Genomic DNA, 907,769 nt, shown 5'->3' on the forward strand with positions numbered 1-907,769 from the left:
GGAGCAGATCCAGCACACGCTGTACAAGTTGCTGGTGCAGCGGCGGTCGGTGTTTTTCTGAGCGGCCGGAGAGGTGAGCCGTGGGCGCCCCTCGGTTGTGCGGAGGGGCGCCCTTGGTGTTACTCCTGGTCCTCCGCCTCGATGCCCAGACCCGGGAGGAGCCCGGGCAGGAGGGGTGGGAGCGTGACGTCGGAGCCGGGTGGGCGGGTGGCCGAGTCCGTCGGCGGCGGCGTGCTGCTCTGGCCGCTCTCCTGGGGCGGGTCGAGGAGGCCGCCGGTGTTGCCGCCGAGCAGGCCGTCCTTCTCGCCCTCGGCGTCGGCGGAGCCGGTCGGTCCCGCGCTGCCCTCCTCGCCCGTGCCGGAGCCGTCCCGTCCGGTGCCGGGGGACGTCGAGGGCTCGGCCGTCGACGGGGCGCCGGTGTCCGTGGCCGAGTCGCCGCGCCGCTTCCCGTCGTCCGCCTCGTCGCTCGGCGACCGGGGCAGCAGGGACTGCAGCGGGGCGACGTCTTCGTCTATGGCGTCGAACACCGAGGTGACCTGCTCACTGACGTCGCCCAGTTGCACGGGCAGCCGGTCGCGCAGGTTGCCCCAGGTGTCGCGGTGGGCGCGGGAGAAGGAGGAGAGCGCCTGCATGGGGCCGAGGGAGTCCGGGTTGCGCTCGTAGGCCTCGCGGAGCAGCCGGTGGCCCTCCGAGGCGTCGTGCCGCATGCCGGACAGGGCGCGGCGGATCTCGCTCAGGGACTCGTGGTCGAGGGAGCCGGCGCGGTCGCGCTCCATCAGCCGGCGGGCCTCGTTCAGCCGGGTGGAGGCGTGGTCGAGGTAGACCCGGCCCCGCTCGTCGTCGCCGTCGGCGAAGGTGAGCTTGACGTCCTCGATGCCGCGCTTGAGTCCGTAGAGGGAGTCGCCGGGGAGGGCGTCGGAACTGGCGGCGGCGACTCCGCCGAGGGCGCCGGCGGCGACGCCGACGGTGAGCCCGCCCGCGGTGAGCCCTTTGGCCAGCCTCGACCGCGGCCGCAGTCTGCCCAGCGGGGTCGCCCGGTGGGCGCCCTTGGCGCGGCGCGAGCGCTGTTCGGGAACGGCCCGGTCCGTCGCCTCGCCTGCGGCGGTGCCCTCCTGGAGCATGGCCTCGAACGCGGCCACCAGCTGGGCTCGCTGGACGACCTTCACCTCAGGGTCCAGTTCCGGCCGGGGCAGCGCGCTCAGACCGGAGGCCAGCGTGAGCAGCTGGGCCTGTTCGGTCTCGGCGGCGGCCGCGGCCGGTGCCGGTCCTTCGGTTCGCTCGGCCGCCGTGCCCCGGTCGGACTGCTCCTCCAGGGCCTGGGCGAAGGCGTTCGCCCGCCGGTGCGCCGATACGTTCGCGATCACTGGCGGCACCTCCTCTCGTCATGACGGTCGACTCCCCAGGGGGTCTGAGGGTTCCCATGCCCGGACGACGCCACACGATCGGGTGAGCGGGGCCGGTCAGGGGGTGACCACAGGGAGCCTGTATCCCGCACAACGACGGGCGCGGCACTTGGGTTACGGACATCGGTAGTCCGATCGAGGATTCCAACCGGGTTTCACTCAGGGTGGGTTGAGTGTCGCTCGCTGTGCTCCGTCCGGTGGACGGGCCGGGTCAGCGGGCGTCGTCCGGGAGGAGCCGGGCGAGGGTGCGGACGGCCCGGTACTGGAGGGTCTTGATGGCGCCCTCGTTCTTGCCCATGACGCGGGCCGTCTCGGCGACGGACAGCCCTTGGAGGAACCGGAGCGTGACGCACTCCTGCTGTTGGGGGTTGAGCCGACGTACGGCATCGAGGAGGGCGGCGTTGGACAAGGACTCGAGAACGGAATCCTCGGGGGAGCGCTCGACCTCGTTGGCGTCGAGCATCTCCCCGGTGGTGACCTCGAGGCGGAAGCGGCTGGACTTGAAGTGGTCGGCGACGAGGTTGCGGGCGATGGTCACCAGCCAGGCGCCGAAGTCCCGGCCCTGCCAGGTGAAGGTGCCGATGCGGCGCAGCGCCCGCAGAAAGGTCTCGCTGGTGAGGTCCTCGGCGGTCGCCTTGCCGCCGACGCGGTAGTAGATGTAGCGGTAGACGGTGTCGCTGTACTGGTCGTAGAGCCGTCCGAAGGCCTCCGCCTCGCCGGCCTGGGCGCGCTCCACGAGGTCCATCATCCGGGCGCTGTCGCTGTCGGCGGCGGGACGGCGGGCAGCGGGAGCGCCGGACGGGCGTCCTCGTCTGCCGACCGCGGCCGTGCCCTCGGCGAGGGCGTAGCACGGGCCGGCGGGGACGGCGGCGAATGCGGGGACGGCGTGCGCGGGGGGGACGATTCCGCGCAACATGTCTCGGGCTGTCGCGACTGTCGCGCGCAGCGTAGCCAGGCCCGAGGCGTCAACCCCGACGTGTGGGTACACGGGACTCCCAGAGGCAGAGCTTCCATCACGTGCAGTGCGGGGCCGTTCACCCGTCGTGGCGAAGGGCTGGTCCCGGAATGCGTCTGAGGAGAATAACGCTTCGTACAGGCTCTGCTACACCGAGTTGCTCAAATCGTCGATTACGTCGCTTCCGTAACCGATTGACGCATGTTCAGGGATGAGGAGCTGACCGATTGGTGACCGGAAGCTTTCGTATTCGGGATAAGTCCAGGGCGAGTTGTGGCCGTGTGCAGCCAAGAGGACTGCTCGGGCCCGTTGCGGGGTACGGCAGTCGGTTCGGGGCGTGTCGCGGCCGCCCGGTCACTGCGGGCACCCGCGCGGCGGAACGTCAGCGGCGTTTGCGGTGCAGGGCGATGGCGGCGGCCGTGCCCCCGGCCACCGCGCCCACGCCGGCCGCGGCCGGGATGCCGACCTTGGCCGCCTTGCGGCCGGTGCGGTAGTCGCGCAGCCGCCAGTCCATCCGGCGCGCGTGCTTGCGCAGCTTCGAGTCCGGGTTGATCGCGTAGGGGTGGCCCACCAGCGACAGCATCGGGATGTCGTTGTGCGAGTCGCTGTAGGCGGCGCAGCGGCTGAGGTCGAGCCCTTCGGCCAGGGCCAGCGCGCGGACCGCCTCCGCCTTGGCGGGGCCGTGCAGCGGTTCGCCCACGAGTTTGCCCGTGTACACGCCGTCGACCGACTCGGCGACGGTGCCCAGGGCGCCGGTCAGGCCGAGGCGGCGGGCGATCACCGTGGCGATCTCCACCGGGGCGGCGGTGACCAGCCACACCCGCTGGCCCGCGTCGAGGTGCGCCTGGGCCAGCGCCCGGGTGCCGGGCCAGATCCGCTCCGCCATGTACTCGTCGTAGATCTCCTCGCCGATGGACTGCAGCTCGGAGACGCGGTGGCCCTGGACGATGGAGAGCGCCGAGTCGCGCGCCTCCTGCATGTGCTCGGGATCCTCCACGCCGGCCAGCCGGAACCACGCCTGCTGCCAGGCGAACCGGGCCAGCTCGCGGGTGTCGAAGAACTTCCGCTTGTACAGGCCCCGCCCGAAGTGGAACAGGGCGGCGCCCTGCATGACGGTGTTGTCCAGGTCGAAGAACGCGGCGGCCCGTTCGTCACCGGGCACCGGGAACGCGGGTTCGCGTTCGAGAACTTCCTGGGTGGACTTGCGGGCGGCCTCCGCCGAGGCCTCGCCTGCCAACACGCTCCGCGCCGTGGCGGAGCGCCTACGGGGAGTGAGCCATCCGAGAGCGGCCATGGCGTGAGCATAGCCAGTGCGCACGCCCGTTCCGGAGCCGAGAGGTCGCCACGTCGTGAACTCTGTGTGTCCCGGGCGGTGACCCGGCCTTGTCCCGCACGGGACAATGGCCCGTATGAGCCCTCTCTTCCGCCGCGCCGGGCCCCCGCGGGACCGGCTCGTGACGCTGATCCGCAAGCCCGGCTGCCATCTGTGCGACGACGCGCAGGTGGTGGTGGAGAAGGTGTGCTCCGAGCTCGGGGTCCCGTGGGAGCGGAAGGACATCACCGAGGACCGGGAGCTGTACGACCGGTACTGGGAGCAGATCCCCGTGGTGCTCGTCGACGGACGGCAGCACACCTTCTGGCGCGTGAACGAGGACCGTCTCCGCAAGGCTCTGAGTGACTGACCGGTCAGTTCAATCTGGCGGAAATTCGCTTAGGATCGATGGTGACTTGGTCTCGGGGGCGGGATTCGCAGAGGAGAGTGTGCGGTTTTGCCCCTGGAAGCTAAGGAACGGCGGTGCAGGCGCGCCGGTTCCCCGTGCGCGCGCGGGGGGCGCGTGACCCCGGTCACGTTGGCCGGGCAAAACGGACACAATCTTTGTGCACGCGTTCACAAAGACATAGCCTGCATTCGACGGGGCGGTCCGGGGACGTATGACCGCCTGAAGCCCCGCTCTACCCGCAGGAGCACCGTGGCAACTGGCCGAACTCACCGACCGGCGACCCGTAGCCGAGGGATTCCCGAGGCCACCGTCGCCCGGCTTCCGCTGTACCTCCGCGCCCTGACCGCGCTCTCCGAGCGCTCGGTGCCCACGGTCTCCTCGGAGGAGCTGGCGGCCGCCGCGGGTGTCAACTCCGCGAAGCTGCGCAAGGACTTCTCCTACCTGGGTTCCTACGGCACCCGGGGCGTCGGCTACGACGTCGAGTATCTCGTGTACCAGATCTCCCGCGAACTCGGCCTCACCCAGGACTGGCCGGTTGTGATCGTAGGAATCGGTAACCTCGGCGCCGCCCTCGCCAACTACGGAGGGTTCGCCTCCCGCGGTTTCCGGGTCGCCGCTCTGATCGACGCCGACCCCGCGATGGCCGGGAAGCCCGTCGCCGGCATCCCGGTGCAGCACACCGACGAGCTCGAGGCGATCATCCGGGACAACGGCGTGTCCATCGGCGTCATCGCCACCCCGGCCGGAGCCGCCCAGCAGGTCTGCGACCGGCTCGTCGCCGCCGGCGTCACCTCCATCCTGAACTTCGCGCCGACCGTGCTGACCGTCCCGGACGGCGTCGACGTGCGCAAGGTGGACCTCTCCATCGAGCTGCAGATCCTCGCCTTCCACGAGCAGCGCAAGGCCGGTGAGGAGGCCGCCGCCGAGGTCACCGCCGCCCAGGCCGCCGGCACCGCCCAGACCGCCGTCGCCGCCGGGCGCGAGGGCTCCGCCACCGACCAGGGGCCCGACGGGGACGTACCCGCCGTGATGCCGGCATGAGTCTCCTGGTCGTCGGACTGAGCCACCGCAGCGCCCCGGTCAGCGTGCTGGAGCGGGCGTCGCTGAGCGTGGAGGCGCAGACCAAGCTGCTGCAGGACACGGTCGCCGCGGAGCCCGCCTCCGAGGGCGCGGTCCTCGCCACCTGCAACCGCATCGAGCTGTACGCCGACGTGGACAAGTTCCACGCCGGTGTCGCCGAGCTGTCCACGCTGCTCGCCCAGCACAGCGGGGTCGGCCTGGAGGAGCTCACTCCTTATCTCTATGTGCACTACGAGGACCGGGCCGTGCACCACCTGTTCTCGGTGGCTTGCGGACTGGACTCGATGGTCGTGGGCGAGGGACAGATCCTCGGCCAGATCAAGGACTCGCTGGCCCGCGCGCAGGAGACGCACACCGCCGGACGGCTGCTGAACGACCTGTTCCAGCAGGCGCTGCGGGTCGGCAAGCGCGCCCACTCCGAGACCGGCATCGACCGCGCCGGGCAGTCCCTGGTCACCTTCGGCCTGGAGCAGCTCGCGCTCGGCACCCCCGTCGAGTCCTGGACCCGGGGCAAGAAGGCCCTGGTCATAGGCGCCGGGTCGATGTCCTCGCTGTCCGCGGCCACGCTCGCGCGCGCCGGGATCGCCGAGGTCGTGGTCGCCAACCGCACGCCCGACCGCGCCGAGCGGCTGGTGCGGATCCTGTCCGAGGGCGACGACACGGACGTGACGGCCCGCGCGGTCCCGATGACATCGGTGCCGTTCGAGCTGACACGTGCCGATGTGGTCGTTTCCTGCACGGGCGCGACCGGCCTGGTGCTGACCGCCGACATGATCGCCGCGGGCGTCGAGGGGCGGGTCGACGAGGCGCCGGTCGTCGACCTCGACGCCGTCGCCGAGGAGGACGCCCGCGAGAGCGCCCCGGCAGGGCAGCCGCCCGCCGAGGACGGCTGCCCGGTGGACCTGCCCACGGTGCGGCCCGGCTTCTCCGTGATGGGGGAGGCGGCCGTCGCCGGGATGGACGCGGCCACGCTGGAGCAGCACGGCGCGTGGGCGGCGGGCTCCGCCGTCGACCGCCGGGACGCCGCCCGCGGCACCGGACCCGAGGCGGACGCCGAGGTCATCGGCGCGCTCGCCGCGACCGCGACCGCGATCGGCCGCATCCCCGAGCGCCGGCGGCCCGAGCAGGTGGACGCGCCGCCGCGCCCCGAGCCCGTGCTGTTCCTGCTGGACCTCGCCATGCCGCGGGACGTCGACGCGGCGGCGCACCGCCTGCCCGGCGTGCGGCTCGTGGACATCGAATCGCTCGCGGAGGCCTCCGCGGACGCTCCGATGGCTGCCGATGTGGACCAGGTCCGGCGTATCGTCTTTGACGAGGTCGCCGCGTTCGGGGCGGCACAGCGGGCGGCGCACATCACGCCGACCGTCGTCGCCCTGCGGACCATGGCGGCCGACGTGGTGGCCGGTGAGATGGCCCGCCTGGAGGGGCGGCTCCCCGGCCTGGACGACAAGCACCGCGCGGAGATCACCCAGACCGTGCGACGGGTGGTCGACAAGCTGCTGCACGCCCCGACGGTCCGGGTCAAGCAGCTCGCGGCCGAGCCCGGCGGGGCCGGGTACGCGGACGCGCTGCGCACCCTGTTCGACCTCGACCCCGAGACGGTGGCCTCCGTCTCCCGCGCCGAGGAAAGCACCGAGAAGAACGCAGAGAACCGAGGGCCGGGATGACTGAGAAGGCACTGAGGCTGGGGACCAGGCGGAGCAAGCTCGCCATGGCCCAGTCCGGGCAGGTGGCGGATGCCGTGAGCCAGGTGACCGGACGGCCCGTCGAGCTCGTCGAGATCACCACGTACGGCGACGTCTCGCGTGAGCACCTCGCGCAGATCGGCGGCACGGGCGTCTTCGTCGCCGCGCTGCGGGAGGCGCTGGCGCGCGGCGAGGTGGACTTCGCGGTGCACTCCCTGAAGGACCTGCCGACCACGCAGCCCGACGAGCTGGTCGTGGCGGCGATCCCCGAGCGCGAGGACCCGCGGGACGTGATCATCGCGCGGGACGCGCTGAAGCTCACCGACCTGCCGCGCGGGGCGCGCATCGGTACCGGTTCGCCGCGCCGCATGGCGCAGCTGAACGCGTACGCGCGCAGCCACGGCATGGACATCGAGACGGTCCCGATCCGGGGCAACGTCGACACCCGCATCGGGTACGTCACCAAGGGCGACCTGGACGCGGTGGTGCTGGCGGCCGCCGGGCTCAACCGGGTCGGCCGCAGCGACGAGGTGACCGACTTCCTGTCGGTCGACACGGTTCTGCCCGCCCCCGGCCAGGGGGCACTGGCGGTCGAGACCACCGCGGACAACGCGGAGCTCATCGCCGCGCTCGCCCAGCTCGACGACCCGCTCACGCGGGCCGCCGTGACGGCCGAGCGGTCACTGCTCGCCGCCCTGGAGGCCGGCTGCAGCGCACCCGTGGGGGCGCTCGCCGACCTTCTGACTGACGGGCAGACTGTCAAGGAAATGCGCCTGCGGGGCGTCGTCGGCACGACCGACGGTTCCACGCTGGTGCAGCTGTCCACCACCGGTCCCGTGCCCGAGACGCACGAGGCGGCGACGGCGCTCGGTCGCGAACTCGCCACCGAGATGCTGGCGCAGGGCGCGGCCGGTCTGATGGGGGAGCGAGCACTTTGAGCCCCACCACTCTTCCCGCCCCTCCGGAACAAGGGCACGTCACCTTCCTCGGTGCCGGACCCGGGGATCCGGGACTGCTGACCCTGCGCGCCGTGGAGGCCCTGGCGAACGCGGACGTCCTCGTCGCCGAGCACGACGTGCTCGATGTCGTACGGACGCACGCCAGGCAGGGCGTCGCCGAGGTGCACACGGACACGGACACGTCTGCGTCGTCCACGCCGGGCACGGGCACGCCCCAGCTGACGGTCGTTGACGGCGCGTCAACAACCGCCGCTGTCCCCGCGAATAGGGATGCCGCACATCTTGTCATGGAGGCCGCGCGGGGCGGCAAGCGGGTCGTCCGTGCGGTGTCCGGCGACCCCGGGCTCGACGCCTACGCCGCCGAGGAGATGCTGGCGTGCGCCTCGGCCGGGGTGCCGTTCGAGGTCGTGCCCGGTGTCGCCACCGCGGTCGGCGTGCCCGCGTACGCCGGTGTGCCGCTGCGTGACGCCCAGGGCACCGACGTGCGGTTCGTCGACGCGCGCACGGCGTCCGACCGGTGCTGGACGGAGGTCGGCGCCTCCGACGGCACGGTGGTCGTGTCCACCACGCTGGACTCGGTGGCCGCCGCCGCGGGCGAACTGGTGTCCGCCGGACGTAAGCCCGACACCCCCCTGACGGTGACCGTCGCGGGCACCACGACCCGCCAGCGCACCTGGACGGCGACGCTCGGCACGATCGCGCAGACGCTGAAGCAGGCGAAGGTGCTGCCCTCCCCGGAGGGCGCGCGGCCCGTGATAGCCGTGGTCGGTGAGCGTTCCGCCGCCGCCCAGCGTGACCGGCTGGCGTGGTTCGAGTCCAAGCCGCTGTTCGGCTGGAAGGTGCTCGTGCCACGGACGAAGGAGCAGGCGGCGTCGCTCTCCGACCAGCTGCGGTCCTACGGGGCCGTGCCGCACGAGGTGCCGACCATCGCGGTCGAGCCGCCGCGTACGCCCCAGCAGATGGAACGTGCCGTCAAGGGCCTGGTCACCGGCCGCTACGAGTGGATCGCCTTCACGTCGGTCAACGCGGTCAAGGCGGTCCGCGAGAAGTTCGAGGAGTACGGGCTCGACGCCCGCGCCTTCGCCGGGATCAAGGTCGCGGCGGTGGGCGAGCAGACCGCGAAGGCGCTGATCGCCTTCGGCGTGAAGCCGGACCTGGTGCCGAGCGGCGAGCAGTCGGCCGCCGGTCTGCTGGAGGACTGGCCGCCGTACGACCCGGTCTTCGACCCGATCGACCGCGTCTTCCTGCCGCGCGCCGACATCGCCACGGAGACGCTGGTCGCGGGCCTCATCGAGCTGGGCTGGGAGGTCGACGACGTCACGGCGTACCGCACCGTGCGCGCCTCGCCGCCGCCGGCGGAGACCCGTGAGGCGATCAAGGGCGGCGGCTTCGACGCGGTGCTGTTCACCTCGTCGTCGACGGTCCGGAACCTGGTCGGTATCGCGGGCAAGCCGCACAACGTGACGGTGATCGCGTGCATCGGCCCGGCCACGGCGAAGACGGCCGAGGAGCACGGGCTGCGGGTGGACGTGATGGCTCCCGAGCCGTCGGTCCACAAGCTGGCTGAGGCCCTCGCCGACTTCGGCGCGCGGCGCCGGCTGGCGGCGCTGGAGGCGGGCGACCCGGTCACCCGGCCGAGCGAGCGGCGGCCGGGGGCGCGGAGGCGTCGCTCGACTACGTGAGGTGACGTGCGGTTCTCGACGGCGGGGCGTGCCCCAGGGCACGCCCCGCCGTCGTGTGTCCCGGTCGTCACGTGGCGACGGGCCACTCCAGCACGGTCAGCTCCGGCCACTGCCGGCGCCAGCGCTCGGTCTTGGCCTCGTACACCGCGCGCGGCGCGAGCACGGGGTTCGGCCGTACGACGAGCCCGAACACGTCGGACAGGCCGTGCGGTGCGTACACCCGCCACCGGCCGTCGGGCTCCAGGCGGACGCCCAGACAGCAGGTGGTCGCGGCGAAGCTGTCGATCGCCGCCTCGGTGGAGGTGTACGGGGCGCAGGGGACGCCGAACTTCTGCTCGTACCACAGATGGACGCGGGCCTCGTTGCGGATCTCCACCTCGGCGGGGAGGTCCGCGAAGGTCGCCGCCGCGGCGCGGATCACCTGGTCCTCCGCCTCCCAGGACAGGTCGCGGTCGTCGAAGTAGAAGACGTCGTAGTCCTTGATCCCCTCGGTGGGAGGTCTGCCCGTGACGACGTTCCACACGGTCTGGAAGAGACAGCCCGCCGTCAGGTACCAGCCGGGCAGGCCGAGCGTCGCCGTGCGGCGGAGCACCTCCAGCAACGTGTCGTTGCGGGACAGGGCGGCTCGCAGCGCGACGAGCTGCTCGTCCAGCGGGAGCCGGGCGGTCATCGCGTGCGCGAGGCGTAAGGGAGGAAGGACGTCCAGGCGGTGGGGGTGAGGGTGAGGCGGGAGCCTTGGGGGATCTTGGAGTCGCGGACGAGGATGTTCGCGGGGGTGGCGGCTACTTCGACGCAGTCGGGGCCCTCGTCCGTGCTGTGGCTGCTCTTCGTCCACACGGCGTGGGTGTTGGCCTTGAGGGTCATGTCTCTCCCAGCACTTTCTCGATGAGGGCCAGTGATTGCCGCGGGCTGAGAGCCTGCGCCCGGATGGCTCCGTAACGCATGTCGAGGAGCTGTACTTCCTTCCGGTCGGTGACCACACCGCTGATGTGCTGTACCTCCAGGTGCCCGACCGTGGTGCCGTCCCTGAGCCTGAGCAGCCGGAACGACCCGGCGAGGCCCGGGTTCTCCTCATGGCTCAGCGGGAGCACCTGAAGGTCGACGTGGGGGAACCTGCCGACGGTCAACAGGCGTTCGAGCTGCCCGCGCATCACCATCCTGCCCCCGAGGGGCCGGCGAAGCGTCGACTCGCACTGGACGAAGCTGAACAGAGGACGGGAAGTCGTCTCGCCGATGATCTCCTGGCGCGCGACACGGGCGGACAAGCGCTGTTCGAGTTCGTCCGCGGTGAACGGAGGCCGCCGGGCACCGAAGACGGCGCGGGCGTAGTCCGGTGTCTGCAACAGGCCGTGAATCACGGAGTTGTTATAGGCACCCAACTCGACGGCTTCGGCCTCCAGCTTCTTCAGGTCGCGCACGGTCTTCGGATACCGGATCTCCGCGACGTCCCTTGCCATCGCTGAGATCTTCCCGCCGGCGCCCAGCGCCGCGTCGACCGCGTCCAGATACTCGGGACGAGGAATCCGCCGTCCCCGCTCCACCGAGGAGACCAGTTCCTCGCCGTAGCCGATGGCCGCACCCAGTTCCGCCTGGGTGAGTCCCGCCGCCTCCCGCCACAACTTGAGCTGCCGTACGACCGTACGCATGACGGCCCCGGCCTCCTCATCGCCCAGCCACGCTTCCCACCCGCTCATCCCGCCGTCCTTCCGCCGCACGCCCTGCCCTGGACCAACTCCGACCGTCCGCAGGCGGTCACCCCGGGCAAGGCGGACAAAATCCGGACAGCTGGCCTACAGCCACAGGTCGCACGAGGTGCCCGTGCGCACAGTGCGCGCGAGTGAGGACACTGAGTGGCGAGAATCTGGGACTCCGCATCGCGGATCGGTCTCACCCGTCACGGCACCCAACACGTGGTGATCAACTGCCCCCGCACGGAGGGGCGGTCTGCGGGGCGGAGCCCAGCGACTTCGGGTACGGCCTGCTTCTGGTCGGCGAACTGGCCGACCTTGGCGCGTGCGGACAGGCCGGTGCCGTGCAAGACGGTATGGGCGGAGCCGGACTTCGGCCGGTGACGGAGTGTCCGTCAGCCGCGTGGGCCGGAAGTCGCGTCGACTGCTTGGTCAGGCAGCCGTGCTTCGACGATGATCGTGCCCAGTGCTTGGCCGGTGGGCGCGGGAAGGCACCGTGCCTCGACGTCGACGAAGCCATGCTTGTGTGCGATGGCGGCCCACGTCTCGGGAGGATGACACCAGCGGTCCACGGTCATCTCCCTGCCTTCAGGGCCCTTCCCGTACATGGGTTGGCGGCCGGTGAGGTGCTGGGGAGTCTCGCCGTGCGAGAAGGCGAACACCCCGCCCGGCGACAGTCGCTCGGCCACCAGGGGGAACAGCTCGTCCGGGTCGGTGAACCACACCGCGCCCCAGATCGAGTAGACGGCGTCGTACGTCTGGTCGTCGCTCCGGAGGAAGGAGCAGGCCTCTCCTTCTTCGATCGTCAGGGCGGGGACGTCCTTCCACCACCTGCGGGCCCGCTCGACCTGCACCGGGGAAAGGTCCAGTGCAGTAACGCGTACCCCACGGCGCGCCAGCCAGGACGCCTCCCGGCACTCGGCCGCCCCCAGTTCTAGTGCGGTGCGCGGCCGGCCGAGCAGTTCGGCTCCGGGGCCGTGACCTTCGTACTGCGTCCACTCGAAAGCCGTTACGTCGGGAGGCGGCGCCGGTCCGTCACGGTCCGGCTTGTAGCGGTCCCAGAAGAAGACGGGATCGTCAGAGGTACGGGGCATGGACGTCCTTGAGGGGAGGGGGCACGGTGCCCGAGCACCGTAGCCGCGGCCCACACGCGACACGCCACGAAGACACGAACGGGGGTCCGGGCGCCCGTGGTGGGCGCCCGGACCTCAGGTCGTGCTCGATCGATCAGTGGCAGTTCTCGCCCGGCCTGCACGGGCCGCACTTGGCGAAGTCGCGCTCCCACAGCTTCCAGTCCACCGGGAAGCCGTTCTCCGCGATGTTGTGGGCCGTGCGCTCCACCGAGCCGTCGTACTTGAACCCGATCTCCGGGATGTGCTCCAGGAACCGGCCACCGAAGTGCCGGGCGCAGAACTCGCGGTAGTTCTTCGTGTCCAGGATGAAGACGTGGACGGCGATGTCGACCAGGCGACCGCAGTACATCTCCAGTCCCTGACCCCACTTCTCCATTGCCGTGATCAGGTACGAGACCGCAGCGGCGAACAACCGCTCGGCCATGACCTCGTCGAAGGGGTGGTCACGCATGAGCAGTTGGACCTCCCGCTGCTGATATGGGCAGACGACACCGGCGGGGCAGCCCAGGTCACCCGGACGGCGGCCGGGCCGTTCAGCCGCCCTGCCCCGCGCTGCCGATCGGGCCGACCTTCACCGGGGTGCCGGAGCCGTCCGTGACGGGGAGGGAGCCGGCGCCCGGCCAGTCGAGGGTGACGGACTTGGTCTCGTCCGGCGGGGTGACGACCAGGCCCGTGATGCGGACGCCGGAGCCGCCGGAGTCGTTGACCGGGTAGACGACGGCGAAGGACACCTTCTCGCCGTCCTTGAGGACGACCGAGGGGGACTCCTCGCCGGTGCGCTCGGCGGAGAGCGAGCCCGCGCTGGTCTTCAGGTCGACGCCCGCGTAGCCCGAGAGCGCGCAGTCCCGGCCGCCGCCGTTGGTGAACGTCACCGCGACGGTGCCGTCGGTGTCGCCGTCGATGGTGGCGTCCGTCGCCGTGACGTCCAGTTCGTCGGTGCGGCACGTGGCGGTTTTGCCGTCCTCGTTGGTCCCGGTTCCGGCGACCGTACCGTCCTGCTGACCCTGCTCCTGGCCCTGCTCCTGGCCCGCGTCGCCGTTCGCGGCGGGGGCCGAAGTGGCCGGCTTGGGGTCGGCGGCGATGTCCTCGTTCTGGCAGGCGGTGAGCGAGAGGCCCGCGACGGCGGCCAGGGCGGCGATGGTGAGCTTGGTGACGCGCATGGTGTCTTCCTCGGTGTCGGTGGGAGTCCGTGTGACGGGCCGTCAGTGCGGCCGTCGCGCTCCACAAGAGCCGTCCCGCCCGCTCGCCGTTTCGCTCGACGACGCGTCCGGACACGCCTGTTACAGACGGAGGTATGCGCGGTGACATCCGTGCCGTGCCCGGCACGCACGGCGGTGTGCTGAAACCCGGTCGCCGGCCCGAGCCGGCCGGCCCGACGAGACGGAGCGGCTCTCGGGGCGCTCCGCCTTGTCGTTCCTCGCCGACGGCTCCGTACCTCGGGATGCGTCCTACTTGGACGTCGACTTCGGGGTGAAGACCAGCAGGCGGTCCAGGAGGAGCGAGGACAGGGCCGGGTGGGTGAGGGTCTCGGGCTGCATGTAGGCGCGTGCCACCGCCTGCATGCGGCTCATGTCGACGGGCCGGTCGGCGCCGAACTGGGCGCAGAAGTCGGTTCCGGCGGGCGGGAGTTCGGTGACGTGGGGGCCGGTCGGTCCGGCGTCGCCGGCCCGGCTGAAGGTCCAGGCGTAGAGCTGGTCCGCGTCCGGGCTGTCGGGGAGGTAGTCACGGGCGGTGCCCCGCAGGTCGCGGTGGTTCTTGGCGGTCACCGAGACGGCGGCCTCCTCGTCGGCGTAGAGCGAGATGCTGGAATAGCTCGCTTGCCGGGTGGCCACGTGGTTGGCGCCGTAGGCGACGACGAAGGAGCCGTCCGGGAGGCTGAAGCTCGGGCTCAGCGGGTCGTCGCCGTCGTTGGACAGGGCGCCGATGCCGGGGGTGGGGGGATCGATCACCTTGTTGGACTGCAGTCCCGGGTACGACTGCTCGAAGCCGCGCTCCAGCGCCACGTCGCGTGCCTCGAAGCCCGGGTGTGCGTCGATGATGCGCTGCCGCAGCTTCCGCAGCGAGGGGTTGAGGTCGAGCTCGGTGGCCCCGGTCCCGGCGACGCGCAGCCGGGGCACGGGCAGCGGGGCGGGCGCGTACACCGGCTTCGTCTGGTCGGCGGAGGCGCCCTTCGGGCGTACCCGCAGGATCTGGAGCGGGGGCGCGGCGCGGTAGTCGTCGAGCGCCTTCTCGAAGCCGGGCTCGGGCGCGGCCGTGCGGATGCCCAGCAGGAACTGGTCGGCGTCCTCGCCGAGGCCCAGGCGGAACATGGCCGGGGGAACGGTGGCGTCGTTGATCGCGCCGGAGAGCCCGGAGGCCGCCAGCATCTCGTGCACCTCGGCCCGCGTGCGCTCGTGCCCCGTGATCACGAGCGCGAACGGCTGCCCGAAGGGGGTGGACCCGGCCGTCTTCACGGTTCCCCTGTTGACCGGGTCGCCGACCGAGGGCCACAGCACCGGGCCGGTGTGCAGGGACCCCCTCACCATGCTGAGGTCGAAGGAGAAGTAGGCCTCCGGCGGCGGTGTCGTCCCGATCAGGACGACGGCCTCGTCCTCGCGCATACGCCAGGTGACGGGCGGGTTGGTGTTGGCCGTCTGTCCCGGTACCTCGGGCAGGTTGGTGACGATGTAGGGCGACTGGGGGTTGGGCCACATGCCGCTGAACAGGGCGCCCTCGCAGTACCTGCGGCTCATGTCGAACACGGCCTCGGAGCCCGACTGGGACACGTAGCCGGACCGGGCCACCTGGCGCTGGAACCGCGCGACGTGCGGGTCGGCCCGGCCCGGGGTGGCGGCGCGCGCCGTCGGGGAGGCGGGGGCGTGGACGGCCGTCCCGGCGAAGATGCGGTGGCCGTTGCCGTCCGAGGGGAAGCCGTGGGCCCGGGCGGCCTTGGCGATGCCGTCCTGGTTGGCGCGGTAGAGGTCGGGCCACTTGGCGCCGGATCCGTAGATCTCCTCCGCCATGGACCAGAGCGTGTCGCCGTCGGTGACGGTGCGGACGTCCTTCTCGCCGTCGTTGGCCGCGTCCTCGGCCGGCGGCGGAGCGGTCGGTGCGGTCGGTGCGGTGGGCGCCGGGGCGGCGGCCGGCGCGAGCGGCTGGGCGAGGGCCGTGGTCGCGGGGCACAGGACCGTGCAGCCGGCCGCGAGGCCGCTGACGGCCGTCACGGCCATGCGTCGCCGGCGTGACACTTTCGGGGGATGTATCGGAGGCTTTTGCACACAGAGCTCCGGGGGGTGAGTACGGAGAGTTTCCGCATGTCACGCTAGGTGTGGGCTCGGGGGTGTGCATGCGCCGTTCAGCCGGGCGGGTGAGGGACAGGGGCCTCGCCCGGGCGGGTGAGGCCCCTGTCCGGCGCGCAGTCGGCGCAGTCGGTCGTGGGCGGCCGGTGACGTCGAGGTCCGTCAGGACAGGGTGACCGGGCGCATGGCGAGGCCCTCCGTGGGCTGCCAGCCGGTGACGCGCTGGCCGTCGTCAGCCTGGAAGGACCCCTCGGTCGGCATCTCCAGCTCGACCGGTTCCTCCGCCTCGGCCTCGCCGCCCGGGCTGCCGAGGGTGAGGTTCATGAACGTCACCTCGTAGGTGTCCCGGTGGCCGCCGGTCGCGAGCACACCGGCGTACGCCTTCTCGCCGGGGGCGAGGGCGAAGGGCTCGCCGGGCTCCGTGCCCTCCATGACCGGGGCCGGGCCCTGCGCGTCGCCGAGCGTGATCTCGGGTGCGTTCTGCACCTCGCACGTCGTGCCGCCCGTGTTGACGGCGACGACCATGACGTGGCGCAGCTGCTCGCCCGGAGCGTCGTAGCGCGTGGCGGAGAAGGACAGGTCCTGGTGGGTGCAGAGGGCGACGCTGCCGGAGTCGTCCGCGTCGCCGTTGTCACCGTCACCGGGCGCTGCCGACGCGGCGGGGCTGGAAGCGGCGGGCGGGGTCGAGGGCGCGACCGCGACGTCAGCCTCGCCGGGCTCGCACGCCGTGGTCGCCAGCAGGGCGGCGGCGGCCGCCGCCCCGACGGCGTACGAGCGCAGGCCGTGCCGGGCTCTGCGGGTGCTGCGGATGGTCGTGTTCATGCTGTCTCCCCGTGGTCGGACCGCTACATGGGCGTGGTGCGGTCGGGGTGAGTCTGCAGCTCACGGCTCTTGACGAACCCTCGCCCGCCCGTGTTGTTACCGGCCGGGTACACATCTGTCGCCCGGTCACCGTCGCGGTGACCGTGGTGCGGTGGGCAGGGCACGCGGGCGGTCCACGTACGGGCGGGAGAGGACCGTGACGGCGACGGAGAGCGCGGCCAGGGCGGTCATCGTCGTGGCGGGGGAGAGGAACTGGGCCGTGGCGCCCGCGACCGCCGCGCCGATGCCCTGCCAGGTCATCCGGCCCGCCGACTCCACGCCCTGCACCTGGCCGCGCACCTGCTCGGGCGTGAGGGCGAGCAGCCGTTCCTGGAGGGGGAGCGTGGCCGCGAAGCCCGCGCTCGCCAGGAACACCGCGACCGCCGCCAGGGCCGTCGGCGGGTGCAGGGCGAAGAGGAGGTACGGCACGGCGAGCAGCAGCCGCAGCGGGAACGCGCAGCGGCGCCGCCACGCGGCGGAGAGCAGCCGGCCGACGGTCAGGTCGCCGAGGAGCATCCCCCCGGACGCGGCGGCCAGCAGGAGGCCGGCGTCCTCCTGGGCGTACGGGATGAACAGGGCCTCGCAGCCGACGATCAGGCCGTTGGGAACCCACAGGTTGAGCAGCAGGGCGCGCGGGCCGGAGCGGGACAGGAGCGCCGCGTTCGTCGTCCACGTCTCGCGCAGGCCGGGGCGGCGGGGCGGGCGGATGGAGCGTTCCCGTACGGTCGCCGCCGTCACGGCGAGAGCGGCCGCCGTCAGTCCGGCCGCCGCGAGGAACAGTCCTTGCGGGGTGAGATGGCGCAGCAGCACCGCGCCGAGGGCGAAACCGAGGACGGAGGTGCCGCCCGCGGTGATGTTCATCAGCGAGCGGGCCGGGACGTACGCGGAGGCGGGCACCACCTCGGCGAGCAGGCCCATGCGGGTCCCGGTGTTGAGGGACTGGAAGAAGCCGAGCAGGAGGAGCAGGGCGAAGCGGGCGGCGAGCGGCATGCCGGGGGCCGCCTGCGCGCAGGCGCCCGCGAGGGCGACGCACTGGAGCGCGACCAGGGTGCGGCGCGGGCGGCTGCCGTCCGCGACCGACATCAGCGTGGTCGCGCCGAGCACGGTCGCGAAGGTCGCGCCGTACATGCTCACGGCGGTGAGGAACGGGGAGCCGGTCGACCGGTCGACGAGCGTGCCGAGCGCGAAGCCGGAGAGGGTGCTCGCGCCGACCGTCAGCGTGAAACCGGCGTACAGGCCGGCGAACTCGCGGTTGCGGAGCAGTGCGCGGTAACCGGGCGTGGGATGTGGGGCGTTGGTGTCGGAGGGCATGAAAAAAGCCTTTGGGCTGCCCTGTCGGGGCGCGCCAAAGGCTGACCGAGGGATCATAGCGGGTCCGGGGCGGCTCCCGGACCCGGTTCAGGCCAGGGTGCGCAGTGCCTTGCCCAGCAGCGCCACGCCCTCGGTGAGGGCGTCGGGCGGATTGGCGGCGTACCCGAGGACCAGGCCGGGACGGCCGGGGAGCTGCCGGTGCCAGGAGAGGGGGTGACACTTGACGCCCAACGACAGTGCGGCGGCGGCCAGTTCGGTGTCGGGCACGTCCGGCGCGTAGGTGACCGTCAGGTGTAGCCCCGCCGCCGCGCCGTGCACGACCGCGCCCGGGAGGTGCTCGCGGACGGCGGCGATCACCGCGTCCCGGCGGCGGACGTGCCGGGCGCGCAGCAGCCGCAGATGCCGCTCCAGATGACCCGTCTCCATCAGCCGGGCCAGGACGAGCTGCGGCAGCACCGCGCTGCCCAGGTCGGTGAAGCGCTTCGCGTCGGTCAGCGCCTCCAGATGCCGCCGCGGCGGGACCAGCCAGCCGGTGCGCAGGGCCGGGGCGAGCAGCTTGGACACGCTGCCCATGTAGCAGAGACGGTCGGTGAGCAGGGAGCGCAGCGCGGGGACGGGCGGGCGGTCGTAGCGGTGCTCCGCGTCGTAGTCGTCCTCCAGGATCAGCCCGCCGTCCGCCGCCCACCGCAGCAGCTCGCGGCGGCGCTCCCCGCTGGTCACCACGCCGGTCGGGAACTGGTGCGCCGGGGTGAGCAGCACCGCCGGGGCGCCGGTGGCGCGCAGCGCGGCGACGTCCGGGCCGTGCGCGTCCACCGGGACGGGCGGGGTGGACAGGCCGCCGTGCGCGAGGTGCTGCCGGGTGCCGAGCGAACCGGGCTCCTCCACCGCGACCGCTGTGATGCCGTCCGCGCGCAGCACCGGGTGCAGCAGGGTGAGCGCCTGGGCGATGCCCGCGACGATCAGGATGCCGTCCGGGTCGACCGCGATGCCCCGGCTGCGCGCCAGCCAGTCGGCGACCGCGCGGCGCAGCCGGGGCGCGCCGCGCGGGTCGCCGTATCCCAGGTCCGCGCTGGACAGTTCGGCGAGCACGGCCCGTTCGGCGCGCAGCCAGGCCGTGCGGGGGAAGGCGGACAGGTCGGGACGGCCCGGGGTGAGGTCGATCCGGGCGCCGGCGGCGCGCAGCGCGTCGAAGGCGCGGGAGTCCGGGGAGCCGGTGAACGGCCCTGCGGACGAGGGCTGTTCGGTGCGCGACGGTGGCGGCGGCGGGGGCGCCGCGACCACGACCGTGCCGCCGCGCCGGCGCCCCTCGACATGCCCGTCCTCCGCGAGCCTGCGATACGCCTCGGTCACCACGCCCCGCGAGACGCGCAGTTCGGCGGCGAGCAGCCGGGTGGCCGGGAGCCTGCTGCCGACGGTCAGCCTGCGGTCGGTGATCGCCTGCCGCACCTGTCGCGCGAGCCAGTCGGCCTTGCCGTCCGCGGGCACGTCGTCCGCCCGCAGCTGGAGGAAGTCCGAGCCGTGTGTCGTCGCGCCGTTCCTGTCGGTCACCGTGTTCATGGTGCCATGCCCGGCTACGGCACCCGGGCGTCGTCATCGAGGGTGAACTCCGGTGCGTCGGGCGGGAGGAGAGCGGTGACCGGCGTGACCGGCCAGTGCGCGGCCAGTTCCTCCGCGAGGGTGTCCAGCGTCCGCGCGACCGTGTCCGCCCCGCCCTCGTGCATCGCCTCCGCCACCACGAGGACCCGGCGCGTGCCGTCCCTCACCGCCGAGTGGCCGCTCTGCCGGTTCGTCCAGCGGCGGGCGTGCGCGCGTCCGGCCGCGTCGGCGTACGTCACCTCGCCGGGGGCCGGGTGCTCGGTGCGGCCGTCGAAGGTCGTGTACTCCTCGTCGCCGTGCGCGGGCCGCACCTCGAGCAGCGGGCCGGTGATCCGGTCGGCGTCGAGCGCCGCGACCGGCACGGCGTACGCGACGGAGACCGCGTTGCACAGGTCCACGACCGGGTGGATGCGGGGCAGGGAGCCCTCCTTGCGCAGGCGGCGCAGCAGGGACTCGGAGGCGCAGCGGTACTGCGTCGGGCGCAGCCCCATGCGGGCGAACGTCCGCCGCCACGCCAGCACTTCGGGAAAATGACTCTCGGGGCCGTCGGCGAGCCGGGTGAGGGCGCGGGCGGTGTACTCCGCCACGCGCGCACCCACGTCCGCCGTGGCGTCGACGCCCGAGGCGTGCAGGGCGCCCGCCGCCAGGCCCGGGTGGGCGGACCGGACCGCCTCCGCGTGCCGGAAGAGCATCAGGCCACCGCCATCCGGGCGCTCAGGCCGACGAAGCTCGCCGTGAAGACGGCGCGCAGGCCGGTGGTGATCCGGGGGTGGGCCATCAGCCGGTCCCGTACGGCTGCCGCGCACACGCCGTACGCGGCGAAGACCACGAGGGTCAGGGCCATGAAGACCCCGCCGAGCTGGAGCATCAGGCCGAGCGAGTCGGTGGAGCCGGCCGGGACGAACTGGGGGAGGAAGGCGACGAAGAACAGCGTCGGCTTCGGGTTCAGCACGTTGATCAGGACGGCCGTCGTGATCACACGGAGCGCGGGGCGCGGCTCGGACTCCGGGCGGACGGTGAACGCCTCCTTGTCGCGCAGCATCGCCCACGCCATGTACAGCAGGTAGGCGACGCCCGCGTACTTCACCGCCGCGTAGGCGAGCGGGCTGGAGGCGAGCAGGGCGGCGAGGCCGGTGACGGACGCCAGCAGGTGGGGCACGACGGCGAGCGTGCAGCCGAAGGCGGCCACCAGGCCCGCGCGCCGGCCGTGGGAGAGGCCGGCGGCGAGTGTGTAGACCACGCCGGTGCCGGGGGTGACCACCACGGCCAGGGCGGCCAGCAGGAACGCGAGACTCAAGAGAACCTCCGGGGAACGTCGGTTTCTCCCAGCCTGGTGGCGTCATGGACCGGTGGACAGAGCCAAAGAGGGGCCGTCGGGCAGGTCCACAATGTGCGTTCAGTGGGGGGAGCGGCCCGGTGTCGACGTCAGGCCAGGGCCTCGGCCGTCGCGCGGGCGAAGGCCTCCGGGTTGTCGAGCATGACGTTGTGGCCGCAGTCGGGGACCGGGACCACGCGGACGCCCGCCGCCTCCAGGTCCGCCGCGCCGGGGAAGGGGCCGTCGGCCTCCGGGTACAGGAAGGTGCGCGGGACCGGGAGGGCGAGCAGCAGCTCCCGCATCGTGGGGGTCGTGCCGCGGACCAGATGGGTGGCGCTGCGGTGCAGGGCCTCCAGGCCCGCCAGCCGCATCGTCGACCACCAGTGCCCGCCCGCGAGGTCCCGCGTCTCCCGCCAGCCGCCCGCGAGGAACTCCTCCTCGCCGTACGCCGCGATGCCCCGGCTGCCGGGGGCGCCCCGCTCCGGTGTCAGCGGGTCGAGGTTGGCGTCGACCAGGACCAGCCGCGACACCAGCTCCGGGTGGCGGGCGGCCAGGACGACGGCGACCGAGCCGCCCATGCTGTGCGCGACCACCTCGGCGCCGGTGACCCGGGCGGCGCGCAGCGCGTCGGCGAGCGTGTCCGCGTGGTCCTCCAGGGTGTAGGCGAAGGCGGTGGGCCGGTCGCTGTGGCCGTGGCCGAGGAGGTCGACCAGCAGGGACCGGTGTCCGGCCAGCAGCGGGTGGACGGCGGTCCCGGTGAAGTAGGCGGGGGAGGTCGCCCCCAGACCGTGGACGTACACGCGGGCCGGGTCCCGGCCCGGCAGCTCGACCCAGCGGATGCGGTCGCCCTCGGTCGTCACGGCGGCGCTGTGCACGGTCAGGTGCCCCTTCGTCTCACGGTCGCGGAAGACGAGCACCGTATCCGACGGATGCGGGCCACCGCGTCGCCGGTGCCGGCCGCGCCGACTGTGCGTCGGCAAAGGCACGGGCGGGGCGGGCGTAGCGTAGGCGGTATGACGACGTACGGATCCTTCCCCGGCACGCGCCCGCGGCGTCTGCGCACCTCCCCGGTGATGCGGCGGATGGTCGCCGAGACCCGCCTGCACCCCGCCGACTTCATCCTCCCGGCCTTCGTGCGCGAGGGCGTCGCGGAGCCGGTGCCGATCTCGTCGATGCCGGGGGTCGTGCAGCACACCCGTGACAGCCTGAAGAAGGCCGCCGCCGAGGCCGTCGCCGCCGGCGTCTCCGGGATCATGCTGTTCGGCGTGCCGGAGGAGTCCAAGAAGGACGGCGTGGGCACCGCGGGCACCGACCCGGACGGCATCCTCCAGGTCGCCCTGCGGGACGTCCGCGCGGAGGTCGGCGACGACCTGCTCGTCATGTCCGACCTGTGCCTCGACGAGTTCACCGACCACGGCCACTGCGGCGTCCTCGACGACCAGGGCCGCGTCGACAACGACGCCACGCTCGAGCGGTACGCCGAGATGGCGCAGGTCCAGGCCGACGCGGGCGCCCATGTGGTCGGCCCGAGCGGGATGATGGACGGGCAGATCGGCGTCATCCGCGACGCCCTCGACCAGATCGGCCGGGACGACGTCGCGATCCTCGCCTACACCGCGAAGTACGCCTCCGCCTTCTACGGCCCCTTCCGGGAGGCCGTCGGCTCCTCGCTCCAGGGCGACCGCCGCACCTACCAGCAGGACCCGGCCAACCTCCGCGAGTCGATGCGCGAGCTGGAGCTCGACCTGGAGGAGGGCGCCGACATGGTCATGGTCAAGCCGGCCGGCCCCTACCTCGACGTCCTCGCCAAGGTCGCGGACGCGGTGGACGTGCCGGTCGTGGCGTACCAGATCTCCGGCGAGTACGCGATGATCGAGGCCGCCGCCGAGAAGGGCTGGATCGACCGCGACAAGGCGATCCTCGAGTCCCTCACCGGCATCCGCCGGGCCGGCGCGCGCACCGTGCTCACCTACTGGGCCACCGAGGTGGCCCAGCAGCTGAACTCCGCCCGGTGACGGCCGCCGCTCAGTAGGCGAGCGCGTCGTCCATCGAGGACTGCCAGTACGTCACCGTCAGGCTGCTGTCGTAGTACACGCCCTTGGCCGGCAGGGACGGGATCGCGGCGGGGCCGCCGTCGCTGTTCGGCGTGCGGGCCTGGAAGCCGACGGTGAGCTTCTTGCCGGTGGCGCCGCCCGAGCCGCTGCCGTCGGCGGCCGACAGGACCACCCCCGCGTACGCCGACTCGCCCGGACCCAGGGTGACGACGGCCTGCGGCTTGGAGTCCTCGATCGGCTGCGGCACCCACTGCATCTCGTCGAACCGCAGCACCGGGTAGTAGGTCAGGTCGCAGTTCTTCGCGCCGGTGTTCTTCACCGTGATCAGCATGTGGTTCACCGGGCGGGAGACCGGCGCGGCCGTGACGCTCGTGTTCGCGCCGTTGCAGGGGTTGAACGTCGCAGGGGCGTCCTCGGACCCGTCTGACGTGCCGGCCGAGGAGCCCTTGCTTCCGCTGTCACCGGAGCCGGACGCGTTCCCGCCGGATCCGCCGGACCCGTTCGCGGTGGAGCCGTTCCCGCCGCTGCCCGAGGGGGACTCCTCCGGCGCCTGCGAGGAGGCGCCGGAGGGCGCCGACGCGACGGGCTGCGAGGCGGACGCGCCCTCGTCACGGGTGCCGGTGCCGTCCTGGCAGGCGGTCAGGGCGAGCGAGGCGACGGCGACACCGGCGGCGGCGAGCAGCTGGAGACGAGAGGTGCGCATGGCGGATTCCTTGTCATCAAAAGGGACTTGGCGCAGCCGCTCGACCGGTCGGCGGGAGCGGCGTGCTTGGATGACCAGAGCGTGCGGTGTGATCCGTCCCGGCCGCCACCGCCGACGGGCGATCCGGGACGCTGGAACGCTCATACCGCTCTCACCTGGGGGAACGACCGTCCCCTGGAACGGTGGAACGGGACACGGGGGAGTGGAGGAACGGTGCCGGAACACACGGCCGCGGCGGATTTCGCCGCGCTGCTGCGGGAGTTGAAGGACCGGTCGGGGCTCAGCTACGGGGTGCTCGCCAAGCGGCTCCACATGAGTACGTCGACCCTGCACCGGTACTGCAACGGGGACGCGGTGCCGGCCGACTACGCCCCGGTCGAGCGGCTGGCCCGGCTGTGCAAGGCGCGCCCGGAGGAACTCGTCGAGCTGCACCGCCGGTGGGTGCTGGCGGACGCGGTGCGGGGGCGGAAGGGGGCGGCTGCCGCCGAGACGTCCCCGGAGGAGGCGGGTTCGGGTACGGGACCCGGTCAGGCGGCTTCCGAGGCCGCGCCCCCGGCGGAGGCTGCTTCGGCCGGCGCACCCCCGGCCGCCCCCGCCGACGCCGACACGGGGGCGGACCCCGCCCCCACCCGCCGCCGTACCCGTACCGCCGTCCTCGCGGGCATCGCGGTCGCCGCCGTCGCCGCCGGGGTCGCCTTCGCCGTCGGGCTGCCGGGCGGCGGCTCGGACGGCGACGGCGGCCGGCACCGCCCGGTCGGCGCGGCCGGGGTGACCGCCGAGGGGACCGCCCCCGCGTCGTCCTCGCCGCCCTCCTCCGCCGCCGCCTCCCCGTCCTCCCCGGCCAAGGACACGGGCCCGGCCAGGACACCCGCCGGCTCCGCGCCCGCCGGCGCCCCGAGCGGCGAGGGGCAGAAGAGCGGGGTGCCGGTCACCGTGCGGGCGGAGCCGTACGCGTGGGAGAGCCCCTGTTCGCAGCGGTACCTGGCCGACAAGCCGGCGAGCGAGATGAAACCGCCGCCGCTGGAGGAGGGCGCCGCGGCCTGGGTGGCGGCGCACGGGGCGGTGTCCTCGGGGCAGCAGTACCTGCGGCTCACCGTGCAGGGCACCGGCCCCGAGACCGTGGTCGTCGACGGCCTCACCGTGCGGGTCGCGGGCAAGCGGGCGCCGCTCGCCTGGAACGACTACGCCATGGCCTACCCGGGCGTGGGCTGCGGAGGCGGCGTGCAGACGCGGGCGTTCGCCGTCTCCCTGGACTCGGCGCGGCCGTCCCTGACCCCGGAGCCGGGCAACGAGGACTTCCCGTTCAAGGTCAGCGAGTCCGACCCGGAGGTGTACTACCTCACCGCCTCCGTCTCCGCGTACGACGTCGACTGGTACCTGGAGCTGAAGTGGTCCAGCGGCGACCGCAGCGGCACCCTCACCGTCGACGACGAGGGCCGGCCCTTCCGCACCAGCGGCAACAAGGGCCGCCCGGCGTACGAGTTCCCGATCGGCGGCGACGGCTGGGTGCCGGAGGGGACGACGAAGCTGGAGTAGGGCGCCCGAGGGGCGGCGGGCGTCCGGATCGCGGAAAGGCGCATGTAAAAGGCACGCGTTTTCCTAGGCTGCGGGCACGCGCCGTCACCCAGCCCCAGGAGCCGTGCCATGACCGTCGTCGAGCCGCCCACCGCCCCCGCTCCCACTCCCCGGCTCGCCGCACGGGCCTCGGCGGTCGGCGGCTCGCCCGTCCGAGACATCCTGGCCGTCACCGCCCGCCCCGAGGTGATCAACTTCGCGGGCGGTCTCCCGGCTCCGGAGCTGTTCGACGCGGACGGCATAGCGGAGGCGTACCGCGCGGTGCTCACCGAGACGCCCGCGCGGGCGTTGCAGTACTCCACGACCGAGGGCGAGCCCTCGCTGCGGGCCGCGCTCGCCGGACGCACCTGCGCGCGCGGGCTGATGACCGCGCCCGACGACCTGCTCGTGACCACCGGCTCCCAGCAGGCGCTGTCCCTCCTCGCCACCGCGTTGCTCGAACCCGGCGACACGGTGCTGGTCGAAGACCCCTGCTATCTCGCGGCACTTCAGTCCTTCGGCCTCGCCGGAGCGCGGGTCGTCGCGGTGCCCGGCGACGAACACGGCCTGGACCCGGAGGCGTTGGAGGAACTGGTGGTCCGCGAGCGGCCCAAGCTGCTCTACACGGTCCCCACGTTCCAGAACCCCACCGGGCGCACCCTCCCCGCCGCCCGCCGGGCCGCCGTCGCCGAGGTCGCCGCCCGGCGCGGACTGTGGATCGTGGAGGACGACCCGTACGGCGAACTGCGGTACGAGGGCGAGCGGGTGCCGTGGATCGCCGCCCACCCGGGCGCGGAGGACCGCACGGTGCTGCTGGGCAGCCTCTCCAAGATCATGGCGCCCGGGCTGCGGCTGGGCTGGCTGCGCGCGCCCGAGGGGCTCCGCCGCGCCTGCGCCGTCGCCAAGCAGGCCGCCGACCTGCACACCCCGACCGTCAACCAGCTCGCCGCCGCCCGCTATCTCGCCGACCGCGACCTGGACGCCCACGTCCGCCGCGTGGCGGGCGTCTACGGCGAGCGCCGGGACGCCATGCTGGCCGGTCTCCCCGACGTGCTCCCCGACGGCTCGGTCTGGTCGCGTCCCGAGGGCGGCATGTTCCTCTGGGTCCGCCTGCCGTCCTCGTACGACACCACGGCCCTGCTGCCCGAGGTGGTCCGGCACGACGTGGCGTACGTCCCCGGCGCCCCGTTCCACGCCGGTGAGCCCGACCGCTCCACCCTCCGCCTGTGCTTCGTGACGCAGACGCCGGAGGAGATCGCGGAAGGGCTGCGGAGGCTGGGGGCTGCGCTGCGGGCGTGACCGGACGTCCCGCGAGGACTCAGCGCACCCTGGCGTCGAAGCACTCCCGGCCGGCGTCGCCGTCCGCCGGGTGGAAGCAGGCGCGGACCACGGTGCCGGGGGCGGTCCGAGCCATGGCGGTGTAGAGGTACGCCCGTGCGTCCAGCTCGTCCGTCACCTCGGCGGACCGGGGCGGGCCGGGGGCGGTCAGTTCGATGCGGTCGCCGATCCGGGTGGACCACATCCGGGCCCAGCTCGTCCCGCACCGGGGACTGTGCCGCAGCTCCAGCCGGGCGCCGGCCGTGGTGCGGTAGGTGGTGAGGGTGTCCGGATCGACCCCGCACAGCATGTTCATGGGGTCCTTGCCCGCGCAGGACGCGCCCCGGCAGCGGGGCGGCGGCACCACGGCCGCGTCCGAGGACGACGCGGTCGCGCCGGCGGTCGCGTCCGGCGCCTCACCGCCCGTCAGCAGCACGGCCGCGGTGACGAGCGACGCCAGCACCGCGAGCACCGCCGCGGCCGCCAGTGCGACGCGCAACGACCGATTCCCGTTGGTCCCTTCGGGTGGCGACGGCACATCGGCCTCTTCCCGGGGGGCCTCGTGGGACGGCGCCCGCGCGGGGGCGTAGGCGGCGCGCCCGCTGCCCGCCGCCTCCGCGATCTCCCACAGCGCGAGACAGCGCCCGTCCGGTTCCCCCGCCAGTCGGCACAGCGCCCGCACCGCGTTCCGGGGCGGCAGGGTGTCGCCCTTGAGGTAGCGGCCCCAGGAGGACCTGCTGAACGGGGTGCGCTCCTCCAGACCCGTCAGGCTCAGGCCCGTGCGCTGCCGCACCTCCCGCAGGGCGGCGGCCAGTTCGGCCCGTTCCGGTGGGGGCGTCATCCGCGCAGGGCTCCCCAGGTGTGCGGGCCGACGATGCCGTCCACCACCAGACCGGCCCTCTGCTGGAGCCGCTGGACGGCCCGCTCGGTCCTCGGGCCGTAGATGCCGTCGATGTCCCCCGGCGGGAACCCGGCCCGCCGCAGCAGGCACTGCGCCTCGGCGACCTGGGCCCCGGCGTGCCCGTTCAGCAGGATCGCGTCCCGCGTCCGGCTCAGCCCCGCGAACCACTGCCCGCCGACCCGCTCGATCCGGCACGTGTACGAGGTGGCCGTCGGCGACGCCGCGGCGCCGGCCGGTGCGGCCGAGGACACCGCCGGTGGCCGCGCCTGCCCCTCGTCGTCCCCGGCGATCCGCGCCACCAGCAGCGCGGCCGACGCGACGACCAGCACGAACGCCGCGACGCCGGTGATGACCAGGCCGCGTGCGGGCCCGCGGCGGGCGGGCGGTCCGGGCGTCGTTCCCGTCACGGCGGTGTCGGCCGCGGTCGGGTCCGTCCGCCGCCCCGTCCAGGCCGCGGACGCGACCTCCCACAGGGCCAGCAGGCGGGTCGGGTCCTCCCCGGCGACCGCCGCGACCGCTTCCACGGCCTCCTTCGGCGGCAGCGACCTGCCGCCCAGGTAACGCTCCCACGACGACGTGCTGTACCCCGTCTTCGCCGCGAGCTGACGCATGCTGAGCCCGCTGTGGTCCTTCAGTCGGCGCAGGCTCACCACCAGATGCCGTGCCCTTGGATCGAGCCCCGCGGGCAGTGCTTTCCAACGCGACATCACGTCCCCCGATCGCGTGTGTGGGTTCTCCCCGTTCGCATTCTGCAACAGCGGCGTGTGCGCGCACGGGACGTCGGTGCCGGCCCCGCACCGATCCGGCCACGGCGTCCCGCCGTCCCGCCCGACCGTCCCACGGCCGTGGGAAACAGCAGGTCAGACGGTGGGACGTCCCGCGGTGACGTCACTTCGGCGGCAACCGTGGCGACCGCGGGCCGGTGTCCGCCAGTCTCGGTGACGAGCCGGCCCACCGGGTCGGCGCCACCCGCATTCCGAAGGGGGAACGACATGACCATGACCCGCAAACTCGCCGTCCTGGCCACGGGCGTCGCGATGACCGGGGGCCTGCTGGCCGGCACCGCCGGGAGCGCCGGAGCCGCGCAGGCCGCTCCGTCGGCCGCGAGCGACTGCCCGTCCGGCTGGTTCTGCGTCTGGTCCGGGCAGAACTACACCGGACGCATGCAGAAGGTCGCCGGCACCAACGCGGACCTGACCAAGTTCGCGGTCTTCCAGAACTTCAAGTCCTGGTACAACCACGGCAAGTCCTGCGACTTCCGGTGGTACTCGGCGAAGAACTACGGCGGCTCCAGCGGAGTCGTCCCGCGCGGGTACAAGGAGACCGGGAGCGTCTCCCGCTACATCAAGTCCAACAAGTGGGTGAACTGCCGCTGACCGACCGCGGCCCGTCCACTCCCCCGGTGGAGTGGACGGGCCGTGTGCCGTAGGGCCGAAGGGCGTCAGAGGCGCTCGGGCGTGCGGATGCCCAGCAGGGCCATGCCCTTGGTCAGCGTGCGGGCCGTGAGGTCGCACAGGAACAGCCGGTTCTCCACCCGCTCCGGCGCATCCGCCTTCAGCACCGGGCACTTGTCGTAGAACGTCGTGTACAGCGACGCCAGCTGGTACAGGTACGCGGTCAGCTTGTGCGGCGCGTACTCCGCCGCCGCCTCGAACACCGTGTCACCGAACGCGTCCAGGTGCAGTCCGAGGGCCCGCTCGGCCTCGTGCAGCTCCAGCTCCGGGTGCGCGGCCGGCCGTACGTCCCCGGCCTTCCGCAGGATCGACTGGATACGCGCGTACGCGTACTGGAGGTACACCGAGGTGTCGCCGTTGAGCGAGACCATCTGGTCCAGGTCGAACTTGTAGTCGCGGCTCGGCGACGTCGACAGGTCCGCGTACTTCACGGCGCCGATGCCGACCTGCGCGGCCCGCTCCTGGATCTCCTCCTCGGTGAGGTCCTTGGCCTTCTCCCGGACGACCTCGGCGGCCCGCTGCACGGCCTCGTCCAGCAGGTCCTCCAGCCGGACGGTCTCGCCCTCACGGGTCTTGAACGGCTTGCCGTCCGCGCCCAGCACCGTGCCGTAGCCCATGTTGTGCGCGGTGACGTCGTCGTTCAGCCAGCCGGCCCGGCGGGCGGTCTCGAAGACCATCTTGAAGTGCAGCGACTGCCGCACGTCCACCACGTACAGCAGGGTCGTGGCGTGCAGGCCGACGACCCGGTCGCGGATCGCGGTGAGGTCGGAGGCCGCGTAGCCGAAGCCGCCGTCGGCCTTCTGCACGATCAGCGGGACCGGCTGGTCGTCCTTGCCGCGGATGTCGTCGAAGAACACCACCAGCGCGCCCTCGGAGCGCTCGGCGACGCCCTTCTCCTCCAGCAGCCGCGCGGTCTCGGGCATGCCCTCGTTGTACGCGGACTCGCCGACGATCTCGTCGTCGCGGATCTCCATGTCGAGCTTCTCGAAGACCGAGTAGAAGTAGACCTTCGACTCGTCCACGAACTGCTGCCACAGCTCGAGGGTCTCCTTGTCGCCGGACTGCAGGGCGACGACCCGCTTGCGCGCCCGCTCCTTGAACGCGTCGTCGGAGTCGAAGAGCGCCCGCGAGGCCTTGTAGACCCGGTTGAGGTTCGACATGGCCTGCTCGCCGTCGACCTCCGAGGCGGGGGCCAGCTCGCCCGGGTGCTCCATCAGGTACTGGATGAGCATGCCGAACTGGGTGCCCCAGTCGCCGATGTGGTGCCGGCCGATCGTCTTCTCGCCGGTGAAGTCGAGCATGCCGCGCAGGGCGTCGCCGATCACCGCGGACCGCAGATGGCCGACGTGCATCTCCTTGGCCACGTTCGGCTGGGCGTAGTCGATCACCGTGACGCCCGGGTTCTCGGCGAGGGGCACACCGAGGCGGCCCGTGTCGTCCGCGTACCGCGCGGCCAGGTTCGTCAGGACGGCCCGGTCGGCGATCGTGATGTTGAGGAAGCCGGGGCCCGACACCTCGACGTCCTCGATCACGTCACCGGTGGTGATGCGGGAGACGACCTCGGTCGCCAGCTCCCGCGGATTGGCCTTCGCCTTCTTCGCCAGCGCGAGGATCCCGTTGGCCTGGAAGTCCGCCCGGTCGCTGCGTCGCAGCAGCGGGTCCGCGGACGCCTCCGGCCGGGTGGCCAAGAGGGCGGACGTGAGCTGCTTGCTGACGAGATCGGTGAGCGATGTGACCGAGGCCATGGAGTGGGTGCCGTTCTCCTCGTGGGTTCAGATAGACAGGGTCAGTATCCCACGGGGGGTAAAGGGGTTTTTCCGTGAGCGAGGACGCGGGAGCCGCGCGGGGGCCGGTGAAAAGGCGTTTTCGCGGTGGCCGGGGGAGCTGGGAGAATGGCACGGTCAGCCGTGCGACCGTACCGGCTGCCCGAGCAGAAAGAAGGACGTGCCGATCGTGGCTCAGAGCACCGAGACCACCGACTGGGTCTCCCGTTTCGCGGATGAGGTCATCGAGGAGTCGGAGCGTCGGGCCCCGGGCAAACCGGTCGTCGTCGCGTCCGGGCTGTCCCCCTCCGGGCCGATCCACCTGGGCAACCTGCGCGAGGTCATGACCCCGCACCTGGTCGCGGACGAGGTCCGCCGCCGCGGGTACCAGGTGCGCCACCTGATCTCCTGGGACGACTACGACCGCTACCGCAAGGTGCCGGCCGGCGTTCCCGGCGTGGACGAGACCTGGGCCGAGCACATCGGCAAGCCGCTCACCTCGGTTCCGGCCCCCAAGGGCTCCGCGTACCCGAACTGGGCCGAGCACTTCAAGGCCGCGATGATCCAGTCGCTCGCCGAGCTGGGCGTGGAGTTCGACGGGATCAGCCAGACGGAGCAGTACACCTCCGGCGTCTACCGCGAGCAGATCCTGCACGCCATGAGGCACCGCGGGGACATCGACGCGATCCTCGCGCAGTACCGCACCAAGAAGGCCCCGGCGAAGAAGCAGCAGCAGAAGCCGGTGGACGAGGCGGAGCTGGAGGCCGCCGAGGGTTCCGGCGCCGCCGCCGAGGACGACGGCAGCTCCGGCTCGGCCGGGTACTTCCCGTACAAGCCGTACTGCGGCAACTGCGAGAAGGACCTCACCACCGTCACGTCGTACGACGACGACTCCACCGAGCTGACGTACTCCTGCACCTCGTGCGGCTTCTCGGAGACGGTCCGGCTCAACGAGTTCAACCGCGGCAAGCTGGTCTGGAAGGTCGACTGGCCGATGCGCTGGGCCTACGAGGGCGTGATCTTCGAGCCCAGCGGCGTGGACCACTCCTCGCCCGGCTCGTCGTTCCAGGTCGGCGGTCAGATCGTCGGGATCTTCGGCGGCAAGCAGCCGATCGGCCCGATGTACGCGTTCGTCGGCATCAGCGGCATGGCGAAGATGTCGTCGTCCAAGGGCGGGGTGCCCACCCCGGCGGACGCCCTGCAGATCATGGAGCCGCAGCTGCTGCGCTGGCTGTACGCCCGCCGCCGGCCGAACCAGTCCTTCAAGGTCGCCTTCGACCAGGAGATCCAGCGTCTCTACGACGAGTGGGACCGGCTGGAGGCCAAGGTCGCCGACGGCACGGCGCTGCCCGCCGACGTCGCCGCGCACTCCCGCGCGGTGCGCACGGCGAGCGGCGAGCTGCCGCGCACGCCCCGGCCGCTGCCGTACCGCACGCTGGCCTCGGTGGCCGACATCACCGCCGGGCACGAGGACCAGGCGCTGCGCATCCTCAGCGACCTCGACCCGGCGAACCCGCTGGCCTCCCTCGACGAGGCCCGCCCGCGCTACGACAAGGCCGAGGCGTGGATCAACACCCACGTCCCCGCCGACCAGCGCACCATCGTCCGCGACGAGCCCGACACGGAACTGCTGAAGTCCCTGGACGAGCAGGGGCGGGAGTCCCTGCGGCTGCTGCTCGACGGCCTCGCCGGCAACTGGTCCCTGGACGGCCTGACCCACCTCGTCTACGGCGTCCCGAAGGTCCAGGCGGGCTTCTCCGCCGACGCCACGCCCAAGGAGCTCCCCCCGGAGATCAAGACCAGCCAGCGGTCCTTCTTTGCGCTCCTCTACCAGCTCCTGGTGAGCCGGGACACGGGCCCGCGCCTGCCGACCCTGCTGCTGGCGGTGGGGCAGGAGAGGGTGCGGCACCTGCTCGGCGCGTAGCGCGCACACCCATGACGAAGGGGCGCCCGGTGACACTCACCGGGCGCCCCTTCGGCGTCGTGGCCGCCGGTCAGGCGATGTGGTCCTCCTCCAGTTCCGCGTTGAAGCGGTTGGTGAAGCGGGTGACCATGCGCTTGGCCTCCTCCGGCGGGAGGGTCCGGCTGAACTCGGCCTCCACGTTGTCGCCGAACTCACGGGGCGTCGGGTAGCTGCCGTTGATCGACTTCTTGAAGACCTGGTAGTAGGCCTCCTCGTCCGGCTCCGCGTCGGGAGCGCCGCCGCCCTCGCCCAGCTCGCGGGTGCGGCCGCCCGGGACGACCGGGATGGGGAAGGCGCCGGTCTCCTCCGGAGCGGGTTCCTGGAGGGGCGGCTCCTCCTGGTACTGGTCCTCGTACTGCTCCGCCTGGCGCTGCTCGGCCATCCAGCGGGCGTACTCGTCCGGATCGAACTCGGGGTCGTAGCCGCCGTGGTACTCGACGGACTGGGGGTCGCGGGCGTGCAGCCAGGGGTTGGCCGGTACCTCGTCCCGGCGGTCCGCGCCGCGGTCCGGCTCCAGTTCCAGCCGCTGCTCGCCGGCCGGCACCCCCGCTGCCCCGGCGGCACGACCGCCCGCGACAACGGGAGGTTCCGGCGCCGGGGGGATCAGGGCCGGTTCTATGCCCGCCGCCGCCAGGCCCGCCGGGGCCGTCTCGGCGAGGGGGACGCCGTACTTGGCGAGGCGGAGCGGCATCAGGGACTCGACCGGGGCCTTGCGGCGCCAGGCGCGGCCGAAACGGGAGCGCAGGCGCGCCTGGTAGACCAGCCGCTCCTGCTCCAGCTTGATCACCTGCTCGTAGGAGCGCAGCTCCCACAGCTTCATGCGCCGCCACAGCAGGAACGTCGGCACGGGCGAGAGCAGCCAGCGGGTGAGCCGGACGCCCTCCATGTGCTTGTCGGCGGTGATGTCGGCGATCCGGCCGATCGCGTGCCGGGCGGCCTCCACGGAGACCACGAACAGCACGGGGATCACACCGTGCATGCCCACACCGAGCGGATCCGGCCAGGCCGCCGCGCCGTTGAAGGCGATGGTGGCCGCCGTCAGCAGCCACGCCGTCTGCCGCAGCAGCGGGAACGGGATACGGATCCACGTCAGCAGCAGATCCAGCGCCAGCAGGACGCAGATGCCCGCGTCGATGCCGATCGGAAAGACGTAACTGAAGTCGCCGAAGCCCTTTTTCAGGGCCAGCTCACGGACCGCCGCGTACGAACCGGCGAAGCCGATCCCGGCGATGACGACGGCACCGGAGACCACCACGCCGATGAGAACCCGGTGCGTCCGTGTCAGCTGAATGGGCGCGGCCACCCGTACTCCCCTCCCAGTGCGTGTTGTTGCGCGCAACAGAGTGGCACATGTGTGCGGAGGACGGGTGGCCGGTTCTGGTTCAGCCGGTTCAGCTCTTGCCGGAGGCGGACGCCGAGGGCGCCCCGGAGGCCGGCGCGGACGGCCTGCCCGACGCCGGGGCGGACGGCGAACCGCTCGCCGCGCCCGGGCCGTTGGCCCTCGTCACGGACAGCACGGCCTCCTTGGCCGCCTTCTTCGCGTCCGCCATCAGCGCGTCCGCGTCCGGCGTCTTGTCGCCCGCCAGGCCCGCGCCGTTGTAGTCGAGGGTGACGACCACGTTCTCCACGCGCGCCACGACCGTCTGCTGCTTGAAGGTGCCTTCCTTCTTCTTCAGGTCGTAACGCACCGCGGTCGCCTCGTCGCCCGTGCCGGTCAGCGCCTGGGCGCTCAGGCTCTTCGCACCCGGCGTCGCCCGGACCTCGCGCACCTGCTTGTCGTAGTACTCCTCGGCGAGCTTGTCGCCCGGGCCGCGCGTGGTGTCCGACTCGAAGCGCAGCAGCGACACGTTCAGCCAGCGGAACTGCGAGCCCTTGACGCCGTTGTTGTCCAGGCTGCTCCAGGAGCAGCTGGCCCGCGAGGCCACGTCGTCCGAGCTGCCCTCCTTGCCGGACTTCGCCTTGGGCGCCAGCTCCTTGAGGGTCTTCTTCGTCAGCACGCCGCACGCCTCGGGCAGCGTCCGGTACGCCGCCGCCTGCACGGTCGGGGACGGGCTGGCCGACGCCGACGCGCTCGCGGCCTTGCCGCCGCCGTCGCCGTCGTCGGAGCCGGAGTCCGAGGAGCAGCCGGCGGCGACCAGCATCACGGGGACGGCTGCCGCGCAGACAAGGACGCGGGTCAGGCGCTTGGCTCGCTCGGGCTGCTCTCGCTGTGCTCGTCGCTGCATGGTTCCTTCACTCATGACGCTCGTGTTCCCTGCGGTCGGAACGGTGTCCGAGGGGTCACGGTACGCGCCTTGTCACCCGTACGGCCGTACTTCACGGGCTTCGCGGAGAGCGTGAAGGGGCGGTGAACGAGGGTCAGCCGCCCAGCGCGTCGGACAGCTCGACGGCCAGTTTCCGGGCCCTGTCCTGCATTTCCTTGCTGTCCGGGACGGCTCCGACGGTCACCGGCTGCTCCGCGTACTCGATGGTCACGATGACATTGGACGTGCGGAACGCCACAGTGACGGTGCGCTCCTGGACCGTCGAACCGGAGCGGTCGAGCGCGTCGTCGAGGAACGCCTCGTCGCCGAGGTCCTCCAGGACCCGCGGCTGGAGGTCGGAGGGGGAGACGGAGGGCGACTCGGTGGACGAGGGCGACGAGGGCGAGCCGGACGCCGTCGCGGATCCGCTCGGGTCCGCCGGGCCGGTCGTCGCGCCGGAGCCGGTCGGGGAGGGGGAGCCGGAGCCGGTCACCGTCGGCTCGGGCAGCTGCGCCGCCGTCTGCCTGCGGGCGAACAACTCCTCGGCCTGGGCGTCGTCGCTGACCGCGTTGTCGTAGGAGACGACCCGTTCGAAGTCGACCAGCAGCCGGTCGGTCGCCGCGAGGGACTCCACCTTCCAGCGGCAGCCCACCTTGCGGTCGGTGTCGTAGGTGAGCGTCGCCTCGCCCGCGTACGCCTTCTCCCGCTGCTGTTCGTCCGTCAACTCCGTGAGCCCGGGGAGGAGTTCCTCCAGCGTCCGGTCGTCGACGGCGCCGCAGGGCTCGGGAAGGGTGGCGTACCGGCCGGGCTGGGCCGCCTGGGTCGCCGTGCCGGCGCTGCCCGGGTTGGAGTCGTCCGCCTGTCCGCCGCCGTCCGGGCTGCCGGTGCAGCCGGCCAGTACGGCCGCGAGGAGCGCGGCGACGCCGGGTCCGTACGCCTTCCGCTGCACGGTCCAGGTCCTCTCGACGGTGGGTGCGGGCCGCGGCCCGCCGGATCCTTCCAGTGTCCCCGCTGGTTAATCGCTTGCCGCAGGGGGGAGCCGTTCGCAGACAATGTGTATCGCACGCACTGCCGCGGACGCCGGTCCGATATCCCTTTTCACCGACCTTGGCGCCGGTTTTGCGTTATGGGACTTCTGTTGTTTTTCCGGGGGAACGAGGACGCCATGTCGTATGTGGAACTGCCGGGCGCGAAGGTGCCGATCCGTCTGTGGACGGACCCGGCGACGGTCGAGGAGGGCGCGCTCCAGCAGCTGCGGAACGTCGCCACACTGCCCTGGATCAAGGGCCTCGCCGTGATGCCGGACGTGCACTACGGCAAGGGCGCCACGGTCGGCTCGGTCATCGCGATGCGGGGCGCGGTCTGCCCCGCCGCCGTGGGCGTGGACATCGGCTGCGGCATGTCGGCGGTGAAGACGTCCCTGACGGCGAACGACCTGCCCGGCGACCTGTCCCGCCTGCGCTCGAAGATCGAGCAGGCGATCCCGGTGGGCCGCGGCATGCACGACGACCCGGTGGACCCCGGCCGTCTGCACGGCTTCGCGACGGGCGGCTGGGACGACTTCTGGACCCGGTTCGGCGGGGTCGCGGACGCGGTGAAGTTCCGTGAGGAGCGGGCGGCGAAGCAGATGGGGACGCTGGGCGGAGGGAACCATTTTGTTGAAGTTTGTACCGATATGGAGGGTTCCATCTGGCTGATGCTGCACTCCGGTTCCCGCAACATCGGCAAGGAACTGGCCGAGCACCACATCGGCATCGCGCAGAAGCTCCCGCACAACCAGAACCTCGTCGACCGTGACCTCGCCGTCTTCGTCGCGGACACCCCGCAGATGGCGGCGTACCGCAACGACCTGTTCTGGGCCCAGGAGTACGCCAAGTACAACCGCACGATCATGATGGCGCTCCTGAAGGACGTGGTCCGCAAGGAGTTCAAGAAGGCGAAGCCCACCTTCGAGCAGGAGATCAGCGCGCACCACAACTATGTGGCGGAGGAGCGCTACGAGGGCATGGACCTGCTGGTCACCCGCAAGGGGGCGATCCGTGCGGGCTCCGGCGAGTACGGGATCATCCCTGGCTCGATGGGCACGGGCTCGTACATCGTGAAGGGTCTGGGGAACGAGAAGTCGTTCAACTCGGCGTCGCACGGCGCCGGTCGGCGGATGAGCCGGAACGCGGCCAAGCGGCGCTTCACGGCCAAGGACCTGGCGGAGCAGACCCAGGGCGTGGAGTGCCGCAAGGACTCCGGAGTCGTGGACGAGATCCCGAGCGCCTACAAGCCGATCGAGCAGGTCATCGACCAGCAGCGGGACCTCGTGGAGGTCGTCGCGAAGCTGAAGCAGGTCGTCTGCGTGAAGGGCTGAGCGCCGCCACCGCGCGCGGGGTCACCTCCGGGTCACCTCCGCACGCGGTGGCGGAGGTACGCCACGTTCGGGGTGAGCATGCGGGTCTCCACGAGGTCCAGTTGGACGCGGCGTTCGTCGTGGGGGAAGTACCGGGTGCCTCCGCCGACCAGGACCGGGTGGACGACCATGCGGTACTCGTCGATCAGGTCCGCCGCGGCGGCCTCGGCGGCGAGCGTCGCGCCGCCGATCGCGATCTCGCCCTCGCCCGGCTCCTGCCGCAGCCGCGCGATCTCCTCGGCGACGCTGCCGGAGGCCAGGCGGGCGTTGCCCTTCACTTCTGTCAGCGTGCGGGAGAAGACCACCTTGGGCAGGGGGTTCCACACCTCGACCCACTCGCGCTCCGCGTCACCGAGCGACGGGTCGTCGGCGGCGGTCTCCCAGTAGAGCATCGTCTCGTACAGCCGCCGGCCGAGCAGATGGACGCCGAGCTTCCGGGTCTCGTCGATCCAGAAGCGGAAGACCTCCTCGTCGGGCGCCGACCAGTCGAGGCCGCCGTCCGGCCCGGTGATGTAGCCGTCGAGCGAGATGCCCATCGCATAGGTCACGTCGTGCATGGCCGGTCCTCCTCGGTGCCGGGTGTCCCCCCGTACCCGTACAGGATCGCCCTACTTGGCGTGCGTGACCGCGTACATCATCACGAAGGCCACGATGTGGATGCCGAAGAGGAAGTACCCGAGGTAGATCCAGACGTAGCGCTCGCGCTTCTTCTCCAGCGCGAGGCGGCGCCGTTCGCCGTCCGTGGTCATCGTGCCTCCCGGTGCACCTTGGTGTTCGACGCCTGGGCGCGCGGGCGGACGACCAGCAGGTCGATGTTGACGTGCGGCGGGCGGGTCACCGCCCAGGTGATGGTGTCGGCCACGTCGTCCGCCGTGAGGGGCTCGGCGACGCCCTCGTAGACCTTGGCGGCCCTGTCCGCGTCGCCGCCGAACCGGGTGAGGGCGAACTCCTCCGTCCTCACCATCCCGGGCGCGATCTCGATCACCCGCACCGGTCGGCCCACGATCTCCAGGCGCAGGGTCTCGGCGAGGACGTGCGCGCCGTGCTTGGCGGCGACGTAGCCCGCGCCGCCCTCGTAGGTGGCGTGCCCGGCGGTGGAGGAGACCACCACGACCGTGCCGTCGCCGCTCGCGTCCAGCTTGGGCAGCAGGGCCTGGGTGAGGTTGAGGGTGCCGATGACGTTGGTCTCGTACATCGTGCGCCAGTCCTGCGGGTCGCCGGTGGCGACCGGGTCCGCGCCGAGCGCGCCGCCCGCGTTGTTGACCAGCACGCCGACGGTGCGGAAGGCGGTGGCGAACTCGTCGACGGCGGCGCGGTCGGTGACGTCGAGGGGGTACGCCGTCGCCGAGTGCCCGGCCGCGGTGAGCTCCTCGGCGAGCGCCTCGATGCGGTCCTTGCGGCGGGCGGTGAGGACGACGCGGTAGCCGGCCTCGGCGAGCCTGCGTGCCGTGGCGGCGCCGATCCCGCTGCTCGCGCCCGTGACGACGGCGATACGGGACGCGGCGGGCGGTACGGCGGGGGCCATGGGCTGCTCCTCGGGGCGGGCGGCGGCAGGGGTGGACGGGCGGCGCGTGCGCGTGCCGCGGGGGACGGGCCGCGCCCGGCCAGCATAAGCGGGGGCCCGGCGCGGCCGACGGGGTGCCGGACGCCTGCGGGAGGGGCCGCGTCAGCCGCCTCGCGGGGCCCACATGATGACCGCCATGCCGGCCAGGCAGACCAGCGCGCCGGTGATGTCCCAGCGGTCCGGGCGGTAGCCGTCGGCGACCACGCCCCACAGGATCGACCCGGCGACGAAGATCCCGCCGTACGCGGCGAGCACCCGGCCGAAGTGGGCGTCGGGCTGGAAGGTGGCGACGAAGCCGTACGCGCCGAGGGCGAGGACGCCGCCGGCCGCCCACATCCAGCCGCGGTGTTCGCGGACGCCCTGCCAGACCAGCCAGGCGCCGCCGATCTCCAGGATCGCGGCGAGGACGAACAGGGCGGCGGAGCGGACGATCAGCATGGCCGCAGCTTCGCACGGGCCGCCCGTGTCACCTGTTGGAGGGCGCCTGCGCCGCCGTGGTCCGAGGGATACATGCCCCCGTGACGGACGCAGCGGACGGACGGGCCGGGGACACGACGACGACGGCGGGGCCGCCGGGGGAGGGGCGGGCGCGGCTGATGGCGGAGCTGGCGGTGGTGGCCCGGCGGTACATGGCGTCGTACGCGCTGTTCAACCAGGCGCTCGCCGACCGGCTGGGCCTGCATCCGACCGACCTGCAGTGCCTGAACCTGCTCACCCTGGAGTCCGGTCCGGTGACGACCGGGCGGATCGCGGAGCTGACGGGGCTGACCACCGGGTCGGCGACGCGGCTGGTGGACCGGCTGGAGCGGGCCGGGTACGTGGTGCGGGCGCGGGACGCGGGCGACCGGCGGCTGGTGCTGGTCGCGCCGGTGCCGGAGCGCGTCGCCGAGGTGGCGCGGGTGTGGGAGCGGGTCGGGAGCGGCTGGTTCGCGCTCTTCGACGACCTGGACGACGGTGAGCTGGCGCTGTTCGTCGAGCACATGCGGCGCACCACGGAGTACGGCGCCGAGCAGGCGGCCCGGCTGCGGGCGGGGGAGCCGGCTCCGGAGGGCGCGCGGGCTCGGGAGGCCGTGTCCGGGCAGGCGGAATAGGACGGGGCGCGGCGCCGTTCCAGGGGTATAGTTGAACCGTCAACAACCTGGAAGGTGAGCGGCCATGCAGTTCGGGATCTTCAGCGTCGGGGACGTCACCCCCGACCCGACCACGGGGCGCACGCCGACCGAGCGCGAGCGGATCAAGGCCATGGTCGCCATCGCGCTGAAGGCCGAGGAGGTGGGCCTGGACGTGTTCGCGACCGGCGAGCACCACAACCCGCCGTTCGTGCCGTCCTCGCCGACCACCATGCTCGGCTACATCGCGGCCCGCACCGAGCGGCTGCTGCTGTCCACCTCCACCACGCTGATCACCACCAACGACCCGGTGAAGATCGCCGAGGACTACGCGATGCTCCAGCATCTGGCCGACGGCCGGGTGGACCTGATGATGGGCCGCGGCAACACCGGCCCGGTCTACCCCTGGTTCGGCCAGGACATCCGGCAGGGCATCAACCTCGCCGTCGAGAACTACGCGCTGCTGCACCGGCTGTGGCGCGAGGACGTCGTCGACTGGGAGGGGCGCTTCCGCACCCCGCTGCAGGGCTTCACCTCCACGCCCCGCCCGCTCGACGGCGTGCCGCCGTTCGTCTGGCACGGATCCATCCGCTCGCCGGAGATCGCCGAACAGGCCGCCTACTACGGCGACGGCTTCTTCCACAACAACATCTTCTGGCCGGCCGACCACACGAAGCGGATGGTCGAGCTGTACCGGTCCCGGTACGCCCACTACGGGCACGGCACCCCCGAGCAGGCGATCGTCGGCCTCGGCGGGCAGGTGTTCATGCGGAAGAACTCGCAGGACGCGGTGCGGGAGTTCCGGCCGTACTTCGACGTCGCGCCGGTGTACGGGCACGGGCCCTCGCTGGAGGAGTTCACCGCGCAGACCCCGCTGACCGTGGGCTCCCCGCAGCAGGTCATCGAGAAGACGCTGTCCTTCCGCGACTACGCCGGCGACTACCAGCGCCAGCTGTTCCTGATGGACCACGCCGGGCTGCCGCTGAAGACGGTGCTGGAGCAGCTCGACCTGCTCGGCGAGGAGGTCGTGCCGGTGCTGCGGAAGGAGTTCGCCAGGAACCGCCCGGCGGACGTGCCGGAGGCGCCCACGCACGCCTCGCTGCTGGGCGCCGCGCGGAAGGGCGCCACGGCCCAGGAGGGGGCGCGGACATGAGGATCGTCGTCGTGTCGGCCGGGCTGAGCGTGCCGTCGTCCACGCGGCTGCTGGGCGACCGGCTCGCCTCGGCCGCGGCCGCCTCGGCCGGTGCGGATCCGGCCGGCGTCCGGGTGGTCGAGCTGCGGGACCTCGCCGTGCAGATCGCGCACACCTTCACCAACGGCTTCCCCGGGCCGGCGCTGTCGGAGGCGTTCGACGCGGTGAGCGGGGCGGACGGGCTGATCGTGGTCACCCCGGTGTTCTCCGCGTCGTACAGCGGGCTGTTCAAGTCCTTTTTCGACGCGCTGAGCTCCACCGACCCGGAGGCCCTGACCGGCACGCCGGTGCTGATCGCGGCGACGGGCGGCAGCGCCCGTCACTCCCTGGTCCTGGACCACGCGCTCCGTCCCCTCTTCTCCTACCTCCGCGCGGTCGTCGTCCCGACGGGCGTCTACGCGGCGTCGGAGGACTGGGGCGCGGAGGGGCTGAACGCCCGCATCGGGCGGGCGGCGGGCGAACTGGCCGCCTTGGCGGCGGGCGCGGGAGCCGACCCGGCACTCCGGCAGGCCCCCACCTCGGTCCGCGGCCCGGGCCCGGACGGCCGCCCGTCGCCGGGGCCGACGGCCGTACCCGTGCCCGGTGGCCCGGGCCCCTCGCAGGGTGGCCCCGCGGGCGGCGGGCCGGGTCGGGACGGTCACCCGTCGCCGGGGGTTGCGGCCGTGCCCGGTGGCCGGGGTTCCGCGGAGGGTGGCCTCGCGGGCAGTGGGCTGGGTCGGGACGGTCGCCTGTCGCCGGGGGTTGCGGCCGTGGCCGGTGGCCGGGGTTCCGCGGAGGGTGGCCTCGCGGGCAGTGGGCCGGGTCGGGACGGTCGCCTGTCGCCGGGGGCCGTGCCCGGTGGCCCGGGCCCCTCGCAGGGCGGCCCCGTGGGCCGTGGGCCGAACGCGCCGAGCGGCGGCGAACCGTCACCCGCGACGGGAACCTCCGCCGACGGGGCGGAGCCCCGGATGGCGGCGTCCGGCGCTCAGGGGACAGCCCCGCGGGATGGGGCCGCGCCCGGTGGCCGTGCGTCCTCGCCGGGCAGCCCTGCGGGCAGCGGTACGGCCGCGCCGAACGGGCAGCCGTCACCGGGGCCCGGGGCCGCGCCCGGCCGGGGGACGGCCCCGCAGCCCGGCGCCGCGGACCGGCGGGCGGCGCCCGTGGGTGCCCCGCTGCCCAAGAAGGACACGTTCGAGAACGTGACCCCCTTCGCGGAACGGCTCGCCGCGCTGCGCCCCGGCGGGTGAGACGGCGGTAAGAAGCGGAGGCCCGGACGGCCGCCGGGGCCGCCCGGCCCCGGCGGCTTGGCACACTGGGCGGGTGCCGCACACCGTTCTGCTCGCCGAAGACGACCGCGCCATCCGCAACGCGCTGGAGCGCGCGCTGACCCTGGAGGGCTACCACGTCACGGCCGTCGCCGACGGCGTCGAGGCCCTCGCGCAGGCGCACCGCAGCCGGCCCGACGTGCTGGTGCTCGACGTGATGATGCCCGGCATCGACGGACTCCAGGTGTGCCGGGTGCTGCGCGCCGAGGGCGACCGCACCCCGGTGCTGATACTGACCGCGCTGGTGGAGACCGCCGACCGCATCGCCGGGCTCGACGCGGGCGCCGACGACTACGTCGTCAAGCCGTTCGACGTCGAGGAGGTCTTCGCCCGGCTGCGCGCCCTCCTGCGCCGGGCGGCCCCCGCGCCCACGGAGGCCGTGCCCACGGAGCCCGAGCCCGCCGCGGCCCCGGAGCCCGGGGCGCCCGCGCCGTCCGGGCGCTGTCTGGAGGCGGCCGGACTGCGCATGGACCCGCAGGCCCGCCGGGCCTGGCGCGGCGACCGCGAACTGGAGCTGACCCGCACCGAGTTCGAGCTGCTGGAACTGCTCATCCGCAACGCCGGCGTGGTCCTGGAGCACGCCACCATCTACGACCGTATCTGGGGCTACGACTTCGGCCCCGGCTCCAAGAACCTCGCCGTCTACGTCGGCTATCTGCGCCGCAAGCTCGACGAGCCCGGCGCCCCGCAGCTCATCCACACGGTGCGCGGGGTGGGTTACGTCCTGCGGGAGGGCTGAGTGGCCGTCGGCGGCGGTGCGGACGGGCCGTCGGTCCAGCGGCGGCGGATGCGGCTGCTGTCGCTGGGCACGACCTTCGCGGTGGCGTTCGCGGCGGTGACCGCCACCGTGACGCTGCTGGTCGGCTTCCTGTCGTACAACGCGGCCGCGCGGCTGCTGCGGGTGGACCAGCAGTCCGTGTTCGACGAGGTGGTGCGGGACCTGCGGGACGAGGTCCGGGCGAACCGGATGTCGCCGCACGACTTCTCCTCCGCCGCGCCCGGCCACGACCTGGTGCGCCCGGCCCGCACGGACGTGCAGGTGCTCGGGCCGGACGGCGGGATCGTCGACCCGGGCGATCCGGGGCTGCCGGTGGTGGACGACGACCGCCGGGTCGCGGGCGCCTCGACGGCCGGGCGCGTGGTCGTGCACGCGGGGGTGGACGTCGGCGACGACGTCTACCGGGTCGCGACCGTCTCCCTGGGCGGCGGCAGGGGCGCGGTGCAGGTCGCGCAGGAGTTCAGCGACACGGAGGACCTGCTGCGGGCGCTGCAGCGGCGCACGTTCCTGCTCATGGCGGCCGTGGTGGTCGCCGCCGGGCTGTTCGGCTGGTGGCTGGCCCGGCGCATCACCCGCCGTCTGGTGGTGCTCACCAACACCGCCGAGGCCGTCGCCCGCACGCGCCGCCTCGGCATCCAGGTGCCGGTCGCCGGGTATGACGAGGTGGGACGGCTCGGCCGGGCCTTCGACCGGATGCTGGGGCGGCTCGCCCAGTCCGAGGAGGACCAGCGCCGGCTGGTCCAGGACGCGGGGCACGAGCTGCGCACCCCGCTCACCTCCCTGCGCACCAACATCTCGCTGCTGCGCCGCATCGACGAGCTCCCGCCCGACAGCCGCGAGGAGCTGGTCACCGACCTCGCCCAGGAGGCGCGGGAGCTGACCGACCTGGTCAACGAACTGGTCGACCTGGCGGCCGGGCAGTCCGACACGGAGCCGCCGCAGCGGATCGACCTCGCGGACGTCGCCGACGAGGTGGCGGGCCTCGCCCGGCGGCGCACCGGACGCGAGATCGTGGTCCACGCCAGCGGGGACACCACGACCCACGGGCGGCCCGGGATGCTCACCCGGGCGCTGTCCAACCTGGTGGAGAACGCGGTCAAGTTCGACCGGCAGGGCCGCGCGCCCGTGGAGATCCACGTGGCGGGTCCCGCCCGGCCCGGCACCGTTCGGGTGGAGGTCCGCGACCGGGGCCCGGGCATCGCCGACGACGACCTGACCCGCGTCTTCGACCGCTTCTACCGCGCCGCCGACGCCCGCTCCCTCCCCGGCTCGGGCCTGGGCCTCTCGATCGTCCGCGAGGTCGCCCTCGCCCACGGCGGCGCCCCCTACGCCTTCCACCGGGAGGGCGGCGGCACGGTCACGGGCTTCACGGTCGCGGGGGCGACGGAGGAACGGGGAGAGACGGGGGCGTAGCCCGCGCCCGTCCTGCGCAGGTATGCATGCGGGGGCGGTGTCGGGTCGCCCCCGGGGCGAGGGGAGGGACGGCATGCTGAGCGATGACGAGACCGCGGCGCTGGCCGCGGTGGACGCGGGGGCGACCGCGCGGACGCTGATGGAGCTGATCTCCGTGCCGAGTGTCACGGGGAGCGCCGCCGAGTCGGAGTTGCAGCATCAGCTCGCCGGGCGGCTGGAGTGGCTGGGGCTGGACGTCGACCTGTGGTCGATGGACCTGCCCGCGCTGCGCGCCGACCCGGACTTCCCCGGCACGGAGGCGCCGCGCGAGGAGGCGTGGGGGCTGGTCGGGACGACGCCCGACGGGGGCGACGGGCCGACGCTGATCCTCCAGGGCCATGTCGACGTCGTACCGCCGGGGGACGTGGCCGCGTGGGACGGGGACCCCTTCGTGCCGCGGGTCACGGGAGATCTGGTGCACGGGCGCGGGGCGTGCGACATGAAGGCCGGTCTCGCGGCGCACCTCGCCGCGCTCGCCGCGATACGCGCGGCCGGGATCCGGCTGCGCGGCCGGGTCGCCGCGCACTTCGTCGTCGGCGAGGAGGACGGCGGCCTCGGCGCGTTCGGCACGCTGCGGCGCGGTCACACCGGCGACGCCTGCGTCATCGCCGAGCCCACCGCCTCCACGCTGATCACCGCCAACGCGGGCGCGCTGACCTTCCGGATCGCCGTGCCGGGCAAGGCCGCGCACGGCAGCTCGCGGGAGCAGGGCGTGAGCGCGGTCGACGCCTACCTCCCGCTGCACCGGGCGCTGGCCGCGCTGGAGGAGGAGCGGAACCGGGACCCGGACCCGCTGCTCGCCGAGTACCCGATCCCGTACGGCCTGTCGGTGGGCACGCTGCGGGCCGGGGACTGGGCCAGCAGCGTGCCCGACCTGCTGGTCGCGGAGGGCAGGTTCGGCGTACGGCTCGGCGAGGACCTGGCGGACGCGCGCGCCGCGCTGGAGCGGTGCGTGGCCGAGGCGTGCGCCGCCGACCCCTGGCTGCGCGACCACCCGGCGACGGTGACCTGGCCGGGCGGGCAGTTCGCGAGCGGCATGCTGCCCGAGGGGCACCCCCTCGCGGACACGGTCGGCGCCGCGCACGCCGACGCGACGGGCGGGCCGGCGCCCCGGCGGCGCGGGGCGACGTACGGCAGCGATCTGCGGCACTACACGGGCGCCGGGATACCGGCCCTGCAGTACGGGCCGGGCGACATCGCGGTGGCGCACAGCGCGAGGGAGCACGTGAGCGTGCGGGAGGTGGTGGAGACGGCACGGGCCCTGGTGCTGACGGTGCTGCGGACGGTCGGCACGAAGTGAGCGGGCGGGCTGCCCGCCGGGCCGCGCCGTGACAGACTCGACCCGTGATCATCGAACGTGCGTACGCCCATGTGGGTGCGTACGACGTGGGGGAGTGGCCCTGGTCGGTCCCTTGCGTCCGCGCGCTCCTCGACGGCGGTCTGCGGTTCACCGCCCCGGTGACCTTCGTCGTCGGTGAGAACGGCTCCGGCAAGTCGACCCTGGTCGAGGCGCTCGCCGAGGGCTTCGGCCTGGACCCGTGGGGCGGCTCGCACGAGTGGCGGTACGCGAGCCACCGCACCAAGTCGGTGCTGGGCGAGCACATCCGCTTCGACGCCGCGCCCCGCGGCCGCCGCATGCTCGCCTCCTGGTCCGCCCGCCAGGGCTTCTTCCTGCGCGCCGAGACCGCCCTGGACGCGCTGGGCCGGGAGGGCCTCGCACCGGACGAGCGCAGTCACGGCGAGGGCTTCCTCGCGGCGTTCCGCGACAAGTTCCTGCGCCCCGGCCTGTACGTCATGGACGAGCCCGAGGCCGCCCTGTCCTTCTCCTCGTGCCTGGAGCTGCTCGGCCACATCGACCGGCTGGCGCGGGCCGGCGCGCAGGTGGTGTGCGCCACCCACTCCCCGCTGCTGACCGCCCTGCCCGGCGCGGACGTCGTCGAGGTCGGCGACCACGGCATCCGGCGCACCGCCTGGCAGGACCTCGCCCTGGTCGACCACTGGCGCCGCTACCTCGCCGACCCGACGGCGTACCTGCGGCACGTACTGGAGTGACGTCCCGCCCCCCGGGGACGTGCGTCACTCGTCCGGCTTCCGCTCCGGCGCCTCGCAGACGAAACCGTCCGGGTCGGTGAAGGGGCCGACCGGGCTCACGAGGGCGATGCGGTGCGAGCCGCTGCCCTCGACGGGCACGCCCGCGACCTTCGCCAGCGCCTTGCGCTTGTACAGCGACAGCTTCACGCTGCCGGGGTCGCCCGCGAACTCGACGTACTTGCCGCCGAAGCTCTTGCCGGCGGTGAGGCCGCGCCCGACGTAGAACTGCTTGGTCGCCTTCACGTCCTCGACGCCGAGCAGCAGCACGATCTCGTCGATCGTCCGGGTGACCGGGCCGGTGTTCTTCTTCGACGAGGTCACCAGCTGCCAGACCGTGCCGTCGGGCGCCTGGACGACACCGCCGTAGCCCCACAGGGACTTCTCGGCGGGCTTCAGCAGGGTGGCGCCCGCGTCGAGGGCGGCGCGGTGCAGCGCGTCGACGTCGCCGGGCTGGGACATGACCAGCGACAGGGTGAAGCCGCGGAAGCCGCCGGTGGGCTCGTCGGACACGCGCAGGCGCACCCGCTCCCGGTCCAGGCCGAAGGCGTCGGAGTAGAAGCGCGCGGCGGCCGTGGGGTCGGCCACCTCCAGGGTGACGGAGTCGATGGAGTTCATGCGGTCGACGGTAGGGCCGCCCCGGCCGCCGGCGCTTCTCGGAAACTGACCGGTTGCCGGGGCGGCCCCGCGCCTCCCGGTCAGCTGCCGGTGAGCTCGCCGCTGAGCGTCTTGTGGATCCGGGCGCTGGGCTCGTTCAGGCCGACGATCTCGACGGTCTTGCCGCGCCGGGCGTACTTCGTCCCGATGGCGTCGAGGGCGGCGACCGAGGAGGCGTCCCAGATGTGGGCGGCGGACAGGTCGATGACGACCTTGTCGGGGTCGGTGGCGTACGAGAACCGGCCGACCAGGTCGTTGGAGGAGGCGAAGAACAGCTCGCCGGTGACCCGGTAGACCACCGTGCCGCCGTCCGGATCGGTGACCGCGGTGACCTCGGCCAGCCGGGCGACGCGCCGCGCGAACACCACCATCGCGGCGATCGAGCCGACGACGACGCCGACGGCCAGGTTGTGGGTGGCGATCACGCAGACGACGGTGACCAGCATGACGACGGTCTCCCCGGCCGGCATCCGCCGCAGCGTCCGCGGGGCGACCGAGTGCCAGTCGAACGTGGCCGCCGACACCATCACCATGACCGCGACCAGCGCCGCCATCGGGATGTCGGACACCACCGGCCCGAACACGATGCACAGCACCATCAGGAACGCGCCCGCGAGGAACGTCGACAGCCGGGTCCGCGCCCCGGACACCCGCACGTTGATCATCGTCTGGCCGATCATCGCGCAGCCGCCCATGCCGCCGAAGAAGCCGGTGACGATGTTGGCGACGCCCTGCCCGACGGACTCGCGGGTCTTCGAGGAGCGGGTGTCGGTGATGTCGTCGACCAGCTTGGCCGTCATCAGCGACTCCATCAGCCCGACCAGCGCCATGGCGAACGCGTACGGCGCGACGGTCGTGAGCGTGTCCAGGGTGAACGGCACGTCCGGCAGCCCCGGCACGGGCAGCGACGACGGCAGGTCGCCCTTGTCGCCCACGGTCGGCACGGCGATCCCGGCCGCGACGGTGATCACGGTGAGGATCACGATGGACACCAGCGGCGCCGGCACCACGGTGGTGAGCCTCGGGAAGAACACCATCATCGCCAGCCCCGCCGCGATCAGCGGATACACCGGCCACGGCACGTCCGTCATCTCCGGCACCTGCGCCATGAAGATCAGGATGGCCAGGGAGTTCACGAAGCCGACCATCACGCTGCGCGGCACGAACCGCATCAGCTTCGCCACCCCGAGCGCGCCCAGCACGATCTGGAACACACCGGCGAGGATCACGGCGGCGACCAGATACCCGAAGCCGTGCTCGCGGTTGAGCGGGGCGATGACGAGGGCGACGGCGCCGGTCGCCGCCGAGATCATGGCGGGCCGGCCGCCGACGACCGCGATCGTCACGGCCATGGTGAAGGAGGCGAACAGACCGACCGCCGGGTCGACCCCGGCGATGATCGAGAAGGAGATCGCCTCGGGAATCAGCGCCAGCGCCACCACCAGCCCGCCGAGCACCTCGGTGCGCAGCACCTTCGGGTCGGACAGCCAGGACGGACGCCGGGAGCCGCGCAGCCAGGCGGACGGGGACAGGGCGGAGGACATGGACAAGAGAGGGAGGACCTGTCGTTGCTCGGGCGCGCCCGGGGACGGGGCGGGGCACGCGGGAGGGGCGTGGGACGACCCCGTGCGCGGGGAGGTCGGGGCCGGGATCAGCGGGCGTGGGGCCCGTGGGCCACGGAGATGCGGCGCGGAGGGACTCCGGACACCGCCCGGGGGCGAAGGGTCACGGCGGGAAGACAGCGGCGCCGGGCATCACGGACATGCGCTCGCTCTCTCCTGCGGACTGCGGTCTTCGCCGGGGGCTTCGTCGGCCCCGACACGGCTGACCGGCCCACTCTACCCCTCGCCCGCGCCCGGCCGGCCGCCGTACGCGGGCGTGGCCGCGCGCACCGGCTGCCCGGTCGGCACGGTCCGCTCCCGCGTCGTCCGCGCCCGCGCCGGCCGGCGGGCCGGGGCGGGGCGGGGTCAGTGGTGGGCGTGGACCACCGCGTGGCCCTTGCCCCGGCCGATCATCCACTTGTTGACCGGGGTGGTGACCAGGAAGGCGACGGCGAAGCCGCCGAGCAGGGCGTACCAGAACAGGCCCTCGGACAGCTCGGCGTCCATCGCCCCCGGGGTCAGCGCGATGATGGCGTTGTCGACCAGCTCCATCACCGCGATGGAGACGGTGTCGGCGGCCAGCGCGATCTTCACGGCGGCCCTCGGCGACACCCCGGCGCGCACCACGGCGAAGAGGGTGAAGGAGTAGCCGAAGACGAAGGCCAGGCCGATGGCCAGGGCCATCGTCGGGACGTTGCCCCACATCAGGGACGTGCCGATGGCCATACCGAGGATCTCGCCGACGGCACAGCCGAGCAGGCAGTGGAGCGTCGCCCGTATCGCCATCGACCAGGTCGCGCCGGGCGCAGCGCCGTGCGGTGCGCCGTGTCCGGCGCCGGTGTGGTGGTGCATGGCGTGGTCCATGGACCTCATCCCCCTTCGCAGTGTCACGGGGACCGTGTCGTCCCCACGCACACCCGGAACGGTATACCCCCCTGGGGTATTCCGCCAGGGGGTGATGACGCGGTGTTCATCGGGTCAGCAGGTCCCGGATCGCCGCCGTCACCTCCTCGGGCGCCTCCTCGGCCATGAAGTGCCCGGCCTTGGTCAGCCGGTGGTCCAGGTCCGGCGCCCAGGCCCGCCACACCGCCGCGGCGTCGTAGCCCAGCTGGGCGCCCCAGTCCTGCTGGAGGACCGTCACCGGCATGGTGAGCCGGGTGCCCGCGTCCAGGTCGGCCCGGTCGTGCTCGATGTCGACGCCCGCCGAGGCCCGGTAGTCGGCGACGATCGACGGCACCGCCGCGCGGCTCGCCCGCAGGTACGCCGCCCGCACCTCCGGCGGCAGCGCGTCCGGTCCGCCGGACCAGGCGTCGAGGAACGACCCGAAGAAGGCGTCCGCGCTGCCCGCGATCATCGTCTCCGGCAGGCCGGGCGGCTGTGCCATGAGATACAGGTGGAAGGCGACCGCCGCGGAGACGCCGTGCAGGACGTCCCACATGTCGAGCGTCGGCACGACGTCGAGGATGCCGAGGTGCGTGACGGTCTCCGGGTGGTCGAGCCCGGCCCGGAAGGCGACGAGGGCTCCCCGGTCGTGCCCGACGAGGGCGAAGCGGTCGTGGCCGAGCGCGGCGGCCAGCGCAACGACGTCGGCCGCCATGGTGCGCTTGGCGTACACGGCGGGGCTGTCGGCGGCCGGTTTGCCGCTGTCGCCGTAGCCGCGCAGGTCGGGGCAGATCACGGTGTGCTCGGCGGCGAGCCGCTCGGCGACGTGCCGCCACATCAGGTGGGTCTGCGGGAAACCGTGCAGCAGCACGACGGGGCTGCCGTGCCCGCCGACGGCGCCGGCCAGCTCGACGCCGTCCGCACCGGGCAGGCGGAAGTGGCCGAAGCCGGGGATGGTGGGTGTCATAGCGGTGCGTCCATCTCTCCAGGTGGTGATGCGGGGACCGGAGCAGCGTGGGGCATCGCGATGAGCAGCGGATCAGTACGCCGGGAGTGAGGGCGCCCTCAGGAGAGGAGGGCGCGCGCCCCTTCGTCCCCGCCCACCCCCAGGATGGGAACCATGCGCATCGACGTGCTCGGCGCCGTCCGGGCCTCCAGGGACGACGGCACCCCCGTCCCCCTCGGCGGCCCCCGGCACCGTGAGGTCCTCGGCCGTCTCGTCGCCGCCGAGGGGCGGATGGTCACCACCGAGACGCTCGTCGACGACCTGTGGGCCGAGCAGCCGCCGGCCCGTGCCGTCGGCGCCCTGCGCACGTTCGTCGCCGCGCTGCGCCGTGCCCTCGAACCCGGCCGGCCGCCCCGCACCCCGCCGCGCGTCCTGGTCACCGAGGGCCCCGGCTACGCCCTGCGCCTGCCGCGCGAGGACGTCGACGCGCACCGCTTCCAGGACGCCCTCGCCCGCGCCCGGCGCACCCCCGGCGAGGTGGCCGCGCTCGGTGAGGCGCTCGCGGCCTGGCGCGGTCCCGCCTACGCCGACGTGACCGGCTCCGCGTGGGCGGAGCGCGAGCGGGCCCGGCTCGAGGAGCTGCGCGCGGAGGCGGTCGAACTGCGCGCCCGCACCCTCCTCGACCGGGGCGAGGGCGCCGGCCTCGTCACCGACCTGCGCGACCACGTCGCCGCACACCCGTGGCGCGAACCCGCCTGGACGCTCCTCGCCCGCGCCCTGCACCACGCGGGCCGCCGCGCCGACGCGCTGGACACCCTGCGCCGCGCCCGCGCGACCCTCGCCGACCAGCTCGGACTCGACCCGGGCGCCGACCTGCTGCGCCTGGAGACGGACATCCTCAACGGGACCACCCCGTCCGCCGCCCCGGCCACCACCTGGACCGGTCCCGGCGTCCCGCTCGGCCCGCGCACCACCCTGGACCTGGCCCGCACCCTCGCCCTGGCGGGCGGCGACGCGCTGGTCCGCTCCCGCAGCGACCGTCTCGCCGCGATCACGGCGGCGGAACGCACCGGCGATCTCGCCCTCACCGCCCGGATCATCGGCGCCTACGACGTGCCCGCCCTGTGGAGCCGGGCCGACGACCCCGCGCAGTCCCGGGCGGTCGTCGAGGCCGCCGTCCGCACGCTCGCCGCGCTCGGGCCCGAGGCCCCCGCCGACCTGACCGCCCGCCTGCTGGCCACCGTCGCGGTCGAGAGCCGCAGCGCCGGCCTGACCCCGCCGGAGCGGGACCGCGCCCGGGACGCGGCCCGGCGGGCTCAGGCGCTGGCCCAGGACCTGGGCGACCCCGCCCTGCTGGCGTTCGCCCTCAACGGGGTGTTCCTCCAGTCCTTCACCCGCCCCGGGCTCGCGGCGGAACGCGACCGCACCGGCGCCGAGATCCTCGACCTGGCCACCGCGCACGGCCTGCCCGCCTTCGCCGTGCTCGGCCGGCTCGTCCGCCTCCAGTCCGCCTCCGCCCTCGGCGACCTGGACACCGCGTCCACGCACGCGGAAGCCGCCGAACGGCTCGCCGCCGCCACCGAGGCGCCCCTCGTCCCCGTCCTCACGGCGTGGTTCCGGGCCCGGGTCGCGGCGGCCCGCAGCACCGAGCCCGGCGGACCGTCCCCCGCCACGGTCGCCGCGCACTACCGCACCGCCGACGAGGCCCTCCGTACGGCGGGCATGCCGGGACTGCACCGCGGCCTGCTCCCGCTCGCCCTGCTGGGCCTGCGCCTGCTGCACGGCCGGCCCGCGCCCGCCGATCCCCGCCTCGACTGGGGCCCGTACCGCCCCTGGACCGAACCCCTCCTCCTGCTCGACCAGGGCCGCGACGCCCAGGCCCGGACCGCCCTCGCCGCGGCCCCCGCACCACCGCCCGACCACCTGCAGGAGGCCCTGTGGTGCCTGACCGCCCGCGCCGCCGTCCGCCTGGGCGACCACGACACCGCCGCACGCGCCGCGACCGCCCTCCGCGACGCCCGCACGGAACACGCGGGCGCCGCCGCCGGCATGCTGACCCTGGGCCCGGTGGCGACGTACCTGGAGGAGGCGGAGGCGTACGCGGACAGGTGAGAGGCGCGCCGTTGCATGCGGCGAACCCGGCCGCCAGGATGTCTCCGTGTCCGCATCGCCTTCGGCCTTCGACCGTGCCTACGAGGAACTCCGCGCCCGCTGGCCCGAGTTCACGGAGGAGCGGGACGTGGCCACCCCGTACGGGCCGACCCGGGTGCATGTGCACGGCCCGGCGGACGGCATCCCTCTCGTGCTGCTGCCGGGCGGCTCCGCGACCGGCCTGGTCTGGTTCGCCAACGCCCCGGCGCTCGGCCGGCGGTTCCGGGTGCACGCGGTGGACCTGCTGGGCGACGCCGGCCGCACCGAACGCCGGGGTACCCCGCTGAAGGGCGCCGACGACCTCACGGCCTGGCTGGACGCGGTGCTCGACGGACTCAAGCTGACCCGCACGCACCTGTGCGGCCACTCCTACGGCGCCTGGCTGGCCGCCCGGTACGCCCTCCACGCGCCGCGGCGGATCGACCGGCTCGCCTTGCTGGACCCCACCCAGGTGTTCGCCGGGTTCCGCCCCGGGTACCTCCTCCGCGCGCTGCCCTCCGTACTCCGCCCGAACGAGGCCCGCGCCCGCTCCTTCCTGTCCTGGGAGACGGCGGGCCGCCCGCTCGACGAGACCTGGCAGCGCCTCTACGCCCTGGCCACCACCGTGCCCGGCCGCAAGCTGGTCGTCGGCGGCCGCCCCCGGACCGCCGGACTCCGCATGCCGGTCCTGGTCCTGCTCGCCGAGCACAGCCGTACGCACGACGCCGCCAAGGTCGCCGACAAGGCCCGCCGGGTGCTGCCGCAGGCCGAGGTGACGGTGCTCCCCGGAGCCACCCACCACTCGCTCCCCGTCGCCGAGCCGGAGAAGCTGAACGACCACCTGATCCGTTTCCTCGGCTGACCGTCACCCCGCGTACGTATGCTGCCCCGCATGGGGGCCACGACCGACGACCCGACCGAAGGCATCGACCACCCGTGGGACGCCACCCGCGCCTGGGTGGAGAAGACCCTGTCAGCCGGGGAACGCATCGAGCGGGTGGACCGGCTGCGCGGCGGCTGGACGTCGGAGATGCGCCGCCTGGACGTCACCGGGCCGGACGGCCCCCGCTCCCTCGTCCTGCGCTCCTTCGTCAAGCCGTTCTTCGTACGGCACGCCGAGGGCCTGCTCACCCGCGAGGCGGACATCCTGCGCCTGCTCGCCGCCACGGACGTCCCGGCGGCCACGCTCGTCGCGGTGGACGCCACCGCCCGGCACTGCGACCACCCGTCCCTGCTGATGACCCGCCTCCCGGGAGCCGTCCGCCCGCACGACCAGGGCGCGGAGACCCGGGCCGACGAGCTGGCCCGCCTCCTCGTCCGCATCCACCGCCTGCCCGTGCCCGCGCGTCGACGCCCCCGCCCCTACCAGGCGTGGGCCTCCCCGGACCGTGTGACACCGCCCCCGGCCAGCCGTCGCCCCGGGCTGTGGCGCCGGGCCGCCGACGCCATCCGCCGCGAACCCCCGCCCCACCAGGGCTGCTTCCTGCACCGGGACTTCCACCCCGGCAACGTCCTCTTCACCGGCCCCGACGACGCCCCGCGGGGCAGCGGCGTCGTCGACTGGGTGGAGACCTCCTGGGGACCGGCCGACCTGGACGTGGCGCACTGCTCGACCGCCCTCGCCCTGCTGCACGGCGCCCCCGCCGGGATGGACTTCGCCGACCGCTACACCGCCGCCGGCGGCACCCTCGCTCCGGACGCCCCCGCCCACCTCTACTGGCGCCTCCTGGACACCCTGGGCTACGGCGACGCGGAGAAGGTCGCGGTCCCCTGGCGCGCCCTCGGCCGCACCGACCTGACCCCGGAGGTCCTCACCCGCCGCCTGGAGGACTACCTCGACGCCCTGTTCACCCGGTACGGCTGAACCACTCGTCGACCCGAGCCCACTCCGCCGATCGGTCGACCCCCAGGGTGGGCCGGGTTCCGTTCCGCGGGGCGGCTGGGACCATGCGCGCATGGCAATCCGGACGAAAACCGCCGACAGTCCCGCAAAGGCGCGGACCGTTCTGCTGACACTCGCGGCCGGTCAGTTCCTCATGGCACTCGACAGCTCGGTCATGAACGTCTCCATCGCGACGGTGGCCGACGACCTGAGCACGACGGTGACGGGTGTCCAGGGCGCCATCACGGCCTACACCCTCGTGATGGCGATGTTCATGATCCCCGGCGGCAAGGTGGGGACGCTGATCGGCCGCAAGCGCGCGTTCACGATCGGCTGCGTCATCTACGGCTGCGGGTCCTTCACCACGGCGCTCGCACCGAACCTGACGGTGCTGCTGATCGGCTGGTCGTTCCTGGAGGGGATCGGGGCGGCGCTCATCATGCCCGCGATCGTGGCGCTCGTGGCCGGCAACTTCGCCACCGAACGCCGTCCCGCCGCCTACGGTCTCGTCGCGGCCGCGGGAGCCGTGGCGATCGCCGTCGGCCCGCTCGTCGGCGGTGTCGCGACGACGTACTTCTCATGGCGGTGGGTCTTCGCCGGAGAGGTCCTGGTGGTGCTCGGCATCCTGGTGCTCGCCCGCCGGGTCGCCGACGCACCGGCCGGCGAACGCGCCCGTATCGATCTCGTCGGCGCCGCGCTGTCCGCGCTCGGGCTCGGGCTCTTCGTCTACGGCGTGCTCCGCTCCGACGAATGGGGCTGGTTCCAGCCGAAGCCCGGCGCGCCCTCGTGGCTCGGGGTCTCGCTGGTGGTGTGGCTGATGCTGGCCGGAATCCTGCTGATCTGGCTCTTCCTCCACTGGGAGGCACGCATGGTGGAGCGGCGCAGGGAGGCGCTCGTCGATCCGGCCCTGCTGGAGAACAGACGGCTCACCGGCGGACTGACGATGTTCTTCTTCCAGTACCTCGTCCAGATGGGCGTGTTCTTCGTCGTACCGCTCTATCTGTCGGTCGCCGTGGGCCTGTCCGCGCTCAAGACGGGCGCTCGCCTCCTGCCGCTCTCCGTGACCCTGCTGGCGGCCGCCGTCCTGATCCCCAAGTTCCTGCCGAAGGTGTCGCCCCGGCGGGTGGTGCGTCTCGGGATCGCGGCGTTGTTCGTCGGGGCGGTGGTCCTGATGGCCGCGCTCGACGTGGGCGCGGGTGCGGAGATCGTCACCATTCCCCTGCTGCTGATCGGGCTGGGCATGGGCGCGTTGGCGTCCCAGCTCGGGTCGGTCACCGTGTCCGCGGTGCCGGAATCGGAGAGCGCGGAGGTCGGCGGCGTCCAGAACGCCGTCACCAACCTGGGCGCGTCGATCGGTACGGCGCTCGCCGGGTCGATCCTGATCGCCGCGATGACGACGTCCTTCCTCACCAGCGTGGAGCAGAATCCGGACATCCCGGCCGAGGTCAAGAGGCAGGCGACGGTCGAACTCGAGAGCGGCGTACCGTTCCTGTCCGACGCCGACCTCGAGTCCGCGCTCGACGAGGCGGGCACCAGCGAGAAGGTGGCTCAGGCGGCACTCGACGCGAACGAAGACGCCAGGATCGACGGTCTGCGCGCCGCGGTGGCCATCCTCGCCCTCGCCGCGCTGCTCGCGATGTTCTTCACCTCCCGGATCCCGAAGACGCAGCCCGCGTCGGCGAAGCCGTAGCAGCGGGACCGGACAAGGCCGGTGGCTCATGACACCGTGCCGTGCCCCGGACCGGCATCACCCGCAACGGGTGGTTCGCCGGACGGCCCGCCCCCGGGGCGGACGGAGTGGTCCTCGATGCTGGCAAACGATGCGTGGACGCCTGTGCGACCTTCCACGCGTGCCTGCCCAGATCGGCATGCTTCTCGGCCCGCTCCTCGGCCAGTCGGCGGCCTTGCGCTGCTGGCCGCCGACTTCCGGCCCGTCTTCGCCATCGCCATGACCGGCTCCCACGTCCGGATCATCCAGGCGCACCCTTCCGTATGCGGACCCGGTCCTGAGGTCCGGGAGTGAGGTCAGGGGACACGGTCGCGGGGCCACGCGCCAAAGTCCGTAGTGCGCGGAAGTCTCCCTTCGCTTCGTGGGTCGCGAGGTCTGGTCCGTGTCCGCCCCTCTCTGGCGCGGCCCACTACTCGGTGATACTTTATAGTGGTACTCGGTAGCACGTAGTACCGATGGGGTTGAGGTGGGCTGGCGATGGACGACCTGACGGAAATGCTGAAGGGCACGCTCGAAGGATGCGTGCTCGAAATCATCGGCAGCGAGGAAACCTACGGGTACGCAATCACCCGCCGGCTGAACGAACTCGGCTTCACCGACGTCGTCGAGGGGACCGTGTACACCATCCTGCTGCGGCTGGAGAGGAACGGACTCGTCCAGGTGGCGAAGCGACGGTCCGAGGCCGGTCCACCGCGCAAGTTCTACTCGCTCAACGATGCCGGACGCGAGGAACTCGCGAAGTTCTGGGCGAAATGGCAGTACGTCTCATCACGGATCGACATGCTCAAGGAGGGCGGGAGATGAACTTCTGGGAGAAGGTCACAGGCAGCGATCTCACCCGGGATTGGAAGGCGTTCGACGTCCGGGCCGAGGCCCTGCCGGAGGACTACCGGGCGGCTTGGGAGCAGATCAAGGCGCACCTCTTCCCTCACGGAGACCTCACAGGTCGCAACCTGACGCCGATCTTCGACGCCGCCCTGGGGCTGCTCGAGGAAACCGCGGCGGACGGGCTGAGTGTCCAGGAGGCGCTCGGCGACGACATCGAGGGCTTCTGTGCGGCGCTGGCCGGTGGGAGAGGGGCTCGCACCTACCGCGACCGGTGGCGCGAGCAGTTGAACAGGAACGTCGCAAGGAAACTGAGCCGGTTGGAGGGCTGACGTGAGCATCCGCGACATCATCGAGGGCAAGAAGCAGTGGCGCGCGCACATGGCTCGGGTCAAGGCGCTCCCGCCGGACTACCAGATCGTCTACAAGGAGATGCAGAGGTACCTGTTCAAGGTCGGGCCGACCGACCTGACCGACGGGCCCCTGCTCCCCGGAATCGTTGAATTCTTCGAGGAGGGTGCCGCCGAGGGCAAGGGGGTCCTGGAGCTCATCGGCGAGGATGTCGCCGCGTTCTGCGACGATCTGATCAAGGACTCACGCACCTACGCGGACGTCTATCAGGAGTCCCTCGGCGGAAAGCCTGGCACGCCCGAGAAGTAGGACCCGTCGATCCCGACACCGGGTTGGCCCCGCTCTCCTTCATCACCACTGCGTTCGTAGGGAAGTCCCGCATGCCTGTATCTGTCATGTCCACATCCAGTGGCGGCGGTCGCTCGTCGCCGCCCGCCATCTCCGCCGTCGGCCTGCGCAAGGCGTACGGCGACAAGACCGTCCTCGATGGCATCGACCTGCACATCCCGGAAGGGTCCGTGTTCGCGCTGCTCGGTCCGAACGGAGCCGGCAAGACCACCGCCGTCAAGATCCTCTCCACACTCATCGGTGCCGACGACGGGCAGGCCCAGGTCGCGGGCCACGACGTCGCCACAGCCCCGGACGGGGTGCGGGCCGCGATCGGCGTCACCGGGCAGTTCTCCGCCGTGGACGGGTTGATCACCGGTGAGGAGAACATGCGCCTCATGGCCGACCTGAACCACCTCTCCAGAAGCAGGGGCAAGCAGGTCGCCGCCGAACTGCTCAAGCGCTTCGACCTCGTCGACGCCGCCGGCAAGCCGGTGCAGAGTTACTCCGGCGGCATGAAGCGGCGCCTGGACATCGCCATGACCCTGATCGGCGGCCCGCGGATCATCTTCCTCGACGAGCCCACCACCGGCCTCGACCCGCGCTCCCGCCACAACATGTGGCAGATCATCCGCGAACTGGTCTCCGACGGCGTGACCGTCTTCCTCACCACGCAGTACCTGGAGGAGGCCGACGAACTCGCCGATCGAATCGCCGTGCTCAACGACGGCCGGATCGTCGCCGAGGGCACCGCCGAGGATCTCAAGCGGATGGTCCCCGGCGGGCACATCCGCTTGCGTTTCACCGACCCGTCCGCCTACCGCAGCGCCGCCACCGCGCTGCGCGAGGTGCAGCGGGACGACGAGGCGCTGGCATTGCAGATACCCAGTGGCGGCAGCCAGCGAGAACTGCGCTCCGTCCTCGACCGGCTGGACGCCGCCGGCATCGAGGCGGACGAGCTGACCGTGCACACCCCCGACCTCGACGACGTCTTCTTCGCCCTCACCGGCAGCCACGTCGCCGACCCGGCCAAGGAGGCCGTCCGATGAGCACCCTGACCCTGGCCGTGCGCGACTCGTCCACGATGCTGCGGCGCAATCTGCTGCACGCCCGGCGCTACCCGTCCGCGACGCTGAACCTGCTGCTGACGCCCGTCATGATGCTGATGCTCTTCGTCTACATCTTCGGCGACGCGATGAGCGTCGGCATCGGCGGCAGCGGCGCGGACCGCTCCGACTACGTCGCCTACATCGTCCCGGGCATCCTGCTGATGACAGTCGGGAGCACCACGATCGGCGCCGCGGTGCACATGGCCATGGATATGACCGAGGGCATCATCGCCCGCTTCCGTACGATGTCGATCCACCGCAGCTCGGTGCTCGTCGGGCACGTCGTCGGCAGCGTGCTGCAGTCCGTCATGAGCGTGGTGCTCGTCGGGGCCGTCGGCGTGGCCGTCGGCTTCCGCTCCACCGACGCAGGCGCCCTGGAGTGGCTGGCGGCGTTCGGGCTGGTCACGCTGTTCTCCCTGGCGCTGACCTGGATCGCGGTCGGTATGGGCCTGTCCAGCCCGAACGCCGAGGCGGCCAGCAACAGCGCCATGCCGCTGATCCTCCTGCCGCTGATCTCCAGCGCGTTCATCCCCGCCGGGACGATGCCGGACTGGATCCAGCCGATCGCCGAGTACCAGCCCTTCACCCCGGCCATCGAGACCCTGCGCGGCCTGCTGCTCGGCAGCAAGATCGGCCACAACGGCTGGCTGGCCGTCGCCTGGTGCGTGGGCCTCACCGTCCTCGGCTACCTCTGGTCCAGGGCACTGTTCAACCGCGACCCGAAGTGACCAACCAGCCCCGCCCGGTCAACGCCGTTTCTCAGGCTGACGAGAGTGAGCCTGGCGGCGACGCCGCCCAGGCCGGGCCATGGCCGAGGCGGAAAGGTCCGGGGACCCTGTCGTCCTCGCCGCCGGCGTCCGTGTTCACGCTCACGTGCTCGTACGGGAGAAGCACACAGCCCAAGCCGTGCACCTGGTGCGCAATACCGTCGACCAACTCAGCGGCTCCTACGACCAACGCTCGCCCCGATACCTGGCAGCGGTCGGCCTGCTGCTGCTCCGGGGAGCAACCGCCGCCAGCAGAAACGGCGACCGCGAAACCGCCTGGCGGTCACCGGGGAGCCACGCCCGAGCCGGCCTGCGGATGCGATCGCGGTCGCCCCGGCCACCTTCAACACGGTCAACAAGTGGGCCGCCGGGATCTCGGACAATCTCGCGCTGGGCATCCTGTGCGAGGCGCCCGCCATGGGTGTACCGGTCGCCGTGCTGCCGTACCTGAACTCCGCCCAGGCCGCCCACCCTGCATACCGACGGAGTCTGGACCTGCTGCGCGAGATGGGTGTCCTGATCGGCTCCTACGAGCCTCACCGGCCGAAGGCGGGCGGCGGGGCCGACCGCTACCGCTGGGAGGAAGTGCTGGAGCTGCTTGACCCGAGGCTGTCCGCGCGGTCGTGATCAGCGCCTATGTGCTCGCGGCTGGCGAAGCGAGACGGTGATTGCCTCGTGGGCCGGAGTGCTGGGTGTCCCGTCGGGTCGAGGCCCGAAGACCCCGCCCGACCCTTAAGAAACCTCGGCTCACGGCCACACCAGGCAGTACGCCTGATGCCCCGCGTCGTGCAGCCGGTGCGAGAAGTCCTGCCACTCGTGGAGCAGCTGGTAAACGTTGAACGCGTCGCGCGGACCGCCGCGGTCCGGGACCGTCGACCAGATGAAGGCGGCCGCGCCGACCGCCTCCTCGCCTATGTCCCGCAGGGGGTCCACCACCGTCATGGGGAGCTTCACGACCGCGTAGTCCGGGTGCAGGACGACCAGTTCGAGCGGCGGCACCTTGTGCAGGGGGACGCCCTCGATGCCCGTGAGCACCATCGCGGCCATGGTCTCCGGCTTGATCTTGGTGAACATGCCGCCCATGCCCAGCTCGTCCCCGCCGAGCTCCTCGGGGCGCATGGAGATCGGGACGCGGGCCGCGGTGGCGCCGTCCGGCGCACCGAAGTACTTGTACGTCACCCCCACCCGACCACCATTCCTGCTCCCCGCCCCGTTCAGAGGGCCGATCCGCTCCGGTTCGCCGTGTGTACGACGTGTCTGATCCGATTCCTCCGCTTCGCGTCGGTGCCTTCCCCGCCGGGCACGTCGAGGACCCAGGTCGTCGGTCCCCTCGCCCAGTCCGCCACCGCGATGCATATCTCCACCCGACTGCTTTTCTAGGACGCGTGGCCCCCGCCGCGCAACCCGATCATCGTGACAGTGACCTCCCCCACGGCCGCCCGCCGAAACGTGCGGTGAAACATCCGTCCGCGAGATCTTCGCGGGCCCCGGCCGCCCCGGCCGTGCGAGCTGTGTGCACCAGGGGTCAGTTTCGCAGATCACGGCCGGTACCGGGCCCCGATCGGGAGGTCGTCGGGCCACGGACGCCGCGCCGGGCCCCTGGCCTACCCTGAAACGAGTCACAGCAGCCGCAGCCCGGCGAGACACCCGGGACGTCGGAAAAGGTCGGAGAAGTCGCAGGTCATGAGCGAACTGCCATATTCGTACGAAGCCCCAGCCTCGCAGGCGCTGTTCGATCGTGCCGCGGCCGTCACTCCCGGTGGTGTGAACTCACCGGTGCGTGCCTTCCGCGCCGTCGGCGGCACGCCCCGGTTCATGGTCTCCGGCAGCGGGCCCTACCTGACCGACTCCGACGGGCGCGAGTACGTCGACCTGGTGTGCTCCTGGGGGCCGATGATCCTCGGGCACGCGCACCCCGAGGTGATCGCCGCCGTGCAGGAGGCCGTCGCGCGCGGCACCTCCTTCGGCACGCCCGGTGAGGGCGAGGTCGCGCTCGCCGAGGAGATGGTCGCGCGGATCGAGCCGCTGGAGCAGGTGCGGCTGGTGTCCAGCGGCACCGAGGCCACCATGTCGGCGATCCGTCTCGCCCGCGGCTTCACGCGGCGCAGCAAGGTGATCAAGTTCGCCGGCTGCTACCACGGCCACGTGGACGCGCTGCTCGCCTCCGCGGGCTCCGGCGTGGCGACCTTCGCGCTGCCGGACACCCCCGGTGTGACCGGCGCGCAGGCCGGCGACACCATCGTGCTGCCGTACAACGACCTGGACGCCGTGCACGCCGCGTTCGCCGCGCACCCGGGCGAGATCGCCTGCGTGATCACCGAGGCGTCGCCGGGCAACATGGGCGTCGTCCCGCCGCTGCCCGGCTTCAACCAGGGCCTGAAGGACGCGTGCGCCGCGAACGGCGCGCTGTACATCTCCGACGAGGTGATGACCGGCTTCCGCACGAGCCGCGCCGGCTGGTACGGCGTCGACGGTGTGCGTCCCGACCTGATGACCTTCGGCAAGGTGATGGGCGGCGGCTTCCCGGCCGCGGCGTTCGGCGGGCGCGCCGACGTCATGGGGCACCTCGCCCCGGCCGGCCCCGTCTACCAGGCGGGCACCCTCTCCGGGAACCCGGTCGCCACGGCCGCCGGTCTCGCCCAGCTGAGGCTGCTCGACGACGCCGCGTACGAGAAGGTGAACGCGGTCTCCGCGCAGATCCGGTCCCTCGTCACCGAGGCGCTGACCAAGGAGGGCGTCGCGCACACGCTGCAGAACGCCTCCAACATGTTCTCCGTGTTCTTCACGGAGAACCCGGTCCGCGACTACGAGGACGCCAAGAAGCAGGAGTCGTTCCGCTTCACCGCGTTCTTCCACTCGCTGCTGGCGAACGGCGTCTATCTGCCGCCGTCGTCCTTCGAGTCCTGGTTCGTGTCCACGGCCCACGACGAGCGGGCCGTCCAGCGCATCGCCGACGCCCTCCCGGCGGCGGCCCGAGCAGCGGCGGAGGCCACCGCGTGAGCTCCGAGAAGAAGCCCGAGGCCGAGGACGTCACCGTCGTCCACGTGATGCGGCACGGCGAGGTCGAGAACCCGGACGGCGTGCTCTACGGCCGCCTTCCCGGCTACCACCTCTCCGAGCTGGGCCGGCGTATGGCCGACCGGGTGGCCGAGCACCTGGCCCCCCGGGACATCGTCCATGTGTGCGCCTCCCCGCTGGAGCGGGCGCAGGAGACGGCCGAGCCCATCGCCAAGGCGCACGGCCTGGACATCGCCACCGACCGGCGGCTGATCGAGGCGGAGAACGTCTTCCAGGGCAAGACCTTCGGCATCGGCGACGGCGCGCTGCGCCGCCCGGCCAACTGGAAGCACGTCGTCAACCCGTTCAGGCCGTCCTGGGGCGAGTCGTACGTCGACCAGGTGGTGCGCATGATGGGCGCGCTGGAGGCGGCGAAGGACGCGGCCCGCGGCCACGAGGCGGTGCTGGTCAGCCACCAGCTGCCGATCTGGATCGTGCGGTCCTACGTGGAGAAGCGCCGGCTGTGGCACGACCCGCGGCGCCGCCAGTGCACCCTGGCCTCGCTGACCACGTTCACCTACCGTGGCGACAGAATCGTCTCCGTGGGATACAGCGAGCCCGCGCTCGACCTGGTGCCCGCGCATCTGCGGGCGGGCGCCAAGCCGGCGAAGGGCGCCGGCAAGGCCTACGGCGCGTGACGCCCGTGTGAGGGCGGTGCGCCGCCCTCACGGCGGCTTCCTTGCGGAACCTCCGCGTCCGGCGGGAACCTCCCTCTGCGTCAACTCCTCTGAATGGGTGACCACTCAGGGACATGACGAAGGGGGACGCCATGCGCGCTCTCTCCCGCAGGGGAATGCTCGGGCTCGGCGCGGGGGCCGCCGCCGCCGTCTCCTTGGCCGGCTGCGGCGGCCCCGGCTCCGACGGACCGACCCCCGCCGGCGGTTCCCGCCCGGGGGCCGGGGACCGTCCCGCGTCGCCGAAGCCGAAGCCGACCGCGACGGTCCGGCCGATCGGCGACGGCTCCACCTCCTTCACCGGAAGGCAGCCCCACCAGCCCGAGCGGCCCGTGCCGCTGGAGCCGGGTCAGACGCCCCCGCAGTTCGTGGTGTTCTCCTGGGACGGCGCCGGCGAGGTCGGCAACGGGCTGTTCCCGCGCTTCCTCGACCTCGCCAAGGAGCACGGGGCGTCCATGACGTTCTTCCTCTCGGGGATCTATCTGCTCCCGGAGTCGAAGAAGCGGCTCTACGACCCGCCGAACAACCCGCGCGGCGCCTCCGACATCGGCTACCTCACCGACGACCACATCAAGGACACGCTGAGGAACCTGCGCCGCGCCTGGCTCGAGGGCCATGAGATCGGCACCCACTTCAACGGGCACTTCTGCGCCGGCTCGGGCAGCGTCGGCAACTGGACCCCGAAGCAGTGGCGCAGCGAGATCGAGCAGGCGACGTCGTTCGTGAAGGAGTGGCGCACCCACTCCAGGTGGACCGACGTCGAGTCCCTGCCGTTCGACTACGACAAGGAGCTCGTCGGCGGCCGTACGCCCTGTCTGCTGGGGCAGGACCGGCTGCTGCCCACCGCCCGTGAGCTGGGCTGGCGCTACGACGCCTCCTCGCCCGGCGGACGTCAGGTCTGGCCGTCCAAGAAGCAGGGCATATGGGACCTTCCGCTCCAGCAGATACCTTTCCCCGGACGCTCTTTCGAGGTCCTCTCGATGGACTACAACATGCTCGCCAACCAGTCGGTCAACTCCACCAACGCCCCGGCCCACAACTACCCGGGCTGGCGACAGCAGTCGGCGCAGGCGTACATATCTGGCTTCAAGCGGGCATATGAGACCAATCGGGCTCCCTTCTTCGTCGGCAACCACTTCGAGCAGTGGAACGGCGGCATCTACATGGACGCCGTCGAGGAGGCCCTGACGCACATCGCGCGGGAGAAGGAGAAGGGCGGCGACGTGAGGATCGTCTCCTTCCGGCAGTTCTGCGACTGGCTCGACGTGCAGAAGCCCGAGATGCTCGACCGGCTGCGCACCCTGGACGTCGGCCGGCAACCCTCCGGAGGCTGGCAGGCGTTCACGCGTGACCTCGCGGGCAGCCCGTCCACGAGGGCCGCCGACCCCGCCTGAGATGCGGTTTTCCGCCCGGACCTGGGTGCGCAGGGGGGTGCGCAAGATCCCCGGAACGGACATGCGAAACTTTTCACATGAGTGCCGACAGCCGCGCCCCCCAGCGCTCGAACCGAGCCGCGCAGAGCTCGTACCGCGCCGCCCGTGCCGTGCGCGCCCGCCGTCGTGCCGCCCTGGCCGCCGGCGCCGCCGCGGCCGCACTGCTCCTGACCGCCTGCGGCTCCGGAGGCACCTCCGGCGGTGGCGGCGACACCGGCTTCGTCACCGGCACCGACGGCATCTCCACCGTCCCCGCGGGCGAGCGCGTCGCCGCGCCCGACCTGTCCGGGAAGACCCTCGAGGGCGAGCAGCTCGACGTGGGCGACTACAAGGGCAAGGTCGTCGTCCTCAACGTCTGGGGCTCCTGGTGCAACCCGTGCCGTGCTGAGGCCAAGTACTTCGCCAAGGTGTCCAAGGAGTACGCGGACCAGGACGTCCAGTTCGTCGGCATCAACACCCGCGACGGCAGCACCACCGCCGCGCTCGCCTTCGAGAAGGACTTCGGCATCACCTACCCGAGCCTGTACGACCCCACGGGCAAGCTGATGCTCCGCTTCGAGAAGGGCACGCTCAACCCGCAGGCCATCCCCTCCACCCTGGTCCTGGACCGGGAGGGCCGGGTCGCCGCCCGCTCGCTGACCGCCCTCGACGAGGAACGGCTGCGGAAGATGCTCGAACCGGTCGTCGCGGAGAAGTGACGTGACGGCCCTGCACACGCTCGCCGCGGAGACGGGCTACAACGGCACGGTGCTCAACGGCGCCCTGCTGGCGGCCCTGCCCATCGCCGTGCTCGGCGGGCTGGTCTCCTTCTTCTCGCCCTGCGTCCTGCCGCTCGTCCCCGGCTACCTCTCCTACGTCACCGGCGTCTCCGGCACCGACCTCGCCGAGGCCCGGCGCGGCCGCATGGTCGCCGGCGCCTCCCTGTTCGTGCTCGGCTTCACCGTCGTGTTCGTCTCGGGCGGGGCCTTCTTCGGCTACTTCGGGCAGACGCTCCAGGAACAGTCGGGCGTACTGACCAAGGTGCTCGGCGTCTTCATGATCCTCATGGGCGTCTTCTTCATGGGCCTGATGCCCTGGCTCACCCAGCGGGAGTTCCGCTTCCACAAGCGCCCGGCGACCGGTCTGGTCGGCGCGCCCGTGCTCGGCGCCCTCTTCGGCATCGGCTGGACCCCCTGCATCGGGCCCACCCTCGCCTCCGTCCTCACCCTGTCCGCGCAGCAGGAGAGCGCCGGACGGGGCGCGGTGCTGACCGTCGCGTACTGTCTGGGGCTGGGCGTCCCCTTCGTGCTCGCCGCCGTGGCCTTCCGCAAGGCGCTCGGCGCCTTCGGCTGGGTGAAGCGGCACTACGTCTGGGTGCTGCGCATCGGCGGCACGATGATGATCGCGACCGGCGTGCTGCTGCTGACCGGCGCGTGGGACACCCTCGTGGCGGAGATGCAGACCTGGTCCAACGGCTTCACGGTGGGGATCTGACCCGATGAGCGACACCACGACGGACAAGACCACCACGACCGGCGACGACCAGGACCTCGGCGCCGCCGGCTCCCAGCTGTCCACCGCGCCCGTGGAGGACGCTCCCTCGCCCCATCTGCCCGCCCTCGGCGTGATCGGCTGGGCCCGCTGGTTCTGGCGGCAGCTCACCTCCATGCGGGTGGCGCTGCTGCTCCTGCTGCTGCTGTCGCTCGCCGCGATCCCCGGCTCGCTCATCCCGCAGACCGGCATCAACGAGGCGCAGGTCGCCGACTTCCGCGAACGGCACGACGTCCTCGCGCCCGTCTACGACAAACTCGGCCTGTTCCACGTCTACAGCTCGGTGTGGTTCTCCGCGATCTACATCCTGCTGTTCGTCTCCCTCATCGGCTGCATCGTGCCCCGCACCTGGCAGTTCGTCGGCCAGCTGCGCGGCCGTCCGCCGGGCGCGCCCCGCCGGCTGACCCGGCTGCCCGCGCACACCACCTGGCGCACCTCGGCCGACCCCGAGGAGGTCCGCGAGGCCGCCCTGGCGCTGCTGAGGAAGCGCCGCTTCCGCGCCCACGCCGTCGGCGACGCCGTCGCCGCGGAGAAGGGCTATCTGCGCGAGCTCGGCAACCTGGCGTTCCACCTCGCCCTCATCGTCATGCTGATCGCGTTCGCCTGGGGCCAGCTGTTCAAGTCCGAGGGCAACAAGATCGTCGTCGAGGGCGACGGCTTCTCCAACACACTCACCCAGTACGACGACTTCAAGTCCGGCAACCTCTTCACCAACGACGACCTGGAGCCGTTCAGCTTCGACGTCAAGGAGTTCACCGGCACCTACGAGCGCACCGGCCCCAACCGGGGCACCCCGCGCACGTACGAGACCGAGGTGACGTACACCGAGGGCGCGGACGGCGAGGAGAAGAACGCCCTCATCAAGGTGAACAAGCCGCTGGAGATCGGCGACGCCAAGGTCTACCTCGTCAGCCACGGCTACGCGCCCGTGGTGACCGTCCGCGACGGCAAGGGCGAGATCGTCTACCAGGACGCCGTGCCGCTGCTGCCGCTCGACAACAACGTCACCTCCAACGGCGTCGTCAAGGTCCTCGACGGCTACCGCAACCCGCAGGGCAAGAAGGAGCAGCTCGGCTTCCAGGCCTTCTTCGTGCCGACCTTCGGCGGGTCCGCGAGCGGCACGATGCTCTCCCAGTTCCCGGCGCTGGACTACCCGGTGCTCGCGCTCAACGCCTACCACGGCGACCTGAAGGCCGACTCCGGCATTCCGCAGAGCGTGTACCAGATGGACAAGACGAAGATGAAGGAGTTCAAGGACGCCGACGGGGAGCTGCTGAAGAAGCTGCTCACGCCCGGCGAGACCATGACGCTCCCCAACGGCGCCGGCTCGATCACCTTCGAGAAGGACATCAAGGAGTGGGCCGGCTTCCAGGTCGTCCAGGAGCCGGGCGGCGGCTGGGCGCTCGGCGGCGCCCTCGCCGCGATCGGCGGCCTGGCCGCTTCCCTGTTCGTCCAGCGGCGCCGCGTGTGGGTGCGCGCGGTGCGCGGCGACGACGGTGTGACCGTCGTCGAGATGGCGGGCCTCGGCCGCAGCGAGTCCGCGAAGGTGCCCGAGGAGCTCGGCGACCTCGCCGGGATCCTCTACGAGCGGGCGCCCGGCGTGCCGGACGGCACCCCCGAAGACCCCGGTACGCCCGAGGCGTCCGGAATCACCACGTCCACCGACACCGACTCTCAAGCCGTGCCTGCCGAAGGGGCTGAGCAGCAGTGACTCTCGCCGCCGCGACCAACGAGAACCTCGCGGAGATCAGCAATGTGCTGATCTACTCCGCGATGGCGGTCTACACCCTCGCTTTCTTCGCGTACATCGCCGAGTGGCTCTTCGGCAGCCGCAGCAAGGTCGCCCGCACGGCGGCCGCGCTCACCCCGAAGGCGGCCGCCGCGGGGACGGCGCCGGCCGTGACCGTGCGGCAGGGCGGCGGCACCGCCGTCCTGGAGCGGCCCAAGGTCACGGTCCGCGCCGCGTCCGGCTCGCGTGACGTGCCCGACGGGCCCGGGGCCCACGGCGGCGACGAGCAGGGCGACCTCTACGGGCGTATCGCCATCTCCCTCACCGTGCTCGCGTTCGCGCTCGCCTTCGGCGGGGTGCTCACCCGCGCGCTGTCCGTGGAGCGGGCGCCGTGGGGCAACATGTACGAGTTCAACATCACCTTCTCCACGACCGCGGTGGGCGTGTACCTCCTGCTGCTGGCGCTGAAGAAGAACGTGCGCTGGCTCGGCCTGTTCCTCACCACGTCGGTCCTCCTCGACCTCGGTCTCGCCGTCACTGTTCTGTACACCGCCAGCGACCAGCTGGTTCCCGCCCTGCACTCGTACTGGCTGTACATCCACGTCTCCACGGCGATCCTGTGCGGCGCGGTGTTCTACGTCGGCGCGTTCACGACGGTCATGTACCTCTTCAAGGACTCGTACGAGAACAAGCTGGCGAACGGCGGCAAGCCGGGCGGCTTCGCCACGTCCTTCCTGGAGCGGCTGCCCGCGGCGGCCTCGCTGGACAAGTTCGCCTACCGCGTCAACGCGGCCGTGTTCCCGCTGTGGACGTTCACGATCATCGCGGGCGCCATCTGGGCCGGCGACGCGTGGGGCCGCTACTGGGGCTGGGACCCCAAGGAGACCTGGTCCTTCATCACCTGGGTCGCCTACGCCGGCTACCTGCACGCCCGCGCCACCGCCGGCTGGAAGGGCCGCAAGGCCGCCTACCTGGCCCTGCTCGCCTTCGCCTGCTGGCTGTTCAACTACTACGGCGTCAACATCTTCGTCAACGGCAAGCACTCCTACGCCGACGTCGGCCTCGGCGTGCTCCAGGCGGCCGGTTTCTGACCCGCCCCGCCAGGCACCGCACGGAGGCCGCCCCGGACGACAGTCCCGGGGCGGCCTTCGCCGCGTTCATGCCCCGATGTCCTCGTTCCACAGCTCCGGGTTCCGGGCGGTGAACTCCCGCATCAGGGCGACGCACTCCGGGTCGTCGAGCACCACGACCTCCACACCGTGCTCCGCCAGCCAGTCGTGCCCGCCGTGGAAGGTGACGGCCTCCCCGATCACCACCCGCGAGATCCCGAACTGCCGCACCAGCCCCGAGCAGTACCAGCAGGGCGACAGCGTGGTCACCATCGTCGTCCCCCGGTACGACCGCTGCCGTCCCGCCGCCCGGAACGCCGCCGTCTCCGCGTGCGCCGACGGATCCCCGTCCTGCACCCGCCGATTCCTCCCCCGCCCCCACAGCGTCCCGTCCGCCCCGTACAACGCGGCCCCGATCGGCACACCCCCTTCTGCCAGCCCGGCCCGCGCCTCGTCGAGCGCCGTGACCAGCCAGATGCGGTCGAGATGCCTCTCCATGGCGTCGGTGCCCTTCGTCGGCGAAGACGGGTGCGAGTCGAACTGACGGTATGTCACCCTACGTACTCGCAGCACGACTTGGGGCTGTCGCGGCGGAAGATGTACCGTCCCGCCATAGGTCGTGGCGGGTCCATGGAGACTCGCGGTGACACGCGGGAACGGGGACACAGGTGAGCGGGGAAGACGTGACCGGCCTCACGGGCAGTGGGGCCGAGCCGTTGCAGGACGACGACCCGCGCCGGATCGGGCCGATCCCGCTGCTGGGGCGGCTCGGGGCCGGCGGCATGGGCCGGGTGTACCTCGGCGTGCACGAGGGCCGGTACGCGGCGGTCAAGCAGGTGCTGCCGTCGATCGCCGGGGAGGACAAGGACTTCCTGCGCCGCTTCGGGCACGAGCTGGACAACCTCGCGCGGCTCCCCGACGAGGCCACCGCCCCGTTGCTCGCGGGCGACCGGAACGCCCGGCCGCCCTGGTTCGCCACCGCCTACGTGCCCGGCATCACCCTGCGGGAGGCCGTCGACCTGCACGGCCCCCTGCCCCGCGAGGCGCTGTGGCTCCTGCTCCGGGAGGCCGCCGCGGGACTGGCGGCGGTGCACGCGCTGGACATGGTGCACCGCGACCTCAAGCCGTCCAACGTCATGCTGACCCTGGACGGCCTCACCCTCATCGACTTCGGCGTGGCCCGCGCCGCCGACCAGAGCCAGCTCACCCGGACCGGCATGGTGGTGGGCACGCCCGCCTACATGTCGCCCGAACAGGCCTCCGGCAAACGGGCGTCGAGCGGCGTCGTCGACGTCTTCGCGCTGGGCTCCGTGATCGCGTACGCCGCCTCCGGCCGGCCGCCCTTCGGCGACGAGTCCGGGCACGCCGTGCTGTACCGCATCGTGCACGAGGAACCCGATCTGGGGCCGCTGCGGGAACGGGACCCCGAGCTGGCCGACGTGGTCGCGTCCTGCCTGGACAAGGACCACGAAGGCCGGCCCACCGCCGCGGAACTGGCCGGACTCGCCTCCGGGCACTGCGCGTCCACCGCTCCGCCGTGGCCCGCCGTCATCGGCGAACGGCTGGCCGAGCGGGCCGCCTTCGCCGCCCGCACCCCGGACCCGCAGGACCTTCCGGCGACCGTCGGGGCGACCGGGCCGGAGAGCGAGCCGGCGGAGGAACCCGCGAGGACGGAGAAGCGGGAGGAGAAGAAGGCGGAGCCGGAGACGCCGCGCAAGGAGCGCCGGCGGCGCGTCCTGCCCGTCGTCGTGCCGGTCGTGGTCGTCGTGACCGGAGGCACCCTCGCCTTCCAGCTCCTGCCCTACGTCACGGACTCGGGGAACGCCGCGGGCGGTCCCGCACCCTCCGCGTCCGTCACCGTCTCCGCCGACGTCACGCCGTCCGCGACCGCGGGGCCGGGAACGCCGTCGCCGTCCGGCAGCGCGTCCGGCTCGAAGAAGCCGAAGGACGACGCGGAGGGGCGGGAGAAGGACAAGGGATCCGGGGACGCCGGCGCGGGCGCCGGCTCCGGTGACGGGGTCGGTGCGGGCGACGGCGGGGCGGACACCCCGCCCGGCTCGGGCGGCGACGACGGCGGCGGCGACGGCAGTTCCGGCGGCTCCGGCGGTGGGGACCCGGACTCCGGCGCCGGGTCCCCGGGAGGCGGCGCGACCCTGCGCAACGGATCAAGCGGACGGTGCCTCACCGGTTCCGGGGGAGCCGGCTACGGCAACGTCTCCGTCGGCGACTGCTCCTCCCCGGCGGCACAGTGGAGCCTTCAGGGCGCCTCGGGCGGCACGTACCGGATCGTCCACACCTCGTCCGGCAACTGTCTGTCCGCCTACGGATCGATGCACATGGGGACGTGCGGCGGGGACGACGCCCAGACGTGGCGTCTCGGTTCGGGCGGCACCGTGGTCCTCGCGAAGACCGGCAGGTGCCTGGAGCACTCCCGGCCGAGCGGCTTGATCATGGTGCGGACCTGCGAGGGCACGGCGACCCAGAGCTGGACCCGGGCGTAGCGCCGGCGGCGGGCCGGCCGGCCCGGCAGGGTCAGTCGGTCCTGGGGTCCTCGTCCGGGTCGCGGTCCTTCTCGCGCTTCTTGTCCTCGTCGAGGGACTTCAGGAAGTCCGGGTTGTCGTCTGGGGCGACCCACCGGCCGCGGCCGCCGCCCCAGGCGGAACCGCCCGCGCCGGCGGGCTGCCGCTTCTTGCCGGCGATGAGCCAGGAGATCGAACCGACCAGCGGGAAGAGCAGGACGAGGATCGCCCACAGCGGCTTGGGCATGTGCCGGATGTCGTCGTCCTTCGTGCTGATGCAGTCGATGAACGCGTAGACGCTCAGGGCCAGTGGCACGAGGAACATGAGCACCCGAAGCATGGGGCCTCTCCAGCGAAAGAGGTGGGCGGTACCAGTCCAGCGTAGCCGCTCGGGGATACTGGACCCCATGGCTTACGACGATCTTCGCTCCCTGCTCAGGGCGCTGGAGCGCGAGGGCGACCTCAAGCGCATCAAGGCCGAGGTCGACCCGCATCTGGAGGTCGGTGAGATCGTCGACCGGGTGAACAAGGCCGGCGGTCCCGCCCTGCTCTTCGAGAACGTGCGCGGCTCCTCGATGCCCCTCGCCATGAACGTCTACGGCACCGACCGCCGGCTGCTGAAGGCGCTCGGCCTGACGTCGTACGCGGAGATCGGGGAGAAGATCGCCGGGCTGCTCAAGCCCGAGCTGCCGCACGGGTTCGTCGGGGTGCGCGAGGCGTTCGGGAAGCTCGGCGCGATGACGCACGTGCCGCCGAAGAAGGTGAAGTCGTCCGACGCGCCCGTGCACGAGGTCGTCCTCACCGGCGACGACGTGGACCTGGAGCGGCTGCCCGCGCTGTTCACCTGGCCCAAGGACGGCGGCTCCTTCTTCAACCTGGGTCTCACCCACACCAAGGACCCCGTGAGCGGTGTCCGCAACCTGGGTCTGTACCGCCTCCAGCGCCACGACAAGCGCACCATCGGCATGCACTGGCAGATCCACAAGGACAGCCGCAACCACTACCAGGTGGCGGCCCGCCGAGGGGAGCGGCTGCCGGTCGCCATCGCCTTCGGCTGCCCGCCGGCCGTGACGTACGCCTCCACCGCGCCGCTGCCCGGCGACATCGACGAGTACCTGTTCGCCGGGTTCCTCCAGGGCAAGCGGATCGAGATGGTCGACTGCAAGACGGTCCCGCTCCAGGTGCCCGCGCAGGCGGAGGTCGTGATCGAGGGCTGGCTGGAGCCCGGCGAGATGCTGCCCGAGGGCCCCTTCGGCGACCACACCGGCTTCTACACCCCGCAGGAACCGTTCCCCGCGCTGACGATCGACTGTGTGACGATGCGGAAGCGTCCGCTGCTCCAGTCGATCGTGGTCGGCCGCCCGCCGACGGAGGACGGCCCGCTGGGCCGGGCCACGGAGCGGTTCTTCCTGCCCCTGCTGAAGATCATCGTCCCGGACATCGTGGACTACCACCTGCCCGAGGCCGGCGGCTTCCACAACTGCGCGATCGTCTCGATCGACAAGAAGTACCCGAAGCACGCGCAGAAGGTCATGCACGCCATCTGGGGCGCGCACATGATGTCGCTGACCAAGCTGATCGTGGTCGTCGACTCCGACTGCGACGTGCACGACCTGCACGAGGTCGCCTGGCGGGCGCTCGGCAACACGGACTACTCCCGCGACCTCACCGTCGTCGAGGGCCCGGTCGACCATCTCGACCACGCGTCGTACCAGCAGTTCTGGGGCGGCAAGGCGGGCATCGACGCGACGAAGAAGTGGCCGGAGGAGGGGTACACGCGCGACGGGGGCTGGCCCGACATGGTCGAGTCCGACCGGGAGACCGCCGCGAAGGTCGACCGCCGCTGGAAGGAGTACGGACTGTGACCTCGGCCTCCGCCGCCCTCCCGCAACAGCCGGGACGTACCAAAGCGTTCCTGCGCCTGGTGATGATCGAACATTCGGTGTTCGCGCTGCCCTTCGCCTACATCGCCGCGCTCACGGCGATGTACGAGTGGGACGCGAACATCCACTGGGGGCGGCTGTTCCTCGTCACCCTCGCCATGGTCGGCCTGCGCACCTTCGCGATGGCCGCCAACCGCATCATCGACCGCGAGATCGACGCCCGTAACCCGCGCACCGCGCACCGCGAGCTGGTCACCGGCGCGATGTCGGTCAGGCACGCCTGGACCGGCGCGCTGATCGCGCTCGCCGTGTTCCTCGGCGCGGCGGCCCTGCTCAACCCGCTGTGCCTGGCGCTCGCGCCCGTCGCCGTGATCCCGATGGTGGTGTATCCGTACGGCAAGCGGTTCACCAACTTCCCGCAGGCCATCCTCGGTCTGGCGCAGGCGATGGGCCCGGTCGGCGGCTGGCTGGCGATCACCGGGTCGTGGTCCTGGGACGCGGTCGTCCTCGGCCTCGCGGTCGGCATCTGGATCGGCGGCTTCGACCTGATCTACGCCTGCCAGGACGTCGAGACCGACCGGGAGGTCGGCGTGAAGTCCGTCCCGGCCCGCTTCGGCATCCCCGCGGCGATCTGGGGCGCCCGCGCCTGCCACACCGTGACGACGGCCCTGTTCGTCTGGTACGCGGTGCTCACCGACGCCGGCGCCTTCTTCTGGCTGGGCCTGCTGATCGTGGCCGCCGCGTTCGTCTACGAGCACACCATCGTCCGCCCGCACGACCTGACCCGCCTCAACCGCGCGTTCTTCAGCGTCAACGGCTTCATCGGCATCGCGCTGTTCCTCTGCGCCCTCCTGGACCTGCTGGTACGCGGTCTGACCGTGTGAGCGGGCGGGGTCAGCCGACCGGCACGCGGGAGCGCGTCGGGCGGCGGAGGAGGAAGGCCGCCGCCACGCCCGCGGCCAGGCCGATCAGATGGCCCTGCCAGCTGACGCCGGACTGGGTGGGGGCGAGGCCCGCGAGGATCGAGCCGCCCCAGACCGCGGCCACCAGGACGCCGGCCAGCACGCCCAGCGGACGGCGCTCCACGAAGCCGCTGACCAGCAGATAGCCGAAGAGGCCGAAGATCAGGCCGGAGGCGCCCGCGGTGTTGCTGTCCGCCGGCGATATCAGCCACACGCCCAGACCGTCCGCGACGACGATCAGCGCGCACACGGCGAGGAACCGGCGTATCCCGCCGAGCGCCGCGAGGAAGCCCAGCACCAGCAGCGGCACGCTGTTCGCCGCCACATGGGAGAAGCCGAAGTGCACGAAGGCGGACGGCACCACGTCCACCAGCTCGGACGGCGTGCGGGGCACGATGCCGTAGCCGTCCAGCGCGTGGCCGGTCGCGACGTCGACGACCTCGAGCACCCACAGCAGCGCCACCCAGCCGGCCATCAGCACGGCGGCGGCCCGCACCCGGTCGCCGCGCGACCACGCCGGACGCGTGTCCGTCATCGTCCACCCCCGCCCGCCGAGCCGTTGTCCGGTAGAACGCCCGGAGACCCTGGCCCGGTTCCCGTCCTGCGACTTTGGATAGGCTCGGTCCCGTGAACCCAGCCAAGCCAGGAGAGACGCGGCGATCGCCTTGGATCGTAGGGGTCTCGGGCGCCTCCGGCACCCCCTACGCCGCGGCCGTGCTGCGCGCGCTGCTCGCGGCGGGGGAGAGCGTGGACCTCGTCGTCAGCCGGGCCTCGCGGCTTACCCTGCTGGACGAGACCAAGATCGCCTTCCGGGACGCCCACTGGCGTGACGACCTGCGGGAATGGCTGTCCCGGGGGGCGGACGGCAAGCCGGACACCTTCTCCGTCGACCTCGGCGCGGTACGGTACTGGGCCGCCGGCGACCTCGCGGCCGGACCGTCCTCGGGGTCGTACCCGAGCAAGGGCATGCTGATCGTGCCCGCCTCCACGGCGAGCGTCGCCGGAGTGGCGCTCGGGCTGTCCAAGGACCTGCTGCAGCGGGCGGCGAGCGTGACCCTCAAGGAGCGCCGCCCGCTCGTCGTGGCCGTGCGGGAGACCCCGCTGAACGGCCAGACCCTGCGGCACCTGGTGGCCCTGGACGACGCGGGCGCCACCGTGCTGCCCGCCTCACCGGCCTTCTACGCGGGCGCGACGCACATCCAGGACCTGGTGGACTTCGTCGCGGGACGCGTACTGGACGCGGCGGGCGTCCCCCACACCCTGTACCGCCGCTGGGAGGGCGAACTCGGCGGAGGATCCCGCGCGGACGACTGACCCACCCGCCCCGCGGCCCGGCGCCCCGCCGGACCGGGGCGCACCTCACGGCACCACCTCTCGGAAACTTCGTACCTCTTCAGTGGAAGGCATCGATTCGATGGACGCGGTGGACAGGCAGCTCATCCAGGCCCTGCGGGAGAACGGCCGCGCCTCCTACGCGGAGCTGGGGCGCCTCGTCGGTCTGTCGGGACCCAGCGTCACCGACCGCATCAACCGGCTGGAGGCGGCCGGCGTCATCACCGGCTACCGCGCCACGGTGGACGCCGCCTCGCTCGGCCTCGGCGTCATCGCCCTCATCGGCATCTCCCTCTCCGACGCCGCCGACCACGAGGACGTGGCGCAGCGGCTGAAGGACCTCCAGGAGATCGAGGACTGCTGGTTCATCGCCGGCGACGACTCGTTCATGCTCAAGGTGCGCGCCACGGACGTGGACGGCCTCGAGCGGATCATCCGCCGGCTGTCCGGCACCAAGGGCGTCTCCCGTACCCGCACCACGATCGTGCTCTCCACCAAGTGGGAGAACCGCGTCGGTGAGCTGCCCGAAGAGGTCGGCTGACCGGGGCGTACGGTGGGACGGGTCTGTCTTCTGGGAAAGAGGTAACGGCATGGACGTCGGGCTCAAGCGCGAGCTGGAGGAGAAGGTCCGCTCCGGTGAGCGGCTGACCCGCGAGGACGGCATCGCGCTCTACGAGTCGGACGACCTGGCGTGGCTGGGCGGCCTCGCGCACGAGGTGCGCACCCGGCTCAACGGCGACGTCGTGCACTTCAACGTCAACCGCCACCTCAACATGACCAACGTGTGCACGGCGTCGTGCGCGTACTGCTCCTTCCAGCGCAAGCCGGGGGAGAAGGACGCCTACACGATGCGCATCGAGGAGGCGGTGAAGCTCGCCGAGGAGATGCGCTCGGAGAACCTCACCGAGCTGCACATCGTCAACGGCCTGCACCCGAACCTCCCGTGGCGTTACTACCCGCGGTCCCTGCGCGAGCTGAAGGCGGCGCTGCCGGAGGTGTCGCTGAAGGCGTTCACCGCCACGGAGATCCACCACTTCGAGACGATCTCCGGGCTCAGCGCGAGCGAGATCCTCGACGAACTCATCGACGCGGGTCTCGAGTCGCTCACCGGCGGCGGCGCCGAGATCTTCGACTGGGAGGTCCGGCAGCACATCGTGGACCACCGCACGCACTGGGAGGACTGGTCCCGCATCCACCGCCTGGCGCACGAGAAGGGCCTCAAGACGCCCTGCACCATGCTCTACGGCCACATCGAGGAGCCGCGCCACCGCGTCGACCACGTGCTGCGGCTGCGGGAGCTCCAGGACGAGACCGGCGGCTTCCAGGTCTTCATCCCGCTGCGGTACCAGCACGACTTCGTCGACATGAAGGACGGCAAGGTCCGCAACCGGCTCCAGTCGCGGACGCAGATGGCGACGGGGGCGGAAGCGCTGAAGACGTTCGCTGTGTCGCGGCTGCTGTTCGACAACGTGCCGCACGTCAAGGTGTTCTGGGTGATGCACGGCGTGCAGACGGCGCAGCTGGCGCTGCAGCACGGGGCGGACGACATGGACGGGTCGGTGGTGGAGTACAAGATCACGCATGACGCGGACAACTTCGGCACGCCGAACAAGCTGACGCGGGAGGATCTGCTGGATCTGATCCGCGACGCGGGGTTCCGGCCGGTGGAGCGGAATACGCGGTACGAGATCATCCGCGAGTACGACGGTCCGGATCCGGCGCGGCGTGAGTCGCCGCAGCCGATGCGGGTCTGACTCCCGTCGGGGGGTTCTGGCCGTCGCCGGCCGCGGCAGTGTGGTGGGCCGGTCGCGCAGTTCCCCGCGCCCCTGAGGGTGCTGAGGTGAACGCGCCCCGACAGGGGCGCGGGGAACTGCGCGAGCGACCCAGGACTGCCTGCAGCCGGAATCCCAGGGGCGCGGGGAACTGCGCGAGCGACCCGCGACTGCCCGCACCCGGGACGGGTCCGGGCCCCCGCGGCGGGTACCCGTCCCGTATGCCTCCCGAGGACGCCTACACCGCCACCCCCTTCCTCCCCTCCCGCGGCAGCCTGACCGCGCTGAGGGAGGCCGCCGCGGCCTGCCGGGGCTGCCCCCTCCACCGCGCCGCCACGCAAACGGTCTTCGGCACAGGAAAAGCGACCGCCCGCGTGATGCTCGTCGGCGAGCAGCCCGGCGAACAGGAGGACCGCCAGGGCGCACCCTTCGTCGGCCCCGCAGGGAACCTCCTCGACCGCGCCCTCGCCGACGCCGGCATCGACCTCGCCGAGGCGTATCTCACCAACGCCGTGAAGCACTTCAAGTTCACGCAGTCCGAGCCCCGCAAGCGCCGGATCCACAAGGCGCCCACCCTCCGCGAGATGACCGCCTGCGCCCCCTGGCTCGCCGCCGAGCTGGCAGCCGTCGAGCCCGAGCTCCTCGTCGTCCTCGGCGCGACCGCCGGAAAAGCCCTGCTCGGAAACTCCTTCCGCGTCACCCGGGTACGCGGCACCCTCCTGGAGGAGGAGATCCACGGCCGCCCCCAGCGCCTGGTGCCGACCGTGCACCCCTCCGCCGTCCTGCGCTCCGACGACCGCGACGCCGCGTACCGGGGGCTGGTCTCCGACCTGGAAGTAGCTGCGCGGGCACTGGAGTAAGGGCTAGCATCCATCCATGCCCCTTACTTTCACCCTGGGTCCCGACGTCACCCCCGCCCTCCGCGACGGCATCCTCGATCTGTGGACCGACGTCACCAATGCCGGCGGAGCCGTCGGCTTCGTGGCGCCGGTGACGCGGGAGGACATCCGCCCCGCGCTGCTGCGGCAGTTCGCGGACATGGCGGAAGGGCGGTCCCGGCTGGTCGTGGGGCACGACGAGGACGGGCGGGTCGCCGCGACGGCGTTCCTCACACGGAACACCCACCCCCTGATGACCCACTGGATCTGGCTCTACACGGTGATGGTCCACCCCCGCCACCAGGGCAAGGGGTACGGCCGTGACCTGCTCGCCGAGGCCGAGCGGGCCGCCCGCGCCATGGACGGCGTGGAGGCGATCCGCCTCGGCTGCCGCGGCGGTTTCGGCCTTGAGCGCTTCTACGCCTCCTGCGGCTACAAGGAGGTCGGCCGGGTCCCGGACGCGATCCGCGTGGCGCCCGGTGACGACCGCGACGACGTGATCATGCTGCTCGCGCTCACCTGAGGCCCGTACGGCCCCGTACCCCGTTGAAAGATCGCCCGCCGCTCGTGCTTCACTGGACGTCGTCCCCTTCGGGGATGTTTCTGACCGTACGCACGGAAGAGTGGATGAGATGCTCCGCTACACGCTGATGCGCCTCGGGATCTTCGCGGGCTGCCTCGTTGTCGTCTGGGCCCTCGTCTACTCCGGTCTCGCGCCGCGCGGTCTCGGCGACTCCAACGGCCTGTGGATCGTGCTGCTCGCCCTGCTGATCTCCGCGCCGATCAGCTTCGTCGTGCTGCGCAACGAACGGGACCGGGCCTCGGAGCGGATCGTGCGCCGGATGGAGCGCGCCAAGGCCAACCTGGAGGCCAACCGCTCCCAGGAGGACGCGGCCGACGACACCGCCCGCGCGCAGAGCCGGCCCTCGGGCCGGACGCAGACGTCGTAACGTCCGTCACACCCGCCCACCGCACCGCGGCGCCCCGGACTCCCTCTCACCAGGGAGACCGGGGCGCTTTGCGTTCTCTGTGCGTGTTTGCCGTCACGCCTTTCAAAGCAAGGCTTTGAGGTTCTCAAAGTTCAGGTGTTACGGTCGTCGGGTGAAGTCAGCAGCCGTGTTCCCCACGCCCCGGAGTGTTCCGCTCGTGGCGCGCCTGCACGTGGATCTCTGCCGGGTCACCGCCGCGAACTGTCAGTCCTGACACCGCGCCACCCCCGAGTCCCCCGTCACATCCCTCACGCGTCCCCCTCACCGGAGCATGTCCGTGTCCTCGAACACGCAGTTGAAGCGGTCTGTCCGCGTGCCCTTCTGGGCCCAGATACTCATCGGCCTCGCCCTGGGCGTCCTGCTCGGCTGGCTCGCCCGCAGCCAGGACCTCTCCTGGCTGGTCACCACCCTGGAGAAGGTCGGCGGCACCTTCGTCGGCCTGCTGAAGCTGGCCGTCGCCCCGCTGGTCTTCTTCGCGATCCTCGTCTCCGTCACCAACCTCAGGAAGGTCAACAACGCGGCCCGGCTGGCCTCGCGGACCCTCCTGTGGTTCATGGTCACCTCGCTGATCGCGGTGGCGATCGGCCTGGTCATCGGCCTGGTCACCAACCCGGGCGCCGGCACCGGCCTCACCCCGGCCGACGGCGCCGCACCGGAGAAGACCGGCTCCTGGATCGACTTCCTCACCGGCATCGTGCCGACCGACGTGATCACACCGTTCACCGAGCTGAACGTGCTGCAGATCGTCTTCATGGCCGCCGTCGCCGGCATCGCCGCCCTCCAGCTCGGTGAGAAGGCCCAGCCGATCCTCACCCTCAGCGAGTCCGTCCTAGAGCTGCTGCAGAAGGCCCTGTGGTGGGTCATCCGCCTGGCCCCACTCGGCACCGTCGGCCTCATCGGCAACGCCATCGCCACGTACGGCTGGAACCTGATCGGCGAGTACGCCACCTTCACCGCCGACATCTACGTCGGCTGCCTGATCGTCCTCTTCGGCGTCTACCCGGCGCTGCTGGCGACGGTCGCCAAGGTCAGCCCGGTGCAGTTCTTCAAGGGCGCCTGGCCCGCGATCCAGCTGGCCTTCGTCTCCCGCTCCTCCGTCGGCACCATGCCGCTGACCCAGAAGGTCACCGAGCGCCTGGGTGTACCCAAGGAGTACGCGAGCTTCGCCGTGCCGTTCGGCGCGACCACGAAGATGGACGGCTGCGCCGCGATCTACCCGGCCATCGCCGCGATCTTCGTCGCGCAGATCTTCGACGTCCCGCTCGGCGTCGGCGACTACCTGCTGATCGCGTTCGTCTCGGTGGTGGGCTCCGCCGCCACGGCCGGCCTCACCGGCGCCACGGTCATGCTGACGCTCACCCTGTCCACCCTCGGCCTGCCGATGGAGGGCGTGGGCCTGCTCCTCGCCATCGACCCGATCCTGGACATGATCCGCACGGCGACGAACGTCGCCGGCCAGGCGCTCGTCCCGGTCGTCGTCTCCGCCCGCGAGGGCCTGCTCGACCGCGACAAGTACAACGCGGTCCACGCCTCCCCGGTCGACGAGACTCCCGAGGTGGAGGACGCCCGCCCGGTCGCCGCGGCGGCCTGACCGGCCGATGCGGCAGAGCGTCCCCAGGTCCGTTCGCGGTCCTGGGGACGCTCTCTGTCGTCCCTGGCCCTGCGAAGCCCGCCGGCCGGCCTCCCGGAAAACGCGATCGCCGATGTCGCAGGCCGCTGTTAGCCTCCTGCCGCCCGGCCGTTCGGTGATCGGGCATTCCAGGGGAGGGGCTTTCGTTCGTGTCGGGAAGAGTGCGCAAGAGACGTGCGCTGCTGGGGAGTTGCCTGGCGGTGCTGGTGGCGGGGACGGTGGTGCCGTCCACCGCGTACGCGGCGGAGCAGGTGAATCTGCCGCCTGCCGTGCAGGATCTGCAGACCGAGTTCAAGGACTGCGCGTCGGGTGACGAGCCGGCGTATGTCGGCAGCCCTCCGGTGCTCCAGGCCCGGCTGACCGATCCGGTGGAGGACGACCGCATCGGGTATCCGGAGCAGCTCACCGCCGAGTTCGAGATCTGGTGGTCCGACCCGGACGGCACCGAACAGCGCCGCACCTGGACCACCTCGCCGTACCCCGTGGGCCTGGTCCACCGCACCAGCCTGCCGTCCGACATCCCGTCGGACACCGTGATCTCTTGGCATGTTCGGGCCAATGACGGTGTGGCGTACTCGCCCTGGAGCTCGGAGGCTCCGGGCGCCGCGTGCCGGTTCGTCCACGACGACGAGAGCCCGGCCGCTCCTGTGGTGAGCTCACCGGAGTACCCGGAGGAGACGTGGTGGAGCGGCGGGGTCGGCATCTACGGCAGCTTCACCATGGACTCCCCGTCGACGGACGTCGTCGAGTACCGGTACACCTTCCTCGGCGGTCCGAGCGGTACCGTCCGTCCCGCCGAGATGGGCGGACCCGCCACCATCCGCTACGTGCCGCTGAGCAGGGGGCCGAAGACCCTCAGCGTCCAGGCCCTGGACCGCGCCGGCCGGATGAGCATGCCCACCAACTACACCTTCCATCCGAATGCGGCGAGCGCCCCCGTCTCCCGCTGGAAGCTCGACGACGAGGCCGGCTCGGCCACCGCGGCGGCCGAGGCGGGAGAGGCGGCCCGGGCGGGACGCGGTGTGACCTTCGGCGGCCCGGCGCCCTCGGGCGCCCCGCTCTCCTCCACCGCCACCCTCGACGGCAGCCGTCACGCCTTCCTCACCACCGACAGCCCGGCCGTCGACAGCGGCGGGACCTTCGCCGTCGGCGCCTGGGTGCGCCCGGCGCGGGACGACCGTTCCATGACCGTGCTGAGCCAGGACACGGCGTCCGGCGCCGCCTACGCCCTGGCGCTCGAGGCCCCGCGGGAGGCGAGCGCCTCCTATTCCTTCACCCTCGGCGACACGAAGATCTCCGGGGGAGCCCCCGAGGCCGGCGAATGGGCCTACCTGCTGGGTCTCTACGACACCGAGACCGGGTACGCCCAGCTCTTCGTCAACGGACACGAGGTCGGCACCAAGACCGAGGCCGCCCCGGTCAGGGCGGACGGCGCCTTCCAGATGGGCCGGATCCTGGGCCCGCACGGTTACCGCCAGCGCTGGCACGGCGAGATCGGCGACGTCCGGGCGTACGACCGTCTCGTCGTCCCGAGCGAGGTGACCGAGCTGGCCCGTCGCAAGCCGAGACTGCTGGGACACTGGTCGTTCAGCACGGCCGACGACGGCATCACGCCCGAGAACGGGGGAGGAGCGTCCCTGCGGCTCGCGCCGGGTGCGTCGATCTACCGTGCGCCGGACTTCTGCATCCCCGACGTCGACCCCGACTGCCCGACGTGGCCGCGTTACCCGCTGGTCGGCGACGGACACCTGGAGCTGGACGGTGAGAGCGGTCACGTGGCTCTCGACACGCCCGTCGTCGACACCGGTGACAGCTTCACCCTCGGAGTCGTCGCACGGATCGAGCAGGACGACGCCACCCGGCCGATGACGGTGCTCTCCCAGGCCGGTGAGCACACCGACGCCTTCAAGCTGCGCTACGACCCGGCGCAGTACGCCTGGCAGCTGATCATGCCGGAGCGGGACGAGGCGGGCGCGCCGGAGACGGTCGTCGCGCAGGTCGAGATGCCGGACGGCGCCAACGGTGACGGCACGCGGCTGGCCGTCGTCTACGACGACGCGACGGACACGGTCAAGCTGTTTGCCGACGGCTACACCAACGCGGACGCCACCGCTCACCTGCGGAACGGCTGGACGAGCAGCGGTCCGCTCCAGGTCGGCCGTGCCCGCACGGCCGACGGCTTCGGCGAATACCTGAAGGGCCAGGTGGACGAGGTCCAGGCGTACGCGGGGGCCTTGAGGGACGACGACGTGATCGGCCTGGGCTGGGAGACCGATCCCTGCCTCTGCTGACGCCTTCGCCTCCGCGCCGAGGGGCGCATCCCGGCAACGAGACACGGGTGACCGTTGCTGGGGTGCGCCCCTTACGCATGCCGCCGACGTGGTGTGTGATCACCGGACCACACGATTCCCCGCGGCCAAGTGCGGGGAGGGCACCACAGGCGAAGGGGGACCCCGTGGCGCGTACGCGGGCGCAGAGCCTACGCAACGTCGCACAGTCGGTCGTCGGCGGCGCGGATCCGCGGGCCGCGGCCCGGGACGAGCTGCTCCGCCGCACCGGAGGCGGCGGCGCACAGCCGTCGGGCGGCGAGGACGAGCGGTTCGAGACGGGCGGGGGCATGGATCCGGCCGACTTCCCGGCCGCCCGGGAGCAGGACGGCAGCTCCGTCGACACCGTGATGCGGCAGAGGAGCGTGTCGCTGGACGAGGCCGGGGAGGCGCTGAGCCGCAGCGAGCAGCTGCGGGAGGACGGCGAGACGGTGCACGCCATCTACCCGATGGTGATGCCCAGGGGCCGCTCCCTGCTGTCCATGCTGCCGGTGCTGTCGCTGCTGGTGATCGGGCTGATCGGCACGTCGGTCGTGTCCGCGGCGGGCGGCTGGAGTGTGACCCAGCCGCTGTTCGGGCTGCACTACTGGGTGATCGCGGTGGCCGCGGTCGCGTTCGTGTGGTGGCGGCAGGGCCTGGTCATGGTGCCGGACGGCTGCCAGGCGATGATCACGCGGTTCGGCAAGCTGGAGAAGGTCGTCGGACCGGGGCGGGTCACCCTGCTCAGCCCGTGGAAGCGGGTGTCGTACATCGTCAACACCACCCGCGAGTACCCGTTCAACGCGCCGGTGCGGGAGGCCCCCACCAAGGGCGGGGTGAAGGCGTCCATCGACCTGTTCATCCAGTTCCGGATCAGCGACCCGGTGGAGTTCGTCTACACCCTCGGCGCGGTGCGCGGCTTCGAGGAGAAGCTCGGCAACGCGGTCAGCGAGACCATCCGCAGCCTGATCTACGAGCAGGAGGCGGCCGGCATCTACGACATGGTCGGCGAGGACAGCGGCCGGCTGCTGGACCAGCTCAACCAGCAGTTCCGCCCCGCCGTGGAGCTGACCAACGCCAACATCACGCACGCCGAGCCCTCGGACCGCCGCTACCGGATGGACCTGGCCGCGCCCGAGATGGTCCGTATGGCCAAGGAGGCGTACACCCACGAGTACGCGCTCCAGCTGCGCAAGGAGCAGGACGAGGGCGACCTCAACCGCGAGCTCGCCTCCAGCCAGGAGACGCTGTCCGCGATCCAGGCCGACATCGCCCAGTACCAGGCGCAGATGGACACCGCCGTGGAGCGCGAGACCAACCGCGCCGAGGCGCTGGCCCGCCAGCGCTACGTGCAGGCCGAGTCGGAGGCCAAGGCCAACGCGGCGCTGCTGGAGGCGCAGGCCCTGGACATCCGCGCGGTGACCGCGGCTCAGGCGCCGGAGATCCTGGAGTACCGCTACCAGCAGCAGGTGCTCGACACCCTGGAGCAGGTCGCCGACCATCTGCCGCGCCTGGTGCGCATCGGCGGCGGCGACGGCGGCGGGGCCGCCGGGATCGACTTCCTGGAGCTGGCCCGCGAACTGGTCGGCGAGCGCGGCGCGGAGCTGTTCGACGACGCCGAGATGGCCGCCGTACGGGAGCGGCTGGCGGAGGTGTCCGCGCGGATCGCCGCCCGTCAGGAGGAGATCACCGCACTGCTGGAGGCCGACCGGCCGACCGTCGTGCCGCAGATGCCCGCCGAGCCCGTCGAGGAGGTCCAGCCGTGAGTTCCGTCCGCAGTCACCGCCGTTCGGTCATCTCCGAGGCCGTCGCGCCCTGGAGCGACATCGCCCGCCTGCTGCGCGGCGGCGAGGCCGGCACCCTGCTGCCGGTCATCATCCCCAAGCACCGCCGCCGCCTGTGGTGGATGCTGCCCCTCTGGGCCGGCGCCTACGCCCTGCTCTCGGGCGTGATGCTGTCGCTGAAGGAGTCCGGGTCCGACGGGCTCGGCGGCATGGCCGCCGGCGCCCTGGCCACCCTCTCCTACATCGTCGGCGTGCTGCTGCTGGTGATCGGCGGGTTGTGGTGGTGGCGCTCCTCGATCGTCGAGATCGAGCAGGGCACCCACGGCGTGCTCACCCGGTACGGCGCCGTCGTCCGCACCCTGGACGCGGGCCGGCACTACCTGTGGCACCCCTGGTCGCGGGTCGACTTCGTCGTCGACACGGCCACCGAGATCCCGTACTCGGCGCCCGTCATGGCCTGCCCCACGCAGGAGAACGTGCCGCTGCGCTCCATCGAGTTCTTCCTGAAGTTCCGCATCACCGACGCGGTGCTGTTCGTCCGCACCATCGGCGCGGGCAACTTCGACCTGGTGCTGTCCAGCGCCGTCCAGGACGCGATCCGGCAGCGGGCCCGCAAGGTGCGCACCGAGCGCGCCTACGACCTGCGCGGCTCGGACGTCGCCGACATGCAGGACCTGCTCAACCGCCAGCTCGACCGCTACGGCGTGCGCATCACCGGCTGCAACATCCCCGACGTGCAGCTCCCGGCGCAGTACCAGCAGCACCTGGCCACCCGGGAGCAGGTGGCCAAGGAGCGCACCGCCTACGAGCAGGAGTGGGGCCTGATCCGCAAGCGCCGCATCGACAGCCTGGGCATGGACATCGAGCGGGCCAAGAAGATCCGCGACGCCCGGATCGTCGAGGTGCGGGCCGCGCTGAACCGGGCCCGGGAGGAGGTCGCCCAGCTGCTGGAGCGGCAGGAGACCGAGGCCCAGCGGGTGCGCTTCGAGATCGAGACGCGCGGCCGCAGCGGTCTGATCGCCGCCGAGAACGAGGCCCGCGCCCAGCAGGCCCTCGCCAAGGCGTACCGGGACAACCGGGCGGTGCTCCAGTACGAGCTGGCCCGCAGGCGGCTGGAGGTGGGCTCCCGGCTGGCCGGGAAGGCGCCGCGTCCGGTGGTGGTGCGCACCGACGGCGGCGCCGACACCTCGGCGCTGTCCACGCTGTTCACCGCGCAGCTGCTGCCCCGGCTCACCTCGGGCGACCGGGTGCTGAACGGGAGCGGGGTCCGGCCGGCGGACGACGGCGGCCACGACCAGCGGTAGCGGCGGACCGTACGCTGTGTCCCATGGGTGCCGTGAAGACGAAGCGGATGCCGCGTGCGGTCCGTGAACAGCAGATGCTGGACGCAGCCGTACGGACCTTCGGGAACCGGGGGTACATGGCCGCGTCGATGGACGAGATCGCCGAACTGGCGGGCGTGTCCAAGCCGTTGGTGTACCTGTACCTCAACTCCAAGGAGGACCTGTTCACCGCGTGCATCCGCCGTGAGGCCAGGGCGCTCACCGAGGCGGTGCGCGCGGGGGCCCGGCCCGAACTGCCGGCGGACCGGCAGCTCTGGTCGGGCCTGACCGCGTTCTTCACGCACACCGCCCGGCACCCCGACGGCTGGGCGGTGCTGCACCTCCAGGCGCGCACCCACGGGGAGGTGTTCGCCGCCGAGGTGGCCGCGATGCGCGCGGAGATCGTCGCGTTCGTGACGCAGCTGATCCTGGCCGCCGCGCGGGAGGCCCACCGGGACCCCGACCTGCGGGAGGCGGAGGTGTCCGGGCTGGCGGAGGCGCTGGTGGGGGCCGCCGAGTCGCTCGCCGACTGGGCCAACGCCACCCCCGGCGTCACCGCCCGGCAGGCGGCGACCACGCTGATGAACTTCGCGTGGGCGGGGCTCGGCGACCTGATGGCCGGGCGGCACTGGACACCGCCGGGCGACGGTGGGGGCGTGGACGCCCCGGGGGCTCAGAGCGAGGTCACCTCGCCGGTGAGGTGAACCCGGCCGCGGCCGTCGCGCAGGGCGAACCGCCCGCCGTCCGCCGCGTACGTCACCGTGCCGGGCAGCAGCACCGGCGCCCGGAAGTCGGCCCGGACCTCGGCCGCGTCCGGGACGCCGTGGGCGGCGAGGCAGCGGGCGACGGTCCACATGCCGTGCGCGATGGCGCGGGGGAAGCCGAAGAGGCGTGCGGTGAGCGGGTGCAGGTGGATCGGGTTGCGGTCGCCGGACGCGGCGCCGTAGCGGCGGCCCAGGTCGCCGGGAAGCCGCCACTCCTCGACGGCGGGCAGTTCGGGCTCCTCCGTCCGCGCCGGTTCCTTCGACGACGTGGTCCTGTGCCGGGCCAGGTAGGTGCTGCGCGACTCCCACACCACGGCGTCGCCGGCGCGCAGCTCCGTGACGACGGCGGCCTCGGTGCCGCGCCGGTGCGGGGCCAGTGAGTCGACGTACACGGTGAGGTCGTAGAAGGCGGCGGACGGGGTCACGCGGTGCCGGGTGATCCCGATCGACGTGTGCACGAGCCCGAGCAGCGGCAGCGGGAAGTCCCGTGCGCTCATCAGCCGCATCGCCAGCGGGAAGCCCAGCACGTGCGGATAGGTCGCCGGCAGGGTGTCCGCGGCGGCCGGGAAGCCGCACACCCGCGCGTACGCGGCGAGCCGCGCGGGGTCGGGGCGCAGGCCCGGGAGCACCAGCCGGGTGCGGGGGTGCGCGGCGGCCGGGTCCGGGCGGCGGAAGGGCGACAGGAGGGCGCCGCGGGCGAGCAGCGGGGCGAGGGACGGGGAGCGGGTGAGGACGGCCTCGGCCTGCTCCGGCGGGGTCGGCGCCATGTCACGCCCCCAGCAGGCTCTGGCCGCAGACGCGCACGACCTGGCCGTTGACCGCGCCCGAGCCGGGGTGGGCGAGCCAGGCGGTGGTCTCGGCGACGTCGACGGGCAGACCGCCCTGCGCGAGGGAGTTCATCCGGCGTCCGGCCTCCCGGATGAGGAGAGGGACGGCGGCCGTCATCTTCGTCTCGATGAAGCCGGGCGCGACCGCGTTCACCGTCACCCCGTGCGCGGCGAGCGCGCGGGGCGCGAGGGCGCGGACGAAGCCGGTGACGCCGGCCTTGCTCGCGCCGTAGTTGGTCTGGCCGGCGTTGCCGGCGATGCCCGCGATGGAGGCGGTGGCGACGATCCGGCCGTCGCGGCGCAGCGTTCCGGCCTCGAGCAGTGCGTCGGTGGTGCGCAGCACGCTGCCGAGGTTCACGTCCAGCACCGAACTCCACCGGTCCTTCGGCATGTTGACCAGACGGCGGTCCCGGGTGACGCCCGCGTTGTGGACGAGCACGTCCAGCCCGCCGGGGAGCGCCTCGGCGATGCGGGCGCCCGCGTCGGCGGCGGTCATGTCGAGCAGCAGCACGCTGCCGCCGATCCGTTCGGCCACCCGGCGGGCGTCGTCCTCGGCCTGCGGCACGTCGAGGACGACGACCTCGGCGCCGTCCCGGGCCAGGGCCTGGGCGACGGCCTCGCCGATGCCGCGCGCGGCGCCGGTGACCAGGGCGGTGCGGCCGGTCAGGGGGCGGTCGGCGTCCTCGGGGGCGGGGCTCTCCTGGTCGCCGACGGCGATCACCTGGCCGCTGACGTAGGCGGACTTGGGGGAGAGTAGGAAGCGCAGGGTGGACTCGGCGGCGGAGGCGTCGGCGAGGCGGACCAGGTTGACGGTCCTGCCGCCGCCGATCTCCTTGCCGAGGGAGCGGGTGAAGCCCTCCAGCGCCTGCTGGGCGGCGGCCTGGTGGTGGTCGGCGGTGTCGAGCGGGGCGCCGAGCACGACGATCCGGCCGCTCACGGCGACGGACCGGACGACGGGGTGCAGGGCGGCGTGCACCTCGTCGAGGTCCTCGACGGTGCGCACCCCGGTGGCGTCCAGGACGACCGCGGCGGGCTTGTCCGCGGTGTCGTCGGCGGGGAGCCCGGTGCGGGCGAGGACGGGGGCGAGGCCGAGGCGGGAGGCGCCCGCGGTGAGGTGGAGCAGCCCGCCGTCCAGCGCCGGGCGCTCCGCCGACCAGCGGCGCAGCGGGGCGGGCCGGGGCAGCCCCAGGCGGCGCGTGAGGAAGCGGCCCGGCGCGGTGCCGGTGAAGCTCAGATAGCGGTCGGCCATCGGGGACTCCCAGGGGTGCGTGCGAGGGGCTCACTCGGTGCTTACTCTGGAGTAAGGTTACCGGAGGTAAGCCTATGTCACGGTTGAGGAGCAGGTCGAGATGAGCACCCTGAAGCCGGCCGCCGTGCGGCGCGTCGCGGTCATCGGCGGCAGCCGCGTCCCGTTCGCCCGCTCCGACGGGCCCTACGCCACCGCCTCCAACCAGGAGATGCTCACCGCCGCCCTGGACGCCCTCGTCGACCGCTACGGACTCGAACAGCCCGGCGCGGTGGGCGAGTTCGTGGCCGGCGCGGTCCTCAAGCACAGCCGCGACTTCAACCTGGCCCGCGAGACCGTCCTCGGCTCCCGCCTCGACCCCCGCACCCCCGCCTACGACATCCAGCAGGCCTGCGGCACCGGACTCCAGGCGGTCGTCGCCGCCGCCAACAAGATCGCCCTCGGGCAGACCGAGGCCGCGGTCGCCGGCGGCTCCGACACCGCGAGCGACGCGCCCCTCGGCGTCAACGACGCCCTGCGCAAGGTGCTGCTCGAGGCGCGCCGCGCCACGTCCCTCGGCGCCCGCCTCAAGGCACTCGCCAAGGTGCGCCCCGGCCACCTCGTCCCCGACATCCCGCGCAACGCCGAGCCGCGCACCGGTCTTTCCATGGGCGAGCACGCCGCCGTCACCGCCCGCGCCTGGGGCATCACCCGCGAGGCCCAGGACGAACTCGCCGCCGCCAGCCACCAGCGGCTCGCCGCCGCCTACGAACGCGGTTTCTTCCAGGACCTGGTGGTGCCCTTCCGCGGCCTGGCCCGCGACCAGAACCTGCGCCCCGGCTCGACGGTGGAGAAACTCGCCACGCTCAAGCCGGTGTTCGGCCTCGACCGGCCCGGACCCACCATGACGGCGGGCAACTCCACCCCCCTCACCGACGGCGCCGCCGTCGTGCTGCTCGCGAGCGAGGAGTGGGCCGAGCGGCGCGGCCTGGAACCGCTGGCCTACCTCACCGCGTACGAGACCGCCGCGGTCGACTTCGTGCACGGCGACGTCGCCGACGGCGAGGACGGCCTGCTGATGGCGCCCGCCCACGCGGTCCCGCGCATGCTGGAGCGGGCCGGGCTCGGCCTGGACGACTTCGACCTGATCGAGGTGCACGAGGCCTTCGCCTCCCAGGTGCTCGCCACCCTGGCCGCCTGGGAGAAGCGCGGCCTGCCGCCCGTCGACCGGGCCCGGCTGAACGTGGCCGGCTCCTCGCTCGCCACCGGCCACCCCTTCGCCGCCACCGGCGCCCGCATCGTGGCGACCCTCGCCAAGCTGCTCGCCGAGCGGGACGCCCCCGGCCGCGGTCTGATCTCGATCTGCGCCGCCGGCGGACAGGGCGTCACGGCCGTCCTGGAGCGGCCCTGAGCAGCGCCGTTCCGGCCCGGACGGGGCATACCTGAGTGACCCTCACGTAACCCCCGACACTGCACACGCTTGATCCCGGTCCACCCCCGAACCGGCACGAACCCCTCACGCCGGAGCCGTACGATCCCCGCACGACCGGTGGCGTCCCGAGCCGCGGACGCCGCCGGTGAGCGCCTCGGCGTGCGAGGCACGTACGTCGTGGCACCCCGCAGTTCGCCTGCACGCCCCAGGAGCCGCCCGTGTCCACCCCGCACCACGCCACCGCTCTCGACGCCGACGTCCACGGGGCGCCCGTCCTCGTCCCGCCGGCCACCCGCCGGCTGGACGGGGCCGTCCGGGAGGCGTCCGTACCGCCGTTCGCACAGCCGGTGCGGCACGGATCCCTCGCCGACCTGCCGTTCGAGAACGCGAGCCTCGCCCCCGGCGACGTCGTCCTCAGCCGGAAGACCGGGGACGGTTCCTGGCGCGACGTCACCGCGGAGCGGTTCGCCGCCGAGGTCCTCGCCGCCGCGAAGGGACTCGTCGCCGAGGGCCTGAGGCCGGGCGACCGCGTCGCGATCATGGCCCGCACCGTCTACGAGTGGACGCTCCTCGACTTCGCCGCCTGGGCCGCCGGACTCGTCACCGTCCCCGTCTATCCCACCTCGTCCCCCTACCAGGCCCGCTGGATCCTCCAGGACTCCGGCGCCGTCGCCCTGATCACCGAGACCGCCGGCCAGGCCGCCGCGATCGGCCCGGAACTGCCGCACCTGCCCGACCTGCGGCATGTGTGGGTCATGGAGAAGGGGCACGTCGACGCCCTCGCGGACGCCGGGGCCCACATACCCGACCACGAGATCGAGGTGCGCCGGGGCATGCTCGGCCCCGACACCCTCGCCACCCTCGTGTACACCTCCGGCACCACCGGCCGCCCCAAGGGCTGCGCCCTCACCCACGGCAACTTCTTCGCCGAGGTGGACAACGCCATCGAGCTGCTCTACCCCGTCTTCCGGGACCGCACGGACGACGAGGCGTCGGTCCTGCTCTTCCTTCCCCTGTCCCACATCTTCGGCCACATGGTCGCCGTCGCCTGCGTGCGCGCCCGGGTGCGGCTCGGGCACGCGCCCAGCCTGGCCGCCGAGGACCTGCTGCCCGACCTGGCCGGCTTCCGGCCCACCTGCCTGCTCACCATCCCGTACATGCTGGAGAAGGTGTTCAACACCGCCCGCGCCAAGGCCGAGGCGGGCGGCCGCCGGTCCACCTTCGACCGCGCGGCGACGGTGGCCCGCCGCTACGGCGAGGCCCTGGAGGCACGGCAGACCGGCACCGGCAACGGCCCCTCCCGCTCCCTGAGGACGGCCCGCGCCTTCTACGACCCGCTGGTGTTCCGAAGAATCCGCAACGCCATGGGCGGCAGAGTCCGCTACGCCATCTGCGGCGGCTCCCCGCTGGGCCGCAGCCTCGCCGCCTTCTACGCCGGGGTGGGCATCGAGATCTTCGAGGGCTACGGCCTCACCGAGACCACCGGCGCCTCGACCGTCACACCCCCGCTGAAGCCCCGCCTGGGCACCGTCGGCTGGCCCTTGCCCGGCACGAAGATCCGGATCGCGGCGGACGGCGAGGTCCTGGTCTCCGGCGAGCACGTGCTGCGCGGCTACTGGGACCCGCAGGCGGGCGGGGTCGTGCCCGCCACCCGGGACGGCTGGCTCGCCACCGGCGACCTCGGCGAGCTGGACGACGAGGGCTATCTGACCATCACCGGCCGCAAGAAGGAGCTGATCATCACGGCGGGCGGCAAGAGCGTCGCCCCGGCCCCGCTGGAGAACTGGCTCCGCTCCCACCCCCTGATCTCCCAGGTGATGGTCCTCGGCGACCACCGCCCCTACGTGACCGCCCTGATCACCCTCGACCTCGACGGCATCACCCACTGGCGCCGGATGAACGGCAAGCACCCCGTCCCCGCGAAGCTCCTCGTCGACGACGAGGAACTGCGGGCGATCCTGCAGCGCGCCGTCGACGAGGCCAACAAGATGCTGTCCCGCCCCGAGTCCATCCGCCGCTTCGCCGTCCTCCCGGTGGACTTCACCGAGGAGGCCGGCCATCTCACGCCGTCCATGAAGCTGCGCCGCGAGGCGATCCTCAGGGACTTCGCAGACGACGTGGAGGCGCTGTACAGGAAGTGACCGGCCGTCAGCCGGCAGCGGCGCCCGGCGCGCGGGCTACGACGAAGGACTGCGGGGTGGTCTCACCCTGCCGGGTGTCGGCCTCCCGGACCGTGCGCTGCACCACGGCGAAACCGGCCGCCTCCAGCAGCTCCGAGACACGCTCCGGCCGCATCCGCCGGAAGTCCAGCGTGACCGGGTGGCCCCAGGGGCGCTCATGCCGCCGGGGCTCGTCGCCCGTCTGGAAGGCCAGCAGCAGATGGCCCCCGGGCGCCAGCACCCGCCGGAACCCGGCGTACACGGCGGGCAGGTCCTCCGGAGGCATGTGGATCGTCGAGTACCAGGAGACGAGGCCCCCGAGAGAGCCGTCGGGCAGATCCAGGGCGAGCATCGAGCCCTGCTCGAAGCGCAGCCCCGGGTTCTCCCGGCGGGCGATCGCCAGCATCGACTCCGACAGGTCCACGCCGTGGACGTCCAGACCGAGCGAGGCGAGATACCCGGTCACCCGGCCAGGACCGCAGCCCACGTCGGCCACCGGCGCGCCCCGGCCGACCAGTTCGGCGAACCCGGCCATCACGGCCCGGTCCAGCGGCATGGCGGCGAGGGAGTCCCGGAACATCGCGGCGTAGTCCTCGGCGATCGCGTCGTAGAAGGCGCGGGTGGCGCGGACGTGCTCCGGCTGGTCGGCGGGCGCGGGTCGGCTCGTGGTCATGGGCGGGACGCTACCGGCGGCCACTGACAGTCCCTCAGCACCTCGGGCCGCTACGGCACCCCGGCCGCCCGCAGCACCGCCGTCGCCGCCGCCGCGCCGAGCACCACCACGGCGAACGGCGCCCGACGCCACGCCAGCACCCCGCCCACGGCGACCCCGGCGGGCCGCGCCGGCCCCGCGAACTCCCCGCCCTCGGTCAGCGCCCCCGTCGCCAGCAGCGCCACCAGCAGCACCACGGCCCCGGCCGACAGCAGCACCCGCACCCGGTCCGGCAGCTCCACCCGCCCGTGCAGCACGGGCCCCACCAGCCGGAAGGCGTACGTCCCCACCGCCAGCGCGAGCACCATCACCGCCGTCCCGCTCACGCCCGAGGCTCCTTCCGCCTCGCGGACGCGCGTCCGTGCAGCGCCAGACCCGCCAGCGCGGCCAGCACCGGCACCCCTGCCGGTACGACCGGGGTGAGGGCCAGGGCCGGCACGGCACCGGCGAGGGCGGCCCGGCGGACACCGGCGTCCTCGCGCAGGGCGGGCAGCACCAGGGCGGCCAGGACGGCGGGAAAGGCCGCGTCCAGGCCGTAGCGGGCGGTGTCGCCCAGCGCGCCGCCGGCCAGCGCGCCCGCCGCCACGCCCGCGTTCCACACGGTGAACAGCCCGATCCCCGAGACCCAGAAGGCGGCACGGCGCCGGGCCGGGTCCCGCTGGGAGAGGGTGAAGGCCACGGTCTCGTCGGTCACCAGATGCGCACCGGCCAGACGGGCGAGCCGGGTCCGGCCGATGTGCTCGGCGACCGCCAGGCTGAACGCGGCCGTGCGGGTGTTGAGCAGCAGCCCCGTGGCGGCCGCCGCGGCCGGCCCGCCGCCCGCGAGGAGCACGCCGACCGCGCTGAACTGGGCGGAGCCCGCGTACACCACCAGCGACATCACCACCGGCACCCACACGGGCAGGCCCCCGGCGACCGCGATCGCCCCGAACGACACGCCGACGATGCCTCCGGCGAGACAGACCAGGGAGACGTCCCTGAGCAGCCCGGCGTCGACGGCCGACGGAGAGGGGCCGGGACCGGGCTCGGGCTGGGGACCGGGCTCGGGCTCGGGCGGGGGTGTTCGCTGTGCCGAACGCATGTTTTCTACAATGAACAGACACCCTAGCGTTCGTCAAGCCGAACGATTTGACTTCTGGAGCGAACGACATGACCGACGGCACGCCGTCCCGCCTGCCCCTCGACTGGATCGCCGCGGCCCTGCGCCGCGAGCGCACCCGCGCCGGTCTCTCCCTCTCCGAGCTGGCCAAACGCGCCGGGATCGCCAAGTCCACGCTGTCCCAGCTGGAGGCGGCCGGCGGCAATCCGAGCATGGAGACGCTGTGGGCGCTGGCGGTGGCGCTCGGGGTGCCGTTCAGTGCGCTGGTGGAACCGCCGGCGCCCATGGTCCAGGTGATCAGGGCGGGGGAGGGGCCGACCGTGCGCTCGGACCGGTCCAGCTATGTCGCCACCCTGCTGTCGGCGAGCCCTCCCGGCGCGCGGCGCGACATCTACGCGGTGGATCTGGAGCCGGGAACGGCGCGCGCCTCCGACCCGCACATTCCGGGGACGGTGGAGCACATCGTGGTGAGCGCGGGGCGGGTGACGGCGGGTCCCGAGGGCGAGGAGGCGGAACTCGGCGCCGGTGACTACATGGCGTATCGCGGGGATGTGCCGCACCGGTACGAGGCGCTGGAGCCCGGCACGAAATTCGTGCTGATCATGCAGCACGTCTGAAAAAGGCAGGAGCCCCGTTCGCCTTTCGGCGTGGGGCTCCTTGGGTACTGCTAATCGTTCCCGGATCGGAGGATCAGGGTCAGGCCGGGGTGACGTTCTCCGCCTGCGGGCCCTTCGGGCCCTGCGTGACGTCGAAGGTGACCTGCTGGTTCTCCTCGAGGGACCGGAAGCCGGTCGCGTTGATCGCGGAGTAGTGGACGAAGACGTCGGGGCCGCCGCCCTCCTGGGCGATGAATCCGAAGCCCTTTTCGGCGTTGAACCACTTCACGGTTCCGGTAGCCATAAGCCCTCCTTGGGCTCAAAGGGTTGCCCTGCTCCAGAACCAGCAAGTGTGAAGACTATTCCGCACAACTGCATCCGTCTGAGAACGACGAGAGCCCGCGGTCACATGCTCCGCAGGCTCTGTACTGCAAGGGAAACCAAACTGCAACTTGCGATGAGCCTAGCACGCAGAGGCTCGATCGCAATAGAGGCCAAGATCACGTCACCCGAATGTTTGAACACGTCGTTCGTCACGCGCGTGCGTTCGAACCGGCGGGGGCGACCGCCGCACCACCCGGCGCAAGGTCTAGCCTCACGATGTGGACAATCCTCGCACCCGGCCGCGCGTCGGTCACATCCAGTTCCTGAACTGCCTGCCCCTGTACTGGGGGCTCGCGAGAACGGGCACGCTCCTCGACTTCGAGCTGACGAAGGACACCCCTGAGAAGCTCAGCGAGCAGCTGGTGCAGGGCGACCTCGACATCGGGCCCATCACCCTGGTCGAGTACCTCAAGCACGCGGACCAGCTCGTCGCCTTCCCCGACATCGCCGTCGGCTGCGACGGCCCGGTGATGTCCTGCGTGATCGTCTCGCAGGTCCCGCTGGACCGCCTCGACGGGGCGCGGGTCGCCCTCGGGTCGACCTCCCGCACCTCCGTACGGCTCGCCCAGCTCCTCCTCGCCGAGCGGTACGGCGTGCGGCCCGACTACTACACCTGCCCGCCCGACCTGAGCCTGATGATGCAGGAGGCGGAGGCGGCCGTCCTGATCGGCGACGCGGCCCTGCGCGCCAACATGGTCGACGGCCCGCGCTTCGGCCTCGAGGTGCACGACCTGGGCGCGCTGTGGAAGCAGTGGACGGGCCTGCCGTTCGTCTTCGCCGTCTGGGCGGCCCGCAAGGAGTACGCCGAGCGCGAGCCCGTGCTCACCCGCACGGTGCACGAGGCCTTCCTCGCCTCCCGCAACCTCTCCCTGGAGGAGGTCGACAAGGTGGCCGAGCAGGCGGCCCGCTGGGAGGCCTTCGACGAGAAGACCCTGGCCCAGTACTTCACCACCCTCGACTTCCGCTTCGGCGCCCCGCAGCTGGAGGCGGTCGCGGAGTTCGCCCGCAGGGTGGGGCCGACGACGGGGTTCCCGGCGGACGTGAAGGTCGATCTGCTGACGCCGTGAGGCTGTGCGCCGTGATGCCGTGACGCCGTGACGTCGCGACTTGGAAGCGGGCGCCCGTGGCCGGTCCGGGACCCCCGCCCGGTCCGGCCACTACGCTGCCAGGTGGCAACGGCGTACCGGTGCGACGGGGGAGGGGTGGCGCCATGCGGCCGCTCGACACGGACGAACCCACGGTCGTGGGGCCCTACCGGCTGCTCGGCCGGCTCGGTTCGGGCGGGATGGGCCGGGTCTACCTGGGCCGCAGCGCCGGGGGCCGGACGGTCGCGGTGAAGATCGTGCACCCCCACTTCGCGCTCGACGAGGAGTTCCGCGCCCGCTTCCGGCGCGAGGTGGACGCGGCCCGCCGGGTCGGCGGCGCCTGGACCGCGCCCGTGCTGGACGCCGACCCCGACGCCCGCGTCCCCTGGGTCGCCACCGCCTACGCGGCCGGCCCCTCCCTCACGGCCGCCGTCACCGAGCTGGGCCCCCTGCCCGAGCACACCGTGCGCACACTGGGCGCGGGCCTGGCCGAGGCGCTGGCGGCGGTGCACGGGCTGGGCCTGGTGCACCGGGACGTGAAGCCGTCCAACGTGCTCCTCACCCTCGACGGGCCCCTGCTGATCGACTTCGGCATCGCCCGCGCCACCGACAACACGGCGTCCCTGACCTCGACCGGCGTCTCGATCGGCTCGCCCGGCTACATGTCCCCCGAGCAGATCCTCGGCAAGGACGTGACCGCCGCGGCGGACGTCTTCTCCCTGGGCGCGGTCCTCGCGTACGCGGCGACCGGCGCGGCGCCCTTCCCGGGCGACTCCGCGGCGGCGCTGCTCTACCGGGTGGTGCACGAGCCGCCCGAGCTCGACGGGCTGACCGGTGATCTGCGCGAGGTGGCCGAGGCGTGCCTCGACAAGGAGCCTTCCGCCCGCCCCTCCCCGGCCGACATCACCGGCCGCCTCGCCCCCGAGGGCGGCGCGGCCCGCCTGGTGTCGGGCGGCTGGCTGCCGGGCGCCCTGGTGGAACAGGTGAGCCGGGCCGCGGTGCACCTGCTGAACCTGGAGACGACGGCGGGCGGGCCGATGGCCGGTGCGGCCTCGGGCCCGGTGGGCTTCAGCAGCCCGTCGGTGGGGGAGGGGACGGACCTGGGCGGGCGGACGGGGGTCGCGGGAGCCGCGGGTGCGGGCGGCGTGACCTCCGAACCGTCGGCCACCGGCCAGGACTCGTCCGGGTCGGCCTTGTCCGGGTCGGCCCTGTCCGGGTCGGCCTTGTCCGGGGCGGTCGGCGGTGGGTTCGGGCCGCCGCCCGTCATGCCGTCGTCGGGCGGTGGGCCGGCCGGCACCGTCGTACCGGAGCCCCGGCACGCCCCAGGGGCGTCCGCCCCGCATCCGCCGACGGAACCGGGGAACGGAGGAGGTCCCGCGCCGGGCCGGCTCTCCCTCTCCGTCTCCGCGGCCTCGACGCCCGGCACCGGCGGACGGGGCCGGCGGGTCAGCTGCACGGTGGCGCTGGCGGTGGCGGGCGCGCTGGCCGCGGTGACCGTCGGTTCGGCGTTCGTGTTCGACCTGATGCCGGGCTCTCCCGGGGACGCGGACACCGGCCAGGGCCCGAGCGGCGCCCGGCCCTCCGCCTCCGCCTCCGCGTCCTCCGGCACCGTGCCCGCCGCCTACGTCGGCACCTGGGAGGGACAGGCCACCTCCCGCGAGAGCATCACCATCCCGCTCGGCACCTTCCGCGTCACCCTCAAGGAGGCGCGGGTCGGCGAGCAGGTCGGCACCCTGCGGCATACGGACATCTTCGGCGGCGTCTGCGACGACGTGCTGACCCTCAAGGAGGTCACCGCCCAGCGCATCGTCACGACCTCCGTGGGCGCGCCCGCCAACCGCGACGTGTGCAACCAGGCCCGCCACACCGTCCTGCTCACCCCGGTCGGCGACGACCTCGTCTACGAGTCGGACAGCAAGGACTCGGGACGGCCGGAGGCCCGGCTCTCGAAGATCAAGTAGCCGGGCCCGCGTCCGGGGCGGGGATCACCCGGGAAACGCCGCGTCCGGGGCGGTGATCACCCCGGGATCACGACCGTCCGCAGCTCGCCGTCCCCGAGGTGCAGCATGCCCTTGCCCGGGGTGATCTGGCCGCCGACCATCCCCCGGGACAGCCGGACGCCGATCAGGTCGCCGCTGGAGGACTCCTGCGGGGAGAGCAGGATGCCGCGGCGGGCCTTCTTCGCGTCGACCTGCCAGCCGGAGAAGCCGCTGCACACGTCCTCCTCGTCACCGGCGATGACGAGGGCGAGCCCGCGTTCCGTGCCGCGCGACACCAGCTTCTTCAACTGGCTCTCGGCGTCGCAGTCCTCGAGGATCTCGCCGTCGTCGACGAGCACGGCGACCGGCTCCTCCAGGGACGCCTCGTCGACCAGTTCCTCGAACTCGTCCTCGTCGATGTCGTCGCCGGTGAACACCTTCAGCACGCCCTCCGTGCCGTCCAGCCGGCGCAGCGGCGACTGGCGCGGCGCGGCGATCACCAGCCGCGTGCCCTGCGCGAGGAACGACTGCGCGAAGTTCATCAGCACCGTGGAGCGGCCCGACTTGGCAGGACCCGCGATCACGAACGCCGGTACGCCGTCGGCGAGATCGGGACCAAAGCCGACGATCTCGTCGCCGCCGATGCCGGCCAGACCGAACAGCTTCGACCGCGAGACGTCCGGGTCGCGCAGCTCCCACGCCTCGGGGAAGGAGATCCGGCTCGGCAGGCTGTCCACGCGGAACGGCCGCCGCGCACGCGGCACTCCGGCGTCCCGGGCGGCCGCAGCCTCACCGATCGCGGTGAGCGCGGCCGCCTGCCCCTGACCCGTGGTGTCCTCGGCGAGCAGCGCGAACTGCGTCTCCGTACCGGACTCGTTGCGGAAGGCGCGGCCCGGCGGGATCTCCTCCGGCACCTTGCGGGCGGGGATGCCCAGCGACGAGAAGTCGCTGCGGTCGGCGAGCCGCAGACCGTACTTGTCCTCCGTGAGGCTCGCGATCCGGCCCACCAGCAGCGTGCGGTCACCGGTCAGCACCAGGTGGATGCCGACGCTCGCGCCCTCCCGCATCATCGTCTGCAGCTCGTCGGTCAGCGAACCGTGGTCGATCTCGCCGAGCGTGGGCACCCAGCCCTCCCAGCGGTCCAGCAGCACCACGATGTGCGGCAGCCGCTCGTCCTCGGCGGACGCGGCCCGCTGCTCCCCGATGTCCGCGAAGCCGGCCTCCGCCAACAGGTCCTGGCGGCGCGACAGTTCGCCCTTGAGCCGGTTGATCAGCCGGACCACCCGCTCGGTCTGGTTACGGCCGACGACCGCGCCGCAGTGCGGCAGCCGGGTCAGCGCGTTGAGCGCGCCGTTGCCGCAGTCGATGCCGTACAGATGCACGTCGGCCACGGAGTGGGTGCGGGCCAGGGAGCCCGCGATGGTGCGCAGCACCTGCGACCGGCCGCTGCGCGGGGCGCCGCCGATCATCAGATGGCCGAACGAGGAGAAGTCGACGACGACCGGGCGGCGGGCCTGGTCGGCGGGCAGGTCCTCGACGCCGAACGGCGCCGGCGGCAGCGTGCCCGGCGCGGCCGCGTACGACGGCGTCTGGATGTCGTCCAGCAGCAGCGTCTCGTCCAGGGCGGGCAGCCAGGGGCTGTGCTGGGCGGGGATGCCGAGCGCGGCGTTGGCGTCGCGCACCGCGTCGACCAGCACCTTCAGGTCGGTGATCTCCTCGTCCTCACGCGCCTCGGACTTCGGCTTGGTGAGCGCCGCCCGGCCCAGGTCCTCCCAGGTCAGCTGCCCCACCCACGGCGCGAGCGCGGCCGGGTCCGCGGCGCCGGGCCGCCGTCCGCCGACGCGTCCCGACTGGAACGGCACCAGCGAGGCGTGCCCCAGCCGGGCGTAGGCGCGGCCGGGGGTGCTCTTGGAGATGTGACCGGCCTCGGGCGAGTCGATGACGTCCGTCGACTCACCGGCGTCCGTCACCCGCAGCGCGATCCGCAGGTTCGTGTTGGCGCGGATCTCGGGGGAGACGACACCGCTCGGCCGCTGCGTCGCGAGCAGCAGGTGGATGCCGAGGGACCGGCCTCGCTGGGCGATGTTGACCAGACCGGTGACGAAGTCCGGCAGGTCGCGCACCATCGAGGCGAACTCGTCGATCACGATGAGCAGCCGCGGCACCGGCGGGTGCGACGGGTCGCGGCGCACCAGGTCCTGGTAGTCCTCGATGTCCTTGGCGTCGGCGGCGGCCAGGATGTGCTCGCGCCGCTTCAGCTCCGCGCCCAGCGACTCCAGCGCGCGCTCCACGAGATGCGCGTCGAGGTCGGTCACCATGCCGACGGTGTGCGGGAGTTTGACGCAGTCCTTGAACGCCGAGCCGCCCTTGTAGTCCACGAGGACGAACGTCATGTTCTCGGGGGTGTTGGCGACGGCCAGCGCCGCCACGATCGTCTGCAGCAGCTCCGACTTACCGGAACCGGTCGTACCGGCGATGAGGCCGTGCGGACCGTCCTTGCGCATGTCGATGCCGAACGGCCCGTCGTACGACTCGCCGATCACCGCGAGCGTCGACTGCCCGCCCATCCGCCAGCGCGCCATGATCGCGTCGCTCGTCGGCGGCTCCAGCTGCAGCACGTCGAGGAGCCGGCTGGACCCGGGCAGCGCCGAGTCCTCGGTCTCCCCGCTGATGTCGCGCAGCGGCGACAGCGAACGGGCCAGCCGCAGACACCAGGCGGGCGACACGAAGTCCGGCCGTACGTCCTTGATGCGCTCGGCGCCGGCCTCCTCCACGCGCAGCCGCAGCGTGTCGGGCGCCTGCTGGGAACCGCGTCCGGGCTCCGGGGCGTTGCTGTGCCACGCCTGGAAGGAGGGGAAACCGCCCGCCGCGGCCGGCTGCGCCGCCCGGTCCGTCTGCTGCCGCTCCTGCTCCTCGACATGCGGCTCGGCGACGACGAACGCCTGGCACTCGCCGGGCAGGAACCGCTCCTCGGCGTCCAGGCAGATCGCGTACATCGACACCGAGGGGCCCTCGCGCAGCAGCCGCACCACACCGGGCAGCGACCGCAGCCGCCGCGAGCCGTCCCAGACGACCACGATGTCCGGGTCGCTGAACGTCGTGCCCTGGGAGCGGTTCTGGTCGGCGGCCTTCTTGCGGGCGTCGAGGATCTGCGTCAGCTCGCCGATGCGGGCGCCGACCGTCTCGGCGTCGGTGCCTATGAGGACGTTCACGTCGTGACCGCCGGAGGGGCGGGCGTGCGGCAGCCAGCGCACCCAGTCCCAGGACTCCTGCGCGGAGTTCTCGCTCAGCACGTAGAACTGCACGTCCATCGGGCTGTGCAGCGCGGCGGTCTGCCCGACGGCCCACCGCCCCAGCGCGCGCGCCGAGTCGCCGGGACCGGCCACGCCGATGACGCCGAGCCCGCGCAGGTTCAGCGCGACCGGGGCGTCCTCGATCTTCCAGGTGACCTGGCGCCGGTGGTCGTCCTGCTCGGGGTCGTCGAGCACCACCTCGGACGGCATCTGCCCCGTGCCGAACCGCAGCAGCAGATGGTCGCGGTCGGTACGGCGCCGCTCCCACAGCCGGGTGCGCGGCCCGGTGCCCAGGGACAGCACGGTCGCCGGGTCGGGGATGGCGTGCCGCCGGTCGTCGCGCTCCTGGACCAGCGCGTCCTGGGCGTCCTTCTCGATCCGGGCCTTCTGCTCCTCGTACTCCTTCACCTGCTTCGCGTGGGACTTGCGGCCGTGCTTCTTGTCGTTGAAGTAGTTGGCGAAGAGCAGGATCGGGCTGAGAGCCGCCATGATCAGGTAGTACCAGCGCTGGAAGATCGCCACCATGACGACCGACCCGACCAGCGGCGTCAGCGCCATGATCCAGGGCAGGGGCCGGGCCTCGTAGTCGCGCGGCTTGGAGGGCAGCCGGAAGCTGGTCTGCCGCTCGGGCCGGCGGAGCCGGGGCGGCCGGTTGTAGTCGAGCCCGACGCCGTCGTCCGACCACTTGAGGGCGGCGTTGGGAGGTGAGTAACGGGCGAGTTCGAGGAGACTGTTCCCCACGGCGATCTGCCCGCCGAGCGGCCAGTCGAACCGCCCCCCTCGCAAGGCCCCCTGCCCCCCGCTGCCCTCCTCCTTCTTCTTCTTCTTTTTCTTCTTCCTGCGCTTCTTCTTGGAGTCCGTGTCGGCTTCGCCGTCGCCGCTCTCGGCGCGGCGCTTCTCCTCGTCCCGGCGTTCCTGGGCGTCGGCGATGGGCTCGCCGTCGAGGGTGACGCCGGCGTGCTCGCCGTGCACGACGACCTGGCAGGTGCCGTCGGTGGCGACGGAGAGGGTCAGCGCGCGGGCCTCGACCTCGGGGTCGTCGACGCGGACGTACGAGGCGTTGCCGCTGCCGATGTCGTAGCGCCCGACGCCGAGCCGGTGCACGAAGCCGGCGGCGGGCCCGCCGACGACGCGCAGCTCGACGAGGCCGGTCGGCTCGCCGGGCAGACATCCGGAGGGGTCCTGGAGGGACACGACGGCCCCGTCGCGCAGGGGCGAGCCGACGACGGTCGCGGAGGGGTCGACGGCGTACCCGTCGACGTACACCATCGGCGTGTTCCCGGCGGGCGTCTGCCCCTGGTGTCCGATGGGGATGACCTGGGCCCCGGCGTGCCCGACCTGCGCGGCCAGCTCACGCGCGACGTCCCCCACGGTCGACTCGGGATCGGCATCGAGTACGACATCGGCGGAGTCCCCGCCGTACGGATCGACGACGGTCAGAGTCAGGCGCACGCTTGTCCTCCCCAGGCCCTGCGGCCGCTTCCACCCCGCGGCGCACAGTCCCGCCGACGATATCGGCTCGGCCCGCCCAAAAGGCAGTCGGGGAGCGGCCCGCGTTCCCGGCAGCAACGGCGTCCACCACTTGTGACCGTTGCCTTCACAAAGTGGGGATGTGGCGGCGCAGTTCGCCCCCGTAAGCTTCTGCCGCAAGAGCGGACGATCACACCGGCGGGCCCGAGAGGCCCCTGAGCCGCAGGGGCCGCGACGGCAGGCCGGCAGTTCCGCGAACAAGGGAGCCACGGGGGTTGGCCCTGCGGCGTTGCGAGAGGGAGCGGCTTCATGGCCAAAGACCTTGACATCACATATCAGGACATGCGGGAAGCTGCCAAGCATGTCGTGAAGGAGAAGGAAAAGCTTCAGGAGAAGCTGGACGGCCTCCGCAAGTACATCAACAACCTCGTCAACTCGGGCTACGTCACGAAGAGTTCCTCGAAGGCCTTCGACGAGAACTTCGACGAGTTCACCAACGGCGCGAAGACCACGCTGGACGGCCTCGACGGCATGGGCGACTACCTGACCATGGCGGCCGACAAGTTCGAGCAGATCGACGACGAGCTGGCGAAGGCGGCGCGGAAGTAACTTCCGGCTGCTGGGTGCAGTTACACCGGCGGTGGGGCGGGCGAGCTGGAACTGCCCGTCCCACCGTTCCGTGCCGTGACACACCCGGCATCGACCTGGAGCCGTGAGGCGCTCGGTCGGCGCCTCGGTCATCGCGCCTGCGCCGCGGGCGCTGCCGCCTGCACGCGTGGGACGCCGAACGCGGTGGCTGGGCCCGCCGGCGCAGAGGTGGGCCCGTTGAAGCGGCCTGGTTTCGGCCCGCCCGGGATCACGCGCACGGAGCTGCCCGTGAGTCCGGGTGACCGGGGGCTTCACACGACGGCGAGTGAGGGAGCGGGAGGAGCTACTCATGGCTGACCGCGCGCGGATTGACGACCTTGAGGTGATCCGGGAGATGGGGAAGGGCCTTGGGAAGATTCATAAGTCTTTCGGAGGGCTTCCGGACATCGTGGATGAATACGGCGAAGACTTCGGGCACGAAGGCCTCTCCGACAAGTTCGAGGATTTTGAGTCGAACTGGAACCTGAATCGCGACAGGCTCCAAGAAGAGCTTAAATTCCTCTCGGAGTACGCGTTGGCCGCGGCGAAGGCCTACAGTGAATTGGATCACGCGTTGGCCAACGCTCTTCGAGATGCCCAAAGTTCGGCTAAGAAGGACAAGTGAGTCACTGTGGGGGGACGGCCTCGGAACTGGCAGCCGCTTTGCTACGTCGACCCTGTTCCCGGGGATCCTGACAGAGTCGCGAGCCTTGGGAAGAAACTCAAAAAAACAGCTGAGGAACTCGAGCGCCAGGTAAGAAACCTGAAGGCGATTTCTGAAGTCGAGTCGTGGGACAGTGACGCAGGGAGAGAGTTTCGCAAGCGGGCGGAAGGTTGCCACGGAAAGCTCGATGCGGCACGCAAGCGGTACGCGACTGCAGCAGCCGCACTCGGTGACAAGGTGGTCGATGTCGGCGGCGGCTATCAGGACAAAGTTCACGCTTCGTCCAAGGGTTATGCCTCCGACTTGAATCGCGCGCAGCAGATCGCCGATGCAGCACTTAAAGAGGCGCAGTCTGCGGAAGATGAAAAACGCGCCGCTGGGGCGAAGTTGGTCGACACGGATGACGACGCTAGGAGGAAAAGTCTCGAGGACCTGCAAAAGGACGCCGACGACACGATAAAAGCGGCTCAGGAGAAGATTGAGGAAGCGAAGCGCATTCGCGATGCTGCGGCTAAGCGGGCGTGTGACGCGATTGACGAAGTCATCTCCGATGATGCACTCAGGGACGGCTTCTGGGACAGTCTGCTTGATGACATCGCCACCGTCACTGGCCTCATCGCCACTGTATGTGGGGTATTGTCACTCCTGGTGGGGTGGATTCCCGTGATCGGGCAGGCGTTGGCTGGAATTCTCGGCACCGTCGCCTTGGTCATGTCGCTGGTTGGCTTTATCTGTACGGCGGTCCTCTACATGCGGGGAAACGCCGATCTCATGGACCTGGGAGAAGCGGCGCTCGGTTTCCTCATGATTGGAGTAGGTAAAGCCTTCTCGAAGATCGCCGGAAAATATGCGGGACAAGTTCTCAAGCGCCTTCGCGGACTTAAGGCGAACAAGACACCAGGGGTTGGAAGAGCCTTCAAGCGAGATCGTCAAAAGCTCAACAGTTTGGGTGCGAAGGGGGTCCTGGAAACCCTGCAAATGTCGCCGAAGGAACTCGGAAAGACGATGGTCAGCCCGTTCACCGAGCTGGTCACAAAGAGCGGCTGGAAGGGTTTCGCCGATAACGCAAGGACTCTTTTCAATGCGAACAGTTGGCGGGCGGCAAAGGAAGGAGTCGAAGCCAATGGTGGACTACTGAAGTCAGTCTCCCTGGTTGACGCGGAAGTGGCCTCCAAGCTGAAGTCAATCAAACCTCTGGCGGATAATTTCTCACAGATTCCAGGATTGAACGGCGTCGTAGGGAAGGTCAACCTCCTGACTGGCGTCGGATATGCTATGACCGGCGGAAACATCTACCTCGACGAAAACACTCGGCCCGCTTTCTAGGAGATCAGCGTGACGGTTGGTATTGATGACTGGACCTGTCGGCTGGACTTTCCAGACGGCTGGATCGACCTTACGGCTGCAATTGAACTCGAACCGGCCGGGAAGGCCGCTTGGGCCCGGGAGGTAGTGGACTCCGTCAATCCTCTGGACCTTGTGGCCTCAAGGGAATCCCTTGAAAAGAGCTTGGTTTCCCTGGCGAGGAACGCTGAGAAGACACACGCGGTCCTCGCAGCCGCCTACTTCGCGGTGGGTGGTGCCAACTACGCGGCCTTCGATGTTCAGATTTTCGGTGAGGACGGGGTGGTCCTCTCGTTGGACGAAGTGGAGAGCAGGCTGCGCGGTCATAAGGAGATCGTGGGGGAGCCTCAGGCGAGCAGGGTCGAGCTGCCGGTCGGTCCGGCAGTCCGGTTGCAGGCCGTGTATCAGTCGAAGGGAGTTCTGGGGTTCGGCAAGCAGCTCTCGGAAAGAGTTTCGTACGCCCTCCTGGTTCCCCAGACGTCTGACGTACTCTTGGCGACGATGTCGTGGAGGGCCATGGAACACAGTGACCAACTCACCGCAGCGGCCGATGCGTTGATGCCCACCCTTAGATTTGTTCCACTCGACGCCGAAGGGAATGCGCTCCCGGAAGGCGGTCCTTCTGGTGTCTGATCCCTGGATGGACGAAAACGCCGCGATTCCGCCGAAGGACTACAACTTGGTCGTCCCCGACGGCTGGTTCAAGTTGCCTCTTGACCCGGAAGCCCGTGACCGTAGCATCGTCGCACTGGCAGAGCGGCAGTTCAGCGGCATGGACAACGCTCCTCACCTGAAGGAGCAGGTGATGCGAGAGTTGCAGAAGACGGCAAAGGACGCCTACCAGGCGGGTGGTATCGAGCTTTACTTGTCCACCTTGACGATCGGTTCGCTCCCGTTGTCGTCGTCGCTTCTGGTGAGCTTTCCCATGCCAGGGACGATGCCTTCCTCGGCCAATGTCCACACGGTCGCGGAGACGTTGCGGCGAAGCGATGCCGATATCACGCTGGTCACCCTCACGGCTGCTGGAAGGGCGGTCCGTGAATCCCGGACCGACGCGGCCTCCCCCGGTACGCAGTTGGGTAATGAGCTCCCGACGACGACGGTCAAGTACTACGTGCCCATCCCGGCGGCCGACGAATGGCTGATCATGTCGTTCTCAACGCCGTTGGATCCGCTGGCAAAGCAGATGGTCGGATTGTTCGATGCCGTGGCCGGCACATTGCATTGGACCTGACGTCGCGGGAGTTACTCACCCGGCTGTCCGGTGATTCCGAAGAGTTCGTGACACGATCATGGTCGAGCCTTCTTATGCGTCTCCACCAGATGAGGATGCAGACGAGGGAGGCGAAGGGAGATGACCGGCAGGATCCTGCGCTTGCGCAGCTCGTGGCGGTCGGGGGCGGAGTCGTAGTCCTACAGCGGCTGTGTGAGTGACATCCGTACGTGCGGCATCGTCGTCCCGGCCGACTGGGTGCCGCTGCCGCTGGAACCGTCGGACGACGTGAAGGCCTGGGCGAAGAACACCGCGGTGGGGTTGTGCGAGCGGAGTCGGGCAGCGGGCCTTGAGGTGGACCGAAGGACCCTGCGACGGGACCTCCGAGCGCGAGCGGAGGACAGCCGCGGCCGGGACCCGTTCTATGCCTTCGCCCTGTATCCGGACGGGTTCGACTCGGCTCTCGCTCTGCTGGAGGTGGACCTGATCTGGCCCAAAGAGACGGTTCGCCGCCTCACGCTGGACTGGCTGGCCGAGACGTTCAGCGCCGACGACTTCGGCGGGCCGACGGTCACACGCAGGCAACTGCCGGTCGGCCCGGCTGTGCGCATCCGCCAGAACCTGGCGATGAGCAGCCCCCCTGGCGGGAATCCCGGCGTACTGCTGGAGACGGTGGGGTTCTGAGGGAGGGCTGTGTCCTGCGTCTTTGACGCCGTCCGCGCCGAACTCCGTTCAGTGCCGCCGTAGTTTCTCTGCTACCCAGGCGCCAAGGGCGAACAGGGGGACCAAAGGCGCCACGAAGACGCCTGCCCAGACACCGGTCACCCAGGCTGCGAGGAAGAGGCTGGGCGAGTAGATGAAGACCTCCGTGAGGTCCTTGGGGCGTCGCGACGGGCGTGGATGGCTGAAGAGGAGCCCCAGCAAAGTGAGCACGGACGCGGTGACCAGCGCGCGCTGGAACCAGTAGACCGCCTCCTTGGCGTAAGGCGGCAGAACGCCCGCGACCATCACGAGGAAGATGGAAGAGACGCCGACGATGAGGCACAGCCTTGCCAGTGCGGTAGGGCCCTCGCCGAGGCCACCGTAAGTCCGGCCGTGTCCGCTGGCAGTCACGGGCCTTCTCTTCCCCTCTCACCCGTTTCGTGGAAGGCGGAGCGTTCGTGCGAAGTCGTCCAGTGGCTCCATCGCAGCGGCGACCACTTCCGGATCGTCGTGGTGCCCGCGGAGCAGAACGTCGGGGAGGCCGGGCGCTGTGTGCCAGTGGTACGTCACTGAGGTCATCATGATGGTGCTGTCCGCGGGGTAGGAACGGGTGACCCGGACCCCGTCCTCGCCCAGGTGCGGAGAGGCGAACGGAATGCTGCCGGTTCGCTGCTGCCACTCGGGGATCTCCGGGTGCGGAACCGTGGCCGCGGTGATCCCTTCGCAGGCGGACGCGTCACGGGCGTCGCAGTGGATACGGGTGGCGTGCATCACCAGCGGCATGTAGGTCAGCGGAACGGGGTGGTAGATGAACGCCTCGTCGGCCCGGACGTTGTCCCGGAGCGTGACGATCGTCTGCTCGTAGAAGCTCTTGTGGTAACGGCGGAGTTTGCGGGTGAGTTCAATATTGTGTGCGGCGGCCAGATCCGCCAGCGTCGCGTCCAGCTAGGGTCTGTTGCAAAAGTGGATCTTGTTCGTTGATGATCATGTCCTGTGGGACGTGGGGATCTGACGAATGGCCAGTGGGCCCGGCTTGAGCCTCTGCTGCCGACGGGCATCAAGCCGGGCCGGCCGCAGGTGTGGACGCGGCGGCAGTTGATAGACGGGATACGGTGGCGGACCCGGACCGGTGCTCCGTGGCGGGACGTGCCCGAACGTTATGGGCCGTGGGACCGGGTCTATGACCTGTTCCGGCGCTGGCAGCGGGACGGCACCTGGGCGAGGATCCTCACCCAGCTCCAGGCCGAGGCGGACGCCAAGGGCCTGATCACCTGGGATGTCAACGTCGACTCCACCGTCTGCCGGGCCCACCAGCACGCCGCCGGAGCGGCGAAAAAGGGGACCTCCAGAAGGAGCCGCCCGGCGGGATCTTCGTCGAGCCGGCCGACCACGGCCTCGGACGCTCCCGCGGCGGACTGACCAGCAAGATCCACCTCGCGGTCGAGCAGGGGCAGAAGCCCTTGTCCGTGGTGATCACGGCCGGGCAGCGGGGCGACTCCCCGCAGTTCGAGCCGGTCCTGGAAGCCATCCGGGTTCCGCGGCTGGGACTGGGCAGGCCGCGCAAGCGTCCGGACCGGGTGCGGGCCGACAAGGCGTACGACTCCCGTGGCAATCGCTCCTACCTGCGCAGACGCGGGATCAAGGCCACCATCCCGGTTCCGGCGGACCGGGTCCGCAACCGCCTCAAGCGCGGATCGCGTGGCGGGCGGCCGCCGATGTTCGACAAGGACGACTACAAGCAGCGGCACGCGGTCGAGTGCGGGATCAACCGGCTCAAACGCCACCGGGCTGTCGCCACGAGGTACGACAAACTCGCCGTCCGCTACGAAGCGACCGTGCTGGTCGCAGCCATCAATGAATGGCTATGACCAGCACTTTCGCAACAGGCCCTAATCCTTGAACGTCTTCTTGTCCATCTGGAGCCAGAGGTAGCCCCAAGAGCCCTTGTTGGCATCCGTATCGACGTGAAGCTCACCGAGGTCGGCGCTCCACAGGGTGCCTTCGGACATGAAAGGTCTCTTTCGTCGGGGACGTGGGTCGCGGGCGGGACCTGTCAGGCGTAAGCCCAGCGGAAGGTTCCCATCACGGCGTCGAACAGTTCCACGAGGGTGTCGTAGAAGGCGGGATCCGAGCCGGGCGCGATCAGGGCGCTGAAGGAGAAGGACAGGTACTGGTCGGGGTCACTGTCCGGGACCGGGACGAAGTACTCAACCCGGCGGTGGGCGACATCGACGCCCTTGTCCGCGTCAGCGGGTACGTCTCGCTCCGAGCGCAGGGCCGCGATGCCGTCAAGCTCCCGCGTCTCGGCACCGGAAGTCACGGAGGCGAGGGTGGCCAGGACCAGGTTGAGGCCGTCCGGGGACCGGCGGCGCTCAGCGGTGGTCATTGCGCTCCCGCGTCACTTCCACCGCATAGGTGATGCCTACGAAGAGTGCCCATGCCGGGGCGGCGATCATGCCCGGCCAGAAGCCGAGCATCAAGGAGGGCAGGTAGAAGCCACCGCCCATGGCGAGATCTCGGGTGAGGTAGGGCGGACGGTAGGCGTGCCGGGGGTACTTCGCGAAGACCCACGCATAGTGGAGGAGACAGCCGATGATCCCGGCCTCATAGACGTAAAGCACCCCGTATCTCAGGGATTTCGGCACGAGGATCATGATTCCGAACACCAGGAAGACCATCGGCATCCCGATGAGCAGGGTGAGCCTGAGCCGCCGGTTGGGGCCGGTCCCCAGTCCCGTGCGGGCGGCTTCGGCCTGGGTGATGCGTTGCGCTGAGTTCAAGTCCATGGTCAATCCTCGCCGCCGGCCCGGCCCTGCCGCGGCATCTTGGTCATCATCCGCCCCGTCTCGGCCAGGACGCTATTGACCGCCCTGACCATGACGACCCGTCGGAGGACGAGGACGGGCGCGTGGTCCTGGGCCTGAGGTATTAATGACACCTCGGACGGGCGTCGGCGTTGCCTCAGGATGCGCCGGGGGACGGGCGTCGGAGCGCGTACATGTGGAGTTCGCTGCGGGACTCCTCCGTGTCCACGCGCAGCCAGGAGCCGTCGTGGAAGCGGATCAGTAGTATCCGGGTCTCGAACTCACCGGAGAAGGGATCTTCCAGCGTGGCCTCGTCGGGGGACAGCCGGGCGACGACCTGGGCGTGCTTGTCGCGTCCTGAGCTGACGCGCTTGGGCGGGGCCGCGAAGACGATCCCGTCCGGGCCAGCGAACAGCAGGCGCTCGTGGTGGGTCGAGTGGCGGTACCAGCGCAGGAGGAACTGGCCGGCGGCGCCGTTCCAGTCGCCGTCGAAGACGTTGTCCAGTCCGCGCTGTTCCACAGCCGCGTCCATGCGTTTCTCGTCCTGCTTCTTCGCCCGGTGGCGTTCCTTCTCCTCCTTCGAGTCGAGGGAACGCTCCACCGCCTCCTGTGCTCGGGCCAGAAGGCTCAGGAGAAGGAGGAGTGGGAGGAAAGGGGCGCCTAGTACCGTACCGATCATGGCCAACGGCGGTCGGCGGGCCGGGCGGAGCGGTGGGTTACCCGCGGCGTGCAGAACATCGGCCGGAGGCTGCGGGATTTTTCCGATCCAGCACCATTCGCCTGCTTCGGAGTGGATGCCGAGGCGTTCCGTGATTCCGCCCTGTTTGCTCCTGCGTGCCATGCCAACGATCTCCTTGCCGATGCCGAACCAGATCGGTCTACTGAGAGTATCTCCTGTGCAGAGTCGGGACGATGGAGTGAGCGGACGGTCGCGCTCGCCCTTGTGGAATCGTGCAGCGTGTGCGTACAGGTGAGAAAGGAATGGAAACATGGGGGATCACATAAAGGCGGACCTTGCCGCCATCAAACAATGTTCACGTGACCTGGCGAAAATTCACGGCGAGTTCGAGAAGCACGGAAACCCTGCGGACGAGTACGGCGGCGCGATAGGCCACGGCGGCCTCAAGGACGCGTTCTCCGACTTCGGGGACACCTGGAAGAAGACGCGCAAAAAGCTCATGAAGGAGCTTGAGCAGCTGTCGGAGTTCACCCGGACCGCGGCCAAGGCGTACGACGACATCGACCGCGAGCTGGCCAAGGCGATACGGGACGCCAAGGCGCAGAGCAAGGGGAAGAAGTGAGCAGGACAGACGCCGACTGGCCGCCGCTGTGGCACGACGACCCCACGCCTGGCGACCCTGAGGAGGTCGCCGAACTGGGCCGCAGGCTCCGCAAGATGGCCGACATGATCGACGAACAGTCCCGGGTCATCAAGGCGCTGGCCTCCGTCGAGGGCTGGGACAGCGAGGCGGGCAAGGGCTTCCACGACCTCGCCGGCGGTACGGCCGACAAGCTGAAGAAGTCCTTCGAGCGCTACGACGAAGCGGCGAAGGCCGTCGGTGAAGAGGTCAGCGAAGGAAGCTCGGAGCAGTTCGCCAGCGAGATGCGGCGGGCGCAGCGCAAGGCGGACAAGGCCCTCGCCGACTACCGGGAGGCGAAGGCCGACCACGACCTCGCGGACGGTGAGGTCAAGAAGTTCACCGAGAAATACCCGACGGTGCTCGAGATCCCCGCCGCGGAGAAAGAGGAGTACGAGCGGTGGGTCAAGAAGCGGGCCGAGGCGCTGCGCCGCATCGGGGGCGCCCGCAAGGCGGTGAAGGACGCCAGGGAGATCTATGACGACGCCGGGGACAAGGCCGCTCGTCATATCAGGAACGTCGTGCATCACGATGCGGTCCGGGATCCCGGCGGATTCATGAACTTCCTGGCGGACTGGGCCGACATGCTCTCGAACATCTCGGCAGTTCTGTCCGTCCTTGCGGTCATTTGCGCGTTCGTTCCGCCACTCCAGTTCCTGGTGCCCATCTTCGCGACCCTGGCCGTGGTGGCGAGCGCGGCGGCCCTTGCCGGTCACGCGTACGACATGACGGTGCGCGGCGGGAAGGTGGACTGGTTGAAGCTGGGCGCCGACGCGTTGGGAGTGCTTCCCGGCCTGGGAGCTCTGAAGGGGTTCAGAGCCCTCAAGGGCGTCAAGGGATTGACGAAGTTCAGGTTCAGCGGCGTGCGGGCGCTGGACGGCGTCGGACACAACTTCCTGAACGGGGTCGCAGTCAAGCTGACCAACAAGGTCCTGGGAAGGACGGCTCGGGCTGCGGCGATCGACGGCAAGAAGATCACGGCTGTCATCAAGGGAGCAGGTCTCGCGAGCGCCTTGAACCGCATGCTCAGCGGTGAGAACGGCGGTCGGACCGGCTACCAGGAGCCCCCCAAGGCCACCGCGCCGACCCCCACGCCGTCGCCCTCGCCCCGCCCCAGCCCTCGCCCCGCCCCGAGCGTCTCGCCGAAGGCGTTCAACGCGGCCCTGGCCGCCTGAGCGTGGCCCCAGCAACGGAAAGCACATGTCATGACGCACGATGAACAGGAACCAGGACCGAGGCAGTTCATCGGCCGACGCGGCGGGGACACCGTCACGCTGGTCGACGGCTCGGTGATCGCCGGCGTGCCGAAGGCGAAACAGGCCGCCGAGGAAGCGGGACGAGAGCTCCGGTTCGACTTCCTCGACGACGAGGCGGTCCTCGAGCTGCTGCACCGCCGGCATGCCGACGAGGAGGAGATGTTCAACGCGGGCTTCAAGCACGGAGTGCCGCTGGCGCTCGTCGGCTTCGGAGCCGTCGTCTACTGGGGCGGCGTCGCGCGGTACTGGGAGACCGCCGCCTCCCGCAACGCCTATCTGGCGGTCGCGGCAGCCGTCGTAGTGACGCAGATCTTCTTCTTCGTACGTAGCGCGATGAGGCACTGGGGTGACCCGGTCCGGCAGAATCTGCGGGCCCGCGCGGCGAAGTACCGCGAGATCGCGCACATCGCCCGGCGCGGAGGGGCGGAGATCCCGGCCCACTATCCGCACTACGGGCCCTACCCGTTCGCCGCGACGTTCCGTCCCGAGGTGGACGACCGTGAACAGTCCCGAAGCAAGGGTGCAGATGACCACGGAAACGGCTGAGGCGGCGCAGCGCGCGCTCACCGGGAGCGACGGCATAGAGGTCCGCTGGATCATGCCCGAGGGGTTCTTCGAGCTTCCCTTCGAGGCGGACGACCTGGACGAGCTGGCGGACCAGCTGGTCGCTCTGGCCAAGCAGGCGCTGCCCGGCGCCGACGAGGAGGTGCAGTTGCAGTACGCCGCGATGTGCGCGGCGCACTACGACGAGTTCATCGAGGCCGGTGTGCAGTACGCCGGCTTCGTCAACACGGAGGTCGACGGGGTCCGCTGCACGGCGACGGTGAACGTCAGCCTCATGGACCTCGACGAGCGGGCCGGCCGGAATCCGGCCGGGTTCCTCGCGACCACGATGCGGCACCTCGGGCTGGGTCAGGTCGACGAGGTGCAGCTGCCGTGCGGTCCGGCGGTGACGTGCGTCGGCAACCGTGCCTCGAACGTCGACGGCGTCCTGACGCAGTCGGGTCAGGACGAGCCGATCTGGACGTCGTTCATCCAGGTGCAGATCCCGCTGAGCAACGGCACCGTGCTGGTGCTGGAGATGGGGACGCCCACGGTCGAGGGGTGGGACGTCTTCTCCGCCATGTTCGCCGGCATCGTGAAGAGCGTCCGCCTCTTCGACGACTCCGGGGGGCCCTTGGTGATGCCGGGGTGAGCGAGTCGTCCGAGAGCGGCGCCGCGCCGGTGACGGCCGGTGCCCGGGACTACCGGCTGCTCGTTCCGCGGGAGTGGTTCCGCGTCGACCTGACGCAGGACCGCTGGCGTCGTCAGCTGAAGACCTTCGTGGAGAAGCAGGCGGACGGCCGGCAGGTGCCGGCCGAGCTGACGCGGAACGTGTGGGCCACCCTGCGCAACACCGCGGAGGCGGGGCGGGCGCGGGGCGCCATGGAGTTCTACCTCCTGACGCTCTCGCGCAACGGCGGTCTCCCGGCCTCTCTGCTCGTCTCCCTCATGCCGCCGGGCGCGATGCCGGCCGATCCTGAGGCGTTCGCGGCGTGGATCGAGGTACGGGAGGGCGAGGACGGTGCGGGGCGCGAGGTCGGGGTGGTCGACCTTCCGGCGGGCCGGGCCGTCCGGGTCGTGGGACCCACGTCCCTGGATCTCCATGTGGTCCTGCCGGGTGGGACGGGTTACCTCACCCTGTCGTTCTCCGCGCCGGTCGTCGGCATGTCCGGTCCGATGCTGCGCCTGTGCGAGGCCATCGCCGGTTCCCTGCACTGGGTGGTGTGACGACGGCTCCTGGTGGACGGGTGATGGTCGAGATCAACTGTCCAGCCAGGAGCTTCCACGTGCCCTACCCGTCGGGCCGCAGCCCCTTCCCAGCCCGTCGTCGGCGGCGTTCCATGCCGCCTTGGCCCCTGCCGCGTATGGATATTGATCCATGGGTGACTACCACGCACTGGAATTCGGCAAGTTCGTCGATGATCAGGGAACGGCCCACGACATGGTCCCGTCCGCTGTCATCGCTTCCGTTCCCGAGGCCAAGAGAGCAGCGGAGAAATACGGTCGGGAGGTCCGCTTCGATTTTCTTGATGACAGGGCCGTGCACTGGATGTTGTTCCAGCGCCGCGAGGACACGGAGAAGGCCGGCGTGCTGGGTTGCCTGTTCGTTATACCTCTCCTTACTCTCGGGGGTGGTTCCTGGCCATTCTGGGACCTGGTGGCGTCCGAGAAATCACGTCGGTTTCAGATTGCCTTCATCGTCGCCGACGCGCTGATCATCTGCGGTGTGGCCGTCGGTGCCTATCTGGCCCGGCGTGCCAGTCTGCTCGACCCGGTCATACGGAACACGCGCTGCAGAGCCCGTCTCTACCGAAAGATCGTCGGTATTGCACGTCATGGCGGTGCCGATATTCCGCGCCTGTACCCCTACTACGGCATGTATGCGACGTCTCGAAAGTTCTTTCCCGAGGCCCCTGACCGCCCCATTCCCGAGCGGGAGGGCTCCTCGTGACAACTCACTCCGCAGAATACGGTTCCGGTGACATCAAGGTGTGCTGGCCCATGCCGGAGAACTTCCGCGATTCCGGTCGACGCGACGGAAGATGAGGACGCCGTGCACCGACTGGGTGGGCTTGTGGAGGAGGAACTCGTGGTCCTGTCGGGCGGGACGGGTTACCTCACCCTGTCGTTCTCCGCGCCGGTCGTCGGCATGACCCGTGACACCGTACGGCTCCGCCCGACGCGCGGGCGGAGCCGTGACCGGTGCGCTGTCAGCGGTTGACGGACTGGATCTCCTGGACGGTGACGGCTTGGCCGTTGCCGAAGGTTCCGTCGGGGAGGTCGCCGCCCGCGCCGCCGGTGCCGGTCCAGGAGATGTCCCAGGTGATGGTGGCCTGGAGGTTGTAGGTTCCGTTGCCTGATGAGCGGAGGTACGTGATGCCGCAGGGCGGGGTGCGGTCCGCCTTGCCTCTCGCGTATGGCTCGCCGATCGAATCGTCGTTGTTGATCAGGCACTCGCCGGAGGCCGGGTAGGTCACGGCGTCGTCGGTCCCGGGTTCGAGGGTCAGGGACACGGGCCGTGCCGTCGTCGTGGCTTGGAGGTTGAAGCCCGGCACGTCGATGGCTGCCGTCGCCTGCACCACGTCGAACACGGCTTTGTCGAGCCATGCCCAGGTGGGCAGGTTGACCTTGGTGGTCTGCTCCGGTGCGAGGCTCACCTCGGTGTCGGGCAGTTGCATGTGCTGGTAGGCCAGGGCGGCGAGGATCTCGGGGGTGATGGCCTGCTCGTACTGGGGAGGCGGGGCTTCGCCGTTGTCGACCCAGAAGGGGAGGTCGTTGCAGGAACTGCGCTTGAGGAGGTCGGGTTCGTTGGGATTCTCGACGGCGGCCCAGAACATGCCCTCGCCGTCCTTGTCGACGTTGTAGTCCTTGTAACCGGGGGTGTCGGTCCAGCCGTACTCGTCCTCGTAATGGCGCTTCAGCTCGCTCAGGGCCGCGCCGGCGTGACCGCCCATGCCGGGGGCGCCCATCTGGCTCTCGATGTCCTGGGACATTTTCTTCTTGAAGTCCTTGGCACCGAGATAGGGGGCGTACCAGCAGGGCGGTGGGGTCCAGTTGACGTCGGCCGACGTCACGTTGCCGGAGCGGCCGTTCGGGGCCACGGAGCCGGAGTATGTGATGCGGGCGGCAGCATAGATGCCGTTGCTGTTGCTACCGGCGGACTGCTCGGTAGTTGCTCCCTTGTCGGAGCCGACAGGTTTCGCTGCGTATGCCGCCTCGGTGAAGGCTATGGCGCTGAGTGCCAGTGTGAGAGCAGTGACCCCGGCGAGCGCACGACGCTTTTCCGTCACTGGCACCTCGCCGCCTTCGTTTCGACGAAGACCTTCGACGCCTGCCAGAGGGACTCGGACGTGGGCAGCTTAATCATGATGATCTTGTAGTAGTCGAAGTCATCGATGCTGGGTTCGGTCGTGAGGACCTTCCCCGTCTTCACTTCCTTGCCGAAGAACTTGCCGGAATCGGCGCAGAAGGCCACCTCCACTGACGTGCCGTTTCCGGCCGACCGTGTGGTGGCGTTGTAATGACGCAGCGTGCCGGTGGCCGTCCAACCGCCGTCGATCCAGGCGTTGACCTGCGTCTGTGCGTAGTGCAGTCCAGCGCCTGTGGAGTAGGTGGTGACGGCCGCTTCCTTGGCGGAGCGCTTGTCAACCCCGCGGTAGATAGCACGGAAGAAGTTGGCGGCGTCGTCCATCGCCGCCGCCTCGTTCTTGTCCTCCGGCTTGTCCCAGTCGAAGACCAGGTTCATGTCCGCGGGCAGCGACACGTCCACGCCGTCAGGCTTGTCCTGCTGAGGCGCGGCAGGCTCCGCCGACTTGTTCGGCTGTGCGGACTCCTGGCCGGCGCCGGCGATCTGGTCGCTGTCGGCGGAGCTGTCGTCCCCGCCCCCACAGGCCGTGAGCAGCAGGGCCGCCGCGGTGGCGAACGCGGCGGCGGTGGGCAAGATGCGGCGCTTCACAGTGACTCCCCGTGAGACAGAAGTGCAGTCCAGAGCAGAGACGGTATCGGGATGGTTTCCGGTTTCGCCAGGGCGAAGGGGCCTACGAGAGGTGCGGTCGCGGCGCACAGATGTGATGGGTCCTCATCTGGGTCAACGTATCTACGAGGTACGCGGGTCACGTCGGTAGAGGCGCCCTTGGGAGTGTGGTGTGTGTGCCATGCCACTCAACGGTCCGGCCTGTTCGTGCCTGATGAGGATGCGAAGGGGGCCAGGAGCGCCGTGACGGTGCCTGAGCCCTGTGTGTCATCCCGGCATCGCCGTCTGCACGTTCACCACCGCCGACGGCAGTTTCGCGTCGCTCGCCGGTATGGTTCGCATCCGCAGCGAGCCGTGGTGAAGGCGTGTGAGTTCAAGAAGCCAACGGGATGCAGGACCGCGGCGGGCCAGGAAGGGAGGACTGAGTGACTGAGAACGTGTCCGGAGCCGCCGTCCGGGCAATCCGAGTGGGGAAGGACACTGGGCAGCGGGTGGACCTGATCCGATGGCTGTTGTTCAACCTGGTGTGCGCCGGCGGTTCGCTGGGACTTGCCTGGCTAGGGCCCGTCGTGCCCTTGCCGGCTCCGGTGCGGGGCGTGGGATTGATCCTCGCCGCCGCGGTACTCCCGCTGGCAACGGTGCTGGTGCCCATGCTGGGGCTGCGCAAGGTACCGCGTAGGGAACGCAAGATGGCATGGCAGCTCGTCTTTCCTGTGATCGCCGGGGTGGCCCTGGGCGTGTTCGGGCATGCCGCTGGTGATCACACCGCCCTTGCGGATCGGGGTGAGTGGGTCGACGCCGTGGTCGTGAGCAAGGATGATTCCGGGACCAATCACTGCGACCTGCGCACGACTGACGGCCGTGCGATCTCCCCCTCCCTCTCGGAGGGCGACGGCTGCAGGGACGCGGTGTGGAAGGGCGACGAGCTAAGGGTGCGGTATGACCCGGAAGGCGTCGCCGGCCCGACGGAGGACCGGAGCAGCGACTCGTATGGGGGGATGCTCATGGCCCTGTTCCTGATGGCTGTGCTCATGGGCACCTGGGGCAGCGTGCGGCAGAGCGCGTGGGACCGGCAGTACGGCGGGCGGTGAGGTCGGCCGGCGAGCATGCCGGTCAAGACGTTCTGCATCCGTCGGCGCGTCGGATTCCGGGGGCAGCACATCCCTGGCGTGCCGGGGGCCGGCGGGAGCAGGTGTGTCGCGATCGATGCGCGGCACATACCTTGCCGGTCCGGCTTTGGTGTCCGGTCCGATGACCGGCCGGGACGCGCGCTCGTGACACGTCGGATCACCGGTCGAAGCCGCCCTTCGGCAGCTCCAGCGTGTGGAACTCCGTCCAGCGACCGAGCCGTTCGTTTCGCGACCCCAGCGTGAACAGGGCGATGAGCACCGGGCAGGCGCTCAACGCCACCGCCCACGTCGGCAGGATCCAGCCCAGTTGAGCCACGCACAGGCAACAGAGCAGGAGGACGGCCGCCGTGCGGGCCAGCGAGGCGGCGACGGCCATGGTCACGGCGCGGGCCTCGGGGGCTCGCTGGAGGCGGGCGCCGATCAGCATGCCCAATGCGGCGCCCGCGTGGAAACCCCACAAGAGGCCGCCCGGGAAGAACATCGCGAAGGACCCGGAGCGGGGGAAGGCGAAGTTCTTGCCGGTCAGCATGGAGATGAAGGTGCCGTTGAAGCACCACGCGAGCAGCGCCACCGTTGCGAGGTGGCCGCGGATCTGGCCGCCCAGGGTGTCACCGTGCTCGCCGGGCACCATCCGAAACACCGCTCCCGAGCAGGCCGCGCACACGGGAGTCGCGAGTGCCAGTGCGGTCAGCGCGCCGAACAGTCCGCCGCTCTTGCCGGGCCCGTCGGGCGGCGGGAAGAGGCCCTGCACCTGCCAGGCGGCGACCGCCACGAGCAGGACGTACAGCCAGTAGCCGGTCAACAGGGCCCAGCCCGCTCCGATCCGCCCTCCGCGCAGCCGTGCCACCGGGGTCTGCAGCAGGCCGCCGACGGGGATGGCCAGCAGCGCCCACGCGACGATGACGCCTTCGCCTGCGCGGTCCTCGGCCCGGACCTTCTCGTAGAGGGCCGGTGACGAAGGCAGGCCGAGGGATCCAGGCGTCAGCGTCAGCGCCAGGGCGAGCGCCAGTGATGCGACCCCGGCAACCGTGCCCGCAGTGATCCGCAGCGCCTTGACGCGCTTGACATGTGCTTCGGTCGGCCTGGGGCCTGACCTTGCCGTGGCCATTCGTCCCTCACCCGGTATCGCGTTCTATGCCGTCACCACCGGCTGCGGGCATGGCGGCTCGCTTCATGGGGGGCTCCTTGATGTCGATCGAGTTCTGTGGACGGCGTGAACCGGCCCCCTATGCGCTTCCGTCACCCCTGGGTCTCTGGTGACCCCGTACGTCCCGTCACGGACCCGAGCGGAGATCATGGCATGCGTTGCCGGAGTCCTCGTGCATGAACTGTGCGGGCATCATGGGTGACGTGTGATGAATCGGGCGACGCAGGTGAGCAGTTGGCCCGTCCGTCGGTTCGCTCACGCATAGGGTGTGACCTGAGGCTCGGGTCAGCGGCTGACGAGATTGTCAACGGATCGAGTTGCTGGTGGGTAACGGTGTCAGAGCGGGAGATCCCGAGGCAAGGCTCACCTTGAGGGGCTTATGTGCGGCTGATACGGTGCGATCGCTTGACACTCACCCTGGCGTTGGTTATCCACCCAGGTCGGACGGGTACGACCGGCGCGTCCTGCATGCACCGCATGTCTGCGCGCAAGCCGACGCGGGTGAAGTGTCCGCTACTGCAAGGAACTTGGCAGACATCATCTTGGGTGTACGGGGAGCGGCTGCGTGAAGATCCAGGAGCGTACGGGGGCGGGCGCGGGTCGTTCCGCGGTACCGGCCGGGCCGTCGGTCGGTGACCGGCTTCCCACTCCTCCCCGCGAGCGCAAGCCCGCCCTCGCCGCGCTGGCCGTGCTGCTGATCCTGGTGGGCGCGCTCGGCGCCACCATGCTCGTGCTGCAGGCCGGTGACCGGATCGAGGTCGTCAAGATCACCGAGGAGATCCCGGCCGGGCAGGCGGTCAACGACAGCAACACCACGTCGGTGATGGTCGCCGAGGACCCGGGCATCCACTACGTCCAGTGGTCGCAGCTCGACGCCCTGAAGAAGCTGAAGGCCGTCACGACCATCCCCCGCGGCGTGGTCGCCGTCGGCGAGATGTTCGGCGAGGAGGCCAAGGTGCCCGAGGGCAAGGCCCTCGTCGGCCTGTCCCTGAAGGAGGGGCAGTACCCGGCCGGACTCAAGTCCGGTGCCGCCGTAGCCGCTTACCGCGTCGGCGGGACCTCGCGGTCCGGGTCGGGCGACGAAGGCGACGGCGGTTCGGCCGGCTCCTCCGGCTCCGCCGGCGGTGACTCCGTGATCGTGGACAAGGCGGTCGTCAGCTACGTCCAGGACAGGAAGGGCGACGACCTCGTCGGCAGCACCAACCTTCCCGTGACGCTGCTCGTCGACGACGCGCAGGCCGCGGCGCTCACCCAGGCCTCCTCCAACGGCGAGGTGGCGCTCGTCCTCGTCCCTGGCACCTAGAAGGCGGCACCCGACCCATGGCCCTCATCGCCCTCGCCGCCGACAAGGGTTCCCCCGGCGTCACCACCGCGGCCGTCGCCCTCGCGGCGGTCTGGCCGCGCCGCGTGCTGCTCGCCGAGACCGACCCGGCGGGCGGTGACCTCGTGTACCGCAGCGCGGCCGCGCACGGCGGCCCGCTCAACCCCAACACCGGCATGCTGTCCATCGCCGCCACCGCGCGGCGCGGCCTCGTGCCCGACCAACTCTGGGACCACGTACAGCCGTTGAGTGGCGGACTCGAAGTGCTCGTCGGGCTCGGCATCGCCGAACAGGCCGCCGGACTCGCCGGGTTGTGGCCCACACTCGGCCACGCCTTCGCCTCCCTCGCCGACTCGCCCAACGCGCCCGCCGACGTCATCGCCGACTGCGGCCGCATCAGCGGCGACACCCCGGCCGCCGAGCTGTTCCCGCACGCCTCCCTCGTCCTGCTGATCTCGCGCACCGAGCCCGAGGCGCTGGCCCGCGTGCGGGACCGGGCGGCCGCGCTGGCCGGCAAGCTGCACGGCGGGTCGCGCGGCGCCGCCACCCTGAACAGCCCGGTCATCGGCGTCGTCCTGGTCGCCGACCCGGGCAACGCGGCCAAGCTGGCCGGCCAGGTCAACGACATGCTCGTGCACGCCCAGACCGGCGCCCGCGTGGTCGGCACCCTCGCCGACGACCCGGCCGGCGCCGAGCAGCTCGCCGGGCGCCGCCGCGGCCGCCTGGACAAGTCGCTGCTGATCCGCTCGGCCCGCAAGGTCACGGCCGACGTGTACCAGCAGTACGGCGCCGCCTGGGCCGCGCAGACCCAGGCCGCCCAGCAGGCGCACGCCGCCCGGCCGCCGCAGGGTCACGGAGCCGGGCGATGACCGCTGTCGACCACTCCCTGGTCAAGCGGTTCCGTCAGGAGGCCGGTGACCGGATCGCGGAGCAGCGCCGCCTCGACCAGGTCAGCGGCGTCACGCCGATGTCCACCGAGGACGAACGGCAGTACGCCCGCGCGGTCATAGCCCAGATCCTCGAGGAGTACGCCCGCTCCGAGATCAACGCGGGCCGTACGCCGCTGGACGCGGAGACCGAGGAGCAGTACGCGGCCGCCGTGCACGCGGCGCTGTTCGGGGTGGGCCGGCTCCAGCCGCTGCTCGACGACCCCGAGGTCGAGAACATCGACATCAACGGCTGCGACCAGGTGTTCGTCGGCTACGCCGACGGGCGCGAGGTGCGCGGCGAGCCCGTCGCCGAGACCGACGAGGAGCTCATCGAGCTGATCCAGGTGCTGGGCGCCTACTCCGGTCTGTCGTCCCGGCCCTTCGACTCCGCCAACCCGCAGCTCGACCTGCGGCTGCCGGACGGCTCCCGGCTGTCGGCCGTCATGGACGTGGCCCGCCGGCCCGCGCTGTCCATCCGCCGGGCCCGCATGGGCAAGGTGTTCATCTCCGACCTGGTCGGCAACGGCACGCTGACGCCCGAGCTGGGGCACTTCCTGGCCTGCGCGGTCCGCGCCCGCAAGAACATCATGATCGCGGGCGCCACCAACGCCGGTAAGACGACGCTGCTGCGCGCCCTCGCCAACGAGATCCCGCCGCACGAGCGCCTCATCACCGTCGAGCGCGCGCTGGAGCTGGGCCTCGACACCTTCCCCGACCTTCACCCCAACGTGGTGGCGTTCGAGGAGCGGCTGCCCAACTCGGAGGGGCAGGGTGCCATTTCGATGGCGGAGCTGGTGCGCCGGTCGCTGCGTATGAACCCCTCCCGGGTCATCGTCGGCGAGGTGCTCGGCGACGAGATCGTGACCATGCTGAACGCGATGTCCCAGGGCAACGACGGCTCACTGTCCACGATCCACGCCAACAGCTCCAGCGAGGTGTTCAACCGCATCTCCACCTACGCCCTCCAGGCCAACGAGCGGCTGCCGATCGAGGCGAGCCAGATGCTCATCGCCGGCGCGGTGAACTTCGTCGTCTTCATCCAGCGGCGCAACGGCTTCCAGAGCGGCGGCCGCCTCCAGCGCAGTGTGACGTCCGTGCGCGAGGTCAACGGCGTCGACGGGCGGGTGCTGTCCAGCGAGGTCTTCGCCGAGGCGTCCGACGGCCGGGTCGTCCCGCACGCCCCCATAGCCTGCCTGGAGGATCTGATGGCCCACGGCTACCGGCCCAGCGGAACGTGGGGGTGAGCCGATGACCACCGATCCGCTGACCACCGGTCCGCTCACCACCCCCGCCACCACCGACCTGGCCGCGCTCGGCTCGGTCGGCACGATGGGCGGACTGTTCTCCACCACCGTGCTGTACGCGCTCGCCTGCGGTGTCGCCGTCGGCGGCGGTCTCGCCCTGTTCCTCGTCGCCGTACGCGGACTGCCCGCGAAGCCCGAGCACGAGAAGCAGAAGGCGAGCGAGCGGGCGAACGAGCTGATCCGGTTCGCCGGGCGGCGCGGTTCGCTCGCCGCGCTCGTCGGACTCGCCGTGCTGCTGATGACCCGCTGGGTCGTCGCCGGCGTTGCCTCCGCCGTGCTCGTCTTCTTCTGGGACCGCCTCTTCGGCGGGGCCTCCGAGGAGCGGGCCGCGATGCGGCGCGTGGAAGCGCTCGCCTCGTGGACGGAGTCGCTGCGCGACACCATCGCCGGCGCGGTCGGCCTGGAGCAGGCCATCCCGGCGTCGGCGCGGGCCGCGGCGCCCGTGCTGCGCCCGCACCTCGACGCGCTCGTCGACCGGCTGCGCGCCCGCACCCCGCTGCCCGAGGCGCTCCAGCACCTCGCCGACGAGATCGACGACGCCTCCGCCGACATCATCGTCGCCGCCCTCATCCTCAACGCCCGCCTGCGCGGCCCCGGTCTGCGGCAGGTGCTCGGCGCGCTCGCCAAGTCGGCGCGCGAGGAGGTCGACATGCGGCAGCGCGTCATGGCGCAGCGTGCGTCCACCCGACGGTCGGTGCAGATCGTGGTCGCCGTGTCGATCGCGTTCGTACTCGGACTGTCCATCTTCAACCGGGACTTCGTCGAGCCGTACGGCACGGCCGTCGGCCAGGTCGTCCTGGCCTGCGTGTGCGGGCTGTTCGCGCTGGGCTTCTGGTGGCTGCGCAAGCTGTCCACCATCGAGACGCCCGAACGCTTCCTGGTGCGCGACGAGTCGTCGGTGCGCCTGGTGCGTCCCCGTACCCCGGGCGCCGCGCCCGCGCAGGCGTCGCCGTTCCAGCCGGAAGAGGGGGTACGCCGGTGAACGACGGACTGACGATGCCGGTGGTCGTCGGCGCGGTCGTCGGACTGGGCGTCTACGTCCTGGTCCGCGCGCTGATGCCGACCAAGCGCAGCGCGCTCTCCCAGGTCGCCCGGATCGACGCGATGCGGGCCCGCGGCACGGCGTACGAGTCGGCGCGGTCCACGGACCGGGAGCCGTCCGGCCGCTTCGCCTCGGCGCGTGCCCAAGTGGGCGAGAGGGTCGCCGAGTTCTACCGGCAGCAGGGCTGGGAGCAGCGGTCGCTCCGCGCCGACCTGGCCGTCCTGGAGCGCAGCTGGGAGAAGTTCCTGGCGACGAAGGTGCTGCTGGCGGTGGCCGGTCTGTTCTTCGGGCCGTTCCTGTTCGCCATCGTGTGGCAGCTCGGCTTCGGCAGCAGCCCGGTCATCCCGGTGTGGCTGGCGCTGCTGTGCGCGGTGCTGTTCTTCGTGCTGCCCGACCTGGAGGTGCGCCGGGACGCCGCCGAGAAGCGGCGCGACCTGCGCCGGGTGATCGGCGCGTACCTGGACCTGGTGTCGATGAGCCTGGCCGGCGGCCGGGGTCTGCCCGAGGCGCTGATGGCGGCGGCCGAGGTGTCCGACGGCTGGGCCACGCAGCGGATCCGCAACGCCCTCGCCGACGCCCGGATCACCGGCGTCAGCCAGTGGCAGGCGCTCGGCCAGCTCGGGGAGGAGCTGGGCGTGGAGGAGCTGAAGGACCTCTCCGCCTCGCTGGCCCTCGTCGCGGACGACGGCGCGAAGGTACGGGAGTCCCTCGCCTCGCGCGCCGAGACCATGCGCCACCGCGAACTCGCCGAGATCGAGGGCAGCGCGGGTGAGAAGTCCCAGTCGATGCTCGTGGCGCAGCTGCTGCTGTGCGCGGGGTTCCTGGTGTTCCTGATCTTCCCGGCGGCGATGCGGGTGTTCCAGGTGTGAGCTACCGGACCGGCGAGCCGCGAACCGCGGACCGCGCGCCGTACGTCAGAACTTCCGTGAACCGAATTCGAGAGGACAACGCGTCATGAACGGACGTACCTTCCACACCGGCATCCCCGCCGTCGACTTCCTGGTCACCTTCATGCGGGCACGCGTCGAGCGGGCGCGCTCCGGCGAGCTGGACCGCGGCGCCTCCGCGGTCGAGTGGGTCATCATCTCGGCCGTCGTCGTGGCCATCGTCGGCGTGGTGGCTGCGATCATCAACGCCGCGCTCAGCGAGGGCGCCAACAAGGTCGGCGACTGCATCAAGGGCGCGGACGCGGGCAAGACCTGCTGACCGCACGTTCCTTCTCGACGTCAACGGGGATGCCGGTGCGCGTACGCAGCTGGGTACGCCGACGGGTGGAGGCCGCCTCCACCCGCGGCGATTCCGGCATGACCGCGATCGAGTTCGTGTTCCTCACGCCCGTCCTGTTCTTCATGATCTTCGCGACGGTGCAGTTCGCGCTGTACTTCTTCGCCGATCACGTCGCCCAGGCGGCGGCGCAGGCGGGCGCGCGCAAGGCGCGGGCCACGGCGGACGCCGAGCCGGGCGGCTGGCGGGGCGAGGCGCGGGACGTGGTGGACAGCTACATCCGGCAACTGGGACCGCAGTTGGTCATCGCCCCGGACGTGAAGATGCTCCAGCCGGAACAGAACACGGTAGGCGTGGAGATCACCGCGCGTATCCCGACGGTGTTCCCGGGGCTGGACCTGACGGTGCACGCGCAGTCGATGGGGCCGGTGGAGCGGTTCGTGCAGGAGGGGGAGAACTGATGCGCCGTTCCCTCCTGCGTCTGCGCGCGACGTGGCAGGACACCGCAGACCGGGGTCTGTCCACCGTCGAGGTCGTCATCCTCGCGCCGGTGATGATCCTGTTCATCCTCGTCCTGGTGGCCTTCGGGCAACTGGTCGACGGGCGCGGCGCGTTGGACGGCGCGGCGCGGGACGCGGCCCGTGCGGGGTCGATCCAGAAGGACCACGCCACGGCGATGGCCGAGGCGCGGGCGGCGGCGGAGGCGAACCTCCAGGACGTCTGCTCGGGTCCGGTGACCGTCGTCCAGACCAGCCAGGGCTTCGAGCCGGACACCCTCTTCAGCGTCCAGGTGAGCTGTGAGGTGCGGGGCCTCGCCATGCTGGGCCTGGACATCCCGACGACGCTCACCGCGAGCTTCAGCTCGCCGCTCGACCCGTACCGGAGGACGGCGTGAGAGCAGGTGTATCCGAGCCGGTGCTGGGCGCCCGCGTACCCGAGCCGTGCCCGCGCGCGTCCGCATGCCGGCCCGGCCCGCGCGCACGCGTCCGGGCCTGGTGCGCGGACCGCGCCCGGCGGCTGGACGACCGCGGCTCGGGCGCCGGCGCGGTCATCATCTTCGCGCTGGTCTTCCTCTCCCTGGCGGCCTTCGTCATCGACGGCGGCATGTCGATCTCCAAGCGGGAGCGCGCGGCGGACATCGCGGAACAGGCGGCCCGTTACGCCGCCCAAGACATCGACCGCGAGGCCCTCTACGACAACGAGGGCGGCCCCGCACCCATCAACTTCCAGAACTGCGACGCCCGGGTGAAGGCCTTCGCCCGCGAGATGGACATGTCCGGCCCGGACATCGCCGCCACCCACTGCGTGACGGCGACGGTCGACGCGGTCGAGGTCGAGGTCCAGCTCACCTACTCGCCCGTGTTCACCGGGATGTTCTACGGCGGCGACGTGGTGGTGCGGGGGCAGGCGATCGCGGAGAACGAGGTCGGCTGACGTCGTAACGGCCGGACGGCACGGGCAAGGAGGGGACACGGTGGGTGACCAGGAAGCCGACATCGCGCGGATCAAGGAGACCGCCCGCTCGCTCGGGCGCATCCGCGACACCTTCGCCGAACGCGCCAACCCCGCCGAGGGGTACGGCGTCGACGACCTCGGCTCCGACAAGATTCTGGACGCCTTCGACACCTTCGCCGACAACTGGAAGATCCACCGCAGGCAGCTCACCGAGGAGCTGAAGAAACTGCACGGGATCACCAAGTCCGCTGCCCAGTCGTACGAAGGGCTCGACCACGAGCTCGCCGAGGCGCTCCGGCGCACCGACAAGGACCAGCCGAAGGGAGCGGGCCGATGACCGCCAGACCGGCCGCCCACCGCTGGGCCGTGCTCGACGAGTCGGCCGACCCGATACCCGGGGACCCGGAGACCGTCGCCCGGCTCGGAAGGCAGCTGCGCAAGACCGCCGAGGCCATCGACAAGGAGGCCCGCGAGATCGAGGCGCTGGCGTCGGTGGAGAACTGGAAGGGCAAGACCGCCACCGAGTTCCGCGGCGCCGCCGAGGGCGCGAGCGGCAAGTTGCGCAAGGCGTTCAAGCGGTACGACGAGGCCGCGCAGGCGCTCGGCACCCAGGTGCGGGAAGGGGTGTGCAGCAATGAGTTCGCCTCGGAGCTGCACCGCGCCCAGCAGATGGCCGACCAGGCGCTGAAGGACGCCGAGCAGGCCGAGGAGAGCCAGGGGAGCGCGCGCCGGGCCCTGGACGGGCTGCCGGACGACACCCCGGACGACGACCCGGACCGCAAGCGGCACACCGACCGGCAGAAGGCGGCGACGTCCGCGCTGGCCGACGCGAAGAAGGCGCTGGCGGCCGCCAAGGGGATCCGTGACCGTGCCGCGCAGGCGGCGGCCGACGCCATCCACGACGTCATCGAGAACGACGGGCTGAAGGACGGCTGGAAGGACAAGTTCATAAACTGGGTCCACGAGAACGCCGGCTGGCTCAAGGAGATCTCGAAATGGGCGGGACGCATCGCCCTCTGGGCCGGGGTGGCGGCGCTCGCGCTCGGCTGGATCCCCGTCATCGGCCAAGCGATCGCCGTCGTCGCGAACGCCGTCGCCCTCGTCGCCGGCGTCGTCGCCCTGGCGACGGACCTGGTGCTGGTGCTGGGCGGTGAGGGCAGCTGGAAATCCGTCATCCTGGACGCCGTCGGTGTCGCCACCTTCGGCCTCGGGCGGGCCGCGATGGCGGGAGCCAAGGGCGTGGCCGCCGGCAGCAAGGCGCTGGCCCGCAGCAACCTCTACAAGAACGCCGTGCGGTCCGGCATGAAGACCAACAAGGCCTGGAACCTCGCCAACCGCGGCGCGCAGGGGTCGCTCCGCGGCAAGGACGCGGCCCGCGCCATGGCCACCATGCCCAAGGGCAAGCTGCCGAACTGGAGCAACATCAAGGAGGGCTTCAGCCCGTCCGCCCTGGCCCGGGATACGGTCGACGGCGTGAAATCCATCCGCAACGCCTTCTCCCGGGAGGGCTGGCGGGAGGGCCTGAGCGGCATGGCGGCCCCCCGGTCCGCCGGCACCCTGGACCCCGACCTCGCCCGCACGGCCGCCGGGCTCGACGGCATCGCCCCGGCCGCCCGCGAGTTCCCCGCGGTCAGCAGCGCCCTGAACAACTTCACCGCCCAGACCAATGTCTGGGCGGGCTCCACCGCCACCGGTGTGCTCGCCGGCGCCGAGGGCGCCTACGGCGCGGTGACCTCCGTCGCCGACAAGGTCACCCCGTGACCGAGGCGCCCGCTCTCCGGCCGGCCGCGGGTCGCGGTCCCGGGCTCGAACGGTGTCACGGCTCACGGCTGTCCGTGGAGGACGGCGCGCTCGTGCTGCGCGCCTGCGGCCGTACCCGGCGGGTCCCGGTCGGGGACGGCGGTGTCGCCCGCGCGGTGTTCGTCGACGCGGCCATGGACGCGGCCATGGACGCCGGACGCGACGAGCCCGGCCGTCCGGGCGCCTGGGGCGAGGTACGGCTTCAGGACCGGGACGGGGCGCAGGTCGCCCGTATCCCGCTCGGGGAGTGGCTGCCGGAGGCGCCCGCGCTTCCGGAGCGTGCCGTGCAGGGGGAGCAGCTGCTGGAGCGTACGGGCGTGGCCGGGCTGCTGAAGGCCGCGGGTGTGCCGCTGCACATCGCGCGGGACCGCACCGGCCCTCGGGCGGGTTCCGGGAAGGGAGGCGTCTCCCTCGGGCCCGGCCCGGCCTTCCCGCTCTGGTACTGGTGCGTGCGCGGCGTCGCCGGGACGCTGTGGTTCTCCGCGTTCACCGTGGTCGTCTTCTCCGACACCGTGCCCGCCTGGCTGGTGCTGCTGCTCGCCCTCACCGCCCTGTGCGGGCCGGTGGCGCGGCTGACGCTGCGCGCCTGGACCCGGCTGCGGGCGGGACGACGGCGGGTCACGGTCCTCGAACGCGTCGCACCCAGCCCGGCGGCCGGGACCGGGGTCACGGCCCGGTTCCTGCGGGACACCGAGCTGCGGGTGCAGGACCGCGACCTGGTGCTGCGGGACCTCGGCGGCCAGGAGTACTGGTTCGCCCGCTCGGGTCCGCACGCGGTGAAGCGGCTGGTGAAGGTGCTCGACGGCGCCGGACTGCCGGTCGGGGCGGAGCTGCGGGGGCCGGGCGAGCAGGTGCGGGCGGTGTTCCCGTGGGACCTGTGGTTCGGTGGCGCGGACGGCGCCGGCGGATGGTCGCGGCTGTGCGGCGCCTCCGGACTGGCGGTGTCCGAACGCCGGCTCAGCGGCAGGCGGACCTGGCCCAAGGGGCCCGTACTGGGCACCGGGCTGCTGCCCCGCACCGGCCGGGACGCCCGCCGGATGGCACGCTTCCCCGGCACGGCGGCGGGAGTCTCGTCCACCGCCGTCATGGCCTTCGGGAACCTCTTCTCCGTGGTCCAGGGCGTGCGCGTCGCCGACACGGCACCCGGGCCCGCGGCCGTCGCCGTGGCCGCGGGGGCGCTCGGTCTCGTCCTGCAGGCCGTGCCGTACGCCGTGCACGAACTGCGCGGACGGCTGGTGCTCGACCGGCCCGCGGCGGAGCGGACGACGAACGAGGAGGCCCGGCGATGACGACCCGACCCGAACACGACGGACCACCGTCCGACTACCAGCTCCTGCTGCCCGACGGCTGGTTCCGGATCCTCCTCGACCCCGAACAGCGGGACCGGTCGGTCGACGCGCTGGCGGAACGCCGCTTCCAGGGCATCGACAACGCCCCGCACCTCAAGGACGAGATGCGAGCGGATCTGCGCCGCCGGGCCGCCGAGGCCTACCGCGGCGGCGGTATCGAGCTGTACCTCAGCTTCCAGGAGGCCGGACCGCTCACGATCCCCGCCTCGCTGCTGGTGAGCCTCGCCCCGCTGCGCGGCCCCGAGCCGCTGTCGCCGCACGACCTGGCGGCGGCGTTCGCGAGGGGCGCGGAACCGGACGAGGACGACACGAAGGTGAGCGTCGAGGAACTGGCCGCCGGCACAGCCGTACGCGTCCGGTCCACCACCCGGCCCACGGAGCGGGAGCGGCAGGACGGGCAGCGTGCCTCCGTCTCGGTGGAGTACCACGTGCCCGTCCCCGGCAGCGCCCAGTACCTGCTGCTCACCTTCTCCACCCCGCTGGAACCCGTCGCCGACGCCATGGCCGGCCTCTTCGACGCCATTGCCTCCTCGCTGACCTGGACGGAGTGAAACCGCCGATGACCGACGACCTGTCGACGCTGGGCCTGGAGTGCTCGGAGGACTGGGTGCCGTTCCCGGTGACCGGCACGATCGACCTGTCCTACTGGGCCAGGTACCAGGCGGAGGAGCTCGTCGAGCGGTACGCGCGGGACGGGGAGAAGGGCAACGCCCGAGCGCTCGCCCGCGATCTGGAACGCGCGGCGGCCGACAGCCGGAGCCGGGAGCCGCTGGGCGCGTTCGGCTGGTACGTCAGCGGGCACCAGACCGTGGCCGCGGTGCTGGAACTGGACGCGATCCACCCCGACGGGACGTACCCCGAGGTGACCCTCGACCTGCTCGCCGAGTCGATGTCCGCGACGGACTTCGGCCCGCCGGACGTCCGCCGCGTGCGGCTGCCGCTCGGGGACGCCGTCCGCATCCGGCAGAACCTCGTCGAGGAGCGCAAGCGGCTGTTCGGCCCGCGCCCGGTGGTCCGCACCCTCTTCTACGGCGTCCGCCCGCCGACGACGGACGCGGCCCTCACCCTGATGGTGTCCTGGACCGAACCGCTCCTCGACGAACCCCTCGAGGGCATCGTGGACGGCATCGCGAGGACGCTGACGCTCTGAGGCCGCGACCCCGCATCGCCCTGACCGAAGAAACCAGGAAATCGGCACAGGGTTCACCTCGGCTTCTCACGGTGGGTACGAATACCAGCTGTTCCGCCGCCTTTTCCGCGCCGCGATTCGGGTGAGGGGGCATGAGCGAAGGGCGGACGTGAAGAATCAGCGGTCTCCCTAGGGCCTTTCCGTCACATCTGTGACGTGCGCGTTGCTCCGTTACGCGCTGCCGCCCGGACGCCGCTGGTCGACGGCATCCTCGCGTGCTTTGATCGGTGGCGCGGTCGCGGTCCGCCACGGCAGGCAATTCCGCATTCCCCGGCGGAACTCGGCGGACATCTCGCGACGCACTGTCCGATACGAAGGGAAACACGCCCCCATGAACCTCGCCCCCCGAGTGGAAACCGCCGAACTCTCCGACGCCGACCTGGACCACGTCTCCGGCGGCCAGTCCGTCTCCGCTGGCTTCGACGCCGGCGCGGCCGTCGTCCTCGGCCACGGTTCCGCCGGCGTGGGTGTGTACGTCGAAGCCGGTCCCCTCAGCGTCTCCGCCGGTCTCGGCGGCTCGGTGAGCCACGCGGACGCCGTGCGCACCACGATGGTCTGAGTGCCGTACCCGGCCCCGGTCCGTTCGCGGGCCGGGGCCGGGCTCATTTCTTCTCCCGCTTGTCCTCCACCCTCATCTTCTCGTTGACCTGCTTGGTGAGTTCGTTCTCGAGCTTGGTGAATTCACGGACCACCGCGTCGGACATGTCGGCGAGCGCGTCGAGCTGCTGCGTGATGTCCTCGCGCCCGTCCTCCCAGTTCGACTCGAAGTCGGAGAGCGCGTCGTTCACGGAGCTGTCGCCGATGTCGTCCTTGTACGAGTCGAACAGCTTCTTCGTGTGATTCATCCGCTTCTTCACCGACCGCAGCCGGCGCCCGTAGTCCTCCAGATCGGACAACGGGAGCGCGAGATCGCTCTTTCCCTCACCCATATGAATTCCCCCTCGGTAGCCCGCGGCCGACCCTCACCCTGAGCAGGGTACGGCTCGGGCGGGGCCGGAGGTCCAGCCCGCAGGTGATCGACGCGGTCAGGCGATACGGCTCTCCGCCCGAGGCGCGGAGGTAGCGGATCCCGCACGGCGGGGTCCTGTCGGCGCTGCCATCGCCGGCGTCCTGCCAGAACATGAGGCGGCTGCACAGCGACGTGTCGTCGAGGGCGGACCAGTCAGGGGCGACGCCGCGCCAGAAGTAGCCGTCCCTGCCCAGGTTGTAGTCCTCGTAACCGGCCACGCTCGCGGGTGTGCCGAAGTAGTTCCGGGCTTCCTTGCCGTCCCTGAAGGGGGCGGTCCACAGCCCTTCGCCGTACCAGCCCTGCCGGATGCTGACGTCCCGGCGGCCTTCGTCTCCGCGAAGCTCTGCAACTGCGCCGGCGTGAACACGGGTTCGTACCAGCAGGGTTGGGGTTCCCAGGTCGGGTCGGCCGTCAACTCGTCGCCCTCGACTCCGCCGACGGGACCGTCACCGCGGGTGCCGCCTCCACCGACGGCGTGGGCGGTTCCCGGTGTCCGCAGCACCGTGGCCAGGACGAGGGCCGCCGGTACGAGGGCGCGACGCATGTGGGCGGCGTGCGGGAGGCCGAAACGGTCAAGGCAGTGCGTGAGGGCAGCGGTTCGTCGTCCGGGGGGAGGTGCGAGGCGCGAGGTGTCGGAAGGCCGGTGGCGGGAGGAGGGGGCGGTACCCCTTCGACTGCGGCCATTCGAGTCAATAAGATCCCCGTAGTCCCGACGACCCCTTCCTCCCACACCCCAGGACACCCGCCATGCCGCGACGCCGCAGTCCCAGCCCGTCCAGCTCGACGGCTCCGAGGAACCGCACGCCGCAGCCGGTGCGGGTGCGCCGGCGGACGTTCGGGGACTTCGTGAAGGCGTTCCTCGCGTTCGTGGCGCTGGCGGTGCTGCTCGTCGGGGTGCCGGTGGCGCTGGCGATGACGGCGGGCTGGCCGTTCCCGGAGACGTTCGAGCCGATGGAGTGGCTCAAGCAGGACATCTCCGTCTCGACGTTCCTCTCCATCCTCACGTTCGTCGTCTGGCTCGCCTGGGCGCAGTTCACCGCCTGTGTGCTGGTGGAGATGAAGGCCGCGCTGTCGGGCGTCGGGGTGCCGGGGCGGGTGCCCGGCGCCGGTCCGAGCCAGCTGCTCGCCCGGCAGCTCGTCGCCGCGCTGCTGCTGGTCGGCGCGACCGCCGCCAGCTTCACGCCGTCGCTCGCGCAGCTCGGGCAGACCTTCGACGACACCCAGCGGCCCACGGTGGCCGCCGCCCAGCAGACGCCGGGTCTCTTCGCCCAGCAGCAGGAGCAGGCGGCCGGCGCCGCCGCCGCGGTCGCCGAGCAGGCCGGCCACTCCGAGGCGGCCCCCGCCGCCGCCAAGAAGCAGGGCGACACGAAGTTCTACCGGATCCAGCCGCCGGAGGGGCGTCACCACGACTCCCTCTGGGAGATCGCCGAACGTCACCTCGGCGACGGCCGCCGCTACAAGGAGATCTTCGAGCTCAACAAGGACCGTGTGCAGCCGGACGGTTCGCGGCTGTCCGAGGCCAGTCTGATCCGGCCCGGCTGGATCATGGAGATGCCCGGCGACGCGCGGGGCGGCGACCTCGTCGAGATGCCGGACGACGCCCCCGAGGTGTCGCCCGAGGTGCGGCAGCAGATCAGCGACTACGCGAGGACCGGCGACGGCGCGTCCGGCGGCGGCGACCAGGCACAAGGCGGCGACCAGGCACAAGGCGGCGACCAGGCACAGGGCAGCGGCAACGAAGACAGCGGCGGTGGCGCCGCCCACGTCGACCTCCCCCAGCAGCGCCCCGCTCCCGCCCCCGACACCGGTCACGCCGACCTCCGGCGCCCCGCGCCGGACCAGGTCGCCACGCCCGCCCAGGACTCCTCGTCCTTCGGGCTGCCCGAGGCCCTGCTGACCGCGCCCCTGCTCGCCGCCGGTCTGCTCGGGGCGCTCGGCCACCGGCGCCGCCAGGCGCTGTGGCAGTCGGCGTTCGCCGGGATCGGCGGCCGGCGCGGCATGGAGCCGCCCACGCCCACCGGCGACGCCCTCGACGTGCAGGACGCGCTGCTGGTCGGCGCCGACCCGGAGGGCGTACGGCTGCTGGACCGGTCGCTGCGCGGGCTCGCCGCGTCGCTGGCCGCCGAGTCCCGTCCGCTGCCCACGGTCTACGCGGCCTGGATGAGCAACGGCGACCTGCACCTCCAGCTCGCCCAGCCGTCCGGCAAGCCGCCGTCCCCGTGGCAGCTCGGGCAGGACCAGACGTTCTGGATGCTGGCCCGCGCCGACGCCGAGACGTACGAGGACGCCGACACGGCCGCGCCCTACCCGGGCCTGGTCAGCCTCGGCACCATGGACGACTCCCGGCTGCTGCTCAACCTGGAGTCGGTCCCCGGCATCGTGTCGCTGAGCGGCCGTGAGGAGGACCGGGCGGCCGTGTTCGCGTCCGTGGCCGCCGAACTGGCCACCAACGGCTGGTCGGACCGCATGACCATCACCCTCGTCGGGTTCGGCGAGGACCTCACCGCCCTCGCGCCCAGCCGGCTGCGCCACCTCGACGGCATCGAGGCGCTGATCGAGACGATGGAGGCGGAGACCCGGCAGCGGCGCGGCGCGCTCGGCGCCGCCGGCCACGACTCCGTGCTCACCGGCCGCACCGGCCCGGCCCAGCACACCCGTTGGGCCCCGCACCTGGTGCTGCTGGCCGCCGAGCCGTCCCCCGAGGACGCCATGACGCTCGCCGAACTCGCCGCCGACGCGAGCCGCCTGGGCATCGGCTACCTCGTCGGCACCGGCAGCGGCGATCTGCCGGGCGCCGCCTGGGAGATGGAGATCACCGGCGAGGGCCGGCTGCTCGCCCCGCTGCTCGGCCTGGAACTCGACGCGCAGCTCCTGCCCGCCGCCCAACGGCGCGCGGTCGTCGAGCTGTTCACCGACACCGACCCGGAGCACAGCCCCGACGGGCCCGGCACCACGCCGCCGTTCCTGGTCGACATCAGCGAGCAGGGCCGGCCCGCCGTGTACGCGCGGCTGGTCGGGCCGTACGAGATCATCGGCCTGGAGACGCCGGACGGCGAGCGGAGCGCGCTGCTGCACGAGGCGCTGGCGCTGCTGCTCCTGCACCGTGAGGGCGTGCACCCGCGGGTGCTGTCCTCCGCGCTGTGGCCGCGCGGCGTCACCGACGATGTGCGCGGGGCGCTTCTCGACCGGCTGCGGGACTGGCTGGGCACCGACCCCGACGGCACCCCGCGGCTGCGCACCGACGACACCGGCCGGCTCACCCTCGCCAAGTCCGTGGTCTCCGACCTGGACGTGCTGCGCTCGCTGTACCACGAGGCGACGCAGGGCAAGGGCGTCGACAGCCGGGCCGTGCGCGGACGGCTGCTGACCGACGCGCTGGTACTGGTGCGCGGCCCGCTGCTGGCCGACCGGCCCGAGGACCGTTACCGCTGGCTCACCCACGAGATCGTCGACGCGCAGCTCCCGCTGCTCGTGGCGGACACCGGGCTCGCGCTCGCCGAGTTCCACATGGAGAAGAACCGCGCGGAGAAGGCCATCGAGGCGCTGAACGCCGCGCTGCGCACCGCCCCGGCCGACGAGCGGCTGTGGCACGAACTGCTGCGCGCCACCCACGCCCTGGACGACCTGGAGCGGCTCACCGCGCTGGCGTCCGACCTGGTGGCCCGCAGCGGGTCGCGGGGGCTGCCGCCGCGCACCGAGGCGCTGCTCGACGAACTGCTGCCGACGTGGCGCGACGCGGTCGCGGCGGCCGGCTGAGCGGCCGGACGGGATGACCGGCGGCCTGGAGTACGCGCTGATCGCCGTCGCCGCGCTGTGGGGCGCGGCGGCCGGCGCGCTGCTGCCCCGCGCCGCCCACCGGTTCGCCGTCCCGGCCGGGGAGGAGTGGCGCTCGGCGTGCCCGCAGGGACACCCGCTCGCGCGCTGGCTCGGCCCGGCCCGCTGCCGGGCGTGCGGAGGAACCCCGTACGGAACCGGCGCCGCCGTCCCCGTGACCGTCACCGCGCTGGTCTGCGCGACCCTCGCCGCCGCCACCGGGACCCGGCCGGAGCTGGCGGTGTGGCTGCTGCTGGCGCCCGTAGGCGTGCTGCTCGCCACCGTCGACGTCCGGGTGCAGCGGCTGCCCGACCCGCTCACCCTGCCCTTCGCCGGGACCGCCCTGGTGCTGCTGGGGCTGACGGCGCTGGTCCCCGAGCACGCGGGGGAGTGGACAGGCGCCCTGCTGGGCGCGCTCGCGCTCGGCGCCGGCTATTTCGTGCTGTTCCTGGTCAACCCGGCCGGGATGGGCTTCGGCGACGTGAAACTGGCGCTCGGCGCGGGCGCGGTCCTCGGCTGGTACGGCTGGCCCACCGTGCTGCTCGGCACGCTGGCCGGGTTCCTGTGCGGAGCGCTGTACGGCGGGGCGCTCGTCGTCGCCCGGAAGGCGGGCCGCTCGACGTCCATCCCGTTCGGTCCGTTCCTGATCGGCGGGGCCTTCGCGGGGCTGCTGATCGGCGCGTACACGGCCTGACGTCCGCGCGCGGAGACGGCTGACGTACGCTGATTCCGTCCGTCCACACCCCTGCGAAAGGGACACCGGTGACCGAGAAGGCCGACCTTCAGCCCGTCCTCGACCGTGCCGCCGCCGGTGGGCGGATCACCCCCGAAGAGGCCCTGGTCCTCTACCGCGACGCCCCGCTGCACGCCCTGGGCGCGGCCGCCGACGCGGCCCGCCGCCGCCGGTACGCGGGCACGGAGCACATCGCCACGTACATCATCGAGCGGAACATCAACTACACGAACGTGTGTGTCACGGCGTGCAGGTTCTGCGCGTTCTACGCGGCCCCCAAGGACACCGCCAAGGGCTGGACCCGCGACCTCGACGACATCCTGCGCCGCTGCGCGGAGACCGTGGAACTGGGCGGCACCCAGATCATGTTCCAGGGCGGCCACCACCCGGACTACGGCGTCGAGTACTACGAGAAGCACTTCGCGGCCATCAAGAAGGAGTTCCCGCAGCTCGTCATCCACAGCCTGGGGGCGAGCGAGGTCGAGCACATGGCGCGGATCTCGAAGGTGAGCGTCGAGGAGGCGATCACCCGGATCCACGCGGCGGGGCTCGACTCCTTCGCCGGCGCCGGCGCCGAACTGCTCCCGGAGCGCCCGCGCAAGGCGATCGCCCCGCTGAAGGAGTCCGGCGAGCGCTGGCTGGAGATCATGGAGATCGCCCACAACCTGGGCGTGGAGTCCACCTCCACCATGCTGATGGGCACCGGCGAGACCAACGCCGAGCGGATCGAGCACCTGCGGATGATCCGGGACGTGCAGGACCGCACGGGCGGCTTCCGCGCGTTCATCCCGTACACCTACCAGCCCGAGAACAACCACCTGAAGGGCCGCACCCAGGCCACGCTCTTCGAGTACCTGCGGATGATCGCCATCGCCCGCCTGTTCCTCGACAACGTGGCCCACATCCAGGGCTCGTGGCTGACCACCGGCAAGGAGGTCGGCCAGCTCTCCCTGCACTACGGCGCGGACGACCTCGGCTCGATCATGCTGGAGGAGAACGTCGTCTCCTCCGCCGGCGCCAGGCACCGCTCCAACCGGCTGGAGATCATCGACCTGATCCGCAAGGCGGGCCGGGTCCCGGCGCAGCGCTCCACGACGTACGAGCACCTGGTGGTGCACGACGACCCGGCGAACGACCCGGTCGACGACCGCGTGGTCTCGCACATCTCGTCCACCGCCATCGAGGGCGGCACGGCCCACCCGGAGCTGAAGCTCCTTCCCGCCAACTGACCTGCCCGTGCTGACCCTTCACGTCGCCGAGGCCTCGCCCGAGTCCGCCGTCCTGGTCGAGGGCGCGCGGATCGCCGCCGTCGGCCCGTACGAGGAGCTGGCCGCCGCGCACCCGGACGCCCGGCTGCGCCGGTGGCCCGGCATCCTGACGCCCGGACTGCTCAACCCGTACGGCCCGGAACTGCTGGAGCAGGCCTACCACCCCGACCCGCGCGAGGCGGACCGGCTCGGCACCGAGCCGCTGTTCGGGCTGCGGGCGCGGGCGCTCCTCGCCTCCGCGCCCTCCGCGCGGGGCGCCAGCGCGCGCCGCGGGGTGCAGCGTCTGCTGGCCCACGGGACGGTCGCCGTGGCCGGTGAGATCCGTGGCCGCGAGGCCCTGGACGCCGTCCGCAGGGCCGGGCTCGCCCTCGCGGGCCGCCCGCCCGCGCTGCCCGGACCTCCGGCGCTGTCCCCGGTGCCGCTCGTGCTGCTGCCGGCCCTCGGTCCCGGGAGCCCCGCGCGGTTCGCGGTGTTCGACGTGCCCGACCGTGACGCCCTGGTCCGGCAGGGCGCGTCCACCTGCGTGGCCACCGTGGTCGGCGGGCGTCTGGTCCACCGGCGGCGCTGACCCGGCGTACGCCCGTGCCGGTACGCCGCCGCGGGCCGGCCGGGGCGCGGCTGCAAGAATGGGCCCGTGACCCGCGCATCCCTGGACAAGCAGCCGCACGAAGTCGCCTCGATGTTCGACGACGTCGCGGAACGGTACGACCTGACCAACGACGTGCTGTCCCTCGGACAGGACCGGCGCTGGCGCAAGGAGGTCGCGAAGGCGGTCGACGCGCGGCCCGCGCAGAAGGTCCTGGACCTGGCGGCCGGCACCGGCACCTCCTCCCTGCCCTTCGCCCGCACCGGCGCCTACGTCGTGCCCTGCGACTTCTCGCAGGGCATGCTGCGGGTCGGCAAGCGGGCCAACGCCTGGCTGCCGTACACGGCAGGCGACGCGACCCGGCTGCCGTTCAAGGACGACGTGTTCGACGCCGTCACCATCTCCTTCGGCCTGCGCAACGTGCAGGACACCGACGCGGCGCTGCGCGAGATGCACCGGGTGACCCGGCCCGGCGGACGCATCGTCATCTGCGAGTTCTCGCACCCGACATGGACGCCGTTCCGCACCGTCTACACCGAGTACCTGATGCGCGCGCTGCCGCCGGTCGCCCGCGCGGTGTCGTCCAGCCCGGACGCGTACGTCTACCTCGCCGAGTCCATCCGCGCCTGGCCCGACCAGCCCGCGCTGGCCGAGCGGCTGAAGGGCGCCGGCTGGTCCAGGGTGGCCTGGCGCAACCTCACCGGCGGCGTGGTGGCACTGCACCGGGGCTTCAAGGAGAGCTGAGCGCCGCCACGGCCTCAATGAGAGCCGAGCGCCACCAGGGGCGCCGCGGCGCCCGGTTCCTCCAGCTCGCGCCGCAGCCCGCCCGGCGGCGGCAGCGGACCGCGCGGCTCGCGCACCCCTCCACCGCCTTCGCCCTCGCCGAAGTCCAGCCACACGTGCACCACGGAGTGGCGGGGCACGGGCGTGCCGGGCTGCGGGTACTGGCGGACCACGTAGTCCACGACGGCGTGCGGGAAGTCCGGCCGGCCGGGCGCGTCGAGGGACAGGCCTCTCGCGCGGGCCGACTCGCGCGCGTCGACGGCCATCAGCCCGACCAGGCGCGGCACGCGCACGTCGCCGCCCCCGTGTCCCTCGGGTGTCATACGCATGGACGTCACCCCCAGCGGTACCGGAAGGGTAGGCCGGGGGCGCGTCCGACGGAAGCACTGCGTGATGGTTCGTGACAAAAAGTCACGCAGAGTAGCCGCGGGTGGGGTCCGTCAGAGGTCGAGGCGGTAGACGTGGGCCTCGGCCTTCGAGACGGGCGTCGTAAACGTCTGAGCGAGCCGCATGGCCAGCCGCCGGGTCACCGCGATCGAGCGGGCGTTGTGGGCCTTCACCACCGCCACGACGCTCGTCGGGCCCGCCGCGCGCACCCGGTCCAGCGTCTCCAGGGCCGCCGCCGTGACATAGCCCTTGCCCCAGTGCTCGCGGGCGAGCCGCCAGCCGATCTCGATCTCCCCCGTGGGGCCCCACTCGCGCTCCCAGGGCTGGGCGCCGGTGAAGCCGATGACCTGCCCGTTCTCGTCGAGGACGCTCCACAGGCAGAAGCCCAGCTCGGCGTCGTGCCGCCGCTGGCGGGCGGTGAGCTCCTCGTAGACCGACAGCTCCGCGGGCCGGCCGCCGTGGAACTCCATGACGTCGGGGTGGGCGAAGATGCGGTGCCAGGTGACGGCGTCCTCGTCGGTGGGAACCCGCAGCCGTACAGCGGGGAGTGCTCGGTTCACGGGGCAGCCCTTCAGCCGGGTGATCACGTCCGCTGAATAGACTGCCTGTGTCCAGTGCCGGTCGGCACGAAGATTTCGAACTCTGGGGAGATCCCGCCGTGACCGAGCCCCTCTCCGACAACACCGCAGATGTGATCGTCGTGGGCGCGGGGCCAGCCGGCTCCACCACCGCCTACCACCTGGCCCGGTCCGGCCTCGACGTGCTCCTGCTGGAGAAGACCGAGTTCCCGCGCGAGAAGGTGTGCGGCGACGGCCTCACCCCGCGCGCCGTGAAGCAGCTGGTGTCGATGGGCATCGACATCTCCGAGGAGGCCGGCTGGCTGCGCAACAAGGGCCTGCGCATCATCGGCGGCGGCGTCCGCCTCCAGCTCGACTGGCCGGATCTCGCCTCCTTCCCCGATTACGGACTCGTGCGCAAGCGCGACGACTTCGACGAGCAGCTCGCCCGGCAGGCGCAGAAGGCGGGCGCCCGGCTGTACGAGCGGTGCAACGTGGGCGCGCCGGTCGTCGACGACCGCACCGGCCGCATCACGGGCGTGAAGGCCAAGCTCGGCGAGGACAAGCGGGAGGTCACCTTCCACGCCCCGCTGGTGGTGGCCGCCGACGGCAACTCCACCCGGCTGTCCCTGGCGATGGGCCTGCACCGGCGCGAGGACCGCCCGATGGGCGTCGCCGTGCGCACGTACTTCACCTCGCCCCGCCACGACGACGACTACCTGGAGTCCTGGCTGGAGCTGTGGGACCGGCGCGGCGCGCAGGACCGGCTGCTGCCCGGCTACGGCTGGATCTTCGGCATGGGCGACGGCACGTCCAACGTCGGCCTGGGCGTGCTCAACACCTCCGACTCCTTCAAGGAGCTGGACTGGCGCGAGGTCCTCAAGGCCTGGTGCGCGTCCATGCCGGAGGACTGGGGCTACACCCCGGACAACATGACAGGACCGATCCGCGGCGCCGCGCTCCCCATGGCCTTCAACCGCCAGCCGCACTACACGCGCGGTCTGCTGCTCGTCGGCGACGCGGGCGGTCTGGTGAACCCGTTCAACGGCGAGGGCATCGCCTACGCGATGGAGTCCGGGCAGCTCGCCGCCGACGTGATCGTCCAGGCGCACGCGCGGTCCACCCCGGCCCAGCGGGAGATCGCCCTCCAGCGCTACCCGCGGGTCCTCAAGGACACCTACGGCGGCTACTACACGCTCGGCCGCGCCTTCGTGAAGCTGATCGGCAACCCGAAGGTCATGCAGATCGCCGCCCAGCGCGGCCTGACGCACCCGATGTTGATGAAGTTCACGCTGAAGCTCCTCGCCAACCTGACCGACCCCACGGGCGGCGACGCGATGGACCGCATCATCAACGGCCTGAGCAAGGTGGCCCCGAAGGCCTGAACGGCCGGGCGCGTGACCGGAGTCGGCGGGCATGTCCGGCATCTCCGGGCGCGGTGTCCGATCGTGACCGTCGCGTGACGCATCCGTGAACAACTGATCGACTCCGGGCGGTGTCGAACGGGACGTGACCCAGCCGGGCACGTCCCGTTCGACGAAAGAGCCTTTTCATGACACAGCAGGCGAGACGGCTGCGCGCGCGGCTCGCGGCGCTGGGAGCGGTGGGCGCCACGGCGCTGGCCGCGGCCGGGGTCCAGGGCGCGGCCCACGCGGCCGACGCACCCCTCCCGGTGGTGATCACGGGCGAGGACCGGGTGGACCTGTCCCTCCACTCGGACAACGGTGACCCCACGGAGCCGCAGGTCGACCTCCGGCTCGACGTCCCGGGCGAGGAGTTCGAGGGCGACGGCGAGGTTCCGGCGGTGTACCGCGGGGAGTACACGATCCGCATCGACGCCCGCGGGCTGAAGGGCGTCGCGAAGGCCGACCTGCCCTGCGACGCCGACGGCCTGGTCGCGGTCTGTTCGGGCTACGACCTGTACGCGGGCACGACGTACAACCGGCTCGGCGGCATCCGGCTCGACCTCACCGACGACAGCGAGGCCGGCGACACCGGCAGCATCGTCGTCACCGGCGAGGGCGAGGGCCTCGAGTTCACGCCCCTCACCGTCGACGTGCGCGTCGGCGGCCCCGAGCTGCTGAACCGCGCGCTCACCCTGCCGAAGGACCTGAAGGCCGGCGAGACCTTCGAGCCGCCGCTGGGCGTGATGAACGTGGGCGGCGTGCCGTCCGAGGGCGCGGTGCTGCGGCTGTACGGCTCGCGCGGGCTGTCCTTCCCGGACGACTTCGGCAACTGCTCCTCGACCGTGGTGGACACCGGACCGCTGCTGCGGCAGCACACCGAGGTGCTCTGCGCCTTCCCCGACACCCTCGAGGCGGGAGCGGCGTACACCCTGGCCGGCCCGGTGCGGGTGAAGACCGCGGACTTCGCGCTGCACGACATCTTCTCCTCCTCGTTCCGGCCCCTGGAGCCGGGCGAGGAGAAGACGCTGCACGAGGGGCGCCGGCAGGGCAGCGGACCGGACCTGACGCTGGAGCGGGCCGGGGACGCCGACCCGGCGCAGTACACCAAGTACGCCGAGCTGGACCTGCCCACGACCAACACCTACGACCTGGAGCTCACCGGCGCCTCCGCGTCCGGCGCGGCCGGGGACACCGTCACGGCGGAGATCGGGTTCGCCAACAACGGGCCGGCCTGGATCAGCGCGCTGCGCTCCGGCGGGGAGCCGTTCTCCTTCACGGTGGTCGCGCCCGAGGGATCGACCGTCACCTCGGCGCCCGAGAAGTGCCGGACCATCACCGTCGACGGCAGCGTGCCGGGCTACCGCTGCTCGGTGGCGACGCCGCTGCTCGAGGACGCCCGGCTCACCTTCCCGTTCGAGCTGCGCGTCGACGAGGTCGTGGAGGGCGCCAGGGGCCGGGTGGCGATGCCCGAGTGGGACAACCCCTTCGACTCCGACCCGTCGAACGACGTCGCGTGGATCGTGCTGAACGCCCCCGGCGAGCCCGGCGACGACGGCACGGGCGGCTCCGACGGCGGCCCGTCGGACGGCCCGTCGGCGCCCGGCGCCGGTGACGGGGACGGCTCCGGCGACGGGACCGGCACGGACGACGCCGACTCCGCCTCCGGCGGCGGTGCGGGCGACGACGCCGACGGCGGTCTGGCGCTCACCGGCGCCCAGGGCGTGGGCCTGCTCGGCGGCGCGGCGGTGCTCGCGCTGGGGCTCGGCGCGGCCGTCGTGGTGTACCAGCGCCGTCGCGCCGGCCGCGACGGAGAGGCAGCCGTCTGACGCGCGCGTCGCTGTGACGCCCCTGTGGGGGCCGGAGCCCGCCTCGGCGGACCCTCCGGCCCCCTCGTGGTTCCGAAGCCCCGTGAGGGCCTGTCACGGGGCGCGGCGAGCGGCACGGTGACTGCTCGCCTGCCGTCAACGCACGCCGACAGGGGTGCAATTCGGGCAATACGGTGATCTTGCCCTGGTTTGGCGGCCTCATGGCCGGCCGGACGACACGGAGGGCCGCCGCCTCGGTGAGGCAGCGGCCCTTCGGTCCGTGGAGACGTGGGTCAGAGCACGCGGACGGCGCCCGACGCCGGGTAGCCGGAGAGGTCCTGGATGACGACGCCCTTCGAGGGGTTGGCGGCGTCCAGGTACTGGCCGTTCCCGATGTAGACGCCCACGTGGTACGCGGAGCCCTTGCCGCCCCAGTACAGGATGTCGCCGGGCTGGATCTGCGACAGCGGGATGTCGGTGCCCACCATCGACTGGTCCTGGGAGACGCGCGGCAGGTCCACACCGACCTGCTTGAACGCGGCCTGCACCAGGCTGGAGCAGTCCCAGGCGTTGGGGCCGGTGGCGCCCATGACGTAGGCGTCGCCCACCTGCGCCTGGAGGAAGGCGAGGACGGTCGCGACGCTGCCGCCGGCCGGCGCGGAGACGGTCGCGGTCGCGGTCGCGGTCTCCGTGGTGAGCGCGGGGCGCTCGGCGTCGCGCGCCGCGCGCTCGGCGGCCGCCTGACGGGCCTCCTCGGCCGCCTTCTTCCTCGCCTCGGCCTTCTTCTTGGCCTCGGCCAGGTCCGCCTTGGCCTGCTTCGCGGCCTCGGCGGCCGCTGCGTCACGCTCGGCCTGCAGCTGGTAGTTCGCGGCCGCCTGCTGGGTGGCGTCCGCGGACTCGGCGACCTGGGCGGCCAGGTCGGCCGTCAGGGTGGGCAGTTCGAGGGTCTGCGTCACCGGCTCGGCCGCGTTGGCCGCGCTGGACGCCCCGGCCACTGCCAGGGTGCTGAGGACGCCACCGGCAACTCCGGCCCGCATGGCGATCGTGGAGGTCGCGGTGCGGCGGGGCTTCCGGTGGCTGCGTATGTGAGCGGTGTGGGACATGGGAACAACCGGTACCAGGGGCTGCTTCATATCTTCAAGAAACGTGTGCTGCGCCACAGTTGTTCAATCGGGGGCCCAAATTCCCCGCACGTCCCTCTCCATTGACGCCACAACGGACATTGCGGGCGGCCGTGACCGGGCCGTGATCACGCACTTTCATCGTTACGCCCGAATTGCTCCTCGCTTACCACCGGTTGGGATGGTTGGCCAAGCCCCGCTCCTGAGGGCCCCTCAGGAATGTGACGGACGTCACGGAACGGCAGGGGTCGCCAGGGCGTCCGTCGGCCACCCCGGACTTCGTGAACGCGTGCACACGTCCACATCGCGCCTCGCGACCCCCCTGACGTGTGAACGGGGCCTCTATCAAGACAACCCGTCCAGCGCCAATTTGCATGCAGAGGAATCGTCTTGATATGGAGACGCCTCCTCCGGGACCCCTCTGAGCTGGGCCGACGGATCAAGATGTCACCTTTGGTGATCACGTGGATGCTTGACGTGTGAAGATCACCGCTCATCCGACTTCATGATCGTTCGTCAGGTGGTGGAGATCACAAAGCTTGTGCAATACCCCGTGTCGCAGATCACAGACCCACAGGCATAAGATGCGGAGCGGTTGGGCTTGTGACCTGCTTCACATGTTCTCGATCTTCGCCGGGGCGGGCGTGGTTCGTGGGGCTGGTGAGGCGACGGGCCCGCTGCACAACCGCCAGCAGTCAGTGCCGACTGAGAGGAGCGAGGAGCGGTGAACGCGTATGCGCCCATCCTCGTACTGGGAGCCCTCGGGGCAGGCTTTGCGATCTTCTCCGTGGTCATGGCCACGCTGATCGGTCCGAAGCGGTACAACCGGGCGAAGCTCGAGGCCTACGAGTGCGGCATCGAGCCGACCCCCACGCCGGCCGGCGGCGGGCGCTTCCCCATCAAGTACTACCTGACGGCGATGCTCTTCATCATCTTCGATATCGAGATCGTCTTCCTCTACCCCTGGGCCGTCACCTTCGACGCCCTGGGGATTTTCGGGCTCGTGGAGATGCTGCTCTTCGTGCTCACCGTCTTCGTCGCGTACGCGTACGTATGGCGGCGCGGCGGCCTGGAATGGGACTGAGGGGCCATAAGTCATGGGACTCGAAGAAAAGCTGCCGAGCGGATTCCTGCTGACCACCGTCGAGCAGGCCGCGGGCTGGGTGCGCAAGTCGTCCGTCTTCCCCGCCACGTTCGGCCTCGCCTGCTGTGCCATCGAGATGATGACCACCGGCGCGGGCCGCTACGACCTGGCGCGCTTCGGCATGGAGGTCTTCCGCGGCTCGCCGCGGCAGGCGGACCTCATGATCGTCGCCGGGCGGGTCAGCCAGAAGATGGCGCCGGTGCTCCGGCAGGTCTACGACCAGATGCCGAACCCCAAGTGGGTGATCTCCATGGGGGTCTGCGCCTCCTCGGGCGGCATGTTCAACAACTACGCGATCGTCCAGGGCGTCGACCACGTCGTCCCGGTCGACATCTACCTCCCCGGCTGTCCGCCCCGCCCCGAGATGCTGATGGACGCGATCCTCAAGCTCCACCAGAAGATCCAGAGCTCCAAGCTCGGCGTGAACGCCGAGGAGGCGGCCCGCGAGGCGGAGGAGGCGGCGCTCAAGGCCCTGCCCACGATCGAGATGAAGGGGCTGCTGCGATGAGCGACGCGAACAACACCGCGGGTGACGGCGTGAACCCCGAGAAGGAGCTCTCCGCCGAGAACCTCCCCGGCCAGCGCGGACAGGGCGGCGAGGAGATCCGCGTCCAGCGCGGCATGTTCGGCGCCGACAGCGGCGGCGACACCTCCGGTTACGGCGGCCTGGTCCGCTCGGTCCGGCTCCCGGGACCGGCGGCCCGCCCGTACGGCGGCTGGTTCGACGAGGTCGCCGACGAACTGGAGGGCGCGCTGGAGGAGCAGGACCTGCTCCCGGAGAACGCCATCGAGAAGACGGTCGTCGACCGCGGTGAGATCACCTTCCACATCGAGCGCGAGCACCTCGTGCGGGTGGCGAGGACGCTGCGCGACGACCCCGCGCTGCGGTTCGAACTGTGCACCGGCGTCAGCGGGGTGCACTACCCGGGCGACAAGGGGCGCGAGCTGCACGCCGTCTACCACCTGCGCTCGATCACCCACAACCGGGTGATCCGCCTGGAGGTCAGCGTGCCGGACAGCGACCCGCACATCCCGTCGCTGTTCTCCGTCTATCCGACGAACGACTGGCACGAGCGCGAGACGTACGACTTCTTCGGCATCGTCTTCGACGGTCACCCGGCCCTGACGCGGATCATGATGCCGGACGACTGGCAGGGCCATCCGCAGCGCAAGGACTATCCCCTCGGCGGCATCCCCGTCGAGTACAAGGGCGCCCAGATCCCGGCTCCGGACCAGCGGAGGTCGTACTCGTGAGCACGCACGCCAACCCTCGCGAGACCACCGAGGGAACCGTCTACACCGTCACCGGCGGCGACTGGGACGAGGTCGTCGAGACCGCGGCCCGGACCGACGACGAGCGCATCGTCGTCAACATGGGACCGCAGCACCCGTCCACCCACGGGGTGCTCCGCCTGATCCTGGAGATCGACGGCGAGACGGTCACCGAGGCCCGCTGCGGCATCGGCTACCTCCACACCGGCATCGAGAAGAACCTCGAGTACCGGACGTGGACCCAGGGCACCACGTTCGTGACGCGCATGGACTACCTGACGCCGTTCTTCAACGAGACGGCGTACTGCCTCGCGGTCGAGAAGCTGCTCGGCATCGAGGACGAGGTCCCGGACCGCGCCTCGGTCATCCGGGTGCTCCTGATGGAGCTGAACCGGCTCTCCTCCCACCTGGTGTGCATCGCCACCGGCGGCATGGAGCTCGGCGCCACCACGATCATGATCTACGGATTCCGTGACCGTGAGCTGATCCTCGACATCTACGAACTGATCACCGGTCTGCGGATGAACCACGCGTACATCCGCCCCGGCGGACTCGCCCAGGACCTGCCGCCCGGCGCGGTCGACCAGATCCGCGAGTTCGTCAAGAAGATGCGGAAGAACCTCCCCGAGTACGACAAGCTCGCCACCGGGAACCCCATCTTCAAGGCCCGCATGCAGGACGTCGGCTACCTCGACCTGGCCGGCTGCATGGCCCTCGGCGCGACCGGCCCGATCCTGCGCTCCACCGGCCTGCCGCACGACCTGCGCAAGGCCCAGCCGTACTGCGGCTACGAGACGTACGACTTCGACGTCCCGACCGCCGACACCTGCGACTCCTACGGCCGGTTCCTGATCCGGCTGGAGGAGATGCGCCAGTCGCTGCGCATCGTCGAGCAGTGCCTGGACCGGCTGGAGCCCGGCCCGGTCATGGTCGCCGACAAGAAGATCGCCTGGCCCGCCCAGCTCGCCCTGGGACCCGACGGACTGGGCAACTCCCTCGACCACATCAAGCAGATCATGGGCACCTCCATGGAGGCCCTGATCCACCACTTCAAGCTGGTCACCGAGGGTTTCCGCGTCCCGCCGGGCCAGGCCTACGCGGCCGTCGAGTCGCCCAAGGGCGAGCTCGGGGTGCACGTCGTCTCCGACGGCGGCACCCGCCCCTACCGGGTCCACTTCCGCGACCCGTCCTTCACCAACCTTCAGGCCATGGCGGCGATGTGCGAGGGCGGCCAGGTCGCCGACGTCATCGTCGCCGTCGCGTCCATCGACCCCGTGATGGGAGGCGTCGACCGGTGACCACCTCTTCTTCCGAGCGGGGCGTCAGCCTGGGCATGCCGGAACTGCCCGCGCCGGACTACCCGGACGACGTCCGGGCCCGGCTGGAGACCGACGCGCGGGCGATCGTCGCGCGCTACCCGGACTCCCGGTCCGCCCTCCTGCCGCTGCTGCACCTGGTGCAGTCGGAGGAGGGCCATGTCACGCGCACCGGCATGCGGTTCTGCGCCGAGACGCTCGGCCTGACCACGGCCGAGGTGACCGCGGTCGCCACCTTCTACACCATGTACCGGCGCCGCCCGAGCGGCGACTACCAGGTCGGGGTGTGCACCAACACCCTGTGCGCGGTGATGGGCGGCGACGCGATCTTCGAGGAGCTCCAGGAGCACCTGGGCGTCGGCAACGGCGAGACCACCGCCGACGGCAAGGTCACCCTGGAGCACATCGAGTGCAACGCGGCCTGCGACTACGCGCCCGTCGTGATGGTCAACTGGGAGTTCTTCGACAACCAGACCCCCGAGAGCGCCAAGCGGATGGTCGACGACCTGCGCGCCGGCCGCCCGGTCGCGCCCACCCGCGGCGCGCCGCTGTGCACGTTCAAGGAGACCGCGCGGATCCTGGCCGGCTTCCCCGACGAGCGCGAGGGGGCCGTCGAGGCGACCGGCAGCGCGGGCCCCGCCTCCCTGATCGGCCTGAAGCTGGCCAAGGGCGAGGCCGCTCCCGCGCGCGTGGTGCACCCGCGCGGCGAGGCGCCGCAGGACGCCCCGCCGCACGAGCCGTCCCCCGCCGAGCACCTCAGCTCGCACGACGCGCCGCAGGACACGGCGGCCTCCGACCCGTCCCACCCGTCCGGACCCGTCGCCGAGGAGGGGGAGTGATGACCTTGGCACCCGAACTGAAGGACACCAGCCCGGAGAAGCTGCTCGCGCCGGTGCTGTCGGCCTTCTGGGACGAGGAGAAGTCCTGGACGCTCGACGTCTACCGCCGGCACGACGGCTACGAGGGCCTGCGCAAGGCGCTCGCGATGTCGCCCGACGACGTCATCGCGTACGTCAAGGACTCCGGGCTGCGCGGACGCGGCGGCGCCGGCTTCCCGACGGGCATGAAGTGGCAGTTCATCCCGCAGGGCGACGGCAAGCCGCACTACCTCGTCGTCAACGCCGACGAGTCGGAGCCCGGGACCTGCAAGGACATCCCGCTGCTCTTCGCCAACCCGCACAGCCTGATCGAGGGCATCGTCATCGCCTGCTACGCCATCAGGTCGTCGCACGCGTTCATCTACCTGCGCGGCGAGGTCGTCCCCGTGCTGCGCAGGCTGCACGCGGCCGTGCGCGAGGCGTACGAGGCCGGGCTCCTCGGCAAGAACATCCTCGGCAGCGGACTCGACCTCGAACTCACCGTGCACGCGGGCGCGGGCGCGTACATCTGCGGTGAGGAGACCGCGCTGCTCGACTCCCTCGAGGGCCGTCGCGGCCAGCCCAGGCTGCGTCCTCCCTTCCCCGCCGTCGCGGGCCTCTACGCCTGCCCCACGGTGGTGAACAACGTCGAGTCCATCGCCTCGGTTCCCGCCATCATGAACCGGGGCAAGGAGTGGTTCCGCTCGATGGGCAGCGAGAAGTCCCCGGGCTTCACGCTCTACTCCCTCAGCGGCCATGTGGCGAGCCCCGGCCAGTACGAGGCGCCCCTCGGCATCACCCTGCGCCAGCTGCTCGACATGAGCGGCGGGATGCGGCCCGGCCATCGGCTGAAGTTCTGGACGCCGGGCGGCTCCTCGACGCCGATGTTCACCGACGAGCACCTCGACGTCCCCCTCGACTACGAAGGGGTCGGCGCCGCGGGCTCCATGCTCGGCACCAAGGCGCTGCAGTGCTTCGACGAGACCACCTGCGTGGTCCGCGCCGTCACCCGCTGGACCGAGTTCTACGCCCACGAGTCCTGCGGCAAGTGCACCCCCTGCCGCGAGGGCACGTACTGGCTCGTCCAGCTGATGCGGGACATCGAGGCCGGCAAGGGACAGATGTCCGACCTCGACAAGCTGAACGACATCGCCGACAACATCAACGGCAAGGCCTTCTGCGCCCTCGGCGACGGCGCCGCCTCGCCGATCTTCTCCTCGCTCAAGTACTTCCGCGAGGAGTACGAGCAGCACATCACGGACCGTCGCTGCCCCTTCGACCCGGCCGCGTCGACGGTCTGGGCCGACCGTACGGAGGTGCACGCATGACTGTGACCACCAACGCTCCCTCAGGAGGGGGAGAGGCGGCGGTCCCGCCCGAGGACCTCGTCACGCTGACGATCGACGGCGCCGAGATCAGCGTGCCCAAGGGCACCCTGGTCATCCGGGCCGCCGAGCAGCTCGGCATCGAGATCCCCCGGTTCTGCGACCACCCGCTGCTCGCGCCGGCCGGCGCCTGCCGCCAGTGCATCGTGGAGGTCGAGGGCCAGCGCAAGCCCATGGCGTCCTGCACCATCACCTGCACCGACGGAATGGTGGTGAAGACGCAGCTCTCCTCGCCGGTCGCGGAGAAGGCCCAGAAGGGCGTGATGGAGCTGCTGCTCATCAACCACCCGCTGGACTGCCCGGTCTGCGACAAGGGCGGCGAGTGCCCGCTGCAGAACCAGGCGATGTCGCACGGCAACGCCGAGTCCCGCTTCGACGGCAAGAAGCGCACCTACGAGAAGCCCGTCGCGATCTCCACCCAGGTGCTGCTGGACCGCGAGCGGTGCGTGCTGTGCGCCCGCTGCACCCGCTTCTCCAACCAGATCGCGGGCGACCCGATGATCGAGATGGTCGAGCGGGGCGCGCTCCAGCAGATCGGCACCGGCGAGGGCGACCCGTTCGAGTCGTACTTCTCCGGCAACACCATCCAGATCTGCCCGGTCGGCGCGCTCACCTCGGCCGCCTACCGGTTCCGCTCCCGCCCGTTCGACCTGATCTCCTCGCCGTCGGTGTGCGAGCACTGCTCGGGCGGCTGCGCCACCCGCACCGACCACCGGCGCGGCAAGGTCATGCGGCGGCTCGCCGCCGACGACCCCGAGGTCAACGAGGAGTGGATCTGCGACAAGGGCCGCTTCGCGTTCCGGTACGCGCAGCAGCGGGACCGGCTCGACACCCCGCTGGTGCGCAACCCGGAGGGCGAGCTGGAGCCGGCGTCGTGGCCGGACGCGCTGCAGATCGCGGCGCAGGGCCTGCTGGCCTCGCGGGGCCGCACCGGTGTGCTGACCGGCGGCCGGCTGACCGTCGAGGACGCCTACGCGTACAGCAAGTTCGCGCGGGTCGCGCTCGCCACCAACGACATCGACTTCCGTGCGCGCGTGCACAGCACGGAGGAGTCCGACTTCCTCGCCGCGCGCGTCGCGGGACGCGGCGTCGACCTGGACGGCACCGGCGTCACCTACCGGGCGCTGGAGAAGGCCCCGGCGGTCCTGTTGGTCGGCTTCGAGTCCGAGGAGGAGGCGCCCGGCGTCTTCCTGCGGCTGCGCAAGGCCTGGCGCGCCCACGGCCAGCGCACCTTCGCGCTGGCCACGCACGCCACCCGGGGGCTGACCAAGGCCGGCGGCACGCTGCTGCCGGCGGCCCCGGGCACCGAGACCGAGTGGCTGGACGCGCTGGCGAGCGGCGTCGGCCTGGAGGGCGACGGGGCCGCGGCCGCCGAGGCGCTGCGCTCCGAGGGCGCGGTGGTCGTCGTCGGCGAGCGGCTGGCCGCCGTACGGGGCGGGCTCACCGCGGCCGTGCGGTTCGCCACCGCGACCGGCTCCCGGCTGGTGTGGATCCCGCGCCGGGCCGGGGAGCGGGGCGCGATCGAGGCGGGTGCGCTGCCGTCGCTGCTGCCGGGCGGCCGCCCGGCGACCGACCCGCGCGCCCGGGAGGAGGTGGCCGCCCTCTGGGGCGTCGCCGAACTCCCGCACCGTTACGGCCGGGACACCGCGCAGATCGTCGAGGCCGCCGCCCGCGGCGACCTCCAGGCGCTGCTGGTGGCGGGCGTGGAGGTCGCCGACCTGCCCGACCCGGCCCGCGCCCGGGCCGCGCTCGCCGAGGCCGGGTTCGTGGTCTCCCTGGAGCTGCGGCCCGGCGAGGTCACCGAGCTCGCCGACGTGGTCCTGCCGGTCGCCGCGGTCGCCGAGAAGGCCGGCACCTTCCTCAACTGGGAAGGCAGGGTGCGGCTGTTCGAGGCGGCGCTCAAGCCCGACCAGATGACCCGGCGGGTGGCGCCCACCGACGCGCGCGTGCTGCAGATGCTCGCCGACGCGATGGACGTGCACCTGGGCCTGCCGGACCTGCGCACGATCCGCTCGGAGATCGACCGGCTCGGACCGTGGGACGGCCCGCGCGCCGCCGACCCGGTGGAGACCGCGGGCGCCCTGCCCCGGCCGGCCGCCGGCGAGGCCGTGCTGGCCGGTCACCGGCTCCTGCTGGACCTCGGCCTGCTGCAGCAGGGCGACGAGGCGCTGGCCGGCACCCGGCACGCCGCGCTCGCCCGGCTCTCGGCCGCCACGGCCGCCGAGGTCGGCGTGAAGGACGGCGACACGCTCGCGGTGACCGGCCCCGCCGGGACGCTCGAACTGCCGCTGTCCGTCACCGAGATGCCCGACCGGGTGGTCTGGCTCCCGCTGAACTCCACGGACGGCGGGGTGGCCTCCGGCACCGGGGCGCTCCCCGGCTCCCTCGTCCGCATCGGCCCGGCGACCCTCGCCGGCGAGGCTCCCCAGGAGGTGGAGGCATGAGCCCGTACCTCGCCGCTGAAGACCTCTCGATGTTCGGCCGCGATCCCTGGTGGCTGATCGTCGTCAAGGCGGTGTTCTGCTTCGCCTTCCTGATGGTGACCGTGCTGCTCTCCATCGTCATGGAGCGCAAGGTCGTCGCCTGGATGCAGCTGCGCATCGGCCCCAACCGGCACGGCCCCTGGGGCATGCTCCAGTCGCTCGCCGACGGCGTGAAGCTGATGCTGAAGGAGGACGTCGTCGTCAAGCGCGCGGACAAGGCGGTCTACGTCCTCGCGCCGATCGTGGCGGCCATCCCGGCCTTCATGGCGTTCGCCGTGATCCCCTTCGGGCCGGCCGGCAACGAGATCTCGATCTTCGGCCAGCGCACCACGATGCAGCTCACCGACCTGCCGATCGCGGCGCTCTACATTCTCGCGGTCGCCTCGGTCGGCATCTACGGCATCGTCCTGGCGGGCTGGAGCTCCGGCTCCACCTACCCGCTGCTGGGCGGCCTGCGCTCCTGCGCCCAGATGATCTCGTACGAGATCGCCATGGGCGCCGCGTTCGCCTCCGTCTTCCTCTACTCGGGGTCGATGTCCACGTCGACGATCGTCGAGGCGCAGGCCGACCGCTGGTACGTGCTGCTGCTGCCGGTGTCGTTCCTCATCTACATCGTGACGATGGTCGGCGAGACCAACCGCGCCCCGTTCGACATGCCGGAGTCCGAGGGCGACCTGGTCGGCGGCTTCAACACCGAGTACTCGTCGATCAAGTTCGCGATGTTCATGCTCGCCGAGTACATCAACATGGTGACCGTCTCGGCGGTCGCGGTGACCCTCTTCCTGGGCGGCTGGCGGGCCCCCTGGCCGGTCAGCACCTTCTGGGAGGGCGCCAACCACGGCTGGTGGCCGATGCTCTGGTTCACCGGCAAGCTGCTCACCCTGCTGTTCTGCTTCGTCTGGCTGCGCGGCACGCTCCCGCGCGTCCGCTACGACCAGCTGATGAAGCTCGGCTGGAAGGTCCTCATCCCGGTCTCCCTGGTGTGGCTGATGGCGGTCGCCACGGTCCGGGCGCTGCGCAACGAGAACTACGAGTTCGCCGACATCGCGCTCTACATCGCCGGCGGCGTGCTCGTCCTGCTGCTCCTCTCCTTCGTCGCCGACATGTTCCGCGGCCGGGGCGAGGAGACCGCACAGCCCGCGGACCAGCCTCCGTTCGACCCGATGGCGGGCGGGTTCCCCGTGCCGCCGCTGCCCGGGCAGGAGCTGCCCCCGGTGCCGCGGCGCCGCCCGCGTCACGAGCGGGAGCTCGTTGTCAGTGGCGGACCCGATACTCACAGTGACGAATCCCAGGGCGGATCTACGGATGGAAAGGAGGCGTCCGATGGCTGAGGAACCGAAGGACACCAAGCCCGGTTTCCTGAACCCGGTGGCCGGCTTCGGCGTGACCTTCAAGGCCATGTTCAAGAAGCGGCTCACCGAGCAGTACCCGGAGCAGCAGAAGACCACGGCCCCGCGCTTCCACGGACGGCACCAGCTCAACCGCCATCCGGACGGCCTGGAGAAGTGCGTCGGCTGCGAGCTGTGCGCCTGGGCCTGTCCCGCCGACGCGATCTACGTCGAGGGCGCGGACAACACGGACGAGGAGCGCTACTCGCCCGGCGAGCGGTACGGCCGCGTCTACCAGATCAACTACGCCCGCTGCATCCTGTGCGGCCTGTGCATCGAGGCGTGCCCGACGCGCGCGCTGACGATGACCAACGAGTTCGAACTGGCCGACTCCAGCCGGGCGAACCTCATCTACACCAAGGAGCAGCTGCTCGCCGGCCTGGACGAGGGCATGGTCGAGGCCCCGCACGCCATGTATCCGGGCACGGACGAACAGGACTACTACCGCGGTCTGGTGACCGAGGCGACGCCCGGCACGGAGCGTCAGGTCGCCCACTCCAAGGGTGAGGTGGTCCAGGAGGCCGAGTCCACGTTCGGCCCGGAGGAGCCGGCCTCGGAGAAGGTGATCGGGCGATGACCGAACAGCTCGCCGCGTATGCGACCTCCACCGGCGAGGCCGTGCAGTTCTGGATCCTCGGCACCGTCGCCGTGATCGGCGCCCTGTGCACCGTCTTCATGCGGCGGGCCGTGCACAGCGCGCTCTGCCTCGCCGGCACGATGATCGTCCTCGCCGTGTTCTACCTGGCGAACGGCGCCTACTTCCTGGGCGTCGTGCAGATCGTCGTCTACACCGGCGCGATCATGATGCTGTTCCTGTTCGTGGTGATGCTCGTCGGCGTCACGGCCGCGGACTCCTTGAAGGAGACCATCAAGGGCCAGCGCTGGCTGGCCCTGCTGTGCGGGCTGGGCTTCGGCATCCTGCTGGTCGGCGGCATCGGCAACGCCTCGCTGAGCGAGTTCAGCGGCGTCGGCGAGGCCAACGCCGGGGGGAACGTCCAGGGCCTCGCCTCCCTGATGTTCACCCGCTACGTCTTCGCCTTCGAGATCACCGGCGCGCTGCTCATCACGGCGGCCGTCGGCGCCATGGTGCTCACCCACCGCGAGCGCACCGAGCGGGCCAAGACCCAGCGCGAACTGGCCGAGCAGCGCGTCCGCGAGGGCAGGTACCTGCCGCCGCTGCCCGCGCCCGGCGTCTACGCCCGGCACAACGCGGTCGACATCGCGGGCCTGCTGCCCGACGGCACCCCGTCGGACCTCACCGTCAGCAAGACGCTGCGGGACCGCGGCCAGGTCCGTGACGTGTCGCGGGAGGCGATCAACGACCTGCGGGCGATGGAGCAGCGCGCGGAGGAGCGCCTGGAGCGCCGCGCGATCGAGCCGCCGGTCTTCAAGCGGGCCGAGGAGGCGTCGAAGTGAATCCCGTCAACTACCTGTACCTGGCGGCGCTGCTGTTCACCATCGGCGCCACCGGTGTGCTGATCCGGCGCAACGCGATCGTGGTGTTCATGTGCGTCGAGCTGATGCTCAACGCGTGCAACCTGGCGTTCGTCGCCTTCTCCCGCATGCACGGCAACCTCGACGGCCAGATCATCGCGTTCTTCACGATGGTCGTCGCCGCCGCGGAGGTCGTGGTGGGGCTGGCGATCATCGTGTCCCTGTTCCGTTCCCGCCACTCGGCCTCGGTCGACGACGCCAGCCTGATGAAGCTGTGAGGGGCTGCTGAATCGTGGAGAACCTGATTGCGCTGCTGGTGGCGGCGCCTCTGCTCGGAGCGGTGGTCCTGCTGTGCGGCGGACGCCGGCTGGACGCCGTCGGCCACTGGATCGGCACGGCCCTGGCCGCCGTCTCCTTCGCGCTCGGCCTGGTGCTCTTCACCGACCTGCTGGGCAAGGGCGCCGAGGACCGCACGGTCGTGCAGCACCTGTTCAGCTGGATCCCGGTGGAGGGCTTCCAGGCGGACGTCGCCTTCCGGCTCGACCAGCTCTCGATGACGTTCGTGCTGCTGATCACCGGCGTCGGCTCGCTGATCCACCTCTACTCCGTCGGGTACATGGAGCACGACGAGCGGCGCCGCCGCTTCTTCGGCTACCTGAACCTCTTCCTCGCGGCGATGCTGATCCTGGTCCTCGCCGACAACTACCTGCTGCTGTACGTCGGCTGGGAGGGCGTCGGTCTCGCCTCCTACCTGCTGATCGGCTTCTGGCAGCACAAGCCCAGCGCGGCCACGGCCGCGAAGAAGGCCTTCCTGGTCAACCGCGTCGGTGACATGGGCCTGTCCATCGCGATCATGCTGATGTTCCTGTGGTTCGGCACCTTCGCCTTCGGGCCGGTGCTCGGCGGCCACGGGGAGGCCGGTCTCGCCGGTGACGCGGGCGAGGGCAAGCTGACCGCGATCGCCCTGATGCTGCTGCTCGCCGCGTGCGGCAAGTCCGCCCAGGTGCCGCTGCAGTCCTGGCTCGGGGACGCGATGGAGGGCCCGACCCCGGTGTCGGCCCTCATCCACGCCGCGACCATGGTGACCGCGGGCGTGTACCTGATCGTCCGGTCCGCGGCCGTCTTCAACGGCGCCCCGGACGCGCAACTGGTCGTCACCGTCGTCGGCGCGGTCACGCTGCTGTTCGGTGCGATCGTCGGTTGCGCCAAGGACGACATCAAGAAGGCGCTGGCCGGCTCGACCATGTCGCAGATCGGCTACATGGTGCTGGCCGCGGGCCTCGGCCCGATCGGCTACGTCTTCGCGATCATGCACCTGGTGACGCACGGCTTCTTCAAGGCCGGTCTGTTCCTCGGCGCCGGTTCGGTCATGCACGGCATGAACGACGAGGTCGACATGCGCCGTTACGGCGGCCTCAGGAAGTACATGCCGGTCACGTTCGTCACCTTCGGGCTCGGCTACCTCGCGATCATCGGCTTCCCCGGCCTGTCCGGCTTCTTCTCCAAGGACAAGATCATCGAGGCGGCGTTCGCCAAGGGCGGCACCGAGGGCTGGGTCCTCGGCGCCTGCGCCCTGCTGGGCGCGGCCATCACCGCCTACTACATGACGCGCGTGATGCTGATGACCTTCTTCGGCGAGGAGCGCTGGCGCAACGCGCCGACACCGTCCCCGGCCTCCCCGGACGTGGAGCCGGCCGCGCAGACCGGCGGCGCCTACGAGCCGCCGCACCCGCACGAGTCGCCGAAGGTCATGACGGTCCCGATGATCCTGCTGGCCGTCGGGTCGGTGTTCGGCGGCGCGTTCTTCAGCATCGGCGACCGCTTCATCCACTGGCTGGAGCCGGTCACCGGGCACGCCCACGGACACCCGCCGGTCAGCGCGCTGACGGTGACGCTGTCCACGGTCGCGGTGATGGTGATCGGCGTGGCGGTCGCCTGGGCGCAGTACGGACGGCGCCCCGTGCCGGCCGTCGCCCCGCGCGGTTCGCTGCTCACCCGGGCCGCCCGCCGCGACCTGTACCAGGACGACTTCAACCATGTGGTCCTGGTCCGCGGCGGCGAGCACCTCACGCGCTCGCTGGTGTACGTCGACCACACCCTGGTCGACGGGGTCGTCAACGGCACGGCCGCCTCCGTGGGCGGTCTGTCCGGGCGGATGCGCAGGCTGCAGAACGGCTTCGCGCGGTCCTACGCGGTCTCGATGTTCGGCGGCGCGGCGGTCCTCGCCGCCGCGACCCTGCTGATGAGGGCGGTCTGATACCGATGTCCTTTCCTCTTCTGACAGCGACGGCGGCGCTCCCGGCCATCGGGGCGATCGCCACGGCCGCCGTACCGGCCGCGCGGCGCACGGCGGCCAAGTGGCTGGCCCTGCTGTTCTCGCTGGCCACACTCGCCCTGGCGATCACCGTCCTGGTCCGCTTCGACCCGGACGGCGACCGCTACCAGCTCACCGAGTCCCACTCCTGGATCGCCGACTTCGGCGTCCGCTACGAACTGGGCGTCGACGGCATCGCGGTGGCGCTGATCGCGCTGACCGCGCTGCTGATCCCGTTCATCGTGCTGGCGGGCTGGCACGACGCCGACCCGCTGGAGACGGGCAGCAGGCGGTGGCGGCCGACGCAGGGCTTCTTCGCCCTGATCCTGGCCGTCGAGGCGATGGTGATCATCTCCTTCGAGGCCACCGACGTCTTCCTCTTCTACATCTTCTTCGAGGCCATGCTCATCCCGATGTACTTCCTCATCGGAGGCTTCGGGGACCGTGCGCACGAGCACGGCGAGGAGAAGGCGGCGACCCAGCGGTCGTACGCGGCGGTGAAGTTCCTCCTCTACAACCTGGCCGGCGGTCTGATCATGCTGGCCGCGGTGATCGGGCTGTACGTGGTCGCGGGGAACTTCTCCCTCACCGAGATCGCGCAGGCCCGCGCCAACGGCGAGCTGGAGATGGCGACCAGCACCGAACGCTGGCTGTTCCTCGGCTTCTTCTTCGCCTTCGCGGTGAAGGCGCCGCTGTGGCCGCTGCACACCTGGCTGCCCAACGCCATGCAGGAGTCCACCGCCCCGGTCGCCGTGCTGATCACGGCGGTGGTCGACAAGGTGGGCACCTTCGCGATGCTCCGCTTCTGCCTCCAGCTCTTCCCGGAGGCCAGCACATGGGCGACGCCGGTGATCATGGTGCTGGCGGTGATCAGCATCATCTACGGCGCGCTGCTCGCCGTCGGCCAGCGCGACATCAAGCGGCTGATCGCCTACGCCTCGATCTCGCACTTCGGCTTCATCGTGATGGGCATCTTCGCGATGACCAGCCAGGGCCAGTCTGGGGCGACGCTCTACATGGTCAACCACGGCATCTCGACCGCCGTGCTGATGCTGATCGCCGGGTTCCTGATCTCCCGGCGCGGCTCGCGGCTCATCGCCGACTTCGGCGGTGTGCAGAAGGTCGCGCCGGTGCTCGCCGGAACCTTCCTGATCGGCGGCCTCGCCACCCTCTCGCTGCCGGGCCTCGCGCCCTTCGTCAGTGAGTTCCTGGTCCTGGTCGGCACGTTCACGCGCTACCCGGTGATCGGGATCATCGCCACCTTCGGCATCGTGCTCGCCGCGCTCTACACCCTCGTCCTGTACCAGCGGACGATGACCGGTCCGGTGAAGCCCGAGGTCGCCGCGATGCCCGACCTGCGGGTGCGGGAGATCGCGGTGGTGGCGCCGCTGGTCGTGCTGCTGGTGTTCCTGGGCGTCTACCCCAAGCCCGTGACGGACGTCGTGAACCCGGCGGTGAAGCAGACCTTGTCCGACGTACAGAAGAAGGACCCCCAGCCCGAGGTGGAGGCGGCCAAGTGAGCGCATCAGCAGCCGTCCACAGCCTGTGGACAACCGCGGCCGATCCGATCGCCAAGATCGACGCACCCAAGATCGAGTACGGGCAGCTCGCGCCCACGCTGATCGTCGTCGGCGCGGCGCTCGTCGGGGTGCTGGTCGAGGCGTTCGTGCCGCGCAAGTCCCGTTACTACGCGCAGATGTTCGTCTCCGCGGTCGCACTGGTCGCCGCGTTCGCCGCGGTCGTGGCGCTCGCCGCGGACGGGTACGCCACCACCAAGGCGGGCATCGCCGCCATGGGCGCGATCGCCGTCGACGGACCGGCGCTCTTCCTCCAGGGCACGATCCTGCTGACGGCGCTGGTGGGCCTGTTCACCTTCGCCGAGCGCCGGCTCGACCCGGAGGCGCACGGCAACCGCGTCGACTCCTTCGCCGCGCAGGCCGCGGCCGTCCCCGGCAGCGACAGCGAGAAGCGGGCCGTCAAGGCCGGGTTCACCACCACCGAGGTGTTCCCGCTGCTGCTCTTCGCGGTCGCGGGCATGCTGGTCTTCCCGGCGGCCAACGACCTGCTGACGCTGTTCGTGGCCCTGGAGGTCCTCTCCCTCCCGCTGTACCTGCTGTGCGCGCTGGCCCGGCGCAAGCGGCTGATGTCGCAGGAGGCGGCGGTCAAGTACTTCCTGCTCGGCGCGTTCGCCTCCGCGTTCACGCTGTTCGGCATCGCCCTGCTCTACGGCTACGCGGGCTCCATGTCGTACGCGACGATCGCGCAGGTCGTCGACGGCACGGTGCCGGAGGTCACCCCGGCGCTCGCCGACACCATGGGCAACGACGCGCTGCTGCTGATCGGCGCCGCGCTGCTGGTGATGGGCCTGCTGTTCAAGGTCGGCGCGGTGCCCTTCCACATGTGGACGCCCGACGTCTACCAGGGCGCGCCCACCCCGGTCACCGGGTTCATGGCGGCGGCCACCAAGGTCGCGGCCTTCGGCGCCCTGCTGCGCCTGCTGTACGTGGTGCTGCCGGGCCTGCGCTGGGACTGGCGGCCGGTCATGTGGGGCGTCGCCATCGTCACCATGCTGGCCGGCGCGATCGTGGCGATCACCCAGACCGACATCAAGCGCCTGCTGGCGTACTCGTCGATCGCGCACGCGGGCTTCATCCTCGCGGGTGTCATCGCGGCCACGCCGTCGGGCATCTCGTCGGTGCTGTTCTACCTGGCGGCCTACTCCTTCGTGACGATCGGCGCCTTCGCCGTCGTCACGCTGGTGCGGGACGCGGGCGGCGAGGCGACCCACCTGTCCCGCTGGGCGGGTCTGGGCCGACGCTCCCCGCTGGTCGCCGCGGTGTTCGCGGTGTTCCTGCTGGCCTTCGCGGGCATCCCGCTGACCTCCGGCTTCGCCGGGAAGTTCGCCGTGTTCAAGGCGGCGGCGGAGGGCGGGGCGATCCCGCTGGTCGTGGTGGGTGTGATCTCGTCGGCGGTCGCGGCGTTCTTCTACATCCGCGTCATCGTGCTGATGTTCTTCAGCGAGCCGCGCCCGGAGGGCCCGACCGTCGCGGTGCCGTCGCCGCTGACGATGACGGCGATCGCGGTCGGCGTGGCGGTCACGGTGGTGCTCGGTGTGGCGCCGCAGTACTTCCTGGACCTGGCCGGGGATGCGGGGGTGTTCGTCCGCTGACGCACCCCGCCGGACGCACGACCGTGGCCCGGTACCCCCGCGCGGGGGTACCGGGCCACGGTCGTTCCCGGTCGCGTTCCGCACAGGACCGGTGCGTTCCGTGCGGGCCTGTGGACAACTCCGGGGCTGTCGGTCCGGACGCCTATGGTGGACGCAGTGGCCGAGGTACGGCCGCGGGGGACGGGACGATGCACGGGACGGACGGTGTCGCCGGGATGGCAGTGACGGACAGTGAGGCGCTGGCTGCGCTGCACCGGGTCTTCGGCTACGAGACCTTCCGCGGCGAGCAGGAAGCGGTCGTCGACCATGTGATCGCCGGCGGCGACGCGGTCGTGCTCATGCCGACCGGCGGCGGCAAGTCGCTCTGCTACCAGATCCCGGCCCTGGTCCGGCCCGGCACGGGCGTGGTCGTCTCCCCGCTGATCGCGCTGATGCAGGACCAGGTCGACGCGCTGCGGGCGCTCGGCGTGCGGGCCGGCTTCATGAACTCCACGCAGGACTTCGACGAGCGGCGGACGGTCGAGGCGGAGTTCCTCGCCGGCGAGCTCGACCTGCTGTACCTGGCGCCGGAGCGGCTGCGTCTGGACAGCAGCCTGGACCTCCTCTCGCGCGGCAAGATCTCCGTCTTCGCCATCGACGAGGCGCACTGCGTCTCCCAGTGGGGGCACGACTTCCGGCCGGACTACCTCACCCTGTCCGTGCTGGGGGAGCGGTGGCCGGACGTGCCCCGCATCGCGCTCACCGCGACCGCCACGGACGCCACGCACCGGGAGATCACCGAGCGGCTGGGCATGCCGGACGCCCGGCACTTCGTGGCCAGCTTCGACCGGCCCAACATCCAGTACCGGATCGTGCCGAAGGCCGACCCGCGCAAGCAGCTCCTCGCCTTCCTGCGCGAGGAGCACGCCGGGGACGCGGGCATCGTGTACTGCCTCTCGCGCAACTCGGTGGAGAAGACCGCCGAGTTCCTGTCGAAGAACGGCATCGAGGCGGTGCCGTACCACGCGGGGCTCGACGCGGGGACGCGCGCCGCGCACCAGGCGCGGTTCCTGCGCGAGGAGGGCCTGGTCGTGGTGGCGACCATCGCCTTCGGCATGGGCATCGACAAGCCGGACGTCCGCTTCGTCGCCCACCTCGACCTGCCCAAGTCGGTCGAGGGGTACTACCAGGAGACGGGCCGCGCGGGCCGCGACGGGCTGCCGTCCACGGCGTGGATGGCCTACGGGCTCAGCGACGTCATCCAGCAGCGCAAGCTGATCCAGTCCGGTGAGGGCGACGAGGCGTTCCGGCGGCGGGCGGGGCAGCACCTCGACGCCATGCTCGCCCTGTGCGAGACGGTGCGCTGCCGCCGCGGCCAGCTCCTCGCCTACTTCGGCCAGGAGCCGTCCGGGGAGAACTGCGGCAACTGCGACACCTGCCTGGCCCCGCCGGACACCTGGGACGGCACGGTGGCGGCGCAGAAGGTGCTGTCCACGGTGGTGCGGCTGCAGCGGGAGCGGGGGCAGAAGTTCGGCGCGGTGCAGATCGTGGACATCCTGCTGGGCCGCCGCACCGCGAAGGTGATCCAGTTCGACCACGACCAGCTCTCCGTGTTCGGCATCGGCGAGGAGCTGAGCGAGGCCCAGTGGCGCGGCGTCATCCGCCAGCTGCTCGCCCAGGGACTGCTCGCGGTCGAGGGCGACTACGGCACGCTGGTGCTCACCGAGTCCAGCGGGTCGGTGCTGCGGCGGGAGCGGGAGGTGCCGCTGCGCAAGGAGCCCGAGAAGCCGGTCACGTCCCGCTCGGGCGGCGGGGCGGGCCGCGACCGCAAGGCGAAGGCGGCCGTGGCAGAGCTGCCCGAGGCACTCCAGCCCGCGTTCGAGGCGCTCCGCGCCTGGCGCGCCGAGACGGCCAAGGAGCAGGGCGTCCCGGCGTACGTGATCTTCCACGACGCCACGCTGCGGGAGATCGTCACGGTGTGGCCCACCTCGGTGGAGCAGCTCGGCGGGATCAGCGGCGTGGGCGAGAAGAAGCGGGCGACGTACGGGGAGGGGGTCGTGGAGGTGCTGGCGGGGCTGTCGGCGCCGGCGTCGGCCGCCGCGCCCGAAGCCGCTCCGGCCTCCGCGCCCGGCTCGGCTTCCGGCTCCGCTCCCCGTCCCGCCCCGGCGGCCTCGGACGCGTACGACTGGCCCGACGAGGAGCCCGACTGGACCTGAGCCCCCGGGCCGCACCCACGGCCGGCCCGGCCGCCCCGCTACGGGAGCGCCGTCAGCCCCGGTGCGAAGGTGATGAGGAGCGGGACGAGCGGCACCAGCGACGCCGCCGCCGTGGTCAGGGCGCGGTGACGGCGGCCCAGTCGCGGGGGCGGCTCCAGCAGGCGGTCGACGCGCTCGCCGAGCAGCCGGTGGCTGGAGGAGCAGGACAGCACGCCCCGGTGCTGGTTGAGCTCGATCAGCGCCAGCGCGGTGGTCAGATGCCCGCAGCGGCGGGAGGCCGTGTCGTCGGCGGACAGCTCCACCAGACGGTGGGTCTGCTCGCAGAAGTGGGCGAACAGCGGGACGCGCGGAAAGCCGGCCGCCAGCGCCGCCGACAGATGCAGCAGCCAGTCGTGGCGGGCCCGGGCGTGACCGCGCTCGTGGGTGAGGACCGCGTCGAGCTGATGGTCCGTGAGCCGCTGCAGCGCGCCGGTCGTGACGATCAGCTGGGGCGGGCTGCCCGGCATCCACCAGGCGTCGGGGTACTCCTCCTCCAGCACCAGCAGCGGCCCCCGCCCCTCGGGAAGCCCCGCGGGCAGGTCGGGCGCGCGGTCCCGCAGATGCGCCCGGGCGCGGGCACGCCGGCGGCGGGCCTCGACCAGCTCGCGGCCGAGCACCGCCGTGGTCCAGGCGGCGCCGCAGGCCAGCAGCACGGTGAGGACGGTCGTCCAGGGCGAGGCGTGCGAGAGGTCGTAGGCGGCGGTCACGGCGGGCGGCGCCGGCGCGAACAGCTGGGCGCGGACGGTGCCGAAGACGGCGGCGGCGCCCAGCGCCAGGGCGGTCAGACAGCACAGCAGCACGGTGGCGACCAGGCACTGCCACACCCACAGGGCGACGACCGGCTCCCGTTCCGGCCACTTCGTCCGGGTGAGCGCGCGGGGGACGGGCACGGCGGCGGTCACGGCGACCACGCTCAGCAGGAGCAGGCAGTACGTCATGCCACGGGCTCCGGATCCTGTCGGAAGAAGCGGCTCGGGGACGTGCGGCGGGCGCGCGGCGTGACGGAACGACGCACCGCCCGACGCCCAGTATGACGGCGAAGGGCGGTGCGAGTCAGCGTGGTTGTGCGGTGCGGTAGGGCCGGTGGGGTCAGGACGCGGGGACCACTCGTCCCGTCACCTCGCCGAGGCCCACCCGCACCCCGTCCGGTCCCGGCGCCCAGGCGGACAGCGTCACCACGTCGCCGTCCTCCAGGAACGTCCGCTTGCCGTCGGGGAGTTCGAGCGGGTCGCGGCCGTTCCAGGTCAGCTCCAGCAGGGAGCCGCGCTCCCGTTCGGCGGGGCCGCTGACCGTGCCGGAGCCGTAGAGGTCGCCGGTGCGCAGGGAGGCGCCGTTCACCGTCATGTGGGCGAGCTGCTGGGCGGCCGTCCAGTACATGGTGGAGAAGGGGCACTCGGAGACGGTGTGACCGTTGATCGTCACGGTGATGCGCAGGTCGTAACCGCCGGGCTCCTCGCCGGAGTCGTCCAGGTACGGCAGGAGGCCGTGGGTGCGGTCGGGCGGGGCGACGCGGGCTTCGTCCAGGGCGTCCAGCGGGGTGATCCACGCCGACACCGAGGTGGCGAAGGACTTGCCGAGGAACGGGCCGAGGGGCACGTACTCCCAGGCCTGGATGTCGCGTGCGGACCAGTCGTTGAGCAGGCACAGGCCGAAGACGTGGTCGCGGTAGGCGCTCAGCGGCACGGGCCGGCCCTGCTCGGACGGGACGCCGACGACGAAGCCGACCTCGGCCTCGATGTCCAGCCGCACCGACGGGCCGAAGACGGGGGCGGCGTCGGCGGGCGCCTTGCGCTGGCCCGAAGGGCGCACCACGTCGGTGCCGGACACCACGACGGTGCCGGAGCGCCCGTGGTAACCGATCGGCAGGTGCTTCCAGTTGGGGGTCAGGGAGTCGGCGGCGTCGGGGCGGAAGATCTGCCCGACGTTCCGCGCGTGGTTCTCCGAGGCGTAGAAGTCGACGTAGTCCGCGACCTCGAACGGCAGATGGAGGGTCACCTCGGACAGCGGGTGGTAGAAGGGCCCGACGGTCTCCCGGTGTGCCGGGACCGTCACCCACGCGGTGAGCGCGCGGCGCACGTCCGACCATGCCGTACGGCCCGCCGCCAGCAGCGGGTTGAGGGTCGGGCGGGCGAGCAGGGAGGCGTAGGGGGAGCCCAGGGCGTGTGCCGCCGCGCCGGCGTCGAGGACGTGGTCGCCCAGCCGGACGCCCACGGTGCGCTCCGTCGAACCGGGGAGCGAGAAGACGCCGTACGGCAGGTTGTGCGGGCCGAAGGGGTCGCCCTCGGGGACATCGAAGGGGGGCATCGGGTGCTGCCTCGCTTTCGTGTGCGCGGGTGCGCCACGTGTCCGTGGCCGTGCCACACGTTACGGGGTCGCGTCCCGGGGGGCTCCTGATATGAGGGACGACTCACGGGGCCCGGGTCCGGTGGAGCGCACCGTGTAACGGTCAAAAGGGAAAACAGTTCTCAACCGGTCGCGATCCGTCGGCACAAGAAGGCAAATCGCACCCAATGCGAGGGCATACGGGCGCGGTGAATCGGACGGTCCTCTTCTCCGTATTCTCTGATCATGGCCGCACCCACCGATTGTTCTCTCATCGCCACCGACCTGGACGGGACGCTGCTGCGCGGTGACGACACCCTTTCCGACCGCTCCCTCGCCGCCCTCGCCCGGGCCGAGCGGGCCGGTGTCCGGCACCTCGTGGTGACGGGCCGCCCGGCCCCCAGAGTGCGGTCGCTGCTCGACGACCTCGGCTGTACGGGGCTCGCGGTGTGCGGACAGGGCGCGCAGGTCTACGACGCCGCCGCGCGGCGGATGCTGTGGTCGGTCCGGTTGGACCGGGAGCTGGCGGAGACCGCGCTCGGCAAGATCGAGGCCGAGGTGGGGGAGGTGTACGCCGCGGTCGACCAGGACGGGGTCGACGGGCTGACGCTGATCGAGCCGGGCTACCGGATGCCGCACCCGACGCTTCCGTCGGTGCGGGCGGAACGGCGCGACGACCTGTGGGCGCGGCCGATCAGCAAGGTGCTGCTGCGTCACCCGGAGCTGTCGGACGACGCGCTGGCGGCGGCTGCCCGGTCCGTGGTCGGCTCGCTGGCCACGGTCACGATGTCGGGGCCGGGCACGGTGGAGCTCCAGCCGTGCGGGGTGACCAAGGCGACCGGTCTGGCGCTGGCCGCCGAGCACCTGGGGCTGCGCCCCGAGGACACGATCGCCTTCGGGGACATGCCGAACGACGTCCCCATGTTCCGGTGGGCGGGCCACGGCGTCGCCATGGCCAACGCGCACCCCGAGCTGAAGGCGGTGGCCGACGAGGTCACCCTGTCGAACGAGGACGACGGCGTGGCCGTCGTCCTCGAGCGACTGTTCGGGCAGACGGCCGGGCTGGGCCGTCAGAGGTCGGCTCAGTACGCGCCGAAGACGTTGTCGATCGAGCCGTAGCGGTCGGCGGCGTAGTTGCAGGCCGCGGCGATGTTGGCGACCGGGTCGAACGGGTCGAAGGCGGTGCCGGGCACGTGGTACGCCTGGAAGGTCGGGTCGATGACCTGGAGCAGGCCCTTCGACGGGGTGCCCTTCGCGGCGTTGGAGTCCCACAGGTTGATGGCGGCCGGGTTGCCGGACGACTCCCGCATGATGTTGCGGTGGATGGCGTCGTAGGAGCCGGGTATGCCGTTCTGCGCCATGACGTCCATCGCCTCGCGGATCCAGCCGTCGAGGTTGTCCGGGTACGCGGTCGTGGAGGCGGCGGTGGTGGCCTGGGTCGTGGGGGCCGCGGAGGCGCTGGTGGCGCCGAACAGCGGCAGCGCGACCACGGCGACACCGGTGCCGGCGACGGCGAGGGTGCGGACGAGGCGGCGGGGCGAGGCGAAAGCGCGCATGTCTGGGTTCCTCTCCTACGCCTGCGAGGTGAGCTGTCGGGTTCGGGCGGGAGAGTGCCCGGCCGTGCCCCTGCGGGCATGGCTTCACCCCGAGCCGTCCCGGCGCGTGTCCGGTACGGCGGCTTACCTGGGTCCCCCGCTCCTGCCGTGCGTGAGTTGGTCGTCGGGTGTGATGCGGGTGGCGGCAGGACTAGGCGTCCACCCGGCAGGCCCGGAACGTATGCGAGAGCACATGTCGGGAACAAGTGCGACGATCACACAAGGCACCGTTTGATCTTGGGATGGGCGGTTTTGCGTGCTTGATCCTTTGCGGTCGCCAAGACTCAACTCCGTTGCCCGGAGCGGGAGGACGGGCCTGTGCGAGGGTGGCCCGGAGGCCGGCGTGCGCGTGACTCACCTCACGGGACGGCGGCCGCGAGAGCATTTGCGGCCAAGGGGAATTGGCGCATCAATGGCGGCAAATCGGACTCAGAGGTGGGGCAGGATGGTTCACGGGTCGCTGTGTCCGGGAAACAGAGGTATGTCCGTTGTTATCAGCCGATCAAAAACACTCCGCTTCTGATCCCGTATCGCCCTGCTTGAGACCCCGGGCCCTGGCGGTGATCGAAACACGACCGGATACGCTGACTCGAGTGGTGGCAGCGACCTATCGACAAACCGTGTAACCGCCAGCAGACACCAGCAGACAGGAGACCCCTCGTGACCGTCGTCGGGCCGTTCGGGCTGAGCGTGCGGGACCAGGCTCTGGAAGCCGATGTCCAGGCCGGATTGACGGCTGTCGAGGAAGGACTGCTCGAAGCCACCAAGAGCGCGGTGCCGTTCATCACGGAGGCCGCCCAGCACCTGGTGCGGGCCGGCGGCAAGCGGTTCCGCCCGCTGCTCGTCATGCTCTCCGCCCGGTTCGGGGACCCCTACGCGCCCGGCATCGTGCCGTCGGCCGTCGTGGTGGAGCTCACCCACCTGGCCACGCTGTACCACGACGACGTGATGGACGACGCCGAGGTGCGGCGCGGGGTCGCGAGCGCGAACGCCCGCTGGGGCAACTCGGTCGCCGTGCTCACCGGCGACTTCCTCTTCGCCCGTGCCTCGCACATCCTGGCCGACCTCGGCCCGGAGGCCGTGCGGGTGCAGGCCGAGGCGTTCGAGCGGCTGGTCACCGGCCAGATCCTGGAGACCGCGGGCCCGCAGGACGGTCGCGACCCGGTCGACCACTACCTGGACGTGCTCGGCGGCAAGACCGGCTCCCTCGTCGCCGTCTCCTGCCGGTTCGGCGCGATGATGTCCGGCGCCGACGAGACGGTCGTCGACGTCCTCACCCAGTACGGCGAGCGGCTCGGCGTCGCCTTCCAGCTCGCCGACGACGTCCTCGACATCGCCTCCGACTCCCACGAGTCGGGCAAGACCCCCGGCACCGACCTGCGCGAGGGCATCGCCACCCTGCCCGTGCTGCGGCTGCGCGAGCGGGCGGCCCGGCTGGGCCTCGCCGAGGACCTCGCCCTGTGCGAGCTGCTCGACTCCGACCTCACCGACGACGCCCGGCACGCCGAGGCGCTGCGCCTGCTGCGCGCCCACCCCGCGCTGGACCAGGCCCGCCGGGACACCGTGCGCTACGCCGAGGAGGCGCGCGCCGCGCTCGCCCCGCTGCCCGACGGCCCCGCCAAGTCGGCGCTCGTCGAGCTGTGCGACGCCGTGGTGCACCGGGCCGGCTGACCCGCCCGGCCCTCCTCCGTACGCCTCCGGTACCCGGGTGACCCCTACGGGGCGGGTGAGGCGCCGTCGTCCCGTGTCATACCGCAGCAGTACGCGCAGTTGAGCCCGCGGTCTGACGATTCCGTCCCGCGGTTTTGGTCAGATGGACCACGACGGACAACACCACTTCTCACCGGTTCGGGTGAGAATGGCGGCCCGGGCCGAACTGGTGCGAGGACACGGGACGGAAGCCGCCGCCGACCACGGAGGGCACACATGGCACCGAACGAGACCGACGACACGACGACCGCGGGGGAGGTCGAGGAGCCGCGCGCCGGCCGCCGCAGGGCCGCGCGGTACATCGTCCCGGTCACCGTGATGGGCGTGGCAGCCGCGACGATCGGACTCGTCCCGGCGCTCGCCGACTCCGGCGACCCCGACCTGCCGGACATCACCGCGGCGCAGCTCATCGAGAAGATCGCGCAGTCGGACGTGGAGCGGCTGTCCGGCACCGTGAAGATCACCACCGACCTCGGGCTGCCGGACCTCGGCGGCCTGGAGAGCGGCCTGCTGTCCGGCGCGGCGGGCGGCGAGGGCGGCGAGGGCGGTTCCTCCGCCGACCCCTCCGGCCGGCTCACCGAGCTGGCGTCCGGCACGCACACCCTGCGCGTCGCCGCCGACGGCCCGGACCGCCAGAAGCTGTCCCTGCTGGAGAACGCCGCCGAGTACAGCCTCATCCACAACGGCAAGGACGTCTGGGGCTACGACAGCGCGTCCAACGAGGTGTACCACGCCACCGTCGACGAGGCGGACACGAAGGAGCGGAGCGCGCAGCGGCCCCCGGCCACTCCGAAGGACTTCGCGGAGGAGGCGCTGAAGGCGGTCGACGACACCACGTCCGTGAAGGTCGACGGCACCGCCCAGGTGGCCGGCCGCGACGCCTACCGGCTGGTGGTCGAGCCCAAGCAGTCCGGGTCCACCGTCGGCGCCATCAGCATCGCCGTGGACCACGAGACGGGCATGCCGCTGAAGTTCACGCTCACCCCGGCCGGCGGCGGCTCGGCCGTCGTGGACGTCGGCTTCACCAAGGTGAGCTTCGACCGCCCGGATGCCTCCACGTTCCGGTTCACCCCGCCCAAGGGCGCCAAGGTGACCGAGGACACCGAACAGGACCGCGCCCACGGCGGCTTCGGCGGGAAGCCGGAGCGTGGCCCGAAGCCCGAGGAGGACCTCGCCAAGGGCCTCGACGGACTGAGGATGCTCGGCGAGGGCTGGAACACCGTCGCCACCTTCGACACCGGCACCGGCGCCGGCCTGCCCACCGAGGAGGCGGGCGGCGACCTCGGCGGCTTCCTCGGCTCGCTCGGCGACCAGGTCAAGGGCGACTTCGGCAAGGGCACCGTGTTCAGCACCCGCCTGGTCAACGCCCTCATCACCGAGGACGGCACGGTCTACGTGGGTACGGTCACCAAGGACGCGCTGGTGAAGGCGGCCGAGGCGGGGAAGTAGCTCCCCACCGGCACGGCGAGGGAACGGGGGAGCCGATGGACGCGACGTCCGCCAAGGAGCAGACACGCGACAGGCCGGCCGCGGGTGACGCCGTCGTCGTCACCCGCGGGCTGACCAAGCGTTACCGCGGCGGACAGCTCGCCGTGGACGGCCTGCACCTGACCGTCCCGGCGGGCAGCGTCTTCGGCTTCCTCGGCCCCAACGGCTCCGGCAAGACCACCACCATCCGCATGCTGATGGGCCTGATCGAGCCGACCTCCGGGACGGCTCACGTGCTGGGGCGCCCCATGCCCCGCTCCGCGCGCGCCGTCCTGCCGCATGTCGGCGCCCTCATCGAGGGCCCCGCCCTCTACGGCTTCCTCTCCGGCCGCGACAACCTCCTCCGGTACGACGCCGCCGACCCCACCGCCGACCCGCGCACCCGCACGGCCCGCGTCGCCGCCGCCCTGGACCGGGTGGGCCTCACGGCCGCCTCCGGCAAGAAGGCGCGGGCGTACTCCCTCGGCATGAAACAGCGCCTCGGTCTCGCCGCCGCCCTGCTGCGGCCCCGCCGGCTGCTGGTGCTGGACGAGCCGACCAACGGCCTCGACCCGCAGGGCATGCGGGAGATCCGCGCCCTCGTCCGTGAACTCGCCACCGACGGCACGACCGTCTTCCTCTCCTCCCACCTGCTCGACGAGATCGAGCAGGTGTGCACGCACGTCGCGGTGATGGCACGCGGCCGGCTGATCACCCAGGGGCCGGTCGCCGAGCTGGCCGCGGGCGCCCGGGGCCGCCTGATGGTCACCACGCCCGACCCGGCGGACGCGGCCCGGGTGCTGAAGGAACAGGGGCTCGCCGACGTCGTCGCGGACGGTGACCGGGTGAGCGCGGAGCCGCCCGCACGGGACCTCGCCGAGGTGAACGCCGCCCTGGTCACGGCGGGCGTGCGGGTACGCGGCTTCGCGGTCGAACGGGCCTCGCTGGAGGACGCGTTCGTGGCGCTGACCGGGGAGGGGTTCGATGTCGCGGGCTGAGACGGCGAGCGGGACGGGCGCCGAGGCGTCCGTACGGCCGCGTCCCCTGTGGACGCTCGGGCTGGTGCGCGACGAGCTGCGCACCACCTTCCGGCGCTGGCGCACCCTCGCCCTGCTGGGCGTGCTGGCAGCCGTCCCGGTGCTGGTCGGGATCGCCGTGCGGATCGAGACCGGCGACGGCTCGTCCTCCGGAGGGGGCGGCGGAGGACCCGCGTTCGTCTCGCAGATCACCAACAACGGCCTGTTCCTGGTCTTCACCGCGCTCGCCGCGACCCTGCCGTTCTTCCTCCCCATGGCGGTCGGCGTGATCGCGGGCGACGCCGTGGCCGGCGAGGCGGGCGCCGGCACCCTGCGCTACCTGCTGGTCGCCCCCGCGGGCCGCACCCGCCTGCTGCTCACCAAGTACGCGGCGGTCATGGTGTTCTGCCTGGCCGCCACCCTGGTGGTGGCCGTCTCGGCGCTGGCCGTCGGCGCGCTGCTGTTCCCGCTCGGCGACCTCACCACCATCTCGGGCACCCGCATCACCTTTGCCGAGGGACTGCTCCGGGCCCTGCTGATCGCCCTGGTCGTCGCCGCGTCCCTGCTCGGGGTGGCCGCGCTCGGCCTGTTCGTCTCCACCCTCACCAACAGCGGCATCGCGGCGATGGCCACCACGGTCGGGCTGCTCATCACCGTCCAGATCCTCGACCAGATCCCTCAGCTGCACGCCCTGCACCCGTACCTGTTCTCGCACTACTGGCTGTCCTTCGCGGACCTGATGCGCGAACCGGTCCTCTGGGACGACCTGACCAGGAACCTCGGCCTCCAGGCCCTGTACGCACTCGTGTTCGGCTCGGCGGCCTGGGCGCGGTTCACGGGCAAGGACGTCACCGCGTAGGGAAATGCGCCGGCACGGGAGGGCCGGGGCGTGTGACGGTTCGGTCCATGGGCAACTCACGGGCGTACCCCGTCCTGCGGACCACCGACGCGGCGGAGGCGTATCGGCAGGCCAGGCGGTTGTGTGCGCTGCTGAAACAGATCGAGGACGAGGTGTGGCTGTTCGCCGAACTGGCCACGGTCCGTGAGGTGCGGGAGATCGCCGCGATCGCTCCCGGACTGCCCTTCGACTACGCGGACAACCGAACCGATCCGGCGACGGGCGACTACCTCCGGTTCGACCTCGACGTGACGGCACTGGATGACGCGGCACTGGCGGAACACCTGCCGCTGAGATTCTCGGAGCCAGTGGAGCGGGAGCGCGTCGAGGCCCGGATCCTGACCGCGCTGGGCGACGGCACGGCCTCCGTCGAGTGGCACGGGCGCTGGCCGGACGACTCGGACGCGGATGTGGACTGGCCCTCGAAGTACGACGGGGTCCAGGTCTTGTTCCACGGTGACGAAGCCCAGTGGGACGACTGGACGGAGGAGCACACCGTCTTCGTTCATGTCACCAAGTGGGGAGACCTGCCCCTCGCCCAGGAACTCGCCGCGCACATCGGCAGCGAGGTGCTGGGCGAGGCTCAGCTCGGCTGGTGAGACGCGGGCGGCCGGCGGGTGGTGGTGGCCCCGCGCCTTTCCGCCTCCCCGGCCACCGCGAGCAGCAGGTCCTCCCGGTCGTGCGGCGCGACCAGCTGGAGCCCCGCCGGGCAGCCGTCGGCGCCGAAGCCGGCCGGGATGCTCAGCGCGGGGTGACCGCTGAGGTTGAACGCCCAGGTGAGCGCGGTGGAGTAGGTGTCGCCCGGGCCGTCGTGGCCGTGCGGCCGCGTGGGCGCCGTGGGGGTGAGCAGCAGGTCGGCGCGGGTGAAGAGGGCGCGCAGACGCTCGTCGTCGGCCGCCCGGACGCGGTGGGCGTCGGTGAGGTCGGCGCCCGGGGTGCGCAGGGCGAGCCAGGCCGGGCCGGGGTCGAGGAGCAGGGGGGCCGCCGGTGGCCGTACGAGGCGCACCACCCCGGCGTCGACGAGCCGGCCGACCGTCTGCCGGGCCAGGGCGACGGGCTCGGCGTCGGGCGACGCGAAGCCCAGGTCGGGGGACCAGACCGCGGTGACGGGGAACGGCGCGGCGGGCTGTCCGGCCCGCCCCGACACCAGCCGCCACCATGCCTCCGCGTCCCCCGCCGTGCGGGTGAGGACCCCGGGCGCGGCCAGACCCGTACGGTCGGGTGAGGGGAACCGGCCGCCCGTGACCTTCAGCCCGAGCACCCCGCACCACGCCGCCGGGATACGCACCGACCCCGCCCCGTCCGAGCCCGTCGCCCACGGCACCAGCCCGGCCGCCACCGCCACCGCCGCCCCCGCCGAGGACCCGCCGGGCGTACGGTCCGCCCGCCACGGATTGACGGTGCGGCCGCCCACCCCGAGCCCCCAGGTCTGCCACGGCGTCCCCGGACCCGGCACGGACGTGGCGCCCACGGCGACCGCGCCGGCCGCCAGCAGTGGCTCCGCCGCCCGCCGTCCGTGCCGCCCCTTGACCGCGACCGGCACCCCGGCCAGCGGCAGGCGCTCCCCGGCGGCGATCCGCGCGTCCACCTCGGCCGCCCGCCGCAGCGCCTCCTCGCCCCACACGTCGAGGAACGCGCACAGCTCCGGATCGGCCCGTGCGATCCGCGCCAGCGCCTCCGCGACCACGTCCACGGCCCGGCGCGCGCCCGCGCGGACCGCGGCCGCGATCTCCAGGGCGCCGTCCCCGCTCACCGCAGGGCGCCGGTGAGACGGGCCAGCGGTTCCGTCCCGCGCGGCGGCCGGCCGTCCAGGTCGCCGAGGCGCCAGTCGGGCACCCACGGCACCCGGTACACGTCGATCAGCGGCTCGATCAGCCGCACCCGGTGCGCGAGGGGACGCGGGAGCCGGCCCGGCGCGTCCGCGACGAGGACGACGGCGTCCAGGTCGAGCCCGTGCGGCGCCTCACCGCGCCGGAACAGTTCGACGGCCGGCGGCACCGCGTCCAGGCCGGCCGCGTGGGTGCGGGCGACCAGCAGCACCGAACGCGGGGCGTCCGGCCCGGGCCAGGACCGTCCGCAGTCGTGGCCGCCGTAGACCGCGGCGAGCGTGGAGACGCCCGCGCCGCCGTGCAGACCGAGCCAGGAGAAGCGCCGGGCCGTCGCCCGTGCGGGCACCGGCCCCGGAAGGTCCGCTTCCGGCGCCGTCACCGGTCCCCGCAGCCAGATCTCCGGTCCCTGTCCCGTGCCTGCTCGCATGTCCCTCTCCTGCTCGGCGGCTCGATCGTCCATGCCCCGCGCCCGATACGGAACCGGGGCCGACGGCCCTTGGGACGAGCCTGTGACAACGCGGTGACGTGCACAGCGCGCGCGAACGGACAGACTCGACGGTAGGTGTACGACCCGAATGAGGGAACGATGTCTCGACTCAGCCGCGAGAAGAAGCGGGAACAGCAGCAGGCCGCGGAGGACGCGGCGAACCGTGCGGCGGTGCCGGTCGACGTCCGTGTCCCGGCCGACGGGTCGGGCGAGCCGGGCGCCTACGTGGACGGCGTGCGGGTGATCGCGGGCCCCGGCGAGGAGATCCAGCAGGCCGTGCTGAACCGCCTGCACCGCATCGCCGTCGCCTCCGGCCACGCCGTGCACGCCACCGTGCGCGACGAGCGCATCGGGTACGTGGTCCCGCTCCGGGTCGCCCCGGACGGCTCCAGCGCGTTCGCGGCGCAGCCGGTGCAGCTGCGCGGCCCGCGGGACAGGGGACAGGCGTCTTCGGAGACGCCGGCCCCCGGGATACCCCCGGCCCCGGCCCCGGAGACGCCTCGGGGCCCGGCGCCCCAGTCCCCGCCCGCGGAACCGGACACCGACCGCCCGACCCACCTGCTCCGCCCGGTCCCGGAGTCCGCGGCCCCGCGGAGCCTCCGTCCGGCATCGGCATCCGAGGCGGCGGCGGCATCCGAGGCGGCGGCGGCTTCCGGAACCCCCGCACCCCCCACCCCCGTGCGGGACGCCACCCCGGCCTTCCCCCCGCATCCGGTTCCCGGGACCGGAACCGGATGCGAAGCCTCCTTCGACTCCCCGCCCACCTTCCGGCTCCGGAGGCTCACCCCGCCCGGCACCGTCGCGCCGCCCACGGGCGTGTTCGGGCCGCCCCCGGACATGGACGCGCGGCCGCACCCCGCCGGGCGCGACACGGCGACCGGTCCGACCCCCGCCCCCGACCTCGCCGCCGCGCTCGACGCCGATCCTGACCCCCGGCCCACCCCGCCGCGCGGTTTCGACGCCGTTGCGGAGGCCGTGCTCGGCGACGAGCCCGCCGCCCCCGCGGGCAGCCCCCTCGCCGACCCCATGGAGCGCATCAACGACGCCGTGCGGAAGGGCAGGATCGACACGGCCGCCCGTCTCGCCGACGAGACCCTGGAGCACGCCTCGGCGACCCTGGGGGCCGAGCACCCGGAGGTGCTGCGTCTCCGGGAGCTCACCGCGTACATCGCCTATCTGGCGGGCGAGCCGGTGCGCGCCTTCCGGCTCTCCCTCGACCTCGCCGTCGTCTGCCGCCGCGCGGGCGACGCGGAGGCCGCCTACGGCAACGTCCGCAGCGCGGCCACCGCGTGGCGCGGGGTGCGCGACCCCCTGCTCGGGCTGGAACTGGGACGCGACCTGGTCGCGCTGTGGACCGAACTCGCCTCCGAGGGCGGCCCCGCCGCCGACGAGGAGGAGGAACTGGACTCCGCGCACGCCCGCATGGACCGCCTCACCGCCCGCGCCCGCAGCATGCGAGGGTGACCACGCGGGCGGCCGCCCCCTAGTGGAGACAGAACTCGTTCCCCTCCGGGTCCGCCATCACGACCCAGCTCCCGGAGGGCTCCTCCACCCGTCGCAGCACCCGGGCGCCAAGCCCCTCCAGCCGGGCCGACTCCTCGTCACGGCGGTCCACACCGGGGTGCAGATCGAGATGGAGCCGGTTCTTGACCGTCTTCTCCTCGGGCACCCGCTGGAACAGCAGCCGCCGGCCGCGCCCGGTGCCGCTCTCCTCCTCGTAGGGGTCGTCGGGGTGCCGTACGGCGGCCAGGTCGCGCCAGGCGCGGCGGCCGTGCGACTCGACCGTGAGCGCCTCGGGGACGGCCCCGGCGGCGAGCAGCTTTTCGATGAGCGGGCTGTTGTCCTCGACCACGTAGTGCAGGGCGGCGGCCCAGAAGTCCGCCTGGGCGTGGGGGTCGGCCGCGTCGACGACGACCTTCCAGTGCACCGGCGTGGCCGGCGTAGGTGTCTGCGTCATGCGCCCCGTTATAGGGGACGGCACCGACAACGCCGTCCCGCCGCGCGCTAGGGCTTGGTCTCCAGCGCCCTCGCCGCCTCCACATCCGCTTCGCTCAGCGGCGCGGCGGCCGGCACGGCCCCTCCGGCGCCCGGCGACACGGTCGTGTCGCCCGCACCGGCGCGACGGCCGGACAGCGCGCGGGCGGCGCGGCGGGCGGTGCGCAGGGCGTCCCAGGTGAGCAGGGTGAGCGCCAGCCACACCAGGGCGAACCCGGCCCAGCGCTCCGGCGGCATGGCCTCCTTGAAGTAGAGGATGCCGAGCAGGAACTGGAAGACCGGCGCCAGGTACTGCAGCAGCCCCAGCGTGGACAGCGGCACGCGGATCGCCGCGGCGCCGAAGCAGACCAGGGGGAGCGCGGTGACGATGCCGGTCGCCGCGAGCAGCAGCGCGTGCCCCGCGCCCTCGGCGCCGAAGGTCGACTCGCCCTGGGCGCCCAGCCACACCAGGTAGCCGAGGGCGGGCAGGAACTGGATCGCGGTCTCGGCGGCCAGCGACTCGATGCCGCCGAGGTTGACCTTCTTCTTCACCAGCCCGTAGGTCGCGAAGGAGAAGGCGAGGCACAGGGAGATCCACGGCGGCCGGCCGTAGCCGACGGTGAGGACGACGACAGCGAGGGCGCCGATGCCGACGGCGGCCCACTGGACGGGCCGCAGGCGCTCCTTCAGCAGCAGGACGCCGATGGCTATGGTGACCAGCGGGTTGATGAAGTAGCCGAGGGACGCCTCGACGACGTGCCCGGAGTTCACCGACCAGATGTAGACGCCCCAGTTGACGGTGATGACCGCGGCGGCCACCGTGATCAGGGCCAGCCTGCGCGGCTGCCGCACCAGCTCGCCGATCCAGGCCCAGCGGCGGACCACGGCCAGCGCGGCCGCGACGAAGACCAGCGACCACACCATCCGGTGGGCCAGGATCTCCACCGCGCCCGCCGGCTTCAGCAGAGGCCAGAACAGCGGGACGAGCCCCCACATCCCGTACGCCGCGAAGCCGTTCAGCAGTCCTGTGCGCCGCTCTGCGGCCGGCTTCCCGGTCACGGGCCCTCCAACATGTTCCGACGCGTCCCGTAGTCATCCGCGGGCCGCCGACGCGCGCGCGGAACCCACCCGGACGAAGGTAACGCCGCACACCCCCACGTGTCATGTCCGTACCGGCATACGGTCATGACGGCGAGGGTGCGGACCGTGCGGGCCCCGGACCGGAGGTCAGTCCTTGAGCGCGGCGGCGACGGCCTCGGCGAGCGGGGTCGTCGGGCGGCCGGCCAGCCGGGACAGGTCGCCGCTGTCGACCACCAGCTGGCCCTCGGCGATCGCCGCGTCCACGCCGGCGAAGACGGCCGCCATCGGCTCGGGCACCCCCGCGCCGGTCAGGATGCCGGTGAGCGCCTCGGGTGTGACCGGGGTGTAGACGATCTCCCGGCCGGTCTGCCGGCTCAGCTCGGCCGCGTACTCGGCGAAGCTCCACGCCTCGTCGCCGCCCAGCTCGTACGTCGTGTTCTCGTGGCCCTCGCCGGTCAGCACGGCGACGGCGGCGGCCGCGTAGTCGGCCCGTGAGGCGGAGGAGATCCGGCCCTCGCCCGCGGCGGCGACCACCGCGTCGTGCTCCAGCACCGGGGCCAGGTTCTCGGTGTAGTTCTCGTGGTACCAGCCGTTGCGCAGCAGCACGTACGGCACGCCCGAGTCGAGCAGCGCCCGCTCGGTGCCGCGGTGGTCGTCCGCGAGCGTGGCGGTCAGCGAGCCGGGGGCGCTGGTGTAGGCGAGCAGGGCCACACCGGCCGCCCTGGCCGCGTCGATGACGACGGAGTGCTGCCGCACCCGGCCCTTGTCGAACTCGTTGCCGGAGATCAGCAGGACCTTGTCGCCGGCCGCGAACAGGCCGTCGAAGGTCTCCGGCGCGTTGTAGTCGGCGACCGCGACCCGCACCCCGCGCTCCGCGAGGTCCGCCACCCTCTCCGGGTCGCGCACGACCGCGGTGACCTGCCCGGCCGGGACCTTCTCCAGCAACTGCTCCACCACATGACGGCCGAGCTTCCCACTGGCTCCGGTGACGACGATGCTCATGATGCGACCACTCCTCGGGGATGCGTGTGAACACTAACTGTACGACAGGCGCTAACTTTTGGAAAGTGTACAGCCGAGGGGCGGAAGCGGTTGGGCGTGCTCTACGATCACGGTCGCGCGTGCCGCCGCCGGAGGGATCCGACTCCCGCCGAGCCGTCGCATCGGGGGGTGCGAGGAGCGGACGCGCATCACTGGGAGGGGACTCATTCATGCGGAAACATCTCAAGCGGGGCGTCGCGGCACTCGTCGGCCTCACGCTGGCCGGCACCGGCCTGACCGTCGCGACCGCCGCCCCGGCGGCGGCGAGCTCGTACGACTGCCCGTCCGGCTACTTCTGCGGCTGGTCGGGCGAGAGCACCAAGGGCACGATGTGGAAGACGAGCAGGAACGTCGCCGACCTGGGCGGCTGGGACGACAAGATCCGCTCGTACGTCAACCGCACCAGCCTGATCGCCTGCCTGTACGACGACAAGAACTACGTGCCGTGGGGCGGCTACTACCCCCAGGACCCGAACACGCCCGGCGAGTACAGCAGCTCCCCGACGGCGACGATCAGCTCCATCAAGTTCGTCCGCACCGAGCGCGAGTGCAGTCAGCCCGCCTACCCGAGCTGGTACTCAGAGCCGTCCCCGACGGCCGCCGGCTTCGGCGACATGAACGGCGACCGCAGGGCCGACGTCATCACCCGTGACCTGGCCGGACGGCTCTGGTTCACCCCGGGCGACGCCACCGGCCGGCTCATCGGCTCGGGCGGCTGGAACGCCATGAACACCCTGACCCGGCACGGTGACTTCACCGGCGACGGCCGCGAGGACCTGATCGCCCGGGAGAAGGCCACCGGCACGCTGTGGCTCTACCCCGGCACCGGCACCGGCTCCCTCGGAGCGCGCAAGCTGCTCGGCGCGAGCGGCTGGAACTCGATGAACCACATCACCGCCTACGGCGACCTGACCGGCGACGGACGCTCCGACCTGATCGCCGTCCAGAAGTCCACCGGCGCCCTGTGGCTGTACCCGGGAGCCTCCGGCTCCAGGCTGGGCGCGCGCAAGCTGATCGGCTCCGGCGGCTGGAACGGCATGAACGCGCTGGCCGGCATGGGCGACGTAACCGGCGACGGCCGCCCCGACCTGTACGCCCGCGAGAAGGCCACCGGCAAGCTGTGGCTCTACCCGGGCACCTCCACCGCCCGGCTCGGCGCGCGCCAGCTCGTCGGCAGCGGCGGCTGGAACACGATGGAGCACCTGATCTCGGTCGGCGACTTCTCCGGCGACGGCCGCCCCGACCTCGCCACCGTCACCAACCGCACGTATGTGATCGACGGCTTCGAGGGCAACCCGGGCTGGCTGATCACCTACCGCGGACGGGCCGGCGGGACCCTGTACGGGCCCGAGCGGACCCACGGCGAGTGGTGGGGCCTCAGCGACTTCTGCTGAGCGCACCCGGCCGACGCGAGAGGGCCCCGGCATCCGTACGGATGCCGGGGCCCTCTCGCGTCGGTGCTCAGCCGACGACGGTCCAGGTGTCCCCGCCGGCCAGGAGTGCGGCGAGGTCGCCCTTGCCGTGCTGGTCGACGGCGGTGTCGAGCTGGTCGGCCATGAGGGTGTCGTAGACCGGCCGGCCGACGGAGCGGAACACGCCGATGGGGGTGTGGTGGAGGGTGTCGGGGTCGGCGAGCCGGGACAGGGCGAACGCGGTCGTCGGGGACGCGCTGTGGGCATCGTGGACGAGGATGTCCGCCTCGTTCTCCGGCGTGACGGCGACGACCTTGAGGTCCCCGGTGGCGGGGTCGCGGACGACGCCCTTGGAGCGGTCGGCGCCGAAGCGGATCGGCTGTCCGTGTTCCAGGCGGATGACGGCCTCCTCGGCCCGCTGCCGGTCCTTGAGGACCTCGAAGGCGCCGTCGTTGAAGATGTTGCAGTTCTGGTAGATCTCCACCAGGGCGGTGCCGGGGTGGTCGGCGGCCTGGCGCAGCACCTCGGTGAGGTGCTTGCGGTCGGAGTCGACGGTCCGGGCGACGAAGGACGCCTCCGCGCCGATCGCCAGCGACACCGGGTTGAAGGGCGCGTCCAGGGAGCCCATCGGGGTCGACTTGGTGATCTTGCCGACCTCGGAGGTGGGGGAGTACTGCCCCTTGGTGAGCCCGTAGATGCGGTTGTTGAACAGCAGGATCTTGAGGTTGACGTTCCGGCGCAGGGCGTGGATGAGGTGGTTGCCGCCGATGGACAGCGCGTCGCCGTCACCGGTGACGACCCACACGCTCAGGTCGCGCCGGGACGTGGCCAGGCCGGTGGCGATGGCGGGGGCGCGGCCGTGGATGGAGTGCATCCCGTAGGTGTTCATGTAGTACGGGAAGCGGGAGGAGCAGCCGATGCCGGAGACGAAGACGATGTTCTCCCGGGCCAGGCCCAGCTCCGGCATGAAGCCCTGCACGGCGGCCAGCACGGCGTAGTCACCGCAGCCCGGGCACCAGCGCACCTCCTGGTCGGACTTGAAGTCCTTCATCGTCTGCCTGCCCTCGGCCTTGGGCACGAGCTGGAGCAGCGTGTCGGCGTCAGTCATCGATGGCCTCCTTCAGCGCCGCGGCGAGCTGCTCCGCCTTGAACGGCATGCCGTTGACCTGGTTGTACGAGCGGGCGTCGACCAGGTACTTCGCCCTGATGAGCGTGGCGAGCTGCCCGAGGTTCATCTCGGGGATCACCACCTTGTCGTATCTGCGCAGGACCTCGCCGAGGTTCTTCGGGAAGGGGTTGAGGTGGCGCAGGTGGGCCTGCGCGACCGGCTGTCCGGCCCGGCGCAGCCGCCGCACCGCCGCCGTGATCGGCCCGTACGTCGAGCCCCAGCCCAGCACGAGCAGGCGGGCGGTGCCGTCCGGGTCGTCGACGCCGAGGTCGGGGACGACGACGCCGTCGACCTTGGCCTGGCGGGTGCGGACCATGAAGTCGTGGTTGGCCGGGTCGTAGGAGATGTTGCCGGTGCCGTCCTGCTTCTCGATGCCGCCGATCCGGTGCTCCAGACCCGGCGTGCCGGGGATCGCCCACGGGCGGGCCAGCGTGTGCGGGTCGCGCTTGTACGGCCAGAACACCTCGGTGCCGTCCTCGGTGGTGTGGTTCGGGCCCTGCGCGAACCGCACCCTCAAGTCCGGCAGCTCCTCCAGCTCCGGGATCCGCCACGGCTCACTGCCGTTGGCCAGATATCCGTCCGACAGCAGGAACACCGGGGTGCGGTAGGTCAGCGCGATCCGTGCCGCCTCGAGCGCGGCGTCGAAGCAGTCCGCCGGCGTGCGCGGCGCGACCACCGGCACCGGCGCCTCACCGTTGCGCCCGTACATCGCCTGGAGCAGATCCGCCTGCTCCGTCTTGGTCGGCAGTCCCGTCGACGGCCCGCCGCGCTGGATGTCCACCACCAGCAGCGGCAGCTCCAAGGACACCGCCAGCCCGATCGTCTCGCTCTTGAGCGCCACACCCGGCCCGGAGGTCGTCGTCACCGCCAGCGACCCGCCGAACGCCGCACCCAGCGCCGCCCCGATCCCGGCGATCTCGTCCTCCGCCTGGAACGTGCGCACGCCGAAGTTCTTGTGCTTGCTCAGCTCGTGCAGGATGTCGGAGGCCGGGGTGATCGGGTACGACCCCAGGAACAGCGGCAGGTCCGCCTGCCGGGACGCGGCGACCAGCCCGTAGGACAGGGCCAGGTTCCCGGAGATGTTGCGGTAGACGCCCGGCGGGAACGCCGTCGCCGCCGGCGCCACCTCGTAGGAGACCGCGAAGTCCTCCGTGGTCTCGCCGAAGTTCCAGCCCGCCCGGAACGCGGCGATGTTCGCCGCCGCGATGTCCGGCTTCTTCGCGAACTTCGACCGCAGGAACTTCTCCGTCCCCTCCGTCGGCCGGTGGTACATCCACGACAGCAGACCCAGCGCGAACATGTTCTTGCTGCGCTCGGCCTCCTTACGGGTGAGGTCGAACTCCTTCAGCGCCTCCACGGTCAGCGTGGTCAGCGGCACCGGGTGCAGGTGGTAGCCGTCCAGCGAGCCGTCCTCCAGCGGACTGGCGTCGTAGCCCACCTTCTGCATCGCCCGCTTGGTGAACTCGTCGGTGTTGACGATGATCTCCGCCCCGCGCGGCAGGTCCCCGATGTTCGCCTTCAGCGCGGCCGGGTTCATCGCCACCAGCACGTTCGGCGCGTCACCCGGGGTGAGGATGTCGTGGTCGGCGAAGTGCAGCTGGAACGACGACACGCCCGGCAGGGTGCCGGCCGGGGCGCGGATCTCGGCGGGGAAGTTCGGCAGCGTGGAGAGGTCGTTGCCGAAGGACGCGGTCTCCGAGGTGAAACGGTCACCGGTGAGCTGCATCCCGTCACCCGAGTCCCCCGCGAACCTGATGATCACTCGGTCGAGCCGGCGGACGCCCTTCGTCCCCGCCGCTGTGCGCTGCTCTCCTACGACTGTTCCGTCGGCCTGCTCCGCTGGGCTGCTGACCTGGCTGGTCACTGAACTGGACCTCCTCGAGGCGGCTGTCCGGGACGGCCTTCCCGCAGGCCTTCCCCGCATAAACCCTACGACCGTGAGGGGTGCCCACCGTGAAGGAATCGAGTGAACGATCCAGATGGTGGACACGGCGCCGAGACGCGTGCCGCCGGCCCCTCAGGACTTCAAGTACGTCAGCACCGCCAGGACCCGCCGGTGGTCGCCGTCGCTCGGGGACAGCCCCAGCTTCAGGAAGATGTTGCTGACGTGCTTCTCCACCGCGCCGTCGCTCACCACCAGCTGCCGGGCGATCGCCGAGTTCGTCCGCCCCTCCGCCATCAGCCCCAGCACCTCGCGCTCACGCGGGGTGAGCCCCGCCAGCACGTCCTGCTTACGGCTGCGGCCCAGCAGCTGCGCCACCACCTCCGGGTCCAGGGCCGTGCCGCCCCGGGCCACCCGGACCACCGCGTCCACGAACTCGCGCACCTCGGCCACCCGGTCCTTCAGCAGATAGCCGACGCCCCGGCTGGAGCCGGCCAGCAGCTCGGTGGCGTACCGCTCCTCCACGTACTGCGACAGCACCAGCACCCCGACGCCCGGATGGCTCTTCCGCAGCTGCACCGCGGCCCGCACGCCCTCGTCGGTGTGCGTCGGCGGCATCCGCACGTCGGCCACCACCACGTCCGGCAGCTGGTCCCGCCGGGCCAGGTCGTCGACCGTCGCGATCAGCGCGTCGCCGTCGCCGACCCCGGCCACCACCTCGTGCCCCCGGTCGGTGAGCAGCCGGGTCAGGCCCTCCCGCAGCAGCACCGAATCCTCGGCGATGACCACCCGCACCCTGTCCTCCACGTCCTCGTCCCCCCAAGCCCTGCTCCGGACCCGCCCTTGTGGCCGGTCCGGTCGTCGGGTCCAGCATTTCAGCATCCGGGGGAGGACGGGCCGGAGCAACGCGACCGGGGGGTGTCGTCATCGCGTGCCGCGGGCCGGCCCGGACCCGCCCGGGCCACCGGCGCGCGTCACCGGGCGGGTGCGCGCCCCCCGGGGCCCGCACCCGCCCGTGTGTCCGTCCGCCGGACCGCTCCCCTCACCCCGCGGTCATCGCGCCCGCTCCGCACGCCACGGCAGCTCCGCGGTCACCCGCGTCGGGCCGCCGGCCGGCGAGTCCACCACGAGGATCCCGTCCACCGCGTCCAGCCGCTCCGCCAGACCCGACAGCCCGGAACCGCGCGACAGGTCCGCGCCGCCCACGCCGTTGTCCACCACCTGGAGCATCAGCCGGTCCTCCGACCGCCACACCTCCACGGCCGCCCAGGTCGCCCGGCTGTGCTTGCTGACGTTCTGCAGCAGCTCCGAGACCGTGAAGTAGGCGATGCCCTCGATCGCGGGCGCCGGCCGCTCCGACAGGTCCACCTCCACCTGCACCGGCACCGTGCAGCGCGAGGCGACCGAGGAGAGCGCCGCGTCCAGGCCGCGGTCGGTGAGGACCGCCGGGTGGATGCCGCGGGCCAGGTCCCGCAGCTCCTGCAGGGCCGTCTTCACCTCGCCGTGCGCCTCGTCCACCATCCGCGCCGCGGCCTGCGGGTCCTCCCGCAGCTTCTCCTTCGCCAGACCCAGGTCCATCGCCAGGCTCACCAGCCGGGCCTGCGCCCCGTCGTGCAGGTCCCGCTCGATGCGCCGCAGGTCCGCCGCCGCCGTGTCCACCACGACCCCGCGGTCCGACTCCAGCTCCACCACCCGGGTCGCCAGCCGCGACGGGCCCAGCAGCCCGTGCACCATCAGCCGGTCCACCATCGTCAGCGCCCGCACGATCCACGGCGTGGCCAGCGTGAACAGCAGACCCACGCCCGCCGTCACCGCGATCTCGAACGGGTTGTCCAGGTAGATCGAGTGCTGCTCGTCGCCGTACAGCTGTATGCCGTCCTGGCCCGCGTACATCGGGAGCACCCAGAACCACAGCGGGTACGTCACCAGCGACCAGCCCAGCGTCCAGACGGTGACCGTCACCGTGAAGGACAGCACCGCCCAGGGGAGCTGCAGCACCGAGTACAGCAGCGCCCGCCAGGACGTGCCGCTCTTCAGCACCGCCCCGATCCACCCCATGAACCCCTGCCGCTCCAGCCGCAGCGGCTGCGGTTCGCCCACGTCCAGGCCCAGCAGCCCGCGCGCCCGCGCCCGCTCCACCGACCCGATGCTCCGGCACCCGGCGAGCGCCGCCGCCAGCACCGGCACCCCGAGGAACGTCACCAGCAGGCCCGCGCCCAGCGAGACCATCGTGACCGCGTAGGTGAACAGCAGAATGCTGATCGGCAGGCTCAGCAGCACGTACGCCAGCTCCCGCCAGGCGCGCCCCTCGACCGGCGCCCGCAGCGCCGCCGGCATCCGGCGCCGCCGTCCCCCCACGCCCCGCGCGTGTCCGGGCCCGGTGGGGAGCCCGTAGCCCTGTCCGTACTCCGTGGCCATCGGCGTCGTCCTTCTCCTCGTCCGGCGGCTGTGCTGTCGTACATCCAGAGTGCTGCGCCGCAGGTCGGCGGGGAATGACGGCCGTCGCAGTCTTCGGAGGGGGGTTTTCCCTACCTACGGCCGCGGGCGGACGCCTCCTTGCCCGGCGCCTTCCCCGCCGGGGTGCCGGATCGGTCCCGCCACGGCAGCTCGGCCGTGACCGTCGTCGGACCGCCCTCCGGGGAGTCCACGACGAACAGGCCGTCCACCGCGCCCAGCCGGTCGGCCAGCCCCCGTATGCCCGTACCGCCGTCGAGGCTCGCCCCGCCCACGCCGTCGTCGCGCACCTGGAGGAACAGCCGGTTCTCCGACCGCCACACCTCCACCGTCGCGGACCGCGCCCGGCTGTGCTTGCTGACGTTCTGCAGCAGCTCCGAGACCGTGAAGTAGGCGATGCCCTCGATCGCGGGCGCCGGCCGCTCGGCCAGGTCGACGGTGACCGCCACCGGCACCGTGCACCGCGCGGCGACCGACGACAGGGCCGCGTCCAGGCCGCGGTCGGTGAGGACCGCCGGGTGGATGCCGCGGGCCAGGTCCCGCAGCTCCTGCAGCGCCAGCTTCACCTCGCCGTGCGCCTCCTCGACCATCGACGCCGCCGCGTCCGGGTCCTCCAGCAGCTTCTCCTTGGCCAGGCCCAGCCCCATAGCCAGGTTCACCAGCCGGGCCTGCGCCCCGTCGTGCAGGTCCCGCTCGATGCGCCGCAGGTCCGCCGCCGCCGTGTCCACCACGACCCCGCGGTCCGACTCCAGCTCGGCGATGCGCCGCTCCAGCTCGTCCGACGGCGACAGCAGACCCCGCACCATCGCCCGGTCCACGTCCGCCATCGCCCGCACCACGAACGCCAGCACCGGCCACAGCACGAACAGCCCGGTCAGCGTGACGGTGAAGGTGAGGACGCCCCACGGCAGACGTATCAGCGCGAACAGGAACGTCCGCCACCCCACCGGGTCCTTGACCGCCTGCCACAGCCCCGGCCAGAACCCGCCGGAACTCCGCCACGGCAGCGGGCTCGGCTCGTCCACCCGCACCCCGAGCATGGCCCTCGCGCGCGCCCGCTCCATCCGGCCCAGCTGCCGCGCCCCCATCAGACCGAGCGCGAGCAGCGGCAGACCGATCACCGTGACCGTCAGGCCCACACCGGTGGACAGCACGGTCATCGTGTAGACGAAGCCGACGACGGACACCGGGAGGTTCGTCAGGAGATGCGCGATCTCCTTCCAGGTGTGCGCGTCGTAGGCGAAGCGGGCCGGCGGCGGGCGGTCGCCCGGTCCGGCCGGCTGCGGGATCGGTTCGGTCATGGGCCTAGCCTGCCCGGCGCCGGGGGGCCCGCGCCATGAGGCGGACCGCCAAGCTGAACTGAGGAAAACCCCACCCCCGCGTGCCAAGCCGCGACGGGCTGCTTACCGTGCCTTTATCAGGGCCTAGACTCCCGTGCGTACAGATCGTCGGACCGTGGCGTTCGGCGTTCACCGGCACGGATCAAGGGCAGGGCACAGGCAGGAGTGCCTGGTCGCCGATCTGAGGAGTGAGGGGCGGACGTGCGGGAAACGACCGTCGTCGCGGCGGACTACTTCCAGTCCTACTCGGTCGTCGGACTGCTCGCCGTCGTCGGCCTGCTGTTCGTCGCCGTCGCCTTCGGCGCGGGCCGCCTGCTGCGGCCGGTGGTGCCCACGCCGGAGAAGCTGCTGACGTACGAGTGCGGCGTCGACCCCGTCGGCGAGGGCTGGGCCCACACCCAGGTCCGCTACTACGTCTACGCCTTCCTCTACGTGATCTTCGCCGTCGACTCGATCTTCCTCTTCCCCTGGGCGACCGTCTTCGCCGCCGACGGGTACGGCGCGGCCACCCTGGTGGAGATGTTCGTCTTCCTCGGCTTCCTCGCCGTGGGCCTGCTGTACGCCTACAAGAAGGGCGTCCTGACATGGACGTGAACCCTGCCGCCCCCGAGCCGGTGCTCCTGCCGGAGCCTGGACTTCCCCCCGGCGAAGGCAAGGGGAGGCTCGGCGCGCTCGCCCGGCTCGCCCCCGAGCCGATGAAGGTGGTCCTCAACTGGGGCCGCCGCTACTCGCTCTGGGTGTTCAACTTCGGCCTCGCCTGCTGCGCGATCGAGTTCATCGCCGCGTCGATGGCCCGGCACGACTTCATCCGCCTCGGCGTCATCCCGTTCGCCCCGGGACCCCGCCAGGCCGACCTGATGGTCGTCTCCGGCACGGTCACCGACAAGATGGCGCCCGCGGTCAAGCGCCTGTACGAGCAGATGCCCGAGCCGAAGTACGTCATCTCCTTCGGCGCGTGCAGCAACTGCGGCGGCCCCTACTGGGACTCCTACTCCGTCACCAAGGGCGTCGACCAGATCATCCCGGTCGACGTCTACGTCCCCGGCTGCCCGCCCCGGCCCGAGGCACTGCTCCAGGGCATCCTCAAGCTCCAGGAGAAGATCGCCCGCGAGTCGCTGGGGGAGCGGTACGGCACCGGCTCCGCCGGGCGGCCCTCGGCGGCGGCGCTGCAGAGCGGGCTGGTCGAGCCGCCCGCGCCCAAGGGTGAGGGGGGTGCCGGATGACCGCCGCCGGCTGGCTCCCCGCGGACGTCGAGGACCTGTTCGGCGCGCAGGCCACTGCGGAGGAGGCGTACGGCGTCCTCACCGTCGACGTGCCGTCCGACGCCTGGATCCCCGCCCTCGAAGCCGCCCGCGACCGCCTCGGCTGCACCTTCTTCGACTGGCTGAGCGCGGTCGACGAACCCGGCGCCGGTTTCCGTGTGACCGCCCACGTCGCCGCCCTCTCCCCGGTACGGCGGCTGCTGCTGCGCACCACGGTGCCGCACGAGGCCCCCGTCCTGCCGTCCGCCGTGGACGTCTACGCGGGCGCGGCCTGGCACGAGCGCGAGACCCACGAGATGTTCGGCGTCGACTTCACCGGGCATCCCGGCCTCGACCATCTGCTGCTGCCGGACGGCTTCGAGGGCCACCCGCTGCGCAAGGACTTCGTCCTCGCGGCCCGGGTCGCCAAGGCGTGGCCCGGCGCCAAGGAGCCGGGGGAGTCGGAGCACGGCGGACCCAAGCGGCGCCAGATGCTGCCGCCGGGCGTGCCCGACCCGAACGAGTGGGGCCCGCTCAAGGGCCAGCTCCCGCCCGCCCCGGCCCGCCCCGCCCGCCGCACGGCCACCGCGGCGGCCCGCACCCCGGGCGAACGCCCGCCCCGCCGCACCCGCTCCGTCTCCGAGGGCTCGGCGAGCCAGGCGACGGGGGCGGGGGCCGGTACGGCCGCGGACGCCGACGCGAGTACGGACCGGCCGCCGGCCACCCCGCGCAGGGCGCGGTCGGTGTCGGAGGGGTCCGCGAGCCAGAGGGGCACGGGCGGCTCGGGTGCCGGTGCCGGTGACGCTGAGAGCGGAGCCCCTGCGCCTCGTCGTTCCCGTTCGGCGTCCGAAGGGTCCGCGAGCCAACGGGCGGACGTCCCCGCGCGCCGGTCGCGCAGCGCGAGCGAGGGTTCGGCGTCGCAGCGCGAAGGCGCCCCGGGCACGGGACAGGATCAGGCGCCGGGCGCGGACGACACGGCAGCGGCTCCCGCCGGGGAACCGCGTGACCGCAAGCCGCCCGCCGCCCCGCGCAGCCCGGACGCACCGTGGCACCACGCACGGCCGGCCTTCGAGGAACCGGAGCCGGAGACCGGGCCGCGCCCTGAACCCGGCGGCCCCGACACGAACACCCCCGACGACCCCTCAGGAGGCACGCGGTGACCGACGTTCTCGACGTCGCCCTGCGACTCCTCGTCGTGTTCGTCGTCTTCCTGACCTTCCCCCTGCTCGTGGGCCAGACCGAGCACAAGGTGATGGCGCACATGCAGGGCCGCCTCGGCCCCATGTACGCGGGCGGCTTCCACGGCTGGGCCCAGCTCATCGCCGACGGTGTGAAGTTCGCGCAGAAGGAGGACATCGTCCCGGCCGGCGCGGACCGCCGTATCTTCCAGCTCGCCCCGGCCGTCGCGCTCCTGCCGTACCTCCTCGTGCTGCTCGCCATTCCGATCGGGCCGGGCGAGGGCGCGGTCGGTCAGGTGCTGGACGCGGGCGTGTTCTTCGTCCTGGCCGTGATGGGCGTCGGCGTCCTCGGCTCGCTCATGGCCGGCTGGGCGTCCGCCAACAAGTACTCCCTCCTCGGCGGCCTGCGCACCGCCGCCCAGCTCCTCGCGTACGAACTGCCGATGCTGCTCACCGCCGCCTCCGTGGCGATGGCCGCCGGGACCGTGTCCCTCGTCGGCATCCTCGACGCGTTCGAGTGGTGGTGGCTGCCCTGGCAGATCACCGGCGCGCTGGTCTTCTTCGTCGCGGGCCTCGCCGAACTCCAGCGCCCGCCCTTCGACATGCCGGTCGCCGACTCGGAGATCATCTTCGGCGCGTACACCGAGTACACCGGCCTGCGCTTCGCCCTGTTCCTCCTCGCCGAGTACGCCGGGATCGTCGTGCTGTGCGGCCTGACCACCGTCCTGTTCCTGGGCGGGTGGCACGGGCCCTGGGGCGCCGACGGGCTCGGCTGGGTGTGGACCCTGCTGAAGACCGCGGTGCTGGCCTTCGTCGTCATCTGGCTGCGCGTCAGCTACCCACGGCTGCGCGAGGACCAGCTGCAGAAGTTCGCCTGGACCCTCCTGGTTCCTCTCGCCCTCGCTCAGATCGCCCTCACCGGCGTCGTCAAGGTGGTGTTCCTGTAATGGCCCCCATCCCCGGCTCCGGCCTGGCCAAGGGTCTGGCCGTCACGCTGCGGACGATGACGCGGAAGTCCGTCACCGCGCAGTACCCGGACACCCAGCCCGAACTGCCGCCCCGCAGCCGCGGGGTGATCGGCCTGTTCGAGGAGAACTGCACCGTCTGCATGCTGTGCGCCCGCGAGTGCCCCGACTGGTGCATCTACATCGACTCGCACAAGGAGACGGTTCCGCCCGCCGCCCCCGGCGGCCGCGAGCGCAGCCGCAACGTCCTCGACCGGTTCGCCATCGACTTCGCCCTGTGCATGTACTGCGGTATCTGCATCGAGGTCTGTCCTTTCGACGCGCTGTTCTGGTCCCCGGAGTTCGAGTACGCGGAGACCGACATCCGTGACCTCACCCACGAGCGGGACAAGCTCCGTGAGTGGATGTGGACCGTCCCGGCCCCGCCCGCACTCGACGCCGGCGCGGAGGAACCGAAGGAAGTGGCCGCCGCCCGCAAGACCGCCGACAAACTCGCGGCCGCCCAGGCCGACGAACCGGGTCAGGAGGGCCGCGCATGAGCACCGCGGCGACCGCCGGCGCGCTCGCGGCCGGCACCGCGCACCGGGCGGCCGAGTCGCCCGGCTTCCTGTCCCCGACCGGCGTGGAGATCACCTTCCTTCTCGTCGGCCTGGTCACCCTCGGGGCCGCCGTCGTCACCGTCACCACCCGGCAACTGGTGCACGCCGCCCTGTGGCTGGTGGTGGCCCTCGGCGGGCTCGCCGTCGAATACCTGCTGCTCACCGCCGAGTTCATCGCCTGGGTGCAGGTCCTCATCTACGTCGGCTCCGTCGTCGTCCTCCTTCTGTTCGGGCTGATGCTCACCCGCGCCCCCATCGGCCGCTCGCCGGACGCGGACTCCGGCAACCGCTGGGTCGCGCTCGCCGTCGCCGTCGCCGCGGCGGCCGCCCTGGTCTGGGTGGTCGTCGACGCCTTCCGCACCACCTGGATCGACCTGGACGGCGCCCCCTCCGGCACCACCGAGGTGACCGGCGCCAGCCTCTTCCAGCACTGGGTCCTCCCCTTCGAGGCCCTCTCCGTCCTCCTCCTCGCCGCCCTCGTCGGCGCGATCGTCCTGTCCCGCAAGGCCGAGGCCGGCTCCGAGCCCGGCGCGAAGGACGCGGCTCCGTCCGGCCCGGCGACCCGCACGACAGACACCCGGCGCGACCAGGAAGGGGCCCGCTGATGCACCTCGCCTATCCCGCCGTCCTCGCCGCCCTCCTCTTCTGCACCGGCCTCTACGGCGTCCTCGCCCGCCGCAACGCGATCCTGGTGCTGATGTCGGTCGAGCTGATGCTCAACGCCGTCAACCTCAACCTCGTCGCCTTCGACGCCTGGCTCAGCCGGGCCGCCGAGGACACCCTTCACTCCGGCCAGGCCCTGGCCCTGTTCACCATCGCCGTCGCCGCCGCCGAGATCGGCATCGGCCTCGCGATCGTCCTCGCCGTGTACCGCAACCGCGGCACCTCGGACATCGACCGGCTGCGCGACACCGCCGAGGGCCACGACCCCGACGACCCCGACAGCGACGCCGCCGGCCGCGCGATCCCCGCCCCGGCCGCCGGCGAGAAGGCCGAGGCCACCGCGTGACCACGACCGCCCTCGCCGTCCTCGTCCCCCTCCTTCCGTTCCTCGGCGCGCTCGCCGGACTGCTGCTGGGCCGCACCGCGCCCGGCTTCGCCCGCCCGCTCGCCGTTCTGCCGACGCTCGCCTCCCTCGCGCTCGCCGCCGCCGTCGCCGCGCGCCAGGGCGGCGGCGCCCCGGTCGACGCCGCGACCGAGCTCACCCCCACCGGCTCGGTCCCCATCGAACTCGCCCTGCACATCGACGGCTTCGCCGCCCTCACCGCAGTGGTCGTCGGCACCGTCGCGACCTGCGTGCAGATCTACTCCACGGGCTATCTGCGCGACGACCCGCGCTACCCGTCGTACGCCGCTCTCGTCTCGCTGTTCACCTCCGCGATGCTCCTGGTCGTCTACACCGGCGACCTGATGGTGCTGCTGGTCGGCTGGGAAGTGATGGGCATCTGCTCCTACTTCCTCGTCGGCCACTACTGGGAGACCCCCGAGGCGCGCGCCGCCTCGCTGAAGGCCTTCCTGGTCACCAAGCTCGGCGACGTCCCCTTCCTCATCGGCCTGTTCGCGCTCGCCTCCGACGCCGGGTCCTTCCGCATCACCCGGATCCTCGGCGCCGTCGCGCAGGGCGGCATCGACCACCCGACGCTGATCGCCCTGCTGCTCCTCGCGGGCGTGGCCGGCAAGTCCGCGCAGTTCCCGCTGCACACCTGGCTGCCGGACGCGATGGCGGGCCCCGCCCCCGTCTCCGCGCTGATCCACGCCGCGACGATGGTCGCCGCCGGCGTCTACTTCGTCGCCCGTCTCCTCCCGCTCTTCGAGGCCTCGCGGGCCGCGATGACCGTCCTCGCCGTCATGGCCGCCGTGACGATGACCGGCTCGGCGCTCGCCGCCCTCGCCCAGGACGACATCAAACGCGTCCTCGCCTACTCGACGATCGGCCAGCTCGGCTACATGACCGGCGCCCTCGCCGTCGCCGACCGCGGCGCCGCCGTCTTCCACCTCCTGTCCCACGGCGCCTTCAAGGCGCTGCTGTTCCTCGCCGCCGGCGTGATCATCCACGCCGCCGGCACCAACTCCCTGGCCGCCATGTCCCGCATGAACCATCTGCGCGACCGCGTCCCCGACGCCTACTGGACGATGACCGTGGCGCTCCTCGCGCTCGCCGCGATCCCGCCGTTCAGCGGCTTCTTCTCCAAGGAGGCCGTCCTCGGCGTCGCCGAACACGTCGTCACGGGCAACACCGAGCACGCCCCCGCCGCCGCGGGCTGGATCGTCCTCCTCGCCGGACTGCTCACCGCCCTCCTCACCGCCGCGTACGCGACACGGCTGTGGCTGCTCGCCTTCCGCGGCAGCGGCACCGAGGCGCCGGACCACGGCCGGCAGCCGCTCACCATGACCACCGTGCTGTGGGTGCTCGCCGTGCCGTCGCTGGCGTTCGGCGGCTTCGCCTTCCGGGTGCTGCCCGACTGGTTCGACGGACACGACCTCACCCCGACCCTCACCACCTCCGTGCTCGGCACGGGCGTGGCCCTGGTCGGCGGCATCGTCACCTACGCCACCTGGCGGCACACCACCGCGCACGCCGCCCGCGTCCCCCTCGGCGCCGTCGCCGCCCACCCCGAGGGCGACGCCGGGCAGGTCGAGGCGGAGGCCATCGCGAGCCACGAACCGGCCTACGGGAACATTGCGTACGCGGCCGACCCGTCGGACCCCGGCCGGCTGCTGCTCGGCCGGCTGCACCGGCACGCCGCCGTCGGCTTCCACCTGGACGCCGTGTACTCGGCGCTCTTCGTCCGCCCGGTGCGGGCCGGCGCGAGCCTCGTGCGGTTCCTCGACCGGGAGGTCGTCGACACCTACGTACGCGGCGCGGGCACCCTGCCCCGCTGGCTCGGCGCCGCCGTCCGGCGCGCCCAGACCGGCAATCTGCAGACCTATGTGAGCGCGCTGCTCGCCGGCACCGTCGTCCTCGCGGTCGCCGCCGTCCTCGTCGCCACGGGAGCGTGAGCAGGCGTGATCGATATCAACGAGTCCGTGATGCAGTTCCTTCTGGCATTGATCGTCGTCGGCCCGCTCCTCGGCGCCGCCGCCGCTCTGCTGCCCGCCCCGCCCGGACTGAAGGGGAGCTCTCCCGAGCAGGCCGTGCTCCGCCACGGCGTGACCGTCACCGGCGTGATCCTCATCGCCGCGATCGTCCTGGCGCTCGGCTTCGACCACGACCACCCGTCGACGATGCAGGCCACGACCGACATCAGCTGGATCCCCGCACTCGACGTGCGGATCCACCTCGGCATCGACGGCATCTCGCTCCCCCTTCTGGTCCTGACCGCCCTGCTGACCTTCCTCAGCGCCCTCTACTCGTACTTCAAGCCGCCCACGGGGCCGTCCCCGAAGGCCTTCGTCGCCCTGCTGCTCGTCCTCGAGTCCGGCACCCTGGCGACCTTCGCCGTCCTCGACCTCGTCCTGTTCTTCCTCGCCTTCGAGACGGTCCTCGTCCCGATGTACTTCCTCATCGCCCGCTGGGGCGGCGAGGGCCGGGCCGAGGCCGCCTGGAAGTTCATCCTGTACACGCTGCTCGGCTCCGTGGTCATGCTGCTCGGCCTGCTCCTGATCGGGATCAATGCGGGCACGTTCGACATGGTGGCACTCGCTACTGACAACGGCCGGTCACTGACCGCGTCCGTGCAGGTCATCGCCGTTCTGGCGATCGGGCTCGGGCTCGCGGTGAAGACGCCGATGTGGCCCCTGCACAGCTGGCTGCCCGACGCCCACACCGCCGCCCCGACGGTCGGCTCCGTCCTGCTCGCCGGCGTCCTGCTGAAGATGGGCACCTACGGCTTCGTCCGCATCCTGCTCCCGGCCGCGCCCGACGGCTTCCGCACCTTCGCGCCGTACCTCGCCGCGTTCGCCGTCGTCGGCGTCATCTACGGGTCCCTCGCCTGCCTCGCCCTGGCCAGGAAGGGCGCGAAGGGCGACCTCAAGCGCCTCATCGCCTACTCCTCCGTCGGCCACATGGGTTTCGTCCTGCTCGGCATCGCGACCATGACCCCGACCGGAGTCAACGGCGCCCTGTTCGCCAACATCGCCCACGGCCTCATCACCGGCCTGCTGTTCTTCCTGGTCGGCGGCCTGAAGGAGCGCACCGGCAGCACCGACCTCGACGCCCTCGCCCAGGAGACCGGAGCCGCCCTCTACGGCAAGGCCCCCCGCCTCGGCGGCCTGCTCGCCTTCGCCGCCGTCGCCTCCCTCGGCCTGCCCGGCCTCGCCGGGTTCTGGGGCGAGATGCTGGCGCTGTTCGGCGCCTTCGACCCCGCCGAGGGGCTCAGCCGTCCGGCCTTCCTCACCTTCATGTCGATCGGCGCGTTCGGCACCCTGCTCACCGCCGCCTACCTGCTGATCGTGGTCCGCCGGGTCTGCATGGGCGCCGCGCCGAAGAACGCGCCGGCCTACACCGACGTGCGCTCCTACGAGTTCGCGGCCTGGATCCCGCTCGTCGTCCTCACCGTCGTCGCCGGCCTGTGGCCCAAGGTCCTCCTGGGGCTGACCGACCCGGCCGTGCAGCAGCTCCTCGCAGGAGGCACCCGATGAGCTCCCTCGTCCAGTCCGTCGACTGGCTGGCCATCGCACCGCCCACCATCGCGGCGGCCGTCGGACTCGTCGTGCTGGTCGCCGACCTGTTCGTCGCGGAGTCCAGGAAGCCGCTGCTCGGCTGGATCGCGGTGGCCGGACTCGCGGCCGCCGCGCTGATGCTGCTGCCGCTCCTCGACGCCGACCGCTCCACCTTCTGCCTGGTCGGCGACACCGAGGTGTGCAGCTACACCGCGGACCGCTTCACCCTCGTCATCCAGTTCCTGGTGCTCGGCGGCGCCCTGCTCTGCGCCCTGCTGTCCGTGACCGCGCTGAAGGACTCCGGCAAGCGGCTCCCCGAGGGCGAGTACTGGTTCCTGTTCCTCTCCTCCGCGGCCGGCGCGGCCCTGCTGCCCGCCTCCCGGGACCTCGCGACCCTCGTCGTCGCCCTGGAGGTGGCATCCCTGCCCGCCTTCGCCCTGGTCGGCCTGCGCCACGGCGACCGCAGATCCTCCGAAGCGGCCCTGAAGTTCTTCCTCTCCTCGGTCACCGCCACCGCGGTCAGCCTGCTCGGCATCAGCTTCGTCTACGCCGCCACCGGCACCCTCCACCTCACCCGGGTCGCCGAACGCATCCAGCACGTCGACGGGCAGCTCGAGACCCTCGCACAGACCGGCGTCGTCCTCACCCTCGTCGGCTTCGCCTTCAAGACGGCCGCCGTCCCCTTCCACTTCTGGGTCCCCGACACCTACGTGGGCGCCCCGCTCCCGATCGCCGCCTACCTGTCCGTCATCGGCAAGGCGGTCGGCTTCTCCGGCCTCATCCTCGTCACGGTCGTGGCCCTGCCGTCGTACGCGGACGCCTGGGCCCCCGCCCTGGCCGTGCTGGCCGCCCTCACCATGACGGTCGGCAACGTCGGCGCCCTGCGCCAGCGGTCCACGCGCGCGTACAGCGCCGTACGCCTGCTCGCCTGGTCGTCCGTCGGCCAGGCCGGCTACCTGCTCGTCCCGATCGCCGCCGCCGGGTACTCCGACGACCCCGAGAAGGCGGTCGGCTCCACCCTCGCCTACGCCCTCATGTACGGCGCCGTGAACCTGGGCGCCTTCGCGGTGGCCGCCCTCGTCGGCCGCGCACACCGGCTCAACCGGGTCGCCGACTACCGCGGCCTGTACGCCGCGAGTCCGCTCACCGCGCTGCTCATGGGCTTCTTCCTGCTGTGCCTCGCCGGCCTCCCGCCGGGTGTCATCGGCCTCTTCGCCAAGGTCACCGTGTTCGCGGCGGCCGTCGACGCCGGGCTGGGCTGGCTGGCCGTCGTCATGGCCGTCAACGTCGTCATCGCGCTGGTGTACTACCTGCGCTGGACGGCACTGCTGTTCCGCGCGCCGGAGACGGCCCCCGAGGGGGAGACGGCGGGAGGCGCGGCCGCGCCCCACCGCCTGCCCGCCCCGCTCACCGCGGCGCTTGCCCTGACCGGCGTCCTCGGCATCGCCCTCTCCGGCGCCCCGCAACTGGTCCTGCGTTTCACGGAGACCGGCCTCTTCTGAGCGGCTCGTCCTGCCTCGCGCGGCCCTTCACCCGGACGGTTGACACGCGCCACCACGCGCACAAGGGAACTAGTGCCCCTCGCCTGGCGTTGACCGGTACGGGAGGGTCCACTGGACGTGACACCACGGCACCAGTGGGCAGCGCAGGTCAGACGGAAGATCAGCCAGCAAGGGTTCCCCTGCCGCACGACTTGGAGGGCGTACCGTGCACCGCCGGCACAACGGGCTCAGAACCGCGGTCCTCCTCGGGGGACTGTCCGCGCTCATCATCGTCATCGGCAGCTTCTTCGGCCGCATGGGGCTCGTCATCGCCGTCGTCGTCGCGCTGGGCACCAACGCCTACGCGTACTGGAACAGCGACAAGCTGGCCCTGCGGGCAATGCGGGCCCGGCCGGTGAGCGAGTTCGAGGCCCCCGGCCTGTACCGGATGGTGCGTGAACTGTCCACGCAGGCCCGCCAGCCCATGCCCCGCCTCTACATCTCGCCGACGGAGGCCCCCAACGCCTTCGCCACCGGCCGCAATCCGCGCAACGCGGCGGTGTGCTGCACGGAAGGCATCCTGCGCCTCCTCGACGAACGGGAGCTGCGCGGCGTCATCGGCCACGAGCTCAGCCATGTCTACAACCGCGACATCCTGATCTCCTCGGTCGCCGGCGCCCTCGCCTCCGTGATCATGTTCCTGGTCAACTTCGCCTGGCTGATCCCGATCGGCCGTTCGGACGACGACGACGGCCCGGGCCTGTTCGGCATGCTCCTGATCCTGATCCTGGGCCCGCTGGCGGCGTCCCTCATCCAGCTGGCCATCAGCCGCTCCCGCGAGTACGAGGCGGACGCCTCCGGCGCCCAGCTCACCGGCGACCCGCTGGCCCTGGCGAGCGCCCTGCGTAAGCTGGAACTGGGCACCAAGCAGCTCCCGCTGCCCCCGGAGCCCCGCATCGAGACGGCCAGCCACATGATGATCGCGAACCCCTTCCGCCCGGGGCAGGGGCTCGCGAAGATGTTCTCCACCCACCCGCCGATGGCGGAACGTGTCGCCCGGCTCGAGAAGATGGCAGGTCACCTGTGAAGACCATCCTGAATCTCATCTGGCTCGTCCTCAGCGGCTTCTGGCTGTTCCTTGGCTACGTGCTCGCCGGCCTGCTGCTGTGCATCACGATCATCGGCATCCCGTTCGGCGTGGCCGCGTTCCGCATCGGCGTGTACGCCCTGTGGCCCTTCGGGTACACCACCGTGGAGCGGCGCGACGCCGGAGCCCCGTCCTTCATCGTCAACGTGCTGTGGCTGATCCTCGCGGGCTGGTGGCTCGCCCTCGGCCACATCGTCACGGGCCTCGTCCTCTGCGTGACGATCATCGGCATCCCGCTCGGCATCGCCAACTTCAAGCTGATCCCGGTCTCGCTGTTCCCGCTGGGCCGCGAGATCGTCCGCACGGACCAGGCGTTCACGGACCGCTGGTGAGGTGACGGGCTACCGCCCGCCCGGATCCGGATCGCCCTGCCGCCGCCCCCGCGCCTTCCGCACCCCGTACGCCGCCACACCCGCACCGAGCACCGCCGCGCCCACGGCCACCGAGGTCCAGGGCAGGGAGAACGCCAGCGCCAGGCACCCGGCGAACCCCACCGCGGGCACCAGCCGGGCCACGACACCCGGACGCAGCGTCCACGCCGAGGCGTTCGCCACGGCGTAGTACGTCAGCACACCGAAGGAGGAGAACCCGACAGCGCCCCGTAGGTCGACGGTGGCGGCCAGGACGGCGACCACACCGCCCACAGCCAGCGCCGCCCGGTGCGGCACGTGGAACCGCGGATGGACCGCGGCCAGCGGCCCCGGGAGATGCCGGTCCCGGGCCATGGCCAGCGTCGTCCGCGACACCCCGAGCAGCAGGGCGAGCAGCGAGCCCAGCGCGGCGACCGCCGCACCCACCCGCACCACCGGCGCGAGCCCGGGCACCCCGGCCGCCCGCACCGCGTCGGCGAGCGGCGCGACGGACGCACCCAACGACTCCGCCCCCAGCACGGAAAGGACGGCGACGGCGACAGCCGCGTACGCGGCGAGCGCGATACCCAGGGCCACCCGGACGGCCCGCGGGATGGTGCGCGCCGGATCCCGCACCTCCTCGCCCAGGGTCGCGATCCGCGCATACCCGGCGAACGCGAAGAACAGCAGCCCGGCCGCCTGGAGCACCCCGCCGGGCCCGCCCGACACGCCGTCGTCCAGCCGGCCCGGATCGGAGTCCCCCGACGTCAGACACACGACCACCACGGAAGCGAGGACCGCCAGGACCACACCCACGATCGCCCGCGTCACCCACGCGGCCTTCTGCACCCCGCCGTAGTCGACCACAGTGATCAGCACCACGGCGGCGACGGCCACGGCGTGTGCCTGCTCCGGCCAGGCGTACGCGCCGACGGTCAGCGCCATCGCCGCGCAGGACGCCGTCTTGCCGACGACGAAGGCCCACCCGGCCAGATAGCCCCAGAACTCCCCGAGCCGCTCCCGCCCGTACACGTAGGTGCCGCCCGAGGCCGGGTACAGGGCGGCCAGGCGGGCCGACGAGTCGGCGTTGCAGTAGGCGACGACGGCGGCGACGGCCAGCCCGAGGAGCAGCCCCGAACCGGCGGCCCGCGCGGCGGGCGCGAGCGCGGCGAAGATGCCCGCGCCGAGCATCGCGCCCAGGCCGACGACGACGGCGTCGCCCGTCCCGAGGGTGCGGCGCAGTCCGGGCGTGCCAGGAGCGGCGGAGGTGTTCGTCATGGGGCCGCACCCTACTGATCAAGGGCAACCGGAAGGTGTACTGGTGACGTCCTTCATGGTGCGAACGCCGGCGTGAGAGGGCAGGTACTCGGCATGACGATCATCAGCTGGATCATTCTGGGCCTGCTGGCCGGAGCCATCGCGAAGTTCCTGCTGCCCGGCCGCGACCCGGGCGGCCTCGTCGGCACCACCCTGATCGGCGTCGCCGGCGCGTTCATCGGCGGCTGGATCTCGTCCCGCTGGCTGGACCACCCGATCAGCAAGGACTTCTACGACGGCACCACATGGGTGGCCGCCATCGGCGGTTCACTGGTCCTGCTGATCGCCTACCGCATCCTGTTCGGCCACTCGCGCGACTGACGACGACGCGACCGGAGCGAAGAGGGCGGGCGCCCGAGCGGCACCCACCCTTCTCCGCCCGTCCGGCGCGCCGGCCGTCCTACCGGTAGTTCACGAACTGCAGGGCGAAGTCGAAGTCCTTGCCCTTGAGCAGCGCGATGACGGTCTGGAGGTCGTCCCGGCTCTTGGAGCTGACGCGCAGCTCGTCACCCTGCACCTGGGCCTTCACGCCCTTGGGGCCCTCGTCACGGATGATCTTCGCGACCTTCTTCGCGTTCTCCTGGGAGATGCCCTCCTCGATCGTCGCGAAGATCTTGTACTCCTTGCCCGAGAGCTGCGGCTCACCCGCGTCCAGGGCCTTCAGGGAGATGCCCCGCTTGATCAGCTTGGACTGGAAGACGTCGAGGACTGCCTTCACCCGGTCCTCGGAGTTCGCCTCCATGAGGATCTTCTCCCCGGACCACGAGATCGAGGCGCCCACGCCCTTGAAGTCGTAGCGCTGCGAGATCTCCTTGGCGGTCTGGTTGAGGGCGTTGTCGACCTCCTGCCGCTCGACCTTCGAGACGATGTCGAAACTGGAGTCGGCCATGTCCTGTGGCTCCTTGATTCGGGGTGCGTATCGGGCTGCGCACCGGATGCGTACCGGCGTACTTGAGGCGGCCACCGGGCCCGGCATCGGCCCCGGACCGCATCCGGACCAGCCTAGTCACCCCCCGGCCCCGGGGTGGCGATCAATCGGGTGGCGGAGCACCCCTGTCCATCGGGTATTGTTTACGTCGTTGCCAGCGAGCACCGCCGGAAGGCGAGGTTCAGCGCAGCGACCCCGGCGGTGTGCCCGAGCGGCCAAAGGGAGCAGACTGTAAATCTGCCGGCTCAGCCTTCCCAGGTTCGAATCCTGGCGCCGCCACGCTGAGTAAGTTGATACGAGACCCCCTCCGAACTGCGGAAACGCAGGACGGAGGGGGTCTTGCTCGTTGACCGGCCCGACCTGATCGTTGTGGGCGCTTTTTCCCAGTGTGTCTCACCCTGATTCGGGTGCTGACCAGTCCGTGTGGGGCAGGCGTGGGGCAGCTTCGGCCCCTAGTTGCCGCTCCTCAGTGCCCGCTCGATCCGGGCGTTCGCTGTGGCCGCACCGCCGTCCAGGCACTTGGCGTACACCCGGAACAGCACGGCCACGCTGTGGCCGGCGCGCGCGGCTACTTCCTGCGGTTCCACACCGGAACTGAGCCAGGTAGAAACGGCCGCGTGGCGAAGATCATATGGACGCTTGGCGAGCGGCGACGCGCACTGAGCGGGCGTAAGAGCACGTGCGCGGGCTTCCGCCCATACCTCGCCGTATCCGGTGTCCTGGATGAGCCCGCCGCGCTGCGTCCGGAACAGCCGCCCGTCGGGGGCGACGCCGTACGCGGTGACGTGCCATCGGAGCAGGCTTACGAGATCGGGCGGGATCGGCACCGTGCGGACTGCTTTCCGGGGCCGGTGCTTGAGCCCTCGCCGGTCGTGTGCCTCACCGCTGTCCGTCCAGGCCGACCCTGAGCGTGGGCGGGTCTCTCGGAGTCGCAGAGTGCCCCATCCTCGCCGGGGCAGGTCGCAATCCTGGAGACGGAGGCCGATGACTTCCGCCGGCCGTGCCGCCGCGTAGTACATACAGCCGAAGAATGCGACGAGGCGCCGCCCGCGGGGGCTCTGCGTGCGCACGGCATCGAGCAGCGCGAGAGCCTGCTGGGGGTCTGGCACTGAGGCGGGGTCCAGTTCTTCGGCTACCTGCTCCGGAGCTTTCCACTGCACCTGAGGCAGGGGGTTGTCCGTCAGACGGCCGGCGTCGACGGCGTAGCCGAGGGCGTTGTGGAAGATGGCCCGCTTCCGCCGGATGGTCGACGCGGACGCCGTGGCGCCGTCCAGCTTCTTGGTCAGGGCGTCCAGAGCCGCGCGCACGTGCATCCGGTCGGCCAGCGCGGAGGTGGGCAGCGACTTCCGCTCGAACCACGCCAGCACGGCGGCCACATCGTCCGGGAGTTCCTGGTCGCGGCGGCTCATGTTGAACGCCCAGCTATAGAGAGCCGTCCGCACAGTCTTGGCGTCGGCCATTCCCTTGGTGTTCGTAACAAGCGCCGGCGTCACCGTGGCCATGGCCTCCGCGAGCGTCCGGCGCGTCGAACCGGGGGAGTGCTGCCACTTCATCTCGATGTACTCGCGGGCGTGCTGATACCAACTCACGTCGTTGCGCTTCCGCAGCTCGGAGACCGGCACCCCGGTGGACTCGTCGAACGGTTCCCCGGCGTGCGCGGCCCGCAGCAACTCGGCGCGCCTGCCCTCGGCCAGGGTCTTGGTCCGGAAGGTCTGAGAGTGCGGGGTCTCGCCCGTCTTCCAGCGGAGCTCTGCGGAGCTCTGGCCACGGTCCTTCCGCTGGCGGACGGACCAGATGCGAACGTCGTACGTCTTCCCCATCGGGGGCCTTCCTGCGAAAGGGGCCCGGCGCGAGCCGGGCCCCTGGGGTGGTGTGCTGAATCGGTGTGATCAGTAGGCGGGCGAATCCAGGTTGCTGAGCCAGTCGTCCAGGTCGCTGCGGCGGACCCGCAGGTGACCGTTGGGCAGCTTCACGAGTCGCGGTGCCTGTCCACGTGCGCGCATGCGGTAGAAAGCTGCGCGGCTCATGCCGATCTCGGTGAGGACTTCGGGGAGCTTGAGCATCTGGGGGCTGGCCATCAGTGGCTCCTCATAGCCGGGGCTGTACGGGGCGTGTCTGTCCGAGGTGCGGATTTCTGCGTCATGAGCGTCATCTGCGTCATGTGGGCCTCTGGCCTGCGGTTTTTGCATGACGCAGCCGTTCGGGCTGCGTCATTGGCTGCGTCATGCCATGACGCAGATGACGCAGCATGACGCAGGCGCCGCCGTCTGCGTCATGCCCTCGTCCGCAGGCCAGGGGCCATTTTCGCGTCCGCATGACGCACATGACGGTGGATTCCCTCTCTTAGGAAAAGAGAGGGGGTGTCTGTGGTGGTGCGGTGCGGCTCAGAACGTGAAGAAGGAGCCGCTGCGCGGCGCGTCCATCGCAGGGCGGCGCCGCCGCCGAACAGCAAGAAGAGCACGCCCGGGCGGGGTGCTCTTCTTGCTTGTGCCGGTGGTCGCCGACCGGCGCGGCGGTCAGAGTGTCTGCTGTTGGTGTGGTGGCGCGGCCAGTGCGCGGCTGATCTCGACGTAGCGGCCCTCGTAGGTCCGGCCCGAGTCGATGAGGACGCCGCGGGCGGCGAGGGTGGGCTGTAGGCGCTTGAGGCGGTCGGAGAGGACTTTGCCGGTGGTCGGCCACCCTTTGGGCAGGGGACGGCACTCCTCGCCGGTGTGGAGGCGGGTGAAGTGGTGCAGCCACTCCGTAGACGTCATCCGCTGCGCGGTGCCCGGTTCGACGTCGGCGGCGTGCCGCAGGACGGTCTGTGCCAACAGGTCGCCCTCGATCACATCGTCATTGAGGTCGTCCAGGGCGGCCCGGTAGGCGGCGAGCGACCCGAAACCGGTCGCCGCGTCCAGCTGCGCGCACAGGTGCGCGAAGTCCGCCATCCGCAGGTCGGTCGGGGTCTCCACTTCGACCGCGCGGACCTTGACCGTGAGGTCCAGGAGAGACCCCAGGACCACGGGCAGAGCCTCCGCGTAGTCCGCCCACAGTTCCGCTTCGGTGCGCCGGACGCGCGGGCGTTCCAGCCGGAGCGGCAGCAGCCGTTCGGCGAGGTCGGGGCGGATGACGCCCACGTCAATGCCGGTGAGGAGCAGAGGGCGGCGGTAGCGGGCGCGGAACACGTCCCCGTCGGTGAAGAGGGCGCGCTTGACGTTCTCGGCTCCGGTGACGATGCAGCACATCGCATCGGACAGGTCCGGGGTCATGTGAGAGAGGTTGTCGAGCGCCGTGACCCACCCGGCGGCCACCGCCGCGATTAGGTTTTCCTCGTCCTTCGGCGCGCGGCGCAGGTCGCCGCTCATGCCCTCGATGATCCGGGTGAGCATGCGTCCGCCGGTGGACTTGCCGGCGCCCTGGGGGCCGGTGAGGAAGGGGGCGGGGACGGGCACGGACGGTTCCAGGCAGCCGATGAGCCAGGCGATGGCCAGGCACTCGGTCTGAGCGGTGGCGAAGTTGCACAGCCGCAGCAGCAGATCGATGCCCTTGCCGTCGGTGTCCCGGGCGGGCAGGGGGAGTTCCCCGGTGAGCTGGGTACGCCGCCAGCACACCTCACGCGGGTCCGGGACGGCGATGTCCCACCCGGTGGGGTGGATACGGACCGAGCGTCCGTCGGCCCGTCCCAGGTCCAGCCATGTTGCGCCGTCCCATCCTGGGGCGACGCGGATGTGCACAGCCTGGACGTCCTCGGTCAGCGCGAGCGCTTCGATCAGGTCCAGCGCCTCTTTGAGGGCGGTGCCGTTGAACACGCCTACGCCGTCGCGGTAGAGGCCGACCATGAGTTCTTGGCGGTGGCTTCCCGTGGTGCCCTGGGAGCGAATCGGGCGGGCCACGGGGTGGCCGTTGCGCTGGGCGTAGACGGTGCCGTCGGCGGTGCGGAAGTACCGGAAGTGGGATTGCGCGTAGTCAGTGATGATCTCGCGGGCGGGAGTCTTCTCGTCGTCGGACATGGTCACAGTCCCAACGTGGTGCGGGCGTTGGTCCACGCGTCCGCGCAGTGCCGGGCCGTCTCGCCCTTGGACTGCGCGGCGGTGAACAGGCGGGAGACGTGGGCGTCGGTGAGGCAGCCGCATCGGCCGTGCCGGGACAGCACGGCCAGGAACGTCCGGTACACGGTCGCGTGCACAGCGCTGGACGCTTCGGTGATGCGCTGCTCTGCCATGGCGATGCCGCGTTCCAGGTAGGCGGGCGCGCGGTGCGGGCACTCTCCGCCCCCGACGCCGGCGGGCACGACGGCCGCGTGCGCTGCCGAGCGGCCCGCAGGACCCCCCTTGACGGCCAGGGCTCGCACGGCGTCCGGCAGGTCGGCCAGGGCGCCGGTGCCGGGGCCGAGGTAGCGGGCGTAGGCCATGGTCGACTTGATGTCGACGCCGGGGCGGACCGCGTTGCGGGAGGCCATGGTGCCCCGGTAGATCCAGTGCTCCCCCCGCGTCGTCGGCACGGTCCGCGTGGCGGGCAGAGCAGCACGGGCCCAGGCGACGGCGTCCGCGTCGTCCAGGTCGACCACGGTGAGGCCGGCGCCGCCGGGGTGGTAGCCGACGCACACCGCCCGCCGCCACGCCGCCGCCCACGCGGGCGAGGTGATGACGGCCAGGTCGGTGGTGGCGGCGGCCCACGCGTGGCACACGCCGGCGCAGTGGCAGGGGCCGGGGGTCTTCATGTTCGGCCGGCCGCCGCACGCGTTACCCGTGCAAGCCGGGCAGTTGCGAAACGGAACCTTGCCCCGGCGCAGGGGCAGCACCGGTACGCCGGATGCTGCGAGGCTGAGCGCGGTGCGCTGGGGGTGCAGCGTCTCGTTCATGCCGCCACCCCCCAAGCGGGCCTGGCCGCAGCGGTGCCGAGCAGCAGGCCGTAGGCGTGGTGTGCCTGGCGGGGTACGACGCCGTTGCCGAGAATCTTGAGTTGTTCCTTGCGGGGGATTCCGGGCACGGCGGTGACCCATCCTTCGGGCAGGCCCATCATCCACTCGGTGAACAGCGGCGACAGGCGCCGGTTGCCGCGCGTGCCCGGCTCGGTCGGACAGGGGGCGGGGCGCCTGGTGATGCGCTCCCAACGGCGGATGGCGGGACCGTAGTCGGTGCCGTCGGCGGCCACCCACCGCTCATCGAGCGGGACCGGCCCGGACGGCGTGCTGTCGACGCCGGCGAGCAGGTTCACGGCCACCTCGTTCAGCGGGCGGGCGTTGCGCTGCAGCAGGTTCGACGCGCCGGACTTCCAGTCGCGGGCCGCCGGCGTGGGCAGCAGGCTCACGCTTCCCGGGGTGGCGGGAGTTTCGTCACGGCGGTGCGCAGGTTCATCCCGCCCTTGCGCTTCGGGCTGGTGCCGGGGCCGCCAGTGCCGTCCGAGCTGGTGGGGGTCGGCATCAGCGGGATGGGCAACTGCGAACCAGCGGTCGCGCTCGTGCGGGGCGCCGGTTTCGGGGTCACCAGCGCGTACGCATGTCCACCGCAGGTCATACCGGAGCGCGGCCAGGTCCGCGGCGACGACGTCCAGCCCCCGCGAGCGGAGCGCCGCCACGTTTTCCAGGAAGACGAGGCGCGGTCGAACGATGCCCACAGCCTCAGCGACGTTTTTCCAGACCCGCGACCACTGCCCATTGATCCCGTCCCTTCGTCCAGCGTTGGAGGTGTTGCGGCAGGGGAAACCGGCACCGATCACGTCCGGTCGGAACACGTCCCGGGCGCGGTCCCAGTCGATGGTGCGGATGTCCCCGAGGTTGGGCACGCCGGGGTGCCGGTGGGTGAACACAGTGGCGGCGTGCGGGTCGTTCTCGGCGAACGCGGCGACCTGGCCGCCGATGCGGGCCCGGATCGCGGCTTCTAAACCGCCGTAGCCGGCGCACAGCGCCAGGATGTGCGGCGAGTCCGGTGCTCGCCGAATGTCGGTGGGTTGGGTCATGCTGGGGTGTCTCCAGTTCTCTTGTTGGGTGCTGGTTGACGGGGCGGTCGCGGTCTTTGGCGAGAGGCGACCGCCCCGAGTCATGACAAGTTGGGGGTGGAATGACCACTGCGTGGCTGGTGCTGGCTCTGGGGGACAGACGGGAGCACGCCGGGAACGACGGGTACGACGACAACCCGGCGGAGCACTACAGCTGGGACAGCACGGTTCCCAATCACGCGCGCCTGGCAGAGGGAGACGTGATCGCCCTCTGGGACAGGAAGGAACTGATCGGCGTCTCTGTCATCGAGGCCATCGAGACGGACACGCGTGAGAAGACGCTGTACTTCTGCCCGCACTGCGACAAGGCGGCGATCAAGCGAAGGCAGCAGAAAGCGCCCCAGTACCGGTGTTACGACTGCGGTACGTCGTTCGACGTCCCGGGCCGCACAACCAAGCAGGTGACGACTTACCGGTCACGCCATGGCAAGGCGTGGATGGAGGCGCGAGGGCTACTGTCCGGGGCCGAACTACGGGCCCTGTGTGACTCGCCGCGATCGCAGCACAGCATGCGGCCGGCGCGGTGGGAGAAGCTACGCAACGCCCTGACCGCTGTCACGGGCAACGTCGGTGAACTCGATGCGCTGGAAGAGACGCGCTTGGCCATTCCCGGAGGACACCGGGAGACGGTCGTACGGGTTCGTATAGGGCAAGGCGCCTTCCGTAAGCGGCTGCTGGCCGACCAAGGCGAGCTGTGTGCTTTCACAGGCCCTGCGCCCGCCACAGCCCTGGAGGCCGCCCACCTTTACAGCTATGCCCAGAGCGGCAAGCACCACGAGCACGGCGGACTGCTCTTGCGCCGCGACATCCACCGTCTCTTCGACCTGGGGGAGATTGCGGTGAATCCCACGACAGGCACGCTCGACATCTCCGCGGAGATGCTCGCGTATCCGCTGTACGCCAGTTTGCAGGGGAAACCGGTGGCAGTCCCCCTGCAACGGGAACACCGGACTTGGCTCGGTAGGCACTGGCGTCTCCACCGACCGGAGTCCTAGCCGGCCCCGTCCACGGGCACTTAGGCGTCAGCCGTGGAAGTGGTTGCGCTTGAACACGGCGCGGTGGATGTTCACCGTCGTGCCGCCCTTGTGGCCGCTCGGTCCGAGTACCTGGACGGCGATCCAGCCGCCGAAGACGACGGCCGCCAGGATGATGAGCTGTCCGATGAACGCGGTCAGGGCAGCGATGAACGAGGTGAGCAGCAGCAGTCCGCCGCACACCGCGAGGAAGCCGACGCCTCCGAGGGCGACGTTCACCGCCGTCCGGGAGACGGCCGGCTTGGCGGCCACGGGTTCGGGGCGGGCGGCGTCGATGGCGTAGCCGGTGACGACGCGGCCGTCGGGCAGGACGATGCTCGCCACCGCCGGCACGGTGCCCGGCTGCACCGGAACGACCGGCGCGGAGTGGACGACCGGGGGCGGAATCGGGGTCGGGCGGTGGACTTCCACGGCCCGCTGGGGGGTGTGGTCGGGGTACATGCGGAATCCCTTCCGGCGTATGGCCAGGGATGCGGAGGCACCCCCTTCGGGGTGCCGTGTGGAGGGCGTTTCAGGGGGTGTGACCTGCGTGCCTCCCTGACTCCCTGAACGATCATTCGTGCAGGTCAGGGCCAGGGAGGAGGGTCAGGGAGGTGCTTAGGGAGTTCTCCCTGCCTCCCTGACCCGCACGCGGTCGGCTCCCTGCCGTCATTCGGCGGAAGCGGAACCCTCGGTGTCGCGGGTGGCGAGGGCGCGGGCGACGCGGTCGCGGGAGACGACCATGACGCCGTCGGACTTGTACGGCTCGGCGCCGGCGTCGTCCAGGACGCGCTTGAGGTCGATGAACGACCACTCGCCATACGCGCCGGGGTTGCGGGTGGCGAGGCGGGCGAGGACGTCCTTGGTGCGGACGCGGGTCGCGTCACCGATGACGGCGGCGATGTCGGCGAGCGGGTCGCGCTCCTCGCCGCGGTCGATGGCGTGGAGGGTGATGACGCCGTCGCGCAGGGCCTTGGCCCGGTCGGTGATCGCGGTGGCCGCGTCGTCGTCGATGTAGTGCGTACGCACCGTGATCGACGACTGCCCAGCCGGAATCGCGATCCCATCGGAGGCCACGACCAGCGTTCCCCGGTCCAGGCCCGGGCGGAGCAGGTTCGGTGCGGCGCCGCCGTCGACGGCCTTGTCCCCGAGGGCCATGCGGGCCTGCGACTCGGTGCCGAGAGCGAGGGAGGCACGGGTGTGTGCACCCTCGCGCACCAGCTTGGGCAGGTTCTCGTTGGTCGGGTCCTGGGTGCCCTGCCACATCAGCACGTTTACCGCCCGCCCCTGGTTGTGGATCTTGCGGACGGCCATGAAGTACCGGGAGTTCGCCTTCGACCCGCCATACGGCCGCTTGTCCTCATCCTTGGCCGGGCACATGAACGCCACCTGCGCCTCGTCGACCAGAACGATCAGCGGAGGGAAGGTGGTGCCGGGCGGGGCCTGGATGCGGCGGTTCATCTCGTCCACCGCGCTCTCGACCATCTCGGTCACCTGAATCACGTGCTCATCCGTCGGCCCCTGGATCAGCGTGGTGGCCAGGCCGTCGAACATGGCCCAGTCGCCCACGCCCTTGAGGTCGCCCATGAGGAACTGCACCGACTTGTCCAGCGACAGCCACAGGGCGAGGGAGCGCAGGGCGACGGTCTTGCCCTGGTTGGACAGGCCCGTGATGAGCAGGTGCCGCTGGTAGAGGGAGAGGGCGGCGGCGTCGCCGCGCAGGTCCTGCCCCCACGGGGCCTTGCCCTTCTTGTAGTCGGCGGTCATCGTCTCGTCGGTGACCAGCGGCGACGGGCCGATCGGCTCGTCCAGCGCCCCACTGTCGGCGATCCACAGCCGCACCGTGCGGGCGGCCTGCGGGATGGTGATGAACACCTCGTGCTCGTGCCGAGTCAGGTTCTCCGCAAGCTTCCTGCGCTTGCTCTGGACCTCGTTGGTCGACACCCCCGAGGGCAGCGTCACGTCGACTTCCACGCCGCATCCGGCGACGGTGATCGGCCCGAGCATGGACGCGCCGGCGTCGCCCATCTCCTTGATGGCACGCGAGCGCGGGCACTCCGAGGTCGCGCAGGGCCTTGACCACGATGGACGGGGTGATCGGCTCACCCTCACCCGAGCGCACATTCGCGGGGAGCGCCCACTGGGGTGCGGCGTGCTGCTTCCGCCCGACCGACCACAGGGCCAGCAGGGCCAGGAACGGGCCGATCGTGACCGCAGGGCCCCACACGACCTGCACGATGCGGATCAGTAAGGCGATGAAGTCGATGGTCGCCGACAGAGGCGTCACCACGTCCCCCACCTCTCCCGTGCTGATGGCGAGGACGACACCGAGGGCGACCAGCACACCGACGCTCATGCCGGCGCCCACGGCCACGCCCTTGGCGGCGTCGACCGGGGAGTGCAGCAGGTCCATGCGGCGGTGGTGGCGGGCGGCGCGGAAGCGCTGCAAGCGCTCCTCCCACTCCTCCGCGGCTTCCAGGTTCCCCGCGGCTTCCGCCGCCCGGATCATCCGCTCATACCGGGAGCCGGTGCGGCCGTCCCATGCCCGACGGGCCACGATCCGCCCGCCGTTTAACGTGTAGAGGCCATGCCGGACGACCGCGCGGCCAGCCGACCGGGTGCGCTCGTGCGTCACGGCGGTCTTCACCGCGCGACCGGAGCGCACCCACAGCGGCACCGGCCGCGCGGGCGGCGCGTCCGGCACCACGGTGAGCACCGTCGGGGCCGCGTCCACGGCCGCCGGTGTGTCGGTGTGCTTGTGGAGGTGCACGACGTTCTCAGACATGCTGGAACAGCTCCTGACTGCCCCTTCGCGGGGCGGTTATTGGTGAGAGCCGGGGTGGCCGGGTCCGTGGAAAGAGCGGTCACCCCGGTGCAGGTCGGGGCTGGTCACCACCAGCCGGAGGACTTCTTGGCGGCCTTGGCGCGGGCGGCCTCGGTGATGAGCCGCTGCCGCTCGCCGTGCAGCGCGTTCAGCTCGGCGGTCAGCCGCATCTCGGCGGCCGACGAGGTGGACTCCATCTGCGTCTCGGCGCGGCCGGCGCTGCGGCCCCGAGCGGTGCGGTAGGCGCCACCGGCGGCGGCGCGGAGCATGGCGCGGCGCTCGCGGCCGTTCAGCGGCCACAACTCACCCCGCCGCACAGCCTCCAGCTTCTTACTGGTGGCTCGGATCTCGCGGTCCAAGCGGCGCAGGTCGGCGTTGCTCATCGGGTGCTCCCATCGGACCCGTGCGGGTCGGCATCGGCGCAGGGCACGCACGTGCCCAGCGAGGTGGGGATGACGTATCCGGCATCACGCCGGCAGACAGGGCAGAGGCGGCGCGCGCGGTTGGCCTTGGCAAGCGCCGCCCGCCGTGCCGGGGTCATCGGACGAACGGGCACCGCGAGGTCGACGCGGTACAGGTAGGCGACCAGCGGGTCCCGCCGTCGGCGGGGCCGTTCGAGTTGCGCGGCCACGTCCTGACCGCCGGGGCGTAGCCCTTGGGCGCGGAGTTGGCGGCGGGTGGCGTAGCCGTCCGGGGCGAGGCGCCACCGGAACACCGGCAGCGCCCCCATCACGCCACGCGCTTCCACGCCGCCCGCAAGCGGACCTCGGACGCGGAGTACCCGGCCGCACGGAACCGGGCGGCCATCTCCCGGTACGAGAGAGCGGGCGTCTCGCTGGTGCGGATCTCGTCGACGATGACGTCCAGCGCCTCATCCGTCAGCGCCGGCGCACTCTCCAGCGACCGCGCGGCGAGCGGCTCGGACGGGCCCCACACCGGCAGCTCCCACCGGGGCGTGACACCGGGCGTGACGCGGGCCGTCACACTGGTCAGCGCCCTACCGGTCTCCTCGCCCGCGCGGGCCGTCTCCAGCGTCGACCACGCTGACGAGAGAGTCTGTGCGGTCTTCGCCTGGACGCGTGCGACGCGGGCACCGGCCTCCGTCACGGCCGTCAGCCGGGTCTCCTCGGTCGCGGCTTCCGCCCGGAGCCGGGCGCGGGCCACGGCGGCCTCGTCGCGGGCCTCCTGCTGGATACCGCGGATCGCGTCCAGCGCGACGGGGGTGAGGGCGGTGCGCTCCCACATGGCGTGCACCAGCCACAGGGCTTTGGCGGCGATCGGGAGCCAGGCGACGGCCAGCCACGCCCCGGCGGACTCCTCGGCCGTGAGTGCGTGGGCGGCCAGGACGCCGGCGGCGAGGACGCCGAAGGACCAGCCGACGGCGGTCACGGCGCGGTTGTGGTCGCCCTGTGCGGCGAGGCGGCGTTCGTAGGCGAGGGTGGCCAGCCATCCCCCGTCGATGCCGAGACCGACGACCAGGGCGACCGGCCACGGCACCGCCGTGCCCAGCCACATGACGACGACGGCGAGGGTGAGCACCATGGACACGGCCGTCATCGCGACGGCCGGCAGAACGGTCTTCGCCCTCATGCCGCACCCCCCGGCGCGCTCGCGCCGGCGTCCTGGTTGAGCAGGGCGAGGCGGGCGGCGAGCGCGCGGCGACGGGCCCGGCGGATGCGCCGGTTGTCCAGCTCCGTGGGCGTGCGGTCCAGGGTGGTGATGTAGGCGTCGAGCAGGTCAACGTCCGCCAGGATGACGGGCATCTCCCGCTCGATCGCGTCGAGTTGCGCGTCCGTCGGCTCCATGAAGTCGGCGAACGCGGTAACGGCGTCCTGAACAGTGACGATGGGGTTCATTGGGTCGTGTTCCTCTCACGGTGGACGGCCCGAACAGCGCCCCCGGAGCTGCAACTCCGGGGGCGCGCCGTTGTGTGGTGGGACGCCGCTGTCAGCGGCGGTTGATCTTCTTGATCTCGACGTTGCGGCCGTATCCGTCGCGCAGGCGGACGACCTTGAAGCAGCCGCCGCCCACGTCGGTGATCAGGTGCTTCTCGCCCTCGTAGTCGACGACCGTGCCGACCTGGTCGACGTTGACGTGCTTGGGGTTGGTGATCCGGCGCATGCCTGCCCCTCTCGGGTCACTGGGACGGGTGGACGACCGGCCCGCTTGCGGGAGGCGGGCGGGGAACCGGCTCCCCTCAGCGCCGCACGTACAAGACGTACAGCGGAGGCAACCGGCCGCAGCCGATGAGCTGCGGAAAGGCTGAACGTGTGTGCTGTCTCCTTCGGGAACACGAGCTCCCGTTTCAGGCGTATGGAGACGTGACCTTTCGGTCTAAGCCGTCCCGAATGACAAGGGTCGGGTCCGCCCTCGGCCCGCTCTGTCCCGGGCCCCTTGGCGCTGCTTCGAAGCGCAGCGCCCGTTGATGCACACCACAGGCCGGACACGAGGTCCGCCAACTGGTGCGCACCAGTAGGTTGCATCTGGTGCGCACCAGAGTCAAGGTGATTCGCCATTTCGGGTGGCGTTCACGCCCGCGGTGCCTCTGCAGAAGACCGCTCAGAGCAGGGCTGTCGGTAGCCAACAGCGCTTAACATCCGTCCTGTTAACCCCTGTTGACCTGCGGCAACGTGCGGCATGCTGAGAGCGCCAGTGAAGGCCTCAACCGTCGGACGGTGATCTGTGAGCGCAGGACTTCGAAGCGCACGGACGGCGCGCGGCTGGTCTCAGGAGCGACTGGTTCGCGAGATCGAGCAGTACGCCCGGAAGAACGTCACGGATGTTGCCTCCACCGCGAGCCTGCGCGTGTACGTGTCGGAGTGGGAGAACGGGAAGCGCACGCTCTCGGACCGGTATGCGGGGATTCTGCGGAAGCTTCTCGGCGTCACTGACGCGGAGCTGAGGGGCGCTGTACCGGCGCCGGTGGCCGCTTCGGTCGACGGCTACGACGAACTGCTCAGCCGGATCGACGCGGCCGGCAGTGTCGGCGAGTCCATGGTGCAGGCGTTCAACGACCAGACAGAGTTGCTCCGCACCATGGACAGGCAGAGGGGCGCGGCCGGTCTGGTCGACCAGATGACAGGGCACCTTGCCGCACTGGAAGACGCGCTCAACTTCGCCGTGCTGCCGTCCGCACGCCGACCTGTTGCCCTGGCCCTCGCGGGTGCGTCGACCCTCGCGGCGTGGCAGGCCATCGACTCAGGCGCGGTCGAGCGGGCATGGCGGCACTATGAACTCGCGAAGCGAGCGGCGCGTGACGCGGAGGCTCCGATGTACCTCGCCCACGCGATGGCGGAACAGGCGTACGTGCTCTGTGAGGCCGGTCGACCTGCTCTCGGGGTCGACCTCGTACGGGACGCGCGGCGCACCGTTGGCCAGTCGGGTTCCGCCCGATTGCGGGCATGGCTTTACGCGGCCGAAGCGGAGATGTGCGCATATGCCGGCATGCCGGACGACTCCCGACGGGCACTCGACGCGGCCCTGGCCACCATCCCGGCAGGACCGGAAGACAGGGACCCCGACATGCTGAGCATCTTCCTGAACGGAACCCACCTTGCCCGGTGGCAAGGCAACGTGCTCGCCATGCTCGGTGACAGCGACGCGGTCACGAGTCTGTACGGAGCGCTGGAAGACATGGACCCATCGTTCGTCCGGGCGCGCGCTGGACTGCATACGGACTTGGCGCACGCACACCTGACGCGAGCCGAGTACGACGACGCCCACACCCACCTGAGGCAGGCCCGGCTGCTGGCGGGCCGCACCGGTTCGGTGCGGCAGCGCCGTCGTGTCGACATGCTCAGTGCGCGGCTGTGACTCCTGGCGCGCGCCGACTGGCCAAGATGTGCAGCAGCGCGACGAGGGTGCCGGACCCCATCAACTCACCGCGGGCCATGAGCCCCGGAATATCCGCGAGCGGGACCCACTCGATGTGGCCGGCTTCCTCTTGGTCGGTCGGTTCACCGACTCTTTCCGCCCCGTGTCCGACGAAGATTTCGTGAGGCGAGTCGACCATGCCGACCATGGGCTGATAGCTCACGACGTGTTCCAGCGCCTTCGGGCGCCACCCGGTCTCTTCGACCACTTCCCGCAGCGCTGTGTCCGCCGGTTCCTCGCCCGGGTCGACGATTCCGCCCGGGAGCTCCCAGCCGAACTGTTGGGGCACGAAGCGGTACCGCCACATCATGAGAACGCGGTCCTGGTCGTCCAGAACGGCGGTGATGGCTACGTGGTGCAACTTCACCACGTGGTGCTCGAACGACTTCATGCCGGGAGGTTCCACATTCCAGAGCTGAAGTTTCACCCAACGGTTGTCATACAGGTTCCGCTCACCATGGATGCGCCACGGCTCCACGCCCTCTGGGCGCTGGACGCTCACCGCGCCCGGGATCCGGTAGGAGCTCCGGCCTCGCACTTCCAAGGCTCCTTCGGCAACAAGACGGGCGAGCACCTGCCGCAGGGCAGTTCTGCCGATACCCAGTTCTTCCGCAAGCGTGCGTTCCGAGGGGAACTTGTCACCGGGGGCGTACACGCCTGCTGCGAGGCGCGCGTGAAGCGTTTCGTAGACCTTGGTCGTCTTCGGTCCCATCCGCGGAGCACTCTCCGTTCTGCTGTGGTGCGTACCAGCCTAGCGGAACAGGGTGCAGGTCTCGCGTGTGTTGAACATTCGTCGACTAGGTGCCGAGCACGCATGCGACAGCAAGGTCAAGCATAAGGACGGGTAGATAAATCATCATGACCGAGCCGGAAGTAATGACCTTCCTCCAGCCAACGGAGGCTGCATATGGCGAAATATTCATACTGAAGAGGGGGGCGCGTGACGGGTTATGCAGCGCGGCATCCTCGTAAAGCGCTCTGAACATTCGCTCGCGACGCAAATAAGAGGCGTCGAGAATCCAGAAAGCGACTCCTATGGGCGAGGCTACGGCAGCAATGCGCCATTCGTCGACCTGTACGGAGATGGCGATGAGCGCAGCAGTTGCCGTGACGGTCCACCCTCGGACAAGGAAAGAGTTATGTCCTAGTCGAGCGATGGTCGCCTGTATGAATTCGAGATGCTTGAGTCTCTCATTTTCCGAGCCGACATGTGCTTCCACTCTTCCTCTACTCGCCTTCGGTAGGTGAGTCGTTGGGCTCGGCTTCATCAGTCCAACGTGCGAATTGAACCATAGGTGCAGGGATCTGTTCTGCTTGCGGTGGCCATCCGGGAATGGGGTACGCAGCGGTGAAGTTTGCGACCATCCAATCCGGTCCGATCTTTCTCATCAGGATCGGATAGATGGACAGGAGTTCTCCCGGTCTCGTGACCAGAATCCCCTCATCGGCAGGAGCCATGACAATGAGTTCGTAATCTAGGCCGATCCTGCGCGGATTGCCAGCCGCACCCCAACTTCTGACGTCCCAGCGCCGGTAGTGATCCTGGAGCACTTCCAACTTGCTGCGTAGGCAGTGCTTGCCGAGTGGATGAGTCGGATTTTTTGCAGCCAGGTCTTCCGCCAGTTCGTCTCTATCGTAAGGAGCCAAGTTCGGATGGCCCTCGTTGGCGAGGATCCAATCTTGAGCCAAGGTCAGCCTGAGTTCTCGGGTCAGAGCCTTCCAAACTTCACGCTTCCTGCCACGCTTGAGATTCGTCAGCCAGTTCGTCGCTGCGGTGACAGGGCCACCTTCGCCGAAATGAGCCTGTAGTTCGGCAACCACTACATGTAGCCGTTGAATGGACGATTCAAGTAGACCCGGGTGTACTGTGGTTTCAGCCGCCTTCTCAAAGCAAGCTTTGGCCTGAGTCACTTCACCGATCTTGTGGTGTATCACGCCCTGCAGAAACAGTGCGTAGGCGCGCTCGTCGCCGCGCAGATTCTGGAGGAGCGCATCAAGTTGATCAATGGCTACTCGGTTGTTCCCTTTGAGGGCTTCAGCGAAGGCATCGTCTACTTCAGGGCTCGAGTGAACTCCTTCAAAGTGAAATGAGGTTCCTGGCGAGGAGTTCGGAATGCCCAATTCGCCAGGAATGTGTCCGGGGTCCCGTAGTAGCACCTGCGTCAAGCGCGTGATATCGGCGTCCGCTGATTCGCCGATGATGAACCAGCTAGTCAAGTTCAGTGGCGGTGGGATGAGGGGCGCATCGTCGGCGCGAAGAACAACCGGAATGAATTTGGCGCGCTCACGCCTACTGTGGTAGAGGTCGGCTGTGATCAGCGCGCCCTCCCAGCGGACGCCAGAACCGACGCCAGTCCCGGTTTCCCGGTTGAAACGCTGAACATAGTTCTGGGTTACGACCACAACCACGATGTCTGACTTCTCGATCTCGCGGCGCATCCAGTCGGGCCAAGACTCAGGAGGGTTGTGTTCGTCGTACTGATCTATCCATGCATCGACGCCAGCTTCGCGGAGGCGCTCCGCGAAGCGTAGAACCGTCTTTCTGTGGTCGTCACTGTCATGCGAATAGGAGATCAGTGTGCGCGTGCCGGAAGTCTCCCGAGCCATTCGGTCCCCCGATCAATCCGTACTACGTGCGCGAGCGACCGCAGTGTATCTGTGCGTGCGGTCCCCGTAGTGGGGTTCGGATAAACCTCATGAGGGCGTGGCAGGGGGCGCCTCCGGGCTGTCGGAGAGGGGCCAGCGATGACCGCCACGACCAGCAACGACCATGAGGGCACTGCATACTGCCGTGCCCTCATGGCGTCTCTGCCCAGCTAGAGCCACGTATCGAGCCACATCCGGAGCTATCGTGTGTTGTTGGGTGTTGTGGCAGGTCAAGCGAGGCGGCGGGTTCAGGGACGTGAGGCATGTGGGAGTGGGGTCAGGCCGGGCCCGTGAGTTTCCTGGGTCCGGCCTGACGTGGGTGTGGTGGGTGTGGGGTTAGGCGAGGTGGTCCCGGAGTCGCTCCAGGAGCCAGGTGGTGATGGCGCGGAAAGTGCCGGAGACGGCACCGGCCAGGGCTGCTCCGGCCAGGGCGAGGCGCTCGCGGCGGGTCAGACGCGTGCGGGACATGTTGTCCTCCACAGGAAGCGGTGGGTGGGTGGGCAGCCGGCCGGCTTGCTGTCCACGTTCGGGCTTTGGGGGAGATCGACTCCGGGTTGCGACGTGTCGTCAATGGGCGTGCGTATTCGTGCTGTTCACGCCGTGGCGGGATGCGGGATCGGGGACGATGGTGCGATGAGTGGCGATGTCGGAGGCGGCCGGCTGGGCCGGGAGGAGGGCCCGAAGCGGGCGAGGGCGCTGAAGCGTGCGCGGGCGGGGTGGCCGCCGGCGCTGCGCGAGCTCAAGGAACTGCTGTATGAGGTGTACCTGGCGGCTGGCGGCCCGAGCCTGGATGATGTCGCCGCCGACATCGCTGCCGACGACGACCTGGATGGGGCGCCGAGTCGGGACACGGTCCGCCGCGTCATCACTGACGGCGAGCGGTCCGGTCAGCAGGCCGATGCGGTGGCGGTGGCCATAGTGCTCGCCCGCCGAGCCGCCTGGGATGTACCGGATCTCGTGGGGCGGGTGCGTGATCTGTGGGTCCAGGCCGGACTCGCGCAGGGTGTGGGGCGTCTGCTCGGGGAGCTGCGCGGCGATGTCCGCCTCGTCCTCGATGGAGGGTTGGGTGTCCACCCAGCGCTGGACACCGGCGGTGCCCGCGAGCGGTTCGGGATGCTGCCCGCTTATGTGTCGCGGGATCACGACGCGCGTCTGAAGGCGGTGGTCGACGCGGCAGAAGGCGGGCGGAGCGGGATAGTGGTTCTGGTCGGGGGATCGTCCACGGGCAAGACCCGTGCTCTGTGGGAGGCGGTCGCCGGCTTGCCGGATGGCTGGCGGCTGTGGCATCCCCTCGCCCCCACCGCACCGGATGCGGCCCTGGCCGCGCTGGCGGACATCGCCCCGAGGACGGTCGTGTGGCTCAACGAGGCACAGAACTACCTGGGTCCGGACCCGCTCGGTGAACAGGTCGCGGCGGGCCTGCGGGAACTGCTGAACGATCCCTCACGGGCCCCCGTTCTGGTCCTGGGCACCCTGTGGCCCGAGCACTGGGACACCCTGACCACCCGGCGCCCTCACGCTCGCGCTCTGCTCAGCGGCCACAAGATCGACGTACCCGACGCCTTCACCCCGGCCGACCTGGCCGCACTCGACGCCGTCGACGATGGCGACCCCCGTCTCGCGCAGGCCGCCGAGCATGCCAAGGGCGCGCAGGTCACCCAGTACCTGGCCGGCGTGCCGTACCTGATGGACCGTTACGAGTCGGCCCGGGGAGCCACCCTCGCCCTCATCCACGCTGCGATGGACGCCCGCCGCCTGGGCGCCGGCCTCCGCATCCCGCTGGACTGGCTCGCCGGGGCCGCCCCCGGCTACCTCACCGACGCCGAGTACGACGCTCTCGACGACGACTGGCTGAGCAAGGCCCTCTCCTACGTCACCGAACCCTGCAACGGCATCCCCGGCATCCTCGCCCCCGCCCCCACCCGCGGCCCCCGCAACCAGCGCACCCGCTCTCAGCCCACCGCAAACGGCCGGCCGCACTACCAGCTGGCCGACTACCTCGACCAGCACGGCCGCCACCACCGCGCCGCAGAGATTCCACCTGTCGACTTCTGGACCGCAGCCGCCCAGCACGCCCACCCCACCGACTGGACCGCACTCGGTGACGCCGCCTGGCGCCGCGGCCTGTACCGCGACGCCGCCCAACTCCACAAAAGGGCCACCACCCGCGGCAACCCCGACGCCGCAAGAATCCTCGTCCAACACCTCCACACCCTCCACCCCACCGACCGTCGACCCGCCCAATGGGCCGCCACGCACACCGCCCTCGACAACCCGGGCTGCGTCGCCGGGCTGCTGGGCGTGCTGCGGGAGGCTGGGGCGCACGAGCAGGTCAGCGTGCTGGCCGAGCGGGCCGCCGCGCACGCCCCCCTCGACGACCCGTTCTCCGTCGCCGGGCTGCTGGGCGTGCTGCGGGAGGCTGGGGCGCACGAGCAGGTCAGCGTGCTGGCCGAGCGGGCCGCCGCGCACACCGCCCTCGACGACCCGGGCCGCGTCGCCAGGCTGCTGGGCGTGCTGCGGGAGGCTGGGGCGCACGAGCAGGTCAGCGTGCTGGCCGAGCGGGCCGCCGCGCACGCCCCCCTCGACGACCCGTTCTCCGTCGCCGGGCTGCTGGGCGTGCTGCGGGAGGCCGGGGCGCACGAGCAGGTCAGCGTGCTGGCCGAGCGGGCCGCCGCGCACACCGCCCTCGACGACCCGGTCCCCGTCGCCTGGCTGCTGGGCGCGCTGCGGGAGGCCGGGGCGCACGAGCAGGTCAGCGTGCTGGCCGAGCGGGCCGCCGCGCACGCCCCCCTCGACGACCCGTTCCCCGTCGCCTGGCTGCTGGGCGCGCTGCGGGAGGCTGGGGCGCACGAGCAGGTCAGCGTGCTGGCCGAGCGGGCCGCCGCGCACACCGCCCTCGACGACCCGGGCCGCGTCGCCTGGCTGCTGGGCGTGCTGCGGGAGGCTGGGGCGCACGAGCAGGTCAGCGTGCTGGCCGAGCGGGCCGCCGCGCACGCCCCCCTCGACGACCCGGTCCTCGTCGCCGGGCTGCTGGGCGTGCTGCGGGAGGCTGGGGCGCACGAGCAGGTCAGCGTGCTGGCCGAGCGGGCCGCCGCGCACACCGCCCTCGACGACCCGGGTGCCATCGCCAGGCTGCTGGGCGCGCTGCGGGAGGCCGGGGCGCACGAGCAGGTCACCGTACTGCTGGCCCGCAATCCCGCCGCGCACGCCCCCCTCGACGACCCGGTCCCCGTCGCCGGGCTGCTGGGCGCGCTGCGGGAGGCCGGGGCGCACGAGCAGGTCACCGTACTGCTGGCCCGCAATCCCGCCACGCACACCGCCCTCGACGACCCGGGCGCCGTCGCCTGGCTGCTGGATGCGCTGCGGGAGGCTGGGGCGCACGAGCAGGTCAGCGTGCTGGCCGAGCGGGCCGCCGCGCACACCGCCCTCGACGACCCGGTCTCCGTCGCCTGGCTGCTGGGCGCGCTGCGGGAGGCCGGGGCGCACGAGCAGGTCAGCGTGCTGGCCGAGCGGGCCGCCGCGCACACCGCCCTCGACGACCCGTTCCCCGTCGCCTGGCTGCTGGGCGCGCTGCGGGAGGCCGGGGCGCACGAGCAGGTCAGCGTGCTGGCCGAGCGGGCCGCCGCGCACACCGCCCTCGACGACCCGGGCGCCATCGCCAGGCTGCTGGGCGCGCTGCGGGAGGCCGGGGCGCACGAGCAGGTCAGCGTGCTGGCCGAGCGGGCCGCCGCGCACGCCCCCCTCGACGACCCGTTCCCCGTCGCCTGGCTGCTGGGCGCGCTGCGGGAGGCTGGGGCGCACGAGCAGGTCAGCGTGCTGGCCGAGCGGGCCGCCGCGCACGCCCCCCTCGACGACCCAGGCCGCGTCGCCTGGCTGCTGGACGTGCTGCGGGAGGCCGGGGCGCATGAACAAGCCACCGCACTGGCCGAGCGCCTTCCTTCGGCGGGAGAGTTCGATCTATTTATCCGCCACGGAGAACATCAGGAGCAGTTCCGGTTCGGCCGTGAGCCTGATGGGAGTACCGCCCGCTCCTGGACCTGGAACGACTTGGACTGAACCAGCACAGCGAGAACAGAATGCTCCGCATCGCCGCCGACATCGACCGCCCCGACGAGTTCAGTGACCAACAGCCCCTCCCTCCAGCGGAGGTAGCAACGGGACGGTCCGTGGGGCGCATCATCACCAACGTACTGAACATGCCTGAACACCCTGTTGATAGCTGTCAGGCACGGGACCCCAGCTCCACATGACCTACGTGCCTGACGACCAATTGGAACCCGAGATAACCGCGCCCGCCAGTTGTCGATGGGGATCGCGTGCTGGTGTAGACCTTGCGCGTAGCCGTTCCCGCGGGGCCATTCATTCCAGCGGATACCGGAACTCAGTCGACTGACCCTCGCCGCCTGGACTGCACGTTCTGCCTGGCAGTGGGGCAGGAGTGGGACGCGTGAGTCCTGTTCGGGACGAAGCGCAGGTGGAAAGGCCACCCTCGCGCAGACTGTAAATCTGCCGGCTCAGCCTTCCCAGGTTCGAATCCTGGCGCCGCCACACGACCGAAAGGGTCTGTGAACAGCAGCAATGCTGATCACAGACCCTTTCGTCGTTGGCAGGCCCGACCTGATCGTCATGGGCGCTTTTTCTCCTAGTTGCCGCTTGAGCTTCCCCCGCGCGCTGCGGTCTCGTTCACGGGGCATGCGCACGGGTGGAGGACGATGTCCTCGCCCGCCACGACACGAGGAGCAGCCGCATCGTGGGAACCGCCGTCCACGTTCCGCAGACCCGGGACATGCTCGGAGACGAACTCTCCGGCGACGAAGCCCTCACCGCCCTGCGGCGGTACGGGGGCCTCAGGCTGCTGGCCGACTCCTTCACCCGGTTCCGCTACGCGGACGGCTTCACCAACGCCCGGGCCCTCGCCTTCCAGGTCGTGCTCGGCCTGGTCCCCTTCACCGTCGTGCTCGTGGGTCTCGCCACGTCGGTGCACACGGAGAGCGTGGGCCGGGTCATCGAGCTGACCCTCGGCCGGATCGTGCCGGGGGCCAGCGCGGACGTCGTCGAGAAGGCCTTCGAGGGCACCCGGCGCAGCGCCGGCAGCGACGTGTGGAGCACGGTCGCGCTCTGGCTGGGCCTCGGGTTCGCGGTGCTGAACCTCGCCTCGGCCATGGCGCAGATCGAGCGGGGCGCCAACCGCATCTACGGCATCGAGCGCGACCGCCCCTTCGTCCGCAAGTACGGCCGGGCCCTGGTGCTCGCCTTCACGGCCGGCCTGCCGATGGTCCTGGGGTTCCTGGTGCTCGTCGCGGGTGAGACGGTCGGCGACGCCGTGGCCCGCACCACCGGCCACGGGACGGGCGGGGCCGCGTGGTGGGCCGTGCTGGACGTACCGGCCGGACTGCTGCTGGCCTGGGTCGCGTCGGCGGTGATCCTGCGCTGGTCGCCCCGCCGCGACCAGCCCGGCTACACCTGGCTGGCCTTCGGCTCGGCGGTCCACCTGGTGCTGTGGATCTCGGCGACCTGGCTGCTCGCGCTGTACGTCGGACGGAGCGGGGCCTTCGGCGCCGTGTACGGTCCGCTCACGGCCTTCATCGCCCTGCTGCTGTGGGCCAACCTGACCGCCGTGGCGCTCTTCCTCGGCATCGCGTTCGCTGCCCAGTTGGAGGCGGCCCGGGCGGGCATCCGTACGCCGGTGGAGCCGGACCCCGGACCGGGCGCCTGACCACCAGGGCTGGGTGGTCCGGCCGCGTGAGCCCGTGCAGTTGCCGTGTGCAATGGGCTTCACATGCCTTGGGCCTCAACCTGTCGGTCCTCTCCCGGGACTGGAGCTGACGCGCCGGCGCACCGGGGCACACTGGACGCATGTCGCCGCGTCGTCGTCCCTGCCCCGAGTGCCGTCGTGAGATCGCCGTCGTCGCCGGGCGGTACGCGCGGCACGATCCGCCCGGCGCCCGCGGCAGCGGGGAGCTGACCTCCTGCCCGGGGTCCCGGCGTCACGCCCAACCGGGCGCCGAGCAGCCGTCGTTGGACGGTTACGTCGTCCCGCCGTTCCCCGGGCAGATGCCCCTCTTCTGATCCCCTTCCCCTGGGCCCCTTCTCCTGAACCCTTCGTCCGAACCGGGCTCCCGCCCCGCTCAGTTGCCCGCGACCGACTTCACCGCCACCGACACCGGCGCGGAGCCGCTGATCAGTTCCAGGGTGAGGCCCGCCGTCGCGGGGGTGTCCACCAGTTCCGCCAGGACGGCCGCCACGTCGTCGCGGGGGATCGGGCCGCGGCCCGTGCGGGCCTCCAGGCGGACCAGGCCCGTGCCCGGCTCGTCCGTGAGCTGACCCGGCCGCAGAATCGTCCAGTCCAGGGCGTCCAGGCTCCGCACATACGCGTCCGCCTCGCCCTTGGCGCGCAGGTACACGTCGAAGACCTCGTCCCCCTGGTGTTCCGGGTCCGCGCCCATCGACGACACGATCACGAACCGGCGCACGCCCGCACGCTCGGCCGCGTCCGCGAAGAGGACCGCCGCCGCCCGGTCCACGGTGTCCTTGCGGCCCACGCCGCTGCCCGGACCGGCGCCCGCCGCGAACACCGCCGCGTCCGCGCCCTCCAGGCACCGCGCGACCTCCTCCACGGACGCCGACTCCAGGTCGAGCACGACCGGCTCCGCGCCCAGCTCCCGCAGGTCGTCCGCCTGTTCGGGTTTGCGGATGATGCCCGCCGCCTCGTCCCCGCGCGCGGCGAGCAGCCGCTCCAGCCGCAGCGCGATCTGACCATGACCACCAGCGATGACAATGCGCATGCCTTCGACCGTACGCCGCACCGGGCCCGTCCGCCGTGCGACCAGCCGTGCGACCGGTCGGACGACCAGCCGTGCGACCCGACCGCGCGACACACCCGGCCCTTCGGAAACCCCGAACCCCTACGCGGGCCCCCGCCCCTGCCGGGGCAGCCCCGGTCCCGAGCCGGACGCCGCCGAGTCGCAGTACTCCCGCACCGCGCTCGTGCGGGCGACCACACGCCCCCCGTGCACCACGATCCGGCTGTACGCCAGGGACAGCGCGGCCGGCAGGCCGTCGCCCCGGACCGCCAGCAGGTCGGCGGGGAAGCCCGCCTCCACCCGGACCTCCGGCAGCCCCATCGCCGCCCGCGCCCGCGTGCTCACCGCCGCGTACGCGTCCTCGGGGGTCAGTCCCTGGCAGGAGGCCAGCAGGTACGCCGCCTCCAGCGGATCGCCCCGGCCCACCGGGTTCGACACGTCCCGCAGCGACCCGCTGCCGGCCGCCACCCGCACACCCGCCGCGCGCAGCAGCCGTACCGGTGCGGCGTCCCGGCCGTCTGCCGCGCCGCAACCGCCCTGGGGCAGGCACACCACCGTCACCCCGGCCGCCGCGAGCCGCTCCGCCGTACGGGCCGCGACGTCGGCGGGGAGGGCGGACAGGCCCCCGCACGGGCCGAGCGTCACCCCGGGGCGCAGGCCGCCCGCCATCGCCGCGAGGCGGGCCAGCCGGGCCGGGTCGGAGGCGTCGGTGTGCAGGTCGACGGGCAGGCCGTGCTCGGAGGCCGTGTCCAGCACCGCCTCCACATAGCCCGTGGGGTCGGGGTCGAGGTCCGGGCAGCCGCCCACCACGGACGCGCCCATCTTCACCGCGTCCCGCAGCACCGCCACCCCGTCGGCCCCGGCCATCCCCGTCAGCACCCGGGGCATCGCCACCGTGGTCAGCTCGGCCAGCCCGCGCAGCGAGCGCGCCGTGCGGAGCACGGCCCGCAGCGCGCCGAGTCCTGCCATGTCCCCCACGCGCACGTGCGCGCGCAGGGCCGTCGCCCCGTGCCCGAGCTGGAGGAGCGCGGCCTCCGTCGCCCGGCGCTGGACGTCCTGGGGGTCCTGAGAGACGGGGCCCGGCCCGTCGGCGGACAGGGAGGTGTCCGCGTGGGCGTGCGGTTCGGCCGGGGCGGGCAGCAGCAGGTAGCCGGTGAGGTCGAGCCGCGGCACGCACGCGCGCGTGGCGTCCGCCGTGAGGCTGCCCGCCGTGCCGACGGCCTCGATGCGCCCGCCGCCGAGGCGTACGTCCACGGTCCGGCCGTCGGTGAGGCGGGCGCCGCACAGAAGGAGCGGGGGCGGGTCGGCCGGACCGGAACCGGAGGGCGAGGACCACGGCGGGGACGGCGGCTGCGGCCGGTTGTCGGGCATCGCGCTCCTGGGGCTCGGGCTGCGCACGAGGACGCACGTCACGCTGAGACAAGATCACGGAGAGTGAGTCGAGCCTAGGACGGCCCTCCGTCCCGCGCCGGGAGGAGCGCAATAGTCGTACCGGTGTGGCCCGTCCGCCCGGGAGGGGGACGGAGGCCGGAATCGGATTTGGGCGAACGGCGGCGGACCGTGTAATGTCTTCATCGCTCGCCCCAATAGCTCAGTCGGCAGAGCGTCTCCATGGTAAGGAGAAGGTCAACGGTTCGATTCCGTTTTGGGGCTCTGGTGTGAGAGGTTCCCGCCGCGAGGCGGGGCCCGATCGCATCAAAGCGGTGTAGCTCAGTCGGTAGAGCAAGCGGCTCATAATCGCTGTGTCACCGGTTCAAGTCCGGTCACCGCTACAGACAGTAGCCGATTGCGGGGTCGGTCCTTCGATCGGCTACTCTTCTTGCGTTAATCAAGTCCATCCGTTCGTCAAGGAGCACTCACGTGGCTGCCACCGACGTCCGCCCGAAGATCACGCTGGCCTGCGTGGAGTGCAAGGAGCGGAACTACATCACCAAGAAGAACCGGCGTAACAACCCGGACCGTCTTGAGATGAAGAAGCACTGCCCGCGTTGCAATGCGCACACCGCGCACCGCGAGACGCGATAAAACAGGCTCGTACACGAGGCCGTCCCCCCACTCGGGGGGCGGCCTCGTGTCGTTTCCCCACCGACACCACACACCGTGAGACACGTCGGTCCTGAACCGACACAGGAGGTGCCGCGCGTATGGCGCTCGACCAGTCCTTCGTGGGGCGGGCCTACCCGCCCACCGAGCCCTACGAGGTGGGCCGGGAGAAGATCCGCGAGTTCGCCGAGGCAGTGGGCGACGCCAACCCGGCGTACACGGACACGGAGGCGGCCCGGGCGCTCGGCCACCCCGACGTGATCGCCCCGCCGACCTTTGTGTTCGCCATCACGTTCAAGGCCGCAGGACAGGTCGTCGCCGACCCTCAGCTCGGCCTCGACTACAGCCGGGTGGTGCACGGCGACCAGAAGTTCGCCTACAACCGGCCCGTGCGCGCCGGTGACCGGCTGACCGTCACCTCCACCATCGAGACCATCCGGACGATGGCGGGCAACGACATACTGGACATCCGCGGCGAGGTGCACGACCAGGACGGCGAGCACGTCGTGACCGCCTGGACCAAGCTGGTGGCCCGCGCGGCCGAGGAGGCGTGAACCACACCATGACGGCGAAGATCTCCTACGCCGACGTCGAGGTCGGCACCGAGCTGCCCGCACAGACGTTCCCCGTGACGCGCGCCACCCTCGTCCAGTACGCGGGAGCCTCCGGCGACTTCAACCCCATCCACTGGAACGAGCGGTTCGCCAAGGAGGTCGGCCTGCCCGACGTCATCGCGCACGGCATGTTCACCATGGCCGAGGCGGTCCGCGTCGTGACCGACTGGGTGGGCGACCCCGGCGCGGTCGTCGAGTACGGCGTCCGCTTCACCCGCCCGGTCGTCGTGCCCGACGACGACAAGGGCGCCGTCATCGAGGTCAGCGGCAAGGTCGCCGCCAAGCTCGACGACAACACCGTCCGGGTGGACCTCACCGCGACCAGCGCCGGCCAGAAGGTCCTCGGCGCCTCGCGCGCGGTCGTACGCCTCGCCTGAGCGGGAGCCGCGGCGGCGGGGGAGCGGGGGCGGCGGCGCCGTCTCGTAGTCTTGAGCCCGTGCAGGAACTCCACGACGCCCCCCTCGCCCCGCTGACCACCTTCCGGCTGGGCGGCCCCGCCACCCGGCTGGTCACCGCGACCACCGACGACGAGGTGATCGCCGCCGTCCGCGAGGCCGACGCCGCCGGCACCCCGCTGCTGGTCATCGGCGGCGGCTCCAACCTGGTCATCGGCGACAAGGGCTTCGACGGCACCGCCCTCGTCGTCGCCACCAAGGGCGTCACCCTCGACGGCACCGACCTCGAACTGGCCGCCGGCGAGGTGTGGACCGACGCCGTCGCCGCCACCGTGGAGGCCGGACTCGCCGGCATCGAGTGCCTGGCCGGCATCCCCGGCTCCGCCGGCGCCACCCCCATCCAGAACGTGGGCGCGTACGGCCAGGAGGTCGCCTCGACGATCACCGAGGTCGTCGCCTACGACCGGCGCTCCGGCGAGACCGTCACGCTCTCCGCCGAGGAGTGCGCCTTCTCCTACCGGCACAGCCGCTTCAAGGCCGACCCCGAGCGGTACGTCGTCCTGCGCGTCCGCTTCCGGCTGGAGGACGCCGGCGGGATGTCCGGGCCGGTCAAGTACGCCGAGACCGCCCGCGTGCTCGGCGTCGCGCCCGACGAGCGGGTGCCGCTGGCCACCGCCCGCGACACGGTGCTGAAGCTCCGCGCCGGCAAGGGCATGGTGCTGGACCCCGAGGACCACGACACCTGGTCGGCCGGCTCCTTCTTCACCAACCCGATCCTCGACGACGAGACGTTCGCCGCATTCCGTACGCGTGTGCGGGAGCGGCTGGGGGACGGCGTGGAGCCGCCCGCCTACCCCGCCGGCGAGGGGCGCACCAAGACCTCCGCGGCCTGGCTGATCGACAAGGCCGGCTTCACCAAGGGGTACGGCAGCGGGCCCGCCCGCATCTCCACCAAGCACACCCTCGCCCTCACCAACCGCGGCGACGCCACCACGGAGGACCTGCTGGCGCTGGCCCGCGAGGTCGTGGCGGGCGTCCGCGAGGCGTTCGGGATCACCCTGGTGAACGAGCCGGTCATGGTCGGCGTCAGCCTCTGAACGGCACGGGTGCGGGGGAGTAATTCCGTTGCCGTGACCCGCCCGACGCGCGTATCCCTGACGTCATGAGGGAGCATCCGTGCGGCTGAGAACCGAGGAGTTCCGGCCGCGTGCCGGGCGCTACGCCTTCCGGGTCGTCCAGCCGCGCCCCGCGCTGCGGCACACCACGCTCAACGACCCGATACGCGACTGGGGCTACCTGGTCGGGGACCACGACGGACTGGCCCGCCTCGCCGGGCTGTTCTCCTTCGCCGCGTACTCCCCGCACACGGTCGTCCACGTCCCGCTCCGGCAGAGCATTCCCCGCGACTACCCCCAAGGCGTGCCCGTCGACCTCGTGCTCGCCCACCAGACACTCGGGCTGCGGCCCTCCGCGTGGCCGGCCCTGCGCCGCGGGCTGACCCACGGCGTCCCGCGGACCGTCCGCACCGACGAACGGCGCACCGCGTGCCACGGCGCCGCCTGGGAGGAGCTCTGGGAGCAGCGCTGGGACCGCCTGCCCCGGGTGGACCGCCTGCAGCCCGCCGTCCACGCCCGGACCCTGTTCCTGTTCGGCGCGCGGGACACCTTCGCCGCCGCGTCCCTGCGGATCGGCGAGGCGGCCGGCTTCGGTCCGCTCGGCAGGAGGGCGGCCCAGGGGCACGACGTGCTCAGCAGCTCGCTCACCACACTGCTGCCCCTGTCCCGGGGCCCGAGGACGGAGCTGGACGTCGGCTTCCAGGCGTATCCGCCCCTGGCCCACTTCACCCGACCGGGGCGGTCAGCCAGGCGTCGACGTCCGACAGCAGCTTCTCCTTGACGCCCTCCGGCGCCGCCGAGCCCCGGATCGACTGCCGGGCCAGCTCGGCGAGCTCCGCGTCGGTGAAGTCGTGGTGCCGCCGCGCGATCTCGTACTGCGCCGCCAGCCGGGAGCCGAACAGCAGCGGGTCGTCCGCGCCCAACGCCATCGGCACGCCCGCCTCGAACAGCGTGCGCAGCGGCACGTCCTCCAGCTTGTCGTACACGCCGAGGGCGACGTTCGACGCCGGGCACACCTCGCAGGTGACGCCCCGGTCCGCGAGCCGCTTCATCAGCCGCGGGTCGTCCGCCGCCCGCACGCCGTGCCCGATCCGGTGCGCCTCCAGGTCGTCCAGGCAGTCCCGCACCGACGCGGGGCCCGCCAGCTCGCCGCCGTGCGGCGCCGACAGCAGGCCGCCGTCCCGGGCGATGGCGAACGCCCGGTCGAAGTCGCGGGCCATGCCGCGCCGTTCGTCGTTGGAGAGGCCGAAGCCGACGATCCCCCGGTCGGCGTAGCGCACGGCGAGGCGGGCCAGCGTGCGGGCGTCCAGGGGGTGCTTCATCCGGTTGGCGGCCACCAGCACCCGCATGCCGAGCCCGGTGTCGCGGGACGCCGAGTCCACCGCGTCGAGGATGATCTCCAGCGCCGGGATCAGCCCGCCCAGCCGGGGCGCGTACGAGGTCGGGTCGACCTGGATCTCCAGCCAGCCGGAGCCGTCCCGCAGGTCCTCCTCGGCCGCCTCCCGTACCAGGCGCTGGATGTCCTCGGCCGATCTGATGCACGAGCGTGCCGCGTCGTACAGGCGCTGGAAGCGGAACCAGCCGCGCTCGTCCGTGGCCCGCAGCCGGGGCGGTTCCCCGCCGGTCAGGGCGTCGGTCAGCGCCTCGGGCAGGCGCACCCCGTACTTGTCGGCCAGCTCCAGCACGGTGGTGGGCCGCATCGACCCGGTGAAGTGCAGATGCAGATGGGCCTTCGGCAGCTCAGAGACATCACGTACACGCTCCATCCGGCGATCCTGCCGCACGCCAGGGCCGTCCCGGTAGCGCTTTCGCCGTTCGTGGTCTTGCTCGCACAGACGAACGGGGGCGCCCAGGACAGTCCTGGGCGCCCCCGGAGCGGAACGGAAGGGACTGTCAGTCCCGCGCCTCCGCCAGCAGCTTCTGGATGCGGCTCACGCCTTCGACGAGGTCCTCGTCGCCCAGCGCGTAGGACAGCCGCAGGTAGCCCGGCGTGCCGAACGCCTCACCGGGGACCACCGCGACCTCGGCCTCCTCCAGGATCAGCGCGGCCAGCTCGACCGTGTTCTGCGGACGCTTGCCGCGGATCTCCTTGCCGACCAGCGCCTTCACCGACGGGTAGGCGTAGAACGCGCCCTCGGGCTCGGGGCAGACCACGCCGTCGATCTCGTTGAGCATCCGCACGATGGTCTTGCGCCGGCGGTCGAACGCCTCGCGCATCGTCGCGACCGCGTCCAGGTCGCCGGAGACGGCGGCGAGGGCGGCGGCCTGCGCGACGTTCGACACGTTCGACGTGGCGTGCGACTGGAGGTTGGTCGCGGCCTTCACGACGTCCTTCGGGCCGATGACCCACCCGACCCGCCAGCCGGTCATGGCGTACGTCTTGGCGACGCCGTTGACGACGACGCACTTGTCGGCCAGCTCGGGCACGACCACCGGCAGGGAGTGGAACTCGGCGTCCCCGTAGACCAGGTGCTCGTAGATCTCGTCGGTGAGGACCCACAGGCCCTTCTCGGCGGCCCAGCGGCCGATCTCCTCGATCTGCGCGCGGCTGTACACGGCGCCGGTCGGGTTGGAGGGCGAGACGAAGAGGAGAACCTTGGTGTTCTCCGTGCGGGCCGCCTCCAGCTGCTCCACGCTCACCCGGTAGCCGGTGGTCTCGTCGGCGACGACCTCCACCGGGACACCGCCCGCGAGCCGGATCGACTCGGGGTACGTCGTCCAGTACGGCGCCGGGACGATGACCTCGTCGCCCGGGTCGAGGATCGCGGCGAAGGCCTCGTAGATGGCCTGCTTGCCGCCGTTGGTGACCAGGATCTGGGCCGGGTCGACCTGGTAGCCGGAGTCGCGGAGGGTCTTGGCGGCGATCGCCTGCTTCAGCTCGGGCAGGCCGCCGGCCGGGGTGTACCGGTGGTACTTCGGGTTCTTGCAGGCCTCGATCGCGGCCTCGACGATGTAGTCCGGCGTCGGGAAGTCGGGCTCACCGGCGCCGAAGCCGATCACCGGTCGCCCGGCGGCCTTGAGGGCCTTGGCCTTGGCGTCCACGGCGAGGGTGGCGGACTCGGAGATCGCGCCGACTCGGGCGGAGACCCGGCGCTCGGTGGGAGGGGTTGCAGCGCTCATGAGGCCCATCGTTCCAGACACGAAACACACTCGGCACAGCGGTTTCACGGACTGAGCAACACCGGGCAAAGGGTGGAACACCAGTCCCCATCGCGCGTCCGCGGGCGGTGTGGCCAGGACGATCACCGGCCTTTCCCTGGCCGGTACGCCCCCTCCCAGGCACTTTCTGTTCGACGCCCGGCCCAGGAACACGTACACTCTCACCTCGTTGGCCTTCAGCGGTCCGCGCTCAGCCGGTGCACACCAAGCTTCCGGCCGGATGCGGTACGTTGGGGGACGCACAAAGGGTCGTAGCTCAATTGGTAGAGCACTGGTCTCCAAAACCAGCGGTTGGGGGTTCAAGTCCCTCCGGCCCTGCTACACACACCTTCGCCAGGATGTGTGCGCATGTACGTACAGCAATGCACCGCCGTGCGGCTCAGACCGGGCGCGGCACGGCCACGACCCGGAATCAGGTGAGGACGAGTGACGGACGCCGTGGGCTCCATCGACATGCCTGATGCCCAGGAGCAGAAGCCCCGCAAGGGCGGCAAGCGTGCCAAGAAGGGCCCTCTGAAGCGTCTCGCGCTCTTCTACCGCCAGATCATCGCGGAACTCCGCAAGGTCGTCTGGCCCACTCGCAACCAGCTGACGTCGTACACGACCGCGGTCATCATCTTCGTGGTCCTGATGATCGGCCTGATCACCCTGATCGACTATGGCCTCAGTAACGCCGCCAAGTACGTCTTCGGCTGATCCCCGAGCGAAGAGCGCCGAGGTACCCGGCGCTCCTTTCGCATGTTCCACCCCTATGTATCCAGGAAGAAGCAGCCACCGTGTCTGACCCGAACGTGAACGACGCCGTCGAGCCTTACGGCGAAGGGGCCGAGTCCGCCGAGGACGCGCTCGCCGCCGTGGAGGACGCGGACGTCGAGGACACCGAGGCCTCCGCCGAGGCCGAGGCTGCCGACACCACCGACGCCGAGGCCGCGGAGGACGAGTCCGCCGAGGCCGCGGAAGAGGCCGAGGCCGAGCCGGAGGACGACCGCGACCCGGTCGAGAAGCTCCGCGAGGAACTGCGGTCCCTGCCCGGCGAGTGGTACGTCATCCACACCTACGCGGGCTACGAGAACCGCGTGAAGACCAACCTCGAGCAGCGCGCCGTCTCGCTCAACGTCGAGGACTACATCTTCCAGGCCGAGGTGCCGCAGGAAGAGGTCGTCCAGATCAAGAACGGCGACCGCAAGACGATCAAGCAGAACAAGCTCCCGGGTTACGTCCTGGTCCGCATGGACCTGACGAACGAGTCCTGGGGCGTCGTCCGCAACACCCCGGGTGTCACGGGCTTCGTGGGCAACGCCTACGACCCGTACCCGCTGACGCTGGACGAGATCGTCAAGATGCTCGCCCCGGAGGCCGAGGAGAAGGCCGCCCGCGAGGCCGCCGAGGCCGAGGGCAAGCCGGCTCCGCAGCGCAAGGTCGAGGTCCAGGTGCTGGACTTCGAGGTCGGCGACTCGGTCACCGTCACCGACGGCCCGTTCGCCACGCTCCAGGCGACCATCAACGAGATCAACCCCGACTCCAAGAAGGTCAAGGGCCTGGTGGAGATCTTCGGCCGCGAGACGCCGGTCGAGCTCTCCTTCGACCAGATCCAGAAGAACTAGCCTTCTGGACCGGCTGAGAAACAGCTTCCGCGCAGGTCAGGCGAACGCTCGCGCGTTTGTCTGACCTGCGCGGTTTTTGGCCGCGCATCCATACCCGTTATCGTTGTGCGGTATGCCTGCGTCCTGGAGGTTTCCGGGACCCGGGCAGGACCCGAATTCGAAAGGACCCGGAGAGCCATGCCTCCCAAGAAGAAGAAGGTCACGGGGCTCATCAAGCTCCAGATCCAGGCCGGTGCCGCGAACCCGGCCCCGCCGGTCGGCCCCGCGCTGGGTCAGCACGGCGTCAACATCATGGAGTTCTGCAAGGCCTACAACGCCGCGACCGAGTCGCAGCGCGGCTGGGTCATCCCGGTGGAGATCACGGTCTACGAGGACCGTTCCTTCACCTTCATCACCAAGACCCCGCCGGCCGCCAAGATGATCCTCAAGGCCGCGGGCGTGGAGAAGGGCTCCGGCGAGCCGCACAAGACGAAGGTCGCGAAGATCACCCGCGACCAGGTCCGTGAGATCGCCACCACCAAGATGCCCGACCTCAACGCCAACGACCTGGACGCCGCCGAGAAGATCATCGCCGGCACCGCCCGTTCCATGGGCGTCACGGTCGAGGGCTGACCTCCACCTCCGTAAGCCAAGCAGTAGTGGCAGGGCCTGCTCGGCCCGGACCACGACTCCTCGAACACACAGGAGCTTTCAGTGAGCAAGCGCAGCAAGTCTCTCCGCGCTGCGGACGCCAAGATCGACCGGGAGAAGCAGTACGCCCCGCTCGAGGCCGTCCGTCTCGCCAAGGAGACGTCCACGACCAAGTTCGACGGCACCGTCGAGGTCGCCTTCCGTCTGGGTGTCGACCCGCGTAAGGCCGACCAGATGGTCCGTGGCACCGTGAACCTCCCGCACGGCACCGGTAAGACCGCCCGGGTCCTGGTCTTCGCGACCGGTGACCGTGCCGAGGCCGCGCGTGCCGCGGGCGCCGACATCGTCGGCGCCGACGAGCTGATCGACGAGGTGTCGAAGGGCCGTCTGGACTTCGACGCCGTCGTCGCCACCCCGGACCTCATGGGCAAGGTCGGCCGCCTCGGCCGCGTGCTCGGTCCCCGTGGTCTGATGCCGAACCCGAAGACCGGCACCGTGACCCCGGACGTCGCCAAGGCTGTCAACGACATCAAGGGCGGCAAGATCGAGTTCCGTGTCGACAAGCACGCGAACCTGCACTTCATCATCGGCAAGACGTCGTTCGACGACACCAAGCTGGTGGAGAACTACGGCGCGGCCCTGGAGGAGATCCTCCGTCTGAAGCCGTCCGCCGCCAAGGGTCGCTACATCAAGAAGGCCGCCCTCAGCACCACCATGGGCCCCGGCATTCCGCTCGACCCGAACCGCACCCGCAACCTCCTCGTCGAGGAGGACCCGGCCGCCGTCTGAGCCGGGTGAGCCGGCCGACGGCCGGACTCGCGCACGCGTCGAAGAACCCGTCCTCACGCCCGACTCGGGCGCGAGGGCGGGTTTTTCCGTACGCCTGTGTCGTTGGCGTGGGCTACGGTTCACAGGCATCACACACGTGGTGCAGCGAGAGACAGCAGGGGTGGGAATCTGATGGCCATGGCCGCATGGAAGCGCTCGGGTGTCTGTCTGACGGCCGCGGCGGTCGTCGTGGGCCTCGCGGGGTGTCAGGACGGTGACGACGGGGGCAGCAAGAAGGCCGGCGCCTCTGCCGAGGGGCAGACGCGGGACGAGGCGGCCGAGGTGCTCCAGGCCGCTTTCAAGAAGACCTCGGAGGCGAAGTCCTCCAAGATCCGGATGACCATCGAGACGTCCGGGACCGCCGCGGAGAGCGGCACCATGCAGATGTCCGGGGTGCAGGGATGGGACCCGGCGGTCATGGACGTCACCATGAAGGGCACCGGATTCGCCGCCGCCGGCCCCGGGGCGCCCGAGCAGGTGCGCGTGATCATGCTCGACGGCGTCATGTACATGGACCTGGGCACGGAGCAGGCCGCGGAGATGGACGGCAAGCGCTGGATGAAGCTGGACTTCAAGGCCGCCGCCGAAGCGACGGGCGACCCGGCGGTCCAGAAGCAGCTGACCGGCGGCCTGGAGAACATGAACCAGGACCCGGCGCAGCAGCTCGCCCTGCTGCTGGAGTCGCCGAGCCTGAAGCACGTGGGCCCCGAGAAGGTCGACGGGGTGGAGGCACAGCACTACAAGGGCACGCTCAGCTTCAAGGAGATGATCGACGCCAACACCTCCTTCGAACTGCTCTCGAAGGAGGAGCGGGACGAGCTCGTCGCCACGGCCGAGAAGTCGGGGATGAAGGGCTACGACACCGAGATCTGGGTCAACGAGGACGACCTCCCCGTCAAGATGGTCGTCGGTATGACCATGGCCGAGGGCACGATGAAGATGACCTCGCACTTCTCGGACTACGGCGCCAAGGCCGAGGTCGAGGCCCCGCCGGCCGGTGAGACCTTCGACTTCGTGCAGATGCTCAAGGAGCTGGAGTCGCAGGGCGCCGGCCCGGCTGCCTAGCTTCCCGGCGGGGGCTCCCGAGGCGCCGCACGCCGGGCGCCTGGAGCCCCCGATCGGCCGATTTGCCTGACGCCGATACGGTCACGTACTCTTCCGAGGAAGCCAAAGACCGCTGGTCGTTGCCGTGCGCTCGTAAGAGGGTGCGGTGGCCGAAGGATCCGCTGAACTGCGGACGACCCGCGCAGGTGACAGTGGAAGAGTTCCCGGTAGGCCGCCGCCGCGAGGCGCGGAGATCCGGTTGAGCTTCGCCCCGTGCGCCTGCGCCCGGGGCGTTTCGTTTTCCCCAGTCCTCCTTCGGGTCCGCGCGGTCCGAATCACCCGGAAGGAGGCCGAGGCTCTATGGCGAGGCCCGACAAGGCTGCCGCGGTTGCCGAGCTGACGGACAAGTTCCGCAGCTCCAACGCCGCCGTGCTGACCGAGTACCGCGGTCTCACCGTGGCGCAGCTCAAGACGCTGCGTCGTTCGCTCGGTGAGAACGCCCAGTACGCCGTGGTGAAGAACACGCTGACCAAGATTGCGGCCAACGAGGCCGGGATCACGCTCGACGACCAGCTCTTCGCTGGCCCGACGGCGGTCGCCTTCGTCACCGGTGACCCGGTGGAGTCGGCGAAGGGTCTTCGTGACTTCGCCAAGGACAACCCGAATCTCGTCATCAAGGGCGGTGTCCTTGACGGCAAGGCGCTGTCCGCCGACGAGATCAAGAAGCTCGCGGACCTCGAGTCCCGCGAGGTGCTGCTCTCCAAGCTGGCCGGTGCCTTCAAGGCGAAGCAGTCCCAGGCTGCCTCCGTCTTCCAGGCGCTGCCGTCGAAGCTCGTCCGCACCGTGGACGCGCTCCGTGCCAAGCAGGACGAGCAGGGCGGTGCCGAGTAATTCGGCTCGCTTTCCGGTCCTCGCCGCATGAGGTGAGGACCGATGCGGGCCCGAGTAACGCCCGCCTCACCCAGTACACCCGGCACCTGCCGATTTAGTGGAAGGACCGCCATCATGGCGAAGCTCACCCAGGACGAGCTGCTGGCCCAGTTCGAGGGCATGACCCTCATCGAGCTCTCCGAGTTCGTGAAGGCCTTCGAGGAGAAGTTCGACGTCACCGCCGCCGCGGCCGCCCCGGTCGTCGTCGCCGGTGGTGCCGCCGGTGGCGCCGCCGCCGAGGCCGTCGAGGAGAAGGACGAGTTCGACGTCGTCCTCACCGGCGCCGGCGAGAAGAAGATCCAGGTCATCAAGGTCGTGCGCGAGCTGACCTCCCTGGGTCTGAAGGAGGCCAAGGACCTCGTCGACGGCACCCCGAAGCCGGTCCTCGAGAAGGTCAACAAGGAAGCCGCCGACAAGGCCAAGGAGGCCCTCGAGGGCGCCGGCGCCTCCGTCGAGGTCAAGTAAGACCTTCCGGGTCCGCAGGGATCCGTCACGCGCCTTCGAAGGCGTGTAACGCTCAAGTGCCGAGGAGCGATCATCCATCCGGGTGGTCGCTCTTCGGTGTATCGGGGGGTCGGCGGCGGCCGCCTTGCACCCGGGACGGCGGGGGGTATGGTGATCTTCGTTGTGCCTCCGAGGGGCCGCGGAGATGAGCCGGACGGCGGCGGTTCGCGCAAGGGGGGCCCTTGACGAACCGCACGCAGCGCGCAATTCTCAGGACGCGTCGTCACAAGGATCCGAATCCGAGGCATGGATCGACGGCAAAGAGGGCAGTATCACCGTGCGTTGAGGGCAGCGCCTTGCCGCAGGAGTTGATGACAACGAGGGCCTCCACCCGGTCTCGTACACCGCACTGGACATCAGTGTGCCAAGTGGCTACACTGACCCTTTGCGCTGCCTGTTAGCTGTCCCCTGCCCGTCACCAGGGGCATGCCCTCACTCGAGCATGGACGACCGGATCATCTCCGACCTGGAATGTCCGTCTCTGCGCCCAGTGGGGGGCCGGTACGCGCGTAGTGAGTCCGAGCCCTCGGAAGGACCCCCTCTTGGCCGCCTCGCGCAACGCCTCGACCGCGAATACGAACAACGGCGCCAGCACCGCCCCGCTGCGCATCTCCTTTGCAAAGATCAAGGAGCCCCTCGAGGTTCCGAACCTTCTCGCGCTGCAGACCGAGAGCTTTGACTGGCTGCTCGGCAACGACGCGTGGAAGGCTCGCGTCGAGGAGGCTCTCGAGAACGGGCACGACGTCCCCACCAAGTCCGGTCTGGAGGAGATCTTCGAAGAGATCTCCCCGATCGAGGACTTCTCCGGGTCGATGTCGCTGACCTTCCGCGACCACCGCTTCGAGCCGCCGAAGAACTCCATCGACGAGTGCAAGGAGCGCGACTTCACGTACGCCGCCCCGCTCTTCGTCACGGCCGAGTTCACCAACAACGAGACCGGCGAGATCAAGTCCCAGACCGTCTTCATGGGCGACTTCCCGCTCATGACGAACAAGGGCACCTTCGTCATCAACGGCACCGAGCGTGTCGTGGTGTCCCAGCTGGTGCGCTCGCCCGGCGTCTACTTCGACTCCTCCATCGACAAGACCTCCGACAAGGACATCTTCTCCGCCAAGATCATCCCGTCCCGGGGTGCCTGGCTGGAGATGGAGATCGACAAGCGCGACATGGTCGGTGTGCGCATCGACCGCAAGCGCAAGCAGTCCGTCACCGTCCTCCTGAAGGCGCTCGGCTGGACCACCGAGCAGATCCTCGAGGAGTTCGGCGAGTACGAGTCCATGCGCGCCACCCTGGAGAAGGACCACACCCAGGGCCAGGACGACGCGCTGCTCGACATCTACCGCAAGCTGCGTCCGGGCGAGCCCCCCACGCGTGAGGCCGCGCAGACGCTGCTCGAGAACCTCTACTTCAACCCCAAGCGCTACGACCTCGCCAAGGTCGGCCGCTACAAGGTGAACAAGAAGCTCGGCGGCGACCAGCCGCTCGACGCCGGCGTGCTCACCACCGACGACATCATCGCCACGATCAAGTACCTGGTGAAGCTGCACGCCGGTGAGACCGAGACGGTCGGCGAGTCGGGCCGGACGATCATCGTCGAGACCGACGACATCGACCACTTCGGCAACCGCCGCATCCGCAACGTCGGCGAGCTGATCCAGAACCAGGTCCGTACGGGTCTCGCCCGTATGGAGCGCGTCGTGCGCGAGCGCATGACCACCCAGGACGTCGAGGCGATCACGCCGCAGACCCTGATCAACATCCGGCCGGTCGTCGCCTCCATCAAGGAGTTCTTCGGCACCAGCCAGCTGTCCCAGTTCATGGACCAGAACAACCCGCTGTCGGGGCTGACGCACAAGCGTCGTCTGAACGCCCTCGGCCCGGGTGGTCTCTCCCGTGAGCGGGCCGGCTTCGAGGTCCGTGACGTGCACCCCTCGCACTACGGCCGCATGTGCCCGATCGAGACGCCGGAAGGCCCGAACATCGGTCTGATCGGTTCGCTCGCCTCCTACGGGCGGATCAACCCGTTCGGCTTCATCGAGACGCCGTACCGCAAGGTCGTCGACGGCCAGGTCACCGACGAGGTGGACTACCTGACCGCCGACGAGGAGGACCGCTTCGTCATCGCGCAGGCCAACGCGCCGCTCAACGACGACATGCGCTTCGTCGAGAACCGCATCCTGGTCCGCCGCCGCGGCGGCGAGGTCGACTACGTCCCCGGTGACGAGGTCGACTACATGGACGTCTCGCCGCGCCAGATGGTGTCGGTCGCGACCGCCATGATCCCGTTCCTCGAGCACGACGACGCCAACCGTGCCCTCATGGGCGCGAACATGATGCGTCAGGCCGTGCCGCTGATCAAGAGCGAGGCCCCGCTCGTCGGCACCGGCATGGAGTACCGCTCCGCCGTCGACGCCGGCGACGTGGTCAAGGCCGAGAAGGCGGGTGTGGTCCAGGAGGTCTCCGCGGACTACATCACCACCGCCAACGACGACGGCACGTACATCACGTACCGCCTCGCCAAGTTCTCCCGGTCCAACCAGGGCACCTCGGTCAACCAGAAGGTCATCGTCGCCGAGGGCGACCGGATCATCGAGGGCCAGGTCCTCGCCGACGGTCCGGCCACCGAGAACGGTGAGATGGCGCTCGGCAAGAACCTGCTGGTCGCGTTCATGCCGTGGGAGGGTCACAACTACGAGGACGCGATCATCCTGTCGCAGCGCCTCGTGCAGGACGACGTCCTCTCCTCGATCCACATCGAGGAGCACGAGGTCGACGCCCGTGACACCAAGCTCGGCCCCGAGGAGATCACCCGGGACATCCCGAACGTCTCCGAGGAGGTCCTCGCCGACCTCGACGAGCGCGGCATCATCCGCATCGGCGCCGAGGTCATCGCCGGCGACATCCTCGTCGGCAAGGTGACCCCGAAGGGCGAGACCGAGCTGACCCCCGAGGAGCGCCTGCTGCGCGCGATCTTCGGTGAGAAGGCCCGTGAGGTCCGTGACACCTCGCTGAAGGTGCCGCACGGCGAGACCGGCAAGGTCATCGGCGTCCGCGTCTTCGACCGCGAGGAGGGCGACGAGCTTCCCCCCGGTGTGAACCAGCTGGTGCGCGTCTACGTCGCGCAGAAGCGCAAGATCACCGACGGTGACAAGCTCGCCGGCCGTCACGGCAACAAGGGCGTCATCTCCAAGATCCTGCCCATCGAGGACATGCCGTTCCTCGAGGACGGGACCCCGGTCGACATCATCCTCAACCCGCTGGGCGTGCCGTCCCGAATGAACCCGGGACAGGTTCTGGAGATCCACCTGGGCTGGCTCGCCAGCCGGGGCTGGGACGTCTCCGGCCTCGCGGAGGAGTGGGCCGAGCGCCTCCAGGCCATCGGCGCCGACAAGGTGGAGCCCGGCACCAACGTCGCCACCCCGGTGTTCGACGGTGCGCGCGAGGACGAGCTCGCGGGCCTCCTCCAGCACACCATCCCGAACCGCGACGGCGAGCGCATGGTGCTCCCGTCCGGCAAGGCGCGGCTGTTCGACGGCCGCTCGGGTGAGCCGTTCCCGGACCCGATCTCGGTCGGCTACATGTACATCCTGAAGCTGCACCACCTGGTCGACGACAAGCTGCACGCCCGCTCGACCGGTCCGTACTCCATGATCACCCAGCAGCCGCTGGGCGGTAAGGCTCAGTTCGGTGGCCAGCGGTTCGGCGAGATGGAGGTGTGGGCACTCGAGGCGTACGGCGCCGCCTACGCGCTCCAGGAGCTGCTGACCATCAAGTCCGACGACGTCACCGGCCGCGTGAAGGTCTACGAGGCCATCGTCAAGGGCGAGAACATCCCCGAGCCCGGCATCCCCGAGTCCTTCAAGGTGCTCATCAAGGAGATGCAGTCCCTGTGCCTCAACGTGGAGGTGCTGTCCAGCGACGGTATGTCCATCGAGATGCGTGACACCGACGAGGACGTCTTCCGCGCAGCGGAGGAGCTTGGCATCGACCTGTCCCGGCGCGAGCCGAGCAGCGTCGAAGAGGTCTGACGGGAGTCCGGCGGCCTTCCCCGTGAAGGCCGCCGGCCCCAGGACCCCCGTTTCAGACCCCATGACTTACAACCCTGAGAGGGATTGACGCATAGTGCTCGACGTCAACTTCTTCGACGAGCTCCGGATCGGCCTGGCCACCGCTGACGACATCCGTCAGTGGAGCCACGGCGAGGTCAAGAAGCCCGAGACCATCAACTACCGCACCCTCAAGCCCGAGAAGGACGGACTCTTCTGCGAGAAGATCTTCGGTCCGACCCGGGACTGGGAGTGCTACTGCGGCAAGTACAAGCGCGTCCGCTTCAAGGGCATCATCTGCGAGCGCTGCGGCGTCGAGGTCACCCGTGCCAAGGTGCGTCGTGAGCGGATGGGCCACATCGAGCTCGCCGCCCCCGTCACGCACATCTGGTACTTCAAGGGTGTCCCGAGCCGGCTGGGCTACCTGCTCGACCTGGCTCCGAAGGACCTCGAGAAGGTCATCTACTTCGCCGCGTACATGATCACGTACGTGGACGAGGAGCGCCGTACCCGCGACCTGCCGTCGCTGGAGGCCCACGTCTCCGTCGAGCGTCAGCAGATCGAGAACCGCCGGGACGCCGACCTGGAGGCCCGCGCCAAGAAGCTCGAGACCGACCTGGCCGAGCTGGAGGCCGAGGGCGCCAAGGCCGACGTGCGCCGCAAGGTGCGCGAGGGCGCCGAGCGTGAGATGAAGCAGCTGCGCGACCGTGCGCAGCGCGAGATCGACCGCCTCGACGAGGTGTGGAACCGGTTCAAGAACCTCAAGGTCCAGGACCTCGAGGGCGACGAGCTGCTCTACCGCGAGCTGCGTGACCGCTTCGGCACGTACTTCGACGGCTCGATGGGCGCCGCGGCGCTGCAGAAGCGCCTGGAGTCCTTCGACCTCGAGGAGGAGGCCGAGAAGCTCCGCGAGATCATCCGCACCGGCAAGGGCCAGAAGAAGACCCGCGCCCTGAAGCGGCTGAAGGTCGTCTCCGCGTTCCTGCAGACCTCCAACAGCCCCAAGGGCATGGTCCTGGACTGCGTCCCGGTCATCCCGCCGGACCTGCGTCCGATGGTGCAGCTGGACGGTGGCCGCTTCGCGACCTCCGACCTGAACGACCTGTACCGCCGTGTCATCAACCGCAACAACCGCCTGAAGCGGCTTCTCGACCTCGGCGCGCCCGAGATCATCGTGAACAACGAGAAGCGCATGCTCCAGGAGGCCGTGGACGCGCTGTTCGACAACGGCCGCCGTGGCCGTCCGGTCACCGGTCCGGGCAACCGCCCGCTGAAGTCCCTCAGCGACATGCTGAAGGGCAAGCAGGGCCGCTTCCGTCAGAACCTGCTCGGCAAGCGTGTGGACTACTCCGCGCGTTCCGTGATCGTCGTCGGTCCGCAGCTGAAGCTGCACCAGTGCGGTCTGCCGAAGGCGATGGCGCTGGAGCTGTTCAAGCCGTTCGTGATGAAGCGCCTGGTCGACCTGAACCACGCGCAGAACATCAAGTCGGCCAAGCGCATGGTCGAGCGCGGCCGCACGGTCGTGTACGACGTGCTGGAAGAGGTCATCGCGGAGCACCCGGTTCTGCTGAACCGTGCGCCCACGCTGCACCGCCTCGGCATCCAGGCCTTCGAGCCGCAGCTGGTCGAGGGCAAGGCCATCCAGATCCACCCGCTCGTCTGCACCGCGTTCAACGCGGACTTCGACGGTGACCAGATGGCCGTCCACCTGCCGCTCTCCGCGGAGGCGCAGGCCGAGGCCCGCATCCTGATGCTGTCCTCGAACAACATCCTCAAGCCGGCCGACGGCCGCCCGGTGACGATGCCGACCCAGGACATGGTCCTCGGTCTGTTCTTCCTCACCACCGACGGCGAGATGCGCGACCTCAAGGGCGAGGGCCGTTCCTTCGCCTCGGTCGCGGAGGCGATCATGGCCTTCGACGCGGGCGAGCTGTCGCTCCAGTCGAAGATCGACATCCGCTTCCCGGTCGGCACCATCCCGCCGCGCGGCTGGACCCCGCCGGCGGACGAGGACGGCGAGACCGAGGGCGCCTCGGAGTGGCAGCAGGGGGACCCGTTCCGCCTGACCACCACCCTGGGCCGGGCGCTCTTCAACGAGCTGCTGCCCGAGGACTACCCGTTCGTCGACTACGAGGTCGGCAAGAAGCAGCTCTCCGAGATCGTCAACGACCTCGCCGAGCGCTACCCGAAGGTCATCGTGGCGGCGACGCTCGACAACCTGAAGGCGTCCGGCTTCTACTGGGCGACCCGTTCCGGCGTCACCGTGGCCATCTCCGACGTCGTCGTTCCCGAGGCGAAGAAGGAGATCGTCAAGGGCTACGAGGCGCAGGACGAGAAGGTCCAGAAGCAGTACGAGCGCGGTCTGATCACCAAGGACGAGCGCACGCAGGAGCTCATCGCGATCTGGACCAAGGCGACCAACGAGGTCGCCGAGGCGATGAACGACAACTTCCCGAAGACCAACCCGATCTTCATGATGGTGAACTCGGGTGCACGAGGCAACATGATGCAGATGCGTCAGATCGCCGGTATGCGTGGTCTGGTGTCGAACGCGAAGAACGAGACGATCCCGCGTCCGATCAAGGCGTCGTTCCGTGAGGGCCTGTCCGTGCTGGAGTACTTCATCTCCACGCACGGCGCCCGTAAGGGTCTGGCGGACACCGCTCTGCGTACCGCCGACTCGGGTTACCTCACCCGTCGTCTGGTCGACGTCTCCCAGGACGTCATCATCCGCGAGGAGGACTGCGGCACCGACCGCGGTCTGCGCCTCAAGATCGCCAGCCGGGACGAGACGGGCGTGCTCCGCAAGGAGGGCGACGTCGAGACGTCCGTGTACGCGCGCTGCCTCGCCGAGGACATCGTGGTCGACGGCCAGGTGCTGGCCCCGGCCGGCACCGACCTGGGCGACGTCCTCATCGAGGAGCTCGTCTCCCGCGGCGTCGAGGAGGTCAAGACCCGCTCGGTCCTGACCTGCGAGTCCGCCGTCGGCACCTGCGCGATGTGCTACGGCCGTTCGCTGGCCACCGGCAAGCTGGTCGACATCGGTGAGGCGGTCGGCATCATCGCCGCCCAGTCCATCGGTGAGCCCGGCACCCAGCTGACGATGCGTACCTTCCACACCGGTGGTGTGGCCGGTGACGACATCACCCAGGGTCTGCCGCGTGTCGTCGAGCTCTTCGAGGCCCGTACCCCGAAGGGTGTCGCCCCGATCTCCGAGGCCTCCGGCCGCGTGCGGATCGAGGAGACGGAGAAGACGAAGAAGATCGTCGTCACCCCGGACGACGGCAGCGACGAGACGGCGTACCCGATCTCGAAGCGCGCCAAGGTCCTGGTCTCCGAGGGCGACCACGTCGAGGTGGGCCAGCAGCTCACCGTGGGTGCCACCAACCCGCACGACGTGCTGCGCATCCTGGGTCAGCGTGCCGTCCAGGTCCACCTGGTCGGCGAGGTCCAGAAGGTCTACAACTCGCAGGGCGTGTCGATCCACGACAAGCACATCGAGATCATCATCCGGCAGATGCTGCGCCGTGTGACGATCATCGAGTCCGGCGACGCGGAGCTGCTGCCCGGCGAGCTGGTCGAGCGGTCGAAGTTCGAGACCGAGAACCGCCGTGTGGTCCAGGAGGGCGGTCACCCGGCCTCCGGCCGTCCGCAGCTCATGGGTATCACCAAGGCCTCGCTGGCCACGGAGTCCTGGCTGTCGGCGGCGTCCTTCCAGGAGACGACGCGAGTCCTCACGGACGCGGCGATCAACGCCAAGTCCGACTCGCTCATCGGCCTCAAGGAGAACGTCATCATCGGTAAGCTCATCCCGGCCGGTACGGGTCTGTCCCGCTACCGCAACATCCGGGTCGAGCCGACCGAGGAGGCCAAGGCCGCGATGTACTCGGCCGTCGGCTACGACGACATCGACTACTCGCCGTTCGGCACGGGCTCCGGCCAGGCCGTTCCGCTGGAGGACTACGACTACGGTCCGTACAACCAGTAAGCGGGTCGTCTGAACCGAAGGGCGGTCACTCCGTACGGGGTGGCCGCCCTTCGGCGTGTGCGCCTCCCGGCGCGTCCGTGGAACCGCACCGCCCGTCCGCTGCGTTCCAGTGGGTGAAACGCTCATACTGGGACTGTCCGTCCCGGCCCTGGGGAGGCAGCCGTGTCGTATCCGACTCCGTGGCAGGGTCCTCCGCTGCCGGGGCCCGGCGGGCCCTCGATGCTGGCCTCCCACGCGGACCGCGAGCGTGCGGTGGACGTGCTGCGCGCCGGGTACGGGGAGGGCCGCCTGGACCACCCCGAGTTCGAGAAGCGGGTGGCGCGCGCCTACTCGGCGCGCACGGTGGGCGAGCTGTCGCTTCTGGTGGCCGATCTGCCGCAGGGCCCGATGCCGCAGCCGGTGACGCCCCACGGGCCGGTGCCGGCGGCGTTCCTGCCCCGCCCGCAGGCCCGCACCAACGGCAAGGCGCTGGCGTCCATGGTGTGCGGAGTGCTGTGCGTGGCCACCGGAGGACTCACGGGGCTCCCTGCCGTGATCCTCGGGCACATGGCGCAGTCGGAGATACGCCGCACCGGCGAGGCCGGTGACGGCATGGCCCTCACCGGGCTGGTGCTCGGGTGGCTGTCGGTGGCCGGCTGGCTGATCTTCCTGGGGCTGTTCGGCCTGCTGGCGGTGGTGGCGACGTCGGGCTGAGCCGCCTCGGCCTCAGCGCGCCGGCTGGAGGTACTCCTGAAGGTGGTGCAGCCGGGTGTGGTAGTCCGGGTGCGAGGACAGCAGCCTGCTCGCGGCCGTTTCCTTCATCCGCGCGCCGCCGCCCTGCCCGGCCGCGGCGAGCCGTGCCTGTTCCTGCGCCTGCTCCTGCTGGTGCAGCTTCTCCAGCACGGCGGCCAGCATCGGCGCGAAACCGAGCGCCGCCGCGTGCCGGTCGGCCCGCAGCTCGGAGCGGCGGCCGACGGCGGCGAGGGCGTACGGCATGCCCAGGAGCAGCAGCGGCAGGCCGTACAGGGTGCTGACGGTGGCGAGGGCGATGCCGCCGGCGCAGAGGCCGAAGAAGGCCACGCCGATGCAGGAGAAGGCCCGCGACACGTGGAACAGGAAGCCGGTGACGGCGCGCAGCAGCCGCCAGGCGATCCGGCCGGGCAGCGCGTACCAGTGGCCGAGCAGCCCGGACCAGGCGTGCCCGCCGACGTGGTGGCCCAGCTCGTGGGCCATGACGGCGGCCAGCTCGCCGTTGGGCAGCCGGTTCAGGGCGAAGCTGGTCACGCCCACGATGTGGCCGGCCGCGGCGACCGCGTTGAGGCTGTCGCTGTCCTCGACCCACAGCTCGTAGGCGCGGCCCTCGACGCCGGCGCGGGCGGTGACCTCGCGCCAGACCGGTTCGAGTGTGGCCCGTTCCTGCGGAGTGGGGTAGCGCAGACGGAGCAGATGGCGCGCGAGGGCGCTTTCGGTGGGCCGGTGGAACACGAGTGCGCCGCTGGCCAGCCAGGCGAGTATCACCAGCAGGCCGAGGTCTCCGAAGATCAGTGAGACCAGGCCGACGACGACCAGGCTGCACAGGAAGTTCGGCAGATGCAGGAGCAGGCTGCCGAAGGCGGTGGCGTCGGTGTGCCGCTGCCGGCTGGAGACGTGGACGCGCCCGCGGTGGGCGGTGTCGATGTGGTGCGGGTGCGGCGGGACGGCGGCGGCCTGCGGGTCAGGGTACGGAGGCTGGAACCGAGGAGCCGAGGGGTACTGCGGGGGCTGCGGACCCGTCGGGTACGGGGGCGGCTGTGCGGCGGCCGCGGGGTACTGCGGGGGCTGCGGGTACGGCGGTGCCTGCGGCGGGATGTGCGGCTGCCGCGGCCCCGGTACGGGCGGGCGGGCCGGCGGGACCTGGGCCGCACCGGGGTGCGCGGGCCCGCCCGTCGGCTCGGGGTACTCCGGCGGGATCGGCGGTGGCTGGGTCATCGTGCTTCCTTCGGTTGACGTGCGTGGGCGGCCGCTTGCGTGGGTCAGCCGATCAGCAGGGAGGCGGGCAGCAGGAGCGTGCCGGTGCAGAAGGTGATCAGGCCGGCGCGGATCCACTGGTGCTTGCGCCAGGCGATCCGGCTGGTCTCGGTGAGCGCCGTCGTCAGGGCGGCCAGGGGGTCGGCCTCGGTGTCGGCGAGCGCGGTGTCCAGCCGGCCCGCCTCCACGGCCCGCCGGATGTCGCCGAAGTACGACAAGGGCTGTCCCGGCGCCCAGCTCCCGCTGCGGTAGCGGGGCAGGACGGCGAGGAGCAGCGTCGGCAGGGACAGGGCGAGGGCCAGGGTCCCGGTCCACCACACCACGGCCCCGACGGCGGACAGCGCGTCCGGCGACCAGTCCCGCCCGGCGAGCAGCCCGCTGAACGCGCCCGCGGTGATGCCGAGCGCGGCGACCAGGACGGCCGCCTTGCTGTCGGCGCGGGCGATCTCGGTCCGCAGGTCCGCGAGCAGGCGTTCGCCCACCTGGGCGCGGGCGGGGGAAGGGGGCGCGGGGGAGGCGGCGTCCGGGGTGACGGCTGTCATGACTCCGGCTCCTTCTCCGTGGGCGCTGTCGGGTCGGGCGTGGCGGGCGGTTGCGGCGGAGGCGCGGTCGGCGTGGTGCCGTAGCCCGGGGGCGGCTGCCAGGCCGGAGTCGTCGGGGGCGGCGGGTACGCCCCGGCCGTGGGCGCGGGTGATGCCGGCGGGGTGTACGGGCCGGGCGGGGGCGTCCGGGGCGGTCCGGGCGGCGGGGTGTAGGGCGCGCCGGACGGCGGGGGGAAGGCCGTGGGCGGAGGCGGAGGTGCGTACGGGGTGCCGGGTGCACCGGGGGATGCGGCGGATGCGGGAGGCGCCGCAGGCGGGGTGCCGTCCGTCCTGGCCCCGTCCGTCCCGGCCCCGTCCGGCGACGGCAGCAGCGGCGGGTTCTGCGGTACCCCGGGCAACCGCTGGTTGAGGATGTCGCTGACGGTGCGCAGCGCGAGCTGCTTGGGCCCTTCCAGCTCGAACTTCTCCGCGCCCTCCCCGCCCAGCAGCTCCTTCACCAGTTCCATCTGCGCCTGGATCATGCGGAGCTGGTCCTCGCGCAGGCTGCTCATCACCAGCTGCGAGTCCTCCGGGTGCTGCGCCAGATGCAGTGCCCAGGCCTGCACCCCGCCCTGCGAGAGATGCCACTGATAGAACTCGATCTTCTTGGCCTCGATCTGCTGCATCTCCAGCATCTGCTGCCCCTGGAGCATCGCCTGTTCGTGCTGCCAGCGGTGCTGCTGCATGGCCAGCTCCTGCTGCTGACGGCCGTACTCCAGGGACCGCGCGGACTGGAGCGCGTCCTGCTGCCGGTGGCGTTCGTCCATGGCGCGGTCGACCCGCATGCCCTCCTGCGCCGCGTGGACCTGCTCCTCCGCGGAGTGGCCGATCTGCTGGATCCTCCGCTGGTGGTCGATGTTCGCCTGGTCCCGGCGCAGCCGGAGCGTCCACGTCACCTGGAGCCCCGCGGGCGCGCCCAGCGGACCGACGACGGTGACGGCGCTCAGCAGTTCCCGCTCGGCCCGCGCGCTGTCCTCGACGGAGAAGCGGCGGGTCACCGGGCGGGCCGCCTGCTGGAGTTCGCCGATGAGCAGCGCGGGCACGTCCCGGACGCCGCAGGCCACGAACCGCGCCGGGTCCAGCACCTGCCAGGTGACGTCCACCTCGGCGGTGAACTCGAAGGCGTCGTTGTCGCTGGGCAGGGTGAGCGTCTCGGTGAACGGGTGGACGCCCATGTCCACCTCGTACACGGCGGTGTAGCGGCGGGCGGCGATCTCACCGCGGCTGGGCCGGGCCGGCGGCGGATAAGCCTCGTAACCGCCCTTCGGGGTGGAGAAGACCAGGGCGTGGTCGATGCGGACCACGTGCTTCAGGGACAGCTCGAAGCGGGACAGCTGTCTGACGGTGAGCACGGGGTCGATCAGCCGGGTGTGCCGGTCGGCAGGCTGCTGCCACTCGGGCGGACGATGGAAGGAAGGCATGGCGCGGATGTCTTTCGTCGGTGGGGTCGGAGCGTCAGCGGGGCGGCAGCGTGCCGAGCAGCCGGGCGGCGACCTCCGGCGGGGGGTTCCCGTCCTCGCCGGGCATGGTGCGCAGCAGGTGACTGAGCCGCTGGTGCTCCGTGGGTGTGGTGACGAGCCTCGGCAGCAGTGCGGCGAGCGCCCATTCGACGGTGGTGGAGCGGTCGGCGGCCAGGACCCACGCGCGCATCGCCGTGAGCGCGCTCGTCGTGTGGTGCGGGTCGTCGAGCGCCTCGCGCCACAGGTGCGCGATGCCGTCGGCGGCCCGGTTCTCGTCGGTCGCGGCGCGGGCGTACCAGTCGAGGACCAGCGGGACGCCGTGGCGCTCGTCGTCCTGGGTGCGGCCGCAGGCGCTGATGAAGCCTCCGACGGCCAGGTCGTGCACGGCGCGGTCGTCGTCGAGGTGGGCGCGCAGGTCGTCGAGGACATCGGAGGAGGCGGGGGAGAGCAGCAGCAGCACCACGGCGTCCGCGAGCTCCCCGGCCGTCTCCACGTCGAAGTCGTCCGGGTCGCCGGCGTGCCGGTACAGCTCGCGGGCCGCGGCGCGCAGTGCGGCGAGCGCCTGGGCCGGCCGCTCGGGGCCGATCAGGGCGTACGCGCGGACCGCCACCCAGCGCAGCCGGCGGTCCTCGGCGGCCGACCAGGTGTCGAGGATGCGCGGCACGTTGGGGGTGCCGATGTGGTGGGCGAGGGTCAGCGAGTTGACGGCGACGAGCCGGTGGCGGAACCGCTTGGACCGCGCCCACACCTCGATGACCAGCGCCATCGCGGACGGCAGGTCGGTGCGGGCGAGGACGGCGACGGTGGACGCGGCGCGGGTGCGCACCAGGGGGCGGCCGTCGTCGGCGAGCCGGCGCAGCCACTGGATCAGCGCGGGCCGCGCCGACGGGTGGCCCGTCCACACCTCGCGCAGCAGCACCAGCGAGGCCCGCTCGTCGTGGAACGCGGCCTTCGTCTGCGTGACCGGGCCCCACTCGGTGTGCTCCTCGCCCTCGGACAGCCGGGCGCGGGCGAGCTGGAGGCGCTTGCCGATGTGGGTGCCGAAGACCGGGATGTCCGCGGCCAGGGAGCGGTTCTGGGTCTGCTGGAGGAAGTCGTAGAGCCGGTCCCCGAGTTCGGCGGTGAGCGCGTAGGGGCCGTCGTCGAACGCGGCGAGCGCGATCAGGAACGCCTTGTCTCGCAGATGGACGGTGGTCTCGTCCTCCTCGAACCACTCGCGGACCTGGTTCTCCAGCGACACCAGCGAGAAGGCGGCGACCTCCTGCTCGGTGGCCTCGCCCGCGTTGTACCGGCCGAGCAGCTGGGCGAAGGCGGCGACCTCGCGCAGTTGATGGCCGTGGTCGAGGAACTCCTTGACCGCCGGCAGCCCCAGCAGGCGCGGTACGGCGTCCTCGCCGGCGCGGACCCGCAGATGCGCGGCGAGCACGTCCTCGGTCGCGGGCGGCCGCCACACGAAGGGGAACACGTCGTCCTCCAGGACGGCGGTCGGTCCGACGGTGATCACCGCGTACGCGTTCTGCTCGGCGAGGCGGTCGGCGGCGCCGAGCAGGTGGGTTTCGCGGAGGGCGCTGCCGCGGCGGGTCTCCAGGTCGCACAGCACGTAGCCGCGGGCCGCGCCCGTGCGGTCCGTGGTGCCGTCCGGCGCGGTGAAGGCGTCGGCCAGGGAGCCCGGGGTGGTCGCGCGGTCGAGGGCGACCACGGGGGCGGCGCCGAGCCGGTGCAGCAGCATCAGGGCGGCCGTCCGGCGGCCGCTGAAGCGGGCGCCGGACAGCACCAGCACCCGCTCACGGCGCAGCCGTTCGACCAGGTCGCCGAAGGCGTCGTCGGCGGTGACGAAGGTGGCGGCGAGCCGGGTGAGGGTGGTGGGCGGGATCTCCCCCGAGGCGGAGGCGGCCGTGGACAGGCCGGGGAACGTCCAGTGGTGGACCGTCTTGCTGCCCATGACCACGTCGCCGGTGACCCGGCCGCCGGAGACGCCGTGCTGGTCGCCCGCGACGTAGCCGCCGCCGAACGCCGCGTGCGAGCCGACCTTCATGGTGCGGGGGCTGTGGTCGACCAGGTCGCGGCGGGCCGCCCACGCGTCCTGCGGCTGGTCGTGCTCCTCCGTCTCCTCGGCGGAGGACTCCTTCGCGGGGTGCTCGTCGGGGGCGGTCCCGTCCGGGGCGGTGGCGTCCCCCGGGGCCGCCGGGTCGGGGCCGGTCATGAGCGGTCTCCGTCCGTCTTGCCGCCCATGACCACGTCGCCGGTGACCCGGCCGCCGGAGACGCCGTGCTGGTCGCCCGCGACATAGCCGCCGCCGAACGACACGGAGCCGCCGTTGACGTCCAGGACCGGACCCGGCGCCGGGGCTCCCCGACGTGCTGCCGGCGCCGGGCGGTCCCCCGATCCGCCCGGCGCCTCCCCCGTCCCCCGCTCACCGTGGTCCTCCCCGGCCGACGGCACGGGGCCGTGCAGCCACGCCGTCAGCGGGCCGTTCTTCGTGCCTACCGTCACCTGGTGGAAGTCGGCGGCCGGGACGCCCGGGTGGTCGTGGCGTACGACGCCCTGGTACACGGAGTCCGAGACGCACAGGGCGAAGTCGTCGGGGCGCTCGCGCAGGGCCGCGCGCAGGAGGGCGGCGTCCAGCAGGCGGCAGGCGTGGTTCAGGTCGGAGCCGACCCAGCCGTCGAGGTCGTCGACGGCCACGTAGCCGCCGGCGACGACGCCGCGGAGCCGCATCTGCGCCGAGCGGGACGCCATGCGGTTCATGGCGCGCAGCTGCACGGGGACCTCGGTGAGCAGGGCCCGCAGCAGCGCGGTGACCGGGGCGTTCGCGTCGATCAGCTCCATCACGGAGTCGCCGCGGTCGGCGCGCGTGCGCAGGGTCTCCTCGATGCCGGCGGTCTCCAGCGCCCGGTCGGTGACGTCGTACAGCATGCGCCGCAGATACGCCTGCTCGACGTCGTCCCGGTCGCTGAACCTCTCGATGTCCAGCAACAGGATCGTGCGGCTCACGGGGTGGGTCATGGTCGCCCTTCGACGGATGGGGTGGTCGCGCAGGGCAGCAGAGTGGCGTGAGCGGGGGGTGGGGCGTGAGGGCGTATGACCCACAGAAACTGTGTACGCGTACACAGAAGCGCCCCCTGAAGGGGCGCGGGGAACTGCGCGCTCAGCCCCCACGCCGCTGGGGGTGCCGTCTGCGCCCACCCGTGCCGCCCTGCGGCACGACTGCCCGCAGACGGCGGCGGTGGTGGTGCGGCCCGGGAGGGGCGCGGGGAACTGCGCGCTCAGCCCCCGCGGGCCGTCCGCCGGACCGCTGCGGGGTGCCGTGGTTTGCGCCGCGACGGTCCGCAGACGGCGGCGGCGGTGGGTGGTGCGGCCCCGAAGGGGCGCGGGGAACTGCGCGCCCAGCCCCCGCGGGCCGTCCGCCGGACGGGGGCTGGCCGACAGGTCAGAGCCCCGCGTCGCCCTCGTGGACCGCCGTCTCGGCGGCCCGAGGCCGCGGGGGCGACGGAATCGCCGAGGCGGCCTGGTCGGTGGTGGCGATGCGCCGGAGAACATCGGGCCGGCGGATCAGCAGGGTGCGCCGCCCCGTGGACACCGCGTCCTTCTCCCGAAGCTCGCGCAGCAGCCTCTGCACCATCTCCCGGGACGCCCCCACCGACCCCGCCAGCTCCTGCTTGCTCAGCGGCACGGCCAGCTCGACGCCGTCAGGCGTGCGGCGGCCGTGGCTGCGGGCCAGATCCAGCAGCAGCACGGCGAACCGCTGACGCACGCTCATCGACGCGAACTCCAGCCGCCGCCGGTCCGCCGCCCGGGTGCGGTCCGCGGTGAGGCCGAGGAGCGCGAAGGACGCGGCGGGCGACCGGCCCAGGAACTCCTTGAACCGCGCGTGTTCCACGGCCACCGCCCGGACCGGCTCCAGCGCGGTCACCGTCGCCGACCGTGGCCGCCCGGTCAGCGCGGCGGACTCGCCGACCACGTCGCCGGCGCCGCGCAGCGCGAGCAGCGCCTCGTAGCCGTTGGCGGCCGCGGCCGTGACCTTCGTCCATCCCTGGACCAGGAACAGCACGTGGGAGGACGGCTCGCGCTGGTGCAGCAGCACCACGCGCGGCGCGAAGCGCAGCTCACGGCCGAGTCCGAGCAGCGCGGTGCGCTCCCCGTTCTCCAGACGGGCCAGGAACGGCACCCTGTCCTCCAGGCCACCGTCGTCCGGACCGTACGACGCCGATGTCATCAGGCTGGATCCCCCCGTTCGTCCTGCGGCGGACGGATCAAAGTACTGAGCGCCGGGCGTGTAAAGGGCGTGAACCGGCCAATGCCGCGAACGGACGCGTGCCGTGCCGAAGGAACCGCGGGTCCCGGCAGGGAGAACCGTAAGAAGTCGGGCGTGTCGCGTCCCACTCCATTTGTTTTGACCGGAGTCCATGAGCTAGGTACGCTCAGACCTTGTGCCTGGGGTGTGCCCTGGCCTTCGTGCGTGCCATCACACCGCACCGGGGGCTGTGAAACGGCCACCGTGATTCAGCGCTTCCTTCTGCCTTGCGGTGGGAGTCCGCCGGATTCGACACACCCGACCGCGTGGGTCGGAGATGTTCCAGGTTAGCTGTACCCATCGGCACACAGAAACCGGAGAAGTAGTGCCTACGATCCAGCAGCTGGTCCGAAAGGGCCGGCAGGACAAGGTCGAGAAGAACAAGACGCCCGCACTCGAGGGTTCCCCTCAGCGTCGCGGCGTCTGCACGCGTGTGTTCACGACCACCCCGAAGAAGCCGAACTCGGCCCTGCGTAAGGTCGCGCGTGTGCGTCTGACCAGCGGGATCGAGGTCACCGCCTACATTCCGGGTGAGGGACACAACCTGCAGGAGCACTCCATCGTGCTCGTGCGCGGCGGCCGTGTGAAGGACCTGCCGGGTGTTCGCTACAAGATCATCCGCGGTTCCCTCGACACCCAGGGTGTCAAGAACCGCAAGCAGGCTCGCAGCCGTTACGGCGCCAAGAAGGAGAAGTAAGAATGCCTCGTAAGGGCCCCGCCCCGAAGCGCCCGGTCATCATCGACCCGGTTTACGGCTCCCCCCTGGTGACCTCCCTGATCAACAAGGTGCTGCTGAACGGCAAGCGCTCCACCGCCGAGCGCATCGTCTACGGCGCCATGGAGGGTCTGCGCGAGAAGACCGGCAACGACCCGGTCATCACGCTGAAGCGCGCTCTCGAGAACATCAAGCCGACCCTCGAGGTCAAGTCCCGCCGTGTCGGTGGTGCCACCTACCAGGTTCCGGTCGAGGTCAAGCCCGGCCGTGCCAACACGCTGGCGCTGCGCTGGCTGGTCGGTTACTCCCGCGCCCGCCGCGAGAAGACCATGACCGAGCGTCTGCTCAACGAGCTCCTCGACGCCAGCAACGGCCTCGGTGCCGCTGTGAAGAAGCGTGAGGACACGCACAAGATGGCCGAGTCCAACAAGGCCTTCGCGCACTACCGCTGGTAGTCGCAGACCCCATCGAGACCGAGAGAAGACTGAAGCCTTATGGCTACCACTTCGCTTGACCTGGCCAGGGTCCGCAACATCGGGATCATGGCCCACATCGACGCGGGCAAGACGACGACCACCGAGCGGATCCTGTTCTACACCGGCGTTTCCTACAAGATCGGTGAGGTCCACGACGGCGCTGCCACCATGGACTGGATGGAGCAGGAGCAGGAGCGTGGCATCACGATCACCTCTGCTGCCACCACCTGCCACTGGCCGCTGGAAGACGTCGACCACACCATCAACATCATCGACACGCCGGGCCACGTCGACTTCACCGTCGAGGTGGAGCGTTCCCTGCGCGTGCTCGACGGTGCCGTGACGGTGTTCGACGGCGTCGCCGGCGTCGAGCCCCAGTCCGAGACCGTGTGGCGTCAGGCGGACCGCTACGGCGTTCCGCGTATCTGCTTCGTCAACAAGCTCGACCGCACCGGTGCCGAGTTCCACCGCTGCGTCGACATGATCAGCGACCGCCTGGGTGCGCAGCCGCTCGTCATGCAGCTGCCCATCGGTGCCGAGGCCGACTTCCAGGGCGTCGTCGACCTCGTGACGATGAAGGCCTTCGTGTGGTCCGCCGAGGCGGCCAAGGGCGAGATGTACGACGTCGTCGACATCCCGGCCACGCACACCGAGGCCGCCGAGGAGTGGCGCGGCAAGCTGCTCGAGGCCGTCGCGGAGAACGACGAAGAGCTGATGGAGCTGTACCTCGAGGGCCAGGAGCCCTCCGTGGAGCAGCTGTACGCGGCGATCCGTCGTATCACCATCGCCTCCGGCAAGGGCGGCGGCACCACCGTCACCCCCGTGTTCTGCGGCACCGCGTTCAAGAACAAGGGCGTGCAGCCCCTGCTCGACGCCGTCGTGCGCTACCTGCCCTCCCCGCTGGACGTCGAGGCCATCGAGGGCCACGACCCCAAGGACGCGGAGAAGGTCGTCGCGCGCAAGCCGTCGGACGACGAGCCCCTCGCCGCGCTCGCGTTCAAGATCATGAGCGACCCGCACCTCGGCAAGCTCACCTTCGTCCGCGTGTACTCCGGCCGTCTGGAGTCCGGCACCCAGGTGCTGAACTCCGTGAAGGGCAAGAAGGAGCGCATCGGCAAGATCTACCGCATGCACGCCAACAAGCGTGAGGAGATCGAGTCGGTGGGCGCCGGTGACATCGTCGCCGTCATGGGCCTGAAGCAGACCACCACCGGTGAGACGCTGTCCGACGACAAGAGCCCGGTCATCCTGGAGTCCATGGACTTCCCGGCGCCGGTCATCCAGGTCGCCATCGAGCCCAAGTCGAAGGGCGACCAGGAGAAGCTCGGCGTCGCGATCCAGCGGCTCGCCGAGGAGGACCCGTCGTTCCAGGTCCACTCGGACGAGGAGACCGGCCAGACCATCATCGGCGGTATGGGCGAGCTGCACCTCGAGGTGCTGGTCGACCGCATGCGCCGTGAGTTCAAGGTCGAGGCCAACGTCGGCAAGCCCCAGGTCGCGTACCGTGAGACGATCCGCAAGGCCGTCGAGCGCGTGGACTACACCCACAAGAAGCAGACCGGTGGTACCGGTCAGTTCGCCAAGGTGCAGATCGCGATCGAGCCGATCGAGGGCGGCGACGCCTCGTACGAGTTCGTGAACAAGGTGACCGGTGGCCGCATCCCGAAGGAGTACATCCCTTCGGTGGACGCCGGCGCCCAGGAGGCCATGCAGTTCGGCATCCTGGCCGGCTACGAGATGACGGGCGTCCGCGTCACGCTTCTCGACGGTGGCTACCACGAGGTCGACTCCTCCGAGCTCGCGTTCAAGATCGCCGGTTCGCAGGCCTTCAAGGAGGCCGCGCGCAAGGCTTCGCCCGTGCTCCTGGAGCCGATGATGGCCGTCGAGGTCACCACGCCCGAGGACTACATGGGTGAGGTCATCGGCGACATCAACTCCCGCCGTGGCCAGATTCAGGCCATGGAGGAGCGGGCGGGTGCCCGCGTCGTGAAGGGTCTCGTGCCCCTCTCGGAGATGTTCGGCTACGTCGGCGACCTGCGCAGCAAGACGTCCGGCCGTGCCAGCTACTCCATGCAGTTCGACTCCTACGCCGAGGTTCCGCGGAACGTCGCCGAGGAGATCATCGCGAAGGCCAAGGGCGAATAAGGGGCTCCGTTTAACGGACTCCGTATCAACGCTTTAGGCTTGACCCCGGAGCCTGCAAGTGGTCATTCCGCCGTCACCCGGCGGAATGACCCGGGCCCGGGTTTCCCAGCAAAGATCACCTGGCGCCGATGAAGTAAGGCGTACAGAACCACTCCACAGGAGGACCCCAGTGGCGAAGGCGAAGTTCGAGCGGACTAAGCCGCACGTCAACATCGGCACCATCGGTCACATCGACCATGGTAAGACGACCCTCACGGCCGCCATTACCAAGGTGCTGCACGACGCGTACCCGGACCTGAACGAGGCCTCGGCCTTCGACCAGATCGACAAGGCTCCCGAAGAGCGCCAGCGCGGTATCACCATCTCCATCGCGCACGTCGAGTACCAGACCGAGACGCGTCACTACGCCCACGTCGACTGCCCCGGTCACGCGGACTACATCAAGAACATGATCACGGGTGCGGCGCAGATGGACGGCGCCATCCTCGTGGTCGCCGCCACGGACGGCCCGATGCCGCAGACCAAGGAGCACGTGCTCCTGGCCCGCCAGGTCGGCGTCCCCTACATCGTCGTCGCCCTGAACAAGGCCGACATGGTCGACGACGAGGAGATCCTGGAGCTCGTCGAGCTCGAGGTGCGTGAGCTCCTCTCCGAGTACGAGTTCCCGGGCGACGACGTTCCCGTCGTCAAGGTCTCCGCCCTGAAGGCCCTCGAGGGCGACAAGGAGTGGGGCCAGTCCGTCCTGGACCTCATGAAGGCCGTCGACGAGTCGATCCCGGAGCCGGAGCGCGACGTCGACAAGCCGTTCCTGATGCCGATCGAGGACGTCTTCACCATCACCGGTCGCGGTACGGTCGTCACCGGCCGCATCGAGCGTGGTGTCCTCAAGGTCAACGAGACCGTCGACATCATCGGCATCAAGACCGAGAAGACCTCCACCACGGTCACCGGCATCGAGATGTTCCGCAAGCTGCTCGACGAGGGTCAGGCCGGTGAGAACGTCGGTCTGCTGCTCCGCGGCATCAAGCGCGAGGACGTCGAGCGCGGCCAGGTCATCATCAAGCCCGGTTCGGTCACCCCGCACACCGAGTTCGAGGCCCAGGCCTACATCCTGTCGAAGGACGAGGGTGGCCGTCACACCCCGTTCTTCAACAACTACCGCCCGCAGTTCTACTTCCGTACGACGGACGTGACCGGCGTCGTGACCCTCCCCGAGGGCACCGAGATGGTCATGCCGGGTGACAACACCGAGATGAAGGTGGAGCTCATCCAGCCCGTCGCCATGGAGGAGGGCCTGAAGTTCGCCATCCGTGAGGGTGGCCGGACCGTGGGCGCCGGCCAGGTCACCAAGATCGTCAAGTGACGATCTGACCTGGTAGCTCCTGCTGCGAGCACCTGAAGGGGCCCGCACGACTTCGGTCGTGCGGGCCCTTTCGCTTGGGCGCGGGAGCTCCTTCAGCGTCAACGCGCGCCGGTCAGTTCGCCCGGTCGCGTGATCACTGCCGCATATCCGCCCGGCGTATGCCATACGCCCCTAGCTTCGCCTCATGGTCAGCTCATCCCACCGTCGAACTGTCCACGGACATCTGATGGCCTTCGACCTCTCGTTCTTCCAGTCGCAGACCGCGCAGCAGCTTCGGGCGGAGGGCCGGGCGGAGAGCCGGGCGAAGGATCTGCTGCTCCTGCTGGGGCACCGGGGTGTCGAGGTCTCCGAGGAGGACCGGGAGCGCATTGTCGGCTGTGGTGATCCCGACGTGCTGGGCCTGTGGTTCAGGAAGGCCCTCACCGCGACGTCGACGGCGGAGGTCTTCGCGTCGGACGGGGAGTCCGGGGCGGACGCCGGCTGACGGGGTTCCAGGCCTGTCGTCAGCTGGGGCGGCGCAGGCCGTCGACCAGCACCGCGGCGAGGCGGCGGGCGTCGTAGTCGGGGTCGGTCTCCGCGCCGATGCAGAGGTTGCCCACGCCGCGCATGAGCGTGAGGGCGGCGATGTCCTCGCGGATCTCCCCGGCCGCCCTCGCGGCGTCGAGCAGCTGGGTGCAGACGGGGACGAGGCGGTCGAGGAAGTACGCGTGCAGGCCCTCGAAGCCCGACTGGTCGGAGCGCAGCACGGCGGCGAGGCCGTGCTTGGTGACCAGGAAGTCGACGAAGAGGTCGATCCACTGCCGCAGGGCGTCGTGCGGGGTCGGGGCGGACTCCAGGAGGGCCGGGCCGGCCTCGGCGCAGGCCTCCACCTGGTGCCGGTAGACGGCGATGATCAGGTCCGCCCGCGTCGGGAAGTGCCGGTAGAGGGTGCCCAGGCCGACGCCTGCCCGGGAGGCGATGTCGCGCACCGGGGCGTCCACGCCGGACGTGACGAAGACCGCGGCGGCCGCCTCCAGCAGCGTCTCCTTGTTACGCCGGGCGTCCTTGCGCCGTGACGGGCCGGCGCCCACGCCGTCCTCGCTCTGGTTCACCGCGTCGTTTCCTCCGTCACTCATACAGCTACCGCATGGTCTCACGCCTGCCCGAGGCGCCTCACGCATGTCCGCGGGCGCTCGGACTGGAAAAACGGAACAGTGTTCCGTATCGTTGGAGTCGTACCGGAACACTGTTCCGATTCTACTCGTGAGGAGACCACGGCATGCAGTACCGCACCCTCGGCCGCACCGGCGTCCAGGTCAGCACCCTCGCGCTCGGCGCGATGAACTTCGGCGCCATCGGGCGCACCACGCAGGAGGAGGCCACCGCCATCGTCGACGCGGCCCTGGAGGCCGGCGTCAACCTCATCGACACCGCCGACATGTACGGCAACGGCGAGTCCGAGGAGATGGTCGGCAAGGCCATCGCCGGCCGCCGCGACGACATCGTGCTGGCCACGAAGGCGACCATGCCGATAGGGGAGGAGCGCAACCACCGGGGCAGCTCGCGCCGCTGGCTCTACACCGCCCTGGACGACAGCCTGCGCCGCCTCGGCGTCGACCACGTGGACCTCTACCAGATGCACCGCTGGGACCCGACGACCAGCGACGAGGAGACCCTGTCGGCCCTCACCGACCTCCAGCGCGCCGGCAAGATCCGCTACTTCGGCTCCTCGACCTTCCCCGCGTACCGCATCGTGCAGGCCCAGTGGGCCGCCTCCGAGCACCGGCTCGGCCGCTACGTGACCGAGCAGCCCAGCTACTCGATGCTTCAGCGCGGCATCGAGGCCCATGTCCTGCCCGTGACGGAGGAGTACGGCATGGGCGTGCTGGCATGGTCCCCGCTGGCCTCGGGGTGGCTCTCGGGTGCGGTGCGCAAGGGTCGGGACGTCGCCACCCACCGCTCGGCGGTCCTGCCGGAGCGCTTCGACCCCTCGCTCCCGCACAACCAGGCCCGGCTCGACGCGGTGGAGCGGCTGTCCAAGGTCGCCGACGAGGCCGGGCTCACCCTGATCCAGCTGGCCCTCGGCTTCGTCAACGCGCACCCCGCCGTGACGGCCGCGCTCATCGGACCCCGCACGATGGAGCACCTGCGGTCGCAGCTCGCCGCCGCCGACATCGTGCTGACCGCCGACGTCCTCGACGCGATCGACGAGATCGTCGCCCCCGGCACCGACCTGGCCCCCGGGGAGAAGTTCGACACCCCGCCGGCGCTGCTCGACGCGTCCCTGCGCCGCCGTCGCTGACCACCGCCACCCGGCCGCCACCCGGCCGCCATCCGACCCGGAAGGGGCCCCGGCCCATGCCCGACACGACACGTCCGCCCGTCCCGCCGGGGCGGCCCAGCTTCGGCATCATGACCGCGCCCTCGCAGGTCGGTTACGACGACCTCGTCCGCGTCTGGCGCGAGGCGGACGAGGTCCCCGAGATCGAGCACGCCTGGCTGTTCGACCACCTCATGCCCATCTGGGGGGACCCCGAGGGACCGACGTTCGAGGGCTGGACGCTGCTGGCGGCCCTCGCGGCGCAGACGCGGCGGATGCGGCTGGGCGTGATGGTCACCAGCAACCGGTTCCGGCCACCCGCCGTGCTCGCGAAGATCGCGACGACCGTCGACATCGTCTCCGGCGGCCGGCTCGACTTCGGCATAGGCGTCGGCTCGCGCCCGCATCCGCCCGAGGCGTGGCGCGAGTACCCGGCGCACGGCCTGCCGTTCCAGGAACCGGCGCGGGCGGTGGCGAGCCTCGCCGAGGCCTGCGTGCTGATCCGGCGGCTCTGGACGGAGGAGAAGCCGTTCGACTTCCACGGCGAACACCACCGGCTGACGGGGGCGTTCGGCAGTCCGAAGCCGGTGCAGCGCCCGCATCCGCCGATCCTCGTCGGCGGCCGGTCGTCCGCGACGCTGCGCGTGGTAGCCGAGCACGCCGACCTGTGGAACGTCCCGGGCGGCGACCTCGACGACGTGGTGCGGCGCAGCGCCCTGCTCGACCGGTACTGCGCCGACATCGGCCGCGACCCCGCGTCGATCGTCCGGTCCATCCACCTCCCCGTCGACACGGACCGGCCCGCCGCGGTGCGGGGCGCGGTGAGGGAGGTGCTGGACGCGGGGTTCCGGCATGTCGTGCTCGGGCTGCCTGCGCCGTTCCCCGAGGGCATCGCCCGGTGGGTCGCGGAGGAGGTGATCCGCCCGTCTGCGGGATGAGGCAGCTCGAAAACCCGGTCCGTGCACGGGTATTGACTCGCCGCATGGCCGGATCGTACCGTCCGCCCATCCCTAATGTTTCGGATGCTACTTCGAAACATTCGAGAACGACGACGGGAATGAGAGCCCCCGCATGAGACCGTTCCGTTTCGCCACCGTGGCCCTCGCCACCGCGGCACTGGCCCTGCCGCTCCTCGGCGGTTCGGCGACCGCCGCCTCGCCGGCCGGCCCCAAGCCGCCGCAGCACTCCCACGCCCAGTTCGACCGGCTGCGCGCGGCCGCCCCCGAAGGTTTCGTGATCGGCACCGCCGTGGCGGGCGGCGGCCACCACCTGGAGCAGGACTACCCGGACCCCTTCACGTACGACAAGGAGTACCGGAAGGTACTGGGCCGGGAGTTCAGCTCGGTCTCGCCCGAGAACCAGATGAAGTGGGACTACATCCACCCCGAGCGCGACCGCTACGACTTCGGGCAGGCGGACGCGATCGTCGAGTTCGCCCGCAAGAACCGCCAAGTGGTGCGCGGGCACACGCTGTTGTGGCACAGCCAGAACCCGGCCTGGCTGGAGGAGGGCGACTTCACCAAGGCGGAGCTGCGCGGCATCCTGCGCGAGCACATCACCACGGTGGTCGGCCGGTACAAGGGCAGGATCCAGCAGTGGGACGTGGCGAACGAGATCTTCGACGACCAGGGCAACCTGCGCACGCAGGACAACATCTGGATCCGTGAGCTCGGTCCGGAGATCGTCGCGGACGCGTTCCGCTGGGCCCACCAGGCCGACCCCAAGGCGAAGCTGTTCTTCAACGACTACAACGTCGAGGGCGTCAACGCGAAGAGCGACGCCTACTACGCCCTGGTGAAGGACCTGCGCGCGCAGCGGGTGCCGGTGCACGGCTTCTCCGTGCAGGGCCACCTGAGCACGCGGTACGGCTTCCCCGGCGACCTCGCGGACAACCTGCGCCGCTTCGACGCGCTGGGCCTGGAGACCGCGGTCACCGAGCTGGACGTCCGCATGGACGTGCCGGAGGGGTCGCTCCCGACCCCGGCCCAGGAGAAGCAGCAGGCCGAGTACTACCAGCGGATGCTCCAGGCGTGCCTGGAGGTCGACGGCTGCAACTCGTTCACCATCTGGGGCTTCACCGACAAGTACTCGTGGGTCCCGGTGTTCTTCCAGGGTGAGGGTTTCGCGACGGTCATGACGGAGGACTTCGACCGCAAGCCGGCGTACTACGCCCTGCGCGACACCCTGAAGGAAGCCCGCCACGACGACTGCGGGAAGGGCCCGAAGCACCACAAGCACTGAGCGGTCCCCCGCACGTCCCCCACACCGCCGCCCCGGCCCGGTCGCCCGTCACCGGTCCGGGGCGGTTCCATGCTCACGCGTGAGCGGTGGCGGCTGCTGTGCGGCAGTCGCGGCAGTGGGTTTCTGTGTCCGGGGCGCGGAAGGCGCGGTCGCAGGTGTCGCAGGTGCGGAGTTTGTGGCGGACGGGGGGTGGGGTGGTGGCCGGGGTGCGGTAGGGGGGTGGGGGTGGGAGTTGGGCTGTGAGGCGGTGGGCGAGGAGGGCTGCGGGGCGGCGGAGGGGGGTGTCGGGGAGGTCGGTGGTGAGGGCGTGGCGGACGGCGGTGGGGGTGGCCTCGCGTTCGAGCCAGGCGGCGACTCCGGGGGCCAGGTGCTCGGTGTCGGTGGCGGAGAGGAGGAGGCGGGGGTCGTGGCGGCGGAGGCCGGTGAGGAGGTCGGTGGCCTGCTGGTGGAGGGCCAGGGCGGCGGCTTGGGTGGGCTGGGGGACGGCGGGGAGGGCCTTGCGGGGGCGGGGTTCGGGCCTGTGCGCGGTCCGGGGCGGTGTGGGCCAGCCGGTGTCGGCGGGGCGGCGGCGCTGTCCGGGCTGGTTGCAGGAGATGGTGCGGGTGATGATCCGGCCGGTGGCGGTGCGGACGCGTTCGCGGCGGAGGTAGCCGTGGGTCTCCAGTTCGCGGAGGGCGGCGGCGATGCGCGTGGCGCCCTCCTTGAAGCGGGCGGTCAGCGACTTGATGTCGGCCGGGGCGCCCGTGGGCAGCGATTGGAGGTGACAGCCGAGGCCGATCGCCAGCAGGGAGAGTTCCTTGTGCTGGGTGAGGTGGTTGCCGATCACCGTGAAGCGGGTGGTGTGCCGGGTGTTCTCGTGGATGACGCCGCCGGTGTGGTGACGCGATCGGGCCGGTTTGTCGGCGGGGGCTGACTGGGCGCGCGGGGGCGCGCTAGGGTTTTGGGTATCCATCGGGAAGCTCTCTTCTTCCTTGGTGGTCAGGCCCTCGCACCGGGATGCCAGTCCCGGCGGGGGCCGAAGTCTTTTTCGGGTGGTGTTGCGCTGAGCGTAGAGGTGCTGAGGGCTCCAAACGCCAGTTGAGCGGCGGATGTTCACTCGCCCGAGTGATCACGGGCCTCGGGCGGGAGGGGTGGGGCTTGGTGGGGTGATTTCCCCCAAGTTCTTGCTTGGGACCGCCGGAGGCACCGGAGCATCAAAGTTCGCGTTCCGGTGGCGCGTTCACGGCACTGGTTGTCCAGTTGGTTGTCCAGTGCTGTCCAAGCTGTCCGGCTCGTTGGCAGGGGGAGGCGCCGGTGTGTGCGGTGCGCGGACGACACGGAGGGGTGCGGGATGGCGGTGGACGGCGAGGTCGTACGGGGCTCGGGGGAGGCGGACGAGCCGGGGTGGGAGGTGGACCCGGACGACGAGTGGGGCGTCGGGTACGGGGAGGACCTCGTATACAAGGTCGAGGCGGGGAAGCGGATTCCGCGACGGGAGTATCTGGAGCGGGCCGACGAGGTGCTGAGGGCCGGCGGGCTGCTCGCGGCGGCGTGGGAGGACGTGAAGAGGGTTCGGTACCCGCGTCGGGTACGGGAGTTGGCCAAGCTGGAGGCCCAGGCCGTCGAGATCGGCGTATACGAAAGCATCAGCGTCCACGGGCTGTTGCAGACCCCGGAGCATGCGCGGGCGTTGTTCGAGGCGTGGCAGCCCGCCTACTCGGAGGAGGACCTGGAGCGCGTGCTGGCGGCCCGTATGGCACGACAGTCCGTCTTCGAGCGGTCACCCGCGCCCGCGCTCAGCTTTGTCCTGGAAGAAGCGGCCCTGCGGCGCCGGGTGGGCGGCACAATGGTGTGCCGCCGACAACTCGAACGCCTGCTGGAGGTGGGCCGGTTGCGCCATGTCACCCTCCAGGTGATGCCGACCAGCAGCGGCGCCCATCCCGGGCTGAGCGGCCGGATCGAGATCCTGAAGTTCGCCGACGGTACCGCGGTGGGCCGGTCCGACGGCGCGTACAACGGCCGCCCCACCTCCGACCCGAAACAGCTCCGCGTTCTCGAACTGCGGTATGGCACCATCCGCGCCCAGGCGCTCCCGCCCGAGGAGTCGCTCACCTTTATCGAGCACATGCTTGGAGAGACATGATGCGCAAGGCCTTCGCCGGAGACGTCTCCGAGCCGAAGTGGTTCAAGAGCAGTTACAGCAGCGGCCCCGACGGCGACTCCTGCGTCGAGGTGGCGATAGCCCCCCGCACCGTCCACGTCCGTGACTCCAAGGACGTGACCGGCCCCCGCCTCGCGCTCGCGCCGGCCGCGTGGGCCCGCTTCGTGACGTACGCCTCGGAGCGCTGATCGGAGCGCTGAAGCGCGCGCCCCCACTCCGCGCAGCGCATCCGTACTCCGTACACGGTGTCCAGATAGCGGACTATCCGACTCGCCTCTTGGTATCCGCTTAACACAGGAGTAACACTGGAAGGGTCGGCCGACCTGTCGTATACGAACGGGCGGTCGCTGTCCCGCGCGCGGCAACGGCGCCGAGCGCTCCTCACCGGTTCCCCCGTCCATGGATCTCATGCGCGCCCACGAACCGGATGCCAGCCGTGCCAGAAAGGGACCCCGTGACCCCCGTGACCTCACGCCCCGACCCCAAGATCTCGCTCGAGCAGCTCCGCGCCGAGGTGGAGCGCCGTAACCCTGCGGAGCCGGAGTTCCACCAGGCCGCGCGTGAGGTGCTGGACACGCTCGCCCCCGTGCTCGCCGCCCGGCCGGAGTACGCCGACCCGGGCCTCGTGGAGCGGCTGATCGAGCCCGAGCGGCAGATCATCTTCCGGGTGCCGTGGACGGACGACAACGGCCGCATCCACGTGAACCGGGGCTTCCGCATCGAGTTCAACAGTGCCCTCGGCCCCTACAAGGGCGGCCTGCGCTTCCACCCCTCGGTGAACCTCGGGATCATCAAGTTCCTCGGCTTCGAGCAGATCTTCAAGAACGCGCTCACCGGGCTCGGCATCGGCGGCGGCAAGGGCGGCAGCGACTTCGACCCGCAGGGCCGCAGCGACGCGGAGGTCATGCGCTTCTGCCAGTCGTTCATGACAGAGCTGTACCGGCACATCGGCGAGTACACCGACATCCCCGCCGGTGACATCGGCGTCGGCGCCCGCGAGATCGGCTACCTCTTCGGCCAGTACCGGCGCATCACCAACCGCTGGGAGGGCGGCGTCCTCACCGGCAAGGCCGCCGGCTGGGGCGGCTCGCTGATCCGCCCGGAGGCGACCGGCTACGGCAACGTGCTGTTCGCGGAGGCCATGCTGCGCGCCCGCGGCGAGGACCTGGAGGGCCAGACGGCCGTCGTCTCCGGCTCCGGCAACGTCGCCATCTACACCATCCAGAAGCTCACCGCCCTCGGCGCCAACCCGGTCACCTGCTCCGACTCCGGCGGCTACGTCGTCGACGAGAAGGGCATCGACCTGGAGCTCCTGCGCCAGATCAAGGAGGTCGAGCGCGGCCGGGTGAGCGACTACGCGGACCGCCGGGGCGCCTCCGCCCGCTACGTGCCCGGCGGGCGCGTCTGGGAGGTCCCCGCGGACGTCGCCCTCCCGTCGGCCACGCAGAACGAGCTGAACGCCGACGACGCCGCCGTGCTGATCCGCAACGGCGTGAAGGCGGTCTCCGAGGGCGCGAACATGCCCACCACGCCCGACGCCGTCGACCTGCTCCAGCAGGCCGGCGTCGCCTTCGGCCCCGGCAAGGCGGCCAACGCGGGCGGTGTCGCGGTCAGCGCGCTGGAGATGACGCAGAACGCGTCGCGCATGTCCTGGAAGGCCGACCATGTCGAGGCCGAGCTGGCCCGGATCATGACCGACATCCACACCACCTGCGCGGAGACCGCCGAGCGCTACGGCGTCCCCGGCGACTACGTCGCCGGCGCGAACATCGCCGGGTTCGAGCGGGTCGCGGACGCGATGCTGGCGCAGGGCGTCATCTGACGCGTACGCCGTACGGGCGTGGGGTGCGTGGGGCTGGGGGCGTGCCGCCCTCGGCCCCGCCTGCGTTCAGGGCGTGGGGATGCCCGCCGGGCGGGCCGGGCGGCCGAAGCGGGCGGGGACGCCCGGTGAGTACAGCACGCTGACCGGCTCACCAGCCGGCGCGGGCAGCCCCGCCGCCGTGACCAGGTCCTCCTCGCACTCCAGCAGCTCGGCCCGGTACAGCGGCCAGCGCGGATGGGCGTTCGGCAGATACATCGGCCGCCCGAAGAACACGCCGTGCATGCCCCAGCGGGCGGTGAGGAAGTGCTCCAGCTCCGTCGGCTCCGCGACCGCCTCGCCCCGCCGCACGGTGAGCCGCGTACCGGCCCCGCGCGGCCCGGGCCAGCGCCGGGAGGCGGTGTACGTGACGGTGCGGTCGTCGACGTGCCGTACCCGCATCCGCGACCAGACGTACGGCATCCCGAAGCCGAGGCGGCCGACCAGCACCGGGACCAGCCGGGAGGCGTCCAGGGAGAGGAAGACCACCCCGCGCCGGCCGTGGTCGTCCACCGAGTACAGGCGGACGTTCGTCTCCGGGAAGTTCCCCAGGTACGGCACGCCCGGCAGCCGCAGCCAGCCCACCCGGTGCATCCGGAACGCGACGAGACCGACGTACGTCACGCCGTCGAGGGTGTCGGGCACGGCGCCCGGCGGCAGCAGCCCCGCCACGTCGGCCGGGTCCACCGCCCAGTGCACGAACGTCAGGTCCAGCCATGACTGCGTGAGCAGCGGACGCGCGATCGCCTCCGGCGGGTCGGGCGTGACGGGCTGCGGGGTCGAGGGCACGGCGCCAGTATCGCGGACGGTGCGGTACCCCACATGGCCCTGGCCGCAGCCGAGGCGCTCGGCGACGCTGGACGCATGGAGAAGCTTTCACTCGACGCCCTCGTCCGCACCCACCTGGAGCAGGCCGCCACCGCCTCCAGCGGCCGCAGCGCGACCACCGTCTACGGCGGCCACGAGCACACCCTGCGCCAGACCCTTCTCGCGCTGACCGCCGGCACGGAACTCGCCGAGCACGACAGCCCTGGAGAGGCCACCCTCCACGTCCTGCGCGGCCGCGTCCGCCTCACCAGCGGCGATGTGCAATGGGAGGGCCGCACCGGCGACCTCCTCGTCATCCCGGACGCCCGGCACGGGCTGGAGGCGCTGGAGGACGCGGCGGTGCTGCTGACGGTGGCGAAGAAGGGCTGACGTCGGTGAGCTTCGACGACTGACGGGCCCGCGCCCCACGCGGTGACGGCGCGATGGCACGATGTCGGCACGTCATCGAGCGAAGGGGGACGCCGGCGTCATGGCCCGTTACATGGAAGCGCTGACCGTCGAGCGGGGCGGTTTCCGGATCAAGGTGCCGGAGAGCTGGTGGGAGTTCGACGTCCGTCCCGAGTCCCGGGACGACTCGATCCACCGCATGGTGAGCGAGCGGGTGCGCGCACATCCCGAACTCGAGCCGCACCGCGACACGTTCGTCTCCTTCCTGCGCAAGGCGGCGGCGGACGCGTGGAAGTCGGGTGCGCTGTACTGCGGCTGCATGGCGGAGAGCTTCGGGGGCGACACCCCGATCACCGGCTCGGTCACGGTGTCGCTGGTCGGCGGCCGCACCAGCAAGGGCGACCCGCTCCCCACCGACCCGGAGGCGGTCACCGCCCAGCTCGCGGTCAAGGAGGCCAGGCGGGAGGGCGACGCCTGGCGCAAGGTGACGACGGTCGACATCCCGGGCGTCGGCCCGGCGGCCCGCACGTACGGCATCGAGGACGTCCCGGTACCGGGCGACGAGCTCGGCCGCACGATCCGGGCGGTGCTGATGCAGACGTTCATCCCGGTGCCGGGGCAGGAGGGCAAGGTCGCCCTGGTCGCGGGCAGCAGCCAGGTCCTGGACCTCGCGGAGTCCTTCTTCGACATCTTCGACGCGATCACGTCGACGTTCCGGTTCGTGGACTGAGCGGACTGAGTGGACTGAGCGGGCGTGACGCGACCGTGGGACTGGGCGACGGGGGAGGGCCTGCTGGGTCTCGACGACCCCCGGGAGTGGGACGCCGCATTCGAACGCGGTGAGCGGAGTTTGGGCACGGCAGCGATCGGCCTGGCCTTCAACTGCCCGCTGGAGGACGCCTCCCCGCGTCTCGTCCGCGCGACGCAACTCCCGGACACCGACCAACGAGGCTTCGCCTTCACGGCGGTGGGGACGGCGGCCCGGCTGAACGGGGCGCTGACGCCAGAGCTGTACGAGGTGCTGCGCGCGGCGGGCCCTGGCCGCAAGAGCATCGCTGTGAACGCGGTCGACGACACCCTGACCTTCGTACCGTTCCGCGACCTGCCGCCGTGGCTGAAGCGGTGGGCGGTGTACGTGACGGTCCGGGACAAGCTGGAAGGCTGGTGGCTGCGGGGGGGAGGATGCGGCGCGTCGCGTGTGGCAGGTCGTGCGCCGTGGGTGACGCGGCACTGGCGGAACGGGGAATCGAGAACGAGCCTGGTTAAAGGGGAGAGGGCTGGATGTGATTGTTCCTTCGAGACTGCTGGGTGACCTGCTCGAACAGATCGACCAGGAACGAGCGGCTCATCTGGCACTGGACTTCGCACGGCACGTGCTGGATCTGGAGCGGGACGAGATCGAGGAACCGGTCTCGGTGTCGTGCCTGGAGTACATGGACGCGGCTCATGAGGCGATCGGTCTCGAATCGGCCGTGGCTCGTCTGCTGGAGGCGGAGGAGCGGCTGCGGGCGGTCGCCCTGCGGAGGGCGGGCAACCGCTTTCTCCTGGCCAGGGGCGCGGACTTCACCATGGACGCGGCGCGGGTCGGTGTCGGGTCGATGCTGGACAGAGCGCACGGGCTGGGCCCGTCCGGTCACCCGTCCTGCCTGTCCGTCGCCCGTCAGCTGCAGGCGGAGGCCGGCCGCTGGGCCGCGCGGCACCGCGGCGACGATGTCGACGAGCGCACCGCCGCCCGCCGCGCCCGCTGGGAGGAAGCCCGCTGGCAGGTGCGGCACGTCATCGCGTCGGAACCGAACCCGCACGGAGACGCGTGAGGAGGAGCGGCCATGCGCATCGGCACGCGAGTCGTCCACGCCTGTCCGGGAGACGGAACCCCCAAGAACTCCTGGTCCGGTACGAGTGAGCCCTTGCTGACGTGCCGGTGACCGTCGGTCCCAGCATGTGGTGAGTAACGCCCGACTGACGCCCCTGCGGTGAGAAGGGCCACTCTTCCGATCGAACAGCCGTGCCCGGTAAGTTCACGTGTGCATACAGGTGTTGACGATGTGCGCGTAACGGGGGTTGCGGAATGGCGGGTCACCGGCCGACGGACTGGCATGTCCTTGATCTGGACAAGGACCCGACGCCCGGTGACCCGGAGCGGGTGCGCCAGCTCGCGCGATTCCTGCACGACTTCGCCGACGACGTCTCCGAGGCGTTGCGTCTGGTGAAGGGGATGGCCGGTGAGGGGGCGCTGGCGGAGTGGGCGGGGAAGTCGGCGAAGGTGTTCAAGGAGGAGTTCTCCGGCGTTCCCAAGAACTTGAGGAAGCTGGAGAAGTCGTACGCGATGTGCGGGGACGCGCTCGCGGACTACTGGCCGAAGCTGGAGCGGGCGCAGGCGCTGGCGGACAAGGCGCTGGCGAAGGCGCGTGAGGCGCAGGCTGATCTGACGTCGGCGAAGTCGAAGCTGGCGTCGGCTGAGTCGTGGGTGGGGCGGGCGACGAAGGAGGCCGACAAGTACAAGGACGACCCGACGGGGTCGACGTCGGACGCGGACAAGCCGGACGAGGCGAAGGTGCGGGCCGCGACCCGGGACGTGCAGAGCGCCAAGAGCGCGCACACGAAGGCGCAGTCGGACGTCACGTCCGCGCAGAGCGCGCTGGACGCGGCGAAGAAGATGGCCGCGGACGCGCGGAAGATGCGCGAGGAGGCGGCGCGGGACGCGAAGTCGAAGATCGACGAGGCTTCCGACGCGGGGATCCAGAACCGGTCGTGGTGGGAGGAGATCGGCGACTGGTTCACCGACAACTGGGACACCATCGTCGCCGCCTGCAAGATCGTCGTCGCGGTCGTCGGCATCGTCGCGCTGATCATCGGCGGACCGATCCTCGGCGCGATCGTCCTCATCGCCGCGCTCGTCGTCCTCGCCGACACGCTCTACAAGTATTCAAAGGGGCAAGCGTCCCTATGGGATGTGGGGCTGGCGGCGCTGGACTGCATACCTGGCATGAAAGGCCTGACGACGCTCGGTGGGCTCGCCAAGGGTCTCAAGGGCGGCATGGCGGCCCTGAAGGGGATCAAGGGCGGCCTCAAGGGAATGGCGTTGTCGCTGCGAGGTCTGGGCAAGAACGCGCGTACCGCTCTGGCTGATGGCGCCAAGGGCGCGTACGACCGGCTTCGGAGCAAAGTCAAGGGATGCGGTGACCCGGTTGACGCGGCCACAGGACACATGTTCCTCGCCACGTGCGACGTGGCCCTCCCCGCCGCCCTGCCGCTCGGCTTCACCCGACGAGTCTCCTCCGGCTACCGCTCCGGCTGGTGGTTCGGCCCGTCCTGGGCTTCCACTGTTGACCAGCGACTGGAGATCGACCATCAGGGGGTCGTTTTCGTCACCGAGGACGGCATGCTGATCGCCTACCCGCACCCGGAGGGGGTGGGCATGCCCGTGCACGCCGAGACCGGCGTCCACGGGCTCCTGACTCGGCTGACCGGTGGCGGCTACCGCTTCGACGATCCCGTAACCGGCCACAGCCGCACGTTCGCCCCGCCTCGTGACGGCGTGTGCCTGCTCACTCGCGTGACCGACCGCAACGGCAACACCATCGAGTTCTCGTACGGTGACGACGGAGCTCCCCTCGCGATCAGCCACTGCGGTGGCTACCACCTGAAGATGACCACCGAAGACGGCCGGGTGACTTCGTTGAGTCTGGCCGGCGCAGCCGAGGACGGCTCCGACCTGACGCTCCGCCGATACGGCTACACCGACGGCAATCTCACCTCGGTCGCCGGACCGGACGGGGTCTCCCTGCAATTCACCTACGACGAACGGCTGCGCGTCACCTCCTGGCACGACTCGACCGCCAGCCGTTACAGCTACACCTACGACGACCGGGACCGCTGCGTGACGCAGGGCGGCAGCGACGGTCACGTGGCCAATACGTTCGTCTACGACGTCACCGACCCGAAGTGGCCCGGCTGCCGCCTCACCGAGGTCACCGCGTCCGACGGGGCCACCTCTCGATACGTCATCGCCCACGACTGCCTGGTCGTAGCTGAGATCGACCCCCTCGGCGGTACCGTCCGGACCGAATACGACGAGCGGCGTCACCTCGTCTCCGCCACCGACCAACTGGGCCGGACCACCCACCTCGTCAACAACGCGTGGGGACAGCCCGTCGAGGTGCGGCGGCCTGACGGTGACACCGTCCGCGTCACCTACAACGACCTCAACCTCGCAACCAGCGTCGAACTGCCCGGCGGCGCTACTTGGCGTTACACCTATGACGGTCGCGGTAACCGCACCGCCGTCATCGACCCGGCCGGAGTCACAGAACGCACCCTCTACACCGTCGAGGGGCACCCTGCCGCCATCAGCGACGCGTTGGGCAACACTGTCGCGATCGCCTGTGACCGGGCCGGGTTGCCTGTGCAGATCACGGATCCGCTCGGCGCCACGACGACCTGGGAACGCGACGCTTTCGGCCGCACGACGTCCCTCACCGACGCACTCGGCTCCACGACATGCTTCGCATGGACGTCGGAGGGCCGCCTGGTGCGCCGTACCGCGCCGGACGGCACGGTCGAGACCTGGTCCTACGACGGCGAAGGCAACTGCACGAGCCACACCTCACCGGCGGGTGCCGTGACCAGCTATGAATACGGCCCGTTCGACGTTCTCACCGCGCGCATCGATCCGGACGGGAGCCGTTACGAGTACACACACGACGCCGAATTGCGCCTGACCCGGGTGACAGACCCGCTCGGACGCACCTGGCACTACGTGTACGACACCGCGGGCCGACTCGTCTCCGAGACGGATTTCGACGGCCGCACGCTTCACTACCGCCTCGATGCGGCAGGGCGCCTGGCCGTCAAGGAGAACGCCCTCGGCCAGATGATCCGCTTCGAGTACGACGTCCTCGACCAGGTGGTACGCAAGGACGCTGACGGGTCCGTCACCACATACGGCTATACCGCCGATGGCAGGCTCGCCCACGCCACGGGTCCGCAGGCGACGCTGAGCCGGACCTTCGACCAGGCAGGCAACCTGACCGCCGAGACTGTGGCGGGCCGCACCCTGCACCAGCGCTACGACGCTCTGGGCCGCCGCACGAGTCGCACCACCCCGGCCGGCACAGTCAGTACGTACGTGTACGACGCCGCCCACAACCCCGTTGAAACGGCCCTCGCAGGCCGGGCGCTCAACAGTGAGTACGACCGCGTGGGACGCGAAGTCGGTCGTCGCGTTGGCGACTCGGTCACTGTGCGCAACAGCTATGACGAGGTCGGTCGTCTTGTCCGGCAGGCCACCATGCGTGCGGACGGTGAGACCGTCCAGCAACGCGCGTACACCTATCGCGCGGACGGATATCTCTTGCGTGTGGACGATCGGCTGAACGGGACTCGCCACTTCGATCTCGACCTCAAGGGGCGAGTCACGGGCGTGACCGCGCGGGACTGGACCGAGAGCTACGCCTACGACGGTGCCGGAAACCAGACGAGAGCCGAGTGGCCGCCCTCCCACCCAGGATATGAGGCCACGGGCGACCGTGCTTACGAGGGAAACCGGATCGTGCGCGCCGGACGCATGCGCTATGCGTACGACGCGCAGGGCCGCATGACGTTGAGGCAACGCACCAGACTCTCCCGTAAACCCGACACCTGGCGTTACTCCTGGGACGCCGAAGACCGTCTGACGGCCGTCGTCACGCCTGATGGCACCGAATGGCGCTACCTTTACGACCCGCTCGGCCGCCGCATCGCCAAGCAGCGTTTGTCCCCGGACCGGTCGACCGTGGTCGACCAGACGGACTTCACCTGGGACGGCGGCGTCCTGTGCGAACAGAGCAGCCGTACTGGTGAGTCGCCCCAGCGCACCGTCCTCACCTGGGAGCACGACGGGTGGCGCCCCATGGCCCAGCACGAACGGCTGACGTCGGTCGGTGCGGCGCCGGACGGCATCCCCCAAGAGGACATCGACTCCCGCTTCTTCGCCATCGTCACAGATCTGGTCGGAACTCCCACCGAACTTCTTGACGAGGAAGGAGCTCTGGCGTGGCGCACGCGTTCCACTCTCTGGGGGAAAACGGCCTGGACTGCCGACAGCCCGGCCTATACACCGCTGAGATTCTCGGGCCAGTACTACGACCCCGAGACCGAGTTGCACTACAACTTCTGCCGCTACTACGACCCGGAGAGCGCCCGCTACCTGTCTCCCGACCCGCTCGGGCTGCTGCCGGCGCCGAATCCGAGCACGTATGTGCACAACCCGCTCACCTGGACCGACCCGTTCGGACTCGCCCCGACGTGTCGCGAACTCGGACTGCGCGAAGACGCCCAGCTGGCGCTGACGAAACTGGAGAACATCAAGAAAGACCCGGTGGGAAGCATCAATTCTCAGCCGAACCACAACCACTACAGCGCCGCCCGGCGCGAGGCCAACGGCGAGGTCGTGGCAAGGAAGCCGGACGGCACGCCCTACGACCACATCAGCGACCTCAAGCAGGCCCGCAACGGTCTGGACAGCATCCGTAAGATCCTCGAGCGGGAGATCCAGAGCCCGCCGGAGGGGCTCACCGAACGGGGACTGGAAGTACTGATCAAGAAACGGAAGGAGACCATCGAAGAACTCGACCGCCTCAACGGATTCCTGGCGTCGATTGGGCACCGTTGAGGCCGGAAAGTAGGCTGACCAGCCAAGGAGCCGGACCGGGAAGGTGCTCCCCCTGCCAGTCGGCATTCGCGAAAGGATTCCTCGGTGTCCCAGCCCGTCGACCCCACCCAGTCCCTGGAACGGCTCGAGGGGCAGCGCTGGCCCGAGCCGCCGGAGGACGCCACTCCGCTGGTCAGAGCGGTCCACGAACTGCGGCGTCGCCCTGTCGGCGACCTTCGGCCCGACGAGCTGGCCCGCCTGATCACCCAGGACGTCGGGCTGCCCTGGCTGCTCCCTCTCGCGGTCCGCATCCTCCGGGACACGGCCCCGTCCCAGATCGCGGGGGGTTGGTACGACGACGACCTTCTGTACGCAGTGGTGACGCGGAAGACGCAGGTGTGGGAACAGTTCCCGGGGCTGGCCCGTGAGCTGAAGGCGACTGTCGAGACGCTGGTCGACCTCTCGCGCTACGTACGGGAGGAGGCCGCTGCCTTCTGCGCTGCCGTTCCCGAGTCATCGTGAGGGCTGCCCGGAGGCCATTCCCTGACCATGCGGGCGAAGGCGTGCTCGACACGGGCGTGGACCTTGCGGTGTGAGCGGTTGTGGTCCTCTTTCCCGTTCGTAAGCTCGGTCTGAGGTCTGCGGGGTTTCTGGCGTCTCCCCCGGAGCAAGGGACCGGGGCACGAGCGCTCCCGCGTTCGGTCCCTGTCACTTCCGGGGTAAGCCCTTCCGTCCGGATGGCCGGCCCCGGTCCCCGTGTGGCGGAGTGTCGGAGTTGTTCGGTCGAGCGTTGATGCTGCGCACCTCCCGCCGGGAGGACCGGAAGCGAGTGTCACCGTACTTGTGATCCCTGCTCAGGGGTTCTGGTAGGGCCGGGTCAATCCCGCGGGAGATGTCGGCACCGAGCAGCTGGTGCGTGACGCACAAGGGTGGGGACCGACCGGCCCGCTCCCCGAACAAGCTGCAGGGCTGGCGGCTGTGCTCTGAGGGCGCGGTGGGGATGCCTGATGGACCCTGCGGCGGAGACGTCCCTGAGGCGGAACGGGAAGGGCTTTTCGTCGAACAGCCGTGCCCGGTAAGTTCACGTGTGCATACGGGTGTTGGCGATGTGCGCGTAACGGGGGTTGCGGGATGGCGGGTCACCGGCCGACGGACTGGCATGTCCTTGATCTGGACAAGGACCCGACGCCTGGTGACCCGGAGCGGGTGCGTCAGCTCGCGCGGTTTCTGCACGACTTCGCCGACGACGTCTCCGAGGCGTTGCGTCTGGTGAAGGGGATGGCCGGTGAGGGGGCGCTGGCGGAGTGGGCGGGGAAGTCGGCGAAGGTGTTCAAGGAGGAGTTCTCCGGTGTTCCGAAGAATCTGAGGAAGCTGGAGAAGTCGTACGCGATGTGCGGGGACGCGCTCGCGGATTACTGGCCGAAGCTGGAGCGGGCGCAGGCGCTGGCGGACAAGGCGCTGGCGAAGGCGCGTGAGGCGCAGGCTGATCTGTCGTCGGCGAAGTCGAAGCTGGCGTCGGCTGAGTCGTGGGTGGGGCGGGCGACGAAGGAGGCCGACAAGTACAAGGACGACCCGACGGGGTCGACGTCGGACGCGGACAAGCCGGACGAGGCGAAGGTGCGGGCCGCGACCCGGGACGTGCAGAGCGCGAAGTCGGCGCAGGAGAAGGCGCAGTCGGACGTCACGTCCGCGCAGAGCGCGCTGGACGCGGCGAAGAAGATGGCCGCGGACGCGCGGAAGATGCGTGAGGAGGCGGCGCGGGACGCGAAGTCGAAGATCGACGAGGCGTCCGACGCGGGGATCCAGAACCGGTCGTGGTGGGAGGAGATCGGCGACTGGTTCACCGACAACTGGGACACCATCGTCGCCGCCTGCAAGATCGTGGTCGCGGTCGTCGGCATCGTCGCAATGATCATCGGCGGTCCGATCCTGGCCGCGATCGTCGTTGTCGCCGCTCTCGTCGTCCTGGCCGACACGCTCTACAAATACTCGAAGGGGCAGGCGTCCCTGTGGGACGTGGGGCTGGCCGCGCTGGACTGCATACCGGGCGGCAAGGGCCTCACCACCCTCGGCAGACTCGCCGCGGGCATGAAAACTCTGGGCAAAGGTGGCCTGAGAGCCATGGCGCGCGGGCTCGGAAGGCGAGGGCTGCGCAAAGAGGCGGACGGGGCTGCGACCGGCAAGCCGGCCAAGGGCCGATGCACCAACGGTGATCCGATCGACATGGTCTCGGGCGAAATGCTCATGGTCGACACCGACGTAGTGCTACCCGGTGTTCTGCGACTTCTGATTACACGCACTCATGTCTCCACTTATCGCTCCGGTCGTTGGTTCGGGCCGCAATGGGCGTCCACCTTCGATCAGAGACTGGAGTTGGACGACCAGGGCGTCACCTTCGCCACCGCTGACGGGATGATCCTCGTCTATCCGGTCCCGGGTGACGGCGCTGCTTATCCCACTCATGGACCCCGGTGGCCGCTTGCGCGAGACTCTCAGCTTCCCGGATCCCTCAGGGTGACCGACCCGAAGACGGGCATCAGCCGGCTTTTCGCTCCTGGTCCTCCTACGGCGCACGACACGGCCTTCACGATGCCCATTCGAGCTGTATGGGACCGCAACGGGAATCGCATCGACTTCGAGTACGGCCCGGACGGTTCCCCGGTCTCCGTGCGCCACTCGGGTGGCTATCACGTCGTCGTGGACACGAGCGACTCGCGTGTCACGGGTCTGCGGGTGGCGGGCGCGGGGCCCAACGAAACAGTGCTCGTTCGGTACGGGTACGACCATGGACGGCTCGCCGAGGTCGTTGACTCGTCGGGGCTGCCTTACCGCTACACGTATGACGCCGCCGATCGCCTTACTTCGTGGGCCGACCGTGCGGGATCCTGGTACCGGTACACCTACGATGCCGCCGACAGAGTGGTTCGAGGCGAGGGAATCGACGGAACCCTCAATTGCACCATCGACTACGACGCGGATGCTCGAGAGACGAGGTACACCGACTCCCTAGGTCGTTCCACGGTCTACCGTCATAACGACCGGTTGCAGCTCGTCAAGTCCGTCAACGCCCTGGGACAGACCCTTACGAATGAGTGGGACGAGTCCGATCGGCTACTGGCACAGACCGATTCCCTTGGCCGTACGACCCGCTACAGCTATGACCAGGCGGGAAATCTCACCACGGTGGTCCGCCCCGACGGCTCGGTGACCGAGGCCGTCCATGACGACATGTGCCAGCTGATTCAGGTGGTGACTCCCGGGGGCGCTCGCTGGAGTCACACATACGACGACCGGGGCAACCACGTCTCGACCACCAGCCCCTCTGGGGCTGAGACACGCTACGAGTACGACAGTTCAGGCGGGCTGGTTGCCGTTGTCGATCCAACTGGCCGAACGAGCCGCGCTCGGTGCGACCGGGCCGGCCTTCCCGTGGAGTTCACCGACCCTTACGGGGCCGTGAGCCGTCTCGAACGAGACGCCCTGGGGCGCGTAACGCGCTTCCTGGACACCCGAGGGCGCGTCACTCAGCTCCGGTGGACGGTGGAGGGCCGCCTCGCGTGGCGCCGTACACCAGACGGCCGCGTCGAGCGCTGGGAGTGGGACGGCCAAGGGAACTTGCTGGCTCAGACAGATCGCGGCGGGCAGACCACGACGTTCGAGGTGGGTCCCTTCGGGCAAGTCAAGGGGCGGCGTTCGGCCGACGGAACGCTGCACGCCTTCACGTATGACTCAGAGCTGAACCTGATACGAGTGACCGGCCCGAAGGGGCACACCTGGCTGTACCGGTACGACGCGGCAAACCGTCTGATCTCCGAGACAGACTTCGGCGGGCGGACGTTCACGTACGAACTGAACGCCATGGGCGAGGTCGTACGCTCGGTCAACGGAGCCAAGGAAGCGATCGGCTTTGAACGGGACGTCTTGGGGCGCGTCATACGGGTGCTGCACGATGACACGTCCGCCAGCTACACCTATGACGCCGCGGGACACATCGTTCGAGAAGAGTCCTCGGACGTCGTGATCGAGCGCGAGTTCAGCGATGAGGGCCTTCTGCTCTCCGAGAGCGTCGACGGTCGGACGACGACGTACGCATACGACGTCCTGGGCCGGCGGGTCAGCCGTCGCACCCCCGCAGGCATCGAATCCACATGGACGTACGACGACACGGAGCGTTCCGCGACGCTGGATTCGGATGGGCACCGTATCTCGTTCATGTTCGACGATGACGCCCGAGAGACGACGCGTATCCTCCCAGGCGGCATCACACTCGCGCAGTCCTGGGACGAAGCGGGTCGGCTGTCCCATCAGCGGCTCGTGCGAGGCTCGCACACAGGCGCTTCTGACACGACACTCGAGCACCGCGCCTACCGATACCGAAGTGACGACGTTCCGGTCAGCATCCACGAGCTCTGCACGGGATCTCGAACGTTCACCCTTGACTTGCGGGGCCGGGTCAGCGCCGTGGACGCAAGGAACTGGCACGAGCGCTACCAGTACGACGAGGAGGACAACGTCGTTCGGGCGCAGAACCCGTCCATCGATCACGGCGACGCCGACCGTGCCTTCGTCGGCAACCGCATTCAGCGCTCTGGACGTACCCGGTACGAACGAGACGGGGAGGGGCGGGTCGTTCGCATCGTGCGGCGGCTCCTGAACGGCCAGAGACGCGTCCGCTCCTTTCGCTGGAACAGCAGGAACCGCCTCGTCGGCACGATCACCGAGAAAGGCCAACGCTGGCGTTATTTGTACGATCCCGCCGGCCGCCGGCTGGCGAAACAGCTACTTGCCGACTCCGGCGAGGTGGTAGCCGACGTTCGTTTCACGTGGGACGGCACCAGGATCGTGGAGCAGTCGACGCGGGACGGCGCCTCCACGACCTGGGATTACGTTCCTGGCAGTCACCAACCCGTGGCTCAGCTTGATCGAACGGCGTCCGGCGAGGGCACACGTTTCCACTCGGTCGTCGTCGACCTGTCCGGGATGCCGACAGAGCTGATCTCCGCCGAAGGTGAGTTGGTCTGGCAGCAGCGCACGACACTCTGGGGGAGCCGACTGCCCGACGAACTGCAGACGGGCAGCAACACCGGCATCGATTGCCCTTTGCGCTTCCCGGGACAGTACGCCGACGCCGAGACCGGCTGGCACTACAACTACCAGCGCTACTACGACCCCCAGACGGGGCAGTACGCCAGTCCCGATCCACTCGGCCTGACACCTTCTGCCAATGACAGCTCGTACGTCCCCAACCCACACGTATGGAGCGACCCGCTCGGTCTCTACTGGCAGGACCCCGGCAACGGGATGCGCTTCGGCCGGGACCCGGACCTCCCAGAAGGAGAGCGGCAGTACACGCGTGACAACCAGTACCCGTCGACCTACAGAACGTCGACCCACGATGAGATGGTACGGCGCTTCACTGATGAAGGCCGTGCGATCAACGGAGTGCCCCGCGACCCGGTGTCCGGGGAACGAATACCCCGTGACCAGCTGACGTGGCGCGACGGTAACAACCAGGTCATCTGGGACCCCAACGCGGACAACGACAGGCCGTTCCACCGTACGGTGACCTACGAGCACCGCAACCCGGTGGTCGTCCACTGGAACACGCAGGGGCGGTTCACCGATCGCACCGCGCGCAACGACTTCTACAACAGGACAAGCCACCTGGAGCCCATGGAGTGGAGTGAGAACTCGCGCGGTGGGGGGCGAATGACGGAAACGTTCATTCAGGAAGTTGGAGAGGGATACTCATGCAGCTGAGAAGGGAGAAATAGTGAATCTTCGGGCAGAGGTGGCACAGTTCGCAGGAGTCGCCCCCCTCCCAGGCCTCGATGACGCCTGGCACTGGTCACCGGCGCCTGGGATCGACTTCGTCGGGGCGCTTTCCCAGGACGGCGAGAGGCTGCTGCAGCTCAGCAGCAGGGATTCGTTCGATGCGGAGCTCGCGACGCGCACCCTTGCCTTCGCTCGCGAGCACGAGGACGAGATCTTCGCGCGCAATGCCTACATCGGTGCCCTTGAGGGCTTCGTGGCCCCCGAGGGCACGCGCTTCGACGCCGTCGTCGGCGTCGCTCCCGAGGTGCACCGGTTCTACAAGAACGAGAAGCCCGAGCTGACGCCGCACGTACGGCTCGCCTTCCCGGCGTACTCCTGCGAGTTTTCCGGCAAGGAGACCCTCGACGAGGCGATCACCCGCTACCGCACGCTGGGGTTGACCGATCTCCGCCGAGGTCCCTCGCCCTTCCTGAAGATGAGGTACGCCAACACCAGGACCAGGGGACGCAGCACCAACCCCGGGCGCGGTCTCGCCGACGCCGACCGGCTCCTCGACGAGTTGCGCGCGATCGAAGGCGGCACCGGCAGCTTCGTCGAGTTCGAGAACCGGCACGGTGACGTCTGGCGGGTCGAATGGCACGGCGCGTACTACATCGCGGAGTGGAACACAGGAGACGGCAGGCCGCGGGAGATCGGACTCGACGACCTCCTCGACTTCGCCGTCGCACGTCTGTACGCATAGCGCTGGGTCGAAACCCGCCCGCCGAGCGCGGGTGGGTTTGCTCCCGACCCCCCTAGGGGTACTCTCTTCCGCCCGATTGGCCAGCCCGCCGCCCTCTGTGGCAGACTGTCCGAGTTGCTCGGTCGAGTGTTGATGCTGCGCGCCTCCCGCCGGGAGGACCGGAAGCGAGTCCCACAGTACTCGTCGTCCCTGATCAGGGGCGGACGTACGGGAATCTTCCGGGAAGTGTGGTGCGGCGCCGGCCAGGCGCCCGGTGGGCCTTTCGCCCCCGGTCCGCGGTTCTGGTAGGGCCGTGTCAATCCCGCAGGGATGTTCGAACAAGGGACATCTGTGTCAGCGGGAGTGCGACACGCCCGACCGCGTGGGTCGGAGGTGAGGGGAAGCCGCTCCGGGTTCCAGAGCGTAATGAGAGACAGGACTACGAAGTAGCCATGGCGGGACAGAAGATCCGCATCCGGCTCAAGGCCTACGACCACGAGGTCATCGACTCTTCGGCGAAGAAGATCGTCGAGACGGTGACGCGTACTGGTGCGTCGGTCGCGGGCCCGGTGCCGCTGCCCACTGAGAAGAACGTGTACTGCGTCATCAAGTCGCCGCACAAGTACAAGGACTCGCGCGAGCACTTCGAGATGCGCACGCACAAGCGCCTGATCGACATCCTCGACCCGACCCCCAAGACCGTTGACTCCCTGATGCGACTCGACCTCCCGGCCGGTGTCGACATCGAGATCAAGCTCTGAGGCCGGTGATCTGAAGAGATGGCTAAGCAGATCAAGGGCATCCTGGGCGAGAAGCTCGGCATGACGCAGGTGTGGGACGCGAACAACCGCGTCGTCCCGGTCACCGTCGTCAAGGCCGGCCCCAACGTCGTCACCCAGGTCCGCACGAACGACGTCGACGGCTACGAGTCCGTCCAGATCGCCTTCGGCGAGATCGACCCGCGCAAGGTGAACAAGCCCCTCAAGGGTCACTTCGCCAAGGCCGACGTCACCCCCCGTCGTCACCTCGTCGAGATCCGCACGTCGGACGCCTCCGAGTACACGCTGGGCCAGGAGATCACCGCCGAGGTGTTCGAGTCCGGCGTGAAGGTCGACGTGACCGGCAAGAGCAAGGGCAAGGGCTTCGCCGGTGTCATGAAGCGTCACAACTTCAAGGGCCTCGGCGCCGGTCACGGCACCCAGCGCAAGCACCGCTCGCCCGGTTCCATCGGTGGCTGCGCCACCCCGGGTCGTGTGTTCAAGGGCCTCCGCATGGCGGGTCGCATGGGCAACGAGCGGGTCACCACCCAGAACCTGACCGTCCACGCCGTTGACGCGGAGAAGGGTCTGCTGCTCATCAAGGGCGCGGTTCCCGGTCCGAACGGCGGCCTCGTCCTGGTCCGCACCGCGGCCAAGGGGGCCTGAGGTAACCGATGAGCACTGTTGACATCCTTTCGCCGGCGGGCGACAAGGCCGGTACCGTCGAGCTCCCCGCGGAGATCTTCGACGTCGAGAAGGTCAGCGTTCCGCTGATCCACCAGGTCGTCGTCGCGCAGCTGGCCGCTGCCCGCCAGGGCACGCACAAGACGAAGAGCCGTGGCGAGGTCCGTGGTGGCGGCAAGAAGCCGTACCGCCAGAAGGGCACCGGCCGCGCCCGTCAGGGCTCGACCCGCGCGCCGCAGTTCGCCGGTGGTGGCGTCGTGCACGGTCCCGTGCCGCGCGACTACTCGCAGCGCACGCCCAAGAAGATGAAGGCTGCCGCCCTGCGTCACGCCCTCACCGACCGGGCGCGCCACAACCGCATCCACGTCGTCACCGGCGTGGTCGAGGGCGAGAACCCCTCCACGAAGGCCGCCAAGACGCTGTTCGGCAAGATCTCGGAGCGCAAGAACCTGCTCCTGGTCGTCGACCGCGCCGACGAGGCCGCGTGGCTCTCCGCCCGCAACCTGCCCCAGGTCCACATCCTGGAGCCGGGCCAGCTGAACACGTACGACGTTCTCGTCTCGGACGACGTGGTCTTCACCAAGGCCGCTTTCGAGTCCTTCGTCGCCGGCCCGAACAAGGCCAACGACAACGAAGGGAGCGAGGTCTGATGGCTGCCCGTCACCCCTCGATCGCCTCGAAGGCCGCCAAGGCGGCCAAGGCTGCGCGCGTCGCCAAGGCGCGCCGTCACGAGGCCGAAGGCAAGAACACCGTCGTCACCCCGGCGAGCAAGGCGTACACGGACCCCCGTGACGTCCTGCTGAAGCCGGTCGTGTCCGAGAAGAGCTACGCGCTCATCGACGAGAACAAGTACACGTTCCTCGTCGACCCGCGTGCCAACAAGACCCAGATCAAGGAGGCCGTCCAGGCGGTCTTCGAGGTCAAGGTCACCGGGGTCAACACGATCAACCGCGTGGGCAAGCGCAAGCGCACCCGCACCGGCTTCGGCCAGCGTGCCGCCACCAAGCGCGCGATCGTGACCCTCGCCGAGGGCGACCGTATCGACATCTTCGGCGGTCCGACCGCGTAAGCGGTCAGGATCGTTCGATATCGGACGAGGACTGAGAAATGGGTATCCGCAAGTACAAGCCGACGACTCCGGGCCGTCGTGGCTCCAGCGTCGCCGACTTCGTCGAGGTCACGCGGTCCACGCCGGAGAAGTCGCTGGTCCGTCCCCTGCACAGCAAGGGCGGCCGTAACAATTCCGGTCGTGTGACCGTCCGCCACCAGGGCGGTGGCCACAAGCGCGCCTACCGAGTGATCGACTTCCGTCGTCACGACAAGGACGGCGTGCCGGCGAAGGTCGCGCACATCGAGTACGACCCCAACCGCACCGCGCGCATCGCGCTCCTGCACTACGCGGACGGCGAGAAGCGCTACATCCTCGCGCCGCGTGGCCTGAGCCAGGGCGACCGCGTCGAGAACGGTCCCGGGGCCGACATCAAGCCGGGCAACAACCTTGCCCTGCGCAACATCCCGGTCGGTACGACGCTGCACGCCATCGAGCTGCGTCCCGGCGGCGGCGCCAAGTTCGCCCGCTCCGCCGGCGCCTCGGTGCAGCTGCTCGCGAAGGAGGGCACCATGGCCCACCTCCGCATGCCCTCCGGTGAGATCCGCCTGGTCGACCAGCGCTGCCGCGCCACGGTCGGCGAGGTCGGCAACGCCGAGCAGAGCAACATCAACTGGGGCAAGGCCGGCCGTAAGCGGTGGCTGGGCGTCCGCCCGACCGTCCGTGGTGTCGTGATGAACCCGGTCGACCACCCGCACGGTGGTGGTGAGGGCCGGACCTCCGGTGGCCGTCACCCCGTGTCCCCCTGGGGCAAGAAGGAAGGCCGTACTCGTTCGCCCAAGAAGGCGTCGAACAAGTACATCGTCCGCCGCCGCAAGACGAACAAGAAGCGCTAAGGACGGGTTGAGATGCCTCGTAGCTTGAAGAAGGGACCCTTCGTCGACGACCACCTGATCAAGAAGGTGGACGCGCAGAACGAAGCCGGTACCAAGAACGTCATCAAGACCTGGTCCCGTCGCTCCATGATCGTCCCGGCGATGCTCGGCCACACGATCGCGGTGCACAACGGCAAGACCCACATCCCGGTGTTCGTCACCGAGTCGATGGTCGGTCACAAGCTCGGCGAGTTCTCGCCGACGCGGACCTTCCGGGGTCACGTCAAGGAAGACCGGAAGTCGAAGCGCCGCTAGGGCGCGGATCGCAACAGACACGTAAGTAACTGGAAGGACAACCATGGAAGCCAGGGCCCAGGCGCGGTACATCCGCGTCACGCCCATGAAGGCCCGCCGCGTGGTGGACCTCATCCGTGGCATGGACGCCACGGAGGCCCAGGCCGTCCTGCGATTCGCTCCGCAGGCAGCCTCGGTTCCGGTGGGCAAGGTGCTGGACAGCGCCATTGCCAACGCCGCGCACAACTACGACCACACCGACGTCGACAGCCTCTTCATTTCCGAGGCCTACGTCGACGAGGGCCCGACCCTGAAGCGGTTCCGTCCGCGCGCCCAGGGCCGCGCCTACCGGATCCGCAAGCGGACCAGCCACATCACCGTGGTCGTCAGCAGCAAGGAAGGAACCCGGTAATGGGCCAGAAGGTTAACCCGCATGGGTTCCGGCTCGGTGTCACGACCGACTTCAAGTCGCGTTGGTACGCCGACAAGCTGTACAAGGACTACGTCAAGGAAGACGTCGCCATCCGTCGGATGATGACGTCCGGCATGGAGCGCGCCGGCATCTCCAAGGTCGAGATCGAGCGCACCCGTGACCGTGTGCGTGTGGACATCCACACCGCGCGTCCGGGCATCGTGATCGGCCGCCGTGGCGCCGAGGCCGACCGCATCCGCGGCGACCTCGAGAAGCTCACCGGCAAGCAGGTCCAGCTGAACATCCTCGAGGTCAAGAACCCCGAGACCGACGCTCAGCTGGTCGCCCAGGCCGTCGCCGAGCAGCTCTCCTCCCGCGTCTCCTTCCGCCGCGCCATGCGCAAGAGCATGCAGTCGGCCATGAAGGCGGGCGCCAAGGGCATCAAGATCCAGTGCGGCGGCCGCCTCGGCGGCGCCGAGATGTCCCGCTCGGAGTTCTACCGCGAGGGCCGCGTGCCCCTGCACACGCTCCGCGCGAACGTGGACTACGGCTTCTTCGAGGCCAAGACGACCTTCGGCCGCATCGGCGTGAAGGTCTGGATCTACAAGGGCGACGTCAAGAACATCGCCGAGGTCCGCGCCGAGAACGCCGCTGCCCGCGCCGGCAACCGCCCGGCCCGTGGCGGTGCAGACCGCCCGGCCCGTGGTGGCCGCGGTGGCGAGCGTGGCGGTCGCGGTCGCAAGCCGCAGCAGGCTCCCGCTGCCGAGGCCCCCAAGGCCGAGGCTCCGGCGGCCGCTCCGGCTGAGAGCACCGGAACGGAGGCCTGACCACCATGCTGATCCCCCGTAGGGTCAAGCACCGCAAGCAGCACCACCCGAAGCGCAACGGCATGTCGAAGGGTGGCACGCAGGTTGCGTTCGGCGAGTACGGCATCCAGGCGCTCACCCCGGCGTACGTGACGAACCGCCAGATCGAAGCGGCTCGTATCGCCATGACCCGCCACATCAAGCGTGGCGGCAAGGTCTGGATCAACATCTACCCGGACCGCCCCCTCACCAAGAAGCCGGCCGAGACCCGCATGGGTTCCGGTAAGGGCTCCCCGGAGTGGTGGGTGGCCAACGTCAAGCCCGGACGCGTCATGTTCGAGCTGTCGTACCCCAACGAGAAGATCGCGCGCGAGGCCCTGACCCGTGCGGCTCACAAGCTGCCGATGAAGTGCAAGATCGTCAAGCGCGAGGCAGGTGAAGCGTGATGTCGGCCGGTACCAAGGCGTCAGAGCTGCGCGAGCTGGGCAACGAGGAGCTTCTGGCGAAGCTCCGCGAGGCCAAGGAAGAGCTGTTCAACCTCCGCTTCCAGGCGGCCACGGGTCAGCTCGAGAACCACGGTCGGCTCAAGGCCGTCCGCAAGGACATCGCGCGGATCTACACCCTGATGCGTGAGCGCGAGCTGGGCATCGAGACGGTGGAGAGCGCATGAGCGAGAACAACGTGACTGAAGAGACGAAGGCCGCCCGCGGATTCCGCAAGACCCGTGAGGGTCTGGTCGTCAGCGACAAGATGGACAAGACCGTCGTCGTCGCCGTCGAGGACCGCGTGAAGCACGCGCTGTACGGCAAGGTCATCCGCCGTACGAACAAGCTCAAGGCGCACGACGAGCAGAACGCCGCGGGTGTCGGCGACCGCGTCCTCCTCATGGAGACCCGGCCGCTGTCCGCGACGAAGCGCTGGCGCGTCGTCGAGATCCTCGAGAAGGCCAAGTAATTCCTGCGGGCAAACCCGCAGGACAGTTCCGCCAGGCTCCGGGAGCCGCTCGCTGAGCGGCTCCCGGGGAACCGGCAGACATTCAGGAGATAGACGTGATCCAGCAGGAGTCGCGACTGCGTGTCGCCGACAACACGGGTGCGAAGGAGATCCTCTGCATCCGTGTGCTCGGTGGCTCCGGTCGCCGCTACGCGGGTATCGGTGACGTCATCGTCGCCACCGTCAAGGACGCGATCCCCGGTGGCAACGTGAAGAAGGGTGACGTCGTCAAGGCGGTCATCGTTCGCACCGTCAAGGAGCGCCGCCGTCCGGACGGCTCGTACATCCGCTTCGACGAGAACGCCGCCGTCATTCTCAAGAACGACGGCGACCCTCGTGGCACCCGTATCTTCGGCCCCGTGGGCCGTGAGCTGCGCGAGAAGAAGTTCATGAAGATCATCTCCCTCGCGCCGGAGGTGCTGTGAGCATGAAGATCAAGAAGGGCGACCTGGTCCAGGTCATCACCGGCAAGGACAAGGGCAAGCAGGGCAAGGTCATTGCCGCTTTCCCGCGCGAGCAGCGCGTCCTGGTCGAGGGTGTCAACCGGGTCAAGAAGCACACCAAGGCCGGTCCGACGGCTCGCGGTTCGCAGGCCGGCGGCATCGTCACCACCGAGGCCCCGATCCACGTCTCCAACGTCCAGCTGGTCGTGGAGAAGGACGGCAAGAAGGTCGTGACCCGCGTCGGCTACCGCTTCGACGACGAGGGCAACAAGATCCGCGTTGCCAAGCGGACGGGTGAGGACATCTGATGACGACCACCACCACTCCGCGTCTGAAGACGAAGTACCGCGAGGAGATCGCGGGCAAGCTGCGTGAGGAGTTCTCCTACGAGAACGTCATGCAGGTTCCCGGCCTCGTCAAGATCGTGGTCAACATGGGTGTGGGCGACGCCGCCCGCGACTCCAAGCTGATCGAGGGCGCCATCCGCGACCTCACCACGATCACCGGTCAGAAGCCGGCCGTCACCAAGGCCCGCAAGTCCATCGCGCAGTTCAAGCTGCGTGAGGGCCAGCCGATCGGTGCCCACGTCACGCTCCGTGGCGACCGCATGTGGGAGTTCCTGGACCGCACCCTGTCGCTCGCGCTCCCGCGCATCCGCGACTTCCGCGGCCTGTCCCCCAAGCAGTTCGACGGCCGTGGCAACTACACCTTCGGTCTCACGGAGCAGGTCATGTTCCACGAGATCGACCAGGACAAGATCGACCGCGTCCGGGGTATGGACATCACCGTGGTGACCACGGCGACCAACGACGAAGAGGGCCGTGCCCTTCTCCGTCACCTCGGCTTCCCGTTCAAGGAGGCGTGAGCGAGATGGCGAAGAAGGCTCTCATCGCGAAGGCTGCTCGCAAGCCCAAGTTCGGTGTGCGTGGCTACACCCGCTGCCAGCGCTGCGGCCGTCCCCACTCCGTGTACCGCAAGTTCGGCCTGTGCCGCGTGTGCCTTCGTGAGATGGCTCACCGTGGCGAGCTGCCGGGCGTGACCAAGAGCTCCTGGTAATCCGGTAGTTCCGGACTCCCAGGGCTCTCGGTAAGCAATGGGAACGGCAGGAGCCCCGCTCCGCATGGCTTAGGCTTGTGGGGTTGGGCACCTGCCGTGCCCGTACGACTTACTACGCCGTAGGTCCACCGCGCCGCACCCGTCCCGTCTCGGATCGGGGAGAGGGATGGCGCACCAGGAAACCCCGGCGAGAGAGGCCGAAGGCCAATTCATGACCATGACTGATCCGATCGCAGACATGCTTACGCGTCTGCGGAACGCGAACTCGGCATACCACGACACCGTGTCGATGCCGCACTCGAAGATCAAGTCGCACATCGCGGAGATCCTCCAGCAGGAGGGCTTCATCACGGGCTGGAAGGTCGAGGACGCCGAGGTCGGCAAGAACCTCGTCCTGGAGCTGAAGTTCGGCCCCAACCGTGAGCGCTCCATCGCGGGCATCAAGCGGATCTCCAAGCCCGGTCTCCGGGTGTACGCGAAGTCCACCAACCTGCCGAAGGTGCTCGGCGGCCTGGGCGTGGCGATCATCTCCACGTCGCACGGGCTCCTCACCGACAAGCAGGCCGGCAAGAAGGGCGTGGGTGGGGAAGTCCTCGCCTACGTCTGGTAACGGAAGGGAACGGAGGAAACAGCTATGTCGCGCATCGGCAAGCTCCCCATCGCGGTTCCCGCCGGCGTGGACGTCACCATCGACGGCCGCACGGTCGCGGTCAAGGGCCCCAAGGGCACGCTGACCCACACCGTCGTGGCGCCGATCGAGATCGCCAAGGGCGAGGACGGCGTTCTGAACGTCACCCGCCCCAACGACGAGCGTCAGAACAAGGCCCTGCACGGCCTGTCCCGCACGCTGGTGGCGAACATGATCACCGGCGTGACCCAGGGTTACGTGAAGAAGCTCGAGATCAGCGGTGTCGGTTACCGCGTTGTCGCCAAGGGTTCGAACCTGGAGTTCTCCCTCGGCTACAGCCACCCGATCACGGTCGAGGCCCCCGAGGGCATCACCTTCAAGGTGGAGACCCCGACCCGGTTCTCGGTCGAGGGCATCGACAAGCAGAAGGTCGGCGAGGTTGCGGCCAACATCCGCAAGCTGCGCAAGCCCGACCCGTACAAGGCCAAGGGCGTCAAGTACGAGGGCGAAGTCATCCGCCGCAAGGTCGGAAAGGCGGGTAAGTAAGCCATGGCATACGGGCAGAAGATCCTCAAGGGCGACGCGTACAAGCGTGCTGCTATCAAGCGCCGTCACATCCGGATCCGCAAGAAGGTCGCCGGCACCGCCGAGCGTCCTCGCCTGGTCGTGACCCGTTCCAACCGCCACATCGTGGCGCAGGTGATCGACGACCTGAAGGGTCACACCCTGGCGTCGGCGTCCACCCTGGACGCGTCGGTCCGCGGCGGCGAGGGCGACAAGTCCGCGCAGGCCAAGCAGGTCGGCGCCCTGGTCGCCGAGCGTGCCAAGGCCGCCGGTGTCGAGGCCGTCGTGTTCGACCGTGGTGGCAACCAGTACGCCGGGCGCATCGCCGCCCTGGCGGACGCCGCCCGCGAAGCCGGGCTCAAGTTCTGAGCCGCTTGTAGCTAGCGGAAAGAGAGAGGTAATCCAATGGCTGGACCCCAGCGCCGCGGTGGCGGCGCCGGTGGCGGCGAGCGGCGGGACCGGAAGGGCCGTGACGGCGGCGCTGCTGCCGCCGAGAAGACCGCGTACGTTGAGCGCGTTGTCGCGATCAACCGCGTCGCCAAGGTTGTGAAGGGTGGTCGTCGCTTCAGCTTCACCGCGCTGGTCGTGGTGGGCGACGGTGACGGCACCGTGGGTGTCGGATACGGCAAGGCCAAGGAGGTGCCGGCCGCCATCGCCAAGGGTGTTGAGGAGGCCAAGAAGCACTTCTTCAAGGTCCCCCGCATCCAGGGCACCATCCCGCACCCCATCCAGGGTGAGAAGGCGGCCGGCGTCGTGCTGCTCAAGCCCGCGTCCCCGGGTACCGGTGTGATCGCCGGTGGTCCGGTGCGCGCCGTGCTCGAGTGCGCCGGTATCCACGACGTGCTGTCGAAGTCGCTCGGCTCCGACAACGCCATCAACATCGTGCACGCGACCGTGGCGGCCCTGAAGGGCCTGCAGCGTCCCGAGGAGATCGCGGCCCGCCGTGGTCTGCCCCTCGAGGACGTCGCTCCCGCGGCTCTGCTGCGTGCGCGTGCCGGGGCGGGTGTGTGATCATGGCGCAGCTCAAGATCACGCAGGTCAAGTCCTACATCGGCAGCAAGCAGAACCACCGTGACACCCTGCGCTCCCTTGGTCTCAAGGGCATCAACACGCAGGTCGTCAAGGAGGATCGTCCCGAGTTCCGCGGCATGGTGCACACCGTCCGCCACCTCGTGACGGTCGAGGAGGTCGACTGATCATGGCGGAGAACAACCCGCTCAAGATCCACAACCTCCGTCCGGCCCCGGGCGCCAAGACCGCCAAGACCCGTGTGGGTCGTGGTGAGGCGTCGAAGGGTAAGACGGCCGGTCGTGGTACGAAGGGCACCAAGGCCCGCTACCAGGTTCCGGAGCGCTTCGAGGGTGGCCAGATGCCCCTCCACATGCGTCTCCCGAAGCTGAAGGGCTTCAAGAACCCGTTCAAGACCGAGTACCAGGTCGTGAACCTGGACAAGCTCGCCTCCCTCTACCCCGAGGGCGGAGAGGTCACGGTCGAGGACCTGGTCGCCAAGGGCGCCGTGCGCAAGAACAGCCTCGTCAAGGTCCTGGGCCAGGGCGAGATCTCCGTGGCGCTGCAGGTGACGGTCGACGCCGTCTCCGGCTCCGCCAAGGAGAAGATCACCGCCGCCGGCGGTACCGTCACCGAGCTCGTCTGACCCCGTCAGGTGTCTCGATGACATAGAGCGATCCCGACCGGGGATACCCCACAAATGGGGTATCCCCGGTTGGTCGTTCCTAGGGCGGTGGTGTCGCCGGTAAGGTGGCCTGCGCTGCCCATTCACCCCGGGAGCCCCACGCGGGGCACTCAGGGCGGCAGTTGACCGTTAAGAATTCGTCCTCAGTCGGAATCTCAGACCATCACCCTTGACGCAGTTGCGCGGGGGGTCGCAGGAGGCACCGTGCTCACCGCGTTCGCCCGGGCGTTCAAGACGCCCGACCTGCGCAAGAAGCTGCTCTTCACGCTCGGCATCATCGTGGTGTACCGGCTCGGTACGCACATCCCCATCCCGGGTGTCGACTACCGGAACGTCCAGACCTGTATCGACGCGGCCCAGGCGAACCAGGGCCTGTTCGGTCTGGTGAACATGTTCAGCGGCGGCGCGCTGCTCCAGATCACGGTCTTCGCGCTCGGGATCATGCCGTACATCACGGCGAGCATCATTCTGCAGCTGCTGACCGTGGTGATCCCGCGCCTGGAAGCCCTGAAGAAGGAGGGGCAGGCCGGCACGGCGAAGATCACGCAGTACACCCGTTACCTGACGGTCGCGCTCGCCATCCTCCAGGGCACCGGCCTGGTGGCCACCGCCCGCAGCGGCGCCCTCTTCCAGGGCTGCCCGGTCGCGAGCCAGATCGTCCCGGACCAGTCGATCTTCGTGACCATCACCATGGTCATCACCATGACCGCCGGTACGGCCGTGGTCATGTGGCTCGGTGAGCTGATCACCGACCGCGGCATCGGCAACGGCATGTCGATCCTGATGTTCATCTCGATCGCCGCCACCTTCCCCTCCGCCCTGTGGGCCATCAAGGAGCAGGGCAGCCTCGCGGACGGCTGGATCGAGTTCGGCACCGTCATCGCCGTCGGCCTGGTCATGGTCGGCCTGGTCGTCTTCGTCGAGCAGGCCCAGCGCCGGATCCCCGTCCAGTACGCGAAGCGCATGATCGGCCGCCGTTCCTACGGCGGTACGTCGACCTACATCCCGCTGAAGGTCAACCAGGCCGGTGTGATCCCGGTCATCTTCGCCTCGTCGCTGCTGTACATCCCGGCGCTGATCGCGCAGTTCTCCAGCGGCACCTCGGGCTGGAAGACCTGGATCGAGGCGCACCTCGTCCGCGGTGACCACCCGATCTACGTGACGCTGTACTTCTTGCTCATCGTCTTCTTCGCGTTCTTCTACGTGGCCATCTCGTTCAACCCCGAGGAAGTCGCGGACAACATGAAGAAGTATGGTGGCTTCATCCCGGGCATCCGGGCTGGCCGACCGACCGCTGAGTACCTGAGCTACGTACTCAACCGGATCACCTGGCCGGGTTCGCTGTACTTGGGTCTGATCGCTCTCGTACCGACGATGGCGTTGGTTGGTTTCGGGGCAAACCAGAACTTCCCGTTCGGCGGGACGAGCATCCTGATCATCGTGGGTGTCGGTCTTGAGACGGTGAAGCAGATCGAGAGCCAGCTCCAGCAGCGCAATTACGAAGGGTTCCTCCGCTGATGCGAATCGTCCTCGTCGGGCCGCCGGGTGCTGGTAAGGGCACACAGGCAACCCGCCTTGCCGAGAAACTGCGCATCCCGCACATCTCCACGGGCGACCTGTTCCGCGCCAACATCAGCCGGCAGACCGAGCTCGGAAAGCTCGCGAAGTCCTACATCGACGCCGGTAATCTCGTCCCCGACGAGGTCACCATCGCCATGGCCAAGGACCGCATGGCGCAGCCCGACGCCGAGGGCGGCTTCCTGCTGGACGGCTTCCCGCGCAACGTGTCGCAGGCCGAGGCGCTGGACGAGCTGCTGAAGAGCGAGGGCATCAAGCTGGACGCGGTGCTCGACCTCGAGGCCCCCGAGGACGAGGTCGTGAAGCGGATCGCCGGGCGGCGCGTCTGCCGCAAGGACTCCGCGCACGTCTTCCACGTCACCTACAGCCCGCCGAAGCAGGACGGCGTCTGCGACCTCTGCGGCGGCGAGCTGTACCAGCGCAACGACGACTCCGAGGAGACCGTCCGCACGCGCCTGGAGGTCTACCACACGCAGACCGAGCCGATCATCGGCTACTACCGGGCCCAGGGCCTGGTGGTGACCATCTCCGCGACGGGTCCCGTCGACGAGGTCACCGGCCGGGCGCTGGAGGCGCTGAAGAGCGGCCAGTAGTCCGTCCCGCCGCCCGCACAGCCGCGGTTCCCCCCGAGGGACCGCGGCTGTGGCGTGGGCGGGGTCCGTGCCGCCGCCCGCGCGGCACCCGGGCGGCTCGCGCCCTTATCGTTGGAAGCGTTCGCACTCCTCCACTGGTCCAGAAAGGCCGTCGTCCCCATGGTGCAGATCAAGAGCCCTGAGCAGATCGCCAAGATGCGCGAGGCGGGGCTGGTCGTCGCCGCCATCCACGCGGCCACCCGTGAGGCCGCGGTGCCCGGGGCGTCCACCAAGGATCTGGACCAGGTCGCCCGCAAGGTGCTCGCCGAGCACGGCGCCAAGCCGAACTTCCTCGGCTACGGCGGCTTCCCCGCCACCATCTGCACCTCGGTGAACGAGGTCGTGGTCCACGGCATCCCGTCCGACGACGTGATCCTCAAGGACGGGGACATCATCTCCATCGACTGCGGCGCCATCATCGACGGCTGGCACGGCGACGCCGCCTACACCGCCTTCGTCGGCTCGGGTCACTCCCCGGAGCTGGTCGAGCTCTCCCGGGTCACCGAGGAGTCGATGTGGGCCGGCATCGCGGCCATGAAGCAGGGCAACCGGCTGGTCGACATCTCCCGCGCGATCGAGACGTACATCCGCCGCCAGCCGAAGCCCGGCGGCGGCAAGTACGGGATCATCGAGGACTACGGCGGCCACGGCATCGGCACCGAGATGCACATGGACCCGCACCTGCTGAACTACGTCGACCGCAAGCGCGGCAAGGGCCCGAAGCTGGTGCCCGGCTTCTGCCTGGCGATCGAGCCGATGGTCTCCCTCGGCACCCCGCGCACCGAGGTCCTCTCCGACGACTGGACGGTCATCACGACCGACGGCACCTGGTCCTCCCACTGGGAGCACTCGGTCGCCCTCACCGAGCAGGGCCCCCTGGTCCTGACCGCCCCCGACGGCGGCAAGGCCAAGCTGGCGGAGCTGGGCATCACGGCCGCGCCGGACCCGCTCGGTTAAGGATCTCCCGCAGCGGGCAGGATCTCTCGATTCGTGTTTCCGGGGCCGCTGACGTAGACTGACTCGTCGGCTCTGGTGCACCCGCATGTCCGCATGTGGTCACGGTGTACTGAAGAGTCGATCAAGGTAGTCGATTCGAAGGGCGAAGCGTGGCCAAGAAGCAAGGTGCCATCGAGATCGAGGGCACTGTCGTTGAGTCTCTGCCGAACGCCATGTTCAGGGTCGAGCTCCAGAACGGCCACCAGGTCCTGGCACACATCAGCGGCAAGATGCGCATGCACTACATCCGCATCCTCCCTGACGACCGGGTCGTGGTGGAGCTGTCTCCGTACGACCTGACGCGTGGCCGGATCGTCTACCGGTACAAGTAGATCTTGCCCGCTCCCCGGCCCGCCGGGGTGATGGCACTGACCCGGAGAACCTCACACCCATGAAGGTCAAGCCGAGCGTCAAGAAGATCTGCGACAAGTGCAGGGTGATCCGCCGTCACGGCCGGGTCATGGTCATCTGCGACAACCCGCGCCACAAGCAGCGCCAGGGCTGACCGCAGCACTGATCCACCCTCTGCGCCTCCCGCAGACTTCGCGCGACGCGAGCAACACACGTTCATACGCAGGACCCGAGCCGCACGGCTCGACACCCCCGGCTCGGAGGCCGGGGACCCGGCCCGTACCTGGTACGGCGGGCGGGGATCCGGTTCTGTGGAAGACCTCCGACAACCAACTGGAGCCATTGAATGGCACGCGTTTCCGGTGTTGACATCCCGCGCGAAAAGCGCGTGGAGATCGCCCTCACCTATGTGTTCGGCATCGGCCGGACCCTTTCGCAGCAGACGCTGGCCGCCACCGGCGTCGACCCGAACACCCGCGTCCGCGACCTCTCCGAGGAGCAGCTCGTCGCGATCCGCGAGTACGTCGACAACAACATCAAGACCGAGGGTGACCTCCGTCGCGAGATCCAGGCCGACATCCGCCGCAAGGTCGAGATCGGCACCTACCAGGGTCTGCGTCACCGTCGCGGTCTGCCCGTCCGCGGTCAGCGCACCAGCACCAACGCGCGTACCCGCAAGGGCCCGCGTCGCGCCATCGCCGGCAAGAAGAAGCCGGGCAAGAAGTAGTCCTCAGCGGACTTCGCCGTCCAGCGGTCTTCGCTGTAGGACCGACCACCTCCCGTAGGAGTACAGATGCCCCCCAAGGGTCGTCAGGGCGCTGCCAAGAAGGTGCGCCGCAAGGAAAAGAAGAACGTCGCTCACGGCCACGCGCACATCAAGAGCACGTTCAACAACACGATCGTCTCGATCACGGACCCGTCGGGCAACGTGATCTCCTGGGCCTCCGCCGGCCACGTCGGCTTCAAGGGCTCCCGGAAGTCCACGCCGTTCGCCGCGCAGATGGCTGCCGAGTCGGCCGCCCGCCGCGCCCAGGAGCACGGCATGCGCAAGGTCGACGTGTTCGTCAAGGGCCCGGGTTCCGGTCGTGAGACCGCGATCCGCTCCCTGCAGGCCACGGGCCTCGAGGTCGGCTCCATCCAGGACGTCACCCCGACCCCGCACAACGGCTGCCGCCCGCCGAAGCGCCGCCGCGTCTGAGGCACCGGCTTCCTGAGGTTCCGGGCGGTACGGCTCGCAAGGGCCGTATCGCCCGTACCCTTGCAGTACCCGCACTTTTCACCAGGTGCGGTTTCCGTCGGACGTCAAATAGCGGGCGTCCACGAAAGAAGGATCTGATCCACTCATGCTGATCGCTCAGCGTCCCTCGTTGACCGAAGAGGTCGTCGACGAATTCCGTTCCCGGTTCGTGATCGAGCCGCTGGAGCCGGGCTTCGGCTACACCCTCGGCAACTCCCTCCGCCGCACCCTCCTGTCGTCGATCCCCGGTGCCGCTGTCACCAGCATCCGCATCGACGGCGTCCTGCACGAGTTCACCACCGTGCCGGGCGTCAAGGAGGACGTCACCGACCTGATCCTCAACATCAAGCAGCTGGTCGTCTCCTCGGAGCACGACGAGCCGGTCGTGATGTACCTGCGCAAGCAGGGCCCGGGTCTGGTCACCGCCGCCGACATCGCGCCCCCGGCCGGTGTCGAGGTGCACAACCCGGACCTCGTCCTCGCCACGCTCAACGGCAAGGGCAAGCTGGAGATGGAGCTGACCGTCGAGCGCGGTCGCGGCTACGTCTCCGCCGTGCAGAACAAGCAGGTCGGCCAGGAGATCGGCCGGATCCCGGTCGACTCGATCTACAGCCCCGTGCTGAAGGTCACCTACAAGGTCGAGGCGACCCGAGTCGAGCAGCGGACCGACTTCGACAAGCTGATCGTCGACGTCGAGACCAAGCAGGCGATGCGTCCGCGTGACGCCATGGCCTCCGCCGGCAAGACCCTGGTCGAGCTGTTCGGTCTCGCCCGCGAGCTGAACATCGACGCCGAGGGCATCGACATGGGTCCGTCCCCCACGGACGCCGCCCTCGCCGCCGACCTGGCGCTGCCGATCGAGGAGCTGGAGCTCACGGTCCGGTCGTACAACTGCCTCAAGCGTGAGGGCATCCACTCCGTGGGTGAGCTCGTCGCGCGGTCCGAGGCGGACCTGCTCGACATCCGGAACTTCGGTGCGAAGTCCATCGACGAGGTCAAGGCCAAGCTGGCCGGGATGGGCCTCGCGCTCAAGGACTCGCCTCCCGGGTTCGACCCGACCGCTGCGGCGGACGCCTTCGGCGCCGACGACGACGCGGACGCGGGCTTCGTCGAGACCGAGCAGTACTAAGAGCTCGGGACCGACGGTTCGTTTTCGGCTGCCGGCCGGCTGTGGCTGGTCGCGCAGTTCCCCGCGCCCCTTCGGGGCGCGGGGTCTCCGACAGGCGACCGCCTGCTCGGATACTGACTCCGGTACCTGATACGGCCGGGGCAGACACACAGGAGAGTCACTATGCCGAGGCCCACCAAGGGTGCCCGTCTGGGCGGCAGCGCCGCGCACGAGAAGCTCATGCTCGCGAACCTCGCGAAGGCGCTTTTCGAGCACGGCCGCATCACCACCACCGAGGCGAAGGCGCGCAAGCTGCGTCCCTACGCCGAGCGTCTGGTCACCAAGGCGAAGAAGGGCGACCTTCACAACCGCCGTCAGGTGCTCCAGGTGATCACGGACAAGAGCATCGTCCACACGCTCTTCACCGAGATCGGCCCGCGGTACGAGAACCGTCCCGGTGGCTACACCCGCATCACCAAGATCGGTAACCGCCGTGGCGACAACGCGCCCATGGCCGTCATCGAGCTGGTCGAGGCGCTGACGGTGCAGCAGGCCGCGGTCGGCGAGGCCGAGGCCGCGACCAAGCGGTCCGCGAAGGACGCCGAGGCGGAGGCCGCGGAGACCAAGGTCGACACGGCCAAGGGCGACGACGAGGCTGCGGCCGAGGAGTCGAAGGACGCGTAAGCGTTTCTGGCGGGGCCTGTGCGGTCGCTTCAGTGCGGCGCCGTTGTGGCTTGTCGCGCAGTTCCCCGCGCCCCTTCAGGGCGCACCAGCGGGCCCGCTTCTTTTGAAGGAGCGGGCCCGCTTCGTTTTTGGTGGAGGGAGATGTCCGGGTGAGTGGTGTGGTGCGGGTGCGGCTGGATCTTTCCTACGACGGTTCCGAGTTCTCCGGGTGGGCCAAGCAGGCCGGGGGGCGGCGGACCGTGCAGGGGGAGATCGAGGACGCCCTGCGGACCGTGACGCGGTCCGCGACGACGTACGAGCTGACCGTGGCGGGGCGGACCGACGCCGGTGTGCACGCGCGGGGTCAGGTCGCGCACGTGGACCTGCCGCGCGAGGTGTGGGCCGAGCACCGGCCGAAGCTGCTGAAGCGGCTCGCCGGGCGGCTGCCGAAGGACGTCCGGGTGTGGGCGCTGAGGGAGGCGCCGGCGGGCTTCGACGCCCGGTTCTCGGCGATCTGGCGGCGCTACGCCTACCGCGTCACCGACAACCCCGGCGGCGTCGACCCGCTGCTGCGCGACCATGTGCTCTGGCACGACTGGCCGCTGGACGTGGACGCCATGAACGAGGCCGCCCGCGGACTGCTCGGCGAGCACGACTTCGCCGCCTACTGCAAGCGGCGCGAGGGCGCGACGACCATCCGGACGCTGCAGGAGCTGAGCCTCGTGCGCGGCGACGACGGGATCATCACCGCCACCGTCCGCGCCGACGCCTTCTGCCACAACATGGTGCGCTCGCTGATCGGCGCGCTGCTGTTCGTCGGGGACGGGCACCGCACGCCGGACTGGCCCGCGAAGGTCCTGGCGGCGGGCGTACGGGACTCGGCGGTCCATGTCGTACGCCCGCACGGCCTGACCCTGGAGGAGGTCGGCTACCCGGCCGACGAACTCCTCGCGGCCCGCAGCGCCGAGGCGCGCAACAAGCGGACGCTGCCGTCGGCCGGCTGCTGCTGACGCGCTCCGATCGGCGGGGTCAGCCGACCGCCGCCGCCGACGCCTGCGCCTCACCCCTGCGCCGGATCTGACGGTACGTGAACTCCTGGAGGTCGTCGCCGGTCTTGAAGACGGCCTTGTCCTTCTCCGTCACGTCCTTGCCGCTGGTGAAGCCGGCCAGCGTGAAGTAGGCGTAGCGGCCGTAGGCGTTGGTGGTGGAGCGGCAGACCGCGCCGACGCAGAAGTCCTTCACCCCGCCGCCGGACAGCGACTTGACGATGCTTTTCGCGTCCGCCTGCTGCTTGGCCTTCGTCGCCTGCGCCTCGGTCGCGAAGACCGCCACGCCGACCGTCACCGCCACGCCGTCCCGGCTGTAGGTGACGCGGATCAGCCGCGTGCAGTCGTTGCCGGTGAGGACCTTGGGGAGCGTGGCCTTCGCCGCGGACGCGCAGTCCTTGGTGTCCGCCGTCGGGCCCTTCTTGTAGACCGTGTCTCCCATGGTCAGCTGTGTGCCCGGGAACAGGATGTCGGGGCTCAGCGGAGCCTTGTCCTTCTGGGCGCTGGCGACGAAGTCCTTCGGGTCCAGCGGGGGCGGCGCGCTCGTCGGCTCGAACGACGGGACCGTGCCCGTGGGGCTCGGCAGGTCGGAGACGCCGGGCAGCTGGGACTCGGTGCCCGGGGAGGCCTGGTTCGAGCCGCCCGCCGACACGACGGCGACCGCCACCGCGGTGCCTATCGCCACGGCGGCGAGTGCGCCGCCGCCTATGAACAGCAGCCGGCGCCGCTTGGCGCGCGCCTCGGACGCGTCGGCGAGCGCCGCCCAGTCGGGTGACCCGCCGGCGCTGCCGCCGCTCCACGGCTGCTGGGAATTCGGTTTCCAGGGATCCCACTGCTGTGAGGAGCCCCCCTGACCAACGCTCATGGGGCGCATCTTAGACGGGGCAAGGGGTGTGCTGGTCCGCCTCAACGGGCCCGCGAGGGCCTAGCGTTGCGTCCATGGCGACGGGCAAAAGCGACATCTCCGGGTGGTTGGTGCGCCCCGCGGGCATCGGCTGGTGGGCCGGACTCGTGGCGGTCCTGGCCGCGCTGACGACCCATACGGTGCTGGTGACCTCGGACGGAGGCATGGACAACGGCATCGTCGTGGACGCGGCGCGCACCTGGCTGGACGGCGGATCGCCGTACGACGACGAGCACTTCCTCTATTTTCCGAGCGCGGTGATGGCGGCCGCCCCGCAGGCGCTGCTGCCGCGGTCCGTGCTGGACGTCCTGGTGCCGGTGGCGGTCGTCCTCGCCCTCGCGCTGGGCTGGGTGTGCGCGCTGCTGCTGCACCGGGTGCCGCTGCGCAGCAGGCTCGCCGTGCTCGGCCTGCTCGGGCTGGCGGCCGGGTTCGCGCCGTTCGCGCAACTGGTGCGGCTGGGCAACTGGACGGTGACGGCGGTGCTCGCGCTGCCGCTGTGCCTGCTGCTCGCGAGCCGGGGGCGGTGGGTCGCGGCGGGCGCGGTGATCGGGGTGGCGGTGGCGCTGAAGCCGCTGCTCGCGCCGATGGCGTTGCTGTTCCTCTTCGCGCGCCGGTGGGGGGCGCTCGCGCTGGTGGTGCTGGTGCCGGCGGTCTCGTCGGTGGTGGCCGCCTTCTTCCTGCCCGACCCCACCGGCTTCCTCACCCAGACCCTGCCCTTCCTCTTCACCGCCGACGACGCCTTCCTCCGGCTCTACGAGGCGGGTCCCGCGGCCGTGCTGCCCCGGCTCGGTGTGCCGCAGGCGTTGGCCCAGGCGCTGGCGGTGGCCGCCGCCGCGGTCGGGGTGGGGTGCGCGTACCGGCGGTGGCGGGGGCCGGGGCCCGAGCCGCTGCGGCTGGCGGAGACGTCCGCCGGGCTGATGCTGTCCGCGTTCCTGGTGTCGCGGCCCTCCTACAACCACTACCTGCTCGTCGTGCTGCCCCTGCTGCTCGCGGGGCTGCCGTACGCGGGGTCGGTGACCCGGCGGCCGTGGTTCTGGCTGGCGCTGGTGCCGCAGCTGCCGGGTGTGACCTGGCCGTGGCTGGAGTCGGGGAAGCGGCGGGCGTTCCGGGACGCCGTCACGCTGTGCGTGCTGGCGGGGACGGTGGCGTACCACGCGGTCCGGGGCGCGCGGGGCGCTCCCCGGGACGGGGAAGGGGCCGGTCGGGCGGCGGACGGGTGGCGTGCGGCCACGGAGGGCGCCGTACGGCCGTAAAATAGGGCGCGCCCACGGGCGGCGGGCTCGTTTTGACCCGTCCGGCCGAGCACGGGTATTCTGCGTCTCTGTTGTGTGTAGTGGCTTACTCATTCTCACGTGAGGGGCCCTTACACCGGTCCACCGGGCCGATGACCAGCGACCAGCACGCGGTTTGCGTCACCGCTGTGCGGTCAGGGCTGTCGTGATCGTCTTCGGTGACCTTGTCAGGACCATTCACTGAAGAAGCGAAGGCTACGAACCGTGCGTACGTACAGCCCCAAGCCCGGCGATGTGACGCGCCAGTGGCACGTCATCGACGCTCAGGACGTCGTCCTGGGCCGTCTGGCCTCCACTGCCGCCTCCATCCTGCGTGGCAAGCACAAGCCGATCTACGCGCCCCACGTCGACACCGGTGACTTCGTCATCATCATCAACGCCGACAAGGTGCACCTCTCCGGCAACAAGCGGACCCAGAAGATGGCGTACCGCCACTCGGGCTACCCGGGTGGTCTGCGCTCCGTCCGCTACGACGAGCTGCTTGCCAAGAACCCCGAGAAGGCCATCGAGAAGGCCGTCAAGGGCATGCTCCCCAAGAACACCCTGGGCCGTCAGATGCTCTCGAAGCTGAAGGTCTACTCGGGCGACCAGCACCCGCACGCTGCCCAGCAGCCGGTGCCGTTCGAGATCACCCAGGTCGCGCAGTAAGTCCGGCCACCCCCTAAGACCGAAGAGAATCTGAGGAGAATCGTGGCCGAGACCACTGCCGAGCAGCCGCTCGAAGAGCTTGACATCGACAGCTACACCACCGAGTCCGAGGCGCCCGTCGAGGGCGAGTACACCTCGGAGTCCATGGCGTCCCGCTTCGGCGAGCCCCAGCCGGCCGCCGGCCTGGGCCGTCGCAAGAACGCCATCGCCCGCGTCCGGATCGTCCCGGGCACCGGCAAGTGGAAGATCAACGGTCGCACCCTCGAGGACTACTTCCCGAACAAGGTGCACCAGCAGGAAGTGAACGAGCCCTTCAAGGTGCTCGAGCTCGAGGGCCGCTACGACGTCATCGCCCGCATCGCGGGTGGCGGTGTCTCCGGTCAGGCCGGTGCGCTCCGTCTCGGTGTCGCCCGTGCGCTGAACGAGGCGGACGTCGACAACAACCGCGGTCCGCTGAAGAAGGCCGGCTTCCTGCGCCGCGACGACCGTGCGGTCGAGCGGAAGAAGGCCGGTCTGAAGAAGGCCCGCAAGGCTCCGCAGTACAGCAAGCGCTAATCGCAGGGCGCTCGCGCGTACTCCGAACGCCCCGGCGGCACGCCATCGTGCTGCCGGGGCGTTCGTTTATTCACTGGCGTGGGCGTATAACGGCACAAGGCGCTCAAACGCTAATGTGATCGGATGGTCGGGCGGTGACGCCGAGGTGTACGCCCGGTGCGCGTTCCCGTGACATGGGAGCCGGGGTCGTTCCGCGACCGTCGAACACAGCAGAAGCTCAGCTTTGTCAGTGGCAGGACCCTGGAGGGCTGTCGATACTGACGCATCCTCAGGAGGACAAGTGGGACGACTCTTCGGCACGGACGGCGTGCGCGGTGTCGCCAACGCGGATCTCACGGCGGAGATGGCGCTCGGCCTGTCCGTCGCCGCCGCGCACGTACTGGCCGAGGCGGGCACGTTCGAAGGGCACCGGCCCACCGCCGTGGTCGGACGGGACCCGCGCGCGTCCGGGGAGTTCCTGGAGGCCGCCGTGGTCGCCGGGCTCGCCAGCGCGGGCGTGGACGTCCTGCGGGTCGGCGTGCTGCCGACGCCGGCCGTCGCCCATCTCACCGGTGCGCTCGGCGCCGACCTCGGCGTGATGCTCTCCGCCAGCCACAACGCCATGCCGGACAACGGCATCAAGTTCTTCGCCCGCGGGGGGCACAAGCTCGCCGACGAGCTGGAGGACCGGATCGAGTCGGTCTACGAGGAGCACCGCACCGGTGCGCCGTGGGACCGGCCCACCGGGTCCGGGGTCGGGCGGGTGCGGGACTACGAGGAGGGGGCCGACACGTATGTCGCCCACCTCGTGGACGTGCTGCCGAACCGGCTCGACGGGCTGAAGATCGTGCTGGACGAGGCGCACGGGGCGGCGTCGCAGGTGTCGCCCGAGGCGTTCCGGCGGGCCGGGGCCGACGTCGTGACGATCGGTGCCGAGCCGGACGGGCTGAACATCAACGACGGGTGCGGGTCCACGCATCTCGCGCAGCTGAAGGCCGCCGTCGTCGAGCACGGGGCCGCGCTGGGGATCGCGCACGACGGTGACGCCGACCGGTGCCTGGCCGTCGACCACACGGGGGAGGAGGTCGACGGGGACCAGATCCTCGCCGTGCTGGCGCTGGCCATGCGGGAGCGGGAAGCGTTGCGGTCCGACACGGTGGTCGCCACCGTGATGTCGAACCTCGGGTTCAAGCTCGCCATGGAGCGGGAGGGGATCCGGCTCGTCCAGACCGCGGTGGGTGACCGGTACGTGCTGGAGGAGATGAAGCAGCACGGGTTCGCCCTGGGCGGCGAGCAGTCCGGGCACGTGATCATCCTCGACCACGCGACGACGGGTGACGGGACGCTGACGGGGCTGCTGCTGGCGGCGCGGGTCGCTCAGACGGGGCGGCCGCTGCGGGAGCTGGCGTCGGTGATGGAGCGGTTGCCGCAGGTCCTGATCAACGTCCCTGACGTGGACAAGTCGCGGGTGAAGACGTCCGCGGAGCTGGCGACGGCCGTGGGCGAGGCCGAGCGTGAGCTGGGGGAGACCGGGCGGGTGCTGCTGCGTCCCTCGGGCACGGAGCCGCTGGTGCGGGTGATGGTCGAGGCGGCCGACATCGACCAGGCGCGGTCGGTGGCGGGGCGGCTCGCGGATGCGGTGAAGTCCGCGCTCGGCTGAGGTCGTGTGCCTGCGGCGCTGCCCGGTGAGGGGTGAGGTCGCGCCCACGGCGGGGTGGTGGTGCGGGGCCGCCGTGGGCGGCCCGGCCACCGCCGGCGCGCCTCAGGCGGCCGCGCGCCTTCGCAGACGTGCGTGCTGCTTCCGCCACAGCTGCTTCTGTGTCAGCAGCGTCAGCGTTCCCGCCAGCGTGATCCCGAGCAGGTTGAGCAGCAGCTGCTCGGTGGAACCCCAGGTCTGGACGGTGTCCCCGTAGCTCAGGGCCACCGCCGCGTTCGCCGCGGCCGGCACCGTCGTCACCGAGATGGCGACTCCCACCAGGGCTCCCGACTTCGCGGACGTGAGCGACAGCGTGCCGGCCGCCCCGGCCAGCACCGCCACCACGAAGGAGAACCAGTCGGGGGCGTACACGAAGCCGGTCTGCGGCCGGTCGGCCTCCAGCTGCTCCTTGGTGAACAGCCCCACCGCGTCCATGAACAGGCTGAACCCCACCGTCAGCACCATCGCCACCGCGAAGCCCACCAGCAGGGCGATCAGCGAACGCACCGCGAGGCGCGGCCGGCGCTGCACCGTCGCCGTGGAGATGCCGGCCAGCGGGCCGAACTCCGGGCCCACCGCCATCGCCCCCACGATCAGGACCGCGTTGTCCAGCACCACACCGCACGCCGCGATCATGGTCGCCAGCGTGAGGAACGAGAGGTAGGTCACCGAGAGGGTGGACTCCTCGTGGGTGGCCTCCGTGAGGTGCTCCCACAGCACCGCGTCCGCGCCCTCCCCGGGCGCCTCCTTCTCGGCCCGGTCCGCGCGCTCCGACAGCGACAGGTCGACGTTCTCCACGGCGATGGACCCGGTCGTGTCCAGACCCAGCCGCTGCAGGCCGCTGAGCAGGTCGTCGGCGGCCTCCCGGGCCACGTCGCACAGCACGACGTCCCCGGCGGGGTCGCGGGCGGCACCCGTCAGCACACACAGATGCGTCGTGCCTCTCGTCCCCTCGATCAGGCGGACCGCTTCCTCGGTCTGCTCGGCGGGTGTGATCAGACGCAGATGCAGCATGGCGGCAGGGTAGCCGCCGGTGACGGGCGGGCCGGGGGGTTCACAGTTTGCGCAGGCTCAGGCGCTGGACCGTGTGGTCGGGGCCCTTGCGGAGGACCAGGGTGGCCCGGCCCCGGGTGGGGGCGATGTTCTCGACGAGGTTCGGTTTGTTGATGGTCCGCCACATCGTGCGGGCGTAGTCCAGTGCCTCCTCCTCCGACACCTGCGTGTACTTCCGGAAGTACGAGGACGGATCCTGGAACGCCGTCTGCCGCAGCTTCCGGAACCGGTTCAGGTACCACTGCTCGATGTCCTCGGTCCGGGCGTCGACGTACACGCTGAAGTCGAAGTAGTCGGCGAGGCCGACGCGGGTGCGCCCGTCCTTGCCGGGGAGGGCCGGCTGGAGGACGTTGAGGCCCTCGACGATCAGGATGTCCGGCCGCCGCACCGTGAGCTTCTCGCCCGGGACGATGTCGTAGATGAGGTGGGAGTAGACGGGGGCGGAGACTTCGGATTTGCCGGCCTTGATGTCCGCCACGAAGCGTGTCAGCGCGCGCCGGTCGTAGGACTCGGGGAAACCTTTCCGCGACATCAGGCCGCGTGCCTGGAGTTCCTGGGTGGGCAGCAGGAAGCCGTCCGTCGTGACGAGCTCGACGCGCGGATGCTCCGGCCAGCGGGACAGCAGCGCCTGCAGCAGCCGGGCCACCGTGGACTTGCCGACGGCGACGGAACCGGCGACCCCTATGACGAAGGGCGTGCCCGACTGGGAGCCCTTCTCACCGAGGAAGGTGTTGAGCGCGCCGCGCAGCCCGTCGGTGGCGCGGACGTAGAGGTTGAGCAGCCGGGACAGCGGCAGGTAGATGTCCCGCACCTCGTCGAGGTCGATGACGTCGCCGAGCCCGCGCAGCCGCTCCACCTCCTCCGCGGTCAGCGGCAGCGGTGTCTTGTCGCGCAGCGCGCTCCACTCGGAGCGGGTGAGGTCGACGTAGGGAGTCGCCTCCGGCCGCTGCCGGTGGGCGCTCCGGGGCATCGAGGAGACCGGAGAGATCACAGTCCATTGTTAACGGAGTTCGAACGCGGCGACAGGTGGGCTGTGTCACGCCGCGGCCCTGTGGGGGCCCCGGTGATCAACTGTGAAGCGGCTGTGTCTACAGTGCGCGCACGTGACGCGGATCCCTCCGCGCCCTCGAGAAAGAGTTTCTCCGTGAGAACCAGTTCCGTCCGTCGTACCGCGCTCGCCGCCTCCGCCGCCGCGCTGGCCCTGCTCGTCACCGCCTGTGGCGGCTCCGGTGACGACCAGGACAAGGCCGACGAGGGCAAGGGCAAGGCCGCGCCCACGGCCCCCGCCGCCCCGGCGAAGACGCTCACCGCAGCCGAGCTGGAGAAGGCCGCCCTCGCGCAGTCGGACGTCAAGGGCGGCAAGGTCGCCACCAAGCTCCCCGCGACGGACGACATCGCCGAGGACCAGGTGACGACCGAGGACGCCGCCTGTCTGCCGCTGGCGCACGCCCAGAACGGTGTGGCGCAGGGTGAGCCGGCCGCGTCCGTGAAGCGGACCTTCACGGGCGACCCGGTGAAGCCGTCCGCGGACACCAAGCCCGAGGACGCCCTGCTGGCCGCGCTGGACACGGAGAAGGTGCTGATCAACCTCGCCTCCTACGAGGGCGACGGCGCCGAGCAGGCCGTGAAGGGTGTCGTCGCGGCGGCCGAGAAGTGCGCGGGCGGGTTCAAGGCCACCGCCGTCGGTGAGCCGATGGACGTCGTGAAGGTCGCCACCGGCGACGCGCCCGAGGGCGGCGACGAGGGCGTCGCCGTCACCCTGACCGTCGCCGCGGACGAGGGCGTCAAGGCGCCCGCCAAGATCGTCCTGGTGCGCAAGGGCTCGACCGTGGTCACCTTCAGCGCCGTGAACCTCGCGGCCATGGCCACCGGCAAGGACTTCGAGGTCCCGGCCGACGTCGTCGCCGCCCAGGTCGCCAAGCTCGGCTGACGCGGAACCTCTCCCACCGGTGCCTCGTGCACCGGTGGGAATTTCCGATTTCGGGCACGCGGAGGCCGTTTTCGGCGGCTGACGGACCGTAGGCTGCCCGGCATGTGCGGAATCGTGGGTTACGTGGGGCCGCAGTCGGCGCTTGACGTCGTGACGGCCGGACTGAAGCGACTGGAGTACCGGGGCTACGACTCGGCGGGCGTCGCCGTGCAGGCCGACGGCGGGCTGGCCACGGCGAAAAGGGCCGGGAAGCTGGTCAACCTGGAGAAGGAGCTGAGCGAACGGCCGCTGCCCACGGGCACGACCGGGATCGGGCACACCCGGTGGGCCACGCACGGCGGTCCGACCGACGCCAACGCCCACCCGCACATGGACAACGCGGGCCGGGTCGCCGTCGTCCACAACGGCATCATCGAGAACTTCGCCGCCCTGCGCGAGGAGTTGACCGAGCGCGGGCACGAACTGGCCTCCGAGACCGACACCGAGGTCGTCGCCCATCTGCTCGCCGAGGAGTACTCCGCCTGCGCCGACCTCGCCGAGGCGATGCGGCTGGTGTGCCGGCGGCTGGAGGGCGCGTTCACCCTCGTCGCCGTGCACGCCGACGAGCCGGACGTGGTCGTGGGCGCGCGCCGCAACTCGCCGCTGGTGGCAGGGGTCGGGCAGGGCGAGTCGTTCCTCGCCTCCGACGTCGCCGCGTTCATCGCGCACACCCGCGAGGCGATCGAGCTGGGCCAGGACCAGGTGGTCGAGCTGCGCCGGGACGCGGTGACGGTGACGGACTTCGACGGGGCCCCGGCCGACGTCCGCGAGTACCACGTCGACTGGGACGCCTCCGCCGCCGAGAAGGGCGGCTACGCCTCCTTCATGCTCAAGGAGATCGCCGAGCAGCCGAAGGCGGTCGCCGACACCCTGCTGGGCCGTATCGACGGGTCGGGTTCGCTGATGCTGGACGAGGTGCGCATCCCGGCGACCGTGCTGCGCGAGGTCGACAAGGTCGTCATCGTCGCCTGCGGCACCGCCTTCCACGCCGGGCTCATCGCCAAGTACGCCATCGAGCACTGGACGCGCGTGCCGTGCGAGGTGGAGCTGGCGAGCGAGTTCCGCTACCGCGATCCGATCCTGGACCAGCAGACGCTCGTCGTCGCCATCTCCCAGTCCGGCGAGACCATGGACACGCTGATGGCGCTGCGGCACGCGCGGGAGCAGGGCGCCAAGGTGCTGGCCATCTGCAACACGAACGGGTCGACGATCCCGCGGGAGTCGGACGCCGTTCTGTACACGCACGCCGGCCCGGAGGTCGCCGTCGCGTCGACGAAGGCCTTCCTGACGCAGCTGGTCGCCTGTTATCTGGTCGCCCTCTATCTGGGCCAGGTGCGCGGCACCAAGTACGCCGACGAGATCCGCGCCGTGGTGCGCGACCTCGCGTCGGTCTCCGGGGCCGTCGAACGGGTCCTGGAGACCATGGAGCCGGTACGGCAGCTCGCCCGCTCGCTGGCCGGGAAGGACACGGTGCTGTTCCTGGGGCGGCACGTGGGCCATCCGGTGGCGCTGGAGGGCGCGCTGAAGCTGAAGGAGCTCGCCTACATGCACGCGGAGGGCTTCGCGGCGGGTGAGCTGAAGCACGGGCCGATCGCGTTGATCGAGGACGACCTGCCGGTGGTGGTCGTGGTGCCGTCGCCGCGTGGGCGGTCCGTGCTGCACGACAAGATCGTGTCCAACATCCAGGAGATCCGCGCGCGGGGCGCCCGGACCATCGTGGTCGCGGAGGAAGGGGACGACGCGGTCGTCCCGTACGCCGACCATCTGATCCGCGTCCCGGTCACGCCGACGCTGCTCCAGCCGCTGGTGGCGACCGTGCCGCTGCAGGTGTTCGCCTGCGAGCTGGCCACCGCCCGCGGCAACGAGGTGGACCAGCCGCGGAACCTCGCCAAGTCGGTGACCGTGGAGTAAGGGGGCGTGCGGGCCCGGTCGATCTAGGCTGCCCGCATGAGCATCATCGGAGTCGGGATCGACGTCGCCGAGATCGAGCGGTTCGCCGCGTCGCTGGAACGCACGCCCGGGCTGGCACAGCGGCTTTTCGTGGAGAGCGAGCTGCTGCTGCCCAGCGGGGACCGGCGCGGCATCGCCTCCCTGGCGGCGCGGTTCGCCGCCAAGGAGGCGCTGGCCAAGGCGCTCGGGGCGCCCGCGGGGCTGTACTGGACCGACGCCGAGGTGTGGTGCGAGGACAGCGGGCAGCCCCGGCTGCGGGTCAAGGGGACCGTCGCCGCCCGCGCGGAGGAACTGGGCGTGCGCTCCTGGCACATCTCCCTCAGCCACGACGCCGGGGTGGCCTCGGCGGTCGTGGTCGCGGAGGGCTGAGGAACCCTGGACGGCGCCTGACCGTCGTTTTCGCCCTCGTACGCCTCCTGCGAAAAATTTGTCGACGAAGTGCGTGCATCGTGGAAGTGGGGGTACAGGCAGGGAGCCGGTATCGGAGCGGGGGCACCAATGAGGGAGGGCTTTACTGTGACGTCGACAATGGCACGGACGGACCAGGCGCAGAGCGTGACCGAGCTGCCGGAGGTCGCGAATCCCGGCCAGGTGGCGCCGCAGGACGCGCGTGAACTGTCCCGGCAGTTCTTCCGGCGGCTCACGGAGCTGGAGGAAGGTACCCACGAGTACCAGTACGCGCGCAACACGCTGATCGAGATGAACATGTCCCTGGTCCGCTATGCGGCCGGCCGGTTCCGCAGTCGCGGCCCGGAGGAGATGGAGGACATCGTCCAGGTCGGCATGATCGGTCTGATCAAGGCCATCGACCGCTTCGAGCTGTCCCGCGAGGTCGAGTTCACCTCCTTCGCGATCCCCTACATCGTCGGCGAGATCAAGCGCTTCTTCCGTGACACCTCGTGGTCCGTGCACGTGCCGCGGCGGCTCCAGGAGGCCCGGGTGCAGCTCGCCCGCGCCACCGAGGAACTGCGCAGCCGGCTGGGCCGCACGCCCACGACCGCCGAGCTGGCGACGCTGATGAGCCTCACCGAGGCCGAGGTCAACGAGGCCCGGCTGGCCGCCAACGGCTACAACTCCGCCTCCCTGGACGCCGCCATCGGCAGCGAGCCCGACGGCGAGTCGGTGCTCGCCGACTTCATCGGCGCCGAGGACGCGGCGCTGGGGCTGGTCGAGGACTTCCACGCCCTCGCCCCGATGATCGCCGAGCTGGACGAGCGCGAGCGGAAGATCGTCCACTGGCGGTTCGTGGAGGAGCTGACGCAGGCGGAGATCGGGGAGCGGCTGGGGTGCTCCCAGATGCATGTGTCGCGACTGCTGTCGCGGACCCTCAAGCGGCTGCGGGCGGGGATGCTCTGCACCAACTGAAGGGCTCGGCTCTTTCAGCCGGGCTGAGAGCAACTGTCGCCGGCGCGGTCGGGTGATCTCCTGGCCGGCCAAGTGTGGAAGCGGGGCCTCCCGCGCGGCTCGTGTGTCGAACGAGCGGCGGGAGGCCCTTTGTGCTGCGCCACGGCCCTCGGGTGTCTTGACGGTGACGTCCGACCTCCATAGTCTAACGGCGTTAGGAAAGCTAACAACGTTAGATCGAGGAGACTCACATGCGCATGCGTCGTTTCGTTCCCGGCCTCGCTGTCGGAGTGGCCGCGGCGGCCCTGATAGCCGGAACTGCCGGTGCCGGATCCGCGGCCTCTTCCGAGGCGTCGCCCAAGCCGCAGGCCAGGACGCAGCAGCTCGTCGGCGCGCCCGAACACGGGGAGGAGCGGGTGCCGGCGGTCGGGCGGCGCTGGGCCGCCGCCTGGACGACGGGCGACACCCGGGATCTGGCCCGCCTGTACACCAGGGACGCGGTCTACACCGACCGTGCCCTGAACCTGGTGTTCCGTGGTTCCAAGGGGGTCGAGGAGTGGGAGACCGGGTCCCGACAGCTCATCGAGAATCTCAAGTTCGAGGCGACCGGCGGGTTCCGTGGAGGGGACGGCGTGGTGGTCGAGGGGGTGTTCAGCGGTCACATCGTGGGTGCGCCTCGCCCGTTCGCGGTCCCGCTCGTGACGGTGCTGCGGCTGCGCGGCAATCTCATCCAGTCGAGCAACGACTACTACAACAGGGGGGAGATCCTCAGCGAATCCGGCCTGCCCGCGGACTGGACCCCGCCCGGCAGCTGACGTCTCCCCGCCGGGCCGGACAGCGGGTGTCTACGCGTTCACCGGAGAGTCGGCCTGCCAGCCGCGAAGCAGTGTCCGCGTCGCCTTCCGGGCGAGCTGCTGGGCGCGCTCGTTGCCGACGGTGTCGATGCGGCCGAGCGACGCTATGCCGGACAGGGTGCCCCAGACGATGTCGCAGGCCTCGTCGAAATCGGCCAGGACCACGTCGTGGGCGTCCGACCACGTGGTGAGGAGTTCCCTCAAGAGGCCGATCATGGGGGCGGCCGCGCGCAGGCGCTCCTCCGCGTCGACCGTGTTGTCGTTCATCACCTGATAGAGGTGCGGATGCTCGCCGGCGAACCGGACGCTCTCGGACGCGAGCAACAGGAAGCGCCGGTCGATGTCGGGCTCCTCGGCGGCCTGCCGCAGCTCGGCCATCATCAGCCGGTGGCCGTGGGCGACGAGCTCCAGCACGAGCGCGTCCTTGTTGGCGAAGTGCTGATAGACCACGGGTGCCGAGTATTCGACGGCATCGGCTATGCGCCGGATCGTCAGCGCCGCGACACCGTCGTTCTCGAGGATGTGCAACGCGGCCTCGATGATGCGTGCACGGGTGTTCGCGCGTTCGCGGGCCCGCCTGGTGCTGGTCGGCATGGTGGGCACCTCGCTTCCAGCGTGTCCTCGGCAGGAGCCGCGGGGTCGGCGGCACCGTCACGGCCCAGTCATCCTAACAACGTTAGATGGTCGTGACGGCACCCGCCGTGTGGCAGCACGGCCGGCTTCGCCCGGGGCGGACCCGTCAGTCGTCGTCGCGCAGGGAGCGGGTCATCGTCCGCAGGATGCGAAGTGCGTCCGACTGCTCGGCGCTGGTCAGGCCGGCCAGCATCCTGGCCTCGACGGACCGGACGGCTTTGCTGGCCACGTCGAGGTGCTGCCGCCCGCGCGGCGTGAGTCGTGCGGGAAGGGCCTTCCCGGCGGGCGCCTGTGCGGGTCTGGTCACGTAGCCGTCTCGTTCCAGGGCCTGGAGGAGCACGTTCATCGTCTGCCGTGTCACGAACGCGCCTCGCGCGAGTTCGGAGTTCGACAGACCGGGGCGTTGGGCGAGCAGCTCGAGGCAGGAGTAGTGCGTGATGCTCATCCCGAGGGGGCGCAGTACGTCTTCCATGGCTGCGCGCAGGGCACTCGACGCTTCCTTCAGCAGGTACCCCAATGACGTCTCCAGGTCGACGCCGTCACCTCTTTGACTCATGTCAGTATTCTGACATAGCCTGCCGCGTGTCAGAAAACTGACACCGAAGAAGGAGTTCATCATGCCCGTCACCGGCCCCGACTTCATCTCGCTGCAGGTGCGTGACCGCGATGCCTCGCAGGCGTTCTACGAGCAGTACCTGGGCCTCGTCCGCTCGCCGGCCGGGCCCGCGCACGCCGTCGTCTTCGCCACGAAGCCGATCGCCTTCGCCCTGCGCGACGTCGTTCCCGGCACGGATCTGACATCCGTCGCCCAGCCCGGCATCGGCGCCGCGATCTGGCTCCACGCCACCGATGTCCAGGCGATCCACGATGCGCTCGTCGCCGGCGGTCACACGATCGTCTCCGCGCCGATCGACGGCCCCTTCGGCCGGACCTTCACCTTCGCCGACCCCGACGGCTACCACGTCACCCTCCACGACCGCACGTGAGCGATGAGACGTCAGGGGGCGGGCGGCTCCGACTGCCGGAGGTCTGGCACGGGACGCGGCCGCGGGCGCCCGCGCCGGTGCGGACGCCCGCTTCCGGCGGTGCGGGGCACCGCTTCGTGCCGGGCGCCGGTCGATCCGGTCAGCAGATGGACTGGGTGCTGTTCACCAGGCGGTTGTTGCGGAAGGTGGTGTTCTCGCCGCAGGGGCTCTCGCGGATGGAGGAGTTCGTCACCGTGAGGTTCTGGACGGTGATGTCCCTGTTGTTCGGGAACTCCGAGCGGGCCGCCAGGCGGATCTCGCCGCCGCCGGTGACCGTGCCGCTCTGCGCCGCGAGGGTCACGTTGTAGCAGTTCTCGATGAGGATCGCGTTGTTGCCGGTGTCGGACAGCGTGATCCTGTCGATCGTCGCGCCGCCGCTCTCCGAGACGCAGAACACGCCGCGTCCGCCGCCGCGCGCGATCACCTCGCCGACGCGGATGTTCGTCGCGTAACTGCTGCCGATCCGGCCGTTGCGATTGGCCATGCGGAACGCCGCGTAACCGGTGCCCGCGCCGGCGTTCTCCGCGTCCACCTTCGACACCGTGGCGTTGATCGTCTGGTTGAGCAGCAGGCCCGACTCGCCCACGTTGCGGGCGGTGACCGTGCCGACGGTCAGACCGTCGACGCCGTACGTCTCCACGGCGTGGCTCGACGCGCCGGACACGTACACATTGTCGATACGGACGTTGCGCGTCCACTGGCTGGTGTCGCCGCGGTTGTCGATGCGGACGCCGAGGCCGCGGGAGAGCCGCATGTCGATCTGGCCCAGGACCACGTTCTGCACGTTGCGCAGGAAGATGCCGTAGAGCGGGGCGCCGGTGACGTTGAGGTGCTGCACCTCGATGTCGCGCGTGCCGCGCGAGTAGACCGGCGCCTGGTCGCCCGAGCCGGTGCCGGTGACGTCGATCGTGCCGCAGACGTCGAGCACCGTGAAGCTGGGGAGGGAGATGCGGGAGCCGGCCGAGACGGAGCCGGAGCCGCGCACCACGACGCGTTCCTTGCTGGTGCGGTTCGCCGTGAGGGCGCCGATCGCCGCCTGGACGGCGGCGCGCATGTCGGTGCCGGTGTAGACCGTGCCGCTGCCCCGGCGGGCGGTCCAGGTGGAGCCGTTCTTGACGGCTTCGGCGTGGTAGGCGCCGTCGCCGCAGGCTGCCGCGCGGGCGGGGGCGGGGGTCGAGGCGGGGGTGGGCGCCTCCGCGGACGCGGTGGGGGCGGTGAGGGTGGCTGTCGCCGTCAGGAGGGCGGTGGCGGCCGATGTCGCGAGTAACGCGGCTCTGCGTCGCATGGGGGTGTTGTCCTTGTCGGTTGTCGAACCGGTTCGAGTGAATCGATTCATCCGGTGGGGGGCCGGGATTGTGGCAAGGGTGCTGCGCGGAGTCAAGGGGGTGGGGCGACGGGAGGGCGTGGGGATGGGGGTGCGGGAAACTCGGACGTATGCGGACTGCTTACAGCGTGGAGACGGTCAGGGCGGCGGAGCGGGAACTGATGGCGCGGTTGCCGGAGGGGGCGCTGATGCAGCGCGCCGCCGCGGGACTCGCCGCGGCGTGCGCGGATGTGCTGGGGCGGGTGTACGGCAGCCGGGTGGTGCTGCTGGTGGGGAGCGGCGACAACGGGGGCGACGCGTTGTACGCCGGCGCCCGGCTGGCTCGGCGGGGGGCCGGGGTGCGGGCCGTGCTGCTGGCACCGGGGCGGGCGCACGCGGGTGGGCTGGCCGCGCTGCGGCGGGCGGGGGGTTCCGTGGTGGCGGCCGGGGGCGCGGAGGCGTGTGTCGAGCAGGCCGATCTTGTCGTGGACGGGATCGTGGGGATCGGGGGGAAGGGCGGGCTGCGGGAGGAAGCGGTGCCGCTCGCCGAGGCTGCGCGGCGGGGGCGGGGGGTGGTCGTCGCCGTCGATCTGCCGAGTGGGGTCGACGCGGACACGGGGGAGGCACGGGGGGCCGCCGTGCGGGCGGACGTCACGGTCACCTTCGGGGCGTACAAGCCGGGGTTGTTGATCGATCCGGCTCGGGAGTACGCGGGGGTGGTGCGGTTCGTCGACATCGGGCTGGAGACGGGCGGGGCGCGGACGCCTGAGGTGGAGGCGCTGCAGCATGCGGACGTCGCGCGGTTGTTGCCGGTGCCTGCTGCGGAGAGCGACAAGTACCGGCGGGGGGTCGTCGGCGTTGCCGCCGGGTCCGCCCGGTATCCGGGGGCGGCCGTGCTCGCGGTGGGCGGGGCCTTGCGGGGCGGGGCCGGGGCCGTGCGGTACGTGGGGCCGGCGGGCGGTGCGGTGCTGGCCCGGCATCCCGAGACGCTGGTGTCGGAGCGGGGGCCTGCGCGGGCCGGGCGGGTGCAGGCGTGGGTGGTCGGGCCGGGGGCGGGGGACGACGCGGCGACCGTGGGGGAGGTGCTGGCGGCGGACGTGCCGGTGCTGATCGACGCGGACGGGTTGCGGTTGGCGGGGGTCGAGGCGGTGCGGGCGAGGGGGGCTCGGGGGGTGCCGACGTTGATGACTCCGCATGCGGGGGAGGCGGCCGCGCTGCTGGGGGTCGAGCGGGAGGAAGTGGAGTCGGGACGGCTGGCGGCCGTGCGGGAGCTGGCGGGGCGGTACGGGGCCGCTGTGCTGCTGAAGGGGTCCACGACGTTGGTGGCTCAGGCGGGGGGTGGGGGTGCGGTGCGGGTGAACCCGACGGGGACGCCGTGGCTGGCCACGGCGGGGAGCGGTGATGTGCTGTCCGGGCTCGGGGGGTCGCTGCTGGCGGCGGGGTTGTCGGCGGTGGACGCGGGGAGTGCGGCGGCGTATCTGCATGGGCTGGCGGGGCGGTTCGCGGCGGAGGGGGCGCCGGTGAGCGCGGAGGATGTCGCGGGGCGGATTCCGGAGGCTTGGCGGAGTGTGGTGCGGGGCTGAGGTGAGGGCTGACGCACCCCGCCCCACCCTCCGGACGGAGAAGCGCACGGAGTGCATAGGCGCCGGACCCCGGTGCGAGGGGTGGGCGTGGGTGCTCTGAGAGACTGTCCGGGATGAAAGAGACAGCCGACCCGCACGGCGCGCAGCTCCGAGCTCGCGCTGTGATCGATCTGGCCGCCGTGCGGGCCAACGTACGCACCCTGCGTGAGCGCGCCCCCCGCGCCGCCCTGATGGCCGTCGTCAAGGCCGACGGCTACGGGCACGGCGCCGCCTCCTGCGCCCGTGCGGCCGTGGAGGCCGGCGCGACCTGGCTGGGCACCGCCACGCCGCAGGAGGCGCTCGCGCTGAGGGCGCCGGGCTCCGGGGTGCCGGACGACGTCCGGGTCATGTGCTGGCTGTGGACGCCCGGCGGGCCCTGGCGCGAGGCGATCGAGGCCGACGTCGACGTCTCGGTGAGCGGGATGTGGGCGCTGGACGAGGTCGTCGCGGCGGCGAGGTCGGCCGGACGGGCCGCGCGGGTGCAGCTCAAGGCGGACACCGGGCTCGGACGGGGCGGGTGCCAGCCCGGGGACTGGGCCGAGCTGGTCGCCGGCGCGCTGCGTGCGGAGGCCGAGGGGCTGCTGAAGGTCACCGGGCTGTGGTCGCACTTCGCCTGTGCCGATGAGCCGGGGCATCCGTCCATCGCCGGGCAGCTGTCGACGTTCCGGGAGATGGTGGCGTACGCCGAGGCGCGGGGCGTGGAGCCCGAAGTGCGGCACATCGCCAATTCGCCCGCGACGCTGACGTTGCCGGAGAGCCACTTCGATCTGGTGCGGCCCGGCATCGCGATGTACGGCGTCTCGCCCAGCCCCGAGATCGGCACGCCGATGGAGCTGGGGCTGCGGCCCGCGATGACCCTCAAGGCGTCGCTGGCGCTGGTGAAGCACGTGCCGGGCGGGCACGGCGTCAGCTACGGGCATCACTACGTGACCGCGGGGGCCACCACGCTGGGGCTCGTGCCGCTCGGGTACGCCGACGGCATTCCACGGCATGCCTCCAGCGCCGGGCCCGTGCTGGTCGAGGGGAAGTGGCGGACCGTCGCCGGGCGGGTCGCGATGGACCAGTTCGTGGTGGATCTGGGGGGTGACGAGCCCGGGGCGGGGGCCGAGGCGGTGCTGTTCGGGCCCGGCGACCGGGGTGAGCCCACCGCGGAGGACTGGGCGCAGGCGTCCGGGACCATCGCGTACGAGATCGTCACCCGGATCGGCAGCCGCGTCCCGCGCGTGTATGTGAACGGGGAACAGAGCGGGTAAGCGCCCTGCGTGGGGTCCGGGGAAGAGGAGCGGTACGTGAGCGAGAGCAGTACGCAGGCCGTGACGGCCGCGTCCGCCGGGGGGTGGCGCCGGGCGACCGGTGTCGCGGGCCTCGCGATAGGCGTGCTGGCCACCGGGGCCGCCGCCGGTGTGGCCATAGAGCGGATGACCGTCGGCCGGGGCATACGCCGCAGGGCCCGGCTCGTCCTGGACTCGGCCGGGCCGTACGGCTCGCTGCGGGGCACGCCCGGCAAGGCGTACGCCGATGACGGGACCGAGTTGTACTACGAGGTCGACGAGGTCGAGGCGGACGCGGAGCGCGGTAGGCGGCGGCGGTTGTTCGGGCGGCGGGTGCCCGCCCCCGTGACCGTGGTGTTCAGTCACGGGTACTGCCTCAGCCAGGATTCCTGGCACTTCCAGCGGGCCGCGTTGCGCGGTGTGGTGCGGTCCGTGTACTGGGACCAGCGCAGTCACGGGCGTTCGGCGCGGGGCGCCGCGCAGGTGGAGCGCGGGGAGCCGGTGAGCATCGAGCAGCTCGGGCGGGATCTGAAGGCCGTCATCGATGCCGCCGCTCCTGAAGGGCCGCTGGTGCTGGTCGGCCACTCCATGGGCGGGATGACCGTGATGGCGCTCGCCGAGCAGTTCCCGGAGCTGATCCGGGAGCGGTGTGCCGGTGTCGCTCTGGTGGGGACGTCGTCGGGGCGGCTGGGGGAGGTCAACTTCGGGCTGCCGGTGGCCGGGGTCAACGCCGTGCGACGGGTGCTGCCCGGGGTGCTGAAGGCGCTGGGGCAGCGGGCCGAGCTGGTGGAGAAGGGGCGGCGGGCCACCGCCGACCTGTTCGCCGGGGTCATCAAGCGGTACTCGTTCGCCTCGCGGGACGTCGATCCCGCCGTCGCGCGGTTCGCCGAGCGGATGATCGAGTCGACGCCGATCGACGTGGTCGCCGAGTACTACCCGGCCTTCGACGATCACGACAAGGCCGAGGCGCTGGCGCACTTCCGTGACATGCCGGTGCTGGTGCTCGCGGGCGTGGGCGATCTCGTCACCCCGAGTGAGCACAGCGAGGGCATCGCCGATCTGCTGCCCGGGGCCGAGCTGGTGCTCGTGCCGGACGCCGGGCACCTGGTGATGCTGGAGCATCCCGAGCAGGTGACCGACCGCCTCGCCGACCTGCTCGTCCGCGCGGGCGCGGTGCCCGCAGGGGCTACCGTGGGTGGCTATGGAAGCAGTAGCACCGCAGAGCCCCGCTGAACTGACCGTCACCTCCCCCGAGCAGATGCGCGACCTCGGGCGCCGGCTCGCGAAGCTGCTGCGCGCGGGCGACCTCGTGCTGCTCTCCGGTGAGCTGGGGGCCGGCAAGACGACCCTGACGCGCGGGCTCGGCGAAGGGCTCGGTGTGCGGGGCGCGGTGACCTCGCCGACGTTCGTCATCGCCCGGGTGCACCCCTCGCTGGGGGACGGTCCGCCGCTGGTGCACGTCGACGCCTACCGGCTGTCCGGCGGGCTCGACGAGATGGAGGACCTGGACCTCGACGTCTCGCTGCCCGAGTCGGTGGTCGTCGTGGAGTGGGGCGAGGGCAAGGTCGAGGAACTGACCGAGGACCGGCTGCACGTCGTCATCCACCGGGCGGTCGGCGACACCACGGACGAGGTCCGGCACGTGACCGTGCAGGGGGTGGGCGCCCGCTGGGCCGGGGCCGAGCTGGGGTCGCTGTCCGCCTGAGCGTCCCGACAAGGTGTCGGCAAGGTGTTGCGTCCGCGGTGTCCCGCGTGGTCACATGGTATCCAGCTCGCGGTTAGGGTTACCTAACCGCGTCCCGCCCCCGATGTCCAGGAGGCGTCCATGCCGGCCGTCCCGAGCAGGCGTGAGTCCACGCCGCGACCGGTGCCCATGCGTGACCTGCTCGCCGCGTGCGCGGCGGCCGCCGCCGTCTCCACGCCGCCGCCCGCGCCCGAGCCGCCGCGGCACGAGAAGGCCGTACGCGACCGGCGCGCGGCCGCCTAGGGCTCCTACGGCACCACGACGACCGTGCGGCCGATCGTCGCGAACTTCCACATCGCCGCGCCGTCCGCCCGTGTCTCCCGGATCCCGCCGGTGCGTTCCCGCGGGTCGAGGACGGGCGCCGAGCCGTCGACGGCCGCGCTGAACCCGATCACCGTGCCGTCCACGCCGGCGAAGCGCACGACGTGTTCGACCGGGACGCCGTCCGAGCCGGTGACCTTCCCCGAGCGGGACGTCACCCGGTAGGTGCCCGGGTCCGGGTCGACCGTGCTCGGGCTGACGCCGAACGTGCGGCGCACCTTGTCGCCCTTGTCCACCAGCCACACCCGGTCGCGGCCCAGCGAGTACACGACCCGCTGTCCCAGGCCCGAGCGCGGGGGCAGGGCTGCCGGATGGCCGCCGCGGGACGCCTTCGGTGCGGGGGCCGGGGCGCCGGACGCCTCCCGGCGCAGGTCCGGCGGGACCGTCTCCGCCGCCCGGTGGCCGAGGTAACCGACCGTCGCGAGGGCCGCCGCGGTCAGCCCCGCCACGATCGTCGAACTGGTCCCCGCCATCGCCGTCGCCCCTGTCCTGCTCTGTCCTGCTGTGTGCGGATGTGACGCGACCGTAGCAGTCCGTGACCGTCCGGCCCGTGCGGCCGTGGCCGGGGCGCGGGAGCCGTAGGCTGTTTGCGTGCTCTTGCTCGCTCTGGATACCGCCACCCCCGCCGTCACCGTCGCGCTGCACGACGGCGACGACGTCATCGCCTCGTCGAGCCAGGTGGACGCCCGCCGCCACGGTGAACTGCTGCTCCCGGCCGTCGACCGGGTGCTCGCCGAGGCCGGTCTGCGGCTCGACGCCGTCACCGGGATCGTGGCCGGCACCGGCCCCGGCCCCTACACCGGCCTGCGGGTCGGCCTGATGACCGCCGACACCTTCGGGCTGGCCCTCGGCGTGCCCGTGCACGGTGTGTGCACGCTGGACGGCCTGGCCTACGCGGCCGACCTGGAGGGCCCCTTCGTCGTGGCGACGGACGCCCGCCGCAAGGAGGTCTACTGGGCGCGGTACGCCGACTCCCGCACCCGCCTCACCGAACCGGCCGTCGACCGGCCCGCCGACATCGCGGACCAGGTCAAGGGACTGCCCGCGGTCGGCGCGGGCGCGCTGCTCTACCCGGACACCTTCCCCCAGGCGCACGAGCCGGAGCACGTGAGCGCCGCCGCCCTCGCCCGGCTGGCCGTGGAGAGGCTGAAGGCGGGCGAGGAACTGCCCGCCCCGCGGCCGCTGTACCTGCGGCGGCCCGATGCCCAGGTCCCCAAGAACTACAAGGTGGTCACCCCCAAGTGACGGGAACCGAGACGGTGGTCCTGCGCGAGATGCGCTGGTGGGACATCGACCCCGTGCTGGAGCTGGAGCGCGACCTCTTCCCCGAGGACGCGTGGTCGCGCGGCATGTTCTGGTCCGAGCTGGCCCACTCCCGCGGGCCCGGGGCGACCCGGCGCTACGTCGTCGCCGAGGAGGGCGACCGGATCGTCGGCTACGCCGGCCTCACCACCTCCGGCGCGGAGGGCGACGACGGCGCCACCCCGGCGGCCGACGTCCAGACCATCGCGGTCACCCGCGACCACTGGGGCACCGGGCTCGGCTCGCGGCTGCTGACCGAGCTGCTGCGCGCGGCCACGGCGTTCGAGTGCGCCGAGGTCATGCTGGAGTGCCGCGTCGACAACGTCCGCGCCCAGAAGCTCTACGAGCGCTTCGGCTTCGAGGTCATCGGAGTCAGACGCGGTTATTACCAGCCGGGCAACGTGGACGCGCTGGTCATGCGCTTGACCGGCCCGTCCGCCTCCGTGACCCGGGCCACCCCGTGACGGCGTACAAGGAACCGAGATCCATGGCTGACGAACCCCTGGTACTGGGGATCGAGACCTCCTGCGACGAGACCGGCGTCGGCATCGTCCGCGGCACCACCCTGCTCGCGGACGCCGTCGCCTCCAGCGTCGACGAGCACGCCCGCTTCGGCGGCGTCGTCCCCGAGGTGGCGAGCCGCGCCCACCTCGAGGCGATGGTCCCCACCATCGAGCGGGCGCTGAAGGAAGCGGGGGTGAGCGCCCGGGACCTCGACGGCATCGCCGTCACCGCGGGCCCCGGCCTGGCCGGCGCGCTGCTGGTCGGCGTCTCCGCGGCGAAGGCGTACGCCTACGCCCTCGGCAAGCCGCTGTACGGGGTCAACCACCTCGCCTCCCACATCTGCGTCGACCAGCTGGAGCACGGGCCGCTGCCCGAGCCGACGATGGCGCTGCTGGTCTCCGGCGGCCACTCCTCGCTGCTGCTGTCCGCCGACATCACCTCCGACGTGCGCCCGCTCGGCGCGACCATCGACGACGCGGCGGGCGAGGCCTTCGACAAGATCGCCCGGGTGCTGAACCTCGGCTTCCCCGGCGGCCCCGTCATCGACCGGTACGCCCGCGAGGGCGACCCGGCTGCGATCGCCTTCCCGCGCGGCCTGACCGGCCCCCGCGACCCGGCGTACGACTTCTCCTTCTCCGGGCTCAAGACGGCCGTGGCGCGCTGGATCGAGGCCAAGCGGGCCGCGGGCGAGGAGGTGCCGGTGCGGGACGTGTCGGCGTCCTTCCAGGAGGCCGTCGTGGACGTGCTCACCCGCAAGGCCGTACGGGCCTGCAAGGACGAGGGCGTCGACCATCTGATGATCGGCGGCGGCGTGGCCGCCAACTCCCGGCTGCGCGCCCTCGCCCAGGAGCGCTGCGAGGCCGCCGGCATCCGGCTGCGGGTGCCGCGTCCCAAGCTGTGCACGGACAACGGCGCGATGGTGGCCGCCCTCGGCGCGGAGATGGTCGCCCGCAACCGCGCGGCCTCCGACTGGGACCTCTCGGCGGACTCCTCCCTCCCGGTCACCGACCCGCACGTGCCGGGCGCCGCCCACTCCCACGACCACGTCCACGAGACCGCCCGGGAGAACCTCTACACATGACCGTCGCGCTGATGTGGGAGGCCCGCGCGGTCCCCGGCCGCGGCCCCGACCTGCTGGCCTGGGCCGAGGAGCGGGCCCGCGAGCTGCCCCGGCGCCCGGTGCGCCGGGAGACCTTCCGCGCCCCGCAGGACCGCGTCCTCGTCATCACCTGGTGGAACGCCCCCCTCGACGCCGACCTCCCCGAGCTCCCGGAGCCGGAGAACACGCTGGTCACGCGGGCGGTGCACCGGTGGCGGTTCGAGTCGCTGGGAAGCGTCTGAGCGGGGGAGGGGCACTGCGTCGCGGGTGCGGGACGGCGAGATGACGCGAATGTTTCGTCATACGTTTCGAATGTTCCGGACTGTCGCAGGTCTTCGTCCTCGCGGCTCGCGGAGATACGATCGCCGCCATGACTTCCCCGCAGCCCGCTGACACCCGGACCCACGGGCGCAGCACGCAGACCGCGACGCTCGCTGAGATCGCCCGCGAGGCGGGTGTCTCCGCGCCGACTGTTTCGAAGGTGCTCAACGGCCGCGCCGACGTCGCCCCCGGTACCCGTTCCCGGGTCGAGGAGCTGCTGCGCACCCACGGATACCGGCGCCGCCGCGCCGAGGCCAGTCGCTCCCCCCTGATCGACCTGGTCTTCCACGAGCTGGAGAGCGCCTGGGCGATGGAGGTCATCCGGGGCGTGGAGAACGTCGCCCGGGACGCCGGGCTGAGCGTGGTGCTGTCGGAGAGCGCGGGGCGGCTCACCCCCGGCCGCACCTGGGCCGACCAGGTCGCCGCCCGCCGCCCGCACGGCGTGATCCTCGTGCTGTCCGGCCTCGACGAGTCCGGGCGCGCGCTGCTGACCAGCCGTTCCATCCCGTTCGTGGTGATGGACCCGGCCGGCGACCCGGGCACCGACGTGCCCTCCATCGGCGCGACCAACTGGCAGGGCGGGCTCGCCGCCACCCGGCATCTGATCGAGCTGGGCCACACCCGGATCGGCGCGATCAGCGGACCCTCGCGGATGATGTGCAGCCGCGCCCGCGTCGACGGCTACCGGGCCGCCCTGGAGACCGCCGGGCTGCCGGTGGACCCGTCACTGATCGTGTCCGGTGACTTCCACCACGACGCCGGCTACCGGCAGGGCCTCGCCCTGCTGCGCCGCGAGGACCGGCCCACCGCGGTCTTCGCCGGCAACGACCTCCAGGCGCTCGGGCTGTACGAGGCCGCGCGCGAGCTGGGCCTGCGGATCCCGGAGGACCTGAGCGTGGTCGGCTTCGACGACCTGCCCGTGGCCCGCTGGGTGGGCCCGCCGCTGACGACCGTGCGGCAGCCGCTGACGGAGATGGCGGAGGCGGCGGCGAAGCTGGTGCTCGACCTCGGCAAGGGCGAGGACTCCGCCGCGGCGACCCGCGTGGAGCTGGCCACCAGTCTGGTGGTGCGGAGCAGCACGGCCGCGCCGGCTGCGCACTGAGCTGGCGAGCGGTGCGCTGAGCCGTCGGGTGGTGCGCTGAGCTGGCGGGTGGTGCGCTGGTCCGGCTGATCACCGAGCCGGACGACCCCGACCGGGTGGTGGCCGACGCGCCCGAGGCCGGGCGGCCGCGGGTCTCGCCGAAGTGAGGCGAAGATTCTTCCGGCCGGGTGTCGATTTCCGTCCGTGCCGTTCGACGCAGGGGTGAGAGGCCGGGAAGGACCCGGCCCGCACACCACGAGGAGCCGTCATGCCGCGCTATCTCTCCCTCATCCGGATCGACGAGAACAACGCCCCCGAGGGCGGACCCAGCCCCGAGCTGATGCAGCGGATGGGCGAGCTGATCGAGGAGATGACCAAGAACGGCGTCCTGCTGGACACCGCAGGGCTGACCCCGACCGCCCAGGGCGCCCGGGTCCACTACGAGGGCGGCCGGCTGTCCGTGACGGACGGGCCGTTCACCGAGACCAAGGAGGTCATCGGCGGGTACGCCCTCCTCCAGGCCAAGGACAAGGCCGAGGCGATCGAGTGGACCAAGCGCTTCCTGAAGGTGCACGAGCCGTACTGGACGGTGACCTGCGAGGTCCGGGAGATCGAGGAGGGCTGACACCCCGGCCCACGGGCCCCGCTTGGCCTCACCGCCGTACGGGTGTCTGATGGTGGGCTGTGACACCACAGCCCACCGCCGGACCGGACGGGGCCGTCGAGACCGTCTTCCGCATGGAGTTCCCGCGGGTGGTCGCCGCGGTGGCCCGGATCGTCCGGGACGTCGGCATCGCCGAGGAACTCGCGCAGGACGCCCTGGTCGCGGCCCTGGAGCAGTGGCCGCGGGACGGGGTGCCGGACAATCCGGGCGCCTGGCTCACGGCGACCGCCCGCCACCGCGCCGTCGACCTGGTGCGCCGCCGGGAGACCTACGCCCGCAAGCTCGCCGAGATCGGCCGGGACGCCGACCTGGTGACGGCGCCGCCCGAGCCGCCCGCCGACCCGGACGACATCGACGACGACCTGCTCCGGCTCGTCTTCACGGCCTGCCATCCCGCCCTGTCCGCCGAGGCGCGCACCGCCCTCACCCTGCGGCTGCTCGGCGGACTGACCACGGCCGAGATCGCCCGCGCCTTCCTCGTGCCCGAGGCGACCGTGGCGCAGCGGATCGTCCGCGCCAAGCGCACGCTGGCCAGGAAGAACGTCGCCTTCGAGGTGCCGTACGGACCCGACCGCGAGGCCCGGCTCGGCTCGGTCCTCGACGTCATCTACCTGATCTTCAACGAGGGGTACGCGGCCACGGCCGGCGACGACTGGCTGCGGCCCGCGCTGTGCGAGGACGCGCTGCGGCTGGCCCGCGTGCTGTCCGGGCTGATGCCGAAGGAGCCCGAGGTGCACGGGCTCACCGCGCTGCTGGAGTTCCAGGCGTCCCGGACCGCCGCCCGCACCGGCCCCGACGGCGAGCCGGTGCTGCTCGCGGACCAGAACCGCGCGCGCTGGAACCGCATGCTCATCGCCCGCGGGGTGGCCGCGCTGGCCCGCGCCGACGCCGTCGCCTCCGGCCCCACGGGCCCGTACGTCCTCCAGGCGGCCATCGCCGCCTGCCACGCGCACGCGTACCGCTACGAGGAGACGGACTGGCACCGCATCGCCGCCCTCTACGCCCTGCTCGCCGCCCGCACGCCGTCCCCGGTGGTCGAACTCAACCGCGCGGTCGCCGTCTCCATGGCGGAGGGTCCGGAGGCGGCGCTGCCGCTGGTGGACGCGCTGACCGAGGTGCCGGCGCTGCGCGACTACCACCTGCTGCCGAGCGTCCGCGGCGACCTCCTGTCCCGCCTGGGGCGCGCGGCCGAAGCACGGCAGGAGTTCACACGGGCCGCGGAACTGGCGGGCAACGCACGCGAACGGGAGATGCTGCGGAGGCGGGCGGAGGAGATGGGGGGCTGAGGGAGGCGCGGAGGTGGCGGACCTCCGTACCAAGGGCGCCGTCCCGGCCCTCGCGCCGTCCTGCGGGCGGGTGCGTTGCCGTCGGGTGGCGGGTGGTGACGGGTCGGCGTGCGCGGGACCCGTACCGGCGCGGGGCGCGGCCCGGCGGCTGATCGGCGCGTGAAGTCCCGAGCTGTCGGAGTGCGCGGCGCGCGGGCGCGCCGATCGCTGCCGGGTGGCCCAGCGGTGTCGTCGATAAAGCTGACGGCGCGGTCAGGACGACCGTGACCGTCCGCGCCGTGGCGTGCAGCTCGGGCAGGGGACGGGCTGTCCGAGCCGACGCGGCGGATCTCCGCGAGGGAGTGGCGGGCGGCGTTCGCGTCGTCGGCGGGGCGCGGGTGGTGATCAGCCGCCGATCCGCGGCCCGGCTCAGCGGCTGGTCGGTGCGAGGCGTCACCAGCCGGTGGAGACGGGTGGTGTCCGGGCAACGCGCGGCTGTCGTACAGGCGGGCAGTGACCGGCCGTGGTGCGAGGGCTTCGCGTCCTCGGGAAGCCGCGCGCACCGGCGTCGCTTCAGCGTGCCGGGTGGCCCAGCAGCATCGTCGGGGCGCCCGCGACGCGGGTGAGGAACACCGTGACCGACGCGGTGCCGTGCGGCTTCGGCAGGGCCTTGCGGCGGAGTTCCTCCGGCTCGACGGCCGAGCCGCGCTTCTTGACGGTGAGGACGCCCACCTCGCGCTCCCGCAGCAGCGCCTTCAGCTTCTTGACGTTGAAGGGGAGCCGGTCGGTGATCTCGTACGCCGTGGCGTACGGGGTCGGGTTCAGGGTGTCCGCGGTGATGTAGGCGATGGTCGGGTCGATCAGGCCGCCGTCGAGGGGCTCGGCGACCTCGGCCACCAGGTGGGAGCGGATGACGGCGCCGTCGGGCTCGTACAGGTAGCGTCCGACGGGACGGACCGCGGGGTCGGGGAGGCCGCGGGAGACCAGGGTGCGCGGGCCAGGGAGCAGGGTCGCGCGGATCGTGCCAGGGGCCGTGCCGAACCACAGGACCGCCTCCTTCACGTCCCCGCCGTCGGAGATCCACTCCGCCTCGGCCTCGGTCGGAACCGCCTCGTGCGGGATGCCGGGGGCGACCTTCAGGGCGGCGGCCCGGGGCGCCTTCAGCGCCGCCCGTACCGCCCAGGACAGGGGAGGCGAGTACGCCTCCGGGTCGAAGATCCGTCCGCGCTTCGACGAGCGCCGGGCCGGGTCCACGAAGACCGCGTCGTAGGCGGACGTGTCGACCTCCGTCACATCCGCCTCGCGCACCTCGATGAGGCCGGCGAGGCCGAGCGCGTCCGCGTTGGCACGGGCGGCCGCGGCCGTCTGCGGGTCCCGGTCCACCGCGAGGACCCGGATCCCGGCCCGCGCCAGCGCGATCGCGTCCCCGCCGATCCCGCAGCACAGGTCGGCGACCGACCGTACGCCCGCCGCCCGCAGCCGCTCCGCCCGGTACGCGGCGACGCCGCGCCGGGTGGACTGCTCCACCCCGTTCGGCGTGAAGAACATCCGCGCCGCGTCCTCCGCCCCGAACTTCGCCACGGCCCGCTGCCGCAGCCGCGCCTGGCCGAGCGCGGCCGAGACCAGCTCGGCCGGGTGGTCGCGGCGCAGCCGGGTCGCGACGGCGAGTTCGTGCGCCGGGTCGGTGTCGCGCACCTCGTCGAGGAGGGCGCGGCCTTCGGGGGTGAGGAGCGGGGCGAGGTCGTTCACCGGGTCATTGTGGGCCAGTCGGTGGACCGTGCGCCTCCGGCCGCGGTGTCGGGTCGGCCGCGGGCCGGGCGGCTGCGAGGATCCGGCACCATGCGAGTAGTAGGACAAAACGATAAGAAGCGGATGCGGTGGCTGGGGACGAGAACCGGTCTCGCCGCGCTCGCGCTCGCCGCCCTCGCCTCGGGCTGCGGCAAGGACAGCGACACGGTCGAACCGGCCGGCGGCCAGCCCCTCGAGGCGCCCCCGGCCCGCGCCCTCGACTCCTACGCCGACAAGCTGCGCGCCGCGCACGCCGCACGCGCCGCCGCGGCCAGACGCTGGGGCCTGAAGAAGGTCCCGCTGACCGCGCCGCCGCCCCCGGCGGACAAGCCGCGCATCACCACCCGCGACGGCTTCGAGGTCGACGGCCACGAACGGCTGGACCTCCCGCCGGTCTTCACCACCGTCCCGGTGAAGGAGAAGGTCGTCTTCCTCACCATCGACGACGGCGCCGAGAAGGACCCGAAGTTCCTGCGGATGATGTCCGAACTGAAGGTGCCGTACAGCGCCTTCCTCAGCGACTACCTCGTCGAGGCGGACTACGGCTACTTCGAGGACATGCAGAAACGGGGCGTGGCCCTGCACAACCACACCCTCCGCCACCCCTACCTGCCGGCCCTCTCGTACGCCGGGCAGAAGCGCGAGATCTGCGGCATGCAGCACGTCCTCGAGAAGCGCTACGGCACCCGCCCGGTCCTCTTCCGCCCGCCCTACGGCAACTACGACAAGGCGACCCTGCGCGCCGCCAAGAGCTGCGGCATCACCCACGTCCCGCTGTGGAACGAGGAGGTCTTCGCCGACCGCTGGGAGTACCGCGAGTGGGACCGGAAGATCCGCCCCGGCGACATCGTGCTGTCCCACTTCCGGGGCCGCGAGGACTGGGACGGCACCATGCGGGACATGATCCGCCGCTTCCTCGACAAGGTGACGGCCGAGGGGTACGCCGTGGCCAGGCTGGAGGACTACCTGTGAGGCGGCGGCGCGGGACCCCGGGGCCCCTCCCGGCGGCCCTCGCCCTGCTGCTCGCCGCGACCGCCGGATGCGCGGCCCCGTCCGGCGCGGGGCACGTGTCCTCCCGCGCCGGCGGGACGGCCACCGCCGTCGCCCCGGCGCCGCCCCCGCCGGTCGTCGGCCACGTCGTCACCGACGACCCCGTCGTCTTCCTCACCTACGACGACGGCGCCGAACGCGACCCCCGCTTCATCGACCTGGTGCGCGAGCGCAGGCTGCCGGTCAGCATGTTCCTCACCGACAGCGTGATGGGCCCCGGCTACGGCCACTTCGCCCGTCTGCGCGCGGTCGGCGCCAACCTCCAGAACCACACCCTCGACCACCCGGCCCTGCCCGGCCTGCCCCTCGCCGCCCAGCGCGCCCAGATCTGCGGCCAGCAGCGCAAGCTCGCCGCCCGCTTCGGCGTCCGCCCCCGCCTCTTCCGCCCGCCGTACGGCAGGTACGACACCACCACGCTGCGCGCCGCCGCCGAGTGCGGCATCGCCGCGGTGGTCCTGTGGCGCGTGACGCTGGAACCCGACGGCCACCTCACCTACGCCCACGGCCCCCACCGCCTGCGCCCGGGCGACATCGTCTCCGTACCGTCGGGGGAGGCGCCGCCCCTGACCCTGGCGGAACGCACGACACGGCTCCTCGCGGAACTGGACGAGCGGGGCTTGAAGGTGGGCAGGCTGGAGGACCACGTAGGAGTGACACCCAGCCCGTCCGGCGCTTGAGGACGAGGCCCGAAGGGTCGACGAGGGGTCCGGGGGCGCAGCCCCCGGGCGGTCGGAGCAACACCGGCCACTGCGCAACCGCGCCCCGAAGAACGCCCCCGCACCCCGACGCGCCGCACGGCAATTGGCACTCCGCTTGACCGAGTGCTAATCGCGGTCATAGTCTCGGGTCTGGCACTCCCCCCTGGAGAGTGCCAAAACGCGACGGGCAGGTCCGGCACCCGCGACGACGGATCGACCTGGTCGCCACCTCAGACAGTTAACCCCGTGAGATCTCCGAAGGGGGAGGTCGGATCGTGACGACCGCCAGCTCCAAGGTTGCCATCAAGCCGCTCGAGGACCGCATCGTGGTCCAGCCGCTCGACGCCGAGCAGACCACGGCTTCGGGCCTGGTCATTCCGGACACCGCGAAGGAGAAGCCCCAGGAGGGCGTCGTCCTGGCCATCGGTCCGGGCCGCTTCGAGGACGGCAAGCGCGTCGAGCTCGACGTGAAGGTCGGCGACGTCGTTCTGTACAGCAAGTACGGCGGCACCGAGGTCAAGTACAACGGCGAGGAGTACCTCGTCCTCTCGGCTCGCGACGTCCTCGCGATCGTCGAGAAGTAAGGGGACCCCGGGGCCCGCCCCGGAGAACCCGACCTCGTAGCAAGTACTTCTGCTCGAACACTGCGCCCCTGGCCCCAGCATCCGACAAGGAGCCGGGCGGCCCAGGGGCGCAGTGATTTCATCTAGATTTCCGAGAGGGCTCCCGCTGCCATGGCGAAGATCCTGAAGTTCGACGAGGACGCCCGTCGCGCCCTCGAGCGCGGCGTCAACAAGCTTGCCGACACGGTCAAGGTGACGATCGGCCCCAAGGGCCGCAACGTCGTCATCGACAAGAAGTTCGGCGCCCCCACCATCACCAACGACGGTGTCACGATCGCCCGCGAGGTGGAGATCGAGGACCCCTACGAGAACCTCGGCGCGCAGCTGGTGAAGGAGGTGGCGACCAAGACCAACGACATCGCGGGTGACGGCACCACCACCGCCACCGTGCTGGCCCAGGCGCTGGTCCGCGAGGGCCTGAAGAACGTCGCCGCCGGCGCCTCCCCGGCCGCCCTGAAGAAGGGCATCGACGCCGCGGTCGCCGCCGTCTCCGAGGACCTCCTCGCCACCGCGCGCCCGATCGACGAGAAGTCCGACATCGCCGCCGTCGCCGCGCTGTCCGCCCAGGACCAGCAGGTCGGCGAGCTCATCGCCGAGGCGATGGACAAGGTCGGCAAGGACGGTGTCATCACCGTCGAGGAGTCCAACACCTTCGGTCTGGAGCTGGACTTCACCGAGGGCATGGCCTTCGACAAGGGCTACCTGTCGCCGTACTTCGTGACGGACCAGGAGCGCATGGAGGCCGTCCTCGACGACCCGCAGATCCTGATCACGCAGGGCAAGATCTCCGCCATCGCGGACCTGCTGCCGCTGCTGGAGAAGGTCATCCAGGCCAACGCCTCCAAGCCGCTGCTGATCATCGCCGAGGACGTCGAGGGCGAGGCCCTGTCGACCCTGGTGGTCAACAAGATCCGCGGCACCTTCAACGCCGTCGCCGTCAAGGCGCCCGGCTTCGGTGACCGCCGCAAGGCGATGCTGCAGGACATGGCCGTCCTCACCGGCGCCACGGTCGTCTCCGAGGAGGTCGGCCTCAAGCTCGACCAGGTCGGCCTGGACGTGCTGGGCTCCGCCCGCCGCGTCACCGTCACCAAGGACGACACCACGATCGTCGACGGCGCCGGCAAGAAGGAGGACGTGGAGGCCCGCGTCGGCCAGATCAAGGCCGAGATCGAGACCACGGACTCCGACTGGGACCGCGAGAAGCTCCAGGAGCGCCTCGCGAAGCTGGCCGGCGGCGTGTGCGTGATCAAGGTCGGCGCCGCCACCGAGGTGGAGCTGAAGGAGAAGAAGCACCGTCTGGAGGACGCCATCTCCGCGACCCGCGCCGCGGTCGAGGAGGGCATCGTCTCCGGCGGCGGCTCCGCGCTGGTCCACGCCGTCAAGGTCCTCGAGGGCAACCTCGACAAGACCGGCGACGAGGCCACCGGTGTCTCCGTGGTCCGCAAGGCCGCCGTCGAGCCGCTGCGCTGGATCGCCGAGAACGCCGGCCTCGAGGGCTACGTCATCGTCTCCAAGGTCTCCGAGCTGGAGAAGGGCAACGGTTACAACGCCGCCACCGGCGAGTACGGCGACCTGATCAAGGCCGGCGTCATCGACCCGGTCAAGGTCACCCGCTCCGCCCTGGAGAATGCCGCCTCCATCGCCTCCCTCCTGCTGACGACCGAGACCCTGGTCGTCGAGAAGAAGGAAGAGGAAGAGCCGGCCGCCGGCGGTGGCCACGGCCACGGGCACGCCCACTGACGACGCTCAGACCGCGCTGACGGTCACGAGGCCGCACTGACGGCCACGAGACCGCCGGACACCGAGTGAGGGCCCGGCTCCCCGTCCACCCGACGGGGAGCCGGGCCTTCGCCGTGCGGGGCTTCGCCGTGTCCGCCCGTGCTGGAACCGGACCACGCCCGTCCGGAGTCTGTGCTCATGGCGGCCGGAACGACGAGGGGACGGCGATGGACCAGGTGCTCTACGGGGAACGCTCCCGCAATCCGCTCGCGCGGACCGTGCACCTCAGCGAGGTCGGACTGCGCAGAGGCGGCCGGACGACCCCGCTGGAGGAGCTGAACCTCGGCGCCATGGCCGAAGCGTTCCTGCGGGGCGCCTGGCTCGGCGGCGGGGGCGCCGAACGGCCCCTGGCCTCGCTCCCCGAGGGCGCCGGCCTCGTGCCGGTCACCCGGGCGACCGGCACCTGCCGGCCCGTGAAGGCACGTCAGGCCGCCGCCTTCGCCCGCGCGCTGGGCGAGCTCGCGGTGCGCCGGTGCGGCGGGCCCGGGCAGGTGGCCGCCCTCTCGGCGCGGGCGCGGGAGGAAGGCGTACCGCTGTGGATCGCCCGGCGCCACGCGCCCGGTCCGGCCGGTCCGGTCACGGTCGCCGTGGACCGCCGCCAGGTGCGCGTGGACGTCTGGGGCCCCCACGCACACGCCGTACGCCTGCGGGCACCGCACGGCTTCCTCGGCAACGACAGCGTCGGGGGCACGGGGCTGGTGCTGACCGTGGGGGGCGCCGTGGCCCAGCTCGTGCTGCGCAAGAAGTTCCGCAGGTCCAGGAGCACGGTGGAGATCGGGCTCCCCGGCCGGCAGTGGACCCTGCGCCGCGTGAACGCGGTCGCCTCCCGGCTGTTCCGCGGCGGTAGACCGGTCGCCCTGCTGGTCCGCCCGCCGCGCGGCGCCGCCCCCGCCCCCGGCACCCCGCTGCTGCCGCTCGCCGAGGTCCGGCACGAGAGCCCCGACCCGCTGGACGCCGTGATGGCCCACGCGGTCGCGGTGTCCTTCGGCCTCGGCGACGCGACGGGCCTGGCGAGGTTCCGCACCACGCACCCCCGCCGCGACGCCGATGACGACGGCTGGGACCAGCCCTGGTTCACCAACCTCGGCCGCGGCCGCGACGACAACGAACCCGGCGGCGGCGACGGCTGGGGCAGCGACGGCGGCGACGCGGGTGACGGAGGCGGCGGAGGCGGGGACGGGGGAGGCAGTGACGGGGGAGGGGGCGACGGAGGCGGTGGCGGCGGGGGTGAATAGGCTCCCGACTCCGAATCCGCATCCGATATCCGAGTCCGAGTCCGGGGTCATCCACTTCGGTCGGCTGGGGCATCATGTCCGGACCGGCGGTCCAAGGAAGGAGGGCTGAAGGTGTCGTTCCTGAAGTTCGCCAGTGACGAGGTTTTGGAGATGGCCGACACGCTGGAGACCAGCGGCGGTCAGATGAAGTCGGCGTCCAAGGAACTCAAGCACGCCGACGCCCGGCAGATCGGTCACAGCGGCCTGGAGTCGGCCTGCGACGACTTCGCCGACTCCTGGGACTACGGCTTCGGGGAGCTGTCGAAGCTGACCAAGGGCGTGTCGAAGTTCGCGCGGAAGGCGTCCGACGAGTTCACCGGGCTCGACCGGAAGCTGGCGGAGGAGCTGCGCGAGAAGCGCGCCGAGGGAAAGAAGTAGCCGCGCGTCACCCGAGGTCCAAGCCCTCCCGAGCCGGCGCGTCGAAGGTGAAGGTGCGCCCGATCCGCGCCAGCCGTGCGCTGTAGGAGTCGAGCAGGAACACCGACGGCGTGGAGATCGTCACGTACACGCAGTAGTCGCGCGGGGCGGGGACGACCAGTTGCAGCGTCGCCATGGGCAGCCGCGGGCGTACGGTCTGCCCGGGGGCGAGGTCGGCGGCGATGTCGCCGAGGCCGGACTCGGCGACCACGCGGGCCGGCAGGGTGACCATCCGCAGGGACGTCGACATCACCGCCGGGCCGCACGGCAGCTTGGCCGCGAGCACCATGTCCTGCCGGCCCTGCACGCCCTTGCCCAGCGGGAAGTCCAGCTCGCGCAGGTCGCTCCCCCGGGAGAAGAACCTGCGCTCCTTGGCCCGGTAGATCCCCTCGGCGGTCAACAGCCGGTCGCGGTGTCCGCTCGGCCGCACGGTCACCGCCAGCAGCCCCATCGACAGACGCTCCTCGCCCCCGACGTCCTCGGTGCCCAGGCACAGTGCGGTCATGTCGACCGTTTCCTCGCCGCCCCGGGACAGCCCCGGCAGGGCGGCGCGCAGCTGCTGCGCGACTGCGGCCAGGTGCGTCTCGTCGGCGTCGGGGACCAGCCGGATCAGCGACTCGTACCAGCCGTCGACGGCGCCGGGGTCGGGCAGCCGGACGAACTCGTCGGGGACCGTGCAGCGGAACGCGTACGGCACCGGCCGTCCGTCCGCCGCCTCGACGGGGCCGCGGGTCATGCGGCGGTCCCGAGACCGGACGGGTCGAGGTGCCGGGTGAAGCTGTCCCCGGCGGAGGTGAGCGTGGCGGCCGGGTCGAACCGGGTGCCCAGCGGTCCTGGTGCGAGGGTGGTGGGGTCGTCGTCCGGCGGCTCGTAGGCGGCGAATCCGGCGATCGGGCCGGCGACGGGGATGTCCGAGACGTTCCAGTCGCCGTCCGTCCAGCGGCCGTCGTTGGTGTTCGATCCGGCGGCGAAGCCGACCCCGGTGACGGTGCCGGTGATGTCGAGGGCCGTCCCGGTGGCGACATGTACCCAGCCGCGGCCGGCCATGGCGAGCCCGCGCATCGAGTTGGCCATGCCGCTGGGTATCTTCGCGAGGTTGCCCCAGCCGCCCGGCCCGATCCTGCCGAGCGTCGCCATGAAGCCCTCGGCCGCCCGCAGCGACCGGCCGGACTGCACCAGCAGCCGTCCGCCCTGGGCGAGTTTGGCGCCCGCCAGGCCCACCCCGCCCGCGACCACGCCGAGCGCGTCCCAGGCGAGGGTCTCCCAGGTCACGCCCTCGGCGCCGCCGATCATGGCGGCGCTGTGCGCGGCCAGCGCGCCGAGGCCCACGAGGAAGCCGATGAGCCCGAGCGCGCCCACGCCGGTGCCGAGCATCAGCGCGACCAGGCACACCACACCGATGACCATGGCGATGTCGGCGAGGAGGTCACCGACGAGTTTCCAGAAATCGGGGTCGGTGATGGTGTCCCACGCGTCGGAGAGGAACTCGGTGAGGCCGTCGACGAGGTCGTCGAACCAGCCGGGCTCCGGCGGGGCGTCGTCCGCGGCGTCCCTGAGGACCTGGGCGGTGGTGTCCGCCGCGGCGACGTACTCGAGATGCAGGGTGCGGGCACGGCCCCGTACCGCCTCCAGCTCGCCGTTGGCCGTGTCGTAGGCCCGCCGCTTGTTCTTCGCGGTCTTCTCGTGCTCGTCCTTCTCGTCGTCCGACATCGAGGAGGTGTCGTCCGGCAGGCCGTCGAGGGCGCCCTTGGCGGTCCGGACCTTCTTCTCCGCGGCGACGGCCTCCTCCTCCAGGGCGCGGGCCCGCGCCTGGAACCGGTCGAGGCTGGTTTCCCAGGCGGCGAGGGCACGGTGGGCGGAGCCGAGGGAGTCGAGCGCGCGCTTGAGGTAGGGCGGGATCCTGTCGACGGACTTGAGGAACGTGTCGGCGGCCTGACCGGCCCAGATGCCGTCGGACGTGCCGATCCTGCCGAGCTGCGTCTGCGCCGTGCCGCTCTCCCGGTCGACCCGGCCGATGGCCTTCACCATCAGACGGACGGTCTCCAGGTCTCCCGGTGCGGGATCGAAACCGAGAGCGGGGTACTTCGACGAGCCCACTGGATGTCCCCCCTCGAGTCGTGTGATGTGCGCGGGACCGGTCCCGCGCTGGGGAACCGGTCCGTTCGGGTGATAGGAAGCTATCCACGTGACGAACGTCCGCGCCACCGCCGCCGTCACATCGTCACGCGATCATGACGTCGTACCGGCGCGGCACGGCGGGCGGGACCGACCAGGAGGCGAGATGCTGCTGCAGGCGCAGCTCAAGGCGCTGCTGCGGGAGGGCGCGCGCGGCGCCGAGCGGTACGACGTCCGCCACACACAGCGGTCGTGGCGGCAGTTCGCGGCGTTCGCGTACGTCGTCGAGCAGTACGGCTACCGGTACGACGGGCTGTCCCCGCTCTCGCCCAAGGGCAGCCCGAACCCTTACTTCGCGTTCCGAAGGATGCCGGACGCGGCGGAACGGGCAACGCGGGCTGCCGCGCTGCACCCGGACGCCTTGAACGGCGGTCCGCTGCCGGGCATGCGTCCCGGCGCGCGCCGCCTGGAACCGCTGCCGGAGGTGCGGCGCGAGGTGGACCTCCTCCACGCCCGCATCATGGTCGACTACAGCCGCACGCACCGGCGCCGCGGACTGGCCATGCTGCTGCTCCTCCCGCTGGTCATGCTCATCCCGCTCTCCCAGGCGGACTTCTCCCGGGGAGCGGTGCTGATCTGCGCCGGCATCTGGCTCCTGTTCGCCGTCCTGTGGGCTCTGGGCCTGCTGATCGCCCGGCGCCGGCGCCGCAGGTACGGGCGCGTCCTCCAGGAGGCGGGCATCACCTGGCCGCCGGCGTGAGCCCAGGCCGCCTCAGCTCGCCCAGACCTCCGCGTCCTCGGCCGGGACGGTGGTGGCCAGGCCCAGTTCCTTGCGGGCGGGAACCGTCCTGCCCGGGTCGATGAGGGTGAACGCCTGGTCGTAGGCGAGGTAGAAGGTGTCGGCGTCGGGGGCGTTCGCGGCCTTCTCCCACTGGTCCGCCGCCTTGGCGAGCGTCGCCCGGAGCTTGCCGACCTCGGCGCCCTCGATGCCGTCCAGTTCCTCGACGTGCGTGCCGAGAGCCGCCGCGACGGCCTTGGCCTGCGCCTGGTAGTCCTTCAGGGCGGCCTCGACGTCGTCCGTCACGGGCTGGTGGACCCACAGGGCCTCGTAGACGGCGTTCGACCCCTTCAGGAACGTGAGCTGGCCGGGCTCGAAGGACTTCGCGGTGTCCAGCGATCCCTTGAAGGTGCCCTTCTCCACGGTGTACGTGCAGGTCACGGCGCGGTCGCCGGTCGTCCAGCTCTCCTTGGTCGGGGTGTAGTGCGAGAGCCCGACGCCCGCGGGGAGCGCCCAGGTGTCCGGCGCGCGCTTCTGCGCCTCGGCGGGGCAGCGCTCGTCGGCGATCGCGGCGACCTTCTCGTCACCGGGGTGCCGGGGGCCGCCCTCGATGGCGAACTCACCGACGACCTGCCCCTGGTGGGCCTCGTCGCACGGCACGAATTCGACGAGATAGGCCTCGCCCTCGGCCTTGCCGTTCGGGTTGTAGCAGTCCCCCACGTCGAGCGAGAACACCGACCGCTGCCGGGCGGCCTTCTTCGCCCCCTCCTTGGCGCTGTCGACGGCTTCGGACACGTCCGAACAGCCGACGGCCCCGAGCGCGACCAGCGCGGCGAGGGCGGACAGCCCGCGAAGTGAACGGTACGGGGCACGGACGGCCATGGTGTCTCCAACCAGCGATGCGATACGCGGGGAGGCCTCACCTCCCCTGCGTCTGTGACACCCGAGGGTCGGGGAAGGTTGTAACGCCGGCACGCGTCCTTAAGGCATGGCCAACGCCGAAGTCGCGTTGGTGAGGCGTCAACCACCGACGCCCAGGACAAAACGCACCGGTTCGGCCAAAGCCGCCCGCGCCCCCTCGAAGTCACTCAACCGTGCTGCGAGGGTGGCCTCCGCGAGCCGTGCGGGCAGCGCCTCTGAAAACTTCAGGCCCCGCACGGCGTGCGGGTCCACGTCCGGCAGCGTCAGCCCCGTACCGGCGTCCTCCACCGCTGCCCGCCATGCCTGCGGGGTGACGTCGTCGCGCAGCCGGACGAAGCGGTCGTCGACGGTCCGGTGCCGCAGGACGACGGAGGGGAGCGACGCGGCCAGGGTCGCGTTCGCCCGGTGCCCGGCCCAGGTCCACCAGCGCACGTCATCGCCCCGGCGGGTGATGACGGTTCCGGCCGGCCGGACCACGTCCAGGTGCCTCTCCCGGGCCGCCGCCAGCCTCGCCTCCGCCCGGCGGGTCAGGGACACGGGCGGATCCTCGCCGAGCAGCACGTCCCGTGCGGCACGGGTCAGGGTGAAGGACCGCACGCGCTGCGCCCCGAAGCCGCTCCACTTGGCGCGCCCGCCCTCGTCCACGGGTTCCACGAAGCAGCGCCTGCGCCGCCAGTCGATGTAGGTCACCAGCCAGCTGCGGCCCGCCAGCAGCAGTTTGCGCGGGCCGTCGGTCTCCTCGGTGAGCAGGTCCGGGTCGGTGCGGCCGATCTCGGTTCGCCCGCTGAGCACGGTGAACTCGGGGGGCGCGGTGAACGAGGCCGTCAGGTTCATGAAGTGCCGCTGTCCGAAGCGGCGTTCGGCCTCCGGCCCGATGAACAGGGTGCCCGAGTCCCGCTCCAGGTAGCCCTGTTCCACCAGGTGCCGTACGACGGGTTCGGCGGAGACTCCGAACACGCCGAGGCCGCCCCACCACTCCTGCCACAGGTTCTCCCCGACCCGGTGCTCCTGGAGGCACAGCGCGAGCAGCTGCTGGGCCACGAGGTGCCGCGGCTCAGGAGGCGGTGTCACCGGTTCCACCCAGCCGCGCGACCAGGCAAGGAGCAGGGCCGCGGCGGCCAGGAAACCCTCGTCGCCCAAGGCAAGGAAGAGGCAGTTGCGCCGGGTGCCGGGGCGGCGTCCGGTGCGGCCCAGGCGTTGCAGGAACGACGCCACCGTCGCGGGTGCGTCGAGCTGGATCACCCGGTCCAGGTCACCGACGTCGATGCCGAGTTCGAGGGTGCTGGTGGAGACGATGACGCAGTCCCGGGCCTCGGCGAACGCCTCCTCCGCGCGGCGCCGTTCGTCGGTGGACAGGGAGGCGTGCGAGAGGAAGGTGGTTACACCGCGCAGCCGGAGCTGCTCGCCCAGTTCCTCGACGGTGCGCCGGCTCTCGCAGAAGACCAGGCGCTTCTCGCCCCGGTGCAGGGCGGCGACGACGGTGGCGGCGTTGGCGACGGAGCCGACGTAGTCCAGTTCTACGTCGCCCGGCGGCGGTGGGACTGCGGCGCCGGTGTCCGGCAGGGACACCCCCGGCGCCACGACCCGCCCGGGACGCACGCCCCTCCCCGACCCCTGCAACCAGTCCAGCAATTCACGTGGGTTGCCCACGGTGGCCGAAAGGCCGATCCGCTGCACCGGCCGTCCGATGATGCGCTGGAGGCGTTCCAACACGGCGAGCAGGTGCCAGCCCCGATCGTCACCGGCGAAGGCGTGCACCTCGTCGACGACCACGCTGTGCAGCCCGGAGAAGAAGGCCCGGTGGTCCACGTGCGTGCTGACCAGCATCGCCTCGAGTGACTCGGGCGTGGTGAGCAGGATGTCGGGGCGGCTCGCCAGGATGCGGCGGCGCCGGGTGGAGGCGATGTCGCCGTGCCACAGCTCCGCGGTGCGCCCCACCCAGCCGCTGTACGTCTCCAGGCGCGGGTGCAGGTTGTTGAGCAGCGCCTTCAGCGGGGTGACGTACAGGACGCCGGTGCCCTTCCAGCCCTGCCGCTGCGCGCGCGTGAGCAGGGGGAAGACGGCGGCCTCGGTCTTCCCGCCGGCGGTCGGCGCCAGCAGGACGGCGTCCTGCCCGGAGAGCACCGGCTCGATCGCCTCCTGCTGCAACGGCCGCAGCGAGCGCCAGCCGAGCGAATTGACGATGTGGTGGGTGAGGATCGGGTCGAGCAGGTCCAGCGCGTCGGCGCTCACGGCAGCTCCAGCTCCACGTCCCCGGCGCTCGCGGCGGCGTTGCGTTCCACCTCGTCGAGTTCCGCGCTCCGCACCGTGAGCGTGTAGTGACGCCGGGGGTCGAAGTCGTCGAAGGTGTCGACCCGGTCGAGGACGTCGGCCACCAGCTTGCGCAGGTAGAGCCTGGGTGCGATACCGGCCCTGCCGCCCAGGGAACCGGTCACCGCCCGCGCCAGTTCGTCGAGGTAGGCGTCGTCGGCGCGCAGGGCGACGCGTTCGGGGTGCCTGGCCGTCGCCGCGTACACCTCCCGCACCTTGCGGCCGAGCTCGCCCAGGGAGGCGAGGTCGAAGCCGCTCAGCCGGAGCTGCACCGCGCGCGGGGAGTCGAAGCGCGGATCGGTGGTGAAGTCCGTCGCCAGCCGCTGCGCGAGCGGTGCGAGGCGCTGCACGCCCTGCTGTCCGTCGTAGAAGGCCGGGGTGCCGGTGATGACGAGGAACAGCCCGGGGAACCGGCCGGCGTCGATCTCGTCGAGGAACTGCCGCAGCGCGTTCAGGGACTTCTCCCGCACGTCGCCCCGCACCCGCTGCAGGGTCTCCACCTCGTCGAACACGAGCAGCAGCCCGGGGTGGCCGCAGTCCCGCAGGACCGTCAGCAGCCCCTGGAGGAAGCCGAGGGCGCCGAAGTGGTCCAGGTCGCCGCGGACCCCGGCCGCGCGCTTGGCCGCGGCGGCGACGGACTTCTGCCCGCCGAGCCAGGCGATCAGCGCCTCGGCGCGTGCCCCGTCGCCGGCCGCGACGGCGTCCCGGTAGCCGCGCAGGGCGGCGGAGAAGGCGGGGGTCGTGCGGGCGACGTCGGCGAGCCGGCGCTCCAGCAGTTCGTCCACCGCCCTGCCGAGCCCGGCCTCGTCGTCCTCGTCGGCCTCTCCCGCGTCGAGGACCTCCTCCTCCAGCGCGTAGAACCACGAGTCGACGACGGCGCGCAGGGCCGACGGCGGGTGGGTGGCGGTGGTGAGGCGTTCGCTGAGCCGCCGGTAGACCGTCTCCAGCCGGTGCAGGGGCGTCTCCGTCTCGGAGATCTGCACCTCGCTGACGGCCAGCCCGCGCCGTTTGGCGCGCTCGGCGAGCCATCGCGCGAAGAAGGTCTTGCCGGAGCCGTACTCACCGCGCAGCGCGTGGAAGGCGGAGCCACCACGGGCGACGGTGGCCAGGTCGTCGTCGAGGGCTTCCGCGAAGCGGTTCAGCCCGACGGCGAACAGTCCGAGCCCTTGGTGCGGCACGGTGCCGCGACGCAGCGCGTCGACGACGTCACGGGCGCGCGCGGCACTGATGCCGGGCCGCTCGCCCGGGGTGTCCACGGCGGTGGTGCTCATGCGGGGGTGCCTCCGGCGAACTGCTGCCGCAGCAGCTCCTTGTCCAGGTGGACGGTGCGTCCGGACTCGACGAGCTGGAGCACGGGGTAGCCGTCGATGTTCAGCAGCCGCTCCAACACGGTGACGAACCGCTCCGGGTTGCGCTGTGACTTGCCGGTGGCGGCCTGGGCCGCCGCCGCGACCGCCGCCGGCGAAAGCTTGCCCCCGGCAGCCAGCAGCGCGTCGAGCGCGGCGGCCACGGCGGTGTCGGCGGGCGGCAGCCGGACGAAGTCGCGCTGCGACCGGTACGCCGCGCTGCGCACCGTCTCTTCGCCGGGGGTGCCCCGGCCGGGCTGCGGGAAGAGGCTCTCCTCCTGCGGAACGGCTTGTTTGCGTCCGCGCCCCTGCGCCTTCGGCTCGGGTGCGGGTTCGGTCACCGGCCCGGTGCCGCCCCGCCACCAGTCGGGCACGGTGTCCTCGGCAGGCAGCGCCGTCCACCCGGCGGGGATGCGGCTGTCGGACGGGACGAAGGCGAGGACGGGCACGGTGACCTCGGCGAGGGAGGCGCCGCCGTGGTATCCGGCCTGGCGGGCGGTGTAGCGGAGGTCGTCGCGCCACGCCGCCGTGATCCGTCCGTCGGCCGCCCGTACCCGGGGTCCGGCGAGCGCGACCTCGCCCGGCCCGGCGGGGCCGGTGCGCCAGCGGGCCCCCTGCACCCCGTCGGCGGGTGTGGGGCCCGTGTTCCGGGGACCCCGGTCGAGGACGTGCCCGTGGTCGGAGACGAGCAGGACCGGCCGCCCGCTGCCGCGGGCCGCGTCGAGGAGGTCGGCCAGTTTCGCGATGTCCCCGGTGCGCCAGCGGGCCCGGCCGCTCTCCCGTCCGTCGGCGAGGGCGTCGTCGATGGTGTTCACGACCACCCCGACGATCCGCTCCTCGTGGGCGAGTTCCTCCAGCAGGGCGGGTGCGAGCCGGTGTCCGGCCGTGCCCTCGTAGCCGCCCTTGTGGAAGAGGACGGAACTGCGCCTGCGCTTCTTCCAGAAGGCGGTGAACCCGGCGCGCTCCACGTCCTGTCCGCCGTCGGCGGCGGTGCCGCAGAGCAGGGAGGCGCGGCTGACGCGCGTCACGGTGGGCAGCATCGCGACGGCGGCGAGCCGGCCGGGCCGGCACCCGGCGGCCGCGGCCGTTCCGACCGGGCAGATCTCCGTCCAGGCGCGCGGGTCGAGCCCCGCCGCGAGGTCCACGGCCACGTCGGCGCTCATTCCGTCGAGGACGAGGACCAGGGGCCGTCCGCCGTCGCGGGCGAGGGGCGCGGCGACCTCCGCGAGCACGTCCTCGATCAGCAGGGCACCGTTGGGCGCCTGCTGGGAGGCGGCCTCGGTCCAGGTGGCCAGGTTCCGCGCGAACCGTTCGTCGAGCTCCCGCCGCCGGTCCCGCACCCGGCCGATGAGCCGGTGGTACGCCTCCCCGATCATTCCGTCCCGGGAGGCGTCGCCCTCGGCCAGGATGCCGACGGCCAGGTCGACGCGGCCGGTGGACCGCAGGTGCTCCCGTACGGCCTGGCCCACCGACGATGTGTCGGCCACCGGGGTGCCGAGCCACCGCACCAGGCGCACGGCGGTCCGGGCACGTTCGGTGGACTCGCCGTACAGCGTGGCGAGCTGGTGGTCGGCGAGCCGGTGCAGCGCGTCCTGCGCGGCCCCGGGCCGTCCGTCGAGGGCGGCGGCGAGGGCGCGCAGCCGGGCCCGGTAGCCGGAGGGCAGCAGCCGGTCCTCGGCGAGCAGCGGGGTCAGCCGTGCGGTGTCGGCGAGGTGGTCGGCGCGCTCCAGTACGGCGACCACGCGGGCGCGGGCGTCCGTCCCGGCGGGGCCGCCCGCCTCCGCCTGGGCGATCCACCGGGTGAGCACGCCTGTGGCGGCTGCGGCGTAGGGCGTGAGCGCGTCGAACGAGCCGAGCGCGCTGCCGAAGAGCGTGCCGAGGGCGAAGCCCGCGTCGGCCGCGGCCGGGCAGCCGAGGGCCGCCGCGGCGAGTGCGCCGAGCGGCAGCGCGTCGGCGCCGCGGCCGTCGGCGGCGAGGGCGAGCAGGGTGGGCGCGGCCGGCCCGGTGACCTGGGCCAGCCACTCGGTGAGCCCGGCGCGTTCCGGTTCGGCCAGTTCGGCGAACCGGCGGGGTCCGGCCGGGCCGCGGCTCCAGTCGAAGAGGGTGTCGGCGTCCAGGTCGAGGGAGTCGGCGCCGGTGTCACCGAGGCCGGTCCGGGCGGCGAGGAGGGCCCGCAGGGCCCGGTCGCGGGTGAGGACGCCGCCGACGCGCGGCCAGCCGCCGGACGGTTCGGCCTCCAGGAGGGCGTCCAGTAGCCACTCCTCCCGGACCATGCGGGTGTCCAGGTTCTCGGCGCCGAACAGCTGGGTGACGATGCCGGCCCGGTCCACGGCCAGTGGGCGGCGCCGCACCGCATGCCCGCGCAGGTCCCAGCCGAGCTGGTCGACGGGCACCCGGCCGGTGACCACCAGGACCCCGTCCCGGTCGGGGCCGGCGTCGGCGAGGTGCCGCTGCCAGGCCTCGGTGATGCCGAGCGGCGAATCCTGGTCGGTGACGTGCACACGGCGCGTGGAGCCGTCGATCTGGACGGTGAAGTCCCGTCCCTCGTCGCCGTCCGCCCAGACGGCGTCGACCAGCACCAGCCGCCGCCCTTCGGCGCGCGGCAGCTCCGCCTCCAGCAGGACCTCGATGGCGCGCCGTCCCGCGGCGGGCCGTGTGGGCATCAGCGGGCCTCCCCAGCGTCGTCAGCTTCCACGGTGGCGCCGGCCGTCCCCGTGCCGTAGGCGGCCCGGGGGTCCTGGGCTGTCCCGGCGCCCCGGCCCGTACCGGGCTCATCGGCCGACCGCCATACGATCTCGACGCCGGCGTCAGGGTGCGCGGCCCGGAAGGCGCGGATCTCCTCCTGCACGGCGGCCAGCTGCACCGCGAGCCGCTGCTCCAGCGCGGTGGCGTCGCCCCCGGCCGGGATCAGCCGGCGCCCGGAGCGGCGCGGCGGGGCACCGTCCCCGGCCGTGTCCGTGGACGGGTGGGACGAGTCGGCCGGAGTGCCGGGGAGCACCTCCGGCTGCGGCGGTACGACGGGGTGCGAGGTGGCCACCTCGGGCTCGCTGACCCGCACGTCCTGGGCCACGGGTGGCGGCGGATCAGTCACGACGCTCTCCACCTTCAGCGCCGCGTTGATGATCGCGTTGGCCTGCTCCCGGACTCCCGAAAGCACCTGCACCAGGGACCGTTCGAACTCGGAGGCGCGAGCGGTCTGTGCGATCTCGGTGAACAGCCGCCGCGCCCGGTCGCCGACGCCGTCCTCGCGGCCGGTCAGCCCGTGCACGTTCTTCAGCGCGGGCCAGTCGGTGCCGTCCAGCGCCGACAGCACCTCGCCCGCACTGCCCATGGCGGTGTTCAGGTCCCGCTCGCCGGCGGTGGGGGAGAAGGCGGCCAGCTCCCGCACCAGGGCGGTGGCGTCGCCGCCGTGCCGGGAGAGCCGGGCCAGCAGCCCGGCCGCCTCCCGCAGGATCGCGGTACGGGAAGCACCCGGCTCGTCGAGGCCGAGCAGCGGGGCGTGCCGGTCCAGCGAGGTCCGCACTCCGGCGACGTTCCGTTCCCACGCCTCGGCGCGGGCGCGCAGGTCCTCGGCGAGCCGGTTGACGTTGCGCGCGTACAGGGCGGGCTTGGCGGTCACCCCGAACAGCCGGGCCGCCCGGTCCCGGGCCGCCGCGTACTCCTCCTCGCTCGGCAGCGGCTGCGCCCGCAGCGACCAGCCGGGGCCGATGTCCTGAAGCGCGGGCGCCTCCCGCTCGGGTCCGCCCCGCAGCACCCAGGCGCGGTCGTCGAGGAGGGCGTAGGCGGCGATGAGGAGGTTGCCGGTGAGCCTGTCGAGTCCGGCGTACCCGAGGTCCTTGGTGATCCAGGTGCGGATGTCCTCGACGTCGAGGTCGCCGCGCTGCTGGTGCCCGGCCGCCGCCTGGTTGATACGGCTGCGCCAGTCGCTCCGCATCACCAGCGGCCCGTCGTGGACGGTGCCGAGCTCCAGCGGCTCCACGATCCGCTTGACGGTCTTCAGGTGGTGGCTGTCGACGTTGTTGGCCCGTCCCCCCTCGTCCATCGCGCGGGTGATCCACTCCAGCGCGGTCCGCAGCTCGCCCGGGGTCACCGCCTTGCGCTGCCCGGTGCGGTCGGTCCCGAAGTCCGGGTGCTTGGGGTACAGCGCGGAGAACATGCCGTCGGCGAGGTGCAGCACGTTGGCCTCGAAACCCTTGCCGCCCTCCTCCCTCGGCTGCGCGAACTCCGGCTGGAGCGACAGCACGTGACGCCCGTCCGGCACCTCGGGCCCGGGGTTGGCGTCGGTGGGCCGGGCCAGCCCGTACACCTCGGCGAGCGCACCGGTGAGCTGGTCGGTGAGGGTGTCGCGGGCCACCTCCAGCTGCCGCCGCACCTTGGCCCGGTCGTCGGGCGGGAAGGTGCCGGTGTAGTCGGCGAGCCGGTCCCGCTCCAGCAGGAAGGTGATCCGCATCAGCCGGCCGAGCTGGGCGCGGCGCTGGTCGGAGAAGAAGTCGGTGAGCCACACCAGCGTCGGCGCGGTGACGCCGGACTTCCGCAGTTCCTCGACGCGGTGGTAGTCGTCGCTGGGGTAGTGGTCGCCGTCGTCGAAGGGGTAGTCGACGACGAACCGCACGTTGCCCGCGGTGGCCGGGGTGAACTGCTCGTCGGGCAGGTCGGCCCGGTCGCGCACGTTGCCGAAGACGAACTCGGCGACGCGCCGGGTGCCCCGCCAGACGATCTCCTTCTCGGCGACGAACTGCCCGTCGCGGACGCCGATCGCTTCCCACAGCCGGTCCCGCAGCCACACGCGGCGCACGCCCGCCTTGTCCTCCTCGGCGACGGCGTCGAGCAGCGGCTCGATGTCGAGGTCGGACAGGTGCAGCGAGAACACCGGGTCGGCCTCGCCGTCGGAGCGGATCTCGGACGGGAACGCGGCCTGGAGATCACGCATCCGCCGCACGACGACGTCCCCGGCGGGCACGGTGCGGGAGCGCACCGAGCCGTGGTTGAGGGCGGCGAGGCGCGCCCCGGTCAGCCGCCGCAGCGCGGGCACGTCGGGGGCGAGCGCGCCGAGCAGCATCGTCTTCACGAACCGCTCGTCGGCCTGGAAGTCGGCGTGCGTGTCCGAGCCGTACTTCTCCAGCAGGTGGGCGCGTGCCTTGGCGGCGAACTTCACCGCCGCCTCCGACTCGCGCTTCAGCTTGTCGGTGAAGGCGGCCCCGGTGCCGTCCACGAGGACGTCCCACAGGTCGCCGAGCGGGATGAGTCGGCCGACGGCGGCGTCGGCGTTCCGCTCCAGGAGCTGCTGCACCAGCTTCAGGCCGGTCCGCTCCCGCTGGAGCGCCCCGGAGAGCGCGACCAGCACGTTCAGCAAGGCCGGGGAGAGCGGGTACACGGCCCGGAAGTCCGTCCAGTCGGCCTGGGTCGCGCCGCTGCCGTCGAGCAGGATGTCCTTGACCTGCTGTCCGGTCCGGTCGATCTTCGCGAACTCGGCCTCGAGGATCGAGTCCTTGCCGGGCAGCGGTTTCAGCACCCGCTCCTTGATGATCTCCGGCAGGTTGCGGTCCTCCAGGTCGACCGTGTCGAACCGCTCGTTGAGGTATTCGAGGGCCTGCTCCATCGCCTTGACGTCGGCGCCGAGCACGTCGGAGCCGACGAGCTGGGACAGGTCGCGCTGCCGGGAGATGAACGACACGATCGGCACCGGCCGGTCCGCGTCGCCGGACTCGATCAGCTTCACCAGCTTCTGGATCTCGCTGTTGACGAAGGTCCGGTCCCGCATGTGCGCCTGGAGCCACAGCACCAGCTCGTCCAGGAACAGCACCACACCGTCGTACTCCAGCGAGCGGGCGTGCCGGCTGATCGCGGCGAGGCCGTTCTCCAGCGGCACGTACTTCGCCGCGTCACCGCGCGCGCTCTCCGCGTACGACCGCATCGGCCCGGTGAGCAGGGCGGACTCCAGCCGCTCCCGGCGCGCGTCCCCGGCAGGTGCGGCGAACGCCTCGTCCAGCTCGGCCGCGGTCCAGGCGCCGCCCGCGCCGATGACCTGGAGTTCGTCGTCGTCCTCGTCCGCCCCACCGTCACCGCCGTCGGCGGGCAGCAGCCGTACGAAGGCGTCGTCGCCGAGCTGCTCCCGCATCCGCTTGGCGTCGGCCAGCATGGCGTCGGAGCGGAACACGGTCGGCGTCGGCGCGTCCGGGTGCTGCTCCCGCACCGCCCGCACGTACCCGCCGAGCAGTGCCTCGTCGAGGTTGGCCGCGCCCACCAGGTGGTACGGCACCATGAGGAAGCGCTTGCCGCGCAGCCACTCGTCGTGCTCGGCGATGACCTCCCGCAGCCGCGGCTTGGCACGGGCGGCGGGCTCGCCGTTCAGTACGGCGTGCAGCACGGTCAGGAAGTGCGACTTACCGGCGCCGAAGGATCCATGCAGGTAGGCGGCGTACGAGGCGTTCTTGCGGACGGCGCCGCGGATCAGTTTCAGCGCCTTGCCGAACTGCTCCTGGAGCTGCGGCGTGACCACGTACTCCTCGACCCGCCCCGCGGACCGGCCGCTGAAACCCTGGGACAGCTCGACCTTGAAGTCGCCGGCGTAGACGTCCTCCTTGATGTCGAGCACGTCCCTCAGTACGACCGTCTCGCCCGCGCCCCTGGCCATCAGCCGCTCCCACTCCCCACAGCACACGCCCGGCCACCCCCGCGGCCGGGCTTCTTCCGGGCCCGCGCGGTCAGACCCGGGCGCCCCACATCTCCCTCCTTATCCTGCCAGCCGCGGCGCGAATCCCGGCCCGGGGAAACAAGAGGTCATGCGACTGGTACCGGATGCCTGTACCATTCGACTGGTACGGTCTCCCCGTACCGGTTCTGTGGAGGAGGAGCATGTCCATCACTGCCAGCGAGGCTCGGGCCAGGCTTTTCCCGCTGATCCAGCAGGTCAACGACGACCATGAGCCCGTGGAGATCACCTCCAGGGGCGGCGACGCCGTACTGATGTCGGCTGACGACTTCCGTTCCTGGCAGGAGACCGTTTACCTGCTGCGTTCGCCGGCCAACGCGGCCCACCTCATGGCGGCCGTCGCCGCGGACAAGGCCGCCGAGACCCCGGTGATCACCAGGAGCATGGCGGACCTGGAAGCCCTGGCGGAGGACGGCGAGTGAGGGATGTGCGGTTCCGTCCCACCGGGTGGGAGGACCTGCTGTACTGGCAGGCCGCCGACAAGAAGCTGTTCCGCAAGCTCATCCGTCTGATCGGCGAGATCCAGCGCGACCCCTTCACCGGTATCGGCAAACCGGAACCGCTGAAGGGCGACCTGTCGGGGTACTGGTCGCGGCGGATCGACGACGAACACCGCCTCGTCTACAGGGCCACCGAGAAGGAAGTCGTGATCATCAAAGCCCGGTACCACTACTGACGGACCGGCGCGGCGGGCACCACGGCCCACACCGTCTTTCCGGGGGCGCCGGGGCGCGGAGCCGTTCCCCACTCCTTGGCCAGGGCGGCGACGAGGAGAAGCCCCCGCCCGCCGTCCTCCTCACTCCCGGCGTCCCGTGCCTCGGGCAGCCGCTCGCCCCGCGCGTCGCTGACCTCGACGCGGACGTGCCCGTCCTCCTCCCTGCTGATCCGCAGCTCGGCGTCCCGGCCGGGGACCCGGCCGTGGGTCGCGGCGTTGGCGGCCAGCTCGGCCGCGATCAGCTCGACGGCGTCGTGCGCCGGTGTGCCGTAGCGCCAGCCCCAGGCGTCCATCTGGCAGGAGGCGAGCCGGCGGGCCAGCCGGGCGCCGCGCGGGGACGGGGTGAAGCGGAAGGAGAGCACCGTCTGGTCGGCGAGCGGGAGCGGCAGCGCGGACCGCCGCTCCTGGCGGGGGGAAGTGGTCATGCCCCGAAGATCCCGCGCCCACACCCCTGTTGACCAGGTACGACGCCCCCACGGCGGTGGTCTGTCGGGGCGGCGGGCGACGCTGTCGGGCTTGTCGGGGTGCGGCCGCTCACGCGGGCAGCAGGCGCACCGCGTTGTCGTCCGTCACCTCGTACACGTCGATCCGCAGCAGCTCGCGGACGTGCGCCGGAACCCGTTCGGCGGCCTTGACGGACGAGGACGGCACGACGAGTGCGTACCGTATGCGGGCGTCCTGGCTACTCATGCGGCGCAGCAGCTGCCCGTAGGCGATGTCCGCGTCGATGCCCTTCTCCTTGGTGCGCCCCTTGGCCTCGCAGATCAGCCGCTCCTCGCCGCGCACCGCTTCGAGGTCGGTCCAGCGGTCCGTGGGCTCGACCGGCGTCCACCTCTCGCCGAGCAGCCAGGCGCGGAAGGCGTCGGTGACCCGGTCCTCGTCGCTCTCCCGGGCCAGCATCTTCCGCAGCGTCGCCAGGTCGGCCTCCTCGCTGCGCCGGAGCCGCCCGCGCCCGTCCGCGTCCAGGTCGGCCGGCCGGACGACGACCAGCCGCAGCCCGTGGGCGGGGATCTCGGTGTCGCGGCGGGCGTCGTACAGGGCCCGCTGCTCGCCCCGGTGCACACCGCTCACCGTGAGCCGGTCCGGCTTGTCGAAGTGGGGCACCGGCTGGTCGTGCTGGAGCTCCCGGTACTCGACCACCAGCCGGTGGCCGGGCCAGTACGCGTCCACCGGCAGCCTGACCTGACGGCCCCCTGCCCCCGGGTCCCCCAGCAGCCAGTCGAACCGGTGCTGCGTCAGGGCCTGTTCGCCGAGGACGCGGTCGCACAGACCGATCACGTACGCCTCGTCGCTGTCGTCTCTCGATCCCATGGCGCGCATCCTCCCAGTCACCGCTGACAGCGCCGGGGCGTCGCCGGTCACACGAGTGCGGTGACCGTACCCCGTGGACCGCCACTGGCCGTTACGGCTTCTTCTGCGGAGTGACGAATTCGAGAGGGGGGGAGGGACGTTGTCCGGGATTCGGCCTCGTGAAACCGCGCGCCGCCGGTAGCGTCGTGCCGGGTATGACCCGGTGTCCGGCGCCGGCCGGGTGTGCCACCACCGGTCGGACCCGCCGACGACTCGTGGGAACCGGACGGGGGAGCATGACCGGCACCGATTACGCGCAGCACTTCGATCGCGGTCTGCGGGCCCTGAGGGCGTACGAGCGCGAGGGAAGTCCTGAGCAGGCCGATGCCGCGCAGAAGGCCTTCACGTTCGCCCTTCGCTCCGTCCCGGCGGATCTTCCGGAGAGCGAGCGTGACCGTCACCGGGCTGCCGCTCTGGGAAACCTGGCCGGGGTCTGGTACGCGCGAGGGGCGCACACCGGCGCCGTGCACGCGGTGCATCAGGCGATGCGCCACCTGAACGATGCGTTCCTTCTGTGCGACGAGGACAGGACGACGGCGAACCCGGCGTCGGTCTTCCGCCTCTGGCAGCACCTGCTGCCGAGGCACGATCTCGGCGAACTCGCCGAAGCCCTCGACCTGCTGCGGGAATGGAGGGAAAGCTGTGCCACCCGGAGCGGCACCCTGGGTTTCGACGTCACGGTCGCTCTCCTCCTCACCTACGAGGAGCGGCTGCGCAGGCGCGAGGACGAGGGGGACCGCCTTGCCCTGGCGGAGACGGCCGAGGAGGCGGCGCGGATCGCCGTGGAGCAGGACCGGGAGGACGCCCCGCGTTTCCTGAAGACCGCGGCCGCGCACTTCCTGGCCCTGGCCGATCACCCCCGCGGGGGATACGCCAGGAAGGCCCTGGATCTGGCGGCGGACGCCCTCGCACACTGCGCGCCGGGAACGGACGATCACCTCCCGTACTCCTTCGACTGGGCACTGACCGCGCTGATGTGCCTGAGCAAGAACGAGGATCTCCCCGACGCGCAGGTCGAGCGCATGCTGCCGCTCCTGCACGAGAGCGTCCGCCAGAAGGTGGCCTCCGACGGCGACTCCCGTTTCCCGGGACTCGTGACGTCGCTGCTGCTGCGGTGGTGGGAAGAGGGAGGCAGAACGGACCGGCGCGCGGCACGGGCGGCTCTGGCGCACGCCGAGGCGGAGCTCGCGATGCTCACCGAGGACAACCCTCGTCTGGTGCCCGCTCTCCATACGGTCGGGATCCTGCTGCAGCACCGGTACGCCGAGGAGACCGGCTCCCTGGCCGATCTGCGGCAGGCCGCCGTCTGCTTCCGGCGCATCACCGAGCTTTCCCCACCGGACTCGCCCGACCACCGCGATGCCGCGGCACACCTGATGACATGCCGTCTCGCGTCCCCGGGCGACGGGCCCGTCCTGGACCTGGTCCACCCCGATGACTTCGACGAGCCGGATCCCCGGGCCGGCCCGACGGAGGTGATGGCCGTCGCCCAGGCACTCCTGGACAGCGCCCAGGGCCTCTTCGAGAAGGAACTGGTCGCACGTGCGCTCACCCTGCTGGACCGGCTGGGGACCGGAGACGGCCTGGGTTCCGTCATGGCCGCGGACCACGCGCTGGTCCTGGCGTCCGCATTGCTGAGGGAGGTGCGGTACCGGCCCCGCTCACTGGCGCTCGGGCGTGCGATGGACGTCCTCGAACGGGCGGCCGCGGCGCAGCCGGAGGACAGCACTCGACGGGCGTTGGTGCTGGCGAAGCTCGCCGACTGCTGGCGTGTGCGGTACGACGGCAGCGGCAGCCCGCTCGATCTGGAGGAGGCGATCGAACTGGCCCGCGGGGCGCGCGCCATGCTGCCGGCAGGGGGAAGCCACCACCGGGACAGCACCCGGCAGCTGGGCTCTCTGCTTCTCGTCCGGGACAGGCGCTCGGCGGAAGGGCTGCGGCTGATCCGCGAGTGGGCCGCTCCGGACGACCCCGCGGGGTCCGCGGAGGCCGCCGCCGACTGGTCCCGCAGCGCGGCCGGCATGGACGAGTGGGAGGAGGCGTCGACGGCGGCGCAGATCGCTCTTCAGCGGGCCCTGGCAGCTCTGGAGGACACCGGCGGCAGCCTGGAGGACCGTCTCGCACGCGTCCGTGACGCCGAGGTCATCGCGGTCCAGGCGGCCGCCGGCGCGGTCCACGCCGACGACCTGGGAACGGCGCTGCGCAGTCTGGAAGCAGTCGGTTCCGGACGCGCCCCGGGGCCGGGCGAAGGGCCGGATCTACGGCCGCCTCCCGAGGGATGTGTCGTCGTCCACCTGTGCGCCCCGGGCGGGACGCGCGTCCTCGCCCTGGGCATGGACGCGTCGGGCCGGACCGAGGCCCTGTGGCTTCCCGTCTCCGCCGAGGAGGTGGTCGGCCAGGCCGGCCTCTCGGGACTGGCCCAGGGCCACACCCCGGACCCCGCCTGGTACCGGCAGACCGTGGACGTCCTCGCCGGCTGGGCGGGCGAGCACCTGCTGAAACCCGTGCTGGAGAAATGGCCCGCCTCCTGGCTCTGTGTGGTTCCGCACGGCAGGCATCTCGGTTCGCTGCCCCTGCACGCCGCATGGTGGCCGGACCCGACGCTGCCGGAAGGACGACGCCACGTCCTGGACGCGGTGCTGGTCACCGTCGCGAGCGGCGCAAGACGCCCGAGGGCGGGCGATCCGCACCCCGTCGAACCGGGCAGCATCCTCGCGGTCGCCGATCCCGAGCCCATGCGAGAACCGCCGCTGCCTGGTGCCCGCCGCGAGGCCGAAGGAGCGGTACTCCACTTCGCCCGCTTCACGCTGCTGACGGGCGCCGACGCACGCCGCGACGCGGTTCTCGCAGCCCTCCCGGGAGCCGACGTCGTCCATCTGGCCACCCACGGCCGCACCGACCCGCTCCGCCCCCTCGTCAGTGAGCTGGTCCTGGCCGACGGCGAGACGCTCGAGATGGCCGAGCTGCTGGCGCAGCCCCTGTCGGACACCCGCCTGCTGGTGCTCTCCGCGTGCTCCCTCGGCCAAGGAGGAATCTTCTTCCTGGGCGCCCGCCCGACGGGCTCGTTGGTGCAGGCCCTGCTGCGCACGGGTGTGGGCGGCGTGGTGAGCGGCATGTGGCGGGCGCCCGACGAGAGCAGCAGCCTGCTGATCGGGCGCTTCTACCAGTTGTGGCGCTCCGGCTCCCACCCGCATCCCGCCGAGGCGCTGCGTGAGGCCCAGCTGTGGCTCCGCGACGTCACCAACGGCGAACTGGGCGGCACACCGCCCGCCTCACCGGCGGCGCGGCGCTTCTGGGAGACCACCCGCCCTTATCGGCATCCCGTCCACTGGGCGGCGTTCGGCTACGCGGGAGTGTGAGAGATGACGTCCACCGACGAGACCGGCGAATCCGTCGAGACCGACGAGAGGGTCCTCGAATGCGCGCGGGCCGTCCGTGCGGAGCTGCCCCGGCTCCTCGGCCCGCTCGCGGCCGAGCGCAGACGGGAACTGGACACACGTCTGGCCCAGGCCCTGGCCCGCCCCGGTGACGCCGGCACCGTCGAGCGGATCCTGGCGGTGCTGCAGAGCGAACCGGAACTCCACACCTGGGCGGCCCGCTTCCTGGAGACCGGGAACCCGCCCCGGTACACCGAGCGGGGGGACTTCCAGCCGCTGCCCGGCTCCGGCGAGGCGGTTCCGGCCACCCGCTACTCCTGCCCCGAACGTGACTTCGCCTGGTACCGGGCCTTCCTCGACGAACCCCCGCCCCGCTGCCCGACCCACGGCCACTCCCTCGTACGGGAGGACCCTCCGTCGTGCTGAACCGCTTCCTGGACGCCGTGGCCGGCAACCTGGCCAAGGAATGGCTGGTGGTCGGCACCCAGTCACTGGTCTTCTGGACAGGCGGCTTCGCCGCCGTGACCTGGGGCACCGGCCGTTCCCCCGTCGACCGCCTGCGCGCACTGGCACCGGACACCCGGGCCCTCGTCGCGGCCGCGGCACTGCTCGCTTTCGTGCTGTCCGGGGTCGCCGTCCGTCGGCTGACCCCCGCCGTCCTGGCCTTCCTGGAAGGATACGGCTGGCCCGGCCGACTGCGGCGCCACGCGACCACACGCCAGCAGGCCCGCCGGAACCGGCTGCGGCAACGCTGGGAGCGACTGCGCGCCGCCCGCGACGACGCGACGGAGCCCGTCGCCCCGGACGTGTACGACGCCTTCGTGCGGACCGACGCCGCCCTGCGGCGCATCCCCGGCGCCCCCGAACGGCAACTGCCCACCTGGGTCGGCAACACCCTGCGCGCGGCGGAACTGCGGCCCTACCAGAAGTACGGCCTGGACGCGGTGAAATGCTGGCCCCACCTGTGGCTGGTACTGCCCGTCGAGGCCCGCGAGCAGATCGCTCGGACCCGTGCCGCGCTGGACTCCGCGGTCTCCGCGCTGATCTGGTCGGCCGGATTCGTCGTCTGGACACCCTGGGCCGGTTGGGCGGCGCCCGTCGCCGCGGTGGCCGCGGCGGCGGTGTACCGGGGGGCCCTGCGCGGCCCGTGCGCGGCGCTCGCGGACCTCCTGGAGGCGTCGTACGACGTGCACCGCACCGCCCTGTACACGGCACTGCGGTGGCCCCTGCCCACGGACCCGGCGCACGAGCGCGAGTCGGGCAAGCTCCTCACCGCCTACCTGTGGCGAGGATCGGACGCTCCGGTTCCCGTCTTCACCCCGCCGCCCGACGCACCGGAGTGCCCCCGATGACCGAGGAGACGTCACCTTCCCGGAGGAACCGACAAGGAGCCCGTACGCCGGAGGAGTTCGCCCTGGTCCAGGTCGACATGCTGCACGGGATGGGCGACCGCGCCCAGGCGGACACCCTGCTGCTCGGGCTGGCTCAGTCCCAGGACCCGCGCATCCTGAGCTCGGTGGGCGAGAAGCTGCTGCGGCAGGGGCGCTCCGAGGAAGCCGTGAGGGTACTGGGCGAAGCCCTGCGCCTGGCCGGCGAGGCATCACCCTCCGCCGAGACCGTCACCAACCTGGGTGTCGCACTGCTCATGTCGAACCGGGTGGACGAGGCCGAGGCCGTTCTGCGCAGGGGCGCCGATCTGGGCAGCCCTCTCGCGGCCGCCAACGTGGCCGCCCTCCTCCTGCGGCGCGGGGACTCCCGGGGCGCCGAACGCCTCCAGGTGAAAGCCGCGGAGACCGGGGACCTCACCTCCGTCCTGAATCTCGCCGCCTTCCTGCACGGCGCCGGCCGCCATGACGAGGCACACGACTGGCTGCGCACGCCGGCCGAGAACGGCGAACTGCCGGCCGCCGCGCTGCTGGGCTCCTACCTGGCGGAGGACACACCCGCACAGGACCTGGCGGCCGCACGGCACTGGCTCACCATGGCGGCACGCTCGGGCGACACCGACAGCGAACTGGAGCTGGGGCGGCTGCTGGCCTCGACCGGTGACCGCGAGCAGGCCCGGCGATGGCTCACCCGCGCCGCCGAGAAACTCGACGGGAAGGAGAGGCCCGGCAACGGCTCGGGGCAGGGGGACGGCCCGCTGTCGGCCGGGGACGGCTACGTCGCGATGCGGGTGCTCGGGCCTTCCGGACCCTCGTCGTCGGCGCAGGCCGCGTATCTCCTGGCACGGCTGCACGGTGAGGGCGGCGACACCGAGGAGGGCCTGCGCTGGCTGCGCCTGGCCGTAGGGGCTCGCGTGCCGGAGGCCGTTCTGCTGCTCTTGGAATTCGGCGGGGAGGAAACCCGCTGCGACGAGCACGCGATGTGGGCCGGACTGACCGGGGCGACCGCCGGGACCCCGCACCGGCAGGAACCCGCGGCCGTGCCCGACGGGAGCGGTCCGCCCCTGCCGGACGCCATCCGGCAGGGACAGTGGTACGTGCTGCCGGAGCAGGGCTTCGCACCGCGGGGACCGTCCGGAGACCAGGACGTGCCCATGGAGCTGGTGGTCGGCGGGTGGCCGATCGACGAGAACGGGCGTTGCGGGCCGTTCGAACCGAATCCCGGATACGTGCCGGACAGCGGTGCGAAGCCGACCGACCCGGTGCACGCGCTGCTGCGCCTCTTCGCCGAGGAAAAGGGCCGGGAATCCGTCGACCGGTTCCTCGCGCTGCTGCGTCACACCGTCTTGGAGGTCCCCTGCGACGAACAGGGCAGACCGCTCCTGATGTCCGCCCCGAACGGGATGCCGTGCCTGCCGGTCGTCACCGCGGCCCTCCACGCACGGCGCCTGCCACCCGCCCGTTGGGAGCGCGTGCAGGGAAAGACTCTGCCGGAGATCACGCCCGCCGAAGTGAGCATCCTGCTCAACCCCGGTGACAGCGCACAGTTCCTCCTGCTGACCGAGGCACTGCGCTGCTGACGCAGGACCGGTCCGGGGCGGACTGTCGGCGCGCACAGGAGCACGTCGCTTCTGCTGCTTTGTGACGCTGGGTGATGGGTCTCTATCTCTTGGTAAGGGGTCGGGGCATCTGATACGTTCGTACAGAACCCCCTGCTCGTTGCGGCGAGCAGGCGCGAGGCCCGCCAAGAACTCAGGCGGGCCTCTGCTTTTGCGGTGACCTCCTCATCTCCGTCGGGGTCCGTTCCAGCCTCCGTCAGGCCCATTCCTTGGGCCGGTGCACCTCCGCACCGCCGCCCAGCGGGAACGGGTCCCGCAACTGCGAGGCGCGGACCGCGCCGTCCCGGATCGGCTTGATGAACAGCGGGCGCAGCTGCTTCAGCCAGCGGCTCGGCCTGTCGAAGGGGTTGAGGATGCCGATGGGCACCCCCAGCTCCTCCTTCACGATGCGCAGGGGCTCGCACAGGTCGCTGTCGTTGCTGACCAGCACGACCAGCTCGCAGTCCTTGCGGAAGGCGTCCAGCAGCATCTGCGAGGCGATGTGGACGTCGGTGCCCTTCTCCTCCGTCTTGACCACCTGCACCGTGGCGGGGCCGCCGGGCGGGGGCGCGGCGAGCCTCATGCGAGGCGTGGTCTGCTGGAAGCGGCCGTAGTGCAGGGACACCTGGGGCAGCGCGCCGAGAGCCCGCAGATAGGCGTCCTGCCTGCGTGGACCTCCCGGATCATCGGGTCGTGGCGTGATTCTCGCCGTGAAGTACCGCACGCGCTTGATCCTCCGACCGGCCGGCAGCAGCTTCTCGCACAGTGACACCGGGTCGAGCCACTTCAGGTCGGGGCTGTTCTTGAGCCGGCCGTAGTAGAGGTTGAAGCCGTCGATGTAGACGTTGGTAGTCATGCGATTACGGTACGCGGTGGCGTGTGTGATGTGTATCGACTGGCCTCGGTGGCTCGGGAGTTGAGGCAGCGTCGGCAGAGGGCTTCGTCGCCGGTCGGACGGAAGAGGGTCGCTTGCACGTGGTCGCCCTCGCACTCGCGGAGGGTGGCGAGGCGGCTGGACGGGCGGGCGTGGACGGGCTGTTCGCCGACCGGGGTGACGTCGGGGTCCGGCGCGGGTGGCACGTCGCGGAGCAGGTAGCGCAGGAGGCCGCCGGGGCGGTGGACGGGGGTGCCGTCGTCGGGGAGGCCGCGCAGGATGTGCGTGCGGACGGCGGTGGGGGTGTGACCGGCCGCGAGCCAGCGGGAGACGAGGCGGGCCAGTTCGTCGTGCATGCCCCGGGGGATGCGGCGCAGGTCGGGGGAGAGGTGGGGGAGGGCGGCGACGAGGGCGCGGGCGGCTTCGGAGGGCTTGGGTGTCTCCGGCGCGGGTCCCGGGTCCGGCTCCGGCTTCGGCTTCCGCTCCGGCTCGGCGGGATGGTGGGAGGTGTTTTCCCCGGGGTCTTTCCTTGGATGACCGTCGGTGGGCGGAGGGGTCGGGACGCCGACGGCCGGAATGCGAGGACTCGGAGCGACCTGCGGTGACGCGTCGGCGGAGGGGGTGTGGACGGGCATCCGGGCGAGGATCTTGGCGGCCTCGGCGGCGCTCAACGGCACGTTGGAGACGAGCTGTTGGGTCACCCAGTGCCCGCCGGGCACCTGGAGCCGCCGCTCGTGCACGAAGCCCTCCTCCTTGAGCTGCCGCTTGGCCCGCGTGAAGGCGCACGCCCCGATGTGGGCGCGCTCGGCGGTGCGCGACAACGACTCGCGCGCCCCGTCGGGGAGGGAGAGCTGCCAGGTCAGCAGCCGCACGGCGTCGGAGGAGAGCCGGGGGTGTCGAATGAGGTCGTGGGAGAACTGGGAGAAGGCGCGCGGGGGCGCGATATGGTGCCGGTAAATCACGGTGGGAGCCCTAACTTCCACTGGTGGTTCAGGCCCTCGCGGACGGTTGCAGCCGCCGCGGGGGTCGCCTTCGTTCCGTGCCCGGCGTGGCACGCGGAAGACGTGATGTCGAGCCGACGCTACCGCACGCCGTGTGTGCGGATGAACGCATTGAGTGAAAAGGGCTTTCGCTCAAGGACGATCGCCCGGTCGACGCGGCCCGTCGCCCGCCCACGTCGCCGGGTTCTCCGGATCGCGTCGTCACATGCTGCCCGGTCGCCGTCTCACAGAGGGACGTCCTTGACCTTCCCGATCAGAAGGCCGGACGCGCGGGCCCTCTCTCGTAGCCCAGAGCCCAGGTCCACGGCGTCCTCGATTACCACTACCCGTTGGGCCTGGCCGTGCCGGGCGGCAGACCGGGCCGACCTGCCGACGTAGTCGACTGCCTCGGCGAGGCGCTTCGCCTCTTCGTCGCCTGAATGCTCGGCAACCGCGGCCCACGCGCCGTACGCGGTTCGTTCGCTGACCCAGCCGAGGTCGAACTGCGGTCCCCGTCGCGCCGGAGCCCGAACGTCGAGCGCTCGTCGGCTGGTGACCCGGTCGACGAGGCGTGACAGCAGCTTGTCGTGTCGCGGAGTGCCCCGCCCCAGCACACCGGCCTCCAGCCGGTTGATGCCCCGAGTGCGCAGACGAAGCCTGTCGAACGGCCCGCCGAGGAACCCTTCCCCGATCTCAGGCATGACGGTCACGTGCTCGCCCTGCATCTTGAGGTCTCGGCACCGGGCCGGAGCTCCGAACAGGAGGTCCGAGTAGCCGGCATTGTCGACCACGTGTATGTGCCGACCTGCTCGTCGCGATTCGATGACTGTCAAAAGCTTCCTGCTCAGTTCCCGCTCTGCGTCCTTGACGTTGGCTGTTAACTCTCCATGGACGACGAGGGTCACTTTCCTGGAGAAACTGTTCTGGCAGACAGCTCCTAATGTCTGCGCACGAGAGAAGCAGTCCTTACGGACAACCCATTCGCCGTCCACCCGGGTTTTCCCGGTGAACATGACGGTCTGTCCTCGGAGTCCGTGTATCCATCCAGTGCACCGAGCGGACACTTTCGTCAACCTCCCGACGGGTCCGAACATCTCTGTTGCGCACAGTACTTCGGGTGATGCGGAGGGAGAAGGATTGTCCCGAGAATTCACCTCCGCCCCCATTGCCGAGTGCCCGGGTCAGGGGTGGCGTAGTCAGCCTGTGTCGCTGCGCGCCGCGTCATTTGCGTCCGTTCGGCCACGGGTCCTGGCTCGCCGCCGACGACGAGAGCGAGATGACCTGCTCGTTCACTCTTCCGGCGCAACTTGTTCTGGTCTCGAGGCGGTTGACGCAGGGGCGTCCTACGGTGCGAGCACGGGTGAGTGGTAGACGGATGTGCTGAGGGGGCGGGTGCGATGGAGTCGGGAGCGGACTCGGGTGCGGGCGTGGAGGGCGGCGCGGGTGCCGACTCCAACGGGGAGTTCCTGCGCTGCTTCGGCCGCCAGATGAAGCTGCTGCGGGAGGCCGCGGGGCTGACCCAGGCGCAGTTGGGCGAGCGGGTCGGGTACGGCGAGGCGCAGATCGCTGCGGTGGAGCAGGGGCGGCGGATTCCCCGGCCGGAGCTGGTGGACGCGGTGGATCGGGAGGTGGGCGGGCGGGGGGTGTTGGTGGCGATGAAGGGGGAGGTGGCGAAGGCTCGGTATCCGGGGTTCTTCCGGCGGTACGCGGAGATGGAGGCCGAGGCGGTCGAGCTGCACGCGTACGACAACCACGTGGTCAAGGGGCTCTTGCAGACGGAGGAGTACGCGCGTGCCGTCTTCACCATGTGGCGGCCACTGTTGGACGCGGAGGTCATCGAGCAGCGTGTGGCTGCCAGGTTGGAAAGGCAGAAGCTCCTCGCTCGGCGGCCTGCGCCTCTCCTGAGCTTCGTGATCGAGGAGCAAGCCCTGCGCCGCCCCGTCGGTGGCCGCCAGGTACTGCGCGGGCAACTGGAACAACTGCTGCTCTACGGGCATGAGCGCAACGTCGAGATGCAGGTCATGCCGACAGACCGCGACGAACATGCGGGCCTGGGCGGGGCTTTCACATTGATCCACCTCAAAGACCAGAGCAGGATGGGCTACATGGAGGTGCAGGAGGCGAGCATCCTGTACACCGCGCCCAAGAAGGTCAGCCCGTTGGAAGCAACGTACGGCGTTCTCCGAGCGCAGGCGCTCACTCCTCGGGAGTCGCTGGCCTTCATCGAGAAGCTGTTGGGAGAGCAATGAAGGCAAGCAGCCCCGAGCCTGCCGCTGACACGCTGAGCTGGTTCAAGAGCAGCTACAGCTCTGGAAGCGGCGGTGACTGCGTTGAGATCGCCGATGCGGGTACGGCCGTGATGATCCGGGACTCCAAGCGACCGGACATGGCGTCTCTCGGTGTCCCCACTGCCCAGTGGATGGCGTTCGTGCGGATGGCCGCACGCGTCTGAGACGAACGAGGGGCGGTGGGAAGCCTCGAGCTCCCCACCGCCCCTCACTCATGCCCGAAGGGCACTGTTCTGCTTACTCGCTCTTCTTGCGCCGCCCGCCTGCCCTCTTCTCGGGACGCCAGTTGACGAGATCCGCCTCGGACAGCTCGCGCTCGGCACGGCCGGTGTCGAGGGCGGCCCGGAACTCCTCAGCGGGGTTGCCCTCCCACTCCTCGTCGTACTCGCCGTACCACTGGTGCACCCAGGGCAGCACCTCGCGCAGACCGGCGAGCAGCGGTACGAAACGGGGGTCGTCCTTGGTCCAGCCGCCGGTCTCGACGCGGCTGCGGATCAGTCCGACGAGGGCGTCGGCCTGGTCACGGTGGTTCCAGCCGGCCCAGCCGAGCAGCAGGGAACCGTCGGCCTCGGGGGAGGCGCCGGGGTAGGAGATGAACCGCTCCTTGGGCACGTCGAGCTTGCCACGGTTGGACCAGTAGGAGTTTTTGAGGAAGTCCGCGCTCGTGTACTTCGGCGGCACCTTGATGTCAAGCCGCTTCCCGGTCCGGTCCTCCTCCCGCTGCTGCTCCCAGACCTGCTCCCACTGCGCCCGCTTGCGCAGCCCGGAATCCTTGTAACGGAGGGCGGCGAGGTACGGCACGTGCTCGGCCTCGATGACGGCGGCGAGCACGGTGGCGAGGGAGGCGTCCCGCTTGCCGAGGTGATCGGCGGCGTAGAGCGCGGCAACGTCCTGCACGTCCTGGTCGTGCCGCAACTCATCGGCAAGCTGGTTGACGGTGAGCGGCCGAGGCACGGTGAACCCGTCCCGCTCCTCGAACCACAACTCCTCCCGCTCAGCAGCATCAAGCAGCCAACTCCGCAGGGCAGCGGCCTCGCGCTTCTCCCAGGGATCGACGGACCAACGGCGCTTGTACTCGGGCCGCTCGATCAGCCGGATGTCCTTGTTGGCCTCGATGAGGTCGATCCGAGCCTGCACGACCTTCTGGTATGCCTCGGGCCAGTCGGCGGGGATCTCGGTGACGGGGGTGGAACCGTGCCGCTCGAACCAGGCGGTCTCCGCTCCACTCCGGGCCAGCACGATCTCGAACGCGCGCTGTCCGAGGGCCAGCTCGGGAACGTCGGCCTCGGTCATGTCGGCGGGGTCCTTAGCGATGGTGGTCCGCGCGACCTCGTCAGCGGTGAGCAGGCCGTAGGACCCGTAGACGGTCCAGTCCAGCTCCTCCTGCAAGACGATCATCCGCGCCCGGATGCGCTCCTGCGCTCGGCGGGCTTCGGTGAGCGCTTTCCGAGCAGGCACGGCGTCGCGCGCCAGGGCAGAGGGTTCATGCTGAGCCAGCTGCTGAGCGAGCGCGTCCAGCTCTCGACCAAGGGCGAGGGCAAGCTGCTGAGGGAGCGGAAACTCTTGCAGCTTGGTGCCGGTGAACTCGTAGCGCTCCTCCCACTCCTCGTCCTGCAGACCGCGGCCGAGGCCGCTGCCACCCTTGCCCTGGCTCACCTGCTTGAGCCAGAAACACGCAACGGAGGAGTTCAACACCCCCAACAACTCCAGATGCCGCTCCTCACTAGCGCCCTCGGGCAGCTTGATCACGGGTGCGGACTGCTTGAACACCTTTCCGCCCCGGTCCAGTACGAAGTGGTTATGCGTGGCAACGAACGCCATGGCGATCCCCAGCGGAATGGAGTAGCGCTCGGGGTGCCACCGGCTCCACTCGTACCAGGTGAGTCCAATCTCCTCGTGGGTCCCATTTGGTTCTCTACGTTCACGGAGGCCAGCACGAAGAGGCCAGAGGATCTGCCGCACGTTCTGGTTGCTGAGATCGGCTTTGAGGTCACCCGCGTAGGGGAAAAGAGCTTCTGTCTCGGGTGTCAGATCCCAATCGCGTACGACGGTACCTTCCACGAGCGGAACGGTGTGCAAATCCGGAACACCATGTGTAGCCCAACTTTTAGGGGTAGCGAAGTATGCACTGTCGGCGCCCGTATGCGTAGTCCGCCCGATCAGCTTCACGTGATTTGCGACGGTTTCGCTGCTGCCGGATCCGAGCCTGCCCATCAGATCGTGCGCGTTGCCGCCTTGAAGGGACCACGGGGCCTCGCGGAAGCGTTCGCGCGGCGCATTTGCGGTGGACACCCATTCCGACTCGCTTCCGGGTTTTCCAACTTGATCCACGATGGCGCTCCATACGAGCCCCTTCTCAGGATTATCCGGCTGGCCTGGCTCCCCTCGTACCCCTAGTACGGCTCGCACGGACTCGCCCTGCCGGGAGAGCTGATTGCGTCCCAATAGAATCACGGTCGGCGTTCCGTGCCCAGGAATGTAGGCCCCAGACGTATCAATCACGTGCGTCAGATCGACCCTCGGGAAGAATTGCTCAATCAGCTTCTTCCCGAACTCCCGCTTCATGAACGAGTTAGCGGTGATCTGCCCAGTGAACCCCCCATCCCGGCGTTCACCCCCCGCTCGAACCGCCAATTCAAAGATTCGCTGAGCAAACGGCACCGACAACGCATACTGTCGATAGCAAGCGTCATACGCGGCCTTGTAGTTCTTGTTCTCGTTCGCGTCCTTCACGGTGATGTACGGCGGGTTCCCCACCACCACGTGATACGAGCCCCGCCCGAGTAGATCCACCACCCGGGCGAACCCCTCCACATCCTCCGTCCGGTAATAGAACTGCTCGTTCTCCGCGAACAACGTGTCCAGCGCCTCGGTGACCGTCTCCGCGCCCCGCCCATGCAACAACGAGTCCGCCACAGCCACCCGAATAGGCAGTTCAGGCGCCGCACTCAACTCCCGCACCCCGCACGCCTTCAACGCCGCCACCAACAACCGGAACCGAGCGATCGCCACCGCGAACGGGTTCTTGTCGGCCCCGTGGACCGACTCCAACGCCCGCCGCACCAGCACCCACGCCTCGGTCCCCGGCTCGGCCTCCCGCCACTTCGCCAACAGCCGCTCGAACATCCCCAGCAGGAAGTGCCCGGACCCGCAGGCGGGGTCGATACACCGCAGCCCTCGCACGACCTCCTCCCCACCGGGGCCGTCGGGGAAGGTCTCCCCGTCCCACCCGGAGGGCCGGTGCTTCCACGCCGGCGTCAGGCCGAACTCCTCCACCGCCGGTTCCAGCGTCAGGTCGAGGATGAACTCCTCCACGAACACCGGCGTCTGGAGCAACGCGTACGTCTTGCGCGCATGCTCCGACAGGTCCTGGTACAGATCGCCGAGGAAACGGGTGTTCAGCTCGGGGTCGGTGAAGTTGTGCACGACCTCGCCGTCCGCCCCGCGCCGCCGCCAGAACGCGAGCAGCGCCGTGGCCGCCTCGTACGACGGAAGGACCTCGAACAACGGGTTGTGCGCCGGATCGAACAGCCCCGCCACCGTCCGGTGGGACTTCCCCAGCGCCTCGAAGGACGCCAGCAGCCAGTCACGGTCGTTCAGCGAGGGGTTCCGCCGGAAGAAGTCGTCGTGCCGGTCCTGCGCCTCCGCGAGCCGGTCGCCGGGGCCGGACAGCCACGCGTCCGGGATGAGCCCGTTGTCCTCGCTGAACCGCACGAAGACACACGCCAGCACCCATGCGGCCGCGATCTGCACGACCCGCTCGTCCCGCCACGTCTCGTACATGGCGGCCGTACGCTCCGCCGCGACGGCCTTGTCGTACTCCGCCCGCAGCGCGTCCCGGAACTCCGGCTCGGCCTCGGTCCGCTCCCGCAGGTCGTCTTCCAGGAGCCGCGCCTGCGCCTGGAGGTCCTTCAGCAGCCGTGCGCCGTCCAGCGGGGCCCCCGCTCCCTGCGTCCCCTCAGCCGTCACCGTCACAGCCGTACCTCACCATCCCGCTAGCCGGCCCCGCGATCATCGCGGACGCACTCATTTCCCGGCGAACCCCCCAAGGCCCGCCGCCCCATCCTGCCAGCCCGGACACACCGGCTTCAGGCAGATCGGTGCACAGTGAACTATTCACAGCGCGCCATCCGGCATTTACGCTGCTCAGGCGGTTGATCACGCACAACCGTCTCGGTGGTGCGGTGTGACCGCAGACAGGAGGCGGCGGCTCTGGGGAGGGCCGCTGAGCGGACGGCAGGTCGCCGTACGCGCGGATCAGCGACAGGTGGGGGCGTGATGAGCAGCGCCGGGAACGGCCGTGCCGGCAGACAGTCGGCGAAGACCGGGAACAAGCGCAGCAAGGCCGTGCAGCAGTCGTCCCGGGAGGAAGAACTCCGCCGCCTGTGCATGCTGGAGCTTGCCCGTGAGGCCGAACGGCGACGCAACGGACTGGCCGCCGCTCCGGTCAGGGCCGAGAAACCGTCGAGCCCGTCCTCGTCCAACCCGGTGAAACCGGCGGGGCAGCGCACGAAGAAGGCTTCGGCCGCTCCCCCATCCAAGACCGGGAAGCCGTCGGCCCCCTCGGTCAAGACAAGGAAGCCGCCGAGCCAGGCCGCGCCCGGCACCGGGAAGTCGTCCAAGGCGAGCCGGAAGAAGAAGGCCAGGGCCGCCAGCTACAAGGAGTTCCCCGGTTCCCGCCCCGCCCCCGTCGCGAGCCGGGGCGTCGACCGGCTGAGCGGGCTCCCGAAGATCGCGCCCGCCTACATGCGCCTGACCCCCGAGGAGGCCCAGCGGGAGCGGAAGAAGCGGCTGGCCGGGGAGAACAAGGCGAAGGAACGGAGACTGGCGAAACTGGCGAGGAAGATAGAGGCCGCCAGGAAATCCGGCGCCGGCCGCTGAGCGACGGTGTGCGGCTCGGGGGTGCGGGCCGCCGAGCCCGGTTCCTCCCGGTGGTGGACGGCCCCCGATCTCCGGCTCGCGGTGTCCTGTGACGTGGTGACCCGGGCAAAACCGCTGGGGTCGGGCCACCACGACAGTGATCGTCAGGAACGCGGCTCGTCGGTCGCGGCGGACTCCTTGCCCGGTTCGGCGGGCTGGCCGGTGAAGACGGTCAGGTGCCAGGCGCCCTTCTCCCGTGTGACGGTGAAGGTGTCACGCAGGGACTTGCCCGCCCTGTCCTCGGCGAGGAGGCGGGCCGAGCCGACGTCCGGACCCATGTCGTGCTGGATCCGCACATCCTTGATCCTCCAACCGCGTCCGCCCCGGTCGGCGAGGATCCGCTCGGCCTCCTGCCGGGACCATTCCTCGTCCTCGACACCCCCGACCGAGATCAACTCGGTGGCGCTGCGGGAGTTGAGAGCCCGCACATAGGCCTCGACGGCTTCACGGGCACCGTCGGAAGACTCAGAGGCCGAGGACGAGGGTGCCGAGGCCGAGTGCGGGGCTTCATTGTCCTGGGACGAGCAGCCGGATGCGACGACCAGCGCTGCCGCCACGGCCAAGAGACGTCGACGTTGCACAGCACGCTCCTGTCTTTTTGTGAGGGGACGACGGCCTGTCAGGTGCGATGTGCGTACCACCAGGCGCGCGGGTAGTCGGAGAGGATCTTCTTCAGGCTTTTGTTGTGCGTGTCGCTCGTGTGGTAGGTCAGGTACGGCGTACCGCGGTACTTCTTCGTGACGATCATGGTGTGATCGATGTTGTTGTTGCGGTTGAAGTCCGCCTGGAGGACGTCGGCCGAGGCCAGCTTCCACACGTTGTCGAGGATCTTGGTCCGCTTCGAGTGCTTCTTCGCGAACCAGTACCAGTTCTCGGCCCCGGCCCAGGTGTAGCTGGTGGTGAACTTCGTCGGCCCGTAGAACCAGTACTTGTTGCTCTTGCGCTGGATGATCGCGCCGCCCTTGGGCTTCCATCCGCCGGCCAGCATCGCCTGGGAGATGAAGTTGGTGCAGTCGTTGCCGTACGTGCGGTAGGCGTCGTTGTGGTTGTTCCAGTACTTGTTGGCGTAGGACACCATCTTTCCGTAGTTGTAGTTCGCCGAGACCGCGGGTTTGACGTAATCGACGCTGCTGTCGGGCAGCGGTGCGACGTCGGCCCCGGCGTCCTTGCTCCCTTCGTCCTCGTCCGGCGTGCCGCCCCCGTCGTCGGCGTTGGGCTCGACGTCCACGTCGGCCACCTGGGTCGTCGCGGTCGGCCCGCCCTCCGCGTCGGCCTCGTCGGACGACAGCAGCCAGGCCCCGTCGGGGCCCTGGGCGAACCGCACCGTGTGGGGGAGTGACAACTCCTCGTACTCCGGCGCGCCGTCCTCGATCTCCTGGGGCGTGAACGGGAGGTACAGGCGGGTGTGCTCAGTGAGTTGAAGGGTCGCCGACTGGCCGGTGACGGTCACGTCGGTGACCGTCACGTCGACCTCGGCTTTGGTGTAGCCGCCGTCGACCTCCTGGTACCGCTGCCCCTTCTCCACCAGGGCGGCGAACTCGTCCTGTACCTGCGCCGACATGGAACGGGTCGCCTGGACCTGCCCGCGAGCGGACTTCACCGCAGGACGGGCCGTCGTCAGCAGGTCGGCCCGCTGCTGAAGGTAGCCCTCGGCGAGTTGGGTGAGTTCGGACATGTCGGCGCTCGCCGACGGCGCCGCCGTCGGCGAAGGCGTCTGAGCGTGGGCCGGTGTGCCGATGAGCGTGAGCGTCGCCGCCGCCGTGGTCGCGACTGCGGCGATGGCACGTCTGTGCCCCGTGGTACGCATGATTCCCCCTGCATGAGCTGACTGGTCGGCCTCAGCCTGTATGTCAGGAGATCGAATGCGAACGCGTCGTTCCCGTACGGCGGATTCCAGATCCAGGAATGGCCGATTCCCGTTCTGTATATTTTCGATATAAATCAGATCTGGATCTGCTGGGGCGAATCCTCAGGGGTTCCGTAGCTCGCGAGGCTCACTTCGTGCCGGGGTCCGCATGGGATACGACACCGCCCGGCGGAAGCTGGTCACGGAGCAGTGGGACACAAAGAGGCCGTGGCGCCTCTGGTGGACTACCTGCGGGAGCAGGCCACGTGACATACGAGGCCCCCGTGGCGGCCGAGCAGGTGCGCGAGGCCGGTTACGGGGTCCACGGCGACTGGACTGTCAACCGGACGGAGTGCCGCGTGCTTCTGACCGACTGAGTTGCCGGTCGGCCCCGACTACTGAGGCGCGACGTCCAGGTCACGCACGTAGATGTCCCAGCAGGGCGGTGTGACGCCGGCCAGCGGGCCCTTCCTGCCGACGTGTGTCCATCCCCAGCGCCGGTAGAGGCGCTGCGTCGCGAGGGCGGTGGGCTGCACCGACAGGATCGCGCGCTGCTCCTCGCGGTCGCGCAGGAGTTCTTCCAACAGCCGTCCGCCCGTGCCGCGGCCCCGCCCCTCGGGGAGGACCGCCAGGCTGATGACGGCGAAGGTCCGGCCGGGCCACTCCTCCACCAGACCGGCGGGGAGCGGCCGGTCGAAGTCGCCCCACCAGCCGTGGTCGACGGGGAGCGGATGACCGTAGGCATAGCCGAGGAGGCGGTCCCGCTGCCTGGCCACGGCCAGGCGGAAACCCGCGACCGTCATCAGGCTCCGGAGTTCCTCCTCGTGCGCGGGGGACATTTCCGGGACCCAGGCGAACGGCTCTGCGGAGAAGACGCGGTCATGCACGTCGCAGATCCGGCGGAAGCAGTTGGCGGCCGACTCCCTTCCGCCGCCCTCGACCACGACCTCACCCGGCTCGGCCACCGTCGTCATCCTCCCCGCTCCCGGAGACCGTGACGTCCTCCGCCCGCCTCCGCAGAACGTCGGCCGACTCGTCGCCGAGCTCCTCGTACAGAGCCGCAGCCTGCGTCCACAACCGTCGCGCGGCGTGCGGCTCGCCGCGCGCCGAGGACACGTCGCCCAGCCGCCTGAGCGTCGACGCCTCGCTGCGCCGGTCGGTGAACTCGCGGAAGACGGCCAGGGCTCGCCCGAGGTGTTCCTCCGCGTCAGGGAGTTCGCCCAGCTCGCTCAGGCTGTCGGCGAGGGGGAGTGCACCCCATGCCTCGCTCCACCGGTCTCCGATCTCGTGGAAGATGCCGAGGGCCCGGCGGCAGAACGCGGCGGCCTCCGCGTGCTCCTCGCGGCCACGGGCGCACTCCGCGAGACTGAGCAGACTCATGCCCTCGCCCCGCCTGTCGCCGTGCTCACGGAACACGGACAGCGCGGCCTCGAAGTGTGTCTGCGCCTCGGCGTCAGGATCGCCCTGCTCCAGGGCCACCAGCCCCAGGCCGCGCAGCGAGAAGCCCAGCGTCCAGAGATCGTCGATGCCCCGGCTGAGCTCCGCAGCCGCCCGGTAGTTCTCGACGGCGACGTCGTACGCTCCGGACCGCCAGTGCACATCCCCCAGGCACAACAGGTTGAACGCCTCTCCCAACCGGCTCCCGACCAGCCGTGCGGCGTCCAGCCCGAGCTCGTGAACGTGCTTCCAGTCCGACCAGTGGGCACTGAGCTCGAAGAATCCGCTGGCCACCGCGGGCAGCATCCACGCGATGTCGTACTGCCCCCAGGCGACCGCCTGTCTCAACGCGGCGAGGAGGTTCTCGCGTTCGGTGTCGAACCACCGCACCGCGTCGGCGGCCTCGTCGAAACGCTCGACCGGCCGCACCTGGTCGCCCGCGGGCACCAGGTGAAGGGAGCGGGAGCGCGGAAGGATCGCCTTCCGCCCCGCGTCGGCGCTGAGCAGGTACCAGGTGAGGACTCGGCGCACGGCCCGGGTTCTCTCCTCTCGCGGCTCCTCGGCCGACAGCAGCTCCACCGCGTAGGAACGCAGCAGGTCGTGCATGCGGTACCTGTCCCTGGCGGTCTCCTGGAGGAGATGGACGTTGGCGAGTTCACCGAGCCTGCGCCGAGCGACCGCCGGGGTGACCGCGAGGAGTGCCGCCGCGGAGTCGACGCACAACACCTTTCCCTCGTGCAGACCCAGAAGGCGGAAAGCTCTTCGGGACTCCTCCGGGAGTGCTCTGTAGGACCACGAGAAGACGGCACGCACATCGCTGAGCTCGTCTTCCTGATCGGCCAGGGCGTCGAGGAAGTCCTGCTCCTGGACCAGTTCGTCCACGAGCTCGCCCAGCGACAGCAGGGAACGGCCGGCCGCGCGTTCGCCCACGACGCGGAGCGCCAGGGGGAGACAGCCACAGAGCTCAGCCACCCGCCGGGCCGCATCGGGCTCCGCGTCGACCCGTGACGGCCCGATCACCTCACGCAGGAGCCGCACCGACTCCTGTGGTGACAGTACGTCGAGTGTCACACGCGCTGCTCCCTCCCTCGCCACGAGACCGGAGAGTCTGTTTCGGCTGGTGATCAGTACGAGACTGGAGCGCGAGGCGGGAATCACCTGCCTGATCTGCTTGACGGACGAAACATTGTCGATGAATATCAGGATCTTCTTTCCGTACACCATCGAACGGAATAGTGCGGCACATTCCTGCTCGTCGATCGGAATGCGGTCGGCCTCCACGCCGAGACCCCGGAGAAACGACGTCAAGGCCTGCTCCGGTCCCAGCGCGTTACCACTGTTGTACCCGCGCATGTCGATGTACAGATCGCCGTCCACGAAGTGCCGCCGCACCCGGTGCGCCCAGTGCAGTGCGAGCGCGGTCTTCCCCACGCCCGGACCCCCGGTGATCGCCGCGACGACGGCCGGCCCGTCACCGCGCTCGTCGTCGGGCCTTGGGTGCAGGCCGTCCAGCCCTGTCAGCTCGGTCACCCGGTTGACGAATCCGGGTACCCCGTAGGGGAGCTGGCGGGGCGGGGGAAAAGGGCGACCGGGACCGTGTACGTGTATCCCCCCGTGTACGGTCCCGGCCTGGACCACCACGTCGCTGTCGCCACCGGAGAACTCGTTCGAGACGGATGTCGGCTCGTCGGTCATGCGTCCGGTCAGGCCTCCACCACTCGTGCGGTCCGCTCAGACAGGGACACGCAGCCGGTCCTGGTGGGTACGGGCGAACTCCCGGTAGGGAACGGCGGACGCCTGGGCCACGTCGCGCCAGTGGTTGGCCTCGACCACTCGTCGTGGATCGTCGATGATCTCGGCGGACGAGAAGCTTCCGTCCTCCTCGTAGTACATCGCGACCAGTTGCGAGGAGTCGAAGAGCCAGTAGTCGTAGTGCGGCAGCTCCGCCGGCCACTCCCCCCGGCGCACGGGCAGGATCCGCACGTCCTCGCCCGCCTCGACCGTGTGCTCGTACGCCCACGCGCATTCGAAGCGGACGTAGTCGGACATCGGCAGTTCGACGACGTGGACCCGGCTCAGGCTCTTTCCCGCCGCCACCGCCTTGGTGACGGTGCCGTCGATCCACTCCGCGATACCGGGGAACTCGCCCCTCGCCTCGCCCGCGAGGAAGCGTGAGAACTCGTCCTGCTCATAGGTCACGTCGTACCGCTGGAGGGCCTCCAGGCGGTAAGCAGTGAACTTGAAGTCCGTGAACAGGCGGTTGAATTCAACGTCCGCCAAGGAGGAGAACCTGCGTCCCACCTACCGCCCCTCACTGTGCTGGCTGTGGTACCGCTCCATGGCGCCGGCCACGACGTCCGCGGAGATGCGGACGGCGCCCTCTCCCGGAAGGACGTTCTCCAGTTCCGCGAAGGTGTCACCGTCCACGAGGCTCCCCTGGACGACCAGTTCACCGGTCTCGCCCAGGTAGACGGTAGGGCAGCCGTTGCCGCCCGAGCCCTGGTCCTTGTACAGCTTGGTGAGTTTCATCCCTCTCCCCTGTTCGGATGGAAAACTCGGCTTGCTCGAGCTTAGATTGTGGAGAATGTGAAGCGTCAAGAATATTCACAGCCGAATGGCACGGTCGGGCTATTTTGGCTGATTTTATTTCTTGGGGTCGGTAGGTAATGATCTAAATGGCCGATCGGGTGTCCCGGGATTTGGGATGTGATTTTTGATGCGGTAGTTGTCGGCTCCGTGCCGCTGCAGCGGACGACGGCTTCCTGTGGGACGTCGGGACCGGAGGTCGCTCAGTCGGTCCGCCCCGCGGGTCCGGCATCCGGCGCGGCGGGAGTACCGAACGTCACGGAGCCGTGCAGGTCCCGCACCTGGAGGACGTTTCCCTGCGACCCGCCGCTGACGGTGTTGTGCACATCCCCGGACCCCGTAGACACGGCCTTCGCCTCCTCCAGCCACGCCGTGAGGGAACCGGCGAAGTCCGGGTCGTGGGCCGCCCGGCGCTGCAACACGTCGGCGAGCGCCTGTGCCCGGCCCGTGTCCTGAGGGTGGTCTTCCAGGGCCTCCAGCTCTCGTAGTGCCGGGATCGGTTCCTCGGGAGGTGCCTGATCGGCCCGCTGGAACGGCTGGCGCACCAGCCTTCCCAGAGCCGCCCACGCCTGCGTGCCGGCAGCACCTCCGGCGCCGCTCACCAATGCCACGAGAAGCGCCGCCGAAATCGGATCCATCCGATCCCCACCCCCAACCGATTACGGACCGTAGGGGATGTATAGCAGCTTGCGGCTGTCCTGTCCGGGGTCCCGGCGAAGAGCACAACTTCTGTGTGAGCAACCGAGAATGACGATTCATCAGGTGCGATGGCGCATCGTGTCCGGGTGGGCGGTTCCCCCGCCCATTGCCCCTGAACCCCTCCCGTACCGCTTGATGGGGACGTACGCTGACCTGGGGGTTCCACTGCGGTCACCGAGGTCGGTGGGGTGCGGCGGAACAAGGAGGGGTACCGAGTAAGCCGGGCAGGGCCGCCCGTGGCGAGCCGGGGAGCGCGTCGACGCCGCTCGCGGTGACCCGGGCCGTGCCGCACCCGGCCGGGGAGGGCCATGAACCGCTGGGTCGGCATCGTGTCGCTGCGGGACACCGCGGCACCGACGCCCGTGCACCGCATCGCGCTCGCCATCGAGGCCGCACGCGCTCGGACGTCGTACAGCCTGGGTGGACGGCAGATCCCGTACGAGCGAATGCGCCGGGCGCTGCGCCGGGTGGGCCAGACGTACGCGGCACGCTCGGAGTGGGACAGGTGGTCGTACTGCGTCGACCTGGCCGGCGACTTCTTCGACGGCAGCGCACCCGTAGGTGACCTGCCCCGCTGGCTCACCGGTGAGCTGCAGTCCGTGCTCGACGGGGAAACCGGTCCGACCGGAAGGCGCACCCGGCACCACAAGCCGCAGGCCGCCGCGCGCCCCGGGAGCCGCAGGTCCGGTCCGGCGCGGCAGAAGACCACGCCCGGCACGTCCTCCGCCCGTACGGTGCCCGCACGCCCGACCCGCACCAGGCAGCGGACGGCGGCGGAACCCTCCCGGCCGTACATCCGGGTGGGACGGCAGCGCACCCTGCGGGACGTCACCCACCCGCCACTGCCCCGGCCGCCCGCCTCGCTGACGGGCACGTTCGGCGAGGTGGTCCGTGCCGCCGTCCGGGACACCATGGGGGAGTGGGAGGCCGGCGAGGAAGCCACGGCCTGGCTCGGTCTCGCCGCCTCCCACCGCAGTCACCTCTACGAGAGCGGACTGGCGGAGACCGCCGTGACGCCCCATGTCCTAGGCATGCTGGACGCGCTCGGACGCACCACGCTCGGTGTGATCCTGATCGACGCGTACGTGGGGAAGCACCAGCCGGAGAAGGCCGGAACCCAGTCGAGCGAGCACCATCGGCGGTCGGCGGCAGCCCGTGTGGCACTCGGTCAGTGGGCCGCCGACCACGGCCTCGTCCGTATGGGAGCCGGGGAGGCGCAGCGGCCCGCACCCTCGGTGGCGGAGGGCGTCGCCCGTCAGATCCTCGGCGTTCTCAGCCTCATCGGTGCCCATGACACCGCTCGGCGATTGGTCGGCGCCGTATGTGCGGGTATCGACCATGCCGCCGTCGACACAAGTGGCACGGACCCCGTCACCGAGGCGCAGAATCTCTTTGCCGAAGAGGGGCTCACCTACGACTACACCGAGCAGGGGCCCGATCACAGCAAGACCTACACCGCTACCGCCCGTACCCGCAGCGGACGCACCGCGCAGGGCACCGCACCGACGAAGAAGGCCGCCCGGGCCGCCGCCGCGCGGACTCTGTTGCGTGGCCACCCGCAGGGACAGCGGCGCCAGGAGACACAAGCCGCCGCAGCGCGATTCGCGGCACCACCGCAGCCATACAGTGCCGCGCCCCTCGGACACCGGGACGCCGTCTCCGACCTCGCGGCCATGTTCGAGATCGACGATCGCCGGGCCGAGGGCCTGCTCGGCCAGGCTCTCACCCACTCCTCGTACGTGTACGAGAACCAGGCCGCAGCCACGGCCCATCACCAACGCGACAACCAACTGCTCGCCCACCACGGTTCCGTGGTTCTCGACCACTTGGCCAGGCACCAGAGAACCCGCCGCACCCTGGCCCAGGGACTCGTGCCGGACGAGGACGAGGCCCGCATCCACACGCCGGCCAACGAGGACACCGCCCGCCTCGGCACGGAACTCGCTCTTGCCGAAGGGGTGCTGACCGGACGCGGGGAGAGCGGGCAACGGCCGAGCACGGTCGCCGGCGCCGCCCAGGCGGTGCTTGCCACGGCCTGGCGCACCCACGGAACGCGACTGCTGCACCGCAGACCTGCCGTCCTGGACGACTGGCTCACCGGACTCCAGCACCGGCACGACCCGGTGACCGTTCTGACCTACCTGATGAGCATGTTCGGAGTGACACATGTCTTCGAGCACCAGCTCACCGGCCCGGACCACCTGCAGCGTTTCACCTCGACCGCAGTCCTGCGCGACGCGCGGGGCCGTACCCACCGATGGGCCGTGCCTCCCGACGGGCCCTGTTCCAAGACCGACGCGGACAAGGCGACCGCTCAGGACATCCTGGAGGTTCTTTCCGCACCCGCCGACGATCTGGTCGATGCCCTCACCCCGGCGGAGTCCGACCTGCTGAGGTACCTGCTCCGGGCCCAGCTCGACGGACTGGGGGCGACGAACGAACGGCAGCGCGCCCGCATGGTCAGCGGCGGCCTGCTCGGTACCGACCTGCTCGCCACGGGCGACCTCGACGCGTTCCGCACCTGGGCGGAACGCGTGGAGCCCCTGCTCGGCCCGGACGCCGAACCGCTGCCCGACACGCTGCGCGAGCTGTACCGGCAGCTCGTCCACGACACCCGGCTCGGGCCCCGCTCCCTGGTGAGCCGGATGGCGGCGGACGAGGGAACCGACCACACGAGCACGGTCCGCCGGAACGCGGCCGAGGCGGTGCGGCGGGCTGCCCGGACCGGCCCACGGGACGTTTCGGCCCGTGACATCGTGCAGAACTGGTGGCGCGACCAGGCGTCGCGCACCGGGGTCACGATCCGCGACGACATGCGCCAGGACATCGTCCTGTCCCTTCCTTCGCAGCTGAGTGCGCTGCACGAGACGCTGACCTGGTGCGGCGAGGCCGCGGAGGCGGCAGGCACCCCCATCGATGTCGAACTGACCGTCCACGACGGCACCCTGCACGCTTGGATCGGGCTGCATGAGGTCGACGTACGAGCGGCCTGCGAGGACTTCGCCCGGTTGCTGTCCCGCACCCTGCCCTGCACCGACTGCCTCGTCGACGACGACCATGTCCTCCTGCGCCTGCACGGCCTGCCCGGGACGCCGACGGCGTCCCCACTGGCGGTGGCGGGCCTGGATGCCTACCTGTCCGAGCACTTCGCGATGAAGGAGCCGATCTCCCTTGGCACCCCGTAAGCCCTCCGGAAGTGTCCCCGATCACGGCGACTGGGCGGTTCCCTATCAGCCCGCCGACATCGCCGACCTCGATCCGGCGACCGCCGACCGGCGAGGCGGCATACCGAAGCCGCCGATGCTGGACGCCGTGTACCGGGTCGTTGAGACCGAGGGACCGATTCACCGGCAAGTCCTTCTCCGGCACCTGGGCGAGCTGCTGCACAAGACCAGGCCGAGCTCGATCAGCCCCTCGGTGAACGCAGCGGCGGATCAACTGAGGGACGAGGGACGGATAGCCGAGGCAGGGGACTTCCTCGACGTGGCGGGCCGCCCGTGCACAGAGGCGCGATGGCCACTTCCAGGCCTCTCTCAGCGGCCGGTCGAGCACGTAGCACCGGCCGAACGGCAACGAGCCCTGCTCGGCCTCGTCGCGGACCGTCCGCGGGGCCTCGGCGCGGAGGAAGCCGTCGGCGAGGCCCTCGCGTTCTTCGGCTGGACCGCCCGGAACGCGGCGGCACGGGCCAGGCTCATGGCGGACCTGTACCGGCTCCGCGACACCGGCGCACTCACCGGCTGGCCGGACAAGCTGGAACCCGCGGGCTGAGCCGCCGCCGTCATTCCCGGGCCGACTGTGCCCGGCCCGCCAACGCCCCGAATGGCCTTCGACCACCGACCCGTGTCCCGCGGATCAAGAAAGGCACGACCTGCCCATGCCGAACGAGCACCGGGTAAGCCTCACCAAGGCGTCCGCTTCAGGTTCCACCCCTCGTTCGAGGCGCCGTGCCGCCCTCGGCCTTGCAGCCCTCGCCTCCGCGGCCGTTGTGGGCGCGGCGCTCTTCGTCTGGGAACCGTGGGGCGACAGAACACCGTTCACAGCCCGCGATTACGGAGTGCTGGGAGCAGCGTTGTTCGTGGACGACGGCGACGGCTCGTGCCATGCGAAGGTTGAGGCAGCGCGGGAGAAACTGCTCGGGGAGGACAGACGAGTCCTGGCGACGGGCAGCTCCCAGGGCGGCGAGATCCTGTCGTCCGAGTACGGAGACCTCGCCGGCAACTGTCTCGTCTATACGGAGTTCACTGGTGTTCCGGCCGGCGAAGACGCCTACTTCGTCGTCTCGGGCGAGCGGCTGTACACAGCTGACGGCAAGGAGCTGGGACCGGCCGAAACGACGGAGGCCTCGTTGCGTCAATCCCTGTCCGAGGCCAAGGAGCGATGGTTGAACTTCAAGGATCCCGTCGACTGACTAGGCCAGGATGCGCGCAGGGAAGGATCCGCGGGAGATCAGCGGCAACTGTCCCTTCGGCCCGGAAATCCGGAGCTGCCTGCCCTGGTGAGCCGCGACCCTGATGGTCGAGGATGCGGCGGTGGCGAGGGGAATGAGCTGTGACAACTCGTCCCGCGCGATCCCTGTGACCACCTCGTTGCCGCAGACCAGGACGGCAAAGACCAGCGGTGCCGGTTCGGAGCCGATTCTTTTCTTGTCCTCGCCGGAGAAGGTGAAGAAGTAGTCCCCCGGTCCCTTGCCGTCGTTGTACTTGATGAACAGGTGGCGGTCGTGGTTCACCACGTAGTGCCCGTACTTCACGCTTGCGCGGTTGAGCGCGGTGAACTTCTCCGAGTCGGCGATCGCCACCAGCGCGGCACCGTGCATGAAGTCCTTGTGATCAATCACTGTCGTCCCCTCCGGTCGGCCATGGATCGATGAACGATCACCAGGACGGACGCATCAGCGCGGAAGTCAGTTCTGCTGACGACTCGAATTCAGCGCCTCGCCGCAGGACCGCACATACGCGCTGCCTATATCCCTCGCTCATGCTCCCGAACGTAGGTGAAGCCGCGAGGCAGTTCGTGGGGCCCCGCCAGGCCTGCTCGCTTGTGGTCCTCCCGGTAAGCCGCTCTCGCCTCAGGGCTCGCTTCCTTGCCCAGGTGTCCGATGCGCATGAGGTGTCCCGCCACGCGATGGGCGCTCACGCTGTACGCGGTGCCTACGTCATCCCGGAGTTCTTCACGTTCCGCCTCTCGGAGCGTCGGGGTGTAGCAGAGCAACGGAACCGGTGTGTCCCCGCGTCGCGCCGGATAGTGGAGCATGCCCGCGCGGTTGACGCCGCCCTCCTCCCACGTGAGGATCCTGCGGGAGAGGAGCCGGTCGATCGCACCGTTGACTTTTTTCACCGGAGGCCGCTCCGACCGCGCACGCTCGCTGGTGTTCCGGAGCAGTGCCTCCCGCGGAAGCAGTGCCCGGCCCTTCTCGTCGAGGTACCCGAGCTCGCGCAGCGCGATCAGCACGAGTTCCTCCACCCGGTCCACGCGGGCGTCGAAGGCCGCGAGTTCACGGGTCATGATCTTCGGGTCGTAGGCGTAGCGGACCACGGTGCCGCCGAAGACGACGGGCTTGTCGAGCGGGGTGTAGGCCAAGCGGAGCTCCCTCCAGGTGTCCCACCGCACCGACACGCGTGTCCCGGGAAGGACGAAGGGCTGCCACGTCAGTCCTGTCAGTAGAGGCAGATCACCCTCTGTCCGGAGCTTGATCCCCTTCTGCTGGTCAAGGATCCCGATGCGGTGACGCCCTCGCAGGAACTTGAGGTCCAGCGGTTCCTGAGGCGCTGCTCGGTCGGCCATCTCGGCCGGCACGGGACACGTGCCGTGCAGCAGATGCTCGGCACGCACGTGGAACTTCCACTCGACCGTCAGGCCGGTGTTGACCACCGAGTGGGGCAGTCCGCTGTCGAGTTCCTCGACGACGACCTGAGTGAGATCTTCCGTCCGACGGAACGGCGGTCGGGTGTCCACGGCCGCCGACGGAGACGCGGTGGCCGCCGGAGGCTGGCCGGCCTCCACCGCCGACGCCTCGACGCGCCCGTAACAACCGTTGCACAGCAAGGTGCTACCGCGTACAGCGGCAAGACGTGCTGTTTTCTTCTGTGTGCACCGCGAGCAGGTGAAGGACGCGACCGCCTCCAGCCGGACGAGCTGTATGCCGCCATGAGGCGGGTAGGCCCTCACGACCTTCCTGCCGAGAAGCTTTTCGCCGACCTTCATGATCACCCACCCCTGAATGCACTGACCGCCGCGATTCTCCCTCAACCGTGACAGGCGGACTCGAGCGGCAGAACAGTCCTACCGGTGTACGCCGGTGCCGTCAGGCCCCTACGACCGCGGACCGGAGGTCCTTGAGGAACAGCCCGTCCAGCACCTCCCACTCCGTCGCCCGGTCCACCACCTCCACCGTCCGGCCGTCCAGGGTGGGCGTGGCGCGCGGGTCCTCCGTCGGCAGCAGCAGCCACAGGCCGTGCGGGGTGTCCGCAGGGCGGCGGGCCGCCTGCTGGAGGCCGGCCAGCAGCTCACGGCCGCCGGCGTCCCAGTAGCGGGCGATCAGACCGGCCTCGTGCAGCAGGACCACCGAGCGTGGGCCCGCCCCCTCCGCGACGTCCACGACCCGCTGCCGTACCCGCTCCGCCGCCAAGCGCGTGTACGAGGCGAGCGCCGCGCCCAGCGTGCCCGTCGCCGTGAACTTCGCGTCCGCCTTCAGCAGCGCCTGCCAGCGCACCGACTGCTCCTCGGCCAGCCCCCGCAGCGCGTCCAGGAACACCGCGCTCAGCGAAACCGCCGCCGTGTCGTACCGGGCGGCCAGCGCATGGGCGACACCCGGAAGGTCCGGCCCTTTGAGGGTCAGCGCGAGAAAGCCGCCGAGGCGACGGGACTCCGTCAGCCGCGCGGACAGCGCCTCACGGGGGTCACGGCCCTCGGCGATACGGCCCTGGGCCGCCGCGTACAGGGAGCTGGTGCTGGTCAGCACCGAGGACGACAGGGCCAGCCGACTGCTGCGGCCTTCCTCGGCCTTCGGGAAGAAGCGCCGTCGCTCGGTGTCCCAGTCCAGCGGAAAACCCGCCTCGGCCAGCGCCTCGGACAGCTCGACGTACGTCGTCTCGTCCAGCACGGCCAGCCCGGGGAACCGCGCCCGCACCCGGGACAGCAGGTCCTCGAGCGGTATGCCGCTCTCCGGCCGGACCCCCGCCGCGGCCTGTGAGATGCGCAGAGCCCGGGAGAGCCCCAGATCCAGCGGGAACAGCTCCAGACGCGGCGAGAACGCCACCCCGCCCGCCATCGACGCGGCCAGCTCCACCAGCCGGGTGTCGGCGAGCGGCGCCATGCCGTCCGGAGCCGCGACGGCGCGCAGTTCACGCAGCACCGTCGTCCGGCCGGGCAGCGGTTCCCGGCGGGCCAGGTCGGCGGCCGTCTCACCCAGTGCCGCTGCGTAATCGGCGAGTTCGGCGGGGGTCGGATCGTCGGAGCCCGGCTGGTCCTCCAGCGCGACGACAACCCGGCCGCCGCGCCGCTGCACGGCCAGCCGCGCGGGTGCTTCGGCCGGTTCACCGGAGGCGGCCGAGACCGGGGCGTCGTCCCGCTTACGGATCTCCGCCTCGACCGCCGCGCGCACCACGGCCAGCGCCCTGGCCAGGGACACTGCGGGAGCACCGGCCCCTGCACCGTGCCGGGCCCGCAGCTCTGCCGCCAGCTCCTCAGCCGTGGACACCCGGTCCCGCTCGGTGAGGACAGCCACCACTTCGTCGCGCACTCGGCCCAGCCACGGCATCGCCGCCCACTGCTCGACGGCCACCTGCTGGTTCTGCGACACCGTCGGCTGGCTGATGCCCAGCGCCTTCGCGATCAGGCTCTGCGCCGGCCACGGTTCCAGCGCCTCGCCGGCCTCAAGCACGCCGGGCAGCTGGAGCGTCGTCCGGACGACGTCGGGGCGCGGCCGGGTCCGGCGCTTGTCCTCCGGTGGCGTGAGCCGGGCGGCCAGGGTGTCGACGGACTCCAGCGCCTCCTCGGGAGCGTCCGGCTCCAGGGGGACCGGCCGCTTCGGCGTGGGACGGCGGCGCAGCGCCTGCGTCCACTGGCGGTGACGGCGGTTCAGCTCCTTGCGGATCGCGTTGCCCGCGCCGCGGGCCCGGGAGATGAGGTGCGGGGGGATGTCGAGGAGCTGCTCGACCGTGTGCGCCTTCAACCCCTCGGCGACCGACACGGCACGCGGAGACAGACCGGCCGCCGCGAGCGGGGTCTTCAGCGTCGCGGCCTCCGCGGCCTGCTCGCGCACGTCCTCCAGGTCCTCCGCGCTCAGCCCGACGGTGGCCGGAGTGGTCGCGGGATGAGCGGCGTCGGCGGTCCGGAAGACCTGCCGCCATGCCTCCTGCAACTGCCGCAACGAGTCGAAACGCTGCTCCACGTCCCGGTGCAGGGCCCGTTCGAAGAACCCCTTCAAACCCTCGCTGAGCGCCTGCGGGAACAACTCGGCGGCGACGTGCGGGACGGCGTCGGCGGTCATGCGGGGATCGCTCTGGCCGTCGCCCCACACAGGACGTTCGCCCGACGCCATCTCGTGCAGTGTGACGGCCGCGGCGTACCACTCGGCGTGGTCGTCGTACCGGGAGCGGCCGGCCCCGCCGAGGAACGGGTCGAGATAGCCGCGGGTGCCGGCGTGCACGTCCTGGTCCGGGGCGTCGGCCAGGGAGAAGTCGAACAGCATCAACTGCCAGGAGCCGTCACTGCGCTTGAACAGACCCAGGTTGTCCGGCTTGACGTCCCGGTGCCGCACGCCGCGCGCCGCCAGCGCGTCCAGCGCCTGGAACAGGTCGTTCCCGAACCGCTCCAACTGGTCGTACCCCAGAGGGCCCTGGTCGCGGAGGCGCGCGCCCAGGCTCACCGGCTCCCGGTCGTTCGCGCCGCGGTAACCGCCCGCGTACTCGATCTCCAGGACCGTGTGCCCTGCCAGCTCCCTCGGCTCGGCGAGCAGCTTCACGATCCGGCCGCCGCCGACCTCCTTGAGGGCCTTCGCCTCCGCGTACAGGCGGGCGTCCTTCTCCCGGTCCAGCGCGACCTTGAAGACGCGGAGTTCCTCCTCGCCCTCCGGCAGCGGCCGGCGCACCAGGAGCGCCCGGGCGGTGGCGCCCGTGCCGAGGACCCGGGCCACGGTCCAGCCGTCGCCCAGCGGCTGCTCCGGCTGCACGGTCAGCGGATCGGCCGCCGGCCCTGCGGACGGTTGCGGTGCCGCCGCGTCGGCCTCAGCCGCGGCCAGCAGCTCCAGGAACTCGTCGACGGAGGCGAGCCGGTCCCGTACATCTGCGGTCGTGGCCCGGTAGACCAGCGCGTCCAGGGCCGAGGAGACCGAATCGGTGACCGCGTAGGGGTGCAGTCCTCCGTCGCTCTGCAGCCGTTCCAGCAGCGCGCTGCGCCGGTCCGCGGGCGGCCGGCCAGTGAGCAGCAGGTAGGCGAGCGAACCCAGGCCGAACACATCGAGATCGCCGGGGTCGGCGAACTCCTGGTCCGTCTCCGGCGCGAGGTACACCTGTGCCGTGTCGGCGATCAGACCGGCATCGAGCGGGGTGTCGCCCAGGGAGCGGTGCAGCGTCGTCTCGAAGTCGCGGGCTGCGGTCTGCCAGTCGGCGATGCGCAGCACCGGTTCGCTGCCGTCCTGCCTCGCCGACACGTAGACGGAACGGGCGGCGAGCGCCCGGTGGTACAGGGAACGGTGGTGCGCGTAGCGGACCGCTTCGGCGAGCTGCCGCACCAGGTCGAGCCGCACCGCAGGGGTGAGCCGGCCGCCGTACGCATCGAGATAGGCGTCGAGCCGCAGATCGCTCTCGCGGTGCCGGAAGAGGATCGCCGGACCGCCCTGGTGCTCGCGGATCTGTGCCGCCTGCACGATGCCGCGGTGACTGATTCCCTGGAGCACCTGGTACTCGCGGCGGGCCGCACGGTCCACCTTCGCCCGCTGCTCCGCGGAGGCGGCTTGCCCGGCCAGGTATATGCGGACCCGACCGCTCTCCTGCACCAGCCCGTCGTCCCGCACCGCCAGCCGGTCCTCCCAGCCGGGGCCGGCGTCCAACGCGCGCGGCTGGAGTTTCCAGTCGTCACCGAACCGCAGGTGGGCGGTGGAGTGACTGATGCCGATCCGCTGCATCAGCTGTTCGAGGCGCTGGCCGATCACCGGCGTGATGCGCCAGCTCTCTCGCTCCGGAGGCCGGCCGAGCAGGTCGTCCCAGACCTTCGGCAGTCCGCTCGCCCCGTCGTTGCGGCCGTAGACGGAAGTGCGCTGGAACTCGTCGAGGCCGCTGACCAGGCCCTGATCGTGCAGGAAGACCGCAGGCTTGATGAAGGGGACCTGACGGGGATCCATCCCCAGCGTGCGGGCGGCCCGCTCCAGCTGTCCCTTCAGTTCCTTCGCCTTGAGGTCGGTCAGATGCAGCGGGTTGCGCAGCGTCCGTACCCGGTCGTCACCGTGGAACTGCCAGGTGTCACCGTGGTTCACGACGCGGCCCGGGTGCCCCTTGAGCTCCAGGAGGTAGACCCCGCCGGGAACCGCGATCAGCACGTCGCACTCGTTGATCCGCCCGGATGCCCCGGTGAACTGGAACGTCGCCCACGCCCGGTAGGGCTCGGTTCCCGGCATCAGCCCGCGAAGGTGGTCCAGCCCTTCCTGCTCCCACCGGAAGCCCGACCGCCGCGGCTGGAACCAGCGCTCACGGGACGCGGGAGCGGTCGGCTTCGGGGCAGCGGGCACCGAGCACCTCCGGTGGACAGCGGGTGGGAGGGCCCGTACACGCTGCGGCGTGGTGATCCTCCCCTGACGACAGGTGCAAAATCCTAGTCGTCCCCTCTGACAGCGTTGCCCGTCCGGCAACGAGGACGTGGCGAGGGCCGACAGGGCGAAGGACGATCCGTCGTGTCGCGCCGGGAGTTGTTCGCGGGGGAGCGTGCGCCGGCAGTCGTCCTTACCCCTTCCTTGGCCCCGGTGGGACGAGGGCCAGGGGGAGGGGCGGGGAGACGCTGTGGGAGTACCGGCACGACTGCTAGGGGTCCCGAGGTCGGCCACCCGCACACGGGGGACGAGCAGGAACTGCGCCGCGGTTCGGAGCACGGCTCCTGCCGGGTCTCGGACGACGGCCGGTTCGTGTGTGGGCGCATGTTAGTGGCCGAGCCAGGGCCGGGCGGCTGGGAGGAGCGCTGGGTCGCCACGAGGGGGTGTTCTACGACCTGGAGGTGGACACCCACACACTGAGGCCCTGATGTGCGCGCACCACCGCCGCCCGCATCGGCTGACCGGCGGAGCCCCGCCGGATCAGAGGTCCACCGGCTCCAGCGCCCCCAGCTCCGCCATCAGCCCCAGCCGGTCGTACTCCCACCAGCCCTCGACGATCTTGCCGTTGTCGCCGAAGCGGAAGATGGTCGTGCCCGTCATGGTGACGTCCTTGTTCGTCGCCGGGATGCCGAGGAAGTCGGCCCGGTGGGTCGCTTTCCAGACCCAGCGGGTGCACACCCGGTCGCCCTCGGCGATGTGGTCCTCGACGCGGAAGGTGAAGTCGAAGCCGCCGCGCCACTCGTCCAGCTCGCGCCGGAGGTGGTCCAGGCCGAGCACGTCCTGCTCGTTGGCCGGATCGTGGCCGTGGTAGTGCTCCTCGACCAGACCCGACAGCCCGGACAGGTCATCCGCCGTGACCGCCACCTCGAAGAAGCGCCGCGCCGTGTCCGTGTTCAGCTGGGCGTCGCGCACCACGTCCAGGTCCGTGAAGGTGGGCATCTCGTCGCAGAGGGCCACCATCTCCCGGAAGATCCGGTCGGTCTCCGGCAGCTGCGAGTTCCGCATCGCCTCCTCGTACGACGGGAACTCCACGATCTCGACGACGTGCGACGCGTCCGAGCGGTCCTTGCCGACCACCGCGTGCGTCGCCGTCCTCTTCCCCTTGGTCTGCTCGACCCACCGGTCCATGAGCTGGTCCATCTCCTCGAACCGGCTCGTCTTGCAGTCGATCAACTGTACGAAGGTCATGAGGTCGCCACCTCCGGCACCCGGGGCCGGGTGTCTCGGTTCGGGTGTCCTGTCCCCTCCATCTTCCTCCGGGGAGCGGCCCGCGTCCCGCCGTGACCGTGCGCAGGGCGGAGTGCCCGAGGCGCACCCGTGGCCTGCCGGGACCGTACTTCCGCCCGTCCGCGTCAGCGAGGCCCGTACTTCCGTCCCGTCCGCGACGAGATCCCGCCCAGCAGCCCGCGCGGGACCAGCTTCGACGCCCCCATCAGCACCTTGTACCGCGGGTCCGGGACGGACAGCGACTTGCCCCGGGCCAGGTCCGCCAGCGCCGCCGCGGCGACCTTGTCCGCGTCCAGCCACATCCACCGGGGGATGTTGTCCGTGCCCATGCCGGCCCGCTGGTGGAACTCGGTGCGCACGAAGCCGGGGCACAGCGCCATCAGGCGTACGCCGTGACCGGCCAGGTCCTGCGCCGCGCCCTGCGTGAACTGCACGACCCACGCCTTGGACGCGCCGTACGTCCCGCGCGGCACGAACGCCGCGGTCGAGGCGACGTTCACGACCCCGCCGCGTCCGCGCTCCCGCATCGCCTCCACCGCCGCCGACGTCAGCCGCAGCACGGCCTCGCAGTGGACCTTGAGCATCATCAGCTCGTCGGACATGGGGACCTCGAGGTAGCGGCCCTTGTGCCCGAACCCGGCGTTGTTGATCAGCAGGTCGACGGGGTTACGGCGGTCGGCGAGCCGGCGCTCCACCGCCTCGATGCCCTTGTCCTCGGCCAGGTCGGCGGTCAGCACCTCCGCCTCGATGCCGTGGCGGTCGTGCAGCTCGGTCGCCTGTTCCCGAAGCCGGGCGGTGTCCCGGGCCACGAGCACCAGGTCGTGGCCGTCGGCCGCCAGCCGCCGCGCGAACGCGGCACCGATTCCCGCCGTCGATCCCGTAATCAGAGCCGTTGTCATGGCCCAAGAGTAGTTACCCGGAGCGGAGCCGTCCGCTCTGCGGTGCGGGCCGACACCGGGCCTCCAGGACACGCGCCGACGTACGGTCAGACCTCCACGGCCGCGCCGGACTTCTTCACATGCTCCCGCGCCTTCCCCAGCGCCTCCGGGTGCAGCGCGTCCCCCGCCGCCAGCAGCCGGGGGAGCAGGGAGCGCTCCGTCGTCACCGCCCGGAACTGGAGGGCCACCGTCACGTCGTGGTCCGGGCGGTGGACGATGCGTACGGCGTCCCCCGCGCGCACCTCGCCAGGCGTGATCACCCGCAGGTACGCCCCCGGCGCGGCCCGCTCCGTGAACCGCCTGACCCAGCCCTCCTCACCCAGATGGCCCTGGAAGGTGCGGCACGGGATACGCCCGGACGTGACCTCCAGGACGACCTCGGGGCCCACGGCCCAGCGCTCGCCGATCAGCGCGCCGGAGACGTCGACGCCCAAGGTGGTGAGGTTCTCGCCGAACGCGCCGGCGGACAGCGTGCGGCCCAGCGCGCGCTCCCACTCGTCGAGGTCCTCGCGGGCCACCGCGTACACCGCCTGGTCGTCCCCGCCGTGGTGCCGCGTCTCGCACACCGCGTCCCCGGCCAGACCGCTCCCGCCGATGCCCTTCGCACCGGGCGCCGACACCCGCACCGGCCCCTCCACCGGACGCTTGTCGATACCGGTCAGGCCGTCGCGCTGACCCGTGTAGGGGACGGGCTTCGGGCGGCCCAGGTTCACAGACAGAAGCTTCATGCGGTGCACGGTAGGGCATCCACGTCAAAGCTTCGACGCATTTATTCCTCATTGATCAAAGGCGGGCTTATCCCTGTGGGTATCCTGGCGGTGTGATCGAAGCCCGCCACCTCCGCGTGCTGCGCGCCGTGGCCTCCACCGGTTCCTTCTCCGCCGCGGCCCGCGACCTGGGGTGCACCCAGCCCGCCGTCAGCCAGCAGATGAAGGCGCTGGAGGCGTCCGTCGGCACGCCGCTGCTCATCCGCACCGGCCGCGAGATGCGGCTGACCCAGGCCGGTGAGGCGCTGGTGCGGCACGCGGCGGGCATCCTCGCCGGGCTCACCGCCGCCGAGGAGGAGGTCGCGGCCATCGCCGGACTGCGCGCGGGACGGGTGCGGCTGGTGTCGTTCCCCAGCGGCAGCTCCACGCTCGTGCCGACCGCCCTCGCCGCACTGCGTGACGCCCACCCCGGCACGCGCGTCTCCCTGGAGGAGGCCGAACCGCCCCGCTCCGTGCGGATGCTGCGCGAGGGCGACTGCGACGTGGCCCTCGCCTTCCGCTACGAGGGCGCGGCGGGCGCGGAGGAGTGGGACGACCTGGTGGTACGGCCGCTGCTGTCGGACCGGCTGGTCGGGCTCGTGCCGGAACGGCACCGGCTGGCCCGCGCGGGGTCGGTCGCCATCGGCGAACTCGCGGGGGAGCCGTGGATCGCGGGCTGCCCGCGCTGCAGGGGGCAGCTCGTCGAGGTGTGCGAGACGGCCGGTTTCACCCCGCGCATCGACTTCGCGACGGACGACTACCCGGCGGTCGCCGGTCTGGTCGGCGCGGGACTCGGGGTCGCGGTCCTGCCGCAGCTCGCGCTGGAGTCGCTGCGGCCGCGCGGCGTACGCACCGTGGACCTGGAGCCCGCCGTACGGCGGGAGATCGTCGCGCTCACCCTGCCGGACCTCGCCCAGGTGCCCGCGGTCACCGCGACGCTGGAGAAACTGGCGGCGGCCGCCGCCAGGTGACGGAAGCCGGCCGACGGCGACGGGCCGGCAGCGGGCGGCCGACGGATCAAGGGCACGCGAGCGTGCCGGGGCTCTTTTCTGGAGAAACGTTCCTTCAGGTGTTCGAGGCGGTGGCGTGTCCGCCGGCGCCCGACGCCGACACCAGCCGGTTGCGCGCCCGCCCCATCAGTTCTTCGCGTTCGTCCTCGGTCAGGCCGCCCCACACGCCGTACGGCTCGCGCACCGCCAGCGCGTGTGCGGCGCACTCGGCGCGCACCGGGCACCTCATGCAGACCTCCTTGGCCGAGTTCTCGCGTGCGCTGCGGGCGGCGCCCCGTTCGCCCTCCGGGTGGAAGAAGAGCGAGCTGTCCACCCCGCGGCAGGCAGCCAGGAGCTGCCAGTCCCACAGGTCCGCGTTCGGTCCGGGAAGGCGGGAGAAATCTGCCATTGCGTGACCCCTTGTAGCCGTTACTGGGCGGATCCGGTGTCCACGACCGTACAACTACGATCAAAGGAGATGAAAATATGACTCATTGCGAATCTAGCTCCGGACACCATCGAAGGGGAAGAAAAGGGTCTAAATGGGGCATGGCTTGTGGTGAAAGTCGGGGGGTACGTCGCGCATGTCTCCACCGTGAGCACCTCCTCACGTAGAGTGCCGAAGATGGCAGACGGCCCCGTAACTCTTTCGAGTGACCGTCGTTGAGAGTGCGAGGCGGTTGAAGGAACAAGCGCTCGGGCGGGCGTCCGAGACGGTCGACCGCAAGGTGACGATTTCGTACCAGCCTGGAGGCTCAAGGTGACGCGCATCAGCTGCGGAGGGCGGCCATGACTTCCGTCCTCGTCTGCGACGACTCCCCGCTTGCCCGAGAGGCGCTCCGCCGCGCGGTCGCGACCGTGCCCGGCGTCGAGCGCGTGACGACGGCGGCCAACGGCGAGGAAGTCCTCCGCCGCTGGGGCGCCGACCGCTCGGACCTGATCCTGATGGACGTGCGCATGCCCGGTCTGGGCGGCGTGGAGACAGTACGGCGGCTGCTTTCCGCCGACCCCGGAGCACGCATCATCATGCTCACGGTCGCCGAGGACCTGGACGGCGTCGCCCTGGCGGTGGCCGCCGGGGCCCGCGGCTATCTGCACAAGGACGCCTCCCGCGCGGAGCTGCGCGCCACGGTCACTCAGGCGCTCGCCGACCCGACCTGGCGGCTCGCCCCGCGCCGGCTGCGCTCGGCCGAGATGGGCGCTGCGCCCACGCTCACCGCGCGTGAGATCCAGGTGCTGGAGGGGATGAGCCACGGCCGCTCCAACGCGGAGATCGGCCGCGAGCTGTTCCTCTCCGAGGACACGGTGAAGACCCACGCGCGCCGTCTGTTCAAGAAGCTCGGCGCCTCGGACCGGGCCCACGCGGTGGCGCTCGGGTTCCGGTGGGGCCTGGTGCGGTAGGCCGTCCCGTCCTTCGGACCGGGCCGGCCGGGCTGCGGTGCGCCGTACCGGCGCGGGGTCCGGACACGCTTCCGGGCCCGGATCCGGTGAGCTGTCGTCCGGGTGGACGCGGTGCCGGGGCGTCTCGGGCCGCGGCGGGACCCGCGGAAGCGGTTCGCGGGCGTCGCGCGGTGGTCGTACGACGTGTCGAGTGCGCGCGGCGGTCCGGTGCGGATCGTCCGGCAGGACGTGGGCGGCCCAGCTCGCGGTCCCGGGTTCGGTCGCGGTGTCGTGGGCGGGCGGCAAACGTTCCCCTCGGGACGTGGGTGCTCGCGGCCACCGGACGGACGGTCGCGCACCCCGCGCCCGTGACATCCCGCACTGTCGTGTGCCGTGACGGACGCCTCGTACCTCCGTGCACAGGCCCCTCGTCCCGCGGGCGGGCCTGCCGCGGAGCGGTCCGTGGGCCGCTCGGGGCGTGGGCCGGCCCACAGGGCGGACGTGGTGTTCGCCGCGGCCGGGAAGGACCCACTGCTCGTTTCGCGGCGGATGCCGCATCCTTGAGGTGTGGAGTTCCTCGGGGACGAGTCGGTCGAGCGGAAGGGGAGGGCGCGAGGGATGAGTTCCGGCGCACCTGCTCATAACGCTTCGGTGCACAACCAAGGACACGGTGCCACGGACCCCGCGTCCGCAGGGCACCATGGACCGATGCGCGACGACGAGGCGGGCACGGCCCACGGGGCGATCGGTGCGCTCGTCCACCGCGCGGTCGACGGAGACGAGCAGGCCACGCACGATCTGCTCGCCCACGTCCACCCCCTCGCCCTGCGCTACTGCCGCACCCGTCTCTCCCGTCTGCCGGGCGACGCCCGGCACTTCGTCGAGGACCTCGCCCAGGAAGTCTGCGTGGCGGTGCTGCTCGCGCTGCCCCGCTACAAGGACACCGGCCGGCCCTTCGAGGCGTTCATCTTCGCCATCGCCTCCCACAAGGTCGCCGACCTCCAGCGCGCCGCCATGCGGCACCCCGGTTCGACCGCCGTGCCGTCCGACGAGATGCCGGAGCGGCCCGACGACTCGCTCGGCCCGGAAGAGCGCGCCCTGCTCAGCAGCGACGCCGAGTGGGCCAAGAAACTGCTGGCCAGCCTGCCCGAGAACCAGCGCGAGCTGATCCTCCTGCGCATCGCCGTGGGGCTCACCGCGGAGGAGACCGGCCAGATGTTGGGAATGTCACCCGGCGCGGTCCGGGTGGCGCAGCACCGCGCGCTGAGCCGGCTGCGGGCCCTGGCGGAGCAGTAACGCCCGTCCCCGCGCCGCCTCTTCGTGAGCGCGGCAGCGCATCAGTTGCATATGAACGGACGATCAGCCGTTCCCGTACGAACCTACGAAGCCGGGGACCGTGCGGAACCGTGGAATGAGACACCCGCGCTTCCCGTTAGCATGGACATCCGCACCGATCAAGGCCATTTGGGGAAGGTGTCATGACTGCCAACGTCGACGGAGTGCCCGGAAAATTCGCGACACTCGGGCTGACCTACGACGACGTGCTGCTGCTGCCGGGCCCGTCGGACATGGCACCCGACGAGATCGACACCGCCTCGTACGTCTCCAAGAACGTGCGGGTGAACATCCCGCTGCTGTCCGCCGCCATGGACAAGGTGACCGAGTCCCGCATGGCCATCGCGATGGCCCGCCAGGGCGGCGTCGGCGTGCTGCACCGCAACCTGTCCATCGAGGACCAGGCCAACCAGGTCGACCTGGTGAAGCGGTCCGAGTCCGGCATGGTCACCGACCCCATCACGATCCACCCGGACGCCACGCTCGGCGAGGCCGACGCGCTGTGCGCGAAGTTCCGCATCAGCGGCGTCCCGGTGACCGACGGCAACAAGAAGCTGCTGGGTATCGTCACCAACCGTGACATGGCCTTCGAGACCGACCGCTCCCGTCAGGTGCGCGAGGTCATGACGCCGATGCCGCTGGTGACCGGCAAGGTCGGCATCTCCGGCCCGGAAGCCATGGAGCTGCTGCGCCGCCACAAGATCGAGAAGCTTCCGCTGGTCGACGACGACGGCGTCCTCAAGGGCCTCATCACGGTCAAGGACTTCGTCAAGGCCGAGAAGTACCCCAACGCCGCCAAGGACGGCGAGGGCCGCCTGCTGGTCGGCGCCGCGGTCGGCGTCGCCGGTGACGCGTTCGAGCGCGCCCAGGCGCTGATCGAGGCGGGCGTCGACTTCATCGTCGTCGACACCGCGCACGGCCACTCCCGGCTGGTCGGCGACATGGTCGCCAAGATCAAGTCGAACTCCTCCGGCGTCGACGTGATCGGCGGCAACATCGCCACCCGCGACGGCGCCAAGGCGCTCGTCGACGCGGGCTGCGACGGCATCAAGGTCGGTGTCGGCCCCGGCTCCATCTGCACCACGCGTGTCGTCGCCGGCGTCGGCGTCCCGCAGGTCACGGCGATCTACGAGGCCGCGCTGGCCGCCAAGGAGGCCGGCGTGCCGGTCATCGGCGACGGCGGGCTGCAGTACTCCGGCGACATCGCCAAGGCGCTCGTCGCGGGCGCCGACACGGTGATGCTCGGCTCGCTGCTCGCGGGCTGCGAGGAGTCGCCGGGCGAGCTGATGTTCATCAACGGCAAGCAGTTCAAGTCGTACCGCGGCATGGGGTCGCTGGGCGCCATGCAGACCCGTGGCGACCGCAAGTCGTTCTCCAAGGACCGTTACTTCCAGGAGGGCGTCGCCTCCGACGAGCAGCTGGTGCCCGAGGGCATCGAGGGCCAGGTGCCCTACCGCGGCCCGCTGTCGTCCGTCGTCCACCAGCTCGTCGGCGGTCTGCGCCAGTCGATGTTCTACGTCGGCGGCCGCACCGTCCCGGAGCTCCAGGCCAACGGCCGCTTCGTCCGGATCACCTCGGCGGGTCTCAAGGAGAGCCACCCGCACGACATCCAGATGACGGTCGAGGCACCGAACTACAGCCGCCAGTAGCGGCGGGCTTCCCGAGGGCGGCTCCGGACCACCGGGGCCGCCCTCGCCCGTGCCGCCGGGGCGGTGGGCGCCGCGGCCGTCGGGGATACTGGAAGGCGCTGCAACGCAACAGGGAAAGGCCACAGACGTGACTGAGATCGAGATCGGGCGCGGCAAGCGCGGCCGCCGGGCGTACGCCTTCGACGACATCGCGGTCGTCCCCAGCCGCCGTACGCGGGACCCGAAGGAGGTCTCGATCGCCTGGCAGATCGACGCCTACCGCTTCGAGCTGCCGTTCCTGGCCGCTCCGATGGATTCGGTCGTCTCGCCGGCCACCGCGATCCGCATCGGCGAGCTCGGCGGCCTCGGCGTGCTGAACCTCGAGGGCCTGTGGACCCGCTACGAGGACCCGCAGCCGCTGCTCGACGAGATCGTCGGCCTGCCCGCCGAGGCGGCCACCCGCCGCCTCCAGGAGATCTACGCCGCTCCGATCAAGGAGGAGCTGATCGGGCAGCGCATCAAGGAGGTGCGCGACTCCGGCGTCGTCACCGCCGCCGCGCTCTCCCCGCAGCGCACCGCCCAGTTCTCCAAGGCCGTCGTCGACGCGGGCGTGGACATCTTCGTCATCCGCGGCACCACGGTGTCGGCGGAGCACGTCTCCGGTTCGCACGAGCCGCTGAACCTGAAGCAGTTCATCTACGAGCTGGACGTCCCGGTGATCGTCGGCGGCTGCGCCACCTACACCGCCGCGCTGCACCTGATGCGCACCGGCGCGGCGGGCGTCCTCGTCGGCTTCGGCGGCGGCGCCGCGCACACCACGCGCAACGTGCTGGGCATCCAGGTGCCGATGGCCACCGCGGTCGCCGACGTGGCCGCGGCCCGCCGCGACTACATGGACGAGTCCGGCGGCCGGTACGTGCACGTCATCGCGGACGGCGGCGTCGGCTGGTCCGGCGACCTGCCCAAGGCGATCGCCTGCGGCGCGGACTCCGTGATGATGGGCTCCCCGCTGGCCCGCGCCACCGACGGGCCCGGCCGCGGCCACCACTGGGGCATGGAGGCCGTCAACGAGGAACTGCCGCGCGGCCAGAAGGTCGACCTCGGCACGGTGGGCACGCTGGAGGAGATCCTCACCGGCCCGTCCCACACCCCCGACGGCTCGATGAACCTCTTCGGCGCCCTCCGTCGCGCCATGGCCACCACGGGCTACAGCGAGCTGAAGGAGTTCCAGCGCGTCGAGGTGACGGTGGCGGACTCGCAGCACCGCCGGTAGTCGCCCTCGGGCCACGAGAAGGGGCCGGTCACCTGAACGGGTGACCGGCCCCTTTAACGTCTGCGCCGGGCGCATCATCCCGGAGCCCGCCGCGCGCCCCCTCTCACAACCGGTGCGCCGCCCCGGTGGGGGTCGCGCCCCGGGTGTCCAGGAGGAGCTGTGCCTTGACCGAGAGGCCCTGGAGGTCGTACGTGCGGTGCTGCTGGAGCAGGATCGTGAGGTCGGCGTCGGCGGCGGCCTCGTAGAGGGAGTCGGCGCGGGGGACGGGGCGGTCCAGGACGTTCCAGGACGGGACGTGCGGGTCGTGGTAGCTGACCGAGGCGCCCAGTTCCATCAGGCGGACCGCGATCTCCTGCGCGGGGCTGCCCTGGAGGTCGGCGAGGTCGGCCTTGTAGGTGACCCCGAGGAGCAGCACGCGCGCGCCGCGCGCCGACTTGCCGTGCTCGTTGAGCAGGGCGGCGGCGCGCTGCACGACGTAGCGGGGCATGCGGCCGTTGACCTCCTGGGCCAGTTCCGCCATGCGCAGGGTGCGGCCGGCGTGCGCGGTGAGGTCCTGGGGGACGGTGTGGCCGCCGACGCCCGGTCCGGGGCGGAAGGCGAGGAAGCCGAAGGGCTTGGTCTCCGCGCAGCGCAGCACGTCCCACAGGTCGATGCCGAGGTCGTGGCAGAGGGCGGCCATCTCGTTGACCAGGGCGATGTTGACGTGCCGGAAGTTGGTCTCCAGGAGCTGCACCGTCTCGGCCTCGCGGGGGCCGCGGGCGCGGACCACCTTGTCGGTGATGCGACCGTAGAAGGCCGCCGCCGACTCGGTGCAGGCCGGGGTGAGGCCGCCGATGACCTTCGGCGTGTTGGCGGGGGTGACGTCGCGGTTGCCGGGGTCGACGCGGCTGGGGCAGTGGGCGAGGTGGAAGTCGCGGCCCGCGCGCAGGCCGGACCCGGACTCCAGCAGCCGCAGCAGCGGGCCCTCCGTGGTGCCGGGCGGCACGGGGGACTCCAGGATCACGGTGGTGTGCGGGCGGAGCTGCGCGGCGAGGGTGCGGGCCGCCGCCTCGACCTGGGAGAGGTCGAGCCCGCCGTCCGCGGCCGGCGGGGTGGGCACGCAGATCACGGCCGTGCGCACCCGGCCGAGCTCGGCCGCGCCGGTGGTGACCCGGAAGCCCTGCGCGAGCATGCGCCGCTGCTCGGCGGGGCTGAGGGAGCCGGGCTCGGGGCCGGTCCGGTACCCGACGGTGGGGATGCCGGCGGCGACGGCGGCCTGGGCCAGGGGCAGTCCGAACGGGCCGAGTCCGATGACGGCGAGATCTGCGGGCATGGCGTGGACCGTCCTTCCCAATAGCCGGAGTGCGACAGGTGCGCAAGCGCTGTGCACTGGACAGGCGAGCGCAATGTCAGACTAGGAGTAAATATGACCGATATGTGGGATTGATCGGCTTGTTTTCGGTGAGTCGTTCCGCGGGGCGGTTGTCCACAGCTCGAGGCGGCGTGTGGCTGAAGCCGGGCAACCCGGTCAGAATTTGGGCATGAGGGTGGGAGACCGGGCTTCGCCCGACGGGTGTGGCCGATGCGACCGATGAGCGGGAGGCAGCGGTGAGGACAGCGACACTGGGGCCGGCGCAGCGCGCCGAATCACTGGCGTCCATGGCGGAGCGCGAGCTGGACGTCCTGGTGGTGGGCGGCGGCGTGGTCGGCGCGGGCACGGCGCTCGACGCGGTGACGCGCGGTCTGTCCACGGGACTGGTCGAGGCGCGTGACTGGGCGTCCGGCACCTCCAGCCGCTCCAGCAAGCTGATCCACGGCGGGCTGCGCTATCTCGAGATGCTGGACTTCGCGCTCGTCCGCGAGGCGTTGAAGGAGCGCGGCCTGCTCCTGGAGAAGCTCGCCCCGCACCTCGTGCGCCCGGTGCCGTTCCTCTACCCGCTGCAGCACCGCGGCTGGGAGCGGCTGTACGCCGGGGCGGGCGTCGCGCTCTACGACACCATGGCGATGACCCACGGCCGCGGCCGTGGCCTCCCCGTGCACCGTCATCTGAGCCGCCGTCACGCCCTGCGGGCCGCGCCCTGCTTGCGGAAGGACGCGCTGGTCGGCGCCCTGCAGTACTACGACGCCCAGATGGACGACGCCCGCTTCGTGCTCACCCTCGTGCGCACGGCCGCGGCGTACGGCGCCAGGACCGCCAACGGCGCCCGCGTGACCGGGTTCCTGCGCGAGGGCGAGCGCGTCGTCGGCGCCCGGGTGCAGGACGTGGAGGGCGGCGGCGAGTATGAGATCCGCGCCAAGCAGGTGGTCAACGCCACCGGCGTGTGGACCGACGACACCCAGGCGATGGTCGGCGAGCGCGGCCAGTTCCATGTGCGCGCCTCCAAGGGCATCCACCTGGTCGTGCCCAAGGACCGCATCCACTCCACCACCGGGCTGATCCTGCGCACCGAGAAGTCCGTGCTCTTCGTCATCCCCTGGGGCCGGCACTGGATCGTCGGCACCACCGACACCGGCTGGGACCTCGACAAGGCGCACCCGGCCGCCTCCAGCGCCGACATCGACTACCTGCTGGAGCACGTCAACTCGGTCCTCGCGGTCCCGCTCACCCGGGACGACGTCGAAGGGGTGTACGCGGGGCTGCGCCCGCTGCTCGCCGGCGAGTCCGACGCCACGAGCAAGCTGTCCCGCGAGCACACGGTCGCCCACCCGGTCCCCGGCCTCGTCGTGGTCGCGGGCGGCAAGTACACGACGTACCGGGTGATGGCCAAGGACGCGGTGGACGCCGCGGTGCACGGACTCGACCTGCGCGTGGCGGACTGCGTCACCGAGGAGACCCCGCTGGTGGGCGCCGAGGGCTACCACGCCCTGTGGAACGGCCGGGCCCGCACGGCGGCCCGCACCGGCCTGCACCCGGTGAGGGTGGAGCACCTGCTCCAGCGGTACGGGTCGCTCACCGAGGAGGTGCTGGACCTCGTCGCCGGAGACCCGTCCCTGGGCGAGCCGCTGCGGGCCGCCGACGACTACCTGCGCGCCGAGGTCGTCTACGCCGCCTCGCACGAGGGCGCGCGCCATCTGGAGGACGTGCTGACCCGGCGCACCCGCATATCCATCGAGACGTTCGACCGGGGCACGCGCAGCGCACGCGAGGCCGCCGAGCTGATGGCGCCCGTGCTGGGCTGGGACAGCGGCCAGATCGACCGCGAGGTGCAGCACTACGAGAAGCGGGTGGAGGCCGAGCGGGAGTCGCAGCGGCAGCCCGACGACCTGACCGCGGACGCGGCCCGGCTGGGGGCGCCGGACATCGTGCCGCTGTAGTCCGGGCGACGGCCCCTCCCCCAGGGCACGGGGCGGTTGCCCGGCGCGCCCGGGGGCGCGACTCGGCCATTCGTGCGGCCGGGGACTCGACTCGGCCATCTTTGCGACCGGTTCGGGACCTGCGGCGTGCGAGGGCTCAGGGCTCCCGCGCCCCTGCCGACCTGGGCGACGAAGCGTCAGGCCGGCCCACCTGTGACCGAATCGGTGCGCTTCGGGTCCGCCTTTGTCGGCACCCGTCCGGCAGAGTGGGTGAACGCTTCGTTCCCCCACCCCTCCCCCCGCCGTGTCCGGTGGGTGGACAGGGGCACCCTGGGCGTCGGGCGCTTGTCGGGTGAGGGACAATGAAGGCTCTGTCAGGGCGGGTTGCATGAGGGGACGCATGTCGGAGGCGGAGCGGGCGGGGACATCCCGTCAGGACAAGAGCGCACGTCTCCTCGCCGGGCGGTACCGGCTGGGAGACGTGCTCGGCCGCGGCGGCATGGGGACGGTGTGGCGGGCCGAGGACGAGACCCTCGGCCGTACGGTCGCCGTCAAGGAGCTCCGCTTCCCGTCGAACATCGACGAGGAGGAGAAGCGGCGGCTGATCACCCGGACGCTGCGCGAGGCCAAGGCGATCGCGCGGATCCGCAACACCAGCGCCGTGACCGTCTTCGACGTGGTCCAGGAGGACGACCGTCCCTGGATCGTCATGGAGCTCGTCGAGGGCAAGTCGCTCGCCGAGGTCATCCGGGAGGACGGCCTGCTGGAGCCGCGCCGCGCCGCCGAGGTCGGGCTCGCCGTCCTCGACGTGCTGCGGTCCGCGCACCGCGAGGGCATCCTGCACCGCGACGTGAAGCCGTCCAACGTGCTGATCGCCGACGACGGCCGCGTCGTCCTCACCGACTTCGGGATCGCCCAGGTCGAGGGCGACCCCTCCATCACCTCGACCGGCATGCTCGTCGGCGCCCCCTCCTACATCTCCCCGGAGCGCGCCCGCGGGCACAAGCCCGGACCGGCGGCCGACCTGTGGTCGCTCGGCGGCCTGCTGTACGCGGCGGTCGAGGGCACACCGCCGTACGACAAGGGCTCCGCGATCGCGACGCTCACCGCGGTGATGACCGAACCGCTGGAGGAGCCGAAGAACGCCGGCCCCCTGCGGGACGTCATCCACGGGCTGCTGAACAAGGACCCCGCCCAGCGGCTCGACGACCGCGCCGCGCGGGCCATGCTGACCGCCGTCATCAGCGCGCCCGACGCCGAGGACGCCGACGGACAGCCGGCCGACGCCACCCGCGTCGTGCCGCTGCCCGAGCAGCCCGGCACGCGGGACACCGGCGCCAAGCGGGGCGAGGAGGCCGCGGAGAAGCTGCGCGGAGCGCTGCGCTCCGTGCGCAAGGCCGCGGTGGCGGCCGGCGCGGCCGGCGCCGCCCGCACCAAGTCCGGCACCTCCACGTCCGCCTCCACCCCGGCCTCGGCGTCCGGCGCGGCGACCCGCACCCCGGACGCGACGCCGGCCGCCGCGCGGTCCGCGACCGCCGCGAGCCCCGCCGCGGGGACGGCAGGAGGCGCGCGCGGCGCCGACGCGGCCACCGGAGGCCGCAGTTCGGGCTGGCCCGTGATGACCCCGCCGGACCTCCCCGCGCGGCCCGTGCCACGCGCCTCGATCACCGACGTGGTGCCGCGCCGCACGCTGGTGGTCATCGCGCTGGTCGTGGTGCTCGCCGTGATCGGCACCGTGCTCGCCCTCACCCTCGGCGACGACGAGGGCGGCAAGGGCGCCCAGGGCGCCGGCGGCGACCGGACCGCGGCGGAGAGCACCCCCAGCGCCGAGACCAGGAAGGACGACGAGGACGGCACCCGCACCGACGGCTCCGCCACCGCGTCCACCGGGACGGGCGCGAGCGCCGGAGCCTCCCCCGGCTCCACCGGGACGGGCGGCGGCGCCGCTCCGGGCAGCTCCTCGGACGCCGCAGGCGGCGGAACGGGCGAGGCCGGGGCGGCCACGACGTACCGGGGGAAGCAGGGTTACTCGATCGGTCTGCCCGCCGGATGGACGTACAAGTCGTCCGGCGACGCCGGAGACCGCTTCACCGGGCCGAACGGGCAGAAGCTGCTCATCGGCTGGACCACCACGCCCAAGGACGACCCGGTCGCCGACTGGACGAACCAGGAGCGCTTCATGGTGCGTTCCCAGTACAAGCGCATACGGATCGTGGCGGTGGAGTACCGCGGCTGGAAGACGGCCGACTGGGAGTTCACCTACGTCGACGGCGGCGTCACCTACCGGTCCGTGGACCGGGGCACCGTCGTCAACGACGGTCTGGGGTACGGGCTGTTCTACACGGCCAGGGCCGACGCGTGGGACGGCGAGCAGCGCAAGAACACGTGGCGGACGCTGACGGAGACGTTCCGCCCGAAGTCCTGATCCGCCCGGCCCGCGGATCGGGACGCCAGATGTGGCATCCCCTCTCTGCGGGTTGCCTCCGGCACGTATCGTGAGTGGTTGCGGACCGTACGGAGCGGGAACGGGCTGTCCGGAGAACGGAACTGACCGACCGTAGTGCCGGGGGAGGCAACGTGGACGACTATGCGGGACGGGTTCTCGCCGACCGCTACCGCCTGCCCCTGCCTCCTTCCGACGAGTACGAGCTGACCGAGAGCCGCGCCTTCGACACCTACAGCGGCCAGGAGGTCCTGGTCCGGCAGGTGCCGCTGCCGGAGGCCGTCGAGGCCGAGGTGCTGGACGCCGAAGGGCTGCCCGAGGGCTTCACCGCCCGGGACGGCGCGCGGCGCGGCAGAGGCGTGCCCGGAGGCGGCCAGGGCGCGGTGCGCCGGCCCGCCGACCCGGTGGTGCGGCGGGCCGTGGAGGCCGCGCAGGCCGCGGCGGCCCTGCCCGACCATCCGCGCCTGGACCAGGTCTTCGACGTGTTCGCGGAGGGCGGTTCGCTGTGGATCGTCAGCGAGTGCGTCGCCGCGCGCCCGCTGGCCGCGCTGCTCGCCGAGAAGCCGCTGTCCCCCTACCGGGCCGCCGAGGTCGCCTCCGACGTGCTCACCGCCCTGCGGGTGCTGCACTCCCACGGCTGGGTCCACCGCAACATCACCGCGCGCACGGTCCTCGTCTGCGACGACGGCCGGGTGATGCTCACCGGGCTCGCGGTCGGCGCGGCCGAGGAGGCGCTGTGCGGCTACGACCCGGTGCCGCCCGCCGACGACGAAGGACCGGAGCCGGGCGCGGCGCTCGAGGCGCTCGGCCCGGGCGCCGGAGCGGACGGCGGGCGCGGACCGGCCTGGCCGCCCGGGTTCACCGCCGACCCCGACCCGGACGCGGCGCGCCGCGCGGCCATCGAGGCGCGGGCCGGACGGCTGCCGGGCGGCGGGACCGGCGGCCCCGGCGACCTCTCGCCCGTGGTGGCGCCCCGCGCCCTGGACAGCGCGGGCGACGTACGGGCGGCGCGGGCCGGTGCCATCGCCGCCTACCGCGCGGGCGCCCGGGCCGCGGCCCGCGTGCAGGAGGCCCAGCAGGGCTCCCGCGCGCTGCCGGGGGCGCGCCCCGCCCCCGAGGAGGGCGCCGGGCAGCGGCCGTCGACGCCCCCGGGACAGATAGCCGACCCGTACGGGGCGGCCGCCTCCGGCTGGCACGGGGCCACCCCCCGCATCGGCGCACAGGCGGGCGGCACGCCCGAACCCGCGGCCGCCGCCCCCGAGTCCGGAGTGGCTCCCGCCGCCCCCGCCGGCCGCTGGGACGAGCCGGCCCCGCACGCCCCCGCCCGCCGGGGCCCCGCCACCGCGCTGGCCGCCGAGCGCGCCCGGCAGGCGCGGATGGCCGTCGTCGGGCCCGTCACCGAGCGATGGGCGCCCGAGCAGGCCGGGCCCGTGCACGAGAACTGGCAGCTCGCCCCGCCCATCGGACCCGTCACCGACCTGTGGGCGCTGGGCGCGCTGCTGTTCCGCGCCGTGCAGGGGCACGCCCCCTACCCGGAGGAGTCGACGGCCGAGCTGGTGCAGATGGTGTGCGCCGAGCCGCCCGCCTTCGCCGAGGAGTGCGGCCCGCTGCGCCCGGTCGTGGAGTCGCTGCTGCGCCAGGACCCCACCGAGCGCCCCGACTTCGAGGAGCTGCGCGGCTGGCTGCGGTCGCTGGCGCGGTCCGCGCCCGAGCCGGAGGCGGGCCTGAACGTCATAACGGCCCCGCCGGTCGACGTGGGACGTCTGCCGGTCGTCAGGCGCCGGGGAGAACTCGTGCGCAGGCGGCGCGCCGGACTGCCCGCGCGGCACGGGCGGCACAAGAAGGCCGCGCCGCGCGCCGGTTCACCGCGCCGCCTCGGCCGCACCCTGCTCCTGCTGGTGCTGCTCGCCATGGCGGCGGCGATCGCGTACGCGATGCTGTTCATGCCGAAGGCGGGCGAGCAGACCACCGGGTCGCCCTCCGCCGACCGCACCGGAGCCGTCGGCGGGGCCGCGCCGAGCCCCTCGGGGGACGCGCGCCCGGACGGCGACAACTCCCCGAGCGGAGGCGACGGTCCGCAGACCAGCCCCGAAGAGTCGGCCGCCTCGACCGAGACGCAGACCACCGGCCCCGAGGCCGCCGACGGCTTCACGCTGCGCAAGGACCCCGAGGGCTTCGAGGTCGCCGTCGCCGAGGGCTGGCAGCGCACCGCCAAGAACGGCAGCGGCCAGGTCGTCTACTCCAAAGGCGACTTCGAGCTCATCGTGGTGCCGGGCCGGGACAGCGCCCAGCAGTTCGGCGGCGACCCGATGGCCTACCAGCGGGACGCCGAGCGCGAGCTGCAGCCCTACCGCGACTCCAGCTGGGCCACCTCCACCGGGCTGAAGACCATCGAGGTCGGCGGACGGGTCATGGCCGAGGGCCAGTTCACCTGGACCGGCGACCAGGGCGAGCTGTACGTGCGTAACCTCGCGGCGTTGATCGACGGCCGCTACCACGTGGTGCAGGTGCGCGGCCCTGACAGCGAACGGGACGAGGTGACACGGCTCTTCGAGCAGGCGGCCGCCACGTACCGGCACACCGGCTGACCACCGGCGCGACCGTGAGGGGAGACGCGACGCGGGGGCGCGACAAACCATCACAGTGCGGTCTCTCTGGCACCCCCTCGGTTCCCAGGACGGGCCGGGGTACCTACCCTTGCCCTGTCAAGACCATTGCGGGGCAACGTGAATCAGATGCAGGGCTCGCTCGTCGCGGGCCGCTACCGACTCGGCGAATCCATCGGGAGCGGTGGCATGGGCCGGGTGTGGCGTGCACACGACGAGGTGCTGCACCGTTCCGTCGCCATCAAGGAACTGACCGCCGCGCTCTACGTCTCCGACAGCGAACAGGCCACCCTGCTGGCCCGTACCCGCGCGGAGGCGCGGGCCGCCGCGCGGATCAACCACTCGGCCGTCGTCACCGTGCACGACGTGCTGGAGCACGACGGCCGGCCGTGGATCGTCATGGAGCTGGTCGAGGGCCGCTCGCTGGCCGACGTGGTCAAGGAGCAGGAGCGCGTCGAGCCCCGTGAGGCGGCCCGCATCGGCCTGTGGGTGCTGCGCGCCCTGCGCGCCGCGCACGCCGCCGGCGTCCTGCACCGCGACGTCAAGCCCGGCAACGTGCTGCTCGGCCGGGACGGCCGGGTGCTGCTCACCGACTTCGGCATCGCGCAGATAGACGGCGACGCGGCCATCACCCGCACGGGCGAGGTCGTCGGGTCCGTCGACTACCTGGCGCCCGAGCGGGTCCGCGGCCACGACCCCGGCCCCGCCTCCGACCTGTGGGCGCTCGGCGCCACCCTGTACACGGCGGTGGAGGGCCTCTCGCCGTTCCGCCGGACCTCGCCGCTCACCACGATGCAGGCCGTCGTCGAGGAGGAGGCCGAGCCGCTCCGGCACGCCGGCCCGCTCGCGCCCGTCATCAGCGCGTTCCTGCGGAAGGATCCGGCCACCCGGCCCGACGCCGCGACGGCCGAGCAGATGCTCGCCGAGGCCGCGGAGGGACGCCGGCCCCGCGCGGCGCAGGAGTACGTGCCCACCCGGGCCGTCGGCGCCCACGTTCCGCTGCCGCGCCAGACCGGACCGCACCCCGGCGCGGGCGCACCGGCGTACGCGACCGGCGCGCCGGCCCGCCCGCAGGGCGGCGGCTCCACCGCCGTGCAGGCGCCGTACGGGGCGCCCGTGGTGCCGCGCCGGCGCTCGCGCGGGCGGACGGTCGCCCTGGTCGTCGCGCTGGCCGCGATCATCGGCGGGGGCACGGCGGTGGTGCTCCAGCAGCAGGACGACCGGGGCGGCGTCACGGCGGCGCCGACCGAGACCGCGGACACCGTGGAGACGCCCGGCGTGTCGGACACCGGCGGGACCGACGCGGGCAGCCTGCCCGAGGGATGGGTGCGCCGCAGCGACCCCTTCGGGTTCACCGTCGTCCTGCCCGGCGAGGACTGGGAACGGGTGGTGTTCGACGAGGAGACCCAGCAGGTCGACTACACCCCCGACGGCGGCAAGCACTTCCTGCGCATCGCCGCCGACGACTCCCCGGACTTCGACGACCCGTTCGACCACCTCAGCGACCTCGACCAGCAGGTCGGCGGGCGTCTCGTCGACTACGAGCAGATCGAGCTGAAGCGCCTGACCTACCGTGACCGCGAGGCCGCGCGTCTGGAGTACAGCTGGACCGCGCTGCCCAAGGACACCGAGTTCCCCGGGCCGTACCGGGCGGTGGACCAGATGTACCTCACGCGCGACGGCGTGGAGTACGCCCTCTACATGGCCGGGCCCGCCGAGGACTGGGACACGACCAGGCAGCAGTTCGAGACGATTCTCAGAGGCTGGCGCGAGCCCTGACCGCCCCCGGCGTGCGCGGACGTGCGCCCGTTGGCCGAATCGCCGTACCGGAGCGGACACATCCGGTGGGGCATGATGGGCGCATGGTGACCGAGGGGGAGCCGGACAACGGGACCGACGGGGCCAACGCCCGCGTCGTGGCGGGACGTTACCGCCTGGAGGCACTGCTCGGACGCGGCGGCATGGGCGTGGTGTGGCGGGCCACGGACCAACTGCTCGGCCGGGGTGTCGCGGTGAAGGAACTGCCCTTCGACGACACGCTCACCGCGGCCGACGCCCGGCGGCAGCGGGAACGCACCCTGCGCGAGGCCCGCGCCCTGGCCCAGCTCAGCCACCCGAACATCATCGTCGTGCACGACGTCGTCGAGGACAACGAACGCCCTTACATCGTCCTGGAGTTGATTGACGGTCCGTCCCTCGCCGACCGGGTGGCCGCCGACGGGCCGGTGGACGCGGCGGAGGCCGCGCGGATCGGCGTCGACCTGCTGGGCGCGCTGCGCGCCGCGCACGCCGCAGGGGTGCTGCACCGCGATCTCAAGCCCGCCAACGTGCTGCTGGAGAACGGCACGGACCGGGTGCTGCTCACCGATTTCGGCATCGCCCAGATGCCGGGCTCGACCACGCTCACCGAGAGCGGGTCGTTCGTCGGCTCGCCCGAGTACACCGCCCCCGAGCGGATGTCGGGCGCGCGGACGGGGCCCGAGTCGGACCTGTGGTCGCTGGGCGCGCTGCTGTGCGCGGCGCTCAGCGGCGAGTCGCCGTTCCGCCGCGACTCGCTGAGCGGCGTGCTGCACGCGGTGGTGGTCGACGAGATCCGGCCGCCCGCGCAGGCCGGGCCGATCCTGCCGGTGGTGCGCGGCCTGCTGGAGCGCGACCCGGACCGCCGGCTGGACGCCGACCGGGCCGAACGGATGCTGCGCGCCTTCCTCGCGACCGGCCGGACGCCCGAGACGGCCCCGCTCGACCTGCTCCCGGACCGCGAGCCGCCCCGCCGCCGGGCCCCGGTGTGGCGGGAGGTGCCGGAGACCGCACCGCAGGACGCGCCGGACGGCCGCCCCGTACGCCGTCAGCCCACCCGGGGCGCGCTGGTGGCGGCGCTGGTGATCGCCGCGCTGGCCGGGGCGGGCGTGTCCGCAGGGGCGCTGCTGCTCCAGGACCGGGGCGGCGAAGGGGGCGGCTCCACGCCCAGCACCACGGCGCCCGAGACCCCCGCGACCGGGTCGACGCCCGGGCCCGTGCCGCCCGCCACCACCCCGCGGCGACCGGCGCCGTCGCCCACGGGGGCCGGCGCCTCGTCCACGGGAGCCGGCGCCTCGCCCACCGGTGCCGATACCTCGTCCACGCCCTCGTCAGAGGCGGGTTCGTCCTCGCCGGAAGCCTCCTCGTCCGCCTCGGCCGCATAGCCGTACAAAAACGGCATACGTTCCGGCGTCGGTCACGGGTCTGTGACCGGTGGCGGCCCGCTGTGGAAGGGCGGTGGTCCGGCACGATATGCATGGACCCATGAGCAGTGACGGGGGAGCCCGCAACGGGGCCGACGAGCCGACCAGTTTTGGTCTGCAACCGCCCAACCCGAACCCGCCGGCGGCCGTGCCGCACCCCGGCAATCCGTACGCGGCGCCGGCCGTAGTCGTCCCGCCGCAGGGGGACGGCCAGGCGCACGCGCACGGCCGGGCGCCGCACCCCGCGCCGGACGGCGCACGCGGACGGGACGATGCGCAGGGGAGCGGTCCGCGACAGGCCGCCCCGACGGGCGATCCGGTGCCGCCCGGGCCGTCCGCGCCCGACCCCGGCGCCGGACGGGTGATCGCCGGCCGCTACCGGCTGCTCGCCAAGCTCGGCCACGGCGGCATGGGCACCGTGTGGCGGGCCAAGGACGAGACGGTGGACCGCGAGGTCGCGGTCAAGGAACCCCGGGTCCCCGACCACCTTCCCGAACGTGAACGGGCCAACGTCTTCGAGCGGATGCGCCGCGAGGCCCGCGCCGCCGCCCGGCTCGACCACCCCGCCGTGGTCAACGTCCACGACGTCGCCGTGGTCGACGGCCGGCCGTGGATTGTGATGGAGCTCGTCCAGGGCCGCTCGCTCGGCGCGGTGCTCCAGGAGGAGGGCACGCTCTCCGCGCGCGAGGCCGCCCGCGTCGGCCTGGAGGTGCTCGGCGCACTGGAGGCCGCGCACGCGGCGGGCGTCCTGCACCGGGACGTCAAGCCCGACAACGTGCTGCTGGGCCGTCACGACCGGGTCGTCCTCACCGACTTCGGCATCGCCCAGATCGAGGGCGAGACCAATCTGACCGACACCGGCGGCTTCGTCGGCTCGCCCGAGTACATCGCCCCGGAGCGGGTGCTGGGCCAGCGCCCCGGCCCCGCCTCCGACCTGTGGTCGCTCGGCGTGGTGCTGTACGCGGCGACGGAGGGCGTGTCGCCGTTCCGCCGGAGCAACACGCCGGCCACCCTCCAGTCCGTCCTCAACGCCACGCCGGCGCCGCCCGCCTCTGCGCAGGGCCCGCTGGCCGGGATCATCACCGCGCTGCTGCAGAAGGACCCGGCGCGCCGTCCGAACGCCGCCCAGGTCCGCGCCGCACTGGAGGCCGCCGCCGACCCGCCGGCGCCGCAGCCCACCCAGGTGGCCACGCTGCCCGTGCCGGGCCGTGAGGGCGGCGTCCGCATCGGCCGCAGGACGCTGCTGGGGCTGGGTGCGGCGGTGGTCGCGGCGGCCGTCGTGGTGGGCCTGGTGATCGCCGACCCGTTCGCGGGGCCGCTGCCCGACGGCTGGAAGACGCACGACCTCGGCGACCGGGTGGGCGTGTCCCTGGCGGTGCCGGAGGGCTTCGTGAAGGACAAGCCGGCCGAGGACGCCGACGGCACCGTCGCCTCCTTCACCGACCCGAGCGGGATGGTGCGGATCGAGACCGACCGCGACCTGAAGGCCGACGACAAGGACAACAAGATCCCGGCGTCCGCGTCGGAACAGGCGTTCGCCCACTGGAACGAGCTGAAGGACGGCGAGTTCTCCTGGGGGATCGCCGACACGCCGGCGCCGCAGGGGCGGCCCAGGGAGACGACGTACCAGGAGCAGGACGCGGCGACGAACACGATCGTCTTCACGACGACCACCACGCCGCCGCTGGAGCGCGAGGCGCAGGTCCTGTACTACCGCAACGCGGACGGTGACATGTACCGGCTCTGGATCGTCTACCCGGCGAAGGGCTACTTCGCGGAGGACGGCCGCGAGATCGCCCGCACGGTCTTCGACACATGGGACGTCCACCAGCGCTGACGCCGCGGGCCGTCACCGGTGCCGCCGGGCACCGGTGACGGCAACGTGCTGATCAGCGGCTTTGTTGCCAGCGTTCACTGGCATTGTGTGAGCCCTGCGGGAATCTGTTACCGACGGGTACACAAAGTGTGCGCCCCGGCATACTCTGCGCCTCATGACGGAAGCGCAGACCCGGGAAACGACCGGCACCAACCCCTTGGCCCCCGCCCCCCAGGGCGTACGCACCGCTGCCGACGTGGTGACGCCGGAACTGGTCGCCCAGCTCACCAAGGGCGTGGCCGGCTCAGGCCGCACCGCCAACCACACGCCCTTCACCGGCGAGAAGCTGGCCGACCTGCCCGAGTCGACGCCCGAGGACGTGGCGAAGGCGTTCGAGGCGGCCCGCGCCGCCCAGGCCGTGTGGGCGCGGACACCGGTCCGGGAGCGCGCCGCCGTGCTGCTGCGCTTCCACGACCTGGTGCTCAGCCGCCAGGCCGAGGTGCTGGACCTGATCCAGCTGGAGACCGGCAAGGCCCGGCTGCACGCCCACGAGGAGGTCCAGGCGGTCGCCGTCGCGGCCCGCCACTACGGCCGCCGTGCCGCCGCCTATCTGCGGCCCAAGCGGCACACGGGCGCCGTGCCGGTGCTGACGAAGGTGTCCGAGCTGCGCCACCCGCGCGGGGTCGTCGGCCAGATCGCGCCCTGGAACTACCCGCTCGAACTGTCCGTCGGCGACGCGCTCCCGGCGTTCGTCGCGGGCAACGCGGTCGTGATGAAGCCCGACACGGAGACCTGCCTGACCGCGCTGTGGGCCCGCGACCTGCTGATCGAGGCGGGGCTGCCCGCCGACGTCTTCCAGGTGGTCCTCGGCGAGGGCCCGGTCGTCGGCCCCGAGGTCGTCCGGCACGCCGACTACGTCTCCTTCACCGGCTCCACCCGCACCGGCCGCGAGGTCGCCCAGGGCGCCGCCGCCCGCCTGGTCGGCGTCTCCCTCGAACTCGGCGGCAAGAACGCCATGCTGGTGCTGGAGGACGCCGACCTCGACAAGGCCGCCGCCGGCGCCGTCCGCGCCTGCTTCTCCTCCGCCGGGCAGCTCTGCATCTCCATCGAGCGGCTCTACGTCCACGAGGCGGTCGCCGACGCCTTCCTGGAGCGCTTCGTCGCCCGCACCAAGGCGCTGCGCCTGGGCACCGCCCTCGCCTACGGCGCCGACATGGGCTCCCTGGTCGGACAGCGCCAGCTCGACGCGGTGACCCGGCACGTCGAGGACGCCGTCGCCAAGGGCGCCAGGGTCCTCGCCGGCGGCACCGCCCGCCCGGACATCGGCCCCTACTTCTACGAGCCGACCATCCTCGACGGCGTTGAGGCCCCGATGAGCGTGTGCACGGAGGAGACCTTCGGTCCGGTCGTCTCCGTCTACCGCTTCTCCTCCGAGGACGAGGCGGTCGAGCGCGCCAACGGGACGCCGTACGGGCTCAACGCGTCGGTGTGGACGAGGAACGCCCGGCGCGGCCGGGACATCGCCGCCCGCCTGCGCACCGGCACGGTGAACGTCAACGAGGGCTACGCGCCCGCCTACGGCAGCGTGCAGTCCCCGATGGGCGGCATGAAGGACTCCGGTCTCGGCCGCCGGCACGGCTCGGAAGGGATCCTCAAGTACACCGAGGCCCAGACCGTCGCCCAGCAGCGGCTGCTGCCGATGGCGCCGTCGCTCGGCATGGACGACGAGAAGTACGCGGCCTTCATGAGCCGCAGCCTGCGCCTGATGAAGGCGTTCCGTCTCCGCTAGGCCCCTTTGCCCGGCCCGGTCCCGGCGCCGCCACTTCGAACGAGAGCTTTCGACGAGGAGAGCACGTGTCACAGGAGAACTCCGCCCCCGCCCCGGACGACGACGCCGGCTACGACTACGACGTCCTCGTCGTCGGCTCGGGCTTCGGCGGTACCGTCTCGGCGCTCCGGCTGACCGAGAAGGGCTACCGCGTCGGCGTGCTGGAGGCCGGCCGCCGCTGGACCCGCGAGTCGCTGCCGAAGAACTCCTGGGACCTGAAGAACTACCTCTGGGCGCCGAGGCTCGGCATGTACGGCATCCAGCGCATCCATCTGCTGGGCAACGTGATGGTGCTGGCCGGCGCGGGCGTCGGCGGCGGCTCGCTCAACTACGCCAACACCCTGTACGTGCCGCCGAAGCCGTTCTTCGAGGACCCCCAGTGGGGGGACATCACGAACTGGCAGGAGGAGCTGGCGCCGTACTACGACCAGGCGCGGCGCATGCTCGGCGTGCGGCTCAACCCGACGACCACCCCCTCGGACGTGCACCTGAAGGCGGCGGCCGAGCGGATGGGCTGCGGCGACACCTTCCACATGGCGCCCGTCGGGGTCTTCTTCGGCGACGGCGAGGACGCCGACGGCAAGGTCAAGGCCACGCCGGGGCAGGAGGTGCCCGACCCGTACTTCGGCGGGGCGGGGCCCTCGCGGCGGGCCTGCTCCGAGTGCGGCGAGTGCATGACGGGCTGCCGGCACGGCGCGAAGAACACCCTCAACGAGAACTACCTGTACCTCGCCGAGAAGGCGGGCGCGGTCGTGCACCCGATGACCACGGCGGTCTCGGTGACGGAGGACTCGCGCGGCGGGTTCGCCGTCGCCACGCTTCCCACGAACGACCGGCGCAAGGGCAAGGGCCGTACGTTCACCGCCCGCCGGGTGGTGCTGGCCGCCGGCACCTACGGCACGCAGACGCTGCTGCACCGGATGCGCACGGGCGGGCAGCTCCCGCACCTCTCGGACCGGCTGGGCGAGAGGACCCGCACCAACTCCGAGGCGCTGGTGGGCGCGCAGACCGACGACCGGCGCTACCGCAAGGCCACCGGCGAGCCGAAGGCCGACTTCACCCGCGGTGTGGCCATCACGTCCTCCATCCACCCGGACGAGAACACCCACATCGAGCCGGTCCGCTACGGCAAGGGCTCCAACTCGATGGGCTCCCTGTCGATCCTCCAGGTGCCCTACGCGGGCAGCGATTCGGGCGCCGCCCGGGTGCTGGGCTGGCTCGGCAACGTGGCGCGGCACCCGTGGCTGACGCTGCGGTCGCTGTCCAACCGGCGCTGGTCGGAGCGGACCATCATCGGCCTGGTGATGCAGTCGCTGGACAACTCCCTGACCACGTACCTCAAGCCGTCCGGGGTGGGCCGTGGGCTGCTCACCGCGCGCCAGGGGCACGGCGCCCCCAACCCCAAGCAGATCAAGGCGGCCACCGACGGCGCGTCCGCGCTGGCCGCCGAGATCAACGGCTTCGCCGGCTCCAACGTCGGCGAGCTGACGGGCATGCCGCTCACCGCCCACTTCCTCGGCGGCTGCGCGATCGGCGACTCCCCCGAGACCGGCGTGATCGACCCGTACCACCGGCTGTACGGGCATCCCGGCATCACCGTCGCCGACGGGTCGGCGGTCTCCGCGAACCTCGGGGTGAACCCCTCGCTGACCATCACCGCGCAGGCGGAGCGGGCGATGTCGTTCTGGCCCAACAAGGGCGAGGAGGACCCGCGTCCGGCGCAGGGCGAGGCGTACCGGAGGCTGACGCCGGTGGAGCCGAAGGCCCCGGCCGTCCCGGCGGACGCGTTCGGCGCGCTGAAGCTGCCGTTCCTGGGGATCCCGGCGGTGCCGCCGAAGAAGTAGCCGCGCATGCGTGACAAAGAGGAAAGGACCTGTGCCCCCCTCCGAGCTCAGGTCCTTTCCCCTTGTCACAGGGGCCGCCGCGCGGGCGGCCGGGGTCACGCCTCGGCGCCGGCCTTGCGACGGCGGACGACGAACAGCGCACCCGCGCCGGCCACGACGGCGGCGCCGCCGACCAGGCCGATCACCGGCAGGGCGGAGCTGGAGCCGGTCTCGGCGAGGCTGCCGGTGACCTTCACCTCGCTGACCTTGTCGAGCTCCTTGACGCCACCGGTCTGCGGCTTGGCGTCCTCCGGGTCACCGGCGTCGGAGCCGGCCGCCAGGATGTCGAAGAAGTAGATCCAGCCGTTCGGGTCGTCGGCGACCCAGCAGCCCTCGGTGTCCGAGTACTCGGCGAAACCGCCGGTGAGGCCGAGCGCGTCCGGCACCTTGCCGCTGACGGAGAGCCGCAGCTGGTAGGAGGCGGACTGGCCGGCGCCCAGCGAGAACGCGGCGAACGTGGCGCCCTCGCCCGCGGCGCCCGCGAGCGTGTTCCACGTGCCGGCCGCCTTGTCGTACGCCTGGACCGTGATCTGGCCGGAGTAGTCGCGGACGTCCTCCCAGCCGATCGCGGCGACGCCGATCAGCGGCTTGATGTTCTTGATCTCCTCGTCGCCGCGGTTGGAGACGTCGAAGGAGAACGTGGTCCAGCCGCTGCCGGCGACGATCGTCTCGGGCAGGCCCGACAGACCGCTGCGCAGGTCCTCGCTGAGCCCGGCCGTGCTCTCGCCGTTCTCGTCGACGCAGAGCTCCGGGTCCTCCGCGGCCGGGGTGCTCGCGCTGGGGCTCGGCGAGGGGGAGGCGGACGCCGAGGGCGAGGCGGAGGTGGACGGGGAGGGCGAGGCGGAGTCGTCGGTCCCGTTCCCCTCCTCGTCGTCGTTCCCGCCCTCGGTGCCGTTCCCGGTGTCGTTCCCGTTCCCGGTGTCGTCGGTCTCGTCGGTGCCGGACTCCGTGGACTCCGTCCCGGCGGGGGCGGTCGTCGGGGCGGTCTCCGTCGACTGGGTCGCGGAGGCGGTGGACGTGGGGTCGGTCGCGTGGGCGGCCGGGGCCGCGAGGAGGGCGGCCGGGACTATCGCTGCCGTCGCGGCCGCTGCGGCCAGGGCGCGGCGAAGCTTCATGAAGACCTCGGTGAGTCCGGCGTGCCGCGCGGTCGCGGCACGAGTCGAAAAGCGCCTCCGTGTGGGGCGCACGGGTCAGATCCGTGATGTCAGTGAGTTCGATCACCGAGGCCGCCGGATGGTTGTCCCCGAACTCACAGAATCTTTACGTGATGTGGATCACGGCCGGACGAGGGGCCGTCGGCACAGACTCGCCGCCCATCAAGATCACGCGCATCAGCCGCACAGCGACGTGTGGGAGCAGTTCCTCCGGGACAGCGAGGCCGGTGTCCCCGCCACCGCGCCCAAGGAGCCCTCCGCCCGGGCCCGGATGGCGACCGAGCGGCGCCCCGCGGACCGGTGAGACCCGCGACCCGTACGACCGCAGCACGGGCGTGGCCTGCGGGGACGACCCGGACGGGTGCGGGTCGTCACCCGCACCTGAGCGGAGCGGTGCGGACACACATGCGTCGGCCGGCCCCGGGCGTCCCCGGGACCGGCCGATCTCTCGCGTGACCGGGACGGCTGTCCCCTGCCTCCCGGTCACCGGTACCGGAACGAGGTCCCACGACGCACGGCACCAGCCGTCCGTCTCATCGCTCCGGCGAGCCACACGTGGTGCTGCTCCGGTCCGCCCCTGGCTGGCGCGGACACCGGGACCAACGACCCGCCCGGCCCGCCGGTCACGCACCGGACGGGTGAGAGCCGATCCGCACGCCAGTACCCGGAACGCGGATTCAGATCCTGCCCCGGCACAGCTCCAGCAGGGTCATGGCGAGCGCGGTGCCCGGCTTGCCCAGCGCGTCCCGGTACGTGGCGAGGATCTCCATCTCGCGGGAGAGGTTCACACGGCGGCCGCCGGAGGCGATCCGTTCCTTCTGGATCACGGCGGACACCGCCATCCGTTCCTGCACCAGACCGATGATCCGGTCGTCCAGCGCGTCGATCCGCTCACGGGCGTCGCTGATCAGCTCGGCGGCCTCGGCGGTGCGGGCGCCGGTCTTCTCGGTCGGCTCGGTGGTGGCGGCAGTCATCTCGGGGCTCCTCGGTGAGTGGGGTGCGGGGCCCCGGAGCCGGCACGGTCCGGTGAAACGCCAGGCGCCCCGGACCTGTCGGCCCGGGGCGCCTGGGAAGTCGCTTGTCAGTTGCTCAAGCAGCACGACCATGGCAGCCGGCGGGCCGGGTGCCATAGGTAAAGAGGAAGGTCGCGTGCGTGAGCATGGGACCCAGTATGCCCGGTCGGCCCGGTCCGCCCAACGCCCGGCCCGCATGGTGAGACGTGGAGCGGGACGCCGGGCGGCGGTCGGCCCGGGACGGACCTCGCCGCCGTCTCGGTAGAATCGGGAGGCACAAGACCCCCTCCCCACCGCCGGAAGGCACCTCGTGTCATCAGCGACTCCCGCTGCCAACGCGCCCGACACCGTCCTGGTCGTCGACTTCGGCGCGCAGTACGCCCAGCTCATCGCCCGTCGCGTCCGCGAGGCGCGGGTCTACAGCGAGATCGTGCCGAGCACCATGCCGGTCGCGGACATCCTCGCCAAGAACCCCGCGGCGATCATCCTCTCCGGCGGTCCCTCGTCCGTGTACGAGGAGGGCGCCCCGCGCCTCGACCGCGAGCTCTTCGAGGCCGGCGTGCCCGTCTTCGGCATGTGCTACGGCTTCCAGCTCATGGCCCAGACCCTGGGCGGCCAGGTGGACAACACCGGCGCCCGTGAGTACGGCCGCACCGGCCTGCACGTCGCCAAGAACTCCTCCACCCTCTTCGAGGGCACCCCCGAGGAGCAGGCGGTCTGGATGTCGCACGGCGACGCCTGCTCCGCCGCCCCCGAGGGCTTCACCGTCACCGCGTCCACGGACGTCGTGCCGGTCGCCGCCTTCGAGAACGACGAGAAGAAGCTCTACGGCGTCCAGTACCACCCCGAGGTGATGCACTCCACGCACGGGCAGCAGGTGCTGGAGCACTTCCTGTACCGGGGCGCGGGCCTCACGCCGAACTGGACCACCGGCAACGTCATCGACGAGCAGGTGGCCGCCATCCGCGAGCTGGTCGGCGACAAGCGCGCCATCTGCGGCCTGTCCGGCGGGGTGGACTCCGCCGTGGCCGCCGCGCTGGTGCAGAAGGCCATCGGCTCCCAGCTGACCTGCGTCTACGTCGACCACGGCCTGATGCGCAAGGGCGAGACCGAGCAGGTCGAGAAGGACTTCGTCGCGGCGACCGGCGTCCAGCTCAAGGTCGTCGACGCCGAGGAGCGGTTCCTGAAGGCGCTGGCCGGGGTTTCCGACCCCGAGCAGAAGCGCAAGATCATCGGCCGTGAGTTCATCCGGGTCTTCGAGCAGGCCCAGGCGGAGATCATCGCCGACGAGGGCCCCGCGGTGGAGTTCCTGGTGCAGGGCACCCTCTACCCGGACGTCGTCGAGTCCGGCGGCGGCACCGGCACGGCCAACATCAAGTCCCACCACAACGTGGGCGGCCTGCCCGAGGACCTCGAGTTCAAGCTGATCGAGCCGCTGCGCAAGCTGTTCAAGGACGAGGTCCGGATGGTCGGCCAGGAGCTCGGCCTGCCCGAGGAGATCGTCCACCGCCAGCCCTTCCCCGGCCCCGGCCTGGGCATCCGCATCGTCGGCGAGGTCACCAAGGAGCGGCTCGACCTGCTCCGCGAGGCCGACGCGATCGCCCGCGAGGAGCTGACCGCGGCCGGCCTGGACCGCGACATCTGGCAGTGCCCGGTGGTGCTGCTCGCCGACGTCCGCTCGGTCGGCGTCCAGGGCGACGGCCGCACCTACGGTCACCCGATCGTGCTGCGCCCGGTCTCCAGCGAGGACGCCATGACCGCCGACTGGTCGCGGCTGCCGTACGACGTCCTCGCGAAGATCTCCACGCGGATCACCAACGAGGTCAGCGACGTCAACCGGGTCGTCCTGGACGTCACGTCCAAGCCCCCGGGTACCATCGAGTGGGAGTGATCCCCGGCCGGTCCCCAGGTCAGGTCCGTCTGAGCGTGCGCACCGGCGCTCCGGGCTTCCAGACCTGCACGACGAGATACTTCTCGTCCTCCACGTAGGTCCGCACGACCTCCGTGACCTCGGTGCGGAAGAGGTGGAACGGCTCCGGCGGTTCCACCTCTTCGGCGTACCGGGCCCTGGTCTCCGTGGCGTCCTCCGGCACCTCGACCGCCCGGCCGGCGATCCGCACGTCGCCGCCGCCCATGGTCGTCCCCTCGCCCGGGTTCGCCTGGAGCGAGAAGCGGGGGTCGCGGCGGAGGTCCAGCGCCTTCATCGACCGCGGCATCATCCCGAACCACAGCTCGCCGTCCAGGAAGCGCACCTCCAGGCCCGTGGTGCGCGGCGAGCCGTCCTGGCGGAGGGTCGCGAGGACGTGGTGCGTGTAGGCGGCGAAGCGCTCCTCGGCGGTCCGCGCCAGGTCGGGTTCGGCCGCGGCGACCTCTCCCCAGCTGACGCCGGCGCTCGTCCGGCCGTCCGTGTCCATGTGCGTGCTCATGGAGCGAGTGTGACCCGGAAATCCGACATCCTCTGTCGGGTATCCGGGTGGTCCGCCGGGTATCCGGCGGATGTCCGGTGTTACGGAACAGAGCTGTCGTACGGCGCGCCCCACGGGTAACTTCCGCCCCGTACGCGAACCCCCCGCGGGAGGACTCATGCACGGGCCCACTCCGCCCCCGCCGGTGCCCACCGACAAACTGCAGTTCGCCATGCCGCCCATGCACGAGTCCCTCGAGGACGAGCGCAGGCACCGCAAGGAGCGGCTGGCGGGAGCGCTGCGGCTGTTCGGACGGCTCGGCTACGAGGACGGCGTCTCCGGGCACATCACCGCACGCGACCCCGAGTTCAGCGGCTGCTTCTGGGTCAACCCGTTCGGCATGCCGTTCCGGCACGTCACCGTGAGCGACCTGGTGCTCGCCAACCAGGACGGCCAGGTCGTCGAGGGCGGACACCACGTCAACCAGGCCGCCTTCGCCGTCCACGCCCAGGTGCACGCGGCCCGGCCCGACGTCGTCGCCGTCGCCCACTGCCACTCCGTGCACGGCCGCGCCCTCGCCGCCCTCGGGGAGCTGCTCGACCCGATCACCCAGGAGAGCTGCGCCTTCTACGAGGACCACGCCCTCTACGACGCCTACACCTCCGTCACTGTCGACCCCGAGGAGGGCCGCCGCATCGCCGCCGCCCTCGGCACCCGCAAGGCGCTGGTGCTGCGTAACCACGGGCTGCTGACCGTGGGCGACTCGGTGGACGCGGCGGCCTGGTGGTTCATGACCATGGAACGCTCCTGCCAGGTGCAGCTCACCGCGCGGGCGGCCGGCCGTCCCGTGCTGATCGAGCACCGACAGGCGGTGGCCACGCGGGAGCAGCTGGGCGGGGACCTGGTGGCGTGGATCAACTACCAGCCGATGTGGCGGGAGATCACACGGAGCGAGCCGGATCTGCTGGACTGAGCGCGCGTCCCTCGTACAGACGGAGCCGCGCGTCAACCTGACGCCTCGGGATTCACCCGCGGCGACCGGGCCCGGCGGACGGAACGGGCGTGGCGTAGGGCACAATTCGCTCTCGATGCGGGGGAGTTGTCCGGTGGCCGCCGACGGCGGTCATGGTGTGCCGAGATGTGTCGGGTAGTTCGGGAAGGCGGCTTCGGGCGTGGCGGTGCAGGAGGCGAGACAGCGCGGAGCGGATCCGGCTGCCCACGAGGGCGGCTGCACCTGCGGGGACTGTCCGCACGGGGCGCGTGAAGGGCATCGGCGCGCGGTCGCCGCGTTCCTGGTGAAGCGGGACGAGTACGCCACCGGTCAGGGTCTCCCGGCCGCGGTGGCCCACTCCGCCTCCGCCTCCCGGCAGTGGGTCTCCGAGGAACTCGCCCAGGCCGCCGAGGCGGTGGCCGAACGCGGCCGGGCCGAGGGCGCCGCCTGGCTGGCCCGCCTGTGGCAGCGGACGGCGGTCGTCGTCTGGGCCGGGGTTCTCGTGCTGCTGCTCGTGCAGGCGCTCACCGCGATCGGCGCGGGCTGGACCTCCGCGCGCACCGCCGGACTGCTGTCCGCGGTGCTGGTGGCGGGGGCGCTCACCGCGGCGTCCTGGCTCCACCGGGCACGGGGCGGCGCGCTCGCCCCGGTCATCGGCGAGGACAACCGGCTCTCCACGTCCCGTGCGGTGGCCGGCTCCTGGGTGCTGCTCGTCGCGTTCGCCGTGCTCGTGCTGGCGGGGCGGCTCGCGGCCGCCTCCGACCACCGGGAGCGGGACGCGCTGATCGACGGCTTGGAACTCGCCCGCGGCGCCGGCGTGGTGACCGTGCTCGCCGTGGTCTGCGGGATCGCCGTGCTGGTGCGCCGGGTGGTCGGGCTCCGGGTGCAGGGGCAGCGGCTGCAGAAGGTGCGCGCCCACCGGCCCAGGGCGGCCGACCTGCTCACCGACGACTCCGGACGCGGCAGCTTCGCCGACATCCAGTACGTCGTCATCAACGGCGTCGCCCTCGCCTTCGCCGCCGTACGGCTGGCCCGCCGCCCGGACCAGCTGCCCGACCTGCCCTGGGGGCTGGCCGTGGTGGTGCTGGTGTCGGCGGGCACCTACCTCGCGGGCAAGTACGCCGAGGGCGGGCGCCCCGTGATCCTGTCCGTGGTGCGGGCCCGGGAGGCCGGCGCCCTGGACGCGCCCATCCGCACCGGCGACGACATCGAGATCCGCGGCACCGGGTTCGTCCCGGCCGGGGCGCAGGGCGCGGACCGGCTGGCGCGCATGGTGGTGCGGGTCGGCCCGGTGAACGTCCATGTGCCGCTGGTGCCGGTGGTGGGCGGCTTCGACAACCCGGCCGACGACCTGCTGACCGTGCCGGTCCCCGCGGAGGTGGAGCCCGGCCGGGTCGACGTGCAAGTGGTCACCGCGGCCGGTGTGGAGACCAACCGGTACACCATCGACGTCACGGAGTGACGGGGTGAGGGCGGGGGAGTGACGGGGTGACGGGCGCGGGGTGCGCCCGCGCGGCTCCGTTGCTGGACGTCCGCTGTCGCTTTCCTGAGAAAACGCTGTCGACCGGGTCCGTCCGGCGCCGATTGCCGTACGTTCGGTCTGTCCAGGTGGGCCCGGAGTCGAGAGGCAGCGGCGACATGACGCACGGCATGCGCGCAGACAGTTACACCCCCCGTCACCACAGCGCCGGTGACGGTGGGCTGCGGGACACCGCCGCCCGCTATGCCCTGCTGCCGCTGAGGATCTTCCTCGGCGTCACCTTCGTCTACGCCGGACTCGACAAGCTCACCGACAGCGCCTTCCTCAAGGACTCCGGCGCCGGGTCGATCGGCGACATGATGCGCGCCGTCCGCGACTCCTCCGCCATCCCTGCGCTGGTCGACATGGCGCTGGAGAGCCCCGTCGGCTTCGGCTACGCCATCGCCTTCGGCGAGCTGGCCGTCGGCATCGGCACCCTGCTCGGGCTGCTCACCCGGATCGCCGCCCTCGGCGGGGCGCTGATCTCGCTCAGCCTGTGGCTGACCGTGAGCTGGGCCGCCGAGCCGTACTACTACGGCAACGACCTGCCGTACCTCATGGCCTGGATCCCGCTGATCCTGGCGGGGGCCCCGCTGCTGTCCGTGGACGCCGCCCTCCGCGCACGGCGCCGGCGCGGGTCCTTCTAGCCTCCCGTCGCTCCCGTCCGCCTGCCGTCAGCCGTCGGCCGCCTCCCCTCCTCCAAGGTCCGTGCGGCCACGGCGGCGGCGCACCTGCCCGGTGACGGCACCTGCCACGCCGGCCAGGCAGAGGCCGCCCACGACGAGCGGGATCACCACGAACCACGGTGTCTCCCAGGCCCCTCCCGCGTCCCCGCCGTAGATCACCGCGGCCGCGACGAGGACGGTGCCGGCGACCAGCCGGCCGGGCTGGAACTCATGACGCAGCACGGCTCACCTCCGCCTGTCCCGCGCCGACCCTGAGGTCGAGCCGGAGCGTGCCCGCCTTCCCCGCGCCGGCGGGCGGCTCCAGGGTCACCTCCTTGTACTTGCCCGGCGCCACGTCCACGTCCTTCCGTCCGTCGCCCGGCACCTGGATGTCACCGAGCCCCACCTCGACATGCAGCCGCACGGTCACGTCCCGGGGGACGATCACATGGATGCGGCCCAGCCCCACCTCGACCTGGGTGGAGACCGTGTCGCCCTCGGGGACGCGGACCGCCGACAGGTCCAGCTCCCCCTCGCCGGCGCCCAGGTCGTACACCGGGCGTATCTGCGCGACCGAGGCGGGCTGCCATCCCGTGCGGGTCCAGTCGGTGCCGATGTCCTGGGGCATGGCGGTCGATCCGGCGAGCAGGCCCGCCGTGAGGATCGCGAGGACGATCGACCCGGCTCCCGTGCGGCCCAGGAAGGCGCTGACGGCGATCCCGAGGCCGATGACGCCGAGGGCGCACGCCAGACCCGTCTGCAGGCTGGTACCGAGGGGCTGCGTCTCCCACGTCAGGCCCGTGCCCAGACCTGCCGCGAGCAGCGCGAACAGGAAGACCCAGCCCCCGATCCCGCGCGGCCCTCTCGGCTTGGGCGGGCGTGCCTGCGGCGGGCGCCACACGTCCTTCACTCCGCCGCCGGCCCCGGAGCGGACGCCGACGCCGACCGCGGTGGCGATGTCCAGGTCCCGGGAGTCCTCGGGGCCCCACAGATAGCCCGTGCCCCCGACATGGGTGCCGTCCTTGACGATGGGCTCGCGCCACCACGACGGGTACGCGGACGGGACCGGCGGGGCCTGCGGCTCCGGCGGGGCGTCGGCGGCGGCCTGCGCCGCTATCGGATCCGGGCTCGGCGTGCCGCGTCGCCGCGACCAGTAGGCGGCTCCCGCGAGCAGCAGGGACAGTATGACGGCGAAGCTCAGCACCCCGTCGTTGCTCAGCATGGACAGGAAAACGCCGCAGCCGACCAGCGCGAACAGCACCGCCGCCAGCGTGTGGCCGTCCACCCGGCCGGTGAGCAGTCGGCGGACCTGGTTCTCGTCCTCGTCGTCGTACGGGACGAACAGCCAGGCGAAGCCGTAGAAGATCAGGCCGATGCCGCCGGTCGCGGACAGCACGGCGAGCGTGATCCGGAAGATCACCGGGTCCATGTCGTACTGCCGCGCGAGACCGGAGCAGACCCCGCCGAACATCTGGTGCCGCCGGTCGCGCCGGAAGTGCCGGCCGGGGTCGACAGGCTCCGCCCCGCCCGTGGTCCCGGCCGGTGCGCCGGCCGTCCCCTCCTTCCCCGCGCCCGCACGCCCGCCCGCACGCGAGGGGTCCGCGGCGGGCGCGCCGGGAACGGACCCGGGACGCGGGCCCGAGCCCGGTCCCGGATCCGACGCGGCATGCTGGTGATCCGTCATGCGTCCATGGTGACGGCCGGGCCGCCCCGGCGGCAGTGGGAACGACCCTGGCCGGACCCTGATATCCGCCCCTGAGGCGGGCCCCGGGACGTGCGGGCGGCAGGGCCGGCGTCCCTGTGGTCCGGGGCCGGTGGCTCAGGAGGGCCGGGCGCCCCGCGGTGCAGGGCCCTGTGCCCTGCGGACCGAGCTGGACTCCCCGGGCCGGTGCAGGGCCGGCCGTCGCGCCCTCCGAGATCAGGGGAGTCTCCGGGACGGACCCTGATGCCCCGGCGTGCGTTGGCGTGTGACCATCGTTGCCATGTCGGAAGCCGCAGCAGCGCCCCTCGCCGAGCCGCGGCCGCCGCGCAAGCTCTACCGCAGCAGTGACGGACGCTGGCTCGGGGGAGTGGCGCGGGGGCTCGCCGGACATCTCGGCCTGCCCGTGATCTGGGTGCGCCTCGCGTTCGTCGCCCTGTTCATGGCCGACGGTCTCGGGGCCCTGCTGTACGCCGCGTTCTGGTTCTTCGTGCCGCTCGGGGTGGGCGGCGTCGACGCGCAGAAGCCGCCCTCGCCGGTCACCACCGAGACCACTCCGGACGGCCGCCGCAGACTCGTCACACGGAAACCGGACAAGGGGCAGATCGTCGCCCTGCTCCTCATGGTCGTGGTGGCCATGATCTTCGTGGGCAGCGTGAACCTCACCAACGGCGCCCGGGCCTACCTCTGGCCGACCGTCCTGGTCGGCGCGGGCGTGGCCCTGGTGTGGCGGCAGGCGGACAACGCGCGCCGGGCCCGCTGGATGGAGGTCGGCCGCCGTCGGCGCACGGTCACGCTGCTGCGGGCGGTGGCGGGTGTGCTGCTGGTGACGGCGGGCGCCTCCGGCATCTTCGTCCTGCGCGGCTCCGGCAGCCACCTCGGCGCGGTGCTGCAGGCCGCCCTCGCGGTCCTCGTCGGCATCACCCTGCTCGCCGGCCCCTACCTCGTTCGCATGACCCAGGACCTCTCCGAGGAGCGCCTGATGCGCATCCGCGCCCAGGAGCGGGCCGAGGTCGCCGCCCACGTCCACGACTCGGTGCTGCACACGCTCACGCTGATCCAGCGCAACGCGGACAACCCCGGCGAGGTGCGCCGTCTGGCCCGGGCCCAGGAGCGCGACCTGCGCGCCTGGCTCTACAAGCCGGAGGGGAACGGCAAGGACGAGGACGAGGAGCCCACCACCCTCGCCGAGGCGGTCAAGCGCAACGCCGCCGAGGTCGAGGACAAGCACGGCGTCCCCCTGGAGGTCGTCGTCGTGGGCGACTGCCCCCTGGACGAGAAGATCGGCGCGCAGATGCAGGCCGCGAGAGAAGCGATGGTCAACGCCGCCAAGTACGGTGGCGAGGGAGGCGCGGTCCAGGTCTACGCGGAGGTCGAGGGGAGGACGGTGTTCGTGTCCGTCCGGGACCGCGGTCCCGGGTTCGACCTCGACTCGATACCCGCCGACCGCATGGGCGTCAGAGAATCGATCATCGGCCGTATGGAACGCAACGGCGGCACGGCGCGGCTGCGCGCGGTGCCGGACGGCGGCACGGAGGTCGAGCTGGAGATGGAGAGGGCGGAGAAGACGTCATGAGCGAGCCGACCGAGGCGAACGCAGCGGCGGAAGCGGCACCGGGGGACGCGCCCGCGGAGCCGGCCGGCGGCACCGGGCGGCGCCGTGTGCGCGTGGTCCTCGTCGACGACCACCGCATGTTCCGTACGGGGGTCCAGGCGGAGATCGGGCAGACCGAGCAGACCGGCGTCGAGGTGGTCGGCGAGGCCGCCGACGTCGACCAGGCGGTCACCGTCATCACCGCGACCCGGCCCGAGGTGGTGCTGCTCGACGTGCACCTGCCCGGGGGCGGCGGTGTCGAAGTGCTGCGGCGCTGCGTCTCGTTGATGGGGGACGCGGAGCGGCCGGTGCGGTTCCTCGCGCTGTCCGTGTCGGACGCGGCGGAGGACGTCATCGGCGTCATCCGGGGCGGTGCGCGCGGCTATGTCACCAAGACGATCACGGGTGCCGACCTGATCGACTCGATCTTCCGGGTGCAGGAGGGCGACGCGGTGTTCTCGCCGCGGCTGGCCGGGTTCGTCCTGGACGCCTTCGCGTCGACGGACGCCCCGCCGGTGGACGAGGACCTCGACCGTCTCACCCAGCGCGAGCGGGAGGTGCTGCGGCTGATCGCCCGCGGTTACGCGTACAAGGAGATCGCCAAGCAGCTGTTCATCTCGGTGAAGACGGTGGAGTCGCATGTCTCCGCGGTGCTGCGCAAGCTGCAGTTGTCCAACCGCCATGAGCTGACCCGCTGGGCGACGGCCCGCCGCCTGGTCTGAGCTGCTGGGGGCCTGGATCATCTGCGTTGCCGATGTGGGGGGCCGCGCGCGGGTCACGGGTTGTGCGGAACTGTCGCCCATGGACCGTCGGATGACCGTAAGTGCCCGTGGGACCGGACACGGCGCTTCGCTCTCACTCAGGGTGATGACCGTTGGGGCGAAGGCGGGAAGGGTGAGGGCGGCGGAATGCCAGGGGACGCCCCTGGCTAGGCTCCGGCCTCATGGACGTACTTCTCCACATCTTCGTCGGTCTGCACATCATCGGCATCGCGTCGCTGCTCGGCGGCTTCCTCACCCAGATGAAGGCGATGGGCGCGGGCACCGCCCGCTTCGTCCCCGCGATGCTGCACGGCGCGCTGACGATGCTGGTCACGGGCGTCGTGCTGGTGGGCCTCAACCAGGCCCAGGACTATGCCGTGGACAACATAAAGATCGGCGTGAAGCTGGCGCTGCTGATCGTGATCCTCGGCCTGGTCTACGTGAAGCGGGACGAGGAGAAGGTGGACAAGGGCGTCTTCGGCCTGGTCGGCCTGCTGACCGTGGCCAACATCTTCATCGCGGTCCTCTGGACCTGAGCCCGCTCCCGGAACGCCGGGCCCCGGCGTCGACACGACACCGCCGACCGAGCCGTCTCCGGCCCGGCCGGCGGTGTCGTCGTAGACCCGTCGGCACCCGGCCGTCAGGCCGGGCGGACGATGCTGTGGATCGCGGAGTCGCCGTCGTAGTAGATGGACTCCTCGCGGACGTACGTGCCCGGCTTCGGGGCGTGGATCATCATCCCGTTGCCGATGTAGATGCCCACGTGGGTGACGTCGTCGTAGAAGAAGACCAGGTCGCCGGGCTGGGCCTGGGACACCGGGACGGTGGTGCCGGCGTTCACCTGGTCGTAGGTGGTGCGCGGGAGGGAGACGCCGGCGGCCTTCCAGGCGGCCTGGGTCAGCCCCGAGCAGTCGTAGGAGCCGGGACCGGTCGCGCCCCAGACGTACGGCTTGCCGATCTGCGCGCGGGCGAAGGCGAGGGCCTTCTCGGCCTTGGCGGCGTACGAGGAGTCGGCCGGCGGGGTGTCGGCCGAGCCGGTGGAGCCGGACCCGGAGCTCTCCGAGGTGCCGCCGCTCTGCTGCGCGGCCTCCTCGCGGGCCTGCTCCTGCGCCGCCTGCTGCCGGGCCAGCTCCGCGGCCTTGCGGGCGGCCTCCTCCTGCTTGCGCTTCTCGATCGCGGCGAGCCGCGCCTTCTCCTCGGCGGTCAGCTTCGACAGCAGTTCACGCGCGTCGGCGAGCTTCTTCTGGACGGTGGCCTTGGCCGTCTTCAGATCGCCCTGCGTCTCGGTGAGCGTGCGGAGGCTCTCGGTGGCCTCCTGCCGCTTCTTCATCGTCTCGGTCTGCTGGGTGACGTAGTCGTCCACCGCCGCCTTCTGGCGGCCGGTCATCCGGTCCAGCACCTGGCGCTGGTCGAAGACGTCCTGCGGTGTCTCCGCGAGCAGGAAGGTCGCGGTGTCGGGCATGCCCGCGCCGGTGCGGTACTGGGCGGCCGCGTAGGAGCCCAGCTCCGCGCGCGCCTCGTTCAGCTTCTGTGTGCGCTGCGCCACGTCGTCGAGGAGGGTGTCGACGCGCTTGCGCTGCTTGGTGGTCTTCTCCTTGGCCGCGTTGTACTTCTCGGTCGCCGACTCGGCCTGACGGTAGAGGTCGCCGACCTTCTTCTCGACCTCCTCCAGGCTCGGCCGGTCGTCGCCGGGAGCGGCGTCGGCGGTCTGGGAGAGCAGGGCCACGGAGGTGAGCGCGGCCGTGGCGAGGGCCGGGGTGCGTATGCCTGCCACGCGCGTGCCGGGGGTGCGCGACTTGCGGTGCGACGCCAAGGGAGGCGACTCCTTCCAGTGCTCCGCCTACCGGGTTAGCTGTCGGGTTCGGGCGGGTGGTTCGGAAGGGTTGCCCTACGGCCGCTCCCTGCGGGAGTGGGCCGATTCACCCCAGGTCTCGGTGGGTCCCCGGCTCCGGCTGCCACGGGGGCAGTGACGGACTCGGCGGGGGCCGCGCGGTCCGGCGAGGTTCGCCGGCGGGGGACGAGCGGCCCGGACCGCACGGTAGCCAACTGGTGTGGCGCTTGTGAAGGTTGATGGGTGATATGCCCGATACATTTTCGTGACCTCGTCGGCGGTGTCACTCAGAGTGAGGCGCTGACCGTGGAGGGTGCCCGCCGCGGTACCCACGGAAGGGGCCGCGGGATGTTTCCGGGGCGGCCCCGGGTTGTCGGTGGAGCGCCCTAGACTCGGAGAGCGATGAGCAGCCTCTTTGACGACAGCTTCCTGGCGGACCTCCAGGCCCAGCGCGGCCCGGCGGACGAGCCCCCGCCGCCACCCGAGGACGAGCACGCCCCGGAGCCCCTCCCGGACGACCTGTTCGGCGGGAAGTTCGACGTGCCACCGGAGCGGGACGCCTACTACCGGGACGGCGCCCCGCGCCCGGTGGTCGACTCCGCCGCGCTGCTGGAGGGGCTCAACGACAACCAGCGCGCCGCGGTGGTGCACTCCGGCTCCCCCCTGCTCATCGTCGCCGGAGCCGGTTCCGGCAAGACCCGCGTGCTCACCCACCGCATCGCCTACCTGCTCGCCGAGCGGGGCGTGCACCCGGGCCAGATCCTCGCGATCACCTTCACCAACAAGGCCGCGGGCGAGATGAAGGAGCGCGTCGAGCAGCTCGTCGGCCCCCGGGCGAACGCGATGTGGGTCATGACCTTCCACAGCGCGTGCGTCCGGATCCTGCGCCGCGAGTCCAAGAAGCTGGGCTTCACGTCGTCCTTCTCGATCTACGACGCCGCCGACTCCAAGCGCCTGATGGCCCTGGTCTGCCGCGACCTGGACCTCGACCCCAAGCGCTTCCCGCCGAAGTCCTTCAGCGCCAAGATCAGCAACCTGAAGAACGAGCTGATCGACGAGGAGGACTTCGCCGCCCAGGCGACCGACGGTTTCGAGAAGACCCTCGCCCAGGCCTACGCGCTCTACCAGTCCCGCCTGCGCGAGGCGAACGCGCTGGACTTCGACGACCTGATCATGACGACGGTCAATCTGCTCCGCGCCTTCCCCGACGTCGCCGAGCACTACCGCCGCCGCTTCCGGCACGTCATGGTCGACGAGTACCAGGACACCAACCACGCCCAGTACGCCCTGGTGCGCGAGCTGGTCGGGGGCGCCTCCGAGCACCCCGTCGACGTCCCGCCGGAGGCCGAGGTGCCGCCCGCCGAGCTGTGCGTGGTGGGCGACGCCGACCAGTCCATCTACGCCTTCCGCGGCGCGACGATCCGCAACATCCTCCAGTTCGAGGAGGACTACCCGGACGCGACGACGATCCTGCTGGAGCAGAACTACCGCTCCACGCAGACGATCCTGTCCGCTGCCAACGCCGTCATCGAGCGCAACGAGTCCCGCCGCCCGAAGAACCTGTGGACGAACGCCGGCACCGGTTCGCTCATCACCGGCTACGTCGCCGACACCGAGCACGACGAGGCGCAGTTCGTCGCCGACGAGATAGACCGTCTCACGGACACGGGCAAGGCCAAGGCGGGCGACGTCGCCGTCTTCTACCGCACCAACGCCCAGTCGCGTGTCTTCGAGGAGATCTTCATCCGCGTCGGCCTGCCCTACAAGGTCGTCGGCGGCGTCCGCTTCTACGAGCGCAAGGAGGTCCGGGACGTCCTGGCCTACCTGCGGGTGCTGGCCAACCCCGAGGACGCGGTGCCGCTGCGCCGCATCCTCAACGTCCCCAAGCGCGGCATCGGCGACCGCGCCGAGGCCATGATCGACGCGCTGGCCCAGCGGGAGAAGATCAGCTTCCCGCAGGCGCTCAAGCGCGTCGACGAGGCGTACGGCATGGCCGCCCGGTCGGCGAACGCCGTCAAGCGGTTCAACACGCTGATGGAGGACCTCCGTACGGTCGTCGAGTCGGGGGTGGGTCCGGCGACGGTCCTCGAGGCCATCCTCGAACGCACCGGATACCTCGCCGAGTTGCAGGCCTCCACCGACCCGCAGGACGAGACCCGCATCGAGAACCTCCAGGAACTCGCGGCCGTCGCCCTGGAGTTCGAGCAGGAGCGCGGCGAGGGCGAGACCGGCACGCTGGCCGACTTCCTTGAGCAGGTCGCCCTGGTCGCCGACTCCGACCAGATCCCCGACGAGGAGGACGGCGACGGCGTCATCACGCTGATGACCCTGCACACCGCCAAGGGCCTGGAGTTCCCGGTCGTCTTCCTCACCGGCATGGAGGACGGCGTCTTCCCGCACATGCGCGCCCTCGGCCAGACCAAGGAGCTCGAGGAGGAGCGCCGCCTGGCGTACGTAGGCATCACGCGCGCCCGGGAGCGGCTCTACCTCACCCGGTCGACGATGCGCAGCGCCTGGGGCCAGCCGTCGTACAACCCGCCCTCGCGGTTCCTGGAGGAGATCCCGGCCACGCATGTGGAGTGGAAGAGGACCGGGGCCAGTGGGCCGGTGGCCTCCGGCGCCGTGTCCGGCGTGGCGGCGTCGCTGTCGTCGACCCGCTCCCGCTCGTCCGCGTCGGGCGCGTCCGGCTTCGCCACCCGCCGCACCTCGGAGAAGCCCGTGGTGTCGCTGGCGGTCGGGGACCGGGTCACGCACGACCAGTTCGGCCTGGGCACGGTCGTCGCGGTGAAGGGCACGGGAGCGAACGCGGAGGCGACGATCGACTTCGGCGACGAGAAGCCCAAGCGCCTGCTGCTGCGGTACGCGCCGGTGGAGAAGCTCTAGCGGCAAGAACGACGGCCCGTCGGGGGCCGGGGCCCGCCCCGGCACCGCGACGGGCGAGCCGCGATACGGGTCGGCCTAGGTCGGTTCGAGGCCGTGGCTGCGGAACCAGGCGAGCGGGTCGATCGCCGAGCCGCCGCCGGGGCGCACCTCGAAGTGCAGGTGCGGTCCGGTCGAGTTGCCGGAGTTCCCGGAGAACGCGATCTGGTCGCCTGCCTTAACGGTCGCGCCGGGGGGCACCTGGTAGGTGGAGAGGTGGCAGTACCACGTCTCCGTGCCGTCCATCGCGGTCACGATCAGCATGTTGCCGTAGGCGGAGTTGTACTGCGTGCGCACCGTGCCGTCGGTCGCGGCGAGTACGGGAGTGCCGTAGGAGACGGGGAAGTCGATGCCGCTGTGGAGGGACATCCAGTTGATGCCGGACTGGCCGTAGTAGGCGCTGAGTCCGTGCTGCGCCACCGGGAGCGCGAACTTCGGGCGGAGCCGCTCCTTGCGGGCCGCCTCCTCGGCCGCCCGCCTGCGCTCCAGCTCCTGCTGGGCCTCGAGGTCGATGCGGCCCTGGGCGCGGCTGGCCCGGTCGGCGAAGTCGTCGGCGCCGGCGGCGAGGCTCTCGAGCTGGGTGTCCAGCTTGACGTTGGCGGCGGAGGGCTGGACCGGCTGGGCGTCCGCGGCGGTCGTCCGCGCGTCCTGGCCGCTCTCCTCGGACAGATCGCCCACCGAGGCGGCGGCGATGCCGGCGACCCCCATCACGCACGCCGAGGGCACGGCCACGGTCAGCAGGGCGGAGCGCTTGGGTGGGGTGCGGCGGCGGGAGCGGGACCCGGAACGGGAGGCGGCGCGCGGTGCGGGGGTGACCTCCTCCTGCTCGTCGAGGAGGGAGACGGCGGGGAGTTCGCCGGTGTCGGCCGGTTCACCGGCCCCGGGTTCGTCCGGACCGGGCTCCCCGCGGTACGCGTCCTCCGCGTACGGCTGGCCGGGGGCGTCCTGGTCGTAGGACTCCTGCGCGAAGTTCTCCTGGGTGAAGTTCTCTTGCGCCGCGAAATTCTCCTGCTCGTACGGCTCCCCGCCGTACTGCGCGTCCGGTGCGGGCGTCTCGCCGCCGGCGGAGTTCCACTGGGTGGCGTCGTAGGCGCCGCTGTCGAAGGTCTGCGTGCCCCAGTCCCACTGCTGGGTGGGGTCCGCCGGCTGCTCGGTCTGGTCGGGCTGGACCCAGGCGGTCGCGTCCCACTCGCCGGTCTCGGGGGATCCGCCCTGCTGGGGGATCACCGCCATCGGCTGCTGGCCGGTGGTCCAGGCGGTCGCGTCATGGCCGCCGGTGTCGTATGCGGCCTGCTGGAAGGCGTAGGCGTCGTAGTGCTCGGTGTCCTGCGCGCCGGCTGTCCACTGACCGGTGGTCCAGGCGGCCTGCGCGGGGTCCTCGCCCGGCATGCTCCCGAAGAGGGGGTCGGCCGCGAAGGTGCCGGCGGCGTGGTCGCCGGTGCCGTAGTAGGTGGCGTCGTAGCCGCCGTAGGAGGTGACGTCCCCGTACGGAGCCTCCTGGCTGCCGTACGACGCGTAGGGCGCCGAGGCGGCATCGGAGGCCGGAGCCGGGGTCATGGTCCCCGACGGGTGACGGTCGTTCACCAACTTCTCTTTCGCCTCGACAACAGGGGCTGCCAGAGCAGTGCGGCGACTGTACCCGGCGGTATGCGGGCGCGACAATCTTCCCCAGGTTTCGCGATCGCAGGAAACGGGCATTCGGTCGGGTTTTGGCGGTCGGCGGGCGCGGTCTTGGCTCTTTGTTCGACTGGCGTTCGAAATAGTGACGCGCGGGCGTCGACAAGTCGGCCGTCTCTGACCGATGTTGTTCGCTTGTGGACGCGAAAGATCGGTCCGTCCAGGGGGAGAGGCACCGGCGTGTCGTGCGCCCCCGCGCCTCAGGCCACCGTGAGGCCGTTCGCCCGTCCGCCGGACGGTTCACCCGGATGCGCCGTGTCCAGCGCCTCCCGGATGCCCGTCGCCACCGCAGGGTGCACCGGCAGCGCCAGGTGGCCCACACCGCTCACCCGCACGTTGACCGCCTCCAGGTCCGGGTGGTCGACGCACGCCGTCTCCAGCGGATCCATGATGTGGTCGAGGTCGCTCCAGAACGCCACGAAGTACGTACGGCACCCGGGGGCGGGCCGGGCCAGCTCCTCCAGCACCGGGGAGCCCGGACGCATCTGCCGCACGATCGGATGGGCGTTGGCCAGCGGCGCCACGCGCGTGCCGGAGTGCGGGGTGCCGAGCGTGACCAGCGTCCGCACCCTCCGGTCACCGCCCAGCCGCTGCACGTAGTACCGCGCGATCAGCCCGCCGAGGCTGTGTCCCACCACGTCCACCTGCTCGCTGCCCGTGCGGTCGCAGACCTGCTCGACATGCCGGCCGAGCAGCTCGGCCGCCGTGCGGATGTCGCACGTCAGCGGGGAGTAGTTGAGCGACTCGATCTGCTGCCGGCCGTGCTGGGCCAGGCTGCGGCGCAGCAGGACGAAGACCGAGCGGTTGTCGATGAAGCCGTGCAGCAGCACGACCGGGGGCTTGGCCTCCGTCGGCAGCTCCGCCGTCCCCTCCGGGGTGGTCAGTGCGGAGCGGTCGGGGCCGCGCCGCTCCTGGATGATGCCGGCGGGATAGAGGAGGACATGGCCCGCCAGGATCGCCAGCTCGAGCGCGGTCGCCTTCAGCAGGCCCACGGAGAGATCCGCCAGCCGGGCCGGCAGGAGGCGCCGGCAGAGGGGCAGGAACGGAAGAGCTGCCTGGGTGACCTTCATGGCCGACCTCCTGTCGGCACGCGAGGGGACAGCCTCGTCCCCCGTGTGCCCTCGTGGGATGGCGCTCCGAGAGCGGTCGACGGCGCGCGCCGGTGACGCGTGGACGGTGCGCGGCGGTGGGTCGACCTCGAAGCGCATCCCTTATGCGCATGTTCCCACTGATGTCCGTGCGTCGCACGAGCACTCGGCTCCGGGGCCGGGTCCGGGAACGCTGTGCGACGGACGTGTCCCACCGTGTGATTTCCCCCTCCCTGTGCACCGCGAAACTGCCGGTTGCGGGATGCTGGAGATAACGTTCGTTCACTTCTGCGGCCGGTTCGGGCCGGGGAATCCGTGCGATGTGTGCGGTACTGGTCGATACGGATGGATGTAGTCGCTTCATGGAGGCAGTGATGGGTGTGGCAGCCGGTCCGATCCGCGTGGTGGTGGCCAAGCCGGGGCTCGACGGCCACGATCGCGGGGCCAAGGTCATCGCGCGGGCCCTGCGCGACGCCGGTATGGAGGTGATCTACACCGGGCTCCACCAGACCCCCGAGCAGATCGTCGACACCGCGATCCAGGAGGACGCCGACGCGATCGGCCTGTCCATCCTCTCGGGCGCGCACAACACGCTGTTCGCGGCGGTCATCGGGCTGCTGAAGGAGCGGGACGCGGAGGACATCCTCGTCTTCGGCGGCGGCATCATCCCCGAGGCGGACATCCCCCCGCTGAAGGAGAAGGGCGTCGCGGAGATCTTCACGCCGGGCGCCACCACGGCGTCCATCGTGGACTGGGTGCGGGCGAACGTCCGCCAGCCCGCGGAGGCGTAGGCGCACGGTCGCGGCGGCGGACGGCCGGCGGTGCGCCGCCGGGACCGTGAGGCCGGCCGCGGTGAGAGGTGCCAGGGGCGCCGGGGCAGTGGGCGTCGGTGTGCTGACGGGCGCGGATACCGGGGCGGCCAGGACGTCCGGGGTGGGCGCGACGAGGGTGGCTGGTGTCAGCGCGACGAGGACCGCGGGGGCCGGTGCTGCCGGTGCCCGCGGTGCGGGAGCCGCTGCCGGCCGTGTGACGGCGGGCGGCGGGATGCCGGTCCCCGGGCGCCGAGGGTGTCCGTCGGCGTATGTGCCGCGCGCTCCGGTGGTGAGCCGGGACGTGACGAGGTCGGCCGGTCCGGTCAGGGGGCCGGTTCCTCCGGAGCCAGTTCGGCCAGCATCGCGCCGCGCAGCCGCAGCGTGGTCACCAGGCGCTGGAAGGCCTCCGACCAGTAGCTCCCGGCGCCCGGCGCCGCGTCCTCGGGCTCGTCCGGTATCGCCAGCAGCGCGTCCAGACGGCTCGCCTCGGACGGGTCGAGGCAGCGCTCGGCCAGGCCCATGACTCCGCTGAAACTCCATGGATAACTCCCTGCGTCCCGCGCGATGTTGAGCGCGTCGACCACGGCCCGCCCGAGCGGCGGGGCCCAGGGCACCGCACACACCCCGAGCAGCTGGAACGCCTCGGACAGGCCGTGCGTCTCGATGAACCCGGCGACCCACGCCGCCCGTTCGCCGGCGTCCAGGGCGGCCAGCAGCCGGGCGCGCTCGGCCAGGGACACCGCCCCCGGACCGCCCGCCTCCGGCGCGGAGGGCTCCCCGAGCAGCGCCCGGGACCACTCTGTGTCCCGCTGCCGCACCGCTGCACGGCACCAGGCCCCGTGCAGCTCGCCCTGCCAGCCGTCGGCGACCGGCAGCGCCACGATCTCCTCCGGGGTGCGCCCGCCGAGCCGCCCCGGCCACGTGCCGAGGGGCGCCGCCTCCACCAGCTGACCGAGCCACCACGACCGTTCTCCGCGTCCGGCGGGCGCCTTGGCCACCACGCCGTCGCGCTCCATCGCGGCGTCGCACTCGTGCGGCGCCTCCACGACGACCGTCGGCACGTCCTGCGTGCGGTCCACCGCCACGCACGCGGCGGCGCGCACCGCCATCCGCGCGGCCAGCGCCGACGCGGGCAGCGCCGACAGCAACTCGGCGGCCGTCGCCCGTACGTTGCGACTGCGGTCGGCCAGCGCCCGCTCCAGGAACGTCTCGTCGTCCGGGCCGAGTCCGGCGCGCAGGGAGTCCAGGAACATAAGCCGGTCCTCGGCCCGCTCGGTCGCCCACGTCTCCTCCAGCAGGGCGCGCGCGGCGGCCGCGTCGCGGGAGCGCAGGGCGGTGAGCAGCGTGACCCGCTCGGCGAAGAGGCCCTCCTGCCAGAGCCTCCGTATGCCCCCCGGGTCGCGGAGGTCGGGGGCCGAGGGGCCACCGCCGGGGGCCGCGCGCAGGGCGAACCGCCAGTCCGGGTTGAGGCGGGCCAGCCACAGCGCGCGCGGGCCCGCGAACCGCAGTGCCGCCGGACGCAGGTCGGTGCGGCCCCGTGCGGTGTCGAGCAGGGCGGGCAGCGCCTGCGGGGGCGGCGCGTAGCCGCGGGCGTTCGCCGCCTGGAGCCACTGCGGCAGCAGCTCCATCAGATCCGGTGCCGCGCCCCGGCGGCCGCCGCCGGACGCGCCGGGACGGTCGGCGAGCAGCGCCGCGAGCCGGCGGGCGGCGGCGGGCGGAAGGGGAGGGCGCGGGTCCTCGGGGGCCGGGCGCAGCCGCTCGGCCGGCCTCGCGGGGCGCAGCCCGGCTCGTCGCCGTACGGTCGCCGCGGCGGCCGCGTCGAGCAGGGCCGACGGCGCCTGCGGGCCGGGCGCCACGCCCGGCGGGGTACGCCGGTCGGTGCCCAGCAGAGCCGTGGTCACCAGCTCCTCCCACTGGTCCGGGAGGGACGCGGCCACGGTGGCGGTCGTCCTGCTCATGAGCTTCCTTTCCGACGGGCGTCCCGGTGCGGTCGAAGACTCACGCGCACCGAGTGTCCAGCGATGTCCGAAAGATGCATGGTGGTGGCGGGGACGGAGCGGGCGGAGAGGCGGAAGTGGCTGGTCAGCACAGGTGCACCGCCTCTCCCGGACCCTGCGGCCAGGCCGCCAGGGGAGTGAAACCCCGGGGGCCGCACTCGCCGAAGACCCGGACCGGGGCGCCTCCGGACAGGGCGACCAGCCGCCACAGCCCAAGGCGGGACCGGGCCGCCGCGCCGACCGGCAGGGCGTGGTCCTCGTCGGCGTCGGCCAGCAGCCAGCCGTCACCGTCCGGGACCGGCACGACACGGTCCAGCGTCACCGGGACCGACTCCCGCCACGGGTCGTCGCGCAGCGCGGCGCCGTAGCGGGCGAGCGCTCCGGACGTCGTCGTGCCCGGCGGGCGCACCGTCGTGGGCGCGGGCGGCCCGAACCGCTCGGTCAGCGCCATCCGCGGCTGCCCGGAGCCCGGATAGGCGGTCAGCTCCGCGTCGACGGCCAGCCCCGCCGGAAGCGTCAGGTCCGGGGCGCGGCCGGCCGCGCCGTAGGAAAGGAGCAGCGCCGTACGGCCGGACACCGCGCCGTACAGCCATGTACGGCGGGTGGTCAGGCGGCTGTCGGAGGTGTCGTACTGGGCGAGGACGAGCCAGTCGTCGCGGATCGCCGGGCCGTCCGGCGATGCGGTCAGGCCGACACGGGAGCGGACCGTCGCGGCCAGCGGCTCCGGCAGCCGCTCCCGCCGTATCCAGGCCTGGGCCAGGAGATGGAGCAGGGCGCACTCCTCCAGCAGACGTACGGGGGCGTCCGCGCCGGTGCTCGCGAGCGACCCCAGCTCCCGCACCCGGTTGGCCAGACCCGGGGCCTGCGCGTCGACCATGCGGGCCGCCGTCTCCTCCCACAGGGCGGGACCGGACTGCTCGGCCGGGATCAGCCCGCCGCGCAGCAGGTCCGCCAGGCGCTGCTCCAGCTCGGTCGCCCCCGCCGTGATCCGCTCGGCACGGCGCTCCGCCCGCCGCCGGGCGGCCGGGGACACCCGCGGCGCGGCGGCGGGGAGTTCGTCCCCCGCCGTCTCGGACTCGGGCTCACCGGGTCCGCCCGACACGGACTCACCCGGCGTGTCCGGCGAGGGATCGCCCGCCCCGCCGGACAACGGCGCACCCCCGCCGGGCACGGCCTCGCGTGACCTGTCCGACGCGGCGTCAGACGCCTGTGCCGGCACCTGGTCCACGGTCCGGCGCACCCCCTGATCAGTCATGCCTTCGACGGTAGGTCCCGCCACTGACAGTCGGCATCGGGCGGGCATATGTGCAGGTCGGGGCCGATTGTCAGTGGCGTGGTGCACGGTGGGTGACAGATCCGAACCGGCCGAGCTGGAGGGGGGACCCAGCCATGTCTGTGTCCGCAGAACCGACATCCGTCGACCCGCGGCGGAACGGCTCCGCGCCCGCGGACACCGGCCCCGCGCGGACGGACACCCTGCGTCCGCACGCCGAGCACGCCTTCGCGGACGAACTGGCCGCGCTGGCCGCCCAGGACGACCGTCCGCGCCCTGCCCGCTGGCGTCTGTCGCCGTGGGCCGTCGCGACCTATCTGCTCGGCGGGACGCTGCCGGACGGGACGGTCATCACCCCTAAATACGTGGGCCCGCGCCGGGTCGTGGAGGTCGCGGTGACCACCCTCGCCACCGACCGCGCCCTGCTGCTGCTCGGCGTGCCCGGCACCGCCAAGACCTGGGTCTCCGAGCATCTCGCCGCCGCCGTCAGCGGCGACTCGACGCTGCTGGTGCAGGGCACGGCCGGCACCCCGGAGGAGGCCATCCGCTACGGCTGGAACTACGCCCGGCTGCTCGCCCACGGCCCCAGCCGCGACGCCCTCGTCCCCAGCCCCGTGATGCGGGCGATGGCGGAGGGCAGGACGGCCCGCGTCGAGGAGCTGACCCGGATCCCGGCCGACGTCCAGGACTCCCTGATCACGATCCTGTCCGAGAAGACCCTGCCGATACCGGAGCTCGGGCAGGAGGTGCAGGCCGTCCGCGGCTTCAACCTGATCGCCACGGCCAACGACCGCGACCGCGGCGTCAACGAGCTGTCCAGCGCCCTGCGCCGCCGGTTCAACACGGTGGTGCTGCCGCTGCCGGAGACACCGGAGGCGGAGCTGGACATCGTCACGCGCCGCGTGGAGCAGATCGGGCGGTCGCTCGATCTGCCGGCGGTGCCCGACGGCGTCGACGAGATCCGCCGGGTCGTCACCGTCTTCCGCGAACTGCGCGACGGCGTGACCGCCGACGGCCGGACGAAGCTGAAGTCCCCCAGCGGCACGCTGTCGACGGCCGAGGCGATCTCCGTCGTCACGGGCGGGCTGGCCCTCGCCGCCCACTTCGGCGACGGCGTGCTGCGGGCCGGCGACGTCGCCGCGGGCGTGCTCGGCGCGGTCGTCCGTGACCCGGCGGCGGACCGCGTCGTCTGGCAGGAGTACCTGGAGACCGTCGTCCGCGAGCGCGACGGCTGGGCCGACTTCTACCGGGCCTGCCGCGAGGCCGGCGCATGAACGGCGGCCAGGCCCGGGACACCGGGCAGCCGCTGCTGCTAGGCGTGCGGCACCACGGCCCCGGGTCGGCGCGGGCCGTGCGGGCCGCGCTGGACGCGTCCCGGCCGCGGGTCGTGCTCATCGAAGGCCCGCCCGAGGCCGACCCGCTGATCCCGCTGGCCGCGGCGGAGGACATGCGCCCGCCGGTCGCCCTGCTCGCCCATGCCGTGGACGAACCCGGCCGGTCGGCGTTCTGGCCGCTGGCCGCGTTCTCCCCGGAGTGGGTGGCGCTCCGCTGGGCGCTGGAGCACGGGGTGCCCGCCCGCTTCATCGACCTGCCGGCCACCCACACGCTGGCCTGGGAGCGGGACGAGGAAGAGAACGAAGAGGACAAGGAGGGCGTGGAGGGGGAGGCCGCGGCGGAGCGGTACGCCCTGGACGAGGACGTGCGGATCGATCCGCTGGGGGTGCTCGCCGACACCGCCGGGTACGACGACGCCGAGCGCTGGTGGGAGGACGTCGTCGAACACCGCGGCGCGGGGAAGGGGGACGCGCTCGCGCCGTTCACCGCCCTGGAGGAGGCCATGACGGCGCTGCGGGAGACGTACGGCAGCGGCGGGCACGGGCGGGACCTGATCCGTGAGGCCCATATGCGGCTGCGGATACGGGAGGCGCAGCGGGAGTTCGAAGACGGCGTGGCCGTGGTCTGCGGGGCGTGGCACGTGCCGGCGCTGCGGCGGCGCGCGGGCGTGACCGCCGACCGGGCGCTGCTCAAGGGCCTGCCGAGGGTGAAGACGGACGTGACGTGGGTGCCGTGGACGCACCGCAGGCTGTCCCGGGCCGGCGGGTACGGCGCGGGCATCGACTCCCCGGGGTGGTACGGGCACCTGTTCGCCGCCCCGGACCGGCCGGTCGAACGCTGGCTGACCAAGGTGGCGGGACTGCTGCGGGCCGAGGACCGCGCCGTGTCGCCCGGCCACGTCATCGAGGCGGTGCGGCTCGCCGAGACCCTCGCCGCGCTGCGCGGACGCCCGCTGCCCGGCCTGGGCGAGGCCACCGACGCCGTACGGGCGGTGATGTGCGACGGCTCCGACGTGCCGCTGGCGCTGGTGCGCGACCGGCTGGTCGTAGGCGACGTGCTGGGGAAGGTGCCGGACTCGGTGCCCGCGGTGCCGTTGCAGCGGGACCTGGAGCGGACGCAGCGCCGGCTGCGGCTCGGACCGGAGGCGGCCGAGCGGGAGCTGGACCTCGACCTGCGCAGGGAGACCGACGCGGAGCGCAGCCGGCTGCTGCACCGGCTGCGGCTGCTCGGCATCGACTGGGGACGCCCGGCCGCCTCGCGCTCCGGCACCGGCACCTTCCGGGAGACCTGGCGGCTGCGCTGGGAGCCCGAGCTGGCCGTGCGCACCGCCGAGGCGGGGGTGTGGGGGACGACCGTGCCGGCCGCCGCGACCGCCAAGGCGGAGGCGGACGCGGTCGCCGCGCGCGCCCTGGCCGACGTCACCGGTCTCGCGGAGCGCTGCCTGCTGGCCGCCCTCCCCGACGCCCTCCCGGTGGTGATGCGCGTCCTCGCCGACCGCGCCGCCCTCGACACCGACGTCGCCCATCTCGCGCAGGCGCTGCCCGCCCTGGTCCGCTCGCTGCGCTACGGCGACGTCCGGGGCACCGACACGGCAGCCCTCGCCGAGGTCGCCGCCGGTCTCGCCGAGCGGGTCTTCGTCGGACTGCCGCCCGCCTGCGCCGGGCTGGACGCCGACGCGGCCGAGGAGATGCGGCGCCATGTCGACGCGGTGCACAGTGCGCTGGGCCTGCTCGGCGACGTCCCCGCGGCGCGCGACGGGAGACTGCGCGCACGCTGGCGGGCCGTGCTGCGGACGCTGTCCGCGCGGGACGCCGTGCCGGGGGTGCTGCGCGGCCGGGCCGTGCGGCTGCTGCTGGACGAGGGCGAACTGGCGCAGGACGAGGCGGCGCGGCTCATGCGGCTCGTGCTGTCGCCGGGCACGCCCCCGGCGGACGCTGCCGCGTGGATCGAGGGGTTCGTGGGCGGCTCCGGCGGCGGGCTGCTCCTGGTCCACGACGAGCGGCTGTTCGGCCTGGTCGACCGGTGGCTGACGGCCGTTCCGGCGGAGGCGTTCACCGACGTGCTGCCGCTGCTGCGGCGGACGTTCTCGGCGTACGAGCCGGGAGTACGGCGCACGCTCGGGGAACGGGTGCGCCGGGGGCCCGGCAGACAGGGCCGCGTGCAGGCCCTGACCGCCGGCGCGCCCGGCTTCGGGCCGGGCGTGGACGAGGCTCGGGCGGACGCCGTCCTGCCAGTGCTGCGGCTGCTGCTGGGGCCGGACGGCGACGGGGAGGTCCAGGCGGACCGGGTGGACCGGGTGGAGGTGCGGCGATGACGGGGGAGGCCAGGATGACGACCGCGGGGGACCCGGTGGAGGAGCGGCTGCGCCGGTGGCGGCTCGTGCTCGGCGGGGACGCGGCCGACGGCACCGGCCACGCGCTGTCCGGACAGGACACCGCGATCGACGACGCCCTGACCGCCCTCTACGGCAAGGACGACACCCCCAGGACGGGACGCGAGCGGGCGGGAGGACTGGGGGCGTCGGCGCCCTCGGTGGCGCGCTGGCTCGGCGACATCCGCACGTACTTCCCCACCTCCGTCGTCCAGGTCATGCAGCGCGACGCCATCGACCGGCTCGGCCTCGGCACGCTGCTGCTGGAGCCCGAGATGCTGGAGGCGGTCGAGGCCGACGTCCACCTCGTCGGCACGCTGCTCTCCCTCACCAAGGCGATGCCCGAGACGACCAGGGAGACGGCACGGGAGGTCGTGCGCAAGGTCGTCGAGGACCTGGAGCGGCGGCTCGCCACCCGCACCCGGGCCACCCTCACCGGCGCCCTCGACCGCAGCGCCCGCGTCCGCCGGCCCCGCCACCACGACATCGACTGGAACCGCACCGTCGCGGCCAACCTCCGGCACTACCTGCCGGACCACGGCACGGTCGTGCCCGAGCGGCTCGTCGGCTACGGGCGCGCCTCGCGGTCGGTGAGGAAGGAGGTCGTGCTCTGCGTGGACCAGTCCGGGTCGATGGCGTCGTCCGTCGTGTACGCCGCGGTGTTCGGGGCGGTCCTCGCGTCCATGCGGGCGGTCGCCACCCGGCTCGTCGTCTTCGACACCGAGGTCGTCGACCTGACCGAGCGTCTGGAGGACCCAGTCGACGTGCTCTTCGCCACCCGGCTCGGCGGCGGCACGGACATCAACCGGGCGCTCGCGTACTGCCAGTCGCGCATCACCCGGCCTGCCGACACGGTCGTCGTGCTGATCAGCGACCTTTACGAAGGGGGGATACGCGACGGGATGCTGAAGCGGGTGGCCGCCGTCAAGGCGTCGGGCGCGCAGTTCGTGTCGCTGCTCGCCCTCTCCGACGAGGGCGCGCCCGCGTACGACAGGGAGCACGCGGCGGCCCTCGCGGCGCTGGGCGCGCCGGCGTTCGCCTGCACCCCCGACCTCTTTCCGGAGGTGATGGCGGCGGCGATCGAGAAGCGGCCGCTGCCGATACCCGACGCGGGGGCGGCCGGACCGGACTCCCCGCGCTGAAAACGGACATGAGTGCCCATCGGTGACACGGGGGTTGCGGGACCGCGGGCGTCGCGTGCAAGGATCGGGGCCGTTCTATCGAGGACCCGTGAAGGTATCCGGTGGTCCTCGCAGTCCGGAGAGGGAACGCCCCTGTCGACCTGGTCAGCAACAGCCGTGCCCGGGGCTGCCGCACGCGTGGTGCGCGCGGCGGCCCGGAGGCGTGCGGTTCGGCTGGCGCTGGTCGCGGGTGCGGTGTTTCTGTTCGGCGTGCTGTGCGGTGAGCAGGCGCGGGCGGCGGACGGCCCGCCGTTCGCCGGAGGGGTTGTGCGGGGGGACGCGGGGGGCGTCCCGTCCGTGTCCGTGCTGGACGGCCTCACGGCGGCGGGGGACGGGCCTGCGGCCCGGAAACCGATGGGGAGTGCGAGTCGCCTCGCGGACGTGCGGGGCTCCCGGTCCGACGCCTGGTCCGGCGGACAGCCCGCGGCTGGCCCGGGCGCGCGGCCTCGCGCCGAGTCCGGTGCGCGGTCAGGGCAGAAGCCGGGCTTGCTGTCTCTCGGCGGGGCGGTGCGCGGAGCGGACGAGCGCGTGGTGCAGCCCGCCGTCGCGCGGGTGACGCGTCCTGCCGGTGAGCGTACGGTGCACCCCGGCGTGGAGGGGGTCGGTCGGGCGGGCGAGGAGCAGGCGCCGAGGCCGGACGGGGAGACGCCTTCCGAGTCGGTCGTGGGTCGCGTGCTCACGCCCGTCGGCGAGGCCGTCGGTGTCCCCGTCGCGGAGCGGATCGTTCGACCCGTCGGGTCCGTCGGGTCCGTCGGGTCCGTCGGGTCCGTCGTGCAGCGCGTGCTGCGGCCCGTCGGGGAGGTGGTCGGCGGCGTGACCGAGGAGCTGGACGCCGTCGTCGGGGCCCTGCCCGCCGTGTCCCTGCCCGTGCTGGGGCAGCCCGCGGTGCTGCCGCCGCAGTCGTTGCCGGGCCTTCCCGGGCTCCCGGGCCTCCCCGCACAGCCCCTCCCCTCCCACCTCGTACCCGGTCCCGCCACCCCCGGCGGTCAGGCGCCCGAGCCCCCGTCGGCAGCGGCTGACAACCCCGCCGTACCGCCTGCCCCCGTCGTCCACGGCCCGTGGACCCCCGTGGCCGCAGGCGCCGGCGCAGGCGCGTCCGCCGAAGCCGTCACCCCGGCCGCCCACCGGGCGGCTCCTGCCTCCCGGGCCGTCCCTGCCCCCGCCGGAGGTGCGGGGGGCGACGGTGCTCTCGGCAGTCGGTCATCCGCCGATCAGGGCGGCGCGCGGCACGCCGATGCGGGTGCCGTGCCCGCGGCACACCGGCCCGTGCCCCGGCTCGTGCCGGGCGCCACCGCGTCCGCGGAGATCTCGGGCACGCGCGAGCACAGCCGGGACGTGCACGTCCCGCCCGCCTAGGCCGTACGGCGACACTCCCGCGCAGGCGCGCGCAGCCGTCCGTACGGACAGAAGCCCCGTCCCGGCCGAAACGGCCGTGGACCGGCCGTCCCGGCGTTCCCCGGTGCGCACCCGCCTGCCACCCGTTCCTGACTCACGGGTAACAAAGGACTCCGCGGGGCATCAGGACCCCGGACAGCCGAAAGCCGTCGGTTCGTCCGGCCGCGACCTCGCGGAAGGGAGGCCGGCCCTCATTGGGGAATGGAGGCCGGCCGCCCCGCAACCCCGGACCACGGGCGTCACAGCCCGTCCGGGTTGTTCGGCAGGGCCTCACCGGGCCAACCCCAGCCCGGTGAGGCCCCTCACGCGCGGCACGGGGTGCCGGAGAAGCCGACATCATGTGACAGGTATCACCGCTCACGTGTGACTCGCGATTTAGAGGCTCCCCCCATGCGGCGATAACCTGCGAGACGGACATGCCGCGCGCTCGGACACCGTGTGCGCCTCCCTTGTGACAGAGCGGACGTCACGTTGCCCTTCGCGGCACGCCCACGCATCCAACGAACCGCGAGATCACTGATAGGGACGGAAGCGCGTGGACCTGTTCGAGTACCAGGCGAGGGACCTCTTCGCCAAGCACGATGTACCGGTGCTGGCCGGTGAAGTCATCGACACGCCTGAGGCGGCCCGCGCAGCCACTGAGCGTCTCGGTGGCAAGTCCGTCGTCAAGGCCCAGGTGAAGGTCGGCGGCCGCGGCAAGGCCGGTGGCGTGAAGCTCGCCGCCACCCCGGACGAGGCCGTCGCCCGCGCGACGGACATCCTCGGCATGGACATCAAGGGCCACACGGTCCACAAGGTGATGATCGCCGAGACGGCCCCGGAGATCCTGGAGGAGTACTACGTCTCCTTCCTCCTCGACCGTGCCAACCGCACCTTCCTCTCCATCGCGTCCGTCGAGGGCGGCATGGAGATCGAGGAGGTGGCGGCCACCCGTCCGGAGGCCGTCGCCAAGATCGCGATCGACGCCATCGACGGCGTGGACGAGGCCAAGGCCCGGGAGATCGTCGAGGCCGCCAAGTTCCCGGCCGAGGTCGCGGACAAGGTCGCCGACGTCCTGATCAGGCTGTGGGACACCTTCATCAAGTCGGACGCCCTCCTCGTCGAGGTCAACCCGCTGGCGAAGGTCGCCTCCGGCGACGTCATCGCCCTGGACGGCAAGGTGTCGCTCGACGACAACGCCGAGTTCCGTCACCCCGAGTACGAGGAGCTCCACGACAAGGCCGCGGCGAACCCGCTCGAGGCCGCCGCCAAGGAGAAGAACCTCAACTACGTCAAGCTCGACGGCGAGGTCGGCATCATCGGCAACGGCGCGGGTCTCGTCATGAGCACCCTGGACGTCGTCGCGTACGCCGGTGAGAAGCACGGCAACGTCAAGCCGGCGAACTTCCTGGACATCGGCGGTGGCGCCTCCGCCCAGGTCATGGCCAACGGCCTCGAGATCATCCTCGGCGACCCGGACGTCAAGTCCGTCTTCGTCAACGTCTTCGGCGGCATCACCGCCTGCGACGAGGTCGCCAACGGCATCGTCCAGGCCCTGAAGCTGCTGGAGGACCGCGGCGAGAAGGTCGAGAAGCCGCTCGTCGTGCGCCTCGACGGCAACAACGCCGAGCTCGGCCGGCAGATCCTCACCGACGCGAACCACCCGCTGGTGCAGCGCGTCGACACCATGGACGGCGCGGCCGACAAGGCCGCCGAGCTGGCCCACGCCGCCAAGTAAGCACTCAGGACGAGGACACAACACACCATGGCTATCTGGCTCAACAAGGACAGCAAGGTCATCGTCCAGGGCATGACCGGCGCCACGGGCATGAAGCACACCAAGCTCATGCTCGGAGACGGCACCAACGTCGTGGGCGGCGTGAACCCGCGCAAGGCGGGTCAGACCGTGGACTTCGACGGCACCGAGGTACCCGTCTTCGGCACCGTCAAGGAGGCCATCGAGAAGACCGGCGCCAACGTCTCCGTCGTCTTCGTGCCGGAGAAGTTCACCAAGGACGCGGTCGTCGAGGCCATCGACGCCGAGATCCCGCTGGCCGTCGTGATCACCGAGGGCATCGCCGTGCACGACACGGCCGCCTTCTGGGCCTACGCCGGCAAGAAGGGCAACAAGACCCGGATCATCGGCCCGAACTGCCCCGGCATCATCACCCCGGGCCAGTCGAACGTCGGCATCATCCCGGGCGACATCACCAAGCCGGGCCGCATCGGCCTGGTCTCGAAGTCCGGCACGCTGACGTACCAGATGATGTACGAGCTGCGTGACATCGGCTTTTCGACCGCCGTCGGCATCGGTGGCGACCCGATCATCGGCACCACGCACATCGACGCGCTCGCCGCGTTCGAGGCCGACCCCGACACCGACCTGATCGTGATGATCGGTGAGATCGGCGGCGACGCCGAGGAGCGGGCCGCGGCCTTCATCAAGGAGAACGTGACCAAGCCGGTCGTCGGCTACGTCGCGGGCTTCACCGCGCCGGAGGGCAAGACCATGGGTCACGCCGGCGCCATCGTCTCCGGTTCCTCCGGCACCGCGCAGGCGAAGAAGGAGGCCCTCGAGGCCGCCGGCGTCAAGGTCGGCAAGACGCCGACCGAGACCGCCAAGCTGGCGCGCGCGATCCTCGCCGGCTGAACCGCCGGCGCGACAGCGCATCGTACGGGTGGGCCCGTTCCCCTGGTGGGGGACGGGCCCACCCGTCTTGGCCGGTGCGCGGGGCAGCGGCTCAGCGGGCCTCGGGGGTCAGGCGTTCCGGGCCGTCGAGCAGGGCCTCGCGCAGCCGGTCGCGCAGTTCCCGCTGGTCGTCCGAGAGCGGGCCCGGCGCCGCCCGGGGCGGCACGCCCCGCACCGTCTCGCCCGGCGGTACGGGCGGTACGTAGTGCGTGGGCGCCGTGTGCAAGGTCATCGCCGTGCTGCCGATCAGGACGACGGTGACGGCCGCCGCCGTCCGCGTCCACAGACGCGCCCGGCGCTCGCCGCCGACGCGGACCGCCGCCGGCTCCGCCGCCCGCGTCCGCCCGCTGGACGCCAGCTCCGCCAGCCGGTCGTGCAGCTCCCCCGGACCGGCCGGCTCCGGCAGCCGCTCCGCGAGGACCTCACGCGCGTACAGCAGCCGCCCGGCCGCGGCCCGCGTGCTGGCCTCCGTCTCCGCCGCGGTATCCGGCAGGTCCAGGCCGACACCGTCGTACAGCACAAGCGTGCGGCGGTACGGCGGCGGCAGGCTCAGCAACGCGTCCAGCAGTGCGCGGTCGTGGTCGTCGGGCGGCGGGGGCTCGGGGTGCCGGTAGCGGCGGCGCAAGCGGTGCCAGGGGGAGAGCGCCCAGTCGTGCGCGGCCGCACGCACCCACCCGGCCGGGTCCGGGTCACGCGCCACCTCCGGCCAGTGGTCCCACGCCCGCTGGAAGGCCCGCTCCACCGACTCGTGCGCGAGGTCGCGCCGCCCGGTGAGCAGGTACGCCTGCCGGACGAGGGCGGGTGCGCAGTACGCGTACAGCGCGTCGAAGGCCTGAGCGGGCGTGAGATACGGCCCCGCCTGCCGTGCGGCGGGGACCGCCCCCGGCGCACGGTTCAGGCCCGACGGCCGCAGCGCCCGCGCCCACGAGGGGCGCCTCCGCCCCCGGCCTCCGGTACGGGACGAGCGCCCACGACCCGACTCCGCCCCGCCGCTCGACGGCGCCCCGCGCCCCGACCCGGCTCCGGCTCCCGGCTCGGGACCACGCACCGGCACCGAGCCGTGCTCCGACTCGTGCCCGTCTCCCGGCACAGGGTCCTCCTCCGACGCCGACCGGCTCCCCGACCGCGATACGCTCTCCGGCTGCGATCCGTTCTCCGACGCCGGCCCGCTCCCCGACTCGTGCCCGTCTCCCGGCACCGGGTCCTCCTCCGACGCCGACCGGCTCCCCGACCGCGGTCCGCTCTCCGGCTCCGATCCGCTCCCCGGCACCGAGTCCGAATCCGACGCCGGTCCGCTCTCCGGCTCCGATCCGCTCCCCGGCACCGAGTCCGAATCCGACGCCGGTCCGCTCTCCGGCTCCGGTCCGCTCTCCGGCTCCGATCCGCTCCCCGGCACCGAGTCCGATTCCGGCGTCGGTCCGCGCTGCGCGGTCCGTTCGGTCGCCGACGACGTGCGCGGCTCCGACGGTGTGTCCGCCACCGGCGAGAGGAGCGACGTCGGGGTCAGGATGAAAGACGCGGGGTTCGGGGCAACGCCCTGGTTCGAGTCGTCGGCGCCTTCGATCGGTGCCGTAACGATCGTCACCCCGCCGGGTGTCTGCGGCGCCTGACGGGGCGCCGGATGGTCGGCCGCCAGCGTGGACAGCAGTTCCGCGTACGCGGCCCTGTTGCGGCCCCGGGGCGTGCTGCGGCCCGATTCCCAGGCCCGCACCGTGTCGGGGCGTACCCCGAGGCGCTTGGCGAGCTGAGCGCGTGTCAGCGAGCAGGCCTCCCGCAGGCGTCGGCGTTCGGTCGGCGGGGGGAGTGGAAGGGCAGGGCTCCGCGTCACTGGGCGTCCCTCAGTACAGAAAAGTACATAAACGTATATTGAGCGACACAGCCGAGCTTTGCCCGTTACACCGGTAAAGCGCGTGTCGTTGGGAGCATGGCGGGCGTGATCCAGACGACCGTACGCCGATCGATGCCGGCCTCCCTGTTCCGCCGGGCGCGTCACCGCTCGCCCGGGCTGGCCTCCGGCCTGGTGGGTGGCGCCCTCGCGGCCGGGCTGGGCCTCGCGGTGTTCACCGTGCTCGTGATGCTGCTGTGGGTCAGCTCGCCCTACCCGGACAGCGGACCCGGCGGCGCCCTGCACGTCGCGGCGGCCCTGTGGCTGCTCGCTCACGGCGCCGAACTGGTCCGCGTCGACACTCTCTCCGGCGCCCCCGCCCCCATGGGGGTGCCCCCGTTGCTGCCGGCCGTGGTGCCGGTGTGGCTGCTGCACCGGGCGGCGCGGGACACCGCCGAGGGAGGCGCCCGTGACAACGCCCCGCTGGTACCGGGCCGTATCGCCTGGGCGGGTGTCGTCCTCGGCTACCTCGCGGTCACCGCCCCCGCCGCCCTCTACGCCGCCGGCGGTGCGCTGCGGCCCTCGTGGACGTGGACGGCGGTGTGCGTACCGCTGGTCGCGCTGGTAGCCGCCGGGACGGGGGTGTGGACCGCGTACGGGCGGCCCAGCGGGCCGTTGGAGCAGGTGCTGGGAGCGGTGCTGCCCCGGGGCGTGCGGCACCTGGTGCTGGGCCCGGACGGCCGTCCCGGTGTCGCGGCGCGCGCGGCGGCGGCCGGGGCGACGGTGCTGGTCGCGGGTGGTGCGGTGCTGCTGACGGTGTCGCTGGGCCGGCACCTCGGCGAGACCCGCGGGGCGTTCGGGCGGCTGACGGAGGGCTGGCCGGGGTGGCTGGCGGTGCTGCTGCTCTGCGTCGCGCTGCTGCCGAACGCGGCGGTGTGGGCGGCGGCCTACGCCCTCGGCCCCGGCTTCCTGCTCGGCGCCGGGACCTCGGTGACGCCGCTCGGTGCGCAGGCCGCGCCGCTGCTGCCGCCGTTCCCGCTGCTGGCGGCGGTGCCGGACCCGGGTGCGGGCACGGCGCTGCACGGGACGGTCGCGGCGCTGCCGCTGACGGCGGGGGCCGTGGTGGGATGGTTCGTCGGGCGGGGGTCCGTGACGGGCGGGGGAGGCTTCCGCATCTGGACGACCGGGCGGACCGCCGGTGCGGCGGCGTTCGCTGCCGGGCTGTGCGGGGCGCTGCTGGCGCTGCTCGCCGGGCTGGCGGGCGGTCCGCTGGGCACGGCCGCGCTGGCCCGGTTCGGCCCCGTGTGGTGGCAGGTGGGCCTGGCGACCGCGGTGTGGCTCGGACTGACGGCCGCCGTGACGGCCCTGACCGTACGGGCGTGGTGCCTCCGGCGGCCGTACCGGCGGGGCGGGGGCGAGCGCCGACCGGCCCGTGTGGTCGCGCCCCGGCGCCGTCCGGTCTCCCCGCGCCCGGCCCTGAGGACGCGGCTCCCTCGCCGCAGGCGGTTCGGGCGGAAGCGCGAGCGCAGCGCTCCCGCCCCGGTCGCCGAGGACGAGCCCTACCTGCTCCTCGACCAGGACAGCGACGACCGTGATCACGGCGGCCTCGGCGGCCTCGACGCCGGCGCGGGCCCGCTCGGGTTCAGCCCGCGCCCCGCGCCCACCTCGCCGGCGACGAACCCCGCGTCCCCGCGCGAGCTCCCCGACCTCCCCGCCCCCTCCGCCCCCGACGACGCCCCCTCACCCTCCGCCCCCGGAGACACCGAACCCCGCCCACCCGCGTGAGCGGGCGGACGGGGTTCGGCGGAATCCCAGGTGACGTCCGGCGGGCTCCCGCCGGACGTCCCGTCAGCCTTGCTCGTCCAGCAGACCGCGGAGCTGCTCCGGCAGATGGTCCCCGCAGGACTGGCGCGCCTGCTGCGTGAGGGCGTCGCTGGTGCACTCGTAGTAGTCGCTGTAGACCAGGCGGGCGCCGAAGACCCCGGCCACCAGGAGCAGCGCCAGCCCCGCCGTGACCAGGCCGCTCACCGCCGCCGTGGTCTGCGGGCGGCCCTTCTGCCCGGACGCCGGGACGTCCGGGTCCTGCCCGCGGGGCTTGGCGCGCAGGGCGCTGATGCTCCAGTACAGGGCGAGCGCGCCCAGCAGCAGCGCCAGGTACGGCCAGTTGAAGAGGGCGAAGAAGAAGGCCCACATGCCGCCCAGCAGGGCGTAGCGCGCGCGGCGCTGGGCCGGGTCCGTGGGGTCCCAGCGCATGCCCGGGCCCTGCTGGCCGCCGCCCTGCCCCTCGGGGCCGCGCGGACGCTCGCCGAAGCCGCCGGGGGAGCGGCCGGGCTGCCGGTCGCTCCAGTTGCGGCCCCACGGGGAGCGGCCGCCGCCCTCGCCCTCGCCCTCCCCGCCCGAGGGGTGGCGGGGCTGCCAGGGACGGTCGGGCGTGCCCTCCGGCGGGGGCGCGAACGGGTTGTCGTCCTGGCCGTCCCGGGAACCCTGGCCCTGGGCGCCGCGGCGGTCGTCGCCGCCCTCGCCCCGGGAGGCGTCGGGGGGTGAGGAGGGGCGCTCCCGCAGCAGCACGGCACCCCGCTCCCCTCCCTGGGCCGACTGCTGGGGGAACGTGAGGAGTCGCAGGCTGCGGTCCGGCATCAAGTGAGCGTCTTCCCCTTAATGAAGCACGGCGTGGGTGCGGTGTGACCGCCTCGCACGACGTATCGACTACGAGTGAGCGGTGAGCTGGTGCGTTCCCGTCAGCTCCGCGCGGCCCGGGTCCGTCGCCCCGTGAACGAACGGTGCGCGGTCGGCGTTCCCGTGCGCCCCGGTGTCCAGGACCTGCGTACCCCGGCCGGCTCGTACCAGACGCTACCTTCCGGCCACGCCCCCGTCCCGTGGGGGCCCGTCGGGAGTGCCGGTATCGTTGCTGCCGGTCGGCCGCTTCGTAGGCTTCCCCGTATCAGGGGGCGCGAAGCATTCGTAGGAATGTACAAAGCGCTGTGCCGCCGACCGTACAGACGCTCCCCGAGAAAGGGCCCCACCGTGGCCGCCAAGCCCGTGGCCGAGCGCGCCAGGCGTCGTCTCGTCGTGCTGGTCTCCGGATCCGGCACCAATCTGCAGGCGCTCCTCGACGAGATCGCCGCCGTCGGACCCGAGGCCTACGGGGCCGAGGTCGTCGCCGTCGGCGCGGACCGCGAGGGCATCGAAGGGCTGGCCCGGGCCGAGCGCGCCGGTCTGCCCACCTTCGTGTGCAAGGTCAAGGACCACGCGACCCGCGAGGAGTGGGACGCGGCGCTCGCCGAGGCCGTCGCCGCGTACGAGCCCGACCTCGTGGTGTCCGCCGGGTTCATGAAGATCGTGGGGAAGGAGTTCCTCGCGCGCTTCGGCGGGCGGTTCGTCAACACCCACCCCGCCCTGCTGCCCAGTTTCCCCGGGACCCACGGCGTACGGGACGCGCTCGCGTACGGCGCCAAGGTCACCGGCTGCACCGTCCACTTCGTCGACGACGGCGTCGACACCGGGCCGATCATCGCGCAGGGCGTGGTGGAGGTCCGGGACGAGGACGACGAGAGCGCTCTGCACGAGCGCATCAAGGAAGTCGAGCGAAGGCTGCTCGTCGAGGTCGTGGGGCGCCTCGCCCGCAACGGCTATCGCATCGAGGGACGAAAGGTAGTTATCCAGTGACCGCCGAGAGCAACAAGCGGGCCATTCGACGGGCGCTCGTCAGCGTCTACGACAAGACCGGCCTCGAGGATCTCGCGCGCGGCCTGCACGAGGCCGGGGTGGAGCTGGTCTCCACCGGGTCCACCGCTGCGAAGATCGCCGCCGCGGGCGTCCCCGTGACCAAGGTCGAGGAGCTGACCGGCTTCCCCGAGTGCCTGGACGGCCGGGTCAAGACGCTGCACCCGAAGGTGCACGCCGGCATCCTCGCCGACCTGCGTCTCGCCGACCACGAGCAGCAGCTCAAGGACCTCGGCGTGGAGCCGTTCGACCTGGTCGTCGTGAACCTCTACCCGTTCCGCGAGACCGTCGCGTCCGGCGCCACGCCCGACGAGTGCGTGGAGCAGATCGACATCGGCGGCCCTTCGATGGTCCGCGCCGCCGCCAAGAACCACCCGTCGGTCGCCGTCGTCACCAGCCCCGCCCGCTACGGCGACGTCCTCGCCGCGGTCCAGGGCGGCGGCTTCGACCTGGCCACCCGCAAGCGGCTCGCCGCCGAGGCCTTCCAGCACACGGCCGCGTACGACGTGGCCGTCGCTTCCTGGTTCGCGTCCGAGTACGCGCCCGTGGACGACTCGTCGTTCCCCGACTTCCTGGGCGCCACCTGGGAGCGGAAGAACACCCTTCGCTACGGCGAGAACCCGCACCAGCCGGCCGCGCTGTACGTCTCCGGCACCGGCGGTCTCGCCGAGGCCGAGCAGCTGCACGGCAAGGAGATGTCGTACAACAACTACACCGACACGGACGCCGCGCTCCGTGCCGCGTACGACCACGACGCCCCCGCCGTCGCGATCATCAAGCACGCCAACCCGTGCGGCATCGCGGTCGGCGCGGACGTCGCCGAGGCCCACCGCAAGGCGCACGCCTGCGACCCGCTGTCCGCGTTCGGCGGCGTGATCGCCGTCAACCGCCCGGTGTCGAAGGAGATGGCCGAGCAGGTCGCGGAGATCTTCACCGAGGTCATCGTCGCCCCGGACTACGAGGACGGCGCGCTGGAGGCCCTCACCAAGAAGAAGAACATCCGCGTGCTGCGCGCCCCGCAGGCGCCGTCCGCCCCGGTCGAGGTCAAGCCGATCGACGGCGGCGCGCTCCTCCAGGTCACCGACCGGCTCCAGGCCGAGGGCGACGACCCGGCCACCTGGACGCTGGCCACCGGCGAGGCCCTGTCCGAGGCCGAGCTGGCCGACCTGGCCTTCGCCTGGAAGGCCTGCCGCGCGGTGAAGTCCAACGCGATCCTGCTCGCCAAGGACGGCGCGTCCGTCGGCGTCGGCATGGGCCAGGTCAACCGCGTGGACTCCGCGAAGCTGGCGGTCGAGCGGGCCGGAGCCGAGCGCGCCCGCGGCTCCTTCGCCGCCTCCGACGCGTTCTTCCCCTTCCCCGACGGCCTGGAGATCCTCACCGAGGCCGGCGTCAAGGCCGTCGTCCAGCCGGGCGGCTCGGTCCGTGACGAACTGGTCGTCGAGGCCGCGCGGAAGGCCGGAGTGACGATGTACTTCACGGGGACGCGGCACTTCTTCCACTGATCCCGCGTTCCACCGATCCCGCGCCCGACGGCGGTGGCCCCGGTCCCTTCCCGGACCGGGGCCACCGCCGTCCCGCGTGCCCGCGTCAGCAGGGACGCAGGTACCAGATCGGGTCCCAGGTGGCCGTGCCCGACTCGTACGCCGTGGACGTCCAGCGGACGCTGCCGTCCTGGTTGTAGAAGCGGGCGACCGTGCCCGGCGTCTGGTTGTTGATGAAGGGGCCGTCGCCGGTCCAGTTGCTCAGCTTCCACGTCTGGCACTTGTAGAAGTCGAACTTGGTGCCGTTGACGACCATGCACAGGTGCCCGTAAGCGCAGGACAGGGCCTTCGTGGAGGCCTTGCCCTTCGGGGCCTCGGTGACGGTCAGCCCGTCGTAGCGGACCGCGTCGGCGGTCACCCGCACGGGCTCGGCGTCGCCGCCCAGCATCCGCTCGGCCGTCTTCTGGAGCGAGGTGACCCGGGTGCCGTCCGGGCCCGGGGCGGCGGTGGCCGCGACCGAGCTGCCGGCGACGAGGGCCGTGGCCGCGACGAGCAGCGCGGCGGACTTGAAGGTGTTCACTGGTTCCCCCATGAACGAAGTGGTCGGTGGCACCGCGGAGGCGGTGTGCTCACACCGTGCCGGGCGCGCGCACCGCCCGGTACCTCGCACCTGCGAGGGTCACCTCCGGCCGGGCGGGGTGTACTCCTTCAGGTAATGGGCGACACGGTCGGCGTAGGAGCGGTACGTCGCGGGGACGCCCCCCGTCTCGTTCACCCTGCGCCACGACGTGCGGTAGGCGGCGGCGATCAGCACCCGACGGTCCTCCCGCAGTCCGTCGTCCAGCCGGGGCGCGATCCAGCACAGGTAGCGGCCCATCGCGGGCACCGACTCGGCGGGCGGGAACGGCGGTTCGGGCACGGTCTCGCCCGGTGTGCCGTCCTCGTTCATCCACCACCGCAGCACCTTCGGCGTCCACCGCGCGATGCCGTACTCGTCGCGGGCCGGGTCGGACAGGTCGGGGTCGAAGTCGCTCTCCACCTTCAGCATGGCCGCGATCAACGGGGCGGTGACGTCCTCGCTGCGGCAGTCGCGCGCGGTCTCCACGATCAGCAGCCGGTAGGCGGCCGGCACGCCCCGGTCGGTGCGCAGCACGTCGGCGCCGTACGTGGCGGCGGCGCCGGTGTTCGCGCTCGGTTGGCCGTCGGACAGGGCCCACCGGTCGACGCCGTAGCCGAGGACGGCCACCGCGGCGGTGGCGACGGCCGCCGAGACGGCGACCGCCCGCCGGGAGCGGCGCCGCGCGGGCAGCAGCCGGGGCAGCCGGAACGGGCGTCCCGCGCCGGCCGCCTCCCGCACCCGCCGCAGCAGTTCCTCCCCGCCGATCCGGTCCGCGTGCGTACGGGACAGGCAGGCGCGGACCACGTCCCGCCAGGCGTCCGGGAGGTCGGGGGAGAGCCGCAGCTCGTCGGTGCCGGAGACGTACGCGGCGGCGGCCGTGCGGCGGGCCGCCGGGGTGGCGCCGGGCAGCGGGAACGCGCCGGTGAGCACGAGATGGGCGAGCACGCCGAACGCCCACACGTCGGCGGACGCGCGGATCCGGCGGCCCCGCTCGCCGATCTCGGACCACAGCAGCTCGGGCGGGGTGTAGTCGGGCGTGGAGAAGGCGGACGTGTAGGCGTGCGTGCCCTCCAGCTCGGCGGCCGTGTTGAAGTCGGCGAGGCGGACCGAACCGTCCGCCATCAGCAGCACGTTGGCCGGTTTCAGGTCGCCGTGCACCCAGCCCGCCCGGTGCAGCTGGGCCAGCCCCTCGCAGATCTGGGCGAGCAGGCCGGGACCGGCGCCGGGCCGGGGCGAGGCGTCCAGCAGCGCGGACAGCGAACCCTCCGCCCTCTCCAGCACCAGCACGGTGGCGCCGTCCAGCTCCGGGTGGCCGGGGTCGTCGACGGTCAGCGTCTCGAACATCCGGATGAGGCGCGGCTGTCTCAGCCGGCGCAGCACGTCCACCTCACGCTCGGCCAGTTCGCGCAGGTGGTGCAGCTGACGCGGGGTGCGGGTGCCGGTGGCCAGGAACTTCAGCGCGACGTCACGCGGCCCGTCCGCGCCGCCCCCGGTGCGGCGGCCGGCGTACACGCTGCCGAACGCGCCCGTGGCGATCGGCTCGCGTACCTCCCACGCGCCCACCCGGTACCCCTTGGGCACCGGCACGGCGTACGTCTCCGTCACCGGACCCGCTGGCGGAGCGGGGCCGCCAGGACCGTCAGGTCGTCCTCGCGGACCAGGTCGAAACGGAGCGCCAGGGAGACCAGCGACTCCTTCTTGCCGTTCAGCCGCGGACCCGGGTCCGCGGTCTCCGGGCCGGGTTTGAGGCGCAGCTTCACGGCCAGGTAGTCGATGTTCCACTGCACCGCGGCGCGGGACGCGGCCGGCCACTGCGGGCGCAGCCGCTCCACCACCTGCTCCACCGTGGGCAGCGGCGCGTGCGGCGCCCCGCGCAGCCGGGGCTCGCACAGCGCGGCCAGAACGGCGAAGTAGCGCTTGGAGCGGTCCAGGGAGAAGGCGGGCGTGGTGGCGGTCCGGTCGTCGCCCGCGTCGTGGCGGACGTGTTCGTGGCAGGGCGCCCACACCTCCAGCGGCAGCAGGTCGCCGCAGGCCGGCAGCACGATCCGGGAGAACTCGAACGGCACCGGCGCGTCCAGGCGGCCCGGCCCGACCTTGATGTGCTCGCCCGCGCCCTCCGGGTTCTCCACGACGTACGTCTGCTCCCGGCTGAGGTTGCTCAGCAGCCAGAAGGAGCCCTGCGCGGTGATCTCACCCGCTCTGCGGGACACGCCGTCGTGCGCGATGCGCAGGCCGTTCCCCTGCGGCGCGCGGCCGAAGGAGAGGCGCTCGCCGGGCGCCAGACGGAGCCGGTCACGGCGGCCGGAGTCCTCCGGCACGGTCGCCGGAGGTACGACGATGAGGCTGTACACGGTGCATCCCCCCATGCCTGACAGCTACTCGGCCAGGGTAGGGGGACGCCCCGCCGCCGGACCTCCCCCGATCGGGTGCGACACGGGTGTGCGGCGGGTTCGGCGCGAAAGGGGCGGGTCGTACGACGGGGCCGTGTCCCCCTCACCGTGGAGGGAACACGGCCCCGTGGCGGTCGTCGCGGTGAGCGGGCCGGGACGGCTCAGTACTGGGGCGGCCGGTTGAACCAGTAGCTGCCGTTCTTGTTGGCGCAGAACACAATGATCAGGATGCCCATCACCAGGCTGATCAGCGCGAACACGTTGGCGCCGAGCAGGTTGATCACGCTGAACAGCGTGACGACCGAGGCATAGATGATCGCGGAGACGCGTGCGCCGCCACGCCCCGTGCCGAACTTGGCAGCCGTGAGGATCGCCCATGTGGCGAACGCCAGCACGAGCACCCCCAGCACGATCATGATGCCCGCGCCGACGCTCGCGACGGTGTCCGCGTCCTCCGCGGTGAAGGACGGGTCGTCGGATATGAGGTCCTCCATCTGGTCGGCGAACCAGCCGCTCGCGACCACCATGAGAAGGCCGGCGAGTGCCTGAAGACCGCCGAGCACGTAGAGCATCACGCGCGCGGCCTTGACGGTGCCAGGCATGGCCACCGGCCCGCCCGGGTGCCCGTAGGGCTGGACCGGCGGGGCGGAGGGGTACCCGTAGCCGGGCTGGCCGGGCTGCTGGGGATAGCCGTAACCGGGCGGCTGGCCCTGGGGAGCCCCGTAGGGGTTGTTCGGGTCGCCGAAACTCATGGCGGTTCTTCCTCCGTTGCGCTTCTGGTGCGGGGACGACGCGAGGCACGGCGCGGAGGAAGTACTACAGATGCGGTCCGTCCCCCCGGTTCTGCCCGCGGCACTGCGCGTTCATCGTTCTTGACCGTTCCTTTCCTTGTCCAGCGGTACGACATATGTGTTGTGCAAGTGCAACATCGCGATCTTGCTCGTATTGCAACCGATGGTGATCGAATGCCCGGTACGGGCGGGACGGCCGACCGGAATGCGGGCTGATTGGTACAGGGACCCGGTCATCCGCGAGGATGGGGGCCATGACCGCCCAGATTCTCGATGGCAAGGCCACCGCAGCCGAGATCAAGTCCGATCTGACCGCCCGTGTGGCGGCGCTGAAGGAGAAGGGCGTCACGCCCGGCCTCGGCACGATCCTCGTGGGGGACGACCCCGGCAGCCAGAAGTACGTCGCGGGCAAGCACCGCGACTGCGCCCAGGTGGGCATCGCCTCCATCCAGCGCGAACTGCCCGGCACCGCCACGCAGGAGGAGATCGAGGCGGTCGTCCGCGAGCTGAACGAGGACCCGGACTGCACCGGCTACATCGTCCAGCTGCCGCTGCCCAAGGGCATCGACGAGAACCGCATCCTCGAGCTGATGGACCCGGAGAAGGACGCCGACGGCCTCCACCCGATGAACCTCGGCCGTCTCGTCCTCAACGAGCCCGCCCCGCTGCCCTGCACGCCGAACGGCATCATCACCCTGCTGCGCCGCCACGGCGTGGAGATCAAGGGCGCCGAGGTGGTGGTCGTCGGGCGCGGCGTCACCATCGGCCGTCCGATGCCGCTGCTGCTGACCCGGCGCAGCGAGAACGCCACCGTGACCCAGTGCCACACCGGCACCCGCGACCTGTCCGCGCACCTGAAGCGCGCGGACATCGTCATCGCCGCGGCCGGCAGCGCCCACCTGATCCGTCCCGAGGACGTCAAGCCGGGGGCGGCCGTCCTGGACGTCGGCGTCTCTCGCAGCGCCGAGGGCAAGATCGTCGGCGATGTCCACCCGGGCGTGGCCGAGGTGGCCGGCTGGGTCGCGCCCAACCCCGGCGGCGTCGGCCCGATGACCCGGGCGCAGCTGCTCGTCAACGTGGTCGAGGCGGCGGAGCGCAGTGTCGGCTGAGCGGAAGGCGCCGGACGCCCCCGAGGCCCCCGCGGCGGCGGAGTCCGGGGAGGACGTCACCGTCCGCGACGCGGTCAGCGCGCCCGACGCCGAGGGCGTCCCGCGCCGGGCCACCCGCAGATTTCCGCTGTTCACCCGGGACACCGCGCGTCCCGAGGGCGGCGGCCGCGCGGCCCCCGGCGACGCCCCCGCGCCCGCCCGGCAGTGGCCCATCCTGGCCGTGCTGCTCACCGTGGGCCTGGGTCTGCTGCTGACCGCGCTGGACGTGTTCCGGGTCGGGTTGCTGCTCATCGGCGCGGCGCTGCTGGCCGGGGCGGTCCTGCGCTGGGTGGTGCCGGACGTCGGCATGCTCGCCGTGCGCTCCCGCTTCACCGACATCGTCACGTACGGCGGCATGGGGCTGGCGATCGTGCTGCTGGCGCTGATGATGCAGCCGGATCCGCTGCTGCGGTTCCCGTGGCTGCAGGACATGCTGCACTTCACGGTCGACGGCTGAGCCTCCCGCGCGCCGGGAACGGCGGCCCGTCCACACCCCCGTGGGCGGACGGGCCGCCGCCGCGCACCACATTCCTGCACGGCGGACGGCCCGATCAACGGCCGCCGGGCCGCTGTGGCACGGAAGTGACCGTTCCGGTACGCGCCCCGGAATCCCCGTACACCCTTGCGATGACTCCGGCGCCTGTTCGCGGCACGGACGCCCGCCCAGGGGTGATGTGGCCGCGGACACCTCCGCACGAGGGCGCCGGGGTGGTAGGACAGGAAGACGGTCGGACGGTCGTACCGGTCCGGTTCACCCGGTCCGTCGGTTCCGGGGTTCCGTTCGGCCGGGGGGCCGACCGGTGGGACACTGGAGCGCAAGCGACTGGGCGTGCAACGCCGCACGCGCCCTGTTGCTCCCGTGCGCCCCCACCCCGGGAACTGAGACCCGTCCCGGTGGCATCCCTGTGGGTAGCCAGACGGGACGTGGCAGCGGGCACCATGCGCGAGGGAAACACCAGCACGAACCGGGGGGAAGAGGGGGAGAGCAATGCCTCGTTGGAAGGCCTTGCCGGATGAACTCGATCCGCAGATCAGAGAGTTCACCAGTCAGCTCAGGCGGCTGGTGGACCGCAGCGGTCTGAGCGTCGCGTCGGTCGCCGACCGCACGGGCTACAGCAAGACGTCCTGGGAGCGCTATCTGAACGGCCGGCTGCTCGCGCCGAAGGGCGCGATCGTGGCGCTGGCCGAGGTCACCGGGACCAACCCGATGCATCTGACCACCATGTGGGAGCTCGCCGAGCGCGCCTGGAGCCGCTCGGAGATGCGGCACGACATGACCATGGAGGCGATCCGGATCTCGCAGGCGCGCGCCGCGCTGAGCGAGCTGGCCGGGCCGCCGTCGGGCGGGGGCGGACGCTCCCGCGGCGGCGGGGCCCGTACGGGGGTCGCCGGTCCGGCCGGGGTGTCGCCGAGCGTGCCGCCCCAGCCGACCGCCACCGACGTGCGCGACGCGTCGGGCAGCGGCAACTCCTGGGGGGTCGCGGGCCCGGACGCCGGTTACCCGGGGGCGTACGGTCCCGGTGCGCCCGCGGCGGGCGGGTACGGCCCGCCGCCCGCGGAGCCGTCCGGCGGCGGTTCCGGCCGCCCCGCGGGCAAGCGGCGCACGGCGATGTTCCTCGTCGGCGCGCTCGGCGCGCTGGTGGTGGTCGCCGCCGGGCTGTACGTCACCGAGACCCAGGGCGACGCCAAGGAGGCGAAGCCCTCCCCGTCGCCCACCGTCACCAAGGAGGCGCGGCTGCCTCCCGGCGTGAAGTGCAGCGGGAAGAGCTGCGAGGGCAAGGACGCCGAGGTCATGGGGTGCAGCGGCGACCTGGTCACCACGGCCGGCTCCGCGGTCGTCGGCGCCACCACCGTCGAGATCCGCTACAGCAAGGTCTGCGCCGCCGCGTGGGGGCGCATCACCCAGGCCGCGCAGGGGGACACGGTGGAGATCACCTCGGGCACGTCCCAGCAGACCGACTCCGTCGACGCGCCGGGCGACACGGTCGCCTACACGATGATGGTGCCGGTCGCCGCCGCGACCGAGGCGAAGGCCTGCGCGGTGCTGGCCGCGACGGGCGAGAAGGGCTGCACGGAATGACGGTCCGGCCGCTCCCCGGCGCGGCCGGACCCCGGACCGCCGGGCTGCAGGGGCCGGCCGGCCGGTTCCCCCGTCCGCGTAGGCCGTACGGGTCGTGACATGTGAGGGAACCGTGGGGACGTGAATGCGGCCGCGTGGGGCGGGCACGCGAGAAGTACCCCCACGGGATGCCGGCACGGTCGGTCCCCGACGGCGGCCGCCCCGCCCCCACCTCTCCCGGACGGAGCGGCCGCCCCCTCTCCTCACCCCTCCGCCCCGCCCGGTTACCCGGGTGTGCGTGCGGTCACTCTGTGGGGCGGGCCACAGGGAGCCCGGCCGTGCACGCTGACCGATGCGCGATAGCCTGACCGCTGGATCTCTCTTGACGCCAAGAGATCGATCAGTCGAACCGGTGATCGATCATCGCGGCGGACACCGGTCACGAGCCGGAGCGGGGATCCCGCACCAGGGGGCAGGGACCGCCCCACCGCCAGCTGTCATACGGAGAACGCCATGACCCGCACTCCCGTGAACGTCACCGTCACCGGCGCGGCCGGCCAGATCGGTTACGCCCTGCTCTTCCGCATCGCCTCCGGCCAGTTGCTCGGCGCGGACGTGCCGGTCAAGCTGCGCCTGCTGGAAATCACCCCGGCGCTCAAGGCCGCCGAGGGCACCGCCATGGAGCTGGACGACTGCGCGTTCCCGCTGCTGCAGGGCATCGACATCACGGACGACCCGAACGTGGCCTTCGACGGCGCCAACGTCGCCCTCCTCGTCGGCGCCCGGCCGCGGACCAAGGGCATGGAGCGCGGTGACCTCCTCGAGGCCAACGGCGGCATCTTCAAGCCGCAGGGCCAGGCCATCAACGCCCACGCCGCGGACGACATCCGCGTCCTGGTCGTCGGCAACCCGGCCAACACCAACGCCCTGATCGCCCAGGCCGCCGCCCCGGACGTCCCGGCCGAGCGCTTCACCGCCATGACCCGCCTGGACCACAACCGCGCGCTGACCCAGCTCGCGAAGAAGACGGGCTCGACGGTCTCCGACATCAAGCGCCTGACCATCTGGGGCAACCACTCCGCCACCCAGTACCCGGACATCTTCCACGCCACGATCGCCGGCAAGAACGCCGCCGAGGTCGTCAACGACGAGAAGTGGCTGGCCGAGGACTTCATCCCGACCGTCGCCAAGCGCGGCGCCGCCATCATCGAGGCCCGCGGCGCCTCGTCGGCCGCCTCCGCCGCCAACGCCGCCATCGACCACGTCTACTCCTGGGTCAACGGCACCCCGGAGGGCGACTGGGTCTCCATGGGCATCCCGTCCGACGGCTCCTACGGCGTCCCCGAGGGCCTGATCTCCTCCTTCCCGGTCACCGTCAAGGACGGAAAGTACGAGATCGTCCAGGGCCTGGAGATCAACGAGTTCTCCCGCACCCGCATCGACGCCTCCGTCAAGGAGCTCGAGGAGGAGCGCGAGGCGGTCCGCTCGCTCGGCCTCATCTGAGCCCGGGCCCGCACGGCCTTCGCGGGGCCCCGTACCGGTTCGTCCGGTACGGGGCCCCGCGCGCGTGCGGCGCGGGGGTCCGCACCGTCGCCGTCCCACAGGTCACCGCCGTCAAACCGGTACGCCCCCGCCCGGCGTTCCCCTATGCTGATGCCCCGTCACTCCGCGTGGCGGTGACATCGATTCGCGTATCGGGGGATCCGCGTGAGCACTGCCTTCGTGCCGCACCAGCAGCCACACCACCCGGGCGGGCAGCCGGACGGCCCGCCGCCCGTGCCCCCGTACGCCAGCGAGGCGACCCGGCTGCTGTGCGCGGGGACCTACCTGGACCCCGGTTACCGCGACCGTGTCATCGAGGAGCTCTACCTCCACGAACAGCGGGTCGTCGCGCCCTCGCTCGGCTTCGACGCCGCCCGCGTCCTCGCCCACGCGCTGCGCGCCCGGCGCCTGGAGACGCTGTGGGCGGCCGCCGTCGTCGGCCTGTGGATCGTCGGCACCCTGATCAGCGGCAACCTGCTCCTCTACTTCGTCTGGCCCAGCCTGCTGCTCGCCGTCGCGCCCCTGCTGCGCGGCCGTGACGCCCGGCCTCCGTGGTACCGCTCGCTCAGCGCGTTCCTGGCCCGCTGGGGCGGACGCGTCTTCACCGCGTTCGCGTTCTTCACCGTGTTCTCCGTGGCGTTGGGCGAAGGCCGCGAGGAGCCCTCCTACGACTCCTCGCCCTACGGATCCTCCGGCGACGATGACGTGCTGGGGGCGGTCACCGACGAGCTCACCGGGGGCGCCAGGCCCTGGCAGGCGTGGTTCGGGATCGGCGTGCTCGTGGTCATCGGCCTGTGCGTCGCCGGGCGCCGCACCCAGTTCGCCCGGGTCCTCGCCGCCGAACTGTCCCCGGACCGGTTCCCGGACGCGGCCGGCGATCCCGCCGAGCAGCACGACGGACCCCGGTTCCGGCGGCTGTCGCAGCGCATCCGGCTGGAGCAGCACACCCCGCTCGTCATGTACCACGAGGCGCGCCCGTTCTGCGGGGCCGGCACGGCGTACGACACCTGGGTGCTCGCCGTCGAACTGCGGCCCGACGAGGACGCGGACCAGCAGCCGATCGGCAACCGGGCCATCCTCGACCGGGTCCGGCCCCTCGTCGAGCAGCTGCGCGTGCCCGCCGAGCACGCGGGCCCCGGCGTACGGGACCGGCTGCGGCGGCTGGAGATCGACGAGTGCGTGTTCCTGCCCGCCGAAGGGCTGCTGCGCCGCGAGGAGGCGCCGTACGGGCCGGCCGACTTCGAGCAGCACCGGGCGCGGGCCGTGGAGGAGGGCGGCGAGAAGCGGCGCCACTTCCTGCGCGTCCGGGTCGGCGGCTGGGAGGAGGAGCTGGTCGTCACCGTCTTCGTCCGCGTCCACACCCAGGGCCGGATGCTGATGCTGGAGATCGCACCGCACGTGCTGCTGCCGGTCCGCGCGGACTTCAAGGACGCCGACCGCACCGCGCACCAGTTCCTGCACGACCTCACGGGCCGCATCGCCGGTTCCGCCGTCCTGGTGCCCCGCTCCGCCGGCGACTCGCTCATCACCCTCGGCCGGGGCGCGGCCTACCTGTGGCGGCTGCTGACCGGCGGCCACGCGCACGCGCTGCCCGACGGGCCCGCCCTGTCGGTGCGGGAGCTGGCGGCGGCGCCCGCCGGGTCCACGTTCCAGGACATGGACGTCGCCCGGTACCTGCGCAGCGTGCAGGACCGCATCAGCCGCGGGGTGCGGCTGGCGCTGGGCGAAGCGGGCTACGAGACCGGCGAGTTCGTGCAGAAGATCGTCAACATCAGCAGCGGCGCGGTGCACATCGGGCGCGCCGACAACTCGTCGTTCGCCTTCGGTGACCACGCGCGCGCCGAGACCACGACCGGCGGCCCCGGGCCGCAGAAGGGATCCGACTGACGATGGCATCCGACGAACCGAACGTCAGCATCGGCCGTGCCGACAACTCCGCCTTCGCGTTCGGCGCCCACGCCCGCGCCGAGACGCACAACACCGCGGCCCCGGCGCGCGACGAGTCCGCCGAGCAGCTGCTGGCCGCCGTGCGGGAGCTGCGTGCCGACCTCGCCCGGCTGCGGGAGAACGAGCAGGTCGCCCGGCTGGACACCACCCTCGCCGACACCGAGGAGGAGATCACCCGGACCGGGACGGCCGGCGAGGGCCGCATACAGCGGCTGCGCGAGGTGCTCACGGACGCCCAGGGCATCCTGAGCCTGTTCGCGTCGGCCGGGGCCGTCGCCGGGCTGCTGGGAATGTGAGAGGGACGCCATGACCGGGGGACAGCGGTACTGGAACGAGGACGCCCAGCGCTGGGAGGACGGCGCCGGCGCCACCGCCTCGGCGACCCCGCCGCCCCCTCCGCCGCCGTCCTTCCAGCCGGCCGTGCCCGCGGCGGACCCGGGCGGCGTGACCGATCCCGACGCGCCGGCGGGCGGGGGCTGGTCCGTCCCGGAGCCGCCGAAGCCGCCGGGGTCCGCAGCTGCCGGGGCCCGGCCGTACGCCGGCCGGCGGCGGCTGGTGTGGGGTGTGCTGGGCGGAGCCGCGGCGGCGGGGGTCGCGGTGGCGCTGGTGCTGAGCCTGGTCGTCGGGGACGAGGGTGGGGGCGGTGGTGCCGACGACCGGGCGGGCGGTACGCGTACGAGCACCGCGCAGGACTCGCCGTCGCCGGCGGGGGAGTCGGAGGCGGTTCCCACGGAGCAGCCCTCCGAGTCCCCCGAGTCCTCCGAGCCGCCCGGCCCCGAGCCGTCGCGGCTGCCCGAGGGCTTCGAACTGCACGCCGACGCCGAGGGTTTCACCATCGCCCGGCCCACGGGGTGGGAACGGGAGACGGTGCCTTCGCAGCACGGCTTCGACGTCGTCAACTACCGCAGTCCGGACGGGTTCCAGCGGCTCCAGGTGTACGAGGTCGAGGAGCGCTCGCCGGAGGAGTCCTTCGACCTGTACCTGTCGGACAGGACACCGAAGCCGGACGGTTTCGAGCAGGTCGCCCTGGAGCCGTTCGGGGCGGACGGGGTGTCCGGGCTGCGCCTCGAGTACCGCGCGGACTCGCTGCGCGGCGAACCCGACGTGGGGAGCTGGCACGTGCAGGACCTGCGGTTCCGTACGTCGGCCGACGGCAAGGTGTACGCCATCGCCGCGTACGGCGCGCCCACGGACGGCGTCGACCCCGAGCTGGAGCTCGTCCTCACGGCGCTGAACCACTTCTGCCCACCGTCCGCGACGTGCGCCGGTCCGTCCTGACCTGAGGCGCGCCGGTCGCGGCCTGGCCCGGAGCACGGTGGTGCCGGTCATCCGGCCCCGTGGCGCGGGGCGTGCGGAGCCGGCTCCCGCCCGGCGCGGGCAGTCGTGCGGCTGGGAGCGGCACGGGTGTGCGCACGGGGTCCCCCTCTGGGGGAGGCGCCTCGTGCGCAGCGGGTCGCGGGGACACCCCCCGGCCCACCGCCGCGCCGGCGGGGCCCGGTCCACCCGCGTCCACGCCGCGTCCCGCGACCGGGTCCGCCCGTCGCGGAGGGCACCGCCGTCGGGGGCGCCCACGCGGACCGGTCGTGACGAAACGCACTCCGTGCATCGATTCCGCATGCATTCCGCCCGGCAGGGCAGGCGCACCCGGTCTCGCGGGTAGCAGGCATGTGACCCACGGGCGCGGAAGAGAACGGAAGGCAGTAACCGATCATGGCGGACAGCACAGAACTGCGGGCGCGCGACACCATTCACGCGGGAGGCGAGTGGCGGGCCGCCGTCTCCGGGGCCACCCGGGAGATCCTCGACCCGGCGGACGCCCGGCCGTTCGCCCTGGTCGCGGAGGGCGACGAGAAGGACGCCGACCTCGCGGTGGCGGCGGCGCGCCGCGCCTTCGACGAGGGGCCCTGGCCGCGCACCCCCGTCGCCGAGCGGGCCGCGCTGCTGCGCCGCGTCGCCGGCCTCCTGGTCCGGGACCGCGAGGAGCTGGGCCTCCTGGAGAGCCGGGACGCGGGCAAGACCGTCGAGGAGGGCCGCGTCGACATCGACTGCGTGGCCGACGCCTTCCGTTACTTCGCCGACCTGGTCGCCGCCGAGGCGCCCGGCCGGGTCGTGGACGCGGGCTCGCCCGACGTCCACAGCGTCGTCGTGCACGAGCCGGTCGGCGTGTGCGCCCTGATCACCCCCTGGAACTACCCGCTGCTCCAGGCCAGTTGGAAGATCGCCCCGGCGCTCGCCGCGGGCAACACCTTCGTGGTCAAGCCCAGTGAGATCACCCCGCTGACGACCGTCGCCCTGATCGGCCTGCTCACCGAGGCGGGACTGCCCGCAGGCGTCGCCAACCTCGTCACCGGCCCCGGCCACACCGTCGGCGCCCGGATGGCCGAGCACCCCGACGTGGACCTGGTCTCCTTCACCGGCGGCCTGGTCAGCGGCACCAAGGTCGCCCGGGCGGCCGCGCCGACCGTGAAGAAGGTCGCCCTCGAACTCGGCGGCAAGAACCCCAACGTGGTGTTCGCGGACGCCTGCGCCACCGAGGAGGGTTTCGACACCGCCGTCGACCAGGCCCTCAACGCGGCCTTCATCCACAGCGGCCAGGTCTGCTCGGCCGGTGCGCGCCTCATCGTCGAGGAGTCCGTGCGAGATCGTTTCGTCGCCGAACTCGCCCGCCGCGCCGAGAAGATCCGGCTCGGCCGGGGCACCGAGGACGGCGTCGAGTGCGGCCCGCTCGTCTCCGCGCAGCAGCGCGAGAAGGTCGAGGCGTACGTGGAGTCCGCGCTCAAGGAGGGCGCGGTGCTGCGCTGCGGCGGCAAGCGGCCCGAGCCGGCGCCCGAGCGCCCCGCGTCCGGCTACTTCTACGAGCCGACCGTCCTCGACCGCTGCCACCGCGAGATGCGCGTGGTGCGCGAGGAGGTCTTCGGGCCGGTCCTCACCGTCGAGACCTTCCGCACCGAGGACGAGGCCGTCGCCCTCGCCAACGACACCGAGTACGGCCTGGCCGGCGGAGTCTGGACGGCCGACCCGGGCCGCGCCCGCCGGGTGGCCGGACGGCTGCGCCACGGCACCGTGTGGATCAACGACTTCCACCCCTATCTCCCGCAGGCCGAGTGGGGCGGCTTCGGCAAGAGCGGCACCGGCCGCGAACTCGGCCCGGCGGGGCTCGCGGAGTACCGCGAGACCAAGCACGTCTACCAGAACCTGGCGCCGGCGCCGGTGCGTTGGTTCCGCGGCTGAGGCCGCCGCGTCCCGGCGGTGCCGCGTCGCCTCGTGGGCGGGTGCGGCGCCGCGGGGGCTGATCGCGCAGTTCCCCGCGCCCCTTCGGGGCGCCTCATGTCCTGGAGTACCTCCATGAACACACCTGTCTACGACTACGTCGTCATAGGCGGCGGGACCGCGGGTTCCGTCGTCGCCTCCCGCCTCACCGAGAACCCGGACGTCACCGTCGCCGTCATCGAGGGCGGCCCCAGCGACGTCGGCCGCGACGACGTGCTGACGCTGCGCCGCTGGATGGGCCTGCTCGGCGGCGAGCTCGACTACGACTACCCCACCACCGAGCAGCCACGCGGCAATTCGCACATCCGGCACAGCCGCGCCCGCGTCCTCGGCGGATGCTCCTCGCACAACACGCTCATCGCGTTCAAGCCGCTGCCGTCCGACTGGGACGAGTGGGAGCAGGCCGGCGCCAAGGGCTGGGGCGCCGTGCAGATGGAGGCGTACTACGCCCGGCTGAAGAACAACATCGTCCCGGTCGACGAAAAGGACCGGAACGCCATCGCCCGCGACTTCGTCGACGCCGCGCGGACCGCGCTCGAGGTGCCCCGCATCGAGGGCTTCAACAAGAAGCCGTTCCACGAGGGCGTCGGCTTCTTCGACCTCGCCTACCACCCCGAGAACAACAAGCGGTCCTCCGCGTCGGTGGCGTACCTGCACCCGGTGATGGACGAGCGGTCCAACCTGACGCTCTGGCTGGAGACCTGGGCGTACCGGCTGGAGCTGAACGGCACCCGCGCCGAGGGCGTCCACGTGCGCACCAAGGACGGCGAGGAGGTGCTGATCCGCGCCCGCAACGAGGTGGTGTTGTGCGCCGGCGCCGTCGACTCGCCGCGGCTGCTGCTGCACTCCGGCATCGGGCCGCGCGCCGACCTGGAGGCGCTCGGCATCCCCGTGGCGCACGATCTGCCCGGGGTCGGCGAGAACCTGCTCGACCACCCCGAGTCGGTGATCGTGTGGGAGACCGAAGGCCCCATCCCGGAAAACTCGGCGATGGACTCCGACGCCGGTCTGTTCGTGCGCCGCGACCCCGGCCACGCCGGTCCCGACCTGATGTTCCACTTCTACCAGATCCCGTTCACGGACAATCCGGAGCGACTGGGCTACCGGCGGCCGGAGTTCGGGGTGTCCATGACGCCGAACATCCCCAAGCCGAAGAGCCGCGGCCGGCTGTACCTCACCAGCGCCGACCCCGAGGTCAAGCCGGCGCTGGACTTCCGGTACTTCACCGACGAGGACGACTACGACGGCCGCACGCTGGTGGACGGCATCCGCATCGCCCGCGAGATCGCGAAGACCGAACCCCTCGCGCACTGGCTCAAGCGTGAGGTGGCACCCGGTCCCGACATCACCGGCGACGAGGAGCTGAGCGAGTACGCCCGCAAGGTCGCGCACACCGTCTACCACCCGGCCGGCACCTGCAAGATGGGCGCCGCCGACGACGAGACCGCGGTCGTGGACCCCGAGCTGCGGATCCGGGGCCTGCAGGGCATCCGCGTCGCCGACGCCTCCGTCTTCCCGACCATGACCGCCGTCAACCCGATGATCGGTGTGCTGATGGTCGGCGAGCGCGCCGTCGACCTCATCGGCGGTGATGCCCGATGAGCGCGCCGACCGCGGCCGTCGCCGCCGCCGACTCCGCCCCCGCGTCCGGCGCGGAGGCCCCGCCCGTCTTCTCCGTCGACGGACTGTGGAAGGTCTTCGGGCCCCGCGCCGACAGGGTGCCCGCCGACCCCGCACTCGCCTCCCTCGACGCGGCCGAGCTGCGCGCCCGCACCGGCTGCACGGCCGCCGTGCGGGACGTCTCCTTCGACGTCCGCAAGGGCGAGGTCTTCGTCGTCATGGGCCTGTCCGGGTCCGGCAAGTCCACGCTGGTGCGCTGTCTGACCCGGCTGATCGAGCCGACCGCGGGCCGCATCGTCATCGACGGCGAGGACGTCCGCGCCATGGACAAGGCGCGGCTGCGGGAACTGCGGCGCCATCGCGCCGCCATGGTCTTCCAGCACTTCGGCCTGCTGCCGCACCGCACCGTCCTCGACAATGTCGCCTACGGCCTGGAGATCCAGGGGATGGGCCGCGCCGCGCGGCGCGAGAAGGCCGCCGAGGTCGTCGCCAAGGTCGGCCTCGCCGGCATGGAGCAGCGCCGGCCCGCCCAGCTCTCCGGCGGCCAGCGCCAGCGGGTCGGGCTGGCCCGCGCGCTCGCCGTCGACCCCGAGGTGCTGCTGTTCGACGAGCCGTTCAGCGCGCTCGACCCGCTGATCCGGCGCGACATGCAGGACGAGGTGGCCCGGCTGCACCGTGAGGAGGGCCGCACGATGGTCTTCATCACGCACGACCTCCAGGAGGCACTGAGGCTGGGTGACCGCATCGCCCTGATGCGGGACGGCCGGGTGGTCCAGCTCGGCACCCCCGAGGAGATCGTGGGCGCGCCCGCCGACGACTACGTGCGCGCGTTCGTCCAGGACGTCCCGCGCGAGCAGGTCCTGACCGTGCGGACGGCCATGCGTCCCGCCTCGCCGGCGGAACGGACGGCCACCGGCCCGACGGTCGCCCCCGGCACCACCGTCTCGGAGGCCATAGAAACGGTCGCCGCCGCCGGCGCCCCCGCCCGCGTCCTGGACGAGGGCGAGTGCGTGGGCGTCGTCGACGCGGAGACCCTGCTCCACGTGGTGGCCGGCCACTCCGCGCCCTCGGACGCCGCCGACCGCAGCGTTGCCGAGCCGGACGCGGGCGGTCCCGTCGACGGAGCGGCGGGGCGGCCGGCCGATTCCGGCGGAGGCGAGGGCGCCTCCACCACCGCCGACGGTTCCGCCGTCGCCGGAAGCGCGAAGGCGGGCACGTCCGCATCCGCGGACGAGGCCGGTGAGGCCCCGGCCGGCCCCGCCGCGAGTGAGGAGTCCGTCTGATGGCGGCGCTCACCGCTACCGTGCGGGACACCGCGGCGCCCGGCCTGTTCCGCAGGCCCGCCGTCCGCAAGCTCGGCGTGCTGCTGCTCCTCGCCGCTCTCGTCGTGCCGTTCGTGGCGGGGCGGTGGGGGAGCGGGGCCTGGCCCGGGGCGCTGACCGTCGACCTGTCCGGACCGCTCGGCACCGCCAGCGACTGGATCGTCGACAACCGCGACTCCCACCCCCTGTTCCTCTACTTCCTCGGCCACGTCAGCAACGCCGTCGTCATCGCCGTACGCGCCGTCTACCTCGCCCTCCTCGCCGTCGGCTGGGCGGGAGTCACCGCGGTGGCCTCGCTGACCGCCTGGCGCGTCGCGGGGATCCGGCAGGCGCTCGGGACCGCCGCCGCGTTCCTCGCCTGCGGACTGCTGGGCATGTGGGTGCCCACCATGCAGACCCTCGCCCTCATGGTGGTCGCGGTCGCCGCGTCCGTCGTGGCGGGCGCGCTGCTCGGGCTCGCGGCCGGACTGTCCGACCGTATGCACCGGGCGCTGCGCCCGGTGCTCGACACCATGCAGGTCCTGCCGGCCTTCGCCTACCTGCTGCCGGTCGTGCTGGTCTTCGGCATCGGCGTCCCCGCGGCCGTGCTGGCCACGGTCGTCTACGCAGCCCCGCCGATGGCCCGGCTCACCGCGCTGGGGCTGCGCGGCGCGGACAAGGAGGTGCTGGAGGCCGTCGAGTCGCTCGGGACGACCGCACGCCAGCGCCTGCTGACCGCCCGCATCCCGCTGGCCCGCAAGGAACTCCTGCTCGGCCTCAACCAGACGATCATGATGGCGCTGTCCATGGCCGTCATCGCCTCGGTGATCGGCGCGGGCGGCCTCGGCGACCGCGTCTACCAGGCGCTCGCCTCGGTCGACGTGGGTGCCGCGCTCGCCGCCGGTATCCCGATCGTGCTGCTGGCGGTCGTGCTGGACCGGGTCACCGGCGCGGCCGGCGCCCGCCTCGGCGACGCCCCCGCCCCGAACAGCCGCGCGCTGTGGGCGTACGCCCTGCTCGGCGCGGTCGTCGTCGCGGCCGTGGGACGTCTCGCGGGCCGGCTGGAGTGGCCGGAGAGCTGGGTCGTCGGCATCGCCGAGCCGGTCAACCGGGCCGTCGACTGGATGACCGCGCACCTGTACTCGGGCGTGCCCGTGGTCGGCGGCACCGCCGACTGGGCGGGCCGCTTCACCACCTGGGTGCTCGACCCGCTCCGCGACGGACTCCAGTGGCTGCCCTGGTGGAGCGTGCTGCTCGTCGTCGCCGCCCTGGCCTGGCTGATCGGCACCTGGCGCACCGCGCTCACCGCCGTGCTCGCGATGGCCGCCATCGGCGTGCTCGGCGTGTGGGGGCCGTCGCTGGACACCCTGTCGCAGGTCCTCGCCGCCGTCGCCGTGACCCTCGTGACCGGCTTCGCCGCGGGCATCGCCGCCGCGCGCAGCGACCGCGTCGAGCGGCTGCTGCGGCCGGTGCTGGACGTGTTCCAGACGATGCCGCAGTTCGTGTACCTGATCCCGGTGGTCGCCCTGTTCGGCGTGGGCCGCGCCCCGGCGGTCGCCGCCGCGGTCGTCTACGCGCTGCCCGCCGTCGTCCGCATCACCGCCCAGGGCCTGCGCCAGGTCGACCCGGCCGCCCTGGAGTCGGCGCGCTCGCTCGGCGCGAGCGGCGCCCAGCAGCTGCGGCAGGTGCAGCTGCCGCTGGCCCGCCCGGCCCTGCTGCTCGCCGTCAACCAGGGTGTGGTCCTGGTCCTGGCCGTGGTCATCATCGGCGGCCTGGTCGGCGGCGGCGCCCTCGGCTACGACGTCGTCTTCGGTCTTGCGCAGGGCGACCTGGCGACCGGTCTGGTGGCCGGCGCCGCGATCGTCTGCCTGGGCCTGATGCTCGACCGGGTCACCCAGCCCACCGGACGCCGCGCGACGAAGGGAGCGTGACATGCGGATCCGTACGATGCCCGCCGTGGCGGCCGGCTGCGCCCTCCTGCTGCTGACCGGCTGCGGGGCCGCCGACATGACCAAGCAGGCCTCGCCGTTCGCCAACGCGCGCGGGGCGAGGACGGTCACCCTGTCGGTGCAGTCCTGGGTCGGCGCCCAGGCCAACGTGGCCGTCGCCCAGTACCTGCTGGAGCACGAGCTGGGCTACCGCGTCGACACCGTGCAGGTCGACGAGGTGCCCGCCTGGGACGCCCTCAGCCAGGGCCGCGTGGACGCGATCCTGGAGGACTGGGGCCACCCCGAGCAGGAACAGCGGTACGTCGAGGACAAGAAGACCATCGTCAAGGGCGGAGACCTGGGCGTCACCGGGCACATCGGCTGGTTCGTGCCGACGTACTTCGCCAAGCAGCACCCGGACGTCACCGACTGGAAGAACCTCAACAAGTACGCCGACCGGTTCCGCACCCCGGAGAGCGGCGGCAAGGGCCAGCTCCTCGACGGCTCCCCCTCCTACGTCACCAACGACAAGGCGCTGGTGAAGAACCTCGAGCTGGACTACCGGGTGGTGTTCGCCGGCTCCGAGGCCGCGCAGATCACCCAGATCCAGCAGTTCGCCAAGGAGAAGAAGCCGTTCCTCACCTACTGGTACACGCCCCAGTGGCTGTCCGAGCGGGTGCCGATGACGGAGGTGAGGCTGCCGCCGTACGAGGAGGGCTGCGACGCGGACCCGGAGAAGGTCGCCTGCGCCTACCCGCACACCCCGCTGCAGAAGTACCTCAACGCGGACTTCGCGCGCGGCGGCGGCAAGGCGGCGGAGCTGCTCCGGAACTTCGAGTGGAGCACCGAGGACCAGAACGAGGTCTCCCTGATGATCGCCGAGCAGAAGCTGTCGCCCCGCGAGGCGGCGGAGAAGTGGGTGGACAGCCACCGCTCCGTCTGGGAGAAGTGGCTGCCCTGAGACACGTCTAGGGCCTGTTGCGAAAGTGCTGGTCATAGCCATTCATTGATGGCTGCGACCAGCACGGTCGCTTCGTAGCGGACGGCGAGTTTGTCGTACCTCGTGGCGACAGCCCGGTGGCGTTTGAGCCGGTTGATCCCGCACTCGACCGCGTGCCGCTGCTTGTAGTCGTCCTTGTCGAACATCGGCGGCCGCCCGCCACGCGATCCGCGCTTGAGGCGGTTGCGGACCCGGTCCGCCGGAACCGGGATGGTGGCCTTGATCCCGCGTCTGCGCAGGTAGGAGCGATTGCCACGGGAGTCGTACGCCTTGTCGGCCCGCACCCGGTCCGGACGCTTGCGCGGCCTGCCCAGTCCCAGCCGCGGAACCCGGATGGCTTCCAGGACCGGCTCGAACTGCGGGGAGTCGCCCCGCTGCCCGGCCGTGATCACCACGGACAAGGGCTTCTGCCCCTGCTCGACCGCGAGGTGGATCTTGCTGGTCAGTCCGCCGCGGGAGCGTCCGAGGCCGTGGTCGGCCGGCTCGACGAAGATCCCGCCGGGCGGCTCCTTCTGGAGGTCCCCTTTTTCGCCGCTCCGGCGGCGTGCTGGTGGGCCCGGCAGACGGTGGAGTCGACGTTGACATCCCAGGTGATCAGGCCCTTGGCGTCCGCCTCGGCCTGGAGCTGGGTGAGGATCCTCGCCCAGGTGCCGTCCCGCTGCCAGCGCCGGAACAGGTCATAGACCCGGTCCCACGGCCCATAACGTTCGGGCACGTCCCGCCACGGAGCACCGGTCCGGGTCCGCCACCGTATCCCGTCTATCAACTGCCGCCGCGTCCACACCTGCGGCCGGCCCGGCTTGATGCCCGTCGGCAGCAGAGGCTCAAGCCGGGCCCACTGGCCATTCGTCAGATCCCCACGTCCCACAGGACATGATCATCAACGAACAAGATCCACTTTTGCAACAGACCCTAGCCGTGCTGTCCCGGCTGGTAGTGACCGGGCGCCATCCGGCAGGTCACGCCGAACCGGTTCCAGGCGTTGATCACCGCGATGGAGGCGATCAGCTGGGACAGCTCCGCCTCGTCGAACTGCTTCGCGGCCCGCTCGTACACCTCGTCCGGGACGAAGCCCTCGGTGAGGACGGTGACCGCCTCGGTCAGCTCGATCGCGGCGATCTCCTTCGCCGTGTAGAAGTGCCGCGACTCCTCCCACGCGGAGAGCTGGACGATCCGCTCGACGCTCTCGCCCGCCGCCAGGGCGTCCTTGGTGTGCATGTCCAGGCAGAACGCGCAGTGGTTGAGCTGCGAGGCGCGGATCTTGACCAGCTCGGCCAGCTTCGGGTCAAGACCCTTCCGGGCCGCGGCGTCCAGCCGGACCATCGCCTTGTAGACCTCGGGGGCGTGCTTCGCCCACTCCATGCGGGCGGGCTCCTCCGCCGCGTAGGGAACCGTCCCGGTCGTGTCGGTGTTCGTCATGCCGTCGACCCTAGAAGCCGGGCAGCCCAGGAGTATGGTCCAGTTCCATGGCGGAACGCTGGGCCACTTTCGGCATCGACCTCCACCTGGACCCGAGCGGGCCCGGGCTGCGGCGCGGCCTCACCGACGCCCTGCGGGAAGCCGTCCGCGGCGGCCGGCTCGCCCCCGGCACCCGGCTGCCCTCCTCCCGCTCCCTCGCCGCCGACCTGGGCATCGCCCGCAACACCGTCGCCGACGCCTACGCCGACCTGATCGCCGAGGGCTGGCTCACCGCCCGCCAGGGCTCCGGCACCCGCGTCGCCCCGCGCGCCGTCCCCGAACACCCGGCCGCCCCCACGCCCCGCCGCACCCCCGGCCGGCTCCCGTACAGCCTGATGCCCGGCACCCCCGACCTCGCCTCCTTCCCGCGCGGCGAGTGGCTCCGGGCCACCCGCCGCGCCCTCGCCGCCGCACCCCACGACGCCCTCGGCTACGGCGACCCGCGCGGCCGCCCGGAACTCCGCGAGGCCCTCGCCGGATACCTCTCCCGGGTCCGGGGCGTGCGCGCCGACCCCGGGCACGTCGTCGTCTGCTCCGGCTTCTCCCACGGCCTCCAGCTGCTGTCCGAGGTGCTGCGCGCCCGCGGCGCCCGCACCCTCGCCGTCGAGCCCTACGGCCTCGACGTCCACTGGGACCTGATCCACCGCGCCGGCCTGAAGACCGTGCCGCTCGCCCGGGACGCCCTCGGCACCCGCGCCCAGGACCCGGGCGACGCCGACGCGGTGCTGCTCAACCCGGCCCACCAGTTCCCGCTCGGCGGGGCGCTGCGCCCGGAGCGCCGGGCCGCCGTGGTCGAGTGGGCGCGCCGCACCGGCGGCCTGATCCTGGAGGACGACTACGACGGCGAGTTCCGCTACGACCGCCAGCCCGTCGGCGCCCTCCAGGACCTCGACCCCGGGCGGGTGGTCCACCTCGGCACCGCCAGCAAGTCCCTCGCCCCCGGCCTGCGGCTGGGCTGGATGGTGGTGCCGCCGTGGCTGCTGCCGGACGTCGTCGACCACGGCGGCGGCAGCACGGTCAGCGTCGTCGAACAGCTCGCCATCGCCGAGTTCCTGGCCTCCGGCGCCTACGACCGCCAGGTCCGCGCCGCCCGCCTGCGCTACCGCCGCCGCCGGGACGCCCTCGTGAAGGCCCTCGCCGACGGGGCGCCCCACGTCCGCGTCACCGGCATCGCGGCCGGACTGCACGCCGTGCTCGAACTGCCGCCCGGCACCGAGCAGTCGGTCCAGCGGTCGGCCGTCTGGCAGGGGCTCGCCGTCAAGGGCCTGGACTCCTTCCGCCACCCCGGCGTCACCGATCCCGTCGGCGACGCCCTCGTGGTCGGCTACGCCACCCCGCCCGACCACGCCTGGAACGGCACCCTGGACGCGCTGCTCCGCTCCCTGCCGTGACCGCGGTTCCGCCGCCTCCGTGACCGGCGTTCGTGGATTCTGCGTGAGCGTCCACCGGCCATATCCCGGCACACGGTGACAAACCATCAGCGGGAACGCGGGCGGGACCGGGGGCTCCTGTGCGGCCCGCCCCGACGGTCTCTAGGCTGTCCGCCGCGAGCCGGGGCGACACGGGAACGGTCCGGCGCGACACGAGGGGGAGCGAAAGGCATGGCGCAGACACGGCGACGGCTGCGGTCCAGCACGGTGGTGCTGGGCGGCATGGGCGTGCTCGCGGCGGCACTGTCGGCCTGCGGGTCCGACCCGGACCGGCGGTGCGTGGACCGCGACAGCTACACCCTCGGCGACGGGTACAAGGTCGTCTCCGACAAGAACTGCTCCGGCGGCTCCTCCGGCTCCCGGAGCACGAGCAGGTCCCGCACCACCGACGCCGACTGGTACTACGACTCCGACGTCCGCAACGGCTACGCCGAGCACGGCACCTTCAGCCGCAGCGAGGCCGTCGACCGGGGCGGCTTCGGCTGCTCCGGCAGCGGCGGCGGCTGAGCCGCCGTGGAACGGCGCACCATCGAACCCCGCCCCGGCTGGCAGCAGACCGTCGAGGAACAGGGGCTCGTCTACCCGCTGACCCGCTACCCCGACGACTCCCTGCGCCCCTACTGGGACGAGAGCGCCTACTACGTCTTCGGCCTGGACGAGGTCGAGGCGCTGGAGGAGACCGTCGAGGAACTGCACGCGATGAGCCTGGCCGCGGCCGGGCACATCGTCACCGAGGGCCGCTTCGCCGACCTCGGCATCACCGACCCCCGGGTCGTGGACGCCGTCACCGAGTCCTGGCGCCGCAGGGACGAACTGCCGTCCCTGTACGGCCGCTTCGACCTCCGCTACGACGGCACCGGCCCGGCGAAGCTGCTGGAGTACAACGCGGACACCCCGACCTCCCTGGTGGAGGCTGCTTCACCGCAGTGGTTCTGGATGGAGGAGCGCTTCCCCGGCGCCGACCAGTGGAACTCCCTGCACGAACGGCTCGTCGACGCCTGGAAGAAGCAGTCCGCGCTGCTCCCGCCGGGCAGCCCGCTGTACTTCGCCCACACGGCGGGCGACGAGTGCGGCGAGGACCTGATGACCGTCGCCTACCTCAAGGAGACCGCCGAACAGGCGGGCCTGGAGACCGACTGGCTCGCCATGGAGGAGATCGGCTGGGACCGTCTCTCCGGCCGCTTCGTCGACAACCGCCTGCGGTTCATCCGCAGCATCTTCAAGCTGTACCCGTGGGAGTGGCTGACCACCGACCGCTTCGCCGGTCATGTGCTCGACACCCTCGACAACGGCGGCGGCACCGGCTCCACCCTGTGGATCGAACCCGCCTGGAAGATGCTGCTCAGCAACAAGGCGCTGCTGGCGATCCTCTGGGAGCTCCACCCCGGCCACCCCAACCTCCTCCCCTCCTACCTCGACGGCCCCCGCGAACTGGCGGACACCACCGGCTGGGTCGCCAAGCCGCTGCTGGGCCGCGAGGGCGCCGGCGTCACCGTGCACCCGTCCGGCACCGCCCCGGCGCCCCTTGACGAGCCCTGCTGCTACCAGCAGCTCGCCCCGCTGCCCGACTTCGACGGCAACCGCGTCGTCCTCGGCACCTGGGTGGTGGAGAACGAGGCCGCCGGCCTCGGCATCCGCGAGTCCTCCGGCCTGGTCACCGACGGGTACGCCCGCTTCCTGCCGCACGTCATCCTCTGACCGGCGGCCCCCGCGGCCGGAGCGGGCCGGGCACTCCCGCATCGCGGACACCCGCCGCGCCCGCCCGGCCCACCCGGTAACCTGGCCCGCGGGCCGTGACTGGCGCGCTGGGATGGGACCAACCATCGGGGAGCGGCCCGCGAGAAACGTGCCGTGCGCCTGGGCCATCCGTACCGTGAACGCTGAACGCTACGTCCGGAGGTCCCCATGTCTGCCGAGCAGCCGCTCACCCCCGAGTCCACCGCCTTCCGCTCCGCCCTCGACGTGATCCGCGCCGTCGAGCCGCGCGTCGCCGACGCCATCGGGCAGGAGGTCGCCGACCAGCGCGAGATGCTCAAGCTGATCGCCTCCGAGAACTACGCCTCCCCGGCCACCCTGCTGGCGATGGGCAACTGGTTCAGCGACAAGTACGCCGAAGGCACCGTCGGCCGCCGCTTCTACGCCGGCTGCCGCAACGTGGACACGGTCGAGTCGCTCGCCGCGGAGCACGCCAAGGAACTGTTCGGCGCCCGCCACGCCTACGTCCAGCCGCACTCCGGCATCGACGCCAACCTGGTCGCCTTCTGGGCCGTCCTCGCCGACCGCGTCGAGGCGCCCTTCCTGGAGAAGACCGGCGTCCGCCAGATCAACGACCTCTCCGAGGCCGACTGGGCCGAGCTGCGCCAGGCCTTCGGCAACCAGCGCATGCTCGGCATGTCCCTGGACGCCGGCGGCCACCTCACCCACGGCTTCCGGCCCAACATCTCCGGCAAGATGTTCGACCAGCGCTCCTACGGCACCGACCCGGCCACCGGTCTGATCGACTACGAGGCGCTGCGCGCCACCGCCCGTGAGTTCAAGCCGCTGATCCTCGTCGCCGGCTACTCCGCATACCCCCGTCTCGTGAACTTCCGGATCATGCGGGAGATCGCCGACGAGGTCGGCGCCACGCTCATGGTCGACATGGCGCACTTCGCGGGTCTCGTCGCCGGCAAGGTCCTCACCGGCGACTTCGACCCCGTGCCGCACGCCCAGATCGTCACCACCACCACCCACAAGTCGCTGCGCGGCCCGCGCGGCGGCATGGTGCTGTGCGACGACTCCCTCAAGGACCAGGTCGACCGCGGCTGCCCGATGGTCCTCGGCGGCCCGCTGCCGCACGTCATGGCCGCGAAGGCGGTCGCCCTGGCCGAGGCGCGCCGGCCGTCCTTCCAGGACTACGCCCAGCGGATCGTCGACAACTCCCGAGCCCTCGCCGAGGGCCTGATGCGCCGCGGCGCCACCCTGGTGACCGGCGGCACCGACAACCACCTCAACCTGATCGACGTCGCCACCTCCTACGGCCTGACCGGCCGCCAGGCCGAGGCGGCGCTGCTCGACTCCGGCATCGTCACCAACCGCAACGCCATCCCGGCCGACCCCAACGGCGCCTGGTACACCTCCGGCATCCGGATCGGCACCCCGGCGCTGACCACGCGGGGGCTCGGCACGGCGGAGATGGACGAGGTCGCCGGCCTCATCGACCGCGTCCTCACCACCGCGCAGCCCGGCACCACCAAGTCCGGTGCGCCGTCCAAGGCGTCCCACGTGCTCGACGAGAAGGTCGCCGACGAGATCTCGCGCCGGGCCACCGATCTGGTCGCGGGCTTCCCGCTGTACCCGGAGGTCGACCTCGGCTGAGGCCGCCTGCCGGGTCCCGGCCGAGTCCCTGCCGGGTGCCTCGGTCAGACGTCCAGCAGTTCCTGGCGGGGGCCGTCGCCCCGGCCCCCGCGGTCGCGTACGGCGGCCGCTCCCCGGAGCGCGTACGGGCGCAGTACCAGGGTCAGGACGGCTCCCGCCGCCAGGCCCGGTACGGCCCACCACCAGGCGGCGCCGTCCGTGCCGTCGTCCGCGGCGGGGGCGGCCGCCTGGGCGGGGGCCATGTGCAGGTCCTCACGCGGGGTCGGCTGCGCCGCGGGGGCGGAGGCGCCGGTGGCTGTCACGCCCAGCTGCGAGAGCAGCGCGCGGAGCTTCGCCGGGGACGTGGCGCGGTGCCAGACGCCGTCGTCGCCGTCGGTGATGCGGGTGGAGGTGTGTATCCATGCCTCCTGGCTGCCGTCCGGGAGGGCGATCTGGTCCACCCGCCACGGGGTCACGTCGTGGACCATCCACGTCACGTTGATGTGCTGGCCCGAGGCGGTCGCGAGGCGGGGCGGCTTGGTGCGGGTGCCCTGGTGCAGGGGGCCGAGCAGGCGCTCCAGCTCCGTGTAGCGCTTGTCGGCGTGGTACAGCGAGGCAGTCTTTCCGGTGGTCGCCGAGACGATCAGGACGCTGGTGGGGCCTCCTGCGGAGGCGGGTGGGCTGCTCCACAGGAGCAGGGCCGTCACCGCGATCATGATCGCCGTCAGGTGTCGTCCTGCGCCGTCCTTCCAGGTGTGCATGTCGGTCCCCCACGTGGCTGTTGAACCCTGTGCGGCTTGCTGGGCGAGCCGCCTGACATCTTTGGTACACCGGCCGGTGCGGTGGGGTTCCCGTCGGGCCTGGGGCTGCGCCCCAGACCCCCTTTCGGCCCTTCGGGCCTCGTCCTCAAACGCCGGACGGGCTGGAATTGGAGGTCGCGATCTCGTGGGCCCGGGTGCGAGACCAGACCCCCTCCAGGCGAAGCGTCACCTCACCCGTGGGGCTCCACAGCAGTGTCGGCCCCGCCGTGCGCTCCTCGCGGGTGAACCGGCGACCTTCCGCGTCGATCATCCAGAACGTCAGGACGTGAGGCCGCGGGAACCACAACGCCTGACCCCCCACGTCCAGCCACTCCGGCTGTTCCCGCACCGTCTTGGTGAACGTGAGGTCCAGGCGGCCCGGGAACTGGTCCAGGCGGATCGTGCGGCCGTCGTCGCTCCTCCAGCACAGGCTGACCAGGGACCGCCCGTGCGGCAGCGCGCCGACCGAGACCGCGTCCGGAGGGCCCAGTGCCTCCGGGACCACAGGAGTGAAGCCGGCCCGCCGCTCCGCCTCGTCCAGCGGCACCGGAGCGGCGCAGCCCGGCACCCGGGCGCCCGGGGAGGGCGCCGCCGACGGGTCGTGCCGTACCTGGACGCCGTGGAAGCCGAACCAGTCGCTCACGGTCGCCCGCACCGGGGGCGTCAGCACCAGCACCGTCAGCACACCGCACAGGGCGGCGAGCAGGGAGCGCAGGCGGGCGCGCGTCCAGCGCCGGACCGCGTGCAGGCGGGCAGGCCGGGGGGCCGGCTCCGGGACAGGGGTGTGCTCGGCGAGTATCCGGGCGAGCACCCGCTCCGCCATCGTCTCCGCGCCCGCCGTCCCGTCCGGGGCGTCCAGGGAGCGGCCGTAGGCGCGCAGCTCCTCGCGCAGGCGCCGCAGCTCCTCCTCCTGCCGTTCGTTCACGCCGGCGCACCCCCTTCCCGGGGCTGACCGGGACGGAAGTCAGGGAGCAGCCGCTGGAGCCGGCGCAGGGCGCGGTTCAGACGGGACTTCACCGTGCCCCGGGGCCAGCCCAGCGCCTCGGCCGTCTCCCGCTCGTCCATCTCCAGCAGATAGCGGTAGGTGACGACCAGCCGGTGCTCCTCGCTCAGCCGTTCCAATGCGGCCAGCAGGGCCGCGCGGCGCTCGGTCTCCAGTGTGGCGACGGCGGGGTCGGCCGACTCCGGTATCACCGGCTCGGCCCCGACGAGGGCCGCCTCCCGGCCGGCCAGGGTCGTCCTGCGTGCCGCCGCGCGCACTGTGTTCCTCGTCTCATTGGCCACGATCGACAACAGCCACGGCCGGAAGGCCGCGCCGTCCCGGAACCGCCCCAGAGCGCAGTACGCCTTCACGAAGGCCTGCTGCACCACGTCCTCCGCGTCCGGTCCCGCCCCGAGTGCGGCGGCCGCCCTGAGCGCGATGCCCGTATGGGCGCGCACCAGCTCCGCGTACGCCTCCGGCTGCCCGGCGCGTACACGTGCGATCACCGCGGCCTCATCGACGATGCGGCCCCCCTCCCGCGTCCTCACTCTCTTGTTACACCCCGCGGAACGGATCGGTTCCCACCTGTTCCCGGTCGGTTCCGGACCGCCTCCCGGAACCTGAGAGAATGGTGTGCATGGCGACTGACCGACCTCGCGTGCTCTCCGGAATTCAGCCCACAGCAGGCTCCTTCCACCTCGGCAACTACCTCGGTGCCGTCCGCCAGTGGGTGGCGCTCCAGGAGACCCACGACGCCTTCTACATGGTCGTCGACCTGCACGCGATCACGGTCCCGCAGGACCCGAAGGAGCTGCGGGCCAACACCCGGCTCGCCGCGGCCCAGCTGCTGGCCGCCGGTCTCGACCCGGACCGCTGCACCCTCTTCGTGCAGAGCCATGTGCCGGAGCACGCCCAGCTCGCCTGGGTGATGAACTGCATCACCGGGTTCGGCGAGGCCTCCCGCATGACCCAGTTCAAGGACAAGTCCGCCAAGCAGGGCGCCGACCGCGCCTCCGTCGGCCTGTTCACGTACCCGATCCTCCAGGTCGCGGACATCCTGCTCTACCAGGCCCACGAGGTGCCGGTGGGCGAGGACCAGCGCCAGCACATCGAGCTGACCCGCGACCTCGCCACGCGCTTCAACGGCCGGTTCGGCGACACCTTCACGCTCCCGAAGCCGTACATCCTCAAGGAGACGGCGAAGATCTACGACCTCCAGGACCCGGCGGTCAAGATGAGCAAGTCGGCGTCCACCCCCAAGGGCCTGATCAACCTGCTCGACGAGCCGAAGGCCACCGCCAAGAAGGTGAAGAGCGCCGTCACCGACACGGACACGGTGATCCGCTACGACGTGGCGGAGAAGCCCGGCGTCAGCAACCTGCTCACGATCTACTCGACCCTCACCGGCACCGGCATCCCCGAGCTGGAGGAGAAGTACGCGGGCAAGGGCTACGGCGCGCTCAAGACGGACCTGGCCGACATCATGGTCGACTTCGTGACCCCGTTCCGGGAGCGCACCCAGCAGTACCTGGACGACCCGGAGACGCTCGACTCGATCTTCGCCAAGGGGGCCGAGAAGGCGCGCGCCGTCGCCGCGGAGACCCTCGCCCAGGCGTACGAGCGGGTCGGCTTCCTGCCCGCCAAGCACTGAGCGCACCGGGCCGGGCACGGCACCGGCGCGGTGAACGGGCCCGCGGGCCCCGTCCGTACCACCGCACAGCGCTGTACATCACTCCGACTGCGCCTGCCCGCATCCGGGTCGTGGTCGTACAGTCGAGGAACGGGTGGCCGCTTCGGCGGTCGCCCGGACGCGCACCCGTTCCACCACCGCGCTTCACCACCACAACGACAGGAGACGACGTGGGGACCGTAACGATCGGTGTGTCGATCGCGGTCCCGGAGCCTCACGGCAGCCGGCTTCAGCAGCTGCGCGCGGGCTTCGGCGACGCCGCCGCCTACGGCATCCCCACGCACGTCACCCTGCTGCCGCCGACGGAGATCGCCGACACGGTCGTCCCGGCCGTCGAGGCGCACCTCGCCGAGGTCGCGGCGGCGGGCCGGCCGTTCCGGATGAGGCTGTCGGGCACGGGCACCTTCCGGCCGCTGTCGCCGGTGGTGTACGTCCGGGTCGTCGAGGGCGCCGAGGCCTGCACCCGGCTCCAGCAGCAGGTCCGCGACCCCTCCGGGCCGGTCGCCCGGGAGCTGCAGTTCCCGTACCACCCGCACGTCACCGTGGCGCACGGCATCGACGAGGCGGCCATGGACCGCGCCTACGAGGACCTCGCCGGCTACGAGGCCGCGTGGGCCTGCACCGGCTTCGCGCTCTACGAGCAGGGCGCCGACGCGGTGTGGCGCAAGCTGCGCGACTTCCCCTTCGGGACCGCCGTGGTGCCCCCGCAGGCCGGACACGTCGACCGGGGGTCGGTCTCCGCGCATTGACCCGGACGGCCGGGTCTCACACCGGCAGCCGGCGGAACACGCCGCGCGGCAGATGCCGCAGCGCCGACATCACCACGCGCAGCGCGCCCGGCACCCACACCGTCTCCGAGCGGCGCCGCAGCCCCAGCTCCACGGCCGTCGCCACCGCCTCCGGGGTGGTGGCCAGCGGCGCCTCGGGCAGCCCCGCCGTCATCCGGGTGCGCACGAACCCGGGGCGCACCACCATCACATGCACGCCCGTGCCGTACAGCGCGTCGCCGAGGCCCTGCGCGAACGCGTCCAGGCCGGCCTTGCTGGAGCCGTAGATGAAGTTGGCACGGCGGGCCCGCTCGCCCGCGACGGACGACAGCACCACCAGCGAGCCGTGCCCCTGCGCCTGGAGGGCGCCCGCGCAGACCAAGCCCGCGGAGACGGCGCCGGTGTAGTTGGTCTGCGCGACCCGTACCGCTGCCTGCGGGTCCCGCTCGTCGCGCGCCTGGTCGCCCAGGGTGCCGAAGGCGAGCAGCACCATGTCGACGTCGCCCTCGGCGAACACCTTGCCGAGCGCGTCCTCGTGCCCGGCCGGGTCGAGCGCGTCGAAGTCGACGGTGTGCACCTCGGCGCCGAGCGCGCGCAGCCGGCCGGCCGCCTCGTCGAGGCCGGGGGAGGGGCGGCCGGCCAGCCACACCGTGCGGGTGCGGCGGGCGATCAGCCGCCGCGCGACCGCCAGCGCGATCTCGGAGGTACCGCCGAGCACGAGCAGGGACTGGGGGAGGCCGAAGGCGTCCTTCACGACAGCTCCTCAGGGGGCCGGGAGAGGGGAGGGGGTCACAGGCGGAGGCGGCGGGACAGGTCCGAGGTGAACACCCCGCGCGGGTCCAGCTCGGCGCGCAGGGAGCGGAAGTCGTCCAGCCGGGGGTACATGGCCGCGAGCAGATCGGGGCGCAGCCGGGAGTCCTTGGCGAGGTAGACACGGCCGCCGGCGCCGGCGACCTCCTCGTCGAGCTCGTCGAGGAAGGCGCCGAGGCCGGGCAGCGACGCGGGGATGTCCAGCGCCAGGGTCCAGCCGGGCGCCGGGAACGACAGCCATCCCGGGTCGGCGTCCCCGAACCGCTTGAGGACGGCGAGGAACGACGGACAGCGGCGCTCGGAGATCCGGCGCACGATCCGGCGCAGGGTCTCCTCCCGGCCGTGCCCGACGACGAACTGGTACTGCACGAAGCCGCCCCGCCCGTAGATCCGGTTCCAGTGCGGCACGCCGTCCAGGGGATGGAAGAAGGCCGGGATCCGCTGCAGCTCCCCGGTCCGGGCACGGGGCGCCTTGCGGTACCAGAGCTCGTTGAACAGCCCCACGGTGGTCCGGCTGAGCAGGCCCTCCGGCACGAAGGAGGGGGCGGCGGGCAGACGGGAGGTGCGGAACGACAGCGGCTCCCGGCGGACGCGGGCGGAGCGCGGCAGGGCGTCCAGCGGGGCGTGGTCGCCGCGGGTGAGCACCGCGCGGCCGGTGGCCTTCCCGCGCGCCAGCAGGTCGATCCAGGCGACCGAGTAGCGGTACCGGTGGTCGGTGTCGGCGAGACGGGCCATCAGGTCGTCGAGGTCGGAGGCGCGTTCGGTGTCGACGGACATCCAGGAGGTCCGCACGGGCTGGAGCCGGACCGTCGCGGTGAGGATCACCCCGGTCAGCCCCATGCCGCCCGCGGTCGCCTCGAACAGCGGCGTGCCCGGCACCACGGTGCGGACCTGCCCGTCGGCGGTGAGCAGCTCGAACGACAGCACATGGCGCGAGAAGGACCCGCTGACGTGGTGGTTCTTGCCGTGGATGTCGGCGCCGACCGCCCCGCCGACGGTCACGTACCGGGTGCCGGGCGTCACCGGCACGAACCACCCGAGCGGCAGCAGCACCTCCATCAGCCGGTGCAGGGACACGCCCGCGTCGCACAGCACGGTGCCGCCGTCGGCGTCGATCGCGTGGATCCGGTCCAGGCCGGTCATGTCGAAGACCTCGCCGCCCGCGTTCTGCGCGGCGTCCCCGTACGCCCGGCCGAGACCGCGCGGGATGCCGCCGCGCGCCCCGCACCCCCGGACGGCGAGGACGGCCTCCTCGAACGTCCGCGGACGGATCAGCCGGGCGGCGGACGGAGCGGTGCGGCCCCACCCCGTGACGGAAACGGTGTCGGCAGGCATGACGGCGACCGTATCGCCCCTCTGTGAGCCGTTGGTTTTGAAACGTCAATCCCGTCCCCGAAACGGGTGATTAATGGGATGTCGTCCCGAAGCGATGGAATTCCGGTGCGCCGGGGGTGAACAGTGGGCCACATGGACGACCAGCACGACCTCTTCCGGCCCCGCGGTCTCCACGGGGTGGACCACCGGATCGTCTCCGCGCTCAGGGCGTGCGGCTCCGACCCGCGCGTGGCCGGGGCCGCGCGCGCCCTGTCCTGGGCGGGGGAGCACGGCGCCGTGTGGGTCGCGGCGGGCCTCGCGGGCGCCGTCGTGGACCGTCCCCGGCGCGGCGCCTGGCTCCGCGGCACCGCGCTCACCGCGGGCGCGCACGCGGCGAGTTCCGTGGTGAAACGGGTCGTGCGCCGCCCCCGCCCGGCGCACGTCGAACCACTCGTCGGCACCGTCGGACGGCACTCCTTCCCCAGCTCCCACGCCACCTCGGCCGCGGCGGCCGCCGTCGCCTTCGGCGCGCTCGGCGCCCGCGCGGTGCCGCCGCTGGCCGCCGCCGTGTGCGTGTCCCGGCTGGTGGCCGGCGTCCACTACCCGTCGGACGTCGCCGCCGGCGCCGCCCTCGGCGCGCTCACCGCCCGGCTCGGCGCCCGCTGGATGACGGGAGGCACGGCGTGACGCTGCTGCGCGAGCGCTCCGACCGCGGGCAGGCCGCGCCGTCCGTCCGGGGCGGGCTCCTCACCGGTCTGCTGCGCACCGCGCGGCCTAAGCAGTGGGTCAAGAACGTCCTGGTGGTCGCGGCCCCGGCCGCCGCGGGCGTCCTCTTCACCGCGCACGCCCTGACCCGGCTCGCCCTGGTGTTCGTGCTGTTCACCGCCTGCGCCGCCGCCGTCTACCTGGTCAACGACGCGCGCGACGCCGAGGCCGACCGCGCCCACCCCGTCAAGTGCCGCCGCCCGGTCGCCGCCGGACAGGTCCCCGTGCCCGCCGCCTACGCCGCCGGAATCGTCCTCGGCGTGCTCGCCCCGGCCGCCGCCGCGCTGCTGTGCCCGCCCGCACTGGCCGCGCTGCTCGCCGGCTACCTCGTGATGCAGCTGGCGTACTGCGTCAGCCTCAAGCACGTCCTCGTCGTCGATCTCGCCGTCGTCACCGCCGGGTTCGTGATGCGCGCGGTGGCCGGCGGGCTCGCCCTCGGCATCCCGCTGTCCCGCTGGTTCCTCATCACCACCGGCTTCGGCGCGCTGTTCATGGTCGCGGCCAAGCGCTACTCCGAGGCCGTGCAGCTCGCCGGGAACGACGGCGCCACGCGCGCACTGCTCACCGAGTACACCACCGGCTACCTGCGGTTCGTATGGCAGCTCGCGGCCGGGGTCGCCGTCCTCGGGTACTGCCTGTGGGCGCTCGAGGAGGGCGGCGTGCCGCACACCAGCGTGCTGCCCTGGCGTCAGCTGTCCGTCGTCGCCTTCGTCCTCGCCGTGCTGCGCTACGCCGTCTTCGCCGACCGGGGCACCGCGGGCGAACCGGAGGACGTGGTGCTCGGCGACCGCGCCCTGGCGCTCATCGGCCTGGTGTGGGCGGCGATGTACGCCCTGGCGGTGGCCGACTGGTGAGGGACCGCCTGCGCCGGCACCGGCGCGAGCTCCTCGGCTTCGCGACCGCCGGCCTGCTCGCCTACGCCGTCGACCTCGCCCTCTTCACCTATCTGCGCGGACCCGGCGGACTCGGGCCGCTCACCGCGAAGGCGCTGTCCTTCGTCGCCGGCTGCACCGTCGCCTACGCGGGCAACGCCCACGGCACCTACCGCGACCGGCGCGTGCGCGGCGCCCGCCCCTACGCCCTCTTCGTCGCCGTCAACCTCGCCGGCGCCGCCGTACAGCTGCTCTGCCTGGCCGTCAGCCACTACGGGCTGGGGTACACCTCGCAGCGCGCGGACACCGTGTCCGGGGCGGTGGTCGGCATGGCACTGGCCACCGTCGTCCGTTTCTGGGGCACCAGGACATTGGTCTTCCGAGACGCGGGCAGAGTCGGATCGTGGACTGGCTGAGAAAGCTTCCGGTGGTGGGGCCGTGGGTGACCCGGCTGTCGCTCACGCACGCGTGGCGGTCGTTCGAGCGGCTGGACCGGGTGCACTGGACGCGGCTCGCCGCGGCGATGACGTTCCGCAGCTTCGTCGCGCTGTTCCCGTTGCTCACCGTGGCCGCCGCGATCGGCGCGGCGACCCTCGGCAAGGAACGCCAGGACACCCTCCAGAACACCCTCACCGACCAGGTGCCCGGCATCTCCGACCAGCTCGACGTCGGAGAGCTGGTGGACAACGCGGGCACCGTCGGCCTGATCGCCGGCGCCGCCCTGGTGTTCACCGGGATCAGCTGGGCCGGCGCCATGCGGGAGTGCCTGCGCGCGGTGTGGGAGCTGCCCGACGACGACGAGAACCCCCTCCTGCGCAAGGGCAAGGACGCGGGCATCCTCGTCGGCCTCGGCGGGGCGGTCGTCGTCACCCTGGCCGCCTCCGCCGTCGCTGCCGCCCTGGTCGGCCGGATCAGCGACGCCGCCGGACTGGAGAAGGGCGGCTGGGGCGGGGTGGTCCTGCAGATCGCCGCGTTCGCCGTCGCCGCCGGCACCGACTTCCTGCTCCTGCTCTACGTCCTCACCCTGCTGCCCGGCGTCGAACCGTCCCGGCGCCGGGTGACCGTCGCCGCGCTCACCGGCGCCGTCGGCATCGAACTGCTGAAACTACTGCTCAGCGGCTACATCCAGGGCGTCGCCGCGAAGAGCATGTACGGCGCGTTCGGCGTCCCCGTGGCGCTGCTGCTGTGGATCAACCTCACCATGAAACTCGTCCTGTTCTGCGCCGCCTGGACGGCCACGCCGAGCAAGGCGGACGAGGTCACGGACGGGGCCGGCGGCGCACCAGGTCCGGCAGCGGCCAGCGCCGGTTGACCAGGAACGCGCCGCCCACGAGCAGCACCACCACCCCGCCGGCGACGCCGAGCGCCACGCCCATGCCGTCGGCGCCGCCGCCCGTGTGCGCGCTCGCCACCGGCTTCGACCCGGCGCCGGTGCCGCCCGCCTCACCCGGCGACGCGGACGGACCGGGCGCGGCGGTGGCCTGCGCGACGCTCCTCGGCGGCACCAGCTCTCCCACCGGCTCGACCTTGCCGGCCGCGGCGAAGCCCCAGTCGAAGAGGCGCGCGGTCTCCTTGTAGACCTCGTTCGACTCCTTCTTCCGCGGGTTCATCACCGTGACCAGCAGCACCTTGCCGTCGCGTTCGGCGACCCCGGTGAAGGTCGCGCCGGCGTTGGTGGTGTTGCCGTTCTTCACCCCGGCTATGCCCTGGTAGACGGGCACGTCGTAGTCGCCGCTGAGCAGCCGGTTGGTGTTCTGGATCTCGAAGGACCCGCGGACCCGCTTGCCCTTCTTGTTCTTCTTCGTCTCCCCGGGGAACTGCGCCCGCACCGTCGAGCTGTACTCCCGGAAGTCCTTCTTCTGCAGCCCGGAGCGGGCGATCAGGGTGAGGTCGTACGCGGAGGACACCTGGCCCGGGGCGTCGTAGCCGTCGGGGCTCACGGCGTGCGTGTCGAGGGCCTGCAGCTCCTCGGCGTGCTCGTTCATCTCCTCGACGGTCTTCTCCACACCGCCGTTCATCGCGGACAGCACATGCACGGCGTCGTTGCCGGAGCGCAGGAACACGCCCAGCCACAGGTCGTGGACGGAGTACGTCTCGTCCTCCTTGACGCCCACCATGCTGGACCCGGCCCCGACATCCGCCAGGTCCGAGGGCTCCACCCGGTGCGTCGTCGTGCGCGGCCACTTCGGCAGCAGCGTGTCGGCGAACAGCATCTTCAGGGTGCTCGCCGGGGCCAGCCGCCAGTGCGCGTTGTGCGCCGCGAGCACGTCGCCGCTCTCGGCGTCCGCGACGATCCACGACCGGGCGGACAGCTCCTTCGGCAGCACCGGCACCCCGGCGGCCAGGTTCACCTGGGTTCCCGGCCTGCCGAGCCGCTCGCCGCCCACGACCGACATCCGCGCCGGGGGAGCGGCGGATGGGGACGTCGTCGGCTTGGGCGCCGCGAGGGCGGCCGGGGCGGTCAGCGCGGTGGACAGCAGGACGGCGGAGGCGACCAGCGCGGAGCGCCGGACGGTCTTCTCGGTAGCGGGCACGGTCCGCAAGGTACATGCCATCTCTGCGGACGTCCCGGCCCGGTCACCACCCCGCGAAGGGAACCGGACACCGCGCGGCGATACTGGACGCATGAAGCTCAGCCGCCCCGTCTCCTGGTTCCTGCTCGCCTTCGGGGTGTGGAGCTGGGTCATCTGGATCACTTTCGTCAAGAACCTGGTCAAGGACAGCAGTGGACTCGCCTTCGACGACGGGCACCCCACGGCGTACTTCTTCGTTCACCTGACGCTCGCCGTCGTCTCCTTCGTACTGGGGACGGTCATCGGGGGCATCGGGTTGCGCGGTCTGCGCGCATTGAGCCGGACGTCACGCGCGTCGTGACGCCGTAACGGGAAACAGGGGAAGTCCGCCTCGTGGCCATCGTCTTCGTACTCGTCGCACTGCTGGTCGTCGCCGTCGTGGTGACGGGCAACTGGTACGTGTGGCGCCGACTGTTCAGGGACACCACGGCGGGCCCCGGGCCCGTGCGCCGCATCGGCGCGGCGGTGATCGCCGGGGGGTGGCTGCTGTTCATCGGCAGCATGGTCGCCTCCCGCGTCGAGGCGCCGTTCACCCTCCAGCGCGTGCTGGCCTGGCCGGGCTCCCTGTGGCTGGCCCTCACCCTGTACCTGGTGCTGGCCCTGCTCGTGGGCGAGCTGGTCCGCCCGGTGCTGCGCAGGCTCCTCGAGCGGAGGGCGGCGAAGCCGGCGCCGGCTCCCGCGCCGGCCCACGACCTGATACCGGCGGGCCGGCCCGAGGGCCCGGAGGCGACCGGCACGGCGTCGGAGGCCACGACGACGCCGGACCCGGCGGAGGGCGGTCCCGCGGCGGCCGATCCGGCGGCGGGCGGCTCGACGGCCGCCGGCGCCGCAGGGGCGGGCGCCGGTCCCTCCCGGCGGCTGTTCGTCTCCCGTGTCGTCGGCGGAGCCGCGGCCGCGGCCGCGGCCGGGACCGTCGGGTACGGGACCTACGGCGTCCTGCGCGGGCCGAAGGTCAAGAGGGTCACCGTGCCGCTGGCCAAGCTGCCCCGGGCCGCGCACGGTTACCGCATCGCCGTGGTGAGCGACATCCACCTCGGCCCGGTGCTCGGGCGCGGCTTCGCGCAGAAGGTCGTCGACACCATCAACTCCACCCAGCCCGACCTGATCGCGGTCGTCGGCGACCTGGTGGACGGCAGCGTGCGGGACCTCGGTCCGGCGGCCGCCCCGCTGGCCCAGCTGACGGCCCGTCACGGGTCCTTCTTCGTCACCGGCAACCACGAGTACTTCTCCGGCGCCGAGCAGTGGGTCGAGGAGGTCCGCCGGCTCGGCCTGAACCCGCTGGAGAACGCCCGCACGGAGCTGCCCCACTTCGACCTCGCGGGCGTGAACGACCTGGCCGGCGAGGACGAGGGCCAGGGACCGGACTTCGCCCGCGCCCTCGGCGACCGGGACCGTGCGCGGGCCTGCGTGCTGCTCGCCCACCAGCCGGTCCAGATCCACGAGGCCGTGGACCACGGCGTGGACCTCCAGCTCTCCGGCCACACCCACGGCGGCCAGCTCTGGCCGGGCAACCTGATCGCACGCGGCGCGAACCCGACCCTGGCGGGCCTCGACCGGTACGGCGACACGCAGCTCTACGTCAGCCGGGGCGCCGGTGCGTGGGGTCCGCCCACCCGGGTGGGCGCGCCGTCGGACATCACGGTGATCGAACTGGCCTCCCGCCAGGCGTAGCCCCGACCGACGCGTCCGCCTCCGGCCACGGGCCGGCGGATCGGCCTCCGGCCGGTCGGGGGTGCCCGAGTGCCGGCTCGCGTGGGTCCGCCGGCGGCCCGCGATCGGCCCGCGGGGCCGGTCTCAGCTTCGTGGGCCGCGGTGGGAGCGTTCGCCTGCCGCGCTCCCCGGGGCGCCCGCTCAGTCCGTCTGCGTGACCTTCTCCGTGCGCGACGGCAGCGTGACCGTGACGGTCAGGCCCTCGCCTGGGGCCGTGTCCACGGTCACCTCGCCGCCGTGAGCCCGCACGACGCCCTGCACGATCGCCATGCCCAGGCCGCTGCCCGCGCCGCCGCCCGCGCGGAAGAAGCGGTCGAAGACCCGTGCCGCGTCCTCCGGGGCGAGGCCCGGTCCCTCGTCCGCGACCCACAGCCGCACCTCGCCGTCCTCCGCCCGGGACACGCCGAGCCGCACCGGCACGTCCGCCGGGGTGTGGGTGCGCACGTTGCCGACCAGGTTGCCCAGCACCTGACGCAGCCCTGCCTCGTCGGCGTGGAGCAGGACCGCCCCGTCCGCGTCCACCCGCACCGGCCGGTCCGGCTGCTGCACCCGCAGGTCCTGCGCCGCGTCCCGCGCCAGCCGGCACACGTCCACGTTCCGCTTCCGCAGCTCCGGACGCTGGTCGAGGCGGGCCAGCACCAGGAGTTCGTCGACCAGCCGCCCCATCCGGTCGGACTCGGTGGTCATCCGGTCCCAGGCCCGCTTGCGCTCCGTGGGGTCGCGCAGCATGCCCCGCTCGTAGAGCTGGAGGTAGCCGCGGATCGCGGCCAGCGGGGTGCGCAGCTCGTGCGAGGCGTCGGCGACGAACCGCCGCAGCTGCGCCGCGCTGCGCTCCCGGGTGCGGTACGCCGACTCCACCTGCTGGAGCATCGAGTTGAGCGCCAGCCGCAGCTGCTCCACCTCCAGGGAGGTGTCGCAGCTGGAGGGCACCCTGCGCGTCAGGTCGCCCTCGGCGATCGCCGACGACGTCTCCACCATGTCCTCCAGCGGCCGCATCCGCCGCCGCACCCCCATCATGGTCAGGCACGCCAGCACCAGCAGCAGCAGCGTGCCGATGGCCAGGTCCAGCCTGACCGCCTTGGCGACGCCTTCGTGCAGCGGCTCGGTGGAGCCGGCGATGAGGATGCCGGTGCCGTCGGCGAGACGGGTGGCGGTGACGCGGTAGGTGCGGCCGCGCACGGTGACGTCCTGCGGCTCCGGGTCCCGGATCAGCGCGTCCGGTACGCCCACGGCGTCCGCCAGGTCGCGCTGCGCCCGGGACGGTGCGAAGCCGAGCACGGGGATCGGCTCGCCCGCGCGGTCCACGGCGGCGAAGACCGAGTCGGGCTCGTCGTCGTCCCGGTTCCACTCCGGGTCCACCCGGTCGCGGAAGAAGCTCAGCGCGCTCAGCGAGTCGATCTGCCGCAGCGTCAGTTCCGAGCCGCCGAGCGAGTCGCGGGTGCGGACCAGCTCCGTGTCGATCTGGTCGAGCAGGTAGTAGCGCATGCCGAGCACGCTCACCGCGGTCGCGGCGACGATGCCCAGCGCCAGCAGCACCACGTTCGCCAGCGTGAGCTGCGCGCGCAGCGACCGCACCCGGGGGCGGCCGGGGCGCGGCAGGCGTATCCGGCGTGTCACGTCAGCCCGTACCCGACGCCGCGCCGGGTGGTGATGACCGGCGGGCCGAGGGTGTCCAGCTTGCGCCGCAGATAGCTGATGTAGGTCTCCACGACGGTCGACTCCTGCGGGACGTGCTCGTACTGCCAGACGTGGCGCAGCAGTTGCTCCTTCGGCACGATCCGGCCGGCGTTGCGCACCAGGAAGCGCAGCAGCGCGTACTCGGTCGGGGTGAGTTCGACGCTGCGGCCCGCGCGGCGCACCGAGTACGTCGTCTCGTCGAGCTCCAGGTCGCCGTGGCGCAGCGGCGCCCGCTGCGGCAGCACGTCGGCGGGGCGGGTGCGGCGCAGCACGGCCGTGATGCGGGCGACGACCTCGTCGATGTTGAACGGCTTGGTGATGTAGTCGTCGCCGAAGCCGAGCGCCCCGACGATCTCCGCGGGGGCGTCCCGGGCGGTGAGGAACACCAGCGCCGTCTCGGGCCGGCGCTCGCGCAGCTCGCGGCCCAGGGCGCGGCCGTCGCCGTCCGGCAGCATCACGTCGAGGAGGGCGCAGTCGGGCCGGGTGTGCTCGGTGAGGGCGAGCGCCTCGCGGACCGTGCCCGCGGTCATGACCTCGAAGCGGTGGTAGCGCAGCGCGATCGCGAGGACGTCCGCGATGCTCTCCTCGTCCTCCACGACCAGCACGGTGCCGGGAGCTGTCGTCATGCCCTCCAGTATCGGCGTGACCGTCCGGCGAAGTGCCGGTTGTCGCTTTGGAGTTCCTTGAGAGTCCGGGGCGAGTCGTGTCCCCGGGCGGGTGCCGCCGCCGATTCTGCTGCCAGGACCCGGGGGACCGACCGAGCGACGAAGGAGCGGACACGTGGCGGTATTGGCACGCTGGTGCTATCGGCATCGGCTGGTGGTCCTGGTGCTGTGGGTGGGGGCGCTGTTCGGACTGGGCGTGACGGCGAGCAGCGCGGGCACGAACTACGCGGAGGTCTTCTCCCTCCCGGACACGGACTCCAAGCGGGCCTACGACCTGATGCGCAAGGCGTTCCCGGAGCGCGCCGGGGACACGGACACGGTGGTGTGGAAGACCGACGAGGGCACGGTGCGCGACGCGGCGGTGCGCTCCCGGATGGAGTCGGCGCTCGCGGAGATCGGGCGCATGGAGGGCGTCGGCGCGGTCGCCGGACCCTACGACGCGCGGGGCGCGGCGCAGATCAGCGAGGACGGGCGGATCGCCTACGCGCAGGTGACGTTCGCCGAGCAGGCGGACGCGGTGCCGAAGGCGCTGGTGCAGGACGTCGTCGACACGGCGCGGGCCGCGGCCGGCGACGGGCTCCAGGTGGAGCTGGGCGGCCAGGCCATCACCCGGGTCCAGGAGCCGCCGACGGGCACGGCCGAGCTGGTCGGCATCCTCGCGGCGGCCGTGGTGCTGTTCGTCGCGTTCGGGTCGGTGCTCGCGATGCTGCTGCCGATCGTGGTCGCCGTGTTCGGCGTCGCCGGCGGCATGTTCGGCACCCAGCTGATCAGCCATGTCACCGACGTCCCCGAACTGGCGTCGCTGCTGGCCACGCTGATCGGTCTGGGCGTCGGCATCGACTACGCCCTGTTCATCGTCACCCGGCACCGCAAGGGCATCCTGAGCGGCAAGGACCCGGAGGAGGCCGCGGCCGCCGCGCTCGACACCTCGGGCCGGGCGGTGCTGTTCGCGGGCGGCACCGTGTGCATCGCCCTCGCCGGGATGCTGGTGACGAACCTGAGGTTCCTGGACGGCGTGGTCATCGGCACCTCCCTGACGGTGGTGCTCAGCGTGCTCGCCGCGATCACCCTGCTGCCCGCCCTGCTCGGCGTGCTGGGGCACCGGGTGCTCAGCCGCCGCCAGCGCCGCCGGCTCGCCGCAGCGGACCCGAAGGGCGAGCCGGTGAGCGGTCTCGCCGTGCGCTGGTCCGCGACCGTGCAGCGCAGGCCGCGCGCGGTGGCCGCCGTGGCGGTGGTGCTGATGGCCGCGCTCGCGGTGCCGCTGCTGTCGCTGCGCCTGGGCACCGTGGACCAGGGCAACGACGACGCCTCGACCACCACCCGCAAGGCCTACGACCTGCTCGCGGAGGGCTTCGGGCCGGGCTTCAACGGGCCGCTCCAGGTGGTCGTGGACGGCGAGGCGCCCACCGGGCTGATCCGGGCGGTCGAGGACACCGAGGGCGTGGCTCAGGTGGCGGCGGCCCCGCCCGCGAACGGGGTCAGCGTCCTCCAGGTCGTGCCCACCACCTCCCCGCAGGACGTGGAGACGGACCGGCTGATCGACACCCTGCGGAAGGACGTCATCCCCGCCGCGGGTGTCGACGCCCATGTGGGCGGCGTGACCGCGGTGTCCAAGGACTTCGCTTCGGTGACCGGGGACCGGCTGCCGCTGTTCGTCGGCACGATCATCGGCCTGGGCTTCCTGCTCCTGCTGCTCGCGTTCCGCTCCCTGGTGGTGCCGCTGACGGCCGCCGTGATGAACCTGCTCGCGGCGGCGGCCTCGTTCGGCGTGCTGGTGGCGGTCTTCCAGTGGGGCGTCGGCCTGGACGTGCTGGGGCTCGGCAAGGAGGGCCCGATCGCGTCGTTCCTGCCGATCATCATGCTGTCGCTGCTGTTCGGGCTCTCCATGGACTACCAGGTGTTCCTGGTGAGCCGGATGCACGAGGAGTGGGTGCACACCCGGGACAACGCCCGCGCGGTGCGGGTCGGCCTCGCGGAGACCAGCCGGGTCATCAACTCCGCCGCCCTGATCATGGTCTGCGTCTTCCTCGCCTTCGTGCTCAGCGGCGACTACGGCGCCGCCATGGCCGGCGTGGGACTGGCCGCCGCGGTTGCGCTGGACGCGTTCGTACTGCGCACCGCGCTGGTCCCGGCGATGATGCATCTGCTGGGGCGGGCCAACTGGTGGCTCCCGGCGGGGCTGGAGAAGCGGCTGCCGCACCTCGCGGTCGAGCCGAAGGAGGAGGACGACGGCACGCCTTCCGCCGCACCGGACGAGAAGGCCGTGGACGGCGCCGCCTCGGTGGTGCACGGCTTCGTCCGCACCCCGGAGGGCGAGCCGGTGCAGGGCGCGTCCGTCACGCTGCTCACGCCCGGCGGCCGTCAGCTGGACCGGGTGGCGTCCCTCGCCGACGGCGCGTACATCGTGGCGGTCCCGGCGCCGGGCACCTATCTGCTGGCCGTGTCGGCCTCGCCGTACGGGGCGCGGGCGGCGCATGTGACCGTGGGGGACGGGCCGCACGTCCACGACGTGGAGCTGACGTCCGGCGGGGTGGACGTCGCCAACTGACGTCAGCCGACGTCGCCGGGGCGCTCCTCGCCGTCGTCCGCGGCGCCCTTGCCCCGCCGGCCGGCGTCCTTCCGGCCGGCGGGGTCGGGCAGCGCCCGGGTCATCCCGGGCAGGAACTCCGTGAACAGCTCGTGCACGTCGCGCACCAGCGGCCGCAGCACCCGGAACCGGGCCAGGGCGACGCCCCGCGCGGTGAGCCGGGCGCCCCGCTCGGCGAGCCGGTAGCTGCGCTCGCGGCCCTCGGTGCGGTCGAAGATCCAGTACAGGCACAGCCCCATCTGGGACAGCCACATCAACTCGGGCAGGGCGTCCCGCAGTTCCTCGGGCACCTTGGTCTTCGTCCCGGCCAGCACCGCCCGGTGCACGCTGATCGCCTCCTCGCGCGCGTGCTCCGACTCCGGCGAGAAGGGGCTGAGCGGGCTGTCCGGGTCGGCGGCGTTCTTGAAGAACTGCACCGCGAACTCGTGGTACGGCGTGGCGATGTCCAGCCAGGCCTTCAGCACGCCGGCGAGGCGCGCCTCCAGGTCGGTCTCCCGGGCCAGGATGTCCCGGACCGCCACCTGGTGCTCGGCGGCGATCCGGTCGTAGAACCCCTGGATCAGGTGTTCCTTGCCCTCGAAGTAGTAGTACGCGTTGCCGACGGAGACCCCGGCCTCCTTGGCGATCGCCCGCATGGTGGTCCGGTCGTAGCCGCGCTCCTGGAACAGCCGCATGGCCGTCTCCAGGATCAGGGCGCGGGTCTGCTCGGACTTGCTGAGGGGGGCGCCGGGGTCGGGGCCGTCGTTCTTCGCGGGCACGGGAAGAGAGCCTAACGCCCGCCGGGCGCGGCCTACGGGGCGACGCAGGCGTCGGAGCCGCAGCCGGGCGGGGTGTGGTGCCAGCCGTCGCGCGGGTCGTACGTCCACCCGTCGTCGCGGCGGTACACCCGGCCGGGCTGCGGGGCCGTCGCGCCGCGCCACTTGGCGGCGGCGAGCACCGCCCCCTTGGCGAACCGCATCCCGGAAGGGGTGCTCAGCCGGTGCGCGAGCCGCCGGTGGTCGCGCAGCGCCCACAGGGTGACGATCCAGGCGGCGGCGCCCCGGTACACCTGCCCGCCGTCCCCGACCACGGTGATCTCGGACAGGGTGGACCCGGGATCGAGACCGGGGAACCGGCCCCGGGCGGCCGGCGACCCCGCCGGGACGAAGTCCAGGGGGACCAGCTGAGGCCGCTTCACCAGCCAGTCACGGACATGCGTGCACAGCGGGCAGCCCGCGTCGTACAGGACGGTCAGCCCGCGGACCGGGGCGGGGCGCGCCGCGCTGCCGACGCTGTACCCGCGGCCGGGAGGGCGCCTCGCATCGTCGTACGCCGGGTGCGGCCCGTCAGGGGCTGGTCGCGCAGTTCCCCGCGCCCCTGGGGGCGTTGACCCGCCGGCGGTCTTGCAAGCTCCCGCCGTCCGCGGGCAGTCGTCCCGGTCGACGGGCAAGGGGTTCGCGCTCACGCCTGGGCCGCCGGGGCGGTCCAGCCCTGCGGGGGCACCGGCGGGTTCTGCTCCCGCTCCATCACCCCGCGCCGCCGGATCCTGTTCAGCACGTACACGTTGGCCAGGTGCATCACGCCGAGGACCAGCAGCACCACGCCCAGCTTGGCGGAGAGCGCCTCGAAGACGCCGCGGGTGTCGGTGACGGTGTCGTCGTCGCTCAGGTAGAGGGCGACGAAGCCGAGGTTCACCAGGTAGAAGCCCACCACCAGGAGGTGGTTGACGGCGTCCGCGAGCTTCTCGTTGCCGTGCAGCACGTCGGCGAGGAAGACCCGCCCGTTGCGGCTGAGCGTGCGGGCCACCCAGACGGTCAGTCCGATGCTGACGACCAGGTAGATGACGTAGGCGATGACGGTGCGGTCCATGCCCCACCCCTTCTTGAACGCGTTCAAAAGGCTGACGGGGACGACTGTAGCGCCTTCTTTTGAACATGTTCAACTCACTCGCGGGGCCGGTCCCCCGACGTGCTCCGGCACCAGGGCGGTCACTCCCCTGGTGCGTACGCACCAGACGAGGACGGTGACGGGCGACGATGCCCGCGGGGGCCGCCGGACGGAACCGTGGGACGTGCTCACCGACCCCTACGAGAACGGGACGTCCATGTCCGACACCCTGCCTCCGCCGCCGCGTTTACGGCGGCCCGCGATCGCCGCCCTCGGGGTGCTGGCGCTCGCCCTGGGCGCGCTCCAGTCCGTGGTGGAACCCGCGCTCCCGCTGCTCCAGCGCGAGCTGGGGCTCGGCCCCTCCGAGGGCGCGCTGGTCGCCAACACCATGCTCGTCACCGGCGCGGTCCTCACCCCCGTCGCCGGGAAGCTCGGCGACCGCTACGGCGGCAAACGCGTCCTGCTCCAGCTCATGGCCGTGGTCGCCGCCGGCGGACTGCTGGCAGGGCTGGCCCCCGGACTGCCGCTGCTGCTGCTCGGCCAGGTCCTCCAGGGCGCCATGGTCGGCGTGCTGCCGCTGTCCTTCATCCTGGTCCGCGCCCATCTGCCGGCCGGGCGCACCCAGACGGCGATCGGCGTGGTCGTCGCCCTGTTCACCGGCGGCGGCATGATCGGCATGCTGGGCGCCGGGCTGATCGCCGACCACCTGTCCTGGCACTGGATGTTCGTGCTGCCCACCCTCGTGGTCGTCGCGGCGACCGTCCTCGTGGCGCGGCTGATGCCGTCCGACGCGCCGGTCCGGCACGACGAGCGGATCGACTGGCCCGGCGTGGTCCTGCTGAGCGCCACCCTGCTCGCCTTCATGCTCGGCCTCGTCCTGCTGACCGGCGGCGGTCTTCCGCCCCTCGCCATGTGCGCGTTGCCGGCGCTCGTGGCCGTGCTCGCCACCGCCTGGGTCCGCGTCGAGCGCCGGGCCGTCTCCCCGATGGTCGACCTGCGCATGCTCGCCCGGCCCGCGATGTGGCAGGCATGCCTGCTCACCCTGCTCGTCACCGTCACCATCGGCATGGTCAGCCTGCTGCTGCCGCAGCTCCTCGCGGTCTCGGGCGACGGTTACGGCTTCGGCGCCGGCACCACGGATATCGGCCTCTACCTGCTGCCCGGCGTGATCGCCGGGGCCTTGAGCGACGCGGTCGGCGGGGTCGCCGCGCGGCGGTTCGGCGCCCGTGCCGTGGTCGCCGTGGCCGCCCTCGCCACCGCCGCCGTCATGTTCGGCCTCGCGGCCCAGCACGGCGCCGCCTGGCAGCTCGCCCTCGCCAAGACCCTGACCGCGTTCGCCGCGGGTCTCGCCACCACCGCGCTGCTGGCCCACACCGCCACCGCCGTCGACCCCGGGGACACCGGCATCGCCACCAGCCTGCTCGTGGTCACCCGGGTGATCGGCATGGTCGTCGGCGCCCAGATCGCGGGCGCGCTGCTCACCGCCGGGACCCTCGCCGGCACAAAGGTGCCCGCCGAGGCGGCCTTCACCACCGGCTTCGCCGTCACCGGCGTCACCGCGGCGCTCGGCCTGCTCCTCGTCCGCGCCACCAGGGGCGCACGTGGCGCCGGGACCCAGGGCACCACCGAGTCCGCGCACACCGTCGGGTCCGCGCGGACCACCGAGCCTGCGCACACCGTCGGGTCCGCGCGACCACCGAGCCTGCGCACACCGCCAGGTCCGCGCACCCCGCCGGGCCTGCGCAGGCCACCACGCCGCACACCCCCGGAGCCGTGCCCCCCGCGCCGCACACCCCCGAGCCCGCCCACACCCCCGAGCCCGCCCACACCCCCGCGAAGAAGGGACCCCGTTCATGACCGCCCCGCGCACCGTCCTGATCTCCGGAGCCAGCGTCTCCGGTCCCGCCCTCGCGTACTGGCTCCACCGGGCCGGGTTCGCGGTCACCGTGGTGGAGAAGGCCGGCGCCGTGCGCGGCGGCGGCTACCCCGTCGACATCCGCGGCACGGCGACGGAGGTGGTCCGGCGGATGGGCCTGTGGCCGCGGCTGCGGCAGGCGCACGTCGGCCCCCGGCGCGCCACCTTCCTGGACGCCGCCGGCCACACCGTCGCGTCCCTCAGGGCCCGCGCCGACGAGGGCGAGCCCCGCGACCTGGAGATACGGCGGGGCGACCTCGCCGACGCCCTCCACGGGCTGGTCCGCGACGACGTGGAGTTCCGCTTCGACGACTCCGTCTCCGCCTTCGCCCCGGCCCCGCACGGCGTCGACGTCACCTTCCACAGCGGACGGCAGGGCACGTACGACCTGGTGATCGGCGCGGACGGCATGCACTCGGCCACCCGGGCCGCGCTGTTCGGCCCCGAGGACCGTCACCACCGCTATCTCGCCTACTGCTTCGCCCTCTTCACCCTGCCGAACCCCGCGCGCCTCGACCGAGAACTGGTGCTGTGGAACACCCCGGGGAAGGCCGCCGCCCTCTACGCCACCGGCGACGGCGCCGACGTGCACGGCTTCCTCACCTTCCACCGCCCGGAACCCCCGCGCGACGCCCTCCGCGACCCGGACGCCCAACGCGACCTCATCGCGGAGGTGTTCGCGGGAGAGGGCTGGGAGATCCCCCGCATGGTGACCGCCTTGCGGGACGCCGACGACCTGTTCTTCGACACGGCCGGACAGATCCGCATGCCCCGCTGGACGCACGGCCGCGCCGCCCTCGTGGGCGATGCCGCGTACGCGCCGTCCTTCCTCACCGGGCAGGGCACCAGCCTCGCGCTGTCCGGCGCCTACGTGCTCGCCCACGCCCTGGCCGCCCACCGGGACCACACGGCCGCCTTCGCCGCCTACGAGGACCGCATGCGCCCGTACGTGACGGCCAACCAGGCGCTGGTCGACGAGGGCGGCGCCACGCTCTTCCCCGTCACGGCCCAGGCCCTGGAGCAGCGCGACGCCCGGCTGCGCACCCTCGACGCGCTGCCCTCCGCGCGGCCCCGCCCGGCCCACACCGCCCTGACGCTGCCGGACTACGAGGGGCGTCCCGCCTCGTCCTCCGGGGTGACCCGCGCCAGACCGGTCCGGTAGGCGATGACGACGAGCTGCGCGCGGTCGCGGGCCTCCAGCTTCGTCATCGCGCGCTGCACATGGGCGCGCACGGTGAACGGGCTGAGGACCATCCGCTCGGCGATCTCCTGGTTGGACAGGCCGGTCGCCACCAGCGCCACCATCTCGCGCTCGCGCGGGGTGAGCACGGCCAGCCGGCCGGCGTCCTGCGGCGGGGCGCCGGCCGGCGCGGCGAGGAAACGGGCGACCAGGGAGCGCGTCGCGGCCGGGGACAGCAGCGTCTCGCCCTCGGCGACCGTCCGCACGGCGTCCGCCAGCTCCTCGGCGCCGATGCCCTTGCCGACGAAGCCGGCGGCGCCCGCGCGCAGCGCCCGCGCCACGTTCTCGTCCGTCTCGTACGTGGTGAGGATCAGCACGCGGGTGGCCCGCAGGGCGGGGTCCGCGCAGATCTCCGTGGTGGCGGCGAGACCGTCCACCTCCGGCATCCGGATGTCCATCACCACGACGTCCGGGCGCAGCTCGCGGGCCAGCCGCACCGCCTCCCGGCCGTCGCCGGCCTCGCCCGCCACGGTGATGTCGCCGGTGCTCTCCAGCAGCAGCCGGAACGCGCCGCGCAGCAGCGCCTGGTCGTCGGCGAGCAGCACCCGCAGCGTCATGTCGTCCCCTCGATCCCGCCGTCCGTCCGTCCCGTCCCCGTCGCTCCGGGCGCCCGCCCCTCCGCACCGGCCGCCGCCGGGTCCCGGGCGGGCGGCAGGGGCAGCCGGGCGGTCACCAGGAAGCCCCCTTCCGGGCGCGGTCCCGCGGTCAGTTCCCCGCCCACGGCGGCGGCGCGCTCCCGCATGCCGATCAGCCCGTACCCGGGTGGCCGGTCCGACAGGGCGGGCGGCCCGCCCGGGGCGCCTCCGTCGTCGGACACGGTGACGGTCAGCCGCCTGCCGCCCCAGTCGAGCCCCACCCTGGCGCCACGGCCGGCGGCGTGCTTGGTCACGTTGGTCAGCGCCTCCTGCACGATCCGGTACGCCGTGAGGTCCACGCCCGGCGGCAGCGCCCGTGCCCGGCCCTCCTCCCGCACCGCCACCTCGAGCCCGGCCCGGCGGAAGGACTCCAGGAGGTCCGGCAGCCGCGCCAGCCCGGGCGCCGGGCCTTCGGGGGCCGCCGCGTCCCCGTCCCCGGTCTGCCGCAACAGGCCGACGGTGGCCCGCAGTTCGTCCAGGGCGTGCCCGGTGGTCTCCACGAGTTCGCGCAGGCTGACGCGGGTCTGCTCCGGGCGGCTGTCGAAGAAGTGGGCGGCGACCGTGGCCTGCGCGCTGGCCAGGGTGATCTGATGCGCCACCAGGTCGTGAAGCTCCCGGGCGATGCGCACGCGCTCCTCCGCGACCCGTCGCCGCGCCTCCAGCTCCCTGCTCTCCTCGGCCCGCCGCGCCCGCTCCTCCACGGCCGCCAGATAAGCCCGCCGGGTCCGCACCGCGTGCCCGACCAGCCCCGCCACCAGCGGCGCCGCCGCCACCACCCCCATCCGGCTCGCGTCCCGCCAGGAGAGGTCCCCGGCCAACGGCACGGACCCGGCCAGCGCCACGGCGGCCAGCGTCACGGCGCCCGCCGCACGCCGTTCGCCGGGCACGTGCAGCGTGCAGGCGTGGGCGGCGACGAGGGCGGGTGCGATCACGAGCGGACTCAGCAACAGGCCGAGAGGCTGGGCGGCGACACCGGCCGCGGTGGTGAAGGCCAGCACGGCCAGGGGACGCCGGCGCCGCGCGGGCAGTACGGCGCAGCACACCAGGGCGAGCAGCCAGGCGGCGAGCGGCGGCGCGGTGAGGGTGTCCTCGACCCGCACGGTCCCCCCGAGCAGACAGACCACGAACGCGGCCGCGACGACCGCGGTCTCCCGCCCCCGTCCGGGACGCGGCGCCCCCGTGTCCGCGGTGTCCGACGTCGGCAGCACGCGGCCCAGCCTAGGGGCCCTGATCACTGAAGTGCGCATACTCCCACCCTCCGGTCCCGCCCCCGGAAGGGCATCGTCCTCGGGGGTGGTCCCCTCTGGTGCGTACGCACTACACGCCCGTGCACCCGCGCACGCCCGAGGGCCCCGTCTCCGGCGTGGAGACGGGGCCCTCGGGACCTGCGGGCGGTGTGCCTCAGTAGCGGCGCGTGATGAGCGCGCGCTTCACCTCGGCGATCGCCTTGGTGACCTCGATACCGCGCGGGCAGGCGTCCGTGCAGTTGAAGGTCGTGCGGCAACGCCACACGCCGTCCTTGTCGTTGAGGATCTCCAGGCGCTGCTCGCCGGCCTCGTCACGCGAGTCGAAGATGAAGCGGTGCGCGTTGACGATCGCGGCCGGGCCGAAGTACTGGCCGTCGTTCCAGAACACCGGGCACGAGGTGGTGCACGCGGCGCACAGGATGCACTTGGTCGTGTCGTCGAAGCGCTCGCGGTCCTCGGCGGACTGCAGCCGCTCGCGCGTCGGCTCGTTGGTGTCCTTCGTGATCAGGAAGGGCATCACGTCCCGGTACGCCTGGAAGAACGGCTCCATGTCCACGACCAGGTCCTTGAGGACCGTCAGGCCCTTGATGGCCTCGATCGTGATCGGCTTCTCGGGGTTGATGTCCTTGATCAGCGTCTTGCACGCCAGGCGGTTCTTGCCGTTGATCCGCATGGCGTCGGAGCCGCAGATGCCGTGGGCGCAGGAGCGGCGGAACGTCAGCGTGCCGTCCAGGTCCCACTTGATCTTGTGCAGACCGTCGAGGACGCGCTCCTTGGGGTCGATCTCCAGCTGGAAGTCTTCCCAGGTCGCCTCCGCCGAGACCTCCGGGTTGAACCGGCGGATCCGGAAGGTGACGGTGATGTAGGGGGAGTCGGCGAAGCCGGGCTCGGGGGAGCCGGCCGCGTCCGCCTTGTCCAGAACAGGGGTAGCCATCAGTACTTACGCTCCATCGGCTGGTAGCGGGTCTGGACGACCGGCTTGTAGTCCAGACGGACGGTCTCGGTGCCGTCGGCGCCGACCTCGCGGTACGCCATCGTGTGACGCATGAAGTTGACGTCGTCGCGGTTCGGGTAGTCCTCGCGGTAGTGACCGCCGCGGGACTCCTTGCGGGCCAGCGCGGACACGGCCATGACCTCGGCCAGGTCCAGCAGGTTGCCCAGCTCGACGGCCTCCAGCAGGTCGGTGTTGAACCGCTTGCCCTTGTCCTGGATGGCGACGTTCTTGTAGCGCTCGCGCAGTTCGGCGATCTTCTCGACCGCCGTCTTGATGGTCTGCTCGGTGCGGAACACCATGACGTTGGCGTCCATGGTCTCCTGCAGCTCGCGGCGCAGCTCGGCCACCCGCTCGTTGCCGGTGGAGGAGCGCAGCCGCTCGATCTGCCCGACGACGAAGGACTCCGGGTCCTCCGGCAGCTCGACGTAGTCCGCGGTCTGCGCGTACTCCGCCGCCGCGATGCCGGCCCGCTTGCCGAACACGTTGATGTCCAGCAGCGAGTTGGTGCCCAGACGGTTGGCGCCGTGCACCGACACGCAGGCCACCTCGCCGGCCGCGTACAGGCCGGGGACGACCGTGGTGTTGTCCGCGAGGACCTCACCCCTGACGTTGGTCGGGATGCCGCCCATCGCGTAGTGCGCGGTGGGCTGGATCGGGATCGGGTCCGTGTAGGGCTCGATGCCGAGGTAGGTCCGCGCGAACTCCGTGATGTCGGGCAGCTTGGCGTCCAGCTGCTCCGGCGGGAGGTGCGTGAGGTCCAGGAAGACGTGGTCGCCCTCGGGACCGCAGCCGCGGCCCTCGCGGATCTCCGTGTAGATGGAGCGGGAGACGACGTCGCGGGAGGCGAGGTCCTTCATGACGGGCGCGTACTTCTCCATGAAGCGCTCGCCGTCCTTGTTGCGCAGGATGCCGCCCTCGCCGCGGGCGCCCTCCGTGAGCAGGATGCCCATGCGCCAGATGCCGGTCGGGTGGAACTGGAAGAACTCCATGTCCTCCAGCGGCAGCCCGCGCCGGTACACGGCGGCCTGGCCGTCACCGGTCAGGGTGTGCGCGTTGGACGTCACCTTGAAGAACTTGCCGGTGCCGCCGGACGCGTAGATCACGGACTTCGCCTGGAAGATGTGGATCTCGCCGGTCGCCAGCTCGTACGCCACGACGCCGGCCGACCTCTTGACGCCGTCGACCTCGGTGATCAGCTGGTCCAGGACGTAGAACTCGTTGAAGAACTCCACGCCCTCCTTGACGCAGTTCTGGTACAGCGTCTGGAGGATCATGTGGCCGGTGCGGTCCGCGGCGTAGCAGGACCGGCGGACCGGGGCCTCGCCGTGGTTGCGGGAGTGGCCGCCGAAGCGGCGCTGGTCGATGGTGCCGTTCGGCGTGCGGTTGAACGGCAGGCCCATCTTCTCCAGGTCGAGGACGGAGTCGATGGCCTCCTTCGCCAGGATCTCGGCGGCGTCCTGGTCGACCAGGTAGTCACCGCCCTTGACCGTGTCGAAGGTGTGCCACTCCCAGTTGTCCTCCTCCACGTTGGCGAGCGCGGCGGCCATGCCGCCCTGCGCGGCGCCCGTGTGGGAGCGGGTGGGGTAGAGCTTGGTCAGCACGGCGGTGCGGCTGCGCTTGGTCGCCTCGATGGCGGCCCGCATACCGGCGCCACCGGCGCCGACGATGACGGTGTCGTACTTGTGGATCTTCATGATTCTCGCAGCCCCGTGCCTAGCGGATGTTCGGGTCGAAGGTGAAGATCACCAGCGTGCCCAGCAGGATGGTGAACACCGTGGCCGTGTAGAGCAGGCCCTTCAGCCACAGGCGGGTGTTCGGCCGCTCGGCGTAGTCGTTGATGACCGTGCGCAGCCCGTTGGCGCCGTGCAGCATCGCCAGCCACAGCATCGCCAGGTCCCAGACCTGCCAGAAGGGGCTCGCCCAGCGGCCCGCCACGAAGGCGAAGCCGATCTTGGAGACACCGCCGTCCAGCACCAGCTGGATCAGCAGGTGGCCGATGACCAGCACGACCAGGACGACGCCGGACAGACGCATGAACAGCCACGCGGCCAGCTCGAAGTTGCCGCGGGTGCTCTTCGGGGTCTTCCTGGTCCGCTTGCGCGGGGGCTCGATGACCGGCGCCGGGTTGTCGACGGAGTACAGCGAGGCCCCTTCGACGGGGCCGACGCCGGAGGCGGAGGTTTCAGTCGTGGACATCAGCGTCAGCTCCCGAACAGTTCACGAGCGGCGTGGCCGAGGACGGGGTAGATCGCCCCGAGCATCAGCACGATCCACACGGCGACGACGGTCCAGAGCATCTGCTTCTGGTACCGGGCGCCCTTGATCCAGAAGTCGACGGCGATGACACGCAGGCCGTTGAGCGCGTGGAAGAGGATGGCGGCGACGAGGCCGTACTCCAGCAGCGCGACGATCGGCGTCTTGTACGTGGCCACGACCTCGTCGTAGGCCTCCGGGGACACCCGCACGAGAGCGGTGTCCAGCACGTGAACGAACAGGAAGAAGAAGATGAGGACGCCGGTGACTCGATGAGCCACCCAGGACCACATTCCTTCCCGGCCGCGGTACAGCGTTCCAGCCGGCACGGAAATTTCCTCCGGGAGCGGGGATTGGGGCCGCGCCGGCTTTCCTTGTCGGTCGGGCCCGGCCGGGTACGGTCCACCGGCCCCCAGCATGGTAGCGACGGTTGCCCGCGGCGCTTACGGGGGGCCTGCCGGTGTGATCAAACTTGCACTCGAAAAGGGGGGCGGAGGGTGCGGTCAGGTGCCGGGTGCGGCGGCTCTGGGGTGGCCCGCGCCCCTCAAGGCGTTGTTCAACCGCTCCCTGGCCAGGAGGCGGAGTTGGTCCCGGGTGACCGCGTGCTCCTCGTCGGGATCGTTCGCCAATCGTGACCGGATGTTCTCCAGGACGCGGTCCAGGACCTCGTTCTCGGGGACGCCGTCGAGGCAGAGGACGAAGACGTGGCCGAACCTGGCCTCGTAGGCCGCGTGCGCGGCGTTCAGGGCGGTGTGGGCGGCCGAGTAGGTGCCCTCGGGGAGGGAGGGGAGGGGCTCGGAGGCCAGGGCCTCGGCGATCTCCTCCGGGGAGAGGTCGTACGTCGCCTCGTCCGCGGCCGCCAGGAGGGACGCCGTGTCGGGGTAGGGGCGGTGGCCGGCCAGCAGGCGCGCCCAGCGAGGGCTGTGCAGGCAGGACAGCAGGGCGCGCTCGGCGTCGGGCCCGGGAGTGTCGTTGAACCACTCCAGCGGGGGCGGGGTTCCGGGCGCGCCGCGGGACTGTGCGGGTATGGCGACTCGGCCGGGGAGGTCTGGGAGTCGGTGCGCAGACAGCGTGGGTCCTCGTGGGCGTCGCGTGTGTGTCGTTGGCAGATGCTGTGAGAGTTGTGACGTCACGTTATCGAGTGAGTCCGAGACGTGTCCGATCGGTACCCCCATTTCACCCGGACGGCAGAGTTTGGGAACGGGTTGTGGACGCTTCTCACCCGAACGGGTCGTACGTTGGCAGGGTGAGTCGGCACAGGCAGCACGGTCAGCGCAGGCGGCGTCCCGGTGCGGAGGCGACGGCGAGGCGGCGGAGGGTCATGGCCGTCGCGGTGGCCGCGGGGGCGGTGGTGGTGTCCTCCGGGGTGGGCCTCGGCCTGTGGGCCGCGGAGGACGACGGCGGTTCGGCGGCCGCCCCTTCCTCGCCGTCGCCGACGCCGAGCCCCACCCGCAGCTACCCGCTGTCCGAGGCGCCGCGGACCATACCCGCCGTGCGCGAGCACACCGCCGAGCGCGGCCCCGGCTGGCGGCCTGCGACCGGTCACCGGGTGGTCGTGTCCGACCCGGCGCTCGCCGACGAGGGCCGGCTGACCGCCCAGGAGCTGGGACTGACCTACGCGGGGGAGCGGGACGACGAGCGGTCCGGCGACGTGCGCCTGGAGCTGAACCGGGACGCGGGCGCGAACCCGGAGTCGTACACCCTGACCGTGCGCGGCGGGCGGGTCACCGTCAGCGGGCCGGGGGAGGCGGGCGTCTTCTACGGCACCCGCACCCTCAAGCAGGAGATACGCGGGGCGGGCGCCGCCCCCGAGGGCGTGGTGCGCGACGAGCCCGCCAAGCCGCGGCGCGGCATGATGCTGGACATCGCGCGCAAGCACTACAGCGCCGGCTGGATAGAGGACCGGATACGCGAGCTGGGCGACCTGAAGTACAACGAGATCGGCCTGCACTTCTCCGACGACCAGGGCTTCCGCATCGAGTCCACCTCCCACCCGGAGGTCGTGTCCGAGGACCACCTGACCAAGGCGCAGGTCCGGAAGATCGTCGAGCTCGCGGAGAGCCGGCACATCACCGTCGTCCCGGAGATCGACTCGCCCGGACACCTCGGCGCCGTCATCGACGCCCACCCCGACCTCCAGCTGCGCAAGACGAACGGCGAGGCGGTGCGCGGCGCCGTCGACATCGCGAACCCGAAGTCCGCCCAGATCGTCGACGACCTGCTGGACGAGTACGCCGGCCTCTTCCCCGGCGACCAGTGGCACCTCGGCGGCGACGAGTACCAGGCCCTCGTCGTCCCCGACCCCGAGGCGGCCTTCCCCGGCCTCGCCGCCGCGGCCCGCGACGAGTACGGCCCCGGCGCCACCGTCGAGGACCTCACCACCGGCTGGCTCAACGACCGCGCCGCCACCGTCCGCGCCCACGACCGCGTCCCCCGCGCCTGGAACGACGGCTTCTTCTCCGGCGGGTCCGTCCGGGCCGACGAGGACATCACGGTCGCCTACTGGACCGGCAAGGAGATCGGCGCGCGCAAGCCCGCCGAGTACCTGGCCGAGGGCCGCGAGGTCATCAACTACAACGACGAGTTCCTCTACTACGTCCTCGGCGAGCCGCTCACCTTCGTCTACCCGACCGGCGAGCGCATCTACGAGCAGTGGACGCCGCGGGTGCTGCGCGGCACCACCCCCGTCCCCGCCGAGTATGACCGGCAGATCCTCGGGGGCTCCTTCGCCATCTGGGGCGACCTGCCCCGCTCCCAGACGGAGGACCAGGTCGCGGCCGGCATCCGGATGCCGCTGCGGGCCCTCGCCCAGAAGCTGTGGGACGCGCGCGAACCCGCGCTGTCCTGGGACGGGTTCCGCACCCTGGCGGACCGGCTCGGCTGACGGATTGCCGCGAACGCCTGCGAGCCCCCGTGCGGCTGTGGTGGTGTTCTGGGCGAGCCGACGGCTCGGCGCGCCGGGCCGGGAACCGACATGCGGGGGGAACACCGGCACATGGGCTACTGGGGCTATTTCGTCGTGGGCCGTGCGGAGCGGCCGTTGGCCGGACTGGACGCGCTGGCCGGCGCGGGCGGGGACCTGACCCTGCGCGGCGAGGCCCCGGACGGCTGGCAGGTGTGGGAGCTGCCGGGCCGCGCGGGCGAGCTGGGCAGCATGAACGAGCTGGCCGCGGAGACCGGCGCGCCCGCCCTGTTCGGCTATGTGATGGACGGCGCGTGCGTCGCGGTGGAGGCGGCGTCCCCCGAGAGCGGGGTGTGGACGGCCTGCCTCGGCCGGGACGCGATGGCCGGGTACCTCGACGGGCGCCAGGAGGGCCTCACCGTCGAGGACTACTTCCTCGAGCCCGCCGACGCCGCCGAGCGGGCCGTCTTCTGGGCCGAGGAGGCCGGCCGCACGGTCGCCCCCGAGGACGTCCTGGAGGTGCTGACCGCGGACCCTGGACCGATGGCCGAAAACCTCTTCTTCCGGCTGCTCGACCGATTGCGCGTGGTGCCCGAGTGACACTCCCGGCTTGTCGCACGCAGTAAGGGGAAATGCGGGCTCCGTAAGGGACGAGGCCCGTCAAGGCCTCATCCGGAGGCCTGCGGACCCGCAGAGGGAGGCGTGGATGAGCCTGGAGGAACTGATCGCTCAGGCCGACGAGCGCGGACTGGCCGTCAGCGGGGTGGCTTGTTTGGATCGGTGCGTGCCGCTGCTGGGCGGTGACGACGAGGCGCTGCGGCCGCTGTGGGGCGCCCTCGCGGGGGGTCCCGCCGACGGCGACTGGGGCGAGGTGCTCCAGCAGACGCGGGAGAAGCTGGACGCGGCGGCGGGCGAGGCCGCGGAAGGCTGCGCGGACGAGGCGGCGGCGCTGGCGCGGGGCATGCTCGCCGCCGCCCCCGCGGACCGGACCGGGGACGCGCTGCGGGAGTGGGCCGACGGCTGTTCTGCCGACGCGCTGCGGATCCATCTGCTGCTCGACGGCGCGGGCGACGCCGATCTGGCGGCCGCCCGCCGCGAGGGCCGTACGGACGGCCTCTCGCCCCTGCTCGCCGCGGAGCTGCGGCGGCAGACCGCCGTCCTGGAACTCGTCGCCGCCCACGGCGCGGCCGGGCTGCGCAGCGCGCTGGAGGTGTCCACGGAGGGGCGCCGGGTGCTGCGCGCGGCGGTCTCGCGCCGCAGCCGCCGCGACGGCTGACGCGGGGATCACCTGCGGATGTCATGCGGAGACGAGGACATGCGGCGACCGCCCTGTGCGTGTCCTGGGGCGGTCGTGCGCCCGTTGTGGGGAGCCGCCGGATCGGGGTGACGAAACCCTTCGCCGCAGCGCTCTCCAGAGTGTGACGACTGCGACGACTGTGACGACACAGCAGGAGACCAGGCCCTCGGCGGCGACGAAGCCGGTCCGCTGGGCGGCGGACGCGGTGGCGGCGATGCGCGAGGGGGCACGGATGCGCCTCGACTACTCGGCGCGCAGTCTGTGGAGCGTCGACCGGATGATCGAGGACATCCGCCGGGAGTCGGCCCCGTACGCCGCCGTGGAGTTCGTGCTGCGCGGCTTCGGTGCCTACGCGGGTGAGGTGATCGTGCGTCAGGCGGGCGGCGAGTGGTGGTCCTCCGGCGGCGAGCACTGGGTCCGTACCCCCGACGGCCGCCTCTGGGACCCCATCGACGAGGCCCGCCGCTGCTACACCCAGGACGGCTCGCTCCGGCTCCTGTGCCGGGACGCGACGACGGGGGTGCGGCCGGACTGACCCCCGCGCGAGGGTCGGCCCCGGCGCGGGCCGGTCCCGGGGGCGTGAGGCGCCGGGGCGGTGAGCGCCCTGGGGCGCCTGGGACGCGGGTTGACCTGTGACACTTTGGCCGCCGTGCACGCTGAGGTCGCTGGGGGGTGTGACACGGCGGACGTGCACACGTCACGCGAGGCGCATCGCGCTCGGTACGGACGAGGACGGTTCTTGGGCCACGGAGGGGAATCCCGCCGCACGCAGGCGTTCGACGGGGAACTGGGCGACGCCGTCGCGCGTGCCCAGCAGGGCGACGAGGCCGCGTTCGCCGTGGCCTACCGGCTCGTGCAGCCCGGACTCCTCGCGTACGTACGCGGGCTGGTCGGCGCCGACGCCGAGGACGTGACGTCGGACGCCTGGCTCGAGATAGCCCGCGACCTCGGACGGTTCAAGGGCGACGGCGCCGGGTTCCGCGGCTGGACGGCCACCATCGCCCGGCACCGCGCCCTGGACCACCTGCGCCGCCAGCGCGTGCGCCCCCGCGCGTCCGCGCTGGAGCAGGACGTCCTGGAGCTGCCCGCCCCGCACAGCACGCACGACCAGGCGATGGAGGCCATGTCCACCGAGCGGGCCCTCGCCCTCGTGGGCCGGCTGCCCCGGGACCAGGCCGAGGCCGTGCTGCTGCGGGTCGTCGTGGGCCTCGACGGGCCCGCCGCCGCCCGCGTGCTCGGCAAGCGTCCGGGCGCCGTACGGACGGCCGCGCACCGGGGCCTGCGGCGCCTGGCGCGGCAGCTCGCCGCCGACGGTGTGACGGATGAGGTGCCCCGGACGCTGGGTGAGTCGACGTGACCGTGGACCGGGACGGCGGTCACGTCGGACGGCACGGCCTCGGCGGCCGCCCCGGCGGCTGAACAGGCCGGGCGGACGAAACGTATCCGTCTGTCCCGGGCCGCAACGGGCTCCCCGCTGGTGGGAGGCGGTTCGCCGGGCGCCGGGCCTTGGGCACGGGGCCGCGGGGCCGACGGACGGAACCGGACAGGCCGGACACGATCGAGCAGGGACGGAAACGGACATGGGTGAACGGCAGAACGACGGCGGGCGGGCCGGCCGCCGGCGTGTGCACCCAGAGCGTCCGGAACGCCCCGAGCGTTCCGAGTGTCCTGTCGGCGTGTCGGCCGCGGCCGGGCGCGCCGTACCCGTCTCCGTCGAGGGGCCGGCCGGTGACACGACCCGCCTGGAGGCGCTGCTCGTCGCCGCCCTGGTCCGCGACCGGGTGGACGCCGGGGCCGAGCAGCGGGCCGTCGCCGCGTTCGTGGCCGCCCGGGAGTCGGGGGCGCATGGCGCGCGCACCCGCCGCCGGGACGACTGGAGGGCCCCTCGACGGCGGTTCGGCGGGCGGTCGCTGCGGGCGACGCTGGGGGCGCTGGTCGCGGGCTGTGCCCTCAGCGGGGTGGCCGTGGCCGGGATCAACGCGGTGGGGACGCCGGGCGGGGGACGGTCCGAGGACACGGGGCCGTCCCGGACCCCGTCCGCCAGTTCCGCCCCGCGGACTCCGGACGCCTCCGGCTCCCGTGCCGCCGGGACTCCGGAGGCGTCGGCGTCCGCCTCGGCGGGGGGTGACGGCGCGCGGACCGGCGCGGGGCGCGCGGAGGCCACGGGGGATGCCGAGGCGCACTGCCAGGCGTACGAGCGGGTCGCCGGGCGCGGGAGGGCGTTGGAGGCGCCGGTCTGGGAGCGGCTTGTCGCGGCGGCGGGAGGCGCGGAGCGGGTCGACGCGTACTGCGCGGAGCGCTCCGGGGACGCGCCGCCCACGGCCTCTGCGCCGGTGCGGCCGAGTCTTCCGCCCCTGACGGGGGGTGAAGCGGGTGTCGGCCGCCCCACGGGGGAGGCGGTCGGCACCGACCCTTCCGACGTGGTCAAGGGGCAGGGTGAGGACGTCGGCGGGGTGTCCGGGCGGAAGCCCTGAGGGGTGACGCGGGTCACCCGAACGGGGGTGTTTCGCAGCCCGGCGATCGCCGGGTGCCGTCGCGCCCACCTTCCCCCATCGCCCGAGCGGCTCGATCGCCCGCTCGTCGGCCTGACGGCCGGTCACGTCGGGTCGCGGAGACGGCCGGGGCCGCCACCCCCCACAGGAGAGGCCCCGGCCGTCGCGCGGTACGGGCCGCGCGCGACCCGTACCTTCTACAGCGCCGGGCATGCGTTTTCTGTCACACGTCCCGTGTCACGGGTTAGTTGCATCTTGTACGGTCATGGACGGGGAGCGGTTTCAGGTCGTAACGTGCCGTTCGCGCCAGGCCGCGGGAGACAAACGACCACAACTCCGCGCGCGGCCTTGAGACCGCAACGACCGATTGAGCAACGACGACGGCGAGCCACCCGGTCCGCGAGAGCGGCGCCGGCTTAGGCGCAGAAGGGCGCACGCGTGCTGGGGGACGACGCGGAGCTGACCGCCGCGGTGCGCGCGGCACAGGACGGGGACGAGACCGCGTTCCGGACCGTGTACCGCGCGGTGCACCCGCGGCTGCTCGGATACGTCCGGACACTGGTCGGCGAACCCGACGCCGAGGACGTGACGTCCGAGGCCTGGCTGCAGATAGCCCGTGACCTGGAGCGGTTCTCCGGCGACGCGGACCGGTTCCGCGGCTGGGCCGCCCGTATCGCCCGCAACCGCGCGCTGGACCACATCCGCATGCGCGGCCGCCGTCCCGCGATCGGCGGCGACGAGACCGAGCTGACCGGACGGCCCGCCGAGTCGGACACGGCCGGCGAGGCGATCGAGGCGCTCGCCACCGACGGCGCCTTCCACCTGATCTCCCGGCTGCCGCAGGACCAGGCCGAGGCCGTCGTCCTGCGGGTGGTCGTGGGCCTGGACGCCAAGACGGCCGCGCAGACCCTGGGCAAGCGCCCCGGCGCCGTACGGACGGCCGCGCACCGCGGCCTGCGCCGGCTCGCCGAACTGCTCGGCGACGATCCGGACGGCCAACCGGAATCCGCGGGTGTGCTCGACGCACTTCCTCCCCAGAGAGAACCACGCCGTCGTACGGTGACGTCCGCGAGTGTGACGCAGTTGCGAGCGCGGACGCAGAAGGACTTGTGATGGCCGATGAGCGGTACCGGTGGCTGGACGCGGAGGCGGCGGAGCGCCTGCTGAGCGGTGAGTCACCCCAGGCTGCCGGTCCACCCGCCGGTGACCAGGCCGAACGGCTCGCCGGTGTGCTCCGCGCGCTCTCCGCGCCTCCGCCCACGGCCGGGGACGAACTTCCCGGGGAGGCGGCCGCGCTGGCCGCCTTCCGCAAGTCGAGGGACGAACGGACAGGACAGGCCGACTCGGCCCCGCACACCGGTCACGGCACCGGCCCCGGGGACGCCGACGTCGGCCTGATCCGTCTCCGCGCCCCGCGCACCGGCCGTACCGGAACGCGCGGCGGAGCCCGCAGGCCGCGGCCCGCCCGGCTCCTGCTGGCCGCCGCGCTGGCCGCCGGCGTGGTCGGCGGCACCGCCGTGCTCGCCGCCACCGGGCTGCTGCGCACCCCCTTCGACGACTCCCGCTCCGGTCCCGCGGGCGCGGCCACCACCACGCATCCCCAGAGCCCTCCGATCTCCCCGTCGGCACAGGGCTCCGCCCCGGACGACCGTCACCAGGACGGCCCCGCCGACGGCGCCCAGGGCGGCGAGGACCCCGAGCGCACGCCCGCCGGATCGCCTCCCGGCGACGGCAGGACCGCCCACGGCGTCCGCTGGAAGCTCGTCGTGTCCGCCTGCCGGTCCTGGCACGAAGGCCGGCCGGTGAACGGCGAACGCCGCCACGCCCTGTACGAGGCGGCCGGCGGCGCCTCGCGTGTCGCCGCCTACTGCCGCGACGTCACCGCCAAGGAAGGCGCCGGCGGCGAGGACGGCAAGGCCGACAAGGGGGACAAGGGCACCGGGGGCGGCATGCAGGGCGACGAGACGCGCCTCGACGGCGACGAGGGTGAGCAGCGGGACACCCTCCCCGGCCAGGGCGACGGCCGCCCCGACACCGACGACAGCGATCAGAACAAGGGCGACAGCGGCAACGGCAAGGGCAACGGGGCCGGCCGTGGCGCCGGCGGTTCCGACGCCGACGGCCACCCCGCCAAGGGCCAGGGCGACGGCGACGGGAACGGCAAGGGCGACGGGAACAGCCAGGGAAACGGCAACGGGAACGGAAACGGCAAGGCAGGCGGCAAGGGCGACGACACGCAGGACTAGGCGGGCGGGCCGGACCGTCAGAACCCCCTGACCTGCGAAAACGCCTCCGCGCCGCACATACGTACCGCCCGGTGTGACACTTCCGGCCCTCGTGACGCAGTACTGAGTGAGCCGACTGGTCATCGGCCGCAGCACTGAGCCGGGGTTCCCCCCGTACCCACGGCTCGTGCACATGGCGCGGGCGGGACACGTTCCCCCGGTCCCGCCCGCGCCCTTCTCTCCTCAGGTCGCGCCGGGTCTCACCAGTGGACGACGACCTTGTCGCCGTCCCGCACCTGCTCGTACAGCCGCGCGATCGCGTCCTCGTCGCGCACGTTCACACAGCCGTGCGAAGCCCCCGCGTAGCCCCGGGCGGCGAAGTCGGCCGAGTAGTGCACCGCCTGTCCGCCGCTGAAGAACATCGCGTACGGCATCGGCGAGTCGTACAGCGTGGAGACGTGGTGCCGGGACTTCCAGTAGACGCGGAAGACGCCCTCGCGGGTCGGCGTGTACTCGGAGCCGAAGCGGACCGGCATCGTCGATACGGTCCGGCCGTCGATCATCCAGCGCAGGGTGCGGCTGGACTTGCTGATGCACATCACCCGGCCGGTCATGCAGCGCGGGTCGGGCTGATCCGCCGGCTGGCCGCCCATCAGATACAGCTCCCAGCGGCCCGGCTCCCGCGTCATGGCGAGGAGCCGCTGCCAGGTCACGGTGTCCGTCACCCCGGTCCGCGGCAGACCGCGCTTGCCCTGGAAGCCGCGGACCGCCTCCGCCGTCAGATCGTCGTAGGTGCCGGTGGGGCCGTGGAAGATCCACGCGATCTGCCGCAGCCGCGCCTGGAGTTCGCGTATGTCGCGCCCCTCGTCGCCGGGCGACCACAGCACGCGCGCCGGCGTCGGCCTGCTGGACGGCTTCGCTGACGATGCCGGCGACGACGGCTTCGCGGGCGCCTCCGGCGTCCGGGACGGCGACGCGGGCCCTGGCGCGTCCGGCGTCCGGGACGGCACCTCGATCCGCACGGGCGGCGCGCCCTGCCCGTCCGTCCCGGCGGGCTGCACCGTGCACCCGGCCGCACCCGCGGCCGCCGCGCCCAGCGCCGCCAGCACGGCTATGCCCTTCCTCCGCATGCCCCTCCCGCTCATGCCCCTCCCGCGCACCCCAGCCCCCCGTCGTCCCGCCGCACCGGTCCTGCCCGGTCGTTCGTCACCTCAGTCCTACCCCGGACGTGACCGGGGCGGAAGAAGCGGGCATGGTGGGGAGTGACCGGACGACGGCCGCCGGGGGAGAAGGCCCTGTGAGCGGGGTCCCACGGAGGCTGTGAGGAAGGTCCCAGCGTGTGCCCCTCCACCGGGCCGCACGCGCACCGCTACAGTCCGTCGAAGGGTCGGCCTGTACTGGTGAGTAACTGGCGAGTGACCGGCGATCGGATCGAGCAACGCTGCTCAGCGGGAGGCATGCACATCATGGCGCGCGAGTCGGAGTCCGGACTGCCCATCGAACCGGTCTACGGGCCGGACGCTCTCGAGGGCTGGGACCCGGCCGAGAAGCTGGGTGATCCTGGCTCGTACCCCTTCACCCGAGGCGTGTACCCGTCGATGTACACGGGCCGTCCGTGGACGATGCGCCAGTACGCCGGTTTCGGCACGGCGACGGAGTCCAACGCGCGCTACAAGCAGCTGATCGCCAACGGCACCATGGGTCTGTCGGTCGCCTTCGACCTGCCGACGCAGATGGGTCACGACTCCGACGCGCCGATCGCGCACGGCGAGGTCGGCAAGGTGGGCGTGGCGATCGACTCGATCGACGACATGCGGGTGCTGTTCGGCGGGATCCCGCTGGACAAGGTGTCCACGTCGATGACGATCAACGCCCCGGCCGCGCTGCTGCTGCTCCTGTACCAACTGGTCGCCGAGGAGCAGGGCGTCCCGGCGGAGAAGCTGACCGGCACGATCCAGAACGACGTGCTGAAGGAGTACATCGCCCGCGGCACGTACATCTTCCCGCCGAAGCCGTCGCTGCGGCTGATCGCGGACATCTTCAAGTACTGCAAGGCCGAGATCCCGAAGTGGAACACGATCTCGATCTCCGGCTACCACATGGCCGAGGCCGGCGCGTCCCCCGCGCAGGAGATCGCCTTCACCCTCGCCGACGGCATCGAGTACGTCCGCACGGCCGTCGCGGCCGGCATGGACGTCGACGACTTCGCCCCGCGCCTGTCCTTCTTCTTCGTGGCCCGCACGACGATCCTGGAGGAGGTCGCCAAGTTCCGTGCCGCGCGCCGGATCTGGGCGCGGGTGATGAAGGAGGAGTTCGGCGCGAAGAACCCCAAGTCGCTGATGCTGCGCTTCCACACGCAGACGGCCGGGGTGCAGCTGACGGCCCAGCAGCCCGAGGTGAACCTGGTGCGCGTCGCCGTGCAGGGCCTGGCGGCCGTCCTCGGCGGCACGCAGTCGCTGCACACCAACTCCTTCGACGAGGCGATCGCGCTGCCGACGGACAAGTCCGCCCGGCTCGCGCTGCGCACGCAGCAGGTCCTCGCCTACGAGACCGACGTGACCGCCACGGTCGACCCGTTCGCCGGCTCCTACGTCATCGAGAAGATGACCGACGACGTGGAGGCCGCCGCGGTGGAGCTGATGGAGAAGGTCGAGGACCTCGGCGGCGCGGTCAACGCCATCGAACACGGCTTCCAGAAGAACGAGATCGAGCGCTCCGCCTACCGCATCGCGCAGGAGACCGACTCCGGCGAGCGGGTCGTGGTCGGCGTCAACCGCTTCCAGCTCGACGCGGAGGAGCCCTACGAGCCGCTCCGCGTCGACCCGGCCATCGAGGCCCAGCAGGCCGAACGCCTCGCCAAGCTGCGCGCCGAGCGCGACCAGCAGGCGGTCGACACCGCGCTGGCCGCGCTGAAGAAGGCCGCCGAGGGCGAGGACAACGTCCTCTACCCGATGAAGGACGCCCTCAAGGCCCGCGCCACGGTCGGCGAAGTCTGCAACGCGCTGCGCGAGGTGTGGGGCACGTACGTGCCGAGCGACGCCTTCTAGGCGTCGTTCTCGCAGGTCGAGACGGGGGGCGAGGAGTGCCGCACGGCGTGCGACACTCCTTGCCATGTTCGGTGTCGTCGACCTTCCCACCTATCTGGTGGGCCTGGTGCTGATCATCCTGCTGCCCGGGCCCAACTCGCTGTACGTCCTCTCCGTCGCGGCCCGCCGCGGGGTGCGCTCCGGCTACACGGCCGCCGCCGGCGTCTGGTGCGGGGACGCCGTCCTGATGACGCTGTCGGCCGCCGGGGTCGCTTCCCTGCTCCAGGCGAACGCCGTGCTGTTCGGCATCGTGAAGTACGCCGGCGCCGGTTATCTGGCGTGGCTGGCAGTCGGGATGCTGCGCGCCGCGTGGGGCATGTGGCGCGGACGCGGGGAGGACCGCGCGGAGGAGACCGCCCCGGCCGCCGCGCAGGCTGAGCGTCCGTTCCGCCGGGCGCTGGTCGTCAGCCTGCTGAACCCGAAGGCGATCCTGTTCTTCATCGCCTTCTTCGTGCAGTTCGTCGACCCGGCCTACGCCTACCCGGCGCTGTCCTTCGTGGTGCTCGGCGCGCTGGCCCAGATCGCCAGCGTGCTCTACCTCAGCGCGCTGATCTTCGCCGGCACCCGGCTCGCCGCCGCGTTCCGCCGTCGCCGCCGGCTGTCGGCGGGCGCCACCTCGGCGGCGGGCGCCCTGTTCCTGGGCTTCGCGGCGAAGCTGTCCACGGCGAGCGCGTAGGGCGTACGCGGCCCGGGATCCCCGGACGCGGCGTCAGGACGCGCCGTCAGCGCGTCCCGATCCGGGACAGGTAGGCGCCGAGCCCGTCCGGGGTGTCCCCGGCCCAGCCCACGTAGCCGTCCGGGCGGACCAGGAACAGGCCCGTGCCGTAGGCCCGGTGGGAGGGGCCGCGCACCAGCCGCACGCCCGCGGGCGGTTCGGGGGCGTCCGTGCCCAGCGCCAGCAGGGTCCAGTGCGGCCCGCGGAAGGCGTCGAAGAGGCGCACGCCGTCCACCCGGCCGTCCGGCGCCCGGTCGCCCGCGCGCACCGGTCCTGGCTCCGTGCGCGTCTCCGCGCTGAGCGAGGAGTCCCGGTACCCCAGGTCCAGTTGCAGGGTGGCCCCGCCGCGCCGCGCCTCGCCCCGGTGGATGCGGGTGGACAGGCCGAGCATGTCCGCGGCGACCGCCCGCCGTTCCTCCTCGTAGCTGTCCAGGAGGGACGGGTCCGCGCCGTCGGACAGCACCGCGCCCAGCTTCCAGCCCAGGTTGTAGGCGTCCTGCACGGAGGTGTTGAGGCCCTGGCCGCCGGCCGGGGAGTGCACGTGCGCCGCGTCGCCCGCGAGGAACACCCGGCCCGCCCGGAAGCGGTCGGCGAGCGCGGCGCGCGGCCGGAACTCGGAGGCCCGCAGGACCTCGGTGACGTCCTCGGCGGCGAGGTGGGTGCGGGCGGCCACGACCCGCTGTACGGCGTCGGGGGAGAGGTCCACCCGCGTGCCCTCGGCGAACCGGGCGACCAGCTGGAAGTCGTCCGTGCCGGCGAGCGGGCAGAGGGTGAGGAACTCGTCCCGGCCCTCGCGGGGCGGGAACATGTGCCACCAGTCCCGGTCCAGGCCGCTGACCCGCACGTCCGCCACCAGCATCGGCAGCGGGTCGACCGCCTCTCCGGTCATACCGGTGCCGGCCGCCCGGCGCACCGCCGAACGTCCGCCGTCCGCGGCGACGAGGTACCGGGCGCGCAGCGGCGGTCCGGCGGCGAAGCGGGCGGTCACGCCGTCCTCGTCCTGGGTGACGTCCGTGACCTCGCGGCCGAAGGCGATCGTGCCGCCCAGCTCCTCCAGCCGGTCCCGCAGAATCCGCTGGGTGCGCCACTGCGGCACCATCCAGCCCTCGTACGGCGCCTCCTCGGTGGTCTCCACCGGGTCCGCCAGATGGTGTTCGCCCAGCCGCTTCCCGTCGCGCCAGAGCATGCCGACCGGGTAGCGGCCGCCGCCCGCCCGGACGGCGTCCAGCACGCCGAGGTCGTCGAAGACCTCCATCGTGCGCGGCTGGAGGCCCTTGCCGCGCGATCCCGGGAACAGTCCCTCCTCCCGCTCCACGACCAGCGCCTCGACCCCGCGCCGGGCGAGGTCGATGCCGAGGGTGAGGCCGGTCGGCCCCGCGCCCACGATCAGGACAGGGGTGTCGCTCATGATCCGTCTCCTTAACACTGTTAAGTGGCCCGCTGCCCGAGCGTCTCTCTAACGGTGTTAAGTTGTCAAGCGTGAGCACGGAACGACGCGCGCCGCTGGACCGCCGACGGGTCGCCGACACGGCGCTGACCCTGCTGAACGAGGTCGGCCTCGACGGGCTGACCCTGCGCGCCATCGCCAGGGAACTCGACGTCAAGGCGCCCGCCCTGTACTGGCACTTCAAGGACAAGCAGGCGCTGCTGGACGAGATGGCGACCGAGATGTTCCGCCGGATGACCGACGGCGTCGAGCCCGACCCGGACGACGGGTGGCGGGAGCGGCTGCTGCGGAGCAACCGGGTCCTGCGCCGGACGCTGCTCGCCTACCGCGACGGCGCCAAGGTGTTCGGCGGCACCCGCTTCACCGGCCTGGAGCACGCCGGGCACCAGGAGGCGAGCCTCCATCTGCTCACGTCCGCGGGCCTCACCCTCGCCCAGGCGGCGCGGGCGCTCCAGACGACGTTCCTCTACACGCTCGGCTTCGTGGCCGAGGAGCAGGGCGTCGAACCGATGCCGGGCGAGCGCCGTGAGGGCTTCGACGTCGAGGCCCGCGCCCGTCTGATGGCGGACCACCCGCTCGCCGCGGAGGCGGGCCAGGCACTCTTCGGCGATTACGACAAGCACTTCGAGGAGGGCCTCGCCCTGATCATCACGGGGATCGAGACCCGGTACGGAGTGAACTGAGCGGGATCATCAGCGAGGCGTCCGCGGTCACCCTTCGCGCAGTTCCCCGCGCCCCTTGAGGGTGTCGGTCGACAGCCCACCCAGGGGCGCGGGGAACGGCGCGACAAGCCCCCACCGGCCCGCGGCCGAAGTCGCTTCTCGGGCGTCGGCCGAGTGGCCACCGAGCGCGAAGCCCCGCTCAAGGGGCGCGGGGAACTGCGCGACCAGCCCCCACCGGCCCCGCAGCCGAAGTCTCCCCCGAGCCCTGGCCGGCGCGCCGCCTACCGCTTCCCGCCCCGGCGGACCGCCCGCCCCACCTTCCGTTTCGCCCGCGCCGCGCGGACCCGCGCCCGGGTGGCCGGGCTGCTGCCCGGCAGGCCCAGCTCGGCCAGGCGCAGGGCGGGGAAGTACGGGGCCGGGCTGCCGGCGAGGTGGGCGCGCAGCCACTCCTCGGCCTGCTCCCGCAGCGCCGGATACGTGCGCGGCTGCATGCAGAAGCCCATCGTCCGCACCAGCGGCTCCAGCGACGCGGGCGCCGCGCCCAGCACGGCCGGGGTCTCGTCCCGCTCCAGGTCCGGCACCAGGTGGTCGACCAGCGCCAGCGGGATCCGGTTGCTGTTCTGGTAGGGCCGCAGCCGGTCCAGCACCAGCGCCGTCCCCACCCGCGCCACGGGCACCCCGTAGTAGGCGGACGCGGTCACCATCGCCGTGGAGAAGCAGCCGACGACCAGCCCGGGGCGGGCATGCTCGTACAGCGTCTCCGCGAGCAGCGGCGCGTCCAGCACGGTGAGCCGCACGCCCGCGTCGGCCGCCGCCTTGTGCAGCGCCGCCGAGTAGCCGGCGGGGGCGGTCGGATGGGGCTTGAACACGAGTGAGCGGTGCCCGGCGCGCACCGCCCCGGTGAGCATGCGCACGTGCAGGTCCTCCTCCTCGTGCGCGCTCAGGATGTTGATGGCCGCCAGGTACTGGCCGAGCAGCACGGCCGTCGGCCGCTCCTCCCGCACAGGGGCGAGGAGCGGGTCGTCCGCAGCCTCCCGGGCGACCTCGTCCAGCACCGCGCGGAACGCCCCGTCCGGCACGACCACCGGCTCCACGCCGTACTCGGAGAGCAGCAGGGGCCGCAGACCGGGCACCAGGTCGAGGTGCAGCAGCCGCCGCACGCGCCGGCCGAGCGTCAGCGGCAGCTTCTCCCGGGTCGGGCCGTAGCTCATCAGTCCGTCCGCGTACACGTCGACGGACGCCTCGGAGAAGATCGCGACCAGCGCGCGGGCCGGGTTGGCCTGGATCGACTCGACGGCCAGATCGACCCGTTCGTCCTCGCCGATGTCCCACAGCAGCCGCAGCGCCCGCTGCCACAGCACCGTGTCGGAGCCGCGCGGGCCCCAGGCGCTCGGGTGGTACGGGCTGATCGCCTCGTTCCAGCTCACCACCTCGTCGAAGCGGGCGGCCAGCGGACCGTAGCCGCGCATCTCGTCCAGGCGCAGCGCGGTCTCCGGGACGGCGGCGTTGTGCGAGACCAGCAGGATCCGGCGGGCCGCCCCGTCCGGTCCGAACAGGCCCGCGTCCAGCGCCGCGGCCAGGGTGGCGGCGCCGTAGAGGGTCGAGACCTGGAAGATCTGGGTCGTGCGGTGCATGGGTCAGGCAGCCTTCCGCCCGTCGCGCAGGCGGCCGAGCAGCCTGCTCCGGGTGCTGTCGATGGTGGCCAGGGTCTCCTCCAGCGCGTGCTGCGGCATCCGCAGCAGCGCCTCGCGCGCCTCCTGCCGCAGCCGCCGGGCCGCCGACGGCTCGTACGCGTCCGCCTTGCCGAGGTGGAAGGCGATCATGGCGCAGTAGGTGCGGACGGCCTTCAGGAGGAAGCGGTCGCACTCCGGGTCGTTCCGCACGTCCGCCAGCAGCAGGTCGTACGCCGGGATGAAGTCGAGCTGGCGGTCGTCCTTGATCTGGGTGAGGGAGGTCGCGACGCCCCGCCGGTAGAACACCCCGTGCAGGCCCAGGGAGGCGTAACTGCGCGCCGTCAGGTGCAGCCGCCAGATCCACAACCGGTCCTCGGCGGTGCGCAGTTCGGTGACGAAGCGCATCCCGCCGTCCTCGAAGAGGCGCCGGCGGTAGACGCCCGCCCAGACGAACGGGTAGTCGACCATGGTCTCCGTGTCGGCGGGCGCGATCCCGTCGCGCGGGTCCATCACCGCGTTCCGCACCGGCGCCGGGGGTCGCTTGATCACCCGCTCCGTGCCGGTCACCTGCACATGGTCGGTGCGGGCGAAGTCGCAGCCCAGCTCGTCCATCGCCCGCACCAGCGCGGCCAGATGGCGGGGCCCGTACCAGTCGTCGCCGTCGAGGAACGCCAGGTACTCCCCTTCGGCCGCGTCGATGCCGGAGTTCCGCGCCTGGGCGATCCCCTGGTTGGTGTCGTGCCGGATCACCCGCGCGCCCGGCAGCTTCTCCGTCCACCGCTCGATCACCCACGGCGTGGCGTCCGTGGAGCAGTCGTCGACGATCAGGAACTCGACATCGGGGTGCGCGTTGGCGGCGAGACTGCGCAAGGTGCTCTCCGCGAACGCCTCCACGTTGTGCATCGGGACGACGACGGACAGTTTCGGCACGGGGTTTCTCTCTTTCGGGACGGGAAGCGGCGGCGGTGCGGTGGGTCAGGCCGGGCCGAACACCTCTCTCAGCTCGCCGAGGTTGGCGCGCGTGACCTCCCACAGGGGCTGCTGCGCGGCGTGCACGTCCGCCACGGCGCCCGCGTGGTCGTCGAGCACCGCCGCCGCCCGCTCCAGGAGCAGCGGCCCGAGGTCCCGGTCGTGCACCGAGAGACCCCACTCCTCACGGCCGATGTCGGACAGGAAGTACGCCAGCTTCGGGTGCGAGACGAGGCTGAGGATCGGCGTGCCGCAGCCGAACGGGATCATCCCGGCGTGCCCGCGCATCCCGATCACCAGCCGGGACGTGCGGAACAGCGCGCGGATGTCGTCGTTCGTCCGCTCGTAGAGCTGCTCCACGGGCAGTGTGAGGCCGTGCACCCGGCGCAGGTCGTCCACGAACCGCTCGTCGGCGGGCATGTGCGCCGCGTACCGCACGTCCGCCCGCTCCCGCAGGCCCCGCAGCGCGAAGGCCGTCTGGCCGAGGAAGTGCCCGTAGTCGTGCCCGAAGCGCAGCCCCGCGCGGTCGTACGCGCAGTTCACCAGCACCGTGTCGGCCCGCTCGGCCGGGTCGGTCCAGCCGGGGACCAGACGGCGGGCGACCGTGGTGGGGCACGGCTGGTACCGCACCCTGTCCCGCAGCCCGGCCGGGAGCAGTTCGCGTACGCGGTCGATGGAGCCGTGGTTGCGCAGACCGAAGAACGCCGACCGCTCGACCAGGACGCGCAGGCTCTCCGCGAACCGGGTGCGGCGGTAGAGCTGTCCGTCGAACACGTTGTAGCCGACCGCGAACACCGCGAGGGGAGCGGTGAGCCGCTCCAGCAGGGCGTCCGGGACGTTCCACTGCCAGTGGCTGTGGCCGTTGGGGGAGGTGTCGGGCAGGAACAGCCCCCCGCCGCCCACGACCACCCCGCGCCGCGCGTTCAGCTCCTCCAGCGCCGCCTCGTCGACCAGCCGGTGCACGGGCTGCGCGTACCAGCGGCGCGGCCCGGTGTCCGGCCCGAAGCACAGCCGCACGGCCTCCGGGAGCACCTTGTCCCCGGCGTTCTCCCGCCCTTCCGCGAACAGCGCGACGTGCGCGAGCTGTTCACGCGCGGGCGCCGGCTCCCCGCCGCCGTCGGTCTCCGCCCGCTCCGGCCGGGTGCGGACCTGCCAGGCGTGGCAGCCGGCGTCGGTGGGGTCGGCGTCCAGGCCCTCCAGGGCGTACCGGTGTGCGTCCTCGTCGCGCCCCAGGATCCAGGCGAGCCGCGCCAGCTGGGCGTAGGCGCGGGGCGCCACGTCGGGGGAGGCCGCCGCGAGCAGCAGCCGCGCCTCCGCCTCCGCGTAGCGCGACAGCGCCATCAGACACACGCCGAGCGTCTCCTGGCAGCGCGGCGCGTCCAGCCGGTCGCCCACCACCGGGGCGAGCACCTCGACGGCCTCGTCGTACCGGCCCTGTCTGCGGTACACCTCCGCGACCGTCCGGGCCAGGTCCAGGGAGGGACGGGCCGTCAGCAGCGGCGGCGCGAGGTGCGCGAGCAGCTCGGGGTGCTTCTCGCCGGGCAGCGCGCAGTACGCGGCCCGGAACGCGTCGTCGTCCGGCGCGAACCGGCGCCACACCTCGGCGGCGGGGCCCGACGCCGGCACGCCGGGCGCCCGGGGGAAGCGCAGCACCGCCACGTGCGGCGGCACCGGCAGGTCGTCGCCCAGCCGGGCGGCGGGGAAGTCGTACCGCCCGTCGACCGGGTTCAGCACCTTCTCCAGCACCGTCTCCGGGTCCTCGCCCGCCGCGAGCCGCGCGAGGAGCGAGTCGTCCAGGTCGGCGCGCTGCACCACCAGCAGGCCGTCGAGCAGCCCGCCCCGCACGTCGTCCGCCCCGGCGCGCGGCACGGCGCCGACCCCGTGGCGCAGCCGCAGCAGCGGGCCGATGTCGCCCAGCACCACCGTGTCCGGGGTGAGCACGACGACCGTGTCGTACCCGGCCGGACGCAGCAGGTCCGCGAGACCGCCGTCGCGGCGCGCGACCACGCGGGGGTGCAGCCGGCGCAGCGGGTCGAACGCCGTGTCGGGCAGGCCCGGGTGCAGCACCACCACGTCCTCGCAGACGCCGGGGGCGGCGAGGGCCAGGCTGCGCAGCAGGGCGGCCGTGCCGGGCAGTCCGGCGGCGTCGGTGCGGACGGCGAAGGCGATCCGGCGCCGGCCGGTGACGGCGCTCCGGTCGTCCGCCTGGGCGTGGTTCATCGCAGGGCGGTCCTCATCGTGCGGTCGTCGACGTGCGTGGCGCGGTCCCGGACCCATGCGGCCTCCCGTGGCCGCAGCGTGCCGCCGCCGTCGAAGCCGATCAGGTCCAGGCGGGGCGTGACGTCCAGGAAGTCCAGCAGGCGCAGGACGGTGAAGGCGGTGCTGGTCCCCGCGTCCCAGCCGTCCTCGCCGAGCAGCGCCGGGTCGCCCAGCGGGCGGCGCAGCGTGGCGTCCCCGACGTGTTCCTGCGCCCCGGCCGCCAGCCGCTGCCGCAGGGCGCGCCGCCAGGCGGCCGCCGGGTCGCCGAACACCAGCCGGATCCCTGCCGGGCGGGTCCAGGCGGGCCCCTCCCACGGGGTGTCGCCGCGCAGCGTCACCGCGTGCAGACCGGTGCGCTCCCCGGTGCCCTCGGCGCGGATCCGGAACGCGTCGCAGCGCACCACGACGTCGTACCCGTCGATCAGCCCGCCCAGCGTGCCGCCGGCCACCGCGGGGGCGCCCGACACCAGGCACACCGTCCGGCCCGCGAGCAGCCGCCGCAGCCCCGTGACGCCGACCGGTTCGGCCCCGCCGAGCAGCGGGTCGGACAGCGCGGACCGCTCCAGCAGCCGCCGGTGGACGGCGTGCAGCGCCAGCAGCCGCCGTACGGCGGGATCGTCAGGACCCCGCTCGGACAGCCGGGCCCGCACGAAGGCGGCGAACTCCGCCGCCGTGACCGCCGTCGGCCGGCCGGCCTGGACGAGCGGCGTCCCGGCCGCCCCGGGGAACAGCGCGGCGGCCTCCTCCAGGCAGGCCCGGCGGCGGTGCAGCGTGTCCACCCGGCGGGCGACCTCGCCGGCCGCCTCCGCGCCGAGCTCCAGGCAGCGCTCGTAGCACTCCAGCGCCTCCGCCTCGCGCCCCAGCCGGTCCAGCGCGAGACCGCGCAGCCGCCAGGCGCCCTTGGACCGCCGGCGGATCTCCACCGCCGTGTCCGCGACGCCCAGCGCCAGCTCGGGCGCGCCCGGACCGCCCGCCTCCAGGGCCCGCTCGCCGACCCGCAGCAAGGCGTCGAACGGGTCCGCCGACGGCCGCGTGAGCGCCCCGGCGTACCCGCCGATCGCCCGGACCAGCCGCGTGCCGCCCGGACCGGGCGCCTCGCCCCGCTCGGCGAGATGGTCACCGACCAGGCGCAGCCCCCGGGCGAGGAGAGCCTGCCCGGCGGCCTCCTGCCGCCGCGCCCTGAACAGTCCCCCCAGGGAGTTCGTCATCCGTGCCACCGTCCTCGTTCCGGACGCCGAATGTGCCCCGGCACGGCGGGCCGCCGGTGGCGTCCGGATGGACACACGGTGAACAGTCCTCGGACAGCAACCGGCAGCCGCGGGCGCGCTCACCGCCCGACGGCCTTCCGTACCGCCCGCGCCCGCCGCACCACCCGCCGGACGGCCTGGCTCCGCGGCAGGAACGCCAGCCGCCCCGGCACACCCCCGGGCAGCCCCAGCGCGGTGAGCCGCCGCCGGGTGAACCACTGCCGCTCCCACGTCCCCGCCGCGAGATACCGCTCGGCGTCGGCCCGCAGCGAGGGCCGCACCCGCGGCCGCATGGTGAACGCGAGGGCGGCCAGCAGACCGTCCAGGTCGTCCCCCACCGGGGCGTCGCCCTCCGTCCCCGGCAGCACCGCCTCCGCCAGCACCAGGGCGGTCCGCTGCGGGTGGTGATACGGCGTCAGCCGGTCCAGCAGGCGCTCCGTGCCGACGCGGGCGACCGGGACGCCGTACAGGGCGGACGCCGTGAACAGGGCGGCCGACGAGCATCCGACGACCAGCGCGGGGCGGGACGCCTCGTACAGCGCCTCCACCGGGACGGGCGTGTCCGGCACCGTGAGGTCCACGCCGAGGCGGGCCGCTTCCGCCCGCGGCCCGGCGGCGTGCCGGGACGGGGAGGCGGGGTGCGGTGCGAACACCACGCGGTCGTGACCGCGTCCGGCCGCCGTCCGTACCATCTCCGCGTGCAGCGCCTCCTCCTCGCCCGCGGAGGTCACGCCGAGGGCGGACAGGCGCCCGCCGACGACCAGCGCGGCCCCCTCCGTCATCCCCGTCACCGCCGAGGCGACCTCCCCCGTCACCGCCCGGAAGGCGTCCGCCGGGATCACCCGCGCCGGCGCCCCGAACTCGCCGAGCAGCAACGGCGTCAGACCAGGTATCAGGTCCAGGTGCAGCACCTGCCGCACCCGTGTGCCGAGCAGCGGGTCCAGCTTGCCGCGGGTGGGCCCGTGGTCCGCCGGTCCGCCCGCGCACACATGCAGGGGCGCGCCGTGGAACACGCGGGCCACCGCCTGCGCGGGCGGGGCGTCCGGGGCGCCGAGGACCAGCTCCACCCGGTCGTCCCCGAGCCCCCACAGCCGCCGGAGGTGCCGTTCGAGGAGCGGCACGTCCTCCGTGCGGGGCGTCCAGGCCGCCGGGTGGAAGGGCCGTATCGCCTCGTTCCAGGACAGCACCGCGTCGAAGCGGGCCCGCAGCCGTGCGAAGCCCGGCACCTCGTCCCACGGCGGGGCGGCCTCCGGGACCGGCGTGTCGTCGCACACCAGCAGCACCCGCCGTCCCGTCTCCGGCAGCAGCCCCGCCTCGATCGCGGCGGCCATCAGCACCACCGCCGACGGACTGCTCGCGCAGAAGATCCGCGTACCGGCCGCCCTCACGCGGCTCCCCTCCCCGCACGCAGCGGCGCCCGCCGCAGCCGTCGCAGCCGCGCCGCCCGTCCCGCGTCCATCGAGTCCAGCACCTCGTCCAGCACGTCCCGCGGCAGCCGCCGCAGCGCGTCCCCGCACACCGCCCGCAGCCGCGCGGCCACCGCCGGCTCGAACTTGTCCCGCTCGGCCAGATGACGGTCGATCACCGCGCAGTACGTCCGCACCGCCTTCGGCAGCAGCCGGTCCGCGTCCCGGTCCTCCGCCGTCTGAGCCACCACCCGGTCGAAGGCGGGCACGAAGTCCAGCTGCCGCTCGTCCCCGACGCGGGTGAGGGAGGAGGCGACGCCCTTCCGGTAGAACACGCCCAGCAGGCCCACCACGGCGAACGACTCCGCCTCCCGGTGCAGCCGCCAGATCCACGGCCGGTCCTCCGCCGTGCGCAGCCCGTCCGGGAAGTGCAGCAACCCTCGCTCCAGCAGCCGCCGGTGGTACACCCCGGCCCACGCCTGCGGGTAGTCCACCGCGGTCGTCCGGTCGGCGGGCAGGATCACTTCCCGCGGGTCCAGCACCTCGTCCCGCAGCCCCACCGGCACCCGGCGCACGGTCCGGGCCCGCCCGGTGACCCGTACGTGGTCCGTGCGCAGGAAGTCGCAGCCCAGCTCCTCCGCCGCGGCGACCAGCCGGGGCAGGTACCCGGGCGCGTACCAGTCGTCGCCGTCCAGGAAGGTCAGGTACGCGCCCTCCGCCGCGTCCAGTCCGGCGTTGCGCGCGGTGGCGATCCCGCCGGCGCGCTCCCGGCGGAGGAAACACACCCGCGCGACGCGGGACAGCTCCTCGGCGGCCCGCTCGACGAGCACCGGGGTGTCGTCCTGAGAACCGTCGTCGACCAGAACGAACTCGAAATCCGGGCGGGCATTCGCGCGCAGACTCCTGAGCGCGTCCGGTGCGTATTGCCGGACATTACGGAAGGGCACGATCACGGAAAGCTTCGGCACCCGGAAAACATTAGGAGAGGGCCCGGCGCGCGTTCTTTCCGCCGGACGTACGGGCGGTGAACTCCGTGTGTCGGTCCGGTGGATCGCGTCTACCTCGGGCGTTTTCCCGGGCGGGTTCGGTTCTCGGTGGGGTGTTGTTAACTTTTCGTTGAGGCGCGGTTGGGCCGTTCGCGGAATTCGATTCCTAGCGTCTTCGGCGTGCCAGCAAGTGCAACGAATCCCCTCAGGGTGGCGGTCCTCGCGGATTCCGACACCCGCTGGAAATGGGGCACGCTCACCGCGAAACGCATCGCGCCGCGCGACATCCGCCTGGACGGATATCTGCTGCGGGGCCGCGCCACCCCCACCGCCCGCCAGCTCGGCGAGGTCGGGGTCCGCGCGGACTCCCTGCGGGAGGTCACCGCGGCCGAGTTCCTGCGCGCCATGGACGAGGAGCCCTGCGACGTCCTCGTGCTCGCGCTGGTCGGCGGCGCGGTGCAGGCGATGCTGCACGGGCTGCGACGCGTCTGGGAGGACCGGCCCCGCCGGCCCGTCGTCGTCACCGGCTACGTCGGCGTCGTCTACGAGAAGCTCACCGACGGCCTGCTGCTGCGCCACGGCGCCGACCTGGTGCTGGCCAACTCCCGCCAGGACGCGGAGCGTTTCCGCGCCGTGTACGAGGGCGTCGGCGCCGACGCGGGCGCGGTCACCGAGGTCGCGCTGCCGTTCCTCGGGGGCGCGCCCCACACCGGCGGCCACGAGGCGTACACGGTGGTGTTCGCCGCCCAGCCGTCCGTGCCGGACACCCGCGCGGACCGTACGTACCTGCTGAACCGGCTGGCCGGGCACGCCCGCCGCCACCCGGAGCGCGAGGTGCTGCTGAAGCTGCGCTCCCGGCCCGGCGAACACACCACGCACATCGAGGAACTGCCCTACCAGAAGCTCGCCCGCGGCCTCGGCCTCCCCGCCAACCTGCGCCTGGTCTACGGGCACATGGGCGAGGTCCTCGACCGCACCGACCTCCTCGTCACCGTCAGCTCGACGGCCGCCCTGGAGGCGCTGCACCGGCGCATCCCCACCGCGATCCTCACCGACCTCGGCGTCCGCGAGGCGCTCGGCAACCACCACTTCGTCGGCTCCGGCTGCCTCGCCTCCTGGGACCAGCTCGACGCCGGACACCGCCCGGCGCCCGACGAGGAGTGGCTGGCCCGGCAGGGCGTGGCCGCGGACGGCACGTACGCGACGGCCTTCGACGCGGCCCGCGCCCGCATCGCCGAGCTGCTCGGCCGGCCCGGCGGACTCCCGCCGCTCACCCCCTACTACACCCCCGTCACCGCGCCCGGCTATCTGCCCGGCGTCCTCGCCCGCCACCACCTCGGCCCCGACGGGACGCCGCTGCCCGGCGCGCCCGCCGCGGACCGGGAGCCCGGCCCGGTCCGGCGGGTCGTGCGCCGCACCGCACGCGGCGCCTACCGCCACGGAGTGCAGCGCGTGGCCCCCGTGATCCGCCGCATGGGCGAGCTGTGACCGCCCGACCCCCCCATCGAGGAGCTGACCCCATGTCCGACTCTCCGGCCGCCGTCCGCCGGGTGCTCGCCGTGATCCCCGCGCGCGGCGGCTCCAAGGGCGTCCCCGCGAAGAACCTCGCCCCGGTCGGCGGCGTGCCCCTCGTGGCCCGCGCCGTGCGGGAGTGCCGCGCCGCCCGGCACGTCACGGACGTGGTCGTCTCCACCGACGACGCGGCCATCGCCGAGACCGCGCGGCAGGCGGGCGCGGAGGTCGTGCTGCGGCCGGCCGGCCTCGCGGGGGACACCGCCACCTCCGAGGCGGCCGTGCTGCACGCCCTGGACGCCCACGAGGCGCTGCACGGCGCGCCGGTGGACGTCGTCCTGCTCGTGCAGTGCACCAGCCCCTTCCTCACCCGGGAGGACGTCGACGGGGTGGCCGCCGCGGTCGCCCACGGCGGCGCCGACACGGCGGTGACGGTCGCCCCGTTCCACGGCTTCGTCTGGCGCGAGACCGGCGCCGGGACGGCCGAGGGAGGTCACGGGGGAGGCCACGGCGTCAACCACGACAGGTCCGTACGCCCCCGCCGTCAGGACCGCCCCCAGGACTTCCTGGAGACCGGCGCCGCCTACGCCATGGACGCCGCAGGGCTGCGCGAGCACGGCCACCGCTTCTTCGGCCGCACCGACCTCGTGCGCACCGACCCGGCGCGCGTCCTGGAGGTCGACGACCCGCACGACCTCGCCCGGGCCCGTGCCCTCGCGCCGCTCCTCGACACCGGCCGCACCGGCCTGCCCACCGCCGACGACATCGACGCGGTGGTCCTCGACTTCGACGGCACCCAGACCGACGACCGGGTGCTGATCGACGCGGACGGACGGGAGTTCGTCTCCGTGCACCGCGGCGACGGCCTCGGCGTCGCCGCCCTGCGCCGCAGCGGCCTGAAGCTGCTGATCCTGTCCACCGAACAGAACCCGGTCGTCGCCGCCCGCGCACGCAAGCTGAAGCTCCCCGTGCTGCACGGCGTCGACCGCAAGGACCTCGCCCTCAAACAGTGGTGCGAGGAGCAGGGCATCGCGCCCGAACGCGTGCTCTACGTCGGCAACGACGTCAACGACCTCCCGTGCTTCGCCCTCGTCGGCTGGCCCGTGGCGGTCGCGAGCGCCCACGACGCCGTCCGCGGCGCCGCCCGCGCGGTCACCACCCTCCCCGGCGGTGACGGCGCGATCCGAGAGATCGCCGGCTGGATCCTCGGTCCCTCTCTCGATTCCCTCCCCCAGTAAGGAAACCCCTGGTCATGAGCGACTCCCGCATCCGCACCCTCGGCGCCCGCGAGGCCGGCCCCGGCCGCCCCGTCTACGTCACCGGCGAGATCGGCATCAACCACAACGGCGACCTCGACAACGCCTTCCGGCTGATCGACGCCGCCGCCGACGCCGGCTGCGACGCCGTCAAGTTCCAGAAGCGCACCCCGGAGATCTGCACCCCCCGCGACCAGTGGGACATCGAGCGGGACACTCCGTGGGGCCGGATGACGTACATCGACTACCGGCACCGCGTGGAGTTCGGCGAGGACGAGTACCGCCGGATCGACGCCTACTGCAAGGAGAAGGGCATCGACTGGTTCGCCTCCCCGTGGGACACCGAGGCCGTCGCCTTCCTGGAGAAGTTCGACGTGCCCGCCCACAAGGTGGCCTCCGCCTCCCTCACCGACGACGAGCTGCTGCGCGAACTGCGCGCCACCGGGCGCACCGTCATCCTGTCGACCGGCATGTCCACCCCGAAGCAGATCCGCCACGCGGTCGAGGTGCTCGGCAGCGACAACATCCTGCTGTGCCACGCCACCTCCACGTACCCGGCGAAGGCGGAGGAGCTGAACCTGCGGGTCATCAACACCCTCCAGCAGGAGTACCCGAACGTCCCGATCGGCTACTCCGGCCACGAGACCGGCCTGCAGACCACCCTCGCCGCCGTCGCCCTCGGCGCCGTCTTCGTCGAGCGCCACATCACCCTCGACCGCGCCATGTGGGGCTCCGACCAGGCCGCCTCCGTCGAGCCGCAGGGCCTGGCCCGCCTGGTCCGCGACATCCGCACCATCGAGGCCTCCCTCGGCGACGGCGTGAAGAAGGTCTACGAGTCCGAGCTCGGCCCGATGAAGAAGCTGCGCCGGGTGCCCGGCGTCGTCGCCGAGGCGGAGATCGCCACGGCCGCCGGCGAGCCCGTGTCGGTCTGACCCGCCCTCACCCACCCCTACGACGGGAACGGTCGTACGTCGATGAGCCCCCGCGCCGGCCGCACCGGCCCCCGCACGCTCGCCTTCGTGGAGAGTCCGGTCCAGCTGCTCAACGTGCTGGAGTGGGCGCATGCCCACGCGCCCGGCGCGGGACTCGCCCTCGTGGTGCTGTCCCCGGTCGACCCGATGACCCGCGGCCAGCTCCGCCGCATGGCCGAACTGGCCCGCGAGGAGGGGCACGACGTCCGCTGGGAGGAGGCGCGCGGGGGAGCGGGCGCCCCGCTGCGCACCATAGGCGGCCTCGCCGTGCCGCTGCGCCGGGCCCGGCGGGTCGTCCTCGGCGACCCGTTCTCCCGGTACGTGCAGCTGCTGCTGACCATCACCCGGGCGCCCGAGGTGGTGGTCGTCGACGACGGCACGGCGACCATGGAGTTCGCCGGCCAGCTCGCCCGCGGTGAACGCCTGGTGCGCTGGCACCGCAAGGGCGGCCGCCCCGGCCCCCGCGACCTGGCCCTCGCCCCGGTGTCCGCCGCCGCCCGGCGCCGGCTCACCCCCGGCGAGGGCCGCACGGTGGAGGTCTTCACCTCCATGCCGATGGCGGACGTCCCGCCCGGCGTCACCGTCCGCGCCCACACCTTCGCCTGGACCCGCGACCGCTTCGGACCGCCGCGCGTCACCCGGGGCGCCGACCTGGTGGGCACCTCCCTGGTGGAGACGGGCGTGGTGGACGCCGACTCCTACGTGCGGGCGGTCGGCGCGCTCGCCCGGACCCACGGCGCCCGGCGCTACTTCGCGCACCGCCGGGAGACCACCGAGAAGCTGCACCGGCTGGCCGTCGAGACCGGCCTGGAGATCGTCCGCCCCGAACTGCCCCTGGAACTGGTCGCCCGCCGCGGCCCCGTGGGACGTACGGTCGTCAGCTTCCCCTCCACCGTCGTCCACACCCTGCCGCTCGCGCTGGCCGGTACCGGGGTGCGGATCGCGGTGTGCGACATCGACCCGGCGTGGCTCACCGCCCACGCCTCCCCGCGCGCCCGGGGCTTCCTCGCCGACGTGGTCGGCACCGCGCGCGACGCGCACCGTCTGCGCCCCGCCGCGCCCCCGGGTCCTGGCCCGCTGTCCGCCAGATGAACCGGTCGGCGTGGGCTGGGCCGGACGTGGTAACCGTGGAAGTACGGAAGGTGCCGACGCCCGCGCGGGGGGCTGTGACCGACCTCATGGCCCGGCAGGCCGAACGCCCCCTACCCTCCCGAAAGGGCGGTGAGTGTACCCATCTCACTGAACGGCTATGCGTAGGGCAGCCGGATTTTCTCCCTCCAACGGGCTGATTTTTCTTGATCAGGGGGAGGTGGAGCGCTTCGGAGCCCTACTCTTCAAAGGGTGAAGCCACTGATGTCACTGGAGTCCGAGATCGATCTCCCCGGGGGAGCGGTGCTCCCCGGCGCGCTGCCCGAGGCACTGCGCGCGGAACTCGTGGCGTTCCGGCGAGACCTCCATATGCACCCGGAGCTGGGCAACCAGGAGTTCCGTACCACTGCCGCGATCAAGGAACGCCTTCAGCGCGTGGGGTTGCGCCCCCGCGTACTGTCCAGCGGGACCGGGGTGATCTGTGACATCGGGACGGACGAGGAGGCCGGCACCGACGCCGCCATGCTCGCCCTGCGCGCCGACATCGACGCCCTGCCCATCCCCGACATGAAGGCCGGCTGCGCCTACCGGTCCACCGTGCCCGACCGCGCCCACGCCTGCGGTCACGACGTGCACACCACCGTGGTGCTCGGCGCCGGCCTGGTGCTGGCCGAACTGCACCGCCAGGGCCTGCTGCCCCGCCCGGTCCGGCTGATCTTCCAGCCCGCCGAGGAGGTGCTGCCCGGCGGCGCCGCCGACGCCATCGCCGACGGCGCGCTCGAGGGCGTCGGCCGGATCCTCGCCGTGCACTGCGACCCGCGCGTCGACGCCGGCCGGATCGGGCTGCGCCAGGGCGCCATCACGTCCGCCTGCGACCGGCTGGAGATCGCCCTGGAGGGCCCTGGCGGCCACACCGCCCGCCCGCACCTGACCACCGACCTCGTCACCGCGGCCGCCCGGGTCGTCACCGACGTGCCCGCGCTGGTCGGCCGCCGGGTCGACAGCCGCAGCGGCCTCGCCGTCACCTGGGGCCGCGTCGAGTCCGGCCACGCGCCCAACGTCATCCCGCAGCACGCCGAACTCTCCGGCACTGTCCGCTGCCTGGACCTGGAGACCTGGCGGCAGGCGCCGGACATCGTGGTCGCGGCCATCGACGAGGTGGCCAATCTGCACCGGGCCAAGTCGGAGATCACCTACGTGCGGGGCGTCCCGCCGGTCGTGAACGAGGCCGGGGCCACCGAGCTGCTGCGCGACGCGATGATCGCCCGGCGCGGCACCGAGGCCGTCGAGGGCACCGAACAGAGCCTGGGCGGCGAGGACTTCTCCTGGTACCTGGAGCGCGTCCCGGGCGCCATGGCCCGCCTCGGCGTCCGCACCCCCGGCGAGCGCACCGTGCGCGACCTGCACCAGGGCGACTTCGACGTGGACGAGCACGCCATCACCGTCGGCGTGGAGCTGTTCACCGCCGCGGCCCTGCTGGACGCGCTGCGGTAAGAGGCGCAGGCGTGGACGCCCCGTGACAGACGGCGTCCGCGTGACGAGGGCGGCCGTGTCCCCGGCGGACACGGCCGCCCTCGCGTGTCGTACCTCCCCGGGCCCGCTCCGCTTGCGGCCGGGTCCCCCGGGGTGCAGCGTGGGGCCGTGCAGACGTGCATGCCCGTTTCGCTCCCCTGCGACCCCCTGGTTCACAAGGGCGTAACCGGCCATCGGCACGAATGGATAACGGCCCCGCTCGACCCCGTTCCCAGGAGTGTCTACGCGCGTTAATGTGCGCCGAACCGAGCACCCGCTGCGGGGCTTTGGAGAATGGGGAACTTCAGATGCGTCGGATATCCAAACTGACCCGCGTAGCGGTGGGGGTCGCTTCGCTGGCGCTCGCCGCCACCGCCTGCGGCGGAACCAGCAGTGACAACGGTGACAGCGGGGGTTCCAAGGACGACCTCGGCGTCGCCATCGCCTACGACATCGGCGGCAAGGGCGACCAGTCCTTCAACGACGCCGCGTTCGCCGGCCTCACCAAGGCCAAGGAGGAGTTCGGCTTCAAGACCGCCGACGTCGAGCCCACCGAGGGCGAGACCGACGCGGACAAGGAGCAGCGCCTGGCCTCGCTGGCCCGCCAGGGCTACAACCCGGTCATCGGCGTGGGCTTCGCCTACGGCCCCGCGATGGAGGCCGTCGCCGCCAAGTACCCCGACACCACGTTCGGCATCGTCGACTCCGTCGTCGAGGGCGAGAACGTCGCCTCCCTGGTCTTCGCCGAGGAGCAGGCCTCCTACCTCGCCGGTGTGGCCGCCGCCAAGGCCACCAAGAGCAACACGGTCGGCTTCGTCGGCGGTGTGGACATCCCGCTCATCCACAAGTTCCAGGCCGGCTACGAGCAGGGCGTCAAGGACACCAACTCCAAGGTCAAGGTCATCCCGCAGTACCTGACGCAGACCGCGGAGGAGGGCGGCTTCTCCAGCCCCGACAAGGGCAAGGCCGCCGCCGAGGGCCAGATCGAGAAGGGCGCGGACGTCATCTACCAGGCGGCCGGCCTCTCCGGCCAGGGCGTCATCGAGGCCGCGGCCAAGGCGAAGGTCTGGGCGATCGGCGTCGACTCCGACCAGTACAACCAGGAAGCCCTCGCCGCCTACAAGGACTTCATCCTCACGTCCGCCCTGAAGGACGTCGGCGGCGCGGTCTACACGCTGACCAAGTCGGTCCAGGACGGCAAGCCGCTCACCGGCACCCAGGTCTTCGACCTCAAGGTCAACGGCGTCGGCCTCTCCGACAGCAACCCCAAGATGGCCGAGATCCCCGGCCTGAAGGAAGCCGTGGACAAGGCCAAGAAGGGCATCACCGACGGCACCATCAAGGTCAACACGGAGTGACCCCGCTGCCGGACCCCGTCCGGCACGGAGACCTCCCGTACGAAGCGGGCGGGCGCACCGAGCGCCCGCCCGCTTCGTCGTGCCCTGAGCCGAAGGCGTCCGCGGAGGGCCCCGGCGCTCACCCACCGCCACCCTCCGTTTGCGAACAGCAACGGCCCGTCCCGCAGGGCGGAACCGGCTTGAACACGGGCGCATAACAAGGTGGACAGAAGGGGTTTTCAGGCAGGTCTACGCGCGTTAATCTGCGGCGAAGCCAGCGCCGTAGCTGTACCGTCCCGGCGCTTGTACGACTAGGAGCACCACACATGCGCCGGATTTCCCGGATCACGGTCGCAGGCGCAGCGACCGCCTCCCTGGCCCTCGCCCTCTCCGCCTGCGGCGGCACCTCGACCTCCTCGGGCTCCTCGGAGTCGAAGGAGGGCAAGGGTCTCGCCATCGCGTACGACGTCGGCGGCAAGGGCGACCAGTCCTTCAACGACGCCGCGTACGCGGGCCTGGAGAAGGCCAAGAAGGAGTTCGGCTACGAGACGGCCGATGTCGAGCCCACCGACGGTGAGACCGACGCCGACAAGGAGCAGCGCCTCGCCTCGCTGGCGAAGCAGGGCTACAACCCGGTCGTCGGCGTCGGCTACGCCTACGCGTCCGCCGTGAAGGCCGCCGCGGAGAAGTTCCCCGACACCACCTTCGGCATCGTCGACGACGCCACCGTCGAGGCGGAGAACGTCGCCGACCTGGTGTTCTCCGAGGAGCAGGCCTCCTACCTGGCCGGTGTCGCCGCCGCCAAGAGCACCAAGACCGACGTCGTCGGCTTCGTGGGCGGTGTGGACATCCCGCTGATCCACAAGTTCCGCGCCGGCTTCGAGCAGGGCGTCAAGGACACCGACCCCAAGGTCAAGGTCATCTCCCAGTTCCTCACGCAGACCGCGGAGGAGGGCGGCTTCTCCAGCCCCGACAAGGGCAAGAGCGCCGCCGAGGGCCAGATCGAGAAGAAGGCCGACGTCGTCTACGCGGCCGCCGGTCTGTCCGGTCAGGGTGTCATCGAGGCCGCCGCCGCCAACAAGGTGTGGGCGATCGGCGTCGACTCCGACCAGTACAAGCAGGAAGCCCTCGCCAAGTACAAGGACTCGATCCTGACCTCGGCGATGAAGGATGTCGCCAAGGCGGTCTACAACCTCGCGAAGTCGGTCGAGGACGGCAAGCCCGCGACCGGTATCGTCAAGGGCGATCTCAAGACGGGTGAGGTGAGCCTGTCGAACTCCAACCCGAAGTTCGCGGACGACGCCGAGCTCCAGAAAGCCATCGAGACGGCCAAGGAGAAGATCATCAGCGGCGAGATCAAGGTCAAGTCGAGCTGAGTCACACCCTGAACCACCGCGGGGTCGCGACCGCTCGACGGGGTGCGAGGAGCCTGGCTCCTCGCACCCCGTCGGTCAGGTGTGCCACCCCTTTGTATGCCGTAGGGGCGCTACGCGCGTAGACGGCCCCCGTCCCCAGGAGAGTGCGTCATCAACGCGTCCAGCAGCCCTCCGGCCGGAGCGGCGGTCAACGAAACGGTGACCGCCGTGGAGCTCGCCGGGATCACCAAGCGCTTCCCCGGTGTCGTCGCCAACCACGACATCCACCTGACCGTCCGCAAGGGCACCGTCCACGCCCTCGTCGGCGAGAACGGCGCCGGCAAGTCGACCCTGATGAAGATCCTCTACGGCATGCAGAAGCCGGACGAGGGCACCATCACGGTCCACGGCGAGCAGGTGAACTTCTCGTCGCCCGCCGACGCCATCGCGCGCGGCATCGGCATGGTGCACCAGCACTTCATGCTGGCCGACAACCTCACCGTCCTCGAGAACGTCGTCCTCGGCAGCGAGAAGCTCCACGGCATCGGCGGCAAGGCCCGCCGCCGCATCAAGGAGCTGTCCGAGCGCTACGGCCTGGAGGCGCGCCCCGACGTCCTGGTCGAGGAGCTGGGCGTCGCCGCCCGCCAGCGCGTGGAGATCCTCAAGGTCCTCTACCGCGGCGCCACCACCCTGATCCTCGACGAGCCGACCGCCGTGCTCGTCCCGCACGAGGTCGACGCGCTCTTCGACAACCTGCGCGAGCTCAAGGCCGAGGGCCTGTCCGTCATCTTCATCTCCCACAAGCTGGGCGAGGTGCTGTCCGTCGCCGACGACATCACCGTCATCCGCCGCGGCACCACGGTCGGCACCGCCGTGCCCTCCGAGACCACCCCGCGCCAGCTCGCCGAGCTGATGGTCGGCAGCGAGCTGCCCACCCCGGAGACGGCCGAGTCCACGGTCACCGACCGGCCCGTCATCACCGTCGACAAGCTGCGCCTGGCCGCCCCCGGCGGCAAGGCCCTCCTCGACGACATCACCTTCACCATCCACGAGGGCGAGATCCTGGGCATCGCCGGCGTCGAGGGCAACGGCCAGACCGAACTGGTCGACGCCCTCATCGGCCTGCGCCACGCCGACTCCGGCGTGATCCGGCTGGCCGACGAGGAGATCACCTCCTGGCCCACCCGCAAGCGCCGCGAGGAGGGCATCGGCTACATCCCCGAGGACCGCCACCGCCACGGCCTGCTGCTGGAGGCCCCCCTCTGGGAGAACCGCATCCTCGGCCACGTCACGGAGAAGCCCAACGCCAAGGGCGTCTGGCTGGACCCGAAGGCCGCCCAGGAGGACACCCGCCGCATCGTCGCCGAGTACGACGTCCGCACCCCCGGCATCGACGTCACCGCGGCCTCCCTGTCCGGCGGCAACCAGCAGAAGCTGATCGTCGGCCGCGAGATGAGCCACACGCCGCGCTTCCTGATCGCCGCCCACCCCACCCGCGGTGTGGACGTCGGCGCGCAGGCCGCGATCTGGGACCACATCCGCGAGGCCCGCCGCGAGGGCCTGGCCGTGCTGCTGATCTCCGCCGACCTGGACGAGCTGATCGGCCTGTCCGACACCCTCCGCGTGATCTACGACGGCAAGCTGGTCGCCGACGCCGACCCGGCCAGCATCACCCCGGAGGAACTCGGCACCGCCATGACCGGCGCCGCCGAGGGCCACCTCGAACACGAAGAGACCCCTGCCGAGACCCAGGCCGACGTGTCCAAGTCCGCCGAGTCTCCGGAAGACGAGGCCCGCTGATGAAGAAGTTCGACAAGGAGCGCGTGCTCCTCGCGGTGGCCGGCCCGGTCATCGCGCTCGCCGTGGCCTTCGTGCTGAGCGCGATCGTGCTGATCGCCTCCGGCAAGAACCCCGTCGAGCCGTTCGCCCTCATGTTCGAGCAGGCCGGGTACTCCGACGTCCAGGTGCTGATCCTCAACCAGGCCTCGATGTACTACATCGCGGCCCTGGCGGTGGCCATCGGCTTCCGGATGAACCTGTTCAACATCGGCGTCGACGGCCAGTACCAGCTCGGCGCGATGATGGCCGCCATCGTCGGCGCGCACGCGAACCTGCCGGCGTTCCTCCAGGTGCCGCTGCTGCTGCTGACCGCCGTGTGCACCGGCGCCTTCTGGGCCGGCATCGCCGGCGTCCTGAAGGTCACCCGCGGCGTCAGCGAGGTCGTCGCCACGATCATGCTCAACGCCATCGCCACCTCGCTGATCGTCTACATGTGGAAGCCGGACGTCTTCGGCGTCAAGATCGGCAACAACAGCACCACCGGCGAGATGTACGAGTCCGGCTGGATCCCGGGCATCGACCTCGGCGCGGCCGGCGAGATCTACGGCCTGGTCGTCCTCGCGGTGCTCCTCGGCATCGGCTACTGGGTCGTCCTCAACCGCACCCGCTTCGGCTTCGACCTGCGCGCCTCCGGCGCCTCCAGCTCCGCCGCGGCCGCCAGCGGCGTCGACCCCAAGCGCATGGTCCTCACCGCCATGCTGATCTCCGGCGCCATCGCCGGTCTCGCGGGCCTGCCGATCCTGCTCGGCGACTCCCACACGTACAACCTCAACTTCCCCACCGGCATCGGCTTCCTCGGCATCGGCATCGCCCTGCTCGGCCGCAACAGCCCGGTCGGGATCGTCTTCGCCGCCCTGCTGTGGGCCTGGCTCGACAAGGCGTCGCCCGAGCTGGACTTCCACGGTTACGACAAGGAGATCGCGGTCATCATGCAGGGCCTGATCGTCCTCTCGGTGGTCGTCTCCTACGAGGCCGTCCGCGAGTGGGGCCTGCGCCGCCAGCAGCGCCGGGTCGGCGCCGAACTCGCCGCGGGACACGTCCTGGGCGCCGACAACAACACCACGAAGGAGGTGGCCGGCCGATGACCGCTCCGACCACAGCGACCGACGTCAACCAGCCGTCGCTGGAGCACGCCCCGCCGACCGGCCGCCGCATGTCCTGGCCCGTCCTGCTGCTGGTCATCGCCGGAGCCCTGGCGCTGACCTCGATCGTGCGCCTGATCACCGGCGCCGACGGCATCACCAACGTCAGCCAGATGTCCACCGCGCTCCAGCTCGCCGTGCCGATCGGCCTCGCCGGTCTCGGCGGCCTGTGGGCCGAGCGCGCGGGCGTGGTGAACATCGGCCTCGAAGGCATGATGATCCTCGGCACCTGGTTCGGCGCCTGGGCCGGATTCCAATGGGGCCCGTGGACCGGCGTCCTCGTCGGCCTGATCGGCGGCTGCCTCGGCGGCCTGCTGCACGCCGTCGTGACCGTCACCTTCAACGTCAACCACATCGTCTCCGGTGTGGCGATCAACATCCTCGCCCTCGGCGCCACCCGCTACCTGGCCCCGCTCGCCTTCGAGGGCCACCAGGGCGGCTCCGCCAAGCAGTCCCCGGCGGTCGAGTCCCTCGGCCACTTCACGGTGCCGGGACTGTCCGACTGGCTGAGCGACCTCAACGCCAAGGGCTGGTTCTTCGTCTCGGACATCGCGGGCCTGCTCGGCGGCCTGGTCACCGACGTCTCCTGGCTGACCCTGATCGCCGTCGCGCTCGTCCCCGGCACCTGGTGGATCCTCTGGCGCACCCCGTTCGGGCTGCGGCTGCGCTCCTGCGGCGAGAACCCGGTGGCCGCCGAGTCCCTCGGCGTCAACGTCTACAAGTACAAGTACCTCGCCGTGATCATCTCCGGCGGACTGGCCGGCCTCGGCGGCGTCTTCCTCTCCATCGTGGCCAACCCCTTCTACCTGGAGGGCCAGACCAGCGGCCGCGGCTACATCGGCCTCGCCGCGATGATCTTCGGCAACTGGATGCCGGGCGGCCTCGCCATCGGCGCCGGCCTCTTCGGCTACACCGACAGCCTCAACCTGCGCGGCGGCTCCACCAACGTGCACGCCCTGCTGCTGCTCGGCGCGCTGCTGCTGGTCATCGGCGCCATCTGGCTGGCGATCCGCAAGAAGTACGTCCAGGCGGCCGTCACCCTGGTGGTCGGCGCCCTCGTGTTCGCCTGGTACGCCGGCACCAACGAGGTCCCGAGCCAGGTCGTCGCCGCCACCCCGTACGTCGTCACCCTGGTCGTCCTCGCCCTCTCCGCCCAGCGGCTGCGCATGCCCAAGGCGGACGGCATGCCGTACCGGAAGGGACAGGGCAAGTGACCGCGGCCGCCGACGTCGACTGGGAGGCGCTGCGCGCGGCGGCGCGGGACGCCATGTCCTACGCCTACGCCCCCTACTCGGGGTACCCGGTCGGCGTCGCGGCCCGGGTCGACGACGGACGCACGGTCACCGGCTGCAACGTCGAGAACGCGTCGTACGGACTCGGCCTGTGCGCCGAGTGCGGACTGGTCTCGGAGCTGCAGCGCACCGGGGGCGGCCGGCTCACGCACTTCACCTGCGTGGACGGCGGCGGCGAGATCCTCGTCCCGTGCGGCCGCTGCCGTCAGCTGCTGTACGAGTTCGGCGGACCCGGACTGCTGCTGGAGACGCCCGAGGGCATCCTGCCCCTGTCCGAGATGCTGCCCCAGGCCTTCGGCCCCCAGCACCTCACCAAGTAACTCCCGTGCGGCCCCTCCCGACGGCACCCGGCACCCCGGGCGGCGTCGAGCGGAGGGGCCGTGCTCTTCGCACCCCGGAAGGAACGCCAGCCATGGCCATGGACGTCATCTCCGTCATCCGCACCAAGCGGGACCGCGGCGAACTCACCGACGAGCAGATCGACTGGGTCATCGACGCGTACACCCGCGGGGAGGTGGCCGACGAGCAGATGTCGGCCCTCGCCATGGCGATCCTGCTCAACGGCATGAACCGCCGCGAGATCGCCCGCTGGACCGCCGCGATGATCGCCTCAGGCGAGCGCATGGACTTCTCCTCGCTCTCCCGCCCGACCGCCGACAAGCACTCCACCGGCGGCGTCGGCGACAAGATCACCCTTCCGCTCGCGCCGCTGGTCGCCGCCTGCGGCGCGGCCGTCCCGCAGCTCTCCGGCCGCGGCCTCGGCCACACCGGCGGCACCCTGGACAAGCTGGAGTCGATCCCCGGCTGGCGCGCCCTGCTCTCCAACGAGGAGATGCTGCACGTCCTCGACACCACCGGCGCGGTGATCTGCGCGGCCGGCGACGGACTCGCCCCCGCCGACAAGAAGCTCTACGCCCTGCGCGACGTCACCGGCACCGTCGAGGCGATCCCGCTCATCGCGTCCTCGATCATGTCGAAGAAGATCGCCGAGGGCACCGGCTCCCTGGTCCTGGACGTCAAGGTCGGCTCCGGCGCCTTCATGAAGACGATCGAGGACGCCCGCGAGCTGGCCTCGACCATGGTGGGCCTCGGCACCGACCACGGCGTGAAGACGGTCGCCCTGCTCACCGACATGTCCACCCCCCTCGGCCGCACGGCGGGCAACGCCCTGGAGGTCCGCGAGTCCGTCGAGGTCCTCGCGGGCGGCGGCCCGGCGGACGTCGTCGAGCTGACGATCGCGCTGGCCCGGGAGATGCTCGACGCGGCCGGCCTGAAGGACGCCGACCCGGCGAAGGCCCTCGCCGACGGCTCCGCGATGGACGTCTGGCGCCGCATGATCGCCGCACAGGGCGGCGACCCGGACGCGGAACTCCCGGTCGCCCGCGAGCAGCACGTGGTGAAGGCCCCGTCGTCGGGCGTCCTCACCCGCCTGGACGCCTACGACGTCGGCGTCGCCGCCTGGCGCCTCGGCGCGGGCCGCGCCCGCAAGGAGGACCCGGTGCAGGCGGGCGCGGGCGTCGAGATGCACGCCAAGCCCGGCGACCGCGTCACCGAGGGGCAGCCCCTCCTCACCCTCCACACGGACACCCCCGACCGTTTCGAGTACGCGCTCCAGTCCTTGGAAGGCTCCTTCGACATCGGCTCGGACGCGGACTTCACCGCCACGCCGGTGGTCCTGGAACGCATCGTCTGACCTGCGTTTTCTCCTTTCGGGTGAACGGGACCGGTGGACCCCTGCCGGTCCCGTTCGTCATGCTGTACTCGGCGACGTACCGATAGGAGACCGCCATGAGCGCACTCACCGTGAGCCAGGATCCCGAACAGAGCTGGGACGACCTTGTCCGGTTCTGGGAGGAGATGGAATGGCCCGAGGGCAGCAAGGTGGAGATCATCGAGGGGATCGTCACCGTGTCACCCGCTCCCGCGTATCGCCACAATCTGATCGCTGAAAGTATTCAGCGGCGCCTCTACTCAGTGATCCCGCTGGACTGGGGAATCTTCCAGACGCTGGCGATCGCAGTGCCGTCGCGCCTGGGCATGCTCATCCCGGACCTCGTAGTCGCTCCCAGGCGGGACCACACCGAGTCCGAAACTCACATCCCGGCCGGTCAGGCCGAACTGGTCGTCGAGGTCACCTCGAAGTCCAACGCCCGCCACGACCGTGTCAGCAAGCCCGCCGCCTACGCGGCCGCCGGTATCCCCCTCTACTTGTTGGTCGACGCCTGGGCCCTCGACGGCCCGACCGTGACGCTCTACGGGGAACCGAAGGACGACGTCTACCGGCCGCTGAAGAGTGTGAAGTTCGGCGAGCCGATCGCGCTCCCCGCCCCCTTCGGCCTGGTCATCGACACGGCCGAGTTCCCCGAGGCCTGATCACCCCAGCACCGCCGCCACCGTCACCAGGACCGGGACCGAGAGCGCCGTCGAGACCAGGATGGTCTCGCGGGCCAGGCGTTCGCCGACGCCGTAACTGCTCGCGTAGGTGTAGAGGTTCTGGGCGGCCGGGAGCGCCGAGGTCACCACCACGTCCAGCAGGTGCGCCCCGCGCAGGCCGAACACGCCCACCGCCAGCGCCCAGGCGGTCAGCGGCTGGCCCACCGCCTTGAGCCCCACGGCCAGGAGCACCGCCCCCCGGTCGCCTCCGCGCAGCGGCAGGGAGCTGCCCCGCAGCGAGATGCCGAAGGCGAGGAGCACGGCGGGGACGGCCATGTTGCCGATCAGCTGCACCGGGTCCCACACCGGCCCGGGAATCTCCACCCCGGCCGCCGACACCGCCACCCCCGTCAGCGACCCCAGCGCGATCGGATTGCGCAGCGGGGTCAGCAGCCGGCGCCACAGCGGCAGCTTCTCGCCCGCGGTCGACAGGTCCAGGACGGTCAGCGCGACCGGCGTGACCCCGACCAGCTGGAACAGCAGCACCGGCGCCACCAGCGAGGCGTCCCCCAGGACGTACACGGCGATCGGGATGCCCAGGTTGCCGGAGTTGACGTAGCTGGAGCACAGGGCGCCGATGGTGGTGCGGCCGACGCCCCAGCCGCGCGCCACGCCCACCGCGACGAAGACGCCCGCCACCGCCGCCGTGCTCAGCGCGGTCACCAGCAGACGGCCGGAGAAGACCACCGACAGGTCCGCGCGGGCCAGCGTGGTGAACAGCAGCGCCGGGGACGCCACATGGAACGCCAGCTTGGTCAGCACCTCGCTGCCCTGCGCGCCGAGGTTCCCCCGCCGTCCGATGACGTAGCCGACGCCGATGACGACGGCGATCACCAGGAACCCGCTCAGCACCCCCTGCACGGCGGCTCCCCGTGACGGTGAAGGGCACCGGGCCCCGGGGACGGCGATGATCTGTGGCGCATACAGCCAACCCTCCGGGGAGGGCCGCGCCCCGGTCAATGTGATCCTCGGCGCCGCGCGACGGGCCGTCGCGCGATGAGTTACGGGCGACCGGCCGGTCTACCGGTCGTGGACGCCATGACACCGCCCGTGCTCGTGCTCAGCGGCCCCCTCACCCCGGGCGAGGTGAGCGGGCCGTGCGAGGCGCTGCGCGCCCTGCTGGACGGCGGGGGGCGCGGCCGTGTCGTGGTGTGCGACGTGGCCGGGCTGGGACCGCCGGGCCTGGCCGCCGTGAACCTGCTGGCCCGGCTGCAGCTCACCGCCCGCCGGGCCGGCGGGCGGATACGGCTGCGCGACCCCTCCCCGGCGCTATGCGCCCTGCTCGACCTCGTCGGTCTCCGCTTCGAGACGGAGGGGCAGCCCGAACAGCGGGAACCACCGCTGCGTGTCCAGGAAGCAGTGGAACCCGGTGATCCGGCCGTCTGAGATCTCCAGCGCCTGGACCGCCCACGGCGCGTACCCGCCGTTCTCCGGGTCGGGCTTGTACTGCGCGAACCCGGGCAGTCCGTTCACCTCGACGGGCACCAGCTTCGAGTGCGCGCAGGCGGCGCCCAGCGTCGTCATGAAGCCCGTGATGTCGTCGGCGCCGGTCAGCCACAGGTCGAACGGCGGCATCGTCATGATGGCGTCCTCGTGCAGCAGCGCGGTCAGCGCCGACATGTCGTACCCCTCGAAGGCGGCCACGTACCGGTCGAGGAGCTTCTTCTGGTCCTCGTCCAGCGGGTCGGAGACCGCCGCGTCGGCGCCCGGCTCGCGCCGCTCGGCGAGCGTCGCCCGGGCCCGCTGCAACGCGCTGTTGACCGACGCGACCGACGTGCCGAGCAGCTCGGCGACCTCGCTCGCCTTCCACGCCAGCACCTCGCGCAGGATCAGCACCGCCCGCTGCTTGGCGGGCAGCCGCTGCAGCGCCGCCATGAACGCCAGCCGCACGGACTCCTTGGCGACCGCGGCCTCCGCCGGGTCGGCGGGGGTGGGCAGCACCCGGTCGTCGGGCATCGGCTCCAGCCAGGTGTGGTCGGGGCGGGGGGACAGGGCGGCCCGCGCCAGCGGCGTGGAGTCCGTGAGGTCCATCGGGCGGGCGCGCTTGTTGCCCGCGGACAGCATGTCCAGGCAGACGTTCGTCGCGATGCGGTAGAGCCAGGAGCGGAGGCTGGAGCGTCCCTCGAACTTGTCGAGGCTGCGCCAGGCACGGATCATCGTGTCCTGCACCGCGTCCTCGGCCTCGAAGGACGAACCGAGCATCCGGTAGCAGTACCCGGTCAACTCCACCCGGTACTGCTCCAGCGTGGCGTCCGGATCCGTCGTCGCCGTGCCGTTCGTCATCGTCCACCCACCCCAAGCGGCCTTGTGGCGGCGCGCCGTCGCGCCCACCACTTCGGAAGCTACCGCAGCCCACTGACAACGGCTCCCCGAGCGGACGAATCCGCAGGTGAGAGGCGTCGCGGGACCGGTTGCCCACCGGCCCCGCGAACGTCGGCGGCAGACGGCCGTCAGGCGGTGCGGACCTCTCCGGCGCGGACCGCCGCCCGGGTCCCGGCCAGGGTGATCGCCGCGACGCCCGCCACGGCCACCAGACCGACCCCCACCGTGCCGGCCCACCCACCGGCGTGGAAGGCCAGCGCGCCCACCGCGCTGCCCGCGCTCGACCCGATGTAGTAGGCGGACTGGTACAGGGCGGCCGCCTGCGCCCGGCCCTCCGTCGCGGTGCGGCCCACCGCCGACGAGGCCACCGCGTGCCCCGCGAAGAACCCGGCCGTGATCAGCACCAGGCCCAGCAGCACCAGCGGCAGCGCGTCCGCCAGCGACAGCAGCAGCCCGGCCGCGGTGGTCGCGCCGCCCGCGTACAGGGCGCCCCGGCGGCCCAGCCGGCCCACCAGCCGTCCGGCCGCGGAGGCCGACACCGTTCCCACCAGGTACACCAGGAACACCGACCCGGCGACGCCCTGCGGCAGCGAGAACGGCTCCTGGGTCAGCCGGAAGCCGATGACCGTGTACACGCCCCCGAACACCGTCATGAACAGCGCGCCGATCGCGAACAGCCGCCGCAGCAGCGGGTTCCCGAGGTGGCGGCGGACGGTGCCCGCCAGCACGCGCGGCGCGAGCGAACCGGCCCTGAAGTGCCGCGGCGCCGGCAGCAGCAGCCGGAACGCCACCGCGCACGCCACCGCGACCAGCCCGATCACGCCGACGGCGATCCGCCAGCCCCACTCCTGCGCCACCCAGCCGGTGATCACCCGGCCGCTCATCCCGCCGACGCTGTTGCCGGCCACGAACAGCCCGATCGCCGTCACCAGCGCCTTCGGCGTGACCTCCTCCGCGAGGTAGGCCGTCGCCGAGGCGGGGAGCCCCGCCAGCGCCGCGCCCTGGAGCGCCCGCAGCGCGACCAGCGCCCCGAGCGAGGGGGCGAACGGCACCAGCAGTCCGAGGGTCACCGCGACGGCCAGCGAGGCCGTCATGACCGTACGCCGCCCGAACCGCTCGGACAGGGCGCTCATCGGCAGCACGAACAGCGCCAGACCGCCGGTCGCCGCCGACACGGTCCAGCTCGCGTCGCTCGCGCTCACCGCGAAGTCGCCGGAGACCAGCGGCAGAAGGGCCTGGGTGGAGTAGAGGAGCGCGAAGGTCGCGACGCCCGCGAGGAACAGGGCGAGACTCATCCGGCGGTAACCGGGACCGCCCGGGGACATCCGGGTCTCGTCGGCGGGCGGCGGGGCGGAGGGGACGGATGCGACGGCGTCCACACGGGTGGACGCCCCGGTACTGGCGGGAGTCATGCCTCGAACGTACGGAGGTCTCCGCTGATCCGTCCAATGCATGGAATCGCCATAATCGTTCCCATGGAGCATCAGCGGAGGTCGGACGGTCGCCTGTCACGAACCGGTGACACACGAGACAGAGAAGAGATGGCGCGGCTGCTCGCGCCGCGCCTCGCCCACTTCGCCGGGGTGGCCCGCACCGAGCACGTCACCCGGGCCGCCCAGGAGATGCAGGTGCCGCAGTCCACCCTCTCCCGCGCCCTGGTCCGTCTCGAAGAGGACCTCGGCGTCGAGCTGTTCGCGCGGCACGGCCGCACCGTCTCCCTCACCCCGGCGGGCCGCGCCTTCTACGCCTCCGTCGACCGCGCCCTGGACGAGATCGGACGCGCGGCCGAGGAGGTCCGCGCCGACGCCGACCCCGCCACCGGCAAGGTCGCCTTCGGGTTCCTGCACACCATGGGCGCCGAGACCGTGCCCGGCCTGCTGCACACCTTCCGCGCCGACCACCCCGGCATCCGCTTCAGCCTCGTGCAGAACCACGGCGAGGCCATGCTGGAGGGGCTGCGCGGGGGCGAGCTGGACCTGTGCCTGACCTCGCCGGTGCCGTCCGCCCCCGACCTGGTGGCCCGCCGCCTCGACGAGCAGAAGCTGCGCCTCGTCGTCCCCGCCGACCACCGCCTGGCCGCCCGCCGCCGGGTCCGCCTGGCCGAGGCCGCCGACGAGACCTTCGTGACCCTGGAACCCGGCTACGGGCTGCGCCGCATCACCGACGACCTGTGCGCCCGGGCCGGCTTCGCACCGCGCATCGCCTTCGAGGGCGAGGAGGCCGAGACCCTGCGCGGCCTGGTCGCGGCGGGCCTGGGCGTCGCCCTGCTGCCCCCGCCCCCCTTCCCGCGCCCCGGCGTGGCCGAACTGACGGTGACCGCCCCCAGAGCGGCCCGCGAGATCGGCGTGGCCTGGCTCGCGGGCCGCCCGGACACCCCGCCGGTGGCGGCGTTCAAGAAGTTCCTGCTGTCCAAGCGGGGGAGCCTGCTGCCGTAGCGGGCCGCCTCAGTGCCGTAACGACGTCCCGAACCCCGCCGCCAGCGGCATCCGCAGCCCCAGCGGCGGGGGAGCGGCCAGGGCGTCCTGCACCGGGCGGGAGAACGCCCGGCCGAACAGCACGCCCATCACGAAGTCCTCGGACAGCGCCAGCACTTCCTCCCGGTACTGGCTCAACCCATGGCCGTCCGCGTGGACTTCGAAGCGGCACACCTCGCGGTTCGCCTTCTTCGCCCGGGCCGCCAGACGGAAGGACAGCTCGGGGTCGGTGCGCGCGTCGTTCGTGCCGTGCACGATCAGCACATGGCGGCCGGCGAGCTGCTTCACCGGCTCGGCCGGGGCCGTCCCGTCCTCCTCCGGCAGCCACGGGGCCAGCGCCACCACGGAGGTGACGGCCTCGTGGCCCGCCGCGCGCAGCGCCGCCCTGCCGCCCATGCCGATGCCCACCAGACAGACGGGCACGTCCCCGTAGCGCCGTACGGCCTCGCCGGCGGCCCAGGCGGCGTCGTGCGCGAGATGCGCCTCGTCGCCGTTCCAGCCGCGGTAGCGGTAGTGGACGACATGCGTGGCCAGATGCTGGTCGCGTCCCGCGCGGGCCAGCCGGCGTCCCAGGCCGCGGACGGACACCGCCGCCAGCGGCGACGGTCTGCGCGCGGAGGACTCCTCGCCGTTCGGGAGCAGCAGCGCCACCCCGTTCACCGTGGCCGGCTCCGAGCCGAGCGCCCTCCCCAGCCGGGCCGTGCGTACCGGCGTCGCTTGCTGTGCCATGGCAGAACATTCTCAGAAGACACGGTGTACGCGACCCGTCCGTGCGGTCACCTTTCCGTATCGGCGTCGTCGGGCACCCGGTGATCTACGCGCGTAGGAGTTATGGTGCGGAAATGACGAGCCAGACCATCGCGAACGCCCCCACCTCGGACCAGATCCGCCGGGCGCCCAAGGTTCTGCTGCACGACCACCTCGACGGCGGACTGCGCCCCGGCACGGTCGTCGACCTGGCCCGCGAGACGGGCTACGCCGACCTGCCCCACACCGACCCCGACAAGCTCGCCCTCTGGTTCCACCAGGCAGCCGACTCCGGTTCCCTGGAGCGGTACCTGGAGACCTTCTCGCACACCGTCGGCGTGATGCAGACCCGCGACGCGCTCGTCCGGGTCGCCGCCGAGTGCGCCGAGGACCTCGCCGAGGACGGGGTCGTCTACGCCGAGGTGCGCTACGCCCCCGAGCAGCACCTCGAGGGCGGGCTGACGCTCGAAGAGGTCGTCGAGGCGGTCAACGAGGGGTTCCGCCAGGGCGAGCGGCGGGCCAGGGAGAACGGCCACCGCATCCGCGTCGGCGCCCTGCTCACCGCGATGCGGCACGCCGCCCGCGCCCTGGAGATCGCCGAACTCGCCAACGGCTACCGCGACCTGGGCGTCGTCGGCTTCGACATCGCGGGAGCCGAGGCCGGCCACCCGCCCACCCGCCACCTCGACGCCTTCGAGTATCTGAAGCGGGAGAACAACCACTTCACCATCCATGCGGGCGAGGCGTTCGGGCTGCCGTCCATCTGGCAGGCGCTCCAGTGGTGCGGCGCGGACCGGCTCGGGCACGGGGTGCGGATCATCGACGACATCCAGGTCCGCGACGACGGCACGGTGGAGCTCGGCCGGCTCGCCGCCTACGTCCGGGACAAGCGCGTCCCGCTGGAGCTGTGCCCGAGCTCCAACCTCCAGACCGGCGCCGCCGCCTCCTACGCCGAGCACCCGATCGGGCTGCTGCGCCGGCTGCACTTCCGCGCCACGGTGAACACCGACAACCGGCTGATGTCCCACACCAGCATGAGCCGCGAGTTCGAGCATCTGGTCGAGGCTTTCGGATACACGCTCGACGACATGCAGTGGTTCACCGTCAATGCGATGAAGTCCGCATTCATTCCTTTCGATGAACGGCTGGCGATGATCAATGACGTGATCAAGCCCGGATATGCGGAACTGAAATCCGAATGGCTGTTCCGTCAGACCGCCTCCACCAGCGGTTCTTCCCAAGAGGAAGGCTGAGGGGGGCGTCACGCGGAAAGGTGAACGCACCACGCTTTCACCATCCGTCCGCATTTCGATGTTTGCGGCGGACGGGGACGTCTGATTACGGTCGCAGCACCGCTCACATCCCCGTATCCCATTTCGAGGACGCCTTTCATGAAGCAGTCTGCTGTCAAGACCCTCGGTGTCGCCGCTCTCGGTGCCGCCTTCGCCGCCGCCGGTGCGGGCGCCGCCCAGGCGGCCCCGGCCCTGCCGGACGCCCCGGGGCTGGACACCGTCACCCAGGCCGTGCCGGCGGACCAGGTGTCCGGCGCGCTGCCGGGCACGGCCGAGGCGCTGTCGACGGGCCAGGACGTGGCCGGCAAGGGACTCGGCACCGCCAAGCCGGTCGCCGGCGAACTCGGCTCCCAGGCACCGGGCGCCGGTCTGCTGGGCGGGCTGCCGGTGAACCAGCTCCCGACCCAGGGTCTCAACGTCAACGGCATCCCGCTGGGCGGCGGCCGCTGACCCTCCGGCCGGAGACGGGCCGATGGGGCGCACCCGGAAACGGGTCGCGCCCCATCGGCGTACTCGGAGATCCACGGCCCCGCGCGAGGCCTCAGGGAGATGATGCCGCGCAGGGACCGGGAGGCCGGCACCGCACGGCGCCTCGGGGGTGAGGGCGCCGCGCGGGCCGTCCTACCAGGCCGCGCGGGCCTTGTCCTCCGAGGGCAGCAGGATCCACAGCGCCAGGTAGAGCAGGAACTGCGGGCCCGGGAGCAGGCACGAGACCAGGAACACGACACGCATCGTCTTCGCGGAGGTGCCGAACCGCCGGGCCAGCCCGGCGCAGACACCGCCGATCATGCGGTCGTCGGTGGGGCGGACGAGGCTGCTCATCGCGACTCCTTCGTGAACGGTGCGAGGCATCCCGTCCGGCTGCCTCCGTACCTCCACGTTACGGAGACGAAGGGGGCAAAGCATCGCTCCATGGGGCGATCCCGACCCTGGGAATCGTCGGGGTCCGCCCCGGAGGGGCCTCCTCCCTCAGAACGGCCCCGTCCGCCGCCCGCAGGAGCGTCCGACGGCGCAGCCAGGCGCGTCCCGCGGGCACCACGGCGGCATGGACGAGCGCGGCGCCCGCCGTGTTCAGCAGCAGCGAGTCGACGTCCACCACCTGGCCCGGCACCGCGGTCTGCAGCAACTCCACGGCCAGCGACACCAGGGCGGTCGCGGCCATGGTGCGGATCAGCGAGCCCAGCCGGGACACGGCCGGCCGGCCCCCCGCCATCGGCAGCAGCACGCCCAGCGGCGCGAGCAGCGCCATCGACTCCCCGGTCCGGCGCAGCCCCGTCGCCCAGCCCAGCGCGAAGTCGGCGCGGATCCCGTCCAGCGGCCGCAGATTGGCGGGCATCACCCACGGGACGTCCAGGGGGCGCAGCGTGTACCAGGCGACGAACGCGAGATGCGCGGCCAGGAGTAAACCCCCGGTCACACGGATACGGGACGCGGCGGTGCCGCCGATGAAGCCTTGACGCTGCACGACCCCCAAGACGCGGCGTGCGCCTCGGCCGGTTCCGGGATGTCACCCGTTCAACCGCTGAGGCATGCACCACACCCCGGCGCCGCTCCCGCGCGCCCGCCGGGTCAGCTTCCGGTGGCCTCGGTGGAGGGCGGCTTCCCGGCCGCCGGGCGGGCCCGTACGTCGTCCGTGCACCGGTAGCGCCGCGGCGTCGCGTCGTCCGGGCCGCCCAGGATCACCGAGCCGTCGCCCTCGGCGGCCGCCGAGTCGGAGAAGGTGCACACGATCTGCGCGAGCGCCGTGGCCGACAGCTCGACGGGCGGCGTGCTCAGCCGCAGCGTGTCCTCCGGATCACCGGCCCGCGGCCCGGTCACGGTCGTCCCGGGCCGTACCCGCGTGGTGTAGCCGGCCTCCCGCTCGGACGTCGTCGGCTCCCGCGTCAGCTCGTCCATCAGGCCCTGCGCGACCAGCACCCGGCGCGCGTCCGTGGCCCCGTCCGCCACCCGCACCGCCCGGTCCACGGCCACCAGCGACGACCCGCACAGCAGGAACACCTGCACCGGCAGACCGCGCTCACCCTGCCCGGCCCCCTCGGGCTCGCCCAGCGAGCAGCGCACCCGGGAGGGCGCCGGACCGTAGTCGGTCGGCACCTCGGTCGCCCGGATCCCGCACCCGGACAGCAGCGCGCCCAGCGCCGCGACCCCCACGAGGGCCGGCAGTGCCGCCCGGCGTCGTCCGTGTCGTCCGTGCCGCCCGTTCATCAGGTGTCCCCCCCGGCGCCCTTGGTCCCGGCGTCGCCGGCCTTCTCCCCGGACTCCGCGGCGGACACGTCGCGCGGCAGCCGCAGGGTGAACACCGCCCCTCCCTCGGGCGAGTTGGCCGCGGTGATCTCGCCGCCGTGGATGTGTGCGTTCTCCAGCGCGATGGACAGGCCCAGACCGCTGCCCTCCGAGCGCGGCCGGGAGGCGCTGGCCTTGTAGAAGCGGTCGAAGACGTGCGGCAGGACCTCCTCCGGGATGCCCGGACCATGGTCCCGCACCTGGATCACGACCGTGCCGCCCGACGGGTCCGCCGCCTCGGCCCCCTCCGCGACCTCCGCGCCCTCCACGGCTCCCACGGCCCCCACGCCCTCCGTCCCCTCTCCGGGTTCCTCCCGCACCGACACCCGCACCGGCGAACCGCCGTGCTTGAGGGCGTTGCCGATGAGGTTGGCGAGGATGACGTCCAGCCGGCGCGGGTCGATCCGGGCGTGGATGCCGCGCGCGGCGTCCAGCTCCACCGCGTCCAGCCAGGCCCGCGCGTCGATGCAGGCGGTGATCTGGTCGGCGACGTCCACGTCGTCGAGGACCAGCCGGGCGGTGCCCGCGTCGAAGCGGGTGACCTCCATCAGGTTCTCCACCAGGTCGTTCAGCCGCCGGGTCTCGCTCACCACCAGCCGCACCGCGGGCTGGATCATCGGGTCGATGCCGCCGCCCTCGAACTCCAGCTCCTCCTCCAGGACCTCGGTCACGGCGGTGATCGCGGTCAGCGGGGTGCGCAGCTCGTGGCTCATGTCCGCGACGAACCTGCGGGACGCCTCGTCCCGCGCCGCCATGTCCGCCACACGCTTCTCCAGCGCCTCGGCGGCCTTGTTGAACGTCCGTGACAGGTCGGCCAGTTCGTCGGTGCCCGACACCCTCAGCCGGGTGTCCAGCTTCCCCTCCCCGAGCCGCCGCGCGGCGGTCCCCAGCCGCTGCACCGGCTTCAGCACGGTCGTCGCGGCGGCGTGCGCGAGGAGGGCGGAACCTATCAGCGCCAGCCCGGTGGCGATCCCCAGCGACCAGGCCAGCGAGCCCAGGTCCTTCGCCTCCGGCTCCAGCGACTTCAGCATGTAGCCGGTGGCCCCGCCGCCGATCAGCTTGGTCCCCGCCACCAAGTACGGGGTGTCGTCCTCGACGATCCGCTGCCAGTACAGATGGTGCGGGTACTTGTTGCCGGCCGTGATCTTCTGCCGCTCGGTCACCGCCTCGCGCAGCGACTCCGGCACGTCCCCCAGCGAGAAGCCGTTCAGCCCGCCCGAACTGCCGTACACCGTCTGGCCCTCGGGGTTCTCGGCGACGAGCAGCACGGTGAAGCGCTGGCTGCTGTTGGCCATCTGCCCGGCTGTGCGCTGCAGTTCGTCCTGCGTGGGGTGCTCGGGCAGCGCGCCCGCGTGGTTCTGCATCTCCTTCTCGAAGTCGCGCAGCACCGCGTCCTGCGTGCGCGTCAGCACCGACTCCCGGTTCAGCCAGTACGCGATCCCCGACGCGGACACGGCGGCCGTCAGCGCGACCAGGCCGAACACGACGACCAGCCGCAGGCGCAGGCTCGTGAGGCGCAGCCGCGACCAGACTCCCTTGCGCGCCGCGGACCAGCCGCGGCCTCCCCCTCGGTGCTCCTGTGTCACTGAGGCGGATCCAGCCGGTAGCCGACACCGCGGACGGTACGGATCAGCGTCGGGGACGACGGCACGTCCTCGACCTTGGCGCGCAGCCGCTGGACGCACGCGTCCACCAGCCGCGAGTCGCCCAGGTAGTCGTGCTCCCACACCAGCCGCAGCAACTGCTGGCGGGACAGCGCCTGTCCGGGCCGCCGGCTCAGCTCCAGCAGCAGCCGCAGCTCCGTCGGCGTGAGCTGGAGGTCCTCGCCGTTCTTCGTCACCGTCATCGCCGCGCGGTCGATGACCAGGCCGCCGAAGGTCGCCGAGTCGCTGGACTCGCGTTCCCCGCGCCGCAGCACCGCCCGGATCCGGGCGTCCAGCACCCGGCCCTGCACGGGCTTGACCACGTAGTCGTCGGCGCCGGACTCCAAGCCGACCACGACGTCGATGTCGTCGCTGCGCGCGGTGAGCAGGATGATCGGCAGCTGGTCCGTGCGCCGGATGCGACGGCACACCTCGAAGCCGTCGATGCCGGGCAGCATCACATCCAGCACGATCAGGTCCGGCCGCTGCTCGCGCAGCAGCTTCAGACCGTCCTCACCGCTGGCAGCGGTCGCCACGCGGTGACCCTGGCGCGTCAGTGAGAGCTCCAGGGCCGTGCGGATGGCGTCGTCGTCCTCGATCAGCAACAGGGAAGGCACGCGCTCATTCTGGCCCATGGACGGCTCCCTGTACGACCCGTGCGCGGCGGGTGCCCCTTGGGCCCGGATACGTGCCGCTTCGCGCCCCCCGGGCCGTGAAGGAAGTGTGCCGTCACGCGACCGGCCCCTGTGACACGTCTGTGACAGTCGGCGGACACGGCCATGAAAGTGGCGCGGCAAGCTTTTCGGCACAGCACAACCGCAGGCGAGAACACCGGAAGTCCACGACGGGGGGCGCGAGATGAACACGCTGCACGGCACCAGCACCAGCGCAGTGGTCACGCGTCTGCACGACGTGCACCGGGGTTCCGAGAAGTCCGGCGCCGCGGGCATGCGGGGGTGCGCTCGCGGCGCCGGGCGTCAGCACACCGCGATCATGACGGTGGTTGACACGTCCACGGGGGACACCGACGGGGGAAGCGCGTACAGGGAGGAACCGGGGGAGCGCCGCTCGGTGAGCGAGGCGGAGTTCACCGCCTACGTCCAGGAGCGCCGCGCCTCCCTGTACGCCACCGCCTACCACCTGACCGGCGACCGCTTCGAGGCCGAGGACCTGCTGCAGAGCGCGCTGTTCTCGACCTACCGGGCGTGGGACCGGATCAGCGACAAGGCGGCGGTCGGCGGATACCTCCGCCGCACCATGACCAACCTGCACATCAGCGCGTGGCGCCGCCGCAAGCTGAACGAGTACCCGACCGAGGAGCTGCCGGAGACGGCCGGCGACACGGACGCGATGCGCGGCACCGAGCTGCGCGCGGTCCTGTGGCAGGCGCTGGCCCGGCTGCCCGAACTCCAGCGCACCATGCTGGTCCTGCGCTACTACGAGGGCCGCACGGACCCGGAGATCGCGGACATCCTCGACATCAGTGTCGGCACGGTGAAGTCCAGCATCTGGCGGTCGCTCCGCCGGCTGCGCGAGGACGAGGTCCTCAGCTTCGGCCGTGACGAGGAGAACGCCTTCGGGGAGCTCGTCGCCTGAGGGTCCGGGGGACACGGGGGAACCGCCAGGACGTCGGGGGACGTCCGCGCGGTGAACGGGGATCGGGGGATCCGGGGGAACACAGGGGGAGCACGGGGGAACAAGGAGGGGGAGCACCACGGGGGGTGCGGAAACAGCGGGACTGCGCGGGGCCGGGGGGCCCGTCACGCGGTCCCGCTTTTTCGTGCCGTCACGGCGTGCTCGTCGGCGCGGGGCGCCCGGCGACCGCCGCCGCGGCCAGGCGGGTCAGCGCCTCCTCGCGGTCGCAGGGGTACGCGCCCAGGCCCGTCTGACGGGCGATGATCGACCGCTCGAGACGCATCAGCCGCCAGCCGCGCCGCAGCAGGAACGGCACCGACTTGCGGCCCTCCTTGAGGTCCCGCAGGAACCGGCGCCGGAACGTCCGCACCGGACCGCGGCTCAGACACAGCGCGTCGGCCAGCAGCCCCAGTTCGCGGCAGCGGTCCACGATCTCCGCGGCGAAGATGCCCTCGGCGATGAACAGCGGCGTCCCGCCGATGTCCACGGTCGTCTCGCCGGTACGGGCGCTCAGCGAGATGTCGTACACCGGGACCTGCGCCGTGCGCGTCCTGCACAGCCGCTCGATCGCGGCGACCGCGGAGTCCGCGTCCCACGAGGCGGGGTCGTCCCAGTCGATGTCGGAGGTGCCCGCCACCAGCGGCAGCGTCGGGTCGTCGCCCTCCTTGTAGAAGTCGTCCAGGCGCAGCACCGGGAGACCGGAGCGGGCCGAGACGAGGGACTTGCCGGAGCCGGAGGGGCCGCAGAGCAGCACGACTCGCGCGGATATGGGCGACTGGGAACTCACGGGACACCAGTGTGAGGCATCGCGCGGGTGGCGTACGACCCGGCGGTCCGACTTTGAAGCGCGCGTCACATCTCCACTACGCTGCGCGTCCGAACGTTGACACTGCGAAGCCAAGAGGTGGCACAGCGATGGCCCGACACAAGGCACCCAGGACGCCCGTCGTCCGGCGCTCCATGGCCGTACTCGCGACGGCGGGAGCGGCGCTCGGCGTCGGGGCGGCCGCGTCCGCCGCGCAGGCGCAGGTGCTGCCCGACGACGCCGGCCAGGTCGTCGGAACGGTCGCGGACCTCAAGCCCAACCCGCTCGCGGGCACCGGGGTCGACCCGCTCGACAACGGAGTCGCCACGCAGGTCGCCGACTTCCGCGGGCTGGACTCCCGCGAGGTGACCGGTCCGGTCGCCCAGGCGGAGTCGGTCGGCGGCATCCCGGTGGCGGGGCGGGCGACGGACGTGCTGAAGGGCTGAGCATCCCCCAGGAGTTCTCTCGCGGTACCCCTTCCGTTGGCCCCGCCTGGCTACCTTTGCCCCGCCCCGCGCCGCCGCAGGAGAGGCATGTCCATGAGCACCCCGGCCCACCGCACCTCGCCACGGCAGTCCACGGCCCTCCTGACCTCGGTCCGGCAGCGTCAGGAAGGGAACCGGGCCGGGAGCCCGCCCCGAGACCCGGTGGGGCACGCCCTCCTCCAGCTGCAGTCCAGCGCCGGCAACCGGGCCACGGCAGCGGCGGTGCAGCGTGCCAGGAACGCGGACAAGGGGAAGGAGCCGGAGAACGGTGGCGCGTCCGCCGGGGCGAAGAAGAACTACCGCGACCGGATCGCCGCCCTCCTGGACAGGTTCAAGAAGAATCTCGAGCCCGTCGACACCTTCGTCAAGGGAGCCCAGACCCCCGCCAACGCGGGCCTTGCCCAGCAGGCCGCCGCCACGGCCGACGAGGGCCTCAAGCACTCCGCCGCCGCCTCGGGGACCTCCGCCGCGTCGGCGAACCTCCTCACGGAGGCCGCCGGCGCCGTGGTCAGCGGCATGGACGCGTACAAGAACATGAAGGCCGCCACGACGCACAAGACCGGGGCCAAGCACCACACCGCGCGGAAGAAGGCCACGACCAAGGGGACCGACGCGGTCATCGGCGCCGCCGGTTCGGGAAGCTACAGCGCCGCCATCGCCAAAGAGGCGACCAAGGTCCAGAAGGCGGCGGACGCCGCGGTGGCGTCCGAGGCGAGCGGTGTCGCCAGCGCTTCCGTCGGCGCGGTCAAGGGCATCAGGGCGGCCTTCCGCGTCGGGGGAGCGGCCCGCAAGTACCAGAGGGTGAAGGAGCTCGGAGACCCCCGCCTCGTCGAGGTGGCGTCCTTGGCCCGGCTGAACGAGTCGCGGGAACACGCCGAATGGGCCGCGGCCGAGGCGTACGTCGCGCTGGACGCCTACTGGAAGCACGAGGGCGAGGAACGGCTGGAGCTCGTCGCCGAGGCCATCGACGCCGCCTGGGAGGCGATGGGGGAAGTCCGTGACGCCGCCGAGAGCATCCAGCACGCGGAGCGGAAGAGGGAGCGGGAGGCGGAGAGGCTGGCCCGGGCGCAGGAGTACGCGAAGAAGAAGCAGCTCACCAAGATCGGCAAGGAGACGGTCGGCGGCGTGCTGGGCGAATCCACCAAGGCCGCGGCCGGCGTCGTGACGGCGGTCGCGGCGGGAACAGCCGGGCTGGCGAGCAACCCGGTGGGGTGGGGCCTCGCCGGGGCCGGCGCCGGCCTCGTTCTCGGCGTCACCCTGTACAAGGCGCTCCGCGCGGCCACGAAGCGCTACGAGGAGAAACGCCACCCCGAGCGCTGGGCGCCGGAGGGCGAGGCCCCGGAGAAGGCCGCTTCCCGCGGTGACTCGCTGAAGCACGCCCTGACGTTCTGGAAGAAGGTGTCGAAGGGCGAACGCCAGGCCATGGCGCGCGAGATCTACGCTCTGGCGGCGGGCCCCGGCATCCCCGGCAGCGCAGACACGACGCTCGAGATGAGGGAATCCGCGAGGGCCCTCCTCATCGCTCTCAAAGCGGGCCCCGGCGACCACAAGCTGGATCCTGAGGCGTGGGCGCAGAGTCTCGACGACCCGGCGAAGACCGCGGGCTGGATCAGTGAGATAGCGGAGCAGCTGGCCTCGGGGTGACGAGGAGGCTGGGGAGCGGGTACACCGCGCGGGCGCCGCTTCTCCGACCCGGGTGCTCGAAGACGGCCGCGGCTCATCCGGACGCAGATGAGCCGCGGCCGTCTCCGAGGGGGCTGGAGGACCGTCAGCGCGGGGTGGCCGGTCAGTAGGCGGAGCCCGACGCGCCCAGCGAACCCGTCGGGTGCCAGACCGTCTTGGTCTCCAGGAAGGCCGTCATACGGTCCGTGCCGGGCGCTGCCGCCCAGTCGTCCACAGGCTGTGGACGGAGAACGCGCTTCAGGTTGTCCGCGGCCGCGATCTCCAGCTCCTTCGCCAGCGCCTCTTCGGCGCCCGCCAGGTCGATCGCGTTGACGTCCTGGTGCGCGGCGAGCGGGGCGGCGATCTCCGCCGTGCGGCCGGAGAGGATGTTGACCACGCCGCCGGGGAGGTCGGAGGTGGCCAGGACCTCGCCGAGGGACAGGGCGGGCAGCGGCGCCTTCTCGGACGCGATCACGACCGCCGTGTTGCCGGTCGCGATCACCGGGGCCACGACCGAGACCAGGCCCAGGAACGACGACTCCTGCGGAGCGAGCACGGCGACCACGCCGGTCGGCTCCGGCGAGGACAGGTTGAAGAACGGGCCCGCGACCGGGTTGCCGCCGCCCACCACCTGGGCGATCTTGTCGGTCCACCCGGCGTACCAGACCCAGCGGTCGATCGCCGCGTCCACCTGTTCGGCGGCCTTCGACTTCGACAGGCCCTCGGCGACCGCCACCTCGCGGACGTACTGGTCCCTGCGGCCCTCCAGCATCTCCGCGACGCGGTAGAGGATCTGGCCCCGGTTGTACGCCGTCGCGCCCGACCAGCCGCCGAACGCCTTCCGCGCGGCGACCACCGCGTCACGGGCGTCCTTGCGGGAGGAGAGGGGGGCGTTGGCCAGCCAGTTCTGCTTCGAGTCCGTCACCTCGTACACCCGGCCGCTCTCGGAACGCGGGAACTTCCCGCCGACGTACAGCTTGTAGGTCTTCAGTACGGAAAGTCGTGCGTCAGACATCGAGGTACGCCTCCAGGCCGTGGCGGCCGCCCTCGCGGCCGAAGCCCGACTCCTTGTAACCGCCGAACGGCGAGGTCGGGTCGAACTTGTTGAACGTGTTGGACCAGATCACACCCGCGCGGAGCTTGTTCGCCACCGCCAGGATCCGCGAGCCCTTCTCGGTCCAGATGCCCGCCGAGAGGCCGTACGGGGTGTTGTTGGCCTTGGCGACCGCCTCGTCCGGCGTGCGGAACGTGAGGACGGACAGGACCGGGCCGAAGATCTCGTCGCGGGCGATGGTGTGCGCCTGGGTGACGTTCGTGAACAGCGTCGGGGCGAACCAGAAGCCGTTCTCCGGGAGTTCGCAGGCCGGGGACCAGCGCTCGGCGCCCTCCGCCTCACCCTGCTCGGCCAGCGAGGTGATCCGCGCCAGCTGCTCCGCGGAGTTGATCGCGCCGATGTCGGTGTTCTTGTCCAGCGGGTCGCCGAGGCGGAGCGTGGACAGCCGGCGCTTCAGGGAGTCAAGGAGCTCGTCGTGGATCGACTCCTGGACCAGCAGACGGGAGCCCGCGCAGCAGACCTGGCCCTGGTTGAAGAAGATGCCGTTGACGATGCCCTCGACGGCCTGGTCGATCGGCGCGTCGTCGAAGACGATGTTGGCGCCCTTGCCGCCCAGTTCCAGCGTCAGCTTCTTGCGGGTGCCCGCGACCGTCCGCGCGATCTCCTTGCCGACGGCGGTCGAACCCGTGAAGGCGACCTTGTTCACGTCCGGGTGGGCGACCAGCGCGGCTCCGGCGCGGCCGTCACCGGTGACGATGTTGACGACGCCCTTCGGCAGACCCGCCTGACGGCAGATGTCCGCGAAGAAGAGCGCGGAGAGCGGGGTCGTCTCGGCGGGCTTGAGCACCACCGTGTTGCCCGTCGCGAGCGCAGGGGCGATCTTCCACGCCAGCATGAGCAGGGGGAAGTTCCACGGGATGACCTGGCCGGCCACGCCGAGGGGGCGCGGGTTCGCGCCGTAACCGGCGTGCTCCAGCTTGTCGGCCCAGCCCGCGTAGTAGAAGAAGTGCGCGGCGACCAGCGGGAGGTCCGCGTCGCGGGTCTCCCGGATCGGCTTGCCGTTGTCCAGCGTCTCCAGGACGGCCAGCTCGCGGCTGCGCTCCTGGATGACGCGGGCGATGCGGAAGAGGTACTTCGCGCGCTCGGAGCCGGGGAGCGCGGACCACTTCTCGAAGGCCTTGCGGGCCGCCCGGACCGCGCGGTCGACGTCCTCCTCGGACGCCTCGGCGACCTCGGAGAGGACCTCCTCCGTGGAGGGGGAGACGGTCTTGAAGACCTTGCCGCCGGCCGCCTCGGTGAACTCGCCGTCGATGAAGAGGCCGTAGGACGGGGCGATGTCGACGACCGAGCGGGACTCGGGCGCCGGGGCGTAGTCGAAAACAGGTGCCATGGTGATCAGTCCACCGTCACGTAGTCGGGGCCGGAGTAGCGGCCGGTGGCCAGCTTCTGACGCTGCAGCAGCAGGTCGTTCAGCAGCGAGGAGGCGCCGAAGCGGAACCAGTGGTTGTCCAGCCAGTCCTCGCCCGCGGTCTCGTTGACCAGGACCAGGAACTTGATCGCGTCCTTGCTGGTGCGGATGCCGCCGGCCGGCTTCACACCGACCTGGATCCCGGTCTGCGCGCGGAAGTCGCGCACCGCCTCCAGCATCAGGAGGGTGTTCGCCGGGGTCGCGTTCACCGCGACCTTGCCGGTCGAGGTCTTGATGAAGTCCGCCCCGGCCAGCATGCCGAGCCAGCTCGCCCGGCGGATGTTGTCGTACGTCGACAGCTCGCCCGTCTCGAAAATGACCTTCAGGCGGGCGTCCGTCCCGCAGGCCTCCTTCACGGCGGTGATCTCGTCGTACACCTTGCTGTAGTTCCCCGCGAGGAAGGCGCCGCGGTCGATGACCATGTCGATCTCGTCCGCGCCGGCGGCGACGGCCTCACGGACGTCCGCCAGCTTGACGGCGATCGGGGCGCGGCCGGCCGGGAACGCGGTGGCGACGGAGGCGACCTTGACGGTCGAGCCGGCGACGGCCTCCTTCGCCGTGGCCACCATGTCGGGGTAGACGCAGACCGCGGCCGTGGAGGGCGTCGAGCGGTCGGTCGGGTCGGGGCGGACCGCCTTCGCGCCGAGCGCCCGGACCTTGCCCGGGGTGTCCGCGCCTTCCAGCGTCGTCAGGTCGACCATCGAGATGGCGAGGTCGATGGCGTACGCCTTCGCGGTCGTCTTGATCGAGCGGGTGCCGAGGGAGGCGGCACGCGCCTCCAGGCCGACCGCGTCGACGCCGGGCAGCCCGTGGAGGAAACGGCGCAGTGTGCTGTCGGACGCGGTGACGTCGCTCAGAGCGTGGGGTGCAGTGGTGGGCATGGTCACCAGACGAGCATATCTACGCGCGTAGCGGCTGTACAGCCCCGGATCGGATCCGGGGCTGTTCCGTTCTGGGGGACGGAGGTGCGGGGGGTGCGGGGAGGGAGCAGGCCGAGCGGCCTTCGGGTCGCGGGCGGGGGTCGTGCAGAATCGGGGGCATGACGACCCCCGATCCGTCGCGCGAGCCGGAGCCCACGAAGCCCGCCGGTACCGCGACGACCCCGTACAAGGACCGCGTCTACCGCTCGCCCGCAGGCGTCGTCGGTGGCGTGCTGGTGCTCGCCCTCGTCGCCTGGCTCGGCATCGACGCGGTCGTCGTCGGCGAGGGCCGCACCCCGTGGCTCGCCCTCGCCACCATGCTCTTCCTCGCGCCGCTGGTGTTCGCCTACACCCTGCGGCCCGCCCTCTTCGTCAACGACGACCGGCTGCGCGTCCGCAACCCGCTGCGGCTGATCGTGCTGCCGTGGGGACAGGTCGCCTCGCTGCGGTCCGGGTTCTCCAACGAGGTCGTCGACGACTCCGGCACGAAATACCAGCTGTGGGCGCTGCCCGTCTCCGTACGGGCGCGCAGCAAGGCGGCGCGGCAGGAGGCGCGGGCCGCCCGCGCGGCCGACGGCGCCGGGCAGAGCGGGGCGGGGAAGGGCCGGGGGCGTGGGGGCGCCGGGGTTCCCGGGGGCGTGGTAGGCGCCGCCGATCTGGGGGCGGGTGCCGCCCTGGCCGCGGGCGGGCCTCACCGGGCCGAGACGGACCGGGCCATGGACGAGCTGCGTGAGCTGCACGAGCGGCGGCAGGGGGAGCCGGGCGCGCAGGGGGAGGTCACCGTGCGGTGGGCCTACGAGATCATCGCGCCCGCTGTGGCGGGGGCCGTGCTGCTGGCTGTGTTGTGGGGGCTGGGCTGAGGGCTGGGCCGAGGGCTCGGTCGGGTGAGCTGTGACGGGGGCGGCCCTGGGCCGCCCCCGTCTTCTCAGATGCCCGCGGCCTCGGACAGGTCCTGCTTGATGGTGGTCAGGAGGGTCGTCGCCTTGGCGCGGGCCTCGGGGAGGTCTGCCGTGCCGGCGACCGGGACCACCACCTCCAGGTAGCACTTCAGCTTCGGTTCCGTGCCGCTGGGGCGGACCACGACGCGCGCGCCGTCCAGCGTGTAGCGGAGGCCGTCCGTGGGCGGGAGCTTGTCCGTCCCCTCGGTGAGGTCCTCGGCCTTCGTGATGCGCAGGCCCGCCAGCTCCGTGGGCGGCTGCTCGCGCAGGCGGCGCATCGCGGCGGCGATCAGCCCGAGGTCCTTCACGCGGACGCTGAGCTGGTCCGTGGCGTGCAGGCCGTGCTCCACGGCGAGGTCGTCGAGCAGGTCGAGGAGCGTGCGGTGCTCCGCCTTGAGCTCGGACGCCAGTTCCGTGAGGAGGAGGGCGGCCGTGATGCCGTCCTTGTCGCGGACGCCGTCCGGGTCCACGCAGTAGCCGAGGGCCTCCTCGTAGCCGTAGCGCAGGCCGTCGACGCGGGCGATCCACTTGAAGCCGGTCAGGGTCTCCTCGTAGGGGAGGCCCGCCTTCCCGGCGATACGGCCGAGGAGGGACGACGAGACGATCGACTCCGCGAAGGTGCCGGTCACGCCGCGGCGGACCAGGTGGGCGGCGAGGAGTGCGCCGACCTCGTCGCCCCGGAGCATGCGCCAGTCGCCGCCGTCCTTCACCGCGGCGGCGCAGCGGTCGGCGTCCGGGTCGTTGGCGATGACCAGGTCGGGGTCCGTCTCGCGGGCCTTCGCGAAGGCGAGGTCCATCGCGCCGGGTTCCTCCGGGTTGGGGAACGCGACGGTCGGGAAGTCCGGGTCGGGGTCGGCCTGCTCGGTGACGAGGTCGGGGGCGGGGAAGCCCGCGCGGGCGAAGGCGGCGAGGAGGACGTCCTTGCCCACGCCGTGCATGGCGGTGTAGACGGTGCGGGCGGTGCGGGGGGAGTTCTCGGAGAGGACGGCGTCCGTACGGGTGAGGTAGGCCTCGAGGACGGTGTCGTCGAGGGTCTCCCAGCCGGTGGTGGGGCGGGGGACGGTGGTCAGGGACGCCACGGCGTCGATCTCCGCGGCGATCTCCGCGTCCGCCGGGGGGACGATCTGGGAGCCGTCGCCCAGGTACACCTTGTAGCCGTTGTCGCGGGGCGGGTTGTGGCTGGCGGTGACCTCCACGCCGGCGACCGCGCCGAGGTGCCGTATGGCGAAGGCGAGGACGGGGGTGGGGAGGGGGCGGGGGAGGACGGCGGCGCGGAGGCCGGCACCGGTCATGACGGCGGCGGTGTCCTCGGCGAAGGTCCGCGACTTGTGGCGGGCGTCGTAGCCGATGACGACGAGGCCGGCCGTGTCGTCCCCGTGGGGGGTGCCCTGCTTCTTGAGGTACGCGGCGAGGCCGGCGGCGGCGCGGATGACCACGGAGCGGTTCATGCGGAGGGGGCCGGCGCCGAGTTCGCCGCGGAGGCCGGCGGTGCCGAACTGGAGGGTGCCGGCGAAGCGGGCGGCGAGTTCGGCGTGGTTGCCGTCGTCGATGAGGCGGGCGAGTTCCTCGCGGGTGTCCGGGTCGGGGTCCTCGGCGAGCCATGCCTGGGCCTGTGCGATGAGCGCGTCGTCTTCCACGGTCGGTCGGCCTCTCTCGGTCGTCGTGTTGTCAGGTTCGCATGCGGGCGGGGCGGGTTCTGCCCGGTGGGGGTTGAGGTCGTGTGCCTGCGGCGCATCGTCCTGCCCGGTGGGGGTTGGGGTAGCGCCCGGGGTGGGGTGGTGGTGCGGGGCCGCGGTGGGGGTGGTCGTCCTCGGTCTGGCGCGAGAGTGCGTGCTGGTACGTGAACGGCGCGGACGCGCCAGCCGCTGCGGGCGCCCACCCCACCCCGTCCCCTCCCCGCCGCGGGCGCCTGCACGACCCCGGTGGCGGGCGCCGCCCCCGCCATCCGCGGGCGCGCGGCCGCAAGCTGCCGCCAACCGCGGGCATTCGTGCCGCTGGGGCGGCACGGGTGGGCGCGGCGGCACCCCGTGAGCGCCGGGCTGCGCGAACTCCCCCCGGCCCTCACCCACGCCGGGTGTCACTGAAGCCCACCCCCGCCGAAGGCACCCGCGCCCCCAGGTGCACAGCCCCGCTGTGGAGGAGGGGGTTACAAACGCCCCAGCACCTGGGTCAGCAGGGACCCCATCCGCGTCGCGGAGTCGCGGCCCGCCTGGAGGACCTCCTCGTGGTTCAACGGCTCGCCGGTCATACCGGCGGCAAGGTTGGTCACCAGGGAGATGCCGAGCACCTCCGCACCGGCCTCCCGCGCGGCGATCGCCTCGAGGACCGTCGACATGCCGACGAGATCCGCGCCGATGACGCGGGCCATACGGATCTCCGCGGGCGTCTCGTAGTGCGGGCCGGGGAACTGGGCGTAGACGCCCTCCTCGAGGGACGGGTCGATCTCCTTGCACAGCGCGCGCAGCCGCGGGGAGTACAGGTCCGTCAGGTCCACGAAGTTCGCGCCGACGATCGGCGAGGTCGCCGTCAGGTTGATGTGGTCGCTGATCAGGACCGGCTGCCCGGGGCGCATGCCCTCGCGCAGGCCGCCGCAGCCGTTGGTCAGCACGATCGTCTTCGCGCCCGCCGCGACCGCCGTGCGGACGCCGTGGGCGACGGCGGCGACCCCGCGGCCCTCGTAGTAGTGGGTGCGGCCCAGGAAGACCAGCGCCCGCTTCGCGCCCACGCGGTAGGAGCGGATCTTGCCTCCGTGGCCCTCGACCGCCGGCGGCGGGAAGCCGGGCAGCTCGGTGACCGGGTGCTCGGCCTCGGGAGTGCCGAGCGCGTCCGCGGCCGGGGCCCACCCGGAGCCCATCACGAGGGCGACGTCGTGGGTCTCGGCGCCTGTGAGTTCGCGCAGACGGGCTGCGGCGGCGTCGGCTGCGGCGTACGGGTCGCCCTGGATGTCGTCCGGAAGAAGAGAAGCGTTCACGTCGACGAGGGTAGCCGCAATTCGCCTACGCGCGTAGATGTGGAAGGTGACGGGATGGCGATCGTTGTCTTGTCGTTTCCGTCAGCAGGGGCGCTTGCGGAGCTCCATCACGTAGTCGTGGGGCGCCCCCGCGGACTCCGCCGCGTCGGCGATCTCGCCCAGGTAGCGCGCCGAGGGCAGGCCGCCCTCGTAGGAGTTCAGGACGTACGTCCAGGCATGATCCTCGCCGTCCAGGGTGTGCACGCGGACCCGGGTCCGGCGGTAGATGTCCAGGCCGGTGCCCTCCCAGCGGTCCAGGGACTCCTCGTCCATGGGCGCGATGTCGTAGAGGGAGACGAAGACCTGGGAGATCGGGTCCTCGACGAGGGTGGCGAGTGCGCCTTCCCAGCCCATGTGCTCGCCGCCGAACGTCAGCCGCCAGCCGTTCAGCCAGCCGGTGGCCCGCAGCGGCGAGTGCGGGGCGCGGCGTGACATCAGCCGGGCGTCGAGGTTGCCGGCGTAGGCGGCGTAGAGCGACATGGGGGAAGGGTACGGCAGGGGGTGCCGCGACGGTCGTGGCTCAGGGGATGCACCCCCGGGCGGTCGCACGGTGAAGTGTGCGGGACAATGGAGTACGTGACTCGGATCGTGATCATCGGTGGCGGACCCGGCGGATACGAAGCGGCGCTGGTCGCCGCGCAGCTCGGCGCGGAGGTGACCGTCGTCGACTGCGACGGCCTGGGCGGTGCGTCGGTGCTGACCGACTGCGTGCCGTCCAAGACCCTGATCGCCACGGCCGAGGTGATGACCACCTTCGACTCCTCCTACGAGGAGCTGGGGATCATCGTCGCCGACGACACCCCGCCGCTGGAGCAGGCCGCCCGGGTGGTCGGCGTCGACCTCGGCAAGGTCAACCGGCGTGTGAAGCGGCTCGCGCTGGCGCAGTCGCACGACATCACCGCCTCAGTGACGCGCGCCGGTGCGCGCGTCATGCGCGGGCGCGGGCGGCTCGAGGGGATGCAGGCGCTCGACGGGTCGCGCAAGGTCGTCGTGACCGCCGCGGACGGCTCCGAGGAGAGGCTCACCGCGGATGCCGTCCTGATCGCGACCGGTGGTCATCCCCGTGAGCTGCCGGACGCCCGGCCCGACGGTGAGCGGATCCTCAACTGGACCCAGGTGTACGACCTGGACGAGCTCCCCGAGGAGCTCATCGTGGTCGGTTCCGGTGTCACCGGCGCCGAGTTCGCCGGCGCCTACCAGGCGCTGGGCTCCCGCGTGACGCTGGTGTCCTCGCGCGACCGCGTGCTGCCGGGCGAGGACCCGGACGCCGCGGCCGTGCTGGAGGACGTCTTCCGGCGGCGCGGCATGAACGTCATGGCCCGCTCGCGCGCCCAGTCCGCCAAGCGGGTCGGGGACCGGGTCGAGGTCACCCTCGCCGACGGCCGGGTCATCACCGGTTCGCACTGTCTGATGGCCGTCGGCGCCATCCCGAACTCCGAGGGCATGGGCCTGGAGGAGGCCGGGGTGCGGCTGCGCGACTCGGGGCACATCTGGACCGACAAGGTGTCCCGCACCACCGCACCGGGCGTGTACGCCGCCGGTGACGTCACGGGCGTTTTCGCCCTGGCCTCGGTGGCCGCCATGCAGGGGCGGATCGCCATGTACCACTTCCTCGGGGACGCCGTCGCGCCGCTGAACCTGAAGACCGTCTCGTCCAACGTCTTCACCGATCCCGAGATCGCCACCGTCGGGTACTCGCAGGCCGACGTGGACAGCGGGAAGATCGACGCGCGCGTGGTGAAGCTGCCGCTGCTGCGCAACCCGCGCGCCAAGATGCAGGGCATCCGCGACGGCTTCGTCAAGATCTTCTGCCGGCCGGGCACCGGCATCGTGGTCGGCGGTGTCGTCGTGGCGCCGCGCGCCTCGGAACTCATCCACCCCATCTCGATCGCGGTCGACAACAACCTGACCGTCGAACAGATCGCGAACGCCTTCACCGTGTACCCGTCGCTGTCGGGCTCGATCGCCGAGGTGGCACGGCAGCTGCACACGCGGAAGACCGGCGGCGAGGCCTGACCCGGCCCTATACCACCTGCCGTAGGGCCGTGCGAACAACTTCTGCTATTCAGCGCAAACTGCTGAAACCAGACGGTCGTCGGCGTTACTGTCAGTTTCGTGTTCGCTGCAGAACGTCGCCAATTGATCCTCGAAATGGTGCGAGCGAACGGAGCCGTGTCGCTCCGTGAGCTCGCCCGCGTCGTCCAGACCTCCGAAGTGACCGTACGGCGGGACGTGCGCGCGCTGGAGGCAGAAGGACTCCTCGACCGCCGGCACGGCGGTGCGGTGCTGCCGGGCGGTTTCACACGCGAGTCCGGCTTCCCGCAGAAGTCGCATCTCGCCACCGCCGAGAAGACCGCCATCGCCGACCTCGCCGCGAGCTTCGTGGAGGAGGGCGAGGCCATCGTGGTCGGCGCGGGCACCACCACGCAGGAGCTGGCCCGCCGGCTGGCCCGGGTGCCCGGGCTGACGGTCGTCACCAACTCCCTGCTGGTCGCCCAGGCGCTCGCCCACGCCAACCGGGTCGAGGTCGTGATGACCGGCGGCACGCTGCGCGGCTCCAACTACGCCCTCGTCGGCAGCGGCGCCGAGCAGTCCCTGCAAGGGCTGCGGGTGTCCCGGGCCTTCCTCTCGGGCAGCGGCCTGACCGCCGAGCGCGGGCTGTCCACGTCCAACATGCTGTCGGCGTCCGTCGACCGGGCGCTGGTGCAGGCCGCCGCCGAGGTGGTGGTCCTCGCCGACCACACCAAGCTCGGCACGGACACCATGTTCCAGACGGTGCCCACGGACCTGATCACCCGGCTGGTGACCGATGAGCCGCCCGCGCACGACGACCGCGCGGCGACCGAGCTCCAGGCCCTCGCCGACCAGGGCGTGCAGATCGCCGTCGCGGGGGCGCCGGGGGGAAACGGCAGCGCGGGGGGTGACGGACCGCCGTCGGGACGGCAGCGCCGTGACGTCCCGCTGCCCGGCCCCCGACGGCAGGCCCCCGGACTGCGCACGGCCGTCGCGCTGGGCGCCGCGTCCGACCAGGGGCAGGGCGCCGAGCGGACCGCCCGGGTGGCGGACATGCGGCGGCGCTGAACGGCGGTACGACAGCGCCCGGCGTCCCCCGTGGGGGAGCGCCGGGCGCTGTGACGTGAGCGTCAGTCCTTGATCTCGCAGATCGCCGCGCCGGACGTGACCGAGGCGCCGACCTCCGCGTTCAGGCCCTTGACGGTGCCGGAGCGGTGGGCGTTGATGGGCTGCTCCATCTTCATCGCCTCCAGGACGACGACCAGGTCGCCCTCCGTGACCTCCTGGCCCTCCTCGACCGCGACCTTGACGATCGTGCCCTGCATGGGGGAGGCCAGGGTGTCACCGGAGGCCGCCGGGCCCGACTTGCGGGCGGCGCGGCGCTTCGGCTTGGCGCCGGCGGCCAGACCCGTGCGCGCCAGGCTCATGCCGAGCGACGCGGGCAGGGAGACCTCCAGGCGCTTGCCGCCGACCTCGACGACGACCGTCTCACGGCCCGCGTCCTCCTCGGCGTCCGCGTCCACGGGCGAGGCGAAGGGCTTCAGGTCGTTGACGAACTCGGTCTCGATCCAGCGGGTGTGGACCGTGAAGGGGGCGGTGGAGCCGGTCAGTTCGGGGGCGAACGCCGGGTCCTTGACGACCGCGCGGTGGAAGGGGAGCGCGGTGGCCATGCCCTCGACCTTGAACTCCTCCAGGGCGCGTGAGGCACGCTGGAGGGCCTGCTCGCGGGTGGCGCCGGTGACGATCAGCTTGGCCAGCAGGGAGTCCCACGCCGGGCCGATCACGCTGCCGGACTCCACGCCCGCGTCCAGACGCACGCCCGGGCCGGACGGCGGGGCGAAGGTGGTCACGGTGCCGGGGGCGGGCAGGAAGTTGCGGCCGGGGTCCTCGCCGTTGATGCGGAACTCGAAGGAGTGACCGCGCAGCGGCGGGTCGTCGTAGCCGAGCTCCTCGCCGTCGGCGATGCGGAACATCTCGCGCACCAGGTCGATGCCGGAGACCTCCTCGGTCACCGGGTGCTCCACCTGGAGGCGGGTGTTGACCTCGAGGAAGGAGATCGTGCCGTCGTTGCCGACGAGGAACTCCACGGTGCCCGCGCCGACGTAGCCGGCCTCCTTGAGGATCGCCTTGGAGGCGGAGTACAGCTGCTCCACCTGGGCGTCCGACAGGAACGGCGCCGGGGCCTCCTCGACCAGCTTCTGGTGGCGGCGCTGGAGGGAGCAGTCACGGGTGGAGACCACGACCACGTTGCCGTGCCTGTCGGCGAGGCACTGGGTCTCCACGTGGCGCGGCTTGTCGAGGTAACGCTCGACGAAGCACTCGCCGCGGCCGAAGGCGGCGACCGCCTCGCGGACCGCCGAGTCGTACAGCTCGGGGACCTCTTCGAGGGTGCGGGCGACCTTCAGGCCGCGCCCGCCGCCGCCGAAGGCGGCCTTGATGGCGATGGGCAGGCCGTGCTCCTCGGCGAACGCGACGACCTCGTCCGCGCCGGACACCGGGTCGGGCGTGCCCGCCACCAGCGGGGCGCCGGCGCGCTGGGCGATGTGCCGGGCGGCGACCTTGTCGCCGAGGTCGCGGATGGCCTGCGGGGGCGGGCCGATCCAGATCAGGTCCGCGTCCAGCACCGCCTGGGCGAACTCGGCGTTCTCGGAGAGAAAGCCGTAGCCCGGGTGGATGGCGTCCGCGCCCGACTCCTTCGCGGCCTTCAGCACCTTCTCGATGTCGAGGTAACTGGTGGCCGGAGTGTCACCGCCCAGGGCGAACGCCTCATCCGCGGCGCGGACATGCAGAGCGTCCCGGTCCGGGTCGGCGTAGACGGCAACGCTCGCGATTCCGGCATCCCGGCAGGCCCGGGCAACGCGGACAGCGATTTCGCCACGGTTGGCGATGAGCACCTTGCGCACGATTGAGGCTCCCTCCTTGAAACAAGCCGAGTTTAGGGACTGCCGACACGGCACTTCGACCCGTCCCCAGTGGTGAGCTTGCCCACACGGAGCGTGATGCGAGGCTCGCTCGACCCGCGAAATCCCTTGTCGCACCTCGGTACGCAGGACTCCTCCCGGAAACCCTAGCCGTCCTGTGTGGTCAAGGTCTCTGTGAGAGCGTGCTGCGGCCCACTTCGAATCTTTGTGGAGTCCCTACGAATGGCCCAATGATTCTTTGCCCGCCGCCTGCCCCTTGTACCGAGGTTTACCCGTTAGTAGCCTTCGCGTCGTCCCGAACATACTCGGGGTAACCACAGTCGTGCTCGAAAGTGGGTGGGGGCCGGTGGTCCGCAGACCGGTGGCGTGGATCGTCGCGCTGGTGCTGTTCGCCGAGGCGCTGGGCGTGCTGGCGGTGAACTGGTTCCTGGGGGTCGTCGTCGACCGGCAGGACATGTCGCTGGCCGGTCTCGACCCGGACATGATGTCGGTGTCGTCGAAGGCCGGCGGAGTGGTCTTCGGGCTCTACTTCGGCCTGTGCGGCCTGGTGGCCCTGCTGGTCGCCCTGCGTGACCGGGCCCCGGCCGGGTCCGGCCGGGTGCTGCTGATCAGCGCCGCGGTGGTGCACGCGCTGCTCGGCGCCTTCGCATGGGGCCTGGTCGGCTGGACGGCGTTCCTCTTCATGGTCGTCGTCCTCGCGCTCATCGTGCTGCTCCTGATGACGTACGACGGGCGTCCGGAGGAGCCCGGGCCCGTCGACGCCGGGACGCCCGTCAGCCCTCCCGCGGCGCCCACAGCTCCGTGATGCCGACGCCCAGCTCGGCCAGCAGGCGCCGTACGAGCGGCAGGCTGATGCCGATCACGTTGCCGTGGTCGCCGTCGATGCCGTCGATGAACGGCGCCGAGCGGCCGTCCAGGGTGAACGCCCCCGCCACGTGCAGCGGTTCCCCGGAGGCCACGTAGGCCGCGATCTCCTCGTCGGAGGGTTCGCCGAAACGGACCACCGTGGAGGCGGTGGCGGAGGTGTAGCGGCCGCTGAGGGTGTCGTAGACGCAGTGTCCCGTCTGCAGCGTCCCCGCGCGGCCCCGCATCGCCTTCCAGCGCGCGGTGGCCTCCTCGGCGTCGGCGGGCTTGCCGAGGGCCTGGCCGTCCAGCTCCAGCACCGAGTCGCAGCCGATCACCAGCGCGCCCTTCACCTCGGGCTTCGCGGCGACCACGGACGCCTTGGCCTCGGCCAGCGCGAGCGCCAGTTCGGCAGGGGTGGGGGCGGAGACAGCGTCCTCGTCGACCCCGCTGACGATCACCTCGGGCGCCAGCCCGGCCTGACGGAGCAGCCCGAGCCGGGCGGGGGACTGGGAGGCGAGCACGAGGCGGCGGCGCGGCTGATCTGTCATGCGGTCAGCGTATCGGCGTCGCCCGGATGCCTCATCCCGCGTCCCGGACGCCTCACGTCGGATGGGCGGCGCGTCTCACCTCACGCCGATCACGAGCATCACCAGCACCATGGCCAGCGCCATGAGAATCCCCAGCCGCCGCAGCATCTCCTGCGTGTCGCGCAGTTCCTTCGGCGGCTTGTTCTCGGGGTCGGACCACAGCATTCCTCCAGCGTGCGGCGGAGCCGGCGGAGGGCGCCTGAGTACGCGTACTCAACTTGGCGGGAGACCCCCCGGGCGGGCCGCACGCACCGCGTGCGGCCCGCCCGGGGTCACCGGGGTCAGGCGCCCGGCCAGTACGTCCGCGACCACGACGCCGGGCCCGGCTGGGGCACCCGGCGCGCGGTGATGCGGGACGGGTCGGACCAGGCGTCGGGGACCGTGGGCGCGCCGGACGGCAGGGCGGCCGCCGCCGCGGCGCGCGCCCTGACCACCGCCAGTGCGGCGGCCAGCTCCTCCGGGGTCGGGTTGCCCCGTACGACCTTGATCGTCACAGCGGCTCCTTACAGGGGGATGTTGCCGTGCTTCTTCGGGGGCAGGCTCTCGCGCTTGGTCCGCAGCTGGCGCAGGCCGCGCACGATGTGGCGGCGGGTGTCGGACGGCATGATCACCGCGTCGACGTACCCCCGCTCGGCCGCGACGTAGGGGTTGAGGAGGGCGTCCTCGTACTCCTGCATCAGCCGGGCGCGGGCCGCCTCCGGGTCGTCCGACTCGGCGATGGTCCGGCGGTGCAGGATGTTGACGGCGCCCTGGGCGCCCATCACCGCGATCTGGGCCGTCGGCCAGGCGAGGTTCAGGTCGGCGCCCAGGTGCTTGGAGCCCATGACGTCGTACGCGCCGCCGAACGCCTTGCGGGTGATCACCGTGATGAGGGGGACGGTGGCCTCCGCGTAGGCGTAGATGAGCTTCGCGCCGCGGCGGATGATGCCGTCGTGCTCCTGGTCCACGCCGGGCAGGAAGCCGGGGACGTCGACGAAGGTCAGCACCGGGATGTTGAAGGCGTCGCAGGTCCGCACGAAGCGGGCCGCCTTTTCCGACGCGGTGATGTCCAGGCAGCCGGCGAACTGCATCGGCTGGTTCGCCACGATGCCGACGGGGCGGCCCTCGACGCGGCCGTACCCGGTGAGGATGTTCGGCGCGAACAGGGGCTGCGTCTCGAAGAACTCCGCGTCGTCGAGAACGTGCTCGATGACCGTGTGCATGTCGTACGGCTGGTTCGCCGAGTCCGGGACGATCGTGTCGAGTTCGCGGTCCTCGTCGGTGACCGTGAGGTCCGCCTCCTCGGGGAAGGCCGGGGGCTCCGAGAGGTTGTTGGAGGGGAGGTAGGAGAGGAGCTGCTTGACGTACTCGATCGCGTCCTTCTCGTCGCCCGCCATGTGGTGCGCCACGCCGGACGTGGAGTTGTGGGTGCGCGCGCCGCCCAGTTCCTCGAAGCCGACGTCCTCGCCGGTGACCGTCTTGATGACGTCCGGGCCGGTGATGAACATATGGCTGGTCTGGTCGACCATGATCGTGAAGTCGGTGATCGCGGGGGAGTAGACCGCGCCGCCCGCGCACGGGCCCACGACCAGGCTGATCTGCGGGATCACGCCGGAGGCGTGGGTGTTGCGGCGGAAGATCTCCCCGTACGCGCCGAGGGACGCCACGCCCTCCTGGATACGGGCGCCGCCGGAGTCGTTGATGCCGATGACCGGGCAGCCGGTCTTCAGCGCGAAGTCCATGACCTTCACGATCTTCTGGCCGTAGACCTCGCCGAGGGCGCCGCCGAAGACGGTGAAGTCCTGCGAGAAGACGGCGACGGGGCGGCCGTCGACCGTGCCGTAGCCGGTGACGACGCCGTCGCCGTACGGGCGGTTGGCGTCGAGGCCGAAGTTGGTGGAGCGGTGCCGGGCGAACTCGTCCAGCTCGACGAAGGAGCCCTCGTCGAGCAGGAGGTCGATCCGCTCACGGGCCGTCAGCTTGCCCTTGGCGTGCTGCTTTTCGACGGCGCGTGCGGAGCCGGCGTGCGTCGCCTCTTCGATACGACGCTGGAGATCCGCGAGCTTGCCCGCGGTGGTGTGGATGTCAGGCTGCTGCTCTTCCGGCTCGGACATCGGGATGCGGCTCCCTGCCTGCTCAAAAGGGGGGACGGTTACTCATCCGTAGCGTAGTGGGGGGCTGTGTGTTCGGCAGTGCGGTGTTTCCCACACCTAGTGTGGGTTGCATGACACCCCGAGATGACTCCGAATCCTCCGGGCCCCGGCGCAGTCGGTGGTCCGACCTCGAACGGCCTCCGCTGAACGCCGCCGCGGTGCGGCGGGCCCTAATGCGGGAGGGGGGCTTGTGGAGGGAGGTGGACGTGGTGCAGCGGACCGGGTCCACGAACTCCGATCTCGTGGCGCGGGCGGCGGAGGGCAGGCTCCGGGAGGGGGTCGTTCTCGTCGCCGAGGAGCAGACCGCCGCTCGGGGGCGGCTGGACCGGCAGTGGGTCGCGCCGGCCCGTTCCGGGTTGTTCTTCTCCGTGCTGCTGCGGCCGGGGGACGGTGTGCCGATGGAGCGGTGGGGGTGGCTGCCCCTGCTGACGGGGGTCGCCGTCGCCACGGGGCTGGCGCGGGCCGGGGGCGTGGACACGGCGTTGAAGTGGCCCAACGATGTGCTGGTGACGGTGGGGGGAGAGGAGCGGAAGGCCGGGGGGATCCTCGCGGAGGCCGCGGGGGACGGGGGTGTGGTGGTGGGGGTCGGCGTCAATGTCAGCCTGCGGGCCGATGAGCTGCCGGTGCCCACGGCGGGGTCGCTGGCGTTGGCAGGGGCCGTGAGCACGGACCGGGATCCGTTGCTGCGGGCGGTGCTGCGGGGGCTGGAGGACTGGTACGGGCGGTGGCGGGCCGCGGGGGGTGACGCGGGGGCGTGCGGATTGCAGGAGGCGTACGCGGCGGGGTGCGCGACGCTGGGGCGGGTCGTGCGGGCGGAGCTGCCGGGGGACCGGGCGCTGGTGGGGGAGGCGGTCGCGGTGGACGGTGACGGACGGCTGATCCTGGCGACGGAGGCAGGGGTGCAGGAGCCGGTGGGGGCGGGAGACATCGTGCATCTGCGGGCGGGGTGAGCTGAGGCTCGGGGCGCGCGCACGCATCGAGGTGCGCCCCCTCCCGTCCGTACAACCCTGGCTGAAAAGAGCCCCCCGCGCCGCACCCCGGGCGCGTACGTAAGGGCGCGCGCCCCGGGCCTCACCCACGGCCCAACCTGACGGAGTGAGCTACCGCACACCTGCCGTAGAGTTGAGCCCGGTCGAGACATGGCCGTGACAGATCGGAAGGGCAGCAACGCGTGAGCGTCGACGACTCGGGTTCCGGTGCGGACGCGCAGGGCGACGGCGAGGATCCGCTTGCTCTGCGCCTCGAGCAGCTCATTCTGGGCGCCGAGCGCCGTTACACGCCGTTCCAGGCGGCCCGCAGCGCCGGCGTCACGATGGAGCTCGCCACCCGCTTCTGGCGCGCCATGGGCTTCGCCGACGTGGGGCAGGCGAAGGCCTTGACGGAGGCGGACGTCCTCGCCCTGCGCCGCCTCGCCGGTCTGGTGGAGGCCGGCCTGCTGAGCGAGGCGATGGCCGTGCAGGTGGCCCGGTCCACCGGTCAGACCACCGCGCGTTTGGCCGAATGGCAGATCGACTCCTTCCTGGAAGGGCTCACGGAGCCGCCCGAGCCCGGCATGACCCGCACCGAGGTCACGTATCCGATCGTCGAGCTGCTCCTGCCCGAGCTGGAGGAGTTCCTGGTCTACGTCTGGCGGCGGCAGCTCGCCGCCTCGGCCGGGCGTGTGGTGCAGGAGGCCGACGACGAGGAGATGGTGGACCGGCGGCTCGCCGTCGCCTTCGCCGATCTCGTCGGCTTCACCCGCCTCACCCGGCGGATGGAGGAGGAGGAGCTCGGCGAGCTGGTCGAGGCTTTCGAGACGACGGCCGCCGACTTGGTCGCGGCGCGCGGCGGGCGTCTCATCAAGACCCTCGGTGACGAGGTTCTGTACGCCGCCGACGACGCCGGGACCGCCGCCGAGATCGCCCTGCGGCTGATAGAGACCATGGCGAACGACGAGACCATGCCGGAACTGCGCGTCGGCATGGCCTTCGGCACCGTCACCACCCGGATGGGCGATGTCTTCGGCACCACCGTCAATCTCGCCTCCCGGCTGACCTCCATAGCCCCCCGCGACGCGGTGCTCGTGGACGCCGACTTCGCCCAGGAGCTGATCCGCACCGGTGACGCGCCGGCCAGTGAGGCCGCCGCCGCCGAGGCGGCGGCCGCGGCGGAGAAGGAGGGCGAGGAGCCGCCCTCGTACCGGTTCGCGCTCCAGCCGATGTGGCAGCGGCCCGTCCGTGGTCTCGGCGTGGTCGAGCCCTGGCTGCTCAAGCGCAGGACTCCCCCGGAGGCCTCCGACTGATCGCCGCCGGGGCTTTCAGCCGCCCAGGCAGAGGTGCAGCAGGGGGAGGCAGAGGCCCCGGCCCTTGTCCTCGTCGTCGGGTGGTGGGGGCGGGGCGGGGGGTGGGGACGCCGACGGGGGTGGTGTCGGCTGGTGCTCCGGTGGGGGCTCAGCCGTCTGTGACGTCTGGGGCGGTGAGGGCGGTGGCGCCGCCGTGCGCGCGCTCCGTGGTGCGGATGTCGTCCGTGGTGGTGCCGACGGGTCTGCGGGCCGGGTGAGCGGCGCCCGCGCCTTTCCGCCCTGCGCCCTCGGTGAGGTCGGGCTCGGGTGAGGGGTCGGCGGGGGTGTCGTGCCCGTGGGTACATCAGCTCGCTTGCCCGGCGTGGTGGGGGCGCCGCTCTCCTCCGGGGCGGGGAGCGTGGCCGCCCTCGTGTCCCTCGGCGGGGCGTCAGGCGTCGCCAGGTGGACGAGTGTCGCCGCGCCCGCCGTCAGGGTCAGGGCGCCCGCCGCCAGGAGGGCGCGGCGGTGGCGGGGTCTTCGGTGGCGTCCTCGGGGGACGGTGCGCGTCTCGTCCGGTGTCATCGTCTGTCTCCCCCCTGCGTGCGCCCCCGGCGCGCCGCGGTGTGCGCACGCTACGCGCCGGGAGCGGTGCGGTTCAGGCGAGTCGGTCGTATGTCACTCGAACGGGTGGACCCTTTTCCTCGGCGGACCCCGGCTGCCATGATCGGGGCGAGCCAAGTTAACCCGCGTTAACCGGAGGGTGTCATGAGTGAGGAACGGTTCGGGGAGTTCGTGCTGGTGCGGCGGCACGAGCGGGGGCATGTCGCGGAGCTCGTCCTCGACCGGCCGAAGGCCATGAACGCGGTGTCGACCGAGATGGCCCGCTCGATCGCCGCCGCCTGCGCGGCGCTGGGCGAGGACCGGGACGTACGGGCGGTGGTGCTGACCTCGTCGCACGAGCGGGCGTTCTGCGTGGGGGCCGATCTGAAGGAGCGGAACTCGTTCACGGACGCGGATCTGGTGCGGCAGCGGCCGGTGGCGCGGGCCGCCTACACCGGGGTGCTGCAGTTGCCGGTGCCCGCCGTCGCCGCTGTGCACGGGTTCGCTCTGGGCGGTGGGTGCGAGCTCGCCCTGTCGTGCGACGTGATCGTGGCCGACCGTACGGCCGTGATGGGGCTGCCCGAGGTGTCCGTCGGGGTCATCCCGGGCGGCGGCGGTACGCAGTTGCTGCCCCGGCGGGTGGGGTCGGCGCGGGCGGCCGAGCTGATCTTCACCGCGCGGCGGGTGGAGGCCGCGGAGGCGCGGGAGATCGGCCTCGTGGACGTGCTGGTGGACGAGGGGCGGGACCGGGAGGACGCGCTGGCGATGGCCGCACGGATCGCCGGGAACTCGCCCGTGGGGCTGCGGGCCGCCAAGCGGGCGCTGCGGCTGGGGCACGGGCTCGATCTGCCGGCCGGTCTCGAGGTCGAGGACGCGGCCTGGCGGTCGGTGGCGTTCTCCGGGGACCGGGCGGAAGGCGTGGCCGCCTTCAACGAGAAGCGGCGGCCGGACTGGCCGGGGGAGTGACGCTCGCTTCACCCTCGATGTCTCGGTAAGCGGAAAATATCCCTAATCTGGGGGAATGGGTGAGGAGAGCCGGCTGGCGGCCGTCGTGGCGCTGGCTCAGGGCATGGCCGCCGCGCACAGTACGCGGGAGGCGTGGCGGGCCGCCGCCGGCGGCGCCCGCCGGGCCCTGGGCGGGAGTTTCGCCGCGCTGTCGGTGTGGGAGCGGGAGCTCGGACGGCTGAGGGTGCTGGTGAACGTCGGGGAGCTGGCCGAGGGGGAGGAGGAGTTCCCCGAGGACGAGTCCTACCCGGTGCACCAGTTCGCCGAGATCACCGAGTTCCTGCACGAGCAGTGGGCCGGCGGCGGCGAGCCCGACGCCTGGGTGGAGACCGCGCAGGGCCCCGAGGAGGGGCGCGCCGGGTACTGCCACCAGCGGGTCGCGGCGCTGCGGCGGCGCGGGCGCGGCTGCTGCGTGGTCGCGCCGATCGTGCTGCACGGGCGGGCCTGGGGCGAGCTGTACGTGGCCCGGCCGGTCGGCGAGCCCGTGTTCGGGCGGGCGGACGCCGACTTCGCGACCGTGCTGGCGGCCGTGGTGGCCGCGGGGATCGCGCAGACCGAGCGGCTGGAGGAGGCGCGTCGGCTGGCCTTCACGGATTCCCTGACGGGTCTCGCCAACCGGCGGGCCGTGGACGCCCGGCTGGACGAGGCGGTCGAGCTCCACCGGCGGGACGGGGCCGTGGTCAGCCTGGTGGTGTGCGACGTCAACGGGCTGAAGCGGGTCAACGACACCCTCGGGCACTCCGTGGGGGACCGGCTCCTGGAGCGGTTCGGGAGCGTGCTGTCGCTGTGCGGGGCGATGCTGCCGGGCGCGCTGGTGGCGCGGCTCGGCGGGGACGAGTTCTGTCTGCTGGTGGTGGGACCGCCCGCCGACGAGGTGGTCAAGGCGGCCGACGAGGTGTGCCGGCGGGCCGTGGAGCTGGGCATCGGCGACGGTGTCGCGTGCGGGGTGGCGTCCACGGAGGACCCGATCGGGCCGGTGTGCTCGGCGCGGCGGCTGTTCCGGCTGGCCGACGCGGCGCAGTACCGGGCCAAGGCCGAGCGGGCCGCGCACCCCGTGGTGGCCGGGCGGGACGGGCCGGACGACCCCGTGGTGCGGCTCGCGGACGAACCCTCGCGGGAGGCCGACGGGGAGCGGCGCCGGTTCCGCGGGCGGCACGCGCCCGGGTAAGGGGCGCGGGCCCGCTCCGGTGGTGACAGTGAGGCATTCACTGCGTAGGCTCCTGAATATGGATATGCACACAGTGGTGGTGGGGACGTCGGGCGTGACCGCGTCCGACGTGCTGGCCGTGGCGCGCGACGGCGCCCGCGTCGAACTGTCCGAGGAGGCGGTCGCCGCCCTCGCGGCCTCCCGCGAGATCGTGGACGCCCTGGCCGCCAAGCCGGACCCGGTCTACGGGGTGAGCACCGGCTTCGGCGCCCTGGCGACCCGGCACATCAGCCCGGACCTGCGCGGCCGGCTCCAGCGCAACATCGTCCGCTCGCACGCCGCCGGCATGGGGCCGCGGGTGGAGCGGGAGGTCGTCCGCGCGCTGATGTTCCTGCGGCTCAAGACCCTCTGCTCCGGGCACACCGGCGTCCGGCCCGAGGTCGCGCGGACCATGGCCGACGTGCTGAACGCGGGGATCACCCCGGTGGTGCACGAGTACGGCTCCCTGGGCTGCTCCGGCGACCTCGCCCCGCTCTCGCACTGCGCGCTCGCGCTGATGGGCGAGGGCGAGGCCGAAGGGCCCGACGGCGCGGTGCGGCCGGCCGGCGAGCTGCTCGCCGCCCACGGCATCCGCCCGGTCGAACTGCGCGAGAAGGAAGGGCTCGCCCTGCTCAACGGCACCGACGGCATGCTCGGCATGCTGGTCATGGCCCTCGCCGACCTGGACCTCCTCTACCGGTCCGCCGACGTCACCGCCGCGCTGAGCCTGGAGGCGCTGCTCGGCACCGACAAGGTGCTCGCCCCCGAGCTGCACGCCGTCCGCCCGCACCCCGGTCAGGCCGCCAGCGCCGCCAACATGCTCGCCGTGCTGGAGGGTTCGGGCCTGACAGGGCATCACCAGGACGACGCGCCCCGGGTCCAGGACGCCTACTCGGTGCGCTGCGCCCCGCAGGTCGCCGGCGCCGGACGGGACACCCTCGCGCACGCCCGGCTGGTCGCCGAGCGCGAACTCGCCGCTGCCGTCGACAATCCCGTCGTGCTGCCTGGGGGTACCTCCCAGGCTTTCGGCTCTGGGGGAGGGAGGGTGGAGTCGAACGGCAACTTCCACGGGGCGCCGGTCGCCTATGTGCTGGACTTCCTCGCCATCGCCGTCGCCGACCTCGCCTCCATCACGGAGCGCCGTACCGACCGGCTGCTGGACAAGAACCGCAGCCACGGGCTGCCGCCGTTCCTCGCCGACGACCCCGGCGTCGACTCCGGGCTGATGATCGCCCAGTACACCCAGGCCGCCCTGGTCGGCGAGCTGAAGCGGCTCGCCGTACCGGCGTCGGCGGACTCCATCCCGTCGTCCGCGATGCAGGAGGACCACGTCTCCATGGGCTGGTCGGCGGCGCGCAAGCTGCGCACCGCCGTCGACGGCCTGACCAGGGTCGTCGCCGTGGAGCTGTACGCCGCCGCGCGGGCCGTGGAGCTGCGCGAGGGGCTCACCCCCGCCCCGGCCACGCGGGCGGTGCTGAAGGCGCTGCGGGAGGCCGGCGTGGGCGGTCCCGGTCCTGACCGGTACCTGGCGCCCGACCTCGCCGCCGCGGAGACCTTCGTACGGGACGGGCGGCTGGTCGAGGCCGTGGAGCGGGTCACCGGGCCGCTGCGGTGAAACGGCCGGGGCCCCGCGGACGACTCCGCGGGGCCCCGGTACGCCGTGGGAAGCCGCTCAGAACTCCAGGCGCTCCCGGCGGACCGAATAGACGACGAAGCCCGCGCCGAGGGCCAGGCACGCCGTGCCGCCGACGATGTACGGGGTGCTGTCGAAGCTGCCGGTGTCCGCGAGGCGGACCTCCTGGCCGGTGCTCTCCAGACTGGCCGACGTCGCGCTCGACACGCCTCTCGCCTGCTCGGTGACCTGCGGGGACGGGCTCGCGGACGGCGCGGTCCGCGCCGGAGCGTCCGAGGTCGCGTTCGCGGACGGGACGAACCACAGGGCGCACAGCAGGGTGCCCGCGGCGGTGGCGGTCAGCAACGGACGGAGCGCGGATGACACGGAATATCGATCCCCTTGTGGCGCTGGCGAATTGGCCGTGTGGGCTGATGGTAGTGAACCGCGCGGGTCACAGGAAAGTCACGGGAGCCCCTCTCCGCGCGCTCCGGGCGTGAGCACTTCGGGGTCGTGCTGATTTGTACGGCTTCGCCCTGGGGGAGGGGTGCGGGCGCCGAACGGGCCTGGGCGCAAAGGGTTGTGACCGAGGACACAGTAAGAATTCCCGAGCTCTCTTACGTACCCGTTCGCACTGGTCGGCGGGGGTGGCGGGGAGGGAGACGCGGCGGATGCCGCGGCACGGCGGACGGTCGGATCACGACTGGTACTCGCCTGACGGGGGAACCGGCGACGAGGATGGCGACGAGTTCGACGAGGACTGCGACGACGAGTCCGACGACGAAGAGTCCCACCGACGACGACGCGTCCCCCGACGACGGCTCCCGCGCCGGCTGAGGCGATGTGAGGAAATGTTGCCTCCGGGAGGCAACCGACGCCCCCGGCCGGTACGTCTCAATCGGCGCACTGACCGGCGTTCCTCCGCTCCGCGACCGCGGACGTGGTGAGTTCCACATGCGTGGGACTGGGGAACCGGATCACCCGGTCGTAGCGTTGAAGACTGTGGACGAGGCGCCTCGGCTCCCGCCAGGGGCCTCGTGGGGTTGGGATTCTGGCAACGATGGAGAAGCGTGTGATGACGGACGGTAAGCGGCGGCGCAGGGGTCTGGCGGCCGCGTCCGCTCTGCTCGGCGGAGTGCTGGTGCTCTCGGCGTGTTCCGGCGGCGGTGACGACGACGCCGCGGGGTCCGACGGGAAGGACACCTCGCAGGCACAGGTCGACGAGGCGGCGGCCAAGAAGTCCTCCGAGGCGCAGATCAAGATCACGCCCAAGGACGGCTCGACCAACGCCTCCATCAACAACTCGGCCACCGTGACCGTCGACAAGGGCACGCTCACCGAGGTCACGATGACCACCGCCGACGGCACCGCCGTCGAGGGCCAGATATCGGCCGACAAGAAGAGCTGGAAGCCCAGCGGGCAGCTCGAGCGCGCCACCACCTACAAGCTGTCGGCCTCCGCGAAGGACTCCGAGGGCCTCGTCGCCCACGAGAACGCGTCCTTCACGACGGTCTCCCCGTCCAACAGCTTCATCGGCAACTTCACCCCGGACGACGGCACCACGGTCGGCGTGGGCATGCCCGTGTCGATCAACTTCGACAAGGCCATCACCAACAAGGCCGCCGTGCAGAAGGGCATCACCGTGTCCTCCACCAGCGGCCAGGAGGTGGCCTGCCACTGGTTCAACGCCAACCGCATGGACTGCCGCCCCGAGCAGTACTGGCAGGAGGGCTCCACCGTCACCCTGAAGCTGGCGCTGGACGGGGTCGAGGGCGCCGAGGGCGTCTACGGCGTCCAGCAGAAGACGGTCACCTTCAAGATCGGCCGTAACCAGGTCTCCTACGTCGACGCCGAGACCAAGCAGATGAAGGTCACGCAGAACGGCAAGACCGTCAAGACCATCCCGATCTCCGCCGGCGCGCCCGAGAACAAGACGTACGAGGGCCAGATGGTGATCTCCGAGAAGTTCAAGGAGACCCGGATGAACGGCGCCACGGTCGGCTTCACCGACGACGACGGCAAGGGCGAGTACGACATCAAGGACGTGCCCCACGCCATGCGTCTGAGCACCTCGGGCACCTTCATCCACGGCAACTACTGGGGCGCGAAGTCCATCTTCGGCAGCGTCAACACCAGCCACGGCTGCGTGGGCCTCGCCGACGCCAAGGGCGCGAACGACCCGAGCACGCCGGGCGCCTGGTTCTACAACAACTCGATCGTCGGTGACGTGGTCGTCGTGCAGAACACCGGCGACAAGACCATCGCCCCGGACAACGGCCTCAACGGCTGGAACATGAGCTGGGAGCAGTGGAAGGCGGGCTCCGCGGTCTGACGCCCCCTCCGCAGCGACACCCCCACCCACACGGCCGGTGCCCTCGTCCCCTCCCTCGGGAGCGGTGACGGGGGCATCGGCCGTTTCCGTCCCTCCCGCCCCAACCGCGCGATTCTGTAACGGAGTTCCTGCGGGCACATCACAGTCACCCGGCGACTTCCCGACCACTCCCGAATCCCCTTGAGCCGCTTGATCACCTGTCGGCATACTCCGAGCACCGGGGGGTGCGCGCAGGCGTACGAGACCACCCCCGGCCGGGTGATGCTTCTGCCGCCCGGCGACTTCGCTAGGGGGAACCTTGCGCAGACAAGTGAAAAGAGCGTGCGCGGCCACGATCGCCACGGCGACCGCCGTGGCACTCGCGGCGGGCATGGCCGGCCCCGCGTCGGCGAACGGGGAGAACAGCACGGCCGCCGGTTCGTCCGCGAGCGCGACGGCGCTCAAGGGCAAGCACCGGGTCACCCTCATCACCGGTGACCGGGTCGCGCTGGACGCCAAGGGCCGCGTCGTGGGTCTGGAGCCGGCCGAGGGCCGGGAGCACATACCCGTCCAGATCCGCCGCAGCGACGGCCACACGCTGGTCGTGCCCGCCGACGCCGCCCGGCTGGTCGCGTCCGGCAAGCTGGACCAACGGCTGTTCGACGTAACCGAGTTGAACAAGGCGGCGACCCGCACCGCGCACCGCGGCGGTCTGAAGGTCATCGTCGGCTACCGGGGCGCCGCGAAGGCCGCCAAGGCCGACGTCCGCGACGCGGGCACGGTCCGCCGGACGCTGACGTCCCTGAACGCGGACGCGGTGCAGACGCCGCAGGAGGCCGGCGCCGAGCTGTGGGAGGCCGTCACCGACGGCGACCGCACCGCCTCCGGTGTCGCCCGCGTCTGGCTGGACGGCGTCCGCAAGGCGTCCCTGGACACCTCGGTCGGGCAGATCGGCACCCCGAAGGCATGGGAGGCCGGCTACGACGGCAAGGGCGTCAAGATCGCCGTCCTGGACACCGGTGTGGACGCCACCCACCCGGACCTCAAGGGCCAGGTGACCGCGTCCAAGAACTTCACCTCCGCGCCCACCACCGGTGACGTGGTCGGCCACGGCACCCACGTCGCGTCCATCGCGGCCGGCACGGGCGCCCAGTCGAAGGGCACGTACAAGGGCGTCGCGCCCGGCGCGAAGATCCTCAACGGCAAGGTCCTCGACGACGCCGGGTTCGGCGACGACTCCGGGATCCTCGCCGGGATGGAGTGGGCGGCCGCCCAGGGCGCCGACATCGTCAACATGAGCCTCGGCGGCATGGACACCCCGGAGACCGACCCGCTGGAGGCGGCGGTCGACAAGCTGTCCGCCGAGAAGGGCATGCTGTTCGCCATCGCGGCGGGCAACGAGGGCCCGCAGTCGATCGGTTCGCCGGGCAGCGCCGACTCCGCCCTCACCGTCGGCGCCGTCGACGACAAGGACAAGCTCGCCGACTTCTCCTCCACCGGCCCGCGCCTCGGCGACGGCGCCGTCAAGCCGGACCTGACCGCCCCCGGCGTGGACATCACGGCCGCCTCGGCGAAGGGCAACGACATCGCCAAGGAGGTCGGCGAGAAGCCGGCCGGCTACATGACCATCTCCGGCACCTCGATGGCCACCCCGCACGTCGCGGGCGCCGCCGCGCTGCTCAAGCAGCAGCACCCGGAGTGGAAGTACGCGGAGCTGAAGGGCGCGCTCACCGCCTCCACCAAGGACGGCAAGTACACGCCGTTCGAGCAGGGCTCGGGCCGCGTCCAGGTGGACAAGGCGATCACGCAGACCGTGATCGCGGAGCCGGTGTCGCTGAGCTTCGGCGTGCAGCAGTGGCCGCACGCCGACGACAAGCCGGTCACCAAGAAGCTCACCTACCGCAACCTCGGCACCGAGGACGTCACGCTGAAGCTGACGTCGACCGCGACCGGCCCGAAGGGCAAGGCCGCCCCGGCCGGCTTCTTCACGCTCGGCGCCTCCACCCTGACCGTCCCGGCGAACGGCACGGCCTCCGTGGACGTCACCGCCGACACCCGCCTCGGCGGCGCGGTCGACGGCACGTACTCGGCGTACGTGGTCGCCACCGGCGCCGGCCAGAGCGTGCGCACCGCCGCCGCGGTGGAGCGCGAGGTCGAGTCCTACAACGTCACGCTGAAGGTCCTCGACCGCTCCGGCAAGGCGACCGCGAACTACATGGCGTACCTGTCGGGCCTCACCGGCCTGGGCAAGGACCGGTCGTACGCGCCGTACGAGGCCGACGGCACCGTCAGCGTGCGCGTGCCCAAGGGCGGTTACGTCCTGGACGCCAGCGTGCTCGTGGGCGCCGACCCGGAGACGTGGCGGGGCGCCGACTGGCTCGCCCAGCCCAAGCTGGACGTCACCAGGAACACCACCGTGACGGTGGACGCCCGCAAGGCCAAGCCGGTCAAGGTCACCGTGCCGGGCAAGGCCGCCAAGGCGCAGTTCGCCTCGGCCGACTACACGATCGAGACCAACGACAGCGCGGTCTCCTACGGCTGGTGGCTGGAGAACTACAGCGGTTTCCGCTCCGCGCACCTCGGCCCGCAGATCACGAACGGCACGCTGAGCCAGCAGTGGAACACCCACTTCAGCAACGGCGCCAAGGCGCAGTACACGGCCATCAGCGGCGGCAAGGTGAAGAAGCTCGCCACCGGCTACACCCGCGCCTTCAAGGCCAAGGAGTTCGCCACCGTCCAGGTCGGCATGGGCGCCGCGGCCAGTGGCAAGAAGGGCGCCGTCACCGCGTTCGGCTGGCTGCCCGGCAGCTCGGGCGCGTCCGGCTTCTCCCAGGAGCAGAAGCTCCCCAGCACCCGCACGCTGTACCTGTCCACGGTCAACGGCGTGACGTGGGACCTCGACTTCGAGCAGCTCGGCGGGGTCGACAACGAGGGCTGGCCCATCTACGACGCCGTCTACACGATCGGCGTCGGCAAGACCTACAAGGGCGGCAAGACCTACAAGGAGACCGTGAACACGGCCGTCTTCGGGCCGCGTCTCACCTCGTCCTACGGCGTCTTCCGCGACGGCAACAGCATCTACGGCGTGATCCCGCTGTTCGCCGACGGCAAGGGGCACGCGGGCTCCTCGGAGTTCTCCTCCGCCGTCACGACCCTCTACCGCAACGGCAAGAAGGTCGGCTCCAACAACGACCCGCTGTTCGGCGAGGAGGGCTTCACCGTCCCGTCCGGTGACGCCGCCTACCGGCTGACCACCTCGGTCAAGCGGAGCGCCAAGGTCGCCGCCGCGTCCACCCGCATCGACGCGAGCTGGACCTTCCGGTCCAAGAAGACGTCGGGCGAGAAGCAGCTGCCCGTCTCCTCGGCCCGGTTCGCCGCGGTCACGGGGCTGGACAGCAAGGTCGCGGCCGGCAAGAAGGCCACCTTCCCGGTCGTCGTGGAGGGCGCCGCCCAGGGCAAGAACCTCAAGTCCCTGGCGGTCTACGTCTCCTACAACGGCGGCAAGACCTGGAAGAAGACCACGGTCACGAAGGGCAAGATCACCGTCAAGAACCCCGCGAAGGGCAAGGCGATCTCCTTCCGCGCCAAGATCACCGACAAGAAGGGCAACGCGTCCCTGATCACCATCCACAACGCCTACTACGGCAAGTAGTCCGCGACCGGTGACGGCCCGCCGGAGGCACCTGCCTCCGGCGGGCCGTTCCCGTCCTTGCCCCGCCTCTCAGGCGGCCGGCGTCCGCGGTCCGTCCGCCGGCGTGTCCGCGTTCCAGCTGCCCAGCAGGCGCAGCGCCTCGGCCGACGGCGACCCGGCCTCCGCGAAGTACGTCACCAGCGACTGCTCGGCCTCCCCGGCCGGGCGGAACGACTCCCACAGCAGCGTCAGCTCACCGACCAGCGGGTGCCGCAGCCGCTTCACGCCGTGGCTCTTCTCCTTGACGTCGTGCCGCGCCCACAGCGTGCGGAACTCCTCGCTCTTCACGGACAGTTCGCCCACCAGCGCGGACAGCGCGGGGTCGTCCGGGTGCCGGCCCGCGTCCATGCGCAGATAGGCGACCATGTCGCAGGCCTTCTGGTCCCACTCCACGAACAGCTCGCGGTGCGCGGGGTCGAGGAAGACCATCCGGGCCCAGTTGCGCTCCTGTGCCGGCAGCGCGCCCCAGTCGCCGAAGACCGCCGTCGCCATCCGGTTCCAGGCGAGGATCTCCGACCGCCGGCCCACCACGTACGCCGGGACCGTCTCCATCGCGTCCAGCAGCTGCCGCAGCGCCGGGCGGGCCTGGCGGCCGCGGGGCTCCGGCCGCTTGCGGCGCCGGCCCGGCCGCGCGAGATGCGTCAGATGCGCGTGCTCGGCGTCGCTCAGCCGCAGCGCGCGGGCGATCGCGTCCAGGACCTCCGCCGACACATTGCGCCCGTTTCCCTGCTCCAGGCGCGTGTAGTACGCCACGGACACCCCGGCGAGCTGCGCCAGCTCCTCCCGGCGCAGACCGGGCACCCTGCGATGCCGCCCGAGGTCCGGCAGTCCCACGTCCTGCGGCTTCAGCCGGGCCCGGCGGGTGCGCAGAAACTCGCTCAGCTCGGCACGCGGGTCGAGCCCGCCGCCCTGGGCGCCGGCCGGGTCGCCCGTGTGCTCGTCCATCTGTCCATGGTGCCCGTTCGTACGCACCTCGTGCCTGTCCCCGCCAGTGGTAGGCACAGCGTGCGTAGGCAACCCGGAAGTCTGGGTACGCGCCGCCCGTTGTCGCAGGTTGGACATCGTGTGCGCCCGGCCGAGGAGACGCCGGGCGCACGACCCCCTCAGGAGGAGAAACTTCGTATGACCACTGTCGCCGCGTACGCCGCGCCCGCCGCCAAGGCGCCGCTGGAGCGCACCACCGTCGAGCGGCGCCCCGTCCGCGAGCACGACGTGCTGATCGACATCAAGTTCGCCGGAATCTGCCACTCGGACATCCACCAGGTCCGTGAGGGCTGGGGCGAGGCGATCTTCCCGATGGTCCCCGGCCATGAGATAGCGGGCGTCGTGTCCGAGGTCGGCCCCGGCGTGACCCGGTTCAAGGTCGGCGACCGGGTGGGCGTCGGCTGCATGGTCGACTCCTGCCGCGAGTGCGAGATGTGCCGTGCGGGCAAGGAGCAGTACTGCCTCCAGGGCCAGACCCCGACGTACAACGGCATCGGCAGGGACGGCGAGCCCACCTACGGCGGCTACTCCGAGAAGGTCGTCGTCGACGAGAACTTCGTCGTCCGCATCCCGGACGGCCTCGCCCTCGACGTGGCCGCGCCGCTGCTGTGCGCGGGCGTCACCCTGTACTCCCCGCTGAAGCGCTTCGGCGCGGGTCCGGGCCGCAAGGTCGCGATCGTCGGCCTGGGCGGCCTGGGCCACATGGGCGTGAAGATCGCGCACGCGATGGGCGCCGAGGTGACGGTGCTCTCGCAGTCCCTGCGCAAGAAGGACGACGGGCTGCGGCTGGGCGCCGACCACTACCACGCCACCAGCGACCCGAAGACCTTCGAGGAGCTGCGGGGCGCCTTCGACCTGATCGTGTCGACGGTGTCGGCGCCGCTGGACTTCGGCGCCTACCTGTCGCTGCTCAAGCCCGAGGGCACGCTGGCGAACGTGGGCGCCCCCGAGGAGCCGGTCTCCCTGAACCTGTTCTCGCTGATCGGCGGCGGCCGGTCGCTGGCAGGCTCGATGATCGGCGGCATCCCCGAGACCCAGGAGACGCTGGACTTCTGCGCCGAGCACGGCATCGGCGCGGAGATCGAACTGATCGCCGCGTCCGAGATCAACGAGGCCTACGAGCGCGTCGAGAACAGCGACGTCCGCTACCGCTTCGTGATCGACACGGCGACGATCTGAGTCCGCGCGTGCGGACCGTCGCGGCCCCGTGGCCGCGACGGTCCGGCGCCGAGCGGTCCCGACGCGGACTACGGCGCAGCCGTCCGGGAACATGACTCCGGTGAAGACCAGCCCGCAGACCCGCCCCGTCCCGGTGAAGGAAGAGCCCCCCGTGCCTGAGAACGCCCCCGCCGGACCCGTTCCTGCGCCCGCGGAGGAGCCGGAGGAGGAGGGCCTGTCCCTGGAGAGCCTGCCGTCGGCCTGGGCCGCCTGACCCGCACGACGCTGACGGGTATACGGACAAACACCGGGACGTCGCGCGGGTCTGACGTCAGTGCGGCAGCGTGGCCGGGCTGCCGCCGTTCGCCTCGTAGCCGGCGACCGCCAGGGCGCGGTACACCGCGAACTCGGCGGCCGGGTCCGGGGAGAGCGTCCACGGCAGGGCGCCGACGTGCCCGTCGACCTGTATGAGCTGGCTCATGGCCTCCGCCCAGCGCTCGGAGCGCACCAGGAAGAACACCAGCATGTGCCGCACATGCGCGGTCATCGGGTCGTCCGGGCGGGCCGAGTGCACCGCGTGCAGCGCGCCGTGGACCGCCTTGGAGACGACCTCGCTCTGGTAGAACCCGCTGACCAGATTCACCTCCGGGAGGTGCTCGAACACCGCGAACAGCGGCATCGCGGCCAGCAGGGACCCCTGGGGCGCCCGCGCCGCCGCGGCCTCCGCGAAGTCGTACGCCTGCTGCCGCGAGCCGTGCCACTTCTCGCACCAGTAGTGCAGCGCGGCCAGGTGCGCGCCCATGTGCGCCGGGGCGCGGTCCAGGATCTTCAGCCAGACCTGCTCGAACTCCTGCTGGGAGTAACCGAGTCCGCGCGCCACGGACAGCTCCACGATGTACGGCACCGGGTCGCCGGGGGCCAGCAGCGCGGCCTCGCCGCACGCCGCCTTCGCCTCCTCCATGATGATCCGGAACTCGTCCGAGCCGGGCGCGGCCGTGCGCCACGCCTGCTGCACCAGGAACTCCGCGTGCACCGCGGCGCCGCCCGCGTCCTTGGGCGCCTCGGAGCGCCACACCCGCAGCCACTGGCCGCCCGGCGTCTCGGAGACCCCGCCGGGCCGCTGCGCCAGCTCCAGGGACGCGGCGCCCGCGAAGGCCTGCACGCGCTGCCAGCGCTGCTCGCCGTCCGCGGGCGTGCCCGCCAGCAGCTGCTGCGCCGCGCGGTAGTCCTGGGTCCGCTGCACCACGTCGAGGACGTCCAGCAGGTCCTGGTCGGGGCCGGGCATACGGACGTCCAGCTCCTCCTGGCGCGCGAAGCCGTAGTTCGCCGGGTCCGCCGCGTCCGGGTGGCCGGGCGGGACCAGGCCCACGGCGCCGCGCCGGCGCCGAAGGAACGGCATCAGCACGAAGCCGATCATGAGGAGGGCGATCAGGACCCACAGAATCTCCATGTCACAAGCGAACCAGACCACGCGGCCGAATGGCCAACCCGCTGTCCGTACCTGTGGAAAAACCCCGCTGACCGCCCCGAAAAGGCGCCTTCGCCCCGCCCGGACCGGCCGCGGCCGTCATCACCCGCTTCCGCGCACTACCCTCGGGCGCATGAGCGACAGGCACATCAGTCAGCACTTCGAGACGCTCGCGATCCACGCGGGCAACACCGCCGACCCCCTGACGGGCGCGGTCGTCCCGCCGATCTACCAGGTGTCCACCTACAAGCAGGACGGTGTCGGCGGCCTGCGCGGCGGTTACGAGTACAGCCGCAGCGCCAACCCGACCAGGACCGCGCTGGAGGAGAACCTGGCCGCCCTCGAGGGCGGCCGCCGCGGACTCGCGTTCGCGTCCGGACTGGCGGCCGAGGACTGCCTGTTGCGCACGCTGCTCGCGCCCGGCGACCACGTGGTCATCCCGAACGACGCGTACGGCGGCACGTTCCGCCTGTTCGCCAAGGTCGTGGCGCGCTGGGGCGTGGAGTGGTCGGTGGCCGACACCTCCGACCCGGCGGCGGTGCGGGCCGCGATCACCCCGAAGACCAAGGTCATCTGGGTGGAGACCCCCTCCAACCCGCTGCTCGGCATCACCGACATCGCCGCCGTCGCCCAGGTGGCGCGGGACACCGGCGCCCGGCTGGTCGTCGACAACACCTTCGCCACGCCGTACCTCCAGCAGCCGCTGGCGCTCGGCGCGGACGTCGTCGTGCACTCCCTGACCAAGTACATGGGCGGCCACTCGGACGTCGTCGGCGGCGCCCTGGTCACCGCCGACGCGGAGCTGGGCGAGGAGCTGGCGTTCCACCAGAACGCGATGGGCGCCGTCGCCGGGCCGTTCGACTCGTGGCTGGTGCTGCGCGGCACCAAGACGCTGTCCGTGCGCATGGACCGCCACAGCGAGAACGCGACCCGTGTCGCCGACATGCTCACCCGCCACCCGCGCGTGACGAGCGTGCTGTACCCGGGCCTGCCCGACCACCCCGGTCACGAGGTCGCCGCCAAGCAGATGCGCGCCTTCGGCGGCATGATCTCCTTCCGCGTCGAGGGCGGCGAGCAGGCGGCCGTCGAGGTCTGCAACCGCGCGAAGGTGTTCACCCTCGGGGAGTCCCTGGGCGGCGTCGAGTCGCTGATCGAGCACCCGGGCCGGATGACGCACGCGTCGGTGGCCGGCTCGCAGCTCGAGGTGCCGGCCGACCTGGTGCGGCTGTCCGTCGGCATCGAGAACGTCGACGACCTGCTCGAGGACCTCCAGCAGGCCCTCGGCCGCTAGATCACGACGAAAGACCCGGTCACCAGCCGGTGAGGGGTGGGGTCGTCTCGGACGGCGGCTCCACCCAGGGCCGGGCGGTCAGCGCCCACACCGTGAACGCCACGGCCGCCGCGCACAGCAGCAGCCACATCACGCGCCGGGCGTACGTGCGGCGCCGGAGCATGCGGGTGCCGCGCCGCACCGCCTCCGCGGCGAGGTCGGGCGGCAGCACCGGCGGGCCCGTCACCATCAGCCGCCGTACCCGCTCCTCCCGGTTCGAGCGGTTCACCCCGCCTCCCCCGTCATGACGGCACCGGGCCGGCGCGCCCCAAGGCGGGCGCCACCTGGGGCGCGGGACGCAGCACGACGGCCATCGCGCGGTTCTGCACGGCGCGTACGCGCTCCGCGGGCAGGCCCAGCAGGGCCGCCGTCTGGTCCTCGCCGATGCCCTCGTGCAGCCGCATCACCAGGATCAGCCGCTCCTGCGGGCCCAGCCCGGCCAGCGGGCCGCCGGGCGGGGGACGGAAGGGGAGCCGCCCGCCGTACCGCAGGGTGCTGAGCGCGAACCTGGTCATCAGACAGCGCCGGGTGTGGTCGTACGGGTCCTCGCCGTGCAGCCGGTCCCAGCAGGCGTACGTACGGGCCAGGGCGAAGGTCAGCAGGCGCTGGGCGCGCGGGTTGGCGTCCCGGGGCTCGGCGGTCAGCAGGGTCGCGGTGTGCAGCAGCCGTCCGCCCGCGCCCGCCACGTACGCCCGGAACTCCTGGGCGCGACGAGCGTCGTCGAACGCATGCCGTGGTCGCACCCGCACCTCCCGTGGCCCCCTGAGGGCCGCCGTGCCGTGCGGCGGGCGGGGACCCCCTCCCCATATCAGGCCAGGGCGCGCCTCCGGGTCAAGAGGCGCGCACGGTGCGGGCGCCCGGCCGGTTCAGGAGTCGCCGCGGTCGTGCCCGGCCATCCGGGCGGACAGCGCGCCGTTGAACCGGGTGAGCAGCGCGCAGAACGCCTCGCGCTCCTCCGGCGCCCAGTCGTGGGTCAGCTCGGCCATCAACTGCCGCCGGGAGGCGCGTACCTCCTCCAGGCGCGCCTGGCCGCGCGGGGAGAGCTGGAGCACGACCGCGCGGCCGTCCTCCGGGTGCGAGGTCCGCTTGACCAGACCGGTGTCCACGAGCGGCGCCACCTGCCGGGTGACGGTCGAGGAGTCGATCCCCATGCTCGCGGCCAGGGCCTTGACGCCCATCGGGCCTTCCTTGTCCAGCCGGTTGAGCAGCAGGTAGGCGGCGCGGTCCATGGAGTTGCGGACCTGGCCGACCCCGCCGAGCCGGGTCTGTTCGGCGCGCCGGGCGAAGAGCGCCACCTCGTGCTGCAGAGTGTCGAGAAGACTGGTGTCGCCGACCGCGGTCAGATCGGTCGTCATGTCCATCGACATTTCAGGTGTAGTGGGCATGGCGGGGGGCTCACTTCGTGATGGGCTGCTGATGGGACGACAGGGTACGCGGCCGGGGCGCGGACCGTACCGGGGCTGTGCGAAGCGGTCGTCCGCGGGTTGGTCCCACCGCCGTTCCCCAAGGGGAAACTGCGATGCTGGAGGCATGAGCTACCGCACGGCCGACCGGCTGCGCACCGTCACCCTCGACGACGTGCGCGGCGCTCACAAGATGCTCTCCGGCGTGGCCCGCACGACCGCCCTGGAGGGCAGCCGGCACCTGTCCTCACGGGTGGGCGCGCCGGTGCTGCTGAAGTGCGAGAACCTCCAGCGGACCGGCTCCTTCAAGCTGCGCGGCGCGTACGTGCGGATCGCCGGCCTGCTTCCCGAGGAGCGGGCCGCGGGGGTCGTCGCGGCGAGCGCGGGCAACCACGCGCAGGGCGTGGCGCTGGCGTCGTCGCTGCTCGGCGTGCGGTCGACGGTGTTCATGCCGAAGGGCGCCCCGCTGCCGAAGATCAGCGCGACCCGGGAGTACGGCGCCGAGGTGCGCCTGCACGGCCAGGTGGTGGACGAGTCGCTGGCCGCGGCGCAGGAGTACGCGCGTGGGACGGGCGCGGTGTTCATCCATCCCTTCGACCACCCGGACATCATCGCCGGGCAGGGCACGGTGGGTCTGGAGATCCTGGAGCAGTGCCCCGAGGTGCGCACGATCGTCGTCGGGGTCGGCGGGGGAGGGCTGGCGGCCGGGATCGCGGTCGCGGTGAAGTCGCTGCGGCCGGACGTGCGGATCGTCGGCGTACAGGCGGAGGGCGCGGCGGCCTACCCGCCGTCGCTGGCCGCCGGGCGCCCGGTGTCGCTGAGCCACCCGGTGACGATGGCCGACGGGATCAAGGTGGGGCGGCCGGGCGACGTGCCGTTCGCGCTGGTCGGCGAGCTGGTGGACGAGGTGTGCACGGTCACCGAGGACGAGCTGTCGGCCGCGCTGCTGCTGTGCCTGGAGCGGGCCAAGCTCGTCGTCGAGCCGGCCGGGGCGAGTCCGGTCGCGGCGCTGCTCAGCCGGCCGGAGGCCTTCGAGGGCCCGGTGGTCGCGGTGCTGTCCGGCGGCAACGTGGACCCGGTGCTGATGGAGCGGGTGCTGCGGCACGGCATGGCGGCACAGGGCCGCTACCTGGCCGTACGGCTGCGGCTGACCGACCGGCCGGGCGCCCTGGCCTCGCTCCTGGGGGCGTTGTCAGTGGTCGACGCTAACGTCCTCGACGTGAGCCACGTGCGGACGGACCCGCGGCTGGGACTCACGGAGGCGGAGGTCGAGCTGCATCTGGAGACCAAGGGACCGGCGCACTGCGCCGAGGTCCAGCAGGCCCTGCGCGACGCGGGTTACACGGTCATGGGCTGACGCCGGACGCGGCTTCACCCCTTCGGGTAATCCCATTGAGAGACGCGATACATCGCGTTATGGTGTGTGCTCCGTCACGGCACGGCCGCCGGTGACCCCCGGCGCCCCGGGGCGGCGTCCGGCGCCTGCCGGCACACGAACCTAGGCTTTTCCGAAGCATCACGATGACGTGGAGATTCATATGCCAGGTGCCATCCAAGCCGAAGGTCTGGTGAAGACCTTCGGAGACGTCAAGGCACTGGACGGCGTCGACCTCGAGGTCCCGGAGGGGACCGTCCTGGGACTGCTCGGGCCGAACGGCGCGGGCAAGACCACCACCGTCCGCTGCCTCACCACGCTGCTGCGCCCCGACAGCGGCCGGGCCGTCGTCGCCGGGATCGACGTGCTCAAGCACCCCGACGCCGTGCGCCGCTCGATCGGCCTGTCCGGCCAGTTCGCCGCCGTCGACGAGTACCTCACCGGCCGGGAGAACCTCCAGATGGTCGGCCAGCTCTACCAGATGAGGGCCAAGGCCGCCCGGGCCCGCGCGGACGAGCTGCTGGAGCAGTTCCACCTGGCGGACGCGGCCGACCGCACGGCCAAGACCTACTCGGGCGGCATGCGCCGCCGCCTCGACCTCGCCGCCGCCCTGGTCGTCTCCCCGCCCGTGATGTTCATGGACGAGCCGACGACCGGCCTCGACCCGCGCAACCGCCAGCAGCTCTGGGAGGTGATCAAGGACCTCGTCTCCGGCGGCACGACGCTGCTGCTCACCACGCAGTACCTGGAGGAGGCCGACCACCTGGCGCACGACATCGCGGTCGTCGACCAGGGCAAGGTCATCGCCCAGGGCACCTCCGACCAGCTCAAGGCCCGCACCGGCGGCGAGCGCGTCGAGGTCGTGGTGCACGAGCGCGAGCACATCCGCACCGCGGCCGCCCTCCTCGACAAGTACAGCCTGCGCGGCCTCGGCCAGGGAGACACCACGGTCGAGGAGCACATGCGCAAGATCACCACGCCGGTCTCCGGCGGGGCCAAGCTGCTCGCCGAGATCATCCGCGAGCTCGACGCCGACGGCATCGAGATCGACGACATCGGGCTGCGCCGCCCCACCCTCGACGACGTGTTCCTCTCCCTCACCGGCCATGTCGCCGAGTCCGCACAGTCCGACGACGAGGAGGCCGCCAAGTGAGCGCCGTCACCGAATCCGTGCGGGTCGCGTCCCCCGGGAACGCCTTCAGCCGCTCCGTCCGCGACTCGCTGGTCGTCGCCAAACGCAACCTGATCCGCATGATCCGCATCCCCGAGGTGGTCATCTTCGGGCTGATCCAGCCGATCATGTTCGTGGTGCTGTTCTCGTACGTGTTCGGCGGCTCGCTGGACATCGGAGGCTCCACCAGCCCGCAGGTCTACCGCGAGTTCCTGATGGCCGGCATCTTCGCCCAGACGGTCACCTTCGCCACGGCGGGGGCCGGCGCGGGCATCGCCGAGGACATGCACAAGGGGCTCATCGACCGCTTCCGCTCCCTGCCGATGGCGCGCGGCGCGGTGCTCACCGGCCGCACCCTCGCCGACATGGTGCAGACGGCGCTCACCCTGCTCGTGCTGGCCGTCGTCGCCCTGCTGGTCGGCTGGCGCACGCACACCAGCGTCGGCGAGGTGCTCGGCGCGTTCGGCCTGCTGCTGCTCACCGGGTACGCGTTCACCTGGATCGGCGCCGTCATCGGCCTGTCGGTGCGCACGCCCGAGGCGGCCACCTCCGGCGGACTGGTCTGGCTGTTCCCGGTCACATTCGTGTCGAACGCGTTCGTGGACTCCAGCAACATGACGCCCTGGCTTCAGCACATCGCGGACTGGAACCCGTTCAGCGCCACCGTCCAGGCGTGCCGCGTACTGTTCGGCAACCCGGGCGTCTCCACCTCCGACGCCTGGCCGATGCAGCACCCGGTGTGGGCGTCGGTGATCTACTCGGTGCTGATCATCGCGATCTTCCGGACCCTGGCCGTGCGCAAGTACCGCTCGGCGGCGGCATGACGAAGCCCCCGGCGCCGCTCGGGGCGCCGGGGGCCCGTGGGGACTCGCGTGCGGCGGGTCAGCCGTTGTACGGCTCGGCCTTGAGGATGGTCACCGAGGCCTTCTTGCCGTTCGGCAGCTCGTACTCCGCGTCCTCGCCGACCTTGTGGCCCATCACGCCGGACCCCAGCGGGGACTGCGGCGAGTAGGTCTCGATCTCGGAGCTCGCGTACTCGCGGGAGGCGAGCAGGAAGGTCAGCGTGTCGTCCTCGTCGCCGTCGAAGGCGATCGTCACGACCATGCCCGGCGCGACCTCGCCGTCGGTCGCCGGGGGCGTGCCCACCTTGGCGTTCTCGAGGAGCTGGGTCAGCTGGCGCACACGGAGCTCCTGCTTGCCCTGTTCCTCCTTGGCCGCGTGGTACCCGCCGTTCTCACGCAGGTCGCCCTCCTCACGCGCGGCGGCGATCTTGGCGGCGATCTCCGTGCGCGCGGGACCAGTAAGGTGCGCAAGCTCGTCCTTGAGCTTGTTGTACGCCTCCTGGGTCAGCCAGGTGACGTTCTCGCTGGTCTGGGTCACAGGTGCTCCTCGTAGGTACTGGGAATACAAAGCATCGCCCTACCCAGAAGGATGGTCCCCCAGGCGCGGGCGAAACCACGAGCCTAACAATTCAGTGCCCGTAGGGGGAGGACATAAGCCGTTGTTCTCACATCAGCGCAGGTCAGTGGCCGGGTATTCCCCGCCCGCTCATTCGGCGTGACAGCCGACGAGCTCCGCGCTGGTGCCGGGGGAGGTGGTGCGCAGCGTGACCACCTGGTCGACGCGGGTGGCGTCCCCGTCGAAGCGGAAGTCGGCCCGGCCGACCTCGGCGCCGTCCGCCGCCTGGGAGCGCACGGTGCAGTAGCCGACGACGCCGGCGTCCTTGTGCACCTCCAGGTGCACCTTCACCGCGTCCTCGCCGGTCTCGAAGCGGATCAGCTCGGCGCTGATCTCGTTCTGGGCGACGTAGTGGTAGCCGAACCAGCCGATCAGGGCGGTGAACAGGACGGCGAGCACACCGCCGACGACCTTGAGGGTGCGGTCGGCACGCTGGTCCGAGGAGCGGCCGTAGCGGCCCTCGGGCAGCCGCGTGCTCGACGTACTCATGATCGTCTCCTCGGAAGGAAGGGACCGGCGTCCCCGGACCGTCCCCGGGCGGGGCGCTCCGGAATTTTTCGCCCCCCGGTTCCGTCACTATAGAAGCCTGCGACTGCGACGCCGCACACAGGGCGCCCAACGACTTGAGGATTGAGTCTTGACTGACCAGCTGCGACTGATGGCCGTGCACGCCCACCCCGACGACGAGTCGAGCAAGGGCGCGGCCACCATGGCGAAGTACGTGTCCGAGGGGGTGGACGTGCTGGTGGTGACCTGCACGGGCGGGGAGCGCGGCTCCATCCTCAACCCGAAGCTCCAGGGGGACCCGTACATCGAGGAGCACATCCACGAGGTGCGCAAGAAGGAGATGGACGAGGCCCGCGAGATCCTCGGCGTGAAGCAGGAGTGGCTGGGCTTCGTCGACTCCGGGCTGCCCGAGGGCGACCCGCTGCCGCCGCTGCCGGAGGGCTGCTTCGCCCTGGAGGACGTCGACAAGGCGGCGGGCGAGCTGGTGCGCAAGATCCGCTCCTTCCGGCCGCAGGTGATCACCACCTACGACGAGAACGGCGGCTACCCGCACCCCGACCACATCATGACCCACAAGATCACGATGGTGGCGTTCGAGGGCGCGGCGGACACCGAGAAGTACCCGGAGGCCGAGTTCGGCCCGGCGTACCAGCCGCTGAAGGTGTACTACAACCAGGGCTTCAACCGGCCCCGCACCGAGGCGCTGCACCACGCGATGCTGGAGCGCGGGCTGGAGTCGCCGTACGGGGACTGGCTGAAGCGGTGGGACGAGTTCGAGCGCAAGGAGCGCACGCTCACCACGCACGTGCCGTGCGCCGACTTCTTCGAGATCCGGGACAAGGCGCTGATCGCGCACGCCACGCAGATCGACCCCGACGGGGGCTGGTTCCGGGTGCCGATGGACCTCCAGAAGGAGGTCTGGCCGACGGAGGAGTACGAGCTCGCGAAGTCGCTCGTGGACACCTCCCTCCCCGAGGACGACCTCTTCGCGGGCATCCGGGACAATGGCTGACATGAGCGCAAGCGCAAGCCTGGCAATGACGCACCTGGTCCCCCTCGCCAAGGAGTTCGACGAGGACAAGGTCACCCCCGGTGTCCTCGGCTTCATCGTCTTCGCGGTGATGGCCCTGGCCGTCTGGGGCCTGATGAAGTCGATGAACCGGCACATGGGCCGCGTGAACTTCGCGGAGGCGGACGACAAGGCCGCGGACGCCGCCGTCTCCGACACCGGCAAGTCCACGGCCTGATCCCGGGCCGCGCCGCACGGCACCCGGCATCCACGCCGGGTGCCGCACCCGTGTGCCCGCGGGGCTCGGTGCCGCCGGCGCGGCTGAGCGTCCCGGGGTGAGCCCCGGCGCTCGGCCCCGCCCGCCGGTACCCGCACCGCGCGCTGCGGTCCCAGCGGCCGGCCGCCGCCGGGAGCGCTCGGCGCGGGCGTCCGGCAATCTCACGGCTCGGCGGCGGGCCCCAGTGCCCGCGGCCCCCGGGTACACACCGGGCGCCGCACCCCTCCCCGCGACCGGTTCCACCGCGCCCGGCACCCGGCGTGAGTGCCGCACCCCCCTGCACCCCGCCCGCACCCCGCAGGGACCCTCACGCGTCCAGTGGCACGGCCACCCCCATCACCTCCCGGGCGTGGCGGGTGGGGACCAGGCCGAGGTTCCAGGCCTGCCAGCCGGTGTCCAGGGTGACGCCCCGTTCCAGAAGGAGCCCGTAGGACTCGACGCAGTCGGCGAGCTTGGGGTCGCGGGCCGGGTGGGGCGCGGCGGCCAGCTCGGTGAGCTCCTGCTGGGCCACCGCCGTGCCCACCTTCGTGCCGCCCGGCGCCGCGTACGGCAGGAGCGTGCAGCGCAGGAAGCGCGCCCAGTCCTCGCCGCGCCGGTCGCCGTAGGAGGCGAACAGCGCCACCGCCTCGTCGCACAGCGCCAGCGCCTGCGGGGTGCGCGCGTTGCCCGCGTCGACGACCGCCAGCTCCAGGCACGTCCACGCCTCGCCGTGCGCCACCCCGATCCGCTGGAAGTCGGCGCGCGCGTCCACCAGCAGCTGCCGGGCGAACCCGGAGTTGCGCAGCGAGCCCGTCCGGGCGGCCCGCTGGTCGCGGGTGACCCGCGCCGAGTGGTGCCGGGCGCAGGCCAGGCCGTAGACGTCCCGCATACGGGAGAACATCGTGCGGGCGCGTTCCAGCTCGCGCACCGCCAGGTCCAGGTCGCCGCTCTCCTCCAGGGCCTGCCCCAGGTAGTACAGCGTCCACGCCTCGCCCCGCGCGTCCTCGTTGTCCCGGTGCCGGGCGGCCGCACGGCGCAGCTCCTCCACCGCGGGACCGGCGTCCCCGTCCACCAGCCGGGCCCGCGCCAGCTCGGTCAGCGCCCACGCCTCGCCGCGCGCGTCCCGGGTGCGGCCGTACAGGTCGAGGGCGGTGCGCAGCTCGCCCTCCGCGCGCGGCACGTCCCCGCGCCGCAGGTGCAGCTGCCCGAGCTGGAAGTGCGCCCACGCCTGCCCGTGCAGGGACTCGCCCGCGCGGTGCAGCACCAGCGACTCGGTGAGCAGCTCCAGCGCCTCGGCCAGCCGGGCCCGGTCCCGTTCCACCGCGGCCAGCGCGTGCATCGTCCAGGCGCGGTCGGCGGCCAGCGCGTCGGACGCCTGGAGGTCCAGCGCATCCCGCAGCCGCGCCGACGCCTCCGTCAGATTGCCCTGGTGGTGCAGCGTGATGCCGAGCGAGGTCAGCGCCCGCGCCTCGCCCGCCTCGTGCTGCGCCTCCCGGTACAGGTCCACCACCGACGTCAGGGTGGTCCGCGCCGTGTCCAGCTCGCCGAGCTGACGTGCCGCGATGCCGGTGCGCCACTGCACCGAGCGGACCAGCAGCCCCTCGTCGACGGCCTGCGCCAGCTCGTTGATCTCGCCCAGCCGGTACAGGTCGCCGCGCAGCAGGCAGTAGTCGCACAGCGCGCCCAGCAGATTCAGCACCGCCCTCCGGTCCACGCCCTCGGCGTGCCGCAGCGCGGCGGTGATGAAGCTGGACTCGTCGTCCAGCCAGCGCAGCGCCTCGTCCAGCGAGGTGAAGCCGTACGGGCCGAAGCGGTCGGAGCGGGTCGACATGTTGCCGTCGACCAGCCGCAGCACCGAGTCGGCGAGCTCGGCGTAGTTGACGATCAGCCGTTCCTGCGCGGCCGCGCGCTCGTCCGGGTCCTCCTCGTCGAGGAGCCGGGCGTGCGCGAACGCCCGCACCAGGGCGTGCAGCCGGTACCGGCTGTGCCGGACCCTGTCGATCAGCCCGGCCCGGTGCAGCGCCTCCAGGTGCCGGGTGGCCTCCGCCTCGTCGGTGGAGAGCAGCGCCGCCGCGGCGGCCGCGCCCAGCGAGGCGCGCCCGGCCAGCGCCAGCCGCCGCAGCAGCCGCCGAACGGTGTCGGGCTGGTCGCTGTAGCGCAGCCACAGGGCCCGCTCGACCGGCTCGACGGGCCCGTAGGCGCCGAGGTCGGCCGCGAGGGCGAGCGTGGAGCGCGGCCCGAGGGCGGCGCCGGCCAGCCGCAGCGCCAGCGGCAGACCCCCGCACAGCTCCCGCACCCGCTCCGCGGACTCGGCGTCGTACGGCCCGGAGGCGTCCTGCGCGGCGGCGGTCAGCAACTCCTCCGCGCCGGCCGCGTCCAGCGGCTCCACCGGCAGCCGGTGCACACGCGCGGGCAGGTCCTCGGGCAGCCCGAGCGGGGAGCGCGAGGTGACGAGGACCAGGCTGTCGGAGCGCTCGGGCAGCAGCGTGCGCACCTGCTGCGGGTCGGAGGCGTCGTCGAGGACGATGGTGACCGGCGTGCCGGTCAGATGCTGGTGGTACAGCTCGCTCAGCCGTTTGACCTGCTGGTCCGGGGAGGTCCGCTCACGGAACAGCAGCTGCTCGCGGGGCGCGCCGAGCCGGTTCAGCAGGTGCAGCAGCGCGTCCCGCGTGGACAGCGGGGGCTCGCCGGAGCCGTCGCCGCGCAGGTCGACCACGCAGGCCCCGCGGAAGTAGTCCTTCAGCTCGTGCGCGGCCCGCACCGCCAGCGTCGTACGGCCGCTGCCCGGCTCCCCGTGCAGCACCACGACCGTGGGCCGGGTCTCCGTGCTCGCGCGGGCCGACTGCACCCACTGCCGGATCCGCGCCATCTCCTGCCGCCGCCCCGCGAACGGGCCGTGCGGCTCCGGGAGCTGCCCGAACGACTGCTCCAGGACGTTCCTCCCGCGGGCCGCCGCGCTCTTGTCGGTGCCGCGCAGCCGCGGCCCGGTCCTCTTCGGCGCCGTGGACGCGGCGAGGACCCGCTGCTGGTCGAGGAACGGCCGGATGCCCCGCACCTCCAGCGCGGTCAGCCACTGCAGCCGCAGCTGCTCCACCCCGCCGGGCTGGCCCGTCGCGCCGGCGTGGTGGTGGGCGGCGGGGAGGTGCGACCCGGCGACCTTCACCACGGTCGCCGCCGCCCCGACCACGCCGACGGCCACCCCGGCGCCCAGCGCGGTCCCGGTGTCCGTGCCGAACGCCAGGTCGGCGACCACCGCCGCCACGCCCGCCACCCCGGCCACCAGCAGCGGCGTACCGCCGCCCTCGCGCGCGTAGCGCTGCCGGAAGGTGAGCCGTCCCGCCTCCGCCTCGTCCAGGGCACGGGTGTACGCCTCGTACTCCTCGGCCGCCGTCCGCGCCATCGCGTCCAGCGCCCCGCGCGCCCGGGACAGCAGCACCTTCCCGTCGGTGCGCCCGCCCGACCGGCGCACCTCCTCCTCCACGGCCCGCGCCAACAGCCGCTCGGCCTCGGCCCGCTGACCGTCCCTCATGTCCCGTCCCCCTCCGGCGGCGACTGCGTCCCTACGAGTGTCCTGCGCGAGGGGCCCCGGCGCGAGGGTGCGGCGATCAACGGCCGCCCCGTCACCATCCCTTCACACGGAGGGGGCGCACGACGGGCCGCGTCCTCTCCCGTCCCGCGCCGGGCGGGGGGAGTGCGCGAGGATGGGGGCATGGCGAACCGACTTGCGCAGGCCACGTCCCCCTACCTCCTCCAGCACGCCGACAACCCCGTCGACTGGTGGACCTGGTCCGAGGAGGCCTTCGCGGAGGCGCGGCGGCGCGACGTGCCGGTGCTGCTGAGCGTCGGCTACTCCAGCTGCCACTGGTGCCATGTCATGGCCCACGAGTCCTTCGAGGACCAGGCCACCGCCGACGAGATGAACGCGCACTTCGTCAACGTCAAGGTCGACCGCGAGGAGCGACCGGACGTCGACGCCGTGTACATGGAGGCGGTGCAGGCGGCGACCGGGCAGGGCGGCTGGCCCATGACGGTCTTCCTCACCCCGGACGCGGAGCCGTTCTACTTCGGCACCTACTTCCCGCCCGCCCCCCGGCACGGCATGCCGTCGTTCCGGCAGGTGCTGCAGGGCGTCCGGCAGGCCTGGCAGGAGCGGCGCGACGAGGTCGGCGAGGTCGCCGGGAAGATCACACGGGACCTGGCGGGCCGGGAGCTGTCCGTGGGCGGCGACGAGGTGCCCGGCGAGCAGGAGCTGGCGCAGGCGCTGCTCGGGCTGACCCGGGAGTACGACCCGCAGCGCGGCGGGTTCGGCGGGGCGCCGAAGTTCCCGCCGTCCATGGTGATCGAGTTCCTGCTGCGGCACCACGCCCGCACCGGTGCGGAGGGCGCGCTGCAGATGGCGGCGGACACCTGCGAGCGGATGGCGCGCGGCGGCATCTACGACCAGCTCGGCGGCGGCTTCGCCCGCTACTCCGTGGACCGCGACTGGGTGGTCCCGCACTTCGAGAAGATGCTCTACGACAACGCCCTGCTGTGCCGGGTCTACGCTCATCTGTGGCGGGCCACCGGCTCGGAGCTCGCGCGCCGGGTGGCGCTGGAGACGGCCGACTTCATGGTCCGCGAACTGCGCACACCGGAGGGCGGCTTCGCCTCCGCGCTGGACGCCGACAGCGACGACGGTAGCGGCCGCCAGGTGGAGGGCGCCTACTACGTGTGGACGCCTGAGCAGCTGCGCGAGGTGCTCGGCGACGACGACGCGGACCTGGCCGCCCGCTACTTCGGGGTGACCGAGGAGGGCACCTTCGAGGAGGGCGCGTCGGTGCTGCAGCTGCCGCAGCGGGACGAGGTGTTCGACGCGGCCCGGATCGACGGCGTCCGGGAGCGGCTGCTCGCGGCGCGAGACCGGCGGCCCGCGCCCGGCCGCGACGACAAGGTGGTCGCCGCGTGGAACGGGCTGGCGATCGCCGCGCTCGCCGAGACCGGCGCGTACTTCGGCCGGCCGGACCTGGTGGAGGCCGCCGTGGCCGCCGGCGACCTGCTGGTGCGGGTGCACCTGGACGAGCAGGCCCGTATCGCCAGGACCAGCAAGGACGGGCAGGTGGGCGGCAACGCGGGCGTGCTGGAGGACTACGCCGACGTCGCCGAGGGCTTCCTGGCGCTGGCGTCGGTGACCGGCGAGGGCGTGTGGCTGGACTTCGCCGGCCTGCTCGTCGACCACGTCCTGGCCCGCTTCCTGGACGTGGAGTCGGGCGCGCTGTACGACACGGCGTCGGACGCGGAGCGGCTGATCCGGCGCCCGCAGGACCCGACGGACAACGCCACCCCGTCCGGCTGGACCGCCGCCGCGGGCGCGCTGCTCGGCTACGCGGCGCACACCGGCTCCGAGCCGCACCGTACGGCCGCCGAGCGGGCCCTGGGCGTGGTGAAGGCGCTCGGCCCGCGGGTGCCGCGGTTCATCGGCTGGGGGCTGGCGGTCGCCGAGGCCGTGCTGGACGGCCCGCGCGAGGTCGCGGTGGTCGGGCGGGGCGCGGACGACCCGGCGACCGCGGAGCTGCACCGCACCGCCCTGCTGGGCACGGCGCCCGGCGCGGTGGTCGCCGTCGGCACGGAGGGCGGCGACGAGTTCCCGCTGCTCGCCGACCGGCCCCTGGTCGGCGGCGCCCCGGCCGCCTACGTCTGCCGCAACTTCACCTGCGACGCCCCGACGACCGACCCCGGCCGCCTGCGCACGGCGCTCGGCGGACGCGCGTAGGCGGAGGGCTCAGAGGCCGCGGTCCGCCCGCGACGCCACCGCGCGCTCCACGATCGCCTCCAGCTGTTCGTGGTGCGCGCCCTTCCAGTAGGCGCGCCCGCAGTCGGCGCACTGGGCGAACACGTCGTAGGTGCGGTGGGTGCCCTCCTTGAGCTGGTCGGAGACGTCCTCCTTGCCAGCCGCGCGCAGCAGCCCGTTGCAGGCGGTGCAGCGGGTCCAGGGCCGCAGCTCGGGGTCGAAGCGGTCGAGGACGTACGCCAGCTGCTCCTCGGGGCGGGTGCTGTAGACGAAGGCGCCCGCCCACAGCTCGCGGCGGCGCAGCAGGCCCCGGTCACGGCTGAGCATGACCCGCTTCTCGGCGGCCGAGCGGGCGGCCAGCGCGGGGTCGCCGATGTCGGTCGACTCGTAGGCCGTGTCCACGCCCAGCAGCCGCAGCCGGCGGGCGAGGGTGCCGAGGTGGACGTCGAGCAGGAAGCGCAGGGGAGCACCCGGTACCCGCTGCGGATGCGTGTGGGGGCGGACGGTCACCGACTCGCCGGCGGCGGGGACGTGCCCGGTGGGCGTCTCGCGGCCGTCCACCAGCAGGGCGCCGACCTCGGTCAGCGGGACGCCGAGGGACTCGACGACGTGGCCGAGGCTGGAGAAGCCGTCGGTGGCCGTCCGGAGGCCGCCCGTGGCGCGCGCCTGGGGGACGAAGACGAGCAGCTCGGGGGCGAACTCGACGTGGATCTCGGGACCGTTCACCTGGTCAGGATGGCATGTCCGGTGCGCGCCGCCTCAGGGTTTCGCCGTGGGCAGCCCGTGCTCGATCACGTCGACCGCCCGGTCGGCCAGGTCGGCGTAGTCCTCCCGGTGACCGTGCTCGGCCCAGTACATCGTGGCCTCCAGCAGGCCGCCGACCAGGGACGTCGCGTGCACCCGCACCTCCAGGCCGTCCGGGTCGAGTCCGGTGCGGCCTGCGAGGGCCTCCGCGAGCAGCCGGCCGGTGTCCGTCAGGGTCTCCCGCATCCGTGCGCGGACCGCGGGGGCCTCCAGCATCAGCCGGGCGCGGAGCTCGGTGATCTCCGGCCGCTCGGTCATGGCGCGGCGGACGGCCGTGCGGATCACGTACCGGACGGAGTCGGTCCAGGGTTCGTCGGCGGGCCGTGCGGCGAGTGCGGCGAGCAGCGGCTCGTCGTACTCGTCGGTGACGACGATGTCCTCCTTGGTGGGGAAGTACCGGAAGACGGTCGACGGGGACACCTCGGCGCGCTCGGCGATCTGCTCGATCGTCGTGGCGTCGTACCCCTGCTCCTCGACCAGCGCGTAGGCGGCGCCGCGGATGGCCTGCCGCGTCTTGATCTTCTTGCGTTCGCGCAGTCCGGGGCGCGGCGGGGCGTCGGGGACGAGGGGGGATCGTGCGGCCGTCATGACGTTCATTGTCGGGCACCGGCCTCGGCGCCCCGAGGGCCCGCAGGCGGCGGGGGCCGGCCGTGCGTGCCCGTGTGCCCGGGCACGGAAAAGGCCGCGGCGTCGGTGCCGCGGCCTGCGTGCGGGGCGTGGGGCCGCCCCGGGTGTGCTCCTACGCGTGCTGGTAGGCCACCAGCGAGATTCCCACGTAGTGGGCGATGAAGGCGGCCAGGGTGAGGGAGTGGAACACCTCGTGGAAGCCGAACCAGCGGGGCGAGGGGTTGGGCTTCTTGATGCCGTAGACGATGCCGCCCGCGCTGTAGAGCAGGCCGCCGAGGACGACCAGGACGAGGACGGCGACGCCGCCGGTGCGCATGAAGTCCGGCAGGTAGAACACCGCGGCCCAGCCCATCGCGATGTAGCACGGCGTGTAGAGCCAGCGCGGGGCGCCGACCCAGAAGACGCGGAAGAGTATCCCGGCGGCCGCGGCGGCCCAGATGCCCCACAGCAGCCAGCGGCCCTTGGATTCGGGCAGCAGCAGGATCGTCAGCGGGGTGTAGGTGCCCGCGATGATCAGGAAGATGTTGGCGTGGTCGAGGCGGCGCAGCACGCCGTCCATGCGGGGGCTCCAGTTGCCCCGGTGGTACAGCGCGCTCACACCGAAGAGCAGGCAGGCGGTCAGGGCGTACACGCCGCAGGCGAGGCGGCCCCGGGGGGAGTCCGCGAACGCGGTGAGGGCCAGCCCCGCGACCAGCGCGGCCGGGAACATGCCGAGGTGGAGCCAGCCGCGCAGCTTCGGTTTCACGGGGTGGGGCAGAGAGGTCGCCACCGGGCCCCGGCCTTCGGCCTGCGGGTCCTTGGGCGTGTCGGGGGCGAACGCAGTCATGCCCGCATGGTACCTACGGCACCGTAAGTTACACCTCTGGGCGTCCTGTTGGACCGCGCGAAGTGGCCATCCTCTCATGCCGGCCCCGCGCCCGCCGTCACGCAAAGAATCGGTTTCGTTCACTCAATGTGCGCGTAAAGCCGCACGACAACCGTGGTCAGCGTCACGTTGCTCACCTGTGCGGCCCTCTGGACAGATGGGCGCACACGTCGGATGATCAAATGAGTGCGGTCGACACCGGATGAGCGCCAAAGTCACCACTTTCAGCATCCGGGTCGCAGCCCCCACGGGGCCTCCAACCACAAAAACCCCTCATTTAGGAGCAAACGTGGCGCGCGACATCGCGGAACCCGGCGTCCCCACCACCCACCAGGGACTGATCTCCTGGGTCAACGAGATCGCAGAGCTGACGCAGCCGGACAACGTGGTCTGGTGCGACGGCTCGGAAGCCGAGTACGAGCGCCTGTGCGGGGAGCTCGTCGACAAGGGCACGTTCACCAGGCTCGACCCGGTCAAGCGCCCCAACTCCTACTACGCCGCCTCCGACCCGACCGACGTCGCCCGGGTCGAGGACCGGACGTTCATCTGCTCCGAGAAGGAGGAGGACGCCGGCCCGACCAACCACTGGAAGGCGCCCGCCGAGATGCGGGAGATCTTCCAGGGCGAGAAGGGCGTTTTCCGCGGCTCCATGCGCGGCCGCACCATGTACGTCGTCCCCTTCTGCATGGGCCCGCTCGGCTCGCCGCTGTCCGCGCTCGGCGTGGAGATCACCGACTCCGCGTACGTCGCCGTCTCCATGCGCACCATGACCCGCATGGGGCAGCCCGTCCTCGACGAGCTCGGCGACGACGGCTTCTTCGTCAAGGCCGTGCACTCCGTCGGCGCCCCGCTGGAGCCCGGCCAGGAGGACGTCCCCTGGCCCTGCAACCAGACCAAGTACATCTCGCACTTCCCCGAGGACCGCGAGATCTGGTCCTACGGCTCCGGCTACGGCGGCAACGCCCTGCTCGGCAAGAAGTGCTACGCCCTGCGCATCGCGTCCGTCATGGCCCGCGACGAGGGCTGGCTCGCCGAGCACATGCTGATCCTCAAGCTCACCCCGCCGCAGGGGGAGAGCAAGTACGTCGCCGCGGCCTTCCCGTCCGCCTGCGGCAAGACCAACCTCGCCATGCTGGAGCCGACGATCTCCGGCTGGACCGTCGAGACCATCGGCGACGACATCGCCTGGATGCGCTTCGGCGAGGACGGCCGCCTCTACGCGATCAACCCCGAGGCCGGCTTCTTCGGCGTCGCGCCCGGCACCGGCGAGCACACCAACGCCAACGCCATGAAGACCCTGTGGGGCAACGCGGTCTTCACCAACGTCGCCCTCACCGACGACGGCGACGTGTGGTGGGAGGGCATGACGGAGGAGACCCCGGCCCACCTCACCGACTGGAAGGGCAACGACTGGACGCCGGAGTCGGAGACCCCGGCGGCCCACCCCAACGCCCGCTTCACGGTGCCCGCGTCGCAGTGCCCGATCATCGCGCCCGAGTGGGAGGACCCCAAGGGGGTGCCGATCTCGGCGATCCTCTTCGGCGGGCGCCGCGCCACGGCCGTGCCGCTGGTCACGGAGTCCTTCGACTGGAACCACGGCGTCTTCCTCGGCGCCAACGTGGCCTCCGAGAAGACCGCCGCCGCCGAGGGCAAGGTCGGCGAACTGCGCCGCGACCCGTTCGCCATGCTGCCGTTCTGCGGCTACAACATGGGCGACTACATGGCCCACTGGATCGACGTGGCGAAGGACAAGAACCCGTCCAAGCTGCCGAAGATCTACTACGTCAACTGGTTCCGCAAGGACGACAAGGGCCGCTTCGTCTGGCCCGGCTTCGGCGAGAACTCCCGCGTCCTGAAGTGGATCGTGGAGCGCCTGGCGGGCACGGCGGAGGGCGTCGAGACCCCGATCGGCGTCCTGCCGACGAAGGACGCCCTCGACACGGACGGCCTCGGCCTCTCCGACAGCGACCTGGACTTCCTGCTCACCGTGGACAAGGAGGTGTGGCGCGAGGAGGCCGCCCTGGTCCCCGAGCACCTCAACACCTTCGGCGACCACACCCCGAAGGAGCTGTGGGACCAGTACCACGCGCTGGTGAAGCGCCTGGGCTGACCGCCCGCACGGACCCCGCGGCCGGCCGGGATGAGGATGCCCTGACCAGCGATCGTCACGATCCGGCCGGCCGCGGAACACACCGGCGGGGCCCGTACAACGGCGTGCGGGCTCCTGGGCCTGCCGCCCTCCCCTCCACCCGCCCCGGCGGAGGGGACGACGGCAGGCCCTCGCCATGTCGTGCCCCGTCCCGCGTGTTCTCCTTGCTTCTTGGATCTTCACGGTTGTTCCATGTCCTCCACGGGTGTCTCACCTGATGCGTGAGACCTCAACACAGCCTGTGGGGGGCACAGTTGAATACAGCACACCGTCCGGGACGCCTCGCGGCCGCCGTCCTCGCCGCCGCACTCGCCGGGACCGGGCTCACCGTCGCCGCCGCGCCCGCGGCGCATGCGGCGGCCTCCGACGCCGTGGTCAAGCTGCCGATGTCCTCGTTCTCGGCACTGGCCGTCGACAACGTCCACCGGCAGGTCTTCGTCGCCGACAGCAACACCGGCTACGCCTACAACTCCGGCACGGTCGCCGTCTACAGCTTCACGGGCGAGCGCCTGGCGACGATCACCACCAACCAGAAGCACGTCTCCGGCCTGGCGGTCAGCGACGACGGCAGCAAGGTGTACGTCGGACTGCGCGACCGCATCGACGCCATCGACACCACCACCTACCAGCAGACCTTCGTCGCCAACACCTACACCGACATGTGCGGCCGCGATCTCGCCCACTCCGGCGGCCAGCTGTACGTCACGACGCCGTACGCGCAGTACCCGGGGGAGTGCGCCGGCTCCAGCACCTACGTGGACGCCGTCGTCGACGGCGCCTACCAGCGCACCGGCTGGAACGACTCCGGCGACCTCCAGCTCGAGTCCGGACCCGGCAACCGGATGCTCATGGGCCAGCCGCGCACCGCGAGCGCGCCCAACCCCTTCGTCACGGTGTTCGACACCAGCGGTGACAGCCTCGTCCGCAACGCCGCGCGCCGCTTCGCCGACAGCGAGGGCAAGGGAGCCCTGGACTTCAAAGACATGGCGTTCTCCGCGGACGGCACCAAGGTCGCCGTGGCCGACGCGGCCTTCGGCACCAGGCTGCTGAACGCCGACGACCTGTCCGACGCGCCGGCCGGCTACCGGGCGCTGCCGTCCGGCGCCTCCGCCAGCGCGGTCGCCTTCAGCGGCGACGGGAAGTACATCGCGCGCGGCGCCTCGGCCACCGGCTCGACCCCGGACCTGCTGGTGCAGCCGGCCGACCCCGCCGACTCCACGCCGCCGCTGGAGTTCGTCTTCGAGGGCAGCCTCGACGGCGACCGGGTCGCCCCGCGCGGCATGGAGTGGTCGGCCGACGGCTCCCGCCTGTTCGCGGTCACCACGAACACCTCCGGCGGCCAGTACTGGCTGCACATCGTCCAGCCCCCGGCCGTCCAGTACGACGTCCGCCTCGACGGGACGCCGACGCACAGCCCCGCCCAGGCCGTCGCGGGGGAGCCGCTGTCGGTGCGGGGCCGGCTGGAGTACGACGGACCGGCGCCCGCCGAGCCGATGAAGGTCACGGCGACCCGCACGGACGCGAACGGCACCCGTGACCTGGGCACCTTCACCGTCAGGGAGGACGGCTCCTACACCGTCCTCGACGAGCCCGACCTGGTGGGCGACGCCACCTACACCGTCTCCTACCTCGGCGACCTTACCCACCGCCCGGCCACCGACGTCACCCACACCGTGTCCGTCGGCAAGGCCGCCAGCTCGATCGCGCTGACCGCCCCGGCGGAGGCCTCGATGAGCACCGGCGTCGAGATCACCGGCACCTTCACCGCCCAGGGCAAGGCGCTGCCGGACCGGGCGGTGCTGAAGGTCGAGCGCACCGACCGGCTCGGCACCGGCACCCTGTCGTCGGTGACGGTCGCCGCGGACGGCACCTTCACCGTCAACGACATCCCGCGCACCCGGTGGGAGACCACCTACCGGGTGAGCTGGCAGGGCGACGACCTGCACGAGGGCGCGACGGCGTCGGCGGTGGTGTACGTGACGCGCTGACCCGTCGGGTACCCCTCTCGGCAACGCGGGCGTGACGGATCGCGCCCGGCCTCGTTCTTAGGGATGTACTTCTAAGAGGTACGTCTCTAAGAACGGGGAGGTGCCGTGGTCCGCCACACCGCACGCAGTCTGCCGAGGCCGCCGGACATGTTCGACCGGGAGTGGGAGTGGAGTGAGCTGACCGCCTTCGCGACCAGCGAGGGCACCGGGCCCCGGCTCGGCGTCGTGTCGGGCCGTCGTCGGCAGGGCAAGAGTTTCCTGCTTCAGGCGCTGGCGGACGCCACCGACGGCTTCTACTACGCGGCGGTCGAGGCATCGGCCACCGAGTCCCTGCACCTGTTGGGCGAGGCGGTCGCACGCTTCACCGGAGCCGCCGTCCCGCCCCGGCCGGCGAACTGGGACCAGGCCCTTGAGCTGCTCTTCGGGCTCGCGGCGGACCGGCCGTTGCCCGTGGTGATCGACGAGTTCCCCTACCTCGTGCGGAACGCCCCCGCTCTGCCGTCCCAGCTGCAGGCCGCCCTCGGGGTGCGCTCCGAGCGTCACCGCAAGGAGCGGCCCCGGATCCTGCTGTGCGGCAGCGCGATGTCCTTCATGGGCGGACTGCTCTCCGGCGCCTCCCCGCTCTACGGCCGGGCAGGCCTCGACCTCGTGGTCCACTCCCTCGGCTTCCGTGAGGCCGCCGAGTTCTGGGGCATCCTGGACCCGCGGCTCGCGGTGCTCGTCCACGCCATCGTCGGCGGCACCCCCGCGTACCGACGGGAGTTCGTCGACGACGACGTCCCGGACGGCCCCGACGACTTCGACGCCTGGGTCTGCCGGACCGTACTCAACCCGGCCCGGCCCATCCACGGTGAGGCACCGTATCTGCTGGCCGCAGAGCCGGACCTGCGCAACCGGTCCCTGTATCACTCGGTGCTCGCCGCCGTGGCGAGCGGCAACCGGACCAGTGGCGGCATCGCGAGCGCGGTGGGCCGCAGAGCCACGGACATCTCGCTGCCGCTGTCCGTCCTGAGGAACTGCGGTCTGCTGACCGCCGAGCCCGACGCCTTCCGCGCCAACCGCACCACCTACCACGTCGCGGAGCCGCTGATCACCTTCCACCACGCCGTCGTCCGCCCCGAGACGGCATCGCTCAGCCGCCGCCGAGGCGCGGCCAGGATGTGGGAACACAGCCGGCCCACGTTCCTCAGCAAGGTCGTCGGTCCGCACTTCGAGCGGCTGTGCCGTGAGTGGGTGGAGTGGCACGCGGACCCCGCGACCTTCGGGGGCATGCCGATCCAGGTCGCCTCCGGGACCGTCGCCGACCCGGTGAACCGGACCTCCCTCGAGGCCGATGTCGTGGTACACGGAGCGATCGGCCAGGACCAGGGCATCCTGCTGTCCGTCGGCGAAGCCAAGTGGCACAAGGTCATGCACCTCGGACACCTCCAACGCCTGCGCCGCATGCTGGGGCTGCTGGAGGCGCGAGGCGTGGACACCACCCATGCCCGACCCGCCTGCTACAGCGGGGCCGGATTCGATCCCGAACTGCGCGCGGCCGAGGAGCGGGGAGAGGTCGTCCTCGTCGACCTGCACCGGCTGTACCACGGTTCCTGAGGCCCGGGGCACACCGGCTCGGATCGGGCGGCGGCGCTTCGTTCCGGCGGACGCGCGGCCGGGTGGAGCGGCGTGGGTCGTGCCGAGGGCGCTGTGGTGTCGTCAGGTGAGGTGCCGGGTGAAGAACCGTACGCTGCTGTCCAGTTCGTGGGCCGGGAGCTCGGCGTGTGCGCCGGGGTTGGCGTGCAGGGTCTTCTCGGCCGAGGCGAAGGTGTCGAACAGGGCCAGGCTCTGGGAGCGCGGGACCCGTTCGTCGTCCCACTGGACCAGGAACTCCACCGGCACGGTGATCCGCGCGGCGGCCTCGGCCGTGGCGAGTGCCCCGCCCAGGCCCAGCACCGCCGCACGCACCCGGGGTTCGGCGGCGACGAAGGGGACGCCGAGCCCGCAGCCCAGCGACACGCCCCAGTAGCCCACCGGGCCGGGGCCGACATGGTCGGCCTCCTGGACGGCGTCCAGGACCGCCCGCCACTCCGGGACGGTCCGGCGGGCGACGCGTGCCTGGAACTCGGCGATCAGCGGCGCCAGTTCCTCACCGGCCGCCACGCGGTCCCGGTTCTCGGACGCGATCCGGTCCAGCCCTTCGTCCTTCGGCCGGTCGCCGTGGGCGGGCACATCGACCGCCACCACCGCGAAACCGCGGTCGGCCACAAAGCGACGGGCGCGGAACAGGACGCCAGGGGCCTTCTTGTGCTGGCCGCCGCCGTGCCCGATCAGAATCAGGGGACGCGTACCGGTGGCGCCTTCCGGCGTCCACAGCACACCGGGGATCTCACCGAGGGTGAAGAGCTGCTCGGACACGCCGTCGGACGACGTGCGAGAGGTGAAGCGCATGGCGTTGCAAGCCTTTCGGGATGCCTCTGCGGGCACTCCCTAAGCCGCGCACGGGAGGGAGCCCCGACCTGTCACAGCGTGGATCGGACTCACCTCCTCGGTATGCGGGAACGCACAACGGCACCGAACCTAGCAGGCGGGGCCGCCGCTAGGGCAAGAATTCCTCGAACTCCCGGACCACGACGCGCCAGGGCGACGAAGGGCCCTCGGGAACACACAGGAAGACCGCCTCGCCCGTCACGGCCGTGGCCACGGGTATCAGCTCCCCGGGGCCGCCGCCCACCGCAGCCCACTGACGCGGGAAACGCGCGCGCACGGCGTCGATGCAGATGTCGCGGGACGTGGGTCCGCCGAAGCGGAGACGGTCGTAGGCCGTGAACGCCGGTTCCAGGGCGTCGAGCTCGTCGACCAGGGCGTGCAGCCGCTCGGACCACCGCACCGAACCGGCGTCCGGCTCGTCCACCGCGGCGCCGATCGCAGCCGTCAGCCGGTCCTTCCGCCGGATGGCGGCCGGGGTCACCGAGTGCAGGCACACGTACTGACCGCTGAGATACGCGTCCCACTCCGCCTTCCCGGCGACCGGGTCGGCCCAGTGAGCGGTGAACCACGCCTCGAGCAGGTCCACGCCGCCGGCCTCGTCGGCGAGCGCGAACAGGTCGGCCGGCACCATCTCGGCACCGTCGGACCGCAGATATCCCGGAAGCGGGAGACGCCCGTCCAGCATCAGCCGACGCACCTCGTCGGCGTCGCGGCCCCGTACCGCGCACAGCTCCTCCAGGACGACGAACTGCGCGCTGACGTAGGCGTCGTCCGCGTCGGTCATCGGATGGTCCCCGTTGACCTCCCGGAACCGCTCGGCGAGCCGCTGCTTCGGATCCGTCTCTGGCACGGGGAACCTCCAGGTCACGAGCGCGAGCCACTCCCGCGCGGGACTCGGCACGCTACGGTCCGGACGCTTCGGCGCTCGCCGAACTGTCGGCGGAACGTCCGCAACCCTGGGCGGCGCCGGCAGGTCGTACCTCTCCGGAAGCCTCGCAACGACCGCCCCGGGAGCCCCACGTGTCCGTGAAGACCGCCCGTACCCGCACGATGAGCCGGATCCTGGCCACCGTGCTCATGGCCTCGGCCCTCACCGGCTGCTCGCTGATGGAGCTCACCCGCGACTGTGACGGGACCGAGGCCCGGGTCACGGAGGTGGGGGCCCTCGGCATCCTGGACTCCCGGCCCGACCGGGCGACCCTCACCCGGGGGTCCGAGGAGGACGCACCGCACTGCTCCGCGGACAGCGGGGACGTCGTGGTGTCGACCACGCGGACCTACGCCTTCCCCGGCACCCGCGCCGAGGTGGCGGCGCACTACCGGGCGGCGGCGCGACAGGACGGCTGGCGCCCGGACCCGGAAGCCGAGCCCGGCGAACTCAGCTTCGTGAAGGGCGACATGTATCTGTGGGTCGACTTCACCAGCACCGGCTACGGGCTCACCGTTGTGTCGTACGAGTGAGGGGACCCGCGAGGCGCGCCGCCGGGGGGAGAGGTGTGACCGCCTCCGGTGCGCGGAACGCCTCGATGACATAGGCCGCGTAGCGGCGGGAGGCGGCGGCCCTCGTCTCGCGCGGCGTGTCCTGGAGTCCCCGGTGGGCCATCAGGACCAGCACCAGGTCGTCGACGACGAAGTCCGGCCGGAGCCGGCCCGTCTCCCGTGCGCCGCGCGCCAGCTCGGCCACCGCGCGCAGCGTACGCTCCCGGTCCGCCGCGAAGTCCATCGCCTCCGGGAACGCCGTCATGAACGCGTCCGCGAAGCCCCGGCTTAGGGCGTGCAGTTCGCAGATCCGCTCGATCAAGGTGCGGAAGCCGTGCCACGGGTCCGGGTCCGCGAGCGCGTCCCGGACGGCCGCGTGGCATGCGCGCCGCTGCTCCGCGAAGGTCTCCGCCAGCAGGTCCCGCTTGGCCGGGAAGTGCCGGTACAGCGTGGCGGGGCCGACCCCCGCACGCCGCGCGACCTCCCGCATCGGCGCGCCCAGGCCCTCCTCGCCGAACACGGTGCGCGCCGCCTCCAGGATGCGGGCGCGGTTGTCGCGGGCGTCGGAACGGACGGGGTGAGGCACTTCGGTGGTCATCGTCTCTCACTTCGGTCGAGCGGACGGGGGCGTCCGTTACGTTCCGACGGCGGTACTGCCACCGACCTTAAGGAGCAGAGATGAAAGCCGTGGTGATCCGCGCGTTCGGAGCGCCCGCAGGGCTGGAGGTCGTCGACCTTCCCGCGCCCGTTCCTGGACCGGGGCAGGTGGTCGTCGCCACCGAGGCGATCGGGGTGGGCGGCGTGGACGCCGTGATCCGCCGGGGCGCCCTCGCCGCCCACGGCTTCCGCGAGGGGCACCTCCTCGGCAGTGAGGTCGCGGGGACCGTCACGGCCGTGGGGGAGGGCGTGGACTCCTCCTGGACCGGGCGGCGGGTGTGGGCGTTCACCGGCCTGTCCGGCGGGTACGCCGAGCAGGCCGTCGCCCGCGTCGAGGACGTCCTCGCGCTGCCCGACGGGCTGAGCGGGGCGGACGCGGTGACTCTGGGCGGCTCCGGGGCCGTCGCCCACTTCGCCCTGCGCAAGGCTCACTTCGTGCCCGGCGAGACCGTGCTCGTGCGCGGGGCGGCGGGCAGTATCGGGATCACGGCGGTCCAGCTCGCGGCCCGGAGCGGCGCGGGCGCCGTGGCGGTCACCACCTCGTCCGAGGAGCGGGGCGCCCGGCTGCGGGAGCTGGGCGCGACCCATGTGCTGGACCGCTCCGGCAGGAGCGGCGCCCCGGACGCGCCGACCGGCTTCGACGTCGTGATCGACGTCGTCGGCGGGCCCGGACTGCCGGACGCCCTGGACGCGCTGCACGCCGACGGGCGGTACGTGCTGGTCGGCGTCGTCGGCGGGCAGCCGCCGGAGGACTTCGGCATGCGGCTGGTGCACGGCTTCCGCAAGTCCCTGACGTTCGCCACGTTCAGCGCCGACACCGTGCCCGGCCCCGACCGTCAGGCTGTCCGCGCGGAACAGTTCGCCGCGGCCGCGCGCGGGGAGCTGCGGACCGTCGTGCACGACGTGCTGCCGCTGGACCGGGCGGCGGACGCCCACCGCGCGATGGACGCGGGGGAGGTGTTCGGCCGGGTGGTGCTCACACCTTGAGCCGGGACGTGAGGGGGCGCCCGGCACACGTCGCTCTGCGGGGGCGCGCGAGCCCTTGTGGCACTGCGCACGTCCGTGAGTGGTGACGCTTCCGGGAGCGGATCCGCTGGGCTTCGTGGGGAACGGGCGAACGTTCTCCCCGAATCCCGGCGGAACGGAGTGGTCCCGTGAGCGACGTGGGCGAACAGCTGATGCACGCGGAGGAGATGCGGGCGCGTGCCGCTGCCTTCGTCGGACAGGCCACCGCCGGCAACCGGCTCCCCCTGGACTACTCCGAAGCCAGCCTCCGCCTCGTCGACTTCCTGATCGACGGACTGCGCAAGCACGGAGCGGACGAGGCCCGGGTGAGCGGTGTGCTGGCGGGGCTCGGGGCGTACGTGGGAGAGGTGCTGGTCCGCCGGGCCGGCGCGACCTGGGTCGACTTCGACGCCGACCAGCGGGCCTACTTCGTGCAGCCGGTCGGCGTGCGGATGCCGGACGGGCGGGTGTGGAGCCCTCTCGGCAAGGTCCGCAACTGCTTCGAGGCGGGCAGCCGGCGCGAGTCGCTGCGCACCTTCTACCTGACCCTGCACGGCCGGTCCCGGCGGACCGCGGGCTGACCGGCCGTGCACCGGGGCCGTCCCGCCGGCACCGGCCCCCCACGCCTCACCTCTGTCCCTCAAGACTGGAGCACTCTTGCGCACACGCACCCTGGCCGCCGCCCTGGCCGTCGCCACGGCGGCCGCGGGCCTCTCCCTCACCCTCGCCCCCACGGCGAGCGCGGCCACCTCCGTGCCCGACGACTTCAACGGCGACGGCGTCGCCGACCTCGTCGTGGCCACACCCCACGCGCCCGTCGACGGTCGCGTCGACGCCGGTTCGGTCACCGTCCTGTACGGCTCCGCGGACGGCGTCTCGCCCGACCGCTCGGCCACCTTCACCCAGAACTCCGCGGGCGTCCCCGGGGACGCCGGCTCGCACTCCCTGTTCGGGGCCACGCACGCCAGTGGCGACCTCGACGCCGATGGTTACGCCGATCTCGTCATCGGCGCGCCCGGCGAAGCGGTGCGCTACAGCGGCGGCTACGGCACGCTCACCGTGCTGTGGGGCGGCCCGAGCGGCCTGACCGGCGACGGCATCTCGATGGTGAGCCCGTACGCCACCAACGAGTGGATGTCCGAGGACGACTACGGCAAGAAGGTCGTCGTCGCCGACCTGGACGGCGACGGCGTCCCGCAGATCGCCACGCTCAGCCGCACCAACCTGTGGGCGTACGACGACCTGGCGGGCCGCACGGCGCCCACCGACGTGGCGCGCTTCTCCAACTACAACGCCTACATACAGCCGCGCACCCTCACCACCGCCGACTTCACCGGCGCCGGACGCGCCCAGCTCGTCGTCACCGGCGGCGAGAACTGCGAGGGGACGACGGGCGGCTGCCAGCACACCGCCGTCTACACGTGGAGCGAGAGCGGGCTGCAGGAGGCCTGGCTGCCGGACCCGGGCGGCGACGTCTCCGGTACGAACGAGGCGCCCACCGTCTCGACGGCCGCCGGCGACGTCGACGGCGACGGTTACGCCGACCTCGTCACCGGCCACGTCCCCGCGTCGGCGACCACCACGGGCGAGTACTCGGACGCGGCGGGCTTCGTCCACGTCCGCTACGGCAGCGCGGACGCGCTCGGCGCCCACCGCACCGCCACGCTCGACGCCCCGGGCGGCGGCCGGGCCGGTGACAACGTCGGCGCGTCCGTCGCGGTCGGCGACGTCACGGGCGACGGCTACGCCGACGTGGTGGCCGGAGCGCCCGGCGCGACGGTCCGCGGCGTGCCCGGGACCGGCGCGGCGGTCCTGCTGCGGGGCTCGGCCACCGGCCTCACCGAAACCGACGCCCAGGTGGTCCACCAGGACACCGACGGCGTGCCCGGCACGGCGGAGGCGGACGACTGGTTCGGCTCCGCCGTGAACCTCACCGACCTCGACGGCGACGGCATGGCGGACGTCACGATCGCGGCGAAGGGCGAGGACGTCCTCGCCGGATCGGTGCGCGACGGCGCCGACTGGGTGCTGCGCGGCTCGGCGGCCGGCCTGACCACGGCCGGCGCGACCTCGTTCAGCGCGCAGGACGTCGGCCTCACCGCCCCGGACGCCGAGTTCGGCTCGGTTCTGGGCGGCTGACGCCCCGCCTGTACGGCATGAGGAACGGCTACCGCGGGTCGCGGCCCGCGGTAGCCGTACGTCCGGGCCCTCCGGCGGACACCACGGGCACCACGGGCACCGCGCCGCCGCCCGGACCCGCCTCCAGCTCGCACCACACGGTCTTGCCGCGGCCGGGCCCGTGTGCCACGCCCCACCTGGCCGCCAGCGCGTCCAGCAGCGCCAGCCCCCGCCCCGACTCCTCGTCGACGCCCACCGACGCCCGCAGGACGGGCAGCGCACGCGGGTCGGGATCGCTCACCTCCAGGCGCGTGCGCCCGCCGTCGTCGCACCACACCCGGACGGTGACGGGGACGCCCTCCCCGAGGTGCTGGACCACGTTCGTGACGAGCTCGCTCGCGCAGAGCTGGACGTCGGCGCCGTACGCGCGCAGGGCACGCCGTACGCCGGACACCTCGGCGGGTGTCGCGAGCAGTTCCAGTGTCGTGGCCTCTCGCTTGCCGTGCGCGGCGAGCGCCGCCCGCAACTCCTCGGCGCAGGCGTCGGCTTCGGTGGGGCTGTGCATGGGGGTTCACACCTTCCAGTGCGCTGTGTGACGAACCGCTCACACTGTGCCGCCGGTCGGCGTAGCGTGACAGACCTTCGGCATCCCGGCCCTGAACTGCACGTATGCGGTGCGGGAAGGGGGAGCGGGCGGTAACGGCAACCCATGGACGGTGAACGATGGGGCAGCGCAAGGACATCGACGGCTCGACGGGCGTCCCGACCTTCTACGGCAGCGAACTGCGCTGGAAGCGGGAGGAAGCGGGGCTCACCCTCCAGCAGTTGGTCGAGGGCAGCTTCTACGGCCCGAGCCACCTCAGCGAGATCGAGCGGGGGACGCGCCGGATGCCGGCGGAACTGGCCGAGCACGTGGACAAGGTGCTCGGCACGGACGGCTTCTTCCGGCGCCGGTGCGAGGACGTGCGGCGGGCGAAGCGGCGGGGGCACGCGAGCTATTTCGAGCGGGTGCTGGAGGCGGAGAAGCACGCGGAGACCATCGAGGAGTGGTGTCCGACGCTGATTCCGGGGTTGTTGCAGACGGAGGCGTATGCGCGGGCGGTGACGCGGTCGGCGCATCCCCTGGCGCCCGACGAGGAAGTTGAGGAGAAGGTGTCTGCACGGCTGGCGCGGGCTCAGCTCTTCGAGGACAACCACAAGACGCCGGAGTACTGGGTGATCCTGCCGGAGTCGCTGCTGCGCCAGCCGATCCTGCCCCCGGAGCAGCACGCCGAACAATTGGAGCGCGTGACGGAACTGGCGCGGCGCCACCGGATCGTTTCCCAGATCCTTCCGTGGAACTGCGGGCCGCACCCTCTCATGCTGGGCACGGCCATGGTCATGACCTTCTCCGATGCGCCACCTCTGATCTACACGGAGGCCCAGTACAGCGGTGACACCATTGACGATCCGGGCCTCGTGAAGCAGTACCGCAAGGCCTACGATCGGCTCAGGGCCGCCGCACTGCCTCCGGAGGCGTCCCTCGCCCTGATCGAGCAAGCGGCTGAGGATGACCGAAATGGCGAGCTACGCGATTGACTTGAGTACAGCTGCCTGGCGCAAGAGCAGCTACAGCAACGGCGATGGCGGCAACTGCGTCGAGGTAGCCGAAGCGCTCCCCGGCGTGGCCCGCTGGCGCAAGAGCACCTACAGCAACGGCAGCGGCGGCGACTGCCTCGAAGTCTGCGACGCCCACACCGCCGTCGTCCCCGTCCGCGACTCCAAGGTCCCCCACGGCCCGGTCCTCACCGTCACGGCCCAGGCCTGGACGTCGTTCGTCACTTCCCTCAAGTGATCCGAAGTCAGTTCTGGTTCACCGAGAAGACGGCCGCCGCGTCGCACCGCTGCGGGCAGGCCAGCTGGTGGCAGACGAACGCCAACTCCGACCCGCACGCGCACCGGGGCACGAGGCGGTCGTCGGCCGTGACCGGGTCGGACGCCTCGTTGTGGTGCGCGCAGTGGAAGACCGAGAGGTGTTCTCCGCCGAAGAACTCGACGTCCTCGGGCACATCCAGTTGGAAGAACAGCGCCATCCGCTCGCCGCAGAAGCAGCGCGGCCACTCCTGGCCGTCGTCGAAGTAGGGCCACCCGCCGACCGAGTTCCGGGCCGGCCGGTGCAAGGGCTCCGTACCGATCTCGATCCCGTACCCGGCGAGCGCCGCCCGCTCCTCCTCCAGTCCGTCCTGGCTCACCGGCCGGCGTCCAGAACGGTCCGGCCGATGAGGGGGCGGCCCCACAGGGCGAGAAGCTCGTTGGCGAGGTCGAGGATCGGCAGCGGGGGCTGTTCGCCCTGCACCTCGATACCGGCCGCCGACAGGCTCCGGGGCACGGCACCGGCGTCGAGCAGGACGCGCCACTCCTCGGGTCCGAGACTCAGGTACTCCAGACCCGTCAGCCCGGCGATCTCCAGGGGATCGGCGAGCGCACCCGGAATGGCGGTGAGGGTCCGCAGGCGGGGAAGCCCGACGACCGGGGCGAGGCTGAGTGGCTCGCCCTTCCGCCAGCCAACGCAGAGCACCTCCAGCTCGGGATGGGCGGCGGCCTCCACACTGTCCAGGTAATGCGTGTTCACCCGGGCCACCACCGGCGGGCCGTCCGCGTCGCGGTTCTGGTGCCAGCCGTCGGGGAGGTCGATCACCATGCGGGTGAGCGAGTCGGCGCGCAGTCCGGCGCCGATGGTCCGCTCGTGGTCGATGACGATGACTTGCCCCTTGTGTCCGCCAGGGCCCGGCGTCAGGTCGACGGCCAGCCGGTCGCCGCCGCCGTTGTCGCCGAAGACGATCCAGCCGGGCGAGCCGACGAGGCCCTGCACGGCGGCGTCCGGAGCGGTGACGACGGCGTCGTCGGCAGCGAACTGCCAAGGGCAGGGACGTGAGGCCGCGTCCGCGATGTAGAGCTCGTCGAGGGAGAAGAGCTCACAACCGACGGCGTCGGCGACGCGCTGTTCCGCCTCATCGTCGTCGCCCCAGTCCTGCCACCGTGCGCGGGTGACGCGGTAGAGCGCCTTGAGCTCGTCGGGCAGCGGGACGCCGAGCCGTGCTTCCGCTTCGGTGATCTCCTCCTCGGTGGCCCCGATGGCGTCGGGAAGCCGCTCGCGCAGGGTCCGCTCCAGCAGTGCCGCATCCGCCGACAGCGCCGACGCAGCGCCCGGCACCTCCTCGGGCAGGCGCCGCCAGGGCTCGGGAACGGCACCCTCGACCAGGAGCAGGGCACCCACGAAAGGGCTCATGAAGCCGGTCTCCACGGCGGGGCCGGACTCGACGACATGGAGCAGGGTCCCGCCGTCCGACGCCGTCTCCACCATGAACGAGACACCGCTCGCGCCGTCGGCCCGAAGCGCTTCCTGCACCCGCTCCACGGCGGTGAACTCGTCCTGCATGTCCTCCACCTGGGAAGCACGCCCCGGCACAAGGCGCGGTCGCTGCACCGGCACGCTCCAGCTGCCGAGGCTGATCCGACCCGTCAGGTAACCACCTGGCGCGGCAAGCCGCTCCTCGTGGGAGGCCCGCACGAGCCGCAGCAACGGCTCCCAGGTCGCGAGGTCATGTATAGAGGACAACGGTGTTCTCCGGAAGGTCGGTTGTCGAGGACGGAGAAGCGACGGGCACCACCGGCACCCACGGTCGTCCCCCTCCGTCATGGATCCCGCGTGATCCGGCGTGATCCTAGGGCCGCCCACTGACATGGAGCGGGGCAGCGGCCGGACGGTGCTCCGATCGTCCGGCGCGTGAGCGATGAGTTCGGGCGGCGGACGGAGTCTGCTCTGTCATGACTGGTCACACCACCACCGTCCATGCCAACGGGGTCACCTTGGGCGTCGAGTCGTTCGGTGACGACGACGCGCCGCTCCTCCTGCTCGCGGGCGGGACGACGATGCTCTCCTGGCCCGACGCGCTGTGCGAGCGCCTCGCCGTCGGCGGGCGCCGTGTCGTGCGCTACGACCTGCGGGACAGCGGCGCGTCGACGACGCTCGACCCGGAGGCTCCCGCCTACACCCTGCGCGACCTCGCCGCCGACGCGGCGGCCCTCACCGACGCGCTCGGCGGCCGGCCCGCGCACCTCGCGGGGATCGGCGTCGGCGGGATGGTCGCCCAGGTCGCCGCGCTCGACCACCCGGACGCCTTCTCGGCGCTCACGCTGGCCGGCACCCGCGCGGTCGCGCCCGGCCCACCCGACGACGACCTCCCCGACCACGACCAGGCGACGATGGGCCGGCTGTTCGGGCACGCCATGCCCGACTGGAGCGACCGCGAGGCGGTCGCGGACTTCGCCGCCGCCGGTGCGGAGATCCTCGGCGACGACCCCGTCGCCGCACGCGCGGTCGCCGCGCGCATCTGGGACCGCACGCCCGGCACGGCACCCGCGGTCCAGATGGCCAACCAGCTGGGCATGGTGTTCTCCAAGCTGGACTGCGCACCCCGCTGGCGCGAGCGCCTGCCCGAGATCAAGGTCCCCACGCTCGTCGTCCACGGCCGCCGCGACCGGTTCTTCCCCGTCGGCAACGCCGAGGCGATCGCACGCGAGATCCCCGGGGCGCGGCTGCTCGTCCTCGAGGAGGCCGCCTCGGCGATCCCCGATACGGCGGTCGACGCGGTCACCGAGGCGATGCTCACGCTCGGATGAAGGACGCCACTCACACCTTCTTCCGGGGATTCGTCGCATCGAACACGAGAGCGTTCTTCCGGAAGTCGACGTGGAAGGTCCCGGCGTAACGACCTTCGGTGACGGTCGCGGTGAAGTCCTCACTGGTCTTCCAGTCCGCCTGGCCGGGAACGTGCGGTCGGATGCCGGCCAGTACGGCTGGACCTCCGGGCGCATCCCGCCAGGTGTACTCGCTCCGCAGCCGCCGGGCGTCGGACGCGGTCAGCCGGACCATCCCGGAGACCCGGAAGTCCGAGGGCCCAGGCACCGCGGCCCTGGCGTCACCCAACAGCTCACCCGTCCACACGACCTCTTCGAAAGCCCCCAGTTCGGGAAAGTACTGCCGGATGACCTTCGCGTCCCGCCGGACGTCCTGTTCCGGCGTCGAACCGGCATCCGTGCCACACCCCGCGACCAGCGCACCGGTGAGTACAAGGCACAGCGAGACTGCGAAGCGGAGAAGCGCCGGCCCCCACGGGGCCCCGGCGTCAGCAGCCGACGCCGGCCCAAAGCCCACACGGACGTCGACACGGCGGCCGTGACCGTCGATGCGACCACGAGACTTCCGAGGTTGGCCGACGCCCGCCCAACCGACCAGCCAACTGGACGCGCTGTACGGCTGTTCACCTCTGAACGGTTGCGGGGACGACCCCATTGCGTGGAGACCCTTCGACGCGTGGAAGGTGTAACAGTCACGCGTTTCCTAACACATGCGTGATCACCACGGTGCTGCTCGGCTGAGCGCCGGGATGAGGGGCGCCCGGTCCGCGCGTCGCTGCGGGTGCGCGCGGACCGGGGCCGTGGAGGGGAGCCCGGTGAGGGGGCTCAGTGCGCGGAGGACGCGAGCGGGCGCGGCTTCAGAGCCGCGGTGTGCGCGTCCATCCGCTCGGCGGCCAGGATCGCCGCCGCCGTGTCCGCGCGGGACGCGGCGACGACCAGGGCGCGCCCGGCGAGCGCGTGCGCCTTCCGGTGCAGGGCCGTCGCGTCCGGCTCGCGGCCGCGCGTGGACGTGGTCGCACGGGCCGGCGTACGTCCTCCCCGCAGGCGGGTGATCTCCTGGGTGAGCCGCTCGGCCGCGGTGTCCAGATCGGCCGAGGGCGCCGCCACCCGCAGCTCGTCGGTGACGGCGAGCAGCGCGGCGAGATGGCCCGCGAGCTGGATGTCCAGCTCCTCCTCGCGGGACCTGTGGGGGAAGTCGTCAGGGCCGGCCATCGTGCTGTGGACCGACTTCGAGCGGATCGGTTCGTACATGGATGGCCTCCTGGGTGCTGACAGGAAGCCATCCTAGCTTAGATTCTGTCTAAAGTTGAGCCGTGCTCGGAAGTGATCAGCCCTCAGTGCTGGCTGTAGCCGTCGAGGAAGCGGGCGATGCGGCCGACCGCGTCCCGCAGGTCCGTGACCGAGGGCAGCGTGACCACGCGGAAGTGGTCCTGCTCCGGCCAGTTGAAGCCGGTGCCCTGCACGACCATGATCTTTTCGCTGCGCAGCAGGTCCAGCACCATCCGCCGGTCGTCCTTGATCTTGAAGACCTCGGGGTCCAGGCGCGGGAACAGGTACAGCGCGCCCTTCGGCTTCACGCAGCTCACGCCCGGGATCTGGGTGAGCAGCTCGTACGCCACGTCCCGCTGCTCGCGCAGCCGCCCGCCCGGCAGGACCAGGTCGTTGATCGTCTGGCGGCCGCTGAGCGCGGCGACCACGCCGTGCTGGCCCGGCATGTTCGCGCACAGGCGCATGTTCGCCAGGACCGTCAGGCCCTCGATGTAGGAGTCGGCGTGGGCGCGCGGACCGGAGATCGACATCCAGCCCACCCGGTAGCCGGCCACCCGGTACGCCTTCGACATGCCGTTGAAGGTGAGGGTGAGCAAGTCGGGGGCGATGGATGCGGTCGGGACGTGCTCCGCGTCGTCGTAGAGGATCTTGTCGTAGATCTCGTCCGAGCAGACCAGCAGGTTGTGGCGGCGGGCGATGTCGGTCAGGCCCTTGACGACCGCCTCGTCGTAGACCGCGCCGGTCGGGTTGTTCGGGTTGATGATGACGAGGGCCTTGGTGCGGTCGGTGACCTTGCGCTCCACGTCGGCCAGGTCGGGCATCCAGTCGGACTGCTCGTCGCAGCGGTAGTGCACCGCCGTGCCGCCGGAGAGGGAGACGGCCGCCGTCCACAGCGGGTAGTCCGGCGCGGGGACCAGCACCTCGTCGCCGTCGTCCAGCAGGCCCTGCATCGCCATCACGATCAGCTCGGACACGCCGTTGCCGATGAAGACGTGCTCGACGTCGGTCTCGATGCCGAGCGTCTGGTTGTGCATGACGACGGCACGGCGCGCGGCCAGCAGGCCCTTCGCGTCTCCGTAGCCGTGCGCCGACGACACGTTGCGGAGGATGTCCTCGAGGATCTCGGGCGGGCACTCGAAGCCGAACGCCGCCGGGTTGCCCGTGTTCAGCTTGAGGATGCGGTGACCGGCAGCTTCCAGCCGCATCGCCTCCTCGAGCACCGGGCCCCGGATCTCGTAACAGACGTTGGTGAGCTTGGTCGACTGGATCACCTGCATGCTGGGAGCTTACGGCCCGGTATGGCCCTTCGGGCCGTGTTTTCCGCCACGTGGGACGCGGCGGTTCGGGTGGGTATGTCCGCTCGCTGTCCCTGAGGGACCCGACCTCTCTAGAATGCGCGGCCATGTCCAGCGCATCCCGGTACGCCGATGGAGTGAACGGCGCGTCGGTTCCCCAGGGTCCGCCGAGCGTCTACCTCCCGCAGACCGCCCCGCCTCCGGCGTACGACGCCTACGCCGACCCGGCGGCCGCACACGGCTGGCAGAACGCGTACGACGAGACACGCGAGCTGCCGCCGGTCGCGGCCGGTGAGCCGGCGCCGCCCGGGCAGGTCGGCGGCGAGCCCGCCCCGCCGGGGGAGGTGCCGCACTCCGGCGGCGAGCACGCGGTGCGTGACGCTCCCGACCGGCCGCGCGGCGGCCTTCCGCGCCCGGGGCCCGGCGGGCGGGGCCGGCGCAGGGCCCCCGCGCCCCCGCGTGCGCGTCGCGCGGTGGCGGCCGTGTCGGCGGTCGGCGCGGTGTCCGTGGCGGCGCTGATCGCCGGTTTCGCCTTCTCGGGGTCGCCGTCCAAGGGCGCCGGGGAGCAGGACGACCGCGAGGGGGTGACCACCGGGCAGTCCGACGTGCCGTCCTCGGAGACGGACGCGTCCGCACCGGCAGGGGGGCCCGACGCCACCCGCGCCCCGTCGGCCGGGTCCTCCCCGGGTGTGAGCGCCTCCGGCGGGGACCAGGAGGCCGGCGGGTCACCGTCCGCGCCTGCCGCCGGCGCCTCCACCACTTCCGCACCGAGCCTCCCCACGACGGCCCCCACCGTCTCCACCGCGCCGGGCGACCCTGATGCGGGCGACAACGACGACCGGCCGGGCCGGGGCCGGGGACCGAAGTGGACCAGGTAGACACGGTCCCGGTCGGCGCCGCCCCCGTGCGGGCGTGTGTCCGGTGGGCGGGCTGATCCGGTCCCGCCCTGCGGGGTGGGCTCGGGGCCGACGTGTTCCAGGCGGGTGCGGTGGGCTGCCTCCGTGCGGGCCGGTGCCCGGTGGGCGGGCTTCGGTCCCGCCCTGCCGGGCGACCCAGGGATCGACGGGTTCCGGGTAGACGCGGTCCCGGTCGGGGTCGCCCCCCCCGTACGGGCGTGTGCCCGGTGGGCGGGCTGATCCGGTCCCGCCCTGCCGGGTGACCTCGGGGCCGACGGGTCCCAGGCGGGCGCGGGTGCGGTGGGCCGCGTGGGCTGGCCGGGCGGGCTGGCCGGGCGGGCCGGACCGGCGGTCGCGCGCGGCCGGAACCGGACCGGTGCGGGTGACATCCCTGCCGGGCCGTGCCGCCCCGTGACGTTACCGGCGGAAACGCGGCCTTGCCCTCCCGGCATCCCCCGTGATGACAATGCGCATGACAACTTCGTGGGCGGCCGGAGCGATCCGGCCGCCCGACGCCGCATTGAGGGGACCCCCATGAGAAAACCTCTCGTCGTCGCGCTCTGCGCCCTGGCACTCGCCGGGGCGGGCGCGACCCCCGCGGTCGCCGTCGCGCCTTCCCCCACGGGCGCGGACGCGACCACGGGCACGGCCCCGGCCACGCCGCTGACGGACCTCGTCAACGACACGGTCGGGGCCGTCGCGGACACCCTGTCGGGGCTCACCGCGCCGAAGGCCGGCGCGGTGAACTTCGCGGGCACCGTCTCGCTGAGCAACTGCTCCGGCTCCGTCGTCCGCATGCCGGACTCGGCCGCCTCCGATCCCGCGCTGGTGCTCACCAACGGCCACTGCCTGGAGAGCGGCTTCCCCGCGCCCGGCCAGGTCCTCACCGACCGGGCGTCCAGCCGCACCTTCGGCCTGCTGAACGCCTCCGGAGCCAAGGTCGCCACCCTGCGCGCCAACCGGCTGGTGTACGCGACCATGACCGACACGGACGCCGCGATCTACCGGCTGAGCAGCACGTACGCGCAGATCAAAAGCGCGTACGGGATCGACCCGCTGACCCTCTCCGGCACCCGCCCGGCCGCCGGCACCGCCATCAGCGTGGTCTCCGGCTACTGGAAGCGGATCTACAACTGCTCCGTCGACGGCTTCGCGTACCGGCTGAAGGAGGGCGACTGGACCTGGAAGGACTCGGTCCGCTACACCTCCGCCTGCGACACCATCGGCGGCACCTCCGGCTCCCCGGTGGTCGACGACGCCACCGGCAAGGTGGTCGCCGTCAACAACACCGGCAACGAGGACGGCGGCCGCTGCACGGTCAACAACCCGTGCGAAGTCGACGAGAACGGCGGTGTCACGGTCCGCCAGGGCATCAACTACGCCCAGCAGACCTACCCGTTCACCGCCTGCTTCACCACCGGCAACCGCCTCGACCTGAGCGCGAGCGGCTGCACCGTGCCCAAGCCCTGATGGGCCCGGCGGGGCGGGCGGTCAGCGCGGAGTCCTGCGCACCGCCCGCCCCGCCAGCACGTCCGTGCGCCGCCCGTCCTCGATCACGAACCGCCCGTCGACCAGCACGTACGGGATGCCCGTGGGCAGCGTCCGGGGTTCGGCGAAGGTGGACCCGGCGTCCACCGTCCGCGGGTCGAACAGCACCAGGTCCGCCTTGTAGCCCTCGCGGACCAGCCCCCGGTCGGGCAGCCGCAGCCGCGCCGCCGGGCGCGAGGTCAGATGCGCCACGCACTCCTCCAGCGACAGCACCCCCAGCTCCCGCACGTAGTGGCCGAGGTAGCGGGGGAACGTCCCGTACGCCCGCGGGTGCGGCTTGGCGCCCTGGAGGATGCCGTCCGAGCCGCCCGTGTGCACCCGGTGGCGCATGATCGCCCGTACGTTCTCCTCGTGGCCCACGTGCTGGAGGATCGTCGGGGCGAGCCGGTCCTTCAGCAGCAGCTCCCGCGCGACCGCCCACGGGGTCTCCCCGCGCTCCCGCGCCGTCTGAAGGACCGTACGGCCCACGTACTCGTCCAGCGCCGGGTCGCCCACCCCGGAAATCTCGATCGTCTCCCACTCCACCGGCACGCCGTGACAGCCGTCCGAGCCGGTGACCTCCAGGTCGTGCCGGATCCGCTCCGCCGTCGCCTCGTCCGCGAGCCGCCGCAGGATCTCCTCCGGGCCGCCCTCGCTCGCCCAGCTCGGCAGCAGCGCCACGAGGGTCGTGCAGCCGGGGGTGTACGGATAGGTGTCGAGGGTGATGTCGGCGCCCGCGTCCAGCGCCTCGTCGAGCAGCGCCAGCAGCTCGGGCGCCCGGCCCTTGTTCACACCAAAGTTCATGGTGGCGTGCGCGAGATGCAGCGGGCAGCCCGCCTCCCGGGTCAGCGCCACCATCTCCGCGTACGCCTCCAGCGCGCCGGCGCCGTAGGAGCGGTGGTGCGGGCAGTAGTAGCCGCCGTACGACGCCACCACCCGGCACAGCTCGGTCAGTTCGGCGTCCGGGGCGTACATGCCGGGCGTGTACGTCAGACCCGACGACATGCCGACCGCGCCCTGCTCCATGCCCTCCGCGACCAACTGCCGCATCCGGTCCAGCTCTTCCGGGGTCGCCTCCCGGTCCTCCCAGCCGACGGCGAGCGCGCGCACGGTGCCCTGCGGGATCAGGTACGCCGCGTTCACCGCGATGCCCCGGTCCAGCCGGTCCAGGTACTCACCCACCGACCGCCAGTCGACGTCCACGTCGTCACCCGGGCCGTTCCACCCGGCGATCGCCCGCCGCACCTCGCCCAGCGTCCGGTCGTCCACCGGCGCGTACGACAGCCCGTCCTGGCCGAGCACTTCGAGGGTGACGCCCTGCGCGGCCTTCGCGCTGTGGTCGGGGTCGCGCAGCAGCGCCAGATCGCTGTGCGCGTGCATGTCGATGAAGCCCGGGGCCAGCACCAGCCCCTCCGCGTCCAGTTCGCGCCGCGCCTTCGGACGCTGGCAGCCCGCGTCCGCCGCCTCCTTCACGATGGAGACGATGCGTCCGCCGTCCACCACCACGTCCGCGCGGTAGGAGTAATCACCGGAGCCGTCGACGACGTCCGCGTCCCGGATGACAAGCTCTTCCACGGTCCTGCCTCCTAGAAGAAGGTACGGATGTAGTCGACGACCGTGCCGTCCGCCTCCGCCACGGGAATGAGCACCCACTTGTCGAAGGACGTGCAGGGGTGCGACAGACCGAGGCCCACCCAGTCTCCCACCTCCAGGTCCGCCTCCGAAGAGGTGCGCAGCCATGCGTGCTGGTCGGACAGAGCGGTCACCTCGATCCCCGTGGCCGGCCGCTCCACCCCGTCCCGGCGCACCACCCGGGCCACCGGCAGATCCAGGTCGTACGCGGCGTCCCGCTTGCCCGCGTTGGTGAACGCCTGCTCCGCCGACGGCCGCGACACCACCTGCGTCCACAGCCGGAACGCCGGCTCCAGACCCCCTTCGTCCGGCACCCGGTTGAACGGGGTCAGCCGCTCGTAGTGCCCGTCGTCGTGCGACACGTACGCGCCGGAGCGCAGCAGCTTCAGCACCGGCGCCGACAGCTCCGGCACCTCCGCGAAGACGTCCGCCACCGCGTCGAACCAGGCGCTGCCGCCCGCGCTCACCACGATCTCGTCCAGCCCCGCGAACCGCCCCGCCTTGTCGAAGTCCACGGCCAGCGCCACCAGCCGCCGCAGCCAGGCCCGCACCCGCCCGGGGTCCGCCTGCGGCACCTCGCCCTCGTAACCGGCGACCCCGGCCAGCCGCAGCGTCCGCGCGGCCGCCACCGCGTCGGCGACCGCAGCGCACTCCGCCTCCGTGCGCACACCCGTGCGCGCGCCCTCGCCGGCGGCCAGCTCGATCACCACCTCCACCGGCCGGGACGCCCCGTCCAGCGCCGCGTCCATCAGCTCCACCCCGCGCACGGAGTCGACGTAGCAGACGAACCGGAACGCCGGGTCGGCGTCCTGCTCGGCGGCGATCCAGCGCAGGGCAGCCGTGTCCACCAGCTCGTTCGCCAGGAAGATCCGCTGGATTCCGAACTCCCGTGCCACGCGCACCTGGTGGGGCACCGCCAGCGTGATGCCCCACGCCCCGCGCTCGATCTGGCGGTGGAAGAGCTGCGGCGCCATCGAGGTCTTGCCGTGCGGCGCGAAGGCCAGCCCGTGCCGCTCGGCGTACGTCTCCAGCGCCGCCAGGTTGTGCTCCAGGCGCTCGGCGGACAGCGCGAGCACGGGGGTGGTGAAGCCGTCCGTGAAGAGGTTCCGCCGCTGCGCGGCCAGCTCGCCCACGGTGAGGTCCGCGGCGTCCGGCGGGAGGCCCTTGAAGCGGTGGCCGACCCGTTCCTCGGCGAGACGGGCGAGAGCATCGAGGACCATCAAAGCCTCCCTGATCAGCAGCGTTGCGCTTACTGCAACACTCATTGCGTATATCGCTCACCGCTGTCTAACATCTCCGCCACACGCGGTCAACGGATACCGCACCCCGCCCCGACGAGGAGCCCCGCCATCGTGACCGTCACCGGAACCGGCAACGCCCCCGACGTCGTGGACGTCGTCGCGCTCGGCGAGTCCATGGTGACGTTCCTGCCGTCCCGTCCCGGCCGCCTCGCCGACGTCCCCGCCTTCCACCGGTCGATCGGCGGCGCGGAGTCCAACGTGGCGTGCGCGCTCGCGGCGGCCGGCCACACCACCCGGTGGGTCAGCCGGGTCGGCGCGGACGGCTTCGGCGACCACCTCGTCGAGGCGATCGGCGCGTACGGCGTCGACGTGTCGTACGTCCGCCGCGACCCGGACCGCCCCACCGGCGTCTACTTCCGCACGGCCGGCGACCGGGCGGACGACACCCATGAAGTCGCCTACTACCGGGCGGGCTCGGCGGCGTCGGCGATGTCCCCGGCCGGCGTGGACCTGGATGCCGTACGGGCTGGACGCGTCCTGCACCTGTCGGGCATCACGGCGGCCCTGTCCTTCGGCTGCCTGGATCTCCTGCGGGAGCTGACCGCCCCCCATCCGAACCGCCCGTTGATCTCCTTCGACGTGAACCACCGCCCGGGACTGTGGGGGGAGGCGTACGGCCCGGAGGTGCTGCTGGAGCTGGCCCGCAGGGCGGACATCGTCTTCGTGGGCGAGGACGAGGCGGAGGAGGCCTGGGGCATCACGGGCGGCCCAGCGGCCGTCCGAAGGGCGCTCCCGGAACCGGAGGTGCTGGTGGTCAAGCAGGGCGGGTCAGGCGCGGTCGCCTTCCTTCGCCCGCCCGCGGGCGATCGTGCCGTTGGGGCGGCACGGGCGGGCGCGGACGGCACCCCGCAATCGCCGGGCTGCGAAACGACCCCCCGCCCAGCCGCAACGGCCCCCGCCCTGAAAGTCGACGTAGTCGCGACAACCGGCGCGGGCGACGCCTTCGCGGCAGGCTTCCTCTCCGCAACGTTGCGCGGCCTGCCGCTGACGGCACGCCTGCGCCACGGCCACCTCGCCGCCGCCGCCACCCTCACCGCCCCCGGCGACCTGGCGGCACCCCCGCCCCGCCCCCTCGCCGACCGCCTCGCCGCCCTCGACGACCCCGCGTGGGGGAGACTGCGACTCGGCCCCGGCTGGACAGACGCCGACGCAGAGGCCGCAGAGGAGGCACGCACCCCATGAGCCAGACCGTAGACCGCGCCCTGAGTATCCTTCCGCTGCTCGCCGAGGGACCCGCCGACCTCGGCCAGGTCGCCGACCGCCTCGGCGTGCACAAGTCCACGGCGCTGCGCCTGCTGCGCACCCTCCACGAGCACGGCCTGGTCTACCGCCAGTCCGACCAGCGCTACCGCCTCGGCGCCCGCCTCTTCGCGCTCGCCCAGGAGGCGATGGAGAACCTCGACGTGCGCGAGATCGCCCACGCCCACCTCGTACGCCTCAACGAGAGGTGCGGACACACCGTCCACCTCGCCGTGTACGAGGAAAACGAGGTCCTCTACATCGACAAGGTGGAGAGCCGCTACCCCGTGCGGATGTACTCCCGGATCGGGAAGCCCGTCGCCATCACCGTCGCCGCCGTGGCCAAGCTGCTCCTCGCCGACCTGCCCGAACCCGAGCGCCGCGCCCTCGCGGAGAAGCTCGACTACCCCATGTACACGCCCCGTTCGACGCCCCACGCGGCCGCGTTCCTCCAGGAGCTGGCCAAGGTGCGCGAACAGGGCTGGGCCACCGACCTCGGCGGCCACGAGGAGTCCATCAACTGCGTCGCCGCGCCGATCCGCGGCGCCGACGGCCGGGTGGTCGCCGCGATGTCGGTCTCCGCGCCGAACGTCGTCGTCACCGCCGACGAACTCCTCACCCTGCTCCCGCTGGTGCGCCGTACGGCGGACGCCATCAGCGGCGAGTACTCCGGCCGGACCCCGGCAGAACCGACGTAAGGACATCCCCCGCATGACCGAGAAAGTCGCGCTGACCCCGAAGACCCACACCACCCCGCCCGCGAAGTTCTCGCACGGCGTCCGCAAGGGCAACATCCTCCAGGTCGCCGGGCAGGTGGGTTTCCTCCCGCACGAGGAGGGCAAGGCCCCCACCCCCGCCGGTCCGACCCTGCGCGAGCAGACCCTCCAGACCCTCGCCAACGTCAAGGCGATCCTCGAGGAGGGCGGCGCGAGCTGGGACGACGTGATGATGATCCGCGTCTACCTCACCGACGTCGGCCACTTCGCCGAGATGAACGAGCTCTACAACGCCTACTTCGAGGAGCAGGGCCTCACCCAGCCGCCCGCCGCCCGCACGACCGTCTACGTCGGTCTGCCCGCCGGCCTCCTCATCGAGATCGACGCCCTCGCCGTCCTCGGCTGATCTCCCTCCCTCACCACCGCACACCGCACGTCGTCACGGCACGGCGCCCCGCACCCCGGGACGCCGTGCCGCGATCCCCCCTGCTCGAAAGCCCCATGCCCTTACCCAGAGGACCCCCGATGTCACATCCGTCCCTCCCGCTCGCCGCCTCCGCGCCCGCCGAGACACCACCGCACACCGGAGGACTGCTCCTCCTCATCGACGGCACCGCCGGCCTGCTCACCGTGGCCGCCGTCGGCATCGCCCTGCTGCTCTTCCTGATCATCAAGGTCCGCCTCCAGCCGTTCGTCGCGCTGCTCGGCGTCTCCATAGCCGTCGGCCTGCTCGCGGGCCTGTCGGTCACCGAACTCTTCGGCACCGTCCAGCGGTCGGACGCGGTGTCCACCATCGAGTCCGGCATGGGCGGCATCCTCGGCCATGTCGCGATCATCATCGGCCTGGGCACCATGCTCGGCGCGATCCTCGAAGTCAGCGGCGGCGCCGAGGTGCTGGCGGGCCGGCTGCTCGGACTGTTCGGCGAGAAGCGGGCGCCCCTCGCGATGGGCCTGACCGGCCTCATCTTCGGCATCCCCGTCTTCTTCGACGTCGGCATTTTCGTCCTCGCCCCGATCGTCTACGCGGCCGCCAAGCGCTCCGGCAAGTCGATCCTGCTCTACTGCCTCCCCCTCCTCGCCGGTCTCTCCGTCACCCACGCCTTCCTGCCCCCGCACCCCGGCCCGGTGGCCGCCGCCGGACTGCTCCAGGTCGACCTGGGCTGGGTCATCCTCATGGGCGTCGTCTGCGGCCTCCCCGCCGTCGCCGCCGCGTGGGTCTACTCCGCCTGGATCGGCAAGCGCATCTTCGTCGCCGTGCCGCAGGACATGGTGGAGGCCGCGCAGGAGGCCAAGGACGCCGTCGCCGCCGAACAGCGCGCGTCGGGCGTGCAGCCGCGCGAGACGCCGGTGCCGCTCGGCACGGTCCTCGGCATCATCGGCACGCCGCTCCTGCTCATCCTCGCGGCGACCTTCTCCTCCATCGCGCTGGACGAGTCCACCCTGCGCTCGGTCATCGAGTTCTTCGGCCACCCGTTCGTGGCGCTCACCCTCGCCCTGTTCCTCGCGTACTACCTGCTCGGCATCCGGCGCGGCTGGTCCCGCAAGTCCCTGGAGACCGTGTCCACGTCGTCCCTCAAGCCGGTCGGCAACATTCTGCTGGTGGTCGGCGCGGGCGGCGTCTTCGGCGCCGTCCTCAAGGGCAGCGGGGTCGCCCAGGCGCTGTCCGACACCTTCAACGACGTCGGCCTGCCGGTGATCGTGCTGTCGTACCTGATCTCCGTGGTGCTGCGGGTCGCGCAGGGCTCGGCGACGGTGGCGATCGTGACGACCGCCGGCATCGTGGCGCCGCTGCTGTCCGAGAGCGACCACTCGCAGGCGTTCGTGGCGCTCGTCATCATGGCCATCTCGGCGGGCTCCATCTTCGCCTCGCACGTCAACGACGGCGGGTTCTGGATGGTCGCCAAGTACTTCGGCATCAGCGAACGGGACACGCTCAAGACGTGGACGGTGCTGGAGAGCGTGCTGTCCGTCGCCGGGTTCGCCGTCGCGGCGGCGCTGAGCCTGGTGGTGTGAGCCCGGCGGGCGCGGTGAGGCGTGGCGCCCGTGTAGGCGTCTGATAACGAAGTCGGGGCTGGCTGTGACGCGCACAGGTTCGTCGACCATACTCCTGCGGTGTGGAGCAGCGCATAGGTTCGAGCAGCAGCAAGCCCCTGGAGGGCGCCGGGTTCGACCCGGCCTTCATCCCCGGGCTCACCGCGCCCGCGACCGGCCGCGAGGAGGACGCGAAGGACACGAAGGACGCGCCCGGCACGGACGGGGACGGGACGGTCGCGGACGCCGCGACGGAAGCCGCCCCGGAGGCCGAGGAGTCGGAGAAGCCGGGTGACTCCCCGGCCGCCGAGGCCGCCGAGGCCGTGGAGGCGGCCGAGGAGTCCGAGGACGACGAGCCGGAACCCGCCCCCGACGGGCCCGTCTTCGAGGCGTCCGACCGCCGGGCCGCGCTCGTCGCCGACCACCGCGGCGTGCGGCTGAGGCTGGACGACCAGGAGTGCGAGTTCCGCTGGGACGAGATCGGCGCGGTGGAGACGGAGACGGCCCGCTTCGGCAAGCGGTACACCGTCACCGTCCACACCCCCGACCGGCGTTGGTACCCCCTCGAGATCGACGCCGACTCACGCAGCCGGTTCGCCGAGTGGGACGCCGCCCTGGACGAGGTCCTCGACGCGTACTTCGACGACGGCGCCGAGGAGCCGGCCGACCGCGCCTAGCGGCAGTACTGGCTCTCCTTGCCGATCACCCGGTACATGCAGTCGGCGTTCTCCAGCAGCTGGAGGACGGCGTCGCGGTTGCGGGACGTCTCCCGCTCGATGACCTCGTCGGGCGGGTAGAACCCGCCTCCGGACGCCGACCTCGGGTACATCTCGAAGGTGTAGCCGAAGATCTTGTGCGCGCCCCAGAGATAGTCGTCGATCGACCCGTCGGTGATGTACAGGTCGCTGGACTGCTGGGCCGTGTAGCCGTTGCTCGCGGCCATCTTCTGGCCGACGGCCTTGAACGCGGCGTGGTCGTCGGCCGTCATGCCGGTGGTGGTGTCGGAGTAGGTGTAGCCGAACGGCCACAGCACCAGCTCGCTGTAGGTGTGGAAGTCGATGCCCGCCTTGATCTGCTGCACCCCGCCGACGACCCGGCTGCGCACGAAGTCGGCGACCACCTTCACCTCGGGGGCCGACTCGGGCGCCGAACCCCGGTACGTCTCCGAGGACGTGCTGCCCGACGAGCCGCCGCAGCAGCCCCAGCGGTAGTTCCAGTTGCGGTTCAGGTCCGTGCCGACGTACGACGAGCCGGAGTTGGGCTGGCGGTTCTTGCGCCAGGAGCGGTAGGAACCGGTGGCGATGTCGTACTCGCCGCCGTCCGGGTTGAGGTCGGGGACGATCCAGATCTCCCGCTCCTGCACCATTTTCGTGATCCGGGCGTCGCCGCCGTACCCGGCGCCGAGTTCGCGCAGCAGGTACAGGGCCATCTCGACGGTGAGGTGCTCGCGGGCGTGCTGGTGGTGGGTGAAGAGCACCTCGGGCTCGGCCTCGTCGGCGCCGACGTTGTCGCTGACCTTGACCGCGACGATGTCCCGGCCCTGGTAGGACTTCCCGATCACGCGCTTGCTCATGATGGACGGGTAGGCCGCGATCCGCTGGTCGATCTCCGCGTTCATCTCGGCGTAGTTGTGGTAGCGGGAGTCGGCCGAGGGGAAGTCGAACAGGCGCGGTCCGTCGGCGGCCGTGGAGCGGTCGGGGGCCGCGCCCAGCGGGGTGATCTCGTAGCCCTGGCGGCGGAGTTCGCGGATCTGGTCGGCGCGGCCGGAGACGACCACGGTCTCCTCGTCGGCCTCGTCCACGGTGACGCCCGCCCGCTGGATCGCCGTACGGGTCACGGGAGTGGTGTGCTGGTGGATCTCGTACTGGCGGATGTCGTCCGCCGAGGGGGCCGCCGGGCGCGCCCCGTCGGCGCCGGCCGGGGCGGCCGCGGTGAGCGACACGGGCGCGGCGAGCGCGAGGGCGAGGAGTGCGGCGAGCGCGGCGGGGCGTCTGCCGCGGGAACGGAGTCGCATGAATGCTCCTTGTGGGGAGGTGGGGTGGTTCATGGCGACGTGCGTGGTGCGGTGCGGTCATCGTCGGGAGGTGACATGATCAGGTCAAGAGCGCAGAGTCGGCCGTCCCGCCAGGGGGAACCGGTGAAGATCCCGGCACGCCCTCTTGTGGGACCGGCACCCGTCCGCTTTCTTGACCCCATGGCGGACACCACGGGAAACACCCAGGACATCGGTGCGAAGGACGGGCCCGGCACCCGGCCGAGCAGGTCCAGCTGGCGCCACATCGGCCCCGGCATCGTCGTCGCCGCGACCGGCGTGGGCGCCGGGGACCTCGTGGCCACCCTCATCGCCGGCAGCAACTTCGGCTACACCCTGCTGTGGGCCGCCGTCGTCGGCTGCCTGGTGAAGATCTCCCTCGCGGAGGCGTGCGGCCGGTGGCACCTGTCCACCGGGCGCACCCTGTTCGACGGCTGGGCCGCCCTCGGCCCCTGGACCACCTGGTTCTTCGCCGTCTACGCCGTCATCTGGGGGTTCGTCTACGGCGCCGCCGCGATGTCGTCCAGCGCGCTGCCGCTCCAGGCGCTGTTCCCGAGCGTGATGGACCTCGAGTACTGGGGCATCGCCTGCGGCCTCGTGGGTCTGGTCTTCGTCTGGTTCAACAAGTACGCGGTGTTCGAGAAGGTCATGACCGTCCTGGTGGGCGTCATGTTCGTGGTCACCGTCTACCTGGCGTTCCGCGTCACGCCCAACCTGGGCGACGCCTTCGCCGGCCTCCTCCCCGTGCTGCCCGACGCGGAGGACTCCATCCTCAACACCCTCGGCCTGATCGGCGGCGTCGGCGGCACCATCACGCTGGCCGCCTACGGCTACTGGGTCAACGCCAAGGGCTGGACCGGCAGCGGCTGGATGAAGGTCATGCGCCTGGACAACCGGGTCGCCTACATCACCACCGGCATCTTCGTCGTCGCGATGCTCTTCGTCGGCGCGGAGCTGCTGCACTCGGCGAACATCGCCATCTCCGGCGGCGACCAGGGGCTGATCCAGCTCGGCGACATCCTGGAGGACCGGTACGGGGCGACCACCGGCACCCTGTTCCTGGTCGGCTTCTTCGCCGCCTCCTTCACCTCCCTGATCGGCGTCTGGCACGGCGTGAGCCTGATGTTCGCCGACTTCCTGGCCCGGCAGCGCGGCGAGCGGCAGGCGCGCGCCGACGAGCTGGCCTCCGGGCGCCGGGAACGCTCCTGGACCTTCCGCGCGTACCTGCTGTGGCTGACGTTCCCGCCGATGATCCTGCTGTTCCAGGGCGAGCCGTTCCGCCTGATCATCATCTACGGCGTCCTCGGCGCGGCCTTCATGCCGTTCCTGGCCCTCACCCTGCTGTGGCTCCTCAACTCCTCCCGCACGCCGCGCGAGTGGCGCAACGGCTACCTGAGCAACGGCATGCTGACGGTCGCGGGCCTGCTGTTCCTGGTCCTGGCGGTCAAGCAGATCTGGGACCAGCCCTGGTCGGAGTTCTTCTGACCGGTCCGCCGCCCGGCCCGTCTCACGCCCCCGCGTCCCACTCCGTGCTCAGCGCGATCTCCCGCAGCTGCGCCAGGGTGAGCGCGGGGGCGTCGCGCGTGGCGTCCTGGTGCTGGGCGGGCGTGTTGAAGGCGCTGACGACGACGCGCAGTCCGTCGGGGCGCAGGGTGTCGGCGGTCCACATGACGACGCCCTCCGCGCCCTTCTCCCCGGGCGACTTCCGGGTGGTGACCAGGGTGCCGTCGGCCAGCTTCTCGGCGCCCTGGAACAGCTCGCCGGCCACGTCCGACATGCCGGGCTGCACATTGATCTGGACGAGGCTCCCGCCCTTGCCGTCGTCGACGACGAGGTAGGCGTAGTCGGCGCCCGGGCCGCTCTCGCCGGTCACCTTCAGGTCCTCGGGCAGCAGACCGGTCAGCGTGTCGGCGATCGCCCCGGACGGCCTCCCCTCGGGCGGCGCCTCGCCGGTCACGGAGGGCTTCGGGCTATGGGGCATGGCGGCGGCGACCTGCCGCCACACGTGGGCGGTGACGACCTCCTTCAGCTGCTCGACGGAGAGCGGGGGCTGCGGGCGCGACACCGGCGCGTCCTTCTGCGCGGGCGCGTTCCATTCGCTCAGGGTCACGTGCACCCCGTCGGGCGTGACCAGTTCGGCGTTCCACCACTTGGTGTCCACCCGCCGGTCCGGGTACTCGTAGCCGCGGAGCAGCATGAGCCGGGAGCCGTCCGGCTGCGTGGCGCTGGTGCAGTCGTCGTAGGCGACGACCGCCTTGTCGGGGCACGTCGTCCACTGGGAGGCCTGCTCGCCGCCGGGGTCCATCCGGTCGACACTCAGACCGAGTGCCGCCGCGCCCTCGCCGTCGTCGAACACCAGCCGCGCATACGGGGGCATCGTCGACCCCGTGCCCTGGGCCTGCTCCTTGCTGTACGTGCCCTGAGGCAGCAACTCCTTGAGCGAGCGCAGCATGTCGTCGCCTGTGAAGGCCGCGGCGGGCGAAGGGCTCGCCGCCGACGGGCTCGCGGTCGCGGCAGGACCGGCCGCAGGGGAGGTCCGTCGAGGGTCGTGCGCCTCGGGCGGAAGGAGCAGTGTCGCGCCCACACCGACCAGGGCGACGCCGGTCATCCCGCCCAGCACGGCCGTGCGTCGCAGCAGCTGCTTGCGCCGTCCGCGCACCTGACCTCTGCCGACGAGGCCGGCCGGGTCGTCCGTACGGAAGCTGTGGCCGGCGTCGCGCAGCGCTGCGGCGAACCGGTCCTCGAAGGGGTCGGTGTGCTGGTTCTCGGGCATGACGAACCCACCTTTCTGCGGATGTGAGCGTATGAGGTCGAGGGAGGGGCCGGGCGGCCGGTGTCAGGGGCGGGAGAACTCGCGGAGGTCCTCGCCCAGCAGCTCCCGCAGCCGGCCGAGCGCGCGGACGCACCGTGTGCGCACGGCGGCCGAGCTGACGTTGAGCACGTCGGCGGTCTGCTCCACCGAGCGGTCCTCCCAGTAGCGCAGGACGACGACGGCCCGGTCCTTGGCGGGCAGCAGGGCGAGCGCGGCCATCAGCGTCAGCCGCAGCGGCGCGTCGCCGTCGGCGGCGCCCGGCAGGTCGGGGAACGTGTCGGTCGCCCGCTCACGGCTGCTGCGCAGCCGCCGATGCGCGAGGAAGGTGCGGGTGAGCACGGTCTGCGCGTACGCGGCCGGGTTCTCCGCTCGGGAGACGCGGCCCCAGCGGACGTACAGCCGGCTGAACGTCTCCTGCACCAGGTCCTCGGCGAGGTGCGTGTCCCCGGCGGTGAGCAGGCACGCGGACCGGTACAGGTGCCCCGCCCGCGCGGAGGCGAACTCCGCGTAGTCCGCGCTCCGCTGCTGTCTCATTCCGTCCCCCGTCGTACTCCCCGAACCGCTCTCACCTCACTGATGCGGTGGACCCGCAGAAATGTTTCATGTGGCGCCGAACACAGCACGCGCCGCCCGTTGTCAGTGGCCGCTGTCAGGATGACCGCGTCATCGGCGCACACGCGCGCCGGCCGTCGACCTGTCTGGAGCCACCGTGGGCATGATCGGGGAGTACGCGCGCCTGACGGCCGCCGAGTTCGAGCGCGCGGCCGGCGACCCGGACTGGGCGTACGAGCGTGTCCGGGAGCTGACCGAGCAGGAGTGGGACGTGGACCTGCCGTCGGACCGGGCGCGCCGCCTCGAGACCGACAAGATGTGGCACGCCCTGGACTTCCTGCTCCGGCGCGTCGGTTTCCCCGTGGACGTGGTCTTCGGTGAGGAGGAGATACCCGGGGCGGAGGACTGGAGCTACGGACCGCCGCGCTGCCTCACCCCGGACCAGGTGCGCACCGCCGCCGCGGCCTTCGCCGCCACGCCCCCCGCCCGGCTCACCGAGGGCGTCACCCCGGCCGACCTGGCCGCGGCCGACATCTACCCGACCGTCGTCTGGGAGCGCGGGGAGCCGCTGGACGAGGTGACCGCCCACTACGAGGCCCTGGTGCCGTACTTCCGCGCGGCGGCCCGTGACGGGGACGGCGTTCTGCTCTGGATCAGCTGATCCGGAGCAGAACGCCGCGGTAGGGAAGGGGGACGTGCCGGTTACGGCAGCGCGTGGACGTGCGGGCCCACCGCGTTGGACCAGGCGTTGCCCGCCGTGGCGTCCCAGTTGGTGGACCAGGTCATCGCGCCGCGCAGGCCCGGGTAGGTCTTCGACGGCTTGAAGGAACCGCAGTTGGTGCCGCGGGTCAGGCAGTCGAGGGCGGCGTTCACCACGGACGGCGCGACGTAGCCGCTGCCCGCGCCCCGCGTCGAGGCCGGCAGGCCGAGGCCCACCTGGGACGGGTCGAGGCCGTTCTCCAGCTGGATGCAGGCCAGCGCGGTGAGGAAGTCCACCGAGCCCTGGCTGTAGACCTTGCCGTCGCAGCCCAGCATGGAACCGCTGTTGTAGTACTGCATGTTGACGACCGTGAGGATGTCCTTCACGTTCAGCGCGGTCCGGAAGTAGGAGTTGGACGTCGACTGCATGTCGATGGTCTGCGGCGCCATCGTCAGGATCATCGACGGGCCCGCCTTCGCGGACAGCGCCCGCAGCGCCTGCGTCATGTAGGTCGCGTTGAGGCCGTTCTCCAGGTCGATGTCGACGCCGTCGAAGCCGTACTCCCGCATCAGGGCGTACACCGAGTCGGCGAAGTTCGTCGCGGAGGCGGAGTCGTTCACCGCGACGGTGCCCTTCTCGCCGCCCACCGAGATGATGACCTTCTTGCCGGCCGCCTGCTTGGCGCGGACGTCCGCCTTGAACTGGTCGACGGTGTAGCCGTTCAGGCCCGCCGAGTCCAGATTGAAGGTGACGGCGCCCGGGGTGCCGGTGGCGTCGGCGAAGGCGACCGCGATGATGTCGTACTGGTCCGGGACGTCGGAGATCTTCTGCACGGCCGCGCCGTTGTCGAAGTTCTGCCAGTAGCCGGTCACCGCGTGCCGGGGCAGGTCACCGCCCCCGCCGCCGCCGTTGTCCCGGGTGCGCACGGACACCGCCGCCGACTTGGCCGACTCGCCCGCCGCGTTGGTCGCCGCGACCTGGAAGGAGTACGACGTGGAGGCCGCGAGCCCGGTCACGGTCGCCGAGGTGCCGGTCACGGCGGTCACCCGGGTGCCGTCGCGGTAGACGGTGTAGCCGGTCGCGCCGGACACCGCGTTCCACGCCAGCGTCACCGAACTGGCCGTCGTGCCGGAGACGGTCAGCCCGGCCGGGGTGGCCGGGACCGTCGGCTCCGGGTCGCCCCCGCCGCCCCCGTCGGGGCCGAGGACGGACACGTCGTCCACGTAGTAGGGCTGCTGGCCGTACCAGCCGTGGGTGTAGACCGTCACCGACGTGGTGCTCGAGCCCGTGGAGAAGCTGGTCGACAGCTGCTTCCAGGTGGAGGAGTCCGGCGTCCAGGTGGACACGTCCGTGGCGCCGGTGCCGGTCACGCCCAGGTAGGTGTACCCGCCCTGCACCCACCCGGTCAGCTGGTAGGTGGAGTTGGGGCGCACCGCGACCGTCTGGGAACAGCGGGCGTTGTCCTGCCCGGCGGGCGTGGCCTTCAGCGCGGCCGCACCGCCGTGCACGGGGGAGGAGACGACGCTGCCGCTGTTCGCGGAGCAGGTCCAGCCGCTCAGACCCGACTCGAACCCGGCGTTCTTCGCGTTGTTGACGTCGGCCGCGGTCGCCTGGCCCGCGCCGGCGAGGGGAAGGGCGAGGGCCAGGGCGGAGACGAGGGCGACCGCCCAGGGGCGTCTGCCGCGTCCGGGCGTACGGGGTGCGCGGTCCACTTGGGGCCTCCGGTGGGGGAGTTGGGGAGGGGAGCGACGGTGGCCACCGTTGATGCCCCACACCGTGGTCCAGACCAATCCGCTTGTCAATAGGTCCAGACCGGAAACGGCGGCGCCCGCGCACGAGTAGCGCGGCGTACGGGTGGGAAGCGTGGCCCGGAAGGCCCGGGGCGGGTCCGGCGTCAAGTCGGGTGCACAGAACCCACACGGTCGGTGCCGTATCGAGACCGGCGAGATGATCGACCTGCCCCGGTTTGACGCATTGTGAGGACCAGGAGTTGCTGTTCGGCTGCCCAAAGGCTGTTCTCCGGTCACAGACCCGCGGATACAGTGCTGAGGTAGTCACGCAGTGAAGTCACGAGGGCGCACCGGAGTAACACCCGGCGGGCCGACGGGCATGGGGAGAACGGGGAGCCGCGCGTGCCAACTGCCGTTGCCGTGACCGGCGCCGACATGGCGCTGCCGGCGCAGGACGAACGGACCCTGCCCGCCGTCGTGCTGCGCGACGTCGACACCCGCCCGCTCGACCAGGTGCTGACCGAGGTCCAGGCGGTCGTCGAGGCGCACGGCCATGTCGTCGTCGTGTGCTCCCCGGCCACCCCGGCCCCCGTCCTGCGCCGGCTGCACACCCTGCGCTCCCTGCTGGAGAGCGACCGGATAGCCCTGTTCCGCCCCGACCTGCCGCCGCTTGCCGTGGCCGTGCTGGCCCGCCAGTTACGGCAGCTCGCCTCCTGCGACATCGGACCCGGCGTGCTGGCCTCGGCCGGCCGCCTGCTCACCCACTACCTGCACGCCGGGGCGCTGCTGGGCTCCGTCGCCCGCCTCGACCGGGTGCCCGTCGACCTCAAGCAGCACGCCAAGTCCTGGCTGCCCGGCAGCCAGTTCGCCGTCCTCGCCCACCCGCAGCCGCAGCTCGTCCGCCTCGGCCCCGACGCCATGCTGGACGGACCCGAGTTCGGCACCTGGATGCTCGTCGCCCGCGGCCAGCTCCCGTCCGACTGGGTCACCACCACCCTGGCGCCCGCCTGGCGGGTGCAGGGCCTGCGCGAGGCTCCCCTGCCCGCGGAGTCCGGCCGCTGGTGGGGCACCGGCAAGCTCGTCGAGTTCTGCACCTACCTGCCCGACCTGTCCGTGCTCTACCAACTGGTCACGTCCGTACGGCGCGGCACCTGCCACTGGTGCGGCATCGACGTCATCGGCGACCGCTGCGTGTTCTGCTCGGCCACCCCGCCCGTCCCGGAGGGCAGACCGGCCCTCACCCGACGCACCTGACCCGTCCGCCCACCGCACGAGCCCGCACCGTCCCGCTCGACCGCCACCCCCCAACGAGGTTGCACGGTTCATGAACTCCCGTCAGCGCCGCGGCGTGATACTCATCATCCTGTCGGTCCTGTGCGCCCTCGGCGCGTTCGCCGGCGTGCTCTCCGTCATCAACGACGTGCGCTCCAAGGTCGGCCCCGAGGTCGCCGCGTACCGGCTGAACACCGACATCGCGCCCTACACCACGCTCGGCGCCGACCAGTTCGAGCGGATCGAGATGCCCGAGCGCTGGCTGTCGGAGAACGCCGTCACCGACCTCGACGACATCCGCGGCAAGATCGCCGTCACCACCCTGCGCAAGGGGTCGCTGCTGCAGACCGACATGATCGTGGACCGGCCCGCCCTCCAGCCGGGGCAGCAGGAGGTCGCCATCTTGATCGACGCGGCGACCGGCGTGGCCGGCAAGATCACCCCGGGCTCCACGGTCAACGTGTACGCCACCTTCGAGGGGCAGCGCGAGGGCGACCCCGACCAGTCGAAGATCATCGTCACCGGCGCCAAGGTCCTCGACGTCGGCCGGCTCACCGCCCTCCAGCCCGACGAGGACGACCGCCGCGGACCCGCCGACGCCGTCCCCATCACCTTCGCGCTGTCCACCCTCGACGCCCAGCGCATCACCTACGCCGAGTCGTTCGCCCAGCGGGTGCGGCTCGCGCTGGTCGGCCCCGGGGGCGACACGGGCGTCCCCGAGAAGGACCGGACGTACGAACTCGCGCAGGACAAGTGAGAGGCCCGCATGTCCACCAGGATCCTCCCGGCAGTCGGTGACGCGGACGCGGCCCGGTCCCTCACCACCCTGACCGGCCAGCTCCCCGACGCGGAGCCGCTGGCCCCGGTGACCGACTCCACCCAGCTCGTCGACACCCTCTCCCGGCTGGCCGCCGAGTCCCTGGACGAGCTGCCCGAGGTGGTCGTCGTCCACGAGCGGATCGGCCCCGTCCCCGCGCTGGAACTGATCCGCGAGGTCGCCCTGCGCTTCCCCGCCGTCGGCGTCGTCCTCGTCACCTCCGACGCGAGCCCCGGCCTCTTCCAGGCCGCCATGGACCACGGCGCCCGCGGCCTGGTCGCCCTCCCGCTGAGCTACGAGGAACTCGCCAGCCGGGTCCAGGCGGTCGCCCAGTGGTCGGCCGGCGTACGGCGCCACCTGGGCGGCGAGCGCGACACGGTCACCGGCGCGGGCGGCACCGTCGTCACCGTCAGCGGCGCCAAGGGCGGGGCCGGCGCCACCCTCACCGCCGTCCAGCTCGCGCTCGCCGCCCAGACCTCCGGACGCGCCACCGCCCTGGTCGACATGGACCTCCAGACCGGGGACGTCGCCTCCTACCTGGACGTCCAGTTCCGCCGGTCCGTCGTCGACCTCGCCGCGATCAACGACATCTCCCCGCGCGTCCTCGCCGACGCCGTCTTCCGCCACGACAGCGGACTCGCCCTGCTGCTCGCCCCCGCCGAGGGCGAACGCGGCGAGGAGGTCACCGACCGGGCCGCCCGCCACATCGTCGGCGCCCTGCGCTCCCGCTACGAGGTCGTCGTCATCGACTGCGGCGCCCAGCTCGGCGGCGCGGGCGCGGCCGCGGTGGAGATGGCCGACCGGGCCCTGCTGGTCACCACCCCCGACGTCATCGCCGTACGGGGCGCCAAGCGGACCGTGCGGATGTGGGACCGGCTGCAGATCCGCAAGGCGGAGGAGACGACCGTCGTCGTCAACCGGCACACCCGGTCCACGGAGATCCAGCCGCCGCTCATCGCGCGGATCACCGGCACCGCGGTCGCCGCCACCACGATCCCCGCCCACTTCAAGGAGCTCCAGGGCGTGGTGGACGCCGGACGCGTGCACGAACTGGAGGCGAAGAGCACCGTGAAGCAGGCGATGTGGGCGCTGGCCGGCGAACTCGGCCTGGTGCGGGCCGCGGACACCGGCCACAAGGGCGGACGGCTGCGCGGCGACCGGGGCGCGGCCGGCTTCCGGCGGCGCAGGGACGGTACGGGATGAGCGGCGGCAGGCGGCCGACGGCGACGGGGCCGTACCGCGACCGGGGGCAGGTCACCGTCGAGTTCCTCGGCATGACCCCGACGATCATCGTCACGCTGGTCGTGCTGTGGCAGCTCGTGCTCGTCGGCTACACCTTCACGCTCGCCGGGAACGCCGCCGACGAGGCGGCCCGCGCCGGGACCGCCGCGTCCCCCGGCGCACGTCAAGGCGCCTGCCAGGCGGCCGGGACGGACAAGCTGTCGGGCGCCTGGGGCGACGGCGCCACGGTGACCTGCGCGACCGGGGGCGGCATGGTCACCGCCGACGTGAGACTCACCGTGCCGATCCTCTTCCCCGGCACCCTGTCGTTCCCCTTCGAGGTGACCGGTCACGCGGGCGCGGTCGAGGAGGAGACGGACTGACATGGCGTACCGACCCGACCTTCCGAACCGGCGCGGCGACGGGCGCCGCCGCGACCGCGGGCAGGTGGCGATCGAGTACCTGGGCTTCCTGCCGGTCCTGCTGATCGTGGCGATGGCCGGCGTACAGCTCGGCCTGATCGCCTACACCGCCCAGCAGGCCGGCACGGCCGCCCGCGCGGGCGCCCGCAGCGCCTCCCTGGACCAGGGCGCCCAGGCCGCCTGCGCGGCCGCCGTCAGCTCCTGGCTGGCCGGCGGCACCTCCTGCGGGACGGCGGAGGGCGGCGACGAGGTCACCGTCACCGCCCGGGTCGACATCCCGTCGATCGTGCCCGGCTGGGACTTCGGATCGGCGGGAAGGAGCGCCACGATGCCCGTCGACCACTGACCCCATCACCACCGGAGCGCCCGACGACGAGGACCGGGACCGGGACAAGGACGAGGACGAGGACGAGGACGAGGACGAGGAGCGAGCGACTCATGAGCCTGCGGGCACGCATCAACTCCCCCGAGGAGAGGACCGGGCGGGGCGAGGACGGCCACCTCGTCGCGTCCTACCGCGCCAAGCTCCTGGAGGAGATCGACCTCGCGGAGATGAGCGCGCTGTCCCCGGCCGAGCGCCGGGCCCGGCTGGAACGCGTCCTCGGCCACATCATCAGCCGCGAGGGTCCCGTCCTGTCGACGGTCGAACGCGCCCAGCTGATCCGCCGCGTCGTCGACGAGGCCCTCGGCCTCGGCATCCTGGAACCGCTGCTGGAGGACGCCTCCGTCACCGAGATCATGGTGAACGGCCCGGACGCCGTCTTCGTCGAGCGCGGCGGCCGGGTGGAGCAGCTGCCGCTGCGGTTCGCCTCCAACGACCAGCTGATGCAGACGATCGAACGCATCGTCTCCACCGTGAACCGCCGCGTCGACGAGTCCAACCCCATGGTCGACGCCCGGCTGCCGTCCGGGGAACGCGTCAACGTCATCATCCCGCCGCTGTCCCTGACCGGCGCGGTCCTCACCATCCGCCGCTTCCCCCGCTCCTTCACCCTCCAGGAGCTGATCGGCCTCGGCTCGCTCGACGAGCCCATGCTGTACCTGCTGGCCGGACTGGTGCAGGCCCGCTTCAACATCATCGTCTCCGGCGCCACCGGCACCGGGAAGACGACCCTCCTCAACGCCCTGTCCGGGCTGATCCCCGAGGGCGAACGCATCATCACCATCGAGGACTCCGCCGAACTCCAGCTCCAGCAGCCGCACGTCATCCGCCTCGAGTCCCGCCCGCCCAACGTCGAGGGCAAGGGCCGCGTCACCATCCGCGACCTGGTGCGCAACTCCCTGCGGATGCGGCCCGACCGCATCGTCGTCGGCGAGGTCCGCGGCGGCGAGTCCCTGGACATGCTCCAGGCGATGTCCACAGGACACGACGGCTCCCTCGCCACCGTCCACGCCAACAGCGCCGAGGACGCCCTCACCCGGCTGCAGACCCTCGCCTCCATGTCCGACGTGGAGATCCCCTTCGTCGCCCTGCACGACCAGATCAACAGCGCCGTCGACGTGATCGTCCAGCTCACCCGGTTCGCCGACGGAGCCCGCCGCATCACCGAGATCGCCCTGCTGGAGAGCCACGGCGGGGAGCCGTACCGGCTGGCCACGGCCGCCCGCTTCGACGCGCTCCCGATGACTCCCGACGGCCGCGTCCACGGCTCCTACGTCCACCACCCCCTGCCCCGGCGGACCGCCGACCGCCTCTACATGGCCGGCCAGCCCGTCCCCCAGGCGTTCGGCATCGCCCACACCGCCGACCAGCTCGCCACCCGAGAAGCCAGGTAGGTACCGCCCCCATGGAGCTGCAGAACCTGATCACGCTCACCACCGGCCTCACCCTGCTGACCTGCGTCCTCGCGGTCGCCGGCGTGCACCTCCACGCGGCGGGCCGGGCGCAGCGGCAGGCGCTGGTGGACCGGCTGTCGGCCACCGGGGAGCTCCCGTCCGCCGGCCGCCGGCGCCGCTTCCCCACGCTGGACCGCCGGCTGCGCCGCACCCGCCTCGGCCGCAAGCTGGAGCTGCGCCTGCTCGCGACCGGCCTGGACGTCACGCCCGGCGAGTTCTTCGTGGCGATGCTCGTCGCCGTCGCCGGACTGTGGCTGGCCGGGCAGGCCGCCCTCGCGCCCTTCTTCGGCCCGATCGCGGCACTGCTCGGCGTCTGGGCGGCCGTGCAGTTCCTCGACTGGCAGCGGCAGAAACGCATCGAGCGGTTCATCAACCAGCTTCCCGAGCTGGCCCGCATCCTCGCCAACGCCACCCAGGCGGGCCTCGCCCTGCGCACCGCCCTCGGCATCGCCGCCGAGGAGCTGGAGGCCCCGGCCGGCGAGGAACTCGCCAAGGTGGCCAACCAGCTGGCGATGGGCGCCTCCATGGAGGACGCCCTCGGCGAACTCTCCGACCGCCTCCCCTCCCGCGAACTGGTCGTCCTCGTCACCACGCTGGTGCTGGCCAACCGGGCGGGCGGCCAGGTGGTGAGCGCGCTGCGCAACCTCACCGAGACCCTGGAGGAACGCAAGGAGACCCGGCGCGAGGTCCGCACCCAGCTCTCCCAGGTCAGCATGACCTCCTACGCCGTGCCCGTGCTCGGCGTCGGCTCGCTGTTCCTGATGAACGGGGTGAAGGACGGCGCCCTGGAGCGCATGACCGGATCGACGGCCGGACAGATCGCGGTCCTCGTCGCCTTCGGCCTGTACGCCGTCGGCTTCCTGCTCATCCGCCGCCTGTCCCGCATCGACGTCTGAGCCGGAAGGGGACGACGACATGGCACTCCTGCTCGCCGCGCTCATGGCCCTCGCCGTGTGCGGCGTCTTCGCCGGCCTCCGCATGTACCGGGCGGAGGCGAAACTCCCCGGCGACCTGATGCTCGCCCTGGAGGTCGGCTCCACCCGCACCGGCGCGGTCGACTCCCTCATCGACCGCATGGGCATGCGCTACGCACCCGCCGTCCTGCGGCTCATGGGACCGAAGCAGGTCGCCAGGTACCGCCGCAGGATCGACCTGGCGGGCAACCCCGGCGGCCTCACCATCCACCGCTACGCCGCCCGCCGCGCCGTCTACGGCGCCCTCGGCGGCTTCGGCTTCCTGGTGTTCCTGATGCGCGGCCAGCTGTTCGTGGCGCTGCTGCTGCTCGCGTTCGGCGCGTTCTGGACGGAGGTCGGCATCTGGTCGGCGATCCGCGTCCGCAAGGACGTCATCGAGCGGACCCTGCCCGACTTCCTCGACGTCCTCGCCGTCGTGGTCAGCGCGGGTCTCGGCTTCCGCCAGGCCCTGGAACGCGTCTCCTCCCAGTACGAGGGCCCCTGGGCGGACGAACTGCGCATCACCCTGCGCCAGATGGACCTCGGCATGAGCCGTCGGCAGGCCTTCGCCGAACTGCGCCGCCGCAACGACTCCGAGCAGGTCGCCATGTTCGTCACCGCCCTCCAGCAGGGCGAGGAGCTGGGCGCGCCGATCGTGGACACGCTGGTGGCGCTCGCCAAGGACATGCGCCGCACGGACGCGCAGAACGCCCGACGCAAGGCGGCCCGCGCGGTCCCCAAGGCCACCTTGATGATCACCACCTTCATGGTCCCGGCCACGATGATCCTCCTCGGAGCCGGCCTGATCCTCGGCTCCGGCACCGACTTCGGCTCGCTCACGGGCGAGTGACGGGAGACGGAGTGCGATGACGACGACGCGGACGCGAAGGGGACGGGCGTGGCGGCGGCGCCGCGGCCCGGCTCTTCGACGGCGGGCGGGGGCGGGGCCGGTCGCGCCGGTCGCGGTGCGAGCGCGGACGCCGCAGGGGGTGGCGGGGACGCCGGTTCCGCCGCACACGCCTCGCGTCCCCCAGGAGCCGCCCGCCCCACCGGTCACGGACACCCAGCTCCAGGTGAACGCCCTCCAGGCACTGTGCCGGCAGGCCTTCGGCTTCCGGCTCGCGATGATCGCCGTGGCCGCCCCGTCCGCCCTGCTCAACGCGGGCCCCGGCTGGGGCGTACGCCTGGTCGGCAGCGCGGTCGTCGTCACCTTCATGGTGTCGTACGCCCTCTTCCGCGACTGGGAGCGCTTCGGCCCCCTCCTCCTGCGCCACCCCACCCTCCTCGCGGCGGACACCCTCTTCGGCGCGCTGCTGCTGGTCTCCGCCGGCCCCGACACCACCCTCGCCTACGTCAGCGTCTGCACGCCGCTGCTCGCGGGCCTCATCTACGGCTGGCGCGGCGCGGCCGTCTTCGCCTCGCTCCAGGGCGTGATCCTGCTGCTCGTCCACGCCACGCTGGACAACCCGCACACGGAACCCGCCGAGACGCTGATCCTGCCCGGCCTGTGCGTGATCGCGGGGGCGGTCGGCTCCAGCCTGCGCAAGCTGATGCTCCACCTCGGCGAGGCGACCCGCGCCCTGGCCGCGGTCCGGGCCCGGCTCGCGGTCACGGAGGCGGTCGACGCCGAACGGGCGCGTCTGGCCCGGGAGATGCACGACTCGGTGGCCAAGACGCTGCACGGGGTCGCCCTGGCGGCCGACGGCCTGGCCTGCTCGGCGGGCGCCGCCCGCATGGACCCGGCCCTGGTCAAACGCCAGGCGGAACTGGTCGCGCGGTCCGCGCGGAGGGCGGCCGCCGAGTCACGGGAACTGCTGACGGACCTGCGGAGGCAGGGGGAGCCGGGGCGGGCGGTGGACGTGCTGGGGGAGCTGGCGTGTGCGGTGCGGGACTTCAGGGCGCGGAGCGGGGCGCCGGTGACGTACGCGAGGACGGGTGAGGGCGGCCGGCCGCTGCGGGTGCCCCCGGCGGTGGCCCGCCAGCTCCTCTCCATCACCGAGGAGGCGATGGAGAACGCCCACCGTCATGCACGGGCGGCTCGAGTGGACGTACGGGCCGCCGTTCAGGCCGACGTTCTGACGGTCAGCGTCCGCGACGACGGCACGGGCCTGCCCGGCCTCCCCGCCCCTCCCGACCTCGACCGCCTGCGCCGCTCGGGCCACTTCGGCCTGGTGGGCATGGCCGAACGGGCCGCCTCGGTCGGGGCGCGCATCAGCTTCGGACGGGGCGAACGGGGGCGCGGCACGGAGGTGCGGGTGGAGTGGCCGCTCGCGTTACCGAGGACGGAGGTCCGCCATGAGCGGTGAACGGGACCCGTTCGGGGAGGTGCCGCCTCCCGACCCTCTGCGGCTGGTCGTGGCCGACGACAACCCGGTGGTCCGCGCGGGGTTGACGGCCCTCCTCTCCGGCCGCGAGGACCTGGAGGTGGTGGCGGAGGCGGCGGACGGCAGGCAGGCGTACGAGGCGACGCTCGCCCACTCTCCCGACGTGGTGCTGCTGGACGTCCGCATGCCGGGGGTGGACGGCCTCACGGCCCTCCCTCACCTGGTGCCGCTCACGGCGGTCCTGATGCTGACGTACAGCGGGGAGTCGGACATCGTCCACGAGGCACTGCGCCGGGGCGCCAACGGGTATCTGGTGCACGGCGAGTTCACCCCGGACGAGCTGGTGACGGCGGTACGGGACGCGAGGCGGGGGAGGCCGCACTTGACGCCGACAGCGGCGGGGAGGTTGCTGGCGCAATTGCGGGCGGGGGGTGCTGGCGACTCCGCTTCCGGCGCTGCGTCTGGGAGGAGTTGGCTGAATGCCGGACCTACTTCTACGGAAAACCTTTCGCAACTGCAACCAGGTATGGCACAGTCGGTGTCTGACAGGTCGACGTACGGGCTGAGCGCGAGGGAGGCGGAGATCATGGAGCTCATCGCGTCCGGCATGAGCAACCAGCAGATCGCCGCCACCTGCTTCATCAGCGAGAAGACGGTCAAGAACCACATCAACCGCATCTTCGCGAAGCTGCACAGCACGAGCCGCTCCGAGGCCACGGCCAAGTGGCTCGGGACGCGGCGGGGTCCGGCCCGGGACGGAGGTGACCGGTGGTGAGGCGCACGCCGACGACGCGATGGGCCCGCCCTTGGGTCCGGAAATGGGCCCCGGGACCCTTGAGGGGCCTGACCAACCCCTCGTACGGTGCCGAGGTCGACAGCGGCCCCGGCACCCAGGCCGCCACCGCGTCAGCCGGAGGGGAACACCATGGGCAACTGGATCAACACGACGGTCAGGCACCTCCAGTCCCGCGCATCCCGTCGCGACGACCGGGGGCAGACGGCGGTGGAGTACCTGGGGATCATCGCGGTGGTGGTGGCTATTGTGCTGGCGATCACGGGGACGGATATCGGGCAGACGATCTTCAATGCCATCACCGACAAGATCAGCGAGGTCACCGGCATCTGACCCGTCGGCGGCACATCGCCGATTCCGGGCAGGCCTTTCCCATCTACATCACGGTGGTGGGGGGTCTGCTCTTTCTCGCGTTCGCGTACCTGGCCGTCGGTCAGGCTGCAGCGAACCGGAACGGCGCGCAGACCGCCGCCGACGCTGCGGCTCTCGCAGCCGCACAGGAGAGACGCGACCAGCTGTCCGGGGCGTGGGTGGAAAACCTCCTCGACCCCGAGAAGTGGCAGGACATCTTCGATGGCATGGCGGAAGGGCTGACACCGTCGTGCTGGAGGGCCGAGCAGCTGGCTGCCGCCAACGACGCGACGGTCCTGAGCTGCGATGCGGACGGTCTCCTCGGCTACACGGTCGAAGTGCAGACGAACAAGACGGTCGGTGATTCCATCGTGCCCGGCACCGAGACGAAGAAGTCAAGGGCGACGGCCAGCGCGGTGATCGAGCCACGCTGCGGCTTCGAACTACCCGCCGGGGGAGAGGAAGCCGACGAAGAGGAAAGGCTCCCGACGCTCAATTGCAAGGGCGGGACCGACTGGGAGCTGGACCCCGAGGCGCCCGAGGACCTGCTGCCGAAGCCCGAGGACCTTTTCGACGTTCACCTGGCCGACTGACAAGCTAACGACGAGTGACTGAGGATGCAGGGTATGAGCGTTCGGTTCACAACGAGGGCCCGTAGCGGGGCCGTCGCGCTGGTTGTTGCGGCCGGACTGGCCCTGGGCGTGGCCGGCTGCGGCGGTGGCGGGGACGACGACGGCAAGCCGGAGAGCACCGCGTCCGCATCACAGGAACGCGGGTCCGAACCGAGCGCTCAGGAAAACGAAGCCACGGAGACGCTCGCGGAGCTCAGGGGGCCGGACGGCTTGCTGCTCCAGGTCACCTCGGCCGAGCGGGACGACGGCGGCTTCGTCACGGTCAACGGGACCCTGAAGAACGACAGTGACAAGTCGCTGAACCTGCCCGCGCAGCTGAGTGGCAACGAGACCGAGGTCATCCGCAACGGTCGGTCGCTCGGCGGGGCGACGTTGGTCGACAGCAAGGGCAAGAAGCGCTACTACGTCCTGCGTGACACGGACGGCCGCCCTCTGACGACCACGGGCATCACCGGCATCAAGTCGGGTGAGTCGGTGCCGGTCTTCATGCAGTTCCCCGCGCCGCCCACCGACACGGTCGAGGTGTCCATCCAGTTGCCCATGTTCGCCAGCGGCACCATCCAGATCTCTGGGTGAGGCAGGGATGACACACACGCGCCTCCTTCTCATCGGCACGCTCGCCACTCTGCTGGCCGCCGGCCCGGCCGTGGCCCGCGCCGACGACGGACCGAGCGTCCCGCCGGGCACGGAAGCCAGCGCCTCCGCGCCCGTGGAACTGGACCCCAACGACCCCGACCTGAAGCTCCCCGACGGGGCCACCCTCGCCGAGCCGAAGGTGCTGGACATCAAGTCCGTCGTCGAGGACCAGAGCGGGGACGAGCGCCGCGAGGACACGAACACGAACGTGACGTTCGCCCTCCAGGCGGAGGTCCTCTTCGGCAAGGACAGCGCCAGGATCTCCGGACAGGCGAGGGCCCGCATCAGCGTCATCGCGAACGAGATCAAGACGCAGAACGCGACCCGCATCCGCGTCTTCGGGTTCACGGACAACCTCGGCTCGTCCGCGCACGGCGACGTGCTGTCCCGCAAGCGGGCCAACGCGGTGCACGGCATCCTGGAACAGGAGCTGAGCGACGCGAACATCACCTACGAAGTGCGTGGGTACGGCGAGGACTACCCGATCGCGGACAACTCGACGGAAGAGGGCCGGAAGAAGAACCGGCGGGTGGAGATCTCGTTCCCGCGAGGGGAGAACTGAGCCGGCTCAGCGGAGTGCACGGACCTCCACCACCGCCCCCACGCCAAGCCCCCATCCCGCCATGGCGCCCGCCTCGGCCTCGACCACATGCCGCGCCCGGACGCGCGGCCGCCCCAGCCGTCCCGGCGGCATGGTGCGCACGGCGAGCACGCGGAGCCGCCGGTCCAGGTAGGCGACGTCGATGGGCATGCGCATACGGAAGGTGTGGATGCTGTTGGCGGGCGTGAGCAACAGGGCTTCCTCCAGGGCGTCCCGCCCGAGCAACCCCCGCGTCCGCGCCCGATAGGACGCCGCGATCTCCAACGGCACCCGCGCGCTGACGCCCCCGTCCGGCCGCAGCACGACCAACTCCCCACGCCCGTCCCGCCACCGCACCACCGCGCCTCCCCTCACCCCGGCGAACGTACCCCGCGCCACTGGATAACGTGACCCCACGAAAGCGACGCCTCGCCCCACCGGGAGCTTCCTTGAACCGCCGCACCGCCCTTCTCACGACGCTCGCCGTGACCACGGCCCTGACCGCGACCGCGTGCGGCGGCGAGGACACGGCCGCCTCGGAAAAGCCGGCAGACAGCAAGCCTGCGTCCCAGGCCCCATCCCCTGCCCCGACGCCAACGGCGTCGGAATCAAGCGTGCGCCCGACCATGACGTTCCCGTCCGACGCGAAGAATGTCTTCGAATACGAGAAGACGGGCGACGCGGCGAAGGACGCGGCGCTGCGGGACAGCACGCTGGGCGTGAACTCTGTGGACGAGGCCATCTTCAAGGGTTCGACCGATTCCGAGGCGCTGGGCTTCTACAACGTGGACCGTGCGCTGAGCGGGGCGATCGTCTTCGTCAACCGGTACATCAAGGCGAACGACACATGGGTCGGTGAGACCCGGTACTTCGACTACGAGGTGGAGCTTTCCGGCACCAAGAAGGCGTACATCACCTATTGCTCGGACGAGAGCAAGTCCTTCCTGAAGAACAGGAAGACCGGCAAGGTGGACAACACTCCGACCACTGCCGACAGTTACGTGCTCTACCACACCGCACTCACCAAGAATGCCGACGGCGTCTGGCAGACGACGGACGTCGCATCCGAGCGGGGCAGCGAGAAGTGCCAGCCGTGAATGCGCGACAGCCACTCCAGGAGCCGACCGTGAACCGCCGCCCCACCCTCCTCACAGCACTGGCACTGACCGCTACCGCCGCCCTGACGCTGTCCGCGTGCGGAAGCGACGACGACAAAGCGAGCGGCACCCAGGCCGATGGCGGCAACAAGCGCGCGTCCGTGAGCACGTCGGCCGCCACGTCTCCCGACCGCCCGAAGATTGAGTTGCCGGCAGACCTCGAGCTGACCTTCGAGGGCGGCGAGACGGGTGACCCAGTCAAGGATGCGATCCTCGCGGACAACGCGGAACGGATGCGCGCGGTCGACGCCGCGATCACCGGGACGGACCCCGAGGGCAAGGCGCTCGCCTTCTACAACACCGGCAAAGCCCTGCAAGCCGCGCAGGACTGGGTCGTCCAGTTCGAGGAGGCCGGGGCGACATTGACTGGCGAGGCCCGCTACTACGACCGCGAGGTGACGCTCACGGGCGAGGACTCCGCCACCCTGGTCTTCTGCGCGGACGAGAGCAGGGGCTTCAGCAAGGACAAGAAGACCAACGAGATCCACAAGACGCCGGTCACCAAGAACAGCTACGTGCTGTACAACACGAGGCTCGACAAGAACGCAGAGGGCGTCTGGCAGACGTCTCAGATCATCTCCACCAGGGGCGCGACTCAGTGCCAGCCATAGATAACGTGACCCCACGAAAGCGACGCCTCGCCCCACCGGGAGCCTTCTTGAACCCCCGCCGCCTCGTCCTCGCCACCCTCGCCCTGGCCGTGGCACTGACGCTCACCGCCTGCGGCGGGAACGACACCGACGCGCCTGCCAAGGGCAGCGACAAGGCTTCCGCTGCTGCACAGCCCTCGCCCTCGCCTTCGGCCCCCGCCGCCGACGGCGGTCGCCCCGTGATCAAGTTGCCTTCCGACGTGACCCACGCGTTCGACTGGGGCACGACGGGCGACCCCGTGAAGGACGCCGTGCTCGCGGACACCGAGCAGCGGATCAAGGCGGTGGATCTGGCCATCGCGGAACAGGACCCGCTCCACGAGGCCTACCGCTTCTACTCCGAGGGCACGGCTGCCGCGGGAAGTCAGCGGTACATTCAGGACTTCGTCGATCACAAGGCTCGTACGGCGGGGTTCACCCGCTTCTACGACGCCGACGTGACGGTCCACGAGGACGGAACCGCCGCCCTCGTCTACTGCGAGGATCAAAGTAGGGCTTTCAACAAGTTCCTCGAGACCGGCAAGACGGACGTCACACCGGTGACCAAGAACTCCTACGTGATCTATGCGGCCACCGTGCGGAAGAACGGGAACGGTGTGTGGGTGACCGAGCGTCTGTCGTCGCAGCGGGGAAGTGCCACGTGCCGGCCCTGACGTAGGGCTCCGCGTCCCAATTCGGTATTAGCTGTGTTGCAGTTGACCCATTCGCTCTGGTGTCGCGCCGCGCCCGCTGGATAGCGTTGGTGCGCTGATGTGACGCCTCGCCCCACCGGGAGCCGACTGTGAACCGCCGTCCCACCCTGCTCGCAGCGCTTGCGCTGACCGCCACCGCGGCTCTGACGCTGTCCGCGTGCGGAAGCGACGACGACACTCCTGCGAAGGACAGCGACACGATCGCGGGAGCGGACACGGGTGACAAGAAGTCGCCCTCGCCGGCCACGTCCGCCCCGGTCTCGGACGACCGCCCGAAGATCGAGCTGCCCAGTGACCTCTCCTACACCTTCGACTGGCCGAAGACCGGCGACAAGGAGAAGGACGCGGTCCTGGCCGACAGCGAGCAGTCCATCAAGGCGGTGGACCAGGCGATCGTCAAGCAGAACGCACTGGACAAGGCCTACCTCTACTACTACGAGGGTGAAGCAGCGGCCGAGACGCAGAGGTTTGTGCAGGACTACGTGGACCACAAGGCCGCGGTCACCGGGTCCTACCGCTTCTACGCACCGGAAGTGAATGTCGGTAAGGATGGAACGGCCTCGCTCAGCTATTGCGAGGACCAGGGCAAGGCCTTCGTGAAGTACCTCGAGACCAACAAGATCAAGAAGACCGAGGTCACCGCCAAGAGCTACGTGATTTACCACACGTCGCTGAAGAAGAACGACAAGGGCGTGTGGGTCATTCAGAAGATCGTCTCGCAGAGTGGGAGCGCCAAGTGCCAGCCGTGACCCGCACTTTCCGGACGTTCGCCGCTGTCGGCGCGGTCGTGTTCCTCCTGGCCCTGCCCGGCGTGGCTCACGCCGACGACGACCTGGGCAGCGGAACCCAGGGTGAAGACAAAGGCGCCAACCTCAACGACGACGGCACCCTCTCCGTCTCCGCCGGAGGCGTCCGCTTCGATCACTCCAAGAACGGCAAGGGCGGCAAGGTCGGCGCGCTCACGTCGAGCACCTCGTGGTCGCCCCCGCCCTGCTGGTACGCGCCCAAGTACTCCCCCGAGGAGCTGCAGGCGTACCTGGAGCCGATCTGGGAGGCCGGTTCGACGGGGCACGAGTGGGACAACGAGCAGCGGAAGAAGTACACGAACCCCGACGACCCGGAGAAGGACTTCAACAAGCACAAGTCCGGCAAGGGCTACTGGTGGGGCTCGTACGTCGACAAGAGCTTCCCGCCCGGCTGGGACTCCTGCACGAGGGACTACTTCTGGGTGGATCAGGGCGACCCGCCGCCCGCGGACGTCGAGAACGCCGTCACGCCGGAAGTTCTCGCCGAACTCGCCTACTCCGAGATCCGCGTCCCCGGCACCGAGGTCACCCTCGCGCCCGCGCAGGCGACCAAGGTGAATCTGCCGACCTGGTCGTGGCTCGACGGCGCAGAGTTCCAGCCGGTCTCGGTGACCGCCTCCGTGCCGGAGATCGGCATCTACGCGACGGCCACGGCGGAGCCGGTCGCGCTGAAGATCCAGCCCGGCACCCCGGACGCCGAGACGTACCCCGCCTCCGGTGTCTGCGAGATCGACAACGGCCGTATCGGAGAGCCCTACGCCAAGGGCAAGGCGAACCGGACGCCCCCGTGCGGGGTGAAGTACCTGCGCTCCTCCGGCGACGGCACCTTCCCGCTGCAGGCGACCGTCACCTGGGAGGTCCGCTGGACCGGATCCGGCGGCGCGGGCGAACGTCTGCCCGACGGTGAGTTCGGAGCGACCCAGGACGTCGTCGTCCAGGAGATCCAGTCCGTCAACCGCTAGCCCGACGGACACCGCTCCCCCCGCCCCGGCAAGGGTTTGCCGGGGCGGGCCCGTGTGGGTAGGTACACCCGCATGACGACGACACTCGGTGCTGTGTTCCGCCCCCAGCTCGCCCCCGAGCGGCTTCGCTCCGTCGTGCGCACCGCCGACGCGGCCGGGCTCGAGGAGCTCTGGCTGTGGGAGGACTGCTTCCGGGAGGGCGGCATCTCCACCGGCGCCGCCGCCCTCGCGTGGAGCGAGCGTCTGCGCGTCGGCGTCGGACTGCTGCCCGTACCCCTGCGGAACGTCGCCGTCACCGCCATGGAGGCCGCCTCCCTGCACCGGATGTTCCCCGGCCGTCCGATCCTCGGCGTGGGGCACGGCGTCCAGGACTGGATGGGGCAGGTCGGCGCGCGCGTCGGGTCGCCCCTCACCCTGCTGCGGGAGCATCTCCTCGCCCTGCGCGCCCTGCTGGCCGGGGAGACGGTGACGGCCAAGGGCCGCTACGTCACCCTCGACGACGTCGCGCTCGACTGGCCCCCGTCCGGCCCCGTCGACGTCCTGGCCGGAGGCATGGGCCCGCGCACCGTACGGCTCACCGGCGAGGCCGCCGACGGCACCATCCTCACCGCCGACACCTCCGCCGACGGCGTCCGGCAGGCGTGCGGGCTGATCCGGGAGGGCCGCGTCGAGGCGGGGCGTGACCCGGAGGGCCACCGGGTCGTCGTCTATCTGCTGACCGCGACCGGCGACGGGGCGCACGAGCGGCTGCGGGCCGAGCTGGTCGCCGAGGGGCACGGCGCGGACGCCGGCCTCGGGGTCGCCGGGGACGCCCGCGCCGTCGCCGACGCCGTACGACGGCTGGCCGAGGCGGGCGCCGACACGGTCGTCCTCCAGCCGACCGGCGACGAACCCGACCCGGAGGGCTTCGTCCGCTTCGCCGCGGAGGACGTGCGGCCACTCCTCACCTAAACCGCCCCCGCGGGGCGGGAGAAAAGCACGCGACGGACCGCCCCGTCCTCGTGCATCCTCGCCGCATGACCCCGCCTCAACCCCGCACCCGGACGGGTACGTTCGACGAACTCCTCGCCGAGGGCGCCTCCGTGCCCACCGAGGGGTGGGACTTCTCCTGGTTCGAGGGGCGCGCCACCGAGGCCCGGCCGTCCTGGGGGTACGCCGCCACCGTCGCCGGCCGGCTGGGCGCGGTGGACGGGCCCGTGCTCGACGTCCAGACCGGCGGGGGAGAGGTCCTCGCGTTCGCCCTCGGCCGGGCGTCCCGGCGGCCCCCGCTGGTCGCCGCCACCGAGGGCTGGCCGCCCAACGTCCGCAGGGCGGCGCACACGCTGCGGCCGTACGGCGCCGCCGTCGTCGCGGCGGCCGAGGACGCGCCGTTGCCGTTCGCCGACGGGTCCCTCTCCCTCGTCACCAGCCGGCACCCCGTCCGGCCGCTCTGGGACGAGATCGCCAGGGTGCTCAGGCCCGGCGGCGCCTACCTCGCCCAGCACGTCGGGCCCGCCAGCGCCTTCGAGCTCGTCGAGTACTTCCTCGGCCCGCTGCCCGAGGAGAGCCGCACGGCGCGCGACCCCGGGCGGGAGCGGCGGGACGCCGAGGCGGCCGGTCTTGAGGTCGTGGAGCTGCGGGCCGAGCGGCTGCGCATGGAGTTCTTCGACATCGCCGCGGTGGTGCACTTCCTGCGCAAGGTGATCTGGATGGTTCCCGGGTTCACGGTCGAGGCGTACCGGCCGCGGCTGCGGGAGCTGCACGAACGGATCGAGGCCGAGGGGGCCTTCGTGGCCCACAGCTCACGTCATCTCGTCGAGGCCCGCAGGCCGGGCGGACCGGGCAGGCCCGGGGCCTGACGCCCGCGCGGTCCACGCGCGTAGTGTCCGCATCGTTATGGGTGAGGGCTGGTATCGGCGGCGGTGCGTCCCTTAGGTTCGGACCAATTGATTCGCGCAAGCAAAGCTGCGCGGAAGGGTCACCGCGCAGTGGAGGGGGCTGCGCGGTGTCCGCATTCCCGGCGCGCATCGCCCGCCTCTCCTCCCCGCCTCCCCGCCGCCCCGTCTCCGGGTCAAGCCGCAGCCCGCGCCGGGGTCACCCGTCGGGGGGACGGCCGGAAGAGTGGCCGGAAAGGTGCAGGGTTGGTGTCACACCGTGCACACAGTCCCCTCAGCGCCCTTTTCTCGCGCGATTTCGCCCGGTTCCGGCCAGGAAGACCCCCTGAATCGGCTCCTCCGAGGGCATCCGGGCGTCGCCGGGCGGTTTCGGAGAGTAGTTGTGCCGCGCCGATGCACGCAGCATCACTTACGAAGGGTTATGGTGGAAACCCCCCCTCGGGCCGGTCCGTCTCCCCCCCACGGACCGGCCCGTTTTTTCTTGCTCACCGCTCTCCGTCGCTTCCCGCATCCCGCTGGCTAGAGTCGCGGCATGTCGAACGAGCATCCGGCACCGGCCCCTCAGCAGCCTCCCGGCGCCCCGGGCCCGTACGGCCCGCCGCCCGCGCAGCCGCCGTACGGACAGCCCTACGGACAGCCCTACGGACAGTCCGGCACCCCCTCGCCGTACGGACAGCCCTCCCCGTACGCCCAGCCCTCATACGCCCAGCCCCCCGGCTGGCCCGCCACCGTGCCCGCCGGCATGCCCGGTCCCGTCCGCGCCGCGCAGATCGTGATCTTCGCGGCGTTCGGGGTCGGCGTGCTGCTGACCGTCCTCGTCGCCGCCGGCGCGGGAGCCTATGGGGCGGGGCGGTTCTTCGGTATGCACCTGATGACCGCCGTGCTGTTCGTGCTGGCGTTCCGCTTCCCGACGGCGGGCAACGGTGTGCGCGTGGCCTCGATCGTGCTGGCCTGCCTGCAGATCTTCTTCGCGCTCAGCGGCACCGCCCGGGGCGTTCCGCTCGGCATCCTGCCGCTCGGCACCGGCGTCGCCGTCCTGGTGCTGCTCTGCCGGGAGCCCTCGAAGCAGTGGTTCCGGAGGCAGCGCGCAAACGGCGTGCCACCGCAGTACAGCTGACAAAAGCGCGCCAGACCGGACGTTGGGGACCCCCGCCCCGGCGGGGGTACGCTTCGCCTCTGGGGACCGCCATCCGGGCAGGGGCCGCCCGCGGCCGAGACCGGGCCGCTTGCCGCGTGACGCGGCGGGGCGCCGCGCCTGTCCGATCCGTACGGAGGGGCTGACGATCACGTGAACCTGCGCGACAAGCTGCGGAGCCTGCTGGTCAGGCTGTACGCACGCCGGGTGGAAGGCCACCTGGACACCGCTCAGGTGCCGAAGCACATCGGCGTCATCATGGACGGCAACCGCCGCTGGGCGAAGGCCTCGGGTTCCAGCACGGTGCACGGCCACCGGGCCGGCGCCGAGAAGATCGAGGAGTTCCTCGGCTGGTGCTCCGAGACGGACGTCGAGGTGGTCACCCTGTGGCTGCTGTCGACGGACAACTTCGACCGGCCCAAGGAGGAACTGGTCCCGCTCCTCGGCATCATCGAGGACGTGGTGCGCACCCTCGCCGCCGACGGACGCTGGCGGGTCCACCACGTGGGCACGCTCGACCTGCTGCCCTCCGGAATGCAGACGGTCCTGAAGGAGGCCGAGGCGGCCACCGCGCACGTCGACGGAATAGTCGTCAACGTCGCCATCGGGTACGGGGGACGCCAGGAGATCGCCGACGCCGTGCGCTCCATGCTCTTCGAGGCCCACGACAAGGGCGTCCCGATGGACGAGCTCGCCGAGTCCGTGGACGTCGACATGATCGGACGTCACCTCTACACCAAGGCGCAGCCCGACCCGGACCTCGTCATCCGCACGAGCGGCGAACAGCGGCTGTCCGGATTCATGCTGTGGCAGACGGCCCATTCGGAGTACTACTTCTGCGAGGTCTTCTGGCCGGCCTTCCGCAAGGTGGACTTCCTGCGCGCGCTGCGCGACTACGCCGCCCGCCACCGCCGCTTCGGCGGCTGAGCGCCCTCACCTCGCCTCCCGCACCTCGCCTCCCGCACCCCTTCTCCCGCATCGCCGCGGCACCCGGAGCGCCTCCGCACCACCTCGCGCCCCCCTCGGGTCACCAGGCGTCACGCGCCGTTCACCGGCGCGTCGTCACGGGCCGTGGCATGGCAGCGCTTCTTCGAGGGCATAACTCAGTCAGGTCGACGCCCGAACCACGGGTGTCGGATCTCAGCGGACGGCACGGGAGCCGTCCGCCCGGGAGGCCCTTTGCACCAGCCCGACCGTGCGGTCACGGCACGGAAGAAGCGGCGGAGGGCCGGTTCTCGGTCCGCTGTGCATCGCGGCCGTCGACCGGTCCAGCTCCGTCTCGTCGCTCCCCGACCTCATCCGAGGGGGTTCGTCCTTCCGTGGTGACCAGCGCAAAGCGCCACAAGCCCGACCGGCGCACCTACGTTCTCGACACCAGCGTCCTGCTGGCCGACCCCCATGCCCCGAGCCGCTTCGACGAGCACGAGGTCGTGCTCCCCGTTGTCGTGGTGACGGAGCTGGAGGCCAAGCGGAACCATCCCGAGCTCGGCTACTTCGCCCGCCAGGCCCTGCGCCTGCTGGACGACTACCGGGTGCGGTACGGCCGTCTCGACGCCCCCATCCCGACCGGGGACCTCGGCGGAACCCTGCGGGTCGAGCTCAATCACTCGGACCCCAGCGTGCTGCCCAGCGGCTACCGCCTGGGGGACAACGACTCCCGCATCCTCGCGGTCGCCCGCAATCTGCAGGCGGAGGGATTCGACGTCACCGTCGTCTCGAAGGACCTCCCGCTCAGGATCAAGGCGTCCTCCGTCGGCCTCCTCGCCGAGGAGTACCGCGCGGAGCTCGCCATCACGGACTCCTCCGGCTGGACCGGGATGTCCGAGCTGACCCTGCCCGGCGAGCAGGTGGACATCCTCTTCGAGGAAGGCCATGTGTATGTGCCGGAGGCCGCGGACCTGCCGGTGCACACGGGCCTGACCATCCAGTCCGAGCGCGGCAAGGCGCTCGGCCGGGTCACCCCGGAGGGCAACGTCCGCCTGGTGCGCGGCGACCGGGAGGCGTTCGGCATCAAGGGCCGCAGCGCCGAGCAGCGGATCGCGCTCGACCTGCTGCTGGACCCGGACGTCGGGATCGTGTCCATGGGCGGCCGGGCCGGCACCGGCAAGTCCGCGCTCGCGCTGTGCGCGGGTCTGGAGGCCGTGCTGGAGCGGCGGCAGCACCAGAAGGTGATGGTCTTCCGTCCGCTGTACGCGGTGGGCGGGCAGGAGCTGGGCTATCTGCCCGGTTCCGAGGCCGAGAAGATGAGTCCCTGGGCCCAGGCCGTGTTCGACACGCTGTCGGCGGTCACCAGCCGGGAGGTCATCGAGGAGGTCACCGCGCGCGGCATGCTGGAGGTCCTGCCGCTCACCCACATCCGGGGCCGCTCGCTGCACGACGCGTTCGTCATCGTGGACGAGGCCCAGTCCCTCGAGCGGAACGTCCTGTTGACCGTTCTGTCCCGGATCGGGGCCAATTCCCGGGTTGTCCTGACGCACGACGTGGCGCAGCGGGACAATCTGAGGGTCGGCCGGTACGACGGTGTGGTCGCCGTCGTGGAGAAGCTGAAGGGGCACCCGCTGTTCGCCCACGTGACCCTGAGCAGGTCCGAGAGGTCCCAGATCGCGGCCCTTGTGACCGAAATGCTCGAAGACGGTCACATCTGACCCTCGCGTCCCAACACGGGTCGGTTACGCGGGAGTTGGCGCCGTCCGGAAAAGGCGTAGAGCCTAGCCGGGCGGCGTCGGCGCGTGTGCGGCTTTCCGATAATCGCTGGGGCCAAACGACATGTGAGCTTTCACACGCAACAGAGAATTGCCTTGCCCCGCCCGGTTACGGCAGAGTCTCACTCCTGTCAGGCCCCGCATACGACACAGCTGTATCCCCTGGGGGTGCCTCCCGCGCCCTTAAGGCAGTGGGGGAGGTACAGGACCACTTGGAAACACCGTTTCAACTTCATAGCGTCGTCGTATGCCGCCCGAGCACCACGCGGCGCTCCTCTCGAAGGAGTTGCCCACCGGGCCCGTGCCTCCCGTGACCCGTAGTTGGGGAGGCCAGTGTCAGGGGCACGATTGCGTCCGCGAGGGTCACCGAAGCGGGCGATGCTGGAAGGAAACCGTGTGAGCCGGATCTCGGTCCGGGGATTCGCAGTGGCCTCGGCCACGGCGGTCACCGCTGTCGGAAGCGTCGTCGGCGTTGCCACAGGCAGCACCGCAGCGCAGAACAACGACGCCGAAGCGACGGCAGCCGGCACCACGCTGCTCGCGGACATCCCCGCGGGGCAGCAGGCGCAGGTGCAGACCGCGTCGCTGACGCAGCAGGCCCAGACGATGGCCATCGCCGCGGACGCGACCGCCAAGAAGGACGCGGAGGAGGCAGCCCGCAAGGCCGCCGCCGAGACCGCGATCGCGAAGAAGAAGGAAGCCCAGAAGGCCGAGCAGGAGGCCAAGGAGCGCGAGGAGGCCGAGAAGGCCGCCAGCCGCTCCGCCGCGCGTGACGCGTCCTCCTTCGCGGCGCAGGCCTCCTACTCGGTCGCCGACGTCCAGGCCATCGCCCGCCAGATGGTGCCCGCCGACCAGTTCCAGTGCTTCAGCAACATCGTGGACCACGAGTCCAGCTGGAACTACCAGGCCATGAACCCCTCCTCCGGCGCCTACGGCCTCGTGCAGGCCCTGCCGGGCTCCAAGATGGCCTCCGCCGGCGCCGACTGGCAGACCAACCCGGCCACCCAGATCAAGTGGGGCCTCAACTACATGGACGACCGCTACGGCAGCCCGTGCGGCGCCTGGGAGTTCTGGCAGGCCAACAACTGGTACTAGGTCCGCGGACCGTCCCGCCGCCTCGCGGCGCGCTCGACTCCGGCGACAGCCCCGCACCGTCCTACGGTGCGGGGCTGTCGCCCTGTACCGTCTGATCGACGGCGCCAGGGGGACTGGTGGGGAGAAACGGGGGAAGAGGACGGATCATGTCGCGACTGCCAGGATGGCTCGACCGGGTCGGAGCCGGACTGACGAAGGTCGGCAAACGGCTGGAGGAGCGCCGCGCCGAAGTCACGCGCGACCAGGGGCCGGACGACGACCCCGCGCGCGGCGCCACCGGCGCCGACCGGCCTCCGCCGCCCCCCGAATACACCCAGGTCGTCCTCCCGGCGCGCCCCGACCCGGCGCAGGCCGTGCCCTGGGGCGTCCGGGTCGCCGCCGAGGCCGGCTGGCGCCTGCTGGTGCTCGCGGGCACCGTCTGGGTGCTGATGCGCATCATCAGCGCCGTCCAGCTGGTGGTGCTGGCGTTCGTCGCCTCGCTGCTCATCACCGCGCTGCTTCAGCCCACCGTCGCCCGGCTGCGGCGGCTCGGGGTGCCGCGCGGACCGGCCACCGTGCTGACCGCGCTGTTCGGCTTCGTGGTGATGGGACTCATCGGCTGGTTCGTGACCTGGCAGGTCATGGAGAACGTCGACACCCTCTCGGACCAGATCCAGGACGGCATCGACGAACTGCGCAACTGGCTGCTCAACAGCCCGTTCCACGTCACCGACAAGCAGATCAACGAGATCGCCAAGAACCTGCGCGAGGCGGTCGGCGCCAACACCGAGCAGATCACCTCGGCCGGACTGGAGGGCGTCACGGTCGTCGTCGAGGCGCTCACCGGCATTCTGCTGGCGGTCTTCTCGACGCTGTTCCTGCTCTACGACGGCAAGCGGATCTGGCAGTGGTCGCTCAAGCTGGTCCCGGCCGTGGCCCGTCCGGGCGTCGCCGGCGCCGGCCCGGTCGCCTGGCGCACGCTCACCGCGTATGTGCGGGGCACGGTGGTGGTGGCGCTGATCGACGCCATCTTCATCGGCCTCGGCATCTACTTCCTCGACGTGCCGCTGGCGGTGCCGCTCGCCGTCTTCATCTTCCTGTTCTCGTTCATCCCGCTCGTGGGAGCGGTGGTGTCCGGCGCGCTGGCCGTGGTCGTCGGGCTCGTCACCCAGGGCGTGTTCACCGGCGTGATGGTGCTCGCGGTGGTGCTGGCGGTCCAGCAGATCGAGGGCCACATCCTCCAGCCGTTCATCCTCGGGCGCGCGGTGCGGGTCCATCCGCTCGCGGTGGTGCTGGCGGTGGCCTGCGGCGGCATCGTGGCCGGCATCGGCGGCGCGGTGGTCGCCGTGCCGCTGGTCGCCGTCGCCAACACCGTCGTCGGCTATCTGCGGGCGTTCTCCCACGAGGCGGCCCTCGTCCAGTCGCCCCGGCCGCGGGGCGCGACGGCCATGTCCGCCCCGGACGCCCCGGCCCCGGCCCACTCCGAGCCGCCGCCCGAGGGGGAGTCCGACCGGCCCCCGGGGTCCACGGACGCACGCTGACGCCAGGCGCCGGCGAGCGCACGGCCGCCACCCCGGCGTCCTTCGCGGAAACGGCGACGGGCCCGTCCACCCCAGCGGGTGGACGGGCCCGTACGCGACGCGGCGGGCGCGGAGTTACTCCGCGAGCGCCGCCTCGGCGTCGAGGGTCGCGGCGACGGCCTGCACCACCGCGGCGATCTTGAACGCCTCCTGGACGACCTCACGGTCCAGGCCGGCCTTGCGCAGCACCTGCTCGTGCGAGTCGAGGCACATGCCGCAGCCGTTGACCGCGGAGACCGCGAAGGACCAGTACTCGAAGTCGACCTTGTCGACGCCCGGGTTGCCGATGACGTTCATCCGCAGCCCGGCCCGCAGGTTGCCGTACTCGTGGTCCGACAGCAGGTGGCGGGTGCGGTAGAAGACGTTGTTCATCGCCATCACCGCGGCGGCGGCCTTGGCGGCCGTGTACGCCTCGGGCGACAGGTTCGCCTTGGCCTCCGGCTCCAGCTCGCGCAGCACGATCGGGGAGCGCGAGGCGATCGCGGTCGCCAGCACCGTGCCCCAGAGCTGCTGGGCGGGCAGGTCGGAGTTGCCGATGACCGAACCCAGGTTGAGCTTCAGGTCCTTGGCGTAGTCCGGTATACGGGACTTCAGGGAGTCGAGGGACATGTCAGCTCACTCCCCGGCCAGCAGCGCGACCGGGTCCAGCGTCTCGTCGCCCTTGGACCAGTTGCACGGGCAGAGCTCGTCGGTCTGCAGGGCGTCCAGGACCCGCAGGACCTCCTTCGGGTTACGGCCGACGGAGCCGGCGGTCACCATGGAGAACTGGATCTCGTTGTTCTGGTCCACGATGAACACGGCGCGCTTGGCGTAGCCGTCCTCGCCCTCGATGCCGAGGTCGCGCATCAGCTCGTGCTTCGGGTCCGCCATCATCGGGAACGGCAGGTCGCGCAGGTCCTCGTGGTCCTTGCGCCAGGCGTGGTGGACGAACTCCGAGTCACCGGAGAAGCCGAGGACCTGGGCGTCGCGGTCGGCGAACTCGTCGTTCAGCTTGCCGAATGCGGCGATCTCGGTCGGGCACACGAAGGTGAAGTCCTTGGGCCACGCGAAGACGACCTTCCACTTGCCCTCGTAGGTCTTGTGGTCGATCGTCTCGAACTCCTTGCCCTTCTCCAGCGAGACGCAGGCGGTCAGTTCGAACTCGGGGAACTTGTCACCGACAGTGAGCACAGGCTCTCCTTGCAGCGAAGAAACACCCCACTTGCGGGTGTTTCCCATGGGTTGGACCTGATTGATGTTGGCACAGAGTGCATTGATCAGGGAAATAGCTACACTCGGTCGGGTTGATCGGAAGGACCTATCAGTGACTGTCGGTGACCGGCGGAGGCAGCCGAGCCTGGCCCAGCTGCGGGCGTTCGCGGCGGTGGCCGAGCACCTTCACTTCCGCGACGCCGCCGCGGCCCTGGGGATGAGTCAGCCCGCGCTGTCCGGCGCGCTGTCCGCGCTGGAGGAGACGCTCGGCGTGACGCTCGTGGAGCGTACGACACGCAGAGTGCTGCTCACTCCGGCCGGGGAGCAGCTCGCCGCCCGCGCCAAGTCCGTGCTCACGGAGGTCGGCGCGCTCATGGAGGAGGCGGACGCGCTGCGGGCGCCGTTCACCGGGGTGCTGCGGCTCGGCGTCATCCCGACGGTGGCGCCGTATCTGCTGCCGACGGTGCTGCGGCTGGTCCACGACCGCTATCCGCGCCTCGACCTCCAGGTGCACGAGGAGCACACCGCCAGCCTGCTCGACGGGCTGGCCGCGGGCCGGCTGGACCTGCTGCTGCTCGCCGTGCCGCTCGGCGTCGCCGGGGTCACCGAACTGCCGCTGTTCGACGAGGACTTCGTACTGGTCACCCCGCCCGGACACCGGCTCGGCGGACGCCACGGCATACCCCGCACGGTGCTGCGCGAGCTCAACCTGCTGCTGCTCGACGAGGGACACTGCCTGCGCGACCAGGCCCTCGACATCTGCCGTGAGGCCGGCAGCGCGGGGGTGGCCGCCACCACCACGGCGGCCGGACTCTCCACGCTGGTCCAGCTCGTCGCGGGCGGCCTCGGCGTCACGCTGCTGCCGCGCACCGCCGTCGAGGTGGAGACCAGCCGCGCCGACCGCCTCCTCACCGCGCGCTTCGCCGACCCCGCCCCGGGACGCCGCATCGCCCTCGCCATGCGCACGGGCGCGGCGAGGGCGACGGAGTACGAACAGCTGGCGGCGTCGCTCCGCGGGGCGATGCGCGACCTGCCGGTCCGTACGGTGGAGGACTGAACGCCCTCCGGTTCACTCCGTGCGGAGACCGTCCGGGCGCATCATGCGCAGCAGCGGCGGGAGGCTCAGCAGGGTGACCAGGGCGACCACGCCCGCGCCGACGCCCGTCATCCCGAGCACGCTGCCCCAGTCCACCTGGACCGGTGTCGCGGTCATCCGCAGCAGCACCGCCCCGAGGACCGTGCCCACCAGCGCGGAGAGCGCGAGCCCCAGACCGATCGGGATCGCCGTCTGCCACAGCACCGACAGGCTCAGCGTGCGGCGCCGGGTGCCGAAGGCGACCAGCGCCGACAGCAGCTTGCGGCGCTCCCGGAGCTGTTCGAGCTGGGAGACCAGCAGGCTCGCGCCGATGAGGACCAGTACGGCGGTCGCGCCGACGAACAGACCGGTGCGGATGGAGTCGAAGCGGGTGGAGCGTTCGGTGGCGGTCCAGGTCGACGCGTGGGCCAGCGGGTCGACGGCGGCGGCCGTGTTGCGCACCCGGTCCTGGACGTCGGGCACCGAGCTGTCGACGGCGATCCACAGCCTCCCGGACAGCCGCCCCGTGACCTCGGGGGTCACGGCGCCCGGCGTCAGCAGGAACCCGTTGCTCGGCATCCCGGTGGGGTCCTGCACGGAGGCGGCGCGCTGCACGCCCTGGGGCACGGTCCACACGGCGTCCCCCTGCGCGCCGGGCACCCCACCGTGCTCCAGGTGCAGGGCGCGGCCCGGCTTGTTGAGCACCTGCGTGTCCGTGTCGTAGTCGGCGCCGGTCAGCATGAAGACGTCGCCGTCCGCGCAGCCGGTCAGCCTCGCGAGCAGACGCAGGGCCGCGCAGTCGCCGACGGTCAGCTGCGCCCCGCGGCCCGGTTCCTCCGAGTCGGCGGGCCGCTCGTAGGCGTAGACGGAGGAGAGCGCGTGGACGTCGCGCACGCCCTCGGTCCGCTCGAACGTCGCCGCGGCCTGCGCCGCCGGCACACCGTCGGGGAGATCGATCTGCATCTGCGCGCGGGACACGTCCCGTCCCGTGTCGCGGGTGTACTGGTCGTCCACGCCGGCGAACAGCATCTGCAGGGCGATCGCGCCGGCCACGGCCACCGCGATGCCGTTGACCATGCGGGCCGCCGTGCCGCTGCTCAGCTGGAGCCGGCGCACGGCGAGCTGCCAGGCCAGGCCGCCCGTGCCGAGCCGGGCGACGACCGTCTCGACGATCCACGGCAGCAGGGCGGTGACCCCGACGAGGAGGCACATCACACCGCCGACGACCAGGTACTGGTTGAAGTCGCCGTTGTCACGGCCCTGGCCGGTCATCGGCACGAGCATGGCGACACCGGCGAGCGGCAGCAGCAGCCGCCACCACAGCCGGCGGCGGGCCGGCCGCGCCGTGCGGACCACGCCCAGCGGTTCGATGACCACGCCGCGCAGCGCGATCAGGGTGACCAGCACCGCGGCGGCCGGGACCGCGACCGCGACCAGCAGCGCCAGCAGAGGCGAGGGGTTGAGGTCGCTCGGGAAGACGCTGATGCGGAACAGCTCGACGGACGCCGCGAACTCGCGTCCGGCCAGGAAGAAGCCGGTGCCGAAGACCAGCCCGAGCACCGCTCCGGCGAGCGCCTCTCCCGCGGCGATCCTCCGGGTCATCCGGCTGTCGGAGCCGACCAGCCGCAGCGCGGCGAGCCTGCGGTCGCGCCGCTCGCCGCCGAACCGCACGGCGGTGGCGATGAACACGCCGACCGGCACCAGCAGCACCACGAAGATGACCAGCGTCAGCATCACCAGGACCGGGTCGAGCGGCTCGGTGTACTGGCTGCGGTCCGCGCCGAAGGCGTCGATCCGCATGACGGTCGGGCTGTCCAGCCGTTCGGCGAGCCCCGTGGCGCCCGCGTACCAGGCGAGTTCCTGGGAGCCGATCAGCCCCGGCTCGCCGATGGTGCCCACGATGTCGTACGGCAGCCGGTCCCGCAGCAGCTCACCCTCGTCGGACGCGAGCAGCTCCTTCAGCGCGGGGGAGACCACCATCGTGCCGGGCCTCGGCAGTTCGCTCACGCCGGGCGGCACCGGGGCGCTCGGGCCCTCGGCCTCCACCAGGCGGCCGCGGAGGTCCCTGTCCCTGAAGTCGCTGTTGGCGTGCGCGATGACCAGGGTGTCGTCCGACGGGCGCAGGGTGTCCTGGCTGTAGGCCTGGTCCTGGCGGGCGTCCTCCCGCCGGTCGCGTCCGTCGAGCAGGTTCGGCACCGCGGCGGTGAGCAGCAGCAGCGCCACCCCCAGCCCCACGCCGACGGCGGTGAGCAGGGCCCGGGTCCAGCCCTCGCGGCCGCCGGTGACGGCGAAGCGGGTGCCGAGGGCCAGGTCCCGCCCCCACTGACGGGCGCTCATACGACGCGCTCCATGTCGCGCGCCTTGCCGTCACGGACGACGATCTCGCGGTCGGAGTACGCGGCGACCCGCGCCTCGTGCGTCACGAGGACGACGGCGGCGTTGGTGGACCGGGCGGCCTCGGTGAGGAGCTCCATCACGCGCTCGCCGTTCAGCGAGTCCAGCGCGCCGGTCGGCTCGTCGGCGAAGACCACGCGCGGTCCCGTGACCAGCGCGCGGGCCACCGCGACCCGCTGGCCCTGACCGCCGGACACCTCGCCGGGCCGCTTCTTGCGGACGTCGTCGACCTCCAGGCGCTCCATCCAGGACAGGGCGGTGCGCTCGGCCTCCTTGCGGGGGGTGCCGTTCAGCCGCAGCGGCAGCGCGACGTTCTCCACGCAGGTCAGCTCCGGCACGAGCTGGCCGAACTGGAAGACGAAGCCGAACTCGGAGCGGCGCAGGGCGCTGCGCTCGGAGTCGTTCATCGCGGTCAGCTCGCGGCCGTTGTAGGTGATGGACCCGGCGTCGGGGGTGACGATCCCGGCGAGGCAGTGCAGCAGGGTGGACTTGCCGGAGCCGGAGGGGCCCATCACGGCGACGACCTCGCCCGGGTGGATGGAGAACGCGGCCCCGTCGAGGGCCTTGGTCGGGCCGTAGGTCTTCTGCAGGTCCGTCGCGGCGAGCAGGGAACCTGCGGGTGCGGACGTGGTCATCAGGCCACCGCCTCACGGAGTTTGTCGAGGCGCGCGGCGGTCAGTTCCAGCCAGCGCAGGTCGGCCTCGAGGTGGAAGAGCGCGTGGTCGCAGATCAGCTGGTCGGCGAGATCGCCCTTGCGCTTGCGGTCGGTCAGGACGCGCATGCTGCGCAGATGCTCCGACCGCTGCGTGTCGAGGATGTCGGCGGCGTCGCGCTCGGTGAGGAGCGCGAGGACGACCTTGGTGTAGAGCGTCGACTGGAGGTACGGCTCGGGCTTCTCCGGCGTGGCCAGCCAGCGGGCGACATCGGTGATGCCGGCCTCGGTGATGGCGTACCGCTTGCGCTCGGGACCGCCGCCGGCCTCGATGCCGTCGACCTCGACGAGGCCGTTCTTCAGCAGCCGCGACATCGTCGAGTAGACCTGGCCGTAGTGCAGCGGCCGGTCGTGACCGAACTTCTCGTCGAAGGCCCGCTTCAGGTCGTAACCATGACGCGGACCGGACTCCAGGAGCCCTAGGAGGGTGTGACCGATGGACATGCGGAGCACTCTACACACCGTGTATACGCGGGGTGTATACGCGGAGTGTGCAGTGGCCGTCCGGCGTCATGACGCAGCAGGTGAGGGGGCATTGTCACGGTTCTGTCACCGGGGTCCGTGAGGTCCGCGCATGCGTACGGCCCCCGCCGTGGGCGGCGGGGGCCGGTTCAGTCGGAGGCCGGGCCTCCGCCCGGAGGGGCGCCTGACGGCGGGCGGCCGCCCGGTGGCGACCCGGAGGAGCCGGGCGGGCGTCCCCGGCGGGGGAGAGGGCCCGTCTCGCCGGGGAGGCGGCCCGCCTCCGCGAGGGCGCGGCGCAGCAGGAACTCGATCTGCGCGTTCGCGGAGCGCAGTTCGTCGCCCGCCCAGCGGGCCAGCGCCTCGTACACCGCCGGGTCCAGCCGCAGCAGCACCTGCTTGCGCTGCGGCCGGCGCTGCGGGGCCGGGCCCCCGGACGGAGCGGTCACTGGTAGAGCGTCCCGGTGTTGAGGACCGGCTGCGCCGAGCGGTCACCGCACAGCACGACCATCAGGTTGGACACCATCGCCGCCTTCCGCTCGGGGTCGAGGTCCACGATGTCCTGCTCCTGGATGCGGGCCAGGGCCGTCTCGACCATGCCCACGGCGCCCTCCACGATCTGCTGCCGCGCCGCGACGACCGCGCCCGCCTGCTGCCGCTGGAGCATCGCCGAGGCGATCTCGGGAGCGTAGGCGAGGTGCGTGAAGCGGGACTCGATGATCTGCACGCCGGCCGCCTCGACGCGCGCGTGCAGCTCGACCGCCAGCTTCTCGGTGATCTCCTCGGCGTTGCCGCGCAGCGACAGGCCGTCCTCGTCGTGGGCGTCGTAGGGGTACTCGATGGCGATGTGCCGCACGGCCGCCTCGGTCTGGGTGGAGACGAACTCGACGTAGTCGTCCACCTCGAAGGTGGCCTGCGCGGTGTCCTCGACCCGCCACACCACGACCGCGGCCAGCTCGATCGGGTTGCCGTAGGCGTCGTTCACCTTCAGCACCGCGGTCTCGTGGTTGCGCACCCGGGTGGAGATCTTGGTGCGGGAGGTGAGGGGGTTCACCCAGCGCAGGCCGTCCTCGCGGAGGGTGCCCCGGTAGCGGCCGAAGAGCTGCACCACCCGCGCCTCGCCCGGCGCGACCATGTTCAGCCCGCACATCGCGATGAACGCGGCGAGCGCGACGACGACGCCGCCGGTGATCAGGCCGGCCTTGGCGCCGGTGGCCTCCACCGCCGTGGCGGCGACGACCATCGCCACGCCCCCCAGCAGTCCGAGCAGTCCGAGCAGCAGCGCCAGCCCGCCGCCGATGCTGTGCGCCGTGACCTCCCGGACGCGCGGCGCCGGCATCTCGGGCACGTCGGCCGTGACCTGCGGGTCGTGTGTGGTCATGGAGGATCCCCCGCTTCTCCGCGCGCTGCCGCACGGTGTTCGCTCTGACTATCGGTGTGCTCACTAAGTGATATCACATTACCGGTTCATGGCAACCTCGCACCCCTTTCGTACGTCGGTTCCGTTGGAGTGGGTGCTGATTGTCACGTCCGTAAAGGCCGGATCGGCGGCCCTTTGTCATAGCTCCCGGTGTTAGCTTGCTGAGCTGACCTGAGCGGCGAACGTGTGTGCCGCACGAGCACACGGATACGAAGCGGAGCGGAACAGGCGTATGGGACGAGCGGAAGAAAGACGCGCACGACAGCGCGGCGGACGCCGTGCGGCACCCAAGGGCCGCCGCGCCGCCGCCGCGGGCGGCCGCACCGGCATACGCCGACTCTTCACCTGGAAGAAGATCCTCGGCACCTTCTTCACCCTGTGCCTGCTCGGCATGGGCGCCTTCATCGTGCTGTACATGCTGATCGACATCCCGGAGGGGAACGCCGACGCCGAGCTGCAGAGCAACGTCTACGAGTACAGCGACGGCAGCCTCATGGCCCGCGACGGCGACCGCAACCGCGAGATCGTCGACCTGGCCCGGGTCCCCAAGCCCGTGCAGCGCACGTTCGTCGCCGCCGAGAACAAGACGTTCTACAAGGACTCCGGCGTCGATCTGAAGGGCACCGCCCGCGGTGTCCTCAACACCCTGTCCGGCAAGGGCGCGCAGGGCGGCTCGACGATCACCCAGCAGTACGTCAAGAACTACTACCTGACCCAGGAGCAGACCGTCTCCCGCAAGCTCAAGGAGCTGGTCATCTCCCTGAAGCTGGACCGGGAGAAGTCGAAGGACTACATCCTCGCCGGGTACATCAACACCAGCTACTACGGCCGCGGCGCCTACGGCATCCAGGCCGCCGCCCAGGCCTACTACCGCGTCGACGCCGAGGACCTCACCGTCGAGCAGGGCGCCTACCTCGCCGCGCTGCTCCAGGCGCCGAACCAGTACGACTGGGCGATCGCCGGAGACACCGGCAAGAAGCTCGTCCAGGAGCGCTGGAACTACGTCCTGGACAACATGGTCGAGCAGAAGTGGCTGGACGCCGGCGAGCGCGCCGGCATGTCGTTCCCCGTGCCGAAGGAGCCCAAGGCGGCCCCCGGCATGGAGGGCCAGACCGGCTACCTGGTCGAGGCGGCCAACGCGGCGGTCAAGCAGCAGCTCGTCGAGCAGGGCGTCGCCGAGGACCTGGAACAGGCCAAGGCGCTGCTGGACCGCGGCGGCTACACCATCACGCTGAACATCGACAAGAAGAAGCAGAAGGCGCTGGAGAAGGCGGTCAAGGACCGGCTCACCAGCAAGCTCGACCCGAAGAAGCGGGCCGTCGACGCCGACGTCCAGGCCGGCGCCGTCTCCGTCGACCCCAAGACCGGCAAGGTCGTGGCGCTGTACGGCGGCGTGGACTACGTGAAGCACTACACCAACAACGCCACCCGCAAGGACTACCAGCCGGCGTCCACCTTCAAGCCGGTGATCCTCGCGGCGGCCGTCGAGCAGGGCGCCGAGACCCAGGACGGCGTGCCCATCACGGCCGACACGGTCTACGACGGCGACAGCAAGCGCCCCGTGGTCGAGGACGGCGAGAAGGTCGGCTTCGCCCCGCCCAACGAGAACGGCACGGACTACGGCGACATCACCGTCCAGGAGGCCATGAACAAGTCCGTCAACTCCGTCTTCGCGCAGATGGGCGTCGACGTCGGCATGACGGAGGTGATGAAGACCGCGGGCGCGCTCGGCATGAGCGACAACCTCGACCCGTTCCCGGCGCAGACCCTGGGCACCATGGGCGCCAGCCCGATGCAGATGGCCGGCGTCTACGCCACCCTCGCCAACCACGGCAAGCAGGTCACGCCGTCGATCGTGAAGTCGGTCGAGCACAAGGACCGCACGATCGAGATGCCCGACCCGGTCGGCCAGTCGGTCCTCAGCCGGCGGGCCGCCGACACGGTCACCTCGGTGCTCACCGGAGTGGTCGACGACGGTACGGCGCAGGCCTCCGTGCGGGACAACCCGCTGCGCGACGGCCAGCAGGTCGCGGGCAAGACCGGCACCTCCGACGACAACAAGTCGGCCTGGTTCACCGGCTACACGCCCGACCTGGTCACCTCGGTCGGCCTGTTCGGCGAGGATCCGAAGACCGGCAAGCAGGTCCCGATGTACAAGGCGGGCGGCGTCGACTACCGCGTCAACGGCGGTGGCTTCCCGGCCGAGATCTGGGCCGCTTACACCTTCGGAGTGCTGGACGAGGTGTCCGAGTTCGACCTGGAGACCGAGCAGGGCGCGGGCGTGGCCCCCACCCGCAGCCCGTCGCCGTCGGAGACGCCGTCGCAGACGCCGACCGAGGAGCCGACGACGGAGGAACCGACGACGTCGGCCCCGCCGTCGACGACGACCGCCCCACCGACGACGGAACCCCCGTCCCAGACCCCGACGTCCCCGCCCCCGTCCCAGACGCCGACGACCCCGCCGCCCCCGACCTTCGACCTGCCGGGCGGCCCGGACGAGCCCGCGAACAACGACCGCGAATAAGGCCCGACACGCGCAGTTCCCCGCGCCCCTATAGGGGCGCGGGGAACTGCGCGAGCAACCCGCGACAAGCCGCACCCGGCACAGCCGAGCAACCCCCACGGCGGCACCCCGCGGAGCACTCAGCCGTGGTTCAGCTCGAACCACACCACCTTCCCGGTGCTCAGCCGAGTGGCCCCCCACCGCCGGGCCAGCCGGTTCACCAGGTACAGCCCGCGCCCGCCCTCGTCCGTGGCACGGGCCTGCCGCAGCCGCGGCAACTGCGGCACGTCGTCGCCGACCTCGCACCGCAGCACGTCCGTGCGCAGCAGCCGCAGCGTCACCGGCCGCGACGCGTACCGCACGGCATTCGTCACCACCTCACTGACCAGCAGCTCCACCGAGTCGCTCAGCTCGTCCATGCCCCAGCGGGACAACTGCCGACGGGCCAGCCGGCGGGCCCGGCCGGGCGCCGCGTCCTCCGGCTCCAGGAACCAGTACGCCACATCGCTCGGCGCGATCCCGTCGAAGCGGGCGGCGAGCAGCGCGATGTCGTCGTCCCGGTCGCCCGGGCCGAGCATGTCGAGCACCTCGTCGCACAGCGCCTCCAGCGGCGGCGGATGGTCCGGCCCGGTGAGCTGCGCGGTCGCGGCGAGCTTCTCCCGCAACTGCTCGATGCCGGTCCACACGTCACGCAGCCGGGACTCCACCAGGCCGTCGGTGTAGAGCAGCAGGGTCGCCCCGGCGGGCGCCTCCAGCTCCACGGCCTCGAAGTCCACCCCGCCCACGCCGATCGGGGCACCCGCAGCACCTCCGCGCGCCCGCCCAGGTGCAGCAGCACGGGCGGCGGATGGCCGGCGTTGGCGACGGTGATGCGGTGCGCGACCGGGTCGTACACCGCGTAGAGGCAGGTCGCCATGCGGTCCACGCCGAGCCGCTGTGCCTGCTCGTCGAGGTGGTGCAGCACCTCCTGCGGCGGCAGGTCGAGCCCGGCGAGCGTCTGGGCGGTGGTGCGCAGCTGGCCCATGATCGCCGCCGACGTCATGGAGTGGCCCATCACGTCGCCGACCACCAGGGCCACCCGGCTGCCGGGCAGCGGGATCGCGTCGTACCAGTCGCCGCCCACCCGCGCCGTCTCCGCGGCCGGCAGATACCGCGACGCCAGCCGGACGCCGGTGCAGCGCGGCAGGGTCTCCGGCAGCATCGTGCGCTGCAGCTCGTCCGCGATGTATGCCTCACGCCCGTACAGCACGGCCTTGTCGATGCCGAGGGCGCTGTGCGTGGCGAGCTGCGCCGCGACCAGCAGGTCGTCGGCCTCGAACGGGATGCGCTCGGGACGCCGCAGGAACAGCGCCGCGCCGATCACCCGACGGCGGCCGCGCAGCGGCGCGAGGACCGCCCGCTGGCCGTCCGGCACCGCCGCCGCGCCCTCCTCGCCGAGGAGTTCGGGCAGCGCCGCCCGCGCGGCCGGGGCGTCCGTGAACACCGGACGCACCCCGCGCAGCACCTCGGCGAGCGCGCTGCCGGGCCGCACCGTGCACAGCTCCTCGCCGACCGCGTCCAGCTCCGACGGCTCCGGGGGCTCCGGCGGCGCGATCGGCATGAACCCGCCGCTCTCGGTGTCCCGTTCGGGCGGGATCCGGTCGGTGCGGCGCAACCGCAGCACCAGCGGGCCCGTCGGCCGCTCGTCGCCGACCGGCAGCGGATCGCGCAGATACACCAGGATCGCGTCGGAGAAGGTGGGCACGGTCGCCCGGCACAGCCCCATCACGATCTCGTCCAGGTCGATGCCGCGGGCGATCCGCCGGGTGGCCGCGCCGACGAAGCGCAGCCGGTCCCCGTCCCGCCGCATCGGCGTGGGGCGGCCCGGCCGCGTCACCTGGCCCGTCCGGCGCTCCGTGCCGCCCGGGACCCGGTCCACCCGGCCCTGCCCGTCGGCGGGCTGCACCGGGATGCCGTCCGGCGCGGGCCGCGGACGGTGCGCGTCCGGCTCCGCGTCCGGGCCGGCGCCCGGCTGCGAGTGCTCGGACCCGGGCACGTCCGCCGCGTCGGGCGCCAGACCGCCGGGGGCGGCGCCGGACGCGGGCGGCTCACCGCCGGAGCGGCCCTGTGCCGGTAAGGCGGCCCCGGTGCCGGCCGCGGGGGCCGGGGAACGCAGGAACGCCCCGCGGGGATCCGCGGGGTCCACGCCCGGCTGGGGGCGCTCGAAGGAGGTCGGCTGCTCCGTCACGCGTGTCGAGTCCATCCGTCCGGCGCACGCCGTGCGCGCGGTTCGCTCCGCCGAAACTCCGATACCCGGAACACATGCCCCCGGAACGGATTTCGCGTGTGGTCAGAGGTTGTTCCTGCGACGCCGGCCGGCCGTCGTCGGCCCGTGCCGGTGTTTCCGTACCCCTCGCTCACGTCCTGCCGCCCCTCGGTGACGTCCGGTCAAGCTTCGCGCGCGCTCCGGTGGTTGCTGCTCCGCGCCCTTGCGGACGACGATCCTACGTTTCCTGCCCGGGGGCGCAGCAAGGGTCTCACGGGGATGCGTGCGCCGCTGTGCGGTCCCAGTCCTGTGGGAGTGACGGTACCGCCCAGGACGGATCCGGACGCCAGTTCTCCCAGCCGTCCGAGAACGGAGGCCCCCAGGCGTCGATCACCGCGACCGCGGCGCGCCCCGCCTCGCGCACCCGCCGGGCCAGCGCGGGGTCCATCAGGCCGTCCCGCTGGGCCTGCGCGAACTCGTCCTCGTCCCGCCAGTGCCAGCCGCCGTCCGGCCGTACGGAGATGTCCAGGAAGTGGTCCTCGGAGTCCACCCCGCCCGCCCAGCGGACGAGCGGCTCCTCCAGGTTCACGTACCAGTTCTTGAACCGCCAGCCCGGCTCCCAGAACAGCCACACCGACCAGGGCTCGCCGGGACGGGCCAGCTTCAGCACACCGGTGCCGAACCAGCGGTCCCTCTGCACCGTGCGCGGCTTGGTGTAGCGGGTGGCGAGCGGCTCCCGGTGGACCGGGGTGCCGTCGGCGAGGACGGGCTTCACGCACTCGGTGCCCGGCGCCATCCAGACGGCCAGCAGCTCCGAGTCGTCGCGCACGACCGTGACGGGGCGCGCGATGTGGATGCGCGCGCCGCCGTTCTCCCGGTACCGCCACAGGACCTGCGTCCTGGGCTCCCAGTGGCGGGCCGCTCCGCCCGCGTGGCCGCGCATCGTGGTTCCACCCTCTGTCATGCGCAGATATTAGGTGGCCCGGCCACACGACGCTGCGGCCCCCGTCACGGTTCACCCGCGGCGCGCCAGGCTCTACGGGCGGGTCATCCGCAGGACGTCCAGCGCCTCGTCCAGCTGTTCCACGGTCAGGTCGCCGCGCTCGACATAGCCGCCCTCGAGCACGACCTGACGGATGGTCCTGCGTTCCGCGAGGGACTTCTTGGCGACCTTGGCGGCCTCCTCGTAGCCGATGTACTTGTTCAGCGGGGTGACCACGGACGGCGAGGACTCGGCGTACTCGCGGGCCCGCTCCCGGTCGGCGACGATCCCGTCGACCGTGCGGTCGGCGAGGAGGCGGGAGACGTTGGCGAGCAGCCGCACCGACTCCAGCACGTTCTTGGCGATCACGGGGAGCATCACGTTGAGCTCGAAGTTGCCGGACGCGCCGGCCGCGGCGACGGTCGCGTCGTTGCCCGTGACCTGCGCGCACACCATCAGCACGGCCTCCGGGATCACCGGGTTGACCTTGCCGGGCATGATCGAGGAGCCGGGCTGGAGGTCGGGCAGGGCGATCTCGGCGAGGCCGGTGCGCGGACCGGACGCCATCCACCGCAGATCGTTCGCGATCTTCGTCAGGCCGACGGCGATCGTGCGCAGCTGCCCGCTGGTCTCGACCACGCCGTCCCGGGCGCCCTGCGCCTCGAAGTGGTTGCGCGCCTCGGTCAGCGGCAGCCCGGTCGCCCGCGCCACCTCCTCGATGACGGCGGCGGAGAACCCGGGCGGGGTGTTGATGCCGGTGCCGACGGCGGTTCCGCCCAGCGGCAGTTCGGCCAGCCGGGGCAGCGAGGCGTGCAGCCGCTCCACGCCGTACCGCACCTGGGCGGCGTACCCGCCGAACTCCTGGCCCAGGGTGACGGGCGTGGCGTCCATCAGGTGGGTGCGCCCGGACTTCACCACGTCCGCGAACTCCTCCGCCTTGCGCTCCAGGGCGGCCGCGAGGTGCTCCAGGGCCGGGATCAGGTCCCGGGTGACCGCGGCGGTGGCGGCGATGTGCAGCGACGAGGGGAAGACGTCGTTGGACGACTGCGAGGCGTTGACGTGGTCGTTGGGGTGGACGTCCCGGCCCAGCCGCTCGGTGGCGAGGGTGGCGATCACCTCGTTGGCGTTCATGTTGGACGAGGTCCCCGACCCGGTCTGGAACACGTCCACCGGGAAGTGCGCGTCCCACCGGCCCTCGGCGACCTCCGCGGCCGCCTCCTGGATCGCCTCGGCCACGTCCTCGTCCAGCACCCCGAGCCGGGCGTTCACCTTGGCCGCGGCGCCCTTGACGCGGGCCAGCGCCTCGATGTGGGCGCGCTCCAGGCGCTGCCCGGAGACGGGGAAGTTCTCCACCGCCCGCTGGGTCTGCGCCCGCCACTTGACGTCGGCGGGGACCCGCACCTCTCCCATGGAGTCGTGCTCGATGCGGTAGTTCCGGTCGTCGTCCGTCGTCGTCATCGTGTACCTCCGTGGAGCACAGCAGCGGTGTCGGACGAGCGTATTCCCCGGAAAGCCGTCCGCCCCGCCGCGACGTCGCGGCGGGGCGGACGGCCCGTGGGGGGTGTCAGGCGTTCTGGAGGCTCACGTCGTCCAGCAGGAAGCCGGTCTGGAGGCTGTAGTCCTCGGTGGCGGTGAAGGTCAGGGTGACCGTCTGCCCGGCGTACGCGGACAGGTCGGCCGACCGCTGCGTCCAGCCGCCGCCCGCGTGCACGTTGGACCAGGTCGCCAGCGTGGACCCGTTCACCCGGACGCTGAACGTGTCGTACGCCCGGCTGCCGGACTCGGCGGTCTCGATCTGGAGCCAGAAGACCAGCGACGCGCGCGTGCAGTCCGCGGGCACGGTCACCGTCTGGCCGACCGACTCGGTGTTCGTGGAGCCGTTGCCGCCGAGCCAGGCGAAGCGGGTGCCGCCGTGCGCGGTCCGGCCGGTGTGGGCGGCGATCACCGCGGTGGTCCCGGTCCAGGGCGCGGTCCCGTTCTCGAACCCGCCGTTGCCGACGGCGCCGGCCGGGTCGCAGGTGCCCCCGCCGCCGGTGCCGACGGCCTGCTGCCACAGGGTGTAGGCGATGCCGTCGGCCGCGCGGTCGAGCCCGGTGGTGTTGATGTTGGCCAGCGTGTCGCACGCCCGGTGGTAGCAGGGGTCGTACGCCGAGCCTGCCGTGCCGCCCCACTTGGCGGCCTGCGCGGAGGTCTTGCGGGCGCTCGCGCCCATCGCGTAGCCGGACGTGGGGATGGAGTACCGCTCGAAGGAGTAGTCGTCACTGCGGCCGGCGCCCTCGGTGTTCTCCTCGGGCTGGAGGCCGAGCGAGTCCCAGTACGCCTTCATCGGCGCGGCGGCCGCGGAGGTGATGTGGTTGACGAAGTAGCCGCCGTTGAGCGAGGCGACCATGTCGAAGTTGTAGTACGCCTTGATCCTGGAGCGTTCCGTCGAGGACAGCGTACGGACGTAGAAGTCGCTGCCGTTGAGGCCCTGCTCCTCGTCGGTCCACCAGGCGAAGCGGACCCGGTTGCGCATGTCCGGGTTCTCCCGGGCGAGCGTCAGGGCGTTCTCCAGCAGGGCGGCGGAGCCGGAGCCGTTGTCGTTCATGCCGGGCCCGGCGGAGACGCCGTCGAGGTGGGCGCCGAACATGTAGACGCTGTTCGCGTCGCCCTGGGGCCATTCGGCGATCAGGTTGGGCCCGGCGCCGCTGGTGCAGCCGGAGGTGCAGGGCTGCTCGGTGACGGTGTAGCCGGCGGCCTGCAGCTTGCCTTTCACATAGGCGACCGAGTCGCGGTAACCCTGGCCCGTGGACCGGCGGTTGCCGCCGTTGCGGGCGGCGGCGGCGCTGAGCTCGTCGAGGTGGGCCCGCACCGCGGTGATGCCGATGTCGGGGGCGGCGAGAGCGGTGGTGCTGGAGGCGGGGGACGTGCCGGACGGGGTGGCCGCGGCGGGGAGTGTGCCGAAGCCGAGCACGAGGGCGAGCAGGGTGCCCGCCATGGCGAATCTTCGTTTCACCTGGACTCCTCCGGACGGTGGCTGTGGGGTCGCCACACGATGGCCGGGCATGGCATGTGCATGCCCGGGCTGTCAGGAAGAGTCACAGTGGTTGTTGATCGAATCAACGGCACGAGGCGGGGCGAAACCATGTTGTCCGAAAGCAGCACAGAGATTCCGCTATGCGGACACAGGGCTCCGCCCCGGACCCCGGTCAGGCGAGTCCGGGCCCCCGCACCGGAATCGAGGTGAACGTCGGCTGGGGCGCCGGGTCCTGGAAGAAGTCGTTCCCCTTGTCGTCGACGACGATGAACGCGGGGAAGTCCTCGACCTCGATCTTCCAGACCGCCTCCATCCCCAGCTCCTCGTACTCGACGACCTCCACCTTCTTGATGCAGTCCTGCGCGAGCCGCGCCGCGGGACCGCCGATGGAGCCCAGGTAGAAGCCGCCGTGCGCGGCGCACGCGTCGGTGACCTGCTTGCTGCGGTTGCCCTTCGCGAGCATCACCAGCGAGCCGCCGGCCGCCTGGAACTGCTCCACGTAGGAGTCCATCCGCCCGGCGGTGGTGGGCCCGAAGGAGCCGGACGCGTAGCCCTCGGGCGTCTTCGCGGGGCCGGCGTAGTACACCGGGTGGTCCTTGAGGTACTGCGGCATCTCCTCGCCCGCGTCCAGCCGCTCCTTGATCTTGGCGTGCGCGATGTCGCGCGCCACGACCAGCGGGCCGGACAGCGAGAGCCGGGTCTTCACCGGGTACTTGGACAGCTCGGCGAGGATCGCCTTCATCGGCTGGTTGAGGTCGATCCTCACGACGTCGCCGGACTCGTCGAGCTGCTCGTCCGTGGTCTCCGGCAGGAAGCGCGCCGGGTCCGTCTCCAGCTGCTCCAGGAAGACGCCCTCGGCGGTGATCTTCGCGACGGCCTGGCGGTCGGCGGAGCAGGACACCGCGATGGCGACGGGGCACGACGCGCCGTGCCGCGGGAGCCGGACCACGCGCACGTCGTGGCAGAAGTACTTGCCGCCGAACTGCGCGCCGATGCCGATCTTCTGGGTCAGCTCGAAGACCTTCTCCTCGAGCTCCTTGTCGCGGAAGCCGTGCCCGAGCGGGGAGCCCTCGGCGGGGATCTCGTCCAGGTAGTGCGCGGAGGCGTACTTCGCGGTCTTCAGCGCGTACTCGGCGGAGGTGCCGCCGACGACGATCGCCAGGTGGTACGGCGGGCAGGCGGCCGTGCCGAGCGAGCGGATCTTCTCCTCCAGGAACTTCATCATGGAGGCCTCGTTCAGGACGGCCTTGGTCTCCTGGTAGAGGAAGGACTTGTTGGCGGAGCCGCCGCCCTTGGCCATGAAGAGGAACTTGTAGGCGTCGCCGTCCGTCGCGTACAGCTCGATCTGCGCGGGGAGGTTGGAGCCGGTGTTCTTCTCCTCCCACATGGTGAGCGGAGCCATCTGCGAGTAGCGCAGGTTGAGCTTCTGGTACGCGTCGTAGATGCCCCGGGACAGGGCCTCCTCGTCGCGGCCCTCGGTCAGCACGTTCTGCCCGCGCTTGCCCATGACGATCGCCGTGCCGGTGTCCTGGCACATGGGCAGCACGCCCGCCGCCGCGATGTTCGCGTTCTTCAGCAGGTCCAGCGCGACGAACTTGTCGTTGCCCGACGCCTCGGGGTCGTCGATGATGCGGCGCAGCTGGGCGAGGTGCGCGGGGCGCAGGTAGTGCTGGATGTCGCGGATGGCCTCCTCGGCGAGCTTGCGCAGCGCCTCCGGCTCGACCTTGAGGAACGTCCGGCCGTCGGCCTCGAAGGTGGACACACCTTCGGAGGTCACCAGCCGGTAGGGGGTGGTGTCCTCTCCCATGGGGAGCAGATCGGCGTACTCGAACTCAGGCATCTCGCCCATTCCTCACTCGACGGAAGACCGCCCGCCTCCGTCGGCGGGCCTTCCCAGCCTAGGACCTGCCGCGGACGCCGATCCTGTGAGGTTGTCCTCAGTTGTCCGCGCCGTGGGGTAGTCGCGATCTATCGCGTTTGGGTACGCTGCTGCCGTGGACCTTCAGAAGCACCCCCAGCAGCCGGACACGACGCCGCGGAGCACCGAGCTGCGCGCCTCAGACGCCGACCGGGACCGCATCGTCGACCTCCTGCACGAGGCGCACGCCGAGGGCCGGCTGACCGCCGACGAGCACGCCGAGCGCGTCGAGGGCGTGCTGACCGCCAAGACGCTGGGCGAGCTGGAAAGGTTCATCCAGGACCTGCCCGCCGCCCACCAGCGGCGCGCGGCCCCCTTCTCCGCGCCCGTCCGCCCCGCCACGGGCGTCTTCCCGGTCGACCCCGACGACACCGTGGTCGCGGTGTTCAGCGCCGCCGCCCGCAAGGGCCGCTGGCGCACCGGCCGCCGCATCCACGCGTACGCGGTCTTCGGCAGTGTGGAGATAGACCTCAGCGAGGCGCTGTTCGACCACCAGCAGGTGATGATCAAGGCGTTCTCCGTCTTCGGCAGCGTCGAGATCCGCGTCCCGGAGAACGTGTCGCTGCGCGGCACCGGCGGCGGCGTGCTCGGCGCCTTCGAGGTGGACCCGCAGGACTCGCCCGACGACAACGCCCCGGTGATCTACGTCGACGGGTGGGCGGTCCTGGGCAGCGTCGAGGCCCGGCCGATGCGCGGCAAGCTCGTGAAGGACATCCTCGACCGTGTGCAGCGCACGGTGGACCGCAGCATGCGCAAGCACCTGGGGCACTGAACACGGCGTGGGCCGAGGCCCGTTGGGGACTCTGTGCATAGGCGCGCGCACATCGGGTAAGCCTTGACGCATCGTCTCCTTGGAGGGCGCCAGGGATTCACGCCGGGCCGACCCACGTGCATCCACGGCACTCGCCAGCTCGCGAAGCCGTCGTCAGGAGTAGACCGTGCTGCAACCGCCGCATTCGTCCCTGCAGGTAGCCGCCGTTCCGGCCCAGCGAGTGGCAGCGCGGGACAGGGACCAGGACGCCCCCTGGCACACCGAGGCGGTGTGCCGGCGCGACGAGGCGGGCCTCTTCTTCGCGCCCTCGAAGGAACCGACCGCCGCGCGGCTGTCCCGCGAGGAGGCGGCCAAGCGGGTCTGCGCCCGCTGTCCGGTCATGGTGGAGTGCCGCGAGCACGCCCTGCTCCAGCCCGAGCCCTACGGCGTCTGGGGCGGCCTGACCGCGGCGGAGCGCCGTGTCGTCCTGGCCCGCCGCAGGCGCCGCGAGATGGAGCTGAAGAAGGCCCGGCAGAACCGCATAGCCGCGGCGGGCTGACCGCCAACCAAAAGGGCACCCCCTCCGCACAGGGGGCGCCCCTTTCGGCGTCGGCCTCTTCCCGGCGCGGGGCGGCACGACTCCCCCAGGGGCGCGGGGAACTGCGCGATCAACCCCCACGCACCCGCACCCGCCCGCGAGCCGCAGGCACCCGCGCCGAATCGCGCCCCTCCTACTTGGCGCGGTCGAAGTCGATCGCGCTGTAGGCCCGCAGCTTGCTCAGCCGGTGCTCGGAGTCGATCCGCCGCACCGTCCCCGACTTCGACCGCATCACGATCGAGTCGGTCGTCGCCGTCTCCGAGCGGTACCGCACACCCCGCAGCAGCTCGCCGTCGGTGATGCCCGTCGCCACGAAGAACACGTTGTCCCCGGTGACCAGGTCCTCGGTGGTCAGCACCCGGTCCAGGTCGTGCCCGGCGTCTATGGCCCGCTGCCGCTCCTCGTCGTCCTTCGGCCACAGCTTGCCCTGGATGGTGCCGCCCAGGCACTTCACCGCGCAGGCCGAGATGATGCCCTCGGGGGTGCCGCCGATGCCCAGCAGCAGGTCGATGCCGGTGCCCTCGCGCAGCGCCAGGATGGAGCCGGCCACGTCGCCGTCGGAGATCAGCTTGATGCGCGCCCCGGTCTCCCGGATCTCCTTGATGATGCCCTCGTGCCGCGGCCGGTCCAGGATCACCACGGTGACGTCCTCGGGGGTGACCCGCTTCGCCTTGGCGACCCGGCGGATGTTCACGCTCACCGGGGCGTTGATGTCGACGAAGTCGGCCGCCTCCGGGCCGGTGACCAGCTTGTCCATGTAGAACACGGCCGACGGGTCGAACATCGAGCCGCGCTCGGCCGCCGCCAGTACCGCGATGGCGTTGGTCATGCCCTTGGCGGTGAGCGTGGTGCCGTCGATCGGGTCGACCGCGATGTCGCACTCGGGGCCGGTGCCGTCGCCGACGTGCTCCCCGTTGAAGAGCATCGGGGCCTCGTCCTTCTCGCCCTCGCCGATGACGACGACGCCGTTCATCGAGACGGTGGAGACCAGGGTGCGCATGGCGCGCACCGCGGCACCGTCGGCGCCGTTCTTGTCGCCGCGCCCTACCCAGCGGCCCGCGGCCATCGCGGCCGCCTCGGTGACCCGTACGAGTTCCAGGGCGAGGTTGCGGTCGGGGGCCTCGGAGGGGACATCGAGCTCGGACGGCAGGTGGTGGTGTTCGGTCATCGGTGCGCACCTTTCTGTACGACGACGGCCGGATGAGGGTATGGCCATGACTCTAGCGTCAGGCAGACAGAATGAGCAGGGGACCCCACGGATGAGCGCCCCGGGCACCTGCGACGATAGGGGGCGTGGCAGGAACGAACAGCATGCAGAAGACCGCCAGGGACATGGTTCTCTCCCTGGCCCTCATCGTGCTCGCGGCGGGAGTGGTGTGGCTGTTCATCCCGCACACGGACGGTGAGCCAGAGGTCAAGCGCGTCGACTACCGCGTCGACCTGCTGACCGCCCGCCGTGCCGCCTCCTACCCCGTGGCCGCGCCCGAGGGGCTGCCCGAGACCTGGAAGCCCACCTCCGTGCGCTACCGCGGCGCCGAGGACGAGGCCTGGCACCTGGGTTTCCGCACCCCCGAGGGCGAGTACGCGGCGGTCGAGCAGTCGGCGGGCAAGCGGAAGGCGTTCATCGAGGACAAGACGCAGCGCGCGGAGGAGACCGGCGCCACGCAGCGGATCGACGGCAGGACCTGGACCCGCTACGACGGCGACCGGTACGACGCCCTGGTGCTGGAGAACACCCCGGGCTCGACGACCGTGGTGACCGGCACGGCGTCCTTCGCGGAGATGACCAAGCTGGCGGAGGCGCTCCGCACGGAGTGACCGGCGCGCACGCGCACAGGGGCGGGGCCCCGGATCACCGATCCGGGGCCCCGCCCCTCGTCGTCGTCCCGTGCGCGGCTCAGACGGTGGTGACGACCTGCTCGTACTCCAGGCGCGGGCTGCGCGGGAACCAGGCGTCGGGGCCGGGACGGCCGATGTTCACGACCATCAGCGGGGTGTGGTCGTCGTCCAGGAACTCCTTGCGCAGGCCCTCCATGTCGCAGCCGGTCATCGGGCCGGCGGCCAGGCCGGCGGCGCGTACGCCGATGATGAAGTACGCGGCCTGGAGGGCGGCGTTCAGCGCGGCGGCGGACTCCCGGACCGGGCGCTCGCCGAAGACGGCGTCCTTGGCCTGCGGGAAGTGCGGGAAGAGCTGCGGCAGCTCCTCGTGGAACTCGTTGTCCGCGGACAGGATCGCGACGAGCGGCGCGGCGGCCGTCTTGGACCGGTTGCCCTCGGCCATGTGCCGGACCAGACGCTCCCGCGCCTCGGGGGAGCGGACCAGCGTGACGCGCAGCGGCGACTGGTTCATGGACGTGGGGCCGTACTTGATCAGGTCGTAGACGGCCCGCACCTGCTCGTCGGTCACCGGCTCGTCGGTGAAGGTGTTGGCGGTGCGCGCCTCGCGGAACAGCAGGTCCTGCGCGGCGGAGTCGAGAACGAGAGACATGCGTGAACCTCATAGGGGGGTTACGGCGGCCCGTAGGGCACTATCGGACCGCGGTCCGGTTTACCGCGCCGAGCGTACCGCTATGAAGTTCAACATTCAACTGACTCTAGTTCTCGTCGTTCCCGGCCCCCTCCTGCTCCTCCTCCGCGAGCGCCGCGTCCAGCCGGGCCCGCGCCCCGTCGAGCCAGCGCCGGCACACCTTGGCCAGCTCCTCGCCCCGCTCCCAGAGCGCGAGCGACTCCTCCAGCGTCGTGCCGCCCGCCTCCAGGCGGCGCACGACCTCGATCAGCTCGTCCCGCGCCTGCTCGTAGCCGAGCGCCTCGGCCGCCGCCGTCTGCTCCGTCTTGCCGGTCATTCCGTCCACCCTATGCATCGACCCGTACCGTGAACTCGCCCGCGGACACCCGCGCCCGGAGCACCTCGCCCGCCTCCACCTCACCGGGCGCGCGCACCGCGTGCCCGTCCTCCCGCTGCAGCACCGCGTACCCGCGCTTCAGCGTGGCGGCGGGGGAGAGGGCCACCACGCGCGCGTGCGTGTGCGTCAGCTCGGAGTCGGCCCGGTCCAGCTGGTGGCGCAGCGCCCGCCGCCCCCGGTCCAGCAGCATCGAGACCTCCTCGGCGCGCGCGTCGATCATCCGGTGCGGGTCCTGTATCGACGGCCGCGCCAGCGCGTGCGCCAGCCCGCGCTCCTCCCGCTCCAGCAGGGCGCCCACACAGCGGCGCGCGCGGTCCCGCAGCATCCGCACCCGCTCGTACTCCTCGCCCACGTCCGGCACCACCTTCTTGGCGGCGTCGGTCGGCGTGGAGGCCCGCAGATCGGCGACCAGGTCCAGCAGCGGACTGTCCGGCTCGTGCCCGATCGCCGACACGACCGGCGTACGGCAGGCGGCCACCGCCCGCACGAGCTGCTCGTCGGAGAACGGCAGCAGGTCCTCCACGCTGCCCCCGCCCCGCGCGACGACGATCACGTCCACGTCCTCGAGCGCGTCCAGCTCCTTCACGGCCTGGACCACCTGCGGCACCGCGTGCACCCCCTGCACCGCCACGTTCCGCACCTCGAAGCGGACCGCCGGCCAGCGGTGCCGCGCGTTCTCCAGCACGTCCCGCTCGGCCGCCGACGCGCGCCCGCACACCAGCCCGATCAGCTGCGGCAGGAACGGCAGCGGCTTCTTCCGCTCCGGCGCGAACAGCCCCTCCCGCGCCAGCGACTTCTTCAGCTGCTCCAGCCGCGCCAGCAGCTCCCCGACCCCCACCGGGCGGATCTCCGCGGCCCGCAGCGACAGCTGCCCGCGGGGCGCGTACCACTCCGGCTTGCAGTGGACGACCACCCGCGCGCCCTCGCTCACCACGTCCGCGACGGCGTCGAACACCTGCCGGTAGCAGGTCACCCCCACCGAGATGTCGTACGACGGGTCGCGCAGCGTCAGGAACACCACGCCCGCGCCCGGGCGCCGCGACAGCTGGGTGATCTGTCCCTCCACCCACACCGCGCCGAGCCGGTCGATCCACCCGCCGATGAGCCGCGACACCTCTCCCACCGGCAGGGGGGCTTCCGCGGACGTGTTCACAGCCATGCCCGCGAGCGTAGTGCGCCCCGCCGACACCGGTGCGCCGCCACCGACGGCGCACCGTGCCCGGACCCCGCGGGCACGGCCCGTACGATGGGACGCATGACCGCTTCGACTGGCCGCCGTGTCCTGCTCGCCGCCCCCCGGGGCTACTGCGCGGGGGTGGACCGCGCCGTGATCGCTGTCGAGAAGGCCCTGGAGCAGTACGGGGCTCCCGTCTACGTCCGGCACGAGATCGTGCACAACAAGTACGTCGTGCAGACCCTGGAGAAGAAGGGCGCGATCTTCGTCGAGCGGACGGAGGAGGTGCCCCCGGGCAACATCGTGATGTTCTCCGCGCACGGCGTCGCCCCCGTCGTCCACGAGGAGGCCGAGCGCGGCCGGCTCGCCACCATCGACGCCACCTGCCCGCTGGTCACCAAGGTCCACAAGGAAGCGGTCCGCTTCGCCAAGGAGGACTACGACATCCTCCTGATCGGGCACGAGGGCCACGAGGAGGTCATCGGCACCTCCGGCGAGGCCCCCGACCACATCCAGCTCGTCGACGGCCCCGGCGACGTGGAGAAGGTCGAGGTCCGCGACCCGTCCAAGGTCGTCTGGCTCTCCCAGACCACGCTCAGCGTCGACGAGACCATGGAGACCGTCGACGCCCTCAAGGAGAAGTTCCCCCAGCTGATCTCGCCGCCCAGCGACGACATCTGCTACGCCACGCAGAACCGCCAGCTCGCGGTGAAGCAGATGGGCGCCGAGTCCGACCTGGTGATCGTCGTCGGCTCCCGCAACTCCTCCAACTCCAAGCGGCTCGTCGAGGTCGCCAAGCTGGCGGGCGCCCGTGACGCCCACCTGGTGGACTTCGCCGACGAGATCGACGAGGCCTGGCTGGAGGGCGTCACCACGGTCGGCGTCACCTCGGGCGCCTCGGTGCCGGAGGTGCTGGTCGAGCAGGTCCTGGAGTGGCTGTCGCAGCGCGGCTTCGAGGACGTGGAGATCGTCAAGGCGGCCGAGGAGTCCATCACCTTCTCCCTGCCGAAGGAGCTCCGCCGCGACCTGCGCGAGGAGGCCGCCGCGCTGGCGGCCGGGCGGGGCGGCGCGGGCAGCGAGGCGTAGCACTCCGGCCGCCCCCCTGCGGGCAGTTGCTCCGACGACGACCGGTGGCCTTCCCCCGGTCGTCGTAACGTGGTGCCATGGAGATCTTCGGCGTGGACATCGGCGGATCCGGGATCAAGGGCGCCCCGGTCGACCTCGACAAGGGGGACCTGGCGCAGGAGCGCTGCAAGGTCCTCACCCCGCACCCGGCCACGCCGGACGCGGTGGCCGACGGGGTGAAGCAGGTCGTCGACCACTTCGGCTGGACCGGCCCGGTCGGCGTCACCTTCCCCGGCGTCGTCACCGACGGCGCCACGATCCGCACGGCGGCCAACGTCGACAAGGGCTGGATCGACACCGACGCGCGCGTGCTGCTCGGCGACCGCCTGGGCGGCCTGCCGGTGACGGTGGTCAACGACGCGGACGCGGCCGGCGTCGCCGAGATGCACTTCGGCGCCGGACGGCACCGCAAGGGCACGGTGATCGTGCTGACCTTCGGCACGGGCATCGGCAGCGCGTTGTTCGTGGACGGCGTCCTCGTCCCCAACACCGAGCTGGGCCACCTGGAGCTGAAGGGCCACGACGCGGAGAAGCGGGCGTCCAGCAAGGCCAAGGAGGACCACGACCTGACGTGGGACGAGTGGGCGCGCCGGGTGCAGAAGTACCTCGCCCACGTGGAGATGCTGTTCTCGCCCGAACTGTTCGTCATCGGCGGCGGCGTCAGCCGCAAGGCGCACAAGTTCCTGCCGAAGATCGACGGCATCAGGGCGGAGATCGTCCCGGCCCACCTGCAGAACAACGCGGGCATCGTGGGGGCGGCGATGCGGGCGGCCACGGGGGTGTAGGCGGATACCGAGCAGCCCCCGGGGCGCGCTGCCGGGGGCCCCGTCATCGTCAGACCGCGGCCCTGCCCGCCCCCCGGTTGCGGGCGAGCCGCCGGTTGGCGGTCCGGACCCGCCGCACCCGGCGGACGAGCACCAGCACACCCGCGAGCAGGGTCCCGCCGTAGAGCCAGCCCGCCTGGGTGGCGAGGCCGGTCACCATGCCCATCAGCCGGTCCGGCGCGCTCCCGTCGCCCTCGTCGGCCACCGGCGCCAGCCCCACCGCGAAGGCGATCGGCACCACGACGGGCGCGATGAGCAGGTCCCCCTCGCGCACCCACAGCGCGGTGAGCACGCACACCGGCAGGAACAGCACCCCGTAGACGGTGAGCGAGGCGCCGAACAACGCCTCCGTGAGCAGCCCGAGCACCAGCATCACGCCCCCGCAGAACAGTCCGCCGCCCAGCCCGGTGAGCCGGGGCCCTCGAATGCGCCGCGCGGGGGGCGGGGGAGCGGGCCGGCGTCCGGGCGGCCGCTGGGGCCGCTGGGCGCGCGGGGACCGGGCGACCCCGCCGCCCGCCGCCCGCCCCGCCTGCGGGGGCAGCGGCGGGCCGTGCGGCCGTGACGTACGGGGGGTCGCCGACGGGCCAGGCACCGGCTCGCGTCGCGGTCCGTGCTGGGCGGGTCGCGTCCTGTGTTGCTCCACTGGACCAACTTAGGTCGTTTTATGTGTTCGGCAGCCCGTCAGACACGCCGGGATCCGGACGTCGGCCAGGCGTTCGACACAGCGGCCGGCCGGCCGTGGGCACGCCGTAGACTGGTGGATCGGTCCACGCCGGCCGCTCGGCCGGCCCTCGCCCCCCTCCTCACGTACGGGAAGTCGCAACGTGTCGCTCACGATCGGAATCGTCGGTCTGCCGAATGTCGGCAAGTCGACCCTGTTCAACGCCCTGACCAAGAACGACGTGCTGGCGGCCAACTACCCGTTCGCCACGATCGAGCCGAACGTGGGCGTCGTCGGCGTCCCCGACCCCCGGCTGACCAAGCTGGCGGAGATCTTCGGCTCGCAGCGGATCCTCCCGGCCACGGTCGACTTCGTCGACATCGCCGGCATCGTGCGCGGCGCGTCCGAGGGCGAGGGCCTGGGCAACAAGTTCCTCGCGAACATCCGCGAGTCCGACGCGATCTGCCAGGTCATCCGCGCCTTCAAGGACGAGAACGTCGTGCACGTCGACGGCAAGGTCTCGCCGAAGGACGACATCGAGACGATCAACACCGAGCTGATCCTCGCCGACCTCCAGACCATCGAGAAGGTCCTCCCGCGCCTGCAGAAGGAGTCGCGGATCAAGAAGGACGTCGCGCCCAAGGTCAAGGCCGTCGAGGAGGCCAAGGAGATCCTGGAGAAGGGCGACACGCTGTTCTCGCAGGGCGTCGTCCAGGGCACCGAGCGCGCGGAGCTCCTCCACGACCTGCACCTGCTCACCACCAAGCCCTTCCTCTACGTCTTCAACGTCGACGAGGACGAGCTGACCGACGAGGACTTCAAGAACGAGCAGCGCGCGCTGGTCGCCCCCGCCGAGGCGATCTTCCTCAACGCCAAGCTGGAGGCGGACCTCGCCGAGCTGGACGAGGACGAGGCGCTGGAGCTGCTCCAGTCCGTCGGCCAGGAGGAGCCCGGCCTCGCCACCCTCGCGCACGTCGGCTTCCGCACCCTCGGCCTGCAGACCTACCTGACGGCCGGCCCCAAGGAGTCCCGCGCCTGGACCATCAAGAAGGGCGCCACCGCCCCCGAGGCCGCCGGTGTCATCCACACCGACTTCCAGAAGGGCTTCATCAAGGCGGAGGTCATCTCCTTCGCCGACCTGGTCGAAACCGGCTCGGTCGCCGAGGCCCGCGCGAAGGGCAAGGCCCGCATGGAGGGCAAGGACTACGTCATGCAGGACGGGGACGTGGTGGAGTTCAGGTTCAACGTCTAAGACGTCCGGCGAAAGGCCGTCCGACCTGCGGTGGAGCGGGTCGGGCGGCCATTGCGGTGTTGGCCGGCTGCCCGCCCCAGCACGGGGATCATGCAGCTGAGCACAGATGTCCGTACGCGACCGCAACGGGGATCGCCCACCTCCTCGAAGACCTCGATGGCGGTCAGCCGGCCGAAGCGGTCGAGGGAGGGCAGCCCGTCGATGATGGAGGGGATGGCGTCGGAGCCGATGTAGATCAGTTCTGCGCGGGCGTCGTACGACGGGCCTGTCGAGTCGTCGAGCTGCTGGATGAGTCTCTCGATGTGGGTGGTCATGGGTGGTCCCGCCACCAGAAGGTGGGCAGCCACCAGCAGAGCACCGAGTGGTCGTCGGGCCATGGGGCGCGGTCCTCGGCCGCCCAGTCCTCGAAGGAGTCGCGTGTCAGGTCGATGGGGCGCCAGGCGGGGTCGAGCGGCTCGTCCTCGGCAGGCGGGCGGACGTACCGCCGACCGTGTTCGTCGCAGGCGCCGAAGTCCTGGTAGTTCCGCTGGGCCGCGATCAGGGAGACCTTGTTCGCGCCTCCGCTCATGGTGGGCCAGCGGAACTGGACCCCGTCGTCCTCCCAGAAGCAGACGGGGCAGATCTCGTACGAGCCGGGCATCGCGCTCAGCACGCGGTGCCCGCAGCACGGGCAGGGGCAGGAGTCGCTCACCTGCGCAGTCTCGTTGCAGGTCCCACCCGTGTGCCATGTATGTCTCTGCCTCGGGATCCCCGCCCAGTCCGCCCTCAGTCCGCAGGACACCCGTAAACGGCCGTCGGGAGCCAACGCGTGCCAACCGTCCGCATCTGCTCTGCCCATGAGTGATGGAAGTGGTACGTTATTCGGTACCACTGCCGGAAAGGGTCAGGTCATGTCCATAACTGCGAGCGAAGCCCGCAAGGCTCTCTTTCCGCTGATCAAGAAGGTCAACGACAACCACGAGGCCATCGAGATCGTCTCCAAGCACGGCAATGCCGTGCTCGTCTCGGCCGATGATTACGCAGCGCTGCGGGAAGGCTCGTACCTCCTGCGCTCTCCGGCGAATGCTCGCCGACTGCTCAAGGCGTATGAGAACGCCCTGGCCAACATGAACGTGTCCGAGCGGGAGCTGATCGACCCCGACTCGCCGGATGCGGCGCGTGAGGGTGCTGCGTGAGGCTCGTCTTCGAGGATCAGGGCTGGGAGGACTACACGTCCTGGCTCAAGAACGACCGCAAGGTGCTTGCCCGCATCAACAAGCTCATCGAGGACGTCAGGCGGGACCCCTTCACCGGTATCGGTAAGCCTGAGCCGCTGAAGTACCACTTGCCCTGGGCGTGGTCGCGACGGATCGACGATGAGCACCGCCTCGTCTACCTGGTGACGGACAAGGAGATCGCCGTCCTCGCGGCTCGTTACCGCTACTGATCGCTCAGGCGGTGAGGCTTTCTGGGATGCTGCCCCCGATCAGGGCAAGGCTCACCACCTGGGACCGATGCGGTGCAGGCCTGTTCCCCTGTCCGGTGGCGTCTCAGACCTTGACCGCGGTGATCTCTCTGCTGCACAGCATCCGCAGGTCCTCGGGATCGGAGGTCAGCACGGTGGTGGGCCTGGGTGAGGCGAGAGCCGTCGCGGCGACGATCGCGTCCAGGGCGTACTTGTGGCCGTGCAGGCCCGCGGTGGCGAGCAGTTTGCTCGCCTGCCGGGCGACCGCCTCGTCGGGCGGGACGACGTTGACGCGGGATACGGCGTAGTCGTACTGCGCCTGGTGGATTCTTGGGTCTCTGGCCTCGACCAAGGTCACCGAACTGGTCACCACCCGAATGTCCTCGGCGTCGGCTGCCCTGAGCCATTCGGTCAGTTCCGGGTCGCGCCGTACGAGCTTGGACAGCCCCTCGCAGTCCAGGACGAGGGTGCCGCTCACGCGGCGTCCGTAGCGCTCGGCGCGTTACCGCGCAGGATCGCCCGCTTGGCGTCGACCGCCTGTTGATCGACCGGACCGTGCTCGGCCTCCGCCGCGGCGACCAGTTCGCGAAGCCGTTCCCGCTCCAGCTCGCGCTGGATGAGGGCCTCGACGAAGGCCGACATCCCGCGCCGCCCGGTGCGCTGCTTCAGGGCGGCGATGGTGCCCTCGTGCAGCGACACGGCCGCAGGTCATACTCGGTCCGTGAATCGGGCGGCGATGTACGACTGTCTCGGGGATGTCGATCGTGTTCCCGAGTTGCTGGGGCGGGTCGAGCGGGGGGACGACGCCGAGGCGTGGGAGGAGCTGGGGCACCGGCTGGTGCTCGAGTGCGAGACGGTGTTCCCCGCCAGCTTCGCCGCACTGCCGCGGCTGGTGCGTCTCGCGTCACACAGTGCGCGGGCACGCTCGCTCGCCGGGCTGATCGTGATGTGCGTCCCGTCCCCTCACGGCTGTGACGACCTGCTGCCGAGCTGCGCCCACGCGATCAGGACGTTCCGCGAGATCCTCGACCGGCACCTGCGGTCGCGGCCGGACGACTACCTGGCGAGCTTCCGCTTTCTGCTGGCGACCGAGCAGCAGTACCACTGGAGCGCGGTCCTGGGGGACTTCTCGGACGACTTCTACCGGGTCGCCTGCCCGCACTGCACCGTCGACGTGACGATCGCCATCGGCGCGTACGGGCGCTACTCGGCGATCCGGGACTGGCACCTCGGAGACGTGGACCGACGCGACCTGAGGCCCGCGGATCCCGCGGCCCTCTCCGGCGTCGGGCGACGGATGCACGCGACGGCCGTCCGCGACGGCCAGGGCCCCCTCGCCGACGGCATCGCCCACCTCTTCGGCCGCGCGGAATGCCCCCGCTGCGCCAGCGTGTTCAACGTCGCCGAGGAGTACACGTCCGCCAACCGCCCGGCCATGTGAGGGGTGCGCCGGTCCCGCTCAGCGCGCGGAGCGCAGCGCGCACTCCGCCGCCGCCAGGGCCGTACGGGACTGGAGGTCCACCTGGTCGCGCACCGGGACCCAGCGCAGGCCCAGGGCGTGGGTGAAGTCCTCGCACCAGGCCGTGAACAGTGCGTGCAGCTCGTCGTGGAGCGCGGGTGCGGCGGGGTCGTCCGTGGCCGACAGCAGGCGCAGCAGGAGGCCGGCCGCGCGGAGCGGCTGGCGGCGGGCGACCACGTCCAGGGCGCAGACCTGGGCCGTGGTGACGCGCTCCCCACTCTCGGCGGCCTGCCGGGCCAGCGGCTGCCAGGAGTCGGCGACCAGGTCGTACAGGCCGTCCGCCATCCACTCCAGCACGCGCCGGGGCGCGCTCTCCTCGGGCGGCGGCAGGAAGCCGCGCGCCTTGTCGAGGACCGCGGTCACCTGCTCGCCCCCGTCCCGCACCAGCCGGGACAGCCCGCGCAGGGTGCGTACGGCGTCGGGGTGCGGGGACGGGGCGTCGGCCAGGGCGCTCGCCCACATGGGCACCTCGACGATCGCGGTGACACCGCCGTACCGCTGGGGCGCGCACCATGTGGACCGGCCGATGTTCTCGGAACCGGCCGCCAGCCGCCCGGCGTTCTCCGGCGGGGGCAGGACATGGACGCCGGGGGCGGGGTTCTCCCAGTACAGGGCGTCGAAGGTGCCGTGCTGGACCGGGACGGAGAGGTCGGCGGCGGCCGTGTGGAAGCCCTCGGCGAAACCCGGCAGGCCGCTCGTCAGCTGGGCGAACGTGCCGCCGGCCTCGATGCCGTGCAGGGAGCACTGGAGGACCGGGCGCCGCTCGTCGATCAGGTCGAACAGGGCCTGGCTCTCCGGGAGCCGGGACGACTCGATCGGCGCCCACTCGGGCTGCTCCGCCGCGACCGGGCGGAACGCGGCGCGGAAGTAGCGCTCCAGGGCGGGCGCGGGACCGGCCGTCGCCTCCTCGATGCCCTCGCTCAGCGCCGCCCCGTCCGGGTCGAGGCACAGCACGACGTCCCAGGTGACGCGCGCCGGGTCGGTCGCAGGGGAGCGGCCGTCGCCGCGTGCCACCCGCTCGGCCAGCGCGAGCGCGGTGACGGCGCCGACCGGCTCGTCGGGATGCGGCCGGGCGACCACCAGGACGTGCGCGGGCCCGTGCCCGACGGACAGCATCTCCAGCGGACGCCCCGCGCGGGAGGTGCCGACACGGCGCAGACGGCCGGCCCCCGGGTACCGGGAGACCAGCCGTCGCGCCGCTGCCGAGACCTCCGCGACCGTGAGGTAGCGGTTCATCCTGACCAGCCGTCAGCTGCCGCCGTTGCCACCGCTGTCGCCGGTGGTCTCCTTCTTGTCCAGCGGACGGATCTCGATCTTGTTCGCCATGCCGTTCCTCCCGTTGTCCGTTGCCGTGCGAAGGACCAGATGTGACCTTGCCAGCGTTCGCCGACCGGGCAATCGTTGTCAATGTGCGTTGAAGGAGCGGTAGTTGAGACCGGCGAGATTGGCGCGAAGATGACGGTGCGGACCACGGACCGGGCCACGGTCCGGACGATGCGGCGACCCCGGATCAAGCCCGAGCACCGGGCCTACCGGACGGCCGACGGCAACGTGCGGATCGGCAGCGTCGTCCACGGCATCGGCGCCGAGATCCTCGACCCCGACGGCTGGGTGTGGACCCTGGTCGAGACCATGGACGGCACGCGCGGACCGGACGACGTCGTCGCCGAGGTCACCCGGCGCCACCCCCGGCTCGCCCTGGACGACGAGGACGTCACCGGGGCCATGGACGACCTGACCGAGGCCGGTTACGTCGAGGACGCCGGCGCCCCGCCGCCCGCGGAGCTGACCGCGCGGGAACGCGAGCGCTACGGCAGGGGGATGACCCTGATGCGCTGGATGGACCTGCGGCCCCGCACCAGCTCCTGGGAGCCGCAGACGCTGCTGCGCCGCGCCCGCGTGCTGCTCGTCGGCGTCGGCGGCACCGGCGGGGCAGCCGCCCGCGACCTCGTCGCGTCCGGCGTGGGACACCTGCACTGCGTCGAACCGGACGTCGTCGAACTGTCCAACCTCAACCGGCAGACCCTCTTCCGTGAGGACGACCTGGGCCGGCCCAAGCTCGACGCGGCGCTGGCCGCGCTGCGCGCCCTGAACACGGACACCACGCTCACGGGGGAGCGCCGCGAGGTGCGCGGCCCGGACGACCTGGAGGACCTGCTGACCCAGGCGCCCGACCCCGCACGGGACCCTCACCGCCCGGACGGCGCGCCCGCGTCCGCCCCGTACGACCTGCTGCTCCTCGCCGCCGACCGCCCCCCGGAGATCCGCGGATGGGCGAACCGGGTGTGCCTGGCCACCGGCACCCCGTGGGCCGAGGCGGGCTACCGCGGGCCGCTGGTCAGCGTCGGCATGTTCGCCCCCGGCCGCGGCCCCTGCTGGCAGTGTCTGCGCGACGCCGAGGCCGAGCGGCGCGACCTGCGCCTCGCGCCCGGCCAGGACGAGGACGTGGCGTCGCCGCGCATGCCGTGGAACCCGGTCAACGCCGTGACCGCGGGCCTGTCCGGCAGCCTGCTCGCCCATGCCGCGCTCACCCTGCTGTGCGGCATACCGCCCGTCGCGCCCGGCTGCCGCTTCGGCCTCAACCTCATGCTGCCGGGCGACCCGGTCCTGCAGCGCTCCGAGCGGCGCGACGACTGCCCCGCCTGCGGCACGGTGCCGGCGGTGACCGCGCCGGACGGGGAGACCCGGTGACGGACACCGCCGCCGGGACGCCGCCCCGCGTCGGGCCGGACGCCCGCGTCGTGCTGCACGAGCTCTCCATGCGGCGCGACCGCGACGAGTGGATCGTCGGACGCATGGCGACCCGCACCTTCGTCGCCCTGCCGTCCGCCGGGGCGCGGGCCGTGCGCCTGCTGGGCGAGGGGCTGAGCGTGGCCCGGACGCAGGAGCGGCTGCGCGCGGACACGGGAGAGGAGTTCGACATCGCGGACTTCGTCGCGGACCTGGCTGCCCTCGGGTTCGTCGCGCGGATCGACGACCGTCCGCTGCCCGACCCGGCGCCGCCGCGCGCCTCGCTGCCGTGGCTGCGCCCCCGTCAGGTCCGGTTCGCCCTGCACCCGGCGCTTCCCGTCGCCGTCGCCGTGCTGACGGCGGCGGCCGTCGTCACCCTGCTGCTCCGCCCCGGCCTGCTGCCGGGCTACCGCGCCCTGCTGTGGAGCCCGCACGGCAGTGTGGTCCTGCTGAGCGGGGCGGCGGCCGGATGGACGCTGCTGCTCGCCCACGAACTGGCCCATCTGGTGACCGCACGCGCCGCCGAGGTGCCGGGCCGGATGCGGCTCGGCACGCGTCTGCAGTTCCTCGTCATGCAGACCGACATCAGCGGCATCGAACTCGCCCCGCGCCGCCACCGGCTGACGGCCTACCTGGCCGGCATCGCGCTCAACCTGTCCGTCGCCTCCGCGCTCGTGCCGGTCCTCGCCGCGACCGACCCCGCCTCCACGGCCCACCGGCTGTCGGCGGCCGCCCTGCTGCTCGCGCTGATGCCGCTGCCGTTCCAGTTCATGGTGTTCACGCGGACGGACGTGTACTTCGTGGTGCAGGACCTCACCGGCTGCCGGGACCTGTACGGCGACGGGCTCGCCTACGCCCGGTACCGGTACCGCCGGGCGCTGCGCGCGCTGCGTCCCGGCGCCCGTACGGCGGCGGGGGAGGACGACCCGAGCGCCCGGCTGCCCCGGCACGAGCGCCGGGCGGTCCGCGTGTACAGCGTCGTCCTCGTCGTGGGCACGGCCGCGTGTCTCGCGTTCATGGCCGCCGTGACCCTGCCCCTCGACATCGCCCTGCTGGCCCGCGCCGTACGGGGGCTGGCGCCCGGCAACACGCCCGCCGGGTACGCCGACTCGGCGGCGGTGCTGGTCACCCTCGGCGGTGTCAACGTCCTCTGGGTGGTCACCAAGTGGCGCGACCACCGCTCCCGCCGGCGCGCCGAAGCGGTGGCGCGCCACGGGACGTGACGCGCCGTCGCTCAGACCAGCTCCGGCTTCGCGTCCGTCGCGCCGGACTCCCCGGTCGTCCCGGTCCCGGTCCCGGTCGTCGCAGCCTCGGCCGCCCCAGCCGCATCCGTGGGGTCCGCCGGTTCCGCCGACTCCTCCGCCTCCGGTGCCGGCCGCTGCCCCGGCACCTCCGGCTTCGGCTCGCGCACGCGCTCACGCGCCGCCCGCGCCGTCCGCACGTACGCGTAGATCACCGCGCCCGTCACCAGCAGCAGGAGCGGGCCGAACAGCCAGGGGCGGGCGGCCATCTCCGTGGGGAGCCAGCGGTACGAGGCCAGCAGGGCGGCGAAGACCGTCGTGCCCAGGGCTACCAGGCGGACGCCCGCGCGGTCCCAGCCGTGGGCGGAGCAGCGCATCGCCGTCTCGATGGTCAGGGCGAAGACCACACCGGCGAGCAGGTCGGCGCCGTAGTGGTAGCCGAAGCCCAGGGTCGCCGTGAGGGTGCCGACCAGCCAGAAGGTGCCCGCCCAGCGCATCGCCCGGGAGCCGTCGCGGGAGTGGACGAAGAGGGTGACGGCCCACGCGGTGTGCAGGCTGGGCATGCAGTTGCGCGGGGTGATGCCGTCGAACGGGATTGGCCGCGGGTCGGTGACGGGCGGCAGGGTGTCCGGCCAGAGGTTGGCCGTCGCCCAGGCGCCGCCGTCCGTGCCGTACGCAAAGACGGGGCCGACCACCGGGAAGATCATGTAGATGGCGGGGCCGAGCAGACCGATCATCAGGAACGTGCGCACCAGGTGGTGGGCGGGGAAGCGGCGCTCCACCGCCACCCGGCGCAGCTGGTAGAGGCCGACGAGGGCGGCGGCGAGCGGGAGCTGGCCGTAGACGACGTGCAGGATGCCCGTGCTGACCGGCGCGGTCGCGTCCAGGAAACGGCCCACCAGCCACGACGGGTCGGCCAGGGCGTGGTCCGCGGCGGCCACGTACGCGTCGAGGACGGTCGCGCGGGTCTTCGAGGTGATGAGCAGCCAGGTGTCGCCGGTCTTGTGGCCGGCCACCAGCAGCAGGCCCAGGCCGGTGCCCTTGAGCAGCAGTGTCCGTTCGTGGCCGGTGCGGCGCGTGAGGCCGAGGACCGCGACGCCCAGGACCACCCACAGCGCGCCGTTGCCGAAGTTCATGTCGGCGTCGAGCGCCCACCGCACCAGGAAGAAGACGATGTCCACGCCCGCGGCGACGCCCAGCGCGATCAGCCGCTGCCGCCAGGTGAGCACCACCATCGTCAGCGCCAGGCCGCCGTAGAGCAGCGGACCCGACTCGGGGGCGAAGATCACCTCCCGCGACTGTTCGGTGATCGGCCCCGAGAAGCCGTAGCCGCGCGCCACGATCTCCAGGGCGACGAGGAAGCCCAGGGTCACCACGCCCGCCGCGGTCCACAGGACCACGCGGGGCCGGCGCCACGGGGCGGGCTGCGTCCCGCGGTCGTCCCGCGGTGGTATTCGAGTGGGTTCGGTCATCAACTGGTTCGCCTGGTGATTCGGTTGCGGGCAGGTGGCTTCGCGGGCAAGTGGCGCATCGCGCGGGAGGACAGGGGCTTTCGGTGGACAGCCGGTGAATGAGGACATCCGTCGTGAGTTCGAACATGTTAACGGGGGTGGGCGGGGAGTCCATGGGTCGGCCGTGCCGTGTCTGTGCCGGGACGGCCGTACGCGGCCGGACCGGGGGCGTCCGGTGTCCGAATCGGAGCGGCGAGGTCCGTAGGTCGCCGAGGCACCCTTGTGCAATTCCTGTGGAACCCTCAATCTTTCGGCTGACGCACACGGGCCTGACGCCCCTTTGTCATGCTCCCGACATACAGGGCTGCACATGCCCGTGCGTCACCGCACCACCCCCCACATGAACGCGCACCACCGATTGAGGAGGAACCCTCCATGGCAGTGATGCGTCACCCCCGGCGAAGACTGGCCGTCCTCGGCGCCGCCGCCTCCGCGGCGCTCGTCGCGAGCCTGGTCTCCGCACTCCCCGCGGGGGCAGCCCCGGCCGCACCCGAAGGCCGTGTCCAGTACGCGGGCGCCGCGAACGCCGTCGCCGGCAGCTACATCGTCACCCTGAAGGCCGACGCGGCCCGCTCGACCACCGCCAAGGGCCGTGCCCTGGCCGAGAAGTACGGCGCCGCCGTCGAGCGCACCTACTCCAAGGCGCTCAACGGCTACGAGATCGAGGCCTCCGAGGCCGAGGCCAAGCGCCTCGCCGCGGACCCGGCCGTCGCCTCGGTGGTGCAGAACCGCACCTTCACCATCAGCGCGACCCAGTCCAACCCGCCCTCCTGGGGCCTGGACCGGATCGACCAGCGCAACCGCCCGGTCAACCGGGCCTACACCTACCCGGACTCGGCCGGGCAGGGCGTGACGGCGTACATCATCGACACCGGTGTCCGCATCAGCCACAGCGACTTCGGCGGCCGGGCCTCCAACGGCTACGACGCGGTCGACGGCGACAACGTCGCCCAGGACGGCAACGGCCACGGCACCCACGTCGCCGGCACCGTCGCGGGCACCGCGTACGGCGTCGCCAAGAAGGCGAGGATCGTCGGCGTCCGCGTGCTCAACAACTCCGGCTCTGGCACCACCGCCCAGGTCGTCGCCGGCATCGACTGGGTGGCGCGCAACGCGGTCAAGCCGGCCGTCGCCAACATGTCGCTCGGCGGCGGCGCGGACAGCACGCTCGACGCGGCCGTCCGCAACGCCATCGCCTCCGGCGTGACGTTCGTCGTCGCGGCCGGCAACGAGTCGACCAACGCCTCCACCAAGTCCCCGGCGCGGGTGACCGAGGCGATCACGGTCGGCGCCACCACGTCCACCGACGCCCGCGCCAGCTACTCCAACTACGGTTCCGTGCTGGACCTGTTCGCGCCCGGTTCGTCCATCACCTCCGCCTGGCGCACCAGCGACACGGCCACCAACACCATCTCCGGCACCTCGATGGCCAGCCCGCACGTCGCCGGCGCCGCCGCGCTGTACCTGGCCGGCAACCCGTCGGCCACCCCCGCCCAGGTCTCGTCCGCGCTGACCTCGTCCGCCACCACCGGCGTGGTCACCAGCCCGGGCAGCGGCTCGCCCAACCGCCTGCTGTACGTGGGCTGAGCGCATCCACGGCGGTGGTGACACCGGCCGGTCCGGCGGGCCGGCGCCCCGCTCCCGGGAGCATCCCCGGGGGCGGGGCCCGTCATCGTCCGCCTACGATGCGCCTCGTGTCGATACCTCCGCCCGCCGGGCCGCAGTCCGAAGGCGGCGCCCAGCCGCCGTACTTCCCTCACCAGGGTGCGCCCGGTCCCGCGCCGTACTTCCCCTACGGCCTGTACGGGCCGTACGGGCCCCGGCCGCCCGCCGCCGTCAACGGTGTCGCCATCGCCGCCCTGGTCTTCGGAGTGCTCTGCTTCCTGCCCGCCGTGGGACTGGTGCTGGGGCTGATCGCGCTGTCGCAGATCAAACGGCGGGGCGAGCGCGGGAAGGGGATGGCGGTCGCGGGCGTCACGCTCTCGTCGCTCGGGCTGGCGCTGTGGACGGTGGCGCTCGTCACCGGTGGCGCGTCGGCGTTCTGGGAGGGTTTCAGGAACGGGGCACGCTCCGACAGCGTCCTGTCCCTGCGCACGGGCGACTGCTTCACCTCGCCCGGCGGACTGGAGGGCTGGACCACCGAGGCCCTCACGGTGGACTGCGCCGACGAGCACGACGGCGAGGTCTTCGCCCTCGTCGCCGTGCCCGGGAGTGACTTCCCCGGCGACGACAGCCTCGTCGAGCTGAGCGAGGACCGCTGCTACGAGCGGCGGAGCGCCTACGTCATGGACGGCTGGTCCCTGCCGGAGGAGATCGGCGTCTACTACTTCGCCCCGTCCGAGCAGAGCTGGAGACTGGGCGACCGCTCCGTCGCCTGTGTGCTCGGCCGCGAGGACGGGTCCCGCTTCAGCGGGTCGCTGCGCAAGGACGCGACCACCCTCGACGTCCATCAGCTCGCCTATCTGGAGGCGGCCGAGGTGCTCAACGCCGCGCTGGACGAGGTGCCCGCGTCGGACTACCCGGACGACGACGTGAGCGACGACCGGGAGTGGGCCGGGCAGGTCGAGGAGGCCGTCACCGAGCAGGTGCGGCTGCTGCGCGCACACACGTGGCCGGAGAAGGCGCGGGAGCCGGTGGACGAGCTGATCGCGGACCTGGGCGAGGCGCGGGCCGCCTGGGGGCGGGCCGCGGGGACCGCCTCCCCGGACTCCTACTGGATCCGTGAGGAGGAGGCCTGGGAGGCGACCGACCCCTCCCTGTCGATCACCGTGCGCGAAGCTTTGGGGTTGGCGACCTCACCGCCCGCTTACGACGAGGAGGTCGAGCGGGCGCCGGAAGCCGGTGAGATGGAGGTGTGAGCGCCTCCATAGCGGGGAGAAAGTGCCTGCGTAAAGCCCCTCCACGGCAGAAGTCATCACATCGAGTGATTCTCTGGCCTGCGCTTGCTTCGGACAACCCAGGGTTGCCACTCTGTTGCTGTCTGTACAACCTGATGGGAGCGGCCAGTGACATTCGGTGAGCAGCCGGCGTACCTGCGCGTCGCGGGTGATCTCCGCAAGAAGATCGTCGACGGTCAGCTGCCGCCCCACACCCGGCTTCCCTCCCAGGCCCGCATCCGCGAGGAGTACGGCGTCTCGGACACGGTCGCGCTGGAGGCGCGCAAGGTGCTGATGGCCGAGGGGCTCGTCGAGGGCCGCTCGGGGTCGGGGACGTATGTGCGGGAGCGGCCCGTGCCGCGGCGGGTCGCCCGGTCCGGGTTCCGCCCGGAGCGGGGGGCGACGCCGTTCCGGCAGGAGCAGGCCGACGTCGGCGTGCGCGGCACATGGGAGTCCAGCAGCGAGCAGACGGGCGCGAGCGCGTCGATCGCCCAGCGGCTGGGCATCGATCCGGGGGACCGTGTGATGCGCACGAAGTACCTCTTCCGGGAGGCCGGCGAGCCGATGATGCTCTCCACGTCGTGGGAGCCGCTCGCCCTCACCGGGCGCACGCCGGTGATGCTGCCCGAGGAGGGCCCGCTGGGCGGCATGGGCGTGGTCGAGCGCATGCGCGCGATCGACGTCATCGTGGACAACGTCACGGAGGAGGTCGGCGCGAGGCCCGGCCTCGCGGAGGAGCTGGTGCTGCTGGGCGGCGTGCCCGGCCACGTCGTCCTGGTCATCCAGCGCACGTACTTCGCGTCGGGACGCCCGGTGGAGACGGCGGACGTGGTCATCCCGGCGGACCGGTACCGGGCGGCGTACCACCTGCCGGTGAAGTAGGAAGCGCTGCGGGCGCACCGTGCGCCTGCCCGGGGGCCCGCACCGACGTGTCGCCCCTCTTCGTCGCCCGCCAAGGGCGTCCGCGCCTCCCCAGCCACCCCATCGCCCCCTCGCGCTCCCCTTCGCGCCCCGCGTCCTGGCTCCGCTCCGGCGTGGGGCTCGGCCCGCGCCGGGATGACGGGCGAAGGGATTTGGCCGTTCTCGCAGGTCGCCACAGGAGCAGGGCGAGGACGGCCATACGGCGCTGACCGGACATGTCGCCCCCGGCGCACGGCGCATCCGCCACTGTGCGCCCCCTCCGTGCTGGCCGGTTGCGTGCCTGTTCGTGAAAAGGCGTATTCGCTCAGTGAAGGTAAGGCGTAGGCTCGGGCATATGCGGACTGCCATTTCCTTACCGGGCGGGGCGCGGCACAGGTCGCGGAAGGCACGTGGAGGGGAGCGATGAGTGACGGCACGGTGACTCTTCCCTGGCTCGTGGTGCGTCAGGACGACAACGGCAACCGCTACCGGGTGGGCCGTTACGCGACACGCGCCGAGGCCGAGAAGATCGCGGACAGCCTCGACGGCCGCGGACACAAGCAGCTCTACTGGGTCGAACGCATCGGCCAGAACGGCTCCACCGTCAGCTGACCCGCCGGCGGATCCGGCCCCGGCGCACCAGCCCGTCTCCCGTAGGCTCCGGCGCATGAGCGAGCGGATCGTGGTGGTCGGTGCCGCCCTGTGGCACGAGGGGCGGCTTCTCGCCGCCCGCAGGAGCGCGCCCGCCGAGCTGGCCGGGCTCTGGGAGCTCCCCGGCGGCAAGGTCGAACCGGGTGAGGCTCCGGACGCCGCCGTCGTGCGCGAGTTGCGCGAGGAGCTCGGCGTCGACGCCGAGGCCGGGGAGCGCGTCCCGGGCCAGTGGCCGCTGCGGACGCCGTACGTCATGCAGGTGTGGACCGCCCGCCTGCGACCGGGGTCCGCCGCCCCGCGCCCTCTCCAGGACCACGACGAGCTGCGGTGGCTCACCCCCGACCGCGTCTGGGACGTCGACTGGATCGCGCACGACGTGCCTGCCGTGCGCGACACACTCATCCACCTCGGATCACACGACGGCGCGTGAGGCGATCCCGGCGCAACGCAGTGAGATGACGACCCATGAGCGCGCCGTGGGCAGGCGCCCGCGTGCAGGGTGCGCGCCTCACGCCGTTGTGCGCGGTACTCCGTCCGGGATATCGGGTATGTGGCTATTGACCACATGAAACCGGACACGGTCGGACTGCCTGACTCGCTCGGCGGGGAGGTGATCCGCGTGACCGACACCGACGGCGACCGGGCCACGTGGACCTTCGCCGCGGACCCGAACGCGGTCCGGGCCGCCCGTCGCGCCGTGCGCGAACAGCTCGCCCGCTGGGAGCTGGACGGCGTCGCGGATCTCGCGGAGCTGCTGGTCAGCGAGCTCGTCACCAACGCCCTGCGGCACGCCACCGGACCCGTCGGCGTCTGCCTCACCCGGCCCGCAGGACGGACCGGGGTGCTGCTCGTCGAGGTGTCGGACCCGGTCCCCGAACCGCCGCACGAACGCGACGCCCGGCTCGACGACGAGAGCGGGCGCGGGCTCCGGCTCCTGGCCCTCTCCTCCCGCCGCTGGGGGCACCGGTCGGGGCCGCACGGGAAAACGGTGTGGTGCGAACTCGCGGTCCCCGGGTGAGATCCCGCACGGCCGTTCGCAGGTCTGCGCGGGCCCTCGTCGTACCTCCTGACCGGTAACCGTTCATGACGGTTGTCGAACCGGGGATTCGATGGCGTGTCCGCTGGTTAGAAGACTGGAAGTGTTCTCACGGTGTGGACCGAAAAGCATCGGGACCGTGCTGTGATCGTGAACACCGTGTTGCGCGGCGCCGTAGTGCTGGATACTGCGGGCAGCCGCCCCCGGTGACCGGTGCCGGACGCGGTGAGCTGGAGGGGACGGTTCGCGTGAGCGAGATACCAGCGAAGGCCACGGAGTCCGAGGACTCGTCGGGCGGCTCGAGGGACGAGGCCGCCGACGGCCTCCTGTCCGGCGATGCTCCGTCCGGTGACGCCATGTGGCAGACCGCCCCGCCCGGCTCCATGTACGACTACATCAAGGTCGCGTCCTTCTCGATCGGCCCCGACGGGCTGGTCGACCAGTGGAGCCTGCGCGCCGAGCAGCTCTTCGGCATCTCCGCGGAGCGCGCCGTCGGCGCGGACCCCATCGAGGCGTTCCTCGAGCCCGTCCGCAGGGAGCGCGGCCAGCGCAAGATGGCCGAGATCCTCGACGGCCGCGAGTGGACCGGAGTGGTGCCGTTCCGGCTGCCCGCCCACCTGGCCGGGGACGACCGCGACCGCGAGGGCATCGCCGAGGTCTACGTCATGCCGACGCGGACCGAGGCGGGCGAGAAGGCCGCCGTCTGCATCGTCGTCGACGTCCGCACCCTGCGCCGTATCGAGACGGATCTGGCCGCCTCGCAGGCCATATTCGGCCAATCTCCCTTCGGGTTCGTGCTGATCGACCGGGACCTGCGGGTCCGCCGCGCCAACGAGCGGTTCGCGTCCCTCTTCGGCGGCACACCCGACGACCACCGCGGCAAGGGCGTCCACGACTACCTGCCGCGCGGCGAGGCCGAGCGGGTCGCGGCGACCCTGCGCCGGGTGCTGGAGACCGGGGAGTCGATCACGGACATGCACGTCACCGGGTTCATCCCCGGCTCCGACGAGCGCCGCCACTGGTCCGTCAACCTCTACCGGGTGCACAGCGGCAGCGGCCGTCCCATCGGCATCGCCTGGCTGGGCATCGACATCACCGCCCGCCGCGCCGCCGCCCGCGAGGCCGCCGCCGCGCGGCGCAATCTCGCCCTGCTGAACGAGGCCGGCGCGCGCATCGGCAACTCCCTCGACCTGGAGACCACCGCGCGCGAACTGCTCGACGTGGTCGTGCCCGGCTTCTGCGACCTGGCCACCGTCGACCTCTACCAGGGGCTGCTGGCCGGCGACGAGACCCCGCCCGGCCTCGCCGACGGCAGCGCCGAGGTGCGCCGGGTCGCCTTCGCCAGCGCCGTGTCCGACGGGCCCATCAGCGGCACCGGGGAGCCGGTGAAGCTGGGCGCCGTCCACCACTACCCGTTCAACTCGCCCTGCGCGGACGCCCTGCGCACCGCCCGCCCGCAGAGCGTGCCCGGCGAGGACGGCGGCCTGGTGCAGTCCACGCTCGCGGTGCCGATGGTCGCCCACGACACCGTGGTGGGCCTCGCCCAGTTCGCCCGCACCAAGGGCAGCGAGCCGTTCGGCGACCGCGACCGCGACCTCGCCGTGGAACTGGCCGCCCGCGCCGCCGTCTGCATCGACAACGCCCGCCTCTACCGCCGCGAGCACGAACGCGCGCTGATACTGCAGCGCTCCCTGCTCCCGCCCGGCGACCCGGAGGCGTCCGGCCTGGACATCGCCTGCCGCTACCTGCCCGGCAACGCGGCGAGCGGCCGCACCGGCGAGGTCGGCGGCGACTGGTTCGACGTCATCGAACTGCCCGGCCACCGCACGGCGCTGGTCGTCGGCGACGTCATGGGCCGCGGCCTGCGCGCCGCCGTCGCCATGGGCGAACTGCGCACCGCCGTACGGACGCTGGCACAGCTCGACCTCGAACCGGCCGAGGTGCTGGGCCAGCTGGACGAGATCGCCCGCGGACTCGGTGCGCCCGGTGGGCCCTCCCAGGCGTTCGCGGGAGGCGTCCAGCAGGCCACCCGCGCCGCCCGCCGCCCGCGCGAGGCGGACCTCTCCGAGGTCTACCTGGCCACCTGTGTCTACGCCGTCTACGACTCCGTCACCCGCCGCTGCACCTTCGCCAACGCGGGCCATCTGCCGCCCGTCCTGGTCGAGCCGGGTGAGAACGCGCTGATGCTCGACGTGCCGCCCGGCATGCCGCTCGGCGTCGGCGGGGAGCCCTTCGAGGAGGTGGAGGTCGAGCTGCCCGAGGGCGCCCTGCTGGCGCTCTACACGGATGGACTGGTCGAAAGCCGCGACCACCCCCTCGACGAGGGCCTCCAGGCGTTCGTGGGCGCGCTCACCGACCCGTCCGCCCCGCTGGAGGACGTCTGCGACCACGTCCTCAACACGCTCGACACCCATCACGGCGAGGACGACATCGCGCTGCTGATGGCACGTGTACAGGGCCTGCCCGCCGACTCCGTGGGCGACTGGACCCTGCCGCGCGAGCCGCGCAGCGTGGGCCGGGCCCGCGAGTACGCGCGCGCCCAGCTCCTCGCCTGGGACATGGAGCCGCTGGTCGACACCACGGAGCTGCTGGTCAGCGAACTCGTCACCAACGCCCTGCGGTACGGCGAGGGGGAGATCAGACTCCGGCTGTTGCTGGACCGCACCCTGGTCTGCGAGGTCTGGGACTCCGGCCTGGTCCAGCCCCGCCGGCGGCGCGCCCGCGACACCGACGAGGGCGGCCGCGGCCTCCAGCTCGTCGGCCTGCTGAGCGCCGCCTGGGGCTCACGCCGTACGCCGCGGGGCAAGACGGTGTGGTTCGAACTGCCGCTGCCCGGGGCCGACACCGGCCTCACCGACCCGGCGGAGGCGCTGCTCAGCCTGTTCTGACGCCCGGCGACCCGGCGGTGACCCCTCGTGATCATGACGTCACGGGCGCAACCGCACCACCCCTTCTCCTCGTCCTCACCCCCAACATCCGACGACGAGGGGAACGGCGGCATGGACCACGCGGAGTCGCGGGACGGGGCGACCGGCACGGACGCGCACACGGACGTCACGCCGGCCACGCCCGAACCCGCGCCCGAGTCCGGGAAGAAGCGCCGCAGACCCTGGGTGCGCCGCGTCCGACGCATCGCCCTCGTGCTCGCGCTGGTGCTGATCGTGCCGCTCCTCGCCGTCGAGACGACGCTGCGGGTCAACTACATGGGCGACCCGGCCGACGGCACCCACACCCGCGACCGGGACGCCATGTGGCTCGGCCACGCCTGGGTCGACGGACGCAAGAAGGACGCCGACGTCACCGCCCTCGCGCGCCGTCTCAAGGACACCGGCGTCCGGGACCTGTACGTCCACACCGGGCCGCTGGAGCACGACGGCACCCTGCCCGAGTCGCTGTATCCGCGCGCCCGTTGGTTCATCGACGCCGTGCACCGGGAGCTGCCCGGGGTCCGCGTCCAGGCGTTCCTCGGGGACGTCCTCGCCAACGGCGGCCCCGAGGGGCTGGAGCTGAGCGACGCCGCCACCCGCGCCGAGGTGGTGCGCAGCGCCGGCCAGGTCCTCGACACCGGCTACGAGGGCGTCCACCTGGACCTGGAGCCCCTGCACTCCGGCGACGGGAACTACCTCGACCTGCTGGACGACCTGCGGGAACTCACCCGCGAGCGGGACGCGCAGCTGTCCGTGGCCGCCCACCAGATCGACCCGCTGCCGCATCTCCACTCCGTCGCGGGCCTCGTCGCCGACCACCCCAAGTGGTGGTCGCAGAAGTTCTTCGGCCAGGTGGCGCGGCGCGTCGACCAGATCGCCGTGATGTCGTACGACACCGCGCGCCTCTTCGAGAGCACCTACGGCGGATACGTCGCCCAGCAGACCTCCCTCGCCCTGGAGGTCACCCCGCCCACCACCCACCTGCTGATGGGCCTGCCCTTCTACTACGAGAACAACCCCGGCCACTGGGGTCATGCCGAAACGGTCGCCGCCGCCGTCCGGGGCGCCCGCCTCGGCCTGTCCCGCACCGACCCCGACCGCGAACTCTTCGGTCTCGCCCCGTACATCGACTTCGCGGCGTCGGAGACCAACTGGAAGGAGTTCGAGGACGGCTGGGGCCGCTGACCCGTCAGGACCGGCGGCGGATCTTGTCGCCCAGCCATACCAGGGGGTCGTACTTGCGGTCCACCCCGCGCTCCTTCATGGGGATCAGCGCGTTGTCCGTGATCTTGATGCCCTCGGGGCAGACCTCCGTGCAGCACTTGGTGATGTTGCAGTAGCCGAGGCCGTGTTCGTCCTGGGCCGTGCGCTTGCGGTCCAGGCCGGACTCCTCGGCGGCGTCCAGCGGGTGCATGTCCAGCTCGGCGACCCGCATCAGGAAGCGCGGACCGGCGAACGCCGGTTTGTTCTCCTCGTGGTCGCGGACCACATGGCAGACGTCCTGGCACAGGAAGCACTCGATGCACTTGCGGAACTCCTGCGAGCGGTCCACGTCCTCCTGCATCATCCGGTACTCGCCCGGACCCACCCCGGCCGGCGGCACGAACGCCGGGATCTGGCGCGCCTTGGTGTAGTTGAAGCCGACGTCCGTCACCAGGTCCCGGATCACCGGGAACGCCCGCAGCGGGGTCACGGTGACCGTCTCCTCGCGGTCGAACACCGACATGCGGGTCATGCACATCAGCCGGGGGCGCCCGTTGATCTCCGCCGAGCACGAACCGCACTTGCCGGCCTTGCAGTTCCAGCGCACGGCGAGGTCGGGGGCCTGGGTGGCCTGGAGACGGTGGACGATGTCGAGGACCACCTCGCCGTCGTTCACCTCGACGCGGAAGTCCTCCAGGCCGCCTCCGTCGACGTCCCCGCGCCACACCTTGAAGCGGGCCTCGTAGCTGCTCACTCGTAGAGCTCCTCTTCGGCCAGGTACTTGACCAGCTCGTCCTTCTCGAAGAGGGCCAGCAGGTCGGGGCGGATGGGTTCGGTGGTCTCACGGGTCAGGGTGATCTGCCCGCGCACCGCGTCGGTGGCGGCGAGACCGCCGCTGGGGTCGGTCAGCGCGCACAGGAGGTTGACGTTGCGCCAGGCGCGGTCCATGGCGGCGTGGTCCTCGCGGGTGTGGCCGCCCCGCGACTCGGTGCGCTCCAGCGCCGCGCGGGCCACACACTCGCTGACCAGCAGCATGTTCCGCAGGTCCAGCGCGAGGTGCCAGCCCGGATTGAACTGCCGGTGGCCCTCCACTCCCGCGCGCCGGGCCCGCGCCCGCAGCTCGGCGAGCCTCTGCAGGGCCTGCCGCATCTCGTGCTCCCGGCGGATGATGCCGACCAGGTCGTTCATCGTCTGCTGGAGCTCCTGGTGCAGCGTGTACGGGTTCTCCGGCGGGCCGTCGGCCGGCTGCTCGCCCTCCGCGGAGAAGGGGCGCAGCGCCTCGGCCGCCGCCGCGTCGACCTGGGCGTCGTCCGCGCGGGGCCGCGCCCCGGCCCGGGTGCTCGCGTGGTCCGCCGCGTGCCGGCCCGCCCGGCGGCCGAAGACCAGCAGGTCGGACAGCGAGTTGCCGCCCAGCCGGTTGGAGCCGTGCATGCCGCCCGCGACCTCACCGGCCGCGAACAGCCCCGGCACCCCGCGCGCCGCCGCCGAGTCGGAGTCGACCGCGATGCCGCCCATCACGTAGTGGCAGGTCGGGCCGACCTCCATCGGCTCGGCCGTGATGTCGACGTCCGCCAGCTCCTTGAACTGGTGGTACATCGACGGCAGCCGCCGCTTGACGACCTCCGCCGGCATCCGGGTGGACACGTCCAGGAAGACCCCGCCGTGCGGGGAGCCGCGGCCCGCCTTGACCTCGGCGTTGATGGCGCGGGCGACCTCGTCGCGGGGGAGCAGCTCGGGCGGGCGGCGGTTGTGGTCCGGGTCGTCGTACCAGCGGTCCGCCTCCTCCTCGGACTGCGCGTACTTCTCCTTGAAGACGTCCGGGACGTAGTCGAACATGAACCGCTTGCCCTCGGAGTTGCGCAGCACCCCGCCGTCGCCGCGCACCGACTCGGTGACGAGGATGCCCTTCACCGACGGCGGCCAGACCATCCCCGTGGGGTGGAACTGCACGAACTCCATGTTGAGCAGCGGCGCGCCCGCGAGCAGCGCCAGCGCGTGCCCGTCACCCGTGTACTCCCACGAGTTCGAGGTGACCTTGAAGGACTTGCCGATGCCGCCGGTGGCGATCACCACCGCCGGCGCCTCCAGGACGAAGAAGCGGCCGGACTCGCGTTCGTAGCCGAAGACCCCGCTGACCTCGTCGCCGTCCTTCAGCACCCGGGTGACCGTGCACTCCTGGAAGACCTTCAGCCGGGACTCGTGGTCGCCGGTCTCGGCGTGATCCTCCTGCTGGAGGGCGACGATCTTCTGCTGGAGGGTGCGGATCAGCTCCAGGCCGGTGCGGTCGCCGACGTGCGCCAGGCGCGGGTACTCGTGGCCGCCGAAGTTGCGCTGGGAGATCCGGCCGTCCTGCGTCCGGTCGAACAGCGCGCCCCAGGTCTCCAGCTCCCACACCCGGGCGGGCGCCTCCTGGGCGTGCAGCTCGGCCATCCGCCACTGGTTGAGGAACTTCCCGCCGCGCATGGTGTCGCGGAAGTGCACCTGCCAGTTGTCGCCGGAGTTGACGTTGCCCATCGCCGCCGCGATGCCGCCCTCCGCCATCACGGTGTGCGCCTTGCCGAACAGCGACTTGCAGATCACGGCCGTACGGGCGCCCCGCTCGCGCGCCTCGATCGCGGCGCGCAGACCGGCGCCGCCGGCCCCGACCACGACGACGTCCCACTCCTGTCGGTCGACCACGGACATGAATAAGGCCCCCAGCTAGAAGAAGCGCGGATCGTCGAAGACACCGGACGCGACGAGGTAGACGTAGAAGTCGGCGAGCGCCACGCTGAGCAGCGAGGCCCAGGCGAGCTGCATGTGCCGGGCGTTCAGCCGGCTCACCCACTGCCACATCCGGTAGCGCACCGGATGCTTCGAGAAGTGCTTCAGCTTGCCGCCGACGATGTGCCGGCAGGAGTGGCAGGAGACGGTGTACGCCCAGATCAGGACGATGTTGACCAGGAACACCAGAGTGCCGAGCCCCATGTGGCCCCACGCGTAGTTCTCGTCGCGGAAGGCGAGCACGGTGTCCCAGCTCAGCACGCAGGCGACCAGCAGCGCCGCGTAGAAGAAGTACCGGTGGACGTTCTGCAGGATCAGCGGGAAGCGGGTCTCGCCGGTGTACTTCCCGTGCGGTTCGGCGACCGCGCAGGCCGGCGGGGACGCCCAGAAGCTCCGGTAGTAGGCCTTGCGGTAGTAGTAGCAGGTCAGCCGGAAGCCGAGCGGGAAGATCAGGATGATGATCGCCGGCGAGATGCCCCACCAGCCGCCGAAGAGTTCCCAGTTCGGGCCGCCGCGCATCGGCTCGCAGTTCTCCGCGAGGCACGGCGAGTAGAACGGCGACACGTACGGCGCCGCGTAGTAGTCCGCGCCTGCGAAGGCCCGCCAGGTCGAGTAGACGACGAAGGCGAGCAGTCCGGCCGCGGTGGCGGCCGGGGCCAGCCACCAGCGGTCGGTCCGCAGGTGCGGGGCGGAGATCGCGGCGCGCGTGCCGGATCTCACGCCGCCGCGGCGCTCGGGTTCGGTCGCAGGGGGTTCCGTACCAGTGGCCACGTCGTCCACTCCGGTAGGGGTCGGGGGGTGCCAGGTCGGCGGGGCGGCGGTCGGGCGGGGGTCAGGGGGCGTGGCGGTCGCGGGCGCCGAGACCCTCGTCGTCGGTGTCCACCCACAGCGACGGGTCGTAGGGGGCGTCGGAGATGGTCACGAGGTCGGGCCGCTTGGCCGGGCCCGCCGCGGCGACGGCGGTCTCCCGGAGCAGCGCGAGGCTCTCGCGCAGGTGGTTGGTGTCGGAGCGGACGCGGCGGATCTCCAGACTGCCGCTGCCCAGCTGCTTCTCCAGCCGCCCCACCGACCTCACCAGGTCGTCGAGGCAGCGCTGGACGGTCGTCAGTTCATCGTGCACGGACATGACGTGACCTCACTTCCACGGGTCCTTCTGGCCCAAGGCGGTGCAACGGTCATGCGCCTGCGAGTGTTGCGCGTCACACCTTGCGCTGGGAAGGGATGTGCATCGATTGGCCGAGGCGCATGGATGCATCGTCCGGTGCGAAGCCGCGTGGCGCCGGGTGCGTTGCGCCGCACGGGTGGGCTTGGCGCCCGTGGCCGCCGTGTCGCCCGGGATCGCAGAACCCTTTCCTCTTCAGTGGGCCGCATACATCGGATGAACGCCCCATACCAAGTGTGATCACCAGCCCGCGGTTTTCGGAGGTATCCAGAGATGTCCCACGACGGCATCGGCCCGCGCGCTGTCCTGCGCTCGGTCGCCTTCCTCACCGCCGGCATGCTCACGGTGCCCGCCCTGGCCGGATGCGGCTCCTCCGATGACCACGCGGGCAAGCCCCTCGCGGGCGCGGACGTCGCGGGCGCCGACCGGTCCGACATCGCCGACGGCGGGACCCTGCGCTGGGCCGTGGACACCGTCCCGGACACCCTGAACACCTTCCAGGCCGACGCCGACACCACCACCGCCCGGATCGCCGAGGCCGTCCTGCCGTCGATGTACCGCACGGACGGCCGGGGCCGGGCCGTGCGCAACCCCGACTACCTGGCCTCCGCCGAGGTCGTCGACACCGAGCCCAAGCAGGTGGTCGTCTACCGGCTCGCCCAGCAGGCCGTCTGGAGCGACGGCCGGGAGATCGGCGCCGCCGACTTCGCGGCCCAGTGGCGCGCCCTGTCCGGCAAGGACACCGCCTACTGGACCGCCCGCAACGCCGGCTACGACCGCATCGAGAAGGTCGAGCGGGGCAAGAACGACCTCGAGGTCAAGGTCACCTTCAGCCGCCCCTACGCCGACTGGAAGTCGCTGTTCAGCCCCCTCTACCCCAAGGAGGTCATGGGCACCCCGGACTCCTTCAACGACGGGGCGCGCAAGAAGCTCAAGGTCACCGCCGGGCCGTTCACGGTGGACACGGTGGACACCGAGGAGGACGAGGTCGTCCTCGCCCGCAATCCGCGCTGGTGGGGCAGGTCCGCCAAGCTGCAGAAGATCGTGCTGCGCGCCGTGCCGCACGACAAGCGCGTCTCCGCGCTCAGCGACGGCACCCTCGACCTGGCCGAGATCGATCCCGAGGCCGCCCGGCGCGTCACGGTCGCCGCCCTGCCGCAGGACGGGAACACGCCCCTGATGGGCCCCGAGGCCGACCGCTCCGCCGCGGACGCGCTGCGCTCCTGGGCGGTCGCCAACGGCTCCGACGAGGACGCGGCCGACGAGGAGATCTCCGCCCGCGAGAAGCTGCGCGAGAAGGCCGAGAAGTACGCCCGGCAGCAGAAGGCGCTCGGCGGCTTCGAGGTGCGCAAGTCGCTGGAGCCCGTGTACACCCAGCTCGCCCTGAACGGCGCCGAGGGCCCCCTGTCCGACGAGCGGGTCCGCCGCGCCGTGGCCCGCGCCCTGGACCGCGAGGACATCGCCGGGGCCGTGCTGAAACCGCTCGGCCTGCCCGCCGAGCCCGTCGGCAGCCACCTCGCGCTGTCCGGCCAGGCCGCCTACGCCGACGGCAGCGGCGCCCTCGGCAAGCCGGACGCCAAGGAGGCCCGGGCGCTCCTCTCGGACGCCGGGTGGGTGCCGGGCGGCCCGGTGGAGGAGGAGAAGGAGGAGAAGAAGGACGCGAAGAAGGACGAGGGCGAGGAGGCGGCCGGCTCCGAGGCCGACAAGGACGAGTCCGGCGGCTCCGAGGGCGGCGGCGACGGCACGTACATCGTCGGCGAGGACGACGGCAAGAACGACGGCGACGGCAAGGCCCCGCACGACTCCGGCACCGGCACCGGCCGGCTGAAGCAGGGCGGCACCCCCGCCGGGGCCTACGCCCCCAAGGGCACCGCGGCCCCGGCCCGCGCCGACACCGCCCCGGTCGCCAAGGACGGCAAGGCGCTGGTGCTGCGGTTCGTGCTGCCGTCGGGGCCGGGCTCCAAGACGCTGGAGACCGTGGCCGGCCGGATCGCGAAGATGCTCGAGAGGATCGGCATCCGCACCGACATCACCAAGGTCGACAACGACAGCTACTTCAAGGACCACATCGCGTCCGGCGACTTCGACCTGGCCCTCTACTCCTGGCCCGCCACCGCCTTCCCCGCCACCGACGCCCGCCCGGTCTACTCCAAGCCGGTCCCGGCCGCCGACGGCTCGCTGAACGTGGAGCAGAACTGGACGCGGGTCGGCACCGACCAGGTCGACCAGCTCTTCGACCAGGCCATCGCCACCCTCGACGACTCCGAGCGGCGCGAGCTGATCCGCAAGGCCGACTCCCGGATCTGGGCGGCGGCCGGCTCCATCCCCCTCTACCAGCGCCCGCAGCTCGTCGCGGCCCGCGAGAACCTCGCCAACGCCGGCGCCTTCGGCTTCGCCACCCCCGTCTACGAGGACATGGGCTTCCTGAAGAAGTCGGCGCAGGGACCGGAGGGGTCCCCGGGGGCGAAGAGCGGTGAGTCGTCCTCCGGGAGCTGACCACCGGCCCGCCCGGAAACGCGACGCGGCCCGGCGCCCCCACCAGGGGCGCCGGGCCGCGTCGTGTGCGCGGTGCGGTGATCAGCCGTGCTTGGCGCGGCTCGCGGCGCGGGCACGCTCGCGGGCGTCCAGGTTCACCTTGCGGATGCGGACGGCCTCCGGGGTGACCTCCACGCACTCGTCGTCGCGGCAGAACTCAAGGGACTGCTCCAGCGACAGCTTGCGCGGCGGGACGATCGACTCGGCCACGTCGGCCGTGGACGACCGCATGTTGGTGAGCTTCTTCTCCTTGGTGATGTTGACGTCCATGTCGTCGGAGCGGGAGTTCTCACCGACGATCATGCCCTCGTACACCTCGGTGCCGGGCTCCACGAAGAGCACGCCGCGCTCCTGCAGGTTGGTCATCGCGAAGGCGGTGACCGCGCCGGCGCGGTCGGCGACCAGCGAGCCGTTGTTGCGGGTGGTCAGCGTGCCGAACCAGGGCTCGTGGCCCTCGTGGATGGAGTGGGCGATGCCGGTGCCGCGGGTCTGGGTCAGGAACTCCGTCCGGAATCCGATCAGACCGCGCGAGGGCACCACGAACTCCATGCGGACCCAGCCGGAGCCGTGGTTCGACATGTTGTCCATGCGGCCCTTGCGGACGCCCATGAGCTGCGTGACCGCGCCCATGTGCTCCTCGGGCACGTCGATGGTCATGCGCTCGACGGGCTCGTAGACCTTGCCGTCGATCTCCTTGGTGACCACCTGGGGCTTGCCGACGGTGAGCTCGTAGCCCTCGCGGCGCATCTGCTCGACCAGGATGGCCAGCGCCAGCTCGCCGCGGCCCTGCACCTCCCAGGCGTCGGGGCGCTCGGTGTCCAGGACGCGGAGCGAGACGTTGCCGATCAGCTCGCGGTCCAGGCGGTCCTTGACCTGGCGGGCGGTGACCTTGCGGTCCTTGACGGCCGCCTTGTTGTCGGCGCCCTTGCCGGTGCCGCCGCGGCCGACCAGCGGGGAGGTGTTGGTGCCGATGGTCATGGAGATCGCGGGCTCGTCCACCGTGATCAGCGGCAGCGCGACCGGGTTCTCCTGGTCGGCCAGGGTCTCGCCGATCATGATGTCCGGGATGCCCGCGACCGCGCAGATGTCACCCGGGCCGGCCTTCTCGGCGGGCTTGCGGGTGAGCGCCTCGGTCATCATCAGCTCGGAGATGCGGACGTTCTGCACGGAGCCGTCGCGCTTCATCCACGCGACCGTCTGCCCCTTCTTCAGCTCGCCCTGGTGGACGCGCAGCAGCGCGATACGGCCGAGGAAGTTGTCGGCGTCCAGGTTGGTGACGTGCGCCTGGAGCGGGGCGCCCTCCTCGTAGGTGGGGGCGGGGATGTGCTCGAGGATCGTCGAGAAGAACGGCTCGAGGGAGTCGGAGTCGCCGGGGACCGTGCCGTCGTCGGGCTTGGTCAGCGAGGCGATGCCGTCACGGCCGCAGGCGTAGACGATCGGGAACTCGATCTGCTCCTCGTCCGCGTCCAGGTCGAGGAAGAGGTCGTAGGTCTCGTTGACGACCTCGTCGATCCGGGCGTCGGGACGGTCCGTCTTGTTGATGCACAGGATGATCGGCAGCCGCTGCTGCAGCGCCTTGCGCAGCACGAAGCGGGTCTGCGGCAGCGGGCCCTCGGAGGCGTCCACCAGCAGCACGACACCGTCGACCATCGACAGACCGCGCTCGACCTCGCCGCCGAAGTCGGCGTGGCCGGGGGTGTCGATGATGTTGATCGTGATGGGCTCCCCGCCGTCCTTGGGGTGGTACTTCACCGCCGTGTTCTTGGCGAGGATCGTGATGCCCTTCTCACGCTCCAGGTCGTTCGAGTCCATCATGCGGTCGTCGACCTGGTCGAGCTGGTGGGCGGCGAAGGCGCCGGCCTGCTTGAGCATGCCGTCGACGATGGTGGTCTTGCCGTGGTCGACGTGGGCGACGATGGCGACGTTGCGGATGTCGTGACGCGTTACAGACGGTGCCATGAAAGGCGTACTCCCGGAGGTGGTGAAGGTTGCCCGCCGCAGACGTCTGTGGTGCGAGGGCCCTGCCGGGCTGGACACGCCTCGGCCTGACTCCATGGTACGGGGCCGCCGCCACTACGCCCGCGCGCGCCGGAGGGCCGGGGTCCGGGACGCCCGGCGTCCGGGGGCGGGGGACGTCACCGGGCGGTTGCACGTGCTTCCGGCAAACGCAACATCTCGTTCGGATATCGGTGATCCCGCATGCGGGTTTCGGACATGTAAACCAAAAACGCGCACCAAATGTCCGGATTGCCGCATTCAATTCAGAGGTGTCAAGCGCGCGCAGGTGTCGATCTCTGCAATATTTCCTCAAAAAAACGACGGTAGGGAGATCCCTATGTCGTACGCCCTTGACGCGCGTTGACTCTCTTGGCGAAAGTTCCCCCAAACCGCAGAACCCGCCGGTATCTGCGCTGCGCTCAACTCTCCAACCCCCCGGGGGACGAACACGATGACCAGTCCAACTAAGGCCGAGGACTCCGGGTCCGCGGCTGTCTTGGACCCCGAGCTCACGGCGGCCGACGAAGTCGCCAAGGGCGAGAAGCAGCCCGAGGGTCGGTCCCCCGGCCAGTTGATGTGGCAGCGCTTCAAGCGCGACCGTACCGGGGTCGTCTCCGCGTGCGTAGTGATTTTCTTCTTCGTGGTCGCCGCTTGTGCCCCGCTCATCGCGAAGCTCTACGGGAAGAACCCCTACACGCTGTACGCCCAGGAGCCGGAGTATCCCTTCCTCCTGGACGACTTCGCCATGCCGACCGGTTCCTTCGGCGGCATGTCGGGCGACTTCTGGTTCGGCGTGGAGCCCAAGCTCGGCCGTGACGTGTTCACGATGCTGCTCTACGGCATGCGGACCTCGCTCTACATGGCCGTGGTCGTCACCACGCTGTGTGTGGTGACGGGCGTGATCATCGGCATGGTCAGCGGGTACTTCGGCGGCCGGGTGGACTACTGGCTGGGACGGGTCACGGACTTCTTCCTGGCCTTCCCGAGCCAGCTGTTCTTCATCGCCTTCATGCCCGTCGTGACCGCCATGTTCGTCTCCCCCGCGGACGAGACCCCCACCTATCTGCGGGCCGTGGCGATCATCCTGGTGATGTGGTTCCTCGGCTGGATGGGCCTGGCCCGTCTGGTGCGCAGTTCCGTACTGTCGCTGGCGGAGAGGGAGTTCGTGGAGGCGGCCAAGGTGTCCGGTGCTTCTCCCTGGCGCATCGTGCGCAAGGAGATCCTGCCGAACATCGTCACCCCGATCCTGGTGCAGGCCACCTACATCCTCCCCAGCACGATCCTCACCATCGCCTTCCTCTCGTTCATCGGTGTCGGCTTCGTCGAGCCGACCCCCGACTGGGGCCGGATGTTCGCCGTCGGCGCCGACGTGTACGAGCAGGACCCGATGTTCATGTTCTTCCCGGGCGTGGCGCTGGTGACCTTCGTTCTCGCCTTCAACCTTCTCGGAGACTCCGTCCGGGACGCTTTCGACCCCAAGACCGGACGCTAACCGTCCATTGGTGGTGGGGGAGCTGCCGCCCCCGTGCCGGGTGACCGGACCGTCAGGCAGCACTCGTGGACAACTAACGACAGGTAGGTGCATCGGCATCATGAAGCCCATCAGAACGCGGACCGCGCGCGCCATCGCCGTGGCCATCGTGGCCGGCTCTCTGGCCCTCACCGGCTGCTCCGGCAACGACAACGGCGGCGGCAAGGGCAAGAGCGACGCGAAGTCCCAGAAGGACGCCGCCGAGCAGCAGGACCCTGTCGCGTACGGTGACGCCGCCGCCTCCACCGGCCCCGCCGAGGAGGTCCCCGGAGCCAAGTCCGGCGGTTTCATCAACGTCTACATGCAGTCGGACCTGTCCCACATGGACCCGGCTCAGATCTACGTCAGCGACGCCGGGCAGTTCGCCAACCTGGTCCACCGCGGCCTGACGAACTTCCAGGAGGACGAGAAGGGCAACCTGACGGTCGTCGGTGACATCGCCACCGACTCCGGCAAGTCCTCCGACGGCGGCAAGACCTGGACGTTCACGCTCAAGGACGGCATCAAGGACGAGGACGGCAACGTCATCACCTCGGCCGACGTCCGCCACACCATCGAGCGCATGTACTCGAAGGTCATCTTCGACGGTCCGACCTACGTCCAGTCGTGGCTCTCGGGCAACGACTACCGCAAGGCGCTGCCGGACGGCCCCTACAAGGGCAAGCACCTGCCGGACTCCGTGCTGGAGACCCCGGACGACAAGACGGTCGTCTTCCACTTCGACCAGCCGCGCCCGGACCTCCCGCAGGCCCTGGCCATGGCCGGTTACGCCATCGTGCCCCAGAAGCAGGACACGAAGGAGAAGTACGACGACGCCCCGGCGGCGCTCGGCCCCTACAAGATCGCCGAGTACAAGGCCGGCAAGTCGATGAAGCTGGTCAAGAACGACCAGTGGGACCCGAAGACGGACTCGGTGCGCCACCAGTACGTCGACGGCTACAACTTCACCTCGACGATCGACCAGCCCAGCCAGACCAAGCGTCTGATCGCCGACCAGGGCGAGGCCAAGAACGCCATCCAGTTCACGGACTCGGTCGACCCGGCGCAGCTGTCCACGGTCATCAGCGACCCGGACGCCAAGAAGCGCACCGTCCAGGGCTACCAGCCCTACGTGTGGCAGCTCACCTTCAACCTCGACCGCGTCAAGGACAAGAAGATCCGTGACGCGATCACCTACGCCATCCCGAACCAGTCCATGGTCCAGGCGGACGGTGGCCGCTACGGCGGTGAGGTCGCCGGCGGTCTGCTCGCCCCGACCCTGCCGAACTTCGACCCGACGTACGACCCGTTCGGCAAGCTGAAGAAGCCCAACGGCGACATCGAGAAGGCCAAGCAGCTGCTGAAGGAGGCGGGTGTCAAGGAGGGCACGAAGCTCACCTACGCCTACTCCAACACCCCGCGCGGCCAGGCCCAGCAGGTCATCATCAAGGACGCCCTGGGCAAGATCGGCTTCGACGTCCAGGCCAAGGAGATCGACCGGGCCAGCTTCTACGAGCAGGTCGGCAAGCTGGACAACCCGTACGACATCTACATGACCGGCTGGGGCCAGGACTGGCCGTCGGCGTCCACGGTCATCACCCCCGTGTACGACGGTGAGCTCATCCAGGACGGTGCGTCGAACTACTCGCACATCAACGACAAGCAGGTCAACGACCTCATCAAGAAGGCCCTGACGCAGGAGCCGGAAGAGGCCGCCAAGACCTGGGAGCAGGCTCACAAGCGCATCGTGGAGGAGATCAACCCGGCTGCTCCGGTCTACTACTCGAAGCAGATCCAGCTCTACGGATCGAACATCGGTGGCGCCAAGTACAGCACCGAGTCGAGCTACATCGACATCAACGACCTGTACCTGAAGCAGCCGTAACCGTCAGCTCGGCTGACCGCGGGGGTGTGCGCCAGGCGGAGCGCACCCCCGCGGACGGTTCTCCCTCCCTGCCGCCGCGTTTCGAAGAGAGCATTCACCCGCCATGCTTCAGTTCCTCATCCGCAGGCTGATCGGCGCCGTCGTCATCATGTTCCTGATCGGCGCCTTCACGTTCTTCCTGTTCTACACAGTTCCACAGGACTTCGCTGCGCTGTCTTGCGGCAGAAACTGTTCTCCGGAGAACCTCGCGGTCATCCGGGAGAACCTCGGCCTGGACAAGCCCATCACCACGCAGTTCTGGGAGTTCATGACGGGCATCGTGGCCGGCCGCGACTTCCCGCAGGGGCACTGCTCCGCGCCGTGCCTGGGTGTCTCCTTCGACAGCGGCAACTTCGTCTGGGACTCCATCGTCGACCGCTTCCCGCTGACGCTGTCGCTGACCGTCGGCGGTCTGGTGATCTTCCTGACCCTGGGCCTCGGTTCGGGTCTGCTCGCCGCCTGGAAGCGCGGCACCGTGGTCGACAAGGTCGTCTCCGGCGCCTCGATCGTGCTGAGCTCGTTCCAGATCTACCTGCTCGGACCGATCGTCCTGGGCATCCTGGTCTACAGCTCCGGCATCATGGAGAACCCCAAGTACCACCCGTTCACCGAGAACCCGGGCACCTGGGCCCTCGGACTGCTCATCCCCTGGGTCGTGATGGCCACCATCTTCACCGCCCAGTACACGCGTATGTCGCGCTCGACCATGATCGAGCAACTGCAGGAGGAGCACGTCCGCACCGCGCGCGCCAAGGGCATGTCGCAGCGGTACGTCTTCTTCCGCTACGCCTGGCGCGGCTCCCTCATCCCGATCGTCACCATCCTCGGCATCGACCTCAGCGCTCTGCTCGCGGGCGCGGTCGTCACGGAGTTCACCTTCGACCTGCCCGGCCTCGGCCGGCTCGCGGTCGACTCCTCGCTGACCAAGGACCTGCCGCTGACGATGGGCATCATGCTGTTCGGGGCGTTCTTCATCCTGATCCTGAACATCATCGTCGACCTCGCGTACGCATACATCGACCCGCGCGTGCGGCTCAGCTAGGAGAAACACCGTGACCACACTGACCAAGACCGAAGGCGACAAGGCCCCGACCGGGCCTGGCTCCTTCCTCTCGGTCCGCGACCTGCGGGTGCGGTTCTCCACCGAGGACGGCATCGTCAAGGCGGTCGACGGACTGTCCTTCGACGTCGAGCGCGGCAAGACCCTCGGCATCGTGGGCGAATCGGGCTCCGGCAAGTCCGTGACCAACCTGACCGTCCTCGGTCTGCACAACCCCAAGAGCACCACCGTCGAGGGCGAGATCATCCTCGAGGGGCGCGACCTGGTCACCGCCTCCGAGAAGGAGATGGAGAAGCTCCGCGGCAACAAGGTCGCGATGATCTTCCAGGACCCGCTGACGGCGCTCTCGCCGTACTACACGGTGGGCCGGCAGATCGCCGAGCCGTTCATGAAGCACACCGGCGCCTCCAAGAGGGAGGCCCGGGAGCGGGCGATCGAGATGCTGACCAAGGTCGGCATCCCGCAGCCCAGGACCCGTGTGGACGACTACCCGCACCAGTTCTCCGGCGGTATGCGCCAGCGCGCCATGATCGCCATGGCGCTGGTCTGCGACCCCGACCTGCTGATCGCCGACGAGCCGACCACGGCCCTGGACGTGACGGTCCAGGCGCAGATCCTCGACCTGCTCAAGGACCTCCAGCAGGAGTTCGGGTCCGCGATCATCTTCATCACCCACGACCTCGGCGTCATCTCCGACATGGCCGACGACCTGCTGGTGATGTACTCGGGCCGGGCCGTGGAGCGCGGCAGCGTCCGCGAAGTGCTGCGCGAGCCCAAGCACCCCTACACCTGGGGCCTGCTCAGCTCGATGCCGCGCCTCGGCGGCGACACCTCGCAGGCGCTCAACCCGATCCCCGGATCGCCGCCCAGCCTGCTGAACCCGCCCTCCGGCTGCCCCTTCCACCCGCGCTGCGCCTTCACGGACAAGGTGTCGGGCAACCGCTGCAGCACCGAGCGCCCGGCGCTCGGCGAGGGCCGTGCCGCTGCCTGCCACCTGACGGCGGAGCAGAAGCAGACCATATTCATCGACACGATCCAGCCCCGGCTGCGCTAGGGAGAGATCCGAGACATGAGCGACAACCTCACCCTCCCCGCACAGCAGGGCTCCACCGGCGCGTCCACCGAGGCGCTGCTGAAGGTGGAGGGCCTGACCAAGCACTTCCCGATCTACGGCGGCTTTCCGATCAAGCGGAAGGTCGGCGCCGTCCAGGCGGTCGACAACGTCGACCTGACCGTCGGCGTCGGCGAAAGCGTCGGACTGGTGGGTGAGTCGGGCTGCGGCAAGTCGACCACCGGCCGGCTCATCACCCGGCTCCTGGAGCCGACCGGCGGAAAGATCGAGTACGCGGGCCAGGACATCACGCACGCCAAGCGCAAGCAGCTGGCGCCCGTGCGGTCCGAGATCCAGATGATCTTCCAGGACCCGTACTCCTCGCTGAACCCGCGGCAGACCGTCGGCACGATCATCAAGTCGCCGATGGAGGTCAACGGGATCAACCCCGCGGGCGGCCGGGAGAAGCGGGTCCGCGAGCTGCTCGAGCTCGTCGGCCTGAACCCCGAGCACTACAACCGCTTCCCGCACGAGTTCTCCGGCGGCCAGCGCCAGCGCATCGGCGTCGCCCGGGCGCTCGCGCTCAACCCGAAGCTGATCGTGGCGGACGAGCCGGTCTCCGCGCTCGACGTGTCGATCCAGGCGCAGGTCGTCAACCTGCTGCAGAAGGTCCAGGAAGAGATGGGCATCGCCTTCCTCTTCATCGCCCACGACCTCGCCGTCGTGCGGCACTTCTCGCAGCGCGTGGCCGTCATGTACCTGGGCAAGGTGGTCGAGGTCGGCGACCGCGACTCCATCTACAACCGCCCGCGGCACCCCTACACCCACGCCCTGCTCTCGGCCGTGCCCGAGGTGGCCATGGACGACGAGACGGAGAACCGCGAGCGCATCCGCCTCGCCGGTGACGTCCCCTCGCCGATCTCGCCGCCGTCCGGCTGCCGGTTCCGCACCCGGTGCTGGAAGGCGCAGGACAAGTGCGCCACGGAGGAGCCCCCGCTGGTGCAGATCTCCGGCAACCGCGAGAACCACCTGACGGCCTGCCACTTCCCGGAGGAGCCCAGCATCGAGGCGCGCTCCGAGGACGTCGTGATGGACCCGGCCCTGAAGGCGCTGGAGAAGGACGGGGACGTCGCCAAGGGCTGACCCCCTCTCCTTCAGGACGCACGGCCCCGAGGACCGGGGGCGGGAGGACACCCTCCCGCCCCCGGTCCTTTCGCGTCGCGGGCGCGGGAACGGGCCCGTGAGCCCGTCCGGTGGATCTTCGACCCGTACGGCCCCGGCGGGCGTGCGCGCCGGAGCCGCCGCTTCCAGGCTGGCCCGGTAAGGGACCCGGGCACGAGGAGGCACCCATGCGCACCATGACGCACGCCAGGTGGGCCGCCTGCGCGACGGCGCTCGCCCTCGCCACGGCGGGGTGCGGCGGCGGGGGAGGCAGCGGCGACTCGGGGGCCGTGCTGAGCGCCTCCTGGGGCGACCCGCAGAACCCGCTGGAGCCGTCGAACACCAACGAGGTGCAGGGCGGCAAGGTCCTCGACATGATCTTCCGGGGCCTGAAGCGGTACCACCCGGAGACCGGCGAGGCGCAGGACATGCTCGCCGAGAAGATCGAGACCACCGACTCCCAGAACTTCACCATCACGGTCAAGGACGGCTGGACCTTCAGCAACGGCGAGAAGGTCACCGCCCAGTCCTTCGTGGACGCCTGGAACTACGGCGCGAGCCTGCGCAACAACCAGCGCAACGCCTACTTCTTCGGCTACATCGAGGGCTACGACCAGGTGCACCCCGAGGAGGGCGAGCAGACCGCGGACACCCTGTCCGGGCTGAAGGTCACCGGCGAGCGCACCTTCACCGTCAAGCTCACCCAGAAGTTCTCCACCTTCCCCGACACCCTCGGCTACAACGCCTTCGTCCCGCTGCCGCGGGCGTTCTTCGACGACCACGACGCCTGGGTGAAGAAGCCCGTCGGCAACGGGCCCTACCTGGTCGACTCGTACACCCGCGGCTCGCAGATGTCGCTGCGCAGGTGGGACGACTACCCGGGCGACGACAAGGCGCAGAACGGCGGCGTCGACCTGAAGGTCTACACCGACGCCAACACCGCCTACACCGACCTGCTGGCCGGCAACCTCGACCTCGCGGACGACATCCCCGCCGCCCAGCTCAAGAACGTCAAGGCCGACCTCGGCGACCGCTACCTCAACACCCCCGCCGGCATCCTCCAGACCCTCGCCTTCCCGTTCTACGACCCGGACTGGAACAAGGCGGGCTCGGAGAAGGTCCGCAAGGGCCTGTCCATGGCGATCGACCGCAAGCAGATCACCGACACGATCTTCCAGAAGACCCGCACCCCCGCCACCGACTGGACCTCACCCGTCCTCGGCGAGGACGGCGGCTTCCAGGCCGGCCTGTGCGGGGAGGCCTGCGAGTACAAACCCGACGAGGCCAAGAAGCTGATCGAGGAGGGCGGCGGCCTCCCCGGCGGCAAGGTGACGATCACCTTCAACGCGGACACCGGCTCCCACCGCGAATGGGTCAACGCCGTCTGCAACTCCATCAACAACGCATTGGACGACGAGCGTGCGTGCACCGCCGCCCCGGTGGGCACCTTCGCCGACTTCCGCAACGAGATCACCGACCGCAAGATGCCGGGCCCGTTCCGCTCCGGCTGGCAGATGGACTACCCGCTCATCCAGAACTTCCTCCAGCCGCTGTACTACACCAACGCCTCCTCCAACGACGGCAAGTGGTCCAACCAGGAGTTCGACGACCTGGTGAACCGCGCCAACCAGGAGACCGACACCGCCAAGGCCATCGACCTGTTCCAGCAGGCGGAGGAGGTGGTCCGCGACAACATGGCCGCGATCCCGCTCTGGTACCAGAACGGCAGCGCCGGCTGGTCCGACCGGCTCTCCGACGTCAAGCTCAACCCCTTCAGCGTCCCCGTGTACGAACAGATCAAGGTGAGCTGATCCGCGATGGGGCGCTACGTCGTCCGGCGGCTGCTCCAGATGATCCCGGTCTTCATCGGGGCCACGCTGCTGATCTTCCTCATGGTCAACGTGATGGGCGACCCCATCGCGGGACTGTGCGGCGAGCGGCAGTGCGACCCGGCGACGGCCGCCCGTCTCGAGCAGGAGTTCGGCCTCGACAAGCCGGTCTGGCAGCAATACCTGACGTACATGGGGAACCTCTTCACCGGCGACTTCGGCACGGCCTTCAACGGCCAGGACGTCACCGAGCTGATGGCGACGGCCTTCCCCGTCACCGTGCGGCTCACCCTGATCGCGATCCTCTTCGAGATCGTCATCGGCGTCACCCTCGGCGTGGTCACCGGACTGCGCCGGGGCCGGCCGGTGGACACCGGGGTGCTGCTGCTGACCCTCGTCGTGATCTCCGTGCCCACCTTCGTCACCGGTCTGCTGCTCCAGCTGCTGCTCGGCGTGAAGTGGGGCTGGATCCGGCCCTCGGTGTCCTCCGAGGCGCCCTTCGACGAGCTGATCCTGCCCGGCCTGGTGCTGGCGTCGGTGTCCCTCGCCTACGTCACCCGGCTGACCCGCACCTCCATCGCGGAGAACCGCCGCTCCGACTACGTCCGCACAGCGATCGCCAAGGGCCTGCCCCGGCGCCGGGTCGTCGTCCGGCACCTGCTGCGCAACTCCCTGATCCCCGTGGTGACGTTCATCGGCGCCGACATCGGCTTCCTGATGGGCGGGGCGATCGTCACCGAGCGGATCTTCAACATCCACGGCGTCGGCTACCAGCTCTACCAGGGCATCCTCCGGCAGAACACGCAGACGGTGGTCGGCTTCGTCACCGTGCTGGTGCTGGTCTTCCTCGTCGCCAACCTCGTCGTCGACCTCCTGTACGCCGTGCTCGACCCGAGGATCCGCTATGTCTGACCGTCACCACGAACCCCAGGCCGCCGTCGCGGGCACCAGCATGGGCGGCGCCATGGACCTGGGCGTCGACGAGGCCGAGACCCTGGAGAAGAAGCCGGGACCGGACGGCGCCGGCCCGGAGGACCGGCCGCGCTCGCTGTGGTCGGACGCCTGGCGGGACCTGCGCCGCAACCCGGTCTTCATCGTGTCCGCGCTGGTCATCCTGTTCCTGGTCTTCATCTCCCTGTGGCCGTCGGCGATCACCTCCGGCTCCCCTCTGAAGTGCGACCTGGCCAAGGCGCAGGAGGGCTCCCAGCCCGGCCACCCCTTCGGCTTCGACGGGCAGGGCTGCGACGTCTACACCCGCACCGTGTACGGGGCCCGCACCTCCGTCGCGGTCGGCGTGCTCGCCACCCTCGGGGTCGCCGTCCTCGGCAGCGTGCTGGGCGCGCTCGCCGGGTTCTTCGGCGGGACCTCCGACGCGGTCCTGTCCCGGATCACCGACGTCTTCTTCGCCATCCCGGTCGTCCTCGGCGGTCTGGTGCTGCTCTCCGTCATCACCAGCAACACCGTCTGGCCGGTCATCGGCTTCATCGTGCTGCTCGGCTGGCCGCAGATCTCCCGCATCGCCCGCGGCGCCGTCATCACCGCCAAACAGAACGACTACGTGCAGGCCGCGCGGGCGCTCGGCGCCTCCAACTCCCGGCTGCTGCTGCGGCACATCGCGCCCAACGCGGTCGCCCCGGTCATCGTCGTCGCGACCATCGCGCTGGGCACCTACATCGCACTGGAGGCGACCCTGTCGTACCTCGGGGTCGGGCTGAAGCCGCCCAGCGTCTCCTGGGGCATCGACATCTCCGCGGCCTCGCCCTACATCCGCAACGCCCCGCACGCGCTGCTGTGGCCCTCCGGGGCGCTGGCCGTCACGGTCCTGGCGTTCATCATGCTCGGCGACGCGGTGCGCGACGCCCTCGACCCGAAGCTGAGGTGAGCCGCGGTGCTGCTCGAAGTGCGCGACCTCCACGTGGAGTTCCGGACCCGGGACGGGGTGGCGAAGGCGGTCAACGGGGTCACCTACGGAGTGGACGAGGGGGAGACCCTGGCGGTGCTGGGCGAGTCCGGCTCCGGCAAGTCGGTGACCGCGCAGGCGGTCATGGGCATCCTCGACACCCCGCCGGGACGCGTCACCGGCGGCGAGGTGGTCTTCCAGGGGCGGGACCTGCTGACGCTCAAGGAGGAGGAGCGCCGGCGGATCCGGGGCGCCGAGATGGCGATGATCTTCCAGGACGCGCTGTCCGCCCTGAACCCGGTGCTCACCGTCGGCGACCAGCTCGCCGAGATGTTCACCGTGCACCGGGGCATGTCCCGCAAGGACGCGCGGGCCAAGGCGGTCGAGCTGATGGACCGGGTGCGCATCCCGGCCGCGCGGGAGCGGGTGAGGCAGTACCCGCACCAGTTCTCCGGCGGCATGCGCCAGCGCATCATGATCGCGATGGCGATCGCCCTGGAGCCGGCGCTGATCATCGCCGACGAGCCGACCACCGCCCTCGACGTCACCGTCCAGGCCCAGGTGATGGAGCTGCTCGCGGAGCTCCAGCGGGAGTACCGGATGGGGCTCATCCTCATCACCCACGACCTGGGGGTGGTCGCCGACGTCGCCGACCGCATCGCCGTGATGTACGCGGGGCGGATCGTGGAGTCGGCGCCGGTGCACGACATCTACAAGGCCCCGGCGCACCCGTACACCCGGGGCCTGCTGGACTCCATCCCGCGCCTGGACCAGAAGGGCCGGGAGCTGTACGCCATCAAGGGCCTGCCGCCCAATCTCACCCGCATCCCGCCGGGCTGCCCCTTCCACCCGCGCTGCCCGCTGGCCCGGGACGTGTGCACCACCGACGACCCGCCGCTGTACGAGGTCTCCGGCACACGCGGGAGCGCCTGCCACTTCTGGAGGGAGTGCCTGGATGGCTGAGCCGATCCTGGAGGTCAGCGGCCTGGTCAAGCACTATCCGCTGACCCGGGGCATCGTCCTCCGCAAACAGGTCGGGGCCGTGAAGGCGGTCGACGGCGTGGACTTCCGTCTGGACGCGGGCGAGACGCTGGGCATCGTGGGGGAGTCCGGCTGCGGCAAGTCGACGGTCGCCAAGACGCTGGTCAACCTGGAGCGGCCGACGGCCGGCGCCATCCGCTACAAGGGCGAGGACATCACCCGGCTGTCCGGCAAGGCGCTCAAGGCGGTGCGCCGCAACATCCAGATGGTCTTCCAGGACCCGTACACCTCGCTCAACCCGCGGATGACGGTGGGCGACATCGTCGGGGAGCCGTACGACATCCATCCCGAGGTGGCGCCGAAGGGGGACCGGCGGCGCCGGGTGCAGGAGCTGCTGGACGTGGTGGGCCTGAACCCGGAGTACATCAACCGCTATCCGCACCAGTTCTCCGGCGGCCAGCGGCAGCGCATCGGCATCGCGCGGGGGCTGGCGCTGCGCCCCGAGGTGATCGTCGCCGATGAGCCGGTGTCCGCGCTGGACGTGTCGGTGCAGGCGCAGGTCATCAATCTGATGGACCGGCTGCAGAGCGAGTTCGACCTGTCCTACGTCTTCATCGCGCACGACCTGTCGATCGTCCGGCACATCTCCGACCGGGTCGGCGTGATGTACCTCGGCCGCATCGTGGAGACCGGCACGGACGCCGAGATCTACGACCACCCCACGCACCCCTACACGCAGGCGCTGCTGTCCGCGGTGCCCGTGCCGGACCCCCGGGCGCGGGAGCACCGGGAGCGGATCGTGCTCACCGGGGACGTGCCGTCGCCGACGAACATCCCCTCCGGCTGCCGGTTCCGCACCCGCTGCTGGAAGGCGCGGGAGCGGTGCGCGGTGGAGGTGCCTCTGCTGGCGGTGCCGGAGTGGCTGGAGGGAGGACCCGCGGCCCACGCCTCGGCGTGCCACTTCGCGGAGGAGAAGCACGTGGTGCCGGCCGAGGACGGGCCGAAGTGATGCGGCCCTGAACGGGTACGGGCCGGGGTGACATGGCGCACCCCGGCCCGCTCACGGCACCCGCACGGCCGTACGCTGACCAGCTTTCCCTGTCCGTATATCGGTACCGCTTCGGGTGAGTTGCCCCGGTGTTAACGCGTGGCGGAGGTGTCCGGGAGGGACAGGGCGCGCTTGAGGAAGCCGAGCTGGAGGCGGAGCAGGTTCTCGGCGACCTCCTCCTGCGGCGTCATGTGCGTGACGCCGGACAGCGGCAGCACCTCGTGCGGACGGCCGGCCGCGAGCAGGGCGGAGGACAGCCGCAGGGAGTGGGCGACCACCACGTTGTCGTCCGCGAGGCCGTGGATGATCATCATGGGCCGGTGCTGCTCGGCCGCGTCGACCAGGCCCGCGTCGTCGATCAGCGAGTTGCGGCGGTAGACCTCCGGCTGCTCGTCCGGGTGCCCGAGGTAGCGCTCCTGGTAGTGGGTGTCGTACAGGCGCAGATCGGTGACCGGGGCGCCGACGACGGCCGCGTGGAACACGTCGGGGCGGCGCAGCGCGGCGAGGGCGGCCAGGTAGCCGCCGAAGGACCAGCCGCGGATCGCGACCCGGTCCAGGTCGAGCGGGAAGTCCCCGGCCAGCGCCTGGAGCGCGTCGACCTGGTCCTGGAGGACGACGGCCGCGATGTCGTCCTTGACGGACTTCTCCCAGGCGGGGGAGCGTCCCGGGGTGCCGCGTCCGTCGGCGACGATCACCGCGAAGCCCTGGTCGGCGAACCACTGGGAGGTCAGGTGCGGGTTGTGGGCGGCCGTGACCCGCTGGCCGTGCGGACCACCGTAGGGGTCCATGAGCACCGGCAGAGGGGTGTCACCGGCGTAGTCCCGAGGCATAAGCACGGCGCACGGGATGCGGCGTGCGCCCCCCTGTGTCAGCGTCACGCGGGGGGACAAACCAGGGTCTTCGGCGTACGAGGGGACAGTCGCCGTCTGTTTCCCGTCACGGAGCACCCGCACCCGTGAACCTGGCCGGTCCAGGGTCGCCGAGACCAGCACCGTGACCCCTCCGGAGCGCACCGCGGTGTGCACGCCGGGCTCCTCGGAGACGCGCTCCACGCCCAGCTCGTTCACCCGGTAGACATGCACCTCGCCGATCTCCGGAGCGGCCGCCTCCGCGCCCGCCGACGCCGCGACCAGCACGTCGTCGGCCGAGACGTCGAGGACCGCACGGATGTGCAACTGCGGTCCGGTGAGCGGCCGTTCACCCACGGCGAGGCGCCGGGCGCCCCCCTCGTCGGCGATCCGGACCAGCTGTCCTGAGGGGCTCCAGCAGGGCACACCGGGGAAAAGTTCCAGCCAATCCTGATCTTCGTCGGCGTGCACCATCCGGGTCGCCCCGGTGTCCGGGTCGACGGCCAGGATCAGCTGCGCCCGCTGGTCGCGCGCCTGTACGAGCAGCAGCGGGGCACCCGCCGCTGACCAGTGCACTCGCGCCAGATACGGGTAGCGAGCGCGGTCCCAGGAGACCTCCGTGCGCGCCCCCGCGAGGTCCACGACGAACAGCCGCACGTCCGCGTTCGGGGTGCCGGCCGCCGGGTAGCGGACGGGGTGCGGCTCACGGTCCGGGTGGGCCGGGTCGGAGATCCACCACCGCCGCACCGGCGTGTCGTCCACCCGCGCCACCAGCAGCCGGTCCGACTCCGGGGACCACCAGAAGCCGCGCGAACGGCTCATCTCCTCGGCCGCGACGAACTCCGCCAGACCGTAGGCGACGTCCTCCGCCTCGGGGGTGGTGAGCGCGCGGTCGTCCGCCCCTTCCGCCGAGACCACCCGCAGGGCGCCCTGCGCGACGTACGCGACATGCCGTCCGTCGGGGGACGGACGGGGGTCGATCACCGGTCCGGGCGTGGGCAGTTCGCGTGCCGTGCCGGCCCTCAGCTCGGCCGTGAAAAGCCGCCCTGACAAGGCGAAAGCCGCCAACTCCACCGCCGCGTCGGTGGCGTAGCCGACGATGCCCGCGCCTCCCTCGCGGCTGCGTTCGCGCCGCGCGCGCTCCTCGGCGGAGAGCCGCTCGGACGCGCCGCCCAGGAGGGCGCGCGGGTCGGCGGCCACGCGCTCCCCGCCCCCGTCCGTGTCGAGCACCCAGAGGGCGTTGGCCCGGTCCGTGCCGGAGCCGGAGCGGAGGAACACGACACGTGAGCCGTCGGGCGCCACGCTGAAGGAACGCGGCGCGCCGAGGGTGAAGCGGAGGGTGCGGGCGTGCCGCCGGGGGAAGGAGTCCGTCTCGGTCGTCATGCCCTGACCATATTGGCCATGCGCCCCCTTGTGCGGCCGTGCGCCGATCGATGCGCACGTACGGATAGTTATGATCGTTAGCACATAGTGGGTAGGAACCTGCTGCCTGCTGTGTGGACGTACTGCCCCCATTTTCCTGCCCCCCGCGCCCTGGGATCCTTGGAGGTGAGCCGCCGTGGCACTCTCGATTTCGGCGGTGGTGCTGCTGGCGATCGTCGTCTTCCTGCTGATCAAGAAGTCGGGTCTGAAGGCAGGGCACGCGATCGTGTGCATGCTGCTCGGCTTCTACCTGGCCTCGTCGACGATCGCGCCCACGATCAACGAAGTCACCACCAACATCGCGGGGATGATCGGCAGCCTCAACTTCTGAGCGCGGCCGTCGCCGGCCTCTCGCGTGTTACCCGTCGGTAAGCAATGATGGGCGGGCCAGCATCCACGCGCGCAGGGCGGAGCCGACGGTGACGACTTCCGAGGAACAGAGCCAGGGACGCGAGCAGGAGCGGACCAGGATCCACGTCTTCCGCGACGACGCCCTGGGCGACCTGGACGCCGTGGGCCTCGCCGCGGCGATCCGGCGGGGCGAGGTGAGCCCCGCCGAGGTCGCACGGGACGCGGCGGCCCGGGTCCGGGACGCCGACGCCCGGCTCGACGCCGTCCAGGTGCACCTCGACGTCCCGGCCCCTCAGGGGGACGGTGGCGGCGCGTTCGCCGGGGTGCCCACCCTCGTGAAGGACAACACCGACGTCGCGGGTCTGCCCACGGGCCACGGCAGCGCCGCCTTCGTGCCGCGTCCGGCCCGGCGGCACGCCGCGTTCACCCGCCAGCTGCTGAGCACGGGCGTCACGGTGCTCGGCAAGACACGGCTGCCCGAGTTCGGCTTCAGCCCCACCACCGAGTTCGAGGAAGGCCCGCCGGTCCGCAATCCGTGGAACACCGGTCATTCGGCGGGCGGTTCCTCCGGCGGCAGCGCGGCCCTGGTCGCCGCGGGCGCCGTGCCGGTCGCGCACGCCAACGACGGCGGCGGCTCCATCCGCATCCCGGCCGCGTGCTGCGGCCTCGTCGGCCTCAAGCCGACCCGGGGCCGGACCGTGCCGAACGCGCAGGGCCGCCAACTGCCCATCGACATCGTGGTGGACGGCCTCGTGAGCCGCACGGTGCGGGACAGCGCGGCCTTCCTCGCGGCGGCGGAGCTGCACCACCGCAACCCGAAGTTGCCCGCCCTCGGCCTCGTCGAGGGCCCCGCCGACCGCCGGCTGCGGATCGGGCTCCTCGTCGACTCCCCGAACGGCGCCCGCACCGACGACGCCACCCGCGCGGCCGTCACCGAAACGGCCCGGCGGCTGGAGCGGCTGGGCCACACGGTGACCCCGGTGGAGCTGGCCGTCGACCCGCGCTTCACCGAGGACTTCCTCACCTACTGGGGCCTGCTGTCGTTCCTCATCGGCGCCACGGGACGCACCATGGGCGCGGAGTTCGACCGCCACCGCATGGACGGCCTGAGCCGTGGCCTGCGCGCCACCTACGTCGCCAACTGGCGCCGCACGCCGGGTGTGCTGCGGCGGCTGAGGCGCACGCGGGAGGCGTACGCGGCGGCGTTCCGCGGCCTGGACGTCATCCTGTCCCCGGTGCTGGCCCACACCACCCCGCCGCTGGGCCACCTCAGCCCGTCCGTCCCGTACGCCACGCTGATCGAACGCATCCTCGCGTACGTGGCGTTCACCCCGGTCAACAACGTCGTCGGCACCCCGTCGATCTCCCTCCCGGCCGCGTCCACGACGGCGGACGGCCTCCCCGTCGGCGTGATGTTCTCCGGCCGCCCGGGCGCCGAACGCACCTTGCTGGAGCTGGCGTTCGAGCTGGAGGCGGACCAGCCGTTCCCGAGCCTCAAGGACGCCTGAGGAGTCCGCGGGCGCGGGACCTGTCCGCGCTTCCCTCAGACGACCGTGTAGTACGCCTGCCCGTACAGGGCCCACATGCACAGGACGCCGTTCTCCCGGCGGAGTTGCTCGACGGACTTCCCACCGTGGCGCCGGGTGACGCGAGCCCATACGTGGTTGTGCGAGACGGCGGGGGCGACCTTCCGCTCGTCCGTGTCCCAGAGCAGCGACTCGCTGATCCCGTCGGCGGAGAGACCGTCCGGCGGCGGGAACGAGCGGTGGATCTCCGCCATGGCGTCCTCGGGATCCCCGTCCACGGAGAAGATGATGAACGCGGACATCTCACACGCCATCGCCCCGCGCCTCGGTGGGTTGGAATCGAAGAGGCGGGCGCCGCGGATGTCGAGACACACGTCGTGGATCACGACGTCGAGCGGCCTCAGCCACGGCACGCCCGCTTCGATCTCCCGTACGCGGGCGAGCAACTTCCTCTCGGCCGCCTCCCGCTCCGCCCGCACCTCGGCGGAGACGGCGATCCGCCTCAGCTTCCACTTCGGCGGGAAGAGACGGGTGAGCCCCACGACCGTGAACACGAGCAGAAGCCCGGCCGTGTCCCCGGCCCAGCGCCGCAGCGACCTCACGCCGGACCGTCGGCGCCCGCGGAGGTGAGGAAGCCGGCCCACGCGGCCGGGGTGAAGGCGAGGCGGGGGCCGTCGGTGGTCTTGGAGTCGCGGACGTGGACGGTGGAGGGTTCCGTGGCGATCTCCACACAGGAGTCGCCCTCGCTGCCGCTGCTGTAACTGCTCTTGAACCACACGAGGTCGGAGTCAGTGCTTCGGATCATGTCTCCCCCAGCAGATCTTCGACGAAGGCGATGGACTCGCGCGGTGTCAGTGCCTGAGCGCGGATGATGCCGTAACGCAGCTCAAGGATACGGAGTTGCCGCAGGTCCGACACCGCTCGGCCGCCGGCCACGGCAGGTGAGCGTCCGACCGCCGTACCGTCCGCGAACTTCAACACCTCGATGCCGCCGTCGACTCCGGCGTGCTCCTGCCGGTCCATCGGCATCACCTGGAGCTCGACCGTGGGCAACCGCGCCACGGTCAGCAGGTGTTCCAGTTGTGCGCGCAGCACCTCCCTGCCACCCAGGGGGCGCCGGAGCGTCCACTCCTCCAGGATGAAGCCCAGCTCGGGCGCGGGGTCGCGGTCGAAGACCGAACGGCGGGCCACCCGCGCCGCGATGAACCGCTCCACCTCCTCGGCCGAGTAGGCCGGACGGCGCATGGACAGCAGGGCACGTGCGTACTCGGGCGTCTGGAGGAGCCCGTGGATGTGGAGCGGGTCGTAGAGATGAAGCTCGACCGCCCGCGCCTCCATCTGTGCGAGATCCCGCACCTTCTTCGGGTACCGGACCTTCCTCACGTCCTCCTTCATCGCGGCGACGAGGCCGCCCGCGCCCAGGACGTCGTCCGCCGTGTCCAGGTACTCGGGGCGCGGGATCCGCTTGCCGCTCTCGATCTTGTAGACGAGGTCCTCGCCGTACCCGACCGCCACCGCGAACTCCGGCACGCGCAGGCCCGCGGCCTCCCGCCGGAGCCTCAACTGCCGTCCCACGGTGGCCACCACGGCCAGCGCCCAGTCGTCGTCCGGGTCCACCTCCCAGCCCGGCTCGTCCGCCTGGTCCGTCACGGGCCCGACCCGTACCGCCTCACCGTTCACCGACATGGTGTGTGCCCCTCCGTGGTGCCGTTCCGTGGTCGCGGCTCCTGCGCGAGCGGTCCGGCCGACAGTCCGGACAGCCCCGGACACGCGGTGGACGGTCACTCTACGCAGCGCCTCGATCACTCATCACGGTACGGCCGTTCGGCCACGCTGAGTCACGTGAATCAGAAAATCGCTCTCCCGGGGATCCGCCCCGAAGGCCAGGTGCGCCACGTCAGCCTGCTGCTGTCGTCCACCCCGCGCGGTGCGCGTCTCGCCCGTCTGCTTGCCGTGGACACGCTCAGGAGCTGGGAGATCCCTCACGAGACGGCCGGCCAGGTCGTCGCCGAACTCGCCGCCAACGCGGCCACCCACGGCCGCGTCCCGGGCCGCAGCTTCCGGCTGACGCTCTACGTGGTCGGGGCGACGCTCCGTGTCGAGGTCACCGACACACGGGGCGATCGGCGCCCGGTGCTGCGCGAGCCGGACGGTGTCGCGGAGTGCGGCCGCGGGCTGCTGCTGGTGGACGTGCTCGCCGACCGCTGGGGAGTTGCCGAGGGCCGGCATCCGCGCAAGACGGTGTGGGCGGAGATCGACCTCACGCCGCCACCGGAACCCGACTCCTCGCACTCCGGTGACGCCGGCGGCTGAAAGGAACCAAGAACTCGGGGAGAAAGCACCCTCCAAGCCCCACCCCTCCCGGCCCGCACCCCGCAAGGCCGGACGGGGCCGCCGGTCGCGCCCCGCGCCGCATAGGGTGGAGCCCATGACGGAACTGCCCGCTCGGCGTCTGATGCTGGTGCACGCGCACCCGGACGACGAGTCGATCAACAACGGCGCGACCATGGCGCGTTACGCGGCCGAGGGCACCCATGTGACGCTGGTCACCTGCACCCTCGGTGAGCGCGGCGAGGTCATCCCGCCCGAGCTGCGGCACCTCGGCGGCGCCGCTCTCGGCGGACACCGGCTGGGCGAGCTGCGGGAGGCCATGGCGGCGCTCGGCGTCACGGACTTCCGGCTGCTCGGCGGGGCCGGGCGGTACAGCGACTCCGGGATGATGGGGCTGCCCGACAACGACGACCCCGGCTGCTTCTGGCAGGCCGACGTAGACCAGGCCGCCGGGCTGCTCGCCGAGGTGATCCTCGAGGTCCGCCCGCAGGTGCTGGTCACTTACGACGACAACGGCGGCTACGGGCACCCCGACCACATCCAGGCCCACCGCGTCGCCATGCGCGGCGTCGAGCTGGCCGCCGAGCGCGGCTGGGACGTGCCCAAGGTCTACTGGAACCGCGTGCCGCGCTCCGTGGCCGAGGAGGCGTTCGCCCGGCTGGAGCGCGACCTGCCCGACCTGCCCTTCGACAAGTCCGCCTCGGTGGGGGACGTCCCCGGCGTGGTCGACGACGAGCGGATCACCACCGCCGTCGACGGCACCGCGTACGCCGGCGCGAAGGCCGCCGCGATGCGCGCCCACGTCACCCAGATCACCGTCGCCGACCAGCCGTACTTCGTGCTGTCCAACGAGCTCGCGCAGCCGCTGTTCACCACCGAGTACTACGAGCTGGTGCGCGGCGGACGCCCTGCCGGCCGGGAGGACGACCTCTTCGCGGGCGTCGGCGCGGGAGAGGCGTCGTGAGCGGCGACCGCGCGCCCCTGATGGCGCAGCCGCTGCGCTCGCCGTCCCCGGGGCGCGCCGCCGCCCTGCTCGGACTGCTGGTGCTCGGCGCCCTGGTCGGCGCCGCCGGGGCGCTGGTCCAGCCCGCGTGGTTCCCCGGCGGGCTGCTGCTCGCCCTGGCCGGCGAGGCCGGAACCGTGCTCGGGGCGGCGCGGCTGACCCGAAGCCGGTCCGGCGGGATCGCCGTCGCCGCCGGCTGGACGATCACCGTCGTCCTGCTCACGGTCAGCCGTCCGGAGGGCGACTTCCTGTTCGCCGCGGGAAGTGGCTCCTATCTCTTCCTGCTCGGCGGCATCGCCGTGGCTGTGATCTGCGCCACCTTCGGACCCGGGAAGCAACCGGACGGGGATCCCGCCCGACTTCGCAAGTGACGTACCACTTCGCCGTGCCAAGGGCGTGATGGTCCGGTGTGGGTTTCCCCGGCGGTACTGGGATACGGGCCGGATCTGGCCAGTAAGGTGGTGCGCGCCGCCGAGCCTCCCTCGAACCCTCGGCCTCGCCCGAGCTGGGAGGACCCCCACCGTGAGGTCGTGACGGGCGGCGGAGCCAACCGGGAGAACCTGCCTTGAGTCGTGAAACTGACACTCCGTCCTCCGGGCCCAACGGGCGCGGCGGAGCCGCCTACCCGTCGGGCACCCCGCCCTACGGGATCCCGGCGATTCCGGACGAGGGCACGGACGCGGGCCGTTCGGCCGCGCGGCCGGAGGAACGCAAGACCGAGACCACGCTGACGACCCGGATCCGGATCAACATCCCCGGGTCGCGCCCGATTCCGCCGGTCGTCGTGCGCAAGCCCGTCACGGACGCGGAGAGCAAGAAGGCGGCCGCCGACACCGAGGCAGCCGCCGGGCCCGCTCCCGCCGCACCCGCCGCCGACCCGGTCGAGCCGCCCGCGCGGCCCGAGACGGCCGACAGGCCCGCCGCCGGGGACAAGCCCGCGAGCGACTGGTTCGCGCCCCGCAAGTCCGCGCCGGCCAAGCCCGGTCAGGCCGGCGGCGCGGCCAACGGCGCGCCCGCGCCCGGCACTTCCGGCGCGCCGTCCGGCGCCGCTCCCGGTGCGCCCTCCGGTGCGCCGTCGGGCGGCCCGTCGGGCGCCGCGCCCAAGGCGCCGGGCGTCCCGTCCGCCCCGAACGGCGCCCGACCCGGCGCCGGACGGCCCGGTGGCGTGGTCGGCTCCATGGGCGGGCCGGGCGGACCCCGCCCCGGCGGCCCGAAGGCGCCCGGACCCACCGGCGCGACCGGTGCGACCGGCGGGCCCGTGGCTCCCGGGCACGGCGGCGGCACCGGCTCCTTCGACGTGACCGAGGCGCTGGCCGGCGCTCCCGGCGGCAACCGCGCCGACCGCGGCGGCGAACCCCGCCGCGACGACCTGCCGTACTTCGCCGACGACGCCGAGGGCGGCCCGCAGCGCGGCCCCGGCGGCCCCGGCGCCCGCCCGGGGGCCCCTGTGCCCGGACCCGGGCGACCGGGCGGCCCCCAGGCCCCCTCAGGGCCCACCGGCGGCCCGGTCACCGGCGACGGCCCGATGACCCCGCCGGGAGGCGGCGCGCCCTTCACGGAGGAACGCACCGGCTCGCACGCGGTCCCCGGCGGCGGACTGAGCGACGACACCGCGATCCTCACCCCGCAGAAGCCGGCCGTGCCCGGCGACCCCGGCTTCCCGCGCCACGACAACGTCTCCGGGCACACCGTGACCAGCGGCATCCCGGTGATCCCGCCGAGCGCCTCCTTCGACGCGCCCGGCATGGGCCCGAACGCCCCCGGCCCGCACACCCCGCCCAAGCTGCCCGAGCCGGTGAGCCCGCCCCCGGCGAGCTCCGCCAAGGCGCCGAAGAAGAAGGGCCGCAGCAAGCTGGTCCTCCTCGCCACCGGCGTCGTCCTCGTCGCCGGTGTCGCCTACGGCGCGGGCCTGCTGATGAACCGTTCCGACGTGCCCAAGGGCACCACGGTGCTCGGCATCGAGATCGGCGGCGGCACCCGCGACGAGGCCGTGAAGAAGCTCGACGGCGCGCTCGACGGGCGGCTCGACAAGCCGCTCAAGCTGTCCGTGGACGGCAAGACCTTCGAACTCCAGCCGGACAACGCCGGTCTCCAGGTCGACATCGACGCCACCGTCGGTAAGGCCGCCACCAGCGACTACAACCCGGTCAACGTGATCGGCTCGCTGTTCGGCCAGTCGCGGGTCGTGGAGCCGGAGATCCCGGTCGACCAGGAGAAGCTCCAGGCCGCCCTGGAGGACGCCGCCGGAGGCGCCGGCACGGTCAAGGAGGGCTCGATCACGTTCGAGTCCGGCAAGGCCGTCCCGGTGTACCCGCAGGCGGGCAAGGGCGTCGACGTCGCCAAGGCGGCCGACGTGGTCGCCGCCGCGTACCGCACGCAGGTGGAGACCGGCACCGCCGCCGCGGTGAACGTCCCGACGACGACCCAGCAGCCGAAGGTCACCAAGGCCGAGGTCGACCGGATGATGAAGGAGTTCGCCGAGCCCGCCATGTCCGACCGGGTCACCGTGCAGACCGACCCGGCGCACTCGGTGCCGATGAGCCCCGAGAAGTCGCTGTGGAAGTTCCTGCGCGTCGAGGCGGTCAACGGCAAGCTCGTCGAGAAGCCCGACCTGAAGGCCCTGGAGGACCTGTACGGCCAGGCCTTCGACGACGTTCTCATCACCCGGGGCAACGGCGAGAAGACCCCCGTCACCCCGCAGGACGTCTACGGCGCCCTCCGCCAGGCGCTGGTCAGCAAGACCGACCGTACGGCCGTCATCGAGACGAACGCGAGCTGATCCCGGCCGACGACGACGGCGGCGCCGCGCGGAACCCTCCGTGCGGCGCCGCCCTCGCATCCTCCGCGCTGCTCGCCGGGCGTCTCAGTTGAGCAGGGCGCGCGCGGCCAGCGCCTCCCCGCGGATGCGGTCCGCGGCCGCCTGGTCGACCGCCGCGACGACGTCCGCGTACGCGTCCAGTTCGGCCGCGCCCGCCGTGAACTCGCCGCGCTGCACGAGGAGCTGGGCGCGCTCGTAGCGCAGGCGGGCCGGGCGGGACGGGAGGAGCAGGGCGACGTCCAGCGCCCACAGGCCGACGTCGGTGCGCTCGGGCCGGGTCGCCGCCCAGGCACGGATGTTGTTCAGGATGCGCGCGACCACCTCCAGCGTCCCCGCCGGGGCCAGCATGGACGGCTCCAGCGGGCCTCCGGTGGCCCCGGCGACCAGCAGCTCGGCGTCCGGTCCCGTCAGCACCCGGCCCCCGTCGAACGGGTCGGCCAGCACCTGCCCGGCGCCCGCCCCGCCCGGGTCGCCGAAGCCCACGACGAAGTGCCCGGGCAGCGCCACGCCGTACACCGGCGCGCCCGCCCGCCGGGCCACCTCGATCCACACCACCGACAGCAGGATCGGCAGCCCGCGCCGACGCCGCAGCACCTCGTGCAGCAGCGAGGACTCCAGCCGCCGGTAGTCGTGCGGCAGGCCGTGGAAGCCGTACCGCTCGCCCAGCAGGTCCCGCAGCGCCACCGCCCAGGCGTGCGGCGAGCCCGGCCGGTGCGGCAGCTCGCCCGCCAGCCGGTCCAGTTCGATCTCCACCGCGTCCATGCCCGCCTCGTCCAGCGTGCCGTCGCCCTCCGCGGCCACCAGCAGACACAGCGCGGACAGGCCGGGCCGCTCGCAGCGGGCCTCCTCGGCGAACCGCTCGCGCAGTTCGGCGGAGCGCCCGGGCGGCGGGGGACAGGGGGAGCGCATACCCGGTTCGTGCCCGCTCACGGCGCCCCGTCACCCGCCGGGACCGATGAATCCGGAGCGGATCCTTCCGATGCGGTCCCCTCCGGCGCGCGGTAGTGGTGGTACGCGTGGTGCGGGGCGAAGCCCAGACGGTCGTACAGCACCCGCGCGCCCTCGTTGTCCGTCTCGACCTGAAGCCAGGCCGCCGAGGCGCCCTCCTCCAGCGCACGGACGGCCAGCGCCGCCATCACGGCCGTGGCCAGGCCCTCCCGCCGCCGCGCCGGATCCACCTCGACCGCCGCGAACCCGGCCCAGCGGCCGTCCACGACACACCGCCCGATCGCGGCCGGCGCCGCGGCGCCCGGCGCGCCCGGCACGGTCGCGAACCACACCGACGGCTCACCCGGGACCGGGTCGCCCGGGGAGCCCGCGCCCAGCACCCGCAGGGCCACCTCGCTCACACCCTTGCGCTGGTACCGCGCCAGCCACGCCTCGTCCGCGTCCCGGGACAGCAGCACCCCGGAGGAGCCGTCGCCCAGGTCGGCGACCGGGGCCAGAGCGCCCGTCCAGAGCTCGGCGGTCACTTCGCGGACCCACCCGCGCTTCTCCAGCTCCGCGCACAGCAGCTCCTGCGTGCCCTCCGCGCCCGTCGCGGTCTGCATGTACGCCGGCAGCCCCCGGGCCGCGTACCAGCGGCGTACGGCCGTCAGCGCGTCCTCGAGCGGCAGGCCCGGGTCGCCCAGCGGCAGCACGGAGTTGGCCCGCCGGGTGAAACCCGCTGCCGCCCGCAGCTCCCACGCGCCGAGCCGCTCGCTCTCCACCGGCCGCCAGCCGCGCGCGGCCACCCGCGCCAGCTCCTCGGAGGAGGCGGCGGGGCCACGCCGACGCGCCGGGGCGGCGGGCACCACCTTGCCCGCGACCAGCGCGGACTCGGCGACGCGAACACGTTCGCCGCTCTTCCTTGTGATCCGCAACACACCGTTGTCCCATGATGTGAGAACCCCGACCGTGTCGGTGAACTTCTCACCCGAGGGACCATGTTCGATCAAGCTCCTTACGGAGACCCGTTTTCCCACGTCAGCAGCGGTGATACGGACCTCAAGACGCCCGGCGGCTGAGATTTCCACAGGTCAGTTCACCCCTCCTGTTCGGATCATGCTCCGGAACGGAGATACTAGGGGCGGGCATCGACGACGCCGCGCTCCCGCGCGCCAGGCGGCGGAGCCTGAGGAGGCCCGCCAGCGCCCTATCGAGGAGGAACGACAGCGTGACCTACGTCATCGCGCAGCCTTGTGTCGACGTCAAGGACAAGGCGTGCATCGAGGAGTGCCCGGTCGACTGCATCTACGAGGGCCGGCGGTCCTTGTACATCCACCCGGACGAATGCGTCGACTGCGGCGCCTGTGAACCGGTCTGCCCGGTCGAGGCCATCTTCTACGAGGACGACACTCCGGAGGAGTGGAAGGACTACTACAAGGCGAACGTCGAGTTCTTCGACGAGCTCGGCTCCCCGGGCGGCGCCAGCAAGCTCGGTCTGATCGAGCGGGACCACCCGTTCATCGCCGCGCTGCCGCCGCAGGCGTAGCAGCCCCGCAGGCGGCCCCGCACCGACGCGCCGCCCTGGTCCCGTACGGCCCGTGCGCCGTACGGGACCGAGGCGTTTGCCGTACCAGAAAGTGAGCCATCCCCCGTGTCCGCAGTCTCCGACCGGCTGCCCGCCTTCCCCTGGGACAAGCTGGAGCCGTACAAGAAGACGGCCGCAGCGCACCCCGACGGCATCGTCGACCTCTCGGTCGGCACGCCCGTCGACCCGGTGCCCGAGCACATCCAGAAGGCGCTGATCGCCGCGGCGGACTCGCCGGGCTACCCCACGGTGTGGGGCACCCCGGAACTGCGGGACGCGCTCACCCGCTGGGTGGAGCACCGGCTCGGCGCCCGCGAGGTGACCCACCGGCACGTCCTGCCGGTCGTCGGCTCCAAGGAACTCGTCGCCTGGCTCCCCACCCAGCTCGGTCTCGGCCCCGGTGACCAGGTCGCCTTCCCCCGCCTGGCCTACCCGACGTACGAGGTCGGCGCCCGCCTGGCGCGCGCCGAGCACGTGGCGTACGACGACCCGACCGAGCTGGACCCCTCGCGGCTGAAGCTGCTGTGGCTCAACTCGCCGTCCAACCCGACGGGCCGGGTGCTCTCCAAGGAGGAGCTGACCCGGATCGTCGCCTGGGCCCGCGAGCACGGCGTCCTCGTCCTGTCCGACGAGTGCTACATCGAGCTCGGCTGGGAGGCCGACCCGGTCTCGGTGCTCCACCCGGACGTCAACGGCGGCTCCTACGACGGCGTCGTCGCCGTCCACTCCCTGTCCAAGCGGTCCAACCTGGCCGGCTACCGCGCCGCGTTCCTGGCCGGCGACCCGGCCGTGCTCGGCCCGCTGCTGGAGATCCGCAAGCACGGCGGCATGATGACCCCGGCGCCGACCCAGGCGGCCGTGGTGGCGGCCCTCGGCGACGACGAGCACGTCCGCGTCCAGCGCGAGCGGTACGCGTCCCGCCGCACCGCCCTGCGCGACGCGCTGCTCGCCCACGGCTTCCGCATCGAGCACAGCGAGGCCAGCCTCTACCTGTGGGCCACGCGCGACGAGTCCTGCTGGGACACCGTCGCCCACCTCGCCGACCGCGGCATCCTGGTCGCCCCCGGCGACTTCTACGGCCCCGCCGGCGACCGCTTCGTCCGCGTGGCCCTGACCGCGACGGACGAACGGGTCCGCGCCGCGGTCGCCCGCCTGACCGCCTGACCGCACCCCGAGACCGCCTCAGGCACGCCGAAGGGGCCCGGGGGGAGAGGTCCCGGGCCCCTTCGGTTTCGCCGAGGGTCGCCTTCGGCGGAGGGGTCAGCCGAGGGGCAGGCCCTTGACCGGCAGCTTCTTGGCGGGGCCGCCCTTGCCGAGGGAGTCGGTCGGCAGCTCCTTCACCACCGGCACGGCCTTCTTCACGGTGGTGCCCGCGGCCGGGGCCACCTCGGTCGCGTCCGGGGTGGTCTTGCCGACGCCCCGCGTCACGTTGTCCACGGTCTTGCCGGGCGCACCGTCCAGGGCGCTCAGCCCGAGGTTCGGGGCGGACGGAAGCGCCGGCGCCGCGCTCGCGGAACCGGCCGCACCGACCCCGGCGGCCGCTCCCGCAGCGACGAGCAGCGCGGCACGGGCGATCCGACGGGTCAGGGGGAGGGACATGGTGCTCCTTCGACGGCAGACAACGATGGTGTCCGGCCGGTCATGACCGGCCGGCCGGACGCACTGATTACCGCCCGACCGCCACGAAGGTTGCGCGCGTGTCCGGCAAAGAGTCGGCAATGCGGCGCAATGTCGGACCCGTCCAACGCCTCCGGGTGATCACCCGCACGCCTGCACGGGAACACCCCGGGCTACTGCCCGGTGGTGATCCGGACCGCTTCCGCTTCGCCGCCCGGGCCCGCCGACCCCTTGCCGTCCACCGGCCGCCACTGGCTGTCGGTGTGCCCGGCGACCCACTCCCGGCCGGCGTAGGACACACTCCGTATGTGCAGCTCGGAGGCGTTGGCCACGGCCCAGTGGGCCAGCTGCCAGCCCCGCGCCCCGGCGTCCCGCCGGTCGCCGGAGACGGTGGTGACGGGCAGCGTCACGGTGCCGTCGCCGGGTTCCGCTTCCGTGCCGGGGGCGTCCGGCGCGGGGGTCTGCCCCGTGGCGTCGTCCACCTCGGCGCCCGCCGGCTCCAGCACGTCCCGCCCGAAGTCCCGGGCCAGCGCGGCCCGTACCGCGTCCGCGCCCTTCGCCCGGGTCGCCGCCGGACGGCCGTCACAGGTCAGCGTCGCCCCCGAGCGCCCGGTGAGGGCGGCGGCCAGCAGCGTCGCGTCCGGCTCGTGCTTGGCGTACGCCTGCGGGAAACCGCTGCGCTGCACCTTCTGCGCCGCCACGGTGAGCGGCAGCCGCGTGTAGCCCGGCACCTTCTCCAGGTGCTCGTAGAACTTCTCCGACGCGTACGCCGGGTCCATGATCTGCCGCGGCGTGCCCCAGCCCTGCGAGGGACGCTGCTGGAACAGGCCCAGCGAGTCGCGGTCGCCGTAGTCGATGTTGCGCAGCGCCGACTCCTGGAGGGCGGTCGCCAGCGCGATCGTCACGGCCCGCTCGGGCAGCTCGCGCGCGGTGCCCACGGCGGTGATCGTCGCCGCGTTCACCGCCTGCTCGGGGGAGAACTCGTAGGTCGCCCCGTCGCCCTTGCCGGACACGACCTTGCAGCCGGGGCCGCCCGTGCCTCCGGTGACGTACTGCACCACGAGGTATCCGGCGACCGCTGACAGCACCGCGAAGGCCGCGCCGCAGCGGAGCAGACGGCCACGGCGCTTGCGCTGGGGAGTGGGGGACGGCTCTGGCACGCGTACAAGGTACTGGAGAGTACGTTCCGGTGTGAGCCGGGTGCGGACAGTGGGCCGGGGCCCGCCCGCGCTAGGGTCGACGGCATGGCCGACACCCCGCTTGAGCTCACGCTGGACGCCGCGCGCCTCACCGCGCAGCTCGTCGACTTCCCCTCCGAGAGCGGCACCGAGAAGCCGCTGGCGGACGCCATCGAGACGGCGCTGCGCACGCTGCCGCACCTGACGGTCGACCGGCACGGCAACAACGTCGTGGCCCGCACCCGGCTGGGCCGCCCGGAGCGGGTGGTCCTGGCCGGCCACATCGACACGGTCCCGATCGCCGGCAACGTGCCCTCGCGCCTCGACGAGGACGGCGTCCTGTGGGGCTGCGGCACCTGCGACATGAAGGCGGGCGTCGCCGTCCAGCTGCGCATCGCGGCCACCGTTCCCGAGCCCAACCGCGACCTCACCTTCGTCTTCTACGACAACGAGGAGGTCTCCGCCGACCTCAACGGCCTGAAGCACGTCGCCGAGGCGCACCCCGACTGGCTGGAGGCCGACTTCGCGGTCCTCCTGGAGCCCTCCGACGGCCAGGTCGAGGGCGGCTGCCAGGGCACCCTGCGGGTGCTGCTGAAGACCTCCGGCGAGCGCGCCCACTCCGCGCGCGGCTGGATGGGCTCCAACGCCATCCACGCCGCCGCCCCCATCCTCCAGCGCCTCGCCGCCTACGAGCCCCGGTGGCCGGTCATCGACGGGCTGGAGTACCGCGAGGGCCTCAACGCGGTCGGCATCTCCGGAGGCGTCGCCGGCAACGTCATCCCCGACGAGTGCGTCGTCACCGTGAACTTCCGCTACGCCCCCGACCGCAGCGAGGAGGAGGCCCTGGCGCACGTCCGGGAGGTCTTCGCCGACTGCGGCGTCACCGAGTTCGTCGTCGACGACCACAGCGGCGCGGCCCTGCCCGGCCTGTCCCACCCGGCCGCGGCGGCCTTCATCGAGGCGGTCGGCGGCACCCCGCAGCCCAAGTACGGCTGGACCGACGTCTCCCGCTTCTCCGCGCTGGGCGTCCCCGCCGTGAACTACGGCCCCGGCAACCCCCACCTGGCCCACAAGCGGGACGAGCGCGTCGACACCGCCAAGATCCTCGCGGGGGAGGAGCGGCTGCGGTCCTGGCTGACCGCGTGACCCCCGTACGGGCGGCACCGCGTTTGGAACGCTCTTCCGTGGACATGCTGACGTCCCCCGCACGTAACCCGCGTAGATCTACGCTGAGGCGGTACGACCTGGCAAACGGAGGGAGCGCACATGGCTACGGGCAACCCTGAGGGGAAGCGGCAGCCGCCGGAGGAGAAGCGCCTGGGGCCGGTCCTCCGCCGGCGCGGTCAGGTGGGTTCCAGCACCACCGACCAGCGGCTGCTGGACGAGCGCGCGCCGAGCGACTGGGTGCACACCGACCCCTGGCGGGTGCTGCGCATCCAGTCGGAGTTCATCGAGGGCTTCGGCACCCTGGCCGAACTCCCCTCCGCGATCAGCGTCTTCGGCTCCGCCCGCACCCCCGCGGACTCGCCCGAGTACGACGCCGGGGTGCGGCTCGGCCGCGGTCTGGTCGAGGCGGGCTTCGCGGTCATCACCGGCGGCGGCCCGGGCGCCATGGAGGCGGCGAACAAGGGTGCGCTCGAGGCCGGCGGTCTTTCCGTCGGTCTGGGCATCGAGCTGCCCTTCGAGCAGGGCCTGAACCAGTACGTCGACATCGGTCTGAACTTCCGGTACTTCTTCGTCCGGAAGATGATGTTCGTCAAGTACGCGCAGGGCTTCGTGGTCCTGCCCGGCGGCCTCGGCACGCTCGACGAGCTCTTCGAGGCGCTCACCCTGGTGCAGACCCAGAAGGTCACCCAGTTCCCCATCGTGCTGTTCGGCACCGAGTACTGGGGCGGCCTCGTCGACTGGCTGCGCTCCACGGTGATCGGCCAGGGCAAGGCGGCCGAGAAGGACCTGCTGCTGTTCCACGTCACGGACGACGTGGACGAGGCCGTGGCCCTGGTCTCCAAGGAAGCGGGCCGCTAGAGGCCCGCGGGGCGGCCGGGGCGACGACCCCGCCGCCCCGCCTCCCCTACGCCAGCCCTCGCCGCGCCACCGCCGGCTCCCGGTCCCCGGCGATCGACGACACCATGTCCAGCACCTGACGGGTCTCGGCGACCTCGTGCACCCGGTACACCCGGGCGCCCAGCCACGCCGACACCGCCGTCGTCGCGAGCGTCCCCACCACCCGCTCCTTCACGGGACGGTCCAGCGTCTCGCCGACGAAGTCCTTGTTGGACAGCGACACCAGCACCGGCCAGCCGGTGGCCACCATCTCCCCGAGCCGCCGGGTCGGCTCCAGGCTGTGCCGGGTGTTCTTGCCGAAGTCGTGCCCCGGGTCGATCATCACCGACTCGCGCGGCACCCCCAGGGCCACCGCCCGCTCGGCCAGCCCCACGGTCACGTCGAGGATGTCCGCCATCACGTCGTCGTACGTCACCCGGTGCGGCCGGGTCCGCGGCTCGGCCCCGCCCGCGTGCGTGCACACCAGCCCGGCGCCGTACCGGGCGGCCACCTCCGCCAGACGCGGGTCCACCCCGCCCCACGCGTCGTTCAGCACGTCCGCGCCCGCCTCGCACACGGCCTCGCCGACCTCGTGCCGCCAGGTGTCCACACTGATCACCACGTCCGGGAAGCAGCGACGCACCTCGGCCACGAAACCGGCCGTCCGCCGCACCTCCTCCTCGGCCGAGACCTCCTCGCCGGGCCCCGCCTTCACCCCGCCGATGTCGATGATCGCGGCCCCCTCGGCCACCGCCTGCTCCACACGCGCGAGCGCCGGCTCGTCGTGGAAGGTGGCACCCTGGTCGTAGAAGGAGTCCGGGGTCCGGTTCACGATCGCCATGATCACCCGCTCGTGCGGTGCGAATTCCCGCCTGCCCAGCCTGAGCATCCCCTGGAACCTCTCCTCGTCCGGCCGTCCGGGCCGCCTCCGTCCGCCCGGCGGTCCCGACTGTCAGACTCGCATGGCACGATCGGAGCCACACATCCGACTCCGACTCATCCGACCGTGGGGGCCCCGGCGATGGTTATGTTCCTGTTCCTGGTCGTCGCGCTGGCCGTCGTGGTGGGCGCGGTGACCCTCGCCGTGGTGGGCGGCGGTGACAACGCCCCGCTGCCCGAGGCGGCGCCGGAGCGGCTCCAGGACTCCCTGCCGCCGGACCGCCCGGTCAGCCGCGCGGACGTCGACCGCCTGCGCTTCCCGCTCGCCGCCCGCGGCTACCGCATGGCGGACGTGGACGACGCCCTCGGCCGCCTCGCCGCCGAGCTCGCCGAGCGGGACGTCCGGATCGCCGAGCTGGAGTCCGCGCTGGCCGGCGCCCGCGCCGCCGCGCACCGCTCCCTGGACAAGCCCGCCCCGCACCCGGAGGACGATCAGCGGTGAGCGACCCCGCAGCCGAGGCGCCGCTCGGTCCGGACGGCCTGTCGCGCTGCCCCTGGGCGCTGTCCGCCCCGGACTACCTCGCCTACCACGACGAGGAGTGGGGCCGCCCGGTGCACGGCGACGACGCCCTCTTCGAGCGCCTCAGTCTGGAGGCGTTCCAGTCCGGACTGTCGTGGATCACGATCCTGCGCCGCCGCCCCGGCTTCCGCGCCGCCTTCGCGGGCTTCCGGATCGCCGACGTCGCCGAGTTCACCGACGCCGACCGCGAACGGCTGCTCACCGACACCGGCATCATCCGCAACCGCGCCAAGATCGACGCCACGCTGGCCAACGCGCGGGTGCTGGCCGGCTGGGAGCCCGGCGAACTGGACGCCCTGATCTGGTCCCACGCCCCCGAGCCGGCCGCCCGCCCCGCCCCCCGCACCCTCGCCGACGTCCCCGCGGTGACGGAGGAGTCCACGACCCTCTCCAAGACCCTCAAAAAGCGAGGCCTCCGCTTCATCGGCCCCACCACGGCCTACGCCCTGATGCAGGCCTGCGGCCTGGTCAACGACCACCTGAAGACCTGCGCGGCAAGAACGACACCCTGAAGGGGCGCGGGGAACTGCGCGCTCAGCCACACCGGACGCGCACCCCGCGACCCCGCCTCACCGCCCCAAGTACTCCGGCTTCTCCTTGTTCACGAACGCCCGCACCGCAATCGCGTGGTCCTCGGAGGACCCGGCCCGCGTCTGCAGCTCGTCCTCCTTCTCCAGCGTCTCCTCCAGCGAGTGGCTCAACCCGTACGCCACGGACTCCTTCAGCGCCGCGTACGCCACCGTCGGCCCGTGGGCCAGCGCCCGCGCCACCTTCTCGGCCTCCGCCCGCAGCTCACCCGCCGGCACCACCCGATGGGCGATCCCCAGCTCGTACGCCTCCTGCGCGGAGATGGTGCGCGGGAACAGCAGCAGATCCGTCGCACGGCTCGGACCGATCACCCGCGGCAGCGTCCAGGAGATCCCGGAGTCCGCGGTCAGCGCGACCCCGGCGAACGACGTGTTGAACGCCGCCGTCTCCGCGACGATCCGGTAGTCCGCGGCGAGCGCGAACCCGAACCCGGCGCCCGCCGCCACCCCGTTCACGGCAGCGACCACCGGCTTCGGCGCACCGGCGATGGCCTTCACGATCGGGTTGTAGTGCTCGCGCACCGTGGACATGGTCAGCCCCGAGCCGTTCTCCCGGTCGGCGGCCAGCAGCCCGATGTGCTCCTTGAGGTCCTGCCCGACGCAGAACGCCCGCTCCCCGGCCGCGGTCAGCAGCACGGCCCGTACGGCGTCGTCGTCCGCGGCGGCCCTGACCGCGTCCCGGAGGGCGACCTTCGCCGCGACGTTCAGCGCGTTCATCGCCTCGGGGCGGTTCAGCGTGATCGTCGCGAGTCCGTCGCTCACCTCGTAGAGCACGGTGTCGGCCATGGTCGTATCCCTCCGTGTGCGGCTCGGGACGTACTGGTGGGTACATCCTCTCCCGGAGGACAGCATGACCCAGTTCAGGGGTCCCGGCGGACGGCCTCGGTGTGACCTGCGTCAAACAATTGTGTCGGGATTCCGGCGCCCGAATGTCCATGCGGGCGCGCAGTATGGCAGCCACATCGCCGAATTGAGTGGTTTTGCTCGCGTGCGTTGCCCAAGCGATGCCTACTGATGTTGGTCATCGGGTCCCGCCATGCGGGATAATGGCCTGGAAGCAATGTGTTCGATGCCGGTGGCGTGTGTCCTGCTTCGAGGACCGCAGGTGCCCTTCAGTGGGCCGTCGGCTTAGACGGTTGAGCTGGGTTTCAGGAAGGGGAACGAGCATGGCGGCCATGAAGCCGCGGACGGGTGATGGCCCGCTCGAGGTGACCAAGGAGGGGCGGGGCATCGTCATGCGCGTTCCGCTCGAAGGCGGCGGTCGGCTCGTCGTCGAGCTGACCCCGGACGAGGCCGACGCGCTCGGCGACGCCCTCAAGAAGGTCGTCGGCTGACGCGCAAGCGACCATACCCTTTCAGCCGCCCCGGTGCCGCACGCGGTGCCGGGGCGGCTGTTTGCGCCCACGTCCGGCGGAAGGCCGGGGGAGAACCGGCGTCAGCGAGGTGCGGCGCCAAGGCCGGTCACCGCTTCACGGCGCACAGCAGCCCGTCCCCCACGGGCAGCAGCGACGACACCAGCTCCTGGCTCTCGCGAACGGCCCGCACCAGCTCCCGCAGCCGCAGCACCTCCGTCGGCTGGGGGCCGGAGTCCACGGTGCGTCCGTTCGCGAAGAGGCCTTCGAAGGCGACCAGGCCTCCAGGGCGCAGAAGGCGCAACGATTCGGCGAGATAGTCCTGGTACTCCTGCCGGTCACCGTCGCAGAACACCAGGTCGTAGCCCGAGTCCGCGAGACGCGGCAGCACGTCCAGTGCCGGGCCGGGGATGAAACGGGCCCGGTTGCCGGCGAAACCGGCCTCACGGAAGGCCTGCCGGGCCGACTGCTGGTGCTCCGGCTCCTGGTCGACCGTGGTCAGCACCCCGTCCGGGCGCATGCCGTGCAGCAGATGGATCCCCGACACGCCGCAGCCGGTGCCGATCTCCGCGACCGCCTTGGCGTCCACGCTGGCGGCGAGCAACCGCAGGGCCGCGCCCGTGCCGGGCGACACCGAGCGCAGGCCTGCCTCGCGGGCCCGGTCGCGGGCCCGGAGCAGCGCCTCGTCCTCGGCGACATAGGCGTCGGCGAACGCCCAGCTCGTCTGCCGGTTGGCGGTAATGACCCTCTCCTGTCCCCGTGGTTGCCTGGGCGTGACTGTATCCGTTGGCGTCGGGAACCCGCAGATGGGACCAGTCGTTCAAAGGGGGAAGAGAGAGGCGCGTGCCGGGAAGGGGGGCGAGGAGTGGACGCGGACGCCGAGCAAGTGCAGACGCAGCCGTACGAGCCGTGGCAGCCCGAATCAAATTCTCGTAAAACCGCTTATCCGGAGCTAACGGGCGAGGTGGCTATGGTAGGGGCTCCACTGGACACCACCAGAGCCGACAGGGGAGGTGCGGCTGCGCCTGTGGATCGTGCAGGAGTGCTGCGGCGCTTCCTCGGGTCGGCGGGCAGGCCGAAATCTGTGAACAACACCGCTGCTGACCATGACCGCGCCGGCGACCCGGCCCAGACCGCGACCTTCTCCGGCGACGCGGACGGGCAGGCGTGGACTCCGCCCACGTGGGAGGAGATCGTCAGCATGCACAGCGGCCGGGTGTACAGGCTCGCCTACCGTCTCACGGGCAACCAGCACGACGCCGAAGACCTCACGCAGGAGGTCTTCGTCCGTGTCTTCCGCTCCCTGTCGACGTACACGCCGGGCACCTTCGAGGGCTGGCTGCACCGCATCACCACGAACCTCTTCCTGGACATGGTCCGCCGCAAGCAGCGCATCCGCTTCGACGCGCTCGGCGAGGACGCGGCCGAGCGGCTGGCCAGCAAGGAGCCCTCGCCGCAGCAGGTCTTCAACGACGCGCACTTCGACGCCGACGTCCAGCAGGCCCTCGACACGCTCGCCCCGGAGTTCCGCGCCGCCGTCGTCCTGTGCGACATCGAAGGACTGTCGTACGAGGAGATCGCGGCCACCCTGGGCGTGAAGCTCGGCACCGTGCGGTCCCGTATCCACCGCGGCCGCTCCCAGCTGCGCAAGGCCCTCGCGCACCGTTCACCCAAGGCGCGCGCGGACCGCCCCTCCTTCGTGCCGCGTGTCCCCGCACTGGGGGGAGGGGGCGCGAGCGCGTGAGCAGTTCACTGCCGAAGTCCCCCGAGGGGCACCTCGCGGAGCATCATCTGGGAGACCGGCTCGCCGCCCTCGTGGACGGGGAGCTCGGTCATGACGCGCGTGAGCGCGTACTGGCGCACGTCGCCACCTGCGCCAAGTGCAAGGCGGAGGTGGACGAGCAGCGCCGCCTGAAGAACGTGTTCGCGGCGGCCGCCCCGCCACCGCCCTCCGAGAGCCTCCTGGCGCGCCTGCAAGGGCTGCCCGCCGGGGGCGGATTCGGCGACGGCGGCTCCCCGCTGGGCGGCTCCGCGCTGCCGGGCGGATCCACCTCCGGAGTCTTCGGGCCGCGGCGCGGCGAGCGCTTCGAGTTCGCCTACGCGCCCGTGCGGCGCCATCACCCCGCGGCCGCCGCGGCGGGCCTCGCCGCCGGCCGGCCGTCCTCGCGCGGGCTGCGGCTCGCGTTCGTCGCCGCCGGCGCGGTGTCGCTGGCCGCGATCGCCCTCGGCGGCGTCTCCACCGTCACCCCGGTCGACGCGGAGGCACGTGGCCAGGGCAAGGGGAGCAACGTGACGCCGGTGCGCACGCAGGGCGCGGGCGCGGCCACCGCGCCGGACTCCCGGCGCCGCAGCGCCGGCCCGCTGCTCGGGCAGGTGACCGGCGGTCAGAGCGCGCTGGGCTCGGGTCCCGTCGTCCCCACCGGCGTCGCGGCCCCGCTGCTGCCCGGCATCCCGTCGCCCCCGCAGGGCGCCTCCACGGCGGTGTCCCCGCACATACGCCCGCTCAACGCGGCCCCGCCGTTCGGACTGAGCGCGTGGGCCTCGGCGGCCGGGCTGAAGAGCCCCGGCCTGGTCGCCGGCATGCCGTCACCGGCGCCCACGCCCACGCACAGCGCGCGGGCCGCCCGCTGACCGGCCCCTGCGCGGGGGCGCGCGAACCTGATTAGATTCCGGGTGGCGCGCCCACGCCCACTACGGCCGGGCGCCGAGCCGGGCTCCACCGCACGGGCGGACCGGAGCACGGTGCCGACGATCCGTGCCGGTCCAGCCGTGGGGAGAGCATGAACGAGGGGAAGCCGGGCACGCCGGGGGCGTCCGAAGGACCCGACGGCGACTTCGAACTCGCCCGCCCGATCGGCACGGCGTCCCCCGGGACGGGGCCCGACGGCGACTACGAGCTCCGGCGCCCTCTCGACACGGCGGCCGCCCCGCCCTCGACGGACGGAACGTCCGGCGCCGGCGCGGCAGCCGGACCGGGGCGCCTGGGCGGCGCCCCGGGCGCCGTGGCGTCCGGTACGGGCGCGGAACCGACGCCCGCGGGCCCGGACGCCGGGACCACGATCGGCGGGGCACGCCCCGCCGACACGGGTGCGGAGCACATCACGGGCGTGGAGACCGCCGAACACGGCGCTCCGGCCGCGCCCGCGCCTCGTGCGGAGCCACCCGCCTCCGGCCATAGCGGCCCCGCGCCCGCGCCTGGTGCGGAGGCACCCGCCTCCGGCCACAGCGGCCCCGCGCCCGTGCCTGATGCGGAGGCACCCGCCTCCGGCCACAGCGGCCCCGCGCCCGCGCCTGATGCGGAGGCACCCGCCTCCGGCCACAGCGGCCCCGCGCCCGCGCCTGGTGCGGAGGCACCCGCCTCCGGCCACAGCGGCCCCGCGCCCGTGCCTGGTGCGGAGGCACCCGCCTCCGGCCGCAGCGGCCCCGCGCCCGTGCCTGGTGCGGAGGCACCCGCCTCCGGCCGCAGCGGCCCTGCGCCCGTGCCTGGTGCGGAGGCACCCGCCTCCGGCCGCAGCGGCCCCGCGCCCGTGCCTGGTGCGGAGGCACCCGCCTCCGGCCGCAGCGGCCCCGCGCCCGTGCCTGGTGCGGAGGCACCCGCCTCCGGCCGCAGCGGCCCCGCGCCCGTGCCTGGTGCGGAGGCACCCGCCTCCGGCCGCAGCGGCCCCGCGCCCGTGCCTGGTGCGGAGGCACCCGCCTCCGGCCCGACCCGTCCCGCGCCCGTGCCTGGTGCGGAGCCACCCGCCTCCGGCCATAGCGGCCCTGCGCCCGTGCCTGGTGCGGAGCCACCCGCCTCCGGCCATAGCGGCCCTGCGCCCGTGCCTGGTGCGGAGGCACCCGCCTCCGGCCATAGCGGCCCTGCGCCCGTGCCTGGTGCGGAGGCACCCGCCTCCGGCCATAGCGGCCCTGCGCCCGTGCCTGGTGCGGAGCCACCCGCCTCCGGCCATAGCGGCCCTGCGCCCGTGCCTGGTGCGGAGCCACCCGCCTCCGGCCATAGCGGCCCTGCGCCCGTGCCTGGTGCGGAGGCACCCGCCTCCGGCCATAGCGGCCCTGCGCCCGTGCCTGGTGCGGAGGCACCCGCCTCCGGCCATAGCGGCCCTGCGCCCGTGCCTGGTGCGGAGCCACCCGCCTCCGGCCCGACCCGTCCCGCGCCCCTGCACGGCGCGCATGCCCCCGCCCAGCCCAGGCCCCTCCACGACCCCGACCCCTACAGCACCCCGCCCTACGGGGAGCCCGGGCCGTGGGCTCCCGCGCCGCCCGTGCAGCATCCGGCGGCCACGCCGGCGCACGGTGTGGCCGTGGGCGCCCCCGAGGCGGTCTCCGCCGCTCCCGTCACGCAGGAGGCCCCCGCGGCCGACCCCTGGGCGCGGTACGACCCCTGGGCGGCCACGGCGGTCGCCCCGCTCCAGCAGGCCGACCCCGTCGAGGAGGACGTGAAGCGGCGGCGCGGTCGCCGCAGGCGCACGCTGATCGGCGGCGCCCTGATCATCGCCCTCGTGTCCGGCGTCGTCGGCGGTGTCGTGGGCGTGCAACTGGAGCGCAGCGGCGGCATCGGCGCCGTGGAGCTGCCGCAGGCCGGTGTGGAGGCGCCCGACCGGGACCCGGACAGCGTCGCCGGGATCGCCGCGCAGGCGCTGCCCAGCGTCGTCACGCTGCACGTCAGCGGCGGCGGCAGGGCCGGCACCGGCACCGGCTTCGTGCTGGACGACCGGGGTCACATCCTCACCAACGACCACGTCGTCGAGCCCGCCGGGGAGAACGGCGACATCACCGTCACCTTCCACAGCGGCGACACCGCCGAGGCGACCGTCGTCGGCCGGGACAGCGGTTACGACCTCGCCGTCGTACGGGTCAAGGGCGTCCGCGGGCTCACCCCCCTGCCGCTCGGCAACTCGGACAACGTGCAGGTCGGCGACCCCGTCGTCGCCATCGGCGCCCCCTTCGACCTGGCCGGCACCGTCACATCCGGCATCATCAGCGCCCGCGAGCGGCCCATCACCGCCGGCGGCGAGAAGGGCGACGGCAGCGACGTGTCGTACGTCGACGCCCTGCAGACCGACGCGCCGATCAACCCCGGCAACTCCGGCGGACCGCTGCTCGACGGCAAGGGCCGGGTGATCGGCATCAACTCGGCCATCCGCTCGGCCGACGGCGGCCTGGACCCCGAGGGCGGCCAGTCCGGCTCCATAGGGCTCGGCTTCGCCATCCCGATCAACCAGGGCAAGCGGGTCGCCGAGGAGCTGATCGAGACCGGCAAGGCCACGCACCCGGTGATCGGCATCACCCTCGACATGGAGTACAGCGGCGACGGCGCCCGCGTCGCGGCCGAGGGCGGCGACGGCGGCCCCCCGGTCAGCACCGGCGGCCCCGGCGCCAAGGCGGGCATCCGCCCCGGCGACGTCATCACGGAGGTCGACGGTCGCCCCGTGCACTCCGGCGAGGAACTGATCGTCAAGACCCGCGCCCACCGCCCAGGCGACCGGCTGGAGCTGACCCTGGAGCGGGACGGTGAGGAACGCACGGTGTCCCTGGTGCTCGGATCCTCCGGCGGAGGCTGACACGCCGCCCGCCCGACGCCGCCGGGACGCCGGGACGGTACCGGTCGTACGGGAGGTCCGGGTACCGTGGACCCGGCCCGGACCACGGAGGGCGAACGACCGGCACCGAGGGCCGAGGACCGAAGGCATCGCGAGGAGCTTCAGGTGTTCAATGACATAGGACCGCTCGAGCTGGTGACGCTCATCGTCCTCGCCGTGCTCATCTTCGGTCCGGAGAAGCTCCCCAAGGTCATCCAGGACGTGTCCCGCACGATCCGGAAGATCAGGGACTTCTCGGAGAGCGCCAAGCAGGACATCCGGCAGGAACTGGGCCCGGAGTTCAAGGACTTCGAGTTCGAGGACCTCAACCCCAAGACGTTCATCCGCAAGCAGCTGGACAACGACGACCTGGGGCTGAAGGAGATCCGCAACGGCTTCGACCTGAAGAAGGAGATGGCCGAGGTCACGGACGCCGTCCACGGGCGCGACGCCGACCCGTCCCCCTCGCCCGCCGCCCCCGGCGGCCGGGTGGACATGACGAAGAAGCCCGAGACGCCGGCCGCCGACGACCGCCCGCCCTTCGACATGGACGCCACCTGACCGGCCCCCGGGGCGTGCGCCGGCGCCTACGTGACGCGTTTCATACTCCACCCGGGCTGCGGAGGGCCTGATCCGGGCGTCCGGACGCCCTACGCGCCGGGCGGTTTCCCTGCCCGTGGCGGCAGGGTGGTTATGCTGCCGAGTTGTTGTGCGGAACGGACGAGTACGCCCGTAAGGGGGGCGGGCCGCCCGGTCCGACGAGAGCGAGGAGGCGTCCGGGCACATGGAGACGACGAGTTCGGCAGTCGCGCAGGCGCCGGCCGCGGAGGACGGAGAACCAGTCCCCTCCGCCCGGCGTACGGTCGACGGCTACCTGCGTGCGCCCTTCCCGTGGTACGGCCTCGACGAGGCCTTCACGGGGCCGCGCTGGCTGATGCAGGTCGGTCTCTCGGCCGACGGGGCAGTGGAGCACGGATCGGTCGGACACGGCGACGAGCCGTCCGTCCGCAGCGAGTTCGCGGCCGGGGGCGACCAGGACGCCAAGGAGAGGTTCGCGGTCGTGGTGACCGTGGCGGCCAACCCGGTCCGCCGCAGCGCGGACGGCACGGGTCTGCTGGAGGCCACCTCGGTCTCCTCCGCCGCCTGGCTCGCCGGGGTGGGGCTGCTGTCCTTCACCTGGCCCGGCCAGATGGACCACTCCCTGCGCGACGACTGGCTGGAGCAGCAGACGGAGACCGCCTGGGTGCTCGCGGACGACCTGGAGGGCGAGGACTGGTCGACGCTGTCCCTGCCCGTGGACGGCGTGCCGACGCCGTTCCACTACCGGGAGTCCGAGTACGGCTGGGTGCTCGCCGGATCCACCCAGGCCGGCGTCCACGTCGGCGCGTACGGCCGGGGGATGAGCGCGTACGGGCTGGGCTTCGCCGTGGTGAAGGACATCGCCGCCTACCAGGGCTGAACGACCCCGCCCGGAACGCCGGAGGGCGCCGTCCGCTGCGGACGGCGCCCTCCGGCGTGTGCGGGGCCTCAGAACTTGTTGCGCGGGGTGATCCCCAGGGACATGCCCGACAGGCCGCGCTGCCGGCCGCCCAGCTTGCCCGCGATGGAGCGCAGCGCCGAGCCCGCCGGGGACTCCGGGTCCGACAGCACCACGGGCTTGCCCTCGTCGCCGCCCTCGCGCAGCCGCACGTCGATCGGGATGGCGCCCAGCACCGGCACGTTGGCCCCGGTGGTGCGGGTCAGGCCCTCGGCGACGGTCTGGCCGCCGCCGGTGCCGAACACGTCGACCATCTCGCCGCAGTGCGGACAGGGCAGCCCCGACATGTTCTCGACCACGCCGACGATCTTCTGGTGGGTCTGCACGGCGATGGAGCCCGCGCGCTCGGCCACCTCGGCCGCGGCCTGCTGCGGGGTCGTGACGACCAGGATCTCCGCGTTCGGCACGAGCTGCGCGACCGAGATCGCGATGTCGCCGGTGCCGGGCGGCAGGTCGAGCAGCAGCACGTCCAGGTCGCCCCAGTACACGTCCGCCAGGAACTGCTGGAGCGCGCGGTGCAGCATCGGGCCGCGCCACACCACGGGCGCGTTGCCCGGGGTGAACATGCCGATGGAGATCACCTTCACGCCGTGCGCCGACGGCGGCATGATCATGTTCTCGACCTGGGTGGGACGGCCGTCCGCGCCCAGCATGCGCGGCACCGAGTGGCCGTAGATGTCGGCGTCCACGACACCGACCTTCAGTCCGTCGGCCGCCATCGCCGCCGCCAGGTTCACCGTCACCGAGGACTTGCCGACGCCGCCCTTGCCGGACGCCACCGCGTACACCCGGGTGAGGCTGCCCGGCTTGGCGAAGGGCACCTCGCGCTCGGTCTGACCGCCGCGCAGGGCGTTCGCCAGCTCCTTGCGCTGCTCGTCGCTCATCACATCCAGCGTCACGTCGACCCGGGTCACGCCCTCGACGCGGGAGACCGCGTCCGTCACGCGCTGCGTGATGGTGTCGCGCATGGGGCAGCCGGAGACCGTCAGATACACGGTGACCGCGACCGCACCGTCCGCACCGATCTCCACCGATTTGACCATCCCGAGCTCGGTGATGGGCCGGTTGATCTCGGGGTCGTTCACCGTCGCCAGTGCTTCGCGCACCGCGTCTTCCGTAGCCATAAGGACGATGGTACGGCTCCTGGTACACCCGCCGGTAAGGAAGTCAGCGGTCGTCTGCGTCACGTCCCGGCGGGTGTTCCGCCCGCATCACCGGGTATGAGCCGTGCTGCTCCTTGTGGCCGTTCTGCCGGATCTCCAGCTCCTTGACCAGGTCCTCCAGCTCCGAGCGGATCCAGTCCCGGGTGGCCACCTCGCCGAGCCCGATGCGCAGCGCGGCGATCTCACGGGTCAGATACTCGGTGTCGGCGATCGACCGCTCGTTCTGCTTGCGGTCCTGCTCCAGATTGACCCGGTCGCGGTCGTCCTGCCGGTTCTGCGCCAGCAGGATCAGCGGGGCCGCGTAGGAGGCCTGCAGCGACAGCATCAGGGTCAGGAAGATGAACGGGTACTGGTCGAACCGCAGCTCCTTCGGCGCGGAGACGTTCCACAGCACCCACAGGATGATGACGACCGTCATCCAGACGATGAACCGCCCGGTGCCGAGGAAGCGCGCGATGCGCTCCGAGAGCCGTCCGAAGGCCTCCGGGTCCCACTCGGGCAGCATCCGCCGCCGGGGAGGCCGCGGCTGGTCCAGCCGCGGCGCGCGCGCTCGTCCCGCGGCCGTGGCCCCGACCGGCGTCCGCTCGCGCACCGCGTCGCGCTCACCCGCCATCGGGCACCTCCCCCTCCTCCAGATGGAACTCGGTCTCCCGCCAGTCGTCCGGCAGCATGTGGTCCAGCACGTCGTCCACGGTCACCGCGCCCAGCAGCGACCCGGCCTCGTCGACCACGGGCGCCGCCACCATGTCGTACGTGGCGAAGAACCCGGCGACCACGGGCAGCGTCGCGTCCGGGTCCAGCGGCAGCAGGTCGTCGTCCAGCATCGAGCCGACCAGCGTGTAAGGGGGATCGCGCAGCAGCCGCTGGAAGTGCACGGTGCCCAGGTACTTGCCGGTCGGGGTCTCCTCCGGCGGCCGGCAGACGTACACCTGCGCCGCGTGCGCGGGCGACAGATCGGGCTCGCGGATCCGCGCGAGGGCGTCCGCGACGGTCGCGTCCGGCCGCAGGATGATCGGCTCGGTGGTCATCAGACCGCCCGCCGTGTGCTCCTCGTACGACATCAGGCGGCGCATGTCGGCCGCGTCCGAGGGCCGCATCAGGCTCAGCAGCCGCTCCTTGTCCGCCTCCGGCAGCTCGCCCAGCAGGTCGGCCGCGTCGTCGGGGTCCATCGCCTCCAGCACATCCGCGGCCCGCTCCTCCGCCAGCACGCCCAGGACCTCGATCTGGTCGTCCTCGGGCAGCTCCTCCAGCACGTCCGCGAGCCGGTCGTCGTCCAGGGCGGCGGCCACCTCCGCCCGCCGCTTGGGGGACAGGTGGTGCAGCACGTTGGCCAGGTCGGCGGGGCGGAGCTGCTCGAAGGTGGCGAGCAGGTTCTCCGCGCCCTGCCCGGCCTCCTCCAGCGAGAAGCCGGTGACGGCGGACCACTCCACGGTCAGCGTCTCGCCCTTGCCGCGCCGGAACGCGCCGCCCTTCTTCCCCTTGCGCACGAAGACCCGGTCGATCTCCCACTCGCGGCGCGCCGGGAGCTGATGCACCGACAGGTCCAGGACGGTGACCTCCTCGCCGGTGTCCACCAGCGTGACCCGCCGGTCGAGCAGCTCGCCGAACACCAGCCGCTCGGTGGGCCGCTGCTCGAAGCGGCGGACGTTGAGCACCCCGGTGGTGATGACCTGGCCGGCCTGCACGGAGGTCACCCGGGTCATGGGCAGGAAGATGCGGCGCCGGGTGGAGAGCTCGACCACCAGGCCGAGCAGCCGGGGCGGACGACGGCCGGGGCGCAGGATGACGACGAGATCGCGCACGCGGCCGACCTGGTCGCCCGCCGGGTCGAAGACGGCGACACCGGAGATGTGCGAGACGAAGAACCGTGGTGCCCCCGATGCCATTCCGGTGGCTCCTTTGCGTGCGTGCGGAGTGCTTCCTTGCCGTGTACTGCCTGGTGCGTCTGTTTTCCGGATTGCCCGCTCGGACGGGCTTCAGGCTAGCCCGTCCCGATCGGTGCCGCGTCGGCGGCCGGTCCGGACGGACTGACGCCGACCGGCCCCACCGGCCCCGGTACTCTGCGGTACGCCGTTCAGGTCCCCCGTCAGAGAGGCAGCCCACCTGTGATTCCGATCTCCCCGGGCCGTTCCCGCAGGGCCACGCTGGCCGGCGCCGTGTGCGCGCTGGTCGTGGCGGGGACGGCGCTCACGGGATGCTCCGAGGATCCGAACGAAGGAACGAACGGCGTCGGCAGACTCCCCGCCGACCAGATCCAGACCAAGGCGCGGAAGGCGGCCGCGTCCGTGGGCACCGTGCGGCTGCACGGCTCGGTGCAGACCAGCGGCCGCACCTACACCCTCGACATGCGGCTGAAAGAACAGGGCGGCATCGGCTCGGTCAGCACGGAGGGGGAGACCTTCCGGCTGCTGCGGGTCGGCCAGGAGCTCTACCTGAAGGCCGACGCCGCCTTCTGGGGGAAGGGCGGCGACGGGGACGGCGACTCCAAGGCGGCGGACAAGCTCGCCTCGAAGTACGTCAAGGTGCCCAAGGGCGACCCCTCGTACACCAAGTTCATCGGCTTCACCGACAAGAACGTGCTGCTCGGCGGGTTGCTGACGCTGCACGGGAAGCTCAGCACGGACGGCCACCACGAGCAGGGCGGCGTCCGCACCGTCCGGGTCACCGGCGACGACGGCGCCGGCGGCACCCTGGACGTCTCCCTCGAGGGCAAGCCGTACCCGCTGCGGCTGGTGCGCGCCGGGGAGGCCGGCACCCTCACCTTCTCCTCGTGGGGCGCCGACTTCCCCCTGGAGAAGCCCGCCAAGGACGACACCCTCGACTACGGCAAGCAGCTCCCGGCCTCTTAGCTCCCGGCCTGTTGACTCCCCGCCGCGTCAGCCGCGCCGCCTGCGCTTCGTCAGCAGGCGCGGCAGCCCGGCCGGCATCGGCGTCCGGGTCGTCGCCGGGGTGGGCAGCGGGGCCGCGGAGAGATCGCCGTCGGGCAGCGCGCCCGTCACGCCGGTCGGCTCCAGGCGCAGCACCCGGCACTCGCGGGCCCAGCGCTCCGGCATCGCCTCGCCGTCGGGCGCGTTGAGCCGCTTGCCCTTGAGACCGTCGACGGCCGCCGTCCACTCCTCGGAGCCGGAGGCCAGTTCGCGGACGGCCGCGGTCCAGGTGACCAGCCGGCCGCCCTTGTCCTTGCTGCGCACCGTCACCTCGGCCCGCGCCCCGTCGGCGAGTCCCGTCAGGGGCTGTTCGCCGGGGCCGTCGCCGACCACGCACGCGGCGCCCTCGTGCCACACGTGCCACAGCGGACGGGCCGGGACGCCGGGTCCTTCGACCCAGATCAGGCCGGACTTCTTCGAGGCCTCCTCGATGAGGGCCCGGTCGAGCAGCTCGCCAGTCATGCGCCCAGCCTATCCAGGCGGGGCCGGCCGTCTCAGAGCCAGCCGTTGCGCTTCAGCGTGCGGTGGATGCCGAGGCAGATGGCGACCGTGACGCCGAGGACCACCGGGTAGCCGTACTTCCAGTGGGTCTCCGGCATGTAGTCGAAGTTCATGCCGTACACCCCGCAGACCATGGTCGGGACGGCGATGATCGCGGCCCATGAGGTGATCTTGCGCATGTCCTCGTTCTGCGCGACGGACGCCTGCGCGAGGTTGGCCTGGAGGATGGAGTTCAGCAGTTCGTCGAAGCCGATGACCTGCTCCTGCACCCGGGCCACGTGGTCGGCGACGTCCCGGAAGTACTTCTGGATCTCCGGGTCGATCAGCCGCATCGGCCGCTCGCTGAGCAGCTGCATCGGGCGCAGCAGCGGCGCCACGGCCCGCTTGAACTCCAGCACCTCACGCTTGAGCTGGTAGATCTCACCGGCGTCGGTGCCGCGCGGGGTGCCTTTGCGGCCGGGGGAGAAGACCTTGGTCTCGACCTCGTCGATGTCGTCCTGCAGGGCGTCGGCGACCGCGATGTAGCCGTCCACCACATGGTCGGCGATGGCGTGCAGCACCGCCGAGGGGCCCTTGGCCAGCAGCTCGGGGTCGTCCTGGAGGCGGTGGCGCAGGGCGCGCAGGGAGCCCTGGCCTCCGTGCCGGACGGTGATGAAGAAGTCCCGTCCGGTGAAGCACATGACCTCGCCGGTCTCCACGATCTCGCTGCTGGAGGAGACGCGGTCGTGGTCGAGGTAGTGGACGGTCTTGAAGACCGTGAACAGGGAGTCGTCGTAGCGCTCCAGCTTGGGCCGCTGGTGGGCCTGGACGGCGTCCTCCACGGCCAGCGGGTGCAGCCCGAACTCGGCGGCGATTCCCGCGAATTCGGCCTCCGTGGGCTCGTGCAGGCCGATCCAGACGAAGCCCCCGTCGCGGCGCACCCGGCGCATCGCGTCCTGGGGGCTGAGCGGGCCGCCCTCGGTGTCCAGGCGGCGGCCGTCCCGGTAGACGGCGCAGTCGACGACGGCGGTGGCCGCCGCGCGCTCCCGCGTGGTGTCGTACGGGCCGCTCTCCTTGCGCAGCGAGACACGGGAGGGACGGACCACGGCGCGCAGGTCGCGGATCATCGACATGGCGGGCTCCTTCGCGAAAGGGCAACGAAAGGCGCCGGGGCGACGGGTGGAACAACCCGGAATGAGGACGTCCTGGACTGCGCATGTTTGGCACGTCCACAAAGCGGGGAGCACCGCACCGTCGCGGTGGCGAGCTTCGTCGCTGATGCAGCTACTGGGGCAGATCAGTCAGAACGAAACGAGAGCTCTTCCGATGAAGACGCGCGAAGCGAAAGGCGGGAGCCGAAAGGAGAACAGCTGCCTCAGCGGGCGGAAGAGCGGGTGATACTGCACGGTCGACTTCGGTCCATGCCAGCCCCACCTCCTCCGGCCGGTCCCTCGTGAGGGACGATCGCGATCCCCTGGGGGATTCCCCCGATGAGCGGGGAGTGTCACACAGGCGTTCAGGCAGTGTCGGAACGCTGGACGCGTGCTGCCCGAACCACCGGCCAAGCGTATCAGCCGACTGCTGTGTCAAGGCTCTGCTTTGCCCGGTACTGACGAGTTCTATGCTCGCCGCATGGCTGATGTTCTTCCTCTGGTCGAGGCCCGGCTGCGTACGGCGCTGGGCGAACCGGACGCGCGCGCGGCGGTCACCTTCCTGGGCACGGACCGCATCGAGGTGCTGCGGTTCCACGAGGGGGACATCGTGCGCTACGCGACCCTCGGCATGTCCGCGCATCCCATGACGGACCCCACGGCCGTGATCGCGGACCCGGTCGCGGGACCTCGTGCCGAGCTGGTGCTGTCCGTGCGCGGCGGCGTCGCCGACACCGGCAAGGTGCTCCGTCCGCTCGCCGTGCTCGCCGCGTCCCCGCAGGTCGAGGGGCTGGTCGTGGCCCCCGGCGCCTCGCTCGACGTGGGGGAGCCGCTGTGGCCGGGCGCCCCGTTCACCTCGGTGCTGGTCGCCGAGCCGGGCGGTCTGGTCGAGGACCTCGAACTCGACGCGCCCCTGGAGCCCGTGCGCTTCCTGCCGCTGCTGCCGATGACGCCGAACGAGGCCGCCTGGAAGCGCGTGCACGGCGCCCAGGCCCTCCAGGAGCGGTGGCTGAACCACGGCACGGACCTCAGGGACCCGTCCCGGAAGTCCGTGCCGCTGGACTGAGCGCCGGAGTGAGGAACCTCACCAACGCCCGTCCGGAGGTGCTCAGTTGGCGAGGACGCCCATGCCGTCCTCGGTGGCGTGCCCGGGCCGGATCTCCTCCGCCTCGGCGGTGAGCGCCCGGCGCCGCACCAGCACCACCAGCGCGCCCAGCACCGCCGTCACCGCGGCGACCGTGAACGGCATGTGGACGTCGCTCCACTCCTCGATCTTCGGCGCGAAGTACGGCGCGGCGGCCGCCGCGAACCAGCGCACGAAGTTGTAGCCGGCGCTCGCCACCGGACGGGGCGCGTCCGACACCCCGAGCGCCAGCTCCGTGTACACCGTGTTGTTCACGCCGATCAGCGCGCCGGACAGCACGGTGCAGACGACCGCCGTGGTGTGGCCGCCGTGGCCGAGCACCAGCACGTCCACCGCGAGCAGCACCAGCGAGCCGCCCAGCACCGTCAGCGAGCCGAGCCGCCTCTGCAGCCGCGGGGCCACGATCACCGAGAACACGGCGAGCAGCACGCCCCAGGCGAAGAACACCGCGCCGGACCGGTAGGGGGACATGTCCAGCACGAACGGCGTGAAGGCCAGCACGGTGAAGAACGTGTAGTTGTAGAAGAACGCCGAGACCGCGGTGGAGGCCAGTCCGCCGTGCCCGAGCGCCTTGACCGGGTCCAGCAGGGAGGTCCTGCGGGCCGGCCGGGGCTGCTCCTTCAGGAAGGCGGTGATGCACACGAAGCCGACCGCCATCAGGAAGGCCGTGCCGAAGAAGGGGTAGCGCCAGCTCGCGTCGCCGAGCAGCGCGCCCACCAGCGGGCCGCAGGCCATGCCCAGGCCCAGGGCGGACTCGTACAGCAGGATGGCGGCCGCGCTGCCGCCGGCCGCGGCGCCGACGATGACGGCGAGGGCGGTGGAGACGAACAGCGCGTTGCCCAGTCCCCAGCCGGCGCGGAAGCCGACCAGCTCGCCGACCGACCCCGAGGTGCCCGAGAGTCCGGCGAAGACCACGACGAGCGCGAGCCCGAGCAGCAGGGTCCTGCGCCCGCCGATCCGGCTGGAGACGAAGCCGGTCACCAGCATCGCCAGCGCGGTGATCAGGAAGTAGGAGGTGAAGAGCAGGGAGACCTGCCCGGCGGTCGCGTCGAGGCCCTCGGCGATGGACGGCAGGATCGGGTCGACGAGTCCGATGCCCATGAAGGCGACGACGGACGCGCCCGCGGTCGCCCACACTGCTTTCGGCTGCCTGAGGATGCCGCCCGATCCCGTGTCGATGGGGTCCATGGGTGCTCCAATCCCGTGGGGAATGCGCACACGATAGGTTAGCCAACCTAATTAATGCAAGCTACATCTATCTCGACAGGTGAGCCGCCGTTCCGCCCGGTCGGGTGATCGTCCTTGACGTGGCGCTGCGGACCTAGGACCGTGGGGCCCTATGAGGGGCGAACCCAGTTGCCCGAAGTGCGGTGGCCGGGTCAGGGCTCCCGGCCTCTTCTCGGATGCCTGGCAGTGCGACGTGCACGGCACCGTGCACCCGCTGCAGCCCGTGATACCGCCGAGCGTCGAGGCCCTCGAAGTCGTCGTGCACCGCACCAAGGTGCCGGTGTGGATGCCGTGGCCGCTGCCGGTGGGCTGGCTCTTCACCGGCGTGGCGTCCGCGGGCGACGACCGCAGCGGGGGCCGGGCGACGGCCGTCGCGTGCACCGGCCCCGGGCCGCTCGGCGGGATGGGCGAGCTCATCCTGGTCGCCGAGGAGCTCGGCGTCGGACTCGGCGCGCGGTACGCGGGCATCGACGGCCCGGACCCCGGGCCCTACATGAACGTCGAGAAGCCGCCCCAGGCCAAGGTGCTGGCCGCCGGCCGCCCCACCCCGCTCTGGCACGTCGCCCGCACACCCGACGACCGCGCCGTGTTCGCGGGCGAGGCGCTCGGGCTGTGGCTGTGGGCGGTGGTGTGGCCCGAGCAGTCGGGCCTGCTGATGTACGACGAGCTGGTGCTCGCCGACCTGCGGGACGCGGGCGCCGAGGTGGAGCTGGTCCCCTGTGGCGCGCTGTCCCCGCGTCTGCTGGAGAAGTGACCGGGCGCGGCCGGTGATGTAGGGGGCGCTCAACGGGTTCGAGTGTGACAGCGGTGGCCGGAAATCCGGTTATCCTGGAGCGTCCCCATCCGTCCGTCCCGCTTGGAGTACCGCGTCGTGCGCATCGACCTGCACACCCACTCCACCGCGTCCGACGGCACGGACACCCCGGCCGAGCTGGTCCGCAAGGCCGCCGCGGCCGGACTCGACGTCGTGGCCCTCACCGACCACGACACCACGCGCGGCCACGCCGATGCGCTCGCGGCGCTGCCCCACGGCCTCACCCTGGTCACCGGCGCCGAGCTCTCCTGCCGCCTCGACGGCGTCAGCATGCATCTGCTGGCCTACCTCTTCGACCCCGAGGAGCCCGCCCTGCTCGCCGAGCGCGAGCTGGTCCGGGACGACCGGGTGCCGCGCGCCAAGGGCATGATCGCCAAGCTGAACGCGCTGGGCGTGCCCGTCACCTGGGAACAGGTCGCGCGCATCGCCGGCGACGGCTCGGTGGGCCGCCCGCACGTGGCCAGCGCGCTGGTCGAGCTCGGCGTGGTGGGAAGCGTGAGCGACGCCTTCACGCCCGAGTGGCTGGCCGACGGCGGCCGCGCGTACGTGCCGAAGCACGAGACCGACCCCTTCGAGGCCGTGCGGCTGGTGAAGAACGCGGGCGGCGTCGCCGTCTTCGCGCACCCGGCCGCGGTCAAGCGGGGCAGGACCGTGCCGGAGTCCGCGATCGCGGAGCTGGCCGCGGCCGGACTCGACGGCATCGAGGTCGACCACATGGACCACGACCCCGACACCCGGACGCGGCTGCGCGGCCTGGCGGGCGAGCTGGGGCTGCTGGTGACCGGGTCGAGCGACTACCACGGCAGCCGGAAGGCCTGCGTCCTCGGCGAGTTCTCCACGGACCCCGAGGTCTACGGCGAGATCACACGGCGCGCGACCGGGGCGTTCCCGGTGCCGGGGACCGGCGGATCGGTCTGATCCCGGCGAGGACCGCCGGGTCCGCCGTCCCGCTCTCACCCTTTCCTTTCACCCTTCCGTTCTCGCGCTAGGCAGTCATGTTCGACGTCGCCGTCTTCGGCTCTCTCTTCCTCACCCTTTTTGTCATCATGGATCCCCCTGGGATCACCCCGATCTTCCTCGCGCTGACCGCGGGCCGTCCGGCCAAGGCGCAGCGGCACATGGCTTTCCAGGCCGTCTGTGTGGCGGGCGGTGTGATCGTCGTCTTCGGTCTGCTCGGCCATCAGATCCTGGACTACCTGCACGTCTCCATACCGGCGCTGATGATCGCCGGCGGACTGCTGCTCCTGCTGATCGCGCTGGACCTGCTCACCGGCAAGACCGACGAGCCGAAGCAGACCAAGGACGTCAACGTCGCGCTGGTCCCGCTGGGCATGCCGCTGCTGGCGGGGCCGGGCGCGATCGTGTCGGTCATCCTCGCCGTGGAGAAGGCCGACAGCGTGGCGGGGCAGGTCTCCGTGTGGTCGGCGATCCTCGCCATCCATGTCGTCCTGTGGCTGGTGATGCGCTACTCGCTGCTGATCATCCGGGTCATCAAGGACGGCGGCGTGGTCCTGGTGACGCGGCTCGCGGGCATGATGCTGTCCGCCATCGCCGTGCAGCAGATCATCAATGGCGTCACTCAGGTGATCCAGGGCGCCTGACGTCCGGCCGCGGGCACACCGGAGCCCCCGTACCCGAGTGGTACGGGGGCTCTCAAGCATGCGAACAGTGCACCGGGAAGCGGCTCGTACGGCCGCCGGCCCGCGGCGCGGGAGTTACGAGGCCGGTGTGTCGGCCGGGCGGATCCACAGGCGCTGCCCCACGGCGGCAGCCTGCTGAACGATGCGGTTGACGGAGGCGGCGTCCACGACGGTCGAGTCCACGGCGGTGCCGTCGATGTCGTCGAGTCGCATGATTTCGAAGCGCAAGGGCTTCTCCCTTCGTCTGGTCATCCTCCTGAAGGAGAACTACTGGTGAAGGCACACGGACCGGACGGGCCCGTGTGCGGCACAGGGTTCAACGGGCTGTGTGGTGCAAACATTCCCTACGCTAAGGAAAATTTTCGATCGGCTAAATACTGACGGGTAAGGTTTTCGAACGGGACCGACCGGGACCGGTTGTGTTCGTAGCGTGACCGGCGGGACAATGAGAGGTGATGAACGACGACACCGCGGCCTTGCACGCCCGTATCGACCGCACGAACGAGCTGCTCCAGCGCATGCTCGCCGAGGTGGCCAAGACGCCCTCGACGCACGCGATCTTCGTGGACGCCGGCTACCTCTACGCGGCCGCGGGGCGGCTCGTCGCGGGGACGGAGGACCGCCGCGCCTTCGACCTCGACGCCGAGGGGCTGATCGACGCGCTCATCGACCGCGCCCGCACCATCTTCGCCGACAGCAGGCTGCTGCGCGTCTACTGGTACGACGGTGCCCGGCGCCGTATCCACACCGCCGAGCAGCAGTCCATCGCCGCTCTGCCCGACGTCAAGGTCCGCCTCGGCAACCTCAACGCCAACAACCAGCAGAAGGGCGTCGACTCCCTGATCCGCTCCGACCTGGAGTCACTGGCCCGGCACCGCGCCATCAGCGACGCGGCGCTGCTCGGCGGCGACGAGGACCTGGTCTCCGCCGTCGAGGCGGCCCAGGGCTACGGCGCCCGCGTCCACCTGTGGGGCATCGAGGCGCCCGAGGGCCGCAACCAGGCCGAGCCGCTGCTCTGGGAGGTCGACAGCCAGCGCACCCTCGACCTGGACTTCTTCAAGCCGTACGTCTCCCGGCGCACGGCGCCCGCGTACGAACCGGCGGGCGGCCGGCCCGCCCGCGAGGACGTCCGCTTCGTCGGCGCGCAGATCGCCGCGAAGTGGCTGGTCTCGCGCGGCCGCGACACCATGATGGAGCTGCTCCCCGGCCACCCGTACCTGCCCGGCTCCGTCGACCAGGACCTCCTGGTCGAGGCCGAGGGCCTCCTCCAGTACTCCCTGCGCGGCCAGGCCGACCTCCGCCGCGCCCTCCGCGACGGCTTCTGGGACCACCTTCAGGCGCAGTACTAGGACTCCTCGCCGGGCCCCCGCTCCCAGATGGAGGTCTCCTCCTCTTCCTCGGGCCCTCCCCGACCGACGGCACCTGCCCAGGTCACGCCGGGCGGCGCGGTCACGTGCACGGTTCCGGCCAGACGGGCGGCCGGGACGGCGAAGTCGACGCCCCTCTCGGGCAGTTGCCCTCTGTCGCACTGGATCGGGAAGTTCGCGTGCAGTACGGGGACTCGCACCTTGAGGGTGCCGGAGCCCTGGCAATGGAAGGCGAAGCTGATGTAGGCGTCCCGGCTGCCGGCCGCGTCGTAGCTGAAGACCGCGCTACCGCGGGCGGGACCGTACGTGCCGGCTTGGCTGTCGAGTCGCGGAGGGGCCACCGTGTCGCTCGGCAGCGGGTCGGGGCTGACGCCGGCGGTGGTGGCCGCAGGCGAGGAGGCCGGAGGCGAAGAGGCCGGACGCTCGGGGGCGTCCGCCTCCGACGTGCAGCCGACGGCCGCCACGAGCAGGGCGAGAACGGCCGCACCGCGGGCGTGGTTCATCGGACCGCCAAGGTGTCGAAGAAGTCGGCGAGGGACTGCGCCGTGGGGGTGGGGCGGTCGGTCATGGGGGTGTGGCCCGCGCCGTCGACCACCGTGCGACGGGCCCCCAGACGGAGGGCCATGGCGTCGAGGTCGGGGACCGGCCAGGTGTCGTCGTGCGAGCCGGAGAGCACATGGAACGGCAGCGGGACGGCGGCCAGTTCCGCGACCCGGTCCGGCTCCACGCACAACTGCCTCCCGACGGAAAGTAGTTGAGCGGGTTTGGTGCTCAGCCAGCGCTTCCGGAGCAGTTCCGGGCCGCCGATTCCCCGGGCGGGGCCGCCCACTTCCTCCGGCGGGCCCATCGCCAGGATCGCCTCCCAGCACTCCTCCATCGACATCACCGCGAGGGCGTCCCGCAGCAGCGTCACCCGCTGCTCCTGCGAGACGGAGATGCGCGCGGCGCCCGAGGAGACGAGCGTCAGCGAGCGGAACGGGGAGTGGTCCAGCAGCACGGCCGCGCGGGCGATCTGACCGCCCATCGAATGCCCGACGAGATGCACGGGTGCGCCCACCGCGCGTGCCTGCGCCCCTACGTCCTTCGCCAGCTCGTCCTGTGCGTAGGCGGCTTCGTCGTCCTCGGGGCCGTCCGAGCCGTGCTGGCCGCGTCCGTCCACGGCGACGGCACGGTAGCCGCGCGCGGCGAGCGGCTCGAGGACCAGCGTGAAGTCCTCCTTGCTGCCGGTGTAGCCGGGCAGCAGCAGCACGGTCCCCCGCACCGGGACACCGGCGGCCGGTGACACGTCCAGGACGGCGAACTCGCCCCGCTCGGTGGGGAGTCGGCGAGGGAGGAGCTCGGGGAGACGAGCGGGGGAGGAGGTGGTGATCACCCGGGTGAGGGTAGCGGGTGCGCACACGCCGACGGCCCGGCCCCCTGAGCGGGGACCGGGCCGTCGGCGTCGGTGCGGTGTCAGCTCTCCGCGGCGTCCGCGGGGGCCGCGGCCTTACGGGTGCGGCGCGCCTTCGGCTCCGCCGTCTCCGTGGCCTCCGGCGCGGACGCGGCGGCCTTGCGGGTGCGGCGACGCGGCGCGGCGGCCTCGGCGACCTCCCCTTCCGGGGCGGTCTGCGCGGGCACCGTCTTGCGGGTGCGGCGCGGCGCGGCCTCGGCGCCCTCGGCCGTGTCCACGGCGGCCTCGGCCTTCTTGGCCGCGGTCTTCCGCGTGCGCTTCGGCTTCTCCTCGGCCTCCGGCGTGGCCTGGGCCGGGATCTCCACGGCCTCGGCGGCCTTACGGGTCCGGCGACGCGGCGTGGCCTCGGCGCCTTCGGCCGTGTCCACGGCGGCCTCGGCCTTCTTGGCCGCGGTCTTCCGCGTGCGCTTCGGCTTCTCCTCGGCCACGACGGCCCCGGCCGCGGCGTCAGCCTCGACCGCCACCGCCTTCTTGCGGGTGCGGCGCGGCTTGGCCTCGGCGGGCGCCTCGACGGTGCCTTCGGCGGTGTCGACGGCGGTCTCCGCCTTCGCGGCGGCCTTCCGCGTGCGCTTCGGCGCGGTCTCGGCCGTCTCCGTCGTGCCCTCGGCGATGTCGGCCACCGTCTCGGCGGACTGGGCCGCCTTGCGCGTACGGCGACGGCGCGGCGCGGCGTCCTCCGCCGGGGCGGGCTCCGCCACGACGGACTCGGCCACGACGGGCTCGGCGGCGGGCGCCGGAACCGACGGCTGCTCCGTCACGGCCGGAGCCTGCTCGGCCGACCGACGGGTGCGGCGACGGCGCGGCTTCTCGACGGCCTCGGCGGCTTCGGCGGTCTCCACCGACTGGCCCTCGGCCGTGTCGACGGCGGCCTCCGCGGCCCCCTGCTCCGCCGTGCTCACGGCGGCGGTGACCCCGCCACGGGTGCGGCGGCGACGGCGCGGGGTGCGCGGGGCCTCGCCGGCCTCCGCCTCCCCGGCGTCCACGGCGGCCGGCGCGGCGGACCCGGAGCCCGCCTCGTCGAGCGGCGCCCCGCCACGGGTACGGCGACGACGGCGCGGCGTACGCGTCGACGCCTCACGCTCCTCGGAACGCTCGGAACGCTCGGAACGCTCGGGACGGGAACCGCGGCGCCCGTCACGGCCGTCCCGGCCGCCGCGTCCGCGCGGTCCGCGACCGCCGACCTCGCCCAGGTCCTCGATCTCCTCCGCGTCCAGACCGGCGCGGGTGCGCTCCGAGCGGGGCAGGGTGCCCTTGGTGCCCTCGGCGATGCCCAGGTCCGTGTACAGGTGCGGAGAGGTGGAGTAGGTCTCCGCCGGGTCGCCCAGGCCCAGGTCCAGCGCCTTGTTGATCAGCTGCCAGCGCGGGATGTCGTCCCAGTCGACCAGCGTGATCGCCGTACCCTTGGCGCCCGCGCGGCCGGTGCGGCCGATGCGGTGCAGGTACGTCTTCTCGTCCTCGGGCGTCTGGTAGTTGATGACGTGCGTGACGCCCTCGACGTCGATGCCGCGCGCGGCCACGTCGGTGCAGACGAGCACGTCCACCTTGCCGTTGCGGAAGGCGCGCAGCGCCTGCTCGCGGGCGCCCTGGCCGAGGTCGCCGTGGACCGCGCCGGAGGCGAAGCCGCGCTGCTTGAGCTGGTCGGCCAGGTCGGCGGCGGTGCGCTTGGTCCGGCAGAAGATCATGACCAGGCCACGGCCGTCGGCCTGCAGTATCCGCGCGACCATCTCGGGCTTGTCCATGTTGTGCGCGCGGTAGACGAACTGCTTGGTGTTCGCGACCGTGGCGCCCTCGTCGTCCGGCGCGGTGGCGCGGATGTGCGTGGGCTGCGACATGTAGCGGCGGGCCAGACCGATGACCGCGCCCGGCATGGTGGCCGAGAACAGCATGGTCTGCCGCTTCACCGGAAGCAGGTTGATGATCTTCTCGACGTCGGGCAGGAAGCCCAGGTCGAGCATCTCGTCGGCCTCGTCGAGGACGAGGGCCTTGACGTGGGACAGGTTGAGCTTCTTCTGCCCGGCGAGGTCGAGCAGCCGGCCCGGGGTGCCGACGATCACGTCGACGCCCTTCTTCAGCGCCTCGACCTGCGGCTCGTAGGCCCGGCCGCCGTAGATCGCGGTGACGCGCACGTTGCGCACCTTGCCGGCGGTCAGCAGGTCGTTGGTGACCTGCGTGCACAACTCGCGGGTGGGGACGACGACCAGCGCCTGCGGCGTGTCGGTGAGGTCCTCGGGCTTCGCGCGGCCCGCCTCCACGTCGGCGGGGACGGTGACCCGCTCGAGGAGCGGAAGACCGAAACCGAGCGTCTTACCGGTGCCGGTCTTGGCCTGGCCGATGACGTCCGTGCCCGTGAGGGCCACGGGGAGCGTCATCTCCTGGATGGGGAAGGGGGTGGTGATACCGACGGCTTCAAGGGCTTCGGCTGTCTCGGGAAGGATCCCGAGCTCTCGGAACGTCGTAGTCAGGGTGCTGCCTCTTCTGTGTGCGCGGTGCGAGGCGAGCGCGGGGGGTCGTGTAGGGACCGTGCCGGGGACGACGGCTGCCATACGGTCGAGGCCGTAGGACACGGGACCACTGCCGACGCTCGAGCGCTCGTACCGCTGAGGTGTCCCTCCGCATGACGTACGCGATGTGCCGTACGAACAGAGGGCTGTCGGGTCGGAGCCGATCGGGCCACCGACCGGGCATCCTCATACATGCGGCCCGTCGAACACATCCGAGTACGTCAGAGTGCTCAGCAGGCGCATTACCACCATACCCCGGATTCGCGCACACGCCATGGCCGATTTGGTCACGTAGTCGTCGTCACACTGATCGGCCAGGACCTTCCGGGGCAGGCCGAGCGGGCTATTGTGCGCTGCATGACGAGCTCTGACAGCCCTGACAACGCCGCGGAAACCCCCGAGACCCCTGCCGCGCAGACCGGCGTCGCCGCCATGGACTGGGCGGCCGCCTCCGCCGACCCCCAGTACCGTGCCGCTGTCGTGGATCTGCTCGGCGCGCTCGCCTACGGGGAGCTGGCGGCGTTCGAGCGGCTCGCGGAGGACGCCAAGCTGGCGCCCACGATGGCGGACAAGGCGGAGCTGGCGAAGATGGCCTCGGCCGAGTTCCACCACTTCGAGCGGCTGCGGGACCGGCTGGCCGAGATCGGCGAGGAGCCGACGCAGGCCATGGAGCCGTTCGTGTCCGCCTACGACGGCTTCCACAAGCAGACGGCGCCGTCCGACTGGCTGGAGGGCCTGGTCAAGGCGTACGTGGGCGACTCCATCGCGAGCGACTTCTACCGCGAGGTCGCGGCGCACCTCGACTCCGACACCCGCGCGCTGGTCCTGGCCGTCCTGGACGACACGGGGCACGGCGGCTTCGCCGTGGAGAAGGTGCGCGCGGCCATCGAGGCCGACCCGCGCGTCGGCGGCCGGCTCGCCCTGTGGGCGCGCCGCCTGATGGGCGAGGCCCTCTCCCAGTCCCAGCGGGTGGTCGCCGACCGCGACGCGCTGTCGACGATGCTCGTGGGCGGCGTCGCGGACGGCTTCGACCTGGCGGAGGTGGGCCGCATGTTCTCCCGCATCACGGAGGCACACACGAAGCGGATGGCGGCCCTGGGCCTGGCCGCCTGACGGCAGTCTGCCGCACGGCCGCCTCGGCCGGACGGCCTCTGGGGAGGCAGCACGGGCACGCCCGACGACGGTGGCGTCGGCGGGGCGGCCGGGACGGACGGCCGTCCGGGGGCAGCCGGACGCAGGGGTCTGAGTGACCGGCTGGAGCGGTCCGGCCGTTTGCGGGTCGGCAAGGACGGACGGCCGTCCCTGGGGGCAGCCGGACCCAGGGACCTCGGTGGCCGGCCGGAACGGTTCGACCGTCCGACGGGCCGGTGGGCGGCCGGCGGTTGCCGGCGGCCGAGACGGCCGGGGTCGTGTGACCTAGGCGGCCGGCCCGGGCAGGACGGCCGCGCGGCGTGGTGGCTGCGGGCGGCGGTTGGTCGCCTGCGGCGGCAAGGGGGGAGCGGCCGGGGCCGTGGTGGCCCGCGGTGCTCAGCCGTAGAGGTGGACGAACGCCCCGTGGGGCGGTCAGGCCGTGGCCGAGTGGTGGAGTCTGCCCGCCGGGCGCAGCAGCAAGGAGAGGGAGGCGATCGAGACGATCGCCGCACCCAGCAGCATCGTCAGCAGGTTGCCCGCGTCCAGCGCGGTGTTCATGACGAAGGCGCCGAACAGCGCCCCGGCCACACCGGTCGCCAGCACGAGGGCGCGCCGGGGAAGCCGGTGGGACAGGCGGTGGTGCGCCCCCCAGGCCAGGGCCAGGCCGAGAATCGCGGAGCTGATCGCTTCCAGAAGCATGTCGGGGTCCCTCCCACACGGCCGGCCTGCTCGTCCATGTCTTGGTCCTGTCCCGGTTTACCCCTGACCTGCGGAATCCAATCCTCCCCACAGGGACTCCCGTGTAGGCCGTCCGGGGGTTTCCGAGGGGCACGCCCCGGACACGGAGACCGCACACGGAGACCGGACACGGAGAGGGGCCCGGCGGTGAGAACCGCCGGGCCCCTCTCGTACGCGTACCGCTCTCGGCCCGCCCTACAGCGCGCCGAAGCCCACCTTGCGCGGGGCCGGCTCGCCGATCTCCACGTAGGCGAGACGGTCGGCCGGGACCAGGATCTTGCGGCCGTGCTCGTCCACGAGGCTCAGCAGCTGCGACTTCCCGGCCAGCGCCTCGCCCACCACGCGCTCGACCTCCTCGGCGCTCTGACCGCTCTCCAGAACGATCTCGCGGGGCGCGTGCTGCACGCCGATCTTGACCTCCACGGCTATGTCCCTCCGACGGTCAGTGAAGTGCGCGACCTTCCGCGCCGTACCTGCACACATTAGCCCGGTGAGGGGATGTGCACGCTTCGCCCGGCCACGCCAACAGCGAACAGCCGGCGGGAACAAACGACCGCTGGCCCCGCCGTCAGTGCTGCTGATCGGTGCCGTGCAGCGGGAACCCGGCGATACCCCGCCACGCCAGCGAGGCCAGCAGCTGCACCGCCTGGTCGCGCGGCACGCTGCGGTCGCTGTGCAGCCAGGACCGCGCCACCACCTGGGCGAGCCCGCCGAGCCCCGACGCCAGCAGCATCGACTCCGCGCGCGACAGGCCGGTGTCCTCGGCGATGACGTCGCAGATGGCCTCCGCGCAGTCGTTGGTGACCTTGTCGACGCGCTCGCGCACGGCGGGCTCGTTCGTCAGGTCCGACTCGAAGACCAGGCGGAAGGCGCCGCCGTCGTCCTCGACGTACGCGAAATAGGCGTCCATGGTCGCCCGCACGCGCTGCTTGTTGTCCGAGGTCGACGCCAGCGCGTGCCGCACCGACTGGATCAGCGCCTCGCAGTGCTGGTCCAGCAGCGCCAGGTACAGGTCGAGCTTGCCGGGGAAGTGCTGGTACAGCACCGGCTTGCTGACCCCCGCGCGCTCGGCGATGTCGTCCATCGCCGCCGCGTGGTAACCCTGCGCGACGAAGACCTCCTGGGCGGCGCCCAGCAACTGGTTCCGCCGGGCACGGCGCGGAAGGCGTGTACCCCTCGGGCGTACCGCGTCCGTCTGCTCGATGGCTGTCACGCCGCCTCCCATTGTCGTCCACATGCGGGATCAGCCGCGTCGCCATCGTACTTTTCGGTAATCCTGATGTGCGCGGTGCACGTGCAGAATTTCACGGACCGGACAGCGGAAGAAGCAGCACGGACGGTTTCAGAAGCTGTCAGAGCGGGCAAAAATCGTCCCCTTCCGAACGGCTGACGTCCCGGTCGGCGCATTCCTCACCGGTAGTCGTCCTCGTCGAGCGAGACGACGCGCGCCTGTTCCACCAGGTCCGCCTCGTTCGCGCGGCCGGGGTCGACCTCCTCCAGCGGGTCGTCCTGCTCCGGCCGCACCTCCGTCTGCTGCTCGGCCGCGTCGACCTCCGGCGCCTCGACGTCGTACTCCAGGCCCTCCTGCACGTCCTCGTCCTCCTCGAACGTCTCGGGGTCGGTCGGATCTACGGCCATCGCTGGGCTCCCTTCCTGGTCACGCCCCTGAGGCATGCAGGGGCCACGTACGGGTGCCCTCGGTACGAGCCTAGGAGACACCCGATTTCGGCGCCATGCGATCCACGGCCGGAGCGTGACGCGGACGCGCGCCCGGCGCCAGGGACGTGAGGGAGGAGGGAAGGAGTGCGACGGCGGCGCACGGGGGCGTGCGGCATTCTTGTGATGCCGAACACGTGAACCACGGTGTGATCGTCTCGTAACATTGCCGCATGTCTTCGACCGAGCTGCCGTCCGTGCCGCCGACCAGCGTGCTGCCCGAGCCGGCTGCGGTCAGGGTGGCCGAGGGTGAGCGGCTGAGGTCGGTGCGGGTGCCCGGCGCCACGCTCACGGTCAGATTCCGGCCGCCGGCCCGCGACGGACTGCCGCCCGCCTTCCACGTCCACGGGCTCGGCGGCTCGTCACTCAACTGGTCGCCCCTGATGGCCCTGCTGGACGACGTCGTCCACAGCGAGGCCGTGGACCTCCCCGGGTTCGGCGACTCCCCGCCCCCGGACGACGGCGACTACTCGATCACCGCGCACGCCCGCGCGGTGATCCGCTGTCTGGAGGCATCCGGCCGCGGACCGGTCCACCTCTTCGGCAACTCCCTCGGCGGCGCGGTCGTCACCAGGGTCGCCGCCGTGCGCCCCGACCTGGTCCGCACCCTCACGCTCGTCTCCCCGGCCCTGCCGGAACTGCGCGTGCAGCGCACCGCCGTCCCCACCGGACTGCTGGCCGTGCCCGGCGTCGCACCTCTGTTCACCCGCCTCACCCGTGAGTGGACCGCCGAACAGCGCGTCCGCGGCGTCCTGAACCTCTGCTACGGCGACCCCTCACAGGTGACGCCGGAAGGTTTCCGGCACGCCGTGCAGGAGATGGAGCGGCGGCAGCGGCTGCCGTACTTCTGGGACGCGATGGCGCGCTCCGCGCGGGGGCTCGTCAGCGCCTACATGCTCGGTGGCCAGCACGGACTGTGGCGTCAGGCCGAGCGGGTGCTCGCACCGACCCTGCTCGTCTACGGCGGCCGCGACCAGCTCGTCGGCTTCCGCATGGCCCAGCGCGCCGCCCGCGCCTTCCGGGGCTCCCGGCTCGTGACACTCCCGGACGCGGGTCACGTGGCGATGATGGAGTATCCCGAAACCGTGGCGTCGGCGTTCCGTGAACTCCTGAGGCATGCGACGGACCCCGCGGCCGAGGGCGGTACTGTGCAGCCGGACGCACAGGGCGATCCGGGTCCGTCCGCCGACACCGGCGGCCCGACCGCCACGACCGAGACGACGAGGGGCTGAGGCGCGACGTGGGACGCCACAGCCGTCGCGGGCCCGCCCCCAAGGGCGACACCGCGGACACCACCGCCGCCGCACGGGGTGTGCGCGACGCGCCCGAGGCGCGGTACGACGACCGCTGGGACGCAGGCCAGGGCGCGGCGCGGCCACAGCGGCAGACGCAGGACACTCCGCCGTACGGCACGCCTCCGCACGGCACCCCGGTGCACGGGTACGGGGCGCCGGGCGCACCGTCCGTGCCGGACGGCCGGCAGCGGAACGGGACCCCGGCGCGCGGTGTCCCCCGGTACGGCGACGGAACCCCTCCGCGCGGTGTCCCGCAGTACGGCGAGGGGACTCCGGCACACGGCTTCCCGCGCTACGGGAACGGAACTCCCGCGCAGGGCGCACCTCGCCCCGGCGACGGGACTCCCGCACACGGTGTCCCCGGATTCGGGGACCGAACCCCTCCGAACGGCGTCCCGCGTTACGCGGACGGCACTCCCGCGCACGGCACCCCCCGGGTCCGGGGCGGGCACCCCGAGCAGCCGGACGACGGGGGCGGCTGGGGGACCCTGCACGGACGTTCCGCCGCCGGCGCCGGGCACGGCGCGCCGGCCGCCGGGCGGGGCGTGCCCCTGCCGAGGCAGCGGCAGGCGCCCGTGGAGGGACCGCGCCGGGACTACGTGGAGGCGTTCGACGAGAGCGACGACCTCTTCACCCCGCGCAAGCCCGTGACCCGCCGCCCTGCGGACCCCTACGCCACCGTCACCGACTGGGACAGCGTCCCGGCCACCGGCGTCCCCTCGGACACCGGCACCGGCGTCGTCGACGACGAGCCGCCGACGGGCGTCCCCGCGCAGACCAGGGGCGGCAAGGGGCGTGCGTTCACCGGCATGGCGGCAGCCGCCGTCACCACCGTGCTGGCCGTCGTCGTCGCCGGGCAGGTCGCCGACGGGCCCGACAGCCCGAGCGTCCAGTCGCAGTCCGCCGGCGAGCAGGCGCGCGACGTGCGCGACTCCACCTCGCGCGGGGACGACCGGGCGACGCCCGGGGCGCCCACGGCGAAGCCGCTCACGTACGAGCAGCAGATGGACCGGAAGTTCCCGCCGGCCGCCACGCGCGCCGGCACGGGCAAGTTCTACGCCGTCAAGGGGATCGACAGGGCGCCCGGCAAGGGACGGAAGATCACGTACCGGGTGGACGTGGAGCGCGGGCTCGACCTGGACGGCGCGCTGTTCGCCGAGGCCGTGCACCGGACGCTCAACGACAGACGGAGCTGGGCGCACGACGGCCTCACCTTCGAGCGGATCGAGTCCGGCGACGCCGAGTTCGTGATCACCCTGGCCAGCCCCGAGACGACCGCCGACTGGTGCGCCAAGTCGGGCCTGGACACCACCGAGGACAACGTCTCCTGCGACTCCGCGGCCACCGAGCGGGTGCTGATCAACGCCTACCGCTGGGCGCAGGGCGCCGAGACGTACGGCGACAAGATGTTCGCCTACCGCCAGATGCTGATCAACCACGAGATCGGCCACCGCCTCGGCCACAACCACGTCACCTGTGACAAGGACGGCGACCTGGCCCCGGTGATGCAGCAGCAGACCAAGTTCCTCGAGTACGGCGGGATCAGCTGCCGGCCCAACCCCTGGCCCTACCCGAAGGGCTAGACCGCCCGATCCCCCGGCGCGCAGGCCGCAGCACGGCGAACGCGATCCGCGCGGGAAAGTTACGCCCGTTCACCCCTTTTGGTGGCGTGATGGACAACCGTCCATCACGCCACCGTCCCGTCCGCATACGTTCGTCCCGCTGCGAGCCGCCGGGCCAACGGCGGCTCCCGACGGGAGAACGGGGGTGCACACGTGCGCATCGGACTGCTTACGGAGGGTGGTTATCCGTATGTGGGCGGTGAGGGCGGGGTGTGGTGCGACCGCCTGGTGCGCGGGCTCGACCGACACGAGTTCGACGTCTACGCGTTCAGCAACGGCCAGGCCCAGGAGGACGCGGGCTGGGTCGAGCTGCCGCCCCAGGTCGCGCGGGTGCGCACGGCGCCGCTGTGGGCCGCCGAGGAGGACGGGGCGGTCCACGGCCGTCGCGCACGCCGGCGTTTCACCGAGCACTACGGCGAACTGGCCGCCGCGCTCTGCACCGCCGCGGAGCCCGGCGCCGCCGAGAAGCCCGGCGCCGCCGAGGCGGACCGTTTCGCCAGCGCCCTCCACGGGCTCGCCGAGCTCGCCCGTGACGAGGGCGGACTGGTCGCCGCGCTGCGCTCCGAGCAGGCCGTGCGCGCCCTGGAACACGCCTGTCGCGCGCCCGGAGCTCGCCGCACCGCGCGCGAGGCCCGCGTCCCTGATCTGCTGACCGTCGCCGGCCAACTGGAGCGCGCCCTGCGCCCCCTCTCGCTCGACTGGTACGAGGAGGACGGCCTCGGCGCCGTGGACCTCTGCCACGCCGCGTCCGGCGGCGTCGCCGCGCTCCCGGGCCTGCTCGCCCGCCACTTCTTCGGCGTCCCGCTCCTGGTCACCGAGTACGGCGTGCGCCTGCGCACGCACTACCTCACGCGCCCCGACGCCTCGCCCGCCGCACGGACCCTGCTCGCCGCCTTCCACGGCCTGCTGACCGCCGAGACCTACCGCACCGCCTCCTACCTCGTCCCCGGCAACGCCCATGCCCGCCGCTGGCAGGAGCGCTGCGGCGCCGACCGGGCCAAGCTGCGCACCATCTACCCGGGCCTCGACGCCGCGCCCTTCGCGCGCGTCGGCGAGGACCGGCCGGGGGACCGGGAGACGCGCGAGGAGCGGGAGAAGCGGGACAAGCGGGACAAGCGGGGGAAGCGGGAGCGCACCGACCCGCACACCCTCGTCTGGATCGGCCGGGTGGAGCCCGCCAAGGACCTGGTCTCCCTGCTGCACGCCTTCGCGGAGGTCCGCGCGGCCGAGCCCGGGACCCGGCTGCGCATCGTCGGCCGCACCTCAGCACCGGAGGGCGAGGCCTACCTCGGCCACTGCAGGGCCCTGGCCGCACAGCTCTTCCCGGACGAGGCCGACGGCCCGCACGCCGTCGGGCGGAACCCGGTGTCCTTCGAGGAACTCGGCGGCCCCGGCGCGGAGACCACCGCCGACGTCCACGCCGGCGCGACCGTCACCGTGCTCTCCAGCGTCGTCGAGGGGTTCCCGGCCGGGTTGATCGAGGCGATGTTCTGCGGACGCGCGACGGTCTCCACGGACGTCGGCGCGGTCGTCGAGGTGATCGGCGGCACCGGTCTCGTCGTACCGCCGCGCAATCCGCGGGCGCTCGCCGAGGCGTGCCTCTCGCTGCTGCGCGACCCCGAGCGCCGTGCACGCCTCGGAGCGGCTGCGCGCGCCCGGGCGCTGGAACTGTTCAGCGTCGAGCAGAACGTCGCGGCGTTCCACGGCCTCTACCTCGAGACCGTCGCCCGGACCCCCGTACGCCGGCCCGTCCTCGACGGCGCCGGAGACATGCAGCCCTTCGCCGCGCCCGCCGAGGCCCATGTCCCGGGCCACTGGACCGAACCCACCCCCCGCGCCGTCCCCACCTGGGCCGTGGAGACGCCGGAACCCGTCACGGAGACCGTCCGATGACCGACCTGAGCGAACTCGACCGCGGTGCCGCCCCCGGCGCGGCCGACCCGGTCAAGGTGCTGCTGCACCGCCACCGCGAGCTGTGCGAACGCGCCGTGGACCCCCTGGAGATCGCGGCGGGCCTGGAGGCCCACGGCATCACCGACCGGACCGCCGCCCGCTTCCGCCACCGCGACGTCTTCTCCCTCGCGGAGGAGCTCTACGCCCGCGTCCCGCGCGACGCCGACACAGCGACCGACGGCTCCGCCGCACCGGACGCCCCGACCCGCGAGGGAGGCGGCCGCCGGTCCGTCACCGTGCTCCTGCTCCCGCTGCTGCCCGGCGCGCTGTGCGCCGCCTCGCTGATCGCCCTGACCCGCACCCACGGCCAGAACCGCCTGTACGCGGCGGCCGCCGGCGTGCTCGCCGTCGCCCTCGCCCTGCGCGCCGCGCTGCGCCGTGGACCGCTGGCCCTCCCCGACCAATTCGCCTCCCGGTCGACCACCGGCTCCTGGACCTGCTGGCTGCTCGCCTACGCCGTGCTGGGCGACGGCCTGCTGCGCACCGCGATCGCCGGCGGCCCCGACGGACTGCCCGACGGCACCGCGGGCGGCGACTGGCCCCTGTCCCTCGCGCCGCTCCTGGCCCTCACGCTCGCCGTCGCGCCCGCCACCTGGACGGCCGGTCTCTTCCTCACCCATGCGCGCCGCAAGCTCGCCACCAGCCGCGGTCTGGAGGACTTCGCCGCCTCGGTCCGGCCCGTGCTGCTGGGCGCCGTCGCCCTGTTCCTGGGAACGGTGGCCGCGCTCGTCGCCCTGTGCGCGCCGTTCCTCGACACGGAGCCCGTCTCCCCGGCGGTCCTCGCCCTGGCCGCCCTCCTCTTCGTCGCCCGCCTGCTCACCGTGCACGGGTTCACCCACGCCCCGCGCGTCATCCTCGTGCTCACCGCGGCCGCCCTGGTGCTCGCGCCCGCCACCGTCTTCGCGGCCCGGCTGCCCGGCTGCGGCGCCCTGGGCGCACCGGTGGAGGCCCTCACCGCCGCCTGGGGCCCCACCGGCGTACCCGTCCTGACCTGCGGGGCGGGCGCCCTGACCCTGCTCGTGCACGCCTCCCGCACCCTCACCCGCGCCTCGGCACATCTGCGGCCGGAGCGGGCGCGATGACCGGCCGCGACCGCCGTGCGGCCCGGACGGCCGCGGCCCCGGAACACCCGACCCCCTTGAAGGAGAACCTCGCATGACCTGCCGTCCCGTCACCGACCGCCGCGAAGGAGCCGACCGATGAGGGTCCTGCTGATCGGAGCCAACGGCTACATCGGCCGCTTCGTCGCCGACCGCCTGCTCGCCGACCCCGCCGTCCAGCTCACCGCCCTCGGCCGTGGTGACGACGCCGACGTCCGCTTCGACCTCGCCACCGGCAGCCCCGGCGCCCTCACCCGCTTCCTCGACGCGGTCCACCCCGGCGTCGTCGTCAACTGCGCCGGCGCCACCCGGGGCGGCGCCCGCGAGCTCACCCGGCACAACACGGTCGCCGTCGCCACCATCTGCGAGGCGCTGCGCCGCAGCGGCTGCGGGGCGCGGCTCGTGCAGATCGGCTGCGGGTCCGAGTACGGGCCCAGCCAGCCGGGCTCCTCCACCGCCGAGGACGCCGTCCCCCGCCCCGGCGGCCCGTACGGCGTCAGCAAGCTCGCCGCCACCGAACTGGTCCTCGGCTCCGGACTGGACGCCGTGGTGCTGCGGGTCTTCTCGCCCGTCGGACCCGGCACCCCCGCCGGCTCCCCGCTCGGCCGGCTCGCCGAGGCGATGCGCCGCGCCATGCAGTCCGGCGACGGCGAACTGAAGCTCGGCGGGCTCGGCGCCCAGCGCGACTTCATCGACGTCCGCGACGTGGCCCGCGCCGTGCACGCCGCCTCGCTCTCCGCCGCACAGGGCGTCATCAACATCGGCTCCGGCCGCGCCGTCCGCCTCCGGGACGCCGCCGGGATCCTCGCCCGGGTGGCCGGCTACGGCGGCGCCCTCAACGAGCTCGACGGACTGCCCCATCCCGGCCCCGTCCACGCTGCCCACACCGCCCACGCGACCCATCTGCGGGCGACCATCGGACATCCGCGCGCCGAGTCGGACCACCACCCCACCGCGGTCTCACCCGCCGCGTTCCCGTACCCCGACGGGTGCGGGGCCTGGCAGCAGGCCGACGTGCGCACCGCCCGCGACCGCCTCGGCTGGCGCCCCCGCATCAACCTCGAGGAGTCGCTGGCGGACATCTGGATGGAGGCGGCATGCCGTATCTGACCCGCACCAGACGGGGCCCCACCGCCACCGGCCTCGGCACCGGTCTCGGCGTCCCGGGGGTCGCCCACCCGCTCCTCGCCCCCGACGAGTGGAACCGGCTGGGCCGCCCCGGCACGCCCCTGCACTGGGTGGTGCTCAACGTGGCCGACGGCCCCGGCGTCCAGCCCGACCCGCACTGCCTGGAGGCGGCGGGCCGGCTGCGCAACGCGGGCGTCCGCGTCCTCGGGCACATCGACACCGCCTACGGGCTGCGCGGATTCGGGGAGATCATCTCCGACGCGCACCGCTTCCTCGACTGGTACCGGGTCGACGGCTTCCTCCTGGACCGCTGCCCCGCCGGCCGCGAGGACCTGCCCGAGGTGCGGCGCACCGTCGCCACCCTCCGGGTGATCCACGAGGAGGCCCACGTCGTCCTCGGGCACGGCATCCATCCGCACCCCGGTTACGCCGAACACGCCGACCAGCTCGTCACCTTCTCCGGCTCCTGGAGCGACTACCGCTGGTCCCAGGTGGCCGAGTGGACCGCCGACCATCCGCCCGAGCGGTTCTGCCACTTCGTGCACGGCGTGCCCCGGCCGCACCTGGAGGAGGCGCTGCGCATCGCCCGCTGGCAGGGTGCCGACACCATCTGGTTCACCGACCACTCGGACCGTGTCTCCGGCCGCGCGGGACCGGCGGATCCGTGGGGGCCGCTGCCCGGCTACTGGGACGACATCGTCTCGCGTGTCGGAACGGGTGTCTCGGAATGAAAAAGGGCATGGCAGTGTTAAGCGGAGAACAACCGTAGTGATTGACCGATCAACGGAGTCCCCGTGTCGCTGCCACCCCTGGTCGAGCCGGCCCCCGAGCTCACCGTAGACGAGGTCCGCAGGTACTCCCGCCACCTGATCATCCCCGACGTGGGCATGGACGGGCAGAAGCGGCTGAAGAACGCCAAGGTGCTCTTTGTGGGCGCCGGCGGCCTGGGTTCGCCGGGTCTGATGTACATGGCCGCGGCGGGCGTGGGCACGCTCGGCATCGTGGAGTTCGACGAGGTCGACGAGTCGAACCTGCAGCGCCAGATCATCCACAGCCAGTCCGACATCGGCCGCCCCAAGGCCGAGTCCGCGCGTGACACGATCAAGGGCATCAACCCCTACGTGAACGTGGTCCTGCACGAGGAGCGGCTCGAGGCCGACAACGTGATGGACCTGTTCAGCCAGTACGACCTGATCGTCGACGGCACGGACAACTTCGCGACCCGCTACCTGGTCAACGACGCCTGCGTGCTGCTGAACAAGCCGTACGTCTGGGGTTCCATCTACCGCTTCGACGGCCAGGCCTCCGTCTTCTGGTCCGAGCACGGACCCTGCTACCGCTGCCTCTACCCGGAGCCCCCGCCGCCCGGCATGGTCCCCTCCTGCGCCGAGGGCGGCGTCCTGGGCGTGCTCTGCGCGTCCATCGGCTCCATCCAGGCCAACGAGGCCATCAAGCTGCTGGCCGGCATCGGCGAGCCCCTCGTCGGCCGGCTGATGATCTACGACGCCCTGGAGATGCAGTACCGCCAGGTCAAGGTCCGCAAGGACCCGGACTGCGCGATCTGCGGCGAGAACCCGACCGTCACCGAGCTCATCGACTACGAGGCCTTCTGCGGCGTCGTGTCCGAGGAGGCCCAGGCGGCGGCCGCGGACTCCACGATCACTCCCAAGCAGCTCAAGGAGTGGATCGACGACGGCGAGAACATCGAGCTCATCGACGTCCGCGAGCCGAACGAGTTCGAGATCGTCTCCATCCCGGGCGCCCGGCTGATCCCCAAGAACGAGTTCCTCATGGGCAACGCCCTGGAGAGCCTCCCGCAGGACAAGAAGATCGTCTTGAACTGCAAGACGGGTGTCCGCAGTGCGGAAGTCCTCGCGGTCCTGAAGTCCGCGGGCTTCTCCGACGCCGTCCACGTCGGCGGCGGCGTCATCGGCTGGGTCAACCAGATCGAGCCCGAGAAGCCGGTCTACTAGGCCGCACCGGTCGGAGAGGTCCACCGGACCGCGCCGGCCGTCACCGGGTCCTCGCCGGGGGCTCCGGGCACCACCTCGGGTGCCTGGAGCCCCCGACGCCGTTACGAGCAGACCTTGCCGTCCTTCGGCACCGTGCCGTCCAGCAGGTAGGCGTTCACCGTCGAGTCGACGCAGTCGCTGCCGCTGCCGTAGGCGCCATGGCCCTCGCCCTTCCAGGTCAGCACCACCCCCACGCCCTCGCCCAGCTCGTCCGCCATGCGCCGCGCCCCCTCGTACGGGGTGGCCGGGTCGCCGGTGTTGCCCACGACCAGGATCGGCTCCGCGCCCGGCGCGCTCACCTCCGGCGTCTCGAACTGGCCCGGCACCGGCCAGTCGTGGCACCAGCCCGCCGTGTCCCAGCCCAGGAACGGACCGAAGACGGGGGAGAGCTCCTCGAACTCGGGCAGCAGCTTCTTGGTCTCCTCGACCGTCGGCCGCTGCTTGTCGTCCAGGCACGATATGACCCGCTGGGCGTGGGTCGTGGTGCCGTAGCCGCCCGATGCGTCCCGCTCGTTGTACCCGTCCGCGAGGGCCAGCAGCTCCGTGCCGTCCCCGTCCTGGGCCGCCTCCAGCGCGCTGGTCAGCGCCGGCCAGCTGGACTCGCTGTACAGCGGCAGCACGATGCCGATGATCGCCAGCGACTGCGTCAGCTCCCGGCCGGAGGAGGACGTCGGCAGGGGCTCGGCGTCGATCCGGTCCAGCAGGTCCGCGATCTCCCGCGAGCCCTCCTCCGGGTCGCGTCCGGTGGACCGCAGGTAGTTGTCGAGGGCGGTCTGGAAGCCGCGGGTCTGGTTCTTGGCGTGGCCGATCGCGTCGGCCGTCGGGTCGACCACCGCGTCCAGCGTCATCCGGCCGACCTTGTCGGGGAAGAGGTGGGCGTAGACCCCGCCGAGCTCGGTGCCGTAGGAGATGCCGAAGTAGTGCATCCGGTCGTCGCCGAGGGCCTGCCGGATGCGGTCCATGTCACGGGCGGTGTCGGTGGTCGAGACGTGCGCCATCAGCTTCCCGGCGGCCTTCTGGCAGCCCTTGCCGAAGTCGGCCGCGTCCTTCAGGAAGACCCGCTCCTCCGCCGGGGTGTCCGGAGTCCAGTCCACGGAGGACTCGGCGGCCTCGATGGCCTTGTCGTCGCGGCAGCGGACGCCGCCGCTCGCGCCCGTGCCGCGCGGGTCCCAGCTCACCAGGTCGTACCGCTCGCGCAGGTCGGCGGCCATGTCGGCGTAGGCGGGCAGGGTGGAGACGCCCGAGCCGCCCGGCCCGCCGAAGTTGAACAGCAGGGAGCCGATGCGGTCGTCGCCCGTCGCCTCGGCCCGGATGAGGGCCAGGCCGATCGTTCCGCCGTCCGGCTTCGACCAGTCCAGCGGCACCTCGAGGGTGGCGCACTGCCACTCTTCGCCGGGCGCCGGCCCGTCCTCGGTCGCCTCGCAGCGCCCCCAGTCGAGTGCGCTGTCGCCGCCCCCCTTGTCGTCCCTGCCGGAGTCGTCCTTCGGCGGTCCGCCCCCGCTGCAGCCGGCGGTCAGCAGTGCGGCGGCGGCCGTCAGGGCCGCCCACCGTGTGAACCGGGTCATCTGCCACATCCCCCCTCGTGGGCCGTCCGCGTCGTGCGGCGGACGGCTGTCCCGACATCGTAGGCAGGTCCCGCGTCGGCCGGGGAGGCCTGTGGAAAACCCTCTGAACTGGGCTTTCGTCGAGCCTGTCCCGCCGTGCCCCGCCGTGCCCCGCCGTGACCGCCGCTGTCGCACGGCCCGGCGGGTCAGGGGCAGACCGTTCCGGCCTCGGGCACCTTGCCGTCCAGCAGATAGCCGTGGACCGCGTTCCGCACGCAGCGGTCCTCGCTGTGGTAGGCGCCGTGCCCCTGCCCGTTGTACGTGAGCTCCACGCCGACCCCCTCACCGAGCGCCCTCGCCATGCTGCGCGCCCCCTCGTAGGGGGTGGCCGGGTCGCCGGTGTTGCCGATCACCAGGATCGGGGCCGCGCCCGGAGCGCTGACGTCCGGATGGTCCGCGGCGCCGGGCACCGCCCAGTCGGTGCAGGTGATCATGCCCCAGGCCATGAAGTCCCCGAAGAGCGCAGACGCCTTCCGGAACTCAGGCAGCAGCCGCTCCACGTCGGCCGGGGTGTACCGGGGTTCGGCGTCGGCGCAGTTGATGGCGACGTTGGCGGGTACCAGGTTGCTGTACTCGCCGTTCTCGCCGCGTCCGTTCATCGAGTCGGCCAGCGCCATCAGGATCGTGCCGTCGCCGTCGTACGCCTGCTCGAGGCCGTCGGTGAGGAACGCCCAGAAGTCCTTGGAGTACAGGGCCTGCGCGATCCCGCTCGTCGCCATCGTCTCGGTGAGCCGGCGGGGGAAGAGCCCGGGGATGGGCCGGCGGTCCAGGTCCCGCAGCAGCGTGGCGATGCGGTCCCGCACGACCTGGACGCTGTCGCCGACGGGGCACTCCTCGACCTGGGAGACGCAGTCCTCGGCGTAGTTGTCGAGGGCGCGCTGGAATCCCCGCGCCTGTCCGAGCGAGGCCTGCTCCGGGTTCCGCGCCGGGTCGACGACCGCGTCGAACACCGCGCGGCCCACCGTGTCGGGGAAGAGGTGGGCGTAGACGCCGCCGAGTTCGGTGCCGTAGGAGATGCCGAAGTAGTACAGCCTGTCGTCGCCAAGGACCTGGCGCATCAGGTCGAGGTCGCGGGCCGCGTCGGTGGTGCGCACGTGCGGCAGGATCCGCCCGGAGTTGTCCTCGCAGGCCGCGTTGAAGTCCTTGGTGCTGTCCAGCAGTTCCGTGCGCTCGGCGCTGTCGTCGGGTGTGCCGTCCTGCTGGAAGTGCTCATCGAGCTCCTGGTCGTCCTCGCAGGTCACGGGCGCGCTGCGGCCGACCCCGCGCGGGTCGAAGCTCACCAGGTCGTACCGGGTGCGCAGGGTGGCGTATTCCTGGCCGAACGCGGGGAGCGTGGTCACGCCGGAGCCGCCGGGGCCGCCGAAGTTGAAGATCAGCGAGCCGATCCGTTCGCTCTCCGGGCCGCTCGACCGGACGCGGATCAACGCGAGGTCGATGGTGTCGCCGTCCGGGTCGTCCCAGTCCAGCGGCGCCTTCAGCGTCGCGCACTCCCACCGGCCCCGGGCGCCCGGAAGCGGCGAGGGCGACGCACCGCCGCCCTGGGCCTCGTCCGGTGCGGGGCAGGCTTTCCAGGCCGGCTTCTGCCGCGTCAGGTCCTGGGCCGGGTCGTCCCCCTCGGCGCAGCCCGCCAGCAGCGCGGGCAGCAGGAGGGCACAGGCGGTCAGGGCGGCGGCGCGCGGCCGGAAGGGGCGGGACATGTCCCCATCCTGCGGTCGCCCGCGGCGGTGCGCGCGGGACACGGGCCGTCCGAGGGAGGACCGGGCCGGCCGCGTCTCAGCCGGTCACAGGGCCGCTTTGCGGGTGAGGTGGTTGAAGGCGAGCCAGCCCGGCAGCACGGGCAGCCACAGGGTCAGCAGTCGGAAGAGCAGCACGGCGGGCGCGGCGACCTCGCTGGGCAGGCCGACCGCGATCAGACCGACGGTGAGGGTGGCCTCCACGGCGCCCACACCGCCCGGCGTCGGCGCGGCGGAGCCCAGGGCGTTGCCCGCGAGGAAGACGACGGCGACGCTGGCGATGCTGACCGAGGTCGACTCGTCGCCGAACGCCCGGACCGAGGCGTCCAGGCACATCACGAAGCAGGCGGTCAGCAGCAGCATGCCGCCGATGCCGGTGATCAGCTTCTGCGGCCGCTGCAGCACGTCGAGCATGCGCGGCACGACGCCCGCGAACAGCGACCGCACGCGCGTGACGACGAACTTCCGCAGGAACGGCACCGAGGTCACCACGAGCACCAGCACCGCGACCGTCAGCAGACCGCCGATGACCGTGCGGGACGGCGACAGCGAGGGCGTCTTCTCGGTACCGGTCAGATAGCCGAACGCCAGCAGCATCAGGATGTGACAGCCGAGTCCGAACAGCTGCGATGCGCCGACGCTCGCCACCGCGAGCCCCGGACGCACTCCCGCGCGCTGGAGGAAGCGGGTGTTCAGCGCGACACCGCCGACCGCGGCCGGGGCGACGATCTTCACGAAGGAGCCGGCGACCTGGGCCGCCACGGTGCGCAGGAAGGGCACCCGCTCCGGCACGAACCCGAGCAGCGCCATCGCGGCCGCCACATAGCTCAGCGCCGAGAACAGCATCGCCGCGGCCACCCAGCCCCACTCCGCGTTGGAGATGAGCGGGCCGAACTCGATGTGGGTGAGCTGCGTCAGCAGGAAGTACGCGCCGATCGCGCCCGCGATGAGGCTGATCAGCGTGCGCGGACGCACCCGCTCCAGGCGGGCCGGCTCGACCGGGGCCTGCGGCCTGATCCGCAGCACCTCGTGCCGGATCTGGCTGAGCAGATCCTCCTCGCGCGCCTCCTCGATGGCCTCGTCGATGGCGCGTTTCTCGGCCCGCTGCTCCGCCCGTACGGCCTTCTTGCCGGCCTTGTCGAGGACGGCGGGGCGGGAGTCGTCGGCGTCGTGCGCGCGGGCCGGACGGGAATGGCGGGAGGCCTCCAGGACCGCCTCGCGTTCCCGCTCGGCGCGCTCCCGGGCGAGTCTGCGCAGCGTCGCGCGCGTGGAGCGGCTCAGCGCGATGGGCTGGAGCATCGGCAGACAGTCCGCCACGGCGTCGGGGCCGAGGACGCTCAGCGCGGAGGCCACCGCGCGTTCGGCGCCCACCCGCAGCCCCAGCGTCACCAGCAGCTGGGAGACGTCCATGCGCAGCAGCAGGTCGCCGGCCGCGATCTCCCCGCCGCGCAGGTCGGTGAGGATCACCGTGCCGGAACGATCCACCAGGATGGCGTCGCCCACCAGCCTGCGGTGCGCGATGCGGCGGGACTGCAGCGCCTTCACCTGGTGCCAGGTGTCGCGCAGCAGGTCGTCGGTGATCTCCTCGTCGGCCAGTGAGTCCAGCGTGTGTCCGCCGGTGTGCTCGTAGACGAGCATCACCGCGTCGGGGCCGAGCTCCGACGTGGCGATCAGCTTGGGCGCGTTGGCGCCGGCCGCGATGGCGGCGTAGGCCAGCAGGGCCTCCTGCTCCAGCGCCTGGCGCAGCGACTGCAGGCTCCTGCGGGTGGCGAAGCCGCGCAGCGCCAGATTGCGCCACGCCCGGTAGAAGAAGCCCTGAGCCTGCTGCTCGCGGTCGACCACGGTGACGTCGAGGGGCGGGCCGTCCTCCAGGGTGACGAAGTAGCGGCGCCCCCGGTCTCCGCTCTCGGCGGCGTCGGCAGCCTCCTCGCGGGAGGCGGTCACGGGGCGGAAGCCGACCGTCCGGAGCCCCGCCATCAGGGTGCGGCCGGTGGGCCGGACGTTGGGCGAGCCGACCGCGTAGAGCGTGCCGTAGGCGACGGTCCAGCCGATCAGCACGGTGAGGATGATCGAGAACGGGGTGGTGTACCCGGTGACCAGCATCGAGAAGGCGTCGAGCAGCAGCACCACCCACAGCACCGCGCGCCACCGTGGTCTGCGGGACATGCCGACGGCGGTCATGTACGCGATGACGGGTGCGAGATAGCCGTGCACCGGGTCGGTGAGGGCATGGATGTCGCCGGGGGAGGGCTGGGTGAGCGCGTCCTGGATCGAGTCGGGGGCGGCCCGCGCGACCCACAGGTCGGTGGCGAGGGTCACCCCGTGCGCCAGCACGGCGGCGAGCACACCGTCGGCGATCCGCAGCCCGTCCCGTTTGATCAGACGTTCGATCGCGAAGGCGACCGGGACCAGCAGGATGGCGATGCTGGACGCCAGGCCCGCGATCTTGATGAGCAGGTCGGGCGCCTGCCCGGTGCCCTTGTTGATGTCCTGTTCGAGTCCCGAGGTGGTGCCGTGGGCGAACGCGGCGATCGCCAGGAGCACCACGACCGCGAGCACGCCGCCCACCAGCCGCATGAGGTCGGACGGGCGGTGCACCCGCGCAGGGAGCAGCGGTTCGTCGCCCTCGACCTCGTCGATGTGCGCGACGTCCCGGTGCGCGCCGTCCGGCTCTTCGGCGGTGTCCGGGCGCGACGAGGCGTCAGGGGTGCCCTCCGTGTCCTCGGGGTGCGCACCCTGCTGCTTCATCGTCTCTTCTCGATCTCGTATCACCGGTCACCGCCCGCACGATGGTGGCATGCCGTACCGCCACAAGGGGGCATCAGGGTCCACAAGCGGGGCGGCACAGTCTGCCCGAAGCGGTGCTCCGGGGCGAGTCGCCCGCCCGTGTCCGCGGAGGCGCCGCGTTGTCGGTGGGGTGGGGCAGGATGGTCCGGATGAGCCAGGAGAGTCTTCCGTCCGACGGCGGCCCGGAGCACCCGGACGCCCTGCCCGCGTACGCCGAGCGGGTACTGGAGGTGGCCGAGCTGATCCCGCCGGGGCGCGTCATGACGTACGGGGACGTGGCCGAGTGGCTGGAGGAGGGCGGGCCCCGGCAGGTGGGGCGCGTGATGGCGCTCTACGGCGGGGCCGTCCCCTGGTGGCGCGTGGTGCGCGCGGACGGCGTGCTGCTGCCCGGCCACGAGCTGCGGGCCCTCGGTCACTACCGCGCGGAGGGCACACCGCTGCGGGAGGCGGGCCGGGCGACGGAGGGCCATGTGCCACGCCTCGACATGAGACGCGCGCGGTGGGACGGCGGCGCGGACACCGGTGGTCACACCTGACAGCTTCCGCCATCCTCGCCGCCGCCGTGTGACGTGTGATCCTTCAGGGGGACATGAGGCACATCCACGGCATGACGTACGTTCGTGAGTCGAGGGACGCGGGTGCCCGGAGTGACGGGAGGGAAGAAGCGGAAACCCTGCTTCCGCTCCGGTCCCCGGCGTAGCGTCGGCTGCGCGTGCCCCCCTCACCCCCCGACCACCGCCCCGCACACGCGGCGCAGCGCCCCACAGCACACCCACCAGGACCGGCGAACCACGTGAGCTCCTCTTCCTCCATCAGCGGCCTGTCGCACCCCCCGGTGCGCCGGGGGAGCCGTGGCGCCTACCGACTGGTGCGTACCCCGCCGGCCCGCATGGATCCCCCTCCCCTGGACGCCGCCCAGCGCCCCGTGGTTGAGCACGGCTCCGGGCCGCTGCTCGTCCTCGCCGGTCCGGGCACCGGCAAGACCACCACGCTCGTCGAGTCCGTGGCCGCCCGCATTGCCCGCGGCGGCGACCCCGAACGCATCCTGGTACTCACCTTCAGCCGCAAGGCCGCCGTCGAACTGCGCGACCGCATGGCGCTGCGCATCGGCGCCGCCCGCGCCCCGCAGGCGACCACCTTCCACAGCTTCTGCTACGCCCTGGTCCGGGCCCATCAGGACAGCGACCTGTTCGTGGAGCCGCTGCGGCTGCTCTCCGGACCCGAGCAGGACGTCACCGTGCGCGAGTTGCTCGCCGGGCAGGTGGACCTGGAACGGCTCGGGCTGTCCCACGTGCGCTGGCCGGACGACCTGCGCGCCTGTCTGACCACCCGCGGCTTCGCCGACGAGGTCCGCGCCGTGCTGGCCCGCAGCCGCGAGCTCGGGCTCGATCCCGACGCCCTGGACGCCTTCGCCCGCCGCATCGGCCGCCCCGACTGGCGCGCCGCCTCCGCCTTCCTCGCCGAGTACCTCGACGTCCTCGACCTCCAGGGCGTCATCGACTACGCCGAACTCGTCCACCGCGCGGTGCTCCTCGCCCGGCGGCCCGAGACCGCAGGGCAGCTCGCCGGCCGCTACGACGCCGTCTACGTCGACGAGTACCAGGACACCGACCCCGCCCAGGTGCGGCTGCTGCACGCCCTGGCGTCCGGCGGCCGCACCCTCGTCGCCTTCGGCGATCCCGACCAGTCGATCTACGCGTTCCGGGGCGCCGACGTCGGCGGCATCCTGGAATTCCCGCACGCCTTCCCGCGCGCGGACGGCCGCCCCGCCCCCGTCCAGGTGCTGCGCACCTCCCGGCGCTCCGGCGCCGCGCTCCTCGAGGCCACCCGGCGGATCACCCGGCGCATGCCGCTGCCCCGGCTGCCCGCCGAGAAGGTCCGCCTGCACCGCGAGCCGGCGCCCGTGCGCGAGGGCGGCCGGGTGGAGGTGTACACCTACCCGACGGCCGGCACCGAGCTGGACAACATCGCCGACATCCTGCGCCGCGCCCACCTGGAGGACGGCGTCCCCTGGAACGACATGGCGGTCCTGGTTCGCGCGGGCGCCCGCACCCTGCCGACGGTCCGCCGCGCCCTCACGTCAGCGGGCGTGCCCGTCGACGTCGACGGCGACGACCTGCCGCTGAGGCACGAGCCGGCCGTCGCCCCGCTGCTGACCGCGCTGCGCGCGGTGGCGAGGGCGGAGGAGGAGCGGCGGCCGGGGGCCGTGGACGCCGAGGGTGCGCAGGGCACGGGAGACGCGGCGGGTGCCGGTTCGGGCGGGGCGGGCGAGGGCTCTGGCGAGGTTGGCCCCGGTTCCGGCGACGACGCGTCCTGCTGGCTCGACACCGAGACCGCCCTCACCCTGCTCACCTCCCCCCTCGCCGGCATGGACGCCGCCGACCTCCGGCGGCTCGGGCGCGCGCTGCGCGAGGAGGAGCGGGCGGCCGGCAACCCGCTGCCGCCGCCCTCGGACGAGCTGCTCGCCCGCGCGCTGGCCGAGCCGGAGCGGCTCGCCGTGCACGACCCCGTCTACGCGCGCGGCGCGCAACGGCTCGGCGCCCTGCTGCGCCGGGCCCGCGCGTGCCTGGCCGGCGGCGGCACGGCCGAGGAGGCCCTCTGGGAGCTGTGGGACGGCACCCCCTGGCCGCAGCGCCTGGAACGCGCCGCCCGCCGCGGCGGCGCCGCCGGCCGCAACGCCGACCGCGACCTCGACGCCGTGTGCGCGCTGTTCGCCACCGCCGCCCGCGCGGAGGAACGCACCGGAGGCCGGGGCGCCCTCAACTTCCTCGAGGAGATCGAGGCCGAGGACATCGCCGCCGACACCCTCACCCGCCGCGCCGCACGCCCCGACGCCGTACGCCTGATGACCGCGCACCGCTCCAAGGGCCTGGAGTGGGGCCTCGTCGTCGTGGCCGGCGTCCAGGAGGGCCTGTGGCCCGACCTGCGCCGCCGCGGCTCCCTGCTGGAGGCCGACCGCATCGGCCGCGACGGACTCGCCGAGCCGCTCACCCCCGGCGCGCTGCTCGCCGAGGAGCGCCGGCTGTTCTACGTCGCCGCCACGCGCGCGCGTGACCGCCTCGTGGTGACGGCCGTGAAGGCGCCGTCCGACGACGGCGACCAGCCGTCCCGCTTCCTCACCGAGCTCGGCGTCGAGCCCAGGGACGTGACCGGACGCCCGCGCCGCCCGCTGTCCGTCGCCGCTCTCGTCGCCGAACTGCGCGCCACCACGGTCGACCCCCGTGTTTCCGACGCCTTGCGCGAGGCCGCCGCCCGCCGGCTGGCCCGGCTCGCCGCGCTCGCCGACGAGGACGGCCGCCCCCTGGTGCCGTCCGCGCACCCCTACCGCTGGTGGGGCATGTACGAACCGACGCACAGCAAGGTGCCGCTGCGCGACCGCGACCAGCCCGTGGTGCTCTCCGGCAGCGCCCTCGACCAGCTCGCCAACACCTGCGCCCTCCAGTGGTTCCTGGGCCGTGAGGTGAAGGCCGACGCGCCCGCCACCGCCGCCCAGGGCTTCGGCAACGTCGTCCACGTCCTCGCCGACGAGGTCGCCTCCGGGCACACCCCCGCCGACCTCGACGTCCTCATGGAACGCCTCGACTCCGTGTGGAACGCCCTCGCCTTCGACGCGCCCTGGAAGTCGGCGCAGGAGAAGGAGAACGCGCGCGTGGCGCTCGAACGCTTCCTGAAGTGGCACGTCATGGACCGCACCGGACGCACCCCGGTCGCCAGCGAGCACGACTTCGACGTCACCCTGGAGTCCGGCGACTACCAGGTCCGCATCCGGGGCCAGATGGACCGCGTCGAGGCCGACGGCGAGGGCCGCGCCTACGTCGTCGACTTCAAGACCGGCAAGCAGGCGCCCAGCTCGAAGGAGGTGGAACGCCACCCCCAGCTCGCCGTGTACCAGCTCGCCGTCCGCGAGGGCGCCGTCGACGGGGTCTTCGACGGGGTGCGCCCCGAGCCGGGCGGCGCCGAGCTCGTCCAGCTGCGGCAGGGCGCCGCCAAGCGGGACGGCGGCGAGACCCTGCCCAAGGTGCAGGCGCAGGAGCCGCTGGAGGGGGAGTGGGTCGGCGACCTGCTGGCCACCGCCGCCGGCAAGGTCCTCGACGAACGCTTCACCCCGACCACGGGCCAGCACTGCGCGCACTGCGCGTTCCGGGCGTCGTGCAGCGCCCGCCCCGAGGGCCGCCACATCGTCGAGTGAAGCGCGTCAGGCGCGCGTGACATATCGCACCACCCCCGCCGACCTGCGGTTCTTCCCTCCCGGCGGGCTCGGTGGGCCCGCGCTGTCAGTGGCCGCCGCTAGATTCTCGGTGTGCCCGCCCGTATCACCGATCCCGACCAGCTCAAGGAGCTGCTCGGGATCCCGTTCACCCCGGAGCAGACGGCGTGCATCACCGCGCCGCCCGCCCCGCAGGTGATCGTGGCCGGAGCGGGCTCCGGCAAGACGACGGTGATGGCGGCCCGCGTGGTCTGGCTGGTCGGCACCGGCCAGGTCGCCCCCGAGCAGGTTCTCGGCCTCACCTTCACCAACAAGGCCGCCGGCGAGCTCGCCGAACGCGTCCGCACGGCCCTGATCAAGGCCGGCGTCACCGACCCGGACCCCCTTCCGTCACCCGACCGCCACCCCTCGACGACGGCGGTTCACGCCGGCCCCTCCCCGTCGGACCCGGACGACCCTGCGGGCGAGCCGGTGATCTCCACGTACCACGCCTTCGCCGGGCGGCTGCTCACCGACCACGGGCTGCGCATCGGCCTCGAACCGACGTCCCGGCTGCTCGCCGACGCCACCCGCTACCAGCTCGCCGCGCGCGTGCTGCGCGAGGCGCCCGGCCTCTACCCGGCCCTCACCCGGTCCTTCCCCGACCTGGTGGGCGACCTCCTCGCCCTCGACGCGGAGCTCTCCGAGCACCTGGTGCGGCCCGAGGACCTGCGCGCCCACGACGTCGAGCTGCTGCGCGCCCTGGAGAACGCCAAGCTCAGCAACGCCGACCTGCGCAAGGTCCCCGAAGCCGCCGCCGCCCGCCGCGAGCTCGCCGAGCTGGTGCTCCGCTACCGGGCCGCCAAGCGCGAACGCGACCTGCTCGACTTCGGCGACCAGATCGCCCTGTCCGCCCGGCTCGCCGGCCTGCCCGAGGTGGGCCGCGTGCTGCGCGAGGAGTTCCGGGTGGTCCTCCTCGACGAGTACCAGGACACCTCGGTCGCCCAGCGCGTCCTCCTCGCGGGCCTCTTCGGCGGCGGCACCGGTCACCCGGTGACCGCCGTCGGCGACCCCTGCCAGGCCATCTACGGCTGGCGCGGCGCCTCCGTCGCCAACCTCGACGACTTCCCCGAGCACTTCCCGCACGCCGACGGCCGCCCCGCCACCCGCCAGTCGCTCAGCGAGAACCGCCGCAGCGGCGGCCGGCTGCTCGACCTGGCCAACGGCCTCGCCGAGCCGCTGCGCGCCATGCACGCGGGCGTGGAGGCCCTCCGTCCGGCCCCCGGCGCCGAGCGCGACGGCATCGTCCGCTGCGCCCTGCTGCGCACCCACGCCGAGGAGATCGACTGGCTCGCCGACTCGATCGCACACCTGGTGAACACCGGCAAGGCCCCCGGTGAGATCGCCGTCCTGTGCCGCACGGCCACGGACTTCGCACAGATCCAGGCCGCCCTGGTCGCGCGGGACGTGCCCGTCGAGGTCGTCGGCCTGTCCGGGCTGCTGCACCTGCCGGAGATCGCCGACCTGGTCGCCGTCTGCGAGGTCCTCCAGGACCCCGGCGCCAACGCCTCCCTCGTCCGGCTGCTGACCGGCCCGCGCTGGCGGATCGGCCCCCGTGACCTCGCCCTGCTCGGCCGCCGCGCGCGCCGGCTGGTGTCCCATGCGCGCGTGGACGGCGACGACGACCCCGACCGGCGGCTCGCCGAGGCCGTCGAGGGCGTCGACCCCGCCGAGGTGATCTCGCTCGCCGACGCCCTCGACACCTTCCTGGAGACCCCGATGGAGGGCGGCGGGGACGACGACGGGCTGCCCTTCTCGCCCGACGCGCGCGTCCGCTTCGCCCGCCTCGCCGCCGAGCTGCGCGACCTGCGCCGCTCCCTCGCCGACCCGCTGATGGACGTACTGCACCGGGTGCTCGCCGTCACCGGTCTCGAGGTCGAGCTGTCCGCGTCCCCGCACGCGCTGGCCGCCCGGCGCCGGGAGACCCTGTCCAACTTCCTCGACATCGCCGCGTCCTTCGCCGCCGGCGACAACGAGGCCACCCTGCTCGCCTTCCTCGGCTTCCTGCGCACCGCCGCCCAGTACGAGAAAGGCCTGGACAACGCGCTGCCGGGAGGGGAGAACACCGTCAAGGTGCTCACCGCCCACAAGTCCAAGGGCCTGGAGTGGGACGTCGTCGCCGTCCCCGGCCTGGTCACCGGCGCCTTCCCCAGCGACCGCGGCCGCGAGAAGTGGACGGCGCAGGCCAAGGCGCTGCCGCACGCGCTGCGCGGTGACGCCGGCACCCTCCCGGACGTGCCGTCCTGGGACTCCCGGGGCCTGAAAGCCTTCCACGAGGCCATGAAGGAGCACCAGCACACCGAGGAGCTGCGCCTCGGCTACGTCACCTTCACCCGCCCCCGCTCCCTGCTGCTCGGCTCCGGCCACTGGTGGGGCCCGAGCCAGAAGAAGCCGCGCGGTCCCTCCGAGTTCCTGCTCGCCCTCCACGACCACTGCGCCGCCGGGTACGGCGAGATCGAGGCGTGGGCGGACGAGCCCGAGGAGGACGAGGAGAACCCGGCGCTGCGGCAGGCCGGCGACGTCCAGGCGTGGCCGCTGCCCCTGGACGACGCGGCCCTCGCCCGGCGCCGCGCCGCCGCCGCGACCGTCCTCGCCCACCTGGACCGCATCGCCGCCGACCCGCACGGCGCGGCCGCCGTCCACGACCCGGACGCCCACGACGACCCGGACTGGCCGCCCCCGCCGGACGACGAGGAGCCGTACCCGGAGGACTTCCCCGAAGACCTGTACGCCGAAGACCCCTACGCCGAGGACCCGCACGCCGAAGACCCGTACCCGGGACAGCCGTACCCCGACGAGCCCGGCGCACCGGAGGCCGACCCCGCCGACGTCGGCCCCGACGGCTGGGACGCCTGGCCCACCCAGCGCCCCGCCGTCCCGCACCAGGCGACCGCCCCGGACGCGTCCGCACACCCCCGGCGGGACCTCCCCGCGCCCGCCGAAACGCGGCTCACCCCCGAGGAGGCCCGCACCGTCGCCTCCTGGGACCGCGACCTGGACGCCCTCACCGGTGAGCTGCTGCGCGCCCGCGACACGGTCACCGAGGTCCGGCTGCCCGCCTCCCTCACCGCGTCCCAGCTGCTGCGGCTCGCCGACGACCCCGACGGCTTCGCCCGGGAGCTGGCCCGCCCCATGCCGCGCCCGCCCCAGCCCGCCGCCCGCCGGGGCACCCGCTTCCACGCGTGGGTCGAGGCGCGCTTCGAGGAGCTCACCCTGCCCATGCTCGACCCCGACGAGCTGCCGGGCGCCGACGCCGAGATCGCCGACGAGCGCGACCTGGAGGAGCTGAAGGAGGCCTTCGAACGCACCGAGTACGCCCAACGCACGCCCTACCGCGTGGAGGCCCCCTTCCAGCTGTCCATCGCCGGCCGGGTCGTCCGCGGCCGCATCGACGCCGTGTACCGGCACGAGGGCGACACGGACGACGACGCGGCCACGTACGAGATCGTCGACTGGAAGACCGGCCGGGGCCGCACCGCCGACCCACTGCAACTGGCGGTCTACCGGCTCGCCTGGGCCGAACAGCAGGGCGTCCCGCCGGAGTCCGTCACCGCCGCGTTCCTGTACGTCCGCACCGGCGAGGTGGTCCGCCCGGAGCGGCTGCCCGGCCGTGCCGAGCTGGAGCGGCTGCTGCTCGACGATCCGCACGGTGAGATACCGCACTCCGAGGACACCCCCGCGGGCCGATAGGCTCGTAGGCATGAGCCAGCACGTTGACAATGCCGTCGACGCCGTCCGTACGTACATCGCAGACCACCGCACGGCGTTCCTCGACGACCTCTCCGCGTGGCTCCGCATCCCGTCCGTCTCGGCCCAGCCCGATCACGCCCCCGACGTGCGCCGCAGCGCCGACTGGCTCGTCGCCGCCCTGAAGGACACCGGCTTCCCGGCCGCCGAGATCTGGGACACCCCCGGCGCCCCGGCGGTCTACGCCGAGTGGCCCAGCGACGACCCCGGGGCGCCGACCGTCCTGGTGTACGGCCACCACGACGTGCAGCCCGCCGCCCGCGAGGACGGCTGGAACAGCGACCCCTTCGAGCCCGTCGTCCGCGGCGACCGCCTCTACGCGCGCGGCGCCGCCGACGACAAGGGCCAGGTCTTCTTCCACACCCTGGGGGTGCGCGCCCACCTCGCCGCCACCGGCCGCACCAGCCCCGCCGTCCACCTCAAACTGCTGATCGAGGGCGAGGAGGAGTCCGGCTCCCCGCACTTCCGGGCGCTCGTCGAGCGGCACGCGGACCGGCTCGCCGCCGACGCCGTGATCGTCTCCGACACCGGCATGTGGTCCGAGGACACCCCGACCGTGTGCACCGGCATGCGCGGCCTCGCCGAGTGCGAGATCCGCCTGTACGGCCCCGACCAGGACATCCACTCCGGCTCCTTCGGCGGCGCGGTGCCCAACCCCGCCACCGCGGCCGCCCGGCTGGTCGCCGCCCTGCACGACGAGCAGGGCCGGGTGGCGATCCCCGGCTTCTACGACGGCGTCGTCGAGCTCACCGACCAGGAACGCGAGCTCTTCGCCCGGCTGCCCTTCGACGAGGAGCGGTGGCTGCGCACCGCCAAGTCGCACGGCACCGGCGGCGAGGCCGGCTACAGCACCCTGGAGCGCATCTGGGCCCGTCCCACCGCCGAGGTCAACGGCATCGGCGGCGGCTACCAGGGCCCCGGCAGCAAGACGATCATCCCGTCCTCCGCGATGGTGAAGCTGTCCTTCCGGCTGGTCGCGGGCCAGGACCCCGCGCACATCCGGGACGCGGTCGCCGCCTGGGTGCCCGGCCGGCTGCCCGAGGGCGTCCGGCACGAGATCACCTTCAGCCCGGCCACCCGCCCCTGTCTCACCCCGCTCGACCACCCCGCCCTGCGGTCGGTGGTCCGCGCGATGGGCCGCGCCTTCGACAAACCCGTGCTGTTCACGCGGGAGGGCGGATCCGGCCCGGCCGCCGACCTCCAGGACGTCCTCGGCGCACCGGTGCTCTTCCTCGGCATCTCCGTCCCGTCCGACGGCTGGCACGCCCCCGACGAGAAGGTCGAGCTGGATCTGCTGCTCAAGGGCGCCGAGACCAGCGCCCACCTCTGGGGCGACCTCGCCGAGCACTGGCGGCACGCCCCCTGACCACCCACACCGTCCGAAGCGGGCGCCCGCGCGCGGGACACTGGAAGAGCCGCGCCGCCGCCGCGCCCGCAGGACCCGGTCCCTCCCGCCCTCGTCCGCCAGACCGCCCGTGACCCGATCCGTTCCTCCGGGGGAGTTGGAAGCACCCGTGACCACCAGGACCGACCACACCGCCGACCGACCCATCTCGCTCACCGCCCCGAGCGGCATCGACCGCGCCGCCCACCACCGGCTGGACGAGGCATGGCTCGCGGCGGCGTGGAGCCACCCCTCGACCCGCTGCTTCGTGGTCTCCGGCGGTCAGGTCCTCATCGACGAGACGCCCGACGGGCGCACCGAACTCGTCATGACCCCGTCCTTCGAGGCCCCGCTCACCGAGGCCCACCGCTACTTCCTCGGCATCGACGAGGACGGCGTCAGCTACTTCGCACTGCAGAAGGACTCCCTGCCCGGCCGCATGGACGACTCCGCCCGCCCGGCGGGCCTGCGCGAGGCCGGGCTGCTGCTGTCCCCGCGCGAGGCGGGCCTGATGGTGCACGCCGTCGCCCTGGAGAACTGGCAGCGGCTGCACCGCTTCTGCTCCCGCTGCGGCGAGCGCACCGTCATCGCCGCCGCCGGGCACATCCGCCGCTGCCCCGCCTGCGGCGCCGAGCACTACCCGCGCACCGACCCCGCGGTGATCATGGCGGTGATCGACGACAAGGACCGCATCCTGCTCGGCCGCCAGGTCCACTGGCCCGAGGGCCGCTTCTCCACGCTCGCCGGGTTCGTCGAGCCCGGGGAGGCCATCGAGCAGTCGGTGCGCCGCGAGGTGCACGAGGAGGTCGGCATCGCCGTCGGCGAGGTGGAGTACGTCGCCAGCCAGCCCTGGCCGTTCCCCTCCAGCCTCATGCTCGGCTTCGTCGCCCACGCCACCTCCTCCGAGATCACCGTGGACGGCGACGAGATCCACGAGGCCCGCTGGTTCTCCCGCGACGAACTGCGCGCCGCCTTCGAGTCCGGCGAGGTGCTCCCGCCCTACGGCATCTCGATCGCGGCCCGGCTGATCGAGCGCTGGTACGGCGAGGACCTGCCCAGCCGCAGCGCCTTCTGAGCCGTCGGCCCCGCACACGACGAAGCGGGCGGCCGGTCCCGTGAGGGACGGCCGCCCGCTTCGTGCGTCCGCGGAACGCTCAGACGCCGATCTTCTGCTTCACCTGCGCGAGCGAGGGGTTGGTCAGCGTCGAACCGTCGGGGAACAGCACGGTGGGCACCGTCTGGTTGCCGCCGTTCGCCTTCTCCACGAAGGCGGCCGACTCCGGGTCCTGCTCGATGTTGATCTCGGTGTACGCGATGCCCTCACGGTCCATCTGGCTCTTCAGCCGGCGGCAGTAGCCGCACCACGTGGTGCTGTACATCGTCACAGTGCCCTGCATGCCTCTCGCGCTCCTTCGGCGGCTCGGGGAAGTTGTCGGTCTCCGGGGGAACGTACTTGAAAGCGCAGGCATTCCCGCCGCCACCCCGGCCCCGGTGGCCGGTGCCGTGACGCTTGTCGCATTCGTACGACCATGAGCCCTTCCCTGTGGACAACCGGCTCACCCGTCCCGGGCGACCTGGCAGCATGGCGGTGTGACAGCAGCAACGCACTCCACCCTCTTCCCGCGGGTACCGGACTCGGCCGACGCGGTGCTCGAAGGTCTCGACCCCGAGCAGCGCGCCGTGGCCACCGCCCTGCACGGACCGGTGTGCGTGCTGGCGGGCGCCGGCACCGGCAAGACCAGGGCCATCACCCACCGCATCGCCTACGGGGTGCGCGCCGGGATCCTCCAGCCCTCGAGCGTCCTCGCCGTCACGTTCACCAACCGCGCGGCGGGGGAGATGCGCGGCCGGCTGCGCCAGCTCGGCGCGGTGGGCGTCCAGGCGCGGACGTTCCACTCCGCGGCCCTGCGCCAGCTCCAGTACTTCTGGCCCAAGGCGGTGGGCGGAACCCTGCCACGGCTCGTCGACCGCAAGATCCAGCTGGTCGCCGACGCGGCCGCCGCCTGCCGGATCCGCCTCGACCGGGGCGAGCTGCGGGACGTCACCGCCGAGATCGAGTGGTCCAAGGTCACCCAGACCGTCCCCGCCGACTACACGGCCGCGGCCGCCAAGGCCGGCCGGGAAGCCCCCCGCGACCCCGCCGAGATCGCCCAGCTCTACGCCGCCTACGAGGACCTCAAGCGCGAGCGCTCCGTCATCGACTTCGAGGACGTCCTGCTGCTCACGGTCGCCGTCCTCCAGGACCGGCACGACATCGCCGAGCAGGTCAGGGCGCAGTACCAGCACTTCGTCGTCGACGAGTACCAGGACGTCAGCCCCCTCCAGCAGCGCCTGCTGGAGCTGTGGCTCGGCGACCGGGAGAACCTGTGCGTGGTCGGCGACGCCAGCCAGACCATCTACTCCTTCACCGGCGCGACCCCGGACCATCTGCTCGACTTCCGCATCCGCCACCCGGGCGCCACCGTCGTCAAGCTCGTCCGCGACTACCGCTCGACCCCCCAGGTGGTGCGCCTGGCCAACGGCCTGCTCGCCCAGGCGAAGGGCCGCGCCGCCGACCACCGGCTGGAGCTGGTCTCCCAGCGCGCCGCGGGACCCGAGCCCGTCTTCACCGAGTACACCGACGAGCCCGCCGAGGCCGAGGGCGCCGCCCGCCGCATCCGCGAGCTGATCGACTCGGGCGTCCCGGCGAGCGAGATCGCCGTCCTGTTCCGCACCAACTCCCAGTCCGAGACCTACGAGCAGGCCCTCGCCGACGCGGGCGTGCCCTACCAGCTGCGCGGAGCCGAGCGGTTCTTCGACCGTCCCGAGGTGCGCAACGCGATCAACGCCCTGCGCGCCGCCGCCCGCTTCGGCGGCAACGACGCGCTCCTCGACGACGCCCCCGACCTGCCCTCCCAGGTGCGGGCCGTGCTGTCCGGCAAGGGCTGGACGCCCCAGCCGCCCGCCGGGTCGGGCGCGGTCCGGGAGAGCTGGGAGTCCCTGGCCGCCCTGGTGCACCTCGCTCAGGACTTCACCGCCGCCAGGTCCGGCGCCACGCTCGCCGACCTCGTCGTCGAACTCGACGAGCGGGCCGGGGCCCAGCACGCCCCCACGGTCCAGGGCGTCACACTCGCCTCGCTGCACGCGGCGAAGGGCCTGGAGTGGGACGTCGTCTTCCTGGTCGGAGTCGCCGAAGGCATGATGCCGATCACCTACGCCAAGACCGACGAGCAGATCGAGGAGGAGCGCCGACTCCTCTATGTCGGCGTCACCCGCGCCCGCGAGCACCTCCACCTGTCCTGGGCGCTCGCCCGCTCCCCGGGCGGCCGCCCGAACCGGCGCCCCAGCCGCTTCCTCACCGGACTGCGCCCCGGCTCGCAGGCCGGCGCGGGACGCGCGGGTGCGGCCGGCGCGGGAGGAGTGGAGCGCGGCTCCTGGACGGCGGCGGCCACCGCGGTTCCCGAGCAGGCGCCGCGCCGCCGGCAGCGCACTCCCGCCCGCTGCCGTGTCTGCGGCCGCACGCTGACCGACGGCGGCGAGATGAAACTGATGCGCTGCGAGGACTGCCCCTCCGACATGGACGAGGGACTGTACGAGCGGCTGCGCGAGTGGCGCGGCGAGCAGGCGCGGCGCAGCGGCCAGCCGGCCTTCTGCGTCTTCACCGACAAGACGCTGATCGCCATCGCCGAGGCGGTCCCCGACGACGAGCACGAACTGGCCCGCATTCCCGGGGTGGGCATGCGCAAGCTGCGCCGTTACGGCGCCGATGTGCTGGCCCTCTGCGCAGGCCAGGACCCGGCCGAGGGACAAGATCAGGACTGACGTGAACTCGTCGGAAAAATAGTTTGCGCATGCCCCGGGAATCCCCATAGGTTCTTAGCCACGGGGACAGCGGCCTTCTCGGAGGCCCTGATTCCGTGTTGTACTTGCATATCCGCGGACCGGTTCGCCCGGTCCCCTAGACGCCGAGAGGAGGCGAGTCCAGTGATCAGCATCAACACCAGCACCAGCGTCAAACTGACCGATCGCTCGGCCGTCTCCCTGTGCATGCTCGGCGCCTCGAACCAGGGCACCGGTGTGTCCGGCATTCGTGCCGTCCGTCCGGCGTCCTCCCTCGCTCCCGCGGGCCTTGCCGTCCGTGAGCGCGATGAGCGACCGACCAAGGCACTGGAAGCAGCAGTAGTGGCACAGGCGCAGGCCTATGCCTTTGCGGCGGCCGGTGCCGGATTCCGGAAGCAGACGACGCAGCACCACCTGATGTGGGCCTTCCGTGGGCCAGAACCCTGGAGCGATCCAGCCTGATGTGATCAGGCCGGCGCCTTCAGGGCCGCGGAACCCCATCCGGGATCCGCGGCCCTTCTGTTTGCCCGAACGGGGAGACAGGACAAGGCGCCTCGGGACAGGAAAAGAACCCGGTACCAGCCGCACACCCGGCCGACCGGCCGGAAACGACCAGACGAGGAAGACCAGCCGTGCAACTCGAAGCGCACGCCCCGTCCGTACCGCCTTCCGACATCCCCAAGCCCGGCTCCACGGAGGACCCGACCTTGACTCCGCTCACCGCGCTCACCGCGCTCGACGACGCCATCGAGAACCTGGGCGTACCCGTCCCGTGCCGCTCCTACGACCCGGAGGTCTTCTTCGCCGAGTCGCCCGCGGACGTCGAGTACGCCAAGTCCCTCTGCCGTACCTGCCCGCTGGTCGAGGCCTGCCTCGCCGGCGCCAAGGAGCGGCGTGAGCCCTGGGGCGTCTGGGGTGGCGAGCTGTTCGTCCAGGGTGTGGTCGTCGCCCGGAAGCGGCCGCGTGGCCGCCCGCGCAAGAACCCGGTCTCGGCATGAACACCCCCGGAACGATCGACCGCCCCCTCACGCACGACCCCCAGAAGCAGGCCCCGATGACGCCGTCCACCCACGAGCCCGCAGGCTCCGCGACCGAAGACTTCCTCACCAGCGGTGCGAACGACTCGCGCCAGAACAGGACCCGAGAGATGCAACTCATTCCAGAAGCCCTGGCTCGTGCGCATATGCACGACCGACTGCAGGAGGCGCGGCGGGAGAGGCAGGCCAACGGCCTGCTGACCGCGCGCCGGATGCAGCGCCGGGCCGAGCGCGCCTCGCGGCGCGCCCGCCGGGCGCTCGCCATGGCGGTCATGCAGTAGGGCACGCCGCCTGAAGCGACGGCCTCCCCAGCCGGAGGCCCCGATCTCCCCGCGGGGGCCGGTCCGTGTGAACGGACCGGCCCCCGCGGTGCGTTGACAGCTCGGCACCCTCCGCGCGGAGTTATCGTCGCCGCGTGACCAGTCCTCATGAAGGCGGCGACGAGGGCTCCGCCACGGAGCCCGAGCCGCCGGTCTGCGCCCGCTGCGGTGTCCGCGCCGACGGTCCGCCGCCGACCTGGACCCTCTCCGTGGAGAACGGCGTCCGCCTGCACTACTGCGAGCGCTGCTCCCGCGAGAACCTGCGGGCGATCGAGGGCCGCCTCGACTCGCAGTGGTGGTGAACCTCGCAGCCGCGCTGGACCCCACGCCGCCCGGCCGCCCGCGTGCGGTCAGGCCTGCGCCGCTTCCTCCTCCTCGCCCGGCTCCCCGGGGACGAACTCCGGCAGCCAGTCCTCCAGTTCCTCCCGCAGCCGCACCGTCGCCCCGAGCTGGCACAACACACCGATCGTGCTCAGCGTGACCCGGTGGATCAGCAGATAGGCCGGCGGAAGATTGAGCTGCTTGGCCAACTGGTAGGCGGGGGACCGGACGTCCGCTATCCGGGCCGCCTGACTGCGCATCCAGCCACGGGTGAAGGTGAACGCCTCGACCCGCGCCGGCTCGATGATCGGCAGCAGATAGTCGAGGACCGCGTCGGGGTCCAGCTCGACGGACTCCTTGACGAAGCCTTCCGCGCGCAGCATCTCGTAGACGGCCTCCGCCTCGCCGTCCAGCGTCATCCGCAGCGCCTCGCCGATGGGGGAGGGCAGCCCGCCCGGGAGCCGGTCGACCGTGCCGAAGTCCAGGACGCCCAGGCGCCAGTCGTCCTCGCCGCCGGGGCCTCCGGGCAGCAGACGGAAGTTGCCCGGGTGCGGGTCGGCGTGCAGCAGACCGGTGCGGGCGGGACCGGAGAACAGGAAACGGGCCAGGAGCTGTCCGGCCCGGTCGCGCTGCTCCTCGGTGCCGTCCGCGATGACCTCCGACAGCGGCGTGCCGTCGATCCACTCGGTGACCAGCACCTGATCGCACTGGTGCACCACGTCCGGCACGACCACGTCCGGGTCGCCGGCGAACTCCTCCGCGTGCGCCCGCTGCGCCTGCGCCTCCAGGCCGTAGTCCAGCTCCTCGGAGACCCGGTCCTTGAGCTCCGTGATGAGCGGCTTGACGTCCATGCCGGGGATCAGCGGGCCCAGCAGCCGCGCGAAACGGCTGAGCTGGTTGAGGTCGGACAGCAGGGCCTCACCGGCGCCGGGGTACTGCACCTTGACCGCGACCTCACGGCCGTCGTGCCACACCGCCCGGTGCACCTGGCCGATGGAGGCCGCCGCGGCCGGCTTGTCGTCGAACGTCCGGAACAGCTCCTGCCAGTTCTTGCCCAGCCGCTCCTCCAGCACCGCGTGCACCGTGCGGGTCGGCATCGGCGGGGCGGCCTCCTGGAGCTTGGTCAGGGCGGCACGGTAGGGGCCGGCGACCTCCTCGGGCAGGGCCGACTCGAAGACCGACAGGGCCTGGCCGAACTTCATGGCGCCGCCCTTGAGCTCGCCCAGCACCTTGAACAGCTGGTCGGCGGTGCGCTGCTGGAGCTCCCGGCCGACCAGCTCCGCGGACTCGCCCACGATCCGCTTGCCGAGTCCCCAGGTGGCCCGCCCGGCGAAGCCGAGCGGGAGCGCGGCCAGCTTGGCGGTGCGGGTGACCGCCTTGCGGGGAAGATCAGACATGCGCCCTCCAGGTCCCTGCCGGCCGCTCCGCGTCCGCCTGACGGCGCGACTCCTTCGACGGCCCGTGCCCGGCCATTGTCTCGTGCGACCCCCCGTCGGCGGAGGTGTGTTCTCCCTTACCTTTCTCCGGGCCTCCCTCACCCGCGTCCGGGCCGGCGTCCGCGGCCCCGCACGGACAGCGGCGATGCGGCACGACGGGCCGCGGCTGCCAGTGCAGCTGCGGCAGGGAGACCTCCCAGCGGGCGCCCGCGGCGGACGGGACCCGTCCGTCGAGGAAGGCCAGCGCATGGGCGGCGGCGAGCCCCGCGACGGTCGCGGCCAGTGCGAGGTCGCAGGCGCCCACCCTGCGCTGCCGGCCCGAGCGCCACTGGGCCACGAGCCGCGGCCACGCCGGGTCCCGGTCGATCCGGTCCTCCTGGAGGCAGCCGGCGCACGCCGTCTCGCCGGGAAGGACCAGTGGACCGACCACACCGGTGCCCTCCACCACGCCGGCATGGAGGTGGGGGGTGCCTGATGCCAGGAGGGGTTCGGCGGACACCGGGTCCGGCGCGTGCACGGCGACGTCGTCCCGCGGGGCGAGCACCACCAGGGAGTGGCCGGTGACGTCCTCGGACAGGGGTGAGCGGGCCGTGCCGCGCGGAGGGCGGTCCGGCGCGCACCGGCGTACGACGCGGCGGGCCGCCTCCTCCCTGCGCTCGCCGACCGCCTCGGCGGGCAGCCCGCCCGGCGCCACGTCCCACGGCTCCACCCGGCCCACGTCCCGCACCTCGACCTCGCCGACGCCCGCCGCCGACAGCAGCGCCGCCACCACAGCCCCCACCCGGCCCACGCCCCTGACCTGCACCCGCATGCTCCGCCGCGCCGCCAGCACCCGCAGCGGGTCGCCCGGCCCGTCGGTGGTCAGACCGAGCGAGGCCCAGTCCGGGCGGAGCCGGTCCAGCACCTCGGGTCTCCCGCGCAGGGCGTCGGCGGCCGGCCCGCCGCCCCGGGAGTCGTCCAGCAGCCCCGCCCGTGACAGCCGTCGCACCAGCCGGTCGACGTGACCGTCGGGCAGCTCCATGCGCCGGCCCTCCTCGCGCAGCAGCTCCATTCCCCGCGTGCCGTCGAGCAGCTCCAGCAGGCTGCCCGTGGCCGTGTCCACCGGACCCAGGGTCAACGCCTGGGCCGGCGTCATCCCGAACTGCACGGTGTTGCGGTCCCGCCAGCCGCGCCTGAGGGCGGGCTTGAGCATCGGATGCATGACTGACCCCCGTCTGTCCTGATATGCGCCTACTGATACGCGCCCGACGCGTCCCTGTGATCGGGCGTGACATCTCTCACCGGCCCGGTCCGCCGAGGGCCCCGGCCGGCGCTGCCAGCATGCCCGGGTCCGCGACGGGCGGCCGAGAATTGTCCACAGGTGCCCGAATTCATCGCACAAATCCGGCGCCCGGTGACGGGATCGTCGGAGAAGCGTCCCGGAGCCGGGACTTCCCCCGGCCCAGCGGGTACGGTCGGGGCGTGCCCGCCGACCCACTGCACCGCGCCGGAACGTCTCAGCGCAGCGCGAAGAGCCAGCCGACGGACGGCTCACGGGCGAGCGCGATCGAGGTCCGCAGGAGTGCCCGCCGACGCCGGACGGTCTCCGCGTACCGCGAGGGCGATCGCACCGTCGTGCTCATCCCCGCCCGGATGTCCGAGGCTGAGGAGCAGCGCTGGGTGCGCGTCATGCTGGACAAGCTCGCCGCGCAGGAGAGCAGGCGGACCCTTGGGGACACCGAGTTGGCCGAGCGCGCGCGGCGGCTGTCGGAGCAGTACTTCGACGGGCGGGCCCGCCCCCACTCGGTGCGCTGGGTGACCAACCAGAACACCCGCTGGGGGTCGTGCACCCCGTCCGACGGGAGCATCCGGCTGTCCCACCGGCTCCAGGGCATGCCGGAGTACGTCGTCGACTACGTGCTCTGCCACGAACTGGCCCACCTTCTGGTGCCCGGTCACGGGCCCCGGTTCTGGCGGCTCCTCGAGGCGTACCCGCGGACCGAACGGGCCCGCGGCTACCTCGAAGGCGTGGTCGCGGCCGACCGTCTGCCGCACGTCCCCGGCGCCCGGGACGAGTGACGCCACGCCGCGCCGGCGCCCTGGACCGCCGCGTGAGGTGAACGCGGAGCGAGGGCTCCTGCGCGTTGTGTACCGGGTCTGTACCGACTTACTCCGGTGTCGGGGATTGCCGTTAGCCTGGCGCGACGCACTCGCATACGGGATGGGGGACGGTCGTACGTATGGCCAGGGAATTCCAACGCGGCCACAAGGCCAGGGTCAGTGACCTCACCGCGGGCACGGACCTGTACGTAGGGGTACAGATCTCCGGTCCGGGGCTCAGCTTCGACATCAGCTGCTTCGGACTCGACGCCGACGAACGGCTCTCCGACGACCGGTACTTCATCTTCTACAACCAGCCGAAGTCCCCCGAGGAGTCGATTCAGCTGCTGGGCGCCCAGGCGGGCGACACGGAGTCCTTCCGCGTGACGCTGGACCGGATCCCGCAGCAGATCAAGAAGCTCTCCTTCACGGCGACCATCGACGGCGCCGGGCAGATGTCGCAGATCGGTCCCGGGTACCTCCGCATCGTCGCCGGCGGCGAGGAAGTGGCGCGGTACCCGTTCAGCGGCTCGGAGTTCACCACCGAGCGGGCCGTGATGCTCGGCGACTTCTACTTCAAGGACGTGTGGCGGTTCGCCGCCGTCGGGCAGGGCTTCGACGGCGGGCTGGAGGCGCTGCTGCGCAACTTCGGCGGCGAGGTGGCCGAGGACGAGCCCGCGGCGCCCGAGCCGCAGCAGCCCTCGCAGCCGCAGGCCCAGCAGGCCGCGCCCGGTTTCGCCCCGCCCGCGTTCGGCGTCCCCCAGGGCGGCGCTCCCGCACCGGCCCCCGCTCCCGCGCCGCAGCCCGCCCAGGGGTTCGCGCCCCCGCCGGCCCCCGCGCCCGCCACGCCGCCGGTGCACTCCGCGCCGACCATCGTGGCGCCCATGCAGACGCCGCCCGGCGGCTCGCCGGTGCCGCCCCCGGCACCGGCGCCCGCCCCCTACGGCGGCCAGACGCCCCCGCCGCCCCCGGGCTACGGACAGCCGCCCGCCCCTCCGCAGGCTCCTGCCCCGCCGGGTTACGGCCAGCCCCCGGCCGCGCCCCAGGCTCCCGCGCCTCCGCCCGGTTACGGCCTGCCGCCCGCCGCCCCGCAGGCGCCCGCGCCCCCGCCCGGCTACGGACAGCAGCCCCCGCCCGGACAGATGCCGCCGGGTCAGATGCCCCACCAGCAGGCCCCCTACGGCGTGCCCCACGGGATGCCGCAGGGCGCCCCGCAGGCGGCCGGCGTCCTCGGCGCGCTCCAGCAGTTCAAGGAGACGCCCACCGGACAGCGCTGGACCCAGCAGAACAAGAAGCTGGTCCGCGCCGACCTGAGCATCGGCGGCACGCCCGTGCTGGCCCGCCAGGGCAGCATGGTGCTCTACCAGGGCAAGGTCGACTTCAGCTACAAGGGCGCGGGCTTCACCGGCCGTATCGTCGGCAACGCCACCGGCCAGGAGATGCAGCTGATGCGCTGCACCGGCCAGGGGCAGGTGTTCTTCGCCGAGAACTCCACGATGCTGCACCCGATCGAGCTCCAGGGCGACGCCGTGTGCGTCTCCGCGGAGAACGTCCTCGCCTTCGACGAGGGCCTCCAGTACGAGGTCCGCCGCATCGAGGGGCACGGCATCCCCGGCGGCGCGCTGTTCACGATGCAGTTCCAGGGCACCGGCACGGTCGTCGTGAAGACGCACGGCACCCCCGTGGTGCTGCCGGTCACGCCCACCACGTTCGCCGACGCCAACGCCGTCGTCGCGTGGTCGGCCGCCGCCCAGGTGGTCGTCTCCAGCCAGGTGCGGATGCGCCGCAACTCCTACCCCGGCGCCACGGGGGAGAGCGTGAACCTGCAGTTCCGGGGAGCGCCCGGCAACTTCATCGTCGTCCAGCCGTACGAGATCTGAGGGAGCCCGTCATGAACCAGCCACTCGCGGGCTACGCCCCCGCCCCCGTCACCGCCCGCATGGAGAACCACGGCAACCACATGCTGAAGGTCGCCATGCAGACCGGGCACGACCTCCTTGCGCGCGTCGGCTCGATGGTCGCCTACGAGGGCTTCGTCCAGTACGAGCCCAACCCGCCCGCCGTCCGCCAGATCGCCAAGGACTGGCTCACCGGTGAGGGCGCGCCCCTGATGAAGTGTTCCGGCGACGGCCTGCTCTACCTGGCCGACTACGGCGCCAACGTCGTCGTGATCAACCTCAACGGCGAGGGCATCTCGGTCAACGCCACCAACCTGCTCGCCTTCGACGCGCACCTCACCTGGGGCGTGGAGCGGGTCAAGGGCCTGGCGAAGTTCGCCGGGCAGGGCCTGTGGAACACCAAGATCTCCGGGCAGGGCTGGGTCGCGCTGACCTCGCGCGGCAAGCCCATCGTCGTCGACTGCGGAGGCGGCGAGGACGAGACGTACGTCGACCCGGACGCGCTGGTCGCCTGGTCCCCGAACCTCAAGGTGAAGGGCAAGCGCAGCTTCCGCGCCCAGTCGCTGATCGGCCGCGGCAGCGGCGAGGCCTACCAGATGGCCTTCTCCGGTCAGGGCATCGTCGTCGTCCAGCCCAGTGAGGACAGCACCGACCGTCTCCGGGTCCGGGGCTGAGGGGGAGCGAGCACACCATGCAGAGTCCGCTTTTCGCGCACAACGAGCAGCAGACCCAGGAGCGCTGGAGCCTGCAGAACCAGCAGATGCTCCGGGTCGCCCTTGCGGGCCACGACGACGTCCTCGCCCGCAAGGGCGCCATGGTCGCCTACCAGGGGCTCGTCGAGTTCGACGCCGAGTACCAGAGCAACAGCGCGGCACGCGCACGGGCGCACACCGGTGAGGGCCTGGACCTGATGCGCTGCCACGGGCAGGGCACCGTCTACCTCGCCAACCTCGCCCAGCGCATCCACATCATGGACGTGGAGCAGGACGGTCTGACGGTCGACAGCAGCTACGTCCTCGCGATGGACTCCTCGCTGCACCACGAGGTCATCGCCGTCGACAGCCTCTACGGCATCTCCGGCTCGGGGAAGTACCAGCTCAACATCACCGGTCAGGGCAAGGTCGCGCTGATGACCTCGGGCATGCCGCTGCTGCTCCAGGTGACGCCGGACAAGTACGTCAACTGCGACGCCGACGCGATCGTCGCCTGGTCCACCTCGCTGCGGGTGCAGATGCAGGCCCAGACGCACTCCTCCGGGGTGTGGCGGCGCCGCGGCAACACCGGCGAGGGCTGGGAGCTCAGCTTCATGGGCAACGGCTTCGCGTTGGTCCAGCCGAGTGAACTGCTGCCGCCGCAGAACGCCCAGATCGGCTCCGGCCTCGCCGCGCAGTACGGCATGGGCCAGCAGGGCGCCCGCGGCCAGAACCAGGGCAACGTCTGGAGCTGACCGTTCCGGACATGAAGAGGGGCCGCGCCTTCCGGAAGGCGCGGCCCCTCTTCATGTCTAGGCTTCGAGCCTCGCGCGCGTGGCGTCGAGCAGCTGTACGACCGAGTCGTCCGCCACCTCCGGCACCTCGGCGTACGGGAACCAGCGCACGTCCAGGGACTCGTCGCTGACCGTGTGCACGGCGTCCGGCGTGGCCAGGGCCGCGTACTGCACGTCGAAGTGGCAGTGGCAGGGCGGCGGGATGGGGTGCCGGTCCAGCCGCACGGGACCGCCCGGGAGCAGCGTCAGACCCGCGACGCCGGACTCCTCGGTCGCCTCCCGCAGCGCGGCCGCGGCCAGCGTGGCGTCGCCCGGCTCGCAGTGGCCGCCCATCTGGAGCCACATCCGCAGCTTCCGGTGCAGGGTCAGCAGCACCCGGCCCCGCTCGGGGTCCACCACCAGCGCGCTCGCCGTGAGATGACCGGCCCCGCACGCCTTCCACAGACCGTCCGGATGCGCGGCCAGATGCCCCAGATACGCGTCCCTCAGCTCGGGCTGGTCCTCGTACGCCTTGAGGACCAGCACCGCGTCGTCGTGCAGGCTCACTCGCCGCCGTCGCCCTTGCTCTCGTCGCCCTTGCCGTCCTCGTCGGCGGCGTCCGCGTCCTTGGTGTCCTTGGCGTCCCCGCCGTCCTTCTTGCGCAGGTCGGGCTTGTCGGCGGCCTCGCCGAGCATCTTGTCCAGCTCGGAGAAGTCGATCTGCTCCCGGTGCACGAAGCCGTCCGGGTCGTCCAGGTCGGTGGCCGTCGGCAGCATGTCCGGGTGCGCCCACAGCGCGTCCCGGCCGTCCACCCCGCGCGCGTCGGTGAGCGAGGCCCACAGGCGCGAGGCGTCGCGCAGCCGGCGCGGACGCAGCTCCAGACCGATCAGCGTGGCGAACGTCTGCTCGGCCGGACCGCCCGAGGCGCGGCGGCGGCGCAGCGTCTCCCGCAGGGCGTCCGCCGACGACAGCCGCGGCTTGGCCGCCGCGTGCACGACCGCGTCCACCCAGCCCTCGACGAGCGCCAGCGCCGTCTCCAGACGGGCCAGGGCCGCCTTCTGCTCGGGCGTGTCCTCCGGCTGGAACATGCCCTGCTGAAGCGCCTCCTGCAGCTGCTCCGGGTTCTGCGGGTCGAACTGGCCGACCACGTCCTCCAGCTTGCCGGTGTCGACCTTGATGCCGCGGGCGTAGCCGTCGACCGCGCCGAACAGATGCGACCGCAGCCAGGGGACGTGCGCGAAGAGGCGCTGGTGGGCGGCCTCGCGCAGGGCCAGGTACAGCCGCACCTCCTCCTGCGGGACGCCCAGGTCCTTGCCGAAGTTCTCGACGTTCAGCGGCAGCAGCGCGGCCTTGCCGGCCGGGCCCAGCGGCAGGCCGATGTCGGACGAGCCGACGACCTCGCCGGCGAGCACGCCGACGGCCTGGCCGATCTGCGTCCCGAACATGGCGCCGCCCATGGAGCGCATCATGCCGATCAGCGGGCCGGCCATGGCCTGCATCTCCTCCGGCAGGACGTCGCCCATCGCGTTCCCGACGCGCTCGGCGACCGGGTCGACCAGCTCCCGCCACGCGGGCAGCGTCGCCTCGACCCACTCCGCGCGGCTCCAGGCCAGCGCGGAGTTCGCACCGGACGGCAGGGAGGTGGCGTCGTCCAGCCACAGGTCGGCCAGCCGGACGGCGTCCTCCACGGCCCTGCGCTCGGCGGGGCCGACACTGGCGTCCTTGGAGCCCTGCGCGGTTCCCTGGGCGACCGTCTGGCGCGCGATCTGCTTGGCCATGTCCCAGTTCACCGGCCCGCCCTCGTAGGAGAGCATCTGGCCGAGCTGCTGGAACGCGGCGCCCAGATCGCCCGGGTTCATCGACCCGAACATCGCGGCGAACGGATTGTCCGCGCCGGAGCCGCCAAAGCCGCCCGCCCCGGGCGTGCCGAAGCCGAACGGGTTGGCCGGGCCCTGACCACCGCCGCCCTGCGGGTCCTTCTTCTTGCCTTCGTCGCCGTCGTCCGGCTCCTCCGGCGGAAGGCCGAATCCGAATGGGGTGTCACTCACGGGTTTCCTCGGCTTGTAGGGCCACCGGTTCTTTCCGGCGGCACGGCTGCCCGACAACACCACCCAGCGTAGACACCTGAGACGGTTCGGGCCTCGGTGCTTCGCCGACAGGAGGCCTGCGGCAGGATGGATGCCACCTGGTACGTACGCGTCGCTTGCGCTCGTACTGAAGACAACCGCTGGAGACGCCCGGTGAGTTCCCCAGATCCGCAGGTTCGCGCAGCGCGAAACAAGTCAACCAGTCCTCCGCCCCGCGGGCCCGTCGTGGCGGTCACCGGTGCCGCCTCCGGCGTCGGCGCCCTGCTGACCGAGCGGCTCGCCGCCTCGGAGGAGGTCAAGCAGGTCGTCGCCATCGACGAGCGGCGCGGCGAGTGCGCCGAGGCCGAGTGGCACATCCTGGACGTCCGCGACCCCGCGATCGCGGACCGGCTGCGCGGGGCCGACGTGGTCGTCCACCTGGCCCTCGACCTGGACCTCGAGACCGACGCGGCCGCCCGGACGGCCTACAACGTGCGCGGCACGCAGACCGTGCTGACCGCGGCCGCGGCGGCCGGCGTGCACCGGGTGGTGCTGTGCACCTCGACCATGGTGTACGGGGCGCTGCCCGACAACGAGCTGCCGCTGTCCGAGGACGCGGAGCTGCGCGCCACCGCCGAGGCCACGGGCGTCGGCGACCTCCTGGAGATCGAGCGGCTGGCCCGCCGGGCGCCCCGCGCGCACCCAGGGCTCAACGTCACCGTGGTGCGCCCCGCCGTGCTGGTCGGCGGCACCGACACCGCGCTGACCAGGTACTTCGAGTCGCCGCGGCTGCTGGTGGTGGCGGGTTCCCGGCCCGCCTGGCAGTTCTGCCACGTCGACGACCTGTGCAGCGCCCTGGAGTACGCCGTGCTGGAGAAGGTCGACGGCGAGCTGGCCGTGGGCTGCGACGGCTGGCTGGAGCAGGAGGAGGTCGAGGAGCTCAGCGGCATCCGGCGGATGGAGCTGCCGTCCGCGGTGGCGCTCGGCGCGGCGGCCCGGCTGCACCGGATCGGGCTCACCCCGTCCCCGGCCGGGGACCTGGCGTACACGATGTACCCCTGGGTGGTCAGCGGCAGCAGGCTGCACGACGCCGGGTGGCGTCCCGCGTACACCAACGAGGAGGTGCTCGCACAGCTGCTCGACGAGGTGTCCGGCCGGCACACGGTCGCGGGCCGCCGGCTGGGCCGCAAGGACGCGACGGCCGCGGGCGCGGCGGGCGCGACGGTCGCGCTGCTCGGCGCGGCGGCGGTGGTGCGCCGGGCCCGGAAGGCGCGCCGCCGTATCTGACACGCGGACCGCCCCGTCGGAGGAGCCTCGAGCACCCCTCGGAGGAGCCTCCGTGCCGGCCTCCTTGGAGGTCCCTCCGAAGCACCATGCGCGCGCACCGGACGATGCGGCTGTTCCGCACCGTCGGCGGGGTGGGGCACGATGGGGGCATGGCACCCACGACGGACCACCCCGGTGAGCAGCCCGCGCAGGACCCGATCAAGCTGATCGCGATCCGCGACACCGCGCTGTCGGTGGACGAGATCCTGGGCGCGGTCGGCGACGACGCGGCCGGCGGGACGGCGCTCTTCGTGGGGACCGTGCGCAACCACGACGGCGGCGCCGACGTGGACGAGCTGGGCTACTCCTGCCATCCGAGCGCCGAGGACGAGATGCGGCGGATCGCGGAGAAGGTCACCGCGGACTTCCCCGTGCGGGCGCTGGCCGCGGCACACCGGGTGGGGGACCTGCGGGTCGGGGACCTCGCCGTCGTCGTCGCCGTGTCGTGCGCGCACCGGGGCGAGGCGTTCGAGGCCTGCCGCCGGCTCATCGACGACATCAAGCACGACGTGCCCATCTGGAAGCACCAGCGCTTCGCCGACGGCACCGAGGAATGGGTCGGCGTCTGACGCGCCCGTCCCGTGCGGTTGCGGAACCGTACCCCCGAGGTGAGCGTTGTCACTGCGGATGGTTAATCTGCTGATCAGTCAGTGGTGCGGACGCTCATGGGGTTGGGAGGTCGGCATGGCGGCGCTTGCCTGGTTGCTGATTCCGTTGGTGGCCGCGATCGGAGCGGGTCTCTGGGGCAGTTGGGCCAACCGGACCCGCAAGGTGCGCGGCGACGGTCCCGAACTCATCGGCTATGCCCGTTTCCGTGAGGCGATGGAGCGGGAGCGGGCGGGCAGCTGAGCCCGGAAACCGCAGGCCAGGACGGGCAGCGGGGTGGGGGCCGCTCGACCGGGCGGCCCTGACGGTGCGCTGACAGGTCCGTCCCGTACTGTCGAGGCATGCCACGCCGTACGGCGACGATGCTCGCCTCCACCCTGATGCTGATCGCGCTCCTGTGCGCGGGAGTCTTCATCCCCGTGCCCTACGCGGAGATGTCGCCGGGGCCGACGGTGAACACCCTGGGCGAGCACGACGGCGAGCCGGTGCTCCAGATCGCCGGACGCAAGACCTACCCGACGGACGGTCACCTCAACATGACCACCGTGCGGGTCACCAGCGCCGACTACCGGATGAACCTGGTCGAGGCCGTGTACGGCTGGCTCGCGCACGACACCAAGGTCGTCCCGCACGACACCCTCTACCCGGACGGCAAGACGGAGGAGGAGTCCACCCAGGAGAACGCCGAGGAGTTCAGCCAGTCCCAGGAGAGCGCCAAGGTGGCGGCCCTGAAGGAGCTGGACGTCCCGGTGAAGTCCTGGGTGATCGTCTCCACGGTCGTCAAGGACGCGCCCGCCGAGGGCAAGCTGCACGCGGGCGACGTGATCAAGGCCGTCGACGGCAAGGCGGTGAAGGAGCCCTCCGACGTCGCCGACCTGGTGACCGAGCACCGGCCGGGCGAGGACGTCGTCTTCACCATCGTGCCCGCCAAGGAGCAGGCCGCCGCCGAGAAGGAGAAACGGACGCCGGTGAGGACCGAGAAGGTCACCATCACCACCCGGGCCTCCGACGACGCCGGCGAGAAGCGCGCCGTCGTCGGCATCTCGGCGGGGACCGACCACACCTTCCCGTTCGCCATCGACATCAAGCTCGCCGACGTGGGCGGTCCGAGCGCCGGACTCATGTTCGCGCTCGGGATCTACGACAAGCTCACCCCGGGCAGTCTGACCGGCGGCTCGTTCGTCGCGGGCACCGGCACCATCGACGACGAGGGCGAGGTCGGGCCGATCGGCGGCATCGAGATGAAGACGGTCGGCGCGCGCGACAAGGGCGCCGAATACTTCCTCACGCCCGCCGACAACTGCGCCGCCGCCGCCAAGGACACCCCCGACGGCCTCACCCTGGTGAAGGTCGGCACGATCGACGACGCCCTGGACGCCCTGAAGGACATCCGCGCGGGCGACACCGCCGACCTGCCGACGTGCACCGCGTCCTGACCTGAGCGGAAGGTCCTAGTCCTCGAACGTCGCCGTCAGCGCCTGGGCCAGACCCGGCACCAGGTCCGAGCCGGTGAGCACCTCGGTCGGGGAGTCCTTCTCCCGCAGCCGGAGCGCCGACTCACGGGCGCCGTCGCGCAGCACCGCGACGGTCATTCGGACCTCTTGACGCTCCGGGTGCTCGGCCACCCACTTGGTGAGGGCGGCCTCGTCCAGGTCCTTCGGGACCTCCGCCTCCGCGGACGGCGGCAGCATCAGCCGCTCCACGGTGAGCGCGCAGCCGGTGACCGCGTCGGGCCAGGCGATGGTGCCGAGGAACTCGTCGAGGGGTTTGCCGGCGGGAATCTCGTCCTGCTCGATCGGCGTGAGGGCGGCGGCCTCGTCCCCGCCGTCGAGGCCGAGGCGGTCCGCGAGGGAGGGCTGTTCCGCCCGGAGCCGGGCAGTGTCTACGAGGGCGAACAGTCGGGCGGGCTGGTCCCAGCCCAGTCCGGACACGTACTCGTCGATCTCGAGCACGGCCCGGGTGAGGGGGTTCGCGGCCATGGGTGTGTTGGACATGGTCACAATCCTCTCTCGTTCCTGGCCGGAATCGGGAACCGAGTAAAGGGTCAGTAAGTTGCATAGGGTGTGGGCCCGCTGTCACGGGGGACCACGACGGTCCGTGAAGACGCGGGCTCGACGAATCAACAGCGAACTTCGAGGTGCCTACCTTGGCTTTCCAGATGCCGGACCGCGGCGGAGGCCCGACGGGGCCACGGATCAGAGTGGGCCGGCCGTCCCGGCGGGTCCGGACCCTGCTCATGACACTGGGCGTCCTTGCCGTCCTCGGCATGGTGTTCACCATGTTCGCGGGGTTCTGGACCGACTGGCTGTGGTACCGGTCCGTCAACTACTCGTCGGTGTTCACGACGACCCTGTGGACCAAGATCGGGCTGTTCTTCGTCTTCGGTCTGCTGATGGCCGTCTCGGTCGGCTTCAACATCTGGCTGGCGCACCGCCTGCGGCCCCCGCTGAGCGCCATGTCGATGGAGCAGCAGAACCTCGACCGGTACCGGATGGGGATCGCGCCCTACAAGAAGTGGCTGCTGCTCGGCATCACCGCGCTGGTGGGCCTGATCGCGGGCGCCTCGGCCTCCGGCCAGTGGCGCACATGGCTGATGTGGGTCAACGGCGTGTCCTTCGGCCAGAAGGACCCGCAGTTCAACCTCGACGTCTCCTTCTACGCCTTCGACCTGCCCTGGTACCGGTTCCTGCTGGGCTTCGGCTTCGCCGCCGCCATCCTGGGGCTGATCGCCGCCGCGCTCACCCACTACCTGTACGGCGGGCTGCGCATCACCAGCCCGGGCGCGCGCGCCACGGCCGCCGCCACCGGGCACCTCTCGGTGCTGCTCGGCATCTTCGTCGCGCTCAAGGCGGTTGCGTACTGGCTCGACCGGTACGGACTGGCCGTGAAGTCCAGCGACTTCAAGGCCACCGACAGCTGGACCGGTCTGCGCTACGTCGACGCGAACGCCTACCTGCCCGCGAAGACGATCCTGTTCTGCATCGCCGTGATCTGCGCGCTGCTGTTCTTCGCCACCCTGTGGCGGCGCACGTGGCAGCTGCCGGTCATCGGCTTCGGCCTGATGGTGCTGTCGGCGATCCTCATCGGCGGCCTGTACCCGGCGATCGTGCAGAAGTTCCAGGTCCAGCCCAACGAGCAGGCCAAGGAAGCGCCGTACGTCGAGAAGAACCTCAAGGCCACACGTGAGGCCTACGGCATCGACGACTCCCAGGTCACCGATTACCCGGGCGTAGCCGAGACCAAGGACCAGGCGAAGCTGCGGGACGACGTCGCGGGCGCGGCCAGCATCCGCATCATGGACCCGAACATCGTCTCGCCGACGTTCCAGCAGCTCCAGCAGATCAGGAACTACTACGCGTTCCCGACCAACCTGGACGTCGACCGGTACGCCAAGGACGGCAAGGAGCAGGACACCGTCATCGGCCTGCGCGAGCTGAACTACGCGGGCATCCCGAAGCGGAACTGGATCAACGACCACTTCCGCTACACCCACGGCTACGGCGTGGTCGCCGCCGAGGGCACCACCGCCGACTCCGGCGGACGCCCGGCGTTCACCGAGTCCGACCTGCCCTCCAAGGGCGACCTCGGCACGTACGAGCAGCGCGTCTACTACGGCGAGCGGACGACCACGTACTCGATCGTCGGCGGTCCCCAGAAGGAGATCGACTACTCCGACGACAGCGGCGAGAAGACGTACAGCTACCAGGGCGACAGCGGCGTCAACCTCGACAACCCGGTGAACCGCGCCGCGTACGCCGTCGCGTTCGGCGAGCCGCAGATCCTCTACTCCGGTGCCATCGGCGAGGGTTCGCGGATCCTGTACAACCGCACGCCCAAGGAGCGCGTCGAGGCGATCGCGCCCTGGCTGACCATCGACGGCGACGCCTACCCGGCGGTCGTGGGCGGCCGGATCCAGTGGATCGTCGACGCCTACACGACCACCAACGGCTACCCGTACGCGTCCCGGACGACGCTCGGCGACACCACGGCCGACTCGCTGACCGCCACCAACGACCAGCGCGCGGTGGTGGCCCAGCAGAACCAGGTCAACTACATCCGCAACTCGGTGAAGGCGACCGTCGACGCGTACAGCGGCGAGGTCAAGCTCTACCAGTGGGACACCCAGGACCCCGTCCTGAAGACGTGGATGAAGGCGTTCCCGGACACCGTGGAGCCGCGGAGCGAGATCTCCCCGGACCTGATGGCCCATCTGCGGTACCCGCAGGACCTGTTCAAGGTCCAGCGCGAACTGCTCACCCGCTACCACGTGAAGGACGCCAACACGTTCCTCTCCGGCAGCGAGGTCTGGCAGGTGCCGGACGACCCGACGAACAAGACGGGCGACGCGGTCCCGCCGTACTACCTGAGCATGAAGATGCCGGACCAGACCGAGCGGGTCTTCTCGCTCACCACGACGTTCACGCCGAACGGCCGTGACAACCTGAGCGCGTTCATGGCGGTCAACGCCGATCCGGGCACGCAGGACTACGGCAAGATCAGAATTCTGAAACTGCCGACCAGCACCACGGTCTCCGGACCCAAGCAGGTGCAGAGCCAGTTCAACTCCCAGCAGGACATCGCCGAGACGATCAGGCTGCTGAGAGGCGGCGACTCCGAGGTCGAGTACGGCAATCTGCTGACCGTCCCGCTGGACGGCGGACTGCTCTACGTGGAGCCGGTCTACGTACGCGGTGGTGGACTGAAGTACCCGCTGCTGCGCAAGGTCCTGGTGACCTACGGCGGCCAGACGGCGTTCGAGGACACGTTGGAGCAGGCGCTCGACAAGGTCTTCGGCGGCGAGGGCACCCCGGTCGAACCGCCGGCCGACGAAGGCGGCGACGAGGACGGGGGCACCACGCCCCCGCCGAGCACGGAGCAGCCGCCGACGGTCCAGGAGGCGCTGAACGACGCGCAGAAGGCCTTCGAGGCCGGCCAGGAAGCCCTGAAGAACAACGACTGGGAGGCCTACGGCCGGGCGCAGAAGGACCTCGAGGAGGCGCTGCGCAAGGCCGAGGAGGCGCAGTCCGGCGGGGCCGGCGGCGCACGCAGCAGCCCGAGCGCGGCCCCGAGCTCGAGTCCAGGCTCGAACAGCTGATCTGAAGGCCTGGTCACAGCCCCACCCCGCGCCGTGCTACGGTTGCAGCACAACGGCGCGGGGTGGAGCAGCTCGGTAGCTCGCTGGGCTCATAACCCAGAGGTCGCAGGTTCAAATCCTGTCCCCGCTACTGACGTCGCGACAGCGACACCAAAGGCCCGGATTCCCACAGGAATCCGGGCCTTTGTGGTGGGCGAACGCATGTACCCGGTCTCTCGACGGCCCTGCCGGCGACGGGAGTTGGGCGATCTGTGTTTGACTTGTCTCTCTGTGGGCATGTCGACAAAACGCTGTAGTGACCTCACTGACTGCGGTATACCAGGTGTACCCAGGTTGCAGGTGGTGCGACGATGGATGTTATGGGGGACAAGGCAACTCTGTACGAGTCAGGGCGTTTTGTGCAGTCCTCCCCTCGGGAGGAGCATCCCCATGACACGGGGGAGGCGGCCGACGAGGCGGCGGAGGAGCTGCGTCGGCGGCTCGCCGCCGAGGCCGGCGACGTCGAGGCGATGAGCGTCCTCGGCGCCATGCTGCTGCGCCGTGGTGACCTCGACGGTGCCGAACCCCATCTGCGTGCCGCCACCGCAGCGGGCGACCGCGCCGCCGCCAACAACCTGGGCGTCCTGCTGCACCAGCGGGGCTACCCCGACGAGGCCGCCGGGTGGTGGCGGATCGCCGCCGTCGCCGGTTCCACCGCCGCGGCCCACGCGCTCGGCCGCCACCACCGCGAGCGCGGCGACGAGCCCGCCGCCGAGTACTGGCTGCGCCAGTCCGCCGAGCAGGGCCACACCCTCGGCGCGTACGCCCTCGCCGACCTCCTGGAACACCGGGGGGACGCGGAGGGCGCCGAGCGCTGGATGCGGGCCGCCGCCGAGCGCGGGCACCGCGAGGGCGCCTACCGGCTCGCCCGTGCCCTGGACCGCAAAGCCGCGCGGGCGTCCGGCGACGAGGGCGCGGCGCTGGTCGAGGAGGCCGAGCAGTGGTACCGGCAGGCCGCCGCGCGCGGGCACCGCCGGGCCGCCCTGCACCTGGGCACGATCCTGGAGAAGCGCGGCGAGCTGAAGGAGGCCGGGCGCTGGTACCTGACCTCCGCCAAGGACGGCGAGCCGCGCGCCGCGTGCGCGCTGGGCTTCCTGCTGCGCGACGCCGGGGACACCGAGAACGCCGCCGTGTGGTGGCTGCGCGCCGCCCAGGACGGCGACGGCAACGCCGCCAACGCGCTGGGCGCCCTGCACGCCGAGCGGGGCGAGACGCAGACCGCCGAGCGGTGGTACCGGGCCGCGATGGACGCGGGCGACATCAACGGCGCGTACAACCTCGGTCTGCTCTGCGCCGACCAGGGGCGCACCACCCAGGCCGAGCAGTGGTACCGCCGCGCCGCCTACGCCGGACACCGCGAGGCGGCGAACGCGCTGGCGATCCTGCTGCTGCGGGCGGGCGACGAGACCGGCGCGGAGCCGTGGTTCTCCAAGGCCGCGGAGGCGGGCAGCGTCGACGCCGCGTTCAACCTCGGCATCCTGCACGCCGGCCGGGGCGAGGACCGGGCCGCGCTGGGCTGGTACGAGCGGGCGGCGGCCGCCGGGCACACCGAGGCGGCGCTCCAGGTCGGCATGGCGCGGCTGCGGGACGGCGAGGAGGGCGAGGCCGAGCGGTTCCTGCGGTGCGCGGCGGGCGGCGGCAGCGCGGAGGCCGCGTACCGGCTGGCGACCGTGCTGGACGCCCGCCGGCCGCCGGAGCCCGCCCACGAGCTGGGGGAGCCGGTGCACCGGCGCAGCGAGTGCGAGGAGTGGTACGAGCGTGCGGCCTCCCAGGGGCACCGGCGCGCCCAGGTCCGGGTCGGCATGCTGGCCGCGGCGCGGGGCGATGTCGTCGAGGCGGCCCGGTGGTACCGGGAGGCCGCGGAGGCCGGGTCGCGCAACGGGGCGTTCAACCTGGGGCTGCTGCTGGCGCGGGAGGGGAGCGAGCCGGAGGCGGTGGTGTGGTGGACCCGGGCGGCGGACGCGGGGCACGGGCGTGCGGCGCTGCGGCTGGCTCTGGTGTACGCCCGGCGCGGCGAGCTCGCGGAGGGGCAGCGGTGGGCGGACCGGGCGGCGGAGCTGGGGCCTCCGGCGGTCACCGAGAGGGCGGCGCGGCTGCGGGACGCTCTGCGGGAGGAGCTGTCCGCCTAGCCGCGGGCACTTCGGGGGCTTCGCCCCCGGACCCCCTTCGCGCAGTTCCCCGCGCCCCTGAAGGGGACTGTCCCCGGCCCTCTTCGCGGCGAACCCCGCGCCCTGCGGGAATCGATTTGCTTCTGTCAGGCACCTTGACGTAGCTTTAAGACATCGCCGCGGGGTGGAGCAGCTCGGTAGCTCGCTGGGCTCATAACCCAGAGGTCGCAGGTTCAAATCCTGTCCCCGCTACTGATGGCCGAGGGCCGGAATCCGAAAGGTTTCCGGCCCTCGGTCGTTTTTCCGTCTCCGGACGGCACGCGATCGGCGTCCCGGCATGACGAAGAGCCCCGGGCACTCGGAAGTGGCCGGGGCTTCGTGAGAGCCCTAGGTGACGGTCAGGCCGACGCGCAGTTGGGGCACAGGCCGCGGTACGTCACCTCGACGTCGGACACCGTGAAACCGAACCGCTCCGTGTCGGGCAGGTCGCCCAGCGGGTTGCCCGTCGGGTGGACGTCGCGGATCGCCCCGCACTGCGCGCACACCAGGTGGTGGTGCGGACGGTGTGCGTTCGGGTCGTAGCGCTTGGCCCGCTTGTCCGTCGCGACCTCCAGCACCTCACCGAGCGAGACGAGCTCGCCCAGGGTGTTGTAGACGGTCGCCCGGGAGATCTCGGGCAGCTTGGCGACAGCTCTGGCGTGCACCTCGTCGGCCGTCAGGTGGACGTGTTCGCCGTCGAGGACCTCGGCCACCACACGGCGCTGCGCGGTCATCCGCCAACCGCGTCCGCGAAGTCGTTCCAGAAGGTCACTCATAGGCACCAGCCTAACAGCAGGGGGGAGTCGAACCCCGAACGGGTGTGACTTTGGAGCTCTACTTGACTTAGACAATGTCCATTGTAGGATCGAGCTCGGCTTTAGCCAAGGCACAGGTTGCAGTAATGACGCAGGAGGCGCACGTGACGCAGGGACCGCTTACGACGGAGGCCGGAGCTCCGGTCGCCGACAACCAGAACAGCGAGACCGCGGGCGTCGGCGGCCCGGTCCTCGTCCAGGACCAGCTCCTGCTCGAGAAGCTGGCGCACTTCAACCGTGAGCGCATCCCGGAGCGCGTGGTGCACGCCCGCGGCGCCGGTGCGTACGGCACCTTCAAGGTGACCGCCGACGTCACCCGGTACACCCGGGCCGCGTTCCTGTCCGAGGTGGGCAAGGAGACCGAGGTCTTCCTGCGCTTCTCCACGGTCGCGGGCAACCTGGGCGCCGCCGACGCCGTGCGCGACCCGCGCGGTTTCGCGGTGAAGTTCTACACCGAGGAGGGCAACTACGACCTCGTCGGCAACAACACCCCGGTGTTCTTCATCCGGGACGCCATCAAGTTCCCCGACTTCATCCACACCCAGAAGCGCGACCCGTACACCGGCTCGCAGGAGGCGGACAACGTCTTCGACTTCTGGGGTCTGTCGCCCGAGTCGACCCACCAGGTGACCTGGCTGTTCGGCGACCGCGGCATCCCGGCGTCCTACCGTCACATGGACGGCTTCGGCTCCCACACCTACCAGTGGAACAACGAGGCCGGCGAGGTCTTCTGGGTCAAGTACCACTTCAAGACGGACCAGGGCATCAAGAACCTGACCGCCGAGGAGGCCGAGATCCTCGCGGGCAAGGACCCCGACTCGCACCAGCGCGATCTGCGCGAGGCCATCGAGCGCGGCGAGTACCCGTCCTGGACCGTCTACGTCCAGATCATGCCGGCGGCCGACGCGGCCACCTACCGCTTCAACCCGTTCGACCTGACCAAGGTCTGGCCGCACGCGGACTACCCGCTGGTCGAGTTCGGCAAGCTGGAGCTCAACCGCAACCCGGAGAACATCTTCGCCGAGGTCGAGCAGTCGATCTTCAGCCCCGCCCACTTCGTGCCGGGCATCGGCCCCTCCCCGGACAAGATGCTCCAGGGCCGTCTCTTCGCGTACGGCGACGCCCACCGCTACCGCGTCGGCATCAACGCCGACCACCTGCCGGTGAACCGCCCGCACGCCACCGAGGCGCGCACCCACTCCCGTGACGGCTACCTGTACGACGGCCGCCACAAGGGCGCGAAGAACTATGAGCCGAACAGCTTCGGCGGCCCCTTCCAGACGGACCGCCCGCTGTGGCAGGGCGTCCCGGTCACCGGGGTCACCGGGGAGTCGGTCACGCCCGTGCACGCCGAGGACAACGACTTCGTCCAGGCGGGCAACCTCTACCGGCTGATGTCGGAGGACGAGAAGGAGCGCCTGGTGAAGAACCTGGCGAACGCCATCTCGGGCGTGACGCGCGACGACATCGCCGAGCGCGCGATCAACAACTTCCGTCAGGCCGACGAGGACTTCGGCAAGCGGCTGGAGGCCGCGGTGCAGGCCCTGCGCGGCTGATTCCAGCGCTGGACCGCTTGCCGATCGACGGGCCGGATCCCCTCAACGGGGGGTCCGGCCCGTTCTCGTGCGGTCAGGCGGGCACCTGCGGGGCCCGCTCCCGGGCCGGCGCCCAGCAGCGGATGATGTCGCGCACCGAGACGATGCCCGCGGGCTCGTCCCGGTCGAGGACGATCAGATGCCGGAAGCCCCCGTGGGCCATGGCGGCCGCCGCCTCCTCGACGGTCCAGGAGGGGGTGGCGAAGACGACGTCGGTGGTGGTGTGGGCGTGGGCGCGCTCCGCGTCCGGGTCCTGGCCCAGACCCACGGAGTTGAGGACGTCCCGTTCGGTGAGGATGCCGATCCCGGTGCCGTCGGGGTCGAGGACCACGGCCGCGCCCACCCGGCGCGCGGACATCAGGGCGGCGGCCTGGCGGAGCGTGTGGGCGGGGCCGATGGTGAGGACCAGGGTGCTCATGGCGTCACGGACGAGCATGGATGGAGCCACCTCCTACCGGAAAACGCGAGATCACGGGCCTGGCGGCCCGCTCGTTCGCGTTTTCACAAGTTCACAAGTGGGGGAACTCTCAGAGTGGCAGGCAAAGCGGGGGTCAACAAGAGGGCGCACGCGGCCGTCCGGGGGCGCGCGGCGCGACCGCGGCCGGTTCAGTACCGCTGGTTGAGATACCCCAACAGCTCGTCGTGGAGCAGGCCGTTCGAGGCGGCGGCGTTGCCGCTGTGCGGGCCCGGGCGGCCGTCGAGGCCGGTGAAGGCGCCGCCGGCCTCCGTCACCACGATCGCCGTGGCCGCCATGTCCCACAGCGACAGCTCCGGCTCCGCGCAGATGTCCACCGAGCCCTCGGCGACCATCATGTACGGCCAGAAGTCGCCGTACGCGCGCGTGCGCCACACCTCGCGGGTGAGGTCGAGGAAGCCGTCCAGCCGTCCCTGCTCCTCCCAGCCGGTGAGCGAGGAGTAGGCGAAGGAGGCGTCGGAGATCCGCGAGACGCCGGAGACCTGGAGCCGGGTGGCCGAGGACAGGCTGCGCCCGGCGTAGGCGCCGTGGCCCTTCGCCGCCCACCAGCGGCGGCCCAGGGCGGGCGCGGACACCACGCCCACGACCGGCTCGAAGCCTCCCCCGCCGCCGGCCTCCATCAGCGCGATCAGCGTGGCCCACACGGGCACGCCGCGCACGTAGTTCTTGGTGCCGTCGATCGGGTCGATCACCCAGCGGCGCGGGCCGGTGCCCTCCACGCCGTACTCCTCGCCCAGGACGGCGTCGCGCGGGCGGGCGCGCTGGAGGTGGCCGCGGACGAGCTCCTCGGCCCTCTTGTCCGCCTCGCTCACCGGCGTCATGTCGGGTTTGGTCTCCACCTTGAGGTCGAGGGCCTTGAACCGGTCCATGGTCGCGGCGTCGGCGGCGTCCGCGAGGACATGGGCGAGACGCAGGTCGTCGAGGTAGTCGGGCATGCGACGAACGGTATCGGCCGAGATCGGTTCCGGGCCACCGGGGGCCGTTTCCGCGACCCCTTGACAGTCCCTGGCACCCCGTCAAATCTGAACCGCAGGGTCGGCCGCTCGCCCCGAGGGAGGCGATGATGCCTGCAGCGCGGGAATCACTGCTGGACGCCGCTTACACCGCACTCGCCCGCCGTCCGTGGTCCGCCGTGCGGATGGTGGACGTCGCCGCCGCGGCCGGGGTCTCCCGCCAGACGCTCTACAACGAGTTCGGCAGCAAGGACGGTCTCGCCCGGGCCCTGGTCCGCCGCGAGGCCGACGGCTACCTGGCCGGTGTCGACCGGGCCCTCACCGCGCACGCCGACCCCCGCGACCGCCTCGCCGCCACCGCCGAGTGGACCACGCTGAGCGCCCGCGAGAACGCCCTGGTGCGGGCCATGCTCACCGGCTGCTGGAGCGAACGCCTGCCCGCGCCCGGCCTCGCGGCCGCGCCGTCCGGCTCCCCGGTGCCCGCGCAGCGCCGCGCCGACGGGCCGTTGCCCTCGCCGTCCGACTTCGTGCACCTGGTCCGGGACAGGGCCGTCGCCGCGCTCGCCGGGCCGGGGCATCCGCGGGGCGACACCGCCGATCTCGCCCGGTCCTGCGAGCTGGTGATCAGACTCGCGCTGTCCTGCGTCGTCGCGCCTCCGCCCGACGACGGCGTGGCCGAGCTGGTCCGGGGCGCGCTGCACCGCCAGCCGGTGACGTAGAGCAAGCCCTCACACGAGGAAGCCCTGTCCCCTGGGGGGGAGCGGCTCAGTGCGCCGAGCCCGAGAGCTGCAGCCCGATCACCCCGACGATCACCAGGGTGATCGAGACGATCTTCAGGGTGGACACCAGGTCCCCGAGGAACACCATTCCGTAGATGGCCGTCCCCGCCGCCCCGATGCCCGTCCACACCGCGTACGCCGGTCCCACGTCGAGCTTCCTCAGCGCCAGGGTGAGCAGTCCGAAGCTGCCCAGGGCGAACGCGCAGAAGGCGACGGTCGGCCACAGCCGGGTGAACCCGTGCGACAGCTTCAGACACACGGCGAAACCGGTCTCGAGCAACCCGGCGACGATGACCAGCAGCCACGCCATGTGTGTCCTCCCGCATTCCCCGCCTACAGTGACCGCTTCGCCTGGTTCGTGTCCGGCTCGGTGCGATTATGCACTTACCGTCCGTACCACGGGGCAAACACGAGGCGGGTCAGTCCCCGTCGGTGCGCTCCCGCGAGGCGAGCAGGCGCCGCAGCGAGTACAGCCGCGCCGGGTCCGCGTGGCCCTCCGCCACCCAGTCGTCCAGCGCGCAGTCCGGCTCGTCGTGACTGCACGCGCGCGGACACCCCTCCGTGCCGGGCTCCAGGTCGGGGAAGGCGTGGATGACCCGCGACGGATCGACGTGCGCCAGCCCGAACGACCGCACGCCCGGCGTGTCGATCACCCAGCCCTCGGCGCCCGCGAGCGGCAGCGCCAGCGCGGACGTCGTGGTGTGCCGCCCCCGCCCGGTCACCGCGTTGACGTGACCGGTGGTGCGGCGCCGCTCCAGGGGCACGAGCGCGTTGACGAGGGTGGTCTTGCCGACCCCGGAGTGGCCCACGAACGCCGTGATCCGGCCGTCGAGCTGCTCGCGCACCCGCTCCACCGCCTCGCCGCTCTCCAGCTCCGCGCGGCTGGTGACGACGTACGGGATGTCCAGGTCGCCGTACAGCTCCAGCAGCTTGTCGGGCGGGGCGAGGTCGGACTTGGTGAGCACCAGCAGCGGCTCAAGACCGCCGTCGTAGGCGGCGACCAGGCAGCGGTCGATCAAGCGCGGCCGGGGCTCGGGGTCGGCGAGGGCGGTGACCACGGCGAGCTGGTCGGCGTTGGCGACGACCACCCGCTCGTAGGGATCGTCGTCGTCGGCGGTGCGGCGCAGCACCGACGAGCGCTCCGTGATCCGCACGATCCGGGCGAGGGTGTCCTTCGTGCCGGACAGATCGCCGACGAGGGCCACCCGGTCGCCCACCACGGCGGCCTTGCGGCCCAGCTCGCGGGCCTTCATCGCGGTCACCACGCGGTCCTCGACGAGGCAGGTCAGCCGGCCCCGGTCGACCGTGAGGACCATGCCCTCGGCGGCGTCCTCGTGCTTGGGCCTGATGTGGGTGCGCGGCCGGTTGCCCCTGCGGTTGGGGCGGGAGCGGATGTCGTCCTCGTCGGTGTGCTTGCCGTAGCGGCGCATCGTGAACCCCTATGCCCCGAGCATCCCGGTCCACAGCTCGGGGAAGTCCGGCAGGGTCTTCGCCGTGGTCGCCACGTTCTCGATCTGCACGCCCTCGACCGCCAGGCCGATGATCGCACCGGCGGTGGCCATGCGGTGGTCCTCGTAGGTGTGGAAGACCCCGCCGTGCAGCCGGCGCGGACGGATGTGCAGACCGTCGGCCGTCTCGGTGACGTCGCCGCCCAGCTCGTTGATCTCCTTGGTGAGCGCGGCCAGCCGGTCCGTCTCGTGCAGCCGCAGATGGGCCACGCCCCGCAGGGTCGACGGGGAGTCCGCGAGGGCCGCGACGGCCGCGATGCCCGGCGTCAGCTCGCCCACCTCGCCGAGGTCCACGTCGATGCCGTGCACCGCGCCGGAGCCGGTGAAGACCAGCCCGTACTCGGTCAGCTCGCAGGAGCCGCCCATCTCGGTGAAGATCTCCCGCAGCCGGTCGCCGGGCTGGGTGGTCCGCGCGGGCCAGTCGGGGATCACCACCTTGCCGCCGGTGACCAGCGCGGCCGCGAGGAACGGCTGCGCGTTGGACAGGTCCGGCTCGATCGTCAGGTCCCGGCCGAGCAGCGCGCCCGGGGTGACCCGCCACACGTTCGGCTCGCCGCCCGACTCGGGGGTGTCGACCTGGGCTCCGACCGCGCGGAGCATGTCGACCGTCATCCGGATGTGCGGCATCGACGGCAGCGTCGCGCCGGTGTGCCGCACCTCCACCCCCTGGTTGAAGCGCGGCGCCGACAGCAGCAGGGCGCTGACGAACTGCGACGACGAGGACGCGTCCACCTCGACCGTGCCGCCGTCCAGGGCGCCCCCGCCGTGCACCGTCATCGGCAGCGCGCCCCGGTCGTCGTCGTCGATCCGGGCGCCGAGCCGGCGCAGCGCGTCGATGACGCCGTGCAGGGGACGCTCGTAGGACCGCGGGTCGCCGTCGAAGCGCACCGGGCCGTCCGCCAGGGTCGCCACCGGCGGCAGGAAGCGCATCACCGTGCCCGCGTTGCCCACGTCCACGGTGGCCGGGCCGCGCAGACCGGCCGGCACCACACGCCAGGCCTCGCCCGTCCCGTCGGGACCGACCCCCTCCTCGATCTCCACGCCCAGGGCCCGCAGCCCGCCCGCCATCAGCAGAGTGTCGCGCGAGCGCAGCGGGCGGCGCAGCCAGCCCGGCTCGGAGGCGAGGGCGGCGAGGACGAGGGCGCGGTTGGTGACCGACTTCGACCCGGGCACGTGGACCGTCGCGTCGACGGCTCCGCTCGCGTGCGGGGCGGGCCAGAGGGCGGTGTGCGTGGGATTCGGGGCCATGGGGCCACTTTATAAGGAGGTGAGGCGCCCGGCCGTTCCGTGCCCGCCAGGCGGAACACAGTCCGTCACATGCCGTGACCCGGCCGCCCGGGTCCCGCCGCCCGCCGGGTCACAGACCCAGCAGCCAGCGCCCGCCGCCCAGCAGCGAGCACACCGACACCGCGTGGAACAGGAACAGCCACAGCCCCGCCGGCACATGCGTCAGCCGGGACAGCTGGTCCGCGTCCGAGTCCCCGGCGCCCCCGCGGGACCGCTTCGCCTGGAGCTCGAACGCCGGGCGCACCCCGCCCAGCAGCAGGAACCACACCACGGCGTACGCGAACGCCGCCTGCACCTGGGGTCCCGCCAGCCACGACACCAGCACGAACGTGCTCCCGGTGACCAGCACCGACACCGCCCCGTAGGCGTTGCGGATCATCACCAGCACCGCCAGCAGCAGCGCCGTGGCCAGCCACAGCAGCAGGGTGATGCGCCCCGCGCCGAGCAGCGCGGCCCCGCCCAGGCCCAGCAGCGGGGGAGCGGTGTAGCCGGCGGCGGCCGTGAGGATCATGCCGATGCCGGTCGGCTTGCCCCGGCTGACGGTCAGGCCGCTGGTGTCCGAGTGCAGGCGTATCCCCGTCAGCGTGCGGCCGGTGAGCAGCGCCACCAGGCCGTGCCCGCCCTCGTGCGCGATCGTGACGGCGTTCCGCGCGATCCGCCAGGGCGCCTGCGGCACGACCACGGCGAGGGCCGCCACCAGGGTCGCGACGACCACCCACAGGTCCGGGTCGGGCTGGGTGCCCGAGACCTCGTCCCACAGGGACGCGAGGGACGCGGACGCGGTGCTGACCATGCTCGTCATGTGTTTCGGATCGCTCCCTGTGCGCGTGCGGAGTCTGGCAGTGTTGCACGTATGTGCGGACGGTATGCAGCGAGTCGCAGGCCCGAGGATCTCGCCGGGATCTTCGAGATCGAGAAGTGGGAGCCCGAGGAGACCCTCGAGGCCGACTACAACGTGGCGCCGACCAAGGAGGTCTACGCCGTCCTCGACCGTCCTGTGAAGGACGCGGACGACCCCCGACCGGTTCGGCAGCTGCGCACGCTGAAGTGGGGACTGGTGCCCTCCTGGTCCAAGACCCCCGAGGGCGGCGCCCGGATGATCAACGCCCGCGCGGAGACCGTCCACGAGAAGCCGTCGTACCGCCGTGCCTTCGCCTCCCGCCGCTGCATCCTCCCCGCCGACGGCTACTACGAGTGGGTCACCGGCAAGCAGGAGCGCGACCTGGAGGTCGAGGGCAAGAAGAAGCGGCCCCGCAAGCAGCCCTACTTCGTGACGCCGGCCGACGGCTCGGTCTTCGCGATGGCCGGACTGTACGAGTTCTGGCGCGACCGCACGCTGCCCGACGACCACCCGCGGGCGTGGTGGGTGACCTGCTCCGTGATCACCACCGAGGCGGAGGCGAGCCCGCTGGCCGTGGCCCCGGCGGAGGGACCGCACTCCCTCGCCGAGATCCACCCGCGGATGCCGCTGATGCTCACCCCGGACCGCTGGGACGCCTGGCTCGACCCGTCCCGCACCGACCCCGAGGACCTGCGCGGGCTGCTCGCCCCGCCGCCGCCCGGCCTGATGCGCGCCTACCCGGTCACCACCGCCGTCAGCAACGTCCGCAACAACGGACCGGAGCTGCTGAAGGAGCTGGCCGCCCCGGAAGAGGGCACACTCTTCTGACGTGACCACCGAGACGATCACCACGGACGCGGGCGACGCCCGCGTCACCTGGCACCGCGCCGGCACGCCACGCCTCGTCCTGGCCGCGAGTCACGGCGCGGGCGGCGGCATCGAGGCCCGTGACCTCGCCGCGCTCGCCGCCGTCCTCCCCGCGCACGGCGTGACCGTCGCCCTCGTCGAGCAGCCCTGGCGGGTGGCCGGCAAAAAGGTCGCCCCGGCGCCGAAGACCCTGGACACCGGCTGGCGCGGCGTCTGGCCCGCGCTGACCGCGCCGGGCCTGCCGGTGATCTCCGGCGGACGCAGCGCCGGCGCCCGCGTCGCCTGCCGCACCGCCCCCGAGCTGGGCGCGCACGCCGTGCTCGCGCTGAGCTTCCCGCTCCATCCCCCGGGCAGGCCGGAGAAGTCGCGCGCGGAGGAACTGCTGGGCGCGGGCGTCCCCACCCTCGTCGTCCAGGGCGGCAACGACCCCTTCGGGAAACCCGCCGAGTTCCCGAAGGGTGACCACGAACTGGTCGAGGTGCCGCAGGCGGACCACGGCTTCGCCGTGCCCAGGCGGGCGGACCTCACGCAGGAGGAGGCCCTCCAGGTGATCACGGACGCGGTCGTGCGGTGGACGGCCGCCCTGGGCTGACGCGCGGGAATGCGAGCGCGGCCCCCGCTGTTGTGGGGTGCGTACGTGCCGGTCGAACGGCACCGCCGCCGTAGGAGAGGAAGTCCACCGCATGGGTTCCACGTTCTGCCCGAGCCGCAGTGCCCGCGCCGACCTCGACTGGACGGTGCTGCACGCGGCCAAGACCGCCCCGATTCGGGCGGCGGGCGGACCGGATCGTCGTCTATCCTCCGATTCGGGTGAGGCCGGTCCCGGTCTCGTCGCGACGACACTTGAGGAGGTGGGTCCGGTTCCCGGTACCGACGCAGGGACCGAACACGGCCAGGCGGAGCAGCCCGAGGGCCAGGGCGGCACGGGCGCGGAGTCGACGGCGGAGCGCAGCGCGCGCTTCGAACGGGACGCGCTCGAGTTCCTCGACCAGATGTACTCGGCCGCGCTGCGCATGACGCGCAACCCGGCCGACGCCGAGGACCTGGTGCAGGAGACCTACGCCAAGGCGTACGGATCCTTCCACCAGTTCCGCGAGGGCACCAACCTCAAGGCGTGGCTGTACCGGATCCTCACCAACACCTTCATCAACTCGTACCGCAAGAAGCAGCGCGAACCCCAGCGCTCCGCGGCCGAGGAGATCGAGGACTGGCAGCTGGCGCGCGCCGAGTCGCACATGTCCACGGGTCTGCGCTCCGCCGAGTCGCAGGCGCTGGACCACCTGCCGGACTCGGACGTCAAGGAAGCCCTTCAGGCGATCCCGGAGGAGTTCCGCATCGCGGTCTACCTCGCCGATGTCGAGGGCTTTGCCTACAAGGAGATCGCCGACATCATGGGGACACCCATCGGTACGGTGATGTCCCGGCTTCACCGGGGACGTCGCCAGCTGCGCGGCATGCTCGAGGACTACGCGCGCGAGCGCGGACTGGTCCCGGCCGGTGCCGGAGAGTCGAACGAAGCGAAAGGCTCGGGGTCATGAGCTGCGGAGAGCCGCACGAGACGGATTGCAGCGAAATCCTCGATCATCTCTACGAGTTCCTCGACCGTGAGATGCCGGATTCCGACTGCCGGAAGTTCGAGCACCACTTCGAGGAGTGCTCGCCCTGCCTGGAGAAGTACGGACTGGAGCAGGCGGTCAAGAAGCTCGTCAAGCGCTGTTGCGGACAGGACGACGTGCCGGGCGACCTGCGGTCGAAGGTCATGGGCCGGATCGACCTGATCCGCTCCGGGCAGAACGTGCCCGAACAGGACGTCACGGCCGCCCCGCAGGAGTCCTGACACCTCCCCTCCCCAGAGGTCGCGTCACCCGATTGTGCTAATCCGCGGGCGGTCCGCCCGCGGCGGCGCCTCCCCCCGTCCTAGGCTCCAGAAGCCGGAGGGCGCCGGAAGACGCGCGCGGCACGGTCGGGGGAGGGGCTCATGGAGGCGTTACCGGCGCGGGCCCGGGTGTATCTCGTCGGCGTCACCCTGCTCGGGCTGTGCTGTCTGCTCCCCATGCCGGGCGTCCCCCGGCCGGGGGTGCTGTCGTCCCTGCCGGACCCGCGCGTCCCCTGGTGGCCGGTCGTCCTGCTCGCCGTCCTGTACGCGGGATGCGAGCGCCTCGCCCGGTCCCGCCTCGTCGCCGGCCCGCACCCCGGCGGCACCTTCCACCCCGTGCTGCTGGCCGCGGCCTTCCTGCTGCCGCCCACCGCCGCCGCCCTCGTCGCGCTGCCCGGGGCGCTGCTGCTCCCCGTCGAGCACGGCCCCCGTCTCGCCCGCCGGCTGTGGCGCACCGGCCGGCTCGTCGTCGCCGTGTGGGCCGCGAGCCTGGTCCATCTGAAGACCGGCGGCCGGGACGCGGTGGCGCGCTGCGACATGCCCGGCGCCCTCGCCACCGCGGGCGCCGCGGTGCTCGCGTTCTGCCTCGTCCTCACCCTTCTCGACGGCGGCGTCCTGGCGCCCGCCCCCGGCGGGCTGCCGCGCAGCCGTCCCGCGGCCGCCTGGTGGCGGCTGTTCCTCGGCTCCCTGGCGCCCCTCACCGTGCACGGCCTCGCCGGACTGATGATGGCCCTGCTGTGGCGCAGCCCCTACGGGCCGGTGGCGGCGCTGCTGGTACTGCTGCCGATGGGCGTCTCGTGGTGGGCGTTCGCCCAGTACCACCGGGAACGCGCCGCCCACCAGGCCACGATCCGCGCGCTGGTGCAGGCCGTCGACATCAAGGACGGCTACACGCGCGGCCACAGCGAGCGCGTCGGCCGCGCCTCCACGCTGATCGCGCGCGAACTCGGCATGGACGACGAGCGGGTCGAGATGCTGCGGTTCGCGGGGATCCTGCACGACGTCGGCAAGCTCGGCGTGCCCACCCGGCTGCTCACCAAGAACGGCCCGCTCACCCCCGAGGAGCGGCGGGTGATCGAACTGCACCCCGAGTACGGGCACGAGATGGTGCGCGGCATCTCCTTCCTCGGCGAGGCCCGCGCGGCCGTGCTGCACCACCACGAGCGGCTCGACGGCACCGGCTACCCCTACGGGCTGGCGGGCGGTCAGATCCCGGAGTCCGCGCGGTTGGTCGCGGTCGCCGACGCCTTCGACGCGATGACCTCCACCCGCAGCTACAGCAGGGCGCGCCCGGTGCCCGTGGCGCTGGAGGAGCTCCAGCGCTGCGCGGGCACGCACTTCGACCCGCGGATGGTGAAGGCGCTCGTCCGCGCGATCGGCCGCACCGGCTGGCACCCCGCGGTGACCGCGGACGAGCCACGGCAGGCGGCCGTCCCCGGTCCCACCGCACCCGTCACCGGCCGCCCCGGGGCGCGCCGGTGAGGCCCCGCGCGCGCACCGTCCCGCTGCACACCGTCGTGCACCTGTGCGCCGTCGTCCTCGCGGCCGGGTCGCTGGGCACGACGTTGTACCACGGCGTCGAGGACCGCTCCACCGCCCTGGCCTTCGGGACGCTCGTCGCGGTCGGCGAGCTCACCCGGCGGGGCGGCCGGGGGATCCGGGAGCCCGCGCCGCTCGCCGCGGCCGGCTCGCTGGCGTACGCCCTGCTCGGCGAGGTCGCGGGGCGGCCCGCCGAGCACGGCGCCGCCCAGGTCGTCACCGTGGTGCTCGCCGCGTCGCTGCTCGGCAGCGTCCCGCACGTCGGTCGCGGCGACGGGCCCGCCCTGGACCCGGTGACCCGCCGGGTGCTGACCGTCGGCTTCGTCGCCGTGTGCTTCCACCCGCTGCACGCCCGGGGCGCGTTCGAGGCCCTCAGCGGGCCGGGACACGCGCTGCTGCTGCTCGTCCTGCTGACCCTGACCGCGCTGTGCGACGCCGTGCTCGCCGCCGCGCTGGCCCACTCCCGCACCGGCTGGCCCTTCCCGCCGCTGCTGCGCGACGAACTGCGGGCCGTGCCCGGCATCGGGGCCGCCGTTGTCGCCACCGGCGCGGTGATGGCGCTGGGCGCGGCGGTCGTGGGGCTGTGGGCGCTGCCCGTGTTCTCCGTGCCGCTGCTGCTCGCGCAGCTGTCCCACCGGAGGTACACGGCGGTGCGCGCCACCTACCGGCAGACCATCGCGTCCCTGGCGCGGGCCACCGAGATCGCCGGGTACACCCCGCACGGGCACTCGCGCCGGGTGGCCGCGCTCAGCCAGGCGGTGGGCCGGGACCTCGGGCTGACCGAGCCGGAGCTGACCGTGCTGGAGTACGCGGCGCTGATGCACGACATCGGGCAGCTCAGCCTCGTCGACCCGGTGCCCGAGGGCGCCACCGCCGGGCTGCCGCCCGCCGAGCAGCGGCGGATCGCGCTGCTGGGCGGCGCGGTGGTGCGGCAGACCGGGGTGGACACCCGGGTCGCCGTGATCGTCGAACGCCAGGCGGACCCGCACGCCGAGCAGCCGCTCGCCGCACGTATCGTCCGGGTGGTGAACGCGTACGACGAGAAGTGCAGGGAAGGAGGGCCCGGGGGGCCGCTGACCGCGCTGGAGGAACTGCGGCTGGGGGCCGCCGGGGAGTACGCGCCGGAGGTCGTCGAGGCCCTGGCCAGGGTTCTGTCCCGGGACACGGAGAGGACGCGTGAACAGGTGGACCGGTCGTGGTGAGAGGGCGGACCGGGCGGTCTGGTTCCCGGCCGTGCTGGGTAACCCATGGGTAATGAGCGCCCTCGCGGCCGTACGTGGTTGGATGCGAAGGAGAGGGTGTCCGGGGGCGCCGATCGCTGCGGCCGGCCCACCGAACGGAACTGGCAGGCGGGAATCGTGAGGATCTTCGGCAAGGGACGTCACCGGCCCTCCGCCTCCTGGCGGCAGGCCACGGACCGCGCGTTCACGCTCATCGGCGACGGCCGGTACGAGGACGCGGGCGCGCTGCTGACACGGGCCGCCGATCTGGAGCCCTGGCTGTCGGAGTCCTGGTTCAACCTCGCGCTGCTGCACAAGTTCCGGCACGACTGGGAGCAGGCGCGCGCGGCCGGGCTGCGCGCCGTCGCCCTGCTCGACCGCGACACCGGGGCGCCGGACTGGTGGAACGTGGGCATCGCCGCCACCGCCCTCCAGGACTGGCCGCTGGCCCGCCGCGCCTGGCAGGCGTACGGGCTCAAGGTGCCAGGACCCGCGACCGACTCGGGCGAGCCCCTCGGCATGGACCTGGGCAGCGCGGCCGTACGGCTGTCCCCGGAGGGGGAGGCCGAAGTGGTCTGGGGGCGGCGGCTCGACCCCGCCCGCATCGAGGTGCTGTCCATCCCCCTGCCGTCCTCCGGGCGCCGCTGGGGCGAGGTCGTCCTGCACGACGGGGTGCCGCACGGCGAGCGGAGCACCGCCGCCGGGCACACCTACCCGGTGTTCGACGAGATCGAGTTGTGGGCGCCCTCGCCGGTGCCGACCTGGGTGGTGCTGTTGGAGGCCGCGTCCGAGGCCGACCGGGACGCGCTGGAACAGCTCGCCTCCGACGCCGGGTTCGCGGCCGAGGACTGGTCGTCGTCGGTGCGGCTGCTGTGCCGGATGTGCTCGGAGTCGCGGATGCCGTCCGACGAGGGGGACGGGGAGCATCTCGATCCTCACGATCACAGCGAGCCGGGGCATCCCGGGCCGCTGGGGCACCGTACGGACGGGCAGCTGTGGGTGCCGGAGCGGGAGTGCGGCATCGCCGCGCCCGCGGCGCTGGTGCGGGGGTTGCTGGACGGGTGGGTCGCGGACAGCCCGGATTCCCGGGACTGGCGGGACCTCGAAGAGGTCTGCTAGCACCGTGGCCGGGTGCGGGGTCGTGGGGGCTGAGCGCGCAGTTCCCCGCGCCCCTTCCAGGGGCGTTGCACTTACCCTTGTGACACCACCTCCGGTCATCTCAGGAAGGCACACGTCGGTCATGGCTCAGCAGGACACCGATCAGCAGCACGCGGGCGTGCTCCCCGTCGACGACGAGGGCTACGTCATCGACACGGAGGACTGCGAGAAGCGCGAGGCGGCCTGGCGGGAGCGCGGCACCTCGCGCCCGATCACCGTGGTCGGCAACCCGGTGCTGCACAAGGAGTGCAAGGACGTCACGGACTTCGGCGAGGAGTTCCAGCAGCTGGTCGCCGACATGTTCGCCAGCCAGCGCACCGCCGAGGGCGTGGGCCTGGCCGCCAACCAGATCGGCGTCGACCTGAAGGTCTTCGTCTACGACTGCCCGGACGACGAGGGCGTGCGCCACGTCGGCGTGGTCTGCAACCCCGAGCTGGTCGAACTGCCCGCCGAGCGGCGCCGGCTGGACGACAGCAGCGAGGGCTGCCTGTCGGTGCCCACCGCCTACGCGCCGCTGGCCCGGCCCGACTACGCCGAGGTGACCGGTCAGGACGAGAAGGGCAACCCGATCCGGGTACGCGGAACGGGCTACTTCGCGCGCTGCCTCCAGCACGAGACGGACCACCTGTACGGCTACCTCTACATCGACCGGCTGTCGAAGCGGGAGCGCAAGGCGGCCCTCAAGCAGATGGCCGAGAACGAGCCGCGCTACCCCGTGGTCGCCAACGACTGACCGCCGTCACGGCTCACTTCACCCCTCGCACACGGCGCCCGATCCGGCACATCCCGGACGGGCGCCGTTCGGCTGTGCGCATCCCAAGGTAGTGAAAGAAGCAAATCCGTTCCCAGAACGGTCGCTTGTGGTGCTGAATGGAGGTGCGGGGATACGCACGGCGTGCGCCCGGCTCGGGGGACGGGGCGCTCAACTGGCGGCTGAGAGGGGATTGTTCGTGCATGCTTTGTCACACGGCACCACATCGGCACCGACCACCATCGCAGTTCCACCGGCGCTGTCTCTTCCGGTGATCGAGGCGGCGTTTCCCCGGCAACTCCACCCGTATTGGCCGAAGCTCCAGAGGGAGACCCGGGCATGGCTGCTCGAAAAGCGGCTCATGACGCCGGAGAAGGTGGAGTCATATGCCGACGGCCTGTGCTACACGGACCTCATGGCGGGCTACTACATAGGCGCGCCCGACGAGGTCCTCCAGGCGATAGCGGACTACAGTGCCTGGTTCTTCGTCTGGGACGACCGTCACGACCGCGACATCGTGCACGGCCGCCCCGACGCCTGGCGGCGGCTGAAGGACCTGCTGCACAGCGCCCTCGACCGCCCCGGTGACCACCTGGGTCACCAGGACCCCGTGGTCGCGGGCCTCGCCGACAGCGTGCGGCGGCTCTACGCCTTCCTTCCGGACACCTGGAACGCCCGGTTCGCGCGCCACTTCCACACCGTGATCGAGGCGTACGACCGGGAGTTCCACAACCGCACCGAGGGTATCGTCCCGACCGTCGAGGAATACCTCGAACTGCGCCGCCTCACCTTCGCGCACTGGATCTGGACCGACCTTCTGGAACCGAGCGCCGGACATGAACTCCCGGACGCGGTGCGGAAGAACCCGTCCTATCGGAAACCCGCGCTGCTCAGCCAGGAATTCGCCGCCTGGTACAACGACCTCTGCTCGCTGCCCAAGGAAATCGCCGGAAACGAGGTGCACAATCTCGGCATCAGTCTCGTCACCCACGAGGGAATGACCCTCGAAGAGGCGATCGCCGACGTACGGCGCCGCGTGGAGGAATGCATCAGCGAATTCCTGGACGCGGAACAGGAGGCATTACGGTTCGCCGACCGGCTCGACGACGGGACGGTGGGCGGAAAGGAGACGAGCGCCGCCGTGCGCGCCTGCGTCGGCAACATGCGGAACTGGTTCAGTTCCGTCTACTGGTTCCACCACGAGTCCGGCCGGTACCGGGTCGACAGCTGGGACGACCGGTCCACACCCCCGTACGTCAACAACGCAGCGGAAGGTGAGAAATGACCGTCGAGTCCGTACACCCGGGGGACACCACCGCGACCGCCGAACCGCCCGTGGCCGGCGGCACCGTCCCGCTCCTCGGCCACGGCTGGCGGCTGGCGCGCGACCCGCTGGCCTTCCTGTCCCAGTTGCGCGACCACGGCGACGTGGTCCGTCTGAAGCTCGGACCCAAGACCGTGTACGCCGTCACCACCCCCGCCCTCACCGGCGCCGTGGCGCTCAGCCCGGACTACATCATCGCCGGGCCCCTGTGGGAGTCGCTGGAGAGCCTGCTCGGCAAGGAGGGCGTGGCCACCGCCAACGGACCGCTGCACCGGCGTCAGCGGCGGACCATCCAGCCCGCGTTCCGGCTCGACGCGATCCCCGCCTACGGCCCGATCATGGCCGAGGAGGCCTACGCGCTGGTGGAGCGCTGGCGCACCGGCGGGCCGCTGGACATCACGGCGGAGTCCTTCCGGTCGGCGGTGCGCGTCACCGCCCGCTGCCTGATGCGCGGCAGCTACATGGACGACCGCGCCGACCGCATATGCGCCGATCTGGCCACCCTGTTCAGCGGGATGTACCAGCGCATGGTGGTGCCGCTCGGACCGCTCTACAAGGTGCCCCTCCCGGCCAATCGGGAATTCAACCGGGCGCTGGCCGATTTGCATGTCCTGGTCGACGAGATCATCGCCGACCGACGGGCAAGCGGTCAAAAACCGGACGATTTGCTGACGGCTTTGCTGGACGCGAAGGACGACAATGGCGACCCCATCGGGGAACAGGAGATCCACGATCAGGTCATCGCCATCCTGACCCCCGGCGCCGAAACCGTCGGATCCACGCTCATGTCGCTGCTCCTGGTTCTCACCGAGCACCCGGTACTCGGCGACAAGATCCGCGACGAGGTGAAATCGGTCGTCGGTGACCGCCGGGTGGCATTCGAGGACGTACGGAAGCTGACGTACACCGCGAATGTCGTCACGGAGACCCTGCGGCTGTATCCGGCCGTATGGATATTGACCCGCCGTGCGGTCGCCGACACGGAACTCGGCGGTTACCGCATTCCGAAGGGCGCGGACCTCATCTACAGCCCGTACGCGGTCCAGCGCGACCGGCGGTCGTACGAGCGGAACGAGGACTTCGACCCGGACCGCTGGCTCCCGGAGCGGTCCAAGGACGTGCCCAAGTACGCGATGAGCCCGTTCAGCGTGGGCAACCGCAAGTGCCCCAGCGACCACTTCTCCATGGCGGAGCTCACGCTCATCACCGCCGTGGTCGCCCACGCGTACCGCTTCGAGCACGCGTCGGACTCCGACCCCCGGCCCCGCATCGGCATCACCCTGCGGCCCCGTCGGCTGATGCTGCGGGCGCTGCCCCGCTGACGTCCCGCCGTCCGGCGCGCGGTCAGGCGGCCTCCGGGCCCCTGAACGCGCGCCGGTAGGACTGCGGGGTGGTCCCCACCGCGCGCACGAAGTGGTGGCGCAGCGCGGCCGCGTTGCCGAAGCCGGTACGGCCCGCGATCGCGTCCACCGTCTCGTCCGTCCGCTCCAGCAGATGCTGGGCCAGCAGCACCCGCTGGCGCAGGATCCAGCGGTAGGGCGTGGTGCCGGTCTCCTGCTGGAAGCGGCGGGCGAAGGTGCGCGGCGACATGTGGGCGCGGGCGGCGAGCTGCTCGACGGTGACCTCCTCGTCGAGGTGCTGCTCCATCCACACCAGCACCCCGGCGACCGAGTCGCCCCCGGGCTCCGGCAGCGGACGCTCGATGTACTGGGCCTGTCCGCCGTCGCGGTGCGGCGGCACCACCATCCGCCGGGCGATCCGGTTGGCCACCTCCGGGCCCTGCTCCTTGCGCACCAGGTGCAGACAGGCGTCGATGCCCGCGGCGGTGCCCGCCGAGGTGATCACCGGGTCCTCGTCGACGTAGAGCACGTCGGGCTCGACCGTCAGCTGCGGATAGCGGCGGCTCAGTTCCTCCGCGTGCTTCCAGTGCACCGCGGCGCGCCGCCCCTCCAGCAGCCCCGCGGCGGCCAGCACGAACACCCCCGAGCACACGCTCAGCACCCGCGCGCCCCGGTCCACCGCCCGGCGCAGCGCGTCCAGCATGTCGGGCGGGAACTCCCGGGAGGCGTAGGAGGCGCCGGCGGGCACGGCGATCAGGTCGGCCGTCTCCAGCCGCTCCAGACCGTGCTCGGTCCCCAGGGTGAAACCGGCGCCCACGCGCACCGAGGCCCCCTCCGCCGAGGCGACGGCGAAGTCGTACACCGGCAGCCCGTCGTCGCTGCGGTCGATGCCGAAGACCTCGCAGACCACGCCGAGTTCGAAGGGATTCACGCCGTCGAGGAGGACGGCCGCCACATTCCGGAGCATGGCTCCAGTGTGCCGCACCGTTGGCAGTAAATCGAGGGTGCACGACAGTCCTGCCACTCCCGGTCAGGAGTGTCCGGCGCGACAGTGGTGTACATGAACACGACGCAGACAGAAGCACTGATCTCGATGGTGGCCGTCCTCGGCCTGTTCGTCCTCATGGTCGCGCCCGCCGTGATCGGCATCCTGCGCGACCGCCGCCTCGACCGGCAGATCCGGCGGGCCGCGGCGGCCCCCGTCACCGGGCCGTCCGGCCAGCCGGCCGCGTCCGGCCCGGCGCGCGGGACCGCCCCGCGCCGCCCCGCACGGGCGGCGTGAGACGGCCCCGGCGCCCGGGCGTCAGAAGTCCTCGTCCAGGTCGACCGTGCCCTCCACGGCGACCTGGTACGCGGACGGACGGCGCTCGAAGAAGTTGGTCAGCTCCTGCACACCCTGCAGCTCCATGAAGGAGAACGGGTTCTCCGAGCCGTACACCGGCGCGAAGCCCAGCCGCACCAGCCGCTGGTCGGCGACGCACTCCAGGTACTGCCGCATCGACGCGGTGTTCATCCCCGGCAGCCCGTCGCCGCACAGGTCACGGGCGAACTGCAGCTCCGCCTCGACGGCCTCGCGCAGCATGTCGGTGACCTGGCGTCCGAGCTCCTCGTCGAACAGCTCGGGCTCCTCCTTGCGCACGGTGTCCACCACGTCGAACGCGAACGACATGTGCATCGTCTCGTCGCGGAACACCCAGTTGGTGCCGGTCGCCAGGCCGTGCAGCAGGCCCCGGCTGCGGAACCAGTAGACGTAGGCGAACGCGCCGTAGAAGAACAGCCCCTCGATGCAGGCCGCGAAGCAGATCAGGTTGAGCAGGAAACGGCGCCGGTCCGCCCGGGACTCCAGCCGGTCGATCTTCTCCACCGAGTCCATCCACCGGAAGCAGAACTCGGCCTTCTCCCGGATGGACGGGATGTTCTCCACGGCCGCGAAGGCCGCCGCCCGGTCGTCCGGATCGGGCAGATAGGTGTCCAGCAGGGTCAGGTAGAACTGGACGTGCACGGCCTCCTCGAACAGCTGCCGCGACAGGTACAGCCGCGCCTCGGGCGAGTTGATGTGCTTGTACAGCGTCAGCACCAGGTTGTTCGCCACGATCGAGTCGCCGGTGGCGAAGAACGCCACGAGGCGGCCGATCAGATGCTGCTCCTCGGGCGTCAGCTTCGCCAGGTCGGCGACGTCCGAGTGCAGGTCCACCTCCTCGACGTGCCAGGTGTTCTTGATCGCGTCCCGGTACCGCTCGTAGAAATCCGGGTAGCGCATGGGGCGCAGGGTCAGCTCGAAGCCGGGGTCGAGCAGGTTCTTGGTCGTGCTGGTGGTCACTGGCAGGCCTCGCAGGATTCGGGGTTCTCGAGGGAGCAGGCGACGGCCTCGGGGTCGGCCGGCTGCTGGACGGGCACGGCGGCGCGGGCCGCGCGGGCGATCCGGGTCGCCGGGCGGGAGCGCAGGTAGTAGGTGGTCTTCAGCCCCTGCTTCCAGGCGTAGGCGTACATCGAGGAGAGCTTCCCGATGGTCGGCGTCTCCAGGAACAGGTTGAGCGACTGCGCCTGGTCCAGGAACGGGGTGCGGGCGGCGGCCATGTCGATCAGCCCGCGCTGCGGGATCTCCCACGCCGTGCGGTACAGCCGCCGTACGTCCTCGGGGACCCACGCGAAGTCCTGCACCGAGCCGTTTGCCTCGCGCAGCGCCTCCCGGGTGCGCGCGTCCCACACGCCGAGCCGCTTGAGATCGTTCACCAGGTACGAGTTGACCTGGAGGAACTCCCCGGACAGCGTCTCGCGCTTGAACAGGTTGGACACCTGCGGCTCGATGCACTCGTACACGCCGGCGATGGACGCGATGGTCGCGGTGGGCGCGATCGCCAGCAGCAGCGCGTTGCGCAGGCCCGTGGCGGCGATCCGGGTCCGCAGCGCCTCCCAGCGCTCCGGCCAGGCGAGCTCGACGCCGTAGTGGTCGGGGTGCAGCACGCCCCGCGCGGTACGGGTCTTCTCCCAGGCGGGCAGCGGCCCGTGCCGCTCCGCGAGGGCGGCGGACGTCTCGTACGCGGCGAGCATGATCCGCTCGGCGATCCGGGTGGACAGCGCCTTCGCCTCGGGGGAGTCGAAGGGCATCCGCATCCGGAAGAACACGTCCTGGAGCCCCATCACGCCCAGACCCACCGGGCGCCAGCGGCTGTTGGACCGGGACGCCTCCTCGGTCGGGTAGAAGTTGATGTCGACCACCCGGTCCAGGAACGTCACGGCGGTGCGGACCGCCGCGTCCAGGCGCTCCCAGTCCATGCCGTCCGCGCCGGCGAAGGCCGCGAGGTTGACCGAGCCGAGGTTGCAGACCGCCGTCTCCCCGTCGTCGGTGACCTCCAGGATCTCCGTGCACAGGTTGGAGGAGTGGACGACGTGGCCCGGCTCGGCGGTCTGGTTGGCGGTGCGGTTGGCGGTGTCCTTGAAGGTCATCCAGCCGTTGCCGGTCTGCGCGAGGGTGCGCATCATCCGGCCGTACAGCTCGCGGGCCGGGAGCGTCCTGCGGGCCAGGCCCTTCGCCTCGGCGGCGCGGTAGGCCGCGTCGAACTCCTCGCCCCACAGGTCGACCAGCCCGGGCACGTCCACCGGGGAGAACAGCGACCACTGCGCGTCGTCGGCGACCCGGCGCATGAACTCGTCCGGCACCCAGTGCGCCAGGTTCAGGTTGTGCGTACGGCGGGCGTCCTCACCGGTGTTGTCGCGCAGTTCGAGGAACTCCTCGATGTCCGCGTGCCAGGTCTCCAGGTAGACCGCGGCCGCGCCCTTGCGCCGGCCGCCCTGGTTCACGGCGGCGACCGAGGCGTCCAGCGTCTTCAGGAACGGGACGATGCCGTTGGAGTGGCCGTTGGTGCCGCGGATCAGCGAACCCCGGGCGCGGACGCGGGAGAAGGACAGGCCGATGCCGCCGGCGTGCTTGGAGAGGCGGGCGACCTGGTGGTAGCGCTCGTAGAGGGAGTCCAGCTCGTCCCTGGGGGAGTCCAGGAGGTAGCAGGACGACATCTGCGGGTGGCGGGTGCCGGAGTTGAACAGCGTGGGGGAGGAGGGAAGGTAGTCCAGCTGGCTCATCAGCCCGTAGAGGGCGGCGACCTCCTCCAGCGCCCGCTCGCTCTCGTCCTCGGCGAGCCCGCAGGCGACCCGCAGCAGGAAGTGCTGGGGCGTCTCGACGACCTTGCGGGTGGCGGGGTGGCGCAGCAGGTAGCGGCTGTGCAGGGTGCGCAGCCCGAAGTAGCCGAACCGGTCGTCGGCGTCCGTGTCGATCAGCGCGTCCAGCCGGGCCGCGTGGAGCCGGACGAAGGCGGCGGTGCGGTCGCCGATCAGGCCCTCCCGGTGCCCGGCGGCCACCGAGCCGGTGAACGAGGTGACGCCCTGCGAGGCGGCCTCGGCACGGATGCCGAGGGTCAGCAGCCGGGCGGCGAGCCGGGAGTACGCGGGGTCCTCGGAGATCAGCCCGGCCGCCGCCTCGGTGGCCAGGTCCCGCAGCTCCGCCTCGTCGGCGGCGGCGGACCGGCCGCGCAGCGCGGCGGCGGCCACCCGGCCGGGGTCGGCGTCGGGCAGGTCGGCGGTCAGCTGGGTCAGGGTCCGCAGCAGCGCGGCCCCGGGGCCGTCACTCTCCTCGGTCACGCGGGTCGCTGAAGCCGGATCGGCTGGCGCGATGGTCACGTGGGGCTCTCCCTCGCTCGGCACGGGGGCCTCGAAGAGCGCAGGGGGCAGCACACGAACGCACACGGCGTCGCGTCCACCGGCCCATTCCGCGAGGCCCGGACGTCAGGGCACCCGGGACCGGAAGGGCCGGGCGCACTGTCGGCAGGTCCTCGGACTGACTCCCGTGCGCGCCCGTGGGCAGGCAGGGGTACACCGTTGCGGGACAGTTCCGGATTCGCACCGGATTCCCCTGCGGCGACAGCGAGCATGAGCATACATCTTGTGCCGGGTGCCGCCAGCACCCCCATATGTTGTGTCGGACCGGTGTCAGAGCGTCAACTCGTAGGTGAGGAGCATGATGTCGTCCAGCTCCGGCAGCGGGTTCCAGTCCCGGTCCGGGGTGCGGGTGAAGCCCAGCCGCTCGTAGATCCGGTGGGCGGAGTGCATGGTGCGCTGGGTCGACAGCACGATCTGCCCGCACCCCTCGATCCCTCGTGCCCGGTCGACACAGGCGCGCACCAGAGCCTCCCCGGCCCCGCGGCCCCGGCCCGCGCGGGCCACCGCCAGCATCCGTATCTCCGCCTCGCCCGGCCCCGCTATGTCGGCCATCGGCCCGGGCCCCGGCACGAAGGTCACCCCGCCCAGCAGCGTGCCGTGCTCCACGGCGACCAGCACCTCGGCGGCCGCCGCCCGCTTCGCCACGTCCCGCAGCTCGCCCAGGTAGGCGTCGCTCTCCCCGAAGTCCAGCAGCCCGTCGCCGAGATAGGCCTGCGCGGTGATCTCACCGAGTTCCGCGTGTTCGCCGGTCGTCGCCGGCCGGATGACGATGTCCATGCGGGGGAGTCTGCCGCACGGGTACGGCAGCGGGCCGCCGGTTTTCCACCGGCGGCCCGCTGCCTCGTACGCGACGGCGTCAGTGCGCGCTGCCCGCCGTGGCCGGCGGGAGCTCCACCTGGACTCCGGGGTCGCCCGAGTCCGCCGTGTAGTCCTCCGGCTTGGTCTGGTCGATGCCCTCGGGCGCCTTGAGAGCCCGCATGACGAAGGTCAGGACGACCGTGACCACCACGTTGATCACGAAGGCGGTGAGACCGATGTAGCCGATCTCCCCGATGCCCGGGATCTCCTTGGCGGACCCGCCGAAGTGCTTCTGCGTCGGCGACGCCACCCCGTACGCGGCGACCGTGCCGTAGATCATGCCGACCGCCCAGCCGCCGATCAGCGCCCAGCGGTGGAACCAGCGGGTGAACAGGCCGCCCACCAGCGCAGGGAAGGTCTGCAGGATCCAGATGCCGCCCAGCAGCTGGAAGTTGATTGCGACGGTCTTGTCCATGGTCAGCACGAAGACCAGCGCGCCCACCTTCACCAGCAGGGACACGATCTTGGAGACCGCGGTCTCCTGCTTGGGCGTCGCGTCCGGCTTGATGAAGTCCTTGTAGATGTTGCGGGTGAACAGGTTCGCCGCCGCGATCGACATGATCGCCGCCGGCACCAGCGCGCCGATGCCGATCGCCGCGAAGGCCACCCCGGCGAACCAGTCCGGGAACATGTTCTCGAACAGCTGAGGGATGGCCAGCTGGCCGTTCTGCACCTTCACCCCGGCCGCGATCGCCATGAACCCGAGCAGCGCCAGCAGGCCCAGCATCAGCGAGTACAGCGGCAGGATCGTGGTGTTGCGGCGGATCACCTCACGGCTGCGGGAGGACAGCGTCGCGGTGATCGAGTGCGGGTACATGAACAGTGCGAGCGCCGAGCCCAGCGCCAGCGTGGCGTACGTCCACTGGCCCGCCTCACCCGGCACCAGGGAGCCGCGCGGCGCACCGGTGGCCGGGTTGGTCTGGCTGTACGCCTCCTGCGCGGAGGCGAAGATCTCGTCGAACCCGCCCAGCTTGATCGGGATGTAGATGATCGCCACCGCGATCACGATGTAGATCAGCGTGTCCTTGACGAACGCGATCAGCGCGGGCGCCCGCAGCCCCGACGAGTAGGTGTACGCGGCGAGCACGCCGAAGGCGATGAGCAGCGGCAGGTCCTTGATGAACCAGTTGGTGTTCTCGCCGCCGCCGACGCCCATCACGTCCAGCACGGCCTGGATGCCGACCAGCTGCAACGCGATGTACGGCATCGTCGCCAGGATGCCGGTGACCGCGACGGCCAGCGACAGCCCCTTCGAGCCGAACCGCCCGCGCACGAAGTCGGAGGTCGTCACATAGCCGTGCTTGTGCGACACCGACCACAGCCGGGGCAGGAAGGTGAAGATCAGCGGATACACGAGGATCGTGTACGGCACCGCGAAGAAGCCGGCCGCGCCCGCCGCGTAGATCGCCGCCGGGACGGCCACGAAGGTGTACGCGGTGTACAGGTCGCCGCCCAGCAGGAACCAGGTGACCCAGGTGCCGAACGAGCGCCCGCCCAGGCCCCATTCGTCGAGGGTGTGCTCGTTCGCGGCCCTGCGCCAGCGCGCGGCCAGGAAGCCCATCACGGTGACGAGCACGAAGAAGAAGATGAAGACGGCGAGTGCCACGCCGTTCACGCCGTCGTTCACTGCTCCGCACCGCCCTTCCGGTTCGAGCGGGCGCGCTGGTCACGCTGCCAGAGCTGGTACGCGACCATCGTCAGCGCGGTCGAGATCAGCACCCACAGCATCTGGTACCAGTAGAAGAAGGGGATGCCGATGAACACCGGGTCGGTCTTGGCGTAGGAGCCGACCCAGAGCATGGCGACGAATGGTGCGAGCAGGCAGATGCCGATGACGACGCGCATGGGCGTCACCACCGGCTCCGGTGTTGTTTGCGGGGTTTGCGACATCAGACGGCTCCCGTCCCCTCACTGATCGCCGACGTTGGCTCGCGGCAATGTAGGTGAGGGCGCGGGACGGTCGTAACCCCCCGTAGGAGGGGCGGTATGCAGCAGCAGCGCAACCGCAAGGCAACAGCAACGAAAATCCTGTCAACCACCCGGTCTGTCGGGTTTTGCGGACGCGCGGCCGGGCCGCACCGGCGGTCTGCCGGGCTCAGTCCTGGGGGCGCTTGAGGCGCGCGACGAACTTGTACCGGTCGCCCCGGTACACCGACCGCACCCACTCCACCGGCTGCCCGTCCCGGTCGAGCGAGTGCCGGGACAGCATCAGCATCGGCAGACCGACGTCGGTGCCGAGCAGGCCCGCCTCGCGCGGCGTGGCCAGGGACGTCTCGATGGTCTCCTCGGCCTCCGCGAGACGGACGTCGTACACCTCGGCGAGGGCGGTGTAGAGGGAGGTGTACTTCGTCAGGCTGCGGCGCAGGGCCGGGAAGCGCTTGGCGCTGAGGTGGGTCGTCTCGATGGCCATCGGCTCGCCGTTGGCCATGCGCAGCCGCTCGATGCGCAGCACCCGGCCGCCGGCGGTGATGTCGAGCAGGCCGGCGAGCCGGTCGTCGGCCGTGATGTACCCGAGGTCGAGGAGCTGCGAGGTCGGCTCGAGCCCCTGGGCGCGCATGTCCTCGGTGTACGAGGTGAGCTGGAGCGCCTGGGAGACCTTGGGCTTGGCGACGAAGGTGCCCTTGCCCTGGATCCGTTCCAGACGGCCCTCGACCACCAGTTCCTGGAGCGCCTGGCGCACGGTGGTGCGCGAGGTGTCGAACTCGGCCGCCAGCGTGCGCTCGGGCGGGACCGGCGTGCCGGGGGGCGCGGTCTCGGTCATGTCGAGCAGGTGTTTCTTCAGCCGGTAGTACTTAGGCACGCGCGCCGTACGGACCGCGGTCCCGCCCTCGTTCTCCGCACTGCTGACGTCGGTGCTCATGCTCTGCCTTCCCGGCTCCGGCTGCCGAAGCGGCCGACAGACCGTCGGCCACGGCTGACATCGTGGCACGGCTCCGGGCGGGGGCGGACCCTCGCACGCTCCGTGATCCCTTTTGTATACCCCTGTGACCAGCGATGGTCCAGACCACGGGCGGTGGTCAGAGCCCCTGCCACCCCGGCTTGTTGGCGTAGGTGTGCCGGAAGTAGTCGGTGAGCTTCAGCTTGGAGGCGGCGGCCTCGTCGACCACCACGGTGGCGTGCGGGTGCAGTTGCAGCGCGGACGCCGGGCACACCGCCGCGACCGGGCCCTCGACGGTGGCGGCGACCGCGTCCGCCTTGCCCTCGCCGGTGGCCAGCAGCACCAGGTGCCGGGCCTCCAGGATGGTGCCGATGCCCTGGGTGATGACGTGGTGCGGCACCTGGCCGATGTCGCCGTCGAAGAAGCGGGCGTTGTCCACCCGGGTCTGCTCGGTCAGCGTCTTGATCCGGGTGCGTGAGGCGAGCGAGGAGCACGGCTCGTTGAAGCCGATGTGCCCGTCGGTGCCGATGCCGAGCAGCTGGAGGTCCACGCCGCCGGCCTCGGACAGCTCCCGGTCGTAGCGCTCGCACGCGGCCTGCACGTCCTCGGCCGTGCCGTCGGGGCCCAGGAAGGCGTCCATCGGGATGCCGAGCGGCTCCAGGACCTCGCGCCGCAGCACCGAGCGGTAGGACTCGGGGTGGTCGGCGGGCAGCCCCACGTACTCGTCGAGCTGGGCCACCCGCGCACGGGAGGCGTCCACGGCGCCGGCGCGGACCTTCGCCGCCAGCGCCTCGTAGACGGGCAGCGGAGTGGAACCGGTCGCCACGCCGAGCAGGGCGTCGGGCTTGCGTCGCAGCAGCCCCGCCATGGCCTCGGCGACGAGCTCGCCTCCCGCCTTGGCGTCCGCAACGATGACAACTTCCACGGTGGGCCTGCCGATCTTCCGGTGGACTCGACTGGGACGGGCCCCGGACGCCGGGGCCATGTGGTTTAGACCAATCTCAATCTAGCAGAGGGCCGCCCGCCCGCCGAGGTGGAACCGGCACCCGGGGCAAACCGCTCCCCGCGCCCGGGTGCCCCGAAATCGTGGCGTCCGACCGGCCCCGCGGGCGCCCCTGTCGGGTTAGGCTGCGTGGTGGACCCGCCTGCGTCCGGCGCGACGCGGGGCGAGGGTCGAGGAACGCCTTGCACGACGCATTTACAGGCGCAGTGGTCTAGTCCACAATGCGTAGCAGGACACACAGACCTGCCTTCCCCGCACAGGAAGGCGGACCGAGGATCCGAGGCTCTCTGCCCTGACTGCCCCGGCTCCTCATCCTTCGGCCGACCGGGACCGCACACCCCGCCGGCCGATATTGCTCCGGGCTGCGGTGCCGGGAGGGTTGAGGGTCCCTCCCAGGCGCCGCGGCCCGCGGGTGTTTCGGGGGCGCGCAAACACACAGGTACGCTCGCTGACGTGCCCTCCATGAACGAACTCGTACGCCAGCACACCGCCCTCGACGACACCGACCTCGAGTGGCTCCACCTGCTGGTCTCGGAGTGGCAGCTGCTCTCCGACCTCTCCTTCGCCGACCTGGTCCTGTGGGTCCCCACCCGCGACGGCACGCGCTACGTCTCCGTCGCCCAGATGCGGCCCAACACCGGCCCGACCTCCTACCAGGACGACATGGTCGGCCATCTGGTCCCGCGCGGCCGCCGGCCCATGCTGGACGCGGCCCTGGACGAGGGCCGGATCGTGCGCGAGGGCGACCCGGAGTGGCGCGAGGAGGTCCCGGTCCGCGTCGAGTCCATCCCGGTACGCCGCGAGGGGCGGGTCCTCGGCGTCATCGCGCGCAACACCAACCTGCTCACCGTGCGCACCCCCAGCCGGCTGGAGCTCACGTATCTGCAGAGCGCCTCGGACCTGGCCCAGATGATCGCGGCGGGCGCGTTCCCGTACGCCAACCAGCAGCTGGAGATGGACGCCTCGCCGCGCGTCGGCGACGGCCTCATCCGGCTCGACGCCGACGGCGTCGTCCAGTACGCCTCGCCCAACGCCCTGTCCGCCTACCACCGTCTCGGCCTCGCCGCGGATCTGGTGGGCCATCACCTCGGGCAGACCACCGCCGAACTGGCCCCCTCGCGCGGGCCGGTGGACGAGGCGCTGGCGAAGGTCGCGAGCGGCTGGGCGCCCCGCGAGTTCGAGATCGAGTCCGACGACGGCGTCATCCAGTTCCGCGCGATCCCGCTGAAGCCGAAGGGCACCCGCATCGGCTCCCTGGTGCTGCTCCGGGACGTGACCGAACTGCGCCGCCGCGAACGCGAGTTGATCACCAAGGACGCCACCATCCGGGAGATCCACCACCGGGTGAAGAACAACCTCCAGACGGTGGCCGCCCTGCTGCGGCTCCAGGCCCGCCGGATCGGGTCGGAGCGCGGACGGGCGGCGCTGGAGGAGGCCGTGCGGCGGGTCGGGTCCATCGCCATCGTCCATGAGACGCTGTCCCAGAACCTGGACGAGCGGGTGGAGTTCGACGAGATCGCCGACCGGGTGCTCGCGATGGTCGCCGAGATCTCCCCGGGCAAGGTCGCCGGCCGGCGCTCGGGCCGCTTCGGGATACTCGACGCCGAGGTGGCCACGCCGCTGTCGATGGTGCTGACCGAGGTGCTGCAGAACGCCCTGGAGCACGGCTTCCGCGAGGGCGAGACCGGCACCGTCGAGGTGTCCGCGGTGCGGGGCGGCACCTCACGGGAGGCGCGCCTGCTGGTCACGGTGCAGGACGACGGGGTGGGTCTGCCCGAGGGCTTCGACCCGCACACCGCGGGCAACCTGGGCCTGCAGATCGTACGGACGCTGGTGGAGGGGGAGTTGGGCGGCACCTTCGACATGGTGCCGGCGCCGGAGCGGGGGACCCGGGTGATCCTCGACATCCCGGTGCAGGCGGACTCCTGACCGCCGAGGCCCGGTGCGCTCCGGGACAGCAAAAGACCCCGGACCGGGGTCCGGGGCTGATGCTCGTTCCTTCGCTTCCCCCTGCCCGATGGGCTCGGACGCCGGGGGAACTTCGCGCTGCGGCTCGGGGCGGGAGATGCGTGTGCGCCGTCCACGGAATCATCCGGACGGGCGCACACGCGCCGCCAAGCTCAGGCTGTTTGCTGGGGCGGGGTCGTCAGGCGGAGGCCTGACGCGCCCGGTTGCGGGCAGCGCGGCGCTTCATCGCGCGACGCTCGTCCTCGCTGAGACCACCCCAGACGCCGGAGTCCTGACCGGACTCGAGCGCCCACTGCAGGCACTGCTCGATCACCGGGCAGCGGCGGCAGACGGCCTTGGCTTCCTCGATCTGCAGCAGCGCGGGACCGGTGTTGCCGATGGGGAAGAAGAGCTCGGGGTCTTCCTCGCGGCAAACGGCGTTGTGACGCCAGTCCATGGCTGCTACCTCTCCTTGGTATTACTGCAGGTGCTTGTGAATGTGAACGCTTTCACGAATCCCCCGACAAGGGAAGGGCCGACTGCCAGGTTCCCTGGCGTGGTCCTTGGTTTGAAGGGGGGTTCCGGTGATCTGTGGAGGCCGGTGTTGCGGGCCGTCCCGATCGCCAAGAAGAGACTCGCAAACCTCGGCGGCGGATACAACCCCTTCCGAAAAGTTTTTTTTGATTCTTCGGTGTCGACTAGGTCACAGCCGTACTTCCATGGGGTGGACCCTGGCCTAAACGTTCGACTGAAAGGACTTTCGCCCTTTCTGCTCACACAATCACACGCAGTGCACGGCGAACGCCTGTGAACGTCACGCTGGTGCGCAGCCCGAGGTGGTCACCGTCCATCTGAAGGGGCAGTGGCACCTTCGAATGCAAGGTGAAGCGTGTCAGATCGTGCCGCGTCACGGCGTGCTTGCCGCGGGGGCCCCGCTCCGGGGACGAAGTGAGCAACTGCGTGCCATACCGGGCAACCGCGGGGGTGGACATCCGGGTGAGACCGAAGAGATCGAGTCCCGTGTCGAAGGACGCCTGGGGCGAGGCGTAGATCGGGCGGTTGCCGAGGAACGTCCACGGCGAGGTGTTCGAGACTATGGACAGCACCAGGTCCTCGACCGGTTCCTCGTCCACGAGGTCCAGCGTGATCATCCCGTGGCGGCGGTGCGGGTCGCCCAGCAGCTGACGCACCACCTGGCGCATGTAGAGGGCGTGCGTCGACCTCCGGCCCCGCTCCCGCTGCTGCTCCACCCGGCCGACCACACCGGCGTCGAAGCCCAGCCCCGCGTTGAAGGTGAACCAGCGGGCGGGCACCGCCTCGTCCTCGGTGCCCGGCGTGCCCGAGGTCAGCCCCAGGCCCACCGTCCGCTCCCGGCCCTCGCGCAGCGCGTCCAGCAGCACGCCGGTCGCCTCCACGGGCTGGTTGGGCAGGCCGAGGGCGCGGGCGAAGACGTTGGTGGAGCCGCCGGGGACCACGGCGAGACCGGGCAGGCGCTCCGGGTCGGGGCCCGCGTGCAGCAGGCCGTTGACCACCTCGTTCACCGTGCCGTCGCCGCCCAGGGCGACCACCAGGTCGACCTCGCCGCTCTCCGCCGCCTGCCGGCCCAGGTCGCGGGCGTGCCCCCGGTACTCGGTGGTCACCGCGTCGAGTTTCATCTCGCTGGCGAGTGCGTGGATCAGCACGTCGCGCGTGCGCGCACTGGTGGTGGTTGCCGCCGGGTTGACCACGAGAAGTGCACGCATGACGTGCAGGGTACCTACTGAGCGGTACCCGGCCCAGACCGAGGTCCCGCCCTGTGGACGGCGCGGGGCGTGAACCTCGCCACGGGACGGCTCCCCGGCGGCGGCTACCCTGCAGGGGTGAGCAGCGAGCAGACCCCCGTCACCAGCCCCGCCGGCACCGGCGCCCGTCCGCGCCGCCTGACGTACGCCGCGGCCCTCGCCGCGCTGGAGGGGCTCGCGCTGGTCGTGGGGGGCGTCTGGCTGCTGGTGCTCGGCGTCGCGGGCGAGCCGGACGACCGGCAGCAGGCCGTCACCGGCGGGGTCACGCTGATCGCGCTGGCGCTGCTGCCGCTGCTGGCCGCCCGCGGCCTGTTCGCCCGGCGCGGCTGGAGCCGCGGGCCCGCCGTCATCACGCAGATCATGGCGCTGCCGGTGGCCTACAACATGCTGACGTCCGACGGCGCGGCCGTCCCCGCCGGCATCGTGCTCGCCGTCGTCGCCGTGACCGCGCTGGTGCTGCTGGTCAACGCCGAGACCACCCGGGCCCTCGGTATCCGCGGACCCGGGAACGCGGGCGACGCCGCGAAGTGACGCGCCGCGCCGCCGCCTACTCCTCGACGAGCAGCTTCTCCCGCAGCTGGGCCAGGGTGCGGGCCAGCAGCCGGGAGACGTGCATCTGCGAGATGCCGACCTCCTGCGCGATCTGCGACTGGGTCATGTTGCCGAAGAAGCGCAGCAGCAGGATCCGCTTCTCGCGCGGCGGGAGGTCCTCCAGCAGCGGCTTGAGCGACTCCCGGTACTCCACGCCCTCCAGCGCCTCGTCCTCCGCGCCGAGGGTGTCGGCGACCGCCGGGGACTCGTCGTCGGTGTCGGGGACGTCAAGGGACAGCGTGGAGTAGGCGTTCGCCGACTCCAGGCCCTCCAGGACCTCCTCCTCCGAGATCGCCAGCTTCTCGGCGAGCTCGTGCACCGTGGGGGAGCGGCCGTGCAGCTGGGACAGCTCCGCCGTGGCCGTGGTGAGCGCCAGCCGCAGCTCCTGGAGCCGCCGCGGCACCCGCACCGCCCAGCCCTTGTCGCGGAAGTGCCGCTTGATCTCGCCGACGACCGTCGGGGTGGCGTACGTGGAGAACTCCACCCCCCGGTCCGGGTCGAAGCGGTCGACGGACTTGATCAGACCGATGGTGGCGACCTGGGTCAGGTCGTCCAGCGGCTCACCGCGGTTACGGAAGCGGCGCGCCAGGTGCTCGACGAGCGGCAGATGCATCCGCACCAGACGGTTGCGCAGCTCCGCGTACTCCGGGGTGCCGTCCTCCAGGGTGCGCAGTTCGAGGAAGAGGGCGCGCGCCCCGCTGCGGTCCTGCGGGTGGTGGTGCGCGTGCGTGCCCGGCACACCCGGTGTGCTCCGTGCGCCGGAGGCAGGCGCCGCCTGCTCCTCGGCCTCTCGCTCGTGCTCGCTCATCGTCCCGCCCGTCGCCCTTCCCCGAGCGCTCGCCTCGTCCCCCGCCACCGGCTCGGCCGGCGCGGGGGCACCCCCGCCGGGAGCGGCCGGCCCGGCCGCGGACGGGTCCCGCACGGCACCGCCGGCCTGCCCGCCGCCCGGACGGACGTCCCCCGCGGAGTCGTCCTCCGGATGCGGCCGGGCCTGCTCGGGGATGCCGTCGATGCCGTCCGGCGCGCGCTCGGCCGGAAGCTCCCGTGTGCCGCGTTCTTCGTCCCGCACCGGCCCGTCCTCGCTCCTCACGCCGGCCCGGGTCCCGCGCCGCGCTGTTTGTAGAGGCTGATCGACACGGTCTTGTCCTCGTCCACGGCCGAGGAGACCTTGCCCGCGAGCGCGGACAGCACGGTCCAGGCGAAGGTGTCCCGCGAGGGGGCGTGGCCGTCCGTGGTGGGCGCCGAGACGGTGACCTCGAGCGAGTCGTCGACGAGCCGGAAGACGCAACTGAGCACCGAGCCCGGCACGGCCTGCTGCAGCAGGATCGCGCAGGCCTCGTCGACCGCGATGCGCAGGTCCTCGATCTCGTCGAGGGTGAAGTCCAAACGGGCCGCGAGGCCGGCCGTGGCCGTACGCAGCACCGACAGGTAGGCCCCCGCGGCCGGCAGCCGGACTTCCACGAAGTCCTGGGTCGCGGGCTCGCCTGCGATCTGGGACACCCTCACCTCCAAGGTGGTACAAGCGTTTCAGGGCCTGTGTTCGCCCCCGGGCAACGCGCTACGTGGTTCAGCGGTGACGCTATCGCGCTCCCGGCCGTCCTGTCGCCGGGACCCCGACCCGTTGCTGTCACTCATAGTAAAACTGCGAACACGCTCCGTGGCTAGGGGTCTGCGACGGCCAAATGGGAAGAGCGCGCGCCGCATTGACGTACCCAGGCGCCGGACCGCCGAACCGTCCGGCACCGTGGTCCCGCCACGTCACACCAGCACGTGGTCGACGAAGCACCAGCGCCAGTCCTCGCCCGGCTCGTGGGTCCGCATCACGGGATGGCCGGTCTCCCTGTGGTGCCGCGTCGCGTGCCGGTGCGGCGAGGAGTCGCAGCAGCCGACGTGGCCGCAGGTGAGACAGAGGCGCAGCTGCACCGGATCGGTCCCCTCCCGCAGACACTCCGGACACGTCTCACCGAGCGGGACCGGTTCCGGGTGCGGCAACGCCTCGACGTGCGTGCACTGTTCCATGATTGCCAGATTACGTCGGTCGTGCGGACGGCCGCGCGGAAAAACGAGGGTGGGCCCGACATGGACGTGATACCTCTGCTGCTGCTGGTCGCGGGCAGCGCCACGGTGGCCGCCGCCGCCCGGCGGACGCCGGTGCCGCCGCCGCTGGTGCTGGTCGCGGCGGGACTGGTGGTCTCCTACGTCCCCGGCGTGCCCGGCTACGCCCTCGACCCGCACGTCGTGCTGCCGCTGATCCTCCCGCCGCTCCTCTACACGGCGGCCGTGGACAGCTCCTACCTGGACCTGCGGGCGCAGCTGCGGCCGGTGGCCCTGCTGTCCGTCGGGTACGTGCTGTTCGCGACGCTCGCCGTCGGCTGGGTGCTGTACCTGCTGGTGCCCGGGCTGCCGCTGACCGCGGCGCTGGTCTTCGGCGCGGTGGTGGCGCCCCCGGACGCCGTCGCGGCGACGGCGGTGGCCCGCAGGGTCGGCCTGCCCTCGCGGATCACGACGATCCTCCAGGGCGAGTCGCTGTTCAACGACGCCACCGCGATCACCGCCTTCCGGGTCGCCGTGGCCGCGTCCGTCGGCGAGGGCGTGAGCTGGGCCGGGGGCGTGGGCGAGTTCCTGCTGGCCGCCGTCGGGGGCGTGGCGGTCGGCCTGGTGCTGATGGCGCCGCTGCACTGGCTGCGCACCCACGTCCGCGAGACGCTGCTGCAGAACACGCTCTCGCTGCTCATCCCGTTCGTCGCGTACGGCGTGGCCGAGCAGGTGCACGCCTCCGGGGTGATCGCCGTCGTGGTGGTCGCGCTCTACCTCGGGCACCGCGCGTGGGAGGTCGACTTCGCCACCCGGCTCCAGGAGAGCGCGGTGTGGGGCATGGTCGCGTTCGTCCTGGAGTCGGCCGTCTTCGCCCTCATCGGACTCCAGCTCCCCGTCGTCATGCGCGGGCTCGGCGGGCACGAGGGGACTGCTGCCGCCTGGTACGCCCTGATCGTCTTCGCGGTGGTCGTCGTCGTGCGGTTCCTCTGGGTGTACCCGGCCGTCTGGCTGCCGTGGCTGGTCTCGGCCCGGGTGAGGGCGCGGGAGCGGAGGCCCGGCTGGAAGGGGCCGTTCGTGATCTCGTGGGCGGGGATGCGCGGGGTGGTGTCGCTCGCCATCGCCTTCTCGATCCCGGTCACCGCGGAGGGCGAGGACTTCCCGCACCGGTATCTGCTGCTCTTCCTGACCTTCACCACCGTCATCGGCACCCTCGTCGTGCAGGGCCTGACCCTGCCCCCGCTGATCCGGATGCTGCAGCTGCCCGGGCGCGACCGGCAGGCCGAGACCCTCGCCGAGGCCAACGCGCAGGCGCAGGCGTCCCGGGTCGCCGAGGAGCGCCTCGACGAACTGCTGGCCGACGAGCGCAACGCCCTTCCCGCGCCGCTGGCCGACCGGCTGCGCGGCGTCCTGGAGCGGCGCCGCAACGCCGTCTGGGAGCGGCTCGGGCAGGTCAACCCCGTGACCGGCGAGTCGGTGGACGACACCTACCGGCGGCTGTCCCGGGAGATGATCGGCGCCGAGCGCGAGGTGTTCGTGAAGCTGCGCGACGGGCGCTACATCGATGACGAGATGCTGCGGACGCTGCTGCGCCGGCTGGACCTGGAGGAGGCCGCGGCCTACCGGGAGGCGGAGTAGGCCCCCGCGCGGGCGCGCGGGCTCAGGGGGACGGCCGCCCGGTGATCACCGCGGCGACCGTGCTCCCGCGCGGGAAGGCGCCCTGCCCGGCCAGGGTGACAAGGGCATGAAGCAACTTGGCGACATAGATACGTTCCACGGGGACGCCGTGACGCTGTTCGAAGTCCGCGGCGAACGCCTCCAGGTCCGCCGGCACGCGCGCGTAGCCGCCGTGGTGGAACCGCTCGTCCAGGCTCCACTCCCCCCGCGGCCCGCCGAACGCCTCCGTCTGCAGGGCCCGTATGTCCGCCGTGAGGAAGCCGCCCTTGAGCACCGGTATGCCGAGAGTGCGCGCGCTCCCGGCGAGCCCGGCGGCCAGTCCCGCGAGCGTGCCGCCGGTGCCGCAGGCCACCGCGGCCGCGTCCGCGGCGCCCGCCAGCTCCCGGCCGAGCTCCACGCACCCGCGCACCGCGGCGGCGTTGCTGCCGCCCTCGGGCACGACGTACGCGTCCTCCGCGTCCGCCGCGCGCAGCACGGCCGCGAGGGTCTCCGGATCGGTCTTGCGGCGGTACACCGACCGCGCCACGAAGTGCAGCCGCATGCCGTCGGCCGCGCAGCGCGCCAGCGACGGGTTGAGCGGCCGGTCCGCCAGCTCCTCGCCGCGCACCACGCCCACCGTGCGCAGACCGAGCAGCCGGCCGGCGGCGGCCGTGGCCCGCAGATGGTTGGAGTACGCCCCGCCGAACGTGACCACCGTCCGCCCGCCGGCCGCCGCCAGGTTCGGGGCGAGCTTGCGCCACTTGTTGCCGACCAGCTCGGGATGGACGAGGTCGTCCCGCTTCAGCAGCAGCCGTACCCCGTGCCGCTCGAACCGCGCGTCGACGGCCTCCTCCAGCGGCGAGGGGAGCCGCGGGCGCAGGCCGGCCAGGGCGTCGGGACCGAGGGCGTCGGAGCTGGTCACGCGGGCCATTGTCGCCCGTCAGGGGGGCGCGGTCGCGTGCCGGGCGCCGGTGTTCCGCGTGGGGGGTGTCAGGAGGGCGGAACACCGGTGACGAGCGCCCCGGCGCCGGGTCGCTTCGGACGGTCACGTCGTCCGGGTCACTTCAGCCGGTCGCGGATCCGCTTGCGCATCGACGCCATGGTGAACCCCCGCGGGTCCACCTTGCCCGGCTGCCACTCCAGGTGGCCGATCACCGACTGCTCGTTCCAGCCGTGATGGCGGCAGACCGCCGCCGCGGCCTTCTCGACGGCCTCCAGCTGCGCCGCCGGCCACGGGTCCTTCCCGTCGCCGAGGTTCTCGCACTCGAAGCCGTAGAAGTGCCGGTTGCCGTCGGTGTTCGCCTCGTTGTCCGGCGGGAACGTCTTCTTCTCGGCGATCACCGCCCGCAGCACGTCGTCGTCGCCGAGCCCCGCGTGGTTGGCGCGGCCGTAGCCGACGAGGTGAACCCGGCCGTCCTTGGTGATCACGCCGTGGCACAGCGGGCCCGGCAGACCCGAGTAGCCCCTGCGGCAGATGTCCACCGTCGCGGCGCTGCCCTTGGTCACGGTGTGATGGATCATCACCCCGTGCACCGGCCCCCACGGGCCCTTGTGGTTGCGGTTGTGGTCGCGCCAGTCGCCGACCTCGACGACGGTGAGACCCTCCGCCTTGAGAGCGCGCAGGAACGCGCTCGCGGACATGGGTGGGGCCATGCCGCCCTCCTTCGTACCGGACGACGGCCGCCGGGCGCGGCCGTCTGGTACAGGGGCTATAGCCGGAAGTAGGCCTTTCAAGTACTCGTTCGGCTGCTGTGCGAGCCGATCCGGACAATCTCCTTCCGCCCGGCCGCCGCCGACGGCCGGCCGCTCTGCCCCGCTTCCCCAAGATCCAACCCCGCTCGATCGGGTAATGGCGCGGACACGGTGCGTGAGGAACGCTTGATCACGCACCGCGACGCCCGGCACGGCCGGGCGTGGATCTATTGGGGAGGGCATTTCTCTATGTCGGTAGGCGAAGAGGTCCGCACGGAGCAGACCGGGCAGCAGCAGAGCCTCGGCACAGCGGCGGCGCGGAACCTGGCCACCACGACCAAGTCCGTGCCGCAGATGCAGGAGATCAGCTCCCGCTGGCTGCTGCGGATGCTGCCCTGGGTCGACGTGCAGGGCGGCACGTACCGGGTCAACCGGCGGCTCACCTACGCCGTGGGCGACGGCCGGCTGACCTTCGTGAAGACGGGCGACCGGGTGGAGGTCATCCCCGCCGAGCTGGGCGAACTGCCGGTGCTGCGCGACTACGAGGACGAGGAGGTGCTCGCCGAGCTGGCCTCCCGGTGCCGGCAGCGGGAGATCGAGGCGGGCCAGGTCGTCGCCTCCTTCGGCAGCCCGGCCGACGAGGTGTACCTGCTGGCCCACGGCAGGGTGGAGCGCGTCGGCACCGGCCCCTACGGCGAGGACGAGTCCCTCGGGGTGCTCGCCGACGGCGCCTACTTCGGCGAACAGGCCCTCCAGGACGACGACGCCATCTGGGAGTACACGGCCCGCACCCTCACCGCGTGCACGGTCCTGGTGCTGCCCCGCGACGCGGTCGACCAGGTCGCCGAGCGGTCCGAGACCCTGCGCGAGCACCTGCGCCGGCGGGCCGACGTCCCGCGGCAGCGCACCAACCGGTACGGCGAGAAGGAGATCGACCTCGCGGCCGGCCACAGCGGCGAGCCCGACATCCCGCACACGTTCGTCGACTACGAGGCCCGGCCCCGCGAGTACGAACTCAGCGTCGCCCAGACCGTGCTGCGCATCCACACGCGCGTGGCCGACCTCTACAACCAGCCGATGAACCAGACGGAGCAGCAGATCCGGCTGACCGTCGAGGCGCTGAAGGAGCGCCAGGAGCACGAGCTGATCAACAACCGCGACTTCGGCCTGCTGCACAACTGCGAGTACGACCAGCGGATCCAGCCGCACGACGGGGTACCCGGCCCCGACGACATGGACGAACTGCTCAGCAGGCGCCGCGGCACCCGGCTGCTGCTCGCCCACCCGCGCGCCATCGCCGCGTTCGGCCGCGAGCTCAACAAGCGGGGACTCGTGCCGGAGACCGTCGACGTGGGCGGCAACCGCATCCCCACCTGGCGGGGCGTGCCGATCTACCCGTGCAACAAGATCCCGGTGACCGAGGCCCGCACCACGTCCGTCATCGCGCTGCGCACCGGCGAGGAGGAGCAGGGCGTCATCGGTCTCCGCGCGGCCGGCATCCCCGACGAGATCGAGCCGAGCCTGTCCGTGCGGTTCATGGGCATCAACGAACAGGCCATCATCAAGTACCTCGTCACGGCCTACTACTCGGCAGCGGTGCTGGTCCCGGACGCGCTGGGCGTCCTGGAGAACGTCGAGATCGGCCGCTGGCGGTGACCGTCCTCCGGCTCCCGCCGCGCGCGCCGTGTCCCCGCCCGCCCGGGCGGGTACATCTGGGGGGAACGCGCTCGACGGGTGCGGAAGCGCCGTCCCTCCGTGCCTCCACCGAGTCGGTCCCAGGGGGAAGTCGATGACGGAGTCCATGGCCCGGCCCACGAGGGGCCGCCCGGAGCAGCGCACAGCACGCACCGCTCCCGACAGCGCGCCCCGGCCGGACCGGCACGCCGGGGACGGGCACGAGGCGGCCGCCCTGCTGGAGCGGACCCGGGCCGCCGTCGACCCGGTGCTGCGCACCGCCCTCGGATCCCTGCCCGCCCCGATGCGCCGCGTCGCGCTCTACCACTTCGGCTGGCAGAACGCGGACGGCACCCCGGCCGGCGGAGGCTCGGGGAAAGCGCTCCGCCCCGCCCTGGTGCTCGCGGCGGCCTCCGCGCTCGGCGGCTCCGCCGCCCGGACGGCGGCCCTGCGGGCGGCGGCCGCGGTCGAACTGGTCCACAACTTCACGCTCGTCCACGACGACGTGATGGACCGGGACACCACCCGCCGCCACCGCCCCACGGTGTGGACGGTGTTCGGGGACGCCGACGCGATCCTCGTGGGGGACGCCCTCCAGGCGCTCGCCCTGCGGCTGCTCGCCGAGGACCGCCACCCGGCCGCCCCGGCAGCGGCCGCCCGGCTCGCCCAGTGCGTGGTCGAACTGTGCGCCGGGCAGCACACGGACACGGCCATGGAGCGGCGCGCCCCCGACGAGGTCACCCTGGAGGAGACCCTCGCCATGGCGGAGGCGAAGACCGGGGCCCTGCTCGGCTGCGCCTGCGCCCTGGGCGCGCTGTACGCGGACGCCGGGGACGCGGAGGTGGCGGCGATGGACGCCTTCGGCCGGGAGGCCGGGCTGGCGTTCCAGCTGATCGACGACGTGATCGGCACCTGGGGCGATCCCCGCCGCACCGGCAAGCCGGCCGGTGCGGACCTCGCCGCCCGCAAGAAGTCGCTGCCGGTCGTCGCCGCGCTCACCTCCGGCACCCCGGAGGCCGCGGAGCTCGCCGCCGCGTACACCGCCCCGCACCGGAAGGAGGACGTCGAGGAGCTCACCCGGCTCGTGGAGCGGGCCGGCGGCCGTGACTGGGCGCAGACCCAGGCGGCGGACCGGATGGCCCGCGCGATGCAGGAGGTGGCCCGTGCGGTGCCGGACCCGGAGGCGGCGGGAGGGCTGCTGGCCCTCGCCGAGTTCGTGACCCGGCGCAGCACCTGACGGGACGGCGCAGGCCGTCCCCCCGACCCCGGGGCCACGTCCCGCCGTGCGGACCCTGACCCGTACGGCTCCGTGGTCCCGGACCGGCGGGTCCCGCACTTCCCCACGGTGTGCGGGGCCCGCCCCCTGTTCCCACGCCCGCCCCGGCTAGTCTCAACCCCCGTACGGACAGCGATGGTTGAGGCTAAGGGGCGGACATGGGCGTGGCGATCCGGACGGCCGGCGGGGACGACCGGGAGCTGGTGGTCCGGCTGCTGGACGAGGCGTTCCAGGACGATCCGGTCAGCAGCTGGGTCTTCCCCGGCGTGAAGTACCGGCGTGCGACGCACCACCGGCTCATGGCCGCGTTCACCGACGCCACCCTCGCCGACGGGCGCGTCGACCTCGTCGAGGACGGCTCGGCGTGCGCCCTGTGGATGTCCGTCCCGGCGGAGGACACCGGCCACGGCGGAGCGGCCGGGGGCGAGGACGAGTTCGCCGAGCTGCGCCGGGCCGTCGACCCGGACAACGAGCGGGTGGAGATGATCGGCCGGCTCACCGCGGGCGTCCACCCGCAGGGCCGCGCCCACGAGTACCTGTGGATGATCGGCGTGGCCCCCGGCCGGCAGGGCGAGGGGCTCGGCACCGCGCTGATCGGCTCCGTCCTCGACCGCTGCGACCGCCAGGACCGCGCCGCGTACCTGGAGGCGAGCAGCGAGCGCAGCGTCCGCCTGTACCGTCGGCTCGGCTTCGCGCCCGTCGGCGAGCCCCTGCGTCTCCCCGACGGCCCCCTCATGTACCCGATGTGGCGCGAACCCCGCGCGGCCCGCGCGCAGGACTGACCCGCGGCCCCTGACCCCGCGCACGGACGTCCCGCTCCCCGCCCTCGGTTCTGACACCGCGAACGGGACCTTCGGCCCCCGCCCCGGGACCCGCGCGGGGACCTTTCGACCCATGCGGAGCCGTCCTCCCCCCGCCGATCATGGGCGCGCACCACACATGGGGAGGAAGACGTCCGGTGGACGAGATACACACGCAGCAGCTGGAAGCCGCCGTGGACGAGCGGCCCCGGCCGGCGCCGGAGACGGCCGCGCCCGCGCGGCCGGCCCCGGCGCGCCGGGCCGCCTGGGTGGACTGGCTGACGACCACCGACCACAAGAAGATCGGCACGCTGTACCTGGTCAGCGCGTTCGTCTTCTTCGTCGTCGGCGGGGTGATGGCGCTGATGATGCGCGCCGAGCTCGCCCGGCCCGGCCTGCAGATCATGTCGAACGAGCAGTTCAACCAGGCGTTCACGATGCACGGTTCGATCATGCTGCTGATGTTCGCCATGCCGCTGTTCACCGGCTTCGCCAACTGGATCATGCCGCTGCAGATCGGCGCCCCCGACGTGGCGTTCCCGCGGCTGAACATGCTGGCGTTCTGGCTGTTCCTGTTCGGCTCCACGATCGCGGCGGCCGGCTTCCTCACCCCGGGCGGGGCCGCCGACTTCGGCTGGTTCCTGTACGCGCCGCTGTCGAACGAGGTCTACTCGCCGGGCATCGGCGCCGACTTCTGGATCATGGGCGTCGCCCTCTCGGGCTTCGGCTCGATCCTCGGCGCGGTCAACTTCATCACGACCATCATCTGCATGCGCGCGCCCGGCATGACGATGTTCCGCATGCCGATCTTCACCTGGAACGTGCTGCTCACGGCGCTGCTCGTGCTGATCGTCTTCCCGGTCCTTGCGGCGGCCCTGTTCGCGCTGGAGTGCGACCGGAAGTTCGGCAGCCACATCTTCGACCCTGCCAACGGCGGGGCGCTGCTGTGGCAGCACCTGTTCTGGTTCTTCGGCCATCCCGAGGTGTACATCCTGGCGCTGCCGTTCTTCGGCATCGTCTCCGAGGTGATCCCGGTCTTCTCCCGCAAGCCGATGTTCGGGTACATGGGGCTGATCGGCGCGACCATCGCCATCGGCGGTCTCTCCGTGACCGTGTGGGCGCACCACATGTACGTCACGGGCGGTGTGCTGCTGCCGTTCTTCTCGTTCATGACGATGCTGATCGCGGTGCCGACGGGCGTAAAGTTCTTCAACTGGATCGGCACCATGTGGAAGGGCAGCCTCTCCTTCGAGACGCCGATGCTGTGGACGCTGGGCTTCCTGGTGACGTTCCTCTTCGGCGGTCTGACGGGAGTTCTGCTCGCCTCGCCGCCGCTGGACTTCCACGTCTCGGACACGTACTTCGTCGTCGCGCACTTCCACTACACCGTGTTCGGCACGGTGGTGTACGCGATGTTCGCCGGATTCCACTTCTGGTGGCCGAAGTTCACCGGCAAGATGCTCGACGAACGGCTCGGGAAGATCACCTTCTGGACGCTCACGATCGGCTTCCACATGACCTTCCTGGTCCAGCACTGGCTGGGCGTGGAGGGCATGCCCCGCCGGTACGCCGACTACCTGGCGGCGGACGGCTTCACCGCCCTCAACACCCTGTCCTCCATCGGCTCGTTCCTGCTCGGCCTGTCGATCCTGCCGTTCTTCTACAACGTCTGGAAGACCGCCAAGTACGGCAAGCCGGTCGGCGTGGACGACCCCTGGGGCTACAGCCGCTCGCTGGAGTGGGCCACCTCCTGCCCGCCCCCGCGCCACAACTTCGTCTCCCTGCCGAAGATCCGCAGCGAGTCCCCGGCGTTCGACCTGCACCACCCCGAGGTCGCCGCCCTGGAAGCGAGGCGATGAGCCATGGCGCAGCCCGTCCTCGCCCTCGGGTGCGCGCTGGTCACCGGCGCCGGCTGCGTCTGGTACCTGCCGGCCCTGGCCGACCTGCGGGCCGGGGCGGCCGACCGGCCGCCCTCCCGCCGGACCGCGGCGTTCGCCTGCCTGACCGGCTGGGGCACCGTCGCGGCCGTCGGTCTGACCCTGCTGGTCACGGCGTCGTGGTGGGCGCCGTGCGCGGTGACGGCGGCAGGCGGCACCGCCGTCGCCGTCCTGCGGGTCCGGGCCGCGCTGCGGCGCGCCGGTGAGCGCCGGGAGACCGCCCGGCTCTGGGCCGGCCTGGCCCCCGGCGGCCCGCTGCCGCCGGGCTCATTCCGGCGCGGGGCGGTCGCCGCCCTGGCCGTCGCCCTTCCGGTCGCGGTGGCGGCGGCGGTCCTGGTTCCGGCTGCGGGCGTGACCCTGGCGCGTTGATCCCGTGCGGCGCGGAACGGGCGGGTGCCCGGCGGGCGCTCAGTCCGCGGTGCGGTCTGCGGGGCGCTCCAGGAAGCGCACCATGTTCCCCGCCGGGTCGCGGAACGCGCAGTCCCGCATCCCGTACGGCTGGTCCACCGGCTCCTGGAGCACGTCGGCGCCCGCGGCCCGCACCCGCTCGAAGAGGGCGTCGCAGTCGGTGGTGGTGAAGTTGACCCCGCGCAGCATGCCCTTGGCGAGCAGCTCGGCCATCGCCTGCTTGTCGGCGGGGGAGGCGTCCGGGCTCGCGGCCGGCGGCTCCAGGACGATCTCCACGTCCTGCTCGGGGGAGCCGACGGTCACCCAGCGCATCCCCTCGAACCCCACGTCGTTGCGCACCTCGAAGCCCAGTACGTCGCAGTAGAACGCCAGCGCCTTGTCGTGGTCGTCGACCGCGATGAAGCACTGGGCGAGCCGCACGTCCGTCGCCCTGTCCATACCGTTCCTGTTCATGCCGTCCACGCTAGGCCGTGCCGCTCACGTCAGAGGTTCCCGCTCGGATCGACCCGCCGCCGGACCCGGACCGGCCGGGTGTACGTCCGCACGACGCACGGCGGGATGACCGCGCTCTCCTCGTGCGAGCGGGCGCGATAGGCGCTCGGCGTCTCCCCGACCAGCTCGGTGAAGCGCGAGCTGAACGATCCGAGGGAGGTGCAGCCGACCGCGAGACACACCTCGGTCACCGAAAGGTCGCCCTTGCGCAGCAGCGCCTTCGCGCGCTCGATCCGCCGCGTCATCAGATACGCGTACGGCGTCTGCCCGTACGCCGCCCGGAAGCTGCGCTGGAAGTGGCCGGGCGACATCAGCGCGGTCCGCGCCAGCTCCGCGATGTCGAGGGGCTCGGCGTACTCCCGGTCCATCCGGTCCCGGGCCCGCCGCAGCCGGACCAGGTCCTCCAGCTCCATGCGCCCAGCATCCCACGGGCCCTGCGGGCGACGCCGGGAAACACCGAAGGGGACCCGCCGCGTGAAGCGACGGGCCCCCTCGGGAAAAAGCCCCAGACCCGCGATGGTGCACCGACCGCCGGCCGTAAGGAGCGGCGAGGCCGGGTCAGGCCTTCTTGGTCTCCCAGAAGATCTTGTCGATCTGGGCGATGTAGTCCAGCGCCTTCTGGCCGGTGGCCGGGTCGGTCGACGCCTTGGCGGCCGAGAGGGCCTTCAGGGTGTCGTTGACCAGCTGGTGCAGCTCCGGGTACTTCTCGAAGTGCGGCGGCTTGAAGTAGTCGCTCCACAGCACGGAGACGTGGTGCTTCGCCAGCTCGGCGCGCTGCTCCTTGATGACCGTGGCGCGGGCCTGGAAGTGCGGGTCGTCGTTGCCGGCCATCTTCTCCTGGACGGCCTTGACCGACTCCGCCTCGATGCGGGCCTGGGCCGGGTCGTACACACCGCAGGGCAGGTCGCAGTGGGCGCTGACCTTGACCCTGGGGGCAAACAGGCGGGAAAGCATGAAGCGTTTCCTTCCTCGTGATCGTCTTCTCACAGGGGACATTACTCCGTGACGGACCGGTTTTCGCGAGTGCCCCCGTGGGCTTAGGACAAAAGTCCGGGGTCAGACTGAGACTGGTGGAGGAAGAACCGGGGAGGTGCCGGGAGATGCCGGAGCTGTCGCAGGACGCCGAGCGGGTGAGGGCGCCGCTGCCCTTCGGGGTGGCCGAGGTGACCGGGCCCTCGATGGTGCCCACGCTGCACCACGGGGACCGGCTCCTGGTCCACTACGGGGCGCGGGTGAAACGCGGCGACGTGATCGTGCTGCGCCATCCGTTCCAGCAGGACCTGCTGGTCGTCAAGCGGGCGGCCGAGCGGCGCGACGGCGGCTGGTGGGTGCTCGGGGACAACGCGTACGCGGGCGGCGACAGCACCGACTACGGCGTCGTCCCCGACGAGCTGGTGCTGGGCCGGGTCCGGTTCCGCTACCGGCCGCGCTCCACGGCCCGGCGGTCGCCGCCGGCGCTGCTGGGCTGGCTGCTGACGTCGGCCCGCCCGGTGCTCTCCGACCGGTCCGCCTCCAGGCGTTTGCGGGCCCGGTAGGCGGCCACGTTCGCACGGGTGGCGCAGCGGTCCGAGCAGTAGCGCCGGGAGCGGTTGGTCGAGGTGTCCAGGTAGGCGTTGCGGCAGGGCGCCGCCTCGCAGAGCCCGAGGCGGTCGACGCCGTACTCGGTGAGGTGGAAGGCCAGGCCCATCGCGGCGATCGCGGCGTAACCGGCGGTCGCGTTGGACGGATGGTCGGCCAGGTGCATGTGCCACAGCGGGCGGCCGTCGTCGTCGCGGAAGTCGTGGCCGGAGATCTGCGGGCTCACCGGGAACTCCAGCAGCAGGGAGTTCAGCAGGTCGACGGCGAGGGTCTCGTCGCCGCCGTTCGCCGCCTCGAAGACCGACCGGAGCCTGGCCCGGACCGAGCGGAACCGCGTCACGTCCGCCTCGGTGGCCCGCCGGGCGGCCGACCGGTTGCCGCCGAACAGGTCGCGCACGGCCTCGACCGAGGTGAGCGCGTCCGTGCCCCGGACCGGCTCCTCGGTGTTCACGAGACGGACGGCGTAGTCCGAGTAATAGGCCAGTTCCACTTGTAGTCCTTACGCAGGGGCTCTATGGTCGTGCGTGCGGTCGGGTAACAGACGATCGTGCATCCAGGGTATTACGGAGTGCACCGCGAGGGAGGGGCCCATGACGGACTCGCACACCACCACGGCCGGCGCCGACTGGCAGGCCTGGCAGGAGAGCTGGGACCGCCAGCAGGAGTGGTACATGCCTGACCGGGAGGAACGCTTCCGGGTCATGCTCGACATGGTCGAAGCGCTCGTCGGCACCGCCCCGCGCGTCCTGGACCTGGCCTGCGGCACCGGCAGCATCACCGCCCGGCTCCTCGCCCGCCTCCCGGACGCCACCAGCACCGGCGTCGACCTGGACCCGGCGCTGCTCGCCATCGCCGAGGGCACGTTCGCCGGCGACGAGCGGGTCACCTTCGTCACCGCCGACCTCAAGGACCCCGGCTGGGCCACGCAGCTCCCGCACGACTCCTACGACGCCGTGCTCACCGCGACGGCCCTGCACTGGCTGCACCGGGAACCCCTCGCGGACCTCTACGGGCACCTCGCCGGCCTGGTCCGCGACGGCGGCGTCTTCATGAACGCCGACCACATGACCGACGAGACCACGCCCCGGATCAACGCGGCCGAGCGCGCCCAGCGCCACGCCCGCATGGACCGGGCCAAGGAGCAGGGCGCCCTCGACTGGGCCGAGTGGTGGCAGCTCGCCGCGAAGGACCCCGTCCTCGCCGGGCCCACCGCCCGCCGCTTCGAGATCTACGGCGAGCACGCCGAGGGCGACACCCCCTCCCCGGCCTGGCACGCGCGCACGCTCCGCGAGGCCGGCTTCGCCGAGGCCCGCCCGGTGTGGTGCTCGCCGTCGGACACCCTGCTGCTGGCCCTGAAGTAGCAGGCACGGGGCAGACGGAAGGGGCGGTACGGAGGACTCCGTACCGCCCCTTCGCCGTGCGGGCGCCGAGGTCAGAGGACCTTGGACAGGAACGACTTGGTGCGCTCGTGCTGCGGGTCGGTCAGCACCTCGCGCGGGTGGCCGGACTCGACCACCACACCGCCGTCCATGAACACCAGGCTGTCGCCCACCTCGCGGGCGAAGCCCATCTCGTGGGTGACGACGATCATCGTCATGCCCGACTCGGCCAGGTCGCGCATGACGTCGAGGACGTCACCGACCAGCTCCGGGTCGAGCGCCGAGGTCGGCTCGTCGAACAGCATCAGCTTCGGGTCCATGGCGAGCGCCCGGGCGATCGCCACCCGCTGCTGCTGGCCGCCGGAGAGCTGGGAGGGGTAGTTCCCGGCCTTGTCGGCCAGGCCCACCCGGTCCAGCAGCTCCAGCGCCCGCTGCCGGGCGGCGGACCGGTTGACGCCCTTGACCTGGACCGGCGCCTCCATGATGTTCTCGACGGCCGTCATGTGCGGGAACAGGTTGAAGCGCTGGAAGACCATGCCGATGTCCCGGCGCTGCTGGGCGACCTCGCTGTCCTTCAGCTCGTAGAGCTTGTCGCCCTTCTGGCGGTAGCCCACCAGCTCGCCGTCGACGTAGAGCCGGCCGGCGTTGATCTTCTCCAGGTGGTTGATGCACCGCAGGAAGGTCGACTTGCCCGAGCCCGAGGGGCCGATCAGGCAGAACACCTCACCGGTCTTCACCTCCAGGTCGATGCCCTTGAGGACCTGCACACCGCCGAAGGACTTGTGGACGCCCTCGGCCTTCACCATGGCCGTCATACCGTGCTGCTCCTCTCGCGGCTGAAGGCCATCAGGTTGACCTTGACTTTCTGCCACGGGGTCGCGGGCAGGTTCCGGGACGAGCCGCGCGCGAAACGGCGCTCCAGGTAGTACTGGCCGACGCTGAACACGCTGGTGATCACCAGGTACCAGATGCACGCCACGAACAGCATCTCCATCACGGCGTACGACGTGGAGCCGATCGTCGAGGTGGCGCGCAGCAGTTCGTTGTAGGTCACCGCGTACACCAGCGACGAGGTTTTCAGCATGTTGATGAACTCGTTGCCGGTCGGCGGCACGATCACCCGCATCGCCTGCGGGATCACGATGCGCCGCAGCGTCTTGCCGTGGCTCATGCCGAGCGCGTGCGCCGCCTCGGTCTGGCCGTCGTCTACGGACTGCAGGCCGGCACGGCAGATCTCCGCCATGTACGCCGCCTCGTTCAGGCCGAGCCCCAGGAGGGCCGCCATGAACGGCGTCATGACGTCGACCATCTCGTCCTTGTAGAACGGACCGAGGTTCAGCACCGGGAAGATCAGCGCCAGGTTGAACCACAGCAGCAGCTGCACATAGACCGGGGTGCCGCGGAAGAACCAGATGTACACCCAGGCGACCCAGCTGGTCACCGGGTTCTTCGACAGCCGCATCACGGCGAGGACCACGCCGAGGACCACGCCCATGACCATGGCCAGGACGCTGATCAGCAGGGTGCGGCCGGCGCCGGCCAGCACGGTGCTGTCGAAGACGTAGTCGCCGACGGTCTGCCACTGGATCTTCTCAGCGGTGGCGAAGGCGTTGATCAGCAGGCCCACCAGGCCCAGCACGACGACGGCGCTGACCCAGCGGCCGTAGTGACGGACCGGGATGGCCTTGATCACCGCGGGCGCCACGGGGGCGGGCCCGTCGTCCTTGGAGACGGCGGCCGCCGGTCGGGCGCCGTCCGTCCCCTTGTCGAATTTGTCGGTCACTGTGACTGCCCTTCAGTCGTGCCCGGGACCGTCACTTGCCGCCGTTGATCACGGCCTTGTCGATGGCGCCGGTCTCGGCGCCCCACTTCGCGAGGATCTTCTTGTAGGTGCCGTCCTCGATGATGGCGTTGACGGCGGCCTCCAGGGCCTCCGTGAGCTGCTTGTTGTCCTTGTTGACCGCGATGCCGAACGGACCGGCGTCCACCTGCTCGCCGACGATCTCGAAGGCGTTGCCGTTGTCGGCCTTGCGGACCAGGTCGACCGCGACCGGGTAGTCGTTCACACCGGCCACCGCGCCGCCGGACTTCACACGGGTCTGCGCCTCGGTGTCGTTCTCGAACGACTGGATCTTGATGGCCTTCTGGCCGGCGTCCGTGCACTTCTTGGACTGGTCCTGCAGCGCCTTCTCGTAGGTGGTGCCGCGCTGCACGGCCGCCGGCTTGCCGCAGAGGTCCTCGATGGAGTTGATCCCCTTCGGGTTGCCCTTCTGGACGTACACGGCGGTGCCGGCCACGAAGTAGTCGACGAAGTCGACGCCGGGGCCGAGCTTCTTGCCCTTGTCGTCCAGGCCTTCCTGACGCTGCTTGTTGTCCGTGATGGACGACATCGCGATGTCGTAGCGGCCCGAGTTCAGCGCGGTGATCAGGCCGTCGAAGCTGCCGGAGGTGAACTCGACCTCGACACCCAGCTTCTCGCCCAGCGCGGCGGCGATGTCGGGGTCGACACCGACGATCTTGCCGCCCTCCTGGAACTCCATCGGGGCGTACTCGGCGTTGGTGCCCGCCTTCAGGACGCCGGCGTCCTGGATCTTCTTGGGCAGCTTGTCGAAGAGCGGGGCGGAGTTGGACTTGTCCGAGCCGGAGCCCGAGCCCTTGTCCGAGCCGCCGCCGCTCTCGGTCTGGTCACCGCAGCCGGTGAGAAGCAGTGCGCCTGCGACCGCGATCGCGCCGACCGCTGCAATCCGTGAGCGCGCGGCGGTGGTACGACGGGTGGTGCTTGCGGTCATGGTGGGTTCCTCCGGCGGATGGGTGGAGTTGCCGATGGGGCCGGCGACTGCCTGTCGGCATCGCCGCGAGGTCGGCGGGGGCACACACCTTCGAGTGCCGCGACCTCGTGTGATTACCGCATCTTGCCATTCGGATTGGACCGTTCAGGGGGCTTGCGATGTCAAAATCGGATAACGGCGGGTTCTCGAACCCGGCCACTTGGGTACAACGCGGCCGCAGACTCTTCGGGAATCCTTCATTCCGGCCGCAAGATCTTCGCCGATACGCCTGTTGTGCGGGCGACCCGCCGAGCCGGCGGGGTACTTGCGGGCTTGCTGGGACTTCGTCCAGGTCTTGTCCTGATATCGGACGAAGCTTCATGGCGTCGGCATGTGACCTTCGCGTTATGGACTCGTCGCCGACCGCGTCCGTCCGGTAAGAAGGTTCTTTACACCCCTCATCCGGGGCTCAGGGCGCGTGTGCGGCGCGCCCGTCGCGTTCGGCCCGTATGTCACAACCCCTCCGGGCCTGGCGCGGTCCCGCCCACTCCTCACCAGGAGTGGCAACCCTCAAACAATGAACACTTAAGGGGTAAAACCAAGTGGCAGCGGAGATTGTCAATCCTCGCAGCGACAGCGAGAACCGGGACGCTTCCGAGCAGGGCGGCGGGGCAGAGCCCCTGGAGTCCTTCGACCCGGCGTTCGCGCTGCACCGCGGCGGCAAGATGGCCGTGCAGGCCACCGTGCCGATCCGTGACAAGGACGACCTGTCCCTGGCGTACACGCCCGGCGTCGCGAAGGTGTGCAGCGCGATCGCCGAGCAGCCGGAGCTGGTCCACGACTACACGTGGAAGTCCTCGGTCGTCGCCGTCGTCACCGACGGCACGGCCGTGCTGGGGCTCGGTGACATCGGGCCCGAGGCCTCCCTCCCGGTGATGGAGGGCAAGGCCATCCTCTTCAAGCAGTTCGGCGGGGTGGACGCGGTCCCCCTCGCGCTGAACTGCACCGACGTCGACGAGATCATCGAGACCGTGGTCCGGCTCGCCCCCTCCTTCGGCGGGGTGAACCTCGAGGACATCTCGGCGCCGCGGTGCTTCGAGATCGAGCGGCGGCTCCAGGAGCGTCTGGACATCCCGGTCTTCCACGACGACCAGCACGGCACGGCGGTCGTGACGCTGGCGGCGCTGCGGAACGCGGCGCGGCTCAGCGGGCGTCCGCTGGGCGAGCTGCGGGCGGTGATCTCCGGTGCGGGCGCGGCGGGTGTCGCGATCGCCAAGATGCTGGTCGAGGCCGGCATCGGGGACGTCGCGGTGGCCGACCGCAAGGGCGTGGTCTCCCGGGACCGCGAGGACCTCACGCCGATCAAGGCGGAGCTGGCGTCGTTCACCAACAAGGCCGGGATCTCCGGCACGCTGGAGTCCGCGCTGGCGGGCGCCGACGTCTTCATCGGCGTCTCCGGCGGCACGGTGTCCGAGCCCGCGGTGGCGTCGATGGCGGAGGGCGCGTTCGTCTTCGCCATGGCCAACCCGACCCCGGAGGTGCACCCCGAGGTCGCGCACAAGTACGCGGCCGTCGTGGCCACCGGCCGGTCCGACTACCCGAACCAGATCAACAACGTCCTGGCGTTCCCCGGCATCTTCGCCGGCGCGCTCCAGGTGCGGGCCTCCCGGATCACCGAGGGCATGAAGCTCGCCGCGGCCGAGGCGCTGGCCTCCGTCGTCGGCGACGACCTCGCCGCGGACTACGTCATCCCGTCCCCGTTCGACGAGCGGGTCGCCCCCGCGGTGACGGCGGCCGTGGCCGCGGCCGCCCGGGCGGAGGGCGTCGCCCGGCGCTGAGCGCACCCGTGTGAGGGCCCCGTCCAGGCCGTGGACGGGGCTCACGCACGTCGGGGGGGGGCCGCCCGGGGAGTCCGGGAGCGGACCGGTCCGGCGCAAGAGGGCGTGTGTCACAGGCGGGCACGGTTCCTTCGGCGGGGCGCGGAACCTATCGTCAAGGTCATGTTCGCTGTCTACGCCGCCCGAATCGATCGCGACCAGCCGCTCACGGGACTGGAGTCGGGAGAGCGACCCGCTCCCGGGTCCCGGCCGGGCTGGAGCACCGTCACGGTCAAGGCCGCCTCCCTCAACCACCACGACCTCTGGTCCCTGCGCGGCGTCGGCCTCGCGGAGGACAAGCTGCCGATGATCCTCGGCTGCGACGCAGCCGGGATCGACGAGGACGGCAACGAGGTCGTCCTGCACTCGGTGATCGGCCAGACCGGTCACGGCGTGGGGCCCAAGGAGCCCCGCTCCATCCTGACCGAGCGCTACCAGGGCACCTTCGCCGAGCAGGTCTCCGTGCCCACCTGGAACGTCCTGCCCAAGCCCAAGGAGCTGTCCTTCGAGGAGGCGGCCTGCCTGCCCACGGCCTGGCTGACCGCCTACCGGATGCTGTTCACCAACGCCGGTGTGCGGCCGGGTGACTCGGTGCTGGTGCAGGGCGCCGGCGGAGGAGTCGCGACCGCCGCGATCGTGCTCGGCAAGGCGGCGGGGCTGCGGGTCTTCGCCACCAGCCGGGACGAGGCCAAGCGCAAGCGGGCGCTGGAGCTGGGCGCCGTGGAGGCCGTCGAGCCCGGCGCGCGGCTGCCGCAGCGGGTCGACGCGGTGATCGAGACCGTGGGGGCGGCCACCTGGTCCCACTCGGTGAAGTCGCTGCGCCCCGGCGGCACGCTGGTGATCTCCGGCGCCACCAGCGGCGACCGGCCCTCGCACGCCGAGCTGACCCGGGTCTTCTTCCTGGAGCTGAGGATCGTGGGGTCCACGATGGGCACCAAGGACGAGCTGGAGGACCTGCTGTCCTTCTGCGCCGCGACCGGGGTGCGGCCCGTCATCGACGAGGTGCTGCCCCTGGACCGGGCCCGTGAGGGCTTCGAACGGATGGCGTCCGGCGAGCTGTTCGGGAAGATCGTGCTCACCAACCCCTGACGGGGTTCCCCTCGCTTCTGCGGCACTTCTGCGGCCGGTCCGGTGTTCCGGGCCGGCCGCCGTCATGTCAATCAAGGTTGACAGAGGCGGGTGTGTCAACGTAAGTTGACGTCATGACTGAGGCAACGGATCTCGCCGAGCGGGCGGGCGACCGCGACCCGCGGGTCGGCCTGCGGGCCGTCGCCGCGCTGCGCAAGCTGCTCGAGCAGCTGGAGGCCGTACAGGTGCGCAACGCGCGCAACCACGGCTGGTCGTGGCAGGAGATCGCCACCGAACTCGGGGTCAGCAGGCAGGCCGTGCACAAGAAGTACGGGAGGCATTGATGTTCGAGCGGTTCACCAAGGACGCCCGGGACGTGGTCAAGGAGGCCGTCGCCCACACCGAACGGACAGGAGCGGCCCGCGTCGGCGCGGAGCACCTGCTCCTCGCCCTGCTCGACCGGGAGGGCAGCCGCGCCTCCTTCGCCCTCACCGCCCTCGGACTCGACGAACGCCGCGAGCCCGTACGGGAGGCCCTGGAGCAGGCGCGGCGGCGGGGCGGACTCACCCAGGCCGAGACCGACGCCCTCGCCGGACTGGGCATCGACGTCCCGGAGATCGTCGCCCGGGTGGAGGAGACGCACGGCCCCGGCGCCCTGTCCGCGGAGCCGTCCCGCAGCCGGTGGCGGGGACACCGGCCCTTCGACCGGGCGGCCAAGGAGGTCCTGACCTGCGCGCTGCGCACCGCCACCGCCCGCGGCCACCGCCACATCGGCGACGAGCATCTGCTGCTCGCCCTCACCGCCCGCCCCGGCGTGCCCGCCGAGGTCCTCGCCGACCTCGGGGTGACCCACGCGTCGGTCACCCGCGTGCTGTACGGCGACGGCACGGCCAAGGCGGGCTGACGGGCCCTCGGGGGGCTCCGCCGTCAGGGCTCCGGCTCAGGGCTCCGCCGTCAGGGTTTCGGTGTCTTCAGCAGCGCCCCGATGCGGGCGGCGGCCTCCGACAGATGCCGGCGGGCGTCGCGCAGCTGCTCCTCGGTGACTCCGTGGTCCCGCGCGGCGTCCCGGACGTCGTCCCGGAAGCGGTCCAGCAGCCGCTCCAGGTCGCGCGCCGGGTCGCCCGTGGACTCCGCGGCGCTCTCATGACCCCAGGCGGGCGCGTAGCCGGCCGGGAAGTCCTCGGGGGTCGTCGAGTACGACGGGCGGGAGTCCGGACCCTCCGCGGAACCCGTACGGCCGAAGCCGAAGTCCTTCCCGAACTCGCCCATCTCCTTGACCAGCTCACCCAGACCCTCGCGTAGTCCGGACGGCCAGTCGCCGCGGGCGAAGTGGCCCTGCATCTGCTCCTGGACCTGCCGGGCGATGCGCTGCACCTGCTCCTGCGCCCGGTCCTGGGCCTCCTTGGCCTGGCGGCGGGCGCGCTGGGCCTCCTCGCGGGAGCGCCGGCTCTCGTCCTTGGCGCGCCGGGCCTGCTCCTTCCACTCCTGCTTGGCGCGGCGCATCTCCTCCTTGGCGGCGCGCCAGGCGTCCTTGTCGCCGAACATCGAGAAGTCGCCGAGACCGAAGTCCCCGACGGGGGCGTCCTTGCCGCCGGACGCGCCTGCGCCCCGCCCCTGCCGGGCCCGGCCGGCCGCGGCGCGCATCTCGCGGCGCAGGTCGCCCGCCGCGCCGGAGACATCGGCCCGGATCTCGGCGGCCAGCTCGGCGACCGACTCGCGGATCTCCACCTCCAGATCGGCCAGCTCGCCGCTGCGGTCGGCCAGTTCGGCGCGGCCGGCGTCGGTGATCGAGTAGACCTTGCGTCCGCCCTCGGTGGTGTGGGTGACCAGCCCCTCCGCCTCCAGCTTGGCCAGCCGGGGGTAGACCGTGCCCGCGGACGGCGCGTACAGCCCCTGGAAGCGCTCCTCGAGGAGGCGGATCACCTCGTAACCGTGCCGGGGGGCCTCGTCGAGCAGCTTCAGCAGGTAGAGGCGGAGGCGTCCGTGGGCGAAGACGGGGGGCATGTCAGAGCACCTTCTTGTCGGTCGTGCCGGCATTGTCTCCCGGGCCGCTCCGCGGGTCCGGCTCGTCCTCGCGGGGCGGGCGGCGGAGCAGGGCGATGGAGCCGGAGACGGTGGTGGCCCGCAGCGTGCCGCTGCCCGCGCCGAGGCGGCCGGTGAGCTTGTGGGCGCCCCACATGCCCTGCACCCGCAGGTCGTCGAAGGCGTTGGAGATGGCGCCGCTCGCCGTGTTGGCCTCCACCTCGGCGTCCGCCGGGTCGGGCAGCCGCACGGCGATCTCGCCCGAGACGCTGGTCAGCCGGACGTCGGTGGGGCCCCCGGGGTCCAGGTCCACGATCATCGAGCCGCTGACCGTGTCCGCCCGGACGGAGGGGCCTGAGCCCTCGACGACGGTGAGGTCGCCCGAGACGGAGGCGAAGTGGAGGTCGCCGGTCACGGACTGGGCCTCCACGCTGCCGGACACGGTGTCCGCGCGGACCGGGCCCGAGAGGTGGACCAGGGTGGTGTCGCCCGCGACGCCTTTCACCGCGGCGGGGCCCCGGATGCCGGAGACGACGGCGCCGGCCCCGACGACACCGACCTCCACACGGGTCTGCGCCGGGACGGCGAGGGAGACCACCGCGCTGCGGCGCCAGCCCTTGCGGTCGAGCCACTTGAGGAAGCCCTTCCAGGGGAGGTCGTCGTAGGCGACGGTCAGGACGCCGTCCGTGTGGGTCACGACCAGGGGCGGACCCTCCACGTCGGAGACCTGGAGGCGGGCGGTCCCGTCGTCCGTGCCCACGACGTTCACCGTGCCGTTGACGATGCGGACGTGGAGGCGGGTCAGGGGGGCGTCGAAGGTGAGGTTGGTCTTGTCCTGGACGGACCACTCGGGCATGGACGGCCTCCTGATCGCGGGGTGCCCCGGGCGTGGGCGCGTGCGTTGCGTCATATCGCGTATTACTCGATTCACGATATATCGCGGCAGATAAAAGTCAAGGCACGCGTTCGTGTGAACGGTGCCTTGGGTTTGCGCGGCACGACTGCCCGCGACCGGCGAGGACTTACTCGTCGTCCTCGTCGTCCAGGCGAGCCAGCCAGGTGGCCAGGCGTTCCACCGGGACCTCGAAATCGGGGTTGAGGTCGACGAAGGTGCGGAGTTGTTCCGCGAGCCACTCGAAGGTGACCTCCTCCTCGCCGCGCCGCTTCTCCAGTTCCTCGATGCCACGGTCCGTGAAGTACATGAGGTCAAGGATATGTGCCGGAAAACGGGGCGGGCCGCACCCCCGGGAAGGGAGTGCGGCCCGCTCGCGTACCGCGTACCGGTGCCGGTCAGGCCTCGAAGACCTCGCGCACCAGCTGCTCCTGCTCGGCCTGGTGGCGCTTGGCGGAGCCGACCGCCGGGGACGAGCCGTGCGGCCGCGAGATGCGGCGCAGACGCTCGTCGTGCGGCAGGTCGGCGCCGACCGCCAGGTCCAGGTGGTCGATCAGGTTGAGCGCGATGAACGGCCAGGCACCCTGGTTCGCCGGCTCCTCCTGCGCCCACAGGTACTTCTCGGCGTTCGGGTACTTCTTGATCTCCGCCTGGAGCTCGGCACCCGGGAGCGGGTACAGGCGCTCGATGCGGATGATCGCCGTGTCGTCGGCGCCGCGCTTCTTCCGCTCGGCGACCAGGTCGTAGTAGACCTTGCCGGCGCAGAAGACGACCTTCTTCACGGCGGCCGGGTCGACCGTGTCGCCGATGACGGGGCGGAACTGGCCCGTCGTGAACTCCTCCGCCGTCGACGCGGCGGCCTTGAGACGCAGCATCGACTTCGGGGTGAAGACCACCAGCGGCTTGTGGTGCGGGTTGTGCACCTGCCACCGCAGCAGGTGGAAGTAGTTCGACGGCGAGGTCGGCATGGCGACCGTCATGTTGTTCTGGGCGCAGAGCTGCAGGAACCGCTCGGGACGGGCCGAGGAGTGGTCCGGGCCCTGGCCCTCGTAGCCGTGCGGGAGGAGCAGGACCACACCGGAGGTCTGGTTCCACTTCTGCTCGGCCGACGAGATGAACTCGTCCACCACCGTCTGCGCGCCGTTGACGAAGTCGCCGAACTGGGCCTCCCAGAGCACGAGCGCGTCCGGGCGGGCCAGCGAGTAGCCGTACTCGAAGCCCATGGCCGCGTACTCGGACAGCAGGGAGTTGTAGACGTTCAGCCGCGCCTGGTCCTCGGAGAGGTACTGAAGCGGCGTGTACTCCTCGCCCGTCTCACGGTCGATGATGACCGCGTGACGCTGGCCGAAGGTGCCGCGCTGGGAGTCCTGGCCGGCGAGCCGGACCGGGACGCCCTCCAACAGCAGCGAGCCGAAGGCCAGGGTCTCGCCCATGCCCCAGTCGATGGTGCCGTCCTCGACCATCGACGCCCGGCGCTGGAGCTGCGGCAGCAGACGCGGGTGGACGGTGATGTGGTCGGGGATGTTCACCTGCGACTCGGCGATCCGCTTCACGATCTCCGTGCTCACCGCGGTGTTCACGGCGACCGGGAACTCGGCCTGCGGGTCGGACGGAGCGACCGTGGACGGCTGCGAGGTGGCCTCGCGGACCTCCGTGAAGACCTTCTCCAGCTGGCCCTGGTAGTCCTGAAGCGCCTGCTCGGCCTCTTCCAGGGTGATGTCGCCGCGACCGATCAGGGACTCGGTGTACAGCTTGCGCACCGAGCGCTTCTTGTCGATCAGGTCGTACATCAGCGGCTGGGTGAAGGCCGGGTTGTCCGACTCGTTGTGACCGCGGCGGCGGTAGCAGATGAGGTCGATCACCACGTCCTTGTTGAACGCCTGGCGGAACTCGAAGGCCAGGCGAGCGACGCGCACGACCGCCTCCGGGTCGTCGCCGTTCACGTGGAAGATCGGGGCCTCGATCATGCGGGCCACGTCCGTCGCGTACATGGAGGAACGCGAGGACTCGGGGGCCGCGGTGAAGCCGACCTGGTTGTTGATGACGACGTGCACGGTGCCGCCGGTGCGGTAGCCGCGCAGCTGCGACATGTTCAGGGTCTCGGCCACCACGCCCTGGCCCGCGAAGGCCGCGTCGCCGTGGATGGCCACCGGCAGGACGGTGAAGTCCGTGCCGCCCTTGTTGATGATGTCCTGCTTGGCGCGGGCGACGCCCTCCAGGACCGGGTCGACCGCCTCCAGGTGCGAGGGGTTGGCGACCAGCGAGACCTTGATCTGCTCGCCGTCCAGGCCGGTGAAGGTGCCCTCGGCGCCCAGGTGGTACTTCACGTCGCCGGAGCCGTGCATCGACTTCGGGTCGAGGTTGCCCTCGAACTCGCGGAAGATCTGCGCGTACGACTTGCCGACGATGTTGGCCAGCACGTTCAGCCGGCCGCGGTGGGCCATGCCGATGACGACCTCGTCCAGGCGGGACTCGGCGGCCGAGTCCAGCACCGCGTCGAGCAGCGGGATGACGGACTCGCCGCCCTCCAGCGAGAAGCGCTTCTGGCCGACGTACTTGGTCTGCAGGAAGGTCTCGAAGGCCTCGGCCGCGTTCAGCCGGCGCAGGATGCGCAGCTGCTCCTCGCGCTCCGGCTTGGTGTGGCCGCGCTCCACGCGGTCCTGGATCCACTTGCGCTGCTTGGGGTCCTGGATGTGCATGAACTCGATGCCGGTGGTGCGGCAGTACGAGTCGCGGAGCACGCCGAGGATGTCGCGCAGCTTCATCATCGACTTGCCGGCGAAGCCGCCGACGGCGAACTCGCGCTCCAGGTCCCACAGGGTGAGGCCGTGCTCGACGATGTCCAGGTCGGGGTGCTTGCGGACCTTGTACTCGAGCGGGTCGGTGTCGGCCATGACGTGGCCGCGGACCCGGTAGGAGTGGATCAGGTCGAAGACCCGGGCGGCCTTGGTGACGTCGTCGTCGTGGCTGGCGTCGATGTCCTTGAGCCAGCGGACCGGCTCGTAGGGGATGCGCAGGGCCTCGAAGATCTCGTCGTAGAACTTGTTCTCGCCGAGCAGGAGGTTCGCGACCTGGCGCAGGAACTCGCCGGAGGCGGCGCCCTGGATCACCCGGTGGTCGTAGGTCGACGTGAGCGTCATGACCTTCGAGATGCCGAGCTTGTTCAGGGTGTCCTGGGAGGTGCCCTGGAACTCCGCCGGGTAGTCCATGGAGCCGACGCCCATGATCACGGACTGGCCGGGCATGAGGCGCGGCACGGAGTGGACGGTGCCGAGGCCGCCGGGGTTGGTCAGGGAGACCGTGACGCCGGTGAAGTCGTCCATCGTCAGCTTGTTGTCGCGGGCGCGGCGGACGATGTCCTCGTAGGCCTGCCAGAACTCGAAGAAGTTCAGCGTCTCGGCCTTCTTGATCGCCGCGACGACGAGCTGGCGGTCGCCGTTGGGCTTGACCAGGTCGATGGCGAGACCGAGGTTGATGTGCTCCGGCTTCACCAGGGTCGGCTTGCCGTCCACCTTGGCGAACGAGTGGTTCATCGACGGCATGGCCTTGATGGCCTGGACCATGGCGTAGCCGATGAGGTGCGTGAAGGAGATCTTCCCGCCCCGCGCGCGCTTCAGGTGGTTGTTGATGACGATGCGGTTGTCGAACAGCAGCTTCACCGGGACGGCGCGCACGGACGTGGCCGTGGGCAGCTCCAGCGAGGCGTCCATGTTCTTCGCCACCGCGGCGGACGGACCGCGCAGGGTGACCTGCTCGGGGCCGGCCTTCGCCTCGCCCGAGGGCTCGGCCTTCCTGGCCGGGGCCGGCTTGGCGGCGGGAGCGGCCTGCTTCGCCGGCTGGGCCGGGGCCTGAGCCTGGGCCGGGGCCTTGGCCGCCGGGGCGGGCTGCGCGGCCGGCGCGGGCGCCTGGGTCTTCGCGGGCGCCTGGGCGTTCGCGGGCGCGGCCGGCTGGGACGGAGCGGTGGGGGTCACCGCGGCCCCCGCGGCCGCGTCACCCGCCGGAGCCGAGGACGCGGGAGCGCCCGGCTTGTAGTCGGCGAAGAAGTCCCACCAGGCTCGGTCCACCGAGTTCGGGTCCTGGAGGTACTGCTGGTAGATCTCGTCGACGAGCCATTCGTTGGCACCGAAGGCCGCAGCGGGGTTCTTGCCCGCTTGGTCGGTGTCGGTCGAGATGCTCGAGTTACTGGGGGACTGTGGCGACACGGCGTCAACCGCCCTCTTCCGCTTCGCAAGATGATGGACAGCGGAAATAAAGGCTACGCCTCCCCGCGCGAGAAGGTCAGGCCGGGCCCGTGCAACGTCGTGCACATCACATCTCAGCGGGTGTTTCGGCGCTGGAATTGGCGGGAAACAAGCGAGGTTCCGCTTCTTCCGACGGTATCAGGCATCGCTCGACCAGGGCCCGTCGCGCCCCGCGCGCGGGCCTGTGCCTGATCACACGTGTCCGCCAGGGCGAACGCAGATGGATCTTGAGGCTCCGGTTCGAACTTTACGTCAACTTGGCACAGCGGAGGGGCCCGGAAGAGTGATCAGAATCCGGCAACCGCGCTCGGATTCCGCCACCCCGATCCGGCCTCCGTGCAGATCCACGGCCCAGCGGGCGATCGCGAGGCCCAGTCCGGTGCCGCCGTCGCTGCCGGGGCCGTGCGGCCGGTTGACGCTGCCGCGGTTGAACCGCTCGAAGACCCGGTGCCACTCCGTGCGCGGGATGCCCGGACCCTCGTCCAGCACCTCCAGCTCCAGCGACTCCGGCTCGGCGCCCCGCCGGGCCCGCACGGTCACCCTGCCGTGCGGGGGGCTGTGCTTGACCGCGTTGTCGATCAGGTTGGCGACCACCTGGTGGATCCGCTCCGGGTCGGCGTGCGCCACCAGCTCGGGCGGCGAGACGTCCAGGTGCAGATGCACGTCCGTACGGGTGTGGCTGCCGGAGCCGGAGGCCATGCTCGCGCGGGCGGAGGCCACCATGTTGGCCTCCTTCAGCACGCCCGACAGATACGGCCACACCTCGAAGCGGCGCTTCTTCAGCGGGACCACGCCGCTGTCCAGACGCGAGAGGTCCAGCAGCGTCTCCACGAGGCGGCCGAGCCGCTCGGTCTGCTTCAGGGCCGTGCGCATCGTCTCGGGGTCGGCCTCGGTGAAGCCGTCGACGATGTTCTCCAGCACCGCGCGCAGTCCCGCGATGGGGGTGCGCAGCTCGTGCGAGACGTTGGCGACCAGCTCCTTGCGCTGGCTGTCCTGGGCCTCCAGCTCGTCGGCCATGACGTTGATCGTCTGCGCAAGGTCGCCCAGCTCGTCGCGGCGGCTCTCGCGCACCCGGCGGGTGTAGTCGCCGTGCGAGATGGACCGCGCGACGGCGTTCATGTCGTCCAGCGGGGCGGTGAGGGAGTGCGCCACGAACTGGGTGATCAGCAGCGTGGCGATCATCGAGAAGACCGTGATGAAGCGCAGCTCCGTCTTGGTGTGCACCGCGATCACCGAGAGCCCGGTGGTGATCAGGACCGAGACGACGACCAGCGCGCCCAGCTTGGTCTTGATCGAGAACGGGCGCACACCGCCCCAGGGCTGCTTCTTCCGCTGTCCGCGTCCCCCCGGACCCCCGCTCATGGCGTCGGCGTCTCCAGGGCGTAGCCCACGCCGTGCACGGTGCGGATGCGCTCGGCGCCGATCTTCCGGCGCAGCGCCTTGATGTGGCTGTCCACGGTCCGGGTGCCGGAGGCATCCGCCCAGTCCCACACCTCGGCCAGCAGCTGCTCACGGGAGAGCACCGCGCGGGGGGTGTTGGCCAGGCACACCAGGAGGTCGAACTCGGTGGGCGTCAGATGGACGTCCTCGCTGCGCACGCGCACCCGGCGCTGGGCGTGGTCGATCTCCAGCTCGCCCAGGCGCAGGATGCCGCTGCGCGGGGTGGTGGCCGCGAGGGCCGCGCGCTCCATGCGGCGCAGCAGCACGTGCACCCGGGCCGCCAGCTCGCGCATGGAGAACGGCTTGGTCATGTAGTCGTCGGCGCCGACGCCGAGGCCGACCAGCATGTCGGTCTCGTCGTCGCGCGCGGTGAGCATCAGCACCGGCACCGGCCGCTGGGCCTGCACGCGCCGGCAGACCTCCAGACCGTCGAAGCCCGGCAGCATGATGTCGAGGATCAGCAGGTCGGGCTGCCAGGCCTCCGCCGTGTCCACCGCGGACGGGCCGTCGCCCGCCGTTTGCACCAGGAATCCCTCGGCACGCAGGCGGGTCGCGATGGCGTCCACGATCGTCGCGTCGTCCTCGACCACCAGGACCCTGCGCTGCGCGCCGGGGGTGGTCGCCGCCGTGCCGTTGTGGGAGGTCTGTGTCTGCTCCATCGCCCGCCCCTGAGGTGTGCTTTTTCCGGAATCCGTGGGGTGATCCGTCGTCTGCGCATCACTGCGATCGACGCTTGAATGATCCGCGTCAGGGCAGCAGCGTACGGGGAGCCACCACGGGTTTGCTATCCAGGGCGGACGCCGATGTGCACGACGTCCGGAACGCCCCGGGCAACGGGGATCTCTTCGGTACGCACCTGCCGGAACCCGGCATTCCGCAAGGTTCCCTCGAATTCCGGTGAAGGCTTCGCGGACCATACCGCGAGGACCCCGCGCGGCTTCAACACCCTTGCACACGCGGCGAGTCCGTCCGGCGAGTAGAGCCCCTCGTTGCCCTCGTCGACGGTCCAGCCGGGTCCGTTGTCGATGTCGAGACACAGCGCGTCGAATGTGTCGCACGTCTCTTTGACATAGGCGACCAGGTCCTGCTCGACGATCTCCGTCCGGGGGTCGGCGAGCGCCGCGCCGGAGAGCTCGGCCAGCGGGCCCGAGCGGTGCCACCCGATGATCGCGGGCTCCCGCTCCACGACCGCGATCCGCCCCCAGCGGGCCTGCCCGGCCGCGTGCGCCAGGGAGAAGCCGACGCCCAGTCCGCCGATCAGCACCGCGGGGTCCGCCGTCCCCGGGTCCAGGGCCGCGAGGGCCGCGTCCACCAGAAGCCGCTCGGAGCGCCCGTCGGAGGTGTCCATCAGGAAGCATCCGTTGGCGATGATCTGCAGCAGACCGCCGTGCCTGCGCAGGACGACCTCGCCGTACGGGCCCTCGCGACGGTCCAGGACTTCGGGAGCTTCGGGAATGCCGTAGGGGGTGGACATGCGTTCATCCTGGCAGGTGCTCGTTGGCGGTGATCCGGGTCCGTGGAGCCGGATCCGTTGATCGCTCAGAGCGAACGTGGCCCCGGGAACATTCGGCGACTCCCCTGCATTGAGTCGATGTAGCTCAACTTGACTGCCGAAGGGGAGATCATGGCTGCTGAGTCCACACCGCTCGCCCTGCCCGTGCTGCCGCTCGACGACGAGGTCGTGCTGCCCGGGATGGTGGTTCCGCTGGACCTGAGCGATTCCGAGGTGCGCGCGGCGGTGGAGGCCGCCCAGGCCGCCGCCCGGGACGAACCGGGCAAGCCGAAGGTGCTCCTCGTGCCGCGCGTCGACGGCACCTACGCCGGGACCGGCGTGCTGGGCACGGTCGAGCAGGTCGGCCGGCTGGCCGACGGCGACCCGGGCGCCCTGATCCGCGGCCGGGGACGGGTGCGCATCGGCGCCGGCACCACCGGACCGGGCGCGGCGCTGTGGGTGGAGGGCACCCGCATCGACGAGAGCGTGCCCGACCCGCTGCCCGGCCACGTGACCGAACTGGTCAAGGAGTACAAGGCGCTCGCCACCGCCTGGCTGCGCAAGCGCGGCGCCTGGCAGGTCGTGGACCGGGTCCAGGCCATCGACGACGTCTCCGCCCTCGCCGACAACTCCGGATACTCGCCGTTCCTCACCACCGACCAGAAGGTCGCCCTGCTGGAGACCACCGACCCGGTGGCCCGGCTGAAGCTCGCCACCCAGCAGCTGCGCGACCACCTCGCCGAGCAGGACGTCGCCGAGACCATCGCCAAGGACGTCCAGGAGGGCGTCGACAAGCAGCAGCGCGAGTTCCTGCTCCGCCGTCAGCTGGAGGCGGTCCGCAAGGAGCTGCGCGAGCTCAACGGCGAGCAGGACGGGGAGGAGTCCGACGACTACCGGGCCCGCGTCGAGGCCGCCGGTCTCCCCGAGAAGGTCCGCGAGGCCGCGCTCAAGGAGGTCGACAAGCTGGAGCGCTCCTCCGACCAGTCGCCGGAGGGCTCCTGGATCCGCACCTGGCTCGACACGGTCCTGGAGATGCCGTGGAACGAGCGCACCGAGGACTCCTACGACATCCGCGGCGCCCAGCGGGTGCTGGACGCCGAGCACGCCGGTCTGCAGGACGTGAAGGAGCGCATCACCGAGTACCTGGCGGTGCGCAAGCGGCGCAGCGAGCGGGGCCTGGGCGTCGTCGGCGGGCGGCGCGGCGGCGCGGTGCTGGCCCTGGTGGGCCCGCCCGGCGTCGGCAAGACCTCGCTCGGCGAGTCCGTCGCCCACGCCATGGGCCGGAAGTTCGTCCGGGTCGCCCTCGGCGGCGTGCGCGACGAGGCGGAGATCCGCGGCCACCGCCGCACCTACGTCGGCGCGCTGCCCGGCCGGATCGTGCGGGCGATCAAGGAGGCCGGCTCGATGAACCCGGTCGTCCTCCTCGACGAGATCGACAAGGTCGGCTCCGACTTCCGCGGCGACCCCGCGGCCGCCCTGCTGGAGGTCCTCGACCCGGCGCAGAACCACACCTTCCGGGACCACTACCTGGAGGTCGAGCTCGACCTGTCCGACGTGGTGTTCCTCGCCACCGCCAACGTTCTGGAGGCCATTCCGGAGGCCCTGCTCGACCGCATGGAGCTGGTCCGCCTCGACGGCTACACCGAGGACGAGAAGATCGTCATCGCCCGCGACCACCTGCTCCCGCGCCAGCTGGAGCGCGCCGGTCTCCAGGCGGACGAGGTGACGATCGAGGAAGGGGCGCTGCGCAAGCTGGCCGGCGAGTACACGCGCGAGGCGGGCGTGCGCACCCTGGAGCGGTCGATCGCGCGGCTGCTGCGCAAGGTCGCGGCCCAGCACGAACTGGGGGAGCGGGAGCTGCCGTTCACCGTGGCCGAGGGCGATATGCGGGACCTGATCGGACGGCCGCACCACGTGCCGGAGTCCGCCCAGGAGCCCGCCGAGCGGCGCACCGCGGTGCCCGGTGTGGCCACCGGGCTCGCCGTGACCGGCGCCGGCGGTGACGTCCTCTACGTCGAGGCGTCCCTGGCCGACCCGGAGACGGGCGCGGCGGGACTGACCCTGACCGGCCAGCTGGGTGACGTGATGAAGGAGTCCGCGCAGATCGCGCTGAGCTTCCTGCGCAGCCACGGCGCCGAGCTGGAGCTCCCGGTGGGCGACCTGAAGGACCGGGGCGTGCACATCCACTTCCCGGCGGGCGCGGTCCCCAAGGACGGCCCGAGCGCGGGCATCACGATGACCACGGCCCTGGCCTCGCTGCTCTCCGGACGGCTGGTCCGCACGGACGTGGCGATGACCGGCGAGGTCTCGCTGACCGGGCGGGTGCTGCCGATCGGCGGGGTGAAGCAGAAGCTGCTCGCCGCGCACCGGGCCGGCGTCACCACCGTGATCATCCCCAAGCGCAACGAGCCCGACCTGGACGACGTCCCGGCGGAGGTGCTGGAGAAGCTCGACGTGCACCCCGTCACCGACGTCCGCCAGGTCCTGGAGCTGGCGCTGTCCCCGGCGACGAACGGGGCGGCGCCGGAGGTCCCGGCCGCGGCCTGACCGATGCGGCCGGATCGGGAAGGCCCGGGCTCCGTGAGGGAGGCCCGGGCCTTTCCCGTACCGCCGCCCGGGTCAGCTCCCGGCGGCGAAGATCCGCACCCCGTCGAGGGTGCCGTTGAAGCGGTCGTGGTCGCCGACCGTCGGACCGGTCGAGGTGTACTGCCACATCGTGTACGTGGTCCAGCCGGCGGGCAGTTCCCCGACGGTGGAGGCGTACCGGGCGATCCACAGCGGGGTGGTGGAGGCGAAGCCGGCGTAGTTGCCGGTGCACTGCTTCCACCAGCTGGTGGCGGTGTAGATGACGGCGTCGCGGCCGGTGCGGGCGCGGTAGCGGTCGAGGAAGTCGCGGATCCAGCTCACCATCGAGCTCGCCGACTTGCCGTAGCAGTCGTCGCCGTACGGGTTCCACTCGATGTCCAGGACGCCGGGCAGGGTGCGTCCGTCGGCGGACCAGGCGCCCCCGCGGTCCACGAAGTAGTCCGCCTGGGCGGCGCCGCTCGTGGTGTCGGGGGTGGCGAAGTGGTAGGCGCCGCGGACCGTGCCGACGTCGTAGGAGCCGTTGTACTGCTGCGCGTGGTACGGGTTGGTGTAGTACGTGCCCTCCGTGGCCTTGGCGTAGGCCCAGCGCACCCCGCTGTTCCACAGGGTGGTCCAGGCGACGTTGCCCTGGTGGCTGGAGACGTCCACGCCCTCCGTCTGGGTGGAGCGGGCGGTGGGCAGGCCGGCCTGGCCGTCGTGGGCGAGGACGCCCATGCCCATGTGGGCGGAGCCGCGCGGCGGGACGGAGGGGGCGGCGCCGTCGGCGACGGCGGAGGTCTGCGGCAGGGCGAGCAGCGCGAGCAGGACGGCGCCGGCGGTGCCGAGCGCGCGTATGCGGACGAGGCGGGATCTGTGCACAGGCATGACGCATCTCCGAACGGTCTTGGGGCGAACCCGGAATGTGACCCACATCGCATGTAGTGGGCATGCCACGTAATGGCCTGGTAGAGAAACTGCGGGCGCCGACCGCGGCGGCGGGCGGGATCGCCGCGCACTGCCGTTGGTCTACGCCTGCGAAATACTGGTGGAGCTGGGGCGACGCCGCCACTCGGCCAGAACTTTCAGAACGGGAAACCGAGGCAGGGGCCAACGTGCACGAAGACGGAAACGGCGGCGGGGACCGCGCCGCCTCGCCGGAGCCCGCGTCCGGTGTGGAACAGCCCGCGTTCCTGGCGCTGGAACGCGAGTTGACGGTCCTGCTGCGGCGCGCCCGGGCCAGCCAGGGAGAGATGGCGCGCGAGGTGCACCCCGACCTGGAGCCGTCCGCGTACGGGCTGCTGGTCCGTCTGGAGGAGTGCGGGCGGCAGCGGGCCACCGAACTCGCCGCCTACATCGGCGTCGGCAAGGCCACGATGTCGCGCCAGCTGCGCGCCCTGGAGCAGCTCGGCCTCGTGGGCCGCGAGCCCGATCCCGCCGACGGCCGCGCCTGGCTCGTCACCCTCACGGAGGAGGGCCGCCGCCGCGTCAGCCGCGTCCGCGAGGCCCGCCGCGCCCGCTACGCCGGCCGCCTCGCCGACTGGGACCCGGCGGAGGTCCACGAACTGGCGCGGCTGCTGAACCGGCTGAACCGGGGGACGGAGAAGTAGGCCCCCCGGGGCCGGGGTTTTCCACGGGGCTCGCCCCGCGTTCGGCCCGGGCGGCCGGCGGCCGTACCGGCCCGGCCGACGCACGCGCGGTCGCCCCGCCTGCGGCCCGGTGGGGGCTGATCGCGCAGTTCCCCGCGCCCCTCAGGGGGTTGTCGGCGCCGTGACGGCAAAGTGACCGCGGGAGCACTGGTCCGTTCGGGTCGCTTGTCCGCCCGCCGTGCGGGTGACGTCGTCAGGCCGGCGGCAGCTCGACGTGGACGACCGTCGCGTCGTCGTGGGTCTTGCCTCCGAGCGGACGGTCCCGCTCCAGGGCGCGGACGCGCCGCACCAGGCCCCGCGCACCCTCCTCGCGGATCACGGCGACGCAGTCCGCCCAGTCGCCCTCGCCGAACCGGTCCACCCAGCGCGTCGCGCCGTCCGTCAGCGCCGTCAGGGCGCGCACCCGGCCTCGGGGCAGGGAGACGGTGACGGCGCGTGACGACACCGACGGGTCGGCCGCGGCGGTGAAGAAGCCGCCCTCCTTGTTGCGCAGCGTCGTGTCCACGACCGTGTGGCTCGACAAGGCCGACCGGGGCAGCCGGTCCAGCCGGTCGTCCCTGACCGCCGTGACCGTGCCGTCCGGCGACTCGACCAGCAGGACCGAGTCGGACAGCACCAGACAGTCCACCGAGCCGGGTGACCAGCGGGCCAGCACCACCGTCGCCTGCGGCGTTCGTGGGTGAGAAAGGTCACAGGTCGCGGCATGGCTCCCGGCCGTGCGCGCGATGCCCCGGGACAGCAGCCCGGCCGGCGGAACATCCGGGAGGGAAACGGTCAGTTCGGTCAGCGCGCCGCCCAGCCGGGCGGTGAACCAGGGCACCGAATGCAGACAGCCGCCCCCGTCCGGCGGCGGCGTGACACCGTCCAGGACCACGAGCGCGCCGCCCTGTCCGGAGGCCGGGAGCGCGACGCTCGCGAAGTCCTCGTTGGGGCGCCCTGGATCACCGGGTTCCGAAACTAGCTCCGTGCGCATCCGGCCAGTCTGCACGAGCTCTCCACAACGACCGCCGGAGCCCGGCAACAACCGCCCGTTCTTCATGAGCGCGCAGGTCACGGGTCTGATTTGGCAGGGAATGGAGGGCTAAGGGAAGGCGTGGCGGCGAATATTGCCACCGCCCGCCGCAGACGTCCAACCGGCGTACCGCGCAGGTCCGCTGCGGGGCACAACGGAACTTGCCCCTCAACTCGCCTCCGATGTTCACTCCTTCGAGTGGCGGGTCAGGTGATGCGCATCCACTGTCCACGGCCACTGGGAGGGTCGGGGAGCGTTGGGGGCGCCTCACTGTCCGAGCGCGGCCAGCGGCTCGGGGGAAGCGCCCGCGCCTGTTGACGGAGCGTCACCCGAGCCCACGGGTACACGAGTCAGGAATGCGAGCACCGGTGCAGAAGACGCGGCCTCGTCGCAAGGACAAGCAGGCGGCCCTCACGGGGGACGCGCAGCAGACGCCCACCGTCGGCAAGGGCCGCCCCACCCACGTACGCAACCGTCTCGTCGTCGCCGTCGCCGTGGTGGCCGCGGCGATCGCCGGGGCCGGGGCGCCCTCCGTGCTGGCGGCCTCCCAGCAGCTGCACGACGCCCAGGAACTGGTGACGCTCGCCGAGCGGACCGCGGACGCGCTCACCCTGGCCCACTCCCTGGCCGACGAGCGTGACGAGGTCGTCCCCTACATCGCGGCGGGCCGCCCCAAGTCCAAGGCGCCCTCCGAGGAGCACAGCGCCCGGGTCGACCGGCAGGTCGAGGAACTGCGCGCCGACGAGGACACCTCCCAGGCGCTGCGCGACGAGCTCGACGCCGTCGCCGCCGTGCGCCGCGCCGCCCTCACCGGCAAGTCCGGCCCGCTGGAGGCGCACGAGGCGTACTCCGACGCCATCTCCCAGCTGCACAGGCTCGCCGCGCGGCTGGCGGAGGCGACCCCGCCCCGCGCCGGCTCCGGCGCCCACGCGCTGACCCAGCTGGACACCGCCGTCCAGCAGGCCGCCGCCACCCGCGGACTGCTGCTCGCCGCGCTGAACGTGCCGAGCTCCACCGAGACCGTGATCGACCCGGTCACCGGACTGCCCGTCACCGCCTCCAGCACCTCCGAGGCCGACGAGGAGCGGCGCGACGAACTGACCGCCGCCGCGCTCCAGGCCCGCGTCCGTTCCGACGCGGCCCTCGCCGACTTCCGCGACGCCGCCCCGAAGGCCGCCCGCGCCTCCTACGACTCCACGGTCACCGGGCCCGAGGTCGACACCGCCGACGAGTACCTCGAGAAGCTCACCGACAAGCCGACGCTCTCCGACGGCGAGCTCGAGACCAGCACCAAGAAGCTCGCGGCCGCGCTCACCGCGCGGATCGACATGATGCGCGGCGTCGAGGCCTCGCTGTTCGACCAGCGCACCAAGGATCTCGCCCAGCTCCGCGACGAGGACGTCACCGAGCTGGAGATCCGGATCGCGATCCTCGGCGCCCTCCTGCTGCTCGCGGTCGGCGTCGCCACCGCGATGGCCCGCACCCTCACCCGGCCGCTGTCGGTGCTGCGCCGCGGCTCCGCCCGGCTCGCCGGGGCGGAGGACCCGGCCGCCGAAGAGCCCATCACCTTCACCGGCCGCAACGACGAGTTCGCCCAGGTCGTCCGCTCCGTCAACGCCCTGCACACGCACGCGGCCGGACTCGCCCAGCGGATCGCCACGCTGGAGGCCGACCGCAAGCACCTCGTCGGGCAGCGGCAGAAGATGGCCGACGCCCGCGAGGAGCTGCGCGGCGAACTCGCCGAGGCCACCGCCCACATGGAGCGGATGCGGCACAGCATCGGCGGCACCTTCGTCAACCTCGCCCTGCGCACCCTCGGCCTGGTCGAGCGGCAGCTCGGCGTCATCGAGGGCCTGGAGGAGCGGGAGGACGACCCGGACCGCCTGGCCACGCTGTTCAAGCTCGACCACTTCGCCACGGTCATGCGCCGGCACAGCGAGAACCTGCTGGTCCTCGCCGGCACCGAGCACGGCCGGCAGACCGCGGGCCCGGTCCCGCTGGTCGACGTCGTACGGGCCGCGGTGAGCGAGATCGAGCGGTACGAGCGGGTGCGGATCGCGGCGCTGCCGCCGCACGCGCACATCGCCGGGTTCGCCGCGGACGACCTGTCCCACCTGCTCGCCGAACTCATGGAGAACGCCACCGCGTTCTCCCCGCCCGACATGCCCGTCGAGGTCTCCGGCTGGCTGCTGGAGAACGGCGAGGTGATGCTCTCCGTCCAGGACGAGGGCATCGGCATGGCCGAGGACCGGCTGGAGCGGCTCAACACGCGGCTCTCCGAGTTCGACCCGGAGGCGGCCTACGAGGCCGAGTCCGACGACGGTCTCGGTCTCGGCCTGTACGTCGTCGCCCGGCTCGCCCACCGGCACGGGGTGCGGGTGCAGCTGCGCAAGCAGAAGCAGGGCGGGATCGCCGCGGTGGTCGTCCTGCCGGACCCCCTCCTGGCCCCGGCCACGCCCACGGCCGTCCCCGCGTCCGTCCCCGGCGCCGCCCACACGGTGTCCCTGCCGGGCGCCGACTCGGAGGCCAACTCCAACGTCCTGCGCGGACGCGGCACGTCGGGCGACCTCCTGGTCGATCTGGCCGAACGCTCCATCGAGGCCCGAGCCGCGGCGGAGGCGTCCACGCCTGAGACTCCCTCGTCGGAGACGCCTACGGCGTCGGGGGAGGCGCCGGGCGCCAAGAACACCGCGGAGGCCGCGGACACCACGGCGGCCGCCGGTGCCGAGGCGGAGCCGTCGGCCCCGCAGGCGGCTGCTCCTGACGCCGCCACGGAGCCGGCTCCGCAGGCCGGCGCCCCCGCGCAGCCGGACGCGGAACCGGGCCAGGGCGCGCCCGTCGCTCCCGGGACGCCCGGCGTCGATACGCACCACCCGGACGCCGTCGCGGGCCCGGATGCGCCCGAGGCCGCGTCGGCCGCTTCCGGGGCGCACGGCGCCGTCGCGGACCCTGAGGCACGCGAGGCCGCGCCAGGTGCCGACGCGCCCGCCGGCGCCGGTGACGTCGACGAGGCCCGGTCGCACGACGTCCCCCCGGCCCGTGCGAGCGAGCCGGACGCCGGCCGTACCGTCCCCGCGGAGCGGCCCGCCGAGACCACCATGGAGCTGTTCATCCCGGCGCAGCCGGACGGAGGCGTACGCCCGGGCGCCGGGCACGAGCCCGAGGTCCCGTCCGCGCCGGCACCCGGGGGCCCCGCCCCCGACAACGCGCCGGAACCCGGGGGCCCCGCCCCCCGGCCCTCCCTCGCCGACGACGCCGAAGGCGGGCCCGAGCACGCGCGGGTCGCCGACGGGCCCGTCGACGAGGAACCCGTCACCGCCAAGGGGCTGCCGAAGCGGACGCCGAAGATCACCGCGCCGGTCGCTCCCCCGCGGCCGCGGTCCGGATCGGTGGACGCCGAGGCCCTGCGCAGGCGGCTCGGCGGCTTCCGCCAGGGCGCGGACGCCGGGCGGCGGGACGTCGAGGCGGAACTGGCGGCCGAGCGGTCCCGCGGGGACCGGACGCCCTCCGGGACGGACGCCGCAACCGAAGAAGCCACGGGGGGCACTGTCGAGGAGGCAAGCAGTTGACCGCGCCCAGTACCTTCGGACTGAGCAGTGAGGCCCGCAACCTGCACTGGCTGCTGACGAACCTCGTCGAGGAGGTGCCCGGCATCCTGTCCGTCGCGGTGGTCTCCTCGGACGGCCTGCTGCTCCTCTCCTCGGACGAGACGCTCGCCCGGGCGCGCAGCGGACCGGATCCGCAGCGGCCCGGCCCGCGCGGCTCCTCCGCCGACCTCGCCACCGTCGTGTCCGGCATCGGCAGCCTCACCGTCGGCGCCTCGAAGCTGATGGACTACGGACCCGTCAAGCACACGATGGTCGCCATGGACGAGGGCAGCCTGTTCGTGATGTCGATCAGCGACGGCTCGCTGCTCGGCGTGCACGGCTCGGCGGAATGCGACATGAGCGTCGTGGCGTACCACATGGCCCTGTTCGTCGGCCGCGCCGGCCACGTCCTGACCCCCGAACTCCGCAGCGAACTGCGCAAGAACCTGGAGACCGCAGGGAGCGCCGAGCACGAGTCCGCCGGGAGCCCCCGATGACCAGCGCCCCGAAGCACCACCTCCCCGTCCGCGGCGGGGACCGCAAACCCGCCCGTGTGCGCCCCTATTCGCTCACCGGGGGCCGCACCCGCTTCGGCCACGTGCTGCTGGTCGAGACGTTCGTCGGCGCCACCGCCGGCACCGCCGCGCTCGAGGCCGCCGAGGAGCGCAAGGAACTCACCTCCGGCGGCCTCGCCCGGGTCATGCCGGAGGTGCGGGCCATCGTCGAGCTGTGCCGCCGCATGCGGACGGTGGCCGAGATCGCCGCGCTGCTGAAGATGCCGCTCGGCGTGGTCCGCGTCCTGCTGAGCGACCTCGCGGACCAGGGAAAGATCCGTGTCTACGGGACGGGCACCGGCCACGGCACGGGCCGCCCGGACCGCGCGCTGCTGGAAAGGGTGCTGAGTGGACTCCGCCGTCTCTGACGCCGCACCCGGCGTCACCCCGCTCGTCCAGGGGGACGAGCCCCTGCTGCCCTGGCAGACGGACCCCACCCGGGCCCCGATCGCCACGAAGATAGTCGTGGCCGGCGGCTTCGGCGTCGGCAAGACCACCCTCGTCGGCTCCGTCTCCGAGATCACGCCTCTGCAGACCGAGGCGCTGATGACCGAGGCGAGCGAGGGCACCGACGACCTCACCGCCACGCCGGGCAAGTCGACCACCACCGTGGCCATGGACTTCGGGCGCATCACGCTCGACGACGACCTGGTGCTGTACCTGTTCGGCACGCCCGGCCAGCAGCGGTTCTGGTTCATGTGGGACGACCTGGTGCGCGGCGCGATAGGCGCCGTGGTGCTGGCCGACACCCGCAGGCTGAAGGACTGCTGGCCGGCGCTGGACTACTTCGAGAGCTGCGGGATGCCGTACGTCGTGGCCGTGAACCACTTCGACGGCACCGAGCGGTACGAACCCGAGGACGTGCGGGAGGCCCTCACGATCCCCGCGCACATACCTGTCATGATCATGGACGCGCGCCGCCGGATCTCGGTCATCGAGACCCTCTTGTCCCTCGTGGGCCACGCGCTCGACGAAACCCCCGAGTAGCCCCTTAGGAGCGTCCCCCGTATGCGGAAGATACTCGTCGTCGGGGCCGGCCAGTCCGGTCTCCAGCTCGCCCTGGGACTCCAGTCGCACGGGTACGAGGTCACCCTCATGTCCAACCGGACCGCGGACGAGATCCGCACCGGCCGGGTCATGTCCACGCAGTGCATGTTCCACACCGCGCTGCAGCACGAGCGTGACCTCCAGCTGAACTTCTGGGAGTCCCAGGCCCCGAAGATCCAGGGACTCGGCGTCTCGGTCGCCGCCCCCGGCTCCTTCGACCCGGGCCCCTCCCAGCGGGCCGTCGACTGGCTGGGCCGCCTCGACGGGTTCGCGCAGTCGGTGGACCAGCGGGTGAAGATGGCCGGCTGGATGGAGACGTTCGCCCAGCGCGGCGGACAGCTCGTCATCCACGGCGCCGCGGTCGGCGACCTCGACTACCTCTCCCGCGCCTACGACCTGGTGCTCATCGCCGCCGGCAAGGGCGAGCTGGTGCAGATGTTCTCCCGCGACCCCGAGCGCTCCCCGTACAGCACCCCGCAGCGCGCCCTCGCCGTCGCCTACGTGCACGGTCTCGGCCCGCGCCCGGAGCACCCGGACACCGAGGCGGTGCGCTGCAACCTGGTCCCCGGCGTCGGCGAGATGTTCATCATGCCGACGTACACCACCTCCGGCCGCGCCGACATCCTGTTCTGGGAGGGCATCCCCGGCGGCCCGCTCGACGCGTTCGCGGGCGTCAAGGACCCGGCCGAGCACCTCTCCCTGACCCTGGAGCTGATGGAGAAGTTCCTGCCCTGGGAGTACGCGCGCGCCACCAAGGTCGAACTGACCGACGCCGGCGGCACCCTGGCGGGCCGCTACGCCCCGACCGTCCGCAACCCCATCGGCCGGCTGCCCTCCGGCGGCCTGGTGCTGGGCGTCGCCGACGTCGTCGTCGCCAACGACCCGATCACCGGCCAGGGCTCCAACTCCGCGTCCAAGTGCGCCGCCGCCTACCTCGCCTCGATCCTCGAGCACGGCGACAAGCCGTTCGACGAGGAGTGGATGCAGGGCACCTTCGACCGCTACTGGGACACCGCCCAGCACGTCACCAAGTGGACGAACGCCATGCTCGCCCCGCCGCCGGAGCACATCCTGAACCTGATCGGCGCCGCCGGCCAGCTCCAGCCGGTCGCCGACCGCTTCGCCAACGGCTTCAACAACCCGGCCGACTTCGAGAACTTCTTCTACGAGCCGGAGAAGACGAACGCCTACCTGGCCGAGGTCTCCGGCGTGGCCGGCGCGTAGACGGCGCCGTACCCCTCGTCGGACCCGTCCGTCGCCCCCTCGGGGAGCTCCGGCGGCACATAGTGCTCCAGGGGCTCCCCGCCGGGGTCGGGCCGCACCGCCCCCAGCACCGGGTTGGCCGCGACCGGCGACACCTTGATCCGCGCGCCGGGCCGCGGCGCCTGCACCACCATCCCGTCGCCCAGGTACAGGGCGACGTGCGTGGCGTCGTGGAAGTACACGACGAGGTCGCCCGGCCGCAGATCCACCAGGTCGATCCGCTCCAGCCGCGCCCACTGCTCCTGGCTGGTCCGCGGCACCTCCGCGCCGGCCGCGCGCCACGCCTGAGAGGTCAGCCCCGAGCAGTCGTACGTCTCCGGGCCCTCGGCGCCCCACTCGTAGGGCTTGCCGAGCTGCTCCACCGCGTACCGCACCGCCCGCTCACCCGCGGCGGACGGCGCGTTGGCGCCGCTCAGCGCGCCGGACGCCACCAGCGCCCGCTGTGCCTCGTCGACCCTGCCGCGCTCCAGCTCGGCCAGCTCCGCGAGCTGGTCCGCCGTGAGCGACGCCAGCAACTCCTCGACGTCCCGCAGCCGTTCCACCACCTGGTCGCGTTCCTTCCCGCGCCGCTCGGTGAGCGCGATCCGCTCGTCCAGCGCCTCGCGCGCCCGCCGCGCCAGCTCGTCGGCCTGGCGCGCGTCACCGGTCAGCCGGCCCACCGTCTGCGCCCGCTCCCGCGCGAGCTGCCCGATCACATGCCCCTGTTCCAGCGCGCGCTGCGGGTCGCGTGCCAGCAGCAGACGCACATAGGGGGAGAGGCCGCTCAGGGACTGGTACTGCTGCCGGGCGAGCCGTCCGGCGGCGCCCCGGCTGTCGTGCAGGGAGAGCCGGGTGCGGGCCAGCGCCTTCTCCAGCCGCTCGGTCTCGGCGCGCTGCTCGGCCAGTGCCTCCTCGGTGGCGTTGTAGCGCTCGGTGGCCTTCTCGGCCTCCCGGTACAGGGTCTGAAGGTCCGTCAGCAGTTCCGGGACGGAGCGGTCGCCGGTCGCCGCGGCGGCGCCGCCCGGCTCCGGGACGGCCGCCGCGGGCAGGGGCGCCAGCACGGTCCCGGCCGCCAGCGCCGCCGTACACACCAGACGCAGAAGCATTCCTGACACGCCATCACCTCCGACGCGGGGCGGCTCGTCCGCTCCGCACCGCGAGCATCAGGGGGGTGTGCGCGGTCCGCTCGCCGAGTGTGCGCGGTTCGGCGCAACGGGGTCACCCGTCGGCGTCGTCCGGCTTGCCCTGCGGCGTGGCGTCCGGACGCGGCGTGGGCCTCGACCACGGCCACCGCCGCTCGCTCCCGGCCCGGCCGGTGGGGTCGTAGAGGTACTTCCAGCGGGCGGTCAGGCCGGTGAGCGTGCTGTTCCCGCGCGGCACCCTCCGGTACACCAGCACGGTGGGCGGGCCTCCGTCCGGCGCCGGGACGGGGATCCGGTACGTCTTGGGCGGGTGCCCGGTGATGCCGAGCAGCACGGGCAGGACGCGCCCGTCCATGGGGCCGCCCTCGAAGGGGGTGTCTTCGCTCTTCACCCGACCAGTCTCGGCCATCGGCCGCGGGTCACAGGTCCGCGGCCAGCGCCTGCACCAGGGCGTCGGTCTGCGCGTCCCGCCGCGCGGTCACCGTCAGCAGCGCCACGAACTGCTCCACGAGCCAGTCCCGCAGCTCCTCCGGCGGCGGCTGCTTGTCCTCGTCGAGCCAGATCAGGGAGGCGGCCTCCACGGCCGTGATCCACATCCGGATGGTCATCCGCAGCCGGGGCCCGGGCTCGTCGACGCCGAGATGGCGGAGGATGTGCTCGGCGGCGGCCCGCCGCACCCCGTCCACGATCGCGGTCGTACGCGAGGTCTCCACCACGCTGCCGCCCTGGAGCAGGGCGCTGAAGCCGGCGTCGTGGCGGCCGACGAAGGCGAGGTAGCGCTCCACGGCCCGGGTCAGCCGGGGGAGCAGCGGGCCCACCTGCGGTTCGTCGAAGCAGTCCCGCAGCTCGTCGGCGGCGGACTTCAGGGCCGCCTCGTAGAGCTGCTGCTTGCCGCCGGGGAAGTACCGGTAGACCAGGGGCCGCGACACACCGGCCGCCTCCGCCACGTCGTCCAGCGACACCTCCTCGGGCGCCCGGTGGGCGAACAGCGACAGCGCGGCCTCCAGCAGCTGGCTGCGGCGCTCCTCGACACTGAGGCGCCGGTAGGCGGGGGTGGGGGCCTGCGAGGTCATGTCCGCAGCGTAACCGGCCGTCCACAACGCCCGCCCGGCCAGGCCGATGTCCGGCCCCCTGGGACCCGCCGGACCGGACCCCGTCCGGACACCGGGCCCGGCTACGCCAGCAGTCCCGAGGACCGCCAGAGCCGGCGGCCCACGCCGCGCAGGACGCCGATGTCGTCCAGGAAGTCCGTGAGCTTCTTCGCCCCCTGCTGCATCACCTCGCGCCGGTGCGCGCTCGCCCGCACCTGGGCGACGGCCTCCCGCCGGTCCAGGCCGACGTTCGTGTAGACCTGCGGGTTCACGAACGCCACCGAGAACACCCGGGCGAACTCGCCCGACGACACCCGGGTGAACTCCTGCGACCAGCGCGGCGCGGTCATCATCTGCCGCCGCAGCTCCTCACGGGCGTACCGGACGTGCCGCGCCTCCTCGATCACATGGATCCGGGTGACGCCCCGGATCAGCGGCTGCACCCGCTCGTCGGGGAACGTCAGCCGCTGCATCCAGTCCAGCACCTCCTCGCCGAGGAGGGTCGCGGTGAACGAGCCGGGGGTGGTGGAGATCGTCTTGAACAGGCGCCCCAGGTTGTGGTGGACGCGGCTCACCGGGTACCAGGGCGTGCCGCTGTGCGCGATCACCCGGGCGAACATCTTGGAGTGCCGGCACTCGTCCTCGATCTCGGTGAGGGCGTACCGCACATGCGCGCTGGTCGCGGACTTGTCGTAGATGTGGCGGACCAGCAGCTGCATCAGGATCAGCTCGAACCAGATGCCGAGGGAGGCGAGCGCGGCGGCCTCGTGCCGGGAGAGCAGCAGGCGCTGCTCCTCGCTCATCCGCCGCCACAGCGGGGTGCCGTACAGCGACACCAGCTCCGGCGGCCAGAACCACTTGCCGTCCTCGAAGGCTGCCTCCCAGTCGAGCTCCGTGTCCGGGTCGAAGGAGTGCTTCGCGGAGGACTCCAGCAGCCGCAGGGCCACCGCCTCCCGGTCCTTGAGCTGCCCGAGGGCGTCCCGCAGCCCGTCGAGCGCGTCGGTCTCCGACAGGGTCGTCATGGCGGTTCCACCTCGGGCGCATCGGGTTACCGGCAGGTCACCTTTATGAGACTGCCTGTCAGCAAGCCCGTCAATCCCTCACGCACGACTTGTCGCCGACCGGTCCGCGCCCTGCCTCTCCCCGGCCGCGCCGGGCGGGAAGGAGGTGCGCAGGGTGAAGGCGTACGGGGTCGGGCCGTGGGCGCGCAGGCGCAGCAGCCGGTTCTCGGCCTCCGCGACGGAGGGGCGGTGGCCCGCGGGCACCCACCAGAGGGTGGTCATGGCCTCCTCGACCCGCTCGAACCACTCCCGTCTGCGGCTGAGCATCTCCCGGTGCCGGCCCCGGTACATGAACGCCGTCAGGGCGTCCTGGTCCCGCCACACCGACATGTTGATGATCAGCCACGGGTCGCCGAAGACGGAGATGGCCGTGGCGTCGCCGTCGTCGCTCTGCAGCCGCCACACGAAACCGTCGGCGGCGTCCGCGTCCGCGTTGACCGGGTCCAGGTTGTCGACGAAGTCCTTCAGCAGGGGAGTGTCCAGCGGTGCCTTGAGCCGGGCGATGTTCACTTGGGCGAGTTCGTATGCGGTCATGTACCGAACGTTAGGTCGGGAGTCGTGGGGCGGGGCACCCCCGTCTCACCAACCGGGCACCGACGTGCGGGAGTTCGCCTCACCGTCGCTCCGGTTCCAGCACCGCCTCCATCACCGCCCGCGCGACCGGGGCCGCCGTGCCGCCGCCGCTGATCTCCCGCCGGCTGCCCTCGGCGTCCTCCACCACCACCGCCACCGCCACCCTCGGCTCCATCTCGTCCTCGCGCTGCGCCCAGGAGATGAACCACGCGTACGGCGTGCCCGAGTTGCCCAGCCCGTGCTGGGCGGTGCCGGTCTTCCCGCCGACCACCGCGCCCCGGATCGCCGCCTTCCTGCCGGTGCCGTCCTCGACCACCCCGCGCATCAGCTCCCGCAACCGCGTCGCCGTCGCCGGGAGCATGGCCCGCCGCACCGCACCCGGCCCCGCCGCGGACACCGTGCCGCCGCTCGCCCGCGTGGTCCGCTCCACCAGGTACGGCTCGCGCACCTGCCCGCCGCTCGCCACGGCCGCCGCGACCATCGCCATCTGCAGTGGCGTGGCGCGCGTGTTGAACTGCCCGATCGACGACAGCGCGAGCTGCGCCGCGTCCACCGTGGTGTCGAAGGTGCTGGGCGCGATCCGGAACGGGATGCGCAGGTCCGGATCGTTGAAGCCGAAGCTCTCCGCGGTCTGCCGCATCCGCGCCAGCCCCGTCGTGACGCCGAGCTGGGCGAACACCGTGTTGCAGGACCGCACGAACGCCTCCCGCAAGGGGGCGTTCCGGCACATGCCCGCCCCGTTGACCAGCCGCGTCGTCGTCCCCGGCAGCAGATACGGGTCGGGGGAGCGGGTCGGCTCGTCCAGACCCCTCACCACGCCCGCGTCCAGCGCGGCCGCCGCGGTGACCACCTTGAACGTCGACCCCGGGGGGTAGGTGCGCCGCACCGCCCGGTTCAGCATCGGCCGGTCCGGGTCGGCGTTCAGCCGCGCCCACGTCTCCCGCGCCGTCCTGCCGTTCCCGGACAGCGGCTCCGGGTCGTACGACGGCACCGACACCAGCGCCAGGATCCGCCCGGTCGACGGCTCCACCGCCGCCACCGCCCCCTTCCGCCCGCGCAGGCCCTCGTACGCCGCCCGCTGCGCCCGCGGGTCGATCGTGGTCAGCACGTCGCCGCCCGCGCTGCGGGAGCGGGTGAAGTCGTTCCACAGCGGCAGCGGCGCCAGCACCGGGGCGGCCCCCGACAGCACCGCGTCCTCCGTGGCCTCCAGCAGCGTCGTGCCGTACTCCTGCGAGGCGAAGCCGGTCACCGGCGCGTACAACGGCCCGTCCCGGTAGGTCCGTTCGTACCGCAGGTGCTCCCCGGTGTCCCGGGACCCGGTGACCGGGCGGCCGTCCACCAGGATGTCGCCGCGCGGCTGCTGGTACCGCACGATCACGGCACGGCGGTTGGCCGGGTTGGCCTCGTAGTCCTCCGCGTGCAGCACCTGCACCCGGGCCGCGTTGACCAGCAGCGCCA

838 protein-coding genes, 6 tRNA genes, 10 pseudogenes and 4 riboswitches (2 of these 858 cut by a window edge) are annotated in these 907,769 nt (G+C 72.0%); of the genes and pseudogenes, 516 read left to right on the forward strand and 338 right to left on the reverse strand.

Annotation, left to right across the window (positions count from 1 at the left end; genetic code table 11):
- Positions 1–61: the final stretch of a lysophospholipid acyltransferase family protein gene (locus ACP7TJ_RS18210; RefSeq protein ID WP_093765295.1), read on the forward strand. 1,007 nt of this gene lie to the left of the window's left edge; only the last 61 of its 1,068 coding nucleotides appear in the window; the start codon falls outside the window, past its left edge; its stop codon occupies positions 59–61.
- A 58-nt stretch (positions 62–119) separates the two neighbouring features.
- On the opposite strand, the gene ACP7TJ_RS18215 is transcribed toward ACP7TJ_RS18210, so the two are convergent.
- From ACP7TJ_RS18215 to ACP7TJ_RS18225, 3 genes are all read right to left on the reverse strand, one after another.
- Complete coding sequence (locus ACP7TJ_RS18215; RefSeq protein ID WP_093765296.1) at positions 120–1,364, reverse strand: DUF5667 domain-containing protein; 1,245 nt, start codon at positions 1,362–1,364, stop codon at positions 120–122.
- A 250-nt stretch (positions 1,365–1,614) separates the two neighbouring features.
- A complete protein-coding gene (locus ACP7TJ_RS18220; RefSeq protein ID WP_031022504.1) occupies positions 1,615–2,391 on the reverse strand; it encodes an ECF subfamily RNA polymerase sigma factor, BldN family in 777 nt (258 codons plus the stop codon).
- A gap of 349 nt (positions 2,392–2,740) precedes the next feature.
- Positions 2,741–3,652, reverse strand: coding sequence for an HAD family hydrolase (locus ACP7TJ_RS18225; protein ID WP_093765297.1), 912 nt, complete (start codon positions 3,650–3,652; stop codon positions 2,741–2,743).
- Between the two features lie 106 nt (positions 3,653–3,758).
- Between ACP7TJ_RS18225 and ACP7TJ_RS18230 the strand changes: the two genes are divergently transcribed.
- From ACP7TJ_RS18230 to ACP7TJ_RS18250, 5 genes are all read left to right on the forward strand, one after another.
- Positions 3,759–4,040, forward strand: coding sequence for a glutaredoxin family protein (locus tag ACP7TJ_RS18230; RefSeq protein WP_189911845.1), 282 nt, complete (start codon positions 3,759–3,761; stop codon positions 4,038–4,040).
- A gap of 288 nt (positions 4,041–4,328) precedes the next feature.
- The gene (locus ACP7TJ_RS18235) at positions 4,329–5,120 is read left to right on the forward strand and encodes a redox-sensing transcriptional repressor Rex (protein ID WP_189911844.1); all 792 of its coding nucleotides are present in this window, start codon (positions 4,329–4,331) and stop codon (positions 5,118–5,120) included.
- Positions 5,117–6,826 carry a glutamyl-tRNA reductase gene (locus ACP7TJ_RS18240; RefSeq protein WP_266399533.1) on the forward strand — a complete coding sequence of 570 codons (1,710 nt, stop codon included), beginning with the start codon at positions 5,117–5,119 and terminating at the stop codon, positions 6,824–6,826. Before ACP7TJ_RS18235 ends, ACP7TJ_RS18240 begins: the two co-directional genes overlap by 4 nt.
- The gene (hemC, locus tag ACP7TJ_RS18245; protein WP_093765301.1) at positions 6,823–7,782 is read left to right on the forward strand and encodes a hydroxymethylbilane synthase; all 960 of its coding nucleotides are present in this window, start codon (positions 6,823–6,825) and stop codon (positions 7,780–7,782) included. Before ACP7TJ_RS18240 ends, hemC begins: the two co-directional genes overlap by 4 nt.
- Positions 7,779–9,485, forward strand: a complete 1,707-nt coding sequence (locus tag ACP7TJ_RS18250) for a uroporphyrinogen-III synthase (RefSeq protein ID WP_093765302.1) — start codon at positions 7,779–7,781, stop codon at positions 9,483–9,485. The genes hemC and ACP7TJ_RS18250 overlap by 4 nt, the downstream gene beginning before the upstream one ends.
- A 67-nt stretch (positions 9,486–9,552) precedes the next feature.
- On the opposite strand, the gene ACP7TJ_RS18255 is transcribed toward ACP7TJ_RS18250, so the two are convergent.
- The 13 genes from ACP7TJ_RS18255 to ACP7TJ_RS18315 form a co-directional block, all read right to left on the reverse strand.
- Positions 9,553–10,155 carry a nucleotidyltransferase family protein gene (locus tag ACP7TJ_RS18255; RefSeq protein WP_427763901.1) on the reverse strand — a complete coding sequence of 201 codons (603 nt, stop codon included), beginning with the start codon at positions 10,153–10,155 and terminating at the stop codon, positions 9,553–9,555.
- Positions 10,152–10,349: a DUF397 domain-containing protein gene (locus tag ACP7TJ_RS18260; protein ID WP_367426199.1), complete on the reverse strand. Its 198-nt coding sequence runs from the start codon at positions 10,347–10,349 to the stop codon at positions 10,152–10,154. The genes ACP7TJ_RS18255 and ACP7TJ_RS18260 overlap by 4 nt, the downstream gene beginning before the upstream one ends.
- Positions 10,346–11,179 (reverse strand): helix-turn-helix domain-containing protein, encoded by an 834-nt coding sequence (locus ACP7TJ_RS18265; protein ID WP_427763905.1) that lies wholly within the window; start codon positions 11,177–11,179, stop codon positions 10,346–10,348. Before ACP7TJ_RS18265 ends, ACP7TJ_RS18260 begins: the two co-directional genes overlap by 4 nt.
- Positions 11,180–11,568: 389 nt before the next feature.
- Complete coding sequence (locus tag ACP7TJ_RS18270; protein WP_427763908.1) at positions 11,569–12,267, reverse strand: class I SAM-dependent methyltransferase; 699 nt, start codon at positions 12,265–12,267, stop codon at positions 11,569–11,571.
- A gap of 133 nt (positions 12,268–12,400) precedes the next feature.
- Entirely contained in the window at positions 12,401–12,757 is a 357-nt protein-coding gene (locus ACP7TJ_RS18275; protein ID WP_427763911.1) for a hypothetical protein, read from the reverse strand.
- 82 nt (positions 12,758–12,839) lie between these two features.
- The gene (locus tag ACP7TJ_RS18280; protein ID WP_404714848.1) at positions 12,840–13,466 is read right to left on the reverse strand and encodes a DUF4232 domain-containing protein; all 627 of its coding nucleotides are present in this window, start codon (positions 13,464–13,466) and stop codon (positions 12,840–12,842) included.
- A 288-nt stretch (positions 13,467–13,754) separates the two neighbouring features.
- Positions 13,755–15,515 carry a LysM peptidoglycan-binding domain-containing protein gene (locus ACP7TJ_RS18285; protein WP_427763914.1) on the reverse strand — a complete coding sequence of 587 codons (1,761 nt, stop codon included), beginning with the start codon at positions 15,513–15,515 and terminating at the stop codon, positions 13,755–13,757.
- 231 nt (positions 15,516–15,746) lie between these two features.
- Positions 15,747–16,406, reverse strand: coding sequence for a DUF4232 domain-containing protein (locus ACP7TJ_RS18290; protein ID WP_189911840.1), 660 nt, complete (start codon positions 16,404–16,406; stop codon positions 15,747–15,749).
- Positions 16,407–16,532: 126 nt separating this feature from the next.
- Entirely contained in the window at positions 16,533–17,756 is a 1,224-nt protein-coding gene (locus ACP7TJ_RS18295; RefSeq protein ID WP_427763917.1) for a hypothetical protein, read from the reverse strand.
- 87 nt (positions 17,757–17,843) lie between these two features.
- Positions 17,844–19,313 (reverse strand): PLP-dependent aminotransferase family protein, encoded by a 1,470-nt coding sequence (locus ACP7TJ_RS18300; RefSeq protein ID WP_427763920.1) that lies wholly within the window; start codon positions 19,311–19,313, stop codon positions 17,844–17,846.
- Between the two features lie 14 nt (positions 19,314–19,327).
- Positions 19,328–20,044: a B3/B4 domain-containing protein gene (locus tag ACP7TJ_RS18305; protein ID WP_266548104.1), complete on the reverse strand. Its 717-nt coding sequence runs from the start codon at positions 20,042–20,044 to the stop codon at positions 19,328–19,330.
- On the reverse strand, positions 20,044–20,649 hold the full coding sequence (locus ACP7TJ_RS18310) for a LysE family translocator (protein WP_167745134.1): 606 nt from the start codon (positions 20,647–20,649) through the stop codon (positions 20,044–20,046). Before ACP7TJ_RS18310 ends, ACP7TJ_RS18305 begins: the two co-directional genes overlap by 1 nt.
- A gap of 128 nt (positions 20,650–20,777) precedes the next feature.
- The gene (locus ACP7TJ_RS18315; protein WP_189911836.1) at positions 20,778–21,542 is read right to left on the reverse strand and encodes an alpha/beta fold hydrolase; all 765 of its coding nucleotides are present in this window, start codon (positions 21,540–21,542) and stop codon (positions 20,778–20,780) included.
- 138 nt (positions 21,543–21,680) lie between these two features.
- Between ACP7TJ_RS18315 and hemB the strand changes: the two genes are divergently transcribed.
- Entirely contained in the window at positions 21,681–22,682 is a 1,002-nt protein-coding gene (gene hemB / locus ACP7TJ_RS18320) for a porphobilinogen synthase (protein ID WP_093765310.1), read from the forward strand.
- A 10-nt stretch (positions 22,683–22,692) separates the two neighbouring features.
- Here the strand turns inward: hemB and ACP7TJ_RS18325 are convergent, their stop codons facing one another.
- Positions 22,693–23,424, reverse strand: a complete 732-nt coding sequence (locus tag ACP7TJ_RS18325; protein ID WP_427763926.1) for a DUF4232 domain-containing protein — start codon at positions 23,422–23,424, stop codon at positions 22,693–22,695.
- A gap of 213 nt (positions 23,425–23,637) precedes the next feature.
- Here ACP7TJ_RS18325 and ACP7TJ_RS18330 point away from each other — a divergent pair, with 213 nt between their 5' ends.
- Positions 23,638–24,960: a helix-turn-helix domain-containing protein gene (locus tag ACP7TJ_RS18330; RefSeq protein ID WP_427763929.1), complete on the forward strand. Its 1,323-nt coding sequence runs from the start codon at positions 23,638–23,640 to the stop codon at positions 24,958–24,960.
- A 108-nt stretch (positions 24,961–25,068) separates the two neighbouring features.
- Entirely contained in the window at positions 25,069–26,277 is a 1,209-nt protein-coding gene (locus tag ACP7TJ_RS18335) for a PLP-dependent aminotransferase family protein (protein WP_376724732.1), read from the forward strand.
- A gap of 19 nt (positions 26,278–26,296) precedes the next feature.
- On the opposite strand, the gene ACP7TJ_RS18340 is transcribed toward ACP7TJ_RS18335, so the two are convergent.
- Both ACP7TJ_RS18340 and ACP7TJ_RS18345 read right to left on the reverse strand, forming a co-directional pair.
- Positions 26,297–27,136, reverse strand: coding sequence for a DUF2690 domain-containing protein (locus ACP7TJ_RS18340; RefSeq protein WP_427763932.1), 840 nt, complete (start codon positions 27,134–27,136; stop codon positions 26,297–26,299).
- The gene (locus ACP7TJ_RS18345; protein WP_176710700.1) at positions 27,133–27,903 is read right to left on the reverse strand and encodes a peptidoglycan-binding protein; all 771 of its coding nucleotides are present in this window, start codon (positions 27,901–27,903) and stop codon (positions 27,133–27,135) included. Before ACP7TJ_RS18345 ends, ACP7TJ_RS18340 begins: the two co-directional genes overlap by 4 nt.
- A gap of 285 nt (positions 27,904–28,188) precedes the next feature.
- Between ACP7TJ_RS18345 and ACP7TJ_RS18350 the strand changes: the two genes are divergently transcribed.
- Positions 28,189–28,572, forward strand: coding sequence for a peptidase inhibitor family I36 protein (locus ACP7TJ_RS18350; protein WP_093765316.1), 384 nt, complete (start codon positions 28,189–28,191; stop codon positions 28,570–28,572).
- A gap of 65 nt (positions 28,573–28,637) precedes the next feature.
- Here the strand turns inward: ACP7TJ_RS18350 and argS are convergent, their stop codons facing one another.
- A complete protein-coding gene (gene argS / locus ACP7TJ_RS18355; RefSeq protein WP_167745127.1) occupies positions 28,638–30,395 on the reverse strand; it encodes an arginine--tRNA ligase in 1,758 nt (585 codons plus the stop codon).
- Positions 30,396–30,594: 199 nt separating this feature from the next.
- Between argS and lysS the strand changes: the two genes are divergently transcribed.
- Complete coding sequence (lysS, locus tag ACP7TJ_RS18360) at positions 30,595–32,337, forward strand: lysine--tRNA ligase (protein WP_376724735.1); 1,743 nt, start codon at positions 30,595–30,597, stop codon at positions 32,335–32,337.
- 70 nt (positions 32,338–32,407) lie between these two features.
- Here the strand turns inward: lysS and ACP7TJ_RS18365 are convergent, their stop codons facing one another.
- The 3 genes from ACP7TJ_RS18365 to ACP7TJ_RS18375 form a co-directional block, all read right to left on the reverse strand.
- Positions 32,408–33,679, reverse strand: coding sequence for a DUF2637 domain-containing protein (locus ACP7TJ_RS18365; RefSeq protein ID WP_367549771.1), 1,272 nt, complete (start codon positions 33,677–33,679; stop codon positions 32,408–32,410).
- Positions 33,680–33,767: 88 nt separating this feature from the next.
- Positions 33,768–34,616 (reverse strand): DUF3558 family protein, encoded by an 849-nt coding sequence (locus ACP7TJ_RS18370; protein WP_189911827.1) that lies wholly within the window; start codon positions 34,614–34,616, stop codon positions 33,768–33,770.
- A 118-nt stretch (positions 34,617–34,734) separates the two neighbouring features.
- On the reverse strand, positions 34,735–35,568 hold the full coding sequence (locus tag ACP7TJ_RS18375) for a hypothetical protein (RefSeq protein ID WP_093765321.1): 834 nt from the start codon (positions 35,566–35,568) through the stop codon (positions 34,735–34,737).
- A gap of 216 nt (positions 35,569–35,784) precedes the next feature.
- Here ACP7TJ_RS18375 and ACP7TJ_RS18380 point away from each other — a divergent pair, with 216 nt between their 5' ends.
- Positions 35,785–36,978 (forward strand): RtcB family protein, encoded by a 1,194-nt coding sequence (locus tag ACP7TJ_RS18380; protein ID WP_266399583.1) that lies wholly within the window; start codon positions 35,785–35,787, stop codon positions 36,976–36,978.
- Between the two features lie 32 nt (positions 36,979–37,010).
- Here the strand turns inward: ACP7TJ_RS18380 and ACP7TJ_RS18385 are convergent, their stop codons facing one another.
- From ACP7TJ_RS18385 to ACP7TJ_RS18400, 4 genes are all read right to left on the reverse strand, one after another.
- Positions 37,011–37,574 carry a dihydrofolate reductase family protein gene (locus ACP7TJ_RS18385; protein WP_387619390.1) on the reverse strand — a complete coding sequence of 188 codons (564 nt, stop codon included), beginning with the start codon at positions 37,572–37,574 and terminating at the stop codon, positions 37,011–37,013.
- 51 nt (positions 37,575–37,625) lie between these two features.
- Positions 37,626–37,766 (reverse strand): hypothetical protein, encoded by a 141-nt coding sequence (locus ACP7TJ_RS18390; protein ID WP_167745122.1) that lies wholly within the window; start codon positions 37,764–37,766, stop codon positions 37,626–37,628.
- On the reverse strand, positions 37,763–38,542 hold the full coding sequence (locus tag ACP7TJ_RS18395; RefSeq protein WP_189911823.1) for an SDR family NAD(P)-dependent oxidoreductase: 780 nt from the start codon (positions 38,540–38,542) through the stop codon (positions 37,763–37,765). Before ACP7TJ_RS18395 ends, ACP7TJ_RS18390 begins: the two co-directional genes overlap by 4 nt.
- Positions 38,543–38,683: 141 nt before the next feature.
- Positions 38,684–39,019: a YnfA family protein gene (locus ACP7TJ_RS18400; RefSeq protein WP_093765325.1), complete on the reverse strand. Its 336-nt coding sequence runs from the start codon at positions 39,017–39,019 to the stop codon at positions 38,684–38,686.
- Positions 39,020–39,177: 158 nt separating this feature from the next.
- On the opposite strand from ACP7TJ_RS18400, the gene ACP7TJ_RS18405 reads away from it, so the two are divergent.
- The 7 genes and pseudogenes from ACP7TJ_RS18405 to ACP7TJ_RS18435 all read left to right on the forward strand — a co-directional run bounded on the left by ACP7TJ_RS18405 (position 39,178) and on the right by ACP7TJ_RS18435 (position 46,468).
- Entirely contained in the window at positions 39,178–39,672 is a 495-nt protein-coding gene (locus ACP7TJ_RS18405; protein WP_189911854.1) for a MarR family winged helix-turn-helix transcriptional regulator, read from the forward strand.
- Positions 39,673–39,736: 64 nt separating this feature from the next.
- A complete protein-coding gene (locus tag ACP7TJ_RS18410) occupies positions 39,737–40,843 on the forward strand; it encodes an LLM class flavin-dependent oxidoreductase (RefSeq protein WP_167745119.1) in 1,107 nt (368 codons plus the stop codon).
- Positions 40,840–41,457, forward strand: a pseudogene (locus ACP7TJ_RS18415) (CE1759 family FMN reductase); the annotation flags it as partial. The gene ACP7TJ_RS18410 and the pseudogene ACP7TJ_RS18415, both read left to right, overlap by 4 nt.
- A 724-nt stretch (positions 41,458–42,181) precedes the next feature.
- Positions 42,182–42,925: a response regulator transcription factor gene (locus ACP7TJ_RS18420; protein ID WP_367559924.1), complete on the forward strand. Its 744-nt coding sequence runs from the start codon at positions 42,182–42,184 to the stop codon at positions 42,923–42,925.
- 48 nt (positions 42,926–42,973) lie between these two features.
- On the forward strand, positions 42,974–44,377 hold the full coding sequence (locus tag ACP7TJ_RS18425) for a HAMP domain-containing sensor histidine kinase (RefSeq protein ID WP_093765486.1): 1,404 nt from the start codon (positions 42,974–42,976) through the stop codon (positions 44,375–44,377).
- Positions 44,378–44,450: 73 nt separating this feature from the next.
- On the forward strand, positions 44,451–45,716 hold the full coding sequence (locus ACP7TJ_RS18430; protein WP_427763943.1) for an ArgE/DapE family deacylase: 1,266 nt from the start codon (positions 44,451–44,453) through the stop codon (positions 45,714–45,716).
- Positions 45,717–45,760: 44 nt separating this feature from the next.
- The gene (locus ACP7TJ_RS18435; protein WP_266399595.1) at positions 45,761–46,468 is read left to right on the forward strand and encodes an AAA family ATPase; all 708 of its coding nucleotides are present in this window, start codon (positions 45,761–45,763) and stop codon (positions 46,466–46,468) included.
- Between the two features lie 24 nt (positions 46,469–46,492).
- Here ACP7TJ_RS18435 and ACP7TJ_RS18440 read toward each other — a convergent pair whose 3' ends face one another.
- From ACP7TJ_RS18440 to ACP7TJ_RS18455, 4 genes are all read right to left on the reverse strand, one after another.
- Complete coding sequence (locus ACP7TJ_RS18440) at positions 46,493–47,122, reverse strand: VOC family protein (RefSeq protein ID WP_427763946.1); 630 nt, start codon at positions 47,120–47,122, stop codon at positions 46,493–46,495.
- A gap of 80 nt (positions 47,123–47,202) precedes the next feature.
- Positions 47,203–48,705: a SulP family inorganic anion transporter gene (locus ACP7TJ_RS18445; RefSeq protein WP_427763949.1), complete on the reverse strand. Its 1,503-nt coding sequence runs from the start codon at positions 48,703–48,705 to the stop codon at positions 47,203–47,205.
- A gap of 423 nt (positions 48,706–49,128) precedes the next feature.
- Positions 49,129–49,626, reverse strand: coding sequence for a DUF4396 domain-containing protein (locus tag ACP7TJ_RS18450; RefSeq protein WP_093765333.1), 498 nt, complete (start codon positions 49,624–49,626; stop codon positions 49,129–49,131).
- 106 nt (positions 49,627–49,732) lie between these two features.
- Positions 49,733–50,611, reverse strand: coding sequence for an alpha/beta fold hydrolase (locus ACP7TJ_RS18455; protein ID WP_387750550.1), 879 nt, complete (start codon positions 50,609–50,611; stop codon positions 49,733–49,735).
- Positions 50,612–50,764: 153 nt separating this feature from the next.
- Between ACP7TJ_RS18455 and ACP7TJ_RS18460 the strand changes: the two genes are divergently transcribed.
- The 11 genes and pseudogenes from ACP7TJ_RS18460 to ACP7TJ_RS18510 form a co-directional block, all read left to right on the forward strand.
- Positions 50,765–52,702 carry an AfsR/SARP family transcriptional regulator gene (locus ACP7TJ_RS18460; protein WP_427763954.1) on the forward strand — a complete coding sequence of 646 codons (1,938 nt, stop codon included), beginning with the start codon at positions 50,765–50,767 and terminating at the stop codon, positions 52,700–52,702.
- A 46-nt stretch (positions 52,703–52,748) separates the two neighbouring features.
- Complete coding sequence (locus ACP7TJ_RS18465) at positions 52,749–53,582, forward strand: alpha/beta fold hydrolase (RefSeq protein ID WP_427763957.1); 834 nt, start codon at positions 52,749–52,751, stop codon at positions 53,580–53,582.
- An 18-nt stretch (positions 53,583–53,600) separates the two neighbouring features.
- A complete protein-coding gene (locus ACP7TJ_RS18470; protein ID WP_427763960.1) occupies positions 53,601–54,584 on the forward strand; it encodes a phosphotransferase family protein in 984 nt (327 codons plus the stop codon).
- A 91-nt stretch (positions 54,585–54,675) separates the two neighbouring features.
- Entirely contained in the window at positions 54,676–56,292 is a 1,617-nt protein-coding gene (locus ACP7TJ_RS18475; protein ID WP_367496497.1) for an MFS transporter, read from the forward strand.
- A 516-nt stretch (positions 56,293–56,808) separates the two neighbouring features.
- Positions 56,809–57,135 carry a PadR family transcriptional regulator gene (locus ACP7TJ_RS18480; RefSeq protein WP_266399623.1) on the forward strand — a complete coding sequence of 109 codons (327 nt, stop codon included), beginning with the start codon at positions 56,809–56,811 and terminating at the stop codon, positions 57,133–57,135.
- Complete coding sequence (locus ACP7TJ_RS18485; RefSeq protein WP_266548155.1) at positions 57,132–57,488, forward strand: DUF1048 domain-containing protein; 357 nt, start codon at positions 57,132–57,134, stop codon at positions 57,486–57,488. Before ACP7TJ_RS18480 ends, ACP7TJ_RS18485 begins: the two co-directional genes overlap by 4 nt.
- Before the next feature lies 1 nt (position 57,489).
- Positions 57,490–57,816, forward strand: a complete 327-nt coding sequence (locus ACP7TJ_RS18490) for a DUF1048 domain-containing protein (RefSeq protein WP_167745107.1) — start codon at positions 57,490–57,492, stop codon at positions 57,814–57,816.
- 86 nt (positions 57,817–57,902) lie between these two features.
- Entirely contained in the window at positions 57,903–58,883 is a 981-nt protein-coding gene (locus tag ACP7TJ_RS18495; protein WP_427763966.1) for an ATP-binding cassette domain-containing protein, read from the forward strand.
- Entirely contained in the window at positions 58,880–59,671 is a 792-nt protein-coding gene (locus ACP7TJ_RS18500) for an ABC transporter permease (RefSeq protein WP_370164082.1), read from the forward strand. The genes ACP7TJ_RS18495 and ACP7TJ_RS18500 overlap by 4 nt, the downstream gene beginning before the upstream one ends.
- A 70-nt stretch (positions 59,672–59,741) precedes the next feature.
- A pseudogene (locus ACP7TJ_RS18505) lies at positions 59,742–59,984 on the forward strand (helix-turn-helix domain-containing protein); the annotation flags it as partial.
- Positions 59,982–60,337 (forward strand): annotated as a pseudogene (locus tag ACP7TJ_RS18510) (flavoprotein); the annotation flags it as partial. The pseudogenes ACP7TJ_RS18505 and ACP7TJ_RS18510, both read left to right, overlap by 3 nt.
- Positions 60,338–60,457: 120 nt before the next feature.
- On the opposite strand, the gene ACP7TJ_RS18515 reads toward ACP7TJ_RS18510, so the two are convergent.
- Positions 60,458–61,066, reverse strand: a complete 609-nt coding sequence (locus ACP7TJ_RS18515; protein ID WP_176710703.1) for a hypothetical protein — start codon at positions 61,064–61,066, stop codon at positions 60,458–60,460.
- 327 nt (positions 61,067–61,393) lie between these two features.
- Here ACP7TJ_RS18515 and hemL point away from each other — a divergent pair, with 327 nt between their 5' ends.
- The 7 genes from hemL (at position 61,394) to ccsB (ending at position 69,224) form a co-directional block, all read left to right on the forward strand.
- On the forward strand, positions 61,394–62,710 hold the full coding sequence (hemL, locus tag ACP7TJ_RS18520) for a glutamate-1-semialdehyde 2,1-aminomutase (RefSeq protein WP_093765339.1): 1,317 nt from the start codon (positions 61,394–61,396) through the stop codon (positions 62,708–62,710).
- 47 nt (positions 62,711–62,757) lie between these two features.
- Complete coding sequence (locus ACP7TJ_RS18525; RefSeq protein WP_208841192.1) at positions 62,758–63,405, forward strand: histidine phosphatase family protein; 648 nt, start codon at positions 62,758–62,760, stop codon at positions 63,403–63,405.
- 155 nt (positions 63,406–63,560) lie between these two features.
- On the forward strand, positions 63,561–64,835 hold the full coding sequence (locus tag ACP7TJ_RS18530; protein ID WP_427767397.1) for a hypothetical protein: 1,275 nt from the start codon (positions 63,561–63,563) through the stop codon (positions 64,833–64,835).
- A 77-nt stretch (positions 64,836–64,912) separates the two neighbouring features.
- On the forward strand, positions 64,913–65,572 hold the full coding sequence (locus ACP7TJ_RS18535) for a TlpA family protein disulfide reductase (RefSeq protein WP_193458739.1): 660 nt from the start codon (positions 64,913–64,915) through the stop codon (positions 65,570–65,572).
- Position 65,573: 1 nt separating this feature from the next.
- On the forward strand, positions 65,574–66,347 hold the full coding sequence (locus ACP7TJ_RS18540; RefSeq protein WP_093765343.1) for a cytochrome c biogenesis CcdA family protein: 774 nt from the start codon (positions 65,574–65,576) through the stop codon (positions 66,345–66,347).
- A 4-nt stretch (positions 66,348–66,351) separates the two neighbouring features.
- Positions 66,352–68,115, forward strand: a complete 1,764-nt coding sequence (gene resB / locus ACP7TJ_RS18545) for a cytochrome c biogenesis protein ResB (RefSeq protein WP_427763973.1) — start codon at positions 66,352–66,354, stop codon at positions 68,113–68,115.
- A complete protein-coding gene (gene ccsB, locus ACP7TJ_RS18550; RefSeq protein WP_266399640.1) occupies positions 68,112–69,224 on the forward strand; it encodes a c-type cytochrome biogenesis protein CcsB in 1,113 nt (370 codons plus the stop codon). Before resB ends, ccsB begins: the two co-directional genes overlap by 4 nt.
- 66 nt (positions 69,225–69,290) lie before the next feature.
- Here ccsB and ACP7TJ_RS18555 read toward each other — a convergent pair whose 3' ends face one another.
- Positions 69,291–69,740 carry a nucleoside deaminase gene (locus tag ACP7TJ_RS18555; RefSeq protein WP_228915603.1) on the reverse strand — a complete coding sequence of 150 codons (450 nt, stop codon included), beginning with the start codon at positions 69,738–69,740 and terminating at the stop codon, positions 69,291–69,293.
- A gap of 185 nt (positions 69,741–69,925) precedes the next feature.
- Between ACP7TJ_RS18555 and ACP7TJ_RS18560 the strand changes: the two genes are divergently transcribed.
- A complete protein-coding gene (locus ACP7TJ_RS18560) occupies positions 69,926–71,743 on the forward strand; it encodes a protein kinase domain-containing protein (RefSeq protein ID WP_427763976.1) in 1,818 nt (605 codons plus the stop codon).
- Between the two features lie 31 nt (positions 71,744–71,774).
- Here the strand turns inward: ACP7TJ_RS18560 and ACP7TJ_RS18565 are convergent, their stop codons facing one another.
- Positions 71,775–72,101: a PLD nuclease N-terminal domain-containing protein gene (locus ACP7TJ_RS18565; RefSeq protein ID WP_266399646.1), complete on the reverse strand. Its 327-nt coding sequence runs from the start codon at positions 72,099–72,101 to the stop codon at positions 71,775–71,777.
- Positions 72,102–72,168: 67 nt separating this feature from the next.
- Between ACP7TJ_RS18565 and ACP7TJ_RS18570 the strand changes: the two genes are divergently transcribed.
- The gene (locus tag ACP7TJ_RS18570; protein WP_193458736.1) at positions 72,169–73,626 is read left to right on the forward strand and encodes a menaquinone biosynthesis decarboxylase; all 1,458 of its coding nucleotides are present in this window, start codon (positions 72,169–72,171) and stop codon (positions 73,624–73,626) included.
- On the forward strand, positions 73,623–74,528 hold the full coding sequence (gene mqnP / locus ACP7TJ_RS18575; protein ID WP_093765350.1) for a menaquinone biosynthesis prenyltransferase MqnP: 906 nt from the start codon (positions 73,623–73,625) through the stop codon (positions 74,526–74,528). The genes ACP7TJ_RS18570 and mqnP overlap by 4 nt, the downstream gene beginning before the upstream one ends.
- A gap of 10 nt (positions 74,529–74,538) precedes the next feature.
- Here mqnP and ACP7TJ_RS18580 read toward each other — a convergent pair whose 3' ends face one another.
- A complete protein-coding gene (locus tag ACP7TJ_RS18580; RefSeq protein WP_189911803.1) occupies positions 74,539–75,141 on the reverse strand; it encodes a rhomboid family intramembrane serine protease in 603 nt (200 codons plus the stop codon).
- 92 nt (positions 75,142–75,233) lie between these two features.
- Here ACP7TJ_RS18580 and ACP7TJ_RS18585 point away from each other — a divergent pair, with 92 nt between their 5' ends.
- The 12 genes from ACP7TJ_RS18585 (at position 75,234) to ACP7TJ_RS18640 (ending at position 87,323) form a co-directional block, all read left to right on the forward strand.
- On the forward strand, positions 75,234–75,920 hold the full coding sequence (locus ACP7TJ_RS18585) for a UbiX family flavin prenyltransferase (RefSeq protein ID WP_093765352.1): 687 nt from the start codon (positions 75,234–75,236) through the stop codon (positions 75,918–75,920).
- A 100-nt stretch (positions 75,921–76,020) separates the two neighbouring features.
- Positions 76,021–76,479, forward strand: coding sequence for an Lrp/AsnC family transcriptional regulator (locus ACP7TJ_RS18590; protein WP_093765353.1), 459 nt, complete (start codon positions 76,021–76,023; stop codon positions 76,477–76,479).
- A gap of 49 nt (positions 76,480–76,528) precedes the next feature.
- Positions 76,529–77,692, forward strand: a complete 1,164-nt coding sequence (gene mqnE / locus ACP7TJ_RS18595) for an aminofutalosine synthase MqnE (RefSeq protein WP_390924509.1) — start codon at positions 76,529–76,531, stop codon at positions 77,690–77,692.
- Positions 77,693–77,931: 239 nt separating this feature from the next.
- Positions 77,932–78,570, forward strand: a complete 639-nt coding sequence (locus tag ACP7TJ_RS18600) for a UdgX family uracil-DNA binding protein (protein WP_427763983.1) — start codon at positions 77,932–77,934, stop codon at positions 78,568–78,570.
- Positions 78,571–78,586: 16 nt separating this feature from the next.
- Positions 78,587–79,111, forward strand: a complete 525-nt coding sequence (locus ACP7TJ_RS18605) for an N-acetyltransferase family protein (RefSeq protein WP_427763986.1) — start codon at positions 78,587–78,589, stop codon at positions 79,109–79,111.
- A gap of 109 nt (positions 79,112–79,220) precedes the next feature.
- A complete protein-coding gene (locus tag ACP7TJ_RS18610) occupies positions 79,221–79,538 on the forward strand; it encodes a DUF4229 domain-containing protein (protein WP_093765357.1) in 318 nt (105 codons plus the stop codon).
- A 166-nt stretch (positions 79,539–79,704) separates the two neighbouring features.
- Positions 79,705–79,791, forward strand: a complete 87-nt coding sequence (locus ACP7TJ_RS18615; protein ID WP_320588414.1) for a putative leader peptide — start codon at positions 79,705–79,707, stop codon at positions 79,789–79,791.
- Between the two features lie 57 nt (positions 79,792–79,848).
- A complete protein-coding gene (locus ACP7TJ_RS18620) occupies positions 79,849–81,168 on the forward strand; it encodes a dicarboxylate/amino acid:cation symporter (protein ID WP_367535291.1) in 1,320 nt (439 codons plus the stop codon).
- Positions 81,169–81,368: 200 nt separating this feature from the next.
- On the forward strand, positions 81,369–83,498 hold the full coding sequence (locus tag ACP7TJ_RS18625; protein ID WP_427763989.1) for a LamG domain-containing protein: 2,130 nt from the start codon (positions 81,369–81,371) through the stop codon (positions 83,496–83,498).
- A gap of 164 nt (positions 83,499–83,662) precedes the next feature.
- A complete protein-coding gene (locus ACP7TJ_RS18630; protein ID WP_189911800.1) occupies positions 83,663–85,279 on the forward strand; it encodes an SPFH domain-containing protein in 1,617 nt (538 codons plus the stop codon).
- Positions 85,276–86,601: an SPFH domain-containing protein gene (locus ACP7TJ_RS18635; protein ID WP_320586168.1), complete on the forward strand. Its 1,326-nt coding sequence runs from the start codon at positions 85,276–85,278 to the stop codon at positions 86,599–86,601. The genes ACP7TJ_RS18630 and ACP7TJ_RS18635 overlap by 4 nt, the downstream gene beginning before the upstream one ends.
- Positions 86,602–86,624: 23 nt before the next feature.
- Positions 86,625–87,323, forward strand: coding sequence for a TetR/AcrR family transcriptional regulator (locus tag ACP7TJ_RS18640; RefSeq protein WP_093765362.1), 699 nt, complete (start codon positions 86,625–86,627; stop codon positions 87,321–87,323).
- Here ACP7TJ_RS18640 and ACP7TJ_RS18645 read toward each other — a convergent pair.
- Together ACP7TJ_RS18645 and ACP7TJ_RS18650 are read right to left on the reverse strand one after the other, a co-directional pair.
- On the reverse strand, positions 87,293–88,150 hold the full coding sequence (locus ACP7TJ_RS18645) for a MaoC family dehydratase (RefSeq protein ID WP_266548191.1): 858 nt from the start codon (positions 88,148–88,150) through the stop codon (positions 87,293–87,295). The genes ACP7TJ_RS18640 and ACP7TJ_RS18645 overlap by 31 nt on opposite strands.
- Position 88,151: 1 nt before the next feature.
- Positions 88,152–89,459, reverse strand: coding sequence for a 3-oxoacyl-ACP reductase (locus ACP7TJ_RS18650; RefSeq protein WP_427763992.1), 1,308 nt, complete (start codon positions 89,457–89,459; stop codon positions 88,152–88,154).
- A 100-nt stretch (positions 89,460–89,559) separates the two neighbouring features.
- On the opposite strand from ACP7TJ_RS18650, the gene ACP7TJ_RS18655 reads away from it, so the two are divergent.
- Positions 89,560–90,846 (forward strand): acetyl-CoA C-acetyltransferase, encoded by a 1,287-nt coding sequence (locus ACP7TJ_RS18655; RefSeq protein ID WP_266399676.1) that lies wholly within the window; start codon positions 89,560–89,562, stop codon positions 90,844–90,846.
- 239 nt (positions 90,847–91,085) lie between these two features.
- The gene (locus tag ACP7TJ_RS18660) at positions 91,086–93,008 is read left to right on the forward strand and encodes an AMP-dependent synthetase/ligase (RefSeq protein WP_427763994.1); all 1,923 of its coding nucleotides are present in this window, start codon (positions 91,086–91,088) and stop codon (positions 93,006–93,008) included.
- 7 nt (positions 93,009–93,015) lie between these two features.
- Here the strand turns inward: ACP7TJ_RS18660 and ACP7TJ_RS18665 are convergent, their stop codons facing one another.
- The 3 genes from ACP7TJ_RS18665 to ACP7TJ_RS18675 are packed head-to-tail and all read right to left on the reverse strand — an operon-like array spanning position 93,016 to position 94,819.
- On the reverse strand, positions 93,016–93,699 hold the full coding sequence (locus ACP7TJ_RS18665; RefSeq protein ID WP_189911794.1) for a class I SAM-dependent DNA methyltransferase: 684 nt from the start codon (positions 93,697–93,699) through the stop codon (positions 93,016–93,018).
- Between the two features lie 50 nt (positions 93,700–93,749).
- Positions 93,750–94,046, reverse strand: a complete 297-nt coding sequence (locus tag ACP7TJ_RS18670; RefSeq protein ID WP_387620231.1) for an AzlD domain-containing protein — start codon at positions 94,044–94,046, stop codon at positions 93,750–93,752.
- 14 nt (positions 94,047–94,060) lie between these two features.
- Positions 94,061–94,819, reverse strand: a complete 759-nt coding sequence (locus ACP7TJ_RS18675) for an AzlC family ABC transporter permease (RefSeq protein WP_427763996.1) — start codon at positions 94,817–94,819, stop codon at positions 94,061–94,063.
- Positions 94,820–94,887: 68 nt separating this feature from the next.
- Here ACP7TJ_RS18675 and ACP7TJ_RS18680 point away from each other — a divergent pair, with 68 nt between their 5' ends.
- Positions 94,888–95,454 (forward strand): helix-turn-helix domain-containing protein, encoded by a 567-nt coding sequence (locus ACP7TJ_RS18680; RefSeq protein WP_093765369.1) that lies wholly within the window; start codon positions 94,888–94,890, stop codon positions 95,452–95,454.
- 79 nt (positions 95,455–95,533) lie between these two features.
- On the opposite strand, the gene ACP7TJ_RS18685 is transcribed toward ACP7TJ_RS18680, so the two are convergent.
- On the reverse strand, positions 95,534–95,737 hold the full coding sequence (locus ACP7TJ_RS18685; protein ID WP_006133199.1) for a cold-shock protein: 204 nt from the start codon (positions 95,735–95,737) through the stop codon (positions 95,534–95,536).
- Positions 95,738–96,035: 298 nt separating this feature from the next.
- Between ACP7TJ_RS18685 and ACP7TJ_RS18690 the strand changes: the two genes are divergently transcribed.
- Both ACP7TJ_RS18690 and ACP7TJ_RS18695 read left to right on the forward strand, forming a co-directional pair.
- Entirely contained in the window at positions 96,036–96,884 is an 849-nt protein-coding gene (locus ACP7TJ_RS18690; protein ID WP_427764000.1) for a menaquinone biosynthetic enzyme MqnA/MqnD family protein, read from the forward strand.
- A gap of 143 nt (positions 96,885–97,027) precedes the next feature.
- Positions 97,028–98,863: a serine/threonine-protein kinase gene (locus ACP7TJ_RS18695; protein WP_427764003.1), complete on the forward strand. Its 1,836-nt coding sequence runs from the start codon at positions 97,028–97,030 to the stop codon at positions 98,861–98,863.
- 56 nt (positions 98,864–98,919) lie between these two features.
- Here ACP7TJ_RS18695 and ACP7TJ_RS18700 read toward each other — a convergent pair whose 3' ends face one another.
- Positions 98,920–103,626 (reverse strand): FtsK/SpoIIIE domain-containing protein, encoded by a 4,707-nt coding sequence (locus tag ACP7TJ_RS18700; protein WP_427764006.1) that lies wholly within the window; start codon positions 103,624–103,626, stop codon positions 98,920–98,922.
- A 327-nt stretch (positions 103,627–103,953) separates the two neighbouring features.
- Between ACP7TJ_RS18700 and ACP7TJ_RS18705 the strand changes: the two genes are divergently transcribed.
- The 6 genes from ACP7TJ_RS18705 to ACP7TJ_RS18730 all read left to right on the forward strand — a co-directional run bounded on the left by ACP7TJ_RS18705 (position 103,954) and on the right by ACP7TJ_RS18730 (position 108,176).
- Positions 103,954–104,253 carry a WXG100 family type VII secretion target gene (locus ACP7TJ_RS18705; RefSeq protein WP_006133193.1) on the forward strand — a complete coding sequence of 100 codons (300 nt, stop codon included), beginning with the start codon at positions 103,954–103,956 and terminating at the stop codon, positions 104,251–104,253.
- A gap of 328 nt (positions 104,254–104,581) precedes the next feature.
- On the forward strand, positions 104,582–104,896 hold the full coding sequence (locus tag ACP7TJ_RS18710; RefSeq protein ID WP_427764009.1) for a hypothetical protein: 315 nt from the start codon (positions 104,582–104,584) through the stop codon (positions 104,894–104,896).
- A gap of 6 nt (positions 104,897–104,902) precedes the next feature.
- A complete protein-coding gene (locus ACP7TJ_RS18715) occupies positions 104,903–106,261 on the forward strand; it encodes a hypothetical protein (protein WP_427764012.1) in 1,359 nt (452 codons plus the stop codon).
- A 9-nt stretch (positions 106,262–106,270) separates the two neighbouring features.
- A complete protein-coding gene (locus ACP7TJ_RS18720; RefSeq protein WP_387583791.1) occupies positions 106,271–106,912 on the forward strand; it encodes a hypothetical protein in 642 nt (213 codons plus the stop codon).
- Between the two features lie 7 nt (positions 106,913–106,919).
- Positions 106,920–107,513 (forward strand): hypothetical protein, encoded by a 594-nt coding sequence (locus tag ACP7TJ_RS18725; protein ID WP_427764015.1) that lies wholly within the window; start codon positions 106,920–106,922, stop codon positions 107,511–107,513.
- Between the two features lie 192 nt (positions 107,514–107,705).
- A complete protein-coding gene (locus ACP7TJ_RS18730; protein WP_427764017.1) occupies positions 107,706–108,176 on the forward strand; it encodes a hypothetical protein in 471 nt (156 codons plus the stop codon).
- Positions 108,177–108,224: 48 nt separating this feature from the next.
- Here the strand turns inward: ACP7TJ_RS18730 and ACP7TJ_RS18735 are convergent, their stop codons facing one another.
- Both ACP7TJ_RS18735 and ACP7TJ_RS18740 read right to left on the reverse strand, forming a co-directional pair.
- Positions 108,225–108,605, reverse strand: coding sequence for a hypothetical protein (locus ACP7TJ_RS18735; RefSeq protein WP_380873648.1), 381 nt, complete (start codon positions 108,603–108,605; stop codon positions 108,225–108,227).
- A gap of 18 nt (positions 108,606–108,623) precedes the next feature.
- The gene (locus tag ACP7TJ_RS18740; protein ID WP_427764020.1) at positions 108,624–108,977 is read right to left on the reverse strand and encodes a hypothetical protein; all 354 of its coding nucleotides are present in this window, start codon (positions 108,975–108,977) and stop codon (positions 108,624–108,626) included.
- A gap of 210 nt (positions 108,978–109,187) precedes the next feature.
- Between ACP7TJ_RS18740 and ACP7TJ_RS18745 the strand changes: the two genes are divergently transcribed.
- Positions 109,188–110,062 (forward strand): IS5 family transposase gene (locus ACP7TJ_RS18745; RefSeq protein ID WP_427762645.1). Its coding sequence is split into 2 segments (ribosomal slippage): positions 109,188–109,581 and positions 109,581–110,062, totalling 876 coding nucleotides; the frame shifts between segments, so codons are not numbered across the junction.
- Between the two features lie 185 nt (positions 110,063–110,247).
- Here the strand turns inward: ACP7TJ_RS18745 and ACP7TJ_RS18750 are convergent.
- The 3 genes from ACP7TJ_RS18750 to ACP7TJ_RS18760 all read right to left on the reverse strand — a co-directional run bounded on the left by ACP7TJ_RS18750 (position 110,248) and on the right by ACP7TJ_RS18760 (position 111,599).
- Positions 110,248–110,580, reverse strand: a complete 333-nt coding sequence (locus tag ACP7TJ_RS18750) for a hypothetical protein (protein ID WP_427764023.1) — start codon at positions 110,578–110,580, stop codon at positions 110,248–110,250.
- Positions 110,567–110,980: a hypothetical protein gene (locus ACP7TJ_RS18755; protein ID WP_427764026.1), complete on the reverse strand. Its 414-nt coding sequence runs from the start codon at positions 110,978–110,980 to the stop codon at positions 110,567–110,569. The genes ACP7TJ_RS18750 and ACP7TJ_RS18755 overlap by 14 nt, the downstream gene beginning before the upstream one ends.
- A 175-nt stretch (positions 110,981–111,155) precedes the next feature.
- A complete protein-coding gene (locus ACP7TJ_RS18760; protein WP_387619456.1) occupies positions 111,156–111,599 on the reverse strand; it encodes a hypothetical protein in 444 nt (147 codons plus the stop codon).
- A 388-nt stretch (positions 111,600–111,987) separates the two neighbouring features.
- Between ACP7TJ_RS18760 and ACP7TJ_RS18765 the strand changes: the two genes are divergently transcribed.
- From ACP7TJ_RS18765 to ACP7TJ_RS18790, 6 genes are all read left to right on the forward strand, one after another.
- Positions 111,988–112,299: a WXG100 family type VII secretion target gene (locus tag ACP7TJ_RS18765; protein WP_167745075.1), complete on the forward strand. Its 312-nt coding sequence runs from the start codon at positions 111,988–111,990 to the stop codon at positions 112,297–112,299.
- Complete coding sequence (locus tag ACP7TJ_RS18770; RefSeq protein WP_193458717.1) at positions 112,296–113,531, forward strand: putative T7SS-secreted protein; 1,236 nt, start codon at positions 112,296–112,298, stop codon at positions 113,529–113,531. Before ACP7TJ_RS18765 ends, ACP7TJ_RS18770 begins: the two co-directional genes overlap by 4 nt.
- A 30-nt stretch (positions 113,532–113,561) precedes the next feature.
- On the forward strand, positions 113,562–114,158 hold the full coding sequence (locus ACP7TJ_RS18775; RefSeq protein WP_427764031.1) for a hypothetical protein: 597 nt from the start codon (positions 113,562–113,564) through the stop codon (positions 114,156–114,158).
- Positions 114,139–114,807 (forward strand): hypothetical protein, encoded by a 669-nt coding sequence (locus ACP7TJ_RS18780; protein WP_093765490.1) that lies wholly within the window; start codon positions 114,139–114,141, stop codon positions 114,805–114,807. The genes ACP7TJ_RS18775 and ACP7TJ_RS18780 overlap by 20 nt, the downstream gene beginning before the upstream one ends.
- Positions 114,804–115,382 (forward strand): hypothetical protein, encoded by a 579-nt coding sequence (locus ACP7TJ_RS18785; protein ID WP_427764034.1) that lies wholly within the window; start codon positions 114,804–114,806, stop codon positions 115,380–115,382. The genes ACP7TJ_RS18780 and ACP7TJ_RS18785 overlap by 4 nt, the downstream gene beginning before the upstream one ends.
- Positions 115,383–115,533: 151 nt before the next feature.
- Positions 115,534–116,106, forward strand: a complete 573-nt coding sequence (locus ACP7TJ_RS18790; protein WP_425822956.1) for a hypothetical protein — start codon at positions 115,534–115,536, stop codon at positions 116,104–116,106.
- A gap of 259 nt (positions 116,107–116,365) precedes the next feature.
- Here ACP7TJ_RS18790 and ACP7TJ_RS18795 read toward each other — a convergent pair whose 3' ends face one another.
- Positions 116,366–117,445, reverse strand: a complete 1,080-nt coding sequence (locus ACP7TJ_RS18795; protein ID WP_427764037.1) for a hypothetical protein — start codon at positions 117,443–117,445, stop codon at positions 116,366–116,368.
- Positions 117,442–118,110: a hypothetical protein gene (locus tag ACP7TJ_RS18800; RefSeq protein ID WP_391633967.1), complete on the reverse strand. Its 669-nt coding sequence runs from the start codon at positions 118,108–118,110 to the stop codon at positions 117,442–117,444. The genes ACP7TJ_RS18795 and ACP7TJ_RS18800 overlap by 4 nt, the downstream gene beginning before the upstream one ends.
- Positions 118,111–118,553: 443 nt before the next feature.
- On the opposite strand from ACP7TJ_RS18800, the gene ACP7TJ_RS18805 reads away from it, so the two are divergent.
- Complete coding sequence (locus tag ACP7TJ_RS18805; RefSeq protein WP_380873636.1) at positions 118,554–119,219, forward strand: hypothetical protein; 666 nt, start codon at positions 118,554–118,556, stop codon at positions 119,217–119,219.
- 196 nt (positions 119,220–119,415) lie between these two features.
- Here ACP7TJ_RS18805 and ACP7TJ_RS18810 read toward each other — a convergent pair whose 3' ends face one another.
- Positions 119,416–120,366, reverse strand: coding sequence for a hypothetical protein (locus tag ACP7TJ_RS18810; RefSeq protein ID WP_427764041.1), 951 nt, complete (start codon positions 120,364–120,366; stop codon positions 119,416–119,418).
- Between the two features lie 604 nt (positions 120,367–120,970).
- On the opposite strand from ACP7TJ_RS18810, the gene ACP7TJ_RS18815 reads away from it, so the two are divergent.
- The 15 genes from ACP7TJ_RS18815 to ACP7TJ_RS18885 all read left to right on the forward strand — a co-directional run bounded on the left by ACP7TJ_RS18815 (position 120,971) and on the right by ACP7TJ_RS18885 (position 132,577).
- Entirely contained in the window at positions 120,971–121,708 is a 738-nt protein-coding gene (locus ACP7TJ_RS18815; RefSeq protein ID WP_266399743.1) for a hypothetical protein, read from the forward strand.
- A gap of 17 nt (positions 121,709–121,725) precedes the next feature.
- A complete protein-coding gene (locus ACP7TJ_RS18820) occupies positions 121,726–122,595 on the forward strand; it encodes a hypothetical protein (protein ID WP_093765386.1) in 870 nt (289 codons plus the stop codon).
- Positions 122,592–123,899 carry a CpaF family protein gene (locus ACP7TJ_RS18825; protein WP_093765387.1) on the forward strand — a complete coding sequence of 436 codons (1,308 nt, stop codon included), beginning with the start codon at positions 122,592–122,594 and terminating at the stop codon, positions 123,897–123,899. Before ACP7TJ_RS18820 ends, ACP7TJ_RS18825 begins: the two co-directional genes overlap by 4 nt.
- 4 nt (positions 123,900–123,903) lie before the next feature.
- On the forward strand, positions 123,904–124,941 hold the full coding sequence (locus tag ACP7TJ_RS18830; RefSeq protein WP_093765492.1) for a type II secretion system F family protein: 1,038 nt from the start codon (positions 123,904–123,906) through the stop codon (positions 124,939–124,941).
- Positions 124,942–124,955: 14 nt separating this feature from the next.
- Entirely contained in the window at positions 124,956–125,870 is a 915-nt protein-coding gene (locus tag ACP7TJ_RS18835) for a type II secretion system F family protein (protein ID WP_093765493.1), read from the forward strand.
- 85 nt (positions 125,871–125,955) lie between these two features.
- Positions 125,956–126,207: a hypothetical protein gene (locus tag ACP7TJ_RS18840; RefSeq protein ID WP_006133157.1), complete on the forward strand. Its 252-nt coding sequence runs from the start codon at positions 125,956–125,958 to the stop codon at positions 126,205–126,207.
- Between the two features lie 29 nt (positions 126,208–126,236).
- Positions 126,237–126,686 (forward strand): TadE family protein, encoded by a 450-nt coding sequence (locus tag ACP7TJ_RS18845; protein ID WP_093765388.1) that lies wholly within the window; start codon positions 126,237–126,239, stop codon positions 126,684–126,686.
- Positions 126,686–127,120: a TadE/TadG family type IV pilus assembly protein gene (locus ACP7TJ_RS18850; protein ID WP_093765389.1), complete on the forward strand. Its 435-nt coding sequence runs from the start codon at positions 126,686–126,688 to the stop codon at positions 127,118–127,120. Before ACP7TJ_RS18845 ends, ACP7TJ_RS18850 begins: the two co-directional genes overlap by 1 nt.
- Before the next feature lie 122 nt (positions 127,121–127,242).
- Positions 127,243–127,659, forward strand: coding sequence for a Tad domain-containing protein (locus ACP7TJ_RS18855; RefSeq protein ID WP_093765494.1), 417 nt, complete (start codon positions 127,243–127,245; stop codon positions 127,657–127,659).
- A gap of 40 nt (positions 127,660–127,699) precedes the next feature.
- Positions 127,700–128,017, forward strand: coding sequence for a hypothetical protein (locus ACP7TJ_RS18860; RefSeq protein ID WP_427764048.1), 318 nt, complete (start codon positions 127,700–127,702; stop codon positions 128,015–128,017).
- Positions 128,014–129,441: a putative T7SS-secreted protein gene (locus tag ACP7TJ_RS18865; RefSeq protein WP_427764051.1), complete on the forward strand. Its 1,428-nt coding sequence runs from the start codon at positions 128,014–128,016 to the stop codon at positions 129,439–129,441. The genes ACP7TJ_RS18860 and ACP7TJ_RS18865 overlap by 4 nt, the downstream gene beginning before the upstream one ends.
- On the forward strand, positions 129,438–130,769 hold the full coding sequence (locus ACP7TJ_RS18870) for a hypothetical protein (RefSeq protein WP_427764054.1): 1,332 nt from the start codon (positions 129,438–129,440) through the stop codon (positions 130,767–130,769). Before ACP7TJ_RS18865 ends, ACP7TJ_RS18870 begins: the two co-directional genes overlap by 4 nt.
- Positions 130,766–131,380 (forward strand): hypothetical protein, encoded by a 615-nt coding sequence (locus ACP7TJ_RS18875; protein ID WP_093765393.1) that lies wholly within the window; start codon positions 130,766–130,768, stop codon positions 131,378–131,380. Before ACP7TJ_RS18870 ends, ACP7TJ_RS18875 begins: the two co-directional genes overlap by 4 nt.
- A gap of 8 nt (positions 131,381–131,388) precedes the next feature.
- Entirely contained in the window at positions 131,389–131,979 is a 591-nt protein-coding gene (locus ACP7TJ_RS18880; RefSeq protein WP_403435475.1) for a hypothetical protein, read from the forward strand.
- Positions 131,980–132,349: 370 nt separating this feature from the next.
- Entirely contained in the window at positions 132,350–132,577 is a 228-nt protein-coding gene (locus tag ACP7TJ_RS18885; RefSeq protein WP_093765395.1) for a hypothetical protein, read from the forward strand.
- A gap of 43 nt (positions 132,578–132,620) precedes the next feature.
- Here the strand turns inward: ACP7TJ_RS18885 and ACP7TJ_RS18890 are convergent, their stop codons facing one another.
- Complete coding sequence (locus tag ACP7TJ_RS18890) at positions 132,621–132,947, reverse strand: hypothetical protein (protein WP_093765396.1); 327 nt, start codon at positions 132,945–132,947, stop codon at positions 132,621–132,623.
- Complete coding sequence (locus tag ACP7TJ_RS18895) at positions 132,940–133,245, reverse strand: hypothetical protein (RefSeq protein WP_427764061.1); 306 nt, start codon at positions 133,243–133,245, stop codon at positions 132,940–132,942. Before ACP7TJ_RS18895 ends, ACP7TJ_RS18890 begins: the two co-directional genes overlap by 8 nt.
- 529 nt (positions 133,246–133,774) lie before the next feature.
- On the opposite strand from ACP7TJ_RS18895, the gene ACP7TJ_RS18900 reads away from it, so the two are divergent.
- The 5 genes from ACP7TJ_RS18900 to ACP7TJ_RS18920 all read left to right on the forward strand — a co-directional run bounded on the left by ACP7TJ_RS18900 (position 133,775) and on the right by ACP7TJ_RS18920 (position 140,171).
- The gene (locus tag ACP7TJ_RS18900; protein WP_427764064.1) at positions 133,775–136,783 is read left to right on the forward strand and encodes a BTAD domain-containing putative transcriptional regulator; all 3,009 of its coding nucleotides are present in this window, start codon (positions 133,775–133,777) and stop codon (positions 136,781–136,783) included.
- A gap of 13 nt (positions 136,784–136,796) precedes the next feature.
- Positions 136,797–137,534, forward strand: coding sequence for a prepilin peptidase (locus ACP7TJ_RS18905; protein WP_427764067.1), 738 nt, complete (start codon positions 136,797–136,799; stop codon positions 137,532–137,534).
- Positions 137,535–137,602: 68 nt separating this feature from the next.
- The gene (gene mqnC, locus ACP7TJ_RS18910; protein WP_189911488.1) at positions 137,603–138,802 is read left to right on the forward strand and encodes a cyclic dehypoxanthinyl futalosine synthase; all 1,200 of its coding nucleotides are present in this window, start codon (positions 137,603–137,605) and stop codon (positions 138,800–138,802) included.
- A gap of 7 nt (positions 138,803–138,809) precedes the next feature.
- Positions 138,810–139,409, forward strand: coding sequence for an imidazolonepropionase-like domain-containing protein (locus ACP7TJ_RS18915; RefSeq protein ID WP_093765400.1), 600 nt, complete (start codon positions 138,810–138,812; stop codon positions 139,407–139,409).
- A 66-nt stretch (positions 139,410–139,475) separates the two neighbouring features.
- Positions 139,476–140,171, forward strand: a complete 696-nt coding sequence (locus ACP7TJ_RS18920; protein ID WP_167745056.1) for a demethylmenaquinone methyltransferase — start codon at positions 139,476–139,478, stop codon at positions 140,169–140,171.
- Positions 140,172–140,185: 14 nt separating this feature from the next.
- Here the strand turns inward: ACP7TJ_RS18920 and ACP7TJ_RS18925 are convergent, their stop codons facing one another.
- Both ACP7TJ_RS18925 and ACP7TJ_RS18930 read right to left on the reverse strand, forming a co-directional pair.
- Complete coding sequence (locus ACP7TJ_RS18925) at positions 140,186–140,539, reverse strand: PASTA domain-containing protein (RefSeq protein ID WP_427764072.1); 354 nt, start codon at positions 140,537–140,539, stop codon at positions 140,186–140,188.
- A gap of 111 nt (positions 140,540–140,650) precedes the next feature.
- Positions 140,651–141,157: a GNAT family N-acetyltransferase gene (locus tag ACP7TJ_RS18930; protein ID WP_266548261.1), complete on the reverse strand. Its 507-nt coding sequence runs from the start codon at positions 141,155–141,157 to the stop codon at positions 140,651–140,653.
- Positions 141,158–141,255: 98 nt separating this feature from the next.
- Here ACP7TJ_RS18930 and ACP7TJ_RS18935 point away from each other — a divergent pair, with 98 nt between their 5' ends.
- Positions 141,256–142,539, forward strand: a complete 1,284-nt coding sequence (locus tag ACP7TJ_RS18935; protein ID WP_093765403.1) for a geranylgeranyl reductase family protein — start codon at positions 141,256–141,258, stop codon at positions 142,537–142,539.
- Between the two features lie 167 nt (positions 142,540–142,706).
- On the forward strand, positions 142,707–144,386 hold the full coding sequence (locus ACP7TJ_RS18940) for a hypothetical protein (RefSeq protein WP_427764077.1): 1,680 nt from the start codon (positions 142,707–142,709) through the stop codon (positions 144,384–144,386).
- 272 nt (positions 144,387–144,658) lie between these two features.
- Here the strand turns inward: ACP7TJ_RS18940 and ACP7TJ_RS18945 are convergent, their stop codons facing one another.
- Entirely contained in the window at positions 144,659–145,498 is an 840-nt protein-coding gene (locus tag ACP7TJ_RS18945; RefSeq protein WP_093765404.1) for a C40 family peptidase, read from the reverse strand.
- Between the two features lie 712 nt (positions 145,499–146,210).
- Between ACP7TJ_RS18945 and ACP7TJ_RS18950 the strand changes: the two genes are divergently transcribed.
- The 15 genes from ACP7TJ_RS18950 (at position 146,211) to recQ (ending at position 164,443) form a co-directional block, all read left to right on the forward strand.
- The gene (locus tag ACP7TJ_RS18950) at positions 146,211–146,570 is read left to right on the forward strand and encodes an NADH-quinone oxidoreductase subunit A (RefSeq protein WP_003974383.1); all 360 of its coding nucleotides are present in this window, start codon (positions 146,211–146,213) and stop codon (positions 146,568–146,570) included.
- 13 nt (positions 146,571–146,583) lie between these two features.
- Positions 146,584–147,138: a NuoB/complex I 20 kDa subunit family protein gene (locus ACP7TJ_RS18955; protein ID WP_006133126.1), complete on the forward strand. Its 555-nt coding sequence runs from the start codon at positions 146,584–146,586 to the stop codon at positions 147,136–147,138.
- Positions 147,135–147,884, forward strand: coding sequence for an NADH-quinone oxidoreductase subunit C (locus ACP7TJ_RS18960; protein ID WP_093765405.1), 750 nt, complete (start codon positions 147,135–147,137; stop codon positions 147,882–147,884). The genes ACP7TJ_RS18955 and ACP7TJ_RS18960 overlap by 4 nt, the downstream gene beginning before the upstream one ends.
- Entirely contained in the window at positions 147,881–149,200 is a 1,320-nt protein-coding gene (locus ACP7TJ_RS18965; RefSeq protein ID WP_093765406.1) for an NADH-quinone oxidoreductase subunit D, read from the forward strand. The genes ACP7TJ_RS18960 and ACP7TJ_RS18965 overlap by 4 nt, the downstream gene beginning before the upstream one ends.
- On the forward strand, positions 149,197–150,057 hold the full coding sequence (gene nuoE, locus ACP7TJ_RS18970) for an NADH-quinone oxidoreductase subunit NuoE (RefSeq protein WP_093765407.1): 861 nt from the start codon (positions 149,197–149,199) through the stop codon (positions 150,055–150,057). The genes ACP7TJ_RS18965 and nuoE overlap by 4 nt, the downstream gene beginning before the upstream one ends.
- Complete coding sequence (gene nuoF / locus ACP7TJ_RS18975; RefSeq protein WP_093765408.1) at positions 150,057–151,403, forward strand: NADH-quinone oxidoreductase subunit NuoF; 1,347 nt, start codon at positions 150,057–150,059, stop codon at positions 151,401–151,403. The genes nuoE and nuoF overlap by 1 nt, the downstream gene beginning before the upstream one ends.
- Positions 151,400–153,904 carry an NADH-quinone oxidoreductase subunit G gene (locus ACP7TJ_RS18980; RefSeq protein ID WP_193458702.1) on the forward strand — a complete coding sequence of 835 codons (2,505 nt, stop codon included), beginning with the start codon at positions 151,400–151,402 and terminating at the stop codon, positions 153,902–153,904. Before nuoF ends, ACP7TJ_RS18980 begins: the two co-directional genes overlap by 4 nt.
- Positions 153,901–155,274 (forward strand): NADH-quinone oxidoreductase subunit NuoH, encoded by a 1,374-nt coding sequence (nuoH, locus tag ACP7TJ_RS18985; RefSeq protein WP_228915364.1) that lies wholly within the window; start codon positions 153,901–153,903, stop codon positions 155,272–155,274. Before ACP7TJ_RS18980 ends, nuoH begins: the two co-directional genes overlap by 4 nt.
- Positions 155,267–155,908 (forward strand): NADH-quinone oxidoreductase subunit NuoI, encoded by a 642-nt coding sequence (nuoI, locus tag ACP7TJ_RS18990; RefSeq protein ID WP_427764086.1) that lies wholly within the window; start codon positions 155,267–155,269, stop codon positions 155,906–155,908. Before nuoH ends, nuoI begins: the two co-directional genes overlap by 8 nt.
- Positions 155,905–156,747 carry an NADH-quinone oxidoreductase subunit J gene (locus tag ACP7TJ_RS18995; RefSeq protein ID WP_093765411.1) on the forward strand — a complete coding sequence of 281 codons (843 nt, stop codon included), beginning with the start codon at positions 155,905–155,907 and terminating at the stop codon, positions 156,745–156,747. The genes nuoI and ACP7TJ_RS18995 overlap by 4 nt, the downstream gene beginning before the upstream one ends.
- Positions 156,744–157,043 carry an NADH-quinone oxidoreductase subunit NuoK gene (gene nuoK, locus ACP7TJ_RS19000; RefSeq protein ID WP_004927567.1) on the forward strand — a complete coding sequence of 100 codons (300 nt, stop codon included), beginning with the start codon at positions 156,744–156,746 and terminating at the stop codon, positions 157,041–157,043. The genes ACP7TJ_RS18995 and nuoK (ACP7TJ_RS19000) overlap by 4 nt, the downstream gene beginning before the upstream one ends.
- 14 nt (positions 157,044–157,057) lie before the next feature.
- A complete protein-coding gene (gene nuoL / locus ACP7TJ_RS19005; protein ID WP_167745052.1) occupies positions 157,058–159,022 on the forward strand; it encodes an NADH-quinone oxidoreductase subunit L in 1,965 nt (654 codons plus the stop codon).
- Positions 159,023–159,027: 5 nt separating this feature from the next.
- On the forward strand, positions 159,028–160,599 hold the full coding sequence (locus ACP7TJ_RS19010; RefSeq protein ID WP_093765413.1) for an NADH-quinone oxidoreductase subunit M: 1,572 nt from the start codon (positions 159,028–159,030) through the stop codon (positions 160,597–160,599).
- Positions 160,596–162,248 carry an NADH-quinone oxidoreductase subunit NuoN gene (gene nuoN / locus ACP7TJ_RS19015; protein ID WP_228915369.1) on the forward strand — a complete coding sequence of 551 codons (1,653 nt, stop codon included), beginning with the start codon at positions 160,596–160,598 and terminating at the stop codon, positions 162,246–162,248. Before ACP7TJ_RS19010 ends, nuoN begins: the two co-directional genes overlap by 4 nt.
- Before the next feature lie 188 nt (positions 162,249–162,436).
- Positions 162,437–164,443, forward strand: a complete 2,007-nt coding sequence (recQ, locus tag ACP7TJ_RS19020; protein ID WP_376724772.1) for a DNA helicase RecQ — start codon at positions 162,437–162,439, stop codon at positions 164,441–164,443.
- A gap of 38 nt (positions 164,444–164,481) precedes the next feature.
- On the opposite strand, the gene ACP7TJ_RS19025 is transcribed toward recQ, so the two are convergent.
- Together ACP7TJ_RS19025 and fahA are read right to left on the reverse strand one after the other, a co-directional pair.
- A complete protein-coding gene (locus ACP7TJ_RS19025) occupies positions 164,482–165,420 on the reverse strand; it encodes a M56 family metallopeptidase (protein WP_093765416.1) in 939 nt (312 codons plus the stop codon).
- Between the two features lie 151 nt (positions 165,421–165,571).
- On the reverse strand, positions 165,572–166,786 hold the full coding sequence (gene fahA, locus ACP7TJ_RS19030) for a fumarylacetoacetase (protein WP_387619490.1): 1,215 nt from the start codon (positions 166,784–166,786) through the stop codon (positions 165,572–165,574).
- Positions 166,787–167,050: 264 nt separating this feature from the next.
- Here fahA and ACP7TJ_RS19035 point away from each other — a divergent pair, with 264 nt between their 5' ends.
- Positions 167,051–167,923 (forward strand): HAD family hydrolase, encoded by an 873-nt coding sequence (locus ACP7TJ_RS19035; RefSeq protein ID WP_093765418.1) that lies wholly within the window; start codon positions 167,051–167,053, stop codon positions 167,921–167,923.
- On the opposite strand, the gene ACP7TJ_RS19040 is transcribed toward ACP7TJ_RS19035, so the two are convergent.
- Positions 167,887–168,360 (reverse strand): transglycosylase SLT domain-containing protein, encoded by a 474-nt coding sequence (locus tag ACP7TJ_RS19040; RefSeq protein ID WP_189911496.1) that lies wholly within the window; start codon positions 168,358–168,360, stop codon positions 167,887–167,889. The genes ACP7TJ_RS19035 and ACP7TJ_RS19040 overlap by 37 nt on opposite strands.
- 3 nt (positions 168,361–168,363) lie before the next feature.
- Positions 168,364–168,491: riboswitch (cyclic di-AMP (ydaO/yuaA leader) on the reverse strand.
- A 568-nt stretch (positions 168,492–169,059) separates the two neighbouring features.
- Between ACP7TJ_RS19040 and ACP7TJ_RS19045 the strand changes: the two genes are divergently transcribed.
- The 5 genes from ACP7TJ_RS19045 (at position 169,060) to ACP7TJ_RS19065 (ending at position 174,089) form a co-directional block, all read left to right on the forward strand.
- Positions 169,060–170,070, forward strand: coding sequence for a polyprenyl synthetase family protein (locus tag ACP7TJ_RS19045; protein WP_093765420.1), 1,011 nt, complete (start codon positions 169,060–169,062; stop codon positions 170,068–170,070).
- Positions 170,071–170,325: 255 nt separating this feature from the next.
- Positions 170,326–171,558, forward strand: coding sequence for a LolA family protein (locus ACP7TJ_RS19050; RefSeq protein ID WP_427764095.1), 1,233 nt, complete (start codon positions 170,326–170,328; stop codon positions 171,556–171,558).
- A gap of 35 nt (positions 171,559–171,593) precedes the next feature.
- Positions 171,594–172,574: an ABC transporter ATP-binding protein gene (locus ACP7TJ_RS19055; RefSeq protein WP_427764098.1), complete on the forward strand. Its 981-nt coding sequence runs from the start codon at positions 171,594–171,596 to the stop codon at positions 172,572–172,574.
- Positions 172,561–173,451: an ABC transporter permease gene (locus ACP7TJ_RS19060; protein WP_266399841.1), complete on the forward strand. Its 891-nt coding sequence runs from the start codon at positions 172,561–172,563 to the stop codon at positions 173,449–173,451. The genes ACP7TJ_RS19055 and ACP7TJ_RS19060 overlap by 14 nt, the downstream gene beginning before the upstream one ends.
- Positions 173,452–173,498: 47 nt before the next feature.
- Positions 173,499–174,089: a hypothetical protein gene (locus tag ACP7TJ_RS19065; RefSeq protein ID WP_189911500.1), complete on the forward strand. Its 591-nt coding sequence runs from the start codon at positions 173,499–173,501 to the stop codon at positions 174,087–174,089.
- On the opposite strand, the gene ACP7TJ_RS19070 is transcribed toward ACP7TJ_RS19065, so the two are convergent.
- Positions 174,074–175,243 (reverse strand): amidase family protein, encoded by a 1,170-nt coding sequence (locus ACP7TJ_RS19070; protein ID WP_427764102.1) that lies wholly within the window; start codon positions 175,241–175,243, stop codon positions 174,074–174,076. The genes ACP7TJ_RS19065 and ACP7TJ_RS19070 overlap by 16 nt on opposite strands.
- Entirely contained in the window at positions 175,240–175,746 is a 507-nt protein-coding gene (locus ACP7TJ_RS19075) for a DUF6668 family protein (protein WP_367541251.1), read from the reverse strand. Before ACP7TJ_RS19075 ends, ACP7TJ_RS19070 begins: the two co-directional genes overlap by 4 nt.
- A 159-nt stretch (positions 175,747–175,905) precedes the next feature.
- On the opposite strand from ACP7TJ_RS19075, the gene ACP7TJ_RS19080 reads away from it, so the two are divergent.
- On the forward strand, positions 175,906–177,270 hold the full coding sequence (locus ACP7TJ_RS19080) for a tetratricopeptide repeat protein (protein ID WP_427764105.1): 1,365 nt from the start codon (positions 175,906–175,908) through the stop codon (positions 177,268–177,270).
- Positions 177,271–177,289: 19 nt separating this feature from the next.
- Here the strand turns inward: ACP7TJ_RS19080 and ACP7TJ_RS19085 are convergent, their stop codons facing one another.
- From ACP7TJ_RS19085 to ACP7TJ_RS19095, 3 genes are all read right to left on the reverse strand, one after another.
- Positions 177,290–177,763 carry a VOC family protein gene (locus ACP7TJ_RS19085; protein WP_093765427.1) on the reverse strand — a complete coding sequence of 158 codons (474 nt, stop codon included), beginning with the start codon at positions 177,761–177,763 and terminating at the stop codon, positions 177,290–177,292.
- Positions 177,764–177,810: 47 nt separating this feature from the next.
- A complete protein-coding gene (rarD, locus tag ACP7TJ_RS19090; protein ID WP_193458697.1) occupies positions 177,811–178,839 on the reverse strand; it encodes an EamA family transporter RarD in 1,029 nt (342 codons plus the stop codon).
- Positions 178,840–179,007: 168 nt separating this feature from the next.
- A complete protein-coding gene (locus ACP7TJ_RS19095; RefSeq protein WP_427764109.1) occupies positions 179,008–179,862 on the reverse strand; it encodes an SDR family oxidoreductase in 855 nt (284 codons plus the stop codon).
- 209 nt (positions 179,863–180,071) lie between these two features.
- Between ACP7TJ_RS19095 and ACP7TJ_RS19100 the strand changes: the two genes are divergently transcribed.
- Complete coding sequence (locus tag ACP7TJ_RS19100; RefSeq protein WP_189911505.1) at positions 180,072–181,295, forward strand: FG-GAP-like repeat-containing protein; 1,224 nt, start codon at positions 180,072–180,074, stop codon at positions 181,293–181,295.
- A 67-nt stretch (positions 181,296–181,362) separates the two neighbouring features.
- On the opposite strand, the gene ACP7TJ_RS19105 is transcribed toward ACP7TJ_RS19100, so the two are convergent.
- The 5 genes from ACP7TJ_RS19105 to ACP7TJ_RS19125 all read right to left on the reverse strand — a co-directional run bounded on the left by ACP7TJ_RS19105 (position 181,363) and on the right by ACP7TJ_RS19125 (position 188,118).
- Entirely contained in the window at positions 181,363–182,421 is a 1,059-nt protein-coding gene (locus ACP7TJ_RS19105) for a 2-oxoacid:ferredoxin oxidoreductase subunit beta (protein ID WP_093765431.1), read from the reverse strand.
- Entirely contained in the window at positions 182,414–184,345 is a 1,932-nt protein-coding gene (locus ACP7TJ_RS19110; protein ID WP_376724779.1) for a 2-oxoacid:acceptor oxidoreductase subunit alpha, read from the reverse strand. Before ACP7TJ_RS19110 ends, ACP7TJ_RS19105 begins: the two co-directional genes overlap by 8 nt.
- A 153-nt stretch (positions 184,346–184,498) precedes the next feature.
- Positions 184,499–185,170 carry a response regulator transcription factor gene (locus ACP7TJ_RS19115; protein WP_228915398.1) on the reverse strand — a complete coding sequence of 224 codons (672 nt, stop codon included), beginning with the start codon at positions 185,168–185,170 and terminating at the stop codon, positions 184,499–184,501.
- Positions 185,171–185,416: 246 nt separating this feature from the next.
- Positions 185,417–186,781, reverse strand: a complete 1,365-nt coding sequence (locus ACP7TJ_RS19120; RefSeq protein WP_367541262.1) for a sensor histidine kinase — start codon at positions 186,779–186,781, stop codon at positions 185,417–185,419.
- 110 nt (positions 186,782–186,891) lie between these two features.
- Positions 186,892–188,118 carry a sensor histidine kinase gene (locus ACP7TJ_RS19125; protein WP_093765435.1) on the reverse strand — a complete coding sequence of 409 codons (1,227 nt, stop codon included), beginning with the start codon at positions 188,116–188,118 and terminating at the stop codon, positions 186,892–186,894.
- Positions 188,119–188,358: 240 nt separating this feature from the next.
- Between ACP7TJ_RS19125 and ACP7TJ_RS19130 the strand changes: the two genes are divergently transcribed.
- The 12 genes from ACP7TJ_RS19130 (at position 188,359) to ACP7TJ_RS19185 (ending at position 199,702) form a co-directional block, all read left to right on the forward strand.
- Entirely contained in the window at positions 188,359–188,751 is a 393-nt protein-coding gene (locus tag ACP7TJ_RS19130) for an NADH-quinone oxidoreductase subunit A (RefSeq protein ID WP_093765436.1), read from the forward strand.
- Positions 188,742–189,380 (forward strand): NADH-quinone oxidoreductase subunit B, encoded by a 639-nt coding sequence (locus ACP7TJ_RS19135; protein WP_093765437.1) that lies wholly within the window; start codon positions 188,742–188,744, stop codon positions 189,378–189,380. Before ACP7TJ_RS19130 ends, ACP7TJ_RS19135 begins: the two co-directional genes overlap by 10 nt.
- Positions 189,377–190,558, forward strand: coding sequence for an NADH-quinone oxidoreductase subunit C (locus tag ACP7TJ_RS19140; protein WP_266399872.1), 1,182 nt, complete (start codon positions 189,377–189,379; stop codon positions 190,556–190,558). The genes ACP7TJ_RS19135 and ACP7TJ_RS19140 overlap by 4 nt, the downstream gene beginning before the upstream one ends.
- The gene (locus ACP7TJ_RS19145) at positions 190,555–191,523 is read left to right on the forward strand and encodes a complex I subunit 1/NuoH family protein (protein ID WP_093765439.1); all 969 of its coding nucleotides are present in this window, start codon (positions 190,555–190,557) and stop codon (positions 191,521–191,523) included. Before ACP7TJ_RS19140 ends, ACP7TJ_RS19145 begins: the two co-directional genes overlap by 4 nt.
- Positions 191,523–192,080, forward strand: coding sequence for a NuoI/complex I 23 kDa subunit family protein (locus ACP7TJ_RS19150; RefSeq protein ID WP_106412942.1), 558 nt, complete (start codon positions 191,523–191,525; stop codon positions 192,078–192,080). The genes ACP7TJ_RS19145 and ACP7TJ_RS19150 overlap by 1 nt, the downstream gene beginning before the upstream one ends.
- The gene (locus ACP7TJ_RS19155; RefSeq protein ID WP_093765441.1) at positions 192,077–192,745 is read left to right on the forward strand and encodes an NADH-quinone oxidoreductase subunit J family protein; all 669 of its coding nucleotides are present in this window, start codon (positions 192,077–192,079) and stop codon (positions 192,743–192,745) included. Before ACP7TJ_RS19150 ends, ACP7TJ_RS19155 begins: the two co-directional genes overlap by 4 nt.
- Positions 192,745–193,149, forward strand: coding sequence for an NADH-quinone oxidoreductase subunit NuoK (gene nuoK, locus ACP7TJ_RS19160; protein WP_093765442.1), 405 nt, complete (start codon positions 192,745–192,747; stop codon positions 193,147–193,149). The genes ACP7TJ_RS19155 and nuoK (ACP7TJ_RS19160) overlap by 1 nt, the downstream gene beginning before the upstream one ends.
- Positions 193,146–195,140: an NADH-quinone oxidoreductase subunit L gene (locus ACP7TJ_RS19165; RefSeq protein WP_401406880.1), complete on the forward strand. Its 1,995-nt coding sequence runs from the start codon at positions 193,146–193,148 to the stop codon at positions 195,138–195,140. Before nuoK (ACP7TJ_RS19160) ends, ACP7TJ_RS19165 begins: the two co-directional genes overlap by 4 nt.
- Before the next feature lie 6 nt (positions 195,141–195,146).
- Positions 195,147–196,721 (forward strand): complex I subunit 4 family protein, encoded by a 1,575-nt coding sequence (locus ACP7TJ_RS19170; RefSeq protein WP_427764120.1) that lies wholly within the window; start codon positions 195,147–195,149, stop codon positions 196,719–196,721.
- A complete protein-coding gene (locus tag ACP7TJ_RS19175) occupies positions 196,718–198,244 on the forward strand; it encodes an NADH-quinone oxidoreductase subunit N (protein WP_266399882.1) in 1,527 nt (508 codons plus the stop codon). Before ACP7TJ_RS19170 ends, ACP7TJ_RS19175 begins: the two co-directional genes overlap by 4 nt.
- Before the next feature lie 205 nt (positions 198,245–198,449).
- On the forward strand, positions 198,450–199,310 hold the full coding sequence (htpX, locus tag ACP7TJ_RS19180) for a zinc metalloprotease HtpX (RefSeq protein WP_093765446.1): 861 nt from the start codon (positions 198,450–198,452) through the stop codon (positions 199,308–199,310).
- Positions 199,307–199,702, forward strand: a complete 396-nt coding sequence (locus tag ACP7TJ_RS19185) for a YccF domain-containing protein (protein WP_167745033.1) — start codon at positions 199,307–199,309, stop codon at positions 199,700–199,702. Before htpX ends, ACP7TJ_RS19185 begins: the two co-directional genes overlap by 4 nt.
- Positions 199,703–199,711: 9 nt before the next feature.
- Here ACP7TJ_RS19185 and ACP7TJ_RS19190 read toward each other — a convergent pair whose 3' ends face one another.
- Entirely contained in the window at positions 199,712–200,998 is a 1,287-nt protein-coding gene (locus ACP7TJ_RS19190) for an APC family permease (RefSeq protein WP_093765448.1), read from the reverse strand.
- A 93-nt stretch (positions 200,999–201,091) separates the two neighbouring features.
- Here ACP7TJ_RS19190 and ACP7TJ_RS19195 point away from each other — a divergent pair, with 93 nt between their 5' ends.
- The gene (locus ACP7TJ_RS19195; protein ID WP_026243884.1) at positions 201,092–201,358 is read left to right on the forward strand and encodes a GlsB/YeaQ/YmgE family stress response membrane protein; all 267 of its coding nucleotides are present in this window, start codon (positions 201,092–201,094) and stop codon (positions 201,356–201,358) included.
- Positions 201,359–201,437: 79 nt separating this feature from the next.
- On the opposite strand, the gene ACP7TJ_RS19200 is transcribed toward ACP7TJ_RS19195, so the two are convergent.
- Complete coding sequence (locus tag ACP7TJ_RS19200; protein WP_006133059.1) at positions 201,438–201,926, reverse strand: YajQ family cyclic di-GMP-binding protein; 489 nt, start codon at positions 201,924–201,926, stop codon at positions 201,438–201,440.
- A gap of 236 nt (positions 201,927–202,162) precedes the next feature.
- On the opposite strand from ACP7TJ_RS19200, the gene ACP7TJ_RS19205 reads away from it, so the two are divergent.
- Positions 202,163–202,244: transfer RNA gene (locus tag ACP7TJ_RS19205), tRNA-Tyr, on the forward strand.
- Positions 202,245–202,417: 173 nt separating this feature from the next.
- Here ACP7TJ_RS19205 and ACP7TJ_RS19210 read toward each other — a convergent pair.
- From ACP7TJ_RS19210 to ACP7TJ_RS19230, 5 genes are all read right to left on the reverse strand, one after another.
- Positions 202,418–203,785 carry a tyrosine-type recombinase/integrase gene (locus ACP7TJ_RS19210; protein ID WP_427764126.1) on the reverse strand — a complete coding sequence of 456 codons (1,368 nt, stop codon included), beginning with the start codon at positions 203,783–203,785 and terminating at the stop codon, positions 202,418–202,420.
- A 69-nt stretch (positions 203,786–203,854) separates the two neighbouring features.
- Positions 203,855–204,043, reverse strand: coding sequence for a helix-turn-helix transcriptional regulator (locus ACP7TJ_RS19215; RefSeq protein WP_019525248.1), 189 nt, complete (start codon positions 204,041–204,043; stop codon positions 203,855–203,857).
- Between the two features lie 438 nt (positions 204,044–204,481).
- Positions 204,482–205,954, reverse strand: a complete 1,473-nt coding sequence (locus ACP7TJ_RS19220) for an ATP-binding protein (protein WP_427764130.1) — start codon at positions 205,952–205,954, stop codon at positions 204,482–204,484.
- A gap of 2 nt (positions 205,955–205,956) precedes the next feature.
- Positions 205,957–206,805: a bifunctional DNA primase/polymerase gene (locus tag ACP7TJ_RS19225; RefSeq protein ID WP_427764132.1), complete on the reverse strand. Its 849-nt coding sequence runs from the start codon at positions 206,803–206,805 to the stop codon at positions 205,957–205,959.
- A complete protein-coding gene (locus tag ACP7TJ_RS19230; protein ID WP_427764135.1) occupies positions 206,802–207,902 on the reverse strand; it encodes a DNA cytosine methyltransferase in 1,101 nt (366 codons plus the stop codon). Before ACP7TJ_RS19230 ends, ACP7TJ_RS19225 begins: the two co-directional genes overlap by 4 nt.
- A 101-nt stretch (positions 207,903–208,003) precedes the next feature.
- On the opposite strand from ACP7TJ_RS19230, the gene ACP7TJ_RS19235 reads away from it, so the two are divergent.
- A complete protein-coding gene (locus tag ACP7TJ_RS19235; RefSeq protein ID WP_427764137.1) occupies positions 208,004–208,936 on the forward strand; it encodes an HNH endonuclease in 933 nt (310 codons plus the stop codon).
- Positions 208,937–208,963: 27 nt separating this feature from the next.
- Here the strand turns inward: ACP7TJ_RS19235 and ACP7TJ_RS19240 are convergent, their stop codons facing one another.
- From ACP7TJ_RS19240 to ACP7TJ_RS19270, 7 genes and pseudogenes are all read right to left on the reverse strand, one after another.
- Positions 208,964–209,416 carry a hypothetical protein gene (locus tag ACP7TJ_RS19240; RefSeq protein ID WP_427764139.1) on the reverse strand — a complete coding sequence of 151 codons (453 nt, stop codon included), beginning with the start codon at positions 209,414–209,416 and terminating at the stop codon, positions 208,964–208,966.
- A gap of 207 nt (positions 209,417–209,623) precedes the next feature.
- Positions 209,624–211,739: pseudogene (locus tag ACP7TJ_RS19245) on the reverse strand (FtsK/SpoIIIE domain-containing protein).
- 104 nt (positions 211,740–211,843) lie between these two features.
- Complete coding sequence (locus tag ACP7TJ_RS19250) at positions 211,844–212,161, reverse strand: hypothetical protein (RefSeq protein WP_210637410.1); 318 nt, start codon at positions 212,159–212,161, stop codon at positions 211,844–211,846.
- The gene (locus ACP7TJ_RS19255) at positions 212,158–212,508 is read right to left on the reverse strand and encodes an RRQRL motif-containing zinc-binding protein (RefSeq protein WP_427767404.1); all 351 of its coding nucleotides are present in this window, start codon (positions 212,506–212,508) and stop codon (positions 212,158–212,160) included. The genes ACP7TJ_RS19250 and ACP7TJ_RS19255 overlap by 4 nt, the downstream gene beginning before the upstream one ends.
- Complete coding sequence (locus ACP7TJ_RS19260) at positions 212,508–213,368, reverse strand: protein spdB (RefSeq protein ID WP_427764142.1); 861 nt, start codon at positions 213,366–213,368, stop codon at positions 212,508–212,510. Before ACP7TJ_RS19260 ends, ACP7TJ_RS19255 begins: the two co-directional genes overlap by 1 nt.
- Positions 213,365–213,634 carry a DUF6284 family protein gene (locus tag ACP7TJ_RS19265; RefSeq protein WP_427764144.1) on the reverse strand — a complete coding sequence of 90 codons (270 nt, stop codon included), beginning with the start codon at positions 213,632–213,634 and terminating at the stop codon, positions 213,365–213,367. Before ACP7TJ_RS19265 ends, ACP7TJ_RS19260 begins: the two co-directional genes overlap by 4 nt.
- Before the next feature lie 91 nt (positions 213,635–213,725).
- A complete protein-coding gene (locus ACP7TJ_RS19270; protein WP_203586166.1) occupies positions 213,726–213,899 on the reverse strand; it encodes a hypothetical protein in 174 nt (57 codons plus the stop codon).
- A 684-nt stretch (positions 213,900–214,583) separates the two neighbouring features.
- On the opposite strand from ACP7TJ_RS19270, the gene ACP7TJ_RS19275 reads away from it, so the two are divergent.
- Complete coding sequence (locus tag ACP7TJ_RS19275) at positions 214,584–215,591, forward strand: XRE family transcriptional regulator (protein WP_427767407.1); 1,008 nt, start codon at positions 214,584–214,586, stop codon at positions 215,589–215,591.
- On the opposite strand, the gene ACP7TJ_RS19280 is transcribed toward ACP7TJ_RS19275, so the two are convergent.
- The 5 genes from ACP7TJ_RS19280 to ACP7TJ_RS19300 form a co-directional block, all read right to left on the reverse strand.
- Positions 215,575–216,363, reverse strand: a complete 789-nt coding sequence (locus tag ACP7TJ_RS19280; protein ID WP_427764147.1) for an NUDIX domain-containing protein — start codon at positions 216,361–216,363, stop codon at positions 215,575–215,577. The two genes, ACP7TJ_RS19275 and ACP7TJ_RS19280, sit on opposite strands and share 17 nt — an antisense overlap.
- An 85-nt stretch (positions 216,364–216,448) precedes the next feature.
- Entirely contained in the window at positions 216,449–216,871 is a 423-nt protein-coding gene (locus tag ACP7TJ_RS19285; RefSeq protein ID WP_427764150.1) for a hypothetical protein, read from the reverse strand.
- Positions 216,872–216,878: 7 nt separating this feature from the next.
- A complete protein-coding gene (locus tag ACP7TJ_RS19290) occupies positions 216,879–218,258 on the reverse strand; it encodes a toll/interleukin-1 receptor domain-containing protein (RefSeq protein ID WP_427764152.1) in 1,380 nt (459 codons plus the stop codon).
- Positions 218,259–218,633: 375 nt separating this feature from the next.
- Positions 218,634–218,765, reverse strand: a complete 132-nt coding sequence (locus tag ACP7TJ_RS19295; protein ID WP_427764154.1) for a hypothetical protein — start codon at positions 218,763–218,765, stop codon at positions 218,634–218,636.
- A 99-nt stretch (positions 218,766–218,864) separates the two neighbouring features.
- Positions 218,865–219,440, reverse strand: coding sequence for a hypothetical protein (locus ACP7TJ_RS19300; protein WP_427764157.1), 576 nt, complete (start codon positions 219,438–219,440; stop codon positions 218,865–218,867).
- 117 nt (positions 219,441–219,557) lie between these two features.
- Here ACP7TJ_RS19300 and ACP7TJ_RS19305 point away from each other — a divergent pair, with 117 nt between their 5' ends.
- The 3 genes from ACP7TJ_RS19305 (at position 219,558) to ACP7TJ_RS19315 (ending at position 224,366) form a co-directional block, all read left to right on the forward strand.
- Positions 219,558–222,353 carry a hypothetical protein gene (locus tag ACP7TJ_RS19305; RefSeq protein WP_427764160.1) on the forward strand — a complete coding sequence of 932 codons (2,796 nt, stop codon included), beginning with the start codon at positions 219,558–219,560 and terminating at the stop codon, positions 222,351–222,353.
- 694 nt (positions 222,354–223,047) lie between these two features.
- Entirely contained in the window at positions 223,048–224,013 is a 966-nt protein-coding gene (locus ACP7TJ_RS19310; RefSeq protein ID WP_093765449.1) for a YihY/virulence factor BrkB family protein, read from the forward strand.
- A 140-nt stretch (positions 224,014–224,153) separates the two neighbouring features.
- A complete protein-coding gene (locus ACP7TJ_RS19315) occupies positions 224,154–224,366 on the forward strand; it encodes a hypothetical protein (protein ID WP_093765450.1) in 213 nt (70 codons plus the stop codon).
- A 59-nt stretch (positions 224,367–224,425) separates the two neighbouring features.
- Here ACP7TJ_RS19315 and ACP7TJ_RS19320 read toward each other — a convergent pair whose 3' ends face one another.
- Positions 224,426–225,082, reverse strand: a complete 657-nt coding sequence (locus tag ACP7TJ_RS19320) for an SDR family oxidoreductase (RefSeq protein WP_367548915.1) — start codon at positions 225,080–225,082, stop codon at positions 224,426–224,428.
- 120 nt (positions 225,083–225,202) lie between these two features.
- Complete coding sequence (locus ACP7TJ_RS19325) at positions 225,203–226,471, reverse strand: amidohydrolase family protein (protein WP_189911516.1); 1,269 nt, start codon at positions 226,469–226,471, stop codon at positions 225,203–225,205.
- 209 nt (positions 226,472–226,680) lie between these two features.
- On the opposite strand from ACP7TJ_RS19325, the gene ACP7TJ_RS19330 reads away from it, so the two are divergent.
- The 7 genes from ACP7TJ_RS19330 (at position 226,681) to ACP7TJ_RS19360 (ending at position 230,048) form a co-directional block, all read left to right on the forward strand.
- A tRNA-Thr gene (locus ACP7TJ_RS19330) sits at positions 226,681–226,753 on the forward strand.
- Between the two features lie 46 nt (positions 226,754–226,799).
- A tRNA-Met gene (locus ACP7TJ_RS19335) sits at positions 226,800–226,872 on the forward strand.
- An 88-nt stretch (positions 226,873–226,960) separates the two neighbouring features.
- Complete coding sequence (rpmG, locus tag ACP7TJ_RS19340) at positions 226,961–227,125, forward strand: 50S ribosomal protein L33 (RefSeq protein ID WP_003948671.1); 165 nt, start codon at positions 226,961–226,963, stop codon at positions 227,123–227,125.
- A gap of 119 nt (positions 227,126–227,244) precedes the next feature.
- Entirely contained in the window at positions 227,245–227,697 is a 453-nt protein-coding gene (locus tag ACP7TJ_RS19345; protein WP_167745027.1) for a MaoC family dehydratase N-terminal domain-containing protein, read from the forward strand.
- 8 nt (positions 227,698–227,705) lie between these two features.
- Positions 227,706–228,134: a MaoC family dehydratase gene (locus ACP7TJ_RS19350; RefSeq protein WP_093765497.1), complete on the forward strand. Its 429-nt coding sequence runs from the start codon at positions 227,706–227,708 to the stop codon at positions 228,132–228,134.
- 59 nt (positions 228,135–228,193) lie between these two features.
- The gene (locus ACP7TJ_RS19355) at positions 228,194–229,249 is read left to right on the forward strand and encodes a UDP-N-acetylmuramate dehydrogenase (RefSeq protein WP_427764167.1); all 1,056 of its coding nucleotides are present in this window, start codon (positions 228,194–228,196) and stop codon (positions 229,247–229,249) included.
- Positions 229,250–229,328: 79 nt separating this feature from the next.
- On the forward strand, positions 229,329–230,048 hold the full coding sequence (locus ACP7TJ_RS19360) for a hypothetical protein (RefSeq protein WP_367488820.1): 720 nt from the start codon (positions 229,329–229,331) through the stop codon (positions 230,046–230,048).
- Here the strand turns inward: ACP7TJ_RS19360 and ACP7TJ_RS19365 are convergent.
- Positions 229,993–231,033, reverse strand: a complete 1,041-nt coding sequence (locus tag ACP7TJ_RS19365) for an adenosine deaminase (RefSeq protein ID WP_167745024.1) — start codon at positions 231,031–231,033, stop codon at positions 229,993–229,995. The genes ACP7TJ_RS19360 and ACP7TJ_RS19365 overlap by 56 nt on opposite strands.
- Positions 231,034–231,160: 127 nt before the next feature.
- A complete protein-coding gene (locus tag ACP7TJ_RS19370; protein ID WP_167745023.1) occupies positions 231,161–232,387 on the reverse strand; it encodes a pyridoxal phosphate-dependent aminotransferase in 1,227 nt (408 codons plus the stop codon).
- Between the two features lie 284 nt (positions 232,388–232,671).
- Between ACP7TJ_RS19370 and ACP7TJ_RS19375 the strand changes: the two genes are divergently transcribed.
- The 11 genes from ACP7TJ_RS19375 (at position 232,672) to ACP7TJ_RS19425 (ending at position 246,693) form a co-directional block, all read left to right on the forward strand.
- Positions 232,672–232,744: transfer RNA gene (locus ACP7TJ_RS19375), tRNA-Trp, on the forward strand.
- A 108-nt stretch (positions 232,745–232,852) separates the two neighbouring features.
- The gene (gene secE / locus ACP7TJ_RS19380; RefSeq protein WP_093765457.1) at positions 232,853–233,122 is read left to right on the forward strand and encodes a preprotein translocase subunit SecE; all 270 of its coding nucleotides are present in this window, start codon (positions 232,853–232,855) and stop codon (positions 233,120–233,122) included.
- 80 nt (positions 233,123–233,202) lie between these two features.
- Positions 233,203–234,030 (forward strand): transcription termination/antitermination protein NusG, encoded by an 828-nt coding sequence (gene nusG, locus ACP7TJ_RS19385; RefSeq protein ID WP_093765458.1) that lies wholly within the window; start codon positions 233,203–233,205, stop codon positions 234,028–234,030.
- Positions 234,031–234,207: 177 nt separating this feature from the next.
- Entirely contained in the window at positions 234,208–234,642 is a 435-nt protein-coding gene (rplK, locus tag ACP7TJ_RS19390) for a 50S ribosomal protein L11 (protein WP_006130605.1), read from the forward strand.
- An 81-nt stretch (positions 234,643–234,723) separates the two neighbouring features.
- Positions 234,724–235,449: a 50S ribosomal protein L1 gene (rplA, locus tag ACP7TJ_RS19395; protein ID WP_093765459.1), complete on the forward strand. Its 726-nt coding sequence runs from the start codon at positions 234,724–234,726 to the stop codon at positions 235,447–235,449.
- Positions 235,450–235,620: 171 nt separating this feature from the next.
- Entirely contained in the window at positions 235,621–236,553 is a 933-nt protein-coding gene (locus ACP7TJ_RS19400; protein WP_427764174.1) for a hypothetical protein, read from the forward strand.
- A gap of 339 nt (positions 236,554–236,892) precedes the next feature.
- Entirely contained in the window at positions 236,893–237,423 is a 531-nt protein-coding gene (gene rplJ / locus ACP7TJ_RS19405) for a 50S ribosomal protein L10 (protein ID WP_006130602.1), read from the forward strand.
- A 114-nt stretch (positions 237,424–237,537) separates the two neighbouring features.
- Positions 237,538–237,927, forward strand: coding sequence for a 50S ribosomal protein L7/L12 (gene rplL / locus ACP7TJ_RS19410; protein ID WP_167745021.1), 390 nt, complete (start codon positions 237,538–237,540; stop codon positions 237,925–237,927).
- Between the two features lie 581 nt (positions 237,928–238,508).
- Positions 238,509–241,994, forward strand: coding sequence for a DNA-directed RNA polymerase subunit beta (gene rpoB, locus ACP7TJ_RS19415; RefSeq protein ID WP_093765462.1), 3,486 nt, complete (start codon positions 238,509–238,511; stop codon positions 241,992–241,994).
- 94 nt (positions 241,995–242,088) lie between these two features.
- On the forward strand, positions 242,089–246,000 hold the full coding sequence (locus ACP7TJ_RS19420) for a DNA-directed RNA polymerase subunit beta' (RefSeq protein ID WP_093765463.1): 3,912 nt from the start codon (positions 242,089–242,091) through the stop codon (positions 245,998–246,000).
- Positions 246,001–246,162: 162 nt separating this feature from the next.
- Positions 246,163–246,693: a DUF1707 and DUF4190 domain-containing protein gene (locus ACP7TJ_RS19425; protein ID WP_093765464.1), complete on the forward strand. Its 531-nt coding sequence runs from the start codon at positions 246,163–246,165 to the stop codon at positions 246,691–246,693.
- A 12-nt stretch (positions 246,694–246,705) separates the two neighbouring features.
- Here ACP7TJ_RS19425 and ACP7TJ_RS19430 read toward each other — a convergent pair whose 3' ends face one another.
- The 6 genes from ACP7TJ_RS19430 to ACP7TJ_RS19455 form a co-directional block, all read right to left on the reverse strand.
- Positions 246,706–247,947, reverse strand: a complete 1,242-nt coding sequence (locus ACP7TJ_RS19430) for a M48 family metalloprotease (protein ID WP_387790784.1) — start codon at positions 247,945–247,947, stop codon at positions 246,706–246,708.
- Between the two features lie 44 nt (positions 247,948–247,991).
- Positions 247,992–248,528, reverse strand: coding sequence for a Pycsar system effector family protein (locus tag ACP7TJ_RS19435; protein WP_427764180.1), 537 nt, complete (start codon positions 248,526–248,528; stop codon positions 247,992–247,994).
- A complete protein-coding gene (locus ACP7TJ_RS19440) occupies positions 248,525–249,988 on the reverse strand; it encodes a hypothetical protein (protein WP_176710708.1) in 1,464 nt (487 codons plus the stop codon). Before ACP7TJ_RS19440 ends, ACP7TJ_RS19435 begins: the two co-directional genes overlap by 4 nt.
- Positions 249,989–250,022: 34 nt before the next feature.
- Positions 250,023–252,230 carry a hypothetical protein gene (locus ACP7TJ_RS19445; RefSeq protein WP_427764183.1) on the reverse strand — a complete coding sequence of 736 codons (2,208 nt, stop codon included), beginning with the start codon at positions 252,228–252,230 and terminating at the stop codon, positions 250,023–250,025.
- A complete protein-coding gene (locus ACP7TJ_RS19450; protein WP_427764186.1) occupies positions 252,227–253,033 on the reverse strand; it encodes a hypothetical protein in 807 nt (268 codons plus the stop codon). The genes ACP7TJ_RS19445 and ACP7TJ_RS19450 overlap by 4 nt, the downstream gene beginning before the upstream one ends.
- Positions 253,034–253,457: 424 nt before the next feature.
- Positions 253,458–254,243 (reverse strand): Crp/Fnr family transcriptional regulator, encoded by a 786-nt coding sequence (locus ACP7TJ_RS19455; protein ID WP_246532143.1) that lies wholly within the window; start codon positions 254,241–254,243, stop codon positions 253,458–253,460.
- A gap of 403 nt (positions 254,244–254,646) precedes the next feature.
- On the opposite strand from ACP7TJ_RS19455, the gene rpsL reads away from it, so the two are divergent.
- From rpsL to ACP7TJ_RS19480, 5 genes are all read left to right on the forward strand, one after another.
- Positions 254,647–255,018: a 30S ribosomal protein S12 gene (gene rpsL, locus ACP7TJ_RS19460; protein ID WP_003948652.1), complete on the forward strand. Its 372-nt coding sequence runs from the start codon at positions 254,647–254,649 to the stop codon at positions 255,016–255,018.
- A gap of 2 nt (positions 255,019–255,020) precedes the next feature.
- Positions 255,021–255,491, forward strand: a complete 471-nt coding sequence (gene rpsG / locus ACP7TJ_RS19465; protein WP_003998848.1) for a 30S ribosomal protein S7 — start codon at positions 255,021–255,023, stop codon at positions 255,489–255,491.
- Between the two features lie 39 nt (positions 255,492–255,530).
- Positions 255,531–257,657 carry an elongation factor G gene (gene fusA, locus ACP7TJ_RS19470; RefSeq protein ID WP_093765469.1) on the forward strand — a complete coding sequence of 709 codons (2,127 nt, stop codon included), beginning with the start codon at positions 255,531–255,533 and terminating at the stop codon, positions 257,655–257,657.
- A gap of 169 nt (positions 257,658–257,826) precedes the next feature.
- Positions 257,827–259,020 (forward strand): elongation factor Tu, encoded by a 1,194-nt coding sequence (gene tuf / locus ACP7TJ_RS19475; protein ID WP_006130799.1) that lies wholly within the window; start codon positions 257,827–257,829, stop codon positions 259,018–259,020.
- Positions 259,021–259,246: 226 nt separating this feature from the next.
- The gene (locus tag ACP7TJ_RS19480) at positions 259,247–259,504 is read left to right on the forward strand and encodes a hypothetical protein (RefSeq protein WP_387750385.1); all 258 of its coding nucleotides are present in this window, start codon (positions 259,247–259,249) and stop codon (positions 259,502–259,504) included.
- Positions 259,505–259,523: 19 nt separating this feature from the next.
- On the opposite strand, the gene ACP7TJ_RS19485 is transcribed toward ACP7TJ_RS19480, so the two are convergent.
- Positions 259,524–260,135, reverse strand: coding sequence for a TetR/AcrR family transcriptional regulator (locus ACP7TJ_RS19485; protein WP_193458677.1), 612 nt, complete (start codon positions 260,133–260,135; stop codon positions 259,524–259,526).
- Positions 260,136–260,278: 143 nt separating this feature from the next.
- Here ACP7TJ_RS19485 and ACP7TJ_RS19490 point away from each other — a divergent pair, with 143 nt between their 5' ends.
- From ACP7TJ_RS19490 to ACP7TJ_RS19500, 3 genes are all read left to right on the forward strand, one after another.
- On the forward strand, positions 260,279–261,301 hold the full coding sequence (locus ACP7TJ_RS19490; protein WP_093765472.1) for an aldo/keto reductase: 1,023 nt from the start codon (positions 260,279–260,281) through the stop codon (positions 261,299–261,301).
- Positions 261,302–261,357: 56 nt separating this feature from the next.
- Positions 261,358–262,257: an LLM class flavin-dependent oxidoreductase gene (locus tag ACP7TJ_RS19495; RefSeq protein WP_093765473.1), complete on the forward strand. Its 900-nt coding sequence runs from the start codon at positions 261,358–261,360 to the stop codon at positions 262,255–262,257.
- A gap of 133 nt (positions 262,258–262,390) precedes the next feature.
- Positions 262,391–263,560: an endo-1,4-beta-xylanase gene (locus ACP7TJ_RS19500; RefSeq protein ID WP_093765474.1), complete on the forward strand. Its 1,170-nt coding sequence runs from the start codon at positions 262,391–262,393 to the stop codon at positions 263,558–263,560.
- A 73-nt stretch (positions 263,561–263,633) separates the two neighbouring features.
- Here ACP7TJ_RS19500 and ACP7TJ_RS19505 read toward each other — a convergent pair whose 3' ends face one another.
- Positions 263,634–264,512 carry a helix-turn-helix domain-containing protein gene (locus ACP7TJ_RS19505; RefSeq protein ID WP_387790793.1) on the reverse strand — a complete coding sequence of 293 codons (879 nt, stop codon included), beginning with the start codon at positions 264,510–264,512 and terminating at the stop codon, positions 263,634–263,636.
- Between the two features lie 378 nt (positions 264,513–264,890).
- Here ACP7TJ_RS19505 and ACP7TJ_RS19510 point away from each other — a divergent pair, with 378 nt between their 5' ends.
- The 3 genes from ACP7TJ_RS19510 to gdhA all read left to right on the forward strand — a co-directional run bounded on the left by ACP7TJ_RS19510 (position 264,891) and on the right by gdhA (position 267,522).
- The gene (locus ACP7TJ_RS19510; RefSeq protein WP_427764195.1) at positions 264,891–265,682 is read left to right on the forward strand and encodes a DUF5753 domain-containing protein; all 792 of its coding nucleotides are present in this window, start codon (positions 264,891–264,893) and stop codon (positions 265,680–265,682) included.
- Positions 265,679–265,888 (forward strand): DUF397 domain-containing protein, encoded by a 210-nt coding sequence (locus ACP7TJ_RS19515; protein ID WP_266548352.1) that lies wholly within the window; start codon positions 265,679–265,681, stop codon positions 265,886–265,888. The genes ACP7TJ_RS19510 and ACP7TJ_RS19515 overlap by 4 nt, the downstream gene beginning before the upstream one ends.
- A gap of 239 nt (positions 265,889–266,127) precedes the next feature.
- The gene (gdhA, locus tag ACP7TJ_RS19520) at positions 266,128–267,522 is read left to right on the forward strand and encodes an NADP-specific glutamate dehydrogenase (RefSeq protein ID WP_093765477.1); all 1,395 of its coding nucleotides are present in this window, start codon (positions 266,128–266,130) and stop codon (positions 267,520–267,522) included.
- 66 nt (positions 267,523–267,588) lie between these two features.
- Here the strand turns inward: gdhA and ACP7TJ_RS19525 are convergent, their stop codons facing one another.
- Positions 267,589–268,347, reverse strand: a complete 759-nt coding sequence (locus ACP7TJ_RS19525; RefSeq protein ID WP_266399944.1) for a YqjF family protein — start codon at positions 268,345–268,347, stop codon at positions 267,589–267,591.
- Between the two features lie 75 nt (positions 268,348–268,422).
- Here ACP7TJ_RS19525 and ACP7TJ_RS19530 point away from each other — a divergent pair, with 75 nt between their 5' ends.
- The 39 genes from ACP7TJ_RS19530 to truA all read left to right on the forward strand — a co-directional run bounded on the left by ACP7TJ_RS19530 (position 268,423) and on the right by truA (position 299,729).
- On the forward strand, positions 268,423–268,755 hold the full coding sequence (locus ACP7TJ_RS19530; protein ID WP_093765479.1) for a cupin domain-containing protein: 333 nt from the start codon (positions 268,423–268,425) through the stop codon (positions 268,753–268,755).
- A 100-nt stretch (positions 268,756–268,855) separates the two neighbouring features.
- Complete coding sequence (locus ACP7TJ_RS19535; RefSeq protein WP_367548905.1) at positions 268,856–269,503, forward strand: hypothetical protein; 648 nt, start codon at positions 268,856–268,858, stop codon at positions 269,501–269,503.
- Between the two features lie 24 nt (positions 269,504–269,527).
- Positions 269,528–270,085 carry a hypothetical protein gene (locus tag ACP7TJ_RS19540; RefSeq protein WP_427764199.1) on the forward strand — a complete coding sequence of 186 codons (558 nt, stop codon included), beginning with the start codon at positions 269,528–269,530 and terminating at the stop codon, positions 270,083–270,085.
- Positions 270,057–270,587 (forward strand): hypothetical protein, encoded by a 531-nt coding sequence (locus ACP7TJ_RS19545; protein WP_266399955.1) that lies wholly within the window; start codon positions 270,057–270,059, stop codon positions 270,585–270,587. The genes ACP7TJ_RS19540 and ACP7TJ_RS19545 overlap by 29 nt, the downstream gene beginning before the upstream one ends.
- 254 nt (positions 270,588–270,841) lie before the next feature.
- The gene (locus ACP7TJ_RS19550; RefSeq protein WP_427764201.1) at positions 270,842–275,425 is read left to right on the forward strand and encodes a polymorphic toxin type 28 domain-containing protein; all 4,584 of its coding nucleotides are present in this window, start codon (positions 270,842–270,844) and stop codon (positions 275,423–275,425) included.
- Positions 275,426–275,509: 84 nt separating this feature from the next.
- Entirely contained in the window at positions 275,510–275,926 is a 417-nt protein-coding gene (locus ACP7TJ_RS19555) for a contact-dependent growth inhibition system immunity protein (protein ID WP_266399959.1), read from the forward strand.
- A gap of 609 nt (positions 275,927–276,535) precedes the next feature.
- Positions 276,536–281,164, forward strand: coding sequence for a DUF6531 domain-containing protein (locus ACP7TJ_RS19560; protein ID WP_427764204.1), 4,629 nt, complete (start codon positions 276,536–276,538; stop codon positions 281,162–281,164).
- A gap of 31 nt (positions 281,165–281,195) precedes the next feature.
- Positions 281,196–281,921: a hypothetical protein gene (locus tag ACP7TJ_RS19565; RefSeq protein WP_367488785.1), complete on the forward strand. Its 726-nt coding sequence runs from the start codon at positions 281,196–281,198 to the stop codon at positions 281,919–281,921.
- A gap of 431 nt (positions 281,922–282,352) precedes the next feature.
- A complete protein-coding gene (gene rpsJ, locus ACP7TJ_RS19570) occupies positions 282,353–282,661 on the forward strand; it encodes a 30S ribosomal protein S10 (protein ID WP_003948644.1) in 309 nt (102 codons plus the stop codon).
- Positions 282,662–282,679: 18 nt separating this feature from the next.
- Positions 282,680–283,324: a 50S ribosomal protein L3 gene (gene rplC, locus ACP7TJ_RS19575; RefSeq protein ID WP_093767507.1), complete on the forward strand. Its 645-nt coding sequence runs from the start codon at positions 282,680–282,682 to the stop codon at positions 283,322–283,324.
- A gap of 8 nt (positions 283,325–283,332) precedes the next feature.
- Positions 283,333–283,992, forward strand: a complete 660-nt coding sequence (gene rplD, locus ACP7TJ_RS19580) for a 50S ribosomal protein L4 (RefSeq protein WP_093767506.1) — start codon at positions 283,333–283,335, stop codon at positions 283,990–283,992.
- Positions 283,992–284,411 (forward strand): 50S ribosomal protein L23, encoded by a 420-nt coding sequence (rplW, locus tag ACP7TJ_RS19585; RefSeq protein ID WP_006130779.1) that lies wholly within the window; start codon positions 283,992–283,994, stop codon positions 284,409–284,411. Before rplD ends, rplW begins: the two co-directional genes overlap by 1 nt.
- Before the next feature lie 38 nt (positions 284,412–284,449).
- Entirely contained in the window at positions 284,450–285,286 is an 837-nt protein-coding gene (rplB, locus tag ACP7TJ_RS19590) for a 50S ribosomal protein L2 (RefSeq protein WP_093767505.1), read from the forward strand.
- A gap of 12 nt (positions 285,287–285,298) precedes the next feature.
- Complete coding sequence (gene rpsS / locus ACP7TJ_RS19595) at positions 285,299–285,580, forward strand: 30S ribosomal protein S19 (RefSeq protein WP_004984529.1); 282 nt, start codon at positions 285,299–285,301, stop codon at positions 285,578–285,580.
- A 43-nt stretch (positions 285,581–285,623) separates the two neighbouring features.
- A complete protein-coding gene (rplV, locus tag ACP7TJ_RS19600; protein WP_006130776.1) occupies positions 285,624–285,971 on the forward strand; it encodes a 50S ribosomal protein L22 in 348 nt (115 codons plus the stop codon).
- Complete coding sequence (gene rpsC, locus ACP7TJ_RS19605) at positions 285,971–286,798, forward strand: 30S ribosomal protein S3 (RefSeq protein ID WP_004927271.1); 828 nt, start codon at positions 285,971–285,973, stop codon at positions 286,796–286,798. The genes rplV and rpsC overlap by 1 nt, the downstream gene beginning before the upstream one ends.
- Before the next feature lie 5 nt (positions 286,799–286,803).
- Positions 286,804–287,223: a 50S ribosomal protein L16 gene (gene rplP / locus ACP7TJ_RS19610; protein WP_004984526.1), complete on the forward strand. Its 420-nt coding sequence runs from the start codon at positions 286,804–286,806 to the stop codon at positions 287,221–287,223.
- Entirely contained in the window at positions 287,223–287,447 is a 225-nt protein-coding gene (gene rpmC / locus ACP7TJ_RS19615; protein ID WP_003974259.1) for a 50S ribosomal protein L29, read from the forward strand. The genes rplP and rpmC overlap by 1 nt, the downstream gene beginning before the upstream one ends.
- Positions 287,444–287,731, forward strand: a complete 288-nt coding sequence (gene rpsQ / locus ACP7TJ_RS19620; RefSeq protein WP_019526950.1) for a 30S ribosomal protein S17 — start codon at positions 287,444–287,446, stop codon at positions 287,729–287,731. The genes rpmC and rpsQ overlap by 4 nt, the downstream gene beginning before the upstream one ends.
- Before the next feature lie 95 nt (positions 287,732–287,826).
- The gene (rplN, locus tag ACP7TJ_RS19625; protein WP_003998823.1) at positions 287,827–288,195 is read left to right on the forward strand and encodes a 50S ribosomal protein L14; all 369 of its coding nucleotides are present in this window, start codon (positions 287,827–287,829) and stop codon (positions 288,193–288,195) included.
- Between the two features lie 2 nt (positions 288,196–288,197).
- Positions 288,198–288,521: a 50S ribosomal protein L24 gene (gene rplX, locus ACP7TJ_RS19630; RefSeq protein WP_086699955.1), complete on the forward strand. Its 324-nt coding sequence runs from the start codon at positions 288,198–288,200 to the stop codon at positions 288,519–288,521.
- Positions 288,521–289,078 carry a 50S ribosomal protein L5 gene (gene rplE, locus ACP7TJ_RS19635; protein WP_019526952.1) on the forward strand — a complete coding sequence of 186 codons (558 nt, stop codon included), beginning with the start codon at positions 288,521–288,523 and terminating at the stop codon, positions 289,076–289,078. Before rplX ends, rplE begins: the two co-directional genes overlap by 1 nt.
- Before the next feature lie 5 nt (positions 289,079–289,083).
- Positions 289,084–289,269, forward strand: a complete 186-nt coding sequence (locus ACP7TJ_RS19640; protein WP_003948630.1) for a type Z 30S ribosomal protein S14 — start codon at positions 289,084–289,086, stop codon at positions 289,267–289,269.
- Between the two features lie 211 nt (positions 289,270–289,480).
- Positions 289,481–289,879, forward strand: a complete 399-nt coding sequence (gene rpsH, locus ACP7TJ_RS19645; RefSeq protein WP_006130772.1) for a 30S ribosomal protein S8 — start codon at positions 289,481–289,483, stop codon at positions 289,877–289,879.
- A gap of 24 nt (positions 289,880–289,903) precedes the next feature.
- Positions 289,904–290,443: a 50S ribosomal protein L6 gene (gene rplF / locus ACP7TJ_RS19650; RefSeq protein WP_093767504.1), complete on the forward strand. Its 540-nt coding sequence runs from the start codon at positions 289,904–289,906 to the stop codon at positions 290,441–290,443.
- A gap of 3 nt (positions 290,444–290,446) precedes the next feature.
- Positions 290,447–290,830, forward strand: coding sequence for a 50S ribosomal protein L18 (rplR, locus tag ACP7TJ_RS19655; protein ID WP_004927235.1), 384 nt, complete (start codon positions 290,447–290,449; stop codon positions 290,828–290,830).
- A gap of 36 nt (positions 290,831–290,866) precedes the next feature.
- Positions 290,867–291,472 carry a 30S ribosomal protein S5 gene (gene rpsE / locus ACP7TJ_RS19660; protein WP_030860989.1) on the forward strand — a complete coding sequence of 202 codons (606 nt, stop codon included), beginning with the start codon at positions 290,867–290,869 and terminating at the stop codon, positions 291,470–291,472.
- Between the two features lie 2 nt (positions 291,473–291,474).
- On the forward strand, positions 291,475–291,657 hold the full coding sequence (rpmD, locus tag ACP7TJ_RS19665; protein ID WP_003974250.1) for a 50S ribosomal protein L30: 183 nt from the start codon (positions 291,475–291,477) through the stop codon (positions 291,655–291,657).
- Positions 291,658–291,659: 2 nt separating this feature from the next.
- Positions 291,660–292,115 (forward strand): 50S ribosomal protein L15, encoded by a 456-nt coding sequence (rplO, locus tag ACP7TJ_RS19670; RefSeq protein ID WP_006130771.1) that lies wholly within the window; start codon positions 291,660–291,662, stop codon positions 292,113–292,115.
- Between the two features lie 243 nt (positions 292,116–292,358).
- Positions 292,359–293,672: a preprotein translocase subunit SecY gene (gene secY, locus ACP7TJ_RS19675; RefSeq protein ID WP_093767503.1), complete on the forward strand. Its 1,314-nt coding sequence runs from the start codon at positions 292,359–292,361 to the stop codon at positions 293,670–293,672.
- Positions 293,672–294,325, forward strand: a complete 654-nt coding sequence (locus ACP7TJ_RS19680) for an adenylate kinase (RefSeq protein WP_093767502.1) — start codon at positions 293,672–293,674, stop codon at positions 294,323–294,325. The genes secY and ACP7TJ_RS19680 overlap by 1 nt, the downstream gene beginning before the upstream one ends.
- Positions 294,326–294,484: 159 nt before the next feature.
- Entirely contained in the window at positions 294,485–295,321 is an 837-nt protein-coding gene (map, locus tag ACP7TJ_RS19685; RefSeq protein WP_093767501.1) for a type I methionyl aminopeptidase, read from the forward strand.
- 149 nt (positions 295,322–295,470) lie between these two features.
- On the forward strand, positions 295,471–295,692 hold the full coding sequence (infA, locus tag ACP7TJ_RS19690) for a translation initiation factor IF-1 (RefSeq protein WP_004927214.1): 222 nt from the start codon (positions 295,471–295,473) through the stop codon (positions 295,690–295,692).
- A 59-nt stretch (positions 295,693–295,751) separates the two neighbouring features.
- Positions 295,752–295,865, forward strand: coding sequence for a 50S ribosomal protein L36 (gene rpmJ, locus ACP7TJ_RS19695; RefSeq protein ID WP_003974245.1), 114 nt, complete (start codon positions 295,752–295,754; stop codon positions 295,863–295,865).
- Positions 295,866–296,057: 192 nt separating this feature from the next.
- A complete protein-coding gene (gene rpsM, locus ACP7TJ_RS19700) occupies positions 296,058–296,438 on the forward strand; it encodes a 30S ribosomal protein S13 (RefSeq protein ID WP_004984507.1) in 381 nt (126 codons plus the stop codon).
- Between the two features lie 66 nt (positions 296,439–296,504).
- On the forward strand, positions 296,505–296,909 hold the full coding sequence (rpsK, locus tag ACP7TJ_RS19705; protein ID WP_003956432.1) for a 30S ribosomal protein S11: 405 nt from the start codon (positions 296,505–296,507) through the stop codon (positions 296,907–296,909).
- A gap of 145 nt (positions 296,910–297,054) precedes the next feature.
- The gene (locus tag ACP7TJ_RS19710) at positions 297,055–298,077 is read left to right on the forward strand and encodes a DNA-directed RNA polymerase subunit alpha (RefSeq protein WP_003966937.1); all 1,023 of its coding nucleotides are present in this window, start codon (positions 297,055–297,057) and stop codon (positions 298,075–298,077) included.
- A gap of 162 nt (positions 298,078–298,239) precedes the next feature.
- A complete protein-coding gene (gene rplQ / locus ACP7TJ_RS19715) occupies positions 298,240–298,740 on the forward strand; it encodes a 50S ribosomal protein L17 (protein WP_093767500.1) in 501 nt (166 codons plus the stop codon).
- Positions 298,741–298,871: 131 nt separating this feature from the next.
- A complete protein-coding gene (gene truA, locus ACP7TJ_RS19720) occupies positions 298,872–299,729 on the forward strand; it encodes a tRNA pseudouridine(38-40) synthase TruA (RefSeq protein WP_425937857.1) in 858 nt (285 codons plus the stop codon).
- Between the two features lie 19 nt (positions 299,730–299,748).
- On the opposite strand, the gene ACP7TJ_RS19725 is transcribed toward truA, so the two are convergent.
- Positions 299,749–300,630 carry a hypothetical protein gene (locus tag ACP7TJ_RS19725; RefSeq protein WP_427764224.1) on the reverse strand — a complete coding sequence of 294 codons (882 nt, stop codon included), beginning with the start codon at positions 300,628–300,630 and terminating at the stop codon, positions 299,749–299,751.
- A 74-nt stretch (positions 300,631–300,704) separates the two neighbouring features.
- On the opposite strand from ACP7TJ_RS19725, the gene ACP7TJ_RS19730 reads away from it, so the two are divergent.
- The 4 genes from ACP7TJ_RS19730 to glmM all read left to right on the forward strand — a co-directional run bounded on the left by ACP7TJ_RS19730 (position 300,705) and on the right by glmM (position 304,803).
- Positions 300,705–301,922, forward strand: coding sequence for a glycosyltransferase family 87 protein (locus tag ACP7TJ_RS19730; RefSeq protein WP_401406900.1), 1,218 nt, complete (start codon positions 300,705–300,707; stop codon positions 301,920–301,922).
- A 243-nt stretch (positions 301,923–302,165) separates the two neighbouring features.
- The gene (gene rplM / locus ACP7TJ_RS19735; protein WP_019526965.1) at positions 302,166–302,609 is read left to right on the forward strand and encodes a 50S ribosomal protein L13; all 444 of its coding nucleotides are present in this window, start codon (positions 302,166–302,168) and stop codon (positions 302,607–302,609) included.
- A gap of 42 nt (positions 302,610–302,651) precedes the next feature.
- The gene (gene rpsI / locus ACP7TJ_RS19740) at positions 302,652–303,164 is read left to right on the forward strand and encodes a 30S ribosomal protein S9 (protein ID WP_006130761.1); all 513 of its coding nucleotides are present in this window, start codon (positions 302,652–302,654) and stop codon (positions 303,162–303,164) included.
- A 280-nt stretch (positions 303,165–303,444) separates the two neighbouring features.
- Complete coding sequence (gene glmM / locus ACP7TJ_RS19745) at positions 303,445–304,803, forward strand: phosphoglucosamine mutase (RefSeq protein ID WP_093767496.1); 1,359 nt, start codon at positions 303,445–303,447, stop codon at positions 304,801–304,803.
- A 102-nt stretch (positions 304,804–304,905) separates the two neighbouring features.
- Here glmM and ACP7TJ_RS19750 read toward each other — a convergent pair whose 3' ends face one another.
- Complete coding sequence (locus tag ACP7TJ_RS19750) at positions 304,906–305,853, reverse strand: DUF389 domain-containing protein (RefSeq protein ID WP_093767495.1); 948 nt, start codon at positions 305,851–305,853, stop codon at positions 304,906–304,908.
- A 40-nt stretch (positions 305,854–305,893) separates the two neighbouring features.
- Positions 305,894–306,862, reverse strand: a complete 969-nt coding sequence (gene coaA, locus ACP7TJ_RS19755; protein WP_176710851.1) for a type I pantothenate kinase — start codon at positions 306,860–306,862, stop codon at positions 305,894–305,896.
- 174 nt (positions 306,863–307,036) lie between these two features.
- Here coaA and ACP7TJ_RS19760 point away from each other — a divergent pair, with 174 nt between their 5' ends.
- The 5 genes from ACP7TJ_RS19760 to ACP7TJ_RS19780 all read left to right on the forward strand — a co-directional run bounded on the left by ACP7TJ_RS19760 (position 307,037) and on the right by ACP7TJ_RS19780 (position 311,970).
- A complete protein-coding gene (locus ACP7TJ_RS19760) occupies positions 307,037–307,822 on the forward strand; it encodes a hypothetical protein (RefSeq protein ID WP_427764230.1) in 786 nt (261 codons plus the stop codon).
- Between the two features lie 102 nt (positions 307,823–307,924).
- Positions 307,925–309,772, forward strand: a complete 1,848-nt coding sequence (gene glmS / locus ACP7TJ_RS19765) for a glutamine--fructose-6-phosphate transaminase (isomerizing) (protein ID WP_391108818.1) — start codon at positions 307,925–307,927, stop codon at positions 309,770–309,772.
- Positions 309,773–309,808: 36 nt separating this feature from the next.
- Positions 309,809–310,180, forward strand: coding sequence for a holo-ACP synthase (locus ACP7TJ_RS19770; protein ID WP_093767491.1), 372 nt, complete (start codon positions 309,809–309,811; stop codon positions 310,178–310,180).
- Positions 310,181–310,339: 159 nt separating this feature from the next.
- The gene (locus ACP7TJ_RS19775) at positions 310,340–311,176 is read left to right on the forward strand and encodes an RNA polymerase sigma factor SigF (RefSeq protein WP_167744995.1); all 837 of its coding nucleotides are present in this window, start codon (positions 310,340–310,342) and stop codon (positions 311,174–311,176) included.
- A 230-nt stretch (positions 311,177–311,406) separates the two neighbouring features.
- Positions 311,407–311,970 carry a nuclear transport factor 2 family protein gene (locus tag ACP7TJ_RS19780; protein WP_266399996.1) on the forward strand — a complete coding sequence of 188 codons (564 nt, stop codon included), beginning with the start codon at positions 311,407–311,409 and terminating at the stop codon, positions 311,968–311,970.
- Between the two features lie 30 nt (positions 311,971–312,000).
- On the opposite strand, the gene ACP7TJ_RS19785 is transcribed toward ACP7TJ_RS19780, so the two are convergent.
- Both ACP7TJ_RS19785 and ACP7TJ_RS19790 read right to left on the reverse strand, forming a co-directional pair.
- Positions 312,001–312,603, reverse strand: a complete 603-nt coding sequence (locus tag ACP7TJ_RS19785) for a TetR/AcrR family transcriptional regulator (RefSeq protein ID WP_367471201.1) — start codon at positions 312,601–312,603, stop codon at positions 312,001–312,003.
- Positions 312,604–312,748: 145 nt separating this feature from the next.
- On the reverse strand, positions 312,749–313,198 hold the full coding sequence (locus ACP7TJ_RS19790) for a MarR family winged helix-turn-helix transcriptional regulator (RefSeq protein WP_367471199.1): 450 nt from the start codon (positions 313,196–313,198) through the stop codon (positions 312,749–312,751).
- 61 nt (positions 313,199–313,259) lie between these two features.
- Here ACP7TJ_RS19790 and ACP7TJ_RS19795 point away from each other — a divergent pair, with 61 nt between their 5' ends.
- Positions 313,260–313,628, forward strand: coding sequence for a VOC family protein (locus ACP7TJ_RS19795; RefSeq protein WP_093767486.1), 369 nt, complete (start codon positions 313,260–313,262; stop codon positions 313,626–313,628).
- 139 nt (positions 313,629–313,767) lie between these two features.
- Here the strand turns inward: ACP7TJ_RS19795 and ACP7TJ_RS19800 are convergent, their stop codons facing one another.
- Positions 313,768–314,952, reverse strand: coding sequence for a hypothetical protein (locus ACP7TJ_RS19800; RefSeq protein ID WP_427764237.1), 1,185 nt, complete (start codon positions 314,950–314,952; stop codon positions 313,768–313,770).
- A gap of 149 nt (positions 314,953–315,101) precedes the next feature.
- On the opposite strand from ACP7TJ_RS19800, the gene ACP7TJ_RS19805 reads away from it, so the two are divergent.
- The 5 genes from ACP7TJ_RS19805 (at position 315,102) to ACP7TJ_RS19825 (ending at position 319,850) form a co-directional block, all read left to right on the forward strand.
- A complete protein-coding gene (locus ACP7TJ_RS19805; RefSeq protein ID WP_386000023.1) occupies positions 315,102–316,553 on the forward strand; it encodes an NAD(P)H-hydrate dehydratase in 1,452 nt (483 codons plus the stop codon).
- Positions 316,554–316,666: 113 nt separating this feature from the next.
- A complete protein-coding gene (gene alr, locus ACP7TJ_RS19810; protein ID WP_093767483.1) occupies positions 316,667–317,845 on the forward strand; it encodes an alanine racemase in 1,179 nt (392 codons plus the stop codon).
- Positions 317,846–317,881: 36 nt separating this feature from the next.
- On the forward strand, positions 317,882–319,096 hold the full coding sequence (locus tag ACP7TJ_RS19815) for an alpha/beta fold hydrolase (protein WP_189912346.1): 1,215 nt from the start codon (positions 317,882–317,884) through the stop codon (positions 319,094–319,096).
- The gene (gene tsaE, locus ACP7TJ_RS19820) at positions 319,065–319,568 is read left to right on the forward strand and encodes a tRNA (adenosine(37)-N6)-threonylcarbamoyltransferase complex ATPase subunit type 1 TsaE (RefSeq protein WP_093767481.1); all 504 of its coding nucleotides are present in this window, start codon (positions 319,065–319,067) and stop codon (positions 319,566–319,568) included. The genes ACP7TJ_RS19815 and tsaE overlap by 32 nt, the downstream gene beginning before the upstream one ends.
- 120 nt (positions 319,569–319,688) lie before the next feature.
- Positions 319,689–319,850: a hypothetical protein gene (locus ACP7TJ_RS19825; protein ID WP_189912347.1), complete on the forward strand. Its 162-nt coding sequence runs from the start codon at positions 319,689–319,691 to the stop codon at positions 319,848–319,850.
- Positions 319,851–319,855: 5 nt separating this feature from the next.
- Here ACP7TJ_RS19825 and ACP7TJ_RS19830 read toward each other — a convergent pair whose 3' ends face one another.
- Positions 319,856–320,401 carry a hypothetical protein gene (locus ACP7TJ_RS19830; protein ID WP_427764242.1) on the reverse strand — a complete coding sequence of 182 codons (546 nt, stop codon included), beginning with the start codon at positions 320,399–320,401 and terminating at the stop codon, positions 319,856–319,858.
- A gap of 118 nt (positions 320,402–320,519) precedes the next feature.
- Here ACP7TJ_RS19830 and tsaB point away from each other — a divergent pair, with 118 nt between their 5' ends.
- From tsaB to ACP7TJ_RS19865, 7 genes are all read left to right on the forward strand, one after another.
- Positions 320,520–321,173 (forward strand): tRNA (adenosine(37)-N6)-threonylcarbamoyltransferase complex dimerization subunit type 1 TsaB, encoded by a 654-nt coding sequence (gene tsaB, locus ACP7TJ_RS19835; protein ID WP_427764245.1) that lies wholly within the window; start codon positions 320,520–320,522, stop codon positions 321,171–321,173.
- Positions 321,170–321,694: a ribosomal protein S18-alanine N-acetyltransferase gene (rimI, locus tag ACP7TJ_RS19840; protein WP_246532212.1), complete on the forward strand. Its 525-nt coding sequence runs from the start codon at positions 321,170–321,172 to the stop codon at positions 321,692–321,694. The genes tsaB and rimI overlap by 4 nt, the downstream gene beginning before the upstream one ends.
- Before the next feature lie 23 nt (positions 321,695–321,717).
- Positions 321,718–322,815: a tRNA (adenosine(37)-N6)-threonylcarbamoyltransferase complex transferase subunit TsaD gene (gene tsaD, locus ACP7TJ_RS19845; RefSeq protein ID WP_093767478.1), complete on the forward strand. Its 1,098-nt coding sequence runs from the start codon at positions 321,718–321,720 to the stop codon at positions 322,813–322,815.
- On the forward strand, positions 322,812–323,075 hold the full coding sequence (locus ACP7TJ_RS19850) for a hypothetical protein (protein WP_093767477.1): 264 nt from the start codon (positions 322,812–322,814) through the stop codon (positions 323,073–323,075). The genes tsaD and ACP7TJ_RS19850 overlap by 4 nt, the downstream gene beginning before the upstream one ends.
- A 128-nt stretch (positions 323,076–323,203) precedes the next feature.
- Positions 323,204–324,256 carry a LacI family DNA-binding transcriptional regulator gene (locus tag ACP7TJ_RS19855; protein ID WP_093767476.1) on the forward strand — a complete coding sequence of 351 codons (1,053 nt, stop codon included), beginning with the start codon at positions 323,204–323,206 and terminating at the stop codon, positions 324,254–324,256.
- Between the two features lie 247 nt (positions 324,257–324,503).
- Positions 324,504–324,860: a YciI family protein gene (locus ACP7TJ_RS19860; RefSeq protein WP_093767475.1), complete on the forward strand. Its 357-nt coding sequence runs from the start codon at positions 324,504–324,506 to the stop codon at positions 324,858–324,860.
- Between the two features lie 59 nt (positions 324,861–324,919).
- Positions 324,920–326,185: an RNA polymerase sigma factor gene (locus tag ACP7TJ_RS19865; protein WP_427764251.1), complete on the forward strand. Its 1,266-nt coding sequence runs from the start codon at positions 324,920–324,922 to the stop codon at positions 326,183–326,185.
- 552 nt (positions 326,186–326,737) lie between these two features.
- On the opposite strand, the gene ACP7TJ_RS19870 is transcribed toward ACP7TJ_RS19865, so the two are convergent.
- Positions 326,738–327,913 (reverse strand): THUMP-like domain-containing protein, encoded by a 1,176-nt coding sequence (locus tag ACP7TJ_RS19870; RefSeq protein ID WP_427764253.1) that lies wholly within the window; start codon positions 327,911–327,913, stop codon positions 326,738–326,740.
- Positions 327,914–328,036: 123 nt separating this feature from the next.
- Here ACP7TJ_RS19870 and ACP7TJ_RS19875 point away from each other — a divergent pair, with 123 nt between their 5' ends.
- The 6 genes from ACP7TJ_RS19875 to ACP7TJ_RS19900 all read left to right on the forward strand — a co-directional run bounded on the left by ACP7TJ_RS19875 (position 328,037) and on the right by ACP7TJ_RS19900 (position 333,754).
- On the forward strand, positions 328,037–328,924 hold the full coding sequence (locus ACP7TJ_RS19875) for a polysaccharide deacetylase family protein (protein ID WP_318296115.1): 888 nt from the start codon (positions 328,037–328,039) through the stop codon (positions 328,922–328,924).
- A complete protein-coding gene (locus tag ACP7TJ_RS19880; protein WP_427764257.1) occupies positions 328,921–329,679 on the forward strand; it encodes a polysaccharide deacetylase family protein in 759 nt (252 codons plus the stop codon). The genes ACP7TJ_RS19875 and ACP7TJ_RS19880 overlap by 4 nt, the downstream gene beginning before the upstream one ends.
- Positions 329,680–329,975: 296 nt before the next feature.
- Positions 329,976–330,284, forward strand: a complete 309-nt coding sequence (gene groES / locus ACP7TJ_RS19885) for a co-chaperone GroES (protein WP_006130737.1) — start codon at positions 329,976–329,978, stop codon at positions 330,282–330,284.
- Positions 330,285–330,434: 150 nt separating this feature from the next.
- Positions 330,435–332,063 carry a chaperonin GroEL gene (gene groL, locus ACP7TJ_RS19890; protein ID WP_093767471.1) on the forward strand — a complete coding sequence of 543 codons (1,629 nt, stop codon included), beginning with the start codon at positions 330,435–330,437 and terminating at the stop codon, positions 332,061–332,063.
- 206 nt (positions 332,064–332,269) lie between these two features.
- Positions 332,270–333,337: a hypothetical protein gene (locus tag ACP7TJ_RS19895; RefSeq protein WP_427764261.1), complete on the forward strand. Its 1,068-nt coding sequence runs from the start codon at positions 332,270–332,272 to the stop codon at positions 333,335–333,337.
- 111 nt (positions 333,338–333,448) lie between these two features.
- The gene (locus ACP7TJ_RS19900; protein WP_359606765.1) at positions 333,449–333,754 is read left to right on the forward strand and encodes a hypothetical protein; all 306 of its coding nucleotides are present in this window, start codon (positions 333,449–333,451) and stop codon (positions 333,752–333,754) included.
- A 7-nt stretch (positions 333,755–333,761) separates the two neighbouring features.
- On the opposite strand, the gene ACP7TJ_RS19905 is transcribed toward ACP7TJ_RS19900, so the two are convergent.
- Both ACP7TJ_RS19905 and ACP7TJ_RS19910 read right to left on the reverse strand, forming a co-directional pair.
- Entirely contained in the window at positions 333,762–334,529 is a 768-nt protein-coding gene (locus ACP7TJ_RS19905) for a hypothetical protein (protein WP_427764263.1), read from the reverse strand.
- A complete protein-coding gene (locus ACP7TJ_RS19910; protein ID WP_427764266.1) occupies positions 334,526–335,821 on the reverse strand; it encodes a putative T7SS-secreted protein in 1,296 nt (431 codons plus the stop codon). Before ACP7TJ_RS19910 ends, ACP7TJ_RS19905 begins: the two co-directional genes overlap by 4 nt.
- Positions 335,822–336,074: 253 nt before the next feature.
- Here ACP7TJ_RS19910 and ACP7TJ_RS19915 point away from each other — a divergent pair, with 253 nt between their 5' ends.
- On the forward strand, positions 336,075–336,668 hold the full coding sequence (locus ACP7TJ_RS19915; RefSeq protein WP_320586334.1) for a hypothetical protein: 594 nt from the start codon (positions 336,075–336,077) through the stop codon (positions 336,666–336,668).
- Between the two features lie 12 nt (positions 336,669–336,680).
- Here the strand turns inward: ACP7TJ_RS19915 and ACP7TJ_RS19920 are convergent, their stop codons facing one another.
- The 5 genes from ACP7TJ_RS19920 to ACP7TJ_RS19940 all read right to left on the reverse strand — a co-directional run bounded on the left by ACP7TJ_RS19920 (position 336,681) and on the right by ACP7TJ_RS19940 (position 347,897).
- Positions 336,681–337,568: a septum formation family protein gene (locus ACP7TJ_RS19920; protein WP_427764269.1), complete on the reverse strand. Its 888-nt coding sequence runs from the start codon at positions 337,566–337,568 to the stop codon at positions 336,681–336,683.
- Positions 337,569–337,706: 138 nt separating this feature from the next.
- Positions 337,707–339,839, reverse strand: coding sequence for a DEAD/DEAH box helicase (locus tag ACP7TJ_RS19925; protein ID WP_427764272.1), 2,133 nt, complete (start codon positions 339,837–339,839; stop codon positions 337,707–337,709).
- Positions 339,836–341,188, reverse strand: a complete 1,353-nt coding sequence (brxD, locus tag ACP7TJ_RS19930; protein ID WP_427764275.1) for a BREX system ATP-binding protein BrxD — start codon at positions 341,186–341,188, stop codon at positions 339,836–339,838. Before brxD ends, ACP7TJ_RS19925 begins: the two co-directional genes overlap by 4 nt.
- The gene (pglZ, locus tag ACP7TJ_RS19935) at positions 341,185–343,926 is read right to left on the reverse strand and encodes a BREX-2 system phosphatase PglZ (protein WP_427764278.1); all 2,742 of its coding nucleotides are present in this window, start codon (positions 343,924–343,926) and stop codon (positions 341,185–341,187) included. The genes brxD and pglZ overlap by 4 nt, the downstream gene beginning before the upstream one ends.
- The gene (locus ACP7TJ_RS19940) at positions 343,926–347,897 is read right to left on the reverse strand and encodes a hypothetical protein (protein ID WP_427764281.1); all 3,972 of its coding nucleotides are present in this window, start codon (positions 347,895–347,897) and stop codon (positions 343,926–343,928) included. Before ACP7TJ_RS19940 ends, pglZ begins: the two co-directional genes overlap by 1 nt.
- 221 nt (positions 347,898–348,118) lie before the next feature.
- On the opposite strand from ACP7TJ_RS19940, the gene ACP7TJ_RS19945 reads away from it, so the two are divergent.
- Together ACP7TJ_RS19945 and ACP7TJ_RS19950 are read left to right on the forward strand one after the other, a co-directional pair.
- Positions 348,119–348,397 (forward strand): type II toxin-antitoxin system Phd/YefM family antitoxin, encoded by a 279-nt coding sequence (locus ACP7TJ_RS19945; RefSeq protein WP_387619614.1) that lies wholly within the window; start codon positions 348,119–348,121, stop codon positions 348,395–348,397.
- Positions 348,394–348,651 (forward strand): Txe/YoeB family addiction module toxin, encoded by a 258-nt coding sequence (locus tag ACP7TJ_RS19950; RefSeq protein WP_030861082.1) that lies wholly within the window; start codon positions 348,394–348,396, stop codon positions 348,649–348,651. The genes ACP7TJ_RS19945 and ACP7TJ_RS19950 overlap by 4 nt, the downstream gene beginning before the upstream one ends.
- On the opposite strand, the gene ACP7TJ_RS19955 is transcribed toward ACP7TJ_RS19950, so the two are convergent.
- Positions 348,645–349,115 carry an ATP-binding protein gene (locus tag ACP7TJ_RS19955; RefSeq protein ID WP_427764285.1) on the reverse strand — a complete coding sequence of 157 codons (471 nt, stop codon included), beginning with the start codon at positions 349,113–349,115 and terminating at the stop codon, positions 348,645–348,647. The two genes, ACP7TJ_RS19950 and ACP7TJ_RS19955, sit on opposite strands and share 7 nt — an antisense overlap.
- 109 nt (positions 349,116–349,224) lie before the next feature.
- Positions 349,225–350,001: a hypothetical protein gene (locus ACP7TJ_RS19960; RefSeq protein WP_427764288.1), complete on the reverse strand. Its 777-nt coding sequence runs from the start codon at positions 349,999–350,001 to the stop codon at positions 349,225–349,227.
- Between the two features lie 275 nt (positions 350,002–350,276).
- Between ACP7TJ_RS19960 and ACP7TJ_RS19965 the strand changes: the two genes are divergently transcribed.
- Genes ACP7TJ_RS19965 through ACP7TJ_RS19980 form a run of 4 tightly spaced genes read left to right on the forward strand, consistent with a single transcriptional unit; the run spans position 350,277 to position 356,382 of the window.
- Positions 350,277–353,399, forward strand: a complete 3,123-nt coding sequence (locus ACP7TJ_RS19965; RefSeq protein WP_427764291.1) for a CHAT domain-containing protein — start codon at positions 350,277–350,279, stop codon at positions 353,397–353,399.
- A gap of 3 nt (positions 353,400–353,402) precedes the next feature.
- Positions 353,403–353,843, forward strand: coding sequence for a hypothetical protein (locus tag ACP7TJ_RS19970; protein WP_427764294.1), 441 nt, complete (start codon positions 353,403–353,405; stop codon positions 353,841–353,843).
- The gene (locus tag ACP7TJ_RS19975; RefSeq protein ID WP_387619629.1) at positions 353,837–354,769 is read left to right on the forward strand and encodes a hypothetical protein; all 933 of its coding nucleotides are present in this window, start codon (positions 353,837–353,839) and stop codon (positions 354,767–354,769) included. Before ACP7TJ_RS19970 ends, ACP7TJ_RS19975 begins: the two co-directional genes overlap by 7 nt.
- The gene (locus ACP7TJ_RS19980) at positions 354,766–356,382 is read left to right on the forward strand and encodes a type VII secretion system-associated protein (RefSeq protein WP_427764297.1); all 1,617 of its coding nucleotides are present in this window, start codon (positions 354,766–354,768) and stop codon (positions 356,380–356,382) included. Before ACP7TJ_RS19975 ends, ACP7TJ_RS19980 begins: the two co-directional genes overlap by 4 nt.
- Before the next feature lie 235 nt (positions 356,383–356,617).
- Here the strand turns inward: ACP7TJ_RS19980 and ACP7TJ_RS19985 are convergent, their stop codons facing one another.
- From ACP7TJ_RS19985 to ACP7TJ_RS19995, 3 genes are all read right to left on the reverse strand, one after another.
- On the reverse strand, positions 356,618–357,256 hold the full coding sequence (locus tag ACP7TJ_RS19985) for an NYN domain-containing protein (RefSeq protein WP_387619635.1): 639 nt from the start codon (positions 357,254–357,256) through the stop codon (positions 356,618–356,620).
- Entirely contained in the window at positions 357,253–358,236 is a 984-nt protein-coding gene (locus ACP7TJ_RS19990; protein ID WP_387619638.1) for a hypothetical protein, read from the reverse strand. Before ACP7TJ_RS19990 ends, ACP7TJ_RS19985 begins: the two co-directional genes overlap by 4 nt.
- 263 nt (positions 358,237–358,499) lie before the next feature.
- Positions 358,500–359,267, reverse strand: coding sequence for a hypothetical protein (locus ACP7TJ_RS19995; protein ID WP_427764301.1), 768 nt, complete (start codon positions 359,265–359,267; stop codon positions 358,500–358,502).
- Positions 359,268–359,651: 384 nt separating this feature from the next.
- Between ACP7TJ_RS19995 and ACP7TJ_RS20000 the strand changes: the two genes are divergently transcribed.
- Positions 359,652–360,503, forward strand: coding sequence for a helix-turn-helix domain-containing protein (locus tag ACP7TJ_RS20000; protein ID WP_427764304.1), 852 nt, complete (start codon positions 359,652–359,654; stop codon positions 360,501–360,503).
- Positions 360,500–360,706 (forward strand): DUF397 domain-containing protein, encoded by a 207-nt coding sequence (locus ACP7TJ_RS20005; protein ID WP_427764307.1) that lies wholly within the window; start codon positions 360,500–360,502, stop codon positions 360,704–360,706. The genes ACP7TJ_RS20000 and ACP7TJ_RS20005 overlap by 4 nt, the downstream gene beginning before the upstream one ends.
- A gap of 73 nt (positions 360,707–360,779) precedes the next feature.
- On the opposite strand, the gene pglX is transcribed toward ACP7TJ_RS20005, so the two are convergent.
- Positions 360,780–364,517 carry a BREX-2 system adenine-specific DNA-methyltransferase PglX gene (gene pglX / locus ACP7TJ_RS20010; RefSeq protein ID WP_427764309.1) on the reverse strand — a complete coding sequence of 1,246 codons (3,738 nt, stop codon included), beginning with the start codon at positions 364,515–364,517 and terminating at the stop codon, positions 360,780–360,782.
- 303 nt (positions 364,518–364,820) lie between these two features.
- Here pglX and ACP7TJ_RS20015 point away from each other — a divergent pair, with 303 nt between their 5' ends.
- Positions 364,821–365,423 (forward strand): hypothetical protein, encoded by a 603-nt coding sequence (locus ACP7TJ_RS20015; protein WP_427764312.1) that lies wholly within the window; start codon positions 364,821–364,823, stop codon positions 365,421–365,423.
- A gap of 143 nt (positions 365,424–365,566) precedes the next feature.
- On the opposite strand, the gene ACP7TJ_RS20020 is transcribed toward ACP7TJ_RS20015, so the two are convergent.
- The 7 genes from ACP7TJ_RS20020 to ACP7TJ_RS20050 form a co-directional block, all read right to left on the reverse strand.
- Positions 365,567–365,890, reverse strand: coding sequence for a hypothetical protein (locus tag ACP7TJ_RS20020; protein WP_427764315.1), 324 nt, complete (start codon positions 365,888–365,890; stop codon positions 365,567–365,569).
- A 191-nt stretch (positions 365,891–366,081) separates the two neighbouring features.
- The gene (locus ACP7TJ_RS20025; RefSeq protein ID WP_427764317.1) at positions 366,082–367,269 is read right to left on the reverse strand and encodes an amidase domain-containing protein; all 1,188 of its coding nucleotides are present in this window, start codon (positions 367,267–367,269) and stop codon (positions 366,082–366,084) included.
- Positions 367,270–367,703: 434 nt separating this feature from the next.
- Positions 367,704–368,282: a GNAT family N-acetyltransferase gene (locus ACP7TJ_RS20030; protein ID WP_427764320.1), complete on the reverse strand. Its 579-nt coding sequence runs from the start codon at positions 368,280–368,282 to the stop codon at positions 367,704–367,706.
- Positions 368,257–370,275, reverse strand: a complete 2,019-nt coding sequence (locus tag ACP7TJ_RS20035; RefSeq protein WP_427764323.1) for an ATP-binding protein — start codon at positions 370,273–370,275, stop codon at positions 368,257–368,259. The genes ACP7TJ_RS20030 and ACP7TJ_RS20035 overlap by 26 nt, the downstream gene beginning before the upstream one ends.
- 201 nt (positions 370,276–370,476) lie before the next feature.
- Complete coding sequence (locus ACP7TJ_RS20040) at positions 370,477–371,025, reverse strand: DUF6879 family protein (protein ID WP_427764326.1); 549 nt, start codon at positions 371,023–371,025, stop codon at positions 370,477–370,479.
- A gap of 21 nt (positions 371,026–371,046) precedes the next feature.
- A complete protein-coding gene (locus ACP7TJ_RS20045) occupies positions 371,047–371,274 on the reverse strand; it encodes a hypothetical protein (RefSeq protein ID WP_210908075.1) in 228 nt (75 codons plus the stop codon).
- Positions 371,275–371,534: 260 nt separating this feature from the next.
- Entirely contained in the window at positions 371,535–371,876 is a 342-nt protein-coding gene (locus tag ACP7TJ_RS20050) for a hypothetical protein (RefSeq protein ID WP_427764330.1), read from the reverse strand.
- Positions 371,877–372,338: 462 nt separating this feature from the next.
- Between ACP7TJ_RS20050 and ACP7TJ_RS20055 the strand changes: the two genes are divergently transcribed.
- From ACP7TJ_RS20055 to ACP7TJ_RS20065, 3 genes are all read left to right on the forward strand, one after another.
- Positions 372,339–375,215 (forward strand): putative dsRNA-binding protein, encoded by a 2,877-nt coding sequence (locus ACP7TJ_RS20055; RefSeq protein WP_427764332.1) that lies wholly within the window; start codon positions 372,339–372,341, stop codon positions 375,213–375,215.
- Positions 375,202–375,798 carry a hypothetical protein gene (locus tag ACP7TJ_RS20060; RefSeq protein WP_210908071.1) on the forward strand — a complete coding sequence of 199 codons (597 nt, stop codon included), beginning with the start codon at positions 375,202–375,204 and terminating at the stop codon, positions 375,796–375,798. The genes ACP7TJ_RS20055 and ACP7TJ_RS20060 overlap by 14 nt, the downstream gene beginning before the upstream one ends.
- A gap of 106 nt (positions 375,799–375,904) precedes the next feature.
- The gene (locus ACP7TJ_RS20065) at positions 375,905–376,438 is read left to right on the forward strand and encodes a hypothetical protein (RefSeq protein WP_427764335.1); all 534 of its coding nucleotides are present in this window, start codon (positions 375,905–375,907) and stop codon (positions 376,436–376,438) included.
- Here the strand turns inward: ACP7TJ_RS20065 and ACP7TJ_RS20070 are convergent, their stop codons facing one another.
- The 6 genes from ACP7TJ_RS20070 to ACP7TJ_RS20095 form a co-directional block, all read right to left on the reverse strand.
- The gene (locus tag ACP7TJ_RS20070; protein ID WP_210908068.1) at positions 376,439–376,867 is read right to left on the reverse strand and encodes a hypothetical protein; all 429 of its coding nucleotides are present in this window, start codon (positions 376,865–376,867) and stop codon (positions 376,439–376,441) included.
- 125 nt (positions 376,868–376,992) lie between these two features.
- Entirely contained in the window at positions 376,993–378,234 is a 1,242-nt protein-coding gene (locus ACP7TJ_RS20075; protein WP_427764338.1) for a hypothetical protein, read from the reverse strand.
- Between the two features lie 100 nt (positions 378,235–378,334).
- Complete coding sequence (gene pglW / locus ACP7TJ_RS20080) at positions 378,335–382,756, reverse strand: BREX system serine/threonine kinase PglW (RefSeq protein ID WP_427764341.1); 4,422 nt, start codon at positions 382,754–382,756, stop codon at positions 378,335–378,337.
- 558 nt (positions 382,757–383,314) lie between these two features.
- Positions 383,315–384,022, reverse strand: a complete 708-nt coding sequence (locus ACP7TJ_RS20085) for an ester cyclase (protein ID WP_093767460.1) — start codon at positions 384,020–384,022, stop codon at positions 383,315–383,317.
- 164 nt (positions 384,023–384,186) lie between these two features.
- Positions 384,187–384,960, reverse strand: a complete 774-nt coding sequence (locus ACP7TJ_RS20090; RefSeq protein WP_093767459.1) for an SDR family NAD(P)-dependent oxidoreductase — start codon at positions 384,958–384,960, stop codon at positions 384,187–384,189.
- An 86-nt stretch (positions 384,961–385,046) separates the two neighbouring features.
- Positions 385,047–385,727, reverse strand: coding sequence for an MOSC domain-containing protein (locus ACP7TJ_RS20095; protein ID WP_266548431.1), 681 nt, complete (start codon positions 385,725–385,727; stop codon positions 385,047–385,049).
- Between the two features lie 92 nt (positions 385,728–385,819).
- On the opposite strand from ACP7TJ_RS20095, the gene ACP7TJ_RS20100 reads away from it, so the two are divergent.
- The gene (locus ACP7TJ_RS20100) at positions 385,820–386,716 is read left to right on the forward strand and encodes a LysR family transcriptional regulator (protein WP_093767457.1); all 897 of its coding nucleotides are present in this window, start codon (positions 385,820–385,822) and stop codon (positions 386,714–386,716) included.
- 94 nt (positions 386,717–386,810) lie between these two features.
- Here the strand turns inward: ACP7TJ_RS20100 and ACP7TJ_RS20105 are convergent, their stop codons facing one another.
- On the reverse strand, positions 386,811–387,143 hold the full coding sequence (locus tag ACP7TJ_RS20105) for a WhiB family transcriptional regulator (protein ID WP_006130727.1): 333 nt from the start codon (positions 387,141–387,143) through the stop codon (positions 386,811–386,813).
- Between the two features lie 380 nt (positions 387,144–387,523).
- Here ACP7TJ_RS20105 and ACP7TJ_RS20110 point away from each other — a divergent pair, with 380 nt between their 5' ends.
- From ACP7TJ_RS20110 to ACP7TJ_RS20125, 4 genes are all read left to right on the forward strand, one after another.
- Positions 387,524–388,135 carry a response regulator transcription factor gene (locus tag ACP7TJ_RS20110; protein ID WP_003948568.1) on the forward strand — a complete coding sequence of 204 codons (612 nt, stop codon included), beginning with the start codon at positions 387,524–387,526 and terminating at the stop codon, positions 388,133–388,135.
- Positions 388,136–388,822: 687 nt separating this feature from the next.
- Positions 388,823–389,410 (forward strand): sigma-70 family RNA polymerase sigma factor, encoded by a 588-nt coding sequence (locus ACP7TJ_RS20115; RefSeq protein WP_093767456.1) that lies wholly within the window; start codon positions 388,823–388,825, stop codon positions 389,408–389,410.
- Between the two features lie 182 nt (positions 389,411–389,592).
- Positions 389,593–391,098 (forward strand): IMP dehydrogenase, encoded by a 1,506-nt coding sequence (guaB, locus tag ACP7TJ_RS20120; RefSeq protein WP_401406919.1) that lies wholly within the window; start codon positions 389,593–389,595, stop codon positions 391,096–391,098.
- Between the two features lie 127 nt (positions 391,099–391,225).
- Positions 391,226–392,350 (forward strand): GuaB3 family IMP dehydrogenase-related protein, encoded by a 1,125-nt coding sequence (locus tag ACP7TJ_RS20125; RefSeq protein ID WP_093767454.1) that lies wholly within the window; start codon positions 391,226–391,228, stop codon positions 392,348–392,350.
- Between the two features lie 103 nt (positions 392,351–392,453).
- Here the strand turns inward: ACP7TJ_RS20125 and ACP7TJ_RS20130 are convergent, their stop codons facing one another.
- Complete coding sequence (locus ACP7TJ_RS20130; RefSeq protein WP_167741047.1) at positions 392,454–393,662, reverse strand: nucleotide sugar dehydrogenase; 1,209 nt, start codon at positions 393,660–393,662, stop codon at positions 392,454–392,456.
- 275 nt (positions 393,663–393,937) lie between these two features.
- Between ACP7TJ_RS20130 and ACP7TJ_RS20135 the strand changes: the two genes are divergently transcribed.
- The 8 genes and pseudogenes from ACP7TJ_RS20135 to ACP7TJ_RS20170 all read left to right on the forward strand — a co-directional run bounded on the left by ACP7TJ_RS20135 (position 393,938) and on the right by ACP7TJ_RS20170 (position 409,381).
- Complete coding sequence (locus tag ACP7TJ_RS20135; RefSeq protein WP_093767452.1) at positions 393,938–395,644, forward strand: glycerol-3-phosphate dehydrogenase/oxidase; 1,707 nt, start codon at positions 393,938–393,940, stop codon at positions 395,642–395,644.
- Positions 395,645–396,023: 379 nt separating this feature from the next.
- Positions 396,024–398,048: a serine/threonine-protein kinase gene (locus ACP7TJ_RS20140; protein ID WP_427767410.1), complete on the forward strand. Its 2,025-nt coding sequence runs from the start codon at positions 396,024–396,026 to the stop codon at positions 398,046–398,048.
- Between the two features lie 152 nt (positions 398,049–398,200).
- On the forward strand, positions 398,201–400,654 hold the full coding sequence (locus tag ACP7TJ_RS20145; protein ID WP_427764351.1) for a protein kinase domain-containing protein: 2,454 nt from the start codon (positions 398,201–398,203) through the stop codon (positions 400,652–400,654).
- A gap of 147 nt (positions 400,655–400,801) precedes the next feature.
- Positions 400,802–402,451, forward strand: a complete 1,650-nt coding sequence (locus tag ACP7TJ_RS20150) for a serine/threonine-protein kinase (protein WP_189910517.1) — start codon at positions 400,802–400,804, stop codon at positions 402,449–402,451.
- Between the two features lie 83 nt (positions 402,452–402,534).
- Positions 402,535–403,402 (forward strand): annotated as a pseudogene (locus ACP7TJ_RS20155) (serine/threonine-protein kinase); the annotation flags it as partial.
- A gap of 552 nt (positions 403,403–403,954) precedes the next feature.
- Complete coding sequence (locus tag ACP7TJ_RS20160) at positions 403,955–405,730, forward strand: serine/threonine-protein kinase (protein ID WP_427764355.1); 1,776 nt, start codon at positions 403,955–403,957, stop codon at positions 405,728–405,730.
- A gap of 154 nt (positions 405,731–405,884) precedes the next feature.
- Positions 405,885–407,498: a succinic semialdehyde dehydrogenase gene (locus ACP7TJ_RS20165; protein WP_093769298.1), complete on the forward strand. Its 1,614-nt coding sequence runs from the start codon at positions 405,885–405,887 to the stop codon at positions 407,496–407,498.
- Positions 407,499–407,563: 65 nt separating this feature from the next.
- Positions 407,564–409,381 (forward strand): GMC oxidoreductase, encoded by a 1,818-nt coding sequence (locus ACP7TJ_RS20170; RefSeq protein ID WP_427764359.1) that lies wholly within the window; start codon positions 407,564–407,566, stop codon positions 409,379–409,381.
- A gap of 95 nt (positions 409,382–409,476) precedes the next feature.
- Here the strand turns inward: ACP7TJ_RS20170 and ACP7TJ_RS20175 are convergent, their stop codons facing one another.
- Together ACP7TJ_RS20175 and ACP7TJ_RS20180 are read right to left on the reverse strand one after the other, a co-directional pair.
- Entirely contained in the window at positions 409,477–410,535 is a 1,059-nt protein-coding gene (locus tag ACP7TJ_RS20175; RefSeq protein ID WP_427764362.1) for an LAETG motif-containing sortase-dependent surface protein, read from the reverse strand.
- 716 nt (positions 410,536–411,251) lie between these two features.
- On the reverse strand, positions 411,252–411,548 hold the full coding sequence (locus tag ACP7TJ_RS20180; protein WP_093769301.1) for a chorismate mutase: 297 nt from the start codon (positions 411,546–411,548) through the stop codon (positions 411,252–411,254).
- A gap of 349 nt (positions 411,549–411,897) precedes the next feature.
- On the opposite strand from ACP7TJ_RS20180, the gene guaA reads away from it, so the two are divergent.
- Positions 411,898–413,478 (forward strand): glutamine-hydrolyzing GMP synthase, encoded by a 1,581-nt coding sequence (gene guaA, locus ACP7TJ_RS20185; protein WP_093769302.1) that lies wholly within the window; start codon positions 411,898–411,900, stop codon positions 413,476–413,478.
- A 19-nt stretch (positions 413,479–413,497) separates the two neighbouring features.
- Here guaA and ACP7TJ_RS20190 read toward each other — a convergent pair whose 3' ends face one another.
- Complete coding sequence (locus ACP7TJ_RS20190; protein ID WP_427767413.1) at positions 413,498–414,001, reverse strand: pyridoxamine 5'-phosphate oxidase family protein; 504 nt, start codon at positions 413,999–414,001, stop codon at positions 413,498–413,500.
- Between the two features lie 169 nt (positions 414,002–414,170).
- Between ACP7TJ_RS20190 and ACP7TJ_RS20195 the strand changes: the two genes are divergently transcribed.
- From ACP7TJ_RS20195 to ACP7TJ_RS20205, 3 genes are all read left to right on the forward strand, one after another.
- Positions 414,171–414,965: a class II aldolase/adducin family protein gene (locus tag ACP7TJ_RS20195; RefSeq protein ID WP_093769304.1), complete on the forward strand. Its 795-nt coding sequence runs from the start codon at positions 414,171–414,173 to the stop codon at positions 414,963–414,965.
- A 199-nt stretch (positions 414,966–415,164) separates the two neighbouring features.
- Complete coding sequence (locus tag ACP7TJ_RS20200) at positions 415,165–416,445, forward strand: hypothetical protein (protein ID WP_390922238.1); 1,281 nt, start codon at positions 415,165–415,167, stop codon at positions 416,443–416,445.
- A gap of 176 nt (positions 416,446–416,621) precedes the next feature.
- Positions 416,622–417,149, forward strand: a complete 528-nt coding sequence (locus tag ACP7TJ_RS20205) for a DoxX family protein (RefSeq protein WP_093769306.1) — start codon at positions 416,622–416,624, stop codon at positions 417,147–417,149.
- 27 nt (positions 417,150–417,176) lie between these two features.
- On the opposite strand, the gene ACP7TJ_RS20210 is transcribed toward ACP7TJ_RS20205, so the two are convergent.
- Both ACP7TJ_RS20210 and ACP7TJ_RS20215 read right to left on the reverse strand, forming a co-directional pair.
- A complete protein-coding gene (locus tag ACP7TJ_RS20210) occupies positions 417,177–417,410 on the reverse strand; it encodes a hypothetical protein (RefSeq protein ID WP_093769307.1) in 234 nt (77 codons plus the stop codon).
- Entirely contained in the window at positions 417,397–418,851 is a 1,455-nt protein-coding gene (locus ACP7TJ_RS20215) for a PspC domain-containing protein (protein ID WP_390922235.1), read from the reverse strand. The genes ACP7TJ_RS20210 and ACP7TJ_RS20215 overlap by 14 nt, the downstream gene beginning before the upstream one ends.
- Positions 418,852–419,149: 298 nt before the next feature.
- On the opposite strand from ACP7TJ_RS20215, the gene ACP7TJ_RS20220 reads away from it, so the two are divergent.
- From ACP7TJ_RS20220 to ACP7TJ_RS20230, 3 genes are all read left to right on the forward strand, one after another.
- The gene (locus tag ACP7TJ_RS20220) at positions 419,150–420,442 is read left to right on the forward strand and encodes an ATP-binding protein (RefSeq protein WP_093769309.1); all 1,293 of its coding nucleotides are present in this window, start codon (positions 419,150–419,152) and stop codon (positions 420,440–420,442) included.
- The gene (locus tag ACP7TJ_RS20225; RefSeq protein ID WP_093769310.1) at positions 420,439–421,182 is read left to right on the forward strand and encodes a LuxR C-terminal-related transcriptional regulator; all 744 of its coding nucleotides are present in this window, start codon (positions 420,439–420,441) and stop codon (positions 421,180–421,182) included. Before ACP7TJ_RS20220 ends, ACP7TJ_RS20225 begins: the two co-directional genes overlap by 4 nt.
- A 221-nt stretch (positions 421,183–421,403) precedes the next feature.
- Positions 421,404–421,757, forward strand: a complete 354-nt coding sequence (locus ACP7TJ_RS20230; RefSeq protein ID WP_093769311.1) for a hypothetical protein — start codon at positions 421,404–421,406, stop codon at positions 421,755–421,757.
- Between the two features lie 104 nt (positions 421,758–421,861).
- Here the strand turns inward: ACP7TJ_RS20230 and ACP7TJ_RS20235 are convergent, their stop codons facing one another.
- Complete coding sequence (locus tag ACP7TJ_RS20235) at positions 421,862–423,034, reverse strand: C40 family peptidase (protein ID WP_093769312.1); 1,173 nt, start codon at positions 423,032–423,034, stop codon at positions 421,862–421,864.
- Between the two features lie 7 nt (positions 423,035–423,041).
- Positions 423,042–423,197: riboswitch (cyclic di-AMP (ydaO/yuaA leader) on the reverse strand.
- A 257-nt stretch (positions 423,198–423,454) separates the two neighbouring features.
- On the opposite strand from ACP7TJ_RS20235, the gene pcrA reads away from it, so the two are divergent.
- Entirely contained in the window at positions 423,455–425,935 is a 2,481-nt protein-coding gene (pcrA, locus tag ACP7TJ_RS20240) for a DNA helicase PcrA (RefSeq protein ID WP_427764372.1), read from the forward strand.
- Between the two features lie 75 nt (positions 425,936–426,010).
- Here pcrA and ACP7TJ_RS20245 read toward each other — a convergent pair whose 3' ends face one another.
- Positions 426,011–427,555: a M23 family metallopeptidase gene (locus ACP7TJ_RS20245; protein ID WP_427764375.1), complete on the reverse strand. Its 1,545-nt coding sequence runs from the start codon at positions 427,553–427,555 to the stop codon at positions 426,011–426,013.
- A gap of 293 nt (positions 427,556–427,848) precedes the next feature.
- Entirely contained in the window at positions 427,849–428,718 is an 870-nt protein-coding gene (locus ACP7TJ_RS20250; protein ID WP_093769315.1) for an esterase/lipase family protein, read from the reverse strand.
- A 392-nt stretch (positions 428,719–429,110) separates the two neighbouring features.
- Between ACP7TJ_RS20250 and ACP7TJ_RS20255 the strand changes: the two genes are divergently transcribed.
- On the forward strand, positions 429,111–429,527 hold the full coding sequence (locus ACP7TJ_RS20255) for a cobalamin B12-binding domain-containing protein (protein ID WP_093769316.1): 417 nt from the start codon (positions 429,111–429,113) through the stop codon (positions 429,525–429,527).
- 344 nt (positions 429,528–429,871) lie between these two features.
- Here ACP7TJ_RS20255 and ACP7TJ_RS20260 read toward each other — a convergent pair whose 3' ends face one another.
- Positions 429,872–431,506 carry a DUF5691 domain-containing protein gene (locus tag ACP7TJ_RS20260; RefSeq protein WP_427764380.1) on the reverse strand — a complete coding sequence of 545 codons (1,635 nt, stop codon included), beginning with the start codon at positions 431,504–431,506 and terminating at the stop codon, positions 429,872–429,874.
- A gap of 124 nt (positions 431,507–431,630) precedes the next feature.
- Positions 431,631–432,800 (reverse strand): hypothetical protein, encoded by a 1,170-nt coding sequence (locus ACP7TJ_RS20265; protein WP_380797962.1) that lies wholly within the window; start codon positions 432,798–432,800, stop codon positions 431,631–431,633.
- Between the two features lie 134 nt (positions 432,801–432,934).
- Between ACP7TJ_RS20265 and ACP7TJ_RS20270 the strand changes: the two genes are divergently transcribed.
- The 3 genes from ACP7TJ_RS20270 to ACP7TJ_RS20280 are packed head-to-tail and all read left to right on the forward strand — an operon-like array spanning position 432,935 to position 437,666.
- Entirely contained in the window at positions 432,935–434,092 is a 1,158-nt protein-coding gene (locus ACP7TJ_RS20270) for an ATP-binding protein (protein WP_093769319.1), read from the forward strand.
- Positions 434,089–436,467 carry a DUF5682 family protein gene (locus ACP7TJ_RS20275; protein ID WP_427764384.1) on the forward strand — a complete coding sequence of 793 codons (2,379 nt, stop codon included), beginning with the start codon at positions 434,089–434,091 and terminating at the stop codon, positions 436,465–436,467. The genes ACP7TJ_RS20270 and ACP7TJ_RS20275 overlap by 4 nt, the downstream gene beginning before the upstream one ends.
- Positions 436,468–436,481: 14 nt before the next feature.
- Complete coding sequence (locus ACP7TJ_RS20280; RefSeq protein ID WP_427764387.1) at positions 436,482–437,666, forward strand: VWA domain-containing protein; 1,185 nt, start codon at positions 436,482–436,484, stop codon at positions 437,664–437,666.
- 507 nt (positions 437,667–438,173) lie between these two features.
- Here the strand turns inward: ACP7TJ_RS20280 and ACP7TJ_RS20285 are convergent.
- The gene (locus tag ACP7TJ_RS20285; RefSeq protein WP_427764390.1) at positions 438,174–438,662 is read right to left on the reverse strand and encodes a hypothetical protein; all 489 of its coding nucleotides are present in this window, start codon (positions 438,660–438,662) and stop codon (positions 438,174–438,176) included.
- A 973-nt stretch (positions 438,663–439,635) separates the two neighbouring features.
- Here ACP7TJ_RS20285 and sucC point away from each other — a divergent pair.
- A complete protein-coding gene (gene sucC, locus ACP7TJ_RS20290) occupies positions 439,636–440,817 on the forward strand; it encodes an ADP-forming succinate--CoA ligase subunit beta (protein ID WP_093769322.1) in 1,182 nt (393 codons plus the stop codon).
- A 27-nt stretch (positions 440,818–440,844) separates the two neighbouring features.
- Complete coding sequence (sucD, locus tag ACP7TJ_RS20295; protein WP_093769323.1) at positions 440,845–441,729, forward strand: succinate--CoA ligase subunit alpha; 885 nt, start codon at positions 440,845–440,847, stop codon at positions 441,727–441,729.
- Positions 441,730–441,820: 91 nt separating this feature from the next.
- Here the strand turns inward: sucD and ACP7TJ_RS20300 are convergent, their stop codons facing one another.
- Positions 441,821–442,858, reverse strand: coding sequence for an RNA polymerase sigma factor (locus ACP7TJ_RS20300; RefSeq protein WP_427767416.1), 1,038 nt, complete (start codon positions 442,856–442,858; stop codon positions 441,821–441,823).
- A 615-nt stretch (positions 442,859–443,473) separates the two neighbouring features.
- A pseudogene (locus ACP7TJ_RS20305) lies at positions 443,474–443,761 on the reverse strand (hypothetical protein); the annotation flags it as partial.
- Between ACP7TJ_RS20305 and ACP7TJ_RS20310 the strand changes: the two are divergent.
- On the forward strand, positions 443,693–445,378 hold the full coding sequence (locus ACP7TJ_RS20310) for a DUF6350 family protein (RefSeq protein ID WP_427764395.1): 1,686 nt from the start codon (positions 443,693–443,695) through the stop codon (positions 445,376–445,378). The pseudogene ACP7TJ_RS20305 and the gene ACP7TJ_RS20310 sit on opposite strands and share 69 nt — an antisense overlap.
- A 63-nt stretch (positions 445,379–445,441) precedes the next feature.
- Here ACP7TJ_RS20310 and ACP7TJ_RS20315 read toward each other — a convergent pair whose 3' ends face one another.
- A complete protein-coding gene (locus ACP7TJ_RS20315; RefSeq protein ID WP_367462801.1) occupies positions 445,442–446,230 on the reverse strand; it encodes a hypothetical protein in 789 nt (262 codons plus the stop codon).
- A gap of 387 nt (positions 446,231–446,617) precedes the next feature.
- Here ACP7TJ_RS20315 and purN point away from each other — a divergent pair, with 387 nt between their 5' ends.
- Positions 446,618–447,259: a phosphoribosylglycinamide formyltransferase gene (purN, locus tag ACP7TJ_RS20320; RefSeq protein ID WP_093769327.1), complete on the forward strand. Its 642-nt coding sequence runs from the start codon at positions 446,618–446,620 to the stop codon at positions 447,257–447,259.
- The gene (gene purH, locus ACP7TJ_RS20325) at positions 447,256–448,818 is read left to right on the forward strand and encodes a bifunctional phosphoribosylaminoimidazolecarboxamide formyltransferase/IMP cyclohydrolase (RefSeq protein WP_093769328.1); all 1,563 of its coding nucleotides are present in this window, start codon (positions 447,256–447,258) and stop codon (positions 448,816–448,818) included. The genes purN and purH overlap by 4 nt, the downstream gene beginning before the upstream one ends.
- An 85-nt stretch (positions 448,819–448,903) precedes the next feature.
- Here purH and ACP7TJ_RS20330 read toward each other — a convergent pair whose 3' ends face one another.
- The 4 genes from ACP7TJ_RS20330 to ACP7TJ_RS20345 all read right to left on the reverse strand — a co-directional run bounded on the left by ACP7TJ_RS20330 (position 448,904) and on the right by ACP7TJ_RS20345 (position 452,558).
- Positions 448,904–449,389 (reverse strand): hypothetical protein, encoded by a 486-nt coding sequence (locus tag ACP7TJ_RS20330; RefSeq protein ID WP_246532062.1) that lies wholly within the window; start codon positions 449,387–449,389, stop codon positions 448,904–448,906.
- A gap of 87 nt (positions 449,390–449,476) precedes the next feature.
- Complete coding sequence (locus ACP7TJ_RS20335; protein WP_401406945.1) at positions 449,477–451,021, reverse strand: protein kinase domain-containing protein; 1,545 nt, start codon at positions 451,019–451,021, stop codon at positions 449,477–449,479.
- The gene (locus ACP7TJ_RS20340) at positions 451,018–451,767 is read right to left on the reverse strand and encodes an FHA domain-containing protein (RefSeq protein WP_427764402.1); all 750 of its coding nucleotides are present in this window, start codon (positions 451,765–451,767) and stop codon (positions 451,018–451,020) included. The genes ACP7TJ_RS20335 and ACP7TJ_RS20340 overlap by 4 nt, the downstream gene beginning before the upstream one ends.
- 200 nt (positions 451,768–451,967) lie before the next feature.
- A complete protein-coding gene (locus ACP7TJ_RS20345) occupies positions 451,968–452,558 on the reverse strand; it encodes a proline-rich domain-containing protein (RefSeq protein ID WP_093769332.1) in 591 nt (196 codons plus the stop codon).
- Positions 452,559–452,851: 293 nt separating this feature from the next.
- Between ACP7TJ_RS20345 and ACP7TJ_RS20350 the strand changes: the two genes are divergently transcribed.
- From ACP7TJ_RS20350 to ACP7TJ_RS20405, 12 genes are all read left to right on the forward strand, one after another.
- Positions 452,852–453,706, forward strand: a complete 855-nt coding sequence (locus ACP7TJ_RS20350) for a bifunctional methylenetetrahydrofolate dehydrogenase/methenyltetrahydrofolate cyclohydrolase (RefSeq protein ID WP_093769333.1) — start codon at positions 452,852–452,854, stop codon at positions 453,704–453,706.
- Complete coding sequence (locus ACP7TJ_RS20355) at positions 453,696–454,202, forward strand: DUF3017 domain-containing protein (protein ID WP_093769334.1); 507 nt, start codon at positions 453,696–453,698, stop codon at positions 454,200–454,202. Before ACP7TJ_RS20350 ends, ACP7TJ_RS20355 begins: the two co-directional genes overlap by 11 nt.
- Before the next feature lie 531 nt (positions 454,203–454,733).
- Positions 454,734–455,825, forward strand: a complete 1,092-nt coding sequence (locus tag ACP7TJ_RS20360; RefSeq protein WP_367547262.1) for a helix-turn-helix domain-containing protein — start codon at positions 454,734–454,736, stop codon at positions 455,823–455,825.
- Positions 455,826–456,317: 492 nt separating this feature from the next.
- On the forward strand, positions 456,318–457,307 hold the full coding sequence (locus tag ACP7TJ_RS20365) for a malate dehydrogenase (RefSeq protein WP_167741029.1): 990 nt from the start codon (positions 456,318–456,320) through the stop codon (positions 457,305–457,307).
- A gap of 204 nt (positions 457,308–457,511) precedes the next feature.
- On the forward strand, positions 457,512–459,233 hold the full coding sequence (locus ACP7TJ_RS20370; RefSeq protein ID WP_427764408.1) for a hypothetical protein: 1,722 nt from the start codon (positions 457,512–457,514) through the stop codon (positions 459,231–459,233).
- A 2-nt stretch (positions 459,234–459,235) separates the two neighbouring features.
- Positions 459,236–459,589, forward strand: coding sequence for a hypothetical protein (locus tag ACP7TJ_RS20375; RefSeq protein ID WP_093769338.1), 354 nt, complete (start codon positions 459,236–459,238; stop codon positions 459,587–459,589).
- Positions 459,590–459,599: 10 nt separating this feature from the next.
- Positions 459,600–460,571, forward strand: a complete 972-nt coding sequence (locus ACP7TJ_RS20380) for a hypothetical protein (RefSeq protein ID WP_427764411.1) — start codon at positions 459,600–459,602, stop codon at positions 460,569–460,571.
- Between the two features lie 432 nt (positions 460,572–461,003).
- A complete protein-coding gene (locus ACP7TJ_RS20385; protein WP_167741027.1) occupies positions 461,004–462,524 on the forward strand; it encodes an aldehyde dehydrogenase family protein in 1,521 nt (506 codons plus the stop codon).
- 114 nt (positions 462,525–462,638) lie between these two features.
- The gene (locus ACP7TJ_RS20390) at positions 462,639–464,165 is read left to right on the forward strand and encodes a GMC family oxidoreductase (RefSeq protein WP_427764416.1); all 1,527 of its coding nucleotides are present in this window, start codon (positions 462,639–462,641) and stop codon (positions 464,163–464,165) included.
- Positions 464,162–465,466, forward strand: coding sequence for a quaternary amine ABC transporter ATP-binding protein (locus ACP7TJ_RS20395; protein ID WP_401627271.1), 1,305 nt, complete (start codon positions 464,162–464,164; stop codon positions 465,464–465,466). The genes ACP7TJ_RS20390 and ACP7TJ_RS20395 overlap by 4 nt, the downstream gene beginning before the upstream one ends.
- Positions 465,466–467,415 (forward strand): ABC transporter permease, encoded by a 1,950-nt coding sequence (locus ACP7TJ_RS20400; protein WP_427764419.1) that lies wholly within the window; start codon positions 465,466–465,468, stop codon positions 467,413–467,415. The genes ACP7TJ_RS20395 and ACP7TJ_RS20400 overlap by 1 nt, the downstream gene beginning before the upstream one ends.
- A gap of 1 nt (position 467,416) precedes the next feature.
- On the forward strand, positions 467,417–468,373 hold the full coding sequence (locus tag ACP7TJ_RS20405) for an ABC transporter substrate-binding protein (RefSeq protein ID WP_367559491.1): 957 nt from the start codon (positions 467,417–467,419) through the stop codon (positions 468,371–468,373).
- A gap of 32 nt (positions 468,374–468,405) precedes the next feature.
- Here ACP7TJ_RS20405 and ACP7TJ_RS20410 read toward each other — a convergent pair.
- Both ACP7TJ_RS20410 and ACP7TJ_RS20415 read right to left on the reverse strand, forming a co-directional pair.
- A protein-coding gene (locus ACP7TJ_RS20410) for an IS5 family transposase (RefSeq protein WP_427762645.1) occupies positions 468,406–469,280 on the reverse strand; the annotation gives its coding sequence in 2 pieces (ribosomal slippage) (positions 468,406–468,887 and positions 468,887–469,280; 876 coding nt in all).
- A gap of 44 nt (positions 469,281–469,324) precedes the next feature.
- Positions 469,325–469,831: a carboxymuconolactone decarboxylase family protein gene (locus tag ACP7TJ_RS20415; RefSeq protein WP_367547273.1), complete on the reverse strand. Its 507-nt coding sequence runs from the start codon at positions 469,829–469,831 to the stop codon at positions 469,325–469,327.
- Between the two features lie 47 nt (positions 469,832–469,878).
- Between ACP7TJ_RS20415 and ACP7TJ_RS20420 the strand changes: the two genes are divergently transcribed.
- The 4 genes from ACP7TJ_RS20420 (at position 469,879) to ACP7TJ_RS20435 (ending at position 474,657) form a co-directional block, all read left to right on the forward strand.
- A complete protein-coding gene (locus ACP7TJ_RS20420; RefSeq protein ID WP_427764424.1) occupies positions 469,879–471,261 on the forward strand; it encodes a PLP-dependent aminotransferase family protein in 1,383 nt (460 codons plus the stop codon).
- Positions 471,262–471,471: 210 nt separating this feature from the next.
- A complete protein-coding gene (locus ACP7TJ_RS20425) occupies positions 471,472–471,807 on the forward strand; it encodes a hypothetical protein (protein WP_093769347.1) in 336 nt (111 codons plus the stop codon).
- Positions 471,808–471,813: 6 nt separating this feature from the next.
- The gene (locus ACP7TJ_RS20430; protein ID WP_387619748.1) at positions 471,814–472,998 is read left to right on the forward strand and encodes a glutathionylspermidine synthase family protein; all 1,185 of its coding nucleotides are present in this window, start codon (positions 471,814–471,816) and stop codon (positions 472,996–472,998) included.
- Between the two features lie 85 nt (positions 472,999–473,083).
- Positions 473,084–473,170: riboswitch (ZMP/ZTP riboswitch) on the forward strand.
- A gap of 35 nt (positions 473,171–473,205) precedes the next feature.
- A complete protein-coding gene (locus ACP7TJ_RS20435; protein WP_167741020.1) occupies positions 473,206–474,657 on the forward strand; it encodes a glycine hydroxymethyltransferase in 1,452 nt (483 codons plus the stop codon).
- Positions 474,658–474,701: 44 nt separating this feature from the next.
- On the opposite strand, the gene ACP7TJ_RS20440 is transcribed toward ACP7TJ_RS20435, so the two are convergent.
- The 3 genes from ACP7TJ_RS20440 to ACP7TJ_RS20450 all read right to left on the reverse strand — a co-directional run bounded on the left by ACP7TJ_RS20440 (position 474,702) and on the right by ACP7TJ_RS20450 (position 476,924).
- The gene (locus ACP7TJ_RS20440) at positions 474,702–475,397 is read right to left on the reverse strand and encodes a hypothetical protein (RefSeq protein WP_427764429.1); all 696 of its coding nucleotides are present in this window, start codon (positions 475,395–475,397) and stop codon (positions 474,702–474,704) included.
- 145 nt (positions 475,398–475,542) lie between these two features.
- Positions 475,543–476,361, reverse strand: a complete 819-nt coding sequence (locus ACP7TJ_RS20445) for a hypothetical protein (RefSeq protein WP_427764432.1) — start codon at positions 476,359–476,361, stop codon at positions 475,543–475,545.
- A complete protein-coding gene (locus tag ACP7TJ_RS20450; RefSeq protein ID WP_367462815.1) occupies positions 476,358–476,924 on the reverse strand; it encodes an RNA polymerase sigma factor in 567 nt (188 codons plus the stop codon). Before ACP7TJ_RS20450 ends, ACP7TJ_RS20445 begins: the two co-directional genes overlap by 4 nt.
- Before the next feature lie 131 nt (positions 476,925–477,055).
- Here ACP7TJ_RS20450 and trpS point away from each other — a divergent pair, with 131 nt between their 5' ends.
- Entirely contained in the window at positions 477,056–478,069 is a 1,014-nt protein-coding gene (trpS, locus tag ACP7TJ_RS20455) for a tryptophan--tRNA ligase (RefSeq protein ID WP_167741017.1), read from the forward strand.
- A 209-nt stretch (positions 478,070–478,278) separates the two neighbouring features.
- Complete coding sequence (locus tag ACP7TJ_RS20460; RefSeq protein WP_403161953.1) at positions 478,279–478,857, forward strand: 2'-5' RNA ligase family protein; 579 nt, start codon at positions 478,279–478,281, stop codon at positions 478,855–478,857.
- Positions 478,858–478,873: 16 nt separating this feature from the next.
- Here ACP7TJ_RS20460 and ACP7TJ_RS20465 read toward each other — a convergent pair whose 3' ends face one another.
- Complete coding sequence (locus ACP7TJ_RS20465; RefSeq protein WP_093769354.1) at positions 478,874–479,629, reverse strand: decaprenylphospho-beta-D-erythro-pentofuranosid-2-ulose 2-reductase; 756 nt, start codon at positions 479,627–479,629, stop codon at positions 478,874–478,876.
- 35 nt (positions 479,630–479,664) lie between these two features.
- Entirely contained in the window at positions 479,665–481,020 is a 1,356-nt protein-coding gene (locus tag ACP7TJ_RS20470; protein WP_189910540.1) for an FAD-binding oxidoreductase, read from the reverse strand.
- 132 nt (positions 481,021–481,152) lie between these two features.
- On the opposite strand from ACP7TJ_RS20470, the gene ACP7TJ_RS20475 reads away from it, so the two are divergent.
- The 4 genes from ACP7TJ_RS20475 to ACP7TJ_RS20490 are packed head-to-tail and all read left to right on the forward strand — an operon-like array spanning position 481,153 to position 483,948.
- Positions 481,153–481,686 (forward strand): phosphatase PAP2 family protein, encoded by a 534-nt coding sequence (locus ACP7TJ_RS20475; protein ID WP_033272352.1) that lies wholly within the window; start codon positions 481,153–481,155, stop codon positions 481,684–481,686.
- Complete coding sequence (locus ACP7TJ_RS20480) at positions 481,683–482,618, forward strand: decaprenyl-phosphate phosphoribosyltransferase (protein WP_427764439.1); 936 nt, start codon at positions 481,683–481,685, stop codon at positions 482,616–482,618. Before ACP7TJ_RS20475 ends, ACP7TJ_RS20480 begins: the two co-directional genes overlap by 4 nt.
- The gene (locus tag ACP7TJ_RS20485; protein ID WP_167741015.1) at positions 482,615–483,052 is read left to right on the forward strand and encodes a GtrA family protein; all 438 of its coding nucleotides are present in this window, start codon (positions 482,615–482,617) and stop codon (positions 483,050–483,052) included. Before ACP7TJ_RS20480 ends, ACP7TJ_RS20485 begins: the two co-directional genes overlap by 4 nt.
- Positions 483,040–483,948 (forward strand): YihY/virulence factor BrkB family protein, encoded by a 909-nt coding sequence (locus ACP7TJ_RS20490; protein WP_427764442.1) that lies wholly within the window; start codon positions 483,040–483,042, stop codon positions 483,946–483,948. The genes ACP7TJ_RS20485 and ACP7TJ_RS20490 overlap by 13 nt, the downstream gene beginning before the upstream one ends.
- Here ACP7TJ_RS20490 and ACP7TJ_RS20495 read toward each other — a convergent pair.
- On the reverse strand, positions 483,896–485,170 hold the full coding sequence (locus tag ACP7TJ_RS20495) for a D-alanyl-D-alanine carboxypeptidase family protein (RefSeq protein WP_345580299.1): 1,275 nt from the start codon (positions 485,168–485,170) through the stop codon (positions 483,896–483,898). The two genes, ACP7TJ_RS20490 and ACP7TJ_RS20495, sit on opposite strands and share 53 nt — an antisense overlap.
- Before the next feature lie 91 nt (positions 485,171–485,261).
- Between ACP7TJ_RS20495 and ACP7TJ_RS20500 the strand changes: the two genes are divergently transcribed.
- On the forward strand, positions 485,262–485,510 hold the full coding sequence (locus tag ACP7TJ_RS20500) for an SCO4848 family membrane protein (RefSeq protein ID WP_093769360.1): 249 nt from the start codon (positions 485,262–485,264) through the stop codon (positions 485,508–485,510).
- Between the two features lie 32 nt (positions 485,511–485,542).
- On the forward strand, positions 485,543–486,880 hold the full coding sequence (locus ACP7TJ_RS20505) for a metallophosphoesterase (protein ID WP_427764447.1): 1,338 nt from the start codon (positions 485,543–485,545) through the stop codon (positions 486,878–486,880).
- Positions 486,881–487,060: 180 nt separating this feature from the next.
- Here the strand turns inward: ACP7TJ_RS20505 and ACP7TJ_RS20510 are convergent, their stop codons facing one another.
- Both ACP7TJ_RS20510 and ACP7TJ_RS20515 read right to left on the reverse strand, forming a co-directional pair.
- Positions 487,061–488,536, reverse strand: a complete 1,476-nt coding sequence (locus ACP7TJ_RS20510; RefSeq protein ID WP_380874431.1) for a sensor histidine kinase — start codon at positions 488,534–488,536, stop codon at positions 487,061–487,063.
- A complete protein-coding gene (locus tag ACP7TJ_RS20515) occupies positions 488,533–489,222 on the reverse strand; it encodes a response regulator transcription factor (protein ID WP_093769362.1) in 690 nt (229 codons plus the stop codon). The genes ACP7TJ_RS20510 and ACP7TJ_RS20515 overlap by 4 nt, the downstream gene beginning before the upstream one ends.
- A 163-nt stretch (positions 489,223–489,385) precedes the next feature.
- Here ACP7TJ_RS20515 and ACP7TJ_RS20520 point away from each other — a divergent pair, with 163 nt between their 5' ends.
- Positions 489,386–491,809 (forward strand): MMPL family transporter, encoded by a 2,424-nt coding sequence (locus ACP7TJ_RS20520; protein ID WP_380865750.1) that lies wholly within the window; start codon positions 489,386–489,388, stop codon positions 491,807–491,809.
- 2 nt (positions 491,810–491,811) lie between these two features.
- On the opposite strand, the gene ACP7TJ_RS20525 is transcribed toward ACP7TJ_RS20520, so the two are convergent.
- The 3 genes from ACP7TJ_RS20525 to ACP7TJ_RS20535 form a co-directional block, all read right to left on the reverse strand.
- Positions 491,812–492,606 carry a TetR/AcrR family transcriptional regulator gene (locus ACP7TJ_RS20525; RefSeq protein ID WP_093769364.1) on the reverse strand — a complete coding sequence of 265 codons (795 nt, stop codon included), beginning with the start codon at positions 492,604–492,606 and terminating at the stop codon, positions 491,812–491,814.
- Positions 492,607–492,638: 32 nt separating this feature from the next.
- The gene (locus tag ACP7TJ_RS20530) at positions 492,639–493,082 is read right to left on the reverse strand and encodes a thiol-disulfide oxidoreductase DCC family protein (protein ID WP_367462834.1); all 444 of its coding nucleotides are present in this window, start codon (positions 493,080–493,082) and stop codon (positions 492,639–492,641) included.
- A 206-nt stretch (positions 493,083–493,288) separates the two neighbouring features.
- A complete protein-coding gene (locus ACP7TJ_RS20535) occupies positions 493,289–493,696 on the reverse strand; it encodes a hypothetical protein (RefSeq protein ID WP_093769425.1) in 408 nt (135 codons plus the stop codon).
- Positions 493,697–493,931: 235 nt separating this feature from the next.
- Here ACP7TJ_RS20535 and ACP7TJ_RS20540 point away from each other — a divergent pair.
- Together ACP7TJ_RS20540 and ACP7TJ_RS20545 are read left to right on the forward strand one after the other, a co-directional pair.
- Positions 493,932–495,308 (forward strand): annotated as a pseudogene (locus tag ACP7TJ_RS20540) (MFS transporter); the annotation flags it as partial.
- Positions 495,309–495,567: 259 nt separating this feature from the next.
- Entirely contained in the window at positions 495,568–496,791 is a 1,224-nt protein-coding gene (locus ACP7TJ_RS20545; protein WP_427764453.1) for an FAD-dependent monooxygenase, read from the forward strand.
- On the opposite strand, the gene ACP7TJ_RS20550 is transcribed toward ACP7TJ_RS20545, so the two are convergent.
- The 7 genes from ACP7TJ_RS20550 to ACP7TJ_RS20580 form a co-directional block, all read right to left on the reverse strand.
- Positions 496,734–497,426 (reverse strand): response regulator transcription factor, encoded by a 693-nt coding sequence (locus ACP7TJ_RS20550; RefSeq protein ID WP_189910545.1) that lies wholly within the window; start codon positions 497,424–497,426, stop codon positions 496,734–496,736. The genes ACP7TJ_RS20545 and ACP7TJ_RS20550 overlap by 58 nt on opposite strands.
- Positions 497,423–498,751 carry a sensor histidine kinase gene (locus ACP7TJ_RS20555; RefSeq protein WP_427764457.1) on the reverse strand — a complete coding sequence of 443 codons (1,329 nt, stop codon included), beginning with the start codon at positions 498,749–498,751 and terminating at the stop codon, positions 497,423–497,425. The genes ACP7TJ_RS20550 and ACP7TJ_RS20555 overlap by 4 nt, the downstream gene beginning before the upstream one ends.
- A 154-nt stretch (positions 498,752–498,905) precedes the next feature.
- The gene (locus tag ACP7TJ_RS20560) at positions 498,906–499,685 is read right to left on the reverse strand and encodes a succinate dehydrogenase iron-sulfur subunit (protein ID WP_093769368.1); all 780 of its coding nucleotides are present in this window, start codon (positions 499,683–499,685) and stop codon (positions 498,906–498,908) included.
- Positions 499,685–501,439 carry a succinate dehydrogenase flavoprotein subunit gene (gene sdhA, locus ACP7TJ_RS20565; protein WP_093769369.1) on the reverse strand — a complete coding sequence of 585 codons (1,755 nt, stop codon included), beginning with the start codon at positions 501,437–501,439 and terminating at the stop codon, positions 499,685–499,687. Before sdhA ends, ACP7TJ_RS20560 begins: the two co-directional genes overlap by 1 nt.
- 19 nt (positions 501,440–501,458) lie before the next feature.
- Complete coding sequence (locus ACP7TJ_RS20570) at positions 501,459–501,941, reverse strand: succinate dehydrogenase hydrophobic membrane anchor subunit (protein ID WP_093769370.1); 483 nt, start codon at positions 501,939–501,941, stop codon at positions 501,459–501,461.
- 5 nt (positions 501,942–501,946) lie between these two features.
- A complete protein-coding gene (gene sdhC / locus ACP7TJ_RS20575; RefSeq protein ID WP_093769371.1) occupies positions 501,947–502,327 on the reverse strand; it encodes a succinate dehydrogenase, cytochrome b556 subunit in 381 nt (126 codons plus the stop codon).
- Between the two features lie 174 nt (positions 502,328–502,501).
- The gene (locus tag ACP7TJ_RS20580) at positions 502,502–503,131 is read right to left on the reverse strand and encodes a 2-oxo-4-hydroxy-4-carboxy-5-ureidoimidazoline decarboxylase (protein ID WP_391108670.1); all 630 of its coding nucleotides are present in this window, start codon (positions 503,129–503,131) and stop codon (positions 502,502–502,504) included.
- Between the two features lie 188 nt (positions 503,132–503,319).
- On the opposite strand from ACP7TJ_RS20580, the gene ACP7TJ_RS20585 reads away from it, so the two are divergent.
- From ACP7TJ_RS20585 to ACP7TJ_RS20620, 8 genes are all read left to right on the forward strand, one after another.
- Positions 503,320–504,882, forward strand: coding sequence for a beta-N-acetylhexosaminidase (locus ACP7TJ_RS20585; RefSeq protein WP_189910548.1), 1,563 nt, complete (start codon positions 503,320–503,322; stop codon positions 504,880–504,882).
- A 111-nt stretch (positions 504,883–504,993) separates the two neighbouring features.
- Positions 504,994–505,500, forward strand: a complete 507-nt coding sequence (locus ACP7TJ_RS20590; RefSeq protein ID WP_228917639.1) for a hypothetical protein — start codon at positions 504,994–504,996, stop codon at positions 505,498–505,500.
- Between the two features lie 106 nt (positions 505,501–505,606).
- Positions 505,607–506,176, forward strand: coding sequence for a hypothetical protein (locus ACP7TJ_RS20595; protein WP_387583423.1), 570 nt, complete (start codon positions 505,607–505,609; stop codon positions 506,174–506,176).
- Between the two features lie 160 nt (positions 506,177–506,336).
- Positions 506,337–506,732, forward strand: coding sequence for a hypothetical protein (locus tag ACP7TJ_RS20600; protein ID WP_176710949.1), 396 nt, complete (start codon positions 506,337–506,339; stop codon positions 506,730–506,732).
- Between the two features lie 204 nt (positions 506,733–506,936).
- Positions 506,937–507,554, forward strand: a complete 618-nt coding sequence (locus ACP7TJ_RS20605) for an RNA polymerase sigma factor (protein WP_093769377.1) — start codon at positions 506,937–506,939, stop codon at positions 507,552–507,554.
- A 319-nt stretch (positions 507,555–507,873) separates the two neighbouring features.
- Positions 507,874–508,671: a hypothetical protein gene (locus ACP7TJ_RS20610; protein WP_427764466.1), complete on the forward strand. Its 798-nt coding sequence runs from the start codon at positions 507,874–507,876 to the stop codon at positions 508,669–508,671.
- Between the two features lie 456 nt (positions 508,672–509,127).
- Positions 509,128–509,802, forward strand: a complete 675-nt coding sequence (locus ACP7TJ_RS20615; protein WP_093769379.1) for an RNA polymerase sigma factor — start codon at positions 509,128–509,130, stop codon at positions 509,800–509,802.
- Entirely contained in the window at positions 509,802–510,935 is a 1,134-nt protein-coding gene (locus tag ACP7TJ_RS20620; protein ID WP_266548534.1) for a hypothetical protein, read from the forward strand. The genes ACP7TJ_RS20615 and ACP7TJ_RS20620 overlap by 1 nt, the downstream gene beginning before the upstream one ends.
- Positions 510,936–511,174: 239 nt before the next feature.
- Here the strand turns inward: ACP7TJ_RS20620 and ACP7TJ_RS20625 are convergent, their stop codons facing one another.
- Positions 511,175–512,059 (reverse strand): L,D-transpeptidase family protein, encoded by an 885-nt coding sequence (locus ACP7TJ_RS20625; RefSeq protein ID WP_373312439.1) that lies wholly within the window; start codon positions 512,057–512,059, stop codon positions 511,175–511,177.
- Between the two features lie 321 nt (positions 512,060–512,380).
- Here ACP7TJ_RS20625 and ACP7TJ_RS20630 point away from each other — a divergent pair, with 321 nt between their 5' ends.
- Together ACP7TJ_RS20630 and leuE are read left to right on the forward strand one after the other, a co-directional pair.
- Positions 512,381–513,961, forward strand: coding sequence for an acyl-CoA mutase large subunit family protein (locus tag ACP7TJ_RS20630; protein ID WP_189910552.1), 1,581 nt, complete (start codon positions 512,381–512,383; stop codon positions 513,959–513,961).
- Positions 513,962–514,025: 64 nt separating this feature from the next.
- Positions 514,026–514,676: a leucine efflux protein LeuE gene (leuE, locus tag ACP7TJ_RS20635; RefSeq protein ID WP_167741005.1), complete on the forward strand. Its 651-nt coding sequence runs from the start codon at positions 514,026–514,028 to the stop codon at positions 514,674–514,676.
- A gap of 46 nt (positions 514,677–514,722) precedes the next feature.
- Here leuE and ACP7TJ_RS20640 read toward each other — a convergent pair whose 3' ends face one another.
- A complete protein-coding gene (locus ACP7TJ_RS20640) occupies positions 514,723–516,123 on the reverse strand; it encodes an FAD-dependent oxidoreductase (protein WP_427764471.1) in 1,401 nt (466 codons plus the stop codon).
- A 71-nt stretch (positions 516,124–516,194) separates the two neighbouring features.
- Here ACP7TJ_RS20640 and ACP7TJ_RS20645 point away from each other — a divergent pair, with 71 nt between their 5' ends.
- Positions 516,195–516,845: a TetR/AcrR family transcriptional regulator C-terminal domain-containing protein gene (locus ACP7TJ_RS20645; protein WP_427764474.1), complete on the forward strand. Its 651-nt coding sequence runs from the start codon at positions 516,195–516,197 to the stop codon at positions 516,843–516,845.
- Between the two features lie 260 nt (positions 516,846–517,105).
- On the opposite strand, the gene ACP7TJ_RS20650 is transcribed toward ACP7TJ_RS20645, so the two are convergent.
- From ACP7TJ_RS20650 to ACP7TJ_RS20675, 6 genes are all read right to left on the reverse strand, one after another.
- Positions 517,106–518,458 (reverse strand): polysialyltransferase family glycosyltransferase, encoded by a 1,353-nt coding sequence (locus ACP7TJ_RS20650; protein ID WP_320586417.1) that lies wholly within the window; start codon positions 518,456–518,458, stop codon positions 517,106–517,108.
- A gap of 3 nt (positions 518,459–518,461) precedes the next feature.
- The gene (locus ACP7TJ_RS20655) at positions 518,462–519,427 is read right to left on the reverse strand and encodes a glycosyltransferase family 2 protein (protein WP_167741001.1); all 966 of its coding nucleotides are present in this window, start codon (positions 519,425–519,427) and stop codon (positions 518,462–518,464) included.
- A 45-nt stretch (positions 519,428–519,472) separates the two neighbouring features.
- Complete coding sequence (locus ACP7TJ_RS20660; protein ID WP_427764478.1) at positions 519,473–521,686, reverse strand: polysaccharide pyruvyl transferase family protein; 2,214 nt, start codon at positions 521,684–521,686, stop codon at positions 519,473–519,475.
- Positions 521,683–522,933 (reverse strand): tetratricopeptide repeat protein, encoded by a 1,251-nt coding sequence (locus ACP7TJ_RS20665; RefSeq protein ID WP_266400217.1) that lies wholly within the window; start codon positions 522,931–522,933, stop codon positions 521,683–521,685. The genes ACP7TJ_RS20660 and ACP7TJ_RS20665 overlap by 4 nt, the downstream gene beginning before the upstream one ends.
- A 119-nt stretch (positions 522,934–523,052) precedes the next feature.
- A complete protein-coding gene (locus ACP7TJ_RS20670; protein ID WP_427764481.1) occupies positions 523,053–524,360 on the reverse strand; it encodes a polysialyltransferase family glycosyltransferase in 1,308 nt (435 codons plus the stop codon).
- Positions 524,357–525,346 carry a glycosyltransferase family 2 protein gene (locus ACP7TJ_RS20675; RefSeq protein WP_093769390.1) on the reverse strand — a complete coding sequence of 330 codons (990 nt, stop codon included), beginning with the start codon at positions 525,344–525,346 and terminating at the stop codon, positions 524,357–524,359. The genes ACP7TJ_RS20670 and ACP7TJ_RS20675 overlap by 4 nt, the downstream gene beginning before the upstream one ends.
- A 198-nt stretch (positions 525,347–525,544) precedes the next feature.
- Here ACP7TJ_RS20675 and ACP7TJ_RS20680 point away from each other — a divergent pair, with 198 nt between their 5' ends.
- The 13 genes from ACP7TJ_RS20680 to ACP7TJ_RS20740 all read left to right on the forward strand — a co-directional run bounded on the left by ACP7TJ_RS20680 (position 525,545) and on the right by ACP7TJ_RS20740 (position 541,042).
- Positions 525,545–526,852 carry a DUF6716 putative glycosyltransferase gene (locus tag ACP7TJ_RS20680; RefSeq protein ID WP_427764486.1) on the forward strand — a complete coding sequence of 436 codons (1,308 nt, stop codon included), beginning with the start codon at positions 525,545–525,547 and terminating at the stop codon, positions 526,850–526,852.
- Positions 526,853–526,884: 32 nt separating this feature from the next.
- Positions 526,885–528,114 carry an N-acylneuraminate cytidylyltransferase gene (locus ACP7TJ_RS20685; RefSeq protein ID WP_167740996.1) on the forward strand — a complete coding sequence of 410 codons (1,230 nt, stop codon included), beginning with the start codon at positions 526,885–526,887 and terminating at the stop codon, positions 528,112–528,114.
- Positions 528,115–528,128: 14 nt separating this feature from the next.
- Positions 528,129–529,064, forward strand: coding sequence for an N-acetylneuraminate synthase family protein (locus tag ACP7TJ_RS20690; protein WP_093769393.1), 936 nt, complete (start codon positions 528,129–528,131; stop codon positions 529,062–529,064).
- 42 nt (positions 529,065–529,106) lie between these two features.
- Positions 529,107–530,195, forward strand: a complete 1,089-nt coding sequence (locus tag ACP7TJ_RS20695; RefSeq protein WP_093769394.1) for a hypothetical protein — start codon at positions 529,107–529,109, stop codon at positions 530,193–530,195.
- A 261-nt stretch (positions 530,196–530,456) separates the two neighbouring features.
- Positions 530,457–531,686 carry an amidohydrolase gene (locus tag ACP7TJ_RS20700; protein ID WP_093769395.1) on the forward strand — a complete coding sequence of 410 codons (1,230 nt, stop codon included), beginning with the start codon at positions 530,457–530,459 and terminating at the stop codon, positions 531,684–531,686.
- 326 nt (positions 531,687–532,012) lie between these two features.
- Positions 532,013–533,062 carry a BMP family lipoprotein gene (locus ACP7TJ_RS20705; protein ID WP_093769396.1) on the forward strand — a complete coding sequence of 350 codons (1,050 nt, stop codon included), beginning with the start codon at positions 532,013–532,015 and terminating at the stop codon, positions 533,060–533,062.
- Positions 533,063–533,367: 305 nt separating this feature from the next.
- Positions 533,368–534,417, forward strand: a complete 1,050-nt coding sequence (locus ACP7TJ_RS20710; protein ID WP_093769397.1) for a BMP family lipoprotein — start codon at positions 533,368–533,370, stop codon at positions 534,415–534,417.
- A gap of 198 nt (positions 534,418–534,615) precedes the next feature.
- Positions 534,616–536,196, forward strand: coding sequence for an ABC transporter ATP-binding protein (locus ACP7TJ_RS20715; RefSeq protein WP_427764492.1), 1,581 nt, complete (start codon positions 534,616–534,618; stop codon positions 536,194–536,196).
- On the forward strand, positions 536,196–537,320 hold the full coding sequence (locus ACP7TJ_RS20720; protein WP_093769399.1) for an ABC transporter permease: 1,125 nt from the start codon (positions 536,196–536,198) through the stop codon (positions 537,318–537,320). Before ACP7TJ_RS20715 ends, ACP7TJ_RS20720 begins: the two co-directional genes overlap by 1 nt.
- Positions 537,317–538,591, forward strand: coding sequence for an ABC transporter permease (locus ACP7TJ_RS20725; protein WP_093769400.1), 1,275 nt, complete (start codon positions 537,317–537,319; stop codon positions 538,589–538,591). The genes ACP7TJ_RS20720 and ACP7TJ_RS20725 overlap by 4 nt, the downstream gene beginning before the upstream one ends.
- Positions 538,588–538,989 (forward strand): cytidine deaminase, encoded by a 402-nt coding sequence (locus ACP7TJ_RS20730; protein WP_078894992.1) that lies wholly within the window; start codon positions 538,588–538,590, stop codon positions 538,987–538,989. Before ACP7TJ_RS20725 ends, ACP7TJ_RS20730 begins: the two co-directional genes overlap by 4 nt.
- Before the next feature lie 92 nt (positions 538,990–539,081).
- Positions 539,082–540,362, forward strand: coding sequence for a thymidine phosphorylase (locus ACP7TJ_RS20735; RefSeq protein WP_427764497.1), 1,281 nt, complete (start codon positions 539,082–539,084; stop codon positions 540,360–540,362).
- A gap of 95 nt (positions 540,363–540,457) precedes the next feature.
- On the forward strand, positions 540,458–541,042 hold the full coding sequence (locus ACP7TJ_RS20740; protein ID WP_427764500.1) for a Uma2 family endonuclease: 585 nt from the start codon (positions 540,458–540,460) through the stop codon (positions 541,040–541,042).
- Here the strand turns inward: ACP7TJ_RS20740 and ACP7TJ_RS20745 are convergent, their stop codons facing one another.
- Positions 541,043–541,963 carry an AEC family transporter gene (locus ACP7TJ_RS20745; RefSeq protein WP_390922175.1) on the reverse strand — a complete coding sequence of 307 codons (921 nt, stop codon included), beginning with the start codon at positions 541,961–541,963 and terminating at the stop codon, positions 541,043–541,045. It lies immediately after the preceding gene.
- Between the two features lie 177 nt (positions 541,964–542,140).
- Between ACP7TJ_RS20745 and ACP7TJ_RS20750 the strand changes: the two genes are divergently transcribed.
- Positions 542,141–542,488 (forward strand): STAS domain-containing protein, encoded by a 348-nt coding sequence (locus ACP7TJ_RS20750; RefSeq protein WP_244353598.1) that lies wholly within the window; start codon positions 542,141–542,143, stop codon positions 542,486–542,488.
- Here the strand turns inward: ACP7TJ_RS20750 and ACP7TJ_RS20755 are convergent.
- Both ACP7TJ_RS20755 and ACP7TJ_RS20760 read right to left on the reverse strand, forming a co-directional pair.
- Positions 542,372–543,385 (reverse strand): sigma-70 family RNA polymerase sigma factor, encoded by a 1,014-nt coding sequence (locus ACP7TJ_RS20755; protein ID WP_093769403.1) that lies wholly within the window; start codon positions 543,383–543,385, stop codon positions 542,372–542,374. The genes ACP7TJ_RS20750 and ACP7TJ_RS20755 overlap by 117 nt on opposite strands.
- A 167-nt stretch (positions 543,386–543,552) precedes the next feature.
- A complete protein-coding gene (locus ACP7TJ_RS20760; protein ID WP_427764505.1) occupies positions 543,553–544,836 on the reverse strand; it encodes an MFS transporter in 1,284 nt (427 codons plus the stop codon).
- Between the two features lie 63 nt (positions 544,837–544,899).
- Here ACP7TJ_RS20760 and ACP7TJ_RS20765 point away from each other — a divergent pair, with 63 nt between their 5' ends.
- Positions 544,900–545,859: a LysR family transcriptional regulator gene (locus tag ACP7TJ_RS20765; RefSeq protein ID WP_093769405.1), complete on the forward strand. Its 960-nt coding sequence runs from the start codon at positions 544,900–544,902 to the stop codon at positions 545,857–545,859.
- Between the two features lie 9 nt (positions 545,860–545,868).
- Here ACP7TJ_RS20765 and ACP7TJ_RS20770 read toward each other — a convergent pair whose 3' ends face one another.
- Positions 545,869–546,627, reverse strand: coding sequence for an alpha/beta hydrolase family protein (locus tag ACP7TJ_RS20770; protein WP_093769406.1), 759 nt, complete (start codon positions 546,625–546,627; stop codon positions 545,869–545,871).
- A 113-nt stretch (positions 546,628–546,740) separates the two neighbouring features.
- Between ACP7TJ_RS20770 and ACP7TJ_RS20775 the strand changes: the two genes are divergently transcribed.
- Both ACP7TJ_RS20775 and ACP7TJ_RS20780 read left to right on the forward strand, forming a co-directional pair.
- Entirely contained in the window at positions 546,741–547,898 is a 1,158-nt protein-coding gene (locus ACP7TJ_RS20775) for an adenosine deaminase (RefSeq protein ID WP_189910568.1), read from the forward strand.
- Positions 547,899–548,036: 138 nt separating this feature from the next.
- Complete coding sequence (locus ACP7TJ_RS20780; RefSeq protein ID WP_093769408.1) at positions 548,037–548,387, forward strand: ATP-binding protein; 351 nt, start codon at positions 548,037–548,039, stop codon at positions 548,385–548,387.
- Between the two features lie 171 nt (positions 548,388–548,558).
- On the opposite strand, the gene ACP7TJ_RS20785 is transcribed toward ACP7TJ_RS20780, so the two are convergent.
- From ACP7TJ_RS20785 to afsQ1, 5 genes are all read right to left on the reverse strand, one after another.
- Positions 548,559–548,759 (reverse strand): PspC domain-containing protein, encoded by a 201-nt coding sequence (locus ACP7TJ_RS20785; protein WP_093769409.1) that lies wholly within the window; start codon positions 548,757–548,759, stop codon positions 548,559–548,561.
- A gap of 58 nt (positions 548,760–548,817) precedes the next feature.
- A complete protein-coding gene (locus ACP7TJ_RS20790) occupies positions 548,818–549,402 on the reverse strand; it encodes a VanZ family protein (protein ID WP_228917540.1) in 585 nt (194 codons plus the stop codon).
- Between the two features lie 104 nt (positions 549,403–549,506).
- The gene (locus ACP7TJ_RS20795; RefSeq protein WP_093769411.1) at positions 549,507–550,142 is read right to left on the reverse strand and encodes a hypothetical protein; all 636 of its coding nucleotides are present in this window, start codon (positions 550,140–550,142) and stop codon (positions 549,507–549,509) included.
- The gene (locus ACP7TJ_RS20800) at positions 550,142–551,806 is read right to left on the reverse strand and encodes an ATP-binding protein (protein WP_427764512.1); all 1,665 of its coding nucleotides are present in this window, start codon (positions 551,804–551,806) and stop codon (positions 550,142–550,144) included. Before ACP7TJ_RS20800 ends, ACP7TJ_RS20795 begins: the two co-directional genes overlap by 1 nt.
- Positions 551,803–552,480 carry a two-component system response regulator AfsQ1 gene (afsQ1, locus tag ACP7TJ_RS20805; protein WP_176710952.1) on the reverse strand — a complete coding sequence of 226 codons (678 nt, stop codon included), beginning with the start codon at positions 552,478–552,480 and terminating at the stop codon, positions 551,803–551,805. The genes ACP7TJ_RS20800 and afsQ1 overlap by 4 nt, the downstream gene beginning before the upstream one ends.
- 241 nt (positions 552,481–552,721) lie before the next feature.
- Here afsQ1 and ACP7TJ_RS20810 point away from each other — a divergent pair, with 241 nt between their 5' ends.
- A complete protein-coding gene (locus ACP7TJ_RS20810) occupies positions 552,722–553,459 on the forward strand; it encodes a SigE family RNA polymerase sigma factor (protein ID WP_228917543.1) in 738 nt (245 codons plus the stop codon).
- Between the two features lie 190 nt (positions 553,460–553,649).
- Here the strand turns inward: ACP7TJ_RS20810 and ACP7TJ_RS20815 are convergent, their stop codons facing one another.
- A complete protein-coding gene (locus ACP7TJ_RS20815) occupies positions 553,650–554,354 on the reverse strand; it encodes a uridine kinase family protein (RefSeq protein WP_167740987.1) in 705 nt (234 codons plus the stop codon).
- 59 nt (positions 554,355–554,413) lie between these two features.
- Between ACP7TJ_RS20815 and ACP7TJ_RS20820 the strand changes: the two genes are divergently transcribed.
- Entirely contained in the window at positions 554,414–554,749 is a 336-nt protein-coding gene (locus ACP7TJ_RS20820; protein WP_176710951.1) for a hypothetical protein, read from the forward strand.
- Positions 554,750–554,842: 93 nt separating this feature from the next.
- On the forward strand, positions 554,843–556,432 hold the full coding sequence (locus ACP7TJ_RS20825; protein WP_427764517.1) for a hypothetical protein: 1,590 nt from the start codon (positions 554,843–554,845) through the stop codon (positions 556,430–556,432).
- 142 nt (positions 556,433–556,574) lie between these two features.
- Here ACP7TJ_RS20825 and ACP7TJ_RS20830 read toward each other — a convergent pair whose 3' ends face one another.
- From ACP7TJ_RS20830 to deoC, 3 genes are read right to left on the reverse strand one after another with little or no spacing between them, the layout of a single operon-like run.
- A complete protein-coding gene (locus ACP7TJ_RS20830; protein WP_427764520.1) occupies positions 556,575–557,465 on the reverse strand; it encodes an aldehyde dehydrogenase family protein in 891 nt (296 codons plus the stop codon).
- The gene (locus ACP7TJ_RS20835) at positions 557,458–558,894 is read right to left on the reverse strand and encodes an aldehyde dehydrogenase family protein (RefSeq protein WP_093769417.1); all 1,437 of its coding nucleotides are present in this window, start codon (positions 558,892–558,894) and stop codon (positions 557,458–557,460) included. The genes ACP7TJ_RS20830 and ACP7TJ_RS20835 overlap by 8 nt, the downstream gene beginning before the upstream one ends.
- 5 nt (positions 558,895–558,899) lie before the next feature.
- Positions 558,900–559,853 carry a deoxyribose-phosphate aldolase gene (gene deoC, locus ACP7TJ_RS20840; protein WP_093769418.1) on the reverse strand — a complete coding sequence of 318 codons (954 nt, stop codon included), beginning with the start codon at positions 559,851–559,853 and terminating at the stop codon, positions 558,900–558,902.
- Between the two features lie 158 nt (positions 559,854–560,011).
- Here deoC and ACP7TJ_RS20845 point away from each other — a divergent pair, with 158 nt between their 5' ends.
- Positions 560,012–560,752 (forward strand): PH domain-containing protein, encoded by a 741-nt coding sequence (locus ACP7TJ_RS20845; protein WP_193459659.1) that lies wholly within the window; start codon positions 560,012–560,014, stop codon positions 560,750–560,752.
- 65 nt (positions 560,753–560,817) lie between these two features.
- On the opposite strand, the gene ACP7TJ_RS20850 is transcribed toward ACP7TJ_RS20845, so the two are convergent.
- The 3 genes from ACP7TJ_RS20850 to ACP7TJ_RS20860 all read right to left on the reverse strand — a co-directional run bounded on the left by ACP7TJ_RS20850 (position 560,818) and on the right by ACP7TJ_RS20860 (position 564,320).
- A complete protein-coding gene (locus ACP7TJ_RS20850) occupies positions 560,818–562,467 on the reverse strand; it encodes a phospho-sugar mutase (protein WP_266400270.1) in 1,650 nt (549 codons plus the stop codon).
- A gap of 509 nt (positions 562,468–562,976) precedes the next feature.
- Positions 562,977–563,801, reverse strand: a complete 825-nt coding sequence (locus ACP7TJ_RS20855; protein WP_167740980.1) for a purine-nucleoside phosphorylase — start codon at positions 563,799–563,801, stop codon at positions 562,977–562,979.
- Between the two features lie 81 nt (positions 563,802–563,882).
- On the reverse strand, positions 563,883–564,320 hold the full coding sequence (locus ACP7TJ_RS20860) for a gamma-glutamylcyclotransferase (RefSeq protein ID WP_427764526.1): 438 nt from the start codon (positions 564,318–564,320) through the stop codon (positions 563,883–563,885).
- Positions 564,321–564,407: 87 nt separating this feature from the next.
- Between ACP7TJ_RS20860 and ACP7TJ_RS20865 the strand changes: the two genes are divergently transcribed.
- Positions 564,408–565,856, forward strand: a complete 1,449-nt coding sequence (locus ACP7TJ_RS20865) for an NAD(P)H-quinone dehydrogenase (protein ID WP_167740979.1) — start codon at positions 564,408–564,410, stop codon at positions 565,854–565,856.
- A 99-nt stretch (positions 565,857–565,955) separates the two neighbouring features.
- The gene (locus ACP7TJ_RS20870) at positions 565,956–566,921 is read left to right on the forward strand and encodes a DeoR/GlpR family DNA-binding transcription regulator (protein WP_093766752.1); all 966 of its coding nucleotides are present in this window, start codon (positions 565,956–565,958) and stop codon (positions 566,919–566,921) included.
- A gap of 62 nt (positions 566,922–566,983) precedes the next feature.
- On the opposite strand, the gene ACP7TJ_RS20875 is transcribed toward ACP7TJ_RS20870, so the two are convergent.
- Positions 566,984–568,756 carry an acetyl/propionyl/methylcrotonyl-CoA carboxylase subunit alpha gene (locus ACP7TJ_RS20875; RefSeq protein WP_093766753.1) on the reverse strand — a complete coding sequence of 591 codons (1,773 nt, stop codon included), beginning with the start codon at positions 568,754–568,756 and terminating at the stop codon, positions 566,984–566,986.
- Between the two features lie 364 nt (positions 568,757–569,120).
- Here ACP7TJ_RS20875 and ACP7TJ_RS20880 point away from each other — a divergent pair, with 364 nt between their 5' ends.
- Entirely contained in the window at positions 569,121–569,579 is a 459-nt protein-coding gene (locus tag ACP7TJ_RS20880; protein ID WP_093766754.1) for a hypothetical protein, read from the forward strand.
- Here ACP7TJ_RS20880 and ACP7TJ_RS20885 read toward each other — a convergent pair.
- The 4 genes from ACP7TJ_RS20885 to ACP7TJ_RS20900 form a co-directional block, all read right to left on the reverse strand.
- Positions 569,548–570,168, reverse strand: coding sequence for a Maf family protein (locus ACP7TJ_RS20885; protein WP_093766755.1), 621 nt, complete (start codon positions 570,166–570,168; stop codon positions 569,548–569,550). The genes ACP7TJ_RS20880 and ACP7TJ_RS20885 overlap by 32 nt on opposite strands.
- Before the next feature lie 75 nt (positions 570,169–570,243).
- The gene (gene mmpB / locus ACP7TJ_RS20890) at positions 570,244–570,372 is read right to left on the reverse strand and encodes a morphogenic membrane protein MmpB (protein WP_093766756.1); all 129 of its coding nucleotides are present in this window, start codon (positions 570,370–570,372) and stop codon (positions 570,244–570,246) included.
- Between the two features lie 116 nt (positions 570,373–570,488).
- Complete coding sequence (locus ACP7TJ_RS20895) at positions 570,489–570,701, reverse strand: acyl-CoA carboxylase epsilon subunit (RefSeq protein ID WP_367559470.1); 213 nt, start codon at positions 570,699–570,701, stop codon at positions 570,489–570,491.
- A 9-nt stretch (positions 570,702–570,710) separates the two neighbouring features.
- Positions 570,711–572,300: an acyl-CoA carboxylase subunit beta gene (locus ACP7TJ_RS20900; RefSeq protein WP_093766758.1), complete on the reverse strand. Its 1,590-nt coding sequence runs from the start codon at positions 572,298–572,300 to the stop codon at positions 570,711–570,713.
- A gap of 110 nt (positions 572,301–572,410) precedes the next feature.
- On the opposite strand from ACP7TJ_RS20900, the gene ACP7TJ_RS20905 reads away from it, so the two are divergent.
- The 5 genes from ACP7TJ_RS20905 (at position 572,411) to hutH (ending at position 579,005) form a co-directional block, all read left to right on the forward strand.
- The gene (locus ACP7TJ_RS20905; protein WP_427764535.1) at positions 572,411–573,289 is read left to right on the forward strand and encodes a biotin--[acetyl-CoA-carboxylase] ligase; all 879 of its coding nucleotides are present in this window, start codon (positions 572,411–572,413) and stop codon (positions 573,287–573,289) included.
- Positions 573,290–573,510: 221 nt separating this feature from the next.
- Entirely contained in the window at positions 573,511–574,620 is a 1,110-nt protein-coding gene (locus ACP7TJ_RS20910; protein ID WP_093766760.1) for an adenylate/guanylate cyclase domain-containing protein, read from the forward strand.
- Between the two features lie 744 nt (positions 574,621–575,364).
- On the forward strand, positions 575,365–576,165 hold the full coding sequence (locus tag ACP7TJ_RS20915; RefSeq protein WP_093766762.1) for an enoyl-CoA hydratase/isomerase family protein: 801 nt from the start codon (positions 575,365–575,367) through the stop codon (positions 576,163–576,165).
- 55 nt (positions 576,166–576,220) lie between these two features.
- A complete protein-coding gene (locus tag ACP7TJ_RS20920) occupies positions 576,221–577,372 on the forward strand; it encodes a GGDEF domain-containing protein (protein ID WP_167740975.1) in 1,152 nt (383 codons plus the stop codon).
- A 64-nt stretch (positions 577,373–577,436) separates the two neighbouring features.
- Positions 577,437–579,005: a histidine ammonia-lyase gene (hutH, locus tag ACP7TJ_RS20925; RefSeq protein WP_189910604.1), complete on the forward strand. Its 1,569-nt coding sequence runs from the start codon at positions 577,437–577,439 to the stop codon at positions 579,003–579,005.
- 57 nt (positions 579,006–579,062) lie between these two features.
- Here hutH and ACP7TJ_RS20930 read toward each other — a convergent pair whose 3' ends face one another.
- Positions 579,063–579,389 carry an LAETG motif-containing sortase-dependent surface protein gene (locus ACP7TJ_RS20930; RefSeq protein WP_176710797.1) on the reverse strand — a complete coding sequence of 109 codons (327 nt, stop codon included), beginning with the start codon at positions 579,387–579,389 and terminating at the stop codon, positions 579,063–579,065.
- Between the two features lie 688 nt (positions 579,390–580,077).
- On the opposite strand from ACP7TJ_RS20930, the gene ACP7TJ_RS20935 reads away from it, so the two are divergent.
- Both ACP7TJ_RS20935 and ACP7TJ_RS20940 read left to right on the forward strand, forming a co-directional pair.
- On the forward strand, positions 580,078–581,334 hold the full coding sequence (locus ACP7TJ_RS20935; protein WP_093766765.1) for a L,D-transpeptidase: 1,257 nt from the start codon (positions 580,078–580,080) through the stop codon (positions 581,332–581,334).
- Between the two features lie 298 nt (positions 581,335–581,632).
- A complete protein-coding gene (locus ACP7TJ_RS20940; RefSeq protein WP_427764541.1) occupies positions 581,633–584,965 on the forward strand; it encodes a S8 family peptidase in 3,333 nt (1,110 codons plus the stop codon).
- A 69-nt stretch (positions 584,966–585,034) separates the two neighbouring features.
- On the opposite strand, the gene ACP7TJ_RS20945 is transcribed toward ACP7TJ_RS20940, so the two are convergent.
- Positions 585,035–585,949 (reverse strand): helix-turn-helix domain-containing protein, encoded by a 915-nt coding sequence (locus ACP7TJ_RS20945; protein WP_093766766.1) that lies wholly within the window; start codon positions 585,947–585,949, stop codon positions 585,035–585,037.
- A gap of 177 nt (positions 585,950–586,126) precedes the next feature.
- On the opposite strand from ACP7TJ_RS20945, the gene ACP7TJ_RS20950 reads away from it, so the two are divergent.
- Positions 586,127–587,167 carry an NAD(P)-dependent alcohol dehydrogenase gene (locus ACP7TJ_RS20950; protein ID WP_367487623.1) on the forward strand — a complete coding sequence of 347 codons (1,041 nt, stop codon included), beginning with the start codon at positions 586,127–586,129 and terminating at the stop codon, positions 587,165–587,167.
- A 310-nt stretch (positions 587,168–587,477) separates the two neighbouring features.
- Here the strand turns inward: ACP7TJ_RS20950 and ACP7TJ_RS20955 are convergent, their stop codons facing one another.
- The gene (locus tag ACP7TJ_RS20955) at positions 587,478–588,596 is read right to left on the reverse strand and encodes a hypothetical protein (protein ID WP_093766768.1); all 1,119 of its coding nucleotides are present in this window, start codon (positions 588,594–588,596) and stop codon (positions 587,478–587,480) included.
- Positions 588,597–588,747: 151 nt separating this feature from the next.
- Between ACP7TJ_RS20955 and ACP7TJ_RS20960 the strand changes: the two genes are divergently transcribed.
- Positions 588,748–589,905 carry a cystathionine gamma-synthase gene (locus ACP7TJ_RS20960; protein ID WP_189910578.1) on the forward strand — a complete coding sequence of 386 codons (1,158 nt, stop codon included), beginning with the start codon at positions 588,748–588,750 and terminating at the stop codon, positions 589,903–589,905.
- Between the two features lie 19 nt (positions 589,906–589,924).
- Here ACP7TJ_RS20960 and ACP7TJ_RS20965 read toward each other — a convergent pair whose 3' ends face one another.
- From ACP7TJ_RS20965 to ACP7TJ_RS20975, 3 genes are all read right to left on the reverse strand, one after another.
- Entirely contained in the window at positions 589,925–590,173 is a 249-nt protein-coding gene (locus ACP7TJ_RS20965; RefSeq protein WP_167740970.1) for a hypothetical protein, read from the reverse strand.
- Positions 590,174–590,186: 13 nt separating this feature from the next.
- A complete protein-coding gene (locus ACP7TJ_RS20970; protein ID WP_189910579.1) occupies positions 590,187–590,687 on the reverse strand; it encodes a sigma factor-like helix-turn-helix DNA-binding protein in 501 nt (166 codons plus the stop codon).
- A 123-nt stretch (positions 590,688–590,810) separates the two neighbouring features.
- On the reverse strand, positions 590,811–591,299 hold the full coding sequence (locus tag ACP7TJ_RS20975; protein WP_427764548.1) for a MarR family winged helix-turn-helix transcriptional regulator: 489 nt from the start codon (positions 591,297–591,299) through the stop codon (positions 590,811–590,813).
- Between the two features lie 175 nt (positions 591,300–591,474).
- On the opposite strand from ACP7TJ_RS20975, the gene ilvA reads away from it, so the two are divergent.
- The 3 genes from ilvA to ACP7TJ_RS20990 all read left to right on the forward strand — a co-directional run bounded on the left by ilvA (position 591,475) and on the right by ACP7TJ_RS20990 (position 594,717).
- Complete coding sequence (gene ilvA, locus ACP7TJ_RS20980) at positions 591,475–592,704, forward strand: threonine ammonia-lyase (RefSeq protein WP_093766771.1); 1,230 nt, start codon at positions 591,475–591,477, stop codon at positions 592,702–592,704.
- Positions 592,705–592,885: 181 nt separating this feature from the next.
- Positions 592,886–593,875 (forward strand): ATP-binding cassette domain-containing protein, encoded by a 990-nt coding sequence (locus tag ACP7TJ_RS20985; protein WP_093766772.1) that lies wholly within the window; start codon positions 592,886–592,888, stop codon positions 593,873–593,875.
- Entirely contained in the window at positions 593,872–594,717 is an 846-nt protein-coding gene (locus ACP7TJ_RS20990) for an ABC transporter permease (RefSeq protein WP_167740968.1), read from the forward strand. The genes ACP7TJ_RS20985 and ACP7TJ_RS20990 overlap by 4 nt, the downstream gene beginning before the upstream one ends.
- 58 nt (positions 594,718–594,775) lie before the next feature.
- Here the strand turns inward: ACP7TJ_RS20990 and greA are convergent, their stop codons facing one another.
- Both greA and ACP7TJ_RS21000 read right to left on the reverse strand, forming a co-directional pair.
- Entirely contained in the window at positions 594,776–595,273 is a 498-nt protein-coding gene (greA, locus tag ACP7TJ_RS20995) for a transcription elongation factor GreA (protein WP_093766774.1), read from the reverse strand.
- Positions 595,274–595,441: 168 nt separating this feature from the next.
- Positions 595,442–595,840, reverse strand: a complete 399-nt coding sequence (locus ACP7TJ_RS21000) for a DUF4307 domain-containing protein (RefSeq protein WP_167740967.1) — start codon at positions 595,838–595,840, stop codon at positions 595,442–595,444.
- Between the two features lie 148 nt (positions 595,841–595,988).
- On the opposite strand from ACP7TJ_RS21000, the gene mca reads away from it, so the two are divergent.
- Positions 595,989–596,870, forward strand: a complete 882-nt coding sequence (gene mca, locus ACP7TJ_RS21005) for a mycothiol conjugate amidase Mca (protein ID WP_093766776.1) — start codon at positions 595,989–595,991, stop codon at positions 596,868–596,870.
- Positions 596,863–597,105 carry a hypothetical protein gene (locus tag ACP7TJ_RS21010; protein WP_093766777.1) on the forward strand — a complete coding sequence of 81 codons (243 nt, stop codon included), beginning with the start codon at positions 596,863–596,865 and terminating at the stop codon, positions 597,103–597,105. Before mca ends, ACP7TJ_RS21010 begins: the two co-directional genes overlap by 8 nt.
- A 346-nt stretch (positions 597,106–597,451) precedes the next feature.
- On the opposite strand, the gene ACP7TJ_RS21015 is transcribed toward ACP7TJ_RS21010, so the two are convergent.
- Complete coding sequence (locus ACP7TJ_RS21015) at positions 597,452–600,652, reverse strand: tetratricopeptide repeat protein (protein WP_427764556.1); 3,201 nt, start codon at positions 600,650–600,652, stop codon at positions 597,452–597,454.
- A gap of 180 nt (positions 600,653–600,832) precedes the next feature.
- Between ACP7TJ_RS21015 and ACP7TJ_RS21020 the strand changes: the two genes are divergently transcribed.
- A complete protein-coding gene (locus ACP7TJ_RS21020) occupies positions 600,833–602,872 on the forward strand; it encodes a thioredoxin domain-containing protein (RefSeq protein WP_427764559.1) in 2,040 nt (679 codons plus the stop codon).
- A 9-nt stretch (positions 602,873–602,881) separates the two neighbouring features.
- Here ACP7TJ_RS21020 and ACP7TJ_RS21025 read toward each other — a convergent pair whose 3' ends face one another.
- The 3 genes from ACP7TJ_RS21025 to trhA all read right to left on the reverse strand — a co-directional run bounded on the left by ACP7TJ_RS21025 (position 602,882) and on the right by trhA (position 605,147).
- Positions 602,882–603,616, reverse strand: coding sequence for a Mut7-C RNAse domain-containing protein (locus ACP7TJ_RS21025; protein ID WP_189910583.1), 735 nt, complete (start codon positions 603,614–603,616; stop codon positions 602,882–602,884).
- A 33-nt stretch (positions 603,617–603,649) separates the two neighbouring features.
- Positions 603,650–604,282 (reverse strand): TetR/AcrR family transcriptional regulator, encoded by a 633-nt coding sequence (locus ACP7TJ_RS21030; RefSeq protein ID WP_193459667.1) that lies wholly within the window; start codon positions 604,280–604,282, stop codon positions 603,650–603,652.
- Positions 604,283–604,433: 151 nt separating this feature from the next.
- Positions 604,434–605,147, reverse strand: a complete 714-nt coding sequence (gene trhA / locus ACP7TJ_RS21035; protein ID WP_093766782.1) for a PAQR family membrane homeostasis protein TrhA — start codon at positions 605,145–605,147, stop codon at positions 604,434–604,436.
- Between the two features lie 328 nt (positions 605,148–605,475).
- Here trhA and ACP7TJ_RS21040 point away from each other — a divergent pair, with 328 nt between their 5' ends.
- From ACP7TJ_RS21040 to ACP7TJ_RS21050, 3 genes are all read left to right on the forward strand, one after another.
- The gene (locus ACP7TJ_RS21040; RefSeq protein WP_387583328.1) at positions 605,476–607,296 is read left to right on the forward strand and encodes a phosphoenolpyruvate carboxykinase (GTP); all 1,821 of its coding nucleotides are present in this window, start codon (positions 605,476–605,478) and stop codon (positions 607,294–607,296) included.
- Between the two features lie 293 nt (positions 607,297–607,589).
- The gene (locus ACP7TJ_RS21045; protein WP_427764566.1) at positions 607,590–609,323 is read left to right on the forward strand and encodes an Ig-like domain repeat protein; all 1,734 of its coding nucleotides are present in this window, start codon (positions 607,590–607,592) and stop codon (positions 609,321–609,323) included.
- Positions 609,324–609,428: 105 nt separating this feature from the next.
- On the forward strand, positions 609,429–610,919 hold the full coding sequence (locus tag ACP7TJ_RS21050) for an AAA family ATPase (RefSeq protein WP_380795091.1): 1,491 nt from the start codon (positions 609,429–609,431) through the stop codon (positions 610,917–610,919).
- A 102-nt stretch (positions 610,920–611,021) separates the two neighbouring features.
- On the opposite strand, the gene ACP7TJ_RS21055 is transcribed toward ACP7TJ_RS21050, so the two are convergent.
- Complete coding sequence (locus ACP7TJ_RS21055; RefSeq protein ID WP_427764570.1) at positions 611,022–611,753, reverse strand: dienelactone hydrolase family protein; 732 nt, start codon at positions 611,751–611,753, stop codon at positions 611,022–611,024.
- Between the two features lie 292 nt (positions 611,754–612,045).
- Positions 612,046–612,642: pseudogene (locus ACP7TJ_RS21060) on the reverse strand (DUF6058 family natural product biosynthesis protein); the annotation flags it as partial.
- A 170-nt stretch (positions 612,643–612,812) separates the two neighbouring features.
- On the opposite strand from ACP7TJ_RS21060, the gene ACP7TJ_RS21065 reads away from it, so the two are divergent.
- Complete coding sequence (locus tag ACP7TJ_RS21065) at positions 612,813–613,253, forward strand: hypothetical protein (RefSeq protein WP_367487639.1); 441 nt, start codon at positions 612,813–612,815, stop codon at positions 613,251–613,253.
- Here ACP7TJ_RS21065 and ACP7TJ_RS21070 read toward each other — a convergent pair.
- Positions 613,231–613,869, reverse strand: a complete 639-nt coding sequence (locus tag ACP7TJ_RS21070; RefSeq protein WP_427764574.1) for a TetR/AcrR family transcriptional regulator — start codon at positions 613,867–613,869, stop codon at positions 613,231–613,233. The two genes, ACP7TJ_RS21065 and ACP7TJ_RS21070, sit on opposite strands and share 23 nt — an antisense overlap.
- An 80-nt stretch (positions 613,870–613,949) precedes the next feature.
- On the opposite strand from ACP7TJ_RS21070, the gene ACP7TJ_RS21075 reads away from it, so the two are divergent.
- From ACP7TJ_RS21075 to ACP7TJ_RS21085, 3 genes are all read left to right on the forward strand, one after another.
- Positions 613,950–614,915, forward strand: coding sequence for a zinc-dependent alcohol dehydrogenase family protein (locus tag ACP7TJ_RS21075; protein ID WP_427764577.1), 966 nt, complete (start codon positions 613,950–613,952; stop codon positions 614,913–614,915).
- A gap of 167 nt (positions 614,916–615,082) precedes the next feature.
- On the forward strand, positions 615,083–615,514 hold the full coding sequence (locus tag ACP7TJ_RS21080) for a hypothetical protein (RefSeq protein WP_093766789.1): 432 nt from the start codon (positions 615,083–615,085) through the stop codon (positions 615,512–615,514).
- Between the two features lie 76 nt (positions 615,515–615,590).
- Positions 615,591–617,072 carry an FG-GAP and VCBS repeat-containing protein gene (locus ACP7TJ_RS21085; protein ID WP_427764580.1) on the forward strand — a complete coding sequence of 494 codons (1,482 nt, stop codon included), beginning with the start codon at positions 615,591–615,593 and terminating at the stop codon, positions 617,070–617,072.
- Between the two features lie 28 nt (positions 617,073–617,100).
- Here the strand turns inward: ACP7TJ_RS21085 and ACP7TJ_RS21090 are convergent, their stop codons facing one another.
- Complete coding sequence (locus ACP7TJ_RS21090; RefSeq protein WP_380866180.1) at positions 617,101–617,616, reverse strand: ATP-binding protein; 516 nt, start codon at positions 617,614–617,616, stop codon at positions 617,101–617,103.
- Positions 617,617–617,774: 158 nt separating this feature from the next.
- On the opposite strand from ACP7TJ_RS21090, the gene ACP7TJ_RS21095 reads away from it, so the two are divergent.
- Together ACP7TJ_RS21095 and ACP7TJ_RS21100 are read left to right on the forward strand one after the other, a co-directional pair.
- Positions 617,775–618,629, forward strand: a complete 855-nt coding sequence (locus ACP7TJ_RS21095) for a helix-turn-helix domain-containing protein (protein WP_093766791.1) — start codon at positions 617,775–617,777, stop codon at positions 618,627–618,629.
- Positions 618,610–618,885 carry a DUF397 domain-containing protein gene (locus tag ACP7TJ_RS21100; RefSeq protein WP_427764584.1) on the forward strand — a complete coding sequence of 92 codons (276 nt, stop codon included), beginning with the start codon at positions 618,610–618,612 and terminating at the stop codon, positions 618,883–618,885. Before ACP7TJ_RS21095 ends, ACP7TJ_RS21100 begins: the two co-directional genes overlap by 20 nt.
- Positions 618,886–618,892: 7 nt before the next feature.
- Here the strand turns inward: ACP7TJ_RS21100 and ACP7TJ_RS21105 are convergent, their stop codons facing one another.
- Together ACP7TJ_RS21105 and ACP7TJ_RS21110 are read right to left on the reverse strand one after the other, a co-directional pair.
- A complete protein-coding gene (locus tag ACP7TJ_RS21105; protein ID WP_427764587.1) occupies positions 618,893–619,282 on the reverse strand; it encodes a hypothetical protein in 390 nt (129 codons plus the stop codon).
- Positions 619,279–620,649, reverse strand: coding sequence for an SMI1/KNR4 family protein (locus tag ACP7TJ_RS21110; RefSeq protein WP_427764590.1), 1,371 nt, complete (start codon positions 620,647–620,649; stop codon positions 619,279–619,281). Before ACP7TJ_RS21110 ends, ACP7TJ_RS21105 begins: the two co-directional genes overlap by 4 nt.
- 209 nt (positions 620,650–620,858) lie before the next feature.
- Here ACP7TJ_RS21110 and ACP7TJ_RS21115 point away from each other — a divergent pair, with 209 nt between their 5' ends.
- Entirely contained in the window at positions 620,859–621,713 is an 855-nt protein-coding gene (locus ACP7TJ_RS21115) for an alpha/beta fold hydrolase (protein ID WP_427764593.1), read from the forward strand.
- A gap of 10 nt (positions 621,714–621,723) precedes the next feature.
- Here the strand turns inward: ACP7TJ_RS21115 and ACP7TJ_RS21120 are convergent, their stop codons facing one another.
- From ACP7TJ_RS21120 to ACP7TJ_RS21130, 3 genes are all read right to left on the reverse strand, one after another.
- Positions 621,724–622,248 (reverse strand): hypothetical protein, encoded by a 525-nt coding sequence (locus ACP7TJ_RS21120; protein WP_427764596.1) that lies wholly within the window; start codon positions 622,246–622,248, stop codon positions 621,724–621,726.
- A gap of 308 nt (positions 622,249–622,556) precedes the next feature.
- Positions 622,557–622,982 carry a hypothetical protein gene (locus ACP7TJ_RS21125; RefSeq protein WP_093766796.1) on the reverse strand — a complete coding sequence of 142 codons (426 nt, stop codon included), beginning with the start codon at positions 622,980–622,982 and terminating at the stop codon, positions 622,557–622,559.
- An 83-nt stretch (positions 622,983–623,065) separates the two neighbouring features.
- The gene (locus ACP7TJ_RS21130) at positions 623,066–624,277 is read right to left on the reverse strand and encodes a pyridoxal phosphate-dependent aminotransferase (RefSeq protein ID WP_093766797.1); all 1,212 of its coding nucleotides are present in this window, start codon (positions 624,275–624,277) and stop codon (positions 623,066–623,068) included.
- A gap of 125 nt (positions 624,278–624,402) precedes the next feature.
- On the opposite strand from ACP7TJ_RS21130, the gene ACP7TJ_RS21135 reads away from it, so the two are divergent.
- Both ACP7TJ_RS21135 and ACP7TJ_RS21140 read left to right on the forward strand, forming a co-directional pair.
- Positions 624,403–625,173: a hypothetical protein gene (locus tag ACP7TJ_RS21135; protein WP_427764600.1), complete on the forward strand. Its 771-nt coding sequence runs from the start codon at positions 624,403–624,405 to the stop codon at positions 625,171–625,173.
- A gap of 552 nt (positions 625,174–625,725) precedes the next feature.
- A complete protein-coding gene (locus ACP7TJ_RS21140) occupies positions 625,726–626,661 on the forward strand; it encodes a S1 family peptidase (RefSeq protein WP_367559454.1) in 936 nt (311 codons plus the stop codon).
- A 21-nt stretch (positions 626,662–626,682) separates the two neighbouring features.
- Here ACP7TJ_RS21140 and ACP7TJ_RS21145 read toward each other — a convergent pair whose 3' ends face one another.
- Together ACP7TJ_RS21145 and ACP7TJ_RS21150 are read right to left on the reverse strand one after the other, a co-directional pair.
- Complete coding sequence (locus ACP7TJ_RS21145) at positions 626,683–628,293, reverse strand: N-acyl-D-amino-acid deacylase family protein (RefSeq protein WP_401627198.1); 1,611 nt, start codon at positions 628,291–628,293, stop codon at positions 626,683–626,685.
- A gap of 11 nt (positions 628,294–628,304) precedes the next feature.
- Positions 628,305–629,570: an alanine racemase gene (locus tag ACP7TJ_RS21150; RefSeq protein ID WP_427764605.1), complete on the reverse strand. Its 1,266-nt coding sequence runs from the start codon at positions 629,568–629,570 to the stop codon at positions 628,305–628,307.
- 132 nt (positions 629,571–629,702) lie between these two features.
- On the opposite strand from ACP7TJ_RS21150, the gene ACP7TJ_RS21155 reads away from it, so the two are divergent.
- From ACP7TJ_RS21155 to ACP7TJ_RS21175, 5 genes are all read left to right on the forward strand, one after another.
- Positions 629,703–630,833: a sugar kinase gene (locus ACP7TJ_RS21155; protein WP_427764608.1), complete on the forward strand. Its 1,131-nt coding sequence runs from the start codon at positions 629,703–629,705 to the stop codon at positions 630,831–630,833.
- On the forward strand, positions 630,830–631,588 hold the full coding sequence (locus ACP7TJ_RS21160) for an IclR family transcriptional regulator (protein WP_093766802.1): 759 nt from the start codon (positions 630,830–630,832) through the stop codon (positions 631,586–631,588). The genes ACP7TJ_RS21155 and ACP7TJ_RS21160 overlap by 4 nt, the downstream gene beginning before the upstream one ends.
- A gap of 13 nt (positions 631,589–631,601) precedes the next feature.
- The gene (locus ACP7TJ_RS21165) at positions 631,602–632,012 is read left to right on the forward strand and encodes a RidA family protein (protein ID WP_093766803.1); all 411 of its coding nucleotides are present in this window, start codon (positions 631,602–631,604) and stop codon (positions 632,010–632,012) included.
- A 119-nt stretch (positions 632,013–632,131) separates the two neighbouring features.
- Entirely contained in the window at positions 632,132–633,619 is a 1,488-nt protein-coding gene (locus tag ACP7TJ_RS21170) for a GntP family permease (RefSeq protein ID WP_427764613.1), read from the forward strand.
- A 101-nt stretch (positions 633,620–633,720) separates the two neighbouring features.
- Entirely contained in the window at positions 633,721–634,314 is a 594-nt protein-coding gene (locus ACP7TJ_RS21175) for a hypothetical protein (protein WP_401543519.1), read from the forward strand.
- On the opposite strand, the gene ACP7TJ_RS21180 is transcribed toward ACP7TJ_RS21175, so the two are convergent.
- Complete coding sequence (locus tag ACP7TJ_RS21180; protein ID WP_266548671.1) at positions 634,311–635,651, reverse strand: M14 family metallopeptidase; 1,341 nt, start codon at positions 635,649–635,651, stop codon at positions 634,311–634,313. The genes ACP7TJ_RS21175 and ACP7TJ_RS21180 overlap by 4 nt on opposite strands.
- Positions 635,652–635,831: 180 nt before the next feature.
- Between ACP7TJ_RS21180 and ACP7TJ_RS21185 the strand changes: the two genes are divergently transcribed.
- Positions 635,832–637,154, forward strand: a complete 1,323-nt coding sequence (locus ACP7TJ_RS21185; RefSeq protein ID WP_193459075.1) for an Nramp family divalent metal transporter — start codon at positions 635,832–635,834, stop codon at positions 637,152–637,154.
- 22 nt (positions 637,155–637,176) lie between these two features.
- On the opposite strand, the gene ACP7TJ_RS21190 is transcribed toward ACP7TJ_RS21185, so the two are convergent.
- Positions 637,177–638,442 (reverse strand): hypothetical protein, encoded by a 1,266-nt coding sequence (locus ACP7TJ_RS21190; protein WP_427764619.1) that lies wholly within the window; start codon positions 638,440–638,442, stop codon positions 637,177–637,179.
- 63 nt (positions 638,443–638,505) lie between these two features.
- A complete protein-coding gene (locus tag ACP7TJ_RS21195; protein WP_093766809.1) occupies positions 638,506–639,015 on the reverse strand; it encodes a SigE family RNA polymerase sigma factor in 510 nt (169 codons plus the stop codon).
- Positions 639,016–639,190: 175 nt separating this feature from the next.
- Between ACP7TJ_RS21195 and ACP7TJ_RS21200 the strand changes: the two genes are divergently transcribed.
- A complete protein-coding gene (locus ACP7TJ_RS21200; protein WP_266548681.1) occupies positions 639,191–639,694 on the forward strand; it encodes a YfbM family protein in 504 nt (167 codons plus the stop codon).
- 41 nt (positions 639,695–639,735) lie between these two features.
- On the opposite strand, the gene ACP7TJ_RS21205 is transcribed toward ACP7TJ_RS21200, so the two are convergent.
- On the reverse strand, positions 639,736–641,445 hold the full coding sequence (locus ACP7TJ_RS21205) for a chitinase (RefSeq protein ID WP_367419881.1): 1,710 nt from the start codon (positions 641,443–641,445) through the stop codon (positions 639,736–639,738).
- Positions 641,446–641,883: 438 nt separating this feature from the next.
- Here ACP7TJ_RS21205 and ACP7TJ_RS21210 point away from each other — a divergent pair, with 438 nt between their 5' ends.
- From ACP7TJ_RS21210 to ACP7TJ_RS21275, 14 genes are all read left to right on the forward strand, one after another.
- Positions 641,884–642,717 carry a hypothetical protein gene (locus tag ACP7TJ_RS21210; RefSeq protein ID WP_093766812.1) on the forward strand — a complete coding sequence of 278 codons (834 nt, stop codon included), beginning with the start codon at positions 641,884–641,886 and terminating at the stop codon, positions 642,715–642,717.
- A 70-nt stretch (positions 642,718–642,787) separates the two neighbouring features.
- Positions 642,788–643,492: a Flp pilus assembly protein CpaB gene (gene cpaB / locus ACP7TJ_RS21215; protein WP_370164464.1), complete on the forward strand. Its 705-nt coding sequence runs from the start codon at positions 642,788–642,790 to the stop codon at positions 643,490–643,492.
- 9 nt (positions 643,493–643,501) lie between these two features.
- Entirely contained in the window at positions 643,502–644,755 is a 1,254-nt protein-coding gene (locus ACP7TJ_RS21220; protein ID WP_167740941.1) for an AAA family ATPase, read from the forward strand.
- Complete coding sequence (locus tag ACP7TJ_RS21225) at positions 644,752–645,156, forward strand: TadE/TadG family type IV pilus assembly protein (RefSeq protein ID WP_266400370.1); 405 nt, start codon at positions 644,752–644,754, stop codon at positions 645,154–645,156. Before ACP7TJ_RS21220 ends, ACP7TJ_RS21225 begins: the two co-directional genes overlap by 4 nt.
- Position 645,157: 1 nt before the next feature.
- Positions 645,158–645,541, forward strand: a complete 384-nt coding sequence (locus tag ACP7TJ_RS21230; protein ID WP_189912422.1) for a TadE/TadG family type IV pilus assembly protein — start codon at positions 645,158–645,160, stop codon at positions 645,539–645,541.
- Positions 645,542–645,633: 92 nt separating this feature from the next.
- Entirely contained in the window at positions 645,634–646,971 is a 1,338-nt protein-coding gene (locus ACP7TJ_RS21235; RefSeq protein WP_093766816.1) for a CpaF family protein, read from the forward strand.
- Positions 646,972–646,982: 11 nt separating this feature from the next.
- Positions 646,983–647,927: a type II secretion system F family protein gene (locus ACP7TJ_RS21240; protein WP_093766817.1), complete on the forward strand. Its 945-nt coding sequence runs from the start codon at positions 646,983–646,985 to the stop codon at positions 647,925–647,927.
- A gap of 19 nt (positions 647,928–647,946) precedes the next feature.
- Positions 647,947–648,834: a DUF5936 domain-containing protein gene (locus ACP7TJ_RS21245; protein ID WP_093766818.1), complete on the forward strand. Its 888-nt coding sequence runs from the start codon at positions 647,947–647,949 to the stop codon at positions 648,832–648,834.
- Positions 648,835–648,850: 16 nt separating this feature from the next.
- Entirely contained in the window at positions 648,851–650,290 is a 1,440-nt protein-coding gene (locus tag ACP7TJ_RS21250; RefSeq protein WP_390922108.1) for a sensor histidine kinase, read from the forward strand.
- Positions 650,280–651,083 carry a response regulator gene (locus tag ACP7TJ_RS21255; protein ID WP_427764628.1) on the forward strand — a complete coding sequence of 268 codons (804 nt, stop codon included), beginning with the start codon at positions 650,280–650,282 and terminating at the stop codon, positions 651,081–651,083. Before ACP7TJ_RS21250 ends, ACP7TJ_RS21255 begins: the two co-directional genes overlap by 11 nt.
- A gap of 150 nt (positions 651,084–651,233) precedes the next feature.
- On the forward strand, positions 651,234–651,434 hold the full coding sequence (locus ACP7TJ_RS21260; protein ID WP_093766821.1) for a Flp family type IVb pilin: 201 nt from the start codon (positions 651,234–651,236) through the stop codon (positions 651,432–651,434).
- The gene (locus ACP7TJ_RS21265; protein ID WP_093767030.1) at positions 651,431–652,045 is read left to right on the forward strand and encodes a pilus assembly protein TadG-related protein; all 615 of its coding nucleotides are present in this window, start codon (positions 651,431–651,433) and stop codon (positions 652,043–652,045) included. The genes ACP7TJ_RS21260 and ACP7TJ_RS21265 overlap by 4 nt, the downstream gene beginning before the upstream one ends.
- Positions 652,046–652,078: 33 nt before the next feature.
- Positions 652,079–652,660 (forward strand): hypothetical protein, encoded by a 582-nt coding sequence (locus ACP7TJ_RS21270; protein ID WP_093766822.1) that lies wholly within the window; start codon positions 652,079–652,081, stop codon positions 652,658–652,660.
- Positions 652,661–652,667: 7 nt separating this feature from the next.
- Positions 652,668–653,282 carry an OmpA family protein gene (locus tag ACP7TJ_RS21275; RefSeq protein ID WP_093766823.1) on the forward strand — a complete coding sequence of 205 codons (615 nt, stop codon included), beginning with the start codon at positions 652,668–652,670 and terminating at the stop codon, positions 653,280–653,282.
- Positions 653,283–653,288: 6 nt separating this feature from the next.
- Here the strand turns inward: ACP7TJ_RS21275 and ACP7TJ_RS21280 are convergent, their stop codons facing one another.
- On the reverse strand, positions 653,289–653,660 hold the full coding sequence (locus ACP7TJ_RS21280; RefSeq protein ID WP_427767426.1) for a DUF192 domain-containing protein: 372 nt from the start codon (positions 653,658–653,660) through the stop codon (positions 653,289–653,291).
- 89 nt (positions 653,661–653,749) lie between these two features.
- Between ACP7TJ_RS21280 and ACP7TJ_RS21285 the strand changes: the two genes are divergently transcribed.
- The 12 genes from ACP7TJ_RS21285 (at position 653,750) to ACP7TJ_RS21340 (ending at position 665,893) form a co-directional block, all read left to right on the forward strand.
- Positions 653,750–654,397: a hypothetical protein gene (locus tag ACP7TJ_RS21285; protein WP_427764631.1), complete on the forward strand. Its 648-nt coding sequence runs from the start codon at positions 653,750–653,752 to the stop codon at positions 654,395–654,397.
- A gap of 29 nt (positions 654,398–654,426) precedes the next feature.
- Entirely contained in the window at positions 654,427–655,068 is a 642-nt protein-coding gene (locus ACP7TJ_RS21290) for a hypothetical protein (RefSeq protein ID WP_427764634.1), read from the forward strand.
- A 47-nt stretch (positions 655,069–655,115) separates the two neighbouring features.
- Complete coding sequence (locus ACP7TJ_RS21295; protein WP_427764637.1) at positions 655,116–655,760, forward strand: hypothetical protein; 645 nt, start codon at positions 655,116–655,118, stop codon at positions 655,758–655,760.
- A gap of 128 nt (positions 655,761–655,888) precedes the next feature.
- Positions 655,889–656,548, forward strand: coding sequence for a hypothetical protein (locus ACP7TJ_RS21300; RefSeq protein WP_427764640.1), 660 nt, complete (start codon positions 655,889–655,891; stop codon positions 656,546–656,548).
- Complete coding sequence (locus ACP7TJ_RS21305) at positions 656,536–657,567, forward strand: hypothetical protein (RefSeq protein ID WP_193459063.1); 1,032 nt, start codon at positions 656,536–656,538, stop codon at positions 657,565–657,567. Before ACP7TJ_RS21300 ends, ACP7TJ_RS21305 begins: the two co-directional genes overlap by 13 nt.
- Positions 657,568–657,639: 72 nt before the next feature.
- Positions 657,640–658,518: an LLM class flavin-dependent oxidoreductase gene (locus ACP7TJ_RS21310; RefSeq protein WP_367449754.1), complete on the forward strand. Its 879-nt coding sequence runs from the start codon at positions 657,640–657,642 to the stop codon at positions 658,516–658,518.
- A gap of 65 nt (positions 658,519–658,583) precedes the next feature.
- Positions 658,584–659,405, forward strand: coding sequence for a class I SAM-dependent methyltransferase (locus ACP7TJ_RS21315; protein WP_401543555.1), 822 nt, complete (start codon positions 658,584–658,586; stop codon positions 659,403–659,405).
- A gap of 568 nt (positions 659,406–659,973) precedes the next feature.
- Positions 659,974–660,558, forward strand: coding sequence for a hypothetical protein (locus ACP7TJ_RS21320; protein WP_401407046.1), 585 nt, complete (start codon positions 659,974–659,976; stop codon positions 660,556–660,558).
- Positions 660,559–660,729: 171 nt separating this feature from the next.
- Positions 660,730–661,503, forward strand: coding sequence for an isoprenyl transferase (locus tag ACP7TJ_RS21325; RefSeq protein WP_093766831.1), 774 nt, complete (start codon positions 660,730–660,732; stop codon positions 661,501–661,503).
- 392 nt (positions 661,504–661,895) lie between these two features.
- A complete protein-coding gene (locus tag ACP7TJ_RS21330) occupies positions 661,896–663,221 on the forward strand; it encodes a PhoH family protein (protein WP_167740931.1) in 1,326 nt (441 codons plus the stop codon).
- A 453-nt stretch (positions 663,222–663,674) separates the two neighbouring features.
- Positions 663,675–664,373 (forward strand): transglycosylase SLT domain-containing protein, encoded by a 699-nt coding sequence (locus tag ACP7TJ_RS21335; RefSeq protein ID WP_246532220.1) that lies wholly within the window; start codon positions 663,675–663,677, stop codon positions 664,371–664,373.
- 146 nt (positions 664,374–664,519) lie between these two features.
- A complete protein-coding gene (locus ACP7TJ_RS21340) occupies positions 664,520–665,893 on the forward strand; it encodes an AI-2E family transporter (RefSeq protein WP_427764648.1) in 1,374 nt (457 codons plus the stop codon).
- A 114-nt stretch (positions 665,894–666,007) separates the two neighbouring features.
- Here ACP7TJ_RS21340 and ACP7TJ_RS21345 read toward each other — a convergent pair whose 3' ends face one another.
- Both ACP7TJ_RS21345 and ACP7TJ_RS21350 read right to left on the reverse strand, forming a co-directional pair.
- Entirely contained in the window at positions 666,008–666,541 is a 534-nt protein-coding gene (locus ACP7TJ_RS21345) for an alkyl hydroperoxide reductase (RefSeq protein ID WP_093766835.1), read from the reverse strand.
- A gap of 6 nt (positions 666,542–666,547) precedes the next feature.
- On the reverse strand, positions 666,548–667,102 hold the full coding sequence (locus ACP7TJ_RS21350) for a peroxiredoxin (protein WP_006132071.1): 555 nt from the start codon (positions 667,100–667,102) through the stop codon (positions 666,548–666,550).
- A gap of 133 nt (positions 667,103–667,235) precedes the next feature.
- On the opposite strand from ACP7TJ_RS21350, the gene ACP7TJ_RS21355 reads away from it, so the two are divergent.
- Positions 667,236–668,180: a LysR substrate-binding domain-containing protein gene (locus ACP7TJ_RS21355; RefSeq protein WP_093766836.1), complete on the forward strand. Its 945-nt coding sequence runs from the start codon at positions 667,236–667,238 to the stop codon at positions 668,178–668,180.
- A 12-nt stretch (positions 668,181–668,192) separates the two neighbouring features.
- On the opposite strand, the gene ACP7TJ_RS21360 is transcribed toward ACP7TJ_RS21355, so the two are convergent.
- The 5 genes from ACP7TJ_RS21360 to ACP7TJ_RS21380 all read right to left on the reverse strand — a co-directional run bounded on the left by ACP7TJ_RS21360 (position 668,193) and on the right by ACP7TJ_RS21380 (position 673,144).
- A complete protein-coding gene (locus tag ACP7TJ_RS21360; RefSeq protein WP_427764653.1) occupies positions 668,193–670,535 on the reverse strand; it encodes an ABC transporter permease in 2,343 nt (780 codons plus the stop codon).
- On the reverse strand, positions 670,532–671,227 hold the full coding sequence (locus ACP7TJ_RS21365) for an ABC transporter ATP-binding protein (protein ID WP_167740927.1): 696 nt from the start codon (positions 671,225–671,227) through the stop codon (positions 670,532–670,534). Before ACP7TJ_RS21365 ends, ACP7TJ_RS21360 begins: the two co-directional genes overlap by 4 nt.
- Positions 671,227–671,748 (reverse strand): PadR family transcriptional regulator, encoded by a 522-nt coding sequence (locus ACP7TJ_RS21370; protein WP_387790974.1) that lies wholly within the window; start codon positions 671,746–671,748, stop codon positions 671,227–671,229. Before ACP7TJ_RS21370 ends, ACP7TJ_RS21365 begins: the two co-directional genes overlap by 1 nt.
- A 167-nt stretch (positions 671,749–671,915) precedes the next feature.
- Positions 671,916–672,212, reverse strand: a complete 297-nt coding sequence (locus tag ACP7TJ_RS21375; RefSeq protein WP_193459058.1) for a hypothetical protein — start codon at positions 672,210–672,212, stop codon at positions 671,916–671,918.
- The gene (locus ACP7TJ_RS21380) at positions 672,209–673,144 is read right to left on the reverse strand and encodes an SPFH domain-containing protein (RefSeq protein WP_093766840.1); all 936 of its coding nucleotides are present in this window, start codon (positions 673,142–673,144) and stop codon (positions 672,209–672,211) included. The genes ACP7TJ_RS21375 and ACP7TJ_RS21380 overlap by 4 nt, the downstream gene beginning before the upstream one ends.
- 271 nt (positions 673,145–673,415) lie before the next feature.
- On the opposite strand from ACP7TJ_RS21380, the gene ACP7TJ_RS21385 reads away from it, so the two are divergent.
- Positions 673,416–675,707, forward strand: a complete 2,292-nt coding sequence (locus tag ACP7TJ_RS21385; protein ID WP_427764657.1) for a transglycosylase domain-containing protein — start codon at positions 673,416–673,418, stop codon at positions 675,705–675,707.
- 119 nt (positions 675,708–675,826) lie between these two features.
- Here ACP7TJ_RS21385 and ACP7TJ_RS21390 read toward each other — a convergent pair whose 3' ends face one another.
- From ACP7TJ_RS21390 to ACP7TJ_RS21415, 6 genes and pseudogenes are all read right to left on the reverse strand, one after another.
- On the reverse strand, positions 675,827–676,105 hold the full coding sequence (locus ACP7TJ_RS21390; protein WP_427767429.1) for an ATP-binding protein: 279 nt from the start codon (positions 676,103–676,105) through the stop codon (positions 675,827–675,829).
- Positions 676,106–676,270: 165 nt separating this feature from the next.
- Positions 676,271–677,928, reverse strand: a pseudogene (locus tag ACP7TJ_RS21395) (PP2C family protein-serine/threonine phosphatase); the annotation flags it as partial.
- Between the two features lie 274 nt (positions 677,929–678,202).
- Positions 678,203–678,895 (reverse strand): cytidylyl-2-hydroxypropylphosphonate hydrolase, encoded by a 693-nt coding sequence (gene fomD, locus ACP7TJ_RS21400; RefSeq protein WP_427764660.1) that lies wholly within the window; start codon positions 678,893–678,895, stop codon positions 678,203–678,205.
- Positions 678,896–678,967: 72 nt separating this feature from the next.
- Positions 678,968–680,371, reverse strand: coding sequence for a class II fumarate hydratase (locus ACP7TJ_RS21405; RefSeq protein WP_427764663.1), 1,404 nt, complete (start codon positions 680,369–680,371; stop codon positions 678,968–678,970).
- Between the two features lie 106 nt (positions 680,372–680,477).
- A complete protein-coding gene (locus ACP7TJ_RS21410) occupies positions 680,478–681,890 on the reverse strand; it encodes a M28 family peptidase (protein WP_427767432.1) in 1,413 nt (470 codons plus the stop codon).
- Between the two features lie 211 nt (positions 681,891–682,101).
- Positions 682,102–683,778, reverse strand: a complete 1,677-nt coding sequence (locus ACP7TJ_RS21415) for a fumarate hydratase (RefSeq protein ID WP_093766844.1) — start codon at positions 683,776–683,778, stop codon at positions 682,102–682,104.
- A gap of 145 nt (positions 683,779–683,923) precedes the next feature.
- Here ACP7TJ_RS21415 and ACP7TJ_RS21420 point away from each other — a divergent pair, with 145 nt between their 5' ends.
- Together ACP7TJ_RS21420 and ACP7TJ_RS21425 are read left to right on the forward strand one after the other, a co-directional pair.
- Positions 683,924–684,619, forward strand: a complete 696-nt coding sequence (locus ACP7TJ_RS21420) for a DUF1707 SHOCT-like domain-containing protein (RefSeq protein ID WP_093766845.1) — start codon at positions 683,924–683,926, stop codon at positions 684,617–684,619.
- Positions 684,620–684,785: 166 nt separating this feature from the next.
- Positions 684,786–685,157: a WhiB family transcriptional regulator gene (locus ACP7TJ_RS21425; RefSeq protein WP_031016944.1), complete on the forward strand. Its 372-nt coding sequence runs from the start codon at positions 684,786–684,788 to the stop codon at positions 685,155–685,157.
- Positions 685,158–685,329: 172 nt separating this feature from the next.
- Here the strand turns inward: ACP7TJ_RS21425 and glpX are convergent, their stop codons facing one another.
- Positions 685,330–686,364 carry a class II fructose-bisphosphatase gene (gene glpX, locus ACP7TJ_RS21430; RefSeq protein ID WP_427764668.1) on the reverse strand — a complete coding sequence of 345 codons (1,035 nt, stop codon included), beginning with the start codon at positions 686,362–686,364 and terminating at the stop codon, positions 685,330–685,332.
- Positions 686,365–686,507: 143 nt separating this feature from the next.
- Here glpX and ACP7TJ_RS21435 point away from each other — a divergent pair, with 143 nt between their 5' ends.
- A complete protein-coding gene (locus ACP7TJ_RS21435) occupies positions 686,508–687,014 on the forward strand; it encodes a DUF4245 domain-containing protein (protein WP_093766846.1) in 507 nt (168 codons plus the stop codon).
- A 79-nt stretch (positions 687,015–687,093) separates the two neighbouring features.
- On the opposite strand, the gene ACP7TJ_RS21440 is transcribed toward ACP7TJ_RS21435, so the two are convergent.
- The 3 genes from ACP7TJ_RS21440 to xseA form a co-directional block, all read right to left on the reverse strand.
- The gene (locus ACP7TJ_RS21440) at positions 687,094–687,684 is read right to left on the reverse strand and encodes a malonic semialdehyde reductase (protein ID WP_093766847.1); all 591 of its coding nucleotides are present in this window, start codon (positions 687,682–687,684) and stop codon (positions 687,094–687,096) included.
- A 106-nt stretch (positions 687,685–687,790) separates the two neighbouring features.
- Positions 687,791–688,039: an exodeoxyribonuclease VII small subunit gene (locus tag ACP7TJ_RS21445; protein ID WP_367471026.1), complete on the reverse strand. Its 249-nt coding sequence runs from the start codon at positions 688,037–688,039 to the stop codon at positions 687,791–687,793.
- 10 nt (positions 688,040–688,049) lie between these two features.
- Positions 688,050–689,258: an exodeoxyribonuclease VII large subunit gene (xseA, locus tag ACP7TJ_RS21450; protein ID WP_093766849.1), complete on the reverse strand. Its 1,209-nt coding sequence runs from the start codon at positions 689,256–689,258 to the stop codon at positions 688,050–688,052.
- A gap of 87 nt (positions 689,259–689,345) precedes the next feature.
- Here xseA and ACP7TJ_RS21455 point away from each other — a divergent pair, with 87 nt between their 5' ends.
- Both ACP7TJ_RS21455 and ppgK read left to right on the forward strand, forming a co-directional pair.
- The gene (locus ACP7TJ_RS21455; RefSeq protein WP_189912445.1) at positions 689,346–690,359 is read left to right on the forward strand and encodes a 4-hydroxy-3-methylbut-2-enyl diphosphate reductase; all 1,014 of its coding nucleotides are present in this window, start codon (positions 689,346–689,348) and stop codon (positions 690,357–690,359) included.
- Between the two features lie 77 nt (positions 690,360–690,436).
- Positions 690,437–691,183: a polyphosphate--glucose phosphotransferase gene (ppgK, locus tag ACP7TJ_RS21460; protein ID WP_189912446.1), complete on the forward strand. Its 747-nt coding sequence runs from the start codon at positions 690,437–690,439 to the stop codon at positions 691,181–691,183.
- A gap of 49 nt (positions 691,184–691,232) precedes the next feature.
- Here the strand turns inward: ppgK and ACP7TJ_RS21465 are convergent, their stop codons facing one another.
- Positions 691,233–691,865: a DUF6542 domain-containing protein gene (locus tag ACP7TJ_RS21465; protein WP_404714960.1), complete on the reverse strand. Its 633-nt coding sequence runs from the start codon at positions 691,863–691,865 to the stop codon at positions 691,233–691,235.
- Between the two features lie 181 nt (positions 691,866–692,046).
- Here ACP7TJ_RS21465 and ychF point away from each other — a divergent pair, with 181 nt between their 5' ends.
- The gene (gene ychF / locus ACP7TJ_RS21470) at positions 692,047–693,135 is read left to right on the forward strand and encodes a redox-regulated ATPase YchF (protein ID WP_167740917.1); all 1,089 of its coding nucleotides are present in this window, start codon (positions 692,047–692,049) and stop codon (positions 693,133–693,135) included.
- Here the strand turns inward: ychF and ACP7TJ_RS21475 are convergent.
- Positions 693,132–693,449, reverse strand: coding sequence for a hypothetical protein (locus tag ACP7TJ_RS21475; protein WP_427764676.1), 318 nt, complete (start codon positions 693,447–693,449; stop codon positions 693,132–693,134). The two genes, ychF and ACP7TJ_RS21475, sit on opposite strands and share 4 nt — an antisense overlap.
- A complete protein-coding gene (locus ACP7TJ_RS21480; RefSeq protein WP_427764679.1) occupies positions 693,446–693,826 on the reverse strand; it encodes a CPCC family cysteine-rich protein in 381 nt (126 codons plus the stop codon). The genes ACP7TJ_RS21475 and ACP7TJ_RS21480 overlap by 4 nt, the downstream gene beginning before the upstream one ends.
- Before the next feature lie 199 nt (positions 693,827–694,025).
- On the opposite strand from ACP7TJ_RS21480, the gene ACP7TJ_RS21485 reads away from it, so the two are divergent.
- Both ACP7TJ_RS21485 and ACP7TJ_RS21490 read left to right on the forward strand, forming a co-directional pair.
- Complete coding sequence (locus ACP7TJ_RS21485; protein ID WP_189912556.1) at positions 694,026–694,310, forward strand: type II toxin-antitoxin system Phd/YefM family antitoxin; 285 nt, start codon at positions 694,026–694,028, stop codon at positions 694,308–694,310.
- Positions 694,307–694,561, forward strand: coding sequence for a Txe/YoeB family addiction module toxin (locus ACP7TJ_RS21490; protein ID WP_427764683.1), 255 nt, complete (start codon positions 694,307–694,309; stop codon positions 694,559–694,561). Before ACP7TJ_RS21485 ends, ACP7TJ_RS21490 begins: the two co-directional genes overlap by 4 nt.
- Before the next feature lie 103 nt (positions 694,562–694,664).
- Here ACP7TJ_RS21490 and ACP7TJ_RS21495 read toward each other — a convergent pair whose 3' ends face one another.
- Positions 694,665–695,057 carry a type II toxin-antitoxin system VapC family toxin gene (locus ACP7TJ_RS21495; protein WP_427764686.1) on the reverse strand — a complete coding sequence of 131 codons (393 nt, stop codon included), beginning with the start codon at positions 695,055–695,057 and terminating at the stop codon, positions 694,665–694,667.
- Positions 695,054–695,278 carry a hypothetical protein gene (locus ACP7TJ_RS21500; protein ID WP_189912558.1) on the reverse strand — a complete coding sequence of 75 codons (225 nt, stop codon included), beginning with the start codon at positions 695,276–695,278 and terminating at the stop codon, positions 695,054–695,056. Before ACP7TJ_RS21500 ends, ACP7TJ_RS21495 begins: the two co-directional genes overlap by 4 nt.
- A gap of 22 nt (positions 695,279–695,300) precedes the next feature.
- Here ACP7TJ_RS21500 and ACP7TJ_RS21505 point away from each other — a divergent pair, with 22 nt between their 5' ends.
- On the forward strand, positions 695,301–696,020 hold the full coding sequence (locus ACP7TJ_RS21505) for a hypothetical protein (protein WP_427764689.1): 720 nt from the start codon (positions 695,301–695,303) through the stop codon (positions 696,018–696,020).
- 18 nt (positions 696,021–696,038) lie between these two features.
- Here ACP7TJ_RS21505 and ACP7TJ_RS21510 read toward each other — a convergent pair whose 3' ends face one another.
- A complete protein-coding gene (locus tag ACP7TJ_RS21510; protein ID WP_427764692.1) occupies positions 696,039–697,334 on the reverse strand; it encodes a M14 family zinc carboxypeptidase in 1,296 nt (431 codons plus the stop codon).
- 258 nt (positions 697,335–697,592) lie between these two features.
- On the opposite strand from ACP7TJ_RS21510, the gene ACP7TJ_RS21515 reads away from it, so the two are divergent.
- The gene (locus ACP7TJ_RS21515) at positions 697,593–698,789 is read left to right on the forward strand and encodes a ThiF family adenylyltransferase (protein ID WP_427764694.1); all 1,197 of its coding nucleotides are present in this window, start codon (positions 697,593–697,595) and stop codon (positions 698,787–698,789) included.
- Positions 698,786–700,051, forward strand: coding sequence for a hypothetical protein (locus ACP7TJ_RS21520; RefSeq protein WP_427764697.1), 1,266 nt, complete (start codon positions 698,786–698,788; stop codon positions 700,049–700,051). The genes ACP7TJ_RS21515 and ACP7TJ_RS21520 overlap by 4 nt, the downstream gene beginning before the upstream one ends.
- A gap of 11 nt (positions 700,052–700,062) precedes the next feature.
- On the opposite strand, the gene ACP7TJ_RS21525 is transcribed toward ACP7TJ_RS21520, so the two are convergent.
- Positions 700,063–701,544, reverse strand: a complete 1,482-nt coding sequence (locus ACP7TJ_RS21525; RefSeq protein ID WP_427764699.1) for a phosphatase PAP2 family protein — start codon at positions 701,542–701,544, stop codon at positions 700,063–700,065.
- A 411-nt stretch (positions 701,545–701,955) separates the two neighbouring features.
- On the opposite strand from ACP7TJ_RS21525, the pseudogene ACP7TJ_RS21530 reads away from it, so the two are divergent.
- The 8 genes and pseudogenes from ACP7TJ_RS21530 to ACP7TJ_RS21565 form a co-directional block, all read left to right on the forward strand.
- Positions 701,956–703,164 (forward strand): annotated as a pseudogene (locus ACP7TJ_RS21530) (S8 family peptidase); the annotation flags it as partial.
- A 101-nt stretch (positions 703,165–703,265) separates the two neighbouring features.
- Entirely contained in the window at positions 703,266–704,438 is a 1,173-nt protein-coding gene (locus ACP7TJ_RS21535; protein ID WP_427764702.1) for a DUF4190 domain-containing protein, read from the forward strand.
- 147 nt (positions 704,439–704,585) lie between these two features.
- Positions 704,586–705,338, forward strand: a complete 753-nt coding sequence (locus ACP7TJ_RS21540) for a GntR family transcriptional regulator (RefSeq protein ID WP_093766868.1) — start codon at positions 704,586–704,588, stop codon at positions 705,336–705,338.
- Between the two features lie 441 nt (positions 705,339–705,779).
- Entirely contained in the window at positions 705,780–705,968 is a 189-nt protein-coding gene (locus ACP7TJ_RS21545; protein ID WP_048455826.1) for an SPOR domain-containing protein, read from the forward strand.
- Between the two features lie 55 nt (positions 705,969–706,023).
- Positions 706,024–706,437, forward strand: coding sequence for a (deoxy)nucleoside triphosphate pyrophosphohydrolase (locus ACP7TJ_RS21550; RefSeq protein WP_266400464.1), 414 nt, complete (start codon positions 706,024–706,026; stop codon positions 706,435–706,437).
- A gap of 135 nt (positions 706,438–706,572) precedes the next feature.
- A complete protein-coding gene (locus tag ACP7TJ_RS21555) occupies positions 706,573–707,025 on the forward strand; it encodes an ATP-binding protein (protein ID WP_266400467.1) in 453 nt (150 codons plus the stop codon).
- Between the two features lie 266 nt (positions 707,026–707,291).
- Positions 707,292–709,931: a SpoIIE family protein phosphatase gene (locus tag ACP7TJ_RS21560; RefSeq protein ID WP_367547399.1), complete on the forward strand. Its 2,640-nt coding sequence runs from the start codon at positions 707,292–707,294 to the stop codon at positions 709,929–709,931.
- A gap of 111 nt (positions 709,932–710,042) precedes the next feature.
- Positions 710,043–711,155, forward strand: coding sequence for a hypothetical protein (locus ACP7TJ_RS21565; protein WP_427764708.1), 1,113 nt, complete (start codon positions 710,043–710,045; stop codon positions 711,153–711,155).
- Between the two features lie 4 nt (positions 711,156–711,159).
- Here the strand turns inward: ACP7TJ_RS21565 and ACP7TJ_RS21570 are convergent, their stop codons facing one another.
- The 4 genes from ACP7TJ_RS21570 to ACP7TJ_RS21585 all read right to left on the reverse strand — a co-directional run bounded on the left by ACP7TJ_RS21570 (position 711,160) and on the right by ACP7TJ_RS21585 (position 715,062).
- Positions 711,160–711,927: a succinate dehydrogenase/fumarate reductase iron-sulfur subunit gene (locus tag ACP7TJ_RS21570; protein WP_093766873.1), complete on the reverse strand. Its 768-nt coding sequence runs from the start codon at positions 711,925–711,927 to the stop codon at positions 711,160–711,162.
- A complete protein-coding gene (locus ACP7TJ_RS21575; protein ID WP_167740906.1) occupies positions 711,924–713,858 on the reverse strand; it encodes a fumarate reductase/succinate dehydrogenase flavoprotein subunit in 1,935 nt (644 codons plus the stop codon). The genes ACP7TJ_RS21570 and ACP7TJ_RS21575 overlap by 4 nt, the downstream gene beginning before the upstream one ends.
- 15 nt (positions 713,859–713,873) lie before the next feature.
- On the reverse strand, positions 713,874–714,707 hold the full coding sequence (locus ACP7TJ_RS21580; protein ID WP_093767036.1) for a hypothetical protein: 834 nt from the start codon (positions 714,705–714,707) through the stop codon (positions 713,874–713,876).
- Positions 714,708–714,768: 61 nt separating this feature from the next.
- The gene (locus ACP7TJ_RS21585) at positions 714,769–715,062 is read right to left on the reverse strand and encodes a hypothetical protein (protein WP_167740904.1); all 294 of its coding nucleotides are present in this window, start codon (positions 715,060–715,062) and stop codon (positions 714,769–714,771) included.
- Positions 715,063–715,371: 309 nt separating this feature from the next.
- Here ACP7TJ_RS21585 and ACP7TJ_RS21590 point away from each other — a divergent pair, with 309 nt between their 5' ends.
- Positions 715,372–717,594: an ABC transporter family substrate-binding protein gene (locus tag ACP7TJ_RS21590; protein ID WP_427764713.1), complete on the forward strand. Its 2,223-nt coding sequence runs from the start codon at positions 715,372–715,374 to the stop codon at positions 717,592–717,594.
- An 81-nt stretch (positions 717,595–717,675) separates the two neighbouring features.
- On the opposite strand, the gene typA is transcribed toward ACP7TJ_RS21590, so the two are convergent.
- Entirely contained in the window at positions 717,676–719,592 is a 1,917-nt protein-coding gene (gene typA / locus ACP7TJ_RS21595) for a translational GTPase TypA (RefSeq protein ID WP_093766877.1), read from the reverse strand.
- Between the two features lie 490 nt (positions 719,593–720,082).
- Between typA and ACP7TJ_RS21600 the strand changes: the two genes are divergently transcribed.
- The 10 genes from ACP7TJ_RS21600 (at position 720,083) to ACP7TJ_RS21645 (ending at position 732,056) form a co-directional block, all read left to right on the forward strand.
- A complete protein-coding gene (locus tag ACP7TJ_RS21600) occupies positions 720,083–721,123 on the forward strand; it encodes an ABC transporter permease (RefSeq protein ID WP_093766878.1) in 1,041 nt (346 codons plus the stop codon).
- Positions 721,124–721,223: 100 nt separating this feature from the next.
- Complete coding sequence (locus tag ACP7TJ_RS21605; protein WP_093766879.1) at positions 721,224–723,026, forward strand: ABC transporter substrate-binding protein; 1,803 nt, start codon at positions 721,224–721,226, stop codon at positions 723,024–723,026.
- Positions 723,027–723,129: 103 nt separating this feature from the next.
- Complete coding sequence (locus tag ACP7TJ_RS21610) at positions 723,130–724,107, forward strand: ABC transporter permease (protein WP_093766880.1); 978 nt, start codon at positions 723,130–723,132, stop codon at positions 724,105–724,107.
- A 10-nt stretch (positions 724,108–724,117) separates the two neighbouring features.
- Positions 724,118–725,179, forward strand: a complete 1,062-nt coding sequence (locus tag ACP7TJ_RS21615) for an ABC transporter ATP-binding protein (RefSeq protein WP_093766881.1) — start codon at positions 724,118–724,120, stop codon at positions 725,177–725,179.
- Between the two features lie 15 nt (positions 725,180–725,194).
- Positions 725,195–726,319 carry an ABC transporter ATP-binding protein gene (locus tag ACP7TJ_RS21620; RefSeq protein ID WP_167740901.1) on the forward strand — a complete coding sequence of 375 codons (1,125 nt, stop codon included), beginning with the start codon at positions 725,195–725,197 and terminating at the stop codon, positions 726,317–726,319.
- Between the two features lie 206 nt (positions 726,320–726,525).
- Positions 726,526–728,148, forward strand: a complete 1,623-nt coding sequence (locus tag ACP7TJ_RS21625; RefSeq protein ID WP_189912576.1) for a peptide ABC transporter substrate-binding protein — start codon at positions 726,526–726,528, stop codon at positions 728,146–728,148.
- Positions 728,149–728,154: 6 nt separating this feature from the next.
- Positions 728,155–729,078 carry an ABC transporter permease gene (locus tag ACP7TJ_RS21630; protein WP_093766884.1) on the forward strand — a complete coding sequence of 308 codons (924 nt, stop codon included), beginning with the start codon at positions 728,155–728,157 and terminating at the stop codon, positions 729,076–729,078.
- Entirely contained in the window at positions 729,071–730,048 is a 978-nt protein-coding gene (locus ACP7TJ_RS21635; protein ID WP_093766885.1) for an ABC transporter permease, read from the forward strand. The genes ACP7TJ_RS21630 and ACP7TJ_RS21635 overlap by 8 nt, the downstream gene beginning before the upstream one ends.
- Positions 730,049–730,054: 6 nt before the next feature.
- Entirely contained in the window at positions 730,055–731,029 is a 975-nt protein-coding gene (locus ACP7TJ_RS21640) for an ABC transporter ATP-binding protein (RefSeq protein ID WP_189912577.1), read from the forward strand.
- On the forward strand, positions 731,022–732,056 hold the full coding sequence (locus ACP7TJ_RS21645) for an ABC transporter ATP-binding protein (RefSeq protein WP_167740897.1): 1,035 nt from the start codon (positions 731,022–731,024) through the stop codon (positions 732,054–732,056). The genes ACP7TJ_RS21640 and ACP7TJ_RS21645 overlap by 8 nt, the downstream gene beginning before the upstream one ends.
- Before the next feature lie 131 nt (positions 732,057–732,187).
- Here the strand turns inward: ACP7TJ_RS21645 and ACP7TJ_RS21650 are convergent, their stop codons facing one another.
- Complete coding sequence (locus ACP7TJ_RS21650; protein WP_427764721.1) at positions 732,188–734,326, reverse strand: prolyl oligopeptidase family serine peptidase; 2,139 nt, start codon at positions 734,324–734,326, stop codon at positions 732,188–732,190.
- 175 nt (positions 734,327–734,501) lie between these two features.
- Here ACP7TJ_RS21650 and ACP7TJ_RS21655 point away from each other — a divergent pair, with 175 nt between their 5' ends.
- Positions 734,502–734,696, forward strand: coding sequence for a hypothetical protein (locus ACP7TJ_RS21655; protein ID WP_093766889.1), 195 nt, complete (start codon positions 734,502–734,504; stop codon positions 734,694–734,696).
- An 88-nt stretch (positions 734,697–734,784) separates the two neighbouring features.
- Positions 734,785–736,224, forward strand: a complete 1,440-nt coding sequence (locus ACP7TJ_RS21660; RefSeq protein WP_427764726.1) for an amidase — start codon at positions 734,785–734,787, stop codon at positions 736,222–736,224.
- 35 nt (positions 736,225–736,259) lie between these two features.
- Here ACP7TJ_RS21660 and ACP7TJ_RS21665 read toward each other — a convergent pair whose 3' ends face one another.
- Genes ACP7TJ_RS21665 through ACP7TJ_RS21675 form a run of 3 tightly spaced genes read right to left on the reverse strand, consistent with a single transcriptional unit; the run spans position 736,260 to position 737,928 of the window.
- Positions 736,260–736,844, reverse strand: a complete 585-nt coding sequence (locus ACP7TJ_RS21665) for a hypothetical protein (RefSeq protein WP_427764729.1) — start codon at positions 736,842–736,844, stop codon at positions 736,260–736,262.
- Positions 736,841–737,047 carry a DUF397 domain-containing protein gene (locus tag ACP7TJ_RS21670; RefSeq protein ID WP_093766892.1) on the reverse strand — a complete coding sequence of 69 codons (207 nt, stop codon included), beginning with the start codon at positions 737,045–737,047 and terminating at the stop codon, positions 736,841–736,843. The genes ACP7TJ_RS21665 and ACP7TJ_RS21670 overlap by 4 nt, the downstream gene beginning before the upstream one ends.
- Positions 737,044–737,928 (reverse strand): helix-turn-helix domain-containing protein, encoded by an 885-nt coding sequence (locus tag ACP7TJ_RS21675; protein WP_167740894.1) that lies wholly within the window; start codon positions 737,926–737,928, stop codon positions 737,044–737,046. Before ACP7TJ_RS21675 ends, ACP7TJ_RS21670 begins: the two co-directional genes overlap by 4 nt.
- Positions 737,929–738,084: 156 nt before the next feature.
- Here ACP7TJ_RS21675 and ACP7TJ_RS21680 point away from each other — a divergent pair, with 156 nt between their 5' ends.
- From ACP7TJ_RS21680 to ACP7TJ_RS21695, 4 genes are all read left to right on the forward strand, one after another.
- Positions 738,085–738,555, forward strand: a complete 471-nt coding sequence (locus ACP7TJ_RS21680) for an ATP-binding protein (RefSeq protein ID WP_427764733.1) — start codon at positions 738,085–738,087, stop codon at positions 738,553–738,555.
- Positions 738,556–738,670: 115 nt separating this feature from the next.
- Positions 738,671–739,537, forward strand: coding sequence for an N-acetyl-1-D-myo-inositol-2-amino-2-deoxy-alpha-D-glucopyranoside deacetylase (gene mshB / locus ACP7TJ_RS21685; RefSeq protein ID WP_367453680.1), 867 nt, complete (start codon positions 738,671–738,673; stop codon positions 739,535–739,537).
- Between the two features lie 20 nt (positions 739,538–739,557).
- Complete coding sequence (locus ACP7TJ_RS21690) at positions 739,558–739,947, forward strand: DUF6113 family protein (RefSeq protein ID WP_427767435.1); 390 nt, start codon at positions 739,558–739,560, stop codon at positions 739,945–739,947.
- Between the two features lie 194 nt (positions 739,948–740,141).
- The gene (locus tag ACP7TJ_RS21695) at positions 740,142–742,355 is read left to right on the forward strand and encodes a hypothetical protein (protein WP_427764738.1); all 2,214 of its coding nucleotides are present in this window, start codon (positions 740,142–740,144) and stop codon (positions 742,353–742,355) included.
- Between the two features lie 84 nt (positions 742,356–742,439).
- Here ACP7TJ_RS21695 and ACP7TJ_RS21700 read toward each other — a convergent pair whose 3' ends face one another.
- Positions 742,440–743,303 (reverse strand): transglutaminase-like domain-containing protein, encoded by an 864-nt coding sequence (locus ACP7TJ_RS21700; protein ID WP_401543851.1) that lies wholly within the window; start codon positions 743,301–743,303, stop codon positions 742,440–742,442.
- A 17-nt stretch (positions 743,304–743,320) separates the two neighbouring features.
- The gene (locus tag ACP7TJ_RS21705) at positions 743,321–744,409 is read right to left on the reverse strand and encodes a GNAT family N-acetyltransferase (protein ID WP_427764741.1); all 1,089 of its coding nucleotides are present in this window, start codon (positions 744,407–744,409) and stop codon (positions 743,321–743,323) included.
- Positions 744,410–744,549: 140 nt separating this feature from the next.
- Between ACP7TJ_RS21705 and fdxA the strand changes: the two genes are divergently transcribed.
- Positions 744,550–744,867: a ferredoxin gene (gene fdxA, locus ACP7TJ_RS21710; protein WP_006135610.1), complete on the forward strand. Its 318-nt coding sequence runs from the start codon at positions 744,550–744,552 to the stop codon at positions 744,865–744,867.
- 105 nt (positions 744,868–744,972) lie between these two features.
- Complete coding sequence (locus ACP7TJ_RS21715; protein WP_266548778.1) at positions 744,973–746,070, forward strand: bifunctional succinyldiaminopimelate transaminase/glutamate-prephenate aminotransferase; 1,098 nt, start codon at positions 744,973–744,975, stop codon at positions 746,068–746,070.
- A 96-nt stretch (positions 746,071–746,166) separates the two neighbouring features.
- Here ACP7TJ_RS21715 and ACP7TJ_RS21720 read toward each other — a convergent pair whose 3' ends face one another.
- A complete protein-coding gene (locus ACP7TJ_RS21720) occupies positions 746,167–746,505 on the reverse strand; it encodes an ATP-binding protein (RefSeq protein ID WP_093766899.1) in 339 nt (112 codons plus the stop codon).
- 191 nt (positions 746,506–746,696) lie between these two features.
- Positions 746,697–747,683, reverse strand: coding sequence for a heavy metal transporter (locus tag ACP7TJ_RS21725; protein WP_255303880.1), 987 nt, complete (start codon positions 747,681–747,683; stop codon positions 746,697–746,699).
- A gap of 84 nt (positions 747,684–747,767) precedes the next feature.
- On the opposite strand from ACP7TJ_RS21725, the gene dapE reads away from it, so the two are divergent.
- Together dapE and ACP7TJ_RS21735 are read left to right on the forward strand one after the other, a co-directional pair.
- Entirely contained in the window at positions 747,768–748,847 is a 1,080-nt protein-coding gene (dapE, locus tag ACP7TJ_RS21730; RefSeq protein ID WP_427764747.1) for a succinyl-diaminopimelate desuccinylase, read from the forward strand.
- 120 nt (positions 748,848–748,967) lie between these two features.
- Positions 748,968–749,726 (forward strand): TIGR00730 family Rossman fold protein, encoded by a 759-nt coding sequence (locus ACP7TJ_RS21735; RefSeq protein ID WP_093766901.1) that lies wholly within the window; start codon positions 748,968–748,970, stop codon positions 749,724–749,726.
- Between the two features lie 46 nt (positions 749,727–749,772).
- Here ACP7TJ_RS21735 and folP read toward each other — a convergent pair whose 3' ends face one another.
- On the reverse strand, positions 749,773–750,633 hold the full coding sequence (folP, locus tag ACP7TJ_RS21740) for a dihydropteroate synthase (RefSeq protein WP_427764750.1): 861 nt from the start codon (positions 750,631–750,633) through the stop codon (positions 749,773–749,775).
- Positions 750,634–750,765: 132 nt separating this feature from the next.
- On the opposite strand from folP, the gene ACP7TJ_RS21745 reads away from it, so the two are divergent.
- The gene (locus ACP7TJ_RS21745) at positions 750,766–751,125 is read left to right on the forward strand and encodes a DivIVA domain-containing protein (protein ID WP_093766903.1); all 360 of its coding nucleotides are present in this window, start codon (positions 750,766–750,768) and stop codon (positions 751,123–751,125) included.
- A complete protein-coding gene (locus ACP7TJ_RS21750; RefSeq protein WP_093766904.1) occupies positions 751,122–751,715 on the forward strand; it encodes a DNA-3-methyladenine glycosylase I in 594 nt (197 codons plus the stop codon). The genes ACP7TJ_RS21745 and ACP7TJ_RS21750 overlap by 4 nt, the downstream gene beginning before the upstream one ends.
- Positions 751,716–751,772: 57 nt before the next feature.
- Here ACP7TJ_RS21750 and ACP7TJ_RS21755 read toward each other — a convergent pair whose 3' ends face one another.
- Positions 751,773–752,576 (reverse strand): enoyl-CoA hydratase/isomerase family protein, encoded by an 804-nt coding sequence (locus ACP7TJ_RS21755; protein WP_167740892.1) that lies wholly within the window; start codon positions 752,574–752,576, stop codon positions 751,773–751,775.
- A 380-nt stretch (positions 752,577–752,956) separates the two neighbouring features.
- Between ACP7TJ_RS21755 and ACP7TJ_RS21760 the strand changes: the two genes are divergently transcribed.
- Complete coding sequence (locus ACP7TJ_RS21760; protein WP_003966491.1) at positions 752,957–753,124, forward strand: DUF3117 domain-containing protein; 168 nt, start codon at positions 752,957–752,959, stop codon at positions 753,122–753,124.
- A gap of 127 nt (positions 753,125–753,251) precedes the next feature.
- Here the strand turns inward: ACP7TJ_RS21760 and ACP7TJ_RS21765 are convergent, their stop codons facing one another.
- Positions 753,252–753,950, reverse strand: coding sequence for an O-methyltransferase (locus ACP7TJ_RS21765; RefSeq protein ID WP_093766906.1), 699 nt, complete (start codon positions 753,948–753,950; stop codon positions 753,252–753,254).
- A 276-nt stretch (positions 753,951–754,226) separates the two neighbouring features.
- On the opposite strand from ACP7TJ_RS21765, the gene sigE reads away from it, so the two are divergent.
- From sigE to ACP7TJ_RS21790, 5 genes are all read left to right on the forward strand, one after another.
- Positions 754,227–754,886, forward strand: coding sequence for an RNA polymerase sigma factor SigE (sigE, locus tag ACP7TJ_RS21770; RefSeq protein ID WP_093766907.1), 660 nt, complete (start codon positions 754,227–754,229; stop codon positions 754,884–754,886).
- The gene (locus ACP7TJ_RS21775) at positions 754,883–755,773 is read left to right on the forward strand and encodes an anti-sigma factor family protein (protein ID WP_167740891.1); all 891 of its coding nucleotides are present in this window, start codon (positions 754,883–754,885) and stop codon (positions 755,771–755,773) included. Before sigE ends, ACP7TJ_RS21775 begins: the two co-directional genes overlap by 4 nt.
- A 1,136-nt stretch (positions 755,774–756,909) precedes the next feature.
- A complete protein-coding gene (locus ACP7TJ_RS21780; RefSeq protein WP_427764757.1) occupies positions 756,910–758,697 on the forward strand; it encodes a trypsin-like peptidase domain-containing protein in 1,788 nt (595 codons plus the stop codon).
- A gap of 144 nt (positions 758,698–758,841) precedes the next feature.
- On the forward strand, positions 758,842–759,276 hold the full coding sequence (locus ACP7TJ_RS21785; RefSeq protein ID WP_093766909.1) for a sec-independent translocase: 435 nt from the start codon (positions 758,842–758,844) through the stop codon (positions 759,274–759,276).
- 223 nt (positions 759,277–759,499) lie between these two features.
- The gene (locus ACP7TJ_RS21790; RefSeq protein ID WP_093766910.1) at positions 759,500–760,174 is read left to right on the forward strand and encodes a hypothetical protein; all 675 of its coding nucleotides are present in this window, start codon (positions 759,500–759,502) and stop codon (positions 760,172–760,174) included.
- A 68-nt stretch (positions 760,175–760,242) separates the two neighbouring features.
- Here the strand turns inward: ACP7TJ_RS21790 and ACP7TJ_RS21795 are convergent, their stop codons facing one another.
- Genes ACP7TJ_RS21795 through ACP7TJ_RS21805 form a run of 3 tightly spaced genes read right to left on the reverse strand, consistent with a single transcriptional unit; the run spans position 760,243 to position 763,301 of the window.
- Positions 760,243–761,376: an Mrp/NBP35 family ATP-binding protein gene (locus tag ACP7TJ_RS21795; RefSeq protein WP_048455779.1), complete on the reverse strand. Its 1,134-nt coding sequence runs from the start codon at positions 761,374–761,376 to the stop codon at positions 760,243–760,245.
- Between the two features lie 43 nt (positions 761,377–761,419).
- Positions 761,420–762,028, reverse strand: coding sequence for a DUF1003 domain-containing protein (locus ACP7TJ_RS21800; protein WP_093766911.1), 609 nt, complete (start codon positions 762,026–762,028; stop codon positions 761,420–761,422).
- A complete protein-coding gene (locus ACP7TJ_RS21805) occupies positions 762,018–763,301 on the reverse strand; it encodes a magnesium transporter MgtE N-terminal domain-containing protein (RefSeq protein WP_093766912.1) in 1,284 nt (427 codons plus the stop codon). Before ACP7TJ_RS21805 ends, ACP7TJ_RS21800 begins: the two co-directional genes overlap by 11 nt.
- Positions 763,302–763,520: 219 nt before the next feature.
- Between ACP7TJ_RS21805 and ACP7TJ_RS21810 the strand changes: the two genes are divergently transcribed.
- Positions 763,521–764,264: a hypothetical protein gene (locus ACP7TJ_RS21810; protein ID WP_167740888.1), complete on the forward strand. Its 744-nt coding sequence runs from the start codon at positions 763,521–763,523 to the stop codon at positions 764,262–764,264.
- A 27-nt stretch (positions 764,265–764,291) separates the two neighbouring features.
- On the opposite strand, the gene ACP7TJ_RS21815 is transcribed toward ACP7TJ_RS21810, so the two are convergent.
- Both ACP7TJ_RS21815 and ACP7TJ_RS21820 read right to left on the reverse strand, forming a co-directional pair.
- Positions 764,292–764,804, reverse strand: a complete 513-nt coding sequence (locus tag ACP7TJ_RS21815; RefSeq protein WP_093766914.1) for a hypothetical protein — start codon at positions 764,802–764,804, stop codon at positions 764,292–764,294.
- A gap of 32 nt (positions 764,805–764,836) precedes the next feature.
- Positions 764,837–765,955, reverse strand: coding sequence for a magnesium and cobalt transport protein CorA (locus tag ACP7TJ_RS21820; RefSeq protein ID WP_093766915.1), 1,119 nt, complete (start codon positions 765,953–765,955; stop codon positions 764,837–764,839).
- A gap of 499 nt (positions 765,956–766,454) precedes the next feature.
- Between ACP7TJ_RS21820 and ACP7TJ_RS21825 the strand changes: the two genes are divergently transcribed.
- Positions 766,455–767,039 (forward strand): suppressor of fused domain protein, encoded by a 585-nt coding sequence (locus ACP7TJ_RS21825; RefSeq protein ID WP_093766916.1) that lies wholly within the window; start codon positions 766,455–766,457, stop codon positions 767,037–767,039.
- Between the two features lie 42 nt (positions 767,040–767,081).
- Here ACP7TJ_RS21825 and ACP7TJ_RS21830 read toward each other — a convergent pair whose 3' ends face one another.
- On the reverse strand, positions 767,082–768,305 hold the full coding sequence (locus tag ACP7TJ_RS21830; RefSeq protein WP_367547426.1) for an MFS transporter: 1,224 nt from the start codon (positions 768,303–768,305) through the stop codon (positions 767,082–767,084).
- Positions 768,306–768,456: 151 nt separating this feature from the next.
- Between ACP7TJ_RS21830 and ACP7TJ_RS21835 the strand changes: the two genes are divergently transcribed.
- The 3 genes from ACP7TJ_RS21835 to ACP7TJ_RS21845 all read left to right on the forward strand — a co-directional run bounded on the left by ACP7TJ_RS21835 (position 768,457) and on the right by ACP7TJ_RS21845 (position 770,759).
- A complete protein-coding gene (locus tag ACP7TJ_RS21835; RefSeq protein ID WP_026243421.1) occupies positions 768,457–769,098 on the forward strand; it encodes a DUF6758 family protein in 642 nt (213 codons plus the stop codon).
- A gap of 117 nt (positions 769,099–769,215) precedes the next feature.
- Entirely contained in the window at positions 769,216–770,076 is an 861-nt protein-coding gene (locus tag ACP7TJ_RS21840; protein WP_093767041.1) for a PHP domain-containing protein, read from the forward strand.
- A 77-nt stretch (positions 770,077–770,153) separates the two neighbouring features.
- The gene (locus tag ACP7TJ_RS21845) at positions 770,154–770,759 is read left to right on the forward strand and encodes a MarC family protein (RefSeq protein WP_167740885.1); all 606 of its coding nucleotides are present in this window, start codon (positions 770,154–770,156) and stop codon (positions 770,757–770,759) included.
- A gap of 114 nt (positions 770,760–770,873) precedes the next feature.
- On the opposite strand, the gene ACP7TJ_RS21850 is transcribed toward ACP7TJ_RS21845, so the two are convergent.
- Positions 770,874–771,026 (reverse strand): hypothetical protein, encoded by a 153-nt coding sequence (locus ACP7TJ_RS21850; RefSeq protein ID WP_093766919.1) that lies wholly within the window; start codon positions 771,024–771,026, stop codon positions 770,874–770,876.
- A gap of 227 nt (positions 771,027–771,253) precedes the next feature.
- On the opposite strand from ACP7TJ_RS21850, the gene ACP7TJ_RS21855 reads away from it, so the two are divergent.
- Positions 771,254–772,147 carry an NYN domain-containing protein gene (locus ACP7TJ_RS21855; protein WP_093766920.1) on the forward strand — a complete coding sequence of 298 codons (894 nt, stop codon included), beginning with the start codon at positions 771,254–771,256 and terminating at the stop codon, positions 772,145–772,147.
- On the opposite strand, the gene ACP7TJ_RS21860 is transcribed toward ACP7TJ_RS21855, so the two are convergent.
- The 3 genes from ACP7TJ_RS21860 to ACP7TJ_RS21870 form a co-directional block, all read right to left on the reverse strand.
- Positions 772,144–772,668: a hypothetical protein gene (locus tag ACP7TJ_RS21860; protein WP_266400558.1), complete on the reverse strand. Its 525-nt coding sequence runs from the start codon at positions 772,666–772,668 to the stop codon at positions 772,144–772,146. The two genes, ACP7TJ_RS21855 and ACP7TJ_RS21860, sit on opposite strands and share 4 nt — an antisense overlap.
- Positions 772,665–773,537, reverse strand: coding sequence for an alpha/beta fold hydrolase (locus tag ACP7TJ_RS21865; RefSeq protein WP_427764769.1), 873 nt, complete (start codon positions 773,535–773,537; stop codon positions 772,665–772,667). The genes ACP7TJ_RS21860 and ACP7TJ_RS21865 overlap by 4 nt, the downstream gene beginning before the upstream one ends.
- A gap of 80 nt (positions 773,538–773,617) precedes the next feature.
- Positions 773,618–776,158 (reverse strand): DEAD/DEAH box helicase, encoded by a 2,541-nt coding sequence (locus ACP7TJ_RS21870; protein ID WP_427764772.1) that lies wholly within the window; start codon positions 776,156–776,158, stop codon positions 773,618–773,620.
- A 315-nt stretch (positions 776,159–776,473) separates the two neighbouring features.
- Between ACP7TJ_RS21870 and ACP7TJ_RS21875 the strand changes: the two genes are divergently transcribed.
- Positions 776,474–777,229 carry a ferritin-like fold-containing protein gene (locus ACP7TJ_RS21875; protein ID WP_093767043.1) on the forward strand — a complete coding sequence of 252 codons (756 nt, stop codon included), beginning with the start codon at positions 776,474–776,476 and terminating at the stop codon, positions 777,227–777,229.
- A 450-nt stretch (positions 777,230–777,679) separates the two neighbouring features.
- On the opposite strand, the gene ACP7TJ_RS21880 is transcribed toward ACP7TJ_RS21875, so the two are convergent.
- From ACP7TJ_RS21880 to ACP7TJ_RS21895, 4 genes are all read right to left on the reverse strand, one after another.
- Positions 777,680–777,946 (reverse strand): hypothetical protein, encoded by a 267-nt coding sequence (locus ACP7TJ_RS21880; protein ID WP_427764776.1) that lies wholly within the window; start codon positions 777,944–777,946, stop codon positions 777,680–777,682.
- 234 nt (positions 777,947–778,180) lie between these two features.
- Positions 778,181–778,408, reverse strand: coding sequence for a DUF3107 domain-containing protein (locus ACP7TJ_RS21885; RefSeq protein WP_048455740.1), 228 nt, complete (start codon positions 778,406–778,408; stop codon positions 778,181–778,183).
- A gap of 145 nt (positions 778,409–778,553) precedes the next feature.
- Positions 778,554–779,198, reverse strand: a complete 645-nt coding sequence (locus ACP7TJ_RS21890; protein WP_093767044.1) for a TetR/AcrR family transcriptional regulator — start codon at positions 779,196–779,198, stop codon at positions 778,554–778,556.
- A 197-nt stretch (positions 779,199–779,395) separates the two neighbouring features.
- Complete coding sequence (locus ACP7TJ_RS21895) at positions 779,396–779,623, reverse strand: hypothetical protein (protein ID WP_093766924.1); 228 nt, start codon at positions 779,621–779,623, stop codon at positions 779,396–779,398.
- Between the two features lie 251 nt (positions 779,624–779,874).
- Here ACP7TJ_RS21895 and ACP7TJ_RS21900 point away from each other — a divergent pair, with 251 nt between their 5' ends.
- The 7 genes from ACP7TJ_RS21900 to moeZ all read left to right on the forward strand — a co-directional run bounded on the left by ACP7TJ_RS21900 (position 779,875) and on the right by moeZ (position 788,772).
- The gene (locus tag ACP7TJ_RS21900) at positions 779,875–780,933 is read left to right on the forward strand and encodes an alpha/beta fold hydrolase (RefSeq protein ID WP_093766925.1); all 1,059 of its coding nucleotides are present in this window, start codon (positions 779,875–779,877) and stop codon (positions 780,931–780,933) included.
- 8 nt (positions 780,934–780,941) lie between these two features.
- Positions 780,942–782,579: a DUF3152 domain-containing protein gene (locus ACP7TJ_RS21905; RefSeq protein WP_427764781.1), complete on the forward strand. Its 1,638-nt coding sequence runs from the start codon at positions 780,942–780,944 to the stop codon at positions 782,577–782,579.
- 192 nt (positions 782,580–782,771) lie between these two features.
- On the forward strand, positions 782,772–784,511 hold the full coding sequence (locus tag ACP7TJ_RS21910; RefSeq protein WP_427764784.1) for a DUF3492 domain-containing protein: 1,740 nt from the start codon (positions 782,772–782,774) through the stop codon (positions 784,509–784,511).
- Entirely contained in the window at positions 784,508–785,653 is a 1,146-nt protein-coding gene (locus ACP7TJ_RS21915) for a hypothetical protein (RefSeq protein WP_427764787.1), read from the forward strand. The genes ACP7TJ_RS21910 and ACP7TJ_RS21915 overlap by 4 nt, the downstream gene beginning before the upstream one ends.
- A 117-nt stretch (positions 785,654–785,770) precedes the next feature.
- Positions 785,771–786,781: an NAD-dependent epimerase/dehydratase gene (locus ACP7TJ_RS21920; RefSeq protein ID WP_427764790.1), complete on the forward strand. Its 1,011-nt coding sequence runs from the start codon at positions 785,771–785,773 to the stop codon at positions 786,779–786,781.
- Positions 786,769–787,530 (forward strand): spherulation-specific family 4 protein, encoded by a 762-nt coding sequence (locus tag ACP7TJ_RS21925; protein WP_189912512.1) that lies wholly within the window; start codon positions 786,769–786,771, stop codon positions 787,528–787,530. Before ACP7TJ_RS21920 ends, ACP7TJ_RS21925 begins: the two co-directional genes overlap by 13 nt.
- A gap of 63 nt (positions 787,531–787,593) precedes the next feature.
- Positions 787,594–788,772 (forward strand): adenylyltransferase/sulfurtransferase MoeZ, encoded by a 1,179-nt coding sequence (moeZ, locus tag ACP7TJ_RS21930; protein WP_093766931.1) that lies wholly within the window; start codon positions 787,594–787,596, stop codon positions 788,770–788,772.
- A gap of 101 nt (positions 788,773–788,873) precedes the next feature.
- On the opposite strand, the gene ACP7TJ_RS21935 is transcribed toward moeZ, so the two are convergent.
- The 3 genes from ACP7TJ_RS21935 to ACP7TJ_RS21945 all read right to left on the reverse strand — a co-directional run bounded on the left by ACP7TJ_RS21935 (position 788,874) and on the right by ACP7TJ_RS21945 (position 794,896).
- Positions 788,874–790,376: an alpha/beta hydrolase gene (locus tag ACP7TJ_RS21935; RefSeq protein ID WP_390922037.1), complete on the reverse strand. Its 1,503-nt coding sequence runs from the start codon at positions 790,374–790,376 to the stop codon at positions 788,874–788,876.
- Positions 790,377–790,561: 185 nt separating this feature from the next.
- Positions 790,562–792,112 carry an alpha/beta hydrolase gene (locus ACP7TJ_RS21940; RefSeq protein ID WP_427764795.1) on the reverse strand — a complete coding sequence of 517 codons (1,551 nt, stop codon included), beginning with the start codon at positions 792,110–792,112 and terminating at the stop codon, positions 790,562–790,564.
- Positions 792,113–792,196: 84 nt separating this feature from the next.
- Entirely contained in the window at positions 792,197–794,896 is a 2,700-nt protein-coding gene (locus ACP7TJ_RS21945; protein WP_093766933.1) for a lysylphosphatidylglycerol synthase transmembrane domain-containing protein, read from the reverse strand.
- Between the two features lie 188 nt (positions 794,897–795,084).
- On the opposite strand from ACP7TJ_RS21945, the gene ACP7TJ_RS21950 reads away from it, so the two are divergent.
- From ACP7TJ_RS21950 to nudC, 5 genes are all read left to right on the forward strand, one after another.
- Complete coding sequence (locus tag ACP7TJ_RS21950; protein ID WP_189912504.1) at positions 795,085–795,471, forward strand: MGMT family protein; 387 nt, start codon at positions 795,085–795,087, stop codon at positions 795,469–795,471.
- Positions 795,472–795,728: 257 nt separating this feature from the next.
- On the forward strand, positions 795,729–799,124 hold the full coding sequence (locus ACP7TJ_RS21955) for an ATP-dependent helicase (protein WP_425935681.1): 3,396 nt from the start codon (positions 795,729–795,731) through the stop codon (positions 799,122–799,124).
- 111 nt (positions 799,125–799,235) lie between these two features.
- Entirely contained in the window at positions 799,236–802,871 is a 3,636-nt protein-coding gene (locus ACP7TJ_RS21960; protein WP_427764800.1) for a UvrD-helicase domain-containing protein, read from the forward strand.
- Between the two features lie 10 nt (positions 802,872–802,881).
- Positions 802,882–804,294: a dipeptidase gene (locus tag ACP7TJ_RS21965; RefSeq protein WP_167744576.1), complete on the forward strand. Its 1,413-nt coding sequence runs from the start codon at positions 802,882–802,884 to the stop codon at positions 804,292–804,294.
- Between the two features lie 148 nt (positions 804,295–804,442).
- Positions 804,443–805,387, forward strand: coding sequence for an NAD(+) diphosphatase (gene nudC / locus ACP7TJ_RS21970; protein WP_167744577.1), 945 nt, complete (start codon positions 804,443–804,445; stop codon positions 805,385–805,387).
- Between the two features lie 79 nt (positions 805,388–805,466).
- Here nudC and ACP7TJ_RS21975 read toward each other — a convergent pair whose 3' ends face one another.
- Positions 805,467–805,709, reverse strand: a complete 243-nt coding sequence (locus ACP7TJ_RS21975; protein ID WP_033272097.1) for a mycoredoxin — start codon at positions 805,707–805,709, stop codon at positions 805,467–805,469.
- A gap of 193 nt (positions 805,710–805,902) precedes the next feature.
- Between ACP7TJ_RS21975 and ACP7TJ_RS21980 the strand changes: the two genes are divergently transcribed.
- The 5 genes from ACP7TJ_RS21980 to ACP7TJ_RS22000 all read left to right on the forward strand — a co-directional run bounded on the left by ACP7TJ_RS21980 (position 805,903) and on the right by ACP7TJ_RS22000 (position 809,790).
- Complete coding sequence (locus ACP7TJ_RS21980; protein WP_425823980.1) at positions 805,903–808,113, forward strand: ATP-dependent DNA helicase UvrD2; 2,211 nt, start codon at positions 805,903–805,905, stop codon at positions 808,111–808,113.
- A 162-nt stretch (positions 808,114–808,275) separates the two neighbouring features.
- Positions 808,276–808,593, forward strand: a complete 318-nt coding sequence (locus ACP7TJ_RS21985; protein WP_167744579.1) for a hypothetical protein — start codon at positions 808,276–808,278, stop codon at positions 808,591–808,593.
- 170 nt (positions 808,594–808,763) lie between these two features.
- Positions 808,764–809,129, forward strand: coding sequence for a WhiB family transcriptional regulator (locus tag ACP7TJ_RS21990; protein ID WP_093766940.1), 366 nt, complete (start codon positions 808,764–808,766; stop codon positions 809,127–809,129).
- Positions 809,126–809,449: a hypothetical protein gene (locus ACP7TJ_RS21995; RefSeq protein ID WP_093766941.1), complete on the forward strand. Its 324-nt coding sequence runs from the start codon at positions 809,126–809,128 to the stop codon at positions 809,447–809,449. The genes ACP7TJ_RS21990 and ACP7TJ_RS21995 overlap by 4 nt, the downstream gene beginning before the upstream one ends.
- A 134-nt stretch (positions 809,450–809,583) precedes the next feature.
- Positions 809,584–809,790 carry a hypothetical protein gene (locus ACP7TJ_RS22000; protein WP_093766942.1) on the forward strand — a complete coding sequence of 69 codons (207 nt, stop codon included), beginning with the start codon at positions 809,584–809,586 and terminating at the stop codon, positions 809,788–809,790.
- A gap of 48 nt (positions 809,791–809,838) precedes the next feature.
- Here ACP7TJ_RS22000 and ACP7TJ_RS22005 read toward each other — a convergent pair whose 3' ends face one another.
- Together ACP7TJ_RS22005 and ACP7TJ_RS22010 are read right to left on the reverse strand one after the other, a co-directional pair.
- Complete coding sequence (locus tag ACP7TJ_RS22005; RefSeq protein WP_367547449.1) at positions 809,839–811,206, reverse strand: ABC1 kinase family protein; 1,368 nt, start codon at positions 811,204–811,206, stop codon at positions 809,839–809,841.
- Positions 811,199–812,446, reverse strand: coding sequence for a TOMM precursor leader peptide-binding protein (locus tag ACP7TJ_RS22010; RefSeq protein ID WP_427764809.1), 1,248 nt, complete (start codon positions 812,444–812,446; stop codon positions 811,199–811,201). The genes ACP7TJ_RS22005 and ACP7TJ_RS22010 overlap by 8 nt, the downstream gene beginning before the upstream one ends.
- 260 nt (positions 812,447–812,706) lie before the next feature.
- Between ACP7TJ_RS22010 and ACP7TJ_RS22015 the strand changes: the two genes are divergently transcribed.
- From ACP7TJ_RS22015 to ACP7TJ_RS22030, 4 genes are all read left to right on the forward strand, one after another.
- The gene (locus tag ACP7TJ_RS22015) at positions 812,707–813,303 is read left to right on the forward strand and encodes a M48 metallopeptidase family protein (protein WP_093766945.1); all 597 of its coding nucleotides are present in this window, start codon (positions 812,707–812,709) and stop codon (positions 813,301–813,303) included.
- Positions 813,304–813,464: 161 nt separating this feature from the next.
- Complete coding sequence (locus ACP7TJ_RS22020) at positions 813,465–815,204, forward strand: TerD family protein (RefSeq protein ID WP_390922025.1); 1,740 nt, start codon at positions 813,465–813,467, stop codon at positions 815,202–815,204.
- Between the two features lie 11 nt (positions 815,205–815,215).
- A complete protein-coding gene (locus ACP7TJ_RS22025) occupies positions 815,216–815,896 on the forward strand; it encodes an AIM24 family protein (protein ID WP_093766947.1) in 681 nt (226 codons plus the stop codon).
- Positions 815,897–815,913: 17 nt separating this feature from the next.
- Positions 815,914–816,669: an AIM24 family protein gene (locus ACP7TJ_RS22030; RefSeq protein WP_093766948.1), complete on the forward strand. Its 756-nt coding sequence runs from the start codon at positions 815,914–815,916 to the stop codon at positions 816,667–816,669.
- A 57-nt stretch (positions 816,670–816,726) separates the two neighbouring features.
- On the opposite strand, the gene ACP7TJ_RS22035 is transcribed toward ACP7TJ_RS22030, so the two are convergent.
- The gene (locus ACP7TJ_RS22035) at positions 816,727–817,254 is read right to left on the reverse strand and encodes an NUDIX hydrolase (RefSeq protein ID WP_093766949.1); all 528 of its coding nucleotides are present in this window, start codon (positions 817,252–817,254) and stop codon (positions 816,727–816,729) included.
- On the reverse strand, positions 817,251–818,735 hold the full coding sequence (locus tag ACP7TJ_RS22040; protein ID WP_266548838.1) for a zinc-dependent metalloprotease: 1,485 nt from the start codon (positions 818,733–818,735) through the stop codon (positions 817,251–817,253). The genes ACP7TJ_RS22035 and ACP7TJ_RS22040 overlap by 4 nt, the downstream gene beginning before the upstream one ends.
- Positions 818,736–818,927: 192 nt before the next feature.
- On the opposite strand from ACP7TJ_RS22040, the gene ACP7TJ_RS22045 reads away from it, so the two are divergent.
- The 4 genes from ACP7TJ_RS22045 to ACP7TJ_RS22060 all read left to right on the forward strand — a co-directional run bounded on the left by ACP7TJ_RS22045 (position 818,928) and on the right by ACP7TJ_RS22060 (position 822,121).
- Positions 818,928–820,040 carry an SDR family oxidoreductase gene (locus ACP7TJ_RS22045; RefSeq protein ID WP_167744587.1) on the forward strand — a complete coding sequence of 371 codons (1,113 nt, stop codon included), beginning with the start codon at positions 818,928–818,930 and terminating at the stop codon, positions 820,038–820,040.
- A gap of 149 nt (positions 820,041–820,189) precedes the next feature.
- Entirely contained in the window at positions 820,190–820,648 is a 459-nt protein-coding gene (locus ACP7TJ_RS22050) for a molybdenum cofactor biosynthesis protein MoaE (RefSeq protein ID WP_387791038.1), read from the forward strand.
- Positions 820,649–820,763: 115 nt separating this feature from the next.
- The gene (locus tag ACP7TJ_RS22055) at positions 820,764–820,928 is read left to right on the forward strand and encodes a hypothetical protein (RefSeq protein WP_006134719.1); all 165 of its coding nucleotides are present in this window, start codon (positions 820,764–820,766) and stop codon (positions 820,926–820,928) included.
- A 98-nt stretch (positions 820,929–821,026) separates the two neighbouring features.
- On the forward strand, positions 821,027–822,121 hold the full coding sequence (locus ACP7TJ_RS22060) for a YlbL family protein (protein WP_093766953.1): 1,095 nt from the start codon (positions 821,027–821,029) through the stop codon (positions 822,119–822,121).
- 15 nt (positions 822,122–822,136) lie between these two features.
- Here ACP7TJ_RS22060 and ACP7TJ_RS22065 read toward each other — a convergent pair whose 3' ends face one another.
- Positions 822,137–822,679, reverse strand: a complete 543-nt coding sequence (locus ACP7TJ_RS22065; protein ID WP_093767046.1) for a PPA1309 family protein — start codon at positions 822,677–822,679, stop codon at positions 822,137–822,139.
- A gap of 143 nt (positions 822,680–822,822) precedes the next feature.
- Between ACP7TJ_RS22065 and ACP7TJ_RS22070 the strand changes: the two genes are divergently transcribed.
- From ACP7TJ_RS22070 to ACP7TJ_RS22085, 4 genes are all read left to right on the forward strand, one after another.
- The gene (locus ACP7TJ_RS22070; protein WP_093766954.1) at positions 822,823–825,780 is read left to right on the forward strand and encodes a UPF0182 family protein; all 2,958 of its coding nucleotides are present in this window, start codon (positions 822,823–822,825) and stop codon (positions 825,778–825,780) included.
- Positions 825,781–825,836: 56 nt separating this feature from the next.
- Positions 825,837–825,910: transfer RNA gene (locus tag ACP7TJ_RS22075), tRNA-Met, on the forward strand.
- A gap of 220 nt (positions 825,911–826,130) precedes the next feature.
- Positions 826,131–827,948 (forward strand): tetratricopeptide repeat protein, encoded by a 1,818-nt coding sequence (locus tag ACP7TJ_RS22080; protein ID WP_176710810.1) that lies wholly within the window; start codon positions 826,131–826,133, stop codon positions 827,946–827,948.
- A gap of 157 nt (positions 827,949–828,105) precedes the next feature.
- A tRNA-Met gene (locus ACP7TJ_RS22085) sits at positions 828,106–828,179 on the forward strand.
- A 146-nt stretch (positions 828,180–828,325) separates the two neighbouring features.
- Here the strand turns inward: ACP7TJ_RS22085 and ACP7TJ_RS22090 are convergent.
- Positions 828,326–828,742: a Fur family transcriptional regulator gene (locus ACP7TJ_RS22090; protein ID WP_093766956.1), complete on the reverse strand. Its 417-nt coding sequence runs from the start codon at positions 828,740–828,742 to the stop codon at positions 828,326–828,328.
- Positions 828,743–828,885: 143 nt separating this feature from the next.
- Between ACP7TJ_RS22090 and ACP7TJ_RS22095 the strand changes: the two genes are divergently transcribed.
- Positions 828,886–830,337, forward strand: coding sequence for a catalase (locus tag ACP7TJ_RS22095; protein ID WP_218061066.1), 1,452 nt, complete (start codon positions 828,886–828,888; stop codon positions 830,335–830,337).
- A 73-nt stretch (positions 830,338–830,410) separates the two neighbouring features.
- Here ACP7TJ_RS22095 and ACP7TJ_RS22100 read toward each other — a convergent pair whose 3' ends face one another.
- Together ACP7TJ_RS22100 and hisN are read right to left on the reverse strand one after the other, a co-directional pair.
- Positions 830,411–830,812 (reverse strand): CBS domain-containing protein, encoded by a 402-nt coding sequence (locus ACP7TJ_RS22100; RefSeq protein WP_093766958.1) that lies wholly within the window; start codon positions 830,810–830,812, stop codon positions 830,411–830,413.
- Between the two features lie 170 nt (positions 830,813–830,982).
- The gene (gene hisN, locus ACP7TJ_RS22105) at positions 830,983–831,786 is read right to left on the reverse strand and encodes a histidinol-phosphatase (protein ID WP_093766959.1); all 804 of its coding nucleotides are present in this window, start codon (positions 831,784–831,786) and stop codon (positions 830,983–830,985) included.
- 125 nt (positions 831,787–831,911) lie between these two features.
- Here hisN and ACP7TJ_RS22110 point away from each other — a divergent pair, with 125 nt between their 5' ends.
- Positions 831,912–832,523: a TetR/AcrR family transcriptional regulator gene (locus ACP7TJ_RS22110; protein ID WP_401407122.1), complete on the forward strand. Its 612-nt coding sequence runs from the start codon at positions 831,912–831,914 to the stop codon at positions 832,521–832,523.
- Positions 832,524–832,569: 46 nt separating this feature from the next.
- On the opposite strand, the gene ACP7TJ_RS22115 is transcribed toward ACP7TJ_RS22110, so the two are convergent.
- The 4 genes from ACP7TJ_RS22115 to ACP7TJ_RS22130 form a co-directional block, all read right to left on the reverse strand.
- Positions 832,570–832,893 (reverse strand): DMT family transporter, encoded by a 324-nt coding sequence (locus ACP7TJ_RS22115; RefSeq protein ID WP_006134729.1) that lies wholly within the window; start codon positions 832,891–832,893, stop codon positions 832,570–832,572.
- Positions 832,894–833,002: 109 nt separating this feature from the next.
- Positions 833,003–834,013, reverse strand: a complete 1,011-nt coding sequence (gene rsgA, locus ACP7TJ_RS22120) for a ribosome small subunit-dependent GTPase A (RefSeq protein ID WP_167744590.1) — start codon at positions 834,011–834,013, stop codon at positions 833,003–833,005.
- 9 nt (positions 834,014–834,022) lie between these two features.
- On the reverse strand, positions 834,023–835,339 hold the full coding sequence (gene aroA, locus ACP7TJ_RS22125; protein WP_093766962.1) for a 3-phosphoshikimate 1-carboxyvinyltransferase: 1,317 nt from the start codon (positions 835,337–835,339) through the stop codon (positions 834,023–834,025).
- A gap of 109 nt (positions 835,340–835,448) precedes the next feature.
- On the reverse strand, positions 835,449–836,171 hold the full coding sequence (locus ACP7TJ_RS22130; RefSeq protein ID WP_093767047.1) for a M50 family metallopeptidase: 723 nt from the start codon (positions 836,169–836,171) through the stop codon (positions 835,449–835,451).
- 60 nt (positions 836,172–836,231) lie between these two features.
- Between ACP7TJ_RS22130 and ACP7TJ_RS22135 the strand changes: the two genes are divergently transcribed.
- From ACP7TJ_RS22135 to ACP7TJ_RS22180, 10 genes are all read left to right on the forward strand, one after another.
- The gene (locus tag ACP7TJ_RS22135) at positions 836,232–837,047 is read left to right on the forward strand and encodes an SOS response-associated peptidase (protein ID WP_093766963.1); all 816 of its coding nucleotides are present in this window, start codon (positions 836,232–836,234) and stop codon (positions 837,045–837,047) included.
- A 1-nt stretch (position 837,048) separates the two neighbouring features.
- Complete coding sequence (locus tag ACP7TJ_RS22140; protein WP_093766964.1) at positions 837,049–837,678, forward strand: alpha/beta hydrolase family protein; 630 nt, start codon at positions 837,049–837,051, stop codon at positions 837,676–837,678.
- Positions 837,679–837,937: 259 nt separating this feature from the next.
- A complete protein-coding gene (gene sigR / locus ACP7TJ_RS22145) occupies positions 837,938–838,624 on the forward strand; it encodes an RNA polymerase sigma factor SigR (RefSeq protein WP_167744696.1) in 687 nt (228 codons plus the stop codon).
- On the forward strand, positions 838,621–838,923 hold the full coding sequence (gene rsrA, locus ACP7TJ_RS22150; protein WP_093766966.1) for a mycothiol system anti-sigma-R factor: 303 nt from the start codon (positions 838,621–838,623) through the stop codon (positions 838,921–838,923). Before sigR ends, rsrA begins: the two co-directional genes overlap by 4 nt.
- 141 nt (positions 838,924–839,064) lie before the next feature.
- A complete protein-coding gene (locus ACP7TJ_RS22155; RefSeq protein ID WP_427764827.1) occupies positions 839,065–840,444 on the forward strand; it encodes an HD domain-containing phosphohydrolase in 1,380 nt (459 codons plus the stop codon).
- The gene (locus ACP7TJ_RS22160; protein WP_189912056.1) at positions 840,441–841,703 is read left to right on the forward strand and encodes an HD-GYP domain-containing protein; all 1,263 of its coding nucleotides are present in this window, start codon (positions 840,441–840,443) and stop codon (positions 841,701–841,703) included. Before ACP7TJ_RS22155 ends, ACP7TJ_RS22160 begins: the two co-directional genes overlap by 4 nt.
- 156 nt (positions 841,704–841,859) lie before the next feature.
- Entirely contained in the window at positions 841,860–842,840 is a 981-nt protein-coding gene (locus ACP7TJ_RS22165; RefSeq protein ID WP_048455762.1) for a tetratricopeptide repeat protein, read from the forward strand.
- 121 nt (positions 842,841–842,961) lie between these two features.
- A complete protein-coding gene (gene def / locus ACP7TJ_RS22170; protein WP_093766968.1) occupies positions 842,962–843,612 on the forward strand; it encodes a peptide deformylase in 651 nt (216 codons plus the stop codon).
- Between the two features lie 217 nt (positions 843,613–843,829).
- Entirely contained in the window at positions 843,830–844,915 is a 1,086-nt protein-coding gene (gene cyc1, locus ACP7TJ_RS22175; protein ID WP_266400630.1) for an epi-isozizaene synthase, read from the forward strand.
- Positions 844,912–846,276 carry a cytochrome P450 gene (locus tag ACP7TJ_RS22180; RefSeq protein WP_380865554.1) on the forward strand — a complete coding sequence of 455 codons (1,365 nt, stop codon included), beginning with the start codon at positions 844,912–844,914 and terminating at the stop codon, positions 846,274–846,276. Before cyc1 ends, ACP7TJ_RS22180 begins: the two co-directional genes overlap by 4 nt.
- Before the next feature lie 22 nt (positions 846,277–846,298).
- Here ACP7TJ_RS22180 and ACP7TJ_RS22185 read toward each other — a convergent pair whose 3' ends face one another.
- The gene (locus ACP7TJ_RS22185) at positions 846,299–847,261 is read right to left on the reverse strand and encodes a GlxA family transcriptional regulator (protein ID WP_266400635.1); all 963 of its coding nucleotides are present in this window, start codon (positions 847,259–847,261) and stop codon (positions 846,299–846,301) included.
- Positions 847,262–847,354: 93 nt separating this feature from the next.
- Between ACP7TJ_RS22185 and ACP7TJ_RS22190 the strand changes: the two genes are divergently transcribed.
- Positions 847,355–847,576 (forward strand): hypothetical protein, encoded by a 222-nt coding sequence (locus ACP7TJ_RS22190; RefSeq protein ID WP_401627111.1) that lies wholly within the window; start codon positions 847,355–847,357, stop codon positions 847,574–847,576.
- A 21-nt stretch (positions 847,577–847,597) separates the two neighbouring features.
- Here ACP7TJ_RS22190 and ACP7TJ_RS22195 read toward each other — a convergent pair whose 3' ends face one another.
- The 7 genes from ACP7TJ_RS22195 to nagB all read right to left on the reverse strand — a co-directional run bounded on the left by ACP7TJ_RS22195 (position 847,598) and on the right by nagB (position 855,668).
- The gene (locus ACP7TJ_RS22195) at positions 847,598–848,554 is read right to left on the reverse strand and encodes a ribonucleotide-diphosphate reductase subunit beta (RefSeq protein ID WP_203588083.1); all 957 of its coding nucleotides are present in this window, start codon (positions 848,552–848,554) and stop codon (positions 847,598–847,600) included.
- Between the two features lie 56 nt (positions 848,555–848,610).
- Positions 848,611–850,968, reverse strand: a complete 2,358-nt coding sequence (locus ACP7TJ_RS22200; protein WP_427764834.1) for a ribonucleoside-diphosphate reductase subunit alpha — start codon at positions 850,966–850,968, stop codon at positions 848,611–848,613.
- A gap of 126 nt (positions 850,969–851,094) precedes the next feature.
- Positions 851,095–851,262: riboswitch (cobalamin riboswitch) on the reverse strand.
- 15 nt (positions 851,263–851,277) lie between these two features.
- Entirely contained in the window at positions 851,278–851,784 is a 507-nt protein-coding gene (locus tag ACP7TJ_RS22205) for a GNAT family N-acetyltransferase (protein WP_427764837.1), read from the reverse strand.
- A gap of 79 nt (positions 851,785–851,863) precedes the next feature.
- On the reverse strand, positions 851,864–853,492 hold the full coding sequence (gene mctP, locus ACP7TJ_RS22210) for a monocarboxylate uptake permease MctP (RefSeq protein ID WP_427764840.1): 1,629 nt from the start codon (positions 853,490–853,492) through the stop codon (positions 851,864–851,866).
- Positions 853,489–853,755: a DUF3311 domain-containing protein gene (locus tag ACP7TJ_RS22215; protein WP_176710812.1), complete on the reverse strand. Its 267-nt coding sequence runs from the start codon at positions 853,753–853,755 to the stop codon at positions 853,489–853,491. Before ACP7TJ_RS22215 ends, mctP begins: the two co-directional genes overlap by 4 nt.
- Positions 853,756–853,960: 205 nt before the next feature.
- On the reverse strand, positions 853,961–854,725 hold the full coding sequence (locus ACP7TJ_RS22220; protein ID WP_093766975.1) for a GntR family transcriptional regulator: 765 nt from the start codon (positions 854,723–854,725) through the stop codon (positions 853,961–853,963).
- 157 nt (positions 854,726–854,882) lie between these two features.
- Positions 854,883–855,668 (reverse strand): glucosamine-6-phosphate deaminase, encoded by a 786-nt coding sequence (gene nagB, locus ACP7TJ_RS22225; protein ID WP_367449722.1) that lies wholly within the window; start codon positions 855,666–855,668, stop codon positions 854,883–854,885.
- A gap of 540 nt (positions 855,669–856,208) precedes the next feature.
- Between nagB and ACP7TJ_RS22230 the strand changes: the two genes are divergently transcribed.
- Positions 856,209–857,675 carry a PAS domain-containing sensor histidine kinase gene (locus tag ACP7TJ_RS22230; RefSeq protein WP_093767051.1) on the forward strand — a complete coding sequence of 489 codons (1,467 nt, stop codon included), beginning with the start codon at positions 856,209–856,211 and terminating at the stop codon, positions 857,673–857,675.
- A gap of 217 nt (positions 857,676–857,892) precedes the next feature.
- Here ACP7TJ_RS22230 and ACP7TJ_RS22235 read toward each other — a convergent pair whose 3' ends face one another.
- Positions 857,893–858,150: a WhiB family transcriptional regulator gene (locus ACP7TJ_RS22235; protein WP_003992873.1), complete on the reverse strand. Its 258-nt coding sequence runs from the start codon at positions 858,148–858,150 to the stop codon at positions 857,893–857,895.
- 316 nt (positions 858,151–858,466) lie between these two features.
- A complete protein-coding gene (locus ACP7TJ_RS22240) occupies positions 858,467–859,435 on the reverse strand; it encodes a diacylglycerol/lipid kinase family protein (protein ID WP_093766977.1) in 969 nt (322 codons plus the stop codon).
- 117 nt (positions 859,436–859,552) lie between these two features.
- On the opposite strand from ACP7TJ_RS22240, the gene ACP7TJ_RS22245 reads away from it, so the two are divergent.
- Positions 859,553–860,005, forward strand: coding sequence for a hypothetical protein (locus tag ACP7TJ_RS22245; RefSeq protein WP_266400647.1), 453 nt, complete (start codon positions 859,553–859,555; stop codon positions 860,003–860,005).
- A 16-nt stretch (positions 860,006–860,021) separates the two neighbouring features.
- Here the strand turns inward: ACP7TJ_RS22245 and ACP7TJ_RS22250 are convergent, their stop codons facing one another.
- The 3 genes from ACP7TJ_RS22250 to ACP7TJ_RS22260 form a co-directional block, all read right to left on the reverse strand.
- Positions 860,022–861,134, reverse strand: coding sequence for an RNA polymerase sigma factor SigF (locus ACP7TJ_RS22250; RefSeq protein ID WP_246532186.1), 1,113 nt, complete (start codon positions 861,132–861,134; stop codon positions 860,022–860,024).
- A gap of 17 nt (positions 861,135–861,151) precedes the next feature.
- Positions 861,152–861,565 carry an anti-sigma regulatory factor gene (locus ACP7TJ_RS22255; protein WP_004925829.1) on the reverse strand — a complete coding sequence of 138 codons (414 nt, stop codon included), beginning with the start codon at positions 861,563–861,565 and terminating at the stop codon, positions 861,152–861,154.
- 258 nt (positions 861,566–861,823) lie between these two features.
- A complete protein-coding gene (locus ACP7TJ_RS22260; protein WP_427764848.1) occupies positions 861,824–862,084 on the reverse strand; it encodes a UBP-type zinc finger domain-containing protein in 261 nt (86 codons plus the stop codon).
- Positions 862,085–862,144: 60 nt separating this feature from the next.
- On the opposite strand from ACP7TJ_RS22260, the gene ACP7TJ_RS22265 reads away from it, so the two are divergent.
- Entirely contained in the window at positions 862,145–863,737 is a 1,593-nt protein-coding gene (locus tag ACP7TJ_RS22265; RefSeq protein WP_367547469.1) for a Na+/H+ antiporter, read from the forward strand.
- 22 nt (positions 863,738–863,759) lie between these two features.
- On the opposite strand, the gene ACP7TJ_RS22270 is transcribed toward ACP7TJ_RS22265, so the two are convergent.
- Entirely contained in the window at positions 863,760–864,677 is a 918-nt protein-coding gene (locus ACP7TJ_RS22270; RefSeq protein WP_403161706.1) for a 1-aminocyclopropane-1-carboxylate deaminase/D-cysteine desulfhydrase, read from the reverse strand.
- Positions 864,678–864,814: 137 nt separating this feature from the next.
- Positions 864,815–865,396: an N-acetylmuramoyl-L-alanine amidase gene (locus tag ACP7TJ_RS22275; protein ID WP_093766982.1), complete on the reverse strand. Its 582-nt coding sequence runs from the start codon at positions 865,394–865,396 to the stop codon at positions 864,815–864,817.
- A gap of 300 nt (positions 865,397–865,696) precedes the next feature.
- On the opposite strand from ACP7TJ_RS22275, the gene ACP7TJ_RS22280 reads away from it, so the two are divergent.
- The 5 genes from ACP7TJ_RS22280 to ACP7TJ_RS22300 all read left to right on the forward strand — a co-directional run bounded on the left by ACP7TJ_RS22280 (position 865,697) and on the right by ACP7TJ_RS22300 (position 871,503).
- Positions 865,697–867,103, forward strand: coding sequence for a family 2B encapsulin nanocompartment shell protein (locus ACP7TJ_RS22280; protein WP_093766983.1), 1,407 nt, complete (start codon positions 865,697–865,699; stop codon positions 867,101–867,103).
- A 133-nt stretch (positions 867,104–867,236) separates the two neighbouring features.
- Complete coding sequence (locus ACP7TJ_RS22285; RefSeq protein WP_266548878.1) at positions 867,237–868,358, forward strand: family 2 encapsulin nanocompartment cargo protein polyprenyl transferase; 1,122 nt, start codon at positions 867,237–867,239, stop codon at positions 868,356–868,358.
- A gap of 197 nt (positions 868,359–868,555) precedes the next feature.
- On the forward strand, positions 868,556–869,179 hold the full coding sequence (locus tag ACP7TJ_RS22290; protein ID WP_266548880.1) for a GNAT family N-acetyltransferase: 624 nt from the start codon (positions 868,556–868,558) through the stop codon (positions 869,177–869,179).
- Positions 869,180–869,355: 176 nt separating this feature from the next.
- Complete coding sequence (gene ctaD, locus ACP7TJ_RS22295; protein ID WP_427764854.1) at positions 869,356–871,056, forward strand: cytochrome c oxidase subunit I; 1,701 nt, start codon at positions 869,356–869,358, stop codon at positions 871,054–871,056.
- 3 nt (positions 871,057–871,059) lie between these two features.
- Positions 871,060–871,503: a hypothetical protein gene (locus ACP7TJ_RS22300; RefSeq protein WP_367494687.1), complete on the forward strand. Its 444-nt coding sequence runs from the start codon at positions 871,060–871,062 to the stop codon at positions 871,501–871,503.
- A 39-nt stretch (positions 871,504–871,542) separates the two neighbouring features.
- On the opposite strand, the gene ACP7TJ_RS22305 is transcribed toward ACP7TJ_RS22300, so the two are convergent.
- The 3 genes from ACP7TJ_RS22305 to sodN form a co-directional block, all read right to left on the reverse strand.
- On the reverse strand, positions 871,543–871,980 hold the full coding sequence (locus ACP7TJ_RS22305; protein ID WP_093766988.1) for a VOC family protein: 438 nt from the start codon (positions 871,978–871,980) through the stop codon (positions 871,543–871,545).
- Positions 871,981–872,024: 44 nt separating this feature from the next.
- The gene (locus ACP7TJ_RS22310) at positions 872,025–872,447 is read right to left on the reverse strand and encodes a helix-turn-helix domain-containing protein (RefSeq protein ID WP_167744603.1); all 423 of its coding nucleotides are present in this window, start codon (positions 872,445–872,447) and stop codon (positions 872,025–872,027) included.
- Between the two features lie 145 nt (positions 872,448–872,592).
- Entirely contained in the window at positions 872,593–872,988 is a 396-nt protein-coding gene (sodN, locus tag ACP7TJ_RS22315; RefSeq protein WP_006136256.1) for a superoxide dismutase, Ni, read from the reverse strand.
- 146 nt (positions 872,989–873,134) lie between these two features.
- On the opposite strand from sodN, the gene sodX reads away from it, so the two are divergent.
- Complete coding sequence (gene sodX, locus ACP7TJ_RS22320) at positions 873,135–873,569, forward strand: nickel-type superoxide dismutase maturation protease (protein WP_167744604.1); 435 nt, start codon at positions 873,135–873,137, stop codon at positions 873,567–873,569.
- Here sodX and ACP7TJ_RS22325 read toward each other — a convergent pair.
- The gene (locus ACP7TJ_RS22325) at positions 873,452–874,102 is read right to left on the reverse strand and encodes a CGNR zinc finger domain-containing protein (RefSeq protein ID WP_167744605.1); all 651 of its coding nucleotides are present in this window, start codon (positions 874,100–874,102) and stop codon (positions 873,452–873,454) included. The two genes, sodX and ACP7TJ_RS22325, sit on opposite strands and share 118 nt — an antisense overlap.
- 100 nt (positions 874,103–874,202) lie before the next feature.
- Here ACP7TJ_RS22325 and ACP7TJ_RS22330 point away from each other — a divergent pair, with 100 nt between their 5' ends.
- A complete protein-coding gene (locus tag ACP7TJ_RS22330) occupies positions 874,203–874,973 on the forward strand; it encodes a class I SAM-dependent methyltransferase (RefSeq protein WP_093766991.1) in 771 nt (256 codons plus the stop codon).
- A gap of 71 nt (positions 874,974–875,044) precedes the next feature.
- Here the strand turns inward: ACP7TJ_RS22330 and ACP7TJ_RS22335 are convergent, their stop codons facing one another.
- Genes ACP7TJ_RS22335 through ACP7TJ_RS22345 form a run of 3 tightly spaced genes read right to left on the reverse strand, consistent with a single transcriptional unit; the run spans position 875,045 to position 877,780 of the window.
- Complete coding sequence (locus ACP7TJ_RS22335; RefSeq protein ID WP_323136803.1) at positions 875,045–875,806, reverse strand: amino acid ABC transporter ATP-binding protein; 762 nt, start codon at positions 875,804–875,806, stop codon at positions 875,045–875,047.
- Positions 875,803–876,774 carry an amino acid ABC transporter permease gene (locus ACP7TJ_RS22340; RefSeq protein WP_189912068.1) on the reverse strand — a complete coding sequence of 324 codons (972 nt, stop codon included), beginning with the start codon at positions 876,772–876,774 and terminating at the stop codon, positions 875,803–875,805. The genes ACP7TJ_RS22335 and ACP7TJ_RS22340 overlap by 4 nt, the downstream gene beginning before the upstream one ends.
- 31 nt (positions 876,775–876,805) lie before the next feature.
- Entirely contained in the window at positions 876,806–877,780 is a 975-nt protein-coding gene (locus ACP7TJ_RS22345; protein WP_228917213.1) for an ABC transporter substrate-binding protein, read from the reverse strand.
- A 581-nt stretch (positions 877,781–878,361) separates the two neighbouring features.
- Here ACP7TJ_RS22345 and ACP7TJ_RS22350 point away from each other — a divergent pair.
- From ACP7TJ_RS22350 to ACP7TJ_RS22365, 4 genes are all read left to right on the forward strand, one after another.
- Positions 878,362–879,597: an NAD(P)-dependent malic enzyme gene (locus ACP7TJ_RS22350; protein WP_093766994.1), complete on the forward strand. Its 1,236-nt coding sequence runs from the start codon at positions 878,362–878,364 to the stop codon at positions 879,595–879,597.
- A 162-nt stretch (positions 879,598–879,759) separates the two neighbouring features.
- On the forward strand, positions 879,760–880,725 hold the full coding sequence (locus ACP7TJ_RS22355; RefSeq protein WP_093766995.1) for a zinc-binding dehydrogenase: 966 nt from the start codon (positions 879,760–879,762) through the stop codon (positions 880,723–880,725).
- Positions 880,726–880,838: 113 nt separating this feature from the next.
- Positions 880,839–881,048, forward strand: a complete 210-nt coding sequence (locus ACP7TJ_RS22360; protein ID WP_028959309.1) for an HTH domain-containing protein — start codon at positions 880,839–880,841, stop codon at positions 881,046–881,048.
- Positions 881,048–881,608: a Clp protease N-terminal domain-containing protein gene (locus tag ACP7TJ_RS22365; RefSeq protein ID WP_427764866.1), complete on the forward strand. Its 561-nt coding sequence runs from the start codon at positions 881,048–881,050 to the stop codon at positions 881,606–881,608. Before ACP7TJ_RS22360 ends, ACP7TJ_RS22365 begins: the two co-directional genes overlap by 1 nt.
- A gap of 50 nt (positions 881,609–881,658) precedes the next feature.
- On the opposite strand, the gene ACP7TJ_RS22370 is transcribed toward ACP7TJ_RS22365, so the two are convergent.
- From ACP7TJ_RS22370 to ACP7TJ_RS22400, 7 genes are all read right to left on the reverse strand, one after another.
- Positions 881,659–882,708 carry a helix-turn-helix transcriptional regulator gene (locus ACP7TJ_RS22370; RefSeq protein WP_093766997.1) on the reverse strand — a complete coding sequence of 350 codons (1,050 nt, stop codon included), beginning with the start codon at positions 882,706–882,708 and terminating at the stop codon, positions 881,659–881,661.
- A 1-nt stretch (position 882,709) separates the two neighbouring features.
- Complete coding sequence (locus ACP7TJ_RS22375) at positions 882,710–883,582, reverse strand: DUF4097 family beta strand repeat-containing protein (protein ID WP_093766998.1); 873 nt, start codon at positions 883,580–883,582, stop codon at positions 882,710–882,712.
- Positions 883,583–883,748: 166 nt separating this feature from the next.
- A complete protein-coding gene (locus ACP7TJ_RS22380) occupies positions 883,749–883,928 on the reverse strand; it encodes a DUF6104 family protein (RefSeq protein ID WP_003992906.1) in 180 nt (59 codons plus the stop codon).
- Between the two features lie 88 nt (positions 883,929–884,016).
- The gene (locus ACP7TJ_RS22385) at positions 884,017–887,820 is read right to left on the reverse strand and encodes a multifunctional oxoglutarate decarboxylase/oxoglutarate dehydrogenase thiamine pyrophosphate-binding subunit/dihydrolipoyllysine-residue succinyltransferase subunit (RefSeq protein WP_367494684.1); all 3,804 of its coding nucleotides are present in this window, start codon (positions 887,818–887,820) and stop codon (positions 884,017–884,019) included.
- Positions 887,821–888,111: 291 nt separating this feature from the next.
- Positions 888,112–889,221: a HAMP domain-containing sensor histidine kinase gene (locus tag ACP7TJ_RS22390; protein ID WP_093767000.1), complete on the reverse strand. Its 1,110-nt coding sequence runs from the start codon at positions 889,219–889,221 to the stop codon at positions 888,112–888,114.
- Positions 889,218–889,958, reverse strand: a complete 741-nt coding sequence (locus ACP7TJ_RS22395) for a response regulator transcription factor (protein WP_093767001.1) — start codon at positions 889,956–889,958, stop codon at positions 889,218–889,220. The genes ACP7TJ_RS22390 and ACP7TJ_RS22395 overlap by 4 nt, the downstream gene beginning before the upstream one ends.
- Positions 889,959–890,083: 125 nt before the next feature.
- Positions 890,084–890,773, reverse strand: a complete 690-nt coding sequence (locus tag ACP7TJ_RS22400; protein WP_427764873.1) for a spermidine synthase — start codon at positions 890,771–890,773, stop codon at positions 890,084–890,086.
- A gap of 150 nt (positions 890,774–890,923) precedes the next feature.
- On the opposite strand from ACP7TJ_RS22400, the gene lon reads away from it, so the two are divergent.
- Positions 890,924–893,338, forward strand: a complete 2,415-nt coding sequence (gene lon, locus ACP7TJ_RS22405; protein ID WP_427764876.1) for an endopeptidase La — start codon at positions 890,924–890,926, stop codon at positions 893,336–893,338.
- Between the two features lie 72 nt (positions 893,339–893,410).
- On the opposite strand, the gene ACP7TJ_RS22410 is transcribed toward lon, so the two are convergent.
- On the reverse strand, positions 893,411–894,241 hold the full coding sequence (locus ACP7TJ_RS22410; protein WP_427764879.1) for a lysozyme: 831 nt from the start codon (positions 894,239–894,241) through the stop codon (positions 893,411–893,413).
- Positions 894,242–894,468: 227 nt separating this feature from the next.
- Between ACP7TJ_RS22410 and ACP7TJ_RS22415 the strand changes: the two genes are divergently transcribed.
- Complete coding sequence (locus tag ACP7TJ_RS22415) at positions 894,469–894,963, forward strand: MarR family winged helix-turn-helix transcriptional regulator (protein ID WP_367542615.1); 495 nt, start codon at positions 894,469–894,471, stop codon at positions 894,961–894,963.
- 232 nt (positions 894,964–895,195) lie between these two features.
- On the opposite strand, the gene ACP7TJ_RS22420 is transcribed toward ACP7TJ_RS22415, so the two are convergent.
- Complete coding sequence (locus ACP7TJ_RS22420) at positions 895,196–895,975, reverse strand: hypothetical protein (RefSeq protein ID WP_387583876.1); 780 nt, start codon at positions 895,973–895,975, stop codon at positions 895,196–895,198.
- Between the two features lie 407 nt (positions 895,976–896,382).
- Between ACP7TJ_RS22420 and ACP7TJ_RS22425 the strand changes: the two genes are divergently transcribed.
- From ACP7TJ_RS22425 to ACP7TJ_RS22445, 5 genes are read left to right on the forward strand one after another with little or no spacing between them, the layout of a single operon-like run.
- Complete coding sequence (locus ACP7TJ_RS22425) at positions 896,383–899,583, forward strand: nitrate- and nitrite sensing domain-containing protein (protein ID WP_427764882.1); 3,201 nt, start codon at positions 896,383–896,385, stop codon at positions 899,581–899,583.
- Positions 899,580–900,098 (forward strand): roadblock/LC7 domain-containing protein, encoded by a 519-nt coding sequence (locus ACP7TJ_RS22430; RefSeq protein WP_093767008.1) that lies wholly within the window; start codon positions 899,580–899,582, stop codon positions 900,096–900,098. The genes ACP7TJ_RS22425 and ACP7TJ_RS22430 overlap by 4 nt, the downstream gene beginning before the upstream one ends.
- Positions 900,095–900,523 carry a DUF742 domain-containing protein gene (locus ACP7TJ_RS22435; RefSeq protein WP_093767009.1) on the forward strand — a complete coding sequence of 143 codons (429 nt, stop codon included), beginning with the start codon at positions 900,095–900,097 and terminating at the stop codon, positions 900,521–900,523. The genes ACP7TJ_RS22430 and ACP7TJ_RS22435 overlap by 4 nt, the downstream gene beginning before the upstream one ends.
- The gene (locus ACP7TJ_RS22440; RefSeq protein ID WP_167744618.1) at positions 900,504–901,142 is read left to right on the forward strand and encodes a GTP-binding protein; all 639 of its coding nucleotides are present in this window, start codon (positions 900,504–900,506) and stop codon (positions 901,140–901,142) included. Before ACP7TJ_RS22435 ends, ACP7TJ_RS22440 begins: the two co-directional genes overlap by 20 nt.
- Positions 901,143–901,163: 21 nt before the next feature.
- A complete protein-coding gene (locus ACP7TJ_RS22445) occupies positions 901,164–902,426 on the forward strand; it encodes a styrene monooxygenase/indole monooxygenase family protein (protein ID WP_093767010.1) in 1,263 nt (420 codons plus the stop codon).
- On the opposite strand, the gene ACP7TJ_RS22450 is transcribed toward ACP7TJ_RS22445, so the two are convergent.
- From ACP7TJ_RS22450 to ACP7TJ_RS22475, 6 genes are all read right to left on the reverse strand, one after another.
- Positions 902,390–903,559, reverse strand: coding sequence for an NlpC/P60 family protein (locus ACP7TJ_RS22450; protein WP_427764888.1), 1,170 nt, complete (start codon positions 903,557–903,559; stop codon positions 902,390–902,392). The two genes, ACP7TJ_RS22445 and ACP7TJ_RS22450, sit on opposite strands and share 37 nt — an antisense overlap.
- A 103-nt stretch (positions 903,560–903,662) precedes the next feature.
- Entirely contained in the window at positions 903,663–903,977 is a 315-nt protein-coding gene (locus tag ACP7TJ_RS22455; RefSeq protein WP_266548903.1) for a hypothetical protein, read from the reverse strand.
- 28 nt (positions 903,978–904,005) lie between these two features.
- The gene (locus tag ACP7TJ_RS22460; RefSeq protein WP_167744622.1) at positions 904,006–904,659 is read right to left on the reverse strand and encodes a TetR/AcrR family transcriptional regulator; all 654 of its coding nucleotides are present in this window, start codon (positions 904,657–904,659) and stop codon (positions 904,006–904,008) included.
- A gap of 101 nt (positions 904,660–904,760) precedes the next feature.
- Positions 904,761–905,699, reverse strand: coding sequence for an AurF N-oxygenase family protein (locus tag ACP7TJ_RS22465; protein ID WP_367542621.1), 939 nt, complete (start codon positions 905,697–905,699; stop codon positions 904,761–904,763).
- A 78-nt stretch (positions 905,700–905,777) separates the two neighbouring features.
- Positions 905,778–906,272, reverse strand: a complete 495-nt coding sequence (locus ACP7TJ_RS22470) for a DUF3291 domain-containing protein (RefSeq protein WP_193458981.1) — start codon at positions 906,270–906,272, stop codon at positions 905,778–905,780.
- A 79-nt stretch (positions 906,273–906,351) separates the two neighbouring features.
- On the reverse strand, positions 906,352–907,769 hold the 3' portion of the coding sequence (locus tag ACP7TJ_RS22475) for a penicillin-binding transpeptidase domain-containing protein (RefSeq protein WP_387791075.1). It continues 49 nt past the right edge of the window; only the last 1,418 of its 1,467 coding nucleotides appear in the window; its start codon lies beyond the right edge, outside the window; its stop codon occupies positions 906,352–906,354.

It is taken from the genome of Streptomyces sp. DSM 41931 (genome assembly GCF_050271085.1).
Taxonomy (GTDB): Bacteria; Actinomycetota; Actinomycetes; order Streptomycetales; family Streptomycetaceae; genus Streptomyces; species Streptomyces albogriseolus.

Bases quoted from the DNA above. Each gene is read 5' to 3' on its own strand.
- ACP7TJ_RS20385 (WP_167741027.1), top strand. From the start codon at position 461,004: ATGGCGGACAGCACAGAACTGCGGGCGCGCGACACCATTCACGCGGGA.
- pglZ (WP_427764278.1), bottom strand. From the start codon at position 343,926: ATGCCCACACGGCCCGCCGCGGGACGGCGCGCCATCGAGGTCCTGCTG.
- ACP7TJ_RS18620 (WP_367535291.1), top strand. From the start codon at position 79,849: ATGTCCGTGTCCTCGAACACGCAGTTGAAGCGGTCTGTCCGCGTGCCC.
- ACP7TJ_RS19085 (WP_093765427.1), bottom strand. From the start codon at position 177,763: ATGACGCAGACACCTACGCCGGCCACGCCGGTGCACTGGAAGGTCGTC.
- ACP7TJ_RS22135 (WP_093766963.1), top strand. From the start codon at position 836,232: ATGTGCGGACGGTATGCAGCGAGTCGCAGGCCCGAGGATCTCGCCGGG.
- mmpB (WP_093766756.1), bottom strand. From the start codon at position 570,372: ATGCTGTGGTCCGACCCCGAGAACAAGCCGCCGAAGGAACTGCGCGAC.
- ACP7TJ_RS21635 (WP_093766885.1), top strand. From the start codon at position 729,071: ATGTCTGACCGTCACCACGAACCCCAGGCCGCCGTCGCGGGCACCAGC.
- rplB (WP_093767505.1), top strand. From the start codon at position 284,450: ATGGGTATCCGCAAGTACAAGCCGACGACTCCGGGCCGTCGTGGCTCC.
- ACP7TJ_RS20115 (WP_093767456.1), top strand. From the start codon at position 388,823: ATGCGCGACGACGAGGCGGGCACGGCCCACGGGGCGATCGGTGCGCTC.
- ACP7TJ_RS19550 (WP_427764201.1), top strand. From the start codon at position 270,842: ATGGCGGGTCACCGGCCGACGGACTGGCATGTCCTTGATCTGGACAAG.
- nuoH (WP_228915364.1), top strand. From the start codon at position 153,901: ATGAGCCCGTACCTCGCCGCTGAAGACCTCTCGATGTTCGGCCGCGAT.
- nuoI (WP_427764086.1), top strand. From the start codon at position 155,267: ATGGCTGAGGAACCGAAGGACACCAAGCCCGGTTTCCTGAACCCGGTG.
- ACP7TJ_RS21405 (WP_427764663.1), bottom strand. From the start codon at position 680,371: ATGACGACGACGGACGACGACCGGAACTACCGCATCGAGCACGACTCC.
- mshB (WP_367453680.1), top strand. From the start codon at position 738,671: ATGACGGAACTGCCCGCTCGGCGTCTGATGCTGGTGCACGCGCACCCG.
- ACP7TJ_RS20310 (WP_427764395.1), top strand. From the start codon at position 443,693: ATGGCGGGCGTGATCCAGACGACCGTACGCCGATCGATGCCGGCCTCC.
- ACP7TJ_RS22420 (WP_387583876.1), bottom strand. From the start codon at position 895,975: ATGCGCACGGAGCTAGTTTCGGAACCCGGTGATCCAGGGCGCCCCAAC.
- ACP7TJ_RS20475 (WP_033272352.1), top strand. From the start codon at position 481,153: ATGGACGACCAGCACGACCTCTTCCGGCCCCGCGGTCTCCACGGGGTG.
- ACP7TJ_RS19175 (WP_266399882.1), top strand. From the start codon at position 196,718: ATGAGCTCCCTCGTCCAGTCCGTCGACTGGCTGGCCATCGCACCGCCC.
- ACP7TJ_RS19775 (WP_167744995.1), top strand. From the start codon at position 310,340: ATGGCACGGACGGACCAGGCGCAGAGCGTGACCGAGCTGCCGGAGGTC.
- ACP7TJ_RS20695 (WP_093769394.1), top strand. From the start codon at position 529,107: ATGAGCCCCCGCGCCGGCCGCACCGGCCCCCGCACGCTCGCCTTCGTG.
- ACP7TJ_RS19150 (WP_106412942.1), top strand. From the start codon at position 191,523: ATGGCCCCCATCCCCGGCTCCGGCCTGGCCAAGGGTCTGGCCGTCACG.
- ACP7TJ_RS21030 (WP_193459667.1), bottom strand. From the start codon at position 604,282: ATGACGGCCGCACGATCCCCCCTCGTCCCCGACGCCCCGCCGCGCCCC.
- ACP7TJ_RS19860 (WP_093767475.1), top strand. From the start codon at position 324,504: ATGCCGCGCTATCTCTCCCTCATCCGGATCGACGAGAACAACGCCCCC.
- ACP7TJ_RS19960 (WP_427764288.1), bottom strand. From the start codon at position 350,001: ATGGGATCGAGAGACGACAGCGACGAGGCGTACGTGATCGGTCTGTGC.
- ACP7TJ_RS18900 (WP_427764064.1), top strand. From the start codon at position 133,775: ATGCCGCGACGCCGCAGTCCCAGCCCGTCCAGCTCGACGGCTCCGAGG.
- ACP7TJ_RS21020 (WP_427764559.1), top strand. From the start codon at position 600,833: ATGGCGAACCGACTTGCGCAGGCCACGTCCCCCTACCTCCTCCAGCAC.
- ACP7TJ_RS19920 (WP_427764269.1), bottom strand. From the start codon at position 337,568: ATGGCCGTCCGTGCCCCGTACCGTTCACTTCGCGGGCTGTCCGCCCTC.
- ACP7TJ_RS19830 (WP_427764242.1), bottom strand. From the start codon at position 320,401: ATGGCGGGGACCAGTTCGACGATCGTGGCGGGGCTGACCGCGGCGGCC.
- ACP7TJ_RS20085 (WP_093767460.1), bottom strand. From the start codon at position 384,022: ATGACCTTCGTACAGTTGATCGACTGCAAGACGAGCCGGTTCGAGGAG.
- ACP7TJ_RS18940 (WP_427764077.1), top strand. From the start codon at position 142,707: ATGACACAGCAGGCGAGACGGCTGCGCGCGCGGCTCGCGGCGCTGGGA.
- ACP7TJ_RS18405 (WP_189911854.1), top strand. From the start codon at position 39,178: ATGGCGGAGCTGGCGGTGGTGGCCCGGCGGTACATGGCGTCGTACGCG.
- rsrA (WP_093766966.1), top strand. From the start codon at position 838,621: ATGAGCTGCGGAGAGCCGCACGAGACGGATTGCAGCGAAATCCTCGAT.
- ACP7TJ_RS19315 (WP_093765450.1), top strand. From the start codon at position 224,154: ATGTCGCCGCGTCGTCGTCCCTGCCCCGAGTGCCGTCGTGAGATCGCC.
- ACP7TJ_RS18500 (WP_370164082.1), top strand. From the start codon at position 58,880: ATGAGCACCCTGACCCTGGCCGTGCGCGACTCGTCCACGATGCTGCGG.
- ACP7TJ_RS21920 (WP_427764790.1), top strand. From the start codon at position 785,771: ATGAGGGTCCTGCTGATCGGAGCCAACGGCTACATCGGCCGCTTCGTC.
- ACP7TJ_RS21755 (WP_167740892.1), bottom strand. From the start codon at position 752,576: ATGGCCGACACCGTGCTCTACGAGGTGAGCGACGGACTCGCGACGATC.
- ACP7TJ_RS20650 (WP_320586417.1), bottom strand. From the start codon at position 518,458: ATGCACCGCACGACCCAGATCTTCCAGGTCTCGACCCTCTACGGCGCC.
- ACP7TJ_RS19265 (WP_427764144.1), bottom strand. From the start codon at position 213,634: ATGAACCCCATCGTCACTGTTCAGGACGCCGTTACCGCGTTCGCCGAC.
- ACP7TJ_RS21195 (WP_093766809.1), bottom strand. From the start codon at position 639,015: ATGAGACAGCAGCGGAGCGCGGACTACGCGGAGTTCGCCTCCGCGCGG.
- ACP7TJ_RS20845 (WP_193459659.1), top strand. From the start codon at position 560,012: ATGACGACCCCCGATCCGTCGCGCGAGCCGGAGCCCACGAAGCCCGCC.
- ACP7TJ_RS19905 (WP_427764263.1), bottom strand. From the start codon at position 334,529: ATGACCCGCGGCCCCGTCGAGGCGGCGGACGGACGGCCGGTGCCGTAC.
- ACP7TJ_RS22275 (WP_093766982.1), bottom strand. From the start codon at position 865,396: ATGTCCGCGAGCGCGTTCCTGCGCGCTCTCAAGGCGGAGGGTCTCACC.
- ACP7TJ_RS22195 (WP_203588083.1), bottom strand. From the start codon at position 848,554: ATGCGCTACCCGGATTTCTACGAGCGGTACCGGGACGCGATCAAGAAC.
- ACP7TJ_RS20435 (WP_167741020.1), top strand. From the start codon at position 473,206: ATGTCTGCCGAGCAGCCGCTCACCCCCGAGTCCACCGCCTTCCGCTCC.
- ACP7TJ_RS19190 (WP_093765448.1), bottom strand. From the start codon at position 200,998: ATGACGAACACCTCCGCCGCTCCTGGCACGCCCGGACTGCGCCGCACC.
- ACP7TJ_RS22235 (WP_003992873.1), bottom strand. From the start codon at position 858,150: ATGGACTGGCGTCACAACGCCGTTTGCCGCGAGGAAGACCCCGAGCTC.
- ACP7TJ_RS21150 (WP_427764605.1), bottom strand. From the start codon at position 629,570: ATGGTCCTCGATGCTCTCGCCCGTCTCGCCGAGGAACGGGTCGGCCAC.
- ACP7TJ_RS20420 (WP_427764424.1), top strand. From the start codon at position 469,879: ATGGCGGAACGCTGGGCCACTTTCGGCATCGACCTCCACCTGGACCCG.
- ACP7TJ_RS20920 (WP_167740975.1), top strand. From the start codon at position 576,221: ATGGGTGAGGAGAGCCGGCTGGCGGCCGTCGTGGCGCTGGCTCAGGGC.
- ACP7TJ_RS21075 (WP_427764577.1), top strand. From the start codon at position 613,950: ATGAAAGCCGTGGTGATCCGCGCGTTCGGAGCGCCCGCAGGGCTGGAG.
- ACP7TJ_RS19795 (WP_093767486.1), top strand. From the start codon at position 313,260: ATGCCCGTCACCGGCCCCGACTTCATCTCGCTGCAGGTGCGTGACCGC.
- ACP7TJ_RS21235 (WP_093766816.1), top strand. From the start codon at position 645,634: ATGAGCCTGCGGGCACGCATCAACTCCCCCGAGGAGAGGACCGGGCGG.
- ACP7TJ_RS21795 (WP_048455779.1), bottom strand. From the start codon at position 761,376: ATGGCTACGGAAGACGCGGTGCGCGAAGCACTGGCGACGGTGAACGAC.
- ACP7TJ_RS18790 (WP_425822956.1), top strand. From the start codon at position 115,534: ATGGGTGACTACCACGCACTGGAATTCGGCAAGTTCGTCGATGATCAG.
- ACP7TJ_RS22020 (WP_390922025.1), top strand. From the start codon at position 813,465: ATGGCCAGGGAATTCCAACGCGGCCACAAGGCCAGGGTCAGTGACCTC.
- rpsC (WP_004927271.1), top strand. From the start codon at position 285,971: ATGGGCCAGAAGGTTAACCCGCATGGGTTCCGGCTCGGTGTCACGACC.
- ACP7TJ_RS18285 (WP_427763914.1), bottom strand. From the start codon at position 15,515: ATGGCCGTGACGGCCGTCAGCGGCCTCGCGGCCGGCTGCACGGTCCTG.
- xseA (WP_093766849.1), bottom strand. From the start codon at position 689,258: ATGGCTGTGAACACGTCCGCGGAAGCCCCCCTGCCGGTGGGAGAGGTG.
- ACP7TJ_RS21815 (WP_093766914.1), bottom strand. From the start codon at position 764,804: ATGACTGGCGAGCTGCTCGACCGGGCCCTCATCGAGGAGGCCTCGAAG.
- ACP7TJ_RS21485 (WP_189912556.1), top strand. From the start codon at position 694,026: ATGTCCATAACTGCGAGCGAAGCCCGCAAGGCTCTCTTTCCGCTGATC.
- ACP7TJ_RS20330 (WP_246532062.1), bottom strand. From the start codon at position 449,389: ATGGGGGAACCAGTGAACACCTTCAAGTCCGCCGCGCTGCTCGTCGCG.
- ACP7TJ_RS19505 (WP_387790793.1), bottom strand. From the start codon at position 264,512: ATGGATACCCAAAACCCTAGCGCGCCCCCGCGCGCCCAGTCAGCCCCC.
- ACP7TJ_RS21055 (WP_427764570.1), bottom strand. From the start codon at position 611,753: ATGCGCTTCACCTCTCGCACGTCGTCCGACGGCGTGTCCGAGCAGCTC.
- ACP7TJ_RS19080 (WP_427764105.1), top strand. From the start codon at position 175,906: ATGTCTCGACTCAGCCGCGAGAAGAAGCGGGAACAGCAGCAGGCCGCG.
- ACP7TJ_RS21675 (WP_167740894.1), bottom strand. From the start codon at position 737,928: ATGTCGGTGAACGGTGAGGCGGTACGGGTCGGGCCCGTGACGGACCAG.
- ACP7TJ_RS18240 (WP_266399533.1), top strand. From the start codon at position 5,117: ATGAGTCTCCTGGTCGTCGGACTGAGCCACCGCAGCGCCCCGGTCAGC.
- ACP7TJ_RS22435 (WP_093767009.1), top strand. From the start codon at position 900,095: ATGACCAGCGCCCCGAAGCACCACCTCCCCGTCCGCGGCGGGGACCGC.
- ACP7TJ_RS19195 (WP_026243884.1), top strand. From the start codon at position 201,092: ATGACGATCATCAGCTGGATCATTCTGGGCCTGCTGGCCGGAGCCATC.
- ACP7TJ_RS18260 (WP_367426199.1), bottom strand. From the start codon at position 10,349: ATGACCCTCAAGGCCAACACCCACGCCGTGTGGACGAAGAGCAGCCAC.
- ACP7TJ_RS18440 (WP_427763946.1), bottom strand. From the start codon at position 47,122: ATGAACTCCATCGACTCCGTCACCCTGGAGGTGGCCGACCCCACGGCC.
- ACP7TJ_RS21760 (WP_003966491.1), top strand. From the start codon at position 752,957: ATGGCGGCCATGAAGCCGCGGACGGGTGATGGCCCGCTCGAGGTGACC.
- ACP7TJ_RS21380 (WP_093766840.1), bottom strand. From the start codon at position 673,144: ATGACCACACACGACCCGCAGGTCACGGCCGACGTGCCCGAGATGCCG.
- rplK (WP_006130605.1), top strand. From the start codon at position 234,208: ATGCCTCCCAAGAAGAAGAAGGTCACGGGGCTCATCAAGCTCCAGATC.
- ACP7TJ_RS19075 (WP_367541251.1), bottom strand. From the start codon at position 175,746: ATGCGAGCAGGCACGGGACAGGGACCGGAGATCTGGCTGCGGGGACCG.
- folP (WP_427764750.1), bottom strand. From the start codon at position 750,633: ATGCTCAGGCTGGGCAGGCGGGAATTCGCACCGCACGAGCGGGTGATC.
- ACP7TJ_RS20390 (WP_427764416.1), top strand. From the start codon at position 462,639: ATGAACACACCTGTCTACGACTACGTCGTCATAGGCGGCGGGACCGCG.
- ACP7TJ_RS20595 (WP_387583423.1), top strand. From the start codon at position 505,607: ATGAGCCTGGAGGAACTGATCGCTCAGGCCGACGAGCGCGGACTGGCC.
- ACP7TJ_RS18845 (WP_093765388.1), top strand. From the start codon at position 126,237: ATGCCGGTGCGCGTACGCAGCTGGGTACGCCGACGGGTGGAGGCCGCC.
- rplC (WP_093767507.1), top strand. From the start codon at position 282,680: ATGGCTAAGCAGATCAAGGGCATCCTGGGCGAGAAGCTCGGCATGACG.
- ACP7TJ_RS21855 (WP_093766920.1), top strand. From the start codon at position 771,254: ATGAACGACGACACCGCGGCCTTGCACGCCCGTATCGACCGCACGAAC.
- ACP7TJ_RS18445 (WP_427763949.1), bottom strand. From the start codon at position 48,705: ATGTCCTCCGCCCTGTCCCCGTCCGCCTGGCTGCGCGGCTCCCGGCGT.
- ACP7TJ_RS20620 (WP_266548534.1), top strand. From the start codon at position 509,802: ATGGCCGATGAGCGGTACCGGTGGCTGGACGCGGAGGCGGCGGAGCGC.
- ACP7TJ_RS21590 (WP_427764713.1), top strand. From the start codon at position 715,372: ATGTCCCACGACGGCATCGGCCCGCGCGCTGTCCTGCGCTCGGTCGCC.
- ACP7TJ_RS22100 (WP_093766958.1), bottom strand. From the start codon at position 830,812: ATGCTCGTCCGTGACGCCATGAGCACCCTGGTCCTCACCATCGGCCCC.
- ACP7TJ_RS21870 (WP_427764772.1), bottom strand. From the start codon at position 776,158: ATGGCAGCCGTCGTCCCCGGCACGGTCCCTACACGACCCCCCGCGCTC.
- ACP7TJ_RS21220 (WP_167740941.1), top strand. From the start codon at position 643,502: ATGTCCACCAGGATCCTCCCGGCAGTCGGTGACGCGGACGCGGCCCGG.
- rpsQ (WP_019526950.1), top strand. From the start codon at position 287,444: ATGAGCGAGAACAACGTGACTGAAGAGACGAAGGCCGCCCGCGGATTC.
- ACP7TJ_RS20545 (WP_427764453.1), top strand. From the start codon at position 495,568: ATGACCGCCCCGCGCACCGTCCTGATCTCCGGAGCCAGCGTCTCCGGT.
- ACP7TJ_RS21255 (WP_427764628.1), top strand. From the start codon at position 650,280: ATGAGCGGTGAACGGGACCCGTTCGGGGAGGTGCCGCCTCCCGACCCT.
- ACP7TJ_RS20440 (WP_427764429.1), bottom strand. From the start codon at position 475,397: ATGCACACCTGGAAGGACGGCGCAGGACGACACCTGACGGCGATCATG.
- ACP7TJ_RS19105 (WP_093765431.1), bottom strand. From the start codon at position 182,421: ATGACTGACGCCGACACGCTGCTCCAGCTCGTGCCCAAGGCCGAGGGC.
- ACP7TJ_RS18350 (WP_093765316.1), top strand. From the start codon at position 28,189: ATGACCATGACCCGCAAACTCGCCGTCCTGGCCACGGGCGTCGCGATG.
- ACP7TJ_RS21800 (WP_093766911.1), bottom strand. From the start codon at position 762,028: ATGGCGGGTGAGCGCGACGCGGTGCGCGAGCGGACGCCGGTCGGGGCC.
- ACP7TJ_RS22445 (WP_093767010.1), top strand. From the start codon at position 901,164: ATGCGGAAGATACTCGTCGTCGGGGCCGGCCAGTCCGGTCTCCAGCTC.
- ACP7TJ_RS19095 (WP_427764109.1), bottom strand. From the start codon at position 179,862: ATGAGCATCGTCGTCACCGGAGCCAGTGGGAAGCTCGGCCGTCATGTG.
- ACP7TJ_RS20660 (WP_427764478.1), bottom strand. From the start codon at position 521,686: ATGAACCACGCCCAGGCGGACGACCGGAGCGCCGTCACCGGCCGGCGC.
- ACP7TJ_RS20175 (WP_427764362.1), bottom strand. From the start codon at position 410,535: ATGAAGCTTCGCCGCGCCCTGGCCGCAGCGGCCGCGACGGCAGCGATA.
- alr (WP_093767483.1), top strand. From the start codon at position 316,667: ATGAAAGAGACAGCCGACCCGCACGGCGCGCAGCTCCGAGCTCGCGCT.
- ACP7TJ_RS18230 (WP_189911845.1), top strand. From the start codon at position 3,759: ATGGCCCGTATGAGCCCTCTCTTCCGCCGCGCCGGGCCCCCGCGGGAC.
- ACP7TJ_RS19290 (WP_427764152.1), bottom strand. From the start codon at position 218,258: ATGGCTCGGGAGACTTCCGGCACGCGCACACTGATCTCCTATTCGCAT.
- ppgK (WP_189912446.1), top strand. From the start codon at position 690,437: ATGGAGATCTTCGGCGTGGACATCGGCGGATCCGGGATCAAGGGCGCC.
- ACP7TJ_RS20825 (WP_427764517.1), top strand. From the start codon at position 554,843: ATGAGCACCCCGGCCCACCGCACCTCGCCACGGCAGTCCACGGCCCTC.
- fahA (WP_387619490.1), bottom strand. From the start codon at position 166,786: ATGCCCCCCTTCGATGTCCCCGAGGGCGACCCCTTCGGCCCGCACAAC.
- ACP7TJ_RS19910 (WP_427764266.1), bottom strand. From the start codon at position 335,821: ATGGTGAAGGCCATCGGCCGGGTCGACCGGGAGAGCGGCACGGCGCAG.
- ACP7TJ_RS19875 (WP_318296115.1), top strand. From the start codon at position 328,037: ATGCGGTGGCTGGGGACGAGAACCGGTCTCGCCGCGCTCGCGCTCGCC.
- dapE (WP_427764747.1), top strand. From the start codon at position 747,768: ATGGCCGACACCCCGCTTGAGCTCACGCTGGACGCCGCGCGCCTCACC.
- ACP7TJ_RS22380 (WP_003992906.1), bottom strand. From the start codon at position 883,928: ATGTACTTCACGGACCGTGGCATCGAGGAACTGGAGAAGCGGCGCGGC.
- ACP7TJ_RS20470 (WP_189910540.1), bottom strand. From the start codon at position 481,020: ATGCCTGCCGACACCGTTTCCGTCACGGGGTGGGGCCGCACCGCTCCG.
- ACP7TJ_RS18945 (WP_093765404.1), bottom strand. From the start codon at position 145,498: ATGAAGCAGCCCCTGGTACCGGTTGTTCCCATGTCCCACACCGCTCAC.
- ACP7TJ_RS20570 (WP_093769370.1), bottom strand. From the start codon at position 501,941: ATGTCCACGACTGAAACCTCCGCCTCCGGCGTCGGCCCCGTCGAAGGG.
- ACP7TJ_RS20190 (WP_427767413.1), bottom strand. From the start codon at position 414,001: ATGGACACGGACGGCCGGACGAGCGCCGGCGTCAGCTGGGGAGAGGTC.
- ACP7TJ_RS18410 (WP_167745119.1), top strand. From the start codon at position 39,737: ATGCAGTTCGGGATCTTCAGCGTCGGGGACGTCACCCCCGACCCGACC.
- ACP7TJ_RS18460 (WP_427763954.1), top strand. From the start codon at position 50,765: ATGCGCATCGACGTGCTCGGCGCCGTCCGGGCCTCCAGGGACGACGGC.
- ACP7TJ_RS22355 (WP_093766995.1), top strand. From the start codon at position 879,760: ATGTTCGCTGTCTACGCCGCCCGAATCGATCGCGACCAGCCGCTCACG.
- sdhA (WP_093769369.1), bottom strand. From the start codon at position 501,439: ATGAAGATCCACAAGTACGACACCGTCATCGTCGGCGCCGGTGGCGCC.
- ACP7TJ_RS22065 (WP_093767046.1), bottom strand. From the start codon at position 822,679: ATGTCCAACACACCCATGGCCGCGAACCCCCTCACCCGGGCCGTGCTC.
- ACP7TJ_RS19995 (WP_427764301.1), bottom strand. From the start codon at position 359,267: ATGTTCACCGGGAAAACCCGGGTGGACGGCGAATGGGTTGTCCGTAAG.
- ACP7TJ_RS19255 (WP_427767404.1), bottom strand. From the start codon at position 212,508: ATGGGGGCGCTGCCGGTGTTCCGGTGGCGCCTCGCCCCGGACGGCTAC.
- ACP7TJ_RS22335 (WP_323136803.1), bottom strand. From the start codon at position 875,806: ATGACGGCCATGGTGAAGGCCGAGGGCGTCCACAAGTCCTTCGGCGGT.
- ACP7TJ_RS19010 (WP_093765413.1), top strand. From the start codon at position 159,028: ATGTCCTTTCCTCTTCTGACAGCGACGGCGGCGCTCCCGGCCATCGGG.
- ACP7TJ_RS21895 (WP_093766924.1), bottom strand. From the start codon at position 779,623: ATGGCCGTAGATCCGACCGACCCCGAGACGTTCGAGGAGGACGAGGAC.
- ACP7TJ_RS19455 (WP_246532143.1), bottom strand. From the start codon at position 254,243: ATGACATCGGCGTCGTACGGTCCGGACGACGGTGGCCTGGAGGACAGG.
- ACP7TJ_RS21670 (WP_093766892.1), bottom strand. From the start codon at position 737,047: ATGATCCGAAGCACTGACTCCGACCTCGTGTGGTTCAAGAGCAGTTAC.
- ACP7TJ_RS18370 (WP_189911827.1), bottom strand. From the start codon at position 34,616: ATGAGTGAAGGAACCATGCAGCGACGAGCACAGCGAGAGCAGCCCGAG.
- ACP7TJ_RS21385 (WP_427764657.1), top strand. From the start codon at position 673,416: ATGGGACGAGCGGAAGAAAGACGCGCACGACAGCGCGGCGGACGCCGT.
- ACP7TJ_RS18605 (WP_427763986.1), top strand. From the start codon at position 78,587: ATGCCCCTTACTTTCACCCTGGGTCCCGACGTCACCCCCGCCCTCCGC.
- ACP7TJ_RS19640 (WP_003948630.1), top strand. From the start codon at position 289,084: ATGGCGAAGAAGGCTCTCATCGCGAAGGCTGCTCGCAAGCCCAAGTTC.
- rpsH (WP_006130772.1), top strand. From the start codon at position 289,481: ATGACCATGACTGATCCGATCGCAGACATGCTTACGCGTCTGCGGAAC.
- ACP7TJ_RS19955 (WP_427764285.1), bottom strand. From the start codon at position 349,115: ATGACCACTTCCCCCCGCCAGGAGCGGCGGTCCGCGCTGCCGCTCCCG.
- ACP7TJ_RS19120 (WP_367541262.1), bottom strand. From the start codon at position 186,781: ATGGCCACGGAGTACGGACAGGGCTACGGGCTCCCCACCGGGCCCGGA.
- ACP7TJ_RS18820 (WP_093765386.1), top strand. From the start codon at position 121,726: ATGGCCCTCATCGCCCTCGCCGCCGACAAGGGTTCCCCCGGCGTCACC.
- rplE (WP_019526952.1), top strand. From the start codon at position 288,521: ATGACGACCACCACCACTCCGCGTCTGAAGACGAAGTACCGCGAGGAG.
- ACP7TJ_RS22205 (WP_427764837.1), bottom strand. From the start codon at position 851,784: ATGGACATCGTCATCCGGCCGGCGACGACCGGCGAACACGCGGAACTC.
- ACP7TJ_RS21575 (WP_167740906.1), bottom strand. From the start codon at position 713,858: ATGTCCGTGGTCGACCGACAGGAGTGGGACGTCGTCGTGGTCGGGGCC.
- ACP7TJ_RS20755 (WP_093769403.1), bottom strand. From the start codon at position 543,385: ATGACGAACGGCACGGCGACGACGGATCCGGACGCCACGCTGGAGCAG.
- ACP7TJ_RS18830 (WP_093765492.1), top strand. From the start codon at position 123,904: ATGACCACCGATCCGCTGACCACCGGTCCGCTCACCACCCCCGCCACC.
- ACP7TJ_RS21095 (WP_093766791.1), top strand. From the start codon at position 617,775: ATGGGGCAGCGCAAGGACATCGACGGCTCGACGGGCGTCCCGACCTTC.
- ACP7TJ_RS18400 (WP_093765325.1), bottom strand. From the start codon at position 39,019: ATGCTGATCGTCCGCTCCGCCGCCCTGTTCGTCCTCGCCGCGATCCTG.
- ACP7TJ_RS19125 (WP_093765435.1), bottom strand. From the start codon at position 188,118: ATGACCGAACCGATCCCGCAGCCGGCCGGACCGGGCGACCGCCCGCCG.
- ACP7TJ_RS22115 (WP_006134729.1), bottom strand. From the start codon at position 832,893: ATGGCGTGGCTGCTGGTCATCGTCGCCGGGTTGCTCGAGACCGGTTTC.
- ACP7TJ_RS20165 (WP_093769298.1), top strand. From the start codon at position 405,885: ATGACGGAAGCGCAGACCCGGGAAACGACCGGCACCAACCCCTTGGCC.
- ACP7TJ_RS22365 (WP_427764866.1), top strand. From the start codon at position 881,048: ATGTTCGAGCGGTTCACCAAGGACGCCCGGGACGTGGTCAAGGAGGCC.
- ACP7TJ_RS19235 (WP_427764137.1), top strand. From the start codon at position 208,004: ATGACCACTGCGTGGCTGGTGCTGGCTCTGGGGGACAGACGGGAGCAC.
- ACP7TJ_RS18335 (WP_376724732.1), top strand. From the start codon at position 25,069: ATGACCGTCGTCGAGCCGCCCACCGCCCCCGCTCCCACTCCCCGGCTC.
- ACP7TJ_RS20030 (WP_427764320.1), bottom strand. From the start codon at position 368,282: ATGACGACGGTGGCCGAGCCGGGTGAGGTCGTGGTCGAGGGCGGCGGA.
- ACP7TJ_RS21585 (WP_167740904.1), bottom strand. From the start codon at position 715,062: ATGTCCGTGCACGATGAACTGACGACCGTCCAGCGCTGCCTCGACGAC.
- ACP7TJ_RS19800 (WP_427764237.1), bottom strand. From the start codon at position 314,952: ATGCGACGCAGAGCCGCGTTACTCGCGACATCGGCCGCCACCGCCCTC.
- ACP7TJ_RS21000 (WP_167740967.1), bottom strand. From the start codon at position 595,840: ATGAGTACGTCGAGCACGCGGCTGCCCGAGGGCCGCTACGGCCGCTCC.
- ACP7TJ_RS22400 (WP_427764873.1), bottom strand. From the start codon at position 890,773: ATGTCCACCCCCTACGGCATTCCCGAAGCTCCCGAAGTCCTGGACCGT.
- ACP7TJ_RS21245 (WP_093766818.1), top strand. From the start codon at position 647,947: ATGGCACTCCTGCTCGCCGCGCTCATGGCCCTCGCCGTGTGCGGCGTC.
- ACP7TJ_RS20425 (WP_093769347.1), top strand. From the start codon at position 471,472: ATGGCGCAGACACGGCGACGGCTGCGGTCCAGCACGGTGGTGCTGGGC.
- ACP7TJ_RS20025 (WP_427764317.1), bottom strand. From the start codon at position 367,269: ATGCGTACCACGGGGCACAGACGTGCCATCGCCGCAGTCGCGACCACG.
- ACP7TJ_RS19790 (WP_367471199.1), bottom strand. From the start codon at position 313,198: ATGAGTCAAAGAGGTGACGGCGTCGACCTGGAGACGTCATTGGGGTAC.
- ACP7TJ_RS21230 (WP_189912422.1), top strand. From the start codon at position 645,158: ATGGCGTACCGACCCGACCTTCCGAACCGGCGCGGCGACGGGCGCCGC.
- ACP7TJ_RS21115 (WP_427764593.1), top strand. From the start codon at position 620,859: ATGACTGGTCACACCACCACCGTCCATGCCAACGGGGTCACCTTGGGC.
- ACP7TJ_RS20935 (WP_093766765.1), top strand. From the start codon at position 580,078: ATGACGGACGGTAAGCGGCGGCGCAGGGGTCTGGCGGCCGCGTCCGCT.
- ACP7TJ_RS20865 (WP_167740979.1), top strand. From the start codon at position 564,408: ATGGAGTACGTGACTCGGATCGTGATCATCGGTGGCGGACCCGGCGGA.
- sodN (WP_006136256.1), bottom strand. From the start codon at position 872,988: ATGCTTTCCCGCCTGTTTGCCCCCAGGGTCAAGGTCAGCGCCCACTGC.
- ACP7TJ_RS19780 (WP_266399996.1), top strand. From the start codon at position 311,407: ATGCGCATGCGTCGTTTCGTTCCCGGCCTCGCTGTCGGAGTGGCCGCG.
- ACP7TJ_RS21320 (WP_401407046.1), top strand. From the start codon at position 659,974: ATGTCGAACGAGCATCCGGCACCGGCCCCTCAGCAGCCTCCCGGCGCC.
- ACP7TJ_RS19260 (WP_427764142.1), bottom strand. From the start codon at position 213,368: ATGAGGGCGAAGACCGTTCTGCCGGCCGTCGCGATGACGGCCGTGTCC.
- ACP7TJ_RS20215 (WP_390922235.1), bottom strand. From the start codon at position 418,851: ATGACGGATCACCAGCATGCCGCGTCGGATCCGGGACCGGGCTCGGGC.
- ACP7TJ_RS20075 (WP_427764338.1), bottom strand. From the start codon at position 378,234: ATGAAGGTCGGCGAAAAGCTTCTCGGCAGGAAGGTCGTGAGGGCCTAC.
- ACP7TJ_RS22050 (WP_387791038.1), top strand. From the start codon at position 820,190: ATGGCACCCACGACGGACCACCCCGGTGAGCAGCCCGCGCAGGACCCG.
- ACP7TJ_RS18835 (WP_093765493.1), top strand. From the start codon at position 124,956: ATGCCGGTGGTCGTCGGCGCGGTCGTCGGACTGGGCGTCTACGTCCTG.
- ACP7TJ_RS22310 (WP_167744603.1), bottom strand. From the start codon at position 872,447: ATGGAGCTGGAGGACCTGGTCCGGCTGCGGCGGGCCCGGGACCGGATG.
- ilvA (WP_093766771.1), top strand. From the start codon at position 591,475: ATGAGCTACCGCACGGCCGACCGGCTGCGCACCGTCACCCTCGACGAC.
- ACP7TJ_RS18980 (WP_193458702.1), top strand. From the start codon at position 151,400: ATGACTGTGACCACCAACGCTCCCTCAGGAGGGGGAGAGGCGGCGGTC.
- ACP7TJ_RS22285 (WP_266548878.1), top strand. From the start codon at position 867,237: ATGACGGAGTCCATGGCCCGGCCCACGAGGGGCCGCCCGGAGCAGCGC.
- ACP7TJ_RS21550 (WP_266400464.1), top strand. From the start codon at position 706,024: ATGAGCGAGCGGATCGTGGTGGTCGGTGCCGCCCTGTGGCACGAGGGG.
- argS (WP_167745127.1), bottom strand. From the start codon at position 30,395: ATGGCCTCGGTCACATCGCTCACCGATCTCGTCAGCAAGCAGCTCACG.
- ACP7TJ_RS21140 (WP_367559454.1), top strand. From the start codon at position 625,726: ATGAGAAAACCTCTCGTCGTCGCGCTCTGCGCCCTGGCACTCGCCGGG.
- ACP7TJ_RS19050 (WP_427764095.1), top strand. From the start codon at position 170,326: ATGGCACCGAACGAGACCGACGACACGACGACCGCGGGGGAGGTCGAG.
- ACP7TJ_RS20585 (WP_189910548.1), top strand. From the start codon at position 503,320: ATGGCCGTCGCGGTGGCCGCGGGGGCGGTGGTGGTGTCCTCCGGGGTG.
- cpaB (WP_370164464.1), top strand. From the start codon at position 642,788: ATGAACTCCCGTCAGCGCCGCGGCGTGATACTCATCATCCTGTCGGTC.
- ACP7TJ_RS18600 (WP_427763983.1), top strand. From the start codon at position 77,932: ATGCCTCCCGAGGACGCCTACACCGCCACCCCCTTCCTCCCCTCCCGC.
- ACP7TJ_RS18590 (WP_093765353.1), top strand. From the start codon at position 76,021: ATGGACGCGGTGGACAGGCAGCTCATCCAGGCCCTGCGGGAGAACGGC.
- ACP7TJ_RS18825 (WP_093765387.1), top strand. From the start codon at position 122,592: ATGACCGCTGTCGACCACTCCCTGGTCAAGCGGTTCCGTCAGGAGGCC.
- ACP7TJ_RS20280 (WP_427764387.1), top strand. From the start codon at position 436,482: ATGACGACCGCGGGGGACCCGGTGGAGGAGCGGCTGCGCCGGTGGCGG.
- ACP7TJ_RS20960 (WP_189910578.1), top strand. From the start codon at position 588,748: ATGAGCGACAGGCACATCAGTCAGCACTTCGAGACGCTCGCGATCCAC.
- ACP7TJ_RS22305 (WP_093766988.1), bottom strand. From the start codon at position 871,980: ATGGACAGGGCGACGGACGTGCGGCTCGCCCAGTGCTTCATCGCGGTC.
- ACP7TJ_RS22290 (WP_266548880.1), top strand. From the start codon at position 868,556: ATGGGCGTGGCGATCCGGACGGCCGGCGGGGACGACCGGGAGCTGGTG.
- ACP7TJ_RS20110 (WP_003948568.1), top strand. From the start codon at position 387,524: ATGACTTCCGTCCTCGTCTGCGACGACTCCCCGCTTGCCCGAGAGGCG.
- ACP7TJ_RS21625 (WP_189912576.1), top strand. From the start codon at position 726,526: ATGCGCACCATGACGCACGCCAGGTGGGCCGCCTGCGCGACGGCGCTC.
- ACP7TJ_RS18725 (WP_427764015.1), top strand. From the start codon at position 106,920: ATGGACGAAAACGCCGCGATTCCGCCGAAGGACTACAACTTGGTCGTC.
- ACP7TJ_RS18850 (WP_093765389.1), top strand. From the start codon at position 126,686: ATGCGCCGTTCCCTCCTGCGTCTGCGCGCGACGTGGCAGGACACCGCA.
- ACP7TJ_RS18580 (WP_189911803.1), bottom strand. From the start codon at position 75,141: ATGACGGACACGCGTCCGGCGTGGTCGCGCGGCGACCGGGTGCGGGCC.
- ACP7TJ_RS18480 (WP_266399623.1), top strand. From the start codon at position 56,809: ATGGACGACCTGACGGAAATGCTGAAGGGCACGCTCGAAGGATGCGTG.
- ACP7TJ_RS18450 (WP_093765333.1), bottom strand. From the start codon at position 49,626: ATGGACCACGCCATGCACCACCACACCGGCGCCGGACACGGCGCACCG.
- rpmD (WP_003974250.1), top strand. From the start codon at position 291,475: ATGGCGCAGCTCAAGATCACGCAGGTCAAGTCCTACATCGGCAGCAAG.
- ACP7TJ_RS19230 (WP_427764135.1), bottom strand. From the start codon at position 207,902: ATGACCCAACCCACCGACATTCGGCGAGCACCGGACTCGCCGCACATC.
- ACP7TJ_RS18665 (WP_189911794.1), bottom strand. From the start codon at position 93,699: ATGACCACGAGCCGACCCGCGCCCGCCGACCAGCCGGAGCACGTCCGC.
- ACP7TJ_RS20860 (WP_427764526.1), bottom strand. From the start codon at position 564,320: ATGTCGCTCTACGCCGCCTACGCCGGCAACCTCGACGCCCGGCTGATG.
- ACP7TJ_RS20265 (WP_380797962.1), bottom strand. From the start codon at position 432,800: ATGACTGATCAGGGGGTGCGCCGGACCGTGGACCAGGTGCCGGCACAG.
- ACP7TJ_RS18840 (WP_006133157.1), top strand. From the start codon at position 125,956: ATGAACGGACGTACCTTCCACACCGGCATCCCCGCCGTCGACTTCCTG.
- ACP7TJ_RS18295 (WP_427763917.1), bottom strand. From the start codon at position 17,756: ATGCCCTCCGACACCAACGCCCCACATCCCACGCCCGGTTACCGCGCA.
- ACP7TJ_RS19680 (WP_093767502.1), top strand. From the start codon at position 293,672: ATGCGAATCGTCCTCGTCGGGCCGCCGGGTGCTGGTAAGGGCACACAG.
- ACP7TJ_RS20665 (WP_266400217.1), bottom strand. From the start codon at position 522,933: ATGACGAACTCCCTGGGGGGACTGTTCAGGGCGCGGCGGCAGGAGGCC.
- ACP7TJ_RS19200 (WP_006133059.1), bottom strand. From the start codon at position 201,926: ATGGCCGACTCCAGTTTCGACATCGTCTCGAAGGTCGAGCGGCAGGAG.
- ACP7TJ_RS20785 (WP_093769409.1), bottom strand. From the start codon at position 548,759: ATGAGCAGCCTCGTCCGCCCCACCGACGACCGCATGATCGGCGGTGTC.
- ACP7TJ_RS21950 (WP_189912504.1), top strand. From the start codon at position 795,085: ATGAGCCAGGAGAGTCTTCCGTCCGACGGCGGCCCGGAGCACCCGGAC.
- ACP7TJ_RS20795 (WP_093769411.1), bottom strand. From the start codon at position 550,142: ATGAACGGGCGGCACGGACGACACGGACGACGCCGGGCGGCACTGCCG.
- ACP7TJ_RS20900 (WP_093766758.1), bottom strand. From the start codon at position 572,300: ATGTCCGAGCCGGAAGAGCAGCAGCCTGACATCCACACCACCGCGGGC.
- ACP7TJ_RS18890 (WP_093765396.1), bottom strand. From the start codon at position 132,947: ATGGGTGAGGGAAAGAGCGATCTCGCGCTCCCGTTGTCCGATCTGGAG.
- ACP7TJ_RS20220 (WP_093769309.1), top strand. From the start codon at position 419,150: ATGTCGGAAGCCGCAGCAGCGCCCCTCGCCGAGCCGCGGCCGCCGCGC.
- ACP7TJ_RS19365 (WP_167745024.1), bottom strand. From the start codon at position 231,033: ATGGAGCGTGTACGTGATGTCTCTGAGCTGCCGAAGGCCCATCTGCAT.
- ACP7TJ_RS19515 (WP_266548352.1), top strand. From the start codon at position 265,679: ATGATGCGCAAGGCCTTCGCCGGAGACGTCTCCGAGCCGAAGTGGTTC.
- ACP7TJ_RS20820 (WP_176710951.1), top strand. From the start codon at position 554,414: ATGGCCCGACACAAGGCACCCAGGACGCCCGTCGTCCGGCGCTCCATG.
- ACP7TJ_RS20720 (WP_093769399.1), top strand. From the start codon at position 536,196: ATGAAGAAGTTCGACAAGGAGCGCGTGCTCCTCGCGGTGGCCGGCCCG.
- ACP7TJ_RS18905 (WP_427764067.1), top strand. From the start codon at position 136,797: ATGACCGGCGGCCTGGAGTACGCGCTGATCGCCGTCGCCGCGCTGTGG.
- ACP7TJ_RS21475 (WP_427764676.1), bottom strand. From the start codon at position 693,449: ATGACCACCCACATCGAGAGACTCATCCAGCAGCTCGACGACTCGACA.
- ACP7TJ_RS18425 (WP_093765486.1), top strand. From the start codon at position 42,974: ATGCGGCTGCTGTCGCTGGGCACGACCTTCGCGGTGGCGTTCGCGGCG.
- resB (WP_427763973.1), top strand. From the start codon at position 66,352: ATGAGCGACACCACGACGGACAAGACCACCACGACCGGCGACGACCAG.
- ACP7TJ_RS18810 (WP_427764041.1), bottom strand. From the start codon at position 120,366: ATGGCCACGGCAAGGTCAGGCCCCAGGCCGACCGAAGCACATGTCAAG.
- ACP7TJ_RS21600 (WP_093766878.1), top strand. From the start codon at position 720,083: ATGACCAGTCCAACTAAGGCCGAGGACTCCGGGTCCGCGGCTGTCTTG.
- ACP7TJ_RS19970 (WP_427764294.1), top strand. From the start codon at position 353,403: ATGACGTCCACCGACGAGACCGGCGAATCCGTCGAGACCGACGAGAGG.
- ACP7TJ_RS22460 (WP_167744622.1), bottom strand. From the start codon at position 904,659: ATGACCTCGCAGGCCCCCACCCCCGCCTACCGGCGCCTCAGTGTCGAG.
- tsaD (WP_093767478.1), top strand. From the start codon at position 321,718: ATGGCTGACGAACCCCTGGTACTGGGGATCGAGACCTCCTGCGACGAG.
- ACP7TJ_RS20095 (WP_266548431.1), bottom strand. From the start codon at position 385,727: ATGAAGCTTCTGTCTGTGAACCTGGGCCGCCCGAAGCCCGTCCCCTAC.
- ACP7TJ_RS21310 (WP_367449754.1), top strand. From the start codon at position 657,640: ATGACGACGACACTCGGTGCTGTGTTCCGCCCCCAGCTCGCCCCCGAG.
- ACP7TJ_RS20590 (WP_228917639.1), top strand. From the start codon at position 504,994: ATGGGCTACTGGGGCTATTTCGTCGTGGGCCGTGCGGAGCGGCCGTTG.
- ACP7TJ_RS18455 (WP_387750550.1), bottom strand. From the start codon at position 50,611: ATGACACCCACCATCCCCGGCTTCGGCCACTTCCGCCTGCCCGGTGCG.
- ACP7TJ_RS19710 (WP_003966937.1), top strand. From the start codon at position 297,055: ATGCTGATCGCTCAGCGTCCCTCGTTGACCGAAGAGGTCGTCGACGAA.
- ACP7TJ_RS18655 (WP_266399676.1), top strand. From the start codon at position 89,560: ATGAGCACCCTGAAGCCGGCCGCCGTGCGGCGCGTCGCGGTCATCGGC.
- ACP7TJ_RS18305 (WP_266548104.1), bottom strand. From the start codon at position 20,044: ATGCTCTTCCGGCACGCGGAGGCGGTCCGGTCCGCCCACCCGGGCCTG.
- ACP7TJ_RS18775 (WP_427764031.1), top strand. From the start codon at position 113,562: ATGACGCACGATGAACAGGAACCAGGACCGAGGCAGTTCATCGGCCGA.
- ACP7TJ_RS20630 (WP_189910552.1), top strand. From the start codon at position 512,381: ATGGCGCGCGAGTCGGAGTCCGGACTGCCCATCGAACCGGTCTACGGG.
- ACP7TJ_RS21225 (WP_266400370.1), top strand. From the start codon at position 644,752: ATGAGCGGCGGCAGGCGGCCGACGGCGACGGGGCCGTACCGCGACCGG.
- ACP7TJ_RS20180 (WP_093769301.1), bottom strand. From the start codon at position 411,548: ATGACTGCCGCCACCACCGAGCCGACCGAGAAGACCGGCGCCCGCACC.
- glmS (WP_391108818.1), top strand. From the start codon at position 307,925: ATGTGCGGAATCGTGGGTTACGTGGGGCCGCAGTCGGCGCTTGACGTC.
- ACP7TJ_RS20735 (WP_427764497.1), top strand. From the start codon at position 539,082: ATGGCCATGGACGTCATCTCCGTCATCCGCACCAAGCGGGACCGCGGC.
- ACP7TJ_RS18225 (WP_093765297.1), bottom strand. From the start codon at position 3,652: ATGGCCGCTCTCGGATGGCTCACTCCCCGTAGGCGCTCCGCCACGGCG.
- hisN (WP_093766959.1), bottom strand. From the start codon at position 831,786: ATGCCCGACTACCTCGACGACCTGCGTCTCGCCCATGTCCTCGCGGAC.
- ACP7TJ_RS18960 (WP_093765405.1), top strand. From the start codon at position 147,135: ATGAGCGACGCGAACAACACCGCGGGTGACGGCGTGAACCCCGAGAAG.
- ACP7TJ_RS20780 (WP_093769408.1), top strand. From the start codon at position 548,037: ATGAAGCAGTCTGCTGTCAAGACCCTCGGTGTCGCCGCTCTCGGTGCC.
- ACP7TJ_RS21845 (WP_167740885.1), top strand. From the start codon at position 770,154: ATGTTCGACGTCGCCGTCTTCGGCTCTCTCTTCCTCACCCTTTTTGTC.
- glpX (WP_427764668.1), bottom strand. From the start codon at position 686,364: ATGACCGAACACCACCACCTGCCGTCCGAGCTCGATGTCCCCTCCGAG.
- ACP7TJ_RS19440 (WP_176710708.1), bottom strand. From the start codon at position 249,988: ATGCCTTCCTTCCATCGTCCGCCCGAGTGGCAGCAGCCTGCCGACCGG.
- ACP7TJ_RS21940 (WP_427764795.1), bottom strand. From the start codon at position 792,112: ATGTCCCGCCCCTTCCGGCCGCGCGCCGCCGCCCTGACCGCCTGTGCC.
- ACP7TJ_RS19100 (WP_189911505.1), top strand. From the start codon at position 180,072: ATGCGGAAACATCTCAAGCGGGGCGTCGCGGCACTCGTCGGCCTCACG.
- ACP7TJ_RS20725 (WP_093769400.1), top strand. From the start codon at position 537,317: ATGACCGCTCCGACCACAGCGACCGACGTCAACCAGCCGTCGCTGGAG.
- ACP7TJ_RS20705 (WP_093769396.1), top strand. From the start codon at position 532,013: ATGCGTCGGATATCCAAACTGACCCGCGTAGCGGTGGGGGTCGCTTCG.
- ACP7TJ_RS20500 (WP_093769360.1), top strand. From the start codon at position 485,262: ATGAAGCTCAGCCGCCCCGTCTCCTGGTTCCTGCTCGCCTTCGGGGTG.
- ACP7TJ_RS20690 (WP_093769393.1), top strand. From the start codon at position 528,129: ATGAGCGACTCCCGCATCCGCACCCTCGGCGCCCGCGAGGCCGGCCCC.
- ACP7TJ_RS22155 (WP_427764827.1), top strand. From the start codon at position 839,065: ATGGAGGCGTTACCGGCGCGGGCCCGGGTGTATCTCGTCGGCGTCACC.
- rpsK (WP_003956432.1), top strand. From the start codon at position 296,505: ATGCCCCCCAAGGGTCGTCAGGGCGCTGCCAAGAAGGTGCGCCGCAAG.
- ACP7TJ_RS21790 (WP_093766910.1), top strand. From the start codon at position 759,500: ATGGAGACGACGAGTTCGGCAGTCGCGCAGGCGCCGGCCGCGGAGGAC.
- ACP7TJ_RS18650 (WP_427763992.1), bottom strand. From the start codon at position 89,459: ATGGCCGACCGCTATCTGAGCTTCACCGGCACCGCGCCGGGCCGCTTC.
- rplJ (WP_006130602.1), top strand. From the start codon at position 236,893: ATGGCGAGGCCCGACAAGGCTGCCGCGGTTGCCGAGCTGACGGACAAG.
- ACP7TJ_RS22230 (WP_093767051.1), top strand. From the start codon at position 856,209: ATGAACGAACTCGTACGCCAGCACACCGCCCTCGACGACACCGACCTC.
- ACP7TJ_RS21315 (WP_401543555.1), top strand. From the start codon at position 658,584: ATGACCCCGCCTCAACCCCGCACCCGGACGGGTACGTTCGACGAACTC.
- ACP7TJ_RS19215 (WP_019525248.1), bottom strand. From the start codon at position 204,043: ATGGCCAGCCCCCAGATGCTCAAGCTCCCCGAAGTCCTCACCGAGATC.
- fomD (WP_427764660.1), bottom strand. From the start codon at position 678,895: ATGACAGAGGGTGGAACCACGATGCGCGGCCACGCGGGCGGAGCGGCC.
- ACP7TJ_RS20205 (WP_093769306.1), top strand. From the start codon at position 416,622: ATGACGCACGGCATGCGCGCAGACAGTTACACCCCCCGTCACCACAGC.
- ACP7TJ_RS20750 (WP_244353598.1), top strand. From the start codon at position 542,141: ATGACACCGCCCGTGCTCGTGCTCAGCGGCCCCCTCACCCCGGGCGAG.
- rpsE (WP_030860989.1), top strand. From the start codon at position 290,867: ATGGCTGGACCCCAGCGCCGCGGTGGCGGCGCCGGTGGCGGCGAGCGG.
- typA (WP_093766877.1), bottom strand. From the start codon at position 719,592: ATGGCACCGTCTGTAACGCGTCACGACATCCGCAACGTCGCCATCGTC.
- ACP7TJ_RS20195 (WP_093769304.1), top strand. From the start codon at position 414,171: ATGCACGGGCCCACTCCGCCCCCGCCGGTGCCCACCGACAAACTGCAG.
- ACP7TJ_RS18670 (WP_387620231.1), bottom strand. From the start codon at position 94,046: ATGGTGCTCGCGCTGGCGGTGGGGACGTACGCCTTCCGGCTGGTGGGG.
- pcrA (WP_427764372.1), top strand. From the start codon at position 423,455: ATGAGCAGCCTCTTTGACGACAGCTTCCTGGCGGACCTCCAGGCCCAG.
- ACP7TJ_RS21825 (WP_093766916.1), top strand. From the start codon at position 766,455: ATGGCTGATGTTCTTCCTCTGGTCGAGGCCCGGCTGCGTACGGCGCTG.
- ACP7TJ_RS21410 (WP_427767432.1), bottom strand. From the start codon at position 681,890: ATGGCGGGCACCCTGCTCGCCCTCGTGCTCGGCTTCGGCACACTCCCC.
- ACP7TJ_RS22330 (WP_093766991.1), top strand. From the start codon at position 874,203: ATGACGGACTCGCACACCACCACGGCCGGCGCCGACTGGCAGGCCTGG.
- deoC (WP_093769418.1), bottom strand. From the start codon at position 559,853: ATGCCCACCACTGCACCCCACGCTCTGAGCGACGTCACCGCGTCCGAC.
- ACP7TJ_RS19040 (WP_189911496.1), bottom strand. From the start codon at position 168,360: ATGCGCGCTTTCGCCTCGCCCCGCCGCCTCGTCCGCACCCTCGCCGTC.
- ACP7TJ_RS22300 (WP_367494687.1), top strand. From the start codon at position 871,060: ATGGCGCAGCCCGTCCTCGCCCTCGGGTGCGCGCTGGTCACCGGCGCC.
- ACP7TJ_RS20555 (WP_427764457.1), bottom strand. From the start codon at position 498,751: ATGCGCACTTCAGTGATCAGGGCCCCTAGGCTGGGCCGCGTGCTGCCG.
- ACP7TJ_RS19135 (WP_093765437.1), top strand. From the start codon at position 188,742: ATGGACGTGAACCCTGCCGCCCCCGAGCCGGTGCTCCTGCCGGAGCCT.
- ACP7TJ_RS22395 (WP_093767001.1), bottom strand. From the start codon at position 889,958: ATGGAGCAGACACAGACCTCCCACAACGGCACGGCGGCGACCACCCCC.
- ACP7TJ_RS21345 (WP_093766835.1), bottom strand. From the start codon at position 666,541: ATGTCCCTCGACTCCCTGAAGTCCCGTATACCGGACTACGCCAAGGAC.
- ACP7TJ_RS21630 (WP_093766884.1), top strand. From the start codon at position 728,155: ATGGGGCGCTACGTCGTCCGGCGGCTGCTCCAGATGATCCCGGTCTTC.
- ACP7TJ_RS21015 (WP_427764556.1), bottom strand. From the start codon at position 600,652: ATGAGGGACGGTCAGCGGGCCGAGGCCGAGCGGCTGTTGGCGCGGGCC.
- ACP7TJ_RS21545 (WP_048455826.1), top strand. From the start codon at position 705,780: ATGAGTGACGGCACGGTGACTCTTCCCTGGCTCGTGGTGCGTCAGGAC.
- ACP7TJ_RS18710 (WP_427764009.1), top strand. From the start codon at position 104,582: ATGGCTGACCGCGCGCGGATTGACGACCTTGAGGTGATCCGGGAGATG.
- ACP7TJ_RS19445 (WP_427764183.1), bottom strand. From the start codon at position 252,230: ATGACCGGCCCCGACCCGGCGGCCCCGGGGGACGCCACCGCCCCGGAC.
- rpsM (WP_004984507.1), top strand. From the start codon at position 296,058: ATGGCACGCGTTTCCGGTGTTGACATCCCGCGCGAAAAGCGCGTGGAG.
- ACP7TJ_RS18325 (WP_427763926.1), bottom strand. From the start codon at position 23,424: ATGCGCACCTCTCGTCTCCAGCTGCTCGCCGCCGCCGGTGTCGCCGTC.
- ACP7TJ_RS18705 (WP_006133193.1), top strand. From the start codon at position 103,954: ATGGCCAAAGACCTTGACATCACATATCAGGACATGCGGGAAGCTGCC.
- ACP7TJ_RS18495 (WP_427763966.1), top strand. From the start codon at position 57,903: ATGTCCACATCCAGTGGCGGCGGTCGCTCGTCGCCGCCCGCCATCTCC.
- ACP7TJ_RS19560 (WP_427764204.1), top strand. From the start codon at position 276,536: ATGGCGGGTCACCGGCCGACGGACTGGCATGTCCTTGATCTGGACAAG.
- ACP7TJ_RS20140 (WP_427767410.1), top strand. From the start codon at position 396,024: ATGTCGGAGGCGGAGCGGGCGGGGACATCCCGTCAGGACAAGAGCGCA.
- ACP7TJ_RS20345 (WP_093769332.1), bottom strand. From the start codon at position 452,558: ATGAGTTTCGGCGACCCGAACAACCCCTACGGGGCTCCCCAGGGCCAG.
- ACP7TJ_RS20885 (WP_093766755.1), bottom strand. From the start codon at position 570,168: ATGACAGATCAGCCGCGCCGCCGCCTCGTGCTCGCCTCCCAGTCCCCC.
- ACP7TJ_RS19220 (WP_427764130.1), bottom strand. From the start codon at position 205,954: ATGTCCGACGACGAGAAGACTCCCGCCCGCGAGATCATCACTGACTAC.
- trhA (WP_093766782.1), bottom strand. From the start codon at position 605,147: ATGACTGCGTTCGCCCCCGACACGCCCAAGGACCCGCAGGCCGAAGGC.
- ACP7TJ_RS22215 (WP_176710812.1), bottom strand. From the start codon at position 853,755: ATGTCGCAAACCCCGCAAACAACACCGGAGCCGGTGGTGACGCCCATG.
- rplP (WP_004984526.1), top strand. From the start codon at position 286,804: ATGCTGATCCCCCGTAGGGTCAAGCACCGCAAGCAGCACCACCCGAAG.
- ACP7TJ_RS18610 (WP_093765357.1), top strand. From the start codon at position 79,221: ATGCTCCGCTACACGCTGATGCGCCTCGGGATCTTCGCGGGCTGCCTC.
- def (WP_093766968.1), top strand. From the start codon at position 842,962: ATGGCTCAGCAGGACACCGATCAGCAGCACGCGGGCGTGCTCCCCGTC.
- ACP7TJ_RS21645 (WP_167740897.1), top strand. From the start codon at position 731,022: ATGGCTGAGCCGATCCTGGAGGTCAGCGGCCTGGTCAAGCACTATCCG.
- ACP7TJ_RS21185 (WP_193459075.1), top strand. From the start codon at position 635,832: ATGGCGGACACCACGGGAAACACCCAGGACATCGGTGCGAAGGACGGG.
- ACP7TJ_RS18300 (WP_427763920.1), bottom strand. From the start codon at position 19,313: ATGAACACGGTGACCGACAGGAACGGCGCGACGACACACGGCTCGGAC.
- ACP7TJ_RS21365 (WP_167740927.1), bottom strand. From the start codon at position 671,227: ATGACCACGTCCGCACCCGCAGGTTCCCTGCTCGCCGCGACGGACCTG.
- ACP7TJ_RS21565 (WP_427764708.1), top strand. From the start codon at position 710,043: ATGGACCACGCGGAGTCGCGGGACGGGGCGACCGGCACGGACGCGCAC.
- ACP7TJ_RS22360 (WP_028959309.1), top strand. From the start codon at position 880,839: ATGACTGAGGCAACGGATCTCGCCGAGCGGGCGGGCGACCGCGACCCG.
- ACP7TJ_RS21250 (WP_390922108.1), top strand. From the start codon at position 648,851: ATGACGACGACGCGGACGCGAAGGGGACGGGCGTGGCGGCGGCGCCGC.
- ACP7TJ_RS19280 (WP_427764147.1), bottom strand. From the start codon at position 216,363: ATGGGACCGAAGACGACCAAGGTCTACGAAACGCTTCACGCGCGCCTC.
- ACP7TJ_RS22220 (WP_093766975.1), bottom strand. From the start codon at position 854,725: ATGAGCACCGACGTCAGCAGTGCGGAGAACGAGGGCGGGACCGCGGTC.
- ACP7TJ_RS19770 (WP_093767491.1), top strand. From the start codon at position 309,809: ATGAGCATCATCGGAGTCGGGATCGACGTCGCCGAGATCGAGCGGTTC.
- ACP7TJ_RS18885 (WP_093765395.1), top strand. From the start codon at position 132,350: ATGAACCTCGCCCCCCGAGTGGAAACCGCCGAACTCTCCGACGCCGAC.
- ACP7TJ_RS21275 (WP_093766823.1), top strand. From the start codon at position 652,668: ATGACACACACGCGCCTCCTTCTCATCGGCACGCTCGCCACTCTGCTG.
- ACP7TJ_RS18290 (WP_189911840.1), bottom strand. From the start codon at position 16,406: ATGAACACGACCATCCGCAGCACCCGCAGAGCCCGGCACGGCCTGCGC.
- ACP7TJ_RS20535 (WP_093769425.1), bottom strand. From the start codon at position 493,696: ATGGACCGCACCGTCATCGCCTACGTCATCTACCTGGTCGTCAGCATC.
- hemL (WP_093765339.1), top strand. From the start codon at position 61,394: ATGAGCGAACTGCCATATTCGTACGAAGCCCCAGCCTCGCAGGCGCTG.
- ACP7TJ_RS21620 (WP_167740901.1), top strand. From the start codon at position 725,195: ATGAGCGACAACCTCACCCTCCCCGCACAGCAGGGCTCCACCGGCGCG.
- ACP7TJ_RS21010 (WP_093766777.1), top strand. From the start codon at position 596,863: ATGGCTGACATGAGCGCAAGCGCAAGCCTGGCAATGACGCACCTGGTC.
- rpmJ (WP_003974245.1), top strand. From the start codon at position 295,752: ATGAAGGTCAAGCCGAGCGTCAAGAAGATCTGCGACAAGTGCAGGGTG.
- ACP7TJ_RS18955 (WP_006133126.1), top strand. From the start codon at position 146,584: ATGGGACTCGAAGAAAAGCTGCCGAGCGGATTCCTGCTGACCACCGTC.
- ACP7TJ_RS18875 (WP_093765393.1), top strand. From the start codon at position 130,766: ATGACGACCCGACCCGAACACGACGGACCACCGTCCGACTACCAGCTC.
- ACP7TJ_RS19825 (WP_189912347.1), top strand. From the start codon at position 319,689: ATGCCGGCCGTCCCGAGCAGGCGTGAGTCCACGCCGCGACCGGTGCCC.
- ACP7TJ_RS19025 (WP_093765416.1), bottom strand. From the start codon at position 165,420: ATGACGTACTGCCTGCTCCTGCTGAGCGTGGTCGCCGTGACCGCCGCC.
- ACP7TJ_RS19450 (WP_427764186.1), bottom strand. From the start codon at position 253,033: ATGACCCACCCCGTGAGCCGCACGATCCTGTTGCTGGACATCGAGAGG.
- ACP7TJ_RS19850 (WP_093767477.1), top strand. From the start codon at position 322,812: ATGACCGTCGCGCTGATGTGGGAGGCCCGCGCGGTCCCCGGCCGCGGC.
- ACP7TJ_RS19325 (WP_189911516.1), bottom strand. From the start codon at position 226,471: ATGCCCGACAACCGGCCGCAGCCGCCGTCCCCGCCGTGGTCCTCGCCC.
- ACP7TJ_RS19750 (WP_093767495.1), bottom strand. From the start codon at position 305,853: ATGCTGCATCTGCGTCTGATCACACCCGCCGAGCAGACCGAGGAAGCG.
- ACP7TJ_RS20360 (WP_367547262.1), top strand. From the start codon at position 454,734: ATGCCTCGTTGGAAGGCCTTGCCGGATGAACTCGATCCGCAGATCAGA.
- rplV (WP_006130776.1), top strand. From the start codon at position 285,624: ATGGAAGCCAGGGCCCAGGCGCGGTACATCCGCGTCACGCCCATGAAG.
- rplR (WP_004927235.1), top strand. From the start codon at position 290,447: ATGGCATACGGGCAGAAGATCCTCAAGGGCGACGCGTACAAGCGTGCT.
- ACP7TJ_RS20415 (WP_367547273.1), bottom strand. From the start codon at position 469,831: ATGACGAACACCGACACGACCGGGACGGTTCCCTACGCGGCGGAGGAG.
- groL (WP_093767471.1), top strand. From the start codon at position 330,435: ATGGCGAAGATCCTGAAGTTCGACGAGGACGCCCGTCGCGCCCTCGAG.
- ACP7TJ_RS20810 (WP_228917543.1), top strand. From the start codon at position 552,722: ATGAACACGCTGCACGGCACCAGCACCAGCGCAGTGGTCACGCGTCTG.
- ACP7TJ_RS22240 (WP_093766977.1), bottom strand. From the start codon at position 859,435: ATGCGTGCACTTCTCGTGGTCAACCCGGCGGCAACCACCACCAGTGCG.
- nuoK (WP_093765442.1), top strand. From the start codon at position 192,745: ATGCACCTCGCCTATCCCGCCGTCCTCGCCGCCCTCCTCTTCTGCACC.
- ACP7TJ_RS21555 (WP_266400467.1), top strand. From the start codon at position 706,573: ATGAAACCGGACACGGTCGGACTGCCTGACTCGCTCGGCGGGGAGGTG.
- ACP7TJ_RS18680 (WP_093765369.1), top strand. From the start codon at position 94,888: ATGACCGACGGCACGCCGTCCCGCCTGCCCCTCGACTGGATCGCCGCG.
- ACP7TJ_RS20055 (WP_427764332.1), top strand. From the start codon at position 372,339: ATGAACCGCTGGGTCGGCATCGTGTCGCTGCGGGACACCGCGGCACCG.
- ACP7TJ_RS20015 (WP_427764312.1), top strand. From the start codon at position 364,821: ATGAGCAGCGCCGGGAACGGCCGTGCCGGCAGACAGTCGGCGAAGACC.
- ACP7TJ_RS20150 (WP_189910517.1), top strand. From the start codon at position 400,802: ATGCAGGGCTCGCTCGTCGCGGGCCGCTACCGACTCGGCGAATCCATC.
- ACP7TJ_RS21130 (WP_093766797.1), bottom strand. From the start codon at position 624,277: ATGCAGGTGATCCAGTCGACCAAGCTCACCAACGTCTGTTACGAGATC.
- ACP7TJ_RS21270 (WP_093766822.1), top strand. From the start codon at position 652,079: ATGAGCGTTCGGTTCACAACGAGGGCCCGTAGCGGGGCCGTCGCGCTG.
- ACP7TJ_RS22260 (WP_427764848.1), bottom strand. From the start codon at position 862,084: ATGGAACAGTGCACGCACGTCGAGGCGTTGCCGCACCCGGAACCGGTC.
- ACP7TJ_RS19500 (WP_093765474.1), top strand. From the start codon at position 262,391: ATGAGACCGTTCCGTTTCGCCACCGTGGCCCTCGCCACCGCGGCACTG.
- ACP7TJ_RS20275 (WP_427764384.1), top strand. From the start codon at position 434,089: ATGAACGGCGGCCAGGCCCGGGACACCGGGCAGCCGCTGCTGCTAGGC.
- ACP7TJ_RS19210 (WP_427764126.1), bottom strand. From the start codon at position 203,785: ATGGGGAAGACGTACGACGTTCGCATCTGGTCCGTCCGCCAGCGGAAG.
- ACP7TJ_RS20835 (WP_093769417.1), bottom strand. From the start codon at position 558,894: ATGGCACCTGTTTTCGACTACGCCCCGGCGCCCGAGTCCCGCTCGGTC.
- ACP7TJ_RS20160 (WP_427764355.1), top strand. From the start codon at position 403,955: ATGAGCAGTGACGGGGGAGCCCGCAACGGGGCCGACGAGCCGACCAGT.
- gdhA (WP_093765477.1), top strand. From the start codon at position 266,128: ATGCCAGCCGTGCCAGAAAGGGACCCCGTGACCCCCGTGACCTCACGC.
- ACP7TJ_RS21690 (WP_427767435.1), top strand. From the start codon at position 739,558: ATGGCGCAGCCGCTGCGCTCGCCGTCCCCGGGGCGCGCCGCCGCCCTG.
- ACP7TJ_RS21100 (WP_427764584.1), top strand. From the start codon at position 618,610: ATGGCGAGCTACGCGATTGACTTGAGTACAGCTGCCTGGCGCAAGAGC.
- ACP7TJ_RS19915 (WP_320586334.1), top strand. From the start codon at position 336,075: ATGCTGCTGCAGGCGCAGCTCAAGGCGCTGCTGCGGGAGGGCGCGCGC.
- rplD (WP_093767506.1), top strand. From the start codon at position 283,333: ATGAGCACTGTTGACATCCTTTCGCCGGCGGGCGACAAGGCCGGTACC.
- rplX (WP_086699955.1), top strand. From the start codon at position 288,198: ATGAAGATCAAGAAGGGCGACCTGGTCCAGGTCATCACCGGCAAGGAC.
- ACP7TJ_RS22090 (WP_093766956.1), bottom strand. From the start codon at position 828,742: ATGAGTGACCTTCTGGAACGACTTCGCGGACGCGGTTGGCGGATGACC.
- ACP7TJ_RS21435 (WP_093766846.1), top strand. From the start codon at position 686,508: ATGCAGAAGACCGCCAGGGACATGGTTCTCTCCCTGGCCCTCATCGTG.
- ACP7TJ_RS19480 (WP_387750385.1), top strand. From the start codon at position 259,247: ATGGCCTTCGACCTCTCGTTCTTCCAGTCGCAGACCGCGCAGCAGCTT.
- ACP7TJ_RS18275 (WP_427763911.1), bottom strand. From the start codon at position 12,757: ATGCGTGACCACCCCTTCGACGAGGTCATGGCCGAGCGGTTGTTCGCC.
- ACP7TJ_RS21805 (WP_093766912.1), bottom strand. From the start codon at position 763,301: ATGGCATCGGGGGCACCACGGTTCTTCGTCTCGCACATCTCCGGTGTC.
- ACP7TJ_RS21125 (WP_093766796.1), bottom strand. From the start codon at position 622,982: ATGTACGAACCGATCCGCTCGAAGTCGGTCCACAGCACGATGGCCGGC.
- sucD (WP_093769323.1), top strand. From the start codon at position 440,845: ATGGCTATCTGGCTCAACAAGGACAGCAAGGTCATCGTCCAGGGCATG.
- ACP7TJ_RS21260 (WP_093766821.1), top strand. From the start codon at position 651,234: ATGGGCAACTGGATCAACACGACGGTCAGGCACCTCCAGTCCCGCGCA.
- ACP7TJ_RS18280 (WP_404714848.1), bottom strand. From the start codon at position 13,466: ATGCGCGTCACCAAGCTCACCATCGCCGCCCTGGCCGCCGTCGCGGGC.
- ACP7TJ_RS19320 (WP_367548915.1), bottom strand. From the start codon at position 225,082: ATGCGCATTGTCATCGCTGGTGGTCATGGTCAGATCGCGCTGCGGCTG.
- ACP7TJ_RS19985 (WP_387619635.1), bottom strand. From the start codon at position 357,256: ATGACTACCAACGTCTACATCGACGGCTTCAACCTCTACTACGGCCGG.
- ACP7TJ_RS21240 (WP_093766817.1), top strand. From the start codon at position 646,983: ATGGAGCTGCAGAACCTGATCACGCTCACCACCGGCCTCACCCTGCTG.
- ACP7TJ_RS22390 (WP_093767000.1), bottom strand. From the start codon at position 889,221: ATGAGCGGGGGTCCGGGGGGACGCGGACAGCGGAAGAAGCAGCCCTGG.
- ACP7TJ_RS20515 (WP_093769362.1), bottom strand. From the start codon at position 489,222: ATGACGACAGCTCCCGGCACCGTGCTGGTCGTGGAGGACGAGGAGAGC.
- ACP7TJ_RS21700 (WP_401543851.1), bottom strand. From the start codon at position 743,303: ATGCGCTCCCCCTGTCCCCCGCCGCCCGGGCGCTCCGCCGAACTGCGC.
- ACP7TJ_RS18925 (WP_427764072.1), bottom strand. From the start codon at position 140,539: ATGCGTATGACACCCGAGGGACACGGGGGCGGCGACGTGCGCGTGCCG.
- ACP7TJ_RS21720 (WP_093766899.1), bottom strand. From the start codon at position 746,505: ATGTCCCTCCCCCTGACCCGTCGGATCGCCCGTGCCGCGCTGCTCGTC.
- ACP7TJ_RS21510 (WP_427764692.1), bottom strand. From the start codon at position 697,334: ATGAACCGCTACCTCACGGTCGCGGAGGTCTCGGCAGCGGCGCGACGG.
- ACP7TJ_RS19805 (WP_386000023.1), top strand. From the start codon at position 315,102: ATGCGGACTGCTTACAGCGTGGAGACGGTCAGGGCGGCGGAGCGGGAA.
- leuE (WP_167741005.1), top strand. From the start codon at position 514,026: ATGTTCGGTGTCGTCGACCTTCCCACCTATCTGGTGGGCCTGGTGCTG.
- ACP7TJ_RS18525 (WP_208841192.1), top strand. From the start codon at position 62,758: ATGCGGCACGGCGAGGTCGAGAACCCGGACGGCGTGCTCTACGGCCGC.
- ACP7TJ_RS20375 (WP_093769338.1), top strand. From the start codon at position 459,236: ATGGCATCCGACGAACCGAACGTCAGCATCGGCCGTGCCGACAACTCC.
- ACP7TJ_RS20560 (WP_093769368.1), bottom strand. From the start codon at position 499,685: ATGGCTACCCCTGTTCTGGACAAGGCGGACGCGGCCGGCTCCCCCGAG.
- ACP7TJ_RS21180 (WP_266548671.1), bottom strand. From the start codon at position 635,651: ATGCGACTCCGTTCCCGCGGCAGACGCCCCGCCGCGCTCGCCGCACTC.
- ACP7TJ_RS22080 (WP_176710810.1), top strand. From the start codon at position 826,131: ATGGATGTTATGGGGGACAAGGCAACTCTGTACGAGTCAGGGCGTTTT.
- ACP7TJ_RS18485 (WP_266548155.1), top strand. From the start codon at position 57,132: ATGAACTTCTGGGAGAAGGTCACAGGCAGCGATCTCACCCGGGATTGG.
- ACP7TJ_RS19055 (WP_427764098.1), top strand. From the start codon at position 171,594: ATGGACGCGACGTCCGCCAAGGAGCAGACACGCGACAGGCCGGCCGCG.
- ACP7TJ_RS19510 (WP_427764195.1), top strand. From the start codon at position 264,891: ATGGCGGTGGACGGCGAGGTCGTACGGGGCTCGGGGGAGGCGGACGAG.
- ACP7TJ_RS21165 (WP_093766803.1), top strand. From the start codon at position 631,602: ATGACCGAGAAAGTCGCGCTGACCCCGAAGACCCACACCACCCCGCCC.
- ACP7TJ_RS19940 (WP_427764281.1), bottom strand. From the start codon at position 347,897: ATGGCCAGGGGCGCGGGCGAGACGGTCGTACTGAGGGACGTGCTCGAC.
- coaA (WP_176710851.1), bottom strand. From the start codon at position 306,862: ATGCCCCGGAGCGCCCACCGGCAGCGGCCGGAGGCGACTCCCTACGTC.
- ACP7TJ_RS20350 (WP_093769333.1), top strand. From the start codon at position 452,852: ATGACCGCCCAGATTCTCGATGGCAAGGCCACCGCAGCCGAGATCAAG.
- ACP7TJ_RS21900 (WP_093766925.1), top strand. From the start codon at position 779,875: ATGTCTTCGACCGAGCTGCCGTCCGTGCCGCCGACCAGCGTGCTGCCC.
- ACP7TJ_RS18765 (WP_167745075.1), top strand. From the start codon at position 111,988: ATGGGGGATCACATAAAGGCGGACCTTGCCGCCATCAAACAATGTTCA.
- ACP7TJ_RS20005 (WP_427764307.1), top strand. From the start codon at position 360,500: ATGAAGGCAAGCAGCCCCGAGCCTGCCGCTGACACGCTGAGCTGGTTC.
- ACP7TJ_RS21170 (WP_427764613.1), top strand. From the start codon at position 632,132: ATGTCACATCCGTCCCTCCCGCTCGCCGCCTCCGCGCCCGCCGAGACA.
- ACP7TJ_RS22180 (WP_380865554.1), top strand. From the start codon at position 844,912: ATGACCGTCGAGTCCGTACACCCGGGGGACACCACCGCGACCGCCGAA.
- hemC (WP_093765301.1), top strand. From the start codon at position 6,823: ATGACTGAGAAGGCACTGAGGCTGGGGACCAGGCGGAGCAAGCTCGCC.
- ACP7TJ_RS19435 (WP_427764180.1), bottom strand. From the start codon at position 248,528: ATGACAGCCGTCACCCCGGACGCCGCCTCCCCCGCGCCCCCTTCCCCC.
- ACP7TJ_RS20045 (WP_210908075.1), bottom strand. From the start codon at position 371,274: ATGAAACTCACCAAGCTGTACAAGGACCAGGGCTCGGGCGGCAACGGC.
- nuoF (WP_093765408.1), top strand. From the start codon at position 150,057: ATGACCTTGGCACCCGAACTGAAGGACACCAGCCCGGAGAAGCTGCTC.
- ACP7TJ_RS19430 (WP_387790784.1), bottom strand. From the start codon at position 247,947: ATGACCCAGCCACCGCCGATCCCGCCGGAGTACCCCGAGCCGACGGGC.
- ACP7TJ_RS18555 (WP_228915603.1), bottom strand. From the start codon at position 69,740: ATGGAGAGGCATCTCGACCGCATCTGGCTGGTCACGGCGCTCGACGAG.
- rpsS (WP_004984529.1), top strand. From the start codon at position 285,299: ATGCCTCGTAGCTTGAAGAAGGGACCCTTCGTCGACGACCACCTGATC.
- ACP7TJ_RS21605 (WP_093766879.1), top strand. From the start codon at position 721,224: ATGAAGCCCATCAGAACGCGGACCGCGCGCGCCATCGCCGTGGCCATC.
- ACP7TJ_RS18880 (WP_403435475.1), top strand. From the start codon at position 131,389: ATGACCGACGACCTGTCGACGCTGGGCCTGGAGTGCTCGGAGGACTGG.
- ACP7TJ_RS18995 (WP_093765411.1), top strand. From the start codon at position 155,905: ATGACCGAACAGCTCGCCGCGTATGCGACCTCCACCGGCGAGGCCGTG.
- ACP7TJ_RS20315 (WP_367462801.1), bottom strand. From the start codon at position 446,230: ATGCCGGACCGCAGCCTGCGACTCCTCACGTTCCCCCAGCAGTCGGCC.
- ACP7TJ_RS18645 (WP_266548191.1), bottom strand. From the start codon at position 88,150: ATGGCGCCGACCCCGCCGGAGCAGGCCGAGGCCGTCCTCACCCGCTCC.
- ACP7TJ_RS20775 (WP_189910568.1), top strand. From the start codon at position 546,741: ATGACGAGCCAGACCATCGCGAACGCCCCCACCTCGGACCAGATCCGC.
- rplF (WP_093767504.1), top strand. From the start codon at position 289,904: ATGTCGCGCATCGGCAAGCTCCCCATCGCGGTTCCCGCCGGCGTGGAC.
- lon (WP_427764876.1), top strand. From the start codon at position 890,924: ATGGCTGCTGAGTCCACACCGCTCGCCCTGCCCGTGCTGCCGCTCGAC.
- ACP7TJ_RS22010 (WP_427764809.1), bottom strand. From the start codon at position 812,446: ATGCATCCGATGCTCAAGCCCGCCCTCAGGCGCGGCTGGCGGGACCGC.
- ACP7TJ_RS20700 (WP_093769395.1), top strand. From the start codon at position 530,457: ATGTCACTGGAGTCCGAGATCGATCTCCCCGGGGGAGCGGTGCTCCCC.
- ACP7TJ_RS20260 (WP_427764380.1), bottom strand. From the start codon at position 431,506: ATGAGCAGGACGACCGCCACCGTGGCCGCGTCCCTCCCGGACCAGTGG.
- rpsG (WP_003998848.1), top strand. From the start codon at position 255,021: ATGCCTCGTAAGGGCCCCGCCCCGAAGCGCCCGGTCATCATCGACCCG.
- ACP7TJ_RS22465 (WP_367542621.1), bottom strand. From the start codon at position 905,699: ATGACGACCCTGTCGGAGACCGACGCGCTCGACGGGCTGCGGGACGCC.
- ACP7TJ_RS21965 (WP_167744576.1), top strand. From the start codon at position 802,882: ATGAGCCAGCACGTTGACAATGCCGTCGACGCCGTCCGTACGTACATC.
- ACP7TJ_RS19270 (WP_203586166.1), bottom strand. From the start codon at position 213,899: ATGCGCCGGATCACCAACCCCAAGCACGTCAACGTCGACCAGGTCGGC.
- ACP7TJ_RS18380 (WP_266399583.1), top strand. From the start codon at position 35,785: ATGTCGTATGTGGAACTGCCGGGCGCGAAGGTGCCGATCCGTCTGTGG.
- ACP7TJ_RS20905 (WP_427764535.1), top strand. From the start codon at position 572,411: ATGACACCCCGAGATGACTCCGAATCCTCCGGGCCCCGGCGCAGTCGG.
- ACP7TJ_RS20760 (WP_427764505.1), bottom strand. From the start codon at position 544,836: ATGACTCCCGCCAGTACCGGGGCGTCCACCCGTGTGGACGCCGTCGCA.
- ACP7TJ_RS19730 (WP_401406900.1), top strand. From the start codon at position 300,705: ATGGCGACGGGCAAAAGCGACATCTCCGGGTGGTTGGTGCGCCCCGCG.
- ACP7TJ_RS19530 (WP_093765479.1), top strand. From the start codon at position 268,423: ATGGAGAAGCTTTCACTCGACGCCCTCGTCCGCACCCACCTGGAGCAG.
- ACP7TJ_RS19855 (WP_093767476.1), top strand. From the start codon at position 323,204: ATGACTTCCCCGCAGCCCGCTGACACCCGGACCCACGGGCGCAGCACG.
- rplQ (WP_093767500.1), top strand. From the start codon at position 298,240: ATGCCGAGGCCCACCAAGGGTGCCCGTCTGGGCGGCAGCGCCGCGCAC.
- fusA (WP_093765469.1), top strand. From the start codon at position 255,531: ATGGCTACCACTTCGCTTGACCTGGCCAGGGTCCGCAACATCGGGATC.
- ACP7TJ_RS18565 (WP_266399646.1), bottom strand. From the start codon at position 72,101: ATGCTTCGGGTGCTCATGTTCCTCGTGCCACTGGCCCTGAGCGTCTAC.
- ACP7TJ_RS22060 (WP_093766953.1), top strand. From the start codon at position 821,027: ATGCCACGCCGTACGGCGACGATGCTCGCCTCCACCCTGATGCTGATC.
- ACP7TJ_RS20710 (WP_093769397.1), top strand. From the start codon at position 533,368: ATGCGCCGGATTTCCCGGATCACGGTCGCAGGCGCAGCGACCGCCTCC.
- ACP7TJ_RS22265 (WP_367547469.1), top strand. From the start codon at position 862,145: ATGGACGTGATACCTCTGCTGCTGCTGGTCGCGGGCAGCGCCACGGTG.
- ACP7TJ_RS22130 (WP_093767047.1), bottom strand. From the start codon at position 836,171: ATGGTCAGCACCGCGTCCGCGTCCCTCGCGTCCCTGTGGGACGAGGTC.
- ACP7TJ_RS20065 (WP_427764335.1), top strand. From the start codon at position 375,905: ATGCCGAACGAGCACCGGGTAAGCCTCACCAAGGCGTCCGCTTCAGGT.
- ACP7TJ_RS19345 (WP_167745027.1), top strand. From the start codon at position 227,245: ATGGCGCTCGACCAGTCCTTCGTGGGGCGGGCCTACCCGCCCACCGAG.
- ACP7TJ_RS21370 (WP_387790974.1), bottom strand. From the start codon at position 671,748: ATGTCCATCGGTCACACCCTCCTAGGGCTCCTGGAGTCCGGTCCGCGT.
- rplL (WP_167745021.1), top strand. From the start codon at position 237,538: ATGGCGAAGCTCACCCAGGACGAGCTGCTGGCCCAGTTCGAGGGCATG.
- ACP7TJ_RS20000 (WP_427764304.1), top strand. From the start codon at position 359,652: ATGGAGTCGGGAGCGGACTCGGGTGCGGGCGTGGAGGGCGGCGCGGGT.
- ACP7TJ_RS20250 (WP_093769315.1), bottom strand. From the start codon at position 428,718: ATGAAGGTCACCCAGGCAGCTCTTCCGTTCCTGCCCCTCTGCCGGCGC.
- ACP7TJ_RS19225 (WP_427764132.1), bottom strand. From the start codon at position 206,805: ATGAACGAGACGCTGCACCCCCAGCGCACCGCGCTCAGCCTCGCAGCA.
- ACP7TJ_RS22030 (WP_093766948.1), top strand. From the start codon at position 815,914: ATGCAGAGTCCGCTTTTCGCGCACAACGAGCAGCAGACCCAGGAGCGC.
- ACP7TJ_RS20105 (WP_006130727.1), bottom strand. From the start codon at position 387,143: ATGGCAGATTTCTCCCGCCTTCCCGGACCGAACGCGGACCTGTGGGAC.
- ACP7TJ_RS21455 (WP_189912445.1), top strand. From the start codon at position 689,346: ATGGGACGCATGACCGCTTCGACTGGCCGCCGTGTCCTGCTCGCCGCC.
- ACP7TJ_RS21975 (WP_033272097.1), bottom strand. From the start codon at position 805,709: ATGCAGGGCACTGTGACGATGTACAGCACCACGTGGTGCGGCTACTGC.
- ACP7TJ_RS19785 (WP_367471201.1), bottom strand. From the start codon at position 312,603: ATGCCGACCAGCACCAGGCGGGCCCGCGAACGCGCGAACACCCGTGCA.
- ACP7TJ_RS18345 (WP_176710700.1), bottom strand. From the start codon at position 27,903: ATGTCGCGTTGGAAAGCACTGCCCGCGGGGCTCGATCCAAGGGCACGG.
- ACP7TJ_RS18430 (WP_427763943.1), top strand. From the start codon at position 44,451: ATGCTGAGCGATGACGAGACCGCGGCGCTGGCCGCGGTGGACGCGGGG.
- ACP7TJ_RS21160 (WP_093766802.1), top strand. From the start codon at position 630,830: ATGAGCCAGACCGTAGACCGCGCCCTGAGTATCCTTCCGCTGCTCGCC.
- ACP7TJ_RS21340 (WP_427764648.1), top strand. From the start codon at position 664,520: ATGTCGCGACTGCCAGGATGGCTCGACCGGGTCGGAGCCGGACTGACG.
- ACP7TJ_RS20405 (WP_367559491.1), top strand. From the start codon at position 467,417: ATGCGGATCCGTACGATGCCCGCCGTGGCGGCCGGCTGCGCCCTCCTG.
- ACP7TJ_RS20255 (WP_093769316.1), top strand. From the start codon at position 429,111: ATGGGTGTGGCAGCCGGTCCGATCCGCGTGGTGGTGGCCAAGCCGGGG.
- ACP7TJ_RS21070 (WP_427764574.1), bottom strand. From the start codon at position 613,869: ATGACCACCGAAGTGCCTCACCCCGTCCGTTCCGACGCCCGCGACAAC.
- ACP7TJ_RS22055 (WP_006134719.1), top strand. From the start codon at position 820,764: ATGGCGGCGCTTGCCTGGTTGCTGATTCCGTTGGTGGCCGCGATCGGA.
- tsaE (WP_093767481.1), top strand. From the start codon at position 319,065: ATGGAAGCAGTAGCACCGCAGAGCCCCGCTGAACTGACCGTCACCTCC.
- ACP7TJ_RS22410 (WP_427764879.1), bottom strand. From the start codon at position 894,241: ATGCCTGTGCACAGATCCCGCCTCGTCCGCATACGCGCGCTCGGCACC.
- ACP7TJ_RS18535 (WP_193458739.1), top strand. From the start codon at position 64,913: ATGAGTGCCGACAGCCGCGCCCCCCAGCGCTCGAACCGAGCCGCGCAG.
- ACP7TJ_RS18270 (WP_427763908.1), bottom strand. From the start codon at position 12,267: ATGCCCCGTACCTCTGACGATCCCGTCTTCTTCTGGGACCGCTACAAG.
- ACP7TJ_RS21515 (WP_427764694.1), top strand. From the start codon at position 697,593: ATGCGGCGACCCCGGATCAAGCCCGAGCACCGGGCCTACCGGACGGCC.
- ACP7TJ_RS18385 (WP_387619390.1), bottom strand. From the start codon at position 37,574: ATGCACGACGTGACCTATGCGATGGGCATCTCGCTCGACGGCTACATC.
- ACP7TJ_RS21745 (WP_093766903.1), top strand. From the start codon at position 750,766: ATGGTTATGTTCCTGTTCCTGGTCGTCGCGCTGGCCGTCGTGGTGGGC.
- recQ (WP_376724772.1), top strand. From the start codon at position 162,437: ATGCACGGGACGGACGGTGTCGCCGGGATGGCAGTGACGGACAGTGAG.
- ACP7TJ_RS18340 (WP_427763932.1), bottom strand. From the start codon at position 27,136: ATGACGCCCCCACCGGAACGGGCCGAACTGGCCGCCGCCCTGCGGGAG.
- ACP7TJ_RS20740 (WP_427764500.1), top strand. From the start codon at position 540,458: ATGAGCGCACTCACCGTGAGCCAGGATCCCGAACAGAGCTGGGACGAC.
- ACP7TJ_RS18685 (WP_006133199.1), bottom strand. From the start codon at position 95,737: ATGGCTACCGGAACCGTGAAGTGGTTCAACGCCGAAAAGGGCTTCGGA.
- ACP7TJ_RS19140 (WP_266399872.1), top strand. From the start codon at position 189,377: ATGACCGCCGCCGGCTGGCTCCCCGCGGACGTCGAGGACCTGTTCGGC.
- ACP7TJ_RS18390 (WP_167745122.1), bottom strand. From the start codon at position 37,766: ATGACCACGGACGGCGAACGGCGCCGCCTCGCGCTGGAGAAGAAGCGC.
- ACP7TJ_RS20225 (WP_093769310.1), top strand. From the start codon at position 420,439: ATGAGCGAGCCGACCGAGGCGAACGCAGCGGCGGAAGCGGCACCGGGG.
- ACP7TJ_RS19895 (WP_427764261.1), top strand. From the start codon at position 332,270: ATGGACCAGGTGCTCTACGGGGAACGCTCCCGCAATCCGCTCGCGCGG.
- ACP7TJ_RS20770 (WP_093769406.1), bottom strand. From the start codon at position 546,627: ATGGCACAGCAAGCGACGCCGGTACGCACGGCCCGGCTGGGGAGGGCG.
- ACP7TJ_RS18695 (WP_427764003.1), top strand. From the start codon at position 97,028: ATGCGGCCGCTCGACACGGACGAACCCACGGTCGTGGGGCCCTACCGG.
- ACP7TJ_RS21935 (WP_390922037.1), bottom strand. From the start codon at position 790,376: ATGACCCGGTTCACACGGTGGGCGGCCCTGACGGCCGCCGCCGCACTG.
- ACP7TJ_RS20975 (WP_427764548.1), bottom strand. From the start codon at position 591,299: ATGACGACCGATCTGACCGCGGTCGGCGACACCAGTCTTCTCGACACT.
- ACP7TJ_RS20915 (WP_093766762.1), top strand. From the start codon at position 575,365: ATGAGTGAGGAACGGTTCGGGGAGTTCGTGCTGGTGCGGCGGCACGAG.
- ACP7TJ_RS21830 (WP_367547426.1), bottom strand. From the start codon at position 768,305: ATGGACCCCATCGACACGGGATCGGGCGGCATCCTCAGGCAGCCGAAA.
- ACP7TJ_RS22190 (WP_401627111.1), top strand. From the start codon at position 847,355: ATGAACACGACGCAGACAGAAGCACTGATCTCGATGGTGGCCGTCCTC.
- ACP7TJ_RS21945 (WP_093766933.1), bottom strand. From the start codon at position 794,896: ATGAAGCAGCAGGGTGCGCACCCCGAGGACACGGAGGGCACCCCTGAC.
- ACP7TJ_RS21925 (WP_189912512.1), top strand. From the start codon at position 786,769: ATGCCGTATCTGACCCGCACCAGACGGGGCCCCACCGCCACCGGCCTC.
- ACP7TJ_RS21875 (WP_093767043.1), top strand. From the start codon at position 776,474: ATGACGAGCTCTGACAGCCCTGACAACGCCGCGGAAACCCCCGAGACC.
- ACP7TJ_RS20550 (WP_189910545.1), bottom strand. From the start codon at position 497,426: ATGACGCTGCGGGTGCTGCTCGCCGACGACCAGGCGCTGCTGCGCGGC.
- ACP7TJ_RS19400 (WP_427764174.1), top strand. From the start codon at position 235,621: ATGGCCATGGCCGCATGGAAGCGCTCGGGTGTCTGTCTGACGGCCGCG.
- ACP7TJ_RS19295 (WP_427764154.1), bottom strand. From the start codon at position 218,765: ATGTCCCGCACGCGTCTGACCCGCCGCGAGCGCCTCGCCCTGGCCGGA.
- ACP7TJ_RS21440 (WP_093766847.1), bottom strand. From the start codon at position 687,684: ATGTCTCTCGTTCTCGACTCCGCCGCGCAGGACCTGCTGTTCCGCGAG.
- ACP7TJ_RS21610 (WP_093766880.1), top strand. From the start codon at position 723,130: ATGCTTCAGTTCCTCATCCGCAGGCTGATCGGCGCCGTCGTCATCATG.
- rpsJ (WP_003948644.1), top strand. From the start codon at position 282,353: ATGGCGGGACAGAAGATCCGCATCCGGCTCAAGGCCTACGACCACGAG.
- ACP7TJ_RS19065 (WP_189911500.1), top strand. From the start codon at position 173,499: ATGGGCAACTCACGGGCGTACCCCGTCCTGCGGACCACCGACGCGGCG.
- ACP7TJ_RS19250 (WP_210637410.1), bottom strand. From the start codon at position 212,161: ATGAGCAACGCCGACCTGCGCCGCTTGGACCGCGAGATCCGAGCCACC.
- ACP7TJ_RS18780 (WP_093765490.1), top strand. From the start codon at position 114,139: ATGACCACGGAAACGGCTGAGGCGGCGCAGCGCGCGCTCACCGGGAGC.
- ACP7TJ_RS21415 (WP_093766844.1), bottom strand. From the start codon at position 683,778: ATGGGCGAGATGCCTGAGTTCGAGTACGCCGATCTGCTCCCCATGGGA.
- ACP7TJ_RS18570 (WP_193458736.1), top strand. From the start codon at position 72,169: ATGGCTTACGACGATCTTCGCTCCCTGCTCAGGGCGCTGGAGCGCGAG.
- ACP7TJ_RS18395 (WP_189911823.1), bottom strand. From the start codon at position 38,542: ATGGCCCCCGCCGTACCGCCCGCCGCGTCCCGTATCGCCGTCGTCACG.
- guaB (WP_401406919.1), top strand. From the start codon at position 389,593: ATGACTGCCAACGTCGACGGAGTGCCCGGAAAATTCGCGACACTCGGG.
- ACP7TJ_RS18515 (WP_176710703.1), bottom strand. From the start codon at position 61,066: ATGCATCGCGGTGGCGGACTGGGCGAGGGGACCGACGACCTGGGTCCT.
- ACP7TJ_RS22185 (WP_266400635.1), bottom strand. From the start codon at position 847,261: ATGCTCCGGAATGTGGCGGCCGTCCTCCTCGACGGCGTGAATCCCTTC.
- ACP7TJ_RS19155 (WP_093765441.1), top strand. From the start codon at position 192,077: ATGAGCACCGCGGCGACCGCCGGCGCGCTCGCGGCCGGCACCGCGCAC.
- ACP7TJ_RS20365 (WP_167741029.1), top strand. From the start codon at position 456,318: ATGACCCGCACTCCCGTGAACGTCACCGTCACCGGCGCGGCCGGCCAG.
- ACP7TJ_RS18755 (WP_427764026.1), bottom strand. From the start codon at position 110,980: ATGGACTTGAACTCAGCGCAACGCATCACCCAGGCCGAAGCCGCCCGC.
- ACP7TJ_RS21090 (WP_380866180.1), bottom strand. From the start codon at position 617,616: ATGCACAGCCCCACCGAAGCCGACGCCTGCGCCGAGGAGTTGCGGGCG.
- ACP7TJ_RS20270 (WP_093769319.1), top strand. From the start codon at position 432,935: ATGTCTGTGTCCGCAGAACCGACATCCGTCGACCCGCGGCGGAACGGC.
- ACP7TJ_RS18475 (WP_367496497.1), top strand. From the start codon at position 54,676: ATGGCAATCCGGACGAAAACCGCCGACAGTCCCGCAAAGGCGCGGACC.
- brxD (WP_427764275.1), bottom strand. From the start codon at position 341,188: ATGAGCACCACCGCCGTGGACACCCCGGGCGAGCGGCCCGGCATCAGT.
- hemB (WP_093765310.1), top strand. From the start codon at position 21,681: ATGACGACGTACGGATCCTTCCCCGGCACGCGCCCGCGGCGTCTGCGC.
- ACP7TJ_RS18530 (WP_427767397.1), top strand. From the start codon at position 63,561: ATGCTCGGGCTCGGCGCGGGGGCCGCCGCCGCCGTCTCCTTGGCCGGC.
- ACP7TJ_RS21650 (WP_427764721.1), bottom strand. From the start codon at position 734,326: ATGACGACCGAGACGGACTCCTTCCCCCGGCGGCACGCCCGCACCCTC.
- rsgA (WP_167744590.1), bottom strand. From the start codon at position 834,013: ATGCGCCGCTACGGCAAGCACACCGACGAGGACGACATCCGCTCCCGC.
- hutH (WP_189910604.1), top strand. From the start codon at position 577,437: ATGCACACAGTGGTGGTGGGGACGTCGGGCGTGACCGCGTCCGACGTG.
- ACP7TJ_RS22025 (WP_093766947.1), top strand. From the start codon at position 815,216: ATGAACCAGCCACTCGCGGGCTACGCCCCCGCCCCCGTCACCGCCCGC.
- ACP7TJ_RS19495 (WP_093765473.1), top strand. From the start codon at position 261,358: ATGCCCGACACGACACGTCCGCCCGTCCCGCCGGGGCGGCCCAGCTTC.
- ACP7TJ_RS18750 (WP_427764023.1), bottom strand. From the start codon at position 110,580: ATGACCACCGCTGAGCGCCGCCGGTCCCCGGACGGCCTCAACCTGGTC.
- trpS (WP_167741017.1), top strand. From the start codon at position 477,056: ATGGCGACTGACCGACCTCGCGTGCTCTCCGGAATTCAGCCCACAGCA.
- ACP7TJ_RS21445 (WP_367471026.1), bottom strand. From the start codon at position 688,039: ATGACCGGCAAGACGGAGCAGACGGCGGCGGCCGAGGCGCTCGGCTAC.
- ACP7TJ_RS19350 (WP_093765497.1), top strand. From the start codon at position 227,706: ATGACGGCGAAGATCTCCTACGCCGACGTCGAGGTCGGCACCGAGCTG.
- ACP7TJ_RS18470 (WP_427763960.1), top strand. From the start codon at position 53,601: ATGCTGCCCCGCATGGGGGCCACGACCGACGACCCGACCGAAGGCATC.
- ACP7TJ_RS22110 (WP_401407122.1), top strand. From the start codon at position 831,912: ATGATGCCTGCAGCGCGGGAATCACTGCTGGACGCCGCTTACACCGCA.
- ACP7TJ_RS21995 (WP_093766941.1), top strand. From the start codon at position 809,126: ATGAACACCCCCGGAACGATCGACCGCCCCCTCACGCACGACCCCCAG.
- ACP7TJ_RS20130 (WP_167741047.1), bottom strand. From the start codon at position 393,662: ATGCCCGCAGATCTCGCCGTCATCGGACTCGGCCCGTTCGGACTGCCC.
- ACP7TJ_RS20625 (WP_373312439.1), bottom strand. From the start codon at position 512,059: ATGAGCGGGAGGGGCATGCGGAGGAAGGGCATAGCCGTGCTGGCGGCG.
- ACP7TJ_RS21820 (WP_093766915.1), bottom strand. From the start codon at position 765,955: ATGTCGATGATCCGCGACCTGCGCGCCGTGGTCCGTCCCTCCCGTGTC.
- ACP7TJ_RS21880 (WP_427764776.1), bottom strand. From the start codon at position 777,946: ATGCTTCTGGAAGCGATCAGCTCCGCGATTCTCGGCCTGGCCCTGGCC.
- ACP7TJ_RS18255 (WP_427763901.1), bottom strand. From the start codon at position 10,155: ATGACCGCCCGGCTCCCGCTGGACGAGCAGCTCGTCGCGCTGCGAGCC.
- ACP7TJ_RS21915 (WP_427764787.1), top strand. From the start codon at position 784,508: ATGACCGACCTGAGCGAACTCGACCGCGGTGCCGCCCCCGGCGCGGCC.
- mqnE (WP_390924509.1), top strand. From the start codon at position 76,529: ATGGACGTCGGGCTCAAGCGCGAGCTGGAGGAGAAGGTCCGCTCCGGT.
- ACP7TJ_RS18740 (WP_427764020.1), bottom strand. From the start codon at position 108,977: ATGCCGCTGGTGATGCACGCCACCCGTATCCACTGCGACGCCCGTGAC.
- ACP7TJ_RS19490 (WP_093765472.1), top strand. From the start codon at position 260,279: ATGCAGTACCGCACCCTCGGCCGCACCGGCGTCCAGGTCAGCACCCTC.
- ACP7TJ_RS22005 (WP_367547449.1), bottom strand. From the start codon at position 811,206: ATGTCTGATCTTCCCCGCAAGGCGGTCACCCGCACCGCCAAGCTGGCC.
- rplW (WP_006130779.1), top strand. From the start codon at position 283,992: ATGGCTGCCCGTCACCCCTCGATCGCCTCGAAGGCCGCCAAGGCGGCC.
- ACP7TJ_RS19485 (WP_193458677.1), bottom strand. From the start codon at position 260,135: ATGAGTGACGGAGGAAACGACGCGGTGAACCAGAGCGAGGACGGCGTG.
- ACP7TJ_RS19965 (WP_427764291.1), top strand. From the start codon at position 350,277: ATGACCGGCACCGATTACGCGCAGCACTTCGATCGCGGTCTGCGGGCC.
- ACP7TJ_RS19980 (WP_427764297.1), top strand. From the start codon at position 354,766: ATGACCGAGGAGACGTCACCTTCCCGGAGGAACCGACAAGGAGCCCGT.
- ACP7TJ_RS18675 (WP_427763996.1), bottom strand. From the start codon at position 94,819: ATGCGTTCGGCACAGCGAACACCCCCGCCCGAGCCCGAGCCCGGTCCC.
- rplO (WP_006130771.1), top strand. From the start codon at position 291,660: ATGGCGGAGAACAACCCGCTCAAGATCCACAACCTCCGTCCGGCCCCG.
- ACP7TJ_RS19240 (WP_427764139.1), bottom strand. From the start codon at position 209,416: ATGTACCCCGACCACACCCCCCAGCGGGCCGTGGAAGTCCACCGCCCG.
- ACP7TJ_RS19035 (WP_093765418.1), top strand. From the start codon at position 167,051: ATGGCCGCACCCACCGATTGTTCTCTCATCGCCACCGACCTGGACGGG.
- ACP7TJ_RS22280 (WP_093766983.1), top strand. From the start codon at position 865,697: ATGTCGGTAGGCGAAGAGGTCCGCACGGAGCAGACCGGGCAGCAGCAG.
- ACP7TJ_RS20685 (WP_167740996.1), top strand. From the start codon at position 526,885: ATGTCCGACTCTCCGGCCGCCGTCCGCCGGGTGCTCGCCGTGATCCCC.
- map (WP_093767501.1), top strand. From the start codon at position 294,485: ATGGTGCAGATCAAGAGCCCTGAGCAGATCGCCAAGATGCGCGAGGCG.
- ACP7TJ_RS20945 (WP_093766766.1), bottom strand. From the start codon at position 585,949: ATGGACGAGCACACGGGCGACCCGGCCGGCGCCCAGGGCGGCGGGCTC.
- ACP7TJ_RS20765 (WP_093769405.1), top strand. From the start codon at position 544,900: ATGGAGCATCAGCGGAGGTCGGACGGTCGCCTGTCACGAACCGGTGAC.
- ACP7TJ_RS20950 (WP_367487623.1), top strand. From the start codon at position 586,127: ATGACCACTGTCGCCGCGTACGCCGCGCCCGCCGCCAAGGCGCCGCTG.
- ACP7TJ_RS22370 (WP_093766997.1), bottom strand. From the start codon at position 882,708: ATGCCCCCCGTCTTCGCCCACGGACGCCTCCGCCTCTACCTGCTGAAG.
- ACP7TJ_RS21535 (WP_427764702.1), top strand. From the start codon at position 703,266: ATGCGCCTCGTGTCGATACCTCCGCCCGCCGGGCCGCAGTCCGAAGGC.
- rpmC (WP_003974259.1), top strand. From the start codon at position 287,223: ATGTCGGCCGGTACCAAGGCGTCAGAGCTGCGCGAGCTGGGCAACGAG.
- ACP7TJ_RS20985 (WP_093766772.1), top strand. From the start codon at position 592,886: ATGCCAGGTGCCATCCAAGCCGAAGGTCTGGTGAAGACCTTCGGAGAC.
- ACP7TJ_RS21835 (WP_026243421.1), top strand. From the start codon at position 768,457: ATGAGGGGCGAACCCAGTTGCCCGAAGTGCGGTGGCCGGGTCAGGGCT.
- ACP7TJ_RS22470 (WP_193458981.1), bottom strand. From the start codon at position 906,272: ATGACCGCATACGAACTCGCCCAAGTGAACATCGCCCGGCTCAAGGCA.
- ACP7TJ_RS18265 (WP_427763905.1), bottom strand. From the start codon at position 11,179: ATGAGCGGGTGGGAAGCGTGGCTGGGCGATGAGGAGGCCGGGGCCGTC.
- ACP7TJ_RS20090 (WP_093767459.1), bottom strand. From the start codon at position 384,960: ATGACAACGGCTCTGATTACGGGATCGACGGCGGGAATCGGTGCCGCG.
- ACP7TJ_RS20230 (WP_093769311.1), top strand. From the start codon at position 421,404: ATGGACGTACTTCTCCACATCTTCGTCGGTCTGCACATCATCGGCATC.
- ACP7TJ_RS20380 (WP_427764411.1), top strand. From the start codon at position 459,600: ATGACCGGGGGACAGCGGTACTGGAACGAGGACGCCCAGCGCTGGGAG.
- ACP7TJ_RS21360 (WP_427764653.1), bottom strand. From the start codon at position 670,535: ATGAGCGCCCGTCAGTGGGGGCGGGACCTGGCCCTCGGCACCCGCTTC.
- ACP7TJ_RS22375 (WP_093766998.1), bottom strand. From the start codon at position 883,582: ATGCCCGAGTGGTCCGTCCAGGACAAGACCAACCTCACCTTCGACGCC.
- ACP7TJ_RS20830 (WP_427764520.1), bottom strand. From the start codon at position 557,465: ATGTCTGACGCACGACTTTCCGTACTGAAGACCTACAAGCTGTACGTC.
- ACP7TJ_RS21135 (WP_427764600.1), top strand. From the start codon at position 624,403: ATGTCCAGCGCATCCCGGTACGCCGATGGAGTGAACGGCGCGTCGGTT.
- ACP7TJ_RS18865 (WP_427764051.1), top strand. From the start codon at position 128,014: ATGACCGCCAGACCGGCCGCCCACCGCTGGGCCGTGCTCGACGAGTCG.
- ACP7TJ_RS21860 (WP_266400558.1), bottom strand. From the start codon at position 772,668: ATGAACCACGCCCGCGGTGCGGCCGTTCTCGCCCTGCTCGTGGCGGCC.
- ACP7TJ_RS19945 (WP_387619614.1), top strand. From the start codon at position 348,119: ATGTCCATCACTGCCAGCGAGGCTCGGGCCAGGCTTTTCCCGCTGATC.
- ACP7TJ_RS22345 (WP_228917213.1), bottom strand. From the start codon at position 877,780: ATGACCGCAAGCACCACCCGTCGTACCACCGCCGCGCGCTCACGGATT.
- ACP7TJ_RS20640 (WP_427764471.1), bottom strand. From the start codon at position 516,123: ATGAGCGACACCCCTGTCCTGATCGTGGGCGCGGGGCCGACCGGCCTC.
- ACP7TJ_RS20395 (WP_401627271.1), top strand. From the start codon at position 464,162: ATGAGCGCGCCGACCGCGGCCGTCGCCGCCGCCGACTCCGCCCCCGCG.
- ACP7TJ_RS19060 (WP_266399841.1), top strand. From the start codon at position 172,561: ATGTCGCGGGCTGAGACGGCGAGCGGGACGGGCGCCGAGGCGTCCGTA.
- ACP7TJ_RS21735 (WP_093766901.1), top strand. From the start codon at position 748,968: ATGGCTACGGGCAACCCTGAGGGGAAGCGGCAGCCGCCGGAGGAGAAG.
- ACP7TJ_RS21190 (WP_427764619.1), bottom strand. From the start codon at position 638,442: ATGCCCGAGAACCAGCACACCGACCCCTTCGAGGACCGGTTCGCCGCA.
- ACP7TJ_RS19370 (WP_167745023.1), bottom strand. From the start codon at position 232,387: ATGAGCGCTGCAACCCCTCCCACCGAGCGCCGGGTCTCCGCCCGAGTC.
- ACP7TJ_RS19535 (WP_367548905.1), top strand. From the start codon at position 268,856: ATGGCCCGTTACATGGAAGCGCTGACCGTCGAGCGGGGCGGTTTCCGG.
- ACP7TJ_RS18640 (WP_093765362.1), top strand. From the start codon at position 86,625: ATGGGTGCCGTGAAGACGAAGCGGATGCCGCGTGCGGTCCGTGAACAG.
- sodX (WP_167744604.1), top strand. From the start codon at position 873,135: ATGCCGGAGCTGTCGCAGGACGCCGAGCGGGTGAGGGCGCCGCTGCCC.
- ACP7TJ_RS19725 (WP_427764224.1), bottom strand. From the start codon at position 300,630: ATGAGCGTTGGTCAGGGGGGCTCCTCACAGCAGTGGGATCCCTGGAAA.
- ACP7TJ_RS21390 (WP_427767429.1), bottom strand. From the start codon at position 676,105: ATGGACGAGCTGAGCGACTCGGTGGAGCTGCTGGTCAGTGAGGTGGTG.
- ACP7TJ_RS20955 (WP_093766768.1), bottom strand. From the start codon at position 588,596: ATGGAGATTCTGTGGGTCCTGATCGCCCTCCTCATGATCGGCTTCGTG.
- ACP7TJ_RS20400 (WP_427764419.1), top strand. From the start codon at position 465,466: ATGGCGGCGCTCACCGCTACCGTGCGGGACACCGCGGCGCCCGGCCTG.
- aroA (WP_093766962.1), bottom strand. From the start codon at position 835,339: ATGGCCCCGAATCCCACGCACACCGCCCTCTGGCCCGCCCCGCACGCG.